902 protein-coding genes, 7 tRNA genes, 1 other RNA gene, 7 pseudogenes, 7 riboswitches and 4 other annotated features (2 of these 928 running past the window's edge) are annotated in these 922746 nt (G+C 37.8%); of the genes and pseudogenes, 488 read left to right on the top strand and 429 right to left on the bottom strand.

All coding sequences use genetic code 11. The features are described from left to right. On the top strand, nt 1-404 hold the 3' portion of the coding sequence (locus tag BLR83_RS05160; protein WP_074560719.1) for a dihydrolipoyl dehydrogenase family protein. The gene continues 943 nt to the left of window position 1, outside the view; 404 of the gene's 1347 nt are visible here — the last part of the coding sequence; its start codon lies beyond the left edge, outside the window; the stop codon is at nt 402-404. Between the two features lie 37 nt (nt 405-441). On the opposite strand, the gene BLR83_RS05155 is transcribed toward BLR83_RS05160, so the two are convergent. From BLR83_RS05155 to BLR83_RS05140, 4 genes are all read right to left on the bottom strand, one after another. Continuing rightward, nucleotides 442-1119, bottom strand: coding sequence for an NAD(P)H-dependent oxidoreductase (locus BLR83_RS05155; RefSeq protein ID WP_074560718.1), 678 nt, complete (start codon nt 1117-1119; stop codon nt 442-444). Between the two features lie 83 nt (nt 1120-1202). After that, entirely contained in the window at nt 1203-1634 is a 432-nt protein-coding gene (locus BLR83_RS05150; protein ID WP_074560717.1) for a MarR family winged helix-turn-helix transcriptional regulator, read from the bottom strand. Between the two features lie 124 nt (nt 1635-1758). Next, nucleotides 1759-2187: a MarR family winged helix-turn-helix transcriptional regulator gene (locus BLR83_RS05145; protein WP_074560716.1), complete on the bottom strand. Its 429-nt coding sequence runs from the start codon at nt 2185-2187 to the stop codon at nt 1759-1761. Nucleotides 2188-2360: 173 nt separating this feature from the next. Continuing rightward, entirely contained in the window at nt 2361-3089 is a 729-nt protein-coding gene (locus BLR83_RS05140) for a DUF554 domain-containing protein (RefSeq protein ID WP_074560715.1), read from the bottom strand. 169 nt (nt 3090-3258) lie between these two features. Here BLR83_RS05140 and BLR83_RS05135 point away from each other — a divergent pair, with 169 nt between their 5' ends. Further along, nucleotides 3259-4149, top strand: coding sequence for a LysR family transcriptional regulator (locus tag BLR83_RS05135; RefSeq protein WP_074560714.1), 891 nt, complete (start codon nt 3259-3261; stop codon nt 4147-4149). A 7-nt stretch (nt 4150-4156) separates the two neighbouring features. On the opposite strand, the gene BLR83_RS05130 is transcribed toward BLR83_RS05135, so the two are convergent. Both BLR83_RS05130 and BLR83_RS05125 read right to left on the bottom strand, forming a co-directional pair. Next, the gene (locus BLR83_RS05130) at nt 4157-4660 is read right to left on the bottom strand and encodes an NAD(+) diphosphatase (RefSeq protein WP_074560713.1); all 504 of its coding nucleotides are present in this window, start codon (nt 4658-4660) and stop codon (nt 4157-4159) included. 105 nt (nt 4661-4765) lie between these two features. Further along, entirely contained in the window at nt 4766-5851 is a 1086-nt protein-coding gene (locus BLR83_RS05125) for a M24 family metallopeptidase (RefSeq protein ID WP_074560712.1), read from the bottom strand. A 339-nt stretch (nt 5852-6190) separates the two neighbouring features. Between BLR83_RS05125 and ccpA the strand changes: the two genes are divergently transcribed. The 6 genes from ccpA (at nt 6191) to BLR83_RS05080 (ending at nt 16671) form a co-directional block, all read left to right on the top strand. After that, on the top strand, nt 6191-7195 hold the full coding sequence (ccpA, locus tag BLR83_RS05115; RefSeq protein ID WP_074481405.1) for a catabolite control protein A: 1005 nt from the start codon (nt 6191-6193) through the stop codon (nt 7193-7195). Between the two features lie 92 nt (nt 7196-7287). After that, complete coding sequence (locus BLR83_RS05110; protein ID WP_074560711.1) at nt 7288-8286, top strand: LTA glycolipid anchor biosynthesis glycosyltransferase, IagA/BgsA family; 999 nt, start codon at nt 7288-7290, stop codon at nt 8284-8286. Nucleotide 8287: 1 nt separating this feature from the next. Further along, nucleotides 8288-9622, top strand: coding sequence for a glycosyltransferase family 4 protein (locus tag BLR83_RS05105; RefSeq protein WP_074560710.1), 1335 nt, complete (start codon nt 8288-8290; stop codon nt 9620-9622). A 351-nt stretch (nt 9623-9973) separates the two neighbouring features. Further along, nucleotides 9974-11920, top strand: coding sequence for a threonine--tRNA ligase (gene thrS, locus BLR83_RS05100; RefSeq protein ID WP_074560709.1), 1947 nt, complete (start codon nt 9974-9976; stop codon nt 11918-11920). Between the two features lie 162 nt (nt 11921-12082). Continuing rightward, entirely contained in the window at nt 12083-14617 is a 2535-nt protein-coding gene (locus BLR83_RS09790) for a pectate lyase family protein (protein WP_081340994.1), read from the top strand. 152 nt (nt 14618-14769) lie between these two features. Further along, complete coding sequence (locus BLR83_RS05080) at nt 14770-16671, top strand: right-handed parallel beta-helix repeat-containing protein (protein WP_074560708.1); 1902 nt, start codon at nt 14770-14772, stop codon at nt 16669-16671. Between the two features lie 83 nt (nt 16672-16754). Here BLR83_RS05080 and BLR83_RS05075 read toward each other — a convergent pair whose 3' ends face one another. Together BLR83_RS05075 and BLR83_RS05070 are read right to left on the bottom strand one after the other, a co-directional pair. Next, nucleotides 16755-18524, bottom strand: coding sequence for an oleate hydratase (locus tag BLR83_RS05075; RefSeq protein WP_074560707.1), 1770 nt, complete (start codon nt 18522-18524; stop codon nt 16755-16757). A 110-nt stretch (nt 18525-18634) separates the two neighbouring features. After that, nucleotides 18635-19150 carry a TetR/AcrR family transcriptional regulator gene (locus tag BLR83_RS05070; protein WP_074560706.1) on the bottom strand — a complete coding sequence of 172 codons (516 nt, stop codon included), beginning with the start codon at nt 19148-19150 and terminating at the stop codon, nt 18635-18637. 81 nt (nt 19151-19231) lie between these two features. Here BLR83_RS05070 and BLR83_RS05065 point away from each other — a divergent pair, with 81 nt between their 5' ends. Continuing rightward, nucleotides 19232-20107, top strand: a complete 876-nt coding sequence (locus BLR83_RS05065; protein ID WP_074560705.1) for a DUF3114 domain-containing protein — start codon at nt 19232-19234, stop codon at nt 20105-20107. Nucleotide 20108: 1 nt separating this feature from the next. On the opposite strand, the gene BLR83_RS05060 is transcribed toward BLR83_RS05065, so the two are convergent. Next, nucleotides 20109-22475 (bottom strand): HAD-IC family P-type ATPase, encoded by a 2367-nt coding sequence (locus BLR83_RS05060; RefSeq protein ID WP_074560704.1) that lies wholly within the window; start codon nt 22473-22475, stop codon nt 20109-20111. 205 nt (nt 22476-22680) lie between these two features. On the opposite strand from BLR83_RS05060, the gene BLR83_RS05055 reads away from it, so the two are divergent. The 4 genes from BLR83_RS05055 to BLR83_RS05040 all read left to right on the top strand — a co-directional run bounded on the left by BLR83_RS05055 (nt 22681) and on the right by BLR83_RS05040 (nt 26145). Further along, on the top strand, nt 22681-23373 hold the full coding sequence (locus tag BLR83_RS05055; protein WP_074560703.1) for a response regulator transcription factor: 693 nt from the start codon (nt 22681-22683) through the stop codon (nt 23371-23373). Next, nucleotides 23345-24823, top strand: a complete 1479-nt coding sequence (locus tag BLR83_RS05050; RefSeq protein ID WP_081340993.1) for a sensor histidine kinase — start codon at nt 23345-23347, stop codon at nt 24821-24823. The genes BLR83_RS05055 and BLR83_RS05050 overlap by 29 nt, the downstream gene beginning before the upstream one ends. Nucleotides 24824-25022: 199 nt before the next feature. Then, entirely contained in the window at nt 25023-25325 is a 303-nt protein-coding gene (locus BLR83_RS05045; RefSeq protein ID WP_074560701.1) for a hypothetical protein, read from the top strand. Between the two features lie 211 nt (nt 25326-25536). Beyond that, a complete protein-coding gene (locus BLR83_RS05040; protein ID WP_074560700.1) occupies nt 25537-26145 on the top strand; it encodes a TVP38/TMEM64 family protein in 609 nt (202 codons plus the stop codon). 41 nt (nt 26146-26186) lie between these two features. On the opposite strand, the gene BLR83_RS05035 is transcribed toward BLR83_RS05040, so the two are convergent. The 4 genes from BLR83_RS05035 to BLR83_RS05020 are packed head-to-tail and all read right to left on the bottom strand — an operon-like array spanning nt 26187 to nt 29157. Continuing rightward, nucleotides 26187-26834: an amino acid ABC transporter permease gene (locus BLR83_RS05035; protein ID WP_074560699.1), complete on the bottom strand. Its 648-nt coding sequence runs from the start codon at nt 26832-26834 to the stop codon at nt 26187-26189. A gap of 12 nt (nt 26835-26846) precedes the next feature. Continuing rightward, the gene (locus tag BLR83_RS05030; protein WP_074560698.1) at nt 26847-27554 is read right to left on the bottom strand and encodes an amino acid ABC transporter permease; all 708 of its coding nucleotides are present in this window, start codon (nt 27552-27554) and stop codon (nt 26847-26849) included. Nucleotides 27555-27569: 15 nt separating this feature from the next. Then, complete coding sequence (locus tag BLR83_RS05025; RefSeq protein ID WP_074560697.1) at nt 27570-28382, bottom strand: transporter substrate-binding domain-containing protein; 813 nt, start codon at nt 28380-28382, stop codon at nt 27570-27572. A 10-nt stretch (nt 28383-28392) separates the two neighbouring features. Then, nucleotides 28393-29157, bottom strand: a complete 765-nt coding sequence (locus tag BLR83_RS05020; protein WP_074560696.1) for an amino acid ABC transporter ATP-binding protein — start codon at nt 29155-29157, stop codon at nt 28393-28395. 311 nt (nt 29158-29468) lie between these two features. Here BLR83_RS05020 and yycF point away from each other — a divergent pair, with 311 nt between their 5' ends. From yycF to BLR83_RS04990, 6 genes are all read left to right on the top strand, one after another. After that, on the top strand, nt 29469-30179 hold the full coding sequence (yycF, locus tag BLR83_RS05015) for a response regulator YycF (RefSeq protein WP_039696509.1): 711 nt from the start codon (nt 29469-29471) through the stop codon (nt 30177-30179). Next, entirely contained in the window at nt 30172-31524 is a 1353-nt protein-coding gene (gene vicK / locus BLR83_RS05010; RefSeq protein ID WP_074560695.1) for a cell wall metabolism sensor histidine kinase VicK, read from the top strand. The genes yycF and vicK overlap by 8 nt, the downstream gene beginning before the upstream one ends. Further along, on the top strand, nt 31525-32334 hold the full coding sequence (locus tag BLR83_RS05005; RefSeq protein WP_074560694.1) for an MBL fold metallo-hydrolase: 810 nt from the start codon (nt 31525-31527) through the stop codon (nt 32332-32334). It abuts the gene before it with no gap. Nucleotides 32335-32565: 231 nt separating this feature from the next. Next, nucleotides 32566-33252, top strand: a complete 687-nt coding sequence (gene rnc, locus BLR83_RS05000; protein ID WP_020917219.1) for a ribonuclease III — start codon at nt 32566-32568, stop codon at nt 33250-33252. Between the two features lie 152 nt (nt 33253-33404). Next, nucleotides 33405-36944, top strand: a complete 3540-nt coding sequence (gene smc / locus BLR83_RS04995) for a chromosome segregation protein SMC (RefSeq protein WP_074560693.1) — start codon at nt 33405-33407, stop codon at nt 36942-36944. Between the two features lie 70 nt (nt 36945-37014). Then, nucleotides 37015-37371 carry an NUDIX hydrolase gene (locus tag BLR83_RS04990; RefSeq protein ID WP_234793108.1) on the top strand — a complete coding sequence of 119 codons (357 nt, stop codon included), beginning with the start codon at nt 37015-37017 and terminating at the stop codon, nt 37369-37371. Nucleotides 37372-37415: 44 nt separating this feature from the next. Here the strand turns inward: BLR83_RS04990 and BLR83_RS04985 are convergent, their stop codons facing one another. Continuing rightward, entirely contained in the window at nt 37416-38231 is an 816-nt protein-coding gene (locus BLR83_RS04985) for a DUF6287 domain-containing protein (protein WP_234793107.1), read from the bottom strand. A 184-nt stretch (nt 38232-38415) separates the two neighbouring features. On the opposite strand from BLR83_RS04985, the gene BLR83_RS04980 reads away from it, so the two are divergent. Genes BLR83_RS04980 through BLR83_RS04965 form a run of 4 tightly spaced genes read left to right on the top strand, consistent with a single transcriptional unit; the run spans nt 38416 to nt 41551 of the window. Then, nucleotides 38416-39213, top strand: a complete 798-nt coding sequence (locus BLR83_RS04980; RefSeq protein WP_039696515.1) for a Cof-type HAD-IIB family hydrolase — start codon at nt 38416-38418, stop codon at nt 39211-39213. Next, on the top strand, nt 39213-40034 hold the full coding sequence (locus BLR83_RS04975) for a Cof-type HAD-IIB family hydrolase (RefSeq protein WP_074560691.1): 822 nt from the start codon (nt 39213-39215) through the stop codon (nt 40032-40034). The genes BLR83_RS04980 and BLR83_RS04975 overlap by 1 nt, the downstream gene beginning before the upstream one ends. 40 nt (nt 40035-40074) lie before the next feature. Continuing rightward, entirely contained in the window at nt 40075-41376 is a 1302-nt protein-coding gene (ftsY, locus tag BLR83_RS04970) for a signal recognition particle-docking protein FtsY (protein ID WP_074560690.1), read from the top strand. Nucleotides 41377-41380: 4 nt separating this feature from the next. Then, complete coding sequence (locus BLR83_RS04965; protein WP_074560689.1) at nt 41381-41551, top strand: cytochrome O ubiquinol oxidase; 171 nt, start codon at nt 41381-41383, stop codon at nt 41549-41551. Between the two features lie 41 nt (nt 41552-41592). On the opposite strand, the gene BLR83_RS04960 is transcribed toward BLR83_RS04965, so the two are convergent. Genes BLR83_RS04960 through BLR83_RS04950 form a run of 3 tightly spaced genes read right to left on the bottom strand, consistent with a single transcriptional unit; the run spans nt 41593 to nt 43447 of the window. Beyond that, nucleotides 41593-42405: a TIGR03943 family putative permease subunit gene (locus tag BLR83_RS04960; RefSeq protein WP_074560688.1), complete on the bottom strand. Its 813-nt coding sequence runs from the start codon at nt 42403-42405 to the stop codon at nt 41593-41595. Continuing rightward, the gene (locus tag BLR83_RS04955; RefSeq protein WP_039696520.1) at nt 42402-43307 is read right to left on the bottom strand and encodes a permease; all 906 of its coding nucleotides are present in this window, start codon (nt 43305-43307) and stop codon (nt 42402-42404) included. Before BLR83_RS04955 ends, BLR83_RS04960 begins: the two co-directional genes overlap by 4 nt. A 5-nt stretch (nt 43308-43312) precedes the next feature. Beyond that, nucleotides 43313-43447: an SPJ_0845 family protein gene (locus tag BLR83_RS04950; RefSeq protein WP_006532749.1), complete on the bottom strand. Its 135-nt coding sequence runs from the start codon at nt 43445-43447 to the stop codon at nt 43313-43315. A 188-nt stretch (nt 43448-43635) separates the two neighbouring features. Here BLR83_RS04950 and BLR83_RS04945 point away from each other — a divergent pair, with 188 nt between their 5' ends. From BLR83_RS04945 to BLR83_RS04915, 7 genes are all read left to right on the top strand, one after another. Next, entirely contained in the window at nt 43636-45768 is a 2133-nt protein-coding gene (locus BLR83_RS04945) for a Tex family protein (protein ID WP_074560687.1), read from the top strand. After that, a complete protein-coding gene (locus BLR83_RS04940) occupies nt 45755-46198 on the top strand; it encodes a SprT family protein (protein ID WP_074560686.1) in 444 nt (147 codons plus the stop codon). Before BLR83_RS04945 ends, BLR83_RS04940 begins: the two co-directional genes overlap by 14 nt. A gap of 100 nt (nt 46199-46298) precedes the next feature. After that, complete coding sequence (locus BLR83_RS04935) at nt 46299-46577, top strand: PspC domain-containing protein (RefSeq protein WP_039696523.1); 279 nt, start codon at nt 46299-46301, stop codon at nt 46575-46577. A gap of 322 nt (nt 46578-46899) precedes the next feature. After that, the gene (hprK, locus tag BLR83_RS04930) at nt 46900-47832 is read left to right on the top strand and encodes an HPr(Ser) kinase/phosphatase (RefSeq protein ID WP_020917207.1); all 933 of its coding nucleotides are present in this window, start codon (nt 46900-46902) and stop codon (nt 47830-47832) included. Beyond that, a complete protein-coding gene (gene lgt, locus BLR83_RS04925) occupies nt 47829-48611 on the top strand; it encodes a prolipoprotein diacylglyceryl transferase (protein WP_074560685.1) in 783 nt (260 codons plus the stop codon). Before hprK ends, lgt begins: the two co-directional genes overlap by 4 nt. 23 nt (nt 48612-48634) lie before the next feature. Next, nucleotides 48635-49054 carry a DUF948 domain-containing protein gene (locus tag BLR83_RS04920; protein WP_014335086.1) on the top strand — a complete coding sequence of 140 codons (420 nt, stop codon included), beginning with the start codon at nt 48635-48637 and terminating at the stop codon, nt 49052-49054. Beyond that, nucleotides 49047-49541, top strand: coding sequence for a YtxH domain-containing protein (locus BLR83_RS04915; protein WP_074560684.1), 495 nt, complete (start codon nt 49047-49049; stop codon nt 49539-49541). Before BLR83_RS04920 ends, BLR83_RS04915 begins: the two co-directional genes overlap by 8 nt. 68 nt (nt 49542-49609) lie before the next feature. On the opposite strand, the gene BLR83_RS04910 is transcribed toward BLR83_RS04915, so the two are convergent. Then, nucleotides 49610-49900, bottom strand: coding sequence for a DUF3270 domain-containing protein (locus BLR83_RS04910; protein ID WP_014335084.1), 291 nt, complete (start codon nt 49898-49900; stop codon nt 49610-49612). Nucleotides 49901-50173: 273 nt separating this feature from the next. Between BLR83_RS04910 and BLR83_RS04905 the strand changes: the two genes are divergently transcribed. Continuing rightward, a complete protein-coding gene (locus BLR83_RS04905; protein WP_074481448.1) occupies nt 50174-51100 on the top strand; it encodes a peptidase U32 family protein in 927 nt (308 codons plus the stop codon). Between the two features lie 135 nt (nt 51101-51235). Then, nucleotides 51236-52525, top strand: coding sequence for a peptidase U32 family protein (locus BLR83_RS04900; protein ID WP_074560683.1), 1290 nt, complete (start codon nt 51236-51238; stop codon nt 52523-52525). A 56-nt stretch (nt 52526-52581) separates the two neighbouring features. Here BLR83_RS04900 and BLR83_RS04895 read toward each other — a convergent pair whose 3' ends face one another. After that, nucleotides 52582-52911 (bottom strand): hypothetical protein, encoded by a 330-nt coding sequence (locus tag BLR83_RS04895; RefSeq protein WP_074560682.1) that lies wholly within the window; start codon nt 52909-52911, stop codon nt 52582-52584. A 111-nt stretch (nt 52912-53022) separates the two neighbouring features. On the opposite strand from BLR83_RS04895, the gene BLR83_RS04890 reads away from it, so the two are divergent. Continuing rightward, nucleotides 53023-53235: a YdbC family protein gene (locus BLR83_RS04890; RefSeq protein WP_014335080.1), complete on the top strand. Its 213-nt coding sequence runs from the start codon at nt 53023-53025 to the stop codon at nt 53233-53235. 130 nt (nt 53236-53365) lie between these two features. Beyond that, nucleotides 53366-54118 (top strand): HAD family hydrolase, encoded by a 753-nt coding sequence (locus BLR83_RS04885; RefSeq protein WP_074560681.1) that lies wholly within the window; start codon nt 53366-53368, stop codon nt 54116-54118. A gap of 63 nt (nt 54119-54181) precedes the next feature. On the opposite strand, the gene BLR83_RS04880 is transcribed toward BLR83_RS04885, so the two are convergent. Together BLR83_RS04880 and BLR83_RS04875 are read right to left on the bottom strand one after the other, a co-directional pair. Beyond that, on the bottom strand, nt 54182-55375 hold the full coding sequence (locus BLR83_RS04880; protein ID WP_074560680.1) for an MFS transporter: 1194 nt from the start codon (nt 55373-55375) through the stop codon (nt 54182-54184). A 120-nt stretch (nt 55376-55495) separates the two neighbouring features. After that, the gene (locus BLR83_RS04875) at nt 55496-56035 is read right to left on the bottom strand and encodes a TetR/AcrR family transcriptional regulator (RefSeq protein WP_074560679.1); all 540 of its coding nucleotides are present in this window, start codon (nt 56033-56035) and stop codon (nt 55496-55498) included. 157 nt (nt 56036-56192) lie between these two features. Between BLR83_RS04875 and BLR83_RS04870 the strand changes: the two genes are divergently transcribed. Continuing rightward, complete coding sequence (locus tag BLR83_RS04870) at nt 56193-57962, top strand: MFS transporter (RefSeq protein ID WP_074560678.1); 1770 nt, start codon at nt 56193-56195, stop codon at nt 57960-57962. A 71-nt stretch (nt 57963-58033) separates the two neighbouring features. Here BLR83_RS04870 and lysS read toward each other — a convergent pair whose 3' ends face one another. After that, entirely contained in the window at nt 58034-59524 is a 1491-nt protein-coding gene (gene lysS, locus BLR83_RS04865) for a lysine--tRNA ligase (protein ID WP_039696537.1), read from the bottom strand. Between the two features lie 191 nt (nt 59525-59715). Here lysS and BLR83_RS04860 point away from each other — a divergent pair, with 191 nt between their 5' ends. Then, on the top strand, nt 59716-60627 hold the full coding sequence (locus BLR83_RS04860) for an HAD family hydrolase (RefSeq protein WP_074560677.1): 912 nt from the start codon (nt 59716-59718) through the stop codon (nt 60625-60627). Between the two features lie 43 nt (nt 60628-60670). Here the strand turns inward: BLR83_RS04860 and BLR83_RS04855 are convergent, their stop codons facing one another. The 6 genes from BLR83_RS04855 to pepF (BLR83_RS04830) form a co-directional block, all read right to left on the bottom strand. Beyond that, nucleotides 60671-61294: a histidine phosphatase family protein gene (locus tag BLR83_RS04855; protein ID WP_074560676.1), complete on the bottom strand. Its 624-nt coding sequence runs from the start codon at nt 61292-61294 to the stop codon at nt 60671-60673. 24 nt (nt 61295-61318) lie between these two features. Continuing rightward, a complete protein-coding gene (locus BLR83_RS04850; protein WP_074560675.1) occupies nt 61319-61804 on the bottom strand; it encodes an aminoacyl-tRNA deacylase in 486 nt (161 codons plus the stop codon). 79 nt (nt 61805-61883) lie between these two features. Further along, complete coding sequence (locus tag BLR83_RS04845; protein WP_074560674.1) at nt 61884-62873, bottom strand: peptidoglycan recognition protein family protein; 990 nt, start codon at nt 62871-62873, stop codon at nt 61884-61886. A 62-nt stretch (nt 62874-62935) separates the two neighbouring features. Continuing rightward, a complete protein-coding gene (locus BLR83_RS04840) occupies nt 62936-63790 on the bottom strand; it encodes a glycoside hydrolase family 25 protein (RefSeq protein WP_074560673.1) in 855 nt (284 codons plus the stop codon). A 148-nt stretch (nt 63791-63938) separates the two neighbouring features. Then, nucleotides 63939-64418, bottom strand: coding sequence for a glutathione peroxidase (locus BLR83_RS04835; protein WP_074560672.1), 480 nt, complete (start codon nt 64416-64418; stop codon nt 63939-63941). Next, the gene (gene pepF, locus BLR83_RS04830; protein WP_074560671.1) at nt 64411-66210 is read right to left on the bottom strand and encodes an oligoendopeptidase F; all 1800 of its coding nucleotides are present in this window, start codon (nt 66208-66210) and stop codon (nt 64411-64413) included. The genes BLR83_RS04835 and pepF (BLR83_RS04830) overlap by 8 nt, the downstream gene beginning before the upstream one ends. A gap of 312 nt (nt 66211-66522) precedes the next feature. Here pepF (BLR83_RS04830) and ppc point away from each other — a divergent pair, with 312 nt between their 5' ends. From ppc to tpiA, 4 genes are all read left to right on the top strand, one after another. Next, nucleotides 66523-69345: a phosphoenolpyruvate carboxylase gene (ppc, locus tag BLR83_RS04825; protein ID WP_074560670.1), complete on the top strand. Its 2823-nt coding sequence runs from the start codon at nt 66523-66525 to the stop codon at nt 69343-69345. Between the two features lie 114 nt (nt 69346-69459). Further along, complete coding sequence (ftsW, locus tag BLR83_RS04820) at nt 69460-70746, top strand: cell division peptidoglycan polymerase FtsW (protein ID WP_074560669.1); 1287 nt, start codon at nt 69460-69462, stop codon at nt 70744-70746. A 268-nt stretch (nt 70747-71014) separates the two neighbouring features. Then, nucleotides 71015-72211 (top strand): elongation factor Tu, encoded by a 1197-nt coding sequence (gene tuf, locus BLR83_RS04815; protein ID WP_074481466.1) that lies wholly within the window; start codon nt 71015-71017, stop codon nt 72209-72211. 189 nt (nt 72212-72400) lie between these two features. Further along, nucleotides 72401-73159 (top strand): triose-phosphate isomerase, encoded by a 759-nt coding sequence (gene tpiA / locus BLR83_RS04810; RefSeq protein ID WP_009854602.1) that lies wholly within the window; start codon nt 72401-72403, stop codon nt 73157-73159. Nucleotides 73160-73258: 99 nt separating this feature from the next. Here tpiA and BLR83_RS04805 read toward each other — a convergent pair whose 3' ends face one another. From BLR83_RS04805 to BLR83_RS04790, 4 genes are all read right to left on the bottom strand, one after another. After that, on the bottom strand, nt 73259-74494 hold the full coding sequence (locus tag BLR83_RS04805; RefSeq protein ID WP_074560668.1) for an aminoacyltransferase: 1236 nt from the start codon (nt 74492-74494) through the stop codon (nt 73259-73261). Continuing rightward, nucleotides 74494-75708, bottom strand: coding sequence for an aminoacyltransferase (locus tag BLR83_RS04800; protein WP_039696548.1), 1215 nt, complete (start codon nt 75706-75708; stop codon nt 74494-74496). The genes BLR83_RS04805 and BLR83_RS04800 overlap by 1 nt, the downstream gene beginning before the upstream one ends. Beyond that, nucleotides 75708-76517: a sugar-phosphatase gene (gene yidA, locus BLR83_RS04795; RefSeq protein ID WP_074560667.1), complete on the bottom strand. Its 810-nt coding sequence runs from the start codon at nt 76515-76517 to the stop codon at nt 75708-75710. Before yidA ends, BLR83_RS04800 begins: the two co-directional genes overlap by 1 nt. Before the next feature lie 179 nt (nt 76518-76696). Further along, a complete protein-coding gene (locus tag BLR83_RS04790) occupies nt 76697-77998 on the bottom strand; it encodes an HD domain-containing protein (protein WP_074560666.1) in 1302 nt (433 codons plus the stop codon). Between the two features lie 95 nt (nt 77999-78093). Between BLR83_RS04790 and BLR83_RS04785 the strand changes: the two genes are divergently transcribed. The 7 genes from BLR83_RS04785 (at nt 78094) to ftsX (ending at nt 86332) form a co-directional block, all read left to right on the top strand. After that, complete coding sequence (locus tag BLR83_RS04785) at nt 78094-78972, top strand: sulfite exporter TauE/SafE family protein (RefSeq protein ID WP_074560665.1); 879 nt, start codon at nt 78094-78096, stop codon at nt 78970-78972. Between the two features lie 70 nt (nt 78973-79042). Next, nucleotides 79043-79429: a YwiB family protein gene (locus BLR83_RS04780; protein ID WP_074560664.1), complete on the top strand. Its 387-nt coding sequence runs from the start codon at nt 79043-79045 to the stop codon at nt 79427-79429. A gap of 227 nt (nt 79430-79656) precedes the next feature. After that, nucleotides 79657-82338 carry a cation-translocating P-type ATPase gene (locus BLR83_RS04775; RefSeq protein WP_074560663.1) on the top strand — a complete coding sequence of 894 codons (2682 nt, stop codon included), beginning with the start codon at nt 79657-79659 and terminating at the stop codon, nt 82336-82338. A 96-nt stretch (nt 82339-82434) separates the two neighbouring features. Next, nucleotides 82435-83082, top strand: a complete 648-nt coding sequence (locus tag BLR83_RS04770; RefSeq protein WP_074560662.1) for an HAD family hydrolase — start codon at nt 82435-82437, stop codon at nt 83080-83082. A 492-nt stretch (nt 83083-83574) separates the two neighbouring features. After that, nucleotides 83575-84670 (top strand): peptide chain release factor 2 gene (prfB, locus tag BLR83_RS04765; protein WP_142349791.1). Its coding sequence is split into 2 segments (ribosomal slippage): nt 83575-83646 and nt 83648-84670, totalling 1095 coding nucleotides; the frame shifts between segments, so codons are not numbered across the junction. A 47-nt stretch (nt 84671-84717) separates the two neighbouring features. Further along, nucleotides 84718-85410 (top strand): cell division ATP-binding protein FtsE, encoded by a 693-nt coding sequence (ftsE, locus tag BLR83_RS04760; RefSeq protein WP_074481476.1) that lies wholly within the window; start codon nt 84718-84720, stop codon nt 85408-85410. Next, complete coding sequence (gene ftsX, locus BLR83_RS04755; RefSeq protein WP_074560660.1) at nt 85403-86332, top strand: permease-like cell division protein FtsX; 930 nt, start codon at nt 85403-85405, stop codon at nt 86330-86332. The genes ftsE and ftsX overlap by 8 nt, the downstream gene beginning before the upstream one ends. Nucleotides 86333-86367: 35 nt before the next feature. On the opposite strand, the gene BLR83_RS04750 is transcribed toward ftsX, so the two are convergent. Both BLR83_RS04750 and BLR83_RS04745 read right to left on the bottom strand, forming a co-directional pair. Beyond that, nucleotides 86368-87081, bottom strand: a complete 714-nt coding sequence (locus BLR83_RS04750; RefSeq protein ID WP_074560659.1) for an alpha/beta hydrolase — start codon at nt 87079-87081, stop codon at nt 86368-86370. Continuing rightward, nucleotides 87078-87719 (bottom strand): MBL fold metallo-hydrolase, encoded by a 642-nt coding sequence (locus BLR83_RS04745; protein WP_074560658.1) that lies wholly within the window; start codon nt 87717-87719, stop codon nt 87078-87080. The genes BLR83_RS04750 and BLR83_RS04745 overlap by 4 nt, the downstream gene beginning before the upstream one ends. A gap of 125 nt (nt 87720-87844) precedes the next feature. Here BLR83_RS04745 and BLR83_RS04740 point away from each other — a divergent pair, with 125 nt between their 5' ends. The 6 genes from BLR83_RS04740 (at nt 87845) to BLR83_RS04715 (ending at nt 94348) form a co-directional block, all read left to right on the top strand. Beyond that, nucleotides 87845-90328 carry a bifunctional DnaQ family exonuclease/ATP-dependent helicase gene (locus BLR83_RS04740; RefSeq protein WP_074560657.1) on the top strand — a complete coding sequence of 828 codons (2484 nt, stop codon included), beginning with the start codon at nt 87845-87847 and terminating at the stop codon, nt 90326-90328. Between the two features lie 30 nt (nt 90329-90358). Next, nucleotides 90359-90829 (top strand): cell wall elongation regulator TseB-like domain-containing protein, encoded by a 471-nt coding sequence (locus tag BLR83_RS04735; RefSeq protein ID WP_074560656.1) that lies wholly within the window; start codon nt 90359-90361, stop codon nt 90827-90829. Next, nucleotides 90826-92007, top strand: coding sequence for a pyridoxal phosphate-dependent aminotransferase (locus BLR83_RS04730; protein WP_074560655.1), 1182 nt, complete (start codon nt 90826-90828; stop codon nt 92005-92007). Before BLR83_RS04735 ends, BLR83_RS04730 begins: the two co-directional genes overlap by 4 nt. 1 nt (nt 92008) lies before the next feature. Beyond that, complete coding sequence (locus tag BLR83_RS04725; RefSeq protein WP_074560654.1) at nt 92009-92452, top strand: protease inhibitor I42 family protein; 444 nt, start codon at nt 92009-92011, stop codon at nt 92450-92452. Between the two features lie 18 nt (nt 92453-92470). Continuing rightward, entirely contained in the window at nt 92471-93817 is a 1347-nt protein-coding gene (gene asnS, locus BLR83_RS04720; protein WP_039696562.1) for an asparagine--tRNA ligase, read from the top strand. 246 nt (nt 93818-94063) lie between these two features. Further along, nucleotides 94064-94348: a hypothetical protein gene (locus BLR83_RS04715; protein WP_074560653.1), complete on the top strand. Its 285-nt coding sequence runs from the start codon at nt 94064-94066 to the stop codon at nt 94346-94348. Between the two features lie 36 nt (nt 94349-94384). Here the strand turns inward: BLR83_RS04715 and BLR83_RS04710 are convergent, their stop codons facing one another. Further along, nucleotides 94385-94942: an ECF transporter S component gene (locus BLR83_RS04710; RefSeq protein WP_074560652.1), complete on the bottom strand. Its 558-nt coding sequence runs from the start codon at nt 94940-94942 to the stop codon at nt 94385-94387. A gap of 3 nt (nt 94943-94945) precedes the next feature. Beyond that, on the bottom strand, nt 94946-95929 hold the full coding sequence (locus BLR83_RS04705) for a nucleoside hydrolase (RefSeq protein ID WP_074560651.1): 984 nt from the start codon (nt 95927-95929) through the stop codon (nt 94946-94948). Nucleotides 95930-96039: 110 nt separating this feature from the next. Next, a riboswitch (PreQ1 riboswitch) is annotated at nt 96040-96083 on the bottom strand. A 156-nt stretch (nt 96084-96239) separates the two neighbouring features. Here BLR83_RS04705 and BLR83_RS04700 point away from each other — a divergent pair. After that, the gene (locus BLR83_RS04700; RefSeq protein WP_006532694.1) at nt 96240-96620 is read left to right on the top strand and encodes a RidA family protein; all 381 of its coding nucleotides are present in this window, start codon (nt 96240-96242) and stop codon (nt 96618-96620) included. Nucleotides 96621-96697: 77 nt separating this feature from the next. Here the strand turns inward: BLR83_RS04700 and BLR83_RS10105 are convergent. After that, nucleotides 96698-99238: pseudogene (locus tag BLR83_RS10105) on the bottom strand (acyl-CoA dehydratase activase-related protein); the annotation flags it as partial. 48 nt (nt 99239-99286) lie between these two features. Next, a complete protein-coding gene (locus BLR83_RS10100) occupies nt 99287-101068 on the bottom strand; it encodes an acyl-CoA dehydratase activase (protein WP_074561103.1) in 1782 nt (593 codons plus the stop codon). A 296-nt stretch (nt 101069-101364) separates the two neighbouring features. Between BLR83_RS10100 and BLR83_RS04685 the strand changes: the two genes are divergently transcribed. The 8 genes from BLR83_RS04685 (at nt 101365) to BLR83_RS04650 (ending at nt 109579) form a co-directional block, all read left to right on the top strand. Continuing rightward, the gene (locus BLR83_RS04685; protein ID WP_039696567.1) at nt 101365-101976 is read left to right on the top strand and encodes a TetR/AcrR family transcriptional regulator; all 612 of its coding nucleotides are present in this window, start codon (nt 101365-101367) and stop codon (nt 101974-101976) included. A 72-nt stretch (nt 101977-102048) separates the two neighbouring features. Beyond that, a complete protein-coding gene (locus BLR83_RS04680) occupies nt 102049-102819 on the top strand; it encodes a DUF1003 domain-containing protein (protein WP_074560649.1) in 771 nt (256 codons plus the stop codon). Then, a complete protein-coding gene (rapZ, locus tag BLR83_RS04675) occupies nt 102812-103702 on the top strand; it encodes an RNase adapter RapZ (protein WP_039696569.1) in 891 nt (296 codons plus the stop codon). The genes BLR83_RS04680 and rapZ overlap by 8 nt, the downstream gene beginning before the upstream one ends. Beyond that, nucleotides 103699-104676, top strand: coding sequence for a YvcK family protein (locus BLR83_RS04670; protein ID WP_074560648.1), 978 nt, complete (start codon nt 103699-103701; stop codon nt 104674-104676). The genes rapZ and BLR83_RS04670 overlap by 4 nt, the downstream gene beginning before the upstream one ends. Beyond that, on the top strand, nt 104673-105584 hold the full coding sequence (gene whiA / locus BLR83_RS04665; protein ID WP_074560647.1) for a DNA-binding protein WhiA: 912 nt from the start codon (nt 104673-104675) through the stop codon (nt 105582-105584). Before BLR83_RS04670 ends, whiA begins: the two co-directional genes overlap by 4 nt. Before the next feature lie 23 nt (nt 105585-105607). After that, entirely contained in the window at nt 105608-107005 is a 1398-nt protein-coding gene (locus BLR83_RS04660; protein WP_074560646.1) for a C69 family dipeptidase, read from the top strand. Between the two features lie 142 nt (nt 107006-107147). Continuing rightward, on the top strand, nt 107148-108668 hold the full coding sequence (locus BLR83_RS04655) for a zinc ABC transporter substrate-binding protein AdcA (RefSeq protein WP_074560645.1): 1521 nt from the start codon (nt 107148-107150) through the stop codon (nt 108666-108668). 152 nt (nt 108669-108820) lie between these two features. Beyond that, the gene (locus BLR83_RS04650) at nt 108821-109579 is read left to right on the top strand and encodes a glucosaminidase domain-containing protein (protein WP_074560644.1); all 759 of its coding nucleotides are present in this window, start codon (nt 108821-108823) and stop codon (nt 109577-109579) included. Nucleotides 109580-109676: 97 nt separating this feature from the next. Here BLR83_RS04650 and BLR83_RS04645 read toward each other — a convergent pair whose 3' ends face one another. The 3 genes from BLR83_RS04645 to BLR83_RS04635 all read right to left on the bottom strand — a co-directional run bounded on the left by BLR83_RS04645 (nt 109677) and on the right by BLR83_RS04635 (nt 112040). Then, entirely contained in the window at nt 109677-109922 is a 246-nt protein-coding gene (locus BLR83_RS04645; protein ID WP_021142736.1) for a type B 50S ribosomal protein L31, read from the bottom strand. A 158-nt stretch (nt 109923-110080) separates the two neighbouring features. Further along, the gene (locus tag BLR83_RS04640) at nt 110081-111022 is read right to left on the bottom strand and encodes a DHH family phosphoesterase (protein WP_074560643.1); all 942 of its coding nucleotides are present in this window, start codon (nt 111020-111022) and stop codon (nt 110081-110083) included. A gap of 67 nt (nt 111023-111089) precedes the next feature. Next, nucleotides 111090-112040 (bottom strand): AraC family transcriptional regulator, encoded by a 951-nt coding sequence (locus BLR83_RS04635; RefSeq protein ID WP_074560642.1) that lies wholly within the window; start codon nt 112038-112040, stop codon nt 111090-111092. 127 nt (nt 112041-112167) lie between these two features. Here BLR83_RS04635 and rhaB point away from each other — a divergent pair, with 127 nt between their 5' ends. The 3 genes from rhaB to rhaD are packed head-to-tail and all read left to right on the top strand — an operon-like array spanning nt 112168 to nt 115731. After that, a complete protein-coding gene (rhaB, locus tag BLR83_RS04630; protein ID WP_074560641.1) occupies nt 112168-113610 on the top strand; it encodes a rhamnulokinase in 1443 nt (480 codons plus the stop codon). Between the two features lie 16 nt (nt 113611-113626). After that, nucleotides 113627-114892 carry an L-rhamnose isomerase gene (rhaA, locus tag BLR83_RS04625; protein WP_074560640.1) on the top strand — a complete coding sequence of 422 codons (1266 nt, stop codon included), beginning with the start codon at nt 113627-113629 and terminating at the stop codon, nt 114890-114892. Between the two features lie 20 nt (nt 114893-114912). Further along, nucleotides 114913-115731, top strand: coding sequence for a rhamnulose-1-phosphate aldolase (rhaD, locus tag BLR83_RS04620; RefSeq protein ID WP_074560639.1), 819 nt, complete (start codon nt 114913-114915; stop codon nt 115729-115731). Between the two features lie 320 nt (nt 115732-116051). Here rhaD and BLR83_RS04615 read toward each other — a convergent pair whose 3' ends face one another. Genes BLR83_RS04615 through BLR83_RS04600 form a run of 4 tightly spaced genes read right to left on the bottom strand, consistent with a single transcriptional unit; the run spans nt 116052 to nt 122808 of the window. Next, nucleotides 116052-117590, bottom strand: coding sequence for a glycoside hydrolase family 43 protein (locus BLR83_RS04615; protein ID WP_074560638.1), 1539 nt, complete (start codon nt 117588-117590; stop codon nt 116052-116054). A gap of 45 nt (nt 117591-117635) precedes the next feature. After that, entirely contained in the window at nt 117636-118298 is a 663-nt protein-coding gene (gene pgmB / locus BLR83_RS04610; RefSeq protein ID WP_074560637.1) for a beta-phosphoglucomutase, read from the bottom strand. Nucleotides 118299-118301: 3 nt separating this feature from the next. After that, a complete protein-coding gene (locus tag BLR83_RS04605) occupies nt 118302-121103 on the bottom strand; it encodes an alpha-L-rhamnosidase (RefSeq protein WP_074560636.1) in 2802 nt (933 codons plus the stop codon). Between the two features lie 10 nt (nt 121104-121113). Beyond that, entirely contained in the window at nt 121114-122808 is a 1695-nt protein-coding gene (locus BLR83_RS04600; RefSeq protein ID WP_074560635.1) for a glycoside hydrolase family 3 protein, read from the bottom strand. A gap of 226 nt (nt 122809-123034) precedes the next feature. Here BLR83_RS04600 and BLR83_RS04595 point away from each other — a divergent pair, with 226 nt between their 5' ends. Continuing rightward, nucleotides 123035-124042: a helix-turn-helix domain-containing protein gene (locus BLR83_RS04595; protein WP_074560634.1), complete on the top strand. Its 1008-nt coding sequence runs from the start codon at nt 123035-123037 to the stop codon at nt 124040-124042. Here the strand turns inward: BLR83_RS04595 and BLR83_RS04590 are convergent. After that, nucleotides 124039-125031, bottom strand: a complete 993-nt coding sequence (locus tag BLR83_RS04590; RefSeq protein ID WP_074560633.1) for a helix-turn-helix transcriptional regulator — start codon at nt 125029-125031, stop codon at nt 124039-124041. The genes BLR83_RS04595 and BLR83_RS04590 overlap by 4 nt on opposite strands. Before the next feature lie 122 nt (nt 125032-125153). Here BLR83_RS04590 and BLR83_RS04585 point away from each other — a divergent pair, with 122 nt between their 5' ends. The 4 genes from BLR83_RS04585 to BLR83_RS04570 all read left to right on the top strand — a co-directional run bounded on the left by BLR83_RS04585 (nt 125154) and on the right by BLR83_RS04570 (nt 132682). Further along, nucleotides 125154-127559 (top strand): glycoside hydrolase family 2 TIM barrel-domain containing protein, encoded by a 2406-nt coding sequence (locus BLR83_RS04585; protein WP_074560632.1) that lies wholly within the window; start codon nt 125154-125156, stop codon nt 127557-127559. A 91-nt stretch (nt 127560-127650) separates the two neighbouring features. After that, entirely contained in the window at nt 127651-128874 is a 1224-nt protein-coding gene (locus tag BLR83_RS04580; RefSeq protein ID WP_045797735.1) for an MFS transporter, read from the top strand. Between the two features lie 64 nt (nt 128875-128938). Continuing rightward, nucleotides 128939-131356: a glycoside hydrolase family 2 TIM barrel-domain containing protein gene (locus tag BLR83_RS04575; RefSeq protein WP_074560631.1), complete on the top strand. Its 2418-nt coding sequence runs from the start codon at nt 128939-128941 to the stop codon at nt 131354-131356. Nucleotides 131357-131530: 174 nt separating this feature from the next. Further along, nucleotides 131531-132682, top strand: a complete 1152-nt coding sequence (locus BLR83_RS04570; RefSeq protein WP_074560630.1) for an iron-containing alcohol dehydrogenase — start codon at nt 131531-131533, stop codon at nt 132680-132682. A gap of 39 nt (nt 132683-132721) precedes the next feature. Here the strand turns inward: BLR83_RS04570 and BLR83_RS04565 are convergent, their stop codons facing one another. Next, nucleotides 132722-134065 (bottom strand): MATE family efflux transporter, encoded by a 1344-nt coding sequence (locus tag BLR83_RS04565; RefSeq protein WP_074560629.1) that lies wholly within the window; start codon nt 134063-134065, stop codon nt 132722-132724. A 241-nt stretch (nt 134066-134306) separates the two neighbouring features. On the opposite strand from BLR83_RS04565, the gene add reads away from it, so the two are divergent. The 25 genes from add to BLR83_RS04440 all read left to right on the top strand — a co-directional run bounded on the left by add (nt 134307) and on the right by BLR83_RS04440 (nt 162835). After that, nucleotides 134307-135326, top strand: coding sequence for an adenosine deaminase (add, locus tag BLR83_RS04560; protein ID WP_074560628.1), 1020 nt, complete (start codon nt 134307-134309; stop codon nt 135324-135326). Nucleotides 135327-135367: 41 nt separating this feature from the next. Next, entirely contained in the window at nt 135368-135811 is a 444-nt protein-coding gene (locus BLR83_RS04555) for a flavodoxin (protein WP_074560627.1), read from the top strand. A gap of 84 nt (nt 135812-135895) precedes the next feature. Beyond that, a complete protein-coding gene (gene sufB, locus BLR83_RS04550) occupies nt 135896-137281 on the top strand; it encodes a Fe-S cluster assembly protein SufB (protein WP_074560626.1) in 1386 nt (461 codons plus the stop codon). Between the two features lie 83 nt (nt 137282-137364). Beyond that, nucleotides 137365-138072 (top strand): TVP38/TMEM64 family protein, encoded by a 708-nt coding sequence (locus BLR83_RS04545; RefSeq protein WP_074560625.1) that lies wholly within the window; start codon nt 137365-137367, stop codon nt 138070-138072. A 34-nt stretch (nt 138073-138106) separates the two neighbouring features. Beyond that, nucleotides 138107-138394, top strand: a complete 288-nt coding sequence (locus BLR83_RS04540) for a chorismate mutase (protein ID WP_074560624.1) — start codon at nt 138107-138109, stop codon at nt 138392-138394. A 13-nt stretch (nt 138395-138407) separates the two neighbouring features. After that, on the top strand, nt 138408-139628 hold the full coding sequence (locus BLR83_RS04535) for a chloride channel protein (protein WP_074560623.1): 1221 nt from the start codon (nt 138408-138410) through the stop codon (nt 139626-139628). A 145-nt stretch (nt 139629-139773) separates the two neighbouring features. Further along, complete coding sequence (gene rplS, locus BLR83_RS04530) at nt 139774-140121, top strand: 50S ribosomal protein L19 (protein ID WP_021142699.1); 348 nt, start codon at nt 139774-139776, stop codon at nt 140119-140121. Nucleotides 140122-140178: 57 nt separating this feature from the next. Continuing rightward, nucleotides 140179-140250, top strand: a tRNA-Arg gene (locus BLR83_RS04525). 234 nt (nt 140251-140484) lie between these two features. Further along, entirely contained in the window at nt 140485-141696 is a 1212-nt protein-coding gene (locus BLR83_RS04520) for an FtsW/RodA/SpoVE family cell cycle protein (RefSeq protein WP_074560622.1), read from the top strand. Between the two features lie 152 nt (nt 141697-141848). Then, a complete protein-coding gene (locus tag BLR83_RS04515) occupies nt 141849-142409 on the top strand; it encodes an HAD-IA family hydrolase (protein WP_039696616.1) in 561 nt (186 codons plus the stop codon). Continuing rightward, complete coding sequence (gyrB, locus tag BLR83_RS04510) at nt 142410-144362, top strand: DNA topoisomerase (ATP-hydrolyzing) subunit B (protein ID WP_074560621.1); 1953 nt, start codon at nt 142410-142412, stop codon at nt 144360-144362. 105 nt (nt 144363-144467) lie between these two features. Further along, complete coding sequence (gene ezrA / locus BLR83_RS04505; protein ID WP_074560620.1) at nt 144468-146192, top strand: septation ring formation regulator EzrA; 1725 nt, start codon at nt 144468-144470, stop codon at nt 146190-146192. Between the two features lie 451 nt (nt 146193-146643). Next, nucleotides 146644-147711, top strand: a complete 1068-nt coding sequence (gene hisC / locus BLR83_RS04500) for a histidinol-phosphate transaminase (protein ID WP_074560619.1) — start codon at nt 146644-146646, stop codon at nt 147709-147711. A 16-nt stretch (nt 147712-147727) separates the two neighbouring features. After that, nucleotides 147728-148696, top strand: a complete 969-nt coding sequence (locus tag BLR83_RS04495) for an ATP phosphoribosyltransferase regulatory subunit (protein ID WP_074560618.1) — start codon at nt 147728-147730, stop codon at nt 148694-148696. Further along, entirely contained in the window at nt 148693-149343 is a 651-nt protein-coding gene (hisG, locus tag BLR83_RS04490; RefSeq protein ID WP_200796320.1) for an ATP phosphoribosyltransferase, read from the top strand. The genes BLR83_RS04495 and hisG overlap by 4 nt, the downstream gene beginning before the upstream one ends. Then, a complete protein-coding gene (hisD, locus tag BLR83_RS04485; RefSeq protein ID WP_074560616.1) occupies nt 149340-150617 on the top strand; it encodes a histidinol dehydrogenase in 1278 nt (425 codons plus the stop codon). The genes hisG and hisD overlap by 4 nt, the downstream gene beginning before the upstream one ends. Further along, nucleotides 150610-151254, top strand: a complete 645-nt coding sequence (gene serB, locus BLR83_RS04480; RefSeq protein ID WP_074560615.1) for a phosphoserine phosphatase SerB — start codon at nt 150610-150612, stop codon at nt 151252-151254. Before hisD ends, serB begins: the two co-directional genes overlap by 8 nt. Nucleotides 151255-151279: 25 nt before the next feature. Further along, nucleotides 151280-151864 (top strand): imidazoleglycerol-phosphate dehydratase HisB, encoded by a 585-nt coding sequence (gene hisB / locus BLR83_RS04475; RefSeq protein ID WP_074560614.1) that lies wholly within the window; start codon nt 151280-151282, stop codon nt 151862-151864. Nucleotides 151865-151934: 70 nt separating this feature from the next. Further along, the gene (gene hisH / locus BLR83_RS04470) at nt 151935-152543 is read left to right on the top strand and encodes an imidazole glycerol phosphate synthase subunit HisH (RefSeq protein WP_074560613.1); all 609 of its coding nucleotides are present in this window, start codon (nt 151935-151937) and stop codon (nt 152541-152543) included. Nucleotides 152544-152589: 46 nt separating this feature from the next. Then, nucleotides 152590-153309: a 1-(5-phosphoribosyl)-5-[(5-phosphoribosylamino)methylideneamino]imidazole-4-carboxamide isomerase gene (gene hisA, locus BLR83_RS04465; protein ID WP_074560612.1), complete on the top strand. Its 720-nt coding sequence runs from the start codon at nt 152590-152592 to the stop codon at nt 153307-153309. 3 nt (nt 153310-153312) lie between these two features. Continuing rightward, nucleotides 153313-154071 (top strand): imidazole glycerol phosphate synthase subunit HisF, encoded by a 759-nt coding sequence (hisF, locus tag BLR83_RS04460; RefSeq protein WP_074560611.1) that lies wholly within the window; start codon nt 153313-153315, stop codon nt 154069-154071. After that, the gene (gene hisI / locus BLR83_RS04455; protein WP_074560610.1) at nt 154068-154388 is read left to right on the top strand and encodes a phosphoribosyl-AMP cyclohydrolase; all 321 of its coding nucleotides are present in this window, start codon (nt 154068-154070) and stop codon (nt 154386-154388) included. Before hisF ends, hisI begins: the two co-directional genes overlap by 4 nt. A gap of 11 nt (nt 154389-154399) precedes the next feature. Then, nucleotides 154400-154714 carry a phosphoribosyl-ATP diphosphatase gene (gene hisE, locus BLR83_RS04450; protein ID WP_074560609.1) on the top strand — a complete coding sequence of 105 codons (315 nt, stop codon included), beginning with the start codon at nt 154400-154402 and terminating at the stop codon, nt 154712-154714. 205 nt (nt 154715-154919) lie between these two features. Next, on the top strand, nt 154920-161576 hold the full coding sequence (locus BLR83_RS04445) for a pullulanase (protein ID WP_074560608.1): 6657 nt from the start codon (nt 154920-154922) through the stop codon (nt 161574-161576). Nucleotides 161577-161719: 143 nt separating this feature from the next. Then, the gene (locus BLR83_RS04440; RefSeq protein WP_074560607.1) at nt 161720-162835 is read left to right on the top strand and encodes a glycerate kinase; all 1116 of its coding nucleotides are present in this window, start codon (nt 161720-161722) and stop codon (nt 162833-162835) included. Here the strand turns inward: BLR83_RS04440 and BLR83_RS04435 are convergent. Beyond that, nucleotides 162832-163281 (bottom strand): YueI family protein, encoded by a 450-nt coding sequence (locus BLR83_RS04435; RefSeq protein ID WP_074560606.1) that lies wholly within the window; start codon nt 163279-163281, stop codon nt 162832-162834. The two genes, BLR83_RS04440 and BLR83_RS04435, sit on opposite strands and share 4 nt — an antisense overlap. Nucleotides 163282-163487: 206 nt before the next feature. Between BLR83_RS04435 and eno the strand changes: the two genes are divergently transcribed. Beyond that, nucleotides 163488-164786 (top strand): surface-displayed alpha-enolase, encoded by a 1299-nt coding sequence (gene eno, locus BLR83_RS04430; RefSeq protein ID WP_004232506.1) that lies wholly within the window; start codon nt 163488-163490, stop codon nt 164784-164786. A 162-nt stretch (nt 164787-164948) separates the two neighbouring features. On the opposite strand, the gene gatD is transcribed toward eno, so the two are convergent. Beyond that, the gene (gene gatD, locus BLR83_RS04425) at nt 164949-165737 is read right to left on the bottom strand and encodes a lipid II isoglutaminyl synthase subunit GatD (protein WP_074560605.1); all 789 of its coding nucleotides are present in this window, start codon (nt 165735-165737) and stop codon (nt 164949-164951) included. A 1-nt stretch (nt 165738) separates the two neighbouring features. Beyond that, nucleotides 165739-167082: a lipid II isoglutaminyl synthase subunit MurT gene (murT, locus tag BLR83_RS04420; RefSeq protein ID WP_074560604.1), complete on the bottom strand. Its 1344-nt coding sequence runs from the start codon at nt 167080-167082 to the stop codon at nt 165739-165741. 105 nt (nt 167083-167187) lie between these two features. Between murT and cdaA the strand changes: the two genes are divergently transcribed. From cdaA to ndk, 10 genes are all read left to right on the top strand, one after another. Then, complete coding sequence (cdaA, locus tag BLR83_RS04415) at nt 167188-168036, top strand: diadenylate cyclase CdaA (RefSeq protein WP_074560603.1); 849 nt, start codon at nt 167188-167190, stop codon at nt 168034-168036. After that, nucleotides 168033-168989: a CdaR family protein gene (locus tag BLR83_RS04410; RefSeq protein WP_074560602.1), complete on the top strand. Its 957-nt coding sequence runs from the start codon at nt 168033-168035 to the stop codon at nt 168987-168989. The genes cdaA and BLR83_RS04410 overlap by 4 nt, the downstream gene beginning before the upstream one ends. A 109-nt stretch (nt 168990-169098) precedes the next feature. Beyond that, on the top strand, nt 169099-170451 hold the full coding sequence (glmM, locus tag BLR83_RS04405; protein ID WP_039696625.1) for a phosphoglucosamine mutase: 1353 nt from the start codon (nt 169099-169101) through the stop codon (nt 170449-170451). Nucleotides 170452-170562: 111 nt separating this feature from the next. After that, nucleotides 170563-171693, top strand: a complete 1131-nt coding sequence (gene hemW / locus BLR83_RS04400) for a radical SAM family heme chaperone HemW (protein ID WP_074560601.1) — start codon at nt 170563-170565, stop codon at nt 171691-171693. Between the two features lie 5 nt (nt 171694-171698). After that, a complete protein-coding gene (locus tag BLR83_RS04395; RefSeq protein ID WP_074560600.1) occupies nt 171699-172427 on the top strand; it encodes an acyl-ACP thioesterase domain-containing protein in 729 nt (242 codons plus the stop codon). A 98-nt stretch (nt 172428-172525) separates the two neighbouring features. Further along, on the top strand, nt 172526-173299 hold the full coding sequence (locus BLR83_RS04390) for a TIGR01457 family HAD-type hydrolase (RefSeq protein WP_074560599.1): 774 nt from the start codon (nt 172526-172528) through the stop codon (nt 173297-173299). Beyond that, complete coding sequence (locus tag BLR83_RS04385; RefSeq protein ID WP_074560598.1) at nt 173289-173951, top strand: TIGR01906 family membrane protein; 663 nt, start codon at nt 173289-173291, stop codon at nt 173949-173951. Before BLR83_RS04390 ends, BLR83_RS04385 begins: the two co-directional genes overlap by 11 nt. Next, a complete protein-coding gene (locus BLR83_RS04380; RefSeq protein ID WP_074560597.1) occupies nt 173941-174111 on the top strand; it encodes an NADH-quinone oxidoreductase subunit L in 171 nt (56 codons plus the stop codon). The genes BLR83_RS04385 and BLR83_RS04380 overlap by 11 nt, the downstream gene beginning before the upstream one ends. 29 nt (nt 174112-174140) lie before the next feature. Continuing rightward, nucleotides 174141-174380 (top strand): type II toxin-antitoxin system HicB family antitoxin, encoded by a 240-nt coding sequence (locus tag BLR83_RS04375; protein WP_074560596.1) that lies wholly within the window; start codon nt 174141-174143, stop codon nt 174378-174380. Between the two features lie 109 nt (nt 174381-174489). Continuing rightward, nucleotides 174490-174906, top strand: coding sequence for a nucleoside-diphosphate kinase (gene ndk, locus BLR83_RS04370; RefSeq protein WP_074560595.1), 417 nt, complete (start codon nt 174490-174492; stop codon nt 174904-174906). Nucleotides 174907-175020: 114 nt separating this feature from the next. Here ndk and BLR83_RS04365 read toward each other — a convergent pair whose 3' ends face one another. After that, nucleotides 175021-175587 (bottom strand): Ltp family lipoprotein, encoded by a 567-nt coding sequence (locus BLR83_RS04365; RefSeq protein ID WP_074560594.1) that lies wholly within the window; start codon nt 175585-175587, stop codon nt 175021-175023. Between the two features lie 252 nt (nt 175588-175839). Between BLR83_RS04365 and lepA the strand changes: the two genes are divergently transcribed. From lepA to BLR83_RS04230, 28 genes are all read left to right on the top strand, one after another. Further along, nucleotides 175840-177675, top strand: coding sequence for a translation elongation factor 4 (gene lepA, locus BLR83_RS04360; protein ID WP_020917052.1), 1836 nt, complete (start codon nt 175840-175842; stop codon nt 177673-177675). 151 nt (nt 177676-177826) lie between these two features. Next, nucleotides 177827-179110: a 3-phosphoshikimate 1-carboxyvinyltransferase gene (gene aroA, locus BLR83_RS04355; RefSeq protein ID WP_074560593.1), complete on the top strand. Its 1284-nt coding sequence runs from the start codon at nt 177827-177829 to the stop codon at nt 179108-179110. After that, nucleotides 179103-179579 (top strand): shikimate kinase, encoded by a 477-nt coding sequence (locus tag BLR83_RS04350; RefSeq protein WP_074560592.1) that lies wholly within the window; start codon nt 179103-179105, stop codon nt 179577-179579. Before aroA ends, BLR83_RS04350 begins: the two co-directional genes overlap by 8 nt. After that, nucleotides 179576-180400 (top strand): prephenate dehydratase, encoded by an 825-nt coding sequence (pheA, locus tag BLR83_RS04345; protein ID WP_074560591.1) that lies wholly within the window; start codon nt 179576-179578, stop codon nt 180398-180400. Before BLR83_RS04350 ends, pheA begins: the two co-directional genes overlap by 4 nt. 99 nt (nt 180401-180499) lie before the next feature. After that, nucleotides 180500-181978, top strand: a complete 1479-nt coding sequence (locus BLR83_RS04340; RefSeq protein WP_074560590.1) for an LCP family protein — start codon at nt 180500-180502, stop codon at nt 181976-181978. Nucleotides 181979-182086: 108 nt separating this feature from the next. Further along, on the top strand, nt 182087-183448 hold the full coding sequence (rlmD, locus tag BLR83_RS04335; protein ID WP_074560589.1) for a 23S rRNA (uracil(1939)-C(5))-methyltransferase RlmD: 1362 nt from the start codon (nt 182087-182089) through the stop codon (nt 183446-183448). A 26-nt stretch (nt 183449-183474) separates the two neighbouring features. Further along, nucleotides 183475-183984 carry a hypothetical protein gene (locus BLR83_RS04330; RefSeq protein ID WP_074560588.1) on the top strand — a complete coding sequence of 170 codons (510 nt, stop codon included), beginning with the start codon at nt 183475-183477 and terminating at the stop codon, nt 183982-183984. A 29-nt stretch (nt 183985-184013) separates the two neighbouring features. Further along, the gene (locus BLR83_RS04325) at nt 184014-184502 is read left to right on the top strand and encodes a CDP-alcohol phosphatidyltransferase family protein (RefSeq protein ID WP_074560587.1); all 489 of its coding nucleotides are present in this window, start codon (nt 184014-184016) and stop codon (nt 184500-184502) included. An 11-nt stretch (nt 184503-184513) separates the two neighbouring features. Beyond that, the gene (locus BLR83_RS04320; protein ID WP_074560586.1) at nt 184514-185266 is read left to right on the top strand and encodes an alpha/beta fold hydrolase; all 753 of its coding nucleotides are present in this window, start codon (nt 184514-184516) and stop codon (nt 185264-185266) included. 1 nt (nt 185267) lies between these two features. Next, the gene (locus tag BLR83_RS04315) at nt 185268-185585 is read left to right on the top strand and encodes a TfoX/Sxy family protein (protein WP_074560585.1); all 318 of its coding nucleotides are present in this window, start codon (nt 185268-185270) and stop codon (nt 185583-185585) included. A 101-nt stretch (nt 185586-185686) separates the two neighbouring features. After that, nucleotides 185687-186442 (top strand): GNAT family N-acetyltransferase, encoded by a 756-nt coding sequence (locus tag BLR83_RS04310; RefSeq protein ID WP_074560584.1) that lies wholly within the window; start codon nt 185687-185689, stop codon nt 186440-186442. Between the two features lie 25 nt (nt 186443-186467). Further along, on the top strand, nt 186468-186962 hold the full coding sequence (locus tag BLR83_RS04305) for a GNAT family N-acetyltransferase (RefSeq protein WP_074560583.1): 495 nt from the start codon (nt 186468-186470) through the stop codon (nt 186960-186962). A gap of 25 nt (nt 186963-186987) precedes the next feature. Further along, nucleotides 186988-187155 carry a glycine zipper domain-containing protein gene (locus tag BLR83_RS09965; RefSeq protein ID WP_180366617.1) on the top strand — a complete coding sequence of 56 codons (168 nt, stop codon included), beginning with the start codon at nt 186988-186990 and terminating at the stop codon, nt 187153-187155. Between the two features lie 176 nt (nt 187156-187331). Continuing rightward, nucleotides 187332-188249, top strand: coding sequence for an NAD-dependent epimerase/dehydratase family protein (locus tag BLR83_RS04300; protein ID WP_074560582.1), 918 nt, complete (start codon nt 187332-187334; stop codon nt 188247-188249). 54 nt (nt 188250-188303) lie between these two features. Continuing rightward, the gene (locus BLR83_RS04295; protein ID WP_074560581.1) at nt 188304-188711 is read left to right on the top strand and encodes a GNAT family N-acetyltransferase; all 408 of its coding nucleotides are present in this window, start codon (nt 188304-188306) and stop codon (nt 188709-188711) included. Nucleotides 188712-188864: 153 nt separating this feature from the next. After that, the gene (locus BLR83_RS04290; RefSeq protein WP_074560580.1) at nt 188865-189677 is read left to right on the top strand and encodes a MerR family transcriptional regulator; all 813 of its coding nucleotides are present in this window, start codon (nt 188865-188867) and stop codon (nt 189675-189677) included. After that, nucleotides 189673-191004, top strand: a complete 1332-nt coding sequence (locus BLR83_RS04285; protein WP_200796318.1) for a replication-associated recombination protein A — start codon at nt 189673-189675, stop codon at nt 191002-191004. Before BLR83_RS04290 ends, BLR83_RS04285 begins: the two co-directional genes overlap by 5 nt. A gap of 217 nt (nt 191005-191221) precedes the next feature. Continuing rightward, complete coding sequence (locus tag BLR83_RS04280) at nt 191222-191797, top strand: NAD(P)H-dependent oxidoreductase (RefSeq protein ID WP_074560578.1); 576 nt, start codon at nt 191222-191224, stop codon at nt 191795-191797. 46 nt (nt 191798-191843) lie between these two features. Next, nucleotides 191844-192308 (top strand): nucleoside deaminase, encoded by a 465-nt coding sequence (locus BLR83_RS04275; protein WP_074560577.1) that lies wholly within the window; start codon nt 191844-191846, stop codon nt 192306-192308. 117 nt (nt 192309-192425) lie between these two features. Then, nucleotides 192426-193190: an alpha/beta fold hydrolase gene (locus tag BLR83_RS04270; RefSeq protein ID WP_074560576.1), complete on the top strand. Its 765-nt coding sequence runs from the start codon at nt 192426-192428 to the stop codon at nt 193188-193190. Nucleotides 193191-193218: 28 nt separating this feature from the next. Beyond that, nucleotides 193219-193620 (top strand): ASCH domain-containing protein, encoded by a 402-nt coding sequence (locus BLR83_RS04265; RefSeq protein ID WP_074560575.1) that lies wholly within the window; start codon nt 193219-193221, stop codon nt 193618-193620. Nucleotides 193621-193931: 311 nt separating this feature from the next. Continuing rightward, a complete protein-coding gene (locus tag BLR83_RS04260; protein ID WP_074560574.1) occupies nt 193932-195587 on the top strand; it encodes a SulP family inorganic anion transporter in 1656 nt (551 codons plus the stop codon). A 346-nt stretch (nt 195588-195933) separates the two neighbouring features. After that, on the top strand, nt 195934-197583 hold the full coding sequence (locus BLR83_RS04255; protein ID WP_074560573.1) for a peptide ABC transporter substrate-binding protein: 1650 nt from the start codon (nt 195934-195936) through the stop codon (nt 197581-197583). A gap of 402 nt (nt 197584-197985) precedes the next feature. Further along, nucleotides 197986-199632, top strand: a complete 1647-nt coding sequence (locus tag BLR83_RS04250) for a peptide ABC transporter substrate-binding protein (RefSeq protein ID WP_142349916.1) — start codon at nt 197986-197988, stop codon at nt 199630-199632. 104 nt (nt 199633-199736) lie between these two features. Then, nucleotides 199737-200465, top strand: a complete 729-nt coding sequence (locus BLR83_RS04245) for a pseudouridine synthase (RefSeq protein WP_074560571.1) — start codon at nt 199737-199739, stop codon at nt 200463-200465. An 83-nt stretch (nt 200466-200548) separates the two neighbouring features. Further along, nucleotides 200549-200677, top strand: a complete 129-nt coding sequence (locus tag BLR83_RS04240; RefSeq protein ID WP_003065505.1) for a DUF4044 domain-containing protein — start codon at nt 200549-200551, stop codon at nt 200675-200677. Nucleotides 200678-200762: 85 nt separating this feature from the next. Continuing rightward, entirely contained in the window at nt 200763-202076 is a 1314-nt protein-coding gene (gene obgE / locus BLR83_RS04235) for a GTPase ObgE (RefSeq protein ID WP_074560570.1), read from the top strand. Nucleotides 202077-202290: 214 nt separating this feature from the next. Continuing rightward, complete coding sequence (locus BLR83_RS04230; protein WP_014334954.1) at nt 202291-202473, top strand: hypothetical protein; 183 nt, start codon at nt 202291-202293, stop codon at nt 202471-202473. A gap of 41 nt (nt 202474-202514) precedes the next feature. Here the strand turns inward: BLR83_RS04230 and BLR83_RS04225 are convergent, their stop codons facing one another. The 4 genes from BLR83_RS04225 to BLR83_RS04210 form a co-directional block, all read right to left on the bottom strand. Next, nucleotides 202515-204014, bottom strand: a complete 1500-nt coding sequence (locus tag BLR83_RS04225; RefSeq protein ID WP_074560569.1) for an ATP-binding cassette domain-containing protein — start codon at nt 204012-204014, stop codon at nt 202515-202517. A gap of 280 nt (nt 204015-204294) precedes the next feature. Continuing rightward, nucleotides 204295-204831, bottom strand: a complete 537-nt coding sequence (gene rbr, locus BLR83_RS04220) for a rubrerythrin (protein WP_074560568.1) — start codon at nt 204829-204831, stop codon at nt 204295-204297. Between the two features lie 306 nt (nt 204832-205137). After that, on the bottom strand, nt 205138-205878 hold the full coding sequence (locus BLR83_RS04215) for an amino acid ABC transporter ATP-binding protein (protein ID WP_074560567.1): 741 nt from the start codon (nt 205876-205878) through the stop codon (nt 205138-205140). After that, the gene (locus tag BLR83_RS04210; protein ID WP_074560566.1) at nt 205878-208082 is read right to left on the bottom strand and encodes an ABC transporter substrate-binding protein/permease; all 2205 of its coding nucleotides are present in this window, start codon (nt 208080-208082) and stop codon (nt 205878-205880) included. Before BLR83_RS04210 ends, BLR83_RS04215 begins: the two co-directional genes overlap by 1 nt. A 189-nt stretch (nt 208083-208271) precedes the next feature. Between BLR83_RS04210 and uvrB the strand changes: the two genes are divergently transcribed. The 3 genes from uvrB to BLR83_RS04195 are packed head-to-tail and all read left to right on the top strand — an operon-like array spanning nt 208272 to nt 211304. Continuing rightward, on the top strand, nt 208272-210263 hold the full coding sequence (gene uvrB, locus BLR83_RS04205; protein ID WP_074560565.1) for an excinuclease ABC subunit UvrB: 1992 nt from the start codon (nt 208272-208274) through the stop codon (nt 210261-210263). 9 nt (nt 210264-210272) lie between these two features. Further along, nucleotides 210273-210821: a hypothetical protein gene (locus BLR83_RS04200; RefSeq protein ID WP_074560564.1), complete on the top strand. Its 549-nt coding sequence runs from the start codon at nt 210273-210275 to the stop codon at nt 210819-210821. 18 nt (nt 210822-210839) lie between these two features. Further along, nucleotides 210840-211304, top strand: coding sequence for an 8-oxo-dGTP diphosphatase (locus BLR83_RS04195; protein WP_074560563.1), 465 nt, complete (start codon nt 210840-210842; stop codon nt 211302-211304). A 121-nt stretch (nt 211305-211425) separates the two neighbouring features. Here the strand turns inward: BLR83_RS04195 and BLR83_RS04190 are convergent, their stop codons facing one another. The 3 genes from BLR83_RS04190 to BLR83_RS04180 all read right to left on the bottom strand — a co-directional run bounded on the left by BLR83_RS04190 (nt 211426) and on the right by BLR83_RS04180 (nt 215018). Continuing rightward, the gene (locus BLR83_RS04190) at nt 211426-212262 is read right to left on the bottom strand and encodes a sugar ABC transporter permease (protein ID WP_013852034.1); all 837 of its coding nucleotides are present in this window, start codon (nt 212260-212262) and stop codon (nt 211426-211428) included. Continuing rightward, on the bottom strand, nt 212262-213629 hold the full coding sequence (locus tag BLR83_RS04185) for a carbohydrate ABC transporter permease (RefSeq protein WP_039696663.1): 1368 nt from the start codon (nt 213627-213629) through the stop codon (nt 212262-212264). Before BLR83_RS04185 ends, BLR83_RS04190 begins: the two co-directional genes overlap by 1 nt. 129 nt (nt 213630-213758) lie before the next feature. Continuing rightward, nucleotides 213759-215018 carry an extracellular solute-binding protein gene (locus tag BLR83_RS04180; RefSeq protein ID WP_074560562.1) on the bottom strand — a complete coding sequence of 420 codons (1260 nt, stop codon included), beginning with the start codon at nt 215016-215018 and terminating at the stop codon, nt 213759-213761. Nucleotides 215019-215361: 343 nt separating this feature from the next. Between BLR83_RS04180 and BLR83_RS04175 the strand changes: the two genes are divergently transcribed. The 10 genes from BLR83_RS04175 (at nt 215362) to rpsU (ending at nt 226954) form a co-directional block, all read left to right on the top strand. Next, nucleotides 215362-216390: a LacI family DNA-binding transcriptional regulator gene (locus BLR83_RS04175; protein ID WP_074481566.1), complete on the top strand. Its 1029-nt coding sequence runs from the start codon at nt 215362-215364 to the stop codon at nt 216388-216390. Between the two features lie 164 nt (nt 216391-216554). After that, a complete protein-coding gene (malQ, locus tag BLR83_RS04170) occupies nt 216555-218057 on the top strand; it encodes a 4-alpha-glucanotransferase (protein WP_074560561.1) in 1503 nt (500 codons plus the stop codon). Between the two features lie 21 nt (nt 218058-218078). Further along, the gene (gene glgP, locus BLR83_RS04165; protein ID WP_074560560.1) at nt 218079-220343 is read left to right on the top strand and encodes a glycogen/starch/alpha-glucan family phosphorylase; all 2265 of its coding nucleotides are present in this window, start codon (nt 218079-218081) and stop codon (nt 220341-220343) included. 167 nt (nt 220344-220510) lie between these two features. Next, on the top strand, nt 220511-221329 hold the full coding sequence (locus tag BLR83_RS04160) for a transporter substrate-binding domain-containing protein (RefSeq protein WP_074560559.1): 819 nt from the start codon (nt 220511-220513) through the stop codon (nt 221327-221329). Nucleotides 221330-221341: 12 nt separating this feature from the next. Beyond that, on the top strand, nt 221342-222151 hold the full coding sequence (locus tag BLR83_RS04155) for a transporter substrate-binding domain-containing protein (protein WP_074560558.1): 810 nt from the start codon (nt 221342-221344) through the stop codon (nt 222149-222151). An 86-nt stretch (nt 222152-222237) separates the two neighbouring features. Continuing rightward, entirely contained in the window at nt 222238-223356 is a 1119-nt protein-coding gene (locus BLR83_RS04150) for an aminotransferase (RefSeq protein ID WP_074560557.1), read from the top strand. Between the two features lie 95 nt (nt 223357-223451). Continuing rightward, entirely contained in the window at nt 223452-224273 is an 822-nt protein-coding gene (locus BLR83_RS04145; protein ID WP_074560556.1) for an ABC transporter substrate-binding protein, read from the top strand. Between the two features lie 857 nt (nt 224274-225130). Next, nucleotides 225131-225505, top strand: a complete 375-nt coding sequence (locus BLR83_RS04140) for a pyridoxamine 5'-phosphate oxidase family protein (protein ID WP_033152919.1) — start codon at nt 225131-225133, stop codon at nt 225503-225505. 191 nt (nt 225506-225696) lie between these two features. Then, entirely contained in the window at nt 225697-226494 is a 798-nt protein-coding gene (locus BLR83_RS04135; RefSeq protein WP_074560555.1) for an alpha/beta fold hydrolase, read from the top strand. Nucleotides 226495-226777: 283 nt separating this feature from the next. Beyond that, the gene (gene rpsU, locus BLR83_RS04130; protein WP_000048058.1) at nt 226778-226954 is read left to right on the top strand and encodes a 30S ribosomal protein S21; all 177 of its coding nucleotides are present in this window, start codon (nt 226778-226780) and stop codon (nt 226952-226954) included. 72 nt (nt 226955-227026) lie between these two features. Here the strand turns inward: rpsU and mscL are convergent, their stop codons facing one another. Further along, nucleotides 227027-227410, bottom strand: coding sequence for a large conductance mechanosensitive channel protein MscL (gene mscL, locus BLR83_RS04125; protein ID WP_074560554.1), 384 nt, complete (start codon nt 227408-227410; stop codon nt 227027-227029). Nucleotides 227411-227527: 117 nt separating this feature from the next. Here mscL and dnaG point away from each other — a divergent pair, with 117 nt between their 5' ends. The 18 genes from dnaG (at nt 227528) to BLR83_RS04035 (ending at nt 251990) form a co-directional block, all read left to right on the top strand. After that, nucleotides 227528-229336, top strand: coding sequence for a DNA primase (dnaG, locus tag BLR83_RS04120; RefSeq protein ID WP_074560553.1), 1809 nt, complete (start codon nt 227528-227530; stop codon nt 229334-229336). Nucleotides 229337-229344: 8 nt separating this feature from the next. Continuing rightward, entirely contained in the window at nt 229345-230454 is a 1110-nt protein-coding gene (rpoD, locus tag BLR83_RS04115; RefSeq protein WP_024343868.1) for an RNA polymerase sigma factor RpoD, read from the top strand. A gap of 22 nt (nt 230455-230476) precedes the next feature. Continuing rightward, on the top strand, nt 230477-230812 hold the full coding sequence (locus BLR83_RS04110; protein WP_039696672.1) for a metal-sulfur cluster assembly factor: 336 nt from the start codon (nt 230477-230479) through the stop codon (nt 230810-230812). Nucleotides 230813-230963: 151 nt separating this feature from the next. Further along, nucleotides 230964-232118: a beta 1-4 rhamnosyltransferase Cps2T gene (gene cps2T, locus BLR83_RS04105; RefSeq protein WP_074560552.1), complete on the top strand. Its 1155-nt coding sequence runs from the start codon at nt 230964-230966 to the stop codon at nt 232116-232118. Then, on the top strand, nt 232108-233043 hold the full coding sequence (locus tag BLR83_RS04100; RefSeq protein ID WP_074560551.1) for a glycosyltransferase family 2 protein: 936 nt from the start codon (nt 232108-232110) through the stop codon (nt 233041-233043). Before cps2T (BLR83_RS04105) ends, BLR83_RS04100 begins: the two co-directional genes overlap by 11 nt. Further along, on the top strand, nt 233040-233846 hold the full coding sequence (locus BLR83_RS04095; protein ID WP_074560549.1) for an ABC transporter permease: 807 nt from the start codon (nt 233040-233042) through the stop codon (nt 233844-233846). The genes BLR83_RS04100 and BLR83_RS04095 overlap by 4 nt, the downstream gene beginning before the upstream one ends. After that, nucleotides 233846-235066 (top strand): ABC transporter ATP-binding protein, encoded by a 1221-nt coding sequence (locus BLR83_RS04090; RefSeq protein ID WP_074560548.1) that lies wholly within the window; start codon nt 233846-233848, stop codon nt 235064-235066. Before BLR83_RS04095 ends, BLR83_RS04090 begins: the two co-directional genes overlap by 1 nt. After that, complete coding sequence (locus BLR83_RS04085; protein WP_074560547.1) at nt 235063-236382, top strand: glycosyltransferase family 2 protein; 1320 nt, start codon at nt 235063-235065, stop codon at nt 236380-236382. The genes BLR83_RS04090 and BLR83_RS04085 overlap by 4 nt, the downstream gene beginning before the upstream one ends. Then, nucleotides 236379-238157, top strand: coding sequence for a rhamnan synthesis F family protein (locus BLR83_RS04080; RefSeq protein WP_074560545.1), 1779 nt, complete (start codon nt 236379-236381; stop codon nt 238155-238157). The genes BLR83_RS04085 and BLR83_RS04080 overlap by 4 nt, the downstream gene beginning before the upstream one ends. Then, nucleotides 238141-240630: an LTA synthase family protein gene (locus BLR83_RS04075; protein WP_074560543.1), complete on the top strand. Its 2490-nt coding sequence runs from the start codon at nt 238141-238143 to the stop codon at nt 240628-240630. The genes BLR83_RS04080 and BLR83_RS04075 overlap by 17 nt, the downstream gene beginning before the upstream one ends. 8 nt (nt 240631-240638) lie before the next feature. Continuing rightward, nucleotides 240639-241901 carry a hypothetical protein gene (locus BLR83_RS04070; RefSeq protein WP_074561102.1) on the top strand — a complete coding sequence of 421 codons (1263 nt, stop codon included), beginning with the start codon at nt 240639-240641 and terminating at the stop codon, nt 241899-241901. A 32-nt stretch (nt 241902-241933) separates the two neighbouring features. Then, nucleotides 241934-243460 (top strand): glycosyltransferase family protein, encoded by a 1527-nt coding sequence (locus BLR83_RS04065; protein WP_074560542.1) that lies wholly within the window; start codon nt 241934-241936, stop codon nt 243458-243460. Nucleotides 243461-243558: 98 nt separating this feature from the next. Next, a complete protein-coding gene (locus tag BLR83_RS04060; protein ID WP_074560540.1) occupies nt 243559-244485 on the top strand; it encodes a glycosyltransferase family 2 protein in 927 nt (308 codons plus the stop codon). Between the two features lie 83 nt (nt 244486-244568). Further along, complete coding sequence (locus tag BLR83_RS04055; RefSeq protein WP_074560539.1) at nt 244569-246209, top strand: GBS Bsp-like repeat-containing protein; 1641 nt, start codon at nt 244569-244571, stop codon at nt 246207-246209. Nucleotides 246210-246332: 123 nt separating this feature from the next. After that, entirely contained in the window at nt 246333-249530 is a 3198-nt protein-coding gene (locus BLR83_RS04050) for a GBS Bsp-like repeat-containing protein (RefSeq protein WP_074560537.1), read from the top strand. Between the two features lie 14 nt (nt 249531-249544). After that, the gene (locus tag BLR83_RS09960; RefSeq protein WP_074560536.1) at nt 249545-250126 is read left to right on the top strand and encodes a DUF6287 domain-containing protein; all 582 of its coding nucleotides are present in this window, start codon (nt 249545-249547) and stop codon (nt 250124-250126) included. 105 nt (nt 250127-250231) lie between these two features. Continuing rightward, nucleotides 250232-251449 carry a peptidase T gene (gene pepT, locus BLR83_RS04040; RefSeq protein WP_074560534.1) on the top strand — a complete coding sequence of 406 codons (1218 nt, stop codon included), beginning with the start codon at nt 250232-250234 and terminating at the stop codon, nt 251447-251449. Between the two features lie 52 nt (nt 251450-251501). After that, on the top strand, nt 251502-251990 hold the full coding sequence (locus tag BLR83_RS04035; RefSeq protein ID WP_074560533.1) for an EbsA family protein: 489 nt from the start codon (nt 251502-251504) through the stop codon (nt 251988-251990). Here BLR83_RS04035 and BLR83_RS04030 read toward each other — a convergent pair. Then, nucleotides 251983-252177 carry a ferredoxin gene (locus BLR83_RS04030; RefSeq protein ID WP_074560531.1) on the bottom strand — a complete coding sequence of 65 codons (195 nt, stop codon included), beginning with the start codon at nt 252175-252177 and terminating at the stop codon, nt 251983-251985. The two genes, BLR83_RS04035 and BLR83_RS04030, sit on opposite strands and share 8 nt — an antisense overlap. 44 nt (nt 252178-252221) lie before the next feature. On the opposite strand from BLR83_RS04030, the gene BLR83_RS04025 reads away from it, so the two are divergent. The 5 genes from BLR83_RS04025 to rplT all read left to right on the top strand — a co-directional run bounded on the left by BLR83_RS04025 (nt 252222) and on the right by rplT (nt 254744). Continuing rightward, entirely contained in the window at nt 252222-252704 is a 483-nt protein-coding gene (locus BLR83_RS04025; protein ID WP_074560530.1) for an SAG1386/EF1546 family surface-associated protein, read from the top strand. Between the two features lie 14 nt (nt 252705-252718). Beyond that, the gene (gene cmk / locus BLR83_RS04020) at nt 252719-253399 is read left to right on the top strand and encodes a (d)CMP kinase (RefSeq protein ID WP_074560528.1); all 681 of its coding nucleotides are present in this window, start codon (nt 252719-252721) and stop codon (nt 253397-253399) included. A 23-nt stretch (nt 253400-253422) separates the two neighbouring features. Continuing rightward, nucleotides 253423-253550: a sequence feature (ribosomal protein L20 leader region), on the top strand. A gap of 13 nt (nt 253551-253563) precedes the next feature. Next, the gene (infC, locus tag BLR83_RS04015; RefSeq protein ID WP_074560527.1) at nt 253564-254094 is read left to right on the top strand and encodes a translation initiation factor IF-3; all 531 of its coding nucleotides are present in this window, start codon (nt 253564-253566) and stop codon (nt 254092-254094) included. Nucleotides 254095-254132: 38 nt separating this feature from the next. Next, nucleotides 254133-254333, top strand: coding sequence for a 50S ribosomal protein L35 (gene rpmI / locus BLR83_RS04010; protein WP_003065422.1), 201 nt, complete (start codon nt 254133-254135; stop codon nt 254331-254333). 51 nt (nt 254334-254384) lie between these two features. Further along, nucleotides 254385-254744 (top strand): 50S ribosomal protein L20, encoded by a 360-nt coding sequence (gene rplT / locus BLR83_RS04005; protein WP_000124839.1) that lies wholly within the window; start codon nt 254385-254387, stop codon nt 254742-254744. Between the two features lie 263 nt (nt 254745-255007). Here rplT and BLR83_RS04000 read toward each other — a convergent pair whose 3' ends face one another. From BLR83_RS04000 to BLR83_RS03980, 5 genes and pseudogenes are all read right to left on the bottom strand, one after another. Beyond that, a complete protein-coding gene (locus BLR83_RS04000) occupies nt 255008-257134 on the bottom strand; it encodes an LTA synthase family protein (RefSeq protein WP_419177390.1) in 2127 nt (708 codons plus the stop codon). A 210-nt stretch (nt 257135-257344) separates the two neighbouring features. Then, nucleotides 257345-258505 carry a tyrosine-type recombinase/integrase gene (locus tag BLR83_RS03995; protein WP_074560523.1) on the bottom strand — a complete coding sequence of 387 codons (1161 nt, stop codon included), beginning with the start codon at nt 258503-258505 and terminating at the stop codon, nt 257345-257347. Nucleotides 258506-258734: 229 nt separating this feature from the next. Next, nucleotides 258735-259298 carry an Ltp family lipoprotein gene (locus BLR83_RS03990; RefSeq protein ID WP_074560522.1) on the bottom strand — a complete coding sequence of 188 codons (564 nt, stop codon included), beginning with the start codon at nt 259296-259298 and terminating at the stop codon, nt 258735-258737. 54 nt (nt 259299-259352) lie between these two features. After that, nucleotides 259353-259631 carry a hypothetical protein gene (locus BLR83_RS03985; RefSeq protein ID WP_074560520.1) on the bottom strand — a complete coding sequence of 93 codons (279 nt, stop codon included), beginning with the start codon at nt 259629-259631 and terminating at the stop codon, nt 259353-259355. A gap of 229 nt (nt 259632-259860) precedes the next feature. Next, nucleotides 259861-260088, bottom strand: a pseudogene (locus BLR83_RS03980) (helix-turn-helix domain-containing protein); the annotation flags it as partial. Nucleotides 260089-260254: 166 nt separating this feature from the next. Between BLR83_RS03980 and BLR83_RS03975 the strand changes: the two are divergent. From BLR83_RS03975 to BLR83_RS03660, 65 genes are all read left to right on the top strand, one after another. Next, the gene (locus BLR83_RS03975) at nt 260255-260467 is read left to right on the top strand and encodes a helix-turn-helix transcriptional regulator (protein ID WP_074560519.1); all 213 of its coding nucleotides are present in this window, start codon (nt 260255-260257) and stop codon (nt 260465-260467) included. A gap of 335 nt (nt 260468-260802) precedes the next feature. Beyond that, nucleotides 260803-261054, top strand: coding sequence for a helix-turn-helix transcriptional regulator (locus tag BLR83_RS03970; protein WP_074560517.1), 252 nt, complete (start codon nt 260803-260805; stop codon nt 261052-261054). Nucleotides 261055-261136: 82 nt separating this feature from the next. After that, nucleotides 261137-261274, top strand: coding sequence for a hypothetical protein (locus BLR83_RS09910; RefSeq protein WP_159427753.1), 138 nt, complete (start codon nt 261137-261139; stop codon nt 261272-261274). A gap of 57 nt (nt 261275-261331) precedes the next feature. Beyond that, the gene (locus BLR83_RS03960; protein ID WP_074560514.1) at nt 261332-261664 is read left to right on the top strand and encodes a hypothetical protein; all 333 of its coding nucleotides are present in this window, start codon (nt 261332-261334) and stop codon (nt 261662-261664) included. 2 nt (nt 261665-261666) lie between these two features. Continuing rightward, nucleotides 261667-262473: a DnaD domain-containing protein gene (locus BLR83_RS09780; RefSeq protein ID WP_081340992.1), complete on the top strand. Its 807-nt coding sequence runs from the start codon at nt 261667-261669 to the stop codon at nt 262471-262473. A gap of 8 nt (nt 262474-262481) precedes the next feature. Further along, nucleotides 262482-263312 (top strand): ATP-binding protein, encoded by an 831-nt coding sequence (locus BLR83_RS03945; protein WP_074560513.1) that lies wholly within the window; start codon nt 262482-262484, stop codon nt 263310-263312. Further along, entirely contained in the window at nt 263309-263635 is a 327-nt protein-coding gene (locus BLR83_RS03940) for a helix-turn-helix domain-containing protein (protein ID WP_074560512.1), read from the top strand. The genes BLR83_RS03945 and BLR83_RS03940 overlap by 4 nt, the downstream gene beginning before the upstream one ends. Nucleotides 263636-263794: 159 nt before the next feature. Next, a complete protein-coding gene (locus BLR83_RS03935) occupies nt 263795-263992 on the top strand; it encodes a hypothetical protein (RefSeq protein ID WP_074560510.1) in 198 nt (65 codons plus the stop codon). Then, on the top strand, nt 263992-264123 hold the full coding sequence (locus tag BLR83_RS10080) for a hypothetical protein (protein ID WP_268844487.1): 132 nt from the start codon (nt 263992-263994) through the stop codon (nt 264121-264123). The genes BLR83_RS03935 and BLR83_RS10080 overlap by 1 nt, the downstream gene beginning before the upstream one ends. Beyond that, nucleotides 264116-264367: a hypothetical protein gene (locus BLR83_RS03930; protein ID WP_074560508.1), complete on the top strand. Its 252-nt coding sequence runs from the start codon at nt 264116-264118 to the stop codon at nt 264365-264367. The genes BLR83_RS10080 and BLR83_RS03930 overlap by 8 nt, the downstream gene beginning before the upstream one ends. Nucleotides 264368-264374: 7 nt before the next feature. Further along, on the top strand, nt 264375-264560 hold the full coding sequence (locus BLR83_RS03925) for a hypothetical protein (protein ID WP_081340991.1): 186 nt from the start codon (nt 264375-264377) through the stop codon (nt 264558-264560). Further along, complete coding sequence (locus BLR83_RS03920) at nt 264561-265376, top strand: recombinase RecT (RefSeq protein ID WP_074560507.1); 816 nt, start codon at nt 264561-264563, stop codon at nt 265374-265376. Further along, nucleotides 265369-266166 carry a PD-(D/E)XK nuclease-like domain-containing protein gene (locus BLR83_RS03915; protein WP_074560505.1) on the top strand — a complete coding sequence of 266 codons (798 nt, stop codon included), beginning with the start codon at nt 265369-265371 and terminating at the stop codon, nt 266164-266166. Before BLR83_RS03920 ends, BLR83_RS03915 begins: the two co-directional genes overlap by 8 nt. Before the next feature lie 9 nt (nt 266167-266175). Beyond that, nucleotides 266176-266619: a single-stranded DNA-binding protein gene (ssb, locus tag BLR83_RS03910; RefSeq protein WP_074560504.1), complete on the top strand. Its 444-nt coding sequence runs from the start codon at nt 266176-266178 to the stop codon at nt 266617-266619. Between the two features lie 11 nt (nt 266620-266630). Further along, on the top strand, nt 266631-267065 hold the full coding sequence (locus tag BLR83_RS03905) for a RusA family crossover junction endodeoxyribonuclease (RefSeq protein ID WP_074560502.1): 435 nt from the start codon (nt 266631-266633) through the stop codon (nt 267063-267065). A 16-nt stretch (nt 267066-267081) separates the two neighbouring features. After that, entirely contained in the window at nt 267082-267330 is a 249-nt protein-coding gene (locus BLR83_RS03900) for a hypothetical protein (RefSeq protein WP_142349915.1), read from the top strand. After that, nucleotides 267320-267775, top strand: coding sequence for a hypothetical protein (locus BLR83_RS03895; RefSeq protein WP_074560499.1), 456 nt, complete (start codon nt 267320-267322; stop codon nt 267773-267775). The genes BLR83_RS03900 and BLR83_RS03895 overlap by 11 nt, the downstream gene beginning before the upstream one ends. A gap of 66 nt (nt 267776-267841) precedes the next feature. After that, entirely contained in the window at nt 267842-268018 is a 177-nt protein-coding gene (locus BLR83_RS09905; RefSeq protein ID WP_159427752.1) for a hypothetical protein, read from the top strand. A gap of 93 nt (nt 268019-268111) precedes the next feature. Then, nucleotides 268112-268483 (top strand): hypothetical protein, encoded by a 372-nt coding sequence (locus tag BLR83_RS03890; protein WP_074560497.1) that lies wholly within the window; start codon nt 268112-268114, stop codon nt 268481-268483. Beyond that, the gene (locus BLR83_RS03885) at nt 268476-269036 is read left to right on the top strand and encodes a DUF1642 domain-containing protein (RefSeq protein WP_074560494.1); all 561 of its coding nucleotides are present in this window, start codon (nt 268476-268478) and stop codon (nt 269034-269036) included. Before BLR83_RS03890 ends, BLR83_RS03885 begins: the two co-directional genes overlap by 8 nt. A 34-nt stretch (nt 269037-269070) precedes the next feature. Next, complete coding sequence (locus BLR83_RS03880) at nt 269071-269379, top strand: hypothetical protein (RefSeq protein ID WP_074560492.1); 309 nt, start codon at nt 269071-269073, stop codon at nt 269377-269379. Nucleotides 269380-269596: 217 nt separating this feature from the next. After that, nucleotides 269597-269986: a YopX family protein gene (locus BLR83_RS03870; RefSeq protein WP_074560488.1), complete on the top strand. Its 390-nt coding sequence runs from the start codon at nt 269597-269599 to the stop codon at nt 269984-269986. A 1-nt stretch (nt 269987) separates the two neighbouring features. Further along, nucleotides 269988-270200 (top strand): crAss001_48 related protein, encoded by a 213-nt coding sequence (locus tag BLR83_RS03865; RefSeq protein WP_074560486.1) that lies wholly within the window; start codon nt 269988-269990, stop codon nt 270198-270200. Next, nucleotides 270197-270430, top strand: a complete 234-nt coding sequence (locus BLR83_RS03860; RefSeq protein WP_074560484.1) for a hypothetical protein — start codon at nt 270197-270199, stop codon at nt 270428-270430. The genes BLR83_RS03865 and BLR83_RS03860 overlap by 4 nt, the downstream gene beginning before the upstream one ends. A 619-nt stretch (nt 270431-271049) precedes the next feature. Next, nucleotides 271050-271463, top strand: a complete 414-nt coding sequence (locus tag BLR83_RS03855) for a DUF1492 domain-containing protein (protein ID WP_074560482.1) — start codon at nt 271050-271052, stop codon at nt 271461-271463. A 224-nt stretch (nt 271464-271687) separates the two neighbouring features. Further along, nucleotides 271688-272851 carry a DNA modification methylase gene (locus BLR83_RS03850; RefSeq protein WP_074560480.1) on the top strand — a complete coding sequence of 388 codons (1164 nt, stop codon included), beginning with the start codon at nt 271688-271690 and terminating at the stop codon, nt 272849-272851. Nucleotides 272852-272878: 27 nt separating this feature from the next. Further along, nucleotides 272879-273322: a stress-induced protein gene (locus BLR83_RS03845; RefSeq protein ID WP_074560478.1), complete on the top strand. Its 444-nt coding sequence runs from the start codon at nt 272879-272881 to the stop codon at nt 273320-273322. Beyond that, nucleotides 273309-274589, top strand: a complete 1281-nt coding sequence (locus BLR83_RS03840) for a PBSX family phage terminase large subunit (protein WP_074560476.1) — start codon at nt 273309-273311, stop codon at nt 274587-274589. The genes BLR83_RS03845 and BLR83_RS03840 overlap by 14 nt, the downstream gene beginning before the upstream one ends. A 12-nt stretch (nt 274590-274601) precedes the next feature. Beyond that, nucleotides 274602-276134: a phage portal protein gene (locus BLR83_RS03835; protein WP_074560474.1), complete on the top strand. Its 1533-nt coding sequence runs from the start codon at nt 274602-274604 to the stop codon at nt 276132-276134. Next, nucleotides 276103-277074: a minor capsid protein gene (locus BLR83_RS03830; protein WP_074560472.1), complete on the top strand. Its 972-nt coding sequence runs from the start codon at nt 276103-276105 to the stop codon at nt 277072-277074. The genes BLR83_RS03835 and BLR83_RS03830 overlap by 32 nt, the downstream gene beginning before the upstream one ends. Next, entirely contained in the window at nt 277058-277273 is a 216-nt protein-coding gene (locus BLR83_RS03825; protein ID WP_074560470.1) for a hypothetical protein, read from the top strand. Before BLR83_RS03830 ends, BLR83_RS03825 begins: the two co-directional genes overlap by 17 nt. Before the next feature lie 181 nt (nt 277274-277454). Next, nucleotides 277455-277527 (top strand) — tRNA-Lys (locus BLR83_RS03820). 175 nt (nt 277528-277702) lie between these two features. After that, on the top strand, nt 277703-278347 hold the full coding sequence (locus tag BLR83_RS03815; RefSeq protein WP_081340990.1) for a DUF4355 domain-containing protein: 645 nt from the start codon (nt 277703-277705) through the stop codon (nt 278345-278347). A gap of 15 nt (nt 278348-278362) precedes the next feature. Continuing rightward, entirely contained in the window at nt 278363-278740 is a 378-nt protein-coding gene (locus BLR83_RS03810; RefSeq protein WP_074560469.1) for a hypothetical protein, read from the top strand. A 4-nt stretch (nt 278741-278744) separates the two neighbouring features. Then, nucleotides 278745-279794, top strand: coding sequence for a major capsid protein (locus BLR83_RS03805; RefSeq protein WP_074560467.1), 1050 nt, complete (start codon nt 278745-278747; stop codon nt 279792-279794). Nucleotides 279795-279807: 13 nt separating this feature from the next. Next, nucleotides 279808-279960, top strand: coding sequence for a hypothetical protein (locus BLR83_RS09955; protein WP_195978636.1), 153 nt, complete (start codon nt 279808-279810; stop codon nt 279958-279960). A gap of 8 nt (nt 279961-279968) precedes the next feature. Next, a complete protein-coding gene (locus BLR83_RS03800) occupies nt 279969-280313 on the top strand; it encodes a phage head-tail connector protein (RefSeq protein WP_074560465.1) in 345 nt (114 codons plus the stop codon). After that, entirely contained in the window at nt 280310-280627 is a 318-nt protein-coding gene (locus BLR83_RS03795; RefSeq protein WP_074560463.1) for a hypothetical protein, read from the top strand. Before BLR83_RS03800 ends, BLR83_RS03795 begins: the two co-directional genes overlap by 4 nt. After that, complete coding sequence (locus BLR83_RS03790) at nt 280624-280974, top strand: HK97-gp10 family putative phage morphogenesis protein (RefSeq protein ID WP_074560461.1); 351 nt, start codon at nt 280624-280626, stop codon at nt 280972-280974. The genes BLR83_RS03795 and BLR83_RS03790 overlap by 4 nt, the downstream gene beginning before the upstream one ends. Beyond that, the gene (locus BLR83_RS03785) at nt 280964-281353 is read left to right on the top strand and encodes a hypothetical protein (protein ID WP_074560459.1); all 390 of its coding nucleotides are present in this window, start codon (nt 280964-280966) and stop codon (nt 281351-281353) included. The genes BLR83_RS03790 and BLR83_RS03785 overlap by 11 nt, the downstream gene beginning before the upstream one ends. A 17-nt stretch (nt 281354-281370) precedes the next feature. Further along, on the top strand, nt 281371-281856 hold the full coding sequence (locus BLR83_RS03780; protein ID WP_074560457.1) for a phage major tail protein, TP901-1 family: 486 nt from the start codon (nt 281371-281373) through the stop codon (nt 281854-281856). 54 nt (nt 281857-281910) lie between these two features. Then, entirely contained in the window at nt 281911-282264 is a 354-nt protein-coding gene (locus tag BLR83_RS03775) for a tail assembly chaperone (protein WP_074560455.1), read from the top strand. 47 nt (nt 282265-282311) lie between these two features. Beyond that, nucleotides 282312-282647: a hypothetical protein gene (locus tag BLR83_RS03770; protein ID WP_074560453.1), complete on the top strand. Its 336-nt coding sequence runs from the start codon at nt 282312-282314 to the stop codon at nt 282645-282647. Nucleotides 282648-282808: 161 nt separating this feature from the next. Next, a complete protein-coding gene (locus BLR83_RS03765; RefSeq protein WP_074560451.1) occupies nt 282809-285658 on the top strand; it encodes a phage tail tape measure protein in 2850 nt (949 codons plus the stop codon). After that, entirely contained in the window at nt 285658-287208 is a 1551-nt protein-coding gene (locus tag BLR83_RS03760; protein WP_081340989.1) for a distal tail protein Dit, read from the top strand. The genes BLR83_RS03765 and BLR83_RS03760 overlap by 1 nt, the downstream gene beginning before the upstream one ends. Next, nucleotides 287205-288896, top strand: a complete 1692-nt coding sequence (locus tag BLR83_RS03755) for a phage tail protein (RefSeq protein WP_074560448.1) — start codon at nt 287205-287207, stop codon at nt 288894-288896. Before BLR83_RS03760 ends, BLR83_RS03755 begins: the two co-directional genes overlap by 4 nt. 14 nt (nt 288897-288910) lie before the next feature. Further along, complete coding sequence (locus BLR83_RS03750) at nt 288911-290038, top strand: hypothetical protein (RefSeq protein ID WP_074560446.1); 1128 nt, start codon at nt 288911-288913, stop codon at nt 290036-290038. An 11-nt stretch (nt 290039-290049) separates the two neighbouring features. After that, entirely contained in the window at nt 290050-290301 is a 252-nt protein-coding gene (locus BLR83_RS03745) for a hypothetical protein (protein ID WP_074560445.1), read from the top strand. Next, entirely contained in the window at nt 290207-294067 is a 3861-nt protein-coding gene (locus BLR83_RS03740; protein ID WP_159427751.1) for a hypothetical protein, read from the top strand. The genes BLR83_RS03745 and BLR83_RS03740 overlap by 95 nt, the downstream gene beginning before the upstream one ends. A 23-nt stretch (nt 294068-294090) precedes the next feature. Beyond that, nucleotides 294091-294414, top strand: coding sequence for a hypothetical protein (locus BLR83_RS03735; RefSeq protein ID WP_074560441.1), 324 nt, complete (start codon nt 294091-294093; stop codon nt 294412-294414). A 25-nt stretch (nt 294415-294439) separates the two neighbouring features. Next, nucleotides 294440-294664: a hypothetical protein gene (locus BLR83_RS03730; RefSeq protein ID WP_074560439.1), complete on the top strand. Its 225-nt coding sequence runs from the start codon at nt 294440-294442 to the stop codon at nt 294662-294664. Further along, a complete protein-coding gene (locus BLR83_RS03725; RefSeq protein WP_074560437.1) occupies nt 294661-294858 on the top strand; it encodes a holin in 198 nt (65 codons plus the stop codon). Before BLR83_RS03730 ends, BLR83_RS03725 begins: the two co-directional genes overlap by 4 nt. Further along, nucleotides 294848-296119, top strand: a complete 1272-nt coding sequence (locus BLR83_RS03720; RefSeq protein WP_074560435.1) for a LysM peptidoglycan-binding domain-containing protein — start codon at nt 294848-294850, stop codon at nt 296117-296119. The genes BLR83_RS03725 and BLR83_RS03720 overlap by 11 nt, the downstream gene beginning before the upstream one ends. Before the next feature lie 382 nt (nt 296120-296501). Beyond that, nucleotides 296502-296783 (top strand): hypothetical protein, encoded by a 282-nt coding sequence (locus tag BLR83_RS03715; protein WP_074560433.1) that lies wholly within the window; start codon nt 296502-296504, stop codon nt 296781-296783. A 42-nt stretch (nt 296784-296825) separates the two neighbouring features. Further along, a complete protein-coding gene (locus BLR83_RS03710; RefSeq protein ID WP_074560431.1) occupies nt 296826-297101 on the top strand; it encodes a hypothetical protein in 276 nt (91 codons plus the stop codon). Between the two features lie 9 nt (nt 297102-297110). Beyond that, on the top strand, nt 297111-297302 hold the full coding sequence (locus tag BLR83_RS03705; RefSeq protein WP_074560430.1) for a hypothetical protein: 192 nt from the start codon (nt 297111-297113) through the stop codon (nt 297300-297302). Between the two features lie 65 nt (nt 297303-297367). Next, a complete protein-coding gene (locus BLR83_RS03700) occupies nt 297368-297655 on the top strand; it encodes a hypothetical protein (protein WP_074560428.1) in 288 nt (95 codons plus the stop codon). Between the two features lie 412 nt (nt 297656-298067). Next, entirely contained in the window at nt 298068-299231 is a 1164-nt protein-coding gene (locus BLR83_RS03695; protein WP_074560427.1) for a class I SAM-dependent rRNA methyltransferase, read from the top strand. Continuing rightward, nucleotides 299228-299905 carry a type I 3-dehydroquinate dehydratase gene (gene aroD, locus BLR83_RS03690; protein ID WP_006532529.1) on the top strand — a complete coding sequence of 226 codons (678 nt, stop codon included), beginning with the start codon at nt 299228-299230 and terminating at the stop codon, nt 299903-299905. The genes BLR83_RS03695 and aroD overlap by 4 nt, the downstream gene beginning before the upstream one ends. Next, nucleotides 299895-300764: a shikimate dehydrogenase gene (locus tag BLR83_RS03685; protein ID WP_074560425.1), complete on the top strand. Its 870-nt coding sequence runs from the start codon at nt 299895-299897 to the stop codon at nt 300762-300764. The genes aroD and BLR83_RS03685 overlap by 11 nt, the downstream gene beginning before the upstream one ends. Before the next feature lie 21 nt (nt 300765-300785). Next, the gene (aroB, locus tag BLR83_RS03680) at nt 300786-301853 is read left to right on the top strand and encodes a 3-dehydroquinate synthase (protein ID WP_074560424.1); all 1068 of its coding nucleotides are present in this window, start codon (nt 300786-300788) and stop codon (nt 301851-301853) included. Nucleotide 301854: 1 nt separating this feature from the next. Beyond that, nucleotides 301855-303021: a chorismate synthase gene (aroC, locus tag BLR83_RS03675; RefSeq protein ID WP_074560422.1), complete on the top strand. Its 1167-nt coding sequence runs from the start codon at nt 301855-301857 to the stop codon at nt 303019-303021. Between the two features lie 81 nt (nt 303022-303102). Then, nucleotides 303103-304209 carry a prephenate dehydrogenase gene (locus tag BLR83_RS03670; protein WP_074560421.1) on the top strand — a complete coding sequence of 369 codons (1107 nt, stop codon included), beginning with the start codon at nt 303103-303105 and terminating at the stop codon, nt 304207-304209. A gap of 11 nt (nt 304210-304220) precedes the next feature. After that, nucleotides 304221-304559 carry a YlbF/YmcA family competence regulator gene (locus BLR83_RS03665; RefSeq protein WP_020916975.1) on the top strand — a complete coding sequence of 113 codons (339 nt, stop codon included), beginning with the start codon at nt 304221-304223 and terminating at the stop codon, nt 304557-304559. Nucleotides 304560-304651: 92 nt separating this feature from the next. Next, nucleotides 304652-305569 carry an L-lactate dehydrogenase gene (locus BLR83_RS03660; protein ID WP_074560419.1) on the top strand — a complete coding sequence of 306 codons (918 nt, stop codon included), beginning with the start codon at nt 304652-304654 and terminating at the stop codon, nt 305567-305569. Nucleotides 305570-305603: 34 nt separating this feature from the next. Here the strand turns inward: BLR83_RS03660 and BLR83_RS03655 are convergent, their stop codons facing one another. Both BLR83_RS03655 and BLR83_RS03650 read right to left on the bottom strand, forming a co-directional pair. Then, nucleotides 305604-306848 (bottom strand): bifunctional folylpolyglutamate synthase/dihydrofolate synthase, encoded by a 1245-nt coding sequence (locus BLR83_RS03655; RefSeq protein WP_074560417.1) that lies wholly within the window; start codon nt 306846-306848, stop codon nt 305604-305606. A 69-nt stretch (nt 306849-306917) separates the two neighbouring features. Continuing rightward, nucleotides 306918-307379 carry a DUF6556 family protein gene (locus tag BLR83_RS03650; RefSeq protein WP_074560416.1) on the bottom strand — a complete coding sequence of 154 codons (462 nt, stop codon included), beginning with the start codon at nt 307377-307379 and terminating at the stop codon, nt 306918-306920. Nucleotides 307380-307575: 196 nt separating this feature from the next. Here BLR83_RS03650 and BLR83_RS03645 point away from each other — a divergent pair, with 196 nt between their 5' ends. From BLR83_RS03645 to queF, 46 genes are all read left to right on the top strand, one after another. Beyond that, complete coding sequence (locus BLR83_RS03645; protein ID WP_074560414.1) at nt 307576-308721, top strand: cysteine desulfurase family protein; 1146 nt, start codon at nt 307576-307578, stop codon at nt 308719-308721. 40 nt (nt 308722-308761) lie between these two features. Further along, nucleotides 308762-309976: a tRNA uracil 4-sulfurtransferase ThiI gene (thiI, locus tag BLR83_RS03640; protein WP_074560412.1), complete on the top strand. Its 1215-nt coding sequence runs from the start codon at nt 308762-308764 to the stop codon at nt 309974-309976. 99 nt (nt 309977-310075) lie between these two features. Beyond that, nucleotides 310076-311281 carry a CapA family protein gene (locus BLR83_RS03635; protein WP_074560411.1) on the top strand — a complete coding sequence of 402 codons (1206 nt, stop codon included), beginning with the start codon at nt 310076-310078 and terminating at the stop codon, nt 311279-311281. Next, nucleotides 311272-311811 (top strand): GNAT family N-acetyltransferase, encoded by a 540-nt coding sequence (locus tag BLR83_RS03630; protein ID WP_074560409.1) that lies wholly within the window; start codon nt 311272-311274, stop codon nt 311809-311811. The genes BLR83_RS03635 and BLR83_RS03630 overlap by 10 nt, the downstream gene beginning before the upstream one ends. A gap of 91 nt (nt 311812-311902) precedes the next feature. Further along, nucleotides 311903-311978 (top strand) — a sequence feature (ribosomal protein L21 leader region). A gap of 35 nt (nt 311979-312013) precedes the next feature. After that, nucleotides 312014-312328 carry a 50S ribosomal protein L21 gene (rplU, locus tag BLR83_RS03625; protein WP_004232223.1) on the top strand — a complete coding sequence of 105 codons (315 nt, stop codon included), beginning with the start codon at nt 312014-312016 and terminating at the stop codon, nt 312326-312328. Nucleotides 312329-312340: 12 nt separating this feature from the next. After that, nucleotides 312341-312676, top strand: a complete 336-nt coding sequence (locus tag BLR83_RS03620; protein WP_039696713.1) for a ribosomal-processing cysteine protease Prp — start codon at nt 312341-312343, stop codon at nt 312674-312676. A 21-nt stretch (nt 312677-312697) separates the two neighbouring features. Beyond that, nucleotides 312698-312991 carry a 50S ribosomal protein L27 gene (gene rpmA / locus BLR83_RS03615; protein ID WP_004232221.1) on the top strand — a complete coding sequence of 98 codons (294 nt, stop codon included), beginning with the start codon at nt 312698-312700 and terminating at the stop codon, nt 312989-312991. A 149-nt stretch (nt 312992-313140) separates the two neighbouring features. Continuing rightward, nucleotides 313141-314058: a LysR family transcriptional regulator gene (locus BLR83_RS03610; protein WP_074560407.1), complete on the top strand. Its 918-nt coding sequence runs from the start codon at nt 313141-313143 to the stop codon at nt 314056-314058. After that, a complete protein-coding gene (gene lspA / locus BLR83_RS03605) occupies nt 314055-314528 on the top strand; it encodes a signal peptidase II (RefSeq protein WP_074481614.1) in 474 nt (157 codons plus the stop codon). The genes BLR83_RS03610 and lspA overlap by 4 nt, the downstream gene beginning before the upstream one ends. Continuing rightward, complete coding sequence (locus tag BLR83_RS03600; protein WP_039696716.1) at nt 314512-315408, top strand: RluA family pseudouridine synthase; 897 nt, start codon at nt 314512-314514, stop codon at nt 315406-315408. The genes lspA and BLR83_RS03600 overlap by 17 nt, the downstream gene beginning before the upstream one ends. A gap of 287 nt (nt 315409-315695) precedes the next feature. Continuing rightward, entirely contained in the window at nt 315696-316217 is a 522-nt protein-coding gene (gene pyrR, locus BLR83_RS03595; protein ID WP_039696718.1) for a bifunctional pyr operon transcriptional regulator/uracil phosphoribosyltransferase PyrR, read from the top strand. A 61-nt stretch (nt 316218-316278) separates the two neighbouring features. Further along, entirely contained in the window at nt 316279-317511 is a 1233-nt protein-coding gene (locus tag BLR83_RS03590) for a solute carrier family 23 protein (RefSeq protein WP_419177389.1), read from the top strand. Nucleotides 317512-317515: 4 nt separating this feature from the next. Beyond that, nucleotides 317516-318442 (top strand): aspartate carbamoyltransferase catalytic subunit, encoded by a 927-nt coding sequence (locus BLR83_RS03585; protein WP_039696721.1) that lies wholly within the window; start codon nt 317516-317518, stop codon nt 318440-318442. Between the two features lie 68 nt (nt 318443-318510). After that, the gene (locus BLR83_RS03580; protein WP_039696722.1) at nt 318511-319599 is read left to right on the top strand and encodes a carbamoyl phosphate synthase small subunit; all 1089 of its coding nucleotides are present in this window, start codon (nt 318511-318513) and stop codon (nt 319597-319599) included. Nucleotides 319600-319705: 106 nt separating this feature from the next. Then, a complete protein-coding gene (gene carB / locus BLR83_RS03575) occupies nt 319706-322885 on the top strand; it encodes a carbamoyl-phosphate synthase large subunit (protein WP_074560404.1) in 3180 nt (1059 codons plus the stop codon). Nucleotides 322886-323092: 207 nt separating this feature from the next. Beyond that, entirely contained in the window at nt 323093-324298 is a 1206-nt protein-coding gene (locus tag BLR83_RS03570; protein WP_074560403.1) for an efflux RND transporter periplasmic adaptor subunit, read from the top strand. Nucleotides 324299-324312: 14 nt separating this feature from the next. Beyond that, complete coding sequence (locus tag BLR83_RS03565; RefSeq protein ID WP_074560401.1) at nt 324313-325023, top strand: ABC transporter ATP-binding protein; 711 nt, start codon at nt 324313-324315, stop codon at nt 325021-325023. 12 nt (nt 325024-325035) lie between these two features. Continuing rightward, nucleotides 325036-326265, top strand: a complete 1230-nt coding sequence (locus tag BLR83_RS03560) for an ABC transporter permease (protein ID WP_074560400.1) — start codon at nt 325036-325038, stop codon at nt 326263-326265. Nucleotides 326266-326351: 86 nt separating this feature from the next. Beyond that, the gene (locus tag BLR83_RS03555; protein WP_074560398.1) at nt 326352-326942 is read left to right on the top strand and encodes a TVP38/TMEM64 family protein; all 591 of its coding nucleotides are present in this window, start codon (nt 326352-326354) and stop codon (nt 326940-326942) included. Nucleotides 326943-326960: 18 nt separating this feature from the next. After that, nucleotides 326961-327713 (top strand): class I SAM-dependent methyltransferase, encoded by a 753-nt coding sequence (locus tag BLR83_RS03550; protein ID WP_074560397.1) that lies wholly within the window; start codon nt 326961-326963, stop codon nt 327711-327713. Between the two features lie 131 nt (nt 327714-327844). Continuing rightward, nucleotides 327845-328117 (top strand): 30S ribosomal protein S16, encoded by a 273-nt coding sequence (gene rpsP, locus BLR83_RS03545; protein WP_039696730.1) that lies wholly within the window; start codon nt 327845-327847, stop codon nt 328115-328117. Between the two features lie 17 nt (nt 328118-328134). Continuing rightward, nucleotides 328135-328383, top strand: a complete 249-nt coding sequence (locus BLR83_RS03540) for a KH domain-containing protein (protein WP_003065320.1) — start codon at nt 328135-328137, stop codon at nt 328381-328383. 264 nt (nt 328384-328647) lie between these two features. Continuing rightward, nucleotides 328648-328719 (top strand) — tRNA-Gln (locus BLR83_RS03535). A 25-nt stretch (nt 328720-328744) separates the two neighbouring features. Continuing rightward, nucleotides 328745-328816 (top strand) — tRNA-Glu (locus tag BLR83_RS03530). 85 nt (nt 328817-328901) lie between these two features. Further along, a complete protein-coding gene (gene rimM, locus BLR83_RS03525) occupies nt 328902-329420 on the top strand; it encodes a ribosome maturation factor RimM (RefSeq protein ID WP_039696731.1) in 519 nt (172 codons plus the stop codon). Then, the gene (gene trmD, locus BLR83_RS03520) at nt 329410-330138 is read left to right on the top strand and encodes a tRNA (guanosine(37)-N1)-methyltransferase TrmD (RefSeq protein ID WP_074561099.1); all 729 of its coding nucleotides are present in this window, start codon (nt 329410-329412) and stop codon (nt 330136-330138) included. The genes rimM and trmD overlap by 11 nt, the downstream gene beginning before the upstream one ends. A gap of 60 nt (nt 330139-330198) precedes the next feature. Next, a complete protein-coding gene (locus tag BLR83_RS03515) occupies nt 330199-330711 on the top strand; it encodes a GrpB family protein (protein WP_074560395.1) in 513 nt (170 codons plus the stop codon). Continuing rightward, on the top strand, nt 330712-331713 hold the full coding sequence (locus tag BLR83_RS03510; RefSeq protein ID WP_074560393.1) for an NAD(P)/FAD-dependent oxidoreductase: 1002 nt from the start codon (nt 330712-330714) through the stop codon (nt 331711-331713). 176 nt (nt 331714-331889) lie between these two features. Then, entirely contained in the window at nt 331890-332633 is a 744-nt protein-coding gene (locus BLR83_RS03505; protein ID WP_327084552.1) for a DeoR/GlpR family DNA-binding transcription regulator, read from the top strand. Then, entirely contained in the window at nt 332630-333541 is a 912-nt protein-coding gene (pfkB, locus tag BLR83_RS03500; RefSeq protein ID WP_074560389.1) for a 1-phosphofructokinase, read from the top strand. Before BLR83_RS03505 ends, pfkB begins: the two co-directional genes overlap by 4 nt. Beyond that, nucleotides 333538-335466 carry a PTS fructose transporter subunit IIABC gene (locus tag BLR83_RS03495; protein ID WP_074560387.1) on the top strand — a complete coding sequence of 643 codons (1929 nt, stop codon included), beginning with the start codon at nt 333538-333540 and terminating at the stop codon, nt 335464-335466. Before pfkB ends, BLR83_RS03495 begins: the two co-directional genes overlap by 4 nt. 259 nt (nt 335467-335725) lie before the next feature. Next, the gene (gene metE / locus BLR83_RS03490) at nt 335726-337960 is read left to right on the top strand and encodes a 5-methyltetrahydropteroyltriglutamate--homocysteine S-methyltransferase (RefSeq protein ID WP_074560385.1); all 2235 of its coding nucleotides are present in this window, start codon (nt 335726-335728) and stop codon (nt 337958-337960) included. A 14-nt stretch (nt 337961-337974) separates the two neighbouring features. Then, nucleotides 337975-339831 (top strand): bifunctional homocysteine S-methyltransferase/methylenetetrahydrofolate reductase, encoded by a 1857-nt coding sequence (locus BLR83_RS03485; RefSeq protein ID WP_074560383.1) that lies wholly within the window; start codon nt 337975-337977, stop codon nt 339829-339831. 145 nt (nt 339832-339976) lie between these two features. Further along, nucleotides 339977-341737, top strand: coding sequence for a 1-deoxy-D-xylulose-5-phosphate synthase (locus BLR83_RS03480; RefSeq protein WP_074560381.1), 1761 nt, complete (start codon nt 339977-339979; stop codon nt 341735-341737). Between the two features lie 132 nt (nt 341738-341869). After that, nucleotides 341870-342529, top strand: coding sequence for a glucosaminidase domain-containing protein (locus tag BLR83_RS03475; RefSeq protein WP_074560380.1), 660 nt, complete (start codon nt 341870-341872; stop codon nt 342527-342529). A gap of 119 nt (nt 342530-342648) precedes the next feature. Next, the gene (locus BLR83_RS03470) at nt 342649-343029 is read left to right on the top strand and encodes a DUF1149 family protein (protein ID WP_074560378.1); all 381 of its coding nucleotides are present in this window, start codon (nt 342649-342651) and stop codon (nt 343027-343029) included. Beyond that, nucleotides 343029-343877 carry a DegV family protein gene (locus BLR83_RS03465; protein ID WP_074560376.1) on the top strand — a complete coding sequence of 283 codons (849 nt, stop codon included), beginning with the start codon at nt 343029-343031 and terminating at the stop codon, nt 343875-343877. Before BLR83_RS03470 ends, BLR83_RS03465 begins: the two co-directional genes overlap by 1 nt. A 24-nt stretch (nt 343878-343901) precedes the next feature. Then, nucleotides 343902-344669: a 4-hydroxy-tetrahydrodipicolinate reductase gene (dapB, locus tag BLR83_RS03460; protein WP_074560374.1), complete on the top strand. Its 768-nt coding sequence runs from the start codon at nt 343902-343904 to the stop codon at nt 344667-344669. Next, on the top strand, nt 344666-345871 hold the full coding sequence (locus BLR83_RS03455) for a CCA tRNA nucleotidyltransferase (protein WP_074560373.1): 1206 nt from the start codon (nt 344666-344668) through the stop codon (nt 345869-345871). Before dapB ends, BLR83_RS03455 begins: the two co-directional genes overlap by 4 nt. Further along, nucleotides 345868-347736, top strand: coding sequence for an ABC-F family ATP-binding cassette domain-containing protein (locus BLR83_RS03450; protein WP_074560371.1), 1869 nt, complete (start codon nt 345868-345870; stop codon nt 347734-347736). Before BLR83_RS03455 ends, BLR83_RS03450 begins: the two co-directional genes overlap by 4 nt. Nucleotides 347737-347777: 41 nt before the next feature. After that, entirely contained in the window at nt 347778-349517 is a 1740-nt protein-coding gene (locus tag BLR83_RS03445) for an ABC transporter ATP-binding protein (RefSeq protein ID WP_074560369.1), read from the top strand. A 2-nt stretch (nt 349518-349519) separates the two neighbouring features. Further along, nucleotides 349520-351289, top strand: coding sequence for an ABC transporter ATP-binding protein (locus BLR83_RS03440; protein WP_074560367.1), 1770 nt, complete (start codon nt 349520-349522; stop codon nt 351287-351289). 166 nt (nt 351290-351455) lie between these two features. After that, nucleotides 351456-352109 (top strand): 7-cyano-7-deazaguanine synthase QueC, encoded by a 654-nt coding sequence (gene queC / locus BLR83_RS03435; RefSeq protein ID WP_074560365.1) that lies wholly within the window; start codon nt 351456-351458, stop codon nt 352107-352109. Beyond that, complete coding sequence (gene queD / locus BLR83_RS03430; protein WP_074560363.1) at nt 352109-352555, top strand: 6-carboxytetrahydropterin synthase QueD; 447 nt, start codon at nt 352109-352111, stop codon at nt 352553-352555. Before queC ends, queD begins: the two co-directional genes overlap by 1 nt. Next, nucleotides 352548-353261: a 7-carboxy-7-deazaguanine synthase QueE gene (queE, locus tag BLR83_RS03425; RefSeq protein ID WP_074560361.1), complete on the top strand. Its 714-nt coding sequence runs from the start codon at nt 352548-352550 to the stop codon at nt 353259-353261. The genes queD and queE overlap by 8 nt, the downstream gene beginning before the upstream one ends. Nucleotides 353262-353409: 148 nt before the next feature. Next, nucleotides 353410-353901, top strand: a complete 492-nt coding sequence (queF, locus tag BLR83_RS03420) for a preQ(1) synthase (RefSeq protein ID WP_074560359.1) — start codon at nt 353410-353412, stop codon at nt 353899-353901. A 37-nt stretch (nt 353902-353938) separates the two neighbouring features. Here queF and BLR83_RS03415 read toward each other — a convergent pair whose 3' ends face one another. Continuing rightward, nucleotides 353939-354436, bottom strand: coding sequence for a DUF308 domain-containing protein (locus BLR83_RS03415; protein WP_074560357.1), 498 nt, complete (start codon nt 354434-354436; stop codon nt 353939-353941). A 234-nt stretch (nt 354437-354670) separates the two neighbouring features. Here BLR83_RS03415 and gdhA point away from each other — a divergent pair, with 234 nt between their 5' ends. The 9 genes from gdhA (at nt 354671) to BLR83_RS03370 (ending at nt 363913) form a co-directional block, all read left to right on the top strand. Further along, nucleotides 354671-356020: an NADP-specific glutamate dehydrogenase gene (gene gdhA, locus BLR83_RS03410; protein ID WP_074560355.1), complete on the top strand. Its 1350-nt coding sequence runs from the start codon at nt 354671-354673 to the stop codon at nt 356018-356020. Nucleotides 356021-356177: 157 nt separating this feature from the next. After that, nucleotides 356178-356687, top strand: a complete 510-nt coding sequence (locus BLR83_RS03405; RefSeq protein WP_074560353.1) for a GNAT family N-acetyltransferase — start codon at nt 356178-356180, stop codon at nt 356685-356687. After that, the gene (locus BLR83_RS03400) at nt 356684-357094 is read left to right on the top strand and encodes a peptide deformylase (protein ID WP_074560351.1); all 411 of its coding nucleotides are present in this window, start codon (nt 356684-356686) and stop codon (nt 357092-357094) included. The genes BLR83_RS03405 and BLR83_RS03400 overlap by 4 nt, the downstream gene beginning before the upstream one ends. 145 nt (nt 357095-357239) lie before the next feature. After that, nucleotides 357240-357680 (top strand): MarR family winged helix-turn-helix transcriptional regulator, encoded by a 441-nt coding sequence (locus BLR83_RS03395; protein ID WP_039696758.1) that lies wholly within the window; start codon nt 357240-357242, stop codon nt 357678-357680. A gap of 3 nt (nt 357681-357683) precedes the next feature. Beyond that, the gene (locus BLR83_RS03390; protein ID WP_074560349.1) at nt 357684-359498 is read left to right on the top strand and encodes an ABC transporter ATP-binding protein; all 1815 of its coding nucleotides are present in this window, start codon (nt 357684-357686) and stop codon (nt 359496-359498) included. Beyond that, nucleotides 359488-361260 carry an ABC transporter ATP-binding protein gene (locus BLR83_RS03385; protein ID WP_074560347.1) on the top strand — a complete coding sequence of 591 codons (1773 nt, stop codon included), beginning with the start codon at nt 359488-359490 and terminating at the stop codon, nt 361258-361260. The genes BLR83_RS03390 and BLR83_RS03385 overlap by 11 nt, the downstream gene beginning before the upstream one ends. Nucleotides 361261-361359: 99 nt before the next feature. After that, nucleotides 361360-361995, top strand: a complete 636-nt coding sequence (locus tag BLR83_RS03380) for a GTP pyrophosphokinase (protein ID WP_074560345.1) — start codon at nt 361360-361362, stop codon at nt 361993-361995. Between the two features lie 2 nt (nt 361996-361997). Beyond that, nucleotides 361998-362678 carry a response regulator transcription factor gene (locus BLR83_RS03375; protein ID WP_074560343.1) on the top strand — a complete coding sequence of 227 codons (681 nt, stop codon included), beginning with the start codon at nt 361998-362000 and terminating at the stop codon, nt 362676-362678. An 8-nt stretch (nt 362679-362686) separates the two neighbouring features. Then, a complete protein-coding gene (locus BLR83_RS03370; RefSeq protein WP_074560341.1) occupies nt 362687-363913 on the top strand; it encodes a sensor histidine kinase in 1227 nt (408 codons plus the stop codon). Between the two features lie 41 nt (nt 363914-363954). Here the strand turns inward: BLR83_RS03370 and BLR83_RS03365 are convergent, their stop codons facing one another. Together BLR83_RS03365 and BLR83_RS03360 are read right to left on the bottom strand one after the other, a co-directional pair. Beyond that, a complete protein-coding gene (locus tag BLR83_RS03365) occupies nt 363955-364800 on the bottom strand; it encodes an aldo/keto reductase (protein WP_074560339.1) in 846 nt (281 codons plus the stop codon). Nucleotides 364801-364865: 65 nt separating this feature from the next. Continuing rightward, nucleotides 364866-365780, bottom strand: a complete 915-nt coding sequence (locus tag BLR83_RS03360; RefSeq protein ID WP_074560337.1) for a LysR family transcriptional regulator — start codon at nt 365778-365780, stop codon at nt 364866-364868. A gap of 579 nt (nt 365781-366359) precedes the next feature. On the opposite strand from BLR83_RS03360, the gene BLR83_RS03350 reads away from it, so the two are divergent. The 13 genes from BLR83_RS03350 to fni all read left to right on the top strand — a co-directional run bounded on the left by BLR83_RS03350 (nt 366360) and on the right by fni (nt 377641). Next, the gene (locus BLR83_RS03350) at nt 366360-367397 is read left to right on the top strand and encodes a uroporphyrinogen decarboxylase family protein (protein ID WP_074560336.1); all 1038 of its coding nucleotides are present in this window, start codon (nt 366360-366362) and stop codon (nt 367395-367397) included. 54 nt (nt 367398-367451) lie between these two features. Further along, nucleotides 367452-368330 (top strand): transporter substrate-binding domain-containing protein, encoded by an 879-nt coding sequence (locus tag BLR83_RS03345; protein WP_074560334.1) that lies wholly within the window; start codon nt 367452-367454, stop codon nt 368328-368330. A 9-nt stretch (nt 368331-368339) separates the two neighbouring features. Continuing rightward, nucleotides 368340-369032, top strand: coding sequence for an amino acid ABC transporter permease (locus BLR83_RS03340; RefSeq protein WP_074560332.1), 693 nt, complete (start codon nt 368340-368342; stop codon nt 369030-369032). Nucleotides 369033-369042: 10 nt separating this feature from the next. Further along, a complete protein-coding gene (locus tag BLR83_RS03335) occupies nt 369043-369726 on the top strand; it encodes an amino acid ABC transporter permease (protein WP_074560331.1) in 684 nt (227 codons plus the stop codon). Between the two features lie 15 nt (nt 369727-369741). After that, a complete protein-coding gene (locus BLR83_RS03330) occupies nt 369742-370500 on the top strand; it encodes an amino acid ABC transporter ATP-binding protein (protein ID WP_074560329.1) in 759 nt (252 codons plus the stop codon). Nucleotides 370501-370720: 220 nt separating this feature from the next. Next, nucleotides 370721-371404 carry an amino acid ABC transporter permease gene (locus tag BLR83_RS03325; protein ID WP_074560327.1) on the top strand — a complete coding sequence of 228 codons (684 nt, stop codon included), beginning with the start codon at nt 370721-370723 and terminating at the stop codon, nt 371402-371404. Beyond that, nucleotides 371364-372041 carry an amino acid ABC transporter permease gene (locus BLR83_RS03320; protein ID WP_074560325.1) on the top strand — a complete coding sequence of 226 codons (678 nt, stop codon included), beginning with the start codon at nt 371364-371366 and terminating at the stop codon, nt 372039-372041. The genes BLR83_RS03325 and BLR83_RS03320 overlap by 41 nt, the downstream gene beginning before the upstream one ends. Nucleotides 372042-372046: 5 nt before the next feature. Next, nucleotides 372047-372793 carry an amino acid ABC transporter ATP-binding protein gene (locus tag BLR83_RS03315; RefSeq protein ID WP_275887358.1) on the top strand — a complete coding sequence of 249 codons (747 nt, stop codon included), beginning with the start codon at nt 372047-372049 and terminating at the stop codon, nt 372791-372793. Nucleotides 372794-372822: 29 nt separating this feature from the next. Further along, a complete protein-coding gene (locus BLR83_RS03310; RefSeq protein ID WP_074560321.1) occupies nt 372823-373695 on the top strand; it encodes a cysteine ABC transporter substrate-binding protein in 873 nt (290 codons plus the stop codon). A gap of 155 nt (nt 373696-373850) precedes the next feature. Beyond that, nucleotides 373851-374729 carry a mevalonate kinase gene (mvk, locus tag BLR83_RS03305; protein ID WP_074560319.1) on the top strand — a complete coding sequence of 293 codons (879 nt, stop codon included), beginning with the start codon at nt 373851-373853 and terminating at the stop codon, nt 374727-374729. Next, on the top strand, nt 374711-375646 hold the full coding sequence (gene mvaD / locus BLR83_RS03300) for a diphosphomevalonate decarboxylase (RefSeq protein WP_074560317.1): 936 nt from the start codon (nt 374711-374713) through the stop codon (nt 375644-375646). Before mvk ends, mvaD begins: the two co-directional genes overlap by 19 nt. Before the next feature lies 1 nt (nt 375647). Beyond that, nucleotides 375648-376646 (top strand): phosphomevalonate kinase, encoded by a 999-nt coding sequence (locus tag BLR83_RS03295; protein ID WP_074560316.1) that lies wholly within the window; start codon nt 375648-375650, stop codon nt 376644-376646. Beyond that, nucleotides 376643-377641 (top strand): type 2 isopentenyl-diphosphate Delta-isomerase, encoded by a 999-nt coding sequence (fni, locus tag BLR83_RS03290; RefSeq protein ID WP_074560314.1) that lies wholly within the window; start codon nt 376643-376645, stop codon nt 377639-377641. Before BLR83_RS03295 ends, fni begins: the two co-directional genes overlap by 4 nt. Nucleotides 377642-377662: 21 nt before the next feature. Here fni and trhA read toward each other — a convergent pair whose 3' ends face one another. The 4 genes from trhA to BLR83_RS03270 all read right to left on the bottom strand — a co-directional run bounded on the left by trhA (nt 377663) and on the right by BLR83_RS03270 (nt 381401). Continuing rightward, a complete protein-coding gene (trhA, locus tag BLR83_RS03285; RefSeq protein ID WP_039696776.1) occupies nt 377663-378319 on the bottom strand; it encodes a PAQR family membrane homeostasis protein TrhA in 657 nt (218 codons plus the stop codon). Next, nucleotides 378309-378752 carry a DUF1836 domain-containing protein gene (locus BLR83_RS03280; RefSeq protein ID WP_074560313.1) on the bottom strand — a complete coding sequence of 148 codons (444 nt, stop codon included), beginning with the start codon at nt 378750-378752 and terminating at the stop codon, nt 378309-378311. Before BLR83_RS03280 ends, trhA begins: the two co-directional genes overlap by 11 nt. 212 nt (nt 378753-378964) lie before the next feature. Beyond that, a complete protein-coding gene (locus BLR83_RS03275) occupies nt 378965-380236 on the bottom strand; it encodes a hydroxymethylglutaryl-CoA reductase, degradative (protein ID WP_074560312.1) in 1272 nt (423 codons plus the stop codon). Beyond that, nucleotides 380226-381401 (bottom strand): hydroxymethylglutaryl-CoA synthase, encoded by a 1176-nt coding sequence (locus BLR83_RS03270; protein WP_074560310.1) that lies wholly within the window; start codon nt 381399-381401, stop codon nt 380226-380228. The genes BLR83_RS03275 and BLR83_RS03270 overlap by 11 nt, the downstream gene beginning before the upstream one ends. 330 nt (nt 381402-381731) lie before the next feature. Between BLR83_RS03270 and BLR83_RS03265 the strand changes: the two genes are divergently transcribed. The 6 genes from BLR83_RS03265 to mmuM all read left to right on the top strand — a co-directional run bounded on the left by BLR83_RS03265 (nt 381732) and on the right by mmuM (nt 387679). Then, on the top strand, nt 381732-382571 hold the full coding sequence (locus BLR83_RS03265) for a thymidylate synthase (protein WP_039696780.1): 840 nt from the start codon (nt 381732-381734) through the stop codon (nt 382569-382571). 82 nt (nt 382572-382653) lie between these two features. Continuing rightward, nucleotides 382654-383148: a dihydrofolate reductase gene (locus BLR83_RS03260; RefSeq protein ID WP_074560308.1), complete on the top strand. Its 495-nt coding sequence runs from the start codon at nt 382654-382656 to the stop codon at nt 383146-383148. Nucleotides 383149-383377: 229 nt separating this feature from the next. Continuing rightward, nucleotides 383378-384607: an ATP-dependent Clp protease ATP-binding subunit ClpX gene (clpX, locus tag BLR83_RS03255; protein WP_074560306.1), complete on the top strand. Its 1230-nt coding sequence runs from the start codon at nt 383378-383380 to the stop codon at nt 384605-384607. Nucleotides 384608-384617: 10 nt separating this feature from the next. Beyond that, nucleotides 384618-385211, top strand: coding sequence for a ribosome biogenesis GTP-binding protein YihA/YsxC (yihA, locus tag BLR83_RS03250; protein ID WP_074560304.1), 594 nt, complete (start codon nt 384618-384620; stop codon nt 385209-385211). A 136-nt stretch (nt 385212-385347) separates the two neighbouring features. Next, nucleotides 385348-386724, top strand: a complete 1377-nt coding sequence (locus BLR83_RS03245) for an amino acid permease (RefSeq protein ID WP_074560302.1) — start codon at nt 385348-385350, stop codon at nt 386722-386724. 10 nt (nt 386725-386734) lie between these two features. Next, complete coding sequence (mmuM, locus tag BLR83_RS03240; RefSeq protein WP_074560300.1) at nt 386735-387679, top strand: homocysteine S-methyltransferase; 945 nt, start codon at nt 386735-386737, stop codon at nt 387677-387679. A gap of 31 nt (nt 387680-387710) precedes the next feature. Here mmuM and BLR83_RS03235 read toward each other — a convergent pair whose 3' ends face one another. Next, nucleotides 387711-388379 carry a YoaK family protein gene (locus BLR83_RS03235; RefSeq protein ID WP_074561098.1) on the bottom strand — a complete coding sequence of 223 codons (669 nt, stop codon included), beginning with the start codon at nt 388377-388379 and terminating at the stop codon, nt 387711-387713. 204 nt (nt 388380-388583) lie between these two features. Beyond that, on the bottom strand, nt 388584-390692 hold the full coding sequence (locus BLR83_RS03230; protein ID WP_039696785.1) for an AAA family ATPase: 2109 nt from the start codon (nt 390690-390692) through the stop codon (nt 388584-388586). Nucleotides 390693-391092: 400 nt separating this feature from the next. Then, nucleotides 391093-391228, top strand: a sequence feature (ribosomal protein L10 leader region). A gap of 28 nt (nt 391229-391256) precedes the next feature. Between BLR83_RS03230 and rplJ the strand changes: the two genes are divergently transcribed. The 3 genes from rplJ to BLR83_RS03215 all read left to right on the top strand — a co-directional run bounded on the left by rplJ (nt 391257) and on the right by BLR83_RS03215 (nt 392649). Beyond that, nucleotides 391257-391760: a 50S ribosomal protein L10 gene (gene rplJ, locus BLR83_RS03225; RefSeq protein WP_039696786.1), complete on the top strand. Its 504-nt coding sequence runs from the start codon at nt 391257-391259 to the stop codon at nt 391758-391760. Between the two features lie 68 nt (nt 391761-391828). Next, nucleotides 391829-392197, top strand: a complete 369-nt coding sequence (gene rplL / locus BLR83_RS03220; RefSeq protein WP_004232036.1) for a 50S ribosomal protein L7/L12 — start codon at nt 391829-391831, stop codon at nt 392195-392197. A gap of 125 nt (nt 392198-392322) precedes the next feature. Beyond that, entirely contained in the window at nt 392323-392649 is a 327-nt protein-coding gene (locus BLR83_RS03215; RefSeq protein WP_074560299.1) for a DUF1648 domain-containing protein, read from the top strand. Nucleotides 392650-392680: 31 nt separating this feature from the next. Here BLR83_RS03215 and BLR83_RS03210 read toward each other — a convergent pair whose 3' ends face one another. Beyond that, nucleotides 392681-393226: a TetR/AcrR family transcriptional regulator gene (locus tag BLR83_RS03210; RefSeq protein WP_234793106.1), complete on the bottom strand. Its 546-nt coding sequence runs from the start codon at nt 393224-393226 to the stop codon at nt 392681-392683. A 318-nt stretch (nt 393227-393544) separates the two neighbouring features. Between BLR83_RS03210 and BLR83_RS03205 the strand changes: the two genes are divergently transcribed. Then, complete coding sequence (locus BLR83_RS03205; RefSeq protein ID WP_074560296.1) at nt 393545-393733, top strand: hypothetical protein; 189 nt, start codon at nt 393545-393547, stop codon at nt 393731-393733. 39 nt (nt 393734-393772) lie between these two features. Here BLR83_RS03205 and BLR83_RS03200 read toward each other — a convergent pair whose 3' ends face one another. Further along, entirely contained in the window at nt 393773-394711 is a 939-nt protein-coding gene (locus BLR83_RS03200) for a polysaccharide deacetylase family protein (RefSeq protein WP_074560294.1), read from the bottom strand. Between the two features lie 220 nt (nt 394712-394931). On the opposite strand from BLR83_RS03200, the gene BLR83_RS03195 reads away from it, so the two are divergent. The 17 genes from BLR83_RS03195 (at nt 394932) to BLR83_RS03115 (ending at nt 413396) form a co-directional block, all read left to right on the top strand. Then, nucleotides 394932-396218 (top strand): homoserine dehydrogenase, encoded by a 1287-nt coding sequence (locus tag BLR83_RS03195; protein ID WP_074560293.1) that lies wholly within the window; start codon nt 394932-394934, stop codon nt 396216-396218. A gap of 55 nt (nt 396219-396273) precedes the next feature. Continuing rightward, a complete protein-coding gene (gene thrB / locus BLR83_RS03190; protein WP_074561097.1) occupies nt 396274-397140 on the top strand; it encodes a homoserine kinase in 867 nt (288 codons plus the stop codon). After that, entirely contained in the window at nt 397127-398011 is an 885-nt protein-coding gene (rarD, locus tag BLR83_RS03185; protein ID WP_074560291.1) for an EamA family transporter RarD, read from the top strand. Before thrB ends, rarD begins: the two co-directional genes overlap by 14 nt. Nucleotides 398012-398023: 12 nt before the next feature. Next, nucleotides 398024-399742 carry an aminodeoxychorismate synthase component I gene (pabB, locus tag BLR83_RS03180; RefSeq protein ID WP_074560290.1) on the top strand — a complete coding sequence of 573 codons (1719 nt, stop codon included), beginning with the start codon at nt 398024-398026 and terminating at the stop codon, nt 399740-399742. 180 nt (nt 399743-399922) lie between these two features. Continuing rightward, a complete protein-coding gene (locus tag BLR83_RS03175; RefSeq protein ID WP_074560288.1) occupies nt 399923-401176 on the top strand; it encodes a bifunctional folylpolyglutamate synthase/dihydrofolate synthase in 1254 nt (417 codons plus the stop codon). A 36-nt stretch (nt 401177-401212) separates the two neighbouring features. Then, the gene (gene folE, locus BLR83_RS03170; RefSeq protein ID WP_039696794.1) at nt 401213-401776 is read left to right on the top strand and encodes a GTP cyclohydrolase I FolE; all 564 of its coding nucleotides are present in this window, start codon (nt 401213-401215) and stop codon (nt 401774-401776) included. 34 nt (nt 401777-401810) lie between these two features. Further along, the gene (gene folP / locus BLR83_RS03165) at nt 401811-402611 is read left to right on the top strand and encodes a dihydropteroate synthase (RefSeq protein ID WP_074560286.1); all 801 of its coding nucleotides are present in this window, start codon (nt 401811-401813) and stop codon (nt 402609-402611) included. Between the two features lie 67 nt (nt 402612-402678). After that, nucleotides 402679-403041, top strand: a complete 363-nt coding sequence (gene folB, locus BLR83_RS03160; RefSeq protein ID WP_074561096.1) for a dihydroneopterin aldolase — start codon at nt 402679-402681, stop codon at nt 403039-403041. Then, a complete protein-coding gene (folK, locus tag BLR83_RS03155) occupies nt 403038-403517 on the top strand; it encodes a 2-amino-4-hydroxy-6-hydroxymethyldihydropteridine diphosphokinase (protein WP_074560285.1) in 480 nt (159 codons plus the stop codon). The genes folB and folK overlap by 4 nt, the downstream gene beginning before the upstream one ends. 173 nt (nt 403518-403690) lie before the next feature. Continuing rightward, nucleotides 403691-404593 (top strand): UDP-N-acetylmuramate dehydrogenase, encoded by a 903-nt coding sequence (murB, locus tag BLR83_RS03150; protein WP_039696796.1) that lies wholly within the window; start codon nt 403691-403693, stop codon nt 404591-404593. A gap of 27 nt (nt 404594-404620) precedes the next feature. Continuing rightward, entirely contained in the window at nt 404621-405772 is a 1152-nt protein-coding gene (locus tag BLR83_RS03145; protein WP_039696797.1) for an ABC transporter ATP-binding protein, read from the top strand. Then, the gene (locus BLR83_RS03140; protein ID WP_006531059.1) at nt 405759-406550 is read left to right on the top strand and encodes an ABC transporter permease; all 792 of its coding nucleotides are present in this window, start codon (nt 405759-405761) and stop codon (nt 406548-406550) included. Before BLR83_RS03145 ends, BLR83_RS03140 begins: the two co-directional genes overlap by 14 nt. Continuing rightward, nucleotides 406547-407338 carry an ABC transporter permease gene (locus BLR83_RS03135; protein WP_061407897.1) on the top strand — a complete coding sequence of 264 codons (792 nt, stop codon included), beginning with the start codon at nt 406547-406549 and terminating at the stop codon, nt 407336-407338. Before BLR83_RS03140 ends, BLR83_RS03135 begins: the two co-directional genes overlap by 4 nt. Beyond that, nucleotides 407331-408404 carry an ABC transporter substrate-binding protein gene (locus BLR83_RS03130; RefSeq protein WP_074560283.1) on the top strand — a complete coding sequence of 358 codons (1074 nt, stop codon included), beginning with the start codon at nt 407331-407333 and terminating at the stop codon, nt 408402-408404. Before BLR83_RS03135 ends, BLR83_RS03130 begins: the two co-directional genes overlap by 8 nt. A gap of 148 nt (nt 408405-408552) precedes the next feature. Continuing rightward, complete coding sequence (locus tag BLR83_RS03125; protein ID WP_074560282.1) at nt 408553-410085, top strand: ClC family H(+)/Cl(-) exchange transporter; 1533 nt, start codon at nt 408553-408555, stop codon at nt 410083-410085. Between the two features lie 200 nt (nt 410086-410285). Further along, nucleotides 410286-411125, top strand: coding sequence for a BglG family transcription antiterminator LicT (gene licT, locus BLR83_RS03120; protein ID WP_074560280.1), 840 nt, complete (start codon nt 410286-410288; stop codon nt 411123-411125). Between the two features lie 357 nt (nt 411126-411482). Next, entirely contained in the window at nt 411483-413396 is a 1914-nt protein-coding gene (locus tag BLR83_RS03115) for a beta-glucoside-specific PTS transporter subunit IIABC (protein ID WP_074560278.1), read from the top strand. A 73-nt stretch (nt 413397-413469) separates the two neighbouring features. On the opposite strand, the gene BLR83_RS03110 is transcribed toward BLR83_RS03115, so the two are convergent. Next, nucleotides 413470-414396 carry an AraC family transcriptional regulator gene (locus tag BLR83_RS03110; protein ID WP_074560277.1) on the bottom strand — a complete coding sequence of 309 codons (927 nt, stop codon included), beginning with the start codon at nt 414394-414396 and terminating at the stop codon, nt 413470-413472. A 449-nt stretch (nt 414397-414845) separates the two neighbouring features. Between BLR83_RS03110 and BLR83_RS03105 the strand changes: the two genes are divergently transcribed. The 17 genes from BLR83_RS03105 to BLR83_RS03025 all read left to right on the top strand — a co-directional run bounded on the left by BLR83_RS03105 (nt 414846) and on the right by BLR83_RS03025 (nt 432436). Continuing rightward, nucleotides 414846-415133, top strand: coding sequence for a phasin family protein (locus BLR83_RS03105; protein WP_074560275.1), 288 nt, complete (start codon nt 414846-414848; stop codon nt 415131-415133). A gap of 16 nt (nt 415134-415149) precedes the next feature. After that, nucleotides 415150-416718: an ABC1 kinase family protein gene (locus tag BLR83_RS03100; protein WP_074560273.1), complete on the top strand. Its 1569-nt coding sequence runs from the start codon at nt 415150-415152 to the stop codon at nt 416716-416718. Nucleotides 416719-416827: 109 nt separating this feature from the next. Continuing rightward, nucleotides 416828-418261: a 6-phospho-beta-glucosidase gene (locus tag BLR83_RS03095; RefSeq protein WP_074560272.1), complete on the top strand. Its 1434-nt coding sequence runs from the start codon at nt 416828-416830 to the stop codon at nt 418259-418261. Between the two features lie 99 nt (nt 418262-418360). Continuing rightward, the gene (locus tag BLR83_RS03090) at nt 418361-418600 is read left to right on the top strand and encodes a SemiSWEET transporter (RefSeq protein WP_014334819.1); all 240 of its coding nucleotides are present in this window, start codon (nt 418361-418363) and stop codon (nt 418598-418600) included. 191 nt (nt 418601-418791) lie between these two features. Then, nucleotides 418792-419094 (top strand): hypothetical protein, encoded by a 303-nt coding sequence (locus BLR83_RS03085; RefSeq protein WP_074560270.1) that lies wholly within the window; start codon nt 418792-418794, stop codon nt 419092-419094. A 182-nt stretch (nt 419095-419276) separates the two neighbouring features. Beyond that, a complete protein-coding gene (locus BLR83_RS03080) occupies nt 419277-419606 on the top strand; it encodes a hypothetical protein (protein ID WP_234793104.1) in 330 nt (109 codons plus the stop codon). A gap of 17 nt (nt 419607-419623) precedes the next feature. Continuing rightward, nucleotides 419624-419962 (top strand): hypothetical protein, encoded by a 339-nt coding sequence (locus tag BLR83_RS03075; protein ID WP_234793101.1) that lies wholly within the window; start codon nt 419624-419626, stop codon nt 419960-419962. A gap of 251 nt (nt 419963-420213) precedes the next feature. Then, nucleotides 420214-420531, top strand: coding sequence for a PTS cellobiose transporter subunit IIB (locus tag BLR83_RS03070; RefSeq protein WP_020916863.1), 318 nt, complete (start codon nt 420214-420216; stop codon nt 420529-420531). Between the two features lie 50 nt (nt 420532-420581). Continuing rightward, the gene (locus tag BLR83_RS03065) at nt 420582-422555 is read left to right on the top strand and encodes a BglG family transcription antiterminator (protein WP_074560267.1); all 1974 of its coding nucleotides are present in this window, start codon (nt 420582-420584) and stop codon (nt 422553-422555) included. A gap of 18 nt (nt 422556-422573) precedes the next feature. Next, a complete protein-coding gene (locus BLR83_RS03060; protein ID WP_020916861.1) occupies nt 422574-422888 on the top strand; it encodes a PTS cellobiose transporter subunit IIA in 315 nt (104 codons plus the stop codon). Nucleotides 422889-422910: 22 nt separating this feature from the next. Then, nucleotides 422911-423423, top strand: coding sequence for a hypothetical protein (locus BLR83_RS03055; RefSeq protein ID WP_074560265.1), 513 nt, complete (start codon nt 422911-422913; stop codon nt 423421-423423). A 40-nt stretch (nt 423424-423463) separates the two neighbouring features. Next, complete coding sequence (celB, locus tag BLR83_RS03050) at nt 423464-424789, top strand: PTS cellobiose transporter subunit IIC (RefSeq protein WP_074560264.1); 1326 nt, start codon at nt 423464-423466, stop codon at nt 424787-424789. Nucleotides 424790-424936: 147 nt separating this feature from the next. Then, complete coding sequence (locus BLR83_RS03045; protein ID WP_074560262.1) at nt 424937-425755, top strand: Cof-type HAD-IIB family hydrolase; 819 nt, start codon at nt 424937-424939, stop codon at nt 425753-425755. 24 nt (nt 425756-425779) lie between these two features. Next, nucleotides 425780-426433, top strand: a complete 654-nt coding sequence (locus tag BLR83_RS03040; protein WP_074560261.1) for a GDSL-type esterase/lipase family protein — start codon at nt 425780-425782, stop codon at nt 426431-426433. A 95-nt stretch (nt 426434-426528) separates the two neighbouring features. After that, complete coding sequence (locus BLR83_RS03035) at nt 426529-428031, top strand: glycoside hydrolase family 1 protein (protein WP_074560259.1); 1503 nt, start codon at nt 426529-426531, stop codon at nt 428029-428031. A 126-nt stretch (nt 428032-428157) separates the two neighbouring features. Then, complete coding sequence (locus tag BLR83_RS03030; protein WP_074560257.1) at nt 428158-431511, top strand: GBS Bsp-like repeat-containing protein; 3354 nt, start codon at nt 428158-428160, stop codon at nt 431509-431511. Between the two features lie 70 nt (nt 431512-431581). After that, entirely contained in the window at nt 431582-432436 is an 855-nt protein-coding gene (locus tag BLR83_RS03025; protein ID WP_234793099.1) for a Cof-type HAD-IIB family hydrolase, read from the top strand. Nucleotides 432437-432470: 34 nt separating this feature from the next. Here BLR83_RS03025 and BLR83_RS03020 read toward each other — a convergent pair whose 3' ends face one another. After that, nucleotides 432471-433802: an alanine/glycine:cation symporter family protein gene (locus BLR83_RS03020; RefSeq protein ID WP_074560255.1), complete on the bottom strand. Its 1332-nt coding sequence runs from the start codon at nt 433800-433802 to the stop codon at nt 432471-432473. 134 nt (nt 433803-433936) lie between these two features. Beyond that, nucleotides 433937-434113: riboswitch (glycine riboswitch) on the bottom strand. Nucleotides 434114-434293: 180 nt separating this feature from the next. Beyond that, nucleotides 434294-435694: a MocR-like pyridoxine biosynthesis transcription factor PdxR gene (locus BLR83_RS03015; protein ID WP_074560254.1), complete on the bottom strand. Its 1401-nt coding sequence runs from the start codon at nt 435692-435694 to the stop codon at nt 434294-434296. Nucleotides 435695-435798: 104 nt separating this feature from the next. Here BLR83_RS03015 and pdxS point away from each other — a divergent pair, with 104 nt between their 5' ends. The 3 genes from pdxS to pcrA all read left to right on the top strand — a co-directional run bounded on the left by pdxS (nt 435799) and on the right by pcrA (nt 439714). Continuing rightward, nucleotides 435799-436674 (top strand): pyridoxal 5'-phosphate synthase lyase subunit PdxS, encoded by an 876-nt coding sequence (gene pdxS, locus BLR83_RS03010; protein WP_074560252.1) that lies wholly within the window; start codon nt 435799-435801, stop codon nt 436672-436674. A gap of 9 nt (nt 436675-436683) precedes the next feature. Further along, nucleotides 436684-437256 carry a pyridoxal 5'-phosphate synthase glutaminase subunit PdxT gene (pdxT, locus tag BLR83_RS03005; protein WP_074560251.1) on the top strand — a complete coding sequence of 191 codons (573 nt, stop codon included), beginning with the start codon at nt 436684-436686 and terminating at the stop codon, nt 437254-437256. Nucleotides 437257-437401: 145 nt separating this feature from the next. After that, the gene (gene pcrA / locus BLR83_RS03000) at nt 437402-439714 is read left to right on the top strand and encodes a DNA helicase PcrA (protein ID WP_074560249.1); all 2313 of its coding nucleotides are present in this window, start codon (nt 437402-437404) and stop codon (nt 439712-439714) included. Between the two features lie 60 nt (nt 439715-439774). Here pcrA and BLR83_RS02995 read toward each other — a convergent pair whose 3' ends face one another. Both BLR83_RS02995 and BLR83_RS02990 read right to left on the bottom strand, forming a co-directional pair. Further along, a complete protein-coding gene (locus tag BLR83_RS02995) occupies nt 439775-441007 on the bottom strand; it encodes an MFS transporter (RefSeq protein ID WP_074560247.1) in 1233 nt (410 codons plus the stop codon). 215 nt (nt 441008-441222) lie between these two features. Then, complete coding sequence (locus BLR83_RS02990) at nt 441223-442086, bottom strand: helix-turn-helix domain-containing protein (protein WP_074560246.1); 864 nt, start codon at nt 442084-442086, stop codon at nt 441223-441225. A 137-nt stretch (nt 442087-442223) separates the two neighbouring features. Next, nucleotides 442224-442313: riboswitch (TPP riboswitch) on the top strand. Between the two features lie 168 nt (nt 442314-442481). Here BLR83_RS02990 and thiW point away from each other — a divergent pair. The 10 genes from thiW (at nt 442482) to tpx (ending at nt 450077) form a co-directional block, all read left to right on the top strand. After that, entirely contained in the window at nt 442482-443063 is a 582-nt protein-coding gene (gene thiW / locus BLR83_RS02985; RefSeq protein ID WP_074560244.1) for an energy coupling factor transporter S component ThiW, read from the top strand. After that, nucleotides 443060-443773, top strand: a complete 714-nt coding sequence (locus tag BLR83_RS02980) for a class I SAM-dependent DNA methyltransferase (protein ID WP_074560243.1) — start codon at nt 443060-443062, stop codon at nt 443771-443773. Before thiW ends, BLR83_RS02980 begins: the two co-directional genes overlap by 4 nt. After that, on the top strand, nt 443733-444416 hold the full coding sequence (locus BLR83_RS02975) for an HAD family hydrolase (RefSeq protein WP_234793097.1): 684 nt from the start codon (nt 443733-443735) through the stop codon (nt 444414-444416). The genes BLR83_RS02980 and BLR83_RS02975 overlap by 41 nt, the downstream gene beginning before the upstream one ends. Further along, a complete protein-coding gene (gene tenA, locus BLR83_RS02970) occupies nt 444409-445089 on the top strand; it encodes a thiaminase II (RefSeq protein WP_074560240.1) in 681 nt (226 codons plus the stop codon). Before BLR83_RS02975 ends, tenA begins: the two co-directional genes overlap by 8 nt. Further along, the gene (gene thiD, locus BLR83_RS02965) at nt 445082-445879 is read left to right on the top strand and encodes a bifunctional hydroxymethylpyrimidine kinase/phosphomethylpyrimidine kinase (protein WP_074560238.1); all 798 of its coding nucleotides are present in this window, start codon (nt 445082-445084) and stop codon (nt 445877-445879) included. The genes tenA and thiD overlap by 8 nt, the downstream gene beginning before the upstream one ends. Next, on the top strand, nt 445880-446677 hold the full coding sequence (gene thiM, locus BLR83_RS02960; RefSeq protein ID WP_074560237.1) for a hydroxyethylthiazole kinase: 798 nt from the start codon (nt 445880-445882) through the stop codon (nt 446675-446677). Continuing rightward, complete coding sequence (gene thiE, locus BLR83_RS02955; RefSeq protein WP_074560235.1) at nt 446670-447302, top strand: thiamine phosphate synthase; 633 nt, start codon at nt 446670-446672, stop codon at nt 447300-447302. Before thiM ends, thiE begins: the two co-directional genes overlap by 8 nt. Before the next feature lie 111 nt (nt 447303-447413). Next, nucleotides 447414-448694 carry an O-acetylhomoserine aminocarboxypropyltransferase/cysteine synthase family protein gene (locus tag BLR83_RS02950; RefSeq protein WP_074560234.1) on the top strand — a complete coding sequence of 427 codons (1281 nt, stop codon included), beginning with the start codon at nt 447414-447416 and terminating at the stop codon, nt 448692-448694. 116 nt (nt 448695-448810) lie between these two features. Continuing rightward, nucleotides 448811-449470, top strand: coding sequence for a DNA alkylation repair protein (locus BLR83_RS02945; RefSeq protein ID WP_074560232.1), 660 nt, complete (start codon nt 448811-448813; stop codon nt 449468-449470). Nucleotides 449471-449585: 115 nt separating this feature from the next. Next, nucleotides 449586-450077 (top strand): thiol peroxidase, encoded by a 492-nt coding sequence (gene tpx, locus BLR83_RS02940; RefSeq protein WP_074560230.1) that lies wholly within the window; start codon nt 449586-449588, stop codon nt 450075-450077. Nucleotides 450078-450121: 44 nt separating this feature from the next. Here tpx and BLR83_RS02935 read toward each other — a convergent pair whose 3' ends face one another. Beyond that, the gene (locus tag BLR83_RS02935; protein ID WP_074560229.1) at nt 450122-450670 is read right to left on the bottom strand and encodes a TetR/AcrR family transcriptional regulator; all 549 of its coding nucleotides are present in this window, start codon (nt 450668-450670) and stop codon (nt 450122-450124) included. A 144-nt stretch (nt 450671-450814) separates the two neighbouring features. On the opposite strand from BLR83_RS02935, the gene BLR83_RS02930 reads away from it, so the two are divergent. The 25 genes from BLR83_RS02930 to BLR83_RS02810 all read left to right on the top strand — a co-directional run bounded on the left by BLR83_RS02930 (nt 450815) and on the right by BLR83_RS02810 (nt 476238). Further along, a complete protein-coding gene (locus BLR83_RS02930; RefSeq protein ID WP_074560227.1) occupies nt 450815-451516 on the top strand; it encodes an ABC transporter ATP-binding protein in 702 nt (233 codons plus the stop codon). Nucleotides 451517-451526: 10 nt separating this feature from the next. Then, nucleotides 451527-454163, top strand: coding sequence for an FtsX-like permease family protein (locus tag BLR83_RS02925; protein WP_074560226.1), 2637 nt, complete (start codon nt 451527-451529; stop codon nt 454161-454163). A 112-nt stretch (nt 454164-454275) separates the two neighbouring features. Beyond that, complete coding sequence (locus BLR83_RS02920) at nt 454276-454872, top strand: restriction endonuclease subunit S (protein ID WP_074560224.1); 597 nt, start codon at nt 454276-454278, stop codon at nt 454870-454872. A 69-nt stretch (nt 454873-454941) separates the two neighbouring features. Further along, nucleotides 454942-456279 carry a DUF2130 domain-containing protein gene (locus tag BLR83_RS02915; RefSeq protein WP_074560222.1) on the top strand — a complete coding sequence of 446 codons (1338 nt, stop codon included), beginning with the start codon at nt 454942-454944 and terminating at the stop codon, nt 456277-456279. 87 nt (nt 456280-456366) lie between these two features. Beyond that, nucleotides 456367-456606: a DUF1858 domain-containing protein gene (locus tag BLR83_RS02910; RefSeq protein WP_074560221.1), complete on the top strand. Its 240-nt coding sequence runs from the start codon at nt 456367-456369 to the stop codon at nt 456604-456606. After that, nucleotides 456599-457960 (top strand): DUF438 domain-containing protein, encoded by a 1362-nt coding sequence (locus BLR83_RS02905; RefSeq protein WP_074560219.1) that lies wholly within the window; start codon nt 456599-456601, stop codon nt 457958-457960. Before BLR83_RS02910 ends, BLR83_RS02905 begins: the two co-directional genes overlap by 8 nt. A gap of 74 nt (nt 457961-458034) precedes the next feature. Continuing rightward, on the top strand, nt 458035-458916 hold the full coding sequence (gene truB / locus BLR83_RS02900; protein WP_074560218.1) for a tRNA pseudouridine(55) synthase TruB: 882 nt from the start codon (nt 458035-458037) through the stop codon (nt 458914-458916). A gap of 13 nt (nt 458917-458929) precedes the next feature. Beyond that, the gene (locus BLR83_RS02895; RefSeq protein ID WP_327084550.1) at nt 458930-459862 is read left to right on the top strand and encodes a bifunctional riboflavin kinase/FAD synthetase; all 933 of its coding nucleotides are present in this window, start codon (nt 458930-458932) and stop codon (nt 459860-459862) included. A 42-nt stretch (nt 459863-459904) separates the two neighbouring features. Then, a complete protein-coding gene (locus BLR83_RS02890; protein ID WP_006532216.1) occupies nt 459905-460309 on the top strand; it encodes a Spx/MgsR family RNA polymerase-binding regulatory protein in 405 nt (134 codons plus the stop codon). Between the two features lie 81 nt (nt 460310-460390). After that, nucleotides 460391-460666, top strand: coding sequence for a UPF0223 family protein (locus BLR83_RS02885; RefSeq protein WP_006532215.1), 276 nt, complete (start codon nt 460391-460393; stop codon nt 460664-460666). Then, nucleotides 460656-461420 (top strand): inositol monophosphatase family protein, encoded by a 765-nt coding sequence (locus BLR83_RS02880; protein ID WP_074560214.1) that lies wholly within the window; start codon nt 460656-460658, stop codon nt 461418-461420. Before BLR83_RS02885 ends, BLR83_RS02880 begins: the two co-directional genes overlap by 11 nt. A 95-nt stretch (nt 461421-461515) precedes the next feature. Further along, nucleotides 461516-462340, top strand: coding sequence for a ZIP family metal transporter (locus BLR83_RS02875; protein WP_074560213.1), 825 nt, complete (start codon nt 461516-461518; stop codon nt 462338-462340). 103 nt (nt 462341-462443) lie between these two features. Further along, entirely contained in the window at nt 462444-462767 is a 324-nt protein-coding gene (locus tag BLR83_RS02870; RefSeq protein WP_074560211.1) for a putative quinol monooxygenase, read from the top strand. A gap of 93 nt (nt 462768-462860) precedes the next feature. After that, nucleotides 462861-463193, top strand: coding sequence for a DUF6568 family protein (locus tag BLR83_RS02865; RefSeq protein WP_074560210.1), 333 nt, complete (start codon nt 462861-462863; stop codon nt 463191-463193). Between the two features lie 13 nt (nt 463194-463206). Beyond that, nucleotides 463207-464562: a glutathione-disulfide reductase gene (gene gorA, locus BLR83_RS02860; RefSeq protein WP_074560208.1), complete on the top strand. Its 1356-nt coding sequence runs from the start codon at nt 463207-463209 to the stop codon at nt 464560-464562. Between the two features lie 357 nt (nt 464563-464919). Next, nucleotides 464920-466230, top strand: a complete 1311-nt coding sequence (locus BLR83_RS02855) for an RsmF rRNA methyltransferase first C-terminal domain-containing protein (protein WP_074560207.1) — start codon at nt 464920-464922, stop codon at nt 466228-466230. A 143-nt stretch (nt 466231-466373) separates the two neighbouring features. After that, complete coding sequence (locus tag BLR83_RS02850; protein WP_074560205.1) at nt 466374-467240, top strand: phosphate ABC transporter substrate-binding protein PstS; 867 nt, start codon at nt 466374-466376, stop codon at nt 467238-467240. A gap of 9 nt (nt 467241-467249) precedes the next feature. Beyond that, the gene (pstC, locus tag BLR83_RS02845; RefSeq protein ID WP_039696856.1) at nt 467250-468167 is read left to right on the top strand and encodes a phosphate ABC transporter permease subunit PstC; all 918 of its coding nucleotides are present in this window, start codon (nt 467250-467252) and stop codon (nt 468165-468167) included. Beyond that, nucleotides 468157-469044: a phosphate ABC transporter permease PstA gene (gene pstA / locus BLR83_RS02840; RefSeq protein ID WP_039696857.1), complete on the top strand. Its 888-nt coding sequence runs from the start codon at nt 468157-468159 to the stop codon at nt 469042-469044. Before pstC ends, pstA begins: the two co-directional genes overlap by 11 nt. Before the next feature lie 10 nt (nt 469045-469054). After that, nucleotides 469055-469858: a phosphate ABC transporter ATP-binding protein PstB gene (pstB, locus tag BLR83_RS02835; RefSeq protein ID WP_039696858.1), complete on the top strand. Its 804-nt coding sequence runs from the start codon at nt 469055-469057 to the stop codon at nt 469856-469858. A gap of 11 nt (nt 469859-469869) precedes the next feature. Beyond that, nucleotides 469870-470628 carry a phosphate ABC transporter ATP-binding protein PstB gene (gene pstB / locus BLR83_RS02830; RefSeq protein WP_039696859.1) on the top strand — a complete coding sequence of 253 codons (759 nt, stop codon included), beginning with the start codon at nt 469870-469872 and terminating at the stop codon, nt 470626-470628. Between the two features lie 30 nt (nt 470629-470658). Next, nucleotides 470659-471312, top strand: a complete 654-nt coding sequence (gene phoU, locus BLR83_RS02825; RefSeq protein WP_039696860.1) for a phosphate signaling complex protein PhoU — start codon at nt 470659-470661, stop codon at nt 471310-471312. 223 nt (nt 471313-471535) lie between these two features. Beyond that, entirely contained in the window at nt 471536-474079 is a 2544-nt protein-coding gene (locus BLR83_RS02820; protein WP_074560203.1) for a M1 family metallopeptidase, read from the top strand. Nucleotides 474080-474245: 166 nt separating this feature from the next. After that, a complete protein-coding gene (locus BLR83_RS02815; RefSeq protein ID WP_074560202.1) occupies nt 474246-474920 on the top strand; it encodes a response regulator transcription factor in 675 nt (224 codons plus the stop codon). Further along, complete coding sequence (locus tag BLR83_RS02810; protein ID WP_074560200.1) at nt 474910-476238, top strand: sensor histidine kinase; 1329 nt, start codon at nt 474910-474912, stop codon at nt 476236-476238. The genes BLR83_RS02815 and BLR83_RS02810 overlap by 11 nt, the downstream gene beginning before the upstream one ends. An 85-nt stretch (nt 476239-476323) precedes the next feature. Here the strand turns inward: BLR83_RS02810 and rpsT are convergent, their stop codons facing one another. Next, nucleotides 476324-476575, bottom strand: coding sequence for a 30S ribosomal protein S20 (gene rpsT / locus BLR83_RS02805; RefSeq protein ID WP_004231769.1), 252 nt, complete (start codon nt 476573-476575; stop codon nt 476324-476326). Nucleotides 476576-476650: 75 nt separating this feature from the next. Further along, complete coding sequence (gene coaA, locus BLR83_RS02800) at nt 476651-477571, bottom strand: type I pantothenate kinase (protein ID WP_074560199.1); 921 nt, start codon at nt 477569-477571, stop codon at nt 476651-476653. 131 nt (nt 477572-477702) lie between these two features. Between coaA and BLR83_RS02795 the strand changes: the two genes are divergently transcribed. From BLR83_RS02795 to nox, 7 genes are all read left to right on the top strand, one after another. After that, a complete protein-coding gene (locus BLR83_RS02795) occupies nt 477703-478293 on the top strand; it encodes a class I SAM-dependent methyltransferase (RefSeq protein ID WP_074560197.1) in 591 nt (196 codons plus the stop codon). A 504-nt stretch (nt 478294-478797) separates the two neighbouring features. After that, nucleotides 478798-479463 carry a deoxyribose-phosphate aldolase gene (gene deoC / locus BLR83_RS02790; protein WP_074560196.1) on the top strand — a complete coding sequence of 222 codons (666 nt, stop codon included), beginning with the start codon at nt 478798-478800 and terminating at the stop codon, nt 479461-479463. Nucleotides 479464-479656: 193 nt separating this feature from the next. Next, nucleotides 479657-480721 carry a BMP family lipoprotein gene (locus BLR83_RS02785; protein ID WP_074560194.1) on the top strand — a complete coding sequence of 355 codons (1065 nt, stop codon included), beginning with the start codon at nt 479657-479659 and terminating at the stop codon, nt 480719-480721. Between the two features lie 147 nt (nt 480722-480868). Beyond that, nucleotides 480869-482413, top strand: coding sequence for an ABC transporter ATP-binding protein (locus BLR83_RS02780; RefSeq protein ID WP_039696866.1), 1545 nt, complete (start codon nt 480869-480871; stop codon nt 482411-482413). Beyond that, the gene (locus BLR83_RS02775; RefSeq protein ID WP_074561093.1) at nt 482406-483458 is read left to right on the top strand and encodes an ABC transporter permease; all 1053 of its coding nucleotides are present in this window, start codon (nt 482406-482408) and stop codon (nt 483456-483458) included. Before BLR83_RS02780 ends, BLR83_RS02775 begins: the two co-directional genes overlap by 8 nt. A 1-nt stretch (nt 483459) precedes the next feature. Then, the gene (locus tag BLR83_RS02770) at nt 483460-484416 is read left to right on the top strand and encodes an ABC transporter permease (protein WP_074560192.1); all 957 of its coding nucleotides are present in this window, start codon (nt 483460-483462) and stop codon (nt 484414-484416) included. A 109-nt stretch (nt 484417-484525) separates the two neighbouring features. Next, nucleotides 484526-485893: a H2O-forming NADH oxidase gene (gene nox, locus BLR83_RS02765; RefSeq protein WP_074560190.1), complete on the top strand. Its 1368-nt coding sequence runs from the start codon at nt 484526-484528 to the stop codon at nt 485891-485893. Between the two features lie 53 nt (nt 485894-485946). On the opposite strand, the gene BLR83_RS02760 is transcribed toward nox, so the two are convergent. Continuing rightward, a complete protein-coding gene (locus tag BLR83_RS02760) occupies nt 485947-486936 on the bottom strand; it encodes an L-lactate dehydrogenase (RefSeq protein ID WP_039696869.1) in 990 nt (329 codons plus the stop codon). Nucleotides 486937-487287: 351 nt separating this feature from the next. Here BLR83_RS02760 and gyrA point away from each other — a divergent pair, with 351 nt between their 5' ends. The 6 genes from gyrA to BLR83_RS02730 all read left to right on the top strand — a co-directional run bounded on the left by gyrA (nt 487288) and on the right by BLR83_RS02730 (nt 494488). Continuing rightward, a complete protein-coding gene (gene gyrA, locus BLR83_RS02755; protein WP_074560189.1) occupies nt 487288-489741 on the top strand; it encodes a DNA gyrase subunit A in 2454 nt (817 codons plus the stop codon). Nucleotide 489742: 1 nt separating this feature from the next. Beyond that, nucleotides 489743-490486, top strand: coding sequence for a class A sortase (locus BLR83_RS02750; protein ID WP_234787208.1), 744 nt, complete (start codon nt 489743-489745; stop codon nt 490484-490486). 67 nt (nt 490487-490553) lie between these two features. Continuing rightward, on the top strand, nt 490554-490967 hold the full coding sequence (locus BLR83_RS02745; protein WP_074560186.1) for an SMU1112c/YaeR family gloxylase I-like metalloprotein: 414 nt from the start codon (nt 490554-490556) through the stop codon (nt 490965-490967). 84 nt (nt 490968-491051) lie between these two features. Beyond that, nucleotides 491052-492017, top strand: coding sequence for a DUF1002 domain-containing protein (locus BLR83_RS02740; RefSeq protein WP_074560184.1), 966 nt, complete (start codon nt 491052-491054; stop codon nt 492015-492017). 115 nt (nt 492018-492132) lie between these two features. Further along, nucleotides 492133-493032, top strand: coding sequence for a TDT family transporter (locus tag BLR83_RS02735; protein WP_074560182.1), 900 nt, complete (start codon nt 492133-492135; stop codon nt 493030-493032). A gap of 196 nt (nt 493033-493228) precedes the next feature. Further along, nucleotides 493229-494488 (top strand): NRAMP family divalent metal transporter, encoded by a 1260-nt coding sequence (locus BLR83_RS02730; RefSeq protein WP_074560180.1) that lies wholly within the window; start codon nt 493229-493231, stop codon nt 494486-494488. A 197-nt stretch (nt 494489-494685) separates the two neighbouring features. Here the strand turns inward: BLR83_RS02730 and BLR83_RS02725 are convergent, their stop codons facing one another. The 4 genes from BLR83_RS02725 to BLR83_RS02710 form a co-directional block, all read right to left on the bottom strand. After that, nucleotides 494686-496401, bottom strand: a complete 1716-nt coding sequence (locus BLR83_RS02725; protein ID WP_074560178.1) for a phospho-sugar mutase — start codon at nt 496399-496401, stop codon at nt 494686-494688. A gap of 217 nt (nt 496402-496618) precedes the next feature. Further along, nucleotides 496619-497191, bottom strand: a complete 573-nt coding sequence (locus BLR83_RS02720) for an ECF transporter S component (RefSeq protein WP_074560176.1) — start codon at nt 497189-497191, stop codon at nt 496619-496621. An 89-nt stretch (nt 497192-497280) separates the two neighbouring features. Then, nucleotides 497281-497820 carry a phosphopantothenoylcysteine decarboxylase gene (coaC, locus tag BLR83_RS02715; RefSeq protein ID WP_074560174.1) on the bottom strand — a complete coding sequence of 180 codons (540 nt, stop codon included), beginning with the start codon at nt 497818-497820 and terminating at the stop codon, nt 497281-497283. After that, nucleotides 497813-498499, bottom strand: a complete 687-nt coding sequence (locus BLR83_RS02710) for a phosphopantothenate--cysteine ligase (protein WP_074560172.1) — start codon at nt 498497-498499, stop codon at nt 497813-497815. Before BLR83_RS02710 ends, coaC begins: the two co-directional genes overlap by 8 nt. Before the next feature lie 367 nt (nt 498500-498866). On the opposite strand from BLR83_RS02710, the gene BLR83_RS02705 reads away from it, so the two are divergent. The 4 genes from BLR83_RS02705 to dapA all read left to right on the top strand — a co-directional run bounded on the left by BLR83_RS02705 (nt 498867) and on the right by dapA (nt 504685). After that, nucleotides 498867-500537 carry a formate--tetrahydrofolate ligase gene (locus BLR83_RS02705; RefSeq protein ID WP_074560171.1) on the top strand — a complete coding sequence of 557 codons (1671 nt, stop codon included), beginning with the start codon at nt 498867-498869 and terminating at the stop codon, nt 500535-500537. A gap of 115 nt (nt 500538-500652) precedes the next feature. Beyond that, nucleotides 500653-502242, top strand: a complete 1590-nt coding sequence (gene cls / locus BLR83_RS02700) for a cardiolipin synthase (RefSeq protein ID WP_074560169.1) — start codon at nt 500653-500655, stop codon at nt 502240-502242. A gap of 343 nt (nt 502243-502585) precedes the next feature. Further along, nucleotides 502586-503662, top strand: a complete 1077-nt coding sequence (locus BLR83_RS02695; RefSeq protein ID WP_006532177.1) for an aspartate-semialdehyde dehydrogenase — start codon at nt 502586-502588, stop codon at nt 503660-503662. 87 nt (nt 503663-503749) lie between these two features. Then, on the top strand, nt 503750-504685 hold the full coding sequence (dapA, locus tag BLR83_RS02690) for a 4-hydroxy-tetrahydrodipicolinate synthase (RefSeq protein WP_074560168.1): 936 nt from the start codon (nt 503750-503752) through the stop codon (nt 504683-504685). Nucleotides 504686-504739: 54 nt separating this feature from the next. On the opposite strand, the gene BLR83_RS02685 is transcribed toward dapA, so the two are convergent. Continuing rightward, entirely contained in the window at nt 504740-506005 is a 1266-nt protein-coding gene (locus tag BLR83_RS02685; protein WP_074560167.1) for an aminotransferase-like domain-containing protein, read from the bottom strand. Between the two features lie 138 nt (nt 506006-506143). On the opposite strand from BLR83_RS02685, the gene BLR83_RS02680 reads away from it, so the two are divergent. From BLR83_RS02680 to BLR83_RS02640, 9 genes are all read left to right on the top strand, one after another. After that, on the top strand, nt 506144-507004 hold the full coding sequence (locus tag BLR83_RS02680) for a pyridoxamine kinase (protein ID WP_074560165.1): 861 nt from the start codon (nt 506144-506146) through the stop codon (nt 507002-507004). Beyond that, nucleotides 507001-507558 carry an ECF transporter S component gene (locus BLR83_RS02675; RefSeq protein ID WP_074560163.1) on the top strand — a complete coding sequence of 186 codons (558 nt, stop codon included), beginning with the start codon at nt 507001-507003 and terminating at the stop codon, nt 507556-507558. Before BLR83_RS02680 ends, BLR83_RS02675 begins: the two co-directional genes overlap by 4 nt. 158 nt (nt 507559-507716) lie before the next feature. After that, nucleotides 507717-509255 carry an ABC-F family ATP-binding cassette domain-containing protein gene (locus BLR83_RS02670; RefSeq protein WP_074560162.1) on the top strand — a complete coding sequence of 513 codons (1539 nt, stop codon included), beginning with the start codon at nt 507717-507719 and terminating at the stop codon, nt 509253-509255. Between the two features lie 93 nt (nt 509256-509348). After that, nucleotides 509349-510044, top strand: a complete 696-nt coding sequence (locus BLR83_RS02665; RefSeq protein ID WP_074560160.1) for an ABC transporter ATP-binding protein — start codon at nt 509349-509351, stop codon at nt 510042-510044. Continuing rightward, nucleotides 510041-510760: a lantibiotic immunity ABC transporter MutE/EpiE family permease subunit gene (locus BLR83_RS02660; protein WP_074560159.1), complete on the top strand. Its 720-nt coding sequence runs from the start codon at nt 510041-510043 to the stop codon at nt 510758-510760. The genes BLR83_RS02665 and BLR83_RS02660 overlap by 4 nt, the downstream gene beginning before the upstream one ends. Further along, nucleotides 510753-511421, top strand: coding sequence for an ABC-2 family transporter permease (locus BLR83_RS02655; RefSeq protein ID WP_074560157.1), 669 nt, complete (start codon nt 510753-510755; stop codon nt 511419-511421). The genes BLR83_RS02660 and BLR83_RS02655 overlap by 8 nt, the downstream gene beginning before the upstream one ends. Nucleotides 511422-511472: 51 nt before the next feature. After that, entirely contained in the window at nt 511473-512159 is a 687-nt protein-coding gene (locus BLR83_RS02650; protein ID WP_074560155.1) for a response regulator transcription factor, read from the top strand. Then, nucleotides 512152-513489 (top strand): sensor histidine kinase, encoded by a 1338-nt coding sequence (locus tag BLR83_RS02645; protein ID WP_074560153.1) that lies wholly within the window; start codon nt 512152-512154, stop codon nt 513487-513489. The genes BLR83_RS02650 and BLR83_RS02645 overlap by 8 nt, the downstream gene beginning before the upstream one ends. Before the next feature lie 117 nt (nt 513490-513606). After that, nucleotides 513607-513924: a hypothetical protein gene (locus tag BLR83_RS02640; protein ID WP_074560152.1), complete on the top strand. Its 318-nt coding sequence runs from the start codon at nt 513607-513609 to the stop codon at nt 513922-513924. 218 nt (nt 513925-514142) lie between these two features. On the opposite strand, the gene BLR83_RS02635 is transcribed toward BLR83_RS02640, so the two are convergent. Further along, entirely contained in the window at nt 514143-514550 is a 408-nt protein-coding gene (locus tag BLR83_RS02635) for a DUF4231 domain-containing protein (protein WP_074560150.1), read from the bottom strand. Nucleotides 514551-514739: 189 nt separating this feature from the next. Here BLR83_RS02635 and ylqF point away from each other — a divergent pair, with 189 nt between their 5' ends. From ylqF to BLR83_RS02560, 15 genes are all read left to right on the top strand, one after another. Continuing rightward, nucleotides 514740-515594, top strand: a complete 855-nt coding sequence (ylqF, locus tag BLR83_RS02630; RefSeq protein ID WP_039696900.1) for a ribosome biogenesis GTPase YlqF — start codon at nt 514740-514742, stop codon at nt 515592-515594. Further along, nucleotides 515581-516360 (top strand): ribonuclease HII, encoded by a 780-nt coding sequence (locus tag BLR83_RS02625; RefSeq protein WP_074560149.1) that lies wholly within the window; start codon nt 515581-515583, stop codon nt 516358-516360. Before ylqF ends, BLR83_RS02625 begins: the two co-directional genes overlap by 14 nt. Continuing rightward, nucleotides 516361-516912, top strand: a complete 552-nt coding sequence (locus tag BLR83_RS02620; RefSeq protein WP_074560147.1) for a sugar O-acetyltransferase — start codon at nt 516361-516363, stop codon at nt 516910-516912. Nucleotides 516913-516982: 70 nt separating this feature from the next. Then, on the top strand, nt 516983-517825 hold the full coding sequence (gene dprA / locus BLR83_RS02615) for a DNA-processing protein DprA (protein WP_074560145.1): 843 nt from the start codon (nt 516983-516985) through the stop codon (nt 517823-517825). A 94-nt stretch (nt 517826-517919) separates the two neighbouring features. Further along, nucleotides 517920-520058 carry a type I DNA topoisomerase gene (topA, locus tag BLR83_RS02610; protein WP_074560144.1) on the top strand — a complete coding sequence of 713 codons (2139 nt, stop codon included), beginning with the start codon at nt 517920-517922 and terminating at the stop codon, nt 520056-520058. A 145-nt stretch (nt 520059-520203) separates the two neighbouring features. Next, on the top strand, nt 520204-520869 hold the full coding sequence (locus BLR83_RS02605) for a SatD family protein (protein ID WP_074560142.1): 666 nt from the start codon (nt 520204-520206) through the stop codon (nt 520867-520869). Continuing rightward, nucleotides 520869-521591 (top strand): DUF3307 domain-containing protein, encoded by a 723-nt coding sequence (locus BLR83_RS02600; protein ID WP_081340987.1) that lies wholly within the window; start codon nt 520869-520871, stop codon nt 521589-521591. Before BLR83_RS02605 ends, BLR83_RS02600 begins: the two co-directional genes overlap by 1 nt. A gap of 11 nt (nt 521592-521602) precedes the next feature. Then, on the top strand, nt 521603-522085 hold the full coding sequence (locus BLR83_RS02595) for a hypothetical protein (protein WP_081340986.1): 483 nt from the start codon (nt 521603-521605) through the stop codon (nt 522083-522085). 173 nt (nt 522086-522258) lie between these two features. Next, nucleotides 522259-523596: a methylenetetrahydrofolate--tRNA-(uracil(54)-C(5))-methyltransferase (FADH(2)-oxidizing) TrmFO gene (gene trmFO, locus BLR83_RS02590; RefSeq protein WP_074560140.1), complete on the top strand. Its 1338-nt coding sequence runs from the start codon at nt 522259-522261 to the stop codon at nt 523594-523596. Between the two features lie 26 nt (nt 523597-523622). Beyond that, on the top strand, nt 523623-524444 hold the full coding sequence (locus tag BLR83_RS02585) for a sugar phosphate isomerase/epimerase family protein (protein ID WP_074560139.1): 822 nt from the start codon (nt 523623-523625) through the stop codon (nt 524442-524444). Nucleotides 524445-524894: 450 nt separating this feature from the next. Then, nucleotides 524895-525647: an ABC transporter ATP-binding protein gene (locus tag BLR83_RS02580; RefSeq protein WP_074560137.1), complete on the top strand. Its 753-nt coding sequence runs from the start codon at nt 524895-524897 to the stop codon at nt 525645-525647. A 1-nt stretch (nt 525648) separates the two neighbouring features. Next, nucleotides 525649-527628 carry an FtsX-like permease family protein gene (locus BLR83_RS02575; RefSeq protein ID WP_074560135.1) on the top strand — a complete coding sequence of 660 codons (1980 nt, stop codon included), beginning with the start codon at nt 525649-525651 and terminating at the stop codon, nt 527626-527628. Nucleotides 527629-527689: 61 nt separating this feature from the next. Next, complete coding sequence (locus BLR83_RS02570) at nt 527690-528352, top strand: DNA-binding response regulator (RefSeq protein ID WP_074560134.1); 663 nt, start codon at nt 527690-527692, stop codon at nt 528350-528352. Beyond that, a complete protein-coding gene (locus BLR83_RS02565) occupies nt 528349-529296 on the top strand; it encodes a sensor histidine kinase (protein ID WP_074560132.1) in 948 nt (315 codons plus the stop codon). Before BLR83_RS02570 ends, BLR83_RS02565 begins: the two co-directional genes overlap by 4 nt. An 81-nt stretch (nt 529297-529377) precedes the next feature. Then, entirely contained in the window at nt 529378-530058 is a 681-nt protein-coding gene (locus BLR83_RS02560) for an XRE family transcriptional regulator (protein WP_074560131.1), read from the top strand. Between the two features lie 102 nt (nt 530059-530160). Here the strand turns inward: BLR83_RS02560 and xerS are convergent, their stop codons facing one another. The 6 genes from xerS to BLR83_RS09945 all read right to left on the bottom strand — a co-directional run bounded on the left by xerS (nt 530161) and on the right by BLR83_RS09945 (nt 537980). Beyond that, a complete protein-coding gene (gene xerS, locus BLR83_RS02555; protein WP_074560129.1) occupies nt 530161-531231 on the bottom strand; it encodes a tyrosine recombinase XerS in 1071 nt (356 codons plus the stop codon). Between the two features lie 542 nt (nt 531232-531773). After that, nucleotides 531774-533159 (bottom strand): ATP-binding cassette domain-containing protein, encoded by a 1386-nt coding sequence (locus tag BLR83_RS02550; RefSeq protein ID WP_234793095.1) that lies wholly within the window; start codon nt 533157-533159, stop codon nt 531774-531776. A gap of 1 nt (nt 533160) precedes the next feature. Continuing rightward, on the bottom strand, nt 533161-533850 hold the full coding sequence (locus BLR83_RS02545) for an energy-coupling factor transporter transmembrane component T (protein ID WP_074560128.1): 690 nt from the start codon (nt 533848-533850) through the stop codon (nt 533161-533163). Between the two features lie 66 nt (nt 533851-533916). Then, the gene (locus BLR83_RS02540; RefSeq protein ID WP_074560126.1) at nt 533917-534504 is read right to left on the bottom strand and encodes an MptD family putative ECF transporter S component; all 588 of its coding nucleotides are present in this window, start codon (nt 534502-534504) and stop codon (nt 533917-533919) included. A gap of 9 nt (nt 534505-534513) precedes the next feature. Beyond that, on the bottom strand, nt 534514-536247 hold the full coding sequence (locus BLR83_RS09950; RefSeq protein WP_074560124.1) for an ABC transporter ATP-binding protein: 1734 nt from the start codon (nt 536245-536247) through the stop codon (nt 534514-534516). Next, complete coding sequence (locus tag BLR83_RS09945; protein WP_200796316.1) at nt 536244-537980, bottom strand: ABC transporter ATP-binding protein; 1737 nt, start codon at nt 537978-537980, stop codon at nt 536244-536246. Before BLR83_RS09945 ends, BLR83_RS09950 begins: the two co-directional genes overlap by 4 nt. Before the next feature lie 173 nt (nt 537981-538153). Between BLR83_RS09945 and BLR83_RS02525 the strand changes: the two genes are divergently transcribed. Beyond that, nucleotides 538154-539179 (top strand): helix-turn-helix domain-containing protein, encoded by a 1026-nt coding sequence (locus tag BLR83_RS02525; RefSeq protein ID WP_074560121.1) that lies wholly within the window; start codon nt 538154-538156, stop codon nt 539177-539179. A gap of 38 nt (nt 539180-539217) precedes the next feature. Here the strand turns inward: BLR83_RS02525 and BLR83_RS02520 are convergent, their stop codons facing one another. The 6 genes from BLR83_RS02520 to BLR83_RS02495 all read right to left on the bottom strand — a co-directional run bounded on the left by BLR83_RS02520 (nt 539218) and on the right by BLR83_RS02495 (nt 544780). Beyond that, entirely contained in the window at nt 539218-539529 is a 312-nt protein-coding gene (locus BLR83_RS02520) for a DUF4176 domain-containing protein (protein ID WP_074560119.1), read from the bottom strand. Next, nucleotides 539522-540337 carry a tetratricopeptide repeat protein gene (locus BLR83_RS02515; RefSeq protein ID WP_074560117.1) on the bottom strand — a complete coding sequence of 272 codons (816 nt, stop codon included), beginning with the start codon at nt 540335-540337 and terminating at the stop codon, nt 539522-539524. Before BLR83_RS02515 ends, BLR83_RS02520 begins: the two co-directional genes overlap by 8 nt. Then, complete coding sequence (locus BLR83_RS10035) at nt 540327-541889, bottom strand: T7SS effector LXG polymorphic toxin (RefSeq protein WP_074560116.1); 1563 nt, start codon at nt 541887-541889, stop codon at nt 540327-540329. The genes BLR83_RS02515 and BLR83_RS10035 overlap by 11 nt, the downstream gene beginning before the upstream one ends. A gap of 113 nt (nt 541890-542002) precedes the next feature. Then, nucleotides 542003-543568, bottom strand: coding sequence for a signal recognition particle protein (gene ffh / locus BLR83_RS02505; protein ID WP_074560114.1), 1566 nt, complete (start codon nt 543566-543568; stop codon nt 542003-542005). Nucleotides 543569-543613: 45 nt separating this feature from the next. Continuing rightward, nucleotides 543614-543946, bottom strand: a complete 333-nt coding sequence (locus BLR83_RS02500; RefSeq protein ID WP_004231629.1) for a putative DNA-binding protein — start codon at nt 543944-543946, stop codon at nt 543614-543616. 135 nt (nt 543947-544081) lie between these two features. Beyond that, nucleotides 544082-544780 (bottom strand): GntR family transcriptional regulator, encoded by a 699-nt coding sequence (locus BLR83_RS02495; RefSeq protein ID WP_074560113.1) that lies wholly within the window; start codon nt 544778-544780, stop codon nt 544082-544084. A gap of 228 nt (nt 544781-545008) precedes the next feature. Here BLR83_RS02495 and BLR83_RS02490 point away from each other — a divergent pair, with 228 nt between their 5' ends. Beyond that, nucleotides 545009-545497, top strand: a complete 489-nt coding sequence (locus tag BLR83_RS02490) for a restriction endonuclease subunit S (protein ID WP_200796308.1) — start codon at nt 545009-545011, stop codon at nt 545495-545497. Nucleotides 545498-545561: 64 nt separating this feature from the next. Further along, nucleotides 545562-546488, top strand: coding sequence for a site-specific integrase (locus BLR83_RS02485; RefSeq protein WP_200796315.1), 927 nt, complete (start codon nt 545562-545564; stop codon nt 546486-546488). A gap of 41 nt (nt 546489-546529) precedes the next feature. On the opposite strand, the gene BLR83_RS02480 is transcribed toward BLR83_RS02485, so the two are convergent. The 27 genes from BLR83_RS02480 to BLR83_RS02350 all read right to left on the bottom strand — a co-directional run bounded on the left by BLR83_RS02480 (nt 546530) and on the right by BLR83_RS02350 (nt 575551). Next, nucleotides 546530-549475, bottom strand: a complete 2946-nt coding sequence (locus BLR83_RS02480) for a type I restriction endonuclease subunit R (protein WP_074560108.1) — start codon at nt 549473-549475, stop codon at nt 546530-546532. 6 nt (nt 549476-549481) lie between these two features. Beyond that, nucleotides 549482-550693 (bottom strand): restriction endonuclease subunit S, encoded by a 1212-nt coding sequence (locus BLR83_RS02475; protein WP_074560107.1) that lies wholly within the window; start codon nt 550691-550693, stop codon nt 549482-549484. Nucleotide 550694: 1 nt separating this feature from the next. Further along, nucleotides 550695-552290, bottom strand: coding sequence for a type I restriction-modification system subunit M (locus BLR83_RS02470; RefSeq protein ID WP_074560105.1), 1596 nt, complete (start codon nt 552288-552290; stop codon nt 550695-550697). A 232-nt stretch (nt 552291-552522) separates the two neighbouring features. After that, nucleotides 552523-552882 (bottom strand): hypothetical protein, encoded by a 360-nt coding sequence (locus tag BLR83_RS02465; protein ID WP_074560104.1) that lies wholly within the window; start codon nt 552880-552882, stop codon nt 552523-552525. 2 nt (nt 552883-552884) lie between these two features. Next, complete coding sequence (locus tag BLR83_RS02460; protein ID WP_074560102.1) at nt 552885-554300, bottom strand: Y-family DNA polymerase; 1416 nt, start codon at nt 554298-554300, stop codon at nt 552885-552887. Further along, nucleotides 554301-554504, bottom strand: a complete 204-nt coding sequence (locus BLR83_RS02455) for a hypothetical protein (protein ID WP_074560101.1) — start codon at nt 554502-554504, stop codon at nt 554301-554303. It abuts the gene before it with no gap. Between the two features lies 1 nt (nt 554505). Further along, nucleotides 554506-555192: a LexA family transcriptional regulator gene (locus BLR83_RS02450; RefSeq protein WP_074560099.1), complete on the bottom strand. Its 687-nt coding sequence runs from the start codon at nt 555190-555192 to the stop codon at nt 554506-554508. Nucleotides 555193-555381: 189 nt separating this feature from the next. Next, a complete protein-coding gene (gene dhaM, locus BLR83_RS02445; protein ID WP_074560098.1) occupies nt 555382-555759 on the bottom strand; it encodes a dihydroxyacetone kinase phosphoryl donor subunit DhaM in 378 nt (125 codons plus the stop codon). After that, on the bottom strand, nt 555752-556342 hold the full coding sequence (gene dhaL / locus BLR83_RS02440; protein WP_074560096.1) for a dihydroxyacetone kinase subunit DhaL: 591 nt from the start codon (nt 556340-556342) through the stop codon (nt 555752-555754). Before dhaL ends, dhaM begins: the two co-directional genes overlap by 8 nt. 156 nt (nt 556343-556498) lie before the next feature. Continuing rightward, on the bottom strand, nt 556499-557824 hold the full coding sequence (locus BLR83_RS02435) for an MATE family efflux transporter (protein WP_074560095.1): 1326 nt from the start codon (nt 557822-557824) through the stop codon (nt 556499-556501). A 149-nt stretch (nt 557825-557973) separates the two neighbouring features. Beyond that, nucleotides 557974-558636, bottom strand: coding sequence for a CPBP family intramembrane glutamic endopeptidase (locus BLR83_RS10030; protein ID WP_074560093.1), 663 nt, complete (start codon nt 558634-558636; stop codon nt 557974-557976). A gap of 227 nt (nt 558637-558863) precedes the next feature. Continuing rightward, complete coding sequence (locus tag BLR83_RS02425) at nt 558864-563192, bottom strand: glycoside hydrolase family 70 protein (RefSeq protein WP_074560092.1); 4329 nt, start codon at nt 563190-563192, stop codon at nt 558864-558866. Nucleotides 563193-563245: 53 nt separating this feature from the next. After that, complete coding sequence (locus BLR83_RS02420; RefSeq protein WP_074560090.1) at nt 563246-564142, bottom strand: Rgg/GadR/MutR family transcriptional regulator; 897 nt, start codon at nt 564140-564142, stop codon at nt 563246-563248. A 230-nt stretch (nt 564143-564372) separates the two neighbouring features. Next, complete coding sequence (locus BLR83_RS02415) at nt 564373-565044, bottom strand: methyltransferase family protein (RefSeq protein ID WP_074560089.1); 672 nt, start codon at nt 565042-565044, stop codon at nt 564373-564375. A 19-nt stretch (nt 565045-565063) separates the two neighbouring features. Further along, the gene (locus BLR83_RS02410; protein WP_159427750.1) at nt 565064-565888 is read right to left on the bottom strand and encodes a CPBP family glutamic-type intramembrane protease; all 825 of its coding nucleotides are present in this window, start codon (nt 565886-565888) and stop codon (nt 565064-565066) included. A 78-nt stretch (nt 565889-565966) separates the two neighbouring features. Beyond that, nucleotides 565967-566707 (bottom strand): alpha/beta fold hydrolase, encoded by a 741-nt coding sequence (locus BLR83_RS10025; protein ID WP_234793093.1) that lies wholly within the window; start codon nt 566705-566707, stop codon nt 565967-565969. A gap of 27 nt (nt 566708-566734) precedes the next feature. After that, nucleotides 566735-567502: a CPBP family intramembrane glutamic endopeptidase gene (locus BLR83_RS02400; RefSeq protein ID WP_074560085.1), complete on the bottom strand. Its 768-nt coding sequence runs from the start codon at nt 567500-567502 to the stop codon at nt 566735-566737. Between the two features lie 145 nt (nt 567503-567647). Beyond that, the gene (locus tag BLR83_RS02395) at nt 567648-568385 is read right to left on the bottom strand and encodes a LiaF domain-containing protein (RefSeq protein ID WP_074560083.1); all 738 of its coding nucleotides are present in this window, start codon (nt 568383-568385) and stop codon (nt 567648-567650) included. Next, on the bottom strand, nt 568382-568843 hold the full coding sequence (locus BLR83_RS02390; RefSeq protein WP_074560081.1) for a LytTR family DNA-binding domain-containing protein: 462 nt from the start codon (nt 568841-568843) through the stop codon (nt 568382-568384). The genes BLR83_RS02395 and BLR83_RS02390 overlap by 4 nt, the downstream gene beginning before the upstream one ends. A gap of 127 nt (nt 568844-568970) precedes the next feature. Further along, a complete protein-coding gene (locus BLR83_RS02385) occupies nt 568971-569456 on the bottom strand; it encodes an NUDIX hydrolase (RefSeq protein ID WP_074560079.1) in 486 nt (161 codons plus the stop codon). A gap of 76 nt (nt 569457-569532) precedes the next feature. Beyond that, on the bottom strand, nt 569533-569940 hold the full coding sequence (locus BLR83_RS02380; protein WP_074560075.1) for a helix-turn-helix domain-containing protein: 408 nt from the start codon (nt 569938-569940) through the stop codon (nt 569533-569535). Nucleotides 569941-570319: 379 nt separating this feature from the next. After that, nucleotides 570320-571882 (bottom strand): glutamine-hydrolyzing GMP synthase, encoded by a 1563-nt coding sequence (guaA, locus tag BLR83_RS02375; RefSeq protein ID WP_074482188.1) that lies wholly within the window; start codon nt 571880-571882, stop codon nt 570320-570322. 216 nt (nt 571883-572098) lie between these two features. Next, nucleotides 572099-572566 carry a GNAT family N-acetyltransferase gene (locus tag BLR83_RS02370; RefSeq protein ID WP_074560073.1) on the bottom strand — a complete coding sequence of 156 codons (468 nt, stop codon included), beginning with the start codon at nt 572564-572566 and terminating at the stop codon, nt 572099-572101. Between the two features lie 15 nt (nt 572567-572581). Beyond that, on the bottom strand, nt 572582-573232 hold the full coding sequence (locus BLR83_RS02365; protein WP_074560071.1) for an HD domain-containing protein: 651 nt from the start codon (nt 573230-573232) through the stop codon (nt 572582-572584). Between the two features lie 75 nt (nt 573233-573307). Continuing rightward, nucleotides 573308-573607, bottom strand: coding sequence for a rhodanese-like domain-containing protein (locus BLR83_RS02360; protein ID WP_074560069.1), 300 nt, complete (start codon nt 573605-573607; stop codon nt 573308-573310). Further along, nucleotides 573600-575255, bottom strand: a complete 1656-nt coding sequence (locus BLR83_RS02355; RefSeq protein ID WP_074560067.1) for an FAD-dependent oxidoreductase — start codon at nt 575253-575255, stop codon at nt 573600-573602. The genes BLR83_RS02360 and BLR83_RS02355 overlap by 8 nt, the downstream gene beginning before the upstream one ends. Continuing rightward, nucleotides 575252-575551, bottom strand: coding sequence for a rhodanese-like domain-containing protein (locus tag BLR83_RS02350; RefSeq protein ID WP_081340984.1), 300 nt, complete (start codon nt 575549-575551; stop codon nt 575252-575254). The genes BLR83_RS02355 and BLR83_RS02350 overlap by 4 nt, the downstream gene beginning before the upstream one ends. A gap of 168 nt (nt 575552-575719) precedes the next feature. On the opposite strand from BLR83_RS02350, the gene BLR83_RS02345 reads away from it, so the two are divergent. Both BLR83_RS02345 and BLR83_RS02340 read left to right on the top strand, forming a co-directional pair. Next, complete coding sequence (locus tag BLR83_RS02345; RefSeq protein ID WP_074560063.1) at nt 575720-575980, top strand: metal-sensitive transcriptional regulator; 261 nt, start codon at nt 575720-575722, stop codon at nt 575978-575980. Between the two features lie 142 nt (nt 575981-576122). Further along, complete coding sequence (locus BLR83_RS02340; protein ID WP_074560061.1) at nt 576123-576905, top strand: protein-ADP-ribose hydrolase; 783 nt, start codon at nt 576123-576125, stop codon at nt 576903-576905. A gap of 73 nt (nt 576906-576978) precedes the next feature. Here the strand turns inward: BLR83_RS02340 and BLR83_RS02335 are convergent, their stop codons facing one another. The 3 genes from BLR83_RS02335 to BLR83_RS02325 form a co-directional block, all read right to left on the bottom strand. Beyond that, on the bottom strand, nt 576979-577950 hold the full coding sequence (locus BLR83_RS02335) for an alpha/beta hydrolase (RefSeq protein ID WP_074560059.1): 972 nt from the start codon (nt 577948-577950) through the stop codon (nt 576979-576981). Nucleotides 577951-578157: 207 nt separating this feature from the next. Next, on the bottom strand, nt 578158-579522 hold the full coding sequence (locus BLR83_RS02330; RefSeq protein ID WP_074560057.1) for an MATE family efflux transporter: 1365 nt from the start codon (nt 579520-579522) through the stop codon (nt 578158-578160). Between the two features lie 130 nt (nt 579523-579652). Next, on the bottom strand, nt 579653-580153 hold the full coding sequence (locus BLR83_RS02325) for a pyridoxamine 5'-phosphate oxidase family protein (RefSeq protein WP_200796307.1): 501 nt from the start codon (nt 580151-580153) through the stop codon (nt 579653-579655). A gap of 175 nt (nt 580154-580328) precedes the next feature. Between BLR83_RS02325 and BLR83_RS02320 the strand changes: the two genes are divergently transcribed. Then, entirely contained in the window at nt 580329-580637 is a 309-nt protein-coding gene (locus BLR83_RS02320) for a DUF898 family protein (protein WP_074560056.1), read from the top strand. 58 nt (nt 580638-580695) lie between these two features. Continuing rightward, nucleotides 580696-581466 carry an FxLYD domain-containing protein gene (locus BLR83_RS02315; protein WP_074560054.1) on the top strand — a complete coding sequence of 257 codons (771 nt, stop codon included), beginning with the start codon at nt 580696-580698 and terminating at the stop codon, nt 581464-581466. A 52-nt stretch (nt 581467-581518) separates the two neighbouring features. Here BLR83_RS02315 and BLR83_RS02310 read toward each other — a convergent pair whose 3' ends face one another. Both BLR83_RS02310 and BLR83_RS02305 read right to left on the bottom strand, forming a co-directional pair. Beyond that, nucleotides 581519-582508: a lipoate--protein ligase gene (locus tag BLR83_RS02310; protein ID WP_074560052.1), complete on the bottom strand. Its 990-nt coding sequence runs from the start codon at nt 582506-582508 to the stop codon at nt 581519-581521. A gap of 70 nt (nt 582509-582578) precedes the next feature. Continuing rightward, nucleotides 582579-583985 (bottom strand): MocR-like pyridoxine biosynthesis transcription factor PdxR, encoded by a 1407-nt coding sequence (locus BLR83_RS02305; RefSeq protein WP_074560051.1) that lies wholly within the window; start codon nt 583983-583985, stop codon nt 582579-582581. 90 nt (nt 583986-584075) lie between these two features. On the opposite strand from BLR83_RS02305, the gene BLR83_RS02300 reads away from it, so the two are divergent. Next, nucleotides 584076-584969, top strand: coding sequence for a DMT family transporter (locus BLR83_RS02300; RefSeq protein WP_074560049.1), 894 nt, complete (start codon nt 584076-584078; stop codon nt 584967-584969). Nucleotides 584970-585103: 134 nt separating this feature from the next. Here the strand turns inward: BLR83_RS02300 and lpdA are convergent, their stop codons facing one another. The 5 genes and pseudogenes from lpdA to BLR83_RS02280 all read right to left on the bottom strand — a co-directional run bounded on the left by lpdA (nt 585104) and on the right by BLR83_RS02280 (nt 590230). Beyond that, nucleotides 585104-586843 (bottom strand): dihydrolipoyl dehydrogenase, encoded by a 1740-nt coding sequence (lpdA, locus tag BLR83_RS02295; protein ID WP_074560048.1) that lies wholly within the window; start codon nt 586841-586843, stop codon nt 585104-585106. Nucleotides 586844-586869: 26 nt separating this feature from the next. Then, a pseudogene (locus BLR83_RS02290) lies at nt 586870-587862 on the bottom strand (dihydrolipoamide acetyltransferase); the annotation flags it as partial. Nucleotides 587863-588054: 192 nt separating this feature from the next. Beyond that, a pseudogene (locus tag BLR83_RS10110) lies at nt 588055-588174 on the bottom strand (biotin/lipoyl-containing protein); the annotation flags it as partial. Nucleotides 588175-588228: 54 nt separating this feature from the next. Continuing rightward, on the bottom strand, nt 588229-589233 hold the full coding sequence (locus BLR83_RS02285) for an alpha-ketoacid dehydrogenase subunit beta (protein WP_074560045.1): 1005 nt from the start codon (nt 589231-589233) through the stop codon (nt 588229-588231). A gap of 31 nt (nt 589234-589264) precedes the next feature. After that, entirely contained in the window at nt 589265-590230 is a 966-nt protein-coding gene (locus BLR83_RS02280) for a thiamine pyrophosphate-dependent dehydrogenase E1 component subunit alpha (RefSeq protein ID WP_074560043.1), read from the bottom strand. A gap of 356 nt (nt 590231-590586) precedes the next feature. Between BLR83_RS02280 and BLR83_RS02275 the strand changes: the two genes are divergently transcribed. Further along, nucleotides 590587-591201, top strand: a complete 615-nt coding sequence (locus tag BLR83_RS02275; RefSeq protein WP_074560042.1) for a TVP38/TMEM64 family protein — start codon at nt 590587-590589, stop codon at nt 591199-591201. 114 nt (nt 591202-591315) lie between these two features. Then, nucleotides 591316-592773 (top strand): alpha-amylase, encoded by a 1458-nt coding sequence (locus BLR83_RS02270; RefSeq protein WP_074560040.1) that lies wholly within the window; start codon nt 591316-591318, stop codon nt 592771-592773. A gap of 77 nt (nt 592774-592850) precedes the next feature. Here the strand turns inward: BLR83_RS02270 and BLR83_RS02265 are convergent, their stop codons facing one another. The 9 genes from BLR83_RS02265 to BLR83_RS02225 form a co-directional block, all read right to left on the bottom strand. After that, nucleotides 592851-594587 (bottom strand): ABC transporter ATP-binding protein, encoded by a 1737-nt coding sequence (locus BLR83_RS02265; protein WP_074560039.1) that lies wholly within the window; start codon nt 594585-594587, stop codon nt 592851-592853. Between the two features lie 3 nt (nt 594588-594590). Next, nucleotides 594591-596315: an ABC transporter ATP-binding protein gene (locus tag BLR83_RS02260; RefSeq protein ID WP_074560037.1), complete on the bottom strand. Its 1725-nt coding sequence runs from the start codon at nt 596313-596315 to the stop codon at nt 594591-594593. Nucleotides 596316-596360: 45 nt separating this feature from the next. Further along, nucleotides 596361-596963, bottom strand: a complete 603-nt coding sequence (locus tag BLR83_RS02255; RefSeq protein WP_074560035.1) for a lysozyme family protein — start codon at nt 596961-596963, stop codon at nt 596361-596363. Continuing rightward, nucleotides 596963-597940, bottom strand: coding sequence for a nucleoid-associated protein (locus BLR83_RS02250; RefSeq protein ID WP_074560033.1), 978 nt, complete (start codon nt 597938-597940; stop codon nt 596963-596965). Before BLR83_RS02250 ends, BLR83_RS02255 begins: the two co-directional genes overlap by 1 nt. Nucleotides 597941-597981: 41 nt before the next feature. Next, nucleotides 597982-599232 carry a serine hydroxymethyltransferase gene (gene glyA, locus BLR83_RS02245; RefSeq protein WP_074560031.1) on the bottom strand — a complete coding sequence of 417 codons (1251 nt, stop codon included), beginning with the start codon at nt 599230-599232 and terminating at the stop codon, nt 597982-597984. 83 nt (nt 599233-599315) lie between these two features. After that, a complete protein-coding gene (locus tag BLR83_RS02240; protein WP_074560029.1) occupies nt 599316-599915 on the bottom strand; it encodes an L-threonylcarbamoyladenylate synthase in 600 nt (199 codons plus the stop codon). Further along, nucleotides 599908-600738 (bottom strand): peptide chain release factor N(5)-glutamine methyltransferase, encoded by an 831-nt coding sequence (gene prmC / locus BLR83_RS02235; protein WP_074560027.1) that lies wholly within the window; start codon nt 600736-600738, stop codon nt 599908-599910. Before prmC ends, BLR83_RS02240 begins: the two co-directional genes overlap by 8 nt. Further along, the gene (gene prfA / locus BLR83_RS02230) at nt 600738-601817 is read right to left on the bottom strand and encodes a peptide chain release factor 1 (RefSeq protein WP_039696959.1); all 1080 of its coding nucleotides are present in this window, start codon (nt 601815-601817) and stop codon (nt 600738-600740) included. Before prfA ends, prmC begins: the two co-directional genes overlap by 1 nt. Before the next feature lie 36 nt (nt 601818-601853). Beyond that, on the bottom strand, nt 601854-602435 hold the full coding sequence (locus tag BLR83_RS02225) for a thymidine kinase (RefSeq protein ID WP_039696960.1): 582 nt from the start codon (nt 602433-602435) through the stop codon (nt 601854-601856). A 463-nt stretch (nt 602436-602898) separates the two neighbouring features. On the opposite strand from BLR83_RS02225, the gene BLR83_RS02220 reads away from it, so the two are divergent. From BLR83_RS02220 to BLR83_RS02210, 3 genes are all read left to right on the top strand, one after another. Beyond that, nucleotides 602899-603108, top strand: coding sequence for a hypothetical protein (locus tag BLR83_RS02220; protein ID WP_074560026.1), 210 nt, complete (start codon nt 602899-602901; stop codon nt 603106-603108). Nucleotides 603109-603203: 95 nt separating this feature from the next. Beyond that, the gene (locus tag BLR83_RS02215; RefSeq protein ID WP_002888803.1) at nt 603204-603389 is read left to right on the top strand and encodes a 4-oxalocrotonate tautomerase; all 186 of its coding nucleotides are present in this window, start codon (nt 603204-603206) and stop codon (nt 603387-603389) included. A gap of 116 nt (nt 603390-603505) precedes the next feature. Beyond that, nucleotides 603506-604441 carry an FAD:protein FMN transferase gene (locus tag BLR83_RS02210; RefSeq protein WP_074560024.1) on the top strand — a complete coding sequence of 312 codons (936 nt, stop codon included), beginning with the start codon at nt 603506-603508 and terminating at the stop codon, nt 604439-604441. Nucleotides 604442-604494: 53 nt separating this feature from the next. Here BLR83_RS02210 and BLR83_RS02205 read toward each other — a convergent pair whose 3' ends face one another. The 3 genes from BLR83_RS02205 to guaC all read right to left on the bottom strand — a co-directional run bounded on the left by BLR83_RS02205 (nt 604495) and on the right by guaC (nt 607713). Then, on the bottom strand, nt 604495-605772 hold the full coding sequence (locus BLR83_RS02205) for a nucleobase:cation symporter-2 family protein (protein ID WP_074560022.1): 1278 nt from the start codon (nt 605770-605772) through the stop codon (nt 604495-604497). Beyond that, entirely contained in the window at nt 605765-606346 is a 582-nt protein-coding gene (locus BLR83_RS02200; protein WP_074560020.1) for a xanthine phosphoribosyltransferase, read from the bottom strand. The genes BLR83_RS02205 and BLR83_RS02200 overlap by 8 nt, the downstream gene beginning before the upstream one ends. Nucleotides 606347-606525: 179 nt before the next feature. Beyond that, nucleotides 606526-606621, bottom strand: a riboswitch (purine riboswitch). A 108-nt stretch (nt 606622-606729) separates the two neighbouring features. Then, nucleotides 606730-607713: a GMP reductase gene (guaC, locus tag BLR83_RS02195; RefSeq protein WP_074560018.1), complete on the bottom strand. Its 984-nt coding sequence runs from the start codon at nt 607711-607713 to the stop codon at nt 606730-606732. A 386-nt stretch (nt 607714-608099) separates the two neighbouring features. Here guaC and BLR83_RS02190 point away from each other — a divergent pair, with 386 nt between their 5' ends. After that, complete coding sequence (locus BLR83_RS02190; RefSeq protein WP_074560016.1) at nt 608100-609623, top strand: ABC transporter permease; 1524 nt, start codon at nt 608100-608102, stop codon at nt 609621-609623. 13 nt (nt 609624-609636) lie between these two features. Beyond that, entirely contained in the window at nt 609637-610293 is a 657-nt protein-coding gene (locus BLR83_RS02185; protein ID WP_074560014.1) for an ABC transporter ATP-binding protein, read from the top strand. Nucleotides 610294-610336: 43 nt separating this feature from the next. On the opposite strand, the gene BLR83_RS02180 is transcribed toward BLR83_RS02185, so the two are convergent. Next, nucleotides 610337-611755, bottom strand: coding sequence for a glycoside hydrolase family 1 protein (locus tag BLR83_RS02180; protein ID WP_039696966.1), 1419 nt, complete (start codon nt 611753-611755; stop codon nt 610337-610339). Between the two features lie 167 nt (nt 611756-611922). Further along, a complete protein-coding gene (locus tag BLR83_RS02175) occupies nt 611923-612765 on the bottom strand; it encodes a Cof-type HAD-IIB family hydrolase (protein WP_074560011.1) in 843 nt (280 codons plus the stop codon). A gap of 162 nt (nt 612766-612927) precedes the next feature. Here BLR83_RS02175 and BLR83_RS02170 point away from each other — a divergent pair, with 162 nt between their 5' ends. Beyond that, the gene (locus BLR83_RS02170; protein WP_074560009.1) at nt 612928-613323 is read left to right on the top strand and encodes a sodium transporter; all 396 of its coding nucleotides are present in this window, start codon (nt 612928-612930) and stop codon (nt 613321-613323) included. Nucleotides 613324-613354: 31 nt separating this feature from the next. Here the strand turns inward: BLR83_RS02170 and BLR83_RS02165 are convergent, their stop codons facing one another. From BLR83_RS02165 to BLR83_RS02145, 5 genes are all read right to left on the bottom strand, one after another. Beyond that, nucleotides 613355-614110: an SDR family oxidoreductase gene (locus BLR83_RS02165; protein WP_074560007.1), complete on the bottom strand. Its 756-nt coding sequence runs from the start codon at nt 614108-614110 to the stop codon at nt 613355-613357. Between the two features lie 70 nt (nt 614111-614180). Next, nucleotides 614181-615179, bottom strand: a complete 999-nt coding sequence (pta, locus tag BLR83_RS02160; protein WP_074560005.1) for a phosphate acetyltransferase — start codon at nt 615177-615179, stop codon at nt 614181-614183. A 17-nt stretch (nt 615180-615196) separates the two neighbouring features. Beyond that, nucleotides 615197-616087 (bottom strand): RluA family pseudouridine synthase, encoded by an 891-nt coding sequence (locus BLR83_RS02155; RefSeq protein ID WP_074560003.1) that lies wholly within the window; start codon nt 616085-616087, stop codon nt 615197-615199. After that, on the bottom strand, nt 616084-616920 hold the full coding sequence (locus tag BLR83_RS02150; RefSeq protein ID WP_074560001.1) for an NAD kinase: 837 nt from the start codon (nt 616918-616920) through the stop codon (nt 616084-616086). Before BLR83_RS02150 ends, BLR83_RS02155 begins: the two co-directional genes overlap by 4 nt. After that, nucleotides 616895-617560 (bottom strand): GTP diphosphokinase, encoded by a 666-nt coding sequence (locus tag BLR83_RS02145; RefSeq protein WP_039696973.1) that lies wholly within the window; start codon nt 617558-617560, stop codon nt 616895-616897. Before BLR83_RS02145 ends, BLR83_RS02150 begins: the two co-directional genes overlap by 26 nt. A 137-nt stretch (nt 617561-617697) precedes the next feature. Between BLR83_RS02145 and BLR83_RS02140 the strand changes: the two genes are divergently transcribed. From BLR83_RS02140 to BLR83_RS02120, 5 genes are all read left to right on the top strand, one after another. Beyond that, nucleotides 617698-618267, top strand: a complete 570-nt coding sequence (locus tag BLR83_RS02140; RefSeq protein ID WP_074560000.1) for a CYTH domain-containing protein — start codon at nt 617698-617700, stop codon at nt 618265-618267. Nucleotides 618268-618353: 86 nt separating this feature from the next. After that, the gene (locus BLR83_RS02135) at nt 618354-619325 is read left to right on the top strand and encodes a ribose-phosphate diphosphokinase (protein ID WP_074559999.1); all 972 of its coding nucleotides are present in this window, start codon (nt 618354-618356) and stop codon (nt 619323-619325) included. 8 nt (nt 619326-619333) lie between these two features. Continuing rightward, nucleotides 619334-620449 carry a cysteine desulfurase family protein gene (locus BLR83_RS02130; protein ID WP_074559998.1) on the top strand — a complete coding sequence of 372 codons (1116 nt, stop codon included), beginning with the start codon at nt 619334-619336 and terminating at the stop codon, nt 620447-620449. A 1-nt stretch (nt 620450) separates the two neighbouring features. Then, nucleotides 620451-620798, top strand: a complete 348-nt coding sequence (locus BLR83_RS02125; protein ID WP_039696976.1) for a DUF1831 domain-containing protein — start codon at nt 620451-620453, stop codon at nt 620796-620798. Between the two features lie 133 nt (nt 620799-620931). After that, a complete protein-coding gene (locus tag BLR83_RS02120; RefSeq protein WP_039696977.1) occupies nt 620932-621573 on the top strand; it encodes a redox-sensing transcriptional repressor Rex in 642 nt (213 codons plus the stop codon). A 97-nt stretch (nt 621574-621670) separates the two neighbouring features. On the opposite strand, the gene radC is transcribed toward BLR83_RS02120, so the two are convergent. The 4 genes from radC to BLR83_RS02100 form a co-directional block, all read right to left on the bottom strand. Continuing rightward, nucleotides 621671-622351: a RadC family protein gene (gene radC, locus BLR83_RS02115; RefSeq protein ID WP_074559997.1), complete on the bottom strand. Its 681-nt coding sequence runs from the start codon at nt 622349-622351 to the stop codon at nt 621671-621673. 55 nt (nt 622352-622406) lie between these two features. Then, on the bottom strand, nt 622407-623522 hold the full coding sequence (locus BLR83_RS02110) for an AI-2E family transporter (protein ID WP_074559996.1): 1116 nt from the start codon (nt 623520-623522) through the stop codon (nt 622407-622409). A 92-nt stretch (nt 623523-623614) separates the two neighbouring features. Then, complete coding sequence (locus tag BLR83_RS02105) at nt 623615-624229, bottom strand: histidine phosphatase family protein (protein ID WP_074559994.1); 615 nt, start codon at nt 624227-624229, stop codon at nt 623615-623617. A gap of 67 nt (nt 624230-624296) precedes the next feature. Beyond that, nucleotides 624297-625760: a glycoside hydrolase family 1 protein gene (locus tag BLR83_RS02100; RefSeq protein ID WP_074559992.1), complete on the bottom strand. Its 1464-nt coding sequence runs from the start codon at nt 625758-625760 to the stop codon at nt 624297-624299. A 375-nt stretch (nt 625761-626135) separates the two neighbouring features. Between BLR83_RS02100 and BLR83_RS02095 the strand changes: the two genes are divergently transcribed. Together BLR83_RS02095 and BLR83_RS02090 are read left to right on the top strand one after the other, a co-directional pair. Continuing rightward, complete coding sequence (locus tag BLR83_RS02095) at nt 626136-627464, top strand: alanine/glycine:cation symporter family protein (protein WP_074559990.1); 1329 nt, start codon at nt 626136-626138, stop codon at nt 627462-627464. Between the two features lie 171 nt (nt 627465-627635). After that, entirely contained in the window at nt 627636-628838 is a 1203-nt protein-coding gene (locus BLR83_RS02090; RefSeq protein ID WP_074559988.1) for a cation diffusion facilitator family transporter, read from the top strand. A gap of 155 nt (nt 628839-628993) precedes the next feature. On the opposite strand, the gene BLR83_RS02085 is transcribed toward BLR83_RS02090, so the two are convergent. The 9 genes from BLR83_RS02085 to BLR83_RS02045 all read right to left on the bottom strand — a co-directional run bounded on the left by BLR83_RS02085 (nt 628994) and on the right by BLR83_RS02045 (nt 640362). Further along, a complete protein-coding gene (locus BLR83_RS02085; protein WP_074559986.1) occupies nt 628994-629836 on the bottom strand; it encodes an amino acid ABC transporter substrate-binding protein in 843 nt (280 codons plus the stop codon). A 24-nt stretch (nt 629837-629860) separates the two neighbouring features. After that, nucleotides 629861-630490, bottom strand: a complete 630-nt coding sequence (locus tag BLR83_RS02080; protein WP_074482136.1) for an amino acid ABC transporter ATP-binding protein — start codon at nt 630488-630490, stop codon at nt 629861-629863. Nucleotides 630491-630501: 11 nt separating this feature from the next. Further along, nucleotides 630502-631143 (bottom strand): amino acid ABC transporter permease, encoded by a 642-nt coding sequence (locus BLR83_RS02075; RefSeq protein WP_014334657.1) that lies wholly within the window; start codon nt 631141-631143, stop codon nt 630502-630504. 188 nt (nt 631144-631331) lie between these two features. Then, the gene (locus tag BLR83_RS02070) at nt 631332-631667 is read right to left on the bottom strand and encodes a zinc ribbon domain-containing protein YjdM (RefSeq protein WP_039696985.1); all 336 of its coding nucleotides are present in this window, start codon (nt 631665-631667) and stop codon (nt 631332-631334) included. 98 nt (nt 631668-631765) lie between these two features. Beyond that, complete coding sequence (gene glmS / locus BLR83_RS02065) at nt 631766-633580, bottom strand: glutamine--fructose-6-phosphate transaminase (isomerizing) (RefSeq protein ID WP_074559984.1); 1815 nt, start codon at nt 633578-633580, stop codon at nt 631766-631768. Between the two features lie 211 nt (nt 633581-633791). Next, nucleotides 633792-634349, bottom strand: a complete 558-nt coding sequence (gene lepB / locus BLR83_RS02060; protein ID WP_074559982.1) for a signal peptidase I — start codon at nt 634347-634349, stop codon at nt 633792-633794. Nucleotides 634350-634563: 214 nt separating this feature from the next. After that, nucleotides 634564-636066: a pyruvate kinase gene (pyk, locus tag BLR83_RS02055; RefSeq protein ID WP_074559980.1), complete on the bottom strand. Its 1503-nt coding sequence runs from the start codon at nt 636064-636066 to the stop codon at nt 634564-634566. An 81-nt stretch (nt 636067-636147) separates the two neighbouring features. Beyond that, complete coding sequence (gene pfkA, locus BLR83_RS02050; RefSeq protein WP_074559978.1) at nt 636148-637164, bottom strand: 6-phosphofructokinase; 1017 nt, start codon at nt 637162-637164, stop codon at nt 636148-636150. Nucleotides 637165-637254: 90 nt separating this feature from the next. Continuing rightward, nucleotides 637255-640362 (bottom strand): DNA polymerase III subunit alpha, encoded by a 3108-nt coding sequence (locus tag BLR83_RS02045; RefSeq protein ID WP_074559976.1) that lies wholly within the window; start codon nt 640360-640362, stop codon nt 637255-637257. A 216-nt stretch (nt 640363-640578) separates the two neighbouring features. Here BLR83_RS02045 and BLR83_RS02040 point away from each other — a divergent pair, with 216 nt between their 5' ends. Genes BLR83_RS02040 through BLR83_RS02030 form a run of 3 tightly spaced genes read left to right on the top strand, consistent with a single transcriptional unit; the run spans nt 640579 to nt 642424 of the window. Then, nucleotides 640579-640947: a GntR family transcriptional regulator gene (locus tag BLR83_RS02040; protein WP_006532025.1), complete on the top strand. Its 369-nt coding sequence runs from the start codon at nt 640579-640581 to the stop codon at nt 640945-640947. 1 nt (nt 640948) lies between these two features. After that, a complete protein-coding gene (locus BLR83_RS02035; protein WP_039696991.1) occupies nt 640949-641647 on the top strand; it encodes an ABC transporter ATP-binding protein in 699 nt (232 codons plus the stop codon). A gap of 9 nt (nt 641648-641656) precedes the next feature. Further along, entirely contained in the window at nt 641657-642424 is a 768-nt protein-coding gene (locus BLR83_RS02030; protein ID WP_074559975.1) for an ABC transporter permease, read from the top strand. A 1407-nt stretch (nt 642425-643831) separates the two neighbouring features. Here BLR83_RS02030 and BLR83_RS09770 read toward each other — a convergent pair. The 25 genes from BLR83_RS09770 to BLR83_RS01905 form a co-directional block, all read right to left on the bottom strand. Continuing rightward, complete coding sequence (locus BLR83_RS09770; RefSeq protein ID WP_081340982.1) at nt 643832-644629, bottom strand: lytic exoenzyme target recognition domain-containing protein; 798 nt, start codon at nt 644627-644629, stop codon at nt 643832-643834. Beyond that, nucleotides 644626-644952, bottom strand: coding sequence for a phage holin (locus BLR83_RS02015; RefSeq protein ID WP_074559972.1), 327 nt, complete (start codon nt 644950-644952; stop codon nt 644626-644628). Before BLR83_RS02015 ends, BLR83_RS09770 begins: the two co-directional genes overlap by 4 nt. 45 nt (nt 644953-644997) lie before the next feature. Continuing rightward, entirely contained in the window at nt 644998-645300 is a 303-nt protein-coding gene (locus BLR83_RS02010; RefSeq protein WP_234793090.1) for a hypothetical protein, read from the bottom strand. Between the two features lie 47 nt (nt 645301-645347). Next, nucleotides 645348-645485: a hypothetical protein gene (locus BLR83_RS09940; protein WP_200796306.1), complete on the bottom strand. Its 138-nt coding sequence runs from the start codon at nt 645483-645485 to the stop codon at nt 645348-645350. A 25-nt stretch (nt 645486-645510) separates the two neighbouring features. Further along, nucleotides 645511-645873, bottom strand: coding sequence for a DUF1366 domain-containing protein (locus BLR83_RS02005; RefSeq protein ID WP_074559968.1), 363 nt, complete (start codon nt 645871-645873; stop codon nt 645511-645513). A gap of 12 nt (nt 645874-645885) precedes the next feature. Further along, nucleotides 645886-647970 (bottom strand): DUF859 family phage minor structural protein, encoded by a 2085-nt coding sequence (locus BLR83_RS02000; protein ID WP_074559967.1) that lies wholly within the window; start codon nt 647968-647970, stop codon nt 645886-645888. A 3-nt stretch (nt 647971-647973) separates the two neighbouring features. After that, nucleotides 647974-649995, bottom strand: coding sequence for a hypothetical protein (locus BLR83_RS01995; protein ID WP_142349913.1), 2022 nt, complete (start codon nt 649993-649995; stop codon nt 647974-647976). Further along, complete coding sequence (locus BLR83_RS01990) at nt 649937-650137, bottom strand: hypothetical protein (RefSeq protein ID WP_074559963.1); 201 nt, start codon at nt 650135-650137, stop codon at nt 649937-649939. The genes BLR83_RS01995 and BLR83_RS01990 overlap by 59 nt, the downstream gene beginning before the upstream one ends. Nucleotides 650138-650150: 13 nt before the next feature. Then, complete coding sequence (locus BLR83_RS01985) at nt 650151-651275, bottom strand: hypothetical protein (protein WP_074559961.1); 1125 nt, start codon at nt 651273-651275, stop codon at nt 650151-650153. A 20-nt stretch (nt 651276-651295) separates the two neighbouring features. After that, nucleotides 651296-653353, bottom strand: a complete 2058-nt coding sequence (locus BLR83_RS01980) for a hypothetical protein (protein WP_074559960.1) — start codon at nt 653351-653353, stop codon at nt 651296-651298. Continuing rightward, the gene (locus tag BLR83_RS01975) at nt 653354-654871 is read right to left on the bottom strand and encodes a distal tail protein Dit (RefSeq protein ID WP_074559958.1); all 1518 of its coding nucleotides are present in this window, start codon (nt 654869-654871) and stop codon (nt 653354-653356) included. It lies immediately after the preceding gene. Continuing rightward, nucleotides 654868-659364 (bottom strand): phage tail tape measure protein, encoded by a 4497-nt coding sequence (locus tag BLR83_RS01970; RefSeq protein ID WP_074559956.1) that lies wholly within the window; start codon nt 659362-659364, stop codon nt 654868-654870. Before BLR83_RS01970 ends, BLR83_RS01975 begins: the two co-directional genes overlap by 4 nt. Before the next feature lie 175 nt (nt 659365-659539). Next, on the bottom strand, nt 659540-659881 hold the full coding sequence (gene gpG / locus BLR83_RS01965) for a phage tail assembly chaperone G (protein ID WP_074559954.1): 342 nt from the start codon (nt 659879-659881) through the stop codon (nt 659540-659542). 57 nt (nt 659882-659938) lie between these two features. Further along, nucleotides 659939-660520: a major tail protein gene (locus tag BLR83_RS01960; RefSeq protein WP_074559952.1), complete on the bottom strand. Its 582-nt coding sequence runs from the start codon at nt 660518-660520 to the stop codon at nt 659939-659941. Between the two features lie 10 nt (nt 660521-660530). Further along, the gene (locus BLR83_RS01955; RefSeq protein ID WP_081340981.1) at nt 660531-660920 is read right to left on the bottom strand and encodes a hypothetical protein; all 390 of its coding nucleotides are present in this window, start codon (nt 660918-660920) and stop codon (nt 660531-660533) included. Continuing rightward, nucleotides 660917-661342, bottom strand: coding sequence for a hypothetical protein (locus tag BLR83_RS01950; protein ID WP_074559950.1), 426 nt, complete (start codon nt 661340-661342; stop codon nt 660917-660919). The genes BLR83_RS01955 and BLR83_RS01950 overlap by 4 nt, the downstream gene beginning before the upstream one ends. Beyond that, nucleotides 661332-661499 carry a hypothetical protein gene (locus BLR83_RS09900; protein WP_159427749.1) on the bottom strand — a complete coding sequence of 56 codons (168 nt, stop codon included), beginning with the start codon at nt 661497-661499 and terminating at the stop codon, nt 661332-661334. The genes BLR83_RS01950 and BLR83_RS09900 overlap by 11 nt, the downstream gene beginning before the upstream one ends. Nucleotides 661500-661692: 193 nt before the next feature. Then, nucleotides 661693-661992 (bottom strand): hypothetical protein, encoded by a 300-nt coding sequence (locus tag BLR83_RS01940; protein WP_039697006.1) that lies wholly within the window; start codon nt 661990-661992, stop codon nt 661693-661695. A gap of 22 nt (nt 661993-662014) precedes the next feature. Further along, nucleotides 662015-663172, bottom strand: coding sequence for a phage major capsid protein (locus BLR83_RS01935; protein WP_074559948.1), 1158 nt, complete (start codon nt 663170-663172; stop codon nt 662015-662017). Between the two features lie 10 nt (nt 663173-663182). Then, nucleotides 663183-663974, bottom strand: coding sequence for a head maturation protease, ClpP-related (locus BLR83_RS01930; RefSeq protein ID WP_081340979.1), 792 nt, complete (start codon nt 663972-663974; stop codon nt 663183-663185). Then, complete coding sequence (locus BLR83_RS01925) at nt 663928-665136, bottom strand: phage portal protein (RefSeq protein ID WP_074559944.1); 1209 nt, start codon at nt 665134-665136, stop codon at nt 663928-663930. Before BLR83_RS01925 ends, BLR83_RS01930 begins: the two co-directional genes overlap by 47 nt. A 425-nt stretch (nt 665137-665561) precedes the next feature. Next, on the bottom strand, nt 665562-666152 hold the full coding sequence (locus BLR83_RS01920) for a hypothetical protein (protein ID WP_074559942.1): 591 nt from the start codon (nt 666150-666152) through the stop codon (nt 665562-665564). Between the two features lie 56 nt (nt 666153-666208). Next, nucleotides 666209-667969 carry a terminase TerL endonuclease subunit gene (locus BLR83_RS01915; RefSeq protein WP_074559940.1) on the bottom strand — a complete coding sequence of 587 codons (1761 nt, stop codon included), beginning with the start codon at nt 667967-667969 and terminating at the stop codon, nt 666209-666211. After that, nucleotides 667966-668307 (bottom strand): P27 family phage terminase small subunit, encoded by a 342-nt coding sequence (locus tag BLR83_RS01910; RefSeq protein ID WP_234793088.1) that lies wholly within the window; start codon nt 668305-668307, stop codon nt 667966-667968. Before BLR83_RS01910 ends, BLR83_RS01915 begins: the two co-directional genes overlap by 4 nt. A 12-nt stretch (nt 668308-668319) precedes the next feature. Next, complete coding sequence (locus BLR83_RS01905) at nt 668320-668619, bottom strand: HNH endonuclease (RefSeq protein WP_074559939.1); 300 nt, start codon at nt 668617-668619, stop codon at nt 668320-668322. Nucleotides 668620-669168: 549 nt separating this feature from the next. Between BLR83_RS01905 and BLR83_RS10075 the strand changes: the two genes are divergently transcribed. From BLR83_RS10075 to BLR83_RS01865, 10 genes are all read left to right on the top strand, one after another. Continuing rightward, complete coding sequence (locus BLR83_RS10075) at nt 669169-669294, top strand: hypothetical protein (protein WP_268844486.1); 126 nt, start codon at nt 669169-669171, stop codon at nt 669292-669294. 72 nt (nt 669295-669366) lie between these two features. Further along, complete coding sequence (locus BLR83_RS09895) at nt 669367-669537, top strand: hypothetical protein (protein WP_159427748.1); 171 nt, start codon at nt 669367-669369, stop codon at nt 669535-669537. Nucleotides 669538-669773: 236 nt separating this feature from the next. Continuing rightward, a complete protein-coding gene (locus BLR83_RS01900) occupies nt 669774-670031 on the top strand; it encodes a hypothetical protein (protein ID WP_074559937.1) in 258 nt (85 codons plus the stop codon). Between the two features lies 1 nt (nt 670032). Next, nucleotides 670033-670314: a hypothetical protein gene (locus BLR83_RS01895; protein WP_074559935.1), complete on the top strand. Its 282-nt coding sequence runs from the start codon at nt 670033-670035 to the stop codon at nt 670312-670314. Nucleotides 670315-670325: 11 nt separating this feature from the next. Continuing rightward, nucleotides 670326-670520, top strand: a complete 195-nt coding sequence (locus BLR83_RS01890) for a hypothetical protein (RefSeq protein WP_074559933.1) — start codon at nt 670326-670328, stop codon at nt 670518-670520. A gap of 17 nt (nt 670521-670537) precedes the next feature. Continuing rightward, nucleotides 670538-670738, top strand: coding sequence for a hypothetical protein (locus BLR83_RS01885; RefSeq protein ID WP_039697012.1), 201 nt, complete (start codon nt 670538-670540; stop codon nt 670736-670738). Nucleotides 670739-670756: 18 nt separating this feature from the next. Further along, nucleotides 670757-671299 (top strand): hypothetical protein, encoded by a 543-nt coding sequence (locus BLR83_RS01880; protein WP_074559931.1) that lies wholly within the window; start codon nt 670757-670759, stop codon nt 671297-671299. Between the two features lies 1 nt (nt 671300). After that, nucleotides 671301-671561, top strand: coding sequence for a hypothetical protein (locus BLR83_RS01875; protein ID WP_074559929.1), 261 nt, complete (start codon nt 671301-671303; stop codon nt 671559-671561). 1 nt (nt 671562) lies between these two features. Beyond that, nucleotides 671563-672162 (top strand): hypothetical protein, encoded by a 600-nt coding sequence (locus BLR83_RS01870; protein WP_074559927.1) that lies wholly within the window; start codon nt 671563-671565, stop codon nt 672160-672162. Between the two features lie 13 nt (nt 672163-672175). Further along, complete coding sequence (locus BLR83_RS01865; protein WP_074559925.1) at nt 672176-672442, top strand: hypothetical protein; 267 nt, start codon at nt 672176-672178, stop codon at nt 672440-672442. Between the two features lie 209 nt (nt 672443-672651). On the opposite strand, the gene BLR83_RS01860 is transcribed toward BLR83_RS01865, so the two are convergent. The 31 genes from BLR83_RS01860 to BLR83_RS01735 form a co-directional block, all read right to left on the bottom strand. Continuing rightward, nucleotides 672652-673002: a hypothetical protein gene (locus BLR83_RS01860; protein WP_142349912.1), complete on the bottom strand. Its 351-nt coding sequence runs from the start codon at nt 673000-673002 to the stop codon at nt 672652-672654. Nucleotides 673003-673264: 262 nt separating this feature from the next. Continuing rightward, entirely contained in the window at nt 673265-673840 is a 576-nt protein-coding gene (locus BLR83_RS01855) for a site-specific integrase (RefSeq protein WP_074559922.1), read from the bottom strand. A 98-nt stretch (nt 673841-673938) separates the two neighbouring features. Further along, a complete protein-coding gene (locus BLR83_RS01850; RefSeq protein WP_074559920.1) occupies nt 673939-674322 on the bottom strand; it encodes a hypothetical protein in 384 nt (127 codons plus the stop codon). A gap of 8 nt (nt 674323-674330) precedes the next feature. Beyond that, entirely contained in the window at nt 674331-674567 is a 237-nt protein-coding gene (locus tag BLR83_RS01845) for a hypothetical protein (protein ID WP_039697018.1), read from the bottom strand. Between the two features lie 12 nt (nt 674568-674579). Next, the gene (gene ssb / locus BLR83_RS01840) at nt 674580-674987 is read right to left on the bottom strand and encodes a single-stranded DNA-binding protein (protein WP_074559918.1); all 408 of its coding nucleotides are present in this window, start codon (nt 674985-674987) and stop codon (nt 674580-674582) included. Beyond that, nucleotides 674980-675237 carry a hypothetical protein gene (locus BLR83_RS01835; protein ID WP_074559916.1) on the bottom strand — a complete coding sequence of 86 codons (258 nt, stop codon included), beginning with the start codon at nt 675235-675237 and terminating at the stop codon, nt 674980-674982. The genes ssb (BLR83_RS01840) and BLR83_RS01835 overlap by 8 nt, the downstream gene beginning before the upstream one ends. Further along, entirely contained in the window at nt 675230-675382 is a 153-nt protein-coding gene (locus BLR83_RS09890; protein ID WP_159427747.1) for a hypothetical protein, read from the bottom strand. The genes BLR83_RS01835 and BLR83_RS09890 overlap by 8 nt, the downstream gene beginning before the upstream one ends. Beyond that, nucleotides 675379-675789: a YopX family protein gene (locus BLR83_RS01830; protein WP_074559914.1), complete on the bottom strand. Its 411-nt coding sequence runs from the start codon at nt 675787-675789 to the stop codon at nt 675379-675381. Before BLR83_RS01830 ends, BLR83_RS09890 begins: the two co-directional genes overlap by 4 nt. A 14-nt stretch (nt 675790-675803) precedes the next feature. Next, nucleotides 675804-676256, bottom strand: coding sequence for a hypothetical protein (locus BLR83_RS01825; RefSeq protein ID WP_074559912.1), 453 nt, complete (start codon nt 676254-676256; stop codon nt 675804-675806). 3 nt (nt 676257-676259) lie between these two features. Continuing rightward, nucleotides 676260-676778: a DUF1642 domain-containing protein gene (locus tag BLR83_RS01820; protein WP_074559910.1), complete on the bottom strand. Its 519-nt coding sequence runs from the start codon at nt 676776-676778 to the stop codon at nt 676260-676262. Further along, nucleotides 676771-677142 (bottom strand): hypothetical protein, encoded by a 372-nt coding sequence (locus BLR83_RS01815; protein ID WP_074559908.1) that lies wholly within the window; start codon nt 677140-677142, stop codon nt 676771-676773. Before BLR83_RS01815 ends, BLR83_RS01820 begins: the two co-directional genes overlap by 8 nt. A gap of 10 nt (nt 677143-677152) precedes the next feature. Further along, nucleotides 677153-677551: a beta-sandwich lipoprotein gene (locus tag BLR83_RS01810; RefSeq protein ID WP_074559907.1), complete on the bottom strand. Its 399-nt coding sequence runs from the start codon at nt 677549-677551 to the stop codon at nt 677153-677155. A 221-nt stretch (nt 677552-677772) separates the two neighbouring features. Beyond that, on the bottom strand, nt 677773-678111 hold the full coding sequence (locus BLR83_RS01800; protein WP_039697027.1) for a hypothetical protein: 339 nt from the start codon (nt 678109-678111) through the stop codon (nt 677773-677775). Continuing rightward, nucleotides 678108-678245 (bottom strand): hypothetical protein, encoded by a 138-nt coding sequence (locus tag BLR83_RS09885; RefSeq protein WP_159427746.1) that lies wholly within the window; start codon nt 678243-678245, stop codon nt 678108-678110. The genes BLR83_RS01800 and BLR83_RS09885 overlap by 4 nt, the downstream gene beginning before the upstream one ends. A 144-nt stretch (nt 678246-678389) precedes the next feature. Beyond that, nucleotides 678390-678575, bottom strand: coding sequence for a hypothetical protein (locus BLR83_RS01795; protein WP_039697029.1), 186 nt, complete (start codon nt 678573-678575; stop codon nt 678390-678392). A 926-nt stretch (nt 678576-679501) separates the two neighbouring features. Next, nucleotides 679502-679651: a hypothetical protein gene (locus BLR83_RS09880; protein ID WP_159427745.1), complete on the bottom strand. Its 150-nt coding sequence runs from the start codon at nt 679649-679651 to the stop codon at nt 679502-679504. 3 nt (nt 679652-679654) lie between these two features. Continuing rightward, nucleotides 679655-680038, bottom strand: coding sequence for a hypothetical protein (locus BLR83_RS01790; RefSeq protein WP_074559903.1), 384 nt, complete (start codon nt 680036-680038; stop codon nt 679655-679657). 131 nt (nt 680039-680169) lie between these two features. Further along, on the bottom strand, nt 680170-680382 hold the full coding sequence (locus tag BLR83_RS01785; protein ID WP_074559901.1) for a crAss001_48 related protein: 213 nt from the start codon (nt 680380-680382) through the stop codon (nt 680170-680172). Nucleotides 680383-680399: 17 nt separating this feature from the next. Beyond that, complete coding sequence (locus BLR83_RS01780; RefSeq protein WP_074559899.1) at nt 680400-680600, bottom strand: hypothetical protein; 201 nt, start codon at nt 680598-680600, stop codon at nt 680400-680402. Then, a complete protein-coding gene (locus tag BLR83_RS01775; protein ID WP_074559897.1) occupies nt 680593-680814 on the bottom strand; it encodes a DUF3310 domain-containing protein in 222 nt (73 codons plus the stop codon). Before BLR83_RS01775 ends, BLR83_RS01780 begins: the two co-directional genes overlap by 8 nt. Nucleotide 680815: 1 nt before the next feature. Continuing rightward, nucleotides 680816-680971, bottom strand: a complete 156-nt coding sequence (locus tag BLR83_RS09875) for a hypothetical protein (protein WP_159427744.1) — start codon at nt 680969-680971, stop codon at nt 680816-680818. Between the two features lie 11 nt (nt 680972-680982). Then, nucleotides 680983-681417 (bottom strand): hypothetical protein, encoded by a 435-nt coding sequence (locus tag BLR83_RS01770; RefSeq protein ID WP_074559895.1) that lies wholly within the window; start codon nt 681415-681417, stop codon nt 680983-680985. Then, nucleotides 681418-681579, bottom strand: coding sequence for a hypothetical protein (locus tag BLR83_RS09870; protein WP_159427743.1), 162 nt, complete (start codon nt 681577-681579; stop codon nt 681418-681420). Beyond that, a complete protein-coding gene (locus BLR83_RS01765) occupies nt 681579-681815 on the bottom strand; it encodes a hypothetical protein (RefSeq protein WP_074559893.1) in 237 nt (78 codons plus the stop codon). Before BLR83_RS01765 ends, BLR83_RS09870 begins: the two co-directional genes overlap by 1 nt. Then, nucleotides 681812-681988: a hypothetical protein gene (locus tag BLR83_RS09865; RefSeq protein WP_159427742.1), complete on the bottom strand. Its 177-nt coding sequence runs from the start codon at nt 681986-681988 to the stop codon at nt 681812-681814. Before BLR83_RS09865 ends, BLR83_RS01765 begins: the two co-directional genes overlap by 4 nt. Next, nucleotides 681985-682830 carry an ATP-binding protein gene (locus BLR83_RS01760; RefSeq protein ID WP_074559891.1) on the bottom strand — a complete coding sequence of 282 codons (846 nt, stop codon included), beginning with the start codon at nt 682828-682830 and terminating at the stop codon, nt 681985-681987. The genes BLR83_RS09865 and BLR83_RS01760 overlap by 4 nt, the downstream gene beginning before the upstream one ends. After that, nucleotides 682830-683714: a phage replisome organizer N-terminal domain-containing protein gene (locus tag BLR83_RS01755; RefSeq protein ID WP_074559889.1), complete on the bottom strand. Its 885-nt coding sequence runs from the start codon at nt 683712-683714 to the stop codon at nt 682830-682832. Before BLR83_RS01755 ends, BLR83_RS01760 begins: the two co-directional genes overlap by 1 nt. A gap of 10 nt (nt 683715-683724) precedes the next feature. Beyond that, nucleotides 683725-683925, bottom strand: coding sequence for a hypothetical protein (locus BLR83_RS01750; protein WP_074559887.1), 201 nt, complete (start codon nt 683923-683925; stop codon nt 683725-683727). 1 nt (nt 683926) lies between these two features. After that, nucleotides 683927-684217 (bottom strand): hypothetical protein, encoded by a 291-nt coding sequence (locus BLR83_RS01745; RefSeq protein ID WP_039697038.1) that lies wholly within the window; start codon nt 684215-684217, stop codon nt 683927-683929. Nucleotides 684218-684556: 339 nt separating this feature from the next. Next, nucleotides 684557-685267 (bottom strand): ORF6C domain-containing protein, encoded by a 711-nt coding sequence (locus tag BLR83_RS01740; RefSeq protein ID WP_074559885.1) that lies wholly within the window; start codon nt 685265-685267, stop codon nt 684557-684559. Nucleotides 685268-685387: 120 nt separating this feature from the next. Next, a complete protein-coding gene (locus tag BLR83_RS01735; RefSeq protein WP_074559884.1) occupies nt 685388-685609 on the bottom strand; it encodes a transcriptional regulator in 222 nt (73 codons plus the stop codon). A 300-nt stretch (nt 685610-685909) separates the two neighbouring features. Between BLR83_RS01735 and BLR83_RS01730 the strand changes: the two genes are divergently transcribed. The 4 genes from BLR83_RS01730 to BLR83_RS01715 are packed head-to-tail and all read left to right on the top strand — an operon-like array spanning nt 685910 to nt 688426. Next, the gene (locus tag BLR83_RS01730; protein WP_074559882.1) at nt 685910-686257 is read left to right on the top strand and encodes a helix-turn-helix domain-containing protein; all 348 of its coding nucleotides are present in this window, start codon (nt 685910-685912) and stop codon (nt 686255-686257) included. 19 nt (nt 686258-686276) lie between these two features. After that, nucleotides 686277-686666: an ImmA/IrrE family metallo-endopeptidase gene (locus BLR83_RS01725; RefSeq protein ID WP_074559880.1), complete on the top strand. Its 390-nt coding sequence runs from the start codon at nt 686277-686279 to the stop codon at nt 686664-686666. A 48-nt stretch (nt 686667-686714) separates the two neighbouring features. After that, nucleotides 686715-687287, top strand: coding sequence for a hypothetical protein (locus tag BLR83_RS01720; RefSeq protein ID WP_074559878.1), 573 nt, complete (start codon nt 686715-686717; stop codon nt 687285-687287). A 56-nt stretch (nt 687288-687343) separates the two neighbouring features. Beyond that, on the top strand, nt 687344-688426 hold the full coding sequence (locus BLR83_RS01715) for a site-specific integrase (RefSeq protein WP_074559876.1): 1083 nt from the start codon (nt 687344-687346) through the stop codon (nt 688424-688426). A gap of 133 nt (nt 688427-688559) precedes the next feature. On the opposite strand, the gene ssrA is transcribed toward BLR83_RS01715, so the two are convergent. After that, nucleotides 688560-688910, bottom strand: a transfer-messenger RNA (tmRNA) gene (gene ssrA / locus BLR83_RS01710). Nucleotides 688911-689004: 94 nt separating this feature from the next. Here ssrA and BLR83_RS01705 point away from each other — a divergent pair. From BLR83_RS01705 to BLR83_RS01695, 3 genes are all read left to right on the top strand, one after another. Next, nucleotides 689005-689619, top strand: a complete 615-nt coding sequence (locus BLR83_RS01705) for a TVP38/TMEM64 family protein (protein ID WP_074559874.1) — start codon at nt 689005-689007, stop codon at nt 689617-689619. A 131-nt stretch (nt 689620-689750) separates the two neighbouring features. After that, nucleotides 689751-690131, top strand: a complete 381-nt coding sequence (locus BLR83_RS01700) for a CidA/LrgA family protein (protein WP_039697045.1) — start codon at nt 689751-689753, stop codon at nt 690129-690131. Beyond that, nucleotides 690124-690819: an LrgB family protein gene (locus BLR83_RS01695; RefSeq protein ID WP_074559872.1), complete on the top strand. Its 696-nt coding sequence runs from the start codon at nt 690124-690126 to the stop codon at nt 690817-690819. Before BLR83_RS01700 ends, BLR83_RS01695 begins: the two co-directional genes overlap by 8 nt. A gap of 187 nt (nt 690820-691006) precedes the next feature. Here the strand turns inward: BLR83_RS01695 and BLR83_RS01690 are convergent. The 9 genes from BLR83_RS01690 to parE all read right to left on the bottom strand — a co-directional run bounded on the left by BLR83_RS01690 (nt 691007) and on the right by parE (nt 699511). Further along, nucleotides 691007-691078: transfer RNA gene (locus tag BLR83_RS01690), tRNA-Arg, on the bottom strand. Nucleotides 691079-691148: 70 nt separating this feature from the next. Then, nucleotides 691149-692345 (bottom strand): 30S ribosomal protein S1, encoded by a 1197-nt coding sequence (gene rpsA, locus BLR83_RS01685; protein WP_009854084.1) that lies wholly within the window; start codon nt 692343-692345, stop codon nt 691149-691151. A 127-nt stretch (nt 692346-692472) separates the two neighbouring features. After that, nucleotides 692473-692544 (bottom strand) — tRNA-Gln (locus tag BLR83_RS01680). Nucleotides 692545-692584: 40 nt separating this feature from the next. Beyond that, nucleotides 692585-692665 (bottom strand) — tRNA-Tyr (locus BLR83_RS01675). A 61-nt stretch (nt 692666-692726) separates the two neighbouring features. Further along, nucleotides 692727-692957: a DUF2969 domain-containing protein gene (locus tag BLR83_RS01670; RefSeq protein ID WP_039697048.1), complete on the bottom strand. Its 231-nt coding sequence runs from the start codon at nt 692955-692957 to the stop codon at nt 692727-692729. A 66-nt stretch (nt 692958-693023) separates the two neighbouring features. Then, nucleotides 693024-694046, bottom strand: coding sequence for a branched-chain amino acid aminotransferase (locus BLR83_RS01665; RefSeq protein WP_039697049.1), 1023 nt, complete (start codon nt 694044-694046; stop codon nt 693024-693026). 126 nt (nt 694047-694172) lie between these two features. Then, the gene (gene parC / locus BLR83_RS01660; RefSeq protein ID WP_074559870.1) at nt 694173-696632 is read right to left on the bottom strand and encodes a DNA topoisomerase IV subunit A; all 2460 of its coding nucleotides are present in this window, start codon (nt 696630-696632) and stop codon (nt 694173-694175) included. A 47-nt stretch (nt 696633-696679) separates the two neighbouring features. Continuing rightward, nucleotides 696680-697492: a phosphate ABC transporter ATPase gene (locus BLR83_RS01655; protein ID WP_074559868.1), complete on the bottom strand. Its 813-nt coding sequence runs from the start codon at nt 697490-697492 to the stop codon at nt 696680-696682. 69 nt (nt 697493-697561) lie between these two features. Beyond that, nucleotides 697562-699511: a DNA topoisomerase IV subunit B gene (gene parE / locus BLR83_RS01650; protein WP_074559867.1), complete on the bottom strand. Its 1950-nt coding sequence runs from the start codon at nt 699509-699511 to the stop codon at nt 697562-697564. 222 nt (nt 699512-699733) lie between these two features. On the opposite strand from parE, the gene plsY reads away from it, so the two are divergent. After that, the gene (gene plsY / locus BLR83_RS01645; protein ID WP_074559865.1) at nt 699734-700378 is read left to right on the top strand and encodes a glycerol-3-phosphate 1-O-acyltransferase PlsY; all 645 of its coding nucleotides are present in this window, start codon (nt 699734-699736) and stop codon (nt 700376-700378) included. A 19-nt stretch (nt 700379-700397) separates the two neighbouring features. On the opposite strand, the gene BLR83_RS01640 is transcribed toward plsY, so the two are convergent. The 9 genes from BLR83_RS01640 to rfbD all read right to left on the bottom strand — a co-directional run bounded on the left by BLR83_RS01640 (nt 700398) and on the right by rfbD (nt 709211). Then, complete coding sequence (locus tag BLR83_RS01640) at nt 700398-701666, bottom strand: dihydroorotase (RefSeq protein ID WP_074559863.1); 1269 nt, start codon at nt 701664-701666, stop codon at nt 700398-700400. 12 nt (nt 701667-701678) lie between these two features. Continuing rightward, complete coding sequence (locus BLR83_RS01635) at nt 701679-702332, bottom strand: uracil-DNA glycosylase (RefSeq protein WP_074559862.1); 654 nt, start codon at nt 702330-702332, stop codon at nt 701679-701681. An 18-nt stretch (nt 702333-702350) separates the two neighbouring features. Beyond that, nucleotides 702351-702851, bottom strand: a complete 501-nt coding sequence (locus tag BLR83_RS01630) for a YbhB/YbcL family Raf kinase inhibitor-like protein (RefSeq protein WP_074559860.1) — start codon at nt 702849-702851, stop codon at nt 702351-702353. Between the two features lie 73 nt (nt 702852-702924). After that, nucleotides 702925-703554, bottom strand: a complete 630-nt coding sequence (gene pyrE, locus BLR83_RS01625) for an orotate phosphoribosyltransferase (protein WP_006532509.1) — start codon at nt 703552-703554, stop codon at nt 702925-702927. A 53-nt stretch (nt 703555-703607) separates the two neighbouring features. After that, nucleotides 703608-704300 (bottom strand): orotidine-5'-phosphate decarboxylase, encoded by a 693-nt coding sequence (gene pyrF, locus BLR83_RS01620; RefSeq protein WP_074559858.1) that lies wholly within the window; start codon nt 704298-704300, stop codon nt 703608-703610. 217 nt (nt 704301-704517) lie between these two features. After that, nucleotides 704518-705462 (bottom strand): dihydroorotate dehydrogenase, encoded by a 945-nt coding sequence (locus tag BLR83_RS01615; RefSeq protein WP_074559856.1) that lies wholly within the window; start codon nt 705460-705462, stop codon nt 704518-704520. 12 nt (nt 705463-705474) lie between these two features. Next, nucleotides 705475-706281, bottom strand: a complete 807-nt coding sequence (locus BLR83_RS01610; protein ID WP_074559854.1) for a dihydroorotate dehydrogenase electron transfer subunit — start codon at nt 706279-706281, stop codon at nt 705475-705477. A 322-nt stretch (nt 706282-706603) separates the two neighbouring features. After that, nucleotides 706604-708166, bottom strand: a complete 1563-nt coding sequence (locus BLR83_RS01605; protein WP_074559853.1) for a hypothetical protein — start codon at nt 708164-708166, stop codon at nt 706604-706606. A gap of 190 nt (nt 708167-708356) precedes the next feature. Beyond that, nucleotides 708357-709211 carry a dTDP-4-dehydrorhamnose reductase gene (rfbD, locus tag BLR83_RS01600; RefSeq protein WP_014334592.1) on the bottom strand — a complete coding sequence of 285 codons (855 nt, stop codon included), beginning with the start codon at nt 709209-709211 and terminating at the stop codon, nt 708357-708359. 289 nt (nt 709212-709500) lie between these two features. Between rfbD and BLR83_RS01595 the strand changes: the two are divergent. After that, nucleotides 709501-710854 (top strand): annotated as a pseudogene (locus BLR83_RS01595) (transposase). Nucleotides 710855-711502: 648 nt separating this feature from the next. On the opposite strand, the gene BLR83_RS01580 reads toward BLR83_RS01595, so the two are convergent. From BLR83_RS01580 to BLR83_RS01510, 16 genes and pseudogenes are all read right to left on the bottom strand, one after another. After that, on the bottom strand, nt 711503-712933 hold the full coding sequence (locus tag BLR83_RS01580; RefSeq protein WP_074559851.1) for a lipopolysaccharide biosynthesis protein: 1431 nt from the start codon (nt 712931-712933) through the stop codon (nt 711503-711505). Beyond that, a complete protein-coding gene (locus tag BLR83_RS01575; protein WP_074559849.1) occupies nt 712920-714122 on the bottom strand; it encodes an O-antigen ligase family protein in 1203 nt (400 codons plus the stop codon). Before BLR83_RS01575 ends, BLR83_RS01580 begins: the two co-directional genes overlap by 14 nt. Before the next feature lie 11 nt (nt 714123-714133). After that, on the bottom strand, nt 714134-714721 hold the full coding sequence (locus BLR83_RS01570) for an acyltransferase (RefSeq protein ID WP_081340978.1): 588 nt from the start codon (nt 714719-714721) through the stop codon (nt 714134-714136). A gap of 8 nt (nt 714722-714729) precedes the next feature. Beyond that, complete coding sequence (locus tag BLR83_RS01565; protein WP_074559847.1) at nt 714730-716673, bottom strand: capsular polysaccharide synthesis protein; 1944 nt, start codon at nt 716671-716673, stop codon at nt 714730-714732. After that, nucleotides 716666-717811: a glycosyltransferase WbsX family protein gene (locus tag BLR83_RS01560; protein WP_074559845.1), complete on the bottom strand. Its 1146-nt coding sequence runs from the start codon at nt 717809-717811 to the stop codon at nt 716666-716668. The genes BLR83_RS01565 and BLR83_RS01560 overlap by 8 nt, the downstream gene beginning before the upstream one ends. Then, a complete protein-coding gene (locus tag BLR83_RS01555) occupies nt 717753-718775 on the bottom strand; it encodes a capsular polysaccharide synthesis protein (protein WP_074559843.1) in 1023 nt (340 codons plus the stop codon). The genes BLR83_RS01560 and BLR83_RS01555 overlap by 59 nt, the downstream gene beginning before the upstream one ends. Further along, nucleotides 718768-719595 (bottom strand): LicD family protein, encoded by an 828-nt coding sequence (locus BLR83_RS01550; protein WP_074559841.1) that lies wholly within the window; start codon nt 719593-719595, stop codon nt 718768-718770. Before BLR83_RS01550 ends, BLR83_RS01555 begins: the two co-directional genes overlap by 8 nt. A 3-nt stretch (nt 719596-719598) precedes the next feature. Further along, nucleotides 719599-720636, bottom strand: coding sequence for an acyltransferase family protein (locus BLR83_RS01545; protein WP_074559839.1), 1038 nt, complete (start codon nt 720634-720636; stop codon nt 719599-719601). Beyond that, complete coding sequence (gene tagD / locus BLR83_RS10020) at nt 720629-721027, bottom strand: glycerol-3-phosphate cytidylyltransferase (RefSeq protein ID WP_234793122.1); 399 nt, start codon at nt 721025-721027, stop codon at nt 720629-720631. The genes BLR83_RS01545 and tagD overlap by 8 nt, the downstream gene beginning before the upstream one ends. Nucleotides 721028-721084: 57 nt before the next feature. Then, nucleotides 721085-722095 (bottom strand): annotated as a pseudogene (locus BLR83_RS01540) (NAD(P)H-dependent glycerol-3-phosphate dehydrogenase); the annotation flags it as partial. Nucleotides 722096-722097: 2 nt separating this feature from the next. Beyond that, a complete protein-coding gene (gene cps2T / locus BLR83_RS01535) occupies nt 722098-723270 on the bottom strand; it encodes a beta 1-4 rhamnosyltransferase Cps2T (protein ID WP_074559835.1) in 1173 nt (390 codons plus the stop codon). 40 nt (nt 723271-723310) lie between these two features. Beyond that, nucleotides 723311-724687 carry a sugar transferase gene (locus BLR83_RS01530; protein ID WP_074559833.1) on the bottom strand — a complete coding sequence of 459 codons (1377 nt, stop codon included), beginning with the start codon at nt 724685-724687 and terminating at the stop codon, nt 723311-723313. Between the two features lie 29 nt (nt 724688-724716). Then, nucleotides 724717-725466 carry a tyrosine-protein kinase gene (locus BLR83_RS01525; RefSeq protein ID WP_074559831.1) on the bottom strand — a complete coding sequence of 250 codons (750 nt, stop codon included), beginning with the start codon at nt 725464-725466 and terminating at the stop codon, nt 724717-724719. A gap of 15 nt (nt 725467-725481) precedes the next feature. Next, on the bottom strand, nt 725482-726171 hold the full coding sequence (locus BLR83_RS01520; RefSeq protein ID WP_074559829.1) for a Wzz/FepE/Etk N-terminal domain-containing protein: 690 nt from the start codon (nt 726169-726171) through the stop codon (nt 725482-725484). Between the two features lie 8 nt (nt 726172-726179). Then, on the bottom strand, nt 726180-726911 hold the full coding sequence (cps4B, locus tag BLR83_RS01515) for a capsular polysaccharide biosynthesis protein Cps4B (protein WP_074559827.1): 732 nt from the start codon (nt 726909-726911) through the stop codon (nt 726180-726182). A gap of 3 nt (nt 726912-726914) precedes the next feature. Beyond that, nucleotides 726915-728429, bottom strand: coding sequence for an LCP family glycopolymer transferase CpsA (locus BLR83_RS01510; protein WP_074559826.1), 1515 nt, complete (start codon nt 728427-728429; stop codon nt 726915-726917). A gap of 449 nt (nt 728430-728878) precedes the next feature. Here BLR83_RS01510 and BLR83_RS01505 point away from each other — a divergent pair, with 449 nt between their 5' ends. Continuing rightward, the gene (locus tag BLR83_RS01505; RefSeq protein WP_039697075.1) at nt 728879-729787 is read left to right on the top strand and encodes a LysR family transcriptional regulator; all 909 of its coding nucleotides are present in this window, start codon (nt 728879-728881) and stop codon (nt 729785-729787) included. A 36-nt stretch (nt 729788-729823) separates the two neighbouring features. Here BLR83_RS01505 and BLR83_RS01500 read toward each other — a convergent pair whose 3' ends face one another. The 7 genes from BLR83_RS01500 to rpiA all read right to left on the bottom strand — a co-directional run bounded on the left by BLR83_RS01500 (nt 729824) and on the right by rpiA (nt 736143). Continuing rightward, nucleotides 729824-730594, bottom strand: a complete 771-nt coding sequence (locus tag BLR83_RS01500) for a LytR family transcriptional regulator (protein WP_074559824.1) — start codon at nt 730592-730594, stop codon at nt 729824-729826. Then, entirely contained in the window at nt 730594-731301 is a 708-nt protein-coding gene (gene deoD, locus BLR83_RS01495) for a purine-nucleoside phosphorylase (protein ID WP_014334572.1), read from the bottom strand. Before deoD ends, BLR83_RS01500 begins: the two co-directional genes overlap by 1 nt. Continuing rightward, nucleotides 731258-732550, bottom strand: coding sequence for a chloride channel protein (locus BLR83_RS01490; protein WP_074559822.1), 1293 nt, complete (start codon nt 732548-732550; stop codon nt 731258-731260). The genes deoD and BLR83_RS01490 overlap by 44 nt, the downstream gene beginning before the upstream one ends. Then, entirely contained in the window at nt 732534-733238 is a 705-nt protein-coding gene (locus BLR83_RS01485) for a glutamine amidotransferase-related protein (RefSeq protein ID WP_074559820.1), read from the bottom strand. Before BLR83_RS01485 ends, BLR83_RS01490 begins: the two co-directional genes overlap by 17 nt. A 37-nt stretch (nt 733239-733275) precedes the next feature. Then, nucleotides 733276-734088: a purine-nucleoside phosphorylase gene (locus BLR83_RS01480; protein WP_074482086.1), complete on the bottom strand. Its 813-nt coding sequence runs from the start codon at nt 734086-734088 to the stop codon at nt 733276-733278. A 10-nt stretch (nt 734089-734098) separates the two neighbouring features. Next, on the bottom strand, nt 734099-735310 hold the full coding sequence (locus BLR83_RS01475) for a phosphopentomutase (protein ID WP_074559818.1): 1212 nt from the start codon (nt 735308-735310) through the stop codon (nt 734099-734101). A gap of 158 nt (nt 735311-735468) precedes the next feature. Continuing rightward, nucleotides 735469-736143, bottom strand: a complete 675-nt coding sequence (gene rpiA, locus BLR83_RS01470; protein ID WP_074559816.1) for a ribose-5-phosphate isomerase RpiA — start codon at nt 736141-736143, stop codon at nt 735469-735471. 210 nt (nt 736144-736353) lie between these two features. Between rpiA and mnmE the strand changes: the two genes are divergently transcribed. After that, on the top strand, nt 736354-737727 hold the full coding sequence (gene mnmE / locus BLR83_RS01465; protein ID WP_074559814.1) for a tRNA uridine-5-carboxymethylaminomethyl(34) synthesis GTPase MnmE: 1374 nt from the start codon (nt 736354-736356) through the stop codon (nt 737725-737727). A 36-nt stretch (nt 737728-737763) separates the two neighbouring features. Here mnmE and BLR83_RS01460 read toward each other — a convergent pair whose 3' ends face one another. The 7 genes from BLR83_RS01460 to BLR83_RS01430 form a co-directional block, all read right to left on the bottom strand. Further along, the gene (locus BLR83_RS01460) at nt 737764-738348 is read right to left on the bottom strand and encodes a uracil-DNA glycosylase family protein (RefSeq protein WP_074559812.1); all 585 of its coding nucleotides are present in this window, start codon (nt 738346-738348) and stop codon (nt 737764-737766) included. Nucleotides 738349-738418: 70 nt separating this feature from the next. Then, entirely contained in the window at nt 738419-739825 is a 1407-nt protein-coding gene (gene pepV, locus BLR83_RS01455; protein WP_074559810.1) for a dipeptidase PepV, read from the bottom strand. Nucleotides 739826-739987: 162 nt separating this feature from the next. After that, nucleotides 739988-740590 carry a nitroreductase family protein gene (locus BLR83_RS01450; protein ID WP_074559808.1) on the bottom strand — a complete coding sequence of 201 codons (603 nt, stop codon included), beginning with the start codon at nt 740588-740590 and terminating at the stop codon, nt 739988-739990. 142 nt (nt 740591-740732) lie between these two features. Next, a complete protein-coding gene (locus BLR83_RS01445) occupies nt 740733-742451 on the bottom strand; it encodes a hypothetical protein (protein WP_074559806.1) in 1719 nt (572 codons plus the stop codon). 99 nt (nt 742452-742550) lie between these two features. After that, entirely contained in the window at nt 742551-744338 is a 1788-nt protein-coding gene (gene uvrC / locus BLR83_RS01440) for an excinuclease ABC subunit UvrC (protein WP_074561082.1), read from the bottom strand. A 120-nt stretch (nt 744339-744458) separates the two neighbouring features. Then, complete coding sequence (locus BLR83_RS01435) at nt 744459-745835, bottom strand: NAD-dependent succinate-semialdehyde dehydrogenase (protein WP_074559804.1); 1377 nt, start codon at nt 745833-745835, stop codon at nt 744459-744461. A 176-nt stretch (nt 745836-746011) separates the two neighbouring features. Next, the gene (locus BLR83_RS01430) at nt 746012-747037 is read right to left on the bottom strand and encodes a YeiH family protein (protein ID WP_074559802.1); all 1026 of its coding nucleotides are present in this window, start codon (nt 747035-747037) and stop codon (nt 746012-746014) included. A gap of 106 nt (nt 747038-747143) precedes the next feature. On the opposite strand from BLR83_RS01430, the gene BLR83_RS01425 reads away from it, so the two are divergent. Both BLR83_RS01425 and BLR83_RS01420 read left to right on the top strand, forming a co-directional pair. Then, nucleotides 747144-748010, top strand: a complete 867-nt coding sequence (locus BLR83_RS01425) for a LysR family transcriptional regulator (protein WP_074559800.1) — start codon at nt 747144-747146, stop codon at nt 748008-748010. Nucleotides 748011-748088: 78 nt separating this feature from the next. Further along, entirely contained in the window at nt 748089-748760 is a 672-nt protein-coding gene (locus BLR83_RS01420) for a Crp/Fnr family transcriptional regulator (protein WP_074482065.1), read from the top strand. A gap of 78 nt (nt 748761-748838) precedes the next feature. Here BLR83_RS01420 and BLR83_RS01415 read toward each other — a convergent pair whose 3' ends face one another. The 22 genes from BLR83_RS01415 to BLR83_RS10095 form a co-directional block, all read right to left on the bottom strand. Further along, nucleotides 748839-749699: an SDR family oxidoreductase gene (locus tag BLR83_RS01415; RefSeq protein ID WP_074559798.1), complete on the bottom strand. Its 861-nt coding sequence runs from the start codon at nt 749697-749699 to the stop codon at nt 748839-748841. Between the two features lie 46 nt (nt 749700-749745). Then, on the bottom strand, nt 749746-751080 hold the full coding sequence (locus tag BLR83_RS01410; protein ID WP_074559796.1) for a lanthionine synthetase LanC family protein: 1335 nt from the start codon (nt 751078-751080) through the stop codon (nt 749746-749748). Nucleotides 751081-751405: 325 nt separating this feature from the next. Continuing rightward, nucleotides 751406-752107, bottom strand: a complete 702-nt coding sequence (locus BLR83_RS01405; RefSeq protein ID WP_074561081.1) for an amino acid ABC transporter permease — start codon at nt 752105-752107, stop codon at nt 751406-751408. 16 nt (nt 752108-752123) lie between these two features. After that, nucleotides 752124-752966, bottom strand: coding sequence for a transporter substrate-binding domain-containing protein (locus BLR83_RS01400; RefSeq protein WP_074559794.1), 843 nt, complete (start codon nt 752964-752966; stop codon nt 752124-752126). Next, a complete protein-coding gene (locus BLR83_RS01395; RefSeq protein WP_074559792.1) occupies nt 752959-753723 on the bottom strand; it encodes an amino acid ABC transporter permease in 765 nt (254 codons plus the stop codon). Before BLR83_RS01395 ends, BLR83_RS01400 begins: the two co-directional genes overlap by 8 nt. A gap of 63 nt (nt 753724-753786) precedes the next feature. Next, nucleotides 753787-754056: a binding site (T-box leader), on the bottom strand. Nucleotides 754057-754194: 138 nt separating this feature from the next. Next, nucleotides 754195-754881 (bottom strand): pyrimidine 5'-nucleotidase PynA, encoded by a 687-nt coding sequence (locus BLR83_RS01390; RefSeq protein ID WP_074559790.1) that lies wholly within the window; start codon nt 754879-754881, stop codon nt 754195-754197. 10 nt (nt 754882-754891) lie between these two features. Then, on the bottom strand, nt 754892-755221 hold the full coding sequence (locus tag BLR83_RS01385; RefSeq protein WP_074559788.1) for a potassium channel family protein: 330 nt from the start codon (nt 755219-755221) through the stop codon (nt 754892-754894). 80 nt (nt 755222-755301) lie between these two features. Further along, nucleotides 755302-755988: an ABC transporter ATP-binding protein gene (locus tag BLR83_RS01380; RefSeq protein WP_074559787.1), complete on the bottom strand. Its 687-nt coding sequence runs from the start codon at nt 755986-755988 to the stop codon at nt 755302-755304. A gap of 9 nt (nt 755989-755997) precedes the next feature. Further along, nucleotides 755998-757050, bottom strand: coding sequence for an ABC transporter permease (locus tag BLR83_RS01375; protein WP_074559785.1), 1053 nt, complete (start codon nt 757048-757050; stop codon nt 755998-756000). A gap of 153 nt (nt 757051-757203) precedes the next feature. Then, nucleotides 757204-757704 carry a YkgJ family cysteine cluster protein gene (locus BLR83_RS01370; RefSeq protein ID WP_021142109.1) on the bottom strand — a complete coding sequence of 167 codons (501 nt, stop codon included), beginning with the start codon at nt 757702-757704 and terminating at the stop codon, nt 757204-757206. A gap of 80 nt (nt 757705-757784) precedes the next feature. Further along, nucleotides 757785-758642: a hypothetical protein gene (locus BLR83_RS01365; protein ID WP_074561080.1), complete on the bottom strand. Its 858-nt coding sequence runs from the start codon at nt 758640-758642 to the stop codon at nt 757785-757787. Between the two features lie 130 nt (nt 758643-758772). Further along, nucleotides 758773-759198 (bottom strand): cupin domain-containing protein, encoded by a 426-nt coding sequence (locus tag BLR83_RS01360; protein WP_074559783.1) that lies wholly within the window; start codon nt 759196-759198, stop codon nt 758773-758775. A 15-nt stretch (nt 759199-759213) separates the two neighbouring features. Then, a complete protein-coding gene (locus BLR83_RS01355) occupies nt 759214-759537 on the bottom strand; it encodes a carboxymuconolactone decarboxylase family protein (RefSeq protein WP_074559781.1) in 324 nt (107 codons plus the stop codon). 102 nt (nt 759538-759639) lie between these two features. Next, nucleotides 759640-760485: an aldo/keto reductase gene (locus BLR83_RS01350; RefSeq protein ID WP_074559780.1), complete on the bottom strand. Its 846-nt coding sequence runs from the start codon at nt 760483-760485 to the stop codon at nt 759640-759642. 11 nt (nt 760486-760496) lie between these two features. After that, on the bottom strand, nt 760497-760889 hold the full coding sequence (nmlR, locus tag BLR83_RS01345) for a stress response transcriptional regulator NmlR (protein WP_074559778.1): 393 nt from the start codon (nt 760887-760889) through the stop codon (nt 760497-760499). A gap of 103 nt (nt 760890-760992) precedes the next feature. Next, the gene (locus BLR83_RS01340) at nt 760993-762174 is read right to left on the bottom strand and encodes an Mbeg1-like protein (protein ID WP_074559776.1); all 1182 of its coding nucleotides are present in this window, start codon (nt 762172-762174) and stop codon (nt 760993-760995) included. Between the two features lie 80 nt (nt 762175-762254). After that, on the bottom strand, nt 762255-765044 hold the full coding sequence (locus BLR83_RS01335) for a cation-translocating P-type ATPase (RefSeq protein ID WP_074559774.1): 2790 nt from the start codon (nt 765042-765044) through the stop codon (nt 762255-762257). A gap of 180 nt (nt 765045-765224) precedes the next feature. Next, nucleotides 765225-765743: a chorismate pyruvate-lyase family protein gene (locus tag BLR83_RS01330; RefSeq protein ID WP_039697100.1), complete on the bottom strand. Its 519-nt coding sequence runs from the start codon at nt 765741-765743 to the stop codon at nt 765225-765227. A 28-nt stretch (nt 765744-765771) separates the two neighbouring features. Continuing rightward, a complete protein-coding gene (locus tag BLR83_RS01325) occupies nt 765772-766926 on the bottom strand; it encodes an MFS transporter (protein WP_074559772.1) in 1155 nt (384 codons plus the stop codon). A 47-nt stretch (nt 766927-766973) separates the two neighbouring features. After that, the gene (locus BLR83_RS01320) at nt 766974-769091 is read right to left on the bottom strand and encodes a prenyltransferase/squalene oxidase repeat-containing protein (RefSeq protein ID WP_074559770.1); all 2118 of its coding nucleotides are present in this window, start codon (nt 769089-769091) and stop codon (nt 766974-766976) included. A gap of 1 nt (nt 769092) precedes the next feature. Then, complete coding sequence (locus tag BLR83_RS01315; protein ID WP_074559768.1) at nt 769093-770301, bottom strand: glycosyltransferase family protein; 1209 nt, start codon at nt 770299-770301, stop codon at nt 769093-769095. Between the two features lie 11 nt (nt 770302-770312). After that, nucleotides 770313-771143: an acyltransferase gene (locus BLR83_RS10095; RefSeq protein ID WP_074559766.1), complete on the bottom strand. Its 831-nt coding sequence runs from the start codon at nt 771141-771143 to the stop codon at nt 770313-770315. Nucleotides 771144-771297: 154 nt separating this feature from the next. Between BLR83_RS10095 and BLR83_RS01305 the strand changes: the two genes are divergently transcribed. Further along, nucleotides 771298-771597, top strand: coding sequence for an ArsR/SmtB family transcription factor (locus BLR83_RS01305; RefSeq protein WP_074559764.1), 300 nt, complete (start codon nt 771298-771300; stop codon nt 771595-771597). Nucleotides 771598-771633: 36 nt separating this feature from the next. Here the strand turns inward: BLR83_RS01305 and BLR83_RS01300 are convergent, their stop codons facing one another. The 20 genes from BLR83_RS01300 to BLR83_RS01205 all read right to left on the bottom strand — a co-directional run bounded on the left by BLR83_RS01300 (nt 771634) and on the right by BLR83_RS01205 (nt 794018). Beyond that, nucleotides 771634-772116, bottom strand: a complete 483-nt coding sequence (locus tag BLR83_RS01300; protein WP_074559762.1) for a DUF2798 domain-containing protein — start codon at nt 772114-772116, stop codon at nt 771634-771636. 264 nt (nt 772117-772380) lie between these two features. Then, nucleotides 772381-772674: a DUF4176 domain-containing protein gene (locus tag BLR83_RS01295; protein ID WP_074559761.1), complete on the bottom strand. Its 294-nt coding sequence runs from the start codon at nt 772672-772674 to the stop codon at nt 772381-772383. After that, nucleotides 772671-772892, bottom strand: a complete 222-nt coding sequence (locus tag BLR83_RS01290; RefSeq protein WP_074559759.1) for a hypothetical protein — start codon at nt 772890-772892, stop codon at nt 772671-772673. The genes BLR83_RS01295 and BLR83_RS01290 overlap by 4 nt, the downstream gene beginning before the upstream one ends. Nucleotides 772893-772967: 75 nt before the next feature. Next, a complete protein-coding gene (locus BLR83_RS01285; RefSeq protein ID WP_074559757.1) occupies nt 772968-773549 on the bottom strand; it encodes a hypothetical protein in 582 nt (193 codons plus the stop codon). 13 nt (nt 773550-773562) lie between these two features. Continuing rightward, complete coding sequence (locus BLR83_RS10005; protein ID WP_234793084.1) at nt 773563-775047, bottom strand: T7SS effector LXG polymorphic toxin; 1485 nt, start codon at nt 775045-775047, stop codon at nt 773563-773565. A gap of 135 nt (nt 775048-775182) precedes the next feature. Beyond that, nucleotides 775183-777060: an ABC transporter ATP-binding protein gene (locus BLR83_RS01275; RefSeq protein WP_074559755.1), complete on the bottom strand. Its 1878-nt coding sequence runs from the start codon at nt 777058-777060 to the stop codon at nt 775183-775185. After that, complete coding sequence (locus tag BLR83_RS01270; protein ID WP_074559753.1) at nt 777060-778811, bottom strand: ABC transporter ATP-binding protein; 1752 nt, start codon at nt 778809-778811, stop codon at nt 777060-777062. The genes BLR83_RS01275 and BLR83_RS01270 overlap by 1 nt, the downstream gene beginning before the upstream one ends. Then, on the bottom strand, nt 778804-779250 hold the full coding sequence (locus BLR83_RS01265) for a MarR family winged helix-turn-helix transcriptional regulator (protein ID WP_074559751.1): 447 nt from the start codon (nt 779248-779250) through the stop codon (nt 778804-778806). Before BLR83_RS01265 ends, BLR83_RS01270 begins: the two co-directional genes overlap by 8 nt. A 189-nt stretch (nt 779251-779439) precedes the next feature. After that, nucleotides 779440-781359 carry an ABC-F family ATP-binding cassette domain-containing protein gene (locus BLR83_RS01260; protein WP_074559749.1) on the bottom strand — a complete coding sequence of 640 codons (1920 nt, stop codon included), beginning with the start codon at nt 781357-781359 and terminating at the stop codon, nt 779440-779442. A gap of 77 nt (nt 781360-781436) precedes the next feature. Further along, nucleotides 781437-782150 (bottom strand): matrixin family metalloprotease, encoded by a 714-nt coding sequence (locus BLR83_RS01255; protein WP_074559748.1) that lies wholly within the window; start codon nt 782148-782150, stop codon nt 781437-781439. A 149-nt stretch (nt 782151-782299) separates the two neighbouring features. Beyond that, complete coding sequence (locus BLR83_RS01250) at nt 782300-783961, bottom strand: ribonuclease J (RefSeq protein ID WP_039697111.1); 1662 nt, start codon at nt 783959-783961, stop codon at nt 782300-782302. Between the two features lie 200 nt (nt 783962-784161). Next, nucleotides 784162-784920 (bottom strand): ABC transporter ATP-binding protein, encoded by a 759-nt coding sequence (locus BLR83_RS01245; protein WP_074559746.1) that lies wholly within the window; start codon nt 784918-784920, stop codon nt 784162-784164. Then, nucleotides 784917-785786: an ABC transporter permease gene (locus BLR83_RS01240; protein ID WP_074559744.1), complete on the bottom strand. Its 870-nt coding sequence runs from the start codon at nt 785784-785786 to the stop codon at nt 784917-784919. Before BLR83_RS01240 ends, BLR83_RS01245 begins: the two co-directional genes overlap by 4 nt. A 21-nt stretch (nt 785787-785807) precedes the next feature. Beyond that, complete coding sequence (trpX, locus tag BLR83_RS01235) at nt 785808-786809, bottom strand: tryptophan ABC transporter substrate-binding protein (protein ID WP_074559742.1); 1002 nt, start codon at nt 786807-786809, stop codon at nt 785808-785810. Nucleotides 786810-787157: 348 nt separating this feature from the next. Beyond that, on the bottom strand, nt 787158-788780 hold the full coding sequence (locus BLR83_RS01230) for a zinc-binding metallopeptidase family protein (protein WP_074559740.1): 1623 nt from the start codon (nt 788778-788780) through the stop codon (nt 787158-787160). Continuing rightward, the gene (locus BLR83_RS01225) at nt 788770-789735 is read right to left on the bottom strand and encodes an NAD(P)-dependent oxidoreductase (RefSeq protein WP_074559738.1); all 966 of its coding nucleotides are present in this window, start codon (nt 789733-789735) and stop codon (nt 788770-788772) included. The genes BLR83_RS01230 and BLR83_RS01225 overlap by 11 nt, the downstream gene beginning before the upstream one ends. Beyond that, entirely contained in the window at nt 789713-790798 is a 1086-nt protein-coding gene (hisC, locus tag BLR83_RS01220) for a histidinol-phosphate transaminase (RefSeq protein WP_074559736.1), read from the bottom strand. The genes BLR83_RS01225 and hisC (BLR83_RS01220) overlap by 23 nt, the downstream gene beginning before the upstream one ends. A gap of 63 nt (nt 790799-790861) precedes the next feature. Continuing rightward, nucleotides 790862-791698 (bottom strand): dimethylarginine dimethylaminohydrolase family protein, encoded by an 837-nt coding sequence (locus BLR83_RS01215; protein ID WP_074559734.1) that lies wholly within the window; start codon nt 791696-791698, stop codon nt 790862-790864. Nucleotides 791699-791710: 12 nt separating this feature from the next. After that, a complete protein-coding gene (locus tag BLR83_RS01210; protein ID WP_074559732.1) occupies nt 791711-793264 on the bottom strand; it encodes an ABC transporter permease subunit in 1554 nt (517 codons plus the stop codon). A gap of 16 nt (nt 793265-793280) precedes the next feature. Beyond that, a complete protein-coding gene (locus tag BLR83_RS01205; RefSeq protein ID WP_419177388.1) occupies nt 793281-794018 on the bottom strand; it encodes an amino acid ABC transporter ATP-binding protein in 738 nt (245 codons plus the stop codon). Between the two features lie 219 nt (nt 794019-794237). On the opposite strand from BLR83_RS01205, the gene BLR83_RS01200 reads away from it, so the two are divergent. Further along, nucleotides 794238-795098: a LysR family transcriptional regulator gene (locus BLR83_RS01200; protein WP_074561078.1), complete on the top strand. Its 861-nt coding sequence runs from the start codon at nt 794238-794240 to the stop codon at nt 795096-795098. A gap of 141 nt (nt 795099-795239) precedes the next feature. After that, on the top strand, nt 795240-796901 hold the full coding sequence (locus tag BLR83_RS01195) for an Rqc2 family fibronectin-binding protein (protein ID WP_074559730.1): 1662 nt from the start codon (nt 795240-795242) through the stop codon (nt 796899-796901). Between the two features lie 52 nt (nt 796902-796953). Here the strand turns inward: BLR83_RS01195 and BLR83_RS01190 are convergent, their stop codons facing one another. From BLR83_RS01190 to miaA, 24 genes are all read right to left on the bottom strand, one after another. Continuing rightward, on the bottom strand, nt 796954-798357 hold the full coding sequence (locus BLR83_RS01190) for an APC family permease (RefSeq protein WP_074559728.1): 1404 nt from the start codon (nt 798355-798357) through the stop codon (nt 796954-796956). Between the two features lie 216 nt (nt 798358-798573). After that, nucleotides 798574-799293, bottom strand: a complete 720-nt coding sequence (gene budA / locus BLR83_RS01185) for an acetolactate decarboxylase (protein ID WP_039697121.1) — start codon at nt 799291-799293, stop codon at nt 798574-798576. A 73-nt stretch (nt 799294-799366) separates the two neighbouring features. Next, the gene (alsS, locus tag BLR83_RS01180) at nt 799367-801040 is read right to left on the bottom strand and encodes an acetolactate synthase AlsS (RefSeq protein WP_074559726.1); all 1674 of its coding nucleotides are present in this window, start codon (nt 801038-801040) and stop codon (nt 799367-799369) included. Between the two features lie 268 nt (nt 801041-801308). Continuing rightward, nucleotides 801309-801485: a hypothetical protein gene (locus BLR83_RS01175; RefSeq protein ID WP_006532428.1), complete on the bottom strand. Its 177-nt coding sequence runs from the start codon at nt 801483-801485 to the stop codon at nt 801309-801311. Then, nucleotides 801469-802704 (bottom strand): tetratricopeptide repeat protein, encoded by a 1236-nt coding sequence (locus BLR83_RS01170; RefSeq protein ID WP_074559724.1) that lies wholly within the window; start codon nt 802702-802704, stop codon nt 801469-801471. Before BLR83_RS01170 ends, BLR83_RS01175 begins: the two co-directional genes overlap by 17 nt. Next, nucleotides 802694-803881 (bottom strand): AI-2E family transporter, encoded by a 1188-nt coding sequence (locus tag BLR83_RS01165; protein ID WP_074559722.1) that lies wholly within the window; start codon nt 803879-803881, stop codon nt 802694-802696. The genes BLR83_RS01170 and BLR83_RS01165 overlap by 11 nt, the downstream gene beginning before the upstream one ends. A gap of 34 nt (nt 803882-803915) precedes the next feature. Beyond that, nucleotides 803916-804401, bottom strand: coding sequence for an NUDIX hydrolase (locus BLR83_RS01160; protein WP_039697124.1), 486 nt, complete (start codon nt 804399-804401; stop codon nt 803916-803918). 193 nt (nt 804402-804594) lie between these two features. After that, nucleotides 804595-805644: a dTDP-glucose 4,6-dehydratase gene (gene rfbB, locus BLR83_RS01155; protein WP_006532368.1), complete on the bottom strand. Its 1050-nt coding sequence runs from the start codon at nt 805642-805644 to the stop codon at nt 804595-804597. A gap of 225 nt (nt 805645-805869) precedes the next feature. Further along, nucleotides 805870-806463, bottom strand: a complete 594-nt coding sequence (locus BLR83_RS01150; RefSeq protein ID WP_020916519.1) for a dTDP-4-dehydrorhamnose 3,5-epimerase family protein — start codon at nt 806461-806463, stop codon at nt 805870-805872. Continuing rightward, nucleotides 806463-807332, bottom strand: a complete 870-nt coding sequence (gene rfbA / locus BLR83_RS01145) for a glucose-1-phosphate thymidylyltransferase RfbA (protein ID WP_074559720.1) — start codon at nt 807330-807332, stop codon at nt 806463-806465. The genes BLR83_RS01150 and rfbA overlap by 1 nt, the downstream gene beginning before the upstream one ends. A 260-nt stretch (nt 807333-807592) precedes the next feature. Next, nucleotides 807593-808381, bottom strand: coding sequence for a Nif3-like dinuclear metal center hexameric protein (locus BLR83_RS01140; protein ID WP_074559718.1), 789 nt, complete (start codon nt 808379-808381; stop codon nt 807593-807595). Beyond that, the gene (locus tag BLR83_RS01135) at nt 808368-809054 is read right to left on the bottom strand and encodes a tRNA (adenine(22)-N(1))-methyltransferase (protein ID WP_074559716.1); all 687 of its coding nucleotides are present in this window, start codon (nt 809052-809054) and stop codon (nt 808368-808370) included. Before BLR83_RS01135 ends, BLR83_RS01140 begins: the two co-directional genes overlap by 14 nt. Before the next feature lie 91 nt (nt 809055-809145). Beyond that, entirely contained in the window at nt 809146-809796 is a 651-nt protein-coding gene (nth, locus tag BLR83_RS01130) for an endonuclease III (RefSeq protein ID WP_074559714.1), read from the bottom strand. Then, the gene (locus BLR83_RS01125; protein ID WP_074559712.1) at nt 809796-810470 is read right to left on the bottom strand and encodes a DnaD domain-containing protein; all 675 of its coding nucleotides are present in this window, start codon (nt 810468-810470) and stop codon (nt 809796-809798) included. Before BLR83_RS01125 ends, nth begins: the two co-directional genes overlap by 1 nt. A gap of 78 nt (nt 810471-810548) precedes the next feature. Beyond that, nucleotides 810549-811493, bottom strand: a complete 945-nt coding sequence (metA, locus tag BLR83_RS01120; RefSeq protein ID WP_074559710.1) for a homoserine O-acetyltransferase MetA — start codon at nt 811491-811493, stop codon at nt 810549-810551. A 107-nt stretch (nt 811494-811600) separates the two neighbouring features. Further along, entirely contained in the window at nt 811601-812119 is a 519-nt protein-coding gene (locus BLR83_RS01115) for an adenine phosphoribosyltransferase (protein WP_004231134.1), read from the bottom strand. A gap of 101 nt (nt 812120-812220) precedes the next feature. Then, nucleotides 812221-813198, bottom strand: a complete 978-nt coding sequence (gene bsh, locus BLR83_RS01110) for a choloylglycine hydrolase (RefSeq protein ID WP_074559708.1) — start codon at nt 813196-813198, stop codon at nt 812221-812223. 185 nt (nt 813199-813383) lie between these two features. After that, a complete protein-coding gene (locus BLR83_RS01105) occupies nt 813384-814649 on the bottom strand; it encodes a DUF4352 domain-containing protein (protein WP_074559706.1) in 1266 nt (421 codons plus the stop codon). 172 nt (nt 814650-814821) lie between these two features. Continuing rightward, entirely contained in the window at nt 814822-817026 is a 2205-nt protein-coding gene (gene recJ, locus BLR83_RS01100; RefSeq protein ID WP_074559705.1) for a single-stranded-DNA-specific exonuclease RecJ, read from the bottom strand. 35 nt (nt 817027-817061) lie between these two features. Then, the gene (locus BLR83_RS01095; protein WP_074559703.1) at nt 817062-817820 is read right to left on the bottom strand and encodes an SDR family NAD(P)-dependent oxidoreductase; all 759 of its coding nucleotides are present in this window, start codon (nt 817818-817820) and stop codon (nt 817062-817064) included. Further along, a complete protein-coding gene (gene rnz / locus BLR83_RS01090; RefSeq protein ID WP_074559701.1) occupies nt 817817-818746 on the bottom strand; it encodes a ribonuclease Z in 930 nt (309 codons plus the stop codon). The genes BLR83_RS01095 and rnz overlap by 4 nt, the downstream gene beginning before the upstream one ends. Nucleotides 818747-818786: 40 nt before the next feature. Next, a complete protein-coding gene (locus BLR83_RS01085) occupies nt 818787-819425 on the bottom strand; it encodes a cystathionine beta-lyase (RefSeq protein WP_074559700.1) in 639 nt (212 codons plus the stop codon). Then, a complete protein-coding gene (hflX, locus tag BLR83_RS01080; RefSeq protein WP_074559698.1) occupies nt 819418-820656 on the bottom strand; it encodes a GTPase HflX in 1239 nt (412 codons plus the stop codon). Before hflX ends, BLR83_RS01085 begins: the two co-directional genes overlap by 8 nt. 85 nt (nt 820657-820741) lie before the next feature. Further along, nucleotides 820742-821641, bottom strand: a complete 900-nt coding sequence (gene miaA / locus BLR83_RS01075) for a tRNA (adenosine(37)-N6)-dimethylallyltransferase MiaA (RefSeq protein ID WP_074559696.1) — start codon at nt 821639-821641, stop codon at nt 820742-820744. A 186-nt stretch (nt 821642-821827) separates the two neighbouring features. On the opposite strand from miaA, the gene BLR83_RS01070 reads away from it, so the two are divergent. Next, nucleotides 821828-822004: a DUF3042 family protein gene (locus BLR83_RS01070; protein WP_074481996.1), complete on the top strand. Its 177-nt coding sequence runs from the start codon at nt 821828-821830 to the stop codon at nt 822002-822004. Nucleotides 822005-822053: 49 nt separating this feature from the next. Here BLR83_RS01070 and BLR83_RS01065 read toward each other — a convergent pair whose 3' ends face one another. Beyond that, a complete protein-coding gene (locus tag BLR83_RS01065) occupies nt 822054-822788 on the bottom strand; it encodes a PHP domain-containing protein (RefSeq protein ID WP_074559695.1) in 735 nt (244 codons plus the stop codon). Between the two features lie 19 nt (nt 822789-822807). Further along, the gene (locus BLR83_RS01060; protein WP_074559693.1) at nt 822808-823251 is read right to left on the bottom strand and encodes a cytidine deaminase family protein; all 444 of its coding nucleotides are present in this window, start codon (nt 823249-823251) and stop codon (nt 822808-822810) included. 184 nt (nt 823252-823435) lie between these two features. Here BLR83_RS01060 and BLR83_RS01055 point away from each other — a divergent pair, with 184 nt between their 5' ends. Next, nucleotides 823436-824581: a cobalamin-independent methionine synthase II family protein gene (locus BLR83_RS01055; protein ID WP_074559691.1), complete on the top strand. Its 1146-nt coding sequence runs from the start codon at nt 823436-823438 to the stop codon at nt 824579-824581. Nucleotides 824582-824683: 102 nt separating this feature from the next. Here the strand turns inward: BLR83_RS01055 and addA are convergent, their stop codons facing one another. From addA to BLR83_RS00945, 22 genes are all read right to left on the bottom strand, one after another. Beyond that, nucleotides 824684-828310: a helicase-exonuclease AddAB subunit AddA gene (gene addA / locus BLR83_RS01050; RefSeq protein WP_074559689.1), complete on the bottom strand. Its 3627-nt coding sequence runs from the start codon at nt 828308-828310 to the stop codon at nt 824684-824686. Next, on the bottom strand, nt 828300-831542 hold the full coding sequence (gene rexB / locus BLR83_RS01045) for an ATP-dependent nuclease subunit B (protein WP_074559688.1): 3243 nt from the start codon (nt 831540-831542) through the stop codon (nt 828300-828302). Before rexB ends, addA begins: the two co-directional genes overlap by 11 nt. A gap of 146 nt (nt 831543-831688) precedes the next feature. Next, nucleotides 831689-832993: a 5-methylcytosine restriction system specificity protein McrC gene (locus BLR83_RS01040; protein ID WP_074559686.1), complete on the bottom strand. Its 1305-nt coding sequence runs from the start codon at nt 832991-832993 to the stop codon at nt 831689-831691. Further along, nucleotides 832974-834386, bottom strand: coding sequence for an McrB family protein (locus BLR83_RS01035; RefSeq protein WP_074559684.1), 1413 nt, complete (start codon nt 834384-834386; stop codon nt 832974-832976). Before BLR83_RS01035 ends, BLR83_RS01040 begins: the two co-directional genes overlap by 20 nt. Before the next feature lie 134 nt (nt 834387-834520). Beyond that, nucleotides 834521-836926, bottom strand: coding sequence for a phenylalanine--tRNA ligase subunit beta (pheT, locus tag BLR83_RS01030; RefSeq protein WP_074559682.1), 2406 nt, complete (start codon nt 836924-836926; stop codon nt 834521-834523). Between the two features lie 69 nt (nt 836927-836995). Continuing rightward, nucleotides 836996-837520, bottom strand: coding sequence for a GNAT family N-acetyltransferase (locus BLR83_RS01025; protein ID WP_039697141.1), 525 nt, complete (start codon nt 837518-837520; stop codon nt 836996-836998). 32 nt (nt 837521-837552) lie between these two features. Beyond that, a complete protein-coding gene (pheS, locus tag BLR83_RS01020; RefSeq protein WP_014334511.1) occupies nt 837553-838596 on the bottom strand; it encodes a phenylalanine--tRNA ligase subunit alpha in 1044 nt (347 codons plus the stop codon). A gap of 291 nt (nt 838597-838887) precedes the next feature. Then, nucleotides 838888-839754, bottom strand: a complete 867-nt coding sequence (locus tag BLR83_RS01015) for a DNA/RNA non-specific endonuclease (RefSeq protein WP_074559680.1) — start codon at nt 839752-839754, stop codon at nt 838888-838890. Between the two features lie 104 nt (nt 839755-839858). Further along, nucleotides 839859-840047 carry a DNA-directed RNA polymerase subunit beta gene (locus BLR83_RS01010; RefSeq protein ID WP_039697143.1) on the bottom strand — a complete coding sequence of 63 codons (189 nt, stop codon included), beginning with the start codon at nt 840045-840047 and terminating at the stop codon, nt 839859-839861. 3 nt (nt 840048-840050) lie between these two features. Next, nucleotides 840051-841325, bottom strand: a complete 1275-nt coding sequence (gene murA / locus BLR83_RS01005) for a UDP-N-acetylglucosamine 1-carboxyvinyltransferase (protein ID WP_039697144.1) — start codon at nt 841323-841325, stop codon at nt 840051-840053. A 61-nt stretch (nt 841326-841386) separates the two neighbouring features. Next, nucleotides 841387-841623 carry a DUF1146 family protein gene (locus tag BLR83_RS01000; protein ID WP_074559677.1) on the bottom strand — a complete coding sequence of 79 codons (237 nt, stop codon included), beginning with the start codon at nt 841621-841623 and terminating at the stop codon, nt 841387-841389. 121 nt (nt 841624-841744) lie between these two features. After that, complete coding sequence (locus tag BLR83_RS00995) at nt 841745-842161, bottom strand: F0F1 ATP synthase subunit epsilon (RefSeq protein ID WP_004231089.1); 417 nt, start codon at nt 842159-842161, stop codon at nt 841745-841747. Between the two features lie 12 nt (nt 842162-842173). Beyond that, nucleotides 842174-843580, bottom strand: a complete 1407-nt coding sequence (atpD, locus tag BLR83_RS00990; RefSeq protein WP_039697146.1) for a F0F1 ATP synthase subunit beta — start codon at nt 843578-843580, stop codon at nt 842174-842176. Nucleotides 843581-843647: 67 nt separating this feature from the next. Continuing rightward, complete coding sequence (locus BLR83_RS00985; RefSeq protein ID WP_020916491.1) at nt 843648-844523, bottom strand: F0F1 ATP synthase subunit gamma; 876 nt, start codon at nt 844521-844523, stop codon at nt 843648-843650. 14 nt (nt 844524-844537) lie between these two features. Continuing rightward, nucleotides 844538-846043 (bottom strand): F0F1 ATP synthase subunit alpha, encoded by a 1506-nt coding sequence (atpA, locus tag BLR83_RS00980; protein ID WP_039697147.1) that lies wholly within the window; start codon nt 846041-846043, stop codon nt 844538-844540. 15 nt (nt 846044-846058) lie between these two features. After that, complete coding sequence (locus BLR83_RS00975; RefSeq protein WP_074559675.1) at nt 846059-846595, bottom strand: F0F1 ATP synthase subunit delta; 537 nt, start codon at nt 846593-846595, stop codon at nt 846059-846061. Next, complete coding sequence (gene atpF / locus BLR83_RS00970; protein ID WP_039697149.1) at nt 846595-847092, bottom strand: F0F1 ATP synthase subunit B; 498 nt, start codon at nt 847090-847092, stop codon at nt 846595-846597. Before atpF ends, BLR83_RS00975 begins: the two co-directional genes overlap by 1 nt. A gap of 14 nt (nt 847093-847106) precedes the next feature. Then, a complete protein-coding gene (gene atpB, locus BLR83_RS00965) occupies nt 847107-847826 on the bottom strand; it encodes a F0F1 ATP synthase subunit A (protein ID WP_039697150.1) in 720 nt (239 codons plus the stop codon). A gap of 38 nt (nt 847827-847864) precedes the next feature. After that, nucleotides 847865-848068 (bottom strand): F0F1 ATP synthase subunit C, encoded by a 204-nt coding sequence (locus tag BLR83_RS00960; protein WP_039697151.1) that lies wholly within the window; start codon nt 848066-848068, stop codon nt 847865-847867. Nucleotides 848069-848386: 318 nt separating this feature from the next. Continuing rightward, nucleotides 848387-849412 (bottom strand): diacylglycerol kinase family lipid kinase, encoded by a 1026-nt coding sequence (locus BLR83_RS00955; RefSeq protein ID WP_039697152.1) that lies wholly within the window; start codon nt 849410-849412, stop codon nt 848387-848389. A gap of 20 nt (nt 849413-849432) precedes the next feature. Then, nucleotides 849433-851391 (bottom strand): NAD-dependent DNA ligase LigA, encoded by a 1959-nt coding sequence (ligA, locus tag BLR83_RS00950; RefSeq protein WP_074559673.1) that lies wholly within the window; start codon nt 851389-851391, stop codon nt 849433-849435. Between the two features lie 109 nt (nt 851392-851500). After that, entirely contained in the window at nt 851501-852010 is a 510-nt protein-coding gene (locus BLR83_RS00945) for a QueT transporter family protein (RefSeq protein WP_074559671.1), read from the bottom strand. Beyond that, a riboswitch (PreQ1 riboswitch) is annotated at nt 852008-852120 on the bottom strand. Its footprint overlaps the gene before it by 3 nt. Before the next feature lie 28 nt (nt 852121-852148). On the opposite strand from BLR83_RS00945, the gene BLR83_RS00940 reads away from it, so the two are divergent. Further along, nucleotides 852149-852574 carry a GtrA family protein gene (locus BLR83_RS00940; protein ID WP_074559669.1) on the top strand — a complete coding sequence of 142 codons (426 nt, stop codon included), beginning with the start codon at nt 852149-852151 and terminating at the stop codon, nt 852572-852574. Between the two features lie 13 nt (nt 852575-852587). On the opposite strand, the gene BLR83_RS00935 is transcribed toward BLR83_RS00940, so the two are convergent. The 7 genes from BLR83_RS00935 to metK all read right to left on the bottom strand — a co-directional run bounded on the left by BLR83_RS00935 (nt 852588) and on the right by metK (nt 860065). Further along, nucleotides 852588-853508: a YihY/virulence factor BrkB family protein gene (locus tag BLR83_RS00935; protein WP_074559668.1), complete on the bottom strand. Its 921-nt coding sequence runs from the start codon at nt 853506-853508 to the stop codon at nt 852588-852590. Nucleotide 853509: 1 nt separating this feature from the next. After that, a complete protein-coding gene (locus tag BLR83_RS00930; protein ID WP_039697157.1) occupies nt 853510-854370 on the bottom strand; it encodes a methionyl aminopeptidase in 861 nt (286 codons plus the stop codon). 112 nt (nt 854371-854482) lie between these two features. Continuing rightward, nucleotides 854483-855766 carry a CBS-HotDog domain-containing transcription factor SpxR gene (spxR, locus tag BLR83_RS00925; protein ID WP_074559666.1) on the bottom strand — a complete coding sequence of 428 codons (1284 nt, stop codon included), beginning with the start codon at nt 855764-855766 and terminating at the stop codon, nt 854483-854485. Next, nucleotides 855759-856313, bottom strand: a complete 555-nt coding sequence (locus tag BLR83_RS00920) for a GNAT family N-acetyltransferase (protein ID WP_074561077.1) — start codon at nt 856311-856313, stop codon at nt 855759-855761. The genes spxR and BLR83_RS00920 overlap by 8 nt, the downstream gene beginning before the upstream one ends. Before the next feature lie 75 nt (nt 856314-856388). Beyond that, complete coding sequence (locus tag BLR83_RS00915) at nt 856389-857648, bottom strand: UDP-N-acetylglucosamine 1-carboxyvinyltransferase (RefSeq protein ID WP_039697159.1); 1260 nt, start codon at nt 857646-857648, stop codon at nt 856389-856391. 267 nt (nt 857649-857915) lie between these two features. Then, complete coding sequence (locus BLR83_RS00910) at nt 857916-858761, bottom strand: AraC family transcriptional regulator (protein ID WP_074559664.1); 846 nt, start codon at nt 858759-858761, stop codon at nt 857916-857918. A gap of 113 nt (nt 858762-858874) precedes the next feature. Further along, nucleotides 858875-860065, bottom strand: coding sequence for a methionine adenosyltransferase (gene metK / locus BLR83_RS00905; RefSeq protein ID WP_074559662.1), 1191 nt, complete (start codon nt 860063-860065; stop codon nt 858875-858877). A 491-nt stretch (nt 860066-860556) separates the two neighbouring features. On the opposite strand from metK, the gene birA reads away from it, so the two are divergent. Then, nucleotides 860557-861489: a bifunctional biotin--[acetyl-CoA-carboxylase] ligase/biotin operon repressor BirA gene (birA, locus tag BLR83_RS00900; protein WP_074559660.1), complete on the top strand. Its 933-nt coding sequence runs from the start codon at nt 860557-860559 to the stop codon at nt 861487-861489. Here birA and BLR83_RS00895 read toward each other — a convergent pair. The 9 genes from BLR83_RS00895 to udk all read right to left on the bottom strand — a co-directional run bounded on the left by BLR83_RS00895 (nt 861470) and on the right by udk (nt 869978). Beyond that, the gene (locus tag BLR83_RS00895) at nt 861470-861664 is read right to left on the bottom strand and encodes a DUF3272 family protein (RefSeq protein ID WP_043878416.1); all 195 of its coding nucleotides are present in this window, start codon (nt 861662-861664) and stop codon (nt 861470-861472) included. The genes birA and BLR83_RS00895 overlap by 20 nt on opposite strands. An 87-nt stretch (nt 861665-861751) precedes the next feature. Further along, complete coding sequence (dnaX, locus tag BLR83_RS00890; RefSeq protein ID WP_074559658.1) at nt 861752-863431, bottom strand: DNA polymerase III subunit gamma/tau; 1680 nt, start codon at nt 863429-863431, stop codon at nt 861752-861754. Beyond that, nucleotides 863431-863928: a GAF domain-containing protein gene (locus BLR83_RS00885; RefSeq protein WP_014334492.1), complete on the bottom strand. Its 498-nt coding sequence runs from the start codon at nt 863926-863928 to the stop codon at nt 863431-863433. The genes dnaX and BLR83_RS00885 overlap by 1 nt, the downstream gene beginning before the upstream one ends. A gap of 152 nt (nt 863929-864080) precedes the next feature. Further along, the gene (gene leuD, locus BLR83_RS00880) at nt 864081-864671 is read right to left on the bottom strand and encodes a 3-isopropylmalate dehydratase small subunit (RefSeq protein ID WP_074559656.1); all 591 of its coding nucleotides are present in this window, start codon (nt 864669-864671) and stop codon (nt 864081-864083) included. Nucleotides 864672-864683: 12 nt separating this feature from the next. Further along, nucleotides 864684-866072 (bottom strand): 3-isopropylmalate dehydratase large subunit, encoded by a 1389-nt coding sequence (gene leuC, locus BLR83_RS00875; protein WP_074559654.1) that lies wholly within the window; start codon nt 866070-866072, stop codon nt 864684-864686. A gap of 38 nt (nt 866073-866110) precedes the next feature. Continuing rightward, the gene (locus BLR83_RS00870; protein ID WP_074559652.1) at nt 866111-866389 is read right to left on the bottom strand and encodes a DUF1294 domain-containing protein; all 279 of its coding nucleotides are present in this window, start codon (nt 866387-866389) and stop codon (nt 866111-866113) included. After that, nucleotides 866386-867423 carry a 3-isopropylmalate dehydrogenase gene (gene leuB, locus BLR83_RS00865; RefSeq protein WP_074559650.1) on the bottom strand — a complete coding sequence of 346 codons (1038 nt, stop codon included), beginning with the start codon at nt 867421-867423 and terminating at the stop codon, nt 866386-866388. Before leuB ends, BLR83_RS00870 begins: the two co-directional genes overlap by 4 nt. A 49-nt stretch (nt 867424-867472) precedes the next feature. Continuing rightward, nucleotides 867473-869038: a 2-isopropylmalate synthase gene (locus tag BLR83_RS00860; protein ID WP_074559648.1), complete on the bottom strand. Its 1566-nt coding sequence runs from the start codon at nt 869036-869038 to the stop codon at nt 867473-867475. A 307-nt stretch (nt 869039-869345) separates the two neighbouring features. Beyond that, complete coding sequence (gene udk, locus BLR83_RS00855) at nt 869346-869978, bottom strand: uridine kinase (protein WP_039697172.1); 633 nt, start codon at nt 869976-869978, stop codon at nt 869346-869348. Between the two features lie 155 nt (nt 869979-870133). On the opposite strand from udk, the gene BLR83_RS00850 reads away from it, so the two are divergent. Further along, nucleotides 870134-871216, top strand: a complete 1083-nt coding sequence (locus tag BLR83_RS00850) for a DEAD/DEAH box helicase (RefSeq protein ID WP_074559646.1) — start codon at nt 870134-870136, stop codon at nt 871214-871216. Nucleotides 871217-871308: 92 nt separating this feature from the next. Here the strand turns inward: BLR83_RS00850 and BLR83_RS00845 are convergent, their stop codons facing one another. From BLR83_RS00845 to acnA, 8 genes are all read right to left on the bottom strand, one after another. Next, on the bottom strand, nt 871309-872952 hold the full coding sequence (locus BLR83_RS00845; RefSeq protein WP_074559644.1) for a phosphoenolpyruvate carboxykinase (ATP): 1644 nt from the start codon (nt 872950-872952) through the stop codon (nt 871309-871311). Between the two features lie 186 nt (nt 872953-873138). Next, nucleotides 873139-874569: an NADP-dependent glyceraldehyde-3-phosphate dehydrogenase gene (locus BLR83_RS00840; RefSeq protein WP_039697176.1), complete on the bottom strand. Its 1431-nt coding sequence runs from the start codon at nt 874567-874569 to the stop codon at nt 873139-873141. Nucleotides 874570-874930: 361 nt separating this feature from the next. Continuing rightward, nucleotides 874931-876664 (bottom strand): phosphoenolpyruvate--protein phosphotransferase, encoded by a 1734-nt coding sequence (gene ptsP, locus BLR83_RS00835; protein ID WP_074559642.1) that lies wholly within the window; start codon nt 876662-876664, stop codon nt 874931-874933. 4 nt (nt 876665-876668) lie between these two features. Continuing rightward, on the bottom strand, nt 876669-876932 hold the full coding sequence (locus BLR83_RS00830) for a phosphocarrier protein HPr (RefSeq protein ID WP_003064009.1): 264 nt from the start codon (nt 876930-876932) through the stop codon (nt 876669-876671). Between the two features lie 219 nt (nt 876933-877151). Continuing rightward, a complete protein-coding gene (locus tag BLR83_RS00825) occupies nt 877152-877952 on the bottom strand; it encodes a putative ABC transporter permease (protein ID WP_074559640.1) in 801 nt (266 codons plus the stop codon). 77 nt (nt 877953-878029) lie between these two features. Beyond that, the gene (icd, locus tag BLR83_RS00820; RefSeq protein WP_074559638.1) at nt 878030-879205 is read right to left on the bottom strand and encodes an NADP-dependent isocitrate dehydrogenase; all 1176 of its coding nucleotides are present in this window, start codon (nt 879203-879205) and stop codon (nt 878030-878032) included. Nucleotides 879206-879233: 28 nt separating this feature from the next. Then, the gene (locus tag BLR83_RS00815) at nt 879234-880352 is read right to left on the bottom strand and encodes a citrate synthase (RefSeq protein WP_039697180.1); all 1119 of its coding nucleotides are present in this window, start codon (nt 880350-880352) and stop codon (nt 879234-879236) included. Between the two features lie 3 nt (nt 880353-880355). After that, nucleotides 880356-883019 carry an aconitate hydratase AcnA gene (gene acnA / locus BLR83_RS00810; RefSeq protein ID WP_074559636.1) on the bottom strand — a complete coding sequence of 888 codons (2664 nt, stop codon included), beginning with the start codon at nt 883017-883019 and terminating at the stop codon, nt 880356-880358. 283 nt (nt 883020-883302) lie between these two features. Between acnA and nrdH the strand changes: the two genes are divergently transcribed. The 4 genes from nrdH (at nt 883303) to thiT (ending at nt 887817) form a co-directional block, all read left to right on the top strand. Further along, entirely contained in the window at nt 883303-883530 is a 228-nt protein-coding gene (nrdH, locus tag BLR83_RS00805; protein ID WP_074559634.1) for a glutaredoxin-like protein NrdH, read from the top strand. Nucleotides 883531-883600: 70 nt separating this feature from the next. Then, a complete protein-coding gene (gene nrdE / locus BLR83_RS00800) occupies nt 883601-885760 on the top strand; it encodes a class 1b ribonucleoside-diphosphate reductase subunit alpha (protein WP_074559632.1) in 2160 nt (719 codons plus the stop codon). 259 nt (nt 885761-886019) lie between these two features. Beyond that, on the top strand, nt 886020-886985 hold the full coding sequence (gene nrdF, locus BLR83_RS00795) for a class 1b ribonucleoside-diphosphate reductase subunit beta (protein WP_074559630.1): 966 nt from the start codon (nt 886020-886022) through the stop codon (nt 886983-886985). Nucleotides 886986-887083: 98 nt separating this feature from the next. After that, a riboswitch (TPP riboswitch) is annotated at nt 887084-887181 on the top strand. A 69-nt stretch (nt 887182-887250) separates the two neighbouring features. After that, complete coding sequence (gene thiT, locus BLR83_RS00790) at nt 887251-887817, top strand: energy-coupled thiamine transporter ThiT (RefSeq protein WP_074559628.1); 567 nt, start codon at nt 887251-887253, stop codon at nt 887815-887817. 62 nt (nt 887818-887879) lie between these two features. Here the strand turns inward: thiT and ribE are convergent, their stop codons facing one another. The 34 genes and pseudogenes from ribE to BLR83_RS00615 form a co-directional block, all read right to left on the bottom strand. Beyond that, nucleotides 887880-888341, bottom strand: a complete 462-nt coding sequence (gene ribE / locus BLR83_RS00785) for a 6,7-dimethyl-8-ribityllumazine synthase (RefSeq protein ID WP_074559626.1) — start codon at nt 888339-888341, stop codon at nt 887880-887882. 11 nt (nt 888342-888352) lie between these two features. Beyond that, a complete protein-coding gene (locus tag BLR83_RS00780; protein ID WP_074559624.1) occupies nt 888353-889531 on the bottom strand; it encodes a bifunctional 3,4-dihydroxy-2-butanone-4-phosphate synthase/GTP cyclohydrolase II in 1179 nt (392 codons plus the stop codon). Continuing rightward, the gene (locus BLR83_RS00775) at nt 889532-890134 is read right to left on the bottom strand and encodes a riboflavin synthase (protein ID WP_074559622.1); all 603 of its coding nucleotides are present in this window, start codon (nt 890132-890134) and stop codon (nt 889532-889534) included. Continuing rightward, complete coding sequence (ribD, locus tag BLR83_RS00770) at nt 890134-891189, bottom strand: bifunctional diaminohydroxyphosphoribosylaminopyrimidine deaminase/5-amino-6-(5-phosphoribosylamino)uracil reductase RibD (protein WP_074559620.1); 1056 nt, start codon at nt 891187-891189, stop codon at nt 890134-890136. Before ribD ends, BLR83_RS00775 begins: the two co-directional genes overlap by 1 nt. 219 nt (nt 891190-891408) lie before the next feature. Then, nucleotides 891409-891662, bottom strand: a riboswitch (FMN riboswitch). A gap of 53 nt (nt 891663-891715) precedes the next feature. Then, nucleotides 891716-892483: a DUF3169 family protein gene (locus tag BLR83_RS00765; RefSeq protein WP_074559618.1), complete on the bottom strand. Its 768-nt coding sequence runs from the start codon at nt 892481-892483 to the stop codon at nt 891716-891718. Then, nucleotides 892480-892848 carry a helix-turn-helix transcriptional regulator gene (locus tag BLR83_RS10000; protein WP_234793079.1) on the bottom strand — a complete coding sequence of 123 codons (369 nt, stop codon included), beginning with the start codon at nt 892846-892848 and terminating at the stop codon, nt 892480-892482. The genes BLR83_RS00765 and BLR83_RS10000 overlap by 4 nt, the downstream gene beginning before the upstream one ends. Before the next feature lie 145 nt (nt 892849-892993). Then, nucleotides 892994-893551, bottom strand: a complete 558-nt coding sequence (locus BLR83_RS00755) for an NAD(P)H-dependent oxidoreductase (protein ID WP_074559616.1) — start codon at nt 893549-893551, stop codon at nt 892994-892996. A 98-nt stretch (nt 893552-893649) separates the two neighbouring features. Continuing rightward, entirely contained in the window at nt 893650-894780 is a 1131-nt protein-coding gene (locus BLR83_RS00750) for an acetylornithine transaminase (RefSeq protein WP_074559614.1), read from the bottom strand. Nucleotides 894781-894798: 18 nt separating this feature from the next. Continuing rightward, complete coding sequence (argB, locus tag BLR83_RS00745) at nt 894799-895533, bottom strand: acetylglutamate kinase (protein ID WP_074559612.1); 735 nt, start codon at nt 895531-895533, stop codon at nt 894799-894801. Nucleotides 895534-895545: 12 nt separating this feature from the next. Continuing rightward, nucleotides 895546-896739, bottom strand: a complete 1194-nt coding sequence (gene argJ / locus BLR83_RS00740) for a bifunctional ornithine acetyltransferase/N-acetylglutamate synthase (RefSeq protein ID WP_074559610.1) — start codon at nt 896737-896739, stop codon at nt 895546-895548. A gap of 19 nt (nt 896740-896758) precedes the next feature. Next, nucleotides 896759-897781: an N-acetyl-gamma-glutamyl-phosphate reductase gene (argC, locus tag BLR83_RS00735; RefSeq protein WP_074559608.1), complete on the bottom strand. Its 1023-nt coding sequence runs from the start codon at nt 897779-897781 to the stop codon at nt 896759-896761. 134 nt (nt 897782-897915) lie between these two features. Next, nucleotides 897916-898512, bottom strand: coding sequence for an ABC transporter permease (locus BLR83_RS00730; RefSeq protein ID WP_324609175.1), 597 nt, complete (start codon nt 898510-898512; stop codon nt 897916-897918). Between the two features lie 88 nt (nt 898513-898600). Beyond that, complete coding sequence (locus BLR83_RS00725; protein ID WP_074559604.1) at nt 898601-899434, bottom strand: ABC transporter ATP-binding protein; 834 nt, start codon at nt 899432-899434, stop codon at nt 898601-898603. A gap of 124 nt (nt 899435-899558) precedes the next feature. Then, nucleotides 899559-900251 carry an ABC transporter permease gene (locus BLR83_RS00720; protein ID WP_074559602.1) on the bottom strand — a complete coding sequence of 231 codons (693 nt, stop codon included), beginning with the start codon at nt 900249-900251 and terminating at the stop codon, nt 899559-899561. Between the two features lie 85 nt (nt 900252-900336). Beyond that, nucleotides 900337-901518, bottom strand: coding sequence for a pyridoxal phosphate-dependent aminotransferase (locus BLR83_RS00715; RefSeq protein WP_074559600.1), 1182 nt, complete (start codon nt 901516-901518; stop codon nt 900337-900339). 18 nt (nt 901519-901536) lie between these two features. Then, nucleotides 901537-902319 (bottom strand): carbon-nitrogen family hydrolase, encoded by a 783-nt coding sequence (locus BLR83_RS00710; RefSeq protein ID WP_074559598.1) that lies wholly within the window; start codon nt 902317-902319, stop codon nt 901537-901539. 156 nt (nt 902320-902475) lie between these two features. Continuing rightward, a complete protein-coding gene (locus BLR83_RS00705) occupies nt 902476-903456 on the bottom strand; it encodes a site-2 protease family protein (RefSeq protein ID WP_200796305.1) in 981 nt (326 codons plus the stop codon). Between the two features lie 96 nt (nt 903457-903552). Continuing rightward, nucleotides 903553-903738: a peptidase gene (locus tag BLR83_RS00695; protein ID WP_074559596.1), complete on the bottom strand. Its 186-nt coding sequence runs from the start codon at nt 903736-903738 to the stop codon at nt 903553-903555. A 1-nt stretch (nt 903739) separates the two neighbouring features. Beyond that, a complete protein-coding gene (alaS, locus tag BLR83_RS00690; RefSeq protein WP_039697202.1) occupies nt 903740-906358 on the bottom strand; it encodes an alanine--tRNA ligase in 2619 nt (872 codons plus the stop codon). Between the two features lie 357 nt (nt 906359-906715). Further along, entirely contained in the window at nt 906716-907774 is a 1059-nt protein-coding gene (locus BLR83_RS00685) for a peptidylprolyl isomerase PrsA (protein WP_074559594.1), read from the bottom strand. Nucleotides 907775-907843: 69 nt separating this feature from the next. Beyond that, nucleotides 907844-908545 (bottom strand): O-methyltransferase, encoded by a 702-nt coding sequence (locus BLR83_RS00680; protein ID WP_074559592.1) that lies wholly within the window; start codon nt 908543-908545, stop codon nt 907844-907846. A gap of 47 nt (nt 908546-908592) precedes the next feature. Further along, the gene (locus BLR83_RS00675) at nt 908593-909204 is read right to left on the bottom strand and encodes an HAD-IA family hydrolase (RefSeq protein ID WP_074559590.1); all 612 of its coding nucleotides are present in this window, start codon (nt 909202-909204) and stop codon (nt 908593-908595) included. 1 nt (nt 909205) lies between these two features. Further along, nucleotides 909206-909721: a GNAT family N-acetyltransferase gene (locus BLR83_RS00670; protein ID WP_074559589.1), complete on the bottom strand. Its 516-nt coding sequence runs from the start codon at nt 909719-909721 to the stop codon at nt 909206-909208. A gap of 69 nt (nt 909722-909790) precedes the next feature. After that, entirely contained in the window at nt 909791-911593 is a 1803-nt protein-coding gene (pepF, locus tag BLR83_RS00665) for an oligoendopeptidase F (RefSeq protein WP_074559587.1), read from the bottom strand. Then, the gene (locus BLR83_RS00660; protein WP_074559585.1) at nt 911593-912555 is read right to left on the bottom strand and encodes a competence protein CoiA; all 963 of its coding nucleotides are present in this window, start codon (nt 912553-912555) and stop codon (nt 911593-911595) included. Before BLR83_RS00660 ends, pepF (BLR83_RS00665) begins: the two co-directional genes overlap by 1 nt. 50 nt (nt 912556-912605) lie before the next feature. Further along, nucleotides 912606-913322 carry a pseudouridine synthase gene (locus tag BLR83_RS00655; RefSeq protein ID WP_074559583.1) on the bottom strand — a complete coding sequence of 239 codons (717 nt, stop codon included), beginning with the start codon at nt 913320-913322 and terminating at the stop codon, nt 912606-912608. A 32-nt stretch (nt 913323-913354) separates the two neighbouring features. Then, nucleotides 913355-914059 carry a glucosamine-6-phosphate deaminase gene (gene nagB, locus BLR83_RS00650; protein WP_074559581.1) on the bottom strand — a complete coding sequence of 235 codons (705 nt, stop codon included), beginning with the start codon at nt 914057-914059 and terminating at the stop codon, nt 913355-913357. A 137-nt stretch (nt 914060-914196) separates the two neighbouring features. Beyond that, nucleotides 914197-914802, bottom strand: a complete 606-nt coding sequence (locus BLR83_RS00645; RefSeq protein WP_074559579.1) for a response regulator transcription factor — start codon at nt 914800-914802, stop codon at nt 914197-914199. Continuing rightward, complete coding sequence (locus BLR83_RS00640; protein WP_074559576.1) at nt 914783-916348, bottom strand: sensor histidine kinase; 1566 nt, start codon at nt 916346-916348, stop codon at nt 914783-914785. The genes BLR83_RS00645 and BLR83_RS00640 overlap by 20 nt, the downstream gene beginning before the upstream one ends. A 44-nt stretch (nt 916349-916392) precedes the next feature. Next, complete coding sequence (locus tag BLR83_RS00635) at nt 916393-918294, bottom strand: FtsX-like permease family protein (protein WP_074481920.1); 1902 nt, start codon at nt 918292-918294, stop codon at nt 916393-916395. Nucleotide 918295: 1 nt separating this feature from the next. Next, on the bottom strand, nt 918296-919033 hold the full coding sequence (locus BLR83_RS00630) for an ABC transporter ATP-binding protein (protein ID WP_027967951.1): 738 nt from the start codon (nt 919031-919033) through the stop codon (nt 918296-918298). Further along, nucleotides 919002-919320: pseudogene (locus tag BLR83_RS09995) on the bottom strand (hypothetical protein); the annotation flags it as partial. The pseudogene BLR83_RS09995 and the gene BLR83_RS00630, both read right to left, overlap by 32 nt. Further along, nucleotides 919311-919832, bottom strand: a complete 522-nt coding sequence (locus BLR83_RS00620) for an ABC transporter transmembrane domain-containing protein (RefSeq protein WP_327084551.1) — start codon at nt 919830-919832, stop codon at nt 919311-919313. The gene BLR83_RS00620 and the pseudogene BLR83_RS09995, both read right to left, overlap by 10 nt. Before the next feature lie 237 nt (nt 919833-920069). Beyond that, the gene (locus BLR83_RS00615; protein ID WP_074559572.1) at nt 920070-920576 is read right to left on the bottom strand and encodes a VIT1/CCC1 transporter family protein; all 507 of its coding nucleotides are present in this window, start codon (nt 920574-920576) and stop codon (nt 920070-920072) included. 162 nt (nt 920577-920738) lie between these two features. On the opposite strand from BLR83_RS00615, the gene queA reads away from it, so the two are divergent. Further along, nucleotides 920739-921767, top strand: coding sequence for a tRNA preQ1(34) S-adenosylmethionine ribosyltransferase-isomerase QueA (queA, locus tag BLR83_RS00610; protein ID WP_039697214.1), 1029 nt, complete (start codon nt 920739-920741; stop codon nt 921765-921767). 51 nt (nt 921768-921818) lie between these two features. Here queA and BLR83_RS00605 read toward each other — a convergent pair whose 3' ends face one another. Together BLR83_RS00605 and sodA are read right to left on the bottom strand one after the other, a co-directional pair. Next, a complete protein-coding gene (locus tag BLR83_RS00605; RefSeq protein WP_074559570.1) occupies nt 921819-922544 on the bottom strand; it encodes a YebC/PmpR family DNA-binding transcriptional regulator in 726 nt (241 codons plus the stop codon). Between the two features lie 101 nt (nt 922545-922645). Next, nucleotides 922646-922746 carry the 3' end of a superoxide dismutase SodA gene (gene sodA / locus BLR83_RS00600; protein WP_074559568.1) on the bottom strand. Its footprint extends 511 nt past the window's final position, so only the last 101 of its 612 coding nucleotides appear in the window; its start codon lies beyond the right edge, outside the window — the gene reads right to left on this strand; the stop codon is at nt 922646-922648.

The raw sequence follows: 922746 nt of genomic DNA, 5'->3' as shown, positions 1-922746 counted from the left end.
AATCAGATTATATTGCAGCTTACATTCTTGGAGTAAATCAAGAAGCAATTCAGTATCCAGCTATTCCAAATCTTGTTTATACTTTCCCTCGCATTGCACAAGTTGGGGTGAGTGTTGCTGAGGCTCGTGAGAATGATGCTTACCGCATTGTTGAGATTCCATTTGGACAACAATTGAAATTCCAGACAAAATTGGAAGATGAAGCGCATGTGACACTGATTGTTAATCAGAATAAAGAATTGGTCGGCGCTAGCCTTTTAGGTAATGAAGCTGGTGAGATGATCAATCTTTTGACATTGATGACTAATCAAAAAGTCACAGCACGTGACCTTAGTCAAATGATTTTTGCATTTCCAGGTACAACTAGTGGATTACTTAGCGCAGTAAAAATGGCATTAATGTAAGCAAAAAAGCTTGAACGGATGTTCAAGCTTTATCTATTTATTCGAGCCAAGTAATGACTTCATTTTTAGGTTTACGTGAGCGTGGGTGTTTTGGATCGCGTAGTCGATAACCAAATGATACCATACTTGCAATACCCTCTTTATCAGGATTAATAATACCAGCTTTGGCAAGAATAGCATTGACTTTGTCATAGTTAAAGCCTTCGATCGGGCAAGAATCAATACCAATCATGCTGGCTGATGTCATCATATTTCCAAGAGCAATATAGGTTTGTTTAGCGGTCCAATCAAAGAGGGCGCGTGGATTATCAGCAGTTTTCATATCATTTTTTTGGAATGATTCGTAAGTAGCTAAACGGCTGTTTAGAGCATCACCTTCACCGAGACCACGTCGAACGAGGCTATCTTTGACAGAGTCAGAATCATAGCGAGCATTTTTTTCCGCAAGTAGCAGAACAAAATGACTGGCCGTATCAAGTTGAGATTGTGCTCCCCAAGCAACTGCCTTAAGTTCATCACGAAGTTTAGCGATTTGCTCACGATTAAGAACCACAAAACGCCAAGCCTCTAAACCAATTGAAGAAGGGCTTAACCAAGCTGTATCAAGGATGTATTCCATATCATCGCGTGAAATGTCTTGGTCATTGTAGACACGGACGGCAACTCGATGGTCAAAGGCATCGAGAACTTGTTTTTTGATAGCTTCTTTACTCATGCTAGCCTCCTAGTTTTCTTTCTATCATAGCATTTTCAAATCGTTTTAGCCAGTTTTCAGGCATAGAAAAAGAGCCGAAGCTCTTATTTTAATTGTTTTGTAAGATGATTAATTTGGTCAATTAGATTGTTAAAATCGCAAGGTTGAGACAATCTCATGAACTCTAATCGAGTTTTATGAAAGACTTCCCCTATGATAGGGATAAATTCTCTACCTTTGTCGGTAATGTAAACACGTTTGGTGCGACCATCACGAGTAATGGCAACAAATTCTCTACGGGCTAGTTTATCGATGATTTTTGTTAGAGAAGGCGGAGCAATACAAAGAATGTCAGATAAGTCTTTGTAACGTTTGCCATTTTCTTGGTTTAAAATAAAAAGAACTAAAGCGTAAGAATGTGACATTCCAAGTTCTTTAAAAGCAGCTTCTGTAAATTTATCAAGAGCACGATCCAATCTTTTGACCGAAAAGAATAGGCAACCATCCAATACCTCTTGAATCATATTATCGGACATGATGATCTCCTTGATGAAAAGTTTACAGTGATTATCTTAACACAGTTGCAGAAATATGACAAATCTGTCATTTTTTGATATATAAAAAGACCACGACAATGTCCAGTCAAGGTCTTCAAAAAAGTTATTGTAATTGATTAGTAATTTGGTTTAGTTCAGCAAGAAGATTATCGGAAAAACCGGTTTTGACCAAACGATTGAATTCTTCTTGTGTCTCAATGTGAGCTTGGATAATATCTGGAATTATCGCTTTTCCTTTATCTGTGAGGTAGACACGTTTAGTACGTCCTTCACAAACGACTTTAACAAATCCTTTGTGGACAAGTTTTTCGATAAGTCTTGTCATAGATGGGGCTGCAATGCAGAGCATTTTAGCCAAGTCTTTTTGAATTTTGCCATTTTCATGACTTAAAATCAGAAGAATAGAAGTGTAAGATGGATTTAAACCGACTTTTTGAAAGGCATTTTCGGTTAATCTATCAAGTGCTCGATTTAGTTTTTTTACAGTAAAAAAGAAACAAGAGTCCAAGTGATCTTGGGCAGAATTGGGCATATAATTCTCCTTTTAATTTTAATTATGGACAATATGTTAGCAAACTAAGAAAAAGATGACAAATAATTTGCTCAAGAAAGTGTATTCATTATCGTTGATATGAAAGCGTTTATTAAAAAATGAGCTCCAAAGATTTGGAACTCACTTTCTAATTTTTCTAAAATTATTAGATTCTATAATAATGGCATGATGACATTGACCCAGAACCAAGATAAAGGCATAACAAGAACCATTGCTGGAATCATATCAGCGGTTGGAAACATTTTGACACGAATCATACGAAAACCTGTTGCGACCATCAAGAAACCACCACAGGCTTTGAAATCAGCAATCATATCAGGCGTTGTTAATGGCACAATGATTCCCGCAAGTAAGAAAAGAGCGGTAAAAATGACAAATTGTGGAATAGCAATCAAAGAAACCACAAAGCCAAGGTTACAAGCAAAGATAGCTGCGGTGAAGAAATCAAGAATTGATTTTGAAATCAGGATAGTTGAGTCGCCAGTCATCCCAGAATCAAGACTACCATAGATACCAGTACCGCTAGCGCAGAAAAGAACGATAACAGTTAGTAAAGTTGCTAAAAATTCATCGTTTGATAGTTGGCTGTGTTTTTGTGGCAAGATTTTTGAAACAGCCTTTTGCATCAAAGAACCACCTTTATTAATCCATCCTCCAAGATTAATGGCAAGTCCGATAGCTGTTCCAACAACGATAGCAAAGATAACTGCAGGCATGTATTTCATGAGCCCAATGGATGAAATCCCCATTCCCATTGAACAAACGCCAAAGATAAGATTTAATTGGTTTTTAAAATCCTCGGATAAGATATGACCAAAAATTCCACCGAGAATTCCGCCAAAAATAATGGCAAATGAATTGATGATGACACCAGTTGGCATAAAATTCCTCCTTTTTGATAGTAAAATAAGACAAAAAAATAAGCTCACTTGTGCAAAGTGACTTAACTTGAAACCATAAGGTCATTAACTAGTGTAACACGATTTAGTCAAAAATCAATTTGCTTTTGGTGATGAGATATTCTAAAATGGAATAAAAAGGAGGCTGCTGATGAATCTTCAAAAATTGCAAGTATTTTTAACCTTGTGTGAGACTCTTAATTATACTGAAACTGCTGAGCGCTTGTACATTAGCCAAGGAAATGTATCAAAGCAAATCATGGCCTTAGAAAAAGAACTCGGGGTGCAGTTATTTGACCGTAGCCGTCGTCATATCAGAATCACCAAGGAAGGGCAAATGGTTGAAACTTATGCCAGACGGATTTTAGACAGTTACCAACAGATGACTATGGAGCTTTCGCAGTTACATGAAGAAAAAGAGCACAAGCTTTTACTTCATGGTATTCCAAGTATGCCTTTTTATGCCATCATTTCTGAAATTGCAGGCTTTAAAAAACGCCATACGAATTTTGAGGTTAGCGTTGAAGAAGAAGAGGCGGATGTCTTGTTGGATAATCTCCTTAAACACAAGTGCGATATTATTTTTGCGAGACAATTTAACAATAAGTTACCAAAAGAAGTTGAAATGCTTACCATCGACCAAGACCGTTGGGTGGTTGTTTTGCCAAGTCAGCATCCTTTAGCAAGAAAAGAAAGCATTAACCTTAAGGAGTTAGAAGGGGAAAAATTCTTACAACTTAGCGAGAAAACGCAGTTATTACAGCCTCTTCTAGAACTGTGTCACGCTTATCAATTTGATCCCAAGATTACCTATAAAGGCAATCGTATTAATTTAATTATTGATTTTATCGAAAATGATTTAGGGCTTTCTCTCATGATGGAAAAGATGGTTAGACCCTTTGAGGGCAAGCAGATTGTGTGGCGACCACTTGATATTGAGACAGAGTCTCTGATGGTTTTGATGAAATTAAAGGCAAATAAATCAGAAGCTGTCCAACAATTTTGGCAGGAAATGCAGGAAAAGTATGCAAAAAAGGATTGAGTTTTTCTCAATCCTTTTCAATTTTAGCTAAAAATTCTAGTAAAAAACTTTCGGCAAGAGAACCGTCTTTAATGGCTTTTTTGGCATCTTCGATTGAAAACCAGTCCCAGTCATCAATCTCGTGATTTGGAGTGATGTCTCCGGTCACCGTTACGGCAAAATTAATCATGAGTGAATTGCTGCGCTCGTAGTATTTAGTGGCGTTAAAGGTTAAGGATTTAACTTTCAAGCCTAATTCCTCATCGATTTCTCTAGCGACAGTTGTCTCAGCATTTTCGCCTTGTGACACATAACCAGCTAGCAAAATGTGTTCAGTCATCTTATACTGCTTGATTAAGAGAATTTTATCATGACTTTCGTTAAATAAAATGGCACTGATAGCTGTATTAAAGACAGGAAAGCGAAAGCTATCACACTGTGAACAATAAGGAATGTCACCTTCGTCTTTTAAAAATTTCTTTTCTAAAGGGTGTCCACATTCGGGACAATAAGTCATTGTTTTATAAAACATAAGAGCCTCTTTTTGGATTTCTTAGGCTCATTTTAGCAGTAATTGAGGTTTCCTGCAATATAAAATCTTCCTAGTGTTACTAGGAAGATTTTTGGTTTATGAGAATTAGCCTTCAAAATAAAGCAATTCTTTTGGTGTGTGTGTGAAGACTTCAAAGCCAGATTTTGTGACGTGACCACAATCTTCGATACGAACACCAACTTTACCAGGAATGTAGATACCAGGTTCAACTGAGAAACACATACCTTCTTGGATTTCCATATCGTTACCTTCCATGATTGAAGGGAATTCGTGACAAGTCATTCCAATACCGTGTCCAAGACGGTGGTTGAAGTATTCACCGTAGCCTGCTTTTTCAATGACTTTACGAGCAGCTGCATCCACTTCACTAGCAAGAACACCTGGTTTGATGAACTCTAGAGCTGCCAGGTGAGCTTCTAAGCACAAGTTGTAAATGTCTTTTTTGAATTGGTCAGGTTTACCAACGGCAACTGTACGAGTCATGTCACTAGCGTAGCCGTGCATATCTGTTCCAAGGTCAAACAAAAGTAAAGCATTGTTTTCGATTTTGTTTGTGCCTGGGATACCATGTGGGTTAGCGGCATTGTTACCAGTCAAGACCATAGTGTCAAAACTCATTTTTTCAACACCTTGCTTTTTCATTTCAAATTCAATCATGGCAATAATGTCAGTTTCAGTGTTGTTAAGTGAGATGTTATCAAAACCAACTTTAACAGCTTTGTCTGCAAATTGACCAGCAATCATCATTTTATCGATTTCATCTTGAGATTTGATAAGACGCATTTTTTGAACAAATGGTGTCAAATCTTCAAAACGTCCATCAAAGACAGTTTGCAAACCTTGGAATTTAGTAACGTTCAAATTATCAAATTCAGCAAAGATTTTGGCGCTATCTGTTGAAGGAAGACCATTTTTAATTTTTTCCCATGGATTTTCTGAATCAACATAACCAAAAACAGGGAAATTAACAAGTTGGCTTGCGCGTGCGACTTCAAGAGCTGGAACAAAAAGTGCTGGTTCGCGGTCAGCGTAAACAAACAAGAACATTTGACGTTCGTGTGGATCGCAGAAGAAACCAGTCAAATAGTTAACAGTTACTGGATCAGAGAAAACAGCAATATTTGCCTTTTCTTGATTCAAATATGAGCGGATTTGATCTAATTTAGACATGAGAAACCTTCTTTCTAATTACCCCCATTTTTTCAAAAAAATCACAAAAAATCAAGAGTTGAAGACGAAAAAATTAAATACACTTAATTTTCATAAAATCATGCTAAAAAACTTTAAAAAGATGAAAGAGTTTCAGAAGTTTACCAAAAAGATAGCAGAAAATTTTCTGAAAATAACTACTTTTTGACTTTTTTGCCCTTTTATGAGAAAAATTGGACTTTAAACGTTTTCAAAATATGAAAAGTTTTCAAAAATTATAAGTTTGCACTTGAAAGTGTTTCCAAAAGGTGCTAAAATATTTGTGAAAGCGAAATTTTCAAATAGAAAGGAAGTCCAATAATGAACACTGATGATACGATTACAATTTATGATGTTGCACGAGAAGCAGGCGTCTCAATGGCAACAGTTAGTCGTGTTGTAAATGGCAATAAAAATGTAAAGGAAAACACTCGTAAAAAAGTCCTTGAAGTTATTGACCGTTTAGACTATCGTCCAAATGCAGTTGCTCGTGGTTTGGCAAGTAAAAAAACTACGACAGTTGGTGTTGTTATTCCAAATATCGCTAATAGCTATTTCTCAATTTTAGCGAAAGGTATCGACGATATTGCTGCAATGTACAAATACAATATCGTTCTTGCGTCAAGTGATGAAGACGACGATAAAGAAGTTAATGTTGTTAACACTTTGTTTGCAAAACAAGTGGATGGTATTATCTTCATGGGACACCATTTAACTGAAAAAATTCGTGCAGAGTTCTCTCGCTCACGCACACCAGTGGTTCTAGCAGGGACAGTTGATTTAGAACACCAACTTCCAAGTGTTAATATTGATTACAAAGCTGCCGTGGCTGATGTTGTTGATATTTTGGCTAAAAATAACAAAGATATTGCCTTTGTTTCAGGACCACTTATTGATGACATTAACGGTAAAGTTCGTCTTGCAGGATACAAAGAAGGACTTGAAAAGAACAACCTATCATTCAAAGAAGGACTTGTATTTGAAGCTAATTACAACTACAAAGACGGTTATGAACTAGCTCAACGCGTGATGAATTCAGGTGCTACAGCTGCTTATGTTGCTGAAGACGAACTAGCTGCAGGTCTTTTGAATGGATTGTTTGCCGCAGGTAAAAAAGTTCCTGAAGACTTTGAAATTCTTACAAGTAATGATTCACCAATCACATCATACACTCGTCCAAACCTAAGCTCAATTAGCCAACCGGTTTATGACCTTGGTGCGGTAAGTATGCGTATGTTGACTAAAATCATGAACAAAGAAGAACTTGAAGAAAAAGAAATTATTCTTAATCACGGTCTTAAATTGCGTGGTACAACACGTCAATAATTCCAAAAAGGATACTATAACAAAATCAGCCTTTGGGCTGATTTTTTTGAGTCTTAGTGAAAAAATTTACAAAATAAGCTATAATAGAATTTATGAAAGTTTTACTGTATTTGGAAGCTGAAAATTATTTAAGAAAATCAGGAATTGGTCGTGCCATCAAGCACCAAGAGCGTGCGCTTAGCATGGTTGGCCAAGATTATACAACTAATCCAAACGATGACTATGATTTGGTTCACATCAATACTTATGGCATTAAGAGTTGGAAATTATTGAAAAAATCCAAAAAAGCAGGTAAAAAAGTCTTGATGCATGGTCATTCTACCGAAGAAGATTTTCGTGACTCTTTTATCGGCTCTAATTTAGTATCACCAATTTTTAGATGGTATCTTTGTCATTTCTACAATAATGCGGATGCTATTATTACACCGACTGAATACTCAAAATCATTAATTAGTGGTTATGGCGTTGATAAGCCAATTTTTGCTGTTTCAAATGGAATTGATTTGTCACGTTATGTACCAAATCCAGCTAAGGAAGAAGCTTTTAGACGTCACTTTGGTCTTAAACCAGATGAAAAAGTTGTGATTTGTGCTGGACTTTATTTCATGCGAAAAGGTATTGATGACTTTGTTAAAGTAGCAGAGCAAATGCCTGATGTGCGTTTTATTTGGTTCGGTGAAACGAATAAATGGGTTATTCCTCATAAAGTACGAAGCATTGTGACTCGTAAGCACCCAGATAATGTGATTTTTGCTGGTTACATTAAGGGTGATGTCTTTGAAGGTGCCATGAGTGGGGCAGATGCTTTCTTCTTCCCAAGTCGTGAGGAAACAGAAGGAATTGTCGTTCTTGAAGCACTTGCTAGCCACCAACATGTGGTTTTACGTGATATTCCTGTCTATCATGGTTGGGTTGACAGTAGCTGTGCGGAGTTAGCTCATGACGTTGATGGCTTTGTTAAATCCCTTCGTAAGGTTTTATCAGGAAATAGCGAAAAACAAGAAGCAGGTTATCATATTGCTCAAAGTCGTAGCATTGATAAAGTTGCTCATGAATTAGTTGATGTTTATCACAAAGTAATGGAGTTGTAAAATGAGAATTGGTCTTTTTACGGACACTTATTTTCCTCAAGTTTCTGGGGTAGCAACAAGTATTTGTACCCTCAAGGAAGAATTGGAAAAAGAAGGACACGAGGTCTATATTTTTACAACCACAGATAAAGCGGTTAAACGCTACGAAGATCCAACGATTATCCGACTTCCTAGTGTGCCTTTTATTTCGTTTACAGATCGCCGCATTGTTTATCGTGGATTGATTTCGTCTTATAAAATTGCCAAACAATATAAATTAGATATTATTCATACCCAAACGGAATTTAGCGTTGGGATGCTTGGAAAAATGATTGCTGCAGCTCTTCGTATTCCAGTTGTTCACACTTATCATACACAATACGAAGATTATGTTGGCTATATTGCTAAAGGGAAAATCATCAAACCAGGTATGGTCAAGTATGTCATGCGTGGCTACATGAATGACTTGGACGGCGTGATTTGTCCATCTCGTATTGTGCTAAATTTGCTTGATGGTTATGATATCAAGATTCCAAAACGTGTCATTCCGACAGGTATTCGTGTGGAAGAGTACGAACGTAAGGATATTACGAGAGAAGATGCCCTAGCTCTTCGTGAAAAACTTGGAATTGCTGAAGATGAGACTATGCTACTTAGTCTGTCTCGTATCTCTTATGAAAAAAATATTCAAGCCATCGTCCAACAATTTCCAGACGTTTTAGCACAAAATCAAGCCGTTAAATTGGTTATTGTTGGTGATGGACCATATTTATCAGATTTGAAAAAAATGGTTGAAGAGCTTGGTATCGAAGATAGTGTGATTTTCACGGGAATGGTTGCCCATGATGAAACAGCTATTTACTATAAAGCTGCTGATTTCTTCATTTCAGCGTCAACCAGTGAAACTCAAGGTTTGACTTATACTGAAAGTCTTGCTAGTGGAACACCAGTCATTGCACATGGAAATCCTTATTTGGATGACATCATTGATCAAAAGATGTTTGGAACATTGTTCTACCAAGAAGAGGATTTGGCGAATGCTATTTTAGATGCGATTGAAAACACACCTGCCATGGATGACAAAGCTTATCAAGCAAAAATGTATGCTATCTCTGCAGAACATTTTGGAAAATCGGTCTATGCTTTTTATCTTGATGTCTTGATTTCAGCTAAGAACAAGAAAAAAGAAAAATTCTCTTTAACGGTTCGTGGTCAAAAAGAAAAAACGTCTGTGAAGTTAGCACATTCTGCTATTAAATTGCCAGCAGAAGCAGCCAAAGCTACGGTTAAGACCTCAGCGAAAGTTTTCAAGGCTCCAAAACGCTTGATTAATTCAATTCGAGATTTCCTTGACTAAGTTCTTGAAAAATAAAAAATTCGTGTTATAATATCTATCGAAGACAAGTTGAACAGGGTTCAACCTTTAGAGCGAGTGCCGGTTGGTGAGAAGGGCGCAGGGTTGGCTGATTCAATACTACTTCCTTTGCTTTTTATGCAAACATAAAACGGTGGCTACGATATAGCCGATTTGAGGTTTACGACTCTTTTTTGTCGTAGATAAATGAAGGTGGAACCACGTTGCGACGTCCTTTTTGGACGTCGCTTTTCTTTTATCTCGGGGAAAAATTTTTGTAAACTCATCAAGTTCCTTTTGCCCGGTTCCCAAAAAGGAATTCTCAACAATGTAAATCTTTTAAAGGAGAATAGTATGGTTAAAATTACTTTCCCAGATGGCGCTGTGCGCGAATTCGAATCTGGAGTAACAACTTTTGAAATTGCTCAAAGTATTAGTAATTCACTAGCTAAAAAAGCTTTGGCTGGTAAATTTAACGGAGAATTGATTGATACTACTCGTGCAATCACTGAAGATGGTAGCATCGAAGTCGTAACACCTGATCATGAAGATGCTCTTGGTATCTTGCGTCACTCAGCAGCTCACCTATTTGCTCAAGCTGCAAAACGTCTTTTCCCAGACCTTTGCCTTGGTGTAGGTCCTGCAATCGAAAATGGTTTCTACTACGATACTGATAACAAATCAGGTCAAATCACTGATGAAGACCTTCCTCGTATCGAAGAAGAAATGAAAAAAATCGTTAAAGAAAACCTTCCATGCGTTCGTAAAGAAATCTCTATCGATGAAGCGCGTGAATTGTTCAAAAACGATCCTTACAAACTTGAATTGATCGAAGAACACGGTGAAGACGAAGGTGGTCTTACTGTTTACACACAAGGTGAATTTACAGACCTTTGCCGTGGCCCACACGTTCCTTCAACTGGTCGTATCCAAGTCTTCCACCTATTGAACGTTGCTGGTGCTTACTGGCGCGGAAATAGCGATAACGCCATGATGCAACGTGTTTACGGTACTGCTTGGTTTGACAAAAAAGACCTTAAAGCTTACCTTAAACAACGTCAAGAAGCTAAAGAACGTGACCACCGTAAACTTGGTAAAGAACTTGATTTGTTCATGATTTCTCAAGAAGTTGGTCAAGGTCTTCCATTCTGGTTGCCAGATGGTGCTACAATCCGTCGTACTTTGGAACGTTACATCGTTGATAAAGAAGTAGAATCAGGATACCTTCACGTTTACACTCCACCTTTGGCTTCAGTTGACCTTTACAAAACTTCAGGTCACTGGGATCACTACCGTGAAGATATGTTCCCAACAATGGATATGGGTGACGGTGAAGAATTCGTTCTTCGTCCAATGAACTGCCCACACCACATCCAAGTTTACAAACACCACGTACACTCATACCGTGAATTGCCAATCCGTATCGCTGAAATCGGTATGATGCACCGTTACGAAAAATCTGGTGCTTTGTCAGGTCTTCAACGTGTTCGTGAAATGTCACTTAACGATGGTCACTTGTTCGTAACTCCTGAACAAATCCAAGAAGAATTCCAAAAAGCTCTTCAATTGATTATCGACGTTTACGAAGATTTCAACTTGACTGAATACCGTTTCCGTCTTTCACTTCGTGACCCTAAAGATACTCACAAATACTATGATGACGATGAAATGTGGGAAAATGCACAATCAATGTTGAAAGCTGCCTTGGATGAAATGGGCGTTGAATACTTCGAAGCTGAAGGTGAAGCTGCCTTCTACGGTCCAAAACTTGATATCCAAGTGAAAACTGCTCTTGGTAACGAAGAAACATTGTCAACAATCCAACTTGACTTCCTTCTTCCAGAACGCTTTGGTTTGACATACATCGGTGCTGATGGTGAAGAACACCGTCCAGTTATGATTCACCGTGGTGTTATCTCAACAATGGAACGCTTCACAGCTATCTTGATTGAAAACTACAAAGGTGCATTCCCAACATGGCTTGCTCCTCACCAAGTAACTGTTATCCCAGTTTCTAACGAAGCTCACGTTGACTACGCTTGGGAAGTTGCTAAAGTTCTTCGCGACAAAGGTGTTCGTGTTGATGTCGATGAACGTAACGAAAAAATGCAACTTAAGATTCGTCAAAGCCAAACTAAGAAAATTCCTTACCAATTAATCGTTGGTGATAAAGAAATGGCTGATAAGACTGTTAACGTTCGTCGTTACGGAAGCAAACAAACTCACACTGAATCAATCGATGAGTTTGTAGAAAATATCCTTGCTGACATCGATCGTAAATCACGTCCAGACGCTGAATAATTCCTTATATTTGCATAATAAATTCGGTAAAAAAGAAGTCCTGCGGGGCTTCTTTTTGTGTCCTTTTAAACGAGTGATTTTTCCAGATTTGCAAAAGTTGATGCATTTACCTTGTAAGTGTTAAAATTAAAGTAAGCGCTCGCAAAAAGGGGGAGTTACAGAATGCGAAAACTTAAAAGACGCTTGTCGTCTGTGCTGTCAGGCCTAGTACTAGTGATTGCGACTCTATTTTCTGGTCTGGGTCCTGTAATTATTAACGCCGATACGACGTCGACATCTTCATGGAATTTTGAAGAGGCAAGATTTAAGGATTTGGGAACGATTACCGATACAGTAACGATTGATGGTTTAACTCTGCTGGCTACCAAAGAGAAGCCTTTAGAAATTAAACCAGAGGTAGTGACAGTTGATAGGAGTGATTATTCATATGCCTTAAGCTTACCTGCTCAAGGAAGTAAAGAAATTCAGTCTGCACAAGTTACAGTTTCTGGGGATTGTACGATTAAAGTGACTTTGAAAAATGCGTCAGATGTGGAGCAGGCAAATCTGACTATTGCAGATAGTCAAGGTCAAGAATTAACAAGTCTTGCTGCAGGAAATGCCGCTAGTACAGAGTCTTATGCGTATTCTGGTGGAGCTGATAATCTTTATCTTTATTCAAAGGATAGCGACATTGACGTTTTCAAGATTGAACTTGAGGCAACTGATGAAAGTACGACAGAAGAGTCAATGACACTTAATACTAGCGATTTGCTTGGCAATCAGGAAGACAGCTCATGGCTTGAAGAAAGTAAAGTAGCAACTGGTCAAATTGCTGACGGTTGGTACTATATTAAAAATATTAATAGTCAAAAATATCTTGAAGTAGCTGATGGTAAAGATGCTAATGGTGCAAATGTTCAACAATTTTCTGGTAATGGTTATCCATGCCAAAAATGGTATGTCAAAAATGTTGGCAATGGATACATTACTTTAAAAACAGGTATGTCATCAGGACGTATGCTTGATGTAGCAAATGGTGGTGCTTCAGATGGTACTAACATTCAAATTTATGATGCTAACGGTCTTGATCCTCAAAAATTCTTACCAGTTAAAACTGATCAATCAGGTGTTTTCTGCCTTCAAACAAAATGTTCAGGCAACAAGCAAGCACTTGATGTATATGATTGGTCGACAGCTGACAAAGGAAATATTGATACCTGGACTTATAACGGTCTAGCCTGTCAACAATTCCGTTTTGAAGCAATCAATGAAGATACTAATAGTCATAATTCTCAATCAGCTGGTAAACATTCACCACTAGGTAATGTCTACCCAGAGCAACAATTACAGTTTGTTAATACCCAAGATGGAAATTATCTTAATGACACTGGCAAAAGTGGTGCAGCCTTAACCTCAGTTAAGTCAAGCGGTGCATCAAATAGATGGATTTTGTCTTACGTTAATAACGGTGTTTATCGCATTGTTAATAGTGATACTGGTTTTTGTTTGACACCATATTCTAGTAAAGCAAGCGCAGGTGCTGGTGTTGCTGGAGCAGCAGTATCTAGTGGAGATAAATCACAGTACTGGCAAATTATTGCTACTAAAAAAGATGCTTATGGAACAGCTCTAAATTACAAGATTGTCAATAATAGTAATACCAATTTAGCATTAACGTTATCCAATAATAGCTATAGACTAGAACAGTATAACGGTTCAGCCGCTCAAAATTTACGTGTTAATTCTTATGGAGTTGAAGGGTTTGCTGGTTACTCTAAAGATATGTCAAATCGTGAAAAAGCTTGTGTCACAGGTGGAGTATTTGGTAAAGTTGTAACGGTTAAATCTTTGAAGGAACTACAGAATTATGCGGCGGGTTCAACACCTTATACCATTGTTATTGGTGCTAATCTCTCACAAAATGCATTAACTAAAGTAAATGTTGGTTCAAATAAAACCTTTGTTGGTTCTTATCAAGCAAATACTTTGAACAATATTCATTTTAGAAATATTCAGGCCTCTGGAAATAATATCTATAAAAATATTACTTTTACACATTCAGTATCTATTAATAATAATGATGATATTCAAATGTATATTTCAGATGGTAATAATTTTTGGCTTGATCATTGTTCATGGCCTGGACATGATATGAATAGAGATGCTAATATTCATCATAATGATACAGATAAATTTTTGTATGTAGGGTTAAAAGCTAACTTTGTTTCTGTTAATGGATGCTTCTTTGGTGGGCATAAATATGGCTTGATTTTAGGCTATCCTCAAGAAGATGGAAAAAACACCTATCAAGGTTATCCATGCATGACCATTAGTAATAGTTACTTTAGACAAACTTTGACAAGAGCTCCTGGTTTGATGAGATATGGCTATTTCCATTGTTATAATAACTATGTGTCAGATTTTGATTTAGGATATACACCGTATACTGAATGCAATATTTATTCTGAAAAAAATGTTTTTGAAGCTGGTAGTCATAAAGGTTGTGTAGTCAATGCGATGAATAACATTGGTAGATTTACAGATAGTGGAAGTATTTTATCATGGGATATTTCGACTGCCAAAATTGCTGGTGGAACAAGTTGGAGACCTAGTGGTAACTATGGTTATGCGACACGTTCACCTCAGGATGCTAAAAATTGGGTAGTTAAATATGCTGGTGTTCATAACAGCTCTTTAGTATATCCAATTAATTAACAAATATAAAAGTACAAAGAGAAGGAGCTCGCAAGAGCTTCTTTTTGTGTCTTTTTAAACGAATGATTTTTCCAGATTTGCAAAAATCTAAGAATGCCAAAATGAAATGTTACAATTAAGAAAGCGTTCGCAAAAAAAGGGGGAGTTAAAATATGCGAAACTTTAAGCAACATTTTTTGTCGCTTGGCTTTGGTCTTTTAATAGCTTTAGCATCGCTTTTGTCTAATTTAGGACCTGGTCCAGTGATTGTCAAAGCTGATTCTTCGGTAGCTTGGAATTTTAGTGATTCGTCATTTAAAGATTTGGGTCAGTTAAGTTCTGAAAAAACGATTGATGGTTTGACCTTCTTGGCAAATGAAGAGTCACCATTGTCCATCAAAGCAGAAGAAGCTAAAGTTTCAGAAAGTAATTATTCATCTGCCTTGCAGTTAAATGCTACAGGCAGTCAGGATAAGGCTTCATTGAAATTTTCAGTATCTGATAACGATGTGATTAAAGTCGTTTTAAAAAGTGCTTCACAGACTGATGAGAGTCATCTTGTTTTAGCTGATAGCCAAGGTCAAGACCTAACCAATCTGACTGCAGGTGCACAAGCCAGTGAAGAAACTTACACTTATTCAGGTGAAGCTGGTGAGCTTTATTTATACGCTAAAGACGCTGACCTTGACTTGTTTAGTATTCAGGTAGAAGCAACGTCTTCTGATGATGCCGTTTCAGAAAGTCAATCAAGTGAGGCTGCTAGCAGTTCAAGCGAGACAAGTGATGTTGATTTGTCCCAAACAGAAAGTGCTGATGAAAGCTTAATCTCCTCTTCATTAGCAGCTTCAAATGGTGCGACAGTATCAACTTATAACGATCTTCGCTCTGCTATTTCCAAAGCTGAAAAAGCCGGTGGCGGAAAGGTTTATGTGAAGGGGAACAAGATTGCTTGTGACGGGCAAATTGCTTTGTCTAAAGCAAATGCTAATGTTCAAATCATCGGTGTGCAAAATGCGGATGGCTCTTACCCAGAGCTTGATTTTTCAAACTTTATGGCAAAATACATCGGCAAAGCCTCATCAGATGCAGCAGTCGGTGTCAGAATTTCTGGTTCAAACTACACTCTTCAAAATCTGATTATCGAGCATGCACCAGATAACGGTATCCAAATCAAAGGAAAAACTGCTGGTAATAACAAGGTTTCAAATTGTATTGTCAGATATAACAATGATGCTGGTTTGCAAGTGACAGCTGGCGCTTATCGTAATACGATCGAAGCGGTTTACAGCTACCGTAACTGTGATGTCTACACTCGCGGGGGAAATGCTGACGGCTTTGCGCCAAAACTCGGTGCAGGTAGCGGCAATACCTTTACTTACTGTTATGCTTGGGATAATTCTGACGATGGTTGGGATTCCTTTGATAAAGCAGGTGATGTGACACCAGATATCACTTACACGAATTGTGCAGTTTGGAATAACGGTAACCCCGATGTCTTTACCGGAAAATATGATTTTGACCACAAAAAAGCTTTAGATGAAAATCTTCATCTGGTTCAACTCATCAAGGCAAAAGATGGCTCATTTGCTTCAAATTATGTAAAAGGGAAATTTGCTTTGCCAACTGGAAACTTCATCAAGACTGACGCTGGTACGATTAGTCTTTCAGCTTGGACTGGCAATTCATTTGACGGTAATCCAAATGGCTTTAAACTTGGTTCTGTCAATTCAAAATCAAGTGTGACACGTAAATTGTCATATTGTCTTGCTTTTGATGAAGCTAAAAAAGGTTTTGATAACAATAATAGTTCCGTTACAGCTTATTTAGACCACTGTGTGGCATTTGATAATGGCTACAACTATTACATTCAACCATTAACCATTAAAGGCTGGTCTGCAGTTCAAGGCTTTGCTGGTAAGAGTGGTGATAAATTACCAAATGGACGTTCTGTCACAACACCATCATCTGGCAGTCAATCAGCCATTCGCAAGTCAGTTGAAAATACTAAAAACTCAATTATTGCTAGTTGCCAAGCCAATAAAATTCCTGGCAAAGTCGGCTTTAATATTTATTAATCTAGCATAGTATTGTGAAAATCTAAAAAAAATAGCTCCTCAATCGAGGGGCTATTTAGTGATAAAAACTTTGTTATGAATGATTATAACAAGTGGTATTCTTTGAGTAATTCTTCGATATAAGTGCCGTGCACTTTCTTAAGAGCTTCTTTGAGGACGGCTTTTTCTGCCCAAGGAATATCAATCTCTGTTAGTGATTTTTGGTCATTTAGATAGTAAAGGGCATTGAGTAGCATGCGAACATCAAAGGCTGACGCGAAGACTTCAGGAACACCGCGGTCAACATCAAGTAGTGTGTAGACGGCTTCCATAGCTGTTCTGACAGAATATTCTGTGGTAAAGACAGTGTCACGTGGTGTTTCAGCATAGTTACCAATAAAGGCTAAGTTTTGACTGTCTTTTGGCACTACCAATGGGCGGTCATTCAAGCCACGTGGCATGAAGTAAGTAGTGATGTAAGGCATGTGGCAAGGAATAGTTGAAGCAGTATCAGCAATTTCTGCAATTTCAGTTTCAGGGACTCCCATGTGGTAGAGCCATTCTTGGCAAAGTTCTTTACCAGTACATTCATCAGGGCGTTTTGCAATATAATTTCCCTTACGGTCTGTGTAAAGAGGGTAAAGCCAAACGACCAGTTCATTATCTTTTTGAACTTTGAAATGCGGTTGACGGCTGATAGAATAACCAAGGAGCCAGTTAGAATCTTTAATGCTTGTTGGACCGCTGGTTACGATTGAGCCACTGTATGGGTCTTTGTGGTTAACAGCTTCGATATAAGGTGCGATGCGTTTGTCCTTGAATGTGATGGTAGCTGAGATAGTCCAGTTAGCATCTGGAATGTTTTGGCAGAATTTTTCTGGGTGACCAAAGCTTTCATCTTGGGCAGCCAATTTTTGCCAGAGTTCCCAGCTAGCCCCTAATTCGTGTTTAACTGGGGCTGGGTGGTCGTTGTCACCATAAGTTGTGCTTTCGGTGATTGAACCATTTGTGACAAAGACCAAATCATTTTCACTTAAAAAGAGTTCTTTTGCTTGACCTGCTTTTGTAAATTCAAGCTTGCTTGCCACTTTTTTATTGCCTTTGCGGTTAACTAAAATATTTGTCACGGTAGTATCATAACTAAAATCAACACCATGTTCAGATAAGTAATGGACGATTGGTAAAATCAAAGATTCGTATTGGTTGTATTTTGTGAAGCGAAGGGAAGAAAGATTTTTGAGGCAACCAACGTGTTGAATAAAGCGCATGAGATAGCGGCGCATTTCCATGGCACTTGACCAAGGTTCAAAGGCAAACATTGTACACCAGTAGAGCCAGAAATTAGAATTGAAAAATTCGTCATCAAAAACTTGGTCGATTTGAACATTTTCTAGTTTGCTTTCAGGCATTAAAATCAAATCAATGATTTCTTTGATGGCTTTTTCAGAAAGGGTTAGGTGACCATCGTTGGGCAGAGCTTTTCCTCGATTGCAAATGATACGTGTCTTGGCATAACAAGGGTCTTCTTTGTTGAGCCAGTAGAATTCATCCAAGATTGAATGGTCTGGATTTTCGAGGGATGGAATGGAGCGGAATAAGTCCCAAAGCACTTCAAAGTGAGGTTCCATTTCACGACCACCACGAATAATATAGCCTAAGCGGTCATTCTTGATACCATCCATGCTGCCACCAGGAAGACTCAATTCTTCTAGAATATGAATGTGGTCACCAGGCATTTGGGCATCACGGACAAGAAAGACAGCAGTTGAAAGAGCTGCTAAGCCACTTCCGACGATATAGGCTGATTTGTCATCGACGTTTTCAGGTTTTTTAGGACGAGCAAATGCTTCATAATTTCCGTTTGAATAATACATACATGTCAACTCCTTTGTTAAAATCACTTTTATTAAAACGCTTTCTTTGACAAAATAAAATAGACAGGAAATCTTTCCTGTCTAAATTTTTGACACATTGCTGACTTTGTCTAGTGATTCAAAAGTTGATAAATACGCTTGGCTAAGGTGTTGGGATTTTCTTGCAAACCAGAGTCAATCCAATCAAGGATAAAACCAACCAAGCCATACTTGCAAAAATGTACTTTAAAATCGAGTTCTCTAGCTGGTAAGTCAGGATTTTTAGTCTTTAAGACCGGCTTGATTAATTCGTAAGCTCGGTCATATAAAAAATGTTCCAAATAATTACGATTGATAGAATAATAGGTGTTGCAGACAAATGCTTTGTTGGCTAAAATGTATTGAAAAATCGCAAGCATGCCTTTTTCCCAAGAATCGTCTGTTCGGTTATCACCAATCATTTGCTCACCATCTGAAATGTATATCTTTTCAAGCAGGTCATACAAATCATTGAAATGATAGTAAAAGGTTTGACGATTGACATGCATGCGCTGAACCAATTCAGTTACAGTTACCTTGTCAAAGGATTTTTCCTGCATAATTTCTTTTAAAGTGCGGGCAAAAGCCTCTTCAGTTAATGTCTTCATAAATTCCCCTTCATCTATAACTATTTTATCATAAGCCCCTTTAAAAAAGGTGTTAGCGCTGTAATGTGCTATAATTGACCTATGAAAATCGGAGATAAAGACTTTTTCTACTTTTGGGAAAATAGCAAAGCTGCAAGCACAAGTGACAAAGCACGACTTGTATTACAAGAATTAATGGACATCTTAGACATGCCAGAAGAATTATCTGGCGAGATTGCCGAGACTCGTAAGCTCTTAAACCATTTTTCAGATGATTTGGCTCCTAATCATCCTTTTTGGAGTGAGTTGGCAAGGTTGGTTCAAATAGCTTACCCAGGAGAAAGCATGGCTGAGGACAATTTATTAGCGCACCAAGTCCATCAATGTCGTTATGTGATTTCTGCCTACCAAGCTCAGTGGGTTAGAGAAGAATTTCCTGCTAAGTCAGATTGGCAATCTATGTTAGCTTACTTAAAAGATAAAAAAGAGCGACGGTTTTGGCGGAGGCGATTTGATTTTGATTTGACAGAATCAGCTAGGCTCCATAATAAAGCACCCAAACGTGCCATTTTAGGATTTGAGCTACCAGTTAATCTAAAAATTTTGCTGGCTTTTCACACAGAATTTATCTTAGATAGCAGGGGACATTTTGCTAATGAAATCGACCCGCAAGGTCAGACACATAATGGCATTATCAACGGAGCTAGTTTTAACTATGCCAATCGTAACGACCAGAGACACTATGAGCTTGACGTTGCAGCGATAAAACGTCACGACCCACTCTTTCGAAAACGCATTTTAGCAAATCAAGGCAATGCATTTCGAGCACCGCTCTGGATTAAGCGCCGTCGTCACGTGGATTGGGAGCGCAGCTATTTTAATAAAAAAGGCCACTACGCCAGACAAGGGCGTAGCAGCTATCAAAAGGTAAAACAATTGATTCAAAGATTTCGAAAAGATTTACACAACTGTTCGTAGGTTAATCTGCGAACATTTTTTGAATAGCCAAACGGCATTTCGAAAGAGCGCTTGGGATATTTTCAAATAAGAAAGTCAAGGTTCTCATCACGGTTACTTCAGCAAGAGCAAAAATGAGGCAAAGCACCATGCTTTCATTGCTGAATTCATTTAGCATGAATAGTGAGCGTAGCGATGGAATAAGGCTACAAATAATGAAGCCAGCAAAACATGTGATAAAAATAGAAATCTTATACTTGTTGAGAGGTCTTGAAACGTTTCTTAAAATCAAGAAACCAACAACGGCGAGCAGGTAAGTGCTGGCGATACCGATATCGTTTTGCGGAATATCAAATAATTGTCCAAATACTACCAAGCAAGCAATGGCTGAAAATGAAGTGAGCGAAGCTGGCAGAGCTGTCAGAATAGTTTCTTTTAGGAAGTTCTGATTTTTCTTGACGGTGTTTGTTTCTAATGATAGTAAGAATGCTGGAATCCCGATATTGAACATTGAAATGAGAGAGACTTGAGTAGGCGCGAGGGGATAAGTAAAAATCGTAATGATTGAAAAGATAGCTAGCAACATTGAAAAGATATTCTTGTATAAGAATAAGGTTGCTGAACGAGTGATGTTGTTAATAATTTGGCGACCTTGAGAGACAATATCTTTCATTCTTGAAAAATCTGAATCAAGCAAGACAACCTGGGCAGCTTGACGAGCTGCTTCGCTACCACTTCCCATTGCAATAGAGCAATCAGCTTCTTTCATAGCTAAGATATCATTAACACCGTCTCCAGTCATTGCGACTTTGTATTTGTTCTTTTTGAAAGCAAGCACCAAATCTTTCTTTTGTTCGGGAGTCACTCGCCCAAAAATGGTATGACTTAGCGCAGCTTTTTCAATGTCTTCCTTAGTTTTTAAAGTACTGGCATCGATGTAGTTTTCTGAATCTAAAATCCCTGCTTGATTAGCAATTTTTGAAACGGTTAGAGGGTTATCACCAGATATGACTTTAATGGCAACGTCGTTTTCATTGAAAAATGAAAAAATTTCTTTAGCGTTTGCTCGGATATCATTTTTGATAGCTACAAATAGAAGTGGTACTGCATGGTCTTTGGTCATTTCAACTAAAGCTAAGATGCGTTTACCGTCTGAAGCATATTGAGTGAGTTTGGTTTGATTGACTTCTAGCATGTCCTGGTTTAGTAAGATATCAGGGGCACCTAAACGATAAGTGGTGTTTTCTGTTTTGATTTGAGAATATTTTACTTTTGATGAGAATGGGGTTGTTTCAGCATTTTTAAAGGCTTCTTTTGAAGTGAAATATTCTCGCAAAGCTAGCATTGTAATATTAGAATCAGGGATGGTGTTGATGTATTTAGAGAGGATTTCTTGGTTAGTGGCTAACTCTTTTTGAGCGACATGCTCGGGTAAGACAAGATCCGTTACAGTCATTTTATTTGCTGTGATGGTTCCTGTTTTATCCACGCATAAAATGTCAACACGAGCCAAAGATTCAATGCTTTTCATGTCGTGTAACAAAACTTTTTTTCTAGCTAATTTCATTGCACTGATAGCAAGAGCAACAGTTACCAGTAAATAAAGCCCTTCAGGAATCATTCCAATCAAAGCACCAACTGTTGAGACAATACTGTCGCTAAACGTTTTATGATTTAAAAATAGCGACTGGCTAAATAAGGTAATGCCGATAGGAATAATGATAATTCCGGCAAATTTGATGATGCCTTCGATAGCACGAATCATGTCTGTTTTTTTGTGTTTTACTTCTTTGGCTTTTTGCGTTAGCTTGGCGGCATACGAATCGTTTCCGACTGCGGTTAGTTTTGCGAGGCATTTTCCTGAGATAATAGAACTACCTGATTTTAAATCGCTACCGATGACTTTTTCGATTTCATCTTCTTCACCTGTTAGAAGAGATTCGTTGACGGATACTTTCCCATCAACTAAAGTGGCATCTGCAGGGATTTGTCTTCCTTCATCTAGTAAAATGATGTCATCCAGCACCAATTCATCGATTGGGATAGACTGATATTTTCCGTCTCTGATAACTTGGTAGGATGATTTTGAAATGACATTCAGCTGGTCTAATACTTTTTTAGAGCGCAGTTGCTGAGCAATTCCGATGATAATGTTAATGATGATAACAGGTAAAAAAGTTAAACTTTTAAAAGAACCAGCAATAATCAATAATAAGGTGATAATAGCAAAGATTAAATTGAAGTAGGTAAAGATATTTTGACGAATGATAGAGCTTGTTGTTGCCGCATTCTCGTCAATCATTTTATTATTTTGACCATTTTTTAGACGTTCTTCAACATCTTTGCTTGATAAGCCTGAAATGTTATTTGTTATCAGTTTTTCATCCATTTTTGCTATCTCCTGAAATCTAATACTAAAAAAATTTAATGATTCTTACGATGTCAGGGTAATTCTACTTTACTTTTTTAGGGAAATCAAGGAAAAACGGGGTCTCAAATTGTAAGATTTTTGTGGCAAGTTTAGCTAGCTTTGGAGCTTTTGAGAGGAATTATGGTATGATGAAGGTAAGAAATTAAGCAAGTCGAGGTGTTCTATGGCAAAGGTTTATGTAGCAGATGATGAGAAGAATATTCGTGAGTTGATTGCCTCATTTTTGCGCGATCAAGGCTTAGATGTTGAAGCCTTTGAAACGGGTGATCAGTTGCTTTTGCGTTTTATGGAAGAAGAAGCGGATGTGGTTATTCTTGATGTCATGATGCCAGGAACAAGTGGTATTGATATTGCGGCTATGTTGCGCAAACGCTCTGAGGTGCCGATTATTCTTTTAACTGCGCGTGATAGTGATGATGATTTTGTGAAGGGATTTTCAGCTGGGGTTGATGATTATTTTACCAAACCATTTTCACCCTTGAAATTGAGTTTGCGTGTCAAAGCCATTTTGGCACGTCAACCAGTAGCTAAAGAAGCTACAAATGAAGAGGCTAAACCTCTTGCTTATGAAGGTTTGGAGCTTTCAGATAAGGACCGCTCTGCTACTTATCAAGGAAAACATATCAAGCTGACCAATACAGAATTTGAGCTATTGAAAGTTTTGTTGTCACATAGTGAGGAGGCAATATCGCGCGATGACCTTTTACGTCAAGTATGGGGGTATGAAAGTGACGTCGAAACGCGTGTGACAGATGATACCATCAAACGCCTGCGCAAAAAATTGAGAGGGGTTGAGAGTCATGTCCTTATTGAAACGGTTTGGGGCTATGGGTTCAAGCTCACGAAAAAAGACTAAAAAAGACAGTCACTTAAAGAAGAAAAGGTGGCAATCGCGTTTTCGAACGACCTTATTTTTACAGCCACTGACGATTTTGATTACTTCCTTTGCCATTATTTTGCTGGTTTTTAATGGGCTATTAAAGTTATTTCTGGCTGAAGAAGCTTTTACAGCGATTCAAAATCAATATGATACCTTAGATGCGCTTTATGTTGGTGAGGATTTGCCAAAGATTTCAGATGGTAATATCTTTGAAACCACGTACGCCATCGTTGATGAAAACTTTAACATCAAATACATTTCAGCGTCGACTTATGATTTGTCTGAGAAGCAGATTTCAGAAAAAGTAGTTGATTATTTTTCGGATAATGAGTCGATAGATTGGTTTGATGAAGAAGTTGACAGCAAATCGCAGCATTTTAAGAAGGTCAAGGTCTATGATTCGACTTATATGGTTAAGATGCAGGAATACCCTGGCACTTTTTCAGAAAGCCATATCAAGCAAGACAGTGATGACAGCAAGGCACAGAATTATTATGTTTTCGTCTTTGCCAATGTTACTCCGATTGCGGACTTTGAAACTTATATCAACTACCTTTTGCTTTCGTTGATGGTGATTGTTGGTTTGATTGCTATCATAACCATTTTCTTAACTTCGCGGAAATTAGATAAGCATTTTGGGGCTTTAAAATCTTATATTTTACGCGTTGGTAATCGTGAGGGTGATTTGCAGCCAGAAAATTTTGCTTACCGTGAATTTAACGAAGTTGGTCAGACTGTCGAGAAGATGAATGACATGATTGATGCTAACCAGCGCAGTCAGCAACTCTTTTTCCAAAATTCTTCTCACGAGCTGCGCACTCCGCTCATGTCTATTCAAGGTTATGCAGAGGCTATCAAAGAAGGAGTGGCTGCGGATGACCAAGAAGCTGCTAGTGTGATTTTAGATGAAAGCAGGAAAATGGCAGAGCTGGTAGATGATATTTTAACTTTGTCAAAAATGGAATCTGCTCAGCAACCTTTGAAATTAGAAACCTTCAATATGGTTGATTTGCTTTACGATGTGAGTTGGCACTTAAAAGCTAAAGCAGATGCGCGTGGTCTTGTCTTTGACCATCAATTTTCATCAGATTACCTTGATATTGAGGCAGATGAAAAACTCATTGAGCGTGCTGTGACCAATATTTTGTCAAATGCTGTTCGTTACGCCAAAAAGACAATTGGAATTTCTTGTAAAATACTAGAAAATGAGCGACTCGAATTGCGTTTGTCAAATGACGGAAAAGCTATTTCTGATAAGGATAAAGCTCATCTTTTTGAACGCTTTTATAAAGGTGAGGGAGGGCATTTTGGTATCGGACTTGCCATTACTAAGGAAATCATTGACCGTCATCATGGTGATATTCAAGTGGTTTCAGATGACAAGGAAACTTGCTTTGTCATCACTCTTCCACTACATCAGCATTAAAAAACACCTGTTGGGACTTAGTTCTCAGCAGGTATTTTTATCTTTCTTACACATTTGTAAGCGGGAGCTTCTTTAAAATGAGGTAAACTAAATAAGGTCAAAACTTGCCACACTTTTGCCACAGCTTTTCGAGACTTTATCCAAGCTTTCTCAAGTAATCTTCGTTATAATATGGTTACAATATTGAAGCGAGGAAAAGATGAAAGGAATTAAGAAGTATTGGGCTATTCTTGCCTTACTTGGTTCACTTGCTTTGGGGCTTTTAGGAACTTATGCCTATCATCAATTTGGCTATAAGTTAACGACAAATGAAGTCAAGCGAATTGCCTACCAAAACGCAGGAATTAAGAGTAAGGATATAAAGTCACAAGAATTTGTAAAAAGTAGAACTGGTTTAGCAGCAACTTATGTGGTTAAACTAGAAACAAATTCAAAATCATATGCCTATACTATCAATGCTTCCTCAGGTTCTATCATCGAACGACACTACAAGAAAAAATAAGCCTTGGCTTGGTATTGGTAAAGAATGAAATGAAAGAGGAATTCAATCTTATTGCTGAATTGAATGTAATATCAAAATGAAAAAGAAGATTATGTATGTATTGCTATTAATCGTTTTGCCACTTGCTTTGATTAGTTACCTTTTAGAAGTATTTGGGTTAAAACTCATCAGTTGGCGACGATAAGTTATCACAAATAAGGGAGGGGATGCGATGACAGAAACAGGATCACAGAGAAAGTACATTCAGATTTTAACTGGAATTGGATTTATTATTTCCATTGCTTTGTTTATTTTCTTCAAACAGCACCCAGCTTACTTCCAAGTTGGCGGGCTTTTCCAAAGTTATTTAGGAAATCTTGGCCTCTTTGCACCGCTGATTTTTATGGCTTTGCAAGTGGTTCAGGTGATTTATCCAATTGTTCCTGGTGGGATGACCAGTGTGATTGGTTATATTGCTTTTGGTCCGATTTGGGGATTCATTTATAATTTCACTGGTATCTTTATTGGTTCTCTTATCGCCTTTGCTTTAGCGAGACGTTACGGAGAAACATTTGTGAAGGCTTTTGTTTCCCAAGAGACTTACGATAAGTATATTGGCTATCTTGACAAGAATAACGGGAAATCTTATGCGATGATTCTTGGAGCTGCTTTTGCTCTACCTGGTTTCCCAGATGACTTTCTTTGCATGGTTTCTGGCTTATCGAAAATGTCATTTAAGAAATTCGTTACGATTTTCCTGATTACAAAACCTGTCACACTCTATCTCTACACGATTATTGGTTACAAAGGACTTAGCTATTTGCTTACCTTATTCCAATAAAAAAAGCTCCAGCTTTAGAGCTGGAGCTTTTTTTTGACTTTTTATTCGGCTGCTTTTTCCCATTTTTTAGATAAGTGACGAGAAATCGTTGAAATGCTAAAGTTAATCACAAAGTAAATGGCAGCGATAAGGGCATAAAGGGTAAAGACTTGACTGGCTTCAAAATAACGTCCCATCAAGATTTGGCTTTTACCGAATAATTCCTGAATAGCGATAACAGAGTAAAGAAGTGAAGTATCTTTAATAACTGTTACAAATTGTGAAATGATAGCTGGCAACATTTTACGAAAAGCTTGTGGGAAGACAATGTAGATAAAAATCTGGAAGTTTGTCATTCCTTGAGCTAGACCAGCTTCGGTTTGCCCGTGGTCAACACCATTTAAACCACCACGAATGATTTCTGCTAGAGCAGCAGAGGTAAAGACAGTGAAGGCTGTGATACCAGCAGGTGTTGATTTCATTTGGAAAACAAGGAAGATAATGAAAATCCAAAGCAAGTTTGGAACGTTGCGGACAAATTCAATATAGATACTTGAAATCAAATGAAGCACAGGATTTTTCCCATTTCGCATGACGGCAAGAACCGTTCCAATAAGCGTTGAGAGTACAATGGAAATAAATGAAATATAAATGGTTAGCCACAATCCTTGGAGGATGAAGCTAAGGTTGGTCGGTGTTAATACTGACATTTAATTCTCCTCCTAAAGTGAATATGATTTTTTGTTTTCTTCTTCTTTGTGGCGTGCCCAAGTTGCTAGTGGGAAGCACATGATGAAGTAAAGGAGTGCTGCACCAGCAAATGCAGGAACATAGTTGGTTGTTTCGTAAGCCCAAGCTTTGGCTGTGAACATGATATCTGCTCCAGAAATGATGGCAACAGTAGAAGTATTTTTAATCAAGTTAACCACTTGGTTAGTTAGTGGTGGCAAGATAGTACGTACAGCTTGTGGCAGGATAATCAAACTCATGGTTTGACTATAAGTGAATCCTTGTGAGAGTGCCGCTTCTGTTTGACCTTTTGGAACGGCTTCGATACCTGAGCGAATGACTTCAGCGATATAAGCCCCGTGATAAAGTCCAACACAAAGGACTGCTGTAAAGAATGTTGAAATCATGATAAGACCATTAGTCATAATGGCGAGACCATAATAGACGAAAACAAATTGTACCAAAAGTGGTGTGTTTTGAAAGACTTCTACATAAACACGAGCAATAGCTTTCAAGATTTTGCTTTTTGATGATGACATTGCACCAAAAATCACACCGAGAACAAAGGCTAAAAGCAAAGCACAAAATGACATTCCTAAGGTGTATAGAAAACCTTTGGCAAATTCACCAAAGTTGGCAAAGAAATCTGCCCAACGTGAGAGGGCAAATGGACTCGCTGCTGCGGTTGTTAATAAAAACATGTCAATTCTCCTCCCTTAATTATTCTCTGCTTTTGCAGGTTTTAAATCATATTTATCGTAAAGTTTTTGTAGGCTACCGTCAGCTTTCCACTTGGCTAGTAAGTCATTGACATAATCAATGGTTGCTTGGTTAGATTTTTTAGCTGCGATACCGTATTCTTGAGTATTGAAACCTTCGTCGATAATGGCAGTTTTTTTGCTGACATAACCAGTCAAGATTGACTTATCAACTGAGAAAGCATCGATACGTTTCGCGTGAAGTGAAATAGCTAGTTCTGGGAAAGAACCAAGTTGAACAAATTTGAATTTCAAGTTATGTGCTTTTCCGTATTCTTCAATTGTCAGCTTAGTTGTTGATCCTTGAGCTACTCCGATAGTCTTACCATTGAGGTCAGAGATCGTTTTTAAACCTTTACCTGTATTAACTAAAAAGCCAATCTCGTCATAATAGTAAGGATTTGAAATAGCATAGGAAGCTTTACGTTCATCAGTAATCGTATAAGTAGCAATCAAAAGATCGATTTGTCCATTATCAAGAAGTGCTTCACGAGTTTGGGTTGTAACAGCTGTGTAAGCAACTTTAACACCAAGTGTCTTAGCGATTTTTTTAGCTAAATCAATTTCCATTCCTTCATATTTACCGCTCTCAGCTGAATAATAGCCGAAGTTTGGAACGTCTTGTTTGACCCCGACTTTAAGGACACCAGCATCTTGGATTTTTTTGATCTGCTCAGATGTAGTATTTGCAAAGGTTTTTGAAGCAGTGAAAAAGCTCATAAAGAGCAGTGATAGGCTAGCTAAAATGGCTAAACAAATTTTTTTCTTCATAAGAGGCTCCTTAATGTTTAGAGACATTATCACTGGTGTGATTAATAACTTTGCTCAAGAATTGTTTAGCACGTGGTTCAGTTGGGTTATCAAAGAAACCTTGAACATCTGTTGTATCAACGAGAATTTGACCTTCAGCCATGAAAATAATGCGGTCAGCAACTTCACGAGCAAAGCCCATTTCGTGGGTAACAACAACCATATTCATGCCTTCTTTAGCAAGATTTTGCATGACAGCAAGAACATCACCGATAGTTTCTGGGTCAAGGGCTGATGTTGGTTCGTCAAAAAGAAGGAGTTCTGGTTGCATTGCAAGACCACGAGCGATTGCCACACGTTGCTTTTGACCACCAGATAGCATGCCTGGGTAAGAATCTTTACGATCCCACATATTAACGTAAGTTAAGAATTTTTCCGCAATTTCTTCTGCCTCTTCTTTTGATTTTCCGAGGACTTTGATTGGTGCTAAGGTTACATTTTCTAACACGGTTTTGTGCGGATAGAGGTTGAAATGTTGGAAAACCATACCAACTTCTTTACGAAGTTGCACCAAATCTTTGGCAGAAGCGTTAGCTAGCTCATGCCCATTGACTTTTAAGCTACCTGTTTCGATTGATTCAAGAGCATTCATTGTTCGGATAAGAGTTGATTTACCAGAACCTGATGGGCCAAGAAGAACAACGACCTGTCCTTTCTCGATTTCTAGGTTAATATTTCTGAGGGCGTGATAGTCGCCATAGTATTTTTCAACGTTTTTAAATTCAATAAGTGCCACACTTGTCTCCTTTTCAAAGATAAGATTTTCTTGTTAGGTTTTCTAACATCTAACAAGCTCGGTTAGTTTATCTTACCACATTGCTTTGTTAACTGTCAAATATTTCAGAAAATTTAAATAAGTAATAAACAAAAATAGATTGAATTTTAAGGTTAATTGTTACTTTCTGGTTTCAAAAGTATCCAAGGTTTCCAATTAATCTTGAATTTTGATATAATTAAAGGTAGAGGTCATTTTTGTAAATAAAATGACATAGAAATTGTTGTTTGAGAATTTTTTATTCTACTGACATAGAATTGAAGAGGTGACATATGAAAAAAATTCTTATTGTTGATGATGAAAAACCAATTTCAGATATTATTAAATTTAACTTAACTAAAGAAGGTTATGAAACTGTTACGGCTTTTGATGGTCGTGAAGCAATTGCTAAATTTGAAGAAGAAAATCCTGATTTGATTATCTTGGATTTGATGTTGCCAGAATTGGATGGACTTGAAGTTGCAAAAGAAGTTCGTAAAACAAGTCATATTCCGATTATTATGCTTTCTGCTAAAGATAGCGAGTTCGATAAAGTTATCGGTCTTGAAATCGGAGCAGATGACTACGTCACAAAACCTTTCTCAAATCGTGAATTGTTAGCACGTGTCAAAGCACACCTTCGTCGTACTGAGAACATCGAATCAGCAGTTGCTGAGGAAAATGCTTCTTCATCAAATTCTGAAATTACCATCGGCGATTTGAAGATTTTACCTGATGCCTTTGTTGCTCAAAAACGTGGCGAAGACATTGAATTAACACACCGTGAATTTGAATTGCTTCATCATTTAGCTACTCACATGGGACAAGTGATGACGCGTGAATACCTTTTGGAAACTGTTTGGGGGTATGATTATTTTGGTGATGTCCGCACAGTTGACGTTACCATTCGTCGTTTGCGTGAAAAAATCGAAGATACTCCAAGTCGTCCAGAATACATTTTGACACGTCGCGGTGTTGGTTACTATATGAAGTCTTATGAATAATACAATGGTACAGAATCAATATCTTTTTGAACAAGCCATTCTTTTCTTGTTAGCTTTTGTGGCCATTTATTTTATCCATTTGGCTATCAGAGATTACAGGACGTCTGTTAATATTCGTCGATTGAGTGGTAAGGTTCGTGAACTGATTACAGGAAAATATACAGAAGATATTATCATTGAAAAAGACAGAGATTTAGCAGAGTTGGCTGGTCAGTTAAATGATTTGTCAACTGTCTTTCGTTTGGCTCAAGAAAATCTAGCTCAAGAAAAGAATCGTTTAGCAAGTATTTTGTCTTATATGACTGATGGGGTGCTAGCGACTGACCGTTCTGGAAATATCACCATGATTAACCAGACCGCTCAAAAGCAACTAAATCTTGAGCGTGAAGAAGCCCTTGGGATGAATATCGTTGACATTCTTGGTGATGATAGCGATTATTCTTACCACGATTTGGTGTCTAAGACGCCAGAAATTGTTCTAAACCGTCGTGATGAGACGGGAGAATTTATTACTTTGCGTATTCGATTTGCCTTAAATCGTAGAGATAGTGGCTTTATTTCTGGGCTGATTGCTGTCTTGCATGATACGACGGAACAAGAAAAAGAAGACCGTGAACGTCGCTTGTTCGTTTCTAACGTTAGTCATGAATTGCGTACGCCACTTACTTCGGTTAAATCTTATCTTGAAGCGCTGGATGAAGGGGCTCTGAAAGAAGATATTGCACCAAGTTTCATTAAAGTTTCTTTGGATGAAACCAATCGTATGATTCGCATGATTTCAGATTTGCTTAATCTGTCTCGAATCGACAATCAAACGGTGCAGCTAGAAGTCGAAATGACTAACTTCACAGCCTTTATGACGTCTATTTTGAATCGTTTTGACCAAATTAAAAGTCAACACACGGTTGCTGGCAAGCAATACGAGATTGTCAGAGACTATCCAATCAAGTCAATCTGGGTTGAAATTGACCCAGATAAGATGACACAAGTCTTGGATAATATCCTAAATAATGCCATTAAGTACTCACCAGATGGTGGGAAAATCACTGTCAGCATGAAGACGACTGAAACTCAGTTGATTATTTCGATTTCTGATGAAGGACTTGGTATTCCGAAGAAAGACTTGCCGTTAATCTTTGACCGTTTCTACCGTGTTGATAAGGCTAGAAGTCGTGCCCAAGGTGGTTCAGGGCTTGGACTTGCCATTGCTAAAGAAATTGTCAAACAACATAAAGGATTTATTTGGGCTCAAAGTACCTATGGTAAGGGCTCAACATTTACAATTGTTCTTCCGTATGAGAAGGATTCTGATATTTATGATGAATGGGAGGATGACGAGGACTAGATGTCTGAGAATGCTTTTAAATACAGTGTCTTAGCCTCCGGTTCAACTGGAAATTCATTTTATGTGGAAACGCCACAAAAACGTCTTTTGATAGATGCAGGTTTGACTGGTAAGAAAATTACCAGTCTTCTTGCTGAAATTGACCGAAAACCAGAAGATTTGGATGCTATTTTGATTACGCACGAACACTCTGACCATATTAAAGGAGTTGGAGTGCTGGCTCGTAGATACAATCTTGATGTGTATGCCAATGCCAAAACTTGGCAAATGATTGATGATCGCAACATGATTGGAAAACTTGATGTTGGGCAAAAACATGTCTTTGAACGTGGTAAAACATTGACCTTTGGTGATATTGACATTGAAAGTTTTGGAGTCAGCCACGATGCTGTTGATCCACAGTTTTACCGTTTGATGAAAGATAATAAGTCATTTGTCGTGCTGACTGATACTGGTTACGTTAGTGACCGAATGGCGGGTGTGATTGAAAATGCTGATGGTTATCTGATTGAGTCAAACCATGATGTTGAGATTTTGCGTGCGGGTTCTTATCCTTGGAGCTTGAAACAACGTATTCTATCTGATCGTGGTCACTTGTCAAATGAAGATGGTGCTGATACCATGATTCGCACTATCGGCAATCGCACAAAAAGAATTTACCTTGGACACTTAAGTAAGGAAAATAATATCAAAGAATTGGCACACATGACTATGGAAAATAACTTGATGCAAGCAGATTTTGCTGTTGGTCATGACATGACTGTTTTTGATACATCACCTGATGAAGCAACGCCTTTAGCAGGTCTATAAGAACAAAAACCTAGCACGAAAGAGCTAGGTTTTCTTGTTACCCTAAAAAACGTCCCTATAATAGAAAAGAATTACAGGGATTTTAGGGAGAATTCCCATTTTTTCTAACTTTCTGGTATAATAAAATAGTCTATAAAAAGAAAATTATTGTTTTAAATAAGCTAGCCTTTTGAGATTAGGAAAAGGCTTAATTGATTAAAAATAGACCAATTTTTGAAGGGAGATTTATCTATGCAAGCTTTAGATACAAAACTTCAGCGAGACTTTGGAATCGCATTTGAAGATAAAACATTGCTTGAAACTGCATTTACTCACACATCTTACGCTAATGAACATCGCCTCCTAAACATTTCACACAATGAACGCTTGGAATTTTTAGGAGACGCGGTTCTTCAACTTTTGATTTCTCAGTATTTGTTTAAAAAATATCCGAAGAAACCAGAAGGTGATTTGTCTAAGATGCGTTCTGTTATTGTTCGTGAAGAATCATTAGCAGGCTTTTCACGTTACTGTGGTTTTGATGAATTCATCAAACTTGGTAATGGTGAAGAAAAATCTGGTGGACGAAACCGCGACACTATCTTAGGTGACTTATTCGAAGCCTTTCTTGGTGCACTTTTGATGGACCAAGGGGTTGAAGCGGTTAATAAATTCTTGAATCAAGTCATGATTCCACAAGTTGAAAAAGGTAACTTTGAACGTGTCAAAGATTACAAAACAACCTTGCAAGAATTATTGCAAGGCCACGGTGATGTCACTATTGACTATCGTGTGTCAAATGAATCTGGTCCTGCGCATGCCAAAGTCTTTGAAGTGACAGTGTATGTCAATGACGAAGCTAAAAGTAAAGGAATCGGAAAATCTAAGAAATTAGCTGAGCAAGATGCTGCTAAAAATGCGCTTGCCACTCTTCAATAAGACGTTTGAAAGGAATTCGTAAAGGCAAATGTCCAACCTGCCCTAGGTCATATGATACGTGTTTGACGTAGCCTAGAAGACGATAAGAAGGTCTGTTAAGCTCTTCTTGTTTGTTAGCTCGGGAAGGTATTTGCCTTTTCATCTCTCATTTTATGTATTTAAAAGAAATTGAAATGCAGGGCTTTAAGTCCTTTGCAGACAAGACAACAATTGAATTTGATAAGGGAGTTACAGCCGTTGTAGGTCCAAATGGTTCTGGTAAATCTAACATTACCGAAAGTTTACGTTGGGCGCTTGGGGAATCTTCTGCTAAAAATTTACGTGGTGGCAAGATGCCAGATGTCATTTTTGCTGGAGCTGAAAACCGCAAACCATTGAATTACGCTCAAGTTGTTGTTAGCTTAGATAATTCAGATGGCTTTATCAAAGATGCTAAAGAGACGATTCGAGTAGAACGCCATATTTACCGAAATGGCGATAGCGAGTATTTGATTGATGGTCGCAAGGTGCGTTTGCGTGATATTCATGATTTGTTTATGGATACAGGTCTTGGCCGTGATTCTTTCTCAGTCATTTCGCAAGGTCGCGTTGAAGAGATTTTCAACAGTAAACCAGAAGAACGTCGTGCGATTTTTGAAGAAGCGGCTGGTGTTTTAAAATACAAGACACGTAAAAAAGAAACACAAACTAAGCTTAATCAAACCCAAGATAACTTGGACCGTCTAGATGATATTATCTACGAACTGGAAGCTCAAGTGAAGCCTTTGGAACGCCAAGCGCAAGTCGCTAAAGAGTTTATTGGTTTGGAAGATGAGCGCAAACAACTTCACTTGAATGTCTTGGTAGAAGATATTCAAACTGATAAAGTCCGTTTGGATAGCTTGAAAGAGGACTTGGCTAGCATCAAGTCAGACTTGTCAGCTTATTATGAACAGCGCCAGCAATTTGAAAAACAAAATCAAGCCTTAAAAGCAAAACGTCACCAATTGTCTGAAGAAATGGCGACAAAACAGGCTGGCTTGGTAGATATTACAAAAGCTATTTCTGACCTTGAACGCCAAATGGATTTGATTGCCTTAGAATCAAGTCAAAAAGAAGAGAAAAAACAAGCGGCTACTAGCCAATTGACTGAGCTTAAGGCTAGTCAGGAAAGCTTACGAGAAGAATTAGCGCAAAAAGAAGGTCAGCTCGCAAAATTAGATGACGAATTAACCGAAACTACAGCAACGATTCAAAAATTGCAAGCTGAATTGGATCGCTTTTCAACTGACCCAGATCAAGTCATTGAAAAATTACGTGAAGAATTTGTTAGCTTGATGCAAGAAGAAGCAGATTTGTCTAACAAGTTAACCATGACACAAGCTGATATTGATAATCAAAAACAATTATCAGAATCAAAATCTGAAGAATTAGCACAGACACAGGCTAATTTGGAAGAATTAAAAGCAACTGCTAAAGAATCTCTTGAAAGCTTTGAAGTCGCATGCAAACAAGTTAAAGAGCTTCTAGATGCTTATCAGGAATTGTTTGCTAAGACAAGCCAACTTGAAAAAGATTATCAAGCTGAGCAGACGAAAATGTTTGACCAATTAGATGTCATTAAATCTAAGCAAGCTCGTAAGTCTAGTCTTGAATCTATCCTTAGAAATCACAGTAATTTCTACGCAGGTGTTAAGTCTGTCTTACAAGCTTCTAGTCAACTTGGTGGTATCATTGGTGCTGTAAGTGAGCATTTAAGCTTTGACCGCAAGTATCAAACTGCCCTTGAAATTGCTCTTGGTGGTTCAAGCCAACATGTGATTGTTGAAGACGAGGCGGCTGCCAAACGTTCAATTGCTTTCTTGAAGAAAAACCGTCAAGGACGTGCCACTTTCTTACCACTTACGACTATCAAGGCTCGCCATTTATCACAACAAAATCAAGCTATTTTGTCTTCTAGCCAAGGTTTCCTTGGTGTGGCAAGTGACTTGGTGTCATTTGATAAACGCTTGGACAATATTTTTCAAAATCTTCTTGGAGTGACAGCTGTTTTTGATACGGTCGATAATGCTAATAAGGCTGCTCGTGCATTACACTATCAAGTGCGTTTGGTAGCTTTAGATGGTACTGAGATTCGCCCTGGTGGGTCATTCTCAGGTGGTGCGAACCGTCAAAATAACACCACATTTATCAAACCAGAGTTAGACAATCTTGTGGCTGAATTAAATGACCTTCAAGAAAAACAAGTCGCACAAGAAAAATTGGTTCAAACTCTTCACGAAACATTGCTAGCTAACAAAGAAGAATTAGCTAGCCTGAAAGCTCAAGGTGAAGAAGCTCGTTTTGCAGAACAAAAAGCTGAATTGGAATACCAACAATTGGCTGAACGCTTGAACGATGTTAAGCAACTCTGCAAACAACTTCAAGAAAGTGAGACTGATAACAGTTCAAATGATTTGGAATCTCAAAAAGCTCACTTTGAAGCTGAGTTAACAAAAGTTGCTGAACGTAAGCAAGAGTTGACAAGCCAGATTGACCAAATCAAAGAAAATAAAAATGCCATTACGCAAAAAGTTGAACAACTTCGTCAAGACTTGTCACAAGCGAAACTTCAAGAGCGTGAACTTCTCAGCGAACGCAAGTTTGAATCTGCCAACAAGACACGCCTTGATATCAGCTTAGCTGAAAATAAAGTAGAAATGGCAAAATGTGAAGATTTACTTGCCTTTCATGCGAGTGATCAAGAAATTGAAAACTTGCCACTTCTGAAAAAACAACATGACGAAGCTGTGACAAGAAAAGCAAGCGAAGAAGAACGCTTGGTTAGCCTACGTTTTGAACTTGAAGATTGTGAAGCTAATCTTGAAGAACTCGAAGAACAAGTTGCCAAAGAAAATCAAAAAAATGAAGAATTAATCCGCAAACAAGCCCAAGTTGAAGCCCAAGTTGCTCAAGTTTCTGAACGTTTGCGTGGCTTCACACACGATTTGACAGAAGATTATCACATGACCTTGGCTGAAGCTAAAGAAGCTAGTCAGGTTGTGGAAGATATGGCTATTGCTCGCGAACGTTTGCAAGATTTGCGCCGCCGTATCAAGGCATTAGGACCAATCAACTTGGATGCTATTGCTCAATACGATGAAGTCAATAATCGTTTGACTTTCTTAAATGGTCAAAAAGAAGATTTGGTTCATTCTAAGAACCTTCTACTTGATACCATTAATGACATGGATGATGAAGTGAAATCACGCTTCCAAGTAACTTTTAATGCCATTCGTGAATCCTTCAAGCAAACCTTTACGCAAATGTTTGGTGGCGGTTCTGCCGATTTGTCATTGACAGAAGGTGACTTGCTGACAGCAGGGGTTGAGATTTCTGTCCAACCACCAGGTAAGAAAATTCAATCCTTGAATTTAATGTCAGGTGGGGAAAAAGCTCTATCAGCTTTAGCTCTGCTATTTGCCATTATTCGTGTCAAAACCATCCCATTTGTTATTCTTGATGAGGTGGAAGCAGCGCTCGATGAGGCAAATGTCAAACGTTTTGGTGACTACCTCAATCGCTTTGATAAATCAAGTCAGTTCATCGTTGTCACTCACCGTAAGGGAACAATGGCAGCAGCTGACAGCATTTACGGGGTAACCATGCAAGAATCAGGAATTTCACGCATCGTATCCGTTAAATTAAAAGATGCTGAAAATCTTGTGGAATAATCATTAAAGGGTAAAAAATGGTAATAAACTAATTGCGCACAGTTTAATAAAATATCACGAAAAATACTTAGTGATAAAACGCGTTGCAACAAGCTATGGTAGAAATAATGTTTATCCGTTTTATTGGGATATTCCTGGGGGTAGCGTTGGGAGTGAGGAGTTGCCGAAAGGTGCTGCCATCAGAGAGTGTCTTGAAGAAGTAGGACTTCAGATCAAAATAGATGATATTATTCATGAAGATAGTAATTTAGATAATGGTGTTGTATACACTAGATTAGTTTATGCTGCTCATCTTCCTAAGAATAAGGAAATAAATGTCACATTAAATCCCGAAGAACATACTGATTATCGTTGGATAAGTGTTTTGAATGATTTGGACGGAGAAAAAATTGTTCCATATCTGGTAGATATTCTGAAAAATGAATAGTAATTCAGATTTTAAAAGCCTAGCAATAGCTGGGCTTTTTGCCGTTATTCTTGGGTTGTTACGTCGCTTTGAGTATTTTCTTGTGTGTCAGAAGCTTGCTCATCTGTTGTAGTTTCGCCATTTTGCAAGTTTTGATTAGTGTTTTCTTCTGGCGTTTCTACTGACTCAGATTCGGTTTGTGAGACTTTGCTGTAGTTGTTAGAAACTTTATAGAAAACGCTGTTTACGAATTGTTGTGTTGATTCATAGTCGAAACGGCTAAGCTGAGTGGCAAAGAGACGATCACGACCGTAGTCTGATGGGTCAGAGTCAGTGATACTAAAATGCCAATCAGGAATTTGATTACCTGCAGCATAGTAGTACAAGATGAAACCACCGCCTCTTTGAGAAGAGACTTGAGAAATAGCTTCGCCTTTATCATCGTAAGCGAGAGCAGACAAAGTCAATCTACCATTTTCTGAGACAATGCCTTCTGGAGAAAATTCGAAAGTAAAGCCGTTGGCGTCTTGCCATGTTCCAGCAAGACTTGAAAAATCACCTTGAGCTAGCGCCGCAAAATCCAATTGACTAGCTTCTTTGCTAACTTGTCTAGAATCGACGATAGTTTTTCCATCTTTAACTAAATCGTTGGTAATCTTTTTTTCATTTGGCAGTTGGAATAAATCAAGGCGCTTGTCGCCTTCTTTTTTCTTAGCAGAAGATGAAGTGCTTTTGCCCTTAGTGCTTCGGTGAAGGTGTTGACTGGCTGTTACACTTGTATGCTTGTGTTGCGAATGCTGATTGAGAGCCAAAGCCCCTCCACACACAGTCAGTACCAATAAGCCAGAAATCCAGAAAGCGCGATTTGTTTTTTTCATCATTGTTTACCCCTTTAAATATTCTTCTAAATAATCTATTCGAAAAAAATTTTTAAAACCTAGCCTTTTTTCAAAAAAATTTTAAAAAATTTTTTGCTAGCGACAAGTCGAAAAGAATAGATTATTAGCAGGAAAAAGTTGGCGTTTTTTGCTAGAATAGAATTATGTAATATTGAGGGAGAGAAAAATGGTAAAACTTGTAGCGACAGATATGGATGGCACTTTCTTGACTAGTAAAGGCTTTTATGACAATCAACGCCTCCATAATGTCCTCGAAAAATTTGAAAAGAATGATATGTTATTTGTGGCAGCTAGTGGGCGTTCAATGCTTGCTTTGGAAAAAATGTTTGCGCCACATGCTGATAAAATGGCTTTTATTGCTGAAAATGGAACACTTGTTAAAGTCGGTGAAAAGACAGTTTTTGAATCTGGTTTAACAAAACCACAATTTTTAGAGATTACGGATACTTTAATTGAAAGTCCTTATATGACAGGTTATGATTTCTTATTATCTGGTGAAAATGGAGCTTACTTGCATCCTAAGGCCAGTGATGAATACCTTGAATTTATCAGTCATTACTATGAAAATGTGCAACGTGTTGACAATCTAGCAAATGTTACTGATAATATCTTGAAAGTGACTGCTAACTTTGCAGAAGATACGGTTCGAAAAGGTGAAGCTTGGTTTAACCAACGTATTGATTACGTTAAAGCAGTAACAACAGGCTTTAAATCAATTGACATCATTCTTTCTGATGTCAACAAAAGAACAGGCCTTGAGGCACTTTGTGACTCTTATGGCTTATCAGCTGCGGAAGTTGTTGCATTTGGAGATAATCTCAATGACTATGAAATGCTTGAATTTGCCGGAAGAGCAGTCGCAACCCAAAATGCTCGTCAAGAAATCAAAGAGATTTCTAGCGAAATTATCGGACATTGTGATGAAGAGTCAGTGATGGCTTATATGGAAGGATTAGTTGATTAATGGCAGATATTAAATTGCTTGCCTTGGACCTAGACGGCACACTCTTTAACAGCCAAAAAGTTGTCACACGAGAAAATAAATTGGCTCTCAGAGCCGCGCGTGATATGGGCGTTAAAGTAGTTATCACGACAGGACGACCTCTTAAGGCTATCAGTGGTTTACTTGAAGAGTTGGACTTGATTTCTGATGAAGATTATCTGATTACCTTTAATGGTGGCTTGGTGCAAAAAACGACCGGTGAGATTTTGGCAAAGAGTGAGCTCAGTCGTGCTCAGCTTCAACTCTTGTACCGTCATCTTGAGCCCTTAGCTCTACCATTTGATGTGCTTAGTGATGGTATTGTCTACAGTCTTTCCTGTCGTGGCAATGAATCACACTACCCGCAAGCAAATCCAACTCTTGAATTTGTAACGGTTGATAGCTTTGCTGATATTCCTGAAAATGTGATTTACAACAAGGTGGTTAGCGTCACAAAACCAGAATTTTTGGACCAACAACTCTTAAAATTACCAAAAGAACTACATCAACATTTTGAAATTTTTAAATCACGTGATATTATAGTAGAAATGATGCCTAAAGGTGTTCATAAAGCTGCTGGTTTGAATCAACTAGTTAAACGCCTAGGCTTATCATCAGAAAATGTCATGGCTATGGGTGATGAAGAAAACGACCTTTCCATGTTAAAATGGGCTGGGTTAGGTGTTGCCATGGCAAATGGTGTTGCAATCGCAAAAGAAACAGCAGATGCTGTGACAAGTCGCACTAACGATGAGTCTGGCGTCGCAGAAGCTGTTAAAAAATACATTTTAGAAGCTAAGTAGAAAGGATAAGAGGACAAGCATGTTCTCTTGGTAGCTTAATATGGGATTATTTGATCGTTTATTTGGAAAGAAAAAGGATACGAAAGAGCAGCTTGAAGGACAAGAAACTGCTCAGGCACTTGAAGAAACTTCTGCTGATGAGAGTAAAGAAGTAGCCGAACCAGCTGACGTTCAAGCTCAAGCAGAAGACGTGATTGAAAGTGAAGTAACTCCAGTTTCTGAAGAAGCTAGCCAGCTTGAAGAAACTAAGGAAGCAGCTGAAGCTGATTTTTCAGGAGTTATGGCAGATTATTATGCTAAAAAAGAAGCTGCCAAAGAAGCTTTAGACCGTGGCGAAACAGTCGAATTTGAAGCTGTTGAAACAAAACAAGAAGACGTAAAAGAAGAACCAAAAGAAGCAGCTAGTGCACCTGTTGAGACTGAAGAAGAAAAATACAATCGTAGTCTTAAAAAGACACGTACAGGCTTTAGCGCACGTTTGAATGCCTTTCTAGCGAATTTCCGTCGTGTGGATGAAGATTTCTTTGAAGAATTAGAAGAAATGCTTATCCTTTCAGACGTCGGTGTTAATGTGGCAACACAATTGACAGAAGATTTGCGCTATGAAGCTAAACTAGAAAAAGCTAAAAAAGCAGATGATTTGAAACGTGTCATTATTGAAAAATTGGTTGAAATCTACGAAAAAGACGGCGTCTTTAACGAACAAATCAATTTTCAAGATGGCTTGACTGTCATGCTCTTTGTCGGAGTCAACGGAGTTGGTAAAACAACATCAATCGGTAAGCTTGCTTACAAATATAAAAATGAAGGCAAGAAAGTTATGCTTGTTGCAGCTGATACTTTCCGTGCTGGTGCCGTTGCTCAGCTTGCGGAATGGGGACGACGTGTTGATGTCCCAGTTGTGACTGGACCAGAAAAAGCAGACCCAGCTTCAGTGGTCTTTGATGGTATGGAAAGAGCGGTCGCTGAAAATGTTGACGTTCTGTTGATTGATACTGCAGGTCGTTTGCAAAACAAAGATAATTTGATGGCAGAGCTTGAAAAAATTGGTCGAATCATTAAGCGCGTGGTGCCAGATGCTCCGCACGAAACCCTTCTTGCCCTTGATGCTTCAACAGGTCAAAATGCTCTTAGCCAAGCAAAAGAATTCTCAAAAATCACACCATTAACAGGACTCATCTTGACTAAAATCGATGGAACTGCCAAAGGTGGTGTTGTTCTAGCTATCCGCCAAGAACTTGATATCCCAGTTAAATTCATTGGATTTGGTGAAAAGATTGATGATATTGGCGAATTTGACTCTGAAGACTTTATCCGTGGTCTCCTAGAAGGGATTATTTAAAGCCATGCTTAACTTTGTTAAAGCTCATCTATCGACAATTCTCTTGACCTCATCGACACTTGTCTTAACTCTGATTTATCTTGCTGAAGCCAAGTGGCAAATCATGGCGGTTTGGGGAATCTTGACATTGTTTAACATTATTAGACTAGCTGTTGCTTACAAGAAAAATAACTAAAAAATACCCACCAGTTTATTAATCTGGTGGGATTTTATTATTTAAAAGACGCGATAAACGTAAGGATTATCAGGGGCATCTGTTTCTTTAATCTTAGAAATGTGTAGGACTGGTAAGTTTTGTTCCAAAGTCTTATCGTATTCAAGACTAATGGTACCAGTTGCTGTAATCCATGTGTTGTTTGGATAGCTAGTAGTATTGCCAGTTGTTAAGAGCCCGTAGACACCTGAATCGGCAATACAGTGTATGATACCAAAACGGAAAAGAAATTGATAACCATCGTGACCTGGTTCATTGTAAACAAAGCCAGTATAAGTGATGTTACGTCCAGAAAATTCATCGGGATAAAGGTAGATGAGCTCCATGATTTCCATGTAATTATCTGTCGTAATGGTCAAATCACCAGAACCTTTGTATTTTTTCATTTCTTTTCGCATTTCCTTATCGTAAGCTGCAGAAGTGAAATAAAGGCTGGTATCTGGTTTTAGGTATTGGACACGTGTCCCATCTTCGCTGACTGTTCCAGTTGAGCCTGCTGCAAGTGGAAAGTGGTAACCTTTAGCAGAAACCGTTGTAGAATCCAAGGTTACTGTTGGAACTAAAAGTCCGATAAGTACTGGAATGACCAGAATCATTGGACTAGTGATTTTTGCCAATTTTCCATGCAAATGGCTGTGCATTTTCAAATCTTTAACCCAGATAATCAATTGCACGATAGCTAGAACAAATGACAGCACCATGGAAATGTATGCTAGATAAGCGTAGTGGTTATTGATGTACTGATTTAATTTTCCAGAAATCTGTAGGTACATGGTTAATTCAAAATAACCAGCAAGAATTAAAAATCGAATCATCCAATCACCCCCACAAGTAGACAGTAAAGGATAATCATCCCAGCAGAAACGCTAATGAATTGCACAATAAAACGTTTCTTAAAGGAATTGAGCATCATCATGAGGTTTTTGATATCCACCATTGGACCAATCAAAAGAAAGGCAAGGACTGGTGCAGTCCCGAAACTTGAGAGAAGCGAAGCACCGATAAAGGCATCAGCTTCACTACAAAGTGATAAGATGAAGGCCAACAGCATCATCACAAGTATAGCTGTCAAGGCATTTCCACCGATTTTTGTTAGGATATGGGTCGGTAGATAAATCTGCATAGCCGAAGCTACCAATGACCCAAAGACCAGGTAACGACCGGTGTCGAATAATTCATCGATAGCATGTGCTAAAACGAGGAAAATCTTGCGATACCAAGGTTCACCAGAGTAATTGTGAAAATGACATGGCGCAATATCTTCTTTTAAGATATTGTCATCGACCACAAAACCAAGCATAATTCCAAGCGTGATAGCAACTACAATAGCACCAAGAAGTCGCAACCACAAGAAGCGCCAGCTATTTCCAAAGGCTGAGTATGTTGCAAAAAGCACAATAGGGTTGATAATGGGTGCTGTGGCTAGAAAGGGAACAGCAGTGTAGCTAGGAACTTTTTTCTCTAGAAAGCGCGTGATGATAGGAATAATCCCACATTCACAGGAAGGGAAAATAAAACCAACGAAGGTTCCAAAGAGAATTCGTAGGAATTTATTCTTAGGGAGGTAACGTTGCACCAAATCAGGTGTCACGTAAACCTCGATGAAACCAGATAAAATCGTTCCAAGCAAAACAAAAGGCAAGGCCTCAATGATAATGGAGATAAAAATCGCAAACCATTGTAAGACACTTGCTGGTAAGTGAGTAAAAATGTCCATAAAACTTAATGAGTCGCTTTCTTATCGTTTTTATCCTTACTTTCCTTTTCTTTTTCAGGGTCACTAGAGACTTTTGGAAAACTTGCAAAGTTTGCAAACATTGACTCTAAATCGTCCTGACGTTTGTGAGTGATTGCCATAAGATGGACACCTCTTTTCTAAATATAGTCACCAGTTATTATACTATCATTTGAAAAAATCAGCAAAAGCTAAGCGGATATTTATAAGATAGAATTTGATAAAATTCGGTAAAACTTAAGTTAAAAATCACCAAAAGAATCAGTAAAAATCCCAGTTTTAAGAGTTTTTTTGATATAATAGATAGGCTATGAAAAATGAAAATATACATAAAATTGCTCAAGAATTAACAATTAAAGAGAACCAAATTGCCAAAGTTCTCGAGTTGACAAGCGAAGGAAATACCATTCCTTTCATCGCTCGTTACCGTAAAGAAATGACTGGTAATTTGGATGAAGTTCAAATTAAAGCTATCATTGATTTGGATAAAAGTATGACAGCTTTAGCTGAACGCAAAGCAACGGTATTAAGTAAAATTGAAGAACAAGGAAAATTAACAGCTGAGCTCAAAAAAGCAATTGAGGCAGCTGAAAAATTAGCTGACGTTGAGGAACTTTACCTTCCTTACAAAGAAAAACGTCGTACCAAGGCAACTATTGCTAGAGAAGCAGGGTTATTTCCCCTAGCACGCTTGATTTTACAAAATAAAGCTTCGCTTGAAAAAGAAGCTCAAGCATTTATTTGTGATGGATTTGAAACAGCTGATAAAGCTATCGCAGGGGCATGTGAAATCTTGATTGAATCCTTCTCAGAAGACAATCGCCTTCGCTCATGGGTTTACAATGAAATCTGGTCTTATAGCTCGATAATTTCAAGCGTCAAAGATGAAACAGCCGATGATAAAAAAACATTCCAAATCTATTATGATTTCTCAGAGAAAGTTTCTAAAATGCAAGGCTACCGCATCTTAGCTCTTAACCGTGGTGAAAAGCTTGGGATTTTAAAAGTTGGTTTTGACCATAATACTGACAAGATGATTCGTTTCATGGCGTCACGTTTTAAAAACAGAAATGCTTACATCGACGACGTCATCTCAAAAACCATCAAGAAAAAAATCGTTCCTGCTATGGAACGCCGTATTCACAGTGAATTGACAGAGAGTGCTGAAGATGGAGCTATCGAGCTCTTCTCAGAAAATCTTCGCAATCTTCTTTTGGTGTCACCGCTAAAAGGGAAAATGGTTCTTGGTTTTGACCCTGCCTTTCGTACAGGTGCTAAGCTAGCCGTGGTTGACCAAACCGGGAAACTCATGACAACGCAAGTGATTTACCCAGTTGCACCTGCTAGCCAAGCCAAAATTGAACAGTCTAAAAAAGATTTAGCTGAGCTCATTTCTAACTACGGCATTGAAATTATCGCTATCGGAAATGGAACAGCCAGCCGTGAAAGTGAAGCATTCGTAGCGCAAGTCTTGAAAGATTTTCCAGAGGTTTCTTACGTTATTGTCAATGAAAGCGGAGCTTCTGTCTATTCCGCTTCTGAGCTTGCTCGCCATGAGTTCCCAGACTTGACCGTTGAAAAACGCTCTGCCATTTCTATTGCTCGTCGTCTTCAAGACCCTTTGGCAGAATTGGTTAAAATTGACCCAAAATCCATTGGTGTCGGCCAATACCAGCACGACGTTAGCCAGAAAAAATTGGCTGAAAACCTAGATTTCGTTGTTGATACCGTGGTTAACCAAGTCGGGGTGAATATTAACACAGCAAGTCCAGCACTCTTGTCACACGTATCAGGTCTAAATAAAACCATTTCAGAAAATATCGTTAAGTACCGTGACGAACATGGTCGTATTAGTTCACGTGAAGAGATTAAGAAAGTGCCACGTCTGGGTGCTAAGGCATTTGAACAAGCAGCAGGTTTCTTACGCATTCCAGGAGCCGAAAACATCCTTGATAACACTGGTGTTCACCCTGAGTCATATAAGGCAGTTGAGCGCTTGCTGAAAGAACTTGATATCACTGATTTGGATGATTCGGCTAAGGCAAAACTTCAAGCAGTGTCTGTAAAAGATATGGCTGAAACAATCGGACTAGGTCAAGAAACGCTGAAAGATATTATTGCTGATCTCTTAAAACCAGGTCGTGATTTGCGTGATGATTTTGAAGCACCTGTCCTTCGCCAAGATGTGCTTGATATTTCTGACCTTGAAATCGGACAAAAATTGGAAGGAACTGTTCGAAATGTCGTTGATTTTGGAGCCTTTGTTGATATCGGTCTTCACGATGATGGCTTGATTCACATTTCACAAATGAGCAAATCCTTTGTCAAACACCCTAGCCAAGTCGTTTCCGTTGGTGATGTGGTCACAGTGTGGGTTTCAAAAATCGATAAAGAGCGTGGCAAAATTAACCTTTCTTTGGTAGATTTGCGTGAACTTAACTAATTACGTCAAAGAAGTTTCACAAGAAGATTTTGGAAAAGCCTTCCGACATACAGCAATCTGGAATACACGTCTTAGGACAACTGGCGGACGCTTTTTCCCAGCTGATGGGCATCTAGATTTTAATCCAAAAATCCTTGAGGTGTTTGGAATGGAGACTTTTCGAAAGATTGTTCGTCATGAGCTTTGCCATTATCATCTTTACTTTGAAGGAAAAGGTTACAAACACGCTGACGCAGATTTTAAGCACTTACTTCAAAAGGTTGAAGGCCTTCGCTACGCACCGACTATGCCAAGTGAGACGCCTTATCATTGCTATTGTTGCCAAAAATGCGGGCAAGAGTATCGCAGAAAACGCCGTGTTAATACCCAAAAATACCGCTGTGGCCGCTGCCATGGCAAACTCTTAGAAATCAAAAAGCAAAAAACATAGAGAAGTATCAAATTAATTATAAAATCAGTCGTAAGGCTGATTTTATTTGTAAAGAAATTAGGTATAATCATTATAGTGAGAAATGAAGGAAGGGATAAAGATGAAATCAGCTCTTTATAAACAGCGAAAGAATAAACTGGTTTGTGGTGTTTGCGCCGGAATTGCTGATAAGTTTGGCTGGGACTTGCCTTTGACACGTGTCCTAGCAGCATTGCTAATGTACTTTTATGGCTTTGGCATTTTGCTTTACATCCTCTTAGCAATTTTTCTTCCTTACAAAGAAGATATCACTCGTGACCAATATGGTACAGGGCCACGTAGAAGAAAGGATGCTGAAGTTGTCGACGATGATGACGACAATGACGGCTGGTTCTGGTAATCACTGACAAATTGAGTTTTTAATGTTGCAGTCAAAAAAGTCTAGATAAGTATAACAGGAACTTATCCTAGTCTATGAAACAAGAAAAGGTTTGGGAAAAGTCCCAAGCCTTTTTACGTGTGCCTGGAAAAGCTAAGAATTAATTTTCAAAAGCTTGCGTGAGCGCTTACTTTTTAGGCTGATTGTGATATAATAATGAAAAAAGAGAAAAAGGATTGAACAGAATTGTTACTTTAGTGAAAATGGACTTGCTATAAGAAAAGCCTATTTTTATCGTTTTCAATTCATTTTACATTTTTGTAAAAAGTTCATGGTATGAGACATGTCAGTTACTGTAAAAATGTTAGTCGACAAGGTAAAACTTGATGTTATCTACGGTGATGATGACTTATTATCAAAAGAGATTACAACGTCAGATATTTCACGTCCAGGACTTGAAATGACTGGCTATTTTGATTATTATTCACCAGAGCGTTTGCAGCTTTTAGGGATGAAAGAATGGTCATATCTAACGAAAATGACCTCACACAACCGTCGTCATGTCCTAAGAGAAATGATTAAACCAGAAACACCAGCCATTATTGTGGCGCGTAATTTGGCTATTCCAGAGGAAATGATTAGTGCTGCTAAGGAAAAAGGCATTGCGATTTTGCAAAGTCACGTCCCAACCAGTCGTTTGTCTGGTGAAATGTCATGGTATCTTGATTCTTGCTTAGCAGAACGTACAAGTGTCCATGGTGTTTTGATGGATATCTACGGCATGGGTGTCTTGATTCAAGGGGACTCTGGTATTGGTAAAAGTGAAACAGGTCTTGAGTTGGTTAAACGTGGTCACCGTTTGGTAGCAGATGACCGTGTGGATGTTTTTGCTAAAGATGAAGAAACCCTTTGGGGTGAACCAGCTGAGATTCTTCGTCACTTGCTAGAAATTCGCGGAGTTGGGATTATCGACGTTATGAGCCTGTACGGTGCGAGTGCTGTTAAGGATTCATCACAAGTTCAATTAGCCATTTACCTTGAAAATTATGAGTCAGGAAAAGTCTTTGACCGTCTTGGAAATGGTAATGAAGAACTTGAGTTGTCAGGAGTCAAAATTCCACGTCTACGTATCCCAGTTCAAACTGGTCGAAACATGTCAGTTGTTATTGAGGCAGCTGCCATGAACTATCGTGCCAAACAAATGGGATTTGATGCGACCAAGACTTTTGAAGAACGCTTAACCCAACTCATTACAAAGAATGAGGGGAACCAATGATTAATCCAATCGCGATTCAATTTGGTCCCTTTGCCATTCGCTGGTATGCGCTTTTCATTGTTTCGGGTATGCTTCTAGCAGTTTATTTAGCTATGAAAGAAGCACCACGACGTAAGATTATTCCAGATGATATTTTAGATTTTATTTTGATTGCTTTTCCATTGGCGATTATCGGGGCTCGTCTTTATTACGTGATGTTTGATTTTGACTATTACGCTAGTCAGCCTTGGACTGAGATTTTTGCGGTATGGCATGGAGGTCTAGCCATTTATGGTGGCTTGTTGACGGGAGCCATTGTTCTCTTTGTCTTTTCATATTATCGTGCCATTAATCCACTTGATTTCTTGGATATTGCAGCTCCTGGTGTGATGATTGCGCAAGCAATTGGGCGCTGGGGAAACTTTATCAATCAAGAAGCTTATGGTAAAGCCGTTAAGAGTCTCAACTACTTGCCTGATTTCATTAAAAATCAAATGTATATCGACGGTAGTTATCGCGTTCCGACCTTTTTATACGAGTCAATGTGGAACTTGCTTGGGTTTATCATTATCATGAGTGTGAGACACCGTCCACGTTTTCTAAAACAAGGAGAAGTAACATTCTTTTATTTGATTTGGTATGGTTGCGGACGCTTCGTGATTGAAGGCATGCGAACAGATAGTTTGATGTTCTTAGGTATGCGAGTATCACAATGGTTGTCAGCTGTACTAATTCTTCTTGGAATTGTCTTGGTCGTGTGGAGAAGAAACCAAAAAGATATTCCTTATTATCAGGAATAAGTGCTTAGGAGATAGGAGATAAGATGTTAGAAGTAGCTTTGTTAATTTTTGCCATCGCTTTTGCAGTTATGGTTGGCGTTTTTATACCAATTGGTGTTAAACTATATAAAACAGTTGATGTTGTTAATGAGACTATTGAGGAGTCAAAAGAAACGATTAAAGTGTTGACAAGTGATGTGAATGTATCCCTTCACCAAGCCAATGAAATCCTCGCTAAAGCTAATGTTTTAGTAGAAGATGTCAATGGCAAAGTGTCAACAATTGATCCTTTGTTTGTCGCAGTAGCAGACCTTTCAGAATCAGTTTCTGATTTGAATGCGCAAGCGCGTCGTCTCTCTCAAAAAGCAACTCAAGCAACATCAAATGTTGGTAAAGCTAGTGCAGCTTATGCTGTCGGTAAAGTTGCCTCAAAACTATTAAAAAAGGAGAAAGAGCATGAGTAAATTATTGAGAAATGTGATTATTGGTGTTGCCTCAGGTGCAGCTGCAGCTTATTTCCTATCTACTGAAAAAGGTAAAGAATTACAGAAAAAAGCAAGTAAAGCATATCAAGCTTACAAAGAAAATCCTTCTGAATACCATCAAAAAGCAAAAGATAAGGCAACAGAATACACTGACTTAGCAGTAGACACTTTTAACGATTACAAAGAAAAATTTGAATCAGGTGAGTTAACAACTGATGAATTTCTTGAAGTCGTTAAAGAAAAAGGTCAAGCAGCTGCTGACTATGCGACTGAAAAAGTATCAGAATTAACATCAAAAGTATCTGATGTCGTTGACGATGTTGCTGATAAAGCAGGTGACGTCAAAGAAGATGTGGAAGCTGAAGTTGATGATATTATCATTGACTACACAGCAAAAGAAGATGAAGCACCTTCTGAAGAACCAAAAGCTGAATCTGAAAAATCAGAAGAAGATACTAAAGCATAATAAAAAAGCGGTCCAAGGGGCCGCTTTTTTCGTATTAAAAAACTCCCAGCAATGGGAGCTTTTGTTTATCAATGTCTTAATGACCAAATAATGCTTGAAACAGCTGACGTAATGGCTAGGCTGATAAGAGAGGCAAATAAGAAAGCCCAGATTGGCGCCAGATTCAAGACAAGTAAAAAGAAAGATACCACAACAGTGGAAATAGCAAATAAAGCGATACGGGCAAAGAACATGAGTTCCTTGAGCTTAGCGCTTCTGTGATTAATTTCCTGAAATTCGTAAAATTTAGGGGTATCATCTACCTGAAGATGTTGTTCTTGTTCTTCAAGGTCTTTATGTTGCTTTAACGGTGTTGGCATAATCCCTCTCCTCTATTTCAACTGATATCATACCATAAATTAATATATTTGTCACCTTTTTTTAAAAAAAGCTCTTGACTCTTTGTCAAAAATATGTTTAAAATAGTTGTTCCTCTTTTTTGTTTCAAAATGAGGATTTCTTTTTGAGTCTCTCCTCTCATAAAGTTTTGCTCATTCTGAAGCTAGATAAAAATACTTTAGAAAGCTATAACAAAAGGATTCTGAGGAGATCTGAGTGACGAATTGTTATAGGAGTGGTATAATTAAAACGTTATGGAAAAAATAATTATTACTGCGACAGCTGAATCTATTGAGCAGGTCAAAGAGCTCTTAGATGCAGGTGTTGACCGCATTTATGTGGGTGAAGAAAATTATGGTTTGCGTTTGCCGCACAATTTCACGTATGATGAACTTCGTGAGATTGCTGATATGGTTCATGCCGCTGGTAAAGAATTGAGTGTTGCATGTAATGCATTGCTCCACCAAGACATGATCAATGCCGTTCGACCATACCTTGATTTCTTGAAAGAAATTAAAGCTGATTACGTGGTAGCTTGTGATGCTGGACTTTTCCACATCAACAAACACGAAGGTTACAACTTCAAGATGATTTACGATGCTTCAGTTTTCGTGACATCAAGTCGTCAAGTAAACTTCTGGGGTGACCACGGAGCAAGTGAAACAGTTCTTGCGCGTGAAATCCCATCAGCAGAATTGTTCCAAATGTCAGAAAATCTTCGCTACCCAGCTGAAGTACTTGTTTATGGGGCAACAGTTATCCATCATTCAAAACGTCCTTTGTTGCAAAATTACTATAATTTTACACACATTGATGATGAAAAAACTCGTGAACGTGGTCTTTTCCTTGCTGAACCAAGTAACAAAGACTCACATTATTCAATTTATGAAGACAAACACGGTACACACATCTTCGATACTGACGACCTTGATATGATGCCAAAAATAACAGAGTTGGTTGAACACAACTACACACACTGGAAATTAGATGGTATCTACTGCCCAGGTCATGATTTTGTTGAAATTGCAAAAATCTTTGTGAAAACAAAAGCCTTGATGGAAGCTGGTGAATTCACATCAGATCAAGCTTTCTTGTTTGATGAAGAAATCCGTAAATTGCATCCAAAAGGTCGTACACTTGGAACTGGATTCTACGAATTTGATCCAGAAGAAGTCAAATAAGGTTCACGCAAATATCTGTTTATCATGATTGAGTTACTATTTCAGGGCATGATAAGCAGGATTACACAGTTAAATGGATAAAGCTTAGCGTTTATCAAAAATCATTTTTACTATCTTGAAAATAGGAAGATTATAATGTCAAAAAATAATTTTAAACGTCCAGAGGTTTTAGCACCTGCTGGAACTCTTGAAAAATTAAAAGTCGCTGTAGATTACGGAGCAGATGCAGTCTTCGTAGGTGGTCAACAATACGGTCTTCGTAGCCGTGCTGGTAACTTCTCTATGGAAGAATTGCAAGAAGGGATTAACTATGCCCATGCTCGTGGTGCCCGTGTGCACGTCGCAGCTAACATGGTTACTCACGAAGGAAACGAAGTCGGTGCAGGAGAGTGGTTCCGTCAACTTCGTGACATGGGATTAGATGCTGTTATCGTATCAGACCCAGCCATGATTATGATTTGTTTAACAGAAGCACCAGGTTTAGAAGTCCATGTGTCTACACAAGCTTCTACAACTAACTATGAAGCTTTCGCTTTCTGGGAAGAAGTTGGTGTTTCACGTGTTGTTTTGGCGCGTGAAGTTGGGGTTGCTGAAATTGCAGAAATCCGCAAACACACATCACTTGAAATTGAAGCCTTCGTTCATGGGGCAATGTGTATCGGTTACTCAGGACGTTGTGTCCTTTCAAACCACATGAGTCACCGTGATGCTAACCGCGGTGGTTGTTCACAATCTTGCCGTTGGAAATATGACCTTTACGATATGCCATTTGGTCAAGAACGTAAAAGTCTTGAAGGCGAAATCCCAGAACCATTCTCAATGTCATCAGTTGACATGTGCATGATTGAACACTTGCCTGATTTGATTGACAATGGTGTAGATAGCTTCAAGATTGAAGGTCGTATGAAATCAATTCACTACGTATCAACAGTAACAAACTGCTACCGTGCAGCTGTTGATGCTTACCTTGAAAGCCCAGCAAAATTCGAAGCCATCAAAGGCGAATTGCTTGATGAGCTTTGGAAAGTTGCTCAACGTGAATTAGCAACTGGTTTCTACTACCAAACACCAACAGAAAACGAGCAACTCTTTGGCGCTCGTCGTAAAATACCACAATATAAATTTGTCGGTGAAGTTGTTGCCTTTGATGAAAGCACAATGACAGCAACAATCCGTCAACGTAACGTTATCCTCGAAGGAGATAAAGTCGAATTTTACGGTCCAGGTCTTCGTCACTTTGAAACAACTATCAAAGACTTGCACGATGCTGATGGCAATAAAATTGACCGCGCTCCAAATCCAATGGAATTACTAACAATCACTGTTCCACAAGCGGTTCAACCCGGCGACATGATTCGTGCTTGTAAAGAAGGGCTCGTTAACCTTTACAAAAACGATGGTTCCAGCAAAACTGTTCGCGCATAATTAATGCAGTAATAATAAAAAAATGAACGACTGATAAACATTTGTGTTTAAGTCGTTCATTTTTTGTTGAAATTTTGCAACTGAGATTTTCTAACTGTCGGCGGCACTAAGCTTAGACGCTTGATGTCATCAATAGGAATAATGGTTGAAATGTTTTTTTGGAAGTTCTTCAAAATGAGCTTGCCATTTTTAGCATCGTATTTGACCAAATCCCCTGTGAAACTTTCGTCCTCATAAATGGCATGAAGGGCAAGATGCTTGTCTTGGGCTTCCTTGATGATGGTAATGATTTTATTAGCTTTTAAATTAATCTCACTTGTCCGTGGCGCTCGAAAGTCAATGTAAGCTTGCGCTTGCTTTTTAAACTGCTTAATAATTTTTTTCATAGTCATTTATCCTAAAAATTGATAAAATGATTATACACCTTTTAAGAAAAAAAATAAATAATCAAAAGTTTAGAAATTTTTTACGAATATATTAAGTAGGAGGAGATAAATATGTCAGAATTTAAATTTGAAATCGTTGAACACTTGCTTACCCTATCAGAAAGCGATAAAGGATGGACAAAAGAATTGAATCGTGTCAGCTTTAACGGTGCTGAACCAAAATTTGATATTCGCTCTTGGAGCCCAGACCACAGCAAGATGGGGAAAGGTGTGACACTTACAAACGATGAGTTTAAAATCATTTTGGATGCTTTTCGTTCATGATAAAAAAAGTCAGCTAATCATTTTTCAAAATGGTTGGCTGTTTTTTTTGTGTTTAAGGCTGGTCAAATGCCACATTTTCCTCTATAATAGCCCTTGTAAACGTAATCATAAGATTTTTAGGTGAGGACAAATGGCAAATTTACAGTATAAAAACTATATTTTTGATTTTTACGGTACCTTGGTTGATATTGAAACCGATGAGGAAAATCCTCAATTATGGGAACAAATGGCAGAGCTTTATCGTGCCTATGGAGCTGATTATACTGGGCAAGCTCTAAAGACACACTACGATGCTTTAATTAAGCGACAAGAAGAGCAGTTGCGTAAGCGACTCAAACTGGAATATGTCGAAGTTGATTTGGTTCACGTCTTTATCGAACTCATGTTAGAAGCACCGCAAAAACATGCGACAGATAGCATTATCCTAGATTTAGAAACTTGGGGAAATCTGATTGCTCAGACTTTTAGAATGCTGTCACGTAAAAAATTGCAAGCCTATGAGCACACATTAGCGACTTTAAAAGCATTAAAAGCAGCAGGCGCCAAAGTTATCTTACTGTCAAATGCCCAACGAGCTTTCACTCAAGCAGAGATCGAAATGACAGGTTGTAGGGAGTTTTTAGATAAGATTTACATCTCGTCTGACCACAAAATGAAGAAACCACAAGTCGATTTTATGAATCTTGTTTTAGAAGAAAATCAGCTTGATCCAAAAGAAAGCGTCATGGTCGGCAACGACTTCACCAGTGATATGGCAATCGCGCAAGCAGCAGGCATGGATGGCATTATGCTAAACACCTTCCCATACAGCCAAGAAGACATTCAAAACCTTAACACCATGAATGCCAAAGTGATTGATGATATCAGTGAGTTGGTGGGGTGAGAGAATGAAAAAGAGTTTGGAATTTTTCCAAGCTCTCTTTATGGTATAAAGATTAGTAACATTTCAAATGCTATAATTTCTTAACTTTTTGTTTGAATAATAAAGTAAAGCAACTAGAAGTAATGCTCCTGCAAACACCACAACAAAAATGCGCCATGATAAGAAATCAGCAATAAAACCAAAGAAAAGAGAACCGATGGCAAGTGTTGGAATGGTCACTGTATAAAAAGCACTAAACACTTTTCCAAGGTGCTCATTTGGAATCTCAGTTTGTAAAATTGGCTTTTGAGCAACATGTGTTACTCCTAAAAATAGGCATGACACAAACCAAATTAGCAAGATGACGAAACGATTTTGTGTCAATGCAGTGGATCCAATTCCGATTCCAAAAATAATCGTTGCTAGCCAAAAAGCTTTACCGTAACTCAGTTTTTGTAATAAATAATTTGCCACAAAGGTTGTTCCGAGCAAAGTTCCCACAGCACAAGCAGATACTAAAAGACCATAAAAGGCAGAGTTACCAACTTCTTTAGCAATTAGGAGTTGATAAACGTTGAAACCACCAAAGAGAAAGTTAAGTATAGCCCCTCCAAGCGTAATTGAAAATACGACCTTATTTTTCAAAATAAAACGAAGTCCGCTAAGAAAGTCTGTTTCTTCAACACTTTTTTCAATTTTTTCTTTAAATCTTATCTTTCTGAACAAAATGATTGATCCCAAGAAAGTAAAGACATCAATAAAAAGTAAAGGAATATAACTGATAACAGAAAGTAAGAATCCACTAATAGCAGTGAAGACGTATTCTGTTCCGTTGTAAGCTATAGACATATACATCTCTGCTTTTACTAAATCTTTTGAAGCAACAATCTTTGGAACCAGCGCGTCTTGAACAGTGTAAGTATTTAGCCCGACAGTTGAGGCAATGAAAACGCAAGTAAAAATAATGGCTAAACTAAGATTAGCATTTATGCTTTTTAGGCACATTCCTACAATGATACCTAGTACGGCTAATAGTTGTGCCCACTCTAATAGTACTAATAGAAATTTTTTAGGGTGAGAGTCAATCTTCTTTCCAAAAACAAAAGAAAAGGTATTGGGAATAAAAATCAAAAAATTCAATAACCCAACATACCAAGCACTATTTGTCATTTCTAAGACATACCATGACAGAACAATAGTGTAAATTGAATCACCACAATTGCTAATTAATCGTCCCAGAAATACATGACTAAAGTCTTTATATTTTTTTAATATCATAAATCGTCCTTTCGCTGCTATAATTATAGCTGAATTCAATATTTTGTCAATATAAAAAATATTTCGATAATTTTTGCTAAGTTAAATTAAAAAAATCCCCAGACTAATATGGGGATTCCTTCACAAAAACAATTCTTCCAATTTGACGATAATGTCGCTGATTTCTTCTGGGCTTTTTTTAAAGTCACTTTCAATCCATGCAGAGATAATACTTTCGAAAGAGGCGCAGAAGGCTTCAATAATCAAATCATCAGTTATTTTACTTTTTTGCTTGATTCTATTTTTGAGATTAACATTTGTTGTGACCAATCGTTCTAGTAGCACACGAACGGTTTTTGAAAATTCTACATGAGGCGCTTGTGAGATGACTTTGAAGTGCTTGGCATCATCTTTAATACACTTTAGACTTTCGAGGATTTTATCTGGCTTATCAAGGTTTCCTTTGGATAAAATATTCCAGAATCTTTCGGAGGTTTCGTCACTGATGGTTGTTGCTAGATCATCTTTATCAAGAAAATGCTGGTAAAAAGTTCCACGGCTAACACCAGCTTTTTTGGCAATGTCAGCGACTGTGATTTCTGAATAAGTTTTGTCAAAAAGCAATTCAATAAGGGCGTTTTTTAGGCTTTCAACGCTATTTGTTTTTCGATTAATCGTCATATTATTCCCTTAATTAAACATATTATTAAAATCTGTTATGGTTTTTGGTTTGTTAATATTGTATTATTTTTTCGTAAAATGTTAAAGCGTTGACTTATCGTATTAAGCTTTTTGAAGCATAATGGGGTATGAGTTTTTATGAAGAAAGGATAGGAATATGTCAAAGACAAGAAAAGTATTTGGGTTTGTCGGATTGGTTCTTGCCATGTTTATGGGAGCTTTGGATGCTACTATCGTTAATATTGCCTTACCAGACATTATGAAGCATCTCAATTCTAGTTTGACAGATACGAGCTGGGTTTCAACGATTTATGTTCTGGCAATGGCTGCTTTTATTATTACAGTCTCTAAAATCGCTGATTTGTATGGGCGTAGATTGGTCATGCTGATTGGTGTTGCTATATTTGGAGTCTTTTCATTTGCCTGCATGATGGCAAATTCGCTAAGCTTTTTAATTGCTTTTCGCTTTTTCCAAGGAATCGGTGGGGCAATTCTGACACCGATTGTTTTACCAATGGGGATTGCACTTTTTGGAAAAGCAAACACAAGTAAGGTGACAGCAGTTATAGGTGCATTCAGCGCTTTGGCTGCAGCAAGCGGTCCAGTCATCGGTGGCTTTATCATTAATTGGGCAAGCTACAATTGGATTTTTGGAATTAATATTCCAATTGCCTTGATTTCTTTTGTGCTTATTCTAGTTGGCAACGAGGAATCTTATGATTTTAGTATTGCTAAAGAAATTGACTGGCTTGGCATGCTATTTTTGACTTGTGCCTTAGGAGGTTTGACATTTGGTCTTTTAGAAGGAAGAGAATATGGTTGGACGTCAACCATCATTTTATCAAGCTTTGCTATTAGTTTAGTTGGTTTAATCTTGTTAATTTTCGTAGAAGGAAAAGTAAAATCACCGATTATTGAATTGTCACTGTTCAAAGAAAAGACCTTTACAGCCTCAAGCATCATTTACATGATTTTTGGTTTTGCAATTATTGTGCCGTCATTGATTTTGAATTACTTCCTTCAAAATGTTCGTGGCTATAGCGCCCTTCATTCAGCTTATCTCATCGTGCCAACCTCTTTAGCGATTGCTGTGGGAATGCCTTTAGCAACCAAAATGTACCAAAAACTTTCTGCGAAACTTCTTATTGGTATTGGGATGTTTATCACAGCAGCTGGACTTTGTATGCTAAGTTTAGTTCAATTTGAAACTTCAGAAGCTATTATCATTTGTTGTAATGTGATTATTGGTCTTGGTTTAGGGTTTATGGCGATGTCTATGACTGCTTCTGTAAGATACCTTCCTGTTATTAAAACAGGAATTGGTTCTGGGATTGTCAACGCCTCAAGATATATCGGTCAGGCAGTTAGTATGGCACTGCTTGTGACTATTTTAAATGCCAATATTAACACGGCTAAGGATAATATCAGACATGATGCTTATGTCCAAATCGATAAGCATCAGTTATCAAATTCAGTGAAAACAGTTGCTAAAAAAGAAATCAAAGAAGTATTTGAATCTACAAGCAAGACCACTGATTCTTCTAAAAAACAAAATCAAATGCTGACGAAGGTCAAAGCTGCGGCTAGAAAGACTGATAATCTCCCTCTTCCTAAGAAAGGCAGCGATTATCGAAAACTCTATGATGCCAATAGTCAATTAGTCGCAGGCTCAGAAAAAGTCGTAGCCAACCTTCCAAAACAAATCAGCTCAGCCTTAGCACCTTTAAGCCAAGGTCAAGCGCAACTAGGACAAGGAATTCAACTCCTAGCCCAAAAAGAAGAACTAACCGATACCTTCCAAAAAATTAAAGACTCAAAAAACAAAAATCTTAGCCAAGCCTTCAACCAAGTCTTTATCATCGCATCGCTCATTGTCCTAATCACAAGCCCACTCGCTTACTTCACTGATAAAAAAGAAGAAAAGTGATGGAGAAAATTTGAGTATAACAAAACCACTAGCTTAGCTAGTGGTTTTTATTCTATAATCTTTCCGCTAAATTATTTCATTGTAGGGAATAACAAAGCGTCACGGATTGTTGTTGTATCTGTAAGGAGCATGACAAGACGGTCGATACCGATACCAAGTCCACCTGTTGGTGGCATACCGTATTCAAGGGCTTCGACGTAGTCGTAGTCAACACCTGTTGCTTCGTCGTCACCAAGTTCTTTAGCTTTAGCTTGAGCTTCGAAACGTGACAATTGATCGATTGGGTCGTTAAGCTCTGAATAAGCGTTACCGTATTCTTTAGTCATGATGAAGAGTTCGAAACGGTCAGTGAAGCGAGGATCTTCTGCATTTTTCTTAGCAAGTGGAGATACTTCAACTGGGTGTCCGTATACGAATGTTGGTTGGATCAATGTTTCTTCAACAAATTCTTCGAAGAAGGCGTTGATGATGTGACCAACTGAAGTGAAGTGTTTTTCAACTGGAACGTTTTTCTCTTTAGCAAGTTCTTGAGCTTCTTCAAGAGTCATTTCTTTCCAGAAGTCTACACCAGTAACTTCTTTGATAGCGTCAACCATGTGGATACGTTTGAATGGTTGGTCGATAGCAATTTCAGTACCTTGGTAAGTGATAGGTCCGTTACCGTTAACAGCAGCAGAAGCGTTTTGGATAATACCTTCTGTGATGTCCATGATGTCTTTGAAGTCAGCGTATGCTTCGTAAAGTTCGATCATAGTGAACTCAGGGTTGTGAGTTGCATCCATACCTTCGTTACGGAAGACACGTCCGATTTCGTAAACTTTTTCCATGCCACCAACGATAAGACGTTTCAAGTGAAGTTCCAAAGCGATACGAAGAACCATATCCATGTCTTGAGCGTTGTGGTGAGTGATGAATGGACGAGCAGCAGCACCACCAGCTTCGTTGTGAAGAACTGGAGTTTCAACTTCTAAGAAGCCAAGTCCATCAAGGTAACGACGGATTTCTGAGATGATTTTTGAACGTGTGACAAAGCGTTCGAAGCTTTCACGGTTTGAAATCAAATCAAGGTAACGTTTACGGTAGATTGTTTCAACGTCTGTAAGTCCGTGGAATTTTTCTGGAAGTGGACGAAGTGCTTTAGACAAGTGAGTGATGTGAGTTGCTTTGATTGTCAATTCACCCATGTCTGTACGCATGATTTCACCTTCGATACCGAGGAAGTCACCGAGGTCTGCTTTTTTGAAAATTTGATAGTTTTCGTCACCAACAGCATCTTTACGGACGTAGATTTGGATTTGACCGTCGCGGTCTTGGATGTGTGCAAAACCAACTTTACCTTTACCACGTTTAGTCATTAGACGACCAGCGATAGTAGCTGTTTCGTTAATTTCATGTAATTCTTCTTTGGTTTTGTCAGAGTATTTTTCTTTTAATTGACCAGAAGTAGCTGTGCGTTCAAATCGAGTTCCGAAAGGATCGATGCCTTGTTCAGCCAAAGCTGCCATTTTTTCACGACGCACGATTTGTTGGTCGTTTAATTCTTCGATGTGTTCGTTTGACATGTTTTCCTCCAATATATATTCTTTCCTATTGTAACATAAATGACGCTAGAATTCACTTTATTTTTGCTTGTGTTAGGGTGGCTTTTGGCAAGAAAGTGTTTTCCGGTCGCAGAATTGACTTTAATTGAAAAGAAGGGCAAAAAATAGTATAATATGTGACGGTAAAAATAACTTAGAGAGAAAAGAGATTCATGATTACTTCAATTGTTTTTGATGTTGACGATACGATTTATGACCAACAAGCGCCTTATCGCATTGCCGTTGAGAAATGTTTCCCTGATTTTGATATGAGTAAAATCAATCAAGCTTACATTCGTTTCCGTCATTATTCAGATGTTGGCTTCCCACGTGTTATGGCTGGTGAATGGACAACTGAATATTTCCGCTTCTGGCGTTGTAAAGAAACGTTGCTTGAATTTGGTTACCGCGAAATTGATGAAGCGACTGGTGTGCACTTCCAAGAAATCTACGAAGAAGAATTGGAAAACATCACAATGCTTGATGAAATGCGCATGACGCTTGATTTTCTTAAAGAAAAAGGTGTTCCAATGGGAATCATCACCAATGGTCCAACTGAACACCAATTGAAAAAAGTTAAAAAACTTGGTCTTTACGATTACGTTGACCCTAAACGTGTCCTTGTCAGCCAAGCGACTGGTTTCCAAAAACCTGAAAAAGAAATCTTCAACCTTGCTGCAGAGCAATTTGACATGAACCCTGCAACAACACTTTACGTTGGTGATTCTTACGACAACGATGTTGTCGGTGCCTTCAATGGTGGCTGGCACTCAATGTGGTTTAACCACCGTGGTCGTAGCTTAAAACCTGGTATCAAACCAGTTTATGACGTGGCTATCGATAACTTTGAACAATTATTTGGAGCTGTAAAAGTTCTCTTTGACCTTCCAGATAACAAGTTCATCTTTGACGTCAATGACAAGAAAAACCCAATCCTTGAAATGGGAATCAACAACGGCTTGATGATGGCAGCAGAACGTTTGCTAGAAAGTAACATGAGTATTGATAAAGTTGTTATCCTACTTCGTTTGGACAAACAACAAGAAAAAATTCTTCGTATGAAATACGCAAGAAACAGTAAATAAGCAAAGAAAAGCTCTCCTTATGGAGAGCTTTTTTGTACTTAAATTATTTTTCTTTGTAATAAGTATCGTTCCATTTGATACAAGAGTATTGATCGAAGTCAAAGGTTTCAATGACGGTAACACTGCCATTGTCCAAGCCACCATTTGAGCGTAGCACCGCAGGTTCATAACCAAGCAAACTTCTGATTGAAGCTGTAAAATTAGCGCCGTGTCCAACCAGAAGAACATGCTGGTAAGGTTGTCCTTTCATTGAACGGATAAAGCCTTCGACACGTTTTGTAGTTTGGTAAAGTGATTCAGCGTTGAAAATATCGTTATCAAATTTCGCCAGATTATGTCGGAAGGCATCCATTTGTGTTGGGTAGATGTCAGTCATTGTTGAGATTTTACTACCTTCAAGTCTTCCAAGATGCCATTCGCGTAGCGCTGGTTGAAAACTGATTGATTTTGGATAATTGCTACGTGACATGATGATTTTACAAGTATCACTGGCACGTTTTAAATCGCTGGAAAAGACAGCGTCGAATTTGATATCTTTGAGGTAGTCTCCTAATTTTTCAAGGTCTCGAACAGATTCTTCTAATAGTGGGGAGTCGCCATTTGCTCCTTGAAAACGCCCTTCGAGATTCCATTGTGTTTTACCATGGCGTACAAAATAAAATTTCATTCTTGTACCTTCTAATCTAAACCATTATTGGTGTGACTCGTCGCGTAAGTCAGCAAAGCTTGCACCGACAAAATCAGCCAAGGTTTGGCTATCGATGCGGATTGAGCGTCCAACTTCACCGGCAGAGACAATCATTGTTCCCATTTCTAGAGCACGGTTATCGATAAAGATTGGGAAATTGTGTTTTTGGTGAATGCCGACAGGATTATTTGCTCCGTGGATATAACCTGTTGTTTTTTGAAGATTCTTTTGTGGAATCATGCTGACTTTTTTATTGCCAGAAACTTTAGCTAGTTTTTTCTCAGAAAGGTGCTCAGTAATTTGAACAATTCCGATAAGTGGACCAGTTTTGTCACCAGTCAAGGCTAGGGTTTTGAAAATATCTGATTTTTCAATGCCTTCAGGTAGCTCGTCTTTCAATGCGTTGATGGCTAAGCTATCGTGTTCAATTTTGGCTTTATCTAAAATTTGGTCGACCAAAGTCTTTTTAAGTTTTGCTTTTTTTGCCATATTCCCTCTCAAGCTTTCTATTTCAGTCTATTCACCTACTATTTTACTAAAAAAATAAAAAGGTACAAGTTTTACCTTTTTATAGCGTATTGTAATAAGCTTGAACAAGTTCAACAAAATCTTCAACGTCATAGTCACTACCAAAATAATCATTAGCACTTTCTGACCAATAATCAGTTGGGTCAACGTGGTCAGTTCCGCCAAGGTAGTTGCTAACCATTTCGTGTGTCCAAATGCTTCCGTCACCATTTTCTTGACCAAGTGTCACGGGAAGGTCATATTTTTTAAGCATATAGGCCGTGTAATAAGCAGCATTGGCTAATTGTCTTGCAAAGCCATCTTGTGAGGTTTCATGTGTTAATTCAAATTGAATGTAGTAAGGATTGGCTTTGGTACCAGCGCCTTGAGCTTCGTATTTTTCATCAGCAATACGAAGAATGGTTGCATCGTCGATGAAAGAATGGACAAAAATGCCTTCTTCATTATAATTTTGAACCATATAGTTCACTTCACTTTGGATGGTTGAATCATCAACGCCAGTATCGTGAATAATGATTCCACGAGGTTTACCATCAGATGTTTTATAAGCGCTTTGTTCAAAGCTCTTTTCAATACTATCTGTAATCTCGCTGTGTGAATAGGTAAGTGTCCCAGCAATATATTGGTTGATGGCGTTAGTTTGCTGTAGTGAAATATCTTTGGTGTCGATATAGTAAGTCTCACCATTCATGTCAAATTCTGCAAGGGTAGCTTCACTTTCATTTAGTTTAGCCTTGTAATAATAAGCATTGATAGACAACTCAGTGTCTTTTGGAAGACTGGTGCTTGAGCCATTTTTTGTGTAAATATTAGCTTTAGTGCTTGAGACAGTGGCTGTTTGAGATGCAGTGTAGTTACTAGCTGATGACAAATCCAAACCTTGATCAAGCGCGTGGGTAATGATTCCTGAAAAGAAAAGTTTTGAAAGAATGATTAAAAGGGCAGCAAAGGAAATGACTAAGACAGAAATATTTAGGTAAACTGATTTTTGATGTCGTTTACTGCGAGAGAGATGTTTCTTTATTGTCATGCCTAAATTATAATTTGATTGGCTTAAAGAAAAATAAAAAGGGCTAGCGAGTTGCTAGTCCTTTATTTGTTATCGGCTTTTCCGAAAAGTTTTTCGTACGTTTCTTTTCGATCTTTGGTAACGGCGATTTGGTTCAAATCAAGAGCAGAATCAAATCCGCCGAGGTAACCTTGTGATGTATATTGATGAAGATCGTAATCCAAGTCTGTTTGTGGAGCGGCATCGTAGTAGCCAGAGTCAGAACCATAAGCAGGAATCCATACGGCATCAAAACCGTCAACAGAGATTTCTTGCTCGGTCATGAAGTAAGTACCAATGTAGATACCAACTTTTTCAGCTCCAAGTCGTTTTAATTCACTTAAGAATGCCTGTACACCTTTATTCATGTCTGACATAGTCGCTTCCTCAACGTCAATCCAGTAGAAAGTAGGTTTGTAAGGTGAAGCATTTTCGTAGAAGGTTCTTGCTTCATTTTTCATTTCCTTGACGCTTTTTCCGAGGGCGTAACTGTAGACAGCTACAGGAACATTTCGTTTTTGAAATTCTTTGATATGTGTCTTAAATGATTTATCGATACCAGTTGTATAGGCAGCGTTGCTATCTTTGCTGATTTGTGACCCTCCATAGACACGCACGATAGCACCAGAAATATTTTGAGATAAAGTGTCATAATCAATTTCATTTGGTAGTTGCCAACCTGAAACGTCGATAATCGGATTAAGAACAAATTCTTCATCAGTTTTAGAAGTTGATGTAGTAGGGGTCGTGCTTGCGCTACTCATAGTCGGGATAGAAGCCTTAGCCGAAGCCAGTTGTTGCTTTCGTAAGCCATCAGAGTGAGCTTTACCAATCACGAGAAGCAGCCCAAACAGGGCAAAGAAAACTACAACAACAATTGGTTTTAATCGTCTTCTCATTAGTCATATTTTAGCGTAAAAAGAATCAAAAATCAAAACAATGATCATTTTGTAACCAATTTGTCATATTTTTTAACAAACTATCTATGGACATCACGAAAGTCAGTAACGCCAGTAAAGCCTTTGCAATAAGCTTTTCTGAGATATGTTATTTGAAAAGGCTTTCTAGTTCTGTAACAATTGTTTCAGGTTCTGTTTTTGCAGAAAAGCGTTTGATGACATTTCCGTTTTGGTCAATGAGGAATTTGGCGAAATTCCATTCAATACGTTTGCCAAGCGGACCTTTTGCCTGACTTTTTAGCCAATCATAAAGTGGGTCAGCATCTTTACCATTAACTTTGATTTTAGCAAAACGTGGGAAAGTAGTTTGGTAATTTAGCGTACAGAAAGTATTGATTTCATCAGCAGTTCCTGGCGCCTGATTCATAAACTGGTTGCAAGGAAAATCTAAAATTTCAAAGCCTTTGTCATGATAAGTATCGTATAGGTTTTGCAAACCTTCGTATTGTGGTGTTAAGCCACATCCAGTTGCTGTATTAACCACCAAAAGAACTTTGCCTTGGTATTTTGAAAGAGAAATATCAGTACCGTCTTGAGCTTTGACGGTGAAGTCGTAGAGATTAGTCATGATTAAGCTCCTCTGTGTAAGTGATGATTTGGTCGACAGTATCACTTAAGAATCGGATAGTGTCGCGCAGTGGTTGAGCTGTTGAAATGTCAGCGCCGATTAATTTTGCGGTGTCAAGTGGAGTGCGTGAGCCACCAGATTTTAAGAAATTAAGCCAATCTTTGTCACCGTTTGGATTGTTTTTCAGATTAAGGTAACCAGTAGTTGAAATCACCATACCAGCTGAGTAAGTATAGCTGTAAAGTCCCATATAGTAATGACTTTGACGCATCCAAGTGAGAGCAGCGTCGTCATCGATTTCAACCGCATCACCCCAGAATTGACTTAGGACATCTTTCATAATGCTGTTAAGTTGTTCAGCACCAAATGTTTTTCCTTCTTCAATCAGATTATAAACACGACGTTGGAAAGCCGCTTCCAATAAATGGGTGATGAAGTTGTGGAAGTAAGTATCTGTCAAACGATGCGCTAGCGCAAAACGTTTTTGGCGTGGGTTATCAAATTGTTTTTCAAGATAATCACTTAAAAGAAGTTCATTGAAAGTTGATGGGGCTTCAACATAATAAGTTGACATATGTGTGTTGAAGTAGCTTTGGTTATTGTCTGAGAAGATAAATTGACCAGAGTGCCCAATTTCATGAATAAGTGTGTAAACGTCAGACATACGACCTGTCCAACTCATGAGGATATAGGGGTGAACTTTGTAAGGGTCAGCAGCATAACCACCAGAATCTTTGTTAGCATTAGCGGCAAAGTCAACCCAGCGTTCTTTTCTAAAACGAGAGACTTCGTTTGCGTATTCTTCTCCAAGAGGTGCCACAGATTTCATGACTAAATCATAAGCGTCATCAATAGTAACTTCAGGATTAAGTTCAGCGTCCAAGTCAAGTTTCCAGTCAGCAAATGTCATTTTATCAAGACCATTGACGTTGGCAACGTGTTTGAGATATTTTTGAGCTACTGGAGCAAATTCAGTCATGATAAGGTCGATTTGTCGGTCGAACATGGCACGGTCAACCTCTTGCTCAGCTAAAAGATAATCAAAGACTGAGTCATAGCCACGCATATCGGCGATGAGTTTTTCAGATTTGACTTGGGCAAGATAAGCGCTAGCAGCGGCATTTTGGTGTTTGCGAAGCCCTGCTGAGAAAGAACGAAAAGCTTTTTCACGAACGTCAGCATTTTCATGGTTTTGATAGAAGTTTTCATAAGTGACAAAAGAGTTTTTATAGATTTTACCATCAACTTCAAAATCGTCCATTTCAAAGTCACCTGCACGCATCTTAGTGTAAATATCTTGCGGTGCTCCAAAAACTTCGCCAAGGTTAGTCAATGTTTTTTCAACTTCTGGTGAGATAAAGTGACTCTTCTTGATTTTGGCTTGACGAATTTCTGCGCTAAAATGTGGGTTAGCTTCTAAAGTATCAAGAATGTCAGAATCAGCAGTAGCAAGAGCAGTGTCAAAGAAGCTGAGCTCTACGTTAGCTTTTGTAAAGAAATCTGCACCAGCCTTAGCAATCTGCGCAAATTCTTCATTGCTAAAATCTGTTGTTTGTGGCATAAAAGCGTAGTTGTCAATGTGACTCATTTCGATGTAGATTTGCTCAATTTCATAAAGCGCACGAGTAAAGTCATCAATTGTTGAGAGTTTATCTTGGTAATTTTTCTTGAAAAGATTAATATCTTCTAGTGTCTTTTCGATGTGACGCAGGAAATCTTCGCGGTCTTGGTAAAGAGCACTCAAATCCCACAGTTCATTTTCAGGAAATTCAGAACGGTGTTTTAATTCCATGGTTTTACCTCTTCTTATAACATTATTATGGAACAGTATATCAGAAAAAAGCGTTTTACTGAAAAGAGAGCTATTATTTTTTGGAAAATTTTTTTGAGTAAAAGATAGAATTTTAGTAAAGCGGTGACATCGCTTATCTAACAAGCTTTGTCAGAAATTCTGGCTAACAAGTTTATTTAAAAAAGTCAGAAAATTATATAAAATAATGTGCAATTTATAGAAATTGGGTTACATTTTCCGTAAAAAGTGGTATGATTAAGTAGTACGCTTGTAATAAAGGATTAAAATCCGAACAAAAAAGGAGTGAAGAGTGTGACAATCCAAAAACTGGAGAACAATGATACCCAGTCGATCATTACCGAGGAAGTCAAAGTACTAAAAAGCTTACTCGATGAAACAACCCATCAAATGGTTGGTGATGAGGTATTCGCTAAAATTCAAAACATTGTTGAATTGTCAGCAAGTGATGAATACGGCAAACTTGAAGAACTAGTAGCTCAGTTAACCAACGAAGAGATGGTTGTTGTGTCTCGTTATTTTTCAATTTTGCCACTGTTAATCAACATTTCTGAAGACGTTGACTTTGCTTATGAAATCAACTACCAAAATAATACAAATCAGGATTATCTTGGCAAACTCTCTATGACTGTTGACATGGTTTCAGAAAGCGAAAACTCTAAAGAAATCCTTGAAAACGTAAATGTTGTACCTGTCTTGACTGCTCACCCAACACAAGTTCAACGTAAAACGGTTCTTGAATTAACAAACCATATTCACGACCTTTTGCGTAAATACCGTGATGTGAAAGCAGGAGTTGTTAACCGTCAAAAATGGTACACTGACTTACGCCGTTACATTGAAATCATCATGCAAACGGACATCATTCGTGAGAAAAAACTTAAGGTAAAAAATGAAATTACCAATGTAATGGAATATTACAATGGATCCTTAATTCAAGCGATTACTAAGTTGACGTCAGAGTACAAACGTTTAGCTGCTGAAAAAGGTATCGACCTTACAAATCCAAAACCTATCACAATGGGTATGTGGATTGGTGGTGACCGTGATGGTAACCCATACGTAACTGCTGAAACTCTTCGTTTGTCAGCTACTGTTCAAAGTGAAGTCATCATCAATTATTACATTGAAAAATTGACAGGTCTTTACCGCACATTCTCACTTTCAACAACGTTGACTAAAATCAGCCCAGAAGTTGAACGTTTGGCAGAATTATCAAGCGATAAATCAATTTATCGTGAAAATGAACCATACCGTAAAGCTTTCAACTACATCCAATCAAAATTGATTCAAACATTAATTGAATTGAAAGCTGGTCCAACTATTTCACGTCGTGCACTTGAAAATAGTAAACTTGGTTCAGACGTTTACGCAAGCACTAACAACGCAAGTGTTATTGCTAAGTATTTGCAAAACAAAGTTAATAAAGTTTCATCAGAACTTCAAGATGAAATTCCAAGTTATAAAACAGCTAAAGAATTCAAAGACGACTTGCTCATCATCAAACAATCATTGCTTGATAATGGAGACGATGCTCTCTTGACAGGTGACTTTAGCGAGTTGCTTCAAGCCGTTGATGTCTTTGGTTTCTACCTTGCAACAATCGATATGCGCCAAGATTCAAGCGTTAACGAAGCTTGTGTCGCAGAATTGTTGAAATCAGCAAATATCGTTGACGACTATAGCGCTCTTTCTGAAGAAGAAAAAGTTAAAGTTCTTCTTAAAGAATTGCAAGAAGACCCACGTACATTGTCATCAACAAATGCTGAAAAATCTGAACAACTTCAAAAAGAATTGGCTATTTTCCAAACAGCTCGTTACCTTAAAGATAAATTAGGTGATGAAGTCATCAAACAACACATCATTTCACACACTGAAAGTGTTTCTGATATGTTTGAATTGGCTATCATGCTTAAAGAAGTTGGACTTCTTGATAACCAAAAAGCGCGTGTTCAAATCGTACCACTTTTTGAAACAATCGAAGACCTTGAAAACTCACGTGGTATCATGGAAGAATATCTTGATTATGATATCGTTCGTCGTTGGGTTACAGCTAACAAAGGTTACCAGGAAATCATGCTTGGTTACTCAGATAGTAACAAAGACGGTGGTTACCTATCATCTGTATGGACACTTTACAAAGCTCAAAATGAATTGACTCGCATCGGTTCAGAACGTGGCATTAAAGTGACATTCATCCATGGTCGTGGTGGTACTGTCGGTCGTGGTGGTGGCCCATCATATGAAGCAATCACTTCACAACCATTTGGTTCTATTAAAGACCGCATTCGTTTGACAGAACAAGGTGAAATCATCGAAAACAAATACGGTAATAAAGATGTTGCTTACTACAACCTTGAAATGTTGCTTTCAGCGACAGTTGACCGTATCGTTACTCGCATGATTACAAATCCAGATGAAATCGATACTTTCCGTGAAACAATGGATGGCATTGTGACATACTCAAATGGCGTTTACCGTGATTTGGTATTTGGCAATCCACATTTCTACGATTACTTCTTCGAAGCTACTCCAATTAAAGAAGTATCAAGCTTGAACATTGGTTCACGTCCAGCTGCTCGTAAGACAATCACAGAAATCTCTGGTCTTCGTGCAATTCCTTGGGTATTCTCATGGTCACAAAGTCGTATCATGTTCCCAGGTTGGTACGGTGTTGGTTCTGCCTTCAAACATTTCATCGATGCTGAAGAAGGTAACCTTGAAAAACTTCAACACATGTATGAAAAATGGCCATTCTTCCATTCACTTCTTTCAAATGTAGACATGGTATTGTCTAAATCAAACATGAATATTGCTTTCCAATATTCAAAATTGGCTGAAAGTGAAGAAGTTCGTAGCGTCTTCAATGTTATTCTTGACGAATGGCAATTGACAAAAGATGTTATCTTGGCAATTGAAAAACATGATAACTTGTTGGAAGAAAATCCATCACTTCGCGCAAGTTTGGATTACCGCATTCCATACTTTAACGTTTTGAACTACATTCAAATTGAATTAATTAAACGTTTGCGCCACGATGAGTTGGACGAAGATTACGAAAAACTCATTCACACTACAATTAATGGTATTGCCACAGGATTACGTAATTCTGGCTGATATGTTTAACCAAGGTCAAGGTCTGGGATTAAGTTCTCAGACTTTGACTTTTTTTTAGTCCAGAAAGATGATATAATGTCATATGATAAATTCGAAGATATTATAGGTGACTCTATGAAAATTGATAAAAGGCATCTCCTAAATTACTCTATCCTAGTGCCTTATTTAATCCTTTCAGTAATTGGACTGATTGTTGTTTATTCAACAACTAGTGCGACACTGATTCAGTATGGTGTGAATCCCTTTATGTCAGTACTGAACCAAGGTGTTTTTTGGTTAATCAGTCTATTTGCAATTGGTTTTATATATAAGTTAAAATTAAACTTTTTGAAAAACTCTCGTACATTGACAATGACTATGATGGTAGAAGTAGTGCTTTTGTTGATTGCACGTTTTTTCACCAAGACCGTCAACGGTGCCCACGGTTGGATTGTCATTGGTCCTATTAGTTTCCAACCAGCTGAGTATTTAAAAATCATCATTGTGTGGTTCTTAGCCTTTACATTTGCAAGGCGTCAAGAATTGATTTCGACATATGACTATCAAGCTTTGACTAAGCGCAAATGGTGGCCAACTAAGCTTAGTGATTTGAAAGATTGGCGCGTGTATTCGTTAGTTATGGTTCTTTTGGTTGCGGCGCAGCCTGACCTTGGAAATGCAGCTATCGTCGTTTTGACTGGTTTGATTATGTATTCTATCAGTGGTGTAGGTTATCGTTGGTTTTCAGCTATTCTGGCAACCATCACAGCCTTCTCAACTGTCTTTCTTGGAATAATTGCTATTGTCGGGGTTGATAAGATGGGGAAAGTTCCTGTCTTTGGTTATGTTGCTAAACGTTTCAGCGCCTTTTATAACCCATTTAAAGACTTGTCCGATTCAGGACACCAATTGGCACACTCTTATTATGCAATGAGTAACGGTGGCTGGTTTGGTCGTGGTCTTGGAAATTCTATCGAAAAAGGTGGCTATCTCCCAGAAGCAACCACAGACTTTGTTTTTCCAGTCGTGATGGAAGAACTTGGCATGATTGGTGCAAGCCTCATCCTAGCTTTGCTATTTTTCCTAATCTTACGCATCATGCATGTTGGTATTAAGGCTAAAAATCCATTTAACTCGATGATTGCTCTTGGAATTGGTGGGATGATTCTAATGCAAACCTTCGTTAATATCGGTGGTATTTCAGGCTTGATTCCATCTACAGGGGTTACCTTCCCGTTCTTATCGCAGGGAGGAAATAGTGTTTTGGTCTTGTCGGTAGCGGTTGGTTTTGTTTTGAATATCGATGCTAATGAAAAACGTGAAGAAATTTATCGCGAAGCAGAAGCAGAGTTACGAGCAAAACAACGAGCAGCCCAAATCCACGAAGAAGATAACGTTATTGATTTAGATAGCTTTTATTAATAAAGTAAAACTCTCCTAGATATTTAGGAGAGTTTTTTGTTAAAGAAAAGAAGAAAAGTGAACTTGAAAATGGAAGTTTCTTTCATGTAAATACAAGCAAAAATGGTTGTATTTTGCCTATTCACACCCTTACAAAATGAAGAAATCTTAAATTAAGCAGTAAAATACTTGCAATTCTTGCATAATTTGTTAAAATAGTAAGGTAAAGTTAGACTGTATTGCCTACTGTCTATCTATAAAATATATTTTATTGGAGGCTTTTACCCAAATGGCAAAAGAAAAATACGATCGTAGTAAACCACACGTTAACATTGGTACAATTGGACACGTTGACCACGGTAAAACTACTTTGACAGCTGCAATTACAACAGTTCTTGCTCGTCGTCTTCCAAGCGCAGTTAACACACCAAAAGACTACGCTTCTATCGATGCTGCTCCTGAAGAACGCGAACGCGGTATCACAATCAACACTGCACACGTTGAATACGAAACTGCTAAACGTCACTACGCTCACATCGACGCTCCAGGACACGCGGACTACGTTAAAAACATGATCACTGGTGCTGCCCAAATGGATGGTGCTATCCTTGTAGTAGCTTCAACAGATGGTCCAATGCCACAAACTCGTGAACACATCCTTCTTTCACGTCAAGTTGGTGTTAAACACCTTATCGTCTTCATGAACAAAGTTGACCTTGTTGATGACGAAGAATTGCTTGAATTGGTTGAAATGGAAATCCGTGACCTTCTTTCAGAATACGATTTCCCAGGTGATGAACTTCCAGTTATCCAAGGTTCAGCACTTAAAGCTCTTGAAGGTGACACTCACTACGAAGACATCATCATGGAATTGATGGACACTGTAGATGAATACATTCCAGAACCAGAACGTGATACTGACAAACCATTGCTTCTTCCAGTCGAAGACGTATTCTCAATCACTGGTCGTGGTACTGTAGCATCAGGACGTATCGACCGTGGTACTGTTAAAGTCAACGACGAAGTTGAAATCGTTGGTATCCGTGACGACATCCAAAAAGCTGTTGTTACTGGTGTTGAAATGTTCCGTAAACAACTTGATGAAGGTCTTGCAGGGGATAACGTTGGTGTTCTTCTTCGTGGTATCCAACGTGATGAAATCGAACGTGGTCAAGTTCTTGCTAAACCAGGTTCAATTCACCCACACACTAAATTCAAAGGTGAAGTTTACATCCTTACTAAAGAAGAAGGTGGACGTCACACTCCATTCTTCAACAACTACCGTCCTCAATTCTACTTCCGTACAACTGACGTTACTGGTTCAATCGAACTTCCAGCAGGTACTGAAATGGTAATGCCTGGTGATAACGTTACTATCGACGTTGAATTGATTCACCCAATCGCCGTTGAACAAGGTACTACATTCTCAATCCGTGAAGGTGGACGTACTGTTGGTTCAGGTATCGTTTCAGAAATCGAAGCTTAATTTTAGTTAATTAATTAAGTTCCCAGATAACAATTATTAGTCAGATAGTAATTGTGGAAAGAGTCCCGAAGGGGGCTCTTTTTTTGCAATTTCTTTCATGATTATGTGTAAAAATCCCCTCGAACCTTTAAAAGATGCTGAAAATATGATAAAATAAGGGGGTAAATAAAAATAGAAGAGGTATGTGAAATGTCACGTAAACCATTTATCGCTGGTAACTGGAAAATGAACAAAAATCCAGAAGAAGCTAAAGCATTCGTTGAAGCAGTAGCTTCTAAATTGCCTTCATCAGAACTTGTTGAAGCTGGTATCGCAGCTCCTGCACTTGACCTTTCAACAGTTCTTGCTGCAGCTAAAGGTTCAAACCTTAAAGTTGCTGCCGAAAACTGCTACTTTGAAAACGCTGGTGCTTTCACTGGTGAAAACAGCCCTAAAGTATTGTCTGAAATGGGAACTGACTACGTTGTAATCGGTCACTCAGAACGTCGTGAATACTTCCACGAAACTGACGAAGATATCAACAAAAAAGCAAAAGCTATCTTTGCTAACGGTATGCTTCCAATCATCTGCTGTGGTGAAACTCTTGAAACTTACGAAGCTGGTAAAGCTGCTGAATTCGTAGGTGGACAAGTTTCTGCTGCTCTTGCTGGATTGTCAGAAGAACAAGTTTCTTCACTTGTTATCGCATACGAACCAATCTGGGCTATCGGTACTGGTAAATCAGCTAGCCAAGACGACGCACAAAAAATGTGTAAAGTAGTTCGTGACACAGTTGCAGCTGACTTCGGTCAAGCAGTAGCTGACAAAGTTCGCGTTCAATACGGTGGTTCAGTTAAACCTGAAAACGTTGCAGCTTACATGGCTTGCCCAGACGTTGATGGTGCCCTTGTTGGTGGTGCATCACTTCAACCAGAAAGCTTCCTTGCACTTCTTGACTTCGTAAAATAATCAGGAATCATTGAAGCCATATTAAAAACTACCTGTCCTAGGACAAGTAGTTTTTTTGTACAAAAAAAGACTTGGATTTTATTTCCAAGCCTTTTAAGTTTAATAACGTCTAAGAATTTTTTTGAGATTATGGATAAGTTTGTATTTGAGAGGATGTGGGTAATAACGGAATGTTCCCATCTTACGTGTGATGTAGCCGTTATAATTTTGTTTAAAGCGTAGAACGCCATCAGAACCATCAAACACTCCTGTAATACCTAAGAGGTTATAAGTAGTAATACCGCGTTTAATAGCTTCTAGCATAACGTATTCTTGAAGAAGAGCTGGTGCATAGAATTTATTGAACTCAGGGTAAGAACCAGAGAAGAGGTAGACAGCTTCTTGTTTAGTATAAACGAAGAGGCTACCTGCTAAGATAACGTTTTGTGAACCATATTTTTCAATGAATATTTTGGCTTCTGCAATACGTGTATCAAATGTAGCTGATTGACTTGATAATTCACGCAGCTGATTTTGTTTCTTTTCAGATCCGTTATTGTTTTCAATAGCTGTACGAAGTTTCTCGATTCGTTTTTCGAGTTTAGCTTGGTCGCTTTCGAGGTGTTTGAGATAATCTTGGAAATTAAGGCTTGCTACCATAAATTCACAAGCGTCACCAAAGCTATCATAGAAATCTTGATAGTAGTCTAGTGATTTATCGACATAATCTCTGCGGTTAGAAGTTGCAGAAGTGATTTCTTTGAAGAGCGGAAGCTCGCTACGATCAAGTTTTCGAAGAGTAATTCCAAATGTTTTAGCTTTCTTAACAAGTGGACGACCTTTTTTACTGAATGATTTTAGTAAGGATTTTTCATCCAAATCGGTCAAATCTTTGACGTAATGCCAATCAGGCTCACCGCCAGGGTAACCTGTCATAAGGCCGTCGTGTTGATAGCCTAGTGATGTGAAATCTTCAATCAAGTTGATTCTTTCATCATCAGTTGCTTCACCATTGGTATCAAAGTGTTGATAGGTATCAAATGGTTTAACCAATAATTCGATGGCACCATTTTCTTTGGCGTAGCTTTGAAGGCCTTGGTAGAAGGCTTTTAGGTAAGACTGATCACGAGAAGCAGGACCAGAATTGATTTCCATATGAAGTCCGCCAGCCACTGGTATAGAGTAAAGGACACCAGCAACTTGGATTTCATCAGCTTCTTTTAACCCAAGAAAAGTGACTTGGTAGCCACGTTTTTCAAGCAAATCTGCCATTTCGACAGATTGCATGAAAGATTTGTAGTTGACGGTATTGCAAAAAGTCTCAAAAACTTTTTTATCGATAATCTCAAGAGACATTAATGGCTATTTCTCCTTTGTTTGCGAATGTTATAAGCCAAGTTTGATAGTTTGTAAAGCAAACCATTTACTGGTATGTTAAATTCACCAATGAATTCTTCGATTGTAGGGTTGAAGTTTGATTTGAATTTAGTCAAACCGTCATCAAGTGTTCCTTCGACACCACCCATATTTGCCCAGATGATGCCATCGGCGTAAGCATCTTCAAATACTTTTGGATAAAGTGAGTATTGAGGGTAGAATTTCTTGAATTCATCGTTCATACCAGCGTAAAGCATTTCCATAACGTTACCAAATGACACTGACAAGATACCAGCGATGATTAATTCATCAGGGTATTTTTCAACGAATTCTTCAAATTCTTTGATGTATTTTGTAACAGAATTTTTTTGTTGAGTGAGTTTTGTCAAACGTTTCTTTTGGTGTTCAGCTGTTTCAGCCAAGTCTTTTTCGATTTGAGCCAATTGTTCTTTGTATTCAGCTAAACGTTTTGGAAGGTTAACTTTTGCCAAGTGAAGGTAAGCATCGTCACCATAAATTTCCATCATTTTACGGAAGTAATCTTCGTTACGAAGAGCAACCCCTTTACGGTTTTCTGTAAGGGCAACGACGTCAGCAAAAGCTTTCACATCATCGATTGTACCACGTGTAGTGATAACACCACGGTGAACAGCGTCTTTCATCAAACGTTTTGTGTGTTTAGGGAAAGTTGATGTCATGTCTTCTTGTGTGTAGACATTAGCTTGGAAACGTGGTTGGATGCTTTCAGCAATAGTTGTTGTGCGTCCAGTCCATTCGCAGCCAGCAGCTTTTAAGTTGTCGATAGCAAGAAGTGTGTCTTTATTTTCATCAACTTCTTCACCAATTTTGTATTGTTTAAGCAACAAAGCTGGGTCCATTTTGATGAAAAGGGCGTGTTTTGTTTTACCGTATTTTTTAAGTGATTTGATGACAAATGCAACGAGTTCTTTGTCACTGTAATCCATAATTGGTCCACGTGGGATGTAAAGCATGGTAAAGCCAAGTGGCAAAGCTTTGATAAGGATAGAAGCAGAAGCGACTAATTGGTCATCTTTGTAAAAACCAATGCGTTCGTTGTCCCAATTATCTTTAACTTTTTCCCAATTTGATGATTGTAAAAGGTTTGTTTGATTGCTTGATTTTGCAAAATTATCGTGTTCTTCAGCTGAGATACCGATTTTATAGCTATACATTATTCTAAGACCCACTCTCTAAGGGCGTGTGCAACGCCGCTTTCTTCGTTTGATTTTGTAATATATTTAGCGATTTCTTTAAGTTCTGGTGTACCATTTTCCATAACAACTGGGTTACCAACCGCTTCTAACATAGCACGGTCATTTTCGGCGTCACCGATAGCCATAGTTTGGTCAGCAGTAAGTCCCATTTTTTCAGCAAGGTGCTTGATGGCATTTCCTTTGCTGGCTTTTTTGTTCATGAATTCTAGGTAAAATGGTGTTGATTTAACAATCGTGTATTTATCGAAGAATTCTTGTGGAATTTTTTCGATGGCAGCATCAAGAACTTCAGGTTCATCGATGTACATCATTTTAATAATTTCTTTATCGCCCATTTCTTCTGGAGTGCGGTAAAAAATTGGCATATTAACCAAACTTGATTCGTGAACCGTGTATTTTCCAATGTTGCGGTTAGCCGTGTAAATACCTTTTTTCGTGATAGCATGCATATGAACATCTAATTTACGGCTAAGGAATTCAATATCAAGATAGTCTTCATAGGTCATGGTTTCTGTGATGATGTTTTCACCAGTTGAAGTATCTTGGACTAGCCCACCATTGAAGGTGATGACATAATCGCCTTCTTCTCTTAGATTTAATTCGTTAAGAAGTGGCTGAACACCTGGGATAGGACGTCCAGTTGCGATAATGACCTTAACACCTTGTTTTTTAGCTTCTTGAACAGCTTCAAAAACCTCAGGCGTGACTTTACGGTCGTTGGTTAAAAGTGTGCCGTCGATATCGACAGCGACTAATTTAATAGACATAAGGTTAGTTTACCCCTCCTAAAGAATCTCTACCTATATATCTTACTAAAAAGTGGCTTATTTGTCATGGGGAACACAAGGAATTCTAAGAGGTATCGTTTTCATTTTAAAAAATGTCAAATGAAAAAAAGGAGTGGAATAAAACTTAGACAATTGTCATCAGTTTTATTCCTAACTCCTTAGTGATGAGAAACAAAATGATCGTTTGAAATATAGCTCATAAATTCTTTTTTGGTATGAGCAAATAAGTCATCATCGCTGAGCATTTCTTTTGGAAAATAGAAGCGTCTATCTCCATAAATCGTCCCTGTCAAGGTTTTTACGATAGGTGAGATGGTTGAAAGTTCAACGACTGAACCATCTTTTTGAATCATATTAATCTCAGTGCGAGGTTCTTTCTTCTCAGGGCGGTAAATGTCATAGGGGAGGTCAAAATTAACGTGGATACCGGTGTAATAGTTTGGATCAAAACCAACAGATTTCACCAATTCAACTAAATGATTGAGGTCTTTACGAGATTCTTCTTCGAAAGTTACGGATTTGAAAACCTTACGGTTAACAAAACGGCTGGCTAAATCTGCTAGAATGTCATCTTCAGCAGTCATCCAAGCTTGAAAATAAGTGTTCATCACACCATCATCCAGAGATAAATAATCAGCTAGACTAGCTTGATTAGCCAAAAATGGGATGAGATTTGGTGACGTTTTTTCAAAGAAGTGGCTATCAATGTGATAAAGGTATTTGGCACGTTTTAAGAGATTTTGCAGCAAGACTTCCATAGCTCGGCTAGCGGGGTGGAAATAGACTTGCATGTACATTTGAAATCGACTGACAATGTAGTCTTCGACAGCGTGCATGCCGTTATATTCAAAGACAATGCCATCAGCTGTTGGACGAATAACACGCAAGATGCGTGTCAAATCAAATTGACCATATCTTGCTCCACTGTAGTAGGAGTCGCGCAAAAGGTAATCCATTCGGTCGCAGTCAATCTGGCTAGAGATGAGTTGCACCACTTGCTTGTTGTGGTATGTGTGGTTGATGACACTTGCAACTTTTTCAGGAAAATCTGGTGATACTCGGCGTAAAATCGCATTAACTTCTGTATCAGGATTAGTGATGATTTCTTGGGTGATGGCCTCGTGGTCAGTATCAAAAAGCTTTTCAAAAGTGTGCGAATAAGCACCATGCCCCACATCGTGTAAGAGGGCTGCTACCATGGTCAAAAGATTTTCATTAGAATCCCAAATCTCTGGAAATTTGGCATCAAAAATCTCAGTTACTCGTCTAGCAATTTCATAAACGCCTAAGCAATGTGAAAAACGGCTGTGCTCAGCACCATGAAAGGTGAAAACTGTTGTCGAGACTTGTTTGACACGACGTAGACGCTGAAATTCTTTACTATTGATAAGGTCATAAATGACCGGATGATTGACGGTTATATAATTGTGAACAGGGTCACGAAATACTTTTTCATTCATAGTTTCATTATAACAAAAAAGCTAAAAATGCTAAGGGTTTAGCTCTTGAAATAATCTTGTTTACGAAAGTAAAAAAATTGCTTATAATGGAGTCTATGACAAATGAACTTATCTTACGTTTAATCCAGATTTTTTTGGTTTTCTTAATTATTTGGATTTTTGGAAATATCATCTTGCATGCCAAGAAAAATAAAATTAACTTAAAGGAAAGATTCTGGACTGGTCTTTGGATAGGCTATCTGACAGACTTACTAGATACGCTGGGTATTGGAACCTTTGCGACTAGTACGGCGCTTTTTAAGGCGACAAAATTGGTCAAAGATGATAAACAAATTCCTGCGACCTTGTCAACTGCTCACGTCATTCCTGTCTTGATTGAGGCGCTTTGCTTTATCACGATTGTGAAAGTGGAATTGCCAACCTTGTTAGCGATGGCAACGGCTTCTTTTGTGGGAGCTCTTGTCGGGACACGTCTTACGAAAAACTGGGACACACGTCATGTGCAAAGAGCTTTGGGAACGCTATTGATTATTGCTGCGCTTATCATGGTTTATCGCATGATTGCAAATCCTGGTGCAGGAATGGGTGACGGTGTTCACGGTCTTCATGGCATATGGCTTTTTGTTGGTATAGTGTTCAATTTTACGATTGGTATTTTGATGACAATGGGATTGGGAAACTATGCTCCAGAATTGATTTTCTTTTCAATGCTCGGAATTAATCCGTCGATTGCTTTGCCAGTTATGATGTTGGATGCTGCTGTTATTATGTCAGCAAGTACGACAGAATTTATCAAATCTGGTCGCGTGAATTGGCCAGGGGTTCTAGGAATCATTATTGGTGGTTCTTTTGGTGTCTTGACGGCTGCCTTTTTCCTTAGTCAGCTAGATATCAATAAGTTTAAAATACTGATTGTTTTCATTGCTATTTTTACTGGAACTAGTTTACTTCGTTCATCAGCAATTAAGCGTTAAAATAGCGTTATTATTAGCTTTACGAAGAAAGAATTGGTATAATTTTAGAGAAAGGAAGAAGCTTACTTAGATGAAACTTCATATTAAGAATAAAATTGATTTAGATGGACAAGTTGAGTTAGTTGAGCAATCATACCCAGTCAAATTAACCGAAAAAAATGGTCATATCTATCTTACCTATACCAATGAAGAAAAAGAAACGGTTATGCTTAAGTGTAATGACCAAGAGTTGATTATGACACGTTTTTCAACGCCAAAATCAATCATGCGATTTCATCGCGAACTGCCAGCTATAGTTGCTATTCCAACCCCAGTTGGTATGCAACATTTACAAACACAAACCAGTGTTTATGAGTTGGATACCAAAGAGCAAAATCTTAAAATCCACTATCAACTAAAACAAGTTGAAGGGGATAATGTTTTTGCAAACTATCAGCTAGAAATCAAGTGGTTGTAAGCCTAACCAAAGCTTGATATATCAAGCTTTAGCTACTTGTAAGATTAGTTGACAAATGGTTTTAAAATTGATATGATTACTCTGTATTCAAGGGAGTAGCAGACGGGTAAAACCCGTGACATGGTCGTCATTACGAAAGAAATTTCCGGCCCTGTCTTAAACAGCGAGACTTGTTTTAAAAAAACAGGTCTCTTTTTCTATAGAGGAGACCATAGGAGGAAGTTATTTTGTCTAAAGAACAAAGTAAAGCTCTGTTTTATACACAGAGCAAAGATGAAACATTGGAAACTCTGAAGTCATCACGTGATGGTTTGTCTACAGCCGAAGCTCAAAAACGCTTGGACGAATTTGGTCACAATGAACTTGATGAAGGTGAAAAACGTGGTTTGTTTGCGAAATTCATCGATCAGTTCAAAGATTTGATGATTATCATTTTGTTGGTCGCTGCGGCTCTTTCTGTTATTACAGAAGGAATGCACGGATTGACAGATGCTTTAATTATTCTTGCTGTTGTCATCTTGAACGCAGCATTTGGTGTTTACCAAGAAGGTCAAGCAGAAGCTGCGATTGAAGCACTTAAAGACATGTCTAGTCAGATTGCGCGTGTTCGTCGTGATGGCCATGTAGTGGAAATTGACTCACGCGAATTAGTGCCTGGTGATATTGTCATGCTTGAAGCTGGGGATGTTGTTCCAGCAGATATGCGTCTTTTAGAAGCTGCGTCATTGAAGATTGAAGAAGCAGCTTTGACTGGTGAATCTGTTCCAGTTGAGAAAGATTTGTCTGTTGAGGTTCCAGCTGATGCAGGTATCGGTGACCGTGTGAATATGGCTTACCAAAACTCAAACGTTACCTACGGACGAGGTGTTGGTGTGGTTGTTAACACTGGTATGTATACTGAAGTTGGTAAAATTGCTGACATGCTTGCAAATGCCGATGAAACAGATACACCACTTAAACAAAGTCTTAACCAATTGTCTAAAGTATTGACTTACTTGATTGTTGGGATTGCTGCCGTTACTTTCCTTATCGGTGTCTTTGTCCGTGGTGAAGCTCCACTTAACGGTTTAATGGTTGCCGTTGCACTTGCGGTTGCTGCTATTCCAGAAGGTTTGCCTGCCATTGTAACAATCGTTTTATCAATGGGGACAACAACCTTAGCCAAACGTAATTCTATCGTTCGTAAATTGCCAGCTGTTGAAACACTTGGTTCTACAGAAATCATTGCCTCAGATAAAACAGGGACATTGACAATGAATCAAATGACAGTTGAAAAAGTGTACACAAATGGTCAATTGCAAAATGCTACTAGCGAAATTGCAGCTGATAACAACACACTTCGTATCATGAACTTTGCCAATGATACAAAAATTGATCCAAATGGTAAATTAATCGGAGACCCAACTGAAACAGCACTTGTTCAATTTGGTCTTGACCACAGTTTTGATATTCGTGAAGTTCTTAAAAAAGAACCACGTGTGGCAGAATTACCATTTGATTCTGAACGTAAATTAATGTCAACGATTCACAAAGAAGCTGATGGTAAGTACCTTGTTGCTGTTAAAGGTGCTCCAGATCAATTGCTTAAACGTGTGACTCGTATCGAAGAAAATGGTCAAGTTCGCGATATTACAGCAGATGAGAAGAAAGCTATTTTAACTGTCAATAAAGATCTTGCTAAACAAGCTCTTCGTGTTTTGATGATGGCTTATAAATATGTTTCTGAAGTGCCAACACTTGAATCAGATATTGTTGAATCTGATTTGATTTTCTCAGGTCTTGTCGGAATGATTGACCCAGAACGTCCAGAAGCAGCGAAAGCTGTTGCTGTTGCTAAGGAAGCTGGTATTCGTCCAATTATGATTACTGGTGACCACCAAGATACAGCGGAAGCTATTGCTAAACGTCTTGGTATCATTGAAGATGACGGTCAAGACCACGTCTTCACAGGTGCGGAACTTAATGAATTGTCAGACGAAGAATTCCAAAAAGTCTTCAAACAATACTCAGTTTATGCGCGTGTGTCTCCTGAACACAAAGTTCGTATCGTAAAAGCATGGCAAAATGAAGGTAAAGTTGTTGCCATGACTGGTGATGGTGTTAATGATGCGCCATCACTTAAGACGGCTGATATCGGTATCGGTATGGGGATTACTGGTACAGAAGTTTCTAAAGGAGCTTCTGACATGGTCCTTGCTGACGATAACTTTGCAACGATTATCGTTGCCGTTGAAGAAGGACGTAAAGTCTTCTCTAATATTCAAAAATCAATTCAATACCTTCTTTCAGCTAACATGGCTGAAGTCTTCACAATCTTCTTTGCAACACTATTTGGTTGGGACGTTCTTCAACCTGTTCACCTTCTATGGATTAACTTGGTAACAGATACGCTACCAGCGATTGCGCTTGGTGTTGAACCAGCTGAACCAGATGTGATGACTCACAAACCTCGTGGACGTAAATCAAACTTCTTTGATGGTGGGGTTATGGGGGCGATTATCTATCAAGGTATTTTCCAAACCTTACTTGTTTTAGGTGTTTACGGATGGGCATTGATGTTCCCAGAACATGCTTCAAATCGTATGATGCACGAAGATGCTTTGACAATGGCATTTGCAACACTAGGTTTGATTCAATTGCTGCATGCCTTTAACGTTAAATCTGTCTACCAATCAATCTTTACGGTTGGAGCTTTCAGAAATAGAACCTTTAACTGGGCAATTCCAGTAGCCTTCTTACTATTGATGGTTACTATTGCGGTACCTGGATTTAACCAATTATTCCACGTTTCACACTTGAGTGTAACACAATGGTTGGCTGTCATCATCGGAAGCTTGCTCATGGTTGTTTTGACAGAAATTGTCAAAGCTGTCCAACGTGCTCTTGGTCAAGATGAAAAAGCTATTTAAAATATGCTAACTATTAGCTAGGACAAATTGTCCTAGCTTTTTTGCTTTCTGAAAATCTTTGAAAAATTTATGGTAGAATATTCTGGGGAGGCTTTCATGATTAAAGCAATTATATTTGATATGGATGGTGTTTTATTTAACACTGAGAATTTTTATTTTGACCGTCGTGAGGCATTTTTAGGAAGTAAAGGCATTTCTATCAAGCATTTGCCACCTAAATTTTTTGTTGGTGGACGTATGGATCAGTTCTGGGAAAAAATCTTAGGTGACAAGATTTCAAACTATGATACAAAAGCTTTGGAAGCAGAATACACTGCTTATAAAAATGTTCATCGACCAGATTATAGTCAATTAGTTTTTCCAGATGCCAAAAAGGTACTTGGTGATTTAAAAGCAAAAGGATATGTTTTGGCTTTGGCTTCAAACACTGTGCGAAAAGATGTTGAGCGAGCTTTGACAAAATGTGGCTTGTTTGACTTTTTCACTTATATTTTGACAGGTGATGACTTCAAAGAAGGTAAACCAAACCCAGCAATTTATAACGCCGCTTGCGCTAAATTAGGATTCGATAAAGGTGATATTGTTATTATTGAAGATAGCCAAAAAGGAATCCAAGCCGGTGTGGCAGCGGGAGTGCGAGTGATTGCTATTCGTGATAAAGTATTTGGCATTGATCAATCACAAGCTAGTGTCTTGGTTGATAGCTTAACAGAAGTTATGCAAGTGATTGAAAAAGAAGCTTAATGGCATTGTCATATTGAAAGGTAATTGTTTTAGGAATTGTAGCCTAAGCTAGGTAAATAAAATGGCTGCTAATGGTAGCCAATAGCAATTTTACAGCCTTTATGATAAAATAAAAAGGCAGTAAGGAAATCTATAAAAGCGTCAAAAAGTAAAGATAAGCTGACTATAGATTTGATTAATTAAGTCCAAAAAGCAGATTAAAAATTCCTATTTTCATCTTGCTTTCTTAACGGACTCAATATCTTATGTTAACTGAATACGTTCTACGAGTTGTGCAAAAAAGAAAATTTTTTCTAGAGCTTAAGAGCTCTTCGTCAAAATTCCTATTTTTGCTTTACTCGTTTAACGAACTTAATATCTTAAGTTAACTGAATTCGTCCTAAAAGCGTCGTGAAAAAGATAATTCTTCTTGTGTCACAAGACACAGCGTCGAATTCCTATTTTCATCTCGCTTTCTTGACGGACTAAATATCTTAATAAAGGAGTTATCTCATGGAAGTGGCTGAAATCCGCCAAAAAATAGTAGAAAATCAAGAGAAGTTGACTAGCTTCAGGAGGTCTCTTTGACTTAGATCGTTTGGAAGAAGACATTGCGCTTCTTGAAAATAAAATGACTGAGCCAGATTTTTGGAATGACAACATTGCAGCGCAGAAAACATCTCAAGAATTGAACGGTTTGAAACAAACCTATGAAACATTTAACGAGATGCAAGAATTGTCTGATGAAACAGAACTATATTTGGAAATGTTAGATGAAGACGATTCTGTTCAAGCTGATTTAGAAGAAACTCTTGAAAAACTTGATAAAATCATGACAAGTTATGAAATGACACTTCTTTTATCAGAACCTTATGACCGTAACAATGCCATCTTGGAAATTCACCCAGGATCAGGTGGTACGGAAGCACAAGACTGGGCTGATATGCTTTTCCGTATGTACACACGTTATGGAAATGCCAAAGGCTTTAAAGTTGAAACCCTTGACTATCAAGCTGGTGATGAAGCTGGTATCAAATCAGTAACCCTTTCTTTTGAAGGACCAAATGCTTACGGACTTTTGAAATCAGAAATGGGTGTTCACCGTCTGGTTCGTATCTCACCATTTGACTCAGCTAAACGTCGCCATACGTCATTCTCTTCTGTTGAAGTGATGCCAGAATTGGATGACACTATTGAGGTTGAAATCCGTGATGATGATATCAAGATGGATACTTTCCGTTCAGGTGGTGCTGGTGGACAAAACGTCAACAAGGTTTCTACCGGTGTTCGTTTGACTCACATTCCAACAGGAATTGTTGTTGCGTCAACTGTTGACCGTACTCAATACGGTAACCGTGATCGCGCTATGAAAATGTTGCAAGCAAAACTTTATCAATTAGAACAAGAGAAAAAAGCGCAAGAAGTGGATGCTCTTAAAGGTGATAAAAAAGAGATCACTTGGGGTAGCCAAATCCGCTCATATGTCTTCACTCCATATACAATGGTTAAAGACCACCGTACAGGCTATGAAGTTGCTCAAGTTGATAAAGTCATGGATGGTGACATTGATGGTTTCATCGACGCTTTCTTGAAATGGCGTATTGATTAACTCGAAAGTAAAATTTTAGGATAACAAAATCGTAAAGGAAAATACAAATGGCATTAATTGAAATGAAAGGTGTAACTAAAAAGTATCACCGCTCAACAACTGCTTTGAGAGATATCAATGTATCTGTCAACCCAGGTGAATTTGTTTATATTGTTGGTCCTTCTGGTGCTGGTAAATCAAGCTTTATTAAATTGCTTTACCGCGAAGAAAAAGTGTCTGCTGGAACACTTAAAGTTGGGGAATTTAACCTTACAAAAATGAAAAAACGTCAAATCCCAATTTTGCGTCGTAGCATTGGCGTTGTCTTCCAAGACTACAAACTTCTTCCTAAGAAGACTGTTTTTGAAAACGTTGCTTATGCCATGCAAGTTATTGGTGAAAAGCCACGTGAAATCAAAAAACGCGTTCCAGAAGTGCTTGAACTTGTTGGACTTAAACACAAAATGCGTTCATTCCCAGACCAATTATCTGGTGGTGAACAACAACGTGTGGCAATTGCGCGTGCCATCGTTAACAATCCAAAAGTATTGATTGCTGACGAACCAACTGGTAACCTTGACCCAGAAATTTCTTGGGAAATCATGCAATTGTTAGAACGTATCAACCTTCAAGGGACAACCGTTCTAATGGCAACACACAACAAACAAATCGTTGATAACCTTCGCCATCGCGTTATCGCAATTGAAGAAGGACGTATTGTACGTGATGAAGAGGAAGGAGAATACGGATATAATGATTAGACACTTTTTCCGCCACTTATGGGAATCTATTAAAAGTTTAAAACGAAACATCTGGATGACCATTGCATCAGTCAGCTCAGTTGCGATTACATTGACACTTGTTGGTATTTTTGCAGCTGTTCTCTTGAACGTTGAAAAAATTGCTCAAGGTATTGAAAATAATATTCAAATTAGTGTTTATTTGGATGTTAACTCTGCTGATAATTCAGAAACAAAAACAAATGAAGTTGGTGAAACTGTTCAAAATGATGCTTATCACCAAGTTTATGACCAAATCAATGCACTTTCTGGTGTTAAATCAGTTACCTTCTCAAGTAAAGATGACCAATTAGCTAAGTTGAAAGAAACATATGGTGATGACTGGTCAATGTTTGATGGAGATTCAAATCCATTGCAAGACGTTTACGTTGTAGAAGCGACATCAGCATCAAAAGTTAAGAAAGTTGCTAATAAGATTTCTAAAATTGAAGGGGTTGAATCAGTTAACTACGGTGGTTCAAACTCAGATCAACTCTTCAAGATTTCTAAATTTATCCGTACATGGGGATTTGCAGGTACTGTTCTCCTTGTTGTCGTAGCTATTTTCTTGATTTCAAATACAATTCGTATGACAATTATGTCTCGTCACCGCGATATTGAAATCATGCGTTTGGTTGGTGCTAAGAACTCTTATATCCGTGGCCCATTCTTCTTTGAAGGTGCTTGGGTTGGTTTGCTTGGTGCAATTGTTCCATCAATCATCATTTACTTCGGTTATAAAGCCGTTTACGCATCAGTAAATCCACAATTCGAGGTCCAAGGTTTGACACTTTACCCAGCTGACACATTCCTTCCAATGATTATCGGTGGTATGTTTGTTGTGGGTATCCTTATCGGATCACTTGGTTCAGTTATCTCAATGAGACGTTATCTTAAAATTTAATCTAAAAAAACAACTTCTGATTTTCAGAAGTTGTTTTAATTTATAAAGTTTGTAATAGCAGTGACGATTTGGTCTTCTTGTTCTTTTTGAGAGATGCTAGCTTGTCCATCTTTTGCCTGATGACCATAGTCTCCAAACTCGCTGTGGTTCCCACCAGAGATGCTAACGTAGTTGGTATCTTTTGGGAGCCTTTTTTTAGCGTCCTCATATTGCTTCCACTTGAGGATTTTGTCCTTGCTAGCTGTGATTGAGAGAACTTTTAGTTTGTCTTTTGACAAGTCTGTTTTTTCACTTGGGTAGCTTGCAAGGAGGATTAAACCAGAAATGTCTGTCTTTGCTGCGTCAGCGTTTAAACAAGCTACAACCCCACCTAGGGAGTGTCCAGCAAGGTAGACATTTTTTAAGTTCTTTTCTTTGATGACTGTTAAAGCTTTTTGGCTTGATAGCACAGGAAGATTTAGCGGTGTTTTCAAGATATAAACATCATATCCTGACTTGGTTAAATTATTAGCCAAGCCAGCGTAGGCTTTTTCTTCGACAAGAGCACCTTGGTAAAAGACAATAGTTGCTTTTGCGCTTTCTTTACTTTCAAAGAGTAGATAATCTTTTGTGATTTTAGCGGATTTAGCGGCTGCCATAGAGCTCTGGTGTGCCTGGTAGGTTTTGTAACGAATAAAACCAAGACTTAAAATAAATAGGGCTGCTAAACAAACTAAAAAGTAGAGTAGGCATTTTTTAAGTTTTTTCATAGTGTGTTAAAATACGGATTAAAATTCTTTTCATGTGCGATAGTCGTTTCACGACCATGGCCAGGGTATACGGTGAAATGATTTGGCAGACTAAAGAGCTCTGTTTTAATGCTATGAAGCAATTCTTCAGCATTACCAGTTGGCAAATCAGTTCGCCCAATGGTTTCACGAAAGAGTGCATCACCAGTAAGAACAAGTTCATCATCAGGGAAAACTAGCGAAACACTTCCCCATGAATGTCCTGGTGTTTGACGTGCTTGAAAACGAAAACCAGCTAATACGTAATCTTCTTGATATTGGAAGTGGTGTTCAGCGGGTTTTAAAATCACATCATCCATATCAGCATGGCGGTCTAGTCCTGAGAAATTATCTTTGGGTGAATAAAGCCAAGAAGCTTCTTTTTCAGAGATATAAACAGGCGGCTGCCCAAAGGCATCACGAATAACATCAAGTCCCATAATGTGGTCGTAGTGAGCGTGTGTGATTAAGATAGCAGCTACGGGTTTATCAATTGCTGTAATTTTTTCTTTAATTTTATCTGTATCGCTACCAGGGTCAACAACGATGATAGCTTGGTCATTGACCAATAAGTAGGTATTTTCACGTGCAACATGGTTTAATAATCTAAAAATCTTCATAAAAAAAGTGTATCAAAAAAGTCTTTAAAAGTCATATAATGTCTTTTTTGAAAAGGCAACTTTTCACCATCTTATTTTTTGGATTAGGTGAATGTGTGTCCTAAAAATGGTATAATTTAAATGTTATGATGCAAGTTAATTCTCAAAAATATGCTGTTGTGGATTTGGAGGCAACGGGTGCCCACGCAATGGCAGAAATTATTCAGGTTGGCATTGTCATTATTGAAAATAATCAGATTGTGAAGACCTATCAAACGGATGTTAATCCGCACGAGGCTTTGACTGAACACATTATTCATTTAACAGGGATAACAGATGAGCAATTGGCAAAAGCGCCAGATTTTTCACAAGTTGCTCAAGAGATTTATCACTTGATTTCGGACTGTGTTTTTGTGGCTCACAATGTGAAATTTGATGCCAATCTTTTAGCAGAAAAATTATTCTTAGAAGGGTACGAATTACGTACGCCGCTTGTTGATACGGTAGAGTTATCACAAGTTTTCTATCCGACCCTTGAAAAATATACGCTAGGTCACCTAGCAGATGTTTTACAACTAGATTTGACAGATGCGCACACGGCTATTTCTGATGCTTATGCGACTGCTCAGTTATTGTTAAAACTAAAAGAAAAAATGGAAAGTCTGCCCAAAGAATTGCTAGAGCAGCTTTTGCCATTCTCAGATAATCTCTTATTTGAAACGGGAATGTTGGTTGAGGAGAGCTTTAAAAAGGCGAAAGTCATGTCAAAAAAAGATTACCAAGAAGTTGGTGGCTTGATTTTACGACGTGCAAAAGCAATTGGCAGTGAGCGTAAGTTGTCTGATGATTTTGAGTTAAATATGGCACTTCTAGGCTTGGATGCGCGTGAGAAGCAGAGTCGCTTTGCTCAAATGGTTAAAGATGATTTTCAAAGTTCAAAAATCTCATTCTTAGAAGCTCAGGCTGGTCTAGGAAAGACTTATGGTTATCTTTTGCCACTTTTGCAGTTAGCACAAGATGAGCAAATTATTGTTTCGGTGCCAACAAAGATTTTGCAAGACCAAATCATGGCTAATGAAGCTAAAAAGATTCAAGAGGTCTTTCACATTTCTTGCCAATCCATCAAAGGACCTGGCAACTATATTAAGTTGGATTCTTTTGCGGAAACCTTGCACCGAGAAGGGGACAATCGCTTAGTTAATCGTTATAAGATGCAATTGCTTGTCTGGTTAACAGAAACTCTAACGGGAGATTTGGATGAAATCAGACAAAAGCAGCGTTTTGAAGCTTATTTTGAACAGATTAAACACGATGGTAATTTAAGCGAAAAATCGCTGTACAAGGATGTTGATTTTTGGAATCGTACTTACGAAAATGCTAAGCACAGTAAGCTTTTGATTATTAATCATGCGTATTTCTTAGAACGTGTTCAAGATGATAAGGCGTTTGCGGCTAAGAAGATTTTGGTATTTGACGAAGCGCAAAAATTGATTTTGAATCTAGAACAATTTTCACGACGTCGTGTTAATGTAACGCAGTTGGTTCAAAAACTTGAAAAGCATTTGGATGCTACCCTGCCAACGCTTGAAAAACGTTTGATTGAAAGTCTTTCTTTCCAATTGAGCCATCTTGCCACACGTTTTTACCAAAATCAAGAAACTTACGTGACGACAGAGGATGCGCATCGACTGGAACAAGCTGCTAAAGAGTTACTTGCTCTTAATCCCGAGTGGCGTTATCTGTGCTTGGAAGATTTGTTAGCCCTATTTGCACAGCCGTTCACAGATTTTTGGTTTGAGACAAGTTTTGAAAATGAAAAACGTCAGACTTACTTAAATGCAAGTAGTGATGAACTCTTGAATTTCCAAGAATTCTTGCCAGAAACACGCAAGACTTACATGGTTTCTGCGACATTGCACATTAGTCCGCAAGTTAGTCTTGCAGGTTTGCTTGGTTTTGAGCAGTATCATTACATGAGCATTGAGCGAGACAAGCAAACGTCGCAACGCATTTGGATTGATGAAGAGATGCCAAATGTAGCTGAGATTTCTGATGAAGCTTATGCTAAGGCTATTGCTGAGAGAATTTATCAGATTAGGCAATTGGATGAACAGATGTTGGTGCTCTTTAATTCTAAAAAAGCCATGTTTGATGTTTCAGAGCTTTTAGATGAGATGGACCTTCATCATTTGACACAAGAGAAAAACGGGACAGCCTATAATGTCAAACGTCGTTTTGAACGCGGAGAAAGTCATATCTTGCTTGGGACAGGAGCTTTCTGGGAAGGTGTTGACTTTGTGCAGTCAGATAAAATGATTGAGGTTATTACACGCTTGCCGTTTGAAAATCCTAAGGATTTATTTGTTCAGAAAATCAGTAATCATTTGCTAGCGCAAGCTAAATCACCGTTCAATGATTATTCTTTACCATTGGCTATTTTAAAACTAAAACAAGCGATTGGAAGAACCATGCGACGTGAAAATCAACGTTCGGCGGTGCTTTTGCTTGATCCACGAATTTTGACAAAATCGTACGGAAAAATTATCAGTGATGCTTTATCTGAAGAATTTTACATTTCTCATCAAAAATTTTCAAAGAGTCTCACTGAAATAAAGAATTTTCTGCTATAATAAAAGAGATAAACAAAAAGGGAGAAGTAAATGAAAAAATTAACACCAGTAAAACAGTATTTACTTGGTTTTAGCTTGATTTTATTAGTTCTCTTGCTTTCTGCTGCGACTGTTTTGGATTTAGCGATTCAGCCAAAACGAAGAGCAGAAAAATTGGCGACCCAAGTAGCCATTGAAAAAGCTGATTTGGTTCAAACGTCTTCTGTTGACCTTTATAATGGTTCTAAGACTTATTATAGTGTTTTTGGAACGACAGCTTCAGGTGATCAGAAGATTGTTGCTGTTGGCGAAGACAATGGTAAGGTGTTTGTCTATTCTGTCAACGATGGAATTAGTCGTAAGCAAGCTGAGCAAGTTGCTGCAGCTAATGGTGCGACAGGAATTTCAAAAGTTGTTTACGGAATTGATGGCAAGACCCCAATTTGGGAAGTCACAGCTACTGATGGTTATTATCTTGTGAATTTTGAAACAAGTGAGCTCGTGAAGAAGGAGGGCATATGACAAACTTATCAAATCGCGTGTTGAACATGGAAGAAAGTGTGACTTTAGCAGCGAGTGCGCGTGCCAAAGCCTTGAAAGCGCAAGGACGTGATATTTTATCACTAACATTGGGAGAACCTGATTTTGTAACTCCTAAGAATATCCAAGATGCAGCAATTGAAGCTATTCAAAATGGTAAAGCAAGTTTCTACACTGTTGCTTCTGGACTTCCAGAATTGAAGGATGCAATCAACAATTACATGGAAAATTTCTACGGTTATTCTGTTAACCGTAATCAAGTAGTTGTTGCAACAGGTGCAAAATTCATTCTCTACACTTTCTTTACAACTGTTCTTAATCCAGGCGATGAAGTTATTATCCCAACACCATGTTGGGTGTCTTATGTCGATCAAGTTAAAATGGTTGATGGTGTTCCTGTAACAGTTGCGACAACTGAAGCAAATGACTTCAAAGCTACTGTAGAACAACTTGAAGCTGCTCGTACAGATAAAACAAAAGTTCTTTTATTGAATTCACCATCTAATCCGACTGGTATGATTTACAGCCGTGAAGAATTAGAAGCAATTGGTAATTGGGCTGTTGAACACGACATCTTAATCTTGGCAGACGATATTTACGGTCGTTTGGTATATAATGGAAATGAGTTTACACCAATTTCATCAATTTCTGAAGCTATCCGAAATCAAACAGTTGTTGTAAATGGTACTTCAAAAACTTATGCTATGACTGGTTGGCGTGTTGGTTTTGCAGTTGGTAATGAAGAGATTATCTCAGGTATGGCAAAAGTTATCAGCCAAACCACTTCAAACTTAACGGCAGTTTCACAATATGCAGCGATTGAAGCTCTTACTGGTTCACAAGACTCTATCGAAGTTATGCGCCAAGCCTTCGAAGAACGTCTAAATACTATTTACCCATTGCTTTGTGAAGTTCCTGGATTTGAAGTCATTAAACCACAAGGTGCTTTCTATCTTTTCCCTAACGTGAAAAAAGCGATGGAAATGAAAGGTTACACTGATGTGACTACCTTTACAACAGCTATTCTTGAGGAGGCAGAAGTAGCCCTTGTTACTGGTGCTGGGTTCGGTGCTCCTGAGAACGTTCGTTTGAGCTATGCGACTGATTTGGATACTTTGAAAGAAGCTGTAAGACGTTTGAAAGCATTCATGGAAAAATAAGATGTCCAAAAAACGAAAACTTATTATTGCATTAGTTGCTTTTTCAGGAATCGTTGCAGTTGGATTAGGGATTCATTTTAAACCAACTTCTCCAGAATTAACCAAACTGGGGGAGTATTCAGTTACGTCTAAAGGCATGCGCTTTGAGATTGATTTGGCTAGCAATAGCACGACTGGTTATACTTGGACTGCCAGTGATGTGGATAAGGAAAATTGCACCTTAGATGATATTGTTTATCAAGCTTATCCTAGTAAAGACAATCGAGTCGGGTCTGGTGGCTACACTCGAGTTACTGGAAAAGTCAAAAAAGCTGGTCAGATGCAATTCAATTTAAAGTATTGCCAAGATTGGAAAGGTGGTAAGCAAGAAATGGCTTACCGCGTAACTATCAGTAGTTCAAAAACTAAAGTTAATAAGATTAAACTGACAAAAGTGTCAGAGTAATATTTGAAAAGAGGAATTATGTCTAAAGATTACGTATCAATTATTGATGTTAAAGATCATGTTGGCGAAGAAGTCACAATCGGGGCTTGGGTAGCTAACAAATCAGGAAAAGGAAAAATTGCTTTCTTACAACTTCGTGACGGGACAGCATTCTTCCAAGCAGTTGCTTTCAAACCAAACTTTATCGAAAAATACGGTGAAGAAGAAGGAACTGAAAAATTCAACACAATCAAACACCTTAGCCAAGAAACTTCTATCCTTATCACTGGTATCGTAAAAGAAGATTCACGTTCAAAATTTGGTTACGAACTTGATGTGACTGACCTTAAAATCGTTGGTCATTCAGAAGATTACCCAATCACTCCAAAAGAACACGGTACTGATTTCTTGATGGATCACCGTCACTTGTGGTTGCGTTCACGTAAACAAATGGCTATCATGCAAATCCGTAACGCTATCATCTACGCTACATATGATTTCTTTGATAAAAATGGTTTCATCAAGTTTGATAGCCCAATCTTGTCAGGAAACGCTGCTGAAGATTCAACAGAATTGTTTGAAACTGACTACTTTGGTACACCTGCTTACTTGAGCCAATCAGGTCAATTGTATCTTGAAGCTGGTGCTATGGCACTTGGTCGTGTCTTTGACTTTGGTCCTGTATTCCGTGCTGAAAAATCAAAAACTCGTCGTCACTTGACTGAGTTCTGGATGATGGATGCTGAATATTCATTCCTATCACACGAAGAATCTCTTGATCTTCAAGAAGCTTACGTTAAAGCACTTATCCAAGGTGTTCTTGACCGTGCTCCTCAAGCACTTGAAATCTTGGAACGTGATGTTGATTTGCTTAAAAAATACATTGCAGAACCATTCAAACGTGTTTCTTACGATGATGCTATCGACCTTCTTCAAGAACACGAAAATGATGAAGATGCTGATTACGAACACCTAGAACACGGTGATGACTTTGGTTCACCACACGAAACATGGATTTCAAACTACTTTGGTGTTCCAACATTCGTTATCAACTACCCAGCAAGCTTCAAAGCCTTCTACATGAAACCAGTTCCTGGTAACCCAGAACGCGTCTTGTGTGCTGACCTTCTTGCACCAGAAGGATACGGAGAAATCATCGGTGGTTCAGTCCGTGAAGATGACTATGACACACTTGTTGCTAAGATGGATGCTCTTGGTATGGATAAATCAGAATATGAATTCTACCTTGACCTTCGTAAATACGGTTCAGTACCACACGCTGGATTCGGTATCGGTATCGAACGTATGGTAACATTCGTAGCTGGAACTAAACACATTCGTGAAGCTATTCCATTCCCACGTATGCTACACCGTATTAAACCTTAGAAAGTTGACCGCGACGCTTTAAGAATGAAAATGAAACTTTTTCATTCTTAAAGCTAGTCAGTCCTTTAGCTAAGTTCCAATAGGACTTAGCGTGTCAAATCAGCGGAGCGAAGTGAAGCGAGATTTGACTAAGGAGTGGTATTAAACCTTAATAAATAAAGATTATTAGAGCCTGAACTTTTGAGTTCAGGCTTTTTAAGTTTATTTAAGAAATGTTTGCTAGAATATCTCTGAGAGGTGATTAACATGATAACTTATATCGCGAAAATTACCTTTTTTGATAAGACATTTTGTATTGCACTAGACCTAAAAAGGGTGTCACACCCGCTTCTAGAACAGATTAAACGACAAGTAGGTTTAGTTGAGCATGATTTACAAATCTGGCAAGAAGCTCTTTCAGATAGCTTTAAAAGCTTAGCAAGTGATACTTTCTTCAGTAAAACTTTTTTTATCCGAGCTTTGCAGGAACACTTTTCAGATTTAGGAAAGCACGAGGCAGTTGCTTCGATTACTTGCCAGACCTTGACATAAGTTAAAATCCCAGCCTAATTGGTTGGGATTTTTGTTTTAGTTTTTAGCAGTCATAAGGTTTGGTGCAAAAGTTTTAAGTGATTTGATGATAGCAAGCACCAAAGCAAGGCTAATAAGACGGTCAGCGTAATCAGTAATGGCTTGAACCAAGACTAAGCTCGCTGTCATGTCAATGCCTAAGCCGTGAAGAATTTGTGCCAAGATACCAGAACCACTTGAAGTGATACCATGGAAAAGAATGACTGTGATACTTGATGAAACAACTGTTCCAGGAAGTGAGACAAGTAAGCTTTTCCAGATTAAGTCTTTTGATTTGCAAGTTTCTTTGACTAGGAAACCTGTGATAAAGGCAGCTACGATAGCTACTGGTGCAAAGTAAATAGCAAAGATATCAGTAGTCATCCAGCTGATTAATGCGCTGACAATAGCAGCACCAGCACCAAGCCATGGTCCAAAGACCACAGCGACTAACAATGTTCCAATCATATCAAGGTAAATTGGCAGGCGTAAGAATAAAGCGATATTTGCGCCAATATAGTTAATAGCAATGGCAATTGCCATAAAAGAAATGATACGAATTGATGAATTTTTCATGATTTAACTTTCTAACTTTAGATTTTTGAGATCATCTTGAATGATGTCTTTTTGTGCATCTAAAAGTACGGTTAGAAAATCTTCCCAGAATAGGCTTGGGTTAACCTGAGTCAAAATAGTGCTGTTCTTAGGTTTGTGGTAAAAATCGTATTGATCGACGACTGTTTGCCCAATAGCGATGCCGTCAGTAACAACATCAGTGTAAGCATCAAAACCAGAGCAGACCTCGCTGTTGACAAAGTAGGCCAATGCGAGAGGGTCATTAATCACACAGCCAATGATATGTTCGTATTCCCAGTGAAAATCAAAGTAAAAACGGGTAATCTTTGTGATGAATGCTGTCATTTCAGCGTTAATACGACTCATATATTCTAAATGATTTGGTGTTAAGACAATGTGGCGAGTGACGTCAAGCCCGACCATTTCGACTTTACGACCTAAGCGCTCAAAAGTGATTTGTGCAGCATGAGGGTCGCACCAGTAGTTGTATTCAGCAACAGGTGAACAATTGCCGTGTGATTTGAAATTTCCTCCCATGCTGACAAAACGGTGACAGTTTTCGCCGAGCTTAGGATTTAGTTCAAGAGCTTTTGCGATATTAGTTAAAGGACCAAGGGCAATGATAGAAGTATCTTTAGGGTCTTTAAAGTAATCGGCTAAGAATTGCTCTGCTGATTTTTCTTGAACATGAGGAGTGTGTTTGAGTTGGAAATCATTTTCGCCAAGACCATCCATACCATGAGTATCTTGGGCAGAAACGTAATCGCGTGTTAGCGGAGTAGCAGCTCCTTGGTAGACAGGAACATCTAGTCGATCAAGCAGTTCCAAGCTTGTAAAAGCATTTTTTACACCTAGGTCTGTTGGACAATTCCCTGCGACGATGGTGATGGCAACCACTTCTAAATTTGGATGTTTAAGGGCATAAAGTAGCGCTAGTGTATCGTCGATACCAGGATCACAGTCAATAATAATTTTTTGCTTAGTCATCGTTTCCTCCTTTCTTAAAAAATGTTTATAGAAAATAAAAAATGACCTTGTTTTCTAAAAAACAAAGCCACTCAAAAAAGACGCTCAACAAGGAGCAGTTCTCAATTTGTAGATAGCTAGTTTTTTATTCTGGGAGTTTTCGAACCAGTCCAAAAGTAGTACTTTTGATTATGCACGCCTTCTATTATATAAACAATTTGCTTTTTTGTAAATATTTGAAAATAAATGCATTTTTATTTATTAATATGTTTCAATTTTCAGAATATTTTGTTATAATAATCCTAATCTATTTGAGAGAAGGTGAAAATTTATGGCGAAAACAATTCACACGGACAAAGCGCCAGCAGCAATTGGTCCTTACGTTCAAGGAAAAGTTGTTGGTAACTTCCTTTTTGCTTCAGGTCAAGTTCCTTTGTCACCTGAAACTGGTGAAGTTATTGGGACAAGCATTCAAGAACAAACCAAACAAGTCCTTAAAAATATTTCTGCGATTTTAGCAGAAGCAGGTACTGATTTTGACCATGTGGTTAAAACAACATGTTTCTTAAGCGACATGGATGACTTTGTTCCATTTAATGAAGTTTACGCTACGGCTTTTAAAGCTGATTTCCCAGCGCGCTCTGCTGTTGAAGTTGCTCGTTTGCCAAAAGACGTCAAGGTAGAAATTGAAGTCATCGCTTATCTCGACTAGATGTTCTCTTAATATTATTTGACACGAAAAAAGTTCGCTACTCTCTCGGCGAACTTTTTTCTATTGTGTTAGATTGATTAATTTGCTTTTTGCATTTTTTTGGCGGTTGTCATCATCAAGCGAATACGGTTTAATTGGTTAACTTCTGATGAACCTGGGTCGTAATCGATTGGTGAGATATTGGCACCTTTGAATTGTCGGCGGAGTTCTTTTAACATCCCTTTTCCGACGATGTGGTTTGGAAGGCAACCAAATGGTTGAAGACAAACGATATTTTTAACACCGTTATTTAGTAATTCAATCATTTCACCAGTTAAGAACCAACCTTCACCAGTGTGGTTACCGATTGAAACGACTTTTTCAGCACCTTTAGCGATGTCATAGATTGACTCGATTCCATCGAAACGCTCAGATTTTTCAAGAGCTTTGTTCATTGGTTTTTCAAGAAGGTTGATGGCATCGATACCAAGTTTTGCTAGGCGTTTTGATTTTTGGCTCATGTTGAGCTCGTCAGCTTTCCAAATTTGGTTGAAGAGTGAGTAGTTCATAAAGCCAATCAAGTCTGGAACAACGGCTTCGCCACCTTCGTTTTCAATGATAGCGACAATGTCGTTGTTGGCTGTTGGAGCGTATTTGACAAGGATTTCTCCGACTACACCAACGCGTGGTTTTTGACCAAAGTCGATGGTTTCAAGATTATCGAAGTCTTTGATAATGCGTTTCATGTTATGGTTGAATTCGAAGTAAGAGCCTGATTTGACATTCTTACGAGCGACTTCAAGCCATTTCTCGTATAAGGCATTGGCAGAACCTGGAACAGCTTCATAAGGACGAACGCGGTAAAGCACTCGTTCAAAAAGGTCACCATAGAGCACGCTGATAAGCAGGCGTTTAACAAATGGTAAGGTTAAGTTCCAACCAGGTGTTTCTTCGGTACCTTGATTACCCATAGAGACAGAAACCACAGGAATTTGAGGATAGCCAGCGTCTTTTAAGGCTTTTCGCAAGAGCGGAATGTAGTTGGTTGCACGGCAACCTCCACCAGTTTGAGTCATCATGACGCTGGTATTGTTGAGGTCGTATTTTCCACTTTGAAGTGCTTCGAGCAATTGTCCGATAGTGATAATAGCGGGGTAGCAAGCATCGTTATGAACAAATTTTAGACCGACATCAACGGCTTTTCTGTCCATGGCTGGGAGAATCACAACGTTGTAGCCAGCTTGTTTGAAGGCTTCTTCAATCAGACCATTTTGGTGAATAGGTGAAAGCATTGGCATAAGAAGGGTGTGTTTCTTCTTCATATCTTTTGTAAAGACAGGTTCTTTGCTTTCTTCATCAGCTTGGCTGGTAAATTGTGGAGCTTGGTTGAAAATGTGACTGAGATTAGCTTTTTTAGCTTTCTTGTCACGTTCTTCAACGGCAGCTTTAAGAGAACGAAGACGAATACGGATGGCACCAAGGTTGCTTCCTTCGTCGATTTTTAGAACAGTGTAAAGCTTGTTGTGAGCTCGCATGATTTCTTCAACTTGGTCAGTTGTGACAGCATCAAGTCCACAACCAAAGCTATTTAATTGGACTAATTCAAGGTTAGGATTTTTAGAAACGACTTTAGCAGCAGCATAAAGACGTGAGTGATAAACCCATTGGTTAACCACGCGCAAACCTGAAACTTCTTCAAGTCCAGCTACCATATCTTCTGTTAAAACGTGGAAACCTTCTTGGGTGATGATGTTAGCAATCCCGTGATTGATTTCTGGGTCAAGGTGATATGGACGACCAGAAAGCACAATCGCTTTTTCATTGTTGAGGGCTAGCTTGCTAAGGAGCTCATCTGCCTTATCTTGTAAATCTTTCTTGAAGTCAGCTAAGACTTGGTAACCATGTTCAACTGCCTCGCGAATATCTGCTTCTGTAATGTCATCATAGTCTGCAAAGCTTTTGACAAGTGATTTGACAACAGATTCATGGTCAGCCAAGTTAACAAATGGATGGAAGTATTTGACCTCACCGTTTCGGATAGGGTCCATGTTTTTTTCGATGACTTCTGGGTAACTTTGGACGATTGGACAGTTGTAGTGGTTTGGTGCTTTACTATTTTCAATTTGTTCGTAAATGACACTTGGATAGAAAATGGCATCAACTTTACGGTCGATTAGACTTTGAATGTGACCGTGCACCATTTTGGCAGGGTAACAAACTGTATCACTTGGGATGGTCTCGATTCCCTTTTCAAATAATCGTTTGTCTGATTTTGGTGAAATTTGAACACGGAACTTCAAGTCAGTAAGAACAGTGTGCCAAAGTGGGTAATTTTCGTACATGTTAAGGACACGTGGAACCCCAACAACACCGTGGACAGCGTCTCGTTTTGACAGTGCTTTAAATTTAAAGAGTTTTTTATATTTGTAATCAACCAGATTTTCTTTTTGGTTGCTGCGGTCAAATTTGATTTTAGTTACTTTTTCAGCACCGCGTTCGCAGCGGTTACCAGTAACGAATTTTGAACCGTCGTTAAAGATGGTAACGGTCAATGCGCAGTTATTTTCACACATACCGCAACGGGTAAATTCTTTTTGAGTGGTAAAGTGATCAAGTTCTTCAAGTCCCATCAAGCTTGATTTTGTGCGATTGGCTGTAAGTGATGTTTCAGTCATGCAATCCCTCCTTTACTGTGCCGCGCTGACTTCAAGAGCAACTTCTTGGTTGGCTAATTCATCTTCGTATTTTTCTTTAGCGATAATAGCGCAGCCATAAGCTCCCATAAGTCCAGCAATGCTTGGTCGAACGACTTCGCGTTCGCTGACGAGTTCAAAGGCACGAAGAACGGCTTCATTATAGAAAGTTCCACCTTGAACGACGATTTTTTCACCCAAATCTTCGGGACGTTTTAATTTGATAACTTTGTAAAGGGCGTTTTTGATGACAGAGTATGAAAGCCCTGCTGAAATATCAGCAACCGTAGCCCCTTCTTTTTGAACTTGTTTTACCTTAGAGTTCATAAAGACTGTGCAGCGTGACCCAAGGTCGACAGGGTGTTTTGCAAGAAGAGCGACTTTGGCAAAATCTTTGACATCGTATTTAAGAGATTTGGCAAAGGTTTCAATAAATGAGCCACAACCTGAAGAGCAAGCTTCGTTTAACTGGATACTCGATAAAGCGCCATCGCGAACACTCATGGCTTTCATATCTTGACCACCAATATCAAGGATAAAATCAACTCCTGGGTTGAAGTAGTTAGCTGCTTTAAAGTGAGCAACAGTTTCAACTTCACCGTAGTCAACGTGAAGAGCAGCTTTAATCAAATTTTCACCATATCCAGTCACGCAAGAACGAGCAATGAAAGCATCTTCAGGCAATTGGTGGTAAAGTTCTTTTAGGATGGCAATGACATTTTCAAGAGGTTGCCCTTGGTTATTGCCGTAGTGTTGGAATAAAATAGCTCCTTTAGGATCTGTGAGGACAACTTTTGAAGTGGTTGAACCTGCATCGATACCAAGGAAAAGAGGCCCAGAAGCAGTTGCGATATCTTTGTATTCAACGCTTGCTTCATCATGACGGGCACGCCAAGCATCAAGTTCAGCTTGGTCTTTGAAAAGAACATCAAGAGTATTTTTAGGAACTAAGGATTTTGAAGTATTATTTTCTAAATTATGAATGATTCCAGATAAGTTGATTTGGGTTTGATTCTCATCAAGAGCAGCTCCCATAGCAACAAAAAGTTGTGGATTTTCAGGGAAAATTACATGTTCTGGTTTGATATCAAGGGTTTCAATGAAACGCTTACGAAGTTCACTCATAAAAAAGAGCGGTCCACCAAGAAAGGCGATGTTTCCAGTGATTTTACGCCCAGAAGCTAATCCAGCAATAGTTTGATTGACAACAGCTTGGAAAATCGAAGCTGCAATGTCTTCTTTTCTGGCCCCTTCATTAATTAAGGGTTGGACGTCAGTTTTAGCAAATACCCCACAACGACTGGCAATTGGGTAAATGGTTTCGTAACCTTTGGCAAGTTCATTGACCCCGTTGGCATCTGTTTTTAACAGTCCAGCCATTTGGTCGATGAAAGCTCCCGTACCACCGGCACATGTTCCGTTCATGCGTTGTTCAAGAGTATCACCAAAGAAGGTCATTTTGGCATCTTCACCACCAAGTTCAATCACCACATCAGTTTGTGGAATGAATTTTTCAACGGTAGTAGTCGCAGCAATAACTTCTTGGACGAAAGGAATTTCAGCCACATCAGCTAAGCCCATACCCCCAGAACCAGTAATGGCAATACTGACAGTTTGGTCGCCAATTTCAGAAATGGCTTCATTTAAAACCTTAATAGTTGCTGTTTTGACGTCAGAAAAGTGACGCTCATAACGTGAAAAGAGTAACTGATAATTATCGTCGAAAATGACAACTTTAACAGTGGTCGATCCGACATCTATACCTGCTTTATACATTAATAAAAAACCTAAAAGTGTTAGAAGGTAGTAGATAAATATCATTCCTAAAAATGACTCATTATCTAGCAACGAATAATGTAGTTACGTCGACAGTTCTTTAACACTATTTCAATCCTTTCTTACTTATCTCACACGCTGTTAATGTCACAACAGAATGTTGCTTATTCAACAGAGTGTTTGTTATAATAGTATTATAAAACACTCATTGTCAATTGCAATCGCTAATTTTTTAACTTGTGTTGTTTAAGCAACACATTCCCGACAATCTGTTGTTTATCTCGGAGGAATAGCTCATGAAACTTACTGATATTCGTTATTTGAGAACAGAAAAATTGATTTTTGATGCCTTTGCCAAACTTCTCAGCGAAAAACCTTATGAGAAAATTACAGTGCAAGATATTGCTGATGAGGCCATGATTAATCGTGCCACTTTTTATGCGCACTATGCTGATAAAGATGACCTTCAAAAAGGTATTCAACAACAAGTTCTAGAGCAAATGTCTGACATGATTGATGCAGCACAGATTACAAACGGTGAACGTGTAAAAGTTAAACGAGCTGAGAAACTTTTAACGGAGTTTTATCATGGATTAGAAAAAAATGCTGCGATTGCTAAAATAGTTCTAAAAAGCATTTCTCAGGAAGTCATGCAAGAAGAATTTGGAAGTTTGGTACATGAAAAATATGACCATTTGCTTGCAAAACTAAACGTCACTGAATCTGGAGAACAAGTGCCAACAGAATTTATCGTGGCCTATCTGACCAGTATTTTTTCAGGGACTTTACTTTGGTGGATTAAGTCAAATTTTTCAATGCCAGCAAAAGAACTAGCCCGCTTGGTTTTGACCTTGGTTAGTAATGGTCATCTTACTGTTATGGGCGTCATCATCGACCGAGAAGATTAGTAGAAAAGAGCTGAGAAGTCAGCTTTTTTGTTTTATTTCTGGTATAATGGAACAGACAGAAAGAAGGATCTTATGAGCCAAAAACAGCTAATGAAAGATAGCATTGATCATCACGATTATCCAATTGAAGAGGGAGTTATCATCGATTCTCTGGATATTAGATTACAAGAGATTATCAAAAAGCAGCATCCCAATCTTGCTGAGGGTGCCTTTATTAGCCATAAGAATCTGACTTATTATCGTCTTCTTTTTTTAGAGGAGATTATTGATAAAGCCAATCGTAAAAATGATTATGTCCGTGAAGCTGTCTACGATGCGACTAAGCACCAAGGGTATACGGCTTTAGATGTCCAAGACCAATTGGACAGAAAAATCACTTTTGGACAAAAAATTGCGGATGATGTAGCTCGTTTTGGCGGGTCATGGACGTTCATTATCACTTTTATCTGCTTTATGGGAGTTTGGATGGCTTTAAATGTTGTGAAGCCTTTTGGCATTGTATTTGACAAATATCCCTTCATCTTGCTAAACCTTGCTTTGTCAACGCTGGCAGCGATTCAAGCCCCTTTGATTATGATGAGTCAGAACCGTGCTTCAGATTATGATCGCTTGCAAGCCAAAAATGATTACAATGTTAACAAGGTATCAGAAGAAGGGATTCGATTGTTACATACAAAATTGGATCACTTGGTTCAGCAAGACCAGTCGGATTTACTAGAAATTCAGAAATTACAAACGGAAATGTTAGCTTCTTTGACAAAACAACTAGTGAGTATGCAGGAAGAACAGGCACGTTTAGTGGGGCAAATTGAAAAAATGAGAAGGAGCGAAGAAAATGTCTGATAAAGAGATTAACTTAGTTATTGTAACTGGGATGAGCGGTGCTGGTAAGACAGTTGCCATTCAATCCTTTGAAGATTTAGGGTATTTTACCATCGATAACATGCCACCAACTTTGGTGCCAAAATTTATTGAATTAGTTGAAAAAACAAGTGACAATAATCGTGTTGCTCTTGTGGTGGACATGCGTAGTCGCCTCTTCTTCAACGAAATTACTTCTGTTTTAGATAAAATTGATTCAAATCCAAAAATTGACTTCAAGATTCTTTTCTTGGATGCAACTGATGGCGAATTGGTAGCCCGTTATAAAGAAACACGTCGTAGTCACCCATTAGCAGCTGATGGACGTATTTTAGACGGAATCAAGTTAGAACGTGAATTGCTTGCGCCTTTGAAAAACTTGAGCCAAAATGTGGTTGATACAACAGAATTAACCCCACGTCAATTGCGTAAGACAATTTCTGAACAATTTTCAAGCGATGAAAATCAAGCTTCATTTCGTATTGAAGTCATGAGTTTTGGTTTCAAATATGGCCTACCACTCGATGCAGACTTGGTATTTGACGTACGTTTCTTGCCAAATCCATACTACAAACCAGAACTTCGCAATCAAACAGGTCTTGAAAAAGATGTTTATGATTATGTCATGAATCATGAGGAATCAGAAGATTTCTACCAACATTTGATTGGCCTCATTAAACCTATTTTGCCAGGCTACAAAAAAGAAGGAAAATCTGTATTGACCATTGCTATTGGGTGTACAGGTGGTCAACACCGAAGTGTTGCCTTTGCTCATCGCTTAGCTGAAGAGTTAAAAGCGGATTGGGTGGTTAATGAAACCCACCGCGATAAAAATCGTCGCAAGGAGACTGTGAACCGTTCATGAGAAAACCTAAAATTACCGTTATCGGTGGAGGAACAGGGATTCCCGTCATTTTAAATAGTTTGAGACACGAAGAGGTCGATATTACAGCCATCGTAACGGTTGCTGATGATGGAGGCAGTTCAGGAGCCCTGCGTTCGGTTATGCAATTGACACCACCAGGAGACCTTAGGAATGTCCTCGTGGCTATGAGTGATATGCCTAAGTTTTACGAAAAAGTCTTTCAATATCGCTTTGCGCAAGGAGACGGTCCGCTTGCTGGCCACCCTCTTGGAAATCTTATCATTTCAGGAATCGCTGAAATGGAAGGTTCTACTTACAGCGCTATGCAGATTTTGACAAAATTTTTTCACGTTACAGGGAAAATTTACCCAGCAAGTGAAAACCCATTGACCTTGCATGCTGTCTTTAAAGATGGCTATGAAGTCGCTGGTGAGAGTCATATCGCTGGTTATCAAGGAATGATTGACCATGTTTATGTGACCAATACTTACAATGACGACGAACCGACTGCCAGTCGAAAAGTAGTTGATGCAATCATGGATAGTGACATGATTGTCCTTGGACCGGGTTCTTTGTTTACTTCGATTTTGCCAAACTTGGTTATTCCTGAAATCAAGCAGGCACTTATTGATACCAAAGCTGAGGTTGCTTACGTTTGTAACATCATGACGCAATATGGTGAAACCGAACATTTCACAGATGCTGACCACGTCGAAGTGCTCAACCGTCATCTTGGCAAAGACGTTATTGATACGGTTCTCGTCAACATTCAAAAAGTGCCGCAAGATTACATGGACCACAATAAATTTGATGAGTATTTGGTTCAAGTTGAGCATGATTTTGCAGGGCTTCGTAAGCAAGTCAAACGAGTGATTTCATCTGATTTTCTTCGTTTGGAAAATGGCGGAGCTTTTCACAATGGCGACTATGTCGTTGAAGAATTAATGAACCTTGTGAGGGTGAAGAAGCGATGAGTTTTACAGTAAAAGTTAAAGAAGAATTGTTGAATTTATCGCGATTTGATAAGAGTGAATTATCAGCTATTATCAAAATGTCAGGAAGCCTCGGCTTAACAGGTGCTGGACTGACCTTGTCAATCACAACAGAAAATGCCAAGGTAGCCCGCCATATCTATGAACTGATTGAAACGATTTATCAGGTTCAGCCTGAAATCAAGTATCATCAAAAGACTAATTTGCGAAAAAATCGTGTTTACACCGTTTTTGTCGCTGCAAATGTCAGAGAGATTTTGAACGATTTGCAGCTGGCTGATTCTTTCTTCGGGATTGAAATGGGGATTACCCCAAGCATCCTAGAAGATGATGACAAGGGACGTGCTTATCTGCGTGGTGCTTTTCTGGCTACGGGAACTATTCGTGATCCAGAATCAGGAAAATACCAGCTAGAAATCTTTTCCGTTTATCAAGACCACGCCGAAGATTTGGCAAACTTGATGCGAAAATTTATCCTTGATGCCAAGGTTATTGAACACAAAAATGGTGCAGTGACTTATCTTCAAAAGGCTGAAGATATCATGGATTTCTTGATTGTCATCGGAGCGATGGAATGTAAAGAAAGCTTTGAAGAAGTTAAGATCATGCGTGAGACGCGTAATGACGTCAACCGTGCCAACAATGCGGAAACAGCTAATATTGCAAAAACCGTGACAGCCAGCATGAAGACCATCAATAACATCATTAAAATCATGGATACCGTTGGACTTGAGACTTTACCAATTGAATTGCAACAAGTGGCTAAGATTCGTGTAGAAAATCCTGATTACTCGATTCAACAAATCGCAGACCATTTGGAAGGAACTTTGACCAAGAGCGGTGTCAATCATCGATTGCGTAAAATCAATAAAATTGCAAATGAATTATAGAAAAAGTTAAGGAGAAGCATATTATGGCATGTACAACTATTTTAGTCGGTAAAAAAGCGTCATATGATGGTTCAACCATCATTGCTCGAACTGAAGATTCACAAAGTGGTGACTTCACACCGAAACAATTTATCGTGGTTAACCCAGAAGACCAACCACGTCATTACAAATCAGTCTTGTCTTCATTTGAGATTGATTTGCCAGATAATCCAATGCGTTACACATCAGTGCCAGATGCTTTGCGTAAAGATGGTATCTGGGGAGAAGCTGGTATTAACGAAGCAAATGTTGCCATGAGTGAGACAGAAACCATCACGACAAATGCGCGTGTCTTGGGTGCTGACCCGCTCGTTGAATCTGGGATTGGTGAAGAAGATATGCTAACATTGGTGCTTCCATATGTTCGCACAGCGCGTGAAGGGGTAGAACGCCTTGGTGCTATCCTAGAAGAATACGGAACATACGAATCAAATGGTGTGGCTATTTCAGACGTTGATGAAATTTGGTGGTTAGAAACTGTCGGTGGCCACCACTGGATTGCTCGTCGTGTGCCAGATGATTGTTACGTCACAAATCCAAACCAACTTGGTATTGACCATTTTGAATTTAACAATCCTGATGATTACATGTACTCAAGTGACTTGCGTGAATTCATCGAAGATAATAACTTGGATTTGACATATTCAAACGAACACTTCAATCCACGCTATGCTTTTGGTAGCCAACGTGATAAAGACCGCCACTACAACACACCACGTGCTTGGGCAATGCAACGTTTCTTGAATCCAGAAATCGAGCAAGACCCACGCAGTTTCTTTATTCCATGGGCTCAAAAACCTTATCGTAAAGTCACTGTCGAAGATGTCAAATACGTTTTGAGCAACCACTATCAAGACACTGAATTTGACCCATATGGTCCAGAAGGAAATGCTGTGACACAACGTACATTCCGTACAATTGGTATCAACCGCACAAGTCAAACAGCTATTCTTCAATTGCGACCTGACCAACCACACGACACAACAGGTATCCAATGGTTGGCATACGGTTCAATGCCATTTGGAACAATGGTGCCATTCTTTACTCAAATTTCAACAACACCAGCTTATTTTGCAAATACTGGCGAAAATGTCTCAACAGATTCATTCTACTGGGCAAATCGTTTGATTGCAGCTATTGCCGATCCACACTTCCACCAACACGAAGGTGATATTGAAGCATACGTGGAAAAAACAATGGCAGCAGGACATGCCCGTATCAAACGTGTTGATGCCGCTTTAGCTAACGGCGAAAGCGTTGATTTTGATGCTGAAAATCAAGCGATGAGTGATTACATCCAAGAAGAAACTCAAAAACTGTTGAATAAAATCCTCTTTGATGCAAGTAACCTCATGACAAATCGCTTCTCAGTAAGTGACTAATAGTAAAGATAAATCCTCTGAAAATTTTTCGGAGGATTTTTTGTATGAAAGCGAAAAAATTTACAAAAAATGCTTGCAAAAAGTTGAAAGTTTGGATATACTTTACTGGTAAACCATTAACTAGTTAAGAAAAGGAGCCATCATGAAGAAGAAATTTCTTTTGTTGATAAATGTACTTGCGCTTTTGCTTGTTTGGCAAGTTAGTCATATTAAGCAGGTTGCTGCAGATGACAAGATTAAAGTGGTAACAACTTTTTATCCTGTCTACGAATTTACCAAGGCTGTTTCTGGTGATACAGCTGATGTATCAATGCTGATTAAAGCTGGGACAGAACCACATGATTTTGAACCATCTACTAAAAATGTAGCTACGATTTCAGATGCTGATATGTTTGTCTACATGGATGACAGCATGGAAACATGGGTTAAAAAAGTCAAAAAATCAATTGATTCTGATAACCTAACTATCGTTCGAGCAAGTGGAGATATGCTTCTCATGGCTGGTACAGCTGAAGAAGAAGGCGAAGACCATGACGAGCATGAAGGACATAGTCATGAATATGACCCACACGTCTGGTTGTCACCAAAACGCGCGGTTACTTTGGTTGAAAATATCCGAGATGCTTTTGTTGCTAAATACCCTGATAAAGCTGATACTTTTAAAGCCAACAGCGCTGCTTACATTGAAAAACTCAATGACTTGGACAAAGCCTACACAGATGGACTTTCAAATGCCAAACAAAAAAGCTTCGTCACTCAGCACGCTGCTTTTGGTTATTTAGCACTTGATTATGGTTTGAACCAAATCTCAATTGCTGGGATTTCACCAGAAGTAGAACCTTCAGCAAAACGTATTGCGAGCCTTACAAAATACGTTAAAAAATACGATATCAAATACATTTACTTTGAAGAAAATGCGTCAAGTAAAGTTGCTGCAACGTTAGCAGATGAAGCTGGTGTGAAAACAAAAGTTTTAAATCCGCTAGAAAGTTTAACCAATAAACAAATCAAAGCTGGCGAAGATTATTTCTCAGTTATGAAAGAAAACTTGAAAGCTTTGAAATTGACAACTGATGTCAAAGGTAAAGAAATCAAAGCTGAAACAGATGACACGAAAACTGTTCAGCACGGCTATTTTAAAGATAAAGATGTCACTGACCGCAAATTAAGCGATTGGACAGGGAAATGGCAATCTGCCTACCCATACCTTCTTGATGGCACACTTGATCCTGTCTGGGATTATAAAGCTAAAGCTTCAAAAGGTGAGCAAACTGCCCAAGAAGTTAAAGATTATTACACAAAAGGGTATCAAACGGACGTTGAACAAATCATCATCGATGGTAAGAAAAACAAAGTTACTTTTGTTCGAAATGGTGAAAAGCATACCTACACTTACAAATACGTAGGTCACAAAATCTTGAAATACAAGAAAGGTAACCGTGGTGTTCGTTATTTGTTTGAAACAGATGACAAAGACGCTGGTGAATTCAAATACATTCAATTCAGTGACCACAATATCACCTCGACAGATGTTGAACATTTCCATCTTTTCTGGGGTAACAGTAGCCAAGACGAAATTCTAAAAGAAATGGATCACTGGCCAACTTACTTCCCAGCTAAAGAATCTGGTCAAGAAATTGCCCAACACCTTGTTGCTCACTAAAATAATTAAAGGTTTGAATCAAATGATTCAAGCCTTTTCTTTTTAAAGAGAAGTGGTAAAAAGCTGATTTTTGAGAGCAGGACATCGCGTTGCCAGCTTATGAAAACTTTGCTATAATGGGTTAAGATAGCACTTACAATTTAGGAGGCCACGTGAAAGACAAGCAAGTGACAAAATTCTTTTTAGCTTGTTCGACCTTAGTTACTTGTATGACATTGGGAATTAACCTCACTTTCAGGCATGCTGCTCACGCTGTTATTGCTGAATCAGGTCAAGTTTCCCCTACGGCGACAGCTGATTTTATTACAAGTATCGGCGAAACAGCTCGACAAATTGGTCAAGAAAGAAATCTTTATGCTTCAGTGATGATTGCTCAAGCTGTTTTAGAATCAAGTAGTGGCCAATCAGCACTCAGCCAAGAACCTTATTATAATTTCTTTGGGGTAAAAGGGGCTTATAATGGTAATTCAGTCGTCATGCAGACTTGGGAAGATGATGGCAGTGGAAATACTTATGAGATTGACCAAGCCTTTCGCTCATACAACAGCTTAGCAGATTCGCTCAATGACTATGCTAATTTATTGAGTTGGAATCTTTATGCGGATACTTGGAAGTCAAATACCTCTTCTTATCAAGATGCCACAGCGGCTCTGACTGGTCGTTATGCCACAGATACTGCTTACGCTGATAAGTTAAATGCCTTAATTGAGCAATACGGCTTAACAAGCTATGATGAGCCGTTGGTAACCGATGACGCTCAAGAAACTACCGAACAAGATACCCAAACTCAACAAAACAATCAAGCTACTGAAACTGTTAATCCAAACCACGTTTGGAACAAATACCGCGGTTCATACACTAGTTCAGATATTCTAGCAGAAGATGAAGCTTGGCTAGCTTATATTAGATAAAAAGAGCGTAAGCTCTTTTTTTTGTTGTCCTATTTACAGAAAAACAAAAAAGCCATCTCGATTGCTCGAAATGACTTCTTGTAATAAATGCGATTTCTTATTTTGTGAAACCGTATTTTTTGTTGAAGCGATCCACACGACCATCTGCTTGAGTGAATTTTTGGCGACCAGTGTAGAATGGGTGAGAATCTGATGAGATTTCCACACGTACAAGTGGGTAAGTAGCGCCTTCAAATTCTACAGTTTCGTCAGAAGCTTTTGTAGAACCGCTAAGGAATTTGTAACCAGTAGTTGTGTCCATGAATACTACTGGACGGTATTCTGGGTGGATATTTTGTTTCATTGTTAAAAGTTTTCCTTTCTGCCATGGTGATTTTTTACGCACCATAGTTATTTTAACTTCTATAGTTTATCAAATAATGAGATATTTGACAAGACTTTTGTGCAAAATAATTGAATTGAAATATAATTGTTAAAAAACGCTCTATAGCAGGCCTGAGCTTAGTTTTTTGAGGCTAGTAAATCTTTGATTTCTTGATAGATTTGCTCGTTTTCCTCAAGGCTGTAAGAATTGGCTCCGCTGGCAAGTGGGTGCCCCCCACCGTCGTGGCGTTTAGCAATCTCGTTGATGACTTGTGTTTTACTACGCAAGCGAACACGGTAGTTACCGTCAGCTTGCTCAACGAAAATCGCCCAAGATTGAACACAATCAATACGACCTGGAGCACCAACGATAGCAGAAGTTTCAGCTTCAGTGACATTGTATTTTTTCATAGTTTCTTGCGTCAACACCACACGCGCAGCCCCATTATCATCAACTTCTAAGTTATCATAGACAAAGCCTTGAAGTTTGGCAATTTTAAATGAAATAGAGTCCATTTGGCGAGCTAGACTTGAAAAATCAAAGTCATATTCACGAAGTTTACTTGCAATCATGAAGGTTTTGCTGCTTGTAGCTGGGTATAAGAAACGTCCAGTGTCTCCGACAATACCAGAGTATAGAAGTCGTGCAGCTTCGCTAGAGACTTTTAGACCAGTCGAAAAGGCAAAGTCTGAGATGATTTCACTTGCACTTGATGCTTTAGTATCCACATAGAGCAGGTCACCATAAACATCATCGTTAGGGTGGTGGTCAATCTTGATGAGGCAATCGCCGTTTGTGTAGCGGTCATCATCGATACGAGGGGTGTTGGCTGTATCTGTGACGATAACCAAAGCACCGTCGTAATCGCTGTCCGCGACCTCATCCATACTTGTCACCCAAGCAAGTGTCGGCTCATTAAAACCTGTTGCTAAAACTGTTTTATTTGGGAAATTATGCTTAATTAATTCACGCAAGCCTGCTTGACTACCAAGAGCATCAGGGTCAGGTCTTTGGTGACGGTGAATGATAATGGTGTCGTAAGATCTAATTTTTTCTAAAATTTCTTCAAATGTATTCATATCTAAATTCCTTTGTAAGCTAGAGATTTATCCTATTATAGCATGAAATGGAGTATTATTTAAATCTCTAATCTCTTTCATCTTTGGGGGATTTACCAAAGTGCTCACGGTATTTTTTATAAAAATAATTTTTATTTGAAAAACCAACGTTTTGTGCGATTTCATAAATTGGCATGCGTGTTGATTTTAAAAGTAGCTGTGCTTTCATTAATTTTCGCTGATTGATGAGCTCTGTGAAAGTTGAGCCAGATTTGTCTTTAATAAGATTGCTAAGGTAATTCTTATTGAAATTAAGTTGTTGTGCCAAGTCGGTTAAGGTTAAATCTTGATAGTGTTCATCAATTAGTCGAATAACCTGAAGATAGGGTGTTTCTTCCAGTTCAATTTTTTGTGTTTGATCCATTTTTCCCATGGTACGTGCGATTTCATAGAAGAGGATTGGCAAGTAATGACTAATAATTGTTTGAGAGAAATCACTTGGGATAAAGTATTCAGTCATCATTTGTTCAATGATTTGTTTGATGTGCTTGTTATCTTTTGTGGGTAAAACTAGGTAATTAAGTTTGTGGTGATTGGTTGAATTTGCTAATAAAAGTTGGTATAACAAACTATTTTGCCCTTGGAGTTGGGTCAACCAATCAAGGGAAACATTGTTATTTTGAAAAAGGATATTGATCAAGATGTCTTTCTTACCTAGAGCTGAGATGGAGTGTCTACTACCAGAGTCCATTAGTAAAATGTCTCCTTCATCCAATGTAAAATCCTTCCCATTAATGACTTGGTGGCAGCTTCCTTTAAACATAAAATTGAGTTCTAAGAATTGATGAGAGTGCTCTGGATAATCAGCGTAGCGATTGTGTTTTGAAATATGGATGTCTTTATTATCAAAAAATAAAGTATTTGGAAGTTGCATGATACCATCGATAATTTTAGTATCTTTCAAGTCTGGGATGAAGCCAAGACTTTTTTGTTTCTTTTCATGGTCAGTTTCTTTCAAAAGTAATTCTTCAAGTGTCATTTTAAATACCTCATGTCTCCATATCTGTAAATATGATATGATTACACTTTCTATCTGTTATTGTACCATAAACTGAAATAGTGTTAAATAGTAAATGTAAACGGTTAATAAATAGAAAGGAGAAAAAATGACTTATCATGTAGCAATTGACATTGGTGCTTCAAGTGGACGTGTTATTCTTGCAAAAACTGGCAAAAGGCTTGATATAACTGAAATTCATCGTTTTAAAAATGGCTTTACTAAAAGTGATGGTCATGACAGATGGAATATTAATCATTTGATTGAGGAAATTTTACTTGGTCTTGAAAAAGTAAAAACTTATGGTGTTGATACCTGTACAATTGGTATTGATACTTGGGCGGTTGATTATGTTCTCTTGGATGAAAATGATGAATTATTAGCTGATCCTGTAGCTTATCGTGATGCACGAACACAAGGAGTCATGGCGAAAGCTTTTGAGAAAATGTCAAAATCAAAAATTTACCAAAAAACTGGTATTCAATTTTTGAATTTCAATACTTTATATCAATTATGTGCTGAAGATAGGGAGTTACTAGCAAAGTCTAAAACGATTCTTATGATTCCTGATTATATCGCCTATCGGTTGACAGGAAAAAAAGTGGGTGAGGTTACAAATGGCTCGACTACTCAGTATTTGAATATTCATAGTCGTAATTATGATAAGGAACTTCTGAATATTGCTGGACTTGATTTAGATAAGTTTCCAGAATTGGTTGAAACTGGAACGGTTATTGGAAAACTGTCTTCAGACTTGTATGTTAAGTATGACTTACCTGAAGCTACAGTTATTGCTGTTGCAACGCATGACACAGCTTCAGCAGTTGTTGGTGCACCTGCCACTAATGACAATTGGGTTTATCTGTCAAGTGGAACTTGGTCTTTGATTGGTGTTGAAAATCAAGAGCCAATACTAAGTCAGAAGGCATTTGAAGAAAACTACACAAATGAGTGGGGAGCTTACAAGACTTACCGTTTCTTAAAAAATATTACTGGAATGTGGACGGTGCAAGAAATTGCTCGGATGCTTGATTATCAGTATACATTTGCAGAAATGGCAGAGCAGGCCTATCAAGTTGAGCCATTTTTACAATATGTAAATTTAAATGATGATCGATTCACTAATCCAGATAATATGATTACAGAAATTCAGGATTATTGTCTCGAGAGTGGGCAAATTGTTCCTGAAACGGTTGGTGAATTAGTGATGTGCGTGTACTCAAATTTAGCACTTGCTTATGCACATGAATGGAAAGTTCTTGAAAAATTAATCGGTCATGAATTGGAAGTTCTCCATATTGTAGGTGGTGGTAGCAATGTGAAATTGCTCAATCAATTGACTGCTGATGTTATTGGAAAGCCTGTTGTTGCAGGACCTGGTGAAGCTACAGCTCTTGGAAATATCATGGTTCAGATGATAACTTCAGGAGAGCTTCAAGACTTAAGAGAAGCACGACTATGGTTAAGTGAAAACCAATCATTAGAACGCTATGAACCACGTCCGATTGCTGACCGTGACCACTTAGAAATTTATAAAAAAACCGTACTTTAAAAAAGAGGATAATATTATGGCAAGTAAAGAAACAATTGAAAAAGCATATGAAGCAGCAAAAGCACGTTATGCAGAAGTAGGTGTTGATACAGACGCTGTTCTTGAAAAATTACAAAATGTAAAACTTTCAATGCATTGTTGGCAAGGTGATGATGTTAAAGGATTTTTGACACCAGAAGGAGAATTGACTGGTGGAATTATGTCAACTGGTAATTACCCAGGTGCTGCTCATACACCGGAAGAATTGCGTGCTGATCTTGAAAAAGCTTATTCACTTATTCCAGGTAAACACAAACTTAATCTCCATGCGATTTACCTTGATACGGATGAAGCTGTAGATTTAGATGAAATCGAGCCAAAACATTTCGAAAAATGGGTTGATTGGGCTAAAGAGCAAGGAGTTGGTCTTGACTTTAATCCGACATTTTTCTCACATCCAATGATGAAAGATGGCTTTACTCTTTCTCATCCTGATAAAGAAGTTCGTGATTATTGGATTGAACATGGGAAACGCAGTCGTCGCATTGCAGAATATTTTGGTAAGGAACTTGGTCAACCTTGCTACACTAATTTCTGGGTTCCTGATGGCTTTAAGGACAACCCAATTGATCGTATGGCACCTCGTAAACGCTTGATGGAATCACTTGATGAAATCTTCTCTGAAGAAATTGATGAACAATATAATATTGATACTGTTGAAAGTAAATTGTTCGGTCTTGGTGCTGAAGCTTACACAGTTGGTTCTCATGAATTTTATATGGGCTATGGTTTAACACGTCACAAGACAATTTTGCTTGATGCAGGACATTTCCACCCAACAGAAGTTATTTCTAATAAAATTTCTTCACTTGCTTTATTTAGTAATCGTTTGATGCTCCATGTGTCACGTCCTGTTCGTTGGGATTCAGATCATGTTGTGATTATGGATGATGAGTTGCAAGAAATTGCTAAAGAAATTGTTCGTAATGATTTACTTGACCGTACAGCAATTGGTCTTGATTTCTTTGATGGCACAATCAATCGTATTGCTGCTTGGGTTGTTGGAACTCGTAATACCCAAAAAGCTCTTTTGAAGGCTATGCTTGAACCAACACAAGAATTGAAAGAAATGGAAAATCAATTTGATTTCACATCACGTTTAGTTTTGACAGAAGAATTAAAAGATTTCCCATACAGCGATGTTTGGAATTACTTCTGCCTTAAAAATGATGTTCCAGTAGGTTTAGATTGGTTTAAAGAAGTCAAAGATTATGAAGCTAAAATTTTAGCAGAACGCAATTAATAAGCTAAGAGGGAGAAAAAATGACAAAATTTGTAGAATCATCATTTGTAAAAAATATGCGTAATATCACTCGTGAATCTTATCTTCGATATTGGGATGAACGCAATGGCGGTAATGTTTCTTATCGTTTAACTGCTGAAGAAGTAGAAAGTTTTGAAGATGTAGCAGATGCTAAGCGAACTTATGAACTTGGCTTTGATGCTTCAACTTTAGCTGGATATTATTATTTAGTCACAGGAACAGGCTGTCATTTTAGAAATGTCTACGATAACCCTGAACGTGACCTTGGTTTGGTCAAAATTTCTGAAGATGGAAAATCATATGGTATTGTCTGGGGATTTAATGAAGGTGGACGTCCAACATCAGAATTTCCAAGCCATTTGATGAGTCATATTGAACGATTGAAAGTTAATTCTGAACAACGTGTTGTTTTCCATTGTCACCCAACAAATTTGATTGCTTTGACATTTACACAAGAATTATCAGAACGCCATTTATCACGTCTTTTATGGAAAATGCAAGCTGAATCAATTGTAGTTTTCCCAGAAGGAATTGGTGTCATTCCTTATATGACACCTGGTACAAATGAAATTGGGGAAGCAACTGCAGTGAAAATGTCTGATTATCAGGCTGTTTTATGGCCACATCATGGCTTATTTGCTTCAGGAGCATCACTAGACGATACGTATGGATTAGTCGAAGTTTTAGAAAAAGCTGCTATGATATACTCTCAAGTTGGTGCACAGGGTGGAAATATCAAGCAAGAAATTTCAGATAAACAATTACAAGAAATTGCTGACTATTTTGGTGTCAAACCGCATGATGGATTTTTAGAATAAAATTTTAAAGTACTCTCCTCAAAAATAAGCCAATCTCTAATAAGATTGGCTTTTGGTATGCTTTTGATCATAAATAGTTAGGTAAACGAGACAGCACCTAAAATTATTGGTAATTTTGGTTATAGTTCTTGTACAAGAATTTTTTGGCAGGTAGTACAGTAGCTTAGGGATTTACTAAGTAAAGCAGCTATTAGATAAACAATCCTAAAACTTTCTTTTTCATAATATCCAAAAAAGCAAGGTCGCAGAGGCTCGACTTTGCTTTTTTATTGATAAAACTAAAAAATAAACCTGAGGGATATCATCCTCAGGCTTATTTCCTAGTTAATTTTTTTGCGACTTGCTTTATTAATAGTCATTGTGGCGTCACCAGTAACGTAGATACCTTGAACATCACCAGTATTCAAAGCTGCGATAGCTTCGTTTGAGAAGTGCATAGCGTTAATAGTGAAGTTGATTTCTTCGATATTTGTTTTTGCAGTAAAAATTTTATTTTCTTTAGTATTAGTGACGCTGAGTTCTTTTGGTAACTCGGAAAGTTCACCGATTTTTTCGTTTACGTCGATATCAAGGACTTTGAGGTGTTTGTAAATGGCAAAGCAATCTTCAAATTTTTCAATCATAAGAGTGGCATAGTGATTAGAGTTTATCATGACTGCTAAGCCAAAAGCACCGCTATTAAGTTTGCTGTCTTTACTAAGTTCAATTTGGAAGATTTCGTCGTGTTCTGTTTGGCGAACAGCAAGAAAACTTGGCACGCCAAGCCCGTCTAGTTTTTCAGTTGAACCAGTAAGAGTTAGCGTATGATTTTTGAAAATAATGCGGCTAGCTAAGCTATCACGTAAGCTAATCCATTCAGGATTTAGTTCAGTAGTTTCAAAGGTATCAATAAAATCGGTTGCTTTTTGTTCAGAAAGAATCTTTGCGTGTTCTGGAAATGCTGTCATATCAACTGTTTGAGTTGGTGTGCCATTGTTGATGACAGGCCAATCTCCAGACCAATCAACGGGATAGAGAAGTGTTTCGCGTCCGATATTTGTGTATTGGACAAAACCAACACTAGCTGGTCGTGTTCCAAGGCAAGTTAGCCACCAATTGCCAAGTTGGTCTTGAAAAAGGTCGGCGTGACCAATGTTTTGAAGTGGTTGTTCAGCGCGGTCACGGTTAGTAAAAAGTGGATTATTAGGTGCAGCTTCATCGTAAGGTCCCCAAAGATTTTTACTTCGGAACATGGTAATCATATGCCCCATGCCTGTTCCTCCTTCTGCAAGAAGAAGGTAGTAGTAATTACCTTTTTTGATAATATGAGGCCCTTCCACATCACGTCCACCAGATCCATAAGTTAAAATTTCAGCTGGACGAAGAGTCTGACCAGTTGCTATGTCAATTTCAATTTGTTGGATTGCCTTTTGCCCATTTTCAAGATAGCCAGTGAATTGGACATAAGTTTTTCCATCTTCAAAGTACAAGTCTGGATCAATCCCAGGAAAATCAACTTCAATACGTTTGTTTTCCCAAATAATCTTTTCCTTGTCCACGCTTAATTTTCCACGAATAATAAAGTTTTTCCATTCAGCAAAGTTTGTGGTAATGACGTAAAAGTAGCCTTCGTGATATCGAATACAGACAGCAAAAATTCCTTCATTTGATTTTGCTTGTCGTAAGTCAGCTTGCTTGTGATTTTTAACGATGCTGGGTAATTTTGTCCAATTAAGAAGGTCTTTTGATTTAGATACTGCAATTCCAGGGTAGTATTCAAAAGTTGAATTAACAAGGTAAAAAGTATCATCGACACGTACGATAGATGGGTCTGGGTACATTCCACGTAAAATAGGATTTTGGTAAGAAGTAATAGTCATTATAAATTCCTTTCAATAAAAGCCGAGTGATTAACTCGGCTAGGTTTAGTTGTGATTGTAAGTTTTCCAAGCTTCTAGGATATCTTGATAATTTAAGTCAACTGTACTGTTAAAGCGTTTATCAGCATGATTGAGCTCATCGCCACCAACACCGATGGAAACACTGCCTGCACTGTTGATTGCTTTAACTCCAGCAACAGAATCTTCAATACCTACGCAATCATAAGGAGAGATATTTAAAGCAAATGCTGCTGCTAGAAAAATATCTGGAGCAGGTTTTCCTGCTGTGACTTTTGCAGGATCTGCAATAGCATCGAAGCAATCTGTTAGACCGAGTTTTTCAAGAATTAGGGGGCCATTTTTGCTGGCAGAAGCAAGCGAAATCTTAATGTCATGCTTTTTGAAATCATCAAGCAAATCCTTGATACCTGGAAGAATATCTTTTTCAGAAAGAGCATCTAGAGCTTTAACGTAAGCTTGATTTTTCTCAGCAGCCAAGGCTGTGAATTTTTCCTGAGAGACTTGAATGCCTAAAAAATCTAGAATGATACGCAGAGAATCTTCTCGACTAACACCTTTTGTTTTCTCTTCTAGTTTATCAGGTAATTCAGCATTAAAATGTTTTTTTACTAAATGGTGCCAAGCTGCAAAATGATAGACTGCAGTATCAGCAATAACGCCATCAAGATCAAATAATACACCTTTCATGACTTAATCCTTTCTTTGAGATTTAACTGGTGTTGCTTCGAGAAGTTCAGCAATTTTAGCAAGATTTTCTTGGGAGATTGTGATAAATGGCAAGATTTCATTTAATTTTGCAAGAGATAGTTTGCCGAGTCCTCCATTAACAGCGTCAGGGTCTTTACGGAAGAAATCAAGGATAGGGTCAATCTGGTCAATTTTTTCAACCAAGTAGCTATCTGCCATAATTTCAGCAGCAGAAGTGTTAGCGCAATAACGTTCGATGTAGTCTTTATTTGGTTGGTAGCTAATGGCATAAGTCCCTGCCGTCAAATCAAATTGTCCACCAAGTCGTTCTTCGGTGTTAACTAAGACTTTACGATTTTCAGAACGTGGAAGAGTAAGGTGAGCTGTTGAGCCAAATGGCACTGTTAATGTCATGTTAATTGTGTGGTTATCATCACTTTCAATTTCGTAAGCGACAGCGATTTTGCCATAAGGAGAGTCAAAGTAGCCGTTAACTTTGTTGAGACGTGCATCAAATTCTGGTGCCAAGTCAAATTCTTGGTAGCCTTTTTGAGGATTTCGAATTCCTAAAACGTATTTATAAGCCCATTCCATGATGGCTCCGATTGAATAGTGATTGAGTGAATTCATTCCTTCAGGATTCATTGAACCGTCAGGCATGACAGAATTCCAGCGTTCCCAGATAGTGGTTGCGCCAAGATTGACAGCGTAGAGCCATGATGGATAATCTTCGTGAAGAAAGATTGTTGTTGCTAGTTTATGATGACCATATTTTGAGAGCATTTGGTTAGCGTATGGTGTGCCGACAAAGCCAGTTTTTAGGTGATTGTCGTCTTTACCAAGACGATTAACGAGGTCACCAACTACTCGGTTAGTTTGTTCTTCGGGAATAAGGTTAAATTGAAGAGCAAGAGCGTAAGCTGTTTGGGTATCAATAGTTAGACGACCATTTTTAGAAATATATTCGTCGTGGATGGCTGTTTTAATAGCTTGTGAAAGTTCGGCGTACTTGAGAGCATCAGCAGAATTTCCCATCAGTTTAGCTGTTTCAGAGACAATGTACGCTGAATAATAATAGTAAATAGATGCAATAAAGTCTTCGTCAGTTTTTCCTGTTGGCATGGCTGGATTTTCACCGTCAAGTGCAAGCCAGTCACCAAATTGGAAACAATTTGTCCAAAGGTTTGGTGTTGATGTGTTGCGAGTAATCCAATCTACCCAATCACGCATTGAGTCATAATGTTCTGTGAGGATACTTGCATCTCCAGTTGCTTGGTAGGCATTCCAAGGGACAAACGTTGTTGCATCGCCCCAAATAGCTCCTCCGCCATCATCATTTCCAAATGCTGGCGCGTACATTGGTGCACGGCCGTCATTTAGTTTTTGTTCAATCGCCACATTTTTTAAGAATTTACGATAAAAAGCGTAAGCATTCATATTTAAAAGAGCAGTATTAGAAAAGACGTTAGCATCTCCAGTCCATCCTAAGCGTTCGTCACGTTGCGGACAATCTGTTGGCGAATCCACAAAATTACTCTTTTGTCCCCAAATAACATTTTTGAATAAGCGATTGACCTTACTGTTTTGAGTTGTGATGTTACCAGTACTTTCCATATCAGAGTAAATCACATCAGCTTTGAAGTCATCAGGATTAAGGTTTTCAATGCCTTCAACTTTCATGTAACGATAACCGTAGTAAGTAAAGCTTGGTTGTACCCATTTTTCAACACCGTCAGAAATGTAGTCAAAAGCTGCGCGTGCTGTACGAAGGTTTTCACGATAGAAATTACCTTTTTGAAGAATTTCACCAACTTGAATGTGAATTTTAGTGCCTTTTGGAGCACGGTTGTAGAAGCGGAAAAGACCAGCATGGTTTTGTCCAAAATCAAGTACGGTTTCTCCTGCAGGTGTTTGAATCACTTCTTTGACATCAAGAGTTTCTTTGACGACAAGTGGCAGACTAAGTCGGTCAGATAGAATACTTTTATCTGCTTCACTGATAACAACTGGTTGCCAGTCTTTGATTTCAAAAGTGTCATCACGGTCTTCACCGTAGTAAATAGATGATTTGGTGACATTCCCTGCTGTTGTTTTCCAACTTTGGTCAGTGGTGATGATTTCATGGCTGCCGTCTTCATAATCAATATGATATTCAGCGATAGCACGGTGTTGGTCACCATAGATGCATTTCATTCCTTCGATAAAGCCATAAGGTCCTTTAAACCAACCGTCAGCTGTTGAGATAAGCAAGTCGTGTTCACCTTTTTGAATGGCATCAGTGATGTCATAAGTTTGTACTTGAATCCATTGAGTGTAGTCATCAACACCTGGAGCAAGAAATTCATTTCCGACTTTTTTGCCATCAATAAAGGTTTCGTAAACACCAAGAGCTGTCATGTAAAGACGAGCTTTAGCAACTTTTTTAGAGATATTTACACTTTTATGAAAAAGAGTATTTTGAATATCTTTGTCAGCATTTGTAATCCATTGTGCTTCAAAGGCTTCAGTCATTTTTCCGGTTTCAAAAAATGTTGAAGCGCTGATAATCTCACCAGATTCTCGTTTGATATTGACGATAACATCATAACGAGTGCGTGGACTTAGCGGGATACTTGGTTCAAAAGCGTTGTTATCATAAGTAATAAAATCACTTTGGTAGTCCGTGTTATTATCGTGCTTGATGATGAGTTGTTTTTTGATATTTTCGCTCGCATCAGATTCAATTTTAAAATTGATATGAAGACTATTCAATTGAAAACCGATTGGTTCAGTCATGTGATTAATAGTAATAGCTGTTATTTTCATAGTTATCTCCTTAAAGTGCTGCGTTAAAATCACCACAAGTTGGGTCGACAGGGCTGACACCTTCAAAGGCTTCTTTACCTGTCATTTTACGAATGATGGCTTTGACATTTGCCGTATTTCCTGTGTATGCATTGATGTAAGTTGAAAGATAAGGCACATCAAATAGGTGATATGGATTTGCAGTTGATACGAAAACAGTAGGAATAGCTTTTGCAAACCATGGGGCATTTGCTGCCATTAAATGAATCCAATCAAGTCGTGTTGTGGTTTGGTTAGAAGCAGTCTCGACGTTTGCAACATAGAAAGCAAGGTCAAATTTTTCCTTCAAATCACAAACACCTTCTTCAAACATTTCATGGAAATCCATTTGGAACGGAGTCACTTCAAAACCAGCTTTTTCAAGTTCTTCTTTGAAAAGGTCAGAGACTTTACCACCTTCTTTGAAACCACCGTCGTCTGAATCACCAAGAACAACTAAGCGAACACGAGGTGTTTTTTCTGATGAAATTGGAAGAAGCTGATCGCGGTCTTTGACAAGGGTAACAGATTGTTTAGCAATATTTTCAGCGATTGTTAGATGTTCGTCAGATTTCAAATCCAAATTTTCAGGGATGTCGATACCTAATTTACCATCTGTTGTTAAAATGTTTTGGGCAACTTTAGTTGCAAGAATGCGTGCGACTGCTTCGTTGAGGCGTGCTTCAGAGATAAGTCCAGCTTCAACAGCTTCTGTGATAGCTTTGTAATCTTCATCGATATTTTTATTAAAAAGAATCATATCAACTCCTGCATTGATTGTGGCAGGAAGTAATTCTTTACGAGGAAGGATGACATTGTAGCCGACCATAGCTGTGGCATCTGTCATGGCAAGACCATTAAAGCCAAGTTCTTTGCGAAGAAGTCCATTGATCAAAAGTTTTGAAGCAGATGCCGGACGTAAATCTTTGTCTGCAATACCTTTTTGTAATTTTCTTTCCCAAGCAGGTTGATAGATATGCCCAATCATGATAGTTGAGATTCCTTGGTCGATAAAGGTTTTATAAATGTGTCCGTAAGTACTTGACCAGTCTTCAGCTGACAAACTATTGATACTTGATAGCAAATGTTGGTCGCGTTCATCAACACCATCACCAGGGAAATGTTTGATAACAGGGATAACATGATTTTCTTCAAGACCTTTTCGTTGTGCTTGTGCCATTTTGAGGACACGTTTTGGGTCTGAACCATAAGTTCTAGTATTTGTGATAGGATTGCGGAAGTTGTTGTCGATATCGACGATAGGAGCAAAAGACATGTTGCATCCAACTTGGTTAGCTTCATAGCCAGCCACGTTTCCTAGTTGGAAAGCTGCATCAGTATTATCGGTAGCAGCCATCTGCATCGGCATGCCTAGCCATGTTCCTTCTGAGATAATGCCATTACCCCCTGATTCTAGGTTTGCTGCAAAAAAGAGCGGGTATTTGCTGTGGTTTTGAATTTGTTTAATTTGACGCTTGATATCAGCTGCAGGAGCAGGTCGGAACATCATGCCACCTGGTTTGTATTTATCGATAAACTCATCAAGGTCAACCATCTTTTCATCTTGACCAATCACAAAGAATAATTGACCAATTTTTTCACTGGTAGTCATTTGTTTGACTTGTTCAAGAACATAGTCGATTTCGTTTTGTGATAAATTGAAAGGTTTTGTTGTTAAATCAATCATATTATTTCTCCAAGTCTAAAATATTTACGCTTACAGTTTATCTCAAAAAAATATGGGATACTATTGCTAAAATTAAGTAGTTTTGTGTCGATTTCACAGATTTTAAGAAATGCACTTGTACTTTAATTTTATTTTACGTAAAATATGAAAGGATAATAATCTAAAAAGTCGATATCTTATATGAAATACCTGTGAAAAGTCGATTTTGTTAGAAAGGACCTCAAATATGGACGCAGAAATACTTGATTTATTGCGTAAAAATAATCAAAAATCAATTGAATGGCAAGTGATAAAAGAAGGCTTTAATGCTGATATAGCAACGCATTTAGGAGATGAGCCAGTTTATAAATTCTATCAAACGCTTACTGATGATTTAGAAGTGACAGCAAGTCCAATTGCTGTTTCAGTTCAACCAGTTGAATCTTATGTGCCATTTCATGTTCATAATTATGTTGAGCTAGTTATACCAATTGTGGGTTCATGTGTTTTTGAATCTCGAACTGGAACTGTCGAAATCAGAGAAGAAGATATTATGATTGTTGGACGAGGTACCATTCATCGTGTTCATGACATTTCTCCAGAAACTATTGTGGTCAATATTGCACTGAAGCCATCGGCCTTTACGTATAATGATTTGAATTTTATGTTGCAGCCAGGTGGTGGACAAAATATTTCTAACCTTTTGTTTACTATTTTGAACAATGAAAATTATGGTGATGGGCAATACAGCTTGTTTAAAATTGAGCATGATGCAAAGATTGTTTCTCTGATTCATGACACTATTGAAGAGTATTATCAAAAAGATATTCAAGCTAATCAGATTATTCATTTCAATATTTTAACTCTTTTTTCACGTTTGATTCGTCAGTTTTATCACACGGACTATTCGTTAGAACAAACGAAAAAGCACCAAAATATATTGATGCCAATGCTTTTGTACATTGAAGAACATTTTTCTGACATAACTTTAGAAGGGATGGCAGAGCATTTTGGGTTTAATCCAAATTACTTGTCGTCATACTTGAAAAAGAATACAGGACTAACTTTTATTAAGCTAGTTCATTTGCAGCGTGTCAATGTCGCGGCTGAGTATTTGCAATATACAAAAGCTTCGATTGAGCAAATTTCCTTGAAGGTTGGTTACGAAAATCCGTCTTATTTTTATAAGATGTTTCGAAAAGTTTTAGGAGTTTCTCCAAAAGAATTCCGTCTAAAAAATAAAGTACAAGATTAATTTTCTTGTACTTTTTTTGTGCGATATTGTTTAGGTGAGAGTTTTGTGAAGTTTTTAAAGTAGTGATAAAAGTAGTTTTCAGATGAAAATCCAAGAGCTATTGCAATTTCAGCAACGGTTAAATTAGTGTTACGAAGTAATTCTTTTGCACGTTTGATACGAATAGTTTTAGCATAGCTGATAATCGTCATGTTGCAATGTTTTTTCAATAAACGGTTAAGGTATTCAGAGTTATAATGCATCTTTTCTTCAATCTTTTTGCGTGTAATATCACCATAATGTAACTCAATTAAGCTCGTTAAGCGGTTAACTAAGTGTTCTTCTTTGCTAAGGTCGATATTAACTGGACTTACTTGAAAATGATTTTGATTTTCGAGTTCTGTCAAAATGCGGAGTAGTAGGCCTTTTTGAAAATAATCTGCACCAACTTTAGAAGTTGCAAGTTCAAGTTGCATAGCGTCAAGTAAGTGGTGAAAAATACTATCCTTTAAAGGAACAGCTGGTGAAAATTCAATATAACTGCGCCTCCAATTGTCTTTACCATCTAAATCATCTAATAAGAATTGAAAAATTTGTCCGTTTGTAGCTTCTGACTCTTTTAAAGGAATTAGAGTGTCTTCTAAAAATTTTTGAGAAATATTTAGAAACATAACTTGTCCGTTTTTGATAATCTCACTATGCGCGATGCGACGATTGAAAAGGCAACCTTGCCCAGCTTGGTAAAGATACTCTTTGTCTTCAATTTTATTAATGACAGAACCAGAAAGAACATACATCAATTCAAAAGAGGCGTTTTGATGTAGAATATCGACATTTTCTGAAATAAAGTAGTGGATTTTACCTTCTTGAACATTGATATAAAGGATTTTTCCATTGATTTCTTTTTTATAAAAAAGTGCTAGAGGAGCAGAGTTTTCTAGTCTAGGCATGTTATCTATGGTAATAGAACTTTCTAGATTTTGAAATTCTTTTTTGATATTTTCTAACATACAAGACTCTTTTCTAAGTTGATTTTTTACAGTAAAACGTTTTCAAAAAAGCGGATATTTGTATTATAGCACAAAATTATTTTGGGTAAAATACAATCAGAAATCAAAGGAGGGAGTTAGAGATGAGAGAAAAAATAAGTTTAAACCAATCTTGGCTATTTCACCTTGGTGAGTTACCGAATCCACCCAAAAAATTAGCTAAAAAAGCCTTTGCATTTGGTGGCTATACAGCTAGTTTGCCTGAGGAAAATCAACCACGCTTACCGGTGAGCCCAGGAGGTAATCATTTTTTAAAATTGATTGCTCAGGGTGATGCCGAGATTGGACTAAGAAATCTTTGCGGGACAGATTTGAAGAGCCATTTAGATGATTCTTGGACAACAGTTGATTTGCCACATGATTGGAAAGTTGCCTTACCTTATGAGGATAATCCGATGAATTTGATGGCAGGTTCAAAGCCTGATGGTGTGGGCTATTATCGTAAACGCTTTGCTGTCGCAGAAAATGCTAGATTGAACAAGCGAGTAATACTTCACTTTGAAGGGGTGAGTCGCTTTGCAGATATTTGGTTGAATGGCGCTTATCTTGGACATAATAATAGTGGCTACAATTCTTTCTCATTTGATGTCAGTGAGATGCTTTATTATGGCGATGAAGGAAAGAATACCCTGCTGGTAAAAGCTGATACGACAGATGGAAGCGAAGGCTGGTGGTATGAAGGAGCAGGAATTTACAAGGATGTTTACCTTGAGATAAAACCAGAAATTTATCTAAATGAAGATGATTTTTATGTCTATACAAAATCTTTGAGTGATGATACGGCAGAGCTAGGCATCGAACTTTCAGTGACAAATGAAAGTAGCAAATCAGTCAAAATCGCACCGCAAGTTTCTCTTTCAGACCAAGTCATTACATTTAATGAACAAGTGATTGGACCACTTGCCACAGTAGCTTTTTCTAGTGAGCTGACTTTGGAAAATCCGAAAATCTGGTCACCAGAACATCCAAATTTGTACCAAGCAAAAGTCGAAATTTCTGGAGATAATCTTTCTAAATCATTTGGTATTCGAACTTTTTCTTATGACAAGACAGGATTTTATTTGAATGGTCATCCGTACGAATTGCACGGTGTTTGTGAACATCAGGATTTTGCGGGAGTTGGAGTGGCTCTTTCTAAAGATATCATTGATTACAAAATTAAAGTCATGAAGGAAATGGGGGTTAATGCATATCGAAGTTCTCACCATTTTGCTTCAAAAGAACTGCTAGAGGCTTGTGATAAATATGGAATTCTTGTCATGAACGAAAACCGTCTGCCAGAAAGCAGTCCATGGCGTTTAACTGATTTAGAAAGAATGGTAAAAAAATCTCGTATGAACGCTTCTATTGCCTTCTGGTCAATTAGTAACGAGGAACTAATTGGAAATACAGCTTTTGGCAGTCGCAATGCTACACGCTTTGCTCAGTTAATCAAATCTTTGGATTATGAGCATTTACTTGTATCTGCTGAATTATTAAGTCCAGAAGGATACGTTGATGAAGATTATCTTCAACATTTTGATATTCTTGGAGTTAATTACCCAGAAGCAGGTGTGATGGGAGCAGGTGCTGAAATTATTCATCAACAACACCCAGACTTACCAATAATGTCTACGGAAAATGCTTCTTATTTTTCAACGCGAGGTATTTATAAGGACGATGCCGATAATTGTCAGTGTAATAACTTTGGTTCCATGTATTCTATGGTACTTCCTGGAAAACGTCAGCCAGGAGATCCGGGTGTGGGAGGAACGGCTCATCCCGAAGAAGTTATGTGCTATCTGAAAGATCACCCTTATATGGGCGGTGTCTTTCTTTGGACGGCTTTTGATTATTTTGGAGAACCATCGCCGTTTGGTTATCCTGGAATCGGCTCTCAATTTGGTATTTGTGATGGTAATGGCTTTCCAAAGGATTACTATTATTATTACAAGGCTCACTGGACAACTGCCCCAATGGTCCATGTGATGCCGCATTGGAATAAGGAAGGTTTAGAAATCGATGAGTCGGGAAAAACACCAGTTCGTGTCTTTTCAAATGCTGATTCAGTTGAAGTTTTTATCAATGGCGTTAGTCAAGGTAAAAAAGAAATTACGGATTGTCAAGCTAATTATAAAGTAGTTTATCAAGCAGGTGAACTTAAAGTTTTAGCTTATAAGGATGATGAGATTGTTGCGCAAGATATTAAACATACCTCAGGAAGAGTAAACGATGTTGTGGCAACAAAACTTTATTCTGGAGATCACCTTGTCTTATTTGAAATAACTGCTTTGGATGAGAATGGTTACGCAGTTCCAACAGCTTGTGATGACATTTTAGTTACAAGTGAGAAAGGAACAGTTATTGGCCTTGGCAACGGAAATCCAGCGGATATTTCTGATTATAAATTATGCGAAATTAGCCTATTTTCAGGCAAAGCACTAGCTATTGTTGCCAAAGATAAAGATAATCAAGCAGCTATATCACTTTCTCTAAAATCTGTGAAATAGACACAAAAAAGCTTAATAACGGATATAGAGAAAACGGTTACAGATTTGTATACTATAATCACAAGTTAAAAATCAGAAAGGTAATACTACTATGAGTACTGCAAAAACAAAAATCGGTGTCGTCAGCATGGCTACTCTTGCCATGTCAGGGTCAGTTGCAGGTTCAGCCATTGCTGCTATCTCTGCAGATTTTCCTAACACTCCCATCTCAACTGTTCAGCTTCTATCTACACTCCCAGGATTAGGAGCACTTATCATTACACTTATTGCAGGTCAATTGGCTATGCATGTATCAAAGAAAAACTTAGTTTTACTTGGTGTTGCTTTGGTTACAATTGGTGGTTTGATTCCAGCATTTTGGAATAGTTCAATGATTGGCTTACTTGCTTGTTCAGTGATTTTAGGAACAGGTGTTGGGTTTATTTCAACAATTAATCCGATGCTCTTATCTCAATACTTTGACGGTGAAGAACGCTCATCAATGATGGGAATCAACACTGGTATGACTTCACTTGGTTCAATGATTCTTATGGGTGTCGGTGGCGTGCTTGGCGGTCAAAACTGGCGTAATCTTTACTGGGTATTTGCTGTCGGAATCTTAGTCTTTCTGCTAGTGTTAATCTGCCTGCCAAAAGATGAACCTGAAAAAGTGATGGTTACAGCTGATGGAAAAAAAGAAAAAGTATCAACAGTGGCAGTTTTGAAAGAATTACAAGCTCCTGTTTATATCATCATCTTCATTGCATTTCTTCTTGGAATTGCCTATACAGCATATGCAGCCAATCTCTCAATCGTTGTTGCAGAACGTGGTGTTGGTGGTACAGCGATGACTGGTATCATTAATGCCGTTGGTACTATCGGAGGTATCGCAGCTGGATTTGGTCTTAAGTACATTCGAAAAGTGACAAAGCCAAATACACTTGCTTTTGGTTTCATCGCTTTGCTAGTCACACTTGTTTTGACTTACTTGTCAGCAAATCCATTTGTCTTGATGATTGCAGCTATTTTTGCAGCTATGGCTATGGTAATGGTTATGGCAACTTGCCCATTCTTGTTGTCAATGGTTTCTAAACCAGCTCAAATTCCAGTAGTTATGTCAGTTTACGCCTTTGTTAACTCACTTAGCTCAGCTATTGCTCCAAAATTAATTAGTCTTTTACATGTGCCAGCTGGTGTGCCATCATTTATCTTTGCTGGTGTGGTTTCTATCCTTGTTGCAGTTGTTCTTATCCTTACACGTTTTGGTGAAAAAGCCGAAAGCGGTGCCTTCATCCCAGACGGACGCGGAACAGCCGAAGAAGCTGCGCGTGCATAACATATTAAGAGCTACAGAATTTATTTGAGTTTTGTAGCTCTATTGTATATATTGGAGAAAACTTATGAAACAATTATTATTTAATGAAAACTGGAAATTTTGGAATGATAAAAACTCTTTTGCTTTAGTATGGAATATTCCAGAAACAGCGCAAGAAGTAACGTTGCCACATGACGCTATGATTCATCAAGAACCACATGCGGATAGCTTAAATGGTGGTAATACAGGATTTTATGATGGTGGTAATTATGTTTATGTTAAGAATTTAGTTGTCACTTCTGATATGTTAAATCAAATTATTGCATTAAGATTTGATGGGGCGTATATGAATACTTACGTCTATGTCAATGGACAACTTGCAGGCAGTCATCATTATGGTTATACTGGCTTTGTTGTTAAGGTAAATGATTTTGTTCATGAAGGAAATAATGAAATTCGTGTTCAGGTTCGAAACGGCGCAATGAGCAATAGTCGATGGTATTCAGGTAGCGGTCTATATCGCGATGTTTATCTTCTTACAAGTAACTTATTACACATTGAACCTAAGGGGACAATGGTTAAGACGTTAGAAATTGATCAAAATGATGCTATGATTGAAATTTCAGTTCCAATTAGCAATGCATCTCCACAAGCAAAGACAACATACGTTTGTTTTGAGATAAAAGATAATGAAGGAAAATGTATTTGTAGTGACAAACGTCCGTACTTTTTATACAGCAATGAAAGTAGAAAAATCAGTGGTCGCTATTTAATAAAAAATGCTAATACCTGGAGTGCAGAAAATCCTAGCCTTTATACGATTAAAACTTCTATCGTTTTTAATGGTGAGCAAGTAGATATTGATGAACGCACATTTGGTATTAGAACTCTTAGTGTTGATTCAAAAAGAGGACTACGAATTAACGGTCAAACAACTAAATTAAGAGGAGCTTGTATTCATCATGACCAAGGTCTTTTAGGGGCAGCAACTTATGAAGCTTCAGAGCGCCGTCGTATTAAGATTTTGAAGGAAGCAGGCTTTAATGCTATTCGAATGTCTCATCATCCATCATCTCCTGTTTTGTTAAAAGTGTGTGATGAGTTAGGGATGTATATCATGGATGAGACTTTTGATATGTGGACACGTTTTAAATCTGATCACGACTATAGTCAGTTCTTTAAAGATGATTGGAAGACAGATGTGAGAGCAATGGTAGAATCAGATTTCAACCATCCAAGTGTAATTCTTTATTCTATCGGAAATGAAATTCCAGAAATTGCAACTCAACAAGGTAGTCATCTTGCTAAAGAAATTAATGACTTTATTAAACTGTCCGATGATACAAGACCGACCCTTGCAGCTATTAATGGTGTTTTTGTTTCAGGTGATTCAATGGATGATATTATGAATGATGTTTTAAAACACCATCCAGAAGCTTTGGATGAAGATGGTAATGTAAATGATTTTATGTCTGCACTGGAAGATAATATGGACGAAATTGTTACACATGACATTGTTAGTAAGAATCTTGAAGTAGCTACTGCGATGACTGACATTGCTGGGTATAATTACATGACTGCTAGATATGAGAAAGATAGTAAAGAGTATCCTAATCGTGTTATGGTTGGTAGTGAAACTTACCCTCCAGAAATTGCTCGAAATTGGAAATTAGTAAAAGAACTGCCAAGTGTTATTGGAGACTTTACATGGACTGGATGGGACTATATTGGAGAGGCTGGTATTGGAATTCCAGCTTATCGTGAAGGAGAAGGTGGACTTGGCGCAACGTATCCATGTCAATTAGCATATTGTGGTGATATTGATATAACAGGATTTAGACGTCCTATGTCATACTATCGAGAAATTGTTTTTGGTAAGCGAAAAGCTCCGTATATTGCAGTTCAAAATCCATATCACTATGGAGAAACACTATTAAAAACTTCATGGATAATGTCTGATGTGGTATCTTCTTGGACATGGTCAGGCGCTGAACACAAACCAGTAATTGTTGAAGTATATGCTCCTGGAGATGAAGTCGAATTATATCTTAACGACCGTTTGATTGAGAGAAAAAACGTTGGTGAAGAGATCGGTTATTTAACACGATTTGAAACTGTATATGAACCAGGTGAATTAAAGGCTATTAATTATCAAAACGGTGAAGTCATTTCATCAACTACCCTAAATACGGCTAATAAAAATGACTCACATTTGGTTGTTCAGGCAGAAAATCAAAACGAAGACTTGCTTTACTTATCCATTGAAAATCGTGACAATCAAAATAGAGTTATCACAGATTTAGAAAAGCATCTTAAAATAGCTGTAGAAGGTGCTGATTTGTTAGCTTTTGGTAGTGCTAACCCTAAACCAACAGGAATTTATCAGTCTTGTGAGACAACAACTTTTAATGGGAGAGCTTTAGCAATCTTAAGAAAGAATCAAAATGTCGTAAAAGTTTGTGTGAATAGTGGTCAAGAATCGTGTCAATTATTATTAGATTAGTGTAGACAGATATCCCCCCTTTGCAGCTTGGTTAAATCGCTTATTTTAGCGATGAACAATCTGTAAAAATGATACGTTAAATCTGGCATTTTTAACTTGATAAGTATTTTAAAAATGCTAAAATTAAAATGTAAACGTTTTCTAAAAACAAAAAATCATAAGGAGGCTATGCTCATGTCAGTATTTTATGTTCCATCTCAAAACCTTATTGGTCGCGGAGTGATTAAAGAAATCGGAAGTCATATTAAAGAATTAGGCTACCAAAAGGCTCTTTTGGTAACAGACCATTTTATTGCTGGAAGTGATATTTTACCTAAAGTAACTGCACCTCTTGATGCAGAAAATATTGATTATGTTGTTTATAGCGATGTTGATCCAAATCCAACAGTCAAAAATGTCGAAGAAGGTCTAGCTACTTTGAAAGAAAATGCTTGTGACTTTATCATCTCACTTGGTGGTGGTTCACCACAAGATGCTGCTAGCTGTATTTCAATTTTGGCAACAAATGGTGGTCGTCCGCAAGACTACGAAGGTGTCAACAAATCATCTAAAAAAGGTCTTCCTGTTGTAGCCATTAATACGACTGCAGGAACATCAGCTGAAATTACAATCAACTACGTCATTACAGATGAAGAGCGCAAAGTTAAAATGGTTATGGTTGATAAAAATAGCTTAGCCTTGATGTCAGTTAATGATCCAGAACTTATGGTTTCAATGCCAAAATCATTAACAGCTGCAACAGGTATGGATGCTTTGACTCACGCAATCGAAGCCTTGGTGACACCAGGTGCTTACGGTGCAACGAAAAAATTGTCAATCGGAGCAATTGAGCTAATCAAAGAATTTTTGCCACGAGCTGTTGAAAATGGTGAAGATTTGGAAGCGCGTGAAGCTATGGTCAATGCTATTTTCTTAGGTGGTATGGCATTTAATAATGCAGGACTAGGTTATGTGCACGCGATGGCTCACCAACTTGGAGCAGTTTACCATTTGCCACACGGTGTCTGCTGTGCCATGATTTTGCCAATCGTCGAACGTGAAAATGCCAAACACGTTCCAGCAGCTTTCCGAGATGTGGCTAAAGGACTAGGACTTCATACAGAAGATAAAAGTGACCAAGAATGTGCTGATTACGCTATTGCAGAAATTGAAAAATTGTCAGCAACAGTTGGTATTCCTAAGAAATTGACTGAGCTTGGTATCAAGGAAGAAGAATTCGACTTCGAATTTCTTTCTAAAAACGCTTTGCTCGATGCCTGCGCACCAGGTAATCCATTTATGCCAACACTTGAAGAAACAATCGAACTTTACAAACAATTGTTTTAAATAGAAAAAAGCCAGGTTTCAAAATGGAACCTGGCTTTTTTATGCCTTGATTTTCTTGTATTCTTTATGATTGATTAGTAAAAAGAATAAAAGACATAAAATAAGTTGAACTGTAGATGAAATAGGTGTTCCAAGGCCAATATAGAACAAGCTTTTTTGTGGAAGTAAGCTCATGAAGTAGACCACAGGAATTCTAATGAAGAAAGCTCCGATGATACCCTGAAGCATGACAAAAAATGTTTTTCCTAAGCCATTGAAGTATCCAACGAAGCAGAATACAACACTGATAATCATGCAGTCAATAGCGTATGATTTTAGGTAATCATGAGATGATTTGATAAGTTCCATATTTTTTGAAAAAATGGAAGACATGGTATCACCATGTGTAAAAGTTAAAATAGCCATGACAAAGCCTACGATAAGGCTTGATAGGATTCCGTATTTTAACGCTAAATTTGCTCTGTTTTTTTGCTTAGCACCAATATTTTGAGCGACAAATGCTGACATTGATTGCATATAAGCTGAAGGAATCAGCATGATGAAGACACAAACTTTTTCAGCAATTCCAACGCCACCTGATGCCACAATTCCAAGATTATTTGCTGTAGCCTGAATAAAAAGAAATGATAAAGATACAAGTAAATCTTGTGTAGCCACAGGAGCACCTAATTTGAGGAGTATTTTCCAAATGTGTTTATCAATCTGTAAAAAGGATCTTGTAAAATGAAATGGCAAATCTTTTTTCTTGATGATTAAAAGAGAAGTGATAACACTAATTGCTTGGGATAGAACTGTTGCAAGTGCAGCGCCTGAACTTCCTAAATTCAAAACTGCGACAAAAAAGATATCAGCGATAATATTGATAATACAGGCAATTAAAACAGTAATAAATGGTGTTGTAGAATCACCAATTCCCCTGAAAATAGCACCAAGCAGGTTATAAGCTACAATAAAAATAGCGCCACATCCGCAGATAAAAATGTATTTTTGCGTGGCATGTACTGCTGAGGTAGGGGAGTGAAGAAGTTTAGCTAAGTCACTGCTGTAAATGGTTAATAATAGAACGAGAAAAAAAGAAAGAACAAGAAATAAAGTGCAGGCTGCTCCGATGTATTGCCCTGCTTTTTCTTTTTGATTTTGCCCGATTAAGCGCCCAACAGCAATCGTGATTCCCATAGCAAGCCCGATGACAGCGGTTGTGACTGTTTGGAGTAGTTGACTGCCGGTTGCTACTGCTGAAACATCAATAGCTTTTGCAAATTGTCCCACAACAATAAGGTCTGCTGCTCCATATAGCGCTTGAAGTAAAAGTGTTAATAAAACTGGTATCGCAAAGCCAAATAGCGATTTAAGAATTGGACCTTTGGTAAGAGAAATGGACATGATTAACCTCCTTTATAATAAAAAAAGCTGGACAAGGTAGGAGAAAACTCTCTACCTTATCCAGCACCATTTTCTATGATACCCTCCGGTAAGCATAGATATTGTATCAAAGCCAAATTTTATTGTCAACGAGGAGACTAGATTGGAATATAAAAATACCTATTTTTGAGAAAAATTTCTTTGCAAAACAAAAAGAATGTGTTAAGATAGTACCTAAAAAATTTAATTAGAGGAGGCTAACTTGGATACAACAACGTTAAAAGACTTGGCAAAGACAGAATTACATTGTCACTTGGATGGTTCGATTTCATTGGAGACAATTCGTCAATTAGCAGATATGGCAGATATTGCTGTTCCTGAATCTGATGATGAATTGAAAAAGCTTGTCGTGGCACCTGCTGAGGCAGAATCTTTGATGGATTACCTTAAGGCGTTTGATTTTATTCGTCCGCTTTTACAGACAAAGAAGGCTTTACACTTAGCGGCTTACGATGTGGCTAGACAAGCTGCGCAGGAAAATGTGATTTATACTGAAATCCGTTTTGCGCCTGAATTTTCAATGGATGAAGGATTGACTGCTTCTGAGACCGTTGAAGCAGTTCTGTCAGGTCTTAAGCAGGCAGAAACAGATTTTGGCATTGTGGCTAAGGTTCTCGTCTGTGGCATGAAACAATCACCTGCCCATGTGACGCGTGATATTTTTGACCATGTTGTCCAGTTAGCTGACAAAGGATTAGCTGGTTTTGATTTTGCAGGAAATGAACTAGATTTTCCACCTGCAGAATTAGAGGCTATCATTAAGCACACTCAGGAGTTAGGACTTCCTTTGACATTTCACGCTGGTGAATGTGGCTGTGCTCATTACATTGTGGATACCATTGCTCTTGATATCAAGCGTATCGGACATACCACAGCCATTTATGACCAACCTGAATTGATTCAAGAATTTGTCAAAAAAGGAGTGACAGCTGAGTTATGCTTGACAAGCAATCTCCAAACCAAAGCTGCGAAATCTTTAGCTGAGTTTCCTTTTCTTACTTTGAAAAATGCTGGTGCTAAGATTACCATTAACACCGATAACCGTACGGTTTCTGACACTAACTTAACAAGAGAATACGCGCTCTTTGCCAAACACTTCGGCGTTGGCATCGATGATTTTCTAACATTTAATAAAAATGCTATCCAAGCATCCTTTACCACAGAAGCTCAAAAAGCTGATTTATTATCGAAAATTGACAATTTATATAAAACATTTCTGTAAAAATATGCTACAATAGTGGTAATTTATGTTTGGAGGGAACTATGGCTTTAGTTAAGATTGTCTATGCCAGCATGACAGGAAATACTGAAGAAATTGCTGACATTGTTGGAAATAAGTTCGAAGAACTTGGACACACTGTCGAAGTAGACGAATGTACAACAGTTGACGCAGCTGATTTTGAAGATGCTGATGTTGCGATTGTTGCATCATACACATACGGTGATGGTGAATTGCCAGATGAAATCGTTGATTTTTACGAAGATCTTGCAGATGTTGATTTGACAGATAAAATCTTCGGTGTTGTCGGATCTGGTGATACTTTCTACGATTACTTCTGTAAAGCAGTTGACGAATTTGAAGCACAATTTGCCTTGACTGGCGCAACAAAAGGTGCGGATTCAGTTAAAGTTGACTTGTCTGCAGAAGATGAAGATATTGCAAATCTAGAAGCTTTCGCAGAAACTATTTCTGAAAAAGTAAACTAAATAAAAAACTGAGGTTGGAGTGTGCTCCAATCTCTTTTTTTCTCTTCCTTTCATAAAGAATGTTTTATAAAGTGAGGTGTCATTATGACCAAAAATAGAGATTATGATTATGGTTTTCACGATGATCTTACCCCGACTTATTCGACGGGGAAAGGGTTAACCGAAGAAATCGTGCGAAACATATCAGCTTACAAGCATGAACCCAAATGGATGCTTGATTATCGTTTGAAGAGCTTGGAGTTGTTTTATAAACTCCCCATGCCTGATTTTGGACCTGATTTGTCTGGAATTGACTTTGATGATGTCATTTATTTCCAAAAATTAGCTGATAAGAAGGTTAATGACTGGGATGATGTTCCAGATAAGATTAAAGAAACTTTTGAACGTTTGGGCATTCCACAAGCCGAGCGTGACTACCTTTCTGGTGCGGTAGCCCAGTATGAGTCTGAAGTGGTCTACCATAATATGAAAGAAGAGTTTCAAAAACAAGGCATTATTTTCACTGATACTGATACGGCTTTGCAAGAATATCCTGAACTATTTAAAGAGTATTTTGGGAAAATTGTTTCAAACAGTGAACACAAATTTGCAGCTCTAAATGGTGCTGTTTGGTCTGGTGGAACTTTCATTTATGTGCCAAAGGGTGTGCAATGTGACATTCCAGTACAGACTTATTTTCGTATCAATGGTGAAAACGCTGGGCAATTTGAACGTAGCTTGATTATTGTTGATGAAGGAGCTTCAATTCAATACATTGAAGGTTGTACCGCTCCCAATTACACGACCAATAGCCTTCATGCGGCAACGGTAGAAATTATTGTCAAACGTGATGCTAGTTTTCGCTACACGACTATGCAGAACTGGTCAGATAATGTCTATAACCTAGTAACGGAACGTGGTAAAGTTGAAGAAAATGGCATGTTAGAGTGGATTGACGGAAATCTCGGAAGTAAGGTTAATATGAAATACCCATGCTCGATATTAGACGGTTCACACGCCAAAACTTCAGTGCTTTCTATGGCTTTTGCCAATTATGGTCAACACTTAGATGCTGGCTGTAAAGTTTATCACAATGCTCCACATACCTCATCAACCTTGATTTCAAAATCAGTGGCTAAAGATGGCGGAAAGACTGACTATCGTGGTTCAGTTTATTTTGGCAAGCATAGCGAGGGCTCAAAATCACACATTGAGTGTGACACGATTTTGATGGATGATTTATCAAGTTCAGATACTATCCCATTTAATGAAATTCATAACTCAAATGTATCTTTGGAACATGAAGCTAAGGTCTCAAAAGTTTCTGAAGAACAACTTTACTACATGATGAGTCGAGGAATTTCCGAAGAAGAAGCAACAGCCATGATTGTTAATGGCTTTATGGAGCCAATCACCAAAGAACTTCCTATGGAATACGCTGTTGAGATGAATAGTCTAATTACTATGAGTATGGAAGGCTCTGTTGGTTGAGTGTTTGAAAATTCTAAAAATAACATTTTTATCTCTAAAGCCTTCTTGTCAAGCTATTAACTTTTCTTTATAATGGAAGCGATATGAAAAAACTTGAGTACAGATATGGTCAGCTACGTAAATTTTTAGTGGTTTTCGGTCTGCTTAGTATAGGTGGTTACTTTTTCATTTATATTATTAGACATTGGCAGTTGATTATTGCTTTTTGGCAATCTAGCTCAAAGACAGCTCTAACACAGTTTTTGATGCAGTTGCGAACAAAAAATCTGCTGAATATCACTATTTTGCTATTTTTGACAGCTCTGACAGCAGCCATTCCTTTTATGTCGAATGCGATTTTTGCTATCTTTAATGGCTTGATTTATGGACCTGCTATTGGATTTTTGATGAATCTCTCAGCAAATGTCCTTGGAAATTTTCTCTTTGTCAGAGTTCTGGAAATGATTGATTTGAAGGACAATGATAGCAAGTTAAAGAAACATTTTGCAGGATTAAAAAATGTCATCGATGCTGTTGAAAATCAAGAATTGGGAATCATGCTTGGTTATATGATTCCTGTGATTCCAACCCTGCTCATCAATTATCACGTGGCAAAAATCAAATTGCCTTGGCGCAGATGGTTTCTCTACGTTACAATTGGAGTAGCTCCGAGCAGTTTATTGTATGCGTTAGGTGGAGATGCGGTTGTCGCAGGAAATCTAAGACTCATTATTGTACTGCTTGTTATTTTTATTGCCATCAGCTTATTGGGAACTTATTTCAAACGAAAAAAGAATAAGTTATCTTTATAGTAGAAATTCAAAAAAAGATAAGGATAGAGAAAAAATGTCAGTAAAAGATTTGGATGTTATCCGTCAAGAAATTGATCAAGTGGATCAGGAATTGGTTGCACTTCTTGAAAAACGTATGACCTTGGTGAACCAAGTAGCAGCGTATAAAAAAGCTACTGGAAAAGCTATTTTAGATACCAGTCGTGAAGATGCTGTCTTAAAAAAAGTGGCTAGCCGTGTTCAAAATAAAGCTTTTGAGGCAACATTAGTTGATACTTTTGTGGACATCATGAAAAATTCACGCAACTATCAATCTAAGCAATTGAAAGCTGATTTAGATTAAGAAGGTAGCTCTAATGATTAAAAAGTTAAAAGATAACCAAGATTATTCTTATGGTGTCCTCTTAAAAGTCATCGGCGCAAGTCTTCTTATTGGATTTCTGATAGGCTGTGTCGATACTGTATTTGGTCGCGTCTTGTTAATGCTTAGTGCTTTTCGAACAGAAAACTTCAATTATGTGATTCCATTTTTGGGCTTAATTGGGCTTGTTATTGTTTTTCTTTATCAAAAAGCGGACAGTCGAGCTAGCAAAGGAATGGGGCTACTTTTTGCGGTGAGTCAAGGAGATGAAAAGGAAATTCCTTTGGTTATGTTACCTTTGGTGACCGTAGCGACTTGGCTAACTCATCTTTTTGGAGGAAGTGCTGGACGTGAAGGTGTAGCTGTTCAATTAGGGGCAACCATCTCTCATGCTTTTAGCAAGTTTTTCTCTTTTGAAAATAGCTCCCGCTTGTTTCTTGTAACGGGTATGGCAGCTGGTTTTGCTGGTTTATTTCAAACGCCATTGGCGGCTGTCTTTTTCGGACTTGAAATCCTAGTTCTTGGCAAGTTACAATTGTCAGCTCTTTTGCCAATGACAATTGCTTCGTTTGTGGCAAGTGCAACATCACACACATTAGGATTAGAGAAATTCTCCCATTTTGTTGATGTTTCATTGACGTTTAATCCATGGCTATTTTGCAAACTTGCTTTGTTAGGACTTATTTTTGGGCTAGTCGGTAATGCCTTTGCAGCTTTGCTTGCTTTTGCCAAACAAAAAGCAAAAGAGGTCATGGATAATCCTTACTATCGTATTTTATTTGGTGGGATTGTACTTAGTCTTCTTTTCTTGATGTTGTACCATGGGCGTTATTCAGGCCTTGGAACTAATCTGATTGATGCTAGCTTTTCTGGGAAAGACATTTACTTTTATGATTGGCTTTTGAAGTTGGTCTTGACTGTGGCAACTTTGGCAATCGGTTTTCAAGGTGGAGAGGTCACACCGCTTTTTGCCATCGGTGCTTCACTTGGTGTTGTTTTAGCAAATGTCTTTGGTTTACCAGTTGAATTCGTTGCTGCAGCTGGCTACATCAGTGTTTTCGGAAGTGCTACAAATACGCTTTTAGCTCCAATCTTTATTGGAGGAGAAGTCTTTGGTTTTGCAAATTTACCATATTTTGCTTTGGTTATGATTTTTGCTTACAGCCTTAATCGAAACCACTCTATTTACACAGGACAAGAAGTTTTAGCCTTCTAGAAAAAAGCTCAAAAAAGTCAGGCATTTTGCTTTACAGCCATAGGTATTTTTGGTAAAATACGAAGAGTGTGTAATGGACGCACTAAAATACGGCTAATCCGCTGGGACAAGCACCTAATGATTAGTAAGATAGGAGAATAAATAAATGAATCCATTAATTCAAAGCTTGACTGAAGGTCAACTACGTACTGACATCCCTGCATTCCAACCTGGTGATACTGTTCGTGTTCACGCAAAAGTTGTTGAAGGAAGCCGCGAACGTATCCAAATTTTCGAAGGTGTGGTTATTTCACGTAAAGGTCAAGGGATCTCAGAAATGTACACAGTTCGTAAAATTTCAAGTGGTATCGGTGTTGAACGTACATTCCCAGTTCACACTCCACGTGTAGAAAAAATCGAAGTTGTTCGTCACGGTAAAGTACGTCGTGCTAAACTTTACTACTTGCGTGCATTACAAGGTAAAGCTGCTCGTATTAAAGAAATCCGTCGTTAATTTTGACGATAAAGATTCGATAATAAAAATCTGTCCTAGCGACAGATTTTTTCATAGCTCCCCTTAGTTCAATGGATATAACAACTCCCTCCTAAGGAGTAGTTGCTGGTTCGATTCCGGCAGGGGAGAGAAGAAGCGAGTTTATTTAGGTCATCCAGACTGGGCTAAATTGACTTGTTTGACCAATAAAAGGCTGAGCCCAGTAGGGTTCAGTTTTTTTCTTTTCTTGAAAATGTACAGGAAAATCCCTGAAAAACACGGCTTAAATTTTTCTGAAAAATTCTCGTATTTTCACCAGCTTTTTTCCTCAATTCTAAATAAAAAATGATATAATATTTTTTGACTAGAAACGAAGGAAGTAAAATGGCGAGAAAAAAATATTCTATTGATAGTCGCATTGACTATTCTGTAATTTTACCAGTTTTTTTTCTTTTGCTAATTGGTTTGGTAGCCGTTTATATTGCAACTTCAAATGACTATCCTGGAACAATTGCAAAAGTAATGACGCAACAAGGCGTTTGGATCTTTTTGGGCTGTGTAGTTGCCTTTGTTGTCATGCTCTTTAGTACCGAATTTTTATGGAAAGTCACCCCTTATTTGTATGGCTTGGGCTTGGCTTTGATGATTTTACCTTTAATTTTTTATAGTCCAGAATTGGTAGAGTCAACCGGTGCCAAAAACTGGGTAACCATTGGGTCAGTGACCTTATTTCAACCTTCTGAATTTATGAAGGTCTCTTACATTTTGATGCTTGCCAGAGCATCTATTTGGTTTAGACACAAGGTGCCAGAAGATACTCTTAAAAATGATTGGAAGCTTCTTGGAATCTTTGCATTGATTACCTTGCCTGTCATGGTACTTTTAGGTTTGCAAAAAGACCTAGGAACAGCCATGGTCTTCTCAGCTATCCTAGCTGGTTTGATTTTGTTATCAGGTATTTCTTGGTGGATTATCTTACCTGTTGTGATTGCAGTAACGGTGATTATTGGTGGTTTTCTAGCTCTATTTTTATCACCTCACGGCAAAGATATCTTCTATGGCTTGGGAATGGATACCTATCAAATTAACCGTATTTCAGCTTGGTTAGATCCATTTTCATACGCTAAGTCAATTGCATACCAACAAACTCAAGGGATGATTTCAATTGGTAGTGGTGGTCTTAACGGTAAAGGCTTTAATGTCATTGATCTTTCTGTTCCTGTTCGTGAAAGTGATATGATTTTCACGGTTATTGCTGAAGACTTTGGCTTTATTGGTTGTGCGGTTGTCATGACTTTATATCTTGTCTTGATTTATCGTATGATTCGTGTGACTTTTGAGTCTAATAATCGATTCTACACTTACATCTCAACTGGATTTATCATGATGATTTTGTTCCACATTTTTGAAAATGTTGGTGCTGCGATTGGTATTTTGCCTTTGACAGGTATTCCGTTGCCGTTCATTTCACAAGGTGGGTCATCATTGATTACTAATTTGATTTGTGTTGGTTTGATTTTGTCAATGAGTTATCAAAATAATTTGCATCACGAACAAGAAATCGAAGAACATTTCAGAAGAAGTGAACGTTATTAAAAGAGGTTTGGGACGTCTCCCAAGCCTTTTTTGCTGCCCAAAAAAAGTGATTTTTCCGTCAAAAAAATAGTTTAAAAATTCTGTTTTCTTGTGTTGGAAATTGATGGGGTAGAGACTATAAAAAAATGTAAAATTGTGATATAATATCAGTTATGAATTACCATGATTATATCTGGGATTTGGGTGGCACTTTACTCGATAATTACGAAATGTCCACTCAGGCTTTTGTGAAAACTTTAGCTGATTTTGGCTGTCAAGCATCGCATGATGATGTCTATGAAAAGCTGAAGGAATCAACAGATGCCGCTGTTAAAAAATTTATCCCAAACCAACCACAATTTTTGAAAGCATATAAAGCATTAGAAGCCGATTATTTGAAAACACCGGTTCTTTTTACAGGCGCCAGCGAGGTTTTGCAGGCAATTGTGGCTAGCGGTGGGAGAAATTTCTTGGTTTCTCATCGAAATAAACAAGTCCTTGATATTTTAGAAAAAACAAAGGTACTTCCTTATTTCACTGAAGTCGTGACATCAGAAAGCGGCTTTGCTCGTAAACCAAATCCAGAGTCAATGTTATACCTCAAAGAAAAGTATAAGATTGATAATGCTTTGGTTATTGGAGATCGTGAAATTGATAAAGAAGCAGGTCAGGCTGCTGGCTTTGATACCTTGTTAGTTGATGGAAAAAAATCCTTATTGGAGATAGTGAAGTAAATGACGGAAGAAAATAAAAATTTAGCAGAATTAGCGAAAGAGTACGATGCGAGTCAGATTCAGGTCCTAGAGGGACTTGAAGCTGTACGCATGCGCCCAGGGATGTATATTGGTTCAACGTCAAAAGAAGGCTTGCACCACTTGGTCTGGGAAATTGTCGATAACTCAATCGATGAAGCCTTGGCAGGATTTGCCACACACATTGAGGTTTTCATCGAGAAAGATAATTCCATTACAGTTGTCGATGATGGGCGTGGTATTCCTGTTGATATTCAAGAAAAAACAGGTCGTCCAGCCGTTGAAACGGTCTTTACAGTATTGCACGCCGGTGGTAAATTCGGCGGTGGCGGTTATAAAGTATCAGGTGGTCTCCACGGGGTAGGTTCATCTGTTGTTAACGCCCTTTCAACACAATTGGATGTGTCTGTTTATCGTGATGGAAAAATCCATTATCAAGAATATCGCCGCGGTCATGTTGTTGATGATTTGAAAGTTATTGGTGACACAGATCGTCACGGTACAACCGTTCACTTCACTCCAGACGGTGAAATCTTTACAGAAACAACAGTATTTGATTTTGATAAATTGGCTAAACGTATTCAAGAACTTGCTTTCTTGAACCGTGGTTTACGCATCTCAATCACTGACAAACGTGAAGGTATTGAACAAGAGCAACATTATCACTACGAAGGTGGTATCTCAAGTTACGTTGAATTTATCAACGAAAATAAAGATGTTATCTTTGATAAACCTATTTACACTGATGGTGAAATGGATGGTATCTCGGTTGAAGTTGCTATGCAATATACAACTGGTTACCACGAGACAGTGATGAGCTTTGCTAACAACATTCACACACACGAAGGTGGTACTCACGAACAAGGTTTCCGTACAGCATTGACACGTGTGATTAATGATTATGCTCGTCAAAATAAATTGCTTAAAGAAAAAGACGATAACTTAACAGGTGATGATGTCCGCGAAGGTCTAACAGCTGTTATTTCCGTCAAACACCCTAACCCACAGTTTGAAGGACAAACCAAAACAAAACTTGGTAACTCAGAAGTTGTCAAAATTACTAACCGTTTGTTTAGCGATGCCTTTGGACGTTTCTTGTTAGAAAATCCTCAAATTGCTAAGAAAATCGTTGAAAAAGGAATTCTTGCTTCTAAAGCGCGTATCGCTGCGAAACGTGCACGTGAGGTAACACGTAAGAAATCAGGTCTTGAAATTTCAAACTTGCCTGGTAAATTGGCAGACTGTTCTTCAAACGACGCAACAATGAATGAATTGTTCATCGTCGAAGGGGACTCTGCGGGTGGTTCTGCAAAATCAGGACGTGACCGCGAGCACCAAGCAATTCTACCAATTCGTGGTAAAATCTTGAACGTTGAAAAAGCAAGTATGGATAAAATTCTTGCTAACGAAGAAATCCGTAGCTTGTTTACAGCTATGGGAACAGGTTTTGGAGCAGATTTTGATGTGACAAAAGCTCGTTACCACAAATTAGTTATCATGACCGATGCTGATGTCGATGGGGCTCACATTCGTACTTTGCTCTTGACATTAATTTACCGCTTCATGCGTCCAGTATTGGAAGCAGGATACGTATATATCGCACAACCACCAATTTACGGTGTTAAAGTTGGTAGTGAAATTAAAGAATACATCCAACCTGGTGCTAATCAGGAAGTTGAACTACAAGCAGCAATTGAGCGCTACAGCAATGGTCGTTCAAAACCATCTGTTCAACGTTACAAAGGTCTTGGTGAAATGGATGACCACCAACTCTGGGCAACAACAATGGATCCAGAAAATCGCTTGATGGCGCGTGTATCTGTTGATGATGCTGCCGAAGCAGATAAGATTTTTGATATGCTTATGGGAGATAAGGTTGAACCACGTCGTGAGTTCATCGAAGAAAATGCGGTTTACAGTACGCTTGATATTTAATCGAATATTAACATAAAAATACTGCACACAATCTCTAAGTATGTTATAATCGTAATGTTATAGCTATTTTTTACGATAAAAAAGACAATTTATAAGGAGTTTTAAATGTCGAGCGGAATTATTTTACTGCTTGTAGCAATAGTTGTTTTAGTCATTATTGCTTATCTAGTTGGCGTCATCGTACGCAAACGAAATGATTCATTGATTGCAAGTTTGGAAGAAAGAAAGCAATCGTTATTTGGATTACCAGTCAATGAAGAAGTAGAAGCTGTTAAAAATCTTCACCTTATCGGACAAAGTCAAACAACATTTCGTGAATGGAACCAAAAATGGGTTGACCTTTCATTAAATTCTTTCTCAGATATTGAAAATCATATTTTTGAAGCTGAAGACCTTAACGATAGCTTCAAATTCATCAGTGCGAAACACGAAATCGACAATGTTGAAAGCCAATTGAATTTGGTTGAAGAAGATATCAATGCTATTCGTGAAGCACTTGCTGTTTTGAAAGAACAAGAAGAAAAGAACAGTGCGCGCGTGAAGCATGCTTTGGACTTATATGAAACACTTCAAGCTTCTATTTCAGAAAAAGAAGACAATTTTGGTTCAACAATGCCTGAAATTGAAAAACAATTGAAGAACATCGAAGCTGAGTTCTCTCAATTTGTAACACTTAACTCAACAGGTGACCCAGTTGAAGCCTCTGAAGTGCTTGATCGAGCTGAAGAACACACCATTGCACTTGGTCAAATCTCAGAACAAATTCCAGCAATTGTTGCTAAATTGGAAGATGATTTCCCAGATCAACTTGATGATTTGGAACAAGGTTACCGTCGTCTACTTGAACAAAATTACCACTTTGCTGAAAAAGACATCGAAGCTCGTTTCCAAGAAGTGCGTGATGCCATTCGTGCAAACTCATCAGAACTTGTGACTTTGGATCTTGATCGTGGTCGTGATGAAAATGAACACATCCAAGAAAAAATCGATTCATTGTATGAATTGTTTGAACGTGAAATTGCTGCTCACAAAGCTGCGCTTAAGGACAGCAAAATCATTCCAGATTACTTGGCACATGCTAAAGCCAATAACGAAAAATTGGAACACGAAATCAAACGCTTGTCTCACAAGTATATCTTGAACGATAACGAAAACTTGAGCCTTCGTTCATTTACTAAAAACTTGGAAGAAATCGAACAAGAAACATTGCCAATCGTTGAAGTTTTTGATAACCAAGATAAACCATTCTCTGAACTTCAATTGATTTTTGATCGCACATTGAAGACCCTTGATGCGGTTGAAGAAGGTCAAATGCAAGTCTTCGAACAAGTTAAAAAAATTGAACAAATCGAAAGCGTTGCTCGTCAAAGCTTGGATCAATACATTAATCGTTTGCACTCAATCAAACGTTACATGGAAAAACGTAACTTGCCTGGAATTCCTCAAGATTTCTTGAGCGCATTCTTCACAACAAGTAAACAATTGGAAGTTTTGATTGATGAACTTAGCCGTGGACGTATTGATATTGAAGCAGTTTCTCGTTTGACAGATGTTGCTACTGCAGCGATTGCTAATCTTGAAGAAGCAACTTACCAAGTTGTTCAAAATGCAACATTGACTGAACAATTGTTACAATACTCTAACCGTTACCGTAGCTTTGAACCAAGCGTTCAAAGTAGCTTCGAACATGCTTTGCATCTCTTTGAAGTAGATAACAATTATCAAGCATCATTTGATGAAATCTCATATGCACTTGAAACAGTTGAACCAGGTGTAACAGATCGTTTTGTTTCATCGTACGAAAAAACACGTGAACAAATTCGTTTCTAAGACGATAATGTCATATAAGAAAAAGGTTTAGAAATTTTCTAAGCCTTTTTTGATGCCTCGTTTTCTATGTTTGGTTAAGTCTGCTTAATTTTTTTGCTATAAATATAAAAAATTCTAAAAATTTAGCTTGCTATTTTCAGAATTTTCTTGTAAAATAACTTTAATATAAAAAAGCGATGATAGAAAAAGCCTGAGACAACAGACAGAGAGTGCTTGGTGGTGAGAAAAGCGTGCAATCCTTAGGCGACACATTCTTGAGTGCGTGTGCGAATGCTTCTAGCTAGTAGTGCACGACGGATGGATCCACGTTACGGGTCAGAAGTCTTGTACTTCATGAGAACAGTTAAGGCGACTTGCTGTTGAATCAAAGGTGGAACCACGTTGTTAACGTCCTTGCAAAGTTTTTTGCGAGGGCGTCTTTTTTATATCAGAAAATAGAAAGGATCTTATTATGACAACTATTAAAGGATTGAGAGAAATTGAACCTTACGTTGCCGGAAGCCAACCAAGTGGTGAAAATTTAATTAAACTAAATACAAATGAAAATGCTTATGGACCAAGTCCAAAAGTAGCAGAAGTTTTTTCACAGTTTGATGTCCATCAATTGCGAAAATATTCGACTTTGGATCAAAAATCATTACGTATTGCGCTTGCTAAGCAACATGGACTTGATCCTGATCAGATTATCGTTGGAAATGGTTCAGATGATATTTTATCAATGGCTTTTCTAGCATTCTTTAATAGTGATGAACCGGTTTTATTTCCTGATTTGACTTATGGATTTTATAAGGTTTGGGCGGATTTGTATCACGTGAATTACCATGAAATTCCATTGAATGAGCAGTTTGAGATTGACTCTAGTGATTACATTGCTGACAATGGTGGGATTATCATTACTAACCCTAATGCGCCGACTGGTATTTATAAATCACTTGACGAGCTTGAAAAGATTATCCGTGCTAATCAAGATGTGGTGGTTATTATTGATGAAGCCTACATTAACTTTGGTGGTCAAACAGCTCTGCCATTGCTTAAAAAATATGAGAATGTTTTTATCACACGAACATTTTCAAAAGATGCTTCACTTGCTGGTTTGCGAGTTGGCTATGGTATGGGAAGTCCAAAATTAATGGCAGTAATTAATGCGGTTAAAAATTCCGTTAATCCATATAATGTTGATTTGATTGCTGAAAAATTATCGCTTGCTGCTGTTGAGTCTTGGGATTACTACGAAGACACTTGCCAAAAAATCATGGCAACCAGAGATTGGTTTGCAAAAGAGTTGAGATTTTTAAACTTTAAGGTTTTAGAATCAAAAACAAACTTTGTCTTGGCAGAATGTCCTGATAATGGTGCGGCTTTATTATTTAACTATTTGCAGGCTAAAAATATTTATGTTCGCTATTTTCCAAAAGTTGAACGCATTAAAAATCACTTGCGTATTTCGATTGGTCGACAAGATGAAATGGAAGAAGTGCTTAAGGCGATTAAAGAATTCTTGGCTGTAGGTTTGAAATGATTTGAGGAGTGATGGAATGAAAAAAACGACTTTACCAGTAGGGATGCACGATAAATTATTCAAACGCGCACGTGTAACCTACAAAATTGAACGAGATATCAGTGATTTCTTGATGAGTCAAGGCTTTAATCGTATCGAAACACCGACCTTGGAACATTTTGAAGTCTTTAGCGATACGCTTAATAAAAATAATTACAATTTTTTTGATAAAAGTGGCGAACTGTTGACCCTTCGTCCGGATATTACTAGTCAGATCGGACGTGTGATTGCTTCAACCCAAGTTGAAACGCCGATTAAATTTTCATATTCAGGCAAGGTCTTCAAATACAATGAAGAAATGCGTGGCTTGATGAATGAGCACACACAAGCAGGGATTGAAATCGTTGGTTATCCAGCTAAAGAGGCGGTCTATGAAGCCATCGCTTCAGCAAAAGCATCGCTTGATAAGGCAGATATCCCATCTTACCAATTTGAGTTTTCACATGCTGGTATTTTACAAACTATTTTTGATGATCTGAGTTTACCAGCTGCAGCGGAAAAAGAATTGGACGTGGCACTTAAAGACAAAAATATCACGCAATTAAATGAGTTAACGAAGAAGTATCCAAGTGAATTTGACGATTTCTTGAAAAACTTGCCTTACCTTTTCGGTGAAAGTCATCAAGTGCTTAGCAAAGCTCGTAAACTTGTCAAAAATGAGGCTATCTTAGCTGCTTTGACTGATTTGGAAGATTTGTTGGCACAAGTATCTGATATTTTACCTGAAAGCAATATTGATTTGGCTCAAATCCCATCCATGCCATACTATACTGGCGTGATGTTCAAAGTCTTTGGGGACAAAGTTCCAGATGCCTTTGCTTCAGGTGGACGCTACGATAAGTTATTTGAACGTTTTGGTGCTAAAAAATTAACAGCGGTTGGTTGGGCAGTAGACATTGATGCCATTTATCAAGCGGTACACGATAGTTTAGAAGGAGGTGCCTGATGGAAAATCAAATTACGATTGCTTTAACCAAAGGACGTATTGAAAAAGATACCGTGAAACTTTTGGAAAAAGCTGGTTTTGACATGTCTTTTATGGCGGATAAGGGACGCAACTTAATTTTTGAAAGTCCAGACAAGAAATTCCGCTTTTTGCTTGTTAAGGCACCAGATGTGACGACTTATGTTCGTCATGGTGTTGCTGATCTTGGGGTGGTCGGAAAAGACTTGCTTATTGAGCATCCGATTGGTTATCTTGAAATGCTTGATTTGAACTTTGGTTTGTGTAAGTTTTCTGTTGCTTCAACGGATGCCTACAAACCACATGACCACAAGCGCAAGCGTATTGCCACAAAATACCCAACAATTGCCACTGATTATTTTAATAAAAAAGGCGAAGATGTTGAAATTATTTCAATTCAAGGGAGTGTTGAGATTGCTCCAGTTATCGGCTTAGCGGATGCTATTGTTGATATTGTAGAAACAGGAAATACTTTGGTTGCCAATGGCCTTAAGGTTTACGAAGATATTTGCCGTATCTCAGCTCGCCTGATTGTTAATAAGGCGGCTTTGAAAAATAATCCAGAAATCATGCCATTTATCCAGAAATTGGAAAGTATCGTTGGAAATGAGGAGGTAGTTTTTAAATGAAAGTTTTAACAGGAACGACAGAAGACATTTCAAAAATTCTCTATCAAGAGCAACTGGAATTAAGCAAAGAAAACCTTGATGTCGACGATGCGGTTCGTCAAATTTTGGAAGATGTCAAGAAAAATGGAGATGAGGCTTTAAAAGCTTACTCTGAAAAATTTGACAAGATTACTTTGGATAACTTTGAAGTGAGTCAAGATTTGATTGACCAAGCTTTTGAAGAGATTGACCCAGAAGTCTTAGAAGCTCTTAAAAACGCCAAAGCAAATATTGAAAGTTATCACAAACAACAATTGGAATCAGGCTTTGAAGACCAACCGACTGACGGTGTTATTCGTGGACAATTGATTCGTCCAATCGAACGTGCAGGGGTTTATGTGCCAGGTGGAACGGCAGCTTATCCATCATCAGTATTGATGAACGTGATTCCTGCGAAGATTGCTGGTGTTAAGGAAATTATCATGATTACACCACCACAAAAACATTTTGAGCCTGCCATTTTGGTAGCTGCTTCACTTGCTGGTGTCGATAAGATTTTTCAAGTTGGTGGTGCTCAAGGAGTTGCGGCTCTTGCTTATGGTACAGAAACGATTCCTCGTGTTGATAAGATTACAGGACCTGGAAATATCTTTGTTGCGACAGCCAAGAAAATGGTTTACGGTCTTGTTGGAATTGACATGATTGCAGGACCATCAGAAATTGGAGTGATTGCTGATAGCTCAGCAAATCCTAAATACGTTGCTGCAGACTTACTTTCTCAAGCTGAACACGATGTACGTGCCCGTGCAATTTTGGTAACTGATTCGGCTGAATTAGCTGAAGCTGTTGAGGTTGAGATTGAAGAGCAACTTAAACGTTTGCCACGTGAAAACATTGCTCGTCCTTCAGTTGAAAATAATGGTCGCATTATCATTGCGGATTCAGTTGATGCGATGTTTGATTTGATGAACCAAGTGGCACCAGAACACTTGGAATTAGCTATGGATAATGCTTATGATTACCTTGATAAGGTGCAAAATGCAGGGTCTGTTTTCCTAGGCCATTTCACAAGTGAACCAATTGGTGATTATTATGCTGGAGCAAATCACGTCTTGCCAACAACAAGTACTAGTCGTTTTTCATCAGCGCTTGGAGTACATGATTTTGTGAAACGAATTCAGTACATGCAATACTCAAAAGCGGCTGTTAATGCGGCTAGTCACGATATTACGACGCTTGCTTATGCCGAAGGTTTGCAGGCTCACGCTAAAGCAATTGAGGTGCGCCATGACTAAGGTAAAAGGATTATTAGTGATGGATGTGGATTCTACACTCATCCAAGAAGAAGGAATTGACTTGCTTGGTGAAGAAGCGGGTGTTGGTGAAAAAATTGCTGATATTACGGCGCGTGCCATGAATGGCGAGCTGGATTTTAAAGAAGCTTTGGATGAACGTGTCAGTTTACTAAAAGGATTGCCAGAGACGATTTTTGATAAAGTTTTAGCTCGCATGCATTTTACAAATGGTGCTGAAAAATTGGTGGCTGAACTTCATCATCGTGGCTATAAAGTTGCTGTGGTATCGGGTGGTTTTCATGAAACCGTTGATGTCTTGGCTAAGCGCATCGGTCTTGATTATGTTAAAGCTAATCGTTTAGAAGTTAAAGATGGCGTTTTGACAGGAAAAGTGCTTGGTGATGTGGTCACTAAAGATGTCAAAAAAGCAAGCCTAATCGAATGGGCAGCTGAAAATGGCTTAGACTTAAGTCAAACCATTGCTATGGGAGATGGAGCCAATGACCTTCCAATGATTAAAACAGCTGGTATCGGAATTGCCTTTTGTGCCAAACCAGTTGTGCGAAAAGAAGCCCCTTACCAAATCAATGAAGCTGATTTGTATAAAGTGATTGATATTTTAGATAGTCAAAAATAGATAAGAGTATCAGAAAGGAGTTGTTATGAGACAAGCAGAGATTGAACGTAATACCTTTGAAACCAAAATCAAATTGAGTCTTAATTTAGATGCTCAAGAACCAGTTGATATTGATACTGGTGTCGGTTTCTTTGACCATATGCTGACTCTATTTGCAAGACACAGTCGCATGTCTCTTGTAGTTAAAGCCGATGGAGACCTTCATGTTGACAGTCACCACACAGTTGAAGATGTTGGGATTGTTTTAGGTCAAGCTTTGAAAGAAGCTTTGGGCGATAAAGCAGGTATTAACCGTTACGGAACGTCATTTGTTCCAATGGATGAAACACTTGGAATGGCAAGTCTTGATTTGTCAGGACGTAGTTACCTTGTTTTTGATTGTGAATTCGATAATCCAAAACTTGGCAATTTTGATACAGAGCTCGTGGAAGAATTCTTCCAAGCCTTTGCTTTTAATGTTCAAATGAATTTGCACTTGAAGGTTTTACACGGTAAAAATAACCACCATAAATCAGAAAGTCTTTTCAAAGCAACTGGACGCGCTCTTCGCGAAGCTATTACCATCAACCCGGAAATTCACGGCGTGAATTCAACAAAAGGTTTGCTTTAATGAAGTAGAAAGGAAAATCAGCCTAAACACCTTTAGTTAGTGGTGCTTACAAGGTTTGATAACTTAGCTTATGATTATTGTAATTGATTATGATGCAGGAAATACTGCTAATGTTTTAAGAGCTTTGAAAAAAATTGGCGTTCAGGCTGAATTATCCAGCGACCCGACAAAAATTTTAGCGGCTAGCGGTCTGATACTACCTGGTGTCGGTGCTTATCCAGCAGCTATGGCTGAATTGACTAAGCGTGGTTTGGTTCCAGTGATTAAAGAAGCAGTTGCTAAAGGAACACCGTTACTTGGCATTTGTCTTGGAATGCAGGTCTTGACTGAGCTCGGTTTAGAACATCAAGAAACAGCAGGTTTTGGTTTTATTCCAGGTGTTTGTAGAGAAATCAAAGCAACCAAAAACATGCCAGTGCCACACATGGGCTGGAATAATTTGACAGTCAAGCATGAAAGTCCTTTAACGGATGGTCTTGAAGGACAGTCTGTTTATTTTGTTCACAGTTATTTTACAGATGTCCCAAAAGAATACATCGATGTGACTGCAGATTATGGCATTGATGTGCCAGCTATGATTCACAAGGACAATGTTTATGGTGCCCAGTTCCACCCAGAAAAATCTGGTGATGTGGGCTTAGGAATTCTAAAAAAATTTATTGCACTGTGTGAGAAATAAGTTTCACAGTATTAGGTAGCATTTTAGAAGAGAAAAGGAGTTTTATATGCAGATTCTTCCAGCGATTGATATCAAAGAAGGACAGGCGGTCCGTCTTTTTAAAGGTGATTTTAATCAAAAGACTGTTGTTAACCCTGATGTTATTGGGCAGTCGAAAATCTTTGCGCAAGCTGGCATTGACTTTATTCACGTTGTTGATTTGGATGGCGCTCTTGATGGACGAGCTACAAATCGTGATTTGATTGCCAAATTGAAAAAAGAATCTGGACTTGGTGTGGAAGTTGGTGGCGGTATTCGCACGCTTGAACAGATTGAAGATTATCTTGCGGTAGGTATTGACCGTGTGATTATCGGCTCAATGGCCGTGAAAAATCCAGATTTTGTCAAAGCAGCCCTGGAAAAATTTGGTAGTGACAAAATCGTTGTCGGTATTGATGCCAAAAATGGCATGGTAGCTACAGAAGGTTGGCTTGAAACCAGTAATGTCGATTACATCAGCTTAGCTAAAGCCATGGAAAAAATTGGGGTGACTCTCTTTGTCTACACTGATGTTGACCGAGATGGGACACTAACAGGACCTAATTTTGAACACTATGAGCGCTTGGTGGCTGAGTTGACAACAGCTAAAGTCATTGCTTCAGGTGGTATTGCTGAGCAATCTGACTTGGTGAAATTGCAGGAAATCGGAGTTGCTGGAACAATCGTCGGTAAAGCTTACTATAATGGCAATATTACCCTTGAAGAATTAAAAGCTTTTGGAGGATAGTTTATGCTGAAAAAACGCATTATTCCATGTCTTGATGTCAAAGATGGACGTGTGGTCAAGGGGGTTAATTTTGTTAATTTAACCGATGTTGGGGACCCAGTTGATGCCGCGCGTGCTTATTATGAAGCAGGATGTGATGAATTAGTTTTCTTGGATATCACAGCAACGCACGAAAAACGTGATACGACAGTTGATATGGTAAGACGTGTTGCGGACCAAGTTTTTATTCCTTTTACAGTTGGCGGTGGTATTCGTTCGGTTGAGGATATGAATAAAATGCTTAAAGCTGGTGCTGATAAGGTGGCTGTCAATTCCTCAGCTGTTGCCAATCCACAACTCATCAAAGAATGTGCTGAAAAGTTCGGTAATCAGTGTGTGGTATCAGCTATTGATGCTCGTAAGGAAGCAGATGGCACTTGGCATGTCTATGTTGCTGGTGGTCGTACGGACACTGGTATTGATTTGATCGAGTGGGCTAAAAAAGTAGTTAGTCTTGGTGCGGGTGAAATTCTTCTAACCAGTATGGATAAAGATGGCACAAAATCTGGCTTTGATTTGGAAATGTTAAATGCCGTTGCTGATGTGGTGAATGTTCCTATTATCGCTTCAGGCGGTGCTGGAAATATTGAGCACATGGTTGAAGTCTTTGAAAAGACAACGGTTACGGGTGCTTTGGCAGCTTCGATTTTTCACTTTGGTGAGGTGTCAATTGCAGATACTAAAGCTGCTATGGCTGAGGCTGGAATCGAGGTGAGACGATGAGTGATATTAAACTTGATTTTGCCAAACAAGATGGTCTTCTTCCAGTCATTGTCACTGATTACAAGACTGGTCAAGTTTTGATGTTGGCATACATGAATGAAGAAGCTTATCGATTAACCTTGGAAACTAAGCAAATGCACTACTGGAGCCGTTCGCGCAATGAACTTTGGCACAAAGGAGCGACAAGTGGTCATTATCAATACGTCAAATCTATTAAAACCGATTGTGATTGTGACACATTGCTTGTGACTGTAAAACAAGAAGGAGCAGCTTGCCACACAGGTGCTTACAGCTGTTTCTTCAATGATATTTTATAGAAAGGAAAACTATGTTAGAAACACTTTATAAAGAAGCCTTAGACCGTAAAGAAAATCCTAAAGAAGGTTCTTACACTAATTACCTTTTTGACAAAGGATTGGATAAGATTTTGAAAAAAGTTGGTGAGGAAGCAACTGAAGTTGTCATCGCTGCTAAAAATGCTGACAAAGATGAAATCGCTAATGAAACAGCAGATGTTTTGTATCACTTGGCTGTCATGCTAGTTGAAACAGGTGTTACAACTGATGATGTAGAAGCTGTTTTGAAAGCTCGTCAAGGCAAAAAAAGCAACGTTCATGACCGACCAGAAATCACAAATTATTAAGCAGAAGAGGTAGGAAAATATTTCCTACCTTTTCTTTATGTTTCTAAAAGCAATCGATTGCATTGATTCTTGGTGTGGTGTTATAAATAAACTAGAATTCGTTGTCTAAAAACGAAAATTATTTTACGAAAACGCTTGCGTAAATGTAAAGTATTTTGTATACTGAAAGCATAAAATACTACTAATTTTAAGACGGAGGTCTTCTATGAAAAAGGTAAGTCGGCTTTCTTTCCCAGAAAAGCGGGAGTACTTTGGGATTCGTAAGCTAAAAGTTGGTGTTGCTTCGGTTGCAATTGCAACAGCTTTGTTTTGGGGTGCTAGATTAACAAGCGTTTCAGCAGATCAGATTACTGCTCAAGTAGCTACTTCAGAAGTAGTTAGTGAGACGCCTTCTCCAGATGATAGCAGTGAAGCACTTCTTGAGTCAGAGAAAGCCGTTGATGTTAATCAAACGATTGAAACAGTTAATGCTTCTGACGTAGTTGATAATAGCGAAAGTCAATCGACTGAGCCAGAGAGTCCAGTGGTAGAAGAAACTGAGCCAGAGTCACAGCCTCAAGAAGTTATTTCACAGACACAAGAGGTTCAAGGAACAGCAGCAACAGCTGAAATTGCTGATGTAAAAACAGTGACAAGTGCTGAAAACAGCAATCAGGTGAATCTCCTGAAATCTTCTCAATCTGATAATCAAGTGTCAAATCCTCCAATTGCTGAAGATACGATTCGTGTGCATTTCCAAGCGGTTACGGATGATAATTACACTCAGTATGGCTTGTGGACTTGGGGAGCTGTAGTTGAACCGTCTGATGGCAATAATTGGCCTGCAGCGGCAACGCCATTTTCAGCAAATCAAAAAGATGATTTTGGTTATTATATTGACGTAAGACAGGCAGCTAGTCACGGTGATATTGGTTACCTCCTTCTTAAAAATGGTGAGAAAACTAGTGACTCTGACCAAAGTATTAAACCTTTATCAAAAGATGTAAATGAAGTTTGGGTTACGTCTGATTTTACGACTTACAGCTATAAGCCGCTGGCAGATGACCGCATCATTCGGATTAATTATAAGCGTGATGATGGTAATTATGACGGTTGGGGTCTCTGGGCTTGGGGCGATGTAGCTGGGCAATTTGGTGCATGGCCATCAGATGCTCTTGATTTCATTCAGGAAGGTGCTTATGGTCGCTACATCGACTTACCTTTGTCAAAATTATTAGACTCAAATATTGGTTTTTTATTGGTCAATCAAAATGACCCAGAAAAAGCAGGCAATAAAACGCTTGATATGAGTTTTTCTGACCGTGATGTTCATAGCCAAATTTTCTTGCATAATGATGATACGACTGTTTACACTAACCCATATTATGTTGCGACGGTGACAGGACAAGATTTTTCAAAAGCGACACCTGGAGTTCACAATATTTCAGTATCAGCAAGTAGCTATCGACCTTTTAATTACAATGAAACTGATTTAATTGATGTAACAGTTACTAATCCAGAAAATGTCGATATCACGCGCATGCAAGTTGACACCACACAAATCGGTGGCGGGATTATTGAGATTTCACCAGAGCTCAATCGTGTCACAATTACAGCAACATCAGATACTCAGCCAGGAACTTATGAACTTCCTGTTCGAGTCTTCGACAAAGACAATGGCTACTATGACACAACAGTATCGGTCACAGTAACGAAGCGTGTCAAACAAGCTGGTGACGTGGATTGGGATGAACAAGTGATTTACTTCATGTTGACTGACCGCTTTTATAACGGAGATCCAAGTAATGACAACCCATATCATCAAGATTACGCTGGCGCAGTTAATCAAGCTGGTGTTTATAAAGGTGGAGACTTTAAAGGGGTGACTGCAAAACTTGATTACCTCAAACAACTTGGTGTGACAAGTATTTGGGTTACACCAATTGTTGATAATATTCCGCAAGATGTTAGCACAGAAACTGGTAAAGAATATTATGCCTACCATGGTTATTGGGCAGAGGATTTTGAAAAGCTTAATCCGCATCTCGGCACGCTTGATGATTTCCATGAGTTAATTGACCAAGCTGCTGAACGTGGTATTAATATCATTGTCGATGTGGTACTTAATCACTCAGGTTATGGTACAGAAGGTAAATTTGCAGGCATGGTGCGTACGCCAGAAGAAGACAAGGGTGATGATATTCAAGGCTCACAATCAGGCCTTCCAGATTTCAAGACAGAAGATGCGGCTGTTCGCAAACAATTAGTTGCTTGGCAGACAGCTTGGCTTGAAAAATCAACAACTGCCAAAGGAAACAGCATTTATGCCTTTCGTGTCGACACCGTTAAACACGTTGATGACACGACTTGGCAATATTTCAAAAATGAGCTAGCGCTAAAAGACGCTGATTTCCATTTAGTTGGAGAAAGTTGGGGTGCCAATTATAAAGATACCAAGGGTGATTTAGGCACTGGTAGCATGGATAGCTTGCTTGATTTTGGCTTTAAAGATATTGCTAAGTTGCTAGTTAATGGTCGCTTGAAAGAAGCAAATGACGAATTGATTGCCAGAAATGATGCGCTCACTAGCGCTTATACCTTGGCACAATTTCTTGGAAGTCATGATGAAGATGGTTTCTTGTATAGCATTGGTGGCGATTTAAATAAACTAAAACTAGCAGCAACGCTCTTACTAACAGCTAAAGGACAACCAGTCATTTATTACGGTGAAGAATTAGGGCAATCTGGTGCTAACAACTGGCCATACTATGATAACCGTTATGAATTTGACTGGGATGACGTGGCTGGAAATGCAATCTTAGAACATTATCAAAAATTATTGGCCTTCCGTCGTGATAACAGTGAGTTGCTGGCGCGTGGTAGTCGCAGTACAGTAGCAGTTAATGATAGCCAAGGTTGGCTTCTTGCCAAACGAGCAAATGATTCAGATGCAGCCTATATTTTGTACAATTTGAAAGACCAGTCACAAAAACTTCACTTGCTTTTGTCTGATGCGGCCACAGTGACTGATTATTACACAGGAACGACTTATCAAGCTCTTCTTGGACAAGATGGTCAGTACTATCTTGATATTGAAGCGCCAGCTATTTCAAAAGGTGGTACCATGTTGCTAAAAGTGTCTGTAGGCGCTATTACACAAGCTTTTATCGCTCAGACAGAAGAAGAGCCAATTGCTGAAAATACGCTGCGCGTTCATTTTAAGACCTTGCCATCAGATGATTTAGCCAGTCTTGGTTTATGGACTTGGGAAGATGTTGAACACCCATCTGAATCTTGGCCAAACGGCGCGATTAACCTTTCTAATCTTAAACACGACGCTTACGGTTATTATATCGATGTGAAATTGGTCGATGGTAATCGTCGCAAAGTTGGATTGCTCATCAATAATACTAGTGGTGAGAATGTTTCAGGGGATAAGCTGGTTAACCTTATCAGCCAAGACATGAATGAAGTTTGGTTTGACGAGGATTATAATGCTAACTATTATGCTCCACTTGAAAAAGGAAAAATCCGTATCAATTATTATCGTAGCGATGGCAATTACAAGAACTTGGCAATTTGGTTGTGGGGAAGTGCAGACAGTTCCATCACAAGTCGTCTAGGTTCTTGGCCTGATGGTGTTGATTTTGAAAACTTTGGCAAATACGGTGCTTATATCGATGTGCCACTAGCTGATTTTAATGAGCTTGGTTTCTTGCTCCTTGATGAATCAAAAGAAGGAGATAGCGCCAAGATTCAACCAGACAATTACACCTTTAAGGATTTAGCTAATCAAACACAAATTTTCTTGAAAGATGAGGATAAAACCATTTATACGAATCCATATTTTGTAAGCACTATTCGCTTAACATCCGCACAACAAATTAGTCAATCAGAACTTGTCGCTGTTATCAGCAATCTAGCAGACGCCGATAAAGCTGAACTCCTAGAAAATCTTAAAGTGACTGATAAGGCTGGCAATGCTGTTGCGATTACAGATATTACTCTCGATAAGGCAAGCAATAAAGTTACTATCACAGGTGATTTTTCAAGTGACGGTCTCTATACAGTAAGCTACAATGGTGATCAATACCAGGCACAGCAAAGTTGGCAATACACAGATTCTAAATATGCCTACGATGGTGATTTAGGAGCGCGTGTTTTTGATAATGGAGCGCGTGTTGATTTGACCGTTTGGTCACCAAGTGCAGATAGCGTTTCTGTTGTTCTTTATGATAAGGATGACCAAACCAAAGTCGTTGGCAAAATCGCTATGACTAAAGGGGATAAAGGTCAATGGTCAGCTAGCCTAACACCAAGTCTTGGTTTAGGGGTTAGTGATTATCGTGGTTATTATTACCATTATGAAATCACTCGCGGAAAAGAGACTGTTCTAGCACTTGACCCTTATGCTAAATCATTAGCTGAGTGGAATAGTGATTTGATTGGAACTGATCCATCTTATAAAGTGGCTAAGGCAGCTATTGTTGATACTAGCGCTATTGGCAATCAAGACTTGACTTATGCGGATATCAAGGGCTATAAAGATCGTGAAGATGCTATTATCTATGAAGCGCATGTGCGTGACTTTACGTCAGATACAGCCATTTCAGAAGAACTTCGCAATCAATTTGGTACCTTTGCGGCATTTGCTGAGAAATTGGATTATCTTCAAAGCCTAGGTGTCACTCATATTCAATTGCTTCCTGTTATGAGTTATTACTACGTTAACGAAGTGATAAATAACAAGCGCTTAACAGATTATGCCTCAAGTAATACAAACTACAACTGGGGTTATGACCCACAAAGTTACTTTGCGTTGACAGGAATGTACTCTGAAAATCCTGCTGACCCAGCAAAACGTATTGAAGAATTTAAAAACTTAATTAATGAAATTCACAAACGTGGCATGGGAATTATCCTAGACGTCGTTTATAATCACACAGCTGACCTTGCTATTCTTGAAGATTTGGAACCAAATTATTATCACTTCATGGAAGCAGATGGCAAGGCTAAGACAAGCTTTGGTGGTGGTCGCCCAGGAACAACTCACTATATGACACGTCGCATGGTGCTTGATTCAATTGCCTATTGGACAGAAGAATTTAAAGTGGATGGTTTCCGTTTTGATATGATGGGTGACTTAGATGCTGAGACTGTTCAAATGGCTTATGACAAAGCGAAATCTTTGAATCCAAATGTTATCATGCTTGGTGAAGGTTGGATTACTTATGCTGGTGATGCCAATGATAGCCGTCAACCTGCTGACCAAACTTGGATGGCACACACAGATAGTGTGGCTTCATTCTCTGATGATATTCGTAATCTCCTTAAATCAGGGTATCCAAGCGAAGGTACACCATGCTTTATTACAGGTGGGGTTAAAAATTTGCAAGAGCTCTTTAATAGCATTAAGGCTCAGCCAAATAATTTTACTGCTGACGATCCAGGTGACGTGATTCAATACATTGCAGCTCATGATAATCTAACCCTTCACGATATTATTGCTAAATCAATTCACAAAGACCCATCAGTAGCAGAAAATGAAGCTGAAATTTTACGTCGTCAACGTTTGGGAAATCTTATTATCTTGACTTCCCAAGGAACAGCCTTCATCCATTCAGGACAAGAATATGGTCGTACCAAACAATTCCGTGATGAAGCTTATAAGACACCAGTAGCAGCTGATCAAGTCCCAGCAAAATCAGATTTGCTAACAAATGCAGATGGTACACCGTTTGAATATCCTTACTTTATCAGTGATTCTTACGATTCGACGGATGCTATTAATCATTTTGATTGGGCAAAAGCAACTGACAGCAAGGCTTACCCAGAAAATGCTAAAACACAAGCTTATACCAAAGGCTTAATTGCCCTTCGTCGCTCAACAGATGCCTTTACCCTTAAGACAAAAGCTGATGTTGATAGCAAGGTCAAACTCATCACCATTCCAAACGAAAACGGAGTTGGTCAAGAAGATTTGATTATCGCTTACCAAACACAAGCAAGTAATGGTGATATCTATGCAGTCTTTGTTAATGCCGACAGCAAAGCGCGTGAGTTTGTCTTGTCAGATGATTACAAAGCTCTTCTTCATGGAGAAGTTCTTGCTGACGCTGATACTGCAGGTGTCGATGCAATCTTGAATCCAAATGGTGTGGCGTTTACGGAAAACAGTATTACCCTTAATCCGCTAACAGCGACAATCCTACGTTTGAGAAAGGCAACTGCAGAAACAGAACGTACTCTTTATGACCAAGCAAGTGGCGTAAGTGTCATTTTAGCTCCAGGTGAACGTGAAGAGATTACACAGATTGAAGTTCATCACAAAGAAACAAATGACAGCCAAACACCAAAAGTTTTGCAAGGTAAAGATTATGATTTGTATGATATCGAGACAGAGGATGCAAACGGTCATGTTGTTAGCACAACTCAAAAAGATCAAGTCATCTTACCAATTGATGCTGGAAAAGCTGTCGCAGAAGTTTTCTATCTTCCAGAAAATGCCCAACCGCAACTTCTAGCCTTTAGAGAAGTTAGCAAGTTAGTGGCTGGACAAGTCGTTAAATTCGTCATCTTCGATGTTGACCACTTCAGCCAATATGGCATTGTTTATCAAGACCAAGTGGCAAAAACTGAAGTGCTAGCAAATTCTAATCAAGCGGTGCAAGCTGCAGCGCCAGCCAAAACTCAGACTGCAGTCCAAAATCAATCTGCTTCTCGAGTCCTTTCTGACCTTCAAAAAGTTGCTGTTGCTGAAAATAGTACGGTTACCTTGCCAGAAACTGGTCAAAAAGATAGTAAAACTCTAACGTTTGTTGGTCTTCTAAGTCTTGCTAGTCTAGCAGTGTTAGAAGTAAAAAGACGTCAAAAAAGTCACTAACATTTAATATCTTACTTTCCTTATACAAAGAACTCCTCTTCTAAAACCGAAGGGGAGTTTTGCTTTGTATTAATGTTTTTGTAACCTCTTTCCTTTAAAAAATTATATAATAGTAGTAAGAATTGTAAGGGGGAGTTGGTACTATGCATATATTAATCGCACCTGATTCATTCAAAGAAAGTCTATCAGCACTTGAAGTTGCAAAAGCTGTTCAAAAAGGTTTTCGAAAAGCTTTGCCAAATGCTACTTTTGATTTAATGCCCGTTGGTGATGGTGGTGAAGGAACCTTAGAAGCTTTGACTGACGGTCTTCACTTAAAACGTGAAAGTCACACGGTAACAGGCGCATTTGGTCAACCTGTTGAAGCCCATTATGCGACTAACGGTCGCTTGGCTGTTTTTGAAATGGCAGACATCTGTGGTTTGGAAAAGGTGCCAACTGATCAGCGTAGCCCATTAACCCTTACGACAAAAGGCGTTGGTGAAATGATCGGTCATTTGGTTGATCTTGGTGTCGAAGAAATCATGATTGGTGTTGGAGGCAGTTCAACCAATGATGGTGGTCTAGGTATGGCAGCAGGTCTTGGCTATCGTTTCTTTGACAAAACAGGTCATGAAGTCGAAGCGGTTGGCGAACACCTTGGTGATATTACCATGGTTTCTTATGAAAGCTGTCGTTGGGATTTATCTCAAACGAAGGTGACAGTCATCACTGACGTGACAAATCCTCTATGTGGTCCAAATGGGGCAACCTATATTTTTGGAGGACAAAAAGGGCTTGCAAAAGATGACTTTGCAAGCGTTGATAAAGATATGGAAAGATTTTACCAAACTTTTTTCCCAGCCGTTTTGGATTTGGCTGGAGCGGGAGCAGGTGGCGGAATGGCAGCGGGCTTAGCAGCCTTTGCTGGAGGTCAAATCATTTCTGGCATTGATGCTGTTCTTGACATGCTTGATTTTGACCAACGTGTTCAAAAAGCTGATATCGTTGTTGTCGGCGAAGGACGAATGGATAAGCAAAGTCTTTCAGGGAAAGCTCCTGTTGGTCTAGCTCAGCGCACGCCTCGTGGTAAATTAGTCATTGCCATCTGCGGTAGCCTCAAAGATGATTTGCCAAGTTTCCCGATTTCTAACATTCAGGCAGCCTTTCCGATAATTGCTGACGTTGATACTTTGGAAAATACCCTTGATAAAGCTGAGCAAAATCTGGAACGCACCGCCCAAAATATTGGAAATTTACTAAGCTTTACTAGATTTTAATCCTTGTTAAATAATTTTGACCAGAAGCCTTTTTTAGGGGCTTCTTTTGGTTTTTCAGCTGTAGCCGGAAATTGTTCAGATAGTAGAGGATTAGCTACATTTTCAGCCTTGGTTGAATGAACGATAATGCCGTAAGGTGATTGAGCATTCTTCTCATCAACAATGGTCGCTTGAATATTTTTGTCTTGAGCAATCTTCATGTAAAACATTTGGTTTGAGACGGAGAGCTTTGGAGAAATTTTAACTAATATTGTGTCGTATTGTTTAGCTAATTGTCCTAAAATATCACTAAAACGATTTTTAACTTCTTCAAAACGACTATCTTCAAGAGGAATTGATAAGACGACACGTTCGGCAAAAGTTCCAAAATAAAGACGTTGTTCATCAGGATTTAAGCGTTTTTCGCCTGTTGCGGCTTGTAAAACTTTATTTTCTAAATCAGTCATAGCAGGACCCTCCATATGTTCTTACAATCATTATAAGTTAAATTTACTAAACTGTCAGATTTGGGCTGTTTTGTTATTGAAAACTGTGAAAAGCTATGAAAGTTGGTAGCGATTTTCAAAATTTCTCGTTTTTATTTGCTTAAGCGCCGATATTATGGTATTATTTTAGTGTAAAAATATTAAAAACTCATAAGGAGAGTAACATAATGTCAATTATTACTGATGTTTACGCTCGCGAAGTCCTTGACTCACGCGGTAACCCAACACTTGAAGTAGAAGTTTACACAGAATCAGGCGCATTTGGTCGTGGTATGGTTCCTTCAGGAGCTTCTACTGGTGAACACGAAGCAGTTGAACTTCGTGACGGAGACAAATCTCGTTACAACGGTCTTGGTACTCAAAAAGCTGTTGACAACGTTAACAACATCATTGCTGAAGCAATCATCGGTTTCGATGTTCGTGATCAACAAGCTATCGACCGTGCTATGATCGCTCTTGACGGTACTCCAAACAAAGGTAAACTCGGTGCAAATGCTATCCTTGGTGTTTCTATTGCCGTAGCTCGTGCAGCAGCTGACTACCTTGAAGTTCCACTTTACAGCTACCTTGGTGGTTTCAACACTAAAGTTCTTCCAACTCCAATGATGAACATCATCAACGGTGGTTCTCACTCAGACGCTCCAATCGCTTTCCAAGAATTCATGATCGTACCTGCTGGTGCACCTACATTCAAAGAAGCTCTTCGTTGGGGTGCTGAAATCTTCCACACACTTAAGAAAATCCTTAAAGAACGTGGTCTTGAAACAGCTGTTGGTGACGAAGGTGGTTTCGCTCCTAAATTTGAAGGAACTGAAGACGCTGTAGAAACAATCATCAAAGCTATCGAAACTGCTGGTTACAAACCAGGTGAAGATGTATTCCTTGGATTTGACTGTGCTTCATCAGAATTCTACGATAACGGAATCTATGACTACACTAAATTCGAAGGTGAAGGTGCTGCTAAACGTACTGCTGCAGAACAAATCGACTACATCGAAGAATTGGTTAACAAATACCCAATCATCACAATCGAAGATGCAATGGACGAAAACGACTGGGACGGATGGAAAGAACTTACTAAACGTCTTGGTAAACGTGTTCAATTGGTCGGTGATGACTTCTTCGTAACAAACACTTCATACCTTGCACGTGGTATCAAAGAAGAAGCTGCTAACTCAATCCTTATCAAAGTTAACCAAATCGGTACTTTGACTGAAACATTCGAAGCTATCGAAATGGCTAAAGAAGCTGGTTACACTGCAGTTGTATCACACCGTTCAGGTGAAACTGAAGATTCAACAATCGCTGACATCGCAGTTGCAACTAACGCTGGTCAAATTAAAACTGGTTCACTTTCACGTACTGACCGTATCGCTAAATACAACCAATTGCTTCGTATCGAAGACCAACTTGGTGAAGTAGCTGAATACCGTGGATTGAAATCATTCTACAACTTGAAAAAATAATCTTTGATTATATCAAGTTAAAAACCTTAGCTTAGGCTAAGGTTTTTTTGTGCTTAAAAAAATGTATTGACATCTTGTCGATAAGATAGCTTAGTTAAGTGAACACAAAAGAGATTATAAAAATGCTTGAAGAGAGTTTCTTCAAGCATTTTTTGTAAAATCTTATTTTTCAAATTCAGCTTTGCTCTTAGTATCGGCATACTCTTCAGCGACTTCTTTTGAAAGGATGTCGTTATAACTTGGTAGTGTAATATTAGAACCATATTTGTTTTTCAGGGCTGTGGTTACGAGGCGATAAGCCAAGTTAGCATTACGTGAAAGAATTGGTCCGTGGAAGTAGCTACCATAGACGTTTTTGTAATGAACGCCTTCAGTGCCGTCTTCTTTATTATTACCATTTCCGTAAACACATGTTCCAAGTGGTTTTTCATCTTCTGAAAGGAAGGTACGTCCTTGGTGATTTTCAAAACCGTAATAAGTTTCGTTAAATTCATCATTGTGAATTTTGATATCACCGATAAAGCGGTTATTATTTTGGCTTAGAGTGTAGTGTCCCATGACACCAAGACCATCAATTTTTTCACCGTTTGCTTGGACGTAGTATTGACCTAGAAGTTGGAAACCACCACAGATTGCAAGCATAACTTTGTCTTTGTTGATGAAATCAGCAATGGCTTCTTTTTTGCCTGGCAGGTCTTTAGCGACGATTGATTGTTCGTAGTCTTGCCCGCCACCAAAGAAAGCCATATCATAGTAATCGGCATCAAAGCTATCACCAAGTGACACGATATCAAAGGTCATTTTAGCACCTAGTTTTTCACCGACGTATTTCATCATGAGGATGTTACCATTGTCACCGTAGGTATTCATAAGGTTACCGTATAGGTGAGCAACGTTTAATTCGTATTGATATTCTTTATTTGCAGGAGATTGTAGTGAAGTATAAGTCATTTTAGTTCATCTCCTTTCCAACAGCGTGACGACTCGCTAAGATTTCGCGGAATTGAAGCATGGCTGTGTAAGTCGCTAAGATATAAGCATGGTCAGTTGGTTGAGCTTCAATCAAAGCCATGATATCTTCTAAGCTTTCAGCTTCTGTAATTTTATCTTCATCGTAACCAGTGACACGTAAGCGACGTGCAATTTCAGAGTGGCGCACGCCTCCAGCAAAGGCTTGTGGAATATCCATATCTAAGATAGATTCAAAGTTAGCATCCCAAATCCAGCTGGTATCAATTCCGTCAGCGTAGTTGGCATTAAGTAGAACTGATAGTGTGAATGGGTACGGCGCCAACTTAATCATGTCAAGGGCTTGGCTAGCACCAACTGGGTTCTTAATAAGAACCAAAGTACATGATTTGTCACCAATTTTGAAGGTTTCTTGGCGACCGAAGACAGCACGACTCTTGTCAAATCCGGCTTTGATTTTTTCAGGAGAAACGCCGAAGAATTCAGCAACAGATACAGCAGCAAGGGCATTGTAAATGTTGTAAAGACCACCAACGTTAATCTTGTAGTCTTGCCCATCGATGACAAATTCAGATGTTGTATTTGTGATTTTTGTCAAATCTGTCAAAGCATAATCAAGTTCTGGACGGTGGAAACCGCAACTTTCACAAACGTAATCACCAAGGTTAGCATAAGTGTTGAGTTTGTACTTCAAGATGCTTTGGCATTGTGGGCACAAGATACCTTCAGTGTTGTAGTGTGCCAATTCAGGCGCATGTTTTTCAGTATCAAAGCCATAGTATTTGACTGGATTGATGACGTTTGTTGAATTGAAGAGCGGGCTATCTCCATTAGCTAGGATAGTTGCATTTGGAGCTTTAGCAGCACCATCCAAAATCATTTGATAAGTTGTATAGATTTCACCATAACGGTCCATTTGGTCACGGAAAATATTTGTGAAGACAAAAAGACTTGGAGTGATGTATTCTGTGATTTTTGGAAGGCTAGCCTCATCAATTTCTAGCACAGCAATCTTTTTACCTGATTTTGCTCTTTTAGCTGTTAAGAATGTCGATGTGATTCCGGTAATCATGTTAGCCCCACTAGGGTTTGTCACGATTTCACCAAAAGCTTCACGCAAAATGCCTACTGTCAAAGCGGTTGTGAGGGTTTTTCCGTTTGTACCAGTGACAACAACAATCTCATAATCTTTGGCAATCGTATCTAAAATGTCTTTGTCGAATTTGAGGGCGATTTTTCCAGGCAAGGTTGAGCCACGTCCCATTTTTGAGAGAATGGCGTGAGCTGCTTTACCAGCCGTAATTCCCATTAATGTGTTTACTTTCATAGGAATATTGTACCACAAAAAGGAATATTCGAATAAAGAAAATCTGTTTTAAAAGTGGTATAATAGAAAGGTAGTTTTATTTAGTTAGAGAAAAGAGATGTATGTATGAGTAATTTAGCGGCTATTGATGCCAAATTCTGGGCAACTTTAGTTGAAAATCCATGGACTATTGTTGTTCATTTACTAGATATTTTAATCGTAGCATATTTTATTTATCGTTTAATAAAAGCCTTAGCGGGCACGAAGATTATGTCCTTGATTCAAGGGGTTGTCTTCTTTATCATTTTGAAATTTGTCGCCGAGTGGATTGGCTTTACGACAATTTCTTATTTGATGAATCAAGTTATCACATACGGTGTTATTGCGTGTGTTGTTATCTTTGCTCCTGAGATTCGTTCAGGTCTTGAAAAATTTGGTCGCTCAACTCAAGTTTTTTCACAAACTCAACAAGTTAGCGACGAAGAAAAACTGGTTGAAGCCTTGGTAAAATCAGTCGCTTACATGAGTCCTCGTAAGATTGGTGCTTTGATTTCCATCGAGCGCACGCAAACTTTGCAAGAATATATTTCTACAGGGATTCCTTTGGATGCTGATATTTCAAGTCAATTGTTGATTAATATCTTCATTCCAAACACACCTTTGCATGATGGTGCGGTAATCATTAGCGGTAACAAAATTGCGACAGCCTGTTCTTACCTTCCTTTGTCTGAGTCAATGGCCATTTCAAAGGAATTTGGGACACGTCACCGCGCAGCTATTGGCCTTTCAGAAAACTCAGATGCCTTGACCATTGTTGTCTCAGAAGAAACTGGTGGCATTTCTATCACGTCAAAAGGTGAGTTTTTACATGACTTGACCAAAGAGAATTTTGAAGCGATTCTTCGTACGCATTTGATTACAAAAGATGAGGAAGAAGAGCACTGGTATCAAAAAATTTGGAGGAAGAAAAAATGAAAAAGTTTTTCAATAGTCAATTCTGGTTGGTTATTGTGTCAATTTTCTTTTCCATTCTCCTATTTTTGACTGCCACAACAAGTAACTATACGCATGTTGGGTCGCAGGTATCTGGCGCAACAGAAACTTTTACCCACACCCTAACAAACGTGCCTATCGATATCAAATACGATAGCGATAAGTATTTTATCAGTGGTTATTCGTATGAAACGGAGGTCTATTTAACATCAATCAACCGTGTTAAATTGGACTCTGAAATCAATAGTGACACGAGAAGTTTCAAGGTTGTTGCTGACTTGTCGAACTTAGGTGAAGGCACTCAAACGGTGCCTCTTAAGGTGACTAATTTGCCATCAGGTGTTACAGCGACAGCTTCACCGAACAATATCTCAGTGACTATTGGCAAAAAGAAAACCAAGACATTTGATGTTCAAGGTGTCATTGACGATAATCAAATTGCCAAAGGCTATGAGCTGAAGAAAGTGTCAACCGACATATCTGAAGTAGAAGTTACAAGTGCAGAATCAATCATTGATCAAATCGATCATGTGGTTGCTAAATTGCCTGAAAATGAAGTCTTAAACGGCAATTACAATGGACGTGTCGCTCTACAAGCTGTTGCCTCAGATGGTACAATTCTCGCTAGTGCCATTAATCCGTCAAAAGCTCGACTTGAAGTGACAGTTAAGAAATTGACCAAAACTGTTCCTGTGACTGTTAAGATGACTGGAAAAATGAATGATAAACTATCAAATATCTCTTATAGCCTCAGTCAAGATCAGGTGACGATTGCTGGTAGCCAAGATGCTCTTAACGCTGTTAATGAGGTTGTTGCTAATGTTGATGTTTCAAATGTGACAAAAGATACCAATTTGAGTGTCAACTTAACAGCAGATAACGTGGCAGTAGAGCCTTCTGTAGTGACGGTACAGTTGACAGTGACGAAAAAATAGTTCATAATAGCTAGGACTATATATTAAAGAATATTGGACAAGCAAGTTTCTTGTCCTTAGGAAATGAATATTAGTAATGGAGGAAGCGAATTTTTCGCTAAAAAAAATAATGGGAAAATATTTTGGAACAGATGGTGTTCGTGGAGAAGCAAATGTTGAGTTGACCCCTGAGTTAGCTTTCAAATTAGGACGCTTTGGTGGCTATGTTCTTAGTCAGCATGAAACAGGACGTCCAAAAGTATTTGTAGCACGTGATACTCGTATTTCAGGTGAAATGCTCGAATCAGCTTTGGTAGCTGGTCTTCTTTCAGTAGGTATTGAAGTATACAAACTTGGTGTTTTAGCAACTCCAGGTGTTTCATACCTTGTTCGTACTGAAAAAGCTAGCGCTGGTGTTATGATTTCTGCTAGTCACAACCCTGCTCAAGATAACGGTATTAAATTCTTCGGTGGTGATGGATTTAAATTGGCTGATGATCAAGAATTGGAAATTGAAGCTCTTCTTGACGCACCAGAAGATACACTTCCACGCCCTTCAGCAGATGGTTTGGGAACACTTGTTGATTATCCAGAAGGTCTTCGTAAATACGAAAAATTCCTTGTCTCAACAGGTATTAGCTTAGAAGGTATGAAAGTTGCTCTTGATACAGCAAATGGTTCAGCTTCTGTATCTGCACGTGATATTTTCCTAGACCTTGATGCTGATATTACAGTTATCGGTGAAAATCCAGATGGTCTTAACATCAATGATGGTGTGGGATCAACTCATCCAGAACAATTGCAAGAACTTGTTAAAGAATCAGGTGCTGCAGTTGGTCTTGCATTTGATGGTGACAGTGACCGTTTGATTGCCGTTGATGAAAATGGTGAAATCGTTGATGGTGATAAAGTTATGTACATCATCGGTAAATACCTTTCTGAACGTGGACAATTGGCTCACAACACAATCGTAACAACTGTTATGTCAAATCTTGGTTTCCACAAAGCACTTGACCGCGAAGGGATTAACAAAGCAATCACAGCTGTTGGTGACCGTTACGTTGTTGAAGAAATGCGTAAATCAGGTTACAACCTTGGTGGTGAACAATCAGGTCACGTGATTATCATGGATTACAACACAACTGGTGATGGTCAATTGACTGGTATCCAATTGGTTAAAGTCATGAAAGAAACTGGTAAACCACTTTCTGAATTGGCTGCCGAAGTTACAATTTACCCACAAAAATTGGTTAACGTTCGTGTTGAAAACAGCATGAAGAGCAAAGCTATGGAAGTTCCAGCTATCGCAGAAATCATCAGCAAAATGGAAGAAGAAATGAACGGTAACGGTCGTATCTTGGTTCGCCCAAGTGGTACTGAACCACTTCTTCGTGTTATGGCAGAAGCTCCAACTGATGAAGAAGTTAGCTATTATGTTGATACTATCGCTGATGTCGTTCGTAAAGAAATCGGAATTGACTAATTTAAAATAACTGAAAAAGGATTGAGCAGCAATGCTCTCCTTTTTTGCTTGCTAAGATTTTATTGTATTTAATTCATTGGTTATCTCACCTAAAAATGTTATAATAGCGTCATGCTAACAAAACCAACATCAGCTTATGTACATATTCCTTTTTGTACGCAGATTTGTTACTATTGTGATTTCTCAAAGGTTTTTATCAAGAATCAGCCTGTCGATGAGTATTTGCAGGCTCTTATTCGCGAGTTTGAGTCTTATGATATTAAGAAATTGCGTACTTTATATATCGGTGGTGGTACACCAACCTCAATTACTGCAGAACAGCTGGAGTATTTATTGACGAATTTGACTAAGCACTTGGATTTGAGTGTTTTGGAAGAATTCACCATTGAAGCTAATCCTGGTGATTTGACGGAAGACAAGATTGAAGTGCTCAAGCGTTCAGCAGTTAATCGCGTTTCACTTGGCGTTCAGACTTTTAATGACAAGCATTTGAAGCAAATTGGGCGTAGCCATAATGAAGCTCAGATTTATTCAACGATTTCGAATTTGAAAAAAGCTGGTTTTCATAACATTTCAATTGACTTGATTTATGCTCTTCCTGGTCAGACTATGGAAGATGTCAAGGAAAATGTGGCTAAGGCGATTGCTCTTGATATTCCACACTTGAGTCTTTATAGCTTGATTTTGGAACATCACACGGTCTTCATGAACAAAATGCGTCGTGGAAATCTGCAGTTGCCTAAAGAAGACTTGGAAGCGGAGATGTTTGAATACATTATTTCAGAGTTAGAAGCTAATGGCTTTGAGCACTATGAAATTTCAAACTTCACCAAACCAGGTTTTGAAAGCCGTCATAATTTGATGTATTGGGATAATGCAGAGTATTTTGGTGTGGGAGCAGGAGCTTCTGGCTATTTAAATGGCGTCCGTTATCGTAATCGAGGGCCAATTCAGCATTATCTTAAAGCAGTTGCCCAAGGTAATGCTAGATTATCAGAAGAAAAATTGACAAAAGATGAGATGATGGAAGAAGAATTGTTCTTAGGATTACGTAAAAAATCAGGTGTTTCTATCGCCAGATTTGAAGAAAAATTCGGCTTGTCTTTTGAAGAACGTTATGGTCAAATTGTGAGAGACCTTTGTCAGCAGGGCCTATTGGTTCCAGATGATAAGGTGGTACGCATGACCAAAAAAGGACTGTTTTTGGGAGACACAGTCGCAGAGAGATTTATATTGGAGTAAAAAAGATGGGATTAAGTTATCAAGAAAAATATCAAGTACCTTTTTATGAAAGTGATATTAATCAAAATATGAAATTATCACAACTCTTATCGCTTGTTTTGCAGGTTTCTGGCAAGCAATCGTTAAGTCTTGGAATGAGTGACGAGTATGTTTTTCAAACTTATAATCTTGTCTGGATTATCACAGAATACGCTATTGAGATCGACCGCTTGCCTAAATATACCGAAAATATTGTAATCGAGACGGTGCCAACAGCTTATAACAAGCTCTTTTGTTACCGTGATTTTAATGTCTACGGTCAAGATGGTGAGAAGATTTTGACCATTCATTCAACCTTTGTTTTGATGGATTATGACACCCGCAAAGTACATCCTGTTGTCGATGATATTGTCGATGTTTACCAAGTTGAAAAAGTGAAAAAAATCTACCGTGGTCCTCGTTATGAAGGTTTGGAAAATCCAGAAGAAACTCTTTATCATGTGCGTTTCTTTGACCTTGATTTGAATGGACATGTCAATAACAGTAAATACCTTGAATGGATGTATGATGTTTTAGACGTTAACTTTTTGGAAAAATACATTCCACATCACATTAATTTGAAATATGTGAAAGAAGTTCAATATGGTCATGACATCAAGTCACGTGTTGAACGTGTTGGCTTGACAACCAAACATGAAATTGTCACACAAGGAGCTCTTCGAGCTCAAGCACGCATAGAATGGAAAGCAAAATAAAAGCTCTGCTATTTTTAAAATAATTAAGGAAAGAAGTATGAGTAATGACCTTTTAACTGGTATCAGAAAGGTCATTTACTATTTATATTGGAGGAAAAATGACTTACAAAGGCTATTTAATTGACTTAGACGGAACGATTTATAAAGGAAAAGACCGTATTCCTGCTGGAGAACGTTTTATTCAACGTCTTCAAGAAAGAAATATTCCCTATGTTTTGGTGACTAATAATTCAACACGTACACCTGAAAAAGTCCAAGAAATGCTTGCAACACAATTCAACGTTCACACACCGCTTAATACCATTTACACTGCAACAATGGCGACGATTGATTACATGAACGATTTGAATCGTGGCAAAACGGTTTACGTGATTGGCGAAACTGGTTTGAAAACAGCGATTGCTGAAGCAGGTTATGTTGAAGACACTGAAAATCCAGCCTATGTTGTTGTAGGACTTGATACTGATTTAACCTATGAAAAATTAGCAGTAGCGACATTGGCTATTCAAAAAGGAGCTGTCTTTATTGGAACAAACCCAGACTTGAACATTCCAACAGAACGTGGCTTGATGCCAGGAGCTGGTGCAATTAACAATCTTTTGGAAGTTGCTACACGTGTGAAACCAGTCTACATCGGAAAACCAAATGCTATTATCATGAACAAAGCCTTGGATGTTCTTGGCGTTAAACGTGAAGAAGCAATCATGGTCGGAGATAACTACCTTACAGATATTATGGCAGGTATCCAAAATGATATCGCAACGCTTCTTGTCACAACTGGCTTTACCAAACCTGAAGAAGTGCCAACACTTCCTGTAAAACCAGACCATGTTCTTGCTAGTCTTGATGAATGGAATTTTGATGAAAAATAAACTTTGGACTTTTGGTACTTGGTTGTGGCTGCTATCATTAGCAGTCCTTGTAGCCATTTATGGCGCGTGGTTAATCTATCCTCTTGAGATTGATTGGCTCAAGTTAACTCTTCAAGTGACCATTACAAAAGCTGACCTCTTAAAAAACTTCAACATCTTGATGACTTATCTGACAAATCCCTTGTCACACAGACTTGTCATGCCAGATTTTCACTCATCAGCCAGTGGTCTCAAGCATTTCCGTGATGTTAAGCATCTATTTCACCTAGCCCAAGCGATCTTTCTAGTCCTTTTGTACCCGACTTGGCGTTTTTGGAAAAATAGCAGAGCAGAAAAATCACTCTTTTTGCATCAAAAAGCTTTTGGCTTAGCAGCTATTTTGCCAGTTGTCATTGCAGTAGCGGGTGCCTTGATTGGTTTTGATCAGTTTTTCACTCTATTTCATGAAGCCCTTTTTCCAGGTGATACTAGCTGGCTCTTTAACCCAGCAACTGACCCAATCATTTGGGTCTTACCAGAAGATTACTTCATGCATTGCTTTATCATCTTCTTTGTGACTTATGAGGCGCTTATGCTTAGCTTAATTGCCATAGCTCACAAACAACTGACTAGCCGCTTAAACCATAGAAAGGATGTACAAAATGACGCTTGATTGGTATTACTGGCTTTTATTTGCTGTATCGTGGCTTTTTGCCATTACCTTTTGGATAAAATCAACCACCATTTCCCCAAAATGGCTGCGCCTTACCTACGTCATTTGTGGCGTCATCGCCTTTCTTCTCCCCTTTTTCTGGGGCTGGTTGGTCAGTTAGGGGAAGATTTTTAAGTAAGGAGAAGTATAATGTTTAAAACTTATCCAGCTACTTTTCACAAAGAGTCTAATGGAAGTTATTGGGTTGAGTTTCCCGAATTTGCTGGTGGAACTCAAGGAGATAACTTAGAAGAAGCTAGAATAAATGCCAAAGAGTTTTTATCAGGAATTTTAGAAACTTACCAAATTGAAAAAATGCCTTTGCCAAAACCTAGTGAGTTAGAAAAAATATCTTCTTCTGATGGGCAGGTTGAGCTTGTTAAAGTATAATTCCAACTAAAACTTTACTGAAAATGTCTTTCAATGTTTTTCAAAAGTTTTCTTTTATGGTAAAATTGAAGGTGAATTTATTTAGAATTAGATAGGTTGGATTGTTTACATGGAAAAAACTTTCTTTATGATTAAACCAGATGGCGTGAAACGCGGTCTTGTTGGTGAAGTATTGCGCCGTATTGAACGTCGTGGTTTCAAAATCGAAAAATTGGAAATGCGTATGGCTACTCCAGAATTGTTGGAAAAACACTACGAAGATTTGGTTGACCGTCCATTCTTCCCACTAATCGTGGACTTTATGACAAGTGGTCCAGTGATTGCTGGTGTTATGTCTGGTGAAGAAGTGATTTCTTCTTGGCGTACAATGATGGGTGCAACTAACCCTAAAGAAGCTCTTCCTGGAACAATCCGTGGTGACTTTGCTCAAGCACCAGCAGAAGGAGCAGCAACATTTAACATCGTTCACGGTTCAGATTCACCAGAATCAGTTGAACGTGAAATTGCCCTTTGGTTTGGGGAGTAATATTTTGAAGCAGTCTTTTGGGCTGCTTTTTTTGTTTTCCATCACCAAAACCACCTAGAAATTCTCTAGGTGGTTTTTCCTATATGGGTCATAGGTTTGCTAGATTAGATTAGCTCAGTCATTCAGATGGTCGATGGCATATTGTGCTTCTTCGGTGGTGAATTTTGCGCTGTGTTCAGAAGTGAGTTGTTCGTAGATTTCATCTGATGACAAGTTTAGTGTTTTCTTATAACTTTTTGCTTTTTCCAAGGCAGCTTTCTTATAGTCTAATTTGGCATGGTCGATAGCGTACTGAGCTTGCTCAGCAGTGAATTTATCACCATTTTCGTTAGATAATTGGTCGTAGATGCCTTGTTTTGACATGTGCATAATCTTGTAATAGCTCTTTGCTCTCTTAAGCGCAGCTTTTTTGTAATTAGCTTTCAAATGGTCAACAGCATATTGAGCATCTTCGGCAGAATATTTTTCAATATCAGATGTCAATTGGTCATAAATGCCTAATTTTGACATGTTCATGAGCTTGTAGTATTTTTCAGCCTTGTTTAGAGCTTTTTTCTGGCTACTAGTCGCTGCAGCGTAGACGACATGAGGTTGCGAGACAAGTGGCGGACTTGTTATGAAAAAACTAGACAATCCTAATAGTGCCACAGCACAGGCAATAATTATTGTTCTCTTTTTCATGATGTTCTCCTTATCAACGGTTAAGTGTGTGAGATAGGATAATACAGTTTAAAATGAAGTGTGGAAGTAAGTTATTTGTCTAATTTTCACTTAAATGATAGCGCTTTATTTACAAAATGTAAAGAATTTTGAGGTTCTTTTTGATAGATGATTTTCCTTGCTTTTATCGCTTGTTACAAACTTTTTATAGCACCCAAGGTGTTTATTTGTTATAATAGAAATAATGAATAATTGTATAGGATTATAGGATAGATGGATATTCAAGAATTAAAAAAACGACAAGAAAAGATTCGCAATTTCTCAATTATTGCGCATATTGACCACGGGAAATCAACTTTGGCTGACCGTATTTTGGAAAAGACTGAAACAGTTTCTAGTCGTGAAATGCAAGCTCAACTCTTGGATAGCATGGATTTGGAGCGTGAACGTGGTATCACAATCAAACTAAATGCTATCGAGTTGAACTACACAGCTAAAGACGGTGAAACTTACATTTTCCACTTGATTGACACACCGGGGCACGTTGACTTTTCATACGAAGTGTCACGTTCTCTAGCGGCATGTGAAGGGGCAATTTTGGTTGTCGATGCGGCACAAGGTATCGAAGCTCAAACCCTTGCTAACGTTTATTTGGCACTTGATAATGACTTGGAAATCTTGCCAGTCATCAATAAAATCGATTTGCCAGCAGCAGACCCAGAGCGTGTGCGCCAAGAAATCGAAGATGTTATCGGTCTTGATGCTTCTGAAGCCGTCCTTGCTTCTGCCAAAGCTGGTATCGGGATTGAAGAAATCCTTGAGCAAATCGTTGAATACGTACCAGCACCAGCTGGTGATGTTGAAGCACCACTTCAAGCTCTTATCTTTGACTCTGTTTACGATGCTTACCGTGGGGTTATCCTTCAAGTACGTATCGTCAATGGTATGGTGAAACCTGGAGATACTATTCAATTGATGTCAAATGGTAAAACATTTGATGTTACTGAAGTTGGTATTTTCACACCAAAAGCAGTTGGACGTGATTTCTTAGCAACTGGTGACGTTGGTTATATCGCAGCCTCAATTAAGACAGTAGCTGATACTCGTGTGGGTGATACTGTTACGCTTGCGGACAATCCAGCAGCAGAACCGCTTCATGGTTACAAACAAATGAATCCGATGGTCTTTGCAGGTCTTTACCCAATCGAATCAAATAAATACAATGACCTTCGTGAAGCGCTGGAAAAACTTCAATTGAACGATGCCAGTCTTCAATTTGAACCAGAAACATCACAAGCCCTTGGTTTTGGTTTCCGTTGTGGTTTCTTGGGACTTCTTCACATGGATGTTATCCAAGAACGTTTGGAACGTGAGTTTAACATTGATTTGATCATGACAGCACCATCCGTTGTATACCATGTCAATACGACTGATGGAGACATGCTTGAAGTATCAAACCCTTCTGAATTCCCAGACCCAACTAAGGTTGCAAGTATCGAAGAACCATACGTTAAAGCACAAATCATGGTTCCGCAAGAATTTGTCGGAGCAGTTATGGAACTTGCACAACGCAAACGTGGTGATTTTGTCACAATGGATTACATCGATGAAAATCGTGTGAATGTCATTTACCAAATTCCGCTTGCTGAAATTGTTTTTGATTTCTTTGATAAATTGAAATCATCAACACGTGGTTATGCTAGCTTTGATTACGAAATTTCAGAATACCGTAAATCTAAATTGGTTAAAATGGATATTCTCCTTAACGGTGATAAAGTCGATGCCCTTAGCTTCATTGTTCACAATGAATTTGCCTATGAACGTGGTAAATTGATCGTTGAAAAATTGAAGAAAATCATTCCACGTCAACAATTCGAAGTGCCAATTCAAGCGGCTATCGGTCAAAAAATCGTGGCTCGTTCAGATATCAAAGCCCTTCGTAAAAACGTTTTGGCTAAATGTTATGGTGGTGACGTTTCTCGTAAACGTAAGTTGCTTGAAAAACAAAAAGCAGGTAAAAAACGTATGAAAGCTATCGGTTCAGTTGAAGTGCCACAAGAAGCATTCTTGTCAGTACTTTCAATGGATGACGAAAGCAGCAAAAAATAAATGATAAGCAGCTGAAAGACCTTCTTTCAGTTGTTTTTCTTGTCAAATTTTTGACCATAAAAACCGTAAAAAGAGAATTATTAGAGAGTTGTGCAAATTTTCAGTATTTTTATGGTACAATAGAATTAAAACTAAACCGTGGGAGAGTTGTATGAAATTATTGACAAATGTGTCACAGTTACAAGGAACTTTGCGTGTTCCTGGCGATAAATCTATCAGTCACCGTTCAATCATGTTCGGAAGTCTTGCTAAGGGGAAAACAACTGTTCGCGATATTTTGCGTGGTGAAGATGTTTTGTCAACTATGCAAGTTTTTCGTGATTTAGGGGTTGATATCCAAGATGATGGAGACCTTGTTACCATCACTGGTGTTGGATTTGGTGGGCTTAAAGCACCTCAAAACAAACTTGATATGGGAAATTCAGGGACATCAATTCGCTTGATTTCAGGTGTTTTGGCTGGACAAGATTTCACTGTTGAGATGTTTGGTGATGACAGTTTGTCAAAACGTCCGATGGACCGTGTGACGATTCCACTTCGTCAAATGGGGGTAGAAGTTTCTGGTCAGACTGAGCGTGATTTACCACCACTTGTCATGCACGGAAGTAAAAACCTTAAGCCAATTCATTACCAACTTCCTGTGGCTTCTGCTCAGGTAAAATCAGCTCTTATCTTTGCTGCCTTACAAGCTGACGGTGAATCAGTCATCATTGAAAAAGAAAAAACGCGTAACCACACTGAAGACATGATTGTCCAATTTGGCGGAAAAATTGATGTCAATGGCAAAGAAATCCGCATCAAAGGTGGTCAAGAATTTACTGGTCAAGACGTGGTCGTTCCAGGTGATATTTCTTCAGCAGCTTTCTGGCTAGTTGCAGGTCTCATTGTTCCAAATGCCAAAGTGGTGCTTGAAAATGTCGGAATCAATGAAACACGTACAGGTATTCTAGATGTCATTGAAGCAATGGGCGGTAAAATGACTATTTCAGATGTTGATGACATTGCCAAATCAGCAACTCTTACAGTAGAAACATCTGAACTTTACGGCACTGAAATCGGTGGTGAAATCATTCCTCGTTTGATTGATGAATTGCCAATTATCGCCCTTCTTGCTACCCAAGCAAATGGCACAACAGTTATTCGTGATGCAGAAGAGTTAAAAGTCAAAGAAACAGACCGTATTCAGGTGGTTGCGGATGCTCTTAACGCTATGGGAGCTGACATTACGCCAACAGATGACGGTATGATTATCAAAGGTAAAACACCGCTTCATGGTGCTAAAATCAATACCTTCGGTGACCACCGTATCGGTATGATGGCGGCAATTGCTGCGCTTTTGGTGTCAGAGGGTGATGTTGAGTTAGAGCGCGCAGAAGCAATCAACACAAGCTACCCAAGCTTCTTTAGTGATTTGGAGGTCTTGTCACATGGCTAGAATTATTATTGGATTTATGGGGTCTGGTAAATCAACCATTTCCTCACTTTTAGATAAAGATTATATCGACATGGATGCTTTGATTACAGAGCGTATTGGCATGTCAATTGCGGACTTTTTTGAAAAAGAAGGCGAAGCAAAATTCCGTGAGATTGAATCACAAGTTCTAGCAGAATTGGTGGATTCTGAGCACGTCATTTCAACTGGTGGTGGTGTTGTGATTAATCCGATTAATCGTGAGATTTTAGCAAAAAATCCTGAAACCATCTACCTTAAAGCTGATTTTGAAACGCTTTATGACCGCATTAAAAATGATAGCCAAAATGTACGTCCTTTATTTGTAAATAATAGCAAAGAAGATTTCAAAGCTATCTTTGATGGGCGTAGAGACATGTATGAGTCTGCGGCTACCCGCATTATTGAAGTTGCTGGCAAAACACCAGAAGAAATTGTTGAGGAAATTGGATGAAAGTTGGCTATTTAGGACCAAATGGTTCCTTTACACACAATGTTGCTGTTAAGGCATTTCCTAGCGCTGATAGGGTGCCTTTTGGCAACATTACAGAAGTGATTAAGTCTTACGAAGAAGGTCTAGTGGATTATGCCATTATTCCTGTTGAAAATTCCATTGAAGGGTCAGTTCATGAAACCTTGGACTACCTTTTTCATCAAGCAAAAATTGAAGCGGTTGCGGAAATGATTCAGCCCATTAAACAGCAGCTTTTAGCAACGTCGCAGGACAAGGCGATTGAAAAGATTTTTTCACATCCTCAGGCAATTGCTCAAGGGAAAAAATACATCAAGTCTCACTACCCACAGGCACAAATTGAGATGACAGCGAGTACTGCTTACGCAGCGCGTTTTATTGCTGAAAATCCTGACGAGCCGTTTGCAGCGATTGCTCCAGTTGCTGCCGCAAAAGAATACGGCTTAGAGATTATTGCCAAAGACATCCAAGAAATGGATGAAAACTACACGCGCTTTTGGGTGCTCGGTCGAAAGAAATACACTTTTGAATTGACTAAGTGTCAACAAAAAGTCTCTCTTGCCTTGACTTTGCCAGACAACCTTCCAGGGGCACTTTATAAGGCTTTGTCTGTGTTTGCATGGCGCGGAATTAACTTGACTAAAATCGAAAGTCGTCCTTTGAAGACAGCGCTTGGAGAGTACTTTTTCATTGTTGATATTGATAATACCAATGAAGCTCTGGTCTCTTTTGCGTTGGAAGAATTGCGACTGTTAGGCATTGATTATAAAATGCTCGGAAATTACGACGTTTACAAGTTATGATTTCGTTCTAATGTCATTTTTTAGTATAATAATAGTGTAGTCGTTTCGTTAAACTTGTACTGACTTTAGTATAGCTAGATTGAAAGAGTGGTATGAGATATGGCACAAGATAAATTAAGTCGACACGAAGAATTAAGATATGAATACCTTTTGGGAAATTTAGAATACCTAAATCCGCAACAAAAGGAAGAATTTGGTTATCTCTATCATAAAAAGCAGATGAGTATGCAAGAGATGTCATCTGGATATCCTTCGTCTGCCAATAAAGAGCCAAATTATGAACGTTATGATGATTATGGCGACTATTATGAGTATTATGATTACTACGATGACGACTATGACGATGATTATGATGCCTATGTGACTTACGATGAATACGACGATTATGATGATTATGATAATCAAGTGACCTCACAAGGTTTGCCAAAATATCCGCAGGCAAAAAAGTCACGGACTTCAAAGCGAAAGAAAAAGGCAAAAAAGCAAACTTCTTATTTAGATTATTACGAAGGAATCGCTCACGAAGAACCTAAGGCGCCAAAAGCAAAGAAGCCCAAAAAGAAGAACCATAAAAAACGCTTCAAGCATTTTTTGCAATTTTGTGGTTTCTTAGTTATTATCGTTATGATTGGCATGGTTTACATGTTTTATCATGGGGTTCACGAAGTTTCTAGTGGCGAGACGAATTATTCAGCTGCAGTGGTAGAACCTTTTAACGGTCAAGATAGTCATGATGGGACTAATATTCTGATTCTCGGAAGTGACAAGCGGATTTCGCAAGGCTCATCTGATGCCAGAACAGATACTATCATGGTGATGAATATTGGCAACAAAGAAGGTAAAGTTAAGTTAGTTAGCTTCATGCGTGATACTTTGGTGAATATCAATGGTGTCAGCTATAATGACTATGCTAATGATCAAAAGCTAAATGTGGCCTTTAACATTGGCGAACAAGATGACCGTCAAGGTGCTGAGCTCATGCGCAAAACCTTGAAAGATAATTTTGATATTAACGTCAAGTATTATGTCATGGTTGATTTTGAAACATTCGCAGAAGCAATCAATACGCTCTTTCCAAAGGGCGTTGAGATAGATGCTAAGTTTGGTACGGTTGATGGTCAAGAAGTGTCATCAGTAGAAGTGCCAGATGATCTTAACATGCAAGCAGATGGCAGCGTTCCTAATCAAACCATTGAAGTTGGTCAACAACGCATGGATGGACGGACTTTGCTAAATTATGCGCGTTTCCGTAAGGATGATGACGGCGATTATGGTCGTACACAGCGCCAGCAACAAGTTATCTCAGCAATCGTCAATCAAATCAAAGACCCTTCAAAACTTTTCACAGGCTCAGCAGCAATCGGCAAAATCTATGCCCTTACCTCAACCAACATCTCTTATCCATTTCTTGTCAAAGAAGGCTTGGGTGTGGTGACAAGTGGTCAAAAAGGAATTGAGCAAAAAACAGTTCCTGCAGAAGGCGACTGGACCGATGATTACGATATGTATGGTGGCCTTGGAATTGCTATTGATTTCAATAAATACCAAAAAGAGTTGAAGGACCTTGGGCTACGTTAATAATATGATATAATAGAGAGGCAGTTAAGCTTCTCTATTTTTTATAGGGAAGAAACCGAGAATAAGATATTACTGATGGCTTATATAAGTCAGGCATGAAAGGAAAATATGTTAGAAAAAAATAGCATTGTAGAGGTTGAAATCACAGATTTATCACACGAAGGAGCAGGGGTTGCCAAAGTTGATGGCTTCGTCTTTTTTGTTGAGAATGCTCTTCCAGGTGAAAAAATCAAGATGCGCGTCTTGAAAGTGAAGAAAAATATTGGTTTTGGTAAGGTTGAAGAATACCTAACTATTTCTGAATACCGTAACCAAGATTTGAATGTGGATTATTTGCGTACAGGAATCGCGGATTTTGGACACTTGGCTTACGCTGAACAATTGAAATTTAAACGCAAACAAGTCGCTGATAATTTGTATAAAACAGCTGGTATTTCAGACGTTGAAGTGTTAGAAACACTTGGTATGGAACACCCTTACGCTTACCGCAATAAAGCACAAGTACCAGTTCGTCGTGTTAACGGACAGTTGGAAACTGGTTTTTTCCGCAAACACTCACATGACTTGATGCCAATTTCTGATTTTTACATTCAAAATAAAGAAATTGACCGTTTAATCAATTTCACACGTGATTTACTTCGTCGTTTTGACCTCAAACCATACGATGAAAAAGAGCAAACTGGTTTAATTCGTAACTTGGTGGTTCGTCGCGGACATTATTCTGGTGAGATGATGCTTGTCTTTGTCACAACACGTCCGAAAATTTTCCGCATCGAGCAAATCATTGAAAAAATTGTTGCAGAATTTCCAGCGGTGAAATCAGTCGTTCAAAACATTAACGATAAAAATACCAATGCCATTTTCGGCAAGGAGTTTAGAACACTTTACGGTAAAGATACGATTGTTGACAGCATGCTTGGCAATCAATATGAAATTTCAGCACGTTCATTCTACCAAGTGAACACTGAAATGGCTGAAAAGCTTTACCAAACAGCGATTGATTTTTCAGATTTGACAGCTGATGATATCGTGATTGATGCTTATTCTGGTATCGGAACTATCGGTCTTTCATTTGCGAAAAATGTTAAAGCTGTTTATGGTGTTGAAGTGATTGAAGAAGCTGTTGAAGATGCGAAACGCAATGCTGCGCTTAATGGTATTACCAATGCTCACTATGTGGCAGACTCAGCTGAACACGCCATGGCAACATGGAGCAAAAATGGTATCAAACCAAGCGTTATCTTGGTTGACCCACCACGTAAAGGTTTGACAGAAAACTTCATCAAAGCAAGCGTAGCCATGCAACCAGAAAAAGTTACTTACATCTCATGTAACCCAGCAACCATGGCGCGTGACATCAAACTCTACCAAGAACTCGGCTACAAACTCCAAAAAGTACAGCCAGTGGATTTGTTCCCGAATACGCACCATGTTGAGTGTGTTAGTTTATTAGTTAAAACCGCAGAATAAAGACTTATTTATGAAAGGGAAATATTATGGGATTATTGGATTTATTTAGGAAGAAAAAGAAAGCAGAATCGATTGATGTTTTAGATGATGACAGTTATATTCAAGAAATTCGTCATTCTAGTCAAGAGGCTTGGCATCAGTATGATGTTTTATTAGCTGCTCGGGGTTATGGTTGGAATGCAATGGTTGATTGGGCTAACTATATGAGTGAGGCAGATTTAATGAATATTTCTACCATAACTTATAGTGTATTGCCTGGTTCTAAAGAGGTTGAATGCATTGAAAGTTTTCGTCGGAATGGAAATGATCTTTCTAAAATGACAGAGTTAAAAGATGAACAATCAAGCTTGGCAATTGGTGGTGAAAGTAAAACCTTGAAGGTACCAGTAAAAATTGTTTGGTTTAATCAAACAAGAACGTTAAGATTTTTTACTTTGTTTCTTGATGATGAAAAACTTATGGAACGCTATATTGAAACCATGATTCGTAGAACATTTTCAACGTCTGATGCAATGAAATTGGCAAAGCATAAGTAGAAACAGCTACATAAAGGAGACCAAAAAGTATGGCAAATATAATAACGTGTATTCGAATGATTTGTAGTATCGTGTTAGTCTTTTGTCCTGCTTTTTCGGTCTCTTTTTATGTACTTTATGTCTTAGCTGGGATGACTGATGTGCTAGATGGCATTGTGGCTCGGTATTTTAAAACTGTCAGTGATTTTGGTTCGAAGCTTGACACGGTTGCTGATTTTATCTTTTGTTTGGTTTGCTTTATCAAAATCATTCCAGTATTAAAGCTTGAAAGCTGGATGGTTATCTGGATTTTTGTGATAGCATTCATTAAGTTAATTAATCTCATCTCTGCTTATGTCGTGCAGAAGAAGTTTGTCGCTTGTCACTCAAATCTCAATAAGTTAACGGGCGCTTTACTATTTTGCCTGCCGTTAACCTTAAAAGTAATTGACTTACGTTATAGCATGGTGGTGATTGGTACTGTGGCGACATTTGCTGCGATTCAGGAAGGGCACCTTATCCGAAAAGGTCTCAGTTAAAGGAGGCAGGTATGAAAATCATTGAAGCTGGTAGACAAAATCAAAAAGTGATTATAATGCTCCATGGTGGCGGGCTGTCTTTGTGGCAATATCAAGCTCAGATGGGTTTGCTGTGTGAAAATTATCATGTGGTTTTGCCGATTCTTGATGGACATGCTGGAAGTGATGCCGATTTTACAAGCATCGAAGATAATGCCAATCGACTTCTGGATTATATTGATAAAACCTACGGTGGTTCAGTTTTTTTGATTGCTGGTCTGTCACTTGGAGCTCAAATATTGCTTGAAATGCTTGCTCAGCGAAAAAACATTTGTCAGCATGCTATCATAGAAAGTGCCTCAGTTATTCCAGATAGGCTGACAGGTAGTTTGATAGCTCCGCTATTTTCAATGAGTTACCATTTGATACAAAAGAAGTGGTTTGCCAAATGGCAGTTTCACTATCTTGGTATGCGAGCTGATTTATTTGAGCACTATTATGAGGATACAAGGAAGCTTTCAAAACAAAACTTGATGGCATTTACAAAGGCTAGTAGCTTGTATCAAGCAAAGCAAAGTTTGAAAGAATCATTTGCGCGTGTTCGTATCATTGTTGGAGAAAAAGAATCTAAGATAATGCTTGCTTCAGCAAGGTATTTGCACGAGCTTTTGCCAGACAGTCACTTGGAAATCAAAGTTGGTCTGGCTCATGGTCAGTATGCGATTAACCAGCCAGATTTATATGTGAAAGAGCTTTTGGAGAGTTTACGATTAAGGAGTGAGTGATATGGCGTCAAGTAAAGAATACTTAGCTTTTATATTGGACCAACTTTCAGAAATTCCAGAGATTTCCTACCGTGCAATGATGGGAGAATACATCCTTTATTATCGTGGAAAGGTTATTGGTGGGATTTATGACAATCGTTTTTTGCTTAAGCCAACCAAGTCTGCTATGGCTTTATTACCAGAAGCAAGGCTTGAGATTCCCTACGAAGGGGCTAAAAAGATGCTTTTAGTCGATCAACTTGATGACAAAGCTTTACTCAGCCGCTTGCTGCAAGCCATGTACGAAGAATTACCTGCCCCTAAGAAAAAAAGAAACTAGCCCATCAAAGGTTAGTTTTTCTTTTGTCATAATGACTTGATTTTGCTACAATGAAAGCAAAGAGTGATAACGCTTTCTTGGGTGATTAGGAGGTATTGATTATGGAATACATCCAAGTGACAAAAGATAATTTAGAAAACGAGCATATTTGCTGTGCTATTTCTAACAACAAAGATGCTCAAGTCTCGTCTAAAAAAGCTTGGTTATCTGAGCGCTTTGATGATGGACTTGTTTTTCTAAAAAGTGTTGAACGTGGCAAGTGTTTTATCGAGTATATCCCTGCAGAAAAGGCTTGGAATCCCATTGAGGCAGAAGATTACATGTATATTGATTGTCTCTGGGTTTCAGGTTCTTTAAAAGGTCATGGTTATTCGACTGATTTGCTGGAGGCTTGTATCGCTGATAGCAAAGCAAAAGGGAAGAATGGCTTGTGTATCTTAGCAGCAGCTAAGAAGAAACCATTTCTTGCTGATCCAAAGTACCTAGCTTACAAAGATTTTAAGGTGGCTGATGAAGCTGATAATGGCATTCAACTTTGGTATCTGCCGTTTTCCGATGATGCTAAAGTACCAAACTTTAAAGCTTGTGCCAAACACCCTCACATCGAAAAATCAGGTTATGTTTTGTATTACACCAGCCAATGTCCTTTCAATTCTAAGTATGTCCCAATCCTTGAAGAAACAGCTAAGCAAGAAGGGATTTCTTTTAAGGCTATTCAAATTACGGATAGGAAAACAGCGCAAGCTGCGCCGACACCCATAACGACCTACGCTCTTTTTTACAACGGGGATTATGTCACAAATGAGCAGATGAATGCCAAAAAATTTTTAAAACTCGTCTCAAAAGTTGGAGGATAATAATTTTTCACTAAAAGAGGTAAGTATGATTGAGTTGAAACCACTTGTTTCAAGTGATCGTGAACAATTTATTAAAGATAACCAAGAAGCTTTTAATTATGGAGCTTTAGAGGAATTTGGTCTTCGAGATGACCATTTTGAAGAAGATGGTCAAATCATCTCTCGAGAGACAATTGAAGAATCCATAGATAGTGGAGAAGTCTACCGTATCCTTGATGATGGAAAGGTTGTCGGTGGTGTTGTAGTCCGTATCGAGGGAGATAGAGGAGATTTGGATTTGCTTTTTGTTTCTCCAAAATGCCACAGTAAGGGAGTTGGCTACGGCGCTTGGTGTCAAATTGAAAAGATGTTTCCTCAGGTGAAAATCTGGGAAACTGTGACGCCATATTTTGAAAAACGTAACATTCATTTTTATGTGAATCGCTGTGGGTTTAAGATTGTTGAATTCTTTAACAGCCATCACAAAGATCCAAATGATGATGAGGCTTCAGAAATGTTTCGATTTGAAAAGCACTTATAGTTTCAGATTTTAGGAGGGCAATATTATGACTAAAGGAAATGGTATCTTAATTGGTATGGGGTTTGGAGTAGCCATTGGTGCAGGAATAGGCTTTCTAACACATAATATTGGACTATGGATGTCACTTGGTATTGCCTTTGGGGTTATGGTTGGACTGTTTATTGACAAAGATGACGATGATGAAGCTGAGTAATTTTTCAGAGAAAGAATAAGATGTTAAACTGTAGCTGTTCTTGCTGCAGTTTTTTGATTATTTTAAAGGAAGATGCAAGATAAAAGCTAAAAAACAGTTGTTCTTTGTAAGTGCTGTCTTTTTGTGCTACAATGCAAGTATCATAATATTCTGATAATTCAAAAGGAGGTTTCTGGATGAAAACAGTACTTGTAACGGGTGGCACAGTCTTTGTTAGCAAATATACAGCGGCTTATTTTGATAAAAAAGGCTATGACGTCTATGTGCTCAATCGAAATACCAAGACACAAGTCGAAGGCGTGACTGTGATTCAAGCTGATCGACATGATTTGGGTAATCGATTGAAGAGTCTCCATTTCGATATTGTTTTGGATGTGACAGCTTATAACGCTAATGACATTTCTTGTTTAGTAGAAGCACTCGGTTCATTTGGGACATATATCATGATTAGTTCAAGTTCTGTTTATCCAGATGACGGCGCGCAGCCATTCTTAGAAACATCACAGCTCGGTGAAAATAAGTTCTGGGGACAGTATGGTCTAGATAAGATTGCAGCAGAAAAACGTTTGGTTGAGCTGGTTCCAGAAGCTTATATTTTACGTCCGCCCTATCTTTACGGACCGATGAATAATGTTTATCGCGAAGCTTTTGTCTTTGATTGTGCTAAAGATGATTTGCCATTTTATCTGCCACACCACGGTGAATTAAAATTACAATTCTTTTATATCAAGGATTTGTGTCGTATGATGGAAGCTATTATTGAAAAGCAGCCAAAAGAGCACATCTATAATGTTGGAAATACTCAAGCGATAAGTGCTCGCCAGTGGGTGAAGCTCTGCTACGCCTGCAGTAATAAAATTCCAGAATTCATCGAAGTCTTTGATGAAGTCAATCAGCGCAATTATTTTAGCTTTTACGACTACGAGTTCTTCTTAGATGTCAAAAGACAAGAGGAATTGTTGCCTGAGTTAACTCCTATAGAAATAGGCTTAAAAGAATCCTACGCATGGTACGAAAACCACGTCTTCGATGTCAAAAAGAAACCATTTTTTGATTATATTGAAAAGCATTTGAAGGGAAATGACATCAACTAAAGCGCGTGATAACTAACACAGAAGACTAATCTGAACAAAGAAAGAGGTTGTATTATGGCGGCTATTGAATACAAAGCAATTCATGATTTTAAGTGCAGTGATTTGGAGCGTTTATTTCTTTCAGTGGAGTGGTCATCAGGGCATTACCCAGAAAAGCTTGTCCTAGCCATGCAGAATTTTAATACTGTCTATTCGGCTTGGGATGGCGACCGATTAGTTGGGATGATTTGTGTCATGGATGACGGGGTGATGAATGCTTATATTCATTATTTACTTGTTGATCCTGCCTATCAAGGTCACACGATTGGAAGTAAGTTGATTCAAATGGTCAAAGAAAAATACAAGACTTTTATGCGAATTGCTGTGATTGGCTACAATAAGGAGATTGATTTCTATGAAAATTGTGGCTTTGTCAAAAGCGAAAATTGCTCAGCTTTGTTTATCACCTCTTTATGGACGTAAGGTTAAATAATAGGAACGAAAATTAAATAAAAAGGGCTTATTGGTAATAGTCGAAAAGAAGGGCGTTTTACAAATTGAAAATGTCCTTTTCTTGACTGTAACATTAGGTTATAGTTTATACTATATGTAAGAAGATTACGATATGGAGGAACTATGCTTAAGATATCAGAGTTTGCAAAGTTAGCCAAAACAACGAGACGTACATTAATTTTTTACGATAAGAAAGGCATTTTTTCACCAGCTAAGACAGGTGAAAATGGCTACCGATTTTATGAAGCAGATCAATTATATCGGTTCGAGTTAATTTGTGGGTTGCGTCAATTAGGTATACCATTAAATAAAATAAAATTTCTTTTAGAATCAAAAGGGCAAGAATTAGAAAAATATTTAAGTGGATATCAGTTGCAAATTCGAGAAGAGATTAAAAGACTACAATACTTAGAGCAACTTTTGGAGCAACAAAAGGAAGTTTCTCATTCTTATGAGACAATGTTATTAAACCAGGTTTCGATTGAACATGAAACAAGTCAACAATTTTGGTGTTCAGAACGTGAAGTGGATTGTATGCCTGAAGACATAGCAAGACTTTATGCAACATTTATGAATGAACTAGGTGATGTAGCCAGTATAAATCAAAGCCAGACTGGTTTTTTAACAGAATTAGCTTTGTCACAAGGTGAAAACTATATGGCTGCGCCATTTCGTTTTATTAAAGCTAGAACAGAATTAGACAGTAAGACTTTGTCGACTTATTTGGAAAAACCGGAAGGGGATTATTTGTCAATAAAAGTTGAAACTTCACTAGAAGGTATTCTTAAGGGGATTAAGCTTTTAAATAAGTATGCTCAAGAAAATAATATACAAGTAATTGATAGGCTTTGGCAACTTAATTGTGATCATCATCTTATAAAAAATGGTTCTTCAGCTCAGCAAATTTTGCAATATCAAATTGTGGAAGGAGATTAATATGACATCCTTATTTGATAGTATCTCAGAATATAATCAGCCATTAGCTGCGCGTGTTCGTCCGCGAAATTTGGATGAATTTTTTGGGCAAAGTCATTTAATAGGGCCTGGTAAAGTTTTACGTAAGATGATTGAGCAAGGACAATTGTCTTCGATGATTTTTTGGGGACCCCCTGGGGTTGGCAAGACAACATTAGCTAACATTATTGCTAATCAAACCAAGGCAAAATTTATCACTTTTTCTGCTGTAACGTCAGGAATTAAGGAAATTCGAAAGATTATGCAGGAAGCTGAGGAAAATCGCCAGTTTGGTGAACGAACACTGGTTTTTATTGATGAAATTCATCGCTTTAATAAGGCTCAGCAGGATGCATTTTTGCCCTTTGTAGAGAAAGGAAGTATTGTACTTATTGGGGCAACAACCGAGAATCCGTCATTTGAAGTAAATAGTGCCTTGTTATCTCGTAGTAAAGTTTTTGTTCTTAATCAATTGTCAATTGCAGAAATGGTTGAATTGCTTAGTCATGCTTTAAAAGACGCACGAGCATTTCCTAATCAAACGATAATTATTAGTCAATACAATCTTAAAAAAATTGCTATATACGCTAATGGAGATGCTAGAGCGGCACTTAATACTTTGGAGCTTGCTGTTTTGAATAGTGAGGATATTGATGGTAAGGTTACTGTGGCTGATGATGTTATGGAAGAGCTAATAGAAAAGAAAATGCTCTTTTATGATAAAACAGGTGAAGAACATTACAATATCATTTCTGCCCTTCATAAATCTATGCGAAATAGTGATCCAGATGCTGCGGTATATTGGATGAGTCGGATGCTTGACGGTGGTGAAGACCCACTTTATATTGCACGTCGATTAATTCGTTTTGCTTCAGAGGATATCGGATTAGCTGATACGCGAGCACTTACTTTGGCAATAGATGTTTTTCAAGCTTGTAAATTTCTTGGAATGCCTGAGTGTGATGTGCATCTGACAGAGGCTGTCATTTATTTGTCACTAGCCCCAAAATCAAATGCTGTTTATAAGACACGTCTAAATGTTGCAAAAGATGTTAAAGATAGTATGAATGAACCTGTTCCACTACATTTGCGTAATGCTACCACAAAACTAATGAAAGAAGTTGGCTATGGAAAAGGGTATCAGTTAGCACATCATTATGAAGATAAATTAACTGATATGCAGACCATGCCTGACAATTTAGTAGGACATACTTATTATCATCCTACAGAGGAAGGTAATGAGCGTCGTTTTAAGGAACGTTTACATTATATTAAAGAGTGGCATAAATATCACGATGGCAAAATGTAGTATTAGGAAAAAATTTAAATGGCTAAAGAAAAAAAGTCTAGCTGTAAAATCAATGATTGTTGAATTTTCAGTTATTTTAGCGCATTATTTGCACCCTGACTTTAATAATTTTCATTTAGATTATCAGCTATTGTTTCAATTCCTATGATTTTATACTTGACTGTCTCGTTACGTCACAGTTTATGATGTTAATATCAATAAAATAGAGGAGAACTTTATGGCAAATATTCTTTTAGTAACCGGACATACTTATCCAGAAATATCAATCGGAACAAAGCAGATTGTTAGAAAGCTTGAGCGAGAGTTACCACATCTTAAAATAGATGACTTACAAAAACTTTATCCAGATTACCACATTGATGTCAAATCTGAACGAGAAAAGTTAGAATGGGCTGATATTGTCATCATTCAATCTCCGATTTTTTGGTACTCAATGACTTCGCTCATCATGCGTTGGATTGAAGAAGTCTTTGGACATGGTTGGGCATATGGTAGCGAGGGACATGCTCTTGATAATAAAAAATTGATTATTGGGTTGACGGCAGGTTCAACTAATGATGATTACAGTGAACACGGAAAAATGGCTGTAAAATCCTATGAAATGACTAAGTTGATTGAACAAATTTTTAAAGATGGTCGTATGTCAATTCTTGCGACTATTTTTACAGGTGGTGTCTTTAATACAGGAAATCTTGATAGCAATCAAACAAAAGCAATTGACAGTATAACAGACGAGCATGTTCGAAAGATTTTATCAATTATCAAAGAACATATTTCTGACAACGCTTTCTGAAAATGTGTGTTATACTTAAGGTAACAGATATGAAAGGGGTGCCCATATGGTTAATGAATACATGCAAAAAGCTATTGAAGAGGCTTACGAAGGGATTAAAAAAGGAGATGGTGGTCCCTTTGGTGCTGTTATCGTAAAAGATGGCAAGATCATTGCTAGTGGGCACAACATGGTTCTAGCTCACCACGATCCAACAGCACATGGAGAAGTAACGGCAATCAGAGCAGCAGGTCAAAAACTTGTCACGCATGATTTGTCAGGAACAACTTTGTTTACAACTGGAGAGCCATGCCCAATGTGTCTAGCAGCTTGTCTTTGGGCAAATATTGATAAAGTCTATTATGGTTGTACGATTGCTGATAATGCCATGATTGGTTTTCGTGACCAACGCTTTGATGAGCTTATGGGAGGACGAAAAAATCTCCCTGAAGATTACCTTGTTCAACTTAGTCATGATGATTGTTTGAAACTCTTTAAAGATTATCAAAACATGCAACATAACCTCTACTAAGAAATTGTAGATAAGTTAAATCGACTGTAGCACAAGTTGTTGCAGTCTTTTTTCTTGATAAAGTGATATAATGCTAGGGAGTCGATGTCAATTTAGAAGGTGAGTGTAGGATTAGTCATGTTATGTCATGAATTTGGTGATTCTTCAAAACCGATTATCATCTTGTTACCAGGAACTATGTGTCACTGGTATGCTAACTTTGCAAAAGTTATTCCTAGTTTGATAGAAGATTTTTTTGTCGTTGTCATTTCCTATACAGGATTTGATATTAATGACAAGAGTGATTACACGTCGGTTTTAGCAGAAGTTGAAAAGATAGAAGCACGTATTAAGCATTCTTATCAGGGAAAAGTGTTAGCTGTCTATGGTTCTTCACTTGGTGGCACTTTTGTAGCACATTTAGTGGCAAGAAGAAAAATCCGGTTATCTTATGCAGTGATTGGCAGCTCTGATTTTGACCAGTCACGTCGACTGCCTGCTTATTTGAAGAGTAAGCTCTTGGTTAATCTGATGTGGCCATATGTGGCAAAAGGGCACTTTAAGCCAAAATGTCTGCACAGCTATTTTGAAAAAGCATCTGCAAAAGATTCTTATGTAAAAGAAATCTTTTCTTTTGTAAAAGGAATGAAGTTTGTCAGCAAGACATCACTCTTTAACCAATATTTTTCTGACTTAGTCACCCCATTGCCTTGTCATGTAGAAAGTAGCGATTGTCAGGTGCACATTTTTTACGCGGAGAAGATGGGAAAGAAATACTTGAAACGGTATCAAGAGCATTTCAAAAATCCTATTATCCATAGACAAAATTACCGTCACGAGGAACTCTTGGTATCTTATCCTGAAAAATGGTATCAATCTGTGATGGCAATTTGTAACATTTAATAAAAATAAGAGAGAAAAGGAAAAGTAAATGAATATCGAAAATCTTGAAAAATGGCATTTCGAGCTGACCGAGAAAGCTTGTAATAGTTTGCTTGATTTGGTTTTAAAAGGTCAGAAAAGAGCGACGTCAAGCAGCTTAGCAGCCTTTGAACTTGGTGATGAAACTATGCCAAAAGAAGGAGAGTTAAGTGTCATTACTGATTGGGATGGCAATCCTCGTTGTGTGGTGAGAACAAATAAATTGCACATTCTTCCTTATGAGGAAATTACTTATGACCTTGCTAAGCTTGAAGGCGAAGATGAGACGTTAGACTCTTGGAAAAGAAGCCACGAGCGTTTCTTCACTCGTGAGGGAGAGATGCTTGGGTATCACTTTTCACCACAAATGTCAGTTGTCTTTGAAGAGTTTGAAGTTGTAGAGGTTTTGTAGAAAGTAGGCATTTGAATAATTTTAATATCTGAGGTGAAAATCTCAGATATTTTTTATGAAAAAATCAGAATTTTTCCTACTGACAGTTTTTGATTATCTTAGATAAGCGTATATCAGCGTGTAGCGCTTTCATTTTGGATTTGGAATGATTTTTCATTCTGAAGAATGTTTTTGGTGGAATAACGGGCAAAAAATGCGCAAATACTAAGTTATTTTACCCGATGAGACCTAGAATTCTCACTTTCGGTGTGATAAAATGGTAGTATGAGTTCTCGTAAGCGTCTGAGAACAAATAAAAATAGGAGGAAAAGATGGACGCTTTTAAGTATATTAAGCCAAAACTGTTTAGCACTCTTAAAGATTATTCGGGTGCACAGTTTGCAAAAGACCTTGTTGCAGGGATTATTGTGGCGATTATTGCCCTACCATTGTCAATTGCCTTAGCGATTGCATCAGGTGTTAATCCAGAACAAGGTCTTTATACTGCAGTTGTCGCAGGTTTTTTTATTTCATTTTTAGGTGGTAGTCGTGTTCAAATTGGTGGACCGACAGCAGCATTCGTTGTTATCATCTACGGTATCATTGCTCAATATGGTATGGCAGGTCTTACCATTGCAACATTCTTAGCTGGTATTATGATGATTGTTATGGGGCTTCTTCGTTTTGGAGACTTGATTAAATTCATCCCTAAAACAATCACAGTTGGATTTACATTAGGTATTGCTGTTGGAATCTTTGTTGGTCAATTAAAAGATTTCTTCGGACTAAGTATGGGTGCCGTTCCAGCTGAATTCGTTGAGAAAATGGTAGCTTACGCTCAACACATCAATACAATTAACTGGCCTACTCTTTTGATTGGTATGATTGCTTTGCTTATCCAAATCTTCTGGCCACGTGTTTCTCAAAAAATCCCAGGTTCTCTTGTTGCTATTATCGTAACAACAGCTCTTGTTGGATTTGGTCACATGTCAGTTAAAACAATCGGTGACTTGTACACTATCAAAGCTGGTTTACCATCATTTACAATGCCTGAATTGTCATTTGGTCTTATCCGTCAAATGATTTCACCAGCCTTCACTATTGCAATATTGGCTTCTATCGAATCACTTCTTTCATGTGTGGTTTCAGATGGTATGATTGGTAGTCACCACCGTTCAAATGCTGAATTGGTCGGACAGGGTGTTGGTAACATGATGTCTGCTCTATTTGGTGGTATCCCTGCTACAGGGGCTATCGCTCGTACAGCAGCTAACGTTAAAAATGGTGGTCGTACACCAATCGCTGGTATGACTCACGCTGTGACATTGCTCTTGATCCTCTTGTTCTTGATGCCTTACGCGTCACTTATCCCAATGAGCTGTCTTGCTTCAATCTTGATTATGGTTGCCTATAACATGAGTGGATGGCGTACATTCGTTCACATGCTCAAAAAAGCACCTAAGAGTGATATCGCTGTTTTGGTAATTACACTTGTGTTAACAGTCTTCTTTGACCTTGTTGTAGCTATCGAATTTGGTATGGTTTTGGCTGCCTTCTTATTCCTTAAACGTATGTCAGACGTTGCCGCAGTTCGCCAATGGGTTGATAAAGATAGCCTTGATGACGCTGAACTTTCAGAAAACACTGATTTGAAACATGTGCCAAGTAACACAGTTGTTTACGAAATCTTTGGTTCATTGTTCTTCGGTGCAGCAAATGACTTCCTTAACTTCACTCATGAAGAAGGAAAAAATGTCTTGATTCTTCGTATGCGTAATGTTCCAGCGATGGATATTTCAGGACTTGAAGCTCTTGAAGAAACACTTGAAATCTGCCAAAAACGTGGCATGACATTGATTCTATCTCACGTTAACAAACAACCATATCGTGTGATGGAAAAAGCTGGCTTTATCGAAAAAGTTGGTCAAGAAAATCTTTGCGAAAATATCGATGCTTCACTAAAACGCGCAGCAACTTTAGCAAAATAAGATAGATGAAAGGATGTCCTTTGGGCATTCTTTTTTTGTGATTGTGTCAGTTTTTCTAACTCATTTTTGGGGATGAAGGAGTTAGCAGTAGGGCTTTTTCTTTTTAATCTTTGCTAAAAGTGAAAAATCAAGAATATCAGAAGTAGTGGATTTTGTCATAAAAGTAGCTAAAAAGCTCGTGTTTTCAAGCAATTTCACCATTTTTCAGCCATAATTGACATCTTACTATCATAAAGTGAGTTTTTTGAAATTTTTATTAATTTTAAAATTTTCTGTATTTTTAGAAAATAGTGTGTTATAATACCAGACATACCGAAAGAAAGTTTATGGTAGGAGGAAATTTTTTATGGAAAGTAAATCAACTTGGAAACGCGTTGGTTTGGGAGCGGTAAGTTTGGCTTCTGTTGCTCTCTTGGCTGCATGTGGTGGTGGTAATAAATCAGCTGCTAACAAAAACGAAATCAATTGGTACACACCAACTGAAATCTTGTCTCTTGATATCTCAAAACACACTGACCAATATTCAGCGTTAGCAATCGGGAACTCATCAAGTAATTTGCTTCGTGTCGATAAAAAAGGTGAACCAAAACCTGACTTGGCAAAAAGTGTTGAAGTATCAGAAGATGGTTTGACTTATACAGCAACTTTGCGTGATGGTCTTAAATGGTCAGATGGCAGTGCTTTGACAGCAGAAGATTTTGTTTACACATGGCAACGCATGGTTGACCCAAAAACAGCTTCTGAATATTCTTACTTAGCTGTTGAATCTCATTTGGAAAATGCTGATAAGATTAATTCAGGTGAACTTTCTGACCTTAGCCAACTTGGTGTTAAGGCAGATGGCAACAAAGTTATCTTCACCCTTACAAGTCCATGTCCACAGTTCAAATATTACCTTGCCTTTTCTAACTTCATGCCACAGAAAAAAGCATTTGTTGAAAAAGAAGGCGATAAATACGCTACAACTTCTAAAGACCAAATCTACTCAGGTCCATACACTGTAAAAGGTTGGAACGGTAGTGACGGTACTTTCAAACTTGTAAAAAATAAATACTACTGGAATGCTAAGAACGTTAAGACTGACAAAGTTAACCTTCAAGCAATCAAAAAAGCTGATACAGCAGTTCAAATGTATAAAAATGGTGAGCTAGACACAGCAAATATCTCAGCAACATCATCTATCTACAAAGCTAATAAAGGAAACAAAGATGCTGTTCCAGTACCAGAAGCTCGTATGACTTACATCGTTTATAACGAAACTGGTTCAGTAGCTCCTCTTGCCAATGAAAAAATCCGTCAAGCACTTAACCTAGCGACTGACCGTAAAGGAGTTGTCGAAGCAGCTATCGATACAGGATCAAAACCAGCCACAGCTCTTGCAACACCAGGTCTTGCTAAATTAACTGATGGTACTGACCTTTCTAAATACGTTGAACCAGGTTACAAATACGATGAAAAAGCTGCTGCTAAATTATTTAAAGAAGGTTTAGCTGATCTTGGTACAAACTCAGTTAAATTGACAGTGACTGCTGATTCAGATGATGCCGTTACAAAAGCAGCTGTTGACTACATCAAACAAAGTTGGGAAGAAGCTCTTCCAGGCTTGAAGATTGAAGAAAAATTTGTTACCTTTAAACAACGTCTTGAAGATACTAAGAACCAAAACTTCGAAGTTGCCCTTGTATCATGGGGTGGAGATTATCCAGAAGGATCAACATTCTATGGTTTGTTCTCATCAGCTTCAGCTTATAACTATGGTAAAGTATCAAGCCCAGAATTTGACCAAGCTTATAACAAAGCTTTGACAACTGATGCTTTGGATACTGATGCAGCAGCAGCGGATTATAAAGCAGCTGAAAAAGTCCTTTACGAAGGTGCACACTACAATCCAATTTACTTCCGTAGTACTGAATGGCTTCAAAATCCAGATCTTAAAAACCTTGTTCGTAACTCAACAGGTCTAACAGTGGACTTTAGCCACGCTTATAAAAAATAAGCATTAGAATTTAGTTTAACCAAATAAGCCCAACTGATGTTTGGGCTTATTTTTTTGTGTGTGATATTTATACTTTTTATGTAAAAATATGTAAAACGATGTTAGCTTTTATACAGTGACAAATACTTTGAGAAGTATGATTATTTGAGTGATTAAAGCTCTAATAATCGCTAAAAATGATAAAAGAAAACTGATTGTAAATCACCAAAACAAGTGAATTTTTATAAAATAACGAACAATTTCCATCTCTATCAACCTAAATGTTTACAAAATGAGTGAAAAATGAGTGTAAGCACTCTTTTTGAAATTTTAATTAATTTTCAAATTTTCTGTATTTTTAGATAATATTGTGTTATAATACATAACATACCGAAAGAAAGTTATATGGTAGGAGGATCTATTATGGAGATCAAAACTTTAAAACGTGTCGGTCTTGGGGCTGTCACATTGTTGTCTGTTGCTACACTAGCAGCATGTGGTGGAAATAATTCATCATCAAAATCTGCTAGCAAAGATATCAATTGGTTCGTACCAACTGAAATCAGCACACTTGATATTTCAAAAGTAACTGATACTTACTCATCAATTGCTATTGGTAACTCAGGAAGTAACCTTCTTCGTGTTGATGAAAAAGGTGATTTGAAACCTGATTTGGCTGAAAAAGTTGACGTATCTGAAGATGGTTTGACATACACAGCTACACTTCGTGATAACCTTAAATGGTCAGATGGTAGCAAATTGACAGCTGAAGATTTCGTATACAGCTGGCAACGTATTGCTGATCCAAAAACAGCTTCTGAATACTCATACCTTGTTTCAGATGCTCACGTTTTGAATGCCGAAGATGTCATTGCAGGTACTAAAGGTGTTGACCAACTTGGTGTTAAAGCTGATGGCAACAAAGTTATCTTTACTTTGTCAAACCCTTCTCCACAATTCATGAGTCTTCTATCATTTGCAAACTTCATGCCACAAAGTAAAGCATTTGTTGAAAAAGCAGGTGACCAATACGGTACAACTTCTGAAAAATCATTGTACTCTGGTCCATACACAGTTTCAAAATGGAACGGTACAAATGGTAACTTCACACTTGTGAAAAACAAATACTACTGGGATGCTAAAGACGTTAAAACTAAGAAAGTAAACGTTCAAACAATCAAGAAACCAGATACAGCTGTTCAAATGTACAAAGATGGTGACCTTGATACAGCAAACATCTCAAACACAGAAGCTACATTTAAAGCTAACAAAAACCGTAAAGACGTCGTTCCAGTTCCAGAAGCAACAACAGCTTACATGGTTTACAACCAAACAGGTACAGTAACTGCTTTGAACAACCTTAAAGTTCGTCAAGCACTTAACCTTGCAACTGACCGTGAAGGTATCGTTAAAGCTGCCATCGATACTGGTTCAAAAGCTGCAACTGCCCTTGCACCAACAGGTCTTGAAAAACTTCCTGATGGAACTGACTTGGCTAAATACGTATCACCAGGTTACTCATACAACAAAAAAGAAGCAACTAAACTCTTCAAAGAAGGTCTTGCTGAACTTGGTACAGATTCAGTTAAATTGACTGTAACTGCTGACTCAGACGCTCCAGTTGCTAAAGCAGCTGTTGACTACATCAAACAAACTTGGGAAGAAGCTCTTCCAGGCTTGAAAGTTGAAGAAAAATTCGTTACTTTCAAACAACGTCTTGAAGATACTAAGAACCAAAACTTCGATGTTGCCCTTGTTCTTTGGGGTGGTGACTATCCAGAAGGATCTACATTCTACGGACTCTTCACTACTGGTTCATCATACAACTACGGTAAATTCTCAAATGCTGATTACGATGCTGCTTACCAAAAAGCCATCACTACAGATGCTCTAGATGCTAAAGCTGCTGCTGATGATTATAAAGCTGCTGAAAAAGCTCTTTATGACAACGCACTTTACAACCCAATCTACTTCCGTAGCACTAAGTCACTTCAAAATCCTGACCTTAAAGGTCTTGTTCGTAACTCAACAGGATTGCAAGTTGACTTCACTCACGCATACAAAAAATAAATCATTCTAGTGATGATGAGACAAGGTTCGAGCCTATCGAACCTTGTTTTTTTATGACTTAAAAAATGGTACAATGAAAGTATCATATTAGTAAAAGGAAATATATGCGTTTAGATAAATTTTTAGTTGAAGCAGGTCAGGGCTCACGCACAGAAGTCAAACAACTTCTTAAGAAAAAACAAGTCTCTGTCAATGGAAAAATCGAGACTTCTCCCAAGACACAAATCGATGAAAAAGCTGACCAGGTCATTTGTCAGGGGCAAAATCTCTCTTATGAAAAATACGTTTATTACATGCTTAATAAGCCAAAAGGAGTCATTTCTGCAACCGAGGACAATCATCATAAGACGGTTCTGGATTTACTTGATAAGACCGCTTGGGATAAAGAAGTCTTTCCTGTTGGACGATTAGATATTGATACTCACGGGCTTTTACTTTTGACAAATAATGGGAAATTAGCGCATGCTATGCTTTCGCCTAAAAAGCATGTTGACAAGCTTTATCGCGCTAAAGTAGCTGGGATTATGACAACTGAAGATGTCGAACGTTTTGCTAAAGGCATCGAGTTGAAAGATTTCACGTGTCAACCAGCGCAGCTAGAGATTTTAGAAATTGATGAAGCTGCAAAGACAAGCTTAGTTGCTATCACAATCAAAGAAGGAAAATTCCACCAAGTCAAACGCATGGTATTAGCTTGTGGTAAGGAAGTCACAGACTTAGAACGTTTGAGTATGGGATCATTACAGTTGGATGAAAACTTATCACTTGGTGAGTGGCGTCGATTGACAGCAGAAGAGCTAGCGGAACTAGAAGAATTTGACGTTGAACTGTAAATTTCTTGCAGTACTTATTTGATTATTTAGCCTAATCATGTTAAGATAATAGTAATAAAATCAATTGAGCGAGGTGTATTAAGGTGGCATTTGGTGAAAACGGACCACGTAAAAAAACAGCGTTTGAAAAACTGACTTTAGTAGTTGTTATCTTAATGGTTCTAGTAACTGTAGGTGGTCTTATTGCGACTGCTATTGGTTCAATTATTTAAAGAACGCTGAAGAGGCGTTTTTTTATGCTTTTGCACATCCAATTTTAGTGCAATTGTGATTACAATGAAAGAATAGGAATTAATAATGAGTATGTTTTTAGATACTGCCAAAATCAGCGTTAAAGCTGGTCGTGGTGGTGATGGCATGGTTGCCTTCCGTCGTGAAAAATACGTCCCTAATGGCGGTCCTTGGGGAGGTGACGGTGGTAAAGGTGGTTCAGTCATCTTTAAAGTTGACGAAGGACTTCGTACATTGATGGACTTCCGTTACAACCGTATTTTTAAAGCTAAATCTGGTGAAAAAGGGATGACAAAAGGGATGCACGGACGTGGTGCAGAAGACCTTATTGTTCGTGTCCCACAAGGAACAACTGTTCGTGATGCTGAGACAAATAAAGTTATCACTGACCTTGTTGAAAATGGTCAAGAATTTGTTGTGGCTCATGGTGGACGCGGTGGACGTGGTAATATCCGCTTTGCGACACCACGTAACCCTGCACCAGAAATTGCTGAAAATGGTGAACCAGGTGAAGAACGTGAACTTCAACTTGAATTGAAAATCTTGGCTGATGTTGGTTTGGTTGGATTCCCATCAGTTGGTAAATCGACATTGCTAAGTGTTGTCACAGCTGCTAAACCAAAAATCGGTGCTTATCACTTTACAACAATCGTGCCTAACCTTGGTATGGTTCGTACAAAATCAGGTGACAGCTTTGCTATGGCTGACCTTCCAGGATTGATTGAAGGTGCTTCACAAGGTGTAGGTCTTGGAACACAATTCCTTCGCCATATCGAACGTACACGTGTTATTTTGCACGTTATTGATATGTCAGCAAGTGAAGGTCGTGACCCTTACGAAGATTATGTTTCAATCAATAACGAACTTGAAACTTACAACCTTCGTTTGATGGAACGTCCACAAATCATTGTTGCTAACAAAATGGACATGCCAGAAGCAGAAGAAAACTTGAAAGTCTTCAAAGAAAAATTGGCTGCGAACTACGATGATTTCGAAGAAATGCCAATGATTTTCCCAATTTCAAGCTTGGCTCACCAAGGATTGGAAAATCTGATGGAAGCAACAGCAGAATTGCTTGATAAGACTGATGAATTCTTGCTTTACACTGAAGATGATATGATTGACGAAGAAGTATACTACGGATTTGATCCAGACGAACGTCCGTTTGAAATTTCACGTGATGACGATGCTGCTTGGGTATTGTCAGGTGAAAAACTTGAAAAACTCTTTGTCATGACAAATATGGAACGTGACGAATCAGTTATGAAATTTGCACGTCAATTGCGTGGTATGGGTGTCGATGAAGCCCTTCGTGAACGCGGTGCTAAAGACGGAGATATCGTTCGAATCGGTAACTTCGAATTCGAATTCGTGGATTAATATAAGATACAAAGTCCGTTAAGCGAGCAAAGCAAAAATAGGAATTTTAACGAAGAGCAACGAGCTCTAGGAAAAATTGTCTTTTTTGCCCAGCTCGTAGGACGTGTTCAATTGTTACGCTAGTACTACTTCGAAATTGGTTTAGTATTTTACGTTGTAGCAGGTGTTTATCAACGATAATAAGTTTTATAGATATTTTTAACGGGAGGTTCTTATGGGTGAAAAACCGATATCTTTTAGAGATAAAGATGGTAATTTTGTATCAGCAGCCGATGTTTGGAATGCTGAAAAGCTAGAAGAACTTTTCAATACCCTTAATCCAAATCGACGTTTTCGCTTAGAACGTGAAAAATTAGCAAAAGAAAAAGCGGGAGAAGCAGAAGACCAAGAGTCTTAACCTGCACTCCTACTTAAGCTCAGCTTTTTAGCTGGGCTTTTTTAGTTGCTTTCTAAGGATTTTTCAGTTAAATGGTAGTGTTTTCTTGCGACGGTTTGAATAAAATGTTGGTCATGAGAAACGCTGATGATGCATCCAGGGTAATTGATGAAAAGATCACGGATAAGTGGCTGGCTAGTTGGTGAAAAATGTCGTGTTGGTTCGTCGAGAATAATCACTTGATTTTTGGCAAGGACCATGTGGGCTAAGAAAAGTTTAGCTTTTTGCCCACCAGATAGGTTAAGAGTAGAGTGTTCCATTTCCTCTCTTGTAAATTGAAGGCAAGCTAGAATCGTTCTTGCGGTATTCTCATTTGCCACATCGTCTAAAAAGTTAAGAGCTGAAATCTCTTTTGAAAAGAAACTATCATAATCTTGTGGCATGTATCCGGTAGATAGGTGCTGATTTTGGTTTAGGTCTTGATAAATCTGTTTGATTAATCTTGTTTTTCCAATGCCATTTTTACCTGTTATCACTAATTTATCTTGTCCGAAAATATCTAAATTAATTATCTGTCCACTTGGTAACTGATGATTTTTCCAAGATAGAATTCTTTTATTTTTATCAAGGGTTGAAATATCATTAAAAAAGAGTGCGATATTGTCCATGTTTTCTGGAAATTCGGTACGATTACTATCTTCTTTTTGATACCTTTTTTCAAGCGAAAGAACATTTTTCATCTTTTTAGCCGCCAGTCTTCCAAGAGTGCTGTCATGAGTGTGCCTAACATTGTATTGGGCAGCTTGGTGGAGACGCTGGATTTTTGCGTCTCTTTTTTTCTTTAAGCGACAGTCGTTTTTGGCTTCTTGTAACTGTTTAGTGTAGGCACTTTGACGCTGTTTAAGGTAATCTTGGTATTTCCCTTGGAAATAGCTAGCGCGAGGAAGTTGACGATGCTTAAGAAGTTCAAGGTGTAAGATGGCGGTAGCAGTATCTTCAAGCATAGCTTCATCGTGAGAGATAAAAATAATGGTTTTATTAGATTCTTGAATGAATTTTTTTAAGACTACTTGACTGTCAATATCAAGATCGCTGCTTGGCTCATCTAATAAGAGTAAATCAGCTTCTTGTCCGGTTAATTTAGACAGTTGAAGTTTGAGTTTCTCACCGCCTGATAAGCTAGATAACAGTTGATTTTTTTCTTCTAATGTTGCAAGATCTAACCCTAGTTGCGCAGCCATTTGATAAAAAGTTGTATAATTGAAAAGATAATCCATATTCTTATAAAGAAAATCAGAGATGGTCTGGTCATTTTCATTTTTAGACAGGGATTGTGGAAGGTATCCGATTTTTTTAAACTGATTACGAATTTGTCCAGTATAGTCAGCATAGCTGGCAATTAATTTTGGGGATACGATAGTTTTTAGTAGGCTTGATTTGCCTGTTCCTTCCTCTCCAATAATGGCTAATTTCTCACCAGGATTTACAATGAGATGCAAGTCTGTAATGATTGGCTTAGAATCCTTGAGATGGTGTATGGATAACTGATTAATTTCTAGCATAAAATCCTCGCTTTCAAAAAAACACACTCTACCATAGCAGGTAGAGTGTGAATCTCATTATGGTCAACGCTAAAAATACCCAACACGTCTGATGGATAAGCAAGAGAATAGAGAAGTGCACTAAAAACAAAACCTGATATGGTATACCAAAACGTTTTGCTCTTAGTTGTTCATCGTTAAAAATCCTCCTACTTGATTTGCTTTCATTTTAGCAAAAGGATGCTATTTTTGTCAAAGAATATGCGAAAATCCACAGTCAAAAGGCTGAGGATTTTTGAAATTAATAATTTTCAGCTCGGACTTCAAAGTAAGATTGAGCGTGAGCGCAGACTGGGCAAACTTTTGGTGCTTTTGTACCAACAATAATGTGACCGCAGTTTCGGCATTCCCAAATCTTAACTTCGCTCTTTTCAAAGACTTTAGCAGTTTCGACATTTTTGAGAAGAGCACGATAGCGTTCTTCGTGGTGCTTTTCGATTTCAGCGACCATGAGGAATTTTTTAGCAAGTTGAGGGAAACCTTCTTCTTCAGCAGTTTTGGCGAATTCAACATACATATCTGTCCATTCGTAGTTTTCACCATCTGCAGCAGTTTCCAAGTTTTCGGCAGTATCACCAATGCCAAAGAGTTCTTTATACCACATTTTGGCATGTTCTTTTTCGTTGTCAGCAGTCTTCAAGAAAAGTTCTGCGATTTGTTCAAATCCATCTTTTTTTGCTCTTGAAGCAAAGAAAGTGTACTTGTTGCGTGCTTGAGATTCACCTGCAAATGCAGCTTGCAAATTTTTTTCGGTTTGAGTACCAGCATACTTAGACATATCAAAGTCCTCCTTATATTAAACAGTAGTTGCCTACTGATTTTATACAGAAAAAAGTTATGGATTTGCTACCTTAGCGCTCTTATCTCGCTTAAAAAGGAGTTTTTCTGTCAATATAAGTGAGGTAATTCCCAAAGCTATAGGGTGAGTTTGATTATGTAGCTTGTCTTTATAACTTACCTTCAGTCTACCAAAAGCAAAAATGAAAGTCAAAATTTTAACAGAGATTGTTAAAAGAAAATATTGTCATTTCGTCAATATGAAGGCACAAAAAAACTAGGTTTTATAACCTAGTTTTTTAAGTTATTAGACATTCAATACTTTGTTCAAGAAGTCTTTTAGACGTGGGTGTTGTGGGTTATCGAAGATTTGTTCAGGTGTTCCATCTTCAATAAATTGTCCGCCGTCTGTGAAGATAACACGGTTGGCAACTTTACGAGCAAATCCCATTTCGTGGGTAACGATTAACATGGTCATACCTTGCTCTGCCAAGTCTTTCATAACACCAAGAACGTCACCGACCATTTCAGGGTCAAGTGCAGAAGTTGGTTCGTCAAAGAGCATGATATCAGGATTCATTGCCAAACTACGTGCGATTGCGACACGTTGTTTTTGACCACCAGATAAGCTATCTGGTTTGGCATCGCGTTTATCTGCAAGACCAACTTTTGCAAGAAGTTCCATAGCGTGTTTTTCAGCATCTTCTTTGCTTTCTTTTCCTAATTCGATAGGAGCGAAAGTGATGTTTTCAAGAACAGTCATGTGTGGGAAAAGGTTGAAGTGTTGGAAAACCATACCGATATTTTCACGAACTTTATCGACGTCAGTATTTGGGTCAGATAGTTCATAACCATCAACAACGACTTTACCACTTGTGATTGTTTCAAGAAGGTTAAGCGTACGAAGGAAAGTTGATTTACCTGAACCAGAGGGTCCGATGATACATACAACATCACCTTCGTGGAATTGTGTTGTAATTCCTTTTAAGACTTCATTATCTCCATAAGATTTATGCAAATCTTGAACATCAATTTTTAATTCTGCCATTATTTAAGCCTCTTTTCTAGACGTTTTGCTAAACGAGTCAAAAGGGTGATCATTACAAGGTAGATGATTGCTAAGATAGCGTACATACGGAATGATTGGTAGTTACGAGCGATAATGATTTTACCTGTTTGGAAGAGTTCGACAAGACCAATTGCTGATACGATAGTTGTATCTTTCAATGAAATAACGAATTGGTTGATGAAGTTTGGCAACATCACGCGAACGGCTTGTGGCAAGATAACTTTTTTCATTGTCTTACCGTATGAGATACCTAAGCTTCGACTTGCTTCCATTTGTCCTTTAGGAACTGCTTCGATACCACCACGAACAATTTCAGCAATGTAAGCACCAGCGTTCAATGAAAGTGCAATTGTTGCAGCAAGGAAATCATTGATTGGACTTTGGTGACCTGTCATTGATTCGATAAGGTTTGGAATTCCCCAGAAGATGAAAGCAGCGACAATCATCAATGGGATACCACGAACGACGTCAACAAAGACTGCTGAGATTGTACGAAGAACTTTATTTGGAGCAACGGCCATCATACCAAAGATGATACCGATAACCATAGCAATTGCAAATGAAATTAATGTCAGGCTAAGAGTTGTTCCAAGACCTGTTAGCAATTGTGAGTAGTTGTTTTTGATAAGTCCCCAAATTGTTGTTTCGTCTACGCTTGATGATGTTGATTTTTTAGCATCAGTTGAACCTAGGTATTTGCTTACGATTTTATCGTATTCACCTGATTTAACAAGTGCAGCAAGACCGTTGTTGAACATTTCAAGCAATTCTGGGTTAGCACCTTTGTTTACGGCAAATCCGTATTCACCAGATTTTTCACCGTCGATTGGTGTATCAAAGTTACGACCTTGTTTGATAGCATAGCGAAGGACAGCTTCATCATCCATGAGAGCGTCGATTGAACCAGAGTTCAAACTGTCATACATTGTAGATGCTTCGTCAAAGGCACGAAGTGTGTAGCCGTATTGAGCAGCGTGTTCTGACAACCATGTGTAAGATGATGTACCATTTTTGGCACCAACAGTTTTACCACTTAAGTCATCGTATGATTTTACTGAGCTTCCTTTTTTAACAGCAAGCAAGATGTTTGAAGTGTAGTAAGCATCTGAGAAATCAAAGATTTCTTTACGGGCATCAGTGATTGACATACCAGCCATAACACCATCAGCTTGACCAGCTTGGACAGCGTTAAGTGCTGCGTCAAAACCTGGGTTTGAGATTTCAATGTTGAAACCTTGTTGTTTTGCGATAGCTTTAATTAAGTCAACGTCGATTCCTTCATATTTACCTGAGTCATTTTGATATTCAAATGGGGCAAATGAAGAATCCATAACGATTTTGTAGCTTGATTTGACAGGTGTTGCTTTTGCAGAAGCGTCACCAGATAATTCAAGGCTGCTTGAGGCAACAACGCTTGATTGATCAGCGGCTTTATCAGAATCGCCAAGCCATTTTGCCATGATAGCATCGTAAGTACCGTCTTTTTTCATTTCAGCAAAAGCTTGGTTAAATTCGTCGATGAGGTATTCGTATTTGCTTCCTTTTTTAACAGCAAAGGCGAAGCTTCCGACTTTTTCACCGTCGATATTGATAGCGTAGTTTTTACCTTGGCTAATAGCGTATTGGACAACAGGTTGGTCATCCATAGCAGCGTAGACTGAACCAGCATCCAAGCTGTTGTTCATCAAATCGCTTGTATCAAAAGTTTTGATTTTATAGCCGTATTTCTTTTGATTTTCTTTAAGGAATGCTTGCGCAGCTGTTCCGTTTTTAACACCAACAGTTTTACCTGACAGTTGTTTATAGTTAGACACTTTAGCATCGCTACGAGTGTAGACAACAACAGCTGTATCGTAATAAGTATCTGAGAATGTGAAGACTTTTTTACGAGCTTCTGTGACTGTTGTACCAGCCATAAGGGCATCGGCTTGACCAGCTTGAACCGCATTAACTGCTGCGTCGAAACCAGGGAATGTCATATCGATATTCCAACCCTCTCGGTTTGCGACTTCATTAATAATGTCAACGTCAATACCTTTATAAACTTGATCTGAATCTTTGAATTCGAATGGGGCATAAGCAGTGTCAGACACGATACTGATTGTATCGGCGTTAGCATTTGCACCAAACACAAAGATTGCAGAAACCATTGCTAGCATAATAGCTTTCAATTTGTGCTTCATGTTAGTCTCCTTTAGAATAGATTGCATTAATTATATCAAAATTCAGACACTTAGGCAACTTTAGTTTTTGTCTCATGTTAGAAAACCTAACATGAAAAGTTAGGATGAAGAAGAAGCCATATCAAATGGGAGTATTTTACCTTTATTTATGGTAGAATGAAGGTATTAAATGACAGTTTGAGGAATATTATGATTGATAGAATAGAAAATAATCATTTTAAATTAGTCTCAAAATATGAGCCATCTGGTGACCAACCACAGGCAATCGAGACTTTAGTTGATAATATTGAAGGAGGAGAAAAAGCTCAGATTCTTCTCGGTGCAACAGGTACTGGTAAGACTTATACGATGAGTCAAGTCATTGCTAAAGTTAATAAACCAACCCTTGTTATTGCACACAACAAGACCTTGGCAGGGCAGCTCTACGGAGAATTTAAAGAATTCTTCCCAGAAAATGCGGTTGAGTACTTCGTGTCTTACTATGACTATTACCAACCAGAAGCTTATGTGCCATCCAGTGACACTTATATTGAAAAAGATAGCTCAGTCAATGATGAAATTGATAAGCTACGCCACTCAGCAACGTCATCGCTTCTTGAACGAAATGATGTCATTGTCGTTGCATCTGTATCATGCATTTACGGTTTGGGGTCACCGAAAGAATATGCTGACAGTGTTGTCAGTCTTCGTCCAGGTCAGGAAATCTCACGTGACCAATTATTAAATGACTTGGTTGATATTCAATTTGAACGAAATGACATTGATTTTCAACGTGGTCGTTTTCGTGTGCGCGGTGATGTGGTTGAAATTTTCCCAGCCAGCCGAGACGAACATGCCTTTCGTGTCGAATTCTTCGGTGATGAAATTGATCGCATTCGAGAAATCGAAAGTTTGACGGGTAAAGTTTTAGGCGATGTTGAGCATTTGGCGATTTTCCCTGCAACCCACTTCATGACCAATGAAGAACACATGGAAGAAGCTATTCAAAAAATCCTAGCAGAAATGGAAGAGCAGGTTAAGCAGTTCGAAGCTGAAGGAAAACTTATTGAAGCACAGCGCATTCGTCAACGAACAGAATATGATGTCGAAATGCTGCGCGAGATGGGCTACACAAATGGTGTCGAAAACTATTCTCGTTATATGGATGGACGTTCAGAAGGTGAGCCGCCATTTACCCTTCTTGATTTTTTCCCAGAAGACTTTTTGATTATGGTTGATGAAAGTCATATGACCATGGGACAAATCAAGGGCATGTACAATGGTGACCGTTCTCGTAAGGAGATGTTGGTTAACTATGGTTTCCGCTTGCCAAGTGCACTTGATAACCGTCCGCTTCGTCGTGAAGAGTTTGAAAGTCATGTTCACCAAATCGTTTACGTCTCAGCGACACCAGGTGATTATGAATTAGAACAAACCGATACTGTCGTTGAGCAAATTATCCGTCCGACAGGTCTACTTGATCCTGAAGTGGAAGTTCGTCCGACGATGGGGCAAATGGATGACCTTCTTGGTGAAATCAATGCTCGTGTTGAAAAAGGGGAGCGTACCTTTATCACGACATTAACTAAGAAAATGGCAGAAGATTTGACAGATTACCTCAAAGAAATGGGTGTCAAAGTCAAATACATGCACTCAGATATCAAGACTTTGGAACGTACCGAGATTATTCGCGATTTGCGTTTAGGTGTTTTTGATGTTTTGATTGGGATTAATTTGCTGCGTGAAGGGATCGACGTGCCAGAAGTTAGCTTGGTTGCTATTCTTGATGCGGATAAAGAAGGTTTCCTCCGTAATGAACGTGGTTTGATTCAAACGATTGGTCGTGCTGCGCGAAATAGCGAAGGTCATGTTATCATGTACGCAGATAAGATTACAGAATCAATGCAAAAAGCCATGGATGAAACAGCGCGTCGTCGTAAGATTCAAATGCGTTACAACGAAGAACATGGTATTGTACCACAAACCATTAAGAAAGAAATTCGCGATTTGATTTCTATTTCTAAAGCGACAGATACTGAAGTGGCTGAGGATACACCAGATTACTCAAGTATGAACAAGGCAGAGCGTAAAGATGCTATCAAGAAACTACAAAAACAAATGCATGAAGCTGCTGAAATGCTTGATTTTGAGCTTGCTGCTCAATTGCGTGATATGGTGTTAGAATTGAAAGCTATGGATTAGAAGGGAAAAATGGAAAAAAATAAAGGAAGTCTTATTTTAGGTTGGATTGGTATTGCTGTTATTTTAATTGGAGCTTATTATTTTTTTAATTGGTTATTGAAAGTAATTTCAATCATTAAAACATTTGATGCAGTCATAATAGTGGCTATTATAACTGGTTTTGTAACCATTGTGACAACTTTTATAAAAACTATTATTGATATTCAGCAGTCTAGATTACAATATTTAACACAGAAACGTGAAACAGCATATTATCAGTTTATTGATATGGTATATAAGATAAATCAATCAAGTAAAAATTCGAAAAGCTATCCTACAGAAGAACAGATTAAAGATATTATGAAATTTAGCAAAGAAATAACTCTTTGGGGATCTAAAAATGTAGTTGAAAAATGGACTGAATTCAGAAGAGTTGGTAATACAAGTGCAGATGGTAAGCAGCTATTGAAAATTTCAGAACAGTTAATGAATGAAATGAGAAAAGATTTAGGTGTCCCTAAAGTTAAAGAAAATTCTTTATTAGCTTTTTTTATCAATGATATAGAGAATCTAAAATGAAGAGGAGAAAGATAAATCATGTCTCGTGCACAACGTGTGATTTTAACCAATATGTGCTTAATTGAAGATGGCAAAGGCAATGTCGTCATGCAGGTTCGTGACCCAAAACGTTATTCTTGGTCAGGCTATGCCCTTCCTGGAGGACATATCGAAGCCCATGAAGGCTTGGTAGAATCGGTTATCCGTGAGGTAAATGAAGAAACAGGTTTAACCATTAAAAATCCTCAGTTAGTTGGAATGAAACATTGGTACACCAAAGAAGATGAACGTTACTTAGTTTTTCTATACCGTACATCAGATTTTGAAGGTGAGATGCATTCGACCGATGAGGGAGAGATTAAATGGGTAGCTAGAAAAGACTTACCTAACCTTGACTTAGCTTATGATATGCTAAATTTGCTACGTGTTTTTGAAGAAGATGACCTTAATGAACTCTTTTATCGTGAACGTTTAAAAGACGATTTCTTACGTGAATTTTGGTAAGAGTAATAAGTTTTCTTCCTATTAAATAACCAGATTTTAAACAATCAAAAAGCTTGGAACAATTGTTCCAAGCTTTTTTTGATAATTAATAATAGAAGGGGAGAAGTGATTGAACTTCTTCTTATTTAACTGAACCACCAGTAATGCCTTCAACGTAGTATTTTTGCATAAACATGAAGAGCAATGTGATTGGGACAGCGATAAGAACTGAACCGGCAGTGAATGACATGAACCAGTCATTAATAGTATCTTGTTGCAACATTGAGAACAGACCAATGGCAACAGTGTATTTACTTGTCGCATCACCGAGGATAACCTTAGCGAAGATGAAATCAATCCAAGGACCGATGAAAGCCATAAGCGCTGTGTAGACAATGATTGGTTTTGAAAGTGGGAGAGTGATTTTAAAGAAAATGTCAGCGCGAGTAGCTCCATCAATCATAGCAGATTCATCGAGTGAGTAAGGAATTGTATCAAAGAATCCTTTAGCAATGTAGAATCCAAGTGCTGCACCAGCAGAGTAAACTAGGATAAGTGCTAGCAATGTTTGGTCAAGGTTGAATGCTTTTAAGATGTAATAAACAGCAATCATACTCATGAAACCAGGGAACATATTAAGCACAAGTGCTAATTTCAAGAAACCATTGCGGTGTTTGAATTTGATACGACTAAGTGAGTATGCCATAGCAACGGTGATGAATGTTGAAATCACACAAGTAGCAGAAGCGACGAATAATGTATTCAAGAACCATTGCCCAAATGGAAAGGCATCAGAAGTAAATAGTTTAATGTAATTATCTAGCGTCCAAGTTTTTGGAATGAAGTAGTTAACGTATGCTGTTCCTTCGCCACGGAAGCTAGTAAGAACAACCCAAACGATTGGAAAGAGCCAGATGATTGATAAAACAATCAATAAAATATAGACAAAAGTCAGTGTTAATCGTTTTTTGTTTTTCATTATTTAGCAACCCCTTCCTTGTAAGAACTTGTTCTTGTGTAAGCCAAGAGACTAAATACAGCAGAAAGAACAAAGATAAGAATACCGATAACAGAAGCAAGGTTGTAGTCAGCTGCAGTAACAGTTAAGTTGTAGAGCCAAGTAACAAGCAAGTCTGTGCTACCAGCTTGGTAGAAGTTAGAGTTAGTAGGACCACCACCAGTAAGAAGGTAGATAACGTTGAAGTTGTTGATGTTACCGATAAATTGTTGAATCAAGTTTGGCATCATCACAAGTAAGATTTGAGGGAATGTGATTGATTTAAAGATTTGGAATTTATTGGCACCATCGATTTCAGCGGCTTCAATTTGTTCTTGAGGGAGGTTCATGATAATACCTGAAGCGACAAGCATTGTGACAGGAATACCTACCCACATGTTAACGATGATGATTGAAAATTTAGCCCAAAGTGGATCTGACAAGAAAGGCAATGGGTTTGCAGCAGAGATAAGTCCGATTTTTTCAAGGAATGCATTGACTGGACCAGCATCACTGAGCAAGTTTCTCATGATAAGAAGTGAAATGAATTGTGGCACGGCGATTGTGATAACGAAGATTGTACGCCACATTTTTTTCAATTTCAAACCTTTAGTATTGATAATAAGTGCTAAGACAATACCAAAGAAGAAGTTTGTCACAGTTGCAAATACTGCCCAAATCAAAGTCCAAGAAAGAACTGGGAAGAATGTTCCCGCCATACGACCGTTAAAGATGTTACCGAAGTTAGCAAAACCAACCCAGTCAAACAAACTTTTTGGTGGTAGGTGATTGTGGTCATAACTTGTGAAGGCCAAACAAATCATATAAACCAATGGCAAGATAGTGAAGAGAAGTACCCCAATCATTGGAACTGCCATCAAAGTCATGTGGAAACGACCGTTTGCCAAAGTTTCAAAGTCTTCTTTAAAGGTAGGAACTTTCAAACCTTCTTTATCGATGACATAAAGATTTCTAGCACTCTTAAGGTTACACCAATAAATGTAAGCAAAGACAAGGCAGAAGATAAGAGAAGCAAGACCGAAGATAAGCATTAACATAGAGTTATCGCCATCAACAGCAACTTTCATCTTAATCCCATTGACGGTTTGTTCAACAAGACCTTGTTGGTGTGTTCCCAGAGTGATTAATCCTTGCAAGTTTGGAATAATCTGAGAGAAGAAAGTGATTAAGAAAAGAATCTCTGATAGTAAAAACAAACAACCTTTAATAATCTGTTTATGGTAAAGATTTGAAAATCCCATAATCAGAAATGACAGTTTGGTATCAAATTTCCCTTTTTTAAAAGCCTCTGTAACTGATACACTGTCAAAATAGTGTGAATTAGTCATACAAAACTCCTTTTATTAATCTTGTTGGAAGTCACTGCTAAAAATTTAATCTTAAAGTTCTTAGCAATAACTCCGACAAGAGTTTCCCTAAAAATAAAGTGGGGATGTAACTCCCCACTTCAGAACATCTTACTTAGCGTTAGCTAAATCTTTGTCAAATTGTTGCAATTTAGCGAGGTAGTCACCACTTTGAATTTTACCATTGTAGACGTCGCTGAGAAGAGCAGCACTTTCAGTCCAGAATGTAGTCATTTGACTAAGTTTAGGTGTTACAACTGTGTAGTCTGATGATGAAGCCATCTTGATAACTGCTTGAGCTAATTCATCTGATTGAACTTTATCTGATGATTGAACTTCTTTGTTAGCAGGAATAATGTTACGACCTTCGTAAGTGAATTGGTTTTCTTGGCTTTCTGCACTAGTAAGCATAGAAGCAAGTTTGTAAGAAGCAGCGATACGTTTTGTATCTGAACCTGCAGGAGCTTGGTTAACAGCAAAGAGTTTTACACCAAGGAAAGCTTTTTGTTGTACTTCGTTACCGCCGATTGAGATTTTTGGATAAACAGCGATACCAAGATTATCTTTACCAACAGCGTCTTGTGCAGCTTTAAGATCCCAAGGGCCTGATTCAAGTGAAGCAACGCTTCCGTCACCGAATTTAGACATTGCATTTTCAGCAGTCAAGTTAACGAAACCTTTGTTTGATTTTTGATCAGCAATCCATTGAAGAACTAATACACCAGCATCGTTACCCCAGTTAGTGCCGTCAACTGTTTCACCATCTTCACCAAATAGTGTATCACCGACTGACATGAAGAGTGGAGCAGTTGCGTAAGCGTTCATTGCTTTAAATGTTGCACCGAATGTTGCTTTGCTTGTGATTGTTTCGTAGTTAGCAACATCGTCAGCTGAAAGTTTTGATTTGTTATAGAAGAGAACTTGTGACTCGATACCAAATGGGAAAGCGTAAGTTTTACCATTGTATTTTGCACCAGCTACTGCTTGATCAGTATCGTTAGTAGCAATTTCTTTGGCATAATCTTCAGGAACTTCTTGGATAACACCAGATTCAACTAGTTGACCAAGTTGATCGTGTGGAAGTGAGAAGACATCAGCAGCTTTTTGTGGGTCTTTCTTAACGTTTTCTTGTGCTTTTGAATCGTTTGATTCAACCATCTTAACTGTGTAACCAGATTCTTTTTCGAAATCTTTAACAATAGCAGTGTAAGATTTTTTAGCACCAGTTGGTACCCAAAGTTTGATTGTCTTGCTGTCAGAGGCAGAAGATGATTTAGTTGATGAGTTATTTGAGCAAGCAACTAAAACGCTTCCAGCAAGTGTTAAACCTGCACCAGCAAGGACCATTTTTTTCCATGTGTTCTTCTTCATGAGTTTCCCCTCCTAGAGAAAGATTAGTAATATTATTTACACTTATATTATGCAACCGTTTGCAGTTAATGTCAAGCATTTTTTGTAAAAAAGTTTAAAAAACTTGAAGTGTCAAATAAAGAAAGTGATAAAAAGAGCATCAATCTGATATATGTTGGTCAGTTTTTACTATAAAATAGCCTGAAAAAACAATATCTTTCTAAAAAATATCACAAAATAGGGCAAACAATTGCAGAAAAATCTTATTTATGTATAATAGGGGATAAAAATAAGAGTTTTTACCTCTAAAACCTTGTCAGTACAGTAAATCTATTATAAAATGAAAGATGCAAAGGAGACTTAGATGGTTACAATTAAAGATGTAGCGGCTAAAGCTGGCGTCAATCCTTCGACGGTTAGCCGTGTTTTGAAGGATAATAAATCCATTTCTCAGAAAACAAAAGACAAAGTTCGGAAAGCGATGGCAGAGTTAGGTTATGTTCCTAATGTAGCTGCCCAAATGTTAGCTAGTGGCTTAACGTATAACGTTGGTCTGATTTTTCCACCATTAATCACACCAGATCGTTTGAACGAACCATTCTTTATGCAAATTCTTTCTACTATAACTAGCGAAGCGAAATTAAATGATTTTACAGTTTCTATTGCAACCGGTATGACAGTTGATGAATTAGAAGAACAAGTAAAATTGATGTATCGCCAAAAACGTGTAGACGGATTTATTATCTTATACTCTGATCCAGAAGATCCAGTTCGTAAGTATTTGATGGATAATAATGTACCTTTTGTGATTGTCGGTGCTCCCGAAGGTTTCGAAAATGATATTACTTATATAGATAATGATAACCAATTGATGGGTAAAAAAGCAGTTGAATATCTTTATCAAAAAGGACATCGTGAGATTCTATTCGTTACAGATGATTTAAAATCTGAAGTGTCATCAGAACGTTATTTTGGTTACCTTCGAGGCATGGAAAAGCTTGGTCTGACAAGCGATAAAGCACTTTTGTTCGATCGTAGAGATCCAATGATTCTGGAAGCATTAATTGAAAAAATTGAATCAAGTAAAGCAACGGCTCTGATTGTGATTGCTGATACAATTTCAGTTCGATTAGCTCAGTTCTTATCTTATTATCAATTGAAGGTTCCGGATGATATTTCAATTATCACCTTCAATAACTCAGCCTATTCAACTTTGATTCACCCTTATATGACAACATTTGATATTAATGTTGCTAATTTAGGTCGAACTAGTTTCAGACGATTGGTCGAATTGATTAAATCTCCTGAAACAGCGATTACTGAAAAAATCATTGTTCCTTTTACCTTGAGAGAGCGAGAAAGTGTCCGTCAATTGCATGTTGAAGACAAATAAAATCCCTTTCTAGCGGTTTTCATGAATGAAAATAAACGCCTTAATTGCTATTAGTTTTAGCAGTTGAGGTGTTTTTTTATATTTTTTTGCAAAAAATGATTGACTTACGCAAACGCTTGCGTTATAATTTGCAGTGTAAAGATCGTTGATAAAGGAGAAAACATATGGAAAAACGTGCAAGTGGTGTACTGATGCATATCACATCATTACCCGGCAAACAAGGGGTGGGAACATTTGGTCAAGAAGCTTATAACTTTGTTGATTTCTTGGTTGAAACTGACCAAACATACTGGCAAATCCTACCATTAACAACGACAAGTTATGGTGATTCCCCTTATCAATCATTCTCAGCAACAGCTGGGAACACTCATTTAATTGATTTAGAATTGCTTTGTAAACAAGGCTATTTAACAAAAGAAGACTATGAAACTGTTAACTTCGGTGATGATTTAGAAAACGTTGATTATGCTCGCATTTTTGAAACTCGTCGTCCAATTTTAGAGAAAGCAGTTGCAGAATTTATGCAAGATGCTGACAATCAAAAAGCTCTAGCAGATTTCGAAAAAGAAGCTACATGGGTGAAAGATTACGCTGAATTCATGGCCATTAAAGAATTCTTTGGCAATAAAGCCTTACAAGAATGGGATGATAAAGCAGTTGTTCGTCGCGAAGAAGCAGCTCTTGAAACTTATCGTGAAAAACTAAAAGACGTTATCACTTACCATAAAGTCACTCAATATTTCTTCTACCAACAATGGGCTGATTTAAAAGCCTATGCCAATGAAAAAGGTATTAAGATTATTGGTGACATGCCAATCTACGTTTCTGCTGATAGCGTAGAAGTTTGGACAATGCCTGAACTTTTCAAAGTTGATGCTGAAAAGAACCCGCTTTGTATTGCTGGTGTTCCTGCAGATTCATTCAGTGATGATGGTCAACTTTGGGGAAATCCAATTTATGATTGGGAAAACCACAAGAAAACAAATTATGCTTGGTGGGTTTATCGTATTAAAGAAGGTATTAAACTATATGACCTTCTTCGTATTGACCACTTTAAAGGTTTCTCAGATTATTGGGAAATTCGTGGTGATTACAAGACTGCTAATGATGGTAGTTGGCAACCTGGTCCAGGACGTACTTTGTTTGATGTCGTACGCGACGAGCTTGGTGAACTTCCTATTATTGCTGAAAACCTCGGTTATATCGATGCCAAAGCAGAGCAATTGTTAACAGACACTGCTTTCCCAGGTATGAAGATTCTTGAATTTGGATTCTATGATACCGAAGGTAAGAGTATCGATGCTCCACATAACTGCAATAAAAATAGCGTTGCTTATAACGGCACACATGATAATGAAGTGGTTAATGGTTGGTATGACAACTTGACTGATGAACAAAAAGCATTTGTTGATGCTTATACACATCGTCATGAAGGCGAACCAATCACACAAACAATGCTTCGTACCTTGTTTGCAACGGTTAGTGATATTGCAATTGCGACTATGCAAGACATTCTAGACAAACCAGCTGAGTCTCGCATGAACATTCCAAATACTGTTGGTGGCAACTGGCAATGGCGTATGTTAAAAGAAGATTTGACAGATGAACGCAAAGCATTCTTGAAAGACATTACTGCACTTTATTGCCGCAAAAATACATTTAAATAAAAAAGAAAAAGGGATATTATAATGACAACTAAATTTACAGATTACGTAACTTCGAAAGGCCAAAAACTTGCTGAATTGAGCAATGAAGACATCTATGTAGCGCTTTTGCACTACGTTAAAGAATTAGCTGCCGAAAAACCAAAAAATACAGCTAAACGCAAAGTTTACTACATTTCTGCTGAATTCCTTATTGGTAAACTTTTGTCAAATAACTTGATTAACCTTGGTATCTATAAAGATGTTAAAGCTGAACTTGCTGCAGCTGGTAAATCAATTGCAGAAGTAGAAGATGTCGAACTTGAACCATCACTTGGTAACGGTGGTCTTGGACGTTTGGCATCATGTTTCATCGATTCAATGTCAACTCTTGGTATCAACGGTGAAGGTGTCGGACTTAACTACCACTGTGGTCTATTCAAACAAGTCTTCGTTGATAACCAACAAGAAGCAGAAGCTAACTACTGGATTGAAAAAGATTCATGGCTTGTGCCAACTGACATCAGCTACGATGTTCCATTTAAAGACTTTACGCTTAAATCTCGTCTTGACCGCATTGATGTTCTTGGTTACAAACGTGATACTAAAAACTACTTGAACTTGTTTGATATTGACGGGCTTGACTACGGTTTGATTCACGATGGTATTTCATTTGATAAGACTGAAATCAAGAAGAACTTGACACTCTTCCTTTACCCAGATGATTCAGACCGCAATGGTGAATTGCTTCGTATCTACCAACAATACTTCATGGTATCTAATGCTGCACAATTGTTGATTGATGAAGCTCTTGAACGTGGTTCAAATCTTCACGATTTAGCTGACTACGCTTATGTTCAAATCAATGATACTCACCCATCAATGGTTATTCCTGAGTTGATTCGTCTTTTGACTGAAAAACATGGTATTGAATTTGAAGAAGCTGTTTCAATCGTGAAAAGCATGGTTGGTTACACTAACCACACAATCTTGGCTGAAGCACTTGAAAAATGGCCGCTTGATTACCTTAACGAAGTTGTGCCACACTTGGTAACAATTATTGAAAAACTAAACAAACTTGTTGCTAGTCAATATTCAGACCCAGCTGTTCAAATCATTGATGAATCAGGTCGTGTTCATATGGCACACATGGACATTCACTTCTCAACTTCAGTAAATGGTGTAGCTGCTCTTCACACTGAAATCCTTAAAAACAGTGAATTGAAACCATTCTATGACATTTACCCTGAAAAATTCAACAACAAAACAAACGGTATCACATTCCGTCGTTGGCTTGAATTTGCTAACCAAGATTTAGCGGATTACCTTAAAGAGCTTATCGGTGATGAATACCTTACTGATGCTACTAAGCTTGAAAAACTACTTGCTTACGCTGATGACGAAGCTGTTCATGCAAAACTTGCTGAAATCAAACACAATAACAAATTGGCGCTTAAACGTTACCTTAAAGATAATAAAGGTATCGAACTTGATGAAAACTCAATCATTGATACACAAATCAAACGTTTCCACGAGTACAAACGTCAACAAATGAATGCTCTTTATGTTATTCATAAATACCTTGAAATCAAACGTGGTAACCTTCCAGAACGCAAAATCACTGTTATCTTTGGTGGTAAAGCAGCTCCAGCATATATCATTGCACAAGATGTTATTCACTTGATTCTTTGCTTGTCTGAATTGATTAACAACGACCCAGAAGTTAACAAATACCTAAATGTTCACTTGGTTGAAAACTACAATGTTACTGTAGCTGAACACTTGATTCCTGCAACAGATATTTCTGAACAAATCTCTCTTGCTTCTAAAGAAGCTTCAGGTACTGGTAACATGAAATTCATGCTTAATGGTGCTTTGACGCTTGGTACAATGGACGGTGCCAACGTTGAAATTGCTGAACTTGCTGGTATGGATAATATTTATACATTCGGTAAAGATTCAGATACTATCATTGATCTCTATGCAACACAAGGTTATGTAGCAACTGATTACTACGAAAATGATCCAGTCATCAAAGAAGCAGTAGACTTTATCGTTAGTGATGAATTGGTGAAACATGGTAATGCTGAACGTCTTGAACGTCTTTATAATGAATTGATTAACAAAGACTGGTTCATGACATTGATTGACCTTAAAGAATACATTGCTGTTAAAGAACAAATGCTTGCTGATTACGAAGATCAAAAATCTTGGATGACTAAAGTTATCAAAAATATTGCTAAAGCTGGCTTCTTCTCATCAGACCGTACAATCGAACAATACAACGATGAAATCTGGCACAGCAAATAAGATTAAATAGAGTATAAATAAGAACGCGAGGTTGATAAAACAACCTCGCGTTTTATGTATATACAGAAAAAATACAAAAATATTGAATTTTTATAAAAATAGGGTTGACAAATGTATAAATATTAAATAAAATGTATACATATCAAAAAAGAAAAGAGAAAAAGACTATGAAAGTAAGTAAAATGTTTGGTGGGTTAGCTCTTGTTGCTTCAGCTTTTCTATTGACAGCTTGTGGCTCAGGAAATCAAAAAGATACATCAGTTTCGGATGTTAAAGATAAAGGAACGCTTGTTGTTGCTATGAATCCAGAATTCGCTCCTTTTGAATTTAAAACTCTTGTTGATGGCAAAGACACTATTGTTGGTGCGGATGTAGAGATTGCAAAGGCTATCGGTGAAGAGCTTGGTGTTAAAGTGAAATTTTCTTCAATGTCATTTAACAATGTTTTGGCAAGTCTTCAATCAGGTAAAGCTGATGTGGCTATCTCAGGTATTTCAGCAACGCCTGAACGTAAAAAAGCTTATAATTTCTCAGAAGCTTATTACGAATCAGAAAATGTTGTTTTGATTAAGAAAACAGATATTGATAAATATACAAAAACAAGTTCATTAGATGGTTTGTCTGTCGGAACACAAAAAGGATCTATTCAAGAAAATGTGGCTTCTGAACAATTGAAAGGTTCGAAAGTTGTTGCTTTGACACAAAATGGCGAAATGATTAATGAATTGAAAAATGGTCAAATCCAAGCAGTTGTCCTTGAAAAACCAATTGCAGAAGGTTACGCTGCTAATAACGATGATTTGACAATTGCCAATATCAAGTTGAAAAATAATGACGCGGATGCATATGCTGTAGCACTTCCTAAAGGTGACGACAAATTGACTAAAGAGGTCAATAAAGTTATCAAAGACTTGAAAGATTCAGGAAAAATTGATCAATTTGTTCAAGAAGCTTATGCTTTGTCAACTAGCGAATCAAGTAACTAAGGAGAAAATGATATGAAGAAGTTTTTAGGAGGTTTGTTTCTACTTTTAGCAGTAGGAACGATGACAGCTTGTTCGACGTCAGGAACAAGTCAGAAAAAAATTCAAAATAAAGGTAAAATCGTCATCGCGACGGAATCAGAATTTGCACCATTTGAATTTAAAACTTTAATTGATGGAAAAGATACCTTGGTTGGTGCAGATATTGAACTAGCTAAGGCAATCGCCAAAGAATTGGATGTTAAGGCTGATTTTTCAGTAATGTCCTTTAATAATGTTCTTGCTTCTGTGACTTCTGGCAAAGCGGATATCGCTATTGCGGGAATTTCAGTGACAGATGAACGTAAAAAGGCTTATGAGTTTTCAGATGCTTATTATGAAGCAGAAAATGTCGTGATTCTTAAAAAAGCTGATTTAGCGACCTACACAAGTCTTGAAAGTTTGGCAGGAAAATCTGTTGGTGCACAAAAAGGGTCAATTCAAGAAAACATTGCCAAAGACCAATTACCAAATTCAAGCTTGGTTTCATTGACATCAAATGGTGAAATGATTAATGAATTGAAGAACAATCAACTTCAAGCAGTTGTGCTAGAAAAAGCTATTGCTGAGGGGTATATTTCTCAAAATCCTGATTTAGCCATTGCGGATATGCCATTGAAATCAACTGATACAGATGCTTATGCGGTAGCCTTTGCTAAAGGAACTGATAAAAAACTAATCGCTTCTGTGAATAAAGTGATTAAGAAGGCTAAGAAATCAGGGGAGTTTGATGCATGGATTGAAAAAGCTTCGACTTACACGCAAAGTAGTTCTGAGTCAGAATAATGAAGTGAAAGGAAACTGAGGGTTATTGCTCTCAGTTTTTCCTTATGAATGGTAAAATAATCTTAGAAAGTCAAAAGGGGTAAGCGATGAAATTACCACGATTTGGAGTTGAAGAATGGCTCAATAGCCATGAACGAGAAGCAAAATATGATATTGCTGGCGTGTCAATTGATGCTTTGACTTTGCAAGAGTTGTTTGAGCTAACAGGCGAATCAAAGGAAGAGTTCTATCAAGAATTATTTTCCAAAAAGTTAAATTATGGTTGGATTGAAGGGTCCCCAGAGTTTAAAAAATCAGTTTGCGATTTGTATCAGACTGTAGATGAAAAGCAAATCCTCCAGACAAATGGAGCTACCGGAGCAAATATGCTGGTCTTGTACAGTCTTATTGAGCCAGGTGACCACGTGATTTCTCTTTATCCGACCTACCAGCAGCTATATGACATTCCAAAATCGTTAGGAGCAGAAGTGGATTTTTGGCAAGTCAGAGAAGAAAATGGCTGGCTGCCTGATTTAGCTGAACTGCACAAGTTAATCCGTCCAAATACAAAGATGATATGCATCAATAATGCTAATAATCCTACTGGTGCTGTTATGGATGAGGAGTATCTACGCGAATTGGTTAGGGTTGCTAAATCGTGTGGTGCCTACATTTTGGCTGATGAGGTTTATCGTCCCTTTACTGACAGCAAGGTACCATCTATTGTTGATTTGTATGATAAAGGAATCTCGGTGAATAGTTTGTCGAAGACATTCTCGCTTCCAGGGATTCGTGTTGGCTGGGTTGCTGCTTGTGATGAGGTTACTGATATTTTACGAGATTATCGTGATTACACTATGATATGTGCAGGTGTTTTTGATGATATGGTGGCGAGCCTAGCACTACGACATAAAGAAGAAATTTTAGAGCGTAATCGTAAGATTATTAGAAAGAATCTAACTATTCTAGACAATTGGATTGCTAAAGAACCAAAGGTATCCTACGTAAGACCAGCAGAAGTTCCAACTTCATTTGTCAAAATAGATGTTGGTGTGCCAATCGAAGACTTTTGTTTAACATTGTTGAGAGATTACGGCGTATTGCTGGTCCCTGGAAATCGCTTTGACAGAGAGGGTTATGTGAGACTTGGTTACTCTTGCAACCAAGATACTTTGGAAAAGGGACTTGCTTTATTATCAACATGTTTGAAAAATTTCAAAAAATAGTTAGTATGTTAAAGTGAATTTTTATTCAACATTTGTTGACTTTTTGCAAAAAAATAGATAAAATAAAGGTAAGTTTAAGAAAAGAGAGAATAAATATGAAAGTTAAAAAGTTTATTTTAGGGGCACTTGCGCTTGTTAGTGTGTGTTCTTTGGCTGCTTGTGGATCTTCATCTAATGAAAATTTACAAGATAAGATTGAGAAAAAAGGTAAACTAGTTGTCGCTATTAGCCCAGACTACGCGCCGTTTGAATTTAAAGCTTTGATCGATGGTAAAGACACTATTGTTGGTGCTGATGTTGAATTGGCAAAAGCTATCGCTGATGAACTTGGCGTTAAACTTGAATTGTCTTCGATGAGTTTTGATAACGTCCTTTCAAGTCTTCAAACAGGAAAAGCAGATATGGCGATTTCAGGATTGTCTGCAACAAAAGAACGTAAAAATGCATATGATTTTTCAGATGCTTACTATGAAACAGAAAATGCTGTTTTAGTTAAGGCAAGTGATCTTGATAAATATAACTCAATTGATAGTTTGTCAGGTCTTAAAGTAGCTGTTCAAAAAGGAACAATTGAAGAAGGCTTGGCTAAAGAACAATTGAAAGATTCAAAAATCATTTCTTTGACAGCAATGGGTGAGGCTATTAACGAATTGAAATCTGGTCAAGTCCAAGCAGTTGACCTTGAAAAACCAGTTGCCGAAGGATACCTTTCACAAAACTCAGATTTAGCGTTAGCTAATTTTGCATTGAAAACAAGTGACGGTGATGCTAAAGCTGTAGCAATGCCAAAAGGTAGCGGAAAGCTTGTCAAAACGGTTAATAAAGTTATCAAAAAGTTAGCCAAAGAAGATAAATATAAGCAATTCATTTCAGATGCTGCACAACTTACAGGCGATGCGGTTGATGAAGATGAATAAATAAAGGAGGCTGGGACAAAGTACCCAGTTTCTTTGTTTACATAGTGATTATTTACAAGGTCAACAATCTGGCGATAGATTGTTGGAGGTCTCTGTCAAGAAATATTAAAACAGCGATTACTGACTTTATTTTCCCATGCACAATTGATTAAGCACTTTTTGACGTAGATTTCCAACCTCAAACAATTTTCAATTGTTTGAGCAATCAATCACTGCTGAGTGGGTCCTAATGTGCTGATAAATCAGCTTTTACAACCCTTTTTTGACATCAAGTTGCGCTTGACTTCATTTCCCACCTCAAAATGGTTCCCCAAACCTTTTTGATGTCAAGCCTCACTTGACTCTATTTCCCACCTCAAAAGCTTCCTCAAGCTTTTGAGTCATGCGGGGGTGAGTTATAAAGGTTCGGAGAACTTTTATAATCGGGAAATAAAGCTTACGAAGTAAGTGTCAAAAACGATCTTGGAATAGACCGTTTTAGGTCAGTAACAAGAAATTGAGGCTTGCTGAGAAATCAAGTTTCTGCGAAACTACTGATTCGCTTTTTAATTTTTAGGCTCATGAATAAAGTCTGCAGTGGAGACTTTATTTGTCTCACTCTCTTTTATATCACCCCCCCAAAAAAACGACCACCATTGGCAGTCGTTCTTAGGAGATTATGAAAAAGAAAGTTTATTAGGATTGTCTATAGTATAGAGGGAGATTCTTAAAAAATCATAATTATCATGCCAGAAAATTTTTAATTATAAAAGTTTACTTGTAGCATAACTGAAATCATTTCTTTAAATTGAGATGTTACAATGACCCTGAGTTGAAGCGTGATTTAGCTCAAAATATGAACACAGAGGATATTTCTTATGTTTACTGAGACTTTTAAAAATGTTTTAAATCATGAGGGTGTTGTTTCGATAATGTCGTGGGGTGAAGAAATGCCGCATGTTACGTGCACTTGGAATTCTTATCTTGTTTTAAAGGGAGATAATCGGATACTCTTGCCAGTAGCGGGGATGCATAGTACAGAAAAGGATTTAAAGGTTAATCCGAATCTTATTCTGACATGTGGTGCTCGTCAAGTAGAGGGATTTAACGGCTATCAAGGGACGGGGGTTAGAATATTAGGAACGGGTAGATTGGTCAATGAGGGCGCAGAATTTGACGAAATGAAAACAAAATTTCCATTTTTGCGAAGTGTCTTGGAACTAACCGTTACAGAAGCAAAACAATTGCTATAATAATCACACGTGGTAAAAGCTGATTGGTGCTGATTTAGTCATCAGTTGGCTTTTTTGTCAAGGTTACCATTTTGCAATTTTATTTTGAATATGATATAATGAAAAGAATAATACTATTATCAGTAGTGCAACAACAAACAACACGCAACAGGTGGGGTATACAGTTAAAACGGAATGTAGGGTGATAGATTATGAAGAAAATGCAGATTAATAATCCCAATGGAAGTATTGCTTACTGGAAATCAGATGTCTTTGTTTTATCCAGAGATACTCTGTTCTTTCTTCGTGGATTGACAGCAGATCATACGATGTTTGAACAACAATTTTTATTTTTTGAAAATGATTATAATATCATCGCATGGGATGCACCAGCACATGGGGAGTCTCGCCCTTACGTCTCTTTTACCTATGGTGAGGCTGCAAATGCCATAAAAACAATCCTTACTGAATGTGGTATATCGCAGGTTATTCTAATCGGACAGTCTATGGGCGGGTTTATCTCGCAGGCGTTCATAAGGCGATATCCAGAAATGGTGAAGGCCTTTGTATCCATTGACTCATCACCGTATGGCAATTACTATTCAAAATCTGATATGTGGTGGCTACATCAAATTGAGTGGATGGCAAAATTATTCCCTGAGAAATTATTGAAATCATCTATTGTGAAGAAAAATACTATCACGAAATGGGGTCGAGAAAATATGGCAACAATGATTGCCAAGTATGATAAAGCGGAGCTGTGCCATCTCATGGGAATTGGATATGCAGGGTTCCTAGAAGATAATCAAGAACTGTCTATACCTTGTCCGACACTTTTGATAGTAGGTGAAAAGGATACCACAGGTAAGGTGAAAGCCTATAACAGAGAATGGTCTAAAAGAACAGGATTTCGGTTAGTTTGGATTGCTGATTCTGCCCATAATTCCAATGTTGATAATCCTGTAACAGTGAATAAACAGATTGCCGCTTTTCTTAACACTTTGAGATAACTGTCGAAATGCCAGAAGCAAGAAAAATACATACTAAATAACAAAAAGACGACTGCATTTCTGCAGTCGTCTTTTAGGAGATTATGAAAAAGAAAAGTTTTAGGATTGTTTATAGTATAGTGAAGGAACCTTAAAAAAATCATAAGTGTGATGGAAATTTTGCTGAAAACATTTTTTAAATTTTTATGGCATTTAGCGCGTGTAAGGATTGACTTTTTTTGATAAATTAGGTATCCTAATAGAGAACGTGTAAATGTTACAATATCTTGAGGAGGTGAAACACATGTCAAAAACAGTAGTACGTAAAAACGAATCACTTGACGATGCACTTCGTCGTTTCAAACGTTCTGTGACTAAAGCTGGGACTCTTCAAGAATCACGTAAACGTGAATTCTACGAAAAACCTTCTGTAAAACGTAAACGCAAATCAGAAGCAGCTCGCAAACGTAAAAAATTCTAATTAAACATTAGATACAAAGAAAAGAGGCGCTAAGCTAGGCGTCTCTTTTTATGCTTTAACGATTGATAAAGATTATTTTTCTTTCAACAAATCGCGAATTTCTGCAAGAAGTTCTTCTTGAGTTGGAGCAGCATCTTCGGTTGCTTTTTCAGTTTCTTCTTTCTTAGTAAGAGCAGCAGCGGCGTTAGCAGCTTTGACGATGAAGAATAGTGTTGTACCAATGATTAAGAAATTGATAACAGCGCTTAGGAAACTACCGTAAGCAACACCATGCCATGAAAGATCAGCGATTTTTTCAACACCAGCAGCTTTTAGAGCTGGATTTAAGAAAAGCGGTGTAATGACATCGCTAACAAGTGATGTTACGATAGCGTTGAAAGCAGCCCCCATAACAACAGCGACAGCAAGATCAAGAACGTTTGCTTTAAACAAAAATTCTTTTAGTTCTTTAATCATACGAAAAACCTCCTGTATGTTTTGTTAGTATTATTATACCAAAATTATGTGCTAAAGTCTGGTTTTTGAGAATTTACAAATCGGATTCAAAATGGTATAATAAAATACAAAACTAAAATGGGAATAGTGCGTGGAGGTGATCTTTTGGCAATTGACAAAGAGTTAATTACCGAGATAAAAAATAGCGTTAATATTGTTGATGTTATTGGCGAAGTGGTCAATCTTACACGTGCAGGACGCAACTATATAGGATTATGTCCATTTCATAAGGAAAAAACACCGTCTTTCAATGTTATTGAAGACAAGCAGTTTTTTCATTGCTTTGGTTGCGGAAAATCTGGGGATGTTTACAAGTTTTTAGAAGAATATCATCAGATTAGTTTTTTAGAGAGTGTTCATCGTGTCGCTGAACGTGCTGGAATTCCTTTGCAGGTTGAAACGCAGCAAGCGCAAGCCAAACCGCAAAATCCTAATCAAGTTCTTATTGATATTCATAAGGATGCGGCTAAGTTTTACAATGCTGTTTTAAAAACAACCAAAGAAGGTCAAGAAGCGAAAGCTTATCTAGCGCAACGTGGTTTGACAGATGAATTGATTGATTATTTCAATATTGGATTGTCGCCAAATGAGCCTGATTTTCTTTATCAATCTCTTGCAAAACGTTATGAAGAGAATGCTTTGATGGCTTCAGGTCTTTTTAATTTGTCTGAACGTACCAATCGTGTTTATGATGCCTTCCAAAATCGTATCATGTTTCCTTTGACGGATGATAATGGTCAGGTGGTTGCTTTTTCTGGGCGTATTTGGACGAAAGAGGATTTAGACAGCCAGCAAGCTAAGTATAAGAATACTCGGTCGACAGCTTTGTTTAATAAATCTTATGAACTGTATCATCTTGATAAAGCTCGCCCAGTTATGTCTAAAAAGCACGAAGTCTACTTGATGGAAGGTTTCATGGACGTTATTGCGGCTTATCGCGCTGGTATAGAAAATGCTGTCGCTTCAATGGGGACGGCACTGACACCTGAGCACGTCAGACATTTAAAACGATATGCTAAAAAAGTTATTTTAACATATGACGGTGACAATGCAGGTCAGAATGCGATTGCTAAGTCTTTAGAGCTTTTAAAAGACTTTAATGTTGAAATTGTGCGAGTTCCTGAGCAAATGGACCCGGATGAGTTTATTCAAAAGAATTCTCCTCAAGCCTTAGCGAACTTGCTTGAAAATAGTCGCATTAGCAGTACTGAATTCTTTATTCATTACTTAAAACCAGAAAATAGTGATAATCTCCAGGCTGAGATTGCTTATGTAGAGCAAATTTCTAGGATTATTGCACAATCGCCATCTATTACGGCACAAAATTCGTATATTAATATGGTGGCTGATTTGTTGCCTGACTTTGATTATTATCAAGTTGAACAGTCGGTAAACAGCGAGCGACTTCAAAATCGTTCAGCTCTTCAATCAGAAGCTGCTAAGCAAAGAGTGACGGTTGTTGAATTGCCAATATCAAAGAATATCTCTGCGATTATGAAAGCAGAGAGTCAGTTGATGCAGCGGTTGCTGACGCATGATTATCTTCTTAATGAATTTAGAAATCAAGAAGAATTTATCTTTGATACCAAAGAGTTGCAGACACTCTATGATTTATTGATGCAACAAGGTGAGGTATCTTCATATGATTTGGCGCAGCTAGATGACCGAACGCGGCAGATGTATTATCAAGTGTTAGAAGAAAATCTACCAGAAGATGTTGCCCCTAATGAAATTGAGGAAATTATTCAAAAGCGCAATCGACTACTTCAAGAAAGAGATTTGCAAAAGCAAAGTAAATTAATTCGTGAATCTAGCAATCTCGGGGATGTTGATGCAGCACTTGCGGCTTTGGAAAATCTCATTGCTCAAAAAAGAAAAATGGAATAGAGGAAAATATGGCAAAAGAAAAAGAAATTACTACTTTTAATGTTCAAGTTGCAGAATTTATTCGTAATCATAAAAAGAACGGAACAGCTGTCGATGACGAAGTGACAGAAAAATTGGTTATTCCATTTTCACTCGATGCTGATCAAATTGATGACCTTTTGGAACGTTTGACAGACGGTGGTATTTCAATTACTGATAAAGAAGGTAACCCATCAACAAAATATGTTGTTGAAGAACCAAAACCTGAAGAACTAACTGACGAAGAGTTGCTTGGTAGCAACTCTGCTAAAGTTAATGACCCAGTTCGTATGTACCTTAAAGAAATTGGGGTTGTACCTTTGTTGTCAAGCGAAGAAGAAAAAGAATTGGCAGTCGCAGTAGCTGCAGGGGATCTTCAAGCAAAACAACGTTTGGCAGAAGCTAACTTGCGTTTGGTTGTTTCTATTGCTAAACGTTATGTTGGACGTGGTATGCAATTCCTTGACCTTATCCAAGAAGGTAACATGGGATTGATGAAAGCCGTTGATAAATTTGATTACTCAAAAGGGTTCAAATTCTCAACTTATGCAACATGGTGGATTCGTCAAGCTATTACACGTGCGATTGCTGACCAAGCTCGTACAATCCGTATCCCTGTTCACATGGTTGAAACAATCAACAAACTTGTTCGTGAACAACGTAACCTTCTTCAAGAACTTGGACAAGATCCAACGCCAGAACAAATTGCTGAACGTATGGATATGACGCCTGATAAAGTTCGTGAAATCTTGAAAATCGCTCAAGAACCTGTTTCTCTTGAAACACCTATCGGTGAAGAAGATGACAGCCATCTTGGAGATTTCATTGAAGATGAAGTTATTGAAAATCCAGTAGACTACACAACTCGTGTTGTTCTTCGTGAACAACTTGATGAAGTCTTAGACACATTGACTGACCGTGAAGAGAACGTCTTGCGCTTGCGTTTTGGTCTCGATGATGGTAAAATGCGTACATTGGAAGATGTTGGTAAAGTCTTCAACGTGACGCGTGAACGTATTCGTCAGATTGAAGCTAAAGCACTTCGCAAACTTCGCCATCCGAGCCGTAGCAAACAGCTCCGTGATTTTATCGAAGATTAAAAAATAGTCAAGAGGTTCGCTTATGTCTGAACAAAAATATACAGAAGAAGATGTCGCAAAGATTAAAGATCGTATCCTTGAAGCTTTGGAAACAGTTATTGACCCTGAATTAGGGATTGATATTGTTAATCTAGGGCTTGTTTATGAGATTCGATTCGAGCAAAATGGACACACTGAAATTGATATGACCTTAACAACAATGGGGTGCCCACTAGCAGATCTTCTTACCGATCAAATTCACGATGCAATGCGTGAGATTCCTGAGGTAACTAATACTGAAGTCAAATTGGTATGGTACCCAGCTTGGTCAGTTGATAAAATGAGTCGTTATGCCCGCATTGCTTTGGGAATTAGATAAAAGATGACACCAGTAGAAATGCTGGTGTTTTTTTGTGTGAAATTTCCACCAGATTCCCTATATTCTCAAGGGGCTTTCGTTTTTCCATCGCCAGCTTATTTAAAATATGGTATAATATTTTTGATTGTATTTTAGAATGGAGAAGTGTGCCATGCAACATGTATTCATCATCGGAAGTCGAGGCTTGCCTGCGAAATATGGTGGCTTTGAGACTTTTGTTGAGGAGTTGGTAAAAAATAAGCAGAGCTCAGATATTGTTTATCACGTCGCTTGTTTGAGTGACGATAAACATCATACGCATTTTAAATATGAGGGCGCAGATTGTTTTACCATCAAGGCACCTAAAATTGGTCCAGCACGAGTGATTGCCTATGATATGATGGCAATTACTTATGGACTTCAAATGGTAAAAAGATCTGGTATTGAACACCCTATTTTTTATATTTTGGGTAACACAATTGGGGCATTTATTGCACCTTTTGCCTGGAGAATTCACGCTCTTGGCGGAAAAGTTTATGTCAATCCAGATGGTCTTGAGTGGAAACGCTCAAAATGGTCAAAACCGGTTCAAGCTTATTTAAAATATGCTGAAAAATCGATGGCTAAAACAGTTGATTTGGTTATTTCAGATAATATTGGTATTGAAAACTATATAAAAGAATCTTATCCAGATGCTAAGACACGTTTTATTGCTTATGGAACGGATTTGAAAAAATCAACCCTAACAGCTGATGATTATAAGGTTAGAAAATGTTTTGATAATTGGAAAACTAAGGAAAATGGCTACTATCTGATTGTTGGTCGATTTGTGCCAGAAAACAATTATGAAACAGCAATTCGTGAGTTTATGAAATCAAATACAAGACGTGATTTGATTATTATTTCTAACCATAAAAATAGTGCTTATTTTGATAAGTTGAAACATTTGACAAACTTTGAACGTGATCACAGGGTTAAGTTTGTCGGCACTGTATATGATCGTGATTTGCTGAACTACATTCGTGAGAATGCTTTTGCTTATATCCACGGTCATGAAGTTGGTGGAACAAATCCTGGTTTGCTAGAAGCACTAGGACATACCAAGTTAAATCTTGTGCTTGATGTGCCTTTCAATAAGTCAGTTGCAGGAGCAAGTGCTTTTTATTGGAATAAAACATCAGGTAATCTCTCATGTTTGATTAATGACGCCGATGGTCATTATGATTTTACGGAATATGGCAATCGTGCGCGTGCCATTGTTAAACAAAATTACACATGGGAAAAAATCGTTGGAGAGTATGAGGGACTATTTTTAAATGAAGATTAATATTCTCATGTCTACCTACAATGGTGAACAATTTTTGGCTGAACAGATTGAAAGTATTCAGAAACAAACAGTCAAGGATTGGACTTTGTATATTCGTGATGATGGCTCTAGTGATACTACACCCGAAATTATTAAGCACTATGCGCAGCTTGATTCACGTATCGTTTTTATTAATGCTGACAACCGTGAAAATTTTGGCGTTATTAAAAACTTTTATACCCTTTTAAAACATAGCAAAGCTGATTACTATTTCTTTTCTGATCAAGATGATATTTGGCTAGAAGATAAATTGGCTGTTACTTTTGCAGAAGCAGAAAAGTATGATAGTCAGAAACCTTTATTGGTTTATACAGATTTGAAAATTGTTGACCGAGATTTAAACGTTTTACATGAAAGTATGATTAAAACACAGTCTGATCATGCCAATACTGAGTTGGTCCAAGAACTGACTGAAAACACAGTGACTGGCGGTACAGCAATGGTAAACCATGCATTGGCTGAATTGTGGACATCAACAGATGATTTGTTGATGCACGATTGGTATCTTGCTTTGCTTGCTAGCGCTTTAGGTAATCTTGCTTATGTTGATTACCCAACTGAATTGTATCGTCAACATGATGCTAATGTGTTGGGGGCGCGTACATGGACTAAACGCATGAAAAATTGGATTAAGCCTCATAAATTAGTCGAAAAATATTGGTGGTTGATTAATGCTAGTCAAACTCAAGCACGCTTTTTATTGGCTTTAGCATTGACCCCTGAAAAAAGAGACTTGGTTGAAAATTTCACAACGATTATGGACAAGCCACTAATCCAACGAATTAAAACATTGAATCAGTATGGCTTACGCAAAAATCGTACCTTCCATACACTTGTGTTTAGAACATTAATTATTACCAAATTTGGTTATAGGAGAAATAAATGAAGTTCTTTAGTAAAGAAAATAAAATCTTATTAAAAGAAATGGTAAAAACGGACTTTAAACTTCGTTACCAAGGAAGTTTAATTGGGCATTTGTGGTCAATTTTAAAACCATTAATGCTTTTCACAATTATGTATTTGGTGTTTATCCGTTTTTTGAGATTAGATGACGGAACACCTCATTATGCAATTGGTGTGCTTTTAGGTATGGTAACATGGTCATTTTTCCAAGAAGCTACCAATATGGGGATGGTTTCAATTGTAACTCGTGGTGACTTACTACGTAAATTGAATTTCTCTAAGGAAATCATTGTTATCTCTTCAGTAGTTGGTGCAGCTATTAACTATGGTATTAACCTTTTAGTTGTATTTGTTTTTGCACTAGTTAATGGTGTTCACTTAAGTTGGAACTTTTTAGTCATTATTCCATTGTTTATTGAATTAGCCATGATATCAGCGGGAGTTGCTTTTATTCTTGCAGCTTTATTTGTTAAATATCGTGACTTGGGACCGATTTGGGAAGTTGTAATGCAAGCTGGAATGTATGCTACACCTGTTATCTATTCATTGACTTTTATTATTCAAAAAAATCAGTTTACTGTAGCAAAATTAATGATGCTAAACCCACTTGCACAAATCATTCAAGATATGCGTCATTACATTGTTTATTCAGGTAGCATGCGTGGTTGGGAGTTATATAACAATCATATTTGGGGAGTTATTCCTTACATCCTTCCAGTTTTAATTCTTATTGTTGGATATTCAATTTTCCATAAACATGCTAAGAAATTTGCGGAGATTTTATAATGTCAGATAAAGAAATTGCAGTAAAAGTTGATCATGTTAGTAAATATTTTAAACTACCAACTGAAGCAACTCATAGTTTACGTACAGCTCTAGTTAATCGTTTTAAAGGAGTCAAAGGTTATCGTGAGCAACATGTTTTAAAAGATATTTCATTTGATGTTCACAAAGGAGATTTCTTTGGGATTGTTGGTCGTAATGGTTCTGGTAAATCAACACTTTTGAAAATCATTTCACAAATCTATGTTCCAGAAAAAGGAACAGTTACGGTTAATGGTAAAATGGTGTCATTTATTGAGCTTGGAGTTGGTTTCAATCCTGAATTGACAGGACGAGAAAATGTCTACATGAACGGTGCCATGCTTGGGTTCACAACTGAAGAAATCGATGCCATGTATGATGACATCGTTGAGTTTGCTGAGCTAGAAGATTTCATGAATCAAAAGCTAAAAAACTACTCAAGTGGTATGCAAGTCCGTTTAGCGTTTTCAGTTGCCATTAAAGCCCAAGGTGACGTGCTCATTCTTGATGAAGTGCTTGCCGTAGGTGATGAAGCTTTCCAACGTAAGTGTAATGATTATTTCATGGAACGTAAAGAAAGTGGTAAGACAACAATTCTTGTTACCCATGATATGGGAGCAGTTAAGAAATATTGTAACCGCGCTGTTCTTATTGAAAACGGTTTGGTTAAAGCATATGGTGATCCGTTTGATGTCGCCAATCAATATAGTTACGATAATACAGCTCCTTTGAAGGAGACTCAGAAGGAACAAAACCAAGGTGATAGTGCTGAAAAAGTAAAACCAAAGGTTGAAAATTTCAAGCTAGAATTATTATCTTCTAATCAGATTACTCCAAATGATGATATTAATTTTAAAATCGAGTATGATGTGATGGAAGACGTTGAAACATATATTGGACTATCGTTAACTGATATTGATCGTAATGTATGGATTTATAATGATAATACTTTGGATAATAAGACTAAGGGAATTGGACATAAAACAGCTTATTATTCATGTAAATTATCTTCAGTCAACAATTTGAAATTAAAATTGGAAGTGACTGTTAGAGACGTTGATGGAAACATGCTCGCATTTACAGATGCTACAACAAATCCTATTATTGTAATCAACAGAGATGATATTGCATCGGATGATATTTCTGCTTTAGATTCTGCAACAGGTATAATTCAAAGAAATGGAACTTGGAAGTTTAAATGAGTGAGACTTTAGTATCAGTTTTAGTAACTTGTTATAACCACGAAAAATACATTGAACAGTGTTTAAGGAGTATATTTAGCCAAACTCATAAGAATATTGAATTAATTGTATTAAATGATGGGTCAACAGATAATTCAGGTCAGGTTATTAAGGAAACTCTTAAGGATTCTCCCTATAACAAAACTCATTATTTCGTTCATGACAATTCAGGAGTGGTAAGAACCAGAAATAAGGGCTTACAATTAATAAATGGTGATTTTTTTCTTTTTGTAGATAGTGATGATTATCTTGAAGAAAATTATGTTTCAGAATTATTGCACAGTCTTGAAAACAATGATGCTGATATTGCATATTGTAATTTAGTAAATCCTGAAAATGGTGCTGTGGTAGTACAAGCTAGAGATTTTGATTTAAATACATTCTTAGTTGGTAATTATATTTCGTCGACTTCATTAGTTAGAACATCTGTTTTAGGTGATGTAAAATATGACGATAGCATAAAACAACTTGAGGATTATGATTTCTTTTTAAATCTTGTTTTAGTAAGAAATGCAAAACCTATTGCTAATCATAGTACGTTTTTAAATTATCGAGTTTTTGATGTTTCACGCTCAGCAAGAGGTGATCTTCTAAAATTTTATGAAGCATATATTTATATATTGAATAAGTATCAGACAATTGCTAGTGATGAAATAGAACGTGCAATTGGTATTCATTTTGATAAAAATATTAATTTAGCTTTTGAAAACCAATATGTAAAAATCTATTATATTACTGATGGTGAAAATTTTAGTGAAGATAAAGTTCTTAAATTTAAGTTTGAAGAGAATGGATGCGTGCTGTTCAATCTTCCAGAAGAAGTAACTACAGTTAGAGTTGATTTGTCTGAGTTACCTAGTTTTTATAAGCGAGTTGCTTTGATTAATCAGGAATCTGATACAGAAATTTTACCAAGTTACTCAAATGGCGATATCATTGGGAATTATGTGATGTTTAAGGGTTATGATCCTCAATTGATTTATGATGTTTCTACATCTAGTCAAAAAACTTTTAAACTAGTTTATGAAATGTTTAATGTCGATGATATTAACCGTGATGATTACATTGCTAAAACTCTTTCTCAAGATTTATTACATCTACAAAAGCAAGTTAAAGAATTAGAATCATATAGAATTAATTACAAACAAGTGAATGATGAAAGACACTATTATAAACAGGAACTGGAGAAAATGATTGTTGCTTATAATTCAGTTACACATTCACGACGTTGGATAATTCCTACTGCTATTATTAATTTTTTTAGGAGAAAAAAATGAAACGTTTATTATTGTACGTCCATTTTAATAAGTACAATCATATTAGTTCACATGTGTATTACCAATTGACAAAAATGCGCCCACTTTTTTCAAAAGTGGTATTTATTTCAAATAGTTCGATTAATGATAATGATTATCACAAGTTAGTTGAACATCGATTGATGGATTCTTTTATTCAAAGAGAAAATATTGGTTTTGATTTTGCTGCTTGGCGTGATGGTATGACTGCAGTTGGATTTGAAGAGCTGGCTACTTATGATTCTGTCACAATTATGAATGATACGTGTTTCGGTCCGTTGTGGGATATTAAAGATTACTATCTTGAGTATGAGAGTGATGATAGTGTTGATTTCTGGGGGCTAACAAATAACCGTGCTACTCCTAAATCTCGCTATACTCAAGGTTTTCGCGAGCATATTCAAAGTTATTTTATTACATTTAAAAAATCTGTTATTGTTTCTCCAGAGTTTAAAAATTTTTGGGAAAATGTGAAAAACTATACCAATGTTCAAGATGTTATTGATAACTATGAAACACAAGTAACGACAAAATTCTTGGATGCAGGATTTAAATATAAAGTCATTTTTAATACTGTAAATGAAGATGCAAGTCACATGTTACACGCCGATTTTTCCTTTTATCATCCAACGGCAATTTTAAGTCATAGAGTGCCGTTTATTAAAGTTAAGGCAATTGATAATAATCAGCATATTACTCCGTATCTTTTAGATGAGATTGCTAAACAATCGGACTATCCAGTAGATTTGATTGTTTCACATATGTCTGAAATTAATTTCCCTGACTTTAAGTATTTGTTAGCTCGAAAATACGTTAAAGAAGTCCCTGCGGTTTCGTTAGCTGATAAAAAAGTTGCAGTGCATCTTCATGTTTTCTATGTTGATTTATTAGAAGATTTTCTGAATGCTTTTGAAAATTTCCATTTTAGTTATGATTTATATATTACAACTGATAGTGAAACTAAACAACAGGAAATTAAATCGATTTTAGATGAAAATGGTAAAAATGCTCGAATTTTTGTAACTGGAAATATTGGACGTGATGTTCTACCAATGTTGAAGTTGAAAGAATATTTATCTGATTATGATTATATTGGACATTTCCATACTAAAAAATCTAAGGAGGCAGATTTTTGGGCAGGTGAATCTTGGCGAAATGAGCTAATTGATATGTTAATAAAACCTGCTGATAATATTCTTGCTAACTTTGAAAATGATAAATTGGGACTTGTTATTGCTGATATCCCGACTTTCTTTAGATTTAATAAGATTGTTGATGCATGGAACGAACATTTGATTGCTCCTGAAATGAATGATTTATGGGAAAAAATGGGAATGACCAAAACAATTGATTTCAATAATTTCCATACATTTGTTATGAGTTATGGAACCTTTGTCTGGTTTAAGTATGATGCCTTAAAACCGTTATTTGATTTAGAATTAACAGATGAAGATGTTCCAGCTGAACCATTACCACAAAATTCTATTTTACATGCTATTGAACGATTACTTGTTTATATTGCATGGAATGAACACTATGATTTTAGAATCTCTAAAAATCAAGTTTCAATAACACCATTTGTTGATAACAAATTATATAATGAACGTGGTGATAGTGCTCCTCACACTTATGTTGATTTTACATATATGGGTGGGATAAAAGGTGCTTTTAAATATATCTTTGTTGGTCCAGCTAGAGCTATGAAATATATTGTTAAAAGAACTTTGGAGAAAATGACTCATGATAGAAAAGGTTAAAGCCATTTTTGAGGAAATTAATTGGACGAAGATCTTACATTATCTACTTCTGTTTACGTTATTCTTTTATCTTAACCTTTCCCTTATTAACTTTTATTTGTTGAAGGGACAAGGTGATAATTTATCAGATCAATTTCATATTCTTAAGACTTTTTGTATTACTGCATATGTTCTATCTGTTTTAGGAATAGCTGTTTATTTATCAAGTTATTTTAAAAGAGAATTTTTTATTGAAATAGCAAGTGGTTGTGTAATTTATCTTTTTATTTCTTATTTCTTAGTGATCACTCGAAATTTAAATAATGGAGATTTTAAATGGTGGAATCTAATAAAAAATGACTTTTTACAGTTTTCTTTTTTGCCGACTATTATTTTTATTCTTTTGTTATCGGCTGCCATTTTTTATTTATCTTCTAAATTTCAAGTTAGAGAGCTTTTAGATAGTTTTTTAGATGAATTTGATTCATACCGATTGGTTACTATTGGTTTAATCGCTTCTTTGGCGCTTAATGGCAGCCTTTTTACTGATATGATGGTAGAAAAGGTAACAAAATATATTGATAAAGGGAATTATAGTGGATACCTCTCAGGTGTAACTTGGAGTGTGATAATAACTTTAGTTTTAATTAGCTTATTAATTTATTTTGTTTTAAATTCCTTCAGAGCTATAAAAGAAAATACTCCAAGTTATTCACTTGTTGTTGTATTGAGTTTTCTTTTAGCGATAGTATTTAACTATTTGTTTCAATATGGAATCAAGAGTGAGGGAGAAATATTAGATCGTTTTATTTTCCCATCAGCGACCTTATTTCAAATAGTTGTTATTGCTTTATTTAATTTGTTACTTTACATGATTGTCAATCGAATTTTACGTACGACGACATTCATTGTAATTTTAGGAATCATAATAACAGTTGCTAATAGCATAAAATTTAGTATGCGTAATGAACCTCTGTTATTTAGTGATTTGAGTTGGGTAAAAGAAATTAGACTTGTAATATCTTATATTGATATTACATTGGTTCTTTATTCGTTAGTAGCTTTATCTGTAACAGTTATCTTTTTCTATTTATTTAGAAATAAATTATTAAGAGGAAAAATTACAAAAAGCTGGAAGGCACGTTTAGCTACAGGAGTTGCGATTATTTCTATTTTTAGTTATATATTTGTTGTGTTTTTACAGCAAGAAAATGGTGATATCGCTGAAAATATACCTGTTTTATCTAGATTAAATAATTTTGAAAACATCGAGTGGATGGGACAGGGAACAGTTGCTCGCGAGCGTTCGTTGACATTTGTTTGGTTAAAACAAATGACTTCGAAAAAAATGGAGAAGCCTGAGGAGTATAGTAAAGAAAAGATTGAAAAAATTGTAAAAAAATATACTCATAAAGCTCAAGTTATCAATGCTTCTCGAAAAAATAATATTTCAGATCAAACGGTTATTTATGTTTTAAGTGAAAGTTTTTCTGATCCAAGTCGGATTTCAAATGTGAATTTAACAACTGATCCAATTCCAGTAATTCATTCAGTTAAAGAGTCTACGACTAGTGGATTAATGAAATCAGATGGCTATGGTGGTGGAACAGCTAATATGGAATTTGAAACATTAACAGGTTTACCAATGTATAATCTTTCAAGTTCAGTTTCTACATTGTATACAGATGTTGTACCACAGATGACCTATTTTCCATCAATTAGCGATTCGTACTCTTCAAAAGATAAATATGCTATTCATTTAGGAGATGCCGCAACTTATTCACGAAAAGAAGTGTACCGTAAACTTGGTTTTGATACATTTATTGCTGAGAGTAATGGAACTGAAAGTGCAAAACATTTGGAACATTATGGTGTGTATCCGAGTGATGCTTCAACTTATCAAACTGTCCTAGATAATATTGATGAGAGCAAGAATCAATTCTTTTCAGTGATAACATACCAAAACCATGCACCATGGAATCTAGATGAGGATTCTGAAGTTGGTGGGTCAGGTGAAGGTTTTTCGCCTGGTGAAAACTATTATATGAATAATTACGCTAAGTTACTTTATCAGACAGATCAAGCAACTCAGAATTGGCTGGATCAATTAAGCCAGATTAATAAAAAAATAACTGTTGTTTTTTATGGAGACCACTTACCTGGCTTCTATCCACAAGAATCATTTATCGATAATCCTGCCGGACAATATCAAACAGATTATTTTATTTGGAGTAATTATTCAACGGATGTATTATCATATCCTCTGGTTAATTCAAGTGATTTTCCGGCTGAGTTATTAGCAGTAACAAACTCAAAAGTTTCTCCATATTATGCTTTGTTAACTGAAGTTCTTGAGAATGCTAGTGTTGATAAGGAAAAATTAACTACTGAACAAGAAAAAATAGCAAATGATTTAAAACTTGTTGAGTATGATATGGTTTCAGGCAAAGGATACTTGAAGTCATATAAATCTTTTTTTAAGGTGACTAATTAATTATGAAAATGAAAAAATTTATTTTACCACTCTACTATGCTTTTATAAGTTTCTTATTCACGTTAGAGTCTATTATTTATATTAATGATGCCGGAGATCAGACTAGCTTTGCTCATATGGCTCAAAAATTTGGCTTTTTTGAATTTGCTATTTATCGCTATAAAACATGGTCAAGTAGATTGTTGATTGAATCAGTTACAATGTTTATGTCAAATCATTATTTGCTATTTGATGTAACTATGCTTATTTCTTTAGCAATTTTTTTCTATTGTTTTAATGGAATTTTTCTAAGAGAAGAGAAGTACAGAAAATTACAATTTGTATCGCCTGTTATTTTTCTACTTTCTTTTCCAAGTTTGTTTTTCACAAGTGCTGGTTTGATTGCAACAGTTACTAATTATCTTTTTCCAATGATTTCCTTTGTTATTGCGTGGTATTGTATCATTCAGGAGAAACATTGGTATACAATATTATCTTTGCCGTTTCTTGTATTTGCTTGTATGCAAGAACAATTTACGGTTTATGCATTCATTCTATTTGTTTTTGCTCTTATTAGTTCATATTTAGAACGTAAAAGAATAAATAAAAATTATTTTATCGCAACTTGTGTATCGCTATTGGGGCTAGTTTCTGGTTTGCTTTGCTCAGGATCTGCAAATAGATTAGCTACTGAAACCAAGATTTGGTATCCTGGTTTTGAAACCATTTCTTTCCCAGTTAAAATTATTAAAGGATATTTAGAAACAAATCGTGTGTTATTTGTTACGTCAGAATTAAATATTGTTTATCTATTTTTAGTTTTAATTATCGTTGTATCGATTATAAAAAAACAATATTTTATAACTTTTATCTCAGGAACTGTAATCTACACAGTCATAACGCAAAGATTAGCTATGAATAGTTTACTAACTGCAGTTCAAAGAACAATTGATAATCAAAATAAAAGTGAAATTCCAAACTATTTTAGTCTAAAAGAAAACCTTTATCCGCTAGTTTTATACACTTTGATTTTATGTACTATTGCAGCAGTGGTATTTCTAATGTTTAGAAAGTGGCAAAATGGATTAACTGCTTTGATTATTTTGGTAGCCGGATATGCTTCACGAATGACAGTTTCATTATCTCCAACAATCTATGCTTCAGGTCTTAGAACATATACACCGCTCATTTTTTCATTTACAATTGTTAGTTTATTATTACTGATAGAAATCTCAGGTGATATTAAAAAAGACTGCGGTAGTGATAGTATAAAACATAGAATGACAATTTGAAGTATATTACTCTTTTATTAAGGAGAATTTTGTTGAAATTTTTAGCATTTTTAGGACAAAAAGCCATTCTTATTTGGGGATTATTGTTGTTTACCCTTTTAGGAGTATCAAGTATATTGGTGAGAAGTAATATGCCAATGGATGGCTCAGAGTTATCAAATATACACTTAAATGGTTGGGCTTTTTTTGCTAGTTTAGTTATTTTTGTATGCTTGATATTTTTGTTGTTACGTTTGTTGAAGTATATTAATGAAACAACGTTATTCATTTTTGGTTCGATATTTTATATTCTTGTTGGAGTTTATCTAATTTTTCATCAAAATGATGTGATTCGTCATGATGCTTTAGCTGTTTTAGAAGCAGCAAAAGCATTAAATAATGGAGATATTCAATCTTTAACGGATATATCAGGGTACCTTCACAAATATCCTCATCAACTAGGTTTAGTTAGTTTTGAACGATTGATTTTGACTGTTTTTGGCGAAAGTAATATTAAGGCATTCTTTATTATAAACTTGATATTTTCTATTGTTGATAATTTCTTTCTCTGGAGAATAACAAAACGAGTATTAAAAAAGGAAAGCATTTCAAAACTTGTAATAATCCTCTCGTTTGCTTTTTTATCACATCTTTTTAATATTTTATTTGTTTATGGTTTGACCTTTGGTTTGTTTTTTGCAATTGTTGGACTTTTCTTTTTGCAAATCTATTTTGAAAAAAAATCATGGTCAATGATGCTGTTGAGTATAATCTTTTTAACGTTATCAGATTTTATCAGAAACAATTATATTATATTAATAGTAACTATTTTTATAGTCTTAGTACTTGACTTATTACAACATAAATCATGGAAAAATTTGGCTTTTATAGTTTTACTTGCTTTGTCGATTTATGGAAGTAATAATTTAGTATCTTACCACTATAAAAGTTTAGCCAACAAAACAAATTTGGATGGAGAACCTAAAATAGCATGGGTGGCAATGGGGTTGAATGATACACCACTTTATAATCGTGTTGCTGGATGGTATGATGCATATGTTGAAAATGTGTATAACGAATATAGTGGTAATTCAGAAAAGATTGAAGAGGCTAGTAAGAAACAAATCACAACTCGAATAGAATACATGGTTGAGCATCCTCAATATACTTTCAATTTCTTTAAAAATAAATTTTTATCAACATGGACAGATAGTTTATTTGAATCTATTTGGTCAGGTCCTGTTATAAAAATGCCAGTTGAGGGACAGAAGATTAGAGGTCAATTGATGTCGAGCATTTATGAAGGTAAGACACTATATAAAGTTGTGTATTATTTTTCTGCTTTATTACTTGCTGTCATATATGTTGCTGTTCTTCTCGCTATTTTTATTCAATTATTTGATAAACCAAAAGATAGTTTATTTACTTTGATACCAATAATATATCTTTCTGGTGGTTTCATATTTCACTTAATTTGGGAAACTAAGAGTCAGTATGTTTATCCATATGTCTATCTCATCATCCCTTTGGCAGCTGTTGGAATCAGCTATGTTGCGGAACGTTTGAAAAATATCAATTAGGTATTTTTAAATGGTGAATGAGCAAATTCACCATTTTTTTTATAAGTAGTTTGTGGTATACTAAAGTGAACACTAGCTTTTGAAAGGCTTATTATCTAATGAAAAAATTATCTATTGTTGTTCCTTGCTATAATGAGCAAGAAACAATCTATCCATTTTTAGAAGAAACTCAAAAAATTGAAAGTAAAATGAAGGACCAATTGATGTTTGATTATATCTTTGTCAATGATGGTTCAAAAGACGAAACCTTAAAGGTCCTTCGAGATGTTGCTAGCCGTTTTGAAAATGTTCATTATTTGTCATTTTCACGTAATTTTGGTAAAGAGGCTGGTTTGTTAGCTGGACTTGAGGCTGCAGATGGTGATTTTATCACTGTTATGGACGCCGATTTACAAGATCCACCTGAGTTGTTGATTGAGATGTATCAAAAAATCAACGAAGGTTACGATGTTGTAGGAACGCGTCGTGCTGATCGAAAGGGAGAGCCAGTTATCCGTTCTTTCTTTTCAAAGATGTTTTACAAAATTATCAATGCTGTTTCTGATACAGAGATGGTTGATGGTGCGCGTGATTTCCGTTTGATGACTCGTCAAGTTGTAGACAGTATTTTAGAACTTGGTGAAGTTAATCGTTTCTCAAAAGGAATTTTCTCTTGGGTTGGATTTAATGTAACGTATATCGCTTATGAAAATCGCGAGCGCGTGGCAGGTGAAACGTCATGGAGTTTTTGGAGCTTATTCAAATACTCTATGGAAGGGTTTATTAATTTTTCTGAAGCGCCATTGAATCTTTCACTATGGGCTGGGTCAGTTTCATTTTTAGCTTCTATTCTTGGAATTCTATTTATCATTATTCGCAAACTCACAATTGGTGGTAGTGTTTCAGGTTGGGCAAGTTTGGTTTGTATCATTTTGTTTATTGGTGGTATCCAGTTGCTTGCTTTAGGGATTATCGGAAAATACATTTCTAAGATATTCCTTGAAACTAAAAAACGACCAGTTTATATCGTTAAAGAAAAAGGATAAAATTTAATATTTTATAAAGTTTTTTAGCTGTTTTTCCGAATTAATATAATGTACAACATTATATTATAAAGGAGAACAGCTTTTTGAATAAAATCAAATCAGCTTTATTGTCAACAGCTGTGCTTAGCATGGCATTTCTTACTAACTCTGCTATGGCGGATCAACAATCTGATGCCTTAGTGACTAAAACACCGTTTGATGAAGTCAGCAAATCTTTTGAAGTTATGTCGCAAAAGACTAAAGATTGTAAGGACATTACTCGAATCGATGTTGCAGTTTGGTCAGAAGAAGACGGTCAAGATGATCTTAAATGGTACAATACAACTGATGTTATTAATGGTCAAGCAAAAGTTAAGGTAAATCTAGCAGATTATGGAAATAGAGCTGGATCATATATTACTCATGTTTACACAACTTATTCTGATGGTCGTGTATCGGGTACTGCCTTAGAAAGTCTTAAAATTAGTCCTAAAGCACCTCAAGTAAGTGTTAAAAATGGTGCGCTTCAGCTTTCAACAGACATTAATGCACCATCTAATGGGACAATTAAATATGCTGTCTGGTCAGAAGAAAATGACCAAGATGATTTAAGATGGTATGATGATTCTGGGAAAGGAATAACAAGAATCGATTTAAATAATCATAAAGGTTATGGAAGATATTTTGTTCATACCTATTTAGCACAAGATGGAAAATTGACTGCAATTAATGGTCAGGATATTATTATTGATAAACAAGAGATATCGTATCAAATTGTTCAAACTTCAGATAAAACTTATGATGTTTTGATTAATGATGTTCCGGAATATATTACTTCAATTACAGTTCCAGTTTGGTCAACGGTGAATAATCAAGATGATTTAAAATGGTATAAGGCAACCAAAGTTGGCGATAACTCATATAAGGCAACAATTCAGCTGTCAAACCATGGATTTGACACAGGAACATACGGTGTGCATATCTATGGCGACAACTCTATTACTAATAGTTTTGAAGCATTGAGTGGAACACCAGGATTCCACGTAGATCAAATTAGTGGTTTAGAAAATCCAGAAGTTGGTATTAGTAATGTAAACACAGCAAATGGTTCGTTTAAAGTAAATGTTACGGAAAAAGCTATGTCTAAAAGGGTTTCAAAACTTAAGGTTCAGGTTACCTCTAAATCGAATCCTCAAAAAACAAAAACTTATGAAGCAGGTACAAGTAGTTACGGAAAAATTAGTCAAAGCATTGACTTGAAATCGATTAATAATCAAGCGGATACTTTTTCTGTAGTTGCGACTGTTATTTATTCAGATAATTCAACAGCAACATTTAATCTTTCTGATCAAAACTATAAACCTAACGCTACACCATCTCCTCGTATTACAACATATATCAACGAAACTAATACCTATCCAGTTGGGCAATGTACATGGGCGGTCAAGTCTTTGGCGCCATGGATTCCAAACTGGCTTGGAAATGCTGGGGGCTGGGCAGTTAATGCGCGTGCCAAAGGTTTCAGAGTTGGAACAACACCAAGAGTAGGTTCAATCGTTGTTTGGCCACATGATGGTAATGGCTACGGACACGTTGCTTATGTAACAGATGTGTCAAGTAACACCCGTATCCAAGTTAAAGAATCTAACTACGCTGGTAAACAATACATCGGTAATTTCCGTGGATGGTTTAACCCACTCGATTCATTCTGGGGTGGTGATGTTTCTTACATTTATCCAGATTAATATTTTAGGCAGTGATTTTGAAATCGCTGCCTTCTTTTGTTTAGCGAAAGCATATGTGCTTGAAGGGCTTACAAAATCATGATAAAATGGATATGAGTAAAGAATAGAAAGAGGGGGATTGATTTGAAAAAGAATATCCTTCGAAGCTGCCTAGTATCTCCGATTATTATAGGAGCTTTTTTAAGTTCGGGGCAAGTTTTCGCTGACGAAAACACAACCACCCAATCAACGACAGTAACTGAGAATGTTCAATCATCGGTAGAGCAGTCTAGTTCACTTCAATTAAATAGTGATAGTGTTATCTCTGATGATAATGAAACAAACAACTCATTACCATCATCTGAAGTTCAAAATGAATCACAAAATTTAACCGATGCTGATAAGCAAGATTCAGCAATTGCTGATGGTCAAGAAGCTGAAAAAAATGCCGATGACCAAACCAGTCTGATTAATCCTTCAATTTCTGAAGATAATAAGGAATCAGCAGGAAATTCTGAAGAGAATAACGTTGATAATTCAGCGGTACAAGAGTCACAATCATCTGATGCTACAACAGATCATGTTTCTGATAAGACTTCGTTGTCAAACCTTGCTGAGTCAAAGGTCTTAACATCAGCTGTTCAAGCTGCTAGTCAAAAGGTAATTAATCAATTAGCTGCTTCTAAAGCTGTTGTAAAAGAAGTAACCAGCGCGACCTTGACTAATAAAGGCTTTGATATTCAGTATAATCAAGCTATTCCAGCAGGTGCTAAAATCATGTTTGCCGTTTGGTCTGAGGTCAATGGTCAAGATGATCTTATTTGGTACACAGCTGATAGCAATGGACATGTCGTAGCCAAATACACTGGTTCATACGGAAAATACAATATCCATACTTACCAAAATCTCAATGGTCAAATGATTGGCTTAAACGGTCGTACCATTGATGTGCCAAAACCAAGTGCTAAGGTGACAATCACAAAGGTTGATGGCACAACTTACAAAGTGACAGTCAGTGATATCCCAGCTTACATCACTAGTATTCAACTACCAACTTGGACAGAAAAAGGTGGTCAGGATGATATTCAGTGGTATAGTACTACTCAAAATTCTGACGGCACTTTTACAAGAACCTTTAGTATCGCTGAGCACAACCTAGAAAGCGGTAAATATAATGTCCACGTTTATGGGACAAGTGCGGTTACGAATTTGCTAATAGGTCTTACTGGTACAAGTTTCCAAGGAGATTATCAGTTTGGTGATGTTAAAGTTCAACCAACTTTAACCGCTAATGGTATCCACATCAGCATGCCAAGTGATGTTAGCTCAGATATGACCGTTTACCATGCTGTTTGGTCAGCCAAAAATGACCAAGACGATTTGATTTGGTACAAAGTTCCAGCTAATGGTCAACTGACAGCTAAGTACACTGGTGATTATGGCACTTATCTTATCCATACTTACGCTGTGATTAAAGGTCAAATGACATGTATCAGTGCGACAAGTATTGACGTGCCAAGACCAAGTGCTAAAGCAAAAATTACAAAAGAAAGTCCAACAACCTATAAAGTCACAATTACGGATGTTCCGGTTTACATTGATAGTATTCAAGTGCCAACGTGGACTGAAAAGAATGGTCAAGATGACATTCAATGGTATAAGGCTACTAAAGCTGCTGATGGCTCATACTATGTTATTTTTAGTGAAGCAACTCATAACCTTGAAGCTGGTACTTACAATGTTCACGTTTATGGAAATAGCCGTGTCACAAATAGTCAAACAGCTTTGCTTGGAACACGTTTTGAATCTGATTACCAATTTGGTGATGTTAAGGTTCAAGCAAGTTTAGGTCAGAATGGTATTCAAATCAGTATGCCGAGCGATGTTAGCTCAAATTTAAAAGTTATGCATGCGGTTTGGTCGGCTAAGAATGATCAAGACGATCTTATCTGGTATCAAGTTCCATCAGATGGTCAATTAACAGCAAAATATACTGGCGATTATGGAACATATCTTATCCATACCTACGCTGTTATCAATGGTCAAATGACATGTATCAGTGCAACAAGCATTAATGTGCCGAAACCAGAGATTAAAGCGACAGTTACAAAAGAAAGCGACGTTAAAGTTAAGGTGACTGTTTCAAATGTTCCAGTGTATGTAACTGGTATTACAATTCCAGTTTGGACAAGTTTGAACGGTCAAGATGATATTAAATGGTATCAGGCTACTAAACAATCTGATGGGACTTATATCTTAACCTTCTCGCCTAAAGAACATAACTTTGAATCTGGCCATTACAATATTCATATCTATGGTCAAAGCCAAGTTAGTCATTCATTAGAAGCTTTATCATCGACAAACGGTGTTGATTTATCAACAGATAAGTATGTTGTTGATCCATCAGTGTCTGTCCAAAATCATGATGCCAACAATGGGACTTTGAAAGTTCGAATTGCTGAATCTGAATACACTAAGAAGATTAAATCAGTTAGTGTTGCAGTCTGGTCAGAAAGTAATCAATCTAACCTTCATTGGTACACAACTTCTGATGTGTATGATGGTGTAGTGACTGTCATGGTTAATGAGAAAAATCATGGCTACATCAAAGGTAACTATACTGTTCACGTTTATGTTGATTTCACAGACAATACAACCTCAGGATTTAACTTAGGGCAATATGCTTTGAATGCTGATGAGCCTGCCCAACACGCGCCGTCTTATTTCATTGATATTAGTAGCCATAATGGTGTCATTTCCGTTAGTGACTATCAACGTTTGAAGAGTCAAGGAATTACGGGTGTTGTTGTTAAGTTAACAGAAGGAACTTCTTACACAAATCCTTATGCTAGGGCGCAAATCGCTAATGCGCAAGCAGCTGGTTTGAGAGTATCAGCTTATCATTATTCTCATTATGAAACAGCAGCAGAAGCAAGAGCAGAAGCACAATATTTTGTTCGTGTAGCGCAATCGATGGGACTTTCAGGATCAACGGCAATGGTCAATGACATGGAAGAACGTAGCATGCTAAACGGTGACCTTAATGGTAATACCCAAGCGTGGAAAGATGAAATGAATCGTCTTGGCTACAGTAACAATGTTTACTACACGATGGCAAGCTGGTTGGATACTAAAGGTGGAAAACTAAACACAGCTAAATTTGGTTTGTCAAATCTATGGGTAGCGCATTACTTGTATGCATATACCTATTTAGATCAAGAATCAGCTAAATCTTTGTCATATTATTCAAATACAGCTGCTTGGCAGTATACGAGTGTTTCACCAAAACTCTCACATGCTCTTGATGAAAGTATTGATTACACAGGTCGATTTACTTGGTAAAAGGAGGAATAGCGATGAAAAAGAGTTTAAAACTTGTTCTGGCTTTAGTCTTGTCACTTTGCATGGTGACAGCTTGTACAAGTCATACCAATAATCATAGCAAACGATCTTCAACAGCAACGAAAACAAGTACTAAAGTAACATCTTCAAGTTCAAGTAAAAGTAGTGCTTCGTCATCGTCAGTTTCTTTAGAAAGTCAGCCTTCATCGACCGAAGCTTCATCAACACAGGTTGAACAAGAGATTGCTCCAATTTATACAGGTGCCATTTTAAAAGCAGACTATGCTACGATGGCAGGAAATTGGCAAAATGCATCTGGAGATGTTTTAACCTTTAATAATACTGGATTAGCTACCGAAGGAATGACACCTAATATTTTAGATATCGATCAAAATGGTATTCTATTACTAGATGTTCAGACTGGTGCAAGATCAAATGTTACCTTGTATATTGTCCCAGCTAATACGGTTTTTTCATCAGATTATTTGAATGGTCAATCTGATCCAACAGATATTTCAAAGGATCGTTTGATTTCGTCAGCTGATATTAATTCTGGCGATTTAGCTAACAAAGCATACTACCACGTTTCGCAATAAAGCTGTCAATTTTTGAGTGAAGCTGACCTAAAAAACAACCCTTGGGGTTGTTTTTTTTAACCGATTATGTGATATAATAGTTAACGAGAAAAATAGAGGTGAATGATGTCTTACGAAAACTTATTAAATCGTTTTTTGACCTACGTTAAGATTAATACGCGTAGTAATCCAGATAGTACAACAACGCCATCGACTCAAACTCAAGTCGATTTTGCTTTGAACGTTTTGAAACCTGAGATGGAGTCTGTTGGTTTGCAAGACGTGCATTATCTAACAAATGGTTATCTTGTTGGTACATTACCAGCTAACGATTCAACTAAAACACGTAAAATTGGTTTTATTGCTCACATGGATACAGCCGATTTTAATGCTGAAGGAATCAGCCCACAAATTATCGAAAATTATGCTGGCGGTTCTATTGAACTTGGTCAATCTGGCTATGCACTTTCACCAGAAGAGTTTCCAAATTTGAATAACTACCTTGGACAAACTTTGGTAACAACTGACGGAACAACTCTTCTTGGTTCAGATGATAAATCTGGTATTGCTGAAATCATGACTGCGATTGAGTATTTGGTTGCTCATCCTGAGATTAAGCACGGTGAAATTCGTGTCGGTTTTGGACCTGATGAAGAAATTGGTGTTGGGGCTAATAAATTTGATGTTGATGATTTCAATGTTGATTTTGCTTACACTGTTGATGGTGGTCCACTTGGCGAACTTCAATACGAAACATTTAGCGCTGCAAGTTTAGAGATTGATTTCATGGGACGTAATGTTCACCCTGGTACTGCTAAAAATCAAATGATTAATGCTTTGCAATTAGCTATTGATTTCCACAATCAATTACCAGAAGCTGATCGCCCAGAAAAAACAGAAGGTTATGAAGGATTCTTCCATTTACATGGTATGGAAGGCGCTGTTGAAAAAGCACATAGTTCATACATTATTCGTGATTTTGAAGATGAATCATTTGAAAATCGTAAAAAATTAGTTCAAGAAATCGCTGATAAGATGAACGCTGAACTTGGTAAAGACTGTGTTCTTATCACACTCAATGACCAATACTACAACATGAAGAAAGTCATTGAAAAAGATATGACTTCAGTTGAATTAGCTAAAGAAGTCATGGAAGATTTGGACATTACACCAGTTATCGAACCAATTCGTGGTGGAACAGACGGTTCTAAGATTTCATTTATGGGCATTCCAACACCAAACTTGTTTGCTGGTGGGGAAAACATGCACGGTCGCTTTGAATTTGTCAGTCTTCAAACAATGGAAAAAGCAGTGGATGTTATTATTGGAATCGTTCAAAAATAATTAAGCTTTATCTAAGCCTTATTTGTTAGAATTAGCTAAATGGAGGACCGCAATGATTAAAATCTTTGGAAAGATTCGATATCATTGGCAACCAGAACTATCTTGGTCAATTATTTATTGGTCAATTGCAATGGTTCCGATGTTTATCGGCTTGTCATTATTATTTGAGCGGACAAAAATACCAAGTCAATTCTTTGTTTTATTTGCTGCCTTTATCATTTTAGTTGGGTTAGGATTCCATCGTTATTTCGTTATTGAAGAAGATGGGAAACTTCGAATTGTATCACTGAACCCATTTAAAAAATCAAGGGTTGCGATTGCACAGATTGAAAAAATTGAAGTCAATAGATCAGGTTTAATTTTGAAAATTAAAAATCAAGCAGATAGAATTTTTTACATGCGCAAATGGCCTAAGAAATATTTCTTGGATGCTCTTGCCGTTCATCCTGATTTTCGAGGTACTGTTGAATTGACGGATAATTTTATAAAACTTGATTATTTTGAAGCTTATAAGTCTAAGAAAAAAGCTCCTACTAAATAGTAAGAGCTTTGGTTGGACAAGATTTGACAGCAAGAAGGGTGTCTTTGTCTGAATCAGGAATTGTTTGTTCTAATGAATCAGAATCGGCAAATTTTACAATGCCATCATCATGATAATCAAAACGATTAGAATAGGTTTGGCAGAGGCCACAGGCGATACATCTTTCAGGAATTATTGATACTTTCATGTTATTATTGTAATATGAATTGATATATTTAACAAGGGGACATTATGGCAAAACAACCATGGGAAGAAAAAGTAGTCGATGACAACGAAATCAGAATTAGCCGTAAAACAAAAGGTTCAGTTATTAGTACACCTTTGTTAACAGCTTTATTGAGTGTTTTCTTTGTTATTGTTGTTGCGATTTTGTTTGTTGTTTTTTACACTTCAAATCGTGGTGGTGATAAAGCGTCAGAAACATCTAATTTTTATGGCGCTTCATCTAGTGTTGTTTCTTCATCTGAAGCAACAAGTTCAGAAAGCTCACAAGAATCAACAGAAGCTGCATCTACAGATGCTAGTTCAAGTGATACAACTGAGTCATCAAGTGAAGGTAATGGGGATACTATTACAGTTATGTCTGGTGAAGGAGCAGCGTCAATTGCTGCGCGTGCAGGAATTTCAGTTGATAAACTCTATGAGCTCAATCCTGACCACATGACTTCAGGATACTGGTATGCAAATCCTGGAGACGAAGTACACATTAATTAGGAAGAAAAGGAATCATGAAATCAATTAGAATTGCGATTGATGGTCCTGCTTCAAGTGGTAAAAGTACAGTAGCCAAGATTATTGCTAAAAATCTTGGCTATACTTATCTTGATACTGGAGCAATGTACCGTTCAGCAACTTACTTAGCGTTACAAAATAAATTATCAGAAGATAATGTAGAAGATATTTTAAAAGCGTTGGCCAATAACCCTGTGTCATTTGGTCGAGCAGAAGATGGCAGTCAAACAGTATTTGTTGGGGATAAAGATGTTACTCTCGCTATTCGTCAAAATGACGTGACAAATAACGTGTCATGGGTAGCAGCTATTCCAGAAGTTCGTGAAGAACTTGTCGAACAACAACGCCGTATTGCTAAAAACGGTGCTATTATCATGGATGGACGTGATATTGGTACGGTTGTTTTACCAGATGCTGAACTTAAGATCTTTTTGATTGCTTCTGTTGAAGAACGTGCGGAACGTCGTTTCAAAGAAAATCAAGAAAAAGGAATTGAAACAGATTTTGAAACGCTTAAACGTGAAATTGCAGAGCGTGATTACAAAGATAGTCATCGTAAGGTATCACCATTAAAAGCAGCAGAAGATGCCATCACATTTGATACAACTGGTGTTGATATTGATGGTGTTGTGAAATTTATTCAAGAAAAAGCGGAAAAAATCATTGACTTGGATTAGTCTCTGTGATAGAATATAATCAATGAGAAAAGCAGAAGTGAGAACTTCTCGCCTTGCGACTACGGTTGTCTGGCCCAACATGTCAAAGATTCCGATTGGAATATTACGTGTGTGCGGGCTTGATTTATCAAGTCCGTTTCGTTTTTCTCTAAAAAAATAAAGAGGTGAAGATCATAGCTAAGAAAGATCTATTCATTAACGATGAAATCCGCGTTCGCGAAGTTCGTCTCGTTGGTCTTGATGGTGAACAACTAGGAATTAAACCATTATCAGAAGCTCAAGCTATTGCTGATGACGCTAATGTTGACTTGGTTCTAATTCAACCGCAAGCTACGCCACCTGTTGCTAAAATTATGGACTATGGAAAGTTCAAATTTGAGTATCAAAAGAAACGTAAGGAACAACGTAAAAAACAAAGCGTTGTGACTGTTAAAGAAGTTCGTCTTAGCCCAGTTATCGATAGAGGTGACTTCGAGACTAAACTTCGTAACGGCCGTAAATTCCTTGAAAAAGGAAACAAAGTGAAAGTCTCAATTCGCTTTAGAGGTCGTATGATTACTCACAAAGAAATTGGAGCAAAGGTATTGGCGGAATTTGCAGAAAGAACGCAAGATATTGCTATTATTGAGCAAAGAGCTAAAATGGATGGACGTCAAATGTTCATGCAACTTGCTCCAATTCCAGACAAGAAATAATTGTCAATTTTAAACTATTTTAAGAGGAGAATTCTAAAATGCCAAAACAAAAAACTCACCGCGCATCAGCTAAACGTTTCAAACGTACAGGTTCTGGTGGATTGAAACGCTTCCGCGCATTTACTTCACACCGTTTCCACGGTAAAACTAAAAAACAACGTCGTCATCTTCGTAAAGCAGCTATGGTGCACTCAGGAGATTTCAAACGTATTAAAGCAATGCTTTCAGGTCTTAAATAAGACTAAAGCAATTACTCGATATTATTAAGAATTATTTGGAGGAGAATATAAATGGCTCGTGTTAAAGGTGGCGTTGTATCACGCAAACGTCGTAAACGTGTATTGAAACTTGCTAAAGGTTACTATGGTGCAAAACATATCTTGTTCCGTACTGCAAAAGAACAAGTAATGAACTCTTACTACTATGCATACCGTGACCGTCGTCAGAAAAAACGTGATTTCCGTAAACTTTGGATCACTCGTATCAATGCGGCAGCTCGTATGAACGGTTTGTCATACTCACAATTGATGCACGGTTTGAAATTGGCTGAAATCGAAGTTAACCGTAAAATGCTTGCTGATTTAGCAGTTAACGATGCAGCAGCTTTCACAGCTCTTGCAGATGCAGCTAAAGCTAAACTTGGTAAATAAGAATTAATAAAAGGCTAACCTTTGGTTAGTCTTTTTTCTTGTCTTTATACCTCTAATTTAATAGTTTATAGATTTAGTATAAAATTTGATCAGTGCTGAAATTAGAGCAATAGGAGAGGCAAAATGGCTGCCCTAAGAGCTAGTTGTACAATGAAAGTATTGTTATTTATTCAACGTGCATTTGATGAATTTTGACAAAACTTAAAAATGAAGGTATCAAAAAAGTCTTGCTAAAACTAGCAAGACTTTTTTGATTATGAGTACTATTCAGAGCTTGAGCTACTTGAACTTTCGTGAAGTTGCATGTAGCTTGGTGCTTTGAAGAGGTCAACTGTTGATTCGTCACCATTTTCGCTATATAGACTAGTTGACTCGTCACCGCGTTTTTTCTCGATTGATTTAAGTGTTTTAAGAGAATGTGTATAAGAAATTGAAGAACTATCGACTTCTTTTAGACCATTCTTATCAAATCGAAGTAGGTCACCAGTTTGAACTTCGTCGCTGACAGAAAGTTGTTTAGCAACAGCATCGCGAATAGCTTTGGTTGCTGCTTGAGTGTTTTCATCAGGGTTTGTAATTTCTTGACCAGAGTCAGTGTAGTAGAGACGACCGCTATAACTTGTATAAGTTGGTGTCACATAATCGCCTGATGTTCTAAAGGCTACGATTTGTTTATTATCGCTAGAAAGCAAGTCTTGTCCAAGTTGGACGTAGTTGCTTGTATCGATACCTAGCAAGTGTAGAAGCGTTGGCAAATTATCAACTTCACCACCAAAGGTGTTGCTGATATGTCCTTCGGTAAATCCTGGAATGTGAATCATGTAAGGAACACGTTGTAACATAGCGTTGTCATAACCTGTCCAAGTTTCAGAGTCTTTTCCAAGAAGTGGCGCTAAGTCGGTATTTCTTGAATTTGAAATACCGTAATGGTCACCATAGAGGACAATAATTGAATTATCATATAAACCAGATGCTTTCAAATAATCAAAGAAAGCTTTGACAGCAGAATCTAAGTAGTTAGCAGTTGCGAAGTAACCATTAATTGTTTCATCATCGGTTTTAGCTAATGGGAAACCTTCTTCATCAGAATTACCAGCTAAACTTGAGTATGGGTAGTGGTTACTTACAGTAATAAACTTAGTATAGAAAGGTTGTTGCATGTGCTCAAGGTATTTAATTGAGTCAGCGAACATGTATTTGTCGTTCAATCCATATTGGAATGAGTTTTCACTGTTTTGTTTTGTGAAATATGATGAATCAAAGAAGTAATTGTAGCCCCATTGTTTATAGGCATTGTTACGGTTCCAGAAGGTACCGACATTACCGTGGAAAACGGCGCTTGTGTAATCACCAGTTTGTCCGAGGATTGATGGGGCAGCGTAAGCAGTATTTGTTCCGCCGTAGTTAACAAGGTATGAACCACTGCTAAGACCAAATAATGACGTTTCCATCAAGGTTTCAGCATCAGATGTTTTACCGGCTTTAACTTGGTGGAAGAAGTTTGAGAAAGCTAGTGTTGAATTTGAGTGATATAGCGAGTTTAAGAACGGAGTGACTTCATATGATTTTCCGTCAACTTGCAAATGGTAATCAATCAAAAATTGTTGGAAACTTTCTAAGTGGATAACAATGACGTTTCGTCCTTTAGCAATACCAAAATATTTTGAATTTGGTGCTGCGTAATGCTCTGACACATATTCTTTAGCTTCTTTTAAATCAGAAGCAGTGGCTTCGCTACGAACTTTTTCTGTTTGATAGGTTTGGTTAGCACTATAGGCTGTAAATGATGGCAAGCCAAGTGCTCGAACTACATAAACATTTGAAAAACCACGAGTTAACAATTCAGGTCGATCGATTTCGGCCATGAAAAGATTAATTGAAAAGAATAGAGTTGATAATGCCGTAATAGCAAAGCTTGCGCGTTTGTTAAATGGACGATTATCAACTTTGATTTTCTTAGTAGCAAATAGAGCAAGAAGAACGATGTAATCAATAATGTAAATAATATCCCACACACGTAGCAAATTTACAGCTGAATCACCAAGACCAGCAGAAACTTTACTACTTGCTAGCATAGCACTTACAGTAATGAAGTCCGAAAATTCACGGAAATAAATCGCGTTGGAAATAAGTAGAAGATTTAATATTGTGTAGATAATCCAACTAACGATATAAAAAACACGCGTTCTCTTAATATAAAGGCTTAATCCGAGTAGAAGCAATCCTAGTGGAATAGGATTGATAAGTGAGAGTAAAAGTTGATACGGATTCTCTAGTCCAAGACTAAAGTCAACGTGATAAGCCCACATAGTTTTTAGCCAATACAAGACTAAAAGTGTCAAAATAAATCCCAAACGTGTATTCACCACGTGAGAGATAATTTGTTTCATTTTTTTCACTGTAGGAACTTCCTTTATTCTTTTTTTCCTAAAGATAAAATCTCAGTTCCCATTATATCATAAAGATAAGATTTTTAGTATACAGAACTGTAGCGTGTTTTAGCGCATTTTTAAAGGTGTTTTCAAAGCGAATGCTTAAAAATAACCGCTGTTTTTCTGCAAAATTAGGTGTTGTGGCGGAGACAATGACGGGGACTTTTTTCACTGGATAGCACGCAAGAACGAATCAGTAACTTCACTTGCCACTTCGTCTTTAATATGCGTGTATTTTTGCGTCATGTAAGAAGTTGAATGGCCAAGGGCGGCTGCCATGTGTTCGATAGAAACACCTGCAATTATGGCTTGTGTTGTAAAGAAGTGACGCATCATGTGAGGAGTAACATGCACTTCGCAATGTTTGTTAACTCTTTTGAAATTCGTGTATACTCGTGTAGGAGTCACAGGCTTACCAGCATCTGCTCTACACCTTTTGCCATCGTCTAAAAAAAGATAGTCGTTTCTTGAAAGGATGCGCCCTGCTTTCTTCGCAATTTCTTTTGTTATTTCAATACATTTTTGCAACATAGTTGTTGTCTCTTCATCAACGATCATGTAGCGCTCAGAGCCTTTTGTTTTCATACCTTTTCCGTTTGGACGGCGAAATGTTCGACTATCGTCCAAGAGTATTCTAAAACGAGTTCCTATAAGCTTTAAAGAAGAAATTCTAATGCCCATGACCTCACTTCGCCGTGCTCCAAAATACGTAAGCCTAACGATTGTGTAATTGTATATATCAAGCACCTTTCTAGCGCACTTGTCCCACGTTTTGAAATCCTCCAAAGGAAATGATTTCTCTTTTGCTGGGATAACGCTTTTGCCAATAAAAATTTTTGAAAGTGGGTTTCTGTCCAAGTAGCCATTAACGACTGCATCGTTTATCATTGCATCAAAAATTCCGTGTATTTGAATGACACTTATCCTTGTGTATCTTTTTAACAATTGCGCAATGAATTGCTCGTAATCCGTTCTTTCTATGTCTTTGAGCTTGACACTTCCAAAACGGTCTTTAAAGCAAACTCTATACTGGCTTTCTTTGTTCGCTATCGTGTCAGGCGCCCACCGCCCCGTTTTAATACGGTTTCCACTGTAGATTTGCCAGTAGTCATTGACAGTCATGTTCTTACGTGGATCATAATCACCGTTTGCAATCTTGTTTTCAATTTCTGCAAGCGCGTGACGTGCTTCAGCAAGTGTTTTGAGATTGCTAGCAGTGGCTTCTTTCTTTTTGCCGTTTATTTTGAAATTTCGGCGAACGTAGTATCGTTTGCCTTTTTTTGTTTCGTATGTATATATATTTGGATATTTTGTTTTATTGTATTTCATTTTTTCTCCTTTGTTAAAAATAGCTTCTGGACAAGGCTTTTTAACTTAGAGAAATTCTTGACATCACCACCTTTTCTGATAAAATAAAATAAGCGAAAAGCAACGAACCTGGATTTTTCCATTTCCAATTTTTTAAGTAATCAATTAAGTTGTTTTTTCGTGTTTATTATCTATCCCTTGCGCTCGAAATTTGGTCGTGGAGAGCGTGAGGGATTTTTTGCGTTGTTTTTTATTTATCTAAATTATCAATCGCATATTGCGCTTCTGATTCTGTGAATTTTTCACCAGCTTCAGAAATCAATTGATCATAAATAGCGTCTGGAGACATTGCCATGTTTTTTTGGTAACTTTGCGCTTGTTTTAAAGCGGCTTTATTGTAATCAAAGTTAGAGTTATCAATGGCATATTGAGCTTCTTCAGGAGTGAACTTTTCACCCATTTCAGAAGAAAGTTGTTCATAAATGCCTTGTTTTGACATATGCATATTTTTGTAATAGCTTTTTGCTTGTTTCAAGGCAGCCTTCTTGTAGTTAGCTTTCAAGTGGTCAACTGCATATTGAGCGTCTTCTTCTGAGTATTGGTCAAAATCAGAAGTCAATTGGTCAAAGATGCCTTGCTTAGACATGTGCATGTTCTTGTAGTAGCTTTTCGCTTGTCGTAATGCCGTTTTTTGAGTAGTAGTAGCAGCGTACACAACAGTTGGTTCATTAACTGCAGGTACGTTAACAACATCAAGCATTGCTGCGCCAAGAATAGCAGTAGCCCCAAGCATAAAGACAGTTTTCTTCTTCATTATGTATATTCTCCATTCTCCAGCTTTTAACGTGGTTCAGGCTTGCACGTAATTTTATTTATCGTTTAGTTTTTTAAGTTCGTCAATGATTTGTTGATTTTGATTGATTAAAATCCAATTTTGTTCAACAAGAGCAGACAAATAAGAAAGTTTAGCTTGATCAACACCGTTATTAAAAGACAAAGCTAAGCCGGCTTTTAACAATCCGTTTCCAGACATTTCATTTGCAACGCGTCTAACTTGCTCATAGCTTTCTTCTGACAAACCTTTAACACCACGCGCCGCAAGGTAATCTTCAGTTTTTTCATTTTTTGTTTTTCCAAATAGTGCCATTTTCTTCCCCTTTGTTTAATTTATCCAAAATCTTCTCTGTATTAGATAGCAACTGATTTAAAATATTAGTTTGCTGTTCTAAATAGGATAAGATTTCTTTTTGCAATTCAAAATCAGCCATCTGCTGGTCGTGGCTTCTATCAAAGTTTTCTTTAGAAGTGCCGTGGTTAATAGTGACAGAACTATTGTTGTAACTATTCAAACCATTGTTATCACCGTGAATGATGTTCTGGTCTTTAAATGTTGAGTCAATGTCTGATTTTTCGACTTCGAAATAATCAGCCATCTTTTGAATGATCCCGAAAGAGGGAGCGCTTCTAAGTTTCATATAATCAGTAATCGTCCCGGGAGCAACGCCAATAGCGTCAGCCAATTCTTTCTGAGTGATCCCTTTCTTCTTTCTATAATAGGTAATATTATCAGCGATAATCTGCATACGTTGCTTGTTTTTATCCATATTATTTTCCTCTCGTATGTTTGGTTCTATTATATATGATTTTTATTATCAATACAAGAAAAATACGAAAAAAACTTAATTTTGTGTTGACAATACGAAAAAATCGTATTATAATATACTCGTAAGGTTGAAAGACCTAAAGAAAAAAAGAAAGGAAAAAGAACATATGAAATGGACACTGGAAGCTCTTCGAATTGCCGCTGGGATGACACAAGAAGAGCTTGCAAGCGAGTTTGGGGTTTCTACCAACACACTTGCGAAGCTTGAATACGACAGTTCGAATATCGGAATGGTTATGCTTAAAAAATATATGTTTAAATTTCACGTTGGATTTGATGATATTTTTTTAGGCAAGAAATACGAAAATTTCGTATTTTAACGTAATTGTTTCCAGCTGGGTTGATACGGTTCTAGCACGGTTACAAAATTTTATCGGGCTCATTGACACTTTAACAAAAGTGCTAGGACTATACCAGCTCAGCTGGAAACACGCCCTCGGTTAGTAGCTATGGCTCTAACAAGATGATAACCTCCTTTAAAATAAATAAAAACGCAGTTATTAAATTACTCTAAACAATAATATTTGATAAGACAACAACGATTGACAAACTTGTTAGAGCTTTAACTGCTAATCGAGAGCACAAAAAAAGCACATTGCCGAAACAATGCGCTTACAAAACAAAACTACTTACATTATACCAGAAAGGAAACAGCATGGATAGTGTAATGCAACAATTCTCTGATTGGCTGAAAGGCATAATCAAAGAAACACTAAACAAGCTTTTGGAAATTGAACAAGATGACGGTTTTAACGAATTGATGTCACCGCAAGAAACATGCAAGTTTCTTGGCATTTCATATGACACATTTCAAACCTACCGTTATATGGACGGTTTTCCAAGAGAATTACCAGCAAAACGTTGGTCAAAACGAGCTATTAAGAAATGGCTTGAAAATCAAATTTAAAAGCTTCTGGACAAGGCTTAGAAAAGAGGAAAACATGGACTTATTTATTATCTGCTTTAGTTTAGCAATGATCATATACGTGTTGACATTACCGTATGTTGGTAAGCGAACGAAGAAAGAAGAAACATCAATGCAACCGACTTTCGTATTTGAGAGTTGGGAAGCAAAAGCTAAGCATTATGACGACGCTATTAAAGTATTAGACGCGATGAAAGGATGATGCGTGGTGAGAATGCGCAAATTACCAGAAAAAGCATTTTATAAAAAGGAGAAAACAATGAAACAAACACAAACATTTATCGTATTTCGCAGCAAAGAAAATGGACATTTCTTGATGGAATACAAGAACAGAACTAGAGCATTGGCATTTAAAGTAGGCTGGTGTAAAGACATTAATGACGCAATTAACACTACTGAAGAAGCTTACACGGAAGACAAAGAGAAATATGAAGGAATGTTACAGATGTTCAATGCAGAGCCTTTAAAAGTCGAAGCTGAATACACGCTTAAAACGTTAGATGGCAAAGAACCAGAAGAAATTGAAGCCGACAGCAAAGCTAAATGTGAAAGACTGGCTGAAGATTTATTGAAAAAATTGTTTGAGGATTGATAATGGCACAAAGAAGAATGTTCAGCAAAGACATCACATCTAGCGATTTGTTTGTTGATATGCCAGCAAGCAGCCAACTTCTTTATTTCCAACTTGGTATGGAAGCGGATGATGAGGGGTTTATTGGTAACGCAAAAATGCTTAGTCGAGCGTACGGAGCCAATAATGATGATTTGAAATTACTGCAAGCCAAAGGATTCATTATCATCTTTGAAAGCGGAGTGACCGTTGTTCGCGATTGGAAAATCAACAATCAAATTCGCAAAGACCGTTTTAAACCAACCATTTACCAAAACGAAAAAAGCTTGTTATCAGTGTCACCAACGGGTTCTTACCAACTTGGCAACCAAATGACAACCAGTTGGCAACCAAACGACAACCAATTTGGCAACCAAATGGCAACCCAGTATAGGATAGGTAAGGATAGTAAAGGTAAGGTAAGGTTAGGTAAGGAGAGTGCAGTAGAGAAAACTAGCAACCAATCGGCAACCAACATCAAAAATATTTCGGATTACTTTCAACAAGAAATTGGAATTTTAAGTCCAAATCAACTTGAGCAATTATTAGATTACCTAGAAATTGATGGTTTTGAAGTTGATGTCATTAAAAGAGCTATTGATAAAGCTGCTAATTCTGCTAAACGTTCTTTTGGATATGTAAATGGCATTTTGAGAGGTTGGAAGCAAAACGGTATCAAAACTCTCGCACAAGTCGACGAAGAACAACGGAAGTTTCAAGAATCAAAAGGACTTCCTAAAAGTAATACTGAAGACTTGCATAATATTGTTGACCCAGATTTTGGATTTTAGAGGTGCTTATGGAATTAATGTCTTATGAATATATGATTAACAACGGTATTCTGGTAGATACTGGCGACGTCTGCACGATTCATAATAAACCGTATTACAGACGTATGAAACAGCAAGGAGAATACACAAGCACAGCCTTTTGTTTAGACTGCCAAAAAGACGAATTGGAACGTTTAAAGCAGTCCAGTGCTGAGCAGCAAACAGTTAATGGAATGCTTGCTAAAACATGGAATATGTTTGAATCTGTCAGTATTATTCCAGACGACTTAAAAAATGCAACGATGAATAATTTCGAAGAGCATAACTTCGAAGACCAGAAAGCACACGCATTTGCTCAAAGGGCGGTTCGTTATTACGGAAAAGGTGGCGAAGGTAATACGTTCTTACAAGGGCGTCCGGGTGTTGGGAAGAGTCATCTATCGATTGCAATTGCCAAATCGTTGAATGATACATTTAAGATTTACAATGAGCCAAAAAGCGTCATATTTATGCCGGTTGCAAGATTGATTCAGAGTGTGCAAGCTAGCTTTAATGGTAATGGGCGCTTTACAGAAGAATTTGCTACAAAGCTGCTGACAGAATGTGACTACCTAATTTTAGACGATTTAGGGAAAGAGACATGCACCGGAAATTACATCAAGCCAGTCAACGAATGGACGTACCGTTTTCTGTTTAATATTTTAGACAGTCGGACTAAAACAGTAATTAATACTAATTTCTCACGAGCAGAGCTTTTGAAAATTTATGACAACGCATTTGTTGATCGTTTAACAAAGGGAATGCGCGGAGATAAAGACCGTATTTTTAAATTTTCGGAAGGAGCTGAAAGCAAACGATGAACGAGCAAGAAATTAACATCTTGAATTACATTAAGAACCACGGTAGCTTTGAGCGACCTGTCCCACTGAAATGGTTAAAGTCTGAATTTGACATCAGCGAGCGAGGCGTTAAAGAGGTCGTAGAGCGCTTGAGATGCGAATTCAAACAACCAATCATTGCAAGTCGCAGAACTCGACATGGTGGTTATTATTTGCCGAAAAACGACATGGAACGCAATGTAGGCTTACTGCCGTATAAAGAACAAATTTTAACTTCGCAGAAAACAGTAACAGCCATTACATCAGTCAACCTTGCTGAATATTGGAAAGGTTGGCAAGTATGAACGAGCTACTTATCCAGCAGTTCGAGCAGAACTATTACAATTACTCGAGAGAAATTAGAGACATGCTTTTAAAGCTCGATACAGAGTCTCTGATAGCGAAGTTGGCAAGAGACAGTAAAATGTATCAGCTCAAGAAGATAGTTTACTAGAGAGGAAAATATGGAATTCTACAAAGAATATGTTGACGACTATTTTGACGACGGTGGGTCTTCAGCAACAGAAAAATTGAACGAAGATGTAAAGAACAATCCGCAATGGAAAAGCGAAGTACAAGGATATAGCGTATATGATGACACCGCATGCATTTTGGTGCGTTGGGTAGGCCTAAGCAAAACGCCTTTTAAAGGAGATGAATAATGAATACGCAGGAACTTTTAGCGGAACGTGATTTTTGGCGAGATGAAGCTAAACGGTGTTACAAAGAAATTGAAGAATATGAAATGTTTTTGGAACGTATTGAAGAAGCACTGGAGCGTAAACATGGTTGAAATTAGACTTGATGATGAACTGCTTCTCTATCAAAACGATTTTAGAGAAGCGTTGCTTGAAACAATTGACGAACTCGTTGACGATGAAAGTATGACGTTAGCTAAAACATACAAGCAATATCGTAACTATTCAGACGAAGACCTCATTGAAGAAATTCAAAGTTTGACCGATAAACGATTGACAATCATTTTCAACTTTCCGCTCGATTATCGAGTAGATGTCAAACAGCACATTTTAGATTGAGGCCGGCATGATTATCTTAAAAGAAGATTATGAGCAAGCTTATTACAGCAGAACGAGCGACTACCTCGATCTTGCTACAGAGTATGGTGAAATTATTAACGACTATCAAGACAAGATAGTGAGTTTGAAGCAAGAGAATAAGCGTTTGAAACGTGAAATCTGGAACCTTAAGAAGACAAAAAGGAGAAAATAAATGGCAAATCAATTACAAGTATCACACAAGGACTTTTTTAACAGTCCAGCGGTCAAAAACAAACTTAGCGAAGTAGTTAGTGGGAAAAGCGACCAGTTCATTGCTAGTCTGCTATCAATCGTAAATAACAACAAGCTTTTAAGTAATGCTGATAACAACTCAATTTTAACCGCAGCAATGAAAGCAGCAACATTGAATTTACCAATTGAACCAAGTTTAGGTTTTGCCTACATCGTGCCTTACAAACGACAAGCACAATTTCAGCTTGGTTACAAAGGACTTATCCAGCTGGCTATTCGAAGCGGTCAAGTTAAGAATATTAATAGCGGTGTAATCTACAAAGCACAATTCAAATCATATGACCCGTTATTTGAAACGCTAGAGGTCGATTTTAGCCAACCAGAAGATGAAGTGGCAGGCTATTTTGCGACACTCGAACTGTTAAATGGTTTTAAGAAGCTGATTTATTGGACGAAAGAACGTGCTTATAATCACGGAAAACGTTTCTCAAAGAGTTTTGGAAACAGTCCTTGGCAAACTGATTTTGACGCAATGGCTCAAAAAACTTTATTAAAACAGATTATCAGCAAATATGCACCGCTTAGCACCGAGTTGCAAGAAGCAATCACAGCCGATAACGAAACCGAAGACGAGAAAGCAGCACCAATTGACGTAACACCGCAAGAAGAAACGTTGACGGATTTGATTGGTGAAACACCACAAGAAGAATTGCCAATCGCTGACCCAGAAACTGGCGAAATTCAAGAAGAGCAAACAGCCTTATTCGACCAACTCGGAGATTTAACAGATGACTAAAGACTTACTTGGCAAAGATTATTACAGCCTTGAATCAGCAAAAGCTTACTGGTCTGTCTCACAAGTTAAACGATTTAAGGAATGTGAAGCTAGAGCATTAGCAGAGCTTAACGACGAATGGCAGGATAAGCGAGATAAGACGGCTTTGCTTGTCGGAAATTATGTTCACAGCGCATTTGAGAGCAAAGAAGCTCATGCAACGTTTATTGATAAAAATAAAGAATCAATCTTTAAGAAGAATGGTAGCTTATATGCGCCATTTGAAACAGCAGAGAACATGATTCGGGCACTTGCAACGGATAAAAACTTCATGGCTCTTTATCAAGGCGAAAAAGAAGCTGCAGTAACTGGAGAAATCGCAGGCGTTGAGTTCAAAGGCAAGATTGACTGTTTGAATGCTGAGCATGGCTATTTTGTCGATATCAAAACCACGAAAGGCCCAATTGACGATGAAGTTTGGGTTAAAGATAAAGACGGCAATAATTACAAAGTTCGCTGGTTTGAAGCGTATGGCTATATTTTGCAAATGGCGGTCTATAAGACAATGCTTGAAGCGAAATACAATAAACCATTCGAGCCAATCATTTACGCTGTGACCAAAGAAAGCCCAAGCGACACACGAGCTATTCGAATTCAAAACGTTGACGCAATTCAAGATGAATTAAACGAGCTAGCTAAGATTATCAAACATTTAGACGATGTCAAACATGGCAGGGCAGAAGCAAAGCCTTGCGGGCATTGTGAATACTGTAGAGAAAAGAAACTCACAAAGCGAGTTGAAATTTATTAAGGGGTAAACATGAACAATGTAAATTTAATCGGTCGCTTAACTAAAGCGCCAGAACTAAAACAAACAGCGAGCAACACAAGCGTATTAACAGGAACGCTTGCGGTGAATCGCAGCTTCAAGAACCAAAATGGTGAACGTGAGGCAGATTTCGTTAATATTGTGGCTTGGCGACAAACTGCAGAGATTATTGCGCAGTATTGCGGCAAAGGTTCGCAAATCGGTGTAACTGGTCGTATCCAGACACGTAACTATGAAAATCAGCAAGGACAGCGTGTGTATGTGACGGAAGTAGTAGCTGAACATGTCGACTTGTTAGACACGAGAAACGAAAGTCAACAAGGACAATCAAACGGCTACAATCAGCAACCACAGCAAAACAGCTACAATCAGCAGGAAAGCCCATTTGGTAATTCAAATCCAATGGACATTTCAGATGATGACCTTCCTTTCTAAGAGGTGTATAGATGTTTTTAATACCGTTTGAGCCAAAACCGCAAATGAGACCGAGATCAGGAAGATTCGGTGTGTACGAAGACCCTAAAATGGCACGCTGGAGAAAGAAAGTTACTGACTTTATTAAACAAAATTATATTGGCCGTTACTTTGACGGAGCAATAAGAACCAAAGTCACATTTTACATGAAGGCAACCAAAAAAATGCAAGAATTGCCAAAACCGAGGTCGGGCAAAAAGAAAAAAGACGAATACGCTAGATTTATCACTGAAACGATTCCATATGATAAAAAAATTGATTTGGACAATTTAGAAAAGTCGCTATATGACAGCATTTCAAAAGCAGAGATTGTTTGGAAAGATGACTGTTTGATTGTTGAACACACAACAAGAAAGCTATATAGCCCAAACCCAAGGATTGAAATTGAAATCGAGGAGTTTGAATAATATGAGGATAATTAAAATGGCAAGCAAGCGAGCACCGCAATGCTGTGTCGTTTGGAATGAACGGCACGAAGAATGTCCGCTCGATGTATTAATGGATTTTAAAGAATGGACGCATAAACAACTTTTAAAAAGCTATGTGGTCATTGCAGAAATGCTGCATGTCGAAGTTAACGACGCCAAAAAATATTTAGATCTGGCCAAAATGCCAGAATATGACAGCGCGGTTTTAAAACGTATGAAAGGATTGATGAGGAATGGAAGCTAAGGTTTGGTGTCTTACCGACGTCGAAACTGGCAAACAATATACTGGAACGATGTACGAAATCGCTGAACAAATCGACATTAAAATAACTACATTACGAACTTACGTGAGCGCTGGCAAATATGATCGCGAGCAAATCGGCACGAAAACAGTGAAACGCAGAGAGAAAACAAGGTTAACGGCATATACTCTTGTTAAAACCGGTGAACGTTTTGTTGGAACGCAAGCACAAGCACTGGAACATTTTGGTTTGAGTAAATGGCAGATGCAAATGGCTACTCGAAGCGGAAAAATTACATGGGAGCGCCTTGTCAATGGCAAACCGAATCCGAATCCAAAGCCGAAAACTAGAAAAGCACCGCAAAACAAATCGGTTGAGAGCAGAACATCTTCACCAGCGTTCAAGCGTGTGTTAAGCAGAGAGCTTCTGATAAGGTCTTTCGGTTAAACAATATAATTACATTCAAAACAAATTAAAACGTCATATAGAGGACGTGAGAGGGGTAGAAACGACATGAGAGTTAATCTATATATCAAAGGCGGAGATAAGCCACTAACAACGTGTATTTCCCAACAAACTTACGGCATGATCCACGCTTGTTGGAAAAATGGTGAAACGTTCAAATTCGGTAATGGTCGAATTGATGGCAAGGACATTCGAGGAATTGAGGTGTTAGTGGAAGATGATTAATTTAATAATGTGGTTGTTAGCATTGTGGACATTGTTAGTGGGTGTGGTTGTCGGCATTGGTATTGCAGAGCTAAAGCACAAAGGAGAGTGGCGATGAACATTAAACAAACGATGATTAAAGCCTTAAAGCACACTAAATGGGTAGCACCGCAAAATGTTGACGAAGAAAAATGGTATGAGGCTTGTGACAAGGCAATCAAACTCGTCGAGCAGCTCAAAGAACCAGATGAAACTAAGATGAATCTGAAAGATTTAGAACGAGCAAATATACTTGTCCAAAACGTCAAAATTTTAGAAATATTGTCTAAAAGTGAGATTGAGTATTTAAACGTGAAATACCCAAATGGCAGACACGATAGCGTTTTTATAAAAGACGAACTCAAAGAAAAAATTCAGAAGGTGTTTGAAGATTACGCTGATGAATTAAAAGCAGAGCTGAAAGAATTGGGGGTTGACTATGAATAAGCGAGAAGTGATTGCTGAATTAAAAACACTCGAACTAGATGAACGAAATTTTCAAGATTACACACCAACAGAATGGGGCAGATTTGAAGAGGGGTTTGAAGAAGCCAAAATTAGGACAGAACATATTATTGAACAACTTGACGAACCAGAAAAGCCAGTAGTGCCACAATTTGTGGCTGATTGGATTGAAGAGTGTAAAACATTAAAATTTGAGCTATGCGAAGCAATGGATACCGATGCCTATGATGAAAAAAGCAGTTGGATTGAAGACAATTCAGAAACATTTGCTAAAGCTTGGCTTTACGGCTATGAAGTCGAGAAAGAAAAACGATATACAGTTGAAATACCTAACCCAAATGGCAGTGGATATAGTAAAACATATCTTTGCAAAAATGAAGATGACAAAGTAGAGCTATTTACGTGGTTACATTATACATCGATTGAATACGCTGATAATTGGAAACAATTAGAATCTGCACAGCTCACAGAGGAAGAAATTAAAGAAGATTATGAGTGGGCTTGGCAATTTGCGGTAGAGGTGGTGAAAGAATGAACGTTGAAGAAGTTTTTTGCGATGATTGTTTCGAGTGGAAAAACGAGAAGACTTAGTTGAATCACAACAGCCTGCTGGAGAATTATACTGCGCAGAATGTGGGGCTATTTTAATTCGTACAGATGATTACAATCCAAATAAGGAAAGAAAGTACACAGTCAGACTGAAAGGCATTGATTACCGATTTAATTGGCTGATGTATGATACGCAGTTAAAAGTTTATGTTCTCGGTGCTTTCGGAAGTCGAGACTGCCAACTGATTTTTACTGAGAAACAGTTGTCAAGAGATGGTCTCGGACATGTGCTGTATAACGATGCGTTTGAAGTTGAAGAGGTGGAATGATGTTCGATACTCTTAAAAAGATTGCTTATAAGTTCAACGAACAAAAGAAAGAACTTAGGCATAATTTGAAACAATTCTTTTGCAAACACGATTATGTAAAGAAAGAGACGAAGGGTGTGCTTAGTTTTAGCAGAAACTATCATCTTGAATGCCCAAAATGCGGGAAGCACAGTTCTATTGAGCCGTGGCTAGATTATAGAGAGGAAGAGGTAGAAGAATGAGAGAATTAAAATTTAGAGCGTGGTTGAAAGATGAAAAACGGATGGCTAAAGTCCATGAAGTATCATTTTTTGATGATAAAGTTTTTACCATCACAACTATTGATAACTTTTATGCCGATGATGAATTTAAACTAATGCAATTCACAGGACTTAAAGACAAGAATGGTAAGGAAGTCTTTGAGGGAGACATAATCAACTATAAATATGGTCGCCACACTTCAACACAATTTGTTGTTAAATATGACGAATTTCAAGCAACTTTCGTTGTTGTTGATAACCATAATGACCTTGTTTATACTTTCAGAGAATTAGCAGATTACATTCAATTAAATTCTCTCGAAGTCATTGGTAACATTTATGAGAACAAAGAATTGTTAGGAGACTAAAATGGAAGCTTATAAACAACGAATGGTAAATGAATACTGGGAATTGCATGACCGCGCTAAAAAATTAAGCGCTATGCTTGATAAATGGGCAATTGGCAAATTAGATTTCGAGCCATCTTGTCCATTCCAACTACTTGAAAGCCAATTGTATGCAATGAAAATCTATCTTATTATTCTAAAACGACGTGCTGAAATTGAGGGAATTGAACTATGAAAAACGCAATGAAACAAGCTCTTGTATTTGGACTTCCTATGGACTTAGTATGTGTTGCAATCTTCATTATCCTAGGTAAGAACTATCTGTTCCTTGACTTGATTTTCAGCACAATGGGTCTTGTGGTGATTAAAATGCTTGGCTATGCTCACTATGATGACCTTGAACTACATGAATACTTAATCTTCGGGTGCTATACTTGCTTGATTATGTTACTCACAATTAGATGACCCATATAGGTACTAGCAAGGTTCGAATCCTTGCGTGGGTATACACCGAAAATAAAAAAATAGAAAAGAGGAATCCTGATAATATATTTTTTCCATGCGAATGTGGTGTAATTTGCAGTGCTGACAACGGTAATTCATGAGGCGTTCAACTCGTCTCGTCAGCATAAGGCTAGGAATTAAAATAAAAAAAGAAAGCAGGGCTATGATGGCTGTTTCCTAGTCGACAGCCTAGCACCTACCTTTTCTACTAACTCGGTAGCCACGTCTAGGCGTTTAAGCGGTGCAAATCCGCTTGTGGCTGTAACCAGAAATAATAAGGTTTTTATGTTTGGAGGTGGTTAGAACACTCCTTCTTCAAACAAACTACAAAAATTAGTACAGCTGGCAGGTTCATCTGGTTAACTGCTAGCACAATTAGCGAAATTCAAATTAGAAAAGAGGTATTCCTTAAATAAGATTTTCTTTAATCTAACGCGATTATCGCTAGTCGCTATTATCCAAGGCGCTGTTGATGAGGTCACGCAGTTCGTGCGCCTGACTGCACAAAAAAAGCCTGCTTACGCAAAGGCTTCTAGTGGTATGAAATCGCTATAATTATTATACCACGAAGGAGCTGGAAATGAGCAAGGCATCACAATTACTTGACGAACTAAAAAACTTAGACGCAGACATCCAAAGCAGAATCGACGAGGTAAGAACGCTAGAAGCTGGATTGTTATCTAGTCCTAAATGGTCTACTGACAAAGTTAAAGGTGGAAAACCAACGAAAGTCGATGATGTGTATGCACAGCTTATTGTTTTAAAAGAGTCAATCGAGCATGACACGAACGATGTTATCAATCGTAAGCTTGAATTGAGTAGATTGATCAATAAAGTTTCTAATCCAAAAGAACGCGCAATTTTACGCATGACGTACATTTTGAAGCAATACCCAGAGGACGTAATGGAACACTTGAAAATCAGTCAATCAACTTATTATCGTTTGCGCAAGCATGCGACGGAAGAAATTGATATTTTTTTGGAGTCACGATAAAAAATGGGAATAATTGGTATAAACAAGGGTAATCTGGGCGTGCATGGTGTTCTCGATGTGTTATTATGGTATTGTCAAATAATAAAGATAAGGGGTTCGAGATGAGCCTCTATTTTTTGCCTATAAACCCTTTTTTTAAAGAGGGATAATAACAATAATCACTTTTGATGGAAAAATTGAAATAGTAACGAGCACCGATTGGTGCTTTTTTATTTGGAGGAAATATGCAAATTATCGAGAAAGAATTGTCGTGGCTGAAACCATATGCGAAGAATCCACGAGATAATGCAAGCGCAGTTGAACCGGTAGCTAACTCAATAAAAGAATTTGGCTTTAAAGTTCCGATTGTTGCAACGTCTGACGGTGAGATTATCAACGGACACACTCGTTTTAAAGCTTCTAAGTTGTTGGAGCTCGAAAAAGTTCCAGTTATTATTGCAGATGATTTGACAGATGAACAAATCAAAGCTTTTCGCTTAGCTGACAATAAAACAGGTGAACTTGCTAATTGGGACTTTAGCTTATTAGATGAAGAACTATCTGACATTATCGATTTAGATATGTCTGATTTTGGTTTTGAAATCGATGATCTAATTGAAGAAGAATCAGAGGAAGATTTAGATGTTTTTGATGATACTCCTCCAGAAGAACCAAAAGCAAAACTTGGGCAAGTTTATCAGTTGGGGCGTCACCGATTAATGTGCGGCGATTCAACTGATGTTTCAAATGTCGAAAAATTACTGGGGGGGGTATTGGCTGACCTGCTTATCACAGACCCGCCTTATAATGTGGCATACGAAGGAAAAACCAAAGACGCACTTACTATTAAGAACGATAGTATGGGTGATGAACAGTTTCGTGCGTTTCTTACTTCAGCATTTTTTGCAGCAGATTCTGTAATGAAACCAGGTGCAGTATTTTATATTTGGCACGCTGATTCAGAAGGGTATAATTTCAGGGGAGCTTGTCGAGATGTTAATTGGACTGTTCGTGAGTGCTTGATTTGGAATAAAAACCAAATGGTTTTAGGACGACAAGATTATCATTGGAAGCATGAGCCTTGCTTGTATGGCTGGAAAGACGGCGCTGGTCATTTGTGGGCTTCTGACCGTAAACAAACGACTGTTATTGATTTTGATAAACCACAAAGAAACGGTGTCCATCCTACAATGAAACCAGTTGGTCTATTTGATTATCAAATCAGAAATAATACGAAAGAACGTGATGTGGTTCTCGATTTGTTTGGTGGCAGCGGAACAACACTGATTGCTTGTGAAGAGAACGGGCGTAATGCTTATGTCATGGAATACGACCCTAGATATGTGGATGTAATTATTAATCGTTGGGAAGAAATGACAGGAGAGAAAGCTGTATTGGTTAGCGAGTAAAGAAAGATATGAAAAGGAAGTGAGGCGATGGCTAATGAAAAAAACTTAATACCGAACTCAAAGAGAACTCCGGACGAACTCCGAGAAATGACTAAAAAAGGGGGTATAGCTTCCGGCAAAGCTAGACGAAAAAAAGCCAACCTCAAAAAAGCGTTTGAGGCCATTCTTGAAGCAGATGTCAAAAGCGATAAAATCAAGCAGCAGCTTGAAAATATGGGCTTCGAAGCAACGAATGAAATGGCTCTAGCTATGGTTATGATGCAAAAAGCAATGAAAGGCGATGTTCGTGCATTCGAACAGATTAGCAAACTCACTTCTATCGATACCAAAGACAGTCTTGATAGGAAAGAACAGCGCGAGCGCATTAAAGCTATTCAATTAGAAAACAGCAAACGTGAAAAAGCCTTGGAAAATAACCTTGAAACAAATATGACTGTTAATTTTGTGGGGGCAGACGATGTTAGAGATTAACGTTGATATTCCAGAGCTTGTCGGTGGTGGCTATGGTAAGTTCTGGCGTTCAAAGAATTTTTATAGAGCTGTCAAAGGTTCTCGTGGTTCAAAAAAATCAAAAACAACGGCATTAAATTACGTTGTAAGATTGCTTAAATATCCTTGGGCTAACTTGCTTGTTATTCGCCGCTTTTCAAACACCAACAAACAATCAACCTATACAGATTTTAAGTGGGCGTGTAATCAGTTAAAAGTTGCACACCTTTTTAAATTCAACGAGTCATTGCCTGAAATAACTGTTAAAAAAACAGGACAGAAGATTCTCTTCCGTGGGTTAGACGACCCATTGAAAATTACTTCTATAACAGTAGATGTCGGAATTCTTTCGTGGCTGTGGGTAGAGGAGGCATATCAAATCGAAAGCGAAGATAAGTTTAGCACTGTAGTCGAATCAATTCGTGGTAGTGTTTCAGACCCAACATTTTTCAAGCAAATAACTCTCACATTTAACCCTTGGAATGAACGTCACTGGCTGAAACGTGTCTTCTTTGATAAAGATACGCAACGGGCTGACACATTAGCTTTAACAACGACATATAGGTGTAATGAGTGGTTAGATGAAATTGATAGGCAGCGTTACGAAGACTTGTATGTCACTAACCCAAGACGTGCTCGTATAGTATGCGATGGCGAGTGGGGCGTTGCTGAGGGGCTCGTGTTTGAGAATACTAGAGTAGAAGAATTTGATATTCAGAAAACAGTACAGAGGGTGAAAGAGACTACTGCAGGAATGGACTTTGGTTTCACGCAAGACCCGACAACACTTATATGCGTTGCAGTAGATTTTGAAAATAAGCGTCTTTATCTTTACAACGAGCATTATCAAAAAGCTATGCTCACAGATGATATTGTTAAAATGCTAAAGGACAAAGGAATGCAACGTTCTTATATTTCAGCAGATAGCGCAGAGAAACGTTTGATTGCTGAAATACGCAGTAAAGGTATCAACGGCATTGTGCCTAGTTTAAAAGGTAAAGGTTCAATTATGCAAGGCATCCAGTTTATGCAAGGGTTTGAAATTATCATTCACCCTTCGTGCGAGCATACAATAGAGGAGTTTAACACGTACACTTTTAAACAAGATAAAGAAGGGAATTGGTTGAACGAACCAATAGATGCTAATAACCACATTATCGACGCAGTACGTTACAGTCTTGAACGTTATCATATTCAGAAAAGAAACACAAACCAGTTCGATACACTTCGAGCTGGTTTTGGCTTGTAGAAAGGAATTTAAATGGCTTATACAGAAACATTTGTCGATAGCACAGGTCAAACACATACGTTAAAACCTCGCTTTCATCGACAAGCAAGAATGCGCTATCGAGCGGAAAGCTTAGAGGAATTGTTCGCAGAGGATTTTAAACTTTTAAAACAATACATCAATCATCACCAAACAGTGCAGCGCCCACGTATTCAAGAGTTGCTTGATTACGCAGAAGGGAACAATCACACAATTCTGGAATCTGAACGACGTAAAGACCAAGACATGGCAGACACACGCGCTGTTCATAATTTTGGTGAATACATTGCTACATTTAAACAAGGTTATCTCGTTGGAAATCCTATTCAGGTTTCTTATGACGATTCAGACAATGAAAGTGTTGCCGAATTCTTAGACGAGATTTCAAAAGACAATAGTTTTCATCAATTGAACCGCTCACTTGTCCTTGACCTATCTAAAACGGGACGTGCATATGATTTAGTTTATCGCACGCAAGAGGACGAAACTAAAGCGGTTAAGCTAGATCCAACAGCGGCTTTTGTTATTTACGACATGACAAAAGAGGAGAACAGCCTTGTTGGTGTTAGGTATTACGATAAGAACCAATTTTCAGATAGCCAAAAAATTATCGAGGTATACACACCAGATGAAGTTTTAATCATTGATTCATCTAAAGATTTTAAAGTTATCGATAGGACACCTCACTTTTTCGGAACAGTGCCATTGACTGAATACCTAAACAGTTCGAACGGCATGGGTGATTATGAGTCTGTATTGTCTTTAATCGACTTGTACGACGCCTCTCAATCAGACACTGCTAATTATATGCAAGACTTGTCAGACGCGATTCTAGCTATCATAGGGCGCGTTAGCTTTCCTGCCGATTGTGACACGGCAGAAAAACAAATCGAGTTCATGCGTAAAATGCGCAAAGCTCGTTTGTTGAATCTAGAGCCGCCTGTAGACACCAACGGAAACGAAGGCACCGTCGACGCTAAATACTTGTATAAGCAATATGACGTTAACGGAACAGAGGCTTACAAGAACCGTGTTATTGATGACATCCATAAAATCACAAATACGCCAGATTTAAGCGATGATAACTTTTCTGGAACACAATCGGGCGAGGCGATGAAATGGAAAATTTTTGGTTTTGACCAGAAACGTGTCGACATGCAAGCACTGTTTGAAAAATCGCTAAAACGTCGTTACAAGTTGATTGCTCGAATCAGCGAGACTTTAAAAGAAATTCAAGATTTTGATTTGTCAAAAGTCCGCGTGACATTCGTTCCGAATTTGCCTGCAGATACTTCAAGTGTCGTTGCAAATGCTAAGAGTTTGTATGGTGTCGTCAGCGACGAAACAGTATACAGCATGCTGCAATCAGCGACTGGCGTTGACGCTAAAACAGAAATGGAACGAATTCGAAATCAACAAGAAAATTCAAGCTTGCTGTCGGTTCAATTAGAAAAGAACAGTCGCTTGTCCGACAATGATTTAAATGGAGAAGACGATGGTAAACGAGTACTGGAAGAAGAGGATTAAGGCAGAACAGCTAGCTAAAATCGAGCGTGACGCGTCTTTGGGCGATGAATTTAAGCGTCTGTACAATTATCATTACAAAGAAATTGAAAAGGAAATACAAGCCTTTTACAACCGCTACGCAGACAAGAATGCTTTGCCAATTGAAGAAGTGCGAAAACGAGTCGATGAAATGGACGTTAAAGCATTTGAAGAGAAAGCTAAACGTTACGTTGCTGAGAAGAACTTTTCTCAAGAGGCTAACAGAGAACTTGGAATTTACAACCTCAAAATGAAAACAAATCGGCTAGAGTTGCTGCAACGTCAACTTGATCTAGAGTTAATTGCTTTAGGCAACGATGAGCAGAAACGTATCAAAGACTTTATTACAGAAGATTATATGACTGAAATCAAAACGCAAGCTGGATTGCTTGGTAAGTCAGTGCTGACTAAAAGTGAAATCGCACAAACAGCTAAAACGCTGCTTAATACGCCTTTTAAAGGTGCAACGTGGTCAGAGAACATCTGGAAACGTCAAAACGCTTTGAGACAAGTTGTAGCAAAAATGACGGAAGATTACATTTTGAAAGGAAAGAATCCGACGACGTTTATCGGTCAGCTCAGACAAGAGTTTGATGTTTCTGCTAGTCAAGCCAAACGTCTGGCAGTGACAGAAGGTGCAAGAGTGGCGACAGAAGCGCAAAAACAATCGTTGACCGCAAATGGTTATGAAGAGTATGAATACATTGCAGAACCCGGAGCGTGTCCGCATTGTGCCGCTTTAAGCGGTAAAATTTACAAAGTAAAGGACATGATGCCGGGCGAAAACGCAGCACCTATGCATCCGCATTGTAGATGTTCGGTCGCTGCTCATTACTCAAAAACTAAAGAAGAATACGAGGCTATGCTTGATAAGTCAAGGAATACGCCGCTAGGAGAGAAGATAGATGACTTGTGGAATTGAAGACTTTAACGAAGAAAACAGAGAGCGTATTGAACGCAATAAACGTGAACTTGTAATTTTAAAAGCTAGAGTTGGCAATCTTAGCCAGTACGCTGAACTGCTAGAGCGCAAAATAGAAAGCTTACAAGCAGATTTGCGTAAGGCTTTCTTGCTTATCTGGCTAATGCTTATTTTGTTCTTAGGTATTCTTTGTTTGTGAGGTTTGTATGTTTAGTTTACTCGTTATTATTTTTTGTATGTTACTACTGACAGTTCTGGCAATACCGCTTTACCTGATCGTGGTAATTCCTATTTGGTTCGTTGTAGGAATTGTTGAAGGCATTAAAAAGGCTTTAGAGAAAGATGGATAAGAGTCGTATTTGATACGGCTTTTTTATTTTGGGGAACATAGCAAAGGGGTTAATGCGGCAGACTTTTAATCTGTAGGCGCAGGTTCGAATCCTGCTTTCCTCGTTGACTTGGCTAGTCGTTAAATAAGCCAAATAAACATCACTAGCGTGGCTTGTTTAAGTCCTGAATAGAATTACATTCAAGAGAGACTAGAGAGTGTGAGACGTCCGTTCTCGTGGCTCTATGAATGTGCTGGAAATTTAGGGTGGCACGAGACTAGCATGGGAGGAATTTAAAAATGGAAAAACAACAACTTTTAGCATTAAACGCTCGAAACTTGCAATTCTTTGCTGAAGGCGGCGAATCTAGCGGAGCAGACGCAGGCGGAAACGATAGCGGTTTGAACAACGACGCAGGAAATAACGACGCGCACGAAACAGACCCAGCGTTCGAAGGCCCTAAAACTCAATCAGAGCTCGACAGCATTATCAATAAGTCAAACCAAAAAGCTTTAGAGAATTACAAAAAAGGTGAAGCTCAACGCATTCAAGACGCGATTGCCGAAGCTCTTAAAAAAGAAAAAGACTACTCACAATTATCTGAAGAGGAACGTGCTAAACGTGAATTTGAAGACAGCAAGAAAGCTTTTGCCGAAGAAAAAGCTAAATTTGAGCATGACAAATTGGTCGTTCAAGTCGAGAAAGATTTGGTTTCTAAAGGTTTGCCGGCTGAATTCGCAGAATTGTTTGCTCTGGACACGGCTGAAAACTCTTTGAAAAAAGTAGGAGAGTTCGAAGCAGTCTTCAATCAAGCGGTAGCTGAAGCTGTTAAGGTTTCCTTGCGCCAAAAAGCGCCGGGTATTGGCACTTCAAGCGTAAAACAAACAAATTATGGTGCTAGCTTGGCTCAACATGCTAATGCTAGCGGCAAGAAACTATTTTAAAAGGAGGGGCATAATATGCCAAAAACATTTTTCGGGAACACTGAAATTCTTCACAACACACCTTACGAAGCGATTTCAGTTTTGGTTGACAAAACAACAACAGGAACAGTCGTTGAAAATGGTCGAACTGTTCTAAAAGCTGGAGCAATTCTCTCTGGTGTCGGCGGTTCAATCTTTGAAGACCGCACTAAAAAAGTAAAAGTTGAAACTAATCCGTCAGAAGCTACTTATGTTGACGGAATCTTGCTTTACGACGTTGACGTAACAGATAAAGACGCAGTTGCTTCACTTGTCTATCGTGGTACTTTGCGAGAAGACAAAATTGGAGCAGGAACAGTAGACGCTAACGTCAAAGCTAAACTACCTCATATTCAATTTGTGAAAGGAGCTTAATCATATGCCATTAATTTACGATACAGTCACAGCCTCAAACCTTGCAGGTTATTGGAACGCACGTCAACGTGAAGTTGATTCAACAATCGGAGAAAAATTCTTCCCAGCTCGCAAACAGCTCGGACTTAAACTTGCGCTTGTAAAAGGTTCTGCAGGTCTCCCAGTTGTTTTGAAACCATCTGCGTTTGACACTAAAGCAACACTTCGCGAACGCATGAACGTCACTCTTGACGAACAAGAAATGCCATTCTTCAAAGAATCATTGCTTGTTAAAGAACAAGACCGTCAACAATTGAACGTTATCGCTCAAACTGGTAACCAAGCGCTTGTTGATACAGTTGTTTCTGGTATCTTTGACGACAACGCAGCCTTGCTAGCTGGTGCGCACGCGCGACTTGAAGCTATGCGCATGCAAGTTCTTGCCACTGGTAAAATCGGTGTTATTTCTAACGGTGTAGCACAAGACTTTGACTACCATGTTGACCCAGCGCACAAAGGAACAGTCCAAACTGCATGGACAGACCTAGCAACGTCAACACCGCTTGCAGATATTGAAGTTGCAGTTAATGCATTGGCAGAACTTGGTTCAACTGCAGAAGTGATTATCCTTAACTCAAAAACTTTGAGCCAAATTAAAAACGCAAAAAGTACTCTAGCTTTGATTAAACCAACTGCGCCAGACGCAGCAGCGGTTAAAAAATCAGAGCTTTTTGATTATCTTGAAAGCGAACTTGGTTTGACAGTTGTTGTTAAAAACCAAACTTATAAAGACGCTGACGGCGTTGTTAAAAAATACTATCCAGACGGTCATATCACTCTTGCACCTAACGCAGAACTCGGTGAAACAGTCTTTGGTACTACACCAGAAGAAAGCGATTTGCTTGGTGGCAGCGTAACAAATGCTAAAGTTGAAATTGTTGACACTGGTATTGCAGTAACAACAACTACTAAAACGGACCCAGTCAACGTTGAAACTAAAGTCTCAATGATTGCACTTCCATCATTCAAAAACCTTGATGACGTTTACATGTTGACTACCGTGCCAGAAGTTTAAGGCAGGTGATAACATGGCAAAAGTTATCGCAGGTTTCCGAGACAAGCTCACTGACGTAATCTATCCAGCAGGGTCTGAATACGTTGGCGAACGTGTCGAAGAATTAACAAAAGCAGGTTTTTTAAAAAAAGAAACCAAAGCTAAACCTAAAAAGAAAGCTGAATAGAGGTGCTTATGGCTGAATTTGAAGACACAGTTTTGGCAAACGTTAAAGAGGACTTAGATATAAGTGACAATGTTCAAGATAGAGTATTGAGACGATTGATTTCAAAAGTCTGTGACCATTTCAAATTGGCTTACAGCACTGACATTATCGAAGATAAATTTAGCTTTATCATTGAAGATTGCACAATTAAACGTTTCAACCGCAGAGGCGCAGAAGGCGCAACATCAGAAACAATTGAAGGGCACTCTGTCTCTTATGAAGACATCAAATACGAATTCTTGCCTTATGATGACCTTTTACAAAAGGAATTCTCGACAGGAAAGGCAAAGAACGGAAAGGTGTTTGTTTTATGAGAGAAGCAAATAGAGCAACGCTTGTTTTAAAGGGCGGTAAACCAGTTTACAACGCAGAAACAGGACGAATGGACAAGGGGGCAGCGCAAGAAGTGGTTGTCCCTTGTTTTGTTTCTGATATGGGTCTGCAACTTAAAAACCAGCTCTTAAACAATAAGTTGAATGTCGGTGCTAAAGTTATGCGCGTTAACAAGCCTATTTCTGGCTCTGTAGAGAGCGTTAAAGTTGACGGCAAGACTTTCTATATCATTAACCGCAAAAGCTTCTACAAGCGCCGCGAGGCTATCTATTTGAGTGAGGTGAACCACGAATGAGCGTGACGTTTAAAGGTGACCAAGAGTTGCTGAATTCGCTCGAAAAAATGGCACGCACTGAGGTTTACAGAGAAGTCGTTAAGAAAAACGGTGCTGATTTGCAACGGAAAGCACAACAAAAAGCGGTGTTTAAAAAAGGCTATTCAACTGGTGCGACTAAACGTTCTATCAAACTAGATATAGCGAGCAATGGTTTGCGTGCGGTAGTAAAAGCGGGCACAGATTATTCTGGCTATCTCGAAGTCGGAACGCGAAAAATGGAAGCACAACCATTTATGCAGCCAGCTTTTAACGAAATACAGCCAAAATTTATCGACGATTTAAGGAGAGCAGGCATTGTCAAATAAACAACCAGACCAAGAAATACACGACGAATTAATTAAACGGTCTATTGCTCTAGGTTTGCCAGCATTTCCATTTCTGCCAGACGATAACGAGCCTTATCCGTTCATGGTCGTGGCTTATACGCAGATTATCCCACAGCCGACCAAAACTCGACTGATTGGTGAAGTCGCAGTTCAATGCGATGTTTGGGGGACTGCAGATGACAGGAAACTTGTTTCTGATTGGGTTGGCAAGCTTATGGAAGAGTTCAGCGACATTAAAAAAATAGGCAGTAGGCAATGGTTTATGGAATATGAAAGTTCCAGCCAAATTATCAAAGACGATTCAACTCCAGAATTGCTTTATCATGGCGTTCTGGACTTGAGATTTAAATTTATTTAAAGGAGGAACACACGAACATGGCTAATCGTGGTAAAGATAAAATCTTGATGTTCCGTAAGCTAGGAGACCGCACAGCAGCGGCTAAACTAGCTTTGCAAACGGAACATAAATGGAAATACGAACGCAAAAATGATGCGACTAAAACTAAAGATGGTTCAATCATTTCAGACAAAGGGCTTGAAGTTACACTTTCAATCGAAGCAGTAGCAACACGAGATGAATTGAACTTGATGTTGAAAGATTCAGTGGTCAACGGCTACAAGCTTGAAGTTTGGGAAATTGACCTCGCAGGGACTAAACAAGGCAACAAATATCCAGCGCTTTATGCGCAAGGTTCGCTTAATTCTTGGGAAGTTCCAGAAAACGTTGAAGACCTTGAAACAATTTCAACTGAAATGGCTATCGAGGGCAAACCAGTAGATGGTTTTGCGACATTGTCAAGCGAACAAATCGCAGAGATTAACTATGCGTTTGCTGACACAATAGAAATCGCTGGAGAATAACTTTTTTGTGGGGCTATTTAGCCCCTTATTTTTTTGAGGTAAGGAGTAAATATAATGAAATCAATTGAAATCAACGGCAAAGAATACGATTTGCACTTCGGTATTGATTTTATCCGTGAAATGGATAAACGTTATCAAATTACAAACGAATCTGGTGCTACTTTCGGCATGGGGCTATCTAGTGCGGTTATCTACATCCAAGACAAAAACCCAGTCGTTTTGGCTGACATTATCTTGGCTGCAACACATACACTTAAACAAATCCCACGTCTTACAGATGTTGAAGCATGGCTTGAAAGTCAAGAAGACTTGGATAAAGTGTTTGATGATTTTTTATCAGCGTTAGCCAATGCACCGTTGACGAAATCAAAAGTCAAAGAGATGTTGACAATGGTGGCGGAAGCTTAAACAACAAAACAACCTTAGCCAACAGCAGCAAACAAGTCTATGAAGACATGCTTGCCTCAGCTATTGGTTTGTATGGCGTTAGCTCGCTAACTGAAGCCAAGCGCATGACCATTGAAGAGTTTAACGTTCGCAAGCGCGGCTACTTAATGCAACGATTAGACAGAGAGCGAGAACTATATTTGCAAGCTTACCTCAATAGATTAGTCAAAGCCACTGACAAGAGTGGCAAACAATACGTTTATGGCAAGTTTGAAGACTTTTATAACGAAGCTAAACAACGTAATGCAGTGCTCGGAAACGGGCACGGGAATGCGGTTAACAGCGATTTAGTAGCAATCGCAAGACGCCGCCAGAAATTTCTTAAAGAGGGAGGCAACAAATAGTGGCAACTAATTCGTATACAGTCGAAGCCGTCTTAAAAGCGGATACCTCAAATTTTACAAGCAACTTAGACAGAGCCAGCAGTTCTTTTAAGACGTTTACCAACAACGCGAAAGACAAACTTGGCGCGATAAGCGATAAATTCGAGAAGGTCGGAAGTTCAATGAATAAGAAACTAACCGTGCCGATCATGGCAGGTATGGGGGCTTCTGTTAAAACGTTCACGACTTTCGACGATTCCATGCGTAAGGTAGCTGCAACATCTGGAATTGCTGCAGATTCATCAAGCAAGGCGTATATGCAAATGCGTAAGCAAGCGCAAGATTTAGGTGCTAGCACGCGCTACAGTGCATCCGAAGTCGCTGAGGGTATGAACTACATGGCAATGGCAGGTTGGAGTGCCGAACAAACTATGGCTGGTATTCCAGCAGTCTTAGACTTGGCTGCCGCTTCTGGTGAAAATCTCGGAACAACTTCCGACATCGTAACAGATGCAATGACCGCGTTCGGTATGCAAGCTGAACAAGCCGGAGAATTCGCGGATATCTTGGCTGCAGCAAGTTCAAGCGCGAATACAAACGTATCAATGCTCGGTGATACATTTAAATACGTAGCACCGGTCGCAGGTTCATTAGGATTCAATGCGAAAGATACCGCTATCGCTATTGGTTTAATGGCGAACAGTGGTATTAAAGGTTCTCAAGCTGGTACTGCATTGCGTGCTGGTTTGGTTAACTTGGTCCATCCTTCAGAATCCGCAGAAAAAGCTATGAAAGCTTTGGGCATTTCTGTAACGGATAGTCAAGGAAATATGAAGAGCTTCCGAACTATCATGGGCGATTTACGCGAAAAAATGGGCGGACTTTCGGAAACTCAAAAAGCGTCTGCAGCTGCAACCATCTTCGGTAAGGAAGCCATGTCTGGTTGGTTAGCGATTATTAACTCATCAGATAAAGACTTCAACAAACTAGCTGACGCAATTGATAACTCACAAGGCGCAACCAAGCGAATGGTTAACACCATGGAAGGTGGCCTCGGCGGCGCATTCCGTAGTATGAAATCAGCCATCGAGGGCTTTGCTATTGCGATTGGTGAGCGCTTAGCGCCATACATCAAGAAAGCAGCGCAGTTTATTACAGAATTGGCTCAAAAATTCAAAGCATTGTCACCAGCTCAACAAGATAACATCATAAAAATAGCGTTGGCAGTTGCGGCAATTGGCCCATTTTTGATGATTATCGGCAAGGTGATTGCAGGCGTCAAAATATTAGTTACTGTTGTTCAATTGCTGGCTAGTCCATGGGCGTGGGTTGTTATAGCTATTGTTGCTGCAGTAGCGGCTTTTGTGTATTTCTACAATACATCAGCTAAATTCAGGAGCGCTGTTCAAGCTATCGGTAAAGTGATTGCGTCAGTATTTAAGGTTGCAGTCACTATCGTTAGCAACGCTGTTAACATTATTGTCTCTGTATTCAAAGGGATAATCAACGCAGCAACTTCGGCAGCCAACGGGCTTAAAAACGCATGGAACGGTATCAAAACATGGTTTACAAACCTCTGGAATGGCGTGACAGAATGGTTTAACAATCTTTGGGGTGGCATGAAACAAGGCCCGTCAGATGCAGCGAACGGCATTAAAGATGTTTGGCAGAAAGTTAAAGATTTCTTTAGCGGTCTCTGGGACAGTGTCGCACAAATCTTTAGCACAGCTTGGCAAACAATACAAGCTACTGTCTTACCTATCATTCAACCGTTCATCGATATCATGTTAAACTACTGGCAAAACTTGTCAGCTTCATTCTCTCAAATCTGGGACGGTGTTAAGCAAGTTTTTCAAGGCGCGTGGGAAATAATTAAAGCTATTGTTATGGGGCCAGTGCTGATTATTTGTGATTTAATCACAGGTAATTTTAGCAAAGTCGGTTCAGACTTGCAGTTGATTTGGCAAAGCATCACAACAGGCGTAAGCATGGCGTGGAATGGTCTCCTTGGAATTCTTTCGGGAATTTGGAGCGCTATTCTTGCTGCAGGTCAAGTAACATGGCAAACATTGTCAACAGCTGTCACAACCATTGTGAACGGTCTTGTTAATGGTGTAGTCGGTTTGTGGAACGGACTTAAAAGTGGTGTCGTAAATATAGCGAATGGCATTAGAGATGGCGCAGTAAACGCTTGGAACAGCCTGAGAGCTGGGGTATCAAGCATTGTCAGCGGTCTTGTAGGTGCTGTGGTCGGCTTATGGAACTCTCTTAGAGGTTCTGTTGTAAGTATTGCTCACGGTATTGTTTCTGGTGCTGTAGGCGCATTTAATGGCATGGTAGGCGGTGTTAGTTCTGTAGTCGGTTCTGTTCGCGGTGTTTTAAATGGTTTAGCTAATATCAATCTAGCAGGCGCAGGTCAAGCTATTATGAACGGGTTCTTAGGCGGTTTGAAATCAGCTTTCGGGGCAGTCCAAAGCTTCGTTGGCGGTATTGCCGACTGGATTCGCGCTCACAAAGGGCCTATCAGTTACGACCGAGTGCTTTTGAAACCTGCAGGTCAAGCAATTATGCAAGGTTTGAACGAAGGCTTAAACGGCATGTTTGGACAAGTTCAAAATACTGTACGGAACGTGACAGCAATCTTCGAGAACTTCAATCCTACTCAAACGGTTACGCTTGGTGTCGAAAGCAACACGAAAGCAATCGCTGACAATATTCAAGATTTTCAATCACAATTGCGTAGCAATATTGCTGATTTTAATGCACAAATTGCTGGCATGATGACGAATAATTACAGCTATCAATTCGAAAGCGGTAGTTACTCAAACAACATCGAGGTTACTTACCGCAATCAAGAAGGTGAAAAACTGGAAGTTATCAAACAAGCAATTGACACAGTTAGACGTGCGGTAACTCGTGACACTGTTCTAAACATTGACGGTCGTGAGATTGCACGCGCAACTGGCGATGACATGAACAGTTACTTAACTAACAAACAAACTATTAATAATTTAGTAAGGGGGCTTAAATAATGCCATTTTCATATAACGGCGTTGATTTAACGCCTTTTTTTAATTTTGTAAAAGCGAAACGCACAATCGGGAACGAGCGCAAGCTCACTACCGAGGACATTCTCGGGACGGGGGAAGAGTTACAAGAGGTTACTTTTGGTGCAAAAACCATTGAAGTAACCGTCTCTCTCGCTTCTCGCGATATGGCAGGGGCGCAATTCTTTGACACTATCGAATACACACCGACTGTTCGAGAAGATTTGAGCGAGCTACGCGATCAGCTGGCGAGAATTTTAAACACCCGCGAGCCTCACGAACTTGTCTTGCCAGATGAACCAAATCGCTATTACAACGCTATTCCAACTGGGAACGTTGAGTTAGAAGACATTTCTGACTGGTACGATGAAACAACAATCAAATTCTTTGTTCCAGACGGCGTGGCACATGTGTCTGCCACTCGCTCGTTTAACTTTACAAAAAACGACTTTGGTGTTTACGAAGCTGAAATCGTGAACGACGGTAGCGAAGACGCATATGTGAGCTATGAAATCAAGCTTAAGAAAGAATCTGGTTATGTGGCTATTACCAGTCCTTATGGTTTGCTGCAGTACGGTAAATACGACGAGGAAGACGGTTATATTGACCGCAAGAACGTTCTTATCACAAGCAATCAAAAAGGCGACTTCGCCAACTGGACAGACGGAAATGTGTTTTACGAAAACCCAAACAAAATCGTAACAACGCAGATGACGTCAGATAGCGCGTTCGGTGGACGTCTAGGACTAATGCCGTCAAGCTTTACAACAAGCGGAACAGCTGGAGCATTTAGCTATGGCGCTTGCAAGGAGTACGTGCTAGAGACACCGGTCGAGCAATGGTACATCTGGGCGAGGGCTTGGTTTGAAACTGGCTTGGTCAGTCAAAACGGTGAATGGTGTCTTGCGGTCATTGATGAAGATAATCATTTGCTAGCTGGTATGGCGATTGAAAAGAATGACCGCACACGTAACGAAGCTTACGTGCGTTTTTTAGTTGGTGACGGTAACGGCGGAAGTATGGTCAAGAAAGAAATCAAATTCACACCGTCATACTGGATTCCGCCCAACCCTTATGGCGCGCAGTCTATCGACCGCAATTCAAACATGTTTGACCTTGTCAAGGAGAAAGACCGTGTTCAGTTCTTTTGGTATGGCGGTTACTATCCATTTTCGGCTAGTCAATTAAACGGCAAGAAAGCGAAACGCATCCAGTTTTATGTCGGAAACTACGCAGGTTCAAACAGCACTACAGAACAGTTCGTGACACATCATTATCTAAATGATTTTAGTTTTCAAGAACTACACGTTCCTTATTGGAAAGATATTCCAAATCGCTATCCAGACGGTGCCGTCATTGAGATTGATGGTGAAAAAGGTGAAATTCGTGTCAATAATCAAATCAAGAAAGACGATGAAATTTTAGGCACGATGTACTTTAAAGTTCCGCCAGGAACGACAAAAGTACAGCTTAATATTTCTAGTTTTGCGGAAATTGAGAGTGCCAAAGCAATAATCAAGGAGGTATACATTTGATAAATAATGTACGTATTGCAATTCGTGATTCGACAGATTCTCACAATATCGCTTTCTTTGATAACATCGCAGGTATTCGTTACCACAGCGCCAACTTGCAGCGTTTTTTGGCTGGTTCTGCTAGCATTTTGACGATTGAGTACAGCTCAAAAGACATTGACACAATTCGCACTGGCTGCAAACTTGCTTTTATCTACAAGCAAAAAGCCCACTGGCTGAACATCATGGATTTGCAAAAGAAAGGCTATAAGGTCGAAATCACAGCTTATTCGCTCGGTCTAGAGCTTAACCAAGAAGAGCGAGGTGCGCACAAACCAGCTAATGCAATGAGCTTTACTGAATACCTCGCTTATTACGACCCAGAACACGCTTTAGAGCTCGGTGTTAACGAAGTAGCAGATAAATGTATCAAGCTGGAATGGACGGGCACAGACACGATTCTGGCACGTCTTTTTTCAATTGCGAACAGTTTCGACGCAGAGCTTGAATTTACTGTCGAACTCAACCAAGATTATTCGTTGAAACGTCAAGTTTTAAACGTTTATAAGAAAGGTAATCTTGGTTCTAATCGTGCAGCAAGTCCGATTAGAGTTGGTCGTGAGCTTAAAGTCATTAATTACAGCGACAATTTGAAAGAGTTACGCACAGCAGTACGTGCCACTGGTAAAGATGGATTGACCATTGACGGGCTGAACAAGAAAGTCTACGACGATGACGGCAATCTGCTCTACTATTCAAACGGTATGACAGTCTATGCGCCTCAAAGTCGTGATAAATACCCGTCAGTCGGCAAAAAATCGAATGATAACTGGATTATCAAAGAACTTGGAGAAACCGAATATAGCACGAAAGAAGCGCTCTGGGGCTACATGCTCGGTGAACTTAAAAAGATTTGCGTGCCAGAAATCACATACGACATTGAGGGTGCCGTTGACGGCGACGTCGGTGACACACGCACATTGATTGACGACGTGCATTACAACCCACCGCTATACGTGCAAGGACGTATTTCAGAGCTTACAGAGGATTTAATCACTGGTAAAGTTACGAAGTCAACACTTACGAACTTCGAGCGGAAATATTCGCAAGTCGCTAGTGAATTATTAAAACAAGTCGAGCAACTAGCAAACGACGCAGCGCCTTACACGATTCGACTTAACAGCGACAATGGTCTAACGTTTAAAAATTACGACGGTCAAACCACAATCGACGCAAGGCTTGAAAAGGCTGGTAAAGATGTCGAGTGCCAGTGGCAGTGGAAACTTGAAGGTGATGTCATCGGCAATCAAAGCGCGTTAACAGTTGACGGCAATGCAATTAATGACAAAGCAGTTTTGATTATTAGTGCGATTATCGACGGCAAGGAAGTTGCCAAAACTGAAGCGACGCTGATTAATTTGGTTGAACCAATCGAATTGCAGGTACGTGCATCAAACGGGAACGTGTTTAAAAACGGTGTCATCTCGACGAATTTAACCGCTACTTTGTGGCGTGGTGGTCAAGAGATTGACAAAGATGGAACTGAATTTAGTTACATATGGACGAAAGTCAAGGATGACGAAACACCCGATGAATTGTGGAATCGAGCGCATTCGTACTCTCAAAAGACAATTAAATTAACACAAGAAGACTTGTTCAGAAGAGCAAGCTTTTTTTGTGACGTTGAATATATCGGAAGAAGAAGTTAAAGGAGAATTAATAAATGGTAAAAGTAGCAAGTGGCCAAATCACGGTCGTGGACTTATCAGATGCACCAGTGCTTAACGCGTTCATCACAGCGAATAAAGCAACTACACAGCTTTATAGTCAGACGGCTGCAACTTACAATCCGTCATACGCATCAAGTGCTCAAACATTGACGTTGAACCTTACTAAAGCTGGTTCGTCAGCGACAGTATTAGGAAATGTCGGGAAAGTCAAATGGTACGTGGTCGATGGTGCGACTAAGACTGAAATTACATCAACTACTAGCACAGACAACCAGTATTTGTCTGGAACTCACAATGAGAATTTGACTACTAAAGTTAATATCGACCCGTCAAAAGGTTCAAAACGTTTTGAGGCGAGCGGGACTTGGAAAGACCCAGTGACAGATCTAGACGTGCAATTTCATGCACAAATCGATTTATTTGTAACTCAAATCGGTAAAGAGGCTAACGTTTTGAATGTATATGCTGGAAACGGAAATACGTTTAGAAACAATCTGCCCGCAAGTCTTACAGTAAATGCAGATCTTTACAAAGGTAATGTGCTATCAAACGACAACAAGCAATTCAAGTTTTTCTACCTTGACACTACCGTGACTGGTAGCTCATCAACTGGCTACGACGCCGACGGCGGAATCGGCTGGCACCTATGCTCAAGTACGACTACAGGTCAAACACCTAACGTAGCACCAGGCACGAACACAACCAGCCAAGGTATTTTGACAGTGACACCTGCAGCAGTCGTGGACGCTCAAACATTTAAAGTCGTCTGCATTGATAAATCAAGCGGTGGCAACAGTGGTCAAAAATCGACTGGTAACGTAACTATTTTGGATATGTCAGACCCGATTCAGCTCATTATTGACTCAAGTGCTGGAAACATCTTTAAAAACGGTCAAGGTTCGACAGTTTTAAAAGCTCGCTTGTATCAAAATGGCGAAGAGTTGGACGCTGACGGAACAGACACATCGAAGACTTACAAATGGTCTAAGTTTGATAAAAACGGTGTGTTAAACACTAGTTTCGGTGGCTCTGGAAACCAATACAAGACAGGTAAATCCATTACTGTTGCTGCCAGCGAAATCAGTGCTAAAGCAATGTTTAATTGCGAGGTTTGGGAATAGGAGGAACACACATGATTAAAGCAGATGTAGTAATTGCTGAACAACGCCAAATTATCGACGTGCCTGTTATGACGAAGTCAGAAGCCATTCGAGTTATTTTCAAAACTTATGGAATTTCAACCGAAATTAAACGCTGGATTGAAGATGAAGAACAGGAAGAGGTAAAAGATGAGCAAGTTAATAGCGAAGAATCAAACGACGTTGATGACGCTAAACGAGCGAGCGGAAACCAGAAGGGAGACGTTTTACAAGCTAACGAATGAAGGTGCGTTAGGGAACCTTGTAGTTGAAAGTAAATTATCAAAAGGTTGGCTTGACGCTAACGGGAAAGGTCAAATCTTAGGACCAGATGCAAAAGGCGAACGTACTACAGACTTTATCCAAGTCGTAGCTGGAAAAACCTATACCTTTCAGTGGTGGGCTACAGTGTCCGAGGGTCAAAAATGCTGGGACGCTTGGCAGTTTTACGATAGCAATCAAAAACCGTTCGGCAGCCGTGGTGGGTATGGTGAATATGGCTCAGACGGTGAACAGCATGGCAAACGTACGATAACAGCACCAGCGAACGCTTGCTATATTCGCTTGTCTTATCGAAGTTTTGGAAATGGTCACATGATGTTTGAGGCTGGAGCTGGTAGCGCTAGCTTCGAACCGTCGTTTGACGATAGTTTGAAACTTTTTAACCGCAACCTTATCCAAAACACAGACAAACCGTTTACTATGGGTTATGGTATTACCAACACGACTTGGGACGATGATAAGAAATGGGCTTATCTGGATTTAACAGACCCAAATGTTGACCCAGCAAAAGCGGCTGAAATCTTGCCACAAGGTCAATTTTATAATTTTAAGCCAACTAAAGGCATGACCTATACGCAGTCGATTTTGATTGACACAGACGCAACGTTTAATCCGAGCGGGCAGGTTCAAAATTCTTGGTTTACTAGCCAAGGACACAATCAGAAACGAGGTTATTTCGAACAACTTAGCGACACTACTTACCGTTTCTGGTCAACATGCACATGGCAGTTAGAGGATATTGCTCTTCGTGCGTTTGATTGGTACGGATTGCATAATGTTTTAGACTTTCGCAACAGCGGAACGTATCTAGCTTTTTATAAGCCAAAATTAGAAAGCGGCGAGTTAGTTAGCGACTACAGCCAAGCACCCGAAGACCTAGGTTGGTCTAGCACACCACTAGTCCCGACGCAGCAACAGCGCTATCTTTGGAAATACGAGTACATTTACTACTCTGACGGCAGTGTTGAGGTCACACAACCCGTCAATCTATCAATCGCAGGTGCTGACGCTGACACGACTGGCGTGACTGCAGCAATCAGCGAAATTGACTCGAAAGCTAATTCGTTGCGTGCTGATTTAACCAATGTTTCGAACAGTTTGTCAAACGCAGCAAGCCAATTACAAGCGCAAGCTGCTGCACAAACAGATTTAACCAGTCGTGTTTCAACCGTTGAAGAAACCGCGAATGGGACGAAGACGACGGTGGCAGAACTGACAAAGACAGTTGATGACAATACTGATGACATCACGAGCATTACGCAACGAACAAGCGCCATTGAAACAGATTTGTCTGGTGCAAAAGCAACACTGTCACAAGTTCAGACGACTGCGAACACAACTACAGCTAATCTTGCCAGCTATCAAGCAAGCAACGACCAAGCGGTCGCTAGCTTGCAATCAAGCCTGCAAACGACTGACGGCAATGTAAGTAGTCTGCAAACGCAAATTAATGCAGTTCCCGGTCAAATTACAAGCGCAGTGTCAGCAGTTGAGGGGAAGATAGCTGGTTCACTAGTCGGTCAAAATCTATACATCAAATCAACATCTGTAAAAGGTTTCTTGCCAACAACTGGAGGCGCTGCTTTAGGTGGTCAAAATGCGGTAAATAAGGAAGTCACATCTGATTTTATTCGTGTTAACGAAAACGAGAAATATGTCTTTCAAGGTTGGCTCACCGTGCCAGATGGTAATTATTCGTGGAGAGCTTGGCAATATTATGACGTTGACAAGCAACCAATTAACAACCGTCAAACGCCTGGTTTTAATGTGACAACAGACGAAGACAATGTTTCACATTTCCAACACATTATCACTATGCCAGCGGGCGTTAAATACATTCGTATTTCAGCACGTCTGTACAGTGATGGAAAGCTAAAATTTGAAAAAGGCAGTGTTGCAACTGATTACAGCCTAGCACCTGAAGATACAGCTACACAAATCAGCTCGCTATCTAGCCAAATTCAGCAAACAGCCGACGGCATGACCTTGCTTGCTACTAAAACAGAACTAAACACAGCCAAAACTGAATTGCAATCTGGCATTTCGACAGCTACAAGCAAAGCTGATAGTGCGCAAGCTACCGCTAACAGCAACGCACAAACAATCAGCACACACACGACTCAAATCAGCGCATTGAATACAGGTTTGCAAGCGAAAGTTTCGCAATCTGATTTTGATTCGTTGTCTGGTCGTGTGACGACTGCCGAAAGCAATTTGACAGCAACAGCTAACCAGTTGAGCAGCCAGATTAGTAGTGTGAATGAGCGGATTCCGACAAGCAAAGATTTTAAAAATCTTTATGTGATTGCAAATTCAAGTGACGGTTTCTTAGCGTACGGTAGCACAAACCTAGGTGCAGCAAGCGCGACATATAAAGAGCGCACATCCGACTATATTCCTGTCGAAGTAGGTGAGAAGTATGCTTTCCAAGTCTGGACTACATTGACCGAAAATCAGCAGGGCTGGCGAGCATGGCAGTTTTACAACGAAGATAAAACGTTGAATGGTGGTCGGCAAGCTGGAAACTACACCTCTGATTATCAATGTGTACAGCAAACGCTGACAGTACCAGCAAACGCAAAATACTTGCGTGTTTCAGCACGATTGTACAACGACGGCAAAATCATGGTTGAAAAAGGCAATGTATATCATGATTATATGTTAGCGCCTGAAGACACGATTAGTGACGCTGCTCTCGCACAAGCCAAGTCGGAAATCAAACAAACAACCGACGCAATCACCGCAAGCGTGTCAAGTGTACAGACTGCAGCAAGCAATGCGCAGGCGACAGCGAATACAGCTGTCTCGAAAGCAGACGCAGCACAAGTTGGTGTTAACACGCTAGACAGTACGACGGTTAAGAGTGCTAGCTTGAATCTTGATAATAACGGTTTTGTGACAAAAGTCGGCAAAACCATTAACGGCAATAAGTTTGCGACAATGATTGCGCAAGACGCTAACAGTGTCAAAATCATTGCGGACGAAATGCAAGTTACAGCAAACATGATTGTTGACGGCGCAGTGACAGCCAACAAGCTAAACGTTAACAATTTGTCTGCAGTCAACTCAAATCTAGGCGCTATTCGTGGTGGCTCACTCTTGTTGCAAGAGAATAAGACAGCAGGCAGCGCGACCGACAGTTGGGGCACATACAATCGCCCAGCATACAAGCAAGGCTTGTTTCTTGATAACCACGCTTTCGCATCGTCTGGCGCGATTCAGCGCAAGAACGGTAGTGAAACCACGCCGACAGATATGCCGCTAGCAGTCTTGCAGGCTGGCGAATTGCGCTTTCTTGTTGTTGATTACAATGACAATCTCGAGAACGTCGTGCATTACGGTCTGTCTGACCCTGACTTTGGCGCAATCCGCTTTGAGATTGATAGCGAATTAAAACGTCGTTTGACTATGACGTCGTCTGGTTATTTGAACTTCCAAGCGTCTAACTACACAGACTGGACATCAACAGGTGTCAGCGGTTGTGAGTACATGATTCAAGGTCGTCTAGTGGTTGTTAACTACGATGTGACATTTAACAGTGCAGGCACTCACACGATTGGCGGCATACCGCAAGAATTTACTAAAAAATCTTTGATGATGACAGCCAAAGCATGGTCAGTTATGCCAGACCATGACCGTAACATCCAGCTTAATTCGGATGGTAGCTTGCACGTCTTAAACGCAGAGGCTAATGTAAATTATCGCGGCACTTTAGTATTTAGTTATTAATTTTAAAAAAGGAGATAAACAAAATGGCAGAAGAACTTATCAATGTAGACGAAATCACACAACCTTTCGATTTGGCGCAAGCGCTCACTTATATGAAAGAAAACGGTGAGTATGTGCGCTATATTGCAGGAAATTACGACCTGTACATGCACATCGAGCATGAACGTAAACCGGTTGTGATTAACGGCAAACGTCAATTTAAAGAATTCAGCAATGTCGTCGGTATTTCAAAATTCGGTGGTTCAATCCTTGCGCTTCCACTTGATGGATTCGCTGACGCAAAATGCTACATCATGCAATTTGACGAAGACGGCAATCCAGATTGGAACTTGCCAGACGCTGAATAGTCAGCTTAGGAAGCGAGAGGAGATTATGCATGCTGAAATTTTAACGGGGTTATTTTCGCTCTTAGCGACTTTGGTAGGAACGTTTGGTGGTATTGTTACGAGCGCCAAACTAACCAACTACCAAATCAACGAGCTAAAAAAACAGGTTGATAAACATAATAGCGTTATCGAACGTACATTTAGACTGGAAGAACATAGCAAGTACGTCGATGAACGCATTGCACGCTTGGAAAGCGAGGTTGAAAAATGAAAAAGTATTTTGAAAAATTGGGAGTTAAGGTCTTAAAAACCATGGCGCAATCGGCGGTTGGTGTCATTGGCGCTAGTACATTAATCACACAAGTGGACTGGAGAGTGGTTGTTTCAACCGCTCTTTTATCTGGTTTGGTTTGTGTATTGACTAATCTATCTGATTTGAAGGAGGAAGAGCTCGATGAAGATTAAACGACTTTTAGCAGGTGCTGTTTTAGGCGCTAGCCTATTGTTACAATCAACTGCTTATGCCGCAGTTGGTGACCAAGGTGTCGACTGGTCACGCTATCAAGGTCAAAACGGTATTTTCGGCTATGGCCACGATAAATTCGCTATTTGTCAAATCGGTGGTGTAAATGGTGGTGGTATGTACGGACAGACAACGTATGAAACGCAAGTTGCATCAGCAATCGCTCAAGGCAAGCGTGCTCATACTTACATCTGGTATCAGGTCGGCGGAAATGCTAGTCTTGGCGAACAAGTCTTAAATACATTCTTGCCACAAGTTCAAACGCCTAAAGGCTCAATCGTGGCTTTAGACTACGAAAGCGGAGCTAGTGCTGATAAACAAGCGAATACCAACGCTATTTTGCACGGTATGCGCATGATTAAAGCTGCAGGCTACACGCCTATGTATTATAGCTACAAGCCTTATACAGTGGCTAATGTGTACGTCGACCAAATCATTCGTGAGTTCCCAGATTCACTTTGGATGGCCGCTTACCCAAACTATGCAGTAACGCCAGCACCAAATTATAACGTCTTTCCAAGCATGGACGGCGTGGCAATTTATCAATTTACCTCAACGTACATCGCAGGCGGCTTGGACGGAAACGTTGATTTGACTGGCATTACCGACAACGGCTACACTAAGCACGATAATCCTAAAACTAATACGCCAGCTATCGCTCAAGGCCAACAAGCGGACAATACACCGAAATCTGATATTGCTAACGGCAACCAAGTCAAGGTTAAATTTAGTGCTAATGCATGGGCTACTGGTCAAGGCATTCCAAGCTGGGTTAGAGGTCGCACATATGACGTTGCTCAAGTGTCTGGCAATCGTGTATTGCTAGCTGGTATCAATTCATGGATCAGTAAAGCAGACGTTGAAATCATTTCAGTAGCTAACACACAACCAGCACCAACAACTAACACGTACACAGTACGTTCTGGCGACACGCTTTCTAGCATTGCTGCCAAATTTGGGACAAGCTATCAATCGCTAGCTAATCTCAATGGCATTGCCAATCCAAATCTTATCTATGTAGGACAAGTATTGCGTGTTAACGGTTCAGCTAACACTGGTTCAGTTTACTACACAGTGCGCGCAGGTGATAACTTGTCAGCAATTGCTGCTCGTTACGGTACTAGCTACCAATCTATCGCAGCTTTAAACGGTCTTGCTAATCCAAACTTGATTTTTGCAGGACAAACACTTAAAATTAAATAAAGCACTTTAACGCTCCCACCTTTACGGTCGGGAGCTTTTTTGGTATAATGGACGGGTAAGGGTGTAATGGTCTTACACGGACTACCGTAATGAGTGGACTGGCTAGGACACTTGAAACAAAAACAGTAGAGCTTCTTTGCAGGGCTAGCGTGAGCTAGCTTTTTTGTTACAATAAAACCATGAAACAAGACTTGACTCTTGGCTCATAATGAGTTTACGCCCAGCGTTCACGCGCTGGGTCTTTTTTTATGCGCAGAAAAACGCAGTAGTGCGCAGTAAAATTTAAAAATATCAAAAATATTTGTAGAAAAGTGTTGACAATATATAATACATGTACTATAATATATTTGTAAGATAAATAAAGACGAAAGAGGTAAACAAAATGAAAAAAGCAGACATTATCAAACAAGCAAATAAAGGTCAAAACTTAGTGTGGGATTTGGTTAGCATCCTTGAACAAGAAGGTAAAATTGAAAAAACAACTAAAATCCGCAAACCAGCTATTTATATTTCTGAAAAACAACAATTAATTGATTTATCAGAAACTGAAACATTGATCATTGAAAGAGAATCGGCAGCTGGTGCGATTGTTAACTACAGACTTATCACTTATGATTTGGTTTCAGGCACAGTCAAAGGTGCTTATAATCCATTTGGCAAATAAAGTAGCGGTCGCATTGACCGCTTTTATATAAAGGAGAAAAACATGGCATATAATTGGCAACAGTTTAAAAATGGACTTTTCGGTTTTTCATATGATTACGAAGACAATGGTTTACTTGATAGTTTGAGAAATGATATTGCTGATAATAAAATCGGTAATAAAATCGTAGTCATTCGCTATCGTAGAGATGATACAGACTACAGACCAATTCGTGATTATCTATATGAGGGCGAAGCGGTAAGTGAAGATGAAGAATATAGCTTTGAGAATACAGCTGACGTTTTGGAAGAAATGGAAGCTATGACAAGAATTTTTTAAGAGGTAGATATGACAGAAAACTTAACTGCTCAACAAAGAGCCACCAAAAAATGGAACGAAAAAAATAAAGAACGTCGCAATTATTTAAGCAAGCGCTCAGCAGCTCGCAGTTTCATTCGCAATAATGCGACAGAGGAAGATTTGCTAGAACTAAAAGAAATCATCGAAGAAAATTTAAAAAAATATAGCAAAAACACTTGACAATATATAATACATGTACTATAATATCTTTGTAAGATAAATAAAGAACAAAAGAGGTAATTAAAATGAAAAACGAAGCAGGAAAAGTCATTGTTAGCAAAAGTCAATATGCAAATCTTATCAGACATTTTCGCACTGTAGAAGATTTTAAAAATAAATTTAATCAACTTACTTATTATGACACACTTTCTACAGAAGCGTCTGAATATAAACGATTAAAAGTCGCAGAACACGAATATAAATTCCGTGTCTCTATTCAAAAAGAATTGCATGGCGCAGAAGCTGAAATCACAAAAGATTTCCAATCGGTTCTCGACTACATTCAAGAACAATTAAAAGTGATTGTGAAATAATCAAAAATTATGTTATACTATAAGTACCTCTTTCCGAGGTACTTTTTTTATCTTACAAATTGCACCCGATTTTTTCGGGTGTTTTTTAGTGCAATAAAAAAAGCCTTGTCCAAAGCTTAAGGCGGGGAATAGGCGGGGACAGTTGCTAGAAAGCGCGTGGTTATAGGGTTATCTCTTTTATATCATAAAGATAAGATTTTTAGTACAAGGAACCATAGCGCATTTTGAGGCAAAATTTCGGTTAAGCGTCCACTATTTTTAGTGTATTAGACTCAAAAATAACTCTGTTATCTTGTTTGCTTCTCTAATCCTTCATAAAATTCCCTCGTTTAGGCGTAAAAAGTTGGTTCTTATGCCTGTGAAATATAAAATTTAGTGGGAAAAATTCTGAATTTTTGATATAATAGGCTTCATGAACAAACTATACGTGGATTCTTTCGTTGAAAAGAAAATTAAGCGTGGTATTCAACTTTTGGATGGAAAAGATTTTCATCAACTTGATTTAGATAATCAATTAGTTGCTCTTTACAATCACTCACGTCAGTTTTTAGGAACAGCTTACCTATCTCGTCAAAACAAAGGGATTGGTTGGTTTTTAGGAAATGGCAAGGTTGATTTGACAGAGTCTTATTTTGAAAGCTTGTTTAGCAAGGCTAAGCAGAAGCGTCAACACTTTGAAAACTCTGATTTAACAACAGCTTATCGATTATTTAATCAAGATGGCGATAATTTCGGTGGTGTGACGATAGATCGTTATGCTGATTTTGTTGTATTTTCTTGGTACAACACTTTTGTTTATCAGTATCGTGATACCATTGTTAAAGCCTTTCAAAAAGTTTATCCTACGGTTAAAGGCGGATATGAAAAAATTCGCTTTAAAGGACTTGATTATGAGTCAGCTCACATTTATGGTCAAGAAGCACCTGAAACCTTTACCATTTTGGAAAATGGTGTCAAATACAGTGTTTTCATGAATGATGGTCTGATGACAGGTATCTTTTTAGATCAACATGAAGTCCGTGATGTTTTAATTAATGAACTAGGTCTTGGAAAACGTGTCCTAAACATGTTTTCTTATACAGCAGCTTTCTCAGTTGCAGCAGCTATGGGTGGTGCGATTGAAACAACTTCTGTAGACTTAGCTAAACGTTCTCGTGAACTGTCTCAAGCGCATTTTGAAGCCAATGGCCTTGATGTAGCTAATCATCATTTTGTGGTCATGGATGTTTTTGAATATTTCAAATACGCTAAGCGTAAAAACTTGACTTTTGATTTGATTGTTATCGATCCACCAAGTTTTGCTCGTAACAAAAAACAAACATTTTCTGTTGCTAAAGACTATCACCGTTTAATTAGCCAAGCACTAGAAGTCTTGTCAGATGATGGAATAATCATTGCTTCTACAAATGCAGCTAATTTGACTGTGGCACAGTTTAAGAAACAATTGGAAAAAGGATTTGCTTCTGTTAAGCATGAATATATTCGCTTGCAACAATTGCCAAGTGATTTCACGGTTAACAAGGCAGATATGAGCAGTAATTATTTGAAAGTATTTACAATAAAGGTTGAGAAATGAAAATAGTAGTACCTATTATGCCGAAAGATTTAGAAGAGGCGCAGTCGATTGATATTTCGAGATTCGAAGATGTAGATATCATTGAATGGCGAGCTGATTACTTAGCTAAAGAAGATATCATGACTGTTGCGCCAGCTATCTTTGAAAAATTTTCCGGCAGAGAGATTATTTTTACCATTCGCACAGATAAAGAAGGTGGTAATCTTAACTTATCTGATGACGAATATGTTGAGCTTTTGAAAAATATCAATGCTATTTACCACCCAGACTATATTGATTTTGAATATTTTTCACATAAAGAAGCCTTTCAACAAATGTTAGAGTTTCCAAATCTAGTTTTGTCTTATCATAATTTTGAAGAGACTCCTGAAAACTTGATGGAATCATTTTCTGAGCTAACGGCTCTTGCCCCTCGTGTGGTTAAAGTGGCTGTTATGCCTCAAAGTGAACAAGATGTTATTGACTTGATGAACTACACTCGTGGATTTAAAACTTTAAATCCTGAACAAGAGTATGCGACTATGTCAATGGGTAAACTTGGACGCGTTTCACGTTTCGCTGTTGATGTATTTGGTTCATCATGGTCATTTGCAAGCCTAGACCAAGCAAGTGCACCTGGACAGGTTGCTCTTGCTGATATGAAACGTATTAGGGAGGTACTTGATGCAGATTGATGGATACACTCGCTTAGCCGCTGTCGTGGCAACACCGATTAAACACTCTATTTCACCATTTATTCACAATTACGCTTTTGATAAAACAGGTGTAAATGGTGTTTATGTTGCCTGGGATATTCCTGAGGAAGACCTAGCGGTTACTTTGGAAAATGTTAAACGTTATGACATGTTTGGTGTGAATATTTCAATGCCATACAAACAAAAAGTCATGCCTTATATGGATGAGTTGACAGACTCAGCTGCTTTGATTGGTGCGGTTAATACCGTTATTAATCGTGACGGCAAGTTGGTCGGCCACAATACTGATGGTATTGGTTTCTTTAGAAGTCTTGCAACTTTTGTTGATTTTGATGTCAAAGGTAAGACAATGACTATTCTTGGTGGTGGTGGAGCTGCGACAGCTCTTATTGCCCAAGCTGCTCTTAATGGAGCAGGTCATATTAACATTTTCAATCAGACACAGTTCTTGGATGCGACACGTCAAAAAGCACAGGAACTTTCTGATAAAACTGGTGTATCTATTACTGTTTATCCAGTCGAAGATTTGAAGACAATTCAAGAAAAAGTGTTAGAATCACAACTTTTTGTCAATGCGACAAGTGTTGGAATGGATGGTAAATCAATGATTATCACAGAAGACTTTGAGTTTCCTGAAGGTCTTTTGGTGGCTGATACAATTTATCAACCATTTGAAACACCATTCTTGAAATTAGCTCGAAGCAAAGGTCTCAAAGCGCTTAATGGCTTGGGGATGTTGTTATTCCAAGCAGCAGAAGCTTTTGAAATCTGGACTGGTGAGACTATGCCAACAGCTGAGATTTGGTCAGCTTTGGAAGAAAAGTACAATACAAAATAGGATAAAAAATAGGTGACGCTAATGAAATTGAATGTTAATCTCCCACAAACACCTTATGATATTGTGATTGAAAAAGGTGTCTTAGCTAAAGCCGGTGATTGGGTAAAATCACTTTGGCAACCTCAAAAAATCGCCCTTATTACAGATAACCATGTTGGAAGTTTGTATGCTGAAAAAGTTAAGCTCAGTATTGAAAATGCTGGCTTTGAAGTGATTGTTTTTGATTTTCTAGAAGGTGAAGCTTCAAAAAATCTTCAAACAGTCAATAAAGCATATGAATTTTTGGTTAAAAATGGTATGACACGTAGCGATGGGATCGTTGCGCTTGGCGGAGGTGTCGTTGGAGATTTAGCTGGTTTCGTAGCGTCTACTTATATGCGCGGAATTCATTTCTTGCAAATTCCGACGAGTCTAACGGCTCAAGTGGATTCATCAATTGGTGGTAAAACAGGTGTTAATACGCCATTTGCTAAAAATATGGTTGGAACATTTACGCAACCAGATGGTGTCTTAATCGATCCTGAAACGCTTCAAACGCTTGGAAAACGAGAACTCATTGAAGGTATGGGGGAAGTCATTAAGTATGGTTTGATTGAAGACGTTGAACTTTGGGACGAACTTTCTGCTATGGATGGTTCGCCTGAAAGTATTTTAAAACATGCAGAAAGCATTATCTATCGCTCATGTAATGTAAAACGCAAAGTTGTTGTAGAAGATGAACTTGATAATGGTGTTCGTCTTTACCTTAACTTTGGTCACACCATTGGTCACGCCGTTGAAGCAACTGCTGGTTATGGTAAAGTGATGCATGGTGAAGCTGTTGCCATTGGTATGGTACAAATTTCTCGTGTTGCCGAAGCAAAAGGATTAATGCCTAAAGGTATCACTAAAGAGATTTTTGAAATGTGCCAAAAATTTGGTTTGCCAACAGACTACCAACCATGGGATGTTGAGGTACTTTACGGAGCTTTAGTACATGACAAAAAAGCTCGTGGTAAAATGATTAAGACCGTCATTGTGCCAGAGCTTGGTAGCGCAGCGATCAATCAGATCCCCCTTGAAGAGATGAAAGAGTATTTGGAGAAATAATATGAGATATTTGACAGCTGGTGAATCTCACGGACCGCGTTTAACGGCTATCATTGAAGGAGTTCCTGCTGGGCTTCCTTTAACTGCCGAAGATATTAATGTTGATTTGAAACGTCGCCAAGGCGGTTACGGTCGTGGTGGACGTATGAAAATTGAGTCAGATAAGGTTGAAATAACATCTGGCGTACGTCATGGAAAAACAACAGGAGCTCCAATTACTCTTAACGTTATTAATAAAGACCACGAAAAATGGTTAGACATTATGGCTGTTGAAGATATTGATGATGCTCTTAAAACAAAACGTAAAATCACTCATCCACGTCCTGGTCATGCTGACCTTGTAGGTGGAATGAAATATCGCTTCGAAGATTTGCGTAATTCTCTCGAACGTTCTTCTGCGCGTGAAACAACAATGCGTGTGGCAGTTGGTGCTGTGGCAAAACGTATTTTGGCTGAGTTGGACATTGAAATTGCTAACCATGTTGTGGTCTTTGGCGGTAAAGAAGTTGATGTTCCAGAAGGACTCACTGTGTCACAAATTAAAGAATTAGCTAGTCAATCCGAAGTTTCAATTGTTAACCAAGAACGTGAACAAGAAATCAAAGATTATATTGACCAAATCAAAAAGGACGGAGATACCATTGGTGGTGTTGTCGAAACAGTGGTTGGTGGTGTTCCTGTCGGACTTGGTTCTTATGTGCAATGGGATAAGAAACTTGATGCTAAGATTGCTGGCGCCGTTGTTTCAATTAATGCCTTCAAAGGTGTTGAGTTTGGACTTGGTTTCAAAGATGGTTACCTTAAAGGTAGCCAAGTAATGGATGAAATTCTCTGGAACGAAGAAGAAGGATACACACGCCGCACGAATAATCTTGGTGGTTTTGAAGGTGGTATGACAAACGGACAGCTAATTGTTGTGCGTGGTGTCATGAAACCTATCCCAACGCTTTATAAACCTTTGATGTCAGTTGATATTGAAACTCACGAGCCTTATAAAGCAACTGTCGAACGTTCAGATCCAACGGCTCTTCCAGCAGCAGGTGTTGTTATGGAAGCAGTTGTGGCAACGGTTGTGGCTGATGAGATTCTTGAAAAATTCTCTTCTGACAATCTCGAAGAACTAAAAGAAGCTGTCGCTCGTCATCGTGATTATGTCAAACATTTTTAATGCATAAACAGTTGACAGAAGCTGAGACAAAAGTGCTCAGCTTCTTTCTATAAGGTATTGTTATCCGGAAATGGAGAAACTATGGAAAATAAAGTGATTTACGTTGCAGGTTTAGGTTTGATTGGGGGATCTCTTGCCTTAGGTATTAAGCGTGACCACCCAGATTACAAAATTTTAGGATACAATCGTTCTGACAAATCACGAAATGTTGCTCTTGAGCGTGGGATTGTTGATGAAGCGACAGCAGATTTTAAAGAATTTGCACCTCTGGCAGATGTGATTATTTTGGCAGTTCCGATTAAACAGACCATTGAGTTCATTAAGACGCTTTCTGAAATGAACTTGAAAGAGGATGTGATTATTACAGATGCTGGTTCAACAAAACGTGAGATTGTTGAGGCGGGAGAAAAATACTTGGCTGGTAAAGCTGTTCGCTTTGTCGGCTCACACCCTATGGCAGGTTCTCACAAGTCAGGGGCAATTGCCGCCGATGTGAATTTATTTGAAAATGCGTATTACATTTTCACACCATCTTCGTTGACAAGAACTGGAACGATTGATGAACTTAAGGAAATTTTATCTGGGCTTCATGCGCGTTATATTGAAATTGACGCGGCAGAGCATGACCGCGTAACGAGTCAAATTTCACATTTCCCACATGTCCTTGCAGCAAGTTTGATGGAGCAGGCTGGTGATTATGCAGCAGAGCATGAAATGGCTAATCATTTTGCGGCGGGTGCTTTTCGCGATATGACTCGTATTGCTGAAAGTGAGCCAGGCATGTGGACCAGCATTCTCTTGACCAATAAAGAAGCCGTTGTGAATCGCATCGATGATTTCAAGGATAGACTCGATGCGGTTAAGAAACTCATTTTACAAGGTGATGGTGATGCGATTTGGAATTTTTTTAACCACGCCAAAGAAACGCGTAAGGAAATGCAAATTCATAAACGTGGTGGCGTGGAAAGTGCCTTCGATCTTTTTATTGATGTTCCCGATGAAGAAGATGTTATCTTAAAAATCTTGGAATTGCTTCGCGGAACATCTTTGGTTAATATTCATGTCAATGAAGAAAACCGTGAAGATATTAATGGGATTTTACAAATTTCATTTAAAAATGCTAAAGATTTGGAACATGCTAAAACAGTCATCAGTGAAAACACTGACTATAACATTCATATTAATTAAGGAGAAATATCATGGCAAACATTTATGATTTAGCAAATGAACTAGAACGCGAAATCCGTGTTCTTCCTGAATACAAAAAAGCACAAGAATGCCGTGCTGCGATTGATGCTGACGAAGAAGCAAAAGCTTTGTTTAAAGAATTCACTGAATTCCAACAAGGTCTTTATGCCAAATTGCAATCAGGTCAAATGCCGACTGGTGATGAACAAACTAAAATGCAAGAATTGGGTGCTAAAATCGAAGCAAATCCTGTTCTTAAAGCTTATCTTGGTGCTCAACAATCATTGTCAGTTTATGTAGCAGACCTTGAAAAAATTATTTTTGGTCCTTTACAAGACCTTTTGAAATAGTAATTGTAACCTAACATTTCTTGTTAGGTTTTTTTCGTATTTTTAGATGCAAAGGTCTATAATGATTGATAACTTTATAAGGAGGTTGTTTTATGTCACGTAAGGTCGGAATTATTGGAATGGGTCATGTTGGCTCAACAGTTGCTCATGGGCTGATTGCTCAAGGGGCATTTGATGATTATGTTTTGATTGATACCAATGAGAAAAAAGTTACTGCAGATGCGGTTGATTTTCGTGATGCTGCAGCGAATCTAAATCAACATGCAAATATTGTGATTAATGATTATCAAGCTTTAGCAGATGCCGATGTGGTAATCTCTGCTCTAGGAAATATTAAACTTCAAGATAATCCAAATGCAGATCGCTTTGCAGAGTTGCCTTTTACAGCAAAAGAAGTGCCTTTGGTTGCTAAAAAGCTAAAAGAGGTTGGGTTTAAAGGCATTATTGTAGCTATTTCAAATCCAGTTGATGTCATTACTAGTCTCTATCAACACTACTCAGGTCTTCCAAAGGAACGTGTTATTGGTACAGGTACTTTGCTAGATACTGCTCGTATGAAACGTGCCGTTGCAGAACGTTTTGGCGTTGATGCGCGTAGCGTTTACGGTTATAACCTTGGCGAACATGGGAATTCGCAATTTACGGCTTGGAGTCAAGTGCGTGTCAAAGGACAACCCATTTCAAACTTTACGGACCAAGCAACCCTTGAAGAAATTGCTCATGAAGCCATGGTTGGTGGGCATACAGTCTTTTATGGTAAAAAATACACAAGCTATGGTATTGCAAGTGCAGCTATTCGTTTGGCGATTGCAGTTGTTTCAGATAGCCATGAAGAATTACCGGTTTCTAATTACTATGAACCGCTAGATACTTACCTTAGTTACCCAGCTATTGTTGGACGAGAAGGTATCATCGAACAAGTTAAATTAACTTTGCCAGCTGACGAAGAAGCTAAACTTGAAAATTCAGCTAACTTTATCAAACGTAAATTTGCTGAAAGTTTGAACTAAACAAAAAGAAATCCCATCTGAAAATCAGGTGGGATTATTGATTGAGTAAAAAGTTGCGAACTTCTGAGATGAAGTAGAGCGAACCGGTGACAACAAAGAAATCTTCAGGATTTTGTTCGACTCTCTTTAGCCAGTCTTTATAGTCAGAAATTTTGGTGTATTTTTCAGGATAATCTGACAAGGCTTGTGCTTGATAGAAATCAAAACTAGTCACCGCTAAGTCATATGCAGATAGTTCTTCGAGCATTTGTGTTAAAGGCTTGCGCCCTAAGCCTGCAAAGAGGATGTGAATATTGCGATTTGAAAAGTCATTTTTAAGCACATCAACCAATTTTGCAATCGAATCTTCATTATGAGCACCATCTAACATAAGGTTTGGTCGCATCAACTCACAACGACCAGCCCAAACCGTATTTTCTAAGCCAAGTTTAATAGTTGTTTCAGTAATAGTTTTGAAATGGCTTTTCAGGATGATTGCAGTCATAGCAGCTAATGAGGCATTAGTTCGTTGGTGATGACCGAGCATTGATAAAGTGATGTTTGAAATGCTTATATCTTTATAATGAAAATCAAAACTTTCACCATTTTCTCTGATTGAGAACTCTTTATCCAGTTCATATGTTGGACAATCGAGCTCTTTAGCTTTTTGATAAAATACTTTTTGGACCTCTGGTGTCATTTGACCGAAAATAAAAGGAACGTGAGGATTTAAAACACCAGCTTTATGACCAGCAATTTCAGTGAGAGTTTTGCCTAGTGTTTCTTGATGGTCGATACTGATTGATGGGCAGATAACTGCTTTCGCTGTAAAGACATTGGTTGAATCAAAAGTACCACCAATACCAGCTTCAATAATGGCAATATCGACAGGATTAATAGTTGCAAAGTAATAGAACATAAGGGCTGTAACGAGTTCGAACTCAGTTACCTTACCAACTTTTTCTTGAAAGTCATTGCTATCTACGATAGGTTTAATTGCCTGTGCTGTCTTAACCAGATCACTATCAGAAATTTCTTTGCTATCGATAGCGATACGTTCATTAAAGCGCGTGATAAAGGGAGATGTGAAGGTGCCTGTTTTATAACCTGATGCTGTTAAGATATGTTGGAGAAAACTAGTTGTAGAGCCTTTGCCGTTAGTTCCCACAACATGAACAGCTGGGAATTTATCTTGCGGGTTATCAAGTAATTTAAGGAGATAGCGTATGCGCTCTAAACTTGGTCGGCGACCATTAGCTTTGTGAGAGTGAATCCAATTTAATGTGTCAATATAAGTCATGAGTTTATTTTACCTAGTAAAAAAGAGGTGGGATGATAAGGAATTTTATCGTCCCATTCCTCTTTGATTTTATTGATTTGTTTCAGTAGCACTTCCTGCAGTAGTATCAGATGTCGCTTGAGAACTTGTTTGAGTGTTGTCTTGTGTTGTATCGGCACTTGAACTGTAAGTTGTAGAATCTGAGCTAGAGTCATAAGTTGCATTGTTGCTATTAGTGTCATCGTTGTAAACACTGTTGCTAGCAGCAGAACTTGAATATGTTGTTGACGCAGAAGTATCAGTTTTACTGTTATTGCCTTTGTTACCTTCTTTAATCACAACAGTTGTCGTTGATTTATCAGTTGGCTTTTGACTTGATGAGCCTTTTAAGGCGTTAGTGATAGTGATACTTGCTACGATAATACTAAGGATAGAACCGATAAGAGCAATTGTTTTTTGAAAGGCTGAGAACCCTTTCTTAATGTGCTTTGATGGTGCTTGTTCCTTATCTTTTTTTGATGATTTTTGACGTCTAGAATAATGTTGAGACATTTTTAACTCCTTTTTCGCGTATGATTCTATTATAGTTTTTTCATTTTAAATGTCCAGTAAGAGACGGTAGTCTTTTAAGAAATATTTTAGTGCATTTTCTTAAAAATAGCCTTAAAAAACTTAAGATTAAAGCTTTCACACTTATGAGAGACTGTGTTATAATGGTAGTATTGATTTTTTTGTGAAGGAAGAAAAAATGATTTACTTTGATAACTCTGCCACAACTATTCCCTATCCTGAAGTTTTGCGTACTTATCAGGAAGTGGCAAGTAAAATTTATGGAAATCCATCAAGTTTGCATAATCTAGGAACAAAAGCTAGTCGTATCCTAGAGGCGAGCCGCAGGCAAATCGCTGGCTTGCTTGGCGTTAAAAGTGATGAAATTATTTTCACTTCTGGTGGTACTGAAGGAGATAACTGGGTTCTTAAAGGTGTCGCATTTGAAAAAGAACGCTACGGAAAACACATCATCGTATCTGATATCGAACACCCAGCTGTAAAAGAATCTGCAAAATGGCTTGGCGAACACGGTTTTGAAGTATCTTATGCGCCAGTTGATGAAAAAGGTTTTGTTGATGTTGATAAATTAGCAGAGCTTTTGCGCCCAGACACAACCTTGGTTTCAATCATGGCAGTTAATAATGAAATTGGTTCTATCCAACCAATTAAAGCAATCTCAGACTTATTAGCTGATAAACCTGGAATTTCATTCCACGTGGATGCTGTTCAAGCTATCGGTAAAATTCCAGCAGCTGACTATTTGACAGAACGTGTTGATTTTGCAAGCTTTTCAGGTCACAAATTCCACAGTGTGCGTGGTGTCGGTTTCATCTATAAAAAAGAAGGCAAAAAATTAAATCCATTGCTAGCTGGTGGTGGGCAAGAAGGTGACCTTCGTTCAACTACTGAAAACGTTGCAGGGATTGCTGCGACAGCGAAAGCTCTTCGCTTGGTTACTGACAAAGAAGCTTACGCCCTTCCAAAAATCGCCAAAATGAAAGAAATCATTTATGACGAACTAGCTAAGCACAAAGATATCGTTATTTTCTCTGGTAAGGATGATACTTTTGCTCCAAACATCTTAACCTTTGGTATCAAAGGTGTTCGTGGAGAAGTAGTGGTTCATGCCTTTGAAGAACATGAAATCTATATTTCAACAACATCAGCTTGTTCATCAAAAGCAGGAAAACCTGCAGGAACATTGATTGCCATGGGAGTTCCTACAAAACTAGCACAGTCAGCTGTTCGCATTAGTCTAGATGATGACAATGACATGGGGCAAGTTGAACAATTCCTAACTATTTTCAAACAAGTCTACGAAAAAACACAAAAAGTAAGATAATTAATAAGAAAGGATAAAGAGATTTTCTCTTTAGAAAACTATGCAATACTCAGAAATTATGGTTCGCTACGGCGAATTATCAACTAAAGGAAAGAACCGCATGCGTTTCATCAATAAATTGAAACGTAACATGAAACACGTTCTTTCAATTTATCCAGATGTCCGTGTTGTGGCTGACCGCGACCGCGCACACATTTTCTTAAATGGTACTGACTATGTTCCCGTTGCGGAATCATTAAAACAAATTTTCGGGATTCAAGCATTTTCACCATCATACAAGGTTGAAAAAAATCTAGAAACCATTAAAAAAGCTGTTCAAGATGTGATGACTGACGTTTACCATGAAGGTTTGACATTTAAAATCACAAGTAAACGTAGTGACCACAACTTTGAAATGGATAGCCGCGAATTGAATCAATACCTTGGTTCAGCTGTCTTTGAAGTTTTGCCTAACATTCAAGCGCAAATGAAGGGACCAGATGTCAATCTTAAAGTTGAAATCCGTGAAGAAGCTGCCTATCTTTCATATGAAAATATCAAGGGTGCTGGTGGTCTTCCTGTTGGAACAGCTGGTCGTGGAATGCTAATGCTGTCAGGTGGTATTGACTCACCTGTTGCAGGTTACCTTGCTCTTAAACGTGGGGTTGATATTGAAGCTGTTCACTTTGCTAGCCCACCATACACAAGCCCAGGTGCTCTTAAGAAAGCTCAAGATTTGACACGTAAATTGACAAAATTCGGTGGTAACATTGATTTCATCGAAGTACCATTTACGGAAATCCAAGAAGAAATCAAAGAAAAAGCGCCAGAAGCTTACTTGATGACATTGACACGTCGTTTCATGATGCGTATTACAGACCGTATTCGTGAAGAACGTAATGGTTTGGTTATCATTAACGGTGAAAGCCTCGGACAAGTGGCTAGTCAAACGCTTGAAAGTATGCGTGCCATTAATGCCGTAACAGCAACACCAATTATTCGTCCAGTTGTCACAATGGATAAATTGGAAATCATTGATATCGCTCAAAAAATTGATACGTTTGATATTTCAATTCAACCATTCGAAGACTGCTGTACAATTTTTGCACCAGATCGTCCAAAAACAAATCCAAAAATCAAAAACGTTGAACAATACGAAAAACGCATGGATGTTGAAGGACTTGTTGAGCGTGCTGTTGCAGGAATTAAAGTGACAACAATCACACCACAAGCAGAACATGATGAAGTCGATGACTTAATCGATGACTTACTATAATAGATAGAAACTGCCTTTAGGGCAGTTTTTTCTTACCAGTTAAATCCTGAAAGCCTAATCATAAAATGATATAATAGTCGCATGGAGGTGTGATTAAGGATGTTAGATAGGATAATTTATAAAAAGACAACGTTGGCTTGCTTGGCATTCATATTGCTAAGCCTATTAGGGGCAGCATTTTATGGCTTGCTGTTTGAGAAGCCTAGTCCAAGTGACAAGACTGATCAGTCAAAAGTTCAGTCAAGTAAAGTTAAAACAGCGCGTGTCATGGCAAATGGAGATATTCTTATCCATAATGGTCTTTATGGCAGTGCTGAACAGGCTGATGGAACTTATGATTTTAAACCTTTCTTTGAGTATGCTAAAGATTGGATTTCGAGTGCTGATTTGGCTATTGGTGACTACGAGGGAACAATCAGTCCAGATTATCCTTTAGCTGGCTATCCTTTGTTTAACGCACCAAGTGAAATTGCTGACGCTATGAAAGACACAGGTTATGATGTTGTCGATTTAGCTCACAACCATATCCTTGATTCTGGTCTTTCAGGTGCACTTAACACCGTTAAAACCTTTGATAAATTAGGAATGCCTAGCATTGGCGTTTACAAAAAAGACCGAGACAAAGAAGATATTTTAATTAAAAATGTTAATGGTATTAAAATTGCTATTTTAGGTTATTCTTATGCTTACAATGGACTAGAAGCTAATTTGTCAGCTGAGGATTATGAGAAGCACATGTCTGATTTAAATGAAGACAAGATGAAAGCTGAAATTCAGGAAGCTGAAAAGAAAGCTGATGTAACAATTGTCATGCCACAAATGGGAGTGGAGTACCAACGAGAACCAACTCAAGAGCAAGTAACCCTTTATCACAAGATGATTGATTGGGGTGCAGATGTTATCTTTGGTGGACACCCTCACGTTGTGGAACCATCAGAAACTGTCGAAAAAGACGGCGAAAAGAAATTCATTATTTACTCAATGGGGAATTTCATTTCTAATCAACGTTTAGAAACGGTTGATGACATTTGGACAGAACGTGGACTTTTGATGGATGTGACATTTGAAAAGAAAAATCATAAAACGAAAATTAAAACTGTCGCAGCTCACCCAACAATGGTTTGGGTATGGAGCAAGGGCGTGACAGGGTCAGAAGGCTTTGTTCTTTCAGATTATCGTACGCTTATTTTAGAAGACTTTATAAAAGGTGGTAAATATCGCGACAAACTTGATGCTAGCATGCAAGAAAAAGTCGATACCGCCTATCAAGAAATGAATGAATTGGTGAATTTACAATGGAATTAAAACGTCAAGAGGTGAAACTTTTTTCAAAAAGTTCCCGTGATGTCAAAAACTTATACTTATCGGCTTTTCCAGCTGTTGAACGTGTACCGTATTTGCCGTTGTTGCTGACGGCTTATCGTGACCTAGCAGGTTTTTATGCTTATTATGATGGCGACGATTTTGTCGGCTTAGCTTACATTTTACAAAATGAAGCTGTGGTTTATTTATTTTTCTTAGCTGTTAATCCTAACATTCGTTCACGTGGTTACGGCTCAGCTATTTTGCAAGATGTTAAAGCGCTAGCTGGAAATCGTCCAGTCGTTTTGGCAATTGAGCCCATGGATGAAAAAGCTGATAATTTTGATCAACGCTTGAAGCGCGTGCGTTTTTATGAGAAAAATGGTTTTCACATTACAGCTTATTATTACCACGAAGGTAGTGAGACTTATCAAATGATGGCAAATACTAAAAGTATTGATATTGATGCTATCGAAAAATTGACTAAAAAAGCTGTTTTGGGATTAGTGAAAGTATCCTTTGACAAAAAATAAAAAATGAAAACGTACTATCGTTAAAAAAAGCCAGCATATTCCTTGCTTTAATTAGCCTAACATGATAAAATATGAACGTTGACTAAATGCACATCCTGTGCAACCGCACGAAAATCGTTTGTAAGCAACTCTCGAGGTTCACGATTTAGGCGAGTCTTCACAAGCGGAAAAATCCGCAACAAAATTTTATAGGAGGTGCACGATGAGCACATATGCAATCATCAAAACTGGTGGAAAACAAGTTAAAGTTGAAGTAGGTCAAGCTATCTATGTTGAAAAACTTGATGTTGAAGCTGGTTCAGAAGTAACATTTAACGAAGTTGTTCTTGTTGGTGGTGAAAAAACTGTTGTTGGTACACCAGTTGTTGAAGGAGCTTCTGTTGTTGGTACTGTTGAAAAACAAGGAAAACAAAAGAAAGTTGTTACTTTCAAATACAAACCTAAAAAAGGTTCACACCGTAAACAAGGTCACCGTCAACCTTACACTAAAGTTGTTATCAACGCTATCAACGCATAATTTAGCATTCTCATGATTCAAGCAACTTTTATTCGCCGCAAAGGCAACTTAGAAAGTGTTGAGCTGACTGGTCACGCTGGTAGTGGTGAATATGGCTTTGATATCGTATGTGCAGCTGTTTCGACTTTATCGATTAACTTTGTTAATTCGTTGGAAGTTTTGGCAGAATGCAATGCTGATTTTGCTGTCAATGAGATTGATGGTGGTTATATGAAGATTGATATCTCTCATATGACTAAAAAGACAGATGAGAAAGTTCAACTTTTATTTGAAAGCTTTCTTTTAGGAATGACAAATTTGGCTGAGAATTCGAAAGAATTTGTGTCAGTTAAGGTCATTGCAAACTAATTTGAAAAGAGGACACTACATATGTTAAAAATGAATCTTGCTAACTTGCAACTTTTCGCCCACAAAAAAGGTGGAGGTTCTACATCAAATGGTCGTGATTCTGAGGCAAAACGTCTTGGTGCTAAAGCAGCTGACGGTCAAACTGTTTCAGGTGGATCAATCCTTTACCGTCAACGCGGTACTCACATCTACCCAGGTGTGAACGTAGGTCGCGGTGGTGACGATACACTTTTCGCTAAAGTTGAAGGTGTTGTTCGTTTCGAACGTAAAGGTCGCGATAAACGTCAAGTATCAGTTTATCCAATCGCAAAATAATTTAACAGAAAAGTCTGCTTCGTGCAGGCTTTTTTTGTCCCTTTTTGAAATAAAAAATGGTTAATCAGTCACTTTTGGCTTGATATAGCGCCATTAGCTATATTTTGCTATAATAAAGATGATTGATTTTTTAGAAAGAACGATTGACAATGAATATACAACAACTACGTTATGTTGTAGCTATTGCAAACAGTGGGACCTTTCGTGAAGCGGCTTCTAAGCTTTTTGTCAGTCAGCCGAGTTTGTCAGTAGCTATTAAGGACCTTGAAGGTGAATTAGGTTTTCAAATTTTTACACGTACAACCACAGGAGCTGTCTTAACGAGTCACGGAATGACTTTTTATGAAAAAGCTTTGGAGGTTGTTAAGAGTTTTGATTCGTTTGAAAAGCAATTTTCCCAATCGACGGCTGATTCAGATGAGTTTTCTATCGCTAGTCAACACTATGATTTTTTACCGCCTTTGATAACAACCTTTTCTAAGGCTCATCCAGAGCATAAGGATTTTCGTATTTTTGAATCGACAACTATTCAGATTTTTGATGAGGTGGCTCAAGGCGATAGTGAAATCGGGATTATTTATTTAAATAATCAAAATCGCAAAGGGCTTTTGCAACGTATGGAAAAATTGGGCTTGGAATTTGTCGAGTTAATTCCTTTTAAAACTCATATTTATCTGGCTAAAACTCATCCTTTGGCACAAAAAGAAAGTCTTGTAATGGAGGATTTGAAGGAGCTACCAACGGTACGTTTCACCCAAGAAAAAGACGAGTACCTTTATTATTCTGAGAATTTTGTTGATACCAGTGATAGTCCGCATGTTTTCAATGTGACTGACCGTGCAACCTTAAATGGTATTTTAGAGCGGACAGATGCTTACGCAACTGGTTCTGGTTTCTTAGATAGCCGTAGTTTCAATGGTATTACCGTTATTCCGCTTGAAGATAAGCTAGATAATAAAATGGTTTATATCAAACGTCGTGATAAAAATTTATCAGCCTGTGCTTTGAAATTCATCGCTGTCATGAAAGATTATTTTGAAAAATTCAGTCCAAAGGTGACCAAATGAAAAACTATAGAAAACTTTATTTCCCATTAGCTGCAGTGGTGTTGATTTTGTTGGATCAATTAAGCAAGCAATGGATTGTCAATCATATTCCTTTAAATACCATTCGCAAATGTGTGCCAGGTATTTTTAGCTTAACTTATTTACGTAATTATGGTGCAGCTTTCTCTATTTTGCAGAATCAGCAGTGGTTTTTTACGGTGATTACACTTGCTGTTGTCGGAGCCGCTTGCTATTATTTTATTAAAAATATCAATGGCAATTTTTGGTTCTTATTTGGACTTTTGCTGATTATTTCAGGTGGAATCGGTAATTTTATTGACCGTTTGCGACTTGGTTACGTTGTTGATATGGTTCATTTGGATTTTATGAATTTTGCTATTTTTAATGTGGCGGATTCGTATTTAACAGTTGGGGTCGTGATTTTATTTATCGCCCTATGGAAAGAGGAGGAAAATGGAATTAATCATTAAAGAAGCTGGCGCTCGTTTGGATAAAGCGTTAGCAGATTTAACAGACTTGTCACGTAGCCAAGCTAATGATGAAATTAAAAAAGGAACGGTTTTGGTAAATGGCAAAGCTGTTAAAGCAAAATATGCTGTCAAAGTTGGCGATGTTGTGACTTATGAAGTCCCAGAGGAAGAGGTACTTGAATATAAAGCAGAAAATATTCCACTTGATATTGTTTATGAAGATGAAGATGTCGCAGTGGTTTACAAGCCTCAAGGCATGGTTGTTCATCCATCTGTCGGTCACACGTCAGGTACTTTGGTCAATGCTTTGATGTATCATATCAAAGATTTGTCATCTATCAATGGTGTGATTCGACCAGGAATTGTTCACCGAATCGATAAAGATACATCAGGGCTTTTGATGATTGCTAAAAATGATACTGCCCACAATGCACTTGCTGCTGAATTGAAGGATAAAAAATCCCTTCGTAAATATGTGGCTATTGTACATGGTAATATTCCAAATGATCGTGGTGTCATTGAAGCGCCGATTGGACGTTCTGAGAAAGACCGTAAAAAACAAGCTGTTACGGCTAAAGGAAAACCAGCTGTAACTCATTTCAAAGTTTTGGAACGCTTTGGCAACTATACTTTGGTTGAATTGACGCTTGAAACAGGTCGAACTCACCAAATCCGTGTGCACATGGCCTATATTGGACACCCAGTTGCAGGAGATCCATTGTACGGACCACGTAAGACATTGAAAGGTAATGGTCAATTCTTGCATGCCCAAACACTTGGCTTTACACATCCAAAAACAGGTGAAACAATGACTTTCACAGCTGAAGTGCCAGCGATTTTTAAAGAAACACTTGAAAAATTACGAAGCGGAAAAGCTTAAAAGATATGATAAAAACAGCAGTGATGAACCTTTGGGGAAGTCCTGCTTTTTTTATTCGTTTTTGCAAAAAATACCGAGAGTTTTTTTGGTTGAAAATCGTAAATCTCTTGTCAAATGATGAACGATTTGGTATTATATAAGAGTAAATATTATCCTTTAATACTGTCCCGTGAGGCAGGCAAGGAGAGAACGGTAAAAGAAGCGTGCAACTGGTATAGTTGTACCTATATTTTGTGGAATCTCCTTGGTAACGAGGAGATTTTTTGTATATTAAGAGAGGTTTGTTTATGAAAACAAAAGAAATTGTTGATGACGTAACAATGAAACGTGCGATTACACGTATCACTTATGAGATTATTGAGCGTAATAAAAATCTTGACAATATTGTTCTTGCAGGAATTAAGACACGTGGTGTCTTCATTGCTCGTCGTATTCAAGATCGCTTGAAACAATTGGAAGGTATTGATATTCCGCTTGGTGAACTTGATACAAAACCTTTCCGTGATGATATGAAAGTTGAAGAAGATACAACAGATATGCCAGTTGATATTACTGGTAAAGATGTTATCTTGGTTGACGATGTGCTTTATACAGGACGTACAATTCGTGCCGCTATCGACAACCTAGTTAGTCTTGGTCGTCCAGCTCGTGTTAGTCTTGCTGTTCTTGTTGACCGTGGACACCGTGAACTCCCAATTCGTGCTGATTATGTTGGTAAAAACATCCCAACAAGTGCTATCGAGGAAATCATTGTTGAAGTGATCGAAGTAGATGGTAAAGATCGCGTTAGCATTGTAGATCCAAGCTAAGCAGTATTAGAATTGAGGAGGATGATAAAAAGTGGAAAACGTAAGATATGATGTGCATGATATGCCAAAACCAGGAATGCTGTTTGGATTATCATTTCAACATTTGTTTGCAATGTTTGGCTCAACAGTTTTGGTGCCAATCTTAGTTGGAATTGATCCAGCGATTGCTCTATTTTCAAGTGGTTTAGGTACTCTAGCACATTTGACAGTAACCAAATATAAAATCCCAGCTTACATGGGTTCAAGTTTTGCTTACATTGCGACTATGCAAATGTTAATGAAGACTGACGGGATTGCAGCGGTAGCACAGGGGGCTATTGCAGGTGGTTTGGTTTACTTAATCGTTGCCTTGATTGTAAAATTTGCTGGAAATGCATGGATTGATAAAGTCCTTCCACCAATCGTGGTTGGTCCAATCATCATCGTTATCGGTCTGAGCCTTGCAACAACAGCTGTTAACGATGTAATGCTTAAAGACGGCGAATACAATTTTACTTACCTTTTAGTTGGGATGGTAACTCTTCTTGCGGTTATTTTCTTTAACATGTACGGTAAAAAGATTATCGGTGTTATTCCAATCTTGCTTGGATTGATTGTTGGTTACATTTTTGCATTAGTAGTTGGTGCGGTAACTGGTCAAAGTATTGTTGATTTGTCAGGTGTGGCAAAATCAGCTTGGTTACAAGTTCCAAGTTTTGATATTCTCTTTGTTGACTATCATTTCAAACTTTACCCAAGTGCTATTTTGACAATGGCTCCAATCGCATTTGTAACAATGACTGAACACTTTGGTCACGTGATGGTTCTTAACAGCTTAACAGGACGTGATTTCTTTAAAGATCCAGGCCTTGACCGTACGCTTACAGGTGATGGTTTAGCACAAATCATCGCTGGTTTCTTTGGTGCCCCACCGGTAACATCATACGGTGAAAACATCGGTGTTATGGCCCTTAACAAAATCTACTCAGTATATGTTATTGCTGGAGCAGCAGTGATTGCTGTAGTAATGAGCTTTATCGGAAAAATCTCTGCTCTTCTTTCATCAATTCCAACACCAGTTATCGGTGGTATTTCAATTGCACTCTTTGGTGTTATCGCATCAAGTGGTCTTAAAATTTTAGTTGAAAATAAAATTGATTTTGATAATAAGAAAAATCTTTTGATTGCAAGTGTTATCTTAGTGTCTGGTATCGGTGGTTTGACATTGCAAGTTGCTGGTTTACAAATTACAGGTGTTGCTTTCTCAACACTTCTAGGTATTATCTTGTATCAAATTCTTCCAGAAAAGGACTAAAAAAATGGCAATTACAGATGGCGTTGTTTCACTAAAGCATTTGGTAACAATGGAAACTTTATCAAATGAAGAAGTGCTAGGCTTGATTAAACGCGGAATTGCGTTTAAGAACAATGAAGCCGACTTTAGTTTGGACAGACAGTATTTTGCAGCTAATCTTTTCTTTGAACCATCAACGCGTACACACAAATCTTTCGAAGTCGCAGAAAGAAAACTTGGTTTAGATGTTATCGAATTTGATGCTAAAACAAGTTCAGTCAACAAAGGGGAAACTTTGTATGACACGATTTTAACAATGAGTTCACTTGGAATTGATATTTGTGTGATTCGCCACTCAATGGAAGATTACTACAAAGAATTGATTGATAGCCGAACAATTCAGACTGCAATCGTTAATGGTGGAGACGGTTCAGGTCAACACCCAAGTCAGTGTTTGTTAGACTTGATGACGATTTATGAAGAGTTTGGTAGTTTTGAAAATCTAAAAGTGGCTATCGTTGGTGACATCACGCATTCACGTGTTGCAAAATCTAATATGCAAATCCTAAAACGCTTAGGAGCAGAGTTGTATTTTGCAGGTCCAGAGCAGTGGTATTCAAGTGAATTTGATGTGTATGGAAAATACGTGGCTATCGATGAGATTGTTGATCAAGTTGATGTCATGATGATGTTACGAGTCCAACACGAACGTCATGATAGTGAACGTGGTTTTTCAAAAGAAACTTATCACAAAACATTCGGTCTTACATATGATCGATATGATAAAATGAAGCCTTCTGCCATCATCATGCACCCAGCACCAGTTAACCGTGATGTTGAGATTGCTGATCGCTTGGTAGAAGCACCGAAATCAAGAATTGCTCGACAAATGCAAAATGGTGTGTTTGTCCGCATGGCAATTCTAGAAGCTGTACTTAACGGTAAAGCTTAACAATTATTTTGAAGTGTCTGCTAATAAACGTTAAAGTGCTCCCGTGAGAGCAAACGAGAGGAATAAAAATGGCAAAAAGACTTTTAATTTTAGAAGATGGAACAATTTTTGAAGGGAAGGCTTTTGGAGCTGACCTTGATGTAACTGGTGAGATTGTTTTTAACACTGGTATGACAGGTTACCAAGAATCAATCACAGACCAGTCTTACAACGGTCAAATTTTGACTTTTACTTACCCGCTTGTTGGTAACTATGGGATTAACCGTGATGACTATGAGTCAATTACACCAACTTGTAAAGGTGTTGTCGTATCTGAAAATGCCCGTCGTGCAAATAACTGGCGTAATCAAATGACTTTGGATGAGTTTTTGAAGGCTAAAAATATTCCTGGTATCTCAGGAATTGATACTCGTGCCCTTACAAAAATCATTCGTAAGCACGGTACAATGAAAGCTACCCTTGCAAATGCTGGTGATACGATTGAGCATTTACAAGATCAATTGCGAGCTACAGTGTTGCCAACAAATAACATCGAACAAGTATCAACTAAAACAGCCTATCCAGCACCAGGTGTTGGAAAGAATATTGTTTTGGTGGACTTTGGACTTAAGCATTCTATTCTACGTGAATTTTCAAAACGTAAATGTAATGTGACAGTCGTTCCTTACAATATTTCAGCTGAGGAAATTCTTCACCTTAACCCAGACGGTGTGATGTTGTCAAATGGTCCTGGTAACCCAGAAGATGTTCCAGAAGTTCTAGATATGATTCGTGGCGTACAAGGAAAAATTCCAATTTTTGGTATCTGTATGGGACACCAATTGTTTAGCCTTGCGAATGGTGCTAAAACGTATAAAATGAAGTTTGGTCACCGTGGATTTAACCATGCTGTTCGCGAAATTGCAACTGGTCGCATTGATTTTACAAGCCAAAACCACGGATATGCAGTTGATCGTGATACTCTTCCAGATTGCCTTATGGTAACCCACGAAGAAATTAATGATAAATCCGTAGAAGGTGTTCGTCACCGTGATTTCCCAGCTTTCTCAGTACAATTCCACCCAGACGCTGCGCCTGGTCCACATGATGCAAGTTATCTCTTTGATGATTTCATCGAATTGATTGATGCATTCCAAGCTGAAAAAGCTAATCGTTAAAAAGTCATTCGACATCAAAATCTTGTCGGTAAATTGCAAAATGACTGACAGCAAGGTCATTAACATATTTAAAGTCAATCAGAGAGTTGACAAATAGGAGAAAATAATGCCAAAACGTACAGATATTAAAAAAATTATGGTGATTGGTTCTGGTCCGATTATTATCGGTCAGGCAGCAGAATTTGACTATGCCGGAACACAAGCTTGTTTAGCCCTCAAAGAAGAAGGTTATAGCGTTGTTCTAGTTAACTCAAACCCTGCGACAATCATGACTGATAAAGAGATTGCAGATAAGGTTTATATTGAACCTTTGACAACAGAATTTGTCACTCGTATCCTTCGCAAAGAACGTCCAGATGCTTTGCTTCCAACTTTGGGAGGACAAACTGGTCTTAACATGGCGATGGAATTGTCAAAAGCTGGTATTCTTGACGAACTCGGTGTTGAGTTGTTGGGAACAAAATTATCAGCTATTGACCGAGCAGAAGACCGTGATCTCTTTAAACAGTTGATGGAAGAACTCAACCAACCAATTCCAGAATCTGAAATTGTAAATACTGTTGATGAAGCTGTTGCATTTGCAGAATCAATCGGTTATCCTGTTATCGTTCGTCCAGCCTTCACTCTTGGAGGTACCGGTGGCGGTATGTGTGATAACGAAGAAGAACTTCGCGAAATCGCTGAAAATGGTTTGAAATTATCGCCAGTAACACAATGTTTGATTGAACGTTCTATTGCTGGTTTCAAAGAAATTGAGTATGAAGTTATGCGTGATGCCGCTGACAACGCTCTTGTTGTTTGTAACATGGAAAACTTTGACCCAGTTGGTATCCACACTGGGGACTCAATCGTATTTGCACCAACACAAACTCTTTCAGATATTGAAAACCAAATGTTGCGTGATGCTAGTCTAAGCATCATCCGTGCTCTTAAAATTGAAGGTGGATGTAACGTTCAGCTAGCTCTTGACCCAAATAGTTTCAAATACTATGTTATCGAAGTTAACCCACGTGTGTCACGTTCATCAGCCCTCGCTTCAAAAGCTACTGGTTACCCAATCGCAAAACTAGCTGCTAAAATCGCTGTTGGTTTGACACTTGATGAGATGGTGAACCCAGTAACTGGTACAACATATGCCATGTTCGAACCAGCTCTTGACTATGTGGTTGCTAAAATTCCTCGTTTCCCATTTGATAAGTTTGAAAATGGTGAACGTCGCCTAGGAACACAAATGAAAGCGACAGGTGAAGTTATGGCAATCGGTCGTAACATTGAGGAATCACTTCTTAAAGCTTGTCGCTCACTTGAAATTGGTGTTCACCACAATGAAATGCCAGATCTCGTAAATGTTTCAGATGACGAATTAGTCAACAAGATTGTTCGTGCACAAGACGACCGTCTCTTCTACCTATCAGAAGCAATTCGCCGCGGTTACACTATTGAAGAATTATCAAAACTAACAAAAATTGATCTCTTCTTCCTTGATAAATTGCTCCACATCTTTGAACTTGAACAAGAATTGGCAAGTCATGTCGGAGATGTTGACGTTCTTAAAGAAGCAAAACGTAATGGATTTGCAGACCTTAAGATTGCAGAACTTTGGAACATGACTGCAGATGAAGTTCGTGCCATTCGTACAGAAAACAAAATCATCCCAGTTTATAAAATGGTTGATACATGTGCGGCTGAATTTGAATCAGCAACACCATACTTCTATTCAACATACGAATGGGAAAATGAATCAATCAAATCAGACAAAGAATCAATCATTGTTCTTGGTTCAGGTCCAATCCGCATTGGTCAAGGGGTTGAATTTGACTACGCTACAGTTCACTCTGTAAAAGCAATTCAGGCTGCTGGATATGAAGCTATTATCATGAACTCAAATCCAGAAACAGTGTCAACTGACTTCTCAATTTCTGATAAGCTTTACTTTGAACCACTAACATTTGAAGATGTTATGAACGTTATTGAACTTGAGCAACCTAAAGGTGTCATTGTTCAATTTGGTGGACAAACAGCTATCAACTTGGCTGAGCCACTTTCTAAAGCTGGTGTTACTATTCTTGGTACACAGGTTGCTGATCTTGACCGCGCTGAAGACAGAGATCTCTTTGAACAAGCTTTGAAAGAATTGGATATTCCTCAACCACCAGGACAAACAGCTACCAACGAAGAAGAAGCGGTTGAAGCTGCTCACAAGATTGGTTTCCCAGTTTTGGTTCGCCCATCTTACGTTCTTGGTGGACGTGCGATGGAAATTGTAGAAAACGAAGATGACCTTCGTTCTTACATGCGTACAGCTGTTAAAGCAAGTCCAGACCACCCAGTTCTTGTTGACTCATACATCGTCGGTCGTGAGTGTGAAGTGGATGCCATTTCAGATGGTAAGGATGTGCTTATTCCTGGTATTATGGAACACATCGAACGCGCTGGTGTTCACTCAGGTGACTCAATGGCAGTTTACCCACCACAAACACTTTCTAAGAAAGTGCAAGAAACAATTGCTGACTACACAAAACGTTTGGCAATTGGTTTGAACTGCTACGGTATGATGAACATTCAATTTGTCATCAAAGATGAAACGGTTTATGTTATCGAAGTTAACCCTCGTGCTAGTCGTACAGTTCCATTCTTATCAAAAGTAACTAACATTCCAATGGCACAAGTTGCAACTAAACTGATTCTTGGACAAAGCCTTGCCGATCTTGGTTACGAAGATGGACTTTACCCAGAATCTGATTACGTGCATGTCAAAGCGCCAGTCTTCTCATTCACAAAACTTGCTAAGGTTGACAGCCTTTTAGGTCCTGAAATGAAATCAACTGGTGAAGTTATGGGTTCTGATTTGACTCTTGAAAAGGCTCTTTACAAAGCTTTTGAAGCTTCATATCTTCACTTGCCATCATTTGGTAATGTTGTCTTCACAGTATCTGATGATACAAAAGAAGAAGCTCTTGGTTTGGCAAAACGCTTTGCTAATATTGGCTACAGCATTTTTGCGACACACGGAACAGCTAAGTTCTTTGCAGAACATGGACTTGATTCAACAATCATTGATAAGATTGGTCAAGATGATGACAATGACATTCCTGCACTTGTTCGTACAGGTAAAGTACAAGCGATTGTGAATACAGTCGGTACAAAACGTACACTTGACGAAGATGGTGCGATTATTCGTAGCTCTGCTATTGAACACGGTGTTCCTCTCTTTACCGCGCTTGATACAGTAGATGCGATGATTCGTGTCCTTGAAAGCCGAGGATTTACAACACAAGCCATCTAATTTTAAGTCTTAATATATTTTGAAAAGTCTGAGACAAACTGTCTCAGGCTTTTTCTCTTACAAACTTGTAAGATTGGAATGTCAAAAAACTTCTATAATATTTGATAAAGATAGTAGTCAGGTTTGTTCTTGACAGTAAAATATCAAAAATGTATAATTGTTCTATCTGAATGATACAACTATACAAGAAAGAATATGAGGATTATTATGTCTAGAAGAAGTAAATCAGGTATGTCAAAAAAGACTAAGGTGATGATTGGTGCAGCGGCAGCTTTCTTTGTTCTTGCAGGTGGAGGCTTGATGCTTGTGCAACAATCAAAAGCAAAAGCTGCGAATGCTGAAGTTTCTTATAAAGCTGTAAAAGTAACAGAAGGTACGGTTTCATCAACGACCCTTTTAACGGGACAAGTAAAGGCTCTTCAAGAGCAGTATGTGTATTTTGATAGCAGTAAAGGTAGCTCTGCTAAAGCAACTGTTGCTGTAGGAGATCAAATTACAACTGGTCAACAATTGGTTCAATATGACTCAACCACAGCTCAAGCTGCGTATGATACAGCTGTTCGTGGTCTTAATAAAGTTGGACGCCAGATTGACCATTTGAAAAAATATGGTAATCTTCCAACAACATCAACAACGACTGATGACGAAACTGGTGAAGAAAAGACAGTTACTCAACAACCAACTGCTCAACAAACAGCAGATTACAATCAACAATTACAAGACTTGAATGATGCTTACGCTGATGCACAAGCAGAAGTGAATAAAGCGCAACAAGCTTTAAATGAAACGATTATTACTAGCGATGTGTCTGGTACAGTCGTTGAAGTGAACAACGATATTGACCCAGCATCTAAAAATAGCCAAACCCTTGTTCACGTTGCTACAGAAGGGCAACTTCAAGTTAAAGGAACGTTGACAGAGTACGATTTAGCAAATATTAAAACAGGTCAAAATGTTAAGATCAAATCAAAAGTGTATCCTGATAAAGAGTGGACCGGTACGATTTCATACATTTCAAACTATCCAAATCAAACAGCTGCTTCTGAATCAAATGGCTCATCAAACAGCGCAGCTTCATATGATTACAAGATTGATTTGACTGGAGACACAGCAAATCTTCAACAAGGCTTCACTGTTTCTGTAGAAGTTGTCAATGAAAATAAAAACAAATTAGTTCCTGTTGATGCTCTTGTATCTGAAGGTGACAAGAAATTTGTCTGGGTTTACGATAAAGCGACTAAGAAAGTCAGCAAAGTTGAAGTAGCCGCTGGTAATGCAGATGCTTCTCAACAAGAAATTTTAAGTGGCTTAGAAGTCGGACAAACAGTTATTTCAAACCCTGAAAAATCATTGAAGAATGGTGAGAAAGTAGATAAAGTCACTACTGAAGATGCCGCTACAACAGAAAAATAAGAGGTGAGTAAGTAGTGAAAGATGAGAAGAAACCATTAATCCAGCTAAGTAATATCGTAAAATCCTATCGTAATGGTGATCAAGAACTTAATGTCCTCAAAGGAATTGATTTGACAGTCTATGAAGGTGAATTTGTGGCCATTATGGGACCGTCTGGTTCAGGTAAATCAACCTTAATGAACATCATTGGTTTGTTAGACAGACCGACCTCAGGTGATTATAGTTTAAATGGAACACAAGTAGAAGAACTCAAAGAAAAGGAATTAGCCAAAGTTAGAAATCAAGAAATCGGATTTGTTTTCCAACAATTTTTCCTTCTTTCAAAATTATCAGCCTTGCAAAATGTTGAACTTCCACTTGTATATGCTGGGGTAAATTCATTAAAACGACGTCAATTAGCTAAGCAGTTCTTGGAAAAAGTTGAGCTCAGCGAACGCATGAAACATCTGCCATCAGAGTTATCAGGTGGTCAAAAACAACGTGTGGCTATTGCGCGTGCTTTGGTGAATAATCCATCAATCATCCTTGCAGATGAGCCAACCGGTGCACTTGATACCAAAACAAGTGACCAAATCATGCAATTATTGACAGAACTTAACCGTGAAGGAAAGACAATTGTCATGGTTACACACGAACCTGAAATTGCTGATTTTGCCACACGAAAAATTGTTATTCGCGATGGTGAGATTACACGAGACACGACAGAAAGTGTCAGAATTGATTAGGGGAGGATTATAATGGAAAATTGGAAATTCGCCCTAAGTTCAATTATGGGGCACAAGATGCGCTCGTTTCTGACGACTTTAGGGGTTATTATTGGTGTGGCTTCAGTTGTGGTTATCATGGCTTTGGGTCAAGGAATGACAAATCAAGTCACTAATATGTTTGCTTCAGACAGCCAAGATGTTCAGCTCTATTACACAACTAAAAAGACTGACGATATAGATGTTTTTGATGATGAAGATCCTAGGGATGCTGATAAAGGACCAGCCATTAAAGAAGAATGGTTGCAAAAAATTACCAGTGAGCTGCCAGATGTTGAAAATTATTATTTAACCAATGGTACAACATCAACAGTTGAGGGCAATCAGAAAAAATCAAAAAATGTTAACATAACAGGAGTTAACAGAACTTATTTCACTGTTAAAAAGTACAAAGTTCTTGCAGGACGAAGCTTTGAAACTGGCGATTACAGTCGATTCTCCCGTATTGTCATGTTGGATACCAAGCTTGCGGTTAAATTATTTGGTAGCAATGAAAATGCCCTAAACCAACACGTGTCAATTGGTTCAAAAAATTATTTAGTTGTTGGTGTTTATAAAGATCCAAATGCTGGCTCTCAGCAATATGGTATGCAATCTGGCGGTAATGCTGTCATGACCAATACTCAATTAGCTGCAGAGTTTAATGTGGATGAAGTTCAAGCGGCATTTGTCCATGTTGAAGATGTCAAGCAAACAACAAAAGTCGGAAAAAAAGCGGCTCGTCTCTTGACGCAATTATCAGGGGTGAGAACTGGTCGCTTTACAATCTTTGACATGTCACAAATTATTTCTCAAGTCAGCTCTGCTTACAGCATGATGACAGCAGTTATTGGTGCTATCGCAGGTATTTCTCTTCTTGTTGGTGGTATTGGAGTTATGAATATCATGTTGGTATCTGTTACCGAGCGTACACGAGAAATTGGTTTACGAAAAGCCCTTGGGGCAACACGACAAAAGATTTTGACACAATTTTTGATTGAATCAATGCTTTTGACAATTATTGGTGGATTAATTGGTCTTGCTTTAGCTTCTGGTTTAACGCACCTTCTTGGAAATAGTATTCCAAATGTAAAACCATCAATCTCATTAAATATTGCTTTAGGAAGTCTTATCTTCTCAGCAATAATTGGTGTTGTTTTTGGACTTTTGCCGGCTAATAAAGCAAGTAAACTAGACCCAATTGAAGCTCTTCGCTATGAATAGTGAGAAAGTTATAAGAATTCTTGTTTAATAGGAGTAACCCTTGTATAATGGTTTTAAAGTAACAAATAAAAATAAAGGGTGATATGATGTATGGTGCTTTAAAAAAACTGGTTAAATTTCTAGGAATTTTTTCAATTGTTTTAACGGTTCTGTTTTTAGTTTATCTGTTTAAGAATTTGGATATTTTAAATGATCCTGATGCCTTAACAAGAGCTCTAAAAGGTCATCTTATTCTCGGAAGTTTCGCCTTTCTTCTTCTACAAATCATTCAAGTTGTTATTCCAATTATTCCTGGGGGAGTGACCACAGTTGTAGGGTTTATGGCTTTTGGACCTATTCTAGGCTTTATCTTAAATTATGTTGGAATAGTCATTGGAAGTATCATTCTATTCTTGTTAACGCGTCGCTATGGCAAACCATTCATCATGCTCTTTATTGATGAGCAAACTTATGCAAAATATGAGCAAAAGTTGGCTTCATCAACCTATGAAACAGTTTTTGCGCTGAATATGGCTTCACCAATCTCGCCAGCTGATATTTTGGTTATGATTACGGGCTTATCTAAGATGTCTTTCAAACGATTCCTTTACATCATTTTACTTTGTAAGCCGATTTCAATCGTTGCTTTTAGTTACTTCTGGATTTACGGCGGGCAATTTATCAGAAGTCTGCTTTGATTTTGTTATAATAGATATATGACTATTGCAATTACAACGAGTTTAAGGGAAAATGATGATTTATTAAAAAGAGCGAGAATAATCGGAGAGAAGCTTTCTTTGCCTGTCATCAAACGGCAAAAGCAATCAGTAACAAAGCTTTTAAAGGGAAGAGAAGGTCTTCTTCTGGTTTATGATAATAAGCTTTGTCTGGTAAATCAAGATGGTAGTGAACTTGTTTTTCATCCAGACACAGCTATGCTACGTATTAAAAGTCCACATGATGCGTTAATTGATTTGTTGGGAAAAGAACCTTTGCAAATTCTTGATAGCACGATGGGCTTAGCAAGTGATAGCATTGTCATGGCTTATGCGGGCCACACTGTCACAGCGGTGGAAAGTCATCCAATCATTCATTTTATTGTGTCAGAGGGGTTACAGCATTATCAGTCTGATTCAGAAGCTTTAAATAAAGCTATGCGCTCGATTCACACGGTTTGTGCGGAGAATTTAGCTTATTTAAAAACATTGCCAGATAATTCTTATGATGTCATTTACTGTGATCCAATGTTTTCGGAAAGAATCACAGAATCTAAAAATTTAGATGGATTACGCCAATATGCTAACGACACGGCTTTTTCAGAAGAATTTTTGAGAGAAGCAAAGCGCGTGGCAAGAAAGAAAATTATCATTAAAGCTCATTTTAGGGACAAGGTTTTTGAAACCTATGGATTTAAGCAATTTGTGCGACCAAACCAAAAATTTCATTACGGTGTGATTGAGCTTAATTGATCAATTGAAAAAATTTTAAAAGGTGTCAAGTTTTTTTCTTGACACCTTATCTTTTTATGATATAATAAATTAAGTGAGTTAGTAGCAGAGCTATTAACCTAAACAAAAAATAGAAAAGAGACTTTATACTAATGGCAGTAAAAATCCGTTTAACTCGTATGGGTTCTAAGAAAAAACCTTTCTACCGTATCAACGTAGCTGATTCACGTGCTCCACGTGACGGTCGTTTCATCGAAACAGTTGGTACTTACAACCCACTTATCGAAGAAAACCAAGTAACACTTAAAGAAGAACGTGTTCTTGAATGGTTGTCTAAAGGTGCTCAACCTTCAGATACAGTTCGTAACATCCTTTCACGTGAAGGCGTTATGAAAAAATTCCACGATTCAAAATTCTCAAAATAATAGAGTAAACTAAGCCTATGGATACCATTGAAAATCTTATTATCGCTATTGTGAAACCTTTGATTTCACAACCAGATAATCTTACCATTAAAATTGAAGATACACCTGAGTTTTTAGAATATCATCTTGATTTGGATGCACAGGACATCGGTCGTGTTATCGGTAAAAAAGGTCGTACCATTACAGCGATAAGATCGATTGTCTATTCGGTACCAACTCAAGGTAAAAAAGTAAGACTCGTTATTGACGAAAAAGGAGAAGAGTAGCAATTAGCTGCCCTTTTTCTTTTTGTTTTTAGAGTTTAGTTTTGACTATTTTTCGGGTAAAAAGTATTTTTTTGAAAAAAAGTTAAAAAAATTGAAAAAAGGGGTTTTCAAATAGTAGTCTTTATGATAGAATATTTCTTGTGCTGATTTAGGAGATGTAAATCGGCAAGGAACTTTTCAAAGTCTTGAAAAAAAGATTTAAAAAAGTTTCAAAAAACTATTGACAAGCAAGTGAAATTGCGATAGAATAGTTTATGTTGTTTATGGGGTATAGCCAAGCGGTAAGGCAAGGGACTTTGACTCCCTCATGCGTTGGTTCGAATCCAGCTACCCCAGTAAACCTCAAAGGTTTTGTTAATATGGTCCGTTGGTCAAGGGGTTAAGACACCGCCTTTTCACGGCGGTAACACGGGTTCGAATCCCGTACGGACTATCTTGACCAGTTGCAGCGTGGCAGCTGGTTTTTTCTTTACCATTTTTATGGTAAAATGATAAAGACTAAGTTATGTGGAGTTGAAATGAATTACTATAATGTTGGAAAAATCGTCAATACACAAGGTCTTCAAGGTGAGATGCGTGTGTTGTCAGTAACTGATTTTGCTGAAGAACGTTTTAAAAAGGGTTCAAAATTAGCTGTTTTTGATGATAAAGATAATTTCTTGATTGATGTTGAGATTGCTAGTCATCGTAAACAAAAGAATTTTGATATTATCAAGTTTAAAGGCATGTATCATATCAATGATATTGAAAAATACAAAGGCTGCACTTTGAAAGTGGCAGAAGAAAACTTGTCAGAGCTTGAAGACGGTGAATTTTACTATCATGAAATTATCGGGCTTGATGTTTATGAAAACGATGTTTTAGTTGGACAAGTCAAAGAAATTCTTCAACCTGGTGCAAATGATGTTTGGGTGGTTAAACGTAAAGGTAAACGCGACTTGCTATTACCATACATTCCACCAGTCGTTTTAAATGTTGATGTTGCTGCCAATCGTGTAGATGTGGATATTTTGGAAGGACTTGATGATGAAGATTGATATCTTAACGCTCTTTCCTGAAATGTTTGCACCTTTAGAATACTCTATTGTCGGGAAAGCTAAGGAAAAAGGACTGCTTGACATTAACTATCATAATTTCCGTGACAATGCTGAAAAAGCTCGTCACGTGGATGATGAACCTTATGGTGGTGGGCAAGGAATGTTGCTTCGTGCACAGCCTATTTTTGACACGATTGATAAAATCGATGCGAAAAAACCTCGTGTTATCCTTTTGGATCCAGCGGGTCGTACTTTTGACCAAAGCTACGCTGAGGAATTGGCACAAGAAGAAGAGTTGATTTTTATCTGTGGTCACTATGAAGGTTATGATGAACGTATCAAGACTTTGGTAACGGATGAAATTTCACTTGGAGATTTTGTCTTAACAGGTGGTGAATTGGCAGCGATGACAATTGTTGATGCAACAGTTCGCTTGATTCCAAATGTGCTTGGAAAAGAAGCTAGTCACCAAGATGATTCATTCTCATCTGGTTTGCTTGAGTTTCCGCAATACACTCGTCCTTACGACTTCCGTGGCATGAAAGTCCCTGATGTCTTGATGAGTGGTCACCACGAAAATATTCGCAAATGGCGAATCGAACAAAGTCTCCGCAAGACTTTAGAGCGTCGACCAGATTTGTTGGAAGGTTATGCTTTTACAAAAGAAGAAGAGGCTATTTTCCGCAAGATTCTCAAAGAGAAAGACGCGCAAGAATAGAATATGTGATATAATAGAGGACATGCAGGCTGTATGTCTCTTTATTTTTAGGGAGGTTTTATGCGAACGAAGGAAGTTCTTGTTCTTTCTTATCAGGAAAGTTGGAAGGATGATTTTGAGAAAATTGCCAAAGAGCTTAAAGCTGCTCTAGGCGATTTAATTCTTAGAATAGAACATGTGGGAAGTACTTCTGTTCAAGGGCTTTCGGCAAAGCCAATTATTGACATTGATTTGGTGATTGCTTTAGACACGGATTTGTCTGAGGTGATTCATAAATTAGCAGTGATTGGTTATGTTCATGAGGGAAATTTAGGGATTGAAGGTAGAGAAGCTTTTACTTACTCAGGCAAAGAGCATCTTCAAGTTCATCACCTTTATGTTTGCCCTGAAAATTCGCCTGAACTGAAGCGTCATCTTGCTTTTCGTGATTATTTGCGTAGTCATCCTGAGGCTGTTTTGGCATATGGCGAGGTAAAAGAAGAAGCAGCAAAGCTATTTCCTAAAGATATTGATAAATACATTGCCTATAAATCGTCTATTATTGAAGAAATATACAAGGAGTTGGAAATATAAATGTCAGAAAATCGTGAAATCTATGATATTACCATCATTGGTGGTGGACCTGTTGGTTTGTTTGCAGCCTTTTACGCTGGTTTGCGTGGCGTTTCGGTGAAAATCATTGAAAGTTTATCTGAACTTGGTGGGCAACCTGCAGTTCTTTATCCAGAAAAAATGATTTATGACGTTGCTGGTTTTCCTGGAATTACAGCAGCTGATTTGACTGAAAATCTGATCAAGCAATTAGATCGTTTCAAAGATAGCACAGCTATTTGCCTTAAAGAAGAAGTCAAAACATTTGAAAAAGATGGTGATATTTTCACTATCGAAACAAATAAAGGTCAACATTTTTCACGTGCTATCGTGATTGCATGTGGTAATGGTGCTTTTGCCCCTCGTACACTTGGTTTGGAAGGTGAAGAAGCTTACGCTGACAACAACCTTTTCTACAACGTTCACAAACTTGACCAATTCGCTGGTAAAGATGTGGTCATTTGTGGTGGTGGTGACTCAGCGGTTGACTGGGCAAATCACTTAGATGGTTTGGCTAAAAGTGTAACTATCGTGCACCGTCGCGATGCTTTCCGTGCTCATGAACACAGTGTAGAAGTTTTGAAAGAGTCAAACGTGAACATTTTGACACCTTATGTGCCATTTGAACTTTCTGGTGATGGTCAATTTGTTAAGAGTTTAACAGTTCAAAAAGTGAAATCTGATGAAACAATTGAATTGCCACTCGATGCTTTGATCGTAAGCTTTGGTTTCTCAACATCGAATAAAAACCTTAAAAATTGGAATGTTGATTACAAACGTTCAAGCATTGTGGTGTCACCGTTGTTTGAAACAAGTCAAGCAGGTGTTTACGCAATTGGTGATGCGGCTGATTATGAAGGTAAGGTTGATTTGATTGCGACTGGTTTTGGTGAAGCACCAACAGCGATTAATCAAGCGATTAAGTATATCTTCCCTGACCGTGATAACCGTGTTGTTCACTCAACATCATTAATCAATGAATAAAAAAGAAAGCCTTGTAAGAATGATTCTTACAAGGCTTTTTCTGAAATTCTCGAGAATCTTTTCAGAAAATTGACGGTCTGATAGAAAAATGATAGAATTTGATAGAAAGTGCTTGACATTGACCGGGAATATAGTATAATTCTAACTGTAAACGATTTCAAAAGGAGGTGGCGAGGATTCTAAAGTCTAAACGAAAGCAGTTAATCATGGAAAAACTTTCGCATGATAAGTTTGTTCGGCTAGATGATTTAGTGAGCCTGCTAGATACCTCTGAGTCCACTGTTCGCAGGGATTTAGATGAGCTTGAAAGTGAGCGAAAACTTCACCGAGTACACGGTGGAGCTGAACTTCCTCACTCTCTCCAAGAGGAATTTACCAATCAACAAAAATCTATCAAAAACATTCAAGAAAAAATGCTGGTTGCTAAAAAAGCAGCATCCTTGATTTCAAATGATGATGTTATTTTTGTAGATGCAGGGACAACCAATGAATTGTTGTTAGGGTATTTGAACCAAGACAATTTAACTGTTGTAACCAACTCGATTCACCATGCGGCTAAGTTGGTTGATAAAAACATTCAGACCATTATTATTGGTGGCCATGTAAAAAAATCAACAGATGCCAGCATTGGAGCTGTGGCTTATGAGCAAATTAAACAGTTGAACTTTGATAAGGCATTTTTAGGTATCAACGGCATTGATGAGGAATTTTTAACAACGCCTGATATGGAAGAAGCCGTTATCAAAAGAACTGTGATTGAAAATGCTAGAAAGTCATACATCGTTACAGATTCATCAAAAATCGGTCGGGTATCCTTTGCCAAGGTCGATAAGATTGAGAATGCTACAATTATTACCAATCAATCTAGCGGAGCACTGATGAAAAAAATAAAAGAAAATACGAGGGTAATTGAAGTATGATTTACACAGTAACGCTGAATCCATCAATCGATTTTATCGTACGTTTGGATCATTTAGAACTTGGTAGCGTTAACCGCATGACTAGCGATGACAAATTTGCTGGTGGTAAAGGTATCAATGTTAGTCGTATCTTACAACGTTTGGATGTCGATAATACAGCAACTGGTTTTATCGGTGGATTTACTGGACGTTTTGTTGAAGATGGCTTGACTGCAGAAGGTATCAAAACAAACTTTGTTCAAGTTTCTGAAGATACACGTATCAACGTTAAAATCAAAGCTGGTGAAGAAACAGAAATCAATGGTGCTGGTCCAAAAATCTCAGATGAAAAACTTGAAGAATTAAAAGCAATTCTTGCAGGTCTTTCAAGTGATGATACTGTTGTTTTTGCAGGTTCAGCTCCAAGTAGCCTTGGTAACCAAGTTTACAACACATTGATTCCAATTGCTAAAAAAGCTGGTGCAGAAGTAGTTTGTGACTTTGAAGGTCAAACCCTTTTAGACTCATTAAACTACCAACCACTTTTAGTAAAACCAAATAATCACGAATTAGCAGATATCTTTGGTGTAGAATTGAACGGTCTTGAAGACATCGAAAAATACGCCCGCGAAATTCTTGCAAAAGGTGCTAAAAACGTTATTATTTCAATGGCTGGTGACGGTGCTTTGTTAGTAACACCAGAAGCAGCTTACTTTGCAAAACCAATCAAAGGCACTGTTAAAAATTCTGTTGGTGCTGGAGATTCAATGGTTGCCGGATTTACTGGTGAATACGTGAAATCAGGTGACCCAATCGAAGCTCTTAAATGGGGTGTCGCATGTGGTACAGCAACGACATTCTCAGATGATTTAGCAACAGCTGAATTCATTAAAGAAACATATCAAAAAGTAGAGGTAGAAAAACTATGAAAATTCAAGACTTGCTCAGAAAAGATGTCATGATTCTTGATTTGAAAGCAACTTCAAAAGAAGCTGTTATCAATGAAATGATTACAAGCCTTGTTGAACACGGAGTTGTCACTGACTTTGATACTTTTAAACAAGGTATCATGAACCGTGAAGCACAAACATCAACAGGTTTGGGTGATGGTATTGCTATGCCTCACAGCAAGAACGCTGCAGTTAAAGAAGCGACCGTTCTTTTTGCAAAATCTCAAGCAGGTGTTGATTATGAAGCATTGGATGGTCAACCAACTTACCTATTCTTCATGATTGCAGCACCAGACGGAGCAAACGATACTCACTTAGCAGCGCTTGCTGAATTATCAAAATACCTCTTGAAAGATGGTTTTGCTGATAAATTGCGTCACGTCACAACAGCTGATGAAGTCATCGCAACTTTTGATGCTGCTGAAGAAGATAACAAAGCAAAAGAAGAAGTTAAAGCAGCTCCAGTATCAGATGACAAACCACTTATCGTTGCTGTAACAGCATGTACAACTGGTATTGCTCACACTTACATGGCTGAAGAAGCTCTTATCAAACAAGGTGACGAAATGGGTGTCACTGTTCGTGTTGAAACAAATGGTGCATCAGGTGTCGGTAACCGTTTGACAGCTGATGAAATCGCTCGTGCTAAAGGTGTTATTGTTGCTGCTGATAAAGCTGTTGAAATGGCACGTTTTGACGGTAAACCATTGGTATCTCGTCCAGTTGCTGACGGTATTAAGAAAACAGAAGAATTGATTAATATCATTCTTGATGGTAAAGCTGATACTTACAAGGCTGCAGCGGGTTCTTCTACTGAAGAAAAAGAATCAAGTGAAAAACTTAGCCTTGGTGCTGCTTTCTACAAACACTTGATGAGTGGTGTATCTCAAATGTTACCATTCGTTATCGGTGGTGGTATCATGATTGCCCTTGCATTCTTGATTGATAACATCATGGGAGTGCCAAAAGATCAATTGTCTAACTTGGGTACATATCACCAAGCAGCTGCTTACTTCAAAACAATTGGTAATGCTGCCTTTGGCTTTATGCTTCCAATCTTGGCAGGTTACATTGCTTACTCGATCGCTGAAAAACCAGGTCTTGTTGCTGGTTTCGTAGCTGGTGCTATTGCATCAAGTGGAGCTGCTTGGGGTAACCTTGAAGGAACTCCTTCAGGTTTCCTTGGAGCTCTTGTAGGTGGTTTCCTTGCTGGATGGTTAGTTAACCTTGTTAAAAAAGCGTGTGCTGGTTTGCCACGTTCACTTGAAGGTATCAAATCAATCTTGCTTTACCCATTACTTGGTGTCTTCTTGACAGGTTTTGCAATGTTGTTCGTCAACATTCCAATGGCTGCTATTAACACTGGTTTGAACAACTTCCTTGGAGGTCTTCAAGGTGCATCAGCAGTTCTTCTTGGAGCTATCCTTGGTGGTATGATGGCTATCGATATGGGTGGACCATTTAACAAAGCTGCTTATGTCTTTGGTACAGGTACTCTTGCTGCATCAGTAGCAACAGGTGGTTCAGTTGCTATGGCATCAGTTATGGCTGGTGGTATGGTTCCACCACTTGCAGTATTTGTTGCAACTCTTCTTTTCAAAAACAAATTCACTGAAGAAGAACGTAACTCAGGTTTGACAAACATCATCATGGGGCTTTCATTCATCACAGAAGGAGCTATCCCATTTGGTGCTGCTGACCCTGCTCGTGCAATTCCAAGCTTCATGGTTGGTTCTGCTGTAGCTGGTGGTCTTGTCGGAGCATTCGGTATTAAATTGATGGCTCCACACGGTGGTATCTTTGTTATCGCATTGACAAGTGCTCCAATTCTTTACCTTGTCTTTGTTATCATTGGTGCTATCGTTGCAGGTCTTCTCTTCGGAGCCCTTAAAAAAGCAAAATAATTACAAGTCATTACAATACAAAATTTTATTAATCTAACAATGAAAAAAGGATTCCTTCGGGAATTCTTTTTTTGTGTGAAAGTTTTCGTTATAGTTTTAAACTATAGCAGATTCTAATTGCATAGTTAAAAACTATAGCAAAGCATAAAAAGATAGAATGGCTAGAACCATTGAAAAATAAGGGTTTATCGTTTAAAATCTTAACTATAAAATTTTTGGATTGTATAGTTTTAAACTAATACGGTTATAGGAGGTAACTATGGTTAAGGTTTCGAATTTGGGATATCCGCGTTTGGGTGAGAATCGTGAGTGGAAAAAATTGATTGAGTCTTATTGGGCTGGCAATATCTCACAAGATGAATTACAAGCTGAAGCGAAAGCATTGCGCTTGTCATTTTTGAAAAAACAAGCTGATGCAGGTCTTGATTTTATTCCTGTTGGTGATTTTTCACTTTACGATCATATTTTGGATTTGTCTGTGCAATTTGGCGTGATTCCAAATCGTTTTGCCAAGGAAGAGATTAATCTTGATTTGTTCTTTGCGATTGCGCGTGGTAACAAGGATAATGTTGCTTCATCAATGAAAAAATGGTTCAACACCAACTATCACTACATTGTTCCAGAATGGTCAAAAGTTAAACCGCATTTGACAAATACACGCTTGCTTGATTTGTACCTTGAAGCTAAAGAAGTTGTTGGTGATAAGGCTAAGCCAGTTATTACTGGGCCAATCACTTATGTCGCCTTGTCATCTGAGGTTAGCGATTTTACTTCAGCGGTAAAAAAACTTCTGCCACTTTACAAACAAGTCTTTACAGAATTGGTTGAAGCTGGTGCAACATACATTCAAGTTGATGAACCGATTTTTGTAACGGATGAAGGGGCAGATCTTCTTGAAGCAGCCAAATGCGTTTATGCTTATTTTGCCAAAGAAGTGCCACAAGCTAAGATCATTTTCCAAACATATTTCGAAGCTTTGATTGATGCTAAAGAGTTATCAGAACTTCCGGTTGCCGCATTTGGTCTTGATTTTGTTCATGGTCTTGATGAAAATCTTGAAGCGGTTGAAGCTGGTTATTTTGAAAATAAAGAAGTGTTTGCTGGGGTTGTTGATGGACGTAACATCTGGGCAACTGATTTTGAAAAAACATCAGAATTGTTGAAAAAACTTCAAGCTAAAGTTGGAAACCTTGTGATTCAACCATCTTGTTCACTTCTTCATGTGCCTGTAACTACTAAAAATGAAACGGATCTTGATCCTGTTCTTAAAAATGGTCTTGCTTTTGCAGATGAAAAATTGCAAGAACTTAAACTCTTGAGTCAACACTTGGATGGTCAGGAATCTGAAGCTTATAAGCAACATGTGGCTGATTTTGATGCTTTGCAAGCAGCTGATTTCCGAAATGTGACTCTTGAAAGTTTAGAAAATGTGCCGACTGAGCGTGTGGATTATAAAGTTCGCCGCAAGGTGCAACAAGAAAAACTTGGGTTACCAACACTTCCAACAACGACAATTGGGTCATTCCCTCAATCACCAGAAGTTCGTCGTACTCGTCTCGCTTGGAAACGTGGTAATATCTCTGATGCTGAATACGAAGATTTCATCAAATCAGAAATTGCTCGTTGGATTAAAATTCAAGAAGACTTGGATATTGATGTATTAGTACACGGTGAATTTGAACGTGTGGACATGGTTGAATTCTTCGGTCAAAAATTAGCTGGTTTTACCACAACTAAACTTGGTTGGGTGCAATCATATGGGTCTCGTGCGGTTAAACCACCAATTATTTATGGTGATGTGAAACACATTCAACCCTTGTCAGTAAAAGAAGTGGTTTATGCGCAAAGTTTGACTGACCGTCCTGTGAAAGGAATGTTGACTGGTCCAATTACTATTACTAACTGGTCATTTGAGCGTTCAGATATTTCTCGAGCAGACCTTTTCAATCAAATTGGACTTGCTATCAAAGACGAAATCAAGTTGCTTGAAGATGCAGGTATTGCCATTATTCAAGTGGATGAAGCTGCGCTTCGTGAAGGTCTGCCACTTCGTAAAGCTAAACAAAAAGCTTATCTCGATGACGCTGTGCATGCCTTCCGCGTTGCAACATCATCTGTCAAAGATGATACTCAAATTCACACTCACATGTGCTACTCTAAGTTCAATGAAATCATTGATTCTATCCGTGATTTGGATGCTGATGTGATTTCTATCGAAACAAGTCGTAGCCACGGTGATGTCATTGAATCATTTGAAACAGCAGTTTACCCACTTGGAATTGGTCTTGGGGTTTACGATATTCACTCACCACGTGTGCCAAGTAAAGAAGAAGTTATTGCAAATATCGAACGTCCACTTCGTCAATTATCATTGGAACAATTCTGGGTTAACCCTGACTGTGGTTTGAAAACACGCCGTGAACCAGAAACAATTGCAGCTCTTAAAGTGTTGGTAGAAGCAACTAAAGAAGTTCGTGCAAAATACGGAAAATAAGGAAGGCTTAAGCTATGTCAGGATTATTAGAACGTTTAAAAACAGATATTTTAGTCGCTGACGGTGCTATGGGAACTCTTCTTTATGCCAATGGTCTTGATAATTGCTATGAGGCTTATAATTTGACGCATCCTGAAAAAGTATTAGCCATTCACAAGGCTTATATTGAAGCAGGAGCTGATGTCATTCAGACCAATACCTATGCTGCCAAAAGGCATCGACTAGAAGGGTATGGTTATGGCAATAAAGTTAAGGAAATCAATCAAGCTGGTGTCAAAATTGCAAGGCAAGCAGCTGGCGAGGATACCTTTGTTTTGGGAACAGTCGGTGCTCTTCGTGGTCTCAAGCAATGTGAATTATCGCTTGATGAGATTATCAAGGAAACTTTAGAACAAGTTGGTTATTTGCTTGAAACAAAGGAAATCGATGGTCTTTTATTTGAAACCTACTATGATGAAGAAGAAATTGTAGAGGTTCTGAAAGCTGTTAGACCTTTGACGGATTTGCCGATTATTACCAATATTTCCATTCATGAAGCGGGAATAACCGAAAATGGTCGTCCATTGGTTGAAATCTTTGGGAAACTAGTGATGCTTGGAGCAGACATTGTAGGACTCAATTGCCATTTGGGACCTTACCACATGATTCAATCGCTCAAGCAAGTGCCACTGTTTGCTCAGTCGTATTTGTCGGTTTATCCAAATGCCAGTTTGTTATCCTTTGTTGATGACAATGGTAGTGGTCAATATGGTTTTAGTCAAAATGCCGATTATTTTGGGAAAAGTGCCGAGCTGCTTGTGGCTGAAGGAGCACGTCTGATTGGTGGGTGTTGTGGCACAACGCCTGACCATATCAGAGCAGTTAAGCGTGCAATAAAAGGCTTAAAACCAGTTTCACGCAAATTTGTTACACCGATGGTCGAAGAAGCAGAGCTGATTAAGGCTGTTAAACAGTCAGAAACGATCGTCGACAAAGTGAAGCGAAAAGTGACCATTATTGCGGAGCTTGATCCTCCAAAAACACTTGATATTAGAAAGTTTACAGAAGGGGTAAAAACTTTGGACGAGGCTGGGGTATCTGCGATTACGCTGGCAGATAATTCGCTAGCTAAGACACGTATCTGTAATGTTAGTATTGCCTCGCTTTTGAAAAATGAGATTTCAACACCGTTTTTACTGCACTTATCTTGTCGCGACCACAATATGATTGGGCTTCAATCACGTCTTTTGGGGATGGACGTGTTGGGCTTTCATCAGGTACTAGCGATTACAGGAGATCCATCTAAAATAGGAGATTTTCCGGGAGCAACCAGCGTCTATGATGCCACGAGCTTCAAGTTATTGGAGCTGATTAAGCAACTTAACAAGGGAATAGGTTACAGTGGCGCAAGCATTAAAAAAGAAACAACCTTTACAGCAGCAGCAGCTTTCAATCCAAATGTCAAAAATTTATCACGTTGCGGTCGATTGATTGAAAGAAAAATTGCTGCTGGAGCAGATTGTTTTATTACGCAGCCTATTTTTAATAGTGAAATTATTGAAAATTTAGCAGAGCTAACACGAGATTATGAAACGCCATTTTTTGTTGGTATTATGCCAATTACTAGCTATAACAATGCTATTTTCCTTCACAATGAAGTACCTGGCATTCAGCTATCAGATGACTTTCTAGCAAAACTAGAGGCCGTCAAAGATGACAAGGAAAAATGCCAACAATTGGCTTTAGAAGAAAGTAAACAATTAATTGATCATGCCTTAAAATTCTTTAACGGTATTTACCTCATTACACCATTTACGCGATATGATTTAACTGTTGACTTGGTTGAATATATCCATCAGAAAGTTGAACAAAGTCACCAAATAATACCTTAATCAAGAGAGATAGAGATTATCTCTCTTTTTTCTTTTTAAAAATCATTTTTTTGCTTGACTTGGAGTTTACTCCAAGGTGTATGATAGGGATACTTGGAAAAACTGAGAAGTTTTCAAAATTGATTGATAATAAAAGGAGAAATATATGGTACTTGAAACAATTGCATCACCACAAGATTTAAAACAATTGTCTCGTGAGGATTTGCAACGTGTGGTCGATGAAGCTCGTCAAGCATTGCTTGAAAAAACAAGTCAGCATGGCGGACACAACGGACCTAACTTTGGTATGGTGGAAATGACAGTTGCAATGCACTACGTCTTTAATTCACCGGTTGATAAATTTATCTTTGACGTTTCTCACCAATCATACGTTCATAAAATGTTGACTGGGCGTGCGCAAGCTTTTCTTGACCCAGCTCACTATGACGACGTGTCTGGTTATACAAATCCCAAAGAAAGCGAACATGATTTGTTTACTATCGGACATACTTCAACCTCTTTGTCACTAGCTTCAGGTGTGGCAAAAGCGCGTGATTTAAAAAATGAATCATACAATGTTGTCGCAGTTATCGGTGATGGCTCATTATCAGGTGGTATGGCTTATGAAGGTTTGAACCAAATCGCAACAGAAGGGACAAATACGATTGTTATTGTCAACGATAACGATCAGTCAATCGCTGTTAACCCGACTGGCGGTATCTATACAGCTCTTCGTGAGTTACGCGAAAACAATGGCAAAGCTACTAATAATTTCTTTGAAGCACTTGGTTTTGACTACCATTACCTTGATGCTGGAAATGATTTAGCTCAATTAATTACTCTTTTTGAAGAAGTTAAAGATGCTAATCACCCAGTCTTGCTACATATTCATACGCAAAAAGGTCACGGCGTGTCATTTATGGAAGAAAATCGCGAAGCCTTCCATGCTGGTGGACCTTACAATCCAGAAACTGGAGAATACCTTCGCAACGCTTCTTCAGGTGAAACTTACAACAGCATTACGACACAATTTGTTTTAGACAAGATTGAAAAAGACCCAACGGTTGTTGCTGTTAATGCGGGAACACCAATGTTTATGTTGAATCAAGAGCAACGTCAAAAAGCTGGCAAACAATTTGTTGATGTAGGGATTGCTGAAGAAGAAGCAGCGACTATGGCAGCTGGTCTTGCTAAAAATGGTGCAAAACCAATCTGGTACGTAGCGGCACCATTTATGCAACGTACTTATGACCAATGGTCACATGATATCGCGCTTAATAACCTTCCAGTGACAACCTTGGTTTACTCAGCGTCAGTTAGTGCCATGAATGATGAAAGTCACCTTGGTTTCTTCGATATTCCATTTTTGGCTCACATTCCAAATGTGGTTTACTTGGCACCAACAAGTAAAGAAGAGCATCTGGCTATGCTTGACTGGGCTGTTGAGCAAAATGAACATCCAGTTGCTATTCGCATTCCAGTTGGTCCACTTCGCGAGACTGGAGTAGCTGATACAACAGACTATTCAATTCTTAACAAGAACCAAGTCACTCAAAAAGGTAGCAAGGTTGCTATCTTTGGTCTTGGGAATTTCTATGGTTTAGCTGAAGAAGTGGCTAAAGAGTTGGCTGACAAGCACGGAATCACAGCAACCCTTGTTAATCCAAAATTCATCACAGGATTGGATGAAGAATTGCTTGATAGTTTGGAATCTGAACACCAAATTGTGGTGACTTTGGAAGATGGTGTGCTTGAAGGTGGCTATGGTCAAATGATAGCAAGTTGCCTTGGAAATACAGATCTTAAAGTTCAAAATTATGGTGTTGAGAAGGCCTTTCATGACCGTTACAATGCTAAAGAACTTTTGGCAGAAAATGGTGTGACGGTTGATAATATTGTTAACACTATTTTAGCGAATCTTGCTTGATTTAAATAGAAAAAAGGAGTCTTAGAGAGTTTTGTCTAAGGCTCTTTTTAAGAATTTGTGTCAATAACGGCTGAGGGTCTCTTTTTTATCAAAAATTTGTTATACTGAAAGGTGACTTTTTGAAAGGACTGAATGTATTTGGCAAAGGTTAGAAAAAGGAAGAAAAGAAGAAAGGTTAGCGGGAAAAGACGTCGAAAGAATGTTCCTCGTTCTGTCTTATATGGCATGATTTTTTTAGCCTTTTTGGCTTTTTTGACTTTGATTTTCTTTGCTTATCATTCGCAAGAAGCAGCAAACCCAGCCTCCGCAGACACTAGCCAGTCATCCCAAGACACGACGACCATATCTTTTATTCAAACGATTGGTGAATCAGCTCGTCAAATTGCTGCGCAAAATGACCTTTACGCATCAGTCATGATTGCGCAAGCTATTTTAGAGTCGAACAGTGGTCAGTCAAAACTGAGTCAGGCACCTAATTATAATTTCTTTGGCATCAAAGGGGATTATAAGGGGCAATCGGTGACTATGCAGACTTGGGAGGATGATGGTAATGGGAATTCCTATACCATTGATGCTCAATTTCGTTCTTATGGTAGTTTGGAAGAATCCTTGCAGGATTATGCTCAGTTTCTTCAAAAAGATTTGTATGCTGGCGTGCATAAATCAAGAACTGCATCATATCAAGATGCGACAGCAGCACTGACGGGGACTTATGCCACAGATACGTCTTACGGTAGCAAATTAAATCAGCTCATTTCAGAATACGATTTGACCATCTATGATAGTTGGTAAACACACTTTTTTGAGTTAAAAAAAGAATTGTCAGTATTGCTTTAAAGTTCAAAGAAAAGCGTGCAAAATAGAGTTGAAATATGCTATAATGAAAAGTGATATACAAAGAGGAGATAAGTATGGAAGTAGTACGTGAAAAAGAATTTGTCAACCAATACCATTATGACGCAAGAAATCTCGAATGGGAAAAAGAAAATGGTACACCGAAGACTAATTTTGAAGTCACATTTCAATTAGTGAAAAAAGACACAGACAATAATCAAACAACAATCGTTTCAGTTTTACAATTTATGGTCGTAAAACAAGAGTTTGTCATTAGCGGTGTTGTTTCACAAATGGTTCACATTCAAAATCGTATTGTCAATGAACCAAGTGAATTCACTAAGGACGAAGTTGAATATTTGGCAGCGCCTTTACTTGATATTGTGCAACGCCTAACATACGAAGTAACCGAAATTGCCCTCGATCGTCCAGGGGTTAAATTGGAGTTTAGAAGTTAATGAAATTAGCAGTTATAACAGATACAACCGCAGTTTTGTCAGATGACCTTAAGGCAAAAGAAAATCTTTTTGTCTTAGATATCCCAATCATGATTGGTGGTATTTCTTACGTTGAAGGTAAAGACTTGAGCCTTGATGATTTTTACAGAAAAATGGCTATGTCACCAACTTTACCTAAAACAAGCCAACCAAGTCTAGCTAAATTAGATGAAATTTTGACACAACTTTCATCAGAAGGCTACACACACGTTGTGGGATTGTTCTTGTCATCAGGCATTTCAGGATTTTGGCAGAATATCCAATTCTTAATTGAAGATTATCCTGAATTAACGATTGCATTTCCAGATAGTAAAATCACTTCGGCACCATTAGGTAGCATGGTTAAAAACACACTTAATTGGGCTGAAAATGGTCTTTCATTTGATGATATTTTGGCTAAATTGCAAAAGCAAATCGATGGAACAAGTGCCTTTATCATGGTTGATGATTTGAATCACTTGGTAAAAGGTGGACGTTTGTCAAATGGTTCAGCTTTGATTGGTAACTTGCTTAGCATCAAACCAATTCTTTACTTTAATGACGAAGGTGTTATTGAAGTTTATGAAAAAGTGCGAACTGAGAAAAAAGCTATCAAACGTCTTGTTGATGTTTTGTCTGACGTGACTGAAAATGGAGAATACGAAGTTTTCATTATTCATTCTCGCGCAGAAGAAAAAGCTCAACATTTCTATCAAGCTTTGGCTGAAAGAGGTCAAACGAAGAATCTTGAAATCGTATCATTTGATGGCGTAATTGCTACTCATTTAGGGGAAGGTGCCGTTGCATTTGGTTTCACACCAATTGTCTAAGTGCTAGAGAGGAAAAGAAAAAACATGAGTATTAAAGTTATCGTAGCAGGATTTAAAGGGAGAATGGGTTCAGCAGCAGTAAATATGGTTAAGGGAGATGACGAATTGAACTTAGCAGCTTTGCTTGATCCATTTGCGACAGAAACAGAAGTTGATGGTGTTCCAGTCTTTACTGACAAATCACAGTTAGTTGGTTTTGATGCTGATGTGTGGGTTGATTTTACCATGCCAGCTGTTGCTTATGAAAATACCCGTTTTGCTTTGGAAAATGGCTTTGCTCCAGTTGTAGGGACAACAGGATTTTCTGAAGACGAAATTGCCGAATTGATTGCTCTTTCTGAAGACAAGAAAATCGGTGGTTTGATTGCCCCTAACTTTGCTATTGGTGCTATTTTACTCATGGAATTTGCTGCTAAAGCAGCTAAATATTTTCCGGACCTTGAAATTATTGAACTACATCATGATAAGAAGAAGGATGCTCCTTCAGGAACAGCTGTGAAAACAGCTGAATTGATTCGCGAAGTGCGTCAAGCTAAAAAGCAAGGAGCTCCTGATGAAGTAGAAACACTTAAGGGTGCGCGTGGTGCTGATTTTGATGGCATGCGTATCCACAGTGTTCGCTTACCTGGCTTGGTTGCTCACCAAGAAGTTATTTTTGGAGCACAAGGTGAAGGTTTGACACTTCGTCATGATTCATATGATCGTATTTCATTTATGAGTGGCGTTAATATTGGAATTAAAGCAGTTGTGAAACAAGATAAACTTGTTTATGGTTTGGAAAAATTACTATGAAATTAAACAATCTGCCTTCTGAATTTCAGAAGGCTTTACCAATTTTAAAGAAAATTCGTGAAGCAGGCTACGAGGCATATTTTGTTGGTGGTAGTGTTCGAGACGTTTTATTAAATCGTCCGATTCACGATGTTGATATTGCAACAAGTTCTTACCCAGAAGAAACAAAAAGCATTTTTCACCGTACCGTTGATATTGGGATTGAGCATGGGACTGTGCTTGTTCTAGAAGAAGGTGGCGAGTATGAAATCACTACTTTCCGTACGGAAGATGTTTACGTAGATTATCGTAGACCAAGTAGCGTATCCTTTGTTCGCTCACTTGAAGAGGATTTGAAACGTCGTGACTTTACGGTAAATGCTTTTGCACTTGATGAAACAGGTTTGATTATTGATAAATTTAATGGCTTAGCTGACCTGAAAGCCAAGTTATTGCGTGCGGTTGGAAATCCAGCTGAGCGTTTTAATGAGGATGCTCTTCGCATCATGCGTGGATTCCGTTTTTCAGCTAGTCTTGATTTTGATATTGAACCTGAAACTTTTGCTGCCATGGCAGCACATGCGCCCTTACTTGAAAAAATTTCGGTAGAGCGCTCTTTTATTGAATTTGACAAATTATTGATGGCACCTTTCTGGCGTAAAGGGATTAAAGCCATGATTGCAAGTGAAGCTCAAAAATACCTTCCTCATCTTGAGAATGCTCATGATCATTTGCAACAATTCTTGGATGATTTGGCAGACGATTATCACTTTAAAACATCGGAACAAGCTTGGGCAGCTTTGCTATTAGCATTGGATGTCAAAGATGTTCGTGCCTTTTTGCGAGCTTGGAAAACATCAAGTCAATTCCAAAAAGATGTTGAAAAGATTGTGTCAATCTATCGTTTTCGTTTGACAAATGAGCTTGATAAGATGGAAATGTATTGCTATGGTCGTAATCTTATCGAACAAGCAGAAGACCTTCGCTTAGGTTTTGGATTGCCAGTTGATTTTGCAACGATTGAGCGATTGGATAAGGAATTAACCATTCATGACAAACATGAGATTGTGGTCAACGGTGGTATGCTGATTAAAGAAATGCAGTTTAAACCAGGACCTGAGCTTGGTCAAATCCTAAAAGCAATCGAACAGCATATCGTCCTTGGTGAGCTTGCCAATGATAAAGAAGCTATTTTTGAATTTATTAGAAAGGAAAGTAAATGAGCGATTTTATCGTAGAACACTTAACGAAATCCGTTGGTGATAAGACAGTATTTCGTGATATTTCCTTTATTATTCATGATTTTGACCGCATTGGGATTATCGGGGTTAACGGAACTGGTAAGACAACCCTTTTAGATGTTATTTCTGGACGTCTTGGTTTTGATGGTGATGTGTCACCATTTTCAGCTAAGAATGGATATAAAATTGCCTATTTAACGCAAGAACCTGAGTTTGATGACAACAAAACGATTTTGGATACAGTTTTGTCATCGGATTTGCGTGAAATGACTTTGATTAAGACTTATGAAACTTTGATGGCTAATTATGATGAAGCCAATCAAGATAAGCTTGAAAAAGTCATGGCAGAAATGGATTCGCTTGACGCTTGGGCTATCGAGAGCGAAGTGAAGACAGTTTTAACAAAATTAGGGCTAGAAGATTTGTCACAAAAAGTTGGTGACTTATCTGGTGGGCTTCGTCGTCGTGTTCAACTTGCGCAAGTTTTGTTGAACGATGCGGACTTACTCTTGCTTGATGAACCAACTAACCACTTGGACATTGATACCATTGCTTGGTTGACGAATTTCTTGAAAACATCTAAGAAGACAGTTCTCTTCATTACCCACGATCGTTATTTCTTGGATAATGTGTCAACACGTATTTTTGAATTGGCTAATAGTCAATTAACAGAATACCAAGGAAACTATCAAGATTATGTGCGTTTGCGTGCAGAGCAAGATGAGCGTGATGCGGCTACGCTTCATAAAAAGAAACAACTTTATAAACAAGAATTGGCTTGGATGCGTACGCAACCACAAGCGCGTGCGACAAAACAACAAGCGCGTATCAATCGTTTCAATGATTTGAAAGCTGATTTGTCTGGAACGACTCAATCAACAGAGCTGGAAATCAATTTTGAAACAAGTCGTATCGGGAAAAAAGTAATCAATTTTGAAAATGTGTCTTTTGCTTTTCCTGATAAACAAATTTTGACTGACTTTAACCTTTTGGTGCAAAATAAAGACCGCATTGGTATCGTTGGTGACAATGGTGTCGGAAAATCAACGCTTCTGAATTTGATTAATGGTGATTTGCAACCAACAAGCGGAAAACTTGAAATTGGTGAGACTGTTCGCATTGGTTATTTTTCTCAGTTGCCAAAAGACATGGACGAAGACAAACGTGTCATCAATTATTTGCAAGAAGTGGCAGATGAAGTTAAGACAAGTGTCGGAGTAACAAGTGTTACGGATTTGTTAGAGCAATTCCTTTTCCCACGTTCGACTCATGGCACATTGATTTCAAAATTATCTGGCGGTGAGAAAAAACGTCTTTACCTATTGAAGATTTTGATTGAAAAACCAAATGTTCTGCTTCTTGACGAACCAACCAATGACCTTGATATCGCAACATTAACAGTTCTTGAAAGCTTCTTACAAACCTTCCAAGGACCTGTTATCACTGTTAGTCACGACCGTTATTTCCTTGATAAAGTGGCTAATAAGATTTTAGCTTTTGAAAATGGTCATGTACGAGAATTCTTTGGTAATTATACCGATTATCTTGACGAAAAAGCCTTTGAGGAAAATGCTGCTGTTCAAGTTAAGAAAGAAGCACAGCAAAAAACTGAAAAGGAAAAAACGAAGAAAAAACGCATGTCTTACTTTGAAAAACAAGAGTGGGAAGTCATCGAAGATGAGATTGCCAAGCTTGAAGAAGACATCGAAACTATCGAAGCACAAATGCAAGAAAATGCCAGCGATTATGGCAAACTAGCTGAGCTTCAACGTTCATTGGATGAAGCCAATGAAAACTTACTTGAAAAATACGAAAGATATGAATACCTAAGTGACTTAGCAGAATAAGCAAGGTCACTTCTTTCATATAAACATTAGAAAGGAAGACTATGAAACTCATTTGGACTTATTTGAAAAGATACCCCAAATGGTTAGTGCTCGATGTTATTGGGGCACTTACCTTTGTTGTGGTTAACCTAGGTTTACCAACGGCTCTTGCTCGAATGATTGACCAAGGGGTCACGGTTGGTAACAAAGATAAAGTTTATTTCTGGGCGCTTGTTATGTTGGTTGTCATCATCTTAGGGATGGTTGGACGAGTGATTCTTGCTTATGCAGCAGGTAAAATCACCACAAACATGATTAAGGATATGCGTAACGACATGTATGATAAGTTACAGCAATATTCACATCAAGAATATGAACAAATCGGTGTGTCTTCCTTGGTAACACGGATGACCAGTGATGCTTTTATCTTGATGCAGTTTGCTGAGCAGACGTTACGTATGGGAGTCATTACACCTTTGATGATGATTTCTAGTGTGGTGATGATTTTAATAACTAGTCCATCACTTGCTTGGATTGTAGCAGTTGCTATTCCATTTTTGGTTCTGGTTGTTTATTATGTGGCAACTCGTACGCGTCCTTTATCAGAAAAGCAACAATCAACTCTTGATAAAATCAACCAATATGTTCGTGAAAATTTAACTGGACTACGTGTCATTCGTGCTTTTGCGAGAGAAGATTTTCAAGAACAACGTTTTGGTAGCAAAAATGATGAATATAAAGACTTATCAAGCCGCTTGTTTATTTTAACTGGTTTGACTGAACCACTCTTTGTTCTAATCATTATCTCAATGATTGTGGCTATTGTCTGGTTCGCCCTTAACCCACTTGCACACGGTGAGTTACAAATTGGTAATTTGGTTGCCTTTATTGAATATAGTTTCCATGCTTTATTCTCATTTCTTTTGTTTGCCAATTTCTTTACCATGTATCCTCGCATGGTGGTTTCAAGTGAACGTATTTCGGAAGTTATGGCGATGCCAATTTCCATTGACCCAAATGAGGATGGTGTGACTGAGACGTCTACAAAAGGTTATTTGGAATTTGATAAGGTAACCTTTGCTTATCCAGGTGAAACGGAAAGCCCAGTCCTAAAAGACATTTCCTTCAAAGCAAAACCTGGTGAAACCATTGCCTTTATCGGGTCTACGGGTTCTGGTAAGTCATCACTGGTTAACTTGATTCCACGTTTTTATGACGTGTCGCTTGGTAAGATTTTGGTTGATGGCGTTGATGTTAGGGAGTATCAACTGAAAGCTCTTCGTCAAAAGATTGGCTTTATTCCGCAAAAAGCTCTGCTATTTACTGGAACCATCGAAGAAAACTTGAAGTATGGTAAGTCTGATGCGACAAGTGAAGAATTGCAAGCGGCAGCTGATATCGCGCAAGCTAAAGAATTTATCGAAAGTCGTGATAACCGATATCAAACACATCTAGCTGAAGGCGGAAGCAATTTGTCAGGTGGTCAAAAACAGCGTCTCTCAATTGCGCGTGCGGTGGTTAAGAAACCTGATATCTACATTTTTGATGATTCTTTCTCAGCGCTTGATTATAAGACAGATGCTCAGTTGCGTGCTCGCTTGAAAGAAGTGACGCAAGAAGCAACCGTTTTGATTGTGGCGCAACGTGTGGGAACCATCATGGATGCCGATCAAATCATTGTGCTTGATAAAGGTGAAATTGTTGGGCGCGGCACACATGATGAATTGATGCAATCAAATGACATCTATCGTGAAATTGCCAACTCACAATTGAACAAAGCAGAAGAAATGAAAGGAGAATAAGAATGTCAAAACGAAATGTTTTTCTACGTTTATGGGATTATCTCCGACAATATAAAGGTGCACTTTTCTTAGCTGTTTTTCTAAAAATCTTTAGCAGTGTCATGAGTGTACTTGAACCATTTGTGCTCGGTCTTGCTATCACAGAATTGACATCGAATCTTTTGGATATGGCTCATGGCGTGGCTGGAGCGCACATTAATATTTCTTACATTGCCATTATTTTGGTGCTTTACTTTGTTCGTGGTATGGGTTATGAACTTAGTAGTTATGGTTCAAACTTTTTCATTACCAAAGCGGTGCAAAAGACCATTCATGATTTGCGTCGTGATTTAAGTGAAAAAATTAATAAGATTCCAGTTTCTTACTTTGACAGTCAGCAATTTGGTAATGTTTTGGGACGTTTTACATCTGATGTCGAAACAGTGTCAAATGCACTTCAACAAAGTTTTCTACGTATCATCGAAGCATTTACAACCATTACCTTGGTTATTTGCATGGTGCTTTATCTTAACTGGCGACTTGCTTTGGTCGTGATTGCGATTATTCCAATCACTTACTTCAGTGCCAAATTCATCTTGGGCAAATCACAACCTTACTTTAAAGAACAAGCTGATGCTCTTGGGGATATGAATGGTTTTGTTCAGGAAAATCTATCTGGTTTTAACGTCATTAAACTTTATGGTCGTGAAGACATTTCTAGCCAAGAGTTCCGTGAGATTACTCAGAATTTGCAAGAAGTTGGATTTAAAGCAAGCTTTATTTCTGGGATTATGATGCCAGTGTTAAGTGCGATTTCGGATATGGCTTATTTAATTATTGCAGTTTTGGGTGCTCTTCAAGTTCTTTCAGGTCAGCTAACTGTTGGTAATATGCAAGCTTTTGTTCAATACGTATGGCAAGTGAGCCAACCAGTTCAAACTATTACTCAATTGGCTAGTGTGCTTCAAAGTGCTAAATCATCACTTGACCGTATTTTTGAAGTCTTGGATGAGCCAGAAGAAGCAGCACAAGTGACTGAAAAACTAGAACATGATTTGACTGGTCAAGTAACGTTTGAAAACGTGTCTTTCCAATATGTCGCTGATAAACCATTGATTCGTAACTTTAACTTAGAGGTTAAACCGGGTGAAATGGTTGCCATTGTTGGTCCAACGGGTGCAGGTAAGACAACGCTGATTAACCTTTTGATGCGCTTCTATGATGTGACGGATGGTTGCATTAAGGTCGATGGTCACGACATTCGTAACTTGTCACGCCAAGATTATCGCAAACAATTCGGAATGGTATTGCAAGATGCTTGGCTTTATGAAGCAAGTATCAAAGAAAACCTTCGTTTTGGAAATTTGGATGCGACAGATGAAGAAATTGTGGCAGCAGCAAAAGCAGCTAACGTCGATCACTTTATTCGCACGCTTCCAGGTGGTTACAACATGGAAATGAACCAAGAATCAAGCAATGTCTCACTTGGTCAAAAACAACTCTTGACCATTGCGCGTGCTTTGCTTGCTGATCCTAAAATCTTGATTTTGGATGAAGCAACATCATCTGTTGATACGCGTCTAGAACTCTTGATTCAAAAGGCTATGGAGAAATTGATGGAAGGTCGCACAAGTTTTGTGATTGCCCACCGCTTATCAACCATTCAAGATGCTGATAAAATCTTGGTGCTTAACAATGGTCAAATTGTTGAGCAAGGAAACCATGAAAGCCTTCTAGCCGCTAAAGGTTTCTATTATGATTTATACAATAGTCAATTTGCTAAAAACAATTAAGCATTGAATATCTTTCATAAAGATGATATGATTATTAGGTAATAATAACGATGTTTGGGAAAAGCCATCGCTAAAAAAAACCAGCCTAATGACTGAAATTAGCGCCCCTGTGGATTCCCATAGGGGCTTTTTCTTTGCCCAGATATCTTAGAAAAGAGATATTGAAATGAAACGTCAATCAGCTCTTGTCGTCTTTAGTGGCGGACAAGATTCTACAACTTGCCTATTTTGGGCTTTAGAGCATTATGAACATGTCGAAACAGTGACTTTTAATTATGGTCAACGTCACAGTCTTGAAATCGACGTTGCCAAACACATTGCTGCAGAGCAAGGTGTTAAAAATCACTTGCTTGATATGTCATTGCTTGGGCAATTAACTGAAAATGCATTGACACGTGATATTGAGATTGAAAATCCAGACGATGATGTGCCAAATACTTTTGTCGACGGACGCAATCACTTGTTCTTATCATTTGCTGCAGTGCTTGCTAAAAAACTTGGAATTACTGACATTATCACTGGGGTTTGTGAAACGGACTTTTCTGGATACCCTGATTGTCGCGATGCCTTTGTCAAATCACTTAATGTGACTTTGAACCTTGCCATGGATTATAACTTTGTTATTCAAACTCCTCTCATGTGGCTTGATAAATCAGAAACTTGGGAATTGGCAGATAAACTTGGAAAATTTGACTACGTCCGTGAAAATACTTTGACATGTTATAACGGCATCAAAGGAAGCGGATGTGGGGAATGTCCATCATGCAAACTTCGTCAAGCAGGTCTTGAAAAATACTTGGCAAGAAGAGGTAAGGCTTAATGTTTTTGGCACCAAAGGAAATTAAAGAACCAACCGGTGAATCACTGGTATATTGTCCACGTCGTGTCATGGTTTCAAAGGAATTCACTTTTGATGCAGCACATCATTTGTTTAATTATGATGGCAAGTGTAAGGCACTTCACGGACACACTTATCGATTGCAAATTGCTGTTTCAGGTTTGCTTGATGAACGTGGCATGTCAGTTGATTTTGGGGATATTAAGCAGATTTATAAAGAACATTTGGAGCCGCATTTGGATCATCGCTACCTTAATGAAAGCTTACCTTATATGAATACAACGGCTGAAAATATGGTTTATTGGATTTTTGAGCAGGTAGCGAAGCATTTGCCAAAAGAACGTCAAATCAGAGTAGAATATGTCCGTTTGTACGAGACACCAAGTTCTTTTGCTGAGTTCAGAAGGGAGTGGCTTTTAGATGACTAAACGCCCACTAATGATTCCTGTGCTTGAAATTTTCGGACCAACCTTTCAAGGAGAAGGACGAGCGATTGGTCAAAAGACAATGTTTGTCAGAACGGCTGGGTGTGATTATCACTGCGCTTGGTGTGATTCAGCCTTTACCTGGGATGGTTCGGAAAAACCAAAACGTATGACCGCTGATGAAATTATTGCAGAGTTAGATAAGTTGGGAGCTTATGACTATGTGACTTTGTCAGGTGGTAATCCTTGTCTTTTAGGAGCTAACATGGGGGAGTTGGTTGCTAAGTTAAAGGCGCGTGGTGTGACTTTGGGCATTGAGACGCAAGGGTCTCGTTGGCAAACTTGGTTAAAAGACATCGACCAAGTCACTCTGAGTCCAAAACCACCATCAAGTCAGATGACTGTGAATTTTGAAACGCTTGATTTTATTGTGTCTCAGTTGGATAAAGACCAAGTCACTTTTAAAATTCCTGTATTTGACGATGATGACCTAGCATTTGCTAAAATGATTCAAAAACGTTATCAGCCGGACGTCTTGTATTTATCGGCTGGGAATCCTGAACCGCATGCTTCTGGAAATATTGTAGAAGCGCAGCTTAATCGTCTGCGTCAGCTTTGGGAAACTGTGGCAGCTGATCCAGAATGGAAGAGTGTGCGAGTTTTGCCACAACTGCACACATTACTTTATGACAATAAACGTGGCGTTTAAAATGGAGATTTAAATGAATAAAGCGCAGCTTAATTGCTTGCGCTGATTTGGGAGAGCACTATAATCGATTCAAGTGGCAAAGCAAACAGCTTTTGCCACAATTACACTGATATTTGATAAGAAAAATGGAATTAAAAAGGAGATTTAAATGACAAGAACAGATGAAATGAAAGATTTGACCCTGCTGGGCAATCAAAATACCAAGTATAAATATGACTATGATCCAAGTATTCTAGAATCATTTGACAATCGCCATGTCGATAATGATTACTTTATTAAATTTAATTGTCCTGAGTTTACCTCACTATGTCCGATTACAGGTCAGCCAGATTTTGCAACGATTTATCTCTCATATATTCCTGATAAACTTTGTGTGGAATCAAAATCATTGAAACTTTATCTATTTAGCTACCGTAATCATGGTGATTTCCATGAAAATTGTATCAACACCATTGGTAAAGACTTGATTGATTTGCTTCAACCACGTTATCTTGAAGTTTGGGGGAAATTCACCCCACGTGGTGGTTTGTCAATCGACCCATATTTTAACTACGGCAAACCTGGTACCAAGTATGAAAAAATGGCAGATTATCGCTTGATGAATCATGATTTGTATCCAGAAACCATTGATAATCGTTAAAAAAATAACCCTCGGATTTTCCCGAGGGTTTTGTTGATTACAATTTAAATGAAAAACTAATACCAGAAACGCCGACAGCCATTAGAAGAAGCCCAGCCAAACGACCGACAAAGATAGCTGACAAAGTTGGATTAAATAGGAGGAATAATCCAAGAAGAATGGCGAGAACTGCTGAACTTAAGAAACGGTTAGCATCAAAGAAGCCAGCTTTTTTCATTTGAAAACCACCAATCAAACGTAAGAAACCACTAATTAAAATCCAATAAGCAGCAATAGTCATGACAGCACTTGATAGAGACATAACTGAGCTAGATAGCAGGATAATCCCAAAAACAATGGATAAGATACCTTGTAACAAGTACCAAAGCGAACGATTAACGCTACTTGAATACATAAAGAGACTTGTGAATCCAGACAAGAAAATAATAATAGCGATAATCCAACCAATCATGGCCGTTGTTGTGAAGGGATGAATAAAGAGAAAAAGTCCGATAAGTAGGGCAATAATCCCTGACCAAAGTGATAAACCTTTCATAATGCTACCTCCTAAGTTGTCACCTTAATCATACCACAAATCACGAAAAAAAGATTGTTAGAAGCTATAGAATAGAGAGTTAGAAAAAACAAGTGACATAGGATGTAATATTTTATAACATCAAAATGGAAAAATTTTCAAAAAGTTACAGTAAATGCTTGACAGAAATATTCAGAAAATTTATAATATTTAATGTAATACAAAATTACAATCTCGTTTATGGAGGACATATATATGACAACAGGTAAAGAGTATGTAGCTGGCGTCTTTGAAAAGGTAAAAGCTCTTAATGCTCATGAGCCCGAATTTCTACAAGCTGTAGAAGAAGTGTTTGAATCACTGGTTCCAGTGTTTGATAAATATCCTAAATACGTTGAAGAAAATCTTCTTGAACGTTTGGTAGAACCTGAACGCATCGTTTCATTCCGTGTTCCTTGGGTTGACGACAAAGGTCAAGTTCAAGTGAACCGTGGTTTCCGTGTTCAGTTCTCATCTGCGATTGGTCCTTACAAAGGTGGTCTTCGTTTCCACCCATCTGTAAACCAATCAATCATCAAATTCCTTGGATTTGAACAAATCTTTAAAAACTCACTTACTGGTCAACCAATTGGTGGTGGTAAAGGTGGTTCTAACTTTGATCCTAAAGGTAAATCAGATAACGAAATCATGCGTTTCTGTCAAAGCTTTATGACTGAGTTGAGCAAACACATCGGTGCTGACACTGACGTTCCAGCTGGTGATATCGGTGTTGGTGGACGTGAAATTGGTTATCTTTACGGTCAATACAAACGTCTTCGTAATGAATACACAGGAGTTCTTACTGGTAAAGGACTTACTTATGGTGGTTCTCTTGCACGTACAGAAGCAACTGGTTACGGTGCTGTTTACTTTGCTGAACAAATGCTTAAAGCTCGCGGCGAAGATTTCGCTGGCAAAGTAGCTCTTGTATCAGGTTCAGGTAACGTTGCTATTTACGCAACTGAAAAACTTCAATCACTTGGTGCTAAAGTTGTTGCTGTTTCAGACTCATCAGGTTACGTTTATGACCCAGAAGGTATCGATGTTCCACTTCTTAAACAATTGAAAGAAGTTGAACGTGCACGTATCGTGAAATACGCTGAAGCTCGTCCAAGTGCAATTTTCACACCTGCTAATGAAGGGACTATCTGGTCAATCAAAGCAGACCTTGCTTTCCCATGTGCTACACAAAATGAAATCAATGCTGAACAAGCTAAAATGCTTGTTGACAATGGTGTCATTGCTGTTACTGAAGGGGCAAACATGCCTTCAACATTGGAAGCTATCGAAGTCTTCCAAAAAGCTGGTGTTTCATTTGGTCCTGCCAAAGCAGCCAACGCTGGTGGTGTAGCTGTTTCAGCACTTGAAATGGCACAAAATAGCCAACGTACACCTTGGACTTTCGAAGAAGTAGATGCTAAACTTTACAACATCATGAAAGGCATTTACGAAAATGCAGCAGCTGCAGCCAAAGAATTTGATGCAGAAGGTAACCTTGTTGTTGGTGCCAATATTGCTGGATTCCTTAAAGTTGCTGAAGCAATGTCAGCACAAGGTATTGTTTAACATATTACCTTAGAACCGTACAGACGGATTCAACAAGCCATTTTGTCTTAAAATAATTCTCTAATATCAAATAACCGAATCGAGCTCACCAAGGTGGGCTCTTTTGGTTGCTTGAAAAATTTGCTATAATATTTCTATCGAAAGAGAGGTTCTTCTTATGATTGAAGTGAGAGAAGTAACTGTTAAAGATGCAAAAAATCTGCTTGAGTTTTGTAATCAGGTTGGTTCAGAGACAGATAATCTTTCCTATGGCAGTGAAGGGATGGGACTTTCTGTTGCTGAGGAAGAGAAAATCTTAGCAAAATTTCAAAATGCCAAGACATCTCATTTTTTATTAGCTGAAGAAAACGGTCAAATTGTTGGAACTTGCAATTGTAGAAGTTTTCGAAAAAAACGTTTGTCACATCGTGCAGAAATTGGAATTGCAGTTAAAAAAGCCTGTTGGAATAAAGGCATTGGGCGTAAACTCTTAACATGTTTAATCGATATTAGTCGACAATCAGGTCTTAAAATTCTCTCACTTGAAGTTCGTACGGACAACAAAAGGGCTATTCACCTTTATGAAAGTTTAGGTTTTCGTAGGATTGGAACCTTTGAAGGCTTTATGGAAATTGATGGCGAGTCTGTCGATTTTGACATTATGGAATTATTTTTGGAGAAATCATGATTAAAGAGATTGTAAAAGATACTTTTTTCTTGGCGCAAAAGTCGCAAGAAGCTACAAAAGATGATTTGTATTTAGCGCAAGATTTGCAGGATACCTTAAATGCGAATCGTGCCAATTGTATTGGAATGGCAGCGAATATGATTGGTGTTAAAAAACGCGTGATTATTGTCAACATGGGCTTGGCAGACTTGGTGATGTTTAATCCTGTGATGACAAATAAATCTCTTCCTTTTGACACTGAAGAGTCATGTCTATCACTTCTAGGGTCTCGTCCAACACGACGTTACCAAAAAATTGATGTCACTTTTATGGACAAGAATTGGAATAAACAAAGCCTAACATTAACTGGTTTAGCAGCACAAATCTGCCAGCATGAGTTAGATCATTTAGAAGGAATTATTATCTAAGAAAAGTTGTTAATGCAGCTTTTCTTTTTTTATTGGTCAAAAAAATAATTTCCATGAGAACTTTTTTCTTGACATTAGTTCTCATAAGAACTACAATGTATTTTACAAGAATAAATCTTGAAAAATTTCAGAAAGTGAGGAAAAAATGCGAGACAAAGATCCCTTTTCACAATTTAGATACTTTATTAATTTGATGGAGAATCGGGTACATGAACTCGGTGAGCAGCACGGTGTCGAAAATCTTGCTGGTCCGCAGGGGTTTGCAGTGCTTTATTTACGTGAGAATGAAGACAAGGAAGTTTTCATCAAAGATATTGAGCGTAAACTGAAGATTTCAAAATCTGTGACTAGTAATTTGATTAAACGAATGGAGAAAAATGGCTTTATTGAGGTTGTGCCTTCTGAGGTTGACAAGCGTTATAAGCGTGTGGTCTTAACAGAACTTGGTAAAGCAAAATCCAAAGACATCGATGCTTTTCATGTTGCCATTCATAAGCAAATTTTTGATGGTATTAGCCGTGAAGAACTAGAAATTTCTGGTCGTGTCTTTGATCGCATTTTGAAAAACTTAGAAAACAAGGAGTAACGCATGTTAAAAATTTTTAAACGTTTAACGGTAAAAGAAATCATCATGATGATTATCGCCGTCTTATTTGTGTGTTTGAATGTTTTCTTGGATTTGAAAATTCCAGATTACATGTCTGATATCACATCCTTGCTCTCAACTCAAGGAACAAAAGCAAAAGATATTTTTGCTTGGAATCTAGATGCCCCAGGTATGCGTATGGTCTTGCTTTCTTTAGGAAGTTTTGCAGCCTCTGTAGTTGTCGGGTTCTTAGCCGCACGCATCGCAGCAAGTTTCAGTACGCGTTTACGTGATGATATTTTCCACAGTGTTTTGGACTTTTCAGATGCGGAAATCAAGAAATTTTCAATTCCAAGTCTTTTAACACGTACAACAAATGACATTACTCAAATTCAGTTGGTCTTTACCATGGGACTTCAAGTTATTACTAAAGGACCAATTATGGCAATCTGGGCGATTACGAAGATTGCTGATAAAAACCATGAATGGTTGATGGTGCTGGTTATAGCAGTGGCTGTCATGATTTTGATGTTGATTTTCTTGCTCATGATGGTAATGCCAAAACAACGCATGATTCAAAAATTGACTGATAAATTGAACAGTATTACGCGTGAATCATTGACTGGTATCCGTGTTGTTCGTGCTTACAATGCTGAAAGTTATCAAGATGGTAAATTTGCCAAAGCCAATGATAACGTGACAAACTTTAACCTCTTTATCAACCGTTCAATGGCTTTGATGTCGCCAGTTATGACAAGTATTTCAAGTGGGATGACTTTGGCAATTTATTGGATTGGTGCCTTCTTGATTGAGGATATTGCCATTCCAAAAGACCCAACTAAGATTGCTGGTGCCATGCAAGATAAGGTAAATATCTTCTCTGATATGGTGGTTTATTCATCGTATGCCATGCAAGTTGTTATCGGATTTATGATGATGATTATCGTTTTCTTCATTCTTCCTCGTGCGGTTGTTGCTGCAGGTCGTATTAATGAAGTCTTGGATACAAAACCATCTGTTATTTACCCTGAAGAAAGTAAAGCTCAGCCGGTCGAAAAAGGTTCTGTTGAATTCAACGATGTATCTTTCCGCTACAGCGATCATTCGGAAGCTGTTTTGGAACATGTTTCCTTCAAAGCTAAAGCAGGTGATACAGTTGCCTTTATCGGATCAACTGGTTCTGGGAAATCAACTTTGGTTAACTTGATTCCTCGTTTCTACGATGCAAGTGAAGGAACAATCAAAGTTGACGGTGTTGACGTTCGTGATTACGATCATGATACCCTTCACAAGATTGTGGGTTACATTCCGCAAAAAGCTGTGCTCTTTAGTGGAGACATTGCTTCAAATATGGACATGGGTGACAGCAATAGTTCACCGCTTGATGATGACAAGATGTGGGAAGCACTTGATTTGGCACAAGGTAAAGACTTCGTTGAAAGTAAAGAAGGTCAATTGAAAGCCCAAGTCTCTCAAGGTGGTCAAAACTTCTCAGGTGGTCAAAAACAACGCTTGGCGATTGCACGTGCTCTTGCTCGTAAACCTGAAATTATCATCTTTGATGATTCATTCTCAGCACTTGACTACAAGACTGACCGCATCCTTCGTTCACAATTGAAAGAACGTACAGCCGACATGACAAAATTGATTGTTGCGCAACGTATTTCGACAATCATGGACGCTGACCAAATCTTGGTTCTTGACGAAGGTAAAGTCGTTGGTCAAGGTACTCACGAAGAATTGCTTGCAAATAATGACGTTTATCGTGAAATTGCCTACTCACAATTATCTAAGGAGGAATTAGAAAATGGAAAATAAGAAAAAAGTATCCTTCTATAGCAGAATGAAGCCATACATTAAAGGTTTCCAATTTCCATTTATCCTTGCGGTAATTGGAGCCATTATCTCAGCGACTGTTACTGTTATCGGTCCTGATAAATTAAAAGAAATTACAAATACCATTATGAAAGGCTTGACACCAACTAAAATGGGGACTATCCCTGGTGTTGACCTAGATAAGGTTGGGCAAATTGCTTTAACCCTTGCCATTTTATATGTGATTTCAGCGGTTGTTGGTTACATTCAAAACTTTACAGTAGCTACCATTGTTCAACGTTTCTCTCAACGTTTGCGTGCAGCTATCCAAGTTAAAATTGACCGTGTGCCACTAAATTATTTTGACAGTCATTCACAAGGGGATACACTTTCTCGTGTGACAAATGACGTGGATTTGCTTGGTCAATCTCTTAACCAAAGTTTGGGAACATTGGTCACTTCAGTAGTGCTTTTGATTGGTTCGATTTTCATGATGTTCCATTCAAATGTCAGCATGGCGCTAACAGCAATTGGGTCAGTCTTTATCGGATTCTTGCTAGTTGTTGTGATTATGGGGTCATCTCAACCCTTGTTCAAACGCCAACAAAATAACTTGGCAGCAGTCAACGGTTATGTCGAAGAAATCTATTCTGGTCACAATGTGGTGACAAGCTACAACGCATCTGAAGAAACTAGTCAAGCATTTAAAACCCTTAACACAAATCTTTACAAATCAATGTGGCAATCACAATTCTTATCAGGTATTATGATGCCGCTCATGATTTTCATTGGTAACTTTGGGTATGTTATGGTCTGTGTGGTTGGTGCAGTTAAGGTGATTAATGGCGATATTACCATGGGTGATGTGGTTGCCTTTATGACTTACGTGCGCATTTTCTCACAACCTCTTTCTCAAATTGCTCAAGCCTTCACACAAATGCAATCAGCAACAGCAGCTATGAGCCGAGTCTTTGAATTCCTTGAAGAAGAGGAAATGGAAGATGAATCACACAAAGAACGTCAATTGTCTGATGTTAAAGGTGAGGTTACTTTTGATAATGTCTTCTTTGGTTATTCTAAAGATAAAACCATTATCCATGATTTCTCAGCAGTGGCTAAACCTGGTCAAAAGGTTGCTATCGTTGGACCAACTGGTGCTGGTAAGACAACCATCGTTAACCTTCTTATGAAATTCTATGAAATTGATAAAGGGCAAATTGCTATCGATGGTGTTGACACACGTTTGATGTCGCGTGAAGAAGTCCACGACCAATTCTCAATGGTGCTTCAGGACACTTGGCTCTTTGAAGGAACAATCAAAGAAAACTTGATTTATAACCAAGAAAATATCACTGATGAACAAGTAGTAGCAGCAGCTAAAGCAGTTGGTGTTCACCACTTTATCATGACGCTTCCTGACGGCTATGACACATATCTTGATGATTCTGTTACCCTTTCAATCGGTCAAAAACAACTCTTGACCATTGCGCGTGCGCTCTTGAAAGATGCTCCGCTTCTTATCCTAGATGAAGCAACATCATCAGTTGATACACGTACAGAAGAATTGATTCAAAAAGCTATGGATAAATTGATGGAAGGTCGCACATCATTTGTGATTGCCCACCGTTTGTCAACCATTAAAAATGCTGATTTAATCCTTGTGATGAAAGATGGTAACATCATTGAACAAGGTAATCACGATGAATTGATGACTCAAGGTGGTTTCTACGCAGACCTTTACAATTCACAATTTGAAGTAGCATAAAAAAGAGACCTGCTGGTCTCTTTTTTTGTAAGGAGTTTGTTTTATCCTTATTTTAAGATAATTTGCTATAATGGCAGTAGCATTTAGTTAGGAAAAATTATGACAGAATCTATATATGGAAAATACGCTGATTACCTGCCATTGATTTTAGAAGACTTTAGTCAGCGTATTAAAGAAAAAAATGACCTGGTCAAAAAAGAGACGGGTTATAAGTTATTTGAGCATTTGATTTCACGTGTTAAAACACATGAAAGTATGGTCGAAAAGTGCCAACGAAAAGGCTTTGAAGTGTCGACGGAGTCAGCTTTACGACAAATTCGTGATAGTATTGGCTTACGTATTGTTTGTGGTTTTGTTGATGATATTTACCGCTTGGCTGATGTGATTCATTCTTTTGATAATTGTCACGTGATTGAGGAAAAAGATTACATTAAACATGCCAAACCAAATGGTTATCGCTCTTATCACATGATTGTTGAGGTTGAGACCCCTTATCCAGATTGTCTTGGAAATGAGCAGGGCTCATACTTTATCGAGGTTCAGCTTCGCACCATTGCCATGGATTCCTGGGCGAGTTTGGAACATCAGATGAAATACAAGCATGACATCAAAGACCCTAAGCGTATCGTGCGTGAGCTGAAACGTTGCGCTGATGAATTGGCTTCTTGTGATTTGAGCATGCAAACCATTCGCAACTTGATTCAGGAAAGCTCTCGACTTGAAGGAGACGACTAATTATGAAAGTACTTATAGCAGAAGATGAAGTTCAGATGAACCGCGTGTTGACAACTGCCCTTACGCATGAAGGCTATGAGGTTGATTCGGTTTTTGATGGGCAAGCAGCGGTTGATAGAGCTAAAGAAAATGCCTATGATGTCATGGTCATGGACATTATGATGCCAAGAAAAACAGGGATTCAAGCTGTACAAGAAATCCGTCAAACAGGTAACCAAGCTCACATCATCATGCTAACAGCCATGGCTGAAATTGATGACCGTGTTACAGGGCTTGATGCTGGAGCGGATGATTACCTGACAAAACCATTTTCTCTTAAGGAGTTGTTAGCTCGCCTGCGCTCGATGTCACGCCGAGTGGATACCAATTTTACGTCAAATATTTTAAAACTGGGTAGTGTTACTCTAAATGTTGGTGAGCAGGAATTGGCTAGTCAAAATACTATCCGCCTAGCAGGGAAAGAAGCTAAGATGCTTGAGTTTTTCATGTTAAACCCTGGCAAGAAACTTTCAACGGAGCAGCTTTTCAATCATGTCTGGGCAAGTGATAAGGATGACCCAGAGATTGATGAGGGGTATGTCTTTATCTATGTCTCTTATCTTCGTCAAAAACTCCAATCTGTGGGAGCAAATCTTGTGATTGAAGGAGAAGACATGGGTGATTATGAATTGAAAGAATTGTAGGTGGCGCTATGTTTCGTAAACTTCGTCTACGTTTTATTGCCATTGCTTCATTAGCGATTCTAATTGTGCTGTTTTCGGTTGTTGGTGTTTTGAATTCGGCTCGTCATGTTCAGACTGTCGATGAGATTAATAAAATTTTAACCTTGCTTTCTGATAATGGCGGAAGTTTTCCTAGCATTTCAAAGACGACAAGTGAGCTAGGAAACACTGTATCAGTAGACACTCTTTTTCAATACCGTTATTTTAGTGCCAAAATGGACCATGATGGCAATATCATTTCTTTAAATTCTAGCAATATTTCTGATTTAACAGACCAAGAAGTCAAAGAATTTTTGGAGAGAATCAGTCATTCAAAGGATACAAGAGGGGATTTTTCTTATCATCACCACACTTATTCTTACATGGTGTCAGAAGATAGTCGTCGTACGGATTTAATCGTGGTGCTAGATTCGACTAATCAATTTAACGATAATATGGCTTTGGTGCATTTGTCGATTTGGATGTCAGGGATTAGTTTTATCTTCTTTGTCTTAGTGATTTCGGTTGTGTCTGGCAAGGTTATTAAGCCTTTTATTCGTAATTATGAAAGGCAACGTCGTTTCATCACCAATGCTGGGCATGAGTTGAAGACGCCTCTTGCTATCATTTCAGCTAACAATGAACTGGTTGAGTTGATGAATGGTGAGTCAGAGTGGACTAAAAGCACTAATGACCAAGTAGAACGAATGACAGGCTTGATTAATGGCTTGGTTGCCATGGCACGCTTGGAAGAACAGCCTGAGTTAGTTCTTACCAATGTGAATTTTTCAGATATTGCTAGAGATGCTGCTGAAGACTTTAAAGGACCAGTTATCAAGGATGGCAAGGAATTTGTCATGGACATCCAGCCAAATATTTTCATTAAGGCTGAAGAAAAATCGTTGTTTGAACTTGTTACGCTTTTGGTTGATAATGCTAATAAATACTGTGATTCAGGTGGTACAGTTTCAGTTGCCTTGAGCAAAGGAAGATTATCTAAAGCCAAACTTGAGATTTCAAATACTTACACCAAAGGAAAAGATGTTGATTACACGAAATTCTTTGAGCGTTTTTACCGAGAAGATGAATCGCATAACAACAAGACTTCGGGCTATGGCATTGGTTTATCAATGGCACAAACCATGGTCAAACTTTTCAAGGGCAGTATCTCCGTGAATTATAAAGACGATACCATCACATTTGTGGTGAGTTTGTAAATAATGACAAACAAAAAGGCAGCAATTTCGCTGCCTTTATTTTATGCTTTATAACCTGATAGGCGTTTAACTTGTTCGATACTTTCATTTGGACCGTAGTTGTTTGGGAAACGGTCGAGTTTTGCGATAGTATCAAGGTCATTTTGGCTGAGTTCAAAATCAAAAACGTTAAAGTTCTGTCTGATACGATCTAGGTGAACAGATTTTGGAATGGTCAAAATATCATTTTGAAGTTGCCAGCGAAGAATGACTTGAGCAACGGTTTTACCATATTTTTCAGCAATGCTATTTAGGGTAACGTCGTTGAAGATATCATCCTTTCCTTGGTTAAATGGACTCCATGCTTGTGTTGCCACGCCAAAATCTTCATTAGCTTTGCGAAGCAGATTTTGTTGTTTGTAAGGATGAAGTTCAATCTGGTTAAGAGCTGGGACAATTTCAGTGTTTAAGGCAAAATCAGCGATACGTCCAGTTGAGAAATTAGAAACACCGATAGCTCGAATGCGACCTTCTTTATAAAGGTCAGTCATAGCACGCCAAGCACCATAAGTATCACCGTATGGTTGATGAATGAGATAGAGGTCAAGGTAATCAGTACCAAGTTTTTTAAGACTTTCTTCAAAAGCTTTCTTGGTTTCGTCATAGCCAAGTTGGTTAATCCAAGCTTTTGTTGTGATGAAAATCTCTTCTCGTTTGAGACCTGACGCCTTAATGGCATCGCCAACTGCCTCTTCATTACGATAGAGCGCAGCTGTATCAATCAGGCGATAGCCTACTTCAAGTGCGTTTTCCACGGCTTTTTGGCATTCATCTTGGTCAAACATTTGCCAAACACCAAAGCCGAGTTTGGGGATTTGAACACCGTTGTTTAAGGTTTTAAATTCCATAAGCGTCCTCCTTTTTTCTTTATTCTAGCATAAAAGGCTTACAAGCTTAAAAGATAAGACTTGAACTAGAAAAGTTGACTCTTGTCTGAGAATTCTTCTAAGCTGAGTTTGATTTCATTGATGAAACTTGCTCCGATATTAGAGAGTTTTTTCTTACGATTGGTCACATAACCTAGTGTGTGTTTAGGACTATTTTGCAAAGGAATGAGAACAATCTGGTCTTTAACAAAACTGTTAACAATGCCAAGACCTGAAGCGTAAGCGTCTGTTGCACAGAGTAAATTCATGACGGTCCCACGGTCATTGCTGTAGAGAATACGTTGTTGGTCATGAATATCAAGAGCATCTTCATCAAAGTTTAGCCCTGACTGTTCTTGACGAAAGCGTATTTGGTTATAGCCTTTTAAGTCAGCTTCGGAAATCACGGATTTGTGAGCCAATGGATGGTCACGGCGTAAAAAGACACGCGTTGGAAATTCACCCAGTGATGTAAATTCCAAATCATGATATTGCAAAGCTGATGTTAAAATATGTTCATTTTCATCATCTAGGTAAATAATCCCAAGGTCAGCTTCAAAAGAAGCAACGCTGTCCAAGATTTTTTTAGTGGTCGTTTCAATGGTTTGAAATTCCTGATAATCCTGCTTGAATTCTTGGGCGACTTTGGCAAGAGGAATCGAGAGAAAATCATAGTGGTGTGAGGCAACCGTAAAGCTTTTTTTGAATTCGTCATGATAGCGTTGCTGCAACAAATCCAATTCGCCGATAATGCGCTTAGCATATTTCAAAAAATCATGACCGTCTTCGGTTAAGCGAGCTCCTGTATTGGAGCGCGTGAAGAGTTGAACACCTAATTCATTTTCTAAATCTTTGATGGAGCAAGACAAGTTGGGCTGAGTCATGTATAATTCCTTAGCAGCTTGGCTAAATGAGCCTACACGAGCGACGACTTCGACATAACGACATTGTTGGAAATTCATAAAACATCATCCCTTCTTGTAATAATTGTACTAATTATAGATGAAAAAGATTAAAAAATCAGCAAAATTCTGATAAGAATATCTAAAGCCTTGATAAAAAAATCCTATAGCGGGCGATAACTGCGCTTAATTATTACTTGATTTTATGGCTAGCGATAAAAAGAATAGATTTTTCTAAAGTAGCATAAGCTGTTACAATAAGCTTAGAAAGCTACTCGGAGGTGACGTGTCAATGCTCTTAACAGAAAAGCACTTAAGAAATAGCTCAATTGCTGTTACAATTATTCTTGTCATATCTCTTCTTATTTTTTTAAAATTTTCTTCCTTCAAAGCCTATCAAACTAATAAAGAATCATCTCAAATTCGAAAGGAAGACATTATTCGCATTAATAGTCTAAAGAGTTTGACACATTTACCTTATGAGTAAAAAGAAAGCTGAGAAAAGTTTCTCAGCCTTCTTTTTTTACTTTTTAGTATCATAACTCATTTTTATGGCTGAGCATAAATAAAATAGATTTTTCAAGACTTCTAAAGCGTGATAGTATAATTGCCATACCAAATGAAAAGGAGATTACGCTAATGACAACAAAGAGAGAATGGGTTTTAAAAGCATTTAAAAATGAAACAGTTGACAAAGTTCCAGTCGGATTTTGGTATCATTTCACAAGTGATGATGAACGAAGCGATGGTTTCAATCCTGTTATCTTTAATAAAAACATTGCAGGACACCAAAAATTTATTTCAGACGTCAATCCTGATTTTGTAAAAATCATGAGCGATGGTTTCTTCACTTATCCAAATGATTTCATTCGTGAAGGGATTACCTCAATTAGAGACCTTGAGGGGATTAAGTCTATTGGCGAAAATCATCCTTGGATTAATAAACAAGTTGAACTGGCTAAAAAGATTCGTGAGGATTTTCCTGAAGACATTGCTTCTTTTTATAATATCTTTGCTCCAGCGACTTATCTTAAGTGGCATTTGGCTGGAAAAGGTGGCAATGGGGACCACATTATTGAAGATTTCATCAAAGAAGATGCTGAATTGACAAAACAAGTTTTGGATGTGATTGCTTTTGATATCGGAGTTTTGACAAAACGTTTGATTGAAGAAGCTGGGGTTGATGGCATTTATCTCAGTGTTCAGAATTTGCAGGATTCACGTTTGAGTCATGACGAATATGATCACGTGATTAAACCGAGTGAACTCCACATTTTGCATCGTGCTATTTCAGCAGGCGGAACAAACATTCTTCATATCTGCGGTTATGAAGGAGCTACTAATGATATTTCTTACTATACAGATTATCCAGCAGATGTCATTAACTGGGCGGTTGAATTGGAAGGTGTTAGTCTAGCAAAAGGGCGTCAGCTATTTGGTGGCAAAACTGTTCTCGGTGGTTTTAACAATACAGAGTCGGGACTTTTGTATAAAGGTAGTAAAGAAGCCATTCAAGCAAGAGTTAAAGAATTGCTTGATGAAACTGGACGTCAAGGTGTGGTCATCGGGGCTGATTGCACGGTGCCAAGTGACATTGCATCAGAGCGCATTGCTTGGGTTAAAGAAGCTGTTGCTACTTACGATGAAGTGGTCCTCAAAGAAGCTGTCGGATTTTAAAGTTTTTTAGGAATTAAGGAAAAGTTTTAGGTAAAAAGAAAAGGAGCGGGTTATATGAGTAATAAAAAATGGATTATTTCAGGTAGCGTTGTTTTGGCACTTGTGGCAGCGACAGTTGTGGGACGTCAATTAACAGGTAAGACATCCGCAAGTGCAGACAGTTCGCAGTCAAGTTCTGATAAAGTGACAACCTTGCAAGTTGCTCACACTCAAAACTATGTGCCTTATGACTTTGTCAATGATAAAGGGGAAAGTGATGGGTTTGAAGTTGCGGTCTTGAAAGCTGTTGATGACAAATTAAAAAATTATAAATTTGAATACACTGGAACAAGTGATGAAGATTTGTTAATCGGACTTGAATCTGGCAAGTACGACATCGGAGTCAAAGGAGCTTGGTACACTGAAGAACGTGCCCAAAAATTTGTTATTCCTGACCAAGCAATCGGAGCTAGTGTGATTGGCTTTGCCATTCGAAAAGCTGACGAAAACAAATACAAAGATATTGATTCCTTTGCCAAAGACGGTGGTAAATTAGTTCCAATCTCACCACAAAATGCGCAGTACAATGTCATTCAAGAATACAACAAAAAAGCAAAACACCCAATTGAACTCAAAGAATCAGAAAGTTTCTCAGTCGCTGACGCTTATGCCTGGGTGCTTGAAGGACGCTACGACGCTTATTTCTCAATCAAATTGTCATTTGAAGAAGCTGTCCAAAAAGAAGACGGTGCTTATCATCAATACGCTGACCAATTGACATGGTTCCCATATAAGGGAATTGAAACTTACCCATTGATTCATAAAAATGATACCAATAAAGCTTTTGCAAAAGAATACGATAAAGCCATTAAAGAATTGCAAAAAGATGGTACAATCGCAAAACTTTCAGAAAAATACTTTGGAGAAGATGTCTTTAGTTATGTAACAGATTAGGAGGTAGCTATGGTTTCTTATGAACCGTCTCGTGTGATAAGAGTTATTCCAGATATCTTGTCAGCTCTACCTCTTACCTTATGGGTTTTAGTCTTGACCGTTTTATTAGGCAGTTTATTAGGGTTCTTGCTAGCTTGGGCACAAGTATCGGCTGAACATGGTTTTTCATCACTTGCTAGAGCTTATGTGTTTATCTTAAGATGTACCCCACCAATTGTTCTTATCTTCCTTGTTTTTTATGGTTTACCTCGTTTTTTAGAATGGTGGTTAGGTATTGATGTTAATGGTTGGTCACGCTCGGTGTTCGTGATTTTAGCAATGACCTTGTTATTTGCGGCTAGTATTTCTGAAGTCTTCAAATCTTCTTATTTGGCCCTTCCAAAAGGGCAACTAGAAGCAGGGCTAAGTATCGGTTTAAGTGAATATGAGACTTTTGTGCGAATTCTTTTGCCACAAGCTTTCAGAATTGCTCTTCCTAACATCACTAGTGCGGTGATTAATTTATTAAAAGATATTGCCCTTGCCTATACGATTGGTTTGGTGGATTTGATGGGTGAAGGCAACCTCATCATTTCAAGAAATATGGGCAATTATTCATTAGAAACTTACACAGCGGTTGCAGTTATTTATTGGATTTTAGCACTGATATTATCTGTAGTGACTCATGTTGTCGAAAATCAATTGGAAACTAAAGGGGGCTAAGGAGGAGATTATGGATTTTTCTTATATTGTTGAAACATTTGTTAAAGCCCTTGCTGGTATTCCAGTGACGCTTGGCATTATGGTGGTTTCCATTTTGTTGAGTTTTTTTCCAGCTCTTTTCTTGGCACTTGGTCGTATCTATAAGGTAAAAGGTGTGACTACTTTTTCAGTGATTTACCTTGCTTTTATTCGCTCAACGCCAGCCATTTTATTGATTTTATTCTTTTATAGTTTATTTCCAAGTTTATTGAATCAGTTTTTGAAAGCTCTTGGCATCAATATTTTTGAGTTAAACCCGATTTATTATGCTTATGTTATCTTTGGACTTATGACAACTGGGAGCCTTTCAGAGATAATCCGCTCGGCAATTTTGACGGTTAATAAGGGGCAGTTAGAGGCAGCTCTTGCGATTGGTTTGACGACAAAGCAAGCTTATCTGAGAATTGTCTTTCCCCAAGCCATTCGTCAGGCATTGCCAAATTTCTGTAATTTGGTGATTAATCTTGTCAAAGGTACCTCTCTTGTTTTTGTGATGACAGTGAAAGATATTACAGCGATTGCGAAAGTGGAGGCTGCTTATGGTTATCATTATTTTGAATCTTATTTTGTTATTTTCATTATCTACATTGTTATATGTGGAGTAATTCAGTACATCTTTAAAATTCTGGAAAAGCGTAGCCAATTAGTGGGATAATGTGAGGAGAAGTTTATGCTAACAGTTAAAAATATTGAAAAATCTTTTGGAGATAAGAAAGTATTAGATGGCATTAGTTTAACGGTCAATCAGGGAGATGTTGTGGTTATTCTAGGGCCATCAGGGTCAGGAAAGACAACCTTTTTAAGGTCTTTAAATTACTTAGAACATGCTGATTCTGGTGAGTTGGAATTAGATGGAAAGACTTATGATTTAGCTAAAATCAATCGTAAAGATGTGCTAGAAATTCGCAAGAAAACAGCTTTTGTTTTTCAAAATTATAATCTGTTTGCCAATAAAACGGCTATTGAAAATATTTTAGAAGGCTTAGTGATTGCCAGAAAAGTTCCAAAGGAAAAGGCAATTCCTATTGCTGAAAATGCCCTAAAAAAAGTAGGGCTTTTGGATAAAAGAGATTTTTATCCAAGTCAATTATCTGGTGGGCAGCAGCAACGTATCGGAATTGCGCGTGCAATTGCTGTTAAGCCAGAAGTGATTTTGTTTGACGAGCCGACATCAGCCCTTGACCCTGAATTAATCGGTGACGTTCTTGATGTCATGAAAGAATTGGCGCAAGAAGGAGTGACCATGGTTGTCGTGACGCATGAAATGAGTTTTGCGCGTGATGTAGCTACCCATGTTATCTTCATGGAGGGTGGTCATATCATTGAAGAAGGTGACCCGAAAGAATTCTTCACACGACCAAAAGAAGAACGCACTAAACAATTTTTGACACGCATTATTCCAGAATTAAATATTGACCCAGTGATATAGATGGCTCTTATGAGATTATTGAAAAAGAAGAAGTAAAAAGCTATGTTATGACTGGTTTTATCAACTGAACTAACTACCTAAACAAAAGGAGGCTGATACATTTCAGCTTCTTTTTAAGTGTTGTGCTATAAAAAATACTTATGGCACAGCATAAAATATTTAGAGTACACGACTATAGAAGAATTCTTTATAATACCTTTATAACGTTTGGAGGGATATTATGTTAGATTGGGGCTTTGTTTATGAGAATATTCCCCTGTATCAACAAGCTTTGGTGCTTACGATTCGTTTGGCTCTATTTGGCATCTTGGGAGCGATTATTTTAGGCTTTTTCATTAGTTTGATTAAGTACTACAATGTAGCTATTTTAAGTCAAATTTGCCAGATTTATATTGAATTGTCTCGTAATACGCCACTTTTGATACAGCTTTATTTTCTCTATTATGGCTTGCCTAAAGTTGGAGTGGTTTTACCATCGGAGCTTTGTGCGATTGTTGGTCTAATTTTTTTAGGTGGTTCTTACATGGCGGAGTCATTTCGTTCAGGGTTGGAAGCAGTGTCCAAAAGACAGTATGAAGTTGGTTTGAGCATCGGATTATCACATCTTCAGAATGTTTTTTATGTCATCCTTCCTCAAGCAATCGCAGTTGCACTTCCGTCGTTGGTTGCTAATATCATCTTTCTTGTCAAAGAGACGTCTGTCTTTTCAATTGTTGCACTTTCTGATTTGATGTACATTGCTAAGGATTTGATTGGACTGTATTATGAGACCGATGAGGCGTTGTTAATGTTGGTAGTTGCTTACTTGATTATTCTTTTACCGATTTCACTATTGGCAAGGGTACTAGAAAGGAGGTTGCATCATGCAGGTTTCAGGACTCCAGGTGCTGTTTCAGGGAAATAATCTTTTGCGACTCCTTAAAGGACTGTTAGTTACGATTAATATTTCCCTAGTGTCCATTCTTATTTCAGTGGTTTTAGGATTCTTGTTTGGTTTTATAATGATTTCACGCTTTAGAGTGATTCGCTTTATTTCACAAATTTATCTAGAATTTATTCGAATCATGCCACAATTAGTCTTGCTCTTTCTTGTTTATTTTGGTTTAGCTAGAACTTTTAATCTCAATTTATCTGGTGAAGTAGCAGCACTTATTGTCTTTTCAATGTGGGGGACAGCTGAGATGGGAGATCTTGTTCGCGGAGCGTTGACATCACTACCAAAACACCAAATTGAAAGTGGTCTTGCTCTGGGATTAAACAATCGACAGTTATTCATTTACGTTGTTATGCCACAAATTTTACGACAATTATTACCCCAAGCGGTTAATCTAATGACACGAATGATTAAAACAACGTCATTAATTGTTTTGATTGGTGTTGTCGAAGTGGTAAAAGTTGGTCAAGAGATTATTGAGGCTAATCGTTTGACGGTACCTAGCACCGCAATTTGGATTTATGGCTTAATCTTTATGATGTATTTTGCTATTTGCTTTCCAATCTCGAGATTGTCAGTTTATTTAGAAAAACGTTGGAAGGAGTGAATCATTTGGCAACAATTTTAGAACTTAAAGATATTGAAAAATCTTATGGCGAGCAAAAGATTCTCAATCAAGTTTCGTTTTCCGTTGAAGAGGGTGAAGTTTTAGTCATTCTAGGTCCGTCAGGTTGTGGAAAATCAACATTACTTCGTTGTATCAATGGCTTGGAACCAATTCAAGCAGGAAGAGTTGAACTTGAAGGCAAGGAAATTTTAAAAGAGTCTAAAAATCTTCCTCTTGTTCGCCAAAAAATCGGCATGGTATTTCAATCCTACGACCTTTTCCCACACTTAACAGTTCTAAAAAATCTTTTATTAGCACCAGTAAAGGTTCAAAAAAGGTCAGTAGAGGAAGTGAAGGGCGAGGCATTAAAACTACTTAAGCGAGTTGGTTTAGAAGGAAAAGAAAATAGTTATCCTCACGAGTTATCTGGCGGTCAGATGCAAAGGGTTGCTATTGTGAGAAGTTTACTTTTACATCCTGAAGTGCTTCTATTTGATGAAGTTACAGCGTCACTTGACCCTGAAATGGTTAGAGAAGTTTTAGAGTTGATTGGGGAACTTGCACATGAAGGTAGGACAATGATTATTGTGACGCATGAGCTACAGTTTGCAAAAGCGATTGCAGATCGTGTGATTTTTCTTGAAAAGGGACAAATTGTAGAAGAAAGTGATGCGAGATTATTTTTCAGGCAACCAAAAACTCAACGTGCGCGTGATTTCTTGAATGTCTTTGATTTTTCTACAGTTGGTTAAATAGGTAATAAAATTTTAAGGAGTTATATATGAAAATTGTAAAACGTTTGTTAGCGATTGTTAGTCTTTTATTAATTGTTTTTGCTGCAGGATGCTCAACTTCAAAATCCTCAACAACTAAAAATTCATCTTCAGCTACGTCAACAGCCAAAGCTCGCTCTCTTGATGCAATCAAGAAGAGCGGTACCATTAAAATTGGAGTTTTCTCAGATAAAAAACCGTTTGGTTATGTTGATGACAAAGGAAAATACCAAGGATATGATGTTTATTTTGCAAACCGTTTAGCAAAAGATTTGGGTGTTAAAGTTAAATATGTTTCAGTAGACCCAGCAAGTCGTGTTGAGTATTTGACATCAGCTAAAGTAGATATTATTCTTGCCAACTTTACAGTGACTGATGAACGTGCAAAACAAGTTGATTTTGCTTTGCCATACATGAAAGTAGCGTTAGGTGTCGTATCGCCAAGCAATCAATTAATTTCTGACGTTGATGCTTTAGAAGGAAAAACTTTGATCGTTGGCAAAGGAACAACAGCTGAAACATACTTTGAAAAACATTATCCAAAAGTAAATCTTTTAAAATTTGATCAGTACAGCGAAGCATATCAAGCACTGTTAGATGGTCGAGGTGACGCGCTATCAACTGACAATACAGAAGTTTTAGCATGGGCTTTGGAAAATAAAGGTTACGAAGTTGGCATTACAAGTTTGGGTGACACAGATACCATTGCTCCAGCAGTTCAAAAAGGAAATACTGAGCTTCTAGATTGGATTAATGATGAAATTAAATCTTTGGGTGATGAAAACTTCTTCCACGAAGACTATGACAAGACATTAGCTCCAGTTTACGGTGATGCTGCAAAAGCAGATGACTTGGTCGTAGAGAGTGGTGAAGTTGATTAAAAAATCAACAATGTAAAAATTAAGAAATCTGAGATTGATTGTCTCAGATTTTTTCGTGATTTATTTGAATGCTATAACATTTTTTAGTAAGAGTCGCTTTTTTTTCGGAACAATGATAAAATGGAGTGTAGACTAAAAAATTATAAGAGAAGAAAATGACTAAGAAAATTGGCGTCGGAAAGGCGCATAGTAAGATTATTTGGATGGGTGAACATTCAGTTGTTTACGGCTATCCTGCTATTGCGATTCCTCTTCAAGGAATTGAAGTAGAATGTCGTATCTACCCAGCTGATGAAAAAATTCACTTCGATTATTATGATACCCTATCAACTGCCGTTTATGCGGCTTTAGAATACCTTAACCATACAGATGTCGCTATCTCGTATGACATTCGTTCAGAAATTCCACAAAAACGTGGCATGGGCTCATCAGCGGCGGTTTCTATCGCAGCCATTCGTGCAGTCTTTGACTATTTTGAACAAAGCATCGACATGGAGACGCTTGAAATTTTGGTGAACAAGGCAGAAATCATTGCCCACTCAAACCCAAGTGGACTAGATGCCAAGACTTGCCTCAGTGACAAAGCCATCACTTTCATTCGAAATATTGGTTTTAGCACGCTTGATTTGGACTTAGATGCTTATCTGGTTATTGCAGATACAGGCATTTATGGCAATACGCGTGAAGCTGTCGAAAAAGTTGCCCAAGCAGAAGAAAATAACTTGCCACATTTGGCTGCCTTGGGTGATTTGACTGAGCAAGTCCAAAAGGCAATTACAGAAAAAGCTATTCAAAAAATTGGTCCCTTGATGACCAAAGCTCACGCTGAACTTCAAGCTATCGGCGTTAGTATCGACAAAGCTGATCAATTAGTTGAGATTGCTTTGGGAAATGGTGCCCTTGGTGCCAAGATGAGTGGTGGCGGACTCGGGGGCTGTATTATTGCCCTTACTGAGACAAAAGCCCAAGCAGAAAAAATTAGTAAAGCATTAACAGAAGGAGGAGCGGTTCAAACGTGGATCGAAAAATTGTAACGGTAAAATCATATGCCAATATCGCTATTATCAAATACTGGGGGAAAGCTGACGCAGCTAAGATGATTCCAGCAACCAGCAGTATTTCGTTGACACTGGAAAATATGTTTACCACAACAAGTGTTTCCTTTCTACCAGATTCAGCCAGCCACGATGAATTTTACATCAATGGTGTCTTGCAAGACGACAAAGAGCATGCTAAAATTTCTGCCATCATCGATCAATACCGTGGGCAGCGTTCAGAATATGTCAAGGTTGAAACAAGCAATAATATGCCAACAGCTGCAGGGCTTTCATCAAGTTCAAGTGGCCTTTCAGCTCTTGTTAAAGCGTGTAACGAACTCTTTGAAACTGGTTTAAGTCAAGCAGAACTTGCTCAAAAAGCAAAATTCGCTTCTGGCTCATCATCACGTTCATTCTTTGGACCACTTGCTGCTTGGGACAAAGATTCTGGTGAAGTTTACCCTGTTCAAACAGACCTCAAACTTGCCATGATTATGCTTGTCTTGAGTGATAGTAAGAAACCAATTTCTAGCCGTGAAGGTATGAAACGTTGTGTTGAAACATCAACAACGTTTGAGAATTGGGTCAAACAATCTGAACAAGATTACAAAGATATGCTTGCCTATCTTAAAGATAATGATTTTGAACGTGTTGGGGAATTGACAGAGCGTAATGCCCTTGCCATGCATGATACCAATACACATGCCAACCCACCTTTCAATTATTTGACAGATGACAGCTACAAAGCAATGGACTTTGTTAAACAACTGCGTTCAGAAGGTGAGAAATGTTATTTCACTATGGACGCTGGACCAAATGTCAAAGTTCTTTGTTTAGAAGAAGACTTGGAACGTTTGACAAAACGTTTTGAAGAAAACTATCGTGTCATCGTTTCACGAACTAAGGAATTGTAAGATGAAAATGATTAAGGTTCAAACTGGTGGAAAGTTGTATATCGCTGGTGAGTATGCGGTATTAACACCAGGTCAAACAGCCATTATCAAAAATATTCCTATTCACATGACTGCAGTGGTCAAGGAAGCAAGGGCTATCAGTCTTTTTTCTGATATGTTTGATTATGCGGTTGGCATGACGCCAGATAGCAAGTATGCGCTGATTCAGCAAAGCATAATGACTTTATTTGATTATCTTGGCAAGTCTGCTGAAGAAATGCCAGCCTTCTCTCTTGAAATCACTGGTAAAATGGAACGTGATGGTAAGAAATTTGGTATTGGCTCAAGTGGGTCAGTTACTGTTTTAACTCTAAAAGCTCTATCAGCTTTTTATGACTTGAATTTATCAGCTGACGTCTTATTCAAGTTAGCGTCATATACCTTGCTAAAATTAGGTGACAATGGTTCGATGGGGGATATTGCTTGTATTGCATACGATGATTTGGTTGCTTTTACCTCATTTGACCGCCAGCAAGTCGCAAAGTGGACTGCTGAAGAATCTATTCAAGAAGTCCTTGATAAAGATTGGGGTTATCGAATCGAAAGAATTAAACCAGCATTGCCTTGTGAATTTTTAGTTGGCTGGACCATGCAACCATCAATTTCAAGAGATATGATTAATCTAGTGAAATCAGCCATCACACCTGAATTTTTAGCAGAAACACAAAAACAAGTTCTTATTTGTCAAAAGGCTCTAGAAAGTGCTGACAAAGAAAATGTTAAAACATCACTTCAAAATGTGAGTGATTTGTTGCTAGGCTTAAGCTCAGCTATTTACAACGACAAACTTTTAGCCTTAAAAGCTGCCGAAGATGGTCTAGATGTGATTGCTAAATCATCAGGTTCAGGTGGTGGTGATTGTGGTATTGCAATATCATTTAATCGTGAAGATAGTCAAGTACTTATCAAGCGTTGGCAAGAAGTTGGTATTGAGCTACTAGACATGGAGGAATTAGCATGATGAATCGTAAAGATGAGCATATTAAGTATGCATTGAAATACCAATCTCCTTATAATTCCTTTGATGAGATGGAATTGATTCACCATTCTCTTCCAGATTATGATTTGAGCGAGATTGATTTGCATACGCATTTTGCGGGACGTGATTTTGACTTTCCGTTTTACATCAATGCTATGACAGGTGGCTCAGAAAAAGCAAAAGCCGTCAATCGTAAGCTTGCTCAAGTAGCACAAGCGACTGGTTTAGTCATGGTAACTGGGTCATATAGTGCTGCGCTGAAAAATCCAGGGGATGATTCTTATCCAAGTAAAGCAGATTACCCAGATTTGCTTCTTGCAACTAATATTGGTATTGACAAACCATATGAACTTGGCCTTAAAACCATTGAGGAAATGCAACCCATTTTCTTGCAAGTTCACGTGAATTTGATGCAGGAGCTTTTGATGCCTGAAGGTGAGCGTGAATTCCGTTCTTGGAAGCAAAATCTAGTTGATTACGCAGCTAAAATGCCAGTTCCAGTTATCCTGAAAGAAGTCGGTTTTGGTATGGATTTAAAAACGATTGAAACTGCTTTTGAGCTGGGGATTAAAACTTTTGATATTTCAGGACGTGGTGGAACAAGTTTTGCTTATATTGAAAATCAACGTGGGGACAATCGCTCCTATCTTAATGATTGGGGTCAAACGACTGTTCAAAGTCTCTTGAATGCTCAATCTATGATCGATAAAGTTGAGATTTTAGCATCTGGTGGAGTTCGTCATCCGCTTGATATGGTGAAATGTTTAGTACTTGGTGCTAAAGCCGTTGGACTATCACGTACGGTTTTAGAGTTGGTAGAAAAATACCCAGTTGAGAAAGTCATTGATATCATTAACGGTTGGAAAGATGATTTGCGTCTTATCATGTGCGCTCTTAATTGCAAAACCATCGAAGATTTAAAAGAAGTCGATTACCTTTTATACGGAAAATTACAAGAAGCAACAAAAAAACACTGATTTTAATCAGTGTTTTTTATATTACAACATGAAATACACGATTGCGATGTATTGTAAGATAGATGCAAGTAGGATGAACAAATGCCAAATCATGTGGTCATAAGGACGTTTTCTAGCGTAGAAAATCGCACCGATGGTATAAGCTAAACCACCTGCCAGCATCAAACTCCAAAAGACAACGCCAGTTTTACTAATAATACTTGGAATGATAAAGACAACCAACCATCCCATTAGCAAATAAAGAAAGAGTGAGAATTTATCATTGATTTTTTTAGCAAAAATCTTGTAAAGAATACCAAAAATGGTTGCTCCCCACTGTAAGACAATGATTAAGTAACCTAACCAGCCACCAACAAGTGAAAGAGCAACTGGTGTGTATGAACCCGCAATGGCAATGTAGATCATACTGTGGTCGATAATGCGTAAGACAAATTTTTGTGGTGAGTCATATTGCATTGAATGGTAAATTGTTGATGACATGAACATCAAAAACAGGCTAATGTCAAAAATTGACATCCCAACAGCAGCCTGCATGCCATAGTGGTGATAACTGTAAATAGCTGTAATCGGCAAGAGTACCAGCATTGCAACAGCACCGACAGCGTGAGTGACACTATTTGCAACCTCTTCACCAAAAGAAAGACGTTTACTAAGTTTTAAAGTCATGCTAGCTTTCATGGGATTCTCCTTCTAATGCGTGAACCAATTCATGGGTTTGAAAATACAATTTTAACGTTTGACAAGCTGAGACAACCACAGGAGGTAAATTATCAACTTTTTCACCATTCATACAAGCAACAAAGTCATCGTAGCGTTTTTGTGACTGGTCTTCAGCGGTCAAGAGTGCCAAAGTTTGGCTGATTTCTTGGATAGAAAAAACATTTTTCAATGCTGTAATAACAATCAATCTAGCCACTTGCTTACGATTGTATTTCTTTTTAACAGGTTTTTCTAAGTGACCATGTTTGACATAATTATTTATCATAGAAGCTGTCAAGCCTTTTTCATCCTGTTGATTGGCTTTTCCAACTTGATTAACGTAAAGAAGTACTTGATCTAAGTACAAATCAATCTCTGGTAATTCAGACCATTTTGGATAATTTGGTTTCATAAAGTTATATTTACCTCTTTATCTAGTATTAATAACTAGATTATATAATTATCAAAAATTAAAGTCAAGAAAAAACCTATCCACTGGATAGGTTTTTCACGAGCCTAGAAATTGAAAAGCGAGTTAAGCTCAGTGGACAGTTTTTTCACGAGCCTGAAAATAGAAAATGAGCCATGCCCATTAGACACGACTCACTTATTAAATTATTTTGTTTAATTTCGCAAGTTTAGTAAGATGTGCTGCGCAGTTTCCAAATTCATATGTGGAGCTTCTAGTAAAGCTTTAACCACTTCAGAGACTTCTTTATCCTTGGCACCAGCAAGGAGTGCAAGTGATTTAGCTTGTAATTTCATGTGACCAGCTTGAATACCGGTTGACGTTAAAGCTTTAACAGCAGCAAAGTTCTGTGCTAAACCAACAGAAACGATGATACGTGCCAACTGTTTGGCATCAGGGTGACCAAGAAGGTCGTGCGCAATTTTAACCGTTGGATTCAGTCCGATTGAGCCACCACGTGTTGCGATTGGCATTGGAAGGGTTAATTGGCCACGGAGAACTTGCGCTTCTTCGTCAAAGGTCCAAGTTGCTAAACCGCGGTATTGGCCATCTTTACAAGCGTAAGTGTTAGCACCAGCTTCGATAGCACGCCAGTCATTTCCAGTTGCCATAACGACTGCATCAATACCGTTGAAAATACCTTTGTTGTGCGTGCTTGCACGGTAAACATCCTCTTGGGCTAATTTGCTAGCTAAGTGGAATTTTCTAGCTAACTCTTGAGCTTCCTCTTTGTTACGGCTGAGGTATCGAAGGTCAACTTGACAGTCAGCGGTAACAAGAGATTCTGTTGCATAGTTTGACAAAATAGCCATCAAACTTTTACCGCCTGATAACTCTTCTAAGCTTGGCACCAAAGCTTCCATCATAGTATTAACCATGTTAGCGCCCATAGCTTCTTGAGTATCAACCGTTAGGTAAACAATCAAAAAGTCATCTTTTTCATCGATGCTCAATTCGCGTGCACCACCTCCACGTTTAACGATAGAAGGGTGCGCATCATTTGCTAGGTTAATTAATTGTTCTGTGTGTTCAACAATGGCTTTTTTAGCAGCACTTTTATTTGGAACGTCGTAAAGGGCAACTTGCCCAATCATTTTACGAGAGTGAACTTGAGTTTTGAAACCTCCAGAACGTTTGATGATTTTAGCTGCAAAGCTTGCAGCAGCAACCACAGAAGGTTCTTCGGTTACCATTGGAACATTGAAAGTTTTATCATCGATTTGAAAATCTGGCGCTAGTGAAAATGGAAGTGAAAAAGTTCCTAAGACATTTTCGGCCATTTGATTAGCAGTTTCTAGTGAGAGAAGCTCATTGTTTTTTAAGCTTTCTAAGCGTTCTGCGCTAATGAGTTCATTTTTTTCCAGATGTTCAAGGCGTTCAGCCAACGTTTTTTTGGAGAATCCTCCCCAAGTCACTTTATTTGTCATTTACTTTACCATAGATTCTTTGATGTTCATGAATTTCTTTGAGGGTAAATGCACCTGTTTTGTATTCAGGAATATTGGCGTTTCCTTCTGAGTTGATAGCAGCTTCCTCAAAGAATAATTTTTCGTAGTCTTCAACAGAAAGACGAGTGCGGTTTTTAAGCGTTTCTAAACGGTTAGTTTGTAGCATGTCTTTAAAACCATCAACCAAAGTTGCTGAGAAGATTTCTGCGACAGCACCGCTACCATAGCTGAAGAGGGCAATTTGGTCTCCAGCTACAAGATTTTTAGAATTCTCAAGAAGTGAAAGAAGACCTAAGTACAGTGAACCAGTGTAGATATTTCCGACTTCTTTACTGTAGAGAATAGTGCTTTCAAAGTTTTCCTTGAGTTTTTCTTTAAAGTCTTCTGGTAGATTCTTATCCATCACTTTGTTAAAGCCTTTAAGGGCTAACTTAGGAAATGGAAGGTGGAAGCAGAAGGCTGAGAAATCTGCAAGAGAAGTGTTGAAGCGTTTTTGAAATTCTGCCCAAGTTGTTTTCAACATGTCAAGGTATTGTTTTGTAGAGTAAATACCGTTGACGTAAGGGGTAGTAGAGTAGTTCGGACGCCAGAAATCCATAATATCGCGCGTTTGGGCAACTGAGTTGTCATTAAGTAGCAAGATTCGTGGGTCTTTTGAAATCAACATAGCAACACTACCAGCACCTTGAGTAGGTTCACCAGGGGTGTTAACACCATAGCGAGCAACGTCTGAAGCGATAACTAAAACTTTTGATTCTGGATGTTTTTGAACGTGCAAACGAGCGTAATCAAGCGCTGCTGTTGCACCATAACAAGCTTCTTTCATTTCAATGCTACGAGCAAAAGGTTGGATGCCCAAGAGACTGTGAATATAAGTAGAAGCAGCTTTACTTTGGTCAACAGATGATTCTGTTGCCACAATAATCATATCAATAGTATTTTTATCTTCCTCGCTTAGGATGCTTTCCGCAGCAGAAGCACCAAGTGTCACAATATCGTCATTGACTGGCGTGATACTTAGGTTATTTAATAGGAGACCTTTGCTGTATTTATCTGGATCAACATTGCGGCTCTCGGCCAAGTCGTCCATATTCAGCACGTATTGCGCTGTTGCAAATCCTATTTTATCAATACCAATTTTCATGAAAAAACCTTTCTCTTTATTGAATTTCCAATAAATGTTAGGAACTTTATCTTCATTCTTACTGGCCTAACAAGTTTTTAAAAAGTGGGGAAAACCTCTTAAATAGGAAATTCGTTTTTATTAAATTTACGGCGTGACTAATTGTCCAAAATTAATTTTAACATAAAGTTGGCAAAATTCCCTATAAAAAATTCGTTTGTTTCATCCTTCAAAGTAATAGCGAATTCAGTCAAATTCGTTAAAAATACTAGCTTTTTTAGTGTTTTTCAGATAAAATAGGAAGGAATGATTTTTTCAAAAAATCAATACAATCAAAGGAGAGCGGATAGCATGACAAAAGCAGATGTTATTTTTAAAGAAAATATCAAAAAAATTATGAATGAAGGGGTATTTTCAGAGAATGCACGTCCTGTGTACCAAAGTGGTGGACAAGCAAATTCTAAATATGTAACAGGTGCTTTTGCGGAATATGACCTTAGTAAGGGTGAGTTTCCGATTACAACCCTTCGTCCTATTCCCATTAAAAGTGCTATCCGAGAAATCTTCTGGATTTATCAAGATCAAACTAATGATCTTTCAGTTTTAAATGATAAATACAATGTTAAATACTGGAATGATTGGGAAGTTGATGGCACTGGTACGATCGGCGAACGCTATGGTGCAGTTGTTAAAAAACACGATATTATTCGTAAAATCTTAAAACAACTCGAAGAAAACCCATGGAATCGTCGCAATGTTATCTCACTTTGGGATTACGAAGCTTTTGAAAATACAGACGGTCTTTTGCCATGTGCTTTCCAAACTATGTATGATGTGCGTCGCGTTGACGGTGACATTTACCTTGATGCTACCTTAACCCAACGCTCAAATGATATGTTGGTCTCTCATCACATTAATGCCATGCAATACGTGGCCCTTCAAATGATGATTGCCAAACATTTCGGATGGAAAGTTGGTAAATTCTTCTATTTTGTAAATAACCTTCATATTTATGACAATCAATTTGAGCAAGCAGAAGAACTATTGCGACGTCAACCAACAGACTGTCAACCGCGTTTGGTTTTGAATGTGCCTGATGGAACAGATTTCTTTGATATTAAACCAGAAGATTTTGAATTAGTTGATTACGAACCCGTTAAACCGCAATTGAAATTTGATTTGGCTATTTAATCTTTTTCAGTGTCTTTCGTATCGCATCTCAGCATTTTTATAGGAAATCTGATAAAATGAAAGTAATGAATGAGAGGACAATATGACAAAGAAAATCGTTGCAATCTGGGCGGAAGATGAAAATCGCTTAATCGGGGTAGATGATAGATTACCTTGGCGTCTCCCAAAAGAATTAAAGCATTTTAAAGAAACAACGATGGGACAAGCCTTGTTGATGGGACGTGTAACCTTTGATGGTATGAAACGTCGCATTTTACCAGGTCGCGAAACTTTGATTTTGACACGTGATAAAAACTTTGAAGCCGATGGTGTGACAGTTGTTCATGATGTAGAACAAGTCCTTGATTGGTTTAAAACTCACGACAAAACCCTTTATATCGTTGGTGGGGCAAGTATCTATAAAACTTTTTTGCCATACTGTGATGCTATCGTTAAGACAACGGTTCATGGTGAATTTGAAGGTGATACTTATTTCCCAGATCTTGATTTAAAAGCCTTTAAAAAGGTTTCAGAGTCATTTAACGAAAAAGATGACAAAAACGCCTACGATTTTACGATTACAGTTTTTGAAAAATAAAAATAACACAGGGAGAAAGGAATGCAGAGAAGTATTTTTGGTGTGTTCACGGCTCTACTAGCAGTTATCTGTTTTTTGTGTGCTCTCCCAGCACTTAGAAAAAAACGTTATGGGTTAGCTGTCCTTTTGTTTTTGAATGCCTTTACTAATGTAGTAAATACCATTCATGCCGTGTATGGTACCTTGTTTTAAGAAATAGAGAAAGTATAAAGTTAGAGAGAACGAAAAAATGGTTGGAAATCGAACAAATGATGTAAAAGTTTATTGCTCATTTTGTGGAAAAAGCCAAGACGAAGTAAAAAAAATCATTGCCGGAAATAACGTATTTATCTGTAATGAATGTGTGGCTTTATCCCAAGAGATTATTAAAGAGGAGTTGGCAGAAGAAGTTCTCGCAGATTTGGCTGAAGTTCCAAAACCAAAAGAATTATTAGCAACCCTCGATGAATATGTTGTCGGTCAAGAACGCGCTAAACGTGCCCTCGCAGTGGCTGTATATAACCACTACAAACGTGTTTCTTTTGCCGAAAGTCGTGATGAAGAAGATGTTGAATTGCAAAAATCTAACATCCTATTAATCGGACCAACTGGTTCAGGGAAAACTTTCCTTGCCCAAACTTTGGCGAAAAGTTTAAATGTTCCATTTGCGATTGCTGACGCGACATCATTGACAGAAGCAGGATATGTTGGTGAGGACGTTGAAAATATCCTTTTGAAGCTTATTCAAGCGGCTGATTTTAATATTGAACGTGCAGAACGTGGTATCATCTACGTGGATGAAATTGATAAAATTGCCAAAAAAGGCGAAAATGTCTCAATCACTCGTGACGTTTCAGGTGAAGGTGTTCAACAAGCACTTCTTAAAATCATTGAAGGAACAGTTGCTAGCGTGCCACCACAAGGTGGTCGTAAACACCCTAACCAAGAAATGATTCAAATCAATACTAAGAATATCCTTTTCATCGTTGGTGGTGCCTTTGACGGTATCGAAGATATTGTTAAACAACGTCTCGGTGAAAAAGTTATTGGTTTTGGTCAAAACAACCGCAAGATTGATGAAGACGCTTCTTACATGCAAGAAATCATCTCCGAAGATATTCAAAAATTTGGTTTGATTCCTGAATTTATCGGACGCTTGCCAGTCGTTGCTGCGCTTGAGCAATTGACAACAGATGATTTGGTGCGCATCTTGACAGAGCCTCGTAATGCTTTGGTTAAACAATACCAAACACTTCTATCATATGATGGTGTTGAGTTGGAATTTGATGAAGATGCCCTTCAAGCTATTGCTAACAAAGCAATCGAACGTAAGACAGGTGCACGTGGGCTTCGTTCAATCATTGAAGAAACAATGATGGATATCATGTTTGAAATTCCAAGTCGTGAAGAAGTTACTAAAGTTCGTATCACAAAAGATGCCGTTGAAGGCAAAGATAAACCAATTTTAGAGATTGCCTAAGGAGAAGAGAATGACTGAGTATTTAAATACCCATAATGCCTCACTTCTGTTAAGTGCAGCTAATAAATCACATTACCCACAAGATGAGCTCCCTGAAGTTGCTCTTGCTGGTCGTTCAAATGTTGGTAAATCTAGTTTCATCAACACTCTTTTAGGACGTAAGAATTTGGCTCGTACTTCTAGTAAGCCTGGTAAAACACAGTTGCTGAATTTCTACAATATCGATGACAAGTTACGTTTTGTCGATGTTCCAGGTTATGGTTATGCCAAAGTATCTAAAGCTGAACGTGCTAAATGGGGCAAAATGATTGAAGAATACCTTGTTAGCCGTGATAATTTGCGTGCGGTGGTTAGTTTGGTAGATTTTCGTCATGACCCAAGTGCTGATGACATTCAGATGTATGAATTCTTGAAGTATTATGAAATTCCAGTTATCGTGGTAGCAACAAAAGCTGATAAAATTCCACGTGGTAAATGGAACAAGCATGAATCAGCTATCAAGAAAAAATTGAATTTTGATAAATCTGATAAGTTTGTTGTCTTCTCATCGGTTGACCGTACTGGTTTGGATGAAGCTTGGGACAGCATCTTAGAAGAATTGTAATAATGAAAGCTTGAGATGAAAATTTCAGGCTTTTTTCATTGCTATAGTTTTTAACTAAGTGTTTGATAGTTAAAGTCTATTATCATTTCTGAAAATCTTGTGATATGATAGATATATTACGGATTGAGAGGCTTATATGGAAAATCATAATTTTGAAAATGAAGGTCAATTCCAGCGTAAGATGACAAGCAGGCATTTGTTTATGTTGTCTTTGGGTGGCGTTATTGGGACAGGTTTGTTTTTAAGTTCTGGTTACACGATTGCTCAAGCAGGTCCTTTAGGAGCTGTTTTGTCTTATCTGGTTGGTGCCGTCGTTGTTTATCTAGTCATGTTATCCTTGGGTGAACTAGCTGTTGCTATGCCAGTTACTGGATCATTTCACACTTATGCGACACGGTTTATTAGCCCAGGAACAGGCTTTACAGTAGCTTGGCTTTACTGGATTTGTTGGACGGTGGCTCTTGGAACAGAATTTTTAGGAGCAGCAATGCTTATGGGACGTTGGTTCCCAGGCGTGCCAACCTGGATTTTTGCAACGTTTTTTGCTTTGGTTATCTTTGCCATCAATGCACTGAGTGTTCGCAGCTTTGCGGAAGCTGAGTCTTTCTTTGCTTCGATTAAAGTGATTGCTATTATTATCTTTATCGTGTTGGGGCTTGGTGCTATGCTTGGTCTAGTGAGCTTTGAAGGTCAACATAAGTCGATTTTATTTACCAATCTAACTGCTAATGGAGCCTTTCCGAAAGGTTTTGCTGCTCTGGTTTCAGTGATGTTGGCGGTTAACTATGCTTTCTCTGGAACTGAACTCATCGGGATTGCTGCTGGTGAGACTGACAATCCAAAAGAGGCTGTGCCAAAGGCGATTAAGACAACTATCGGACGTTTGGTCATTTTCTTTGTCTTGACCATTCTCGTCTTGGCATCACTTTTGCCAATGAAAGAAGCAGGAGTGTCAACGGCACCGTTTGTTGATGTCTTTGATAAAATGGGAATTCCATTTGCGGCTGACATGATGAATTTTGTTATCCTAACAGCTATTTTATCAGCTGGAAATTCCGGACTTTATGCTTCAAGTCGTATGCTGTGGTCACTAGCCAATGAAGGCATGCTATCGAAAAAAATTGTTAAAATCAATGAGCACGGCGTGCCAATGCGTGCTCTCTTGTTATCAATGATTGGTGCAGTGCTAGCTCTATTTTCAAGTATTTACGCAGCCGATACGGTTTATCTTGCTTTGGTATCCATTGCTGGTTTTGCTGTGGTTGTCGTTTGGCTATCAATTCCTCTTGCGCAGATTAATTTTCGAAAGAACTTTTTGAAAAATCATTCTTTAGATGAGTTGTCGTACAAAACGCCAATGACGCCAGTATTGCCTTACTTTACAATTGTGCTGTTGTTAATTTCTATTGTCGGAATTGCTTGGGATGCATCGCAAAGAGCAGGTCTGTATTTTGGACTTCCGTTTATTGCTTTGTGTTATGTGTATCACTATTTACGTTATAAAAAATGGTAGAAGGGATGTTATGGGAAAACTTAAAGAATTACTAGAATCAACTGATTATCTTATCTTGGATGGCGCATTGGGGACAGAGTTAGAAAATCGTGGTTATGATGTGTCAGGAAAGTTGTGGTCAGCAAAATATTTGCTAGAAAATCCGCAAATTATTCAAGAGCTACATGAAGATTATCTTCGTTCGGGTGCTGATATTGTGACAACATCAAGTTATCAAGCAACAGTTCAAGGGCTAGAAGATTATGGTTTGTCAGAGAAAGAGGCACTTGATATTATTGCCTTGACAGTTGAATTGGCTAAAAATGCTCGCCAAAATTTTTGGCAATCTTTGTCAGATGATGAGAAGAAAAATCGTGTCTATCCATTGATTGCTGGTGATGTTGGACCTTATGCAGCCTACTTGGCAGATGGTTCTGAGTATACTGGGGATTATCAGTTGTCAAAAGAAGCTTTCAAAGATTTTCATCGTTCACGTATTCAGACTTTGCTAGCGGCAGGAAGTGATCTTCTAGCCATTGAAACGATTCCTAATATGACTGAAGCTACAGCCTTGGTTGAATTGCTGGCTGATGACTTTCCTGATACGGAAGCTTACATGTCCTTTACGGCACAAGATAGTCAGAGCATTTCTGATGGAACACCAATGACTGAGGTTGCAAAACTCTGTGACAGCAGCAAACAAATCCTTGCTTTTGGGATTAATTGTAGCCGTCCAGCGATTATTTCAGATTTGTTGAAAGCTAGTCGTACAATTTCTCAAAAGCCTTTGGTAACTTATCCAAATTCTGGTGAAATCTATGACGGAGTAACACAGACTTGGAAATCATTACCAGACAATTCACACACTCTGTGTGAAAATAGTCAAGTTTGGCACAAACTCGGTGCTAAGATTGTTGGTGGCTGTTGCCGAACTCGTCCAGAAGACATTAAATTATTGGCTGATAAATTAAAATAAAAACGTTTGGATTTTCCAAACGTTTTTTTGATTATAGATTTGTTTCTTGAAGACGGTAGCGGATAACCACGCTTGTGTAATGATAAACGATAGCAGCTAAGGTTAGCGATACTACCCAGATTGTTCTTACTTGAATGAAATGGTGGACAATCGCGACAAAGATAGCACCGATGATAAAGCTAACAACGACCAAAGAGTAGTTCACAGCTTGTCGTTTCATTTTTGCTGTTTTTTCTTCAACAGTTAAGTAATTGTGCCATGCTGTAATCATTTTACGGTAATTTCCTGAAGTCATCAAAATAGAATAAGCGTGCGATTCAATCTGGCTACCAGAGAATGTCAAAGTTAGTAAACCAGTACCAAGTGCTAAAAGAATAACCCAAAGTAAACGATTCTCAGGTAATAGTGGCAAAGCAATCGTTACAACTAATAAAGGCAAAATAGCATAGGCACGCCAAAAGGCTGTTTTGGCTTTGGCACGTACACGCAATCCAAACATAAATCCGAGTGAAAAGAATAAGACTGAGTACAAGCGGATAAGTGTCTGATGAAGTGAACTATGACTGATATCAGCGATAAGAAAAAGAATATTTCCGGTTTGGGTGGCAACAAGTGTGTCAAATTGAATTTGGCAATAGACGTCTAGGGCTCCACCTAAAAATCCGAGTAAAACAGCTTCAAAACGACTGTTCTGAGGCATGTATTCTAAATCATTCACACCATGTCCTTCTTTCTAATAGAGTCAACAGTCATATTGTAACATTTTATAAGATAAGGTACTAGAGGATTTTTTAGAAAAATCATACTTGTCCTATATTATGCTAGAAAAAGCCCAACCCGTAACAAGTTGGGTTGAGCTTTTAAGAGATTAGGAGTGCTTAGAAACTGGAGTGCCTTGATAGGCTTATTTTTCGCTGATAACGAGTTCTCCGTCAACCATATCAGCTTTAAGGTGTTTAACATCTGTGTGATCAAGGTAAAAATCAGTGATTTTATCGCGAATTTCTTGTTCGATAACACGGCGGAGTGGTCGAACACCCATAGCTTCATCGTAACCTTCTTCGATAAGGTGTTGTTTAGCATCATCGCTGACAACCAAATCAATACCTTTCTTAGCGATAGTCTTGCTAACTTCAGCTAGCATCAAGTCAACGATTTCGTTCAAGTCATCCTTAGTCAAGTGAGAGAATTCGATGATACCGTTGAAACGGTTAAGGAATTCAGGACGGAAGTAAGGAGCGATACGATCCATAATCTTCATGTCTTTGTCTTCTTGACCAGTCAAGGCTTCATTACCAAAGCCAGCGTTAGATGTAGCAATGATAACAGTGTTCTTGAAGTTAATTGTATTACCTTGACCGTCAGTCAAACGACCATCGTCCAAAACTTGAAGAAGAAGTGTGATAACTTGTGGGTCAGCTTTTTCAATTTCATCAAGAAGAACGATTGAGTAAGGATTACGACGAACACGTTCAGTAAGTGTGTTATTGTTGTCATCGTAACCAACATAACCTGCTGTTGTACCAATCAACTTAGAAACGGCTGTGCGGTCAGAGTACTCAGACATGTCTAGACGGATGATTGCATCTTTTGAACCAAACATATCAAGAGCCAATTGTTTAGCAAGTTCTGTCTTACCAACACCAGTAGGACCTACGAAGAGGAAGCTACCAATTGGTCGGTTTCCTTCATCAAAACCAGCACGGTTACGGCGAATAGCACGAGCAACAGCATCTACAGCTTCGTCTTGACCAATGACTTTACCTTTCAAACGACTAGCCAATTCTTTCAAACGTTCGATGTCGCTTGCGCCCATGTTTGAAACAGGCACACCAGTTAGACGTTCAACGGATTCAGCAACGTCATTAACGGTAGCAGTAACTTTCTTGTCTTCAGTGTGATTATCGATTTGTTTTTGCAATTCTTCGATACGCACTTTGGCATTAAGAGCTGCTTCGTAATCTTCTTTAGCGGCAGCAGCTTCTTGTTTTTCTTTTTGTTCTGCAATTTCTTTTTCAAGAGATTTAACATCAGTTACAGGATGTTGTGCAGCTAGGTGAGCAGCAGTCATATCGATTAAGTCAATTGCTTTATCTGGTAAACTACGTTGTGGAATGTATTGGATTGAAAAGTCAACGGCAGCTTTCAAAACGTTATCTGGAAGGATAACATTGTGGTGTTTTTCGTACAAATCACGAATACCCATCAAGATGTTAAAGCTGTCTTGAGCAGAAGGAGCGTTAACTTTAACTTCGTTGAAACGACGAGCGAGCGCAGCATTTTTCAAAATGGTATTGCGGTATTCGTCTTGCGTAGTCGCACCAATAACAGTCAATTCACCACGAGAGAGAGCAGGTTTAAGAATATCCGCTAGACCTTTAGAACCAGAGTCACCACCAGTTGAACCAGCTCCAAGAATTTGATGAATTTCATCAAAGAAGAGGATGATATTACCAGCGTCTTTGACTTCTTTAATCATGTTTTGGATGTTTTCTTCGAAAGCACCACGGTATTGTGTACCAGCTTCAAGGCCTGAAATATCAATTGAGATGATTTCTTTGTTCTTGATAGCAGCAGGCACATCACCGTTAACAATGGCTTGAGCTAATCCTTCAACGACAGCTGTTTTACCAACACCAGCATCCCCGACAAGAACTGGGTTGTTCTTTGTACGACGAGACAAGATTTCAGCTGTTTCTTGAATTTCCTTGTTACGTCCAATAACGGGATCGAGTTCGTTGTTACGAGCACGTTCAGTTAAGTTTGTTCCAAGTTTAGCCAAGATACCATCTTCTTTAGGTGCAGAAGTAGGAGCGCCTTCTTGATAATCAGCATTTCCTGGGAGTTTACCAGTTTGACGGTATTGAGCAAATTCTTCAGGAGTTACTTCGCGACCATTGATTAGGTAACGTTTATTTTCTGAATTGTATCCTCCCATGTTTCCCATTAATTGGTTGAAGATATCATCCATATTTCCAAAAGGATCTCTTCCGTAAAATTGATTGTTTGCCATGTATAATTACCTCTTTTCATTCTTAAAATAATTCCAAATGATATTATGCTATGATTTGGAAGATTGAAGGTCAAATCCCTTTAGTCTTTACATATCGGAGTAGAGAGGTCGTATTTAAAGAGATTTATCAATTGTTCCTATCAATCACCTTCTGAGGATATAATACACCTTTGGTCAGTAAAAGTCAAAGAATTATGCGCAGAAAATATGATTTTTTTATCTAGTAAGCGTTTGATATTTTTGAAACTAATACTATAATATGATTTTAAGGTTTTGTTAGAAAAATTCAAAAGTCAATTAGCGTGTTATTTAATAGTAGAAAAGAGTAAAAATAAAAAAATTAAGCAAAAAAAGTAAAAAAGTGTTGACAGCTACAAAAATCTAAGTTATAATAATTAAGGTTTTGTAATGAAACTGACCTAAGACAGCAGGGGAGCTGTGCTCGTAATATTCCTGCCGAGGCACAAAACGTAATGATGAAATAACGTATTTGTACTTTCGTGTCTAGGTTTAGGTGCGAATTTTTTTGTACCTAGCCCAAAAATAATAACGGAGGTAAAACTAATGAGTGAAGCAATTATTGCTAAAAAAGCTGAACAAGTTGATGCTGTTGCTGAAAAAATGAAAGCTGCTGCATCTATCGTTGTTGTTGATTCACGTGGTCTTACAGTTGAACAAGATACAGTTCTTCGTCGTAATCTTCGCGAAAACGGTGTTGAATTTAAAGTTATCAAAAATTCAATTTTGACTCGTGCAGCTGAAAAAGCAGGTCTTGACGGAATGAAAGATCTTTTCGTAGGACCATCTGCAGTAGCATTTTCTAACGAAGATGTTGTTGCACCAGCAAAAGTTCTTAGTGACTTTGCTAAAGATGCTGAAGCACTTGAAATCAAAGGTGGGGCAATCGAAGGCGCTGTATCTTCAAAAGAAGAAATCGCTGCTCTTGCATCATTGCCAAACCGCGAAGGACTTCTTTCTATGCTCCTTTCTGTACTTCAAGCGCCAGTTCGCAACGTTGCACTTGCTGTCAAAGCAGTTGCAGACAACAAAGAAGACGACGCTGCTTAATGCGTATGGTAGCCTAGAGCTACAAACAATTATCTAATAAAACATTAATATTTTTGGAGGAATCTACAATGGCATTGAACATTGAAAACATTATTGCTGAAATTAAAGAAGCTTCAATCCTTGAATTGAACGATCTTGTAAAAGCTATCGAAGAAGAATTTGGTGTAACTGCAGCTGCTCCTGTAGCTGTAGCTGCTGCTGGTGCTGCAGACGCTGGTGCTGCTAAAGACTCATTTGACGTTGAATTGACTTCAGCTGGTGACAAAAAAGTTGCTGTTATCAAAGCTGTACGTGAAGTTACAGGTCTTGGTCTTAAAGAAGCTAAAGCTCTTGTTGATGGTGCACCTGCTAACGTTAAAGAAGGCGTTGCTACTGCAGAAGCTGAAGAAATCAAAGCTAAACTTGAAGAAGCTGGAGCTTCAATCACTCTTAAATAATAGAGTAACTACTCAAGTAGCTTAATAAAACAGAACCACTAGTCAATTGACTGGTGGTTTTTTTGTTGACAATTGTGAAGTGGAAGACTAAAATTTGGGTAACAATACTTGCTAGGAGAAGTCAGATGAAGAGATTCTCGTTATATGTTAGATTGCTATATGGTGTTACATTTCTAGTAACGATCGCCTTAGTTTTGCTCTCACCAGAAGAAATTGCACTTCATTTTAATAATGGCTTAGTGGATGGTAAAGGAAGTAGAATTAATCTTTTTATTTATCCATTTCTTACTTTTATCCTTGGAGAGGCAGGGATTTTTTGGTCAAAATGGTATCGTAAAAAGACTAATCTGAGAAGTTATCCCATACTTTTAGCAAGTGAAATCAAATTTATTCAAATCTTATCATTGATTGTATTGATTTTCATTTTAGTCATGTTACATCAAGTGTTTTAATTTTACTAAAAAGATAAGAGCTCTGGAATTCTCAGAGCTCTTGTTTTTCTGTAGTTATATCAGTTTCTTGATAAGTGTCAAGATTGAAAAATTCTGTTAGTTTTACAATCATTTTTTTGACTTCACCAGCGATAACTTCAGGTCCTTCGGGATTTTCTTTGCTTAACCAATGACGCAAAACATTGTAGTATCCACCGATGATAAAATCCATGGCAAAATTAATTTTTGTCACATCACCGCTGTAAGCAAACCAAGGGAGGGTAATGCTGTCATAGACTTCTTTGGCACGTCGGTTGAATTGGTGAAAGAAAAAATCAAAATGTTGGTGCTTGATTAAGATTGATAAAACGTTTCGTTTATGATACCAAAATTCTAATGAACCAGCCACCATTTCTTCGAAACTTTCAGATTGAGCGAAGTTTTGGCGTTCTCTTAGATACTCATCGATTACCTTTTCAAAATAGTAATTTAAGAGTTCTTGTTTATTAGCGAAGTGACGATAAAAGGTTCTTCTTGAGACTTGGGAGATTTCGAGAATATCTTTAATCTTGATGTCTTCGTAGTTTTTGTCTTTCATCAGGCAGATGAGGGAACAAAATAGCCTGTCTTTTGTATCCTTTATTTGCTTAACTTTACCACATACCATAATTAAATCCTTTCTTTTTGAGCAAAATGGGGAATTGGATCTGAGTATTAGTTAAAGTTATTATAGCACTCTCTTTGCGATGTCGGGGAAAAGAAGTTTATCCTAAAACGTTTTCCAAAAATGTAAACGTATCAAATTTATGAGATAGCCCTTTCAATGATAATGTAAATACTTATTAAAAAATCATTGGCGATATGGACAGCGTATTCAAATTGTGTTATGATATGACGGTTAAAGGGAGAGTAAGTTATGCAGCAAAAGAAGAAAACATTTCCAATCATGTCATTGGTTTATTTGGTGATTTATCTAGTTGCCGTTTTTTATAATATTGAGCACCATCAAAAAGTTTTTGTCTATCTGTGGTCAGCTTTGTTTTTGGGAAATTTAGCTTATATTATTTATAGTTTAATCAAAATGTTTCGAAAGACAAATTATTAGTGAAAATTGACTAAAAAGAGCCTTAGTAAGGCTCTTTTTTTATGGATTGATGCTTGCTATAAGGCTATCAGCTGTTGTTTCTGGTAAAATTCGAATGCGATCTAATGATAATAAACCGTCATTTTTATCAGCAATTCCTTCATTGGTTGTGATGCCAAGTTTGTAGTTGAGCTCACCAGCGAGTTGGAGAGTGGTATCAGAATAACGTCCTGCAGGATAGGCGATTGTCATGGTATCTTGTGATAAATTGTCGTCAAGGTAGTTTTTCGCATCGGACATTTCAGATTTTTGTGTGTCGTCATCACTAGCAGATAAGTCTGGATGAGTAGAGGTATGACTTTGGAAGGACATACCCTGTTCTTTCATTTCAAGCATTTGGTCAAGACTAAGGTTGGCAGGGTTTCCAACGGTGCTGGTAATCACATTATTAGTTGCTTTAGCACCATATTTTTTCAAAATAGGGTAGGCATTATCGTAAAAATCCCATAAACTATCGTCAAAAGTTAACCAAATGATTTTTGCATTTCCGTTTGGAAGAACATTTTCTGTTAGAACTTTATATGCTTCTTCTGGGGTCAAGAAATAATACCCTTCATCAGCTAAGCGCTTGATGTGGCTTTCAAAGGTTGTTGGATCAACGATAAGGTTGGCATTTGATGCTTCTTCGGGTGCCATCACGTGAATGGCGTGATACATTAGAATTGGAAGAGAAACATCTGAATCTTGCTGAACCCAGTTAACGTCATCATTATCAGTAGTTTGATTGGTTGAACTTTCTTGAGTAAAAGGAGCAGTCGATGATGGCTTGCTTGATTTTGATGAGACTTGTTCAGTTTTTTCTGCTGATAAAATCGAGTGACTCTCTTTTAGTGTGAAAAAGAGCATGGCGCCAGCTATGATACAGGCTAAAAATAGAATAATATTGACGAGTATTAGTGATTTTTTGCTTTTTTTCTCGTGCTTGTGTCGTGTTTTCATGAAAATCTCCCTTGTAGACAAAAATCTGCTTTTATTGTACTACTTTTTTAGTACAGAATAAAGAATTTACCTTAAATTAGGGAAAGATTTTTAGACTTCTTTATTTTTCTGTAAATTCTGAATAATTTTATGGTATAATGTAGAAAATGTTTTTATTTTAGGAAGTGCTGGTTGAAAAAATCACTTTTCCGTTCGAAAATTACTTACTAAGGAGAAAAAAATGTCAATAAAAATTGCTTTGCTCGGTTTTGGTACAGTTGCTAGTGGTGTTCCTTTCCTTTTGAAAGAAAATCATTCAAAAATTACGGAAGCAGCTCATGACACCATTGAAATCGCTAAGGTTCTTGTCAAAGACGATGAAGAAAAAAATCGTTTGTTGGCTGCCGGAAATGATTATAATTTTGTTACAAACGTTGATGAGATTTTAAGTGATGATAGCATTGACATTGTTGTTGAGTTGATGGGACGTATCGAACCAGCTCGTACTTTCATCACAAAAGCTCTTGAAGCAGGTAAAAATGTTGTTTCAGCCAACAAAGATTTGATTGCTACTCATGGTAAAGAATTGATTGCGCTTGCTAAGGACAAAGGCGTTGCTTTCTATTATGAAGCAGCAGTAGCTGGTGGTATTCCAATCCTTCGTACACTAGCAAATTCACTCACTTCTGATAAAGTGACTCGTATTTTGGGTGTTCTTAATGGTACATCAAACTTCATGATGACTAAGATGGTTGATGAAGGATGGACTTACGATGACGCTCTTAAGACAGCTCAAGAACTTGGGTATGCTGAAAGTGACCCAACAAATGACGTTGAAGGTATCGATGCTGCTTATAAAGCCGTTATCTTGAGTCAATTTGGTTTTGGTATGACAATTGATTTTGACGATGTCGCTCATAAAGGTATCACAACAATCACACCTGATGATGTGGCGGTTGCCCAAAAACTTGGTTATGTGATTAAACTTGTCGGCGACGTCCGTGAAGTTGAATCAGGTATTTCAGCAGAAGTGTCACCAACATTCTTGCCAAAAGCTCACCCACTTGCTAGTGTAAATGACGTTATGAATGCTGTTTTTGTTGAATCTATCGGTATCGGTGAATCAATGTATTATGGACCAGGTGCTGGTCAAAAACCAACAGCAACTTCTGTAACAGCTGATATTATTCGCATTTGCCGTCGTATTAAAGATGGCAATGTTGGTAAATCATTCAACGAATTTGCTCGTGAAACAAAAATGGCAAATCCTTCAGATGTGACAAGTCATTACTATTTTGCAATTAATACACCTGACAAAAAAGGTCAATTGCTTCGTTTAGCTGAAATCTTCAATTCTGAAAATATTTCATTTGAACAAGTGCTTCAACAAAAGGCAAACGGTACTCGTGCGCGTGTGGTTATCATTACTCACTCAATGAGTAAGACACAATTGGCTGCGGTTACTGAAAAATTGGAAGCTGAAGAAGATTTCAAAGTTTTAAATACTCTTAAAGTATTGGGTGAATAAGAAACGATAAGTTTAAAGGTGAAAGGAAGGCTCATTTTTGAGCGATTATAGTGATATGAAAATTACAGTACCAGCAACCTCTGCTAATGTTGGACCTGGATTTGATTCTGTTGGTGTTGCGGTTTCTAAGTATTTAACAATTGAGGTTTTAGAAGCTGCTGACAAATGGGAAGTTTTGCATGATTTGGGTGATGTTCCAAGTGATGAAACAAATCTTTTGATTTCGACAGCTTTGCAAGTCAAATCTGATTTAAAACCACATCGTATTAAGATGGTTTCAGATATTCCTTTGGCACGTGGTTTAGGTTCTTCATCTTCAGTTATTGTGGCAGGTATTGAGTTAGCCAATCAATTGGCTGACTTGAACTTGTCAGATGATGAAAAGCTTACGTTAGCAACTAAAATTGAAGGGCACCCAGATAATGTAGCGCCAGCTATTTTTGGAAATCTTGTGGTGTCATCATATGTTGATGGAAAAGTTAACAGTGCTGTTGCGACTTTCCCAGAAGCATCATTTGTAGCTTTTATTCCAAATTATGAATTAAAGACAAGTGATAGTCGTAATGTGCTTCCAGTTCAATTTTCTTACAAAGAAGCTGTTGCAGCCTCATCAATTGCCAATGTTGCGATTGCAGCTCTTTTGACAGGAGATTTGGAAAAAGCTGGAAAAGCGATCGAAGCTGACCTCTTCCATGAACGTTTCCGTCAAAAATTAGTAAAAGAATTTGCTCAGATTAAAGAAAAAGCACACCAAGCAGGTGCCTATGCGACTTATCTTTCTGGTGCTGGTCCAACAGTTATGGTTTTGGCGCCAAAAGAGCAAGAAAGCAAAGTTCTAGAGGCTGTTCAATCACTTGGCTTGGACGGTGAAGTAGTTGCTCTACATGTAGATACTAAAGGAGTTTTTGTTGAAAAAGACTAATTTAGGTTTTCTACTTGGTTTAGTAACATACATTTTGTGGGGCTTTTTGTCCCTTTATTGGAAATTACTTTCAGGTGTTAGTTCATATAACACCTTTTCTTATCGTATCATTTTTACAGTCATTACCATGTTACTTTACATGCTGGTATCTAGAAATCACAAGCGTTATCAGAGTGAGATTGGTGGTTTGATAGCTGATAAGAAGAAACTATTCATGATGATTTTGGCGAGCTTTTTGATTGCTATTAACTGGCTGACTTACATCTTTGCAGTGGCACATGGTCAAGCTACTCAGGCGAGTTTTGGTTATTATATTATGCCACTTGTTTCCATTTTACTTACTGTGATTTTCTTGCACGAAAGTTTAAGCCCGTGGATGCTTTTGGCAATTACTATTGCAGGATTTGGGGTTGGAATGTTAGCTTTTGACACTGGGCAAGTGCCACTAGTTTCGATTATTTTGGCCTTATCTTTTGGTTTATATGGTTTGGTTAAGAAGAATGTTCGACTATCCAGTGATGTTGCTATGCTGGTTGAAAGTAGTCTGGTTTTGCCTTTTGTTATCATTTATTTGATAGCTTTTAGTAAGGAAAGTATGCTTGATTATACTTTGCTGGAGAATGTTTTGCTGGTAATTTCTGGCGTGGTGACGGCAATTCCTTTGCTTTTATTTGCAGAGGCCGTTAAGCGTGCACCGTTGAATATTATTGGCTTTATTCAATACATTAACCCGACGATTCAGTTGATTATTGCGGTTCTTATTTTTAAAGAAACAATAGCTGCAGGACAATTAAAAGGATTTATCTTTATCTGGATTGCCATTGCTGTCTTTATTTTAGGACAAGTTATTGTGATGCGTAAAAATAAGTAGTTTGGAGCTAATATGCACAAAAAGACTGTTGTTGATTTTAAGGAATTAGGACAACGTTTAATTTTTGAAAATCCCTTGATTGAGCTTTTTGCTAAGTCGGTAAAGGATGTTAAAACCATTTTGCAAGAGGTGGAGAATTACCAAAAGCAAGGATATTATGTCATTGGTTATGTGAGTTATGAGGCAGCTAAAGCCTTTGATGAGAAGTTTTCGGTCAAATCTACCCCTCTTTCTGGTGAGTATTTGGCTTATTTTACGGTTCATCAAGAAGTTAAAAAAGAACCTTTCCCGTGTCAATCTCAAAAAAATATTCAATTGCCAAAATCATGGCAATCAAGGACGACTAAGGGTGAGTATGAGAAAGCTATTGCTAGGATTAAAGAGGAAATCAGGCAAGGAAATACCTACCAAGTTAACTACACTCTTCAATTATCCAGTCAACTTGAAGAAGATGCTTTTGCTTTATACAATCATCTAGTCATTGCCCAAGAAGCAGCTTATAACTGCTATATCGAACATGATGATTTTGCCATTTTGTCTGTTAGCCCAGAGCTTTTTTTTAAAAAAGAGGGCAGACGTCTGATAACGCGTCCGATGAAAGGAACGATTACTCGTGGTTATAGGACCAAAGAAGATTTGCAAAATAAAATCTGGCTGGCAAATGATAGTAAAAATCGTGCTGAAAACATGATGATTGTTGATTTGCTACGTAATGATATGGGACGCATTTCAGAAATCGGTAGTGTCAAGGTAACAAAACTCTGTGAGGTTGAACAATACTCAACGGTTTGGCAAATGACCTCAACCATTGAAAGCCAGTTGCAATCAGATAAAAAACTTTCTGATATTTTTTCTGCCCTTTTTCCCTGTGGGTCAATAACTGGAGCTCCTAAGATTGCGACAATGGCGATTATCAATCAGCTAGAAAAGCAAGCTCGAGGCGTTTACTGCGGGACGATTGGGATTTGTCTGCCAAATGGAGATGCTATCTTTAATGTTGGTATTCGTACCATTCAAAAATTAGGTAATCAAGCAATTTATGGTGCTGGTGGTGGCATTACTTGGGGCAGTGTCTGTGAAGATGAGTACAAAGAGGCTTGCGATAAGGCAGCAGTTTTATATCGTAATCAACCTGACTTTGACTTGCTCACAACCGCTAGGGTATCTCATAAGCAAGTGGTGGATTTAGACGAACACATCATGCGTTTAAAAGAGTCGGCAAGGTATTTTGCTTATCCGTTTTCAAAAGAAGAGTTTTTAGCAGAACTCTCTAAGCAGCTTGAGGAGTTAGATGATGCTGATTATCGTTTGCGAATTTTAGTGAAGCAAACAGGTACTCTTCAGTTCGAGCTAGCAGAATTTAGAGAGTTGCCAGAAAATTATCTGAAAGCTGAGCTAGTTCATCGCAGTGAGTCAATTGACAGTCCGTTTACTTATTTTAAGACGACCTATCGTCCGCATTTACAAAGTTTATCTGGTGAGTCTATCTTTATTTCTAATAAGGGTTATCTGCAGGAAACGACTATTGGTAATCTCATTTTAGAAATCGATGGAAAATGGTATACGCCCCCAGTTGACGTGGGAATTTTAGACGGCATTTGCAGGCAAAAATTAATCAAGGAAGGTCGCGTGATTGAAGCATATTTGACAAAAGATGATTTAAAGAAAGCCAGTCACATCTACGTATGTAACAGTGTTCGTGGCGTTTATGAAATCACTTTGAATAAATAGCAAAGCTTCTTTTAGAAATCGTTTCTATCGACTTTCCTTGTGCTATAATAGAAGTGTTATTGTAATTTTATAAGAGAAAGGTATATGCGCTAAAAGCTTATCATTGAAAGATTTCGAGGTAAATGTCTCAATCTTATTTTTAATGTCAGCAACTTTTGGTCATAGTAGGACATTCATCAAATGGAATATCAAGAAGCTTTAGATTGGATTCATGGCAAGTTAAAATTTGGAATCAAGCCTGGTTTAAAACGAATGGCTTGGATGCTTGAAGAACTTGGCAATCCTCAAGAAAAGCTTGCCGCTGTCCACGTTGTTGGAACAAACGGTAAAGGATCAGTTACCAGCTATTTACAACACATTTTCTCGCTAGCTGGTTATGAAGTTGGGACATTTACGTCACCGTATATTGTTGATTTTCGCGAACGCATTAGCCTAAATGGGCAAATGATTTCTGAGGCTGATTTTCTGAAATTGGTGGAACGTGTTCAACCTGTTGTGGAACGTTTATCTGTTGAAACTTACTTAGAACCAGCCACAGAATTTGAAGTTATTACCGTTTTAATGTTTGAATATTTTGGTCACATGCACCCAGTTGACATCGCGATTATCGAAGCTGGAATGGGTGGCCTTTACGACTCAACCAATGTTTTCAAAGCTTTGGCAGTTCTTTGCCCGTCAATTGGCTTAGATCATCAGAATATTTTAGGACAGACTTATGCGGAAATAGCTGCGCAAAAAGCGGGTGTTTTAAAAGAAGGAGTTCCATTCATCTTTGCGACTGAGCGTGATGATGTTCGTCAAGTTTTCACTGAGAAAGCAAAAGGGTGTCATAGCAGACTTTATGAATTCGGGAAGGATTTTTCTGCTTCAGAAAATGAAAAAGGTTTTGATTATCATAGCAAAGAAACGCTTGAGCAAGTTAGCTTAGCTATGCCTGGAAAACACCAAGTCAGCAATGCTAGTCTAGCTATTACAGCAGCCCTCCAGTTACGCGAGCGTTATCCAAAAGTGACTAAAGAAATCATTAAAGCTGGCTTAGCCAAAACTCACTGGGTAGGTCGTACAGAATTGGTCTTTCCAAATGTCATGATTGACGGTGCTCATAATAACGAAAGTGTTCAAGCGCTTGTTAACGTCATGCAAAAATACAAAGATAAACACTTGCATATTTTATTTGCAGCCATTGACACTAAGCCAATTGATTCAATGCTTGACTTGCTTAGTCAATTAGCTGACGTGGATGTGACAACTTTTGTTTATCATAATGCACTGCCTTTGGAAAAATACCCAAGTCAATACCATAAAGTAGCCAATTGGCAAGATTGGCTTAAGCAGATTGATTTGGAGAGTCAGGATGATTTTTATCTGATTACTGGCTCACTTTACTTCATTTCACAAGTGCGTCCTGTACTTTTGTCAAGACAGCAAAATTAAGCTATAATAGAAAAAATAAAAAGATTGGAAAATAAAATGGCAAATCAAGAAAAACTCGAAGCAGCAGTTTACCAACTCTTAGAAGCTCTAGGAGAAGATCCAAAACGTGAGGGCTTACTAGATACGCCTAAACGTGTTGCAAAAATGTATCAAGAGATGTTTTCAGGCTTGAATGAAGATCCTAAAGATCAATTTACAGCTGTGTTTACCGAAAATCATGATGAGGTTGTTCTCGTTAAAGATATTCCGTTTTACTCAATGTGTGAGCACCACTTGGTTCCTTTTTATGGAAAAGCTCATGTTGCTTATTTGCCAAGCGATGGTCGCGTAACAGGTCTTAGTAAATTAGCGCGTGCTGTTGAAGTAGCAAGTAAACGTCCGCAGTTGCAAGAACGTTTGACTGACCAAGTGGCTACGGCATTGGAAGAAGCTCTTCATCCAAAAGGCATTTTTGTCATGATTGAAGCAGAGCATATGTGCATGACAATGCGTGGCATTAAAAAACCTGGAAGTAAAACGGTGACAACTGTCGCTAAAGGGATTTTTAAAGAAGACCGCGAAGAACGTAAGGAAATCCTATCTTTGATTTTAGGAAAATAATCGCTTAAGGTATTGTATTGCTAAGGAGATCATAATGAAAGTTGGTAAACATGACATTGATGGCAAAGCTTGTATCATGGGAGTTTTAAATGTCACTCCAGATTCTTTTTCTGATGGAGGTTCTTACACATCGGTTGAGAAAGCGCTTGAGCAAGCAGAGAAAATGATTGCTGAAGGGGCAAAAATTATCGATGTTGGTGGCGAATCGACACGACCAGGATACACTTTTGTGGAAGCAGCTGATGAGATTAATCGTGTTGTACCAGTTATTAAGGCTCTCAAGGAAAAATTTGATATCTTGGTCAGTATTGATACCTACAAAACAGAAACTGCGCGTGCTGCCTTAGAAGCAGGTGCAGATATTTTAAATGACGTTTGGGCAGGACTTTACGATGGGGAAATGCTTGCGCTTGCTGCTGAAAAAAACGTGCCAATTATTTTGATGCACAATCAAAAAGAAGAAAAGTATGACAATATTACCAAAGAAGTTTGTGACTTTTTAGCAGAACGTGCGCAAGCCGCATTGGACACTGGTGTTGCTAAAGAAAATATCTGGATTGATCCAGGATTTGGTTTTGCTAAAAATGAAGCACAAAACATTGAACTTTTGCAAGGTTTGGATGCTGTTTGTCAGCTTGGTTACCCAGTTCTATTTGGCATTTCTCGTAAACGCACAGTAGATTATCTGCTAGGAGGCGGGACAGCAGCTCTTGAGCGCGATATGGGAACAGCGGCACTGTCAGCTTGGGCAATTGCTAAAGGTTGTCAAATCGTCCGCGTGCATAATGTTGATCTCAATCGCGATATTGTTAAAGTGATTAGTCAACTCGTTTGAAAGGAGTAAGAGGAGAAGAAAGAGTTTGAGAAAAGTATCTCAGACTTTCTTCTTTGTTACCAATAATATGGATAAAATTCATTTAAAAGGATGCCGCTTTTACGGTTACCATGGTGCTTTTGCAGAAGAACAAACGTTAGGGCAAATTTTTGTTGTTGATTGTATCTTGTCTGTTGATTTGACAAAAGCATCGCAGTCTGATCGTTTAGAAGACACTGTTCATTATGGATTAGTCTTTGAAACTATCAAAAAACAGGTAGAAGAAAATAAATACATTTTAATTGAACGTTTGGCTGGAGCTATTTGCCAAGATATTTTTGAAGAATTTCCACCAGTTCAAGCTATTACTTTAAAAATTTCCAAAGAAAATCCGCCAATTAATGGGCACTATGATTCTGTTGGCATTGAGCTAGAACGGGAGAGAGTATGATTAGTGTTTATTTAAGTTTAGGCAGTAATATTGGTGACAAGAAAGCCTATCTTGAAGCGGCTCTTGAACGTCTAAATCAACTGCCACAAACATCACTTGCAGCTGTTTCTTCATTTTATGAAACAGCAGCTTGGGGTAAGACGGATCAAGATGATTTTTTGAACATTTGTTGTCAATTAGAGACAGAATTGGATGCTCAGCAATTATTGACAGAGTGCCAAGAAATTGAGAAAGATTTGCACCGCGTTCGTCATGAACATTGGGGACCTCGTACCATTGATATTGATATTCTTTTGTATGGTAGCGAGCATATCGCAACAGAAACCCTTAAGGTGCCGCATCCTTATATGACAGAGCGTGCTTTTGTTCTTGTACCGCTTTTTGAAATTGCTCCGTCGCTTGAGATTTATGGTAAATCTATTACATCTTATTTAAAAACATTAAATCTTGAAGAAGTGCGAAAACTTCAGTCTTAAATATCGTCAAAAGCTGATTTTTTTGTTATAATTAAGGTCGGCTTTATGCCGATTTTTTAGTAGATAATTGATCATTTGATCATAAATGAGCTAATAGTATTGATAAGGGTATTGGTTGATTTTAATCAAATGATAACTACAATTTTGATTAATAGTTTTAGAGTTGGAAGAAAATGTTAGAATTTTTAAATGATGAACTAAAAGGGATTGATATTCGAGTTAATGAACCCTTAAAAAAATATACTTACACGAAAGTGGGAGGTCCAGCGGACTATCTCGCTTTTCCACGTAATCGATATGAATTGATTCGTATTGTTGAATTTGCTAATAAAAATGATATTCCATGGATGGTGCTTGGAAATGCAAGTAACATCATTGTTCGTGATGGTGGTATCCGTGGTTTTGTTATCATGTTTGATAAATTAAATACTGTCACAGTCAATGGCTATGTCATTGAAGCAGAAGCTGGTGCGAACTTGGTTGAAACAACACGTATCGCCAAATACCACAGTTTAACTGGTTTTGAATTTGCTTGTGGTATTCCAGGTAGCGTTGGTGGTGCTGTCTTCATGAACGCTGGTGCTTATGGCGGAGAAATTTCACATGTCTTGGTATCAGCTCAAGTCCTTACCAAAGAAGGTAAAGTTAAGACAATTGAAGCTCGTGACATGAAGTTTGGTTACCGTCATTCAGCAGTCCAAGATAGCGGTGACATTGTTATTTCAGCAAAATTCGCCCTTAAACCAGGTGATTATGTCTTGATTGAACAAGAAATGGCACGTTTAACTCACTTACGTGAATTAAAACAACCCCTTGAATACCCATCATGTGGGTCAGTCTTCAAACGTCCAGTCGGACACTTTGCTGGGCAATTAATCACAGAAGCAAATCTTAAGGGACATCGTATTGGTGGCGTTGAAGTTAGTAAAAAACACGCAGGCTTTATGGTAAATGTCGCTGACGGTACAGCTCAAGATTATGAAGATTTGATTGCCTACGTTATTGACACAGTTGAGAAAAATTCAGGCGTTCGTTTAGAGCGCGAAGTTCGCATTATCGGCGAGAAAAAAGATTAAAGAAGCTCCATGGAGGTTTTATGAGAATTGACTAATCCAATTATTGCATTTAAAAACGTATCAAAAGTATTTGAAGATAACGGTACAGTTGTTTTAAAGGATATTAACTTTGAGTTAGAAGAAGGAAAATTTTATACCCTTCTTGGAGCTTCAGGTTCCGGAAAATCAACGATTTTAAATATCATTGCAGGGCTTTTACAGCCAACCACAGGTGATGTTTTCCTTGATGGAGAGCGTATCAATGATATTCCAATCAATAAACGTGATGTTCATACCGTTTTTCAAAATTACGCCCTTTTCCCTCACATGAATGTCTTTGAAAATGTCGCTTTTCCTCTAAAATTAAAAAAAGTCGACAAAAAAGAAATTGAACGACGAGTGGAAGAAGCTCTTAAAATGGTACGTTTGGCTGGTTTTGAGAATCGCCAGATTCAAAAATTATCTGGTGGGCAGCGTCAGCGTGTCGCGATTGCGCGTGCTATCATCAATGAACCGCGTGTGGTTTTGCTTGACGAACCTTTATCAGCCTTGGATTTGAAGTTGCGTACAGAAATGCAATATGAACTTCGTGAATTGCAACAACGTCTTGGTATTACCTTTGTCTTTGTTACACATGACCAAGAAGAAGCTTTGGCAATGTCAGATTGGATTTTCGTCATGAATGATGGTGAAATTGTACAATCAGGTACACCAGTTGATATTTATGATGAACCAATTAACCACTTTGTGGCAACCTTCATCGGTGAATCAAATATCATTCCAGGTAAAATGATTGAAGACTATTTGGTTGAATTTAACGGCAAACGTTTTGAAGCGGTTGACGGTGGTATGCGACCAAATGAAGCCGTTGAAGTGGTTATCCGTCCAGAAGACTTGCAAATCACAATGCCTGAAGAAGGTAAATTACGTGTGAAAGTCGATACCCAACTTTTCCGTGGGGTACACTATGAAATCATTGCTCACGATGAGCTTGGCAATGAATGGCTGATTCACTCAACGCGTAAAGCCATCGAAGGGGAAGTCATCGGACTTGATTTCACACCAGAAGATATTCATATCATGCGCTTGAATGAAACAGAAGAAGAATTCGATGCGCGTCTTGAAGAATATGTTGAGATGGAAGAGCATGAAGATGGTTTGATTCATGCCATCGAGGAGGAGCGCAATGAAGAAAAATAATTTCTTCTCGATTCCATATATTTTATGGTTGATACTGTTTGTCATTGCTCCCGTCATTTTGATTTTATGGCAGTCATTCTTTGATATCCAAGGACATTTTACCTTGGATAATTACAAGACTTTCTTTAGTTCTTGGACTTATCTTCGAATGAGTTTTAATTCGATTTTATATGCTGCCATCATTACCCTTGTGACCTTGTTGATTTCTTACCCGACAGCATATTTTTTGACACAGCTTAAGCATAAGCAGTTGTGGTTGATGCTTGTGGTTTTGCCAACTTGGATTAATCTCCTGTTAAAAGCTTATGCTTTTATGGGGATTTTTGGACAACATGGTGGCGTTAACGCCTTCTTATCATTTGTCGGTATTGGTCCCAAACAAATTTTATTTACGGATTTTTCATTTATTTTTGTTGCTTCTTACATTGAAATTCCATTTATGATTTTACCGATTTTCAATGCGCTTGATGATATTGATACCAATCTCATCAATGCGAGCCACGATTTAGGCGGAAATGGTTTTCAAACCTTTACAAAGGTTGTCTTTCCTTTGTCACTAAATGGTGTGAGAAGTGGTGTACAATCAGTCTTTATTCCAAGTCTTAGCTTGTTCATGTTGACTCGTTTGATTGGTGGTAACCGTGTGATTACGCTTGGTACAGCAATTGAGCAGCACTTCTTGACAACACAAAACTGGGGTATGGGTTCAACCATTGGTGTGATTTTAATCATGGCAATGTTAGTGATTATGTGGATGACTAAGGAGAGACGAAAATGAAAAAATTTGCGAATTTATATCTAGCTTTAGTCTTTGTTATTCTCTATATTCCAATCGCTTATCTGATTTTCTATTCCTTTAATCAAGGTGGCGATATGAATGGTTTCACTGGATTTACTCTAGAACACTATTCAGAAATGTTTGCAGATAGTCGCTTGATGCTTATCTTGATTCAGACATTCTTCCTAGCCTTTTTAAGTTCAATTCTGGCGACAGTGATTGGGACTTTTGGAGCTATTTTCATCTACCAAGCTCGTCGTAAACACCAGCAATCTATTTTATCGATGAATAACATTTTGATGGTGGCACCTGATGTTATGATTGGTGCAAGCTTTTTGATTCTATTTACGCGCTTGGCGGATATTTTCCATTTTAATCTTGGATTTATGACAGTTTTGCTTAGTCATATTGCCTTTTCAATTCCGATTGTAGTGCTTATGGTCTTGCCACGGCTTAAGGAAATGAATGACGATATGATTAACGCTGCCTATGATTTGGGGGCAACGCCATGGCAAATGTTAAAAGAAGTCATGTTGCCATATTTGACACCTGGTATCATTTCAGGATTCTTTATGGCATTCACTTATTCCCTTGATGACTTTGCGGTAACTTTCTTTGTTACAGGAAATGGCTTCTCAACCCTTTCTGTTGAAATTTACTCGCGTGCAAGACGAGGAATCTCACTTGAGATTAATGCTCTTTCAACCATTGTCTTCATCTTTAGTATCTTGCTTGTAATTGGTTATTACTTTATTTCACAAGATAAGAAGGGAGAAAACAATGCGTAAATTATACACGTTTTTCCTAGGGCTTGTTGCGGTAACCTTGATTCTATTTGGTGTTTCAGTTTATATGCAAAAAACATCCAGTTCATCAAGTCAATCTGATAAATTGGTGATTTACAACTGGGGAGATTATATCGATCCGGAATTGATTACAAAATTCACCAAAGAAACAGGAATCGAGGTTCAGTACGAAACGTTTGATTCAAATGAATCAATGTATACCAAGATTAAGCAAGGTGGAACAACTTACGACATCACCGTTCCGTCAGATTACATGATTGATAAGATGAGAAAAGAACATTTGCTTATCAAATTAGATAAATCTCAAATCAAAGGCTTAGATAACATCGGTTCAAAATTCATGGGCATGAGTTTTGACAAACATAATGATTATTCAGTTCCATATTTCTGGGGAACGCTTGGTATCGTCTATAATGATACTATGGTCGATAAAGCGCCAGAGCATTGGTCAGATTTATGGAATCCAGAATACAAGAATGACATCATGCTAGTTGATGGCGCTCGTGAGGCAATGGGAATCGGTCTTGGAACTCTTGGCTACAGCCTAAATACCAAATCGATGACTGAGCTAAATGCCGCTTCAAAGAAACTTGATGACCTAACACCAAATATCAAAGCCATTGTCGGTGACGAGATGAAAGGTTACATGATTAATGACGATGCTGCGATTGGTGTCACATTCTCAGGTGAAGCTAGTGAGATGCTTAACTCAAATGAACACCTTCACTACGTGGTGCCTAGCGAAGGGTCTAACCTTTGGTTTGACAACTTAGTGATTCCAAAAACAGCTAAGCACATTAAAGAAGCGTACGCCTTTATCAACTTCATGTTAGAACCTGAAAATGCTGCGCAAAATGCAGAATACATCGGTTATGCCACACCAAATACAGAAGCCAAAAAACTTTTGCCAAATGATATTAAAGAAAATAAAGCTTTCTATCCATCTGAAGAAACCTTTAACCATTTGGAAGTTTATGACAACCTTGGTCAAAAATGGCTTGGTATTTATAACGACTTATACTTACAATTTAAAATGTATCGCAAATGATACCAAGAGAGTTTGGAAGAATTTCCAAGCTCTTTTTTAAATGAACTCGAAATCAGCTTTAAGATTTGATAAAATAGTAGTGAGTTATTTTTTGAAAAATAGTTGAAATTAATTTGACATTTTCAATTTGATTAGTTAGGAGTTTTAAATGGAAAGTTATCGTAGAGAGTACGAATTTTCGCTATCCTCAATCCTTAGCTTTGTGTGGCGCGGTGTTATTGTAGGATGTGTTTCCGGAAGCGTGGTCAGTCTTTTTCGTCTCTTGATTGCTAAGATTTTCGCGCAAGTGGTCAAGTGTTATCAACTCTCGCATGAAAATCCAACTTTACTAGGTTTGATTTTACTAGTGAGTGTGATTGTTGTCATTGCTATCGGATTTTTGGTTAAATCTGATCCAGATATTAAGGGCTCTGGGATTCCTCACGTTGAAGGGGAGCTGAAAGGCTTGCTTCATCCTGATTGGTGGTCTGTTCTTTGGAAAAAATTCATTGGTGGTGTCTTAGCCATTTCAATGGGATTCATGCTAGGGCGTGAAGGTCCAAGTATTCAACTTGGTGCCATGGCTGGAAAAGGTGTTGCGAAATCATTGAAAGCACAGCGCATGGAGCAGCGCGTCTTAATTGCCAGTGGTGCCGCAGCAGGTTTGTCAGCTGCCTTTAATGCTCCAATTGCAGGTCTTCTTTTTGTTGTTGAAGAAATCTACCATCAATTTTCACGTTTGGTTTGGATTTCAGCGCTGGTTGCGAGCTTGGTTGCCAATTTTATTTCGTTAAATATCTTTGGTTTGACTCCTGTGCTTGCCATGCCAAGTGATCTTGTTATTTTACCTTTACATCACTATTGGTTGCTTTTGCTTTTAGGGGCATTTTTAGGTGTGATGGGATACCTTTACGAAAAAGTAACCTTGAATGCGAATCTTTTTTATGACTTCTTAGGCAAAATTTGTCACGTTCCCAATTATTTTTATGGTATTTTTGCGGCTATCTTGATTCTGCCAATTGGTTATTTCTACCCACAATTATTAGGTGGCGGAAATGGCTTGATTACGTCACTATCGACTAGTCATTTGACTTTTGCAGTGGTTTGCTTGTACTTTCTTATCCGCTTTGTTTGGAGTACGTTTAGTTATGCTAGTGGTTTACCGGGCGGGATTTTTCTTCCGATTTTGACTTTGGGGTCATTATTAGGTTTTGGTTTTGGTCTAGGCATGCACCAAATTGGCTTTATTGGCACATCTGTTCTTGTTAATTTTCTCGTTCTTGGTATGGCTGGTTATTTTGGGGCTATTTCAAAAGCTCCGCTGACTGCCATTATTTTGGTAACAGAAATGGTAGGAGATTTCCGACAATTGATGACTATTGCAGTCGTTACTTTAGTAGCTTATATTGTCATGGACCTTCTAAAAGGTGAGCCAATCTATGAAGCTATGTTGGCAAATTTATCCATTCCAAAAGACCGCGAAGTTATTGAACCAACGCTTATTGAGTTAACCGTGTCAGATAAAATCGCTGGCAAACGTGTTCGCGATTTAACTCTCCCTAAAAATGTTTTGATTACAACACAGATTCATCGCAAGAAATCAGAAGTGGTTTGCGGAAGCACTGTTTTAAATACTGGTGATACAATTTTCTTGGTGGTTAATGAACCAGAAATTGGAAAAATTCGCAAATTATTGATGTAAATATATCAATAAAATATTTTTGTATCCCCTTTCATTTTAAGGGGATTTTTGGTAAAATGGATACCAGTAAGAGGATTGTTACTGGTTAAGCAGGCAAAACCTAGTGTGCATAGAAAGCATTTGTGCGTAAAAACACAGTGCCTTTTGTGTACGCTAGTTTTGCCTTTTCTTTCCGAATTTTTTTGAGGGAGTAGTAGATAATGAGGATAGATAAAGTCTATAATAACAATGTTGTTTTGGCTAAAGGGGACGAGGGAGAAGAAATCATCGTCATGGGGAGAGGACTTGGTTTTCAAAAGAAATCAGGTGACGAGATTGATACCTCTTTGGTTGAAAAAACATTTGTTATGCAAGATAGCTCTGCTACCAATGAGTTAACGCGAGTTTATATTGATTTATCGCCTGCAGAGACAGAAGTTGTTCTTGATATTATCAAGCATGGTCAAGAGGTTTTGGAGACTAATTTTGATACAGCTTTTTATATTGCCCTTGCAGACCACTTGCATTACACACTTCAACGGACTCGTGAGAATATCATCGTTCAAAATCCTTTGTCTTGGGAAATTCGTAAATTTTTTCCAAAGGAGTATCAACTTGGGCGTGATGCACTTAAAATTGTTTTTGAAAAATTAGGTGTCATTCTGCCAGACGATGAAATCTCATCCATTGCGCTTCATTTTATCAATGCTCAGAAAGACTCTGGTCTGGTAGAGCAAAGTTATCAAATTTCAAAGATTGTGACTGATATTTTAGGTATTGTGCGTTTGTTTTATGGCGTCGTTTCTGATGAAGACTCTGTCAGCTATAATCGTTTTGTGACCCATATTCAGTATTTTGCACAGCGTGTCGTCAATGGTGTGGTGCAAGGGAAAAATGACAGCTTTTTGTACGAGCAAGTGAAATTGAATTACCCAGAAGCTTTTTCTTGCTCTGAAAAAATCAAGAATTATATCGAAAGCTCATATCAATTTCCGATGAGTCGTGATGAGCAAGTCTATATCACCATTCACATTCAACGACTGGAAACAAGTAGTAATTAATCATTAAGAATCTTCTCGACTAAGGTCGGGAGGATTTTTTATTAAAAAAATTTTGTGTGAAATTTTTTTGAAAACTTGTGAAAGATATGATAATTTCAAGTTTTGAATGGTGGTCAATTTTCAAACACAAATGAAAATATCAAAAAATGCAAAAAAATACCATAAAAGCGCTTGCAAAAAATGTAAGCGCATGCTATACTAAGAATTGTTAAAAGGATTGTTACTGATAAGCAGGCAAAACCTAAATAAATACAAGATAGTTTTGGCGTTACCGCTGATGTGGGCGCTGAAAATTGTTTAGTATTTATTTAGGTTTTTTCTGTTGTTAGGAAAGAACATTAAGAAAGGAGCCAGCTTATGGCTAAAGATTATACTGAATTGGCACAAGATATTGTTGCTCACGTCGGTGGAAAAGACAATATCATCAAATTAGTTCACTGTGTGACTCGCTTACGTTTCACCTTGAAAGATGAAAGTAAAGCAGATGATGATTACCTCAAACAACGTGATGGTATTGTGACTGTTGTTAAAGCAGGTGGTCAATACCAAGTGGTTATCGGAAACCATGTCCCAGATGTCTACGATACGGTTTTGAAAGTTGCCGGTATCCAAGGTGAAGGTGGTATTGATGTTAATGAAGGAGATGTTCCTCAAGGAAATCTCTTCGACCAATTTATCGCTTTGGTTTCTGGACTTTTCCAACCAATGCTAGGTGCTCTTTCTGCCGCAGGTATGATTAAAGGTTTGGTTGCTATTTTAGCAGCAGTAGGAGTGAAGGAAACGAGCGGTCTTTACGTTATCTTAAATGCTGCTGGAGATGGTTTCTTCCAATTCTTACCAGTTATCTTGGCATTAACAGCAGCAAAACGTTTCAAAATGGAACAATTCACTGCTTTAGCACTAAGCTTTGCTTTGGTTTATCCTGACATTGCCGCAAGTTTTGCAAATGGAAAAGTAGATTTCTTAGGACTTCCAGTTATCTTCCCATCATCAAGCTACCTTCAAACAGTTCTTCCAATTATCTTGACTGTTTGGGTTGGTTCTAAAATTGAAAAATTCTTCAAGAAAATCATTCCAGATGTGGTTAAGGTCTTCATCGTTCCATTCTTTGTCATCTTAATCACTGTTCCACTTGCTTACTTGGCAATCGGTCCTGTTATGAACTGGGCATCTAACCTTATCGGTGTTATCTTTACAAATATTTACAACTTTAGCCCAATTGTCTTTGGTATCTTACTTGGTGCTTTGTGGCAAGTTCTTGTTATGTTTGGTCTTCACTGGGGACTTGTTCCAATTGCAATCTTGGACTTCTCTACTAAAGGATGGAGTACATTACTTGTTGCTTCAACAGCTATCTGTTTTGCTCAAGCAGGTGCCCTTCTCAATATCTTCCTTCGTACAAAAGAAGATAAAGTAAAACAATTGACTATCCCAGCTTTTATCTCAGCTCTTTTTGGGGTTACTGAACCAGCTATTTATGGTATTACACTTCCAATGCGCACACCATTTATCATGACATGTGTGGCTGGTGCTATTCAAGGGGCATTCTTAAGCTTCTTTAACACAACAGGCTACACAATGGGTGGTATGGGACTCTTTGCAATTCCTTCATACATCACTCCAAAACATGTTCCAGCAGGAGCAAGTTCAGATTTGAACAATGTTTGGTATTTCCTTATTGCGATTGTAATGTCATTTGTTCTAGGATTTATCTTGACTCAATTGACTAGAATTCCTTACCTTTACGGTGGACCAGATGTTAAACCTGTAACTGATGACACAGTAGCACAACCTGTTGCTGAACTTAAAGAATTGAAACAAGAAATTATTGCAAGCCCAATGATTGGTCAAGTTGTTAAACTTGAAAATGTTCCTGATGAAGTGTTTGCGACAGGAGCTATGGGTAAAGGGATTGCCATCGATCCAGCCGATGGCACAGTAGTTGCTCCAGCAGCCGGTGAAATTACCCTTGTCTTCCCAACTGGACATGCTATCGGTATGCGTACTGAAAACGGCGCTGAAATCTTGATTCATGTTGGTATGGATACTGTGTCACTTGCTGGTAAAGGTTTCAATACCTTTGTACAAGTTGGTGACAAAGTTGACGCTGGTCAAAAATTACTAGAGTTTGATTTGGCAACTATTCGCGATGCTAGCCTACCTGTTATCTCACCAGTGATTGTTACTAATTCAACAGAATTTGAAGATGTCCTTACAACACAAGATGCACGTGTTAACATTGGTGACTATCTTCTTACAACACTAGCTTAATAAAAGAAAGAACGCTTCAAGCGTTCTTTTTTTGTGTTCAAGCATAAGAAAAAAAGCTGAGGCGAGTCAGCTTTTAATGAGATTTTCTAGCAGGGTTGATCAAGACACGACTTTCTTTTCGTTTACTGAATTGTTTGCGGTATTGACTTGGTGTTAATTCATAGTAACGTTTAAATTGTCGGTTGAAATTTGACAAGTTATTAAAACCAACAGCCGTAGCAATTTCAAGAACAGGATTTGAGGTGTTAATCAACATATCGCAAGCCTTGTTGAGGCGAACTTGAATGATGAACTCCGTACAAGAGCTTCCAGTATGCTGTTTAAAGACCGCCATAAAGTGTGTTTTACTATATCCCATGAATTGAGAAAGGTAATCAATAGAGAGATTCTTTTGATAGTTGTTATTGATGAAGTCAATCAATTCACGAATTTGTTCATTTTTACGATAAGTATCATCAGTGCTCTTACGAAGAACGTAACGATAGTAAAAGAGCAAATAGAGAAATTCATTGAGTTTTGATTTGAGCATGAGTTCAAAATGGCGTCCTTCGTTTTTTGAAAGCTCAAAAATTGTGAAGAGACACTCTTTGATTTCTTCATAACCTTCCATTCCCGGTTGAATACGCGGAACAAATTTATAAAGGCTAGTCTGCAAAGGTTGCAAGTAGCGAAGACTAACTTGGTCAACGATGGAATACCCAATCATGTCTAAGTGAAAGCGAAAAGTATCAGTGACATGTTTCTGGTTTTCTAGTGGGTGAATAGAGTGCATACCATTTGGTCGTATGAGGATAATATCACCCGCTTGACTATTAAAGTAATCATAATCAATGTGAAAACGAGCGGAACCTTCATAAATATAGTTGATTTCAACTTCTGGATGCCAGTGGAAAAGCACGTCAGGACGACCATTTTCAACCACTGTGCTGTAATAATCATAAGGTAGAAGGTGCTTGCTTTCATCTATTTTTATTTCGTGAGCTGGATCTGCTTGTTTCATATAATACCCCTTCTAATCATAACATAGTATTAACTACTCTTTTATTATAGCAGAATAGCCTGAAAAATGGAAGCGTATTCTAGAAAAGGTTTTCATAAAAATTTTCAAGACCATATCAGATAAAAGTATTATAAATGAGAAGGATAGTGTTAGAATCATTTTTCCTAGCTGACTATAATAGGGATATAAAATCACTTAGCAAGACCTCTTTTTTGATTGTGCTAGCAAGTGATTTTAGAGTCTATGAGACACAATTGTTTACATTTTTTGAAAGAGCTCCGCATGGCAAATTAATCTCCTTTGTTAGCTGCGGAGCTTTTTAATTTGTCATTTTCCTAGTATAAGAAACTTTCATGAAACGACTGTTTCTTTTAGATATTTTGTCTCAAAAGTAGTAGAATGAAAGGGTAAACATAATGTTAATTTAGTCATTCAAGGAGGAATTAATCATGGAAGAATTGAAAAAAGTTCTCTTAGCCGGTATTGGTTTGACGTCTATGACTTTGGAAAAAGCTGATGCTTTTGTAAAAGAGTTAGTCGAAAAAGGACGCCTCACTGTTGACGAAGGAAAAGAATTGCAGTCTGAATTAAAACGCCGAAGTGAAGACGAAGCACAAGCTTTTTTAGATCAACTAAACGCTAAAACAAAACCCGTTCAATATGCTACCAAAGAAGATGTTTCTCGTCTTGAAGACAAAATTGATGCGCTTTTGAAGAAGTCAAATATCTTAAATTAGAAATTATTGGTGGGTTATGTCAGGTAGACGCTTAAGAGAAATCATTGGTGCCTTTAGTTCAGTAGGGTTAACCTCTTTAATCGAAAAAGGAAAAGCAGCAGAAGATAAATCAACACCTCGCAAGCTTCGGTTAGCTTTTGAAAAATTAGGTCCAAGTTTTGTTAAAATTGGTCAGATTCTTTCGACAAGAAGTGATATTTTTCCAGAAGCTTATGTTAGAGAATTGAGCAAGCTACAAAGCAATGTGCTTCCGCTGCCAACAGAATCGGTCATGGAAGCCATAGAAGCAGAGCTTACTGGTCCTGTTTCCGCTTATTTTTCTGAAATCAGACCTGAGCCACTAGCTAGTGGCTCAGTTGCTCAGACACACCGTGCTCGTTTGCTAAATGGTAAAGACGTTATCATCAAAATCCAACGCCCAAATCTGCCAGAAATTATCGAGGAAGACTTGACACTTTTGATTCGCCTTTCAAGACGTATCCCAAAAGCATTCCTTCCAATGGTAGACTTACCTGAGGTTTTGCAGCAAATCAAAGAAAGCTTGACGCGTGAAATTGATTTTCGAAACGAAGCTCAAGCTATGATTACCTTTGCTGAATTGAATCAATCAAGTAAATGCATTGCTAGTCCAGAAGTCTATGATGAGTTTACAACGCCTCGTTTAATCGTTGAAGACTATGTTTCAGGTATTCCGATTAATCACTATGATGAGTTGATTAAGGCAGGTTATGACCTTGAAGATATCGGTCGAAAACTCATGCTTAGCTTTATTAAGCAAGTCTTCAAAGACGGCTTTTTCCACGGTGACCCTCACCCAGGCAATCTCTTTATCTCAGACGGTAAGATTTATTTTATTGATTTTGGGATTATGGGAAAACTTGATAATGGCATGCGCGTAGCCTTAAATGATATTCTTTACAGCTTTACGGCACAAGACGTTGAAGGCATGATGAAAGGCATTTTGTCTGTTACAAGTTTTGATACCTCAATGAACAAGTCAGCTCTTGCCCAAGACGTGGAACGCATGCTTGCTAAGTATTCTAGCCTAGATATCGGTGTCTTATCTATCACAGATTTGATTGAGGATTTGTTAAATGTCTTTGTCAAAAATGGACTCAAAGCGTCACCGCAGATTACCATTTTAGAAAAAGCTGCTCTGCAAATTGAAGGCATTTTTCGTGAGCTAGCTCCAGAAGTTGACCTCATGACCCTTGCTAAGAATTATTTCTTAGAAAATATGGGACCTGACATGCTTAAGCAAGCTTTGAACAAAGAAACCTTGCTTATCGAGCTCTTTTATCAGCTTAAAAATGGCAAGAATATCCCGCGCCGTCTCAACCAACTCTTGGAACAAGTCTTAAATGGGCGTATTCTAGTTAACCATGACCTGTACGATTACACCAACCGTATTAAGTTTTTTAATCGTGTGGTTAACCGCTTTGTTTTGAGCCTGCTCTTTTTTGCCGTATTGATAAGTGCGACGATTTTGAGTTTTAATCAAAACTTAGAAATCCTATCAAATGGCCTTTTTGGCTTAGCTTTCGCGCTTTTCTTGTGGGACCTTTTACTGATTCTCAAAAAATAAAAATGAAACAAGATAGAAGGAATTTCCTAATGACTTAGGAAATTTTTTCTATTTTTATTTTTGTAACCGCTTGCTATAATGACAGTGTATTAAACAAGGAGGATATGTAATGGCTAAGTTACCAGATAATTTTTTGTGGGGTGGTGCAGTTGCTGCTCACCAACTTGAAGGTGGATGGAAAGAAGGAGGAAAAGGACTCAGTGTTGCTGACGTGATGACAGCTGGTCGTCATGGTGTTCCTCGTGAAATTACTGACGGTGTGGTTGAAGGTAAATATTATCCAAACCATGAAGCGATTGATTTCTATCATCACTATAAAGAAGATATTGCTTTGTTTGCTGAAATGGGCTTCAAATGTTTCCGTACATCAATTGCATGGACACGTATTTTCCCAAATGGTGATGAATTTGAACCAAATGAAGCAGGGTTGCAATTCTACGATGATTTGTTTGACGAATGCTTGAAACACGGCATTGAACCTGTTGTTACTTTGTCTCACTTTGAATTGCCATATCACTTGGTTAAAGAATACGGTGGTTTCACAAACCGTAAATTGGTCGATTTCTTTGTCCGTTTTGCTGAAACATGTTTCCGTCGTTACAAAGACAAAGTTAAATATTGGATGACTTTCAATGAAATCAATAACCAAGCAAACTACCAAGAAGATTTTGCACCATTTACAAACTCTGGTATTGTCTACAAAGAAGGCGATGACCGCGAAGCGATTATGTATCAAGCCGCTCACTATGAATTGGTAGCATCTGCGCGTGCGGTTAAAATTGGTCGCGAAATCAACCCTGATTTCCAAATTGGTTGTATGATTGCCATGTGTCCAATTTACCCTGCAACATGTAATCCAAAAGATATCCTAATGGCACAAAAAGCCATGGAAAAACGTTATTACTTCACCGATGTACACGTTCATGGTTTCTACCCAAATCATATTCTTAAATACTGGGAACGCAAAGGCATTAATGTTGATGTGACTGAAGAAGATTTGGCAGATTTGAAAGAAGGAACTGTTGATTACATCGGCTTCTCATACTACATGTCATTTGCAATCGATTCTCACCGCGAAAACAACCCACACTTTGATTACCTTGAAACAGAAGATTTGATTAAAAATAAATACGTCAAGGCATCTGAATGGGGTTGGCAAATTGACCCAGAAGGTCTTCGCTATAGCTTAAACTGGTTTACTGATATGTACCACTTGCCACTTTTCATCGTGGAAAATGGTTTCGGTGCTATTGACCAAGTAGAAGAAGACGGCATGGTTCACGATGATTACCGTATTGATTACCTTGGCGCCCACATCAAAGAAATGATTAAAGCTGTCGACGAAGACGGTGTTGATTTGATGGGATACACTCCATGGGGTTGTATCGACCTAGTTTCAGCAAGTACAGGTGAAATGCGTAAACGTTATGGCTTTATCTACGTTGATAAAGACGATGAAGGTAACGGTACTTACAAACGTACACCAAAATTGTCATTTGATTGGTACAAGAAAGTCATTGCTTCTAACGGTGAAGAAGTCTAAAGTTATTCATTAAGTTATTATTTTGAAACCTTTGTGGGGGTGTAATCTCTTACCCTACGAAGGTTTTTACATGGTTATAAGAAAAGAGAGTAGGTCCTTATGATTGGATATATTGCGGCTTGTTTGACAACGTTTGGTTTTTTGCCACAAATGATCAAGGTTTTAAAAACCAAAGATGTTGAATCCATTTCACTTGGTATGTATACCATGTCAGTCACTGGGATGGCATTGTGGTTGGCACACGGAATTTCCGTTTCAGATCCAGCTTTAATTGTTGCCAATACCATCTCAGTTGCCTTAGCAGGTATTATCCTTATTTGTAAAATAATTTATAAATAATTTTTAAAAGTCTTTGAAATGTTGTTGTATCAATGTTTTGGAGGCTTTTTTGCAAAAGATTTCCAGTAGATTCTTCCTATTTAATTTCTGAAAAGAAACCTTACAGAAAATAATTGACAGGGCTTTCAAAAAGGATTATAGTAATCGTATAATTTGAGTGTTCCGTTAGGAACAAGGAGGTGAAGGTTATTATGGTGACGATTTTAGCAATTATTTTTGGGATTTTGTTAATCTTCGCGATTGTTCGTGTTATCCAAATCAAAATGGGCGTGACCAAACGCTTTGGTTACCATTACACCATTACCATGCATCATGGACTGAAGTTACCAGATTTGAGAAAAAATGAAAATCTCAGAGGAAAGATTAAGATTATTTCGGCAACAGACGACACTTGCAAGGTAGAATCAAAGATTAACGATACCGAGCTGAAAACAACCTTGATGAAGGATTATCAGCTGGATTCAACTCAGGTGTCTGTCGAGATTACTCAGTAAGTCATAAGTAAGTTGCCAAAGGTTATTTTCAAGATAAAGCTATAAAAAATACGATTAATAATCACTATTGTTAATAATTCTGACATTTTATTTTTAAAAATGATTGTTTTTTTGTAGAAACAGCTTATAATGTCAATGAAGTTTTAAGAAAGACTTCATAAACAATAGGTTAAAGGAGATTAATGATGTTGAAAGTTCTATTGATTGTTTTGGTTATTGCACTTATTGTAGCTGGTGTTTACAGCGTTAGAAATCAACTTTGGGTGGCAAAAACATTTGGTTATGATTATGTGGTTGTCATGAAAGATGGTGCAAAAATGCCTGATTTAGCAAACAATGCTAACCTTAAAGGAAAAGTTAGAGTTGTAGGTTCTTCAGATGATACTTGCAGCGTTCAATCACACCTCAACGATGTGGAATTGAAAAAGATTTTGATGGCAGATTATCACTTGTCAGATGAACAAGTTTATATCCGACCAGCACAACTCTCAGGTGCCCTTGGTATGATGTAGTTTAGGAGATGACGAATATGAGCATTAAATGGGTTATTATTATCGCATTTTTAGTTCTGATTGCTCTTGTTTACTTTTTGACTAGCAAATATCGAAAAGTCTATGATAGTCAAGGTGAACGAATGGGAGGACCTTACATCATTAAGTTTACAAATCTTGATAAGCAACCAGATATTTTAGCCAATCAAAGGATTGCTGATACGATTCAAGTGCTTCATAAAGATTCAAAAAGTTATCGTGTTTATTCTATAATGAACGATGAAAAGTTGAAAAAGCTAATTACTGATGAGTTAGGCTTACAAGAAAATCAAGTTTCTGTGAATTATACAAAATTATTTATTCCCGCTTTTTTCTAGGGAAATAAAAAATGAAAAGGAGTTAAGCTAGTTTTCACTAGTTTGGCTCTTTTTTTCTAAAAAAACTGAAGATTTACAGCAAATTTCCGTAGTGATTGCAGTTTGATTACGGAAAAAGTTGTATCTAAACGGAAAATTTCCGTAGTGGTCTTATTTTTTTCCGCATCACATAGGAAAAAGAATGCGTTTACATAATGATTGCGTTTTCATATAATATCAGTGTAAACAAAAAACAAAGGAGATTAAACGTTATGGCTAAACAAGCTTTAATTATCTGTGCAGGTGGTATGTCATCATCAATGATTGCTAAAAAAACAATGACATATCTTCAAGAAAAAGGTGAAGACATTGAAATGGATGCTGTTGGGGTTCCAGAAGGACAAAAACGTATCGAAGCTGATAAATACGATTTGTACCTTGTCAGCCCACAAACTAAAATGAACTTTAAACAATTGGCAGATGCAGCTGCTAAAACAAACAAACCAATCGTTCAAATTCCACCACAAGCTTACATTCCAATCCCAATGGGTATTGAAAAAATGGCAGCTTTGGTAAAAGAAAACATCTAATGCCCGTTGTGATATAATAGTTCTAATGGTACTTGGAGGTGTCCTCTTCTGTGTTAAATAAAAAAGAAAAGCAGATTATTCAATATCTTATTAAAGATAAGGATAAATTCGTTACTAGTAAAGAACTAGCAGCGCAATTAGGATGTTCGGATAGAACAATTAGAACTTACTATAAAACACTTGTTGAAAAATTAGATTTTTACTCAAGCATTGATTTGATTTCCAAGCAAGGTTATGGCTATAAGTTAGACATCGTAGATGATGATGCTTATGCTGATTTCTTGGAAGAAAATCATATCAATGACCATCACAATAATTACCAAAACATTACTGATATCAATGATCGTTACAATTATCTGTTAAACAAACTTTTGTTTGAACAAAATGAAATTTATTTTGATGATTTAGCAGATGAGTTGTTTGTTAGTCGATCAACATTATCTAGTGATTTTAAAAAGATAAGACAAAAATTTAAACCTTATCATTTGAAAATTGAAAGCAAAGCCAATAAAGGGGTTTACGTCTTAGGACAAGAACGTGATAAACGTCGTTTCATCATGGATTACTTTATTGATTCTGGTTTTATTAACACCATGCATTCATACGTTGATAATGAGTTGCTTAATCAAAAGATTTCTTTTGAAGAGTTAACCATCATTGTTCTGGATGAATGTCGGGAAGGTGGTCTTAAATTATCAGACTTTGTGATTCAAAATCTAGTCATCCACATTGCTTTAGCGATTCGTCGCATTACCGAAGGTTTTCGCATTAGCAAGGTGTCAGAAGATGAACTGGTACTGAGAGGTTTGGCAGAACGTCAAATTGCTGAAAATATCTTAAAACGTGTTTCAGTATCTACGCACATTGATTTTCCAGCAGAAGAAGTTGATTACATTACTCTCCACTTGGTTTCAAAAGGTCACGGGAGTGCTTGTCACATTTCTGAAGTTTTGCAAGAGCAAATGCGTCAGGAATTGATTGACAGTATTGACCAAATTAATCCAACTGTTAAGAATGACTTCCAATTGATTGAGGGCTTGCTTGCTCATCTATCAACAATGTTCATTCGCTTGCAAAGCAGGGTTGTTATGGAAAACCCTTTGACAGCGGAAATTCAAGCCAATTATCGCGATATGTATCAACTAGCTGAACGTGTTGTAGCTAATATGCCAACTTTCAGTGCTTACACTTTATCACCAAATGAAATCGCCTACATTGCTCTGCATTTTATGGCTGCCAAAGAAAGATACAAAGAACAACGTAAATACAATGTTCTTGTCATCTGTGCTACGGGATACGGCAGTGCTCAAATGCTTAAGAGCCGTATTGAAAACGAGCTCGGGAACTTGGTTTCAATTACGGATGTGATTGGTTATTATGAAATCAACGATGAAAAGTTAAAAGGAATTGATTTTATCGTTTCTTCTATTGACTTGTCAAACTTGATTTTCAATATTCCAGTCTTTACGGTTTCAGTTTTCTTAAATGATGAAGAGTTAAAGGATATTAAACAGGGAATCTCTCATTTGAATAGGTCTTTAGCAAATGTAGAAGATCGTCAATCAGAACTCAGTGTAAGCGATGTGTTTGATGATTACTTCTCAGAAGACTATTTCTTTCTACTATCGGACGCTTCAAAAGAAGAGGTATTGCAAAAACTAGCTCAGAGCATTTCACAAAATGAAAATGAGCAATTTGAGGAACGACTTCTTAATATGATGAAACAGCGGGAATCTATGAGTTCCATCGTATTCGGGAAAAACATTGCCGTACCTCATCCTTTGAAAGCCGTCGGTAGCAAACATCATTTTGCAGTAGCGATTGTAAAAAATGGTGTGAAATGGGATGAACAATATCCATCAATCAAAATTATCTTTTTAATGTCAATGTCAATTCATGATAATGATGGACTACCAGAGTTGACATCTGCTATTGTTGATTTGGTTGATAATCCAAAACTTCAAGAACAAATGTTAGCTTGCCAATCATTTGATGAATTTAAAAACATATTTTTAACGATTTAAAAAGGAAGTAGGAGTTATATGAATTCAGAAGAATTGCAAGTTGCAGCATTTGAGATTATCTTAAATTCTGGTAACGCACGTTCAATCGTCCACGAAGCATTCGATGCGATGCGCGAAGGAAACTATGCGTTAGCAGAAGAAAAGTTAAAAGAATCAAATGACGAATTATTAAAAGCCCACCAATCACAAACACACTTGCTCCAAGAATACGCAGGTGGTAAAGAAGTTAATGTTGAAATCATCATGGTTCATGCTCAAGACCACTTGATGACTACAATGACACTTCGTGAAGTTGGACTTGAAATGTTAGAATTATACAAAAAAATCGGTTAGTTAGGCAAGAAAGGAGATAGCTATGGCTGCTTTAACAGAAAAGGAGAAAAGAGAATTAGACGCTACAAGACGTGAAAATGGGATTAAAAACATGTATTACACACGTTATTTCCTCATTCGCTACGTTGTTGCCTTCTTCTTTTTCATCAATCTGTACTGGATTTTGATGTTCTTATCTGCTAGTAACTTCAGTCTAGTTATCATTCCAGTTCTTATGGCTGCCTTTGGTGCCATTTGTATGTGGGAACAATCGCGAATGTATTCAAGGGAGCAAAAACCTGCGGTTAAGACGCAATTTTATTTCCAAACGATTATTGCTTTAAATATCATTTTAATTATTGCCACTGTATTTAAACAATATCACAGTTTTTATCCATTCTTATCTGAAAATGGTACGACTCAAATTTTTCTCATCGTGATGCTTTTACTTGGGATTATGATTTCATCATGGATGTTAGTAAAAATCGCTCGTATCAATCGTAATTCAGATAAACAATACTATCGCATTCAAAAATATTTGGCATCAATCAATTAGTTAACAACAAACATTCAACAGTTTTTAGGAGGAGAAGAAAATGTTTGAATTTTTAGAAAAGTACTTGATGGGGCCGATGGCTAAAGTATCTGCTTGGCGTCCTGTTCGTGCAATTGTTGCCGCTGGTATGGCAAGTATTCCATTTACCATCGTCGGATCTATGTTCCTTGTCTTGAGCATTATCCCACAAGCCTTTCCAATTCCTGCCTTAACATCAATTTGGGCAAACTCAGTTGATAAAATTGCGCCTCTTTACTTGCAAGCTTACAACTGTACAATGGGTATCTTGTCTCTATACTTTGCCATCGTTATTGGTTATGAGTATACAAAAATCTTTGCTGACGAAGAAGATTTGAACGTTGACCCAGTATATGGTGCTCTACTTTCAGTATTTGCATTCTTCTTGACAATTCCAGAATTGCTTGTTAAAAATGGTGCATTTGACTACTTGAACGTCAAAGGTGCTACAATCAATGGTTGGACTGTTGGTGGTAACAGCTTGGCTCGTTTGTCAACATCTGGTATGTTTACAGCAATCTTGATGTCTATCCTTGCTGTTCAACTTTACCGTGTATGTATCAAACGTAACTGGGTTGTTAAAATGCCAGAAGCAGTACCATCAGGTGTTTCTCGCTCATTCTCAGCTTTGATTCCATGTGCTTTCGTAGCTCTTGTTGTTCTTATTATCGATGGTGTGCTTATCGCACTTGGTACTGATATCTACAACGTCGTTGCTATTCCATTTGGTTTCGTTCGTCACATCGCAAACTCTTGGCTTGGTATTGTGGTTATTTACCTTCTTGTTCACGCTTTGTGGATTGTTGGTATCCACGGTGCTAACATCGTCATGGGTCTTGTTAACCCAATCCTTTTGTCAAACATGGCAGAAAACGTTGACGGAGCTCACATCGCATTTGCCGGTGAATTCTCTAACTCATACGTTATCATGGGTGGTTCTGGTGCAATGCTTCTTGCTTGTGTATGGCTTGCAGTAGCAGCTAAATCATCACAACTTAAAATGCTTGGTCGTGCAGCTATGGGTCCTGCAATCTTCAACATCAACGAACCATTGATCTTTGGTCTTCCTGTTGTTTACAACCCAATCCTTGCCCTTCCATTCATTATCGCACCAATCGTAAGTGCTACAATCGCATACTGGTCAATCAAACTTGGCTTTGCCGCTGTATCAATCATCCAAACTCCATGGCCAACTCCAATCGGTCTTGGTGCTTACATCGGATCTGGTGGTAACGTCGGTGCCGTTATTACAGCTCTTGTCTGTGCTCTAGCAGCATTCTTTGTTTGGTTCCCATTCCTTAAAATGTACGATTTGAAACTTCTCAAAGAAGAAGGCGTAGAAGCTTAATAGAATTTAAGAACGGGTTTACCCGTTCTTTTTTTGTTTTGAAATGAAAGGGAAGTTAGATTTTTTCGTGTCATAGTATCATTTTTTCTGAATATACTCAAAGCTTTTTTCAGAAAGCTAGCGTATAATGGGGGCAAGGAGGGTGTTATGACAGTAAAAGTAATTGCAACCGATATGGACGGAACTTTTTTAACAGATAAAAAGACTTATGACAAGGTTTTATTTGACCGCTTGTTTGATCATTTTATGGCAGAAGGCATCAAATTTGTGGTAGCAAGTGGTAATCAGTATCGTCAGATTATCCAACAATTTCCCAAACATAAACATCTAATGTCTTTTGTGGCTGAAAATGGCGGTCACATTATTGAAAATGGTCGAACTTTGCAGGAAGAATTTGAAACAGTAGAAGCCATCTCAGCTTTGGTTAATTATATCGAAAAACATTATCCAGATACGGTGATTAATTTGGCTGGGAAAACTTCGTCTTATTTGCCAATGTCGACACCGAAAAAAATTAAGGACTTGCTTAGCTATTATTTGCCTGTTTTAAAATACGTTGATAATCTACATCCAATTCCTGAGGATGATTATTTTAAAGTCACTTTACTGGTTCGTGATGAGTTGACTTTCCAAGTGAGAGAAGACATTAATGCTCTTTTTGCGGATTATCAGCTAACTGCGACCTCTAGCGGTTTTGGTTGTATTGATGTCATTCCTTCGCATGTGCATAAAGGAACTGGGCTTGATTTCTTGCTCAATCACTGGGGTTATGGTCCTGAAAATCTGATGGTCTTTGGTGATGGTGGCAATGATATTGAAATGCTAAAACTAGCTAAATATTCCTTTGCTATGGCCAATGCTCCGCAGGAAATTAAAAACGTAGCCAGCTATCAAGCTCCGTCAAATCAAGAAAATGGTGTCTTGCAAGTTCTTGCGCGACATTTCTTGAATGAGTCAGATTTGTGATAGAATAGTCAAAAAGGAGAAAAAATGACTGATTTTCAAGAACTATATCACAAAGCTGATGTGACAGAATTTCGTAAGCAAATCTTAGCTGACCAACAAACACAGTTGTGGGAAAAATACGACGCCTTGAACCAACTGGTAAAACAGCCAAATATTGTCTTTGCTGGAGATTCTATCACTGAGTACTTTCCCATTCATGAAATGCTGACGTCGGATTTACCGCTTTATAACCGCGGTGTTCATGGCATCAACAGTTTGCAGCTTTTAGAACATCTGAATACACAAGTTTTAGATTTGAAACCAAGTAAAGTTGTTCTCTTGATTGGGGTTAATGATTTAAAGACCAGACAGCCAGAAGAAGTGCGTGAAACGATTGACACTATCATAGCTACTATTCAACAAAAGTTGCCTGAAACTCAGATTATCTTGCTTTCTGTTTTTCCAATGAATGAGTCACCAAGATTTGTCCGCACACCAAGTCATCGTAATAACGATAGCATCAATCAATTAAATAATTTGCTATCTAACTTGTCAGGAGATGGTGTGACATACCTTAATCTGCATGATGCTTTGTGCGATGAAAGTGGTGAGTTACCACTAAATCGTACAGTTGATGGTCTTCACCTTAATGTCGATGGTTATCGTGTGGTGTCTGAAATTTTATCAGCTTATTTGTAGTGGGATAGTATCATTTTCCAAGATAATAATGCAAGATTGCGCTTTCAAATGACGGTATACTATTATTGTATTTAATTGAAAGAGGGAAAAGATATATGACAAAAGCATTTCCAAAAAACTTCCTTTGGGGCGGAGCAATTGCTGCTAACCAAGCCGAAGGTGCTTATAACGAAGATGGCCGAGGACTTGTTGCAACTGATGTGACGACTGGTGGTAGTGTTAATGCACCACGTTACATGACTTATATCGGCAAAGATGGTAAACTTGGTAAAGCGCCAGCTATGGGCCATAATGGTAAGATTCCTGAAGGTGCAAAATACGCGGTGCTCGATACAGAGCATTATCCAAACCATGTGGCTGTTGATTTTTATCACCGTTACAAAGAAGACATCAAGCTGTTTGCTGAAATGGGTTACTCTGTTTTTCGTTTGTCAATTTCTTGGGCTCGTATTTTCCCAAATGGTGATGACAAAGAACCTAACCAAGCAGGGCTTGATTTCTACCGTTCAGTCTTTGAAGAATGCCGTAAATACAATATTGAACCTTTGGTTTCAATTTGGCATTTTGATACGCCATTAGCACTAGAAGAAAATTATGGCGGTTGGAAAAATCGTAAGCTGATTGATTTTTATGTGCGTTATTGTGAGGTTATTTTTAACGAATACAAAGACTTGGTTAAATACTGGTTAACTTTCAATGAAATCAATAACACAACCATGTTCCTTGATATGTTTGGCTCAAAAGCTAGTGATGCGGATTACCAAGAAGGTTATCAAATCCTTCACCATCAATTTGTAGCGTCAGCTAAAGCTGTTCAAATTGGGCATGCAATCAATCCTGATTTCATGATTGGAAATATGATTTGTGGTATTACATTTTATCCTGGTACATGTGATCCAGCAGATATCCTTGCTAATGAACACAAATGGCAATCAGGCATTTACTACTGTGGTGATGTGCAAGCAAAAGGAAAATATGGGACTTATGCCAAACGTCTCTGGAAAGAACACAATGTTGAATTGGATATTACAGAAGAAGACCTTGAAGATTTGAAACGCGGGACAGTTGATATGTATACTTTCTCATATTACATGTCAAACAATGTGACAACTCACACTGGCGGTGAGCAAGTAGCAGGAAACTTCTCAACTGGTGCTAAGAATCCTTATTTGACTTATTCTGATTGGGGTTGGGCGCATGACCCAATGGGACTTCAATATTATCTTGAAAAAATCTATGATCGTTATGAAATTCCATTGATGGTTGTTGAGAATGGCCTTGGAGCTTTTGATACTGTTGAAGAAGATGGCTCAATTCACGATGATTATCGTATTGATTATCACCGTGCACACATTAATGCCATGGCAAATGCTATTGACAACGGTGTTGACCTTATTGGTTACACTACGTGGGGTTGTATCGATATCGTCTCAGCTGGTACAGGTGAAATGCGTAAACGTTATGGTTTCATCTACGTTGATATGGATGATGAAGGCAATGGAACCCTAAATCGCACACCAAAAGACAGTTTCTATTGGTATAAAGAAGTTCTTTCAACAAATGGCCAAAAAGCCATTGATGAAGCAAGTGAAGATTAAAACTGATAAATAAATTCCTCGCTCTTTTAGCGGGGATTTTTTGAAATAAACGGAAAATAAGAAAGCGCTTTTTCATAAAAAGTGATAGAATAAACTTAAAGGTTAAAAAGTTTATTGGAGATTATTATGAGAGTTAAAGGTCACGGAACAATAAAAAAATCAAAAGCCTACGGTGTTATTGGAACACTTTTGTTATCAGGTGTCTTGCTGACGGCTATTGGAGCAGGTGGTGTTTGCGCTGATGAAGTGCAAGCAAGTACGAGCGCCACTGTTAATAGCGTGTTAGCTGATGTCAATAGTGAAAATTATCAGGCTGATGCTGGTTTGTCTGAAGAAACTAGTGATTTGCCAGAAAATGATAAGGCAAATGAGCTTAATTCTGAGTCAGCACCTAGTTCAATTAATGATGAGCAAAGTACGACAACTACTGAGCAAACAGAAGTAAATGACGACAAAGAAGCAACAAGTGCTGATGACAGTAATTCCACTGGTACTGAGTCTGAGCAGGTTGAAAATCTTTCTGAAAATCAAACTGAGCCAATGCTTGATGCCACAGACAGTAGTCAGCTTACGGATGAATCACAAGACGCTAAGCCAGAAATTACTGCTAATGACAGTCAAAAACTTGTCGCTGAACGCGGAGCAACAGGAAACGCTACAGACGAAGTAACCAGCGCGACCTTGACTAATAAAGGCTTTGACATTCAGTATAATCAAGCTACTCCAGCAGGTGCTAAAATCATGTTTGCTGTTTGGTCTGAGGTCAATGGTCAAGATGACCTAATTTGGTACACAGCTGATAGCAATGGACATGTCGTAGCCAAATACACTGGTTCATACGGAAAATACAATATCCATACTTACCAAAATCTCAATGGTCAAATGATTGGCTTAAACGGTCGTACCATTGATGTGCCAAAACCAAGTGCTAAGGTCACAATCACAAAAGTCAATGGCACAACTTACAAAGTGACAGTCAGTGATATCCCAGCTTACATCACTAGTATTCAACTACCAACTTGGACAGAAAAAGGCGGTCAAGATGACATCCAGTGGTATAGTACTACTCAAAATGCTGATGGTACCTTTACAAGGACCTTCAGCATTGCTGAGCATAACCTAGAAAGTGGTAAATATAATGTCCACGTTTATGGGACAAGTGCAGTTACGAATTTGCTAATAGGTCTTACTGGTACAAGTTTCCAAGGAGATTATCAGTTTGGTGATGTTAAAGTTCAACCAACTTTAACCGCTAATGGTATCCACATCAGCATGCCAAGTGATGTTAGCTCAGATATGACCGTTTACCATGCTGTTTGGTCAGCCAAAAATGACCAAGACGATTTGATTTGGTACAAAGTTCCAGCTAATGGTCAACTGACAGCTAAGTACACTGGTGATTATGGCACTTATCTTATCCATACTTACGCTGTGATTAAAGGTCAAATGACATGCATCAGTGCGACAAGTATTGATGTTCCAAAACCAAGTGCTAAAGTGACGATTACTAAAATTAATGACACAAGCTACAAAGTGACAGTTAGTGATACTCCAATATATATCACTAGTATTCAACTACCAACTTGGACAGAAAAAGGCGGTCAGGATGACATCCAGTGGTATAGTACTACTAAGAACGCCGATGGCACCTTTACAAGAATCTTCAGCATTGCTGAACACAATCTAGAAGGTGGTAAATACAATGTTCATGTCTATGGAACGAATGCAGTTACGAATTCATTGACTTGTTTAACAGGTACAAGCTTCCAATCTGATTACCATTTCAGTGATGTTCATGTTCAGCCAACTTTAACGACTAATGGTATTCAAATCAGCATGCCAAGCGATGTCAGCTCAGATTTGACTGTTTACCATGCTGTTTGGTCAGCCCAAAATGACCAAGATGATTTGATTTGGTATAAGGTTCCAACTAATGGTCAACTAATGGCTAAGTATACTGGCGATTATGGGACATACCTCATTCACACCTATGCTGTTGTTAAGGGGAAAATGGTATGTATCAGTGCAACAAGTATTAACGTGCCAAAACCAGAAGTAAGGGTTCAAATTGAAAAGCTAACAGACTATTCTGCAAAAGTAACGGTGATAGATGTTCCAGTTTATGTTCATGATATTCAATTACCAACTTGGACAAGTAAAAATGGTCAAGATGATATGAAGTGGTATCACGCTACTAAGCAAGCTGATGGTTCTTATGTCTATACTTTCTACGCTAAAAATCATAAGTTTGAGTCTGGACATTACAATGTTCATGTTTATGGTACAAATGAAGTTACTCATTCCTTTACATGCCTTTCAGGGTCAGACGGTGTTGATTTAATTTTTAATGAGTCACAAACAAAACCAACAGTAGTTGTTCAAAATTACGATGCTTCAAAAGGTAGTTTACAGGTTGTAATTGCGGAAACAGAGTCATCAAAAGATATTGCTAGTGTAACCGTTGCTGCTTGGTCTGATTCTGCACAGAAAAATCTTCATTGGTATACAAGTTCAAACGTTTCAAACGGAAAAGTCATTATTACGGTTGATGAAAAATATCATCATAACATTTCGGCTGACTATACCGTTCACGTCTATGTTAAGACCAAAGATGGTGAAACTATCGGCTATAATCTAGGTCAATATGCTTTTAACAACAAGGAAGTAACCACTAGTGTTTCAACCTCTTATAAGGGAACTGGCGTGTACGGCGTTAACATTTCTGGTGTTTATTCAAATGGTACTGTAAAATATGCCGTTTGGTCTGATGTAAATGATCAAGATGACATCAGATGGTATGATGCCAATACTTCTGGAACAAATGCAGTAGGTCTTATTAACGTCTCAAATCACTCTGGTACAGGAACGTATCACATTCATGTTTACCAGTCTGATAATGGACAAATGTATTTCTTAATATCAACTGAATTTACTGTCAAACGTACGAATTTCAATACCCCATATTACAATCAACGTGACGGACGTTGGGCAAATATTACTTTCGGAGGCTATAGAATGGCTTCAACAGCTTGTGCCCCAACTAGTGTAGCAATGGTTGTTTCATCATTAACAGGAACGGAAATTTTGCCTACAACTATCTGTGCTTATCTCTATAACAATACCGTTGAATTCAATCGCGGTGATGCTGGGACAACTGGACGAGGTGTCGTGATTGCAGCGCAACATTGGGGAATGACAGCGACTGTACTTCATAGCTCATCTCAATTGATTGATGCACTGAAAGAAGGGCACCACGTTCTGGCAGCTGTTCAACAAGATAGGTTTTCACCTTGGGGCTTTGGAACAAGTCACGAAATTGTCCTTAAAGGGTATTCAAATGGAAATACCTATGTCTATGATCCATACAATGCAGCAAACAACGGCTGGTATCCTATCGAATGGCTTTGGAGAGAACAAAGTACACAATCAGGTGATATCAATGGTCTTGGCAATCCATTTGTCAAAGTGACCGATATTTAAAATGAAAAGGAAGTAGTTATACTTCCTTTTTTGTGTTGTACTTTTGCTAAAGTTTTTTGAAACTGCTATCATGGTATTAGAAAAAATTGAAATGGTGAAAAAGATGATAAAACTCATAGCAGTGGATATGGATGGAACATTCTTAGATGAAAAGGGGCAATTTGAAGCCAAGCGTTTTGAGCAACTATTGGATGAGTTGGATAAAAGAGAAATTCTATTTGTCGTGGCGACGGGTAATCAAATCTCGCGAATGAAGATTGTTTTTGGAAATTTGGCCAATCGTTTGTCTTATGTTGTTGGTAATGGTAGCCATTTGCTTGTTAAGGACAAGACGATTTACCTGAAAAATCTAAGTGCACAGCAATTGCAGCACTTTTTACAATACTATGAGGATCATTTTGATGACTATCATATCGTGATTTCATCGCCAGAGCATTCTTACATGACAAAAGGAGCTTATATTTGCCAGAATCTAGGTAATGCGGAGCGCTTGAAATACTACAATGCCAGCTTTCCAAATGTGATTTTACTTGATAGTATGCTTGACTTGCCACAAGAAAAGATTAACAAAATTACCATGCAGCTCCCCATGGCTTTGTTTGAAAGTGTTAGCCAGGATTTCAGAAAAGAATTTCCTGATTTAGTGCCAATGGCTAGTGGATTTGGGGCTATTGATGTGGTTTTGCCTGGTGTTGATAAGGCACTAGGGATAAAAGAGCTGATGGCCTTAAAAGGCATTTCAGCTGATCAGGTCATGACATTTGGAGATGGCGATAACGATATCGCTATGTTACGCTTAGCGAAATATTCTTATGCAATGGAAAATGCTAGCGAGGCAGTGAAAGCTGCTGCAAACTTTATAGCACCATCGAATGCTAAATCAGGTGTTTTTCAAGTGATTGAACAATACCTAGAATCACATTAAAAAACACTCCTGAACGATTTCAGGAGTGTTTGCTTTATTTCATGCGAGCAAAATAGTTTTTTGTTTCACGGATAATAACTGGTGAGAGAGCAAGTAGAGCGATAAGGTTTGGTAGAGCCATGAGGCCATTAACGATATCAGCAATAATCCAGATAAGCTCAAGTTTTAGGAAACCACCAAGAGCAACCATGATGACAAAAATAACGCGATAAAGTTTGATGTGTTTTGTTCCAAAAAGGAATTCAAAGCAACGTTCACCGTAGTATGACCAACCAAGAATTGTCGTAAAGGCAAAAAGAACAAGACAGAAAGTTAGAGCAAGAGCACCAGGAGTTCCAAAGAGAGATGAGAATGCTGCTTGAGTTAGAGGTGCACCTTCTAGACCAGCTACAGTCCATTTCTCAGTAACGATGATTGAAAGACCAGTCAAAGTACAAATGATAATCGTATCAATGAAAGTACCAGTCATTGAGATAAGCCCTTGTTCAACAGGTTCTTCAGTTTTTGCAGCGGCAGCAGCAATTGGTGCTGAACCTAGACCAGATTCATTTGAGAAGACCCCACGCGCGATACCTTTTTGGATAGCCTCTTTAACAACAGCACCAGCAAAACCACCAACAGCAGCTGTGCCAGTAAAAGCACCAGTGAAGATTTGACCAAATGCTGGAAGAATTTGATTGAAGTTTGTAAAGATGACAGCTAAAGTTGCAAGGATGTAGATAATCGCCATGAAAGGAACAACTTTCTCGGCAACTTTTGAGATTGATTTGATCCCACCAAAGATGATGATGGCAACCACCACAGCAACAACGATACTAACAATTTGTGGCGCTAAGCCAAATGAATTTTCAAGTGATGATGTGATTGAGTTAACTTGAGAGAAAGTACCAATACCAAAGTAAGCAACGAGGATACCAGCGACAGCAAAGAAGATAGCAAGTGGTTTCCAGCGTTTGCCCATACCGTTTAGGATATAGTACATTGGTCCCCCAGAAACTTCACCGTTATCATCACGTGTGCGGTATTTGATAGCAAGAAGTCCTTCAGAGTATTTTGTTGCCATACCAAAGAAAGCAGCAATCCACATCCAAAAGAGGGCTCCAGGACCACCAGCTTTGATAGCTGTTGCCACACCAACGATGTTACCAGTACCAACAGTTGCTGCAAGAGCAGTAGCAAGAGCGGCAAAACTAGAAATATCCCCTTGCCCTTTATCGTCAGCGAAAATTAATTTAAAGGCTTTAGGTAATTTCAAAACCTGGAGTAAGCCAAGACGAACAGTTAAATAAATCCCTGTTCCCACCAAGAGAATAAGCAGTGGGGCACCCCAGACAATATCATCTAGCATTGTAAAAAAGTTTAGCATATACGAATAAGTCTCCTATAAAACATAGCGTCCTATGATGCCAGTTAGAATAGAAAAAAGGAGTTATCGTAGTGATAACTCCTGAAAAGTGATAAGAAGACTGACAAAGATAATACACCTTACCTGTTAATCGATTCTTATCTTCTGTCCTTTTGCCTGAGAGTTTGAGCTAGATGCGTGTCTAGCCTTGCCCCTTCGGCGCCTGTCTAGTTCTTTCATGTTAGTATTACAATACTCAGTCCTTAAAAACATACTAACGAAAGGTCACTAGTGTCATTAAAAAATGACTAGGTCTCTCCAGAAGTCCGTCCATCACCCAGTCCTGTCTATGACACCTGAGAGCGTAACTCCTTCGGCGAAAGGCAAGCTTTCTTCTCCTGAATGACATCATTCGGTTTGCTATTTGATTTGAATACTATATTAAAGCAAAAACCGAACTTTGTCAATAGTATTTTTTGAATTGTTTGGAAAAAATATAAATTACAAAAAAATCAAAGAATGATTTGCGATAAAATATTAATGATCTTTTCGATATCTTGATTAGAAATATTAGCATAATTAACGATGAAAGACTTGTCAAAATGCTTATTTTCCCCTTGGTAATAGTGGGAAATAGCTGTCATTTGTAAGCCATTTGCCAGAGCTTGCCTGCAAATGTCATCTTCTGCTAGGTCACTTTTAATGGTCATGATAAAATGCAAACCAGATTCTTCATCATGGATACTGATGTGATTTTTGAGTGGACTGGCTAATAATTTTTGGATGAAGGTATCACGTTTTTTCTGATAAAAAAGTCGCATACGATTTAAATGCTTTTCAAAATAACCGTCGTTAATAAAGTAAGCAAGGGTGTATTGTTGTAAGTTTGAGACAGTGTTATTGTAAAAGCTAAGTTGCTTTTCAAAGCGTTCCAATAATTGCGGCGGCAAAATCATATAACTAATACGTAAAGTTGAAGCCAAGCTTTTGCTAAAAGTATTGATATAAATGACTTTTCCGAGGCTATCAATCTCTTGAAGGCTAGGAATCGGTAGCCCTTGAAAGCGAAATTCACTATCATAATCATCCTCAATGATATAACGATTGCCTTGATTTGCCCAACTTAAAAGTTCATAACGTTTGCTGATAGATAAAATAGCTCCTGTAGGAAATTGGTGCGAAGGAGAAAGGTGGACAATATCGGCATCTGTTTCTTTTAGTTGTGACATACTAAGTCCGTCATTTTCCATATCAATGAAGGTTTGTTTGACATGAAATTGTTGATAAATTTTGCGGATTTTTGAATAACTTGGTTCCTCAAGTGCGACAGTTTTATCAAGCCCAAGCAGTTGAATGAGAATAGTATACAAATACTCGGTTCCTGCACCGATGATAATCTGGCGTGGGTCGATAGCCATTCCGCGATAGTCATTTAGGTGTTTAGCGATAGCTTGTCTTAGTAGCAGAACACCTTTACTTGGCGAGGGGTGAACAAGTTCATCTTGGCAGTTATTAAGAACTTGACGAACAATTTTTGACCACGTGGCAAATGGAAAAGTTTCAGAATTGGTCTGGTTATTGCTAAGTCGTAAATAAGCTTTGTCGTCATCTGGCCTGCTTTCTGGATTTGAAAGTAACCTTATGGTTTTTTCAACGGGTGGATGGTGCGGATTGATTTCTGAAACGAAGAATCCTTTTTTTGCCTGACTGTAAATATAGCCTTCAGCTTTTAATTGCTGATAACTGGTTTCTACCGTAACGATAGATATGCCAAGGTGTTTGGCTAGGTTGCGTTTTGATGGCAATTTTTCTCCAGCTTTTAAAATCCCAATGGTAATATCTTTTTTGATTGCACGATAAAGTTGTTCATAAAGGGGAATAGCACCCTTTTTATCCAATGAATAAGTAAGCATAACATCTCCAATCTGACCCTATAAAAAAGTTTTTAAGTGACGCTTGATACCATGTCAGTTTTTATTATAATGAAAAGCAATAAAAATGTAAATGAGGTGTTTTTATGGCAAACCAACGTTATCAACTTAACAAGCAACTAGCTCAAATGCTCAAAGGTGGAGTGATTATGGATGTAACCACTCCTGAACAAGCAAGAATCGCTGAAGCAGCAGGTGCTTGTGCCGTTATGGCACTAGAAAGAATTCCTGCTGACATCCGAGCTGCAGGTGGTGTCTCACGCATGAGTGACCCCAAAATGATTAAAGAAATTCAAGAGGCGGTTTCCATTCCTGTTATGGCAAAAGTGCGCATTGGGCATTTTGTTGAAGCTCAGATTCTTGAAGCTATTGAGATTGATTACATTGATGAAAGTGAAGTGCTATCACCTGCTGATGACCTTTATCATATTGATAAGACTCAATTTGACGTGCCATTTGTGTGTGGGGCTAAAAATCTTGGTGAGGCTCTTCGCCGTATTGCAGAAGGTGCTAGCATGATTCGTTCAAAAGGAGAACCAGGTACTGGTGATGTCATCCAAGCGGTTCGACACTTACGTTCATTGAAAAAAGAAATCGCTCGTCTAAAGGCTCTTCGTTCGGATGAACTCTATCAAGCAGCAAAAGAATTGCAAGTTCCTTATGATTTAGTCAAAGAAGTTCATGAGACAGGAAAATTACCTGTTGTTTTATTTGCGGCAGGTGGTGTGGCTACGCCAGCAGATGCTGCGCTGATGATGCAACTTGGTGCAGAAGGTGTTTTTGTTGGCTCTGGTATTTTCAAATCAGGTGACCCCGAAAAACGTGCGCGTGCTATCGTTCAAGCTGTGACAAATTATCAAGATAAGAAATTACTTGCCAAGTTATCAGAAAATCTTGGCGAAGCCATGGTCGGCATTAACGAAGAAGAAATCCAATTGCTTATGGCTGAACGTGGAATTTAGGAGGTTGATATGGTTTTAATCGGAGTGCTAGCCCTGCAAGGGGATTTTGCAGAGCATAAAGCAAAGTTAGCCTCATTAGGTGCACAGACAATTGAGATTCGGCAGCTAAAAGATTTGGAAAAGCCGCTAGACGGTTTGGTGCTTCCAGGTGGTGAATCAACAGTACAGGGAAAACTGTTAGCTGATTTGGGGCTTTTAGAACCTTTGCGAGAAAGGATTCAGCAGGGATTGCCGGTTCTTGCGACTTGCGCTGGCTTGATATTACTAGCTGAAAATGTAGAAAATCAGGCAGAGAATTATTTAGGAATTTTACCAGTCACCGTTAAGCGTAATGCCTACGGCAGACAGTTAGGAAGCTTTACGTCTTTGCTTGACTTTGCGGATTTAGGTCAAGTACCAGCGACTTTTATCAGAGCACCATACATTAGTGAGGTAGAAGATGAAGTTGAAATTTTGTCAAAACATCAAGGGAAAATCGTCGCTGCTCGTTATCGCAATCAAATCGGACTTTCTTTTCATCCTGAAGTTGATGAGAGTGACAGCATTCATTCTTATTTCTTGAAGATTTGTCAAACAAAGTGAAACCAGCCAACATTATTTCTTTAAAAAATGGTACAATAGAAAAGCATTGATTTTAATGAAATAATTAATATAGAGAGGAATAAATCTCGGATGGTTTTCTTGGCTGATAGGAGCTGATGGCAGAACCTCCGTGGTCTTTTATACGATGAATCCTTTATTAAATGGTATGAATGATAAGCAGGCTGAAGCTGTTAAAACGACAGAAGGTCCGCTTTTGATTATGGCAGGTGCGGGCTCTGGGAAGACTCGCGTGTTGACACACCGCATTGCTTATTTGATTGATGAAAAATTTGTAAATCCGTGGAATATCTTAGCGATTACCTTCACCAATAAAGCTGCGCGTGAAATGCGTGAACGTGCCATGGCCTTGAATCCAGCAACGGCAGATACTTTGATTGCTACCTTCCACAGCATGTGTGTCCGCATTTTGCGCCGTGATGCAGATCATATTGGCTACAACCGCAACTTTACCATTGTGGACCCTGGTGAACAACGTACGCTCATGAAACGTATTTTAAAGAACCTCAACCTTGATCCTAAAAAATGGAACGAACGTGCCATCCTTGGAACGATTTCAAATGCCAAGAATGATTTGCTTGATGAGGTTGCATATGAGAACCAAGCTGGTGACATGTACACTCAAATCGTTGCCAAATGTTATAAAGCTTACCAAGCTGAACTTCGTCAAAGCGAAGCTATGGACTTTGATGACCTTATCATGTTGACGCTTCGTTTGTTTGACCAAAATCCAGATGTTTTGGCTTATTACCAACAACGCTACCAATATATTCACGTAGATGAGTATCAAGATACTAACCATGCTCAGTATCAGTTGGTTAAACTCTTGGCATCTCGTTTTAAAAATATCTGTGTCGTCGGTGATGCTGACCAATCTATCTATGGTTGGCGTGGTGCTGATATGCAAAATATCCTTGATTTTGAGAAAGATTATCCTGAAGCCAAGGTTGTTATGTTGGAAGAAAACTATCGTTCCACTAAGAAAATTTTGCAAGCAGCTAATGCCGTTATCAATAACAACCGCAACCGTCGTCCGAAAAAACTTTGGACACAAAACGCTGACGGGGAACAAATTGTTTATTACCGTGCGCGTGATGAACGCGAAGAAGCTGTTTTTGTTGCCTCAACGATTGACAATATCGTCCGTGAACAAGGGAAAAACTTTAAAGATTTTGCAGTTCTTTACCGTACTAACGCCCAATCACGTACTATTGAAGAAGCATTGCTGAAATCAAATATTCCATATACAATGGTTGGTGGAACGAAATTCTACAGCCGTAAGGAAATCCGTGATGTCATTTCATACTTGAATGTTATTGCAAACACTGCTGACAACATCAGCTATGGACGAATTGTCAACGAACCAAAACGCGGTGTCGGTCCTGGTACGCTTGAGAAAATCCGTGACTTTGCTAATCTTCAAAACATGAGCTTGCTTGATGCATCAGCAAACATCATGCTTTCAGGTGTCAAAGGAAAAGCAGCACAAGCCGTTTGGGATTTGGCTAATCTTCTTATGAACCTTCGTGCTGACTTGGACAAATACAGTGTTACTGAATTGGTAGAAGCTGTTCTTGATAAGACTGGATACCTTGATGCCCTTCGTGTGCAAAATACGCTTGAAAGCCAAGCACGTATCGAAAATATCGAAGAATTCTTGACTGTTACGAAAAACTTTGATGAAAATCAAGACGATGCCCCAGAAGATGAATCTGGTATTGACAAACTAAGTCGTTTCTTGAATGATTTGGCTTTAATTGCGGATACTGATGATGGTGATGCTGAAACAGCAGAAGTGACTTTGATGACCTTGCACGCTGCTAAAGGTTTGGAATTCCCAATTGTCTTCTTGATTGGTATGGAAGAAGGGGTCTTCCCTCTTTCTCGAGCTGCTGAAGATCAAGATGAATTAGAAGAAGAACGCCGTTTGGCTTATGTTGGTATCACGCGTGCTGAGCAATTGCTCTTTGTGACAAATGCCAATACACGTACCTTGTTTGGTAAGACAAGTTATAACCGTCCATCTCGCTTCATTCGTGAAATTGATGACGAGTTATTGCAATACCAAGGCTTGGCTCGACCTGCTAATTCTTCATTTGGTGTTCGCTATAGCAATAGCAGTGACCAATCAATGAGCTTTGGTAAAGGCATGAGCCTCCAACAAGCTCTTCAAGCTCGCAAAGCGAAAGTTCAACCGACATCACGTGGAGCGCAGCCATATTCAAAAGCTGTCAAAGGAGTACCTTTTGGTCAAGCTGCTGGCGCTTCAAAAGAAGCTGTCGACTGGCAAATCGGAGATATCGCTCACCACAGAAAATGGGGTGACGGAACTGTCCTTGCAGTTACAGGCTCAGGCAAGACTCAAGAACTAAAAATCAATTTCCCAGAAGTTGGACTTAAAAAACTACTAGCCAGCGTCGCACCAATTGAGAAGAAATAATAAGAGAAGTAATACCAAAAGAAATCCAAGGAAAACTTGGATTTCTTTTTTTTAAAATTCTCAATCAGGAACAGTTTTAGTAGAAGCTGATAATTTAAAGACAGCAACAGCTAAAGCTAGAAATGTAATCCAAGTGGATGTGATATTCCACGAAGACAAACTACTAAATAATACTGTTCCGACAGGAAGGGACAAGGTGAACAAAAAAGTTAGAAAATTATTTGTTTGTGCTAAGGTATTGGCTGGAAGATTGCTCAATAATTGAGAATTAATTTTAGGATTAACTTTTCCGACTAAATAACTGGCAAATGCTAGTAATAAAATACCGATAATTAAGGGGAAGTGGATAAGATTTGAAAGACCGACAAGAAAGAAAATTACTGCACTAATTTTTAGCAATTGTCTAGTTGATTTTTGAGAAAAATAATCGTGTGGTGTCAAGCTTCCAATCAAAATACCGCCAACTAAGATAAACTCAATAAGAAGTAGTGCTTGGCTGTAGGATAGGTGACCAATTTTTGCAGACAGTAACCAAATATTATAAATAGCATTAAGTGAGCCACTGAGCATATTTAAGCAGAGAATTGCTAGGAGTAAGTGAAAAAAATCAGCGCTATTAGTTTCGTTAAAAATCAACATAACGTTATGGTATAAGTTTGAAAATTGTTCTTTGAATGATAGTTCATTATCGCTTGATAAAACATCGTAATCAGCATCGTCTTTGATGATTAATATCACTAGAGCTGACAGCATAAAAGAGAGTGCATTAATTATTGCGACAAGCGCAAAGTTGTGTTGAGAAATCGTTAATAACCAAATTCCTAAAGCTTGTCCAGAAAAGTTGCAGATATAAGAAATGAATTGCGTGAATGAATAGGCTTCGATTAAATCTTTCTTGTTAACGTACTTTTGAATAATAGGCATTCGAAGACCATTTGAAAAATCGCTTAACATATCGCTAAGGATATTAAAAAGGCAAATAAAAGAAAAGGCAAGTAAACAATGCTTGGAAATTATAAAAGCCAAGCTTGTAAAAATAGCTGTTTGAGTAAAACCTGTGATAACAATCCATTTCTTTTTGAATTGAGTTTGATCAGCCTTTATGCCAACTAAAATAGTAAAGAGTGTTGGTATAACCATTGTTATATTAGCCACTCCTACCATAATTTTTGAATGAAAAACAGTGGCAGCATAGACGACGAAAACAATATTATATAGTGATGAACCAATAGTGTTTAAAAATCGAGAAACTGTTAGAAAGTGATATACCTTATTTGTAAAAAATAATTTCATATTTTTGACTCCTTAACTGATTTTTGGATTATTATATTATTTTTTTAATCAAGGAGTAAAAATGTTGAATATATTCAAAAGGAGTCCAGAGGACTGTTTTTAAACGAGCTACAAATAAGAAAATCACTCATGTTCTTTAAAGAGTTTTTTGTAGATAAAAATAATAAAGAAAATATAAAAAAGATATAAGCTCTTGAATATATTCAATATTATAATCAATTTAAGTTTTCGCTGATTACTTTTTGCATTCCAGAAGAGTAATAATCGGCAGCTGATTGGCAATCCAAAATCTTTAAAATTTGGATTGCATCATTCATTTGTTTCAATCCATCTTGTTTATGTCCTTGTTTATAATCAAACAAGCCCTTTGCCCATAAATAAATCGTACGGTAATAAGCTTCGCTTTCTTTGTAAAAATGATTTTGGATTTGTTTATTAAAATAATTAGCATTAATAAAATCATTTTCATCGATGCAAAGCATAAAACCATTTAGTAACATTGTATGAATAATTTTTCGGTTTTCGCCTAGTTCTCCTAAAAAATCAGTTTTTCGGAGACACTCTCTAGCATACATTGTAAATAGTTCAGGAGATAACAGAGTAGAACAAATCGAAAATAGAGATAGTTCATGGTTTCCCCAGATTTCAGTATTAAAAAGGTAATTATAAAGGAACGTTTCTTCTTCAGATGTTAGTTCTGTTGTCTCATCAAAGGCTTTCATGTGTGCTTTTATGATTATGGTGTAAAGCATCTTTGTATCTCTATTATTCTGCTTATTTTGCTCACTTTCATATAATTTCTGTAAACCAGCTTGATCAAGCTTTTCTTCTAAAGAATAGATTTTTTCTTGTAATTCTACTAAATCACTTTTCAAAAATCCTCTAGTTAGATAAAGAAATTCATTAATTTCAATATGTGCGTTTTCAAGAGCTATCAATAATTTTTGAGCAGAAAGGTCATTTTTTCCACTTTCAAATTTTGAGAGCATTGAAGGGGAGAAGTGTCCACCAGTAGCATTTGCTAGCGAAATATGTCTTGCTTCTCTTAATTCTTTGAAGGCTTGTCCTAAATATTTCATGTATTACTCCAGTTTATTAAAAATTCTTTTGTACAAATTATAACTCTTTTTTATCAATTCACCGCAAAAATTGTGTCATTTTTCTGAAAATTATTGCGCTTTCAACTTGAATGTGCTATAGTTATTCTGTAAATTTAATAAGACATTTGGGGTGCGTAAAAGCTGAGATTATACCCATTGAACCTGATGCAGTTAGAACTGACGAAGGGAAATGTGTAAGCAACAAAAAGCTGTTTTTTTGTTGTGCAAAAATCGATATAAGATAGTTCTTTTGTAGAGTCAAAAGAGCTGTTTCGCAGTTTTTAAATAGATAAACTCCATTTGAGATTTTTCAAATGGCGTTTTTTTATTTCTGTGAGCTTTTGGTGCATGTTAGTGTCAGGAAAGGAATTTTTATGGCGAATAATCGTGTACATCGTTTAACTGTTCTGGCTATCATGATTGCTTTGGATTTTTTGCTAACGCCGTTATTTCGGATTGAAGGTATGGCGTTTATGTCCAGTGTGATGGATATCATCGCGGCAACTTTCATGACGCCTCTTTATGCTGTAGCTATGGCATTAATTGTTGCTATTATGCGGATTTTAACCCAAGCTGGTGTGGCTAGCGTGGCTCCATTAGCAATTATTGGTTCTGTTCCAGGAGCATTTTTAGCCACTTGCTTTTACCGTTTGACAAAAAAGCCTATTATGGCTTGGTTTGGCGAGTTTCTTGGAACAGGGATTCTTGGCTCATTACTTTCTGCACCAGTTATGGTTTGGTTTTGGACCATATCAGCTCATGGGGATGACGAGTTACTAGCAAAGGCAAGTCAGGCACAATCTTTGGTCTTCTTTACCCCACGATTTGTTTTGGCGACTTTGATTGGAGGCTTTATGGCAATGGCTGTGCTTTCTGGCTTGAAGTATTCAACACATTTCATGAAGTTGAAAAAATTATATGCCTTAGAAAGTCTCAAGGAGGATGGATTACAATGACAGATGCAAAAATGTTTGACGGTTACGCAGACGCGTATGACCAATGGTTTATGACAAATAGTAATGTCTTTGTCAGTGAATTAAAACTGTTGCACCGAGCTTTACATGATATTGAAAAAGAAACCATTCTATCAATTGGCTGTGGTAGTGGTCTTTTTGAATCAGCTTTGAATAGACAATACGGCATTCAGGTTAAATTTGGTATTGAGCCGTCAAATGATATGGCGACAATTGCCAGAAAACGTGGCATGACTGTCAAAATTGGTGATGCAGAGACAACGTCATTGTCAAAAGAAGCCTATGATGTGATTTATTTAAACGGTTGTTCGAGTTATATCAAGGATTTATCGTCAGCTTACCAGAATTGCCATCGTGCCTTGAAAAAGGGAGGACATTTGATTTTGTTGGATGTTCCAGTAGAGAGTGCTTACGGCATTTTGTATAAATTTGCTGCGCATGTTGGTGGTTATGATAAAGAAATTTTTCATAAAATTGCCCCAACTTTTCCTTATCCAATCGAGTTAGTCCGCTCTGCTATTTTCCATTCCCCTCTTGAAAAAGAAGCGATTTTAAGAGATGAACTTGGCATGACAAATATTCGATATTTCCAAACCCTTACGGCTCAGCCTATCTATACTAATGATTTTGTGGAAGAACCGATTGAGGGTTATGACAAAGGAGGCTATGTTGCCCTTGTTGCCCAAAAGTAAAAGCGTTATTTTTCTTGATTTAGACGGGGTTGTTTTTGATTCTTATGGTTTGTGGGATGAGGTCATCGAGAAAGTCTTGGCTTTAGCCAATATCTCCTATACTCAAGCGATAAAAAAACACCTCTGGCGTTTCAATATGGTTGAGGCGCAAGCTTATTTATCAGCTTTATTTGCCAAAGAAAAGTTGACTTATCCAGAAAGGAAAACTCAGCAGCTATTAGAAGATGCTTATCAAAAGGTTTCACTTATGCCACAAGCTGTGGAGATGATAGCCGATTTAGCTGAAGAAGATTTTTTGATTTATGCAGTCACATCAAATTATGATGACTTAGCCAAAATCGGTTTAGAATCGGCAGGAGTATTGCAATACTTTTCTGGTATTTATTCTTGTATTGCGCTAGGATTTCCTGATAAAACAGATGAGTTTTACCGAGCTGTTCTTGAGATAGAAGGCTTATCTGATAAGACTATTTTTTATCTGGAAGATAGCACGCGCCATTTAAAAACAGCTCAAAAATTTGATATTCAGGGTGTTTATCTGTCAAATACTGATAACCCACAAGACAATCAAGAACAGGCATTCCGCACCATTCGTCACTTAAAGGAATTCATAACAATAGTAAAGGAAGAAATTAATGATTAATGAAATGAAAGAACGCAGTCAAATCTTTATTGATAAGATTTTAGCAGATGATTTTATCAAGCAAATGATAGCAGGAAACTTGCCCAATGAGGCAATTTGTCATTACTTAAAAGCGGATGCTATTTATTTGGAAAAATTCGCTGATATTTATGCTCAGCTATTTGCCAAAATTCCTGATAAACCAAGCAAAGACTTCTTTTTAGGTCAGATTGACTTTATTTTTAATCATGAGGTGGGAGCTCATCATATTTTAGCTAAGGCAGCTGGAAGAGATTATCATGATATTATTGCTGATAAGGCTTGGTATCCAAGTTCTGACCATTACATTAAGCACATGTACTATCAGCTAAGTCAAGATAATCCAGCTTATATCTTGGCAGCCATGCTTCCATGTCCCTGGATTTATCAGCAGGTTGCTAAAAAGGCACTTGAGACTGGTAAGATTGCAAGCGATAATCCTTTTAAAGCATGGTTTGACTTTTACGCAGCAGATGAAGCAACAGCTTGTTTGCCAACTTATTTTGACCTACTAAAACGATTTAGTAGTCAACTACCAGAAGAAAAAAGAAAAGAAATGATTCGTGTCTTTTTGGAAAGTTGTCAGCATGAGCGCAATTTTTTCCAAATGGCAATTGACCAAGAAGAATGGCCAGAGGAGGTAAGAAATGTCTAAGTTACAGGTAGCTTTAACGATTGCAGGAACTGATCCAAGTGGTGGTGCCGGAATTATGGCTGATTTGAAAAGTTTTCAAGCGCGTGGTGTTTATGGTATGGCGGTCGTTACCAGTGTAGTTGCACAAAATACCCAAGGTGTTCAAGCCATTTGTAATCTTGATCAAACGATTCTTGATGAGCAGCTAAAAAGTGTTTTTTCTGATATTGAGCCAGATGCGATTAAGACAGGGATGCTGGCAGAAGTTGAAACCATTGAGCGCGTGAGTCAGTATTTGAATACTATATCATGTCCTTACGTTCTTGATCCCGTCATGGTAGCGACGAGTGGCGATCGCTTGATTAGCCAAGAAGCAGTAGAGGCCCTCAAAGAAAAATTGCTTCCTTTAGCGACTGTTATCACACCTAATTTGCCAGAAGCAGAGGTGCTTTTTGGACAAGAATTGAAGGATGAAAAAGCAATCCTAGAAGCTGGTAAAGCCATTCAATCACAATACGGCGTTAAAAATGTCGTCATCAAGGGAGGCCATTTGCAAAATGAAGCTAAAGACTTTCTCTTTTTAGAAAATGGTCAAGTGCAGACATTTACCTCTGAACGTGTTGCGACCAGGCATACACACGGAACGGGTTGTACTTATGCTGCAGTAATCACGGCAGAATTAGCCAAAGGTCGTTCTGTTCAAGAAGCTGTTGGAACAGCTAAGCGATTTATTACAGAAGCTATCAAAACCGCTCCAGAACTCGGTCATGGAAATGGTCCAGTTAATCACGTCACATACAAAGGAGATTAAATGACTTATTTAGATGACTTACGAGAGAATAATCCTTTGACCATTTGTTTGACAAATAATGTCGTCAAGAATTTCTCAGCAAATGGTCTGTTGGCTCTTGGTGCCTCTCCAGCCATGAGTGAATATCAGCCAGATTTGGAATATTTTTTGCCAAATGCAAGTGGTCTGTTGGTTAATATTGGTACTTTGCACGAGGGAAGTTGGCAACTTTACAAGGACGCTCTAGATATTGCTGAGAAGTATTCGGTGCCAACTGTTTTGGATCCAGTTGCTGCTGGTGCTGGACCTTATCGCAAGAAAGTTGCGTCTGATTTGCTAAACCATCACAAGATTTCACTTTTACGCGGAAATGCCGGGGAAATTGCTGCGCTAGTTGGACAAGATGTTAAAAGTAAAGGTGTTGATTCTGCAGACGTTGATGACATTGGACATCTTGCTTGGTTAGCTAATCAAAAACTTGGAATTCCAGTTGTCATCACAGGAAAAACAGATGCCATTGCGGTCAATGGTCACGTTAAACTTCTTAAAAATGGTAGTCCCTTAATGCCACTTGTTACAGGAACAGGCTGCTTACTCGGAGCAGTGCTAGCTGCATTTATCGGCCTTGCTAAAGATGGCGACTTACTTGCTTGCTTAGAAGAGGCAATCTCGGTTTATAATATCGCAGGTGAGCTGGCAGAAGTTGCGGCAGGCAACGCCCTACCTGGAAGTTTTCAGATAGCATTTCTAGATGCTCTTTGCAAAATCACAAATCAAGATGTTGAGCGCTTGAAGAGAGTTGAGGTATATTGTGAATAAAGAACAGTTGCAGGTCTATTTTATTTGTGGCACGCCAAATTGTCCTAAAGGGAAATTTTTGGATATCTTAGAAGCAGCTTTTAAGTCAGGGGTGACCTGTTTTCAATTTCGTGAAAAAGGTCAAGGTGCACTTTCTGGGCAAGAAAAAAAGGAACTTGCTTTAAAGGTTAAAGAACTTTGTCGTAAGTACCACATTTTATTTTTCATCAATGACGACATTGATTTGGCTTTAGAAATTGGTGTTGATGGTGTTCATCTTGGGCAAGATGATATGCCAGTCCATGAGGCTAGAAAGTTGTTTCCAGATAAGTTGATTGGTCTATCGGTTGGAAATGCTAAAGAATATCATTTATCAGCAATTGATGTTGTTGATTACATTGGGGTAGGTCCTATTTTTCCAACTTCTTCAAAATCTGACGCTGGTCAAGTTATCGGATTAAATGGTTTGAGAGAAATGCGTGAATTGGATAAAGACATTCCAATTGTGGCAATTGGTGGCATTACATTTGGTGATGTAGCTGCTATTCGGCAATCTGGAGCAGATGGTGTTGCTGTAATTTCAGCCATCGCTCAGTCCAAAGAAGTTGAACTTGATACTCAGCGATTTGCCAGAGCATTTGACTAGGGTATAGTTTGAAACTATACCTAGTCTTTTTTAATAAGTATTAGTCAATATTTTTAAAAGAGTGTAAAATTGTATGTACATTCAGAAATTTTAATGATTGGAGTACATGCCATGACACGAAAATATAACTTTGAAACTTTACAATTGCATGCTGGTCAAGAAGTTGACCCAACAACAAAATCTCGTGCTGTTCCAATTTACCAAACAACATCATATGTTTTTGATAATGCTCAAGAAGGTGAAGATTTATTTGGCTTGAAAAAACCAGGAAATATCTATTCACGTATCGGGAACCCAACGGTAGAAGTCTTTGAAAATCGTATTGCTGCCCTTGAAAATGGGGTTGGGGCAGTCGCAACATCATCTGGTATGGCAGCTATTACTTATGCTGTTCTTGGGCTTGCTCACGCTGGCGACCATGTGGTGGCAGCGACAACTCTTTACGGTGGAACATTTAACTTACTCAAAGAAACTCTTCCGCGTTATGGCGTGACAACAACATTTGTTGATGTGGCAAATCTTGAAGAAGTTGAAGCAGCTATCAAGGATAATACAAAACTTGTTTTGATTGAAACGCTTGGAAATCCTGTTATCAATATTCCTGATATCGAAAAAATTGCTGATATTGCGCATGCTCACAAGATTCCATTGGTAACTGATAATACCTTTGGTACACCATATCTAATCAATGTTTTCTCACACGGTGTTGATATTGCCGTTCATTCAGCGACAAAATTTATCGGTGGACACGGAACAACTATTGCAGGTGTAGTTGTGGATTCAGGAAACTTCGATTGGGAAGCATCTGGTAAATTCCCACAATTTGTAGATGAAGACCCATCATATCACAATATCAGCTACACTCGTGATATCGGAGCTGCAGCTTTTATCACAGCCCTTCGTGTGCAATTATTGCGTGACACTGGTGCAGCTTTGTCACCATTTAGTGCTTTCTTACTTTTGCAAGGTCTTGAAACATTGTCACTTCGTATTGACCGCCATATTGAAAACACTAAGAAAATTGTCGACTTTTTGGCAAACCATCCAAAAGTTGAAAAGGTCAACTACCCAAGCTTGCCATCAAGCCCATATTATGACTTGGCTCAAAAATATTTCCCTAAAGGTGCTGGTTCAATCTTTACTTTCCACATCAAGGGAGGGCAAGAAGAAGCGCATAAATTTATCGATAACCTTGAAATCTTCTCTGATTTAGCAAACGTTGCGGATGCCAAATCTCTTGTTGTTCACCCAGCGACAACAACTCACCAACAACTTTCTGAAGAAGATTTGAAAGCTTGTGGAGTAACTCGAAATCAAATTCGTGTATCTGTTGGTCTTGAAAATGCTGATGACTTGATTGAAGATTTGCGTCTAGCTTTGGAAAAAATCTAATCAAACAATCGTATTGATGTTCATAGGGTAAAAGCAAGCAGTCTGTATGCCAAACAGACTGCTTTTTGATAGAATGAAAGTGAAAAATAGCTTAGTTACTCCAAGGAGGAAGAAAGTTGTCAAAGCTTGAAGAAATGACTCGATTATTTGAAGAAAACGCTGATTCGGCAAAAGCGCAAGTTATGTCAGCCTACATGAAAAATCGATTTTCTTTTTATGGCATTCAAACACCAAAACGCCGAGCACTTTACAAATCATTTTTAGCCAATGAGAAAAAATCAGAAAAGCTTGATTGGGCTTTTTTAAAGCAGGTCTGGCAAGATGACCACCGTGAGTGTCAGTATTTGGTTCTTGATTACTTGCGTACGATGCAAAGATTTCTGACTTATGATGATATTGAAAAGCTTGAATATTTTGCAAGAAGCAAACAGTGGTGGGATAGTATTGACATACTAGCCGTTGTTATTGGTCGCATTGGATTAACGGATGAGAGAGTTGATAAGGTGATGAAAGCGTGGGCACATGATGATAATATCTGGCTATGTAGACTAGCCATTCTTCACCAGCTTGGTAGAAAAGATCAGACTAAGATTGATTTACTCCAAGAGATTCTTCTGAGAAATCTAGGTTCAAAGGAATTTTTTATCAATAAAGCCATAGGTTGGGCTTTACGTGATTTGTCAAAAACTAACGCTGCTTGGGTTAGACAGTTTATCATGACAAACAAAGAACACTTATCACCACTTTCAGTTAGAGAGGCAAGCAAGTATCTTTAACTTTCAAGCATATTCTTCGTTTAAAAAGAGATTTTTCGGTAAAATGAAAGGAGAGTAAAAGGCTTTCTTTTCTTGCAAATAACAAAAAAACTCTCATAAATGGAAGGAATAAACGATGACAACTTTTCTTGGAAATCCCGTAACTTTAATTGGTAAACAACTAAAAATTGGTGAAACAGCACCAGATTTTTCATTGCGAGCATCTGATTTAAGTATTAAAAGCTTGTCTGATTTTGCTGGAAAGAAAAAAGTAATTAGCGTTGTGCCATCAATTGATACAGGGATTTGTTCAACACAGACACGTACGTTTAATAAAGAACTTTCAGCTATGTCTGATACCGTGGTAATTACGATTTCAGCAGACTTGCCATTTGCTCAAGCACGCTGGTGTGGTGTCGAAGGTCTTAATCAAGCGGTTATGTTGTCTGATTACTATGACAATGAATTTGGGAAGACTTATGGTCTTTTAATGGCAGAATGGCATCTTCTAGCTCGTGCTGTGCTTGTTTTAAATACGGATAATCAATTGGTTTATGCTGAATACTTGGAAAATGTTAACTCAGATCCAGATTATCAAGCGGCTCTTGCTGCCGTAAACTCACTATAGTTAAAAAATCTCACTTAATCTAAAGTGAGATTTTCTCAGTATTATCATACCATTTTATCAAGCGAAGCAACTTTAAGGATAATATCGGTGACTTCTTCAGAACTTTCAATTCCACCATTACTTACCCAAAGAGAGATAATACTTTCAATAGAAGATAAATAGACTTCAAGCGCATATTGATAAGGAATTTCATAATAGCTCACGAGAATATCTTTGAAATCAGGGATAGTCAAAAGAAAGCTGTAAATAAAATCTTTGATAGTTTTAGAGAAATCGGAAGAAGATGATTTTGAAATGGCATAAATAAACTCAAAATTCTTGCGGATGTAGTCCAGACACTGGATGATAACAGTTTGACTATCAGAAAAAAGAGAGTCGTCATTTAGAATAGCTAATAACTCATCAAGCGTTTCGTTTTTTAGTTGGTCCATCATGTCGCATTTATCAACATAATGAAGGTAGAATGTTCCACGATTAATACCAGCAGTTTTGGTTAAATCTGAGACACTAATCTCCTCAAACCGTTTTTCCAACAAGAGTTTAGCTAAAGCTTGTTTAAGATAGTTTTTGGTTTCTGTTTGTCTCTTTGCCATAAAAATCAGCTCCTTTCTTAGTCCTGGTCTAAAATGAACAGATTGTCTATTTTTGTCCTTGTTTATTAATTTATCAAATTATATAATATAGTCCAAATTAAATCAACAAGATGTCTAATTAAGAAAACTAAAGAGGTGAATCTCATGGCTTATATTGAAATGAAGCATTCTTATAAACGTTATCAAGCAGGTGAAACTGAAATTGTGGCTAATAATGATATTAATTTTGTCATTGAAAAAGGAGAATTGGTCATTATTTTAGGGGCTTCAGGAGCTGGAAAATCAACTGTCTTAAATATTCTCGGTGGTATGGACACGAACGATGAAGGGCAAGTTTTGATTGATGGGGTTGATATTGCTAAATACAACGCTAAAGAATTGACAACTTATCGTCGTAATGACGTCGGTTTCGTCTTTCAATTTTACAATTTGGTGCCCAATTTGACCGCTAAAGAAAATGTGGAACTAGCTTCAGAAATTGTTAGCGATGCAAGAGATGCTGAGCAGACATTGATTGATGTGGGACTTGGAAAACGTCTTAATAACTTTCCAGCTCAGCTATCTGGGGGTGAACAGCAGCGTGTGTCAATAGCGCGTGCGGTGGCAAAAAATCCAAAATTATTGCTCTGCGATGAACCGACAGGTGCCCTTGATTACCAAACCGGAAAACAAGTCTTAAAAATTTTGCAAGATATGTCACGCCATAAGGGTTCAACTGTTATTATAGTTACGCATAATTCAGCTCTTGCCCCAATTGCTGATCGTGTGATTCACATGCACGATGCTACGGTAAGCAGTATCGAAGTTAATGAGCATCCTCAAGATATTGAAACACTAGAATACTGAGGTGATGGCTATGTCAAAAAAGACTTATTGGAAAGATATCAGAAAATCAATCGGAAGTTCTAAAGGTCGTTTTTTATCCATCATGCTCTTGATGATGCTTGGAGCCTTTGCCTTTGTCGCCTTGAAAGTAACAGGACCTGACATGCAAAGGACAGCAAGTGCTTATCTTAAAAAGCAAAATACCATGGACTTGTCAGTCATTGCAAGCTACGGTTTTAGTGATGATGATCAAAAAGAGCTAGCAACGATCAAAGACAGCGAAGTTGATTATGGCTATCTGACGGATGTGACAATTAAAAATACCGATGATGCTATTCGTGTGTTTTCAAACAGCAAGCGTATTTCTAAATATGAGTTAGTTTCAGGTGTTTATCCCAAAGCTACTGATGAGATTGCCTTAGCTTCAACCATGCAAAAGAAATACCATCTTGGTGATAAGATCAGCTTTACCCAATCTGACGAACAAGGCATTTTGAAAAAAACGACATTTAAAATTGTTGGCTTTGTCAATTCCTCAGAGATTCTTTCAAAATCTAGCCTTGGAACATCAAGTGCTGGAAACGGAGTATTGAAATACTATGCCATTGTTCCAGAATCAACTTTTGACAGCGATTTTTACACGGTTGCTAGAATTCGCTACAATGATTTAAAAAATCTAAATCCATTTTCTGAAACATATAAGGAAAAATTAGCTAAAAAAGAAAAAGCGCTAGAGGACTTGCTTTATGATAATCCTAGCCAACGCTTAGCACAATTAAAATCAGAAAAAGAAACCTCACTTGATGCTAATCAAGCAAAGGTCGATGCAGCTAAATCTCAACTGGAAGCGCAAAAAGCCATGCTCGCACAATTACCAAATGAGCAACAATTGGCAGCACAAGACTCAATCAAGCAAGCGCAAGCTCAAATTGCTGAGAGTGAAAAGCAGATTAGTGACGCTAAAACGAAGCTTGATTCTATGAAAGAGCCGACTTATACAACGTATACTCGCTCAACCTTGCCAGGTGGTGGAGGTTATCAAACCTACATTTCAAGTACCTCAAGTATTGGCAGCATCGGCAATGTCTTTCCGGTTGTCTTATATGTTGTTGCTGCTTTAGTGACTTTCACAACAATGACACGATTTGTTGATGAAGAACGCACTAATTCGGGTGTTTTAAAAGCTCTCGGTTACAGCAATAGCGACGTTATTAAGAAATTTGTTATCTATGGTTTTGTTGCCAGCATGACAGGAACCATCTTGGGAATTTTTGCGGGGCATTACATTTTGTCACGAGTCATTGCTGAGATTGTTACAGGTGATACAACTTTAGGAAGTACGACTTATTATTTCTATTGGTCATATACTTTGATTGCAATCGTATTTGCTCTTGTTAGTGCGGTCTTGCCAGCCTTTATTATCGCTAGAAGAGAGCTTAGTGAGAAACCTTCTCAGCTTTTGTTGCCAAAACCACCAGTCAAAGGGTCAAAAATTTTCTTAGAACGTATCGGCTTTATCTGGCGCCGTTTGTCATTTACACATAAAGTTACTGCTCGAAATATTTTCCGATACAAGCAGCGCATGCTGATGACCATATTTGGTGTAGCTGGTTCGGTTGCTTTGCTATTTGCAGGACTTGGCATTCAATCTTCTTTAGGAAAAATCATTGATAACCAATTTTCACGTTTGATGCCTTATGATATGATTGTGGTCACAAGTGATGATAGCAGTAGCCAAAAAGAATTGACATCTGTTTTAAATTCTAAAAAAGTATCCAAATACCAAAGTATTTATTTGTCACACTTAACAGAGGATATTCCTGGTTTGAGTGATAAACAGGATATTTCAATTTTGGTTAGTCAAGGTAAAAATTTTGGAGACTTTATTCATCTAAAAGATCCTAAAACAGCACAAGACTTGACCTTAACGGATGATGGTGTTGTCATATCAGAAAAATTAGCAAGCTTGTATCATGTTAATGCAGGTGATTCTTTTGACTTGAAGGATGAAAATAGTAAAAAACACGTTCTTAAAGTTTCAGCAGTTGCTGAGATGAATGTTGGTCATTATCTCTTTATGTCACAAAAAGCATATGAAAAATTCTTTGACAAAGACATTAAGGATAATGCTTACCTTGTCACCCTTAAAGATCATTCAAGTAAAAATATCGAGGATATGTCTACTAAGTTGTTAGCCATGGATAGCGTGTCAGCCGTTAGTCAAAATGCTTCCCTAATCAAAAATGTCAACTCAGTAGTTGTTTCTCTTAATGGAGCGATGACGATTTTAATCATTATTTCTATTTTACTTGCAGTGGTTATTCTCTACAACTTAACCAATATTAATGTGGCAGAGCGGATTCGAGAATTGTCAACGATTAAAGTTCTTGGATTTTATGATAATGAAGTGACCATGTACATTTATCGAGAAACGATTAGTTTGTCATTGATTGGTATTGTAGTAGGATTGATTGGTGGAAAATACTTGCATCAACTGATTATGAATATGATTGGTTCAGATTCGATCAAGTTTGGAACTGAAGTCGGCTTGTCAATCTACATCATTCCAATCATCGTTGTTATTGGCATACTATTCTTGTTAGGTTGGCTTGTTAACCATATCCTAAAAACAGTCGATATGTTAGAAGCATTGAAATCAGTTGATTGAGTTCTTAGAAAAAAATCGAATAAATAGTAAAGGAGCAGTAGGTCTACTGCTCTTTTAACTTGTTTAATGTTCAGATTAGTATTATAATACTAACATATAAGGAGAGATAGCTATGAGTGAATTGATTGAGAAATATGAGGCAAATCAAATTGTTAAAGTTCCTTTAAGTGACGTGACAGAGCATTTTAAGGGAAAGGCCGTTTCAAAATTAGGAGATACTGGAAATGTATCAGTTGTTAATTTGAGTGACATGACTGATACTGGCATTGATTACGACCATTTGAAGAAGATTGATGTTGACCAAGACAGTGTCTCACGCTATCTTTTGGAAGATGGGGATGTTTTAATCGCTTCAAAAGGAACAGTAAAAAAAGTTGCTGTTTTTCATGACCAAGATAGTGCCATTATTGCATCAGCTAACATCACTGTATTAAGACCAACTGCTGATATTTCAGGAACATACATCAAATTATTCTTAGAATCTGAATTAGGTCAAGAACTCCTTGAGCAGACTAATACAGGAAAAAATGTGATGAATTTGAATACGAAAAAGATTGTTAGTATTCAAATACCAAAACTTCAGCCACTCAAACAAGCTTTTCTCATTCAACGTTACGAACAAGGTCTGAAAGATTACAAGCGAAAAATTACTAGAGCAAACCAAGAATGGCAACATATTCGTGATGATGTTGCAAAGAACCTATTCTAAAGATAAAAGAAGTCCTTGTGGCTTCTTTTTGTTATAATAGGGGTATTATAAGATTCAAGCGAGGAAATTATGAATAACATTAAGTGTCCACATTGTGGAACGGTATTTACCATTAATGAAACAGAGTACAGTCAATTGTTAGCCCAAGTTCGTAGTAGCGAGTTTGATAAAGAAATTCATGAGCGCTTAGAAAACGAAAAAGCACTTTTGGAAGAAAAATCAAAAAATGATTTGCAAGTTCAAGCTAGTGCCAAAGACAAAGAAATTGCTGATTTGACAACGCAACTAGAGCAAGTAAAACAAACCCTAGAGCTCGAAAATCAGCGTCAACTAGCTAAGAAAGATCAAGAAATTCTTGAGTTGAAATCTAGCTTAGACAATTTCCAATCAGCTAAAGACTTGGAACTAACAAAAGCTTTAACGGAAAAAGATAAAGAATTAGCTGAGCTTAAAAATCAACTGGAACGTTTATCACTTGAAAATAAAACAAGTCTGGTAGAAGCAGTTGCTAGCGTTGAAAAAGAACGAGATGATGTTAAGTCAAAATTAGCTCTTCAAGAAAAAGAAGCAGAATTATCACTTGCTTCAGTTAAAAGAGACTACGAAGCACAATTGAAGGCTGCTAACGAGCAGGTTGAATTCTACAAAAACTTCAAAGCTCAGCAATCAACTAAGGCAATCGGCGAAAGCCTAGAAGTCTATGCTGAAACAGAATTTAATAAAGTGCGTGCCTATGCTTTCCCAAATGCGACTTTCGGCAAAGATAACGAAGTATCAAGTCGTGGCTCAAAGGGAGACTTCATTTATCGTGAAACTGATGAAAATGGTATTGAAATACTATCTATCATGTTTGAGATGAAAAATGAAGCTGATGAGACAAAAACCAAACACAAAAACAAAGATTTTTACAAAGAATTAGATAAAGACCGTCGTGAAAAAAATTGTGAGTATGCTGTTCTAGTTACCATGTTGGAAGCCGATAATGATTACTTTAATACTGGTATCGTTGATGTCAGTCATGAATACGAAAAAATGTACGTGGTTCGTCCGCAATTGTTTATTCAATTGATTGGTATTTTGCGAAATGCTGCGCTTAATTCCCTTAAGTACAAGCAAGAACTAGCCTTGGTTCGTGAACAAAATATTGACATTACGCATTTTGAAGATGATCTTGAAACCTTTAAAAATGCCTTTGCGAAAAACTACAATTCAGCAAGTAATAACTTCAAAAAAGCCATTGATGAAATCGACAAATCAATCCGTCGTATGGAAGAAGTAAAACGATTCTTAACAACAAGTGAAAACCAACTCCGCCTTGCAAATAATAAACTTGACGACGTTTCAGTAAAGAAATTAACCCGAAAAAATCCAACAATGCGAGCAAAATTTGAAGCTCTGAAAGATTAAAAAGCTGTCATCTTTTATGACAGATGAAGTCAGTTTTAAAATTCTTGTGCTATAATGAACCTATCCCTAATAAAAGAGGTTATTATAATGAACAATATTATAGATTTGACAAAACCAGTAGCTGAGGTTGTGAAAGAACACCCTGAGATTAAAGCTATTTTGGTTGATTTAGGTTTTAAACCGTTAGCGCAAGCAACTATGCTAAATACCGTTGGCAAAGTGACTTCTCTGAAAGCAGGAGCAAAACTGGCTAATGTCTCACTTGATAAAATTCAAAAAGTACTTGAATTTAACGGTTATGAAGTGATTGGAGGCAACAATGACTGAAAATCGTATTGAAGTACTAAAAGATATCTTGTTGCGTTTACACCATGGTGCTGATGCTGATTCAGTTCAAGAAGATTTTAATCAAACCTTTAAAGGAGTTTCTGCCCTTGAGATTTCAATGATGGAACACGAATTAATGGGAGGTGAGACTGGTATCACCTTTGAGGATGTTATGGGCTTGTGCAATGTCCATGCTAATCTTTTTAAAGGAGCTGTATCTGATGTTGATGTCCCAGATGCTGAACAAGAAGGGCATCCTGTTTATGTATTTAAGCAAGAAAATCTTGCCTTACGCTCAGCTATGTTGCGCATTCGTCGTATTATCGAAAATTATGAGAAGCCTGAAAATGCAGACTTTCGTGATGATTTGTTACGTGGCCTGAAATTTCAAATGGGACTTCTAGGGCAATTTGATAATCATTACAAGCGTAAAGAAGAGCTCTTTTTCCCATTGATGGAACAGCATGGTCATGATGCTCCGCCACGCGTCATGTGGGGTGTGGATGATGATATTCGTGAGCTCTTTAAAAAAGCACAAGCAGCAGTGGGTAAGTTGCCAGAAATCTCAATTTCAGAAGTTTCACAAGCCTTTGAAACTTTTGCTCATGAATTTGAAGAAATGATTTTCAAAGAAGAAGCTATTTTGCTGATGATTCTTCTTGAAGCTCTTACCCAAGATGATTGGTTAGCGATTGCTGACGAAAGTGACGCATACGGTTATGCTATCATTAAACCAACGGCTAAATGGCAACCAAAACGTGAATCATTTGACAGCGAAAAATCAGAATCTGCTTCTGTAGCTGTTAATTCTGATGATTCTCGTCAGACTAATGCTGAATCAAACGACAATCAATTGACGAAAGTTATTGATACGCCTGAAGGACAGTTCACGATCAGCTTTACACCTAAAAAAGAAAAGCCAACTGTTGATCGAACAACTGCTCAGCCATTTGGCAACGGGTATTTGTCAGTAGAACAAGCCAACCTGATTTTAAATCATCTACCTTTGGAAATAAGCTTTGTTAATAAAGACGATATCTTCCAATATTTTAATGACAATACTGTTCCAGAAAAAATGGTGTTTAAACGTACACCAAGTCAGATTGGACGTAACGTTGAACTTTGCCACCCACCAAAAGTGTTAGATAAAGTCAAAAAGGTCTTTAAATTACTTCGCTCAGGCGAACGCGATAAAGTTGTCATGTGGTTTAAATCTGAAAAAATGGGAAAATTCATCCATGTCACTTATGCAGCCGTTCGTGATGAAAATGGTGAATTTCAAGGTGTCTTAGAATATGTGCAAGACATTCAAGAATTTTTAGATATTGACAGTGATGTCAAACGTGACATTTAAAAAACACAAACAAGTTAAAACAATACAAAGTTTTAGCTTGTCTTTTTTTACTGAAAACGGTTATAATAGAAATTATGATTAACGGAATTATTAACTTGAAAAAAGAGGCTGGAATGACTAGCCATGATGCGGTCTTTAAGCTTCGTAAAATTTTACATGAAAAGAAAATTGGTCACGGTGGAACGCTCGATCCTGACGTTGTTGGTGTCTTGCCAATAGCTGTCGGAAAAGCAACACGTGTGATTGAGTATATGACAGAAGCTGGAAAAGTATACCGTGGGCAGATTTGCCTAGGTTTTTCAACAACAACTGAAGATGCTAGTGGTGATGTTGTTGAGAAGACTCCAGTTTCAACAGAGCTGACAGAAGATACCATTGACCAAGCTATGGAAAGTTTTATTGGTGATATTACTCAGATTCCACCAATGTATTCTGCTGTTAAGGTCGATGGGAAGCGTTTATACGAATATGCTCGTGCTGGACAAACAGTTGAGCGACCTGAACGCCATGTGACAATCTATGATTTCAAACGCACTAGCCCGTTAGAATTTAAAGATGATTGTTGTTATTTTGACTTTGAAGTTGCTTGTAGTAAAGGAACTTACATTAGAACCTTGTCAGTCGATTTAGGAAAATCACTTGGTTTTGCCAGTCATATGTCTTATTTGGAGCGCCAAGCTTCAGCTGGTCTTCAATTAGAAGATGCATTGACTTTGTCTGAAATCACTGAAAAAGTTGCGCAAGATGATTTTTCATTTCTTTTGCCAATCGAGTATGGCGTTATGGATTTGCCACGTGTAGATTTGACAGAAGATCAAGTTACAGAGATTTCATTTGGGCGTAAAATTGCTTTAGATAGAACTGAAGAACAAATAGCTGCTTTCTATCAAGATAAAGTTGTCGCTATTCTAATTCCACGTGATGACCTATACAAACCAAATAAAGTGTTTATATAATGAAATGGAAAAAATGAATATTCAACATATAAAAGATGCTCGAGATATCGATCGTACTCGAGACAGTGTTTTAGTATTAGGCTACTTTGATGGCCTGCATAAAGGGCACAAAGCTCTGTTTGACCAAGCTAGAGCGATTGCCAAACGCGATCAGCTAGACTTAACTGTTTTGACTTTTAATGAATCACCGCGTCTAGCACTTGCTCGCTTTACACCAGAATTATTATTGAATTTGACGGCACCAGAAAAACGTTATGAAAAATTTGCTGAGTACGGCGTTGATGATCTTTACCTGATTGATTTTACGTCGGCTTTTTCGAAAGTTTCGTCAGAGGAATTTCTTAATACTTATATCAAAGCTTTACGAGCAAAAACTATTGTCGTTGGCTTTGATTATAAGTTTGGACACGATAGAAAAGACGCAGCTCATTTATCAGAAATCTTTGATGGTGATGTAATTGTTGTTCCTGAAGTTCAGGATAATGGAGAGAAGATTAGCTCTTCACGTATCCGACAAGAAATCCTATCAGGGAATGTTTCTGAGGTGAATCGTCTTCTAGGCTATGAATTTTCAACCAAAGGGATTGTTGTTCATGGCGATGCTAGAGGTCGCACGATAGGATTCCCGACAGCAAATCTTGCTGTTTTAGACCGTGTTTATCTTCCAGGTGATGGTGTTTACGTGACAGATATTATCGTTTCGGGAAAACGCTACCGCTCAATGACAAGTATCGGAAAAAATGTGACTTTTGGTGGCCAAGACATGCGACTGGAAGCAAATATTTTCGATTTTGAAAACGATATCTATGGCGAAACGGTCGAAATTATCTGGTTAGATAAAATTCGAGGCATGATTAAGTTCGCTGGAGCCGATGAATTAGTTGAACAGCTAAAATCTGATAAAAAATTTGCCCAAAATTGGGGAAAAAATAGAAAACTTTTTTAAAATTTTGTATAATTAAGTTAAGAAGATTAGAGAGGTGGTTTTATGATTACTTTATTTTTGTCACCAAGTTGTACAAGCTGCCGAAAAGCACGAGCTTGGCTTAATGAACACGATGTTAAATTTCAAGAACACAATATCATTACCAGTCCTCTTAGTCGCGATGAATTAATGGCTATTTTGGCCTTCACAGAAAATGGAACAGAAGATATTATCTCAACTCGTTCAAAAGTTTTCCAAAAGTTAGATATTGATCTTGACGAGTTATCTGTTTCAGAATTGATTGATTTAATTGCGAAGAATCCTGGTTTGCTTCGTCGTCCTATTATTTTGGATAACAAGCGCATGCAAATCGGATTTAATGAAGATGAAATTCGTGCATTTTTACCACGTGATTATCGTAAGCAAGAATTGCGTGACGCAACGATAAAAGCAGAAATTGAAGGATAGAAAGGAATAACTCTTCAACAGGTTGATGTCTGTTGAGCTATGGAAAACGATTTGTTTTCTTAAGAGTTTGGGCATCTTTGTATGAAAAATTACAGCTATCCACTTGATTTGTCTTGGAGCACTGAAGAGATAGCATCAGTGCTTCATTTTTTGAATCAGGTTGAGGCCGCATATGAAAAGAAAGTTGCTGTTAGCGATTTATTAGACAGCTACGCAACCTTTAAGACAATTGTGAAAAGTAAAGCACAGGAAAAACAAATTGATCGCGAATTTCAACAAAGCAGTGGCTATTCAACTTATCAAGCCGTAAAAGCTGCTAAAGCAAAGGAGAAAGGATACATTTCCCTTGGAAAATAAGTTTCAATTTGCTAAAGACATTATTCGTGATGCAGGTGACTTTATTAAGTCTAATATGGTCAAGGATCTTGAAATCGAAGAAAAGACGCGTTTTGATGATTTGGTAACGAATCTAGATAAAGCAACTCAGGAATTACTAATCACCAAAATTAAGCAAGCTTATCCAGATGACCATATTTTAGCGGAAGAAAATGGCGTACACCATGATATTGCTGATGGAAATGTCTGGGTACTTGATCCGATTGATGGCACTGTCAATTTTGTGGCGCAAGGTACGCATTTTGCTGTTATGATTGCTTATTATGAAAATGGTGTCGGTCAGTTTGGTTTGATTTATGATGTGATGAACGATACCTTGTATAGTGGCGGTGGTCAATTTGATGTTTATATGAACGATCAAAAATTACCACCATTTCAAGACCGACCAATGAATCGATTCTTGGTAGGTTGCAATGCTAATATGTTTGCGTATAACTACCATGGACTCCATGATATGATTGAGCATACTTTAGGAGTTCGTGTTTATGGCGGTGCTGGAATCAGTATGGCAGCAGTTATGGCCGGACAATTATTGGCTTACTTTTCTTACATTCAGCCTTGGGACTATGCAGCCGCTAAGGTGATGGGAGAAAAACTTGGTTATGTCTTATTGACTATTGATGGTGAAGAACCTGATTTCACGCATCGTCAAAAAGTCATGTTTGTTCCGAAAGCAAAATTATCAACGATACAAACTTATTTATCTAAAGCCTAGTATTTTACTAGGTTTTTCTTTTATATCTATGGTAAAATAGGGATGAATTTATAGAAAACGTTTTAATTGGAAATACACATATAAGGAGATTTTTTATGATGAATTGGCTAATGACACAGAATGTTGTCTTTTTAGCCTTGTTAGCTGGCCTCTTTACCTGGGGCTGTACCATTCTTGGGTCGGCTGTTGTCTTTTTCTTTACCAAAGTTAGTCGAAAATTGCTTGATGTCATGATGGGATTTGCAGCTGGTGTCATGATTGCGGCTTCTTTTTGGTCGCTGCTTGATCCAGCCCTTGCTTATGCCAAGGCTGATTATGGTAATTTAGCTTGGGTACCGGCAGCAGTTGGATTTCTTTTAGGTGCTTTTAGCCTTCGATTAATTGATGCTCTTGTCCCTCACTTGCATCTGGGAAAAGATGTCTCTGAAGCAGAAGGGATTCAACCAAAGAAAAAACTTTCAAAAACAGCTCTGCTATTTTTGGCTATTACCATTCACAATTTTCCAGAAGGCTTGGCTGTTGGAGTGACTTTTGGGGCGCTTGCTTCTGGTAATATGACCAGTGCAGCTCTTATTGGCGCTATCGGACTTGCTATTGGGATTGGTCTACAAAATATTCCTGAAGGGGCTGCTTTGTCAATTCCGATTCGAGCTGATGGGAGTTCTCGCTTTCGAGCTTTCTTTCTTGGTGCAATGTCAGCCATTGTTGAACCAATTGGGGCTGTTTTAGGAGCTGCCCTAGTGATTATTATGCTACAAATCATACCTTATGCCCTTGCTTATGCAGCTGGTGCCATGATGTTTGTGGTTGTAGAAGAATTGATTCCTGAATCACAGACTAATGGTAACACTGACGTGGCTACGCTTGGTTTGATGGTCGGATTTGTCATCATGATGGTTATGGACGTGGCACTAGGTTAATGACATGTCAAAAGTTAGCTTAAAAGGCTAGCTTTTTGTGTTGAATAATTGAAAACGCTTGTAAAATTTATTAAAATAATCATGAAAGGAAAAAGGTGATGCTATGGCAATTACAGTAAATTTGTATTACAAAGGCGTTAATGGTAATGCTCGAAAATTTATGGAAGAAATGGAAAAATCTGGCACAGCTGATGCTATCCGTGCCGAAAAAGGCAATCTCAGATATGAGTATTTCTTCCCAGCAAGTGATCCTGAAACTCTGCTATTGATTGATAGTTGGGAAAACCAAGATGCCATTGATGCTCATCACGCATCTCCCATGATGGCAACTCTAGCGGAGCTTCGTGATAAATATGATTTGCATATGACAGTTGAGCGTTATCTCTCAGATGATAGCGATGTAGACAGCGAATTCATTCGCAAATAAATGAGCTTCTTTTGGGGCTCTTTTTTAAGCTAATCATTTGTGATTCTTTTAGTCTTAGGATATGATTAGGTTAAGATTTTTGGAGGTATCGTTATGACGACATTTGCAGAGCATTTCACAAATATTTCAGTAGCGGCTGCGAAAGAGCAATTACAAACAGCTGACGAGTTTATTCTTTTCATCGGTCGTCCGACATGTCCATTTTGTCGACGTTTTGAACCAAAGCTTTCTCACGTTGCTAAAGAAAACCAATTAGTTGTTTACTATATTAACAGTGATTATACGACTCCTGAACTAGAGGAGTTTCGTAATACTTACAAAGTCGCAACAGTCCCTGGTTTATTGGTCGCAAATGCCGGTCATGTAAGAGTGGTTTGTGATTCATCTTTGTCTGAAGAGGCAATTTTAGACTTTATTAAAAACTAGGCAAGGAGATTACATGGACGTTAAAGAATACGATTATATTGTTATCGGTGGTGGGTCAGGTGGAATTGCTTCTGCCAATCGAGCGGCTATGCATGGAGCAAAAGTGCTTCTTTTTGAAGGTAAAGAAGTCGGTGGTACTTGCGTTAATTTAGGATGTGTTCCTAAAAAAGTGATGTGGTATGGTGCACAAGTTGCGGAAACATTAGCGAATTACGCTGCTGAATATGGCTTTCATCTTGAGCAGAAAAGCTTTGATTTTAAAACTTTGAAAAATAATCGCGAAGCTTACATTGACCGTATTCATGCCTCTTATGAAAGAGGATTTGATAGTAATGGTGTGGAGCGTGTTTATGAATACGCTAGATTTGTAGATGCTCATACAATTGAAGCTGCTGGAAAATATTATACCGCTCCACATATTTTAGTGGCGACAGGTGGTCATGCACTGTATCCAGATATTCCTGGAGCACAGTTTGGTATGGTTTCAGATGATTTTTTTGCTTTAGACGAGCTTCCAAAACGAACTGCTGTTGTCGGAGCTGGTTATATTGCGGTTGAATTAGCTAGTGTTTTACACGCCTTGGGCTCTGATACACAACTTTTTGTTCGAGAAAACCGTCCTTTGCGAAAATTCGATAAAGAAATTGTTGAAACGCTTGTTGACGTCATGGCAGCCAGTGGTCCTACCTTGCATACTTACGCAATTCCAAAAGAAGTTATTAAGAATGATGATGATTCTCTAACCTTGGTATTGAAAAATGGGGAAAATTACACTGTTGATGTGGTTATTTGGGCAATTGGCAGACGAGCCAATATTTCTGGATTCGGTCTTGAAAAAACAGGTGTTGAACTTGACGACAAGGGATTTATAAGAACTGATGAGTTTGAAAATACAAGCGTTAAAGGTATTTATGCTTTAGGCGATGTTAACGGGAAACTCGAATTGACACCTGTTGCGGTTAAGGCAGGTCGTCAGTTATCAGAACGTCTCTTTAACCATAAGCCAAATGCCAAAATGGATTATAAGGATGTTGCAACAGTTATTTTTAGCCATCCTGCCATTGGTTCAATCGGTTATTCAGAAGAAAAAGCCATTGAAGAATTTGGTGCAGATAAGGTAAAAGTTTACCGTTCAAACTTTACACCGATGTACACAGCACTAGGAAATCATCGCCAGCCGAGCAAAATGAAATTGGTTACTCTGGGTGAAAAAGAAAAAATCATTGGTTTACATGGAATCGGATATGGTGTCGATGAAATGATACAAGGCTTTTCAGTAGCTATTAAAATGGGGGCAACTAAGGAAGATTTTGATAATACGGTAGCCATTCATCCAACAGGGGCTGAAGAGTTCGTTACGATGAGATAAGCAAAGAGTAGACTTTTTCAGCTATAGAGATACTCTTCTTTTTAGTTGTCTGAATGCCTTTCATTAAAATTGCGAAAGAGTTCTCTTTCGCCTTCAAAAGCTTTCCCAAAGCTTTTGAACTATTCATCCAACAGGGGCTGAGGAGTTCGTCACGATGAGATAAAAAGTTGCTTTAGATTGTGATATTAGTTATGAAAATCACGAAAGTCTTTGAAATCAAATCCTTTTTTTCAGGATTTTTACAGTAAGTTAAGTAGTTCAAAAAAGAACTGCTTTTTTCTTTTAAAATGCCTACAAAATCAGTCATTTCCTTGTCTTAAAGTTGTAATTAATATGTGAAATTGTTATCATATAAGTATGAAATTACCTGATAAATTTATTGAAAAATACCGTAATCTTCTTGGACAAGAAGCAGATGATTTCTTTGCTACATTTGATCAAGAAGCTGTCTCTGGATTTCGTGTAAATCCTCTGAAAAATGCTCAGCATGTTTTTGAAGATCCTATTCCAAATACCCCTTGGGGTCATTATGGAAAAGTTTCTGGTAAGTCTGCTGAACATGTTTCTGGTCTGGTCTATTCTCAAGAACCTGCTGCTCAAATGGTTGCTCAAGTTGCAGCACCGGGTGAGCACATGCGCGTGCTTGATTTAGCAGCAGCACCGGGTGGTAAATCTACTCACCTTCTTTCTTACATGAATAATACTGGTGTTTTGGTCAGTAATGAAATTTCCAACAAGCGCAGTAAAATTCTGGTTGAGAACGTGGAACGTTTTGGAGCTAAAAATGTTGTTGTAACCAATGAAAGCTCAGACAGATTAGCCAAAGTCTTCAAAGAATACTTTGATTTGATTGTTTTTGATGGACCTTGTTCTGGAGAGGGCATGTTTCGTAAGGATCCTCAAGCTACTCAGTATTGGCATGAAGGTTATCCTGCAGAGTGCGCGAGTCTTCAAAAAGAGATTTTAGAAGAAGCAATGAAAATGCTAGCGCCTGGTGGAACACTGGTCTACTCAACATGTACTTGGTCCCCAGAGGAAAACGAAGGCGTCGTGAACTGGCTATTGTCAGAATACGATTATCTTGAGCTTCTTCCGATTGAAAAAATCAATGGAATGGCTGAAGGAATTGATATGCCAGAGGTTGCTCGCATGTATCCACACCGCTTTAAAGGTGAAGGGCAATTTGTTGCTAAGCTACATGATACGAGGGAACCAGCTCACCGCAAAGTTAAGCCAGTTAAATCTAATCTAATAAAAGATCAGCTTAATCTTTGGCAAGATTTCGCCAAAAAACATCTAAAAATTGAGCTAAATGGGCTCCTACAAACCTTTGGTGATAACCTTTATTTGTTGCCAGAAGGATTGCCTGATTTAGGTAAATTAAAAATTGCTCGTAATGGACTTCACCTAGGAACATTTAAGAAAAATCGTTTCGAACCATCTTTTGCATTGGGCTTAGCCCTTTCACCAAATGACGTAGAACAGTTTGTAGAAATTGATATAGAACAGTTCAAGGTTTATGTTACAGGAAATGTCATAAACTTAGAAAATCCATTAAAAAATGGTTGGTATTTAGTTTCTGTAAACGGCAACGGCATAGGTTTTGCAAAAGTTACTGGGAATATTCTGAAAAATTACTTTCCAAAAGGACTTCGCTTTAATCCTTAAACTGTTATAGGTACAATTTTTGAATGTGATGGCCTGAAAACCACTTTTCAAGCTTTCAGTGATATGTTACTATTTGCATGTGAGGTGTTTGTAACACTTCATGTCAATTACTTTTTATTTTCAAAAAGAAGTAGGAATCGCAAATGAAAAAAATGAAAATTCTTAGCTTTTTATTGCTAGCTACCTCAGTAGCCTTTGTCCTATCTGGTTGTTCAAGCTGGATTGACAAGGGTCAGTCGATTACCAGCGTAGGATCGACAGCTTTGCAACCACTTGTTGAAGCTGCCGCTGATGAGTTCGGATCGACGAATATTGGTAAGACAGTCAATGTCCAAGGTGGTGGATCTGGTACAGGTCTTTCACAAGTTCAGTCAGGGGCTGTTCAAATAGGTAATAGCGATCTTTTCGCAGAAGAAAAAGAAGGTATCAATGCTGATAAGTTGGTGGATCACCAAGTAGCAGTAGCAGGTCTTGCGGTTATTGTTAACAAAAAAGTTCCTGTTAGCAATCTAACCACTGAGCAATTACACCAAATCTTCACTGGTAAAATTACAAACTGGAAAGAAGTTGGTGGGCCAGACTTAGCTATTTCTATTATTAACCGTGCAGCAAGTTCTGGGTCACGTGCGACGTTTGATAGCATCATCATGAAAGGTGATTCAGCTATTCAAAGTCAAGAACAAGACTCAAACGGTATGGTTAAGTCAATCGTATCGCAAACTCCAGGAGCTATTTCTTATCTTGCTTTTGCTTACGTTGATAGTTCTGTTAAGACAATTCGTCTAAACGGTTATAAACCAACAGTTGAAAATGTAACCAAAAATAATTGGCCGCTTTGGTCATATGAACATATGTACACTAAAGGGAAACCAACTGGTTTGACTAAAGAATTCTTGGATTTCGTCATGAGTGATGAGGTTCAAAAAGGTGTCGTTGAACACATGGGTTACATTTCAGTTAACGAAATGAAAGTTACCAAATCAGCTGATGGCACTGTTACAGCAAAATAAGGAGATACTATGAGAAATCAAGATCTTGAGAAACAGTTAACAACGCCTTCAAAAAATTCTCGCCTTGAGAAGTTCGGAAAAGGCATCACATTCTTTTGTTTAGTACTGATTGTTTTCATCGTGGCAATGATTTTAATCTTCGTTGCCCAAAAAGGATTATCAACCTTCTTTGTTGATGGTGTTAATCCAATCACATTCCTCTTTGGAAGTAAATGGGATCCAAGTTCAGGATCATTTGGAGCTCTTCCAATGATTTTGGGATCATTTATTGTAACTATTTTGTCTGCCTTGGTAGCAACTCCGATTGCTATTGGTGCGGCAGTCTTTATGACAGAAATTTCTCCAAAATATGGAGCCAAAATTCTTCAACCAGCTATTGAATTATTGACAGGTATTCCATCTGTTGTTTATGGATTCATTGGTTTGCAAGTTATCGTTCCATTTACACGTTCTATCTTTGGTGGAACTGGGTTCGGTATCTTATCTGGTGTCTGCGTTTTGTTTGTTATGATTTTACCAACGGTAACCTTCATGACAATCGATAGTTTAAAAGCAGTGCCAAGACATTATAAAGAAGCTAGTTTAGCGATGGGAGCCACTCGTTGGCAAACAATCTGGCGCGTTATTTTAAATGCTGCTAGACCTGGTATCTTTACCGCAGTTATTTTCGGTATGGCACGTGCCTTTGGTGAAGCCTTAGCTATCCAAATGGTTGTTGGTAACTCAGCTGTTGTACCAACATCCCTAACAACTCCAGCAGCAACCCTAACATCCGTTCTTACAATGGGAATCGGTAATACCGTTATGGGAACTGTTCAAAATAATGTTCTTTGGTCACTAGCGTTGGTTCTACTCATCATGAGCTTAGGATTCAACATGCTTGTTAAATTTATTACAAGAGAAAGAAAGAGAAACTATGCACGCTAAGAAATTTGATAAGTTAGCAACAGGAATTCTCTATACAATTGCTGGAATTATTGTTGCGATTTTGGCATCATTACTACTATATATCTTGGTAAATGGATTACCTCATGTTAACTGGTCATTCTTGACTGGTAAATCATCATCGTATGAAGCTGGTGGTGGTATTGGGATTCAATTGTATAATTCCCTCTTTCTTTTGGTAATCACATTGGTTATTTCTATTCCTTTGTCAATGGGAGCAGGGATTTACTTATCTGAATACGCGAAAAAAGGACGTTTTACTAACTTCATCAGAACATGTATTGAAATCCTTTCATCTTTACCATCTGTTGTTGTTGGTTTGTTTGGTTATTTGATTTTCGTTGTTCAATTCCAATATGGATTCTCAATCATCTCAGGTGCCCTTGCTCTTACTGTTTTTAACCTTCCACAAATGACACGTAATGTTGAAGATGGTCTTCGTAATGTTCACCACACACAACGTGAAGCAGGTCTTGCGCTTGGTTTGTCACGTTGGGAAACAGTAGTTCACGTGGTTATTCCAGAAGCTCTTCCAAGTATTGTGACTGGTATCGTTCTTGCTTCAGGTCGTATTTTCGGTGAAGCAGCAGCGCTTATCTACACAGCCGGTCAATCAGCACCAGCTCTTGATTGGTCAAACTGGAATCCGCTAAGTATTACAAGTCCGATTTCAATTTTCCGTCAAGCCGAAACTTTGGCTGTTCACATTTGGAAAGTTAATAGTGAAGGAACGATTCCTGATGCGACTCAAGTATCGCAAGGAAGTGCTGCAGTTCTCTTGATTTTCATCTTAATTTTCAACCTCTCAGCACGTTATATCGGTAAAAAACTTCACGCCAAATTAACGTCAGCAAAATAAAGGAGAAGAGATGACAAAGTATAACTGGAATGAAAGACATATTATTACTTTTCCTGAAGAAAAATTAGCCCTTGCGACAAAAGACCTTCACGTTTATTATGGTCAAAAAGAAGCTATCAAAGGGATTGATATGCAGTTTGAAAAAAATAAAATCACTGCTCTTATCGGACCTTCAGGATGTGGTAAATCAACTTTTCTTCGTAGCCTAAATCGTATGAACGATACCATTGACATTGCAAAAGTTACTGGACAAATCTTGTACGAAGGTATTGATGTTAATGCCAAAAACATTAACGTTTACGAAATGCGTAAGCACATCGGAATGGTTTTCCAACGACCAAATCCATTTGCTAAATCAATTTATAAAAATATTACATTTGCCTATGAACGAGCAGGTGTTAAAGATAAACAATTTTTAGATGAAATCGTTGAGACTTCTCTAAAACAAGCCGCTCTCTGGGATCAAGTGAAAGATGATTTGCATAAATCAGCCTTCACCCTTTCAGGTGGTCAACAACAACGCTTGTGTATCGCTCGTGCTATCGCAGTGAAACCTGATATTCTTCTGATGGACGAACCTGCATCAGCCCTTGACCCTGTTGCGACAATGCAATTGGAAGATACAATGTTTGAGTTGAAAAAAGATTACACAATCATTATTGTTACTCATAACATGCAACAAGCAGCACGTGCTAGTGATTATACAGCCTTCTTCTATTTGGGGGATTTGATCGAATACGATAAAACCAATAATATTTTCCAAAATGCCAAATTGCAATCAACTAGCGATTATGTGTCAGGACACTTTGGTTAGAAAGGCAAGACATGACAGAACCTATTTTAAAAGTAAGAGACTTATCTGTTTACTATAATAAGAAAAAAGCGCTCAATAATGTCTCTATGGATTTCTATCCTAATGAAATTACAGCACTTATTGGGCCATCTGGTTCAGGAAAATCAACTCTTCTTCGTTCAATCAATCGAATGGGAGATTTGAATCCAGAGGTGACATTAACAGGCTCAATCGTTTATAATGGACACAACATCTATAGTCCACGAACAGATACGGTTGAACTTCGTAAGGAAATTGGAATGGTTTTCCAACAACCGAATCCATTTCCAATGTCAATTTATGAAAATGTTGTTTATGGCTTACGTCTAAAAGGGATTAAGGATAAACAAGTTTTAGATGAAGCAGTTGAAAGTTCCTTGATTGGTGCTTCAATCTGGGACGAGGTTAAAGACCGTCTGCATGATTCAGCGCTTGGTTTGTCTGGTGGTCAGCAACAGCGTGTCTGTGTTGCGCGTGTTTTGGCAACGAGTCCAAAAATCATTTTGCTTGATGAACCAACATCAGCCCTTGACCCAATTTCAGCAGGTAAGGTTGAAGATACCCTTTATGGTTTGAAAGACAAATACACAATGCTTCTTGTAACACGTTCAATGCAACAAGCTTCACGTATCTCAGACCGTACTGGTTTCTTCCTTGATGGTAAGCTTATTGAATACGGAAAAACGCATGAAATGTTCATGAATCCTAAATGCAAAGAAACCGAAGATTATATCACTGGTAAATTTGGTTAGTTTTGGGAACACTCAAAAGGAGATGATATTATGTTAAGATCAAAATTTGATGATGAATTAGAAAAATTGCATAACCAATTCTACGCTATGGGTACTGAAGTGTTGTCACAAATTAACAAAACAGTTCGTGCTTTCATCAGCCATGACCGTGAATTGGCAAAAGAAGTTATTGAAGGTGATGAAATTGTCAATAACTTTGAAACAAAACTTGAAAAGAAATCTCTTGAGATTATTGCCCTTCAACAACCTGTATCACAAGATTTGCGTACAGTTATCACAGTTTTGAAAGCTTCAAGTGATGTTGAACGTATGGGTGACCATGCAGCCTCTATCGCAAAAGCGACTATTCGCGTTAAAGGTGAAGAACGTTTGCCAGAAGTAGAGGCAGAAATCAAAAAAATGGGTAAAGCTGTTCGCAACATGGTCGAAGAAGCGCTTGACGTTTACGTGACTGGTGATGAAGAACGCGCTTATGAAGTTGCTGCTTCTGATGAAGTGATTGATAACTACTTTAAAGAAATTCAAAACATGGCTGTTGAATCTATCCGCCAACAACCAGATACAGTATTTGCGGGTAAAGAATACCTTCAAGTTATTACTTACTTAGAACGTATCGGTGATTACGCTCGTAACCTTTGTGAGTGGGTCATTTACCTTAAAACAGGTAAAATCATCGAATTATAAAGCTATTAAAGGCTGTCTGCTAGGCAGTCTTTTTGGCTGCCCTTTTTTAAAACTGACATATATCATATTTTGTGATATAATGATGAAGTTTGATGGTATTGTGTGTCAATTCTGACATTTACAAAAAATGACAACAATACTATTACCAAACTTAAATTTAAAAGATTAGGTGATATGGGGGAAACAGTATGTTGGTCCTCATTCTACGTTTTAAAGGAGTTATATGAAAACTGTAGAACATTTTATTGAAAAGTTTGTTCCTGAGAATTACAATATTTTCCTTGATATTAACCGTCAAGCTAAAACTTTTTCAGGAAATGTTGCCATTAGTGGTGAAGCTTTAGATAATGTTATTTCATTCCACCAAAAAGATTTAACTGTTGCTTCTGTTTTATTAGACAACCAAAACCTTGAGTTTACGCTTGACAATGACAACGAAGCGGTTCATGTTGAGTTGCCAGAAACGGGAACAATGACACTTGTTGTTGAGTTTTCAGGTAATATCACTGATAACATGACTGGTATCTACCCATCATATTACACTGTTGATGGTGTAAAAAAAGAAGTCATTTCAACTCAATTTGAAAGTCACTTTGCGCGTGAAGCATTCCCATGTATCGATGAGCCAGAAGCAAAAGCAACATTTGATTTGAGCATCAAATTTGACCAAGCTGAAGGCGAAATCGTACTTTCAAATATGCCTGAAGTTGATGCTGAACGTCGTAAAGAAACTGGTCTTTGGACATTTGACACAACACCTCGCATGTCATCATACTTGCTAGCTTTTGCTCTTGGTGATTTGCAAGGTAAAACAGCTAAAACTAAAAATGGTACTGAAGTAGGAGTCTTCTCAACAAAAGCCCATGCGCTTAAATCATTAGATTTCTCACTTGATATCGCTGTTCGTGTTATTGATTTTTATGAAGAATACTTCGGTGTTAAATACCCAATTCCATTGTCATACCACGTTGCTCTTCCTGACTTCTCAGCGGGAGCTATGGAAAACTGGGGCTTGGTAACATACCGTGAAGTTTATCTTCTAGTTGATGACAATTCAACTGTTAAGAGCCGTCAAAGTGTTGCACTTGTTGTTGCTCACGAGTTAGCTCACCAATGGTTCGGTAACCTTGTTACAATGAAATGGTGGGATGATTTATGGTTGAATGAATCATTTGCCAACATGATGGAATACGTTTCTGTTGATGCTATTGAACCATCATGGAACATCTTTGAAGATTTCCAAACAGGTGGTCTTCCATTGGCTCTTAAACGCGATGCTACTGATGGTGTTCAATCAGTTCATGTTGAAGTCAAACACCCTGATGAAATCAATACCTTGTTTGACCCAGCTATCGTTTACGCCAAAGGTAGCCGCTTGATGCACATGCTTCGTCGTTGGTTAGGAGACGACGATTTCCGTGCAGGCCTTAAAATCTACTTTGAAAAACACCAATACAGCAATACAATTGGTCGCGACCTCTGGGATGCTTTATCAGAAGCATCTGGAAAAGACGTTGCAGCTTTCATGGATGCATGGTTAGAACAACCAGGATATCCAGTGGTTACTGCTGAAGTGGTTGATGATACACTTGTTCTTAGCCAAAAACAATTCTTCATCGGTGAAAGTGTTGATGAAAATCGTATTTGGCCAATTCCACTTAATAGTAATTGGAAAGGACTTCCAGATACTTTAACAGAAGCTCGTCTTGAAATTCCTAATTACAGCAAGCTTGCTGCTGAAAACGAAGGTGCTTTCCGTCTAAATACAGAAAATACTGCTCACTATATTACAAACTACAAAGGTGACTTGTTAGATACAGTTCTTGAACAATTGACTGAACTTGACACTGTTTCAAAACTTCAAGTTATCCAAGAACGTCGTTTGCTTGCTGAAAGTGGCGAAATTTCTTACGCTGAGTTAGTTCCGCTTTTGACAAAACTTTCTGATGAAACATCATACTTGGTAGCGGAAGCTATTTCTCAAGTTGTTGATGGTTTGGATATCTTCTTAGAAGAAGGAAGCCAAGCCCAAGCGCAATTCAAAGCATTGATTAGTCGTTTGATGCAAAAGAACTATGACCGTCTAGGATTTGAACCAAAAGCTGGTGAATCAGACGAAGATGAAATGGTTCGTCAAAATACTATTTCATTGATGTTGTATGCTGATAATGAAGATGCTGTCACAAAAGCGGAGGCTCTTTTCCACCAACACAAAGACAACATCGAAGCAATTCCAGCCTCAATTCGTATGTCAGTTCTTGCGAACCAAATCAAACACGCTGAAACTGAAGAACTTGTATCTCTTTACCTTGACACTTATGTGAAAACTAATGATGGTAACTTCAAACGTCAATTAGCATCAGCTTTGTCAAATACAAAAGAAAATGCAACAGTTGAACGTGTACTTTCTGAATTGAAGAACAAAGACGTTGTTAAACCTCAAGACTTGGCAATGAGCTGGTACCGACCATTCCTTGATAAACCATTCTCTCAAGGGGCATTTTGGACTTGGGCTCGTGAAAACTGGGATTGGATTAAAGCTGCACTTGGTGGCGATATGAGTTTTGATAAATTCGTTATCTACCCAGCTAACTCATTCAAGACAACTGAACGTCTTGAAGAGTACAAAGCATTCTTTGAACCACAATTAAATGATATGGCTATCAGCCGTAACATCACAATGGGTATCAAAGAAATCTCTGCTCGTCTTGATTTGATTAGCACAAGTAAAGTTGCTGTCGAAGAAGCTCTTGCAGCCATAAAATAGTAGTTAATATAAAGAGCGTTTGAGTGAAAACTCAGGCGCTTTTTGTGTTTTTAGGAAATCTTAAGCTGCTTACGATATGCTTTTGATAAACTAAAATTATTGCATTAAATACTTAGACTTAAGGGTTAAGTCATGATATAATAAGACGAATAAGGGAGCAAGATATATGATTAAGATTTTATTAGTAGAAGATGATTTGAGTTTGTCAAATTCAATCTTTGATTTTTTAGATGATTTTGCAGATGTTATGCAAGTCTTTGACGGAGAAGAAGGACTTTACGAAGCTGAAAGTGGCGTTTATGACCTTATTTTGCTTGATTTGATGTTACCCGAAAAAGATGGTTTCCAAGTTCTTAAAGAATTACGCGAACAAGGCATTACAACACCAGTTTTGATTATGACAGCTAAGGAAAGTCTTGATGATAAAGGACATGGTTTTGAACTTGGTGCTGATGATTATTTGACAAAACCATTTTATCTTGAAGAATTGAAGATGCGTATTCAAGCGCTTTTAAAACGTTCAGGAAAATTTAATGACAATACGCTTTCTTACCATGAATTAACAGCTGATACATCAACCAACACAACAACCGTTAACGGTGAAAAAGTTGAATTACTTGGTAAGGAATTTGATTTATTGGTTTATTTCTTACAAAACCAAAATGTTATTTTACCAAAATCACAAATCTTTGACCGCATTTGGGGCTTTGATAGCGATACAACAATCTCAGTTGTCGAAGTTTATGTTTCTAAGATTCGCAAAAAATTAAAAGGAACAAGCTTTGCTAAAAATCTACAAACACTACGTAGCGTAGGATATATTCTAAAAGATGCTGAATAACATACATAGAAAACTGTCTACAGGAACTTTTTCTAATTTCTTCCATTTCTTTGCAGTCTTTACAGGGATTTTCATCATCATGACCACAATCATTTTGCAGATTATGCGTTATGGTCTTTATTCTTCTGTAGATACGACATTGCAAAATGCAGCAAGCAATGCGAGTGATTACGTGACTCGGACAATGGAGCGTAGTGATTCCTTGCAATCTAATAATGCTTTAGATGGTTCGGGAAAAAGTAAGCCTAGTTCAAATGTCGCTGGCTTAAGTAATGTCAGCGTTCTTTTATATGATACGAATGGTAAAATCGTTAACGCCTTAGATGCTTTTGTTCAATTCGGGACACTATCATCAAGCGTCGATGAAGACACAATTGGTGAGATTAAAGATGAGAAGATGACAACCATCTTTGGTCAGACAGAAAAATATCATGTTCTAACAGCCCGGGTGTATAGCAGTGATTACCCATCGATTGAGTACGCTACATTCTTGATTAGTGTCAGTCAGCTAGATGAAGCAAATGAACGTTATGTGACCATAACTGTCTCAGTTATGATTATTTTCTGGATGATTTCAATTTTAGCAAGTATTTACTTGGCTAACTGGATGCGTAAGCCAATTCTTGAAAGTTATGAAAAACAAAAACGATTCGTTGAAAACGCCAGTCATGAGTTAAGAACTCCGCTTGCAGTGCTTCAAAACCGACTTGAAAGTCTCTTCAGACGACCAGATGCGACGATTCTTGATAATACCGAAAGTATTGCAGCTAGTCTTGATGAAGTGCGAAATATGCGCATTCTAACAACGAATCTTTTGAATCTTGCTAGACGAGATGATGGTTTGAAGGTAGAATTAGAAGAAATTCAACCATCTACATTTAACGAGATTTTTGAGAATTATAACATGATTGCCGAGGAGAATGGTAAAACTTTTGTCGCTCACAATTCTGCTGACCGTCCAATAAAAACGGACCGTACATTGCTTAAACAATTGATGACAATCTTGTTTGATAATGCGATTAAGTACACCGATGATGATGGTTTCATCGAATTTACTGTGAAAACAACGGACCGTCAAACTATTTTAACCGTCGCTGATAATGGACCAGGTATTAGTGATGCTGACAAAGCGAAAATTTTTGATCGTTTTTACCGTGTTGATAAGGCAAGGACACGCCAAAAAGGTGGTTTTGGTTTAGGATTGTCTTTAGCTAAACAAATTGTGGATGCTTTGAAAGGTGATATCCAAGTAAAAGATAATCATCCAAAAGGAACGATTTTTGAAGTTCGTTTCAATCGACATAATTTTGGTAAATAAAAAAGGGACGCATTAAGCGTCCTTTTTGTTTGTAAGAGTGTTCATTAGAAAAAAGAAAAACTCCATTTGGAGTTTTCATTGGATATTATTTAGCCAATTTAGCAGCAAGACGTGCTTTATCGCGGCTAGCTTTGTTTTTGTGAATCAAACCTTTTGATTCAGCTTTATCGATGCTTGCAGAAGCAGCACGGAAAAGCTCTTCAGATGGGTTAGCTTCAAATGCTTTGATAGCAGAACGCATAGCTGATTTTTGTGCTGAATTTTTTTCGTTTTGTTTAACGTTAAGTTCAGCGCGTTTGATAGCTGATTTAATATTTGCCAATGTTTTCACCTCCAAATTAATCTAACTACATTATTATATAGAATTTATTGCGTTTTGGCAAGTCTTAATCACTGTTTCAGGAAAATTTACTTATTTTTTCAAGTAAATACGATCGATTTTATGATTATCAGTCTTGTGTAAAATCAATTCAGCCCTGTTACGAGTAGGTTCGATGTATTTTTCTAAGTTAACAAGATTGACTGTCTTCCAGACCATTTTTGCAAATTCTAGAGCATCTTTGTGCGGCATTTTGACAAAACGATTATAATAGTTTGTTTGGTCAGTCTTAGCGAGCTCCAATAAACTATCAAAACGTTCTAGGTACCATTTTTCAATTAAATCATTTTCAGCATCGATATAAATAGAAAAATCAAAATAACCTGTCATATAGATACGCTTGTTTTTTTGATTCTGAAAAACGTTGATTCCTTCGACAATCAAGAAATCGGGTGCTTCGATAACTTGCTCTTGATCTGGTATGATGTCGTATACTTCGTGTGAGTAGACAGGAATGCGAGCTGTCATTCCATTTTTGACAGTATCAAGGAAGTTTAAAAGAAGTTCCATATTATAACTTTCAGGAAATCCTTTGCGATCTAAGATATTTTGCTCAATCAAGACCTTATTTGGGTAAATGAATCCGTCTGTCGTAACCATTTCAACTTTACTGTCTTTAAATGTACGAGAGAGTAGAAGTTGTAGGAGACGGCTAGTGGTTGATTTACCAACAGCTACAGAACCAGAGATTCCAATGATGAAAGGTCGTTTACTCGCTTCTTTTTTTAAGAAGATACTTTTAGAAAAAGATAAATTTTCTTGAGCGTTTTTGTAAATCTGAATCAAGCTAATTAATGGAAGGTAAACTTCGATAACATCTTGAATACTGATGTTATCATTTAAACTTTTAATTGATTCAAGTTCCTCTGCTGTAAGAAGAGGTTGAGTCTTTCGATGTAATTCCTGCCAAGTCTCGCGAGAAATAAGATCAAAATTAATAAATTCGTTAGTCATACGAAACTCCTTAAAGAGGTTATGAACTCTATTATAGCATTTTAAGCTTCGATTGAAAACAGTTACATTGTTTGATAAGACGAAAGAGTATGATAAAATAGAAGTGCATTATAAGAGAAAGTGATAGAAGAATGACTAAAATGTATTATGCGGAAAACCCTGATAGCGCTCATGACATTCATGAATTGAAGGTTACTTTGCTTGGGCAGTCTTTTACCTTTTTAACAGATTCAGGTGTTTTCTCTAAAAAAATGGTTGATTACGGCAGCCAAGTCCTTTTAAATACCTTAGATTTTGAAAAGGACAAAACGCTTTTGGATCTTGGATGTGGTTACGGTCCTTTGGGAATTTCATTAGCTAAAGTTCAAGGTGTTAAACCAACTATGGTTGATATCAATAATCGTGCGATTGATTTAGCCAAGCAAAATGCACAAAAAAATGGAGTCAGCGCCGATATCTTCCAATCAAATATTTACGAAAAAGTGACTGGGACATTTGATTATATAATCAGTAATCCGCCAATTCGCGCTGGAAAACAAGTTGTCCATACGATTATTTCTGAAAGTATTAACTATTTAAACGCTGGTGGAAACCTGACTATTGTAATTCAGAAAAAGCAAGGGGCACCAAGTGCTAAAGCTAAAATGGAAGAAATTTTCGGAAACGTTGAGATTTTAAAACGTGATAAAGGCTATTATATTTTACGCAGTGAAAAAAATTAATAAGTGAATAAAAAATCTTTATTGAATTAGTTATTATTTCTAGTTCGATAAGGATTTTTTTGTTGGATTCCTTTAATGACAAGCTTTGTGACAAATGTCATAGAATAATTATGACATGGTAGTCACTTTCTAAAGTATAATTATTCACATAAAAATCATAAAATACACTAATTTTAAGCGATTACATAGCTAAAATACACTGATTTTATGGTCGCAAAATCTTGTTGTTTATAGTAAAATGATAGAAAAAGGTTCAGAAATACCGAATATGACATATGACACATATGTCATATTTAACGCAAAAAGGTTGCTACAATAAGGTTTTTATACAGAAGTGAAACGAAATAAGCGTTTTAATGAATTTTCGGTTTTTGCCATTTTTTCTCTTTATTAAAAAAATAGCAAAAAAGACTTACATTCTATCAAAAAAATGGTAGAATAGATAGAGTGTAATTATTAATGAAATGAAAATAACATTTTCAGGAAGGAACGGAAATTATATTAATGTCAATTAACAAATACATTGATCACACTTTATTGAAACCTGAAAGCACTCAAGATCAAATTGATAATCTTATTGCTGAAGCTAAAGAATACAACTTTGCTAGCGTCTGCGTTAACCCAACTTGGGTTTCTCATGCTGCGGAAGCCTTAAAAGATTCTGATGTAAAAGTTTGTACTGTTATCGGATTCCCTCTAGGGGCTAACACAAGTCGTGTAAAAGCGTTCGAAACAAAAGACGCTATCGAAAACGGTGCTGATGAGATTGATATGGTTATTAATATCGGTCGCTTGAAAGCAAAAGAATATGATTTTGTTGAAAATGATATTCGTGCTGTTGTTGAAGCAAGTGGCGATAAATTAGTAAAAGTTATCATTGAAACTTGTCTTTTAACTGATGAAGAAAAAGAAAAAGCATGTCAATTATCAGTTGCAGCTGGAGCTGATTACGTTAAAACATCTACTGGTTTCTCAACTGCAGGAGCAAATGTACACGATGTTGCCCTTATGCGTAAAACAGTCGGTCCTAACATCGGCGTAAAAGCTGCAGGTGGTGCTCGTTCATATGCTGATGCAGAAGCATTTGTCAAAGCAGGAGCAACACGCATTGGAGCATCTTCTGGTGTTGCAATTGTTAATGGTGAAACAGCTGCAGAAGGTAGCTACTAAGCATTAATACTATTTGAGTTTTAACAAACAACCTATTTCCATTGTGGACGGTCGCGATGACGGTCAGGTGGTAACATTGCCACAGTTTTGTAGACGTCTAAATGTCTATTTCAGAGTGTTCATTAAGCCATTTGGCTTGATAGATTTTAGCAACAAACGTTGCTTATAAGTTTTTTAGGAGGGTTCATTTTTCATGAACAAGAAAATTGTTGGTCTTGGACTTGCTGCAGTAGCAACATTAGCGCTTGGCGCATGTAGTCGTTCAAATTCATCTAGCTCTAGCTCAAACTCAAGCGTAAAAGCTGCAATCGTTACTGATACAGGTGGTGTTGATGATAAATCATTCAACCAATCTGCTTGGGAAGGTATGCAAGCTTGGGGTAAAGAAAACAAATTGAAAAAAGATACTGACTACACTTACTTCCAATCTGATAGTGAGTCAGACTATGCAACAAACCTTGACTCAGCTGTTTCAAATGGTTACAACCTTGTTTTTGCAATTGGTTACAACCTTCACGATGCAGTTGATGAAGCTGCTCCACAAAACGAAGATACAAACTATGTTATCATCGATGATGTTGTTGCAGACCACAAAAACGTTGAAAGTGTATTGTTCGCAGATAACGAAGGTGCTTACCTTGCAGGTATCGCAGCTGCAATGCAAACTAAAACAAAACACGTTGGTTTTGTAGGTGGTGTAGAATCTGACACAATCACTCGTTTTGAAACTGGATTCAAAGAAGGTGTTGCTTCAGTAGACAGCTCAATCAAAGTTGACGTTCAATACGCTGGTTCATACTCTGACTCAGCTAAAGGTAAAACAATCGCTGCAACAATGTACGCTAGCGGTGCTGATGTTATTTACCATGCTGCTGGTGGTTCAGGTACTGGTGTCTTCTCACAAGCTAAAGAAATCAACGAAAAATTACCAGCTGATAGCGATCAAAAAGTTTGGGTTATCGGTGTAGACCGTGACCAAACTGAAGAAGGTAACTACACTTCATCAGATAAAGTGAAATCAAACTTTGTTTTGACTTCAACAATCAAAGAAGTAGGTCAAGTTGTTAAAGATATCGCTAACGGTCAACTTAAAGATGAAAAATTCGGTGGTAACCAAACTCGTACATACGGTCTTAAAGACGGTGGTGTAGATCTTGTTACTACAAACCTTCCTGATAACATCAAATCTGCTGTAGATGCTGCAAAAGAAAAAGTTATCAAAGGCGAAGTAAAAGTTGATGACGGCGTGAAAAAATAATCGCTCTTTTGAAAAAAGCGACCAATTTGGTCGCCTTTTTTCAGGGGCTGAGATAAAAAGTCATTTTTATCTCAGTTAAGTTCATTAAAAGTCTTTTAATGGGCTTAACTGACCTAAAAATTATTATTAGACTGAAAGGGATCACAAATGACACATGAAAACGTCATAGAAATGCGTGAGATTACCAAGAAATTTGGTGATTTTGTCGCAAATGACCATATTAATTTAGAAGTCAGAAAAGGTGAAATCCATGCTCTTCTTGGAGAAAATGGTGCCGGTAAATCGACTTTGATGAATATGCTTGCTGGTCTTTTGCAACCAACAAGTGGTCAAATCTTGGTAAAAGGTGAAGAAGCTACACTAGATTCACCATCTAAATCTGCTAAGATGGGCATTGGAATGGTTCACCAACACTTTATGTTGGTTGAAGCTTTTACAGTTGCTGAAAACATTATCTTGGGTAATGAAGTAACAAAAGGTCCTGGAATCCTTGACCTTAAAAAAGCAAGTAAAGAAATCAAAGAATTATCAGAGAAATACGGTTTAGCCGTAGATCCGTCTGCTAAAATTTCTGATATTTCAGTTGGTGCGCAACAACGTGTTGAAATCTTAAAAACACTTTACCGCGGAGCTGATATCATTATCTTTGATGAACCAACAGCTGTTTTAACACCTTCTGAAATTACTGAATTGCTTGATATTATGCGTAATTTGGTTAAAGAAGGCAAATCAATCATCTTAATTACTCACAAACTTGATGAAATTCGTGCCGTAGCAGACCGAGTTACAGTTATCCGTCACGGTAAATCAATTCAAACAGTTCCTGTCGCTGATTCAACAAGTAACGAATTGGCTGAAATGATGGTTGGTCGTGCTGTTTCATTCAAAACAGATAAAATTCCAGCTAATCCAAAAGACGTTGTTCTTTCAATCAAAGATTTAGTTGTTAACGAAAACCGAGGCGTTCCAGCTGTTAAAGAATTGTCATTGGATGTTCGTGCTGGTGAAATCGTTGGTATCGCAGGTATCGATGGAAATGGTCAAACAGAATTGGTTGAAGCATTGACTGGTTTGCGTAAAGTTGAATCAGGTAATTTCTTCATCAAAGGTGTTGACATGACAAACCAACGTCCACGTAAGATTACTGAATTGGGTGTTGGGCACGTACCAGAAGATCGTCACCGTGATGGTATGGTTCTTGATATGACAATTGCTGAAAATATTGCTCTTCAAACTTACTATAAAGAGCCGTTCAGTAAACATGGTTTCATGAACTATCACAAGTTGAATGAACACGCTCGTCAATTGATGGCTGAATTCGATGTTCGTGCTGCAAGTGAATTGGTATCAGGTGGTGCCCTTTCAGGTGGTAACCAACAAAAAGCTGTTATTGCTCGTGAAATCGACCGCAATCCTGATTTGCTTATCGTAAGTCAACCAACACGTGGACTTGACGTCGGTGCGATTGAATATATTCGTAAACGTTTGGTTGCCGAACGTGATAAAGGTAAAGCCGTTTTAGTTATTAGTTTTGAATTAGATGAAATCCTTGATGTTTCCGACCGTATTGCCGTTATTCATGATGGTAAAATTCAAGGTATCTTAGACGCTGCCACAACCAATAAACAAGAACTTGGTATTTTGATGGCTGGTGGAAAAGTGGAAAAGGAGGATTCTAATGTTAATGTCTAAGAAAACCCAAAAATGGGCTGTTCCATTGATTGCAGTATTCCTTGGAATGTTACTCGGAGCAATCCTTATGCTTTGCTTCGGATACAATCCTTTGTGGGCATATAACGATTTGCTTTACACTGCATTTGGTTCAGTAAAAAATATTGGTGAAATCTTCCGTGCAATGGGTCCACTTATCCTGATTGCCCTTGGTTTCTCAGTTGCTTCAAAAGCTGGTTTCTTTAACGTTGGTCTTCCTGGTCAAGCGTTAATGGGTTGGGTAATGTCAGTTTGGTTTGCTTTGTCATTCCCTGATTTACCAAAACCATTTTCAGTAATTTGTACTGTTTTGGTTGGTCTTATTGCTGGTGGTATCGCTGGAGCAATTCCTGGTATTTTACGTGCTTTCCTTGGTACAAGTGAAGTTATCGTTACAATCATGATGAACTACATCATCTTGTACGGAACACAATACCTTATCCAAGATGTCTTTCCAGATAAAATCATGCGTACAACAGAAGCAACTATCAAAGTTTCTGAAAATGCATCATATCAAACAGAATGGTTATCTGCTTTAACAGATAACTCACGTATCAACATCGGTATTTTCATCGCCTTATTTGCTGTCTTTATCGTATGGTTCTTAATGCGTAAAACAACACTGGGTTATGAAATTACTTCTGTAGGGATTAACCCACATGCTGCTGAATACGCTGGTATGTCAGCTAAACATTTGATTGTAGTTTCAATGATTATCTCAGGTGCTCTTGCTGGTCTTGGTGGTACTGTTGAAGGTCTTGGAACATTCGGAAATGTTTATTCTCAAACAAGCTCATTAAGTATCGGATGGGACGGAATGGCCGTATCTCTACTTGCTGTTAATACAGCTCTTGGTATTCCATTTGCTTCATTCTTGTATGCCGTTCTTTCAATCGGTAAAACAGGTATGATTGGTATCCCATCAGAAGTTATCGATGTTGTGTCAGCATTCATCATCTTCTTCGTTGGAGCTGACTACTTGATTCGTCAATTTATTAAAACTAAAAAAGAAGAAGGAGGAAAGTAAGATGAGTTTTTCAACAACGTTAGCCCTATTAGTTTCTTCCATGCTAATTTATTCTGCACCTTTGATTTTCACAAGTATCGGTGGAACATTCTCTGAACGCGGAGGTATCGTTAACGTCGGTCTTGAAGGGATCATGGTCATGGGTGCTTTCTCAGGTGTTTTGTTCAACCTTACATATGCTGATGTTTTCGGACATGCGACACCTTGGGTTGCTTCAATTGTTGCTGGTTTAGTTGGTCTCTTGTACTCACTTATCCACGCAGTAGCAACTATTAATTTACGTGCTGACCACGTAGTGTCTGGTACAGTATTGAACTTGATTGCACCATCATTTGCGGTTTTCCAATGCCGTCACTTGTTTGGTAAAGGTCAAACAGATACAATTACTCAAACATTCGGTCGTTTTTCATTCCCGATTTTAAAAGATATTCCATTTATCGGAAAAATCTTCTTCAACAATACATCATTAGTGGCTTATGTAGCGATTTTGGTGTCATTTATTTCATGGTACATCATCTTCAAAACACGTTTTGGTCTTCGCCTTCGTTCAGTTGGTGAACACCCACAAGCAGCTGATACACTAGGTATTAATGTTTACCTTATGCGTTACGCAGGTGTTATGATTTCAGGTTTCCTTGGAGGAATCGGTGGTGCTGTTTACGCACAAACTATTTCAAATAACTTTGCGGTTACAACAATTGCAGGTCCTGGTTTCATCGCTCTTGCTGCTATGATTTTTGGTCGTTGGAATCCAGTTGGTGCTATGCTTTCAAGTCTATTCTTCGGTTTATCACAATCTCTTGCGATTATTGGAGCACAATTACCATTCTTCTCAAGCATTCCATCTGTTTACCTTAAAGTTGCACCATATGTATTGACAATCGTTGTCTTAGCAGCCTTCTTCGGTAAAGCTGTTGCACCAAAAGCAGATGGTGTTAACTACATTAAATCGAAATAAAACAAATAAGTTGGTATTATGCCAACTTATTTTTTAAGCTAAATAATTGTAAGCGTTTTAAATATATGATATAGTTACCTTAATAAATAAGATAATCGAGGTTACTTCTATGAGTAAAATTGTTGTAATTGGAGCAAATCACGCTGGTACAGCTTGCATAAAAACGATGTTAACTAACTATGGTTCTGAAAACGAAGTGGTGGTATTTGATCAAAATTCAAATATCTCATTTTTAGGATGTGGGATGGCTTTATGGATTGGTCAGCAGATTTCAGGACCAGAAGGGCTTTTTTATTCAAATAAAGAAGAACTTGAGCAGTTGGGCGCAAGAATTTACATGAATTCTCCTGTAGAGTCAGTTGATTACGATAAGAAATTGGTGACGGCTCTAGTTGACGGTAAGCCACATCTAGAAAGCTACGATAAATTGATTTTTGCGACAGGTTCAAGGCCGATTATTCCACCGATTAAGGGAGTTGAGCTAAAAGAAGATAGCCAAGAATTTGAAGCTAAGTTGGAAAACATTCAGTTTGTAAAACTCTATCAAAATGCTCAAGATGTCATTGAAAAGCTTAAGGAAAAAGAGATTTCACGTGTTGCAGTTGTGGGTGCTGGTTACATTGGTGTAGAATTAGCAGAAGCCTTTCAACGTAAAGGAAAAGAAGTGACATTGATTGATGTTGCTGATACATGTCTTGCAGGTTATTATGACGAAGATTTAAGTGCCATTATGGCAAATAATCTTCAAGCTCATGGCATCAAGTTAGCTTTCGGAGAAACCGTTAAAGAAGTTGTCGGAAAAACAAAAGTTGAAAAAATCATCACGGATAAAGCAAGTTATAATGTTGATATGGTTATCCTTGCTGTTGGCTTTAGACCAAATACAAACCTTGCTGCTGGAAAAGCTGAACTTTTCAAAAACGGCGCTTTTCTCGTTGATAAAAAACAAGAAACAAGTATTCCAGGCGTTTATGCTATCGGTGATTGTGCAACCATTTATAACAATGCTTCTCGGGAAACAGATTATATCGCACTAGCCTCAAATGCAGTAAGGACAGGTATCGTTGCTGCGCATAATGCTTGCGGACACAATCTTGAAGGAATTGGTGTGCAAGGTTCAAACGGTATTTCCATTTATGGTTTAAATATGCTATCAACTGGTTTAACACTTGAAAAAGCAAAAGCTAAAGGCTTTGACGCAGAAGAAGTTGAATACAGTGATAAACAAAAACCAGATTTCATCGAGAAAAATAACTTCGAAGTCACTTTAAAGATTGTTTATGACAAAGAAAGCAGACGTGTACTAGGCGCTCAGATGCTGGCTATGGCAGATGTTTCATTAGGTATTCACCTTTTCTCACTAGCTATTCAAGAAGGCGTAACGATTGATAAATTAGCTCTCACAGATTTATTCTTCTTACCTCACTTCAATAAGCCGTACAACTACATCACAATGGCTGCCTTAAATGCAAAATAAGACACAAAAAAAGCTATCCGAAAGGATAGCTTTTTATTTTGAAAAACTAGAAATTAGTTTTTGCAAGCAGAAGCAAATTCTTCTTTAGAGAAAGCTTCGTCGATGATAGCTTTCAATTCTTTAGCAGAAGCTTCCATTTTTTGTTGTTCAGCGTCATTCAATGGAATGTTAACTGGACGAACGATACCGTGTGCACCAACGATAGCTGGTTGACCGATGTAGCAGTCAGTTACGTTAGCGTATTGACCTTCTTGGAATACAGAAAGTGGAAGTACTGCGTTTTCATCGTTAAGGATTGCTTTAGTGATACGAGCAAGCGCAACAGCGATACCGTAGAATGTAGCACCTTTTTTGTTGATGATTGAGTAAGCAGCGTCACGAACACCTTCGAAAAGTTCAACCAATTCAGCTTCTTCAACGTTTTGAACGTCTTTAAGGTAGCTTTCAAGGTTTACACCGGCAACGTTAGCGTGTGACCAAACAGCGAATTCTGAGTCACCGTGTTCACCCATGATGTATGCGTGAACTGAACGAGCATCAACATCAAGTTTTTCAGCCAATGCTTGACGGAAACGAGCTGAGTCAAGTGAAGTACCTGAACCGATAACGCGTTCTTTAGGGAATCCAGAGAATTTCCATGTTGAGTAAGTCAAGACGTCAACTGGGTTTGCAGCAACCAAGAAGATTCCTTTGAATCCAGATTTAACAACTTCAGTTACGATTGATTTGTTGATAGCAAGGTTTTTACCAACAAGGTCAAGACGAGTTTCACCTGGTTTTTGTGGAGCACCTGCAGTGATAACTACAAGGTCAGCATCTGCACAGTCTTCGTATTTAGCTGCGTAGATTTTTTTAGGTGAAGTGAAAGCAAGAGCGTGGCTAAGGTCTTCAGCATCCCCAACAGCTTTGTTGAACAATTGTGGGATTTCGATGATACCAAGTTCTTGAGCGATTCCTTGGTTTACAAGTGCGAATGCGTAAGAAGAACCTACGGCACCGTCACCAACAAGGATAACTTTTTTGTGTTGTTTAGTTGCAGTCATTTATCTAAACATCTCCTTAATTTTTTTAGGCTGACGCCCATACGAATAATATTTTAACACGTTAAGTGAGAAATGTCACGAACTTATTGTAAAAATTTGAAAAAAGAAGAAAGCAAAATTTTTAGCTGAAAAAAGTCAGCTTTTCTCATAAAAAGATAGTGAATTTTTCATAAAAGTTTTACTGTTTTTTGGTCTTTTTCTAGCTTTGAAAATACTTAGGAAAACTTTTGTAGTTAATCTTACATTTAGTTAATAAGACGTAAAAGGAGATTGGTCATGATATGGTTTTAATGTGTTTTTTGTGGTATAATATAGTTGAGTTTTACACTAGAAAAGGAGTGTTTTTCCTTAATGCAGGATAAGAATTTAATTGACGTAAATCTAACTTCAGAAATGAAGACAAGTTTTATTGATTACGCCATGTCTGTTATTGTTGCTCGTGCTCTTCCTGATGTACGTGATGGACTGAAACCAGTTCATCGTCGTATCTTGTACGGGATGAATGAGCTCGGTGTAACGCCAGATAAACCTCATAAGAAATCTGCACGTATCACCGGTGATGTTATGGGTAAATATCACCCACACGGTGATTCATCAATTTATGAAGCAATGGTGCGTATGGCACAATGGTGGAGCTACCGCCACATGCTCGTTGACGGACACGGAAACTTTGGTTCTATGGACGGAGACGGCGCAGCCGCACAACGTTATACAGAAGCACGTATGAGTAAAATCGCTCTTGAAATGCTTCGTGATATTAACAAGAATACTGTTGATTTCCAAGATAACTACGATGGTAGTGAACGTGAACCACTTGTTTTGCCATCACGTTTTCCTAACTTGCTCGTGAACGGTGCGACAGGTATTGCCGTTGGTATGGCAACAAATATTCCACCACACAACTTAGGGGAATCTATTGATGCCGTTAAACTGGTTATGGATAATCCTGATGTCACAACACGTGAGTTGATGGAAGTATTGCCTGGTCCTGATTTCCCAACAGGAGCTCTTGTTATGGGTAAATCTGGAATTCGTAAAGCATATGAAACTGGTAAAGGTTCTATCGTTCTTCGTTCACGTACTGAAATCGAAACAACTAAGAGCGGTCGTGAACGTATTGTTGTCACAGAATTCCCATACGGAGTTAACAAGACAAAAGTTCACGAACACATCGTTCGTTTAGCACAAGAAAAACGTATCGAAGGAATCACAGCTGTTCGTGATGAATCAAGCCGTGAAGGTATCCGATTTATCATTGAAGTGCGTCGTGACGCATCAGCAAACGTTATTCTAAATAACTTGTTCAAACTTACTAGTTTGCAAACAAACTTTAGCTTTAACATGCTTGCTATTGAAAATGGTGTTCCGAAGATTCTTTCTTTGAAACAAATCATTGTTGATTACATTGAACACCAAAAAGAAGTGATCGTTCGTCGTACAGAGTTCGATAAAGCGAAAGCTGAAAAACGCGCGCACATCTTAGAAGGTTTGTTAATTGCTCTTGATCACCTTGATGAAGTCATTAGCATCATCCGTAATAGTGAAACAGATGTAATCGCTCAAGGCGAATTGATGAGTCGCTTCAACTTATCTGAACGTCAAAGCCAAGCTATCCTTGATATGCGTCTTCGTCGTTTGACAGGTTTGGAACGCGAAAAAATCCAAGCTGAATACGATGACCTTCTTGCATTGATTGCTGATTTGGCTGATATTTTGGCAAAACCAGAACGTGTTATCACAATCATCAAAGAAGAAATGGATGAGATTAAACGCAAATACGCTGATCCACGTCGTACAGAATTGATGGTTGGTGAAGTTCTTTCACTTGAAGATGAAGATTTGATTGAAGAAGAAGATGTTTTGATTACTCTTTCAAACAAAGGATACATCAAACGTCTTGCTCAAGACGAATTCCGTGCTCAACGTCGTGGTGGACGTGGTGTTCAAGGAACTGGTGTCAACGACGACGATTTTGTTCGTGAATTAGTTTCGACAAATACCCATGACCATGTATACTTCATGACCAATAAAGGACGTGTTTACCGCTTGAAAGGTTATGAAATCCCTGAATACGGTCGTACAGCTAAAGGATTGCCAATTGTTAACCTTCTAAAACTTGATGAAGGTGAAACTGTTCAAACTATTATTAGTGAAAAAGGCAGTGACGATAACGAAAATTACTTGTTCTTTGTCACACGCCAAGGTGTTGTAAAACGTACTAAAGAGTCTGAGTTTAGCAATATCCGACAAAACGGTCTTAAAGCCCTTAACTTAAAAGAAGGTGATGAGTTAATCAACGTTATCCGAACAAACGGTAATGATGATATTATCATCGGAACTAAGACTGGTTACAGCGTTCGCTTTAACGAATCTGATGTTCGTAGCATGAGCCGTTCAGCAACTGGTGTTCGTGGTGTTAACCTTCGTGAAGGCGATGAAGTTATCGGAGCTTCACGTATTACAGATGACCAAGAAGTTCTTGTCATTACTGAAAAAGGTTATGGTAAACGTACACTAGCTTCTGAATACCCAACTAAAGGCCGTGGTGGTAAAGGTATCAAGACTGCTAATATCACTGAAAAAAATGGTCAATTGGCTGGACTTGTAACAGTTAACGGCGATGAAGATATCATGGTTATCACAGATACAGGTGTTATGATTCGTACAAGTGTCGCTGATATTTCTCAAACTGGTCGTGCAACATTGGGTGTTAAAATCATGCGTCTTGACCAAGATGCTAAAATCATGACCTTTGCTCTTGTCCAACCAGAAGAAGAACAAGAAACTGAAGAAGTAGAAGATTAGAATAATGAAAAAGAAGAAAACACATCGTTTTTTGACTTTCCTTAGGATTACACTTTGTTTAGTTCTATTGCTTTTAGGACTTGCCTTGATTTTTAATAAATCCATTTGTAATTTTTTGATTGGACATCAGTCAAATCATTATCAAATTAACAAGGTTTCTAAAAAGAAAATCAAAGACAATCAAGCTGCTAAAGTGACTTATGATTTTTCAGCTGTTGAACCAGTAACAGTCGAATCGGTCTTAAAAGCTCAATCGACTAATCTTGACCTTCCTGTGATTGGTGGTATTGCTATACCAGATCTTGGTATTAACTTACCAATCTTTAAGGGCCTTGGAAACACTGAATTATCCTACGGTGCTGGAACGATGAAAGAAGATCAAGTAATGGGTGGACAGAATAATTACGCCCTTGCTAGCCATCACGTCTTTGGCATTTCTGGTTCATCTAAGATGTTGTTTTCACCTTTAGAGAATGCTAAGGCAGGAATGAAGATCTACCTTACCGATAAATCAACGATTTACACCTACGTTATCACTGAAAAATTTTTAGTGACACCTGATCGTTCGGATGTTTTAAATGACGTTCCTGACCAAGCTTTGGTCACTCTAGTGACTTGTACTGATCAGCAAGCAACTGAGCGAATTGTTGTCAGAGGTAGCTTAGAATCATCCGTCGCTTATGACCAAGCTTCAAATGACATTCACAAAGCCTTTGATTACTCTTACAATCAAATGACCTTTTAAAGAAAAAAAGCTGAGAGTAAGTTTTATTCTCGGCTTTTTCTAAACATACATTAACAAGGAGATTTTTATGAAATTAAACGCAGTTCATCACGTGGCACTTATCGTCTCTGATTATGACAAATCACGTGACTTTTACGTTAACAAACTTGGTTTTGAAATCATTCGCGAAAACCATCGTCCAGAACGTCACGATTACAAGCTTGATTTGAAATGTGGTTCTATCGAACTTGAAATTTTCGGGAATAAGACATCAGATCCAGCTTATGTTGCACCACCAAAACGTGTTGGGCAACCAGAGTACCATATGGAAGCTTGCGGTCTTCGTCATTTAGCTTTTTACGTTGAAAATATTGAAGTCTATAAGGCTGAGCTCGAAGATATGGGAATTTACGTGCAACCTATCCGTCACGATGACTATACTGGCAAGAAAATGACGTTCTTCTTTGACCCAGATGGTCTTCCCCTAGAACTACACGAGTAGAATGTGAGTAAATAACAGTTTTTTTCAGACGCTTTAAACAAGAAGTGCTATAATTAAATACCTAAGTGAAAGGAATTAGTTAAGATGAAATTTAAAAAGACACTCATGGCTTGTGCGCTAGCATTATTCTCAACTCTTACAGTTAGTCACGTTCAAGCAGCAAGTAACTCAGTTCAAAATGTCATTGATGAAACATATGTGCAACCAGATTATGTGCTTGGTTATTCTTTATCGGATGACCAACGCAATCAAACCTTGTCATTGCTTGGTTATGATAGTTCAAAAGACACAAGCATCAAAACGATTACAACAAGTGCTTATGCTAAGATTATGGATGTTGCTGATGATCCAAGTTTACAATTATATTCATCAGTTAAAATTCAAAAATTGGGCTCTTCAGAGACATTAACGGTTAATATTGTCACTCCTGAAAATATCACAAAAGTAACGTCGGATATGTACCGCAACGCTGCAGTAACACTTGGTATCGAACACGCCGCAATCACTGTAGCCTCACCAATCCCTGTAACAGGTGAATCGGCTTTGGCGGGAATTTATTATTCACTTGAAGAAAATGGTGCTAAAGTTTCTGATGAAAGTAAGCAATTAGCACAAGAAGAATTGAATACCTTGTCTACTATTAACGCTGAAAATCAAGGTACAGATGGTTATGACGCTGACAAATTGAACGTTGCTTTAGCTGATATCAAATCAGCAGTAGCAGATGCCGGGTCTAACGTGACAAAAGATGATGTTCGTAAAATCGTTGATGAAACACTTGAAAACTATAAATTGAAAGATGTTCTATCAAATAATCAAATCAACATGATTGTAAACTTTGCTTTCAATCTTTCAAAATCAAGCATCATTGATAGCAGTAGCTTCAAATCAGCTTTGGCATCTTTGAAAAATAGCATCGTTTCAAATGCTGGCTCAACTTTCAAAGGCATTAACTTGAATTTTGATTCATCAAGTGCTTTAGAATCTGGAAAAGGTTTCTTAGCAAACATCTGGCAAGCTATTGTCAACTTCTTTAAAAACTTATTCTAAAAAGATTTGGTTTTGAGGAACTTTTGACTTCAACTTATTTATGTTACAATAACAATACCTCATGGATTGACATGGGGTATTTTCGTTATCATAAAAAATATTATAAGGAGAATAGATGAGAAAGTTAAAAGAACCTCCTCTAGCAATTGGTGGTTTAGGCTTAAGCTTTTTTTCACTGGGAAATACCTTGGGAGAGTATTCAATCACTTTGCGCTATGCATTAGGAGGGATAGCTTTTGGTTTATATTTACTATTATTGACAGCTTTCGTGAATTCTTTTAAAAACTATAGAGTCGTTCTTAAAGATCCTTTGACAGCTTCGATTTTTCCGACACTCCTAATGCAGGGAATGCTAATGATTGTCTATCTAGATGACTTTCCAGACTGGGACGGAATTACTGAGATTATTTTTCGAACGATATGGTGGCTATCCTTTGTAGCTTTAATTGCTTATATCATCATTTTTTCAAAACGATTTCTTTGGTCTTTTAACCTAAGCAATGTCTATCCATCTTGGGCCGTTCTTTACATCGGAATCGGGGTTTCTAGTCTTACGGTTCCATGGACCGGATATGCCCAGCTTGGTAAAATCGTTTTTGTTTATCTCTTAATTGCCCTAACAGCCCTTTTACCAACAGTCTTTTTAAGGCTCTGGAAACACGGTATCCCAGATGAAGTTAAAGCTAACCTTGCGACACTTTGTGCCCCAGCACTAGTAATCCTTGCATATTTAAATGCTTTTGAAACAATATATCGTCCATTATTGCTTGGATTGTTGATTCTATCGCAGTTTTTATATATTTTAGTGATTTCTTTTCTTCCAAAAATCATGAAGAAGGATTTCAATCCAGGATTTTCAGCCTTAACTTTTCCCTTAATCGTTACAGCAGTAGCTTTAAAGGGGGCTGCAAAGTATTTTGAAGTCTTACAATACCTTTTTGTCATAGAATTATTAGTAGCAATTTTCATCTTGATAAAAGTAGCTGCAGGATATATCAAGTATTTTAGGGATTAAGTTTATAAAAACACCAAAAATCATTAGTACCGAGAGTTATGTCTCGGTTTTTTTTGATAGTTAAAATATATTTTTCAGTTTTTTCAGAAAATTTACGTAAAAAGGTTGACTTTCTTTAGTTTGAGTTGTAAAATTAGTTTTGCATATTTCAGAATTATCTGAAAATTGAAAGTTTATTTAGAAAGAGGTCTGGTTTATGACTGAAAGCACAGAACAACAGTCGACCTGGCGCACCAAACTAAAAGCACTTGGCCCTGGTATTCTAATGGCATCAGCTGCCGTTGGCGGCTCACATATCGTTTCTTCTACACAAGCAGGAGCTATCTACGGATGGCAATTGGCTTTGCTAATCATTTTGATTAACATTTTCAAGTATCCATTTTTCCGTTTTGGTTCCCAATATACAATGGAAAATAATAAAAGCTTGATTGAAGGATATGCTGAAAAGGGTAAAGGTTGGCTTGCTGTTTTCTTCGTTTTAAATGTCTTCTCAGCAATTGTTAATACTGCTGGTGTTGGGATTCTTTGCGCAGCAATTTTATACAATGTCTTCCCAAATGGCTTTGGATTAAGTATTTCACAATTGACAACAATTATCATTGTGATTATTTGGGCAATGTTACTTATCGGTGGTTATCGTTTCCTTGATTCGCTTGCGAAATGGGTAATGACAGCTTTGACGTTAGCCACTGTTTTAGCGGTTGTTGTTGCATTATTCAAACACCGTGAATACGCTCCAAACTTTGAAGCACCGACACCATGGCGCATGGCAGCTTTACCATTTATCGTTTCTTTGATGGGATGGATGCCTTGCCCAATTGAAATCTCAGCCATCAACTCAATGTGGTCTGTCGAAAAACGTAAAACCGTTAACATGTCAGAAGATGACGCTGTCTTTGATTTCAACACAGGATATGTCGGAACCGCTATTTTAGCTCTTATCTTCTGTGCTCTTGGTGCCTTAATCCAGTTTGGTTCAGGTGAAGAAGTACAAAGTGCATCAGCAGCCTACATTGCTCAATTCGTTAACATGTACGCTGAAGTACTTGGTGAATGGGCTCGCTTCTTGATTACCCTAATTGCCTTCCTATGTATCTTCGGTACAGTTATCACAGTTATTGATGGGTATTCTCGTGCTAACAACGAATCCCTTCGATTATTACTTGGTAAGAAAGAATCATCTCAAAAAGCTCTTTATGCTTGGATGACTGTGACAGCAGCAGTCGGTCTTGTGATTGTTTACCTTTTTGCTGGTAACGTGGCAACAATGCTTCGCTTTGCCATGATTGCATCATTTATAACAACACCATTCTTTGGTTACCTTAATTATTCTTTGGTTAATAACAAAGATCACCAAATCAAACCTTGGTTGAAAGTTCTATCAATCATCGGTCTTATTTACCTCTTTGGTTTTGCTTTGTTCTTTATCGTTGCTTGGCTAACTGGTAATATTTAAGTTATTTCATGAAATGAACACTCCCTAAAAACAAAAAAGAAACAACACCTTTTCTCCCTTGGGTGTTGTTTTAATGTATGTAAATATATTTATGTAAACTGATTGGTGATTGCCTTTTTAATATTAAAAGATCTAATCTAATGCGTAAAAAAAAACTCCTTCTAAAATAGAAGGAGTTTTAAGATATCTAACTAAAATTATTTAACAAATGCGTTAATTTCTTTTTCGATGTTAGCAATTTTAGCTTCAGCATCAGCTAAGTCAGAACCAACTGTTGCGATGTAGAATTTGATTTTTGGTTCTGTACCTGAAGGGCGAACAGCAATCCAAGAATCATCAGCAAGAACATATTTTAATACGTTGCTTGGTGGAGTTGTCAATTTTTCAACGCCATTTGCGCTTGTAGCAGTTTGAGCCAAGAAGTCTTCAGTTTTAACAATATCAGTTGAGTTGAACTGAGCAGGAGCGTTGTCACGGAATTTATCCATGATTTTCTTGATTTCTGCAGCACCGTCAACACCGCTAAGAGTTACTGAGATAGTTTTTTCTGCGAAGTATCCGTATTCTTTGTAGATTTCTTCGATACCATCAGCAAGTGTTAAACCACGTGAGCGGTAGTAAGCAGCAATTTCAGCTACAATAAGAACAGCTTGAACGGCATCTTTATCACGTACGAATGGTTTGATAAGGTAACCGAAGCTTTCCTCGAAACCAAACATATAAGTGTGGTTGTGTTTTTCTTCGAATTCTTGGATTTTTTCTGCGATGAATTTGAAACCAGTCAAGACGTTAAACATTTTAGCGCCGTAGCTTTCAGCAATTTTAGTTACCAATTCAGTTGATACGATTGATTTTGCCAAAGCAGCATTTTCTGGAAGAGTTCCAGCTGTTTTGTGTGCTTCAAGAATGTATTTAGCGATGATAGCACCGATTTGGTTACCTGAAAGGTTACGGTATGAACCATCAGCTTGACGGATTTCAACACCAAGACGGTCAGCATCTGGGTCAGTAGCAACAAGAACGTCAGCATCAACTTTACGACCAAGTTCTTCAGCAAGTGCAAATGCTTCTTGGTTTTCTGGGTTTGGAGATTTTACAGTTGAGAAGTCTGGATCTGGAACAGCTTGTGCTTCAACAACTTGTACAGATTCAAAACCAGCTTGTGCAAGAGCACGACGAGCAAGCATTTCACCAGTACCGTGAAGTGGAGTGTAGACAATCTTCATGTCTTTACCGTATTCATCAATCAATTTTTGGTTGATGTTAACGTCTTTAACTTCTTTAAGGTATTCAGCATCGACATTTTCACCGATAACCTCAATAAGACCAGAAGCTTTGCTTTCTTCAAGATCAGCTAATTCGATGGCAAATGGATCATCGATAGCACGAATGAAGTCAGTCAAAGCATCAGCATCAGCAGGTGGCATTTGTCCACCATCTTCACCATAAACTTTGTAACCATTAAATGGAGCAGGGTTGTGACTTGCAGTAACCATGATACCAGCAAAAGTACCAAGGTGACGAACAGCAAATGACAATTCTGGAGTTGGGCGAAGTGATTCGAAAACATATGCTTTAATGCCATGTTTTGCTAAAACTTGAGCAGATTCGAAAGCAAATTCAGGTGAGAAGTGACGTGAGTCGTAGGCGATAGCAACACCACGTTTTTTAACATCTTCACCTTTTGTTTCGATAAGTTTTGCAAGACCTTCAGTAGCTTGGCGAACAACGTAAACGTTGATACGGTTAGTACCAGCGCCGATAACACCACGCATACCTGCTGTACCAAACTCAAGGTTTGTGTAGAAAGCATCTTCTTTTGTCTTTTCGTCCATGGCTAACAATTCTTCACGGAGATAATCGGGAAGCCCCGCAAAATCGAGCCATTTTTGATAGTTTTCAGTGTAAGTCATTAATGGAACTCCTTTATATGTTCTTATAAACGCTTTCATTATACCACTTTGCGAAAATTATTTCTAGTAAAAATTTAATATAAGTGAAAATATTGTTAAATCAAGCTTTTTGAGTGCTTTTGTTTAGTTACGCAAACGTTTGTGTAAGGTAAAAATTAACCAATTTTTTAACTTCATGTGACTAAAAAAACCACGGTTTTCCCGTGATTTTCATTATTTATGCTCTGATTTTCTGTAATTTTGGAACAATTGCAAGCGTTAAAATAGCTGAAATAATCATCTCCGCAATCGCATTTGTACCAAAGACAACCGCAAGTAGTGCTTTGATATCTCCACTATACACATTTGCAAAGAGGAAGAAAATACCACCCAAAACAAAGATTGTATTTGTCATAGAACCAATAGCACCAGCGACAATGATACCAAATCTATTATGAATCCATTTGTAAACAAAGTATGGTGTGATACCAATCAAAATACGAGGTACCATGGCAACAATTAATGAAGAAAGATTACCATTTTCAACAAATGGAGAGAAGAGGTAACTTGTTGGTAGAAGAGTCAAAGTATTTACTGTTACACTGATAACTCCCATTAAAGCACCAAGCGTAGCACCGATTCGTGGTCCGTAAACAATAGATGCGATGATTACAGGAACGTGAATAAGTGTCGGCTTGATTGGCACAGGCCAAAGGTTAAAGACAAGGCTTGTTAAGAAATTAATAACAAGCATGATAGCAAAGAAAATTGCAACTGTAGCAATATTACTTGCTGCTTTACTGTTTTTCATAACTCCTCCTAAGAGATGACTTTTTTGGCTTTTCTTTTGAAAGCCCAATACATTATACAAATTTACAGGTGTCTTGACAAGGGTAAAAATTATAGACGTTTTTCGATACGCTCGATAATTGTGTCAAGTTCAGCCAGCGCACCGCGACCAAGATCTCCACAAGCTAAAAGGCTTGAGCGTGGCTCAATTTCCTCATATCCAACCTCTTTTAAGATCGATAAATTACGCTGAGTTAAGGGATTATCATACATTTTTGTGTTCATGGCTGGCGCAATTAATTTAGGTGTTTCAGCTGGCAAAGCAAGAGCAGTAGCTGTAACCATATTATCAGCTAAACCGTGTGCTAATTTTGCTAAAGTATTAGCAGAAGCAGGGGCAAGGATAAATAAATCAGCTTTTTTAGCTAATTCGATATGATTAACGCTCTTAGGATCCTCTTCGGTCATAACATCAAGATGAACAGTATTTTTTGACAAGACCTGAAGCGTCAGTGGCGTGATAAAATCAGTAGCTGCCTTGGTCATTAAAACATGAACATCATAGCCAAGTTTTGTTAATTGATTAGTTAAATCAGCTGCTTTGTAGGCAGAGATACTACCAGAAACAGCTAATAAAATACATTTAGACATGATTTGTCACCCTTTCAAAAATCAAGTTTGCAATAGCTTTTTTAGTGTCCGCTTCATAGACATGAGATTCATCTAGCAAATAAGCATGGTGCTTATCTCCCTTAATCTCAGTTAAATCATTGGCAAGAATATAGCGTGCTTTATTTTTTTGTAAACTCTCACGCGCAACAGCAAAAAGCTCTTCTTTGCTAACATTAACCAGCAATTTAAAGCCAATTAAGCAAATATCAGGATTCCAAGTTTTCACTAAAGAAATCACTTTTGGTGTTTTTTTCATAAAAAGCACTTGGTAGTCTTCTTTAGAAGAAATCTTAGATTCTGTATTTTGACGATTTAGCAAATCCGAAACGTGTTCAGCCTGTTCAACTTCATTAAGATCTGTCATATAAACAGGCGTATAATCAGACACCGCCATGCTATGAATAAAGACATCATGCGTTTTGACGAGAGGCTCAAGCGTACTTAACAAACTGTCAACATTTGTAATCAACTGAACAGTTAAAAGAGGGTGATCCTTTGGTTTAACAGCTTCTTTAGTTGTAACCAAAGTTACCTGATACCCTTTTTCTAAAAATGTTTCTGCAATGTATTTTCCTAAAGTTCCTGTAGCATGGTTAGTAATGCCACGCACAGAATCTATCTTCTCGGTTGTTCCACCGGATGTTATTAAAATTTTCATAGCCTTATTTTACACAAAAACATTTTTTTCGTAAATTGTTTGACACACTTTTAATTTAGAAAGTGCCTATTTTTCACAAATATTTACCTAAAAACGAACAATAACAACCTTCTCTCCTGGGAAGTTTGAAGAATGAAACAATTGATTTCAAAGCTTTTCAAAACGAACAATGACTAATGAATTCTGTTATTTCAAGGAATTTAAAAACGTTCTTTGTTATAACGAATAACTATAACTATTGATAAAAAAAGTTGTTTCACAGCACCAAAACACGAACAATAATAATTATTTTAATAAATATCGTGCGTTTTTGAAAAAGTGTGTTATAATGTTTTTATCAATCAAAAAATATCAGAGGAGAGTCCCCGTGAAATCAGATATCGAAATTGCACAAAGCGTTGAGCTTAAACCAATTACAGAAGTTGTTGAAAAAGTTGGTATCACATTTGATGATATTGAACTTTATGGTAAATACAAAGCAAAATTATCTTTTGATAAAATCAAATCTGTTCAAGAAAACAAACCTGGTAAACTTGTCCTTGTCACAGCCATCAACCCAACACCTGCTGGTGAAGGTAAATCAACAATGTCTATCGGTCTTGCTGATGCGTTGAATAAAATCGGCAAAAAAACAATGCTTGCTCTTCGTGAACCATCACTTGGTCCTGTTATGGGGATTAAAGGTGGTGCCGCAGGTGGTGGTTACGCCCAAGTCCTTCCTATGGAAGATATCAACCTTCACTTTACAGGTGATATGCATGCTATCACAACAGCAAACAATGCCCTTTCAGCAATTATCGATAACCACATGCACCAAGGAAACGAATTAGGTATTGACCAACGTCGTATCATTTGGAAACGCGTTGTCGATCTTAATGACCGCGCTCTTCGTCATGTCACTGTTGGTCTTGGTAGCCCAGTTAATGGTATTCCTCGTGAAGATGGTTTTGATATCACAGTTGCTTCAGAAATCATGGCTATCTTGTGCTTGGCTACAGATATTAAAGACTTGAAAGAACGTTTGGCAAATATCGTAGTTGCTTACCGTTACGACCGTACACCAGTTTACGTGCGTGACCTTAAAGTAGAAGGTGCCTTGACACTTATCCTTAAAGACGCTATCAAACCAAACCTTGTTCAAACTATCTATGGAACACCAGCCTTCGTTCACGGTGGACCATTTGCCAATATCGCACACGGTTGTAACTCTGTTCTTGCAACAACAACAGCTCTTCACTTAGCTGATTACACAATTACAGAAGCTGGTTTTGGTGCTGACCTTGGTGCTGAAAAATTCCTTGATATTAAAACACCAAATCTTCCAACAACACCAGATGCTGTGGTTATCGTTGCTACAATTCGTGCCCTTAAAATGCATGGTGGCGTAGCTAAGACTGATCTTGGTGAAGAAAATGTTGAAGCTGTTCGTGCTGGATTTGCTAACCTTAAACGTCACGTTGAAAACGTCCGTAAATTTGGCGTACCAGCCGTTGTTGCCATCAATGAATTTGTAGCTGACACAGAAGCAGAAATCGCTGCCCTTAAAGAACTTTGTGCTGAAATCGATGTACCAGTTGAACTTGCAAGCGTTTGGGCAAATGGTGCTGACGGTGGGGTTGACCTTGCTAAAGCCGTTGTTAATGCCGTTGAAAATGGAAATGCCAACTACAAACGTCTTTACTCTGATGACGATTCACTTGAAGAAAAAGTCACTAAAATCGTTACTGAAATCTACGGTGGTAACAAAGTTATCTTCGGTAAAAAAGCTAAAAACCAATTGAAACAATTTGCTCAATTTGGTTGGGACAAATTACCAGTATGTATGGCTAAAACACAATATAGCTTCTCTGACAATCCAACACTTCTTGGAGCACCAGAAGACTTTGATATTACAATTCGTGAATTTGTTCCAAAAACTGGTGCTGGATTCATCGTTGCTTTGACAGGTGATGTGATGACAATGCCAGGACTTCCTAAAAAACCAGCAGCGCTTAACATGGACGTTGCAGAAGATGGAACAGCTATCGGATTATTCTAATAAACTTACCACTAAAAGGTCGGCTTTTGCCGGCTTTTTCTATTTTTCCAGAAAAAAGCGGCAGGCAAAGTATGTTATAATAGTAGCAAGTGAAGAAAAAAGTTATGTGGAGGTTATGATTATCGACAATAAAAGTACTAATAAAATTAAAGCATTACGCTTATTAGATAAAAGCCGACGCAGTTTTCTTCGAGGAATTTTTAGTCGAACAACCGTCATTTCTATCCTATTAATCTTGCAACTTTTGTTCATCATTGCATCATTTGCTTGGCTGGATCATTATCGCATTTGGGTCGCTATGATTGAACGCGCTCTTGCCATTGCAACTGTATTATATCTTGTAAACAGTGAAATGGACGCTCTATCACGTGTGACTTGGCTAATTCTGGTAATGATTGCACCTTTGTTGGGGTCGCTTTTTCTCATTTATACCAAGCTTGATTGGGGCTATCGTGGTCTCAAACTTCGAATGAACCATTTGGTTGATGCTAGCAGCCAATATTTGCAAGATAATTTGGAAACGTTGAGAGTTTTGAAAAGCAACACGTCGACGACTTATCACTTGGTTCAGTATTTTGACCGTAGTCGCGGTGACTTTCCAGCTTATCAAAATACCGAAGTGACTTATTTCCCAACGGGAGAAGAGTTTTTCGAAGAACTTAAGAAACAATTGCTTAAGGCTGAAGAATATATTTTCATGGAGTTTTTCATCATTGCTGAAGGTAAGATGTGGGGTGAAATTCTACGAATTCTAGAGCAAAAAGTCAGAGAAGGGGTGGAAGTTCGAGTCCTTTACGATGGCATGATTGAATTTTCAACCTTATCTTTTGACTACACACAACGCTTAGAGAAAATTGGTATCAAAGCAAAAGCTTTTTCACCGATTTCACCGTTTATCTCAACTTATTACAATTACCGTGACCACCGCAAAATTATTGTAATTGATGGTAAAGTCGGATTCACTGGCGGTGTTAACCTTGCTGACGAATACATCAATAAAATCAATCGTTTTGGTCACTGGAAGGACACAGCTCTGATGCTTGAGGGAGAAGCAGTTGATAGTTTCTTGGTACTGTTCTTACAAATGTGGTCAATCACTGAAAGACAAATGGTTGTCAAACCATACCTTGCTAAGCACGATAAAAAACGAAAAGCAAATGGTTATGTCATTCCATATGGGGATTCGCCACTTGATACTGATAAGATTGGTGAGAATGTCTATATTGATATTCTTAACCACGCCAGAGAATATGTCTACATCATGACACCTTATCTCATTCTTGATAGCGAAATGGAGCATGCGCTTTGTTTTGCGGCAGAACGTGGCGTAGATGTGCGAATTATCATGCCTGGTATTCCAGATAAAAAAGTCCCATATATGCTGGCAAAAACTTACTTTAGCAAACTTATGCGCTCAGGGGTTAAAATCTATCTCTACACACCAGGATTTGTCCACGCTAAAGTCTTTATCAGTGACGACAGTAAAGCAGTAGTCGGAACAATTAACCTAGATTATCGTAGTTTGTATCATCATTTTGAATGTGCGACATACATGTACAAAGTGGATGCCATTCGTGATATTTACGATGACTGCATTCAAACCATGCGAAAAAGTAAACGCGTCACTCAAGAGACGCTTGATAGCCGACCACCTCATGAAAAAATCATTGGATTGCTGGTCAAAACCATCGCACCATTGATGTAGAAGCAAAGTATTTGCAAATCTTGCCTTCTGTGGTATACTAAGAACATGCGATGAGCCGAATTAACTCGATTTGAGAGTTTATTTGCGCAGGAGGAGGTCATTCTAGTTCGACTAGAAACGCAGGAGCGGACTTTGGCAATCTGTGTGAACCTTTTTGCCACATTCATTTTTGAATGCCTCATATCCCTACCAATTTTGGTGGGGATTTTTTTGTTGTCAAAATATTTTTAAAATTAAATAAAATTCAGACTTTTCTTTTGAGTTAAAAAATTGTATAATGTAGCTACTATAAATTTTTAGAAAATTGAGAATAGTATACTATTTTCCAGGAAGAGGTATTGAAATGGGCTATACAGTCGCTGTCGTTGGTGCCACAGGTGCCGTTGGAACTCGCATGATTCAACAATTAGAACAATCAACACTCCCTATTGACAAAGTACGTCTTTTGTCATCTTCACGTTCTGCTGGGAAAGTTTTGAAGTATAAGGGACAAGATGTTACTGTTGAATTGACAACTGAAGATTCATTTGAAGGCGTTGATATTGCTCTTTTCTCTGCAGGTGGTTCTGTTTCTGCAAAATTCGCTCCATACGCTGTTAAAGCAGGAGCAGTTGTTGTCGATAACACATCTTATTTCCGTCAAAATCCAGATGTGCCACTTGTCGTACCTGAAGTCAATGCTCACGCTTTAGATGCTCACAATGGTATCATTGCTTGTCCAAACTGTTCAACTATCCAAATGATGGTTGCATTGGAACCCGTTCGTCAAAAATGGGGCTTGAGCCGTATCATCGTCTCTACTTACCAAGCTGTTTCTGGTGCTGGTCAATCAGCTATCAATGAAACACTTCGTGAAATCAAAGAAGTTGTTAATGATGGTGTTGAACCAAAAGACGTTCACGCTGACATCTTGCCATGTGGTGGTGACAAAAAACACTTCCCAATCGCATTTAACGCTCTTGCACAAATCGATGTCTTCACAGATAATGACTACACTTACGAAGAAATGAAAATGACAAACGAAACTAAGAAAATCATGGAAGAACCAGACCTTCCTGTTTCAGCAACATGTGTTCGTGTGCCTGTTCTTTTCTCACACTCTGAAGCAGTTTACATCGAAACAAAAGAAGTAGCTCCAATCGAAGAAGTAAAAGCAGCTATTGCTGGCTTCCCAGGCGCAGTTCTTGAAGATGATGTTGCTAACCAAGTTTACCCACAAGCTGCTAACGCTGTAGGCAAACGAGAAACATTTGTTGGACGCATCCGTAAAGACTTAGATGTTGAAAATGGTATTCACATGTGGGTTGTTTCTGATAACCTTCTTAAAGGTGCTGCATGGAACTCAGTTCAAATCGCTGAAACACTTCACGAACGCGGTCTTGTTCACCCAACTAAAGAGCTTAAATTCGAACTCAAATAATAACTCAAACCAGTTTCTTTTAGAAGCTGGTCTTTGAGCATTTTTAATCAAACAGGTATAAATTCTTAGACAAAGAGGGAGATTGTTATGTCTATTGAAGATTTAAGAGATGTCAAAATCATCACCGCGATGATTACCCCATTTAACGAAGACGGTTCAATTAACTTTGACGCGCTACCAAAATTGATCGAGCATTTGTTAGCACATCACACAGATGCCCTTTTGCTTGCTGGAACAACTGCTGAAAGTCCAACCTTGACACACGATGAAGAATTGGAACTTTTTGCTGCAGTGCAAAAGATTGTTAAAGGTCGTGTGCCATTGATTGCTGGTGTCGGTACCAATGATACCCGCGATTCTATCGAATTTGCGCGTGAGGTTGCCGCATTTGGTGGTTTCGCTGCTGGTCTTGCCATTGTTCCATACTACAACAAGCCATCACAAGAAGGCATGTACCAACACTTTAAAGCTATTGCTGATGCTAGTGACCTTCCAATCATTATCTACAACATTCCTGGACGTGTTGTTGTCGAAATGACTCCAGATACAATGTTACGTTTGGCAGAACACCCAAATATCATCGGTGTGAAAGAGTGTACAAGCCTTGCTAACATGGCTTACCTGATTGAACACAAACCAGATAATTTCTTGATTTATACTGGTGAAGATGGCGATGCTTTCCACGCTATGAACCTTGGAGCTGACGGCGTTATTTCAGTTGCCTCTCACGTTAACGGCGATGAAATGCACGAAATGCTAACTGCTATTGAAAACAGCGATATCAAGAAAGCTGCAGCTATCCAACGTCAATTCATTCCAAAAGTTAATGCTTTGTTCTCATATCCAAGTCCAGCGCCAGTTAAGGCTGTGCTTAATTACCTTGGATTTGAAACTGGCCCACTACGTTTGCCTTTGGTTTGCTGTCCACCAGAAGATGCTAAACGCATCATCGACGTTGTTATCGATGGCGATGTGGAAGCCACAAAAGAAACCGTCAAAGGTGTTTTGCGTCCTGATTATTAATTTTCCTATTATCGATATTAAAAGCCAGAGAAACTGAATCTCTGGCTTTTTAGTTTATCTCTCACTCATCATTCTTAAAATGCTGAAAATATCCTGATTATTTGAAAGTTTAATGAATCGTTTTTCTGTCAAAGAAAGGTAGTTATCCTCCAGATAGTTGATTTTATCAGTGAATTTGAGGTCACCTAAGTGTTGGTCCTTAGGAAGTTCAAGTACCAAGCCTTGAAGAGAGCTGCTGTAATGCTGAATCCTTGGAAAGTCAGCAAGAATGGCATCAATTTTCTGACTCTGTTTTTGGAAAACCTGCTTGAGGTAATTTAGATTTTTTTCAAACAAACCACTATCCAGATAAAGCGATAGTGCTTTTTGCATGATAAGGTTAGTATCATAGTCAATCATTTTCTTATGGTCAAGAAAAGCTTTTGTTAAAGCTGATGGCAAGATGATGGTCCCCAAACGCAAAGCAGGAAAAATAGTCATTGAAAAGGACTTAAGGTAAATAACATGACCAGAAGTGTCATAATAGTGCAGAGGCAAATCCGTTGATTTTGCAAAATCTCCCATGTAATCATCCTCGATGATGTAGACATCGTAGCGTTCAGCCAATTCAACAATCCTTTGCTTTTCACTGGTCGAATACGATAAACCAAGGGGATTTGAAAAACGTGAAATAGTGTAGAAAAACTTGATGTCCCCAGTCTTAAACAATTCTTCCAGTCTTGCTAGATCAATCCCTTCAAAATCACGTTCAATGGTCTGATAAGGCAACTTTAGAGAAGTAACCAAATCATTCATTCGATGGTAAGTTGGCTGTTCCAAAAGAATCGTCTTCTTGTGATTTGGAAAAGGCAACTGCGAAAGGATGTAAAGCGCTTGTTGGGTCCCTGAAGTAACTAAAATGTCCTCTTTTTTGGCGTAAATGGCGCTCTTTTCAAGATAATTTTGCAAGGAATCGATTAATTCTTGTAATCCTTCTTGCTGATAGTAGTAGTTAAAGAGGTAATTCTCACGATTCACAAGGGTTTCTGTTAGACACGTTGTAAAGTCTTCATAAGCCATGTTGTTGTAGTCAGATAAACTGAGATTCAGCGGTGTTTCCTTTTGGCTTTTTCCTTCAAGGACATAATAACCACTCTTTTCAACAGCATAAATGTAATTTTTAAACTTTAATTCTAGCAAAGCCCGTTGAACAGTGTCTTTACTGCAATGGAATTTTTGGCTTAGACGGCGAATGGAAGGAATACGTTCACCTTTTTGCAATTTGCCGTTTTCAATTTGGTCGATGATAGTTGTTAAGATTTCTTGGTATTTACTAGGCATAATCTGTCCCCATACAGTTTCTTATAATACCTATTGTATAATAAATTGAATTTTCTTACAATATTTCTAAACTCTTAATTTAAAACCTTTTCAAGTTACTGAATCTGGTTTTGAGGCGAGATTAGAAAGTCGTTTATTATGAATCATGTTACACGTTCTGTGATTGTTGCAAATGATATTGTTGGGGTGGGAAAAGTGGCGCTATCCAGTGCTTTGCCCGTTTTATCAACTTGTCAAATTGAAGTCATTCCTATGCCGACAGTTTTGTTATCTTCGCATACAGGTGGATTTGATAAGATTGCTATCACAGATTTGACTCAAGCAACAAAGGGATTTATCAACCAGTGGGAGACACTTGATTTTCCATGTCATGGTTTGATTACAGGGTATTTTAAAAATCAAACACAGTTAAAAGAATTAGCTAAATTTGCTAGCAAGCATAAGCTGTCACGCATTGTTGATCCTATTATGGCTGACAAGGGGCATTTATATGCGGGTTATGATCAAGATTTTGTGCTAGCTATGCGAGAATTTTGTAAAAATGCCGATGTGATCACGCCAAATTTAACCGAAGCTTGTCTTTTAGCTGATCGTCCTTATCTTGGTGAGACTTATACAAAAACTGATATCGAGCAACTCTGCGAGCGTTTATCTCATCTTCATAATAAACACATCATCTTAACCGGAGTTTCTTTTGAAGCTGATAATGTTGGATTAGCGCATTATGATAGTGAGAGTGGAGAAATTACTTATCATTTTTCGAAAGCCTATCCATATCATTTCTTTGGAACAGGGGATTTAGTAACGGCAGTTCTTGGGGCTGGCTATTTTCACGGCTTAAGTCTAGATGATGTTGCAAAAGTTGCTCTAAACTTTATCGATAAGACCTTACAAAGGACTTTGTCATTAAAGCGAGATTTGCGTTTTGGCTTGTCGTATGAACCTTATTTGCCAGACTTAGCTTCACAAATCAAACAATTAATGGAGGAAAAAGCATGAAAAATCTTACCACACGTCAACTTGTTGAACTTAGTTTTTATTCAGCATTAATCTTTATCAGTGTTCAGTTTTTACGTATTCCACTCGGTGCTCAGTTCGTTCATTTCGGTAATGCTTTGGTTGTAGTAGCGGTTCTACTATTTGGCTCAAGAATTGCTGCGCTTGTTGCGTCTATTGGACTAGGCTTGTTTGATGTGCTTAATGGCTATGCCGCAGAAGTTTGGATTACGATTTTAGAATCATTGATTGTTTGTCTAGTTCTTCATTTTGTTTTTGAAAAGCTTTTGCATTCTGATACCAAAACACGCAATGTGATTATTGTTGGTGTCGTAGCTGCTATTACAAAAATCATCAGTAATCTTGTTAAATATACTTTGATTAACAGTCTTGTGGGTGGTCTTCATTTGCAAGTAGCCTTTTTGACAGCTTTAGTTAAAATCGGTGGAACATTTGGTTCAGCACTTGTCACAATTATTTCTGTGCCAATTTTATACCCAATCTTAAAACAATTCTTCATTCCAGAAAAAAGCCATGCTAAAGCTATCTCTGAATAAATCACAAAAGCCTTTTAAAAAGGCTTTTTAGTTTGCGTTTTCAACAGCTAAAGTCATTGCTTTAGCGCTTAAAGTCATGCTATAATTGAAAAGATTATTATAAATAAGCTGTTTGCGCAGCTATTTTCAAAAAGAAAATAAACGAAAGAATATAAGAGATGAGTATTTTAGAAGTTAAACATTTAAGCCATGGCTTTGGTGAGCGTACGATTTTTGAGGATGTGTCTTTCCGTCTGTTGAAAGGAGAGCATATTGGTCTTGTCGGAGCAAACGGTGAAGGAAAATCAACTTTCATGAGTATCGTAACTGGACATTTGCAGCCTGATGAAGGAAAAGTTGAGTGGTCAAAATACGTAACCGCTGGTTACTTGGACCAACACACTGTGCTTGAAGCTGGAATGACAGTACGTGATGTCTTGCGTACAGCTTTTGATGAGCTTTTCAAAACAGAAGCACGTATCAATGACATTTACATGTCTATGGCTGATGAAGGTGCAGATATGGATGCTCTAATGGAAGAAGTAGGAGAGTTGCAAGACCGTCTAGAATCACGTGATTTTTACACCTTGGATGCTAAAATTGACGAAGTCGCACGCGCCCTTGGTGTCATGGATTTTGGCATGGAATCTGATGTTACAGAACTATCTGGGGGTCAACGTACCAAAGTTCTTTTAGCAAAACTTTTGCTTGAAAAGCCTGATATTTTGCTTCTTGACGAACCAACTAACTACCTTGATGCTGAACACATTGAATGGTTGAAACGTTACCTTCAAAACTATGAAAATGCCTTTGTTTTGATTTCACACGATATTCCATTCTTAAATGATGTAATTAATATTGTTTATCACGTGGAAAATCACGATTTGGTTCGTTACACTGGTGACTATGATAACTTCCAAGCGGTTTATGCTATGAAAAAAGCGCAGCTTGAAGCAGCTTATGAGCGTCAACAAAAAGAAATTGCTGACTTGCAAGACTTTGTCAATCGTAATAAAGCGCGTGTTGCCACACGTAATATGGCCATGTCACGTCAGAAAAAATTGGATAAGATGGATCGTATTGAGCTTCAGGCTGAAAAACCAAAACCATCTTTTGAATTCAAAGAATCACGTACACCAAGTCGCTTTATTTTCCAAACACAAGATTTGGAAATTGGTTACGACCGTCCGTTGACAAAACCGCTTAATTTGACCTTTGAACGTAATCAAAAGGTTGCTATCATTGGTGCCAATGGTATTGGTAAAACAACCCTTCTTAAGAGTCTTTTGGGTATTATTCCACCAATCTCAGGAAGTGTTGAACGTGGTGATTACATTGAACTTGGTTATTTTGAACAAGAAGTCGCTGCTGGTAATCGTCAAACACCGCTTGAAGCTGTCTGGGATGCCTTTCCTGCATTGAACCAAGCAGAAGTCCGTGCCGCTCTTGCTCGTTGCGGTCTGACATCAAAACATATCGAAAGTCAAATTCAAGTGCTTTCTGGTGGGGAACAAGCTAAAGTGCGTTTTTGTCTGCTTATGAACCGCGAAAACAATGTGCTAGTCCTTGACGAACCAACCAACCACTTGGACGTTGATGCTAAAGAAGAATTGAAACGTGCTCTTAAAGCCTACAAGGGTAGCGTCCTAATGGTCTGCCACGAACCTGATTTCTATGAAGGTTGGACAGAAGTTTGGGACTTCAACGAATTAATGTAATAAATGAGCTTGAGAAATTTCTCAAGCTTTTTTCTTTTTCTGAACTAATTCTGAAAAAACTAATGTATCCTTGATAAAAAAGGAGGTTAGCTTATGCAAATTCAAGTCAAACATATCAAAAAGATCTTCAAGGATAAGGAAGTTTTAAAGGATATTTCATTTACCATCAAATCAGGTTCGATTTGTGGACTTTTGGGAGTCAATGGGGCTGGGAAATCCACATTAATGAAAATTCTCTATGGTTTAGAAAGTCAGAGCGCTGGTGAAATCTTATTTGATGGAAAAACGAGTAAAGAGATAAAAGACGATAAAAAATTCGGTGCTTTAATTGAGTCTCCAGCTATTTACATGAATTTATCAGCTTTTGATAATTTAAAAACTAAAGCACTGCTTTATGATATTCCAGACGAAACCATACGAAAAACCTTGAGTTTAATTGGTTTAGCAAATACTGGTCGTAAAAAAGCTGGCAAATTTTCTTTAGGAATGAAGCAACGTTTAGGACTTGGCATGGCAATTATTACCAATCCAGAATTTCTGATTTTAGACGAGCCGACTAATGGCTTAGATCCAGATGGCATCAAAGAACTTTTAGATTTAATCAACTCTCTCAAACAAAAAGGAATGACGATTCTCATCTCAAGTCACCAATTACATGAAGTCAATAAGATTGCTGATGATATTGTTATCCTGCATCAAGGAAAAATTCATTACAATCAGCCCAATCAAGATAAACAAGATTTAGAAAAGCTCTTCTTTTCTATTGTCCATGGAGGTTATGAAAAATGATAAAAATACTTCAATCAGAATGCCTAAAACAAAAACATGGTGCTTACTTTAAATTATGTTTATTCTTGCCATTTATCTCTCTGTTTATCGCTTTTTTGCTTTGCGGACCAACGATTCTAGAGAGTTTTTCAATTTATTGGTGGGAAGCATTGTTTTTATTTACTTTGGCAGGATTGTTATTTGTTTATGACTATAAAGCTGAAGAAGGAGCTGGACATTTTCAAAACACACTTCAAGGTAAATTAACTGGAAAAATTAAAATCGCAAAAGTCATGACAGCATTAAAGAACCTATTTTTAGCAAGTTGTGTTCTGTCACTTTTTCTTTATCTTGTCTCATTTGTTTTTTGCGGTGTGATGACTGTCCACTTTTTTCGTGACGCTTGGGTACTATTATTGATGCTTATTGCTTCTGCATGGAATGTGCCTCTCTTATTTTACCTTTCAAAATGGATTAATTGTTATTTGGTCTTAGTTCTAAATTCGTTTTTATGCTTGCTCGTTGCGCCATTTTTAGCACAAACGTCTTTTTGGTATTTATTTCCCTACACATATCATTATAAAATCGCCCAAGCACTCCTCCACTTAAAACCTTCTGGGGAAGTAGAAGTACTAAATCACCCTCATCCTGTAGGACTATGCATTGTAGCAATCAGTTTATCCGTCCTTTTATTTCTTATCTTCATCAAAGCACTAAAGGAGCAAAAACGTGGTTAAAATTTTAAAAAGCGAGTTCTTAAAATTAAAAAATTCGGCTATTTTATACTTGATGATTGGCTTATTTGCTTTAGAATGGTTAACCATCCCAGTTTATTTATCAACTCATCAAACCTCCTACACCCTAGAAGCGATGACCTTTTTGCCCATGCTAGCTTATTGTTTAATGCAGGCTATTGTCTCATTGCTAACAATAGAGCAGGAAGAACATGCCAATCACTACCAAAATATCAGTAGTAGTCACAATAGAGCTAAAATCTGGTTACTTAAGTTGTTGGCGCGTGATCTTATCGTTATTCTGCCTTGTCTTATTTTATGGGGAAGCATTGGATATGTGATCAATGATGTTTCTTATGCCTTTTACTCAGGAAGCTTGACTTGGCTTTTACTTGTCTTTCTCAATCATTTTCATCACTTGCTTAGCCTATGGGTAGGAAAAGGACTTAATCTCATTATCTCATTCGTGGAGTGTCTTTTTATCATTTTTGCTTCAAATCATGCTTTTGTGAGCAATTTCTGGATTCCTATCATTTTGCCAGTTAATGCTATCTTAATACCTGAAAACAAGCTAATGATTAAGACCATTTTCATCTTGTTAGCTTGGATACTGATGTTAGATGTTATAGCCGTTTTGACGCTTAAACGCAATAAAAATGAGTGAAATCGTGTTTCTTATAGTAAAATAGAAACAAATACAATTGAGGTGACAAAAGTGTACAAAATTTTAGTTGTGGACGACGATTTTGAGATTTTAAAACTAATGACTAATATTTTTGAAATGCAAAATTACGCTGTAACAACTTATCAAGGAGTAAACTCTCCTATTGATATCAATGATTTTATGGGATTTGACTTAATTTTACTCGATGTCATGATGCCAAATGTAGATGGCATGGCTCTTTGCCAAGAAATTCGCCATCGTATTGCAACACCAATTATCTTTGTTAGTGCTAAAGATAGCGAAGAAGATATCATTTCTGGTCTCAAACTCGGCGGCGATGACTACATCACTAAACCATTTAGTATTAAACAACTAGTCGCCAAAGTTGAAGCACATTTAAAAAGAGAAGAGCGTTCGAGACAAGCTAAAAATGAGTTTCAGGAATTTAAACGAGAATTTTCTACGATGACATTTTACTTACAGGAAAAGAGTATTTATATTAATGGTGAACGCATCCCTCTAACCAGTCGCGAATACCACATTCTAGAGCTCTTATCTAGCCAGCCTAAAAAAGTTTTTACACGTGAAAATATCTACGAAAAAGTATATAGTGATGATTCGGATGCTCTATTTAGATCAATTTCAGAATACGTTTATCAGATACGTCAAAAATTTTCTTCCTATGACGTTAATCCTATAAAAACAGTTCGAGGAGTAGGATATCAGTGGCATGATTAAAGCAAAAAAGATTAAAACATTAAAACAACGCATTTTTCAAACCGTTATTGAAGTGATTGTCGGAATCGTCCTTGTTATCTGTTTGATTTTAACCTTAACAAGTGTCCTTGCCTATACGAAACAAATCAGTCTCAGCAACCAGCTAAATATTAGTCTTTCAGATAAGGTCTCTAAGGATATGATTGTCAAAGAAATGACGAAAACACCTTATGACTACGTTTTATATGACCAGACTGGGAAGGTCATTAAGCAGACAAACATCCCTGAGGATTTGATGTATTACCAAAAAGCTTTTAAAGAGAGAAAAAATTTAAACGAAAACGGGGTTAGCTATTACCTTGCTCAAAATCCGCACTACGTTTTAGTTGTCCGACAAGCTAGCATTCCTGAATTTACAAACCATACGCTTCGTTCAATTTCGTACAATACACTGACTTACATCATCTTTATCATCGGCTTTTTGCTGGTCCTTATTTTGGCAATCACAAGACTGCTCAAAGAATTCACTTCAAATTTTTATGCTATCCAAAAATCAACTCAAAATATGGGAACTAAGTCTCGCTCAGATTTCCTAGAGCATTCTAGAATTGCGGAATTTGACGACACCTTAACTGTTTTAGCACAAAAAAGTGATGAATTAGCTGAACTGATTGAAAGAGAAAGAAGTGAAAAGAAAGATTTATCTTTTCAAATCGCTGCCTTAGCTCACGATGTCAAAACTCCTTTAACGGTCATTAAGGGAAATATTGAACTACTTGAAATGACATCACTTAATGAACAACAAGCAAGTTTTCTAACATCAATCAATAATAGCCTTTTAGTATTTGAAAACTATTTCAATGCAATGCTTAACTATAGTCGTCAATTAAGCGATAACAACCATAAAGAAAAGCTATTCTTAAAGCCTTTTTTAGCCGATTTATCGGTAGAAATTGAAGATATTCTAAAACCAAATGCAATTGATTTTAAGATGAGAGACACCTGTACCACCGATTCTTTTTTAGCAAATAGCTTAAATCTTAAACGTGCACTGATTAATATCCTAGTAAATGCAGCTCAACATGCCCCTAAAGGAAAGGTTCGCCTTAGCATTTCAGAAGATGATAGTCATCTCATATTCTCCATTTGGAACGATGGCCAACCATTTTCAGATGAAGCTCTTAAAAATGCCGCAAAATTTTTCTTCACTGAACATAATAGCAGAAGTGGAAAACACTATGGTATTGGACTATCTTTTGCAAAAGGCGTCGCTGAAAAACATCATGGAAGTTTAAGAATCTCAAATCCTAGTAGAGGTGGAGCAGAAGTCATTCTTTCCATAAAAAAATAACCGTTCACGACGAAAAAACGACTGTTTACGATATGGTCGTTTTTTTAGTGATTAATCTGATAAAATAGAGGATAGAGATATCACTTTTCATAAAAAGGGAAAAAAGAGGAGAAAAAAATGAAAGCTACTTATAAGGGAAAAGTTGCAGATGTTTGGCAAGTCAGCAAAGATAATCGAAATAGTCCTGACTGGGTAAAAGAAGCTTTTGCAAAAAGATATTTTTGTTGGTTAGATAATCACCTTCGTATTTTAATGGCTGGTTTAAAGCCATCGACAGTTAAAAACCTTAAAACAGGAGCAATTGGAAGTCTAGGTGGTGGATTTGCCGGCTACGGTATGTATGAGTTGGCATACTTAGGCGATTACATCGACATTACCAATCGCCGTATTATTGCTCAAAAAACATTTGAAAAGGAATATCAGATTATTGATTAAAAAAGTCACTTCGTTTATCACGAATCATCCTAAAACGACAGCGAAATTATGGCTAGGATACTGCGTTTTTTATTTAATCATGAGTTACGTTATGCTTGGTCGAAGTCACAAATGGTTTTATGTTTTATATTACCTAACGCTTACTAGTATTCCAATACTAATTTCACTACAAAAGAAAAAATAAACCCCATGTTTTTGAAAACACGGGGTTCTTTTAATTAATTGCGATACTTAATAATCACTTCACAACGTTCAACCAAGAGTGAAAAACGTTCAGCATCTGATTTTTCCTGATAGATACCAGCCTTAGTCTCAAAGGCAAATTTCTCTGAAGCGAGCGTTTTTGAAGTTTCTTGATAAAGTTGCCATTTATCTTTATGACTTAAAAGTGCAATGAGAGCTTCGAGAACGAGTACTAAAGAAGCAATAATCACTGCCAACAATTTAAAGCAAGGAATTGGTAAAGTAACCAAAATTGGAATTAAAGCTAAAGTAATGATTTGAATGACTTTAAACACAATAAACCAAGCACGGTGAAAACGAGCTTTCTTATCATAGCTTTTAATCGCTTGCTCTAAACGTTCTGAAAGATACGTTTTACTTGTCATTCCTTTGTAATCGTCCATTTGAATCTCCTTGATTGAAAGCTTTTTCCTATGTGATTTTATTGTATCGCCTTGCTAAGAGATAGTCAAGAATTGACTTTATGGTATAATAGAACGTGGTTTAAGATTTTAAAGGTCTTAATGAAACAAGAATAAATAGAGTATCAAACACAAGCAAATAAAGCTTACTATGAAAGGATAAATATCTTAATGGCTACTATTCAATGGTTCCCAGGTCACATGTCTAAAGCTCGTAGACAAGTGCAAGAAAATATTAAACACGTGGATTTCGTGACTATTTTGGTCGATGCGCGTTTGCCACTATCAAGTCAAAATCCGATGCTAACTAAAATCGTTGGTGATAAACCAAAACTTATGATTTTAAATAAAGCTGATTTAGCTGATAGCAATCGTACAAAAGAGTGGCGTCGTTATTTTGAAAGCCAAGGGATTAAAACTCTTGCTGTCAACTCAAAAGAACAAGCAACTGTAAAATTAGTTACAGAAGCAGCTAAATCTTTAATGGCTGACAAATTGGCTAAATTGCGTGAACGTGGTATTCAAAAAGAAACCCTTCGTACGATGATTATCGGTATTCCTAACGCTGGTAAATCAACTCTTATGAACCGCTTAGCTGGTAAGAAAATCGCCGTTGTCGGAAATAAACCTGGTGTCACAAAAGGACAACAATGGCTTAAATCTAATAAAGATTTGGAAATTCTTGACACCCCAGGGATTCTTTGGCCAAAATTCGAAGATGAAGTGGTTGGTCTAAAACTCGCTCTTACCGGAGCTATCAAAGATCAACTTTTACCAATGGACGAAGTGACTATCTTTGGACTTAATTTCTTCAAAGAACATTACCCAGAACGTTTGATTGAACGTTATAAAGGTATTGACTTGGAAGAAGAAGCACCAGAAATTATCATGGCTATGACACAAAAACTTGGTTTTCGTGATGACTATGATCGTTTCTACGCTCTTTTTGTCAAAGATGTTCGCGAAGGTAAACTCGGACGCTACACATTAGACATTGTAGGAGATGTTGAAAATGGCGACCGTTAAAGAAATCAAAGAAGCGCTAGCTGATATTGACAATCTTGACGATGCACGCTGGCAAGCCTACGAGGAAGATAGCCGAGCAGGCGTGCAAAAAGCTATCATCCAGCGTAAAAAGGCTATTCAAGCCGATATCGACGAAGACTTGCGTTTGGAAAATATGCTGCGCTACGAAAAAGAGCTTTATCAAGCAGGCTATCAAGCCATCGCAGGAATTGACGAAGTTGGCCGTGGCCCTCTTGCTGGACCAGTAGTGACTGCTTGCGTTATTCTTCCTAAGAATTGTAAAATCAAGCATCTTAATGACTCCAAGAAAATTCCTAAAAAACATCACGAAGAAATTTATGAAGAAGTTCTTGCTCGTGCTTTAGGAGTTGGTATTGGTGTTATTGATAATAATGTTATCGATGATATCAACATTTATGAAGCGACAAAAGTTGGTATGCTCCAAGCAATTGACAAGATCAAGGGACAAATGACTAAGCCTGATTATCTTTTAATTGATGCCATGCACTTAGACACTGACATTCCTCAGCAATCACTCATCAAAGGAGATGCTAATTCATTATCAATTGCGGCAGCCTCTATCGTTGCCAAAGTCACTCGTGACCGCATGATGGCGGATTACGCCAAAGAGTATCCTGGTTATGCATTTGAAAAAAATGTCGGTTACGGTACTAAAGACCATCTTGCAGGTCTTAAAGAACACGGTATTACACCAATTCACCGTAAAACATTTGAACCAATTAAATCTATGTTGAAGGAGAACTAAATGACAAGCGAAAAAGAAAAAATGCTAGCTGGTCAGCTATATGATGCTGGTGACAGTGAGCTACTTGCCATGCGTTTACATGCCCGTAAACAAATCACACTCTTTAATAATGAAGAAGACCGTCAGAAACGTAAAGAAATTATCAAATCATTATTTGGTTCCACAGGCGATAACTTGCTAATGGAGCAGCGTTTTGTCTGCGATTACGGGTCAAATATCTACGTTGGTGAGAACTTTTTCGCTAATTATAACTGTACCATGTTAGATGTCTGCGAGATTCACATTGGAGACAACGCTATGATTGGTCCGAATTGTCAATTTTTAACTCCTCTTCACCCACTAGATGCGAAAGAACGTATTTCTGGTTTGGAATATGGAGCACCAATCACTATTGGAGATAATGTATGGCTTGGTGGTGGAGTAACCATTCTACCAGGTGTCACTTTAGGTGATAATGTCGTTGTTGGTGCAGGCGCTGTTGTGACTAAATCATTTGGAGATAACGTGGTTATCGCTGGAAATCCAGCTAAAATCATTAAAACATTAGATTAACTCAAAAAAATCTCACAAAGTCCTATGGTTATAGGGCTTTTTTTCGAATAGAAAAGTAGTGAGGTGACTAATGAATAATTTTGAACTATTTAAATTAAAACAAGCAGGGCTAACAAATCTCAACATTCTAGCCATTTTAGACTATCAAAAGCAAGAAAAGAAATCTCTTTCCTTGCGCGATATGGCAGTTGTGTCCAAATGTAAGAATCCTATTTTATTTATGGAGAAATACAAAGATTTGGATAGTAAAACTTTGCGAAAAGTCTTTAACCAATATCCTAGTATTTCAATACTAGATGACGACTATCCTCTGGAATTAAAACACTCTTATAATCCGCCTGTATTACTTTTTTATCAAGGTAATATTGAGCTACTCAATCGTCCAAAAATGGCAGTAGTAGGAGCACGCACAGCCACACAGACAGGAACCAAGTCCGTTCAAAAAATTATCAAAGAACTTGGAAATCAATTCGTCATTGTCAGTGGCTTAGCTAGAGGAATCGATACCAGTGCACATATTTCAGCCCTAAAAAATGGCGGAGCGACAATAGCAGTTATTGGCTGTGGTCTTGATGTTTATTATCCCAAAGAAAATAAGCAGTTGCAGGACTACCTTGGAAAAAATCATTTGATTTTAAGTGAATACACAGCAGCAGAAGCGCCGCTAAAATACCATTTCCCAGAACGCAATCGCATTATCGCAGGGCTATCCCAAGGCATCATAGTAGCAGAAGCTAAGTTGCGATCTGGCAGCTTAATTACTTGTGAGCGCGCCCTAGAAGAAGGACGAGATGTTTTTGCCATTCCAGGTAATATTTTGGACGGAAAATCTGACGGATGTCATCATTTAATCAAAGAGGGCGCAAAGTGCATCACATCAGGCCTAGACGTCCTTTCAGAATACCAATTGTAAACAAGTTTTTTCTATTAAATACAACTTTTTTATTGACAGTTTGGAAAAAGCGGGGTATCATGTTATAAGTTTATTACTGATAGGAAGTGAGCTTATGGCAACGACTACTACAAAAGCCCAAACAGCTGTTAAAAAGACAAGTAAAAAAACAACAAAGAAAAAAACAGCTGCCAAGAAAAACTTGGTTATTGTGGAATCACCAGCTAAAGCAAAAACCATTGAAAAATATCTAGGACGCAACTATAAAGTTGTCGCTTCAGTTGGTCATATCCGTGATTTGAAAAAATCAAGCATGTCTATTGATTTTGAAAATAATTATGAACCGCAATATATTAATATCCGCGGTAAAGGTCCTCTGATTAACGATTTGAAAAAAGAGGCTAAAAAATCTAAAAAAGTTTATCTCGCAAGTGACCCGGACCGTGAAGGAGAAGCTATTTCATGGCATTTGGAACACATTTTGGGACTTGACGAAAATGATAAAAACCGTGTTGTTTTCAATGAAATCACTAAAGATGCTGTCAAAAATGCCTTCGTTGAACCACGTCAGATTGACATGGATTTGGTAGATGCCCAACAAGCCCGTCGAGTTCTTGACCGTATTGTTGGGTATTCTATCTCACCATTGCTTTGGAAAAAGGTTAAAAAAGGTCTTTCTGCAGGTCGTGTTCAGTCTGTTGCATTGAAACTCATTATCGACCGTGAAAATGAGATTAAAAACTTTAAACCTGAAGAATACTGGACAATTGATGGATTCTTCAAAAAAGGAACTAAGAAATTCCAAGCAGCCTTTTATGGCATTGATGGTAAAAAATTAAAACTCAACACTAACGAGGATGTCCAAGCAGTTCTTGCTCGACTTACAAGTGACGAGTTTAACGTAGCAAAAGTTGAAAAGAAAGAGCGTCGTCGTAACGCACCACTTCCATATACAACATCATCTCTTCAACAAGATGCTGCAAACAAAATCAACTTCCGTACACGTAAGACTATGATGGTTGCTCAACAGTTGTACGAAGGGATTAGCCTTGGTAAGAGCGGTACTCAAGGTTTGATTACTTACATGCGTACCGACTCTACACGTATCAGTCCTGTTGCGCAAAATGATGCTGCTGGTTTCATTACAGAACGTTTTGGCGAAAATTATTCTAAACACGGTAGTCGTGTGAAAAACGCTTCAGGTGCTCAAGATGCCCACGAAGCTATTCGCCCATCAAACGTTAACTTAACACCAGAATCTATCGCAAAACACTTGGACAAAGACCAATTGAAACTCTACACATTGATTTGGAATCGATTTGTCGCAAGTCAAATGACAGCAGCCGTCTTTGATACCATGAAAGTTAACTTGGAGCAAAATGGCGTTCGCTTCACAGCTAACGGTAGTAAAGTCAAATTTGACGGTTACTTGGCTGTCTACAACGATTCTGATAAGAATAAAATGTTGCCCGACATGGTTGAAGGCGATGTTGTTAAGAAAGTTTCAACAAATCCTGAACAACACTTCACTCAACCACCAGCACGTTATTCTGAAGCCACATTAATCAAAACGCTTGAAGAAAACGGTGTTGGACGTCCATCAACTTATGCACCAACACTTGATGTCATCCAAAGACGTTACTACGTTCGCTTGGTTTCAAAACGCTTCGAACCAACTGAATTGGGTGAAATCGTTAATAACTTGATTGTTGAATTCTTCCCAGATATCGTTGATGTCAAATTTACCGCTGACATGGAAGGTAAACTTGATGAAGTCGAAGAAGGAAAAGAACAATGGCAAAAAGTCATTGATGCTTTCTACAAACCATTTGAAAAAGAACTAGCAAAAGCAGAAACTGAAATTGAAAAAATTCAAATCAAAGATGAGCCTGCCGGCTTTGATTGTGATGTTTGTGGACATCCAATGGTAATCAAATTAGGACGCTATGGTAAATTCTATGCTTGTAGTAATTTCCCTGAATGCCATAATACCAAAGCCATTACTAAAGAAATTGGTGTGACATGTCCAATTTGTGGCGAAGGTCAAGTGATTGAACGTAAGACAAAACGTAATCGTCTTTTCTATGGCTGTGACCGATATCCTGAGTGTGAATTCACTTCATGGGATAAACCAGTCGGACGTTCTTGTCCAAAATGTGGTCAATTCCTCGTTGAGAAGAAAATTCGTGGCGGTGGTAAACAAGTCGTCTGCAGCAACGAAGAGTGTGACTACGAAGAAGCAAAAGTTAAATAAATCCTTCAAACCTTGCAAATTTTCTTTGCGAGGTTTTTTTAGGTCAGTTTTCATTGCCATTATAATAGACTTTTTAAATAATTTCCGTTATAACGGACTTTTTTTTGATAAGTCTGTTATAATAGACCTATAAGAGAGGTGGCCTATGAATTATTTTGCATTAATTGGCGACATTATTGATTCAAAGAAAATCGATAATCGATACCAAGTTCAAAAAATATTAGAAACTTACTTAAATGATTTGAATACAGAATTTAAAGAAGTATTGGTTTCAAAATTATCTATTACATTGGGAGATGAATTTCAAGGATTATTGACGCTTGATGCCCCTTTATTTCAAATCATTGATCGTATTAATCTTGCTATGCAGCCTTATCAGGTACGTTTCGGAATTGGGATGGGAAAAATTCTAACAGATATTAACCCAGAACAAAGCATTGGTGCTGATGGTCCAGCTTACTGGCATGCCAGAAAAGCCATTAACTATATTCATCAAAAAAATGACTACGGTAATACACAAATTGCGGTTTCTTTTGATGATGAGAATCAAGTCAGCGTTGTTAATACCTTGATTGCAAGCAGCGAAGCTATTAAATCAGATTGGCGAGCAAGTCAAGAAATTATCTTAAAAGAGTTATTAGCGCTTGGAATTTACGATGAGCAGTTCGACCAACAAATGCTTGCTAAACGATTAGAATTAACGACCAGTGCCTTATCAAAACGGCTTAAAAGCAGCAATATCAAAGTTTACCTTCGCGCACGTAAAACGGCTTTAAAATGCCTTAAACATCATGGAGAGGAGTTAGCTTAATGCCTATTACTGGACTTTCTCACTATCTCATTCAAAATCCCATTTTGACACTTTTCTTAATCTGTCACTTTTTATCTGATTTTCACCTACAAAGTCAAACAGTTGCAGATCGTAAAAACACAGAAAACAAATATCTTCTAATTCACCTACTTGGTGTCGCCTTTCCTTTGGTAATAGTAACTCTCTTTTTACCAAGTTTGTGGAATATTAGTCTACTCATTTTCCTGACGCATTCAGTCATTGATTTTGGAAAATCAAACGTTGCTAACTGGCTTCGGTTAAATCCTATGGCAACTTTCCTTCTTGATCAGATTTTACATTTAGTGATTATTGTTTTGTTAACACGTTATCAAGTAGATTCTAGTTTGATAACTAGCCAGGTTACAGGACCAGTTTTAAATATGATTTTATTTCTTGTCTTAATCACCAAACCAACGAATGTTGTCTTTAAAATCTTTTTTCAAAAATATCAACCACACGATAATCAGAAAATGGATACTATTGCAGGGGCTGGGGCAACTATTGGACTATTGGAACGTATTGTGATGAGTATTTGTATTATCTTTAATCAATTCGCCTCAATCGGTCTGGTTTTCACAGCAAAATCAATTGCACGTTATAACAAGATTTCAGAGAGCCCAACATTTGCAGAATATTATCTGATTGGTTCATTATTTAGTATCTTAAGTGTTCTATTAGCTGCTTGGATTTGTATATTCTAGGGAGGATAATCATGCATTTTGGCTTTTCTTATGTTGGATTGATCTTTTTAGTACTGCTAACTGTACCAAATCTTATTTGGACACGACATAAACCAAAAGATTATGACCACTATCAGTGCCAAGAAAATAAGTACTTAACCCTATTTGAACGTATTGGAGAAGTGCTTGTTACCTGTCTAGTTCTCATCTTTTCTGACTTTAACTGGCATTCTTGGACAAATTGGAATTGGTGGCTAATAGCAGCAGCTCTTTGCATGCTTCTTTATGAAATCTTTTGGATTCGTTATTTTATGGGATCAAAAAGGATGACTGATTTTTACGCCCCTATTTTGAAAATACCAGTAGCCGGAGCAAGTTTACCAGTTTTTGCAGTTCTATGCCTAGCCATCTATGGTAAGAATCCTTTTTTAGCCTTAGCAGCAATTATTTTAGGAATTGGTCATATCGGCATTCACTTACAGTATCAGAATATGATTAGAAAAAATAATCATTGATTTTTACATAATTTTACTTACGTAAACAATTACAAGATTTTATTTGTATTTCCTAAAAATTATGTTATGATAATCAAGTATCAAAAATAGAAAGATTCAGATATGGGCAAATACCCATGTCTGGGAGATGACGCCAGATAGCTTTCTGTGCTCATTTTAGAGGTATTAGTATATTGTCTCAATCATCATACATTAACGTTATTGGAGCTGGTTTAGCAGGCTCTGAAGCTGCTTATCAGATTGCCAAACGCGGTATTCCTGTTAAGCTTTATGAAATGCGTGGGGTTAAACCAACACCTCAGCATAAAACTGATAAATTTGCTGAACTTGTTTGTTCGAATTCACTACGTGGTGACAGTTTGACAAACGCGGTCGGTCTTTTGAAAGAAGAAATGCGCCGTTTGGATTCTGTTATCATGAAAGCTGCTGAAAGCACGCGCGTCCCTGCTGGTGGCGCTCTTGCAGTTGACCGTGACGGATTCTCACAAATGGTAACTGACGAAGTCACAAACCACCCACTTATCGAAGTCATTCGCGAAGAAATCACTGAAATCCCAGATGATGCTATTACAGTTATCGCTAGTGGACCACTTACTTCAGATGCCTTGGCTGCAAAAATCCACGAATTAAACGGCGGCGACGGCTTCTATTTCTACGATGCGGCAGCACCAATTGTTGATAAAAGTTCTATCGACATGGATAAAGTTTACCTTAAATCACGTTATGACAAAGGAGAAGCTGCTTACCTTAACTGCCCAATGACAAAAGAAGAATTCATGGCTTTCCACGAAGCTCTTGTCAATGCTGAAGAAGCTCCGCTAAATTCATTTGAAAAAGAAAAATACTTCGAAGGTTGTATGCCAATCGAAGTCATGGCAAAACGAGGCATTAAAACAATGCTCTATGGTCCTATGAAACCTGTCGGACTAGAATACCCAGAAGATTACAAAGGACCACGTGATGGCGAGTTTAAAACACCATATGCCGTTGTTCAATTGCGTCAAGACAATGCGGCTGGTAGCTTATTTAACATCGTTGGTTTCCAAACACACCTTAAATGGGGAGAACAAAAACGTGTCTTCCGTATGATTCCAGGCCTCGAAAATGCTGAATTTGTCCGCTACGGCGTTATGCACCGTAACTCATACATGGATTCACCAAACCTTTTGACAGAAACATTTGCTACACGTCAAAATCCAAATCTTTTCTTCGCTGGTCAAATGACTGGGGTTGAAGGTTATGTTGAATCTGCTGCATCAGGTCTTGTAGCTGGTATCAATGCTGTGCGTCGTTTCAAAGGCGAAGAACCAGTTATCTTCCCTCAAACAACAGCTATTGGAGCTTTGCCACACTACATCACTCACGCTGAAAGCAAACATTTCCAACCAATGAACGTTAACTTTGGTATCGTTAAAGAACTCGAAGGACCACGTATCCGCGACAAAAAAGAACGTTACGAAAAAGTTGCTGAACGTGCCTTGAAAGATTTGAAAGAATACCTTAACGTTTAATACAATATCTTAGAAGAGGTGACAAAATGTTTCCGATTCAATTAGGACTAAAAGCTAGCTGTGCCCCTGAACAAGTAGCTAGTCGCTTAAAATATCATCCTGATGTTTTTGAATTTTTTACAAGTGAAACTGATTTTACAACTGATGGCTTAAAACAACTAGAAGAAGCTATCAAGAAAGTAAAATCAAGTGGTGTAAAGACTATCGTTCTTCATCATCCCATGAAATATCATGGCAAACGATTAGAATTGGTCGCACACCCGCAAAACAATGCTGAATTAGTTGACTTTATTGATTTTTCAACGCAAAAATTACTCGATTTAGCTAAAGCTTATCACTGCAAAGTACTTGTTCACGGATCTTATGAATTAGAAGAAGCTGAATTACTAGAACCATTTGATTCTATTGAGGAAGCTCGAAAATATCTTTTTACTCGTATGGATCACTTTTGCCATATCGGCAAAGGCCATATCATGTTTGAAAATGGTATTTCAAAACTCTATTCATATGGAAATCCTGATTTTGATCACTTGCTTGCTGAAAAAGGTTATCCACTAGCTTACGATGTTTCACATGCTTTTATTTACCTTCACGGTGATAACGAGGCTCTTCAACAGTCTCTAAAGACTTTGAAGGATCATATCGTTCATTACCATTTGGTAGACTCACTTGGGCAAACGCATGATAGCTTAACGCTAGGGCATGGAAAAATTGATTGGGCGAAAGCTTTGCCACTCTTTAATGAGACAGCAAGTAGCATCTACGAAATTAACTTAAAAGACCTAACTAATCCAGTTGAACAGCTCGAAAGTCATGCTTACCTAAAACAGATTGCACAAAGCTTGTAAGATAATATAAAACACAGAAGTGTTGGCTTCTGTGTTTTTCTTACATTTTTGTAAGGTTTCATCCCCAAAACTGTAAGAAAAAAAGAGCTGATTTCCGATAAACTAAAGATGTCAATAAGAAAGGAGTAGCAGTATATGAAAGAAGAATTTAAACACTATCTTAGCCTATGGATTCATTTTTTCATTTGGATTGTATTGCTATTTCTTGGATCTATTGTTTATATCATCTCATATGCCTTTCGCATAACAAAGTAGAAGGAGGTGCTTAGTATGATTGAGCTATATAGTCTGATAACTATTCTACTTATCATCATAGTAGGAGTAGCAGGCTTAGCTTTTTGGTACTGGAGTGGGAGAAGACCGTTAAAAAAGCACTAAAAAGTTTTAAAAAGTAAAGACTAACTAAGCATTTCTGAGCTTGAAAAGGTATAATGAAAAAAAGGAGAAATTATGTTACTGGAAATCAATCACCTCGAGAAAGTTTTTCGCACACGCTTTTCAAAAGAAGTGACACGAGCTTTGCAAGATGTCGACTTTAAAGTTGACGAAAATGAGTTCATCGCAATTATGGGAGAATCAGGATCAGGTAAAACAACCTTGCTAAACATCTTAGCAACACTAGAAAAGCCAACCAATGGGTCAGTTATTTTAAACGGGGAAGAAATCACTAAAATCAAAGAAAGTAAACTTGCTGAATTCCGTTTAAAAAATCTCGGCTTTGTCTTTCAAGATTTTAACTTGCTCGACACTTTGTCTGTTAAAGACAATATTTTCTTGCCTTTAGTTCTTGGTCGAGTTCATCATCAAGAAATGGAAAAACGTATTGCAACACTTGCTCCAAAATTACACATTGAAGAGTTGCTTGAAAAACGCCCTTTTGAATTATCTGGTGGTCAAAAACAACGTGTTGCGATTGCTCGTAGTTTGATAACAAATCCGCAATTGCTTTTAGCTGATGAACCAACAGCAGCACTAGATTATCGCAATTCTGAAGATATCTTAAATCTTTTCGAAGACATTAACAGCTATGGTCAAACAATACTTATGGTGACTCACTCAGCCAATGCCGCAAGCCATGCTAAACGTGTACTTTTTATCAAAGATGGTCGTATTTTCCACCAAATTTACCGTGGCAATAAAACCAATCAAGAATTTAGTAAAGACATTTCACTCGCCATGACAGCTCTTTTAGGAGGTGAATAAGATGTTCTACGCTAAACTAGCTTGGTCAAATTTGAAAAAGTCACTTGATATTTTTGGACCATTTTTACTTGCCAGTGTGGTACTTTTCGTCCTTGACTGTTCAACGTTATTGCTTATTTATAGTCCAGTATCAATGGAGATGCAGTACAGTAATACTGTTTTAGGACTTGCAATCGTTGTTCTGATGATTTTTACGGTCATCATGGAAATCTATAGTTATAATTTCTTGCTCAAGCAAAGAAGTAGAGAGTTTGGTCTTTACAATATCCTTGGGATGAACCGAAGTCAAGTTGGTCTGGTATCATCTATTGAATTAGCAATCATTTTTGTAGGTGTTATCTTACTTGGTAGTGTGCTTTCCGCAGTCTTTTCACAAGTTTTTTACCTTATCTTTGTGAATCTTTTGCACTATAATAAATTCATTATCGGATTATCGCCGCTAGCATTTATTTTGGCATCAGTAGCCTTCGCCGCTATCTTTGCTTTGCTAGAAGTCATTAATATTGTTATCATTTATCGTTCATCACCTCTTGCTTTGTTTAAACGCCAAGAGAAAGGTGAAAAAGAACCTCGTGGTAATATTCTATTTGCCCTACTAAGTCTTATCAGTCTTGGTTCAGGTTATTATCTATCTATTTCCTCTCAAACAGTTACTGCACTAGTTGTTGTCTATCGTTTCTTTATCGCAGTTGTTTTGGTAATTATTGGCACTTACCTCTTTTACGTTAGCTTTATGACTTGGTATCTTAAACGCCGTCGTAAAAATAAAAACTATTTTTACAAACCAAAACACTTTGTGACAACATCGCAGATGATTTTCAGAATGAAAGAAAATGCTATCGGGCTTGCTAACATCACTTTGCTAGCTACAATGTCTTTTGTAACCATTGCCACAACATCAAGTTTGTATTTTAGTAGTCAGAAACAAGCAAATGAAATGTTTCCAAAAAATACAAAAATTACATTTGCTGATTATGGCTATACTGATCCAAATGCCAAAGTAGTCTCAGAAGGGGAGCTTAAGGAAAAATTCCAAGAGCAAGTTACAGACAAACTCAACAAGTCTGACGATGAATACATCATTTATCAAACTGTATCATCAATGTTTTCCGTTCCAACTGGTAAATCACTGACATTGACCGATGATTTAGTCAAACATCCAGAAATTAATAAATTTGGCTCTATCTATCTTACAACACAAGATGTTATCAAATCTTTTGGTAATGATATGCCTGACTTAGAAGATAATCAAGTTGCCTTTTACAAACAAAAAGGTGATAGCCAACTTGAAACATTGACTTTGTTTGATAGAAAATTTGAAAACGTAAAAAACTTTAAGAACATTAACTTCCCTGAAATTAAAAATAGTTATAATCCTGGAGTTATTATCTTCAGTAATGATTCAGTCATGGAAGAAGTTATAAATCTTTTCAAAGAACATGAGTTGATGGCTCAACATTCTTATTCAGCCTTTGTTAACCTCTCACCAAAGGAAGTCTCAACAATTAATAAATCAATTGATTCGGCTTCAAAAGATGACTCTATTCAGGGAGTTGTTGAGACGAGAAAAGGATACATGGATACCCTATATACCGTTACGGGTGGTTTCCTCTTCACTGGATTCTTGCTTGGACTTAGTTTCTTGCTCGGTGCAGCCTTGATTATTTACTACAAGCAACGTACCGAAGGAATTGAAGATAAAAAATCTTATAAGATTCTCCAAGAAGTCGGTATGAGTAAAGAAGCTGTCAAACAGGCTATTAACTCACAAACATTGCTAATGTTCTTTATGCCACTCGGCTTTGCTATTATCCACTTTATTGTCGCCTTAACCATGTTAAAACAAATGCTTTTACTCTTTGGAGTAGAAGGATCAGGTACACTGATTATCAGTGGTATTACAATATTTTGTATCATTATCATTTACTTCTTTATCTACAAATTAACTAGTCGAACTTACTACAAGATTATCGAACGTTAATAAAAAACTACTTTCTTTAACAAGACAAAACTACATACAATTATTTTGCTAAAATGAAACTATGAAACAAGGAAAAATTTATATCGTAGAAGATGACAATACCATTGTAACCTTATTAAAACAGCATTTAAGCAAAGTTTATGATGTCTATAGCGTTAATAATTTTCGTGCGATTAAGCAAGAAATCGAAGAAATCACCCCGGATTTGATTCTAATGGATATCACTTTGCCCTATTTTAATGGTTTTTATTGGACGACTGAGATTCGTAAAACCATGACCTTGCCAATTATATTTATTTCATCCAGTGATGATGAAATGGATACCGTCATGGCATTGAATATGGGAGGAGATGATTTCATTTCTAAACCCTTCTCATTGGCCATCTTAGATGCTAAGATATCAGCTTTTTTGCGCAGAGCCTATCAATTCACTTCTGACAGCTATCAACTCGATGAATTTTCGTTATCCCGTGAAGGGATTCTATCAAATGGGAGCAAGCAAATTAATCTTTCTCCGACTGAAAACAAAATCCTTAGCATTTTATTTGAACACCAAAATCAAGTGGTGCCAAAGGAAGAGCTGCTAGAGAAATTGTGGGAAAATGAAAGCTTTATTGACCAAAATACCCTAAGTGTCAACATGACTCGCTTACGCAAAAAAGTACAGCCGCTAGGATTTGACCGCATTCACACCGTGAGAGGAGTAGGTTATCTGTTAAAATGATTCGACAGTTTTTTAAAGAATACGGCATTTGGTACCTTACCTATGCCATATTAACCATTTCATTTTTCCTGACCTTTATGTTATTTCACTTGCCAGTAACTTACTTCAGAGTAAGCTTTAGTATTAGTATCACAATACTAATTTTCATTAGCATTTGGCAATACTTCAAATTTAAAAAGAAACAGTTGATTTTACAACAATTTATTTATGTAAAAGAATTGGATGACTTCAATCTCCCATCAGAAAAAGCCTTTAAAGCTATTATTTGTAAGCAAAAAGAAGCGCATGCCAGTGATCTTCTAGCCATTCAGACACAGATGGAAGATACTCAGAATCTCATCAAAATGTGGTCTCACCAAATGAAAGTTCCTCTATCAGCTTTATCATTGATGGCACAGACTAATCAACTTGAGTCAAAAGAAGTCGAGCAACAATTAAGTCGTCTTCAAAATTATCTAGACACCCTATTAAATTACTTGAAATTCAGTCAAAATAAAGATGATTTTCGTTTTGAAAGACTATCCGTCAAGGAGATTACAATCTCAATTATCAAAAAATACCGCATTCCTTGTTTGTTAAAACATCTCTCTGTTGAGGTGACAGGTGATTGGAAACTCAAGTCTGATAAAAAATGGGTGACCTTCGCACTGACACAAATAATTGATAATGCCATTAAGTATTCGAAAGATAACGGCAAAATCATCATCCGCATTTCTCAAGCTAGTATTGAAATATCAGATGATGGTATTGGAATACTAGAAGAAGATTTACCACGGATTTTTGAAGAAGGCTTTACTGGTTTTAACGGACACGAACACCAAAAAGCTACAGGATTGGGGCTTTACATGACAAAACAAGTTCTAGATAGCCTTAATCTCGACATCAGCATTCAAAGCCAAATAGACAAAGGAACTCAAGTGTATATCACTCCCAAAAAACGTTAAAGCAAGATTTTTACATCTTGCTTTTTTGCTGAATATTTTTTATAATATTGTTAGTTTATAAACTGACAAAAGGAGGAGCTCATGTTTTCTGGAGAAAAGTTAAGAAAACTACGTCAAGAAAAAGGGTATTCGCAAGCTGATTTAGCAAAGTTATTACAGTTATCAAGAGCTTCCTATTTTAATTGGGAGAATGGAAAAACTAAACCTAACCAAAAAAACTTAGAACAATTAAGCCAGATTTTTAAGGTTGATACAACATATTTCCTCTCAGAATACGATATTGTCAACACCTACTTAAAACTAACACCTGATAACCAGACTAAGTTAGAAAATTACGCGCAAGATTTGCTACACATGCAAGAAGCTGTCAAACCTTTACCAGAACTTTATGCCTACAAGGTCTTTGAAAAATTATCTGCAGGTACTGGTTATTCTTATTTTGGGGATGGCAATTACGATACCGTCTTTTACGATGAGCAACTAGATCATGATTTTGCCTCTTGGGTATTTGGTGATTCGATGGAACCAACTTATCTTAATGGTGAAGTCGTTCTCATCAAGCAAACTGGATTTGATTACGATGGTGCCATTTATGCGGTTGATTGGGATGGGCAAACCTACATCAAGAAAGTTTACCGTGAAGAAGATGGGCTGCGCTTAGTATCACTTAACAATCATTACGCTGATAAATTCGCTCCTTACGATGAAAATCCGAGAATCATTGGAAAAATCGTTGGGAACTTTAAACCTTTAGAAGTTTAATTTTATAAACATAATATTATTTATGTAAAATAAAGATTTTACGGTCTTTGAAATTAAAGCTTATATATAAAAATCTGGACTGTAATGAGTCCAGATTACTTTTTACAATTTATCAAGGGCATTCTTTTGTTCATCGTTAACGATGTGGGTATATAGGTCAGTTACCTGAGTACTAGCATGTCCCAATTGGTGGCTGACCAAAACTTGAGATTTAGTAGCGCCATACAATCTGGTTGCCAAGGTGTGGCGAAGTTTGTGGGGGGTTACACGTACTTTGAAATCTTGTGAGTATTTAGCTACCAATTTTTCGATACTTGATGCATCAATACGATTTGGAACACCACGGTATTCTGTTAAAAATAGTGCTTGATCTTGTTTTTCTGCTTTATAGCGCGGTGCACGGATTTTCAAATAATCTTCAAGATAAGGTTTGGCAAAAGCAGCAACATTCACAGAATCGCGTTTGCCACCTTTACGAGTGACTTCGATGACCATCATATTCAAGTGCAAATCTTTCAAATCAAGATTAACCGCCTCTGATAATCGAACACCTGAAGCAAGAAGTAGGGCAATAATTGCCAAATCTCTCTCTTTGTTCTTCTGGAAGGAGGAGAGGGCACGGTGAGAGAGTTTATTTTGGTACTCTTTATCGATATACTCGATAAAGGCCATTGTTTCATCACCCAAGAAGAGCTTTCCTTTGATGTTTTCAGCGCGAGCTGCCAGGGTTTCTTTCTTTTTCTTCGTTGATATCTTTTTCATGACATTTCGATAGAAGTAGGGGTCACCATTTTCATCCTCAACCTCTTCTGTCAGGTACTTAAATAAGCTTGAAAGTGCTGATAAGGTACGATTGATAGTGGTTTGTGAAACCCCTTGCTTAGTTGAATAGGTGTTTAAAGAAGGTCGTTCACGAAGATAAAGAACGAAGGATTCCATATCTTTTTTGGATAAATGCTCTAAAGTGCTTAAATCAATATCAGCAATCTGATTGGCATTTGAAATACCAGATTCGAGAATCCATTCGAAAAATCGTCTATATTCCTTGAGGTATTCGTACAAGGTTGTAAAACTGTAGGGCACAGAAAGTTTTGATTGGTAATAGTCTAGGACATACCAAGGCATGATTGTCTTGAGTTCATCAATTTTTTCGAGTAATTTTTCACGTTTCATCTAAAAATCTCCCTAGATGTCTTTATAATAGTAGTTTATCATAGACCGATTTGTTTTTCAAGAAAATTACAGTTTTTCGGAAAGATGTTGTGAGAAATTTTAGAAAGAACTGGTTTATGTCTATTTATATTATCGTCAAAAACACTTGGTTTTATGCGTTTTTTTTGCACATTAGTTTTTATTGGCTACTTATTCTTCCTATTCTCATACTCAAAAACTTTTTTCGAAAAAATTTTTCGCTGGATAAATAGCAAATTGTCTTTAGCAAATCTTTATGAGGTTAAATTTTGACGATTTATCTGTTTTTTTGAGGTTTTATAGCTTATCTACTTTAAATGTTTTTTGCTGATTTTTTCGTAATTATTTGTCTTTGAACGTCGTTTTTAGCTAGTTTTTTGGCCTTTCTTCGTGTCATTGGTCATGAAATTTGCTAAAAATGCCTTCTATTTTGGTTTTTTGGACTTGTTTTTATCATTTGTAAGCGAATTCATCGTTTTTTCACAGATTAAAGAACCCCACAGCTTTTAACTGCGGGGAATTTTTTATTCAACAAACTCAATAATATTGCCTTTGCAATTCTTGATTAATTCATAATCGTGTGTTACGACGATAATCGTTTTTCCGTTTTTCGCCATTTCCTGTAAATCTTCAATCATTTTGTTCATTTGACCATGGCATAGACCGCTTGTTGGCTCATCTAAAACAATAATTGGTTTATTAGAAGCTTTTGCCATAGCCAATAACAAGCGTTGTTTTTCGCCACCCGATAAGCTTTGCGGATGCCTATTTAGCTTGTTGATTAAGCCAAACTGCGTTAAGGCACCTTTTTTAGCGGACTCATCATCACTAACTAGAGAGATTTCGGACCAGACTGACTCGGTAAAAAGCTGATAATTCACATCTTGAACGACCTCACTTAGCCATTGATAGCTTTGTTTGACGAGTTTCTTATCGTAGTAAGTTTTTCCTTTAAATTTCTTATTTAACCCCGATAGGCATCTTATGAAAGTCGTTTTTCCAATACCATTTTTTCCAATAATAAAGTTAATGCCTTGATCGATACCTAGATTGAAATCAAAAATTTTCTTTGGCTGGTCGTCGTGTTGATAGCTGTAATGTTGACAAACCAACTTTCCGCTTGCCTGATCTGAAGAGTATTTTGACTGTTTTTGGTACGAGCAGGTCTTGATAAGCTCAGATTTGCTGATTTCTGTCAATGCACGTAAATTTTTCGCTTGAATCAAGTCATCATCAACCGCTGAAATAGGATAAACCTGCGCTTTATTGTCAGAAATAAGGACAAACTGGTCCATCAAATCTTTCAGATAATAAAGTCGATGTTCAGCAATGATAATGATTTTTCCAAGCTCTTTAAGTTTTATCAAAACGCGTTTAAAGCGAGAAATTGCCTCACGGTCCAGCGATGACGACGGTTCATCAAAAAGATAAATGTCATTGTCCATGCAAGCAACGCTGGTAATAGCCAGCAATTGCTTTTCGCCACCTGATAAAGTAAAAATATCACGGTCAAGCAAATCCTGCATTTCTAATAAATCCGTGTAATAATTGATACGCTCAAAAATGTCTTCGGCAGGAATATTGCGATTTTCAAGTGCAAAAGCCATCTCATCCGTTGAATTAACGGCATAAAATTGTGTTTTAGGATTTTGAAAAACACTAGCCACTACTTGACTTCTTTTAGCCATATCCAAATCAAGCAAATCTTCCCCATCATAGGTCATATCACCAGATAACTTAGCAGGCTGAAAGTAAGGAATTACCCCATTGATCGCCTTTAAAAGACTACTCTTTCCACAACCTGAACTTCCTGTTAGAACTGTGATTTCACCTGGTTTAAAACTAAGATTGATATCTTCTAAGATTGGCTGGTCATAAGTTAGTGAAAAATGGTTGAGTTTTAACATCATTTTAACTCCAAATCATTAAAATTAAAATAGCCAACATGGCAAGCATCCAAAAATAATCAAGTAATCTCAAGCGACTCTTAGAAATACTTGAACGTTCCTGACCGACTGCCATCCCTCTGGTTGTTGCCGAAATAGCCACATCATCTGCCGTGCGGGATAAACACATCAAAAGCGGAACAAATCGGTATTCAATCATGCGTAAAGGTTGACGGAAGAATTGACTAGTCACCAAACCCTGCAAGTACATAGCTTCCTTAATTTGGCGATAATCTTCTTTTACCGTATAAAAAAAGCGAAACATAACCGATATTGGAATGATTAAGCTATCAGGACACTTCAATTTCTTTAAAGAAGCTACTAAATCGCTCATGGTTGTCGTTAAAAGGCTGTATTCTCCCATAGCGAGCCCTGGTCCCATCCGTAAAACGATAATAGAAAAGAATAACACAACAGACGCTCCAATGCCGCTAAACGCATGCAAGCCCGCATAGTATTGCAATACTAAAGCAAAAATCATTATACTTGCTCCCTTAAGGGCTTTGCTTACTTTTCTTTCTAACAGTAAAAATGCATAAGGCAAAAAGGTTACAATCAAACCAATAATCGGGTAGCTTCTTTGCAAATTGCCAAATAGCAAAACAAAGGAAATGACAACTGTCATTAGTAATTTTGTTCGAAAATCTAACTTCATTTTATTCACTCTCAAAATGCATCTTGGCCGCATCAAGCGACCAAGTCTACATTCATTTCTTGTATGTTACGCCATTTCAAGTTTTTGGAAATGTTTTTTCAGCATCTTGACACCAATTGTTGCTCCTAGGTAACCACCTACTGCTCCTAAAGCAAGAACTGGGAAGAATGACCAATAAGGTAAGATACTCATCATTTTATCAGCGTAAGCTTGACCATAGCCTTCTTCAACCAAACGTTGCACATAAGCAGCCCTAGAAACATAAATCGGAATCATATTGAAACCAAATGATAAACAATAGACGGTAAAAGCCCACTTCGTGTGACTTACGCTAGCATAGCCACCTTTTTTCAAAATGTATTCAGCTACTAAAGACAAGAGTGTCATTCCTGGTAGGATATAAATTCCGTGACCTGTGACAGTAAAAACAAGTCCGATAATGACTCCCATAATTAAAACCATACCAAAACGGTAAATCTTGGTGCTGTAAAGCATAAAGACAGGACCAGCAAAAAGCCCGCATAGAAAAGGAATAAATGGCATAAAAATCGGAATTAACCCAAACATGCCACTAGCAAAAATAGCTATAAAAACTAAGAGTGAAAATAAACCAGCATTAATTAAATCTTTAACAGTGAAGGAATTTGTTTTCATCTTTTTCTCCTAAGCATTCTTTTGATATTTGAACTCTTCAATTTTTTGCGATGTTTCAATGAGATCACGGTAAACAGCAGATTTTTCAAGCAAATCACGGTGTTTACCAATACCATCAACCTGACCTGCTTTCATCACGACAATCTTATCAGCATTTTCGATGGATTTAAGACGGTGTGAGATGATAATCACGGTCTTATCTTTCAAAAGGTAATTCAAACTTTCTTGAATCATTTTTTCATTTTCAATGTCTAGTGATGATGTGATTTCATCGAGAATAACAATTGGTGCCTGTTTCAAAATGGCACGTGCGATAGACAAACGTTGGCGTTCTCCACCAGATAACTTCGCCCCATTTTCACCAATTTTCGTCTCGTAGTCTTGTGGCAATTTTTCGATAAATTCTTGACAGTTTGCTAGGTAAGCCGCTTGCTTAACTTCTTCGTCGCTGGCATCTGGACGTCCTAAACGAATATTTTCTAAAATCGTATTATCAAACAAAGTCACATCTTGGAAAACAATGGAAATATAATCAAACAAACTGTTGGTACTGATCTGCTGAATGTCTTTACCGTCAATCGTGATTTGCCCTTCTTGGTAATCATATAAGCGAGACAAAAGTCTTAGCAAAGTTGTCTTCCCGCAGCCAGATGGACCGACAAGCGCTGTGATTTCATTTTGCTTAGCGACAAAAGAAACACCGTCAATGACCTTTTGACCATCTTTATAAGCAAAACCAACGTTTTTAAGTACAATATCAAATTTATTAAGGGTCACATCTTGTCCAGCTTGTTGTTTTACGGCACGAAGCTCTTTAATATTTTTAACTGCTGAATCAATGTAAAGAATTTCGCCGACATTTAAGACAATATCTTCAACACTATCAGATGCCTTGATGGCTAACAAGACAAACATGAGCAAAACCAAAAGACTAACTTGATGTTGGAAGTAAAGATTTGTTCCGACCAAAATAACCAGCCCAATCGTCAAACGAATAACAGAGTTGGAAAAACTAATGGGAATACCTTGCAGAATTTCAGAAATGATATGCGTTTTTTCACTTTTTTCCATTTGTCGGTAGAGTTTATCGTGAATGATATCTGTCAAATTGTAGGCTTTGATTTCTTCTTGCAATTCAATAGCTTCCTGAAAACTATCGGAGTTTTCGCGCAGCTGTTTCCAATATTTCTTAACCGCTTTTTTCTGCATGTTTTTAGACAAAGTAAGGGCTAGCGCTGCTGCAAGAATAGGGAAGAAAATACTCAAACCTAATGGAAGATTGATGACGCATAAAGTCACAGACAAGAAAACAAAATAAATCACAAAACCAATCGTTTTTGAAACAGCATGGCTAAGCGCGTGTTCCAAACGCTCAACGTCACTCATTAAAGTCTGCGATAAATCTGTCAAATCTCGTTGTGAGAAATAAGACAAAGGCAGTTTTTGCAAAGTCTCAGCAATATCAATACGAAGGTCTGCACTTTCTTGATAAGTCGTTGTGTAGGTTGCATTGTAATCCAGATAAATGAAAACATAGGTCACAAGAACCACCAAAGCAAACCCTAAAACGACCGTCATCAGAGAAAGTCCTTGATGAGCTAGGATATGCTTGATATAGTACATCATCAAAGCAAGAGGACTCAATTCAGCCACATAAACCAAAAATCCTGTCAAGCAAGCATATAACAATTGACCAGCTCCATGGTCAGTTACCGCAAAAAGCTCTTGTAATCTCTTTTTCATGAAACCCTCCATTCGTTTGCTGCAGCGTATAAGTCATTAAACGCCTTGTATTTGCCACCTTTAGCCATCAATTCAGCATGATTGCCACGTTCAACAATCTGACCTTTATCAATGACCAAAATCTCATCGACCCCTTTGATAGATGACAAGCGGTGAGCAATGATAATGACGGTTTTGTTAGCAATCAAATTCGCAAAGGCTTTTTGAATCTGATATTCGTTGTTAACATCCGTTGAGGCTGACGCTTCATCAAGAATAACAATCTTAGCATCTTTCAAAATAGCTCTAGCAATGGCAATACGTTGCTTTTCACCACCAGATAAATGAACCCCTTTTGAACCAATCATGGTTTGCTCACGGTCTGGGAATTTATCTAAAATCTCATCACATGATGCTAGTGACAAAGCTTGCATGACTTGATCATAACTAGCCTCAGGATTTCCGATTTTAACATTGTCAAAAATAGACATTTTAAAGAGTTTAGATTGTTGGAAAACAAAAGCAATTTGTTTCATCAAAGCTTTTTGGCTGTAAGATGTGATTTCTTTGCCACCAATGGTAATTTTTCCGCTACCAACTGGATAATGTCCAGCAATCAATTTAGCAATCGTTGATTTCCCACTACCACTACTTCCGACAAAGGCATACACCTTGTTTTCAGCTAATTGGAAAGAAAGATTGTCAATGATGTTTTGCTCTTCATAACCAAAGCTGACCTTATCAAAGGCGATATTGCCATTTTCAAAAGTTTCTTCTGAACCAGTCGCTACTTTTTGACTAGTCATCTCATCAAACAAGGTTTCGATTTTCTCTGTTGATGCACTTCCTTTATATTGATACATGAACACATACATGATTTTCATAAAAGTGACATAAAGAAGACCGACCGCAAAATAAAAGAAAATGAATTTTGGAAGCATTGCTAAATGCTGCGCTTGGGGCGTGAAGTTTAAGAGAATTGGCACGATTAATGTCGCATAAGCTGCAAATAAAACCTGAAAAATAACAAAGGCAGTGCGGCAAGAAAAACTATAATTGAGGGCATAATCTGAATAAGACTTAATCGCCGCATAAAGTGCCTTAAAAGATTGAACAGAAGTTTTGAAAATCTTGATGACCTGCATGCCACGGACGTATTCAACCGTTTCACTGTTCATTTTTTCAAGTGATGCCATGTAAGCTTTCATGAAATCAGCATTTCCCATCATATATTTTATCTGCATGAGCGCAATAACTGCTAAAATAACAAAAGCAATTCCTAGATAAAGATTAACTGCAAAAGTTGCAAGAACGAGCAAAAGCAAGGTCATCACACTGGTTGTATTGTCAGGAATCAAGTGGGCGATGATGGTGTGAGTCTCAGCCGCATTGTCATCAATCGTTTTTCGAATATTTCCAGATGTGTGCGTATCAAAGTAAGCAAAATTCGATTGGCTTAAAGCATCAATGCCTTTTTTTCTAAGGTTTGTTTCCAAACGAAAGGCAACCAAATGCGTTAAAATACCCGCAAAAAGGTAAAGACTAATCCCTGTCATCATAAAACCAACAACCGTTTTAGCGTAATGCACAACATTTGTCGCATTATTCTGAACAATTAGATGGTCTAAAAAGAGATACATGTCATAAAAAGCACCTATCGTAAAGACTGACGAAATTGCCGCCAATAAAATAGCAAGATAAGCCAGATACTTATACTCAGGTACATAAGAAAATAACTTTTTATAAACCTTAATCATATTAACTCCTTCTTATTTTTATCCAAAATATTGATAAATAAGCATTTTAGCATTATAATGGATTTGACATACATTCTAGCATTTAATAATTATGTATTCAATGCATAAAGAATATTATGACGAATTGTAGCATTTGACTAATCGTAGCATTTTATCAAAGGAGCTCACTTATGTCTGCCATCTTTTTTAATGATAACATCAAACAAAAAGCAATTTTGCTACCAAACTGTAGCCGTTTTGCACCTCACGGACAAAGTTATTACCTATCAAGCGATGACTTGGAAGGCTTTTATTGGACCTATAATACCGAGTACTTTCGAGTTAGCATTTTTGATTTTGCCTTAAAAAAAGAAACGATTTATTGTTGCGATTTGTCACGCTATCCTGACACTGCACTTTTTTCCGCTCACGTTATTTGCGCAAATGGTGAAATTCTGCCGCCCTATCAGCAATTATCAAGTAATGATAGTTTTGTGATTTGCAACCAGCATCAAATTCTTCAGACCCTGCTGCATGAGCATACTAATTTTCAAGCGGTTTGCTTTGATTTTAAACAAAAAATTATCGACGATTGCCTTGTTGGACGCTATCAATTAAAGCCAGATGATTTGTGCCACATTTTTAAAGAAGCCAATCATTTCCTTGGAGCAGGTCTTGAAAAAATCGCTGATGAGATTTTACATTATAAGCTGGGCTCTTCAGCCAGCGAGCTTTTCTATGAAATCAAGGCTAAAGAATGGCTCAGCGTCATCATTAACAACTATTATGCCACACAAGATGAGCAAGAAATGAGCCAAGAAGACAGTATCGCTTTAGATAATGTCCGCCACTATATTAACGATCACTTGATGGCAACCATTCCGCAAGATTTGCTGGCTAAAATTGCTATGATGAGTAAAACCAAGCTCAAAACAGCCTTTAAAACCAAATACCATATGACAATCACCGAATATATCCAGAGACGTCGTATGTCGCTTGCTGAGCACCTCCTAATGACGACCCAACTTGAAATCAAGGAGGTCGCTATCGCTGTTGGCTACACTTCTCACAGCCGCTTCTCAAGTTTATTTAAGAAATATATTGGCACCTACCCGCACGACATCAAAAAACAACCCAAAATCAAAGAAAAAAGACCATGCCATGATTGCCTTAATAAACTCTGTGATGCAAAGACAGCTACAGAAAATCTGAAGTAAAACAAAAAGCCACGACTTAATCGTGGTTTTTGTATGTTTTAGTGTTTATAATGATCAACTGTAAATTTGGGATATTTAATCTTTGAAAGAAGGTCTTCATAATTAGCCAACAACTGTTGGAAGGATACATCAACGTAACCTAAAAAGAGAACTTCATCAATATCTTCTTTGTTAAAAAAGGCTAAATCCTGTCCAACAACTCCTAAAGGCAATGGCACAGCTCCAAAATCAAAATAACCCTTTTGACCATCTTTCTCCACAACAGGAAACAATGTTGTGATCATTAGGCTTTGTGAACCATCCTTAACCCGAACAACAGTCCCAATTGGCAACAACTCTCTATCAGTCATTTTTTAATTCCTCCAAATATTTCTTAGCTTCACGAACATAGAAAAGCTCTGGATTTTCATTTGCGATTTGTTGGAATTTTGCTTTGGCAGCAGGCTTATCGTTAGCATTTAAAAAATTAAGTGCTTGGTAATAATATCTCCCAATCTTCACTAACTTTGTACGTGGCTCAGGCTCAAAAACATAGTCGCTTACGTTACCTTTTAAAATTTCCAGAATACTTTCTACAACATTCTTTCCAGATTCACTCTCAAGTGATTGACACATCTCTTCAGCTTTATTAATATCTTTTAGCATTATATAATTGAGACATTTAAAGTAAAGAATGCTTTTCTGATAAAATTCGCGATGTCTTAATGTCACCCTTGAGACGTCGATCGTCTCGAGAATATGTAAACTTCTTTCAAAGTTTCCAGAAAAATATTCTACTTGTCCCATACCAAATTGATTAATTTGAAAATATTCTCTTTTTATCCTTTTATTTTTCTCTACTCTATATAAATTATCCAATATTTCCAAGTATTTTTTAAAATCGACCTGTTCATAAAGAGTAAAGTCAATAATAAATAATAAAAGCTTACTAAAGAAAAGGAGCAAAGCAAAAAGAAGAAAAGCAACTGCAACTAAAAGTATAAAAATAATATTTGTAAAATTTTTATTATCGCTATTTAGCGTTATGTTATACCAATAAATTCCTACTAGAGCTAATATTATTAATAATACAAATAAAATATACTGTCTTTTTTTGATACCAACAACAGTTTCTTTCCCGCTCCTTTTGCTAAACTTTTGTATGTACCTATCTTTCATTATTTGAAACCTCGTTATTTTCTACAACCAAACTTATTGCTCCACCAACAAAGCCACCTACAAGTAATTCAGGAGACGCTAAAATAATACCTGCTCCAATTACAACACCGACAAGTGTGCCAACAGCAATTTCTCCAAAATGATTCCAAACAAAGCCGCCTACATTTTTTGCTGCATTCGCCATCGTGTCCACACTACTAGAAAAAGAATTCTCTATATCCGACCATTCTGGCCCTCGTGTTTTTCCCCCACCATCTCTCAAGTATTGGCCTTGTTCGAAAGTGACTTTTTCTTTTAGGGTCGCTACATCGTTTGTGGCTTGTTGTGGCAATGCAAAATTCGATTGGTTACTTGTGTAAGCTGCTAATGCGCCATTAATGTACTTAACACCATACGTTGTTTTTGATTTATCGTTTCCGATGCTTCCTGATATGCCACTAATCCCTTTAGCATTAGCACTAACATCATATGATGGATGCCCTTCTAGAGCAGAACCAGAAACTGGTAAATTTAGTTCACCTTTTTTAGTTAAAGTGGTATTTCCAGATGTCACACTATCCAATCCTGATTGACTAAAAGTAAAGGCAACTTTTCCTTTGTTGGAAACTGACGTTTCAAAAGTATATTTTGCGTAACCATATAGATTATCATATAAGAGAATTTCTTTACTTTCCTTAGTCCCTACGCCAATACTTTCTAAGTCTTTTTCACTCGGACCACCTGGTTTAGATAAGGTTTTATTAATCTTAGCACCTTTTTTCCAAGTTAGGGCAATTGGCATAGCTGTCGCAAGTGCCATTGCACCTGATAAATTCATGTACCCACTATATTTTGATGTTTGAAGTTCCTTAGCTAGGTCACTTTTAAGCTGATCACGTCTAGCCTTACCGCTAACAACAAGCTTAGTTTCTTTAACTTCTGTTTTAAAAGCTGTTTTCTTGTAGAAATCCTTAGCTTTTTTGCTAGTATACGAACCACTTCCTAGGTCAGATAAGCTTGTAATTTGCGTGTTTTGTTCGTCTAGGATGTCGCCTGCTTCGCTGGTAAAGACTGTGTTGTTAAACGTCCCCATGTCCTTGATGGTGTTGGTCAGGACTTTCTTCGCGCCTCTAAATTCTGAAATGGCATCATCCGTTGTGACCTTATTCAAAGTAATAATGTCTGCGACATCGTCAATTGCCTTATTAATCGCGTCTGAGCTTGTCTTTAACTGTTCTAGTGGTGAGCCGAACTTATCCACCATTTGTTGTAAGACATCCGTGTCGATAATGGCAGAGTCGCTATTTTCACTCACAATACTCTTAAAAGTGCTGATGAGATTGTCATAACCTTGTGATATGACATCCAAGCTGTTCACGTAATTGGTCAACAAAGGTACTTGGTAGTTATTAATTTTGTTATCAATCGCATCTTTGACATCACCTTTTAGAGCCTCTGAATTGGCTGCGCTTTTAAGCTTTTTCTTGGCACTTGATAGTTGACTCTTTGTTTGGCTGATAGAGCTTTTGAGGCTATCGCGCTGCGCTATTACCTCACTCATCTTAATCTTCATAAATCTCTCCCAAAATTTAACCGATATTTTCTAATCATTATATCATAAATTGAAACAGTTTTCAGAAATAAACCAAAAAAGCCGCGGGAATCCGCGACTTTTTCTACTATAAATTATTTTTTATTACGTTTTTTCTTGGCTTTTTTCATTTTGTTTGCCATGCGTTTCATTGATTGTTTCATAGCAAATTCACCGATTTTACCTTTGAATCCGCCACCCATCATTTGGCTAAGATCCATATCTCCACCGAGTGCTGATAGGTCTGGCATACCGTTTCCGCCCATCATGCCTTCAAGTGATGACATGTCCATACCATTTGGCATGTTTTTAGGAAGATTATTTGGGTTGATACCCATTTTCTTCATCATTTTTTCCATGTCACCAGACATCACACCTTGCATCATTTGTTTAGCTTGGTTGAAGTCTTTGATGAATTTGTTAACATCGACAAAGCTGTTACCTGAACCAGCTGCGATACGACGACGACGGCTAGGTGTTAGCAAATCAGGATTTTCACGTTCTTCAGGCGTCATTGATGACACGATAGCGCGTTTACGAGCGACTGCTTTTTCATCGACTTTGAAGTTTTTAAGTGCTGGGTTGTTAGCCATACCAGGAATCATCTTGATTAGATCTTCCATTGGTCCCATGTTTTGAACTTGGTCAAGTTGTTCGATGAAATCGTTGAAATCAAAGGTATTTTCACGCATTTTTTCAGCGAGTTCCATTGAACGTTTTTCATCGTATTCTTGACTGGCTTTTTCAATCAATGTGAGAAGGTCACCCATGCCAAGGATACGGCTTGACATACGGTCTGGGTGGAAAGTCTCGATATCAGTGATTTTTTCACCAGTACCAGTGAATTTGATTGGTTTACCTGTGATTTCGCGGATAGAAAGGGCCGCACCACCACGAGTGTCACCATCAATCTTAGTCAAGACAACCCCTGTGATATCCAATTGTTTGTTGAATTCATCAGCGACGTTGGCAGCTTCTTGACCGATCATGCTATCAACAACTAAAAGAATTTCGTTTGGTTGAGCTAGAGCTTTGACATCACGAAGTTCTTGCATCAAAGCTTCATCGATTTGCAAACGACCAGCCGTATCGATGATAACGTAATCGTTGTGGTTTTCTTTGGCTTGTGCCAAACCATTTGTCACGATTTCAACGGCTGAATGGTCAGTTCCCATATCAAAGACAGGAACATTGATTTGACTACCAAGAGTTTTCAATTGGTCGATGGCTGCTGGACGATAGATATCAGCCGCAATCATCATTGGACGAGCTTTTTCTTCTTTAATCAGCTTGTTAGCCAATTTACCAGCAAATGTAGTTTTACCAGCACCTTGAAGACCGACCATCATAATGATTGTAGGAATTTTAGGTGAATTTTCAAGCTCAGCTGTTTCAGAACCAAGGATTTCTGTTAATTCTTCGTTAACGATTTTAACGATTTGTTGAGTTGGGTCAAGTGTATCAATGATTTCATGACCAACTGCACGTTCGCGAACGCGTTTGATAAACGTTTTAACAACTGGCAAAGCAACGTCGGCTTCAAGCAAAGCCAAACGAATCTCTTTGGTTACTTCCTGAACATCTTTTTCAGATAGCTTTTTCTTTCCGCGAATATTTTTAAAAACCCCTTGTAGGCGTTCTGTCAAACTTTCAAAAGCCATAATATTATTCTCCTACTAAATCTATTAATTTCTCGATTGTCTTGTCTAATCTCGGTTATCAATACTGCTCAAAATCGCAATTTTTTCTTTCAAAAAGTCATCTGATGGGTATTTATCCAAAATCTCATCAAAAATCTGACTACGAACAATATAATCCGAATACATGTGTAGCTTCATCTCATAAGCTTCTAAAATCTTTTCAGTTCGTTTGATATTGTCATAAACTGCTTGACGGCTAACCCCAAATTCCTCAGCAATCTCAGCCAAGCTATAGTCATCCGCATAATACAGTTCAATATAATTCATCTGCTTGTCTGTTAACAAAGCAGCATAGAACTCAAAAAGAGCATTCATACGATTGGTTTTTTCAATTTCCATAATCCCCATTTTACCATATTTTGCCTAAATTTAATAGTCAGAATTGGTTAATCACGCTAGATATGGCAGATTATTTCAAAAAATAGTAAGCGATACCATCATTTAACCAAAAAAAGCTGGACAAGAGTCCAACTTTTAATTATTCTCCAAATAAAATTCAAAGCGGTCACCGACGTACTGACTGTGGACGTACTCAAACGGACGACCATCTGTGAAATAAGAAACCTGTGTCAAAGCAAGCACAGCATGATTTTTCGGAACCTTAAGGTAATTAGCCACGCGCTCACTGGCATTTTTCGCATAAATGGTCTGCTGACTCTTACCAATCTCATAGCCATTATCCGTCAAAGTCTGGAAGAAATGCTCCGTAATATCCTCACGCTTAAACTGACGAATGAGCTTTTCAGGAATCGATGCCACCTCAAAAACCAAAGGCACATTATCCGCATAACGCACGCGCTCCATACGCACCACATAATCACTAGCCTTTAATTGCAACTGCTGAATCTCAGTCTCATTAGCAGGCTTACGCTGATACGAAACCACTTGAGACGACGGCGTCTTTCCTTGCGAACGCACAATCTCCGTAAAACTCGTTGTCCCGCGCATCTTCTCTTGCACACGATGACTCGCCACATAAGTCCCGCTACCTACACGGCGCTCAAGAATCCCTTCTTCCACCAAAAGCGTAATCGCCTGACGAAGCGTCATACGACTCACCTCAAAATCATCCGCCAAATCACGCTCACTCGGCAAACGCTGACCAATCTCCCAAAAACCATCGTCAATCTGCTTCTTAACCGCATCATGAATTCTAATATACGCTGGAACCATAACCACTACTCCCGTCCTGTTCTAAATAACTTAGCTCTATTTTAGCACAAAATCAAGGAAGTTTTTAGTCACGGTATCATTTCTTTTGGAAAATGGCGGAGCTGTATAGAAGATTTTGAGAGAACAATGCTCATTTGAATTTTTTGTAAGTGTGGAGAAAATTAGCTAGCGCTGGAAGAATTGGGGAGGGGAAATAATCACGCTTGGGAACAGCGTAAGTTGGGAGAAGTGTTTAATGAGCGTTCTGAGAGAGCAGCAGGAAACGAAGAATTATTGTCTGTTACTATTTCAAACGGAGTAATTAGACAAATCGATTCTGAAAAGAGAAATATTGCATCAGAAGATAAAAGTAATTATAAAGTTGTAAAAAAGGGGGATGTTCCATATAATTCTATGAGAATGTGGCAGGGTGCTGTTGGAACTTCTGATTATGATGGTATTGTAAGTCCTGCCTACACGGTTCTAGTTCCTAAGAAGAACTGCAATGGTAAATTCTTTATGGAATTATTTAAAAAGCAACCAACACTTGAAATCTTTAAAAGATGGTCTCAAGGTCTTACCTCTGATACATGGAACTTAAAATATCCTGTTCTCTCAACAATACCTTTTATGGTACCGAGTGTAAGCGAGCAAGAAAAAATCGGTGAATACTTCTCGAATTTAGACCGCCTCATCACTCTTCATCAGCGTAAGGATTTTGTACGATTTACACTCTAAAAAAGCATAATTTTTAAGCATTGTGTTACATTATTGTCAGGAGGTTTATATTAAAATGGATGAAATGATAATCAATTCTGAAACAATGTTATTTTGCGACTACTACAAACAATGGATTATGGTTTATAAAGAGGGAGCTATTAGACCAATTACCATGCAAAAATACTATATGGCCTATCGATGGCTTGAAAAGCTTGTCCCAAAGCTACAGATACAGCATTTAGACCGTATTTCTTATCAAAAAATTTTAAACCAATACGCTAGTGTCCATGAAAGACAGACGACTATGGATTTTCATCATCATTTAAAATGTGCTATTCTCGATGCGGTAGATGAGGGGCTTATTCCCCGAGATCCAACTCGAAAGGCTATTATTAAGGGAAAACAGCCACGTGAAAAGAAGCCTAAATTTCTCAATCAATACGAACTCCATAAACTTCTTGATGATTTGGATTTAAAAGGTGAGATTAATATGGATTGGCTCATTCTTCTTATTGCCAAAACAGGCTTGCGCTTTTCTGAAGCTTTAGCACTAACCCCAAAAGATTTTGATTTAACACGACAAACCCTCTCCGTCTCAAAAACATGGAACTATAAAGAAAATGGTGGCTTTCTTCCCACAAAGAACGAATCTTCTATCCGTAAAATTCCTATCGACTGGCAAACCGTCATTCAATTTGCCGAGCTTTTAAAGAGTTTACCCGAAGATAAACCTATTTTTGTCAAAGGAAAAGTATACAATTCTACCGTCAATGACCGCCTAGCACGCCATTGTAAAAATGCTGGTGTTCCAGTTATTTCTATTCATGGTTTACGTCACACCCACGCATCACTACTACTCTTTGCAGGTGTATCTATAGCAAGCGTTGCTAGACGATTAGGACACTCTAATATGACAACAACACAAAAAACATATCTCCACATCATTAACGAGCTAGAAAGTAAAGATATCGATATTATCATGCGGTCATTATCAAGTTTAAATTCGTAAAAAATAGACCTTGAAGTATTGCTACTTCAGGGTCTATTTCATTAATTAAATAATGGTGCTATTTCTGGCATCAAATTTTCTTTAAAATCTTTAATCATAGCACTAAAGAACTTGAATTTTTTAACAGGCTCTTCTGTTGCTTCTTTGTATGCTGCATAATCAGCTTTTTCTTTCAATTTACTTTCATTAGCTAGTTTACCATCTTTGAAATGATAGGCTTCATATTTGACATCATCAAAATCTACAAACCATTTTTCAGAGAACAATCTAATTTCTTTGTCAATTGCTGATTGTCGCATTTGATTAATGATAACTGATACATCTTGATTTTCGTATTTTTCACTATTATTTACAATATCTTCAAGAACACCTTCTAACAATGCACCAAGTTTTGGATTATCTTCAGAATATGCCGCTATAATTTCTTTGATTTCATTAAGTTTTTTATTGTATTCTGCTTCACTCTCAACCTCACCAAGAGAATCAACAAAACCACTAATTAAATCGATGATATAGTCATAGTCAACTTTTATCTTATCAAAAGCGACTAGTTCATAATCATCTATGATTGGCTCATCGTCTACTTTGTCTTCTGGTTTATCTTCTTTTAGTTCTGCCAAAACATTTTTATAAACCGCTGCATAATCTTCATATTCTTCTTGTGAAAAATAATTATCTTTCAAAATTTGTGGATCATAAGTTGAAAATGCTTTTAGATGATTAAATGAGCGGTCCAAATCTCTAAAGACAAAGATAAATTGTTTCTTTTGTTTTTCAGATAATCCGATAACATCTTGAGGAGTATCTGCTAGATTACGGACAGATTTTAACGAAGTAACAAATTCTTCCTTAACAGCCTCGTAGTCTTCTGCTAATGGTTTTCCTTCTCCACCACGTGAATATAATGCTAGCGCTGAATCAATAGCTTCCTTGAAAGCTTGCGGAGATTGGAAAGTTACAATTTGGCCATATTGCTTTTTAGTATCAAAAAGACGATTAGTACGTGAAAAAGCTTGAATTAAGTTTTGAGGAGACATCGGTTGACGATCAATGAAAAGTGTTGACAAACAAGGAGCATCAAATCCCGTCAAAAGTCTATCGACAACAATAACGATATCAAGTTGCTGACTACGATTTAAGTATTTTTTCTCTTTACGCGCTAAGCGATCGTTCAAATTAGCATTGTAAGCATTGATACCCGCCAGATTATAATTTGTACCAAACATATCATTATAATCGTCCAAAGCTTCTTTCATCTTATCTTGATTAAGTTTAGAAGCTTCATCGTTTTCAGTAACTGAATAAGTAATCGCAAATTTTGGGAAATCAGGTAAAGCACGACGAATGTCATCACTTATTTTTAGCTCATCCTTACCAGCTTTAATTGATTTTAACAATTCATAGTATTTCTGAGCTTGTTCAATCGAACTTACAGTAAACATAGCTTCATAGGTCTCACCTCTACCTTTTTCCATACCAAATTTGGCAAAAGATTTGTTCAAAATAACATCTAAAACTTGACGCATATGAGCTTCTTTTCCATAGGTACGCTCCTCTTCTTCTGGAGTAAGCCCGTTTTTACCAAGTGTTTCGACCATAAAACCAAGTACTGCTCCATCATGAATCGCTTCTTTGATAGTATAGCTGTGCAAGCAATTACCGTATAGTTGTTCTGTCGTTTGTGCTAAATCACCTTTTTGCTCGTATTTATTGGCTTCAAAGATTGGTGTTCCTGTAAAACCGAACCACAATGAATTGGCAAAGAAAGCTTCAATATCTCGTTTAGTCTGTGGAGTTACTGCCCTGTGACATTCATCAACAACAAAAGCGACCTTCAAAGCACGAATCTTATTATACTCTGGTGTCCCCTCTGTCAAACGCTTATTGACCATCGTTTGCATTTTTTGGCGCGTGGTTACAATCATTTGACGTTTACCATCAGTCATCTTTTTAATTAATGAATTAACATTTTCGGTATCATCAACGTCAATCGTATCATTATCAGCATATGACTGAAAGGCTAATTTGGTTTGTAAATCAAGGTCTTTTCGGTCAATTAGGAAGATTGTCTTTTCGATTGATGGAATATCCATTAAAAGGTTACGAGTAGCCTTGTAAGAAGTCATGGTCTTACCAGAACCTGTCGTATGCCAAATAAAACCAGATTTACCATGTTTTGAAGCATCACGCATAGCTTCAATAGCATGGATTTGATAAGGACGTAAAACTAGAAGTTTTTTCTTATCGTTATCAAGTACGATATACTTCGTTACCATTTCATGTGCTTCTGGAATTCTTAAAACTGCTTTTGCAAAGTCAAGAAAATCAGGCACTGGTTGATTTTTACTGTCAATCCAACCTGTTAAGAATTTTTTATTCAACTCGTTGTCTCTGGCGGCTGAGAAGTATTTAGTATCAACACCATTGCTGACAACAAACATTTGAACATTTGAGAAAAGGCCACGGAACTTGCCTTCAGCAATATATTTCTTGATTTGGTGGAATCCATCCATATAAGAATGGTCTTTATTCTTTAATTCAATATGAATCATCGGAATTCCGTTGATGAGTAAAGTCACGTCAAAACGACGGTCACGCGCATCATCTTCGTCACCAAAAGCTTGATATTGATTAATCACTTCATAGACACTAGTCCCACCAGCGATATGCTCGTTATTTAAAACCAACAAATGGAGTGTTTCATTACCACGTTGAACGTGCACATACACTTGACCATTTTCACCAACTAGCCATTTTCCTGCGTCGTAAAAAGAAGCATGTGATAAATCATTTTTAATTTTAGCAAACTCGCTGTCAGTTAGATGACCATCGTTTAATTTTGCTTTGTTATTTTGCTCGAGAATATATCTAAAATTGTCCCAAAGCTCTTCTTCTGTTCTAATGTCAGGACGATAAGTCCATTGAGACTCGCCATGACACAGTTGATCAATCAGTTTTTGTTCTAAAACTGATTCTAATTCTGCCATAATCTCTTATCCTTTCTTGGGAAACATGTTTTGTAACATGAATTTTTTCAATTCTTTTAACTGCTCACACTTACGTTGATGAAGAGTGATGAGGGAATCAAGTTCTTTAAAGTACCTTCCCATTTTTCTTTGTTCAGCATAAGAAGGAAACGCTACTGGGATTATAGAAAGTGTTGGGAACTGTACTCTTTGTTTTTCAATCAAGGATCCGGTAGCATAAGTTTTATATAATAACAATGCCTGTGGGCTCTTTAACCACGTGTTGATGTAGTACGCATCATTGTCACTTTTTGCAATCATAGTAGTGTAATAGCCTGAAACAGCAACACTCTTCGACATCCCATTATAACCGACAGCCCCTAGTGTCATGTTCATCGGATTATATACAATATCACCGGGGCGAACTTCTTTAAAATTATCTTCCTTCTTAACAAGGAATTCTCGGTTATATCTTTCAGACTTAGGAGTTAATCCGTCCTCAACAGTCAAACTCCATAATTCGATGTCTTGCTCATTCGGATTTGCAAAATTTGATGTTTGTTCAAATACGTTTCCCAACTTACGCTGTTCCCAATCGTCAGTAAATCCTTGAAAACGAATCTCTGGATTTTTTTCACCTTTTTTCGGAAACATTTTTTGAAGCATGAATTTTTTGAGCTCTTTTGTCTGGTCACACTTACGCTGATGAAGAGTGATGAGGTGATTTAATTCAGTAAAAATTCCTCCAATTTTCTCTTGCTCTTCAAATGTCGGAAAAGGAATTTCTAATTTTTTAATTATCTGTGCAGACAGATTTCCTTGTCCCCCTTGGAGATATTTATCAATGATATTTTCTTTCTCATTCCTAAACCATTCAATTATGAAATCTGCATTATATCCTTTATTAGGAGCAATAGCTAATATCGCTTGATTTATAGCGCCATTAATGTTTGAACGACTAACTTCACCGCTTGTAGCTCCATATAGCGCATATAAAATGTCTCCCTTAGATACCATTTTTGCTGATGAATTTTCTAAACCTTTCTGGGTAATAAAAAGTTCAGTATGATTTTTGTAAATTTCACCTGATCGAATGAAAGGAATTGTTCCGTTATAGTATTCTGAATTGCCAGCTTGGGGTGTGCCGCCAGAGTAGGATGTTGTAACCTCGTCAACCTTACGCTGTTCCCAATCATCAGTAAAACCTTTAAATCTTATTTTAGGTACTTTATTAGTCATCTTACATCTCCTTAAATACCTTGAGAAAGGCTTCTACTGAGTCTTTAGTCTCACTATCAGCAAATGTCAAATCGCTCAACATATCAAGGAAATTAGCGTTAGCTTCATTAATCGCTTTATTTGTTTCCTCGATTTCTTTCGTCAATGCTTTCAAATCTACTGGAATTTCTTCTTCACTAGTATCAACATAACGTGGGATATTAAGATTAAAGTCATTTTCTTCAATATCTTCAAATGAAGCTAGGTAGGCTTCTTTTTCGACATTTTCACGATTTTTATAAAGTTCTAGTACATGCTCGATATGCTCATCTTTCATGACATTTTGTTTTTTCTCTTTTTCAAATTGTTTTGAAGCATCGATAAAGAGAACATCACGACCTTCGCGGTGTTTTTTCAAAACGATAATACATGTTGGGATTGACGTATTATAGAACATGTTAGCAGGAAGCCCAATAACTGCATAAATTGAACCATTTTTAAGAAGTGTTTCACGAATTGTTTTTTCAGCAGCACCACGGAATAAAACACCGTGAGGAAGTACAATTGCCATTGTTCCTGTTTGTTTCAAGTGGTAAAAACCATGAAGTAGGAAAGCATAGTCTGCTTTTGATTTTGGTGCTAATTTTCCACCATAATCCATGAAACGTTCATCTTGTAAGAAGCCTTTTGCTGCAGACCATTTTGCTGAATATGGTGGGTTCATAGTAACCATATCAAAGCCAGTTTCAACATCTGTTGGCCAGTCAGCATCAAGTGTATCTGCATTACGTAATACTTGATTATCAGGATGAACTTTGTGTAGGAACATATTCATACGAGCAAGGTTGTAAGTTGATGGCATCAATTCTTGACCATAGTACTTAATATAACCTGGCTCACTAGAATAATTCTTACAGCTCAAAAGCAAAGAACCTGACCCCATACATGGGTCATAGACTTGCAAGCCTTTTTTATCTTCTTGTCCCATAATGGCAATACGTGTCAAAAGTTGAGCTGGGCCATGTGGTGTATAGAATTCTCCAGCTTTTTTACCAGTTTCAGAGGCGAATTGACCAATCAAATACTCATAAGCATTTCCAAGGACATCACCTTCGGCATGGATAAGGTCAGCATCTTCCAAAACTCGAAGAACTTCAGCAACTGTCGCGCTTTGTTTTTGGTCACCAGTTCCAAGACGATTTGAATACAAATCAACGTCTGCAAACAACCCATTGAAAAGTTCATCTGATTCATGAATACGATTAAATGCAGATTGAAGTTTTTCACGATTGAAGGCATTAAGCTTCACATCTTTTAACATGCTTGTATAAGTCATTTGAGGTTCAAGCGTGTAATGAAGAGACTCTTTTAATTCTTTAAGGAACTCTTCTGCATCATCCTCTTGCATTTCTTCTTCATACGCTGCTTGTGCTTCTTCTAATGTTTCTGGCATTTCATCATTCAAAAGGTCATAAGCACTCACAAGGTAAGAGTCTGATAAATATTTATAAAAAATAAGGCCTAATAAGTAAGTCTTGTATTCATTCGCATCCATTTTCCCGCGAAGAACATCTGCTCCACTCCATAGTACCTGCAATAAATCTTTACTCTCAGCCATAAAATAATTTCCTTCTAATATATTTTAAAAATATCAAATCTATTATAACATGGTTCCAGCACGTGCGGAACCGTTATCTTGACTAATCAAACAAAAATCCCCTATCTAGCTTCCATATAAAACTAGATAAGGTGATTTTATTTAATCTTCTTGTTCTTCATCTTCCAACCCCACCAACTGGCGTTGGCGTTTATTGGCTTGGTCTGCGATGTATTTGAAAACTGTGTCCCTCTCACACTCCTTCAACTTCCACGCCGATGGCTAGGATGTCTTTGGTTTGGATGAGGTGGTGATGATCTTGGGTTTTGATGGTGATTTCGTGTGGGGTGAGGTCGGTGATTTTGCCTTTTAGGTGTTTGGTGTGGTCTTTGTCTTTAGCGATTGTAAAAACACCAGTGAGGTGGCTGGTGTAGAGTTGGCTGAGGAGCAGCGCTTTTTGGTCTTGGGTAAGGTTGGTGTGTAGGAGTTCTTTGGTTTTATCGGCTTTGAGTGAGCTGGTGTGTTCGGATAAGAAAAAGCCCATCCATTTTTCCATGCCTCTGTCATAGTGCTCACGCGCCGATTGAAATGGTAAATAACTGCGGTCAATCATCTTTAACTTAATCCGTCCAATCCTCCTGCGGAATGCCCACCGACCAATTTGCTGCGCTCTAGGCTACGTGAAGCTTCTTGCAAAGCATTAGCCTTTTGAATGGTCGTAAAGCCAAATTGGTCTCGGATGGCATCAATGGCTGATTGGAGCCTTTCTTCTTTTTCTATGGTTTCAATGTCGTCAAATAAAGAAATGGTGCTGTAGGAGTCATCAACTAAGCCAGCATAAGACACTGCGATATGTCTGACAGCACCTGAATCGTATTTTTTGCGCAGCAAAGTTAAAACGTGCTCAGTCAGTTGTTTGGTGTTATTGCTAGGCTCGATTTTCATTTGCGCCTGAATGCGGTGCTTTTTCTCTTGCTTTGAAAAGCCGACATAAATCGACACATTTGTCGCCTTCTTGTGAGCTCTTCTCAGGCGAATAGCAACCTGCTCTGCCATTTCCCTAAAAACTAACTCGATATCAACCTTCTTATAATAATCACGTGGCAGAACTTGAGAGTTGCCGATGCTTCGTGATTTGGGTTTGTAGGGCTTGTGGACGTTGCTCTCATCGATACCGTTAGCGTGAAAGAAAAGGTCAACGCCGACAACACCCAGTTCTTTTTTGAGAATATCGGGGTTAAAGTTAGCTAGGTCTTTGATAGAGAAAATGCCCAGTTTATTCAGGCGCTTTTCCATGCGGCTACCAATTCCCCAGAAGTCAGTCATCTTAGGAATCGCCCAGACTTTTGTCTCGACGTCTTCATAGGACCAATTGGCACGCATGTTTTGATTGTGCTTAGCTTCGTTATCCAAGGCGAGTTTTGCCAGCAAGGGATTGGCGTTTGACATGCCAACTGTCGAGTAAATACCTGTTTTTTGCCAAATTTCACGTTGAATCATGGCAGAAACTTTATCAAGCTTTTCTTTCTTGCTCAGGGATTTATCAGGGATAAAGTAATTCAGCGACGAGGTCAAATCAATAAAGCCTTCATCGATAGAGTAAGGTAAAATATCCTCAATACTGCCGTAATTCTGGAAAATGTGCTGGATTTCTAGATTTTTCTCGATGTAACGGCTCATCCTAGGTGGCACAATCCAAGTCGCCTTTGCCCAGTTTTCAATGAAAGCCACATACTCAGGCGTCGTTGGTAAACCTTGGCGTTTGGCATTGTAATAGGAGAACTTGCGCGTGTGAACATCAAAAGGCAAATCATAAGCTCGGCTGACATTTGACTTGCCAAAAACTTTTTTGAACGTCGGTGAAGACGCCAAAATCAAGCCACTAGCATTTTCAGCACGGCTCATGACGCAAAGCGAGGTTTTTAGCGGGTGCAAACCACGATCGACACATTCCACGCTGGCATAAAATGATTTCATATCCACAAAAGCGATGTCTGCGCGTGGCTCCCGTGAATAATCAAAATAGCCCATCTAAGCCTCCATGGTAATCAGGATAGAATCATTAACCAAAAAGGCATATGGTGAGAGTTCGCTGTCTTGATTTTCTGGTAAATAAACCCTTGAAAAGCGCTGATGCATGACGGAATCCGCAAAATCATCCATATCAAAAATTTCGACCTTGCTATCAGGAGCTAGGTCATATGAATCCAAGTCTAAAATATCTTTTAATCGCATCTTATCCTCCTATGATTGGTATAAAACTTCCGACGATTTTCCCGACAATACGCGGATTTTCATCGTATGGTGCAAATTTATCGGCGTAATCTTTGTTGATTGATACTAGGCGTAGCCCATTTTCCTCGCGGTAAACTTTTTTGATATAAGTCTGTGAATTCCAAACAACGGCGTAAACCGCACCGTCATAATCAAAACCAGTCTCACGAATGAGAGCCACAGAGCCATTGTGATAAGTAGGCTCCATAGAATCCCCATCAATCCACGAGGCAAAATCATGCGCCAAGTCTTTATCAAAATAAACCGTGTCGTAATCCATGTCATCATAAATGTTAGCCCCGACACCAGCTGACAAACGCTCATAAACCTTGTAAGCAAAACGCGGCTCTTGCACGATTGAGACAACTTTGCTTTGCTGCTCAAGTAAATCTTGAACATAAGTCAGAGCTTTTTCTTGATTCTGGTCAGTTAACTGCTTGTACAAAGTTGCAATTTCAAGCTCGCTAAAATAACCATGTGGCACCTGCAAAAGCTCTTCTAATTTAGCCAAATTAGCCTTAGTAGGCTGAGTTGTTCCCTTCTCCCATGTGAAATAAGACTGCTTAGAAATGCCAAGTTCCTTTGCCAATTCGGTCTGCTTCAAACCAAGTTCTAAACGACGATTTTTTAACTTTTCAGGATAATACATCACACTCACCTCTTTTATCTCTAAACTCTCACTGATTTTTAGTCAGTTATATAACTGACTTTATTATATAAAAAAAGTGGACGAGTGTCCACTTAAAAAATAAACTAGAACTTTTCATACTGATTTTTAATAATTTACCAGTTTTTAGACCAAAAAAAGCGGACTTACGTCCGCTTGAGGTGTTTAATCTTATTTATCGATGTCCATTTCGCGAAGTTGTTCGATGACCGCTTCAAATGGAACTCCTGCTTGTAGCAATGATGCTGCGGTATAAGCACCTTCGACAAGTGGTACTTTACACATCAAGATGTTCTTTTCAGAAAGCTCACCAACCATTTCAAGATTCATTTTTGAAGAGCCAAAATCAAAGAATCCTAGCAAGGTATCTGCAGCGTTGTTATCGACAGTTTCTTTGATTTGTTGGAAACTTGTTCCGATTCTACCATCTTCAGTTCCACCAGAAAATGTAATTGGAACATCTGTTGCCACTTGTGAGATTAAATCTACGACACCCTGAGCAATATCTTTTGAGTGTGACACAATAACAATACCAGTTTTTTTAGACATAATCTTTTTCCTCCGCTTCTAATAGTGCTTTAAACAATAAACCAGATGAATATGAACCAGGATCGACAAGCCCAAGCGAACCATCTGCAGCATATGCATGACGTCCCTTTTTAGCTCTCAAAAGAGCCGTCTTTAGAATATACTCATCAATACGCTCTGGTGTTAACTGATGATTTTTCAGATCTTCCACCACAGGCGCCCAGACATCAACCATGGTCTTATCGCCAATTTCTGCTCGACCACGTCTTTGAATCATAACCAAACCTTCTTTGATGTCATTGTAAAGCGTGCCATGAACTTCTTCAGCTCTCGCCATTCCCAAGAATGCTGAACCATACAACGTTCCAGACACACCACCGACTTTTGTCAAAAGAAGCATCCCCGTTTCTGTAAACAAATCAACTGTCGATGCAAATTCTTTTGGTTCAACGGCATTGACAACAGCCTTCATACCACGTAACATGTTTTCACCATGGTCTCCATCTCCTCCCATCGTCGAATCCAACTCGGCTAGAACAGCCACATTGTCTTGGATTTTTTCGTAAAACAAGATGAGCCACCTTTTTGCAGTTTCTAACTTCATATAAGAACTCCTTTTGTTATCCTAAACACTGCTAAAAGAAAGCGGTATCAGAGAAACCTTTTTCTTCATTATAAACCATTTTGAACAAAAGGTCTTAAATAAAGTCATAAAATAACCAACTTTTTTGACAAGTTGTCAATTCAGGCTAAAATTAGCTTATTTAATGGTGTTCATCCATTTTCTACTACGGAACATAAAGACAGAAACGATAAATCTAAAGACTTCTTCTTGTGACAAGATGAAATAAACCCAGACAATCGGAAGTTTAAGAACCAATCCCGTAAAGAGCCCCAAAGGCACACCAATGCACCACGTTCCCAAAATATCGATAATCATGATGTACTTGGTTCTCCCACCACTTCGGATAACACCACCACCCAAAATCATATTTTGGACTTTAACTGGTGCTAAAATCGCAAAAGTCAACAAGAGTTGCGACCCGACTTGTCTAACATCAGGACCAACATTATATAAGTCAATGTAGAGATTCTCACCCAAAACCAAGAAGAGTGATAAGATGAGAGAGCCTACAAAACCATAAAAGCACAAACGTTTTGAATCTTGATAAGCTCGTTCGAAATCATGCTCACCAAGCCTGCGTCCAATTAAAATCCCCGCAGCTTGAGACAACCCAGACAAAGCCCCGATAAATAAACCTTGAATAGGACCAGTTAGAGACATCCCCGCAAGTTCACTCGTTCCCATGTGTCCATAAATGTAGGTATTGACATTTTGCCCCAAAGTCCAAAGCAACTCATTAACCACAATAGGCGTTAGCATGATGAGGTACTGACTAATCTCAGAACCCTTCATACGCAAATCAAAGCTAAATTGGCAAGTTCTATGGTAAAAATAAACCATCAAAGACAAATTCACTACTTGAGACATTAAACTAGCTAGCGCTGCCCCCTTGATTCCCATGGCAGGAAAACCAAAATGCCCAAAAATCAAAAGATAGTTTAAGCATGTATTGACCACCGCAGCGACTGCACTGATATAGAGCGGATACTTAGCGTAATTTCGGCAACGCAGTTGAACCGCTAAAAGTGTTGCAACCCCAGATAAAGGATAAACCCAAGCTAAGAGCTGAATATATGGTTTAGCCGTCACCACAACTTCAGTATCCTTAGTGAAGATTCCCGCCAAGAAATCAGGCAGAATCAAACACAAGCCCATGGTAAATAGAGCCAAACACAGCATAACTAAAAGATTGACTGACATGCTGGTATTAATCTTTTTCTGGTCATTTTTTCCCATATACTGAGAAACCATGATACCCGTTACGGTCGCAATCGCTCCGCTAACAAAGGCAAAGACAAACTGTGGTTTTCCGCCAACTTCCACCGCTGCAATAGCAGTTTTCCCAAGCTGTCCGACCATTAATTGGTCAATCATTGAAAACGATGACTGCAACATAGCTTGTAAGGCTACGGGAATAGCAATCGCCATTGCTTCTCTTAAAAAATGTTCTCTTTTTGCCATAATTTTTCTCCATCATTATTACTAAGTGCATTATATCGCAAACGCTTGCATATCACTAGTGGTCTATCTGCACAATTTTTTTGGTCATTTAAACCTAAAAAAGCACCCCTAGCCAAATTCAGCTAAAGGTGCTATTTGTAAGATTTCAATTAAGATAACCAATGAATCAAGGTAGCAATCACATCGCTGCCATTGCCGATAAGATTTCCAATAAAATGCGCCGTCATAACAACGTAAATATTTCTAGTTCTGATATACGATAAGCTCAATGAAAATGCCCAAATCATGGTCAAGAAAATTCCCCACCAAGAAAGTGAGTGTTCCAAAGCATAGAGTAGCATACTAAAAAAGGTCGTGAGGATAATCGCCATCTTGCTATCAAACAGAATCATGTTTTTTCGGTAAAATGTCTCTTCGGTCACGGCTGGCAAAAAGATAGTCGAAATGGAAAATACGATTAAGGTCAACCAACTATCTCTTCTTAAACTGATACTCCCTATCTCAAAGTTGGGAAAAAATCCTTCTAACATCCTTGTCAAAGCAAAGGTAAGCACGAACCCTAAAAACGTCAATAAAACCTGAATCCAGTACTTTCTTCCGCTTTTAAAACTCCTAAACCATTCTTTTAAGTTAAGGTCTTTAGAGATGAGAAAATAAACCAAAAGCAAAAAGTAAAATAAAGCGTTGGTGTAGATAAGGTAGCTTGACGGGACAATCAAACACGACAAGATAAAGACCACTTCAATCATAATAGGAATAGCGTTTAAAGCGATGTAATCTCTAAAACTAGTCTTTTTCTGTTTACTCATCATAGCCTGAAATCTCCTTTTTAGATGTTAATTCACTTAGTATTGAAATACTAAGGCACCTTCCTTCACCCAAATTATACACCAATACTAATGAAACTTAAAGTTTTAAGCATAAAAAAGCTACCAAATACTAGCACGCACATCACTAGATTTGATAGCTTTTTATTATGGAGTTATTGCTTGTTTAAATTTGTTTAGTATTAAAATACTAACACGCTTTTGATGACTGATTAAGCTTCTACAAGAGCTACATCTTCATCTTCCAAGTCACCAGTTTTTGCATCGTAATAGTGTTGGTGACCTTCAGCGTCTGTAGCAAATCCGCCTTTAGTTTGCACACCATTTTCATCGAAATGCAATTCTTGACCGTTGATTTCTTGGTCACCTGTTACGACTTGACCGTTTTCGTCAAAGTAATACCAGTTGTCACCATCAGCGATAAATTTATTTGTGGCAAGGTCACCTGAATCTGGATCGTAAAAGTGACGGTTTCCTTCTGCATCTGTTACGAAGATACCTTTAGCTTGAAGACCATCTTCAGCAAAGTAAAGTTTTTGACCACGGATAACTTGTGAACCTGTTGCCAAGTTACCATTTTCGTCAGCGAAATACCAGTGGTTATCACCTGTTGTGAAGAAATCACCAACAAATTTTTCACCAGATTTAGCATCATAGTAACTACGTGTACCATCTTCATTGGTTACGAAGATACCTTTGGCTTGAACACCATTTTCATCGAAGTACAATTGTTGACCGTTAATAGTTTGAGCACCTTTAACAGCTACACCATTTTCATCGAAGTAATACCATCCACCGTTGATAAGAGCGAATTCAGAAGCAACCATTGCACCTGAGTCACCTTTGAAGTAACGTGTATTACCATCTTTGTCTTTAACAAGTTGGCCTTTAACTTGGTTACCATTTTCATCGTAGTATTGGTAATCTTCACCGATTTTAACAAGACCACGCGCCATAATACCGTCTTTACCAAAGTAACGCCAGTTTGTTACAGTCTTAGCAACGCCATCAACTGTTTCAGTTGTATTAAAGGCATAGTAATGACCACCTTCGTAACGGCTACCTGTTTTACCAAAGTAGTATTGGTTTCCTTCTGCATCTTCATAGATAGCATCACGAAGTTCAATACCATTTGGCAAGAAGTAATAAGTTTGACCGTCGATTTCACGCATACCAGTTACCATGTGACCATTTTCGTCAAAGTAGTAACGGTTTCCGTTGTAAAGAACGAATGAAGATTTAGCTTGGTAACCACTTGTTGAGTAGTAAGTCATACCTTTACCATCATAGTAGAAACCAGTTTGTGCAGAATCTGATGTCATTTGTTTTGGAAGGAATGCGCCGTTTTCATTAACGGTGAAGTAAGTACCTGTTGCTTGGTCGTTAAGAACGTAATCTGAACCTTTACCAAGGATGTTTGTACCGTTGAAGTATTCAGCTTTCCAAACTTTAATCTTAGTTGATGGGTCAATTTTCTTACCGTTAGAAATCATGACACGTTCAAAGATTGATGGGTAGTTTTCTTGAAGGTATTCTAAGAATTCACCACCGTATTGAGCTTGGTAGTCTTTACCACTACTTTTAGTGTTTGCGGCATATGGTTTGTTCTTAATTTGAGCACCTTCGCGTTCTTCACCGTAATCGTTAACACGTGTTGCAGTAACGATTTCTTCACCTGGAAGAGCGTAGATTTGGTCTGGAACCCAGTCAGCGATTACTTGAATACCTTTAGAGTGAAGTGCTTTAATGGCATTTCTTAAGTCTTCTGCTGAACCGTATTTATTGTTTTTGCTCATTGCCAAGTCATAACGGTCACTGAAGGCATAACCATTTTGGATGATTGAGTCAAGGAATGTACCGTCAGTTGATGACACGTATTGTGGTGCCAATTCAAATGATGTGACACCCCATGAAGCAAAGAGATCAGCATTTTCAGCAATGACTTTGTTAGTGTATTGTGATGGGTCTTTAACAAAGTCTTGGAAGTTTGAGAATCCTTCAAAGATAACTTGTGAGTCAAGAGCTGCTGAAGTTTCGTAAGTTAATTTACCTGCTTCTTTTGCTTCTGTACTTGCTTTAACACGAATATCTTGGTCAGCTGATGCACCAACTGGTACCCAAACAGTAAGGAAACCATTCATATCAACAGTTTGGAAACCTTTGATTTCATCACCTGTGAAGTAGATAAATCCGTTTTCGTCAACCAATTTAGTGATGTCTGTATCAGAATCGTTAAGGTAAGCTTGCAAACCATTTTCAGTTGGTGAAAGCAAAGGACGGTAGTATTGACCAGCGTGTGCAATACCAACTTGTACAGCAATTTTATCTGAGCTGTTTAATTTAAGGTTTGGATTGTTAGAAATGATTGTCACAATACCTGAAGTTGGAACTGATTCATCTGTTGCTTTTTGATCAGCTGTCATGATACCTTTACCAAAACGAACAGATGTCAAAACGCCACCGTTAGCACCTTCTGGGTATTGAACGTTCATTGCTTGACCACCAGCTGCGTATTTGATACGTGATTTAAGAAGAGCTACGATTTGATCATAGTATGGAGATTTCACTGCCATGTATTGACCGTTATCAGTGAACAAATCACCGTAGTAAACACGTGGAACAGATTCCATATTTGTCAAAAGAAGAGCGTACGCTGCTGGAATATTGAAGTGAGTGTATTTTTTGTGAACACTGTTCATATCAGCGTTATAGATTTCAAAGGCTTTTTGCAATTCATCAAGTGTGAATGTGAAACCATCTGTTTTAGGATTGATTTGACCAGCGATGATTGATGCAATGATACCTTGAACTTCACTATCGTGTGCACGAACGAAAGCATATGATGGCATTGTATCACCATAAGCGCTGTCTACTGTACGGTCAGTCATACCAAGGCTATTGTGAATCAATGATTCCAAGTTTGAACGGCTACCTTCTGGACGTGTCAAAACATCAAGGAAGGCCATACGAAGACCGTTATCGATAGCAAGTGCAGCACCGTTTGTATCGTGGTTGTAATCAGGGTCGTTAAAGCTCCAAGCTTCTAGGATAGAAATGTGAGCAAGTGCTTGTGCTTCTGTTTTGTTAACGCCGTAAGCTGCTTCAAACAAATCAGTGTAAAGTTGAAGAAGGTCAGCATCCACGTTATCTACGGCATCGACACGAACACCATCAAAGTTAGCGTCAGCATCACCAAAGACCACTTTACCCCAGTTCATAAGGTAGTAAAGTTGGTTCAATTGTTCTGCTTGAACAACTGGGTTTGAGTTATCAACGTCGTTTGCAAGCAAGAAGTCATAACCACCTGTACGGTCAGCTTTGTGGTAGTTTGTTTGGCCGTTTTGGTAAGTAGGTGCGCGGTTAAGAAGACGGTAGTCTGAATTAGCCCATTCAGTCAAATCGCTGTTAACGTAAAGAAGGGCACCACCTTGCAAGTGGTCAGTGTCACGATCTTCTGAGTTCATGTTCCATTTGTCTTGAGTTGATACAAATGAAGCAATGATATCACGCAACCAAGCTACGTCACCACGACGTTTGATTTCTTGTTCAATTTTAATTTGAATAGCTTCTGCTGCAACGTTTAGTGTTGATTGTTTATCAGTTGCTGAATATTTTTTATCCATGCCAAAGTATTCAGACATGTGGTTAAGGTAGTTCACTTGTGTGTCAACATCAGGCCACCATGCCATTACCAATGGACGGAAAGTTTCTTCAGTTGAATCTACCCATTTTTCACCATTATCTAAAACTTTAGTAGGGCGATACCAAGAATTAGCTGTTAAATAACCATCAACCAATTCAAAGCTTTTTTCTGTTGAATCGTAAGCTTGGTTATTTTTTGAGAAGTTATCGACAAGGTCTGTCAATCCTTCTGTAAATGAGTAAGTTGATGTTGATGACAAAGCACCTGTTTCAGCATCAAAGTAAAGCAATTGACCATTTACTGTGATGGCAAAGTTTTTCTTAACTGTACCATCTTCTTGGATGTAGTAGTATTTTCCATCAATTTTTTTGATGTTATCCAAGTTCAATTGGTCAACAGCAGCTTTTTCGGCATCTGAATCAGCAGCTTTGTTTGTTTTGTCATCACGTACTTCTTCATCAGTAGCTTTGTGTGATTCTTCTGATGGGTTAGTTTCAGTAGTTTCACTTGTTTCTGTTGAAGTAGCTTCTGAAGGTTTAGTTGTTTCTTCAGATGCTTCAGTTGCTGAAGTTTCAGTAGTCTTGTCATCAGCTTTAGCAGATGTAGCATCTGTAGTTTTTTGTGAGTCCTCCGCAACTACTGTTTCTTCTGTTGATGAAGCTTCAGTTGTTGTTTCTTGACTTTGTTCTGTAGCAGTGCTTGTTTGTGTTTGACTACTACTTGACGCTGGGGTGTCACTTCCTCTTGTAACGGCAACGACGTTTGTTTCGTCGGCAGATACTTCATGTGTAGAGCAAGCAACTCCAACACCAACTCCAACCAATGCCATACTTGTAACGGCAATGGTTACCCATTGTTTTTTAACTTTGTGTAGCTTATAGCGAATCTTGTTTTCCATAAATCCTCCTAAATAAATTCCATAAAAAGACTACACGTATAGTTTACTTAAAATTACAAATGGGTTAATTCTTTTTGCATATGTGATGTTTCTTGTTTTAAATCAGAAATTCTGTCCAACATTTGCTGAGCAATGCTGTGGCATTCTAGAAACATCATGATTTCTGCGCATTTTTCCATTGTCTGAAGACCTGATAAATTACCTGTTTTAAACAGGTAATAGCCTCTGCAGTACTTAATGGCGTTGCGAATGAACAAATCTGTTTCATCCTTTTTCAAATTATCAGCGTAATTCAGCAGCTTAAAAGCTAAGGAAAAACGACTTCTTTCAATACAAACGTTAATCACATTGAACAACATCTGATTGACCAGGCGGCGATTTTCAGGAATTTCTTGATAGAACTGCGTGCGGTTAATCATTTCACAAGCGAAGGTTTCAACCAGGTTACTTGTCATCAATGAAGCGCTGTAAGTGAAAAGCCAGAGCTCATAACGCCCCCATTCTTCAACTGAAAACAGGTAATCTACCAAGAATTGAACATCCTTTTTCGCCACCTTTTCTTTCTTGTCACACTGCTGCAAAACAGCTTTGACAATGATTGTATTAAGTTTGTGAAATTTTTGGCGTAGCGATGAAACTTCTAACTGCTGACATTTGACTAAATAGTGTTTTAGGGTTAGTGTATTTTTTTCAATGTAAGCTTTAGCTACTTCATCTTGAAAAAGCAGTGTTTGATTTTGTAGGTAATTCCTACAAACACACTGAAATTCTGCAATAGAGACATTCATATTCTCTAAACACTGATAAAGCGTATCAGCGTTAATATTACTAACACCACGTTCAAAACGTGATAACTGCGCGATGGAAATAACCTCCCCAGCTATTTCCTTTTGCGATAAACCTTTTGATTCTCTCAAAAGCTTAAAGCATTTTCCCAAATTATTTTCCATGATGTATCCCTTTCCATAAAAAATAGAACAGTATCTATATTACTCCATTTTTAGATTTATGAAAAGATGTTTTTGTATGTTTTCAAGAAAATTTCAGAAAAGTTACAATTGTCATTCGAATTTTGCAGGATTGCAAACTATTATTTTGACACTTCAAATTATTTTTTGCTTCAAACTCCTAAATTCACCAATTGAAATCACAAATAAAAAGCCATTTCCAAAAATGACTTTCACCAAATATAAGGAATTAAGCGATAACGAACTTTTTTCTGATAACTCTTATAACCTTGCAAGTCACGTACCAGAACCGCTTCTTCATTTCGGATACGTTTTACAATAAGAGGCAAGTAAGCAAGTAATATAAGAAATGACACTAGACTACCAAGAACAAGCCCCATCGCTGAAAATAAAAGTAAAGTTGTAGCATACATAGGGTGGCGAACAATGCTATACAAGCCTGTATCAATGACTTTTTGTCCTTCTTGAACCTCAATCGTTCGAGCTAGATAAGCATTTTCACGTAAAACTTCAGCATATAAACCATAAGCTAGCAAGAATATCACAGCGGCGACATAACTGATATTAGGTGATAAGCGCAGCCAATGAAAACGAAAACTAAAACCAGCTGTCAGAAAAGCTGCGATAAACATCAGCGCACTAAACTTAATGACCTGCTGCTGCTCTTTTTCACTTTCTTTGGCATTAAGACGTTTTTTAAGCAATTCTGGACTAAAAATCATCATGACAAGCCCTGCGATAAACATGGGAATAAACAGAATCGCTAACAAAAGCCAAGTATTCCAGTAATGCAAAGTTCCCGCTGGAAGAAATAACAAAGTAGCGACAAGCAAAAAGCCAAGGAAAAACTTAGCCAGAGCTTGCATAAAAAGTTTCTTACTCATTTATCTCACCCCATTCAAATCAAATAGGCAACCCAAATAAACAAAAGCGAATAAAATCAACGGTACCGTGAGCAATCATAGCCGATACAATATCTCGTTTTCTCTGCAAAAAAGCAAAAATCAGTCCAAAAATAAGGATGTATAAAACCACTGAAATCAGCCATTCCAGCAATCCAGATAGAAAACCATTGTTAAAACACTCCACCGTATGTGGTAAAATATGCGGAACAGTCATCATGACATAAGTTGTCAATTCCTGACCTTTCGTATTCAGCTTCTCGCCACTTATCATAGCTAAACAAAAAGCGTAAAAAACAGTTCGATAAACAACTTCTTCAATAATGGCAGGACTTAAAGCAAGTAAAAAGGCTTTAAAAACGTTGGAAGGCTGAAGAGCATTGCTTCCTAACATCAGCAAACAGTTGATAGCACCCCAAATGAGTCCACATAGTATTCCAATACTAACACTTGTTGCAATACTTTTTCTTGAACGTCCTTTAAACCATTTTAGTGCTCCTTCTGTTTTTTGAGCAAAAACAGCCATCACAGCACAAGCCGATAAAAAGACAAGTAAGATATTAAAAATCGATAATGGTGTCATGTGAATTAGTTCTGACAAAGCATACAAACTACAAAGCACACCAGAACTGATAAGGTGCTTACGCTGCAAATAACGATGGTGTTTCCAAAGGATAAAACTAGCAATCACAAGCGCATAAAATTCTAAAAGAAGCAAAATGAGTTGCTTTTGATTTAGTATTAGACTACCTAGCCAAAAAAGTACTAGATATACCAGAAAAGACAGCCAAACCCTATTTAATTTCATATTTTCCTTTTTCATCATTCTCTTTATAATTATCATTGATTATAGTTATCATATCATATTTAAAAATCTTTTACCCAAATCAGGTAAAAGACTCTATCATTTTATAAATGCTTCTAGTTCAGCTACGTAAGCTGCTGTATTAGAAGCAAAATAACCACAATGCGGGTAACCTTTGCGAATAATCACATCGACTTCTGGGAGATATTTTTTAAAAGCTTTTTTAGAAACGCCAAGATCAAAATCTTTCTCACCGTATTCTAAATGAAGTTTACTTTGCTGCTCTTGTGTTAACTGTTGCAAATTATAGTGACAGCATGCGTGACAAATAGCATCGATATCCTGACTAGTAATTCTTTCAAAGTTTTTCGTCATCAACTTAGCCAAATCCTCGCCATACAATTTAACAAGAGATTGTGAAGCAGCTGCACACGATTTTTTAAGTGCTCTTTTCTTTTGTCTGAAAAGAAGGCGCGTGACATTTTCCAACAACCAAGCATTTTTCTTTAGAGCAACTCCATCAAACCAAGCGTGCTCAATTTTGAAGCCTTGGTCATTAAATAATCGCCATCCAATAGCTACACCAAGTGAGGCACCATAAACCAGTTTAATATCAAAATACTCTTTTTCTTCCAAATAAGATTTCAGGTGTTGATACTCATCATCGGCACTCAAATACTGTCCCGCTTTACCATGACCACCTTGGTCAGGTGCGATAATACAATAATCACCTTTCAAATAAGGCTTCATCAAATGATATAAATTTTCACCAGATATCATCATCGGAGCTAAAAGAATTATTTTGGGATGTGCAGAATTACCAAATTCATGGATATACATTTATCACTCACTTCTTTCATTAATTTTTTAATCCTTGTTTTTTAAAAGGAACAAACCATAAACGCCTAACAGAACATAAGCTACAAGTGATGTTACCAAAGCAATTTGCGGATATTGATTGCTTGTTGAAAAGCAAAAAGGAATGCCACAAATGTCGATGACAAAGTGCAAGACGATTGGTACCCAAAGGTTACGAGTTTTTACATAGACACTTCCAAGATAAATACCAAGAGCCATTGCCCAGACAGTTTTACAAATAATTGTTCCAAGTGGTTGTCCAAGTGCCCCAAAGACATGACCAAAACCAAATAAGAAAGAAGTTATCAAGATAGCATACAAGACCGCATTCTGACTATTTCCAAAACAATCTTCTAAAAGATTTTGCAACAATCCTCTCAAATACACTTCTTCTACAACAGCCACACCAACATAATAGACAATTCCTTCGATTAAAACACGCCAAAAAGTCGGTTGATTATCAAATGGTGCTAAACTGATGCAAAAGACAACCGTTACAACAAGTGTCGCTATGATGGCAGGAAAACCGTATCTTTTCAAACCTGTCGTTAAACCAGATTTTCGTAAACCTAACTTCAGTGATTTAATCCAAAATTTTTGGCACAACCAACATACAAGCAAAGCTATGACAAAATTGAGCATCAATGTAAAATACATAGGATTAATATCTTCAAAAGTTATTTTTCCTAAAAAGGCTGCAGGTAAGGCTGAAAGTTCCATAAAAGCCATCAGCAAAGTTAAGATAAGTACTTTCAGTCTTGGTAGCTTATGCATCATTGTTATCTCCTAATTCTAAATGTATCTGCTACAAATTTTCATTAAATTTTCAAAACATTTTTATTATACGTTACCTAAAAATGCATTTCAAGACAAAACTAAAAAAGCCTCAAAGAAATTCTTCAAGGCTTTGTGCTTAGCAACCCTACTCAAAATAAATATCTGTTGTGCCAAGACCATTATCAACGTTAAGGGTCAAGAGCGGTTGGTTAGTATCTGTAGATGATGTGCCGTGCGTATTAATACTTCCAAGACCATTATCAGCATTAAGGCGCACTCTAAATTCTTTTGGCACATAGACTTGCAGTTTTCCTAAACCATTATCAATATCAATCGTTGCGCCTGCCTCATCTAGACTTGTCCCGTTAAGGTAAACCGTCAAACTGCCAAGAGCATTCTCAATTTTACCATGTCTTAACTCATTAACAGACATATAAGCTGTTCGTTCGCCTAAACTATTATCAACCGCAAAAGTCCCTTCGCTATCAGAATATTCTTTAGAACTAAAACCATTGCTTTGTCGGTGTTCGTATTTAGTTGATGCGACATTTACCCTTGGTGTGTGACCGAAAATCATTGATAAGCCAATCCCTACGAGAACTGACACCAAGATAATGGTAACAGGTGAAACCATGCCAATTCCAAGCAAGTCAGAGAATAAGCAAGCAATAATACCAAGTGGCACTGTCACTCCCAAAAAACTACGTTTGCCAAAACCATTTACAATGATAAAGTAAATTAAAATCGCAATTAAAACTACCTTCAACATCATTTTTACAGGCGGAAATGCTGTCAGAATGCCCATTTTATTAAGCATTAGCATGGCAGCAAACAAAATCAACAAAAGTCCTGTGATAATGGAATTGATTCTATGTCTTTTCATCTTTTTAACCTCTTTTCATTCATAATATCAATAAGTGCCTTAATGTAGTTTCTTGAAGCGTAAGCTTTTTTGGTGGAATGGCTAAAGGAAATCTCACTAGCTCCTGTGATATTTTTCTTAATGCCAGAAATTCCTAGCGTATTCACAATCGTTGAGCGCGAAACTCTGACAAAGTCCCTTGGAAGAAGCTCTTCCAGTTCATATAATTTTCGCCTTGTTTTGTAAATGTCCGTTGACGTGTGAATCAGAATGTAATTGCCATCAGATTCCATGAAAATAATGGACTTAAGCTCCAAGAAATGCTCAACATCATCTTGAAAAGCTGATAGACGAAGACTGCCAGAAGATTGACTGACCAAAGTCTTTTGCAGCTCCAAGATATCATCTGTCAACTCTTTACAATGAATGGTAATGTAATCTTGCTCCAAAGAATCATCGACATCAATGGTGATTTTCACTCCTTCAACCCTCCTTTTGATTATAGTAAAACACACTTGCTACTAATTAGCAACAGTTTGGGACAAGAGGTTAATTTTTGGTGATAAAAGGTAACTAAAAGTAATCAAAAAAGCTAACCAGATTTGGCTAGCTCAATTCTTCGATAAAGTTCAGTATTCTTTGCGTGGCTAGTTCCTCTCGAGACATTTGACGCAATTCTTCAGCTGTCACCCATTTATATGCTGATGTCTCCCCTTCTTGTAAAACGATACTCTCCTTATCGACATCTGTGTGACAGAGATAATTGACATAATAGGTCTGATGTCTCTGGTGCAACACACGCCCCACTTCGATAAAATCATCTGTCAAAATCCCTGTCTCTTCACGCAATTCGCGTTTGGCACACTCTAAAGGACTTTCACCTTGCAAAGCTGAACCACCAGCAGTCGCTTCCCACATACCACCAAGATTTTTTCTTGAATCTCTCTGAGTTAGCAAATAAATCCCATCTTGATGCCTCACGATAACTTCACTCACCAAATGATAAACACCCTTTGGAATCTTTTCCCCACGAACCAAAACTTGACCACCGATAACATTCAAATGCGCATCATAAGCATCCCAAAGTTCCATTTCAAACCTCCTTTATTCTAAATAAATACCGTTAATAAGCGTTGATATTATACCACTTGATTTGATATCTTTAAACTCAATTTTTCCTTTTATAAATTTTATCTTTTATAATCACATACGTTTCTATTCCTAACATAAAAAGAGTCGCAATCAGAAATCCAAGCATAAATATTTTATGAAAGATTAGAAAATAAAATATATACAGCACAATAGCTATTAAATACAATATCGTCAAAAAATGCCACTTTCTCGAAGAACTAGCTGCAATAAGTTTATTTTTTACCAAATTATCTTCTTTTACCAAGTCATCCAAATTAATATTAAATGTTTCGCTTATATTAATTAAATTTTGAATATCTGGATAGCCTCTATTAGTTTCCCATTTTGCAACTGCATTTCTTGAAACATTAATTCGCTCTGCAAATTTTTCTTGAGTTAAGTTTTCAGTGTTCCTAATATTTTTGATTTTTTCTGAAATGTTCATTTAACTTTCTTCTCCTTTATACAGATAGTACAATATATTGGTTATTTTTTAAATATACTTTGATAAACAACATTGTTACTCTAAGTAACATCATAAAATAAAAGCCGACTATATCTGTTCTATTGTATAAAACATAATACTTTCCTTCTTAAGAAAATATTATAACATGCAACATTAGCAAAAACTTAGTAATTTTTGGTGTTAAACAAAAAATAAAAACCCACTTAGACTATCTTGTTCTAAGTGGGTATATCATTTAAACTCCCAGAAATTCATGGCTAACTAATCACATCGTCGCTTTTGCTCCTTGTTCTTAGGCCACTATTACAGGGGTAATGCATCAGCTCTCTTGTACTAATGTACTGCGAATCGCTGTACATTATTCCCATTCTACTGTTGCAGGTGGTTTACTTGTAATATCGTAGACGATGCGGTTAACGTGGTCAACTTCATTTACGATACGAACAGAGATTTTTTGAAGAACATCCCATGGGATACGTGCAAAGTCTGCTGTCATACCATCGATTGATGTGATTGCACGGATTGCGATTGTGTAATCGTAAGTACGTCCATCACCCATAACACCAACTGAGCGAACACCTGTGTTAACTGTGAAGTATTGCCAGATATCACGGTCAAGACCAGCTTTAGCAATTTCTTCACGAAGGATAGCATCAGATTCACGAACTGTTTCAAGACGTTCAGCTGTGATTTCACCCATCACACGGATAGCAAGTCCTGGCCCTGGGAATGGTTGACGCCAAACGATTTCGTCAGGCATACCAAGAGCTGTACCAAGCGCACGAACTTCGTCTTTGAAAAGTGTGTTAAGTGGTTCAATCAATTCAAACTGCATGTCTTCTGGAAGACCACCAACGTTGTGGTGTGATTTGATTGTTTGAGCTGTATCTGTACCAGATTCGATAACGTCTGTGTAAAGAGTACCTTGTGCTAAGAAGTCAACACCTTTAAGTTTGCTTGCTTCGTCGTCAAATACACTGACAAATTCATTACCGATAATTTTACGTTTTTTCTCTGGATCATCAACGCCAGCAAGAAGGTCTAAGAAACGTTTTGAAGCATCAACACGGATGATGTTCAAGCCGAATTTACCACCAAGCATGTTCATAACTTGGTCACCTTCTCCTTTACGAAGAAGACCGTGGTCAACGAAGATACATGTCAATTGGTCACCGATAGCACGTTGAAGAAGGACACCTACAACTGATGAGTCAACACCACCTGAAAGTCCCAAAAGAACTTTACGATCTCCAACTTTTTGACGGATTTCATTGATTTGCAAATCGATGAAGTTATCCATTGACCAATCGCCTTTAGCACCACAGATTCGGAAAGCAAAGTTACGTAAAATATCGTTACCATATACTGAGTGACGAACTTCTGGGTGGAATTGGATACCGAAGATTTTCTTCTCAGTATTTTCAATTGCTGCGTAAGGGCAATCAGCAGAGTCCCCAACCAAGTGGAAGCCTGCAGGAATTTCAGTAACAGCATCGCCGTGGCTCATCAAAACAGTTTGTTCATCTGGTGTTTCAGCAAAAAGTTCTGATTTAGCTTTTAGACGAAGTGTTGATTGACCGTATTCGCTGTGACCAGTTTGTCCAGCTGGAACAACTTTACCACCAAGTTTGTCAGTCAACAATTGCATACCATAACAGATACCAAGAATTGGAATACCCAATTCAAAAATTTCCTCATCAATGCCAAAAGCATTATCAGCATAAACTGAGTTTGGACCACCTGAAAGTACGATACCAATTGGGTTAATTGCGCGAACTTCGTCAGCTGTGATTTTGTGGCTTCGTAGTTCAGAGAAGACACCAAATTCACGGATACGACGAGCAATCAATTGGTTGTACTGGCTACCATAGTCAAGAACAATGATTTTTTGAACATCGTTCAAAGTAGATTTGTCAGTCATTATTACCCTTTCTATTAAAGTCAGCTATTCTAGCTAACTGTGTTCTCCTTAATTGTAGCATAAAATCCTATATTTGGCAGTAGATTTTCGGTATCTAATTAAAATTAGCAATTTAACAACTATTCTCATAATTATATAATCAACTAAAGCGGTTTCTGCACTTGATTTTAGAAATTTCAGCTGCTAAAAAGCCACGATTTCTCGTGACTTCTATTTTTAATCAATAGTCTGTTCCATGCGTGTTTCTTGCGGTGTCATGCCTTGGCGTTCATAGAAGCGCACAGCAGATTTATTAGCACTCCAGACATTCAACGTTAAGTTGTAACAACCAATCTCTTTGGCATACTGCAAAGCAAACTGATATAACTGCTCACCGATTTTTTGCCCACGCGCAGCTTCATCCACACACAAGTCATCAATAAAAAGTGTCTTTTGTGGCACTTTTGGCGCTGACGAATGCTCGATAACGGTAAACATATGCCCAAGAACCTGTCCCTCTTCGTCTTCATAGACGAAAATCGGACGATTATCATCAGCAATCAGCTCAGCTAATTGTGCTTGTGTGTATTTAACACCCTTTTCTTGGAACAAATCAGGTCTAACCTTGTGGTGCACCAAGAGAACTTGCTCTAGTAAATCAATCAGTTTTGGAATATCACTTTCTTTTGCTCGTCTAATCGTCATATCAGTCTCTCCTTCTTACAACTTGCCGTCCCATTCTGCGTAGAATTCTTTTAGAAATTCTTCCAAAACAGCGTGGCGGTGCTCAGCCATTTTTCTAGCGTGGCTTGTGTTCATCAAGTCTTTAAGTTTAAGCAGTTTCTCGTAAAAATGCATGATTGCTGTGTCCTTGCCATTACGATACTCCTCAGCAGTCAAATGTTCACGGGCAGTCATGCTGGGGTCATGAATCGGACGCCCCTTGCTACCTGAATAAGCCATACATCTGGCAATACCAATTGCACCAATAGCATCTAATCGGTCAGCATCTTGCACAACTTTTCCTTCTAAAGTTACTGGAACACTGCTACCATCGCCTTTAAAAGACATGGTATTGATGATTTGAATGATGTGTTCAACGTCTGCTTGAGAAAGTTGTTGGTCGATGAGCCAAGTTTTCAAGTCAGCTAGAGCTTGCTTTGGATCATCATTTAACTTCTCATCAGCCATGTCATGCACCAAAGCAGTCAACTGACAGACAAAACTATCTGCTCCTTCTTTTTCAGCTAATTCACGCGCAGTATTTCTCACACGAACCGCATGCCACCAGTCATGACCACTAGCTTCTGCATGTAATTTTTCATAAACAAGCTTTTCAGCCTTTTGTAAAATATCATTTTTATCAATCATAAGATGATTATATCATAAAAGCAGGACAAATTTGCCCTGCTAAAAAATAGGAAGATGTTTAAATAGAATGTTCTATTAGTATTCTAATGCTCCTGGCCACGCTGATGTGCCGCCATCAACATTTACCACATTATAGCCTTGGTCATCTAGGAAAAAGCAGGCTTGTTCTGAACGGGCACCACTTTGACAGATGATATGGTAAGTCTTGTCTTTATCAAGCGCTTGGTAGCCAGATACAAATTCACTCAAAGGAAGGTTAACTGCTGTTGGAACGTGTCCCATGGCAAACTCCATTCGCTCACGGACATCAATGATGTTTAACGGCTGTTCCTTTAAAGCCTCTTGTAGTTGACTAGCTGAAATGTATTTAATCACGTTTAATCTCCTCTGGTTTTACAGTACTATAGAGGTGGTAAGCCCCATCAAGGTTTTTCACTTTAAAACCGTTTTGCTTCAAGATGCGTTCACCAATATAAGAACGAAGACCGCTGTGACAGCTGATAATGTATTCCTTGTTAGGGTCTAACTCAGACAAACGGTCACGTAAGCTATCTAGTGGTATGTTAATACCATTTGCAATATAACCTCTAGCAACTTCTGCTTTAGTACGGACATCAAGAAAGACCTTACCTTTGGCTAATTCGTCAGCCAATTCATACCACTGGATAGATTCACTAACTCCCTCAATGATATTAAGCGCAGCATATCCTGCCATATTAACCGGATCTTTTGCTGCTCCAAACGGTGGCGCATAAGTAAATTCCAATTCTGGGAGATCTGCCACAGTCAAGCCTGCTTTGATGGCTGTCGCTAAAACGTCGATACGTTTATCAACACCTTTTTGACCAACAGCTTGGGCTCCGTAAATAACGCCAGTATTCTTATTGAAAATCAATTTCAAAACAACATCAGTTGCTCCTGGATAGTAGCCAGCATGGTCCTTGTTATTCGTGTGAACAACAGCAACATCATCAAAATACTGACGAGCTATACGTTCGCTTAGCCCTGTCGAAGCCGCTGCTAAATCAAAGACACGCACAATAGCTGTTCCGATACTACCTTTATTCTGACGCGCAATGCCAGCAATGTTATCCGCAACTTGACGACCTTGACGGTTAGCTGGACTAGCAAGAGAAATAAGCGCATCTTGACCAGTGATTTCTTGTTTGACAATAATGGCATCACCCACTGCGTAAATATCTGGGTTACTTGTTTGGTAGTTTTGGTTAACCAAAATACCGCCACGAAGGCCGAGCTCAAGACCAGCCTCTTTAGCGAGACTTGATTCAGGTTGAACCCCAACAGACATAATAGTAATATCTGAAGTCAATTCGCTACCGTCTTCCAAAATAATCACTTTTCCATTTTCTTTGAAAGCTTTGGCAGATTGATTAGTGTAAACTGTGATACCATTTCGAGCCAATTCGTTTTTCACAAAGGCTGCCATTTCTTCATCGAGTGGTGGCAAAACATGCGGGGCTTTTTCAACGATAGTCACCTTCAAACCTTTTTTAGCCAAGCTTTCTGCCATTTCAAGCCCGATAAAGCCAGCACCGATGACTGTCGCATTTCCTGATTGCACATCAGATAAAGCTGCCATGATTTTATCCAAATCTGGAATATTACGAAGCACAAAAACATTGTCTGCACTGTCTAGACCTTCCATTTCTGGGACAAATGGTTTGGCACCTGGTGATAGGATTAATTTGTCATATGATTCTGTGTAGACCTTGTCATCATGACGAACGGTGATTTCTTTCTTGTCCGCATCAACTGATAGAACCTCTGATTCTGGACGGACATCAATGTTAAAGCGCGCCTTCAATCGCTCAGGTGTCTGAACTAGCAAGTTGTCACGCTCTGCAATTTCCCCAGAAACGTGAAAAGGCAACCCACAGTTAGCAAATGACACGTATGGTCCTTTATCAAAAACAATAATTTCAGCGTCTTCCATCAAGCGGCGAAGACGTGTCGCAGCTGACATACCCCCAGCGACACCACCAACAATAAGAATCTTAGTCATTTCTTTCCTCCAATCGTTTTTCCTTGCCAAGCCATCATACCGCCTTTGACCGAAATCGCGTCATAGCCTTTTTGACTCAAAAGCTTAGCCGCACGCTTACTACGTGCACCAGAGTGACAAATCAAATAAACCGTGCTATCCTTTTTACCCTCATAGGTATGAATCCTATCTAGCGGAAAAAGTCGTGCTCCCTTGATATGCCCCCCAGTGTATTCTTGAGCTGTTCGCACATCTAGTAAAACTGTAGACTTGTCCTGCAAAACAGCTTCTAGTTCACTTGTCGTAATTGTTCTCACTGATTGAGAAAATAATTTTTTAAGAAAAATAAGCTTTTTCTCCTTTCTATCGAATACCCCTATAGGTATGATAAAATAATATCACAGCCACTTTCAACCTGTCAACGAAAAGGTCTTAGGTTTGACAATTATACCTACCACCGGTATAATAAAATCAAAGGAGGCCTCATGAAAACAGATAAAAAAGATATTATCAACCGTTTAAAACGTGCCGAAGGCCAACTTCGGGGCATTCAAAAAATGATTGACGAAGACCAAGACTGTATTGATATCGTGACACAACTAACTGCTGTTCGCTCAAGTATCAATCGTACCATTGGTATTGTCATTGGCAATAAAATCAATCAAGTCATCGAAGAGCCCGTAGCAGATCCTAAACAGCAAGAAGAAAACCTTGCTAAAGCTATTGATTTGATTATTAAAAAGTAGAGATTGACCAAAAAGCAATCTCCACTTTTTTAGTTTGAGCTAAAAATTGCCCTTTTAAACTTCTTTTTCTTGATGCGAATTCCTTAAAAAGGTGATATACTAGCATTTGAGAAAGCGATTTTAAAATTAGTAAGGAGTCCATATGACTAAGAAAGAAATGGTAAACTTCCTATTAGATTACCTTATTATGGAGAATCCGCAATTTAAAGCCATCGATGTTCCAGATGACTTGCCTGGACAAGAAACTCTCTTGCGTGCTCTTCTTAATGTCAGACCGCCAATGGCTGTCTCAACACGTTTTTTAATCATGCAAAATGATTACCTTCAATTGAAAAAAGCTGAACGGGTGGTCGTTTTTTTAAATCATTTACAACCACTTGCGACAGACGACCGCTTGTATGTCTGGAAAGGTGATATTTCACGACTTCAAGTCGATGCTATCGTCAATACGGCTAATCGCCAAATGCTAGGTTGCTTCCAACCGCTTCACGAATGCACTGACAATACCATTCATACTTATGCCGGTGTTCAACTGCGTCTGGAATGCTATAATCTTATGAAAGACCAAGGGCACGACGAACCAGAAGGTAGTGCAAAAATCACCCCTGGTTACAACCTTCCAGCAAAATTCATTCTTCACACCGTTGGTCCTGCTATCAATGAACACCTAACAGAATCTGACGCTGATTTACTTGCCCAAAGCTACCTTTCTTGCTTAACCCTAGCAGAAAAAAATCAACTGGAATCTGTTGCCTTATCATCCCTAGCAACTAACCATGACAAACACTTTATCAACGAAGATGCTGCTAGAATCGCCGTTAACACTGTTAAAGCTTTTCTAGATCAAAGTCAATATGTCAAAAAGATCATTTTCAATGTTGACCAAGACGACGAAGCAGCAATTTATCACGAATTGTTACATTAAGCAAACCAAAACCTTCCGCCAATTAGACGGAAGGTTTTTCTTAATAACAAAGGAAGTTAACTAAATATTGATATTATAGATGTGCTAAAATAAAGTTCTCAATATCATCAAACGGAATAATATCTTTTTGATCGTAAAGATCACAATGATTAGCACCTACAACAGAAATCATTTTCTTATTGTCGCCAGTTAATTTTGCAAAAGCATCTTTTCCCATGTAATATGAGTGAGCTTTATCACCATGGACAATAAGTACGGCGTTTCGAATCTCATCAGTATAATGGAGGAAACGTGTGTTTAGGAAACTTGTATTTGCTTGAACTGCCCAGCCATTATTAGAATTAAGACTGCGAGCATGGTAACCACGAGGTTGTTTGTAATAAGCATAATAGTCTTTGACAAACTGCGGTGCATCGTCAGGAAGTGGATCCACTACTCCACCTGCTAACGCATAGTCGCCATTTTTATAATCTTGTGTGCGTTGGTTAGCAAGTGCTAAACGAGCTTGATAACGTGCTTCTTCGCTATCTGCTTCATCAAAGTATCCATTTCCAGAAACACGTGACATGTCGTACATTGTTGAAGCTACTGTTACTTTGATACGTGGATCAATCGCTGCAGCATTAAGCGCAATACCTCCCCAACCGCAGATACCGATGATACCAATTTTATCTGCATCGACATTTTCAAGAGTTGACAGGTAATCAACAGCTGCTTGGAAATCTTCAGTATTAATATCTGGCGATTGCATGTAACGTGGAGTACCACTTGACTCACCAGTGTATGATGGATCAAAAGCAATTGTTAGAAAACCACGTTCTGCCATTTCTTGCGCATAGAGCCCTGATGATTGTTCTTTCACAGCTCCAAAAGGTCCTGAAACAGCAAGTGCTGGCAGTTTACCAGTCGCATTTTTAGGAGTATACATATCAGCAGCCAAAGTAATACCAAAATGATTATGGAAAGTTACTTTTTTGTGGTCAACTTTGTCACTTTTTGGGAAAACTTTATCCCATTCCTGTACCAAATGTAATTGTTCAGTCATATTTTTTCTCCTTTTCATCATGTACCTATTACGTTACCTAAAGTGTAACACTAAGTAAAAAGAAACAAAAATAATTATCGGCAAAAGCTTACAAACTATTCTCTATTAGTTACTTTACACCCTTGAGTCAACTCTAAGTCAACTACTTTTTTTAAATTTTTAATCACGCAAAAGGAACTGGATAATCCAGTTCCTTTTTTAGTTTTATCATACTAATTTGTAATTTTTCCAAGTGCCTTTGCGGTAGCGGATTTCATAGATGAGTCCTTTAACAAACCAATCTAAGAACATGGCTACCCAAGTACCAAGCATTCCCATACCAAAATTGACCGATAAAAAGTAGGCGCATACCACGCGAACTAAAAGCATTGAAGCGATACCGATAACCATTGGGAAATTAGCATCTCCCGCACTGCGAAAGACAACAGGCAAGACATAACCTGAATTCCAGAAAATACTCACTAAAATCCCATGAGCAAGCACAATAATCCAAACATAATGTGTCGCTTGGTCTGACAAATCATAAATCATCATCAAAAAAGGCATTAAAGCAACAACAATGACTGAAAAAAGAGCATTTGCAGCATGGATGATACGGCTAACTTTTCGTTTGTAAAACTCAGCCTGCTCATAGTCGCCCGCACCGACACATTTTGAAATAATCACAGCTAAACCAAGGACGATTGAAATGCCTGGCAAGCCTTGGAACATGATAATGGTTCCACCGACTGAATTAGCCGCAATCGCTGCTGTTCCAAACAAAGAAACAACAGACAAGACAATCAAGCGCCCAAGGAAAAACATGCCATTTTCAAAACCAAATGGTAGTCCAATACCAAGGACTTTTTTAATCATTTGCCAGTCAACTTTTTCTTTTAAGAAGTTTCCTAAGGTCAAATCTGACTTGATATGATGCGCAAACCACAGAATTAACAGCATGGCACCAACACGAGAAAGAAGAATTGGAACAGCCACTCCTTCAACGCCCCAACCGCAACCATAAATCAAGCTGACGCCCATGACAATATTCAAGCCATTCATCACCAGCATGATATTCATCGGCAAGCGTGATTTATTTAAGGTTCTGAAAATCGCTGCGCCCGAATTGTAAAGAGCGATAAATGGTGTTGAGAGTGCGACGATATTAAAATAACGATCGGCTTGCGCGTGAACTTCAGGCGTGATTGATCCAAACAAGTGACTCAAAATAAAAGGTTTAATTGCAAAAATCAAAAGCGTAATCGCTAAGCTAAAGTACAAAGTGAACTTCACCAACTGATTGACTGCTTTATTGGCATTTTTGCTATCACGGTCACCAAGATATTGCCCAGCAACAATCCCTCCACCAGTCGCAAAAGCCGCAAAAATACTGATAAAGAGTGCCATCAAAAATTCAACCAAAGATACACCTGACACCGCTGCTTCACCAACCCTTGAAACCATGATGGAAGCAATTAAACCGACCAAAAATTCCAAGCCTTGCTCGATAATTAATGGAATAAATAATTTAGCTAAATCTCGATTACTAAAAAAGTAATCCTTTTTCATAGCCCTATCCGAAAAACTGTCCATTCTTTCCTCCTATTCTGATAACTACTAATAATATTACACCTTGGAGTCTACTCAAAGTCAAGAGCTTTTTTAATTTTTCTGGAATTTTAATGATAAAAGCAACCAAACTAAAATGTTTAGTTGCTTTGTGTTATTTTTTAGGCATCATTTTCTTCGCTTTGGCTGAATAATCTGTTACCACGACTTTTATCACAGCTACTGGCTTGGTCATTTTCTCGGTAAATTCAAATATTTTTCCAGTCTGATGTTGCATTAATTGATTTAAAGCGTGTGCTTTTTCATCATGTTTTTCTAAAAGTTCTGCTTTTCCGCGTCCAATATATGATGTAAAGAAAGCACCATACTTACATGGAATTTCATGATTGTAATCAGGTATCACTTCACCTTCAATTTGAATACAAACTTTTGGATTTTGAGCAATCAAATCAAGTTTATGTCCTTGCCTTGCTCCATGCATGTAAAAAATAAATTGATCCTTTTCTTCATCGTATTCATAGCCATAATGAAGAGGAACCACATAAGGAAACTCTTTATCAAAAAGACCTAAATGTAAAATCATATTTTTCTCAACGATTGCCTGAATTTCTGCTAAATTAGTCACTTCTCGGTCACGGCGTCTCATCTCTGGCATAAATCTACCACCAATCCTTTTTTAAACATTATAACAAAAATGTAAGTTTTTTCTGTCGCTGAATGTAATTTTCACTATTTTTTTCAATCTGTATTGCATAGCTATTTTCAATATGTTAAACTAATATCGTTTTGCTAACATTAAAATGTTTAGAATTTCACATATAGGAGTTTTTATGAATCAAGAAAGTTATTTTGATGGTGGTTTGCTAAGTTATGTTGGCCACCGTATCATTGCTAGTCTGATTACCATTTGTACCCTAGGCATTTGTGCGCCTTGGGGGATTTGTATCATGATTAATTGGAAAGTCAAACACACTGTCATCGACGGTCACCGTTTGTACTTTGACGGCACAGCCATGCAACTCTTTGGAAACTGGATCAAGTGGCTACTTCTTACAATTATCACAGTTGGTATCTACTCATTCTGGCTTAACATCAAGTTGGAGCAATGGATTACCAAGCACACACATCATTTAGATTAATAAAGCATACACGTGCAAAAACTGAACCACGTAAAAAGCTGATAGGAGAATTAAAAGCATGAAAAAATGGTTTTTAGGTTTCATTGCCATTATTTGTTTAGTTTTAGTTGGATGTTCTAAAAAGACTGACGAAAAAACGTATTACGATGATAAATTTATGTCATCTCTTGCAAAAGGTTTAGAGTCAAGATGGGCTTACACAGATAGCTACGACGATGAATCAAAAGAATTCTACACTACTGCTATCAAAAAAGAACTTGACGAAATCAGTAAATATAGCAATCTCTCATTCAAAGATAGTAAATTACAAGAAGAAGCTATTGCTTATATCAATTCATTAAAAGAATGTAATAAAGTTGCTCAAACATTCGGAGCAGATTCATTTTATGAAAAATGGTTTGAAGCTTATGATAACAGAACTGAAGTTTTAAACAAAATTAACAAAATCAAAAAGATAAAAGTTTCAAAAGCTAACCAAAAGAATTTAGATGAACTCTTAGCTTCTGGTAAAGAAGTTCAAAACAATAATAATGCAAAAGAACAAGTTCTTAATCTAATTAACTCTTTGTCATTTGCTAAAAACGAAGAAGATTCTTTCGAAGAGTATGCAGAATATACTGCTACTGTAACTAACAACACAGAATTTACAATTGAAGACTTAAGCGTGGTAGCAAAATTGAAAAATGATCAAGGCGTAGTTGTTGATGAAGAATATTTATCTCTTAACAACTGGACACCTAGCGAAACTCGTCAAGTTGAATTTGGGACTGATAAAACATTCTCAACAATTGAATATAGCATTGATTATATTGAAATAAAAGATAATTAAGACTATCCATAACCCCAGCTAGTATTTTTTCTAGCTGGGGTTATTTCTTTCCTCACTCCACAATTGCTCCCGCGATTTCTTGTGGGGTGATGTTGGTGAAGTATGGTGTGGTGTCAATTTCTTGAAGTTTGGCTAAAATGTCTTGATATTCGTAGCGAAGGCCAATGAGTTCTTCTTCAATATCTGAAACGTCTTTAATACCAAAAAAGTCACCGTAAATTTTAAGTCCTGTAATCATAGATTTTTCGACTTTCACATAACTTGTCAGCTTACCTGCTGGATAGCGGACTGAACGTTTGATGGTGTAATCTGGTGATTGCCCGTAGGTCCAGTCCCAAGTGCCAAATTGCTCATCAGCAAGCTTCTCAATCTCAGTTAATTCCTCATCAGAAAGAACATACTCGGTCATATCAGGATACGATTCCTTCATTTTGTCTAATAATCTGTCTGAAAACTCTTGGACTGTGATTTTCTCTGGTAATTCATCCAAGATATTGGTCACACGCGCACGCACCGATTTAACACCTTTTGACTCGATTTTATCTTTTGAAACTTGCAGGGCATTACCAAGAACAGTCATGTCCACGTCAAAAAGCAGGCAACCATGATGCATCATGCGTCCTTTGTAATAAGCTTGTGCATTTCCACAGAATTTCTTGCCATTAATCTCAAGGTCATTTCGTCCAGTGAAAGTCGCTGTGACTCCTAAATCAGCCAAAGTTTCAATGACTGGTTGCGAAAACGTCTTGAAATCAAAAGCGCCTTCTTCTGCTTTATTGGAAATAATTGTATAATTCAGATTGTTAAGGTCGTGATAAACGGCACCACCACCTGACAAACGGCGAACGACATGAATCCCATGTTTATCAGTGTAAGCCTTGTTAATCTCTTCGATTACATTTTGGTGTTTTCCAATCACAATGGTTGGCTCATTTATCCAGAGAATAAAAAGCTCGTCTTCGTCTCGTAATTCACGAAACGCGAAAGCTTCCAAGGCAATATTGTAAGCAGGATTGTGGGACTTGTTAACGATGTATTTCATCTGAAAGCTCCTTCATTTTCATTAAGCTTAGTATATCAGAATCTCAATCCGCCGTCTTTTAATTTGCTCGTTAATTCTCCCAAGCTTTTCTAAGTCGTCTGACACAATCTGGGATGTCTTCCAAATCAATCTTACTAAATCCAAGAAAGAGGCTTTCCTGCGGACAAGCCGCTTTTTCTTGCCAAAATTGCATGGTGTCATAAACCCGAACACCTTCTTTTTCTGCGCGTTTGATGATATCACATTGGTTGATTTTATCAGGGAAAGTCACCAAAAAATACTGTCCACTGACGTTTGAAGACAATTTTATCGGCGCATTAAACTGCTCAAATTCTTTTTTAAAGGCTTCATAGCGTTTCTTGAAAACATGGTTCATCTTGCGAACCAAACGGTCGTAATCACCACTTGATAGGATATTTGCTAGAGCAATCTGATTCAACAGATTAACCGTGCTGTTGTAAAGCTTGAATTTTTCTAGAAAACTCTCAGTGAACTGTTCTGGCAAAACCATATAACCCATACGAAAAGAGGGTGAAAGGATTTTTGAAAAAGTCCCCAGATAAATCACACGCCCCAGATAGTCAATTGATTTCAAGGCTGGGATGGGACGTTGGTAATAGCGGAGCTCGCTGTCATAGTCATCCTCAAGAATAAAAGAATTGTGCGCCTCAGCAAAACTCAAGAGCTCACGGCGCCTAGAAATCGGCATAATCATGCCAAGCGGAAATTGGTGAGAGGGTGTGGTGTAAATCATTTCAATCTCAGCACTTTCAGCCACCTGTGTCAATTCTAAGCCTTTCTCATCAACGTCAGCAGTTATGATAGGATAGTAATTTTTCTTAAAGATTTCACGCGCCTTAGGATAACTCGGGTCTTCCATCAGAACACTTCTTTTCGTGTTCCCTAAAAACTGACAAATATAATCCAGCGATTGTTGAAGCCCGCTAGTGATAATGATTTGGTCTGGGTGACATTTTACCCCACGAATACGCTCCAAATAACGACTGATTTCCTTTCTCAGCTTGTACTCTCCCTGAAAAGGCTGCAAGGTCGATAGTTGCTCTGCTTTATCCAGTTCATCAAGGGCATTTTGATAATGCTTTTTCCAAACTTTCTTGGGAAATAAATTGCTGGTATGGCTGCTGTTAGTCAAATCGTAAACAATGTGGTCGTCATCAGACTTGGCTTCAGTTTTTGAAATGGGCTCGGTCAAAGTTCTTTCTGACTGAAAAGCCTTTGGCATTTTTAAAACGTAAAAGCCTGCATTCTGACGGCTCTCGATATACCCTTCCAGGGTCAGCTGCATGTAAGCTCGGTCAACCGTATTGCGACTGACGCTAAGCATTTTTGCTAGGGTTCGTGTTCCTAAAAGTTTTTCATCAGGCGCTAAATAGCCCTGCAAAATATCTGATTTTATCTGCTGGTAAATCTGCTGGTACAGGGGACTACTTCCTGCACTGCGATTAAGATGTATCATATTTCCTCCAAAGTGGCACCTAAAAATTTTTAAATACTGGTACTTTTTATTATACCACGTATCCTTTACAATTTAGACTGAGGTGAAAAAATGAAGCAAAATCGTACAAATGATAGCAAATATATTTTCTTAATTTTTCTAGCTATCTGTTTTTTAGCAACTGGTGGCATCTTTGTCAAACTCAGTCCCCTACCACCAATCAACACCGGATTTTACCGTGTTTTATTTTCCATTCCTATGTTGATGCCTTTTCTCAAGAAGTCTGAGTTACAGACTTTGAGCCGCAAACAAATCGCAACAATCGTTTTAGCGGGAGCATTTTTAGCGGGTGATTTAACTTTATGGAATAGCTCTTTTTCGTATACTAGTGTGGCTAATGCCAATCTTTTGGTGAATCTTACCCCATTCACTGTTATTCCAGTCAGTTATTTCCTATTCAAAGAAAAAATGACGCCTAAATTTTTGTTTGGCGGTCTCGTTACACTTATTGGTGTGCTGGTTCTCATGGCAAATAAAGTGAGTATGTCTCCAGACCGTCTGCTTGGAGATTCACTGAGTCTTGGCTCATCTATCTTTTACGCCATGTTCATGATTACAGTTTACAAATTGCGCGATTCGGTAACATCAAGCATCATCATGTTTATCAGTGCTTTTGGAACTCTACTGGTACTAGCTACTGTGATTTTCTTTACCGAAGGCTTTTATGTGCCACAGAATTTTGGTGAGCTTTGGCCACTTTTGGCACTGGCTCTCGTCTCTCAAATTTTAGGGCAAGGCTTATTAGCTTATTGTTTGGGAAAAGTGAATGCCTGCCTATCATCCTTAATTACCCTATCTCAGCCAGTCGTTGCCGCATTATACGCTTGGGTAATTTTTAACGAGAGCTTAAATCTCCAAACTGTTATCGCCATTTTAATTACGTTGACAGGTGTTTACCTTGCTAAAACACAAACATCAACTAACATCGCACAAGAAAAAGCTTAATCTTTTTAATATTACATTCAAAACAGAAACATCCTCAAAACTTAATTCGCACTTCAATTTTCATGCTCAACTAAAAAGGATTGCAAAAATCACTTAATTGTGACTGCAATCCTTTTTTTATTTTGTGAAAAAAGTCATTTTTTCGGCATGTTGTGAATGGCTTGTCCGATGGTGTCTAGGAAGGCTTCGTACATGTTTTCAGAGAAGGTTGGGTGCCCATGGATAGCTTGAGCCACGTCATCAACGGTCAATTCATTTTCCATGATTGTTGCTGCTTCGTTGATGAGCTCCGCGGCTGCTGGGCCAATGATATGAACCCCCAAGATTTCGTGGTACTTGCTATCTGCGATGACTTTGACAAATCCTTGAGCTTCATTTGAAGCGATAGCACGTCCATTGCCAGTAAAACTTGATTTGCCAATCAAAATATCGCCGTATTGCTTGCGCGCAGCTTCTTCGGTCAATCCGACCATGGCAACTTCTGGATGCGTATAAACTGCAGCGGGAGTGTACTTGAGTTTTGCTTTGCGATGATCGCCAGAAAGAGCATTCTCAGCAGCCACTTCTCCCATGCGGTAAGCAGCGTGCGCCAGCATTTTCTGACCGTTGACGTCGCCTGGGGCATAGATGCCTGAAATTGACGTTTCTTGATAATCGTTAACTTTGATACGATTGCCATCCATCTCTAAGTCGAGATTTTCAAGACCTTTCATCTGTGGCACTCGTCCAATGGATAGCAGAGCTTTATCAGCTTGGATAGTTTCACCATTTGATAATTTCAAGCTTAAGTGATTTGTCTCATCAATGATTTCGCTCACCCCAACATTTGTCTTAATGATCATGCCTTTTTTCGTCAAGATGTTTTGCAATTCTTGTGAGATTTCTTTGTCCATTGCTGGAATAATGCGGTCAGCCATTTCGATAACAGTCACCTCAACGCCATAAGATGCCCAGACCAAACCAAGCTCGATGCCAACAACGCCACCACCCATGACAACAAGTGATTTCGGCATCTCACGTAAATCAAGAATCTCATCAGATGTCAAAACACGTGGTGAATCAATACCAGGGATATTAATGCGTGACACTTTGGAACCTGTAGCAAGAATAATCTTGCGCCCTTTGATGATTTCAGAACCGATATGGACTGTTTTATCAGGGTTGACTTTGGCAAATCCATTAAAGATGGTTACTTTATTGGCTTTTAGAAGTGAACGGACACCACCTGTTAAGGTTTTAACAACCGCATTTTTAAAGTCAACGGTCTTATCCATGTCAATGCTGTAATTCGTTGAGGCAAGATTAATGCCTCGACCTGCAGCAATTTTAAGGTCGTCTAAAATTTCAGCATTCTTGAGATAAGTCTTAGTTGGGATGCAACCGACATTCAAGCAAGTACCGCCGAATTCTGATTTTTCAACGATAGCAACCTTAGCCCCTAACTGTGCTCCACGAATGGCAGCATAGTAACCCGCAGGGCCACCACCAACGACAATCAAGTCATATTCATCTGCCGCTAAATCAGCTGCGCTAAAAACTCCAGCTTTAGCAGAAACAGCCTTTGGTACTTCAAGACCAGCAGACTTAAGTTGACTAGCGGCTTCCTTGAGACTCACATCTTCAGCAAGCACTTCCCCTTCGGCTCCGATATAGCCAATCACTTCAGTTACTGGCACCACATCACCAGCCTCATGAACAATTTTCAAAAGCAAGCCCGAATCCTCGGCCTCAACTTCAATATTTGTCTTGTCAGACATGATTTCAAGGAGAATGTCACCTTCATTTACAACATCGCCTTCGGCTTTTTTCCACTCAAGAATTTCTCCTTCTTGCATGTCTACACCAAGTTTTGGCATGATAATTTCTACTGCCATAAATTTCCTTTCTTATCTTTTTAATCTCAAATCAATAGTTCCAAAGGATTTTCCAGCAGCGCTTTTAAATCCAACATAAACTTGGCGCCATTCATCCCGTCGACCAAACGATGATCAATGGTCAAGCTAAGTCCCATAATCGGACGAATCACAACCTGTCCATCAATAGCAACTGGCGTGTCAACAGTCGCTGAAATTCCTAAAATAGCAGAGTTTGGCTGGTTGATAATCGGATTAAAGGACTTAACCCCAAACATCCCTAGATTTGTAATGGAGAAAGTTGACCCAGACATATCGGCTGCTTTTAATTTACCAGCTTGCGCTTTTTGAATCACATCTTTTGAGGCAACCACAAAATCAGACAAAGTCATCTTATCAGCACCATGAACGACTGGCACCACCAAACCATCTGGCAAGCCAACGGCAATTCCCAGATTGACAAAATGATGCAACTCAATAGCTTTCGCGTCGTGAATCAAAGAAGCATTTAAATAACGATGCTCCTCTTTCATCAAGGTCTTCGTAACCGCAAGTCCAATCAAATCAGTCACAGTCACCTTGTAACCCGTTTTTGCCATGATTGGCTCAATCAGCTGCTTTCGAAGCGCCAAAAGATTCGTCATATCAATATCATAATCAAGCGTGAAAGTAGGAGCTGTAAAGTATGACTTCGACATGCCTTTTGAAATCGCCTTGCGCATGGCAGACATTTGAATAACTTCGATACCATCTAGCATACTGTGAACCTCCTCGCTACTCTCACTCTTATCAGCACCTGCTTTAGCAAGGACATCATCCTTTGTAATCTTGCCACTAGCACCAGTTCCAGCAATACCAGAAAGCTCAACGCCCATATCATCCGCAATCTTACGAGCAAGCGGCGTCACGCGCACCTTAGCAAACTTCACCACATCTTCTTTATGAATACGCCCATTTTCACCAGTCCCACTGATGCTATCAAGCACGATTCCACGCTCTGCGGCTAGCTTTCTTGCTGCTGGTGTCGCACGTATCTTACCTTTTTGAAAAATAGCTGGCGCATCAGACGGTTGAGAGAAATCAGCTGATGCTTCCTGAACAGGCTCTAACTGTTCAGCCTGCCCTTCTCCCACCAAATCATCAACGTTTTCCCCTACTGCTCCGACATAGCCGATTACCTCAGTCACTGGCACCACATCACCATCTGGATGCACGATTTTCAGTAGAACACCTGAGTTTTCAGCTTCGATTTCCATATTAGTTTTGTCGGACATGATTTCAAGGAGAATGTCACCTTCGTTCACAACATCGCCTTCGGAAAATTTCCACTCGAGAATTTCTCCCTCTTGCATGTCAACGCCAAGTTTTGGCATGATAATCTCATTTGCCACAGAAAGCACCTCCTTTTAATTCGCGCGCCCGTTTCGAGCCATCTTGTAAATCGCCGCTTTAATCTTTGCGACATCAGGTAGAATAGCTTGTTCCAAAACACTAGCATAAGGCACTGGCACATCTTCACTTGCCAAACGCACAATCGGATAATCAAGATAATCAAAAGCTTCGCTTTCTGTAACCTGCGCAGCTATTTCTCCAATAAAACCACCCGTTTTATAAGCGTCATTGACTAACATCAACTTGCCTGTTTTCTTAACTGAATTGATAATCAAATCCTTATCAAGCGGGATGAGGGTGCGAGGGTCAACCACTTCAACGCTAATGCCGTCAGTAGCCACTTCCTCAGCAGCTTTAAGAACACGCTCTAACATGCGACCATAAGTCACAATCGTCAAATCAGTCCCTTCTCGCTTAATGTCTCCCTTACCAAGTGGAATGTACTCATCACTATCAAGAGAAACCTCTTCTTTCTTGCCATAAAGTGCCTTAGGCTCCATGAAAATGACAATATTGTTATCTCGAATGGCTGATTTTAAAAGGCCCTTGGCGTCATTTGCAGTACCAGGTGCTACTACTTTTATCCCTGGAATATGTGTCAGCCAAGCCTCCAAAGATTGCGAATGCTGAGCCGCCGAGCCGATTCCTGAACCTGATGCTACTCGAAAAGTGACTGGCGTTTTCAACCCACCACCAAACATGTAGTTGTTCTTCGCACCATTATTGACAATGGCATCCATCATAATCGTGATAAAATCCATGAAAGTCACGTCAACAATCGGACGAAGACCTGTAATGGCAGCTCCAATAGCACTTCCAGCAATAGCCGCTTCTGAAATCGGAGTGTCTCTGACACGTTCTGGACCAAATTCTTCAAACATTCCTACAGACGTACCGAAGTCACCACCGTAAATGCCGACATCCTCACCCATGAGAAAAATGGTCTCATCTTTTCGCATCTCTTCTGTCATGGCAAGATTGATTGCCTCACGCAAGGCCATTTGTTTTGTTTCAGTCATTATTTTTCTCCTCTGTTAAATGAAAAGCCGCTTAGTCAACCCAGACATCTTCAAAAGCGACCGACAGATCTGGTTCAGGACTATTTTTAGCAAATTCATAAGCCTCATCGACTTCTTTAACCACTTGAGCATCAATGGCATCGAGCTCAGTAGCACTTACTAGCTCATGTTCTGTCAGATAGTCACGGAATTTGACAAGCGGATCTTTTTTCTTCCACTCATCCACCTCTTCTTTGCTGCGATATTTTCCAGCATCGGCTGTTGAATGTCCGAACCAACGGTAGGATTCCACCTCAACAATCGCAGGGCCATTACCAGAACGCACATGCTCAACTGCTTTGCCCATTGTCTCGTAAACTGCTAAAACATCATTGCCATCCTCACAATAAAATCCAGGAATGCCATAAGCTTCAGCTCGCGTATAAAGGTGAGGTGTATTTGTCGCATACTTGATATTCATCGAAATCCCGTAGCGATTATTGATGATGTAAAAAATCACGGGGAGTTTCCAAGTAGCTGCTAAGTTGACTGATTCATGAAAAGAACCTTCATTGGTTGCCCCGTCTCCAGAAAAAGCCACAACGATATTGCCAGTTTTTTGATAATCTTGTGTAATAGCTGCGCCAACAGCAAGGGCATAACCACCACCAACAATTCCATTCGTGCCGTAATTGCCTTTTTCAAAATCAGCCAAGTGCATAGAACCACCACGACCTTTGGACACACCCGTTGCTTTTCCAGCAAGCTCGGCCATCATTTTGTTCAAATCCATGTCTTTGGCAATGCTTTGCCCGTGCCCACGGTGATTTGAAAAAATAATATCATCGTAAGATAAATGAGCAATCGCTCCAACACTAGCCGCCTCTTCTCCAACAGAAAAGTGTGTCATTCCTTGGACAAAGCCACGACGGACTAGCTTATTGATTCGCATATCAAATTCGCGAATGCGCTGCATCTTCAGATACATCTCCATATATTGTTCTTGAGACAAAGTCATCTTTTGCCCTCCAATTATCTTTTTCGTAGTCCATTCATCATATGATAATATCCAGCAAATCACAAATTATTTAACCGCTTTTTTGCAAACGCTTAGAACCAAATTAAAAAAGCGCCTGACGCGCCTAGAGTTGACAGCATTTCTAAATTTTTCCCAATTCAAGTAAAAAAGCAAGTGGCCGGGAAAACCACTTGCTTCGGAGTTATATGAAAAGTTTTTAGGATGATTATATTATATGATTTTCTTTATTAAGCTGCATCCGTCTTAAGACCTATTTTCATTTTTTAGGCATTTCTTTAAACGTATTGACTTATCTGCAAAAAGTTTTACAATGATAGCAACAAAGAAAGAATCAGATGGGGGATTTGTTTTTGTTTCAACACTATAAAATTATTCAACGCTTAATTCATATCCTGTCAGCTCTTATCTTTATCATTTCGTGTGCCTGTATTTTCTGGTTATATCAGCATGGTTATCTGACCAATCAGGAAAAAATTCAAGCACTCATCGGTCAAGATAAAGTCTGGGGAGCAATCATGTTCACCATCTTCCAGATGATGCAAGTTGTCGTTCCAATCGTTCCAGCAAGTCTGACCATGATGCTTGCTGTTATGACTTTTCATCCTCTTGTTGGTGTTTTGACAAGTTGTATCGGAATTATTATTGGGACAATGATTTTATTTTTGCTAACGCGTTGGTACGGTAAGCGATTTTGCCTTCTTTTCATCAAAGAAGCCACACTAAAAAAATACGAATCCTTGATTGCTGGACACAAATCTTTTACTGTGATTTTCATCATCTGTATGCTCTTACCATTTGCGCCCGCAGACTTATTAGTTATGCTAGCCGCCCTTAGTAACATGCCATTTAAAACCTTCGCTAGAATCATTGTCTGCTGCAAGCCCGTCTCAATTATTGGTCACATTTTGCTGCTTTTTTATGGTGGTGAATGGGTCATTCATATCATTTAAGTTCTGGGAATTTTTCTTAGAACTTTTTAGTTATTTTACAGCGCAAACGTTTGCATTATTTGAGCTTTCTGCTAAAATAAAAGAAAAAAGTCTTTCTCTTTGAGGTACTCAATCATGACTAATGAAACTTTGATGCAATACTTTGAATGGTATTTACCAAATGACGGCAAACACTGGAAACGCTTGGCAGCTGACGCTTCTGCTCTTGCCCAAAAAGGCATCACCAAAATTTGGATGCCTCCTGCTTTTAAGGCAACACATGATGGCGATGTGGGCTATGGCGTCTATGACCTTTTTGACTTAGGTGAATTTAACCAAAAAGGAACGGTTCGAACAAAATATGGAACCAAGACTGACTATCTTGAAGCTATTTCAGCTCTTAAATGTAACGGTATCAAACCCTTAGCCGACGTCATTTTAAATCACAAGGCTGCTGCTGACCACACCGAAACCTTTAAGGTAGTTGAAGTTGCTCCTGAAGATCGGACAAAAGTTCTCAGTCAGCCTTTTGAAATTGAAGGTTGGACAAATTTTACCTTTGATGGTCGCCACCATGCCTACAACGACTTTGAATGGCATTGGTACCACTTTACTGGCACAGACTATGATGTCAGAACTGGAAAAACTGGCATTTTCCAAATTCAAGGAGACAACAAAGGTTGGGCAAACCAAGACTTGGTTGACGGTGAAAATGGGAATTACGACTACCTCATGTATGCCGACCTAGATTTCAAACATCCAGAAGTCATCAAAAATATCTACGATTGGGCTGATTGGTTTGTTGAAACAACAGGAATATGTGGTTTTCGTCTAGATGCCATTAAGCACATCGACTCTTTCTTCATGGGAAATTTCATCCGTGATATGAAAGCTAAGCACGGTGATGACTTTTATGTTTTTGGTGAATTTTGGAACGGTGATGAAAAGTCAAATAATGATTACCTAGCAAGTACTGATTATCGATTTGATTTGGTCGATGTTCGCCTCCACCAAAATCTTTTTGAAGCAAGTAAAGCCAAGGAAACTTATGATTTACGTCAGATTTTTGAGCAAACATTAGTGAAAAATCATCCAGATTCTGCTGTTACGTTTGTTGATAATCATGATACCCAACGTGGTCAGGCACTAGAATCAACTGTCGAAGAATGGTTTAAACCAGCAGCCTACGCCCTCATTTTGCTTCGTCAAACAGGACTTCCTTGCATTTTTTACGGAGACTATTACGGCATTTCAGGTCAATTTGCTCAGAAAAATTTCCAAGATGACATTGATAAATTGCTTGAACTTAGAAAAAACGCCGTTTATGGTCAAGAAATGGATTACTTTGACCAAGCTAACTGTATAGGCTGGACTTGCCTTGGTGATGACAAACACCCAACTGCTCTTGCCGTTGTTATCAGTAATAGCAAAGCTACATCAAAGCGCATGTTTGTTGGTGAAAAATGGGCTGGTAAATTGTTCACTGATGCTCTTGGCAACCAAGCTGCGCATGTCCAAATCGATGAGCAAGGCTATGGTGATTTCCTAGTCGGTGAAAAATCAGTCAGCGCTTGGATACCACTAGCAAAATAATGATATAAAAAAAAGCGATTAGAAAGTGTTTCTAATCGCTTTTTACGTATTTATATTTATGTAACAAAACAAATGTTCTATCCAGCTTGTGCTGTTTGCATTTGATAATAAACGCCTTGTTTTGTCATTAGCTCGTCATGGGTACCGTATTCTACGATGTCACCATCAACCATTACTAAGATACAATCGGCTGATTGAATCGTTGACAAACGGTGAGCGATAATAAAGCTTGTACGACCTTTCATCAATTTTTCAAAGGCCTCTTGAACAAGGATTTCTGTACGAGTATCGATAGATGATGTCGCTTCGTCCAAAATCAAGATTTTTGGTAATTTCACAAAAATACGAGCAATAGTCAAAAGCTGACGTTGACCTTGTGACAATGACGCTCCCGCATCAGACAAGTATGTGTCATAACCATTTGGCAACTGACGAATGAAGAAATCTGCGTTGGCTGCTTTTGCTGCTGCAATCACTTCTTCACGTGTAGCTTCTGGGTTACCATAAGCAATGTTATCGTGGATTGTTCCAACTTTTAACCAAGTCTCTTGTAGAACCATACCAATTTGTTGGCGGAGCTCTTCAACTGAATAATCAGCCATTGACACGCCATCAAGGTAAATCGCACCCTTATCCACTTCATAGAAACGCATTAAAAGATTAATCAAGGTTGATTTACCAGCACCAGTTGGTCCAACGATAGCAACTTTTGAAGCAGCTGGTATTGAAAGATTCAAATGATTAATCAAGGTTTTCTGTGGTGTGTAACCAAATGACACATCTTTAAACTCAATTTGACCTTGAATCTTATCAGCATCAAGCTGAGCTTTTACTGGAAGTGGCTCGTATTCTTCATCTAAAATGTCGTAAAGACGTTCTGCACAGGCAATAGCACCTTGCAATTCAGACAAGACTGATGAAATATCATTGAATGGTTTGGTATATTGAGTGACGTAATTCAAGAAAGTTGTCAATTGACCAACGGTAAAGGCACCAGACATGATACGAAGAGCTCCGACACCAGCAAGCAAAGCGTAAATCAAACTATTGATAAAACGTGTTGATGGGTTAACCGTTGATGAATAGAAAATAGCACCTTGCGAATAGTCCGCATAAGTATCGTTGATGTCTGTGAAAGTATCAATCGCTGCTTCTTGCGCATTAAAGACATGCAAAAGACTTTCTTGACGAATCATTTCTTCGATATACTGCGTTTGGCGACCACGAGATTTGGTTTGTTTTTGATACAAATGATAGCTCTTATTAGCAATAAATCGTGCCAAGAAAAGAGACAATGGTGTTAAAACAAGCACCAAACCAAGCATCAATAAGTCAATATCAGCCATTGTCACGATTGTAATGATGATGGTTAAAACACCAATGAAAAATTGGTTAAAGACCATCAAGAGACCATTACTTAATTGCTCCGCGTCAGTTGTGACACGACTGACCAAATCACCAGAGCTTTTCTTATCCAAATAAGAAATCGGCATTTGGTTCAATTTTGCCATAACTCTTTGACGAAGATCATAGATATAACCAAAGGTCAAACGATTGTAAATCAAAGGATTCAACCACTGAACCAAGGTATTTAGACCAATGACAATCGCCATTTTCGTGATTATCGGGATAATCAAGGTCAATGATTTTGGTGATAACACCACGTCAACTGCATTACCAATTAGGACAGGAAGGTAAACCGTTAGAGCAACTTGAGCAATTGTTCCAAGAGTCGCTCCAATCACAAGTCCTTTTTGAGAAAGAAGTTCTTTAAACAAACGACGGCTTGTATCAGATTGTTTTCTAGCTTTCATCTTCTAGTCCTCCTTTCCTTTTTGGTGTTGTGAGTAATGGATATCTCGGTAAAGTTCATTAGTTGCAAGCAATTCATCGTGACTTGCAAATCCTAGTTGATGTCCCTTATCCAAAAGCAAAATCTTATCAGCAGCCTTCAAACTATTAGTACGTTGTGAAATCAAAATCAAAGTTGTATCACTTAACTGCTCATGAATAGCTGTCAATAATTTTGATTCTGTCAAGTAATCAAGAGCTGACGTTGAATCATCCAAAATAAGAAGCGGAGCTTTTTGAACAATGGCACGCGCAATAGTCAAACGTTGACGTTGCCCACCAGAAAAATTACGTCCAAAAGCTTCGACGGTTGCATCAAGCTGTCCTTCTTTTTCAGAAACAAAGTCACTAGCCTGTGCAATATCCAAAGCTTTCCAAAGCGTCTCGTCACTCACGTCACCCTTCATTCCTAGAGTCAAGTTTGAGCGAATTGTCCCTTGGAAAAGCTCAGCTTTTTGCGGCACCACATTGACCCATGAGCGCCACTCACCTAAGGTTTTAGGTGATTTTTGATTTTGGAAAATAGCTAAGCTACCTTCCTGAGGCGTGTAGAGGTGTGTAAGGAGTTCAACTAAGGTTGATTTCCCTGAACCAGTTCCTCCGATAACCCCTAAAAAGTAACCTGGATTTAGTTTAAAATCAATATGTGATAGTGATGGTTCTGCTGCTGTTGGATAGGTAAAGCTCATATCCTTCACGCTGACCGCAAAATCAGATGTCATTTCTTCAAGCTCAGTCGCCAAGTCTTCAGACTCTTTTTCAAAAACTTCTGTGATACGTTTGGCACTGATAAAGGATTGGTTAAGTGAGGTTACAAGCATTGTCATTTTAAGCAATTCAGTCAAAATTTGCAAAAGATAGTTAACCAAAGCAATCAACATCCCTTGAGAAAGAAGACCTTTACCAATTTGCATATTTCCTTGCCAAATGACAAGAATCAAAGTGCTGTTTACCACAAGGTAAGTCAAAGGCGTTACTAAACTTGATAAGCGCCCTGCTTTTAATTGCAAGTCAGTGTAATTTTGGTTAGCAGCCGCAAATTCTCTTTCTTCCTTGTCCACTTGACCAAAAGCTCGAATAACACGAACCCCTTCCAACTGCTGACGTGTCATGTTAACAATCTTATCAGTCGCACGACGAATGCTAGCATAGATTGGATTCAAAAGATGTGACATGGTAAAGACAATCACAAATAAAATGGCAACCATGACCAAAAAGTCGATAGTCATCTTAGGACTGATATTAAAAGCCATGATAATGGCACCAAAGACAATAATCGGTGCGCGTAGGAAAAGACGCAAGAATTGGTTAATTCCTGTCTGGATTTGGTAAGTATCGCTAGTTAAGCGTGTTACCAAACTTGAAGTAGTCAGTTTATCACGATCTTCCTTACTCAAGCCCATGATTTTTTTAAACAAATCCTTGGTCAGCTGACGCGTATAGCCAACTGCGGCTTTTGAAGAAAAGTATTGTGCGGTAATCGCCACAATGACACCGACAACAGCAAATAAGAACAAAAGCCCAATCATCAAAACAAGATTCATCTTGTTATTGCTTGGAATAATCGTATCAACGATTCGTGCAATGATAATAGGAACTAATAATTCAAAAGATGCTTCAAACAATTTGAAAAGGGGACCTAAGATAGTCTCTTTAAGGTACCCTTTGAAATAACGACTTAAATATTTCATATTTCCCTTTTTCAATAGAGATACTAAACTCTAAACCTTACTATTTTAAAATAAGCTCATCAATTCAATCAAATACAAATTAAAATGAACTTCACGCGAGTAGTAAATATTACCACCATTTCGATATAGCTGTCCACCTGAAATCAAAGCCAGAGGATGATAGTAAAAATAAGATTCACCAGTCGTGTTACCAAGACTTGGCGCTACTACGTCGCGTGAATAAGTTTTAGCTAAAGCAACTGTATTTTTACTACCATGCTTTGCAACATAATCAATATAAGATGTTCCAAAGTTATAAGCTTGAACAGCTGTCCAAACATCTACTCCTGCCTCATGAGCTAAAGAAAGATTTTCTGAAAGGACTGTAACTCCTTGGCGAATACTCGTTTTACTATCAGTGATGGAATTGGCAACGCCGTCTGAGCTTTCGCTAGATTGCATAACGTCGCCATCATTTCCCTTCGTTTCTGTGTAAATCATTGCCAAGACCAACTCAACGTTGGCTGTGGTGTCATTATCGTCTAAAATCTCTTTAACCATGCTTTTATACTGCAACACATTATGAACATTTTCATGAGTGACATAAGCTTGGTAGCCACAGAAAATGACAAATGCCAGTACAATCAGGCGTTTTAAGAACTTAAACATTATTTATTTTGAATATCCTCTATATTTTTAATCAAGATGGAATAGGTTCCATTTGGATTTTGAATAAATTCAACCGATTCTGCGTCTTCATAAACATTATTAGGAACAATTAATTGAATACCATTTGACAGTGACAATTTTTGATTCTCTAATTTTTTCGTTTGGCGCGAATGGTCAATGTCTGAGACCTGAATTGGCTCTGGGATGCTCTCTTTCAACTCATCAACAAAGGTCAAACGAGCTGTTAAATTATTGTCAAAGAGTTGGTCCGCAAGTTTTTCAGGTGATAATTCTTGCTCTTCTTCCAAGTTTTTGTGAATGGCTGCTTTCATTTTTGATTGGAAAGCAAAATCGTCTTGTTGGAAGTTTTCAGCAATTTTTTGAGCAGCTTGTTCCACCATTTTAATCGATTTTTTGACCGACTGTTCAGGCTGAACTTGCAATAGATTTTCTGAAAAATAGTTGGCAAAACTACCATTGTGCTTAATGCGTTTTTCAATCAAGTAATAATGATGGTTAGCACGATTAATCACCAAGGCTTCATCTGGTGTTTGAGCCGCAGACGGATAGTTATTTTGTGTGATTTTAATCGGACTTTCACTGTCACTTGAGATATGCGTGAAATTTTCCCTTAAAGCCACACGAAGAAAAGCAAAATGCTCAACACCGTCTTTGTCAAATTGGATGAAGACCAAATCATTTGTCTTTTGATTATCAGAAATGACAAATTCTTCTTTCCAAAGCTGCGCAATTTTAACAGATGATGCCATCAAATCATCACTCAAATAACTAAGAAAGACATTGTCTTCTGAGAACGTTCCACGTTTGGCTTCATCTGAGAAAACTTTGCTTAATTTTTTACGAAAATACTCATCAATACGCGGCGTAATCGTCAGCAACTGATCTGACAAAATCAATTCCGTATCATTTGGCGTAAATTGATGAATAACAATGCGTTTAATATACAAATCAATCATGGTTAAGTCTGTCTGAACACTTAAAGGTGCTCAGCTGTTCGTTAATAGAGTGGGAAAGCATCTGTCAATGCTTTAACCTCACGACGAACCTCCTCTAAAATAGTTTCGTTTTGATAATTTTCAAGAGTTTTTACAATCAATTCAGCAATAAGGCGTGATTCTTTTTCGCCCATGCCACGACTGGTAATGGCTGGTGAGCCAATGCGAATACCAGATGTCTTAAACGGTGACAAGGTTTCAAATGGAATTGAATTCTTATTGAGCGTAATGTTAACAGACTCAAGAATAGTTTGTGCCAATTTCCCATTTTCAACCACTTTAGTTACATCAACCAAAAAGACGTGGTTGTCTGTACCACCTGAAATGACACGGAAATCAGAGTGTTGATTAAAGACATCAGCCATGGCAGCGGCATTTTTAATCACTTGTTGACCGTATTCTTTAAAAGCTGGGTCCAAGGCTTCTTTTAAAGCGACAGCTTTTCCAGCAATCACATGCATCAGTGGACCACCTTGGAGACCTGGGAAGACCGCAGAATTAATTTTCTTGGCGATAGCTTCATCATTTGTCAAAATGAGTCCACCACGAGGTCCGCGAAGAGTTTTGTGAGTGGTTGTCGTTGTCACATGAGCATATGGAACTGGACTTGGGTGATGACCAGATGCCACAAGACCAGCAATGTGTGCCATATCAACCATTAGGTAAGCACCAACGCTGTCTGCAATCTCGCGGAATCTCGGAAAATCAATAATACGTGAATAAGCTGACGCCCCAGCAACGATTAATTTAGGTCTGACTTCTTTAGCCAAATCCGCTAATTTATCATAATCGATGCGTTCTGTAACTGGGTCAACTGAATAAGAGACAAAGTGATATGTTTTTCCTGAAAAGCTGACTGATGCCCCATGAGTCAAGTGGCCACCTGCTGCCAAATCCATCCCAAGGACAGTATCACCTGGTTGGATTAAAGCCATATAGGCTGCGGCATTAGCTTGACTTCCTGAGTGCGGTTGGACATTAGCAAACTTAGCACCAAACAATTCTTTGGCACGTTCGATAGCCAAATTTTCAACCACGTCCACACAATCAGTACCGCCATAATAACGCTTGCCAGGATAACCTTCGGCGTATTTATTTGTCAGTACTGTTCCTTGAGCTGCCATAACAGCTTTAGAAACCACATTTTCAGAGGCAATGAGTTCAATATTATTTTGTTGACGAACTTCTTCAGCGTGGATAGCTTGCCAAAGTTCGGTGTCAAATGCTTCGTAATTTTCCTTGTCAAAAATCATATCCTTATCTCCCTTTTGATAAGATCAAGTCACAATCTTTTCTCGATTGTAAAAGCCGAAACAGTATCAAATAAATTCCAAATCTAATCTTTTGCAAACATCAACTCAGGGACACGCGCCAACAAATCTTCTTTTGTAATAGCTCCCTGACGTAAGATTCGTGCAAAATCACCAGACAAATCCAAAATTGTCGAGTCAACACCAGTGATGGCAGCATCGTCAGCCAGCCCTTCAACTGAGTTGCCAAACTGCTTCTGGATTTGCGCAAAAACTTTGCCGCTTTCTTGACCAGAAATATTGGCTGACGGTCCAATTAGAGGACCAGTCTCTTTGATAAGCGCCAAAGTCTGCGGGTGTTTTGGAATTCTAAAACCAATTGTTGATAAGCCAGAATTGATCCAAGCTGGCACGCGGTCATTTGCCTGTAAAATAATCGTTAACGGTCCAGGTAAAAAGGCGTCATAAAGATCTTTAAGATAAGTTGGCTGATGCTTTGAAAAAGCTAAAATCGTCTCATAATCTGCCACATTCAGATTCATGGCTTTGTCTTTAGGACGACGTTTTAAGTGATACACATGTTCAACTGCTTCTTCATTCATGGCTTGTGCAAAAAGCCCATAAACGGTTTCTGTCGGCAAAATCACCGCACCGCCCGTTTGAAGTATTTCTTCCAAATTAGCCATTATCCATCACGACCATTCTATCTTTACCAAATATGTCTTCTAAGACACGGACACGTTTTTGTGGAAAATGTTTGCTAAGCAAAGCCCGCAAACCATCTCCTTGCTTGTAGCCAATTTCAAAATAAAGTTTTCCATTTTCTGATAAATGCTCAGCAGCACCTTCGATAATTTGACGGTAAATGGCAAAACCATCCTCGTCCGCAAAAAGCGCCAAGTGAGGTTCAGAAGCAAGAACATTCACCCCAACTTCATCCTTATCATCATAGGCAATATAAGGCGGGTTTGAAATAATCACATCAAAAGTCCCTGTAATCTGGCTGAAAACATCTGATTCCACAAAATCAAGCGTCACTTGATTGAGCTTGCTGTTTTCTTTTGCTAATTGCAGAGCACCTTGCGAAATATCTGATGCTGTGACATGCCAGTCAGGGCGCGCAGACTTAAGTGAAATGGCAATAGCTCCGCTGCCTGTTCCAATATCTAAAACACGCAAATCAGCTTTGCTATTTTCCTTTAACACTAAGTCAACTAATTCTTCCGTCTCAGGTCGCGGAATCAAGACACGCTCATCAACCGCAAGCTCCAAATCACGAAAGTAAGCTTTTCCAGTGATATACTGCGGTGAGCGATGGTCTCTTAGTTGAGTCATGATTGACTCAAGGAGCTGCTGATCTGATTCAGTCACTTCTTTATTTTGATGTAAGATGAAATCAAGAAGACTCCAGCCTTTTAACTCACGAAAAACGTAAGTGAGGTTTTCTGGATCTTCTCCAATTTCTTGTAAGTTTTTTTCTAGTTGGCTGATTGTTTCAGCGTAGTTCATTATTTATTTAACTCTTCTAGTTTCTTAGTTTGATCAAAAAGAATAAGTGCATCAATCACTTCATCCAATTTACCTGACAAAATGCTGTCAAGTTTTTGCAATGTCAAACCAATACGGTGGTCTGTCACACGGTTTTGTGGGAAGTTATATGTACGGATACGTTCTGAACGGTCACCAGTACCAACTGTTGATTTACGTTCAGCATCTTGTTCGTCTTGAGCGATTTGAGCAAAGTGGTCCGCAACACGCGCACGAATGACTTTCATGGCTTTATCACGGTTTTTTTGTTGTGTACGTTCTTCTTGCATTTCAACTTTGATACCAGTTGGAATGTGGACCATACGAACGGCTGTCGCAACTTTATTGACGTTTTGTCCACCAGCACCTGATGCGTGGTAAATATCTACACGCAAGTCTTTTGGATCGATTTCATATTCAACTTCTTCAACTTCAGGCATGACAAGAACTGTCGCTGTAGATGTGTGGACACGACCTTGGCTTTCTGTAACAGGGACACGTTGCACACGGTGAGCACCTGATTCGTATTTCAATTTAGAATAAACTGATTGACCTGAAACCATGACAACAACTTCTTTGATACCACCGACACCGTTGTAAGAAGCTTCCATGACGTCAAATTTCCAACCTTGGCTTTCAGCGTATTTTTGGTACATTTGAAGAAGGTCGCCAGCAAAGAGGGCTGCTTCATCACCACCAGCAGCACCGCGGATTTCCAAGATGATGTTTTTATCATCGTTAGGATCTTTTGGTAAAAGAAGGATTTTAAGTTTTTCTTCGTAATCTTCTTTTGCTGCTTTTGATTCTTTAAGTTCTTCTTTTGCCATTTCTTCAAGTTCTGGATCGCCACCAGCATCTTTAATCATTTCTTCGGCATCTTCGATGTTTTGAAGAACTTTTTTGTATTCACGGTAAACGGCTACTGTTTCACGTGTGCTTGCTTCTTCTTTTGACAAAGCCATGAAACGTTTTGTATCACTAACGACATCTGGGTCACTTAGTAATTCTCCTAATTCCTCATAACGGTCTTCGACCGCTTGTAGCTGATCATAAATGTTCATGTGTGTTTGTTATCCTCTCTCTTACAAATTCATTTCTTATTTTTCAGTTGAAATCATGGGATTAAAATAGTGTTTACGGCAAACGGGGATGTAAGTTTCATTTCCACCAATTTGAATTTGGTCTCCCTCATAAACCGGTTTTCCATTTTCAGTTCGCAAAACCATTGTGGCTTTTTTCGAGCAAAACTGGCAAATGGTTTTAATTTCATCAATTTTATCTGCTAAAAGCAGCAGGTATTTTGAACCTTCGAATAATTCATTCTGAAAATCATTTTTTAACCCAAAAGCCATCACAGGGACTTCTAGTTCATCAACCACACGAGCTAATTCGTAGACATGCTTTTTCGTTAAAAACTGACATTCATCAATAAGAACACAATAAGGTTTTTCTGGAAGAGCTTTGACGTAAGCAAAAACATCCATCTCATTAGTAATTGCAATAGCTTCACGGCGCATACCAATACGACTAGAAACAATACCATAACCATCACGAGTATCAAGTGCTGAAGTCATGATGACAACAGGTTTTCCTTGTTCTTCATAGTTATGGGCTACTTTTAAAATTTCAATGGTCTTACCAGAATTCATGGTTCCATATTTATAATAGAGTTGAGCCAAAAGTGACATTCCTACCTTCTACTAATATTCTACTATTCTACCATAAAATCGCTCATGGATAAACAAGAAGAACAAGCAATTTAGCCAGCCAAAGCCGTCCTCTCCCCACCGTTCTTGGCATTTGACCGATTAAAAAAAGCTAGAGGCAAAAACTGCTCTAGCTTTCATCACTTAATGTGATATCGGTAACCAACACTATTAAATAACAAATCAACGCACTAAAGAGCGACCAAAACGTCACTCCTTGTGCTGTTAAGTTGTTAATGCTTACTAAAAATTATAACACAGCAAGTCATGTAAATTTGATGACACTTTATTAAAAGAATCACGATTCTGTTACAGAAATGTATTGTCCAAAAAGGAAATTCTCCAATCAAGCACCCGAAAACCATATTGACGAAGCAAAAAGATTGAAGTATCTTATAGGAGAAAATGCTAATTTTTAATACAAAGAGGTTAAACTATGAAAGTTGGATTTAGAAAACCAAGTTTAAAAAAGAGTTTGAAAGCTCGTACTACTGCTAAATGGAAAAGACAAGCTAAAAAAGCTATCATTCCAGGATATGGGAAGAAAGGCTCAGGTTGGATTAAAAATCCTAAAAAGGCAGCTTACAATAAGGTTTATCATAAAACAACATTTGGCTTATCTGATATTTTAAAACTTTTTAAATAGAATAAAAAAACATTCCTTATTTTCCCGATAAACACTGAATTTTACTGCTAAATATGCTAAAATTGTAGTGTTAATTTATTTTAAAGGAGATTCTTATGCCATTCGTAAAAATCGATTTATTCGAAGGTCGTACTCAAGAACAAAAAGTTGAGCTTGCTCGCGAAGTAACTGAAGTTGTTTCACGTATCGCAAAAGCTCCAAAAGAAGCAATCCACGTTTTCATCAATGACATGCCAGAAGGTACTTACTACCCACATGGCGAAATGAAAAAGAAAAACTAATTTTTCATAGCTACTGAGCTTGAGGCGATTGTCTCAAGCTTTTTTGCTGACCTAAAAATTGCTTTTTTGACCAGAAAACATTATGCTAAAACTAAGAAACTTTCAGGAGGAAAAGCATGCAACTTAGCCATAGTATTCAGATGATGGGAACTACTATCGACATCTTAATAGATTCTGACTCCCCAAAGGAACACATCGCAGAAGTTTGTCGTCTGCTAGAACTTTACAAGAATCGCTTCAGTGCCAATGATACTGACTCTGAACTCATGGTCATTAATGATAACTCTAGCATCACTCCTGTCACTGTTCACCCAGATTTATTTGATTTAATTGCGATTGGCAAAAAGCATAGCTTAGCAAATCCTAGCAACCTCAACATCGCTATTGGTCCTTTGGTGCAAAGCTGGCGCATTGGTTTTGACGATGCTAGGGTTCCTGGTCCTCAAAAAATCCAAAAAGCGCTAGCCTTATCTAAACCAGAAAATATTATTTTAGATGAGACTAAACAAAGTGTCTTTCTAAGCCAAAAAGGCATGAAAATCGACCTTGGTGCTCTTGCTAAAGGTTATATTGCTGATAAAATCATGGATTATTTAAAATCCGAAAAGGTCACTTCTGCCATGATTAACCTTGGTGGAAATGTCCTTGTTTACGGCGATAATCCAAGAAACGATAACGGCAGCTGGCGAATCGGTATCCAAAATCCACAGCTACCTAGAGGCAATAATATTGGTGTTCTTGCTGTCAAAAATCAATCGGTCGTTACATCAGGAATCTATGAACGTCGCCTAAAAGTTGGAAATAAAGAATATCACCATATTTTTGACCAAGAAACTGGCTATCCTATCGAGACCGAAATGACAAGCCTTACCATCGTTTCTGACCTGTCTGTTGATTGCGAAATCTGGACGACACGACTCTTTGGACTTCCTGTCATGCAAGCTCTGGCAACTATTCAAGCCACTCCGCATATAGAAGGCATTCTCATCACTAAAGATAATCGTTTAGCTTTGACAAATGGCTTGCGCTCCCACTTTCAACTTCTAAGATAAAAGAAAAACACATCTAGGAAAAATCCTAAATGTGTTTATTTATGTCTAAACGCTTATTTTTTTGGTTTTCCGTTTAAAATCAAATTAAGAACAACAGCAAATAATGCAGCAATAACAATACCATTTGTTAAGAACATTTGAACTGTATTTGGAAGGCTAACAAAGAGATTTGTTCCGTTAAAACCAACTCCACAAGCGATTGAAACCGCAGCAATGATAAAGTTGTATTCGTTATTTTGGAAATCAACTTGATTTAGCATTTGAATCCCTTGAAGAGCAACCATACCAAAGAGAACAATCATAGCACCACCAAGAACTGGACTTGGAATCATTTGTGCCATTGCACCGAATTTTGGAAGAAGCCCAAGAATCACAAGGAACAAGGCTGTATAGTAAATTGGACGACGTGTTTTGATTCCTGAAATACGAACCAAACCAACGTTTTGTGAGAATCCAGTGTATGGGAAAGTATTGAAAATACCACCAAGAAGAACAGCGGCACCTTCTGCACGGTAACCGTTACGAAGACGTTTGCTGTCTAATTTTTCACCAGTCAAATCTGACAACGCAAGGTAAACACCAGTTGATTCAACCATAGAAACTGTTGCGATAATACACATCATAATGATTGATGTGATTTCAAATTTTGGTGCGCCAAAGTAGAATGGTTGTGGAATGTGAACAAGCGGTGCGTTAGCTACTACTGATGTATCAACCAAGCCCATAAAGGCGGCCACAATCGTTCCGCCAATCAAACCAATCAAAATGGCAATTGATTTAATGAAACCTTTAGCAAAAATATTAACTGCAAGAACAATCGCAATGGTCACAAGAGCCAAAATCAATGATTGAGCTGTTGGTTTGTCAGAGTTATCACCCATATTACCGATAGCAACTGGAATCAAAGTCAAACCAATAGTTGTAATGACAGAACCAGTAACAACTGGTGGGAAGAAATCAGCAATTTTTGAGAAAATGCCAGAAATCAAAATCACATAAATACCAGAAACAATCAAGGCACCAAACATGTAACCAGAACCTTGTTTCGCCCCGATGATTGATAACGGTGCAACAGATTGGAAGGCACAACCAAGAACAACTGGAAGTCCTACACCAAAGTGCTTACGCAACTGCAATTGCAAGAACGTAGCAACCCCACACATGAAAATATCAGTTGAAATGAGGTAAGTCAATTGTTCAGCTGAATAGTTGAGGGCGCTGGCAATCATGATAGGAACCAAGATTGATCCTGCATACATAGCAAGCAAGTGTTGCAAACCTAGGATAGCGGCTTGTGAGTGTTTTTGTTCATTCATTTCCATCTTATGCATCAGCCTCCGTAAAGACAACTTGTCCATCTTTAAATTCTTTGATTCGAGCTAGAGATGTCACAGGAACGCCTGTTTCTTCAAGTAATTTACGACCTGTTTGGAAAGATTTTTCAATGACAATACCGATACCAGCAACTTTAGCACCTGCTTGACCAATAATTTCAAGAAGTCCTTTAGCAGCTTGTCCATTTGCCAAGAAATCATCAACGATAAGAACAGTGTCATCTTCTGACAAGAATTTACTTGCGATTGATACTGTGCTTGTCACGCGCTTAGTAAATGAATAAACTTCTGCTGTTAAAATACCTTCTGTCATTGTGATATTTTTAGCTTTTTTAGCGAAAATCATTGGAACGTTCATGGCTTGTGCCGTATATAAAGCTGGTGCAATTCCAGATGCTTCAATTGTAACCACTTTTGTGATACCAGCGTCTTTATAAGCTTCTGCAAGAACTTTACCAATTTCTTGCATGAGTTCATAGTCAACTTGATGAGTAAGGAAACTATCTACTTTCAAGATATCCTCACCCAAAACATTACCATCTTTTAAGATGCGATCTTCCAATAATTTCATGGATTCTCCTTTTGAAAAATTTTTAAAATCGGATTGTTAAAACAAACAACTTACTATGAAACTTTTCAAGCGTCATTAAACAAAGACAGATTGTATAAAAAGAGGTGTTTACAAATTGTAAACACCTCTTGCAAAACTCGGTCACATTTTTACAGGTATGCAAAAATGTTTTCTCAGACAGCAACTGAGAATTGACTTATTGTTAGACATTACGGTGTCTTGTAGAAACGCTACGCCTATTCGTAGCATAAATAAGTAATATTGAATTTTAACCATCACATTAATGATAGAACTATTGTATCATTTTAAACTTGGATTTCAAGATGACATTGGTCCTATTATTAAAGAAGTAATATTCTGAAAATAATGACAACTTTCCTGTTCTAAATTGAATCACCGTTCCAGATTGAATTTTTAACGATAACATAATCAACACGTGTCAAGGCATGCAAATCACGACCACCAGCATATGAAATTGAGCTTTGAAGATCCTCTTGCATTTCAACAAGTGTGTCTTTTAAATGTCCTTTGACAGGGAGTAAGATTTTCTTACCTTCAACGTTTTTGTGTTCTCCTTTTTGGTACTCAGAAGCTGAACCGTAGTATTCTTTATACTGTTTTCCATCTACTTCTACCAATTTTCCTGGGCTTTCTAAATGTCCAGCAAAGAGAGAACCAATCATGACCATTGTCGCACCAAATCGAATAGATTTGGCAATGTCACCGTGAGTACGAATACCGCCATCAGCGATAATTGGTTTACGAGCTGCTTTTGCGCACCAACGCAGTGCTGCTAATTGCCAACCGCCTGTTCCAAAACCAGTTTTCACTTTTGTGATACAAACTTTACCAGGACCAATCCCAACTTTTGTGGCATCAGCACCAGCATTTTCCAACTCACGTACAGCCTCAGGTGTTCCAACATTACCAGCGATAACAAAAGTATCTGGCAATTCTTTTTTAATGTGCTTAATCATCTCAATGACACTATTAGAATGTCCATGAGCGATATCAATGGTAATGAATTCTGGCGCATCATCTTTTAAGCTTGAGACAAAGTCGTACTCATAATCTTTAACACCTACTGAGATTGAAGCAATCAAGCCTTGGTCATGCATACGTTTGACAAAAGGTTTACGAGAAGCCTCATCAAAACGATGCATAATGTAAAAGTAACCATTTTTAGCAAGCTTTTCAGCGATATCTTCATCGATAATCGTCTGCATGTTGGCAGGAACAACTGGCAATTTAAAAGTATAATCACCAAGTGTCACATGCGTATCAGCTTCTGAACGGCTTTTAATGATACATTTGTTAGGAATGAGTTGAATATCTTCATAATCAAAGACAGGCATTTCGTTATACATATCAATTTCTCCGTGGTCTTTGTGTCAGCAAACAAACACTCAGACGAGGTCAAAGGACAATCTAAAAAGGTCACCTTTTCTCTGTCAGAGTAGCTCAAAAACACATCGACTCTTTCATTAAAAAATGACCTTCCTATAACTCCACTGTGCCTTAACACAACAGAGCATCGCTAGGTAAAACCTTACCCTTCCATTATCATTTTACAACTTCATTCGTTTTATGTCAATTATTTTTATTTCATATTTTTGTATCGTTCGGTTTTTACGGACAACATTTAGTGGTAGCATTTTCATAATTTTTAAGTTTTGTTTCAGTTTTCTTTCAGTTTGACTTAAGTTTAATCCCCTAGACTTTTTTGTAATACGATTGCAAAGGAGTTATTGACATGAATTTTATTAAGCGAGCCTGGCTTGCGACAAAAGCTAAAAAAGGACGCACGGGACTACTTGTTTTGGTGACCAGTGCGATTTTGATTTTTGTCCTAGCTGGATTAACCATTAAAAATGCGGCAGATTCTGCTGTCACATCAGCTAAAAAACAAGCAGGTGCAACCGTGACTTTATCTGTTAACCGCGAAGCTATGATGAAGGCTTTTAAACCTGACAGCGAAAATAGTTTTGACTCAAGTAGCAACACCACAGCTACTACTTCTGTTGAGCTTACAACAGCAAAATCAATCGCAGAAAAAAGCGGTGTCTCATCATACCTTTTCACAACGACAACAACGGCTAGCGCAGGTGACGGCATTTCTGCTATCTCTACTTCGTCATCTTCTGAAGAATCAAGTGATGATACTTCGTCAGCCAACAATCAACCCGAAAACCACGGCGGCATGATGGCATCGGGTGATTTTACCATTACTGGTGTTAACACAACTGATAATGTCAGCGACTTCACTTCAGGCACAAATGAGATTAAAAAAGGTGTTGGCATCACGTCAGATACTGCCGACAACTCCGCACTTATCTCTTCAGATTTAGCTAGCGAAAACAATTTAAGTGTGGGTGATACTTTCACAGTAACAACCACTATAGATAGCACTGAGACAAGCTACACCCTAACTGTCATTGGTATCTACGACAATTCATCAACAGCAACGACAGCACAAATGATGTCAAATGCTTCAAACCCACAAAACAACATTTACACAACACTGACAACAGCTAATACCATGAAAGGTGAAACAGATAAACTCGATTCAGCTGTCTATACCCTTTCAAATCCTGAAAAAATGAGCAGTTTCGTCAAAGAAATAAAATCAGAAATCGACACTGACACTTACTCTGTGACATCAAGCGATGAAATCTATGAACAAATGCTCTCACCACTTAATAACATTTCATCAATTGCACAAAATATTGTTATTTTGGTGGCTATTGCTGGTGCAGTTATTCTAACTTTAATTGTTATTTTAAGTATCCGTGAACGCCGTTACGAAATTGGAGTTCTCATGAGTTTGGGTGAAAATCGCCTTAAAATCATCGGCCAATTCTTCACAGAGCTATTCATGGTAACCATTGTTTCTCTTGTGATTGCATCATTTGCAGGAAATTTTGTCGGAAATGCACTCGGTAACCAACTGCTGTCATCTTCGACTCAAACACAACAAACTACAAACCAAGGACCTAATGGCGGTGGTCCTGGTCAAGAGACAAACTCTTCTAATGATGACAATAAACAAAATGACTCAAAACCCCAAAATGACAAACCATCCGGCGGTGGTTTTGGTAACATGATGTCAATGGCAACAACTTCAACACAAGAAATCGATAATCTCGACATCAAACTAACAGGAACTGATGTCGCTAAACTCGGTGGAATTGCCCTTCTCATCTCATTTATCTCAACTATCTTAGCAAGTATCGGTATCATTCGCATGAAACCAAAAGATATCTTATCATCAAATTAGAAAGGACACTCATATGACCTTACACACAAAAAATATTGGCTATTGGTACACTAATAATCCAGATGATTATCTGTTTAAAGATGTCAATCTAAGCTTCGAAAGAGGAAAAATTTATGCCATTCTTGGGCAATCAGGAAGTGGAAAGACCACCTTTCTTTCCTTGCTGGCTGGCTTAGATAGCCCAAAAGCAGGTAATATTTACTTAGATGACAAAGATATTAATAAGACTGGCTTGACCAATTACCGTAAAAACGCTGTTTCAACCATCTTTCAAGCTTATAATTTAATGACTTATATGACTGCACGTCAAAATGTCCAAACAGCCCTAGAAATCACAAATACTCCCGTTGACAATGCTAAAATTGATGAGCTTTTTGAGCTAGTGGGCATTCCTAAAGAAATGATTGATAAGCCAGTTCTTCAACTTTCCGGTGGTCAACAACAGCGTGTTGCCATCGTCCGAGCCCTAGCAACCAATCATGATGTCATTATCGCTGATGAACCAACGGGAAACTTAGACGAAGAAACCACCCAAGACATTGTCAATATCTTCAAAGACATCGCTCATCAGCAAAATAAAACCGTGATTATCGTGACACATGAAACGACTGTCGCTAAAGAAACAGATGTCGTTTTTGAACTCAAGAAAAAACAATTCACCCAACTATAAGAAGAAAAGCACCCAGCAAAACTGCTGAGTGTTTTTTCTTATTTTAGTCTGACAAATCTTGTCCGTTACTTGCAATAACTTTTTTATACCAGAAGAATGAATCTTTGCGGTAACGTTCAAGGCTGCCAACTTCTTCATCAGTACGGTCAACGTAAATGAAACCATAACGTTTACGAATGCCTTCGTGTGTTGAGATAAGGTCAATAGCTGACCATGGATTGTAACCAAGCATATCAACGCCATCTGTAATCGCTAATTGAATTTGTTCAATGTGAGCACGAAGATAGTCGATACGATATTGGTCGTGAACTTTACCATCTTCTGTCAAAGTATCGTAAGCTCCAAGACCATTTTCAGTAACCAAAAGTGGTAAACGGTAACGGCTGTACATTTCACGAACAGTTGCACGGAAGCCGACTGGGTCAATTTCCCAACCAAATTCAGTTTTTGGAAGGTTTGGATTATCAACGCCACGGTAGAAACCTGCTTCTCCACGCGCTGTTTGTTGGTCAGCTGATGGATTCAAGCTTTCTGTACCATCTGATGCAGCTACCGTTGCTGTATTATAGTAGTTAAATCCAATAAAGTCTGGTTTTGCCGCTTTCATGATGGCACGATCTTCATCAGTAATCACTGGAGTAGCATCCTGTTCTTCAAGGTATGCCCAGACAAGGTTATTGTATTCACCTAGGATATAAGCATCAAGGTAAAGCCAGTTACGAATTGCATTGAAGTTTTGAGCAGCTAGAACATCTTCTGGTTTTGATGAAGCCGCATAAACCAATGAAATGTTTGGTGCTGGACCGATTTTAGCTTCTGGAAGCATTTCGTGGCAAAGTTGCATGGCTTTAGCTTGCGCTACCAATTGATGGTGGTTTTGTTGGTAAATTTCTTTTGTAAGGTTTGTTGTTCCTTCTGGCACATGAAGAGTACCGATAACAGGACCAACCAAAGTAAGCATATTTTGTTCGTTGATTGTTAGCCAGTATTTCACACGGTCACCAAAGTTTTCAAACAAAACACGTGCGTATTCCGCAAACCAATCTACTGATTCATGTGTTGACCAAGAACCACGTTCATCAAGAGCTGCTGGCATATCAAAGTGGAACATTGTCACGATTGGTTCGATATCATATTTCAAACATTCATCAATCAAGTTGTTATAAAACTCAATTCCTTTTGGATTCACTTCGCCAGTACCGTTTGGTAAAACACGTGACCAAGAAATTGAAAAACGATAAGATTTAAAGCCCATTTCTGCCATCAAGGCAATATCTTCTTTGTAGTGATGATAATGGTCAACTGAAACTGTCAAATCTGCAGTTCCTGCTGGCAATTCTTTCACGTCTTGACATGAAGGTCCTTTACCATCTTCTAAAGAGGCACCTTCTACTTGGTAAGCAGATGTTGATGCCCCCCACAAGAAATAATCTGGAAATGGTTTTAGCGTTTTGTGTAACATGTAAATCTCCTTTTAACTTTTCATTGACTACAATTATAGCGCTATCATTTCTAAAAAACTAATGCTATCCAACGCTATCCTTGTACTATCATACGAAAAAATGACAACAAATATCAGATATCTAAACAAAATATAAACAATCTGACAATTCCTATCTCAAGTCATTTTCATTCCATCAAACCTAATTTGGCAAAGGCGTTATAAAGACCATCTTCTTCGACATCGTCAGTCACCATATCCGCCATCGCTAGAATTTCTGGGCCACCATTTCCCATAGAAACACCAATCTTACAACACTCAAGCATTGGAATGTCCACTTTGGCATCACCAAAAGCAATGGTATCCTCACGACTAGCCTGCAAATGCTCTAAGATAACATCAATAGCATGCGCTTTGGTAATGTCTTTAACGCCGAGGTCGCCAAACAAAGCCGTTTCCCCTCGACCACCCCAAGTTCCTGCTTTTAAGTTTGGAAAAGCCTTAGCAGAATCCAAATGATCTTGGTAAGAATTCAAAATAAAGCTGACTTTATTTAGGTCATCACGGTACAATTCGCCACCATAAACCAAGCCATGAAGAGCATCTTCAGCTTCCATGTTTTCCACTTCTGCGGCTGTTTTTCCTTTTTGCATAACGTACTTTCGCATGACTGGACGGGCGGCTTCTTTAAAGTTTTCTGAAGCAAACAAGCCATTATTAGACTCCAAATAGAATTCTAATCCGCGTTCATGTAGCCAATCAACAATTGCTCTCGAATCTTCTTTTGAAATCATCTGGTGCATGATGACTTCTTCGTTGTACTCGACATATGAACCATTACCACCAATCATGCCATCAAGTCCAATCTCCCATAATTCTGGCTGCATCTCCGCACGACTACGACCTGTACAAACAAAAACTTTATGCCCATTATCACGCGCTTGTTGAATTGCAATCGCAGCAGATTCTGGAATACGATTGTGATAATCGACCAAGGTTCCATCAACATCTAAAAAAATAATTTTACTCACAGCACTGTCCTCTTCGTTTTTAATGCCTCTATTTTACTAAGAAATCAAGTAAAACGATAGTTATATCTTACGAAAAACTGATACTTTCCTCTGCTCTTTTTCAGCTGACAACTCTCGGACAGCTTGCTTGCATTTCTGATACAAAATCGCTATGCTAAAACCATGAAAAATGTAAAAGACTTATTGGCTCATATTCCTTACCGAGCTAGTTTTTATGATAAAGATTTAAAACTGATTTATAGTAATAATCGTTCAGACGGCTCTTTTTTCTCTGAACCCGAAGAAAATGAATTACCACAATGGGTTTGGACCAGTCTTGAACAATCACCAGAACAAGCCGTCCATTTTCAAATTCCTACCGAATCATTTGACCGCATCTTATTTCAAACTTATCAAGCAGTTAAAGATGACTCTGGTGAATTTATGGGAGTTATCACTTTTATTCAAGATTTAAAGCCTGTTCTGGCAAGTTACCTAAATGAATCTGGTCAAGCAATCGTTGGCTGGTCCGATGTCACTTCTGGTCCTTCTAGCACAAATCCTATTTTCGATGATTAAAAAAGAGCCCAAAGGCTCTTTTTGCTTATTCTTAATCACGGTAAACAGGCTGGGCACCGTATGTTTGAGATACCGGCATCATTTCAATACGATTGAAATTCACATGCTCTGGCTGACTAGCCACCCAAGAAACGGTGTTTGCGATATCTTCTGGCGTAATAGCATGCGCTCCTTCGTAAAGTTTCTCAGCACGTTCATCGTCACCTTTGAAGCGGACATTTGAAAACTCTGTTCCTTCGCAAAGCCCTGGTTCGATATTCGTCACGCGAATTTTTGTACCGGCAAGATCAGCACGCAAATTTAGCGAGAATTGTTTGACGAAGGCTTTTGAAGCACCGTAAACATTGGCACCTAGGTATGGAATAGTTCCTGCTGTTGACCCAAGGTTAATAATCATCCCTGAATTACGCTTAACCATGTCTGGTAAGACTTGACGTGTCAGATAAGTTAGACCGATGATGTTAGTATTAATCATAGTCATCCAGTCAGTAAAATCTGCCTCATACGCCTTGTCTAAGCCTAGTGCCAACCCAGCATTATTGACTAAAAGGTCAATTTGCTGCCAAGCTTCTGGTAAACTTCCTAAAGCTTGGTCGATGAGTTTTGGCTCAGAAACATCCATTTGCAAAGGATAAACCTTATCACTACCTAGTTCTGCTTGTAAGCTCTGCAATTTTTCCAAACGACGAGCACTGGCAATGACTTGGTAACCATCTGCTACTAATTTCTTAACAATAGCTTTTCCAAATCCTGCCGAAGCGCCTGTTACTAATGCGATTTTTGTCATGTCATTCTCTTTCTATACTCTTCTGTATATAAGAAAGTCAGTTGGTTATCAGCCAACTGATTCTTTCTTATTATTCGTTCATGTCACCAACAGCCTGAGCTGCTGTGATAATAGCCAATTTATAAATATCTTCTGCACTTGAACCACGTGATAAATCATTGACTGGTTTGTTCAATCCTTGAAGAATTGGACCGATTGCTTCAAACATACCGAGACGTTGAGCAATCTTGTAGCCAATGTTTCCTGATTGAAGGTCTGGGAAGATAAAGACGTTTGCTTGTCCAGCGACGTCACTATCTGGTGCTTTTACTTCTGCTGTACTTGGAACAAAAGCGGCATCAAATTGCAATTCACCATCGATAGCCAATTCAGGCTGACGTCCTTTAGCCAGTTGTGTAGCTTCACGAACTTTTTCAGCTTGAGGTGCTTTTGCACTTCCTTTTGTTGAAAAGCTAAGCATGGCAATCTTTGGATCAATGTCAAAAATTCTTGCCGTTTCAGCAGTATTTAAAGCAATTTCAGATAATTCTTGAGCATTCGGATCAATATTGATAGCACAATCTGCGAACATAAAACGTTGATCAGTGCTTTCACGGTTCATCAAGAAGACACCTGATGTTCTGGAAATGCCTGGTTTTGTTTTGATGATTTGAAGAGCTGGGCGAACAGTATCTGCTGTTGAGTGAATCGCACCAGAAACCATACCATCAGCCAAACCAAGTTTGACCAACATGACACCAAAATAATTAACGTCTTTCAATAGACGATCAGCATCTTCAGGAGTTGCTTTACCTTTTCTGATTTCAAGAAAGGCTTCCTTCATCTCATCAAACTTATCATAAGTTTGCGGGTTAATAATCACATAGTTTTGATCAGCAAAACCGAATTTAGCCAATAATTCTCGAACTTCCGTAGCTTCTCCTAAAATAATTGGTTCAATCAAACCTTCAAATTTTAAACGAGCGGCTGCACGAAGAACACGTTCATCATTTCCTTCAGGAAAAACAATTTTGAGGTTTTTACCAACAATTTTTTCCCTTAAGCTACCAAATAAAGATCGAATTCCCATAAAAATTAACCTTCCATCTATTTTTGTTGTAGCTTCATGATAACGCTATCAAAGTCATCTGTCAAGTTTGCACTTTGGATAATCTCTTTATTTGTGTAAGGGTCTACAAAACGTAGATAATGGCAATGAAGCGCTTGTCGTGTAATGCCAAGATCCATGCGGCCACCATACAAATCATCTCCCAAAAGCGGGAAACCAATGTGAGAAAAATGCACACGAATTTGGTGAGTTCGCCCTGTGTGAAGTCGAATATCTACCAAAGCCACATCGCCAAAGCGTTCCACAACACGATAACTTGTGTGAGCGTATTTTCCAGACGGATGCACGCGACGTGTGATAATACTATCTTCATCTCGAGCAATCGGCGCAATGATTTCACCCTCATCTTCTAGTTCACCTTGTCCAGAAACCAAGGCATAATAACGTTTTTCAATGGTCTTACTTTGTAATTGCTTATCAAGTCGAGCATGGGCATAGCCGTGTTTGGCAAAGAGCATCAAACCGCTTGTATCCTTATCAAGTCGAGTCACGATGTGAACTTGCTTGTTAGGATAATTTTGCTCCATGTAGTAATATTTGACAAAATTAGCAATAGTATTTGAATGCAAAACACTTGGAATGCTTGCATAACCATGGGGTTTATTGATAATCAAAAAATGATCATCTTCATAGGCAATATCAAGGTCGTGTTTCACGGGAATAAGGGTTTCATGTTCCTGTTCATCAGGAATTTCAATCGTCACCACATCTCCCACGTCCAATAAATAAATGGCATTTTGCTCAACGCCATTTACCCAAATATTACCACCTTTAAATTTAACTTTGGCTAATAAGCCTTTTGAGACATCATGTCCCTTTAAAAATGTTTTTACTTTTGTTCGTCGGTCCGCAATAAATTCAAATCTCACGAATCTACTTCTCCTATAAAGGCATCTCTCACGCGCTCCCAGAAACTTGTATGGAAGGGTGTTGCCACAAAACTAATTTTTTTATTGTCAATACAATATTCAATTTTAGATACATTTTTATAATGCATGGTTTTGTTATCGATTGATACTGTATAAACGCCTTGACGTTTAGGAATGATTTCAATTTTATCTTTTTTCGGCACAATCACAGATGACCCAAGGGTGCGATAGACACGGTTGTTAAGACTAGAAATCTCTGTCAACTGCATCGCTTCCATGGTTGGGTGCAAAATAGCTCCGCCTAAAGATTTATTGTAAGCTGTGCTTCCTGTCGGTGTCGATACCGAAATACCATCACCACGAAAACGTTCTAACTTCACTTTATCAATGACAACGTCAGCAACCATTGTTTTCTCAATACGTTTGATGGCTACTTCGTTAAGGGCACGCGCTTTTACCACACGACCATCATCTAAAGTGATTTTAGCTCGCAAAACTGGATAAGATGCCTTACGCCCCTTATCAACTCGCAAATTCTCAATTAACTTTTCTACTTCAAAATCTCGGTAATCGGTGTAAAACCCCAGATGACCGGTATGAATTCCCACAAAGCGGACTTTATCAAGAATCTTTTCATACGTGTGAAAAGCAGACAACAACATGCCATCACCACCAATGGAAATGACAATATCTGGATCTTTTTTAGACAAATAAAATCCTTTATCTTCCTTGAAAGCCGCAAAAAGCTTTGAGGCAACTCGTCTACTCTGATATTTCCCGTTTGCTACGATAGCAACACGTGTTACTTTATCTGTAATATTCGTCTGTGTCATCACTATTTCCTACACCATCACTTAATTTCCGACTTGCGGGATCAAATAAAAGCTGTGCTTCCCTAATATCCTCGCGAATTTTTCGCATCTCCTCATCCAACTCAAGGGCAATTTTTGCTGTTGTTTCCAAACGTTTTTTAATTTCATCAGGAAACTCGCCTTTATATTTATAGTTCAATGAATGTTCAATCGTTGCCCAGAAGTTCATCGCTAAAGTCCTAATTTGAATTTCAGCTAGAACTGTTTTTTGACCATCAATGGTATCAACAGGATATTCCACAATAACATGGTATGAACGATAACCACTAGCTTTCATATGCGTGATGTAATCACGTTCTTGTACGATTTTCATATCGTGTCGACTACGCAAAAGTGCCAAAACTTCATCAACGTCATCAACAAACTGAACCATGATACGAAGACCAGCAATATCTTGCAAATCTTGTTCAATGTTCTCTGGTTTAATCCCGCGTAGCACCATTTTTTCCTTGATACTCTCGACTGATTTCACACGACCAGTCACAAACTCAATCGGTGAATGTCGATTTTGTTTACGAAATTGCTTGCGGATTCCACGCAATTTAATCTTCAATTCACCAACAGTTTGTATGTAAGGATCTAAAAATTTCTCCCAGTCCATCACATTTCCTTCCTAATGGGATGGGCTTGTCACGCAGACATAACCAATCCTTGTCAAAAAATTGACTTTTGTATAGAATTAATATAACAAAACCATTATACCATATTTCTAATTGAGGAAAAAAGGAAAATTATTTTATGACACACCTTGAAATTGAGTACAAAACATTACTCACTAAAGACGAATTCAATCGTCTGAACAGTCAACTTTCACACGTTACGCCTGTCACTCAGACGAACTACTACTTCGATTCAGATAATTTTGACATGAAAGCACATCGCATGTCTCTTCGCATTCGGACATTGCCAAATCGCGCAGAAATCACACTGAAAATTCCAAAAGAAGTTGGTAATTTGGAATACAACTATGATTTGAGTGTTTCTGATGCAAAAGAAATCATCAAATCAGGTCAATTTCCAGAAGTTGATTTTTTGAAACTTATCGAAGAAAATGGTGTTAAACTATCAAGCCTTAAAAATTTTGGTAGTCTGACGACAACACGCCGCGAAACAATGACTGATATTGGTCTTATGGCTCTTGATAGCAATCAATATGCTGATATTAAAGACTATGAACTTGAACTAGAAGTTGAAAATGCTGAAAAAGGCAAAAAAGATTTTGACAACTTCTTAGCTCAGCATGACATTGATTTCAAGTATGCTAAAAGCAAAGTTGCTCGCTTTAGCGCAACCCTTAAGCGAAATTAAAGACGCTTTTTCCTTAGAAAATGCTGAATTATTTCAGTTTTTTTGGTAAAATATAAGTATTAATTTTAAAGGAGTTTATTTATATCATGGCAGAACATTACGCCGACAAACAATTCAAGCTTTTTTCTCTTTCTTCTAACGTAGAGATTGCACAAAAAATTGCGGACGAAGTTGGAGTCCCTCTTGGAAAAGTGTCAACACGCAAGTTTTCAGACGGCGAAATCATGATTAACATCGAAGAAACAGTTCGTGGTGATGATATCTACATCATCCAATCAACTAGCTACCCTGTTAATGACAACCTTTGGGAACTCTTGATTATGGTAGACGCTTGTAAACGTGCCAGCGCCAACACTGTCAATGTCGTTATCCCTTACTTCGGATACTCACGTCAAGACCGTATCGCTGCATCACGTGAACCAATCACAGCTAAACTTGTAGCAAACATGCTTGTTAAAGCTGGTGTTGACCGTCTTTTGACTCTTGACCTTCACGCTGTTCAAGTACAAGGTTTCTTTGATGTTCCAGTTGATAACCTCTTTACTGTTCCATTGTTTGCTCAATACTACTGCGACCTTGGTTTGAAAGGTGAAGACGTTGTTGTTGTCAGCCCTAAAAACTCTGGTATCAAACGTGCTCGTAGCTTGGCTCAAACTCTTGATTCACCAATCGCTATCATCGACTACGCTGAAGATGATGCACACCGTGAAGAAGGTTACATCATTGGTGAAGTTGCTGGTAAAAAAGCAATCCTTATCGATGACATTTTGAACACTGGTAAAACATTTGCTGAAGCAGCTAAAATCGTTGAACGCGATGGTGCCACTGAAATTTACGCTGTAGCAAGTCACGGTCTATTTGCTGGAGCTGCTGCAGAAAGCCTTGATGCTGCTCCTATCAAAGAAATCTTAGTAACTGACTCAGTCGCTACTAACGAACGCTTGCCTAAGAACATTAAATACCTTTCAGCAAGCAAATTGATTGCTGACGCGATTATTCGTATCCACGAAAAAACTCCGCTCAGCCCATTATTCTCATATAACGCTAAAAAGGATTAATTTACTATATGATATATCTCGATAATGCTGCAACTACCCCTCTCACACCTTCTGTTATTGATGCAATGACAGAAATCATGGTCAACGATTTTGGTAACCCATCAAGTATTCATGGGATTGGACGTCACGCTAACCAACGTTTGCGTTCTTACCGCCAGACCATTGCCTCAGCTTTAAAAACTGACCCACGCCGCATTATCTTTACATCTGGTGCTACTGAAAGCAACAACACAGCCATCAAAGGCTATGCTCTTGCTAACCAAGAAAAAGGTAAACACATCATTACCACTTCTATCGAACACCACTCTGTTCTTCATACAATGGAGTATTTGGAAAAACGTTTTGGTTTTGAAGTTACTTACCTAAAGCCTGAAGATGGTCATATTTCTGCTAAACAAGTAGCTGATGCTCTTCGTGATGATACGATTTTAGTCAGCACAATGTTTGCAAACAACGAAACTGGTGACCTTCTTCCTGTTAAAGAAATCGGCGAACTTCTCTCAGACCATCAAGCTGCTTTCCACGTTGATGCTGTTCAAGCAATCGGAAAAATTGATGTTTATCCTGAAGAGATTAAAGCTGACTTTCTTTCAGCTTCTGCTCATAAATTCCATGGACCAAAAGGTGTCGGTATCCTTTACTCAACACCACAACACTTTGACAATTTGCTCCACGGTGGTGAACAAGAAGAAAAACGCAGAGCAAGTACTGAAAATATGATTGGTATTGCTGGTATGGCAAAAGCCTTATCAGACGCTGTCGCTAACAAAGATGCTAATTACAAACATGTTCAAGACTTACGTCAAGCTTTCCTTGATGCTATTTCTGGCTTAAATTATTACATCAACGGTAGCCAAAACACAATGCCTCACGTGCTCAACATTGGTTTTCCAAACCAAAACAACGGTATTCTCTTAACTCGTCTTGATTTAGCTGGTATCGCTGTTTCAACTGGTTCTGCATGTACTGCTGGTACTGTCGACCCAAGTCACGTCTTGGCAAGCCTATATGGTGAAGATTCACCACGTCTGGCTGAATCAATCCGCGTTAGCTTCTCAGAACTCAACACTATCGAAGAAGTTCAAGAACTCGCTAAAAAATTAATAGAAATTGTAGGAAAATAGGATGGCATTTGAAAAAGAAATCACTTTAAAAGACTGTCTTTACAGCTATGCTATTAGCGATAATATTAAAAAATATACGCTTCGTGACACAACCTTTACGCAAAACCGTATCGGTAATTACGAATTAACGCGTTTATTGGAAAAAGTCCCTAATTCAGGTGACGGATTCCCATTGAAAATCACTATCAACAAAGATTTGACAGGCTTCAAACTAAGCATCACTGACAAATCAGGGCTTCGTTTCGTTAATATCTTCAAATCTGAAGATAACAAAATCCTCCAAGAAAAATTCTATTTCTTGATGGACAGCCTCGTTGAACGTGATATTTTCACTAAGAAAGAAGCTTAATCAACAAAAACAACTCCCTAGCTACTTCTTGTTAGCTTTGGAGTTGTTTTTTTAGTTTATTTTGTAAAATTTGTTTTTAATTTCACAAAGTTTTTGTTACAATAGATGTAACAAGTAAAAGGGAGATGGTATTGTGACTACTGAGAAATCTATTCCTAAAGCAACAGCTAAGCGACTCTCGCTGTATTATCGTATTTTTAAACGTTTTAATACAGACAACGTCGAAAAAGCAAGCTCAAAACAAATTGCAGATGCTATGGGAATCGATTCTGCAACTGTTCGCCGAGATTTTTCCTATTTTGGTGAACTAGGAAGACGTGGCTTCGGCTATGACGTCAAAAAATTAATGAACTTCTTCGCTGATATTCTAAACGACCATTCAACGACAAATGTTTTATTGGTCGGATGTGGTAATATCGGACGAGCATTACTTCACTACCGTTTCCATGATCGTAACAAGATGCAAATTGCTATGGCTTTTGATACGGACGATAATGAAATTGTTGGGCATCAAACATCAGATGGTATTCCAGTTTATGGTATCTCATCACTTAAAGAACACGCGCAAGAAGCTGGCATCGAAACAGCTATCTTAACGGTTCCAAGTACAAAAGCTCAAGAAGTTGCTGATATCTTGGTTGAAGCTGGTATCCGTGGTATTTTGAGTTTCTCTCCCGTTCACCTAAATGTTCCAAAAGGTGTCATCGTCCAATACGTTGACTTAACAAGTGAATTACAGACACTTCTTTATTTCATGAGTCAATCAAATCAATAACAAACTGCAATCCAACTGCTTTTTGCTTAGCTAAGTTCATTTAGTATTAGAATACTTTTTCTTGTCTGAGAGTTTTCCTCTCAGGCTTTTTTTAGTTTTACAATACATCAGTTTCTTCCCTAAAACTATAATATTGGTATTTGCCTACTATAATGTGATCAAGACAAACTATCCCAATATCATCGCAAGCTCGTTTCATTTTCTCGGTAAAACGTAAATCATTTTCACTTGGTGCTGGGGAACCAGATGGGTGATTGTGAACAATAATCACCGAAGTTGCCATATTTTTACAAGCGTAATATAAAATTTCGCGAGGCTCAGCGATTGAACGACGAACCGAACCAATAAAAATCGTCCGTTGTTCGATAATGCGATTTTGAGTATCCAAATAAATCGCCACCAAATGCTCCTGCTTTTGGTCGCTCAACTCTAACATCATCTTTCTAGCCAAGCGTTCACTACTCATGATGCGTTCTTTTTGAATATACTCTGCTTTACTGATGCGCTTTGATAGTTCAATCATTGCTTTGATTTCAATGGATTTGACATAGCCAATTCCTTTTATTCTTTGCAATTCTTGTAAGGATAAATGCTGAAAGTCAGCAAGTGTATCTATGTGTTTTAAAATATCATTAGCTACTTCTAAAACTGGTCTTGTCTTGGTACCTGTTCGTAGTAAAATGGACAATAATTCTTGATTACTTAATTGCTCGGCACCTAAATCTCTCAATCGTTCGCGTGGCAACATGGCATCTGCTTTCATTTCTATTGCATACATAAAAATACCTCCACTTATTTATTCGTAAGTTAGAGGTATTTTTTTCTTTATTTCACTATTCTAAACGATTTTCTTGGCGTTTAGCGACATTATCCTTGATAATCTGATAAAGACTAGCGGCTAAAGGTACAGCTACTAGCATTCCTAAAACGCCCCAAAGCGCTGCGCCAATGGTAATAGCCATCAATACCCACATACCAGGTAAGCCGATTGAGCCACCAACCACGCGCGGGTAAATGAGATTTCCTTCAAATTGCTGAAGAACAACAAGGTAAATCACAAAGAAAATAGCTTGAGAGACTGACTGCGTCGCAATCAGAATAAATCCAATCGTCAAACCAATGTAAGCTCCCACAACCGGAATTAAAGCTGTAAAAGCAACTAGAATCCCGATAGTTGCTGCATAAGGCAGATGCAACAAAAGCATACCACCAGCTGTTAAACTCCCAAGAATCATTGCTTCCAAGGTTTGTCCGACAAAGAAACCATGGAATCTCTGATGTAAAATATCTAAAACATAGTGGACAGTCTTAGCGTATTTTCCAAGATAAGAATCAATTAACAGATTAAATTGACGAGCTAGTTGTTCTTTGCTAGCTAGCACGTAAATTGAAAAGACCAAACTAATAAAGACATTCAGAAGCGTTGAGGCAATGGTACTTACTGACGTTAAAATGCTTGTCAAAACTGACAAAACTTGATTCAAAATCTGTTGACTATAATCTGACAGTGTCGTCGTCACATCTGATGATGTCCCAAAATATGCCAAAACATCTTTGACAACTTTATTGTCATTAACTTCTTTGATAAAGTTTGCAATACCACTAGTATCGATTTTCAACAGTGAATTAATACTTGCAATCAAATCTGGTAGAACAATTGAAAAGAGCCAACTAATCAATAAGATAAAGGTTAAATAAGCCAAAATCATTGAGAAAGCACGTTTTACCTTCAAAAGGTATTTATTTTTAATCAAACGTGTGAAAATCATCTCATAAAGGCTCATGACGATATTTACGATATAAGCAATACCAGCTCCAATCAGAAATGGCTGACTCGCTTTAATCACCGTCGCCACAAGTGATGTTCCCGTATCCCAATATGCTTTAATCGCGTAACATATCACAAAAGCAAGAACTATATAATAGACCTGTTTTTTCTCAAATTTCATGGGGAATAAATTCTCCTTAATAAAGTTATTCCCATTATAGCAAATTTTATTAAAATGTCGAAAAGTCTGCTGCTTTGCCTACCTTTATCATTTCAATCCCGCTCAAAAATGTATTCTTGCGTGCTTGGATTGTAAATCGACTGAACACACATTTCTTTTCCGTCATAAGTTATTTTGAAAATCGCACAGTTTGCTGGACGTTTTTTAGGAGTTGGCGGATTTTTCGTAGCATGCAAACAAAACTGCATAATAGCTCCACCGTGGCTGACAAATAACAAAGTCTCATCTTCTTTGCTATCTTCCAAAACTTCACGAATAGTACGCTCCATGCGCTCATAAACCTGAACATTTGACTCTCCACCATAACGTACAAAAAAGTCTCGATAGCCTGAGCCATCTTCGTGGTGAACTGGCGGATTCAAATACTCTTGATGCGCTTCATAAGCTCCAAAATCCATTTCCTTGATGCCTTTTAAGCGAATGTAGTCTACTCGCCCAGTCGCTAGTTCAGCTGTGTCACAAGCCCTCTCTTGCGTTGACGAATAGACACACGTGAAAGTAATCCCTTCTTGCTCAAAATACCGTCTTGCTGCCTTAGCTTGTTCAATCCCTTCCTCTGTCAATGGAGAATCACAAGCTCCTTGAATACGTCCTTGAACGTTAAAGCGAGTTTGTCCATGTCGCATTAGGTAAAATGTTTTAACCATCTTTTCCTCCCTAATCTCAATATAAGCAAACTAACTCAGTTGAATGTCTTCAACCGAGTTTAGCTTATTAATCGTTTAAAATATTTGCACCGCGTGACGCAATCAAATCTTTGTAATAGAAGAATGAATCCTTGCGTGAGCGGTCAAAGCTACCGTTTCCTTGGTCATCCGCATCAACGTAAACAAAACCGTAGCGTTTAGACATTTCAGAAGTTGATGCTGAAACAAGGTCTGTACAACCCCACCAAGTGTATCCCATCAAGTCAACACCATCTTCAATCGCTTCATACATTTGTTTGACGTGAGATTCCAGATAATCAATACGGTATTGGTCATGAATTGAACCATCTTCTTCTACCTTGTCAAGAGCGCCAAGACCATTTTCGACAACCATAAGCGGTACTTGGTAACGGTCATAAAGCTTGTTTAAAGTGATACGAAGTCCAACGGGATCAATTTGCCAGCCCCAGTCAGAAGCTTCCAGATATGGATTTGGTTCGCTTAGAATAAGGTTTCCGGCAGTTTCTTCACCAGATTTTTGCTTACGTGCAATAGAGCTCATGTAATATGAGAATGACATGAAATCAACAGGGTATTTTTCAAGAATTTCAAGATCTCCGTCAGCAATTTCTAACTCAATATTGTTTTCTTTGAAGAAACGTTTAGCATATGATGGGTATTTACCACGTACTTGGACATCAGAGAAGAAAAGATTTTCATGGTCTTTTTTAATCTCTTCCATAACATCATCAGGATTACATGTAGCTGGATAGGCTTGCATACGCGCTAACATACAGCCAATTTTAAAGTCAGGATTGATTTCATGACCAACTTTTGTGGCTAAACTTGATGCCACAAATTGGTGATGCGCTGCTTGGTACATGTCTTGGAGATTCAATTTACCATCTTCAAATAAAAGCCCACCAGACAAATAACCTGTCATACCAATAATGTTAATTTCGTTAAAAGTTAACCAGTATTTGACTTTATCTTTGTAGCGATTAAAGACTGTTTCAGCATAGCGCACAAAGCAATCAATCACTTTACGATTCTTCCAACCGCCATATTCTGTGATTAGATGAATTGGAAATTCATAGTGTGATAATGTCACAAGTGGTTCAATGCCGTATTTATTAAGTTCATCAAAGACTTTATCATAAAAGGCTAACCCTGCTTCGTTTGGAGTGACATCATCACCATTTGGAAAAATACGTGACCAAGCAATTGACATACGGAAAGTCTTAAAGCCCATTTCTGCATAAAGAGCAATGTCTTCTTTGTAACGGTGATAAAAATCTGATCCCCAACGTTTCGGATACAAACCTTCTGTGTCATTTAAAGCAGCATCAAGTTTAGCACGTGTCATTGGGCTATTGAATTCACTTCCCATTGATTTTCTCTCTTCCGGTGCTACTGCACGTGAAGTGTCTGAAGTTGCAGGACCTCGACCATCTACATTCCATGCTCCTTCAAATTGATTGGCAGCTGTTGCACCACCCCATAAAAAATCTTTTGGAAATTGTTTTTTCATTTTTCTCACCTCATACTTTAGTTTACTCTTGTATTATATCTGGAAATGTAAGTGTTTTCTATCACTATCATCTTAAAAAATGATACTATCACAAGCTATTGAGGCAATTGTCTCATCTTATCAGAAATATATTTTCAAAAAAATGAAACCACCCATGAAAAAGTGGTCACTTTTCATCCCTTTTATAGAAGAAAATTTGACAAAAGCCCTTTCTCTCTATATAATTAATTAGTTGAAATTATTCTATTTTTTCTGAAAATGGGAAATATATTTTAATAAGTAGTACTGATTTAATGGCTAAAAGATAAAGAGTCACTTGATGATTTACCCTTTAACCAATGATTACAGTACTATGACTGACTTAGGAGTTTGATTATGTATAATTTTCTATCGTCTTTAGACAGTCTAGTCTGGGGACCACCTCTTCTTGTTCTCCTTGTTGGAACAGGAATTTATTTGTCTTCTCGCTTGGGATTATTGCAAGTTTTCCGCCTACCAAAGGCCTTAAAACTTATCTTTAAATCTGAAGCAAAAGGTAAAGGGGATATTTCAAGTTTTGCCGCACTGGCTACTGCTCTTGCAGCAACTGTCGGTACTGGTAACATTGTCGGTGTCGCAACTGCCATCAAACTTGGTGGGCCAGGGGCACTTCTTTGGATGTGGATGGCCGCATTCTTTGGAATGGCTACAAAATACGCTGAAGGTGTTTTAGCCATCAAATACCGTACAACAGATGCAAACGGTGAAATTTCTGGTGGTCCAATGCACTACATTGTTAATGGGATGGGAAAACGCTGGAAACCTTTGGCCATCGCCTTCTCAATTTTCGGGGTAATGGTTGCCTTGTTTGGTTCAGGGACTTTCACACAAGTTAACTCAATCACTGATTCACTTAGCAACACTGTTGGCTGGTCACCAAAAATCATCAGCATTGTCTTGGCTGTTCTTGTCAGCATTATCATCTTTGGTGGTATTCAATCGATTTCAAAAGTTGCTGAAAAAATTGTTCCATTTATGGCAATCATTTATATTCTAGCAACAATTACAATTCTTGCTTTCCACTGTAACCAAATTCTTCCAAGTATTGCTTTGGTTATTAAATCAGCCTTTACTGGAAAAGCGGCAACTGGTGGTTTCGCTGGTGCAACAGTTATCACAGCTATCCAAGCCGGTATCGCACGTGGTATCTTCTCAAATGAATCTGGTCTTGGTTCTGCACCAATCGCTGCTGCTGCTGCGAAAACTGACGAACCCGTTGAACAAGGTCTTGTTTCTATGACTGGTACTTTCATTGATACCATCATCATTTGTACCTTAACAGGACTTTCAATTATTGTTACTGGTGGTTGGTCAAGCAATCTTAACGGAGCAACCTTGACACAATCAGCATTCTCAACTGTCTTTGGAAACTTTGGTGTCTATGCCTTGACATTCAGTTTAATCCTCTTTGCCTTTACCACAATTCTTGGTTGGGGATATTACGGGGAACGCTGTTTTGAATTCCTATTTGGTGTTAAAGCTATTCCTGTTTACCGTATCATTTTCATCGCTATGGTTGCTCTTGGTGGTTACATTAGCCTTGAAACCATCTGGGTTATCGCTGATATCGTTAACGGTTTGATGGCAATTCCAAACTTGATTGCCTTACTAGCCCTTTCACCAATTATCATCAAAGAAACAAAACGCTATTTCGATACACACTAAAAAACAAGAGATTAGGTATTTCCTAATCTCTTATTTTTATCTTCAAAGAAAGCGCTTATTAGATTGATTCTTATGCCCATAGACGCATTTTAGTGATATAATAAAAGGTAGCTCAAATTTAAATAATCTACTGATACACTATAACCTCATTTGATAAAGGAGGCATTTCTTATGTCAACACCAGAAGAAAACCTACGCTTAGCAAAACGAGGGCCAATTGTTAGTATTATTGCCTACATGGTCATCACCTTATTGAAGCTAATCACTGGTTATTTTTTGAATTCATCATCATTAATCGCTGATGGTTTTAACAACTTGTCCGATATCCTCGGAAATGTTGTGCTTTTAATTGGACTGCATTTGGCGAGTAAACCAGCTGATGAAGATCACCGCTTTGGTCATTGGAAAATGGAAGATTTATCCAGCTTGATTACTTCTTTCATCATGTTTTACATTGGCTTTAAAGTTCTCTTTCAAACCATTGAAAAAATTATCTCAGGTAGCATGACACCGCTTGATCCTGAAGGTGCTGTCGTTGGAGTCATCTCTGCAGCCATTATGTATGGTGTTTATCTTCACAACAAACGCCTCTCACAACGTGTTAAATCAAGCGCACTCTTAGCCGCATCAAAAGATAACCTTTCTGATGCTGTCACTTCTATCGGTACTTCTGTAGCCATCCTTGCAGCTTCATTTAACTTAGTTATCATTGATAGATTGGCTGCCATCGTTATTACTTACTTCATTTTGAAAACAGCCTACGACATCTTTATTGAAAGTGCCTTTAGCCTTTCAGATGGCTTTGACCAAAAAGAACTTCAAAAATACAAAGAGGCCATTCTCAAATTACCAAAAGTGTCAAATGTAAAATCCCAACGTGGTCGCTCATACGGAAGCAACATCTATCTTGATATTGTTGTTGAGATGAATCCTGACCTATCAGTTTACGAAAGCCACGAAGTTACTGAACAAATCGAAGAACTCCTTCGTAAAGAATTCTCTGTTTACGATACAGATGTTCACGTTGAACCAGGAGCAATCCCTGAAGATGAAATTTGGGATAATGTCTACAAGAAACTTTACAAGGCAGAAAAAACCATTCTTGCTAAGATTCCAGATTATGAAGAATTAATCTCAGATGACTTCTACCTCATTGACGTTGACGGTCATTCCTATACCAAATCTGAAATGACGGCTCGTAAAAGACATTACATGAGCAATATCGAAGCCTTTGAAATGACCTCTATCAGCCAAAAAACAAAGCTTATCACTTATAAGCTCGATAATATGACTCATACCAGTATCTGGCGTCGCAAGGAAAATTGGTCCCTTGTCTTCCACCAAATCACTCCACAAACAACATCCAAAGATTAACCTCAAAACCAGGACTAATACTCCTGGTTTTTTAGGTGCTTAGAAGTTTTTTGTTAACTGGTTAATTAATATCTATTATAGCACGATAACATTAATAATCAAGAAAAAATGAAAACAAAAAAGTTCCAAGTATTGCTACTTGAAACTCTGTTAAATTATTTTTTAACGGCGTCAGTTGCCACGTCATCACCAAACCATTTGTTTGAGATTTCTTGGAATTTGCCTTCTTGATAAAGTTTTTGGAAAGCTTGATTGATTTTCTTAACCAATGTTTTATCTGCTTTTCTAGCACCTACAGCAAAATCTTCACCGTCAAATTCACTAGCAATGATATTGTAATTATCTAACTCACCTTCTTGTTCAAGGTAGTAATTAGCATAAACCTTATCAATTAAGAGACCATCGATACGATCGTTTTTAAGGTCGATAAGGGCTTGTGTGAAGGTTTCATACTGTGTCGCATCACCACCAGATACAATATCTTTTAAGACTTTTGGTTTTGCATTGAAAGCATCGTAACCAGATGAACCTGATTGCGCTCCGAGAACTTTATCTTTCATCCCTGCAAAACTTGTGATACCTGAAGATTTTTTAGTGACTAGCACTTGTTCATTAACCATGTAAGGATTTGTAAAGAGAACTTTTTCAGCACGTTCATCACTGATAGAATAACCATTCCAAATCAAATCAATCGTACCGTTGTTCAATTCAGTTTCTTTCATATCCCAGTTGATTGATTGCCATTTCACTTTGATACCATACTGTTCAAAGACGGCATTGGCAAGATCGATGTCAAAACCAACGTTTTTACCATCTTCATCTTCGTACCCCATTGGTACAAAAGTGTTATCAAAACCAATCGTAATCTTACCATCTTTTTGATAAGTTTTCCATTGGTCTGTCTTAGCAGCTTTTTTTGAAGACGAAGAGCCGCAAGCAGCTAAACTAACTGTCGCAACAAGCGCCATGGCACTTAAAAGAACTTTTTTCAATTTCATAAAGACACCTAATGAGACTTTCTGTTATTTTGGATTAATTTTTAAAATGTGATCTGAAATAGTTTCTGCAAATTGTAAATCATGGGTAACCACAATCTGAGTCATTCCAGCTTCTCGGTTTTGTAAAATCAATTTTTCAACTTCTTGACGTAATTCTGGGTCAAGCGCAGACGTTGGCTCATCATAACCAATGATTTGAGGATCAATCATCATCGCACGAGCAAGGGCAACACGTTGCTTTTGCCCACCTGATAATGAATAAGGATAAGCATCCGCGTGTTCTCCTAAACCAAGACGTTTAAGCAGACCAAGCGCCTTTTCTTTTGCCGCTTCTTTTGTCATTCCCATTGTTTTAACAGGTGACAAAATTAAATTATCTAAAACAGACAAGTGTGGGAACAATTGGAAATCTTGGAAAACAAAACCAAGCAAGTTTAGTGTCTCTAAGTGATCAATCGGAACAACTTCACCATTATAGATGATTTCCCCTGAATCAATTTTTTCAAGACCAGCAAGCATACGTAGCAAAGTCGTTTTACCACCACCTGAAGGCCCTACAAGAGACAAAATTTTACCATCTTCTATCGTTAAATTAAAATGATCAAAAATCTTCTTTTGACCAAATTGTTTGGAAATATTTTTTAATTCTAACATCTGGTCACCTCTTATTTATAATAATCAAATTTTTTCTCAGTTTGTTTTGAAATTAAGGTAACAATACCAATCATAAGCAAGTAAATAGCTCCCGCCACAAACATCGGTGCAAGTGTTGCATCACGGTTGGCAGCTGTTTTACTTGCAAGCAACAAGTCACCAACACCAAGAACATAAACGAGTGAAGAATCCTTGACAAGGTTGATAATTTCATTGAAAACACTTGGCAAAACAATCTTGAAGACCTGTGGCAAAATAATATAATGAATAGTTTGCAACTGATTTAATTTCAAAACTTTTGCAGCTTCGTATTGCCCTTTAGGAATAGCAGCAATCCCACCACGGAAAATTTCAGCAAAATAAGCTGCATAATTCAAGGTAAATGCCAAAATGGCTGCAGGCATACGGTCCATAACTACTCCTACACTTGGTAAAACATAGTAGAAGAAAATAAGTTGCAATAGCAATGGTGTTCCACGCATAATCCATACATATAATGTCAACAACCATTGCAAAGGTTTAAATTTAATCTGCATCAAAAAAGCTAGGATAGCGCCAATCGGAATGGAAAGCACAATAACAATACAGAAAACTTGCAAAGTTACCGCAGCGCCATCTAACAAGCTAGGCAGAACTTGTGAAATATATGACATGTTATCTCCTAAAAAGAATTTGTTACTATTATAGTATTATATCAAATTTTCAAACAATTGGGGAGCAAAGAAGAATATTTTATCATTTGACCTTATAAAAATGAATCCAAATAACATAACTATATTTATGTAAATAATATTTTAAATATAAAAAAACGCTACGAGCAATACTCATAGCGTCAATGTCATTATAGTTTTTTAACAAACTCTGATTTTAATTTCATTGCACCGAAACCATCGATTTTACAATCAATGTTGTGGTCACCTTCAACAAGACGAATGTTTTTAACACGAGTTCCTTGTTTAAGATCTTTTGGTGCACCTTTTACTTTCAAGTTTTTAACGATAGTAACACTGTCACCGTCAGCAAGACGAGTTCCGTTGCTATCAAGAACAACCAAGCCATCTTCTTCTTCAACTGAATCAGCTGGGTTCCATTCATAAGCGCACTCTGGGCAAACTAACATTAATCCATCTTCGTAAACATACTCAGAGTTACATTTTGGACAATTTGGTAAAGACATCATTTCTCCTTATCAAAAAATAGCTATAACTTTATTACTGTCATAAAGTTAAAAGTTACATTATCCATTCTACCTTAGAAAGTAAATTTTGGCAAGTATTATTCCACAGTAACCGATTTCGCAAGGTTACGAGGTTTATCAACGTCCAACCCACGTTGAAGTGTTGCGTAGTAAGCAATCAATTGTGCTGGTACTACCATTGCAATAGCTGACAAGAATGGGTGTACTGTTGTTACAATGATGTCATCACCTTCACGAGCTTGGCTTTCGTCAACAATCGTAAGGACACTTGCTCCACGTGCTTCAACTTCTTGGATATTACCACGTGTATGTGATGCAAGAACAGGATTACTTGAGATAAGAGCGATAACAGGCACACCTTCTTCAATCAATGAAATTGTACCGTGTTTCAATTCACCAGCTGCAAATCCTTCACATTGAATGTATGAAATTTCTTTTAATTTCAAACTTGCTTCCATGGCAACGTAGTAGTCTGAACCACGACCGATATAAAAGGCGTTACGAGTTTCTTTAAGAAGTGCTTCTGCTTTTTCAGCAATCGTATCTTTTTCAGAAAGTGTTGCTTCAATAGATTGTGCAACGATAGCAAGTTCGTGAACAACATCAAAATCAGCTGCTGCTTTGTTGCCATTAGCATCGCCTACTGCTTTAGCAAGAATTGCCAATGTTGCAACTTGAGCTGTATAAGCTTTTGTAGAAGCCACTGCAATTTCAGGACCAGCATGCAAAAGCATTGTGTAAGTTGCTTCACGTGACAATGTTGAACCAGGAACGTTTGTAATAGTCAGGCTAGGAATGCCCATTTGATTTGCTTTAACCAAAACTTGACGACTATCAGCTGTTTCACCAGATTGTGAAATCATGATGAAAAGTGGTTTTTTGCTCAATAGAGGCATGTTATAGCCCCATTCAGATGCAATACCAAGTTCAACTGGTGTGTCAGTCATTTGTTCAAGGAATGATTTTGAAGCAAAACCAGCATGGTAAGATGTTCCGGCAGCCAAGATGTAAATGCGATCAGCTTCTTGAACAGCTTTGATGATTTCAGGATCAACAGTGACTTGATTATTGTCATCTGTGTAAGCAGTGATTAACTTACGCATAACTGTTGGTTGTTCGTCGATTTCTTTCAACATGTAGTAAGGGTAAGTCCCTTTACCAATATCAGATAAGTCAAGTTCAGCTGTGTAAGAATCACGTTCGATAGCATTGCCATCATAATCCATAACCGAAACAGAATCTTTTGTCAAAACAACCAATTCTTTGTCGTGGATTTCCATAAATTCGCTAGTTTCGCGGATCATAGCCATAGCATCTGAACATACCATGTTGTATCCGTCACCCAAACCAATCAAAAGAGGTGATTTATTTTTAGCTACATAAATAGTATCAGGATCTTCAGCATCAACCAAAGCAAAAGCATATGAACCTTCGATGATTTTCAACGCTTTTTTAAAAGCTTCAAGGACTGACAAACCTTGTTCAACAAATTCACCAACTAAATGAACCGCAATTTCAGTATCAGTTTCACCTTTAAGATGGTGATTTGAAAGATATGTTTCTTTGATTTGTAGATAGTTTTCAATAACACCGTTGTGAACCAAGACGAAACGTCCAGTTTCAGATGTATGTGGGTGAGCATTCAACTCAGTTGGTTGACCGTGAGTTGCCCAACGTGTATGACCGATACCTGTATAACCAGCCATATCAATTCCAATTTTCGCACGAAGATCAGCAATGCGCCCAACTGATTTAATTAAACGTCCTTGATTAGCACCATTAGTAACATAAATTCCTGCAGAATCGTAACCACGGTATTCTAATTTTTCAAGGCCTTGCATTAAAATGTCTGTTGCGTTTTTGTTTCCAACAACTCCAACAATACCACACATAGTTTTTTTACCTTTAGTAAGAAAAATCTTACTATCTCTTTCTTAATTTTTGAATTGGTATAGTCTAATAAAGACCTTCTAAAACCTTACAGCAACAGTATATAACTTTACTTTTACCTTGTCAATAAAAAGATTGGTATAAAATATACTATACCAATTATTCATTGGTCTAAAAGAAAAATGAAACCAACAAAAAAACAGAGTAGCTAAACTACTCTGTTGTAATGAATCCAAATTGATTAAGTGGCAGAACTTTGAAAGTCACAACACCACGAATTTGACTTTCCTTGATTAGTCCAAAACTACGACTATCATTAGTGTTCTGACGATCGTCATTTAAGACTAAATAGTAACCTTTTGGCACTTCGTTATATTTACCGTTAGAAACTGTATTAACAGAAAAATCAGAAGTAAATGGTTGTTGAGTATCTGAAGTTGACAAATATTCAGATTTTATTTTACTAATGTATGGTTCTTCTTTAACTTTGTTGTTAACATAAAGAATATCATCCATTACAGTCGCACTTTGTCCAGCTGTTGCGACAACACGACTAATGTAAAAAATGCCATCTTTCTTGTAAACGATGAAATCTTTATAGCGTGGTTCTCGATTACGATTAACAACTACGACATCACCATTTGATAGGTATGAATTAGCGGCATCTTCATGCACTCTAAATGTTGAAAAAACAAAAATTCTCAACAAAAATATCGCTAAAATAGCAATTAAGACTAAAATAATGTTTCGAATAAAATCGCGCTTGACCATAATTTCTCCTATTCTTTGTTCTATTATATCATGTTTCTGAACATAAAAAAAGTAGGCATGTGACTTTTGACACAAAGTAAGTAAGTTAGCCTAATTTTATCTAGATAAAAGAATAAAAAATGATAATATTTGCCCCCAAAATGCCCCACAGCATAAAAAAAGCCCTATCACACAGGCTGTAAAGCTTGATATGATAGGCTTTTTTATTATTCAATTATTTTACAGTGCGGATACGCATTGTGTTTGTACCACCTGAACCAACAGGAACACCAGCGACGATAACGATGTTATCACCTGATTGAACCAATCCAGATTCAAGAGCAGCTTTTTCAGCAACTTCAAACATGTCATCAGTTGATGCAGGTTTTTCAGTTACGACTGGAATAACACCCCAGTTAATCATCAATGATTTTTGAGTTTTTTCGTCGAATGTTACAGCCAAGATGTCAGCATCTGGACGGTATTTAGAGATAAGACGAGCAGTATTACCAGATTCAGTAAGAGCAACTACAAGTTTGATATCCATTGAGCTTGTTGCATCTTTAACTGCAGAAGCAACAACTTCTGTTTTAGAAGTACGAGCGAATGATGAAGAATCAAGACGACCGTATTCGTTAAGAAGAGTTTGAGCGTTTTTATCGATTGTAGCCATTGCACGAACTGCTTCAACTGGGTATTTACCGTTTGCAGATTCACCTGAAAGCATTGTTGCGTCAGTACCATCGATAACAGCGTTGAACACGTCAGATACTTCTGAACGAGTTGCACGTGGTTTTTCAGTCATAGATTCAAGCATGTTTGTTGCTGTGATAACTGCTTTACCAGCTGCGTTAACTTTAGTGATAATCATTTTTTGGTAAACTGGAACCATTTCAAATGGAACTTCGATACCCATGTCACCACGAGCGATCATGATACCATCAGCAGCTTCGATGATTTCGTCGATGTTTTCGATACCTTGTTGGTTTTCGATTTTAGCGAACAAACGAACGTGTCCGTTACCAGTTTCTTCACAGATTGCACGAACTTCTTCAACGTCTTTTGCAGTACGTACGAATGAGATAGCGATGAAGTTAAGACCTTGTTCAAGACCAAAACGGATATCAGCGTTATCACGTTCAGCAAGAGCTGGGAATGGGATTTTAGTGTAAGGAATGTTTACACCTTTTTGTTTAGCGATAATACCATCGTTTTCAACTTCAACAACAAATTCACGAGTTGCATCGTCTTTAGCGATAACACGAAGACCAAGTTTACCATCGTCAACAAGAACTTGTTTACCAACTTCAACGTCATCGTAGATGTCAAGGGCACCAGCAACGTTCAAAGCGATAACTTCGCGAGTTGATTTGATACCTTGTTTAGTAGCAACACGGATTTGTTCACCAGTTTTGTATGAATATTCTTTAGCTTCGCCTTCAAAAAGTTCAGTACGGATTTCAGGACCTTTAGTGTCAAGAAGGAAACCAACTTTTTGTCCAGCAATTTCTTCGGCACGACGTACAGTTGCCATACGTTCACCTTGTTCTGCGTGGTCACCATGTGAGAAGTTGAAACGGAAGACGTTTGCACCTTCTTTAATCAATTGAGCGATTTTTTGTGCTGATGCTTCAACATCAAGTTTTTCACCCCAATATCCGTCTTCACCGAATTTTTTACCGCCACGGATTTCAACCGCAGGACCAAGTGTTGCAACGATTTTTACGCGTTTATTCATGATAATATGAAACTCCCTTTATTTTTAAGCCGAATGAACGACTATTAATAACAATAATTTTTAATCTAATACTATACTATATTACAAATGAGCAATGTCTCGATTTAATTGAGCAAAGTCAAGACGTGCTTTGTGTGGCATGTTGACGATAATGCTACCATCTTCTGCCAATGAGAATAGAGCACCTTCTTCTTTAGTACCAAGAATTGGGCTTTCTACTAATTCTTCGTTGTGGATACCAACGGCAAGTCCACCACGACCTTGTTGAAGCAATTCAACAGCGTGAGCACCCATCCAAGAAGCAAGAACACGATCACGAGGTGATGGTGCACCACCACGAAGGATGTGACCAAGGTTAGTTGCACGAAGGTCGCTAGTATCACCAGCTTCTTTCATCAACTCTGCAAATTTTTCAGCATGCATTACACCTTCAGCAAGAACGATAAGGTGACGTTCTTTACCTTTGTTTTCGTAACCATCTTTAACTTTTGCAACAACTTCGTTGATGTCATATTCTTCTTCAGGAATAATGATTTGGTCAGCACCTGCAGCAATACCTGCCCAAAGAGCGATATCACCAGCGTTACGTCCCATTACTTCAACAACGAATGTACGTTTGTGACTGTAAGATGTATCACGGATTTTATCAAGAGCTTCCATAGCTGTGTTTACAGCTGTATCAAACCCAAGAGTGTAATCTGTACCAGCGATATCGTTATCGATTGTACCTGGGATACCAACTGCTGGGAATCCGTGTTCTGTCAAGCGCATAGCACCGTGATAAGAACCGTCACCACCGATAACAACAACACCTTCGATACCGTGTTTTTTAAGTTGTTCGATACCAGCAAGTTGTCCTTCAAGAGTTGCAAACTCAGGGTAACGAGCTGATTGAAGGAAAGTACCACCACGTGACAAAATGTTTGAAACACTTTGAGCGTCCAATGGGAAAATGTCGCCATCGACCATACCAGCATAACCGCGGTTGATTCCGAAGACTTCCATTCCTTCTTTAATTGCTTTACGAACAACTGCACGAACAGCAGCATTCATACCAGGAGCGTCGCCGCCACTAGTCAAAACAGCAATACGTTTCATTTTGCTAATACTCCTTTTATTAATCTAACGTTCTTATTATAGCACATTACTTTGTAAAAAGCTTTACTTTATTTTATTTTTACTAAATTTTTATTGATAAATCGTTTTCACTGTATATGGAGTTAAAGCTTGTAAAAGCTCTTCATCCTTTTTAACCAAATGTCTCTGACTTTGCAAGGTTTGCTTACTATCTTGGTAGTGCAAAATCACAGGAATATTGCCTGGATATTGTGACAAGATGTCCGAAACTTCTCTATCATGTAAATGATTGGGAAGTAACAACCACAATCGTTCACTACTTGCTTCTTGAACATGATTTAGCACCATCTGCAATCGATTGTTGCGATTTTGAATCTTACCTGTTAAATAATAAAATCTTCCCTCTTGCAATTCGTCTTTATAGCGCGCAAAAACTTCTGGAAAGAGAGTAACGTCAAATTTTTTCTGTGTATCTGTCACATTCAGAAAAGCCATCTGCTCACCCTTGGTTTTTGTTCTAATCACACGAATCTGACTTAGCTCAACAAGAATAGTCGCTTCAGTGTTTTCATGCAAATCAGCTAAAGCCGTAAAAGCAATTGATGAGTTCTTGGCAATTTCAAGAAGAGGATGAGGACTGATTCCTACGCCTAACAATCCCTGTTCTTGACGATATTTTTCAGTATTTGGAAAATCTTCTACTTCAATCCAATTATAGGAATTCTCTGCAAAAAGACTTCCTAACTCATTAACAAACATGAAAAGAGGTTCCAGATTCTCAATAATCTTGCGGCGATTTTTTTCAAAGTTATCAAAAGCACCGACTTCAACCAATGGTGTGATAAGTTCCTTCTTCTGGTAATTCTCAGGCAACTTGGTCAAGAAATCTTCAATACTTGAAAATGGTCGATGATCAATAATCCAGTAACATAAATCACGTGGAAGTGCGCGTAGATTTTTCAAGCCAAGATAAATTTGACCATCAGCTATCTTATCATTATAAGGCACTGTATTGATGTCGATTTTCTTAATGCGAAACTCTGATTCCATAGCATCCGTAATATAATCTGCACTTGAATAATTCAGCATGACATCATAAAAAACTGCAGGATAGTGTGCCTTAAAGTAAGCTAATTGAAAAGCTAAGGCTGAGTAGGCAAAGGCGTGACTCCTATTAAAACCATAGCCAGCAAATTTAGCCATACGAGAAAATAAATCTTTAGCCGTTTCAAGCGGTCGACCAAGAGTCTGTGCACCATCTAAGAACTCGCTTTCCATTTTTCGCATGTCTTCCGCTTTTTTCTTAGACATGGCACGACGCAACAAGTCCGCTTTCCCTAAAGTAAAGCCTGCATAGACTTGCGCAATTTGCATAACCTGCTCTTGATAAAGCATGATGCCATAGGTTGGCTCCAAGATTTTTGCCACCAGAGGGTCAATCAAGTCAATCGCTTCTTGTCCAAAACGACGTCTAATAAAGTTTTCGGTGTAATCACTAGCCCCTGGACGGTTCAAACTCGTTGTTGCCACAATATCCTCAAATTTTTGTGGTTTAATGCGTTTTAATAGATTAATAGCGCCAGCTTGCTCAAATTGAAAAATCCCTTTGGTCTTTCCTGCAGCAAATAAAGCTAGCGTTTGCTGATCTTCTAAATCAATCGATTTGATATCGATATTAATACCGTATTCTTTAGCAACCTTTTCTTGCATGCGTTGAACAAAAGTAAGGTTACGAAGCCCAAGAAAGTCCATTTTAAGAAGACCGTTTGCTTCAACTGCAGCAGCATCGTACTGCGTAATCATCATATCTTCGCCAGCTTTTAAAGGAATATGCTCGGTCAGATTATCATCGCTCATTACGACACCAGCGGCGTGGATTGAAGTCTGACGAGGATTTCCTTCGATACGCTTGGCGATCGCAAAGGCTTTTTGATACTCGATTTTAGAATTAATGATTTGGCGGAAAGATAAATTCTTTTCGTAAACCGTACTCAAGTTATCTCTGAAACTGATTTTTTTAGTGATATTGGTCAACTCGTACTCTGGTGCACCAAATCGTTTGAAAACATCACGAATAGCTTGTTTAGCACCAAAAGTTGAAAAAGTCACAATTTGAGCCGAATGTAGACTACCGTAACGATTACGAACATAACGAAGAAACTCACTGCGGTAAACATCTGGAAGGTCAATATCAATATCAGGCATGCTATAACGTTCTTCATTTAGGAAACGTTCAAAAAGCAGATTGTTCTTCACTGGGTCAATCCCAGTAATATCAAGAGCATAGGAAACTAAACTTCCTGCAGCAGAACCACGCCCCATTCCCATGTAGTAACCACGACTTCGACCAAAGCGCAGCAAATCCCAAACGATGAGGAAGTAATCATCAAAGCCCATCTTGTGAATGACTGAAAGTTCTTTAGCTAAGCGTTCTTGATACTCTGGCAACCAAAGATTTTTATCCTTAAGTCCTGCTTCAGTTAATTCTATCAATTCCTCCTGCGCAGGTTTTTGACGATTAAAGCGCGGTAGTTTTAATTCACTATTAAAGTCATAGTGAATATCAGCAACTAATTTTTCTAGATTCTCTAGAGCTTGTGGAAATTTTTGCTCAAAAGCTTGTGTTAAGATATCACAAGCCATCAACTGCTGTCCTTGCGGTGCAGCCGGCGCATCCTTCAAGCTAATATTATCTCGAATAGCATGAAGCATGTGAAGCGTTTCGACTTCATTAGTATTAAAATACCGTACTGTATGAAGTGGAATTAAAGGCTTGTCATAATCCCTTTCTTCTGAATGAACATCCACTCCGATATAATAGTCAAAAGGAAGAGATAGGCTCTCTAAACCATCATAATACGGGATAATAACTGCTAAGCCAGATAGGTACTCCTTTAAATCCTCTAGCTGAATTCCAGAGGTCATCTGACGGCTAGACACTTTCATCAAGTTTTTGTAACCTGTCGTATCACGCGCAATTAAGTAGACACTTAAGGAAAGATTTTCCTGCAAATTAAGCGTCAACTCAAGCCCCAAAACAGGACGCAGACCCTCGCTTTTAGCTTTTGTAATAAAATGAAAGGCGGCATAGAGATTATCTTTGTCCATAATCCCAATGGTTTGGTAGCCTAATACTTTTGCTTCTTTGACATAGCCCTCTAAGTCAATTAAGCTATCCATAAAAGAATAGACAGTCTTGGTATCTAATTGGGCAAACATAAAAGCCCTCCTTTCTCCGATTGATTTCTTTTTCTATTATACACTAAAAATCAAAGCATATTTACGTTTAAATTGAAATAAGATGCCTTAGCGATTGATTCCTTGACATTTCAAACTTATTTTTGTACCATTTATTTAGTACAAGACTTCTTTCAAGACTTCTTCTAATTAATACAATTAAGACTTCTTTAAATTTTAATAGAAAGGGGTTATCGTATGTCCTGGAAATTTGATGAAAAATCACCTATTTATGTCCAAATCGCACAACATATTAAGATGCAAATCATCAGTCAAGAAATCAAAAGCGGTGATCAACTCCCAACCGTTCGCGAATTAGCTGAAGAAGCTGGTGTCAATCCCAACACAATGCAACGCGCTTTTTCAGAACTAGAACGCGAAGGCATGGTTTACTCTCAACGAACATCTGGCCGCTTTGTTACAGATGACACTGACCTCATCATGCAAAAACGTCGCGAAGTTGCTGAGGCAGAATTACAATCATTCGTTAATAACATGCAAAAAATAGGATTTGAAATCGACGATATTGTGACTACACTAGAATCGTATATTAAGGAGAAAAAATAGGATGAGTCAATTACTCCAACTACATCACGTTACCAAAAAATACAAAAAACATGTAGCTGTTGACGATGTGACACTTAGTTTACCTGCTGGTAAGATTATTGGCTTACTTGGTCCAAATGGAAGCGGGAAAACAACACTGATTAAACTAATCAATGGACTTCTTCACCCAACAACTGGAGAAATCGTCATTGATGGTTACCGTCCTTCAGTCGACACTAAAAAAATCATTTCATACCTTCCAGATACTTCTTACCTCAGAGAAGATATGAAAATTAAGGACGCACTTGCTTTCTTTGAAGATTTTTACGAAGACTTTTCACGTGAAAAAGCTGAACACCTTTTAGAAGATTTAGATCTTAATCCAAATGATATCCTCAAAAATCTATCAAAAGGGAACAAAGAAAAAGTGCAGTTAATTTTGGTCATGAGCCGACAAGCAAAGCTTTATATTCTTGATGAACCAATTGGTGGTGTTGACCCAGCCGCGCGTGACTACATTTTACGCACTATCATCAATAATTACTGTGAAGAAGCTTCTGTTATTATCTCAACGCACTTAATTTCAGAAATCGAACCAATCCTTGATGAAATCATTTTCCTTAAAGACGGAAAAATTATTTTGCAAGGCAATACGGATGATATTCGTGAAGAGCACGGTCAATCCATTGATTCACTCTTCCGTGAGACTTACAAAGCTTAGGGAGGAATTATGTTTTCAAAACTTTTAAAATACGAACTAAAATCTGTCGGTAAATGGTACTTCGCACTTAATGCGTCAATTATCGCTATTTCCTTCTTTCTTGGCTTTAGCATCAAAACACTTACAGACTATGCTGAAAACTATGCGACAAGCAACCCCAGCAACTTCACTAAAATCATTCCAATTATTTTAGCAATCATGTTTGGTGTGGTCGTTGCCAGTGCTTGGATTGCTACACTAGCAATCATTGTTCGACGCTTTTATAAAAATATCTTTGGTCGTGAAGGTTACTTAACCTTAACCTTGCCTGTATCCACTCACCAAATCATTTTATCTAAGCTGATTGCATCACTGATTTGGACAGCATTTAACACTATCGTTGTTACCATTGGTGTGACATTGCTCGTTATACCGATTTTTGGGCTAGGTCATTTCTTAGCCTTCCTACCACAATTAGCTAAAATGCTCACTCCTGCCGAGTGGGGAATTGGCTTCCTTTGGGTAGCAATTTATTCTATTTCAGGAATTTTGCTCATCTACTTAGCTATTACAATTGGTCAATTATTTGCTAATAGACGTGGTCTTATGGCATTCGTTGCCTACTTCGTCGTTTCATTTATTATTTTATTAGTATCTGAACTATTTGGAAGCCACGAACTAAATAGTGACCTTACCATCCACTTCTTTACTTACTCATGTCTTGTGAGCCTTGTTGAAGCCATCATCTTCTACCTGGCAACACACTACTTGTTAAAAAACAAAATTAATATTCAATAAATATTATAGCCACCAAAATCTGGTGGCTATTTTTGTATCTGGAATTGTATCTGGGTGAAAGCACAAAAAACATTCTCGCAGTCTTCCTACTACTGACAGTGAAAGAAAACTTTTTTGTGTCTCTTTTTGGGTCTCTCCAAAAGGCAAAACTAGGCAAAACGTAAAAACAAAAGGGAGTGAGACAGAAATCGATAATTTCAAAAATTCGATTTCGTTGTCTCACCCACGCATAGTTGAGTAGGGTTGTAAAAGCTGGTCTATCAGCGCATTAGAACCCACTCAACCACTGCGTCTTGCAATTTACAACTACATAAACAAAAGAGATCAAGCCTCGGCTTAACCTCTTTGCGTAACTTTGCTAAACTATGAAAAGTTTTTATGGAGCCGGTGGGAGTTAAAAAGATATTATTATATCACCGTTTTTACCGTTTTGGGTCTCTTTTTGGGTCTCTCTTATAAAAAAAGATAACAGACTAAGAAAAAACAACTTTCTTCTATTATATATACTGAAATTCAACTTCCATTATAACGGACATTTTTAAAAGTTTCCATTACAATGGAACTACGCAAAAAAAAGAGAGTAACTTTAAGTTACTCTCTTTCCTCGCAAATCTAAAACAACCAACTAAATGAGCCTTCACTCTGCTTCAGATACATGCAACTTATTAGCTGATAGTCGTCTTAGGTCTGAGCTATGAGGAGCTACCTCACAACTTCCTAAGAGGTTTAATGACTAGGCAGGACTGGTTACCTCCAACTTTCACCCGACATTCAGAATTATTAAGTAATGTGACAATATTCCAATTTATCACTTGCGCCTTTGGGCTACTTGTACAATCTTTTAGTGTAAGCAACGAGCTTTTCACCCGTCAATGCGCATAATGGCTTATTTTGACAGTTTCCTACTTACTTCAAGTGGTCAAGCTTGGGCTTGTAGGATTATTCTCCACTGGAGCGTCTATTGTCGCCACCACCGTTTAGATTTAGCCTAATTACACATACCCTCCACGTTATACGCACTCTTGCTATTCTTTCACTTCGCAACAATCTAAGATTGATTACTTATCTAGTAGCAGTATCCCACCACTAGCGTAACGAGTTATTAAGCATATAACTTTAGCATGCTGTCAAACAATCTGCACTAAATTATTTAGTTAGTTGTTTTAAACTTGCGATATATTCATTATAACATAAGAAATAGTCAAGACATAACTTTGAGCAACATTCGAGGACAAAAACAAAGAGACCAGCCTTGCTAGCCCCCGTTCAGTTCAGCCGTATATTTGTTTTAACGTGCGCTTATCAGCCCACTATCGCCAGATATGTAAGACCTCTCAATTCCTTACATTATCTATTGTAGCAAAAAAATCCCTAGTCAGCAAAGACTAGGGAATGTTAGGGAGATTTTTATCCGAGTAAATCGTTTTTATCCCATGTAGACAACCACGCTTCTCCACCTTCTGCAAAAGTAAAGTTTCTCCAATAGTAGCCACCAGTACCGTAGGCTCCGCCGTTATCTGACAGAATCTTGTTAGGGTTAAATACAAAGTAAGACCCCACTCTACATTCCTGGTCAGCGATAAGATTTCCGTTCTTATCAACAATATCAATATCACCTACACAAATTCCATTATCGTTCCAATTGAACTCAACAGGACATAGATAATCACATTTCACTTGCCAAATACCATTTACAAATTCCATTGCATTAACTTGGTAAACTTTTCTACCACTTGGTTTTGGTTCTTGGTTGATAGCATCAGCATTCTCACGGAAAACTGTTTCACGAGGGCGCCCATTGATTTGCCATAGATAATTATAGTCATTGACCGTGATACCATCTGAACCATAGTTACAGTGAATAACATTTGAACCATCCACAAAAATCATAACATGACCAAATGCACCAAGTGAACTTGAACCATCACGAGGACCCCAAATAACGACATCCCCACGAACAGCATCAAATGTACCATCTACACCATCATAAAAACAATTGTACCCAATTTTAGGCAAGTTGCTCTTAAGTGACTCTGTATTATTGCTCAAACTAATTCCCAGAGCTTTACTAACTGCTGATGAACAATCATACTCAATCAATCCATCTCGGTCAGCATCGTTCCCATAACGGTCACCCATATCATAATGTACAGGAATACGTTGTAAGTTATACATTTCAGCAATACTAGTTTCAATTCTACTCATTTCTTTTCTCCTTTCCAGTTGTTATTCATCTCTTTGACTGCTGCCTCGATGAACATTTCAATCTGTCCATCTGTCAAATAGATATCATAATTTTCTAAACCTCTTTTTACTTTAGCCTTAGCGACTTCAAGCTTCTTGGCACCGTCTTCATCCTCACGGGCAATCTGTTCAACTGCATGAACAGCATTTTTAGCAAGGATTTCAACAATTCTAAGTGCTTTTTCTCCACCCTCTTTAAAAAGATAGTCCTTCACGGTTTTAACAATAAATCCTGCAAAACCAGTTAAAATAAGCATAACACCTTGTAAAATTACATCGTTCATTTTCTTCTTCCTTTCTGCGTTTTACTGCGCACTACTGCGTATACGCTAAGTTATCTGTGTATTTTTCACCATGTCTTCCAGACCATCTACCTTCTCTTGAAGAACTGAAATATCTCTACGAGTCTCAGAAGAAAGATTATTAACTGCTTTGGTCAATCTTGCCATCTGCTTCTGATTTTCAGTTGCAATTCTATTATTGGAATCTAACAGCTCTTTGTTGGTCTCCTGGAATCCTGTCACCAATTTCTTAATCACCCACGTCATGGCACTGATTAATAGTAAGACAATGAGGATAATGGCTACCGCCAAAACCCCACCCATCTTATCAATCGTCCATGTGGTCTGCATAGCCTCATGTATTACATTCTGTTCCATAACCTCACGCCTAACTAAGCCTATTTGGCGTTATCGTCTTGCAGTCCTGCGTGTGACAGGTCTACAAGCTCTTGGACTTGTTTACGGAAACGTTTAGGAACTGTTTCAATAGTAATCCACCCAAGTTCGATTTGCATTGCAAAATAATTAATCATCATTGTTCTTCCTCCTAAAAATGTGTTTTTAATTTTCTGTAGTAGTTTCATCTGCTGGCACCTCGTCAGCGTACATTTGATTGATTAAGTCATTTAGTGTAGCTGTGGCTACTTTCGCCATTTTCTCAGCCGTCTCATATGACTCTTTCAACTCTTTGATAGTACTGTCATACTCAGCAAATTTTTCATTTTCGTATTTGTCACGAAAATTCTTGCGATACACAACATCTAAAGCGAGCTTTTCTAACTCATCATTTGATAGACCGATTTTGTCAGCTGGGAGCATGATTGGCAAATAACCGCCACTGTCGGTTACAAGTGTAACTTTAGCACCCGTAACCGTACCATCAACTGCAAATTCTTGTGATTTTGAACCAAATTTTAATTCCATATTTTCTCCTCTCTATGATGGAAATGGGTCTGTGGTAATCCATGTAACGCTTGCGTACACACCAAGTGGTTTAGCACTAGCTCGAATTGTAAAGTCAATCTTACCATTCGAGTAATAAAAAAGTCGACAGAAGCTTTCACCAGTCCACATTTGTGTACCAGTTCCACCCCCTGCAAAACCAGCAGAAATAATAACTTCTGTTTTACAAGGACGCCAACCAACTGGTATAGTTTCATTTGCAGTTCCAGCGCGAGAATCTGTCGATGAAATTGCGGCATCTAAAGTAACTGACACTAAATTCCCTACTCGTCTAGCTTGCAATGCTAACCCATAAGGACCAGCCAAAGTAGCACTATACACTTTTGTCTGATTGACCGCCGTAAATTCGGCTACTGTGTTTTGGATTGCGTTATATTGCCAAGCTGTCCAACCTTGTTCGTTCTTTTTAACTCGAAAAGCAGATACTTTACCATTAAAATCAATGGCTTCTTGCAATACCCAAGAACCCCAGCTGTCGTGTTTGCTAACTTTTATCCACGTCCATGTATGAGCGCCAGACCCTGACGGTTTATTTACAAGCCCATCACCTCGATAAAAACCTGTATGGACAATTGTGTTTAAGTCTGTACCTTTTGCGAGTAATATAGCTTGACCATCATTTATGGTCACTTGATGATGTTGAATAGGCTTGTTGTTGTAAAAATATTGCCAAGCGCTGTCCACACCTTTATTTTCAGGCGTTTTACCAAGTCCTACGCTATCTGGTCTAAGTGCTAGTGGATACGTTTCAGTTCCGACCGTTGCACTAAAATCATAGCTGGTAAAGCTGTCTGAGATAGTCCCGACAATATCATAAGACGTTAGTGAGCTAAACGTTGCTCCCAGATTTGCCTGAGAATTAGTTAGAGTGCTAACTGTTGCCCATGTTCCGCCTGCGCTACCAGTGTCAGCGGTGAAAGTTGTGTCTGAATGTTTCTTGTATTTAAAGACAAGTTTCATCGTGTTCTTTTGCTTATCTCCGACCGTGAGAGGCGCAATTTTGGCGTTTCTCGTTACTGTTACAGTTGTTCCAGATGAGCCACTACGTTGTGCCGTAAAGCTTAGTTGTGGGGTAAAATACGCCAAAACATTAGCTTTGACTTCTACAGGGTCTGATGTCCGCCCTCTACTATCTGTTACAGTCGCTCGTATTGTGACCTCTCCACTGTAATTAAGCATCCCAAAACTTTCACCGTTACTTGTAATCGCTTGATTTTTACCAACTATCTCAGCATGATAATTTGAGATAGTAGAACTGTAAGAACCTTTTGCATTATTGAAAGTAACTTTTGGATTAGACAAAACCTGCACAAATGTGTTTGATGTATTTATTAGATTTTTGACATTCGTATTCGTGTCATCCAACGTAATACTACCAAGTGTTGGTTTAACACTTGCTGGGACGTTACCTGTAAATGTAGCTTCCTTTGTACCGATTTTTGTGGAACCGTTATAAGTGTCAATAAAAATACGTCCCCAAGAAGATGTTGCGTTTGGAATTTTATCCGCAAAACTCATTGGCAATGTCCACGAATAAGACGTATCAACATTGCTTGCTATTGTTCCTGTGACACCGTTCCAGTCGTATCTTAAAGTGTGTTTAAACGCACTAACTTTGCGGTCAATTGAAATCTTGACAGGTGTCCCTAAGTCACCAGATGTGACGCTGCCTGAACTTGCTCTGGGAATATTTGGTAGTTTAAGGTCAAATGCAACCATTGAACTACCATACCCACCTGTATTAAGGTTGACAGAAATCTTAATACCAACAGTTTTAGAACCGTCATTATTGTGACCAACAACATAATCATGAGCGAAAATCAACTGACTTGAACCAGTACCAATATTAATTCCTGGATGTTCGATAGCCGAACCACCATTGATTGTTATAGTTAAGTCAGCTGTTACACCCCACATCGAAGCATAACCATTTGTAATAAGTCTTGCTTGTACATTGACCGTTGACCTATTATTAGCTACGTCTTGCTTGTTCCAACCAGACCACACTTCAAGCGTCATATTATGACCATACTGACCGCTAAATGTAGCTGTTGCCATTTATCAACCTCCTAAATATCGTAATACCAACATATTCTTATCTGCTGGGTGCGTCTCAAAGCGGAAACGTCCGATTTGAATTGTTTTTGTAAAAATACCGTTTTCAATATGCAAAGTACCTTGTGAGATATACATGACCTCACTACTTCCTGAAAATAGACTGATTCTATCGTTTGCGAATTTAGCATAAGCAGAACCATCAGACTTACCGATTATTAAACCTTCATTTTGAACGGTCATGTATGTATCGATAAAAGTCCATTGTTGTTTCAAAGCACCTACATCAGTGTTTAACTGCAGAATACGGGCTGACGCTTCTTGCAAGGCTTTTTCAGAATCACCTTTAAACTTGTCGTTGTTACTAACATAGTTTTGATAAGCTGTAATCCACTTATTAACTTCATCTACAGTTGCTTTAGCTTCCATTTCGGCTTTAACTAAGTTGTTTTGCTCTGCCAACGCATTCAACTGCTCTTGCGTCAACGCTTGGTCTGCTTTACTGTCAATTTGTTCTTGTGTATCTTCAGGAGCTAAGCTGTGAGAAAGAGGTACAGTACCTTCATTCAGCATCATGTCATAGATATAGATTTCGTCATCAGCCCTCAGATACCAGAAATACGGTTTAAAATAACTATTTGATGTAGGCTTAAAGGTAAGCCAAACTTTTGTCCACGTATTCGCTTTTATAATATTTGTGCTGTACACAGGCTGTGTATGTTGGTGTACACTATCGTTTCCAACTTTATCACTATTAGTGTTAACGGCTTGAATATGACCTAAGCTATTCATGTTGAAATTTTTATCTTTATTAGTCAAAACCCAGAAGCTAAATGTATAATTACGGTCTTTGACAAGATTGTAATAATCGCTATTACCGATGAAATAAGCGCCTGCATTACTAGACCCAGAAACTACTAATTTGTATACTTGATGCCCATCCTTCTCAACAACGCTAACAGTTGTATCTGTTGTGCCGAAAAGTTTTAGATTTTCAGTGTTTACTGCTGTTTTACGCAACAAATTCTTTGAGCCAACTTCAATACCAGCACGCCTATCCATCCAAGTGTACTTAGTTGGGTCTGTACTGCTAGATTGCGTGAAATCGGTGTAATAGCCTTGATACTGTTGACCAGATTCCGTGAAACTAAAACCAGTTCTGCCGTCTGCCGAACTTGCAAAAGCAAGGTGGAGATAAGACGTTTTTCCGTCATCACCTCTACCCCCTGGCGCGCCTTGGTCACCTTTCCACTTGCCCCACCTGTATTTCGTTGGGTCGTTGCTTGCTGTCTCGTTAAAATCAGCATACCAGCCCATATATGCTTTCGGCGTAGTCAAGCTAAATCCGCCGCCTGTTGCGTTGTCGGCAAACGCAAAATGTACGTGCGAGGTTTGACCGTTCGCCCCTGTATCACCTTTAGCACCAACTCCACTGTATTCCCAGACAGTACTGCTTGTTCCGTCCGTATAATACGTGATAGTTCGTTTCCAGATGTACGTGCCATCTGGTGCAGCCATTGGACTTGTTAAAGCACCAAAATTATTCTGGTCAGTGACAAGTGGTTGACCATTTTCGTCAAAAACCTGTCCATCATATATACGCCAAGCCGTTGAATACCCACCGCCTGCAGTTTGCTCAAGCTGAATATATATTTTCGCTTTGGTTTTACCGCTTGCTACAACAAGTTTCCGCTCGTATATACCTAGACCATCCTCACTAGTTTCACCGACCAAAGTAAAAGGTGCGTATGAGTCATATGGGTGTCCTGACGTCATAGCTGTATACCAGATTCCACCTGCAAGACGAATTGAACCTTTTGTCTGTTTGGCAATCACACGCACCGTGTACGTCTTACCGCTGGTTACGTTAAATTCATTTGCCCAATAGTGGTCACGACCACCGCAATCATAAACACCCAGCGGGTGTTTAGTTGCGGATAAGCCGTGCCAAAATGTAATCTCAGTTCGGTCAATCGCCTTTTCCTTTAGATTTGTTAGCGTCATCTGATTTGATGCTATTAGTTTCATCGTTCACCTCTTCTAATTTCCAAATTTGAGTCAGAAAGCCAAACTGCTTAGAAAGTAGGAATTCGATTGCTTCTTCTTTCGTTTTGACATCAACATGGACAACTTCAAGCTTTCCGCCTAGTTCAATTTCAGCTCTAATCATATTTCATACCTCCTTACTCAAACACTTCACAGAAGAATGTTGCTTTGTCGCTAACATTGCTAGCTGAGACTGTAATAGATTTACCAACTTTATATTGATTTCCAGTACCACCAAAGTTTGCATCCAGCGTTCCATTTTTATCACGGCGTGACCATTTATATGTATAAGCTTTACTAGAACCGTCTGCATCCAACTCTTCACCTTTGCGATAAAGACGTGCTTTCAATGTTGTTGAACCAGATGAGTTCTTAAACGTGTTACCAGCTGTTGACTCAACTACCACTACAATTGGGTCTGAAAAGTCAAGAATTGTCGCAACACCAATAGCTTTTTGACCATTAGTGCCACCAACTTTGTCGATGCAGACAACCTTAAATGTTTGCGAGTTTGTAACTTTATCTGGTGTCACTGTGAGGATACCTTGAGCAGTTGTATTAGCTGATGGTTCAACGTTTGGTGTTTGTCCTGTTGTAGTCGATGAACATAGGTGCCATCCAAGACCACCGTCCGCATCGTAACCAGCTGAATTAGTCGCTGAAACCGAACTATCAAAATAGAAGAATTTGAATTGTTTGTTTCCGCCTGAAAGGTTGTTACCTTTGTAAAGGTCAGCATTGACAGTTAGACTACCTGGCTGGTTGTTGTAGAATGTATTACCTTTACCTGTATACACATTTAGAACAAGCGATTGTTTACCAAGCTGAACCGCTAGCAAATCAATTTGTGCACGAAAATCAACTTTCAAACCTGTAACTGGGTCGGTCCATGTACCAACAGCTTCATAGCGTTTTGCCCCTGCATTCGCTGGCACGTTGACCTTAGTGTGTAAAGCTTCATTGTGTGAGCCAGTCAAATACTGATTATCTTTGTCAGACGTGCTTGTAATAGCCGTTTTAGTTGAACCATTATATTCATACCAAGATACTTTACCAACTTGACCAATAATTGAAGCTGTTTGCCCCGCTTTAGTTAAATTAAGGGTCAATACTTGTGGATTTCCTGCATATGATGGATTGTAGCCGTTTGTTGTTTGGTCAAATACTTGTGTAGTCGTTTGACTAGCTGTGATAAAAGCGCTTAGTACGGGCGCATCTGATAAGTCTGTGATTGTAATTTGTCCACTTGAAATAATTCCCATTTTTAAATTTCCTTTCCTTTTTAACCGAGGGGCTCAACATTACATTCAAATTGAGCTCTTCTAAATACATCCTTTTGTGTGATTTCAATTGTTTTTTGTGAGTAGCTATGGTCTTGATTCCAGATTTCATCAGGATTACCTTCATCATCTGTTTTTGTCCAAATATAGCTATAATCTTTGCCATCCTTATCAATTTCTTTGCCACCACGCCAAAGTGTTGCTGTAAGCGTAGTGTTGATAAAATTGTTTTTGAATAGATTCCCATTACTTGTTTTGATAACTAGGCTTGTTGGCTCAACCAAGTTAGTAACAGTAACCTCTGTAGTCGCTACTTCTTTGTTTTCAACATATCCTGATACAGTAAGCACCGCTGTATTCTCAATATCTTTTGCCTTCAATAGATATTGCATTGCAACCTGAACCTCACCATCGAGAGCCCAGCGCCAGCTCACATCTGTGTAGACTTGTTTTTCTCCTTTAAAAAGAGTAGCTTTCACGACACTCTCCCCAGTACCGTTTTTAAAAGTCGTCCCATTATCTGTTGACAATTTAATAGTGTATGGTTTGACTTCTTCAATCATCTCAGCCAAACGTACTTGAATATCAGCAGAAAGGTTATTACTTAACGATTTAAAATTATCATAAGTTGTGCGACTATTTTCCGGTCTTGTAAAACAGAGCTCTTGTTTTGTAACTCTGGCTTCGATAATCAAAATAGGGCTGAACTCATCGTCTTGAATTGGCACCCTATCACCAATATCAAGGTCAGTCCATCCCTCAATTTCATATGTAATAGCTGGATAAGCATGAAGTTTTAAATCCTTAAACGCCATCTGCTCCAACTCCTCAGAAGTTTTAGCATCATAGCTGATATCTTTACGAATCCATTGGTCCGACTGAGTCGCTGTTGTGAAAGTAGACGGATATAGTTTTGCAGCTATTGGAGCATATAGTGAAGCTCCTCGTTTATAAAACTCAACCTCACCTTCACTGTTTTTTACTTCCCAGTCAGGCATTGACCCTAAGTCAATAAGCTCTTTCTCACCAGTATCCTTATTACTAGTCGCTTGTTTTAATACTTTTGTCGTAGAATTAGTATTACCTTTTGATGTACGGACAGTTGTTGTCTCAAGAATAGAACCATTAGCCTTCTCAGTACGTTTAATGGTTGTGGTACTACCATCAGCGTTTTTAATCACTCTTGTATTGATGACCGTCTTACTTTGTGAACCATCTGAGTTTTTCCAAACTGTTGTTCGTGTAGTCGAACCATCTGGATTTTTCACCGTAGTTACCGTTTGACCATGTTCATCAGCCTTTTCTTTTTCATCAGATACACTCTGTGAGCTTGTAGGAACAAGCATTGTAAACAAGCCGTCATAATCAACTGTACGTGTAATATCAGTTAGGTGACGTTCCCCTAACAAAATGATATTTTTTTGCTTTTTACCAACTCCGTAATTATCACCGTCATACTCTTTGTAAACATTTATCTTAAACTCTTTCAGTGTCCCGTCTGAGTTCAAGAATGTCTTAAACTCATGTTCAGCATTGAATTTAGAAAGCAAAGCTAGCAGACGTGCTAACTTAGTTTCAGAATTTGTGAACTCCAGTGTTCGTGTGTAAGACTCAATCTCATTAATCCCAATACTTAGCTTCGTAAAATTAAGCAAATCCATCTTCTCAGCGTATTGTTTAAACGTTAACGGCTGGTCAGATTTAAAAGGAATCGCATCTTCATTAATAAGTTCAAGGTTAAGATTACGACATTCTAGCTCAAGCATTGTACGAGTTTCTTTTATCTTATATATAGTAAAAAGAAACGTCTCGCCCTTGTAATCAAAAGAAATAAAATTCCGTTTTCTTAGTACTTCTGTAGGATTCTGTTGAAGCTCATTATCTGCTGTAAATTTCTTATAAACCGAAAAAGAAAAGACGCTAGCACCAGTTGCTAGGTCTCGTTCCCATTTATCATCAAAAAAGTGAATACTATTCGGTTTGTCGTTATCAATAACCCCTACAATCCTAAGCTGTGGGTCATGAATTGTTATTGTTGGAACCTGAAAAAATGTTTTCAATTATAACCACCTTTCTTCAAATTCAACCGTTACTTCTGGAGCTTTCTTACACCAATCTGATGTATAAATCTCCAAAGTAGACTTACCAGGAGGGATTTCAATAAATTTTGACCCATAGACAAAGTCCATTTGCCTATTTAGACCATCCACAACAATACTTACATCCTCACTAGATAAAACAACATTCGACCCCATTGGATAACGGTTAGGAACATCTTTCCAATAATCAACATGAAGTTTTTCAAAAGTAAAGTAATTAATGGAGTGCATACTAACCATGCGGTCAGTTACATTACGACCAGTATATTGACCAACAAAGAATTGAACCTTCTTAGCATTTTTGTCCCTAATCCTAGCATCTGAGTAGCGGAAACTAGAACCATACCAATAATATTTAATCGTGTCTCCTTCTTTTAACAAGTCAAACATGTTAGCATCTTTATTTTCTTGTCGTCCCTCAGAACCATATGGGTTAGGTGGGAACCATAGGCACGGCGTGAAATTAATGGTTTGCATTACTCGACTACCGCCGTTACCATCCCCTAAAAGGAAACGAATCTGAGCGGTATTCCCAGAAGCATCTGTTTTTTCAATCGCCATACCTGCAATAAGATGGTCTTCTTCATCGATGACAGTCAAACACCAAGCGCCTGTTTGTCCCATCAGTCCTGTTTCAAACCAAGCCCTTGCCCAGATATACCAGTTCTTAGCAGTCTCAGCAAGCGGTAATTCTTTTACCGCACCATACTGAAGACTACCTGCTACACCACTAGTTAGAAAACTATCAGGTAGCACACCTAAACGCCCACCAAAAGCTTTATCAGAAGTCATCCTTGTGTTGACAATCTTATGTGGGTTTTCAAAATTCTGTGTGCCATCCACCCAATCAGAAAAGTCACCACCAGCATTTTTATGAAGAGTGACATTTTTTTGAGCCATCTCCCCATCTACTTCTTGTTTGTTACCTACTTCAAGAGCACCTGTACTATTTACAACGCCGATGTAACCATTCTCGGAATTATGTTTGATTTTAATAATCGGATAAGCATTCTCACTCCCCTCATTATCAATCTCAAAAGTGATTTTATTTCCAGATACAGTTGGATTATCGTATCGTTTATAAGTTGTCGAGTGAGCAACACCATCTTCAACAAAAAAAGTAATTGTCCCAGTAGAACGTTTAAGAATATCTTCACGCATCTCAATCTTTCCAGATTTTATTGCCCAATAATACTTATCAGGTTCATCAGAAAAGATTAGTTTCTTAGGTGAATCAACCCTAAAAATTTTAGCGAGCTGACGTTTTACTTTGTTTCTGTCATCTGACCAAATAGTAAACTCAACTTCGATAATCTTAGCGCCTCGAGAAATACGCATAAGCTCTTCACCTAATCTAGGAGTATCCTCTGTCACAAGATTATCTTCATTTCCTGCATCACGGCGAATATCGGTGATATACTCCCAATAGTCTGATAAATCAACACCATTATAAGTCGCCGTTACACCTCTAAAACTCAAATTGGTACTCCTTTCATAATACTATCAATACGTGACCTACGATTTTGCTCTTCAGTCACCTTACGTGTAATTAATTCTCCATCCATATAAACCTTAGCTACAGGTACTTTCTTATTCCCATCACGCAAAAGATTAGCAATTTCTTTCAATATCAAAAGAACCTGAGCATTATCAATGTTCACCTCTGGAGCTGGTGTAACACTAATTTTCTGTTGCACACTATCCATCGCCTTAAATAGTGGGGAGTTTGCAGAGTAACCAACCCCATTAGCATATTTAGGAAGTCCGTATTTCTGCATCAAAGACTTAGTCTTACTTGCCTTTAAGACCTTAGAACCTCGTGGCAAAGGCAAAATAACATTGCGTCCTTCTGGGATAAAACTTACACCACCTGGAAGTGTTACCAACTCTTTGTAGTTCGCATTTTTCTGGTCATTGACCATTGCCAAACCACCACGGTGATAGTTTGTCCCGTTTTCAAACCCTAATATTTTTGCTACTTTTCCAGCAACGTTAGCAACAATGTTAATTGTATGTGATTTAGGAAGTCTAGCCATCCATCCACTTACTGCGCTAGTAATATGGTCAGCGGCTTCAATAGCCACTGGATATTGTTGCTTAATAGCATTAATACCACTTTGCACACTTGACCTAACTTGTGCAGTGTTATCTTTTGCTTTTAGTTCAGCAGCTCTTTTTTGTTGCACACTGTCTATTTTGGCTTGTGTAATAACTACAGTACCTGTTGTATTATCCATCGCTAATAATGAAACAGTTTTACCAGTAAAACTACCTACGGAAGTTACCGCATCATTTACACCCGGAAGCGTGTTGTTCAATGCATCCAAATCCACTGTTTTACCAGTTAAAGCATCTACAGCTCTTTGAGCATCTTCGGCTGGCATAGAAGCTAAATTGTTAGCAATCAAATCTTTAACACTGGGTGATAAAGAATTCCAGTTTCTTAAAGTATCTACTGCTACATCTGCTTTTTCTTTAAAATCTTTATTTTCACCAAGCATTTTCTTAACTTTTTCAGGCATATTATCCCAAGTGTTCAGTAGAGTTTTGGCTTCATCCGCACTTGATACAAAGTTATTATTATCACCTAAAAGACTTTTAACTATTTCAGGCATATTATCCCAAGATTTAAGGAATTGCTTAGCTTCGTCTGCGCTAGTAAGAAAGTTGCTATTATTTCCTAAAAAATTTTTTACAGCATCAGGTAACTCTTGCCAGTTAGAAAGCACCTCTTTTGTGGTTTTGGTTTTATTCAAGAAGTCGTCATCTTGTGCTAAGAAATTTTTGATTGGGTCAGGGATTTGTTTCCAAGCCTCCATATTCTCAGCTGTTTCATTGATAGCCCCCATAGCTGGAGCTTTATCAATAATCAACTGTTTATCTTCTGGAGACAAGCCATTCCACTGGTCTGTAGCTATTAAAGCTTGACCTACAGCAAAAACAGCATTAGAGTCCAATTCTGCATTTTGAACAACAAACTTCATACTGTTCCACCCATCTTCAGCATTAAGCGCCTCTTGAAGAACTTCTTGAGCATTGGTTTTTATTTTTCCATCTTGCCAAACCAAACTATTCCATGTAGCATTGGCAGTTTTTGTTTCTTCTGTCATATCTGCCGTTGAATGAGCCCACATTTTATTATTATCAACAGCTTTACTTGAGGCTTTTGTCATCTTCTCAACAGCTTGTTCATAAGTAAGCCCATTTTCTTCCATGACTTTTCCAATAGCTTCCATAGAAAGGGCTGACTCTTTAGCATCTAGCCCCATCTGTTTAAAAACTTTTTGTTGCATGTCTGCAATTTGTTTTGTATAAGCATCCTTTTTAGCTGCGTGGTCAGCTTCCAATTTATCTATTTCATCCAAAACCTCTTTACGAGCATTTTTTTCATTCTCAGATAGCTTGCTTTCATCATCCCCAAATTGTTTAAGGATTTCTTTTAGTTCACCTTTTTTCTTTTTGTATGCATCATTTTCATTGTCAAGCATCTTCTGAACATTTTTTATAGCTTTATCCTGTTGTGTCTTATTTAAAGACTCGAAGTCTCCGTTAATAGCAGTTTGTAAAGCTTTACGTTCTTTAGCTGAGAAGTTCATCAATTCTAACTGTTTGTTAATCATCTCATTTTGATTATTTAAGACGATGTTTTTTTCTTGTTCAGTTAACTGACTAGTATCATTGTTATGTTTTTCATAAATAGCAATAACCTCATCAGACATTGTCTGGATATTATCGTTGACCTGATTAGCACGACTTTTTAACCCTTCTATTACAGTATCACTTAAACCAAGCTTGTTCGCTAAGTCAATATCTTTATTTAGATGGTCATTGTTAAGCTCTTTAACTGCCTCCGCCAACTGTTGTACAGATTCTTTAACTTTATCAATGTCACCAGCCTTTGTACCGAAAAGGTACATTGATTCATTAGTTTCATCAACTTTCGCTTTAAAACGTGACAACTGGTCAGCTTCTACATTACTTACAGCAGTCCCCCACTCTTCTGTACGAGCACGTCCTTGGTCAAGGTAAGCTTCATAAGCTAATAGCCCACCACCAGCCAAAGCAAGCGCTCCTACTGTGATACCTAACGGATTAGCAAGCGCTGCAATCGCACCACCAAGAAGACCAACACTGCTTTCTGTTGTAACAGCAGCACCACCGATAGTTGCTAACTCTCCAGCCATCGCTGCACCGCCTGTACCAACTTTTAATGCAGCTGTTAGCCCTCTTACTTTCCCAGAAAGACTTGCAATCATTGAAAGTGTCTTGCCACCAGTACTAAACAGAAGACCTAAGGCACCTGAGAACGGACTAATCGCAGCAGTCAATAAAGCAAATTTCAGCGCAGCTTCCTTTGTTTTAGGGTTTAAGTTTTTAAACCAATCAACAACACCTTTCCCTTCATCGATAATATCTTCAAGATAAGGAAGCAAGTCTTCTCCAATTTCGGTCGCAAGAACTTGTAATTCCGATTTCATTTGTGCTAATTGATTTTGCGAAGACTCCATCATCTGGTCTGACATTTTTTTAGTCGAACCTGTTGCTTGCTCTGTTGCAGATGTAAGATTACGCAGAGCATCCCCACCCTGTGCAACCATAGCATTTAGCCCTGCCTGACCCGTACGTCCTACAGCTTGCGAGATAAGAGCTGCTTTTTGTGCATCAGTCATCCCTTCGGTGTTAGTTTTAATCAAGTCGAGAACATCAGCTAAATCAATGCTTCCTGCTAAGAATGCGTCGGTAGATACTCCCATTCTCTCCCACGCTGCTGCATTTGCATCAGTCGGATTGACAAGTGTTGTTAACATCGCACGTAAGTTAGTACCTGCTTTTTCACCTTCAATACCACGCTGAGACAGAAGACCAATCGCCGCTGCAGTTTGTTCAAGAGATATCCCCGCAGTAGCCGCCATCGGACCTACATATTCCATAGCGGTACCTAATGAAGAATAGTCTGAGGCAGTTTTATTGGCGACATAAGTCAAACTATCTGTAACACGTTGTGTATCCTCAGCTTTTAAATTAAACTGTTCCAGAATAGCTGTTGTGGCATGCATAACAGTACCAAAGTCTTCCCCCGAAGCTTTACTTGCTTGAAGAACATGAGGCATTGCTGCCATGGTTTGGTTAACATCATAACCACGGCGAATCATCTCCTGCATACCTTCGATGACCTCACCTGTACTGATACCATACGTTGTAGCATATTCTTTAACAGAATGACTCAATTGGTTCATTACAGAGTTCATTTGCTGAGCAGGAACATCATCAGCAATCAAAGCACGAATAGTATTCATACCATCTTCAAAATCTAAGGCACTCTTTGTTGCGACCGCAAACCCAGTCCCTATAGCAACTGTCATCCCACGAGTTTTCTGACTAACTGTAGACAAACCATTACCGATAGTCGTCAAACCTTTCCCTAAACGAGCAGTTAGACTATGTTGAGAATACTGTGTCTCAATAGCTTCTTTTAACTCTGAGCGATATTGAAAAAGTTTTTGGCGACTATTCTCATATTCTCTAGCCAGGTTCTCCGCTTGTTTAGTCCCAGACTCCATAGCCCCTTTGATTTCATCTAAACGAACAGCGTAAGCTTTAGCTTCTTCACTATTTTCGCCATAAAGACCCTTTGCTTCACGATATTGTTTATTAGTAGCTTTTAAATCATCGGCAAGTCCACGAGTCCCAGCAGCGACTCTATTATAATCGCCAACTAGTTTAGATTGATACTGAGAATGTGTAGTAATCAGTCGGTTAAGGTCTTTAACTTGATAACCGTACGCCTTAAAAGCTTCACGACCAGTTATAGCATATTTAGACATCGCTTGACTTGTTTTGAGTTGATTTTCCATCTTTTTGATGTCATTTTTGAAGCTTTTGATACTCCCAGTCGTTTGTCTTAACTTAGATTGAAATCCCGAGTTATCAAGACCTAGATGGACAACCATATTACCTAACGGTGTCGCCATTTTTAACCTCCTCCTACAGTTTGTACAAATTCACTTAGTGGTACTACGGACTGTTCTTTCTTACTTTCTTCTGATGATTTAGCATTCAAAACATCAACCAATGTTTGAAAATCCGTTTCCATCACATCATTGACAGTAAAACCGTTCCCACTAGTTGTTAAATCTTTGACTAGACCTAAGAATCGCTCTTTTCCTTCTCTAGGGGAGATACCAGCTCCTTTGGGTCGTCTTCATGACGTACCCCTACAGCTTTCAAGATGAGATTGTCGACAGTTTCTTCAAGCTCCCATGCGTTCAAACCATTCAAAATAGCATCTGGTGTTACAGCTTTTTGGTCAAATAGTGAAGCAACAAAGTCCACACGGTCTAAAAGATTTTGTTTAGGCGTGTAGTCTGGATTAGCATACTTCTCTTGCAACTCCCAGAAATCCAATACACGTTTACCTGGAACTTTATCTTGTTCGTAAGAAACCTTATCTCCATTTTCGTCAAATAAAGTAATTGATAGTTTAGTCATCTTTCTTTCCTTTCAAAAAAATAGGAGAGGATAAACCTCTCCACAAACTCCCTTAAATTACGCAGTAGCTTTAACTTCAAATTGCATAGCTTTATCAAGCAAAGCAATTTCTTCTTCACCAGCAGCCATTGCGTAGTAATCCCCTTTGCTTTCTGGTGCATCGCTACCTTCTGCAGTAAATGTCAAGCTATCGCTAGCAAGCTCTTCTTTTTCACCTTTTTTAGTGTTAAGTTCGATGCCATCCATAGCAAACACACCACAATATAGACCAATACCAAATTCAGTACCGTGTGGGTCTTCTGAGAAGAAGGCAATTGAACACAATGGTGGTTCAGTATCTGCTCCACCTACAGTCAAGCCGTTTTTCTTTTTACGACCAAGAATTGCGTTTTGCACCGCAAAAGGTACATCCACTGCAGTAATTTCAGCTTTTACATCACCTACACCTTTACGAGAAGTGTAGTAAGCAGAGTTACTACCATAAGTTTTCACGGGTTCGCTTGAAAGACCTGTGATATTTGCTGTTTGAGTAGCACCTTCACCTTTTTTACCTTCAATTACAAAAAGATTTTCACCTAGTTTAGGTGCAGCACCATCAAGAATGCGAATTTTCATTTTTTCAAAACCGACTAAAGTCATTGTTTTCCTCCTAATAATCTAAATCATACATATCGCTAAAGCCTCGATATGTTCGGGCATCAACATAACGCCCAGTTTCCTCAAAATATTCATCTAACCCGCCAGATTGTTGAAAAAAAGACAATGCAAGCATTGCCTTTTCAACCTCTCTAGCGACCAATTTTGTCTCATCGTAATCAGTCGTCTCTACGTTAATCTGAAATAAAAACTTCTTACGTAGAGGCGTATCACTACCAAAACTAGCTTGTGCAGGACTCATTAAAGGAATAATCACGACACTTGAAGCGTCAGAATCAAGCCCTTCTGGTCTTACAAAATCCTTAATTCCTCCAAAATCATCAATAGCCTTTAGCTTGTCAGATTTCAGAAACTCTTCAAAAATTTTATCCATCATACTCATCGAGCCAACTCCTTCAATTTATCTTCCATACGTTCCACGTAAACTGTTTTTTGTTCCTCAGCAAAAACCCTAAGTTTACCAAAACCTCGGATATTGCCATTCGGTGGATACGAGCGACCATTCCGAACAAAACCAAACTCATTCAAATGTTCTAATCGCCAACGAGAACCAGGTCCCCAACCGACTTTAACTTGGTAGAACTCTCCACCAATCTTACGAGCTCTTGAATGTGTTGTTTCATCAGTAGTCCTTCCTGTATCTTGGAAAGCCATTGTTGTTTCTTTCAGGTCTTTTTCAGCCAATTCAGCAGCAGTGTTAATAGCCTCTCTGGATATTCTTTCTCGCCGTGTCTTACCAAGTTTATTGTTTATCGCAAGTAAAACATCCTCAACGCCTGTAACACTGATACCTCTAAACGCCATCGTTATCACCATTCAATAGAAAAGTAATATATCCACCCTTTGGACGGATATCTTCGATTTTCCAGACAACCCCAGCATATCGTGGCGAATGAATCATCACGACATGCTTATTATCTGTCTGGTATGCGCCATATGGGTCACGGATTATGATAGTCACGGACTTCTTGACCCCACGACTCTTCAAAATCTCAATATCCTTCAAAGAGGAGTTATATATCTCCGCCCACGCTTTATATTCAACTTTGTTTGTAGTCCCATGCTTATGCAACCCAGAAGCAACTTTAGTTGAACAAAACTCGACAGGCGTATTAAGAGTGCCGTTATGGGTAGTCTCACTCTTAATACTCTTTTTACGCATCATCGTCCTTTTCCCCTTTCAACTTATTAATAAGATACTGTAGCTCAATTTCGGAACTATAATTACGCTGAAACTCATCTAACGCATCATGATATACATACCGAGCACGTTCAAAAACAAGCTCCGTAAGCATATCCTCTACTTCAGTAGCACCGACAAGAAGCACGATGGCTACGATACTAGAGCGTAACATTCGCTTAAGATTATCATCTTCCTCATTATTACTGATACGCATACGTTCTTTAAAAGCGTCTAAATTTTCACTAGCAAATTTCTCTACATCAATAGCCATACACTACACCTCATCTAACTCCTTAAGCTTTACCTGATGCTTTTCCTGAAGTAGCCTCTTTAGCAAGCGTAACTACTGCAGAAGCATGGTTGTCTTTTGCTTTACCATAGTAGTAAGCTTTTGCTGTATAGAGCATCCAGTCTTCCAAAGCAAATGTTTGGTCAAATTCTTCGATTTGAGCTGTAGAAGCTGTGAAAGCATCATAACGGTCAGAAACGTACATAATTCCTTTACCTTGTGCCAAAGCCAATGTTTCAATCAATTTAACACCGTTTGGAATAGTTGTTACGTACACTCCACTGTCTGTACGAGTAGTAAATTTAGCTTCAAATTCCCAACGGTCCATCGGGTTAATCAATAAGCAAACTTTACCAGCGATTTTTTTAATATTACCTTTATCGTCAACTGAAAGGAATTTCATCACTGGAGCAAACAACGTTGGAGCTGTTTTAGCATCAAGGTCTGAGAAGTCTGCAATCGGTTCTTTTTCAGTAGCAAAAGTGATTTTTTTACCATCAGTTGTGCTCTTGTCAAGGTCTTTAATCAAACCAACAGGTTTATCCACACCATCACCGTTTACAATCGCAAGTTCAAGAGCAACAGCAACTGTTTCTTTAATTTGTTCAATGACAAATTGTTTCAACCAAGAATAGCTAAATTTAAGAGCATCTTTAGGAAGAACTACAAAGGCAGTAAGTTTGTTCATGCCAAATTTAACTTCACCAAATTTTTGTTTCAATTGACCTTTAATATCGTCATAAATTTCGCCCCAAACAGCAGTTCCTTCTGTTTCAGAAACAATAGCTTTTAGTTGAAGACCTGCATTTTTGAATTTGATATTTGAAAGAAGAGGGTGCTCGACTTTCAAGTCTTCAAATACTCGAATCATAATTTCTTCTGGGATAATTTTTTCAGTTTTAACACCTGTATTATCCTCAGGTTTTGTCACTTCGTTGAAGAAATTAATTTCTTCTGCAGTAAGTGAAGCATTTGAATTGCGTTCCTCAAAAAGATTTTTCAATTGAGTTTCAGTCATGTCTTGCAACTCTTGACCAAGAACTTCAAAAGCATTCGCAAAAAGCTCTTTTTGTTCATCAACAGTTGCCCCATTTGCCATTTTTTCAGCCAAAGTGTTCATGGCTTCCATGTATTTAGGCGTTTCTTTTAAATTAATAACCATTTATTTCTCCTTATTTTGTGTTAAAAAATTTCCCAAATGGACTATCATCCATCGGGTTGTGTTGTGCTTCTTTCAAAGCTTCTACTAATTTTTTAGTATCAACAGTAACATTTACAGGCACATCTCCAACGTTTTTGCTATCAAGACGTTCTTCCATGTCATCCAAACGTCCCATAATCTGTTTAAGAAGTGCATCAGTAGAACTTGTATCTTTCTCATATAGTTCAGCAATGATACTATCTGGAATAACATCCTCCATACTTGCTACATAATCCGATACCATTCCATCCTGAAACATGATTTTATCCGCAAAACCAGCCTCAACAGCTTGTTGCGCCGTGAAATATGTTGTTTGGTTCATTAAATCAAGTAACTCATCAAGTGATTTTCCTGTTTTTAGAACATAAGCATTCGCAATAGACGTATTAATGTTTTTTGCTACATCTGCTTGAGCATGAAGCGCATTATAGTCGCCATTAGCCATACTTGACGCATTATGAATCATCAATTGTGCTGTAGGACTAATCTGAACCTCATCACCAGCCATCGCAATAACACTAGCTGCACTCGCTGCCATCCCAACAATCTTCACAGTTACTTTCCCAGGATATGATTTAAGCGCAGTGTAAATTTCACTACCCGCAAAAACCATTCCACCTCCAGAATTGATATGAACTTCAACATCTTCACCGTTTTCTGGAAGTACTAAATCTTCTGGAGCAAAACAAGCACGATTACGAGATTTATAAACCTCTTTATAATCGTTCATCGTTATCGCTCCCTTGATTTCGATTTTCTTCATTATCCTTAGTTCCTCCTTCTACCCTCATTTCTAAATAGTTTTTAGTGATATACAAGCGTTGCCCCAAACCATTAGGGAGAGGTTCAAGACCAATTTCCTCACGTATCTCATCTGCCATTGCAAGACCCGCAGCAATCAACTTATCACCTGATGTAGCTACATCAAACAAGTTATACCGATGAAGACCTGTAAATTTAATGCGATTTCCACTTTTGTACTGTTCTTCAGTAAAAATCGCACGTTGTAAACCATCCAAGAATTTTTGAAGAATTGGTTCAAAAACCATTTCAACAGCCATCTCATAGTTTTTCTCATTATCTGCCATCTCACCATGTATTAAAGCAGGCGGAAGACCAATAACCTGGCAGATGTCATCTACATATTGAGTTAGCAAACCATCAATATCTTCAATAAAAGTAACCCGACCGCTACCCTTACTAGAAAATTCCTCATAGCTGTTTTTATCACCTAGAGGAATTCCAACAACGGACTCAGTTTTAATTTTCTTAACAACCCTGTTAAAGAAACGTTGCTGATTCGATTCCCTCTTAGCCTCACCATCTACAGCTTCTTGCGCCATCTCACGAATCTTGTTTTTAGGTTGAGAGAAAGCAAAACGGATTTGGTTAGCTGTTTTTTGTCGATTAATCACACGACCTAAAAGCTCACCATAATCCGCCCAAAGTTTTTCAAGATAATTGTTTAAACTATCATTTTCATTTTTTAGAAGAATAACCTCATCTGCATCAAAGTATTCATCGAAGTTCATCCCTTGAATAGATGTCACATGATACTTATTTCCCTCTAAACTCTCCTCTTCTTTACTGTAACTATCCGCTACATAAAGATTGCCTTTATAAACAACAACCATGACCTCACCATCTTCAATCATAGCCTTACCAATTTCACCAAGAAATTCAGAAGCTGTTTGATTAGGATTGGGTTCAACATTCAGCTTATATAACCAATCATTAAGTTTCTCAGCATCAGAGCCTTTTAAAACAAATTTTGCTTTAGAAACACCCCGACCTACATAGTTAGAAACCTTGTTCAAGGCACCATATTTCAATGAGATATTTTTGCTAAGTTCACTTGTTTCACCATCATCTGTATCAGAAAATGTAGGTGCTCGTTGGAATTTAAAATAATCTAAAAGACTCACATATTAGATAGCCCTGACTTTGTCATCAGAGATACTCCTTTCTAGTGGTACTAAAAAAGGAGCGCTAGAACACTAGCACCCCTACTTCCTAAATTTCCACGATACAATTCTCTCACGAAAAAAACGCATATTTTCCGCTCTTTAAAAAATACTCCCTTTTTAGAAGATTTTAAATGAACTACCCACAAAATCAATAAACAAAGCCTTAGAATTGCCATTTCAACACCTTTTTAAGCACACAAAAAAGCACCCCTACAGGGGTGCTAAAGTGCTATAATAAAATGTACCACCATTTTTATAGAAAGGAGATAAAATGAACTTTTTAGACAGAAACACACAGCCTCAAAAAAATACTGAGTACTTAAACAGTAAAGGTCCAACAACAAGACAACTTCCTGAAAAAGCTTTCCATCAACAACCTAAGCCTAAAAATAAATGAATTTAATTTGTTTTTCCAAGTTAAGATAAATCTTAGCTTGGATTTTTTCTTTGTCAAGATATTCAATTAATTCATCTTCTGAACGTAAAGCATATTTTTCTGGGTCATTATCAGAAATATAAGGAGAAAGAATCAAAGATAAGTCATCTCCCTTTCCACTAGTAGTTGAAATATAACCAGATGACAGAATATTTCTATCTCCTAATTTAAATACAAAACAATTCTGACAACTTGTATCTGATGCAAAAACATCATACATTGAAGTTTGTTCTAACTTCCCTAACTTTTCTTTTTTTCTTACCCAATTAATTACAAAATACAAAAAATCTACCAAATATGGGATAAAAAAACTAATTATAACCGCTATTAAAATTGTCAAAGGTATTACAATGACCGGATTTTTAAAAAATATATCCAATAACCAATAAATAGAATAGTCAAGCGAAGATAGACAAATAAGCAAATATTTTTTATCTTGTTCACTACCCCAATCAATATCTTTTATTGCCGCTAAAATTTGATAATTCAAATATCCAAAACCACCTACAGCGATTATGGACTGAATAACTTCTTTCATTATCATTCCTCCAAATTCATTCTATCAATTTTTTAGACTTAAAACAAATCCTGCACTCAATACCAATCCAACATATCTTCATAAAATTCATCATAATCAAAGTTTGACTCATTTAAGTCATCCGCACGATACATTGCATACTGGAAAGCTTTGAAACCATCAATTTTACGGCGAACATCTTCTTTTTTGATATATTCAACGTTTCCATCAGGTTTTAAACGGCGAAGAACATTGTTAGTATACCAGCGCATCATATCATTATCACCAAAATTGACATGACTCTGAGCAAATGCAGTCTCAATACGAGGGGCTAACAAACTATCACTAGCCTTTGCATTACGCAAAACTTCAACCTGATAACCCGCTGGAGCCTCCTCAAATTTATTAGAGAATGATACCTCAAAATCTTCCTTCTCAAAGTACTGACGTAAAACATCAATACGGAAGTTATCTGAGATAATACGTTGCAAATCAAAACCATGTTCATCACGCATTGACACAAACCAATCAACTATTAACTGGGGGTTGATAGTTGGCTCATCAACAACAGTTAACCAGCCGTTCATCTCCCACTTACGAATAGGAGCAACCGTCTTTTGACGACCATTCGCACCTCCAGTACGCTCATCCAAACGGCTAGAATACTTGTAATATTTATCTACAAAACCTTTACGTACAAAAGAATGACTTAACCAGACATAATCTTCCCCATCCTTGAACAATAACCCTACTGCAGCAAAGTCTCGAACAGATGCGAAGTCCAAACCACCCATACATGGCTTATAAGTAAGGTCAGGAAAATCACGCTTAGTAGCACGAAGCTCTTCAAAACTAGCAACGCTACGCTCAACATCGACCACTGGTAAGTTCATACGTTTTGTCATGAATTCCTCACGACCAGATGGGTCTTCCTCCAACTCATCATAGTCATCAGTAACCGTTTCAAGCAAATTCTCCGCATAAGGAGACATAGGAGGGTGAAACATCGGCTGAGCTTTCTGCCATTTATCCTTTTCATCCACCTCTTTTTCATCATCTAGCTTACAAATAAACGGAAACCAGCTATTAAACTTCTTCGCCTTACCAGTAAGGACATTCATACATTCCTCTTTTTTCTTATCCAGGAAACCTTCACGAACATAACCATCCGTTGTAATGTAAAACTCACGGGGGTTCTTTATCTTACCAAGACCAGAACGGTGAACACGTACGTCCTTATCATCTTGAAACCCATGAATTTCATCGAAAACAACCGCACCATCACGCAAACCATCTTTTGTGTTTCCGTTAGAAGTACGATATTTAAGTTCACTCTTCGTCTGCTTGCTACGGATAACAGACTTAGTATTGTAGAAAAGCTTCTTCAACTTTTCTTTTTCTTCAATAGTATTATAAAGTTCCTCAAAACTTGTTTTCGCTTGGTCCTCACTATTGGCAACGATAGATACATTATAATTACGGATACCGTGCATAGGGGTAAGCAAGTAACTAGAAAGACCAGTAATCAAACCATTCTTACCACCACCACGACCCATCATAATCAGGAAACGCTTGTAAACATGCAGGTCATTATGGGACCACATCAAAAAGACAAAACAGATAATAAACTTCTGGAAAGACTCAAGCTTAAAAAACCATCTCTCAATATAACCAATGCAGTCTTCAATCTGGTCATTCTGGAAATAAATCTCTCCACTCTCAATACGAGGAACAATCTCACGCTTGATATATTCAACAAGCAACACACGTTCCTTGTTAAAAATAATCTTCCCTTGCTCATATTCCTCAATATAAGCATCAACGTATGGGTGTATCATACAAAGTCATCCATATCTATATCATTTGATTTTGCCTTTTTAGTCTCATACTCCTCACGTTTCTTATCAAAAAATGAATCTAACTTAATCAGTGCAGCGTTTACCTTAACCTTCTCAGAAATAGCAGGATTTGCTTTATAAAATTCCTGACTCCCATTAACTGTTAAGACCATAGCCCCTTTTTCCTTAATAGACTTATCAAGGTCATCAAAAATAGAAACCAAGTTAACGTAACGTGCTACCTTCTCAAGCTCAATAGCACTTTCAGTGTTAATCAACACCATCAAGTCCTTTTCTAAAGCCTCAAGCTTGAGCTGTTTTTTTGTCTTTCTACCCAAACTATTACCTCCTTACCATTCAAAAACTTCATCATCCCATTTACGCTTTTTAGAAGTAGCTCTACCATGTCTTTTATTATGGCAATCGTGGCACAAAGTCCTCAAATTATCCAACTCAAGAGCTAATTCTGGGTAAAATTCCACCTCTTTAATGTGGTCTACTTCCAAATTTTCAGTCGTGAGCTTACCTTCTTCCTTGCACCAAACGCACTCAAAATGGTCTCGCTCCAATGCAAGCTTCCGAAGAGCTCTCCATTCCCCAGATTTATAGAAGGGATGCATAGTTTGCTTATTTGTTGTATCTATCTTCATGTTTACAAAATAACACGAAAAAACCGTATATTTTCCGCACTTAAAACCTTGCTACGTTCGTTTTTTTCTCAAAAACACCCCCCTATTAAGAGAAAATCGACAAAAAATTCGGGTAGACGAGGGTCCGCCGGTCCAAAATTTTTAAAAAATCCGAACCAAAATTTTTGAAAGGGGGGATGTAAGCGTTATTTTCATGAAAATCCGAACATTTACAAAATTGACAAAGTTGTAAACTTTTTAATTTTTCTTCTATTAAAAAAAGAAAAAAGGAAATAGTATGTATATGCTTATAAGATAAATTCTTTTTTCTTTTGTTGTTTGGTCGTTGTTTTGTTTCTATTTAAAAGAAAAAAAGAAAGTTATTTTAGTTTTCTTCTATTAATGGAAATAAAAAAAGCCTTGGAAAAATTCCAAGGCTAAAAAGTTTTTTAAAAAAATTTATAAAAAGTGTTGACAAAATAAAATCCTGGGATTATAATAATTCTTGTAAGTTGATAAAACAACTTACGAAATCCCCTCCTTTATTATCAAGGAAAGGAGGTGAAAGCTATGCAAAGTCGTAAGACAAAGCGAAAAGAAAAAACCTTGAGCAATATTAACGACACAACTAAATTAGTGATTGCCGTCACTAGTCTAGTCAAAGCGATAATAAAATTACTCAAAGTATTCTTCTAGCTTTCACGAAAGTCAAGCGGATAAGCTTCCGCTTGATACCTTGATAATATTATATCATAGAAAGGCGGTAACATGCAAGAAGAAAAGAAACGTTCTCGCGGTCGTCCTGCTACTGGTTTAAAACGTAATAAGAAAATAGCTATTAACTTTACACAAGAAGAAATAGACTACATTAAAACTAAAGCAAAGGACAACGGTCTAAGTATTCCAAACCTTATTTTAAAAGCACTAAAAAAAATTTAATTTTTTTAAAAAAAGTGTTGACAAAATAAAATCCTAGGATTATAATAAGACCATAAAGAAAATTAAATAAAACAAAAAAAGCCAAGTAAGTTCTCAAACGCCAATCCGACAACTTACAAGGCTCAGTCACCTTACTATCTAAGTAAGATATACTAATAGTATATCAGAAAGTACCTAGATAGTAAATAGCTTCTAGGTACTTTTTTAGTACCTCAAAAAAAGAAAGAGGTAAAAACATGATTTACATTACACGCGATTACTCACTTGAAAACGATGATAACAAAGCTTTCAGCATCTACAGCGACTACACTTGCGAAAACCTTGAATATACTTGTAATTATTATGAAATGCTTGTAGCTATGCAAGATTCTATTAATGACATGGTAGAAGAAGGTTTGATTGATTACCAAGAAGCTTGGTACATGAGAGATGATTTTATTGTCTACGATGAAATGGTTGAAACACTTGAAACATTTGAAAGTGAGGACTACTAAAATGAAAAAAATTATTCTAGCTATTGCGACTATTGCTATTGTATTTCTCGGTGTCACTTCTGTTTCTTCTTCTGAGAAAGAGCCCGTTATCATTGATTTCCCTGACGGTCATCAAGTAGCAGGCTACGTTAAGGAATGTGAATTAGAACCATATGAATGTACTATCGCTTTAACAGATGGTTCTGTTTACACTGTTATGTATTCACAAGTAGACGACCTATCTAAAATCATCTACAGCCCTGACGTGCTAGAATTTTTCAAACACGCCTATCCAAGAGCTTAAGAGGTAACACAATGCCATACCAAGAAATTAATTTACCGCTTCCGCTTATGCTTCTTATCCTGGTTGCTATGATAATCCTGCTTATCATAGTAACCAGAAAAGAGGTTACTATTACAATCGAACTACCAGAGCAGGAAGAACCTAACAACGCTATCCAAGAGCGCTATGGCGCTTATATACAATCACAAGGCAAATATTACAATTAATAGAAAGAGGCACAAATATGAGACCCTTACAAATGATAAAAGTGACTGATTACGACTATAACAATACAGGTCAATATATGACTTACTACAAACGACCAAAACCAGACGTTATGGACTTTTGGAACGGAAAAGAGTTCCATGAGTGGGAAATTGAATTACTACAGTCAGAAGGCTATAAGCTTATGATTATCAAAACAATAGAATTACACGCTGAATAAAAGAAAGGACATACAACCATGAAAAAACTTGCTTTAAGTACTAAATATATTAACGACCGTGAATTTTGGGCTTATGGAAATTGGAGCGATTCAACCCATTTCCGTGGGACTGAATGCAAGCAAGGTTACTTCTTGTGTTCTTCTTGGGAAGAACTTTGGAGCTTGCTTTACTATGTAAACGGTAGTAACGACACCGCCCAATACAACGAGGTAGAAGACACATATATTTACTCACAAGGTGACCGTTTTGACGGTTTAGAATTGGATGACATTGTTGAAATGTATACAGAAGACGACTATCAAGAGCTTTGTGATAACTTTATGGGAAACGATTCTGTAAACCGTCACATTTTCTTTGAGTTAACTGACGATGATTTCAGAATACTTAAAGACGACTTGAAACGAGGTTGGGAACCTGACTTATTACAATTCATTAACAGCCACAAAGAACGTGAAAACGACATTCTTGAATGGGTTCTATTAGATGCTGAAAACTACACTATTAATTATTCATTTGATAACGAACGTTGTAAAGATGACCTATGTATTTGGGAGGATTAATATGTTTAACATGATTATTAGAAAAAATAAAGTTAGCTTATATGCTTTTAGAAATAGCACACCAATTTTACAGTTCGATAGAAATAATACTATTTCACTATTTGAGTTTCTAAACACTATTCAGTATAGTGTATCCACACAAACATTGAAAGATTTTGAAAAAAATGGGATTGCTTTACGTTTTGGTAAAAACTATCGTTTTAACAACCTTACTAATATGCATCACTTTATAGAGATGACTTGTAATTTTTTGGAGGATTAAAATGGCAAAAACAACAATCAAATTAGACGGTATTACAAAAGCTTTAAAAGCTCATAGCAAAGAAACAGGCTTTAAAGCTTTCACTACACAAATCCAATACAAGACAAATTCAAAAGTTGACTACTATGAATACACAAATTCAAGTGTGGTGATTCGTTTTACTAATGACGTTTTCAATACAAATACTAATATAAAACTTTTCGCTGACTCTTCTTGTACTGTTTTCCCTAACACGGATAAAACTTTTCCAAAAGTTACAGATGACACTAAAATTCAAGTATTTGACACACGTCTATTACTTGACAATATCCGAAAGCTTGAAAAAAATCCTGGTTCCTCACTTGTTAAAGAAACCAAGAAACACCGTATATTAGATTTTATTTACACTAGCCGTTCTTTTACCAATTGCCACCCCTTAAACCACCTACCCGGTTTTTTTAGAGTAGATAGTTATCACTTAAAAACGATTATCCGAATTTTTAGCATGCTACAATGTGAGGAGACAACAATTTTTTACAACGAAGAGCGCCCATATCAACCAATTATTTTAGAATGTGAGCTAGCTACCGCCGTACTTGCTCCTATCCGATATAACCACTAGAAAGAGAGCTACTATGTTTACAATTCGCAACTATAAGAATTATATCAAGATAAGAAATAACAACCCTGTTGGCAATTATGCAACTGAATTTAGTATAGACAAAACACAACCCTATAACACTCTGATTGTAGAGAGTATAAATAAATGCAAACTATTTGACCAAAAACATAATTTTAATGATGGTATCAGTTTTAAATATAAAGGTGTAATATTCACGTTCGAAAGCTATAACCATCTTGCAAAATTATTGGTAGAAATTGCCCAAGGCAATGTAAAATAGATTTGCTATAATACTACTGAAAGGAACAATACTCATGATTTACTTACTGCTTATCCCTCTTGTGCTTCTCTTTCTGCTATTTGTAAACATTAGCATCGTACTCAAAATTATAGCGGGATTTTTTGGAATAATCTTCCTAATTGCAATTATCTGCGCTATCATTGACCACCAAAGTTTAAAATAACCTCAGGAACACTCCTGAGGCTTTTTTATTTGCGTTCGTTAAAAAAGATAATGTTTAGCTCCTGTAACCATTGATAGACAATTTCATAGGTTCTGGTTTTTCCATAATTCAAATACTTGCGACCAGCACCATCCACATTCATGTATTTGTTTACGAAAACTTCTCGGACAACTCTAACAACATTTGCATCACTCGTTTTTAGGTGCTTTTCGATAGCAGTGAGCCATGTTTGATAGATTTTAAGTAAACTATCTTGCTCTTCCAATTCAAGCCGTTTTAGGGCTTCTGGTGTGCTTCTCTTATTGGTCTTAAAACCGCTATTAATATCACTATCTTGACACGGGTAAAAAAGCTCTTGCTTACGGTCTATAATCATCTGTTCTAATTGGCTATTTTGAGGATTGCTATAACTTCTTTTAAAATACCTTTGTAGCCATAGAATTTCCGTCCCGAATTCCTTAGTTAAAAAGCTCTTATTCAACCCTACTCCTTCCCTTTCCAATGCAATATATCTTATAAACTATTTCTTTCAAGCAATATACCCAAACCGCTATATTTTAATAGGCTTTAACAACATTTCTTAAAATAGCAATGCAATGTGATTTCGATATATTGCATTAATAAGATTTAAAAAATAATTAGAGCCCAAAGCTCTCCATTTCCTGATTGATTTTCTCTTGATTTATCCCAATATACCGCAACGTTATATCAGGGCTTGAATGATTAAACATCTCCATCAACATAGCAACATCATGCCCATTATGCTGATACATAAAATAACCAAACGTTTTCCTCATGCTATGAGTTCCAATGTGATGAATGCCACATGATTTAGCTGCTTTATTTAAAATTTTCCAAGCTTGAGTAACGCTGATAGGTTGTTTTTGCCCTTCTCTCCCTGGTTCTTTGCAACGCTTACGACTTTCAAACAGATAATCATAAGGTTTTAAGTTTTTTAAAGATATATACTTATTAATTTCTTTCCTTAAGGTTCTATTGATTGGAAATAACCTTTGTTTTCCTGTTTTCTTTTCGATTACCTCTATATAATCGTCTTGTACATCTCTAACCTTTAAAGGCAAAATATCACTAACACGCAAACCAGAATTAAGACCGAATACCAAAAGCAAGAAATTTCTAGGATTCCAATCCATTAGATAATCTTTCAACATTTCTATTTGGTCCTTATCTCGTATAGGTTGTACATATTTCACATAACACCACCTCCATAATAAAAAAAGACAAGCGCTTTCGCTCTTGTCTTTATATATATACTTTTTAGGGTGACGGTTAAATACTTTTTTTCGTCATCTTAAATTAGACCTTTCAATTTTGCATATCTATCAAGCATCTTATTCTTACGTCTTCTTAAGGTAGGCTCACTCATATGCATTATTTCCTCAATTTCAGCCCACTGACGCCCCTTATTCCAACGATGGTAAGCTATTTCATGCTCCTCCTTATCAAAGGTCATAAACAGCCTAGCAATTGTCTGTTTACGGATTCCAAGATTATAGAGAACCAAATCACTTTCCTTATCACTACCAACTTTTTCAATCATATAATTATCAAGGTCAAATATATTCTTGATTGATAACTCCATTTGTCTAACAGCAATTTTCCTATCTATATTTTGGTATTCCATCAATTCAGCATCAAGAGCCAATCTCATAGCATTGCGGATTTTGTTTGACATGTATCCTCCTAATTTCTAGCCAACCATTTACGACCCATCTTTTTAATTTTAGCCTGGTGCCTCATTTGCTTCCAAGTCATTTCACCCAAAGCCTTAGATAATTCCTTGTTTCTTTCTACAGCTTTATCATATTTTGCCTCTAAAGCCTCGATTTCACTATAACTTCTATGAGCCTCATCATACCAGAAATTATATTCATCAAGTATCTCATCTATCGACTCTTTAAGCATATCCAATTTTTTCATAAGCACTCCTTTTTAAAATGGCAAGTCACTATCTGAAATATCCATAGGCTCAGAATTGCTAAAAGGTGACTGAGTATCATCTTTTGACTGAGCACCATTCCCACGACTTTCCAAAACTTGGAAGCTATCAGCAACAACCTCAGTCACATACACACGCTGACCTTGCTGATTTTCATAGTTACGTGTCTGAATACGTCCTGTAATCCCAACAAGCATTCCTTTTTGAGTCCATTCTGAGAAATTCTCAGCTTGCTTACGCCACATGATGCAATTGATAAAATCTGCCTCACGTTCCCCGTTTTGATTCTTGAAATTACGGTTAACAGCAAGCGTGAAACTTGCTACTGCCTGATTAGATGACGTATATTTCAAATCAGCATTTCTAACCAAGCGCCCAACTAAAACAACATTATTAATCATTATTTACCTCTTTATATGTTCTCTCAAAAATATCTTTCTTACAAACATAGCATTCACCAGTTTGATTCTTAATGAGATAATCACCATCTTCGAAAAGCATAGTTCCTTCTAGTGTTTCAATATCATGATAATTAAATTTATCACCAAAAATTACTGGTTGATTATTTGCAAACTCTCTTACTTCCTCATGATTATCCTCAGTAACCCGAATAGCTTCAACAGGTGCTACTTTAATATACTTTTTAATCATTATTTCCTCCTGTTTTTAGACTATTGCTAAGCAGTAGCGCTAACAGCATCCACCAAGGTGAATGAAATTGAATACTAATAAAGACACATGCTCCTAACAATCCTAATTCATAAACTACCCAAAAAAGCCAAACATACCAATTCATTCCTCTTCTCCTAAAAGTTCCTGATTTTCATAAATGTTACCTTTAACTTCAATGTATTCAGCAAATTCAGCTTTAGAGCCCTCAAGCTCTTCCAAACTATCCAAGTCTTCAATAAATTGTACCTTACCAGTCAATGTACTTTTAGTATACACACCAGCAACTGTGTCCATGTGTACTTCAAATAAACCATCTTCTTCAAAGGGTGTTGCAATTAAATCACCCTCGAACACTTCTTTACCATGAACATCATGTAAACCTGTGAATTGCATAAGCTTAAACTCATCATCAGTGTAGAAGTCCATATCATCTGAAATAATGAGAACTTCATTATCAATAAACGTCATTTCATAGACGCCAATCATTCGTTGTTCTGGTTTTAACCATGCTCTAAATTTTGGTACTCTCATTCTTCAACCTCTTTCTATCCACCCATATGCGCAAAAGGCACGTCCCATTCGTAATTATCATATTTTTTACAAATATTTTTTATAACTTCACCATTTGAAATTTCAATTTCCTGTGTGAATTGAGAACCTTGTTCAAATGTAAAGATTTTAATGTCGATATTATATTTCTTGGAAATTTCTGTGTAATTTTCAGGAAGAGCCGCCCATGCTTGCTGGAATTTATCTATTTCAATAATTTCAAAATCTTCTTCCATCATAATGTCAAATTTAGAGCTATTAATAAATGCGCGTCTTGTTCCATTGATGTAAAAATAGCTTTTCGTTTCAAAAAACATATATACATAGTCGCAAATATCTTTTTCTCTTTTGATGACTACATCATCGTTTTTAAACATTTCTTCTAACGCCAAAATAATATCTTGACGTTTTCCTCTTAGTTTAATTGTTCCCTCAGCCCAATTTGGCATAGCTTATTCTCCTTTCACCTCATCAACTTCAAATGCTGGGTTTTCCCAAAATTTAAATCTCTTGAGCTCATCTTCGGTAAGCCATGATTTGACCTCATCATCATTTAAAGGCAACGAGCTTATTCCAAGTTTATTAAATTTCTTAAAAATTCCAATGTACATTTTGCCAAAATCTTCGTTCGAGAATTTAACTGTATACAGTTTTTCTTTCTCAACTTCATAACCGTAAATCCAAGCTTTAGCAAATGCTTCTGAATTGTCTTCAATCCAACTGCTTTTTTCATCATAGACATCGGTATCCATTGCTTCGCATAGCTCAAATTTTAATGTTTTACACTCTTCAATCCAATCAGCCACAAATTGTGGCACTACTGGTTTCTCTGGTTCGTCAAGTTTACTAACTAAATTTAACGCATAAGCAATCCCATTTTTATAGCCCTTATCATACTTCTCAGCGTATTTCATTTGGTCGCTATTTAATCCTGCTTCATGCAATTTCTCAATCACTTCTTGTTTATTCATACTCAACCCCCAACTCTTTCAATTCTGCTTTCGACTCTTCAGCACAATCTTCAAACACCTTCTGAATTTTCTTCTTCAACTCGTCTTTCATATGTATACAGTCGTCTCTACCGTCTGGATATGTCACTCTCAAATACTCAATTTTGCTTTTAGACAATGTTTTTAAAATTTTGACGTCTTGGACAAGTATATTCGCCCGCTCTAAATCTTTCAAACTCATCTTAGTTTCATCAGATTCTTTAAGCTGGTCAATAGACTTAATCGCCTTGTCACAAGCCTCACGCCACTTCTCTTCGCTAATGTCTTTTGGAGTTGTGTATTTAAAAAATTCTATCATTTCAATTGTTCTTTGCTTAATATCCATCTAAGCTACCTCACTCGTTATTCGTAATTGTTACAGGAATAATACTTTCAGGCATGTATTCAACCTCATACTTGTATTTATTGACGTTAGTCCCATCTGTCAGGTCCTCAACAACATACATGTTATTTTTAGTCATATTAATCAAATGTTTCTTATACTTGCCTTTGGCTACCTCAGCAATCACAACCAATTTCTTACTGTTAGACGTGTCCACTGAAATAAGCCCTTCTACCTTAAATTCAACCTTGTCTGTACGTGTGTTGATAACCGCCACACGTCTGCGAACATTAAAATTATCCGCTTCCTTACTAATGTTGTAAGAAACTTTATCAGATTCTGTAGAGCAACCTGACAACGCCACCAAACCAACAACTAAAAACGCTACTACAGATAACCATTTAATTTTCATTTATAATTTTCTCCATTTCTTCAATAGAAACATATCCAATTCCTCTTAATCTAGCCAATTCTTCATTCAAGTCACTGTCAAACACAAAATTTTTATGGATGCGATACGTTTTGTGTTTACCACAAGAACACTGTAATCTTTTAAATATACTAACCCTCTGACCAAAAGACTCCCAAGACAAAGTGTAATATAAAAATTTCTTGTAATTATGCTTATGCCACTTAAAAATTTTCATCATATTTATCTGCCAATTCTTTCAATCTATTCACATGGACCTTAACTTCTTTTGGCTCATCTTGCATTGTGTAACCAAAAACATTCAATTGTTTTTCAATTTCCTTAAGACGTTCAATTAACCATTCTTTTATGCCATTTTTAAAGGTAGTATCAAAGGTAGTTTTATATACGCAAACCGTCTCCCCACAACCAGAAATCTTTACAACCCCATCATTTTCCACATAGTTAAATAACCTACAAATGTCACGATACTCTTTCACAAAACCCGCTACTTCAACAATGTTTGTGTCATTAATAGGCTCACAAATTTTATTTTCAATCATTCTTCCACCTCACGAATAGTCATCTCATAATACTTCCCATCAAATTCAACAACCATCTCTCCATATTTTCCTTTATCAATTGACTCAAAAATTTCTGTCCAATCAAGTTTATTTAAATCACAAGTACCAAACATAGCACACCTCCTTAAATCTCGTGAGATTTTTTCTAAAAAAGCTTCAACAAGTTCCTCATGCTTATCCACCCAGACAAAGCATACTACTACCAGAAATGCAAATACCAACCAAAGGAATATATCCACTAGCAAACAGTTCCCTCCTTATTCAGTCGTCCACTCTTCCTCTAACACCTCAAATCCCAAGACATCACTGGAGTCTACCCGAGCACTGCCTAAACGAAGCTCTTCATTGTTATACCAACGAGTTACAAGATTCAAATATTCCTTATAACTTGTTACAACAGTTACCTCTCCGTCTTTCATAAAAAACTTAACTTCCATTACCATCTACACACCTCGCAATCTTTGTGTTATAATAGACATATCGTTCATAAAATTCATGCAAGGTTTTTCCCAGCCTTGCTTTTTTTGTACACTTTACACAATAAAAGCAGTCAGGCGCACGAACTGCAAAAAAACATTTATTATGACCTCATCAAAACAACGCCTTGTATAATCACAACTCGCCGATTAGTTGCTTTAGAATAACCTCATTTCTAATTTTTTATTTCGGCTTTTTTACAGCTAGCCACCCGACAAGCTAACCATAATAATTTTTGTAAGAAGGAGTGTTTTAACCACCTCCAATATGTAAACACAAAAACTTATTTTTTCGGGTTACGCTTGCCTAAGGACTCGAACCCTAGCTAAACCATTGCAAGCAAATGAATAGTACACCTCTATTCACTATGGAAAATATCTATTGAGTAACATGTTTGAAGTTTTCCTACTTTCTAACATTAATTTGGTGTATAGCCACAAGCGGATTCGCACCGCTTAAAACGCCTAGCGTGGCTACCTTCTGCGGAATACGACCTTCCCATATTAGTCGTAGTGTATCCGAGAAATCTTCTGGATTTTTGCAGGTAAATGATAAAACCCTGCGTGTTTTACAACAAGAGTGTTCTGGAATGAATGAAGGAAAACACTCTTGAGGAATGAGCCGCCTTTTCAGGCAATCAAAAAATCAAAGGAGTCCTAAGCTGCCGACTAGGAAACAGCTATCATAGGAACCTACTTTCTTTTTTTATTTTTTAGTTCCTAGTCTAATGACCACAGCATGACTCGAACATACTATGAATTACCTTTGTGGTCACAGTGCTTATCACCATTGCACTACGGAAATAAATTTTCAGGAGTTTCCTCTTCTCTAATTAAAATTTTTGGTGATACCCACGCAAGGATTCGAACCTTGCTAGTACCGTTGTGGGTTATTAAGCTTTATAAAGTACCATAGCACCTACTGATTTATCAACTTCCAAATAAACTGAAATTTGGACAATTTCATGATCTTTTGCAAATTCATTTATTTTATCTTCCAAAGCATAACCTGTGTATTTTTCAAAGTATCTAACTTTATTCATAACTTATTCTCTACAACTAATAGTTCCTATCACTTTATTAATAATCATCACATCTGGACTTGTGAAGCCTTTTACAAAACATGAGATTAAAAAGATAGCAAATATGACTAAGGTAGTCATCATAACCATTGTAAATATTGTAAGGCTATTATCAATTTGCTTTTCTGTGCAATGATAGTCATTAAGGTTATATACCCAATGTATAAAAGTACTGATAGTACCACATAAACCTAAGAAAAGTAGTGCTCCAAACACAATTTGAACTGTGGTACAAGCATAGTACCAACTGTACTCTGTTCTCAAGTGTGGATAAGCTTTAACTAAGCTATCAACTGTCATATTGAGTGAGTGAGCTATTCCATCAATGATTTCCTTAAATTCTTTCATTTATTTCAACCTCTTAACTACAACTTCATCAGTTTTCTCAAGGAACTGTGTTATGTATTCTCTCATCATCTCTGGGTCTTCAGTTATGACTTCAAACTTTTCACAAGTGATTTTATAGCGTGGGAAATTAATCATAGCTCAATTCCTTCAATTTCAGCACGTAATTTTAAAATGTTACGATAAGTAGTCATTGTACACCATTGTGTTTCTAATAATGTAATAGGACAAGTAGGTTCAAAGTCCAACTCATTTTTTGAATAAGCAAGTAACATGTCACCTAACTTCATTTGACGTTCTTTCAATTCATTGTATTCATTAATCATTCGTTGTTTGTAAGCTTCCATTTTGTTCCTCCTTCAACCTACTCTAAAACTAATTCATCTTCAAGAACAACTTCTTTAATGCGATTCCCTAAACTGTCCTGTGCAACATATAAGTAGAAACCTTGCAAAATACATTTCTTACATGTAAGTGCTAACAATTGTGTTGTGAGATTACCATTATCTAGAACCTCACTAGCAAGCTTTCTACCACTTTGACTATAATAATTAATCCTAATCATTTTCAGCCTCTTCCTCTTCAATAAGCCATTCTAAATAGTCTTTTGCTTTCTTAAGGTCAGCTACTCCACCCTTGTTTTTGAAGCGTAATACATACTTCACAATGTTAGACCAGTAGCAACCTTTAACCCATTCAGGACTAGGAGCAAAATCAACCAACACATCTTTAACTTGTTGTCCTGACAGACCTACATAACGTTGCGGATTTTCTTCCATTTTATTCTTCCTCCTTCACAGCCTCATAAAATTTTTTAACCAATTTTGTGTACTTACGTGCTGTTAAATATTCCTTAAATTTCAGTACCACTAAAATACACCACGAAAAAATCAATGCTCCATTCAAGAAATACTCAACTAATAAAAATGTATCCATTATTTCCTCCTTTAAATACCACAGCGATAAATCGCTTTGAACAAATATTCTTTATTCGAATGTTCTCTTTTTTGAACTTTTTTAGTCTTTGACAGCTGATAAGCACGGTCAATCTCATCTGGATTATATTTTTTCACAATATAATCACCTTTCCTGATACGATAGGCTAAAGCACCAATATTATCGAGCCCCAGCTCCTTAGCACAACCTATTTTGCTCCCTGTAAATACCCATTCACCATCAGCATTAAAGAACACGTACTGAGGCTCCTGGGAGTTACTCACAATTTCCGTACGAAGAAACGCCCTTGTAATAACCCCTTCTCTTACTTTCTTATCAAAGAAATGTCTTGAAAGACCAAATGCTTTCCGAGCATCCTTTACCAAACCAGTGAATGACTTCTCCGTCTCAGAATTATAAAACTTATAAACCTTAACAATTCCCACCTAATCACCTTCTCTCTCGTATTGCATAACCTCAGCATGTAGATGAAGCACATCCTGAACATACTTTTGACGTTCTAAAGCATCTGCTTTCGTGTCGTAAATTTCATTTTTACATTCCTTACGCTCCCAACGTGGGATATTAATCGTTACCAGCCAGCTCATCAGCAATCCTCAATCTCTGTAAACATTTCAATATCATCATCTAACTGTTTAACACCAATGATTTTAATTTTTTCATCTGTATGAGCTTTTAAAAACTTAACTAGAATACTCTCGTTATAATCCTGATAACGTAAATTCTTACCATAACCTACCAAGGATAGAGCACTTCCTAAAGCAGTACCTAAGTTGTAATGCTCATCCGTTTCCATTTCACCAACTCTTACTTTAAATCTCAAAATTCAATCCTTCCTCCAATTTCTGCCCAATTTTGCCACTCAATAATTTTTAAAACAAAACTATCAAATGGTAAAAGAAGCATCTGTTGTTTAACTACAGGGTCAAGCTCCCAGTAGCACGTTTCAAAATCACTAATCAGCTTCTTCTTATCCTGCAATTCTTTATCAATCATCGCTTACTGATACTTCCTTTCGGATAAACTAAAACCTGTTTATTCTTAGTTGAACCCTTAAAAATCCGGTCAACTAAAGCACTATCATATATCTTCAGCAACTCATCACGACTAAAATTAGTGTTAATAACTGTAGTCTTACGAGCATCCAAAATATTAAACAAAACACTTTGCACCCAGTCACTTGCTGGCTTGATAGTGTTAGCCATCGAGCTCTCTTTACCAAGGTCATCCAAAAACAAAAAGTTAACCTTTGTTAAAAAATCAATAGCATAATCTTCAGTAAACTTCCCACCACCATTAAAAGATGACTTGATTTTTGAAAACATACGAGCAACAGGCATAAAAACAACCGTTACAGGCTTGTTATCAATCCTGCTTTTCTTGAAGACTTCATTAAGCCCATCAGCCATAGCCAACGTCAAGAAACTCTTCCCTACACCAGGAGGACCAATTAACACACTATTGCCTGAACCACCTTGATAGTAATCTCTGCACATTCTTCTAGCAAAATTTAAAGCCCTCGTGTCAAAGTCGGTTTCAGCTTTGAATGTTTTAAAACTAGCCCCTCTTAAATCATCAGAAATAATGCTGTCTTTTTGGAAAACTTGATAGCCTCTTGCAATATCAGAATTAATAAGCCCACGTTGTATACCTTCTTCTTCCTTCTTCTTAATAGCTAGCTTTTGACACTCTGGACAAAATTCCTGAGTAACCATACCATCAAGAGAAGGTCTTGCAATACGCCAAAGCTTAACACCGTGTAAATCACAAAGCTCTTCTACTTCTTGTTTGGTCAAAAATTCAACATACTTCCTAGCCATATCATCAACCTTTTGCATCAATTCCAATCCTCCATACCAGCAAACTTATCAGCATTCGGGTCAGAAAAAGCAAACTTATCTTTTGCTATTGGAGTTGGGGTATTTAAATAGCTATCAAATTTTGTCCCAAACAACGTCTCAGGTCTTAAGTATTTTGACATGCTTTCATCGTTTAACCACTCAGCTGATTTGATATCAATCACCTTTTTAAAATCCTCAAGTGTATATCCTTCTTTAAACCTTGCGTTTACAGAACTCATATTTTTATCTACATACTTAAAATTCCTATTAGTTACTTGGTTCAAGTATGCAATCGGGATTCTCTTTTCGTAATTGTCAGGATTCCCTTTTTTTATAAGTTCAATTGACTTTTCATTTAGCCAAGAAGGAAAGATGTACATTTGCGATTCTTCGCAATATCTCTCTTGTTCTCTCTCTCTTTCTTGTTCTCTCTCTAACTCTATCTCTGGTGTACATTTGTTGTACATTTGTACACCAGCGTTTTCATTGTGTATCAACAGCTTTTCAGATTCTATCTTTTGTCGATATTTCCTAATACGGTCAGCTTCTGAACTACTTTGACCAATGAAATTCTGGATATCTAGCATATAAATAGCACCATTATCCAAAATCTCGATTAAATCCATTTGTTGAAAAATTGAGATTGCTTTTTCAACTACTGCTACAGGATGTCTAGTGATGGTAGCTAACATTTCAGAATTGAATGGTATCCTGTCGTTAAACATTAAACGACCATCATTCTTTAGACTTCTAAGATAGAGTTTTAAAAGAATATTACTGTAAAGGTAACCATCAGGTAGGCTTTCAAGAACTACAATTTCATCACGGTCATAAAAGTTCTCTTTTAGCTTTAAATAGTAGTATTTCTTATTATCTGCCACTAAAGCCCTCCTATTCTTCCTCAAAACGGTTACTAATAGCCTGAGCTTGTGCCCACATCTCACTATTCTTCTTTACACGTTTCATAAACACTAAGTCCTCATAATCTTTACTACGATAGTACTCAATGGTTTCTTCTCTACGTCTAAGTAAAGTTAAAGTGAATACCTCTGAAAGAACCAAAAAACTGAAGCCAATAATAAGATATGTCATGTTATACTCCCTTTCTTAAAACTCTTTGGACATCTGCCAAATCATAAAGATATTTACTATTGATACTTTTTCCTGTTCGATGACATCTGAACACTCCCTGGTCACGCAAGCGCTCAAGTTCCTTGCGACTACGACCCGTTTTTTCAACTAAAACTTTAATCCCAACCCATTTGCTGTCATTTTTCAACTCTTCTTTGACGATAGCAAACGCCTCACGATTAAGTTCTACCAGTTCTGCCAACAATTCATCCCTAAAAGCTTTATCAAATTCATTTAAGACTTCAATTGCCATAGCATTTTAATCCCTTTCGTGCTATAATTAAGTTAAGTTATTTTTGTATGTCACTGATTTTTCAGTGGCTTTTTTGTTTTCCTAGACTAGCAGGTAAAGCTGTAGCAAGATTTGCAACAAGGTAAAAAGTCAAACAGATTCTTAGAGGAAAAATGAAAAAATTTTACTTGCTACAGCCATAGCTACTAGCCTAGGGTATTTTTAAAGCAGACTAGCAGATAGAACGCTAATAAGGACTTTGTATATTAAAAACTAAAATAGGAGTTCATCGTGCGTATTTCTAAAATTGGTATTGTTGCCCTATTAGCGTTTTAACTACTAGCCTGCCTACTCTATACATTAAAAGAGTTGTGAATTTAATTGACGAATTTTCATTTTTGTATTGGTGCTTGGTTCCCAAGTTGACCAATACGCAAAAGCTTCTTCCTCGTCTTTTCTAGGTAACATATCGTAACGACCGATTTTAAAATGCTCTTTAAAATCTTTCCCAGCTTCCCAGAAAACCTTACGAGAAAAATCCTTATCTAAATATGCACCAGCAGTTATACCACCTAGCAAGGCGACAACACGTTTTTTACGCTTCTTCTCAAGATTCGCCAAATGACTTGGGTGGATAGGTTGTTCTTCTTTTAAGTAGTCAATATCACGCTTCATACTAGCCTGTTCTAACTTAATCGCTTTCTGATTTTGAAAGAGATTGATAAAAGCATCCTCACTGAGATTTTTGTTGATATAAGCCCCTTGACGGCGAATAGCTGGAAGAACTTCACTTGTTACCCAACGTTTAAATTCTTTCGCCTGTGGAAGTTTACTAGACAAGATAAGTGAGTAAAGACCTGATTCATTGATAATTGTCATCATTTGAGTTCCACCAAGGTCGCCCTGAATTGGGGCGTCCTTTTTATCTTCATCATCAACATGATTAGCGATTGCGTTTCGAGCTTTTGCATAACCTAAAACCTCTGCCACATCCTTGCCAACAAAGTAAGGCTCACCATTAATTGTCATTGTACGGACCTCATATCCGTGAAATTCAAAAATATCGTTCATAAAATTACCTTTCTAATCATCCCGAGGGCTAAAATCGTTTCCCAAACATCTAATCCCTCAAGACTATCTATCACCACTTGATTTAGTTGGTGATTTTTCTTTTGCCAGTTTAGGATGAGTTTATTTTTCATCTGATTCTTTAAACTCTTCCCACGGTTCACGAATGCTCAAAAGATTAGAAACACGTAGTTTTAAATCAACACTTCCTTTACCAGTTTTGAGCAATTCTGTAATTGTAGCTGGACTTCTTAAACCAACAGCTTGTGTCAAATCAGCTTTTGACCAATTTTTTTCTTTTAAACGCTGTTCAACTAATGAAATCCAATATTCAAGTTGAGTCATTTTTTCTCCTTTCTGAATGTTAAAACGAAAAAATTTATGAATTTTTTTATAAAAACCATTGACACGTTTTATACTTTGGTATAAAATCAATGCATAAGAAAAGCACTAACAAACAACTTGATATCACTCGAAAAAATCAAAGTCGCCAAACTTATTTTTTAGTTATATCTTCGTTTATTGCTTTTGTTATTCATTCGCTTTACAAATTATATTTTATACTAGAGTGTTAAATATGTCAATGAAAAATTACACTTTTTTATAAAATGTTTTTTCGTATCGGCTAGAAAGGTTGATTTTACAATGTTTTCAACGTTCGAAAGAATAAAAGAGTTATCCAAAAAACAAGGAAATAGTCTGCAAAAAGTAGCGGAGGATTTAGACTTTAGTGTAAATTATCTTTATACGTTAAAGGAAAAAACACCTAAATCAGACCGTTTACAAGAAATTGCTGATTATTTCAACGTCTCTACTGATTACCTTCTAGGACGTACAAATAACCCTAAAATCGCTTCTGACGATGACATCAATGAGATTGACTTGAAAGAGGCTGCTAAAGAAAGCTTCTTTTATGATGGGCATGAACTCAATGATGAAGATATTGAACTAATCAGTTCAATTCTTGAAACAAGAATGAAAAATAGAAAATAAGAAAAGATAGGATGATTTTATGATGTCTGCTGAGTCAACATGTACTCAACAAGGTGTTGAATTATATTATTTTGATGGTAGAGGTTCTACTCTCAAAGGGACTTACAACAAACCCAGCAACCTCATTATTGTAGATAGCTACCTGGATGATATTGAAAAGAAAAAAGTGATATATCATGAATTAGGTCATAAGGACCATAACCCCGCTAACTACGACCGTTGCCGTGAACAATATGAAGCTCAAGCTGACAGAAATATGATATACCATCTTCTAAAAGAAGAACTATCGTATTGGGATAAAGATGAATTAGAGAATTTTAATTACATCAACTTCCTACAAAAATATGACTTAAAAACCACTATTAACGAATCCATGGTTAAAGAAGAATTTTTTAACCTGATTGATTAAACACTACGTGCAAAACTGAACCACGTTAAAAGCTGATGGAGTTTTAAATTGGAAAAGAAAAATGATAAAGTGATTGCTGTTATTGTCGGTATCTGCTTACTAGCGCTTCTTATTATAACTAGCATTGCCACATCTGGGTCTAGTAAAAAAGAGAAAACAACAAAGAAAAATGATGATAGCGTTACTCAGGTCCTCCAAAAAAGCAATAAACTTTCATTTGATGATAGTTATATTTTTACAAAAGCTGATGATAAAAAAACTGAACTTGATTTAGCTGGATTGAAGGTAACAGTAAAACAACCCTATATTAGTCTTGCAGCATATTCAGATGCTGGATATGATAGCTATGATGAATTTATCGATTACTACCCTGAATTTAAAGGAAAAAAAGTCCTTCTAGTTCCAATCAAGTTGAAAAACACTACCGCACACTATATCGATACACCACGATGTATCGTTGTTGATGATAACAACTCACCTTTAGAATATTCTTATATAGATGGGATTTCTAAAGAAATAGATGGGCTTGAAGCTGGTGAAGAGGCGAAAACAGTTGATGTTTACGTAGCTAATAGTTTTGACCCAGTTTTTGTAACATTTGGAAATAAATTGTGGAAATAAAAAAATCCTCACACATTTGTGTGAGGTTAATTTTAACGCAAAAAGGTGATTTTAACATGGAGATAGTATCATACAAGAAAAAAGATGGAAAAACTTACTATAGGTTCAGGTTTTATGTAGGAAAAGAAGGCGGACGCGGGAAATATATTAAACGCAGAGGTTTTAAAACTAAAGGTGAAGCCCGAGCAGCAATATTAAAAATTCAGGAAGAATTAGATAAACAAGATTTAAAATCTGATATAACCTTTGAAGAACTATCTAAGCAATGGCTGAAAGAATATGAAAAAGATGTAGCTGAAAGCACCTACCTCAAGACTGAACGTAACTTCAAGAATCATATTTTACCATCTATTGGACATTTTAAAATCAGCGAGCTTACTCCACTGATTATTCAGCAATATCAGAATGAATGGTCAGCTAAGCTAAAGTATGGACGTAAGTTGCTTGGATTGGTCCGTAATACGCTTAATTTAGCTATAAAGTACGGTTACTTGGAAAATAACCCTGCTACCTCTGTAACAGCTCCTAAAATCAAAAGAGAGGTGTCTAATCAAAAAGACTTCTACGATAAAGAAGAACTAAAAAAATTTATGGAACTTGTCGAGGCTACAAAAGATATCAAAAAGATTGCTATCTTTAGATTATTTGCTTTTACTGGTGTTCGTAAAGGGGAACTACTTGCACTAAATTGGACAGACTTCAAAGACGAGACTCTGAGTGTTTCTAAAGCAGTCACCCGAACTCCCGCTGGTTTAGAAATATCTGTCACTAAGAACAAATCCAGCGAACGCCTGATTAGTTTGGATAAAACAACCTGTGATATTCTTGAAGAACTTCACCAAGCCTATCCAAACAGCAAATTGATGTTTGAATCTGAAAATGGTGGAATTATGACCCCGAGTCTTCCTAGAAAATGGTTCCTCCAAATTATTTCAGATAGTGATTTACAACCAATTAAAATTCATGGTTTTCGTCACACACACGCAAGTTTATTATTTGATGCAGGATTGAGTTTAAAACAAGTCCAATACCGTCTTGGACATTCAGATTTAAAAACAACAATGAATGTCTACACTCACATTACCCAAAAAGCTATCGATGATATTGGAAAACAATTTTCCGATTATATTGATTTTTGAAAAGAGACCCGTTTTTGGGTCTCTTTTTGGGTCTCTCCAAAAGGCAAAACTAGGCAAAACTAGGCAAAACGCAAAAACAAAAAACGTTGATATATCAACGTTTTGCGTAACTTTGCTAAACTATGAAAAGTTTTTATGGAGCCGGTGGGAGTCGAACCCACGTCCAAACACCTGCCAATACATTCGTCTACAACCATAGGTTATGTCTTTGATTTAACTTAAGCTCGATACATAACTCAAACCTAGATTAAGCGAGCCTATAAATCTCTTTTTAACTAGCTAGGCAATAGTCAAACGTAGCTTGCTAATCAATGAAACCTCTAGCAAAACACAAGCAATCCTGTAGAGATCACGCGAGCTGGTTTTTAGGCAGCTACAGCGTAAGAATTTGTATTTTTTGCAGTTATATTTAACTGGCATTTTTACATCTGCCGATGAGTCGCAGAATGTACCTCATAATGCCTGTCGAATCCGTAACGACCCCAGGATATTATAAAGTAGTCAAAAGCTACGTTTGTTATTATAGCAAATAATGTTTAAAATAGCAAAAAAATAATTCTTATGATATGATAAGAATTATGAAAATGAAGATGTTTGACCATTATGCCTTTTGGCAGCGACTGATCAAGTTTCTGGGAGTATTAGCCTTGCTGGGAACGTTTGTTTTAGTCATCTGGTTCTACCATTTAGGGATTCTAAACGATAGTAATGCACTCAAAGATTTTGTTAATCAGCACAGTGTCTGCGGGCCTTTAGTTTTTATCTTAGTGCAAATCTTTCAAGTCGTCTTCCCAGTTATTCCAGGTGGTGTCACAACAGTTGCTGGCTTTTTAATTTTTGATCCAATCCTTGCCTTCTTTTACAATTACATTGGCATTGTGATTGGTAGTATCATACTATTTATTCTTGTTAGACTATATGGCCGCAAGTTTATTCTACTTTTTGTCGATGAGAAGACTTTTTACAAATACGAAGCGAAGCTTAACACTCAGAATTACGAAAACTTCTTCATCATTTGCATGTTATCACCCATTTCACCAGCTGATATCGTGGTGATGATAACTGGATTATCTCGCATTTCATTAAAACGTTTCATCTTCATTATCCTACTAACCAAGCCAATTTCAATTATTTCTTATAGTTATATCTGGATTTTTGGAGGAAATATCTTAAAATTACTATTAGATCACTAAAGCCTGAGCTTTGCTCGGCTTTTTCTTTTTTTCATTACAACTGTAATTTTTCAAAAAAATTTCATGTAAACATTTTCACAGTATTGAAAAATTCTTACATAGTAGTAGACTTATAACGAAGGAGTTTACTAATGAAGTTATACGTTCAATTTATGATAATTCTCATCTTTTCATTTATTGGGGAGGCGATTTCTAATTTACTCAATTTACCTGTTCCTGGTAGCATTATTGGGTTAGTGCTACTTTTTCTTGCCCTGGAATTCAAGGTAATTCGTTTAAGACACATAGATGTTGTGGGAAATTTCTTGCTCAATAATATGACCATTTTGTTCTTGCCTGCAGCTGTCGGAATCATGGATCGATTCAACGACATCAAGGATTATTTGCTCCCTATCACCATTATCATTCTTGTAGCTATCTTTTTGAATGTTGCTACTATTGGTTTTGTTGTTCAATTCATCAAAACACGTTTTGAAGGAGACTATGTTGATAAAGGAGGTCACCATGACTGATATTCTTACAAACCCAATCTTTGGTATCATGCTATCAATCCTAGCATACCTTATGGGCATGCTTATTTTTAGGCGTTTTCCACACCCAATTACTACCCCTTTACTATTGGCAACTTTTTTTATTATTGCCTTTTTAAAGATCACTAAGATTTCCTACCATGATTATTACATCGGCGGAAGTTATCTTAACACATTGATTATTCCATCAACAGTAGCACTTGGCATTCCGCTCTACCGCTCATTCCACTTGATGAAGCATCACATCAGAAGTATCCTTACTGGTATTCTTGCTGCTTGTATCGTTAACACAACTTTTACCGCTCTTGTTGCGAAAACATTTGGTATTAAATATTTGCTAGCTATTTCATTATTCCCTAAATCAGTAACAACTGCAATGGCTGTTGGTATCACTGAAAAAATGGGAGGAATTACAACTGTAACACTTGTTGTCGTCGTCATTACAGGAATTTTAACAAGTGTTCTTGGACCAGTTTTTTTAAAACTCTTACGAATCGAAGATCCCGTTGCTATCGGGCTTAGCCTTGGAGGAACAGGGCACGCAATCGGTACTGGTACAGCTCTAAAATACGGTCTCGTTGAAGGTGCGATGGGAGGACTTGCTATCGGAGTTACCGGAATTGTTTACGTTATTATCAGCCCAATCGTAGCTCAAATCATTTTAAAATAACTTTTTATAAGTGCCTGTGGTAAAAATCACAGGCCTTTTATTCGCCCTTAAATTGCTCGTAATGCTATCCAAGATTAACTTGCGACAACTTTTCCTTAGATTCTTCAACAAGCTTCACAACAAGGCTTTTATGGGCATATATAAAAAGAAAAAGCCAGTTACTGGCTTTTTCTAATCGGTATAATACTCCACTCTAAGGGAATCGAACCCCTATTTCAAGAACCGGAATCTTGCGTGATATCCATTACACTAAGAGTGGCAACTACTATATTATACCACATCGAAACAAAAAGAAAAGACTTGAAAATCAAGTCTCTTCTCATTTATAATTACAATTCAATATCGCCAAACAAGTCAGCCATTGAGAATCCAGTTTGAGTTTCTGGAAGTTCGTAATCACGTTTAGCTTCACGTTTTGGACGACGTGGACGTGATTGACGTTTTTCTTCGTTTTCAGCTTGTGCTGGACGTTCTTCAAGAGCTTTGATTGAAAGTGATACACGTTCTGCAGCAGCGTTAACATCAAGAACTTTAACATTAACTTCTTGACCTACTGAAAGAACATCTTTTGGATTTTCAACACGTTTGTGTGAGATTTGTGAGATGTGAACAAGTCCATCGATACCAGGCAATACTTCAACGAAAGCACCGAAGTCAGTCAAACGTTTAACTTTACCCTCAACAACATCGCCAGCAGCAAGTTTTTGTTCTACGCCATCCCATGGTCCAGGTGTTGTAGCTTTAAGTGAAAGTGATACACGACCTGCTTCTTCGTCGATTGAAAGAACTTTAACTTCAACTTCTTCACCAACAGAAACAACTGATTTAGGTGAAACGTTGCGTTCGTGTGACAATTCAGTCACATGAACAAGTCCATCAACACCACCAAGGTCGATGAAAGCACCGAAGCTTGTCAAGCGAGCAACTTTACCTTTAACGATTGCGCCTTCTTCAAGTTTAGAGAAGACTTCTTTACGAGCTGCAGCAGCTTTTTCTTCAACAACTTCACGACGTGAAAGGATGAAGCGGTTTTCAGCTGGAACAACTTCTTTGATTTTAGCTTCAAATTCTTGACCAACGAATTTTTCAGTGTTACGTACGAAACGTGTATCAATCATTGAAGCAGGGATGAATCCGCGAAGTCCTTCAAATTCAACTGAAAGACCACCTTTAACAGCGCGTGTACCTTTAACAGTAACAACTTCGCCTTCGCGACCAACAAGTTTATCCCAAGCTTTGCGAGCTTCCAAGCGTTTTTTAGAGACAAGGAAAGTAACTGTATCAGTATCTTTACCTACTACTTGACGAAGAACAAGTACTTCAACTGTGTCGCCAGTTTTAACGAAATCGTTAATATCAGCATCGCGATCGTTAGTCAATTCACGAAGTGTAAGAACACCTTCAACACCTGTTCCTTCGATAACAACGTTTGCTTGATCATTATCAACAGTTAAAACTTCCGCAGTGACAACATCACCAGGGTTTACTTCGCTAACACTGTTTAGCAAATCTTCAAATTCATTCATTCTAAAAAATCCTCCAACAAAAGCTAGCTTAAGCTAGCTTTTGACAACAATAATATTTCTCAAGGTAACCCGCAACGACAACAACTTTTATCTTTGACGGTGTCAAGCCGAAACTCGATACCTTTGACTGGGGTAGCTGGATTCGAACCAACGCATGAGGGAGTCAAAGTCCCTTGCCTTACCGCTTGGCTATACCCCAAAAACAAGGTTCAATTAATTCTAAGATAAATTCTTAGAAATGGAAGGGGAGGGATTCGAACCCCCGAACCCGAAGGAGCGGATTTACAGTCCGCCGCGTTTAGCCTCTTCGCTACCCTTCCGTTACGACAAAAACTATTCTAGCATAGTTTTTGTTCTCTGACAAGTACTTTTCGCTATTTTTTAGCGATTTAAGTTGTAATTTTCAATAATACTTTCAATTGCTTGCTCTAAAGTTTTGAAAAGTGCTTCCACTTCTCCGTTTTTGACAACAGCAAATTTGTTATCAAGCTCAGCAATTTCACCGATAACTTTTTTTCCAGCAGTCAAATTGTAACCATCGACATTAGCATTGTTGATGGCAACTTTGGCGTCAGCAAGTTGAATTTCGATTTTTTTATCTTTTTTGCTCATTTTTCCACCTCACGCTATTCATTTTACCGAAAAACAAAAAAGCTTGCAAGAGCAAGCTTTAATTTATTAGTCAACTTTGTAAATCCAGCCTTCTGGAGCTTCAATATCACCGAATTGAATGCCGACAAGTTCGTCATACAATTTACGAGTAACAGGACCTACTTCTGTTTCACTGTAGAAGACATGGAAGTCATCACCGTGTTGAACACCACCGATTGGTGAAATAACGGCTGCTGTACCACAGGCACCTGCTTCAACAAATTTATCCAATTCATCAAGTTTAACATCTCCTTGGATAGCTTTCATGCCAAAACGGTGTTCTGCCAAATAAAGAAGTGAGTATTTTGTAATAGATGGCAAGATTGATGGGCTAAGTGGTGTAATGAATTCATTATCAGCTGTAATACCAAAGAAGTTAGCAGAGCCGACTTCTTCAATCTTAGTGTGTGTCGCTGGATCTAGGTAAATAACATCAGAGAACTTACGGTCATGAGCCATTTTACCTGGAAGAAGACTTGAAGCGTAGTTACCACCTACTTTTGCAGCCCCTGTACCATGCGGAGCCGCACGGTCATATTCGTCTTGAATCAAGAAATTAGTTGGTACCAAACCACCTTTGAAGTAGTTACCAACTGGCATTGCGAAAATAGTAAAAATGTATTCATCTGCAGGGTGAACACCGATAATGTCACCGACACCAATCAAAAGAGGACGTAGATAAAGTGTTGCACCAGTGCCGTATGGTGGTACAAATTCTTCGTTAGCACGAACGACTTGTTTTGCAGCATCAATGAATTTTTCTGTAGGCACTTGTGGCATAAGAAGACGATCTGCAGTGCGTTGCAAACGTTCAGCGTTCATATTTGGGCGGAACAATTGTACTGAACCATCTTTTGTACGATAGGCTTTCAACCCTTCAAAGGCTTGTTGACCATAGTGCAAAGCTGGTGATGCTTCAGAAATGTGAAGCATTGAATCTTCTGTTAATTTTCCTTCATCCCATTTACCATCTTTGTAGTAAGAGATGTAACGAAATGGTAATTTACGATAGGCAAAGCCTAGATTTTCCCAGTCTAAATCTACTGTCATAACTATTCCTCTTTCTTTGTTTTTATCCTATTGTACGCTTTTTAAATCTTTTTTCAAGTACTTTTTCATAAAATTCTGAAAATTTGTTCAAAAAATAAATCGGAGAAAATCTCCGACTTATTATCGCTATTTAATTCTTGCGCTAAAGACACCTTCATCTGAAATTTTATCTGAGATAAAGGAACCGTTACTTGTGCGTTCTGACAAGGTCAAATCTTCAAGAATAGCTTGATAATGATTGCCTTTATTTGAATAAACTTCTAAGGTTTCGATTTTATCTGAATCTAATGGCTCAATAGTGAATAAATCAATATTTTGCACATCATTTGAGGCATGGACTGGTCCTGCCATAAAGACGCGATGTGGTTTTGATTTGAGTTCACGAAGGACTTGCAAGCCTCGATTAGCACGACTTGTTGCTGGAATTAGCTCAGTCGCCATACGTTTAAGGCTACCACGTTGCGTTAAGATAAAGAAGCTTTCTGTATTAGCGATAAAGGCTGACACGACAAAATCATCATCCTTAAGGTTAATTGATTTAACCCCAGCCGCTTTGGCACCGACTACTGGTACTTCGTCAATATTGAAATGCAAAGCATAGCCATTATGCGTAATAACCATGACATCATCAAGTGCAATTGGCGCAATAGTCACGACCATATCATCGTCTTTTTTCAACTTAGCGTACTTAACAGCTTTTGATTTGTAAGTGCGCCATGGCGTGAATTCTTTGCGTTCAAAGCGTTTGATTTGACCATATTTTGTGGCTGCAAAATAAGTTTGCGGACCAAATTCATCGACAATTTCAGCATACAAGACATACTCGTCTGTCGCAAAATTAGTGATGGTTTGTGATAAATGTTCCCCAATATCTTTCCAGCGAATATCTGTCAATTCATGGACTGGACGATAGATGACATTGCCAAGATTTGTAAAAATCAACAAATGTTGAGTTGTCTTAGCTTGTGAGACAAAGACCAGTTCGTCATCGTCACGTTTACCGATTTCTTCAACCGTAGAAGCGTTGTAAGAACGCGGACTTGTACGTTTGATGTAGCCACCTTTTGTCACACTGACATAAGTATCTTCTTCGACAATCAAGCTTGCCACGTCGATTTCAATTGTTTGTGCTTCAGCTTGCAATTCTGTTAAACGTGGGTTAGCAAATTTCTTCTTAACTTCGCGCAATTCACGTTTCATGACATTATACATAGTACGTTCGTCACCGATAATTGCTTTAAGCATAGTGATGCGTTCACGAAGCTCTGCTTCTTCATTTTCAAGCGTCACAATATCGGTATTTGTCAAACGGTACAATTGCAAAGTCACAATAGCTTCAGCTTGTTCTTCTGAAAATTCATAGCTGACTTTGAGGTTTTCTTTGGCATCAGCTTTATTTTCAGACGCACGAATAAGCGCAATAACCTCATCCAGAATTGAAATGACACGAATCAAGCCTTCCACGATGTGAAGACGTTTTTCAGCTTTTTCCTTGTCAAATTTTGAACGGGCAACGATGATTTCCTTACGGTGAGCAATGTAACTTGTCAACATCGGAATGATACCCACTTGGCGTGGTGTATAGTTATCAATAGCAACCATGTTGAAGTTATAGTTAACTTGCAAGTCAGTGTATTTCAACAAATAGTTGAGAATCGTTTGCTCATCTGCATCTTTTTTAAGCTCGATAGCAATACGAAGGCCATCACGGTCTGATTCATCACGAACTTCCGCAATACCAGGGACTTTATTGTTAACACGAACATCATCGATTTTCTTAACAAGTACGGCTTTATTGACTTCATAAGGAATTTCAGTGACGACGATTTGTTTTTTACCGCCACGAAGACTTTCAATGTCCGTGCGTGAACGAACCACAACACGACCTTTACCAGTCTCATAAGCCTTACGAATACCGTCTTTCCCTTGGATAATTGCTCCTGTTGGGAAATCAGGTCCAGGCAAGAATTCCATTAATTTGTCTAATTTAGCATTTGGATGGTCAATAAGGTAAACCACCGCATCAATCACTTCTGCCAAGTTGTGTGGTGGAATATCTGTTGCATAACCAGCTGAGATACCTGTTGCACCATTCACCAAAAGGTTAGGAAAGGCAGCTGGTAAAACAGTTGGTTCTTTTTCGGTATCATCAAAGTTCCAAGCAAATGGAACAGTATCTTTATCAATATCACGAAGCAAATAGCCTGCAATTTCTGACAAGCGTGCTTCGGTGTAACGCATGGCAGCCGGTGGATCACCGTCCATAGAACCGTTGTTACCATGCATTTCAATCAAGGTTTCACGGTTTTTCCAGTCCTGACTCATACGCACCATGGCGTCATAAATTGATGAGTCACCGTGTGGGTGAAAATTACCCATGACGTTACCGACTGATTTAGCCGATTTACGGAAACCTTTATCAAAAGTATTGCCGTCCTTATTCATTGAATAAAGGATACGACGTTGAACAGGCTTCAAACCATCACGAATATCTGGCAAAGCCCGCTCTTGAATAATATATTTGGAGTATCGTCCAAAACGATCCCCCATAATGTCTTCAAGAGACATATTTTGTACATTTGACATAATTATTATCCTTTACTTTTCACGTCAAAAAATTAACTTTTTCTATACTAACTAACAAAGTTTTTTACAACATTAAAAACTTTTTCTGACCAGGCAGAAAGACCATCACCATCGTACTTCAAATAAAATACTTTAGGGACTAAACAACTTGGAACCAAAGGCTCAATAACCTCTCGTTTATCCTCAGGAATAATGCAAAGATAAAGCTTGTTCAAAGAAATTTCATCTTTAACCTTCGCAGCGTGATAGCCATCAAATACATAACCATCACTTTCAATAATATCATCATATTTGAAATGGAAACTTACCCCCGGAACAAAAAGCGGACCTAATTCATCTTTTGTAGGTTCTCGTTCCAAAAGCCTTTCCATAGCAAGACGATAACCAGACGTTGTATTTGACCAGCCAAGCATCACATATTGAAAATAGTCAGCTGGATCTCCCGCAGCATTACGAGAACTCTGAACTAATTTCTCAGGTGACAATCTAAATGCCTTAACCGCTGATAGAATCTTGTTTTCTCTAAATATTTCTTTCGCTACTTGAACGGTACAGGTATGGCTTAAAAAATCTGAATATACATATTTACCTTTTTCGTCATAAGTTGAAGCAACTATTTTAGAACTTGGAGTATATGGGAATTCCTTACACGGCCTTCTCTCAATATCTTTTATCTTGTCACGAAGTACTTTATTCTCGCAAATAATTTGGGTAGTTCGAGCATTTAATTTCTCGTATGCTATAAAAGCAGAAATTTTTTCCAATTCCCAATCTTGTATCAAAGGATACTCTGATAAAACCAAATGATAAACTCCAGCCCATTGAATACTATATTTTTCAGTCCAGATATCTAAAAGCATTAGCTTGTCCTCTAAAGATATTAATTGACTATAATATCACTCATTAAAAATCAACTTTGTAAATAGCGATTAAAACACTGTATTTTCTTCCAAGGTGAATTTAACATTGTCTTCAATCCATTTGCGGCGTGGTTCAACTTTGTCACCCATAAGGACACTGACACGGCGTTCGGCACGCGCCAAATCATCAATAGTCACACGAATAAGCGTACGTGTTTCAGGGTTCATGGTTGTTTCCCACAATTGGTCAGCATTCATTTCACCAAGCCCTTTGTAACGTTGGAGTTGAGCTCCTTTACCAAATTTTTGACGTAGTTCTTCTAACTCACCATCAGTCCAAGCATACTCAACTTGCTCTTTTTTGCCTTTACCTTTAGACATTTTATACAAAGGTGGTAAAGCGATGTAGACATGCCCTGTTTCTACAAGTGGACGCATGTAACGATAAAAGAAAGTTAGTAACAATGTCTGAATGTGAGCACCGTCGGTATCGGCATCGGTCATGATAATGATTTTATCGTAGTTTGAATTTTCAACGTTAAATTCTGCCCCTACACCTGCACCAATGGTATAAATCATGGTATTGATTTCTTCGTTTTTCACGATGTCAGACATTTTTGCTTTTGCTGTGTTCAAGACTTTACCACGAAGTGGCAAAATAGCTTGGAACTTGCGGTCACGCCCTTGCTTAGCTGAACCGCCGGCAGAATCCCCTTCGACTAGATATAATTCATTTTTCTTAGGGTTCTTAGACTGTGCTGGTGTCAATTTACCAGAAAGGAGTCCTTTGTCTTTCTTGTTCTTCTTACCATTACGAGATTCATCACGCGCTTTACGAGCTGCTTCTCTGGCATCACGCGCTTTAATCGCCTTACGAACAAGGTTAGACGCTACTTCACCATTTTCTAAAAGGAAGAAGGTGAGTTTTTCAGAGACAATACTGTCTACAATCGGACGCGCTAGAGGACTACCGAGTTTATCTTTGGTTTGCCCTTCAAATTGCAAGTGTTCTTCTGGAACCAAGATTGAAAGCACTGCAGATAGCCCTTCACGGTAATCTGACCCTTCAAGATTCTTATCTTTTTCTTTCAAAAGACCTGACTTGCGAGCATAGTCATTCATCGCCTTGGTAATAGCAGATTTCAATCCTGTCTCGTGTGTTCCACCGTCCTTAGTACGAACATTGTTAACAAACGAAAGGATGTTATCTGAGAATCCGTCATTGTATTGAAGTGCAACTTCGACTTGGAAACCTTGGTCTTCACCAGTCACCCAAATGACAGGTGTTAATGTTTCTTTGTCTTCGTTAAGGTATTCAACAAAGTCTTGCACCCCATTTTCATAATGGAATTCTAGATGTTCTGCTTCTTCTGGACGATTATCCGTCAACGTCAATGTAACATTCTTAAGCAAAAAGGCAGATTCTTTTAAGCGCTCAGCAATGGTGTTAAATTTAAAGTCTGTCGTTGAGAAAATCGTGTCATCAGGCATAAAAGTAACCATAGTACCTGACTTAGATTTTGGTGCTGTTCCAATCTTTTTAAGGGTTGTAACTGGTTTACCACCATTTTCAAAACGTTGTTTGTAAACCGCACCATCACGAGTAATTTCGACTTCAAGCCATCTTGAGAGGGCATTAACAACTGAAGACCCCACACCGTGAAGCCCACCAGATGTTTTATAACCACCTTGACCGAATTTACCACCTGCGTGAAGTACAGTGAAGATAACTTCTACAGTTGGAATCCCCATAGCGTGCTTACCAGTTGGCATCCCACGTCCTTGGTCTTTTACTGTCACACTACCATCTTGATTAAGAATAACATCAATCTGAGTACCAAAGCCAGAAAGAGCTTCATCGACGGCATTGTCAACAATCTCCCAAACTAAATGATGTAGTCCTGTCGCATCTGTTGAACCGATGTACATTCCGGGGCGTTTACGTACGGCATCTAGCCCCTCTAACACTTGAATGGCATCGTCATTATAATTATTTACATTAATTTCTTTTTTAGCCAAAAGCGACCTCCAAATAATTCATCTTTTTTATCTTACAAGTTTTTTCAGATTTTTGCAAAAAAAAATCAAATTGAATAAGGATTTTACAAGGAAAATCACTAATTTTTTCATGAAATAGTATAACAAATTTAAAGCGTTATCACAAATTTAACTTGATTCTTCAAGTTATTTATTTTTCAAATTTCACCTTTTCATAAGAACTGATTATGTTATAATGAAAACATGAAAATTTTAGTTATGATTGTGATTGCATACTTGTTGGGGTCAATCCCAACTGGTCTATGGATTGGAAAATTCTTCTATCATGTCAACCTCAGAGAACATGGTAGTGGTAATACTGGGACAACCAATACTTTTCGAGTTTTAGGTGTCAAAGCAGGAATTGTCACATTTGTGATTGACATGCTAAAAGGAACTCTGGCAGCACTCCTTCCACTTATCTTTGGTGTTAGTGGTGTGTCACCTGTTCTTATTGGTTTGTTTGCCATTATTGGTCATACCTTCCCACTATTTGCACAGTTTAAAGGTGGAAAGGCAGTTGCGACAAGTGCTGGTGTTCTTCTTGGATATGCACCGCTATTTCTTCTCTTTCTTGCCGTTATCTTTGTCATCACCCTTTACCTTTATAGCATGATTTCATTGTCTAGTGTTGTTGCTGCAAGCGCAGCTGTGGTGAGCGTTCTTGTCTTTCCAGCATTTGGCTTCTTGCTTACTCACTATGATTTGCTCTTTACATTACTCATTATCATTATTGCAGGCATCATCATTGTACGACACAAAGACAACATTACTCGTATTAAAAATCACCAAGAAAACCTCGTTCCTTGGGGAATGAATTTAAGTCATCAAGAACAAAAAAGAAATTAGCAAAATGCTAATTTCTTTTTTATGCTTTATATACAATGTTACCATCGCAGATAGTGTATTTGACAACACCTTGCAGTTTTTCACCGATAAATGGTGAATTTGAAGCTTTAGAAGCAAAATGGTCTGAGACAACACGTTCTTCTTTGTCAGCGAAAATCACGATGTCAGCTGGGCCATTTTCAGCCAAATAACCCGCATCGAAATCATACATAGATGATGGATTGATGGTCATCTTAGCAAGCAATTCTGAAAGCGTCAAGTCGCCTGTCGCTACCAAGTTTGTCAAACCAAGTGATAGTGACGTTTCAAGTCCTGTCATGCCTGATGGGGCTTTTGTGATGTCTTCGACATTCTTTTCGTCGGCATGGTGTGGCGCGTGGTCAGTCGCAATCACAGAAATGACACCGGATTTCAAGCCTTCGATAACAGCTAAGCGGTCTTTTTCAGTACGAAGAGGTGGATTCATCTTAGCTGCAGAGCCTTTGATTAACAGCAAATCCTCTGTTTTTGAGAAATGTTGTGGTGCTGCTTCTGCAGTGACGTTTGCACCCAATTGTTGAGCAAATTCAACCACTTTCACTGATTCAGCTTTTGACAAGTGTTGGATATGCAAATGAGCTCCGCGGTCATAGGCAATCATGACATCACGCGCAATCATGCTGTATTCTGCCACACCTGTTGCCCCGCAGAAATGAAATTTATCACGTGCAATACCTTCGTTAAATCCAAGGATGCCATTTAATTCTGGGTCTTCTTCGTGCACAGCCACAAATGTGTTGTTTGCTTTAGCCAAATCCAAGGCTTCTTTTAACACTTTTGTGCTCTGAAGCGGAATACCATCATCAGAAAAGCTAAGGGCACCATTTTCAAGCAAAGCTTTAAAATCAGTCAAAGTCTTGCCGTCAAAGTTTTTCGTTACGGTTGCATTAGTGTAAACGTGAATGTTTTCCTTAGCCGCACTTGCCAAAACTTCTTTCAAAGTCTCGACGTCAGAAATGGTAGGATTGGTATTTGCCATCATCACAACTGATGTGAAACCACCTGCTGCCGCTGCTAATGCACCTGTGTGAATGTCTTCTTTATGCGTTTGACCTGGTTCACGGAAGTGCACGTGAATGTCTACCAAGCCAGGTGCCACAACAAGACCAGTCGCGTCAATCACTTCAGCGCCAGCTTTTTCAATTGCATCTGCAATCTTAACAACTTTTTTACCATCAACAAGCACATCCGCTACCTGATCAAAACCAGATTTTGGATCAACAACACGACCATTTTTAATAAGTAACATGTTAAACTCCTATTATTTCAACCAATCAATCGGTTCGAGGCCATCCTCTGTCAAATAAGCGTTAGCTTTTGAGAAAGGGTGGCTGCCAAAAAATCCTCGATAAGCTGAGAGTGGACTTGGATGCGCACTTTCAATGACATGATGGATAGGATTGGTAATGAGAGCTTTTTTCTTACGTGCAAAGCCGCCCCACAAGATGAAGACAACAGGTGTTTCTTTTTGGTTAACCACCTTGATAATCGCATCTGTGAAAGGTTCCCAGATTTGCCCCGCGTGACCATTTGCACGACCAGCTGGAACCGTCAGACAGGCATTTAAAAGAAGCACTCCCTGTTGTGCCCACGGTGTTAAATCGTGGTGATCACGTTGCCCCAAATCATCTGCCAATTCTTTCAAAATATTTTGCAAAGATGGCGGAGCTGGAATGTCTTCTGGCACTGAAAATGACAAGCCTTGTGCTTGATTCGGACCATGGTAAGGATCCTGACCAATGATGACAACTTTTACATTTTCAAGTGCTGTTGTCTGAATCGCGTTAAAGACTTTTTCTCGTGGTGGGTAAACCAATTCTTGTTGATAGACGAAGTCCATAAACTGATTGATTTGCCCAAAATAATGCTCTGGTAATTCCTTTTTAATTAATTCATGCCAAGTTGAATGTTGCATGTTCACTCCTCGTTAGTTTTAGTATTTCCCTACTAAATCTAGCTCCTCTTTTGCCAAGACATGTCCTTCTATCGCATGTCGCAAATCATTCATGTAAAAACCATTTTCAAGTGGCAATTCACAATCCAAAGCATAGACCGTAAGGGTATAAACATGGTCTTTATCCGGTGGATATGGTCCCATATAACCATCATAAATATCTGAGTTATCCTCATTTAAAAACTTGCTAACCAAGCTATTTTTACCATGAGTGTGCTTAGCATCTAGACGAGAAAAATCCTCTGAGATAGCTGTCATATCACTAGGAACATTAGCCACTACCCAGTGAATGTAAGCAAAGCCACAAACTGGAATAGAATCATAGTCGACAAAGGTCCAAGCAAATGTCTTTGTTCCTTTAGGAGCATCCTCAATCGTAAAAGGAAAAGAAATCACAGCGTTTCCTCTCACTTGAACACTAGCCCCTTTAGCATAGGTATCTGGTAAAACATTATCTTTAAATGGTGATGATAGTTTCATTATAACCCCTTTCCATGTTTAAACCAAGAAGGCCACCAAAGTTTTTCACCTTAGTAGCCAAATACTAACTCAATTAGTCACGCCAAGTTTCTTGATTTTCTTTGAACTTACGTAACAATGTCAAATCATCAGCAGTGATGTAACCTTGCACTTTAGCCACTTTGATAAGCTCTGTGTAGTTAGAAAGTGTTACAAGTTTTACACCTGCTTTTTCAAAGTTTTCAGTTGCTTTTGGCAATTCATAAGTGAAGATGGCTACCACACCGATAACATCAGCACCTTCACGTTCTGCAGCTGCAACAGCTTCAAGGACTGAACCGCCAGTAGAGATAAGGTCTTCAACGACAACCATTTTTTGACCTTTTCTTACACGACCTTCGATTTGATTTCCAGCACCGTGATCTTTTGGTTTGCTACGAATGTAAGCAAATGGAAGATTCATCTTATCAGCGATAATGGCACCATGTGGGATACCAGCTGTTGCAGTTCCGGCAATCACTTCAACTTCTGGGAATTCTTCTTTGATTTTGTCAACAAAACCATTTTCAATCAAAGTACGTGTTTCTGGGTAAGACAAAGTCACACGGTTATCTGTGTAGATTGGTGATTTGATTCCAGATGCCCATGTAAATGGATCATTTGGTTTTAAGTAAACTGCTTGAATATCAAGCAAATCTGATGCAATTTGTGATGCTAAAGTCATTTTATTCCTCTTTTCTAAACTCAAAAATCAATTTTCACTTTAGTATTAAAATACTAAGCGTTCCATTCGTCGTAAATCGCTTTGTAAGCTGCCACTGGATCTTCAGCTTTAGTAATTGGTCGTCCAACAACGATATAACTTGATCCGATAGCTGATGCTTGACTTGGCGTCATGACGCGTTTTTGGTCACCAACCGAAGCTCCCGCAGGACGAATACCTGGTGTCAAGCAAACGAAATCCTCTGACGTTGCCTCTTTGATAACGGCAACCTCGCAAGCCGAGCAGACAACGCCATCAAGACCAGCTTCTTCAGCTTTTTTCGCATAATGAAGCACAGAATCAACCAAGCTTGTCTGAATGTTTTGGTCTGCTTTCATTTGTTCATCTGATGTTGAGGTTAATTGAGTTACTGCAATCAGTTTTGGACCTTGTCCAAGACCTTCGCGCGCCGCTTTCATCATCTCAACACCACCAGCTGCGTGAACATTGGTCATGTCCACACCTAGATTTGAAAGCACACGCATTGCTGATTTAACCGTATTCGGAATGTCATGTAATTTCAAATCTAGGAAAACTGAGTGTCCAAGAGATTTCACATAACGAACAATCTCTGGCCCTTCAGCATAATAAAGTTCCATACCAATCTTGACATAGAGCTTCTCATCTGCAGGGAACAAAGCAAGAAATGATTTCACATCATCAAATGATGGAAAATCAAGAGCAATAATCGGACGACTTTCGTGCATTTTTTCTCCTTTTTCTATAAAGAAAACCCCGCCCGAGGGCGAGGTTACACGAAAAGCAGGGTAGCAAACACCCCATTATCAAAGATTACATCTTCTTTTTTTCACGAACCTTTCTCGCCTCTCTGGACTCAATTAAAGGTTATTCAGTTGTTAATATTATATCTTTTTTTACAATCAAAGTCAAAAATTTACTGACTTTTTAATCAAATAGCAGAGCTTATTTGCCGCGTAATTCTTGACGAACTTCGCGACGTAAAGTCTCGAGATCTGTGATACCATAGTGGTCCATGACTTCTGGCAAACGCTCGATGATATTTGGACAAGCGTAAGGATCTGCAAAGTTTGCTGTTCCAACACCGATAGCTGACGCACCAGCAATCATCATCTCAATGGCTGCTTCTGCCGAATCAACACCACCCATGCCAATAATTGGTAAATCAGAACTTTGCGCTACTTGACGAATAAGCTTAAGAGCTACTGGAAAGACCGCTGGACCGCTCATACCTCCAGTACCATTGGCAATGATTGGTTTACGAGTTTTTAAATCAAATCGCATACCAACCAAAGTATTAATCATGGTAAATCCTGTCGCACCGGCTTCTTCAACAGCCTTAGCAACTGTCGTAATGTCAGCGACGCTTGGTGTTAACTTGACATAGACTGGCACATCTGAGTTCTCAACACTGGCTTTAACAGCAGCATAAGCCAATTCTGGTACCTGACCAATCAAAAGGCCATGATTACCGTGGTCAACATTCGGACATGAGATGTTAAGCTCAATTGCTTTGACGTTTGGAGCTTTTGAAATCTTTTCAGACACATAAGCGTATTCGTCATTTGAGAATCCTGCAACATTAGCAATGATTGGCAATTCTGGGAAATGCTCAGCTAACCAAGGCAGTTTTTCTGACAAGACCACGTCAACACCAGGGTTTTGCAGCCCAATAGCATTTAGCATGCCTGATGGTGTTTCTGCCACACGAGGTGTCGGATTTCCAAAACGCGCATCTTTGGTCGTTGCCTTAATCATGATTGAGCCAAGTTTATCCAAATCATAGTATTTGGCATATTCTTGTCCAAAACCAAAACATCCTGACGCTGGGATAATCGGATTTTTCAAATCAAGCCCTGGAAGTTTGACCGCTAAACGATTTTCTGACATGATTTTGCCTCCTTACAAAATGATTTGACCAGTTTCAAAGACTGGACCATCTTCACACACGCGCTTGTTGGCTGCTTCTTTAGCATTTCGCAAATGTACTACGCAAGCGTAGCAAGCTCCCATGCCACAAGCCATACGTGATTCCATAGACAGATAAGCATGTGGATGGTTTTCAAATTTTTGGTCAACGTATTTCAACATTCCTGGTGCGCCACACGAGTAAATAGCATCAAAAGAATACTCTTTTGTAAGCTCATCAACAACCGTTGATACATATCCTTTAGTTCCATATGATCCATCATCTGTTGTCACATAAACCTTACCATAAGCTGACAATTCCTCTTCTAAAATTACAGCATCTTTAGTCGCAAAGCCAAGCACAGAAATAACTTCAACACCCTTAGCAGCAAGCTGCTTAGCTGTTTCAACCAAAGGCGGAACACCAATACCCCCACCGATGAGAAGAGCCGTTTGACCAGCTGAGACGACTGACAGATCAAAGCCATTTCCCTGAGGTCCCATGGTATCAATGCGATCACCAGCTTTTAGCTGAGATAAAATAGCCGTCCCAGCACGTTCTACTCGGTAAACAATCGTTGCCACTTTATTGACCTTATCAATCTGACAAATCGAAATCGGACGTCGCAAGAGTTTGCTAGGGTCCGGCACACGCAAGTGCAAAAATTGACCAGGTGCCATGTCCAAGACCATCTCACCAGAAAGCTTCATCTCAAAAATGCGTGGGGCAATCTCACGTTGACTAACAATCAGTAAATCTTCTTTTAACACAGAAGTTTTGTCTTTACAACTTGAATTCATAGTGTTCCTTTCACACAAAAAAACCTCGCCAGAAGGCAAGGTTACAGCAAAATAAGCAGAGCACACCAAAGTACACTCATACCCTTTATCAGAGATAACACTCTTTTTTACAGTAACCTTGAAAGTCTCTCTGGACTTAATTAAAGGTTTTCAAATTTTCACTATTATAACGCGTTTTCATTTGCTTGTCAATTATTTTTGTAAGTTTCTGATGGACTTAGCTCGCTCTTCTATTTCTAGGCTTGTGAAAAACCTGTCCACTGGACTTAACTCGCTTTCTTATTTTCAGGCTCGTGAAAAACCTGTCCACTGGACAGGTTTTTTAATCTAAATATGCTGCATAAGAATAGATGTGTAAATCAGAGCGTACGGTAAATGGGGCAATTTCTGACATCAAGGTTTCAAAGCGGCTATCTTCTAATAAGATATTTTGACCATAAATCAATAGATTGATTGGTTCAGTCGGTTCGCTAATCAAATTACCTTCTTCATCAAAGACTTCTTTCTTGCGGCGACGTAATTCATCTAAAACATTTTCAAGGATAACCAAGCAATCTGAAATATTATCTACTGCACCGTAAAAACGATCGAACGCATTGTGGAAGTTAATCTCGCGCTTCAAATCATCTCCAGCATCCAAGACACACACCAAACCTTTATGGTCGAAAAGGAAATGACGGAACTGTTTAACAGCCTCATCACGACTGATTACTGGAAATTCAGACTCTTTGACTTCTTCTTTCTCAGATTCTTCGTCAAGAAGTACTTCCTCAACCACTTCGTTATCGCTAACTTGTTTTTCATCGCTCGTGGCAACTTCGTCAGCTGGTTCTTCCAATTCAACTGTCTCAGGCTCTTCTGCCTCGACAAGGTCGTCTTCAACTTCTAGTTCTGCAGTTTCTTCAATTTCTTCATTTTCATCAGAAACTTCTTCAAACTCAGATTCTTCTGAGACTTCTTGTTCAGTTTCTTCTTCAGGAGATTGAGTCACTTCTTCTTGAACTTGCTCTTCATTCTCCTCGTCAGAATTTTCCACCTCTACCTCAACAACTGGTTCTTCGTCAACTGATTCGCTTACTTCTTCAGTTTGAGGAGTATCTTCTTCAGCATCAGTAGTTTCAACAGTTTCTGCTTCGTCAGTAACGACAGTTTCAAGGTCTTCCTCAGCAGCTTCTTGGTTATCGGCTACTTCGTCATTTTCTTTAACAACTTCTTTTAATTCGCCTGGTCCAAGAACTTTTTCGGACTTAGCTGCTTTTTCTTTAGCTAATTCTTTTTCTACTAATTCTGGGATAGACTCAACTTTTTCGTCTTTACTGTCATCATAAACTTCTTCAGATTTTCTTGGCGTCAAGGCATCAATCTTAGCCATTAGCTCTGCTTTTTTGACTTCTCTTTTCTTGTATTCCACAACTTGTAGCGGATCAACCAAAAGAGGGTATTCAGATTCTTCTTTGATTGATAAATTTGTCACACGAAGAGAGGTAAAGACATCAATCAGAACACCAAAAACACGCTGACGATTATCACCCAAAATCGCATGGAAAACAGACTTAGACTCGCAAATTTCTAAGACGTTATCAATCCCACGAACCCAAGTACCGACAATATCCAAAGAGTGATTCATCAATCTGAATGACGCTTCATCATACCAGAAAGTTGACTTAATCAACTTTTCTTGCTTAGAAAGCGCATCCACTGCTGCCAAAATTTCACCTAACTCTGATTGCACAACATTTGGCGAAAAAGAAGCCCCCAATAAAGATGGGGTCTTCTCAACCAAAACAATCTCATCTCTGAAAAGTGTTAGGTAATGAATGCTGACAAGTAATTTTTGAATTAATAAACGATGTCCATTTGAGTTCATATCTTTCTTCACTACCATCACACTCACCTTACAATTTATATTACATTTTTATTACAATCTTTTACTACTAATATATCATATAATAGGCAAAAGGACAACGAAAAAAAAGACAAGAAGCCTGAAAATAAAAAGAAAAACCGAACGATATATTTAAACAAAAAAAGAAAAAGAAACCGAGTCGTAACTCAGTTTCTTCTATTTATCAAGATTATTTTTTAACGTCTTGTTTGTAAAATTCTTTCAAAGCTTCTTGCCATGTTGGGATTACAAAGCCTGTAGCTTTTGCTTTTTTAAGACTCATTGTTGAGTTAAGTGGACGTTTTGCTTTTGCTGGGAATTGACTTGAGTCAACTGGTTTAACGACAACATCAGTATCTTTCAAGATTTCAACCGCGAAGTCATACCAAGTTGTATCTTCATCAGCATCATTTGACAAGTGGTAGTAACCAAATTCTTTTTGGTTTTCTGTCAAGTAAGTCATGAATTCTGCCAACGTACGAGTCCAAGTTGGACGACCGTGTTGGTCATTAACAACAGTCAATGTGTCATGAGTTTTGGCAAGGTTTTGCATTGTGAAGACAAAGTTTTTACCGTAGTTACCAAATACCCAAGCTGTACGGATGATGTAGAAGTTTTTAGCATATTTTTCAACAGCTTCTTCACCCAAACGTTTTGTACGACCGTACTCAGTTTGAGGATCTGGAGTATCATCAACTTCCCATTCTTGACCAACTGGTTTTTTACCATCAAAAACATAGTCAGTTGAAATGTAAACAAGAGTTGCACCATATTTTGCTGCAGCTTTAGCTACGATTTCAGTACCTGTTACGTTAATCGCGTAATCAAGTTCTTTACCTTCATCTTCAGCCGCATCAACCGCAGTGTAAGCCGCACAGTGGTAAACAAGTGTTGGTTTAACTTGTGCAAACACTTCATCAACTTTCTCAGCATTAGTGATGTCCATTTCTGCAACGTCAACCGCTACATACTCCTCACCACGTTCATCCAAAAGATAACGTAATTCTGTTCCTAATTGCCCGTTGGCACCTGTAACTAAAATCATTTTAGCACTCCTCGTTTTTTAATATCTAAAGGCTTGTAAACCTTTTAAATCATTCCCTACTATTTTACACTATTTTTTCAGAAAAAGCAGTAAGGAGCGGTGATTATTAGAAATAATTCTAAAAATTTAACAAAGCTCCTTGCCACTTCTACACTTCACTATAAAAAAAGCTCTATAATTTCTGTAGTGGGTAAATCTCCACTAAGAAGCTATGGAGCTTTTTGAGTATACAAAAAGTCCCATATGACTTAAAATTTAAAGCGACCAAACAATAAATAGAAAGAATCATATGAGACAACTCTATAATACTACAGAATTAATCGGAATTAAAGATAAAAATATCACTTTAACTAAAGTTTTTCAATGTGAAACTCATATTGAAATAGCTGCTACGCTTGATTATACACCACTTAAGTGTTGCCATTGCCAAGGGAAACAAATCAAATACGACTTTCAAAAGCCTTCTAAAATTCCTTTTATTGAGATTGGCGGACTTCCCAGTCTTATTCGTTTGAAAAAGAGAAGATTTCAATGCAAAGACTGTCGTAAAGTGACTGTTTCTGAAACATCTCTTGTTCAGAAGAACTGTCAGATCTCTGAATTAGTGAGACAGAAAACAGCTCAACTCTTACTTAATCGAGAAGCTTTGACACACATCGCTGAAAAACTTGCCATCTCGACCTCAACTGTGTATCGTAAGCTTAAACAAATTCAATTCAAGGACAACTATTCAACCTTACCTGAAGAACTGTCTTGAGATGAATTCTCTTATCAAAAAGGAAAACTAGCTTTTATTGCTCAAGACTATAACACGAAGAAAATCATCACTATCCTTGATAACAGGCGACAAACAACCATTCGCAATTACTTTTTCAAATACTCAAAAGAAGCTCGGGAAAAGGTAAAAATCATTACTATGGATATGTCTGGTAATTACATCCCTTTGGTCATGTTGCTTCGCTCTACAGTTTCTAGGCTCAGACTGAAACAGTCTATTCCCAGACTGTTTCACTCCCAAATGCTAAAGTTGTTCTTGACCGTTTTCACATTGTCCAACATATGAACAGAGCGCTAAAACAGACACGTATTCAAATAATGAAACAATTTGAGAAGAAGTCTCTTGAATAACGTGTCCTAAAATATTATTGGAAACTCATTCAAAAGGATAGTCGAAAAATATCGCCTAATGTCTTTTATTCGAGGACTTTCAGAAAAACCTTAACACCTAAAGAGTGCTTAGACAAGATTTTTAAACACGTTCCCCAACTTGAAGAATACTACAACCTTTATCAATTACTTCTTTTCCACTTACAAGAACAGCATACCGCACAATTTTTTGCATTAATTCAGGAAGCTTTACCTCAACTTAACCACTCATTTAAAACAACTCTAACAACTTTCATTCGGTATAAGAAATACATTACCAATGCCATTGAACTTCCCTATTCTAATGCTAAACTTGAAACGACCAATAAATTCATCAAAGATATTAAGCGCAAGGTTTTTGTTATAGAAACTTTGATGTTTAAAGTGCATTTTACTCGCTTTAAACATCAAAAAAAGCGAGAACAACAATTGTTCTCGCTAGAGCTCAACTTTGCCACCCACTACAGTTGATAAAGCGCCCAAAAAGCCTAATTTAGATAGAAATCACGATTTTTTGTAACTCTTAATTTTGGGGTGATAGAAAATCCCTTCATCAATCAGTTAACCCGTTCAGAAGTTAGAGCTTTAACCTCGTTTTTCGTGTTTGGCCACTTTAATTTACTGTTTTCAAAACGTTTGTAAGTAGTCATCCCTTCCTCCCTCACCATCCCATTAAAGAACCTTAAAACAATCTTTTCGTTCCCCACAGAAAAGAAAAACTCGACCTGTGAATGGCTCTAAATCGAACTGGTTTTAACAAGAAAGACTAATAAATCAATCCCTTATCTCATATCGATTTTTCCATAAACAAGATAAAACTGTCCTAAATCAGTTAGTCGAATTGTCATAGAGCCAGTACCTTATCTAGAATACTTTCCACCATTTTGTGATTGAGGGCTTGAAAAAAGCTTAATTCAAGTATACCAATACGTATTTTCATCAAAAATTCGTTACTATCTCTCTTTTTGAAAAGATATGATTAGAAAAGTTCCAAAAGAAACAATGAGTTGTAACATAGAATATCTTCCGATACATTATTTTTGATAACAGTATACCGGAGAAATTTAAATAGTTCTAATATACCTCGTTATTGAGCATTTATAGAAAAATATCACTGTTCTTGATAACTGTAAAAAACTAAACAACTATTTTTTTACAGAAGAATTAAATAATAACCAACTTTCATTTTTTAAGAGAATTGACAAAATAATATAAGTAATTCCACCTACAATAATTTGAATTAATAATGTTAGTAACACACTTAACCCACTAAATACACCAACAAAATACACAACTATTCCCATACTTACTGCTAAAGCAACATTTTTTAGAAAATCATAAAAGATTTCTAAATAACCATAATTTAACAATTTGGATGAATAATATGAGTAAATTAATAGAGCTAAAAATTCTATAATAATCTCCGATATTGCAATATATATAACTCCTAAACGTATTGTAAACATCAAAATGATTAATGCTAGTACCCTAACAGGAATATCCATTTTTAAAACAACATCAGATCTACCAATAGATTTTATAGCTTGCAAAATTGCAGTTTGTGAGGCTCTAATTAGTAAGCATACACATATTATCCTAATATAAGGAACAGCTGGAAGCCACTTATCTGTCATTACTACTGAAACTATTTGCTTAGCACATACAAAAAAACCTATTAGAATTGGACTCATTATGTATGAACTAACCTGAGCTGTTTTTCTTGTTAAGATTTTAATCCTAATTAAATCATTTTGTTCTCTAGACATCACCGGAAACATTGTTTTACTAACAGCAGTGTCAACATTCGTTACTATTAAATTAGGATATTGATTTCCTTTAGTGTAATAAGCTAAATCAGTAGGAGAATAAAAGCCGCCAATTAACAAACTCCTTATATTTGCATATATGGTATTAAATAGAGTTTGAATAAATATTTTTACTCCAAAATCAAAAAGTAACTTTAACCTTTTAAAAGAAAATTGGAATGTTGGTCTCCACCCCACAGAAAACCATAACACTACACTTATAGTTATAACATTTGATAAATCTTGAGCAACCAAAGACCATACACCAAAATTAGAGTAGGCCATAGCTACTCCTATAACTCCAGATACAACTGTTGCAGTTACTGTAGAAATAAAGAACTTTTTAAATAACATATTTCTAGAAACATAAGCTTGTTGTACCGAATTTAGGGCAGATAGAGGAATTTTCAGAGCTAATATTTTCAAAACCAATTCAAGCTGAGGTAAGCTATAAAATGTTGCCAATATTGGAGAAAAAACAAACACCCCTATGTAGAGCATACATCCCAAAAAGATACTAAAATATAAAACAGTTGAATAATCAATTTGTTCAACATCTTCTTGCTGAATTAAAGATGCACTAAAACCACTCGTCATGAAAACATTTAAAATTGTTATAATGACAGTAACAACTGATACTACTCCATAATCCTCTGGCGCTAACAGCCGAGTTAATATTATTGTAACAATAACAGATACTATCTGTGACATAAATCTTTCAGACAATGTCCAAAAAAGTCCTTTTATTACACTTTTTTTAGAATTTTTCATCAAAAAATAATCCCTTATGCTTTTTTTCAGAATATTTTGTATTAACGATTGTTTCTTCAATAGTTAAAGGAAGGAGAACAATTAATTGCAATAACAATTGATTAGTTACTTCTGTATAACCTGCAATAATATATACAAATATTCCAAATGAATAAACTCTAGATATTGGATTTTTCCATAAAACCTCCAGTTTCCAAAAGGCAGTATAGTAAACAGCAAGGGTAATCAGTATCAGTATAATTCCACCTTGAAATCCAATATTTAATAATTGATTATGTGCATGAGTTGCACCTTTCCAAATATAATTACCATAATTACCTAAAATATCAGCAACTTCATTTGATTGTAAATTTCCATATCCTTTAAAAAGAGATAAATGATTTATAGCATTCTTCCAAATTGTTGTTCTATTTGTAAAAGTTAAATCCTTCCCCAAAGCTCCCTCAACAATAGGTGCTAAAAAACTTACATTGTTCATAATAACTATTAAAGCTTGAATACTTAAAGCTAAAATAAAACAAATCATTGGCCTAAAAACACGATTTAAAAAAGGAGAAAATGATAAGATAATCATAATAGTAGAAGTAACTATCAATGTTGACGAAGTTTGGAAAAATTGAGTAACAATAATTCCAAGAATTAAAACAATCCAACGTTTGCTATCTCTATTATAGAATCTATATATCAACGCAACTACTAGACCAGGGAGTAACCAAACAATAAAACTATTCCTTGATCCAAGAAACCACTCATACGTTGCACCATAAGCAGAACTTGAACGACTAAATAATCTTTCTGGAAATAAGATAAGCGTTACCAAATTTAAGTAAATACATAATTCAAAATGTAGAATAAGAGCATCTAACAAAGAAACAAAATACTCACTATACAGTTCAATTAAGAAAATTATTGTACATAACATGATGAAATTTAAAAATTCCAAGGTAATTTGTCCATTGTTACAGAAAGTAAAAATGAATATTAATAATTCACCAAAAATTAATAAAAGTTCAGGTAAAGATAAACGCTTTCTCTGAGTAATAAAACAAATAAATACCAGAAAAGACACAACAACTTTCATAAAATTGTATACTAATCCTGCATAAGGTAAAGTCAAAATATAAATTGGTGAAAAAAATGGAATAAGCGCTATAAAAGCAACCACACTTTTTTTATTTAATTTTATCATACCATAAAAACCTATTCAATCTTCCTAACAACCCTTGCAGGAGAGCCGACTGCAACACTAAATTCTGGTATATCTTTAGTTACAACAGAATTAGCACCAATTACAGTACCTCGACCAATTGTCACATTTGGCATTATACTTACATTTCGACCAATCCAAACATTATCATCAACTATCACAGGACCTTTACTCCAGATTTCTCTCTCTGCTGGTGGTAAATGACAATCGCTTTCTAAACTTTTTCCATGGAAATTATCTGTTATAAAAACATTATCACCAATTAATACATTATTCCCCACAATAATTTTATTAGCACAAGTTATATAGCAATTATCGCCAAATGAAGTATAATTTCCAATCAATAAATCTGGATTATAAGAAGTTTTTTTTCCTTTATAACTTTCCCAAGCGTGTAATTTTAAAAATTTTCTAGCAACGACGCCATTTCCAATGGTTATAAATTTTGAGCCTTTAAATTCATAAAATGGGCCGATTGATACATGCGACCCAACTTTTTTAAACTTTCTTCTATTTATTAACCATGAAAGTTTATTAAAAGCAATAATTGGATGAAATACTTTCAAAATATAATTTTTCATAAAATACCTTATAATTCTAAATGATTAAAAAAACTATTTGTTAAATTTGAATTTCCTTTATGAGACCACGAAAGCTTTTGAGGAATTTTTTTCAATTGCTTTAAGGAATAAATATTAAAATCTTTATCATATAGTTTTGGCAATAGGAACATATCTGCAAAAGTAAATTTCGCTTTTGATAAAACTTCATTATCGATTTTATTAATTTTACATATAACAAATAATGCATCAATAAAGAAATAAAAAGGATATTTTCCATACAATAGGTAATATTCTTCAAATAAATTATTCATAACAGTTACAAAGTATCCTCCCCTTCTCGAGGCAATAAAATAACCTGACCAAGAACATACCTCATTTTTATATTTTAAAAAATTTTCACTTGAGCTAAATGATACAGTAGCAAATGATTTATCCTTAAGTTCTTCAAAAATATCAAACTCTTCAAGAAAAAGAATTGTTGCATCAATCCAAGCACCACCATTATTTTTTAAAAGATTAAACCTCAAAATATCAGAAAATGTTTGAATTGAAATATCTCCCTTATAAAATCCATTAAGTATTTTAGGATGAATGTCAGTATAGTTTCTGAAATTATCCTTAGAAATCTCAATAACATTTGAATTAGGATTATATTTCTTTACAGACTCTAAACACTTTCTTACAATATTTGGTGCATCTGCAAACCCATCCCACCAAAAAACAAAAATATTCTTAGACAAAACCGTTTTTTCTAATGGTACACTCTTTCCAATGTATTTTTCTAAAAAAGGAAATACCTCTTGTTCAACAACGGGAAGTTTGTCCAGCAGTTCTTTATGAGCATCTCTTCTATCTTTTCTATATTCAGCAAGTTTACAAGACTTATAAAAACCTAACTTTTTAATATCTCGCATTCTATGAGGAACTTCTCTTAAAAAAAATTTAGCTAGAGATTTGATATTACCTAGTGTAGTGAAACAGAATGAGTATTGATGTCCTGTTAATAGCTTCCGTGAAGCTAGCTCAATTTTTTTCATTTTATCCGAACACCCTACAATCATCTGATTCAATGCTTTTTGATAAAGCGAGTCACTTTGCAAATATTTGAATAGTTCATCAAAAGATTTGTCCATTACTTTTTTCTTCTTCTGAAATAAATTTTCAATTAAGAAAAAATAAAGTGCCAATGCTTGATTTTCATTGATATTTGATACCTGTTTTATCTTCTTATATGCAACTCTACTTTTTTGTATTCCTGCTCTAATATCGCTTGAATTCATCATTGAATTTTGATTTCCTACATTATAAAAGTAAGAATTAGGATATTTAATAACTTTCACTTTTTTACTCTTACTTAAAACAAGTGAAGTAAATATTGTATCTTCACCTAGGCTAATATCCCTACAAGTTTCAAAATCCTTTACAATTTCTTTTACTATTTCAGTTTTATATAATTTATTCCATCTAGAAATAAAAAACTTATTTGATACAGCTATATTTCCAGGTTCATAAATTAAATTACTAGTTAGCTCATCCAATTTATTTCCAGTATATATACCACTCTCATATAAATAACATGGTATCAAAGTTCCCAAATTATCTAAATAATATCCCATCGAGATAATATCAATATCAGCTGTCAATTCATTGATAAAATTCTCTATAAAATCGTCATCAACTCTATCATCTGGATCAAGAAACGCAATATAATCTCCTGTAGAATTTAGAATACCAGAAATTGATGCGTCAACTAAACCACCATTAGTTTTATTTACTATTTTAATTCGTTTATCCTTTAAACTGTATCTTCTAATAATTTCTCCACTTAAATCATTAGAACCATCATTCACAAGAATAATTTCTATATTAGTATAAGACTGTGACAACAATGATGGTATTGAAATATCAAGATACCTTTCTTGATTATAAATTGGAACAACAATTGAAATTTTTACATCTTCATTAATCATCTTCTTCTATCTCTTCTCTAAGTACTTGAATATATCTCTTTCCATAAGTAGTATCAGGTTCCATATAAGCTCCTTCAGCCCATTCATTCCAAGAATTTAAGAAAATCAATCTATGTTCTGGATCTCTTTTTCTAACACAACTAATCGCATTTTTCACAGCAACCCTGAATTCCTCAGGAGTACTTTCATAATAGATAACAGCTTTTTTTCCAGAACGCGGAGACCTATCACGGCCAGGAATTAACTGAGGATAAATATTTTCTTGAAAGTCTTCTTTAGTGTTAAAAGAACGAATGATATCCTTATATTTATATTTCTCAACAATGAATGATGAAAAATATTTTCTAACTAAAGCATAAAATACTTTCTTTAATTTTCCGTTAGCATTCAATTCAGCATACTTCAAAGTGTGAGAATTTATCGCATCAAACCCCATGTCCAAAACACTTTGATATTCATTTTGAAACTTTTCCTCAACATGACTAATATTATCTACACTCAGTGTACCGAGTGGGTCCACTTTAGCAATAAAATATATCCCTTTTAACCCATTCTCTATTGCTAACTCTTGCCATAATTCTATAAATTCTTTTGCACTCGGTAAACTTTTTGAATCCCATATATAAAACAATGGTTTCCCATCTACTGTAATGTAGCGTTTATCCTTAAATGCTGGCAACAAATTATAAAAGTGCTCTTTATAATCAGATACACCTAAATACTTCTGCTCAAAGATTACACTTTCTTTAGAATTACTTTTGTCCTTATCCCAAGTTTTTGTTGTCCAACTATGATTAGCCCACCCTAAACAAAAAGGAAAATCCGGTTTCCCAGAATTTAACACTTCATTAAAGGGACGCTCTAATGTTTGTATGCCATTACCAAACCAATAATGCCAATAACAAAATCCTTCAATACCAGCTTCCTTAGCTAATTTAGCCTGTTCCTCTCTAACTTCTGGCATTCTTAAATCATAAAAGCCTAAATCAGCAGGTATTCTTGGTTGATTATGTCCTTTAAATAACGGTTTAGCTTTTGCAACATTAGTCCATTCTGTAAAACCTTTTCCCCAGAATTTATCATTTTCTTTCGTAGGATGAAACTGAGGTAGATAAAATGCTATAACTCTTGCTTTCATTACTTTCCTCCAAAATTTTTTTATAAAATGTCCTAGCTTTTTCTATATCAGATTTTGAAAATTTATATGTAAGTTTATGAATTGAACTCTGATATAAAATTCCTTCCATAATCCTATCATCATAACTATCAAACAATCTTAATAAAAGAATATGTGGTGTTGAACTAGAAACAGGAACAACTTTCTTCCACTCATCTTCAAAATTCTCAATCACAAGTTGGAAAAACATATGAAAAATAAAATAATGAATTGCACTATCGTGCTTCTTCCAATATTCATATAACAATTCTTTTGTCATCATCAAAATTGGATTGTAAGTTGTTGAAGTGATAAGCCAATTTGAAACCGATAAAGGATTGCCATCCAAAGCCGGTTTTAACTTTTGATACATGAAAAAATCTGAATTGAGAATATAGTCAGGTATATTCTTATCAGATATGAACACGGTAGCATCAATCCATGTTCCACCATATTTTTCTAAAAGTTCCAAACGAAGTAAATCCGACATATGAGCATTTCCAATCATGCCTTTGTCAATTTTATTTTGAATATAATCTGGAAAAGTCACATATTCTCTGTAATTATCTTCTGTTAATAGAATAATTTCTCTATCTGATAAATTACTAATCAATGATTTATAGCATACTTTAACTATATCAGGAGCATTCTCTATTCCTTGTAACCACATCACCCAAACCTTATTAGATGATTTTCGCTCAATTGAATTTTTCAAAATTCTTTGTTTATTATTAATAATGTATGAAGTATATTTTCTTCTAAACTTTTTTAAAATTTTATTATCAACTGAGTTTCGAACAATTTCCAATGATTTTTTCGAAAAACCTTGAGATAAAATCTGAAAAATAGCAAAGAATAGAACTCCAGATTTAAGGTATTGTTTAATAATGTTAAATCCATCTACTTTTTTAAAAATTTTAGAAAAAGAGTTATTTTTTTTATTCATTATCAGACATCATACTTTCTAAACGATAATGCGTTTTTCGACTTTCAACCGGTGGTAATTCCATGTAATCACCATATGTATAAGTTAAATATTCATGATATTTATCAAATCCAACAAGTTCGATATCTTCGAACTTGTATTTTGTTCCATTTCCATACCACTCTTTTGGAACAATTTCCCTTGTGCGATACGCTCCCATTATGTTTCCAATATATTTAGAATTATCTACATCCTGACTTGAAAGCAATTTATCAATTTTTTCTTTCTCTTTATATGGATTGATAATTTTTTCAAAAGGAATCTTCTCCATTACCCAAAGGAATGCTTTCTCGACTGATCCTCGTTTTCGCTTTCTATCAATTGAATCCTTATAATGTAGCGACATCAATGCTCTATGTGACAAAACTCTAAAGAAATATATTTTTCTGAGTAGTTTATTATTTGGACTCCCATCAATTGGAAAAATATCAATTGAGGCATAAGTAAATTTAGAATCATTACCAATACGTTCTTCGATTACCTTGACATTTTTATCTTGAATTCTCGTAATATAATACTGATATGATGGTGTATTTTTATAATTAACTACCTGCAAATGATTCGGCAATTCTTTTCCTGCAATTTCTAAGAACTTTTCATAATCTTTTCTAGGCATTCCCAAATCGATATCATCATCCCATGGGATAAAACCGGCATGACGAATTGCGCCTAACATTGTTCCCCCAAGCATAAAATATTTTAAATTATACTTTTCACAAACTTTTATTACATTTTTTACAATTTCTAAATCAATTTGGTGTAATTTTTTAGCTGTACCCATCTTCTATAAAACTCCATTTTTAACAAATAATTCTTTAACTCGTTTTTCAATTAGCTTATACAATTTTATAAAACAAACTAAACCTAAAATAGTCAAGACAAATGTAATCAAATAACTCCAAACATTACTTCCCAAAACATAAATTCCTATTGTTTTTTCAATTAAACGAAATATCAACATCTGGGCAAGATACATTTCAAAACTAATTTTACTAAAGAATGCCATAAATCTATTATCTAAAAATCCATTTTTACCAGACACGGCAAATGTGAGCCATGTTCCAAAAATAATCAATGGTTTATAAATCCCTCCATAATTGTCAGGAATTATACAATAAATTGGTATACTTACTAGCGTTACAAAACCTAATGTAAACTTCATCAGTTTTGATAAATTAACAATTTCTTCTAAGTATAAATAAATTATTCCTCCAACAATAAAAAATGGAAGACAAAAGATAAAAGCATGTCTATACGGAAAATCATTGACAACAAACTTGGAAGTAAAAAAATAGTTCTGGCAAAATTGATTTAAAACAATTGAAATAGCCAAAGAAAACCATGCACTTTTTTTATCTCTAATTAAAAATACAAAAAAAGGAAATAAGAAATAAAATAAAAAGATTACACCAAGAGTCCAACTCACCCCTATAACAGATAAATTATTATTAGGAAGTAGACCAAATAAAAATGTTAACTCTGTAATACCTTCTATTAAATTATTAATATTAAAGTCATATAGTAAATCAATAGTTATTAATAAGGCAAAAAAAGGAAAACTTTTATATATCCTTTTTTTATAAAAAGTTTCTACATCAATACTATTATTTTTTATTTTTTGATAGTACCCAACGCTCATTGTAAAACCTGATATTATCAAAAATAAAAATACTAACATTGTCCACGAATCAACGACTTTATTATAGAAAAAAGAATTTATTTGATAAGAAGAATTAGCTTTAATATGCATAGCGATAATTAAAAAACATGAAATTGTTCTTAATCCATCTATTCCACCAAAATGTTGGCCTCTTTTAATCATTTTGATTTAAATCCTCCTTAATCTGTGTAGTTGAAATTTCAGGTGTTCTTGGTAAATAGACAACTTCAACTCCTTCTTCTTCAAGAAAATCGAATTTTCCTTTCCAATCATCACCCATAACAAAAGTATCAATATGATATTCATGCACATCTGATCTCTTTTGTTCCCAATTTGTTTCAGGAATAACAAGATCTACGTAGCGAACCGCTTCAACTAATGCTTTTCGTTGTTCATATGTAAAATAGCATTTCTTCTGCTTTTCGTTCCAATTAAATTCATCCGATGAAATAACGACCACAAGATAATCCCCTAGAGCTTTAGCTCTCCTTAAAAGATTAATATGTCCATAATGTAAAAGATCAAATGTTCCATAAGTAATAACACGTTTCATCTCTTTTCCCCTTTTATTTTTTAGTATTGTATTTTCAAAAGTAGTATCTAAAATTGACTTTTCACACTCAGATTTTTTATCTCGATTCATCAATTTTTTTACTACTTGAGCTGGATTGTGTCCTTTATTGATAACATCGTTAACCGCAAAAATAATCGGAAGTTCAATCTGATAAATCTCTGATAGTTCAAGAGCTGCTGGGAGAGCATTGACTCCCTCTACAACCATTTGAACTTTATCTAGCGCTTCTTGAACTGAGTATCCTTGACCAATGAGCTTTCCAGCTTTGTTATTACGGCTATGTTCACTAGTTGCTGTAACAATTAAATCACCAACACCAGCAAGTCCATCAAAAGTGCTTTCCAAACATCCCATCGCTAAGCCTAAACGTTTAATTTCAGACATCCCTCGTGTAATTAATGCTGCCTTAGCATTGTCACCATAGCCAAGTCCGTTTGAAATTCCTGCAGCTAATGCAACTATATTCTTAAGTGCACCGCATAATTCCACACCTTTAACATCGTTATTAGTATAAACACGAAGATTATCATTCATGAAGATATTCTGTACAAACTTTGCAATATCTTCATCCTCACAAGCCGATACAATTGTAGTTGGTAAGTCAACCGCAACTTCCTCAGCATGCGTAGGACCAGATAAGGCAACGACTTTAACGTTCTCGTGATTTCCGTCCCTTTTTATTTCTGTTGAAATTACTTCTGACAGCATGAGATGAGTCTTTTTCTCTATCCCCTTTGCAACATCAACTATAATTTGATTTTCTGGTAAAAACTCTCGAACTTTACTTGCTGTTTCACGAACAAACACAGATGGCACAGCGAATAGAATAATATCTTTATTTTTACATGCATCTTCAATTGATTTTGTAAAAATAATATTATCTGGAATATTCATATCTGGCAATCGACTATTTCTATGTGTTTCATTCAACTCATCGATTTCAGATGGAATGGCTGACCAAACAGTTACATCATTTCCATTTAATGAAAGTACCCGAGCTAATGCAAGTCCCCAAGTTCCTGAACCAATAACACCAACTGAAACCAATTCTATACTCCCTTGAATAATCCTTCATACTCATCAACAATAAAGTCCCAGCTAAAACGCTCTTTAACTTGTTTTGTTGACAATCTATCTAATTCATCAATTTGTTCCTGAGATAAAGTTTCTGATTTTTCAATAACATCATGAAGATTAACTTTATCCCAATAAATTGCACCATTTTCACCAACTTCTTTATTAAATCCAACATTAAGCAAAAGATTTAATTTTGTAGAAGATAAAGCTTCCAATAATGATGGATTAGTACCACCAACTTCATGTCCATGGAAGTAAGCAAATGCATTTTCACGGATATATTTTAAAAGATCTTGATTATAGACAGTTCCTACAAACTTAACTCGAGAATCTTTATCAAAACCAGTTTCTTTTTTTAATTTTTCATAAAAAGCATTTTGTTCAACATTAGTAATTAATACAAAATCTTTCTTAGAATTTGATTTCATGAATTCTCGAATCATTGCTTCATAGTTATTTTCTGGAACAAAGCGCCCAACAACTAGGTAGTATTCATTTTCAAATACTTTTTTCTCACTAAACCATTCACGAACAACTCTATCTTTTGATGTTAAGGTTGACTTATGAAGATCAGTTCCATAGGCGATATATGTTGTTTTAGGAGAGTATTTCTTATAATCCTCTTGAATATACTTTTCAATGTTTTTACTATCGCAAACTAGAAGATCTGCATTTTTAACCATTAAAGCTTCTGAAATTTTCCAATAACGACGAACAGGCGCACTCCACTTTTGACGTTTCCATTCGTGACCATCAGGATTCACAAAAAGCTGACCACCCATTGCATGGATTTGTTTCCTAAATTTACTGATGAATGGACCAATACGACAAGCTAATACATAGAAAATAGGATTTTTATCATTATTTTCTTTAGAAATTTTAATTGCTTTATTTAAAGCTTCAATGTCATATGCGATTGCTCTTGCTGGGCCAATATTCGGAACATCAATATTGAAGCAAGTAGCACCATTATGTTCAAAAACATCAGCAGTAATATTTGATTTAGCAGAGTTTTCTCGCATACATGCTACATAATACTTAATATCTTTATTTTTTTGATTTTCAGTTAATTTTTCAACAAAGGTTTCAAACCCTCCATATTTTGCGGGAATTCCTTTTGAACCAATGATATAAACGTTTTTCACTTTCTTCTCCTAAACTAAATAAAAAAGAGAGTTGCAGACTTTATCTGCTACCCTCTTTCATCAATACTACTTTAAATGTCTTCGCAATGATTTTAATATCTTCGCTGATACTCCAATTTTGAATGTACTTCATATCAAGAGCGACGACTTCTTCAAAATCAGTGATATCACTGCGTCCACTGACTTGCCAGAGACCAGTAATACCAGGTTTTGTCGTTAGTCGTTTGAAATGATGTAATTCATAATGGTGGTACTCATCAAGCGTTGGTGGTCGTGTACCGACCACTGACATGTCTCCTTTTAGGACATTGATGAATTGTGGCAACTCATCAATAGACCAATCGCGAAGTTTGTGTCCAAACGGAAAGATTCGAGGGTCATCTTCCATCTTAAACATCAAATTCGTATCCAAATCATTTTGCGCTAGCAATTCTTTTTTGCGTTCTTCAGCATCAGTATACATGCTTCGGAACTTGTAAATCTCAAAGACTTTACCATTTTTACCGACACGCTTTTGCTTGAACATCAAAGGCCCAGGTGATTGTTTTTTGACAATCGGAGTAATAATAAGGGCAACAATTCCTGTTAATATTATTCCCGCAATAGCAAAAACAATATCAATCAAGCGTTTTAGAACCAGCTGACGGCATTTAACAATATTGACTGCTGTTGTGACAAAGGTCAAGTCATTAAGTTTTTTTACAACACTATCAGTCACATAGTAGTCAGATAAATTACCTGCCTTGATGGTTGTTGGAATACCGAGCAATCGAATACAACGACCAATCTCCTTAAAGTCATTCTGATACATCGAATTGATAAATATCTCATCGACCTGGTGGTTAGCAACAAAATCACGAATCTCATCAACCTGCCAAATCACAGGATATTTCAAATCGTGTCTTTTTTCACGACTAATGTACGCAAGGACTTGGTAATTATTTTGCTTAAGAACTGCTTCAAGTTTTTCTTCGTCATTAAAGTCAGTCACCAAAAGGATCTTCTTACTATCTGATTTCTTAGGTTTAAGACACCTTTTGACAAATACACGACCAATAAAAGTCAATCCTGCCACTAGTAGAAAAAGAACCACTAAGAAATAATAAGACATGATTGAGATATCATTGATAAATCGAAACTTGCCAAGTATCAGTACAAAAGATAGTAAAACAACTGTCCTTGTAGCATACTTTAATGACGCTTTAAATTCTTGTAAATATCCTCTACTTAATACATTTGAATACTCATCACTCAGGACACTGATCAAAGCTAGAAGAACCGCAAAGATAACTGCAAAGAAACCACTTCCGAAAAAAGAATATGAATAAACATTTGCTAGAATCCCATATGCTACTAATAGCGCTACAATGTCAGAGAGAAGATAGAATAATTTCTTTTTCGAATCTTCGCTATACATTCCCCTAATCTCCATTAAATATCAAGTAATTATTTTTTCCCTTTTTTATTACCTGATTTTTCCTTTTTATCTTTTCCATATTTTCCATAACCGTAACCATAACCGTAACCATAACCATAACCATAACCATAGCCATATTTATCTGCTTTAAAGTCAAAGCGATTTAAAATAACCCCAAGAAAGACTGAACCACTTTGTTCGAGCTGTTCTTTCAGTTTGGTAATAGTACGGCGTTTGTCGACACCTGGTTTTGTAACCAAAAGGCTGGCGTCCGAGCTATGTGCGATAATAGCCGCATCTACCACACGACCAAGTGGTGGTGTATCGATGATGACGTAATCGTAAAGCCCACGAACTGTTTCAATCATCTTATCATAGTTATCGTTTTGGATAAGTGATGTCGGATTTGGTGGGACTTGTCCTGCTGGAATCACCATGAGATTATCAACCGTTGTATCACAAATGACATCTGACAATTCCGCATTACCTGATAGGTAGCTTGTCAATCCATCATAACGTTCTTTTGATTTAAAAGTACCAGACATGACAGAATTACGCGTATCAGCATCAATCAAAAGCGTACGAAAACCTGCTTTAGCAAATGAAATGGCAAGATTTGTTGCCGTTGTAGATTTTCCTTCACCTGGTTGAGCTGATGTTAAAGCAATAACTTTTAAGTTACGTCCACTGAACTGGATATTCGTACGGATGGTATTGTAATACTCCTCCAGTGTCTTAACCATTTGAGCTTTTGCTCTTACTAATTCTAATTGTGGCATTACAATTCCTCTCCCTTACATTTTATCTACATCTGGCACTACACCAAGAAGTGTCATACCAAGTGTTTCTTCGATATCTTCTGGACGACGTACACGATCATCAAGCACTTCGGCGACTAAGATTCCAACAATTGCTAAGAAAGCTCCAGCTAAAACTCCAATAACTGCATTTTTCTTAACATTCGGTGAAGATGGGTGACTTGGTTTTGTTGCTGATTCAAGTGTTGTGACATCATCAACTTTTGTAACAGCTTTAATCTTTTCAGCAGCCACTTGACGAACTGTATTTGCAATATCACAAGCTCTTTGTGCATCTGTATCAGTAACCGAAATTGAAATAACACGTGTATCAGTTGGAATAGTCACTGTAATTTCTTTAGAAAGTGCTCCAGCCGACATTGAGAGTTTTTCTTGATCAATAACTGATGACAAAACTTCACTTGACGTAATAACTTCCTTGTAATCATTAACCAAGTAAGAACCAGCTTGAAGGTCTTGGTTCGTAAGAGTTGCATCACTACTTCGGCTGACAACATAGATACGTGTTGTCGAAGTATATTTTGGTTTAATGAAGAAAACACTACCTAATAAAGCAATTGTCCCAACAAGAAGACCAACAAATACGATAAAGAATTTTTTACTCCATAACTTTCTTAGCAAGTAGAGAACGTCAATTTCGATACTTGCATTATCATTTGTGTTCATATATACTCCTATAAATCTTTATTTTCTAATAAGGTTTTAGCATTTCCCTCAAAAAGGTTATAAGCTCGTTTGCCTCCAAAATCTTTCGTGATAATTTCGCGTGCCTGATCCATATAAGGCGGACGAGCATTTAGATTATGCATGTCACTAGAAACGATATGAACTAAGTTCTTATCTAAGAAATAGCGTGCACGTTTTTTAAAGACACGGTATTTATCACCAAAAAGTTTTGGTTTTAAGACATGGGCGCTGTTTATCTGAGTATAGCAGCCCATATTAATCAATTCTCGCACGCGCTCCTCGTTATTTTCAAGAGCATTGTAACGTTCGATGTGAGCGATAATTGGAGTAACTCCATGCATAAGAGCTTTACTGAGTCCTGTATGGATTTCCTTCCATGAAGTTGTCATACTAAACTCTATTAAAGCAAACTGCGTATCATTCATGCGAGGAACTTTATGCTCATCCAGTTTTTCAAGCAGCGCATTATTATAGTAGAGTTCTCCACCATATAGAATTTCTAAATCCTTAAACTTAACTTCTGCGGCCTCTTTAACCTGCTTAAAGTTTGTCCAAATCTTTTCTTCTGGTGTTTTAAACAAGTCAGGTCTTCTGTGAGAGGTTGAAACAATAGTTCTTACCCCTTGGCGATAACTTTCTCCAATCAGAGCTAAACTTTCTTCTATAGTAGATGGTCCATCGTCTACATCAAAAACAATATGCGAGTGAATATCTATCATCTATTACTTACCTTCCATGACATCCTTGATGGCTTGCGAAGCTTTTGCCACACTTGCATCATCTAATTGAATCATATAAAGACTCGATGATGGCATAGCGTATGAGATTAACTGACCAGTCGAACCTGTCCCTGTCACTTCCTGAGAAGTAACGGTAAATTTCTTACCTGAATCTAATTGGTTATTGACTAACTTCATCATGGTATCTAATTTCATATCTGTCTGGATTGAATCTTGTACATTTGAAATAATCGTTGAATAATTAGAAACGGATTTCAATGAAGTCATCTTATCTAAGATTGCTTGAATGACTTTCATTTGGTTATTACCGCGGTCATAATCACCATGTTCGAGGCTATAACGTTCACGAACAAAACCAAGAGCTTTATCTGAGTCAAGTGTTACGTTTCCAACTGGAAATTCATAATTACCATGAAGGCTTGTAAAGGCCTGACTATTGTAAACCGTAATACCACCTAACGCATCAATTAACTTCAAGAAGGAATCAAAGTTAAGGCGAGCATAGTAATCAATATTAATTCCATAAAGATTTTCAAGTGTCTTTTCTGAAGTTTCAACACCATAAATACCTGCGTGGGTCAATTTATCATATTGATTAGCACCGCCATCAGGAATCTTAACGTAAGAGTCACGAGGTGTCTCTGTCATCAAAATCTTATGTGTGTTCATATTAACCGTCAAAATCAGGTTGACATCTGAACGTGAGACCGTTGAAATTGAACCGTAGGTATCAATACCACTGATGTAAATGTTAAAGACATTTGAATCATGTGCTTTGGCTTCGTCTTTGATACTTGTCTTAATCTTATAAGAATAGATGGTCTTAAGATTTGATTGGTAGTTCTCATAAGACATTTCAAGCAAGCTTGAATAAGCACTGTTAAAGACCATTGCCTTGCTTGAGCCATTAACTAAGTTCTCATAAGCAGCTTGATAAGAATCAACCTTTTCTGTCGCTAAGTCTACTCCCTTTTCTGACTTAATCTGAGACAACAGTTCATTGATATTGCTACCATCAGCATCTGTCGGTGCTTGAACACTTGTGAGGTCAGATACATCATTAACTGAGCTATTGCTTGGAACAACCACACTCATCTCAATTTCTGAGTAAGAAGCCGTCTCATTCATATTATGTGCAACATCAACCAAAGACTTAAAAGCAAAGAGGGATACTGCAGCAATGATTGAAAAGACAACCAAAAGGACTGTTGTTAAAACCCTGCTCTTCTTAAGAATGCTCAATGTTAAACACAAAGCAAAAATAGCTACTAATACAATAGTATAAACAACGTTAAGATGTCTAAAGGCCAAGATATGATGAGCATACATCATATAAGTGGCAAGACCAGCAAGTACAGCATACAAGACTAAAAGCGCCGCATTCACAATCTTCAAATCAGCAAACCTAGAGCGCCGCCGTGAGCTCTTATGATGCTTGTGATGACTACTGTGATGGTGACCATGGTGACTACCATGATGATGTGAGTAAGTCGGCATTTTAATAAATCTCCGCTTCCTAATTAATTGTTAACGTTCTTATTTTAGCACTTTATAAGACTTATTGCAATTTCTAAAAAATCTGAAACTTTACATGATAATTCGTATACTTTTTATAAATATTAGTTTTGACAACGTTTTACTTCCTTTAAAAATACCATTTTTATGGGTTTGTTACGTTTTGGTTACGTTTTTGAAAAAAAGTCATCTTTGTGTAATCATTCGGTTTTAGATGCTGTTTTTTGTACATTTTTAAAATTTTATCCATTTTTAGAGAATATTTCCAAACAAAACATTATTCCCACTATTAAAACGGCAAGCGCAATCATTAGAAAAAATCATTCTATTTTTATCTAAACCTTTAATCGAAAAGTTCGTTTTTTATCGCTTTCACATCTACTACATTTCCACTACTTGCGGGATTTGCGATTTTGAGCTAAACTAAGGCTATGAGAATACAACAATTACATTACATCGTTAAAATCGTGGAAACAGGCAGTATGAACGAGGCTGCAAAGCAACTCTTCATCACGCAACCAAGTTTGTCAAATGCTGTTCGTGACTTGGAACGCGAGATGGGGATTGAAATTTTTATCCGAAATCCTAAAGGAATTACCTTAACAAAAGATGGTGTCGAATTTCTATCTTATGCGCGTCAAATCCTTGAACAGACTGCGCTTTTAGAGGAACGTTATAAGAGTAAAAATACCAACCGTGAGCTTTTTAGCGTCTCAGCGCAGCACTATGCTTTTGTGGTCAATGCTTTTGTTTCCCTTCTGAAAAAGACAGATATGACACGTTACGAGCTTTTCCTTCGTGAAACCCGAACATACGAAATCATTGATGACGTCAAAAATTTTCGTTCCGAAATCGGAGTACTATTCTTAAACAGCTATAACCGCGACGTTTTGACTAAGATGTTTGACGACAATCACTTGACTTATACAAGTCTTTTTAAGACACGTCCGCACATTTTTGTCAGCAAAAACAATCCGCTAGCTGAAAAGTCACTTGTGACTATGGAAGATTTGGAAGAATTTCCATACCTTAGCTATGACCAAGGGATTCATAACTCTTTTTACTTCTCTGAAGAAATCTTGTCACAAATTCCACACAAAAAATCAATCGTTGTCAGTGACCGCGCGACGCTTTTTAATCTCTTGATTGGTCTTGACGGTTACACTATCGCTACAGGTATCTTAAATAGCAACCTCAACGGCGATGACATCGTCTCAATTCCACTTGACGTTGAAGATATGATTGATATTGTCTACATTCGCCACGAAAAAGCTAATCTCTCAAAAATGGGAGAACGTTTCATCGATTACTTACTTGAAGAAGTACAATTTGATAAATAAAAAGTTCTTGGACAGAGTCCAAGAACTTTTTATGCTTCATTGTCTTAATTCATGCTTTATTATCTCATTGATTTTGTCAAAATAGAAGGTCTTTGTGTCATATCTAACGCCTGCATAAATAGCTAAATCAATGATTTTATCTAGAAAGGCTTGCGATGAGAAATTCGTTGTGCGATGAAGTTCTTCTTCATCAAATGGTTTAATCAGATGAGCAAGAGGGTTTCGGACAGATTTCTCAAATTGACGAAGCTCTGTGATTAAGTTTTTAATATGATCTGGCAACTGACTGTATTGCAAGAGCTCTGCTAAACCACGAGACGTCACCTTTGCATCACGGCGAATCACCAAATACTTGTGAAAAATAGAATAGTCGCTCTGCTTCATTTCTGTAAAAAGCCAAGTATCATACTGATCATTTTTAGCATCATGGATAAACTCTTCTAGATTAGGAATCTCACGCTTTGCTAACCGATAAAAGAGTCTGTATAGAATAGGACTAACTGAGCGGACAAAATCAATGATATTACCATTTCTAATTTTCGCTTCTAGGTCCATGATATAGTTGGCCAATTGTTCTTCTTGCCTATGATTCGTAATCAAATCAAAATCATACTGACGCCAAATAGCCTTGTTTTCAGATTGATGAGCAAAAAGGAAATCAACGTTTAATTCACGACGCTCTTTTAGCATTTCTAAAAGATAGCGGCTTGTCGATGGAAAATCTGCATGCTGCTCTGCTATTTTCCAAGCGTGATTATAAGCATAGACATCCAAAAGGATGTCTATCGTCTCGTATATTTCTTGCATTAATCAGCAATAAGAGTCTCAAGACCGACTTTCATCATGTCTGTGAAAGTTGTTTGACGTTCTTGAGCTGTTGTGTCTTCGTCAGCAACCAAGCTATCAGAGATTGTCATGATACCAAGTGCTTGAACACCGTGTTTGGCAGCGAGATAGTAAAGTGCAGCTGCTTCCATCTCAACGGCTTTCACGCCAAGTTGACCAAGTTTGATGTTGTTTTCTGCGAAATCAGAGTAAAAGGCATCAACTGACAAGACACTACCTACGTGTGTTGTCATACCAAGGTCTTTAGCGATGTGGTAAGCTTTATCAAGCAATGTGAAGTCTGCGATTTGTGGGAAATCGTATTGTGGCCATTCGTTTTTAATCATGCTTGATGTTGTTGCGGCTGCTTGCGCAAGGACAAGTTCACGCACGTGAACGTCTTTATTAAGTGAACCTGCTGTTCCGACACGGATTAATTTTTTAACACCGTATGATTGAATAAGTTCAGTCGCATAGATTGAGATTGAAGGCATTCCCATACCTGTTCCCATAACGCTGACACGTTCACCTTTGTAAGTCCCTGTGAAACCAAGCATACCGCGGACATTGTTAAAGCAAACAGCATCTTCTAAGAAGTTTTCTGCGATGAATTTTGCACGGAGAGGATCTCCTGGAAGTAAGATTTTATCTGCGATTTCGCCTTGTTTGGCTTCGATATGGATTGACATAAAAATTCCTTTCAATACGTTTAAAAATATTATTTATACAAACAGCTACCGCTACCGCAATGAGTAAAACTGGCAAAGCTTGTAAATTTTGCCCTGTAAATGAGACAACTAGTCCAACTGCTGTTAAAGGAGCATTCATTGTAATGGCCAAAAAAACACTTGACCCAATCAACATGGCTGAGTTCATAGAAATATCTGGAAAAGCTAACTGACAAAGCGCTGCAAACAAGAATCCTAATACCGCCCCCATTGAAAATGACGGGGTCAAGGTACCACCATAAGCACCATTTTTTAGCGTCAGCAAGACCACAAACGCCTTGACGATAACAATCATAGCAGCATACTGAACAGTCATACCATCAAATACACCTTGCGCCAAAGCTCCGCCATTCCCCAAAATCTCTGGAAAATAAAGGGCAAAACTAGCTAAAAGCAAGAAAGTCAAGGGCAACTTCCACAAGATAGCCTCATGAGTCTCTTTTTTAACTTGTGCTTTTTGCGTCAGACGTCGAAAACCTTCTGCAAGTGGCGTGACAAGTACTGCCACCAAGACGGCTAACAGACAAGTGGCAAGATTAAGTGAAACTTGACCACCATGATAAAGTGGTGCATCTGATATAACAAGTCCTGCAATAAGGCTAGCAAAAATACTTGTAAGAGACACAGCCATAACATTCATCAATGAGAGCCCAACACCTAAAGTCTCAAAAGCAAAAAAGATGCTAGCAATTGGTACTTGATAAACTGCTGAGAGACCGGCTGAGGCCCCACAAGCAATTGCAAGGCGTCTATCAGGCAAGTTCAAACGCATATAATCAGAAATACGACCTGCTCCAAGAGCCCCAAGCTCTCGTGGCGCTCCTTCTTTTCCAATCGGAGATCCCGCACCAACCGAAGCTACCTGTAAGAAAATATTCATCAAGTGAATCCCTAAAGCTGGACGTTCAGAACATGGATTATCTGCTTTCATCTGAGATTTAACAGAGATAATGCGACGATTTTTTCGTTGCAACATATACCAGATTGACGCTGAAATAATCCCAGCAACAACAATCATTAGAAATTGTCTCTGAGAAATAGCTAGCATTTTTTCCTCTTCGCCGTATCCCAACACAATTTTCTCGACCATTTCTAAAAATTCATGAAGTAAGATACCACCTAAACCAGCCACCACACTAGTTGCCAGTAAAACTACTCCTAAACGTAAACAATAGCTGAAATTTTGAAATCGATTATTTTGTATAAGCATCTAAAAATTGTTCTAACAAATGATTCATCTGAGAATAATCATAAGTTAAAATTTCTTGTTTTGTCTGGATATAAGGGTGTGTGGCAACTTGTTCATCATAATCAACTTCTTGAGCCAGTAAATCCTGAACCATGTCTTTTGAAAATTCCAAATGACATTGAAAAGCGTAATGCTTGTCACTATACTTGATGATTTGTCGTGGGCAAGCTTGACTAGCGGCAAGAATTTGCGCCCCTTCTGTCATACCTGGCATATCACCGTGCCAATGACCAACAGTCACCGTCTTACCAAAATATGTCAAACGTTTATCAGTTTTACCAGCCTGAGTCAAGGAAATCGGAAAATTTCCGATTTCCTTTTCAGGACTATGTTCAACTGGTGCGCCATAAGCTTCACCCAGTAACTGTGCGCCAAGACAAACACCAATGATGCGTTTATCATGTGCGATAGCATCTTTAATCAAAGCTATTTCAGCTTGAGCATCAAAATGCGGGCATTCTTCTACTGTCGTACGAGGGCTCTGCGGTCCCCCCATGACTATGAGTAAATCAATTTTAGAGCTGTCAACTGGTAACTTATCTCCTTGATAAAGCTTTGTTAGGCTAACCTCATGACCTCGCTTAATCGCCCAATCGTAATAAACTCCAGGTGCTTCAAAAGCTTCGTGAATAACAAAATGAACTCGCACAGCACACTCCTTTTATCCAAAGACTAAAGATTGTAAATTAAAGTTCTGCCAAAACAGCTTTAACAAGTGTTTTGAAATCTTCTTTGATTTGTTGAGTCACTGCTACGACTTCTTCGTGGTTAAGTGAACTTTGGAAACCAGCTGCATGGTTTGTAATAGCAGAAATTCCCAAGACTTTCAAACCTGAGTGAGCGGCAACGATAACTTCAGGAACTGTTGACATACCAACTGCATCAGCACCAAGTGTTTGGAAAGCACGGATTTCAGCAGGTGTTTCGTAACAAGGACCTGATACACCAAGGTAAACCCCTTCGTCAAGTTTGATACCGATTTTTTCAGCAACTTTGTGAGCAATGGCACGGTAGTCTGCTGTATAAGCATCTGACATATCTGGGAAACGAGGTCCGAAATCATCAAGGTTAGCCCCAATCAATGGGTTTTGACCTGTCATGTTGATATGGTCTGAAATAGCCATCAAAGTACCAGGACCAAAGCCGATACCACCCGCAGCGTTTGTTACGATAAGACCTTTACAACCAAGGGCTTTCATCACGCGCACTGGGAAAGTTACCAATTCCATTGGGTTCCCTTCGTAGAAGTGGAAACGGCCTTGAAGAGCAAGGACTTTGTGTCCACCAAGATCACCATAAACCAATTGACCTGCGTGACCTGCTACTGTTGATTTACCCCAATTTGGGATTTTTTCGTAAGGGATGACAACTGCATTTTCGATTTCTTCGGCAAGTTCACCAAGACCTGAACCTAGGATAAGTCCGAATTCTGGAGCATCACAAGCTTGTGAGACTAAAAACTGACGTGCTTCTTCAATTTTTTCAATAATTGTAGACATGTATTACCTCTTATACTAATTTATCTAAGAATGATTGACCAATCATCGCTTTTTCAACGCCAAAGTTTTCGGCGATTGTTGCTGAGATATCAGCGAAGTGTCCGACTGGCAAGATACCATTGCCTTTGAAGGCTGGACTGTAAGCTAACAATGGGATGTATTCACGTGTGTGGTCTGTACCTGTGTAAGTTGGGTCATTACCGTGGTCAGCCGTAATCAAAAGAAGGTCATCTTCTTTCATGTTTTCCAAGATTTCAGGCATGCGTTTGTCGAAATCTTCAAGACAGTCACGGTAACCAGCTGCGTTACGACGGTGACCATACATCGCGTCGAAGTCCACTAGGTTTGTAAATGACAAACCTTTTGTGAATTCAGGCAACTGCATTGTTTTAAGAAGAGTATCAACACCGTGCATGTTTGATTTATTGTGACCCATATCATTTGTTATACCTGAACCATTGAAGATATCATTGATTTTACCAACACCGTAAGTTGGTACACCAGCGTCAGCTAATTTGTTAAGAACAGTTGGTCCAAATGGTGACAATGCATAGTCACGACGGTTAGCTGTACGCGTAAAGTTACCTGGTTCACCAACGTATGGACGAGCGATGATACGACCAAGAAGAGCTGGACGTTCTTGAGTGATTGAACGTGCGTATTCACAGATTTTGTAAAGTTCTTCTACTGGGATAACGTCTTCGTGGGCTGCGATTTGAAGAACTGGGTCAGCTGATGTGTAGATAATCAATTCGCCAGTTTCCATTTGACGTGGACCGAAATCATCGATAACTGCTGTACCTGAGTAAGGTTTGTTAGCTCCACGAATGACTTTACGTCCTGAAAATTCTTCGATTTTTGTCAAGATTTCTTCAGGGAAGCCATCAAGGAATGTATCAAATGGTTCTGTAATGTTAAGACCCATGATTTCCCAGTGACCAGTCATTGTGTCTTTACCAAGAGAAACTTCTTCAAGTTTAGTTGCATAACCTGTTGGTTGAGCTTCAGCTGGAACAGTTTTTAAAGGTGTTTCACGCGGAATGTTTCCAAGACCGATTTTAGCCATGTTTGGAACGTTAAGTCCGACTGTTTTTGAAATGTGACCAAGTGTGTCTGACGCACCATCAGGAACACCAGCATTGACAAAGTTATTGGCATCTGGTGCTGCACCAATTCCGACTGAATCAAGCACAACAAGGTGAATACGATTAAAAGTTGACATAGTTTTCCTAATCTAGGGTGGTTACGGTTGGCACCCAAAACCTCCTAATCAACTGCAAGGTATGCAGGATTAGAAATAATAATTTGATTTTTTGCGATAACATAGCAAACAGGAGACTATCGGCTATTCTTAGTCAAACCATCTCCTGTAAACTTTCTTTATTTAGCTTCTAAAATTTTAACGCCGTCTTTACCAGCAACGATAACTTTGTTAACCATACCATTGAAGAGACCGTGTTCAACAACACCGACCATGGCTTTCAATTCTTTACCAAGTTCGACTGGATTTTTAATAGCACCAAGGTCAAGGTCGATGATATAGTTTTTCATATCAGTGACAAAGCGTTCGCCGTTTGCCATGCGGTATGATGGTTTGTAACCTTTTTTCTCGAATTCACGGAAAATGCGGTCAGCACCATATTGCACAACTTCAACTGGCAATTTGAAAGCACCGAGTGTGTCGACCATTTTAGATTCGTCAACAACCCAGATGTATTCTTTACTTGGTGTAGCAACGATTTTTTCCATAAGAAGAGCACCGCCGCCACCTTTGATACCGTTGAAGTTTTTATCCACTTCATCAGCACCGTCGACAGTTACATCGATAACATCGATATCATCAACAGCTTTCAAAGGAATACCAAGGCCTTCTGCTTGAGCTGTTGTTTGGCTTGAAGTTGTCACACCGACAACTTTAAGACCTTCTTCTTTCATACGACGACCGATTTCTTCAACGAAGAAATATGCTGTTGAACCAGTTCCAAGTCCAACGACCATGCCGTCTTTCACATACTGAGCAGCTGTAACACCAGCCATTTTTTTAAGTTTTTCCATAACAACCTCACCTAAATTTATATGTAAAACAAAAATTACCTATTTCCAACTAACTATTATATCATGATTTAGGGTGTTTTCGCTACAATGGATTACTCAAAAATCGCTTTTCTGCTCCTTTACTTTCAGCCCTCTTCTATTGCTTGAAAAAATTTTTTGCGTTACAATTAAATAAGATATTTTTTGAAAAACTAGATTGGAATGACATAAATGATTACAAAAGAATTCGACACAATTGCTGCGATTTCAACACCTTTAGGGGAAGGGGCTATCGGAATTGTCCGACTTTCTGGAACTGATGCGCTAGCTATCGCCCAAAAAGTTTATCGTGGTAAAGATTTGTCAAAAGTTGCCTCACATACGATTAATTACGGGCACATTGTTGACCCTGATAATGATGAAATTCTCGATGAGGTTATGGTCTCTGTCATGTTGGCACCAAAGACTTTCACGCGTGAAAACGTCATTGAAATCAACACACACGGTGGGGTTGCTGTCACTAATGAAATCTTGCAACTTCTTCTTCGTCAAGGTGCTCGTCTGGCTGAACCTGGAGAATTTACCAAACGTGCTTTCTTGAATGGTCGTGTGGACTTGACTCAAGCGGAAGCTGTTATGGATATTATCCGTGCTAAAACTGACAAAGCCATGAATATCGCTGTTAAACAACTTGATGGTTCGCTTTCAAAACTTATCAATGATACCCGTCAAGAAATCCTAAATACCCTTGCTCAAGTTGAGGTAAACATCGATTATCCTGAATACGACGATGTGGAAGAAATGACAACAGCACTTATCCGTGAAAAAACACAAGAATTCCAAAACCTTTTGGAAAATCTCTTGGCTACTGCAAAACGTGGTAAAATTCTGCGCGAAGGCTTGTCAACTGCTATCATCGGTCGTCCAAACGTTGGGAAATCAAGTCTTTTGAACAATCTGCTCCGTGAAGACAAAGCTATCGTTACTGATATCGAAGGAACAACTCGTGACGTGATTGAAGAATACGTCAACATCAAAGGTGTGCCTTTGAAATTGGTCGATACCGCTGGTATTCGTGAAACAGATGACGTGGTTGAAAAAATCGGTGTGGAACGTTCTAAAAAAGCTCTAGAGGAAGCTGATTTGGTCCTTCTTGTCCTTAACAGCTCTGAACCACTAACTGACCAAGACCGTGCTCTTCTCGAACTCAGTAAGGATAGCAACCGCATTATCTTGCTTAATAAAACTGATTTACCAGAAAAAATCGAAGCTGATGAGTTGCCTGATGATGTCATCCGCATCTCAGTTCTTAAAAATCAAAACATTGACTTGATTGAAGAACGTATCAACCAACTCTTCTTTGACAACGCTGGTATCGTTGAAAAAGATGCAACATACCTTTCAAATGCCCGTCACATCGGCTTGATTGAAAAAGCTGTACAAAGCTTACAATCAGTCAACGAAGGACTTGAAGCTGGTATGCCAGTTGACCTTCTACAAATTGATTTGACACGTTGTTGGGAAATTCTTGGTGAAATCACTGGTGAAGCCGCACCAGACGAACTCATCACAAAACTCTTCACACAATTCTGTCTTGGAAAATAAGAAAAACTCGCCAGACGATGGCGAGTTTTTTAATACCTATTTTTCTAAAATAGCTTTGACACGCTTTTGAAGGTCTGGGATGACTTCTTCTTCAAACCATGGATTCTTGCGCTGCCAAATGTTATTTCGTGGCGATGGGTGCACCAATGGGAAAAATTCTGGCAAATAGTCTTTATAGTGTTTGACGGTATCCGTAAGCTTAGCTGAGGATTTTTGCTTCAAATAATAGCGTTGCGCATAAGAACCAACTAAAATATGCAACTCTATATTGGGTGCTAAAGCTAGGGTGCGCTTGTGCCATTTATCCGCAAAACCTTTTCGCGGCGCTAAATCACCTGATTTCCCCTTACCTGGAAAATAATAATCCATGGGTACTACCGCAAAAAGTCCAGAGTTATAAAATGTCTCACGGTCAACGCCTAACCATTTTCGTAAATTATCCCCACTCGGGTCATTCCAATAAAGTCCCGATTCTTGCGCTCGAATACCAGGAGCTTGGCCGACGATATTGATACGAGCGGCTTTTGGAACGGTAAAAAGTGGCTTAATGCCTTGCTCGGTGTATGAGGCATTTTGCTCATCAGCCATAATATCAGCCACTAATTGTTCAAGGCTATCCATACAATCACTTCTTCCTAAAAAATAAAGAAGAGTCTTTTGCTAACGCAAAAGCCCTCTTCTTTTTTCTGTATTATTTGATCAATTCGTAAAGTGCTTCAGCGTAGATAGCAGCTGCACGGTAAAGATCTTCAACATCTGCGAATTCGTTTGCTTGGTGCATTGTGTTCACATAGTCTGGGAACATCGCACCGAAGGCAACACCGCGTTTAAGAAGACGACCAAATGTACCACCACCGATAACTTGTTCGTAACCTTTCAAGCCAGTTTGTTTTTCGTAAACTGAAAGAAGTGTTGAAACCAATGGATCATCAGCTGGAACATAGTGTGGAGTGTGTTCGTGGTCTGACAATGTCACGGCTGTTACTCCGTCAAGTTTTTCAAGCTCAGCTTTGATTGTTTGAGAATCAGTACCTTGTGGGTAACGGAAGTTAAGAGTGATTGTGTTGTCATCTGAGTTGCGGTCAAATTTGAAGACACCAGCGTTCATGCTAAGTGCACCCATTTTCGCATCAGTGTAAGCAACGCCAAGGTTTTCACCAGCAAAGTCTTTGTGAAGAACGTTAGCTGTTGTGTCAAGGTAAACTTTAGCTGCGCCATCAAAAGCAAATTGATCCAAGAATTTAGCAAGGTAAGTTGCTGCATTAAGACCAAGTTCTGGAGTTGAACCGTGAGCTGATTTACCGATAACAGTTGCGCGGAAAGCGTCACCTTCTTGAACAAGTTCTGCTTCAAGGTTTTCAGCAGCCGCAAATGCAGCTAATTTTTCTTGAAGGTCAGCCAAAGTGCTGTCTGCTGTAAATACTGCAGTTGCTGATTCTGGTACCATGTTATCACGAAGACCAGCTTCAAAAGTATTCAAAGTGAAAGCACCGTTGTTTTCACCTGCGAAGTGAAGGTATTCAGTGATGTTACCTTTTTCACCATTGATGATTGGGAATTCAGCATCTGGAGAGAATCCAAAATCAGGATCTTTCAAACCGTTGTGTGCGAAATAGTATTCCATATCGCCCCAACCTGACTCTTCGTCAGTACCAACGATGAAACGAACGCGTTTAGATACTGGCAAACCAAGTTCTTTGATGATTTTAAGGGCATAGTAACATGCCATTGTTGGACCTTTGTCATCTGAAGAACCACGCGCATAAAGACGACCGTCTTTAATAACTGGTTCGTAAGGGTCAGTTTCCCAACCGCTACCTGCAGGCACAACGTCTAAGTGAGCAAAGATACCAAGTACTTCGTCACCTTCACCAAATTCAAAGTCACCAGCGTAGTTGTCGATGTTACGAGTTTTGTAACCATCGCGTTCAGCCATTGCAAGGAAGTGTTCCAATGCTTTTGCTGGACCAGGTCCGAATGGGTGCTCTTTATCAGCTTTGCTGTCATCACGTTCAGAGTTGATGCGCAAAAGTGCAAAGAGGTCTTCCATCATGGCATCTTTACGTTTTTCAACTTCTGCTTTAAAGTCTACTGTCATTTCTTATAACTCCTCCATAAATGTAGCTTCTCTTTCACAGAAAAGCTACGTTATTTTATCATTTGAGCCAACTTACCAATAGTAACTCATATTTTAAGATTTGTAAACCTAGTTTGGTAAATTCTTCACTAAGTTTTATGCATAAAGCTTAAAAAGTTCTGCTTATCGACGTTCGATGATTTCATCCACTGGCAAACGATAACTTGGTTCTGGTTTATCATCGCTGTAACCAACTGTTATCAAAAGTTCTGGACGGAAACGTTTGTCAATTCCTAGAATGTCATTTGGCAGAGATTTGTCAAAACCAAGAATAATATTTGATGAAATATCTTGGTCAGTCAAAGCTAGAACCAGATTCATCGCAACAATACCAGCATTGAGTGTTAGGTATTCGCCTTTACGTTTGTCATCATATTCTGCATAACGTGCTGGCAAAGTTTCCATATAATATTCTAGCTTAGCATTGTCCAATGATTTGACACCAATGCGAGCAATCTTGCGAGACCGTTGCACTAAATCAGTATCTGTAAAGAGTGCCACAACATATTGAGCTTCTTCAACTTGTTTTTTGTTAATATCTGGGAGATGTTCAGCCAGTTCTGCTTTTTTCTCTTCAACAATCACAAATTTCCATGGTTGAATGTTATTAGCACTAGGTGCTAAGGTAGCAATTTCAATAGCAGTACGCAAATCTTTATAGTCTACGGGTTTGTCATTGAAAGTTTTGACGGCATGGCGCTTTTTATTCAATTCTAGAAATTTCATAAGCGACCCTCCTTTTTTAATTCTATGCTCTTTTATTTTATCATTTTTTGGAAGAGTTTACAGCTATTTTGCACGGCTGCTGATCCAAAAATTAAGTCGACTTAAAAAGAAAAACCAGAACTTGCGTTCTGGTTATCAGTTATTATTTCATCGTTTTTTTCTTAATGAGGTAAGCTAGGGTTGCTAGCCATGAGAGGATGTTCACGACAATCAATACCTTAAACCAAGTGCTGATGTGGTAAGTAATGGTTAGCGTATTTTTTCCTGCTTTTTGCATCACGGTTGGTGTGCCAATACCAGACAAAGAATAATCCTTATCGCTCAGTTTTTTGCCGTTAAGCGTCAACTCAGTATCCTTATACTTAACAGCTGGGATAATCGCCCAATCGCTGGTATCTGCATACCAAGTGAAGGTTAGCTCATTATCTCCTTGTGTTTTTTTGAATAAATCAGTATGGCCTAAGACAAATTCTTCATACAAGACATACTTGTTTTCTTTGTTTGATTTGTCAGCCGGCAAATAATCAGGCGTTGATTTTGACACAATATCCAGCAGTTTAAATTTATCTGAGTCGTAAAAGCTTGCTCGCACATCGGCAGGATTTCCCCAGATAAAGGTGTGCTTCTTACGTTGAATTGGGTATTTAGTATTGTAATACTCATCAATCTTTTCGCTCTGCAATTGTGATAACTGTGCTAGGCTTAAAACATTGATGACAATTAATCCGACAGTAACGATTTTTGACCATTTTTTATCAAAATAACGATCCAAAACCATAGCCGCTGCTAAAAGCAACAAGACAGTGGCTGGCACAAAGAAACGAAATGGAAATTGAATCAGATTAACCAGCGGAAGATTCAATTGGTTGACCGTATACCAAGGGAAAATACTGCTTGATAGTACCAAGAAAAGGAAAAATGCCCCTGTCACCACGCGCAGCAATTGATCAAAATGACGCCAGTGTCTAAATGAAAAGTACAGTTGATACAAAAGTACCAAAACAAGCGCCTTAGGCGTTAACAACCACTCGATACTGCGTTGGTTGACGGTCATAATGTACAATTTTGAATTGATGAATGGCTCAACCAAATTGTTGCTACGTCCAACATCAACCAAAGCTGCCCAGACGTTTGCTGTTAGTAAAAGGCTAAGCAAAACAGCTTGAACGCCCTTAATAAAGACTTCTTTTTTCTTGTCAGATTTGAAAAAGCCGTACAAGTAAAATGGCAAGTAAGCCAAGATTAACAAGAAACAGCTAAGCATGTGGACTTGCATCATAACTGCCACTGCTACTGCCAAGCGCAGCACACCTACTTTTTTCGTTCTGATAAAGTCAACAGCTGGGATTAAACACCATGGCATAAAAGCTGCGCCCCAGCTTGAAAAACCTTGTCTAAAGGTCCAGTACTGAACCGAAAACGTCATCATGTAAAAGGCTGCGACACCCAAAGCTATCTTTGGCTTAACAAGTGCTCTGCGATTTAATCGATACATCGAAAAACCAGCAATAACACTTAGTAAGAAGCGCGATAGCAATTGGTAGGTGTACCAATTCTTACTGATAAGAACTAAAAGCCCTTGAAAATAAGCAAAATACGGACCATACAAAGCATTGACAATACGTCCTGAACTGTAAAAGCCGTATAAGGAAATGAAATAGCTAAAATTTCCAGTCTTAAGTTGCATCGCTGTCTCATAGAAACGATTGTAGTGAAAGAGAAAATCACTACCCGCAATAACTCCACGAGACATGATTTGGGGAAGCAAGAGCAAGAAAGCTACCACAAGAATAACAATACTTGGCAGCCAAGTGCTCCTTTGACTTAACTGAGAGAGGCCTTGCTTCATTTTTTTAAACATGCGTATCTCCTTAAAAATCCCTATCCATGTTAGCACAGTTTAAAATAGATTACAATCCTAGCAGAAAATTTCAAGAAAGTTTTCTGATGTGTTTTCAAATTATTTTTTCATTTCTTCAGTCAATTTTTCCTTAACAGCTACGGCAACGTTTCGTGGGATGCCGCAATTGATGATATCCTCAACGTCTGCTTTTTGCATGTTTGGCAAGCTCTTGAAATGTTTCATGAGTAATTGCTTGCGTTTTGGTCCTAAGCCAGCAATGCCGTCCAGTTTTGATGAGAATGAATTTTTAGAACGCAATTGACGGTGGAAGGTGATGGCAAAGCGGTGCACTTCGTCTTGAATGCGTTGCAGCAAGAAGAACTCTTCTGAATTTCGTGGCAATTCAACCACTTCCAAAGGGTCACCAAAAAGCAATTCATGCGTTTGGTGCTTATCATTTTTTTGCAGACCAGCAATTGGAATATCAAGACCTAGTTTATTTTCAATGACATCACGCGCGACGTTTACCTGACCTTGACCACCATCGATGATAATCAAATCTGGCGGTGTCAACCCGTCTTTCATGACACGACTGTATCTGCGGTAAATAACCTCGCGCATGCTGGCGTAGTCATCTGGTCCAACCACAGTTTTAATCTTAAATTTACGGTAATCTTTCTTACTAGGTTTCCCATTTACAAAAACAACCATACCAGCAACTGGGCTTGTCCCTTGAATATTTGAGTTATCAAAAGCTTCGATGCGCACAGGTTTTGGAATATTGAGCAATTCACCGATATTTTCAATAGCACCGTGAGTTTTACGAATGTCTTTTTCTAACAAATCAAATTTTTGTTGCAGACTGACACGTGCATTTTTTGTGGCTAGATTGACCAGCTGTTTCTTTTCACCGCGCTGTGGTTTGACGACTTTGGTATCTACCACTGCTTTGACCAACTCTTCATCAATATCCTGAGGGATAAAGATTTCTTTTGGAATAAAATGTTTGCTGTCGCGGTAAAATTGCCCGACGTAAGTCAAGAAATCCTCTTCAGGGTCATTGTAGTAAGGAAACATGTTGACATCACGTTGGATGAGTTTTCCTTGGCGAACAAAGAAAACCTGCACACACATCCAGCCTTTATCGACATAATAACCAAAAATATCACGGTCCATCATGTCTTGGTTCATAACACGTTGTTTGGTACGAAGGGTTGAGATGGCTTGCAGCAAATCACGATATTCTGCTGCGCGTTCAAACTCCAGCATGTCAGAAGCTTTTTGCATCTTCTCTTTTAAGCCATCAACGATTTTATTATCTTGACCATTCAAGAAATTCTTCACATCCTGTGCCATCTGAACAAAATAATCATGATCCACATGACAGATGGTATGAGCTTTACATTGGCCTAAATGGTAATAAAAACAAACTTTATTAGCTGGATTGGTACATTTTTTAAAAGGAAAAATGCGGTCCAAAAGTCGTTTAATCTCTGTCGCCGCCCCTGAATCAGGGTAAGGACCAAAATACATGGCACCGTCTTTTTTGATTTGGCGAGTAATCATCAAACGCGGGTACTGCTCATTCACTGTGATTTTGATGAATGGGTAAGATTTATCATCTTTTAGTTTGATGTTGTACTTGGGCATATTTTCTTGAATCAGGTTGATTTCAAGAAGCAGAGCTTCGGTATTTGACCCAGTAACGATGTATTCAAAATCTTCAATTTCAGAAACCAAAAGTTCGGTCTTGGTATTGTGGCTGCCGTGAAAGTAGCTACGCACACGATTTTTCAGATTCTTGGCTTTTCCGACATAGATAATCTTGCCGTTTTTATCTTTATGGATATAGCAACCAGGGCTATCTGGCAGCAACTCCAATTTATGTTTAATCAGTTCATTCATGGTTTTATTATAGCAAAAAGGCTGTTGCATTGCTTGTTAGGACTTTTAGGAAAAGAAAAACCACCTCCCGAGGCTCAGGCAGTGGTTTTCGTGTATGGGATTTAATAAAAGGAGAGCTGGTTAATCATTTGGGACAAAAACCAGGTGTTCGTTGACAAAAGCGTCAAAGCCAAGTTCGCTTAATTCGCGACCGTAGCCTGAGTTTTTAATACCACCAAATGGGATTTCTGGGTGTGACGTCCATCCTGAATTGATGAAGGACATACCAGTTTCAATCTTGGCTGCCACTTCTTTGGCGTGCTCAAGATTCTTAGAAAAGATAGTCCCACCAAGACCATAGCTTGAGTCGTTTGCAAGCTCAATGGCTTCTGCTTCGGTATCCACTTTGTAAATTGAAGCAACTGGACCAAAGATTTCTTGGTTATAAATTGGATTTTCTTTGGTAATATTTGTCAAAACTGTTGGCATGACAAAGTTTCCTGGGTGGTCAATTGGTTGGTCACCGTAAACGACTGTCGCACCATTTTCCTTGGCTAGCTTGATTTGGCCAAGAACTTCTTCTTTGGCTGCAGCAGATGACAATGGCGCTAAAGTTGTCGTTGGGTCCATTGGGTCACCCCATTTGGCTGATTTGAAATGTTTAACCACCATATCGACAAATTTGTCGTAGTTTTCTTGTCCGACAACGACAAATCGTTTTGATGACGTACAAACTTGACCAGCATTGTAAAGACGAGCAAAGAAGATGGTCTTATCAAGCAAGTCAAAATCAGCGTCTTCTAAGATAATAAAGGCATCATTACCACCAAGTTCCATGGATGATTTTTTGAGATTAGCCCCTGCTTCTGCCGCAATAGAAGCTCCTCCACGTTCAGAACCTGTCAAACAAACACCAACCACACGTGGGTCTGCAATAGCTTTTGAAACTTGGTCGTAAGACAAGAAAAGATTCTTGAAAGCCCCAACTGGAGCTCCTGCTTCCAAGACCAAATCATCAAAAGCTTGAGCTGACGCAGGACAAATTGACGCATGTTTTAGAATCATTGGATTTCCAATCATGAAATTCGGAGCAAAGACTCGCATGATTTGATAGAATGGGAAATTCCATGGCTCAACAGCTACCAAAACACCTGTAGCTTGCTTAATGTAATAAGCATCGCCGTTAATATTTTCTAGCGGACGAGGTTTGAGAAATTCCTCAGCTTTGTCAGCGTAGTAATCCGCAATTTGAGCACAAAGTTCGACTTCGCCTTTAGCTTCTGTGAAGAGTTTTCCCATGTCTTTTGTCATGACTTCAGCATATTTATCGACGTCACGGCGAAGCAGGTCAGCAATCTTATGCAATTGTGTTTTTCGCTCTGCTAAGCCACCTTCAGCACGCCACTTCTTATAAAGCGCATGCCCATTTGCCAAAGCAGCTTCTAAATCTGCATCAGTCGCATTATCAAAGCTTTTAAGAACTTCGTTTGTGTAAGGATAAGTTGTTTTGTATGCCATAATATCTCCCTTTCTTGCTTTTTTAGCTAATAGCTTCGCTATTTATTATGAGCTTTAAGCAAGTCCATATGAGTCCATTATAGCACTATAGGAAACGTTTTCAAGAAATAAGTGCATTTCTCAAAAATAAAAAAACAATGCTTGAAAAATGACAAACATTGTTTCTTTTTCACCTTTTACCAAATACCTAAAATATGTTGCATCAAGAGACTAACGCAAGTAATGGCTACCCAGCAGGCTGCACCGACGCCAATTGCTTGTCCACCTGTTTTTACTAATTTGACTGGATTTGTATTAAGTCCAATAGCTCCCATCGCCATGACGATGAAGAATTTTGATAGTACTTTAAGCTGGTCAAAAATCATAGTATCAAATCCGAGAGCACTTGCAAGTGTTGTGACAACTGAGGCTAGCAAGAAATAAAGCACAAACATCGGAAAGGCTCTTTTTAGACTGAAAGTCTTCTCAGAAGCTCCGCCATTTTTCGACGCTTTATAAGCCTGATAAAATGACAAACCAAGTGTAATCGGAATAATAGCTAGCGTGCGTGTCAACTTAACAATGGTCGCCCCTTCAAGGGTATTCGAGTGATGAATGGCATCCCATGCCGCTGCAGTCGCTGTTACAGATGAAGTGTCATTGACAGCTGTCCCCGCAAAAAGAGCAAAACCATGATTCGTAAGACCAAGCATATCACCCAATGTTGGGAAAATAAGCGCTGCTAAAATGTTAAAGAGGAAGATAACTGAGATACTCTTAGCCACTTCTTCGTCTTTAGCTTTAATAACTGGCGCTGTCGCTGCAATAGCTGACCCCCCACAAATCGATGAGCCAACGCCGACCAAGGTTGCTGTATTAACGTCTAACTTCAACCATTTTTGCAAGCAAAAGGCTACAATCAATGAGGTTGCAATGGTTGAGAAAATGATTGGTAAAGACTGAGCACCGACTCTCAAGACCTGCGTCAAATTAAGCCCAAATCCTAGTAAAACGACTGCCGTTTGCAAAATGTATTTTGAAGTAAAGGCAATGCCTTTGGCTGTTTTATCACGTTTCTGATAGAAACTTCCAACAAGCATGCCAAGTAAAATGGCAAAAACTGGTGCACCGACCAAAGGAAAGGCTTGCCCTAAAAACCAAGCTGGCACAGCTAAAATCGCACAAAGAATCACTCCTGGCGCTTTTTTCTGAATTGATAACATAATGAACTCCTTTTCACGTCACTCATTATAGCGCGCTCAATCCATAATGTAAAATTATGATTTATTATGATACAATAACAAATAATAATCGCAAAGGAGATTTGTCATGCTTGATTATCGTGTGTTTACTTTTATGAAAGTCTGCGAAACGCTTAATTTCACCCAAGCCGCAAAGGAACTGCATATCACTCAGCCTGCTGTCACTAAGCATATCAAGGCTTTGGAAACCGAATATCAGACCAAACTCTTCACTTTTTCTGGCAAGCACTGTCAGTTGACACAAAGTGGCAAAGAATTGCTTGATTTGCTGACGACTATGGACACTGACATTAAGCATTTCAAAACACAACTCAAGCAAGATTTGCAGCCACTAAATTTTGGGGCGACTTTAACCATTGGCGAGTATGTTTTGACCGATTCTTTAGTGGATATTTTGGCAAATCACCCAAACTTCCAAGTCAAAATGCTGGTGGACAATACCGAGACACTGCTGAAGGCTATTGATAATGGGCAGATTGATTTTGCCTTGATCGAAGGTTTCTTTTCAAAAGAAAAGTATGATTTTCTGCCTTATCGCACAGAACCTTTCATCGCTGTCGCTTCTCCTGACTCACCCCTAGCAAGCGGTAGCTATTCTTTAGAAGATCTACTAGCCTATCCTATCATCGTGCGCGAGCAAGGGTCTGGAACACGTGAGATGCTTGAAATCACGCTCAAAGAAGCCAATCTGACTATTTCAGATTTTAGCAAAATCACCGAAATTGGCAGCCTCAATACCATTTGTGAGCTGGTTCAAAAAAATCTGGGGATTAGTTTTGTCTATCAAAGCGTTGTTCAAAAAGAAATTTCGGCAGGCAAACTTAAAAAAATTGCTTTGGATATTCCTGCCATGAGCCATGATTTTACCTTTATTTGGCGCAAAAATAGCCACTTCAAACATCATTATCAAGATGTTTTTAAGCTCTTCTTCTAATTTTTTAGCTTGATAAAAACGCTTTTTTAACGTAAACTATATAGTTATATAGCCTATGTTAATTTAGAAAGGGCAATTATGCACTCTACACTAGATATTACAGAACTTTATCAATACGGCGAACGTGTGACCTTTAAAAAGGGAGATAATCTCGCACAATCCGTCGCTGGCGAAACAAGCGGTGATATTTATATCCTATCTTCAGGCATTTGTGCTCTTTCATCTATTTCTTGCGATGGTAGAGAAACAACCTACCTTTACTTTAAAAAGCAACAATTTGTCGGCTTCGTGCCATTGATGAACACGCTACACTTGAACTACTACGGAAAAAAATCATTTTCAATTGTTGCTAAAACGCCTTGCGTGGCTTACCGCATTTCTAATCGTCAATTTCAAGAATTGTTGGGCTTTCCTTCAGTTGTTAGCCTGATGTTAAATACATTGACTGAAAATCATATTTATCTTATGGAACATTTTCACAGCAGCAAAAATGAACCAGCATTGGTGCAATTTTGCCGCTTCTTACTTGATCAGGCTGAACCGTGTGAAGCTGGTAATCTAGCCTTAAACACATTCTTTACCTATCAAGAAATTGCCTGCTACCTAGGCATGCACTCAGTAACCATTGCACGAATGGTAAAAGCACTTCGCGCTGAAGAAATGATTGAAAAAACAGGCCATCAGATTCATATCATAAATCCTGATCAAATGGCAAAACTAATCACCGAAGAACGCAAAATCGACTATTAAAGATAAAAGCTAGAAGTTAAAACTTCTAGCTTTTTTAGTAGTTAATTAAGGTAAATAGGTTTGGTTCTATTTTCGTTATTAAGCGGGGATGAGCTCCTTAAATGCATCAACAATCGGTACCTGAGGATGCCCAAGCAGTTCTTCTAAATCACTATGAGACACTTCAAGCTGATGCTGTAAAATATCATTTTGAATACCAGCCACAATAGCAACAGCAGCCTCAGGAAATCCTGCTTTTTCAAGTCCCGCTTTATAATCAGCGATTGAGATAGAATAACTAGAAAAATCTGATCCAGTTGCCACTTTAAAATCTCTAATTAATTCTGCATAGCTAATTAACTTACCAGATAATTCATAGATTTTATTTTCCGTAAAAGGTTGTACGGCCGCATTAGCTATAGCTTCTCCGTATTCACGTCTAAGTGCCCAACCAACTTTGCTATCGCCAGCAGCGTAAATAAAATCTTGACCATTAGCTGCTGCTTCCAAGTTATTCAGTTCATTTTCTAAATACCAATTATTTCGTAAAATTTTATAATTCAAACCGGATTCTTGAATTAACTTTTCAGTAACAATGTGATCTGGTGCCAGAACCGCTGTCGAGTGCTCACCGTTTGAAATACTTGTATAAAGAATATTTTTAACCCCTGCTGCTTTTGCTGCTCCAATCACATTTTGATGCTGCTCAGCGCGAGAAAGATCTTGTCCTGGAATACCTGAAACAAAAATTAAAGTTTCAATACCTTCAAATGCCTTTTTCAACTCATCCTTATCTGAATAAGTTCCAATACGTACATCATAACCAGCTTCTTTAAAATATTCACCTTTCTGCTCTGACCGAACCAAGACCGAAATTTCTTTTAAAGATACTTGTTTTGATAAATGCTCTAAAATACTTGCACCTAGTCCGCCTGTTACTCCTGTTACTAAATAAGTCATACGTGAGCTCCTTTCAATTTATTATCTTATTTCACCTAACTAAATATCAGTAAGTCGAAGGAAAAGGATCATCAACGATACGTGATACCTTAAAATCTCCTATTAATACAGAATAAAGTTGAAGTAAGACTGAAGCCACCCCAGCTGCTCCCTCGTAAAACCCGATTGGAGCGGAAATATTGTCTGGTTCCAATCTCGTATAAGCTTCTTCCCATTTGATTTTTTCTTCTGTTTCATCATAATCACCGTCCTTTAATAATTCGATAGCTGTACGAACAGCATAATCGAGATATTTATCACTTCTAGTCACTTGCCAAACACTTAGGAAAGCATTAAGTAGACCAGCACTTCCGCAACAATAAGCGACCGTATGCCAATAACCTTCTGAATGAACTTCGGGTGCTCCTAATTCAACAATAGACTGAACTAGCTGCTCAATTTCAAGCACATCATCTTCATCACCACTTATTTTATAATCCTCATACAAATAACGAATAAGTCCTGCATTACCACCACAATACCCAAGATAATAAACTGGATCTTTACTTGGTAAATCATGTGGAACAGTAATGACATCACCTTGATGATGATAAATCGCATGGTAAAAATCCTTAACTCCATTTGTAGCATCTAAAAATGCCTTATCTGAGCTAGCTTGATAGAGTTTCAATAAAGTATAAGCTACACCAGCTGCACCAATTGGAAATCCTGGGATGATTTTACCGCCAAAGGATGATCCTTCAAAATAACGTCCTCCTCCTTCATAATCTATCCCTTTATTCAAAAGAACTCGACCAACATTCACCGTAAACTCTCGCCAATCTTCTCGGTTAAATTGCTGTGCTAATGCCAATAACTCTAATAAGATACCTGAGTCAGCTAAAATACCAAATGAACCTGTCCAAAAACCTCCAACACCATCTTCAGACTCTTTAACATCTTCTATAATGCTTTCAACAACTTCCTCAATAAAGTTTTTATAGATTTCTTTTTGAGTAAATTTATACAGCTCAGCTACAGCAAAAGCTACACCAGAATAGCCAGTTGTAAACGCCCATGGTGAGAAAGCCAAACTCAACTCACGCGCTTCTTTCCATCTATAGTTGATATAAGGGAAAGCATCTTCTGCATCTTGCAAATATTGTTCATCTCCCGTTACTTCATAAAAATGAAGAAGAAAATGAATAATACCTGAAGCCCCAGAATACAGAGAAATCTCATCAAAATACGGATTCGAATTTGCAGATCCTTCTAGAGAATAGCGAATACCATGTTCTGTTTGAACTCGTTTAGATTGAATATACTGATAAGCTCCTTCTACCGTTTGTAAAAGTTGTTCAGTTGTAATGGTTGGTTTAATTAAAGTCTGTGTTTCAGTCATAATTGATTCCTCTTTCTAACATCATATCGAATATATTCCAAAGTATTTGAATACATCAATTTTTTTCATAAATACCACATAATCTAAGATATCGTAAGCGAATTGTATTTCATTTGTCACAATGACAATGGTCTTATCCTTATTTTCCCTTACGGTACCTTAAATTAGTGCCAAAGAATATAACAATTCTTTTTAAATCAAAAGCAAAAGTTAGTTTATTCACCCCAAACCTTCTGAGAGATGAACTAATTCTCTAATCTTAAAAACAACATATTACTTCTAGCCTGAGCATTTTCCTGACCATAAGCATTGAGATAAATACATTCTATTCATGTAAAACTCCTCCGTAAAATGATAATCTGGAAACTTGATTAAAAATAAATGTTACCAAAAGGCATATACCCCAATAAACAATAGCCGCCGCTATATAAGCTTCTAGATATTTATAATTAATTTGACTAGCAATTAAAACGGCATTCAGCAAATCGACTACAGAAACAGCTGAAACCAACGCTGACCCTTTAATCAAGTTTGTGATAATATTTCCGAAAACTGGAATACTCGCCATAAATACTTGTGGCAAAACAATCCTAAACAGAGTCTGCCTTTGATTGAGACCAATAGAAGCCGCTGCCTCCCATTGACTTACAGGAACAGATTGCAAACTTGCTCGAATCGCTTCTGACACATAGTTAATCGCAAATAAACCTAAAACAAAAATCGCAATCCATTCTCTTGGAAAATTACTAAAGCTCCAATCTTGAGCAAAAAGATGTCCAAAAGCAGGAACTGCTGGAATTGTTAACAAATAAACAATTGTTAAGGTTAGCAAAAGCGGTATGCTATTGGACAAATTAACTAGCCATTCAAAGACTTGTGACCATATTGGAATCTTATAAAATCGAATTAGGGCAATCGGTAAACCAAAAACTACTCCGAAAACAAACGCCATTAAACTTAAATAAAGTGTTATCGGTGTGTATTTTAAAGCAACTTTGATGCATTCCCATATAAATTGATAATCCATTAAATCCACACCCTCTCTATTTTGTATAATCACCACCCAGATACTCTTCAGAAAGATTCTTCAAGGTACCATCTTCCTTAAATTCTTTTAAAACTCGGCTGACAGCCTTATTAAGTTTCGCTTCTTCCTTATCGTTTTTACGGAAAAGATAATAAGTAGAAGACTCATTAATGGCAGTCTTAGATACTTTATAGTCTGAACCCAATTGCTTATTTGTAAAATTAACAGTATATTTTGTAGCAAGAGTTGCATCTACCGTTCCATTTTTAAAATTCTGTAAAAGGACTTGGTCTGACCAACTACCATAAACAATCTCAAAAGCTCCAGGATGTTCCTCAAGATAAGCTTCTAGCAATGCCGGTGCATTACCACCTGCAATAGCATAAACTTTTTTACCTTTCAAATCATCAAGTGATTCATAGCCCCCTGTCAATGATTGGATATGAAGGTCATAATTTGTATAGCCAGTCTCACTGAAATCATATTCAGAACGACGTTCGTCATTTGATTCAATTTGATTGGCAATAATATCTATTTTTTTATTCTTTAACGCAGGGAAAAGGTTTGAAAATTCGTAATGATCGACTTTAAATTTATACTCAGGTAACTTCTTATCAATTGCTTGAATTAAGGCAATTTCATATCCTGTATCTTTGCCATCACCATCCTGATAGACAAATGGTCTAAAATTAGCCCCTGTACCAACAATTACTGTTTTAGCATCTGGATTATTTCCACTATCATCGCTTTTAGCTTCCGTTCCAGATAATCCATAATAAAGAGCTCCACCAACAAAAGCTAAAACTGCCAAACTAGCTAAAGTTTTTTTCAAATTCCACTGATTTTTCTTTTTACTCATATTTTAATTCTCCTTTTTTAATCATATTCTTGCTTGATAAAGTAAATACTGCTGTACTTTCACTGACTAGTTCATCATTAACTGTTACTTCAGATTTTTGCTCAAATAACGTTTTAAAACTTAAATGAATCAAAATACTTAGAATAATAAAAATAACTGCAGCATCGATATTAGCTTCAATTTGATGAGTAGTATTTGCACCCACTAACTGCGCTTTCCCCATAATATCGTAAATCCCTAAATAGGTTGCCAGTGATGAATTCTGTAATAGCGATATCACTGATAATTCAATATTAGGAAGAATTTCAGCAGTTGCCTGAGGAATAATATAACGACGATAAGTTTGATACTTTGTCATCCCTAAAGCATAGGCTGCATCAAATTGATCTCTCGGTACATTAGCAATACTAGCTCTAATCACCTCTCCTGTATAAGCGGTTGTATTTAATCCGTATGCAATATACATAAAGGTCAATTTGCTAATTTCTGAAGTATCAACTCCTATTTTTGAAAAAATATATGGTACACCGTAATAAACAACAAATAATTGCACAATAACAGGTGTCCCTTGAATAAAGGAAGTATAAACAATCGCTAATTGATTCAATATAGGAATTTTTTCCAATCTTATGACAGCTAAAAACAATCCTAAAATTAATCCAATAATAGTTGAAATACTAACAATAAAGAATGTTATTGGAAATGCCTTTATGATTTGCGGAAATAAATGAAACAAATAATGATAATCGAAAAACATAAAACTTCTCCTTGTGGTAATTTTAAAAAAAGCACCTTCGCCACACTCTTACTTCAATAGCAAGATAAGGACGAAAGTGCTCTTTTCCGCGGTACCACCTTAATTGAACAATACTAGATTGTTCCACTCTTTAAGTACTTTTTAGCCTTGACTTATATATTCAATTACTAAAAAATACTCAACCTCTATAACGGGAGTTCCCGGATGAATTTCACCTTAGCTTGATTCATCTAGCTACAAGACCATCTTCAACCAAAAGTCATTACTACTTTCCACCAAACAGCAGCTCTCTATCAATTCCTTTTGTTTTACTCATCTTTTTATCGCTGTGTGTATATTTAATTGATGATGCTATTATAGACCTATAAAAACTTTTTGAAAAATCTATTATTTTTATATCTAATCATAAATCAATTTTATAGTTCAAAAATTCATAAAAAGCTAGAAGTTTTAACTTCTAGCTTTTTGTTTTTATCGTAATAATTTTAGCAATTCTTGGTAGGTGTGGACGGTGTAGGTTGGGTTAGCTGCGGTGTGGTTAACTTTTTTATCTGGGTTGTACCAGACGGTATCGATACCAGCATTATTACCCCCTTGGATATCCGCCAGCAAATTATCACCAATCATCAAAGCTTTGTCATGATTAAATCGTGAAATGGCTCCAGAAATCGCATCATAAAAACCTTTATCTGGCTTTTGAAAACCAACTTCATCAGAGATAAAGACGTGTTCAAAATAATCTTTAATTCCTGAATTGGCCATACGACCAGTTTGAATCTTGGTAATGCCATTTGTTGCACCAAAAATGCGGTAACCTTCTTGATTTAGCTGGTCTAAAAGCTTATCTGCACCTGGAAGAATCTGACCTTGTTGACTAAGAAAATCTTGATAGCGCATAGCAAAGGCATGGCCATCAACCTCATGACCAAAATGGGCAAATAAACGAGAAAAACGGGTGTCAACCAATTCTTTTTTGGTAATTTTTTTCAAGCTTAAATCATTCCAAAGTTTACGATTCATGGGAATATAAACTTCTTTATAAGTCTCAACATCACCCACACGCGCTTCTGTCAAAAGCTCTGTCAAAGCAACATCTTCTGCCGCGTTAAAATCAAGCAAAGTATGGTCCAAATCAAACAATAAATCACGATAAATCACAGATCTTCTCTCACTTTCTTCTATCCAATTGACCCAATTTCTTAACCACAACAGCCAAAAAACTTGCCATGATTCCAAGGCCAATGACAGAGTATGCCATGGTGAAGATTTTGCCGACTGCCGTCACTGGGTAAATATCACCATAACCAATCGTTGTTAAGGTTGTAAAGGAAAAGTAAAGGGCATCCAAATAAGTAAAATGTTCTACGTGTGCATAAAAAAGTGTCCCACTAAGCAATAAAACGGCAGTGACGCCAGCAATTCCTCTGGTTTCATCATCCTTAAAAAGTGACCACAAGACACGCAATGTCCGACGCATTTGTAAGAAAAAAGTAATCATGACGTCTCCTTTACTAACGACCCTTTTTTAAATCGGTAAGATTTGACTTCATTATATCACACATCGCATCTCAAGACACATTACTGCTGATAAGCAGCAATCTCTTCTTCTCGCAAAACGCCGTCTTCCATGACCAACAGTCGATCACAATAAGCAACCAAACGTCTGTCATGCGTTACCATTAAGACTGCTTTATTCTTTTCTTTGGCTTCGTCGGCTAAGATTTTGACAACTTCCATGGCTTTTTCGGTGTCTAAACTCGCTGTTGGTTCGTCAGCCAAGATAATCGTTGGGTCATTGTACAAGGCTCTGGCAATGGCCACTCGTTGCCTTTGCCCGCCAGAAATTTCCTCGGGGTATTTGTTTGCGATATTGGCAATACCCAGCTGGTCAAAAAGGCTGTCAATCGATTCGCGCTGCTTTTTCTTATCGACCTTGTCAACCAAGCGCAGCTGATCTTTGATTTTTAAAAATGGCACTAGGTTGGAAGCTTGCAAGATAAAGCCAATTTGGTCAAAACGCATCTTAGCACGCGCTTTTTCTTTTTTCTGGCTAAAAGCTTGGCCGTTTAATCTCACTTCACCTTGTGACGGTGATTGCAGTCCACCGATAATGGTCAAAAAAGTACTTTTTCCGGAACCAGACGGTCCAATAACTGCGACAAATTCACCTTTGTTAATCGTCAAATTTGTCTCTTTCAGAGCTTCAATTTGCTCTGGACCATCTTTGAAATATTTTTTAATGTTGATTAATTCAATTGCTGTCATAAAGGTCTCCTAACCAATTGCTTTTAAGGGGTCAACTTTGACAATACTTACCACCGAGAAAAGGGCACCAAATACAGCGATAAGAACCATCAGCACGCTGATGCCTGCAAAGAAAAGGGGATTAATCTGGAAAGGCACACTAGTTGGCAACACTAAAGCGCTAGACATTGTCATCAAAAGCCCTAACCCAACTGCCAAGAGTGCCAGAATGAAGGTCTGTGCGAAAACCATCCGTGACAGATAGCCGTTAGAAATGCCTTGAGCTTTTAAAACGCCAAATATTTCTTTCTTCTGAAGGGTCAAAATGTAAATAAAAATCCCAATCACGATAGCTGCAATAACGATTAAAAAGCCAATCATGAAAGAAAAGGTCAGGTTTTGCGCTTTATAACCTGGGAGATTTTCGATAAAGCTTGCTGTGGTCATGCTTTCAAGCCCTTTTGGAACTTGATTAACCTTGCCACGAACCACAAGGGCACTGATGGTAGCAGCTTGACTATTATCACCAAGAAAACTTGTCAGCGTGTCCTTGCTCAGATACAAAACAGGTTGCACATTAAAGCTAGCATTGTCCGTAAACCCAGTGATGGTCAACTTTTTATCACTATCTCCAAGAGTAATCTCATCACCGATCTCTAGCTGATAAGCTTTTTTCAAGCTACTATCTGCGACAACTTGACCAGTTTTTGAGAAGAGCTTTCCATCACTAAGCTTTGGGCGTAAGAATTCATCTGACTTGATAGCAAATAAATTGACGTTCACCTTCGACTTATCTTTAACTTTCATGCTTGCTGAAGCTTGTGTCAATTCAGCGCTTTGGTCTGCCTTGACTTCATCTGCTAAGGCTGTAGAAAAACGTGACAAACGTAGATTTTTATTAGCTTGTTCGCTTAAGATTATATGGTCTGCTTTCCAAGAATCAACCGCCGAGCGATTGGTCTGGGCTAAGCCATTAGCTAATCCCGTCAGGAAAAAGACTAAGTAAGCAATCAAGAAAATCACTCCAATCACTAAGCCATAGCGCAACTTCGAGTGTTTCATTTCATTCCAGGCTAAAAACATAAATGCCCTCCTCTATTTCGAATACTGTAAGCTTACTATGATTTTCAGGTAAAGTACATTAATTTGATTGCAAATTTTACCGCTTTCATGAAAACGCAGACGCAGCAAGGGATAGAGAAAAAAGCACCTCAAAATGAGATGCTTTCTAAATCTTTATTTCCCTTCCAATCGTTCTTTGAGTTTTTCGACAAAGAGATAGGCTGCGGGGCAGAAAAGGGTATTTTTGATGGTTAGGTTATTGATTTGGTAGATTTTTTTGCGGTCTGTGTGAGGAAATTCACGGCAGGCTTTTGGACGAACGTCGTAAATGGTACAAAGGTTGTCATCGCCTAAAAATGGACAAGGCATTGATTGGAAAACCTTATCGCCGTCTTCATCCACGCGCAAATACATGTCTTCAAAAACGCCAAGTTTCATGCGAAAGACTTTTGAGATTCGCGTGATGTCAGCCTCGGTAAAAAGCGGTCCCAAGCTCTTACAGCAATTAGCACATTTGGTGCAATCAATCTCATTGAAAACTTCAGTGTGAATTTCTTGAGTGATTTTATCAAGGTTTTTAGGTGCTTTTTTCTTAAGGGTTGCCAAAAATTTACGGTGTTCTTTTTGTTTTTGTTGCGCTAATTCGTGATAGCGTTCAATATCAATATCTGTCATTTTCATACTTTCTAACATTGTTTTCAGTCAGAAAATATTATAGCACAAATAAAAAGAGGACTCAAAATCCTCTTTAATTGTCAGCGCAGCTTCAGTAAAGCCACGCGCTCTTGTTCCTTTATCTCTTGAACAAATCTTTCATATTCTGCTTTTGCTGCTCTGCTATTTTCAAAATGACTATCAAAAGTAAGATTTTCAAGAAAAACAGGGTCAGTGCCTTTTTCGCGGTAGATATTTCCTTGGAAGAAATAACGTCCAGTCTTTCGGTCAATGGCAACAACTGAGGAACGCCAACGCGCCTTTGCCTGATTGTCTGGTTTCCAGCTGATTTTGAGCTGCTGTCCGTGATAATACCAACCCATCAATTGAAGAGCAACTTTTTTCTTTCTTATCGGGTCTTGATAAGAACATGGGGTAGCAACAGCTTGATTATCTAAAAGAGAAAAAGGATGAAAGTCCTGAATCCCCTGATAATCATCGTAAGAGATGGCATTGTCAGAATCATCTGAGTAAAAAAGCGCCGAATGTGCATCACGAAAGGGATTATAAACATCCTCTAGATTAGCTTTCTTGCCAAAGGTCAACCAATCAATGCTTGCCTTATCGTAATACGTCACGTAATCCTTCAGCAACTTTTTATCGCTTGGCACCTGCAAAATCTGAATCGTCTCACGCGCCTTAATCGGGACAGACATCATTGCCTTATAAAGCGACTTTGTTGTAAACACCTTGATACGTTTTAAATCCTTGCTATAGCCTTTTTCAGAGCGATTAAGGACATATAAATCATCATCTTCTAGCTTGAAGACAATGACAAATTGTAAATTTTTTCGTTTCTGGTCTATTCTAAAAATCGGTGTGACGTATTGAGTATCTTTTTTAAAGAGTTTTAAAAATTTACCAGCCTGCACCAATCTCGTGTGTTTCATTTGCATCATGATTTCTAGTTTAACATGGTCAAAAGAAATTGTCACGATAAGAAGTATCAAAAAACGCCCAAGCTGTTTCTTGGACGTTATTATTGGATGGATAGTTTGGCTTTTTTATGAATAAAAGGTTAATTAGATTTTATAGGTTGTTATAATCTTCTTCGCTTACAGCTTCTAGCCAAATATTTGAGGTATTTTCACCTGGGACTTCTAGCGAAATATGACTAAACCATGAATCTTTCTTAGCACCGTGCCAGTGTTTTGTATTGGCTGGAATCACGATAACTTTTCCTGGTTCAAGACTAATGGCTTTCTTACCTTCTTCTTGGTACCAACCTTGACCTGCGGTACAAATCAGAATTTGACCGCCGCCTTTGTCAGCCTTGTGAATATGCCAATGATTTCTACAACCCGGCTCAAAGGTTACATTTGCTAAATGAAGTGGCGAATCCGCATCAACCAAGGGATTGAGAAATGAATTGCCATCAAAATATTGTGCGTAAGCGTCGTTTGCTTGTCCTTTTCCAAAGACATTTTCTTTATCAAAAAGTTCTTTATCAGTCATCGATTTCTCCCTCACTTAATCTTCGTTCCAAACTTCTTTTGCGAGATTGAAGACTGCCCAGGCCTTTGGCCAACCTGCATAGAAAGCTACGTGTGTGATAACAGCAGCCATTTCAGCTTTGCTGACACCATTGTTCTTAGCATTTTGTAAATGATAAACAAGAGAACTATCGGTGATACCAGATGACATAAGAGCTACAACTGTGATGATACAACGTGTTTTAAGGTCAATATCATTATTGTTCCAATTTTCACCAAATAAAATATCATCATTAAAATGCGCAAAATCTGGTGCAAAATCACCTAGTTGGTCGCGTCCTGCGGTTTGTTTAATTGCCATTGTTTTTCCTTTCTAAAATAAGAGTTATACTGCCATTGTACGCTTCTCACTTTTCATAACAAATACTTATACCATAATGCTATATGCCTTTTTAAGCAGCTTTTAAACCTTAAATGAACTAATCATTTTAACCGTCTCAGGGTCAGCATGCGAGAAAAATTGGCTTTCACCCATATCGAGTTTCAAGATTTCTGCCATATCTTCATCTGATAAAACAAAGTCAAAGACATCAAAATTTTGTGCCATACGATTTTTATGAACTGTTTTAGGAATGACAATCACATCACGTTGAATAAGATAACGAAGAGCAACTTGAGCAGCTGATTTTTGATATTTTTGTCCAATTGTAACAAGCGTTTCATTGGTAAAGAAATTATTTCGCCCTTCGGCAAATGGTCCCCAAGATTCGATTTGAACACCATATTCATCCATTGTTTTACGAGCATTTAATTGTTGATTAAAAACATGCGTTTCAACTTGATTAACCATTGGAATGATATCAGCAAAAATAGCTAAATCTGCTACACGGTCAGGTGCAAAATTACTAATACCGATTGCTTTGATTTTACCAGCTTTGTAATATTCTTCCATGGCACGATAAGCACCATAATAATCACCAAACGGTTGATGAAGAAGTACCAAATCAATGTAATCTGTTTGAAGTTTCGCTAAAGAAGCATCCAGAGAAGCTTTTGCTTTTTCATAGCCATAATTGCTAATCCAAATTTTAGTTGTGATGAAAAACTCTTCACGCGCAATGCCAGACTTGCGGATAGCATTTCCGACAGCTTCTTCGTTCATATAAGCTTGAGCGGTATCAATTGAGCGATAACCAACCGAAATCGCATCACTAACCACACGCTCACATTCATCAAGGTCTGGCACTTGGTACACACCAAATCCTAAAATAGGCATTTTAACGCCATTTGATAAAGTTTTGTATTCCATTTACTTCTCCTTTACTCATTTTTGTCATCTTCAAAAAGACTTTCTTCTTTTTTCAAAATGATGTTTTTATAATTTTCAATTTTATAATCTAGTCGTTCTTTGGCAGCTTGGAGTTCAGCAATACGGGAAATCAATTTTTCGCGTTGTTCTTCTAAAATTTTCATTCGTGCTTTTTCCGTGCCCTCACCTTCTTCGACCAAACTCATGTATTCAATCAAAGACTCCACGCTCATGCCAGCACTTCTAAAACAACGAATAAACTCAAGAGCAGCAATGTCTTGCTCAGAAAAATCCCTGATACCAGATTTATTCCGACGCACTCGAGGCAACAAACCAATACGCTCATAATAGCGGATAGTATCTGCTGAAACGCCCGTTTGCTCACTGACTTTTTTGATGTTCATAACTCATCTCCTCTCATCTTTCTAACACAGTATATACCTTAGAGTTAACTCCAAGTCAAGCAAATCGCACAAAAAAACTTGGGAAAACCCAAGTTTTTTACTCTTATTTCTTCTTATCTAAACGTGACAAAAGACTATTGAAATCAGGTAGCGGCAGATTTATCTTATCTCTGCTAAAGTTTCCCAAACGACTGTGCCCAACAAAAGCTTGCAGGAATAATTTGGCCGATTTAGCTAGCAAGAGCTTCTTTTCTGTTCCGATAGAATAAAATGAAGCGATGCTGGTAGCTAATTTGGCACCAAATTCTCGGTCGATTGTGACGTCATTGATGCTATGAATCCCGCTTGACATCAAGGTATCAAAGAGAGTGTCAAAAAGTATTTTTAATTCTTGGCTAGACAATTCATTCATCCATTGCTTGAAAGTCTTCTCAAGATTTTGACTTAAATCAGTTTGACGCTCAGCTAGGATTAGCTCGCCTGTTTCTTCATTAAATTGCCACGACGTAAGGGCATGCTGCATGATGCCTGAGGCATTGCTCTTAACCACAATCGGCTCAATGTCGTTGTAAAGCATAATGCCAACGATAGACTCTTCTGGTCGAATCACCGTCACGCGCTCACGAATTGCCTTATAGCCATCACTTTCAAGACCTTTTTTTTGCAACCCTGGCGCATCAAGCATATAAACTTTTTCGATTTGCTCACGAAGTAGGTCATTAACATGGGCCACAGCATAAAGGGCTAAATTTCCACCTTTTGAATGTCCGCTAACGGTCACCTTTCCAGCATATTTTTCAAGGTAAGCTTCAAGATAAGCCACAGCCGCACGATGAGCAGGGATTTCTTGAACATAAGTCAGTTTAAAATCTTCTTTCCAGCCAATCATGGTATCATCTGTCCCGCGAAAAACCAGCTGATGATGATTAATTTCAGGTAAAGTAAAGACCATAGCTGAAAACTGTCTTTCGTATTCTGCATCAACGTCATTGACATAATCAGACAAATTCAAATTGGCAAAACGTTTTGATGCCACAACTTTCTGCAAAAGCTTAACGCGCTCTTCAGTCACTAAAAAACTATGACTAAAGGCTTTTTCTCCTGTGATATAAGGTAATAAGACCTCATGCAGATTAACTGTCTTTTTAAAATCAATTGACGCATCCAACTCTTCAAAGCAAAAATAGCCGAGCTCATTTAAACACAAACTATCAGCTTCGTTAAATGCAAATTCGTCAAACGTACGACTGCCATTACAGTCTAAATAATCATTAATTGTTGCCATAATTCTCCCCTAACTCTTGAATTTTACAGAGATTTGCAAAGAGTGTCAAGGAAAAGCCAGACGACAAGACCAAATCACTTCTATTTTCGCATCAAGCGTTTTCGCCACTCTTCAAGACCAACAATGACAAATGGACACATCACTAAGTAAACCCAGTGCCAGAAGCCAAGACTTGCGGTGTTGAAAAGATTATGGAAAATAGGCACGTAAACCAAAATCACAAAGATAATCAATTCAACGATTAATCCGATATTAATCAATGGATTGCCAAATAATTGCAACTTACGAATGGATTGGTCAGAAGTTCGGCTGTTCATGACCATACCGATTTGACAGAAGATAATAGCACCCAAGGTCATGGTTGTTGCTTCTTGGTACAATTGACCTGAACCTGCAAGCACCGCTAAATTACCATTGTGAAGTAGATAAGTGATGAAGAATGCACCCATAGCAAGAGCTGATTCAATCAAACCATACCATAGAAAGGCTTTTATCAGCAATTTCTTATCCAGCAAACGGTCCGTTAATTTACGAGGGGGTTCTTGCATGACACCTGGTTCTGGCGGTTCAACTCCCAAGCCAAGCGCTGGAATCATATCAGTTCCCAAATCGACGGCTAGAATTTGCATAACAGTCAAAGGAAGTGGGACAAATCCTCTTGATAAGAGGAAGAATGCTGACGGTACAGCTTCTGGAGTATTTGAGTTAAAGATATAAGTCAAGAATTTCTTGATATTATGGTAAACCGCACGACCTTCTTCAACCGCTTTAACGATGGATGCAAAATGGTCATCCGTCAAAATCATATCTGCCGATTCCTTAGCGACATCTGTACCCGTGAGTCCCATTGCAACACCGATATTGGCTTTTTTAAGTGCGGGAGCATCATTGACACCATCACCAGTAACAGCAACGACTTCACCTAATTCTTGAAGAGCTGATACGACTCGATATTTTTGCTCAGGTGCCACACGCGCAAAGACAATTTCGCCCTTGAGCGCTTCTTTTAAGGCTTCATCAGACATCTTTTCCAATTCTAAGCCAGTCACGACACGCGCATTATCACCTCGGACAATACCGATTTTCTTAGCGATACTGAGCGCTGTTAAGCCGTAGTCACCCGTCACCATGATAATACGAATACTTGCGCGATGACATTTTTCAACCGCCTCACGCACACCTTCCCGAGGAGGATCACTCATGGCAATCAAGCCAAGAAATACCATATTGTGTTCCAGAGTTTCTTGCGTCCATTGTTCTTCTTGGGTCAAACGGTCACTTTCCAAAGTCCGATAAGCAAGCGCCAAGACCCGCAAGCCATCCTTAGCAAAAGTATCATTGGCAGCTAAGATACGCGCCTGAACATCTGCTGTCATTTCATGAATACCGTTTTGGTCTTTGTAAAAATGGCAGAGCTCTACCATTTCTTTTGGAGCACCTTTGGTGATGGACACCAAAGAACTGCCATCGACTAAGCTGTCTACTTTGTTAACAGTTGTCATGCGCTTGCGCACTGAATCAAAAGGTAATTCTTTCAAGCGTGGTCCCCAAGACTTGTTTTTTTCAAGGGTTAAGCCAGCTTTTTCAGCCAAAACATTCAAACAAGCTTCGGTTGGGTCACCAAGAACTGTGTAGGAAGTATTTTCCTCACTCGGTGGCAAGACTTGTGCATTGCTACAAAGGTGAGCGAAGCGGACGAGGTGTTCAAGTGGTTGACTTTCGATAAGCGCAGCTTTCTTACCACTGCTTTTGCGGATATCTCCGTCAGCAGCGTAACCAAGCCCAGTCACATCATATTGAGCAGACACTTGCCAGAGGTGATTAACCGTCATGGCATTTTGGGTCAATGTCCCTGTCTTATCCGAACAGATGACTGATGTTGCTCCCAAGGTTTCAACGGATGATAATTTCTTAACCAAGGCATTTGATTTTGCCATGCGTTGCACCGCCATTGCCAAAGAAAGGGTAACGGTCGGAAGCAAGCCTTCAGGGATAAAAGCGACAATCATCCCGAGAGCGAAAATAAAGGATTTGGCGAAAGGTTCATGGACAAAGAGAGTCGCCGCGATGAAGAAAATAACACCAACCGTAATGGCAATGACTGAAATTTGTTTGGTCAAGTGGTCCAATTCTTTTTGAAGCGGACTTTTGTCGTCAGCCATATTTTGGGTTAGGTGAGCAATTTGTCCAAATTGGGTAGCCATACCTGTTGCTGAGACAATCATCTTGGCTGAGCCTGAGGAAACGGTCGTTCCTGCAAAGACCATATTGTCGTATTCAAGAGCTGTTTTTTGTGGGTCTGTATCAGCTTCACTAGTTTTATAAACTGGATTTGATTCACCCGTTAACGCAGACTGGTTAACCTGCAAGTCCGTCGCAAAGATAACACGACCATCTGCGGAAATTCGGTCTCCTTCTTCGATTAAGACAAGGTCACCAGGCACCAGCTCTTCAGCTAAGACTTTTTCTTCTTGTCCCTCACGGATGACACGCGCGTAAGAAGGCAACATCTTTTTCAAAGCTTCGGTTGCTTGGCTAGCACGATACTCTTGAACAAAACTGAAGACACCATTAACGATATTAACAAACCAAATGGCTAGACCAAGTTCAACACTGTGAGACAAAATCGCCACAGCACCACCAACCCAAAGCAAAATCGCCATGAGACTGGTGAAATTCTTGATAAAAGTCACAATTACTGGTTCTTTTTCAGCCTCTTTTAGACGATTAGGACCATATTGTTTTTGACGTTCCTTGACTTGTTCGTGCCTGAGCCCAGATTGTTGCGTAGCAGCGGCTTGATAAACGTCCTTTGCTGCGTAAGTTTCAAGGTCAAGTTGAACAGTTTTTTCATTTGTTCTATCACTCATAACTTGTTCCTCGATTTCTAAAAACGGTTTCACGTCCTTAAAGCCATTATACTACTTTTCAAAATCATTGAGGCAAATCAAGCAAGCCTTTCACACCATTTTCAACAAAATTTCCAAGTTTGTACAAAAAACACCTTAGACTGATATATCTAAGATGTCTTTTTATTTTAGAAGTATACTCTAAATTATTAACGTACCATTCAAAATATCAAATAAATTATCTTCTAAATATAATTCAATAATATGAAAATAAACTTCACCATTATGTATAAATTGGTACTCTTTTACTGGATACTTTGTAGTTGTTAGATTAAAAAAATCACAGTATTTGCTTAAATAAGCCGGCTTTCTTAAACCAGAAAAAATTTTTACTCTCCTGTAATCAATTTTTTCTAAAATTTTACCAATAGGTATTGAACAATTCTGAACACAAAAATCATCTAATTGCTTTACTTTATCAGCATCATAAATAACAATATTATTTGAGATGTCAATACCTCCAGCTTTTAATGTTGTAGCTCGCATAACCAAAGAATCTCCCCAATTATACTGAGTAGAATAGTCACTATCGCAAATAATACGTTCTTGAATTATTTCTACTTCAACTGTTTTATTCGTTATCGCTTCTAAAATTGAAGTAGTTGATCCAGTATTTTGAAATAAAATATCACTAAGAACCTTTTTCAAATTTCTTTTCATTTGCCCACCTTGTTACAACAAAGAACCATTAATTATCAACCTTCTTAAAAGCTCCTGCTTGATAATACAATAGCAACGAAAGAGCGATCATTACTGCTGCAAAAACAGCAATGCCAGAAAATCCTGCAAATTGTTCAAATAAAACACCACCAACGATACCCGCAATGGTTTCTCCTAAATACATCACGGCATTTGATAATGATGAAATCGTACTTCGAGCATTTTCTACAGTACTTTGCAATGTTGTCATAAATAATGGGAAAATAAATCCATTGTTCACATAAATAATGGTCAATAACACCTCTGCTACCCAAAAATGGTGAACAAGTAATAAAACCAAGTAAAGAATAACAAGTGTCGTCAATTCTGTTTTAAATGTTTTTTGTAAACCAAAACGCTTAACGATATGACTACCAAAAAGCGAACCTGCAAGATTACCTGCCCCAATAGCAATAATCGCTGTGCTAATATTAGCTAAAGACAAACCAAAACTATGATTATACCAAGTCGCAATAAACGTGATCGCTGTAAATGACCCTGTCTGAAAGACAAAATAAGCTAAAAGATAAGATACCGATTTTTTATTAGTCAAAACATTTTTATAAGCACTTGTAAAGGAGATTCTATGACCCTTTCCAATTTCCAATTTTGGCATATAAAAATTAATAAGAAGCAATAAAACCAAGGAAGCTGCTGAAATGGTAAAGAATGGGGCACGCCATGAAATTCCAGCAAGGTAACCACCAATCGGAACACCTGCCATCTGAGAAACAGATAAACCTGCCGTTGCATATCCCATTACCTGAACAATATTCTTTTTCTCAACCACCACTGGAATTGATGCCCAAACTTGAGGAGTCACAAAAGAAGCACTGATTCCAGCCAAAAAGCGAAACAAAAGCATCAAAGCAAATGAATTTGCAAAACCACATAAAAAGGTTGAAATCGTAAAGGCTAGCAAACCATATACCATCACTTTCTTGCGATCCCTTCCATCTGAAATTGGCCCTGAAACCAAAGCGAATAAGGCATAACCTATAGCATAAGCACTAACCATCCAACCAGAAATTGACGTATCAATATGGTAAAGACTAGATAAAGTCGTTAGCAATGGGGAAATCAGAAATGTATCTGTTCCAATAATAAACATGGTTAAAAAGAATAATGAAGCATATTTTTTCATTTTTTATAATCACACTTTCTATTGATAATAAATTTTCTTAATAAAAATTACGTTATTGTTGCAATCCAATATGGATTAATTTTCTTTTCTAACATATACGAAGCATGAATCGAGATAAATCCCTCGTCAGTAGTGTCTGATGGATGATTTAACAATTTTGAAAATCCACCATCTTTTGCTTGATGTTTTTTAAACCATTTTTTAGCCTCTAAAGTATATTTGGGTAGTTCACCTAACAAATACAAAGCAGCTATCGCATGATAAGTTCCAACAAAACTAATCGGTTGATTAGGTGTAATACGAAAACCGCCACTTTTATCCTGTAAAAGTTTTAACCATTCCACTGTTCGTTCTTTATTAGGAATTTTTACACCTAAAACATATAAACTATCTATTACACGAAAAGTAGAAAAAGCTTCTGATTTTTTCCCAGGTAAAACTGCAAAACCACCATCATCATTTTGTGATGATAACAAATATTGAATTAATCCCTCCTGATTGTCAGCCTTTGCGTTAAGAAGATGAAGAATTAGGACACCAAAATTAGTATGCCAAGTATCGCTTGGATAACCAGGGGCATTTCCAAAACCACCGTCAGCATTTTGACAATTTTTAACAAAGTTTATACACTTCTCAATATCAAAATCGTGGATTTTCAAGATAAATGAAGTTGCTACAACACAATAAGTTGTAAATAATTCCGACACCACTCCAGCCTGCTCACCAAAACCACCATCAACATTTTGCGCTGATTGCATATTTAAAAAAATCTTTTCTTTATTTTGAATTGGTAAACCAAGAACCTTTTTATCAGATATAACATGCATGGCTGAGAAATTTTGAGGACTTTTATCAGATTTAAAACCTAAAGGTGACGCATAAGGTGTTAACCCATAACCAAAACCAGATTTTGTTTTCTCTAACCATTTTTTATATTTTTCAATATTAATAAAGGAGTTTTCAAGCTTCCCAGTAGATACATAGTCTAGTGATTTATCAATTAACATTGTGTCATATTGAATCAACGGCTTCTTAATACTTGAATTCTCAATTTCTATATCTTTTAAAGCCAATGATGCTATTAGTTGAAGAGTTGCCTGTCTTTCGTGAAGTGGTAAATAATTTGTATTTCCTACAGAAAAACTACCTAAAGTATGAGGAGGTACCATAACGACCCTTGCCAGAGGAACTGATGGTGTTACTGGCGTTGAAAACCAACTTCCTTCTCCCATACAAATACTAGGATTTGATGAACTATAAAACCGTTTAACTTCTAGAAACAAGTAAGAAAAAGTATCAGAATTATTCTCGTACACTTTTCTTAAAACCCACAAAAAAGTAACATGATCTAACATTGATTTATATGGAAATGGTGATGTTGAGCAAGTGTAATAGGGTGTAATACTATCTACAGCAACAATATTATTTTTATTAACTTTATTCCAATAACCACCAGTGTGATGTTTATAATGCTGATTAATATATTGCAGTCTCTTTTCAAATTCCCTCTTATCCGTTGTTATTAGGAGTAAAAAAGCATTGTCTAATAGCATTTTTCCTTCAGCATATATTGGCTTGTTACTACTATCTAGATAACTCCAAATTCCTCCATTATCAGAATTAAATGAAACTAATTTTTCTTTTAACTCTTCTATCTTGTCACATTTTATCTCTTTTGAGATATAAATTGCCAAAATAATATTTAAAGCTCTTTGCCTTGAGTCCAAAACCTCATCTTCTAAACTCACAACAGAAGCAAAATTATTTTGAAACGCGCTTTCGATTATAGAATTAAAGTCACTTTTAGCTTGATTTAAAATTGTAGAGTCATTTTTAAAAATAGCATACTTGAAAAGCGAGTAACAAACAATCAAATTTACCAAAAGTGTTTTCACTTGACCAACATTAACCACGACTAAAGATGATTCTAAAATCTCAGAATAATTATCAGCAGTGATAAAAAAACTTAAATTTTCAAAATGTTTTTCCACTGCCTCTTCATCGCAATAATCAATTGCAGTCAGCAGAGCTAAAGCCGTATTAATAAGCTTTTTATCTTCAGTAATGATCTCATCTCCAGAAATCGCTGAATAGATTCCTCCTCTCTCATTATCAACAAATTTTTCATTAAAAAAATGATATATTGATTGGCCGTAAAAATCCATTTTAGTCCCCACTTTCAATGATAGATAAAATTTTATCTACACCTCTCTTCAATCCATCTTTATCGGGATTCAATATTCGATAAGCTTCAAAGATTGTATCTAGATTTCCATCTAAAATTTTTGAGGTAATATCACTCAATCCTTCAAAATCGTCACCAGAAATTGTCGGTAATCCTAAAAATTGTAGACGATTAAAAGCTTCAACTTCATGATATTCCATAAAACTTGGTAGATAGAATACCGATTTAATATTCAAATATGCCAGTTCAGTTACAGAAATCCAGCCTGGATGTGACCAAACCAATTTTGCATGTTTGATTAACTCTTCCCAGTTTGGAACATATGATAACACCTCGACATTTAAACGATTATCAATTTCCACTACATTTGGTACATCTCCAATTAAAAGTAATTTCAAATTAGGATACTTTTTACTTAACTTCTCAAAAGCTGAAATATAGGTATTAATTGCTAATAAAGAATCCTTCTCTAACATTGTTGTATTGGTAGAAGTTGCAACAATATAATCCTGAGAATAATCAAAATTTGTTAAAGTCTTTCCTTCTCGCTGTCTATACATAGAACCTACAAAATGAACCTTTGGATTATCTTCGTTCAATTTATCTAAAAAATCTGGGATAATCACCTTATCAGTGATTAATAAATCTATATTTTCTAAAATCCAATTAAAAACTTTTTCCAAATGCTCTTTTGCTTCTGTTATTTCATTATCATTGATATTAAATCCAGCTTTTTTCAAATCAGACAATGAAATATCGACTAGAGTGAAATTGTGACGTTCAGTAACAAAAATATTCTTTTTTCCAAGAATAATTGCTGCAATTGTTGCATTAATATTGTAATCACTTATCACGATATCAGTATTATATTTAGAAAATATACCAATATACTTAAGAATTTTATCTCCATTAAAAAAAGTCGGTACAAAATAATTAGAAATCATTGTTTCCCAATTAAGTTCTTCACTTAAATGAGATTTTTTGGATGAATCGACAACTCCTGATGGCGATAAATCCACAACATTAATCCCTGATTTTTCAAATAAATCAATAAAGACATCTTGCCTAGAACCTAATAAAACGGTAATTTCAAAATTGGGGTTACTGTTTAGTAATTGATTACCGATATTTAGCATCCTAACATTATGTCCAGTGCCAGTAGGATTAGGGGCTAAAACTACTCTTTTCATTTTTATTCTCCTTAGATATCATGTAACACAATACTTCCACTAGGAATTTCTGTGTTATCAGAAATAGAAATTCCTGGAAATACGAGAACGTTGTCTCCAATCACAACGTTCCTTCCAATACGCACAGAAGCAAATGTCATTGGTAAACTCAACTTTTTATAATCATGTGAATTAGATAAAATATGATTATTATTTCCAATCACAGAATTTTCACCAATATAGATTTTTCCTGCTCCTTCAAAAATATTCATATCTCCTATTGTTACCTTATCACCTATAGCAACACCTCCATTAAAACCTCCAATAAATATATTGGATTTTCCTAAATAACTCATTTCATTTGAAAGACTTGTAGAAATATAATTTCCGTCAACCCCTTCATGTATCCCGCACTTTTCATTCTGCTTTTCAAAAAAATAATCAAAAATCGTACCGAGTTCTGGAGCCTTATCCATATCAATATTCCTTGGATAAACGATATTTTTTTGCTTTACTTTATCAAATCTAATAATTGAAAACTCTGGCACATCTTGCGTAACATGAGTTCTGGCACCGACAACTGCTCCCTTATGTATCACAACACCTGGATCAATAATAGCCTGTGCCCCAATCCAAACAAAATCTTCAATAATAACTCTATCTTTAGTAAGCCGACCACAACTTACGTTAGAAGCAATCTGTATTCCTTGACCTAAACTTGTATTTTGTATATTTGAATAAAATCCAATAAAAATATTATCGCCAAATCTACAATTCTTTATTGAAGAATGCAATCGAATCCAGTTACGATTTCCTAAAACGCACTCTTCCACCCTAACACCTTCTTCAATTATCCTTTTCATATTTCCTCCTAATTAAAGAGTTTTAAAATCTTTGAACTATTGAATAATATATTACTACCCAATCTACATTATGTCAATATATTTTCTGAATTTTTTAATTATTATTTTGGATTTAAAAATTGACAAAACTATCATCTGATAGTACAATTATTATATGACTATTGAACAATATTCTAACTACAATGACGAAAACTTAATCAAAATTTTTAAAGCATTAGCTGACCCAGTTAGGTTAAATATTCTTCGTATTCTATCAAAAAGAGAAAGCGAACTTGGGTGTGGAGAAATTGGTGAATTGCTTGATATGAGCAAGTCTGCTGTCTCTTATCACTTTAAAACTCTTCGCGAAGCTGGACTTACTATCACTCGAAAAGCTGGACAAAATAAATTCGTTCGTTTAAATCATGAAACCCTTGAGAAATATTCGTTAACAAATTTGATTAATAACTTATAATTCAAAAAAGCTGGAAGATATCTTCCAGCTTTTACTTTATTCTGTTACTTCGACTGGCGCTTCTGCTAAAATTCCTTGTTTTTGAATTTCTCCGAGGAAGAAGCGTGCAATCGGACCAACGATTAAGAAATTATAAGGCAAGGCCACGACAAAGTTTGTAATCCATGTACGTCCATATAATGGAAGAGAAATAGCTGAAAAGCCATGACTAAAGACCATTCCATAAAATGACATACACGTTACCATACCAAGAACCATGCAGCCTGAAATCGTAAGGATTTTTACTAATTGGTGTTTTAAACCACTTGGTAGGATTCCAAAAGCAATTTTCTTAGCAATTGGACCAACGACTAAAGTATCTAAAATGAAAGCAACGATAAACCCTGGAATGAAACCTAAAAAGACATGTTTCCAAGAAAAAGCTCCTGCAACGAACAAGTTCCACATACTCATTCCGAAAACCATCATTCCACACATCAAACACGTAAATACCATTGCTTCTTTAAAATTACGAGGCATTTTATTCTCCATTCATTTCATTTTTTATCAACCCTCAACCTAGGTCGGCGTACAACAACATGTCCTCCGCTAGGATAGTGTCTGAATGGATTTTTTACTCCAACACTTCTCCAATCAACTCCAGTTTACAGTCAACAGGATTCAGTCTACCACAAAAAAATTTTCTTCGTAAGTGATTTTTGCCAAAAATTAAAAGTAAACGTTTTACAAATCTGCCTTCATAAATTTAATTAATCATTTGCCGTTCTTTAAGCAAGTAATCTACTACTTTAACTCTAATCGAGGATACTTGATATTGGCTCTATCTGCTTCATATTTTTGCTGTAGACTTTCTTCATTTTCATCAATATATCCTTTAAACCAGATTTTATCAATATTTTCATGATTAAAAAAGTAAGCTTGATTATCAACATTTCCATTTGGATAAAGACAGGCTGAATAATCAAAATAACCTATCTCACCATTATTATTATAAAGCGGAAAACGGCTAACAATCATCAGTTTCGCTTCACCTTTTTCTAATTGCACAACACTTCCGATAGGTAATAAAGTACTCATTTTAACTTCCTTTCTCGTAAGTTATCAGACAACTTTCCCGATTGTTCCATCAGGTTTCCAACATCTAATTCATCCATATTAACTAATACAAATATAGTCACTCCTCTATACCACCGATTGAGAATAATAGATAGAATCCCTACTATTAGTGAGAGTTCTGAAGATTTTTTTAATCTTTCTGTTTTTCCCTGTGCTTCAACGTATTCATTTTTGAACATACAAATTCTTCTCATTAATATCGTAATAATACGTTTTCTCTCCATCATGATGTAACTCAATTTTGTCTTGATAATTCATTTATTAAATACCCTTTTTAAAATAGCATATGGCTTTACTGTAGTTACAATAAAAAGATAACTTGTCATTAAAAACATCAAAAAATATAAGAAAAGCACTAATACATTTGAAAATAACAGAAAAACTAACCCTAAAACAATAGTTGGCACAATAAAAAGTAATCTAATTTTTAAAATTTTAGAACGATGCTGCTTCAGTTTTTCTAATACCTCTTCCTGGCAGCAATCAACTTTAATATATGTCAATGTTTTATAGTGTTCAGTAACTCTCTTTTTGAAATTTATCGCATACATCGTTATGCCATAAATACAGATCAACGTGACAATAGCTAAATTAACAATATTGACAAATAAAGTCGACCAAATACTATATTTATTTGTAAAAAATGCTCCTAGCATCAGGAAAATGGGAAGAAAAATGGGAATGCTTTTTCTAAGTATTGACATCTTTGAAACAATCTCTTTTTCTTTTGATTTTTCATACATTGACTGATTAAAGGCACGATAAAATGACTTATCATCAATGTCAAAATAAAGATAAAAATCTTTGTCAATCGGGTATAATGGTATTTTCGTCATTTAAATTCCTCACTTATTGAAAAACATTTCCTAAGTTGTTAAAAAATCCAGATACAGCCTCACCAACATCATCCATACACTCTTTTGGATTTCCCACAAAAGGTTTAATAACATTATCGTAAGTAGAATCAAAAAGCATCGCTCCACCTACACTTATTACAACACCAGCAACACCACCTATTACAGCTCCTGGAACAGCTCCAATAACTGGTATTGTAACAGCTCCTAACTCAGCCCCGATTACAGCTCCAGTTTCTGCCCCTGCTGTCCCAATGGCCACATGTGCTCCAGTCTTTACTCCAGCATCAACAACATCTTCACCACTTGATACCTGCATTCCAAAATCTATAGCTGATCCGACTACAACTGTACCATGTTTTGCAACACCAACAACAAAACGACTATAAGCAGGATTTACATCAATTGGAACAGTGTGAACTCCACCTCCAGCAAGTGCACCTACTGCAGCATATTGTGTGTTTTGAGTATTTTGTACCAACCACTCTAATGCTCCTTTAGTGAATTTTTCAGCAGCTTCATCAGTAATTTTACTCTGAGCTAATTCCTTCAAGAAAGATCCACCACTACTAGCCAATCCACTTTTAATTGACTGGTAAGTAGCTTTGGAAATAACTCCTTTATCTCTATCTTCTTTTGCTTTTTTCAAAAGTGCTTGTGAATTTCTATCAAGTTTCTCAGATTTCTTATAAGTTACCATAACTGCTTCAGGTACATTAGTAGATGATAAGATTTTTTCATCCATATACCCACTGTATTTAGAGTCATACAAATTCTTGGCGAGTTCATTTTTGAGCTGGTCACGTCTAGCCTTACCGCTAACAACAAGCTTAGTTTCTTTAACTTCTGTCTTGAAAGCTGTTTTCTTGTAAAAATCCTTAGCTTTCTTGCTAGTATACGAACCACTTCCTAGGTCAGACAAACTTGCAATTTGTGTATTTTGTTCATCTAGGATGTCGCCTGCTTCGCTGGTAAAGACTGTGTTGTTAAACGTCCCCATGTCCTTGATAGTGTTAGTTAGGACTTTCTTGGCACCTCTAAATTCTGAAATGGCATCATCCGTTGTTACTTTAGTTAGTGTGACAATGTCTGCGACATCGTCAATTGCCTTGTTAATCGCGTCTGAGCTTGTCTTTAATTGCTCTAACGGTGAGTCAAACTTGTCCACCGTTTGTTGCAAGACATCCGTGTCGATAATGGCAGAGTCACTATTTTCACTCACAATACTCTTAAAAGTGCTGATGAGATTGTCATAACCTTGCGAAATGACATCCAAACTGTTCACATAGTTCGTCAGCAACGGCACTTGGTAGTTATTGATTTTATTGTCAATCACATCTTTAACATCACCTTTTAGAGCCTCTGAATTGGCTGCGCTTTTGAGCTTTTTCTTTGCGCTTGAAAGCTGACTCTTTGTTTGACTGATAGAGCTTTTGAGGCTATCGCGCTGCGCTATTACCTCGCTCATCTTAATCTTCATAAATCTCTCCCCAAATTTAACCGATTTTTTCTAATCATTATATCATAAATTGAAACAGTTTTCAGAAATTTATTTCAAACAAAAAACAACCCTTGAAAAACAGCTCTGCTATTTTCCAAAGATTGTCTAAAACTATTATTCGCTAATGGCGTTACCTGTGTAGAGTTGGTAGTAACGGCCTTTTTGAGCGATTAATTCGTCGTGGTTACCACGTTCAATGATGCGTCCTTGTTCAAGGACCATGATACAATCAGCATTGCGAACCGTTGATAAGCGGTGGGCAATGACAAAGGTTGTACGACCTTTCATAAGAGCGTCCATACCTTCTTGAACGTGAACTTCGGTACGTGTATCGATTGATGAAGTTGCTTCATCAAGGATCAAGGCTGGTGGATTAGCCACAGCCGCACGCGCAATCGCAAGCAATTGACGTTGTCCTTGAGAAAGATTGCTTCCGTCACCCGTCAAAACAGTATCATAACCTTCAGGCAAGCGTTTAATGAAATCATGCGCATTTGCCAATTTTGCAGCATCGATACATTCGTCATCAGTCGCATTCAAACGTCCGTAACGGATGTTGTCCATAACTGTACCAGTGAAAAGGTGTGTATCTTGCAATACAATCCCTAAACTACGACGAAGATCTGCTTTTTTAATTTTACGGATATTGATGCCATCGTAATGAATCTTACCTTCTTGGATATCGTAGAAACGGTTAATCAAGTTCGTAATAGTTGTTTTACCAGCACCAGTTGAGCCGACAAAGGCAATCTTTTGACCAGGTTCAGCAAAAAGATTGATGTCATGAAGCACCATCTTATCATCATTGTATCCAAAGGTAACGTCTGTGAAAGTCACGCGACCTTCTTGCTTGTGATAAGTGACTGTACCATCTTCATGTGGGTGTTTCCATGCCCATGTACCAGTTGCTTCTTCAACTTCTTGAAGATTACCAGCAGTATCTTCTTTGGCGTTGACCAATTCAACATAACCTTCATCAACTTCTACTTCAGCATCAAGCAATTTGAAGACACGGTCTGCCCCTGCCATTGCCATAACTACAGAGTTGATTTGTTGGCTGATTTGAGTGATTGGGTTAGTAAATCCACGGTTCAATGCAAGAAAAGAAACCAAAGTCCCCAAAGTCAAACCAGCATAACCATGAAGTGCCAAAGCCGCACCGAGCATGGCACAAAGAACATATGAAATGTGTCCAATGTTAGCAGATACTGGCATCAAGATATTGGCAAAAATATTGGCATTTGTAGCCGAATGACGGAGTTCTTGGTTGAGTTTACGGAAGTCTTCTTTGGCACGTTCTTCGTGGTTAAAGACTTTAACGACTTTTTGACCGTCCATCATTTCTTCGATGAAACCATTAACGCGACCAAGGTCATTTTGTTGGTCATGGAAATACTTTGAAGATTGCGCAGCAATTTTACGAGCTACATAAAGCAAAACAATAACCATGAAGACTGACAGAGCTGACAATGGCACATTCAAAAATAACATGCTGACAAAAGTTGTCAAAATCGAAAAGCTTGAGTTGACCACTTGCGGGATACTTTGCCCAATCAATTGACGAAGGGTATCAACGTCGTTGGTATAGATTGACATGATGTCCCCGTGAGCATGTGTATCAAAGTACTTGATTGGCAAGCTTTCCATGTGCGTAAAGAGGTCAATACGAATACGACGCATTGTTCCTTGTCCCACATAAACCATCAAACGGTTATAAGTGTAAGTACTTGCTACCCCAATAATCCCAATAATGATTAGTTGGAAAATAGCATGCGCTAAACCAGAAAAGTCAGGATTTTTAGCAGCCAAAAGAGGTGTGACATAACTATCAATCAAGGTTTGCATGAACAAACTAAAACGAACCATACAAAGCGCAGCAATCAAAATCAAGACAAAGACAGCCATGAAACGCCATTTATAATTCTTAATCACATAAGCCAAAACACGTTTTAGTGTGGCCTGTTTGTTCACTTCTTTTTTAGGTTGAGCCATTAGTTATTACCTCCTTCCTCATCAAAATCACCGCTACCTTGTTGTTGAACCTCATTGATTTCACGGTAGATAGCGTTTGTTTGTAGTAATTCATCGTGACTAGCAAAGCCTGAGATTTTACCATCATCAAGAACCAAAATCTTATCTGCGTGTTGCACACTTGAAATACGTTGTGCAATGATAATTTTTGTTGTTCCTGGAATTGTTTCTTCAAACGAACGACGGATATTGGCATCTGTGGCAGTATCCACGGCACTTGTTGAATCATCCAAAATCAAAACTTTTGGTTTTTTAAGCAATGCGCGAGCAATACAAAGACGTTGTTTTTGACCACCAGAGACGTTGCTTCCGCCTTGTTCAATCCATGTATTGTATTTATCAGGGAAGCGTTCGATAAATTCATCAGCACAAGCTTGACGACACGCTTCCATACATTCTTCATCAGTCGCATTTTCATTTCCCCAACGAAGGTTATCAAGAATAGTACCTGAGAAAAGGACATTTTTTTGGAGCACTACGGCAACTTGGTCACGAAGAACTTCCAAATCATATTCGCGAACATCATGTCCACCAACTTTAACTGACCCTTCATCCACATCGTAAAGACGAGAAATCAAGTTAGCAAATGATGTCTTACCTGAACCAGTACCACCGATAACACCGATGATTTCACCAGATTTGACACTAAGGTCAATGTCAGATAGCACTTCTTCTCCACCACCGTGTTTGTATGAAAAATGTACGTGGTTAAACTCGATGTTTCCATTTGGAACTTCCATCAATGGATTTTCAGGGTTCACGATATCAGCTTTTTCATTAAGCACTTCTGCAATACGTTCGGCACTGGCTGTACTCATTGAAACCATAACCATAATCATTGACAACATCATAAGAGACATCATCATGGCAAAGATGTAAGACATTAGAGATGTTAATTCACCCGTTGTCAGTGTACCACCAACGATGAATTGTGCTCCAAACCATGATAAACAGATGATACAACCAAAGATGATAAACATCATAACTGGCACGTTGAAAATGATGATTTTCTCAGCTTTAACAAATAAACGGTAAATATTTTCAGCAGCCTTCGTGAATTTTTTATTTTCATATTTTTCACGTACAAATGCTTTAACCACACGAATGGCAGAAATATTTTCCTGAACGCTGGCATTCAAATCATCATATTTACGGAAAACGTAATTGAAAGTTGTCATAGCCTTACGCATGATAAATAGAAGCGATGCTCCCAAAATCAAAACAGCCGCAAGGAAAATCAAACTCAAACGTTGGTCCACCACAAAACACATAATCATACTAACAATGATTGTGAGCGGTGCACGCACAACGATACGAATAATCATTTGATAAGCATTTTGCACATTTGTAACGTCTGTTGTCATACGAGTGACAAGACCAGCTGTACTGTATTTATCAATATTTGAAAAGGCAAAGGTTTGAATATTATCATACATTCCTTCGCGCAAATTAGCGGCAAATCCTGCTGAGGCTTGCGCAGCGAATTTACCAGCCAAGAAACCAGTTGTTAAACCACATGTGGCAAGAACCAACATCAAAATTCCATACTTCATGGCAACAGCCAAATTCCCAGCTTGTACCCCTTGGTCAATTAACTTAGCAATGACAAAAGGGACTGACATATCGAAGAAAACCTCTAAAGCTGCACACAAAGGAGCAAGTAAAGATGGTGTCTTATACTCCTTAACTTGAGCTAAAAGAGTTTTAATCATTCTCGTCACCTCTTTCTACAACATTATAATAAGCTCTCTCGAGCAAAGAATGAAATGTTTCTTGGTCTTTATCAAAAAAGCCTCTGATAATATCGTCTTCGGATTCCTGCAAATGATCACACACAAGAATAATCAAGTCAAGTCCCTTATCAGAAATACGTACTTTCTTGATACGCTTGTCCTTGTCATCCTGAACCGTAGTAACCAACTCTTTTTGTTCCAAACGCGAAATAATTCCCGCCATAGTTGGTTGTGACACTTCAAATTCCTTTTCCAATTCCTTATAAGTACAGCATTCCTTAGTGTCTTTCAAATACAGCAAGACCCAAGATTGCATAATCGTAATGTTATAAGGTTTTAAGAAATTGTTCATATTTTGTTCCAAACGATGCGCGATTCGCTTAACAAGCCAACCGTATGGAGCATTTTTAGGATTCATACTAACCTCCGACAATAAAAAAGCAAGGTCTTAAAATATGCCAGAATTGATTGACATCTCTTAAGAATTGCTAAACATTCCATTTTATTCCATTAATTATTATAAAACATTGAATTCAAAAGTCAATAGCCTGCTATTGATTTTTTGAAAACAAAAAAATCCCGACATTTCTGCCGAGATTCGTCTAGCTTACCCTTCAACTTTTTCGCTGAGTTCTTCCCACTCTAACATGAGGGTTTCTTGTTTTTCTGTTAGTTCGTCGAGTTCTTTTTGCAAATCAATTAACTCGCTAGCTTCGTTTGTGGCAAGCATGGCTTGGTTGATTTCTTCTTCACGCGCTTCAATCTCTTCCAATTGGTTTTCAATTTCAGTGATGCGACGTGTGAGTTTGCGAAGTTCTTTTTGATTAGCTTTTTGCGCTTGATAATCATTTGCTGGCGCTTTTTCAACGACTACGGTTGTTTTTTCTTGCGCTTCTTCTGCTTTCATGCGAGCCAATTCTTCCAGCTCTGCTTTTTTCTCAAGGTAATAATCATAATCGCCAAGATAAAGGGTTGAGCCTTCTTCAGAGATTTCAAGCACTTTTGTTGCCACACGGTTGATGAAATAACGGTCGTGACTGACAAAAAGTAATGTACCGTCAAAATCAATCAAGGCATCTTCCAAGACTTCCTTGCTGTCGATATCCAAATGGTTGGTTGGTTCGTCAAGGATAAGGAAGTTGTTGTTTTGCATTGACAATTTAGCCAAAAGCAAACGAGCACGTTCTCCACCAGAAAGCATGCTGACCGATTTTTTAACGTCATCACCTGAGAAAAGGAAGGCTCCCAGACGATTTCTGATTTCCACTTCAGGTGTAGTTGAGAAATCATTCCAAAGTTCATCAAGAACGGTATTAGTACGTGTCAAGTTTGATTGCGTTTGGTCATAGTAGCCAACTTCGACGTTAGCCCCGTAAGTTGATGTTCCTTTGATAAATGGAATTTGCCCGACGATAGATTTAATCAAAGTTGATTTTCCGATACCATTTGGTCCAACGATGGCAATAGCATCAAATTTCTTAACATCGATGTTAATCGGCTCAGATAAGATTTGGTCATCATAACCGATTGCTGCATCTGCCACTGTCAAGACGACATTTCCTGACACCTTGTCCGCGTGGAAAGTCATGTTGGCAGATTTTTGTCCAGCTGATGGCTTGTCCAAGCGCTCCATTTTTTCTAGTTGTTTGCGGCGAGCTTGGGCACGTTTTGTCGTTGAGGCACGAACAAGGTTGCGTTGCACAAAGTCTTCCAACTTAGCAATTTCTTTAGCTTGTTTTTCATAATTTTTAGCTTCAAGAGCCAATTTCTCAGCCTTCAAATCCATGAATTTTGAGTAATTACCGACGTAGCGATCAAGTGAATGTTTTGTCAAATCAAGTGTCACTGTTGCGACTTTATCTAGGAAGTAACGGTCGTGACTGACAATAATCAAAGCGCCTTGATAGTTAACCAAGTAATTTTCAAGCCAAGCAATGGTTTCAATATCTAAGTGGTTGGTTGGTTCGTCAAGAACAAGTAATTCTGGTTTTTCAAGCAACATTTTAGCAAGTGCCAAGCGTGTGTTTTGCCCACCAGACAACTCAGAAATTTTCATTTGCCACATAGACTCATCAAACTTGAATCCATTTAAAATGGCTTTGATTTCTGCTTCATAAGTGAAACCACCTTTGACACGAAACTCTTCTGACAAGCGGTCATAGTCTGACATCAATTTATCAAAAGCATCGCCTGTTAGCTCTGCCATTTGCATTTCCATCTTGCGAAGACGTGATTCCATGCTGCGCACGTCATCAAAGACATGCAACATTTCATCAAAAATGGTATTTTCTGACTCAAAACGGCTATCTTGCGCTAAGTAAGACAAGCTCAAGTCACGTTTGGTATTGATTTCGCCAGAAGTTGGCGCTTCTTCACCGACTAAAATTTTAAGTAAGGTTGATTTTCCCGCACCATTTCGCCCAACAAGCGCAATGCGGTCCTTCTCATCAACTTGAATATTAATATTATCAAATAAGACATCGCCCGAAAATGAGCGTTCAATTTTGTTTCCTTGTAAAATAATCATATGTCTATTTTAACAAATCCTCACTCGTTAAACTAGGATAATATCAAAAAATCTGCTCAAATGAGCAGATTTCATTACTATTGATTATAAATCGATTGTACTTTTTGGATATCGACCGTTTGAATGCCGTAATATGATCCTGAAGACTGCATGACAGATTCTTCATTGTCATCGTGGTCAAGCCCAATCGCGTGCCCCAATTCGTGCTCTGCTGTGTAGACGATACGATTATGTGTGTAGCCATAATCATTGTCAAGCAAGTAATAAGTATTTAACTTAACGTCTACATGCGTAATCTGATTAGTCAGTGCATTGGTTTCGGTCTCAGCAAGCCCTGCTGCCTTAGAGCTGGCATCAGAATATTCTGTCGCCACAATATTAGCAGAACTTTCATCACTCACAAGCGTAAAGGTAAAAGCACCCGTCGCATTCCAAGCATTGATGGCTTCTTCATAAGCATTGACTAAAGTTTTATTTGTCGTCTTAATATAAACTGTCGCTGAATTACTTGACCAACGCGCACCAGAATAATGCGTGAAATCATCAGTCGATAAATCTTTTAAATTCTTAGCAATATCATCTTTATTATCCTGAAAATAAGCTGTCACACTATTAGCAGCATCTAAAATGGAATTTGCTAACTGTGAGCTACTGTTATTGGCATAATAAAGCAAACCAAAACACACAATCGCAATCAAAATGATTGTCTTAATAATAGCCCAGAAAAAATTCCAGATAATATTAATAATGAGGCTTGGAATGAAAAAGATAATCTTAAATAGTGTTCTCATACGTACCCTTTCTTTCTAGAATTCTAAACATTAACAAATTACCTCGGGCTTTAGTATAACAAGCCCAGCTTAAAAAAACAAGAAAAAATAAACATTTCGGTACACAACAAAAAAAGAAGCTAGTTTATTTACTAGCTTCAATATCTTTCTTATCTCACTTCCATAACGACTGGTAAAATCGCTGGGCGGCGTTTGGTTTGGTCAAAGAGGAATTTAGCCACTTCATCGCGGACAGCTCCTTTTAGTTCACCCCAGTCAAAACTATCTTGTTCCAAGTAGTTTTCAACGGTTTGGTTAACCAATTCAGCTGATTCACGAAGGATATCACGGCTCTTCTTAACGTAAACAAATCCGCGTGTGTGAATTTTTGCTTTTGATACAATTTTCTTTTCGCGTTTATTAACAGTCAAAGCAACGATGAAGATACCATCTTCTGACAAGACTTTACGGTCGCGAAGAACGATGTTTCCGACATCACCGATAGCATTACCGTCAATCATGACATCGCCTGCTGGCACACTACCTTCATGGTTGAAACCATTTTTACCAAGAACCATAACATCACCGCGTTTCACGATATAGATGTTTTCAGGATACATTCCCACTTCTTGTGCCAATTCAGCATGAGCAGCCAAATTACGGTACTCACCTTGAACTGGGAAAAGGTATTTCGGTTGAAGAAGGTTAAGCATCAACTGCAAATCACGTCCATTGGCATGGCCTGAGACATTAAGTGTCTTCGTAATAAGGTTAACCGTACCACCAGCTTTGTAAATAAGGTTTTCAACACGCGCAACCGCTGCTTCTTTTGAAAGACTTGGTGTTGTAACGATGTAAACCAAATCACCGTCTTTAATTTGAACATAACGGTGACGACCAAGTGCCATCTTGTGTAGACCATTGATTGGTTCACCCATACGACCAGCTTCAAGAATAATCAATTCATGGTCTTCGTATTTGTGCATGTCTTTTGGTTTAATGATTAATTTTTCATCAACCAAACGAAGACGTTTCATACGAATAGCTGTGCGGACAATGTTTTCAGCGTCAAAACCAGTCAAGACCACACGACGACCGTATTCAGCAGCTGAGTCAAAAACTTGTTGGATACGCACAAGGTTTGAAGCAACCGCAGCAATGATAACGCGACCTTCAGCATCAGCAATAGCACTGTCCATTTCAGCAGCAACTTCTGCTTCACTTGCTGTCATGACGTGGCTTGTAGCATTAGCAGAATCAGAAAGAAGGGCAAGCACACCTTCGCGTCCAATTTCAGTCAAACGTCCCAAGTCAGTGCGGTAATATTTACGCGCAGCTTGGTCAAACTTAAAGTCACCAGTGTAGACGATGTTTCCTTCATCGGTACCAACTACAATCCCTAGACTTTCAGGAACTGAGTGAGTTGTTTTGAAGAATGAAATCGTCGCATCCGCAAATTCGATTTCAGTTTCAGCGTCGATAACGTGGAAATTATTGAATTTCTTAACGTTGTTATTTTTCTTAACAAAGAGCTTCGCTAACTCAATAGTAAGTGGTGAACCAAAGACTGGCGCTTTAAATTCTTGCAAAATATAAGGCAAAGCTCCGATAGCATCGGCGTGCCCGTGTGTCAAGAAAATCCCTTGCACACGTTTTTTGTTTTCAATTAGGTAATCAAGGTTTGGAATGACTTCATCCACACCAAGTTGCTCATTTTCAGGATACTTCAGTCCAGCATCCAAAACGAAAATTGAGTCATTAACTTCTACCACATAGAGGTTTTTCGCATTTTCACGAACCCCACCTAGGGCAATAATTTTAATATCGCTCATGACGATGTTTTCTCCTCATTTTATTTTTTTATACGTGCAAACCATGTTTGCTTATTTCTTTTACTAACGGTCCTTGCCTCCAAAAAGGTTAGCAAGTCGAATTACAGCAACTTAATTGTAACATATTTTCAGAAGATTTTCTTCTTTATGATTTGGAAAAGTCGCTCAAGGCATAAAAAAACGCCCGAAGGCGTTTCGTTTTATTCAAATAATTGATAGTAATCAGCAATTGCCATTTGTGCTTTTTCATCTTGGTTGAGGTCTTTGATGATTTTCCCATCTTTCATGACAATCAAGCGATTGCCGTACTTCAGAGCATCTTCCATGTGGTGTGTAATCATGAGCGCTGTCAACTGATCTTCCGTCACGAATTCATCCGTCAGATTCATCAATGACACACTTGTTTTGGGATCGAGAGCTGCTGTATGCTCATCAAGTAAAAGCAACTCTGGACGTTTTAGCGTTGCCATCAAGAGGCTAAGGGCTTGACGTTGCCCACCTGATAAAAGACCAGTCGGCGTATCCAAATGTTTTTCAAGACCATTGCCAGTTCGTGCCACCAATTCTTTAAATTCATCCGTAAAACTGTGAATTTTTCGTGGCAAAAGACCACGTTTTTCACCACGGTATTTGGCAATCAAGAGATTTTCAGCCACTGTCATACGAGGCGCTGTTCCCATTTTAGGATCTTGGAAGACACGCGCAAGGTAATTAGCACGTTTTTCAGCAGGCAGATGCGTCATATCTTTTCCAAGGATTGAAATGCTTCCGCTAGTTAACATCAAAGTCCCAGCAATCACATTGAAAAGGGTTGATTTACCAGCACCATTTCCACCTAAAATCGTTAAAAAGTCGTGTTCATAAATGGTCAAATTCACATCATCAAGGATTGTTTTGACCTCATCAAGACCATTATTTACTTGAACTGTTGCATTTTTTAATTCGACAATTTTTTTCATCGTGATAAGGTCACTCCTTTAAAGAATTTATTTTTAAGAACAGGAACCATAAGACAAATGGCTAGGACAATGGCACTGAATAATTTGAGGTAGTTGGTATTGAAACCAAGAGCAATCACACCTGTGATTAAGAATTGGTACAAGATTGAACCGACCACGATAGCAATCAAACGTTCAAGCAGTGTCAAACCAGTTGAGTAAAGCACCTCTCCGATAATGATACTTGCAAGACCGATAACAATAACACCAATCCCTTTTGACACATCAGCGTAGCCGTCTTGTTGACTGACAAGAGCCCCTGACAAAGCAATCAAACCATTTGAAATGGTAAGTCCCATAACTTCCATGCGGTCAGTATTGATTCCAAAACTCTTTGCCATATCTCGGTTATCACCAGTTGCGATGTAAGCTTGACCAAGACGTGTGTATAGGAAGAAAATCAGCGCTGAGATGACAATGACCACCGCCAAAAGACCGATTACCAAAAGGTTTGTACTGTCAGCAAATGGAAGCAAAGCTTGCAAAGGTTTGATGTTAAGCAAACCTAGGTTGGCACGTTTCATAACCATAAGCATGACAGAGTTACATGACGTCATCACCAAAATCCCTGCTAAGAGTGTCGGAATTTTTCCTTTGGTGTAAAGAAGACCAGTAACAAGACCAGCTAAGCAACCAGCGAGCATACCTGCCAAAGTGGCTAGCAAAGGGTGTGCCCCGTGATTCATCAAAGTAACAGCCACTGCTCCACCAAGAGGGAAAGACCCTTCAGTCGTCATATCTGGAAAATTAAGAATTCGGAAAGTAAGGTAAATTCCTAAACCAAGAATCCCCCACAAAAGTCCTTGTGAAACTGACGAAATAATCATATGATGTTTTCTCCTTCTCTCCTAATTTTCATCTGCTTTAACAGCTACTGTTGCTTTTGACAACATGCTATCTGGAACCGTAATACCAAGCTCTTGAGCTTCTTTTAAGTTAAGGGTTGGAGTACCCGTATTGACAATGTTAACTGGCACATCTGATACTTTTTTACCAGCAAGCAATTTAACTGCCGATTTAGCTGTTTCAACCCCTAAATCATATTGACTTTGAGCAACTGAAGCAAGACTTCCTTGTTCAACCATAGTGTCTACACATGAGTAAACTGGAATCTTAGCAGCATTTGCTGAGTTAACAACAGTTGAAAAAGCTGAGGCGATGGTATTATCTTGTGGGACAAAAACAGCATCCACTTTACCAGTCATGACAGACATGGTTGTTTTAATTTCATTGGTTGATGGGACAGCGTACTCAATCACATTGATACCAGCTGCTTTAGCGTATTTTTTAAATTCAGCCACTTGAGATACGGAATTATCTTCGCTGCTAGCATACAAGACTCCGATTGTTTTTGCGTTTGGTGTAATTTCTTGAATCATCTCAACCGTTTGTTTAATCGGCACTTGGTTAGAAACTCCTGTTACGTTTCCTTCTGGTTTTTTAAGATTTTTAACCAATTTTGCTCCGACTGGGTCTGAAATAGCTCCCATCACAACTGGAATGTCTTTGGTTGCTGAAGCTAGTCCTTGAGCAGCTGGTGTTGCAATCCCAATGACCACATCATTTTTAGCATGAACCAATTGTTTACTCATGGTTTGGATTTTACTTTGGTCACCTTCGGCATTTAAGACAGTAATCTTAGTATTTGCTTTGTCGTAGCCAGCATCAGCTAAGCCATCTTCAATCCCTCTTTCGATTTCATCAAGAGCATCGTGGGTAACATATTGTAGAATACCGATTTTAATCTCTCCATTTTTCGCTGACTCATTTTTAGTCTGGTCATAAATCATTGAACCAGCTACTAAAATGACAAGGGCAATAAGTGTTCCAATAAGTGCTTTATTTTTCATATTTTTCTCCGATGAACAATCTAATTTATTTAATACCTTATTTTCAATCTGATGAGTCAACTAAAAAGAAAAGCGTCTAGTAATTGCTTACTACACGCTTTTTTATCTTGTAACTAAGATTAGCGCATAGATACTTTTTAGAAGTACTCCAAAAGTCGTATCTATGCAACAACATAAACACAACTTTTACATACGCCAACTTTGCCAACTTGTAAGAGTTTGTGTCATGTTCATATCTTAGCTTCCTCCTGTGTTTTTTAATAATTATAACCTAAATTCTGAAAATTTCAAGTTCTTTTCGAAATTTTCTTATTTTTATTCAAAACACTTATTTGCCAAGCTCAAACTTTAGCTTAAATGCTGGATAAAACTTCTAATAACCTTTGGAAGAGTGTGATAAGAATAAGGTTTGTAGAGTCTTTCTTTCCAAGTATGAGCTCCAATACCATAAACGCCCAAGTCAAGAGCTGGAATGTCAAGCTTTCTAATGGTATCAACTGGCAAAGGATAAATCGCATCCATCAGAGGAAAATTCGCTTTAAGTTTTTCAATGTCTTCTGGACTTTCTCGCATCGCAAGATAGCTAGAATCACTTAAAAATGGGAAAAATCGTCGTTTCACAAAATGTTCTTCAGGAAATTCTGCCATCATTTTTTCAAGCGCTTGGTCAACATCGCTATCTTTGTCAGTATAATTGTGGGGACAAAATGGCGGCGCTAAAAAGACGACCACTTTTGCATCATCAGACTGTGTTTTTGCCTCAAGGTAGTCAATTAAATCAAAACCAACTTCTCGTTTGTCAAAATCTCCGACAGTTTCAAAGAACTCCCTAATCAAGGCTTGGCTATCAAAACCTTTTTTCTCCAAAACATCTAGGTACTGCGCAAAAGTCATCACAGTAATGTCATGCGAAATCTGGCTATGAATATGACTTCTCTCCGAATAAATCTTAAATCGTTCTTGATAATGTCTTGAAACCTCATGGACAGCCTCACGACTGGCTTCCATTAAGGTGTGCAAAATGGTATCTGCACTTTTTTCATATAAGAAAGTATTGAAGTAAAGATTGGCACGCTTGTTGGTTTGGACATTATAAAAATCCTTACAATCTCGTTGTAAAAGCACAGAACTTGGCAATATATCTTCATTGTCAATTTTTTCAACTAAATCAAGGTTGGTATTGATTTTAAGATTAATCGCACTAGAAATCATTGTGGCATCAACGCCCATCAAACAACTGCCAACATGCGTTTCTCTCCCTTTAATGTAAAAACATGTCAGCATTTTTCCAGCTGCGCCCGTGTAGATATATTTCTTATCATCACCGTCATATGATGGCGAAATAAAATCTGTATTAATAGCCGCTTTGAAATCATAGCCAGCTTTACGCAAACGTAAAAGTTCACTTGAGGCTTGAATAGCACCCGTATGGTCATTTTCCTCAACACAATTGGTCATCACAAGTAAATTACAAGGAAGTTCATCCATGTGTTCCATGTAATAGAAAAGTGTTGCAATATTGACCGCATCGCCCGATTTCATGTCAAGAATCCCTCGCCCAAAGAGCCAATCACCTGATTTGGCATGCTCTTGAACGACTGGGTCATCGTCATAATCTTTAAAAAAATCTAGCAGAGCATCTGGGTCATTTGCGATTGTCTTTAGTGGGCCATAATCCTCTATGCCTACGGTGTCCATATGCGAGTGTAAAATGACAGTCTTAGCTGTTCCTGATTTTTTGAGCAGTGCAAAATTATTTTTTCGTTTCAAGGAGTCGTTTTCCAAAACCTGCTGCCAAAGGTCTTCTGGGTGAGCTTTAAAATAAGGTGCTGACTGCAACAACTCATAAATGGCATCTGCCAGCTTGACCTCTCCTGCTGTGCCATTTACCGAAAGAATGGACACCAAATATTTAGCAATCGCTTCAATGCGCTCTGGCATACTATAGGCTTGAATCGTTTCAAATTTCATGATGATACTCCTTTAAAATGGCAACTGCATTTTTAACCGTTTGAACTTGCAAGGTATTCAGACTTTCTTGACTATAAAAGGCTGAATGCGGCGTTAGAATAACATTCTCACGTCCAAGCAAAGGATTGTTAGTCAGGTCTGGATTTTCACTTTCTAAAACATCCAAGCCAGCACCAATCACTTTGCCCTCATCAAGTGCTTCTACCAAGGCTGCTTCGTCAACCAGACTCCCACGCGCCACATTGATAAAAAGCACCGGCTTCTTCAATTTCTTAAAGAACTCACGATTAAAGAAATGCTCATTTGCCGAGTTAGCAAATAAATGCAAACTAATCACATCAGCTTCTGCTTGGATAGTCTCAACCGAGACCAATTTGACACCAAGTTCTTCCGCTACTTCTTCTGGCAAAAAAGGGTCGTAGGCAATCACTGACATGCCAAAGCTTTTCGCACGTTTTGCCACTGCTTGACCAATTCGACCAAGCCCAAAAATCGCCAAAGTTTGTGAGGACAGACGTTTCACTTCGCCAGCCTTTTGATAACTCCAAAAACCAGCTTCGATGTATTTTCGATGAATAAAGAGTTTTTGATTTAGTGCCAGTAAGAGAGCAATCGTGTGGTTAGCAACATCTTCTGTCGAATACGCTCCTAAATTTCGGATAGCAATGCCTAACTTCTCAGCATACTCACAGTCAATGGTATTTGTTCCCGTAGCATTAACCGCAATACCCTTCAAATCTGGAAATTTCGCCAGAATATTTTCTTTCAAGGGAAGAAAGGCTGTCAAAAGGACATCCACACCAGACATTCGCTCGATGAACTCATCTTCGTTGATATATGGGTAAACAGAAATCTCACTATCGGCAGGTAAAAGTTCCTTTAAAAGGTTAACTTCGATACTCAAATCACGCTCCGCCAAAACATTTGGATAATCAGAAATTAACACTTTTAACATGGTCTTTCTCCTTTAAAATAGCATCTACCTCACTGACTAAACGGTGCATTTCTTGTTTGGTTCCAATTGTGATACGAACATAATCTTTGACCTCTGCTATGTCATAACGACGAACCAAAATATGACGCTCACGCAATTTCTCATACAATTCTTTCCCTGAAATCACAGGTGAAGAGGCATAAATAAAGTTTGTCTTGCTGTTTAAAACCTTGAAACCTAAAATTCGCAAAGCTGATGTCAAGAAATCACGATTTTCGATAATTTCCTTAACATGTCTTTCAAAATGAAATTCATCTTCAAGACTTGCTAGAGCGACTTCTTCTTGTAGCAAACTCACATTGAATGGATTAACCGCCATTTTTAAATCTTCCATATCTTTGATAAGTTCTTTACAAGCAACCGCGTAACCAATACGACCGCCGGCTAATTGACGCGATTTGGAAAAAGTACGAACCACAATGAGATTTGAAAACTCCTCAACCAAGGAAATCGCTGATTGTGAAGCTCCACCAAAATCAATATAAGCTTCATCAACAATCACCAGTCGTTCTGGGTTTGAAACAAGTAACTTTTTGATAGCTGACAAAGGTTTCAAAAATCCTGTTGGGGCATCTGGATTCACCACTAAAACAGCGTGGGGAAGTTTTTCATAATCTGATAAATCAACGCGTAAATCTTTTGTCAAAGGCACTTCTAACACATCATACCCAAAGGTGTCAGCGTAGCCTTTATAAAAAGGATAAGTCACTTTAGGAAAGGCAATTTTATCGCCTCGTTCAAAAAATGTTCTAAAGATTAAATCTAAAACATCATCTGCTCCTGTTCCAACAATGATGTTTGTTTCATCCAATGAATGTAAATCAGCCAATTTTTGACGTAATTTGTGCTGACAAGGATCATTGTAATAATTTAAATTCTGAGCATTTTTCAAAACCTCTAAGACACGAGGACTAGGCTCTTGTGAACTTTCATTGGCGTTTAATTTAAGGTAATCATCTCCAAGTTGTTCACCAGGTTTGTAAGCGACAATAGTTTCAAATGATTTAGCTAAAAATGTTGACATAACAAACTTTCTAAATTGTTTTTTACGTGGCAATCCACATCTACAAATGATAATTAAAAGTGATTAATAACGTTCAAGCGGGAAAGTCATGCAATGCAAGCCACCACCTGCTTTCAATAACTCCGTCATATCGACCTCTATGACTTCCATACCTTCACTGCGAAGTGCTTCGTTAATAAAAGTATTTTGTTTTAAACTCATCACACGATTATCCCCTAAAGCTTCAACGTTATAACCATGTTTAAAAATCATGTCCTGCGTTCCAGAAATGATTTTAATTCCTTTTTCCTTAACCAAGGTAATAAAATCCTCTGGCAATCCAGCTTCATAAGCAATGGCAAGTTTCGGTGCGACTAAGTTAAAGCACATATCCAGATGAAGATAGTCTGGATTTGCCTTAACAGCGTAGACCTTGTACCCATATGGCTCTAACTGCTTACGAATTTCATCAACACCTGTGAGATTGGTGCGATCAATCACCCCAATCGCTAATGTCTTCTCATCAATAAAAGCAAAATCACCCCCTTCAAAGTAACCTTCAGTGACTTCAGCAATTTTTGGAATGCCAAGTCCTGCCATAATGTCTTCGTAATGACGACGTTCCTCAAAACGAATAGGCTTTTTAAAACGCCCTAAGATATATCCTTCCTTAACATCACCTCCAAAATCTCTAGCAAAAACTGCATTTGGCATTTTTTTACCAGAAGTGACCTGGACCACTTCCACACCATTATCTTGGTATGCCTTGACCACAGCAGTGTACTCTTGCATCATTTTATCGTGGTCCAAAGGTTCAGTGTACTGCTCTGAAATCACATTAATCGGTGCCGCACTTACCAGAAAATCTGGTCGGCACATTAAAACTTTTCGTAAACGGCTGGTTCCATCAATTACTGCCATAAGAATTTCCTCCTACTCATTTTCTCCCGTATTTTTTTGCGCTAAAGCACTATAGGTTTTCATCCATTTATCAAAGCTACCATCTTTTTTATCTTTCTCAATCAACTTATCCACGTAAGCCTTGAGCGATTGATTGCCTTTAGTTAAGGCCATAGCCGTCTCAGTTGTCCCTGGCAAATCAATATCAGCATAAGTCAATTCATTGTTACTTGCGATATATTGGTCAGCTACCGTATCATCAGCAACAACAGCATCCACTTTTCCTTGTACTAAATTCAAAAATGCATCTGGCAAACTTGATAAGGCAACTATTTGCTTAGGTTTGATGTCCTCTTTGACCACATCTTCTTGCGTTGTTGATTTTTGTACCGCAATTGAGCTTGGTGCTAAATCAGTTATCGAAGTGTAGTGAGCTACTGAATCTTTACGAACAACAACTTTATTGATTTGCTTAACGTAGTTTTGTGTGAAATCGACCGACTTTTCACGTTCTTTTGTCTTTGTCATGCCAGCAATGGCGATATCAGCATTTCCTGATGTAATGGTTCCTAGAATCGAATCGAAATTCATATTTTTAACCACTAATTTCACTTGCAGCTCATCTGCTAATTGTTTGGCAAAGGCTAAGTCAACTCCAACAGCTTTCTTGTGACCTGATGACAAATCGTAAAACTCATATGGAGCGTAGCCAATGTTGGTCGCAACAACCAGCTGTCCAGAATTCTGAATCTTCTCGATGCTTCCAGCAGCTGTGTTTGTTTCCTTATGATTAAGAGCAAAAGCACCAATTATCATTGCCATAAAAGCTGCTGTCACGAGCAAACTCTTCCAGCTAGCTTTAATAGTTTGCACCAGCTCATCCCATTTATCACGCAAAGTTAAAGATTCTGCACTGCGATTCATCTTTCTTTCGTAATGTGCAACGATACGTGTGGTTGAAAAAGTAAAAGCCAAATAAACAATCCCAATGGCAATCACCGCTTGGAAAGGTTTATAAGAAATTCCCTGAATAGTGCTCGCTGTAAACATCAAATCAGCAACCCCAATCACCGATGCTTGCGAACTTGATTTAATGTTATTTGCAAATTCATTTCCCAAAGTTGGCAAAATATTTTTAAAGGCCTGCGGAATAATCACGTATCGATAAGCTTGAAATTTATTAAAGCCAATGCTTCTAGCCCCTTCAAATTGTCCTGAATCTACCGCTTGAATCCCAGACCGATAAATCTCAGCAACAAAGACCGATTCACCAACTGTTAAGCCCGTCAAGGCTGCAATCAAACGGTCTAAATCAACACCAAAAAGCGTACTTTTAGGAATATTTAGCCCCAGCATGGGCAAGCCATAAAAGAAGAGTGACAAAATGACTAGCATCGGCAAACCACGAATCACTTCAATGTAAAGTTTTGTCAATCCACTAATCAAAAGATTGTCACTCATCCTAGCTGCTGTGACAACACCTCCTAAAATCAGGGCTAAAACCATGGAAACCACCGATAAAAGGACCGTCATCAGGGCACCGTCTAAAATAAATCCACCATAACTTTCCAGAAACCCACCAAACATAACACTCTCCTAGATTTTATAAAATTTGCTTCAAAAAACTTGCCACACGTTGATTTGGATAAGAACGATTCACCTCTTCAGGAAGCATGTCTGCGATTAACTCACCATTTTCAAGAAAAACAATACGATCTGCCACTTCTTTTGCAAAACCAATCTCGTGCGTCACAATAATCATGGTCGTTCCACTTTTAGCAATAGCTTTCATCACCTGCAACACCTCTCCAACCATCTCAGGGTCAAGCGCTGAAGTCGGCTCATCAAATAAAATAATGTCAGGTTGCATGGCCAAAGCTCTTGCTATAGCCACACGTTGTTTCTGACCGCCAGACAGATTTTCAGGATAAGCATCCTTCTTATCAAGCAAGCCAACTGCCATCAGCAAGCGAAAAACAATTTCATCCACCTCTTCGCTGCTTTTCCGGTGTAATTTTTCTGGACCGATACCGATATTTTTAGCAATGGTCATGTTATTAAAAAGGTTAAAGTGTTGAAAGACCATATTGACATGTTCCCGTAGCAAATTGTCATTCATGTTCAGGTCGTAAATGTTTTTTCCCATAACAGCAATTTGACCGCCATCAACTTTTTCCAATTTATTAATCGTTCGAATCAAGGTTGACTTTCCACTTCCAGATGGTCCAATCAAGACCACAACCTCACCTTTTTTAACAGACAGGTTGATATTTTTTAGGACTTCTTGTTTACCATAACTTTTTCGAATACCCTTCATTTCAATCATATACTTCGCTGTCAAATCGAAAGTCGCCAACTCCTCTTCCAAAGCAACCATAACGCAGACCTCTTTCTTAATTGATGTCAATATTTTATAATTTTCAGAATTTTATTTCAATAGTTTGTGTTAGGTTTTATGACATATGAGCGATTTTTTTCCTATTTTTTTATGATTTTGACGATTATTTTCCTTATTTTAGAATTCTTGTCTATAACTTTTGTTTATGATAAAATCAGAAATATGAAATCTAGTTATAAATTATCCATTTTCGACTTCAAATTAATCAAAGACATTTATGAAACACAAAGTTTCTCTGAAGCTGCTAAGCTTAATAATATCAGTCAACCAGCTGTTTCTAAGCGTGTAAAAGAGATTAATGTTAATTTATGTGAGGTTTTCTCACGTAAAAATAAAAAAATCTCCCTAACACCAAAGGGAAAAGACATTTATCAATTTGCCAATCAGACTTTACTCGCTTTTAACAGCCTGCTCGATAATCTGAACTCTACCTTTGAGCAAAGTATCATTCTTGGTTCTGACACTTCTTATCTCAAGACTTATCTGTCAGCCATTCAAAAATATTTGCCAGAAAACCGTAAACTCAACGTCCAAACTTACAGTAATTCCCATCAGATTTTTCAAGCGCTTTTGGATGACCAAATCGACCTTGGGATTATGTCAGGCAGCTACACCCAAAAGGGCGTGCTCAAACTCCCACTTCGTTCTGATAAATTGATGATTGTCGGGCAAAGAGAGCTCATCCAAAAATTTGACAAGGGTGAAGAATCGCTTTTCTTACTCTATCACATGACCAGCAGCTACCATAATTTCTTAAAAGAATTTATCAAGATTAATCAGCTGCCAACCCAACACCATATTTCTATCGATAACCTTTCGCTTATCGAACACGAAGTTCTTAAAGGTACTGGCATTACCATTGTCAGTCAAGACATCGCTGAACGTCTACTTGAAAATCCAAATATCATTTCAAGCTCTAAAAAACTAAAAGACATTTTCATCAAGACCTACGCCATCGTCAAAATGGAGAACAAACATTACCAAGACCTTCTAACAATCATTCAAAAATTAAAAAAATCGTAAGAGGCAAACTTTCCCATATTGCAGAGTCCAGATTTTGCAAGGGTTATGGTATAATAGAAGAATTGAAAACATGAGATTAGAAAGGAGACGTCGTAAGCTTCTTATCGTTCTCGGTTAGCTAGCATTACGGCAACTTTAATCATGTCATTTGATGGTTTTTTCCTACACCATTTAACAAAAGAATTACAGGACGAGCTTCTCTACGGACGCATTCAAAAAGTTAATCAGCCTTTTGAACACGAGCTTGTTTTAACCATTCGTAATAACCGTAAAAATTATAAACTGTTACTTTCTGCCCACCCTGTTTTCGGACGCCTGCAAATCACTAAAACAGACTTTCAAAACCCTCAAACACCTAATACTTTTACCATGATTATGCGTAAATACCTACAAGGTGCGGTTATTGAAAGCATCACACAAATTGAGAATGACCGTGTGTTAGAAATCGCCTTTTCAAATAAAAACGAAATTGGTGACAACATCAAGGTTACCTTAGTTGTTGAAATCATGGGTAAACACAGTAACATCATCTTGATTGATAAAGCTGAAAGCAAGATTATCGAATCTATCAAGCATATCGGTTTCTCACAAAACAGCTACCGAACAATCTTGCCTGGTTCAACTTACATTGCTCCGCCAAAAACAGATGCTAAAAATCCATTTACTGTTTCAGATGAAAAATTATTTGAAATCTTACAAACAGAGGATTTGGCACCACGTCATCTTCAAAAACTCTTCCAAGGTTTGGGACGTGATACCGCTGAAAATTTGGCAGCTCAGCTTAGCGATGACAAACTCAAACAGTTCCGCGCTTTCTTCGCTCGACCTGTTCAACCAAATATGACTGACAAATCATTTGCTGCTGTGCAATTTGATAAGAGCAATAAAACATTTGACAGCCTTTCAGAACTGCTAGATGTTTTCTATCAAGATAAAGCCGAACGCGATCGTGTTAACCAACAATCAAGCGACTTGATTCATCGTGTTCAAACTGAGCTCGATAAAAACATCAAAAAACTCGCAAAACAAGAAAAAGAATTGGCAGCTACTGAAAACGCCGAAGAATTCCGCCAAAAAGGCGAACTCTTAACCACTTATCTCTCAATGGTGCCAAATAATCAAGACCAAGTGGAACTTGATAACTACTATACTAACGAAAAAATCACCATTGCTCTTGATAAAAGCTTGACCCCTAACCAAAATGCTCAGCGTTATTTCAAAAAATACCAAAAACTAAAAGAAGCCGTCAAACACTTAACAGGGCTCATCGAAGAAACAAAACACACAATCACTTATCTTGAAAGTGTTGAGACAGCTCTAAGTCACGCTTCTATCTCTGATATCGAAGATATTCGTGAAGAGTTGGTGGAAACTGGTTTTGTCAAACGCCGCACGCGCGATAAACGCCACAAACGTAAAAAACCAGAACAATACCTTGCTTCGGATGGCAAGACAATCATCATGGTCGGACGCAACAACCTGCAAAATGATGAATTGACCTTCAAAATGGCTAAAAAAGGAGAACTCTGGTTCCACGCCAAAGACATTCCAGGCAGCCACGTGCTCATCAAAGACAACCTCAACCCAAGCGACGAAGTCAAAACTGACGCCGCTGAATTGGCAGCCTATTACTCAAAAGCTCGCCTATCAAACCTTATCCAAGTCGATATGATTGAGGCTAAAAAACTCAACAAACCTACCGGTGCCAAACCTGGTTTTGTCACCTACACTGGTCAAAAAACACTTCGCGTTACACCAACCGAAGAAAAAATCAATAGCATGCGCATTGAAAATAAAAAGTAATTGGCTATCAAGATTACTAAAAAGACATTGGCTAAAAGCCAATGTCTTTTGTTTATTCTTCTGTTTCATCAATTAATTTTGAGTGACGGTAACCATAAGCAAAGTAAATGATTGTTCCAATCACAAATGCGATGACAAAGCCATACCATGTCTCAAGCTTACATTGTGTCATCAAAGCAAAGCAAACCACAATTGATAGAATTGGTAAGAATGGCACCCAAGGTGTTCTGAATTCTCCTTCTTTTGGCTCACCAAAATCTTTACGAAGTTTGATAACACCAAAAGCAAGCAAGATAAGGTAAGCCAGAGTCACAATATTTACCAATAAAGCTAGGATTTCCAAAGGAAAGACACCTGAGAAGAACATTGTGACAATCCCAACAAAAATAGTTGCTTTTTTAGGAACTTTGCTCTTCGGTGTTAATTCTTGGAATTGTTCAGGCAAGAGCCCATCACAACTGATGTTGTAAATCACACGTGACAAGGCAAACATCATAGAAATACATACCGTCACCAGTGTCAAAATCACCACTACAGAGACAATATTACCAACCAAAGGGAAACCAATGCTACGTAGAACAAATGGCACCACATCAGCCGTGTTCAATTTTGTATAATGAACAGTTCCTGTCAAAACCAAAGTAACCAAGACATACAACAAAGTTGTCAATCCAATTGAAAAGAAGATACCTTGTGGGATTTTCTTTTGAGGTTCTTTGGTTTCATCAGCCGCCATAGAAATAGATTCAAATCCAAGGAAAGCAAAGAACATCAATGACGCTCCTGCCATGATACCAACTTTACCACCATAAATTTGACCAAATCCGTACGGTGCAAAATCACTCCAGTTTTGCGTATTGATTGCTGTTAAACCAAGAGCGATAAAGATAATCAAAACGGCTAATTTAAAAATAACCAAAACCGAATTAAATCTTAATACCGTTTGAACCCCTAGCACAACAAGAGCAGTCACACAAAGCAATAAGAGAACTGGAACAATATCAATATAAGTTCCTTTAGCAGGATTGAAAGGTCCACTCAAGGCAGTCGGCAAACTAATACCGAAAGTTTTTAAGAAAGCCTTTAAATATTCTCCCCAACCAGAGGCTGCCGTTGAAATCGCTCCAGCAAATTCAATCATCATAAACCAACCTGCAATCCAAGCTGGGTACTCTCCAAAAACAGTATACAAATAGCGATACACACCACCTGAATGTGGCAAGCGTGAAGAAAATTCTGCAAAGAATAAAGCTGACATGGTTACACAGATAGCAGCAACAATAATCGAAATAGTAATCGCAGGTCCTGCATACTGAGAAGCACCTACACCTGTTATCGTGAAAATCCCTGTCCCAACAATCGAACCTACCCCTAAAAAGATAAGTTCAGCAAGCCCCAGGCGTCGTTGCAAATGGCTTGTCTTTTGCGCCATCGGGGTCTTTCGAAAAATATCCATACATTCTCCTGTTATTTGTTTGAAATCGTCATACAATTCTTATAATTCTATCAATTCTTGATACAAGATTCACATGCACAACGTCTTTTATTTTAGGATAAATATAAGTAAAAATCAACTCTATACCTCATTTTTATCCGTAAAAAAACACATTACTAAAACAAGATAGACTCGTTTTTAGAAATGTGCCTTTTTCATATGCGATAACTAGACGATTTATTCGCTTTTTTTGATGTCTTCTTTTAATTCGTCCATGTTAAATTTTGCAAAAAGGTATTTGCGGTCTTGAACTGGGAAACGTTGATCAAGTTGATCAACTGGTCCTACTTCAACCACACCTTCTGAAATCACAAAATCCATCACATGACCACCAAAGGTTAAATCATCTGAAATAAAGTGTAAATGATAACCAGCAACACTCACACCATGGAACATCTTAGGTGTCCAAATCCCCACAATAGTCCCTGTGACATTTTCACGTGAATATTCAGGTTGGCGTGTTGCAACTTCTGCAAATTTTGTATTTGGCGCAGATTTTGGAATCATGCGAACATGCATGTTAGAAAAAGTCCCTTTAATTTTAATCGAACGGAACAAGTTTACCCCATCATAATATGACTCGATACGTTTTTTCAACTCTGCATCTGTCATTTCAAAACGTTGTTTGAAAATCACTTCTGCTTGATGAGGAACAACTGCAGCGTAAGGAACTTTGACATCATCAGAAACCTCAACAATTTCAGGTTTTCCGTTTGAACCGATAGCTTGATAGGCTTTCCCGTCTAGAATAATCAACTCTCCATCAATAGAATCGAGTGTCCCGATTCCCAAATCACCGTGCTCTAATAGCTCACCAATGGTTAAGGTACCACCATAAAGACCAGCCATTAAGGCACTCAAGGTATTGTATTGAAAAAGTTTAATTGCTTCTGACATATTCTCCTTCACTTTCGTCATTTAAAATTAACTGTCATTAATATTTTATTGCCAAATAAACTAAATTGCAAGCTTAATAAAATTCGTCTGGTAAGATTGTTTCACCAAGCTTGATGTTATCTTTGTAATCGATTGGAATATCGATAAGAACTGGACCGTTTTCTGCTTCAGCAAGGGCTTTTTTGAAGGTTGCTTCAAAACCTTCTTTGCTATCAACACGGTAACCTTTAGCACCGAAGCTTTCTGCGTATTTGACAAAATCAACAGGACCAAAATCAACACCTGAAGAACGACCGTATTTCATCTCTTCTTGGAATTCAACCATGTTGTATTTACCATCATTCCAGATAATGTGAACGATTGGCAAGTTAAGACGAACTGCAGTTTCTAATTCTTGAGCTGAGAAGAGGAAGCCACCATCACCTGAGACAGAAATAACGGTTGTATTTGGACGAACAAGAGCTGCTGAGATTGCCCAAGGAAGCGCCACACCAAGGGTTTGCATACCGTTTGAGAAGAGCAAGTGACGTGCTTCATATGACTTGAAGTAACGTGCCATCCAGATGTAGTGACTACCAACATCAACAGTTACAGTCATATCATCTGTGATATTTTCTTGCATAACATCAATCACATCAAGTGGGTGAACCACACCAGGATTTGAGTCACGGTCAAATTTCACATCTTCAACCACGTTCTTCTTAAGATTTTGAAGGTAATCTACTGATGTTTGTGGCAAAGTGTAACCATTAACCGCTGGCAAAAGCAAATCAATCGTATCAGCGATGTCACCAATCAATTCACGTTCAGGTTGGAAATAAGTATCAACTTCAGCTTGAGCCACGTCAATAACAATAATGCGTGCGGAAATTTCTGCATTCCAGTTACGAGCTTCGTACTCAATTGGGTCATAACCAATCGCAATAACAAGGTCAGCTTTTTTAAGCAACATATCCCCTGGTTGGTTACGGAAAAGTCCTACACGACCAAAGAAAGTGTCTTCTTCAAGTTCACGCGATACGATACCAGCCCCTTGGAATGTCTCAACAACTGGCAATTTAACAGCTTCAAGTAATTTACGAATTGATTTTGTGACCGCACGTGTTGAAGCACCATTTCCCAAAAGTAAAACTGGCAACTCAGCATTGCGAATCGCTTGAGCAAGATAGTTCACATCATCAACAGATGCCGAACCAAGTTTAGGGTCAGTTAGTGGCTTAATAGCTTTTACAGACACCAAACTATCCGTAACGTCTTGTGGAATTGAAATAAAGCTTGCGCCGCGTCGGCCAGATTTTGCCACACGGTAAGCATTAGCGATGATTTCAGAAAGTGTATTTGGGTCATGCACTTCAACAGCAGACTTCGTTACTGGTTCCATCATCGCAACGTTTTTCATTGATTGGTGTGAACGTTTCAACAAGTCACAACGTTTTACTTGTCCTGAGATGGCAAGAACTGGGTCACCTTCATCAGTCGCCGTTACAAGCCCAGTTGCTAAGTTTGACACACCAGGACCACTTGTTGTAATTACAACACCTGGATTACCTGTGATACGTCCGATACCTTGCGCCATAAAGGCTGCATTTTGTTCATGACGTGCAACAATCAATTTTGGCCCTTTGTCTTCAAGTGTATCGAAAACTCGGTCAATTTTTGCACCCGGAATACCAAAAACGTATTCGACGTCATGGTTAATAAGGCTATCTACAACAAGATCAGCCCCATATTGCTTTTGTTCAGTCATTTTATCTCCTATATGTCTTTAGATGACTAATTAAGAACAGATTTTAAAGTTCCAATACATCACAATTTCAAGAAAATCTGGCGATAAAATTAGTCAAATCTAAATCACAAATTTTTATTTTTTCACAAATATGAATCAATTATACCATAGTTTTACGAAAAGTTTGTGAAATTTCGCTTGTGAAATTTTTCTTTATCTTTCTCAAGCAGGTATGAAAATATTCTTGAAAATTACAAGAAAAAAGCGACGAAATTGCCGCGCTTTTGCTCTATTTTTTTCGTCTCGTTCTGACAAAATCATAGATGGTCATCAAGATGAAACCACCAAATACAACAAGAATGTTGCGCAAAGGTTCACCACTTTGATCAAAAAATGATAGCAAAACAAAAATGATAATAACCGTTATCAGGTTACTAGCCAAAAGACTCTTAAAATTCATCTTCATTTAAAAATTCCACCATATTGACATCATCTGGAACCATGGTTAAGTAACGTTTAGCCACATCTTTGGCACGATCTGTATAACCAAATTCGCGCAAAATATAAGCATAGTCTTGCAAGAATTCTGGATTGTCTGCCAAATCCGTTGCCAAGTCATCGTAAATCTTAAGAGCTTTTTTGTCAGCCTCAAGCGCTTGATAAGCTTTGGCAATGTTCCATTTAGTAAGCACATTATCAATGTTGTCACGATTAAGGGCAACAACATCGTCATAGCGTTCTTCTTCTAAATACAAGTTAGTCAAACGCATCAAAACATCTTCATCATCAACCGCTACGTCTTTAGCTTTCAAAAGATAGCTTTCGGCTTGTTTGGCATCGTGTAATTCATATGAAAATTGTGATGCGGCGAGCAAAAGATTGGTATCAAATTCATTTTTAGCCAAACCTTTTTGAACCAAACGAAGTGCTTCTTCAGTTTTATTTTCTTCATGAAGAGATTGTGCGTAAACATACTCATACCCTTCAAAGTCAGGATTCATTGTCTCCAATTGTTTGAAGTAAATATTTGCTTTTTGGTATTCATCTTGGTCATACAAAATTGTCGCTAATTCAAAGATTGTATTGTCATCATATTCAATCTCAACAGCTTTTTCAAGAAACTCGATAGCTGCTTCAAATTTCCCAAGACTAGCATAAGCACGACCGATACGTTGATAAGTTGACACACCAGTCAATTCAAGAATATCTCGATTATCTAGCTTAGCGTATTCTTTGATAGCTTGGTTGTAATTACCAAGTTCCATTTCGATTTCAGCTAAACCAAAAATGACCAAAGGTTCATCGCTAATCTGACTCGCTTGAAGAAGCTTTTCACGCGCAACGTCAGCTAGCCCTTCCATTTCATAGATATCTGCCATAACAAGCAAAGCAGACAGATAAGCATCGCTCTCAGGCGAAATAGCATCAAGATACAAGAAAGCTCCTTCGATGTCACCATCTTCAGTCGCAATCTGAGCTAGGTTGATATTAACTTCAGGATAATCTTCACGTTCTTGCAAGTAAATTTCTTTTGCTTGTGGCAAAAACCCAATGCTCTCAAGATACTCTGCCAATTCCAAAAGAGTCTCAGCATCGTCTTCTTTCAAAGCTCGTTTAAAATATTTATTGGCGTGCTCTAAATCTTGACTCTGAATTGAGGCAACCATTTTTTCACTATTTAACATCTTTTGATTCTTCTTCTCCTTCTTCTACAATTAACTCTTCTTCATATAAACCACTGACAGCTTTGTACCAGTCAAAAATTTCTTTAACAACCACCTTGATAGAGGCATAAACCGGAATTCCAAGGAACACTCCCCAAATACCAAACATAGAGCCAGACGTTAGCAAAATAAACATAATGGTAATCGGATGAATACTTAGCTTGCTTCCCAAGACCAAAGGAGCTACAAAACGCCCTTCAATCGTTTGTTCAACCACGAATGTCACAAGAACCTTAATCAGCATAATTGGTCCTTGAACAATCCCCATAATCACAACTGGAACCATAGCTAAAAAACTACCAAGATAGGGAATCATATTAAGGAACCCTGCAATAATACCAAAAGTTGCTGCATAACGCAAACCAATCATATTAAAGAAGATTGTAAACATAATTCCAACAACAATCGCTACGGTCACTTGACCTTGAACATAACCAGCAAGCTGTTTGTTGATATCTCCAAGAATACGTGACGTTGGGCGACGCATTCTAGTCGGAAGTGCCTTAATCAACCCCTCTTTCATCTTATGACTATCTCTTAAGAAATAAAAGAGAATGAAAGGCGACATGATGATAGCTAAGGTCACGCGAGCAATAGCACTAGCAAAGCTTGATGCCCAGTCAATAGCATTCTTAGAAAAGCTTTCCGCATAATCAACAGCTTTATTACTGATATTAGCCAACATGTCCTGCAATTCTGACTGATAATTAGCCAACCAAGGACTCTTCAAAAGCTTAGAGCTTTCGACGTTAACACTTTTAACATAAGCAGGCAAATTCTCAACAAATGATGTCAATTGCCCTTCAATCATAGGAATAAAACTTGCCACAGCCCAAATGAGTAAAGCCACAATAACTGCATAAACAATGAAAATTGAAGCCGTTCGATTAACACCACGTCGTTCAATCAATCCAACCAAAGGCTTAATCAGATAGTAAAGAATTGCCGAAATCACCAAAGGAAGCATGATGATGGCTAAAAAAGACAAAACAGGTTTAAATAAAAATGAAATCTTAGTGAACAAATAAAGGGTCAAAAAGACAAGAAATGTGACCATAACTGTCACAGTAGCTTGACTGTTTAAAACCCATTTAAAAAACCAAGACTCCGTAAATTTCTTTTCTTGATGACGATCCATAAAAACTCCTCTCTTTAGACAACTTCAATTAAGACTACTTATTGTCATAAAAAGTAACGCTCTTATCGACCAAACGTTGCTTGTCATCATAAGTAAACTTAGCTGAGAAGAATGGCACATCATCTAAAATCCATTTAAAGATTTCATAGTCACCTTCCCAAGTTGGTTTTGATAATACCTTATCATAAGGAACCCACTCAAGAGTACCTTCACGTGATTCTTCGTCAGAGATTAATTCACCTTCAAAATCAGTCACCTTAAAGACATAAGTATACCAATCGTGACCTGGCGTAAATTCAGGGAAAGTAATCACTCCCTTAAAATCCATTTCCTTAACTGTAAAATGCGTTTCTTCAAAAATTTCACGTTTGGCACATTCATCAGGTGTTTCACCCGCTTCAAGTTTACCACCAACCGAAATCCATTTTCCCTCATGAACATCATTTGGCTTTTTATTACGATGTAAAAGCAAAAGTGCCTCACCATTATCAATATAACAAATCGTTGCTAACTTTGTCATCTTTCTCTTCTTTCTCGTTTTCTTCTATTGTACCAGAAAACCAAACACAATTCTTGAATCAAAGCATAACTTGTAAAATAATTCTAAGTTTTTATAGGTATTTTTCAATTAACCCTATCTTAGCTTTGCTTTTTTCTCAAAAGCTAAAAAAAGCCCCGCACCAAGCGTGGCTTGATACGATAGGCTTTTTAAATTATTTATCAAGAACTTTTTGAGTTTTAGCGTAGTTAGCTTCAACTGCTTCTTTTTCAGCTTTCCACCAATCTTGGTTATCTGTATACCATTTGATTGTTGCTTCAAGTCCTTCTTCAAAGTTAGTGTATTTTGGTTCCCAACCAAGTTCTTCACGAAGTTTAGTTGAATCGATGGCGTAACGAAGGTCGTGACCTGCACGGTCTGTTACGTGATCGTAAGCATCTTTTGGTTGACCCATTTTTTCAAGGATAAGTTCAAGAACTTCTTTGTTGTTCTTTTCACCATCAGCACCGATAAGGTAAGTTTCACCAATACGTCCTTTTGTCAAGATTGCCCAAACACCTGTTGAGTGGTCGTTTGTGTGAATCCAGTCACGAACGTTTTTACCATCACCGTAAAGTTTTGGTTTAATGCCTGACAAGATGTTTGTGATTTGACGAGGAATGAATTTTTCGATGTGTTGGTATGGTCCGTAGTTATTTGAACAGTTAGAGATTGTTGCTTTAACGCCAAATGAACGTACCCAAGCTTTTACGATCAAATCTGATGCAGCTTTTGTTGATGAGTATGGTGAACTTGGGTTGTATTTTGTTTCAGCAGTGAATTTTTCACCTGGGCCTTCACCATGTCCTGGAAGGTCTTCGCGAAGTGGAAGGTCTCCGTAAACTTCGTCAGTTGATACGTGGTGGAAACGGATATCGTATTTACGAGCAGCTTCCAAAAGTGTGTAAGTACCAACAAAGTTTGTTTGGATGAATGGACTTGGATCTTTTAGTGAGTTATCGTTGTGGCTTTCTGCAGCGTAGTGAACAATAGCATCAGCTTTTGCAGCCAATTTATCTACCAATTCTGCATCTGCGATATCACCAACAACCAATTCAACACGGTCACCAAGGATTTCTTCCAAGTTTGCACGGTTACCAGCATATGTTAATTTATCAAGAACAGTAACGTGTACATCTGGGTGATTGTTGTAAACATAGTGTACGAAGTTTGAACCGATGAAACCTGCACCACCGGTTACAATGATATTTTTGTATTCAGACATCTTTTAAATTTCTCCGAAATTTTATTTATTTTTGATACTCGACTTATGTGGTGCGGACGGCAGCGACTTCCTACGGAATTCCATGCCTAAATTTTGAGCCAAAAGTCTCAAAATTTCCGGTGAAATCTTGATAATATCAAATTTCACTTTCACCACTGCGTCAACTATCGTTTAAAGCTCGTTTCGCTCGTTATTCAACTAACAAGTCTTATTTTAAACGCTTTATTACAAATCTTCTTTACGTAATGGTTTTACGTCTTTAAGCAATGGGTGGTTTTTATCTGCTTCAGAAACTTCTGCTTCTTCCAAGTTTTCCCATTTGATACCAAGAGTTGGGTCAGCATAGTTTACAAAAGCGTATTTTGGTTTAAGTTCAAGTGCCCAATAGTCATTAACCAAGTAGCTGTATGATACTTTATCAGACAATACTTGGAAACCATTAGCGACTCCACGTGGAACAAAGATACCTTTTGAAGCGTCGATAACTGTTTGGTAAACATGACCAAAGCTGTCACCTTCACGTAAGTCAACCCATGAACCTAGAACTTTACCTTCGTCAGCAACTGAGATGTATTTATCCCAAGGTTCTGCATGAAGTCCACGCAAAACGTTTTTATGTGAAAAGCTAACGTTATTTTGTAATTTTCCTTCTGCAAAGAATGATTCTGGGAAACCAAGAGGAAGCATTTTTTCTTTTTGGAAGTTTTCTTTAAACCATCCGCGGTTGTCACCATGAACAGGAATATCGAATTCAATCATTCCTGGGATGGCTTCAATTTTACGTGCTGCTAATTCTTTACCAAAAAACTGTTCTGTCATTAGTCTTCTCCAATCAAACGAAGCAAGTATTTTCCGTATTCGTTTTTCTTAAGTGGTTGTGCAAGGTTGTAAACATCTTCTTTTGTGATGTAACCCATGCGGTATGCGATTTCTTCCAAGTTTGCAACTTGAAGGTTTTGCATACGTTGCACTGTTTCGATGTATTGAGCTGCTTCAAGAAGGCTTTCGTGTGTTCCTGTATCAAGCCATGCAAAGCCGCGTCCCATAACTTCTACAGAAAGGTCGCCACGTTCAAGATAGACTTTGTTAACATCTGTGATTTCAAGTTCACCACGTGCACTTGGTTTGATGTTTTTAGCGATTTCGACAACGTCGTTATCGTAGAAGTAAAGACCTGTTACAGCGTAGTGTGATTTTGGATGTTCTGGTTTTTCTTCGATTGAGATAGCATTGAAATCTTCGTCGAATTCAACAACACCAAAACGTTCTGGGTCTTTTACTTGGTAACCAAAGACAGTAGCACCTTTTTCTTTGCTTGCTGCTTTTTGAAGCATTTTACTTAGACCTGCTCCATGGTAAATGTTATCTCCCAAAACAAGAGCAACATTGTCATCTCCGATAAATTCTTCACCGATGATAAAGGCTTGTGCCAATCCATCTGGACTTGGTTGAACAGCGTAAGAAAGTGAAATACCAAATTCTGAACCGTCGCCAAGTAGTTCTTCAAAACGATGAATATCAGTTGGTGTTGAGATAATCAAAATGTCTCGGATACCAGCCAACATCAATGTTGATAGTGGATAATAAATCATTGGTTTATCATACACTGGCATAAGTTGTTTTGAAGCCGCACGAGTCAAAGGATACAAACGTGTTCCTGAACCTCCTGCAAGAATAATACCTTTCATAGTTAGGTCTCCCTCTTTATTAATTAAATATCAATTATCAGAACTATTTTATCATTTTTTGCAAATGCTGTCACTAAATTTCCTAATTTTACAGGGTTTTAACGAAAATTACTGACAAATGTCAGTAAAAATTTCAAAATACAGACGAACTACTAAAAATATGATAATTGATATAACCACTACTGTATTTTTAATTACAAGCTTAAAAAGACTGAAGAAAGTTATCCAAAATGGATTTTTTCTTCAGCCTTAATTTCTTTTTATAGATGATAAAACGGATTTGTTTCTGCTTTACTAGCTACAAAATCAACTGACCAGTGATTTTCACTTTTCCAAGCATTAAATTTTTCAAGTAATTTATCAACCATGAGCACTTCAATATGATGCCCTGGGTCGATAGCAAGCATACCATTTGTAATCATCTCTTGAGCAGTATGATAGTAAATATCTCCAGTAATGTAGACTTGCGCCCCTTTTGCCATTGCTTCACGGTAAAAACTTTGACCACTACCACCACAAATAGCTACGCGATTAATGAGTTTATCTTGGTTTCCATAAGCAACTAAACGAACACTATCTAAGTTGAATTTTTCTTTAACCTTAAGAGCAAATCCTGAAAAAGATTGCTCTTCAATCGTTCCAACTCGACCAATCCCGTAACCATCAGCCGTAGGGCTTAAAATCTCTGTGTCAGTAATGTCTAACAGCTCACAGAACCAATCATTTAAACCATCTGGCACAATATCGATATTTGTGTGACTCACGTAAACGGCGATATCATGTTTTACCAAATCAAGGTAAATCTGATTTTGAGGCGTCGCCACAAGGTCTTTTAGTGGACGAAAAATCGGAGCATGCTTAACGATAATCAGGTCAACATTTTTCTCGATTGCTTCTGCCACTGTCGTTTCACGCACATCAAGAGCAATCATGACACGACTAACTTCTTTATCAAGTGTTCCAATTTGCAGCCCAGAAATATCACCTTCCATAGAAAGCTCACGCGGGCAATAAGCTTCATAGCGTTCAATGATTTCACTTGCTTTCATTGATAGCCTCCTTGATAGCTGCCATTTTTTGTGAAATAGCTGCGCGGTCATCGACACGGTTTTCTGGAACGTGAGGCAAAGCGATTTCTAATTTTTTCAATTCTCGTTGCCAACGTGCTTTAAAAACAGCAGATTTTTCTTGGTTCAAGAAAGGACCAAAGCGTAGGTCTGTCTCTGACAAAGTCATTTGACCGTGTTCAACAACCATGATTTCATAAAATTTGTCATTTTCTGTCATGATTTCTTCAGTGATAAGTTTGAAACCATTGTTCATCAACCAAGCACGAAGTTCATCTTCACGATTGTTGGGTTGCAAGATAAGACGGTCTACACTTGCTAATTTTTCAACTCCTGCCGCCAAAATATCAGCAATCAAGCCACCACCCATACCACAAATCGTAATCGTTGTCACTTGGTCTGACGCTTCAAAGGCTGCTAAACCATCTGCCAAACGCACAGCGATTTTATCTGTCAAACCTGCGCCAGCAACATTGTGAACTGCTGATTCATATGGACCTTTGACAACTTCACCAGCAATGGCGAAATCAATTTTTCCCTCTTCCATCAAGGCAATCGGTAAGTAAGCATGGTCACTTCCGACATCCAGTAAGCGTGCTCCTTGCGGTACAAAGTCTGCTACGGCAGCCAAACGCTTAGATAATACTGTTTGCATAATTCTTCCTTCTAAAATATCATTCCTTTTAATTATATCAAAAACAACTTCTCCTTACAAAAGCATAACAAAAGCAACTCAAGTGAGCTGCTTAGTTATTTTTCACATTGTCTTTATAGTATTTGCAGTAGGCTTGAACTGGACAAATATCACATTTAGGCTTTTTAGCTAAACAATGATAACGTCCAAAGAAAATCAAGCGATGATGCGTCAAAATCCAATCTTTCTTTGGGATTTTTTTCATCAAATCTTCTTCGATTTCTTTAACGTCAGCATCTGGCGCAGAAATATTCAGACGCTTAGCAATTCGTGACACATGTGTATCCACAGCAATCGATGGAATACCGTAAACTTCTGCTAATACAACATTAGCCGTTTTTCGTCCCACTCCTGGCAAGGTTTCTAACTCTTTGTGGGTCTTAGGGACTTGCCCGTCGAAGTCTTGTAAAATCGCTCTTGCTGTCTTAATGATGTTTCGAGCTTTGTTCTTATAAAGTCCGATAGTTCGCAAACACTCCTCAACATCAGCCAAATTTGCCTTAGCCAAATCCTCGATTTCTGGGTAATGTTTCCAAAGATTTGGGGTCACCTTGTTGACTGCTTTATCCGTCGTTTGAGCAGACAAAATCACCGCGATAAGCAGCTGAAACGGCGTCTCCCATTCCAACTCGCCACGCGCTTCTGGATACATGTCACCAATAATAGCTAAGATTTTCTTTAAACGCTCACGTCCAACTCTCATTAGTCACTCCACAAATCCATTGCAGCCAAAAAGTCATCTGATACATTGACTTTGCCTGCTTTTGAATCTTCATGCTCTTTGCGACGTTCCTCAACTTGGCGCATTGTTGTAATGCCTTCACGACGCCAATTTCGCAAAATGGCATTAATGTAATTCCAGTTTGTCTTGCCATTAAAGACCGCTTCACGTAGGGCAGCGCGCACCAAATCAGGGTCTGTTTTATCCTCACGAATGGTCTTTTGTAAATCTTCCAATTCAAATGGGCTCAGCATACGACCTAGCTCACGTTCAAAATCTTCAACAAGTTCTTTTACAGGATTTGACTCTTGCTTTTCAGGAGCTTGTTTAGGTTCAGATACCAATTTATCCAAAAGGGCTAAAACAGGACTAGCATCAAAAATTACTTCGATTTCGCTACCAAGTTCAATAGTCTTCATATCAAGCAAACCTTGAGCAGTCAAATCAGAAATCGAGCGGTTAACTTCTGCCACTGTTTTATTCAGCGCACTAGCAATTTGACTAGGTGCCAAATCATCCATCTTAGTCGTGTTTTGGAGATAAATAAACTGCCAAATCAAAAAATCATCTGCACGTTTAAAAATATCTTTGTAATGAAAGAGAAGAGCACTCGGCAATACAAGATTGCCTGATTTATAATTTTCCAAATAACTCATAATATATTCCTAAAAAATCATCACATCTAAAACTGAACCTGACAAAGATTAAACAAGATTTGACCGATAATCACCCCATCACAAGTAACCGTAAAAAGATGGTTCTTTTTCCAATTGCTCCAACTGATAAGGCGTCTCTTGGTAAACAGCATAATTAATCCAATTACTAAAGAAAGTTGTTGCTGCTAAATTCCACTTCATCGGAACGTCTTGTTCAGGATCGTCATTGACGTAATAATGCGCAGGCACATTAGGATTTTTTCCAACTTTAACATCACGCTTGTACTCACGATCCAAAGTTTCACGGTCATATTCCAAATGTCCAAAGCTATAAACTTCGCGCAAATCTTTACTAGCTACGATAGACAAACCAACTGTGGGACCTTCAGCAATTACTTCTAATCGATCAACCTTAGCAACATCTTCATGACGAACTTCTGTATATCTAGAATGTGGCGCCATGAAGCAATCGTCAAACCCACGGACAATCGGGTTAGAAGGTTGTTTGACATTCTGAGAAAAGATGCCTGATAATTTTTCCTCTAGCAAAACCTTCTTAATACCATATTTATAATAGAGCCCAGCTTGCGCTCCCCAACACAGGTGCAAGGTTGAATAGACATGAGATTTTGCCCAATCAAAGATTTGGCACAATTCATCCCAGTAATCCACTTCCTCGTAAGCCAAAGTTTCAACTGGAGCACCCGTGATAATCAACCCATCATAATACTTGTGTTTAACATCCGCAAAAGTTTTATAGAAGGTTTCTAAATGCTCAGCCGTCGTATTTTTTGACTCGTGACTAGTCATATAGAGAAATTCAACATTAATCTGCAAAGGCGTATTAGCCAGCAAACGCAAGAGCTGTGTCTCTGTCACTTCTTTTGTCGGCATCAAGTTAACAATGAGAAAATCCATCGGTCTAATATCTTGATGCTTTGCACGTTTATTATCCATGATGAAGACATTCTCTTTGCGCAAAATGTCTAAGGCCGGTAATTCTTTATCAAGTTTTATTGGCATGAAAATATCTCCACTCTATAATATTATATTTAAGTAATATTATAAAAGATGGAGATATAGTTTTCAATTATATAATTTCTTTAGGTAGTTATAGTTTTTAGCTATAATTATCCTGGGAAATTCATTAAGACTTTCGTATCATAACCTTCAAGTGCTTTACGTCCGTTCAATCCGTCCAATTCAACAAGGAAAGCACATCCAGCAACGATACCACCAAGGCGTTCTACCATTTCGATAGTAGCTTTCACAGTACCACCTGTTGCCAAAAGGTCATCAACGATAAGGACACGTTGTCCAGGTTTGATAGCATCAGCATGCATACATAGTGTATCAATGCCGTACTCTTTTTCGTAATCAGCTGAGATTACTTCACGTGGTAATTTACCAGGTTTACGAACTGGTGCGAAACCAATTCCAAGTTCAAATGCAACTGGGCATCCGACGATAAATCCGCGTGCCTCTGGACCAACAATCATGTCGATCTTCTTGTCAGTAGCATACTGTACAATTTCGCGAACAGCATAGCTATAAGCATTTCCATCTGCCATCAAAGGAGAAATATCACGGAAAGTGACTCCTTCTTTAGGATAGTTTTCAATTGTAGCGATATAATTTTTTAAATCCATTTTCTTCTTTCTATGGGCTTTTTGCCAAAAAATGTTTTACATTTCATTATAGCATATTTTTTGAAAAAAGGAAGGAATTTAAGTAATATTTTTTTAAAACCTTAATTTTGGTAATTCACTTGCCAATCTTTGATTAATGGATAAGTAACCAACTTGTTATCATCCAAATTTTCCTTATGCATATCGACAGCCGTAATTTGTGAATTATCGTAAGTTGTGTAGTAGTAAATACCTTTTTCTGTATTGATACATGAACTGTAAATAGTGTATTCGTATTTGCCACTTTCATCCACATAGCACAAACCTTTTTGTTGTTCAACGGATTTCAAAATATGGAAGAATTGGTTAACACTAGATGCTTCTGTATCTTCTGCCACTGAATTTAATTTAGTAAAGGCTACCTTAACATAGCGTGACATTGATGATAAATCACCAGGCAAACCAAGGCCACCCATTCCTCGGCTGTAAGTGTCCAAGGCAATCTCTGTAGAAAAGAGATTGTCAGAAACTTTTGGAGAAATGTGACGATAATTGTTCAAGTTAAATAATTGTTTGTCAAATGTTGGATTGTTCGTCAAAACACCTGTTGGATTATCATAAACCTTTAATCCGCTGGCTACAGATTCGAGTACAATAGCTTCATTTCGGTCAGCAATCAACCAGTGCAAAGGACTTGGTTGAAAATCAGCACTGAACGCTTCATTTGTCACATTAAGATTTTGGCAAAGTTTCTTAACGTCAGCAACAGATTGGCATTGTGATAAGAACCATGGAATCAATTCAAAAGATGCAAGGTTGTCTTTTCCTTCTGCCACTTCTTTGTAATCAGCATTTTCAGGGAAATTCAAGCCAGCCATTCCCAAGCCTTTTTCATTAACAGCTTCGTAATAAAGTGGGTAATCAGCCACTACCGTCGCCATCCCAATCATGGCATAGTGGTTCTTATTTTCACCCTTATGCTTAAACGAGAATGGGTAAGTTCTAGGACAAATGGTCACCGTTTCATTGTAAGAAAAATCCAAATCAAGATTACGACCAAAGTAACTATCCTTAGTTGTATAAGTAATCGCAGTACACATAAGAAACCTCCTTATTACAAGAAAATTCAATCAGTCATTTAACGTTTTTGTAGCGAATCATCCCTACATAACCATATTATAGTTCTGTCTCAATAGAAAAACAAATATTTAGCAACCGCTTACTTTTGGTTGACAAAAAAAACTACGACAAGCTAAAACTTGTCATAGTTTTCAATTATGATTTATTAATAGAAAAATTGACCTGACATTGATCGTTGCAAACCATCGTAACCATAGTTCATTGATTTATCAGATGAATCAACCATCCATTTCTTATCTTTAAGTGATACAGAAATGCTATTTTCATCAGTTTCAGTAGCTAAATCTGTTGAACTAAAACGGCTAGGGACACTAGCAAAAACATATTTTTCAGCATCTTGCATCACTGCATCGTCATCTGAGAAATCTTTACCTGTTGCTTGTTCGATATAATCATCAACCAAATCACTCATATCAACTTTACCAAGATCAATTGATTTAGATTCTACTTTAATTTTTGCAGAAGTTGGATATAATTCTTCGATTGAAACATTAACTTGTGCACGTTTGGCGTTAGCTTCCATGTATTTATCAACGAAGGCATCCATTTCACTGTCGCTTGGTGTGAAATAATCAAAACTTGAGCCCAATTCTTCTTTGAAACGTTTCACAAATAATTCTTTATCTGCTTCGATATTGTTTCCAAGTTGGAAGTCGTTTTCTTTTTTCTTGTCAGATTTATTTGACAAAGTTGTCACTTGGACATCATCTGATGCATCAAATCCAACTGATGCTGAACCACTAATTGATGTTGATTGAGACGCCAAAAAGACTTTATTAATATAATCAGATGCCATTTTTTTAATATCATCTCGATTATCTGTAACTTTAACTTTTGAGAGTGACTCTTCTGTTTCTTTCTTATCGTAACTATCATCACCTGTTACTGTACACTCTGCTTCAATTGAATAGTCTTTACTTTTCTTAGGATCAATTTTATAAACAAGGTATCCTGTGCGTTTTTTACCTTTTCCTAAACCAGCACCAACAAGATCCATATCCTTAAAATCATCAGTAGATGAATAAATCATCTCATTTGAGAGAGTTTCACCATCTTTATCTACCAATTGAACATCTGTTGAATTAAGTTCAATCTTTTGGCTACCTTTATTTTCAAAGGTAATATTATAGGCAACGTAGGTGCTACCTTTTTCCGCATCTTCAGGCACAATAACATCAGCTGAATTAACTGTAATTTTTAGTGGGCTACCAGTCACAGCACTTGTTACTGTTGTTCCAGTCGTTGCTTGGTATACCGCAACACCTGCTACCCCAACTATTGCAAGACCAGCAACACCTGCAATGATTTTCTTGGTTTTACTCAAATCATTCCACTGTGATTTTACTTTACCAGTAAAGTCAGAAAACTTATTTGTTCCCTTTTCATTTTGATTCGAATTCTTTGAATCCATTTTTATCTCCTTTTCCCATTTTTGGTCACGCTTACCATTATACCTTAAACGAAACTTAAAATAAACCCTTATTTCACATTTTTATTAAATTTTCTTAATATCTAATTTAGTTTGAACCTAGAAAGTATTTAAAAACTCCTTTGGTTTTAATAGTACCCAAAGGAGTTTTTTCTTAATTATTATCCATTAACCAATCGTAGATTTCTTGTGGAGTACCAAGTGCCATAAGTTCTTGATACTTCACTTCTTGTTTCAGATTTTGATAGATTTGGCTGTCTGAGATGCTGCGTTTTTGGGCATCTTTGTTAACGACCATAACACCATCTGTGATGGTTACGAAGTCTAATTCATCAAAGATTTGAATCATTTTTACCAGCAAAATATCTGGGATATTGAGGTATTGACTCAAGTCTTTTAATTTATAACGAACGTCGAATTCAGGGAATTGGTAAATGGTTTTATACAATTTAGCAAATTGTTCGCGAGTTCCATAGCCAGTCAAATAATAGGCACGTTTGATGTGGTTTTTAAAATAAACAGCATCAAATTGTCGACCGACAAAAAGGGATTTGAGTTCTTCAGCCTTCTCAGGAATATCTAGAACAACCACTTCGCTGGCACTAGTGTCTTCACTCAAAACAGGAACACGTTCAGGAAGACTAGCATTTTTGGCACGAATATCAATCAACTGAACGCCGTCAACACGCGCATCTTCAAGCATCAACTGAACAGTAGTTTGCCCATTCCATTTGTTAATTGACAAGGTAACCGCAAGACAGAGATTCTGCGCTTGTTGAAATTCTTGTACCAAATGACCTTGGTTAAAGGCAACAAGGTCAACTGCCGTGCTTCCTTGAGCAATTTTTAACTTCAAGTGAGCACCATTTTGCCCCATGGTACGTGCTTGTTTAACGGTAAAGTCTTTGATTTCAAAGACTGGCTTAGCATTATCCATCCCAAAAGGTGCAATCTTCTCAAGACTTTTAACAGTGTCCAAGTCAATTTCTGACAACTCTAGCACTTCATCAATGATCAAAGTCTTTTTCTGAGCTAAATTAATATCATTTTCAGCAATATAATCACATAAGACCTGTGACAATTGCTCTAGGTTATCAACTGGCAAGGTCATCCCAGCTGCACCAGCATGTCCACCAAAGGCTTCAAATAAATCACGGTGTTCATCAAGCGCATGGAAGATATTGATTGCCTCAATACTTCTAGCAGAACCTTTTGCCATGCCGTCTTCAATGTTTAAGACAATAACTGGCTGAGCAATATGCTCCAAAATACGACCAGCGACAATCCCAAGAACACCTGGATGCCAACCTTCTTTTGCTAAGACTTGAACAGGCTTATCAAGGTCAACCATGCCCATGGCTTCGTCATAAATCTTTTGAACGATTTCTTTACGTTCTTCATTTTTGGCATTAATCATTTGCGCAATGCTTAGCGCTTCTTCATCATCAAAGCCAGTCAATAACTCAACAGCTGGATTTGGATCATCTAGACGACCAAGAGCATTTAGCTGCGGAGCGATTTTAAAGCCAACAGTTTCTTCGTTAACATCTGACATGTCAATATCAGATACTTTCATTAGTTCCATTAAACCAATGCGTTCGGTCTGCTTGAGCATTTCAAGACCGACCTTAACCATGATACGATTTTCATCTGTTAGGCTAACCATATCAGCAATGGTTCCGATAGCAACTAAATCTAGCATTTCTGTGGGAATTGATTCCAGCAAAGCACAAGCGACTTTGAAAGCTACGCCACATCCTGCTAAATATTTGAACGGATAATCCGCTTCTGGATGCTCTGGATGTACAATGGCAAATGCATCTGGAAGCTCTGCTGGTAAGCCATGGTGGTCAGTAACAATGACATCTACTCCTTGACTTTGTGCATAGTTAATAGCTTCGTGTCCAGCTACGCCATTGTCCACCGTAATAATCAAAGAAACCTGTTGTTGCTCAATAAAGTATTTATAGACCGATTCATTTGGTCCATAGCCATCAACAAATCGGTTAGGAAGATAGACTTGAACTTCAGCCCCAAGCATTTCCAGTGCTTCTTTCATGATACTAGCGCTAGTCATCCCATCGGCATCATAGTCCCCATAAACCAAGATTTGTTCGTAATTTTCAATAGCTTGACGAATACGGGCAACTGCTTTGTCCATATCGTGCAAAAGATATGGATCATGAAGTTGTGACAAATCATTCGATAAAAATTGAGCTAGTTTTTCGTCGTTGTCAATGCCACGACTGTATAGGATTTTGCTGGCTAAAGCTGTAATATTTTCTTTTTTTGTCAGTTCAAAAAAGCCATCATCTGGCTCTTTTTCAATGTTTTTCCAATTGTATTTACTTGTTATCATTCACTTCTCACTTCTTATGTAGAATTGAAAGGAGGTTATTTATAATTAAAAACTTTTCGTGCTAAAAAATCAGCAACCTTAGGGAAAAGGGTGTAAAACTTATGCGCTGCAGCCATTGACCAAGGCATGTTCACTTCACGTTTATTTTTACCTAAAATAGCAACTGTACGTCTGGCAACTTCTTCTGGTTGTAAAACAAAGCGTCCAACACTTTTTAGGTATTCTCCAGATGGATCTGCCTTGTCAAAAAAAGTTGTTGCAATCGGTCCTGGATTAATCGTTGTCACGTAAACATTGCTATCAGCTAATTCCAAACGCAGAGCATTTGAAAAGCCAATCACCGCAAATTTTGTTGCAGAGTAAACTGATGATTTCGCTGATGCAATCAAACCAGCGATGCTGGCAATATTGACAATATGCCCCTGTCCCGCTTCTTTCATCTTGTGACCAACTAAACGTGAAAAAGTCATCGTCGCAAAAGTATTGATATCAAACATGTCACGGATTTCAGCCGTCGTATAGGCATCAAACTCACTAAAATCACCATAACCAGCATTGTTGATAAAGACATCGATATGACCATGCTCAGCGTATAGTTTTTCAACCATAGCACCAATCGCTTCATCACTTGTCATATCAAGTTCGTAGCAAACTGTGTTAGGACGTTCAGCATAACAGGCTTCAAGTTTTTTTACATGACGTCCTAAGGCAATCACAAAGTCATCAGCTGGTAACTGTTTGACAATTTCTTTGGCTAGTCCACCTGTTGCTCCTGTAATAGCAATTATTCTCATAAGCTAATTTCTTCCAAATCTTTAACCAAGTGTGTATTTTCAAAGATTGCTTGAGCATCCGTTTCAATTTGTTTGCATTCGCGTCCCAAGAAACGAGCACTGATGTGATTAAGCAATAAACATTTAGCTGACGCTTCTTTAGCAATCTGGGCAGCCTGAGTTCCTGTTGAGTGTCCGTGCTTGCGGGCGATTCTCTCATCACCTTTTCCATATGTTGATTCGTGAACCAAGATATCAGCTCCCAAACCAAGACGCACACTAGCATCAGTCTTACGTGTATCACCTAAAACAGTGATAACTTTTCCTTTTTTCGGTGCTGAGATGTAATCTTTGGCGATAATTTTTGTGCCATCTTCTAAGACAACATCTTGACCGCTCTTGATTTTTCCAAATAATGGACCAAATGGCACACCTGCAGCTTTCAACGCTTCTGCATCAAGTGTTCCTTCCAAATCTTTTTGCATCACACGATAACCAATACAGAAAATAGTGTGATCCAATTTCTCAGCATATACCACAAACTTGTCAGTTTCCATGATTTTGCCAAGACTGTTTTCGTCAAATTCATGAAAATGAATACGGTATGGCAAACGAGCACCAGACAAGCGCAAACTGCTCAAAACGTATGAACGAATACCGACTGGACCATAAATATCAAGGTCAGTTTGTTCTTCATTTGCCTGGAAAGCGCGACTTGCCAAAAAGCCAGGAAGACCAAAAATGTGGTCACCGTGCAAGTGCGTGATAAAAATGCGTTTCACTTTACGAGGACGGATAGTTGTTTCCAAAATCTGACGTTGTGTTCCTTCACCACAGTCAAACATCCATACCTCATTAATCTCGTCAAGTAACTTTAACACTAAGCTTGACACATTACGTGACTTTGAGGGCTGACCCGCTCCTGTTCCCAAAAATTGTAATTCCATATATACCTATAAAAACCGAAGTTTTTACTTATCCTTCCTATTACGATACTTTTACATAAGCGATAAATTCACGTTGATCAAACGTGTAATAAACTTGCCCTTGGTAATGAGCTAGCAAGTCTGACAATTCATCGCGATTAAAACTTTTTAGCTTAACCATATTTCCTTTTAATTTTGAAACGTGGCTGAGCAGACTACTTTCTGGCGTGAGGTCTTCAAGTTCTTGGTCATCAAAAGTTATTTTTGACATTTTGATTTTGCCATCTTCAACATAAATTTTATATTGAGGAAAAACTTGAGCCAATTCAAACAAGACATCTCTTGTCAAAGCTTCATCTTTTTCAGAAAAGACACGAGCAACCTCTTTATCATTTTCATAAGTGAAACCATATGATTTACCTGATAAATTCAAACGAATAAAAGGTTTGTGTTCGTCAAAAGATGGCTTATCATTTAACAAGTGCAATTCTTTTGATAGTTCAAAATAGTAATCTGTTGCGGCTTGCGGAGATTGTTTTTGATACATTTCTGCAAAATAAGCATTGATAACACTTGGAGGCGGTGTGATGAAGCTCAATTTTTGCTCATCTGTTAACTCCTCCAAAACATTTTGCAAATACACTTTATCTAGTGACGTAAAGCCACCATATTTTAAAGCTAAGCTTATATAATCAGTCATAGAATTCTTCTAGTCTCCATTTATTTTTTGGATTAATGTAACCAGTGATGGTTTCGTATTCTTCTGCAAAATCATAGCGGTCAAGCAGAGCGATTTTATTTAAATCGTATAACTTATAGGCTTGATTTTGGTGAACACGAATGCTAAATGGTTCAAAAATCTCACGAATTTCATTGATAATCAAACGGCGCAAAAGTGAACGAGCATCTTTATCACGCGCAGAAATACGCACATTTGGGAAAGCTGTCGCTGCAAAGTGCTCCGCCACATCCATCTTGTTATAAACAGCTAAACGCGGAATATCCAACATATCCAACTCTTTTAGCAAATTTAAAACAACTTTTTCGTGTTCCGCATGATTTGGGTCGCTGGCATCAATCACGTGTAGCAGCAAATCAACATGACGACTTTCTTCCAAGGTTGACTTAAAGGCTGCCACCAACTCAGTTGGCAAGTTTTGAATAAAACCAACCGTATCTGTAAGCGTCACTTGAAATTGATTTTGCAAGTAAATCTGCTTAGTTGTCGCATCCAAAGTCGCAAATAATTCATCAGCTTCGTATTGTTTATCATTGGTTAGGACATTCATAATGGTTGATTTACCAGCATTTGTATAACCAATGAGTCCAATTTTAAAGACTTGTGATTCTGTACGTTTTTCACGCCCAGTCTCACGATTCTTTTCAACCACCTTCAATTGGCGTTCAATATCTGAAATCTGATTGCGAATCGAACGTCGGTTCAATTCCAATTGACTTTCACCAGGTCCTCGGCTACCAATTCCACCTGCTTGACGGCTTAGCATAACCCCTTGACCGACAAGACGGGGCAACATGTATTTGAGTTGAGCCAGATGAACTTGCAATTTTCCTTCGTGACTACGAGCACGCATGGCAAAAATATCCAAAATCAACTGCATGCGGTCAATGACTTTAACCCCAAGCTCTGATTCTAAGTTAACATTTTGACGGGGTGTTAAACGGTCATTAACAATAACAGTGTCAATCTCATCAGCGTCAACAATCGCTTTAATTTCAGCTAATTTTCCTGAGCCAATCAATGATTTACTATCGTATTTTTCGCGTTTTTGGCGATAAGAGGAAACCACCTGCGCTCCTGCTGTTTTAGCCAGCGAAGCTAACTCTTCCATAGACATGTCAAAATTTTCAGTGTCTGGCAGCTCAACGCCCAGTAAAATCACGCGCTCTTGATGTTCGCTTGTTTCAATCATGCACTCACCCCTCTTCTTAATTAATCCGTAAATCTCATTATATCATAAAATTTCTACAAAAAGTGAAAGGGAGCGTTTTACTCCCTTACAATTTCTTATCATTTAAAAAACAATCAACATCACTTGTAACACTAGCTTTAAAATCAGCTTCTGAAACATTGTAAAACTTAACTGCCATACGGTTTCTAAACCATGTTAACTGGCGTTTTGCAAAGCGACGTGTGTTTTGTTTTAATTTTTCAACACAGTTTTCAAGAGAATCTTCCCCAGCAAAATACGGGAAAAGTTCCTTGTAACCAATAGCTCGCGCGGCTTGGACCTCACGATAATTGTCATAAAGCCATTTTGCCTCATCTAAAACACCATTTTCAACCATAAGGTCAACACGGCGATTGATACGGTCATAAAGCACTTGACGGTCATCATTTAAACCAATCAAATAGGAATCATAGTTAGTTTCTTTATTTTGCAAATCTTGTCCAAACTTAGCTAACTCCAAAGCACGAATGGCACGACGGCGGTTGATTTGAGGAATCTCAATCTTCTGCTCTGCTATTTTTTCAAAAAGCTCTTCATCACTTAGCAAGTCCAACTCTTTTCGGTATGCAAGAACTTTTTCTTGGTCAACCTCACCACCTAAATGATAACCTTCTAGCAAACTTTGAAGATAAAGGCCAGTTCCTCCGACGATAATAGGAAGCTTTCCTCGACTAACAATATCGTCAATCGCAGCCTTAGCCTCAGTCACAAAGTCATAAACTGAATAAGTCTCATCAACATCACGCACATCTATCAAGTGGTGAGGAGCTGCTGCTTGTTCTTCAGGTGTAGCCTTAGCTGTTCCAATATCCAGCTTACGGTAGACTTGTTGACTGTCACCGCTGATAATTTCTCCGTTAAATTGCTTAGCGAGTTCGATTCCTAAAGCTGTTTTTCCAACAGCTGTCGGCCCAACTACAGCTAGCAGTTTTATTTTTTTTGACATCTATTTTTTATCCGTCCTAAGCCTGATTTTTTAGTAAATATAACGTTTTCACTTGAATTTTTAGGCAATTTTCGTTACCATTATTATAACATAAGGTGGTAGGACAAGAAAACAAATCCTACTGCCATAAAAGAGTATAAAGACCTCTTTATACTCCCTGTTCTTATCAGTGAGGAGGAAATTATTATGGCTAAAAAATTTGCATTCGCTAAAGGTCTTGCTACTGGTGTTGTAGCCACTGCAGCTACTGTCGCAGGTGCTATTTTCGCAGTTAAGAAAAAAATCATTGACCCTGAAGAAGAAAAAGCTGCTTTCATTCAAGAAAATCGTAAAAAAGCAGCCCGCAAACGTATTTCTCACTAATTTTTAAACGTTAAAAAGCCCTGAGCCTTATGCTCACGGGCTTTTTGTTTTACAAAATTTCCCAATCTTCAATGCCAAACTCATCTAAAAGGTTTTGGATTTTATCAAAGGCTAATCGGAAATGCTCCAACTTATGACCGTCTGAACCGATAGAATATTTGTGGCAGCCCAATTCTCTAACCAAGCCTAAAGCATAACGGTAAAGATCTTCCTTGCCATACAAGTACATCGATTTGCTATTTAACTCAAAAGCCAAATCATAATCAATCATCTTCTGGAAGATACGTTTAAGTTGAGGTTCGTAAGCTTTTAAATCCGCAACGGTCATATCAAAAATGCGAAAACCATAGTCAAAATGTGCTAAAACATCCGCATCCACGCGTCCAATCGCATACTCCAATCTGTCCAGATACTCTTGGATAATCTCATCTCTATCCATATCTGCCACTTCATCATCAAGATAATCATTTGTCCCATTGTGATGAACCGACAAGAGTTTCAAATCATAGTCCTTATCCGCCAAATAAGCAAGAATATCCGCTTCACGTGGCTGATAATAACCAATTTCAATGCCTTTTTTAATACGATTGCCGTATTTTTGATTAAGCTTAGCTATTTCACGCGAGTAAGCCTCGTAATCTGGCACATCATCTTGCTTGGTATATGGATTTGACAAATCATAATGCTCAGTCGTCACAATATCCCCTGTATAATGGTCTAAATAATCTTCAAACCGCGCATCTGAATCATAAGAAAAATGTGTGTGTAAATGATTATCTCGCATCCTATCCCTCGCTTTGTTATTAATCTTCTAATTCTTCAATGCCTGCTGCCATTCGCTCTGTCCCCCACCATAATGGCATCAATTCACCTAAGGTGATGGTTTCACGTTTCTCATAATCAAGCATAAATTCCAAATCTTTATTTTTCGGTGACAATTGCATCAAGAACTCACGGCAGGCTCCGCAAGGCATTCCCGAACCTTCTCCGTAAGGTGGTTTATCGCGAAACGCAATGATGCGTTTGATAGTGGTTTGACCAGATTGTTGAAACATGTTAAAAGCTGCTGCGCGTTCTGCGCAAAGGTGAAAAACACCAGAAGTTGCTTCAAAACAATAACCTGTAAAAATCTGACCATCTTCTGCTTCAATTGCTGCAACCACGTGATTTGAATAGATAAATGGCGTCACATAATGAGGATTATAATCCTTTTTTGCTGCTTGATATAACTTTTCCCAAATATCCATTCTAAATCTCCTTGTAATTGTCTGTATTTTCTTAGTATACCAAATTTTCTGTTAATTAGACAGAGATTTTTATTTTTTTAGTTATAGTTTAAAACTATACATAGTCCTAAAAAAATAACTATTTTTCAAAATGGCAAAGCTCCGCTACAATAGGAATCACAAAAAAACAAACGAGGTACATGAAATGGCAAAATCAAGATTTCAACTAGTTGGTTCGCTCCTACGACCAGCTGATTTACGCGAATATAAAATCGCAATCGAACATCGAGATGATATCACATACCCTTTCTACGATGCTTTTGATGGCTACCATGAAACAGAAACAGCTGACATCAAAAAAGTTATCGCAAAAGAAAAAGCAAATGGTATCGATGTGCTTACTGATGGTGAATTTTCAAAATCTATGTGGCACCTCGACTTTGTCTGGGGTCTAAAAGGGATTGAACGCTACATCGCAGACCATGGCTACAGCTTCAAAGACCATGATGGCGGGCACTTCGAAACACGTAAAGACATTGGTATTCGCATCACAGAGCCACTTTCAGGTAAAAACCACCACTTCCTTGACATCTTTAATTTACTTAAAGAAGAAGCTGGTGACTCTGATACCAAATTAACTATCTGGGGGCCTGCTCACGCTTACACAGAATTCACAGTCTTTAATCAATTAGTTGGCGAAGACCAAGTTTACAAAACTAAAGAAGAACTAAAAGCTGGTCTTACAAATGCTTATAAAGAATTCTTGAAAGAATACAAAGAAGCTGGCGGAGAAATTATCCAATTTGACGATTGCCTCTGGGAACTTTTCGATGAAACAAACCCAGCTGGTTTCTTTGCTCAAGGAAATAGCGCTCTTGCTAACCTTGCTGACGAATTCATCGCAGTAAATAACGATGTTGCTGACTATGGTCATGAACTTGGCTTGCAAGTCTGGACTCACAACTGCCGTGGTAACTACGAAAGCCGTTCTGCTGCTGGTGGTACTTACGAAGCTATCGCAACAAAATTCTTGAAAGACCAACACTATGACCGTTTCTTCCTTGAATGGGATAGCGAAGTAGCTGGTGACCTTAAAGCGCTTGAAAGCTTGAAAGACTCAGATGCTGAGGTTGTTCTTGGACTTCTTTCAAGTAAAACAACTGACCTTGATGATGAAGACCGCGCACTTAAAATGCTTGAAGAAGCTAGCCAAATCATCCCTAAAGACCGTCTTTTCCTTTCTCACCAATGTGGTTTTGCATCATGTGATTCAGGAAACGAACTTGCTATTCCACAACAATGGGCTAAAATCAAGCAAGGTCAAGACATCGCCGCTAAATTCTGGAGTTAATCCAATCAACTCGCCTTTATTTTTTCAATATACAATAATACAATATACTATACCAAAAACGGCCGCAAGCTTTATGCTAAACGGTCGTTTTTTTAATTACTTTTAAAGTTTAACTACTTCCAGACGCTCTCCACCAAGCAAAACAAGGTATTTATCAACTTGATCAATATGATATGACTTGCTGAGTGCTTCGGCATAAAGTGCCATTTGGCCTTGGTATCGATCTTTGATTTCCTCGCTGTTTGTGTATTTATCAGTCTTGTAATCTAAAAGAACCAAACGATCCTCTAAAAGAAGATAAGCATCGACAATCCCACGAACAACGAATTTTTCTTTGCTCTCAGGGTCTTCTTTTAACATGGCAAATGGAGCTTCGCGGTAGATTTTATCGGTATTTTGCTGAATCAACTGTCCAAGAGCTGACTTCTCAAAGAAATCCAAAACATTTTCTAGACGAATACGCGCTTTAACTTCATCTTCAGCAGACACTTGTGTTAGGGCTGTTGAAATATCCTCTAGTGTCACTTTTTGAGACAAGGAGATGCGCTGCATGAGCTCGTGCATAGCAGAACCAATCGCTGTTGCTTCGACCTTGGCTTTTTTCGAAAAATCAGGTAAGGCAAAGCTTGGTTTTACTTGGTCCTTCTTAGCCATCACATCAACCCCATCAGTATCCATGACAGGCTCATAAAGCTTCTTGACCTGACTAGGTGTTCTTAAACTTGGCAGGTTAATGGCTGATTGATATTTGGCATTCAACTCTTCAACTGCCTCAAGTCTATCCAAAGCTTCTGCGATATTTTCAGACTGACGGTTATTTGACAAATCATCAGGTGTAATAGCTGATTTGACTTCTATCTGACCGATTTTTTCTTCTGTCAGGTCTTCATCTGTGACGAATTCAACTTTAAATGGCAAGTTTTCATAAGCTTCATGAATGGCTAGCATCCAATCTTGGAAAGTCATGAAAGCCTCACGTTCTGCAACTGGAAGGTGATTATTTTCAGATTTACCGCTGTATTTATCAACCAATTTTTCAGAACTTGCTTTTCCGACTAAATACAATTTCTTTTCAGCACGAGTCATGGCAACATAGAACAAACGCATTTGTTCAGACAAGGTTGCTAAGCGCAGTTCACGTTTATTAAGCTGATAAGGCAAAGTGTCCATGCTGACTTTAACGGTTGGAAAAACATCCGTATCCAACTCTTCTCGCATGTCAGCCAAATATTTGATACCAGCTCCATTTTGTCGTGACAAAATCAAGGGTGACATCATGTCTTGAATACTGAATTTCTTGTCAATATTCAAAATGAAGACATACTTGAACTCAAGTCCTTTACTCTTATGGATGGTCATCAAATTCACAGCATGTTTTGGAAGGGCCACTTCAACATCAGCCAAATCATTTTCGCTTTCTAAGACGCGATCAATCATGCGAATAAAGCGTGACAAGCCTTTAAAGCCAGTCTTTTCAAAATTATTAGCACGAAGGGCTAGAGCGTAAAGATTGGCTTGACGCTGCTCGGCACGAGGAAGATTGCCAACGTAATCATAATAAAAGCGCTCATTGTAAATCTTCCAAATCAAATCATAAAGCGAATGCCATTTAGCAAAATCACGCCACTTGCTAAAGCAAATCATAAAATCTTTTAATTTTTGACGTAAAGCTGGTGTGACTAGCTCTGCATGTTGCCCTTGATTAGCCAAAGCGTGTTCTAATTTTTGGTAAAGATTGGCTCTGGCCTCATCCTCAGTTGTTTGAAGGGCAAGACGAGCAAGGTCATCTTCGTTAAAAGCAAACATTGGCGAGCGCATTAGAGCCACCAAAGCGTAGTCATTAAGCGGATTATCCAGTGCTCTAAGAGTATCTAGCATCACCATGACTTCAACAGATTTTAGGTAATTTTGCTCACCGCCATCCGTCACCAAAGGAATGCCATGATGCTCGAAAGTCTGTAAAATGCCATCATTACGTGTACGCGATGATACCAACAAAGTAATATCTTCAAAAGCAACACCTTCTTCATTATGCAGGCGAATAATTTCTTTAGCTACCAGCTTAACCTCGTTCGGATTGATTTGCTCCTCTTCTGGGCTACTTGCAAGCTCACCACTTTCATCAGTGTCGTAAATAAGAACTTGAGTTTCATTTTCTGGGTGAGCTTCTTTTTGTGCAGGGCTTCCTGCTACCAGCTGGTGCATGCCATCATACAAAATTTCACCAACAGCCTCATCCATCAAGTGCGTAAAGACGCTATTTGTCGCATCCAAAACTTCTGACTGACTACGGAAATTTTCTTTTAGCAGAATTAACTTTCCGTGTTCTGGATGCTCTTGAAAATCCTTAAATTTTTGGTTGAAAATCTGCGGATCAGCCTGACGGAAACGATAAATGGATTGCTTGATATCTCCCACCATAAATCGATTATGCCCATTTGACAACAATTCCAGCATGCGTTCTTGTGTGTGGTTATTATCCTGGTACTCATCGACCATGACTTCATGATATTTATCTTGATAAAGTTTACGAATATCTGGATTTTCTTCCAAAATCTGGATCGCAAAATGCGCGATATCTGAAAACTCAAAAGCATTTTCTTGGATTTTAGCTTGCAAATATTGCTCTGAAAAATCCTGCATGAAAGCCTGCAAGAGTTCTAACAAAGGCAAACTTTCTGATTGGTATTTGAAAATCGTTTCCAAGTGTTTCAGACCAGTTAAACGACCTTGTAGAGTCTTAAAGATTGGATATTTTACTCCCGCAACCGTCACCGCAGGACCAGATGGAATCAAATCAGCCACATCTGTCGCCAAACGACCAAGACCGTCACGACCGTAAAGCGTCTCAAAATGCATAGCCCACTCATGCAAATGCTCAATCATGTTCAAATGCTTTTTATAAGCTGCCGTAGGCGTCCCCTTAGCCGTTTTTTGCTTGTAATCTTCTAAATCAGTCACGTCTTGCAATTGATTAGCTGTCTCATGCATGCAAGCTAGAAAATCAGCAACCTCTTGGTCGGGAATAGCTGAAAAATCCGTATAGGTTATAGCACCCTTCAAGAAAACCTCAGTCAGCCATTTCTTCGGATTATCCGTTGCTTGACTGAAATCATAGATTTTGTAAACAATTCCTCTAAAAGCTGTGCTATCTTTACGATTGCCAGAAAAATTACGAACTAATCTGCGGAAAATGTCTTGATTTTGCCCCGTCATGTAATCAGCAAAAAGGTCTGCGAAAACGTCATTTTTGACAAGGTCTTGTTCACTCTTATCCGTCATAATACGAAAAGTAGGTGAAATTCCCAACGTGTAGCCGTATTGGTTAACCAACTTTTGCGTAAAGGCATCCATGGTTCCAATATCAGCAGTCTGCAGGGCTAGCAACTGTTCGTTAAGATAAGTTTTTAAATCATTATTCGTCGCTTTTTGCAAAGCTTGGCTGATTTTTTTCTCAAGACGTTCCTTTAATTCTCCCGCTGCTTTAACCGTAAAGGTCGAAATAAAGAGCTGGTCAACGGTAATACCACGCAAAATCTTATCAATAATGCGCTCAACCATAACAAAGGTTTTCCCAGAACCAGCCGATGCTGAGACCAAAATATTATTGCCATAACTATAAATGGCTTCGATTTGTTCAGGTGTTCGTTTTTGCGCTTTGGATGACTGAGCCTCTTTTTGCTGTAGAGAAGAAATAGCTTCAGCCGTTAAAAATGGTTTAAAGGTCATCTTTTTCCTCCTCTTCTTGCATCAGGCTCAAAAAGCCTTGACGTCTATCTTTTCTTGGTAATTTAAACCACTTACGTGCATATGGCATGTGACGGTCTGCTTCAAAGCGTGTGATGGCTTTTAATTGGTCACCCTTAACCGTCTTACCATCTTCACTGTAAGGATTAATCAAAAAGTGTCCTTGTTTAATTTGCTCAGCTGCTTGAAGGAATAATTTTTGATTGTAAGCAAGTAAAATATCTAACTCTTCTTGCGTGTAAACAGAGTCATTAAGATGGTAATTTCCATTTGATAAATAACCTTTTTCATCTTCTAAGAACAAGCCACGGTAGCGCAGTTCTTTAGACAAATTCTCTAGAATTTTCTCTGTGGTTGCTACCGATGACAAATCCACTTTTGGCTCCTGCATGTGAAGGTACATGGCTCCAAAAATCTTATCTGACTCACTTTTAATTTTTTTATCGCGAAGAGCTTGCATGTAAGTCACTAACTGTGGGTTGAGTCCGTTGTAAAATTTTTGAATGTCAAAAGTGTTGTGACTTGATTTATAATCAACCACCCCAAGACTACCATCTGACAAACGGTCCACACGGTCAATAATGCCTCGAATACGAACGCTATTTGCAAGCATTAACTCAAAAGGTTCTTCTTCATTTTCCACCTGGATCTGAGTATCTTGACGTAAAATTGTCGCCGTGCTTCTAGCAATATCTTCTAAGACTGTCAATGAGTAGCGGCTTTCCTCGTCTTCTTCGTAAACAAATTTGAAAGCATCTTCGGCGTTGGTTGTTTGAATGGCTCGGTCTAATTTATTATCAAACGGCTGGTTAGAAGCATCTTTCATGACCAATTCAAAGACACGGTGCAGATAAGTCCCGTGATTTCTAGCATCAGGGTGAATAGTTTCAACCTCTTGCAAACCAAGCACATACTGTAAGAAATATTTGTATTGGTTGTTATAGAAAGTTGTCACCGCTGAAGAAGATAAATTAATCGGCTCATCACTTGGAAAACGTGTCTCAATCACTTCAGCAGAAACTGGCTTGGTCTGCATATTATCCTTAATCAGTGGCAATTCAACACCTTCGTTAGACAGTTTTTTACGAAGATAACGTACAGCTACTGACCAGAAGGTTTGCTCTTCTTTGTTAAGCTCGCGATCTTCTTCAATAACCAAGCGATTAACCTCAATCACACGAGACAAGAGCGCTTTGTAATTTCCAATATCTTCAGCATCTGTCGACAAACGATTTCGTCCCTTAACCAAAATAGGCACACCAAAGCTAGCTAATTCCGCAAGATAAGAAGATTCCTTATCTTCTGACTCGTTAGCAATTTGTGGCAAACTAAGCACCAATTCTTCCGTGGCTGAATTAAATAGTGACAAGGCGGCAAAATGATTTTTCTTGATGTTTTCACGACTAATCACATCAAAACGCTGATTTTCAGCTGTCGTTTCATTGACCTTGGCACGTTCCTCATCTGAAATCAAGCTACGATTTTGCGCAATTTTTGGGAAATGCGACTGCGTCATACCAAGTGCAAAGACAAATTTATTGGTGTGTGGTTCAACCAAATCATAAGATTTTACAGAAACCACATCAACACTTGCTGGCACCACACGGTACTGGGCAGCCAACATGCCACTTCTTAAAAGAGCTAAAAATTCATCCAAAGATAATTTTTCTTGCCCAAAAATCGTTTGAAATTGCTCGAGAATGCCAGTAAATGTTCGCCAAACTTGCTCGTGCTTTTCTTGTTCATTTTCTGAGAAAGTGGCTACCATACGCTCTAAATTCTCAGGCAGAGAAATCGCACCTAAGAAAGTCATCAATTTTTCAAGCAGGCTTGAGCCAAGCTGCTTTTGTGCCTTAAATAAAGCTAGCAAGGGCGTCATGATTTGCTCGCGCATGCGATTGACATAAGCTAAATGCTCTTCACCCTTGTAAGCAATCGTGAACTCCTTAGCAAATTTACTTTGTCCCTTGATGTCCGCATAAATCAAATATTGCTCAAAAAAGTCCAGATCATCTTGCTTAAATGAGCCATAAAGTCCTGTCTTCAAAAGATTAACCACGTCTTCCATACGAAAACGATAACGTTTCACGCGCTCCAAGGAATCAACAAAATGCACCAAAGGATGGTCACTCATCGACTCTGCTTTCCCAAAATAATAAGGAATTTCATATTTATCAAAAATTTTACCGATCTGCAGACAATAACTATCCACATCACCTAAAAGCACTAAAATATCCTTATAGCGATAGCCTTGGTGAAGTTTATGACGAATAGCCTTTGCCACATGCTCCACTTCTTCTTTTTGATTAATAACATCCCAGATAGCATAATGTTTCTTATCATCTTGCGTTAAGGTGATATCTGATGTTGTAAAGTCGTGCTTAGCTTCAAAGAGTTTTGACAACTTAGCAAATGCTTCTTGAGATTTTTGATAACTCTCAACATACTCTGGTTGTGTTTGAAATTTTACTGCCAAAGAACGCAAAAAATCCAAACTTGCCTGATAGACATTTCCCGTTGAAAATGTAGCCTTATAAGCCTTTTGACTACTGTAAGTTCCGATAATCACTTGAGCACATTTTTCCTCTAAAAGGCTGACTAGGTCTTCCTCTTCTGCTGAAAAACGAGTAAAGCCATCGATAACCAAAACAACATTTTCAAGCGCATCATCCAAATGCCCCGATGCTACCTGCTTAGCAAAAAATGCAATTTTTGACTGATTGTCATACTGGTTAGCTAACAAAATGTCATTAACTGCCAAAAAGATTTTCACCAAATCTTCTTGCTTCTCAGCCGAATGCAATTCCGTCAAATCAAGCACAGTCATGTTAGCCGTTTTTAATTCTTTATACAAATCAACCAATTGCTTGATGAAATTTGTATCTTGCTTTAAACGCCCGAAAACTTTCAAATCCGTATCAGAAAAATGAGACAGCGCACGATAAAAAATCATGGCTAAGCCATTGTCATCAATCGTTTCTTTGGTCTGAGATTCATTTAAGACAAAATAGCGCGCCATTTGAGCAAAACGTGTAATGGTAATGGCAAAAGACGCTTGGTCAGGCAAAAGTTCCAGAACCGACCTTTCCTTTTCAAAAGACAAAGAGTTTGGAGCGATGTAAAAAACACGCTTTCCAGCTTTAGCCTCTTCCATCGCTTTTCTTGCCAAAATTTCAGTCATATCAAACTGAATATCTGTATATAATAATTTCATAATAATCCTTCGTCATGTCACTAGATAATCCTATTATACCAAATTCTGCTGTTGGTTTGGATTTTTGATAAACAAGAAACCACCACTACTTTCGTAGCGGTGGTTTATCTATATTAACCCAAATAGCCTAATATTGTATCAAATGATTAACGAACTTCTGCTCCGAGTTGTTCAAGGAAAATAATTTCTGAATCTTTCATTTGCTCTACAAATTGAGAATAAGTTCGACTGTTTTGTGGTATTAATAATGATTGTTTAAAAATCTCACCACCAAATCCATCTAACACTCCTTGAATTTCATATGTTGTATCATTTGTACTTGGATATAGAATACCAGCCTTCTGAGACTTTAGAATATGTAAATAAGTAATAATCTGATACAAATCTTCTCTATTTATTCCTTTTCTAGATTCTTCAAGTTTTTTATACTTAGCGTCAAGTACCACATTGTTCTCTTTACCGATAAAATCAGGATACAGAGGATGCTTTTGATTAATAAACATGAACACTTTATGACTTCTTTTGCGATTTTCAGGGTGAATGAACCAATCTTTTAATAATGTATTAAGATACTCTTCCCAAAGCCAAGCTATGTCAATTAATATTCCAAATACCTTACTTTTCTTGTTCCCAACAGTATGTTTTCTTTTATTTAAAATCATCAGACATAACTGTTGTAATTTATGGTAATCTTGAAAATAAGCATGTCTCACAGGATTGGATTGATTGTATTCAATAATTTTCTTTCTTTGTTTAAGGTTATATTCAGGCGTCAGTCGCTTAATTTCATTAATAACTCCTGCTACTTCTGCATCTGACTTTAATACTTTTTGCCCTATTTTAGAACTTTTCAAATGTTCAATCGTAAGTCTTATTAAAAGCATAACATTATTTTGTGCAGTCAATTCCCTAGTTGAATAAGCAATGTTACCTGTAAAAGGGATGTTATGCTTCAAATGTCTTACAATATTAACATTTCCTCTAACTCGATTATCGTTATACTCAAATCGTTCATACTCTTTATAGACACCTTTTTTAAAAGCTAATTTTAAATATCTTGGAAATAAATAAATTATAAAATTATATAACTGTTCTTCAAATGAAATATTAACAGGTAAGTTAATAACATTAATCGACAAAACTTTTTGTAACATGTAGTGGAGAAAGAAGTCATCTTCTTTAGAAAAACGAGATTGAATGGTTAAATACTCGTCCTCTAAGCCAATAAAACCGACTATATTATTCGTTTTAACTTTATCGTTCATACTTTCAATAACTTTACTATCTTCGAATAACCCCTCTGAAGTTGCTAATGTATCAGGGAAAACTATCAAATTTTCTTTTTGTATTAGATAGCCCAATGTCTTATCTAATAATTTGCTTGAAAGCTGAGGATACTCTTCACAAAATTCAACTTTGGAGATGTTCCAATTATTGTCCGTCACTTTCATCTGCATCACCTGTATCATCAATTGTATTATAAGCGTCATCCAGATTGCCTAGAATTTCTTGAAAATCATAGCTACCGCGTAAATATTCAATCAAAAGCGGTTTAATATAGTCACTCCATAAAGCATCATAATTGTAGTCTAAATCTTTTAACTTCAAAAAATAACTTGGCCCAACATGATAACTTTCACTTAAACCTTCAGTAGCTGAAATACTTCTATTAAGATTTAATAATCTAAATTCTGCTTCTTCACGTTTTTCTTCATCAAGTTCCTCTAACATTGATAATCGTTGCTTAGCCTTTATTTCAATAAATCTAAAACGACGACGCATAGCAAAATCAAAAGAATCCACGGAACGGTCAATATCGTTCATAGTACCAATGATATAAACATTTTCAGGAATATAAAATTTATCACCTAGATTTTTACCATCTGTCCCATCATAAAGATTTGAAAATTGAGTAGTCACCGCTCCTCTAATTCCTCGATAACTAGGATCAATTGAGAAAAATAATTCTCCGAAAATTTTAGATATATCACCGCGATTAATTTCATCAATTATAAAAACATATGGTTTTATATCGCTACTTTTCTGAGGCCCTTTATAATCTAGTGAGCTAATTTTAGCCTTTTCACAAAAATTCATAAAAATACCATTTCGACGTTCAAAACCAATTGTTCCATTATGGTTAACAGGGCGTAGTCCCTCAACAAAATCACTATAATCATAATTAGGATGAAACTGAACAAAATCAAACTGTTCTGAATCATTTAATTCACCAATAGAACAACCAATCATATCAGCAGCAATTTGCTTAGCTAAATATGTCTTACCCGTCCCAGGTGCACCGTGAAGGATGATATTGTGTGAGGATTTTAAACTGTCTACATAAATATCATCTTCTGATACTTCATCCACTTCTTGATTTATATTATCATCAAAATTCATAAAGTAACTAAATTCTTGTTCCTCATCTTTAAAAATAAAATTATAAAGTTTTTGAGCTTTTTCATCGTTTTCAATATTAGGGAACTTCCACATAGTAGGCCTACGTGTATAAAAGAACCACTCTCGTTCTTTAAAACTTTTATCCCAGTCAACAAGTATAGTATGACCATCTCCAACGAGTTTAGTAACTTTTCCGACTGCCTTAATCTTCATGACAGAAACAAATCTTCCCTGATTATTAAAAGGTAAATTCTTCTTTTTAGTGTAAGTAGATTTAATTACCAAATCATCTCCAATTTTCACCTGATTAAAAATTCTTAGCATTGATCTATATTGCTTATGATTTTCATTTCCTTTCCACCCCAGTTCCCACTTTCCTTTTTTTATAAAATCTTTTGATACATCCTTACCAAAATTAGCACCAACTAAAAAAACACTATTCATGTACAACATTCCTCGAATTCACTTTAAAATTAATAACATCATTATTATACACCTATACATCAAAAAACCACCACTACTTTCGTAGCGGTGGTTTATCTATATTAACCCAAATAGCCTAATATTGTATCAAATGATTAACGAACTTCTGCTCCGAGTTGTTCAACAAGGACTTTAGTGATTTTATCCATGTATTTAGTAACTTCTTCATCAGTCAAGTTATCGTTTGGATTTTGGAATGTAAGGCTGTAAGCCATTGATTTCATACCTTCAGCGATGTTTGCACCAGCATACACGTCAAAGAGTTTGATATCAGTCAAACGTTTCACTTTAGCTGATTCAATAGCAGCAACGATTTCTTTGTGAGTAGTAGTTGCTGGCAATAGCAAAGCAATATCACGAGAAACTGCTGGGAATTTAGTGATTTCAACAAATGCTTTATCAGCTTGAAGAGCAGCTTCAATGATATCCAAGTTCAATTCAGCTACATAAGTTTCTGGAACGTTGTAGTTTTTAGCTGTTTGTGGGTGAATTTGACCAACAAAACCAACCAATTGACCATCCAAGTAGATGCTTGCTGTACGACCTGGGTGCATGCTTTCAAGACCTTTTTCAGCAACATATTCAACTGTCAAATCAAGTTTGTTAAAGATAGCTTCAACGATACCTTTTGCATAGAAGAAATCAACTGGAGTTGCTTTTGTTTGGAAGTCTTTTTCAGCAACCAAACCAGAGATAGCAAAGGCAAATGTGCTGATTTCGTTTGGTAATTCTTCTTTTGGATTACCTTTTTGTTCAAAGACTTTACCAATTTCGTAAATAGCCAAGTTACTGTTTTTACGAGCAACGTTGTAAGCAATGGTATCAAGCATACCAGAAACAACGTTTTGACGAAGAACTGAACGTTCTACTGACATTGGCCACATCAATTCAGTCAAGTTGCTTGGTTGCAATGTGAATTCAGTTGCTTTTTCAGGTGTTGTCAAAGCATATGAGACGATTTCAGTCAATCCAGCACCTTCAGCAATTGAACGCATTTTACGACGTAGTTTTTGTGTCGCTGTTAATTCACCTGCAGTACCTGCAGCTTGTGGAAGTGTTGTTGGAAGGTTTTCGTAACCGTAAATACGAGCAATTTCTTCAACCAAGTCAGCTTGGATAGCAATATCCCAACGACGACGTGGTACTGAAACTGTGAATTTATCAGCATTTCCTGACAAACCAAAACCAAGTTTTGCAAAGACATCTTCGATATCAGCAAAAGTCAATTCTGTTCCCAAACGAACGTTTACATAATCAAGTGTTGTTGATACTTCAACGTCTTCAGTTGGTACAGAACCAGCTTCAACACAACCAGAAAGAACTTCACCTTCAGCTAATTCTGTAAGCATTGCTGCTGCAAAATCAAGAGCTTCGTCAACAGTAGCGTAGTTGATACCTTTTTCAAAGCGAGCTGAACTTTCAGAACGAAGGTTCAAACGAGATCCAGTACGGCGGATGGCTGTACCATCAAAGACAGCAGCTTCAAGAACAACGTTTTTAGAAGCGTTATCGATTTCAGTTGCTTGACCACCCATCACACCAGCAAGAGCAACTGGTTTGTCAGCAACTGTGATGACAAGGTCTTCTTCTGTCAATTCACGTTCTTCGCCATCAAGAGTGACCAATTTTTCACCAGCACGCGCATTGCGAGCAACGATTTTATTGTCTTCAAATTTATTCAAATCAAAAGCATGCATTGGTTGACCGAAGTACAATAGCACGTAGTTTGTCACGTCGACAACATTATTGATTGGACGAATACCAGCGTTCATCAAAAGGTTTTGCAACCATTGTGGACTTGGTTTCACAGTCACGTTTTCAACGACACGTGCTTTGTAAGTCAAGACTTTGTCAGACTCGATAGCAACATCGATAACGTCTTTTGCAGCTTTAGAAACTTCTTTAAGTTCTTTTTCTGGGAAGTGAACTTCTTTTCCGTAGATAGCAGCTACTTCGTGAGCAACACCACGCATAGAAAGAGCATCTGCACGGTTTGGTGTGATTGACAATTCAACGATTTCATCATCCAAATCAAGGTATGGGAAAATGCTGTCACCTGGTTTAGCATCTTCTGGCAAGATTTGAATACCGTCTGAGAATTCTTTTGGAATGATTGATTCTGGCAAACCAAGTTCTTGGAGTGAGCAAATCATACCAAGTGATTCCATACCACGGATTTTACCTTTTTTGATTTTGTAGTTGTCAGCAATACGTGCACCTGGTACAGCTACGATAACTTTGATACCTGCAGTAACATTTGGAGCACCACAAACGATTTGGCGCAATTCATCATCACCAGTATCTACTTGGCAAAGGTGCAAGTGTGTTTCAGGAACATCTTCACAAGATACAACGTGACCAACAACCAATTTTGTCAATCCTTCAGATGGTGATGAAACTCCTTCAACCTCAATCCCTGTTGTTGACATTTTTTCAGAAAGCTCATGTGTTGTTACATCAACATCAACAAGCTCTTTTAACCATTTATAACTTACTAACATAATATGTGTTAAAAGCTTTTCGCAGTCAAAATACGTTTGACAGGTAAGCTTCTTTATCCCTTTCTACTCTTATTCTTTTAAGGCTTTTCGCATAAGCCAATCTGTGTCTACTTTATCGCCAACTTTAAATGAGTGCTCTGAAAATTTTTCAAATCCATATTTGCGGTAGAAACCTTGAGCTTTGACATTGCCTTCCCAGACACCTAACCAAGCCCAATCAAATCCGCCTGCCTTAGCCATATCAAGCGCCAGCTCAAATAATTTCTTACCTAAGCCTAGTCCCTGACATTCACTAAGAATGTAAATACGTTGGATTTCAAAAGCATTTTTTAGTTCATGCTCTGTCTGTGCTGCGCCCCAGTTCACTTTCATAAAGCCAACCTCACGCCCATCAACTTTGACAAAGCGAACATCAGATTCTTTATCTGTCACGTCTTTTTTAAGTTGCGCTAAAGTATAATTCTCATCGAAAAATTGTTGAAGTTCCTCCTCGGTATTATCAAAACCAAAGGTTTCACGGAAAGTATCGATACTAAGCTTTTGTAGCACATCTAACTTATCCAAGGTCACTTTTTCAACTTTGATTTCTGCCATGATGACCTCCAATTCTTTTTCTTACTAATTAATTATTTAAATTGATCTGAGAAACGGACATCGCCTTGATAGAAGCCACGGATATCATTGATACCGTAACGAAGCATCGCAATACGTTCTTGACCAAGACCAAAAGCAAATCCAGAATATTTTTCTGAGTCAACGCCAGACATTTCAAGAACACGAGGGTGTACCATACCAGCACCAAGGATTTCAATCCAACCAGTTTTCTTACATACGTTACAACCTTTACCACCACATTTGAAGCATGATACGTCAACTTCTACTGATGGTTCAGTGAATGGGAAGTATGAAGGACGAAGACGGATTTTACGATCTTCACCAAACATTTTCTTGATAATCATTTCAAGAGTTCCTTTAAGGTCACCCATAGAAATGTTTTCACCAACAACAAGACCTTCGATTTGGTGGAATTGGTGACTGTGTGTTGCATCATCTGTATCACGACGGAACACACGTCCTGGTGAGATCATTTTCAATGGACCTTTAGAAAAGTCGTGTTTATCAAGTGTACGAGCTTGAACTGGACTTGTGTGAGTACGAAGCAAGATTTCTTCAGTGATGTAGAAAGTATCTTGCATGTCACGAGCTGGGTGATCTTTTGGCAAGTTCATGCGTTCAAAGTTGTAGTAATCTGATTCAACTTCATAACCATCAACAACTTGGAATCCCATACCAAGGAAAATATCTTCAATTTCTTCACTTGTTTGTGTTAAAACGTGACGGTTACCAAGGTTAACTTGACGTCCTGGAAGAGTCACATCCAAGCTTTCTGATTCCAATTGTGCTTTGATTTTAGCAGCTTCAACAATTTTAGCTTGTTCTTCAAAAGCTTTTGTCAAAACGTCACGCACTTCGTTAACTTGTTTTCCGACAACTGGACGCATTTCTTTAGAAAGATCTTTCAAACCTTTCAATAATTCTGTCAATGATCCTTTTTTACCAAGAACTTGCACACGTAATTCTTGAAGTTCTTTTGCATTGTTTCCACGCATTTCAGCCAATTTAGCTTGCGTAGATGATTTTAATTCTTCTAACTGCGCTTGTAAATCCATTAAAATTCCTTCCTTGGGGCAACCCCTAATGTTTTTAAACGAAAAAAGCGTGCCACACTCCAATAGCGGAGCGTTGACACGCGGTACCATCCGTTTTTTATCTGACTAGCAGACCTTAATTCATCGTCTTTAACATGAGTGAATTCGCCAAACTTTCATCTAGGAAGCTTCCAGTCACGACTTCCATTCCCTGTTAAACTGCCATAAGGTTACTAGTCTCATAAGACACTATTCAATTTACACCCCATTCTAGCAAATTTTTTGCCATTTGACAAGGTTGAATATAGCAGCTTAATTCACACTAACCTGACCTGAATAATAATCAAAGCTTAAACCGCTTTGCACATTCGGAATGAAAACATTAAACTCTAAACTACTATCAGATGATTTTGCTTCCAAATGTGTCCCGCTAGCAAGAATATTATCGCCATCATAAATCAAGGTCACGCGGTAACGAACACGTTTATTCTGATCAAGCGCCCTTCTGACTTGACCCTCGTAGTAATTTTGACCCGTTGAGTCTTCTGAACTAGCTTCATTTGCCCAAGCTGTCTGAGTGGCTACATTTTCAGGATTACTTGTTGAAGCATCAAATCCTTTTAAGCCACCAACTAAAGCATAGCCAAGCAAATGCCCACGGTCCACGGCGTGACCATAAGTTCCAGATAAATTTTGAACTTGATGCCAGCCAGCTGGTGTCCAAGAGGTTGAGCCATTCCCAGTTTCCTCACGGCTTCTGTATTGACGTGTCGCCTTACTCAACAAAGCATTTGCGACGGTTGGAACAGTCTGACCTTGCACAATTTTTGTCTTGTTATTAGCATAAGGTTTGCTGGCCACTCTTGCATTCAAATCGGTTTTATTTCCGTTAACCAAATAAGCTCCCGCACCGTTCCATTCTAAGTTTGAACCAAGCTGTGCTTTAACACTGTCTGTTAAGACCGTATCTGCCAATTCTTGACTTGGTGTTGCTTGATTAGCAGACGTTTGATTTGACACAATTTTTGCAGAAGATTGACCTGTAATCAAGGAAATCACCTGATTAACAGGGTCATTTGAGTCTGATGTTGTCAACCAACCCGCACCAATACTAACCAATAAAACTAATAAAGAAATAAATGATTTTGTCTGTTTAGACAGTTTTGATTTCTTTGCCATAAAATCCTTTCACTAAAAAAGTGGAATATCGTGCTTTATCAAAACCATAAAGTCGATTATCCCACTTCTACATTTTCGTCAAGCTGCTCTAAAATACAAATAGCTTATTGACCTGTAAATTTGCCAATAATTGCTTGCCATTTATCAAGCGATAAAATTGAGAGTGGATTTTTCCCGTCACCAATGACGCCATATCCAATCATCAATCCAATTGCTAAAAATAAACAAGCCAAAAGAGCAACCACTAGAACTAATCCTAACTGTTTTGCTACGTATTTCCAGCCACTTGTCATTTTTTAAGCCTCACTTACACGTTTAATATTTGCACCGAGTTTAGCCAATTTTTCATGGAATTTGTAGTATCCACGGTCAAGGTGATTCAAGCGACCAACTGTTGTTGTTCCCTTTGCCACCATCCCTGTCAAAATAAGGGCTGCGCTGGCACGAAGGTCAGTTGACATAACTGGAGCACCTTGAAGTTCTAGACCACCATGAATCATAGCTGTATCACGCATGATTTCTGATTGCAAGCCCATACGGCGCATTTCTTCCAAATGTTGGAAACGATTCTCAAAGACCGTTTCAATCATTGTTGATTCGCCATTGACAACTGCCATCAAGGCTGTAAATTGTGCTTGCATATCTGTTGGGAAACCTGGGTGAGGAAGTGTTTTAACTGTTACAGGTTTCAATTTTGCTGTATCTGCAACAACACGAATGCCTTCAGGTTCATCAATAACGGTAACACCCATTTCAATCAATTTTGAAATCAAAGGACGATTGTGTTCCCAGATAGCATCCTTAACAAGGACATTACCTGACGTCATAGCTGCCGCTACCATGAAAGTTCCAGCTTCAATACGGTCTTGAACCACATCGTGTTCAGCACCATGAAGACTATCAACACCAGTAATGGTCAAAGTCTCTGTACCAGCACCTTTAACGATAGCACCCATTTTATTAAGCAACATAGCCAAATCAACGATTTCAGGCTCACGTGCTACATTTTCAATAACTGTCACACCTTCTGCCAAAGTTGCTGCCATCATCAAGTTTTGAGTTGCACCAACTGATGGGAAATCCATGTAAATTGTTGTCCCTTTAAGTTTCCCATCAACAGTCGCTGTGATATCACCACCAGCTTGTGTGATTTTTGCCCCCATAGCTTCCAAACCTTTAAGGTGAAGGTCAATTGGACGACTACCAATCGTGCAGCCACCAGGCATTGATACTTTTGCATGACCTTTACGTGCTAAAATTGGTCCTAAAACAACGATTGAAGCACGCATTTTGCTAACATATTCATATGGGGCAATATCCAAAATATCTCCTGAAGCATCCACTTCAATCGTGTTATTCGCTTCATCAAAATCAACTTGAATATCTAAACCACGGACAACATTATTCATCGTAAAGACATCTGAAAGGATTGGGACATTAGTTAAAACTGTCTTTCCTTCCTTCGGTAAAATTGTCGCTGCAAGAAGAGGAAGAACCGCATTCTTTGCTCCTTCAATGATTACTTCTCCTTCTAGGCGTGTATTACCGCCTTCAATAATAATTTTATCCAAAATGAACTCCATTCTTATATTATAATACCAAAATTATATCATAGTTTAGCGATTATTGCTTTTATTGAAAACCAAAGAAGAAAGTCTGACTAACTGTAATGATTTCTAAAATAAAATGGCTTACCATATAACCAAGGGCAATACTAACCAAAAGAATAAACACCCTAAGGCGACCGATATTCTCAGGCGTATTTTTAATCAATTTTGACCAATCAAATAAATTTCGAAGAATTTGATGTGTCATTGCAATAAAAACAAGGTGACTAAACAAAGTCACTGAACTATTTAAAATTTCCATAGAACTATTATATCAGATTTCATTTTCGACAACAAAAAACTGCACAAGTGTAAGCTTTCTTCATGAAAAAATCATCAAAAAGTAATAAAAAAGTCTGAGATAAACTCTCAGACCTTTTCATTTATTTATTACCAACACTGATACGGTTCAAAGCACGGCGAAGAGCAACTTGTGCACGACGTACTTCGTCGATATCGTGAGTACTTTGAGCTTGTTCCAATTTACGTTCAGCACGAATCTTAGCACGTTCAGCACGGCTAACATCGATATCGCGTTCACGTTCTGCAGAATCTGCAACAATTGTCACAAGATTATCTTTAATCTCAATAATACCACCGTTGATAGCCACCCAATCCACGTGATTAGGATCATCTGTACGATGAATTTTCATCTCGTGAACTGTTAGCGGAGCAATGAGGTTAATGTGTTCTGGCAAAATCCCCATCTCACCATCCGGTGTTTTTACTGAAATAAAATTAGCATGGTGATCATAGCGAATACCATCTGGTGTTACTACCTGAACAGTCATAAATGTCATGGTATCACCTCATTAGTAATTCATTTTCTTAGCTTTTTCAACTACATCCTCGATTGGACCTACGTTACGGAAAGCATCTTCTGGAAGATCATCGTATTTACCTTCCAAGATTTCCTTGAAGCCACGAACAGTTTCAGCAACTGGTACGTATGAACCAGGCATACCTGTAAATTGTTCAGCAACGTTGAAGTTTTGTGACAAGAAGAATTGGATACGACGAGCACGTCCAACCAATGTTTTTTCTTCGTCTGACAATTCATCCATACCAAGGATTGCGATGATATCTTGCAATTCACGGTAACGTTGAAGAACACGTTGAACTTCTGTTGCTACTTCATAGTGTTCTTGACCAACAATTTCTGGTGCAAGGGCACGTGAACTTGAAGCAAGTGGGTCAACGGCTGGGTAAATACCCATTTGAGTCAACTTACGTTCAAGGTTAGTTGTTGAATCCAAGTGAGCGAATGCTGTTGCTGGCGCTGGGTCAGTGTAGTCATCGGCTGGCACGTAGATGGCTTGGATTGATGTAACAGAACCTTTTTTAGTTGATGTGATACGTTCTTGTAATTGACCCATTTCAGTAGCCAATGTTGGTTGGTAACCAACGGCTGATGGCATACGACCAAGAAGGGCTGATACTTCAGAACCTGCTTGAGTGAAACGGAAGATGTTATCGATGAAGAGAAGCACGTCTTGTCCTTCAACATCACGGAAGTATTCCGCGATAGTCAAACCAGTAAGTGCAACACGCATACGTGCTCCAGGTGGTTCATTCATTTGACCGAAGACCATGGCTGTTTTTTCGATAACGCCAGATTCTTTCATTTCCCAGTAAAGGTCATTACCTTCACGTGTACGTTCCCCAACACCGGTAAATACTGAGATACCACCGTGTTCTTGGGCAATGTTGTGAATCAATTCTTGGATAAGAACGGTTTTACCAACACCGGCACCACCGAAAAGTCCGACTTTACCACCTTTTAGGTAAGGGGCAAGAAGGTCAATAACTTTGATACCTGTTTCAAGGATTTCTGATGATGTTGATAATTCATCAAAAGCTGGTGCTTTTTTGTGAATTGGTTCGCGTGGTGCATCTTCTGCGAATGGTTCGTCAAGGTCAATTGTATCACCAAGAACGTTAAACACACGACCCAAAGTTTCTTTACCAACTGGTACACTGATTGGACGACCAGTATCGAAAACTTCTAATCCACGTGTAAGCCCATCAGTTGATTCCATAGCGATAGTACGTACAAGACCGTCTCCAAGTTCAAGAGCAACTTCGAGCACGATTTTTTGAGATTTATCGCCATCTTTATAAACAATCAATGCATTATTAATCTCAGGTAGTTTGTCACCAGCAGCAAACGCAACGTCTACAACTGGACCTACAACCTGAGCAATTTTGCCTGAGCTCATGTTTTTCTCCTTTTAGATTTTTTAGGGAGTGGCTCCCTTTTTTATGAGGCTAAAAAGCACTCACATTTTATTCTAGTGCGTTAGCACCTGCTACAATTTCTGTGATTTCTTGTGTAATAGCAGCTTGACGTGCACGGTTGTACTGAATGGTCAAATCGTTAATAACGTTTTTGGCATTATCAGTGGCTGTTTGCATAGCTGTCATACCAGCGGCATGTTCAGCAGTTTTAGCATCAACAATGGCACCATAAATTAGGCTTTCAGTATATTGTGGCAAGAGTTGTTCCAAAATCATTTCACGATTTGGTTCCAATTCAAATCCACTTACACCTTCTTCTGCTGCTTCATCAGCATCCAATTCAGCAATTGGAAGCATTTGTTGCACACGAACTTGACTAGTCAAGCTGTTCACGTGGTGATTGTAACATACATATAATTCATCGAACAATTCGTTTTTATACATCTCAACAGATTTTGCGATGATATTTCCAACTTGTTCAAATGATGGCTGATCTTCCAAACCACGCAATTCAAAGACAACGTTCATTCCACGAGCTTTAAAGAAATCAGCACCAATACCACCGATGGCAATAATAGCATAGTTACCATCTTGGTGATATTCCTCAATAAGATCCATCATTGCTTTCAAGATTTTTGAGTTATATCCACCAACAAGTCCTTTGTCAGACGTGATAACAATGTAACCAGTCTTTTTAACCGGACGAGCGGCTAGCATTGGATTTTTTGAACCATTAACTAGTTCTGATTTCAATAAGTCAGTAGTGATTTGACGAATTTTTGAAGCGTAAACTTGGAAATCTTTTGCTGCTTGCTCAGATTTAGTCAATTTCGCAGCAGATACCATTTGCATGGCACCTGTGATGTGACTTGTTTTCTGAGTTGAAATAATTTTCCCTTTGATTTCACTAAGAGAGCCTGCCATATGCTACCTCCCTCTTATTTGAATTCTGACTGATCTTTAAAGGCTTGAATAGCTGCATCTAAGACAGATTCTTCTGGTAAATCTTTGGTTGTACGGATAGTTTCAAAGATTGATTCGTAGTGTGCATCAAAGTAATCATACAAAGCTTCTTCGAATGCTAGGATATCATTTACTGGCACATCATCCAAGAAACCATGAGTAAGTGCATAAAGAATTACAACTTGTTTTTCAACAGGAAGTGGTTTGTGAACAGGTTGTTTAAGCACTTCAACTGTACGACGTCCACGGTTAAGTTTAGCTTGAGTTGCGGCATCCAAGTCAGAACCAAATTGAGTGAAGGCTTCAAGTTCACGGTAAGAAGCCAAGTCAAGACGAAGTGTACCAGCAACTTTCTTCATTGCTTTGATTTGTGCTGAACCACCAACACGTGATACTGAAGAACCAGCATCGATCGCAGGACGAATACCTGAGTTGAAAAGATTTTCTTGCAAGAAGATTTGTCCGTCAGTGATTGAGATTACGTTAGTTGCGATGTAAGCTGAGATATCACCAGCTTGTGTTTCGATAAACGGAAGGGCTGTAATTGAACCACCACCAAGAGCATCAGAAACTTTCGCAGAACGTTCAAGCAAGCGGCTGTGAAGATAGAAGACATCACCTGGGTAAGCTTCACGTCCTGGTGGACGACGAAGAAGAAGTGACAGTTCACGGTAAGCTACCGCTTGTTTTGATAGATCATCATAAACAATCAAGACATGTTTTCCGTTGTACATGAATTCTTCAGCCATTGCAACACCAGCATATGGAGCGATGTAAAGTAATGGAGAAGGTTGTGAAGCTGAGGCTGTCACAACGATTGTGTAATCAAGGGCACCGTATTTACGAAGTGTTTCAACTTGTGTACGAACAGTTGATTCTTTTTGACCAATCGCAACATAGATACAAATCATATCTTGTCCTTTTTGGTTCAAAATTGCGTCAATCGCAACAGATGTTTTACCTGTTTGACGGTCACCAATGATCAATTCACGTTGACCACGTCCAATTGGAACCAAAGCGTCAATCGCTTTAAGACCTGTTTGGAGTGGTTCAGAAACTGATTTACGTTGCATAACGCCTGGTGCAGGTGTTTCAACTGGACGTGTAGCAGTTGTCTTGATATCACCAAGACCATCTACTGGTTGACCAAGTGGGTTAACAACACGACCGATAAGAGCTTCACCTACTGGTACTTCCATGATTTTACCAGTACGTTTTACTTCATCACCTTCACGAATTGTAGAGAAATCTCCAAGAATGATGATACCAACGTCATTTGACTCAAGGTTTTGAGCCATACCGAAAGCACCATTTGAAAATTCAAGAAGTTCTCCACTCATGGCATTATCAAGTCCACGAGCACGAGCGATACCATCACCGATATAAGTGACAACACCAGTTTCTGTGACGTCAAAATTTGGCTGGAAGTTTTCAATTTGCTTTTTAATTAAAGCGCTAATTTCTTGTGCATTAATTGCCAAAAGTCACACCACTTTCTATTTCAAATTCATTTTAAATTCTTGCAATTGACGACGAATACTTGTGTCAATTACTTTATTGTTAACATTGATAACAAATCCACCTAGGATTGATTCATCAATGTTTTCAACGAGTTTTCCAGCTTTAACACCGAATTTTTCAGCAACTAAAGCTAGGATACGTTCTTTTTGTTCATCAGTTAAAGCTACTGCGGTTGTCACAACGATATCGTGTTGATTTGTAGCAATAACAAAATCTTTTTGAACACCTTCCAAGATGTCTTTCAAGAACGCTTCTCGTTCGTTTTGTAAAATTACCTCAAGAAAATTGTTCATGTAAACTGAACTAGACTCTTGAAGCAACCTAACAAGTTTTACTTTTTCATCACGTGAAACGACTAAACTTGACAAGAAGTCAGCTAAGTTTGTCTCTTCAAAAACAGACAACAAAGCTTCTGTTTCTGATTGGAGTTCAGCTAAACTGTCTTTTTCAATAGCAATTTCTACGAGACTTTTCGCATATTGCTCAACAAGAGCTTGTGTCTTTTTATCCATTAGGCATCTCCTAGCTTGTCAAGATAGCTATCAATGAGATTGCTTTGAGCTTCTTTGTCAAGATTAGCTGTCATGATTTTTTCTGCCAAAAGGACAGTTAAATCAGCGACATCACCTTTAACACTTGAAAGAGCTTCTGCTTTACTTTGTTCGATATCTTGATTAGCTTTAGCTTTCAAGCGGCTAGCTTCTTCGCGTGCTTCAGCGACGATTTTAGCCTCTTGATTTTTACCAGTTTCTTTGGCATCATCAATAATTTGAGTTGCCTCAGTACGAGCGCCAGCTAACTCTTCTTGGCGTTTAGCAGCAAGAGCTTCTGCTTCTTTACGTGCTGCTTCTGCACCATCAATATCATTAGCAATTTTTTCTTCACGAGCGGTAAAGATCCCTGTCAATTGTTCCCAAGCAAAAAGTTTGATGAGAACCAACAAAAGGATCACTGAACCAGCAGTAATAATAATATTACCAATACTTGTACTATTGATTAGTGTTTCCATTGATTATTCCTTTCTTAAGATTCATCCTCATCTTCTGGGAGTTTTTCTGAGATATATTTAGATGACAAAATAGTGAATACGTACGCTTGAATGCATCCGATAAAGGCTGAGAAAGCAACCCAAGCCAAGTTAAGGGCAAAGGCAAATGGCGCAAAAATTAAGCTTTTTGTACCAAAGCCGACAATCAAAGCTGTAACAACTTCACCGGCATAGATGTTACCAAATAAACGTAGAGCAAGTGACAAAACGTTAGTAAATTGCTCTAAGATGTTCATTGGAAGCATCATTGGGAAAGGACTTAAGTAACCTTTCAAATATGCTTTGACACCTTTCTTTCGAACACCTTCAACATGGACAACAATTGCGACGATTAAAGATAAAGTAAAATCGACCATGAAAGTTGATGTTGGAGATGTCCAAAAGTTATAATCTTCAGACTCCAATTTAACTAGCAAACCAAGGTTGTTAGCAATCAGAATGAAAAAGAAGAATGTGAACATCAACAAGCTGTACTTAGGAGTGTATTCTCCAAGATTAGGTTTAATCGTATTTTGTACGAACTCGTAGACATACTCAATGAAATTTTGTTTTCCTTTAGGTTTTAAAGTCATTTTTCGAGTTGCCCAAAAAATGATACCGAAGGAAATAATCACCGTCAAGAGAGACATCGCTAAAATGGTTAAGTCAAACTCAATACCAAAGACATGCGCTGTTGGATTTACAGATGTTTCCAACTTTATCCCTCCTTCTTTTTATAAGTTCTTAGTTAGAATTATCCAACGAAGAATGTAGATGCAAGAAGGACGAAGAATGTACCTTCGATGAAGGCTACTCCAAGGAACATAAGTGTTTGCAATTTGCTGAACATTTCAGGTTGACGTGCTGCAGATTTTGCAATGTTGGCAACGAGGATACCTTCACCAAGACTAACTCCTAGTACGGCAAGACCAAGTGCTAAGATTTTTAAATTCAACATGATATGAATCTCCTTTTAAAATTTTTTACTTCGTTATTTTAGTCCTATTTTAAGGAATTGTCAACGAAATCACTGTTTTCGGAAACGTTTTCCCGAACTATACTTAACCTTTGTTTAGTTTTTGAGCAATAAAAAAAGGAAAACGGTCAAATCCGCTTTCCTTTAGGCTTTATGAGCCTTATTTACTAACATTTTATGATAGATTTTCTATACAAATCATGTTGGAAAATACGTTTTTAGACAGAATGTCCAGAAACTGCTTTCATAGACAATTTTCCATATGAATTTGAAAACACTTTCTACTATTTAAAGTGTGAATTATTTGTCCATTGACTCATCTAAATCTTCAACTTCATGGGCAAATTTTTGAGCAATTGCTTCTAGCGCTAAATCTTCTTGATCCCAAACCAAGGCATCATCTGAAATTTCATCCGTGTTAGCAAAGAAAGTAATATGATTTTTAAGATTACGAAGCACGATTGGCGCATCACCACCATACTCACCATCCAAATTAATCATCATTTTCTTGTCTGATAGAGGTTCAATTTCCAAGAAGTCTGTCTTGATGTACTCAATGCGCTTATCACCGATATGTTTACCACCATCAAGAACTAGTCGAATCAAACGTAAAATCTCAATCAAGTTAGCAGTCTTCACTAAAATCAAAGTGAACTTACCATCATCAAGTTTAGCGTCTGGAGCGATTTGTTCAAAACCACCAACTGAATTAGTGATGGCAGCAAAAATCATTGACACATCACCTTCAAAGACACCTTTTTCATGTTTGATACGAACTGGAACTGTACGAATTCCTGGTAGAAGTTCAACCCCTTTTGCCAAATAAGCTAGGTAACCAAACATGGTTTTCAACTGACTTGGCACACTGTAAGTCAATTCTGTGAATGACCCTGCAGCAGCGATATTAATGAAATAAGTGTCTTCACGCGCTTGACCAATATCCATGTGAATCAATTGGTTTTTACCAATAATTTTTGCAGCTTCAACTGGATTTCCACGAGGGATTTTAAGGGCACGCGCAAAGTCATTTGTCGTACCTGTTGGAATGATTGCCATTTTTGGTCGTTTTTCTAGCGGAGCAATTCCATTAACAACCTCATTAATCGTTCCGTCACCACCTGCAGCGATGACTAAATCAAAACCAGCCTTTGCTGCTCTCTCAGCTTCATTGCGAGCTGAATTTTCTTCAGGTGTAGTTTGAAAGGCCGAAGTTTCATAACCAAAGCCTTCTAAAATATCTAGAACTTCGGCAACATTTTTCTTCATAATTTCCTGGCCAGAGGTCGGATTATAGATTAAACGTGCTCGTTTTTGTTTTTTGACCATATTATATTACCTCAAAAAGATTATAAACTTTCTAACCAAGCTTCATCACGAACGTCAATTCCAAGAGCTTGGGCTTTTGTCAATTTTGATCCAGCATCTGCTCCTGCAACGACAATATCTGTCTTTTTAGAAACACTGCCTGTAACCTTAGCTCCTAAATCCTGTAACTTTTCTTTAGCTTCATTTCGCGTTAAGCGTTGGAGTTTCCCAGTTAGAACCACTGTCAAACCAGCTAATTGAGCATCTTTGGAAACTTTCTTTCCAAGATAAGCAAAATTAACACCAGCATTTTTCAATTCTGCCAAAAGTTCTTCGGCTTCTTTTTTTGCAAAATAGCTGCGCAGTGACTTAGCAATAACTGTTCCAAGACCGTCAATATTAGCAATAGCTTCTTCGTCTGCTGCCACAAGATTTTCGATACTTTCAAAAACTTCTAGGAGCTGACGACTCGCTTTAGCACCAACATGACGGATTCCTAAACCAAATAATAATTTTTCTGCTGAATTAGCTTTTGATGCTTGGATAGCATTGTAAAGTTTTTCAGCTGATTTTTCTTTAAAGCCATCAAGAGTCAGCAAATCTTCGACACTTAGTCGATAAATATCTGCTACGTCATGAACCAAATCTGCTGTAAAGAGTTTCTTAACGATTGAAGGTCCTAGACCAGTAATATTCATGGCATCTCGACTGGCAAAATGCGTTAAGCGCTCTTGAATCTGACTTGGACAAAGTGGGTTGATACAGCGAAGCGCTACTTCATCCTCATAGTGAATCAGCTCACTGCCACATGACGGACACGCCTCAGGAATTGGCATTGGGACTTGCTTATCACGCTTACTTTCAACCACGTGAAGCACCGCTGGAATAATATCTCCCGCTTTGTAGACAATAACGGTATCTCCGATTCGGATATCTTTTTCAGCAATATAATCGACATTGTGCAAAGTCGCACGACTAACAGTTGTTCCTGCAAGCTGAACTGGCGTCAAATTAGCTGTTGGAGTAACAACACCTGTACGCCCAACGGTCCAATCTACTGACAAAATCTCAGCTTCTTTTTCTTCAGCTGGGAATTTATAAGCAATCGCCCAACGTGGTGCCTTAACTGTGAAACCAAGTTCTTCTTGCATAGCAAGGCTATTCACCTTAATAACGATACCGTCAATATCATATGGCAGACTATCACGCTCTGCAGCCACTTCTTGAATGAATGCCCAGATATCTTCCATCGAAGATGTTGTAATGCGTTTTGGATTAACTGAAAAACCATAACGAGCCAACTCTTCTAAGACATCATTTTGTGTGGTCATGCTTGTTGAAGCCACTTCTTGATACAAGAAAGTTGCCAGATTACGCTTTGCAACAACTGCAGTATTTAACTGACGTAGTGTTCCAGCTGCGGCATTACGAGGATTGGCAAATTCTGACTGACCACTTTCACGACGTTCTTCGTTAATCTTATCAAAAGATTCTCTTGGCAAATAAGCTTCGCCTCGAACCGTGATTGTTAAAGGCTCTTCCAATTTGTGCGGAATATCTTTGATGCGTTTGACATTTTCAGTGATATTTTCACCGATTGAACCATCACCACGTGTCGCACCAACTTGAAGCACACCGTCTACGTAGACTAAGGATACTGAAAGTCCATCAATCTTAAGCTCAGCCATGTAAGATGCATTTGGAAATTCTGCCTTGACGCGACGGTCAAAATCATCTAATTCCTCGCGTGAAAAAGCATCTTGTAAGCTATACAGTGGTGTTTCGTGTTGATATTTTTCAAAACCATCTAAAATAAGACCACCAACTGCCTGTGTCGGACTATCCGGCAAAACCAAGTCTGGATTAGCTTTTTCAAGCTCTACCAATTCACGATAGAGCTTGTCATACTCACTATCAGAGACCGTTGGTTGGTCTTGTGTATAATACTCTTTTCGATACTGGTTGAGTTCATCAACCAATTTTTGAATACGTTCTTTCATATATACTATTTTAACACATCTAAAGAAAAATACTCTTTAAAACTTATCATTTTTTGAAGATATTATATAGAAAAAAAGAACTTCCACTTTTGGAAATTCTTTTGGTATATCAAGCAGTCAATTCAATACGACTGGCTAATTTATCCATGACAAGTGAGCCGATTAGAAGTGATGCAAGTTCTCCCACAGCTGAGGTAAACCATGTCATCAAGAAAGGTGCGTTAGCAACAATATGCAACTCTGTGGCAATGGTAAACATTGAAGCCGCAAATAATAGTGAGAAATAAAAGAATGCTTTGTTAAATAAACCATTAAAGAGATATTGATCTTTATAGCGGTCAAACAAGGTAACACCTAACATCAAGAAAACAAAAGTCTGACTACCACCGACAAAGACATCGATGAGACCAAAACTATATAAATTAGCAATCATACAACCTGCTGTTAAGCCGATAATATATTTACGATTATAAAAAGCCAAAAATACTAACATTTCAGATACTCGGAACTGATAAGCACCGTAAGAAATCGCATTTAAAGGCGGTGTGATTGTTAAAACAACATAAAGTGCCGCAACAAGGGCAACTCGAACAAAATCACGCATAGTGAATTTTTCCATTTTCTTCTCCTTTGACGTTTGAAAGCTTAGGTTTCAACGTTTGTAATATGCTTGGCGAAAGGGAACTAAGCACCAAGGGTCGTCAAGACAACGCTTAAAAGTATAGCACATTTTTCTAAAATTTGATATAGTAGACCTATGAAAAAATTAATCACAAGCGAAGTTTTTAAGTATCTCTTTTTTGGTGTTCTAACAACTCTTGTCTACATGGGAACACGTTTACTTATCTTTTCATTGACTAGCTCGGCGACTTTTTCAGCTGTCATTGCTAATATTGTTGCTATTTTATTCGCCTTCTTTACCAATGATTATTTTGTTTTCAATCAAGTTCGTAAAGGTTGGTTTGAGCGTTTGGTCAAATTCACCATTGCACGTTTGTCAACACTCATTTTAGATTTAGCTTTGGCATTCTTCTTGGTCACAAAATTCCCGCACATCATCGGACAATTTGTAAATGACAATCTTTCAATGGTTAATGCTATTGAAACACTCTTTTCTCAAGTCTTAATCATTGTGCTGAATTATGTTCTTAGCAAGCTGTTAGTTTTCAAAGACAAAAAATAACACCCAGAAGGTGTTATTTTTTTTTGCCTCGTTGTGCCAAAAGTGACAACAAATCGCCTCGTCTACTTTCCATTTTTCCTTGACGTAATTCTTGATAAGTTGCGTTAAAAATAGCTCCTAAAATCAGGATATGAGCTAGGAAAATAAACCATAACATTAATACAAAAATCACGACCGATCCAAATGTTTTAATGTCAACCATTCGTTCAAAAGTTCGTAGAATATAGCTACTAAACAAGTTATTCAAGAACACAATGACGACTGAGGTAAAAATAGTTCCTGGCAAGATATAGCGAAAACGTCGAATTCTGACATTAGGTAGAATAAAATACAGTAACATCAATCCAATAACAATGGTTAAGACTGTCACCGGCTGTGCCAGATTCAAAATCACAGTAGCCATCGTGTCACTTAAATCATAGTATGAATTGATTACTTGCAAGACAGCTTTTGAAAAAGTCGAAAAGATTAAAACGAAAGTCAGTAAGAAGAGAATCAAAAGACTCCCAATAACTCCCACTAATCGACCAATCACAAAATCTCTGTGTTGTGCTACACCATAGGCTTTATTAATTGCTTTTTGAAGAGAGGTCAACGATTTAGACATAGTCCAAAATGCTGTTAAAGTGGCAACTCCCAAAATACTACCTGAAGGTTTTGAGAAAATGTCAATCGTAATAGCCGATACCGATGGGTAAAGGTTGGTTGGCAAATTTTTCTTCATAAATGCCAACAAAATATTAACATCAATGTTCAGATACGGGAAAATATTAGCTGCAATGACAATCAGCGGAAAAGCTGTCAGCAGTAAATAGTAAGCAACAGCAATTGCTGATAAATCAATCTCAGCACTACGATAATGTTTTAAATAAACTTGCAGCGGTTGCCACTCTAATTTAGACCATAATTTGTCTAAGAATTGCTTTCGCTTCATCTTAGTAAGTTCTTTCTTCTCCTTGGCTTGTTAGAATAACAGGACCGTCTTTTGTGATAACAAATTGGTGTTCGTATTGACATGATAGCCCACCATCAAGGGTTTTGTGAGCCCAGCCAGTTTTCATGTCAGTATCGATTTCCCATGTTCCTGTATTAATCATTGGTTCAACAGTCAATACCATACCTTCGCGCAAACGAAGTCCACGACCTGCTTTACCATAGTGAGGTACCATTGGTTCTTCATGCATTGTAGGACCGACACCGTGACCTACCAAATCACGAACGACACCGTAGCCGCGGCTTTCAGCATATTCTTGAATCGCTGCACCGATATCACCAATACGGTTTCCAACGACTGCTTTTTCAATACCGATATAAAGGCATTCTTTTGTGACGTCCATAAGATCTTTAACTTCTTGTGAAACCTCACCAACTGCATATGCCCAGCATGAGTCAGCCACACCACCAGAATATGATTGCGTGTATTTTTTAACTTGTTCAACGTTATCAAAGTTTAGTTTTGATACGTCAACCACTGATTTATCAAGCGGTTCACTCATAACCATATCAACTTTAAGCAAATCGCCTTCTTTTAGGATGTAGTGACGTGGAAAAGCGTGAGCCACTTCATCATTAAGACCACAACATGTAGCATATGGGTAATCCATGATTGAACCATCAACACCAATTTGAAGTGGAAGAACATTTTCTTCTTTACAACGGCGACGAACATATTCTTCAACTTCCCACATGTCAACACCTGGTTTAATAACATCACGTAAACCGATGTGGATAGAAGCAAGGAAATCTCCTGCGCGATCCATTGCTTCGATTTCACGAGCTGATTTTAATGTAATCATATTATCTATCTCCTATAATAAACTCTAAAAAGAATCAGTACTCTTAATTATACACTGATAGTCACCAAACTGTCAAAAAGGTAATGTTCTAGTCACTTTTTGATAGAAAAAATTAATTTATTTTTGTCGTTACTAAGGCTTTGGCGACAATTTGATCGTCTAAAAGAATTTCAAAATCAATCACCGAGCTACGACGTTTTTCCGTAATAATGCGTGGTTGAATGACCAAGCGATCATCAATCTGAACAGCTTGCACGAAATAAAGCATCAATTGTTCAATAATAATATTCTTTTGATGTTTTTTAGTTAAGACCCGAACACTGATTTCTTTGATAAATTCGGTCAGAACACCTTGCGCAAAGTTCCCTGCATGGTCAATCATCGCTGGCTCAACGATGAATTGGTAAACACCATCTTCTTGCTTCAAATTAGAAAGCATCTGATCACTGTAAGTGTAGGGACTTGAATGCTGTAGGTTCTGTAGATTCTCAACAGCCTGACGGCGTGTAATCACCCCAAGCAAAGTCAAATCTTCTGCTACAACTGGCAGCATATTAAGGTCTTCAAAAATCATTTTTTGACTAATATTAGCCAGACTTGCTTGCGGTTTAGCAACAATCAAATTGCGAGACATGATACTCTTGATATCGACGTTATTTTCCTTATCAACAACGTCAAACATACTGACAACACCGACGACTACATTTTTACTATTAACAACTGGGAAACGAACATTCTTGGTTTGCTTAATCAAGGTGTTAAAATCACGCACGGTGTCACCTTCGTGCAAAAATCCGTATTCTGCTTTGACTTGATAAACTTGCTCAACCGTTGTCAAATCTGTCTTAATGCGCAAATTAGACAAAGCATGGTTAATCATCGTGGCAACTGTAAACGTATCGTAATTAGTCACCATGACAGGAATACCAAGCTCATCAGCTAGACGAATAACAGCTTCTGAGACAGAAAATCCTCCAGTTACCAAAATGGCGTTATGTTTTTCAAGCGCTAGCAATTGAATGTTTTCACGGTCTCCAACAATCAAAAGCCCACCCTTAACCAAATAACGCAAGATATTTTCCTGAGTCATAGCACCAATTGAAAACTTGCTAAACTCTCGGCTGAGCCCTGCTTTTCCTGCTAAAACCTCTGAATCACTGATACGAGCAATTTCTGAATAAGTCAATCGCTCAATGCGTACGGCAGGTTTCTTTTCAATACGAACCGTTCCGCTTCGAGGTCTAGTCTCAACGATTCCACGATTTTCAGCTTCTTTAATGGCACGATAAGCGGTCCCATCACTAACATTTAAGTGATTAGAGATACTGCGCACACTCACGCGCTTACCAACCGCCAAATTCTCCAGATACTCTAATATTTTCTGATGTTTACTCATAACGATAGTCACCTTTACTCAACTGATAATCAACATAATCGCGCATTTTTCGGCTATAACGGTCGCTTCCTTTGAATTGACGCTTCAAACGAAACCCTGATTTTTGCGCTACTCGTTGACTGGCTATATTTTCTGCATGAGCAATCACATGTAACCTTTGTAAACCAAACTCCTGAAAGCTCAAAAAAGCAAGTGTTTTTAAACACTCAGTCATTAATCCCTTGCCCCAAAAAACTTGATTCATAAAATAACCAATTTCTGCTGTCATGTGATTAGAATCAAGTTTTTCAAAACGAATACAGCCAATCATTTTACGAGTTTTTTTGTCTTCAATCGCCCAAACACCGAGCGGTTCCTTCATAAAATAATGAACCATGAGAAAATCACTTTCCTCACGTGTGGCACGACTTGGAAAAATAAAACGAAGATTATCAGGATTGCTACAAATCTCAAAAAAATCCTGACTATCCTTATATGTAAAAGGACGTAAATACATGCGTTCTGTTTCAAAAGAGGCATAACGTCCCAAACGCGTCCAAATATCCATGACCTTATTATAACACATGACTTTAAAATTTGGTTTAGCAGAATTCAAACAAAAAAGAAGCCCTAAGACTCCTTCTTATTCTTCGATTAATTTAATATCAGCACCTAAGGCTGTCAATTTTTCGATAATATTTGAGTAACCACGTAAAATAAATTCAACGTTGGTAATTTCTGTTTGACCTTCTGCCATCAAACCAGCTGTCACAAGAGCTGCACCAGCACGCAAGTCTGACGCTTTAACAGGTGCTCCTGTCAATTTATTAGGTCCTTGATAAGCAATACGTCCGCCAACAATTGAAATATCCGCACCCATTCTCACCAATTCAGCGACGTGGTTAGTACGTTTTTCATAGATGGTATCCAAAATCGTACCACGGCCTTCTGCCACTAACAACAATGGTGTGATTGGTTGTTGCAAATCAGTCGCAAAACCAGGGTATGGTGATGTTTTTACTGATACAGCTTTTAGAGTTGACTGTTTTTCAACAAAAATAGCATCTTCTTCAACGGTCATACGAACACCCATTTCTTCGAGTTTCGCAATATAGCTCTCTAAGTGTTCATAAAGGACGTTAGTGATACGAACCCCTTCACCGATTGCTGCTGCCATAGCAATATAAGTACCTGCTTCAATACGGTCAGGAATCACTTGATGACGTGTTCCATGAAGGCTTTCAACACCTTCGATAGTGATAACGTCAGTACCTGCACCGCGTACGTGAGCTCCCATATTGTTCAACAATGTCGCAACATCAATGATTTCTGGTTCACGAGCAGCATTTTCGATGATAGTACGACCTTTAGCTTTTGTCGCAGCAAGCATAGTGTTGATCGTCGCACCAACACTAACAGTATCCATATAGATGTGAGCACCATGAATTGGTTCACCATCTGTTGCAAGACGCATTGCTTCGCCTTCATAAGATACTTGGGCTCCCATAGCCTCAAAAGCTTTCAAGTGAAGGTCAATCGGACGAGGACCTAGGTCACATCCACCTGGAAGTCCAACAGTCGCTTCACCAAATCGGCTAAGTAAACTACCATAGAAATAATAAGAAGCACGCAAGCTATTGATTTTTCCATATGGCATTGGTTGATTTTTAACACCACGTGGATCGATTTCAAGCGTTTCGCCTTCTCGCTTAATCTTAGCTCCCATCACTTCCATAATCTCAATCAAACTATCAACATCGGAAATGGCAGGAACTCCATCCAAAATAACAATATCATCAGATAGAATAGCTGCTGGAATCAAAGCCACAACACTATTCTTAGCACCTGAAATAGCAACCTCTCCCTTTAAAGGTTTGCCACCATTAATAACAATTTTACGCATACATTCAAAACTTTCTGCTAGAATTCAACCTTTTCATTTTATCATAGATTATGACATTTGACAAACTGATTATGGTGAATATTTTGACACTTTGTTAAGATTTTGTCATATTTTTTCGTGTTTTAATATTATAAGCAGAAACTATTACTTTTATTTTTCAAACTTTTTTAGTCAAAAGCCTTTAAAATCAAGCTCAAAACCCGTTTCAAATGTCTATTTTATGGCAAGTGTAACAAACTGATGGACTTTATTAAAAATATTAGTCAGCTATTTGGTCTCCTCTTTAACAATTGGTATCCATAAAGCCATTTCGTAATCATCAGCATGGATATCACCAGCTGCATAAACTTCAAAATCTGGAGTTCCTGAGTGTCGATACCCATTTTCTGGGAAGAAAACCTCAAGAACATATTTCCATGCTTCATGAATAGAATCAGGAACATTACCTCTAACTGGCACGATAGCATATTGTGCTTCAGGAACTTCTAACACAGTAAACCCTAACTCTTGTGCTTTCTTTATATCTCTAGTATCATAGCCTGCCAAATAATTAATCCCCGAACCCAATGAAAGTTCTGAACAGACACCAAAAGTTTGACCACTTCCTAATTTTTTTAAAGTATCACAATGCCGATTTGCATAAAGTTTATCCCAAACACCTGGGCAATCTTTGCTTTCAATCTGCGATGCTAAAACACCAGCAACCGCAAAAGCCGCTTTCTTTTCAATCGTAATATTCATAGACTTACCTCCACTTATCGTTAATGATAAGTAAACTTTTGGAAATACTTTGTAGGGCATCCCCTTACGAACTTCAGTTGGCGTTGAACCGTGGAATTTTTTAAAAGCAGCGCTAAAACTATCCGCAGAATCATAGCCGTATTTAAGAGCGATATCAATAATTTTATCAGACGACTCCTTCAAATCATTAACCGCTTCTGACAATCTACGATTACGCAGGTACTCCGATAAGGTCATATCTGCTAAAATGGAAAATAAACGTGAAAACATAGCGTATGAATAGCCTGATAAGTGTTGAACTTTTTGCTTGTCAATTTCGGTCGTTAATACACTTTCAAGGTAGGTCATCGTTTGATTAAATCGTGAAATCATTACCCTCACCTCCTATTTATAGTCTATCAAAAGGGCTCAAAATTTTCCCCATATTTTTGAAACAAAAATTCTAGGATAAAAAAACGCCGCACTAATGTGCAGCGAATCTTTGTTTATTTTACGGCTTCTTTCAAAGCATCGACTTTATCAAGTTTTTCCCATGGAAGATCGATATCAGTACGTCCCATGTGTCCGTAAGCAGCTGTTTGACGGTAGATTGGACGTTTCAAATCAAGCATCTTAATGATACCTGCTGGACGAAGGTCAAAGACTTCACGAACAGCAGCTTCCAATTTGCTTTCAGCAACTGTGTTAGTACCAAATGTATCAACACGAACTGAAACTGGGTGTGCCACACCGATAGCGTAAGCTAATTGCACTTCTGCTTTGCTTGCAAAACCAGCAGCAACAATATTTTTAGCGATGTAACGTGCAGCGTATGATGCAGAACGGTCAACTTTTGTAGCGTCTTTACCAGAGAAAGCACCACCACCGTGACGTGCATAACCACCGTAAGTATCAACGATAATCTTACGACCAGTCAAACCAGAATCCCCTTGAGGACCTCCAATTACAAAACGACCAGTTGGATTGATGAAGAATTTAGTCTTGTCATCAAGGTATTTAGCTGGAATAACAGCTTTGATGACTTTTTCAATCACGTCATTGTGAATTTGTTCGTTGGTTGCTTCTGGGTCATGTTGAGTTGAGATAACGACAGTATCGACACGAACTGGGTTGTCGTTTTCATCATATTCAACTGTGACTTGTGATTTCGCATCTGGACGAAGGTATGAAATTTCGCCTGATTTACGCAAATCTGCCAATTTTTTAACCAATTTATGAGAAAGTGAAATTGGTAATGGCATCAATTCTGGTGTTTCATCAACAGCAAAACCAAACATCAAACCTTGGTCACCAGCACCAATCAAATCAAGTGGATCTTGATCAGCATTTCCACGAACCTCTAATGCTTCGTTAACCCCTTGTGCGATATCAGGTGATTGTTCAACCAATGATGGATGAACCCCAACTGATTCAGCAGCAAAGCCGTACTCAGCATTTGTATAACCGATTTCTGCGATAGTATCGCGAACAATACGGTTAATATCAACATAAGCTGTTGTTGAAATTTCTCCAAAAACATGGACTGATCCAGTGTATACAGCTGTTTCCGCTGCAACGTGTGCATCAGGATCTTGTTCCAACACAGCATCTAAAATAGCATCTGAAATTTGGTCTGCAATCTTATCTGGATGCCCCTCAGAAACTGATTCAGACGTGAAAAGTTTACGTTCTGACATAAAAATGTCCCCCCTTAAAAATTTTAAAAATTGCTTAATACGTTACCATAAAAAGCACTTGTTAAAAATTCCATGGTTTCTTCCAAAATCAACTTACCTTTCAAGTTACGACGGTAAAAAGCAGCATTCGATAACAATGATGCTTTTTGCCTAGTAAGTCTCTTAGGAAAAATCCCATAGGATTTTCCGTTGTTTTATGAGTGAGTTTACTCACCATAAAACAAAGAGAGTTACAAAGTACCAATCTGTATTATGGCACGGTTAATGGCGGGTTAGTCAAGGCAGCGAAATCGCAGATAATACTGAAGTATATCAAGATGAGCTAACGAAGAATAACACGTTATTAAACCGCCAGATTGTCTTATCGGGACTCATTAACTAGAATATTGTACCACGTTTTACCCAAATTGCCTATAGAAAAATTCTTACCATTTCGTAACAAATTCATTTTTCATTAAGAATATTTAGAAAAAATATATTATACTATTGGTATGAAAACCTACGAAAAAATTTATCATTATTTACAAAACCAAAATGATTATATTAGCGGAGAAACGTTAGCAAGTGAGTTTGAACTCTCTAGAACCGCTATTTGGAAAGCCATCAAAACTTTAGAAGAAAAAGGCGTTCAGATTGATTCTGTTAAAAAACGTGGCTATAAAATTCTCTCAGGTGACTTGCTACTTCCGGAAATCATTTCTAAAGATTTAAAGATAGCCGTTAGTCTCAACGAAAAAAGCCAATCAACTCAATTAGATGCTAAAAATCATTTAGATGAAGATAAAGAAGCGCACCTCTACTTAGCTCCAAGTCAAGAGCAAGCCAAAGGACGCTTTGGTAGACAATTTTTTGCCTCAAAACAAGGTGGCATTTATATGTCACTTCACCTTAAACCAAATGTTCCTTTTGAAGAAGTAAAACCTTATACACTCATGGTAGCCTCAAGCGTTGTTAAAGCCATTTCGCGACTAACTGGCATCGAAACAGACATCAAATGGGTCAATGACATCTATTACAATGGTAAAAAAATCGCTGGCATTTTAACCGAAGCTATCTCATCGGTTGAAACAGGCTTGATTACCGATGTCATTATCGGCGTTGGCATTAATTTTAACGTTACGGATTTTCCAGATGACATTTCCGAAAAAGCTGGCTCACTTTTTTCTTGGCAACCAAGTATCACGCGCAACCAACTCATCACCGAAATTTGGAAACTCTTCTTCACTATTCCAGAAAAAGATTTGGTAAAAGTTTACAAAGAAAAATCACTTGTCTTAGATAAACAAGTGACTTTTACAGAAAATGATTGTCTATACTCAGGAATTGCCCAAGACATTACCAATCAAGGGCACCTGATTGTCAAACTTGACAATGGTCAAGAAAAATTGCTTCGTAGCGGCGAAATCAGTCTTTCTTCTTGGTAGTTGATGTCAAAGTTTGCAAGACCTTATCAACCGTGTAGGCACGTTGAAGGTCACGTAGCAAAAATAACCCCCAAAAGAAAGCAAAGAAATAATCACCATTAAATAAACATTCATTAAAAAAGTAGGTTTCAAAGGCGCACATGAGTGCCATTAAAATAAAACGTTTTATAGTCATACGTTTATTATAGCATAGATAACCGCTTTTAGCAGTTTTCACTGATATGTTTTCACGTTAAAAGGAAGTTTCAATCGAAACTTCCTTTTAATCTTCTACTTTGTTAATTTTATCTGCTAGAAAATCAAAGCCTTCTGGGATGAAAGAGTCATCTTTGACTTCTTCCTCTACTGGGGGTTGTTTTTTCTTTTTTAGATTTTGAGCAAATTCAGCTCGAATGCTGTTAAAGTCTTTTCGTGGCACTGCCAAAATATTTGGTGAGAAACCAGCAGCTTTACTCATGATATTACCAAACATGTCATTAAGGTCTGTTCGTTTCATGGCTTGCTCAGCATTAAAGGCTGCATCAAAAGCTAAAATGGCATTTTCGCTATTTGCAAGAACTGGTTCAGAACCAAGCAAAAGTGCGCGGTCTTGAGCTGAAATGCTATCCAAAATTTCATTCCAAGCGCCTTTAAGAGCTTCAAGATATTCTCTTGATTTCTGACTATCAACAATTGTTTCTTCCATGATGGTTAAAATCTTGACACGGTCAACCTTGTAGCGATAGCTAGAATTTGCTTTTGGACGTTTGTTTGATTTCTGTGAAATCGCAGAGCTGTCCAGATTAGCTAGTTGATTTTTCAAGTCTTTGATTTCTGACTGTAGTCTAGCTAACTCATCTGACAAGCCTTCTGGTACCTGAGCTAGAGCAGTTTGTTTCCCTGATTCTGATAACTGAATGGTTAACATTTCGGCGTAAATCTTAGGCTGAACACCATTTTTGATTTCAGGTAAAGCTTTGGTCACCAAGTCAATCATTGCAAAAATACGCTCTTGTTGAACATTAGTCAAATTCTCTTGGAAAACTTGACTCGTGTGGGTATTTTCACCACCACTTTGAACCACTAATAAATCACGAAGATAGTTCAATAAATCTGTCGCAAAACGACTCATGCTCTTGCCACTATCGAAAATTGTTTCAAGATTTGTCAAAGCTTGGCTAGTTTGATTGGCTAAAACATTTGCCACAAAATCATCCAAAGCCGTCATTGAAATGCTTCCTGTGATTTCTTCAGCAATGCTAAGTGAAACATAATTATCACTTGTAAGACTTAGCGCTTGGTCAAGAATAGACAAAGCATCACGCATTCCACCTTCTGCACAGCGCGCAATCAGGGTCAAAGCATCTTCTTCATACGTAATACCTTCTTTGTCAAGAATGTTAGCCAAATGGTCACGAATAGCCGCTAACTTAATCGCTTTAAATTCAAAACGTTGAACACGTGACAAAATTGTCGCAGGAATTTTATGAAGTTCAGTAGTCGCTAAGATGAAAACAACATTTTCTGTTGGTTCCTCTAAGGTTTTCAGAAGCGCATTAAACGCCCCAGTTGAAAGCATGTGAACTTCATCGATGATGTAAACCTTATAAGTGGCACGGCTTGGTGCGTAGGTTGACTTATCACGAATTTCACGAATTTCATCAACCCCATTATTAGACGCCGCGTCAATCTCAATGACATCTTCAAGACTACCATTTGTAATATCACGACAAATATCACACTGATTACATGGCTCACCATTGACTTGGTGAGGACAGTTCATAGCCTTTGCAAAAATTTTGGCGGCACTGGTTTTACCAGTTCCTCGTGGACCTGAAAACAAGTAAGCATGGCTGATTTTACCAGAAGAAACTGCTTGTTTTAAAGTCGTTGAAATAACCGTTTGCCCAACCATTTCTTCAAAGGTTTGGCTACGGTATTTTCGATAGAGGGCTTGATACATTATTTTTCAACTCCAAACATATCTAGATTCCAATATGATTTTTCGACAAGAATAGCTGCAAATTTTTCAAGATACTCTTGGTCAACAGCATCATAATCATCTGTCAACCGTGAATCCAAATCTAAAACACCAACAAGTTTGTCATCTTTGACCATTGGAACAACGATTTCACTCATGGCAGCAGAATCACAAGCAATGTAGTTGGCATGTTTTGTCACATCTGCGACAATCATTGTTTCGCGTTTAGCTGCTGATTCTCCACAAACACCTTTACCAAGTTTAATGTGTACGCAAGATACCCCACCTTGGAATGGTCCAAGAAGCAACTCTTCACCATTGAAAAGGTAAAAGCCAGTAAAAACAGAATTTGGCAAAGTCATCTTCAAGAGCGCACTTGCATTTGAAAGGTTAGACAACAAGTTTTTTTCGTTAGCAAACAAAGCATTTGCTTGCGCTAACATGATTTCATAATTCTCAATTTTCTTAGTATTTTCCATAAGCTTAATTATATCAAAAAAAGCCTACTTCGTCATACTTTGAAAAAATGATATTTTGGTGAATTTGACGTAAAAAAGAGCTGAGACAATGGCATCTCAACTCAGTTTATATTAAAATGACTGCTTAGTTTGGTTGCCTACTGCTTAATACTTTATTGCCAATAACTTGGACGATTTTTTTCGTAGGCTGAAATCAATTCTTCATACTGAAGAGTAATGCCGATATCATCAAGCCCAAGAACAAGCTTACGTTTCCACTCACTATCGATATCAAACGGAAAATCGCCAGCTGATGATTTGATGACTTGGTTTGGCAAATCAATGGTAATTTCTTCTCCTGCTGGTAGCGCAGCTAATTTTTGACGCACTTCCAAAGGTTGAACAATAGGAAGCATTCCATTTTTTAATTCATTATTGTAATGAATGTCTGAAAATGACCCTGCAATCACACAACGAAAACCATAATCTTCAAGTGCCCAGGCAGCGTGTTCACGCGATGACCCTGATCCAAAATTATCTCCAGAAATTAAAATCGTCGCATCACGATATTCAGGCTGATTAAAGATAAAGTCAGGATTTTCATCGTAATTATCATTAAGGTAGCGCCATTCAAAAAGAAGATTTTTCCCGAAACCTTTTTTATCAACAGCTTTTAAAAATTGCTTTGGAATCAGTTGGTCAGTGTCAATATTATCATTCATCAAAGGGACAGACTTCCCTGTATAGATGGTAAATTTTTCCATGGTCTCTCTCCTTTATTCTACTTCTGATAGTTGACGAACATCTACAAATTTACCAGCAATTGCTGCCGCTGCTGCCATTGCAGGACTACAAAGATGTGTGCGAGCTCCAAATCCTTGGCGTCCTTCAAAGTTACGGTTACTTGTTGAGGCACAGTGTACACCTTCTGGCACATGGTCTGGGTTCATCCCAAGACACATCGAACATCCTGGTTCGCGCCATTCAAAACCAGCATCTAAGAAAATCTTATCAAGTCCAAGGCGCTCTGCTTCTTTCTTAACAGGACGAGAACCTGGAACAACGATAGCTGTCAATTTGGGTGAAATGTGTTTTCCTTTGACAATCTTAGCTGCTAATTGAAGGTCTGAAAGACGAGCATTGGTACAAGAACCGATAAAGACATAACCAAGGTCAATGTCTTCTGCTTTCTCACCTGGTTTCATATCCATGTAGTGATATGCACGTTCGTCATTCATGTCTTTGATTTCTGGGAATGGTTGACCAAATTCAACACCCATTTCAGGGTTTGTTCCCCAAGTCACCATAGGTGCCAACTCAGAAACATCAATTGTAATCACCTTGTCATACTCGGCATCAGGGTCAGAAACCAATGTTTTCCAATCTTCAACTGCTTCTTCGAATTTCTCACCTTTTGGCGCAGCTTCGCGCCCCTTCACATAATCAAAGGTCTTTTGATCTGGGTTCATCAAGCCCATTTTGGCACCAAATTCGATTGACATATTAGCAATCGTCATGCGTTCATCCATTGAAAGGGCATCAATAGCTTCGCCACAATATTCAACAGCATACCCCACACCAGCATCAACACCGTATTTTGCAATCAAAGCCAAAATAAAGTCTTTTGAATAAACCCCTTTTTGTGGTTTTCCGACAAATTCAACCTTCATTTTTTTCGGTTTCACTTGCCAGATACATTGGGTCGCAAATACGTGCTCCACTTCTGATGTCCCAATACCAAAAGCAATGGCTCCAAAAGCGCCATGTGTTGCCGTATGGCTGTCCCCGCAGACAATAAATTTACCTGGTTGACTGCGTCCTGTTTCTGGACCGACCATATGAACAATCCCTTGACGTTCCGTACCGTGCGTTGCTGCATCAATACCAAATTCTTCAACATTTCTAGCAAGAGTATCAATTTGATTTTTTGAAATCAAATCACGAATGTTAAAAATATCAACCGTTGGAACATTATGGTCAGTTGTTCCGAACGTCAATTCTGGACGACGTACTTTACGCCCAGCATCTCTAAGACCTTGAAAGGCCTGCGGACTTGTTACTTCATGAATATAATGCTGGTCAACATACATAAGCTGTGGTTCGCCTTCTTCGCCTGTAATCACATGGCGTTCCCAAAGCTTATCAAAAATCGATTTTCCGCTCATATTTTCCTCCACTGTCTTTATTCTCATTTTCCCTAAGATTAGTGCCAAACAGCTAAAAGCCAGTATACAAAAGCAATGTCAACGATAATTCCTAAATACCAAGATGCTTTAAAATACCACTTTAAAGTTTTATGATGAAAAAGCTTGCCGCCAAGAAAAGCTCCTAGACCACCAAGCAGAAGACTTTCCCACAACAAAGTCTTTTCAGGAATTCGCCAATGGCCTGACTTTGCTTTTTGCTTATCAATCCCATAAGTGATAAACACAAAGGCATTCCACAACATGAAAACAAGGACTGTATAATCTTTTAAACTCATAGATTTGCAATAATGGCTTCCGTCATCTCTGTCGTTGTCGCTTGACCACCTAGGTCACGCGTTAGGATACCTTGGTTAAAGGTCTTGTCGACAGCTTCCTCAATCATCTCTGCCCCAGCAAGCTCACCGAAGCTTTCACGAAGCATCATCGCAACTGACAAAATCATGCTGACTGGATTTGCAATCCCTTTGCCCGCAATATCTGGTGCTGAGCCATGAATTGGTTCATAAAGACTTGGCCCATTTTCTGAATGGCTAGCTGAAGGCATTACACCAAGAGTTCCTGGAAGCACGCTTGATTCATCAGATAAAATATCACCAAATAGATTTTCAGTGACCACAACATCAAAACGTGATGGATTAGTAATCATAATCATGGCTGCGCTATCCACCAATTGGTGTTCCAAAGTCACATCTGGGAATTCCAAGGCCACTTCTTCAGCCACTTTTCGCCATAATTTTGAAGTTGCCAAAACATTTTGTTTGTCAATGCTAGTCACTTTTTTGCCACGAACTTGTGCCAATTCAAATGCTTTACGAATGATGCGGCGGATTTCTTGAGCAGAGTAGTCGTTGATATCACGCGCAGCTTCATCTCCTAATTTGTGTTCGCCAAAATAAATTCCACCTGTCAATTCACGAACCACAACAAAATCAACCCCTTCAATGCGTTCAGGTTTTAATGGTGACAAGTGTTTGAGAGCATCAAAAATGCGAACAGGACGAATATTAGCAAAAAGATTCAATTCTTTACGAATAGCTAGTAAGCCTTGCTCTGGTCGAACTGTTGCATTATCGTATTTTGGTCCACCAATAGCAGCAAGCAAAATAGCATCCGCAGCTTTGGCAGCATCCAATGTATCTTTTGGTAGGGGATGACCACAAGCGTCAATCCCTGCACCACCAAAAGGTTTAGCATCGATATCATAATCAAACCCAATCTTATCTGCAACAGCTTCAAGAACTTCAAGCCCTGCTGCCATGATTTCTGGCCCGATACCATCACCAGCCAATGTCACAATTTTTTTAGTCATCCTTGTATCACTCGCAAGAAAACAAACTACTTTCTTGCTCTATCCTTTCTTAATCATTTGTTGGCACATCACGGAATGAAACAGCCTTGCCAATTTCTCCCGCATTTTCCTTTTGAACCAAAGCATTAGCATTCACATAAGCAATGGCACCAGCTTTCAGAACATCGAAATCAATACCTGAGGCGTTAAAAATAGTACCTGTATCATCATTTTCGACTGAAACGGATACGCGCGCTTGAGAATCGATACCATCTGTCACAGCATCCATAGTGTAGCTAAGCAGACGAACTTTTTGGTTGAAGAATTTATCAACGGCATTGTAGACAGCTTCAACAGAACCTTTACCATCTGCTGTTACATCGACTTCTTCATCCTCAGCATTAATCATTGTCACTTCAGCAGTAACCGTTTCGTCTGGATTAGACGTCAATTTCAAATCACCAAAATGGAAGCCTTCTGGATTTTCGATTTCTGTTCCAGCAACCAAAGCACGAATATCAGCATCTGTAATTTCTGTTTTCTTATCAGCCAATTTCTTGAATTTACCAAAGAGTGGTTTAATTTCAGCCTCTTCAAACGCAATTTCAAGTTCTTTTAATTTTTCAACAAAGGCATGTCGACCTGAAAGTTTTCCAAGAGGAAGTGAGTTATGCTTAACCCCAACAAGCTCTGGTGTAATGATTTCATAAGTAAGTGGATTTTTAAGCACACCATCTTGGTGAATCCCTGATTCGTGTGAGAAGGCATTTCCACCAACAACTGCTTTATTTTTAGGAATTGGAATACCTGAGAAACGAGAAATCAATTCTGAGGTATTGACCGTTTCGTTAAGAACAATATCTGACGTTGCTTGATAGTAATCTTCACGGATATTAAGAGCCACTGCAACTTCTTCAAGGGCAACGTTACCTGCACGTTCACCGATACCATTGACAGTACCTTCAATACGTCCTGCACCATTTTTAATAGCAGCAAGTGTGTTAGCTGTTGCCATCCCAAGGTCATCGTGACAGTGCGGACTAAAGATAATTTCACGGTCAGATGTTACATTTTCAATAAGGTATTTGAAAATATGACCAAACTCTTCAGGCGTTGTAAACCCAACAGTATCAGGAATATTAATGTAAGTCGCGCCAGCATCTACCGCTGTTTGAACCACTTGAAGAAGATAATCAAGCTCTGTTCTAGTAGCATCTTCTGGAGAAAATTCTACCACATCAAATTTACTACGCGCATAAGTTACATGTTCTTTGATAATATCAAGAATTTCTTCTTTTGTCTTTTTCAGTTTGTATTCACGGTGAATTGGACTTGTCGCAATGAAGACATGACATTGTGGGTATTTAGCATCTTTCAAAGCTTCATAACACGCATCGATATCAGCTTTGACTGAACGTGCCAAACCTGATACAGCTGTAGTTGTCATAGCGGCAGCAATTTGGCGAACAGCTTCAAAAGAATCTGGGCTGGCAGCTGGGAATCCAGCCTCAATTGATGCAATGCCCCATTTTTCAAGTTGCTTAGCAATTGCAACTTTTTCTTTAACTGAAAAATTCACCCCTGGCGTTTGTTCGCCATCACGAAGAGTGGTATCAAGAAATTCAACTTTACGCATAGTAACCTCTTTCTAATTCTAGCAAAAACATTAAGATAAAAATAAAAACATCTCACGGTCAAGCGAGATGTTTTTATCCCGCTTGGTAAGCCAAACAGGACTAATGCTTATGCTGCACTAGCCCTCATTACGCAATAGCAAGACTGTCATTGTTGCGAATGTCATTGACTTATTTCCCTTCGATGTTTTTCGTTTTTTAACATAATACCCCTTTCTAAGGTAAAAGTCAACAGAATTATCTAAATTAAATAAATTTTCTGAAAATAACTACCAAAAGTAAAAAGAGCTGGATTTTCCAGCCCTTCACTTATTCTTCATTTTCTTTCAAAATTGCAGCAATTTTAGTGTTGATAAGGTCAATTGCGACAACGTTTGAAGCACCTTCTGGGATGATGATGTCAGCATAACGTTTTGTTGGTTCGATAAATTGGTGGAACATCGGTTTAACCACTGAAGTGTATTGTTCAATAACACTATCAAGGCTACGTCCACGTTCTTCCATATCACGTTTGATACGACGGATGATACGGATATCGTCATCAGTATCAACAAAAAGTTTGATATCCATCAAATCACGAAGACGTTTGTCTTCAAGAACCAAGATACCTTCAACGATGATAACATCTTGAGGTTCTTGACGATATGTTTTTTCACTACGAGTGTGTAGTGTGTAGTCGTAAATTGGAATATCTACTGGGCGACCTGCAATCAATTCATTGATGTGTTCAATCATCAAATCAGTATCAAAAGCAAGTGGGTGGTCATAGTTAGTTGAAACACGTTCTTCAAAAGTCAAGTGGCTTTGATCTTTGTAGTAAGAATCGTGTTGAATCATTGCAATTTTTTGGTCTTGGAAGTTAGCCAAAATTGCTTTAGAAACACTGGTTTTTCCACCTCCAGAACCACCAGTCACACCAATAATAATAGGTTTTTTACGCATTTATTACTCCAAATAAAAAATATTTCCTATCTATTCTACTACTTTTTTTAAAATTTTCAAACATTGAAATCCCTTACTTGCCCTTTAAATAAAAAAAGTTAGCTTTTTCTATGTTATAATGAAGTAAAGACTAGATAGAATAGAAAAGGAAACCTATGATTTCACAATTTCCACAAGTTTGGCAAGAACAGCTAAAAACACTTGGCTTTTCTGAGCTAACAGACATTCAAAAACAGGTATTTGAACCTATTTCACAAGGAGATAACTTACTCGGTATTAGCCCGACTGGTACTGGTAAAACCCTAGCTTATCTCTTTCCAGCACTCCTAAAATTAAAACCTAAAAAATCTCAGCAATTGCTTATCTTAGCTCCAAACACCGAGTTGGCTGGGCAAATTTTTGAAGTTACAAAAACATGGGCTGAGCCATTAAACCTTTCTACACAACTCTTTATTTCTGGTTCAAGCCAAAAACGTCAAATTGAACGTTTGAAAAAAGGTCCTGAAATTCTTGTCGGAACACCTGGTCGTGTCTTTGAACTCGTTAAACATAAAAAAATCAAAATGATGAATGTTGACACAATCATCTTAGACGAATTTGACGAATTGCTTAGCGATTCACAATATCACTTTGTTGAAAACATCATTCATCGTGTGCCACGTGACCACCAAATGATTTACATGAGCGCAACTGACAAAGTCGACCCTGAAGTTCTTGCAGAAAACACTTTGACAATTGACCTTTCTGATCAAAAACTTGATCAAATCGCTCACTACTACATCTCTGTTGACAAACGTGATCGTCTTGACTTACTTCGCAAATTCTCAAATATCCCAGAATTTCGTGGCTTGGTCTTCTTCAACAGCTTGTCTGACCTAGGTGCTGCCGAAGAACGTCTACAGTTCAATAATGTTCAAGCTGTTTCTCTTGCTTCTGACATTAACGTTAAATTCCGTAAAGTCATTCTTGAAAAATTCAAGAACCATGAGCTTTCACTTTTACTTGCCACTGACTTAGTAGCACGCGGAATCGACATTGAAAACCTCGAATACGTCATCAACTTTGATCTTGCACGTGACAAAGAAACTTACACACACCGTGCTGGCCGAACAGGACGTATGGGAAAATCAGGTGTCGTTATCACTTTCATTACTCACAAAGAAGAATTGAAAAAACTCAAAAAATACGCACCTGTTTCAGAAGTTTATCTTAAAAATCAAGAATTACATTTAAAATAAAGCAAAGCAAAACGAGGCTAGGACAAAATGTTCAGCCTCGTTTTTTATGTTCCTAAAATATAATGCCAACCTTTTTCGTGATTTTGATTGTCCTATTTCAAATTATTAATCACTTTTTCCAAACGTGAAATAGCTTCTACTGGCAAAGCGAGTTTTGGATTATTTTGGTTGAAAGAAAGCAAATAATTCAAACGGAACTGCATACGTGAACGGATGAGTTGTTTGTACTTACTGTCAAAATGATGAACAGGGTATTCTGCTAAATCCAAATATTGGAAGCCTTCAATTGGTCCGAAATCTTTAAACTCTGCATCGCCATCAACTAACTTTTCAATGATACCTAAAGAAACTTCTTTTGGAATACTTTGTCCCATGTAAGTACCTGTGTTGATGATGTAGCAATCCACATCTCCTTCAAATAGTGAACGGAATTTTTGATAATCTTCAACGAGCGGATAAACCCTAAATGGGTTGGCGAATGGTTCGATGACAAGTGTTTGTTTATTTCCTTCAATGTTTTCAGCACTTGAACGCTTAGTCATCAACGTACATCCCATCGTTGCCGCCATAAGAGGGTCATTAACCTTAATCAATGGAGGTAGAGAATCGTCTTTCATAATCCAGAAGATAGCATTAATCGGCTCTTCAATATGGTCAACACGATTTGGTGTGGCAAAACGAGACTTAACCGTTCGACCGTTACCATTTCGGATATCTTCTGTCATCAATTTCTTACGACCATTTTCATCCAAAGTCACCCCACAGTTTTGAACTGTTACAAAGAAATCTTGTTCAGGGTGTCCTGTTGGGTAATCATTTGTCTTATCAAAATATGATGGTTCTAGGGCAATTGATGAGCCATCTTTTTCGGAAATGACGAAGGCATCGTCGTGCAAAACTTTGATATCATATTTTCCATTGTGTTTAGCGTGAGTCAAAGTTGATTTTCCTGAACCTGACAAGCCAAAGAATGAAGCAACATAATCTTTTTGACCTTCTTTTCCTTGGAAAATTTTCAAACCACCATGGCATGATACATAACCATTACGTGCAGCTGTTCCCCAAGCAAGAGTCAAAGTAGCTTTCTTCAATTCACCAAAATAATTGAGCCCTAAAATAGCCACGCAGTTGTGATTAGTATCAAAATAAACTAGACCATCTGGGTAGTCTGGATGAGACCATCTCGGATTAAAGAAGACAAAAATATCATCTTCATTGTAGACCTTAGAAACTTTCAAGCGATTTTTGAATTCTTCATCTAGAATTTGAAAATTCAATAACCATGAATAGAGATTATTGACTTCTTCTTCTGGCACCATCAAATGGGCGCGTACCATGAATTTTTCATCTAACCCAACAATAGCATCAGCTTTGTAAAACTGACGGCGATGTGCTTGATAGACAGCACTTCTGACAATGGATAACAAACGCTCATCTTCCTCTTCGTCTTGCCCAAAAATTCGACGGGCTTTAGCCGTTCGTCCAACCACTGCCCCTGAATTTGTCAACAATACACGAGCGTAGGATGGCAGACCCAATTCCTTAGTATGAATGACAGGCATATCCAAAATCACTGTACCTGCAGCATTCGAAGCCAACTGATAAGCTTCTTCCAAGGTTTTAATCGGGTGAACCTGATTTTCATAAAATGCTGTTTCGACAATAGTTTTTAATGCAGAAAAATACGGACTTGATTTGCGCATTTCTAAAGTTGAAAATTGATTACGTGTTACCATTTTCTACCTCCTATTGTATGGTTAATTTAATTCTACCAAAAAAGTATGCGTTTTCATAATTAAAAGTGTAAAAATATTAGAAAAAAGAAACAATTTCTAAAAATTTTCAAAAAAAGCACAAGCCTACTTACGTCTATTTCAGAAAAAAACAAAAAGGCTAGAACAATGTTCTAACCTTTCAATTTATTATTTGGCAATATCAAATACAGTAGATTTGACAGTTGTCATAGCTTCGATAGAGTATTTCACACCTTGTACTCCAGCACCAGATTTCTTAGCACCAAGGAATGGGAAGTTATCTGTACCACGTTGTGTTTTGTTGTTAATGTGAACAGTACCCACTTCAAGTTGTTCAGCAATCTTGAATGCCAATGGGAAGTTATTTGTAAATACAGAAGCTTGAAGACCGTATTCAGATTTGTTTGAGATTTCGATAGCTTCTTCAACTGAGTTCACACGGATAAATGGAAGGACTGGACCAAATGGTTCTTCCCAAGCCAAGCGCATGTCAGTTGTAACGTTATCAAACAAGACTGGGCTGATGAGGTTACCTTCACGCTTGAATGAGATAACTTCTTTTGCACCTTTTTCTTGAGCGTCTTTGATAAGACCTTCAACATAGTCAGCAGCTTTTGTATCGATAAGTGGTGTGATGTCAGCATTGTCTTCTGGCATACCAACAGTCAAGTTGTTTACAAGGGCAGAAACTTTTTCAACCAATTTGTCAGCAATGCTATCCATAACAAGAACACGTTTTACGGCTGTACAACGTTGACCTGAGTATCCATAAGCACCAGCAACGATATTTTTAGCAGCCAAGTCAAGATCAGCATCTTCAAGAATGATAGCTGAGTCTTTACCACCAAGTTCAAGCATAATTGGACGCATACCAGCCAAGTGACCAATGTGTTCACCAACTGGTGTTGAACCTGTAAAGTTGATGTAGTTAACAGCTTCGTGTTCTACAATGTAGTCACCGATAACTGAACCACGTCCTGTAATTGTATTGAAGACACCTGCAGGAAGTCCAGCTTCAGCAAATGCTTCAGCCAAAAGAAGACCTGAGATAGAACCTTGCGTAGGTGGTTTAAGGGCAACAACGTTCCCTGAAATAAGGGCAGGAGCAATCTTAGAACCTGCAAGGTTGATTGGGTAGTTAAATGGTGAAATAGCAAGCACCAAACCTACTGGTTCGCGACGAACGATAGCGATTTTTTTCTTGCTTGCTGGATCAAAGCTACCACCTTCAAGAACTTCACCTTCAAGGCGAACGCCTTCTTCAGCGGCATAGTTAATGATTTCAGCAGTACGAATAACTTCACCAACAGCTGATTTGTAACCTTTAGCGATTTCTTTAGAAAGAACAGCACCGATTTTTTCAGCGTCACGCATCAAAATATCTGCTGCTTTGTGAAGGTATTCAGCACGTTCAACGTATGAAAGAGCACGCCATGCTTTTTGAGCAGCTTTGGCTGATGCATAGACGTAGTCTACTTCTTCTTGGCTCATTGCAGGAACAGAACCAAGTTCTTCACCAGTTGCGGGAGCGTAAATTTTAATTTCTTCTTTAGAAAGTTTCCACTCACCGTTGACGTAATTTTTATATTGTTTAGTCAAGCGATATCTCCTTTTAAATGTGATAACTCCATTTTATCACTTTTTTAGCTTTTTTCAATATTTTAACACGAAAAAATTCTGAAAATTTAGACAAAAACTTTGCAGTGTCAAATAGTTATAATTATAAAACTTATAATTAATGTTTATGAATTCTAAAAGAATCCATTCTACCAACTATGTTTAGTGGTATTGGCAGAATTTATAGAATTTTTTAAATTAAAACAATGTTTTGTTTTGTTCGATAATTGTATATTTTTCCATTAGAAAAAGATTGGCTTTACAAAATCAATTCGACATGATTTGCAGATTTTTAACATCAAAAAAAGCTTTTAACATTACGTTAAAAGCTTTCTCATGTTAATTAGTCAACATTAACATATTCTTTGCTAAGCTCAAGAACTTCTTCCATTGTTGAGCATTCTGTAAGAGCGCGGTTAGCGTATTCTTGCATTTTAGCAGTGTCAAGTTTCTTCATCAAGCTACGTGTACGAAGAATTGATGTAGCTGACATAGAGAACTCGTCAAGTCCCATTCCGACAAGAAGTGGAACAGCTTTTTGGTCACCGGCCATTTCACCACACATACCAGCCCATTTACCTTCAGCGTGAGCTGCTTTGATAACGTTGTTGATCAAACGAAGGATTGATGGGTTGTATGGTTGGTAAAGGTATGAAACTTGTTCGTTCATACGGTCAGCAGCCATTGTGTATTGGATAAGGTCGTTTGTTCCGATTGAGAAGAAGTCAACTTCTTTCGCAAATTGGTCAGCAAGCATAGCTGCAGCTGGAATTTCAATCATGATACCAACTTGGATATCATCTGAAACGGCAACACCTTCAGCTTTAAGGTTTGCTTTTTCTTCATCAAAGATTGCTTTAGCAGCACGGAATTCTTTAAGAAGAGCAACCATTGGGAACATGATACGAAGTTGTCCGTGTACAGATGCACGAAGAAGTGCACGGATTTGTGTACGGAACATTGCATTTCCTGTTTCTGAAATAGAAATACGAAGTGCACGGAATCCAAGGAATGGGTTCATTTCTTTTGGAAGGTCGAAGTAAGGAAGTTCTTTATCCCCACCGATATCCATTGTACGAACCACAACTGGTTTACCATTCATGCCTTCAAGAACAGCCTTGTATGCTTCATATTGTTCATCTTCAGTTGGGAAATCTTGTGAATCCATGTACAAGAATTCTGTACGGTAAAGACCAACTGCTTCTGCACCATTAGCATTAACACCTTCAACGTCTTTAGGTGTACCAATGTTAGCTGCCAATTCGAAGTGTTTACCATCTGCTGTCACTGTTTTAGCATCTTTAAGAAGAGCCCATTCAGCTTTTTGTTTAGCATATGCTTCACCAGCAGCTTTAAATTCAGCAACTTGTTCATCTGTTGGGTTGATGATAACTTCACCAGTGATACCGTTTACAGCAACGATATCGCCATCTTTAACACGGCTAGTGATATCGTTTGTTCCAAGAACAGCGGCAATTTCAAGTGTACGAGCCATGATAGCTGAGTGACTTGTACGTCCACCAATGTTTGTAACAAAGGCTTTAACAAATTGTTTGTTCAATTGGGCAGTATCAGAAGGTGTCAAATCGTGTGCAATAACGATTGATTCTTCATCAATTGTAGCAGGGTTTGGAAGTTTAGCACCAAGAAGGTGAGCCAATACACGTTTAGCAACGTCGCGGATATCTGCGGCACGTTCTTGCATGTATGGGTTATCTTCCATTCCTTCAAAGATAGTGATGAACATGTCAGTCACTTCTTTAAGTCCTGCTTCTGCGTTAGTTTGTTTTGCACGAATAGTTTCTTTAATTTGGCTGATCATTTCTGGGTCAGCAAGAACCATTAAATGTGCGTCAAATACGGCAGCTGCTTCTTCGCCAAGTGTTTCTACTGCTTTTTCACGTATAATAGAAAGCTCGTCTTGTGATGCTTTCAATGCGGCATCTAGGCGAGCTTCCTCTGCACTTGTATCTTCAACTGTAACAGTTTCAAATGACAAATCAGGTTGAACGAGTAGATACGCTTTAGCAACAGCAACACCATCAGATGCGGCAATTCCTTTAAGCATTTCTGTCATTTTCTTAAGCCAATCCTTCTTTTGTCATTGTTTCTTCGATTGCTGCAAGTGCGTCATCAGCGTCAGCACCTTCAGCAGAGATAGTTACGTCAGCACCTTGACCAACACCAAGACTCATAACACCCATGATTGATTTAAGGTTTACTGCTTTACCTTTGTAGTCAAGAGTGATGTCTGAAGCGAATTTGCTAGCTGTTTGAACAAGCAAAGTAGCTGGACGTGCGTGAATACCTGTTTCTGCAACAATGTGAAAATCTTTTGAAGCCATATTATGGTTCTCCTTTTATTTGTGTTTTTTCGGATTACCTTATGATAACCCTTACAAGCTATGATTATAGCATAAACGCTTTTTTATTTCAATAGTTACACACCTTGTATGCGCCTTCTTTTTTGAAAAATTAAGGAAAAACGCCACTTTCAAGCTGTAAAATTACCTGTTTTTTTCAAAAATAAATAGAAACAAGTTGAACTCGCTTCCATTTATGATTTAATCTTTTTTCTCAGCTTTTTTCTTTTTTAGGGCTGCTGTTTGTTTACGAATCTCGTTAAAGAATGGTGCTGTTGTCAAACTGAAATCTTTATAGTTTCGCAACATACGTCGTTGGTTAAAGCGAAATGGCTGAACACCCTTAACTTTCAAATTCTCATTTAGCTGAAGTCTAAATTTCTCCAAGCGTTTACTAAAGGCTTCTCTTTGTTTAGTCCAGTCGTCAAATTCCGCTTTAACAGATCGAAGTAATCTTTCTTGCTCAGAACGAACATATTTTTCAACCGTTGCAGCTGCTTGTTGGAATTTCACAGTATCCATAACTGTCCAAATCAAATCTGCTGTCATGATAGAAACAATCGCTAGGGCAAACCAGACATTCAAACGATTGATAACAGCCATGACCGTCGGCTGGACAAATTTAACAAGTATCAAAATACTAACTCCCCAAAAAAGTGAAATTTCAGGAGCAATCCAACCCTTAACATTGCCGAATAAATTACTATAATCCCAAAGTTTCATATGAAAGAAATGCTCTAAAAACCAGCCAGCCAGAAATTCAAAAATCGTCGCAATGAGCATGCCGCTGATAAAAAGGCCTAGTAGATTGTCTTGAAATGGTTTGGTCCCGATTAAAACCGTCGTCACCGCAAAGCCATAAACTGGACAATAAGGTCCAGCTAAAAAACCACGATAGGCAAACTTTTTATCATGGATGGAGCAATAAATGGTCTCCCATAGCCAACCGATAAATGAATAAATAAAAAATAGAAAAATAATATCCGTTATAGAATAGCCCATAAAACGTCAACCTCTAAATTTCAAACTATTCTCATTATAGCAAAAAACCTAGAACAAGACTTGTTCTAGGCTAGCTTTTACATATTTTCAATGAGTTTAGCTGCAAATTCACTTGTTGAGCAAGCGGCTTTTCCTTGCGCCAAATCTGCTGTAAATTGACCTTTGGCAAAAGTTGTTTCAATTGCTTGAGAAATCAAGCTGGCAACTTCTGTCCATCCGATATAATCAAACAACATACAACCAGACAAAAGAACAGAACATGGATTAGCAATGTCTTTTCCAGCAATATCAGGAGCTGTTCCGTGTGTTGCTTCAAAAATGGCATGACCAGTTACATAGTTGATGTTAGCACCTGGTGAGATACCGATACCACCAACTTGAGCAGCAAGAGCATCACTCGCGTAGTCACCGTTTAAGTTTGTCAAAGCGACAACATCAAATTTTTCTGGATTTAGTAGGATTTGTTGCAAGAAGTTATCGGCAATAATGTCATTTATAACCAATTTTCCACTTGCCAATTCATCTGCGTATTCACGTTCTGCAAGTTCGTAACCCCATTTGCGGAAACCACCTTCAGTGAATTTTTGGATATTTCCTTTATGGACGATTGTTACGTTTGTCAACTGATTAGCAAGGGCGTATTCAATAGCTGAGCGAATCAGACGTTCACTACCTTCTTTTGAAATCGGCTTGATACCGATACTACTTGATTCAGGAAAACGAATCTTGTTGACAGACATTTCATTTTGCAAGAATTCAATGACTTTTTTCACTTCTGCTGTACCAGCTTCCCATTCAATTCCTGCATAAATATCTTCTGTATTTTCACGGAAAATCGTAATGCTTGTTTTTTCTGGTTCTTTAAGCGGGCTTTCAATCCCTTTGAAATAACGAACTGGGCGAACACAAGCATACAAATCCAATTCTTGACGAAGTGTGACATTTAAAGAACGAATCCCACCACCAACAGGTGTTTCAAGTGGTCCTTTGATAGCAATCAAATCTTCCTTAATGGTATCAAGTGTTTCGGCTGGCAACCATTCGCCAGTCGCTTCATGCGCTTTTTTACCAGCTAAAAGCTCATGCCATTCAACTTTTTTCTGACCTTGATAAGCTTTTTCAACAGCGGCATCAAAGACAGCACGCGCATTTTTCCAAATGTCACGTCCAACGCCATCCCCTTCAATAAAAGGGATAATTGGATGATTAGAAACGACCAATTGGCCATTTTCTAAAGTGATTTTATCTGCCATAATTTCCTATTTTCCTTTCGTAATGCTTTTAACGATCTTCAAGTGGAACATATTTCAAACCAAGTTCACCTTTATAACGTGAACGTGGGCGAATCAATTTATTGTGTTTTTGTTGTTCTTGGATGTGAGCAATCCAACCAGCCACACGACTCATTGCAAAAATCAAGGTAAAGATTGAACTGTCAATACCAAGCACATGATAAACCGTCGCTGAATAGAAATCAACGTTTGGAATCAAACCTTTAGTGTGTTTCATGTATTGTTCAATTTCACAAGACAAATTAAACCAAATTTCATTTTCAGTTCCTTCTGTCAAAGCTTGCGCCATTTCACGAAGGTATTTTTCACGAGGGTCTTGTGTTTTATAAACACGGTGACCAAATCCCATGATTTTTTCTTGTGAATCGAGTTTTTCTTTAAGGTAGGCTTTGGTATCACCCATTTCACGGATTTCAGTTAACATGTCAAAGACACGTTCATTGGCACCACCGTGAAGAGGGCCTTTAAGAGTACCAATTGCTGTTGTCACACAAGAATAAATGTCTGCCAACGTTGAGGCACAAACACGCGCTGCAAAGGTTGAAGCATTTAATTCGTGGTCAGCGTGTAGTACCAAAGCACGGTTAAGAGCTTTAACTTGCAAGTCAGTTGGTTCTTCGCCGTTTAACATATAAAGGAAATTCGCTGCAAAACACAAATCTTTACGTGGTGCTACTGGAGTTTTTCCTTCACGCAAACGTGCAAAAGTTGCAATAATCGTTGGCATTTTAGCCATTAATTGAATGGATTGTTCGTAAGTTGCTTCTTCTGAGTTATCTTCTGCATTAACGTTGTAAACACCTAGCAAGCTAACTGTTGAACGAAGAACACTCATTGGATGCAAGTGATTACGTGATTGAATCATGATACATTGCACAACAGCATCACTGATTTCATAGTTATCACGAAGCAATTTCACAAAATCATCGAGTTCTGTTTTATTTGGCAAATGAAGGTTCCAAAGAAGGTAAATCACTTCTTCAAAACTAGCATCATTGTCCATTAATTCTGAAATATTGTAACCTGCATAAGATAAATTATCATTAATAATCGAACTAATACGGGTATTACAGGCGATTAGATCTTTTAATCCACTTGATCCTGTCATATATTAAGCACCCCCTAATTTCTTTCTAACAACCATTGGTAGAATTCCGCCGTTTTTGTAGTAACGGATGTCAGCATCAGCATCAAAACGCACCATGGTTTTAAAGTGTTTTTCACCTGATTCATCACGCGCAATCACATCTACAATATCGTGAATACCAGGATTTTCTGAAAGGTTAATATCGTATGTTTCGTAACCTGTTAATCCAAGACTTTCAGCTGTATCACCTTCTAAGAATTGCAATGGCAAGACCCCCATCATGACAAGGTTTGAACGGTGAATACGTTCAAAACTCTCAGCAAGAACAGCTTTAACTCCAAGAAGATTTGACCCTTTGGCAGCCCAGTCACGACTTGATCCCATACCATAATCTTTACCAGCAATGACCAAAGTATCAACCTTATCTTCTTTATAATGCATGGCTGCATCGTAGATTGGCATTAATTCACCATCGTATTTTGTATAACCACCGATTTTACCATCAGCCAGTTGGTTTTGAATACGAATATTGGCAAATGTTCCTCGCATCATGACTTCGTGGTTACCACGGCGACTACCATATGAGTTGAAATCAAGATAATCAACACCATGCTCAGTCAAGTATTTGGCAGCTGGACTGTTTTTAGCAATATTACCTGCTGGTGAAATGTGGTCAGTTGTGACGCTATCACCAAATTTGGCTAATGGTTTAAGGTTTTTAAGTGGTTTAATCGCCAAATCATCACCCAAATTATCAAAGTATGGTGGGTTTTGGATGTATGTTGACGCTTCGTTCCAGTGATAGATTTTACTTTCTTCTGTTGGAATTTGATTCCATTTTTCACTGTCAGTGAAAACATGCTCATACTCGTGTTCGAACAATTCACGTGTGACAAATTGGTCAACGTATTTTGCCACTTCATCATTTGTTGGCATGATGTCTTTAAGGTAGACTGGTTCATTGTTTTGATCAAAACCAAGTGGCTCAGTTGTCAAATCAATGTTAGTATTTCCTGCTAACGCATAAGCCACAACAAGTGGTGGGCTAGCAAGGAAGTTTGCTTTGACCAGCGGATTAACACGTCCTTCAAAGTTACGGTTACCTGATAAAACAGCTGACGCTAGCAAATCAGTATCTGTAATTGCCTCAGCAACTTCTGGGCGAAGGCTACCTGAGTTACCGATACATGTTGTACAACCATAACCGACAATGTTAAAGCCAAGTGTATCTAGGTAAGTTTGCAAACCAGAGTTACGAAGATAACCTGTCACCACTTTTGAACCAGGGGCAAGTGATGTTTTGACTGTCGGAGCTACGCGTAAACCACGTTCAACAGCATTTTTGGCAAGCAAGCCAGCTGACATGAGCACGTAAGGATTTGAAGTATTCGTACATGATGTGATAGCTGCAATAGCCACATGACCAGTCTTGATTTCAACATCTTGGTCTTCAAAATGAACGGTTGCTGTTTTATTAATCTCATCAGCTGTCAAACCAAATCCTTGAACACCTGCTTCGCGTGTCAAGCTTTCTTGGAAAGTTTGTTTGGCTTGTGTCAAATCAATCAAATCTTGTGGACGTTTTGGTCCAGAGATACTTGGTGAGATAGTAGACAAATCAATCTCAACAACTTTAGTGTATTCAGCTTGATGCTCTGGATCATAGAAAAGGTTATTGCGTTTAGCGTATTCTTTTGTCAATGCGATATGGTCTTCATCACGGTTTGTCAAACGCATGTAGTTAAGAGTTTCATCATCGATTGGGAAATAACCACATGTTGCCCCGTATTCAGGAGCCATATTAGCGATAGTCGCACGCTCTGCAAGGCTAAGATTTGAAAGTCCATCACCAAAATACTCAACGAATTTGCCGACAACTTTTTCTTGACGAAGAACTTGTGTCACTTTAAGTGCCAAGTCAGTCGCAGTCGCAATCTTAGGGAGTTTACCTGTCAAACGTACACCGATAACTTCTGGAATTGGGAAGAATGAAGCTTCACCAAGCATAGCTGCTTCTGCTTCGATACCTCCGACACCCCAACCAAGTACACCGATACCATTGATCATTGTTGTGTGACTATCAGTACCAAACATTGAATCAGGGTAAAGCATGCCGTCTTTTTCAATGACAACATCACTCAAATACTCAATATTAACTTGGTGGATAATACCTGTTGCTGGTGGAACAGCACGATAGTTATCAAATGATTTTTCAGCCCATTTCAAAAATTCGTAACGCTCATTGTTACGTTTAAATTCCATATTAATGTTATCTTCTAAAGCTGTATCACAGCCAAAGAAATCAACTTGGACACTGTGGTCAATAACCAAATCAACTGGAATTTCAGGGTTAATAAGCTCAGCATCACCACCATTGGCAACAATGGCATCACGCATTGATGCAAGGTCGACAACAACTGGAACACCAGTGAAATCTTGTAGGATAACACGACTTGGTTTGAATGGCACTTCGCCTTGGATGTTTTTAGGATTGTAAGTTGCTAAATTTTCAATGTGACTTTTTGTAACATCTACTCCATCATACTTTCTGAGTAAACTTTCAAGTAATATACGAATAGTGTAAGGGATTCTTTTGATATTTCCTCCATAATGAGAAACGGCTTCTTCAAGATTTAGGTAAGAATAGTCATTCTCTTTGAAAGAAAATTTAGATAAGAACTCTGTCATGCACGGACCCCCGATTATAATTATAGTGTTTTAATTATACAAAATTCAGAAAATTTTGTCAACATTAATTTACAGGTGCGTGTCAGCTTTCCTGACATGGTGTGTTACTTGAAAACAGAAAGTCTGACAAACCCCGATATCACTACATTTTGTACCAACTATTCTTACCAGCCACTACATATGGTGTTTTTGTAAGCCTTTTTGGTTGCTTTTTTGGTATATTTTGGCTATTCTAATTAAACATTGAATTAAAAAAAGATAACGATATATGGAGGAAAGCCTAATGGCTAATAAAATTACACTTTTTTCAAAAAATAATTGCATGCAATGCAAAATGACCAAAAAACTTTTAGAAAAAGCTGGGGCTGATTTTCAAGAAATCAACATGGATGAACGCCCAGATATGATTGATTACGTTAAAAGTCTTGGTTTTACAGCTGCTCCAGTTATCAAAGCTGGCGATATTGCCTTCTCAGGTTTTCAACCAAATAAACTAAAAGAACTGATTTAGTTCTCCTTCCATCTTGAATTAGAAAGGAATTACCTGTTCAAATCTATGAACTGGGTAACTTACTTTATTTATGAGTCTTAAAAATCTCGGCGATGTTTCTTACTTTCGCCTCAATAATGAAATCAATCGTCCAGTTAATGGACAAATCCCTTTAAACAAAGACAAAGAAGCTCTCAAAGCTTTCTTTCTTGAAAATGTCATTCCAAACACCATGACATTTACGACTATCACAGAAAAAATTAATTATCTGATTGCCAATGATTACATTGAAGCTGAATTCATCCGTAAATACTCACCAGACTTTATCGAAAACTTGGCTAAGGACTTGCAGGCTCACAAGTTTCGCTTCAAATCTTTCATGGCAGCTTACAAGTTCTACCAGCAGTATGCTTTAAAGACAAATGACGGCAGTCAATATCTTGAGAGTATCGAAGACCGTGTGCTCTTTAATGCCCTTTATTTTGCTGACGGCAATGAGGAGCTGGCACGCGATTTAGCGCTTGAGATGATTAACCAGCGCTATCAGCCTGCGACACCTTCTTTTTTGAATGCTGGACGTAGTCGTCGTGGCGAATTTGTGTCTTGTTTCTTGATTTCTGTGACGGATGATATGAATGCTATCGGGCGTTCCATCAATTCAGCCCTGCAATTGTCACGCATCGGTGGTGGTGTCGGTATCAGCCTTTCAAATCTGCGTGAAGCTGGCGCGCCAATTAAAGGCTACGAAGGCGCAGCATCCGGTGTTGTCCCAGTCATGAAACTCTTTGAAGATAGTTTTTCATATTCAAATCAACTCGGACAACGTCAAGGTGCGGGAGCTGTTTACCTCGATGTTTTCCACCCAGATATCATGGCCTTTTTGTCGACTAAGAAAGAAAATGCTGACGAGAAAGTGCGTGTTAAAACCCTTTCGCTTGGCATTACCGTCCCAGATAAATTTTACGAACTAGCTCGTAAAAATGAAGACATGTACCTCTTTAGCCCCTATAGTGTCGAGCGCGAGTACGGTGTCCCATACAGTTATGTTGATATTACAGCAGAGTACGACAAAATGGTCGCTAATCCCAACATTGTCAAAACTAAAATTAAAGCGCGTGATTTGGAAACTGAAATTTCCAAACTCCAACAAGAATCTGGTTACCCTTATGTGATTAATATCGACACAGCTAACCGCACGAATCCAATCGATGGCAAAATCATCATGTCAAATCTGTGTTCTGAAGTGCTTCAAGTTCAAAAACCAAGCATTATCAACGACGCTCAAGAATTTGTCAAAATGGGAACGGATATTTCATGTAACCTTGGTTCAACAAACGTGGTTAACATGATGACTTCTCCTGACTTTGGCCGCTCTATCAAAGCCATGACACGCGCCTTAACTTTCGTTTCTGACACATCATCAATCGAGGCAGTACCAACAATCAAGCACGGCAATGAACAAGCCCACACTTTTGGACTTGGCGCTATGGGACTTCACACTTACCTTGCCCAAAATCACATTCACTACGGAAGTCCAGAATCTATCGAGTTCACAAACATCTACTTTATGCTGCTCAATTACTGGACTTTAGTCGAATCTAATCAGATTGCTCGTGAACGCAAACAAACCTTTGTGGGCTTTGAAAAATCAAGCTACGCTGATGGCAGCTATTTTGATAAATACATTACAGGTGACTTCGTGCCAAAATCTGACCGCGTCAAAGAACTCTTTGCTGGGCACTTTATTCCTAGCGGCAAAGATTGGGCTGAGCTCCGTGAAGCAATTATGACCGATGGACTTTACCACCAAAATCGTCTTGCCGTTGCTCCAAATGGGTCGATTTCATACATCAACGATGTCTCAGCATCACTTCACCCCATTACGCAACGTATCGAAGAACGTCAAGAAAAGAAAATCGGTAAAATTTATTACCCAGCAGCTGGATTGACTACAGACACAATTCCTTATTACACGTCTGCTTACGACATGGATATGCGTAAGGTCATCGATGTTTACGCTGCAGCCACTGAACACGTCGACCAAGGATTGTCCCTCACTTTGTTCTTGCGCAGCGATATTCCAGAAGGGCTCTACGAATGGAAAACGCAAAACAAACAAACCACTCGTGACCTTTCTATCTTGCGTCACTATGCTTTTAACAAAGGACTCAAATCAATCTATTACATCCGCACCTTTACAGATGACGGTGAAGAAGTCGGCTCAAACCAATGCGAAAGCTGTGTGATTTAACTGAGTAAGTCTGACTAGACGTTAAAACGTCTGTCAGACTACGCTATTCGCTATAGCGAATAGCTAACTCACTTACTAACTCCAGCAATCGACTGGCATCTAGCCGATCGCTTACGTGTCGTAACTTTTTTAACAACTTTTGTTAGTTTAAAAATGATAAGTGTCACGTCACGGCTGCTCCTATCACTACTAGATAAATGAGCTAACCCGAACCTAGTCAACTGACTGGTCTTCTAAACTATTTTTACGGAGAAAAAACATGTCGCAAACTTATTATAAAGCCATTAACTGGAATGAAATTGAGGATGTGATTGACAAGTCAACTTGGGAAAAGTTGACCGAACAATTCTGGCTCGATACGCGTATTCCGCTGTCAAATGACCTCGATGATTGGCGCAAGCTTTCTGACCAAGAAAAAGATTTGGTTGGCAAAGTTTTTGGTGGATTGACTCTGCTTGATACCATGCAATCCGAATCTGGTGTGGAGGCGATTCGTGCAGATGTCAGAACACCTCACGAAGAAGCCGTCCTCAACAATATCCAATTTATGGAATCTGTCCACGCTAAATCTTACTCTTCTATTTTTTCAACCCTTAATACAAAATCAGAAATTGAAGCAATCTTTGAATGGACGAACAATAACGAATACCTGCAGAAAAAAGCCAAAATCATCAACGATATTTATGAAAATGGCACTCCTCTGCAAAAGAAAGTCGCCTCAACTTTTCTTGAGACCTTTCTCTTTTATTCAGGATTTTTCACACCACTTTATTACCTTGGGAACAATAAATTGGCAAACGTCGCTGAAATTATTAAACTAATCATCCGCGACGAATCTGTCCACGGAACTTACATTGGCTACAAATTCCAACTTGGTTTCAATGAATTGTCTGAGAAAGAGCAAGATGACCTGCGTGATTGGATGTATGACTTGCTCTATCAACTCTATGAAAATGAAGAAAATTACACCAAATCACTCTATGACCAAGTTGGATGGACTGAGGAAGTTTTGACTTTCTTACGCTACAATGCCAACAAAGCTCTCATGAACTTAGGGCAAGATCCGCTTTTTCCTGATACCGCTAATGATGTCAACCCAATCGTCATGAATGGCATTTCAACAGGAACTTCAAACCACGACTTCTTTAGTCAGGTCGGAAATGGATACCTTCTTGGTTCTGTCGAAGCTATGCAAGATGATGATTACAATTATGGTCTTGACTAAGCTTTTCAAGAAAAGGCGGAAATGATTAGAATTTTCAAAAAATATTTTCAAACTGTCTTGACAAGAAACTTTCTTTCATGCTAGACTATAAACAAATTGAATTCACAAAGGAGTGCCATTGGCTGAGATCGCATTTGCGAAATCCTGATAACCTGATCTCGTTAGGACGAGCGTAGGGATTGTGATATGACTTTTTTAAACGTGATTAAAATAGCATTGAACATATTATCAGAAAAAGCTCCTTTGTGTTAGAAGGAGCTTTTTTATGTCGTCGAAGAATTCTCAATTGTCTGCTTTAATTGAGACTGCATTGGTTGCTGCTTTTGCTATGGCTTTATCTTATATTCCAGATTTTGCTACCTGGTTCACCCCTTCATTCGGTGCGGTGCCAGTCGTCCTTTTTGCCCTACGTCGCGGTCCAAAGTACGGAACTCTAGCTGGTCTTATTTGGGGCTTACTTCACTTCATTTTAGGTAAAGTTTGGTATTTGGCTTTGTCACAAGTTATCATCGAATATATCATTGCCTTTATCTCAATGGGCTTGGCTGGATTTTTATCTGCGCCATTTCAAAACGCTCTTTCTAAAGACAATAAAGGACGTGCTTTGATTTACTCAACTATCGGTGCCACACTTGCTGTTTTTGTGCGCTACTTCTGGCACTATGTCGCTGGTTTTATCTTCTGGGGAAGCTACGCACCAAAAGGCATGTCACCTTACCTTTATTCGCTCAGTGTTAATGGCACAGCTGGACTGTTAACTCTAGTCTTCGTCATTTTAGCGCTAGCTATCATCATCCCAACACAAGGAAAAATGTTTTTAGTAAAAAAATAATCCTTTAAACCTCTAAGCTTAACACCATAAAAGCTAAGACATTTTGTCTTAGCTTTTTTCTATTACAGTTGTTTTGCCAAATTAATCATCTCAAGCACACCTTGGGCGCATTCGCTACCTTTATTACCAGCTTTAGAGCCTGAACGTTCGATAGCTTGCTCGATATCTTCAGTGGTAATCACACCGAACATGACTGGAATATCGCTGGTGAGATTGATTTGTCCAACACCTTTAGCCACTTCGTTGCAGACCAAATCATAATGACTTGTTGACCCGCGAATAACACTACCAAGGGTGATCACACCATCGTATTTGCCACTGGCAACGATTTTTTTCGTCATAAATGGAATTTCAAAAGCACCTGGGACCCAGTAAACATCGATGTCGTCCTCAGCCACTTCATTTCGAACCAGACCGTCCACGGCACCACCTAATAATTTTGAGGTGATAAATTCATTAAAGCGCGCCACAACGATAGCGATTTTCAAGTCTTTTCCGATAAATTTTCCTTCAAATATTGTCATGATTATTCTCCTTATACGATGTGTAATAAATGATGAAATTTTTCTTGTTTGGTTTGTAGGTAAGCTTTATTTTCTTTGTGGGCTGGCATCTGCAAGGGCAAGCGTTCCACAATTTCTATACCTGCCATTTCAAGCTGCTCCAACTTATCTGGATTATTGGTCAAGAGTTTAACCTGCTTGATATCTAAAAAGCTCAAAATATCCGCTGCAATCTGATAATCTCGCTCATCGGGAGCAAAGCCAAGCTCAAGATTTGCCTCATAAGTGTCCAAACCTTCTTCTTGCAACTGATAAGCCTTTAGTTTATTTTTTAAACCGATACCTCGACCTTCTTGACGAAGGTACAAAATAGCTCCGCGACCAACCTGGTCAATTTTTTCCATAGCAGCGTGTAACTGCTCTCCGCAATCACAACGCAAAGACCCAAAAATATCGCCAGTCAGACACTCTGAGTGCAAACGCAGTAAAAGTGGTTCATCTGTCGTCAAATCTCCCTTTGACAAGAGAACATGCTCGCGCTTTTCTTCATCTTCAAATAACTGAAGGTCAAAGTCACCATAACTTGATGGCAACTTTACCTTAGGACTATCTTGAAAGCTCACATAACGAGCGATATCACCTACTTCAATCATGGTCAAATTCCACTTGCTAGCAAAATCACGCAAGTCAGCTTTACGAGCCATCGTCCCATCATCTTTTAAAATCTCGCAAATGTAAGCTGCCTCTTTACCACCTGAAAGGCGTGCCAAATCAAGACTAGCTTCCGTATGCCCACGACGATCTAGAACGCCACCACTTCGTCCCACCAATGGAAACATGTGACCAGGTCTGTGAAAATCACTTGCTTTACTAGTTAACGACGCCAATTCTTGAATAGTCTTAGCGCGGTCAAAAGCTGAAATTCCTGTTGAGGTTTCTTTGTGGTCAACGCTAATGGTAAAAGCTGTGCCATGTGCATCTGTATTTTCTTCTGACATTGGAACAAGTTCCAAACGATTAGCAATCTCTTCAGACACTGGTGCACAAATCAAGCCACGCGCGTGCTTGGTCATAAAATTCACATTTTCTGGACTTGCTAATTCTGCAAGACCAACCAAGTCCCCTTCAGCTTCGCGGTCATCATCATCAACCACGATAATTAATTTTCCTGCTTTCAAATCAAAAAGAGCCTTTTCAACATCCTTAAACATTTATTCTCCTTTCATCCTTGCCACTTGTGCCTGCATGTATTTTGCCAAAATGTCAGTCTCGATATTGACCTTGTCGCCTTTTTTAAGACTAGCCAAGTTGGTTTCTTTTGCCGTATGCGGAATCAAAGACACGCTAAATTGTCCCGACGCAACAGACACCACCGTTAGGCTAACCCCATTGACTGCGATTGAACCTTGTGCGACAATTTGCCCTTCAAGTTCTTTTGGAAAAGCAAAGCTAAGCACCAGAGCAGTTTCATCGCTTTTTTTCTGGACAAGAGTTGCCACACCATCTACGTGCCCCGTCACAAGGTGCCCTTCAAATCGAGCATTGGCTGACATAGCCAGTTCTAAATTAACCAAATCGCCTACGCGACTGGTTGAGAAAATCGTCCGCCTAAAAGTTTCAGGCATGACATCAACAGTAAATAAATCACCTGATTTAGCCACGCAGGTAAGGCATACGCCATTAATTGCCATACTGTCACCAATTTTATAGTCTGCTAAAATTTTTCGTGAAGCTTTGCAAGTTAACTTGATATGGTGTTGGTGTTTGACAATCCGACTGATACGACCTTGTTCTTGAATTAATCCTGTAAACATCACAAACTCCTTTTCGCTGACAATCTGATTGTATTTCCAATTTTTTGACATGAAAAATCTTGCAACTCTAGCACTTCTTCTACCAAACGAAAACTTGACATTGCCGCTTTGCCATTGCCCCCAATAAGCTTAGGCGTCACATAAGAAATGATTTCATCCCAAAGTCCACTATCCAAGAAAGCATCATGAACAGCAGCTCCGCCCTCGACATAAACTGATTGAATCTTTTTGTCATAAAGTACCCACAGGATATTCGCAATCGAAAACTCAGGCAAATCAATCACTTTCACATGACTAGGCAAGTCTGAGAACTTGCGCTTGCTAAAAATGAGAACTGGAGCTGAATCATCTGCAAAAATCTGCAAATCTCGTCTCTCAAAAACACGACCAGCTTCATCCAAAATCACACGAACAATAGGATACAAGCTCGTTCCCGCCCCCAGTAAACGCGGATTATCAATCAAGACCGTTTCAGCACCAACCAAAATAGCCTGATAATCATCGCGCTCATCATGAACAAAATGATTAGTCTTAACGTCCGTCAAGGCTGTGCGTTTGCCAAGCACTGCTATTTTCCCATCTAAGCTAACCGCTTGTTTCAAAACCACGTAAGGTCGCTGGTGTTCGTAGTAAAAATTATAGTGAGGATTAAGGCCTCTAGCCTCTTCTTCTAAAACACCAGTCACCACTTCGATGCCTTCTTCTTTCAAGAAAGCTAGCCCTTTTCCAGCCACCAAAGGATTGGGGTCAAGTTGACCAACCACCACTTTTTTGATGCCAGCTGCTAGAATCGCTTGAGTACAAGGAGGCTGTTTTCCCTTGTGATGACAAGGTTCCAGTGTTACATAAAGTGTTGAATCGACTAGTTCTTCAGGAGTTTGACAATGTAAAATAGCATTCTTTTCAGCATGTTCGTGCCCATACTGCAAATGCGCACCGCGAGCAATCACATGATTATCTTTAACAATCACTGCACCAACTAAAGGATTGGTATAAGTTTGACGAAAACCTTTTTTAGCTTCTGCAATTGCCTGCGACATATAATAATTATCCATAATCGTCCTCCTTTCCAGACTAAAAAATCCCGACAAAAATCACTAAACTAGAATGGCCTAGTTAGTTATTTTCATCGGGATAACACTTGTGATATTATCTAAAAATTCTGGCAATACCGCAAAGTCACTAAATTAAAATCCCCGCAGCTTACACCACGGGGAATTAAAGACAAGTAAAAAAGTATTCCAAAAAGCAAGAGCTTGCCTTTTGACACTCTATCAATTCTTCTCTCATCCAGACTATACTGTCGGTTCTGGAATCACACCAGATCAGCTTGCGCTCACGGACTTAACTATCTCGCTTGGTTATCAAACCAAACAAAGTTGATTGGTGATTTGCTTTTAGTCTAGGCAACAACCTCGCAAACATAACTGGTGTTAGGCAAAAGTGTCAACAACGAATAAAAGCAAATAGCAATCAACGAGACAACATCACCGTCGGTCGGGAATTACACCCTGCCCCGAAGAAAACTATTCAATTCTGTTTTAGATTAGCACGAATTAAAAGAGCTGTCAATCATTTTTATTATTTTCTGAAATATTTATTCACAAAACGAATGTTAGCAAGGTTGATATAGATATAAATTCCTGTCGTTACTAGCAAACCCGAAGTAACATCAAGCGAACTCACAATAGCTAGCACACACAAGATTGCATAAACAAATGGTAAATACTGATTAAGATTGAAAACAATCAAGAAAGCTTGTTCATAATTTGCTTGAAGCTCACCTTCATCATAAGAATAAGCAAATTCTTTAACTTCTTTAATTGTCGGAAATGCTGACAATTTGTAATGACGAATTTTTTGAGTCAATTTAAAAATTGCTACTTGAAGTACAAATAAAAGAATAAAAAAGATAGCTTCTACGACATAGGTCGTTATCTTAAAGGCTAAACCATTACTAATTCTGTCATGAAAATCGCAAATACCAACATCTATTGAAAAGAAAATAAATGCTACGGAAACATTATAAAAAGTCGATGCAAATCCTAAATTTTTAAATGTCTTACGATAAATCTCATAACTTTCATCTTCATCAGCATCTTCATCCATAGCCTCATAACAATTTTGATAATGATTCGCTTGGTACATAAACCACAATGTCACAAGAATTGACATAACAGTCAGTATGTAGACAAAAGTCATAAAAATAGCAAAATTAAACGATAAAACCTTATCACCAAGACCAAGCCCTAAAGCACCAGTTATTCCTCCGACAAGAGCACTAACAGTAACAATTCCTAGATAAAATAAAACACGTTGTTTTGTTGTTAATTTTTTTGATGTGTTCATAAATCTTCTCCCTCTTCATCAAGACTAAAAACATTTTCTACAGGTTCATTAAAGATTTTTGCGATGCGCAACGCAATAATCACCGATGGCGTATACTCATTACGCTCCAAGAGACTAATCGTTTGTCTAGAAACTTTCGCCAACTTAGCTAACTGAGTTTGATTTAAACCATCACGCGCTCGCAATTCTTTCAGACGATTTTTTAATACCAAATTACCCTCCATTCTAGTAATTGATAAAAGATGTTTCTTTTTCAAAAAACGTCTTCTTAATAATTCATTTCTCCTAGGATTGGGAGTTTCTGATGTAAGATAAGCACCAAAGATAGCAAGAAAAATAAAAATCCAATCATCTTTAGAAGACATCCAATCCCCCTCCCTTCGATGAATTGATTATAGCACTACCTTTTGAAAATGACAAGTATATTTGTCAAAATTATAAAAATAATTGTCAAAAAGAATATGATTTTTGTCAAAAAAAGACCCAGTTAATAAAACTGAGTATTTACTTCTACAAACTTTCAATCATTTCTACCAATTTCTTGGCATGTGCTTGAGATTTTTCAATCATTTCTTGGGCTTTGTCAGCGTCCTCACGCAGTGAATAAGACACACCATGTGTGACAACATGACCGACAAAGTTAAGCTGCGTCAATTTGGCTGTCAAACGAATTGGTGCTAAAAGGTCTTCAACAGTTGTGCCAGATTCAGCGCTATAAGCTGCTTCTCCTGCACCAGTCGTCAAAGATGCAATCAAGTATTTATCTTTTAAGGCATTGCCATTTGACCCATGAGAAAAGCCATGCACAAAAACTTTTTCAATCCACTTGTTCATCAAAGATGGGGTCATGTACCAATAAAGCGGGTATTGGAAAACAATGACATCCGCCCAACGAAGCTTATCTTGCTCAACTGCCACATCAATCTGATAATCAGGATACAAATTGCTCAAAATATCCAATTCAACTTCTGGATAGAGCTTTTTAATTTCTTTTAAAATAGTTTTATTCGCCAGCGAATCATTTTTCAAATCAGGGTGTCCTGAAACAACAAGAACTTTTTTAGCCATTTTTTCACCTCTTCTATTATTAGAAAATTCTATACAATTACACACAATTTGTCAACCTAAAAAAAGAAGCTGACACAAACTGTCCAGCTTCTTAAGTTTTATGCAAAAACATCTGCCAAAATGGCTACACCTTGGTCGATTTCTTCTTTTGTCAAGGTTAATGGTGGCAAGAGACGAATGACATTGGTTCCTGCTGTCAACACAATCAAACCTTTATCACGCGCTTTTTCAACCAAGTACGCTAGGTTTTCACTGGTTTCAATCCCAATCATGTAGCCAAGACCGCGAACGTCAGTCACTTTAGGATTGTCAGCCAAGACTTTTTTCAGTTCCGCTTGTAAATAATTACCATTTTCAAGTGCTTGTGGTAAGAAACCGTCAGCCAGCATAATATCCAGTACGCTTGAGGCTGCTGACATGACTAATTTATTACCACCGAAAGTTGAACCGTGACTACCGTATGAAAAGGCTGAACCAAGTTTTTCTTTGGCAATCATGGCACCAACGGGAACACCATTTCCAAGCCCTTTAGCCAAGGTGAAAATATCTGGTTCAATGCCATAGTGCTCAAATGAGAATAGCTTACCAGTACGTCCCATACCAGTTTGCACTTCATCAACAATCAGCAAAATTCCTGTTTCTTGACAGAATTGGCTCAAAGCTGCCACAAAATCTTTGTCAGCTGGACGAACACCTGATTCTCCTTGAACTAATTCTAACATGACAGCTGCCGTATCTTCCGTTACCAAAGCTTTAACGCTATCCAAATCATTGTAAGTAGCGTAGCTGAAATGTGGTACACCATCACCAAAGCCGGTCTTGATTTTATCTTGACCAGTTGCTGACATAGAACCAAAGGTACGACCATGGAAAGAATTGACAAAGGTAATAATTTCTTGCTTACCAGTGGATTTACGAGCGATTTTAATGGCTGCTTCATTTGCTTCTGCACCGCTATTAGCAAAGAAAGCCAGGTAGCCTTTGTCACCGATTAATTTGCCGGCCACTTCTTCTTGCAAAGAATTATGATACAAGTTAGGCATATGCCAGATTTCTTCTGCTTGTTTTAGAAGAGCTGCCTTAACTTGTGGGTGAAAACCAAGGTTGGTTACCCCAATTCCTGTTGAGAAATCAAGGTATTTTTTACCATCTTGATCAAACAGATAATTTCCTTGCGCCTTAACAAATTCAATAGCTGCGCGTTTATAATTTTGAAATAACTTTGTCATTACTTGCTCCCCTTATCCCTAGCAGATGATTGAAGTTCCTGTTACAAGATTGTCGCCAATCAATACTTCACCAACACCTGCTAAAACAGTGTTCACTGCTGACTCAATTTTTGGAATCATACCGCCAGTGATAATGCCTTGATCGATCTTTTCTTGAAATTCTTTCGAAGTCAGGCTATCAAGCACTTCACCATTTTCCAAAACACCTTTCACATCTGTCATCAAAACCAATTTTTCAGCATTCAAGGCAATCGCAACCGCTGTTGCTAAATAATCAGCGTTGATGTTGAGCATATCGCCTTCTTTTGAATAACCAATTGAAGCAAGTACTGGCAACATTTGATTATCAAGCATTTGCTCCAAAATCGGTGTCTGAATATGTGAGACATCACCAACGTAACCATAAGTTTCCTTATCAAGAAAATCAGCTGTCACCACTCTTTTGATATTTGATAGCAACTGAATACTATCAATAGATGATTGGTTTAGTTTTTTAGTCAAATTTTCACCAACCATGTGAAGAAGAGCATAGCTGACCAACTTCATATCAGATTGACTGGTTACACGAAGACCATTGATTTTTTTAACTGGTACTTGGTTATCTTCCATTAATTTATTAATAGCATAGCCGCCACCATGCACAATGACCAAATTTTTATGGGCATCTTTCCATTTTTTGACTTGTGCTAAAAAGTCTTGCGACAAGTTTTGGCTAGCAACGCCACCAATTTTAATCACAATTGTATCTTTCATAGTCTTATCCCTTTATGTACGATAGAGGGCATTGATTTTCACGTAATCGTATGACAAATCACAACCCCAAGCTTTTCCTTGTGCTTCACCCGCATGCAAATCAACAGTGATAGTAATCTCATCTTCGTGCATAACATCTTGCATTTCTTCTGCTTCAAATTCAACGGGACTTGATTTTAGCATGACTGGAACATCGCCAAGGAAAATGTCAATATTATCAACAGGAACATCAACCCCTGCATAACCAACTGCTGCTAGAATACGTCCCCAGTTAGGGTCTTCACCAAAAATAGCCGTCTTCACAAGGCTTGAACCCACAACACTTTTAGCCATCATACGAGCATCAAGGGCATTTGGAGCATTTTTAACATTTACTTCAATAAGTTTGCTTGCCCCTTCACCGTCTTTGGCAATCATTTTAGCCAATTCTTGCATCACGTAATTAAGCATGGCTGAGAATTTATCAAATTCAGGCGTATTTGGCAAAATTTCTTCGTTCAAAGTACAACCATTTGACATGACAAGAACCATGTCATTTGTTGATGTATCACCATCAACGGTGATTTGGTTAAATGTCGTTTCAACATTTTGGCTAAGAGCTAGTTGCAAAGTTTCACTTGAAATATTGGCATCACAGGTGATAAAAGCAAGCATGGTTGCCATATTTGGGTGAATCATGCCTGACCCTTTCGCGACACCTGCCATGGTAACTTCATCACGACCGAATTTTTCCGTAACTGCAACGGTTTTAACCATAGTATCTGTTGTCAAAATAGCTTTTGAAAAATCATCTGAATTCCCATTCACCACAAGTTTAGAAAGACCTGTTTTAAGAGTATCCATTGGTAACAAATCACCAATCACACCAGTTGAAGCGACACCGACCAAATCAGGTTCAACACCAAGTTTTTCTGCTGTCCATTTTTGCATCGTGTAAGCATCTTCCATTCCTTGCACACCTGTACAAGAATTGGCAACACCTGAGTTCACCACGATGGCTTTCATTTTTTGTGCTTTTTTAACAGACTGACGTGTCACAATTAATGGCGCTGCAATAACTTTATTTGTCGTATAAACCCCAGCAACGCTTGCTGGCACTTCAGATACAATCCAACCAAAATCAAGTTTTCTTTTCTTAAACCCTGCATGTAATCCATCTGCTGAAAATCCAAGTGGGCTTGCTACATTACCTTCAATAACTTTCATATTTCATACCCTTTCTAGACTATAAATAATTTGGTGAAATCAATAATCCTTCTGTTTCATCCCAACCATTCATCAAGTTGAGGTTCTGAACAGCCTGCCCAGCCGCTCCTTTAATCAAATTGTCAATAACTGAAACGATGGTTAAGACATTTGTGACCTCATTGTAGAGGAAACCAATATCTGTAAAGTTCGAGCCAATAACATTGTGCAATTCTGGTAAATCATCTTGCACACGAACAAAAGGCGTATCTTTGTAAGAATCTTCATAGATAGCAAAAAGATTTGCATTTGTTAGTGGCTTTTTCAACTTAACATAAACCGTTGACATGATACCGCGATTAACTGGCAAAAGTGATGTTGAAAATTGAATGTGATTAACCTTGTCATCGAACAACTTCAACTCTTGTACAATTTCTGGAATGTGCTGGTGATGATTCAACTTGTAAGTCACGTAATTATCATGCACATTAACAAAATGACTTGATTCAGAAAGTGCCTTACCAGCACCTGTCAAACCACTTTTGGCATCCACAATAATAGAATTTTCTTCAACCACACCAGCTTTTAGCAAAGGTATCAAAGCTAATTCTGTTGCTGTCGCGTAGCAACCAGGGTTTGAAATGAATTTTTTACCTTTAACATCTGTAAACTCAGCCAAAGAATATGTAAAATTATTCAACGCTTCATCACTAGCAGGTGTTTTTTTATACCATTTTTCATAAAGATAGGCTGGCAAGCGATGGTCCCCTGACAAATCTATCACTGGAAAATCAGCTTCCACAAAAGGCTGTGCCAACTTGCTTGCGACCCCACTTGGTGTTGCAAAGAATACCAAGTCTGATTTTGCCATGATTTTCTCGGCATCAAATTCTTCGATAACCAAGTCACAGACACCAACTAAGTAAGGGTATAAGTCTGATAATCGTCGACCGATTTCCTTAGTTGCATGAATCGAAGCAATCGTTACTTTTTTATGATTATTCAATAATTTAACTAATTCTAGACCACTGTATCCAGTGATACCAACAATCGACACTCTCATAATATACACTCCTTGAATAAATATGTATTCAATTTTATAGTATATTTATTCATAAGTCAAGTGTTTTTTGCATAAAATATTAAAAAAGCACGAATTTTCATTCGTACTTTCATTATTTTTCAAATTTATGGATATTAATCAATTTTTCTATTTTTCTGGTAAGCAAAATAAAGAGCAATCGACGTCAAGATAATCCAGCCAAGTAATACAAAAATGGTTTTATCCGTTAACTGGTAATCTGACAATTCTTTAAAATATTTAGCATTTGCTCCGATAAATGAGTAATCCATGACCGTACTAACAGATTTAGCAAATTCAGAAAATATTGGCAAAAAACTCGCAATAAACACTAGAGTGAGACTACAAACAGTTGTTTGAGTTTGATTCTTAGCCAAAAAGGCAAATAAGAGATTTAGTAAAACAAAGACAAGACTCGTCAAACTAACCACAACTAAATAGTTTCCCCATTCCATGTCCTTAATTTGCATCAAGATTGGAATTAAAATACTTTCAACCAAAGAAAAGATAATTGGGAAAATAATAACTGTCGTGATATATTCTCCTTGTTTAACACCCGATAAAATCAAACTTTTTAAATTTTTCTTTTCTTTCTCTTCTGAAATCATGGTAGAGACAAAAGAACCCGCTGTAAAACTATAAACCATATTAAGTCCCATTCCAACAAGGAATTTGTTGATATCAGAATCAAAAAAAGCGCCAAATAACCACATATAAAAAACTGGAGATATGATTGAAATAAGAAAAAGCTTGTTACTCCATATGAACTGCCAGCGTAACCAAAGTAAACTCATAAATCTATTATTCCCCATGCCATTTTTCTCCTGTCAATTTAATAAAAATAGTTTCCAAATCAGGCTCTGCTGTATGCATACTGACCACATTTGAATTAAGATAGCCAGCTACCTCGTCTCTTGGAACAACTTTCTCTTCACCATTTTTGTAAAGAAGGTGAACATTATCATCAACACGATATTTTGAGATAATCTCTTCAGGGCTACCATATTCCAAAATCTTGCCTTTATTCAATAAAGAAATCTTATCACATAATTTCGTTGCTTCTTGCATGTTATGAGTCGTCAAGAAAATCGAAATGCCTTTAGCCTTTAATTCCAACAATAGCTGGTGTACTTTTTGAGATAAGGTTGGATCCATACCAGATGTTGGCTCATCTAAAAAAACTATCTCAGGTTCATGCAAAATGGCACGAATAAGCAAAAGACGCTGACGCATACCTGTTGAGATTTTTTTGGCTTTTTTATTGCGGTCTTCATATAAATCAAGACGTTTCAAGAGATCGTCAACTTTAGTCATGGAAACACCGTGGAAGCGAGCAAAAAATTCTAAATTTTTGTAGACAGTCATATTTTCATAAAAGCCCACCGTATCACTCATGATTCCCATTTTTAAATAATCATCAGGCGTGATTTGCTCTGGATTTTTACCAAGAATCTCAACCACACCACTATCTTCTTTTAATTGATTCGTTAAAATATTAATCGTCGTTGTTTTACCAGCACCCGAGGGACCGAGAAATCCAAAAATCTCCCCCTCTGCCACACTAAATGACACATCATCCAATGCTACAGTATCCTTAAACTTTTTTGATAAATTTTGAACAGTAATCCTAGCCATAACGTTCTCCCAATCTTGTTAAATATTATTTCCATTCTAGCACAAAACCTCAAGCCCAAACGTTCATGTCATAAACAGTCGTTTTTCCGTCGTAAACTGCAAAAAAATTGACTGGCTAATAAAACTAGTCAATTTTTCTATTTTTCTTATAAGCAAAATAAAGGGCAATTGAAGTCAATAAAATCCATATCAATAAAGCAATAAAGGTTTTATCAAATAATTGGTAATTAGGCAACTCCTTTAAATACCTATCATTTGCCCCGATAAATGATAAATCAACTACTTTATCCATTCCTTTTATTTCTACAGCAAAAATTGGCATAAAAGTTGCTAACAAAAATAAACCAAGACTCAATACCATTGTTTGACTCTGACTCTTCGATAATAGTGCAATTAATAAATTAAGTAAAATAAAAACTATAATTGTCAATCCGGTTATCGTAATAAATATTACCCAATTAATACTTTTAACGTGAAATAGTATTGGTATAAAAATACCAGAAAACATGGAAAATAGTATTGGGAAAAAAATAACTGATAATATATATTCCCACTGTTTCACACCTGACAAAATCAAAGTCTTTAAATTTTTCTTTTCTTTTTCTTCTGAAATCATAGTAGCAACAAAAGAACCAGCTGTAATACTATATATCATGTTGAGTCCCATACCAATGAAACCCACATTATCTGTAAAACTAAGTAAATTCGCAAATAAAGCCATATCAAAGACTGGAGATAAAACAACAAATAAAAATAGTTTGTTGCTCAACATGAACTGCCAACGTAACCAAAGCAAGCTTCTGAATCTACTTTTCATATAAAGCTCTCCTTTTCGACTTCATAGTTAACGTTTTCATTATATCACAATTATCTTTTAGTAGATCTTTTCAGATTAATCTTCCCTAATATTTGCCAAATACTCCCAATTTACCGATACGTTCGACAGCTTCAATGAGACGTTCTGGTTCGACCAATAAACCGATTCTAACATAACCGTCTCCTGCTTCACCGAAACCTTTTCCTGGTGCGACCGCTACATGAGCTTCATTTAACAGTAAATCTGCGAAACTTTCACTGTCATAACCTTCAGGCACGGGCATCCAAGCATAAAATGATCCTTTTGAATCAAAAGCATACCAACCAATTCGTTCTGCTGCTTGAACAAAAGCATGGCGACGCTCATCGTATTTCTGATTTAATCCTGCGATGGCTGACTTCGCTTTTTTATCTAGTAAGGCTACAGCGCCAGCGTCTTGGATTGCCGGAAAAATACTAACAAAGAGGTGATCTTGTAGGAGATTAAGAGCTTCAATCATCTCAGCATTTCCTGCAGCAAATGCCAAACGCCAACCTGCCATGTTAAAAGTTTTCGAAAATGTGTAAAGTTCAATACCTACTTCTTTTGCTCCAGGTGTTGATAAAAAGCTTGGATTTTGGTAACCGTCTGCTCCCAAAGCCCCGTATGCAAAGTCGCTAACAACACCGACCTTGTATTTTTTCGCCCAAGCAACCAATTCCTCGTAGAATTCTGCTGTCGCCACAGCTCCCGTTGGGTTATTAGGGTAATTAACGTAGATAAATTTGGCACGTTTGGCCACTTCTTTTGGAATAGCTGGCAAGTCTGGCAAGAAGTTATTTTCAGCTTTCAAAGGGAAGGTTTCATATTCAATTTTCCCTAATGCAACACTAGAAAGATAGTCTGGATAGCCTGGGTCTGGCAACAATAGCAAGTCTCCTGGATTCATCATTGCCAAAGGAAACTCAACCAATCCAATCTTTGCACCACCAAGAACACAAATTTCCTTTTCACTGTCAAGACTTACCTGATAATTTTCCTTGTAGAATTGACTAGCCGCTTCTTTAAAATTTGCATTCCCACGAAATTGCGAATATTTATGAGAAGCTGGATCTTTAGCCGCTTCAATCAAAGCCTCGACAATGTAATCGTAAGTTGGCTGATCTGGATTTCCTTGTCCAAGATTGATAACGTCATAACCTTCTGCCACTTTGGCATTAACTTTTGCGACAAGACTTGCAAAAAACTGTTCTGGTAATTCTTGTAAAATATTTGATTGTGAAAACACCCTAATGCCCCCCCCTTTTTAATGATACAAATCTGGTTTGCGGTCTTCAAAAACTGGAATGTGACCTCGAATTTTTTCAACCTCTGTTAAATCAAGGTCAGCCGTAAAAATACCTTCTTGATTGTCTGGCGCCTGCAAAATCACCTTCCCTAAAGGATCAATCACCAAAGAATGCCCTGAAAAATGATCAGCAAGACCATCACCCACACGATTGACCGCAACAACAAAAGCTTGATTTTCAACCGCACGCGCACGCAGTAAAATCTCCCACTGTTCTACACGTGCTTCTGGCCACTCAGCAACGACAAATAAAAGCTTAGCTCCGCTTGCCATCAAGGTTCTCACCCATTCTGGAAAGCGAATATCATAACAAATGACACTAGCAGCTTTGACGCCATCTAAGTCAAAAGTACTCTCTTTACTGCCTGATCGTAAATACTCATCTTCTGACATTAAGCCAAACAAATGTACCTTATCGTATTCAGTCAGTATCTTTCCATCCCGATTAAAAACGTAAGTCGTATTAAAAAAGCCTGTTTCTTTCTTTGTTGCAACAGACCCTGCTACCAGATTTACACGATGCTGTTTAGCAAAGGCAGCTAATACAGCTTTTGTTTCTTGTCCATCTTCATCAGCAACACTTGATAATTGATCCAACGCGTAGCCTGTATTCCACATTTCCGGCAAAACAATCACATCTGGCTCATCAAGCAGAGCTTTTTCCAATAATGCCAAGACATTTTGGATATTCTGCTTTGGCTTGGCCTCCTGAATAGACATCTGAATTAGTGAAACTTTCATGATTTCCTCGATTCTATCTGCTATGAAAATTTTCTGAAATCTTAGTGACTATTATAACAGTCTGCTAAGCCCTCGTAAAATAGTTATTTTAAATGGACTTGATAGTTAAAAACTATAACCAAAAAAGCCCACCTCCAGGTGAGCTTTCGGGATATTTTACGCTAAAAAACGTTGTTCTGCTTGAACTAAAATTGAATTTGGTTCATTATACGATGCCAAAACTTCTTGAAATACTAACTTACTTTCACTTATACCTTGTCCTCTTTCCAGATAAAGACATGATAAATAACGCAGACGCTTTTGGCTAATCTTATCTAATTTATCCAGATTAACTTTAGCAAATAAGTCACTAGACATCCTCTTATACACTAATGCTTCTAAACTTACTAGAAGGCTATAGTAATAATTTCGGTTAAACTGATTGCTTGGCTTTATCTCTGTCAATCTTTGATAACTATTTCTAATCTGCAACATTTCTCCTTGCAATAACCAAGCATAAATCAGATACAATAAAAAAGTATTTATCATATAGTCAGGAATAATTTTGTTTTCTAAAGTGCTACAAACTTTTGAAACTTCATCAAAAGTCGTAACGCTGTAATCTTGCAATAATTGATTAGATACTCTTTGATATAAAAGAAATAAGTCATCTTTCATTAACAATTTATATGCCTTAAAACCATCGTTGCATAAGCCAGAAAAGTTTATTGGAGCTGCCGTTGCTATAAATAATAATAGGCTAGAATATCCAAATACTTTCAAAAATTCCAACTGTGAAAACAAGACAAATGAACCAATCAAACTAAATAATGGACCGCCAACTAATAATTTTAGAATGGCTTTTTCTGGATAATTTGTAACCTTGTAGCGATAAATACCACCATAATACATCCAGTTATCATTAAATCTCACACGAAATCCATTTTCAAAATCAAATTTGATAAAGCCAACTATCAAATAAGAAGGTTTAATTCCATTTAAGTAGCCAACTATCAGATGCCCTAATTCATGAAAAAGATTCGCAACCATGATACTAAAGTAGCTAACCATCACATCTTTTCGTGCAGTTGGTAATAGTAATAATAAAAAAGATAATACTAAAATCGTTAGAAAAAATGGCGAATATAATTTTCTCATATCGTAAATCTCCAGCTCCCAAATTTCTAAAAATATATCAACATTTTACCATATCATCATTAACCAAAAAAGCCCACCGTTTGGTGAGCTTTCATTTTATTTTCTTTCTTGCAAGGTTTTAATCAGGCTATTGAGTAGGCTTGCTTCTGCAAAGAGAATGACAATAAGTACCCAGTTTACCTTTCCTTGGATGCTATTGACAATAAGCACTCCAGCAAGGATTATGATTGTTACACTGATTAAGGCAATGGCGAGTTTTAGAAAGATATTTTTTGATGTCATCTTATAGATTTTCTGCTACTGCTGCAAGAAGGTCAGCGATTTTAGCAGCATCTGAACCACCAGCCATGGCCATGTCTGGTTTACCACCACCACGACCTGATACGATTGGTGCCAAAGCTTTAATCAAGTTACCAGCGTGAACATCTTTTGATTTGCTTGCTACAAGAACATTGACTTTTTCACCAATAGCTGCTGCCAATACAAGAACATCAGAATAATCTTTTTGTTTCCAGTTATCAGCAAATGTGCGAAGAGCACCAGCATCAGAAACAGTTACTTGGCTAGCGATAAAGCGAAGACCATTTGCTTCTTTAACATCTTTGAAGACGTCACCAGCTTGAGCTGCGGCTGCTTTTTCTTTCAATTCAGCGTTTTCTTTTTGCAATTTGTGCAATTGTTCTTGCAAGCTAACAACTTTCTTAGTAACTTCTTTCAATTGAGGCACTTTAAGTGTTTCAGCAATTGCTTTAAGGTCTTCTTCTTCTTGGCGGTATGCTTCAAAGGCTTCTTTACCAGTTACAGCAAGGATACGACGAGTTCCTGAACCGATACCTTCTTCTTTAACAATCTTGAAGATTCCGATTTCTGCTGTATTTGAAACGTGTGTACCACCACAAAGTTCGATTGAGTAGTCGCCAATTGTTACGACACGTACGTTTTTACCGTATTTTTCACCGAACAAGGCCATAGCACCCATTGATTTAGCTGTATCAATGTCAGTTTCAACAGTAACAACAGGGATAGCGTTCCAGATTTGTTGGTTAACTTCTTCTTCGATTTGACGCAATTCATCAGCAGTTACTGCTTCAAAGTGAGTGAAGTCAAAGCGCAAGAATCCTTCTTCGTTAAGAGAACCAGCTTGAGTAGCGTGTTCACCGATAACGTGATGAAGAGCTGCGTGAAGCAAGTGAGTTGCAGTGTGGTTTTTAATAACACTGTGACGACGTTTAGCGTCAATTTCAAGTGTGTATGTTGTACCAACTGACAAGCTTGCAAGTACTTCAACTGTGTGAAGAGCTTGACCATTTGGTGCTTTTTGAACATCAATCACACGAGCAACGATGTCGCCTTTATCGTTTTTGATAACACCGTGGTCAGCTACTTGTCCACCCATTTCAGCATAGAATGGTGTTTTAGCAAAGACAAGCAATGCTTGACCTTCCGAAACAGCTTCAGTACGTTCGTTATCAGCGATAATAACTGACAATGTAGATTCAAGAACTTCTTCTTCATAGCTAAAGACTGATTCTTCAGTGATGCTTGACAATGTTTCGTTTTGCATACCCATTGAACCACCTTTAACAACACTTGCACGCGCACGTTCTTGTTGTTCTTTCATAGCAGCTTCAAAGCCAGCGTGGTCAATCTTGAATCCTTTATCTTCAGCCAATTCTTCAGTCAATTCAACTGGGAATCCGTATGTATCGTACAATTTGAAGATGTCTTTACCTTCAACAGTGTCTTTACCAGCTGCTTTCAAATCAGCCAACAATTGGTCAAGCATGTTTGAACCAGCATCGATTGTACGTGCGAATGTTTCTTCTTCACGACGAACAATTTTTTCGATAAATTCACGTTTTTCAAGTACTTCTGGGTAGTATGATTCCATGATTTTACCAACAGTTGGAACCAATTTGTACAAGAATGTTTCGTTGATACCAAGGCGACGACCGTGCATAACTGCGCGACGAAGCAAACGACGAAGCACGTATCCGCGACCTTCGTTACCAGGAAGAGCACCATCACCGATAGCAAATGAAAGTGAACGGATGTGGTCAGCGATAACTTTAAAGCTCATGTTGTCGCCATCTGGATCATAAGTTTTACCAGATAATTTTTCGATTTCACGAATGATTGGCATGAAGAGGTCAGTTTCAAAGTTTGTTTTAGCCCCTTGCATAACCGCAACCAAACGTTCCAAACCAGCACCTGTATCAATGTTTTTGTGTGGCAATTCTTTGTATTCTGAACGTGGAACAGCTGGATCAGCGTTAAATTGTGACAACACGATGTTCCAGATTTCGATATAACGATCGTTTTCGATATCTTCAGCAAGAAGTTTGATACCAACGTGATCTGGGTCAAAGTCTTCACCACGGTCAAAGAAGATTTCAGTATCTGGTCCTGAAGGTCCAGCACCGATTTCCCAGAAGTTATCTTCGATTGGAATCAAGTGGCTTGGTTCAACACCGAGTGAAATCCAACGGTTGTAAGTATCTTTATCATCTGGGTAGTAAGTCATGTAAAGTTTGTCTTTAGGGAAGTCAAACCATTCTGGACTTGTCAATAATTCAAATCCCCAAGTGATTGCTTCATCACGGAAGTAATCACCAACAGAGAAGTTACCCAACATTTCAAACATTGTGTGGTGACGAGCTGTTTTACCAACGTTTTCGATGTCATTTGTACGGATAGCTTTTTGAGCATTAGTGATACGTGGGTTTTCTGGAATTACTGAACCATCAAAGTATTTTTTAAGTGTAGCAACACCTGAGTTGATCCACAACAAAGTTGGGTCGTTTACAGGAACCAAGTTTGCAGAAGGTTCAACAGAGTGACCTTTTGATTTCCAGAAGTCTAACCACATTTGGCGCACTTGCGCACTAGTCAATTGTTTCATTTCATCTTTCCTTTTCTTGTTACTAAGCGATGTTACAACGCTTGCCATAGATTGAAATCATCTTTTATGCCATTAAGGATACAAAAAACGACAAGTCCATTTCACAGAGGGTGACGTTAGCCACGGTACCACCTCTTTTCAATGAACCTGTCATTCTTCATTTATCTCTTAAATTGTTTTTTCTTGTATTTGACCATGGTAACTCGGTTACCACTTCTGACAATTAGAAAACATGAGTAGCACATTTTTAACTTCATCCATGGCTCGCAGCAACCGCCACTTTTCTGAATCTGAATGTTTAAAAACGATTCTCAATCCTTTTAATTGTACTGTATTTTAGGCGTCTGGTCAAGTAGCTTATTCAGCTGAATCTGTAGAACTTGATTCTGCTGTTGAAGAGTCTTCAGTTGAGCTAGCTTCTGAAGAACTTGCTGCACTTGAGCTTGATGAAGCTTTTGAAGATGATGAAGATGTGCTTGTAGCATATTGTGAAAGAATGCTTGCGAAGCTACGATCTTTGATTTTCACATTAGCTTTATCAAGTGCTTTACCGATAACTTGGTTTTGGAAGCTTGTATCATTTTGGTATTTAGCCATAATGATTTTCTTCAAACGTTTTTTATAAGTTTTCCAATCAGCATTTTTTTCTGTTTTCTTAGTTGTTTTAACGATGTAGTAAGTGTATGAATATGTTGATGAGTTCATCACTTTAATCACATCTGATACTGACCCTTCGTCTTGTTTGAAGGCAGCTGCCATAACATCTGATGGCAATTTAGTGTCTGCTGAATCGAATGTGTACTCAGTTTTCTTAGCTGTTGTGTTTTCTTTAGCGATTTTATCAAAATCAGCACCGTCTGCAGTTGCTTGATCGTGAACTGAGTTTGCTTTATCTTCGTCAGTTAATGCGATAACAGTAGCAGTTGTGTCTGCGTTGTAATCTTTATAAGCGTCTTTGTAGTTTTTAGTTGTTAATTTGTCTTTGGCAGCTTCTTTAACAGCGTATTCGACAAGCATTGATGTGCGGATTTGTTGTTTGTAAGTATCTGTTGTCAATCCTGCTGCTTGAAGAGCGCTTGAGAATGATGAACCGTATGATGAAGCTGTTGTGTTATAAGCTTTGGTAACGTCTTTGTCAGAAACTTTATCACCATATTGATCTTCAAAGACACGTGACAAAATCAAGTTCAACATTGTTTGTTGAGATGATGATGTGCTTTTAGCTGCACTGTAGAAGTCTGATACTGTAATTGTGTTACCTTTCATTGTAACAAGAGCTTTAGTTTCAGAATTGTTGTTTGTAGCAAGGTAAGTTACACCAGCACCGATAAGAGCTGACGCTACGGCAATAGAAACACCCTTAAAAGCCTTGCTTTGGATCATTTTTGAAAATCCTGATTTTTCTTTGTTAGCCATTGATATTAAACTCCTTAATTTGTCTTTAACTCCATTAGTATACCACAATAACTTAAATGTTGCTTAATTTTACAGTTCTACGTCTTCTGCATTTTTACGGAGCATTAGCAGTCCGTCACTAAGTGGCAAAAGGCTTGCTGTCAGATTTGGATTATCAAGCGTTGCGTCAAAAAGTCGTTGAAGACCACGGTAAATCGTGCGCTGTCCGCGACGCACTTCTTCGATTGATTTGACAATATCGCCACCTTGGAAAACATCGTCAAAAATCACAACGCCTCCAACTTTCAAGTGTTTCAAAACTTCTGGCAAAAAGACGATGTATTTTGATTTTGCAGAATCCATGAAGACAAAGTCATACTCACCTTCAAGGGTTGAAAGAGTATCAACGGCATCGCCTTCAACCAATGTGATTTGCTTGCGAGTGTCGTATTTTGCAAAGTTTTCCTTGGCAAAAGCAATCATTTCTGGATTACGATCGAGTGTTGTAATCTTAGCTTCGGGTGCATTTTCTGCCATCAAAAGCGCTGAAAAACCAATCGCTGTCCCAATTTCCAAGATATTCTTAGGTTGCAAAGTTTGCAACAAGAAACGGAAATAAGCCACTACTTCGTGCTGGATAATCGGGATATTTTCTTGATGTGCAAAAGCTTCTAATTCCGCTAAAAAGCCATCATTTTGCTTTTGACGTGTTCGCATATAACGCACGACACCCTCTTTGACAACAGGACGTCGCATATTGTGATTTGCTGTTTTTGAATATGATTTAACCATAACTCTTATTATATAGCAAAATAAAGCTGATGTGAATAGCTAGTTTTTTATGCTTTTAAAAGTGCCATAATCTCAGACAAATCAGCGATTTTTTGATTGATTTTTGAGTTTGGTTGACCCAGATTGATTGACTTGACGCCTGCATTTTCAGCTGCTTCAACATCAATACGACGGTCACCAACATAATAAGTCTCAGCTTTATCAAGATGGTATTTTTCAAGCAGGTAGTTAATAGCTTCTGGCTCAGGTTTACGTGCAAAGCCATTGGCTGATGTCACTACTTCTGTGAAATACTGACGCACCCCAAGTCTCTCTAAAACATCATTAGCCGTAATACCCTTATGAGTGTATACAAAATGGCTAACGCCAGCTTGCTTAGTTTGCTTTAAAACCTCTGCCATGTGTGGCATTGGGTTAATCATGTGGTCACGCGCTTCTTGCTCTTTTTTAAAGAAAGTAGACAGCTCAGCAAAATCCAAATCTTCCTCTTTGGCTACCTTGTAAAGCAAAGCCTTGACCGATTCTTTGATGATAAACGACATAACCCATTCTTCGTTAAAGTCTAGGTCATAATGTGCATAGGTGACTTTCAAAGCTTCACCGATTGCCTCATACGAGTCCACCAAAGTTCCATCAAAATCCCAAATCAAAGTTGTCAATCTATTTCTCCAATCTAATCCAATAACGTGCTAAACGATGCCCGTCTTCTAAATCAATGCTATTTTCTAAAACCCCGCCAGCCTTTTCAATAATGTGACGACTGGCAATATTATCTTCACGCGCTGTGATTAAAACGGGACTAATCCCACGTTTACCATATTCTTCAAGGGCGAAGTTAAGAAGTTTTGTCATAATGCCTTGTCGTCTAAATTCTGGTGAGGTTTGGTAGCCGATATGTCCACCAACAGTCGATAGATTTCCTTTTTCAAGTTGCCAACGACAAGCAATCCGCGCAGCAATGCTTCCATCTACAAACGCATAATAAGTGGTCACCGTCGAATAATCTGGATGAGCTGCTTTTCTTTCTTGAGCTCTGCTATTTTCAACAAACGCCTTAAAGTCAGTGACTTCACGCGTCGTCTCAGGAGCGACAAAAGGATTATCATCATTTTTAAAAGACGCTAGAAAAGAGCGGTAAGCTTCTTCATCACAAAAGTTAATTGGTCGAATTTCCATGCCAGCACCTCCAAATTTTTTCCATTATAGCATAAAAGAGACTGGAATCATCCAGTCTCAAAAACTATTTTAAAGGTGTGCCCCTTTTTCAACCAAGGCTTCTAGTTCATCTAGACGATCTTCAAAAATCTTGAAGGCAGCATCCAAATAATCACTGCTTGTCATATCAACACCAGCTTTTTCAATAACATTAAGTGGGTAATCAGAATTACCAGCCTTGAGGTAATCAAGGTAACGGTCAATATCAGCTTGTGTACCGTGAACCACTTTATCAGCTAGGTAGCTTGCTGCAGCAAAACCTGTTGCGTATTGATAGACGTAATAATTGTAGTAGAAATGCGGAATACGTGCCCATTCGTATTGAATTTCTGGATTGTCTTCCTTGCTAAGACCATAATATTTTTCATTTAGGTCTGCATAAAGATTGTTAAGGTATTCGCTTGTCAATACTTCACCAGCTTGGTCTGCTTTGTGAATCATATCTTCAAACTCTGCGAATTGTGCTTGACGGAAGATTGTTCCTTTGAAGCCATCCAAGAAATGATTCAAAATCGCAAAACGAGCTTTATCATCGTCAACTTCTTTCAAAAGTGTTTCCGTTAAAATATTTTCATTGGTTGTTGAAGCAATTTCGGCTAAGAAAATGCTGTAATCACCGTAAACATATGGTTGATTTTCACGTGTGAAAGTTGAATGAAGGCTGTGTCCAGTTTCGTGTACCAAGGTAAACAAATTATCAAGTGTATCTTGCCAGTTCAAAAGCATAAAGGCATTGGTATCGTAAGCCCCACCAGAATAAGCTCCTGAGCGTTTTCCTTTATTGACATGAACATCAATCCAACGTTCTGTGAAAGCACGATGAACACGCTCAGAATAATCTTTACCAAAGACAGCCAAGACCTCTCCTGCTTTTTTCAAAGCTTCTTCATAAGTGAAGCTCATATCCATTTCAGACAATGGTGTGTGAATATCATACATTTTCAAATCATCTAATTTAAGAACTTTTTTACGAAGTTCCACATAACGATGAAGCAATGGCAAGTGTGCATTTACGCGGTCAATCAATGTATCATAAACTGCTTCTGGAATGAAGTTAGCAGAAAGTGCTGCCTCACGTGCTGACTTGAAGTGGTGAACACGCGCATCGTAATTATGAACCTTAACATTTGTCTGCAATGTCTTAGCGTAAGTGTGTTGGAATTGTTCGTAAGTGGCATACATCGCTTCATAAGCTGCTTTTCGGACGTCGCGATTTTTTGATTCCAAAAGACTAATGAAATTACCATGTGTTAATTGCACTTCATTGCCTTCATCATCTAAAACCACTGGGAAAACAATATCAGCATTATCTAGAATTTCAAAAGTTTCACCAGCAGCACCAAAGATTTCATGTGCACCAGCTAAGAGCTCTTCTTCTTTTTGTGACAAGACGTGTGCTTGGCGTTTGAAAAGTTGTTCAAAGAAATGCGCATAAGCTGACAACGCTGGCGTTTCAGCAACAAATGCCGCAAAGCCTTCAGCTGATAATTGCATCAATTCTGGTTCATAAAAGGCAAATACTTCGCTGTATTTAGCATAAAGCGCTGTGGCTTTGGCTTGGTATTCTTGGTATTTTGCCACTGTCGTATCTTGGTCGTTTTTCATTGATGCATAAACGTAAACTTTTTCCAATCGGCGTGACAAATCAAGATAATGCTCCGTAATAGCTAGCAAATCCTTACTTGATTGTGTCAAATGACCTTTGTATTTTTTAGCATCTTCTAAATCAGCATCTAACTTAGCTAATTCAGCCTCCCAAGCGTCATCAGTCGCAAAAACAGTGCTTAAATCCCATTTGTATTTATCATCGATATGACTACGATTATCTGACATTATGTTCTCCTTTTCTTGGCATTATTAACCATTCTACCATAATAAGCTGGTGGGTAAAGTTTTTGAACACCTTTTTCACTTTGATTTTGATAATAACGCCTAAAGGTCTCATAAAAGGTTGATAAATCTTGTGAAATTTGACAAAAACCATCCTTAACTTCTGGTGGCCTAACTTGCGGAAAATAAGTCGACAAAGGAAGGGTGAGAAGATTTTTCCCTTGGATATAAGCTTTTTCCTGACGCTTTAACCAAGAAGTATTTCGAGAAGATAATTGTCTTTGAATATAGCTTAATAGATTTGGATCTTGCTTAACGTCGTAAGTTGAGAGTTTTTGTTTTTGAAAAGGAAGCCTGAAAAATGCCATCAAGTTTCCTGAGAACGAGCAGCTTTTCGTCAAATAATGCACTTTACCATGCCAATCTTCATAAATCAAATAATGTAGTCGAACAAGATTTTTCTTGACATCTAGCTCCCACAGATGAAATCCCATGTTCTGTGAAAAGTATAAAAACTGTCGATGTAGCGGCGTTAAACGCTCGCCAAGCCACAGTTTTTCTCCCAAAAGCCATAAAACATTAAAATCCGCCTTGTGATAAGAAGCCGTACGTTCTCTGAGACGCTTTTCTGATAATCTGGAGCACTGAACTTCCAGAGCAAGGGTATCATTGACCAAAATATCTGCAACCTGATGCAGCTCTGGCAAAACAGCCTCAACGACCACTTTTTCACTTTGCGAAAGCGACTGATAAAGTCCTGCTTTTAACTGCAAATGTTCATCACTTTCATTTTCACTATAAAAGTCACAATTTTCCAGTGACACATGCGCAAAATGCGGACGCATAATCTGACCATGCCTCAGTCGAACTGGTGAATGACAAGCTGGACAAGTAAAAGCTTGCTTTTCAGGAATCTCATCTAACAAGAAGACCAAACGACCATTTTCATCAAGAGCAGACAGCATATTAAACCTCCTACTTCTTTATTCGAAAAAAATCCTGAAAAAACACCGGATTAATCCAAATAATTTTTCAAGATTTCTTTTTCTTTCGTATTCAATTCTCGGTATTGTCCCTTTGGCAAGTCACCAAGTTCAAAGTCACCAAAAGTCATTCGTTTGAGGTAAATGACCTTGACCCCATAAGCCAAAAACATTTTCTTAACTTGATGAAATTTTCCTTCTGCAATCGAGATATAAGCGGAGCTTTTTTCAGAATTTGTCTCGATAATCTCAAGATTAGCAGGTTTACAAACCGTTCCGTCATCAAAGGTCACTCCATTTTCAAAAAAGGCTGGCGCATCAGCTGCTAACAAACCATTAACCTCAACATAGTAAGTCTTTGTAACGTGATATTTTGGATGCAACATGCGAAAACCCAAAGGACCATTATTGGTAATCAAAAGTAGACCTTCCGTGTCGCGGTCTAAACGCCCAACTGGATAGAGTCTTGGCACTCGGTCTGCTTCAGCAATCAAATCAATGACCGTCTGATGTTCCTTATCAGAAACCGCAGAAACCACACCAGCTGGTTTATTTAAAATGAAATATTTTTCTGTAGATAGTGTAACCTGTTTTCCCGAAACAGTTATCTCTTGCAGACTTGGCTCAACATTCAAATTGTCTGCCTCAGCTAGCCTGCCATCCACATAAACTTGACGACTTCTGATGAGCTTTTTGACTTGATTTCGAGAGCCAAATCCCGCTTGTCCTAACAATTTATCTAAACGCATGCTCCTATTTTACCATGTTCTGAAGCAATTTTTTAGTCTAATTCACTCGCTGCAGCCTCATCAACAATCACCACAAGATTTGGGTGATTTTGAAGAACGCTTGCTGGCAAATCTTCGCTGATTGGGCCATTAATCATTTGATTGATAGCGTCAGCTTTATCCTTGCCATAAGCCATTAAAACAACCATTTTTGATTGCATGATTGAGTGAATTCCCATTGAAATAGCTTGTTTTGGCACTTCTTCCATGCTGTCAAAGAAACGACTATTTGCCTCAATCGTATCTTCAGCCAAATCGACGATATGAGTCGTCATATCAAATGGTGTGCCAGGTTCATTGAAACCAATATGACCATTTCGTCCAATTCCTAAAATTTGAAAATCAATTGGGTGCTCAGCTATCACTTGATTGTAACGGCGAGCTTCTGCTTGTAAGTCAGTCGCCAATCCATTTGGTAAAAAACTTTTTTTGAAAGGTTTATATTGGAAAAGATTTTCCTTCATAAAATGATGATAACTTTGTGCGTTATCTGCTGCTAAGCCGACATATTCATCAAGATTAATGCTTGTCATTTCTGAAAAATCAAGGTCACTATTTGCAATTTCTTTATAGAAACTAAGAGGTGTGCTACCTGTTGCCAATCCTAATGTTTTAGCACCATTTTCCAAAGTTCCTTTTAACAAAGCAAATGCTGCTTTACCACCTTCAATTTGATCATTAACACGAATTACTCTCATCTTATTTCCCCATTCTCGTTTTTTGGTATATACCATTCATCTAAAATTATTATATGGTATATACCAATTGTTGTCAAGGAAAATGTTTTAAAAATAAAAAAAGAGTTTGAAACTTAAATTCCAAACCCTTTTTACAGTTAAAAATCCATAAGGTAGCCTAATTGCTCAGCTTTATAAATAGCTTCTTGCTTATTGTTCACTGACAATTTTTCATAGATATGACTCAAATGGTTAAATACTGTTCTACGACTTATGTAAAGCTTCTCCTCAATTTCTTTTATAGTATGTCCTTTTCGACTTAAATCTAAAATGACAACCTCTTGCTTGGTTAATTCTTCTAGATACTCTTTACATTGGTAAGACTCAAAATATTTCCTTCCAGAATAAATTATTTTCAAAACCCTCAAAAGTTTATCTGGCTCAATATTTTTGTCAATAAATCCATAGGTACCAATTTTTTTAGCTCGTTCCTCATAAACTGATTTTACATAACCTGTTAACATAGCAATCTTCATTTCAGGATTTTTCTGAATTAATTTTTCAGCTAAATCCAAGCCATTTTCCTTAGAAATATTTGTTAAATTAATATCAAGTAAAACAATATCATAATAGGCTGAATTAATGTCAAGATTATCAAAATTTGTCGTTAAAGTATCCAAAACATCAATTTCATCAAATTGTTCACACATCAATTGAATACTCTTTGCAAAAAGCTTATGATCATCAATCAATAAAATTTTCATAACATAATTTCCAATCTACTGGTAATAAAATTTTTACTACAAAGATGTTGTCACTAATCTGAACACTAATATTTCCTCCAAAAGCTGATAAGGTTTCCTCAATTGATTTAAACCCTCGTCCAAAAGTTATTGATTCTCTATGACCTAAACATTCATTCCATTGCTTAATTACTATCGTATCTGATTGAATATCTAAAGATAAATCAATACTGTCATTTGTTGCATATTTAATTGCGTTATTAGTCAATTCTTTTAAAAATCGATATACCATAACATCATATGGAGGAAGCAAATACAAGTCATCAGAGCAATTAAAAATGATTTGTCTACTGCTCTTACGTTTTTGCACTAACTCAGCTAAAAGCATCTGATAATTATCCTTTAAATTTTTCTCTGGCAACAATATAGGATGATAGGAATCAATTTCATTTCGAATACTAACAACTAAATCATTTAATTCCTCAACAACATATTGACTAGCAAGCTTCTGATTTTCCAAGGCTAGTAAATTTTTAACGGCTATAATATTTTGCAAAATATCATCATGAAGGTAATTCGAAAAATCCTGTCGAACACTTTCTTCTGTTTTCATAAAACGTGACAAACGTTGTCCATCGATTAGCATTACCCGCTCATTCATTTTAGATATATAATAAATCGACCATGATAGCACCATCAAAATGAATAATACATTGATACTTGTAACAACAAAAAATAAGAGAAAATCTGTGATAAAAAAGCGAATAACTATTATCCATACAATTATAAAAAATATCAGTGATACTTCAACTCTTGGTCGATAATCACCCCAGCATCGCTTTATTTCCAAGCGAAGTTTATCATGAATCGTTCTAAAATAATAAATTACTCCCAATATAGAAGGAAATAAATACCAACCTAAATTAGTATAAATTGGACTAACACCATGTACATCTCCGTAAAACTCAGTACTTAATATGAACAGTAGAAGAATTGCAAAATAGAGGCATGATTTTTTTACTGGACTAATAACCTGCTTAAAATGTGAACGATAAACTACCAATAATAACAATGGGTAGAAATGTAATAAAACAAATATAAAGAAATATAACAAATTAAACAGAGAGGGATTAATAAAATAACATAATATAGTTACTAAAATACCACTAATAAGTACTGTATCAAATTTTCTTTTAAAATCTTTTTGATTATATAGTATCAAGTTAATAATTTCTACAGTATATCCATACATCAGCAACGGCTGAAAAAGAATTCCTACTATATTGAAAACATCATGATTTGATATTGTAAAATAGTATTGCCATATAGTCAAAGAAATAATAAAAATAATCTTTTTAAAAATACTATCTTTATCTTGACGTAAAACTGAAGCTAACCATACAAAAATACCATCAAGTAAAATCGTAATAATAGCAAATTTTTCAGAAAAGATTAATCCATCAATTTTTTCGTCATAAAACAACAATAACAAAGTGATTAATTGTTGAAAAAGTACAACAAAGACCCATAAGTATTTTTTACTCCCATTTTTAATCAGTTGTTCCATATCTCATTCCCACTAAAATATAATTTTCTTCATTGTATCATATTTTAAACTCTAACTATAGAACGTGCTGAACGATTTGTCAAAAAGAAAACAATGAAATAAAGTAATAAAAATACTAATAAACAAGTCCCTATTGAAGCAAAAATAATTTGATTTGCTACTAGACTGTCTGTAAATAAATATTTGTAAAAAATAAGTAATAGTCCTCCGTTAAGAATACCTACTAAAACAGGCACAACAAACAATACTCCAATTTCACATTTAAGAATTTTGTCAATCATCTGTCCATTATATCCTAATTTACTTAGATAAGAATATTCATCTTTATTTTCCATAATCTCAACCAAACTTGTAAAATACAAAATACTTCCTGTACAAATAACAAACAGTATTGATAAAAATGAAATAAAGATATAAGTTGAAATATTTCCCGTTTTAACTAGATATTCACGCTCATAGCTACTCTTAACATCATCTAGATTCTTAAATTTTTCATAAAAAGTTTTACTATGACGAATATCATTCCCATTAAAAGTCCTAATGATCATTTCCTTACTTGGATAACTTTCTCTCAAATTATCATAAAATTTATCACTCACAACCAGAGTAGTCACACTAGTTGCAAAACTAAAAATATTATCAGTTGTTACTTTTTTTACAGTTACTTCACTACCATTTTCAAATTTAAATGTTTTTCCTAAACTTTTTTTAGTAGGATAATAGTTAATTAACAGAGGAGCTGATGTATCAGCCAATACTTTTTTTCCTTGAACTTTAGCAAGATGCTCATAATCACTATATTTTACCAAGTCAAAATATGGTATTGTTTGTCCACTATCTGTAATAGTTATTTCAGGATTGCTATTAAGTCTTAAAAGGTGAATATCTAATTGACTTACTTGATACTTACTAAGAATTTTATCAATGTTAACCGATTCATTTTCATCCTGTAAATTATATTCAATAACTGATGGGTTTAAACGGCTAATACCATTCACACTATAAGTAATAAGCATTACCATCATACCACTAATAACAATCGTCAATGTTAAAAGCCCACTTAAAATGATTAATAATTTACTTTTTGTTGCAATTCTAAAACTAAGTTTAGGATATACAACATTAGCTACCGGTTGATAGAGTTTTTTTCGATTTTTCTTTAAAAGGGATAATATAAAAACTAGACCATAACGAATTGTAAAAATACTTCCTAGTGAAATAAGAATAATCACTAAAAATGAAATTGGCATAATCCCTATTTTCAACCAGATACGCTGTGTCACACTAAACATGCTTGTTAAACACAAACAATATGCAGCTCCTAAAGCCATAATTGCTAAAATTGAACGAATCCTTTTCACCTTAATTTGTTTTTCAGCTTTTTTAGAATAATTAACAAACTCAATCAAAGATTGACCTTTGATAATACTAATGTTAATCAAAAAATTAATAACAAAAATGATTAATACAATTCCAAAAGATTTTACAATCATCTCTGATGATATAAACCACTGATTTGATATTTCAATTCCTAAAACATTAATAATAAGAGATACTACCACTGAGTACAAAGTTGGCCCAACAATAAGACTAATAAGATAACTCACCGATAAAATAACAAGATTCTCCATAGTTAGTAGAGTAACTAACTTTTGTTTAGAAAATCCTAAAATTGCCATAGCTCCTAATTCATGACTTCTTCTTTTGATGAAAAAATTATTGAAATACATCAAAAAAATAGTTAAAAAAACAATCAAAAAAACAAGTGAAATATTCGCTATCGCTGAAGCCTGCCCGCTCTCTGCTATTTTTGCCAGAGTCATCTTATCAGAAGTAAACGTTAAAAATGCTGTAAATACACTTAAAAGTCCAATGGTAGCTAAAAAATAGACTCGATAAAGTGAAAAATTTTTTATAATATTTGCTTTTGTTATTGTCCAAATCATATTATTCACCTACTTTTGATAATGCTTGGCTAATTTCATCATGATATGAAGAACCACATTCTGATTTTATGATTTCTTTATCAAATTGACCATCTTTTAAAACAACCACTCGGTTAGCATAAGAAGCTGATAAAACATCATGAGTAACCATTAAGATAGTGACATTAAATACTCGATTAATTTTACTCAATAACTTCATTGTATCTTCTGATGATTTTAAATCTAATGCTCCTGTCGGCTCATCAGCAAAGACGATATCCGGATTTTTTATAACTGCTCTAATAATACTTGCTCTCTGTTTCTGTCCCCCTGACAATTGATATGGATATTTTTCTAACTGGTCATATAAGTTTAACTCCATTGCATAGTCATCAATTCTACTGTCTATTTTTGCCCTATCAACATTTTGAAGAGATAAAGCAACTGCGATATTTTCTCTAATAGTTAAACTATCTAATAACATGTAATCTTGAAAAACAAACCCAACATTATTTTTTCTAAATTCAGTTGCCTCATTATCATTAAGGTGACTAATATTTTTACCACCACAAAAAATATCACCACTATCAATACTATCAATAGTTGAAGCAGCATTTAAAAATGTTGTTTTACCGCTTCCACTTCTCCCCATAATGGCTACAAAATCACCTTTTTCAACTGCTAAATTAATATGATCTAGCGCATAGCGAGATTGACCAGTATATTTTTTACAAACATTTTTTAGTTCTAATTGTACCATGTTTATTCACTCCTTTTTGGTATTTATTCATGTATGAATCGTACATTTGTCTATATGACATATTTTTGTTGTACAAATTATTATGATTTCCACAATCAACAATTTTTCCTGAATCCATCATAATAATCTTGTCAGCTTTTTTCTATCGTATTAAGTCTGTGTGTTACTAGAATTCTTGTACATTTTAAAGACTCCACACTTTCCTGAACAATTCTTTCAGTCTTCACATCTAATGCTGAGGTGGGTTCATCTAAGACAAGTATTTTAGGTTTTGTGATTATTTCTCTTGTTTACTTTCTAATAATTTAAAGAACTCTCCTAATTCAAATACAAGAATTATCAGTAGAACCAATCCAATTTGAATTGATTTAGATGAAACGTAGAATAGACTTAAAATCATCAAAGCAACATCCAACCAGATAGAAATTGTCTTTTCCGAAATCAATTCCTTTATTATTAAAATACTATTGTATCTATGGATAACATCACTCTTATCTAATTTAAAAACTTTTTCCAATGGAAGCCTTAATAATTTTTCTACAAAGATAATCGATACATCATTGTGTATATTTGTTTTCAAAAATGCTAAAAATACATTTTTTATAAAAAGAACAAGACTTTGAAATGAAACAACTCCTACAACTAACATTAACAGTTTATTATAAGAAATATTCTGTAGAATTTCCAAATTATGATCAACTATTTTTCTTACACCAAAAGGAATTGAAATTGTTATGGCTTGAAATAATAATGTAAAAATGATTATCACTATTATTGATTTTTTATATTTCTTAACCATCTGTTTTAGACTATTGATTACTAAAACTTTTGAAATACTCCTATTACTATCTTCCTTTAGCGCAGGATTGTAGAAAAAAATTGTATAGTATTTTGGAGACATATTTTTAAATTCTTCTTCTCTAAAAATAATAAAGATTAATCCTTACACTTTTTAGTTTACATTATCTAAATTACTTTTTAATGAGTAAATAGTGCAATATAAAAAATCCACCCATCTAAGATGAGTGGAAACTCCTTATCTTGTTCCTGCAAGCTGCCCTAAAAAGTCACCAACATAATAAGCAAACAGCGCAGCAATTAAGCCAATCAGTAGCGTTCTAAAAATTTCTTTGAATTTGCTTTTTTTGGTTATCAAAGCTTTGACAAAGCCTAAAAGGGTTAAGGCAAGTGATACCAAAATACAAGCCATCATGAAAGTGTGAACTCTAAAAATGCTAAAAACATTAATCAAAAGGTAAGACAAAAGAGGAATCAAGCCAAAAAAGATGAATGAAAGGAAAGTTGCGCCAGCATTCTTAACTGCCTTACCTTTGACGACTGATTCTTCAGTCGTTGAGCTCAAATAATCTCCGACTGCCATTGAAAAGCCATCAGCCAGAAGATTTGAAAAGCCAAGAATGACAATCGGTGTGATTCCTAGGTTACCACCGACTGCTCCTGCAACAACCGCAAATGTCGTCACAATCCCGTCCATGCCACCATAGACGATTGATTTTGCGTAATCTCCAATTTTTTCTTTCATCTATTTTCATCACTTTCCATTATTTTTAAGCGTTTTCTTTATTGTTTTCATTATACCATCTCTTTAGAATTGTTACAATTAAAACAAGAGCAGATGACGGAAAATGCTTATCGTGTTATAATGATTAGTTGAGAATATAATATTAAGGAAACATGTTAGATTATGCATACCGACGATTTTGATTTTAATTTACCAGAGGAGTTAATTGCCCAAACGCCTCTTGAAAAACGAGATAGTTCTAAACTTTTAGTCATTGACCACAATACTCACGAAATGGTTGATGCACACTTTGACCACATTCTTGATGAGCTAAATCCTGGTGACGCTCTTGTCATGAACAACACACGCGTTCTCCCAGCTCGTCTATACGGTGAAAAACCAGACACACACGGTCATGTTGAATTGCTTCTTTTGAAAAATACTGAAGGCGACCAATGGGAAGTTCTTGCAAAGCCAGCTAAACGCTTGCGCGTGGGAGCAAAAGTATCATTTGGTGATGGTCGTTTGACTGCCACAGTTGTGGAAGAATTGGATCACGGTGGACGTATCGTTGAATTCGACTACGATGGTATCTTCCTTGAAGTTTTGGAAAGCCTTGGTGAAATGCCATTGCCACCATACATTCACGAGAAATTGGATGACCCAGACCGTTACCAAACCGTTTACGCCAAAGAAAATGGTTCTGCTGCCGCTCCAACTGCTGGGCTTCACTTCACCAAAGAATTGCTTGAAAAAATCGAAGCAAAAGGCGTGAAACTTGTCTACGTGACACTTCACGTTGGACTTGGAACATTCCGTCCAGTTTCTGTTGACAATGTCGAAGAACACGAAATGCACTCTGAATTCTACCGCTTATCTGAAGAAGCTGCCCAAACCCTTCGCGACGTAAAAGCTGCTGGTGGACGCGTTGTTGCAGTTGGAACAACTTCGATTCGTACCCTTGAAACCATCGGTTCAAAATTCAATGGCGAAATCAAAGCTGATAGCGGTTGGACAAATATCTTCATCAAACCAGGTTATGAGTTCAAAGTGGTTGATGCCTTTTCAACAAACTTCCACTTGCCAAAATCAACACTTGTGATGTTGGTTTCAGCTTTTGCCGGACGTGAATTTGTCTTAGAAGCTTACCAACACGCTATCGATGAACGCTACCGCTTCTTTAGCTTTGGCGATGCCATGTTCGTCAAATAACAAAATTACTTAAAAAGAACTTCGAAAAAATTCGAAGTTCTTTTTTCATTATTAATCAGCCATGTTTGTGTAAACATCTTGAACGTCATCGTCATCTTCAAGTTTATCGACCAATGTTTCCAAAATGTCTGCTTGTTCTTGATCAAGGCTAACGTAGTTTTGTGGAATCATGCTGAGTTGAGCTTGCGCAAATTCAAGATTTTGTGCTTGCAAAGCTTCCTTAACAGCTGGAAACTCTTTTGGTTCGGTAAAGATTTCAAAAGCGTCATCTGATGTTTTCAAATCTTCTGCTCCAGCATCCAAAATCATCTCAAGCATGCTATCTTCATCCAAGTCTAGATTTTCACGGTCAATGACAATGTAACCTTTGCGGTCGAACATATAAGCTACAGAACCTGTTGAGCCCATGTTACCGCCATTACGTGTGAAAATAGTGTGCATGTTCGCATCTGTACGTTTTTTATTGTCAGTTAAGGTATGAACGAGGATAGCTACCCCACCAGGTCCATAACCTTCATAAGTGATTTCATCGTAATTTGTTGTATCACCAACATCTGTTGCTTTCTTAATCGCACGATTGATGTTATCTTTTGGCATATTAGCCGCACGCGCTTTATCCAAAACCATACGAAGGCTGGCGTTCATTGATGGGTCACCACCACCAGCTTTAGCAGCTACAAAAATTTCACGTGACAATTTGTTGAAAATCGCACCACGTTTAGCATCTGCTTCACCTTTTTTATTTTTAATTTTGCTCCATTTATTATGTCCTGACATGCAAAATTCCTCCCTATTCCTTGCTATTATATCATATTTAGACGTAAAAAGAGGATAGACAAATGTCTATCCTCTAGATTAGAGAGTGCTATGTTAAATTATTAGTCAGCAAGTGCTGCTTGGTATAATTCAGCAACTTTTGCCCAATTGATAATATCAAAGAATGCTTTGATGTAATCTGGTCGAACATTACGATATTTGA

The sequence above is a fragment of the Streptococcus equinus genome (genome assembly GCF_900101445.1).
GTDB lineage: Bacteria > Bacillota > Bacilli > Lactobacillales > Streptococcaceae > Streptococcus > Streptococcus equinus_B.
The sequence above is the reverse complement of the archived record's forward strand: the minus strand, read 5'-3'. Positions and strand labels throughout refer to the sequence as shown.

What these genes read in the sequence shown, in the direction of transcription:
- BLR83_RS05155 (WP_074560718.1), bottom strand. Translation starts at nt 1,119, where the DNA reads ATGAGTAAAGAAGCTATCAAAAAACAAGTTCTCGATGCCTTTGACCAT.
- BLR83_RS05150 (WP_074560717.1), bottom strand. Translation starts at nt 1,634, where the DNA reads ATGTCCGATAATATGATTCAAGAGGTATTGGATGGTTGCCTATTCTTT.
- BLR83_RS05145 (WP_074560716.1), bottom strand. Translation starts at nt 2,187, where the DNA reads ATGCCCAATTCTGCCCAAGATCACTTGGACTCTTGTTTCTTTTTTACT.
- BLR83_RS05140 (WP_074560715.1), bottom strand. Translation starts at nt 3,089, where the DNA reads ATGCCAACTGGTGTCATCATCAATTCATTTGCCATTATTTTTGGCGGA.
- BLR83_RS05135 (WP_074560714.1), top strand. Translation starts at nt 3,259, where the DNA reads ATGAATCTTCAAAAATTGCAAGTATTTTTAACCTTGTGTGAGACTCTT.
- BLR83_RS05130 (WP_074560713.1), bottom strand. Translation starts at nt 4,660, where the DNA reads ATGTTTTATAAAACAATGACTTATTGTCCCGAATGTGGACACCCTTTA.
- BLR83_RS05125 (WP_074560712.1), bottom strand. Translation starts at nt 5,851, where the DNA reads ATGTCTAAATTAGATCAAATCCGCTCATATTTGAATCAAGAAAAGGCA.
- ccpA (WP_074481405.1), top strand. Translation starts at nt 6,191, where the DNA reads ATGAACACTGATGATACGATTACAATTTATGATGTTGCACGAGAAGCA.
- BLR83_RS05110 (WP_074560711.1), top strand. Translation starts at nt 7,288, where the DNA reads ATGAAAGTTTTACTGTATTTGGAAGCTGAAAATTATTTAAGAAAATCA.
- BLR83_RS05105 (WP_074560710.1), top strand. Translation starts at nt 8,288, where the DNA reads ATGAGAATTGGTCTTTTTACGGACACTTATTTTCCTCAAGTTTCTGGG.
- thrS (WP_074560709.1), top strand. Translation starts at nt 9,974, where the DNA reads ATGGTTAAAATTACTTTCCCAGATGGCGCTGTGCGCGAATTCGAATCT.
- BLR83_RS09790 (WP_081340994.1), top strand. Translation starts at nt 12,083, where the DNA reads ATGCGAAAACTTAAAAGACGCTTGTCGTCTGTGCTGTCAGGCCTAGTA.
- BLR83_RS05080 (WP_074560708.1), top strand. Translation starts at nt 14,770, where the DNA reads ATGCGAAACTTTAAGCAACATTTTTTGTCGCTTGGCTTTGGTCTTTTA.
- BLR83_RS05075 (WP_074560707.1), bottom strand. Translation starts at nt 18,524, where the DNA reads ATGTATTATTCAAACGGAAATTATGAAGCATTTGCTCGTCCTAAAAAA.
- BLR83_RS05070 (WP_074560706.1), bottom strand. Translation starts at nt 19,150, where the DNA reads ATGAAGACATTAACTGAAGAGGCTTTTGCCCGCACTTTAAAAGAAATT.
- BLR83_RS05065 (WP_074560705.1), top strand. Translation starts at nt 19,232, where the DNA reads ATGAAAATCGGAGATAAAGACTTTTTCTACTTTTGGGAAAATAGCAAA.
- BLR83_RS05060 (WP_074560704.1), bottom strand. Translation starts at nt 22,475, where the DNA reads ATGGATGAAAAACTGATAACAAATAACATTTCAGGCTTATCAAGCAAA.
- BLR83_RS05055 (WP_074560703.1), top strand. Translation starts at nt 22,681, where the DNA reads ATGGCAAAGGTTTATGTAGCAGATGATGAGAAGAATATTCGTGAGTTG.
- BLR83_RS05050 (WP_081340993.1), top strand. Translation starts at nt 23,345, where the DNA reads ATGGGTTCAAGCTCACGAAAAAAGACTAAAAAAGACAGTCACTTAAAG.
- BLR83_RS05045 (WP_074560701.1), top strand. Translation starts at nt 25,023, where the DNA reads ATGAAAGGAATTAAGAAGTATTGGGCTATTCTTGCCTTACTTGGTTCA.
- BLR83_RS05040 (WP_074560700.1), top strand. Translation starts at nt 25,537, where the DNA reads ATGACAGAAACAGGATCACAGAGAAAGTACATTCAGATTTTAACTGGA.
- BLR83_RS05035 (WP_074560699.1), bottom strand. Translation starts at nt 26,834, where the DNA reads ATGTCAGTATTAACACCGACCAACCTTAGCTTCATCCTCCAAGGATTG.
- BLR83_RS05030 (WP_074560698.1), bottom strand. Translation starts at nt 27,554, where the DNA reads ATGTTTTTATTAACAACCGCAGCAGCGAGTCCATTTGCCCTCTCACGT.
- BLR83_RS05025 (WP_074560697.1), bottom strand. Translation starts at nt 28,382, where the DNA reads ATGAAGAAAAAAATTTGTTTAGCCATTTTAGCTAGCCTATCACTGCTC.
- yycF (WP_039696509.1), top strand. Translation starts at nt 29,469, where the DNA reads ATGAAAAAAATTCTTATTGTTGATGATGAAAAACCAATTTCAGATATT.
- vicK (WP_074560695.1), top strand. Translation starts at nt 30,172, where the DNA reads ATGAATAATACAATGGTACAGAATCAATATCTTTTTGAACAAGCCATT.
- BLR83_RS05005 (WP_074560694.1), top strand. Translation starts at nt 31,525, where the DNA reads ATGTCTGAGAATGCTTTTAAATACAGTGTCTTAGCCTCCGGTTCAACT.
- rnc (WP_020917219.1), top strand. Translation starts at nt 32,566, where the DNA reads ATGCAAGCTTTAGATACAAAACTTCAGCGAGACTTTGGAATCGCATTT.
- smc (WP_074560693.1), top strand. Translation starts at nt 33,405, where the DNA reads ATGTATTTAAAAGAAATTGAAATGCAGGGCTTTAAGTCCTTTGCAGAC.
- BLR83_RS04985 (WP_234793107.1), bottom strand. Translation starts at nt 38,231, where the DNA reads ATGATGAAAAAAACAAATCGCGCTTTCTGGATTTCTGGCTTATTGGTA.
- BLR83_RS04980 (WP_039696515.1), top strand. Translation starts at nt 38,416, where the DNA reads ATGGTAAAACTTGTAGCGACAGATATGGATGGCACTTTCTTGACTAGT.
- BLR83_RS04975 (WP_074560691.1), top strand. Translation starts at nt 39,213, where the DNA reads ATGGCAGATATTAAATTGCTTGCCTTGGACCTAGACGGCACACTCTTT.
- ftsY (WP_074560690.1), top strand. Translation starts at nt 40,075, where the DNA reads ATGGGATTATTTGATCGTTTATTTGGAAAGAAAAAGGATACGAAAGAG.
- BLR83_RS04965 (WP_074560689.1), top strand. Translation starts at nt 41,381, where the DNA reads ATGCTTAACTTTGTTAAAGCTCATCTATCGACAATTCTCTTGACCTCA.
- BLR83_RS04960 (WP_074560688.1), bottom strand. Translation starts at nt 42,405, where the DNA reads ATGATTCGATTTTTAATTCTTGCTGGTTATTTTGAATTAACCATGTAC.
- BLR83_RS04955 (WP_039696520.1), bottom strand. Translation starts at nt 43,307, where the DNA reads ATGGACATTTTTACTCACTTACCAGCAAGTGTCTTACAATGGTTTGCG.
- BLR83_RS04950 (WP_006532749.1), bottom strand. Translation starts at nt 43,447, where the DNA reads ATGGCAATCACTCACAAACGTCAGGACGATTTAGAGTCAATGTTTGCA.
- BLR83_RS04945 (WP_074560687.1), top strand. Translation starts at nt 43,636, where the DNA reads ATGAAAAATGAAAATATACATAAAATTGCTCAAGAATTAACAATTAAA.
- BLR83_RS04935 (WP_039696523.1), top strand. Translation starts at nt 46,299, where the DNA reads ATGAAATCAGCTCTTTATAAACAGCGAAAGAATAAACTGGTTTGTGGT.
- hprK (WP_020917207.1), top strand. Translation starts at nt 46,900, where the DNA reads ATGTCAGTTACTGTAAAAATGTTAGTCGACAAGGTAAAACTTGATGTT.
- lgt (WP_074560685.1), top strand. Translation starts at nt 47,829, where the DNA reads ATGATTAATCCAATCGCGATTCAATTTGGTCCCTTTGCCATTCGCTGG.
- BLR83_RS04920 (WP_014335086.1), top strand. Translation starts at nt 48,635, where the DNA reads ATGTTAGAAGTAGCTTTGTTAATTTTTGCCATCGCTTTTGCAGTTATG.
- BLR83_RS04915 (WP_074560684.1), top strand. Translation starts at nt 49,047, where the DNA reads ATGAGTAAATTATTGAGAAATGTGATTATTGGTGTTGCCTCAGGTGCA.
- BLR83_RS04910 (WP_014335084.1), bottom strand. Translation starts at nt 49,900, where the DNA reads ATGCCAACACCGTTAAAGCAACATAAAGACCTTGAAGAACAAGAACAA.
- BLR83_RS04905 (WP_074481448.1), top strand. Translation starts at nt 50,174, where the DNA reads ATGGAAAAAATAATTATTACTGCGACAGCTGAATCTATTGAGCAGGTC.
- BLR83_RS04900 (WP_074560683.1), top strand. Translation starts at nt 51,236, where the DNA reads ATGTCAAAAAATAATTTTAAACGTCCAGAGGTTTTAGCACCTGCTGGA.
- BLR83_RS04895 (WP_074560682.1), bottom strand. Translation starts at nt 52,911, where the DNA reads ATGAAAAAAATTATTAAGCAGTTTAAAAAGCAAGCGCAAGCTTACATT.
- BLR83_RS04890 (WP_014335080.1), top strand. Translation starts at nt 53,023, where the DNA reads ATGTCAGAATTTAAATTTGAAATCGTTGAACACTTGCTTACCCTATCA.
- BLR83_RS04885 (WP_074560681.1), top strand. Translation starts at nt 53,366, where the DNA reads ATGGCAAATTTACAGTATAAAAACTATATTTTTGATTTTTACGGTACC.
- BLR83_RS04880 (WP_074560680.1), bottom strand. Translation starts at nt 55,375, where the DNA reads ATGATATTAAAAAAATATAAAGACTTTAGTCATGTATTTCTGGGACGA.
- BLR83_RS04875 (WP_074560679.1), bottom strand. Translation starts at nt 56,035, where the DNA reads ATGACGATTAATCGAAAAACAAATAGCGTTGAAAGCCTAAAAAACGCC.
- BLR83_RS04870 (WP_074560678.1), top strand. Translation starts at nt 56,193, where the DNA reads ATGTCAAAGACAAGAAAAGTATTTGGGTTTGTCGGATTGGTTCTTGCC.
- lysS (WP_039696537.1), bottom strand. Translation starts at nt 59,524, where the DNA reads ATGTCAAACGAACACATCGAAGAATTAAACGACCAACAAATCGTGCGT.
- BLR83_RS04860 (WP_074560677.1), top strand. Translation starts at nt 59,716, where the DNA reads ATGATTACTTCAATTGTTTTTGATGTTGACGATACGATTTATGACCAA.
- BLR83_RS04855 (WP_074560676.1), bottom strand. Translation starts at nt 61,294, where the DNA reads ATGAAATTTTATTTTGTACGCCATGGTAAAACACAATGGAATCTCGAA.
- BLR83_RS04850 (WP_074560675.1), bottom strand. Translation starts at nt 61,804, where the DNA reads ATGGCAAAAAAAGCAAAACTTAAAAAGACTTTGGTCGACCAAATTTTA.
- BLR83_RS04845 (WP_074560674.1), bottom strand. Translation starts at nt 62,873, where the DNA reads ATGACAATAAAGAAACATCTCTCTCGCAGTAAACGACATCAAAAATCA.
- BLR83_RS04840 (WP_074560673.1), bottom strand. Translation starts at nt 63,790, where the DNA reads ATGAGAAGACGATTAAAACCAATTGTTGTTGTAGTTTTCTTTGCCCTG.
- BLR83_RS04835 (WP_074560672.1), bottom strand. Translation starts at nt 64,418, where the DNA reads ATGACTAATCTCTACGACTTCACCGTCAAAGCTCAAGACGGTACTGAT.
- pepF (WP_074560671.1), bottom strand. Translation starts at nt 66,210, where the DNA reads ATGGAATTAAAACACCGTTCTGAATTTCCTGAAAATGAACTGTGGGAT.
- ftsW (WP_074560669.1), top strand. Translation starts at nt 69,460, where the DNA reads ATGAAAATTGATAAAAGGCATCTCCTAAATTACTCTATCCTAGTGCCT.
- tuf (WP_074481466.1), top strand. Translation starts at nt 71,015, where the DNA reads ATGGCAAAAGAAAAATACGATCGTAGTAAACCACACGTTAACATTGGT.
- tpiA (WP_009854602.1), top strand. Translation starts at nt 72,401, where the DNA reads ATGTCACGTAAACCATTTATCGCTGGTAACTGGAAAATGAACAAAAAT.
- BLR83_RS04805 (WP_074560668.1), bottom strand. Translation starts at nt 74,494, where the DNA reads ATGTCTCTTGAGATTATCGATAAAAAAGTTTTTGAGACTTTTTGCAAT.
- BLR83_RS04800 (WP_039696548.1), bottom strand. Translation starts at nt 75,708, where the DNA reads ATGTATAGCTATAAAATCGGTATCTCAGCTGAAGAACACGATAATTTT.
- yidA (WP_074560667.1), bottom strand. Translation starts at nt 76,517, where the DNA reads ATGTCTATTAAATTAGTCGCTGTCGATATCGACGGCACACTTTTAACC.
- BLR83_RS04790 (WP_074560666.1), bottom strand. Translation starts at nt 77,998, where the DNA reads ATGAATGAAAAAGTATTTCGTGACCCTGTTCACAATTATATAACCGTC.
- BLR83_RS04785 (WP_074560665.1), top strand. Translation starts at nt 78,094, where the DNA reads ATGACAAATGAACTTATCTTACGTTTAATCCAGATTTTTTTGGTTTTC.
- BLR83_RS04780 (WP_074560664.1), top strand. Translation starts at nt 79,043, where the DNA reads ATGAAACTTCATATTAAGAATAAAATTGATTTAGATGGACAAGTTGAG.
- BLR83_RS04770 (WP_074560662.1), top strand. Translation starts at nt 82,435, where the DNA reads ATGATTAAAGCAATTATATTTGATATGGATGGTGTTTTATTTAACACT.
- ftsE (WP_074481476.1), top strand. Translation starts at nt 84,718, where the DNA reads ATGGCATTAATTGAAATGAAAGGTGTAACTAAAAAGTATCACCGCTCA.
- ftsX (WP_074560660.1), top strand. Translation starts at nt 85,403, where the DNA reads ATGATTAGACACTTTTTCCGCCACTTATGGGAATCTATTAAAAGTTTA.
- BLR83_RS04750 (WP_074560659.1), bottom strand. Translation starts at nt 87,081, where the DNA reads ATGAAAAAACTTAAAAAATGCCTACTCTACTTTTTAGTTTGTTTAGCA.
- BLR83_RS04745 (WP_074560658.1), bottom strand. Translation starts at nt 87,719, where the DNA reads ATGAAGATTTTTAGATTATTAAACCATGTTGCACGTGAAAATACCTAC.
- BLR83_RS04740 (WP_074560657.1), top strand. Translation starts at nt 87,845, where the DNA reads ATGATGCAAGTTAATTCTCAAAAATATGCTGTTGTGGATTTGGAGGCA.
- BLR83_RS04735 (WP_074560656.1), top strand. Translation starts at nt 90,359, where the DNA reads ATGAAAAAATTAACACCAGTAAAACAGTATTTACTTGGTTTTAGCTTG.
- BLR83_RS04730 (WP_074560655.1), top strand. Translation starts at nt 90,826, where the DNA reads ATGACAAACTTATCAAATCGCGTGTTGAACATGGAAGAAAGTGTGACT.
- BLR83_RS04725 (WP_074560654.1), top strand. Translation starts at nt 92,009, where the DNA reads ATGTCCAAAAAACGAAAACTTATTATTGCATTAGTTGCTTTTTCAGGA.
- asnS (WP_039696562.1), top strand. Translation starts at nt 92,471, where the DNA reads ATGTCTAAAGATTACGTATCAATTATTGATGTTAAAGATCATGTTGGC.
- BLR83_RS04715 (WP_074560653.1), top strand. Translation starts at nt 94,064, where the DNA reads ATGATAACTTATATCGCGAAAATTACCTTTTTTGATAAGACATTTTGT.
- BLR83_RS04710 (WP_074560652.1), bottom strand. Translation starts at nt 94,942, where the DNA reads ATGAAAAATTCATCAATTCGTATCATTTCTTTTATGGCAATTGCCATT.
- BLR83_RS04705 (WP_074560651.1), bottom strand. Translation starts at nt 95,929, where the DNA reads ATGACTAAGCAAAAAATTATTATTGACTGTGATCCTGGTATCGACGAT.
- BLR83_RS04700 (WP_006532694.1), top strand. Translation starts at nt 96,240, where the DNA reads ATGGCGAAAACAATTCACACGGACAAAGCGCCAGCAGCAATTGGTCCT.
- BLR83_RS10100 (WP_074561103.1), bottom strand. Translation starts at nt 101,068, where the DNA reads ATGTATAAAGCAGGTATAGATGTCGGATCGACCACTGTTAAAGTTGTC.
- BLR83_RS04685 (WP_039696567.1), top strand. Translation starts at nt 101,365, where the DNA reads ATGAAACTTACTGATATTCGTTATTTGAGAACAGAAAAATTGATTTTT.
- BLR83_RS04680 (WP_074560649.1), top strand. Translation starts at nt 102,049, where the DNA reads ATGAGCCAAAAACAGCTAATGAAAGATAGCATTGATCATCACGATTAT.
- rapZ (WP_039696569.1), top strand. Translation starts at nt 102,812, where the DNA reads ATGTCTGATAAAGAGATTAACTTAGTTATTGTAACTGGGATGAGCGGT.
- BLR83_RS04670 (WP_074560648.1), top strand. Translation starts at nt 103,699, where the DNA reads ATGAGAAAACCTAAAATTACCGTTATCGGTGGAGGAACAGGGATTCCC.
- whiA (WP_074560647.1), top strand. Translation starts at nt 104,673, where the DNA reads ATGAGTTTTACAGTAAAAGTTAAAGAAGAATTGTTGAATTTATCGCGA.
- BLR83_RS04660 (WP_074560646.1), top strand. Translation starts at nt 105,608, where the DNA reads ATGGCATGTACAACTATTTTAGTCGGTAAAAAAGCGTCATATGATGGT.
- BLR83_RS04655 (WP_074560645.1), top strand. Translation starts at nt 107,148, where the DNA reads ATGAAGAAGAAATTTCTTTTGTTGATAAATGTACTTGCGCTTTTGCTT.
- BLR83_RS04645 (WP_021142736.1), bottom strand. Translation starts at nt 109,922, where the DNA reads ATGAAACAAAATATCCACCCAGAATACCGTCCAGTAGTATTCATGGAC.
- BLR83_RS04640 (WP_074560643.1), bottom strand. Translation starts at nt 111,022, where the DNA reads ATGAATACATTTGAAGAAATTTTAGAAAAAATTAGATCTTACGACACC.
- BLR83_RS04635 (WP_074560642.1), bottom strand. Translation starts at nt 112,040, where the DNA reads ATGACACTTGAAGAATTACTTTTGAAAGAAACTGACCATGAAAAGAAA.
- rhaB (WP_074560641.1), top strand. Translation starts at nt 112,168, where the DNA reads ATGACTTATCATGTAGCAATTGACATTGGTGCTTCAAGTGGACGTGTT.
- rhaA (WP_074560640.1), top strand. Translation starts at nt 113,627, where the DNA reads ATGGCAAGTAAAGAAACAATTGAAAAAGCATATGAAGCAGCAAAAGCA.
- rhaD (WP_074560639.1), top strand. Translation starts at nt 114,913, where the DNA reads ATGACAAAATTTGTAGAATCATCATTTGTAAAAAATATGCGTAATATC.
- BLR83_RS04615 (WP_074560638.1), bottom strand. Translation starts at nt 117,590, where the DNA reads ATGACTATTACTTCTTACCAAAATCCTATTTTACGTGGAATGTACCCA.
- pgmB (WP_074560637.1), bottom strand. Translation starts at nt 118,298, where the DNA reads ATGAAAGGTGTATTATTTGATCTTGATGGCGTTATTGCTGATACTGCA.
- BLR83_RS04605 (WP_074560636.1), bottom strand. Translation starts at nt 121,103, where the DNA reads ATGAAAATAACAGCTATTACTATTAATCACATGACTGAACCAATCGGT.
- BLR83_RS04600 (WP_074560635.1), bottom strand. Translation starts at nt 122,808, where the DNA reads ATGATTGATTTAACAACAAAACCTTTCAATTTATCACAAAACGAAATC.
- BLR83_RS04595 (WP_074560634.1), top strand. Translation starts at nt 123,035, where the DNA reads ATGGACGCAGAAATACTTGATTTATTGCGTAAAAATAATCAAAAATCA.
- BLR83_RS04590 (WP_074560633.1), bottom strand. Translation starts at nt 125,031, where the DNA reads ATGTTAGAAAATATCAAAAAAGAATTTCAAAATCTAGAAAGTTCTATT.
- BLR83_RS04585 (WP_074560632.1), top strand. Translation starts at nt 125,154, where the DNA reads ATGAGAGAAAAAATAAGTTTAAACCAATCTTGGCTATTTCACCTTGGT.
- BLR83_RS04580 (WP_045797735.1), top strand. Translation starts at nt 127,651, where the DNA reads ATGAGTACTGCAAAAACAAAAATCGGTGTCGTCAGCATGGCTACTCTT.
- BLR83_RS04575 (WP_074560631.1), top strand. Translation starts at nt 128,939, where the DNA reads ATGAAACAATTATTATTTAATGAAAACTGGAAATTTTGGAATGATAAA.
- BLR83_RS04570 (WP_074560630.1), top strand. Translation starts at nt 131,531, where the DNA reads ATGTCAGTATTTTATGTTCCATCTCAAAACCTTATTGGTCGCGGAGTG.
- BLR83_RS04565 (WP_074560629.1), bottom strand. Translation starts at nt 134,065, where the DNA reads ATGTCCATTTCTCTTACCAAAGGTCCAATTCTTAAATCGCTATTTGGC.
- BLR83_RS04555 (WP_074560627.1), top strand. Translation starts at nt 135,368, where the DNA reads ATGGCTTTAGTTAAGATTGTCTATGCCAGCATGACAGGAAATACTGAA.
- sufB (WP_074560626.1), top strand. Translation starts at nt 135,896, where the DNA reads ATGACCAAAAATAGAGATTATGATTATGGTTTTCACGATGATCTTACC.
- BLR83_RS04545 (WP_074560625.1), top strand. Translation starts at nt 137,365, where the DNA reads ATGAAAAAACTTGAGTACAGATATGGTCAGCTACGTAAATTTTTAGTG.
- BLR83_RS04540 (WP_074560624.1), top strand. Translation starts at nt 138,107, where the DNA reads ATGTCAGTAAAAGATTTGGATGTTATCCGTCAAGAAATTGATCAAGTG.
- BLR83_RS04535 (WP_074560623.1), top strand. Translation starts at nt 138,408, where the DNA reads ATGATTAAAAAGTTAAAAGATAACCAAGATTATTCTTATGGTGTCCTC.
- rplS (WP_021142699.1), top strand. Translation starts at nt 139,774, where the DNA reads ATGAATCCATTAATTCAAAGCTTGACTGAAGGTCAACTACGTACTGAC.
- BLR83_RS04520 (WP_074560622.1), top strand. Translation starts at nt 140,485, where the DNA reads ATGGCGAGAAAAAAATATTCTATTGATAGTCGCATTGACTATTCTGTA.
- BLR83_RS04515 (WP_039696616.1), top strand. Translation starts at nt 141,849, where the DNA reads ATGAATTACCATGATTATATCTGGGATTTGGGTGGCACTTTACTCGAT.
- gyrB (WP_074560621.1), top strand. Translation starts at nt 142,410, where the DNA reads ATGACGGAAGAAAATAAAAATTTAGCAGAATTAGCGAAAGAGTACGAT.
- ezrA (WP_074560620.1), top strand. Translation starts at nt 144,468, where the DNA reads ATGTCGAGCGGAATTATTTTACTGCTTGTAGCAATAGTTGTTTTAGTC.
- hisC (WP_074560619.1), top strand. Translation starts at nt 146,644, where the DNA reads ATGACAACTATTAAAGGATTGAGAGAAATTGAACCTTACGTTGCCGGA.
- BLR83_RS04495 (WP_074560618.1), top strand. Translation starts at nt 147,728, where the DNA reads ATGAAAAAAACGACTTTACCAGTAGGGATGCACGATAAATTATTCAAA.
- hisD (WP_074560616.1), top strand. Translation starts at nt 149,340, where the DNA reads ATGAAAGTTTTAACAGGAACGACAGAAGACATTTCAAAAATTCTCTAT.
- serB (WP_074560615.1), top strand. Translation starts at nt 150,610, where the DNA reads ATGACTAAGGTAAAAGGATTATTAGTGATGGATGTGGATTCTACACTC.
- hisB (WP_074560614.1), top strand. Translation starts at nt 151,280, where the DNA reads ATGAGACAAGCAGAGATTGAACGTAATACCTTTGAAACCAAAATCAAA.
- hisH (WP_074560613.1), top strand. Translation starts at nt 151,935, where the DNA reads ATGATTATTGTAATTGATTATGATGCAGGAAATACTGCTAATGTTTTA.
- hisA (WP_074560612.1), top strand. Translation starts at nt 152,590, where the DNA reads ATGCAGATTCTTCCAGCGATTGATATCAAAGAAGGACAGGCGGTCCGT.
- hisF (WP_074560611.1), top strand. Translation starts at nt 153,313, where the DNA reads ATGCTGAAAAAACGCATTATTCCATGTCTTGATGTCAAAGATGGACGT.
- hisI (WP_074560610.1), top strand. Translation starts at nt 154,068, where the DNA reads ATGAGTGATATTAAACTTGATTTTGCCAAACAAGATGGTCTTCTTCCA.
- hisE (WP_074560609.1), top strand. Translation starts at nt 154,400, where the DNA reads ATGTTAGAAACACTTTATAAAGAAGCCTTAGACCGTAAAGAAAATCCT.
- BLR83_RS04445 (WP_074560608.1), top strand. Translation starts at nt 154,920, where the DNA reads ATGAAAAAGGTAAGTCGGCTTTCTTTCCCAGAAAAGCGGGAGTACTTT.
- BLR83_RS04440 (WP_074560607.1), top strand. Translation starts at nt 161,720, where the DNA reads ATGCATATATTAATCGCACCTGATTCATTCAAAGAAAGTCTATCAGCA.
- BLR83_RS04435 (WP_074560606.1), bottom strand. Translation starts at nt 163,281, where the DNA reads ATGACTGATTTAGAAAATAAAGTTTTACAAGCCGCAACAGGCGAAAAA.
- eno (WP_004232506.1), top strand. Translation starts at nt 163,488, where the DNA reads ATGTCAATTATTACTGATGTTTACGCTCGCGAAGTCCTTGACTCACGC.
- gatD (WP_074560605.1), bottom strand. Translation starts at nt 165,737, where the DNA reads ATGACTTATACTTCACTACAATCTCCTGCAAATAAAGAATATCAATAC.
- murT (WP_074560604.1), bottom strand. Translation starts at nt 167,082, where the DNA reads ATGAAAGTAAACACATTAATGGGAATTACGGCTGGTAAAGCAGCTCAC.
- cdaA (WP_074560603.1), top strand. Translation starts at nt 167,188, where the DNA reads ATGAGTAATTTAGCGGCTATTGATGCCAAATTCTGGGCAACTTTAGTT.
- BLR83_RS04410 (WP_074560602.1), top strand. Translation starts at nt 168,033, where the DNA reads ATGAAAAAGTTTTTCAATAGTCAATTCTGGTTGGTTATTGTGTCAATT.
- glmM (WP_039696625.1), top strand. Translation starts at nt 169,099, where the DNA reads ATGGGAAAATATTTTGGAACAGATGGTGTTCGTGGAGAAGCAAATGTT.
- hemW (WP_074560601.1), top strand. Translation starts at nt 170,563, where the DNA reads ATGCTAACAAAACCAACATCAGCTTATGTACATATTCCTTTTTGTACG.
- BLR83_RS04395 (WP_074560600.1), top strand. Translation starts at nt 171,699, where the DNA reads ATGGGATTAAGTTATCAAGAAAAATATCAAGTACCTTTTTATGAAAGT.
- BLR83_RS04390 (WP_074560599.1), top strand. Translation starts at nt 172,526, where the DNA reads ATGACTTACAAAGGCTATTTAATTGACTTAGACGGAACGATTTATAAA.
- BLR83_RS04385 (WP_074560598.1), top strand. Translation starts at nt 173,289, where the DNA reads ATGAAAAATAAACTTTGGACTTTTGGTACTTGGTTGTGGCTGCTATCA.
- BLR83_RS04380 (WP_074560597.1), top strand. Translation starts at nt 173,941, where the DNA reads ATGACGCTTGATTGGTATTACTGGCTTTTATTTGCTGTATCGTGGCTT.
- BLR83_RS04375 (WP_074560596.1), top strand. Translation starts at nt 174,141, where the DNA reads ATGTTTAAAACTTATCCAGCTACTTTTCACAAAGAGTCTAATGGAAGT.
- ndk (WP_074560595.1), top strand. Translation starts at nt 174,490, where the DNA reads ATGGAAAAAACTTTCTTTATGATTAAACCAGATGGCGTGAAACGCGGT.
- BLR83_RS04365 (WP_074560594.1), bottom strand. Translation starts at nt 175,587, where the DNA reads ATGAAAAAGAGAACAATAATTATTGCCTGTGCTGTGGCACTATTAGGA.
- lepA (WP_020917052.1), top strand. Translation starts at nt 175,840, where the DNA reads ATGGATATTCAAGAATTAAAAAAACGACAAGAAAAGATTCGCAATTTC.
- aroA (WP_074560593.1), top strand. Translation starts at nt 177,827, where the DNA reads ATGAAATTATTGACAAATGTGTCACAGTTACAAGGAACTTTGCGTGTT.
- BLR83_RS04350 (WP_074560592.1), top strand. Translation starts at nt 179,103, where the DNA reads ATGGCTAGAATTATTATTGGATTTATGGGGTCTGGTAAATCAACCATT.
- pheA (WP_074560591.1), top strand. Translation starts at nt 179,576, where the DNA reads ATGAAAGTTGGCTATTTAGGACCAAATGGTTCCTTTACACACAATGTT.
- BLR83_RS04340 (WP_074560590.1), top strand. Translation starts at nt 180,500, where the DNA reads ATGGCACAAGATAAATTAAGTCGACACGAAGAATTAAGATATGAATAC.
- rlmD (WP_074560589.1), top strand. Translation starts at nt 182,087, where the DNA reads ATGTTAGAAAAAAATAGCATTGTAGAGGTTGAAATCACAGATTTATCA.
- BLR83_RS04330 (WP_074560588.1), top strand. Translation starts at nt 183,475, where the DNA reads ATGGGATTATTGGATTTATTTAGGAAGAAAAAGAAAGCAGAATCGATT.
- BLR83_RS04325 (WP_074560587.1), top strand. Translation starts at nt 184,014, where the DNA reads ATGGCAAATATAATAACGTGTATTCGAATGATTTGTAGTATCGTGTTA.
- BLR83_RS04320 (WP_074560586.1), top strand. Translation starts at nt 184,514, where the DNA reads ATGAAAATCATTGAAGCTGGTAGACAAAATCAAAAAGTGATTATAATG.
- BLR83_RS04315 (WP_074560585.1), top strand. Translation starts at nt 185,268, where the DNA reads ATGGCGTCAAGTAAAGAATACTTAGCTTTTATATTGGACCAACTTTCA.
- BLR83_RS04310 (WP_074560584.1), top strand. Translation starts at nt 185,687, where the DNA reads ATGGAATACATCCAAGTGACAAAAGATAATTTAGAAAACGAGCATATT.
- BLR83_RS04305 (WP_074560583.1), top strand. Translation starts at nt 186,468, where the DNA reads ATGATTGAGTTGAAACCACTTGTTTCAAGTGATCGTGAACAATTTATT.
- BLR83_RS09965 (WP_180366617.1), top strand. Translation starts at nt 186,988, where the DNA reads ATGACTAAAGGAAATGGTATCTTAATTGGTATGGGGTTTGGAGTAGCC.
- BLR83_RS04300 (WP_074560582.1), top strand. Translation starts at nt 187,332, where the DNA reads ATGAAAACAGTACTTGTAACGGGTGGCACAGTCTTTGTTAGCAAATAT.
- BLR83_RS04295 (WP_074560581.1), top strand. Translation starts at nt 188,304, where the DNA reads ATGGCGGCTATTGAATACAAAGCAATTCATGATTTTAAGTGCAGTGAT.
- BLR83_RS04290 (WP_074560580.1), top strand. Translation starts at nt 188,865, where the DNA reads ATGCTTAAGATATCAGAGTTTGCAAAGTTAGCCAAAACAACGAGACGT.
- BLR83_RS04280 (WP_074560578.1), top strand. Translation starts at nt 191,222, where the DNA reads ATGGCAAATATTCTTTTAGTAACCGGACATACTTATCCAGAAATATCA.
- BLR83_RS04275 (WP_074560577.1), top strand. Translation starts at nt 191,844, where the DNA reads ATGGTTAATGAATACATGCAAAAAGCTATTGAAGAGGCTTACGAAGGG.
- BLR83_RS04270 (WP_074560576.1), top strand. Translation starts at nt 192,426, where the DNA reads ATGTTATGTCATGAATTTGGTGATTCTTCAAAACCGATTATCATCTTG.
- BLR83_RS04265 (WP_074560575.1), top strand. Translation starts at nt 193,219, where the DNA reads ATGAATATCGAAAATCTTGAAAAATGGCATTTCGAGCTGACCGAGAAA.
- BLR83_RS04260 (WP_074560574.1), top strand. Translation starts at nt 193,932, where the DNA reads ATGGACGCTTTTAAGTATATTAAGCCAAAACTGTTTAGCACTCTTAAA.
- BLR83_RS04255 (WP_074560573.1), top strand. Translation starts at nt 195,934, where the DNA reads ATGGAAAGTAAATCAACTTGGAAACGCGTTGGTTTGGGAGCGGTAAGT.
- BLR83_RS04250 (WP_142349916.1), top strand. Translation starts at nt 197,986, where the DNA reads ATGGAGATCAAAACTTTAAAACGTGTCGGTCTTGGGGCTGTCACATTG.
- BLR83_RS04245 (WP_074560571.1), top strand. Translation starts at nt 199,737, where the DNA reads ATGCGTTTAGATAAATTTTTAGTTGAAGCAGGTCAGGGCTCACGCACA.
- obgE (WP_074560570.1), top strand. Translation starts at nt 200,763, where the DNA reads ATGAGTATGTTTTTAGATACTGCCAAAATCAGCGTTAAAGCTGGTCGT.
- BLR83_RS04230 (WP_014334954.1), top strand. Translation starts at nt 202,291, where the DNA reads ATGGGTGAAAAACCGATATCTTTTAGAGATAAAGATGGTAATTTTGTA.
- BLR83_RS04225 (WP_074560569.1), bottom strand. Translation starts at nt 204,014, where the DNA reads ATGCTAGAAATTAATCAGTTATCCATACACCATCTCAAGGATTCTAAG.
- rbr (WP_074560568.1), bottom strand. Translation starts at nt 204,831, where the DNA reads ATGTCTAAGTATGCTGGTACTCAAACCGAAAAAAATTTGCAAGCTGCA.
- BLR83_RS04215 (WP_074560567.1), bottom strand. Translation starts at nt 205,878, where the DNA reads ATGGCAGAATTAAAAATTGATGTTCAAGATTTGCATAAATCTTATGGA.
- BLR83_RS04210 (WP_074560566.1), bottom strand. Translation starts at nt 208,082, where the DNA reads ATGAAGCACAAATTGAAAGCTATTATGCTAGCAATGGTTTCTGCAATC.
- uvrB (WP_074560565.1), top strand. Translation starts at nt 208,272, where the DNA reads ATGATTGATAGAATAGAAAATAATCATTTTAAATTAGTCTCAAAATAT.
- BLR83_RS04200 (WP_074560564.1), top strand. Translation starts at nt 210,273, where the DNA reads ATGGAAAAAAATAAAGGAAGTCTTATTTTAGGTTGGATTGGTATTGCT.
- BLR83_RS04195 (WP_074560563.1), top strand. Translation starts at nt 210,840, where the DNA reads ATGTCTCGTGCACAACGTGTGATTTTAACCAATATGTGCTTAATTGAA.
- BLR83_RS04190 (WP_013852034.1), bottom strand. Translation starts at nt 212,262, where the DNA reads ATGAAAAACAAAAAACGATTAACACTGACTTTTGTCTATATTTTATTG.
- BLR83_RS04185 (WP_039696663.1), bottom strand. Translation starts at nt 213,629, where the DNA reads ATGACTAATTCACACTATTTTGACAGTGTATCAGTTACAGAGGCTTTT.
- BLR83_RS04180 (WP_074560562.1), bottom strand. Translation starts at nt 215,018, where the DNA reads ATGAAGAAGAACACATGGAAAAAAATGGTCCTTGCTGGTGCAGGTTTA.
- BLR83_RS04175 (WP_074481566.1), top strand. Translation starts at nt 215,362, where the DNA reads ATGGTTACAATTAAAGATGTAGCGGCTAAAGCTGGCGTCAATCCTTCG.
- malQ (WP_074560561.1), top strand. Translation starts at nt 216,555, where the DNA reads ATGGAAAAACGTGCAAGTGGTGTACTGATGCATATCACATCATTACCC.
- glgP (WP_074560560.1), top strand. Translation starts at nt 218,079, where the DNA reads ATGACAACTAAATTTACAGATTACGTAACTTCGAAAGGCCAAAAACTT.
- BLR83_RS04160 (WP_074560559.1), top strand. Translation starts at nt 220,511, where the DNA reads ATGAAAGTAAGTAAAATGTTTGGTGGGTTAGCTCTTGTTGCTTCAGCT.
- BLR83_RS04155 (WP_074560558.1), top strand. Translation starts at nt 221,342, where the DNA reads ATGAAGAAGTTTTTAGGAGGTTTGTTTCTACTTTTAGCAGTAGGAACG.
- BLR83_RS04150 (WP_074560557.1), top strand. Translation starts at nt 222,238, where the DNA reads ATGAAATTACCACGATTTGGAGTTGAAGAATGGCTCAATAGCCATGAA.
- BLR83_RS04145 (WP_074560556.1), top strand. Translation starts at nt 223,452, where the DNA reads ATGAAAGTTAAAAAGTTTATTTTAGGGGCACTTGCGCTTGTTAGTGTG.
- BLR83_RS04140 (WP_033152919.1), top strand. Translation starts at nt 225,131, where the DNA reads ATGTTTACTGAGACTTTTAAAAATGTTTTAAATCATGAGGGTGTTGTT.
- BLR83_RS04135 (WP_074560555.1), top strand. Translation starts at nt 225,697, where the DNA reads ATGAAGAAAATGCAGATTAATAATCCCAATGGAAGTATTGCTTACTGG.
- rpsU (WP_000048058.1), top strand. Translation starts at nt 226,778, where the DNA reads ATGTCAAAAACAGTAGTACGTAAAAACGAATCACTTGACGATGCACTT.
- mscL (WP_074560554.1), bottom strand. Translation starts at nt 227,410, where the DNA reads ATGATTAAAGAACTAAAAGAATTTTTGTTTAAAGCAAACGTTCTTGAT.
- dnaG (WP_074560553.1), top strand. Translation starts at nt 227,528, where the DNA reads ATGGGAATAGTGCGTGGAGGTGATCTTTTGGCAATTGACAAAGAGTTA.
- rpoD (WP_024343868.1), top strand. Translation starts at nt 229,345, where the DNA reads ATGGCAAAAGAAAAAGAAATTACTACTTTTAATGTTCAAGTTGCAGAA.
- BLR83_RS04110 (WP_039696672.1), top strand. Translation starts at nt 230,477, where the DNA reads ATGTCTGAACAAAAATATACAGAAGAAGATGTCGCAAAGATTAAAGAT.
- cps2T (WP_074560552.1), top strand. Translation starts at nt 230,964, where the DNA reads ATGCAACATGTATTCATCATCGGAAGTCGAGGCTTGCCTGCGAAATAT.
- BLR83_RS04100 (WP_074560551.1), top strand. Translation starts at nt 232,108, where the DNA reads ATGAAGATTAATATTCTCATGTCTACCTACAATGGTGAACAATTTTTG.
- BLR83_RS04095 (WP_074560549.1), top strand. Translation starts at nt 233,040, where the DNA reads ATGAAGTTCTTTAGTAAAGAAAATAAAATCTTATTAAAAGAAATGGTA.
- BLR83_RS04090 (WP_074560548.1), top strand. Translation starts at nt 233,846, where the DNA reads ATGTCAGATAAAGAAATTGCAGTAAAAGTTGATCATGTTAGTAAATAT.
- BLR83_RS04085 (WP_074560547.1), top strand. Translation starts at nt 235,063, where the DNA reads ATGAGTGAGACTTTAGTATCAGTTTTAGTAACTTGTTATAACCACGAA.
- BLR83_RS04080 (WP_074560545.1), top strand. Translation starts at nt 236,379, where the DNA reads ATGAAACGTTTATTATTGTACGTCCATTTTAATAAGTACAATCATATT.
- BLR83_RS04075 (WP_074560543.1), top strand. Translation starts at nt 238,141, where the DNA reads ATGATAGAAAAGGTTAAAGCCATTTTTGAGGAAATTAATTGGACGAAG.
- BLR83_RS04070 (WP_074561102.1), top strand. Translation starts at nt 240,639, where the DNA reads ATGAAAAAATTTATTTTACCACTCTACTATGCTTTTATAAGTTTCTTA.
- BLR83_RS04060 (WP_074560540.1), top strand. Translation starts at nt 243,559, where the DNA reads ATGAAAAAATTATCTATTGTTGTTCCTTGCTATAATGAGCAAGAAACA.
- BLR83_RS09960 (WP_074560536.1), top strand. Translation starts at nt 249,545, where the DNA reads ATGAAAAAGAGTTTAAAACTTGTTCTGGCTTTAGTCTTGTCACTTTGC.
- pepT (WP_074560534.1), top strand. Translation starts at nt 250,232, where the DNA reads ATGTCTTACGAAAACTTATTAAATCGTTTTTTGACCTACGTTAAGATT.
- BLR83_RS04035 (WP_074560533.1), top strand. Translation starts at nt 251,502, where the DNA reads ATGATTAAAATCTTTGGAAAGATTCGATATCATTGGCAACCAGAACTA.
- BLR83_RS04030 (WP_074560531.1), bottom strand. Translation starts at nt 252,177, where the DNA reads ATGAAAGTATCAATAATTCCTGAAAGATGTATCGCCTGTGGCCTCTGC.
- BLR83_RS04025 (WP_074560530.1), top strand. Translation starts at nt 252,222, where the DNA reads ATGGCAAAACAACCATGGGAAGAAAAAGTAGTCGATGACAACGAAATC.
- cmk (WP_074560528.1), top strand. Translation starts at nt 252,719, where the DNA reads ATGAAATCAATTAGAATTGCGATTGATGGTCCTGCTTCAAGTGGTAAA.
- rpmI (WP_003065422.1), top strand. Translation starts at nt 254,133, where the DNA reads ATGCCAAAACAAAAAACTCACCGCGCATCAGCTAAACGTTTCAAACGT.
- rplT (WP_000124839.1), top strand. Translation starts at nt 254,385, where the DNA reads ATGGCTCGTGTTAAAGGTGGCGTTGTATCACGCAAACGTCGTAAACGT.
- BLR83_RS04000 (WP_419177390.1), bottom strand. Translation starts at nt 257,134, where the DNA reads ATGAAACAAATTATCTCTCACGTGGTGAATACACGTTTGGGATTTATT.
- BLR83_RS03995 (WP_074560523.1), bottom strand. Translation starts at nt 258,505, where the DNA reads ATGAAATACAATAAAACAAAATATCCAAATATATATACATACGAAACA.
- BLR83_RS03990 (WP_074560522.1), bottom strand. Translation starts at nt 259,298, where the DNA reads ATGAAGAAGAAAACTGTCTTTATGCTTGGGGCTACTGCTATTCTTGGC.
- BLR83_RS03985 (WP_074560520.1), bottom strand. Translation starts at nt 259,631, where the DNA reads ATGGCACTATTTGGAAAAACAAAAAATGAAAAAACTGAAGATTACCTT.
- BLR83_RS03975 (WP_074560519.1), top strand. Translation starts at nt 260,255, where the DNA reads ATGAAATGGACACTGGAAGCTCTTCGAATTGCCGCTGGGATGACACAA.
- BLR83_RS03970 (WP_074560517.1), top strand. Translation starts at nt 260,803, where the DNA reads ATGGATAGTGTAATGCAACAATTCTCTGATTGGCTGAAAGGCATAATC.
- BLR83_RS03960 (WP_074560514.1), top strand. Translation starts at nt 261,332, where the DNA reads ATGAAACAAACACAAACATTTATCGTATTTCGCAGCAAAGAAAATGGA.
- BLR83_RS09780 (WP_081340992.1), top strand. Translation starts at nt 261,667, where the DNA reads ATGGCACAAAGAAGAATGTTCAGCAAAGACATCACATCTAGCGATTTG.
- BLR83_RS03945 (WP_074560513.1), top strand. Translation starts at nt 262,482, where the DNA reads ATGGAATTAATGTCTTATGAATATATGATTAACAACGGTATTCTGGTA.
- BLR83_RS03940 (WP_074560512.1), top strand. Translation starts at nt 263,309, where the DNA reads ATGAACGAGCAAGAAATTAACATCTTGAATTACATTAAGAACCACGGT.
- BLR83_RS03935 (WP_074560510.1), top strand. Translation starts at nt 263,795, where the DNA reads ATGGAATTCTACAAAGAATATGTTGACGACTATTTTGACGACGGTGGG.
- BLR83_RS10080 (WP_268844487.1), top strand. Translation starts at nt 263,992, where the DNA reads ATGAATACGCAGGAACTTTTAGCGGAACGTGATTTTTGGCGAGATGAA.
- BLR83_RS03930 (WP_074560508.1), top strand. Translation starts at nt 264,116, where the DNA reads ATGGTTGAAATTAGACTTGATGATGAACTGCTTCTCTATCAAAACGAT.
- BLR83_RS03925 (WP_081340991.1), top strand. Translation starts at nt 264,375, where the DNA reads ATGATTATCTTAAAAGAAGATTATGAGCAAGCTTATTACAGCAGAACG.
- BLR83_RS03920 (WP_074560507.1), top strand. Translation starts at nt 264,561, where the DNA reads ATGGCAAATCAATTACAAGTATCACACAAGGACTTTTTTAACAGTCCA.
- BLR83_RS03915 (WP_074560505.1), top strand. Translation starts at nt 265,369, where the DNA reads ATGACTAAAGACTTACTTGGCAAAGATTATTACAGCCTTGAATCAGCA.
- ssb (WP_074560504.1), top strand. Translation starts at nt 266,176, where the DNA reads ATGAACAATGTAAATTTAATCGGTCGCTTAACTAAAGCGCCAGAACTA.
- BLR83_RS03905 (WP_074560502.1), top strand. Translation starts at nt 266,631, where the DNA reads ATGTTTTTAATACCGTTTGAGCCAAAACCGCAAATGAGACCGAGATCA.
- BLR83_RS03900 (WP_142349915.1), top strand. Translation starts at nt 267,082, where the DNA reads ATGGCAAGCAAGCGAGCACCGCAATGCTGTGTCGTTTGGAATGAACGG.
- BLR83_RS03895 (WP_074560499.1), top strand. Translation starts at nt 267,320, where the DNA reads ATGGAAGCTAAGGTTTGGTGTCTTACCGACGTCGAAACTGGCAAACAA.
- BLR83_RS09905 (WP_159427752.1), top strand. Translation starts at nt 267,842, where the DNA reads ATGAGAGTTAATCTATATATCAAAGGCGGAGATAAGCCACTAACAACG.
- BLR83_RS03890 (WP_074560497.1), top strand. Translation starts at nt 268,112, where the DNA reads ATGAACATTAAACAAACGATGATTAAAGCCTTAAAGCACACTAAATGG.
- BLR83_RS03885 (WP_074560494.1), top strand. Translation starts at nt 268,476, where the DNA reads ATGAATAAGCGAGAAGTGATTGCTGAATTAAAAACACTCGAACTAGAT.
- BLR83_RS03870 (WP_074560488.1), top strand. Translation starts at nt 269,597, where the DNA reads ATGAGAGAATTAAAATTTAGAGCGTGGTTGAAAGATGAAAAACGGATG.
- BLR83_RS03865 (WP_074560486.1), top strand. Translation starts at nt 269,988, where the DNA reads ATGGAAGCTTATAAACAACGAATGGTAAATGAATACTGGGAATTGCAT.
- BLR83_RS03860 (WP_074560484.1), top strand. Translation starts at nt 270,197, where the DNA reads ATGAAAAACGCAATGAAACAAGCTCTTGTATTTGGACTTCCTATGGAC.
- BLR83_RS03855 (WP_074560482.1), top strand. Translation starts at nt 271,050, where the DNA reads ATGAGCAAGGCATCACAATTACTTGACGAACTAAAAAACTTAGACGCA.
- BLR83_RS03850 (WP_074560480.1), top strand. Translation starts at nt 271,688, where the DNA reads ATGCAAATTATCGAGAAAGAATTGTCGTGGCTGAAACCATATGCGAAG.
- BLR83_RS03845 (WP_074560478.1), top strand. Translation starts at nt 272,879, where the DNA reads ATGGCTAATGAAAAAAACTTAATACCGAACTCAAAGAGAACTCCGGAC.
- BLR83_RS03840 (WP_074560476.1), top strand. Translation starts at nt 273,309, where the DNA reads ATGTTAGAGATTAACGTTGATATTCCAGAGCTTGTCGGTGGTGGCTAT.
- BLR83_RS03835 (WP_074560474.1), top strand. Translation starts at nt 274,602, where the DNA reads ATGGCTTATACAGAAACATTTGTCGATAGCACAGGTCAAACACATACG.
- BLR83_RS03830 (WP_074560472.1), top strand. Translation starts at nt 276,103, where the DNA reads ATGGTAAACGAGTACTGGAAGAAGAGGATTAAGGCAGAACAGCTAGCT.
- BLR83_RS03825 (WP_074560470.1), top strand. Translation starts at nt 277,058, where the DNA reads ATGACTTGTGGAATTGAAGACTTTAACGAAGAAAACAGAGAGCGTATT.
- BLR83_RS03815 (WP_081340990.1), top strand. Translation starts at nt 277,703, where the DNA reads ATGGAAAAACAACAACTTTTAGCATTAAACGCTCGAAACTTGCAATTC.
- BLR83_RS03810 (WP_074560469.1), top strand. Translation starts at nt 278,363, where the DNA reads ATGCCAAAAACATTTTTCGGGAACACTGAAATTCTTCACAACACACCT.
- BLR83_RS03805 (WP_074560467.1), top strand. Translation starts at nt 278,745, where the DNA reads ATGCCATTAATTTACGATACAGTCACAGCCTCAAACCTTGCAGGTTAT.
- BLR83_RS09955 (WP_195978636.1), top strand. Translation starts at nt 279,808, where the DNA reads ATGGCAAAAGTTATCGCAGGTTTCCGAGACAAGCTCACTGACGTAATC.
- BLR83_RS03800 (WP_074560465.1), top strand. Translation starts at nt 279,969, where the DNA reads ATGGCTGAATTTGAAGACACAGTTTTGGCAAACGTTAAAGAGGACTTA.
- BLR83_RS03795 (WP_074560463.1), top strand. Translation starts at nt 280,310, where the DNA reads ATGAGAGAAGCAAATAGAGCAACGCTTGTTTTAAAGGGCGGTAAACCA.
- BLR83_RS03790 (WP_074560461.1), top strand. Translation starts at nt 280,624, where the DNA reads ATGAGCGTGACGTTTAAAGGTGACCAAGAGTTGCTGAATTCGCTCGAA.
- BLR83_RS03780 (WP_074560457.1), top strand. Translation starts at nt 281,371, where the DNA reads ATGGCTAATCGTGGTAAAGATAAAATCTTGATGTTCCGTAAGCTAGGA.
- BLR83_RS03775 (WP_074560455.1), top strand. Translation starts at nt 281,911, where the DNA reads ATGAAATCAATTGAAATCAACGGCAAAGAATACGATTTGCACTTCGGT.
- BLR83_RS03770 (WP_074560453.1), top strand. Translation starts at nt 282,312, where the DNA reads ATGCTTGCCTCAGCTATTGGTTTGTATGGCGTTAGCTCGCTAACTGAA.
- BLR83_RS03765 (WP_074560451.1), top strand. Translation starts at nt 282,809, where the DNA reads ATGAATAAGAAACTAACCGTGCCGATCATGGCAGGTATGGGGGCTTCT.
- BLR83_RS03760 (WP_081340989.1), top strand. Translation starts at nt 285,658, where the DNA reads ATGCCATTTTCATATAACGGCGTTGATTTAACGCCTTTTTTTAATTTT.
- BLR83_RS03750 (WP_074560446.1), top strand. Translation starts at nt 288,911, where the DNA reads ATGGTAAAAGTAGCAAGTGGCCAAATCACGGTCGTGGACTTATCAGAT.
- BLR83_RS03745 (WP_074560445.1), top strand. Translation starts at nt 290,050, where the DNA reads ATGATTAAAGCAGATGTAGTAATTGCTGAACAACGCCAAATTATCGAC.
- BLR83_RS03740 (WP_159427751.1), top strand. Translation starts at nt 290,207, where the DNA reads ATGAGCAAGTTAATAGCGAAGAATCAAACGACGTTGATGACGCTAAAC.
- BLR83_RS03735 (WP_074560441.1), top strand. Translation starts at nt 294,091, where the DNA reads ATGGCAGAAGAACTTATCAATGTAGACGAAATCACACAACCTTTCGAT.
- BLR83_RS03730 (WP_074560439.1), top strand. Translation starts at nt 294,440, where the DNA reads ATGCATGCTGAAATTTTAACGGGGTTATTTTCGCTCTTAGCGACTTTG.
- BLR83_RS03725 (WP_074560437.1), top strand. Translation starts at nt 294,661, where the DNA reads ATGAAAAAGTATTTTGAAAAATTGGGAGTTAAGGTCTTAAAAACCATG.
- BLR83_RS03720 (WP_074560435.1), top strand. Translation starts at nt 294,848, where the DNA reads ATGAAGATTAAACGACTTTTAGCAGGTGCTGTTTTAGGCGCTAGCCTA.
- BLR83_RS03715 (WP_074560433.1), top strand. Translation starts at nt 296,502, where the DNA reads ATGAAAAAAGCAGACATTATCAAACAAGCAAATAAAGGTCAAAACTTA.
- BLR83_RS03710 (WP_074560431.1), top strand. Translation starts at nt 296,826, where the DNA reads ATGGCATATAATTGGCAACAGTTTAAAAATGGACTTTTCGGTTTTTCA.
- BLR83_RS03705 (WP_074560430.1), top strand. Translation starts at nt 297,111, where the DNA reads ATGACAGAAAACTTAACTGCTCAACAAAGAGCCACCAAAAAATGGAAC.
- BLR83_RS03700 (WP_074560428.1), top strand. Translation starts at nt 297,368, where the DNA reads ATGAAAAACGAAGCAGGAAAAGTCATTGTTAGCAAAAGTCAATATGCA.
- BLR83_RS03695 (WP_074560427.1), top strand. Translation starts at nt 298,068, where the DNA reads ATGAACAAACTATACGTGGATTCTTTCGTTGAAAAGAAAATTAAGCGT.
- aroD (WP_006532529.1), top strand. Translation starts at nt 299,228, where the DNA reads ATGAAAATAGTAGTACCTATTATGCCGAAAGATTTAGAAGAGGCGCAG.
- BLR83_RS03685 (WP_074560425.1), top strand. Translation starts at nt 299,895, where the DNA reads ATGCAGATTGATGGATACACTCGCTTAGCCGCTGTCGTGGCAACACCG.
- aroB (WP_074560424.1), top strand. Translation starts at nt 300,786, where the DNA reads ATGAAATTGAATGTTAATCTCCCACAAACACCTTATGATATTGTGATT.
- aroC (WP_074560422.1), top strand. Translation starts at nt 301,855, where the DNA reads ATGAGATATTTGACAGCTGGTGAATCTCACGGACCGCGTTTAACGGCT.
- BLR83_RS03670 (WP_074560421.1), top strand. Translation starts at nt 303,103, where the DNA reads ATGGAAAATAAAGTGATTTACGTTGCAGGTTTAGGTTTGATTGGGGGA.
- BLR83_RS03665 (WP_020916975.1), top strand. Translation starts at nt 304,221, where the DNA reads ATGGCAAACATTTATGATTTAGCAAATGAACTAGAACGCGAAATCCGT.
- BLR83_RS03660 (WP_074560419.1), top strand. Translation starts at nt 304,652, where the DNA reads ATGTCACGTAAGGTCGGAATTATTGGAATGGGTCATGTTGGCTCAACA.
- BLR83_RS03655 (WP_074560417.1), bottom strand. Translation starts at nt 306,848, where the DNA reads ATGACTTATATTGACACATTAAATTGGATTCACTCTCACAAAGCTAAT.
- BLR83_RS03650 (WP_074560416.1), bottom strand. Translation starts at nt 307,379, where the DNA reads ATGTCTCAACATTATTCTAGACGTCAAAAATCATCAAAAAAAGATAAG.
- BLR83_RS03645 (WP_074560414.1), top strand. Translation starts at nt 307,576, where the DNA reads ATGATTTACTTTGATAACTCTGCCACAACTATTCCCTATCCTGAAGTT.
- thiI (WP_074560412.1), top strand. Translation starts at nt 308,762, where the DNA reads ATGCAATACTCAGAAATTATGGTTCGCTACGGCGAATTATCAACTAAA.
- BLR83_RS03635 (WP_074560411.1), top strand. Translation starts at nt 310,076, where the DNA reads ATGTTAGATAGGATAATTTATAAAAAGACAACGTTGGCTTGCTTGGCA.
- BLR83_RS03630 (WP_074560409.1), top strand. Translation starts at nt 311,272, where the DNA reads ATGGAATTAAAACGTCAAGAGGTGAAACTTTTTTCAAAAAGTTCCCGT.
- rplU (WP_004232223.1), top strand. Translation starts at nt 312,014, where the DNA reads ATGAGCACATATGCAATCATCAAAACTGGTGGAAAACAAGTTAAAGTT.
- BLR83_RS03620 (WP_039696713.1), top strand. Translation starts at nt 312,341, where the DNA reads ATGATTCAAGCAACTTTTATTCGCCGCAAAGGCAACTTAGAAAGTGTT.
- rpmA (WP_004232221.1), top strand. Translation starts at nt 312,698, where the DNA reads ATGTTAAAAATGAATCTTGCTAACTTGCAACTTTTCGCCCACAAAAAA.
- BLR83_RS03610 (WP_074560407.1), top strand. Translation starts at nt 313,141, where the DNA reads ATGAATATACAACAACTACGTTATGTTGTAGCTATTGCAAACAGTGGG.
- lspA (WP_074481614.1), top strand. Translation starts at nt 314,055, where the DNA reads ATGAAAAACTATAGAAAACTTTATTTCCCATTAGCTGCAGTGGTGTTG.
- BLR83_RS03600 (WP_039696716.1), top strand. Translation starts at nt 314,512, where the DNA reads ATGGAATTAATCATTAAAGAAGCTGGCGCTCGTTTGGATAAAGCGTTA.
- pyrR (WP_039696718.1), top strand. Translation starts at nt 315,696, where the DNA reads ATGAAAACAAAAGAAATTGTTGATGACGTAACAATGAAACGTGCGATT.
- BLR83_RS03590 (WP_419177389.1), top strand. Translation starts at nt 316,279, where the DNA reads ATGCCAAAACCAGGAATGCTGTTTGGATTATCATTTCAACATTTGTTT.
- BLR83_RS03585 (WP_039696721.1), top strand. Translation starts at nt 317,516, where the DNA reads ATGGCAATTACAGATGGCGTTGTTTCACTAAAGCATTTGGTAACAATG.
- BLR83_RS03580 (WP_039696722.1), top strand. Translation starts at nt 318,511, where the DNA reads ATGGCAAAAAGACTTTTAATTTTAGAAGATGGAACAATTTTTGAAGGG.
- carB (WP_074560404.1), top strand. Translation starts at nt 319,706, where the DNA reads ATGCCAAAACGTACAGATATTAAAAAAATTATGGTGATTGGTTCTGGT.
- BLR83_RS03570 (WP_074560403.1), top strand. Translation starts at nt 323,093, where the DNA reads ATGTCTAGAAGAAGTAAATCAGGTATGTCAAAAAAGACTAAGGTGATG.
- BLR83_RS03560 (WP_074560400.1), top strand. Translation starts at nt 325,036, where the DNA reads ATGGAAAATTGGAAATTCGCCCTAAGTTCAATTATGGGGCACAAGATG.
- BLR83_RS03555 (WP_074560398.1), top strand. Translation starts at nt 326,352, where the DNA reads ATGTATGGTGCTTTAAAAAAACTGGTTAAATTTCTAGGAATTTTTTCA.
- BLR83_RS03550 (WP_074560397.1), top strand. Translation starts at nt 326,961, where the DNA reads ATGACTATTGCAATTACAACGAGTTTAAGGGAAAATGATGATTTATTA.
- rpsP (WP_039696730.1), top strand. Translation starts at nt 327,845, where the DNA reads ATGGCAGTAAAAATCCGTTTAACTCGTATGGGTTCTAAGAAAAAACCT.
- BLR83_RS03540 (WP_003065320.1), top strand. Translation starts at nt 328,135, where the DNA reads ATGGATACCATTGAAAATCTTATTATCGCTATTGTGAAACCTTTGATT.
- rimM (WP_039696731.1), top strand. Translation starts at nt 328,902, where the DNA reads ATGAATTACTATAATGTTGGAAAAATCGTCAATACACAAGGTCTTCAA.
- trmD (WP_074561099.1), top strand. Translation starts at nt 329,410, where the DNA reads ATGAAGATTGATATCTTAACGCTCTTTCCTGAAATGTTTGCACCTTTA.
- BLR83_RS03515 (WP_074560395.1), top strand. Translation starts at nt 330,199, where the DNA reads ATGCGAACGAAGGAAGTTCTTGTTCTTTCTTATCAGGAAAGTTGGAAG.
- BLR83_RS03510 (WP_074560393.1), top strand. Translation starts at nt 330,712, where the DNA reads ATGTCAGAAAATCGTGAAATCTATGATATTACCATCATTGGTGGTGGA.
- pfkB (WP_074560389.1), top strand. Translation starts at nt 332,630, where the DNA reads ATGATTTACACAGTAACGCTGAATCCATCAATCGATTTTATCGTACGT.
- BLR83_RS03495 (WP_074560387.1), top strand. Translation starts at nt 333,538, where the DNA reads ATGAAAATTCAAGACTTGCTCAGAAAAGATGTCATGATTCTTGATTTG.
- metE (WP_074560385.1), top strand. Translation starts at nt 335,726, where the DNA reads ATGGTTAAGGTTTCGAATTTGGGATATCCGCGTTTGGGTGAGAATCGT.
- BLR83_RS03485 (WP_074560383.1), top strand. Translation starts at nt 337,975, where the DNA reads ATGTCAGGATTATTAGAACGTTTAAAAACAGATATTTTAGTCGCTGAC.
- BLR83_RS03480 (WP_074560381.1), top strand. Translation starts at nt 339,977, where the DNA reads ATGGTACTTGAAACAATTGCATCACCACAAGATTTAAAACAATTGTCT.
- BLR83_RS03475 (WP_074560380.1), top strand. Translation starts at nt 341,870, where the DNA reads ATGTATTTGGCAAAGGTTAGAAAAAGGAAGAAAAGAAGAAAGGTTAGC.
- BLR83_RS03470 (WP_074560378.1), top strand. Translation starts at nt 342,649, where the DNA reads ATGGAAGTAGTACGTGAAAAAGAATTTGTCAACCAATACCATTATGAC.
- BLR83_RS03465 (WP_074560376.1), top strand. Translation starts at nt 343,029, where the DNA reads ATGAAATTAGCAGTTATAACAGATACAACCGCAGTTTTGTCAGATGAC.
- dapB (WP_074560374.1), top strand. Translation starts at nt 343,902, where the DNA reads ATGAGTATTAAAGTTATCGTAGCAGGATTTAAAGGGAGAATGGGTTCA.
- BLR83_RS03455 (WP_074560373.1), top strand. Translation starts at nt 344,666, where the DNA reads ATGAAATTAAACAATCTGCCTTCTGAATTTCAGAAGGCTTTACCAATT.
- BLR83_RS03450 (WP_074560371.1), top strand. Translation starts at nt 345,868, where the DNA reads ATGAGCGATTTTATCGTAGAACACTTAACGAAATCCGTTGGTGATAAG.
- BLR83_RS03445 (WP_074560369.1), top strand. Translation starts at nt 347,778, where the DNA reads ATGAAACTCATTTGGACTTATTTGAAAAGATACCCCAAATGGTTAGTG.
- BLR83_RS03440 (WP_074560367.1), top strand. Translation starts at nt 349,520, where the DNA reads ATGTCAAAACGAAATGTTTTTCTACGTTTATGGGATTATCTCCGACAA.
- queC (WP_074560365.1), top strand. Translation starts at nt 351,456, where the DNA reads ATGAAACGTCAATCAGCTCTTGTCGTCTTTAGTGGCGGACAAGATTCT.
- queD (WP_074560363.1), top strand. Translation starts at nt 352,109, where the DNA reads ATGTTTTTGGCACCAAAGGAAATTAAAGAACCAACCGGTGAATCACTG.
- queE (WP_074560361.1), top strand. Translation starts at nt 352,548, where the DNA reads ATGACTAAACGCCCACTAATGATTCCTGTGCTTGAAATTTTCGGACCA.
- queF (WP_074560359.1), top strand. Translation starts at nt 353,410, where the DNA reads ATGACAAGAACAGATGAAATGAAAGATTTGACCCTGCTGGGCAATCAA.
- BLR83_RS03415 (WP_074560357.1), bottom strand. Translation starts at nt 354,436, where the DNA reads ATGAAAGGTTTATCACTTTGGTCAGGGATTATTGCCCTACTTATCGGA.
- gdhA (WP_074560355.1), top strand. Translation starts at nt 354,671, where the DNA reads ATGACAACAGGTAAAGAGTATGTAGCTGGCGTCTTTGAAAAGGTAAAA.
- BLR83_RS03405 (WP_074560353.1), top strand. Translation starts at nt 356,178, where the DNA reads ATGATTGAAGTGAGAGAAGTAACTGTTAAAGATGCAAAAAATCTGCTT.
- BLR83_RS03400 (WP_074560351.1), top strand. Translation starts at nt 356,684, where the DNA reads ATGATTAAAGAGATTGTAAAAGATACTTTTTTCTTGGCGCAAAAGTCG.
- BLR83_RS03395 (WP_039696758.1), top strand. Translation starts at nt 357,240, where the DNA reads ATGCGAGACAAAGATCCCTTTTCACAATTTAGATACTTTATTAATTTG.
- BLR83_RS03390 (WP_074560349.1), top strand. Translation starts at nt 357,684, where the DNA reads ATGTTAAAAATTTTTAAACGTTTAACGGTAAAAGAAATCATCATGATG.
- BLR83_RS03385 (WP_074560347.1), top strand. Translation starts at nt 359,488, where the DNA reads ATGGAAAATAAGAAAAAAGTATCCTTCTATAGCAGAATGAAGCCATAC.
- BLR83_RS03380 (WP_074560345.1), top strand. Translation starts at nt 361,360, where the DNA reads ATGACAGAATCTATATATGGAAAATACGCTGATTACCTGCCATTGATT.
- BLR83_RS03375 (WP_074560343.1), top strand. Translation starts at nt 361,998, where the DNA reads ATGAAAGTACTTATAGCAGAAGATGAAGTTCAGATGAACCGCGTGTTG.
- BLR83_RS03370 (WP_074560341.1), top strand. Translation starts at nt 362,687, where the DNA reads ATGTTTCGTAAACTTCGTCTACGTTTTATTGCCATTGCTTCATTAGCG.
- BLR83_RS03365 (WP_074560339.1), bottom strand. Translation starts at nt 364,800, where the DNA reads ATGGAATTTAAAACCTTAAACAACGGTGTTCAAATCCCCAAACTCGGC.
- BLR83_RS03360 (WP_074560337.1), bottom strand. Translation starts at nt 365,780, where the DNA reads ATGAATTTCCAACAATGTCGTTATGTCGAAGTCGTCGCTCGTGTAGGC.
- BLR83_RS03350 (WP_074560336.1), top strand. Translation starts at nt 366,360, where the DNA reads ATGACAACAAAGAGAGAATGGGTTTTAAAAGCATTTAAAAATGAAACA.
- BLR83_RS03345 (WP_074560334.1), top strand. Translation starts at nt 367,452, where the DNA reads ATGAGTAATAAAAAATGGATTATTTCAGGTAGCGTTGTTTTGGCACTT.
- BLR83_RS03340 (WP_074560332.1), top strand. Translation starts at nt 368,340, where the DNA reads ATGGTTTCTTATGAACCGTCTCGTGTGATAAGAGTTATTCCAGATATC.
- BLR83_RS03335 (WP_074560331.1), top strand. Translation starts at nt 369,043, where the DNA reads ATGGATTTTTCTTATATTGTTGAAACATTTGTTAAAGCCCTTGCTGGT.
- BLR83_RS03330 (WP_074560329.1), top strand. Translation starts at nt 369,742, where the DNA reads ATGCTAACAGTTAAAAATATTGAAAAATCTTTTGGAGATAAGAAAGTA.
- BLR83_RS03325 (WP_074560327.1), top strand. Translation starts at nt 370,721, where the DNA reads ATGTTAGATTGGGGCTTTGTTTATGAGAATATTCCCCTGTATCAACAA.
- BLR83_RS03320 (WP_074560325.1), top strand. Translation starts at nt 371,364, where the DNA reads ATGCAGGTTTCAGGACTCCAGGTGCTGTTTCAGGGAAATAATCTTTTG.
- BLR83_RS03310 (WP_074560321.1), top strand. Translation starts at nt 372,823, where the DNA reads ATGAAAATTGTAAAACGTTTGTTAGCGATTGTTAGTCTTTTATTAATT.
- mvk (WP_074560319.1), top strand. Translation starts at nt 373,851, where the DNA reads ATGACTAAGAAAATTGGCGTCGGAAAGGCGCATAGTAAGATTATTTGG.
- BLR83_RS03295 (WP_074560316.1), top strand. Translation starts at nt 375,648, where the DNA reads ATGAAAATGATTAAGGTTCAAACTGGTGGAAAGTTGTATATCGCTGGT.
- fni (WP_074560314.1), top strand. Translation starts at nt 376,643, where the DNA reads ATGATGAATCGTAAAGATGAGCATATTAAGTATGCATTGAAATACCAA.
- trhA (WP_039696776.1), bottom strand. Translation starts at nt 378,319, where the DNA reads ATGAAAGCTAGCATGACTTTAAAACTTAGTAAACGTCTTTCTTTTGGT.
- BLR83_RS03280 (WP_074560313.1), bottom strand. Translation starts at nt 378,752, where the DNA reads ATGAAACCAAATTATCCAAAATGGTCTGAATTACCAGAGATTGATTTG.
- BLR83_RS03275 (WP_074560312.1), bottom strand. Translation starts at nt 380,236, where the DNA reads ATGACAAATAAAGTGACTTGGGGAGGATTCTCCAAAAAAACGTTGGCT.
- BLR83_RS03270 (WP_074560310.1), bottom strand. Translation starts at nt 381,401, where the DNA reads ATGAAAATTGGTATTGATAAAATAGGATTTGCAACAGCGCAATACGTG.
- BLR83_RS03265 (WP_039696780.1), top strand. Translation starts at nt 381,732, where the DNA reads ATGACAAAAGCAGATGTTATTTTTAAAGAAAATATCAAAAAAATTATG.
- BLR83_RS03260 (WP_074560308.1), top strand. Translation starts at nt 382,654, where the DNA reads ATGACAAAGAAAATCGTTGCAATCTGGGCGGAAGATGAAAATCGCTTA.
- clpX (WP_074560306.1), top strand. Translation starts at nt 383,378, where the DNA reads ATGGTTGGAAATCGAACAAATGATGTAAAAGTTTATTGCTCATTTTGT.
- yihA (WP_074560304.1), top strand. Translation starts at nt 384,618, where the DNA reads ATGACTGAGTATTTAAATACCCATAATGCCTCACTTCTGTTAAGTGCA.
- BLR83_RS03245 (WP_074560302.1), top strand. Translation starts at nt 385,348, where the DNA reads ATGGAAAATCATAATTTTGAAAATGAAGGTCAATTCCAGCGTAAGATG.
- mmuM (WP_074560300.1), top strand. Translation starts at nt 386,735, where the DNA reads ATGGGAAAACTTAAAGAATTACTAGAATCAACTGATTATCTTATCTTG.
- BLR83_RS03235 (WP_074561098.1), bottom strand. Translation starts at nt 388,379, where the DNA reads ATGCCTCAGAACAGTCGTTTTGAAGCTGTTTTACTCGGATTTTTAGGT.
- BLR83_RS03230 (WP_039696785.1), bottom strand. Translation starts at nt 390,692, where the DNA reads ATGGCAAACAATCAATTTTACGGAAGAGATCCTTTTGGAAATATGGAT.
- rplJ (WP_039696786.1), top strand. Translation starts at nt 391,257, where the DNA reads ATGAGTGAAGCAATTATTGCTAAAAAAGCTGAACAAGTTGATGCTGTT.
- rplL (WP_004232036.1), top strand. Translation starts at nt 391,829, where the DNA reads ATGGCATTGAACATTGAAAACATTATTGCTGAAATTAAAGAAGCTTCA.
- BLR83_RS03215 (WP_074560299.1), top strand. Translation starts at nt 392,323, where the DNA reads ATGAAGAGATTCTCGTTATATGTTAGATTGCTATATGGTGTTACATTT.
- BLR83_RS03210 (WP_234793106.1), bottom strand. Translation starts at nt 393,226, where the DNA reads ATGAAAGACAAAAACTACGAAGACATCAAGATTAAAGATATTCTCGAA.
- BLR83_RS03205 (WP_074560296.1), top strand. Translation starts at nt 393,545, where the DNA reads ATGCAGCAAAAGAAGAAAACATTTCCAATCATGTCATTGGTTTATTTG.
- BLR83_RS03200 (WP_074560294.1), bottom strand. Translation starts at nt 394,711, where the DNA reads ATGAAAACACGACACAAGCACGAGAAAAAAAGCAAAAAATCACTAATA.
- BLR83_RS03195 (WP_074560293.1), top strand. Translation starts at nt 394,932, where the DNA reads ATGTCAATAAAAATTGCTTTGCTCGGTTTTGGTACAGTTGCTAGTGGT.
- thrB (WP_074561097.1), top strand. Translation starts at nt 396,274, where the DNA reads ATGAAAATTACAGTACCAGCAACCTCTGCTAATGTTGGACCTGGATTT.
- pabB (WP_074560290.1), top strand. Translation starts at nt 398,024, where the DNA reads ATGCACAAAAAGACTGTTGTTGATTTTAAGGAATTAGGACAACGTTTA.
- BLR83_RS03175 (WP_074560288.1), top strand. Translation starts at nt 399,923, where the DNA reads ATGGAATATCAAGAAGCTTTAGATTGGATTCATGGCAAGTTAAAATTT.
- folE (WP_039696794.1), top strand. Translation starts at nt 401,213, where the DNA reads ATGGCAAATCAAGAAAAACTCGAAGCAGCAGTTTACCAACTCTTAGAA.
- folP (WP_074560286.1), top strand. Translation starts at nt 401,811, where the DNA reads ATGAAAGTTGGTAAACATGACATTGATGGCAAAGCTTGTATCATGGGA.
- folB (WP_074561096.1), top strand. Translation starts at nt 402,679, where the DNA reads ATGGATAAAATTCATTTAAAAGGATGCCGCTTTTACGGTTACCATGGT.
- folK (WP_074560285.1), top strand. Translation starts at nt 403,038, where the DNA reads ATGATTAGTGTTTATTTAAGTTTAGGCAGTAATATTGGTGACAAGAAA.
- murB (WP_039696796.1), top strand. Translation starts at nt 403,691, where the DNA reads ATGTTAGAATTTTTAAATGATGAACTAAAAGGGATTGATATTCGAGTT.
- BLR83_RS03140 (WP_006531059.1), top strand. Translation starts at nt 405,759, where the DNA reads ATGAAGAAAAATAATTTCTTCTCGATTCCATATATTTTATGGTTGATA.
- BLR83_RS03135 (WP_061407897.1), top strand. Translation starts at nt 406,547, where the DNA reads ATGAAAAAATTTGCGAATTTATATCTAGCTTTAGTCTTTGTTATTCTC.
- BLR83_RS03130 (WP_074560283.1), top strand. Translation starts at nt 407,331, where the DNA reads ATGCGTAAATTATACACGTTTTTCCTAGGGCTTGTTGCGGTAACCTTG.
- BLR83_RS03125 (WP_074560282.1), top strand. Translation starts at nt 408,553, where the DNA reads ATGGAAAGTTATCGTAGAGAGTACGAATTTTCGCTATCCTCAATCCTT.
- licT (WP_074560280.1), top strand. Translation starts at nt 410,286, where the DNA reads ATGAGGATAGATAAAGTCTATAATAACAATGTTGTTTTGGCTAAAGGG.
- BLR83_RS03115 (WP_074560278.1), top strand. Translation starts at nt 411,483, where the DNA reads ATGGCTAAAGATTATACTGAATTGGCACAAGATATTGTTGCTCACGTC.
- BLR83_RS03110 (WP_074560277.1), bottom strand. Translation starts at nt 414,396, where the DNA reads ATGAAACAAGCAGATCCAGCTCACGAAATAAAAATAGATGAAAGCAAG.
- BLR83_RS03105 (WP_074560275.1), top strand. Translation starts at nt 414,846, where the DNA reads ATGGAAGAATTGAAAAAAGTTCTCTTAGCCGGTATTGGTTTGACGTCT.
- BLR83_RS03100 (WP_074560273.1), top strand. Translation starts at nt 415,150, where the DNA reads ATGTCAGGTAGACGCTTAAGAGAAATCATTGGTGCCTTTAGTTCAGTA.
- BLR83_RS03095 (WP_074560272.1), top strand. Translation starts at nt 416,828, where the DNA reads ATGGCTAAGTTACCAGATAATTTTTTGTGGGGTGGTGCAGTTGCTGCT.
- BLR83_RS03090 (WP_014334819.1), top strand. Translation starts at nt 418,361, where the DNA reads ATGATTGGATATATTGCGGCTTGTTTGACAACGTTTGGTTTTTTGCCA.
- BLR83_RS03085 (WP_074560270.1), top strand. Translation starts at nt 418,792, where the DNA reads ATGGTGACGATTTTAGCAATTATTTTTGGGATTTTGTTAATCTTCGCG.
- BLR83_RS03080 (WP_234793104.1), top strand. Translation starts at nt 419,277, where the DNA reads ATGATGTTGAAAGTTCTATTGATTGTTTTGGTTATTGCACTTATTGTA.
- BLR83_RS03075 (WP_234793101.1), top strand. Translation starts at nt 419,624, where the DNA reads ATGAGCATTAAATGGGTTATTATTATCGCATTTTTAGTTCTGATTGCT.
- BLR83_RS03070 (WP_020916863.1), top strand. Translation starts at nt 420,214, where the DNA reads ATGGCTAAACAAGCTTTAATTATCTGTGCAGGTGGTATGTCATCATCA.
- BLR83_RS03060 (WP_020916861.1), top strand. Translation starts at nt 422,574, where the DNA reads ATGAATTCAGAAGAATTGCAAGTTGCAGCATTTGAGATTATCTTAAAT.
- BLR83_RS03055 (WP_074560265.1), top strand. Translation starts at nt 422,911, where the DNA reads ATGGCTGCTTTAACAGAAAAGGAGAAAAGAGAATTAGACGCTACAAGA.
- celB (WP_074560264.1), top strand. Translation starts at nt 423,464, where the DNA reads ATGTTTGAATTTTTAGAAAAGTACTTGATGGGGCCGATGGCTAAAGTA.
- BLR83_RS03045 (WP_074560262.1), top strand. Translation starts at nt 424,937, where the DNA reads ATGACAGTAAAAGTAATTGCAACCGATATGGACGGAACTTTTTTAACA.
- BLR83_RS03040 (WP_074560261.1), top strand. Translation starts at nt 425,780, where the DNA reads ATGACTGATTTTCAAGAACTATATCACAAAGCTGATGTGACAGAATTT.
- BLR83_RS03035 (WP_074560259.1), top strand. Translation starts at nt 426,529, where the DNA reads ATGACAAAAGCATTTCCAAAAAACTTCCTTTGGGGCGGAGCAATTGCT.
- BLR83_RS03030 (WP_074560257.1), top strand. Translation starts at nt 428,158, where the DNA reads ATGAGAGTTAAAGGTCACGGAACAATAAAAAAATCAAAAGCCTACGGT.
- BLR83_RS03025 (WP_234793099.1), top strand. Translation starts at nt 431,582, where the DNA reads ATGGTATTAGAAAAAATTGAAATGGTGAAAAAGATGATAAAACTCATA.
- BLR83_RS03020 (WP_074560255.1), bottom strand. Translation starts at nt 433,802, where the DNA reads ATGCTAAACTTTTTTACAATGCTAGATGATATTGTCTGGGGTGCCCCA.
- BLR83_RS03015 (WP_074560254.1), bottom strand. Translation starts at nt 435,694, where the DNA reads ATGCTTACTTATTCATTGGATAAAAAGGGTGCTATTCCCCTTTATGAA.
- pdxS (WP_074560252.1), top strand. Translation starts at nt 435,799, where the DNA reads ATGGCAAACCAACGTTATCAACTTAACAAGCAACTAGCTCAAATGCTC.
- pdxT (WP_074560251.1), top strand. Translation starts at nt 436,684, where the DNA reads ATGGTTTTAATCGGAGTGCTAGCCCTGCAAGGGGATTTTGCAGAGCAT.
- pcrA (WP_074560249.1), top strand. Translation starts at nt 437,402, where the DNA reads ATGAATCCTTTATTAAATGGTATGAATGATAAGCAGGCTGAAGCTGTT.
- BLR83_RS02995 (WP_074560247.1), bottom strand. Translation starts at nt 441,007, where the DNA reads ATGAAATTATTTTTTACAAATAAGGTATATCACTTTCTAACAGTTTCT.
- BLR83_RS02990 (WP_074560246.1), bottom strand. Translation starts at nt 442,086, where the DNA reads ATGAAATATTTAGGACAAGCCTTCAAAGAATTAAGAGAAGCAAGACAT.
- thiW (WP_074560244.1), top strand. Translation starts at nt 442,482, where the DNA reads ATGGCGAATAATCGTGTACATCGTTTAACTGTTCTGGCTATCATGATT.
- BLR83_RS02980 (WP_074560243.1), top strand. Translation starts at nt 443,060, where the DNA reads ATGACAGATGCAAAAATGTTTGACGGTTACGCAGACGCGTATGACCAA.
- BLR83_RS02975 (WP_234793097.1), top strand. Translation starts at nt 443,733, where the DNA reads ATGACAAAGGAGGCTATGTTGCCCTTGTTGCCCAAAAGTAAAAGCGTT.
- tenA (WP_074560240.1), top strand. Translation starts at nt 444,409, where the DNA reads ATGATTAATGAAATGAAAGAACGCAGTCAAATCTTTATTGATAAGATT.
- thiD (WP_074560238.1), top strand. Translation starts at nt 445,082, where the DNA reads ATGTCTAAGTTACAGGTAGCTTTAACGATTGCAGGAACTGATCCAAGT.
- thiM (WP_074560237.1), top strand. Translation starts at nt 445,880, where the DNA reads ATGACTTATTTAGATGACTTACGAGAGAATAATCCTTTGACCATTTGT.
- BLR83_RS02950 (WP_074560234.1), top strand. Translation starts at nt 447,414, where the DNA reads ATGACACGAAAATATAACTTTGAAACTTTACAATTGCATGCTGGTCAA.
- tpx (WP_074560230.1), top strand. Translation starts at nt 449,586, where the DNA reads ATGACAACTTTTCTTGGAAATCCCGTAACTTTAATTGGTAAACAACTA.
- BLR83_RS02935 (WP_074560229.1), bottom strand. Translation starts at nt 450,670, where the DNA reads ATGGCAAAGAGACAAACAGAAACCAAAAACTATCTTAAACAAGCTTTA.
- BLR83_RS02930 (WP_074560227.1), top strand. Translation starts at nt 450,815, where the DNA reads ATGGCTTATATTGAAATGAAGCATTCTTATAAACGTTATCAAGCAGGT.
- BLR83_RS02925 (WP_074560226.1), top strand. Translation starts at nt 451,527, where the DNA reads ATGTCAAAAAAGACTTATTGGAAAGATATCAGAAAATCAATCGGAAGT.
- BLR83_RS02920 (WP_074560224.1), top strand. Translation starts at nt 454,276, where the DNA reads ATGAGTGAATTGATTGAGAAATATGAGGCAAATCAAATTGTTAAAGTT.
- BLR83_RS02915 (WP_074560222.1), top strand. Translation starts at nt 454,942, where the DNA reads ATGAATAACATTAAGTGTCCACATTGTGGAACGGTATTTACCATTAAT.
- BLR83_RS02910 (WP_074560221.1), top strand. Translation starts at nt 456,367, where the DNA reads ATGAACAATATTATAGATTTGACAAAACCAGTAGCTGAGGTTGTGAAA.
- BLR83_RS02905 (WP_074560219.1), top strand. Translation starts at nt 456,599, where the DNA reads ATGACTGAAAATCGTATTGAAGTACTAAAAGATATCTTGTTGCGTTTA.
- truB (WP_074560218.1), top strand. Translation starts at nt 458,035, where the DNA reads ATGATTAACGGAATTATTAACTTGAAAAAAGAGGCTGGAATGACTAGC.
- BLR83_RS02895 (WP_327084550.1), top strand. Translation starts at nt 458,930, where the DNA reads ATGAATATTCAACATATAAAAGATGCTCGAGATATCGATCGTACTCGA.
- BLR83_RS02890 (WP_006532216.1), top strand. Translation starts at nt 459,905, where the DNA reads ATGATTACTTTATTTTTGTCACCAAGTTGTACAAGCTGCCGAAAAGCA.
- BLR83_RS02885 (WP_006532215.1), top strand. Translation starts at nt 460,391, where the DNA reads ATGAAAAATTACAGCTATCCACTTGATTTGTCTTGGAGCACTGAAGAG.
- BLR83_RS02875 (WP_074560213.1), top strand. Translation starts at nt 461,516, where the DNA reads ATGATGAATTGGCTAATGACACAGAATGTTGTCTTTTTAGCCTTGTTA.
- BLR83_RS02870 (WP_074560211.1), top strand. Translation starts at nt 462,444, where the DNA reads ATGGCAATTACAGTAAATTTGTATTACAAAGGCGTTAATGGTAATGCT.
- BLR83_RS02865 (WP_074560210.1), top strand. Translation starts at nt 462,861, where the DNA reads ATGACGACATTTGCAGAGCATTTCACAAATATTTCAGTAGCGGCTGCG.
- gorA (WP_074560208.1), top strand. Translation starts at nt 463,207, where the DNA reads ATGGACGTTAAAGAATACGATTATATTGTTATCGGTGGTGGGTCAGGT.
- BLR83_RS02855 (WP_074560207.1), top strand. Translation starts at nt 464,920, where the DNA reads ATGAAATTACCTGATAAATTTATTGAAAAATACCGTAATCTTCTTGGA.
- BLR83_RS02850 (WP_074560205.1), top strand. Translation starts at nt 466,374, where the DNA reads ATGAAAAAAATGAAAATTCTTAGCTTTTTATTGCTAGCTACCTCAGTA.
- pstC (WP_039696856.1), top strand. Translation starts at nt 467,250, where the DNA reads ATGAGAAATCAAGATCTTGAGAAACAGTTAACAACGCCTTCAAAAAAT.
- pstA (WP_039696857.1), top strand. Translation starts at nt 468,157, where the DNA reads ATGCACGCTAAGAAATTTGATAAGTTAGCAACAGGAATTCTCTATACA.
- pstB (WP_039696858.1), top strand. Translation starts at nt 469,055, where the DNA reads ATGACAAAGTATAACTGGAATGAAAGACATATTATTACTTTTCCTGAA.
- pstB (WP_039696859.1), top strand. Translation starts at nt 469,870, where the DNA reads ATGACAGAACCTATTTTAAAAGTAAGAGACTTATCTGTTTACTATAAT.
- phoU (WP_039696860.1), top strand. Translation starts at nt 470,659, where the DNA reads ATGTTAAGATCAAAATTTGATGATGAATTAGAAAAATTGCATAACCAA.
- BLR83_RS02820 (WP_074560203.1), top strand. Translation starts at nt 471,536, where the DNA reads ATGAAAACTGTAGAACATTTTATTGAAAAGTTTGTTCCTGAGAATTAC.
- BLR83_RS02815 (WP_074560202.1), top strand. Translation starts at nt 474,246, where the DNA reads ATGATTAAGATTTTATTAGTAGAAGATGATTTGAGTTTGTCAAATTCA.
- BLR83_RS02810 (WP_074560200.1), top strand. Translation starts at nt 474,910, where the DNA reads ATGCTGAATAACATACATAGAAAACTGTCTACAGGAACTTTTTCTAAT.
- coaA (WP_074560199.1), bottom strand. Translation starts at nt 477,571, where the DNA reads ATGACTAACGAATTTATTAATTTTGATCTTATTTCTCGCGAGACTTGG.
- BLR83_RS02795 (WP_074560197.1), top strand. Translation starts at nt 477,703, where the DNA reads ATGACTAAAATGTATTATGCGGAAAACCCTGATAGCGCTCATGACATT.
- deoC (WP_074560196.1), top strand. Translation starts at nt 478,798, where the DNA reads ATGTCAATTAACAAATACATTGATCACACTTTATTGAAACCTGAAAGC.
- BLR83_RS02785 (WP_074560194.1), top strand. Translation starts at nt 479,657, where the DNA reads ATGAACAAGAAAATTGTTGGTCTTGGACTTGCTGCAGTAGCAACATTA.
- BLR83_RS02780 (WP_039696866.1), top strand. Translation starts at nt 480,869, where the DNA reads ATGACACATGAAAACGTCATAGAAATGCGTGAGATTACCAAGAAATTT.
- BLR83_RS02775 (WP_074561093.1), top strand. Translation starts at nt 482,406, where the DNA reads ATGTCTAAGAAAACCCAAAAATGGGCTGTTCCATTGATTGCAGTATTC.
- BLR83_RS02770 (WP_074560192.1), top strand. Translation starts at nt 483,460, where the DNA reads ATGAGTTTTTCAACAACGTTAGCCCTATTAGTTTCTTCCATGCTAATT.
- nox (WP_074560190.1), top strand. Translation starts at nt 484,526, where the DNA reads ATGAGTAAAATTGTTGTAATTGGAGCAAATCACGCTGGTACAGCTTGC.
- BLR83_RS02760 (WP_039696869.1), bottom strand. Translation starts at nt 486,936, where the DNA reads ATGACTGCAACTAAACAACACAAAAAAGTTATCCTTGTTGGTGACGGT.
- gyrA (WP_074560189.1), top strand. Translation starts at nt 487,288, where the DNA reads ATGCAGGATAAGAATTTAATTGACGTAAATCTAACTTCAGAAATGAAG.
- BLR83_RS02745 (WP_074560186.1), top strand. Translation starts at nt 490,554, where the DNA reads ATGAAATTAAACGCAGTTCATCACGTGGCACTTATCGTCTCTGATTAT.
- BLR83_RS02740 (WP_074560184.1), top strand. Translation starts at nt 491,052, where the DNA reads ATGAAATTTAAAAAGACACTCATGGCTTGTGCGCTAGCATTATTCTCA.
- BLR83_RS02735 (WP_074560182.1), top strand. Translation starts at nt 492,133, where the DNA reads ATGAGAAAGTTAAAAGAACCTCCTCTAGCAATTGGTGGTTTAGGCTTA.
- BLR83_RS02730 (WP_074560180.1), top strand. Translation starts at nt 493,229, where the DNA reads ATGACTGAAAGCACAGAACAACAGTCGACCTGGCGCACCAAACTAAAA.
- BLR83_RS02725 (WP_074560178.1), bottom strand. Translation starts at nt 496,401, where the DNA reads ATGACTTACACTGAAAACTATCAAAAATGGCTCGATTTTGCGGGGCTT.
- BLR83_RS02720 (WP_074560176.1), bottom strand. Translation starts at nt 497,191, where the DNA reads ATGAAAAACAGTAAAGCAGCAAGTAATATTGCTACAGTTGCAATTTTC.
- coaC (WP_074560174.1), bottom strand. Translation starts at nt 497,820, where the DNA reads ATGTCTAAATGTATTTTATTAGCTGTTTCTGGTAGTATCTCTGCCTAC.
- BLR83_RS02710 (WP_074560172.1), bottom strand. Translation starts at nt 498,499, where the DNA reads ATGAAAATTTTAATAACATCCGGTGGAACAACCGAGAAGATAGATTCT.
- cls (WP_074560169.1), top strand. Translation starts at nt 500,653, where the DNA reads ATGATTATCGACAATAAAAGTACTAATAAAATTAAAGCATTACGCTTA.
- BLR83_RS02695 (WP_006532177.1), top strand. Translation starts at nt 502,586, where the DNA reads ATGGGCTATACAGTCGCTGTCGTTGGTGCCACAGGTGCCGTTGGAACT.
- dapA (WP_074560168.1), top strand. Translation starts at nt 503,750, where the DNA reads ATGTCTATTGAAGATTTAAGAGATGTCAAAATCATCACCGCGATGATT.
- BLR83_RS02685 (WP_074560167.1), bottom strand. Translation starts at nt 506,005, where the DNA reads ATGCCTAGTAAATACCAAGAAATCTTAACAACTATCATCGACCAAATT.
- BLR83_RS02680 (WP_074560165.1), top strand. Translation starts at nt 506,144, where the DNA reads ATGAATCATGTTACACGTTCTGTGATTGTTGCAAATGATATTGTTGGG.
- BLR83_RS02675 (WP_074560163.1), top strand. Translation starts at nt 507,001, where the DNA reads ATGAAAAATCTTACCACACGTCAACTTGTTGAACTTAGTTTTTATTCA.
- BLR83_RS02670 (WP_074560162.1), top strand. Translation starts at nt 507,717, where the DNA reads ATGAGTATTTTAGAAGTTAAACATTTAAGCCATGGCTTTGGTGAGCGT.
- BLR83_RS02665 (WP_074560160.1), top strand. Translation starts at nt 509,349, where the DNA reads ATGCAAATTCAAGTCAAACATATCAAAAAGATCTTCAAGGATAAGGAA.
- BLR83_RS02660 (WP_074560159.1), top strand. Translation starts at nt 510,041, where the DNA reads ATGATAAAAATACTTCAATCAGAATGCCTAAAACAAAAACATGGTGCT.
- BLR83_RS02645 (WP_074560153.1), top strand. Translation starts at nt 512,152, where the DNA reads ATGATTAAAGCAAAAAAGATTAAAACATTAAAACAACGCATTTTTCAA.
- BLR83_RS02640 (WP_074560152.1), top strand. Translation starts at nt 513,607, where the DNA reads ATGAAAGCTACTTATAAGGGAAAAGTTGCAGATGTTTGGCAAGTCAGC.
- BLR83_RS02635 (WP_074560150.1), bottom strand. Translation starts at nt 514,550, where the DNA reads ATGGACGATTACAAAGGAATGACAAGTAAAACGTATCTTTCAGAACGT.
- ylqF (WP_039696900.1), top strand. Translation starts at nt 514,740, where the DNA reads ATGGCTACTATTCAATGGTTCCCAGGTCACATGTCTAAAGCTCGTAGA.
- BLR83_RS02625 (WP_074560149.1), top strand. Translation starts at nt 515,581, where the DNA reads ATGGCGACCGTTAAAGAAATCAAAGAAGCGCTAGCTGATATTGACAAT.
- BLR83_RS02620 (WP_074560147.1), top strand. Translation starts at nt 516,361, where the DNA reads ATGACAAGCGAAAAAGAAAAAATGCTAGCTGGTCAGCTATATGATGCT.
- dprA (WP_074560145.1), top strand. Translation starts at nt 516,983, where the DNA reads ATGAATAATTTTGAACTATTTAAATTAAAACAAGCAGGGCTAACAAAT.
- topA (WP_074560144.1), top strand. Translation starts at nt 517,920, where the DNA reads ATGGCAACGACTACTACAAAAGCCCAAACAGCTGTTAAAAAGACAAGT.
- BLR83_RS02605 (WP_074560142.1), top strand. Translation starts at nt 520,204, where the DNA reads ATGAATTATTTTGCATTAATTGGCGACATTATTGATTCAAAGAAAATC.
- BLR83_RS02600 (WP_081340987.1), top strand. Translation starts at nt 520,869, where the DNA reads ATGCCTATTACTGGACTTTCTCACTATCTCATTCAAAATCCCATTTTG.
- BLR83_RS02595 (WP_081340986.1), top strand. Translation starts at nt 521,603, where the DNA reads ATGCATTTTGGCTTTTCTTATGTTGGATTGATCTTTTTAGTACTGCTA.
- BLR83_RS02585 (WP_074560139.1), top strand. Translation starts at nt 523,623, where the DNA reads ATGTTTCCGATTCAATTAGGACTAAAAGCTAGCTGTGCCCCTGAACAA.
- BLR83_RS02580 (WP_074560137.1), top strand. Translation starts at nt 524,895, where the DNA reads ATGTTACTGGAAATCAATCACCTCGAGAAAGTTTTTCGCACACGCTTT.
- BLR83_RS02575 (WP_074560135.1), top strand. Translation starts at nt 525,649, where the DNA reads ATGTTCTACGCTAAACTAGCTTGGTCAAATTTGAAAAAGTCACTTGAT.
- BLR83_RS02570 (WP_074560134.1), top strand. Translation starts at nt 527,690, where the DNA reads ATGAAACAAGGAAAAATTTATATCGTAGAAGATGACAATACCATTGTA.
- BLR83_RS02565 (WP_074560132.1), top strand. Translation starts at nt 528,349, where the DNA reads ATGATTCGACAGTTTTTTAAAGAATACGGCATTTGGTACCTTACCTAT.
- BLR83_RS02560 (WP_074560131.1), top strand. Translation starts at nt 529,378, where the DNA reads ATGTTTTCTGGAGAAAAGTTAAGAAAACTACGTCAAGAAAAAGGGTAT.
- xerS (WP_074560129.1), bottom strand. Translation starts at nt 531,231, where the DNA reads ATGAAACGTGAAAAATTACTCGAAAAAATTGATGAACTCAAGACAATC.
- BLR83_RS02550 (WP_234793095.1), bottom strand. Translation starts at nt 533,159, where the DNA reads ATGATGTTAAAACTCAACCATTTTTCACTAACTTATGACCAGCCAATC.
- BLR83_RS02545 (WP_074560128.1), bottom strand. Translation starts at nt 533,850, where the DNA reads ATGAAGTTAGATTTTCGAACAAAATTACTAATGACAGTTGTCATTTCC.
- BLR83_RS02540 (WP_074560126.1), bottom strand. Translation starts at nt 534,504, where the DNA reads ATGAAAACAAATTCCTTCACTGTTAAAGATTTAATTAATGCTGGTTTA.
- BLR83_RS09950 (WP_074560124.1), bottom strand. Translation starts at nt 536,247, where the DNA reads ATGAAAAAGAGATTACAAGAGCTTTTTGCGGTAACTGACCATGGAGCT.
- BLR83_RS02525 (WP_074560121.1), top strand. Translation starts at nt 538,154, where the DNA reads ATGTCTGCCATCTTTTTTAATGATAACATCAAACAAAAAGCAATTTTG.
- BLR83_RS02520 (WP_074560119.1), bottom strand. Translation starts at nt 539,529, where the DNA reads ATGACTGATAGAGAGTTGTTGCCAATTGGGACTGTTGTTCGGGTTAAG.
- BLR83_RS02515 (WP_074560117.1), bottom strand. Translation starts at nt 540,337, where the DNA reads ATGAAAGATAGGTACATACAAAAGTTTAGCAAAAGGAGCGGGAAAGAA.
- BLR83_RS10035 (WP_074560116.1), bottom strand. Translation starts at nt 541,889, where the DNA reads ATGAAGATTAAGATGAGTGAGGTAATAGCGCAGCGCGATAGCCTCAAA.
- ffh (WP_074560114.1), bottom strand. Translation starts at nt 543,568, where the DNA reads ATGGCTTTTGAAAGTTTGACAGAACGCCTACAAGGGGTTTTTAAAAAT.
- BLR83_RS02500 (WP_004231629.1), bottom strand. Translation starts at nt 543,946, where the DNA reads ATGGAAATTGAAAAAACCAATCGTATGAATGCTCTTTTTGAGTTCTAT.
- BLR83_RS02495 (WP_074560113.1), bottom strand. Translation starts at nt 544,780, where the DNA reads ATGGTTCCAGCGTATATTAGAATTCATGATGCGGTTAAGAAGCAGATT.
- BLR83_RS02485 (WP_200796315.1), top strand. Translation starts at nt 545,562, where the DNA reads ATGATAATCAATTCTGAAACAATGTTATTTTGCGACTACTACAAACAA.
- BLR83_RS02480 (WP_074560108.1), bottom strand. Translation starts at nt 549,475, where the DNA reads ATGGCAGAATTAGAATCAGTTTTAGAACAAAAACTGATTGATCAACTG.
- BLR83_RS02475 (WP_074560107.1), bottom strand. Translation starts at nt 550,693, where the DNA reads ATGACTAATAAAGTACCTAAAATAAGATTTAAAGGTTTTACTGATGAT.
- BLR83_RS02470 (WP_074560105.1), bottom strand. Translation starts at nt 552,290, where the DNA reads ATGGCTGAGAGTAAAGATTTATTGCAGGTACTATGGAGTGGAGCAGAT.
- BLR83_RS02465 (WP_074560104.1), bottom strand. Translation starts at nt 552,882, where the DNA reads ATGATTGACCGCAGTTATTTACCATTTCAATCGGCGCGTGAGCACTAT.
- BLR83_RS02460 (WP_074560102.1), bottom strand. Translation starts at nt 554,300, where the DNA reads ATGGGCTATTTTGATTATTCACGGGAGCCACGCGCAGACATCGCTTTT.
- BLR83_RS02455 (WP_074560101.1), bottom strand. Translation starts at nt 554,504, where the DNA reads ATGCGATTAAAAGATATTTTAGACTTGGATTCATATGACCTAGCTCCT.
- BLR83_RS02450 (WP_074560099.1), bottom strand. Translation starts at nt 555,192, where the DNA reads ATGTATTATCCTGAAAAGTTAAAAAATCGTCGTTTAGAACTTGGTTTG.
- dhaM (WP_074560098.1), bottom strand. Translation starts at nt 555,759, where the DNA reads ATGTCTAAAAAAACTGGTATTGTTATTGTGTCACACTCAAAAGATATT.
- dhaL (WP_074560096.1), bottom strand. Translation starts at nt 556,342, where the DNA reads ATGAAGTTAGAAACTGCAAAAAGGTGGCTCATCTTGTTTTACGAAAAA.
- BLR83_RS02435 (WP_074560095.1), bottom strand. Translation starts at nt 557,824, where the DNA reads ATGGCAAAAAGAGAACATTTTTTAAGAGAAGCAATGGCGATTGCTATT.
- BLR83_RS10030 (WP_074560093.1), bottom strand. Translation starts at nt 558,636, where the DNA reads ATGATGAGTAAACAGAAAAAGACTAGTTTTAGAGATTACATCGCTTTA.
- BLR83_RS02425 (WP_074560092.1), bottom strand. Translation starts at nt 563,192, where the DNA reads ATGGAAAACAAGATTCGCTATAAGCTACACAAAGTTAAAAAACAATGG.
- BLR83_RS02420 (WP_074560090.1), bottom strand. Translation starts at nt 564,142, where the DNA reads ATGGAAAATAATTTGGGAAAATGCTTTAAGCTTTTGAGAGAATCAAAA.
- BLR83_RS02415 (WP_074560089.1), bottom strand. Translation starts at nt 565,044, where the DNA reads ATGAGTAAGAAACTTTTTATGCAAGCTCTGGCTAAGTTTTTCCTTGGC.
- BLR83_RS02410 (WP_159427750.1), bottom strand. Translation starts at nt 565,888, where the DNA reads ATGATGAAAAAGGAAAATATGAAATTAAATAGGGTTTGGCTGTCTTTT.
- BLR83_RS10025 (WP_234793093.1), bottom strand. Translation starts at nt 566,707, where the DNA reads ATGTATATCCATGAATTTGGTAATTCTGCACATCCCAAAATAATTCTT.
- BLR83_RS02400 (WP_074560085.1), bottom strand. Translation starts at nt 567,502, where the DNA reads ATGATGCATAAGCTACCAAGACTGAAAGTACTTATCTTAACTTTGCTG.
- BLR83_RS02395 (WP_074560083.1), bottom strand. Translation starts at nt 568,385, where the DNA reads ATGAAAAGACATAGAATCAATTCCATTATCACAGGACTTTTGTTGATT.
- BLR83_RS02385 (WP_074560079.1), bottom strand. Translation starts at nt 569,456, where the DNA reads ATGGAACTTTGGGATGCTTATGATGCGCATTTGAATGTTATCGGTGGT.
- BLR83_RS02380 (WP_074560075.1), bottom strand. Translation starts at nt 569,940, where the DNA reads ATGAACATTTCAGAAAAAATCAAAAATATTAGGAACACTGAAAACTTA.
- guaA (WP_074482188.1), bottom strand. Translation starts at nt 571,882, where the DNA reads ATGACTGACAAATCTACTTTGAACGATGTTCAAAAAATCATTGTTCTT.
- BLR83_RS02370 (WP_074560073.1), bottom strand. Translation starts at nt 572,566, where the DNA reads ATGACGATTAGACGAGCAAAAGAAAGTGATATTCCAAAACTGATTGAT.
- BLR83_RS02365 (WP_074560071.1), bottom strand. Translation starts at nt 573,232, where the DNA reads ATGATTGATAAAAATGATATTTTACAAAAGGCTGAAAAGCTTGTTTAT.
- BLR83_RS02355 (WP_074560067.1), bottom strand. Translation starts at nt 575,255, where the DNA reads ATGACTAAGATTCTTATTGTTGGTGGTGTCGCTGGGGGTATGTCAGCT.
- BLR83_RS02345 (WP_074560063.1), top strand. Translation starts at nt 575,720, where the DNA reads ATGAAAACAGATAAAAAAGATATTATCAACCGTTTAAAACGTGCCGAA.
- BLR83_RS02340 (WP_074560061.1), top strand. Translation starts at nt 576,123, where the DNA reads ATGACTAAGAAAGAAATGGTAAACTTCCTATTAGATTACCTTATTATG.
- BLR83_RS02335 (WP_074560059.1), bottom strand. Translation starts at nt 577,950, where the DNA reads ATGACTGAACAATTACATTTGGTACAGGAATGGGATAAAGTTTTCCCA.
- BLR83_RS02330 (WP_074560057.1), bottom strand. Translation starts at nt 579,522, where the DNA reads ATGGACAGTTTTTCGGATAGGGCTATGAAAAAGGATTACTTTTTTAGT.
- BLR83_RS02325 (WP_200796307.1), bottom strand. Translation starts at nt 580,153, where the DNA reads ATGCCAGAGATGAGACGCCGTGACCGAGAAGTGACTAATTTAGCAGAA.
- BLR83_RS02320 (WP_074560056.1), top strand. Translation starts at nt 580,329, where the DNA reads ATGAATCAAGAAAGTTATTTTGATGGTGGTTTGCTAAGTTATGTTGGC.
- BLR83_RS02315 (WP_074560054.1), top strand. Translation starts at nt 580,696, where the DNA reads ATGAAAAAATGGTTTTTAGGTTTCATTGCCATTATTTGTTTAGTTTTA.
- BLR83_RS02310 (WP_074560052.1), bottom strand. Translation starts at nt 582,508, where the DNA reads ATGAAATACATCGTTAACAAGTCCCACAATCCTGCTTACAATATTGCC.
- BLR83_RS02305 (WP_074560051.1), bottom strand. Translation starts at nt 583,985, where the DNA reads ATGATACATCTTAATCGCAGTGCAGGAAGTAGTCCCCTGTACCAGCAG.
- BLR83_RS02300 (WP_074560049.1), top strand. Translation starts at nt 584,076, where the DNA reads ATGAAGCAAAATCGTACAAATGATAGCAAATATATTTTCTTAATTTTT.
- lpdA (WP_074560048.1), bottom strand. Translation starts at nt 586,843, where the DNA reads ATGGCAGTAGAAATTATCATGCCAAAACTTGGTGTAGACATGCAAGAA.
- BLR83_RS02285 (WP_074560045.1), bottom strand. Translation starts at nt 589,233, where the DNA reads ATGACTGAAACAAAACAAATGGCCTTGCGTGAGGCAATCAATCTTGCC.
- BLR83_RS02280 (WP_074560043.1), bottom strand. Translation starts at nt 590,230, where the DNA reads ATGACTTTGTCTCAAGAACAATATATGGAGATGTATCTGAAGATGCAG.
- BLR83_RS02275 (WP_074560042.1), top strand. Translation starts at nt 590,587, where the DNA reads ATGGGGGATTTGTTTTTGTTTCAACACTATAAAATTATTCAACGCTTA.
- BLR83_RS02270 (WP_074560040.1), top strand. Translation starts at nt 591,316, where the DNA reads ATGACTAATGAAACTTTGATGCAATACTTTGAATGGTATTTACCAAAT.
- BLR83_RS02265 (WP_074560039.1), bottom strand. Translation starts at nt 594,587, where the DNA reads ATGAAAGCTAGAAAACAATCTGATACAAGCCGTCGTTTGTTTAAAGAA.
- BLR83_RS02260 (WP_074560037.1), bottom strand. Translation starts at nt 596,315, where the DNA reads ATGAAATATTTAAGTCGTTATTTCAAAGGGTACCTTAAAGAGACTATC.
- BLR83_RS02255 (WP_074560035.1), bottom strand. Translation starts at nt 596,963, where the DNA reads ATGTTTAAGTTCTTAAAACGCCTGATTGTACTGGCATTTGTCATTTTC.
- BLR83_RS02250 (WP_074560033.1), bottom strand. Translation starts at nt 597,940, where the DNA reads ATGATTGATTTGTATATTAAACGCATTGTTATTCATCAATTTACGCCA.
- glyA (WP_074560031.1), bottom strand. Translation starts at nt 599,232, where the DNA reads ATGATTTTTGACAAGGAAAATTACGAAGCATTTGACACCGAACTTTGG.
- BLR83_RS02240 (WP_074560029.1), bottom strand. Translation starts at nt 599,915, where the DNA reads ATGGCTAATTTGGAAGAAATACTTCAAACGGGCGGTGCGGTGATTTTG.
- prmC (WP_074560027.1), bottom strand. Translation starts at nt 600,738, where the DNA reads ATGAACTACGCTGAAACAATCAGCCAACTAGAAAAAAACTTACAAGAA.
- prfA (WP_039696959.1), bottom strand. Translation starts at nt 601,817, where the DNA reads ATGAACATTTATGATCAGCTACAAGCGGTCGAAGACCGTTATGAGGAA.
- BLR83_RS02220 (WP_074560026.1), top strand. Translation starts at nt 602,899, where the DNA reads ATGAAAGTTGGATTTAGAAAACCAAGTTTAAAAAAGAGTTTGAAAGCT.
- BLR83_RS02215 (WP_002888803.1), top strand. Translation starts at nt 603,204, where the DNA reads ATGCCATTCGTAAAAATCGATTTATTCGAAGGTCGTACTCAAGAACAA.
- BLR83_RS02210 (WP_074560024.1), top strand. Translation starts at nt 603,506, where the DNA reads ATGCAACTTAGCCATAGTATTCAGATGATGGGAACTACTATCGACATC.
- BLR83_RS02205 (WP_074560022.1), bottom strand. Translation starts at nt 605,772, where the DNA reads ATGCATAAGATGGAAATGAATGAACAAAAACACTCACAAGCCGCTATC.
- BLR83_RS02200 (WP_074560020.1), bottom strand. Translation starts at nt 606,346, where the DNA reads ATGAAATTATTGGAAGATCGCATCTTAAAAGATGGTAATGTTTTGGGT.
- guaC (WP_074560018.1), bottom strand. Translation starts at nt 607,713, where the DNA reads ATGTATAACGAAATGCCTGTCTTTGATTATGAAGATATTCAACTCATT.
- BLR83_RS02190 (WP_074560016.1), top strand. Translation starts at nt 608,100, where the DNA reads ATGAATTTTATTAAGCGAGCCTGGCTTGCGACAAAAGCTAAAAAAGGA.
- BLR83_RS02185 (WP_074560014.1), top strand. Translation starts at nt 609,637, where the DNA reads ATGACCTTACACACAAAAAATATTGGCTATTGGTACACTAATAATCCA.
- BLR83_RS02180 (WP_039696966.1), bottom strand. Translation starts at nt 611,755, where the DNA reads ATGTTACACAAAACGCTAAAACCATTTCCAGATTATTTCTTGTGGGGG.
- BLR83_RS02170 (WP_074560009.1), top strand. Translation starts at nt 612,928, where the DNA reads ATGAAAAATGTAAAAGACTTATTGGCTCATATTCCTTACCGAGCTAGT.
- BLR83_RS02165 (WP_074560007.1), bottom strand. Translation starts at nt 614,110, where the DNA reads ATGACAAAAATCGCATTAGTAACAGGCGCTTCGGCAGGATTTGGAAAA.
- pta (WP_074560005.1), bottom strand. Translation starts at nt 615,179, where the DNA reads ATGGGAATTCGATCTTTATTTGGTAGCTTAAGGGAAAAAATTGTTGGT.
- BLR83_RS02150 (WP_074560001.1), bottom strand. Translation starts at nt 616,920, where the DNA reads ATGACACAGACGAATATTACAGATAAAGTAACACGTGTTGCTATCGTA.
- BLR83_RS02145 (WP_039696973.1), bottom strand. Translation starts at nt 617,560, where the DNA reads ATGGACTGGGAGAAATTTTTAGATCCTTACATACAAACTGTTGGTGAA.
- BLR83_RS02140 (WP_074560000.1), top strand. Translation starts at nt 617,698, where the DNA reads ATGACACACCTTGAAATTGAGTACAAAACATTACTCACTAAAGACGAA.
- BLR83_RS02135 (WP_074559999.1), top strand. Translation starts at nt 618,354, where the DNA reads ATGGCAGAACATTACGCCGACAAACAATTCAAGCTTTTTTCTCTTTCT.
- BLR83_RS02130 (WP_074559998.1), top strand. Translation starts at nt 619,334, where the DNA reads ATGATATATCTCGATAATGCTGCAACTACCCCTCTCACACCTTCTGTT.
- BLR83_RS02125 (WP_039696976.1), top strand. Translation starts at nt 620,451, where the DNA reads ATGGCATTTGAAAAAGAAATCACTTTAAAAGACTGTCTTTACAGCTAT.
- radC (WP_074559997.1), bottom strand. Translation starts at nt 622,351, where the DNA reads ATGTATGCAATAGAAATGAAAGCAGATGCCATGTTGCCACGCGAACGA.
- BLR83_RS02110 (WP_074559996.1), bottom strand. Translation starts at nt 623,522, where the DNA reads ATGAAATTTGAGAAAAAACAGGTCTATTATATAGTTCTTGCTTTTGTG.
- BLR83_RS02105 (WP_074559994.1), bottom strand. Translation starts at nt 624,229, where the DNA reads ATGGTTAAAACATTTTACCTAATGCGACATGGACAAACTCGCTTTAAC.
- BLR83_RS02100 (WP_074559992.1), bottom strand. Translation starts at nt 625,760, where the DNA reads ATGAAAAAACAATTTCCAAAAGATTTTTTATGGGGTGGTGCAACAGCT.
- BLR83_RS02095 (WP_074559990.1), top strand. Translation starts at nt 626,136, where the DNA reads ATGTATAATTTTCTATCGTCTTTAGACAGTCTAGTCTGGGGACCACCT.
- BLR83_RS02090 (WP_074559988.1), top strand. Translation starts at nt 627,636, where the DNA reads ATGTCAACACCAGAAGAAAACCTACGCTTAGCAAAACGAGGGCCAATT.
- BLR83_RS02085 (WP_074559986.1), bottom strand. Translation starts at nt 629,836, where the DNA reads ATGAAATTGAAAAAAGTTCTTTTAAGTGCCATGGCGCTTGTTGCGACA.
- BLR83_RS02080 (WP_074482136.1), bottom strand. Translation starts at nt 630,490, where the DNA reads ATGTTAGAATTAAAAAATATTTCCAAACAATTTGGTCAAAAGAAGATT.
- BLR83_RS02075 (WP_014334657.1), bottom strand. Translation starts at nt 631,143, where the DNA reads ATGTCATATATTTCACAAGTTCTGCCTAGCTTGTTAGATGGCGCTGCG.
- BLR83_RS02070 (WP_039696985.1), bottom strand. Translation starts at nt 631,667, where the DNA reads ATGTCTTTACCAAATTGTCCAAAATGTAACTCTGAGTATGTTTACGAA.
- glmS (WP_074559984.1), bottom strand. Translation starts at nt 633,580, where the DNA reads ATGTGTGGTATTGTTGGAGTTGTTGGAAACAAAAACGCAACAGACATT.
- lepB (WP_074559982.1), bottom strand. Translation starts at nt 634,349, where the DNA reads ATGGTCAAGCGCGATTTTATTCGAAACATTATTTTAGTCTTAATTGCT.
- pyk (WP_074559980.1), bottom strand. Translation starts at nt 636,066, where the DNA reads ATGAATAAACGCGTAAAAATCGTTGCAACACTTGGTCCTGCGGTTGAA.
- pfkA (WP_074559978.1), bottom strand. Translation starts at nt 637,164, where the DNA reads ATGAAACGTATTGCTGTTTTGACTAGTGGCGGCGACGCTCCTGGTATG.
- BLR83_RS02045 (WP_074559976.1), bottom strand. Translation starts at nt 640,362, where the DNA reads ATGTTTGCCCAATTAGATACCAAGACTGTCTATTCTTTTATGGATAGC.
- BLR83_RS02040 (WP_006532025.1), top strand. Translation starts at nt 640,579, where the DNA reads ATGTCCTGGAAATTTGATGAAAAATCACCTATTTATGTCCAAATCGCA.
- BLR83_RS02035 (WP_039696991.1), top strand. Translation starts at nt 640,949, where the DNA reads ATGAGTCAATTACTCCAACTACATCACGTTACCAAAAAATACAAAAAA.
- BLR83_RS02030 (WP_074559975.1), top strand. Translation starts at nt 641,657, where the DNA reads ATGTTTTCAAAACTTTTAAAATACGAACTAAAATCTGTCGGTAAATGG.
- BLR83_RS09770 (WP_081340982.1), bottom strand. Translation starts at nt 644,629, where the DNA reads ATGAGTAGAATTGAAACTAGTATTGCTGAAATGTATAACTTACAACGT.
- BLR83_RS02015 (WP_074559972.1), bottom strand. Translation starts at nt 644,952, where the DNA reads ATGAACGATGTAATTTTACAAGGTGTTATGCTTATTTTAACTGGTTTT.
- BLR83_RS02010 (WP_234793090.1), bottom strand. Translation starts at nt 645,300, where the DNA reads ATGCAGACCACATGGACGATTGATAAGATGGGTGGGGTTTTGGCGGTA.
- BLR83_RS09940 (WP_200796306.1), bottom strand. Translation starts at nt 645,485, where the DNA reads ATGATGATTAATTATTTTGCAATGCAAATCGAACTTGGGTGGATTACT.
- BLR83_RS02005 (WP_074559968.1), bottom strand. Translation starts at nt 645,873, where the DNA reads ATGGAATTAAAATTTGGTTCAAAATCACAAGAATTTGCAGTTGATGGT.
- BLR83_RS02000 (WP_074559967.1), bottom strand. Translation starts at nt 647,970, where the DNA reads ATGGCAACAGCTACATTTAGCGGTCAGTATGGTCATAATATGACGCTT.
- BLR83_RS01995 (WP_142349913.1), bottom strand. Translation starts at nt 649,995, where the DNA reads ATGAAACTAATAGCATCAAATCAGATGACGCTAACAAATCTAAAGGAA.
- BLR83_RS01990 (WP_074559963.1), bottom strand. Translation starts at nt 650,137, where the DNA reads ATGATTAGAGCTGAAATTGAACTAGGCGGAAAGCTTGAAGTTGTCCAT.
- BLR83_RS01985 (WP_074559961.1), bottom strand. Translation starts at nt 651,275, where the DNA reads ATGGGAATTATTTCAAGTGGACAAATTACAATCACAGACTTATCAGAT.
- BLR83_RS01970 (WP_074559956.1), bottom strand. Translation starts at nt 659,364, where the DNA reads ATGGCGACACCGTTAGGTAATATGGTTGTCCATCTAGGTCTTGATAAC.
- gpG (WP_074559954.1), bottom strand. Translation starts at nt 659,881, where the DNA reads ATGACTAAACTATCAATTACTTTATTTGACGAAAATGGAGATAAGGTT.
- BLR83_RS01960 (WP_074559952.1), bottom strand. Translation starts at nt 660,520, where the DNA reads ATGACTTTAGTCGGTTTTGAAAAAATGAAAATTCGCATTCTTGATGGT.
- BLR83_RS01955 (WP_081340981.1), bottom strand. Translation starts at nt 660,920, where the DNA reads ATGAGTATGATGGATAAAATTTTTGAAGAGTTTCTGAAATCTGACAAG.
- BLR83_RS01950 (WP_074559950.1), bottom strand. Translation starts at nt 661,342, where the DNA reads ATGGCGTTTAGAGGTATCAGTGTTACAGGCGTTGAGGATGTTTTACTT.
- BLR83_RS01940 (WP_039697006.1), bottom strand. Translation starts at nt 661,992, where the DNA reads ATGGCTATTGATGTAGAGAAATTTGCTAGTGAAAATTTAGACGCTTTT.
- BLR83_RS01935 (WP_074559948.1), bottom strand. Translation starts at nt 663,172, where the DNA reads ATGGTTATTAATTTAAAAGAAACGCCTAAATACATGGAAGCCATGAAC.
- BLR83_RS01930 (WP_081340979.1), bottom strand. Translation starts at nt 663,974, where the DNA reads ATGAAGAAAATCGAAATCAAGGGAGCGATAACGATGAACGATTATAAA.
- BLR83_RS01920 (WP_074559942.1), bottom strand. Translation starts at nt 666,152, where the DNA reads ATGAAAGAAGTTATTCAGTCCATAATCGCTGTAGGTGGTTTTGGATAT.
- BLR83_RS01915 (WP_074559940.1), bottom strand. Translation starts at nt 667,969, where the DNA reads ATGATACACCCATACGTTGATGCTTATATTGAGGAATATGAGCAAGGG.
- BLR83_RS01905 (WP_074559939.1), bottom strand. Translation starts at nt 668,619, where the DNA reads ATGAAGATAGATACAACAAATAAGCAAACTATGCATCCCTTCTATAAA.
- BLR83_RS10075 (WP_268844486.1), top strand. Translation starts at nt 669,169, where the DNA reads ATGCAAAGTCGTAAGACAAAGCGAAAAGAAAAAACCTTGAGCAATATT.
- BLR83_RS09895 (WP_159427748.1), top strand. Translation starts at nt 669,367, where the DNA reads ATGCAAGAAGAAAAGAAACGTTCTCGCGGTCGTCCTGCTACTGGTTTA.
- BLR83_RS01900 (WP_074559937.1), top strand. Translation starts at nt 669,774, where the DNA reads ATGATTTACATTACACGCGATTACTCACTTGAAAACGATGATAACAAA.
- BLR83_RS01895 (WP_074559935.1), top strand. Translation starts at nt 670,033, where the DNA reads ATGAAAAAAATTATTCTAGCTATTGCGACTATTGCTATTGTATTTCTC.
- BLR83_RS01890 (WP_074559933.1), top strand. Translation starts at nt 670,326, where the DNA reads ATGCCATACCAAGAAATTAATTTACCGCTTCCGCTTATGCTTCTTATC.
- BLR83_RS01885 (WP_039697012.1), top strand. Translation starts at nt 670,538, where the DNA reads ATGAGACCCTTACAAATGATAAAAGTGACTGATTACGACTATAACAAT.
- BLR83_RS01880 (WP_074559931.1), top strand. Translation starts at nt 670,757, where the DNA reads ATGAAAAAACTTGCTTTAAGTACTAAATATATTAACGACCGTGAATTT.
- BLR83_RS01875 (WP_074559929.1), top strand. Translation starts at nt 671,301, where the DNA reads ATGTTTAACATGATTATTAGAAAAAATAAAGTTAGCTTATATGCTTTT.
- BLR83_RS01870 (WP_074559927.1), top strand. Translation starts at nt 671,563, where the DNA reads ATGGCAAAAACAACAATCAAATTAGACGGTATTACAAAAGCTTTAAAA.
- BLR83_RS01865 (WP_074559925.1), top strand. Translation starts at nt 672,176, where the DNA reads ATGTTTACAATTCGCAACTATAAGAATTATATCAAGATAAGAAATAAC.
- BLR83_RS01860 (WP_142349912.1), bottom strand. Translation starts at nt 673,002, where the DNA reads ATGATTATAGACCGTAAGCAAGAGCTTTTTTACCCGTGTCAAGATAGT.
- BLR83_RS01850 (WP_074559920.1), bottom strand. Translation starts at nt 674,322, where the DNA reads ATGTCAAACAAAATCCGCAATGCTATGAGATTGGCTCTTGATGCTGAA.
- BLR83_RS01845 (WP_039697018.1), bottom strand. Translation starts at nt 674,567, where the DNA reads ATGAAAAAATTGGATATGCTTAAAGAGTCGATAGATGAGATACTTGAT.
- ssb (WP_074559918.1), bottom strand. Translation starts at nt 674,987, where the DNA reads ATGATTAATAATGTTGTTTTAGTTGGGCGCTTGGTTAGAAATGCTGAT.
- BLR83_RS01835 (WP_074559916.1), bottom strand. Translation starts at nt 675,237, where the DNA reads ATGATTAAAAAGTATATTAAAGTAGCACCTGTTGAAGCTATTCGGGTT.
- BLR83_RS09890 (WP_159427747.1), bottom strand. Translation starts at nt 675,382, where the DNA reads ATGAATTGGTATGTTTGGCTTTTTTGGGTAGTTTATGAATTAGGATTG.
- BLR83_RS01830 (WP_074559914.1), bottom strand. Translation starts at nt 675,789, where the DNA reads ATGAGAGTACCAAAATTTAGAGCATGGTTAAAACCAGAACAACGAATG.
- BLR83_RS01825 (WP_074559912.1), bottom strand. Translation starts at nt 676,256, where the DNA reads ATGCCAAATTGGGCTGAGGGAACAATTAAACTAAGAGGAAAACGTCAA.
- BLR83_RS01820 (WP_074559910.1), bottom strand. Translation starts at nt 676,778, where the DNA reads ATGAATAAACAAGAAGTGATTGAGAAATTGCATGAAGCAGGATTAAAT.
- BLR83_RS01815 (WP_074559908.1), bottom strand. Translation starts at nt 677,142, where the DNA reads ATGGATATTAAGCAAAGAACAATTGAAATGATAGAATTTTTTAAATAC.
- BLR83_RS01810 (WP_074559907.1), bottom strand. Translation starts at nt 677,551, where the DNA reads ATGAAAATTAAATGGTTATCTGTAGTAGCGTTTTTAGTTGTTGGTTTG.
- BLR83_RS01800 (WP_039697027.1), bottom strand. Translation starts at nt 678,111, where the DNA reads ATGATTGAAAATAAAATTTGTGAGCCTATTAATGACACAAACATTGTT.
- BLR83_RS09885 (WP_159427746.1), bottom strand. Translation starts at nt 678,245, where the DNA reads ATGTTTGGTACTTGTGATTTAAATAAACTTGATTGGACAGAAATTTTT.
- BLR83_RS01795 (WP_039697029.1), bottom strand. Translation starts at nt 678,575, where the DNA reads ATGGTAATGGAAGTTAAGTTTTTTATGAAAGACGGAGAGGTAACTGTT.
- BLR83_RS09880 (WP_159427745.1), bottom strand. Translation starts at nt 679,651, where the DNA reads ATGAATAAAGTTAGATACTTTGAAAAATACACAGGTTATGCTTTGGAA.
- BLR83_RS01790 (WP_074559903.1), bottom strand. Translation starts at nt 680,038, where the DNA reads ATGAAAGAATTTAAGGAAATCATTGATGGAATAGCTCACTCACTCAAT.
- BLR83_RS01785 (WP_074559901.1), bottom strand. Translation starts at nt 680,382, where the DNA reads ATGGAAGCTTACAAACAACGAATGATTAATGAATACAATGAATTGAAA.
- BLR83_RS01780 (WP_074559899.1), bottom strand. Translation starts at nt 680,600, where the DNA reads ATGATTAGGATTAATTATTATAGTCAAAGTGGTAGAAAGCTTGCTAGT.
- BLR83_RS01775 (WP_074559897.1), bottom strand. Translation starts at nt 680,814, where the DNA reads ATGGAAGAAAATCCGCAACGTTATGTAGGTCTGTCAGGACAACAAGTT.
- BLR83_RS09875 (WP_159427744.1), bottom strand. Translation starts at nt 680,971, where the DNA reads ATGGATACATTTTTATTAGTTGAGTATTTCTTGAATGGAGCATTGATT.
- BLR83_RS09870 (WP_159427743.1), bottom strand. Translation starts at nt 681,579, where the DNA reads ATGAGCTGGCTGGTAACGATTAATATCCCACGTTGGGAGCGTAAGGAA.
- BLR83_RS09865 (WP_159427742.1), bottom strand. Translation starts at nt 681,988, where the DNA reads ATGATTGATAAAGAATTGCAGGATAAGAAGAAGCTGATTAGTGATTTT.
- BLR83_RS01760 (WP_074559891.1), bottom strand. Translation starts at nt 682,830, where the DNA reads ATGCAAAAGGTTGATGATATGGCTAGGAAGTATGTTGAATTTTTGACC.
- BLR83_RS01750 (WP_074559887.1), bottom strand. Translation starts at nt 683,925, where the DNA reads ATGACATATCTTATTATTGGCTTCAGTTTTTTGGTTCTTTCAGAGGTA.
- BLR83_RS01745 (WP_039697038.1), bottom strand. Translation starts at nt 684,217, where the DNA reads ATGGCAATTGAAGTCTTAAATGAATTTGATAAAGCTTTTAGGGATGAA.
- BLR83_RS01740 (WP_074559885.1), bottom strand. Translation starts at nt 685,267, where the DNA reads ATGAACGATATTTTTGAATTTCACGGATATGAGGTCCGTACAATGACA.
- BLR83_RS01735 (WP_074559884.1), bottom strand. Translation starts at nt 685,609, where the DNA reads ATGACTCAACTTGAATATTGGATTTCATTAGTTGAACAGCGTTTAAAA.
- BLR83_RS01730 (WP_074559882.1), top strand. Translation starts at nt 685,910, where the DNA reads ATGTTTTCAACGTTCGAAAGAATAAAAGAGTTATCCAAAAAACAAGGA.
- BLR83_RS01725 (WP_074559880.1), top strand. Translation starts at nt 686,277, where the DNA reads ATGATGTCTGCTGAGTCAACATGTACTCAACAAGGTGTTGAATTATAT.
- BLR83_RS01715 (WP_074559876.1), top strand. Translation starts at nt 687,344, where the DNA reads ATGGAGATAGTATCATACAAGAAAAAAGATGGAAAAACTTACTATAGG.
- BLR83_RS01705 (WP_074559874.1), top strand. Translation starts at nt 689,005, where the DNA reads ATGAAAATGAAGATGTTTGACCATTATGCCTTTTGGCAGCGACTGATC.
- BLR83_RS01700 (WP_039697045.1), top strand. Translation starts at nt 689,751, where the DNA reads ATGAAGTTATACGTTCAATTTATGATAATTCTCATCTTTTCATTTATT.
- BLR83_RS01695 (WP_074559872.1), top strand. Translation starts at nt 690,124, where the DNA reads ATGACTGATATTCTTACAAACCCAATCTTTGGTATCATGCTATCAATC.
- rpsA (WP_009854084.1), bottom strand. Translation starts at nt 692,345, where the DNA reads ATGAATGAATTTGAAGATTTGCTAAACAGTGTTAGCGAAGTAAACCCT.
- BLR83_RS01670 (WP_039697048.1), bottom strand. Translation starts at nt 692,957, where the DNA reads ATGAGCAAAAAAGATAAAAAAATCGAAATTCAACTTGCTGACGCCAAA.
- BLR83_RS01665 (WP_039697049.1), bottom strand. Translation starts at nt 694,046, where the DNA reads ATGACAGTAGATTTAGACTGGGAAAATCTAGGCTTTGCCTATCGTAAA.
- parC (WP_074559870.1), bottom strand. Translation starts at nt 696,632, where the DNA reads ATGTCAAATGTACAAAATATGTCTCTTGAAGACATTATGGGGGATCGT.
- BLR83_RS01655 (WP_074559868.1), bottom strand. Translation starts at nt 697,492, where the DNA reads ATGCTTTTAGATATCTGGACTGAAAAATATAGTATTCAATGGGCTGGA.
- plsY (WP_074559865.1), top strand. Translation starts at nt 699,734, where the DNA reads ATGAAAATTTTAGTTATGATTGTGATTGCATACTTGTTGGGGTCAATC.
- BLR83_RS01640 (WP_074559863.1), bottom strand. Translation starts at nt 701,666, where the DNA reads ATGTTACTTATTAAAAATGGTCGTGTTGTTGATCCAAAATCTGGTTTT.
- BLR83_RS01635 (WP_074559862.1), bottom strand. Translation starts at nt 702,332, where the DNA reads ATGCAACATTCAACTTGGCATGAATTAATTAAAAAGGAATTACCAGAG.
- BLR83_RS01630 (WP_074559860.1), bottom strand. Translation starts at nt 702,851, where the DNA reads ATGAAACTATCATCACCATTTAAAGATAATGTTTTACCAGATACCTAT.
- pyrE (WP_006532509.1), bottom strand. Translation starts at nt 703,554, where the DNA reads ATGACTTTAGCATCACAAATTGCATCAGATTTGCTTGATATTCAAGCA.
- pyrF (WP_074559858.1), bottom strand. Translation starts at nt 704,300, where the DNA reads ATGCACGAAAGTCGTCCGATTATTGCTCTTGATTTTCCATCATTTGAT.
- BLR83_RS01615 (WP_074559856.1), bottom strand. Translation starts at nt 705,462, where the DNA reads ATGTCAGAAAATCGTTTAGCGGTCAAACTTCCAGGGCTTGATTTGAAA.
- BLR83_RS01610 (WP_074559854.1), bottom strand. Translation starts at nt 706,281, where the DNA reads ATGAATTCAAGTTGTAAAGACAAAACTTCTGTGTTAAAAGAAGATTTA.
- BLR83_RS01605 (WP_074559853.1), bottom strand. Translation starts at nt 708,166, where the DNA reads ATGGTAGTGAAGAAAGATATGAACTCAAATGGACATCGTTTATTAATT.
- rfbD (WP_014334592.1), bottom strand. Translation starts at nt 709,211, where the DNA reads ATGATTTTAGTTACAGGTGCCAACGGGCAATTAGGAACAGAATTACGT.
- BLR83_RS01580 (WP_074559851.1), bottom strand. Translation starts at nt 712,933, where the DNA reads ATGAAAAATTCTAAAAAAAGTGTAATAAAAGGACTTTTTTGGACATTG.
- BLR83_RS01575 (WP_074559849.1), bottom strand. Translation starts at nt 714,122, where the DNA reads ATGATAAAATTAAATAAAAAAAGTGTGGTTGCTTTTATAGCGCTTATT.
- BLR83_RS01570 (WP_081340978.1), bottom strand. Translation starts at nt 714,721, where the DNA reads ATGAAAAATTATATTTTGAAAGTATTTCATCCAATTATTGCTTTTAAT.
- BLR83_RS01565 (WP_074559847.1), bottom strand. Translation starts at nt 716,673, where the DNA reads ATGATTAATGAAGATGTAAAAATTTCAATTGTTGTTCCAATTTATAAT.
- BLR83_RS01560 (WP_074559845.1), bottom strand. Translation starts at nt 717,811, where the DNA reads ATGAAAGCAAGAGTTATAGCATTTTATCTACCTCAGTTTCATCCTACG.
- BLR83_RS01555 (WP_074559843.1), bottom strand. Translation starts at nt 718,775, where the DNA reads ATGAATAAAAAAAATAACTCTTTTTCTAAAATTTTTAAAAAAGTAGAT.
- BLR83_RS01550 (WP_074559841.1), bottom strand. Translation starts at nt 719,595, where the DNA reads ATGGGTACAGCTAAAAAATTACACCAAATTGATTTAGAAATTGTAAAA.
- BLR83_RS01545 (WP_074559839.1), bottom strand. Translation starts at nt 720,636, where the DNA reads ATGATTAAAAGAGGCCAACATTTTGGTGGAATAGATGGATTAAGAACA.
- tagD (WP_234793122.1), bottom strand. Translation starts at nt 721,027, where the DNA reads ATGAAACGTGTTATTACTTATGGAACATTTGATCTTTTACATTATGGA.
- BLR83_RS01530 (WP_074559833.1), bottom strand. Translation starts at nt 724,687, where the DNA reads ATGTATAGCGAAGATTCGAAAAAGAAATTATTCTATCTTCTCTCTGAC.
- BLR83_RS01525 (WP_074559831.1), bottom strand. Translation starts at nt 725,466, where the DNA reads ATGCCACAATTAGAATTAGTAAGAGCAAAAGCTCAAATGGTTAAGACA.
- BLR83_RS01520 (WP_074559829.1), bottom strand. Translation starts at nt 726,171, where the DNA reads ATGAACACAAATGATAATGCAAGTATCGAAATTGACGTTCTCTACTTG.
- cps4B (WP_074559827.1), bottom strand. Translation starts at nt 726,911, where the DNA reads ATGATAGATATTCACTCGCATATTGTTTTTGATGTAGACGATGGACCA.
- BLR83_RS01510 (WP_074559826.1), bottom strand. Translation starts at nt 728,429, where the DNA reads ATGCCGACTTACTCACATCATCATGGTAGTCACCATGGTCACCATCAC.
- BLR83_RS01505 (WP_039697075.1), top strand. Translation starts at nt 728,879, where the DNA reads ATGAGAATACAACAATTACATTACATCGTTAAAATCGTGGAAACAGGC.
- BLR83_RS01500 (WP_074559824.1), bottom strand. Translation starts at nt 730,594, where the DNA reads ATGCAAGAAATATACGAGACGATAGACATCCTTTTGGATGTCTATGCT.
- deoD (WP_014334572.1), bottom strand. Translation starts at nt 731,301, where the DNA reads ATGTCAATCCATATCGAAGCCAAACAAGGCGAAATCGCAGATAAAATC.
- BLR83_RS01490 (WP_074559822.1), bottom strand. Translation starts at nt 732,550, where the DNA reads ATGCTTATACAAAATAATCGATTTCAAAATTTCAGCTATTGTTTACGT.
- BLR83_RS01480 (WP_074482086.1), bottom strand. Translation starts at nt 734,088, where the DNA reads ATGTCTACAATTATTGAAAAAATTGAAGAAGCACGTCAGTTTTTAGTC.
- BLR83_RS01475 (WP_074559818.1), bottom strand. Translation starts at nt 735,310, where the DNA reads ATGTCAACTTTTAATCGTATTCACCTTGTTGTGCTTGATTCAGTCGGA.
- rpiA (WP_074559816.1), bottom strand. Translation starts at nt 736,143, where the DNA reads ATGGAAAAACTTAAAAAAATGGCTGGTGTTACAGCTGCTCAGTATGTG.
- mnmE (WP_074559814.1), top strand. Translation starts at nt 736,354, where the DNA reads ATGATTACAAAAGAATTCGACACAATTGCTGCGATTTCAACACCTTTA.
- BLR83_RS01460 (WP_074559812.1), bottom strand. Translation starts at nt 738,348, where the DNA reads ATGGATAGCCTTGAACAATTAGTGGCTGATATTATGGCTGATGAGCAA.
- pepV (WP_074559810.1), bottom strand. Translation starts at nt 739,825, where the DNA reads ATGACAGTAGACTTTAAAGCAGAAGTTGAAAAACGTAAAGATGCCATG.
- BLR83_RS01450 (WP_074559808.1), bottom strand. Translation starts at nt 740,590, where the DNA reads ATGAAATTTCTAGAATTGAATAAAAAGCGCCATGCCGTCAAAACTTTC.
- BLR83_RS01445 (WP_074559806.1), bottom strand. Translation starts at nt 742,451, where the DNA reads ATGTTTAAAAAAATGAAGCAAGGCCTCTCTCAGTTAAGTCAAAGGAGC.
- uvrC (WP_074561082.1), bottom strand. Translation starts at nt 744,338, where the DNA reads ATGAATGAACTGATTAAACATAAATTGGAGTTGCTGCCAGATAGCCCT.
- BLR83_RS01435 (WP_074559804.1), bottom strand. Translation starts at nt 745,835, where the DNA reads ATGGCATACAAAACAACTTATCCTTACACAAACGAAGTTCTTAAAAGC.
- BLR83_RS01430 (WP_074559802.1), bottom strand. Translation starts at nt 747,037, where the DNA reads ATGTTATCAATTCAGAAAAAAGCGCCAGGAGTGATTCTTTGTGCGATT.
- BLR83_RS01425 (WP_074559800.1), top strand. Translation starts at nt 747,144, where the DNA reads ATGCTTGATTATCGTGTGTTTACTTTTATGAAAGTCTGCGAAACGCTT.
- BLR83_RS01420 (WP_074482065.1), top strand. Translation starts at nt 748,089, where the DNA reads ATGCACTCTACACTAGATATTACAGAACTTTATCAATACGGCGAACGT.
- BLR83_RS01415 (WP_074559798.1), bottom strand. Translation starts at nt 749,699, where the DNA reads ATGACTTATTTAGTAACAGGAGTAACAGGCGGACTAGGTGCAAGTATT.
- BLR83_RS01410 (WP_074559796.1), bottom strand. Translation starts at nt 751,080, where the DNA reads ATGACTGAAACACAGACTTTAATTAAACCAACCATTACAACTGAACAA.
- BLR83_RS01405 (WP_074561081.1), bottom strand. Translation starts at nt 752,107, where the DNA reads ATGGATTATCAATTTATATGGGAATGCATCAAAGTTGCTTTAAAATAC.
- BLR83_RS01400 (WP_074559794.1), bottom strand. Translation starts at nt 752,966, where the DNA reads ATGAGTAAAAAGAAAAATCAGTGGAATTTGAAAAAAACTTTAGCTAGT.
- BLR83_RS01395 (WP_074559792.1), bottom strand. Translation starts at nt 753,723, where the DNA reads ATGTTTTTCGATTATCATTATTTGTTTCATTTATTTCCGCAAATCATA.
- BLR83_RS01385 (WP_074559788.1), bottom strand. Translation starts at nt 755,221, where the DNA reads ATGATTACTTTTTTCTTACAAATGCGTCGGACATTGCGTGTCTTGTGG.
- BLR83_RS01380 (WP_074559787.1), bottom strand. Translation starts at nt 755,988, where the DNA reads ATGACAGCAATTGAATTAATCAACATTAAAAAATATTTCAAAGATGGT.
- BLR83_RS01375 (WP_074559785.1), bottom strand. Translation starts at nt 757,050, where the DNA reads ATGTTTTTAGCCTGGAATGAAATGAAACACTCGAAGTTGCGCTATGGC.
- BLR83_RS01370 (WP_021142109.1), bottom strand. Translation starts at nt 757,704, where the DNA reads ATGACAGATATTGATATTGAACGCTATCACGAATTAGCGCAACAAAAA.
- BLR83_RS01365 (WP_074561080.1), bottom strand. Translation starts at nt 758,642, where the DNA reads ATGATGCAAATGAAACACACGAGATTGGTGCAGGCTGGTAAATTTTTA.
- BLR83_RS01360 (WP_074559783.1), bottom strand. Translation starts at nt 759,198, where the DNA reads ATGACTGATAAAGAACTTTTTGATAAAGAAAATGTCTTTGGAAAAGGA.
- BLR83_RS01355 (WP_074559781.1), bottom strand. Translation starts at nt 759,537, where the DNA reads ATGGCAATTAAACAAACCGCAGGACGCGACCAACTAGGTGATTTTGCA.
- BLR83_RS01350 (WP_074559780.1), bottom strand. Translation starts at nt 760,485, where the DNA reads ATGGAATACAAAACTTTATCAAATGGCGTTAAAATGCCTATTTTAGGA.
- nmlR (WP_074559778.1), bottom strand. Translation starts at nt 760,889, where the DNA reads ATGAACATCAAAAAAGTCAGTGAGCAAACGGGCGTTTCAGCAGATACT.
- BLR83_RS01340 (WP_074559776.1), bottom strand. Translation starts at nt 762,174, where the DNA reads ATGGCAACAATTAATGATTATTTAGACTGTAATGGCAGTCGTACGTTT.
- BLR83_RS01335 (WP_074559774.1), bottom strand. Translation starts at nt 765,044, where the DNA reads ATGAGTGATAGAACAAATGAAAAAACTGTTCAACTTGACCTTGAAACT.
- BLR83_RS01330 (WP_039697100.1), bottom strand. Translation starts at nt 765,743, where the DNA reads ATGAAAAGAAATTTGAAAAAGGTTCTTAGTGATATTTTATTTCAAAAT.
- BLR83_RS01325 (WP_074559772.1), bottom strand. Translation starts at nt 766,926, where the DNA reads ATGAAAAAATATGCTTCATTATTCTTTTTAACCATGTTTATTATTGGA.
- BLR83_RS01320 (WP_074559770.1), bottom strand. Translation starts at nt 769,091, where the DNA reads ATGGATTTTTACGGCCAATCAATATATCATTTTTTTAATGAAAAATTT.
- BLR83_RS01315 (WP_074559768.1), bottom strand. Translation starts at nt 770,301, where the DNA reads ATGAAAAGAGTAGTTTTAGCCCCTAATCCTACTGGCACTGGACATAAT.
- BLR83_RS10095 (WP_074559766.1), bottom strand. Translation starts at nt 771,143, where the DNA reads ATGAAAAGGATAATTGAAGAAGGTGTTAGGGTGGAAGAGTGCGTTTTA.
- BLR83_RS01305 (WP_074559764.1), top strand. Translation starts at nt 771,298, where the DNA reads ATGACTATTGAACAATATTCTAACTACAATGACGAAAACTTAATCAAA.
- BLR83_RS01300 (WP_074559762.1), bottom strand. Translation starts at nt 772,116, where the DNA reads ATGCCTCGTAATTTTAAAGAAGCAATGGTATTTACGTGTTTGATGTGT.
- BLR83_RS01295 (WP_074559761.1), bottom strand. Translation starts at nt 772,674, where the DNA reads ATGAGTACTTTATTACCTATCGGAAGTGTTGTGCAATTAGAAAAAGGT.
- BLR83_RS01290 (WP_074559759.1), bottom strand. Translation starts at nt 772,892, where the DNA reads ATGTTCAAAAATGAATACGTTGAAGCACAGGGAAAAACAGAAAGATTA.
- BLR83_RS01285 (WP_074559757.1), bottom strand. Translation starts at nt 773,549, where the DNA reads ATGACGAAAATACCATTATACCCGATTGACAAAGATTTTTATCTTTAT.
- BLR83_RS10005 (WP_234793084.1), bottom strand. Translation starts at nt 775,047, where the DNA reads ATGAAGATTAAGATGAGCGAGGTAATAGCGCAGCGCGATAGCCTCAAA.
- BLR83_RS01275 (WP_074559755.1), bottom strand. Translation starts at nt 777,060, where the DNA reads ATGGCTCAACCTAAAAAAGAAGTGAACAAACAGGCCACACTAAAACGT.
- BLR83_RS01270 (WP_074559753.1), bottom strand. Translation starts at nt 778,811, where the DNA reads ATGATTAAAACTCTTTTAGCTCAAGTTAAGGAGTATAAGACACCATCT.
- BLR83_RS01265 (WP_074559751.1), bottom strand. Translation starts at nt 779,250, where the DNA reads ATGAATCCTAAAAATGCTCCATACGGTTGGCTTGTTAAGCGAATCGCG.
- BLR83_RS01260 (WP_074559749.1), bottom strand. Translation starts at nt 781,359, where the DNA reads ATGATTATTTTACAAGGAAACAAAATTGAACGCTCATTTTCGGGCGAT.
- BLR83_RS01255 (WP_074559748.1), bottom strand. Translation starts at nt 782,150, where the DNA reads ATGAGAACACTATTTAAGATTATCTTTTTCATTCCAAGCCTCATTATT.
- BLR83_RS01250 (WP_039697111.1), bottom strand. Translation starts at nt 783,961, where the DNA reads ATGAGCGATATTAAAATTATTGCCCTAGGTGGGGTTCGTGAAAATGCG.
- BLR83_RS01245 (WP_074559746.1), bottom strand. Translation starts at nt 784,920, where the DNA reads ATGAAAAAAATTGTCGAATTAAAAAATGCAACAGTTCAAGTAAATAAT.
- BLR83_RS01240 (WP_074559744.1), bottom strand. Translation starts at nt 785,786, where the DNA reads ATGATTATTTCGTCAGTTTCACAAGGACTTTTGTGGGGGATTCTTGGT.
- trpX (WP_074559742.1), bottom strand. Translation starts at nt 786,809, where the DNA reads ATGAAAAATAAAGCACTTATTGGAACACTTATTGCCCTTGTCATTTTA.
- BLR83_RS01230 (WP_074559740.1), bottom strand. Translation starts at nt 788,780, where the DNA reads ATGAAATTTGAAACGATTCAAGCCTATAGTATGCCAGAGCGCATTGAA.
- BLR83_RS01225 (WP_074559738.1), bottom strand. Translation starts at nt 789,735, where the DNA reads ATGTTAAAAGTGTTAATTTCTGATTATCCAAATGTTTTGGCGGAGCGT.
- hisC (WP_074559736.1), bottom strand. Translation starts at nt 790,798, where the DNA reads ATGTCAACATTTTTAGCTAAATCATTTGAAACTATTGTCGCTTACAAA.
- BLR83_RS01215 (WP_074559734.1), bottom strand. Translation starts at nt 791,698, where the DNA reads ATGGCAGTAATTGATGGAACCAGCCGTTTACGAAAAGTTTTAATGTGC.
- BLR83_RS01210 (WP_074559732.1), bottom strand. Translation starts at nt 793,264, where the DNA reads ATGTTTGGTGGGTTTCTGGAAAGTTATGGTGGATTTATTTTAGACGGT.
- BLR83_RS01200 (WP_074561078.1), top strand. Translation starts at nt 794,238, where the DNA reads ATGAAATCTAGTTATAAATTATCCATTTTCGACTTCAAATTAATCAAA.
- BLR83_RS01195 (WP_074559730.1), top strand. Translation starts at nt 795,240, where the DNA reads ATGTCATTTGATGGTTTTTTCCTACACCATTTAACAAAAGAATTACAG.
- BLR83_RS01190 (WP_074559728.1), bottom strand. Translation starts at nt 798,357, where the DNA reads ATGGATATTTTTCGAAAGACCCCGATGGCGCAAAAGACAAGCCATTTG.
- budA (WP_039697121.1), bottom strand. Translation starts at nt 799,293, where the DNA reads ATGTCAGAAGCAATTAAACTTTTTCAATACAATACCTTGAGTGCCTTA.
- alsS (WP_074559726.1), bottom strand. Translation starts at nt 801,040, where the DNA reads ATGACTGAACAAAAGCAATATGGGGCTGATCTTGTTGTAGATAGCCTT.
- BLR83_RS01175 (WP_006532428.1), bottom strand. Translation starts at nt 801,485, where the DNA reads ATGAAGATGAATTTTAAGAGTCTTTTGGCTAGTAACCTGATAACGGTT.
- BLR83_RS01170 (WP_074559724.1), bottom strand. Translation starts at nt 802,704, where the DNA reads ATGTTAAATAGTGAAAAAATGGTTGCCTCAATTCAGAGTCAAGATTTA.
- BLR83_RS01165 (WP_074559722.1), bottom strand. Translation starts at nt 803,881, where the DNA reads ATGGATCGTCATCAAGAAAAGAAATTTACGGAGTCTTGGTTTTTTAAA.
- BLR83_RS01160 (WP_039697124.1), bottom strand. Translation starts at nt 804,401, where the DNA reads ATGACAAAGTTAGCAACGATTTGTTATATTGATAATGGTGAGGCACTT.
- rfbB (WP_006532368.1), bottom strand. Translation starts at nt 805,644, where the DNA reads ATGTCTGAATACAAAAATATCATTGTAACCGGTGGTGCAGGTTTCATC.
- BLR83_RS01150 (WP_020916519.1), bottom strand. Translation starts at nt 806,463, where the DNA reads ATGACAGAACAGTTTTTTGGTAAAGAATTAGCAGCACGTAAAATTGAA.
- rfbA (WP_074559720.1), bottom strand. Translation starts at nt 807,332, where the DNA reads ATGAAAGGTATTATTCTTGCAGGAGGTTCAGGAACACGTTTGTATCCT.
- BLR83_RS01140 (WP_074559718.1), bottom strand. Translation starts at nt 808,381, where the DNA reads ATGAAAGCAAGTGAAATCATTGAACGCTATGAAGCTTATTGCCCGCGT.
- BLR83_RS01135 (WP_074559716.1), bottom strand. Translation starts at nt 809,054, where the DNA reads ATGCAAACAGTATTATCTAAGCGTTTGGCTGCCGTAGCAGACTTTGTA.
- nth (WP_074559714.1), bottom strand. Translation starts at nt 809,796, where the DNA reads ATGAGAGTTGGACGTGAGCGTTTAAAGAAAATCTTAGCTATTATTGGT.
- BLR83_RS01125 (WP_074559712.1), bottom strand. Translation starts at nt 810,470, where the DNA reads ATGAGTTATTTGGAAAATTATAAATCAGGCAATCTTGTATTGCCGAGT.
- metA (WP_074559710.1), bottom strand. Translation starts at nt 811,493, where the DNA reads ATGCCAATAAAACTTGATAAAGAATTACCGGCCTTAGACATTTTGCGC.
- BLR83_RS01115 (WP_004231134.1), bottom strand. Translation starts at nt 812,119, where the DNA reads ATGGATTTAAAAAATTATATCGCTACAATTGAAAACTATCCTAAAGAA.
- bsh (WP_074559708.1), bottom strand. Translation starts at nt 813,198, where the DNA reads ATGTGTACTGCGATTACTTATACAACTAAGGATAGTTACTTTGGTCGT.
- BLR83_RS01105 (WP_074559706.1), bottom strand. Translation starts at nt 814,649, where the DNA reads ATGGATTCAAAGAATTCGAATCAAAATGAAAAGGGAACAAATAAGTTT.
- recJ (WP_074559705.1), bottom strand. Translation starts at nt 817,026, where the DNA reads ATGATAACAAGTAAATACAATTGGAAAAACATTGAAAAAGAGCCAGAT.
- BLR83_RS01095 (WP_074559703.1), bottom strand. Translation starts at nt 817,820, where the DNA reads ATGAGAATAATTGCTATTACAGGAGCAACAGGTGGACTAGCCAAAGAA.
- rnz (WP_074559701.1), bottom strand. Translation starts at nt 818,746, where the DNA reads ATGGAATTACAATTTTTGGGAACAGGAGCGGGTCAGCCCTCAAAGTCA.
- BLR83_RS01085 (WP_074559700.1), bottom strand. Translation starts at nt 819,425, where the DNA reads ATGACTGATTATATAAGCTTAGCTTTAAAATATGGTGGCTTTACGTCA.
- hflX (WP_074559698.1), bottom strand. Translation starts at nt 820,656, where the DNA reads ATGATTGAAACAAGCGAACATCAAGAGCGCGTGATTTTACTGGGCGTT.
- miaA (WP_074559696.1), bottom strand. Translation starts at nt 821,641, where the DNA reads ATGTCAAAAAAAATAAAACTGCTAGCTGTAGTTGGGCCGACAGCTGTT.
- BLR83_RS01070 (WP_074481996.1), top strand. Translation starts at nt 821,828, where the DNA reads ATGGCTAAAAAATTTGCATTCGCTAAAGGTCTTGCTACTGGTGTTGTA.
- BLR83_RS01065 (WP_074559695.1), bottom strand. Translation starts at nt 822,788, where the DNA reads ATGCGAGATAATCATTTACACACACATTTTTCTTATGATTCAGATGCG.
- BLR83_RS01060 (WP_074559693.1), bottom strand. Translation starts at nt 823,251, where the DNA reads ATGGATATTTGGGAAAAGTTATATCAAGCAGCAAAAAAGGATTATAAT.
- BLR83_RS01055 (WP_074559691.1), top strand. Translation starts at nt 823,436, where the DNA reads ATGGCAAAATCAAGATTTCAACTAGTTGGTTCGCTCCTACGACCAGCT.
- addA (WP_074559689.1), bottom strand. Translation starts at nt 828,310, where the DNA reads ATGACCTTTAAACCATTTTTAACGGCTGAAGCTATTTCTTCTCTACAG.
- rexB (WP_074559688.1), bottom strand. Translation starts at nt 831,542, where the DNA reads ATGAAATTATTATATACAGATATTCAGTTTGATATGACTGAAATTTTG.
- BLR83_RS01040 (WP_074559686.1), bottom strand. Translation starts at nt 832,993, where the DNA reads ATGAAAGTGACGGACAATAATTGGAACATCTCCAAAGTTGAATTTTGT.
- BLR83_RS01035 (WP_074559684.1), bottom strand. Translation starts at nt 834,386, where the DNA reads ATGAATAGTGTTTTTTTAGTTGGTGCTAATTTTGGTAAGGATGTATCA.
- pheT (WP_074559682.1), bottom strand. Translation starts at nt 836,926, where the DNA reads ATGTTAGTAAGTTATAAATGGTTAAAAGAGCTTGTTGATGTTGATGTA.
- BLR83_RS01025 (WP_039697141.1), bottom strand. Translation starts at nt 837,520, where the DNA reads ATGGCAGAAATCAAAGTTGAAAAAGTGACCTTGGATAAGTTAGATGTG.
- pheS (WP_014334511.1), bottom strand. Translation starts at nt 838,596, where the DNA reads ATGGATTTACAAGCGCAGTTAGAAGAATTAAAATCATCTACGCAAGCT.
- BLR83_RS01015 (WP_074559680.1), bottom strand. Translation starts at nt 839,754, where the DNA reads ATGGCAAAGAAATCAAAACTGTCTAAACAGACAAAATCATTTATTTCT.
- BLR83_RS01010 (WP_039697143.1), bottom strand. Translation starts at nt 840,047, where the DNA reads ATGACAAGTGGCTGGAAATACGTAGCAAAACAGTTAGGATTAGTTCTA.
- BLR83_RS01000 (WP_074559677.1), bottom strand. Translation starts at nt 841,623, where the DNA reads ATGGAAATTTTAAATAGTTCAGTGACTTTGTTTAGTCACCTTGTTTTT.
- BLR83_RS00995 (WP_004231089.1), bottom strand. Translation starts at nt 842,161, where the DNA reads ATGACATTTATGACTGTTCAGGTAGTAACACCAGATGGTATTCGCTAT.
- atpD (WP_039697146.1), bottom strand. Translation starts at nt 843,580, where the DNA reads ATGAGCTCAGGCAAAATTGCTCAGGTTGTAGGTCCAGTTGTAGACGTT.
- BLR83_RS00985 (WP_020916491.1), bottom strand. Translation starts at nt 844,523, where the DNA reads ATGGCAGGCTCTCTTAGTGAAATCAAAGGGAAAATTATTTCAACTCAG.
- BLR83_RS00975 (WP_074559675.1), bottom strand. Translation starts at nt 846,595, where the DNA reads ATGGATAAAAAGACACAAGCTCTTGTTGAGCAATATGCGAAAAGTCTC.
- atpF (WP_039697149.1), bottom strand. Translation starts at nt 847,092, where the DNA reads ATGGAAACACTAATCAATAGTACAAGTATTGGTAATATTATTATTACT.
- BLR83_RS00960 (WP_039697151.1), bottom strand. Translation starts at nt 848,068, where the DNA reads ATGTTGAATTTAAAAATCTTAGCACTTGGTCTTGCCGTACTAGGAGTT.
- BLR83_RS00955 (WP_039697152.1), bottom strand. Translation starts at nt 849,412, where the DNA reads ATGGTCAAAAAACAAAAACGAGCACGTTTAATCTATAATCCGACCTCT.
- ligA (WP_074559673.1), bottom strand. Translation starts at nt 851,391, where the DNA reads ATGAAAGAACGTATTCAAAAATTGGTTGATGAACTCAACCAGTATCGA.
- BLR83_RS00945 (WP_074559671.1), bottom strand. Translation starts at nt 852,010, where the DNA reads ATGGAAAAATTCACTATGCGTGATTTTGTTCGAGTTGCCCTTGTTGCG.
- BLR83_RS00940 (WP_074559669.1), top strand. Translation starts at nt 852,149, where the DNA reads ATGAAAAAATTAATCACAAGCGAAGTTTTTAAGTATCTCTTTTTTGGT.
- BLR83_RS00935 (WP_074559668.1), bottom strand. Translation starts at nt 853,508, where the DNA reads ATGAAGCGAAAGCAATTCTTAGACAAATTATGGTCTAAATTAGAGTGG.
- BLR83_RS00930 (WP_039697157.1), bottom strand. Translation starts at nt 854,370, where the DNA reads ATGATTACATTAAAATCAGCTCGTGAAATCGAAGCAATGGATCGCGCA.
- spxR (WP_074559666.1), bottom strand. Translation starts at nt 855,766, where the DNA reads ATGAGTAAACATCAGAAAATATTAGAGTATCTGGAGAATTTGGCGGTT.
- BLR83_RS00920 (WP_074561077.1), bottom strand. Translation starts at nt 856,313, where the DNA reads ATGGATATTTGGACGCGTTTGGGACGTTATGCCTCTTTTGAAACAGAA.
- BLR83_RS00915 (WP_039697159.1), bottom strand. Translation starts at nt 857,648, where the DNA reads ATGCGTAAAATTGTTATTAATGGTGGCAAACCTTTAAAGGGAGAGGTT.
- BLR83_RS00910 (WP_074559664.1), bottom strand. Translation starts at nt 858,761, where the DNA reads ATGATTTCACGATTTAATCAAACGATGACCTACCTTGAAAGTGTATTA.
- metK (WP_074559662.1), bottom strand. Translation starts at nt 860,065, where the DNA reads ATGTCAGAACGTAAACTTTTCACGTCTGAATCAGTTTCTGAGGGGCAT.
- birA (WP_074559660.1), top strand. Translation starts at nt 860,557, where the DNA reads ATGAAAACCTACGAAAAAATTTATCATTATTTACAAAACCAAAATGAT.
- BLR83_RS00895 (WP_043878416.1), bottom strand. Translation starts at nt 861,664, where the DNA reads ATGACTATAAAACGTTTTATTTTAATGGCACTCATGTGCGCCTTTGAA.
- dnaX (WP_074559658.1), bottom strand. Translation starts at nt 863,431, where the DNA reads ATGTATCAAGCCCTCTATCGAAAATACCGTAGCCAAACCTTTGAAGAA.
- BLR83_RS00885 (WP_014334492.1), bottom strand. Translation starts at nt 863,928, where the DNA reads ATGGAAAATACTAAGAAAATTGAGAATTATGAAATCATGTTAGCGCAA.
- leuD (WP_074559656.1), bottom strand. Translation starts at nt 864,671, where the DNA reads ATGGAAAAATTTACCATCTATACAGGGAAGTCTGTCCCTTTGATGAAT.
- leuC (WP_074559654.1), bottom strand. Translation starts at nt 866,072, where the DNA reads ATGAGCGGAAAATCGATTTTTGATAAGCTTTGGGAACGCCATGTGATT.
- BLR83_RS00870 (WP_074559652.1), bottom strand. Translation starts at nt 866,389, where the DNA reads ATGAGTTTAAAAGATTATACAGTCCTTGTTTTCATGTTGTGGAATGCC.
- leuB (WP_074559650.1), bottom strand. Translation starts at nt 867,423, where the DNA reads ATGACTAAAAAAATTGTGACATTGGCTGGTGATGGTATCGGGCCAGAA.
- BLR83_RS00860 (WP_074559648.1), bottom strand. Translation starts at nt 869,038, where the DNA reads ATGCGTAAAGTTGAATTTCTTGATACCACTCTTCGTGATGGCGAACAA.
- udk (WP_039697172.1), bottom strand. Translation starts at nt 869,978, where the DNA reads ATGCGTAAAAAACCTATTATTATTGGTGTGACTGGTGGTTCTGGAGGT.
- BLR83_RS00850 (WP_074559646.1), top strand. Translation starts at nt 870,134, where the DNA reads ATGATTTCACAATTTCCACAAGTTTGGCAAGAACAGCTAAAAACACTT.
- BLR83_RS00845 (WP_074559644.1), bottom strand. Translation starts at nt 872,952, where the DNA reads ATGGTAACACGTAATCAATTTTCAACTTTAGAAATGCGCAAATCAAGT.
- ptsP (WP_074559642.1), bottom strand. Translation starts at nt 876,664, where the DNA reads ATGACAGAAATGCTTAAAGGAATTGCCGCATCTGATGGTGTTGCTGTT.
- BLR83_RS00830 (WP_003064009.1), bottom strand. Translation starts at nt 876,932, where the DNA reads ATGGCTTCAAAAGATTTTCACATTGTTGCAGAAACAGGTATTCACGCA.
- BLR83_RS00825 (WP_074559640.1), bottom strand. Translation starts at nt 877,952, where the DNA reads ATGGGCTATTCTATAACGGATATTATTTTTCTATTTTTTATTTATTCA.
- icd (WP_074559638.1), bottom strand. Translation starts at nt 879,205, where the DNA reads ATGGCAGATAAAATCACTTTAGAAAATGGCCAATTGGTCGTTTCTAAT.
- BLR83_RS00815 (WP_039697180.1), bottom strand. Translation starts at nt 880,352, where the DNA reads ATGACAGGATCAAGTGGATTAAAAGATCTAATCGCCTGTAATACCCGT.
- acnA (WP_074559636.1), bottom strand. Translation starts at nt 883,019, where the DNA reads ATGACAGAGTTCTTATCTAAATTTTCTTTCAAAGAGAATGACTATTCT.
- nrdH (WP_074559634.1), top strand. Translation starts at nt 883,303, where the DNA reads ATGGCTAATAAAATTACACTTTTTTCAAAAAATAATTGCATGCAATGC.
- nrdE (WP_074559632.1), top strand. Translation starts at nt 883,601, where the DNA reads ATGAGTCTTAAAAATCTCGGCGATGTTTCTTACTTTCGCCTCAATAAT.
- nrdF (WP_074559630.1), top strand. Translation starts at nt 886,020, where the DNA reads ATGTCGCAAACTTATTATAAAGCCATTAACTGGAATGAAATTGAGGAT.
- thiT (WP_074559628.1), top strand. Translation starts at nt 887,251, where the DNA reads ATGTCGTCGAAGAATTCTCAATTGTCTGCTTTAATTGAGACTGCATTG.
- ribE (WP_074559626.1), bottom strand. Translation starts at nt 888,341, where the DNA reads ATGACAATATTTGAAGGAAAATTTATCGGAAAAGACTTGAAAATCGCT.
- BLR83_RS00780 (WP_074559624.1), bottom strand. Translation starts at nt 889,531, where the DNA reads ATGTTTAAGGATGTTGAAAAGGCTCTTTTTGATTTGAAAGCAGGAAAA.
- BLR83_RS00775 (WP_074559622.1), bottom strand. Translation starts at nt 890,134, where the DNA reads ATGTTTACAGGATTAATTCAAGAACAAGGTCGTATCAGTCGGATTGTC.
- ribD (WP_074559620.1), bottom strand. Translation starts at nt 891,189, where the DNA reads ATGGATAATTATTATATGTCGCAGGCAATTGCAGAAGCTAAAAAAGGT.
- BLR83_RS00765 (WP_074559618.1), bottom strand. Translation starts at nt 892,483, where the DNA reads ATGAACACATCAAAAAAATTAACAACAAAACAACGTGTTTTATTTTAT.
- BLR83_RS10000 (WP_234793079.1), bottom strand. Translation starts at nt 892,848, where the DNA reads ATGTCTTCTAAAGATGATTGGATTTTTATTTTTCTTGCTATCTTTGGT.
- BLR83_RS00755 (WP_074559616.1), bottom strand. Translation starts at nt 893,551, where the DNA reads ATGGCTAAAAAAGTTCTTGTTGTTTCAGGACACCCTGATTTGAAAAAT.
- BLR83_RS00750 (WP_074559614.1), bottom strand. Translation starts at nt 894,780, where the DNA reads ATGACAAAGTTATTTCAAAATTATAAACGCGCAGCTATTGAATTTGTT.
- argB (WP_074559612.1), bottom strand. Translation starts at nt 895,533, where the DNA reads ATGAAAGATACAATTGTGATTAAAATTGGTGGCGTTGCTAGCCAAAAC.
- argJ (WP_074559610.1), bottom strand. Translation starts at nt 896,739, where the DNA reads ATGAAAGTTATTGAAGGTAATGTAGCAAGCCCACTTGGATTTTCAGCA.
- argC (WP_074559608.1), bottom strand. Translation starts at nt 897,781, where the DNA reads ATGAGAGTGTCGATTGTTGGTATCACTGGATACAGTGGTCTAGAATTA.
- BLR83_RS00730 (WP_324609175.1), bottom strand. Translation starts at nt 898,512, where the DNA reads ATGTGGTTATTTGGCGCTTTTTTTGATTCTGATATCAACAAATTCCTT.
- BLR83_RS00725 (WP_074559604.1), bottom strand. Translation starts at nt 899,434, where the DNA reads ATGGCTAGGATTACTGTTCAAAATTTATCAAAAAAGTTTAAGGATACT.
- BLR83_RS00720 (WP_074559602.1), bottom strand. Translation starts at nt 900,251, where the DNA reads ATGAAAAGTAGATTCAGAAGCTTGCTTTGGTTACGTTGGCAGTTCATG.
- BLR83_RS00710 (WP_074559598.1), bottom strand. Translation starts at nt 902,319, where the DNA reads ATGAAAGTTTCACTAATTCAGATGTCTATTCAGGAGGCCAAGCCAAAG.
- BLR83_RS00705 (WP_200796305.1), bottom strand. Translation starts at nt 903,456, where the DNA reads ATGAGAAAATTATATTCGCCATTTTTTCTAACGATTTTAGTATTATCT.
- BLR83_RS00695 (WP_074559596.1), bottom strand. Translation starts at nt 903,738, where the DNA reads ATGACATCAAAAAATATCTTTCTAAAACTCGCCATTGCCTTAATCAGT.
- alaS (WP_039697202.1), bottom strand. Translation starts at nt 906,358, where the DNA reads ATGAAACAATTGACTAGTGCGCAAGTGCGCCAAATGTGGTTAGACTTC.
- BLR83_RS00685 (WP_074559594.1), bottom strand. Translation starts at nt 907,774, where the DNA reads ATGGCTAACAAAGAAAAATCAGGATTTTCAAAAATGATCCAAAGCAAG.
- BLR83_RS00680 (WP_074559592.1), bottom strand. Translation starts at nt 908,545, where the DNA reads ATGGTTAAATCATATTCAAAAACAGCAAATCACAATATGCGACGTCCT.
- BLR83_RS00670 (WP_074559589.1), bottom strand. Translation starts at nt 909,721, where the DNA reads ATGGAAATTCGACCAATTAACTTTTGTGATGAAGAAGCTTACCGCTCT.
- pepF (WP_074559587.1), bottom strand. Translation starts at nt 911,593, where the DNA reads ATGTCAGATAATCGTAGTCATATCGATGATAAATACAAATGGGATTTA.
- BLR83_RS00660 (WP_074559585.1), bottom strand. Translation starts at nt 912,555, where the DNA reads ATGCTGTCTGCTCTTGATGAAAATGGTCGTTTGGTCTTCTTGTTAGAT.
- BLR83_RS00655 (WP_074559583.1), bottom strand. Translation starts at nt 913,322, where the DNA reads ATGCGTTTAGATAAATTGTTAGGACAAGCGGGATTTGGCTCTCGAAAT.
- nagB (WP_074559581.1), bottom strand. Translation starts at nt 914,059, where the DNA reads ATGAGAGTAATTCGTGTTAATGATCAAATTGAAGGTGGTAAAGCAGCA.
- BLR83_RS00645 (WP_074559579.1), bottom strand. Translation starts at nt 914,802, where the DNA reads ATGAAAATTTTATTGATTGATGATCATAAGCTTTTTGCAAAGAGTATT.
- BLR83_RS00640 (WP_074559576.1), bottom strand. Translation starts at nt 916,348, where the DNA reads ATGGAACAACTGATTAAAAATGGGAGTAAAAAATACTTATGGGTCTTT.
- BLR83_RS00635 (WP_074481920.1), bottom strand. Translation starts at nt 918,294, where the DNA reads ATGATTTGGACAATAACAAAAGCAAATATTATAAAAAATTTTTCACTT.
- BLR83_RS00630 (WP_027967951.1), bottom strand. Translation starts at nt 919,033, where the DNA reads ATGGTACAATTAGAACTAAAAAATGTTTGTAAAAAATATACTGGTCAA.
- BLR83_RS00620 (WP_327084551.1), bottom strand. Translation starts at nt 919,832, where the DNA reads ATGGTTAAGAAATATAAAAAATCAATAATAGTGATAATCATTTTTACA.
- BLR83_RS00615 (WP_074559572.1), bottom strand. Translation starts at nt 920,576, where the DNA reads ATGAAAGAAAAAATTGGAGATTACGCAAAATCAATCGTCTATGGTGGC.
- queA (WP_039697214.1), top strand. Translation starts at nt 920,739, where the DNA reads ATGCATACCGACGATTTTGATTTTAATTTACCAGAGGAGTTAATTGCC.
- BLR83_RS00605 (WP_074559570.1), bottom strand. Translation starts at nt 922,544, where the DNA reads ATGTCAGGACATAATAAATGGAGCAAAATTAAAAATAAAAAAGGTGAA.